General features: G+C 70.0%; 777 protein-coding genes, 7 tRNA genes, 3 pseudogenes and 1 riboswitch (1 of these 788 cut by a window edge). Of the genes and pseudogenes, 400 read left to right on the top strand and 387 right to left on the bottom strand.

The window, feature by feature from the left end; all coding sequences use genetic code 11:
* Positions 1-369: 369 nt before the first annotated feature.
* From ACMGDM_RS08225 to hisS, 5 genes are all read right to left on the bottom strand, one after another.
* Positions 370-798: a CBS domain-containing protein gene (locus ACMGDM_RS08225; RefSeq protein ID WP_436803592.1), complete on the bottom strand. Its 429-nt coding sequence runs from the start codon at positions 796-798 to the stop codon at positions 370-372.
* Positions 799-1,185: 387 nt separating this feature from the next.
* Positions 1,186-2,046, bottom strand: coding sequence for a DUF4167 domain-containing protein (locus ACMGDM_RS08220; RefSeq protein ID WP_436803591.1), 861 nt, complete (start codon positions 2,044-2,046; stop codon positions 1,186-1,188).
* Positions 2,047-2,297: 251 nt separating this feature from the next.
* The gene (gene prmC, locus ACMGDM_RS08215; protein WP_436803590.1) at positions 2,298-3,116 is read right to left on the bottom strand and encodes a peptide chain release factor N(5)-glutamine methyltransferase; all 819 of its coding nucleotides are present in this window, start codon (positions 3,114-3,116) and stop codon (positions 2,298-2,300) included.
* A gap of 353 nt (positions 3,117-3,469) precedes the next feature.
* Positions 3,470-4,549, bottom strand: a complete 1,080-nt coding sequence (gene prfA, locus ACMGDM_RS08210; RefSeq protein WP_436803589.1) for a peptide chain release factor 1 — start codon at positions 4,547-4,549, stop codon at positions 3,470-3,472.
* Positions 4,550-4,664: 115 nt separating this feature from the next.
* Positions 4,665-5,888: a histidine--tRNA ligase gene (hisS, locus tag ACMGDM_RS08205; protein WP_436803588.1), complete on the bottom strand. Its 1,224-nt coding sequence runs from the start codon at positions 5,886-5,888 to the stop codon at positions 4,665-4,667.
* Between the two features lie 53 nt (positions 5,889-5,941).
* On the opposite strand from hisS, the gene ACMGDM_RS08200 reads away from it, so the two are divergent.
* The 4 genes from ACMGDM_RS08200 (at position 5,942) to ACMGDM_RS08185 (ending at position 9,202) form a co-directional block, all read left to right on the top strand.
* On the top strand, positions 5,942-6,625 hold the full coding sequence (locus tag ACMGDM_RS08200) for a DUF1345 domain-containing protein (protein ID WP_436803587.1): 684 nt from the start codon (positions 5,942-5,944) through the stop codon (positions 6,623-6,625).
* 140 nt (positions 6,626-6,765) lie between these two features.
* Positions 6,766-7,629 (top strand): flagellar motor stator protein MotA, encoded by an 864-nt coding sequence (motA, locus tag ACMGDM_RS08195; RefSeq protein WP_436803586.1) that lies wholly within the window; start codon positions 6,766-6,768, stop codon positions 7,627-7,629.
* 19 nt (positions 7,630-7,648) lie between these two features.
* Positions 7,649-8,551, top strand: a complete 903-nt coding sequence (locus ACMGDM_RS08190; protein ID WP_436803585.1) for a flagellar motor protein MotB — start codon at positions 7,649-7,651, stop codon at positions 8,549-8,551.
* Positions 8,552-8,809: 258 nt separating this feature from the next.
* Entirely contained in the window at positions 8,810-9,202 is a 393-nt protein-coding gene (locus tag ACMGDM_RS08185) for a hypothetical protein (protein ID WP_436803584.1), read from the top strand.
* 55 nt (positions 9,203-9,257) lie between these two features.
* Here ACMGDM_RS08185 and ACMGDM_RS08180 read toward each other — a convergent pair whose 3' ends face one another.
* A complete protein-coding gene (locus tag ACMGDM_RS08180) occupies positions 9,258-9,695 on the bottom strand; it encodes a DUF4879 domain-containing protein (protein ID WP_436803583.1) in 438 nt (145 codons plus the stop codon).
* A gap of 519 nt (positions 9,696-10,214) precedes the next feature.
* Complete coding sequence (locus ACMGDM_RS08175; protein WP_436803582.1) at positions 10,215-11,399, bottom strand: acyltransferase family protein; 1,185 nt, start codon at positions 11,397-11,399, stop codon at positions 10,215-10,217.
* Between the two features lie 414 nt (positions 11,400-11,813).
* Between ACMGDM_RS08175 and ispG the strand changes: the two genes are divergently transcribed.
* The 6 genes from ispG (at position 11,814) to ACMGDM_RS08145 (ending at position 15,478) form a co-directional block, all read left to right on the top strand.
* On the top strand, positions 11,814-12,938 hold the full coding sequence (gene ispG / locus ACMGDM_RS08170) for a flavodoxin-dependent (E)-4-hydroxy-3-methylbut-2-enyl-diphosphate synthase (protein WP_436803581.1): 1,125 nt from the start codon (positions 11,814-11,816) through the stop codon (positions 12,936-12,938).
* Positions 12,939-13,149: 211 nt separating this feature from the next.
* Positions 13,150-13,443, top strand: coding sequence for a PIN domain-containing protein (locus ACMGDM_RS08165; protein WP_436803580.1), 294 nt, complete (start codon positions 13,150-13,152; stop codon positions 13,441-13,443).
* Positions 13,440-14,342 carry a DMT family transporter gene (locus ACMGDM_RS08160; RefSeq protein WP_436803579.1) on the top strand — a complete coding sequence of 301 codons (903 nt, stop codon included), beginning with the start codon at positions 13,440-13,442 and terminating at the stop codon, positions 14,340-14,342. Before ACMGDM_RS08165 ends, ACMGDM_RS08160 begins: the two co-directional genes overlap by 4 nt.
* Positions 14,339-14,821 carry a GNAT family N-acetyltransferase gene (locus tag ACMGDM_RS08155; RefSeq protein ID WP_436803578.1) on the top strand — a complete coding sequence of 161 codons (483 nt, stop codon included), beginning with the start codon at positions 14,339-14,341 and terminating at the stop codon, positions 14,819-14,821. The genes ACMGDM_RS08160 and ACMGDM_RS08155 overlap by 4 nt, the downstream gene beginning before the upstream one ends.
* Before the next feature lies 1 nt (position 14,822).
* A complete protein-coding gene (locus ACMGDM_RS08150) occupies positions 14,823-15,146 on the top strand; it encodes a DMT family transporter (RefSeq protein WP_436803577.1) in 324 nt (107 codons plus the stop codon).
* On the top strand, positions 15,143-15,478 hold the full coding sequence (locus ACMGDM_RS08145; RefSeq protein ID WP_436803576.1) for a TfoX/Sxy family protein: 336 nt from the start codon (positions 15,143-15,145) through the stop codon (positions 15,476-15,478). The genes ACMGDM_RS08150 and ACMGDM_RS08145 overlap by 4 nt, the downstream gene beginning before the upstream one ends.
* A 199-nt stretch (positions 15,479-15,677) precedes the next feature.
* Here ACMGDM_RS08145 and ppa read toward each other — a convergent pair whose 3' ends face one another.
* A complete protein-coding gene (gene ppa, locus ACMGDM_RS08140; RefSeq protein WP_132908226.1) occupies positions 15,678-16,256 on the bottom strand; it encodes an inorganic diphosphatase in 579 nt (192 codons plus the stop codon).
* A gap of 34 nt (positions 16,257-16,290) precedes the next feature.
* Positions 16,291-18,219, bottom strand: a complete 1,929-nt coding sequence (locus ACMGDM_RS08135) for a M61 family metallopeptidase (protein WP_436803575.1) — start codon at positions 18,217-18,219, stop codon at positions 16,291-16,293.
* Positions 18,220-18,484: 265 nt separating this feature from the next.
* On the opposite strand from ACMGDM_RS08135, the gene ACMGDM_RS08130 reads away from it, so the two are divergent.
* On the top strand, positions 18,485-20,830 hold the full coding sequence (locus tag ACMGDM_RS08130; RefSeq protein ID WP_436803574.1) for a penicillin acylase family protein: 2,346 nt from the start codon (positions 18,485-18,487) through the stop codon (positions 20,828-20,830).
* Positions 20,831-20,954: 124 nt separating this feature from the next.
* Positions 20,955-21,278, top strand: coding sequence for a hypothetical protein (locus tag ACMGDM_RS08125; protein WP_436803573.1), 324 nt, complete (start codon positions 20,955-20,957; stop codon positions 21,276-21,278).
* A gap of 45 nt (positions 21,279-21,323) precedes the next feature.
* Here ACMGDM_RS08125 and ACMGDM_RS08120 read toward each other — a convergent pair whose 3' ends face one another.
* The 5 genes from ACMGDM_RS08120 to ACMGDM_RS08100 all read right to left on the bottom strand — a co-directional run bounded on the left by ACMGDM_RS08120 (position 21,324) and on the right by ACMGDM_RS08100 (position 26,515).
* Positions 21,324-21,929: a glutathione S-transferase family protein gene (locus tag ACMGDM_RS08120; RefSeq protein ID WP_436803572.1), complete on the bottom strand. Its 606-nt coding sequence runs from the start codon at positions 21,927-21,929 to the stop codon at positions 21,324-21,326.
* A gap of 3 nt (positions 21,930-21,932) precedes the next feature.
* Positions 21,933-22,823 carry a dienelactone hydrolase family protein gene (locus ACMGDM_RS08115; RefSeq protein WP_436803571.1) on the bottom strand — a complete coding sequence of 297 codons (891 nt, stop codon included), beginning with the start codon at positions 22,821-22,823 and terminating at the stop codon, positions 21,933-21,935.
* A 325-nt stretch (positions 22,824-23,148) separates the two neighbouring features.
* Positions 23,149-23,478, bottom strand: a complete 330-nt coding sequence (gene clpS / locus ACMGDM_RS08110) for an ATP-dependent Clp protease adapter ClpS (RefSeq protein WP_436803653.1) — start codon at positions 23,476-23,478, stop codon at positions 23,149-23,151.
* A 503-nt stretch (positions 23,479-23,981) separates the two neighbouring features.
* Complete coding sequence (locus tag ACMGDM_RS08105) at positions 23,982-24,656, bottom strand: phasin family protein (protein ID WP_436803570.1); 675 nt, start codon at positions 24,654-24,656, stop codon at positions 23,982-23,984.
* A 164-nt stretch (positions 24,657-24,820) separates the two neighbouring features.
* Positions 24,821-26,515 (bottom strand): PHA/PHB synthase family protein, encoded by a 1,695-nt coding sequence (locus ACMGDM_RS08100; protein ID WP_436803569.1) that lies wholly within the window; start codon positions 26,513-26,515, stop codon positions 24,821-24,823.
* Between the two features lie 134 nt (positions 26,516-26,649).
* Here ACMGDM_RS08100 and ACMGDM_RS08095 point away from each other — a divergent pair, with 134 nt between their 5' ends.
* Entirely contained in the window at positions 26,650-27,858 is a 1,209-nt protein-coding gene (locus ACMGDM_RS08095) for an LL-diaminopimelate aminotransferase (RefSeq protein WP_436803568.1), read from the top strand.
* A 50-nt stretch (positions 27,859-27,908) separates the two neighbouring features.
* Here the strand turns inward: ACMGDM_RS08095 and ACMGDM_RS08090 are convergent, their stop codons facing one another.
* Positions 27,909-28,643, bottom strand: coding sequence for an SDR family NAD(P)-dependent oxidoreductase (locus tag ACMGDM_RS08090; protein WP_436803567.1), 735 nt, complete (start codon positions 28,641-28,643; stop codon positions 27,909-27,911).
* 86 nt (positions 28,644-28,729) lie between these two features.
* Between ACMGDM_RS08090 and ACMGDM_RS08085 the strand changes: the two genes are divergently transcribed.
* The 8 genes from ACMGDM_RS08085 to ACMGDM_RS08050 all read left to right on the top strand — a co-directional run bounded on the left by ACMGDM_RS08085 (position 28,730) and on the right by ACMGDM_RS08050 (position 36,528).
* A complete protein-coding gene (locus ACMGDM_RS08085; RefSeq protein WP_436803566.1) occupies positions 28,730-29,152 on the top strand; it encodes a winged helix-turn-helix transcriptional regulator in 423 nt (140 codons plus the stop codon).
* A gap of 95 nt (positions 29,153-29,247) precedes the next feature.
* Positions 29,248-29,826 carry a LemA family protein gene (locus ACMGDM_RS08080; RefSeq protein ID WP_436803565.1) on the top strand — a complete coding sequence of 193 codons (579 nt, stop codon included), beginning with the start codon at positions 29,248-29,250 and terminating at the stop codon, positions 29,824-29,826.
* Positions 29,827-29,835: 9 nt separating this feature from the next.
* Positions 29,836-30,654 (top strand): TPM domain-containing protein, encoded by an 819-nt coding sequence (locus ACMGDM_RS08075; protein ID WP_436803564.1) that lies wholly within the window; start codon positions 29,836-29,838, stop codon positions 30,652-30,654.
* Positions 30,654-31,313 carry a TPM domain-containing protein gene (locus ACMGDM_RS08070; RefSeq protein ID WP_436803563.1) on the top strand — a complete coding sequence of 220 codons (660 nt, stop codon included), beginning with the start codon at positions 30,654-30,656 and terminating at the stop codon, positions 31,311-31,313. Before ACMGDM_RS08075 ends, ACMGDM_RS08070 begins: the two co-directional genes overlap by 1 nt.
* A gap of 82 nt (positions 31,314-31,395) precedes the next feature.
* A complete protein-coding gene (locus ACMGDM_RS08065; protein WP_436803562.1) occupies positions 31,396-31,824 on the top strand; it encodes an acyl-CoA thioesterase in 429 nt (142 codons plus the stop codon).
* Between the two features lie 148 nt (positions 31,825-31,972).
* Complete coding sequence (locus ACMGDM_RS08060) at positions 31,973-34,093, top strand: RelA/SpoT family protein (RefSeq protein WP_436803561.1); 2,121 nt, start codon at positions 31,973-31,975, stop codon at positions 34,091-34,093.
* Positions 34,094-34,403: 310 nt separating this feature from the next.
* The gene (locus ACMGDM_RS08055; RefSeq protein WP_436803560.1) at positions 34,404-35,393 is read left to right on the top strand and encodes a M48 family metalloprotease; all 990 of its coding nucleotides are present in this window, start codon (positions 34,404-34,406) and stop codon (positions 35,391-35,393) included.
* A 157-nt stretch (positions 35,394-35,550) separates the two neighbouring features.
* On the top strand, positions 35,551-36,528 hold the full coding sequence (locus ACMGDM_RS08050; RefSeq protein WP_436803652.1) for a glycosyltransferase family 2 protein: 978 nt from the start codon (positions 35,551-35,553) through the stop codon (positions 36,526-36,528).
* Between the two features lie 19 nt (positions 36,529-36,547).
* Here the strand turns inward: ACMGDM_RS08050 and ACMGDM_RS08045 are convergent, their stop codons facing one another.
* The 5 genes from ACMGDM_RS08045 to argH all read right to left on the bottom strand — a co-directional run bounded on the left by ACMGDM_RS08045 (position 36,548) and on the right by argH (position 41,437).
* Positions 36,548-37,501: a CorA family divalent cation transporter gene (locus ACMGDM_RS08045; protein WP_436803559.1), complete on the bottom strand. Its 954-nt coding sequence runs from the start codon at positions 37,499-37,501 to the stop codon at positions 36,548-36,550.
* Positions 37,498-38,283, bottom strand: a complete 786-nt coding sequence (locus ACMGDM_RS08040; RefSeq protein ID WP_436803558.1) for a precorrin-2 dehydrogenase/sirohydrochlorin ferrochelatase family protein — start codon at positions 38,281-38,283, stop codon at positions 37,498-37,500. Before ACMGDM_RS08040 ends, ACMGDM_RS08045 begins: the two co-directional genes overlap by 4 nt.
* Positions 38,284-38,311: 28 nt before the next feature.
* Positions 38,312-39,568, bottom strand: coding sequence for a diaminopimelate decarboxylase (gene lysA / locus ACMGDM_RS08035; RefSeq protein WP_436803557.1), 1,257 nt, complete (start codon positions 39,566-39,568; stop codon positions 38,312-38,314).
* 220 nt (positions 39,569-39,788) lie between these two features.
* Positions 39,789-40,034, bottom strand: a complete 246-nt coding sequence (locus ACMGDM_RS08030) for a hypothetical protein (RefSeq protein WP_436803556.1) — start codon at positions 40,032-40,034, stop codon at positions 39,789-39,791.
* Complete coding sequence (argH, locus tag ACMGDM_RS08025) at positions 40,031-41,437, bottom strand: argininosuccinate lyase (RefSeq protein WP_436803651.1); 1,407 nt, start codon at positions 41,435-41,437, stop codon at positions 40,031-40,033. Before argH ends, ACMGDM_RS08030 begins: the two co-directional genes overlap by 4 nt.
* A 16-nt stretch (positions 41,438-41,453) precedes the next feature.
* Between argH and ACMGDM_RS08020 the strand changes: the two genes are divergently transcribed.
* Entirely contained in the window at positions 41,454-42,050 is a 597-nt protein-coding gene (locus ACMGDM_RS08020; protein ID WP_436803555.1) for a TlpA family protein disulfide reductase, read from the top strand.
* A gap of 24 nt (positions 42,051-42,074) precedes the next feature.
* Here the strand turns inward: ACMGDM_RS08020 and rfbA are convergent, their stop codons facing one another.
* From rfbA to rfbC, 4 genes are read right to left on the bottom strand one after another with little or no spacing between them, the layout of a single operon-like run.
* Positions 42,075-42,944 carry a glucose-1-phosphate thymidylyltransferase RfbA gene (rfbA, locus tag ACMGDM_RS08015; protein WP_436803554.1) on the bottom strand — a complete coding sequence of 290 codons (870 nt, stop codon included), beginning with the start codon at positions 42,942-42,944 and terminating at the stop codon, positions 42,075-42,077.
* Positions 42,941-43,828: a dTDP-4-dehydrorhamnose reductase gene (gene rfbD / locus ACMGDM_RS08010; protein ID WP_436803553.1), complete on the bottom strand. Its 888-nt coding sequence runs from the start codon at positions 43,826-43,828 to the stop codon at positions 42,941-42,943. Before rfbD ends, rfbA begins: the two co-directional genes overlap by 4 nt.
* Positions 43,828-44,880, bottom strand: coding sequence for a dTDP-glucose 4,6-dehydratase (gene rfbB / locus ACMGDM_RS08005; protein ID WP_436803552.1), 1,053 nt, complete (start codon positions 44,878-44,880; stop codon positions 43,828-43,830). Before rfbB ends, rfbD begins: the two co-directional genes overlap by 1 nt.
* Before the next feature lie 9 nt (positions 44,881-44,889).
* Complete coding sequence (rfbC, locus tag ACMGDM_RS08000) at positions 44,890-45,465, bottom strand: dTDP-4-dehydrorhamnose 3,5-epimerase (RefSeq protein WP_436803551.1); 576 nt, start codon at positions 45,463-45,465, stop codon at positions 44,890-44,892.
* A 95-nt stretch (positions 45,466-45,560) separates the two neighbouring features.
* Here rfbC and ACMGDM_RS07995 point away from each other — a divergent pair, with 95 nt between their 5' ends.
* From ACMGDM_RS07995 to ACMGDM_RS07915, 17 genes are all read left to right on the top strand, one after another.
* Positions 45,561-47,252, top strand: a complete 1,692-nt coding sequence (locus ACMGDM_RS07995) for a hypothetical protein (protein WP_436803550.1) — start codon at positions 45,561-45,563, stop codon at positions 47,250-47,252.
* Positions 47,253-47,449: 197 nt separating this feature from the next.
* Positions 47,450-48,295 carry a GDSL-type esterase/lipase family protein gene (locus ACMGDM_RS07990; RefSeq protein ID WP_436803549.1) on the top strand — a complete coding sequence of 282 codons (846 nt, stop codon included), beginning with the start codon at positions 47,450-47,452 and terminating at the stop codon, positions 48,293-48,295.
* A gap of 362 nt (positions 48,296-48,657) precedes the next feature.
* Entirely contained in the window at positions 48,658-50,079 is a 1,422-nt protein-coding gene (locus ACMGDM_RS07985) for an O-antigen ligase family protein (protein WP_436803548.1), read from the top strand.
* A complete protein-coding gene (locus tag ACMGDM_RS07980; RefSeq protein WP_436803547.1) occupies positions 50,066-50,806 on the top strand; it encodes a polysaccharide biosynthesis/export family protein in 741 nt (246 codons plus the stop codon). Before ACMGDM_RS07985 ends, ACMGDM_RS07980 begins: the two co-directional genes overlap by 14 nt.
* A 25-nt stretch (positions 50,807-50,831) precedes the next feature.
* The gene (locus ACMGDM_RS07975) at positions 50,832-53,015 is read left to right on the top strand and encodes a GumC family protein (protein ID WP_436803546.1); all 2,184 of its coding nucleotides are present in this window, start codon (positions 50,832-50,834) and stop codon (positions 53,013-53,015) included.
* Positions 53,016-53,041: 26 nt separating this feature from the next.
* Entirely contained in the window at positions 53,042-54,238 is a 1,197-nt protein-coding gene (locus tag ACMGDM_RS07970; protein ID WP_436803545.1) for a hypothetical protein, read from the top strand.
* A 32-nt stretch (positions 54,239-54,270) separates the two neighbouring features.
* A complete protein-coding gene (locus ACMGDM_RS07965; protein WP_436803544.1) occupies positions 54,271-55,311 on the top strand; it encodes an MraY family glycosyltransferase in 1,041 nt (346 codons plus the stop codon).
* A gap of 66 nt (positions 55,312-55,377) precedes the next feature.
* Entirely contained in the window at positions 55,378-56,445 is a 1,068-nt protein-coding gene (gene gmd, locus ACMGDM_RS07960) for a GDP-mannose 4,6-dehydratase (protein WP_436803650.1), read from the top strand.
* A gap of 19 nt (positions 56,446-56,464) precedes the next feature.
* Positions 56,465-57,385, top strand: coding sequence for an NAD-dependent epimerase/dehydratase family protein (locus ACMGDM_RS07955; RefSeq protein ID WP_436803543.1), 921 nt, complete (start codon positions 56,465-56,467; stop codon positions 57,383-57,385).
* Positions 57,386-57,540: 155 nt separating this feature from the next.
* Positions 57,541-58,713, top strand: a complete 1,173-nt coding sequence (locus ACMGDM_RS07950; RefSeq protein ID WP_436803649.1) for a DegT/DnrJ/EryC1/StrS family aminotransferase — start codon at positions 57,541-57,543, stop codon at positions 58,711-58,713.
* Positions 58,676-59,476 (top strand): O-fucosyltransferase family protein, encoded by an 801-nt coding sequence (locus tag ACMGDM_RS07945; protein ID WP_436803655.1) that lies wholly within the window; start codon positions 58,676-58,678, stop codon positions 59,474-59,476. Before ACMGDM_RS07950 ends, ACMGDM_RS07945 begins: the two co-directional genes overlap by 38 nt.
* Before the next feature lie 140 nt (positions 59,477-59,616).
* On the top strand, positions 59,617-60,333 hold the full coding sequence (locus ACMGDM_RS07940) for a hypothetical protein (protein ID WP_436803542.1): 717 nt from the start codon (positions 59,617-59,619) through the stop codon (positions 60,331-60,333).
* 10 nt (positions 60,334-60,343) lie between these two features.
* Complete coding sequence (locus tag ACMGDM_RS07935; protein WP_436803541.1) at positions 60,344-61,651, top strand: glycosyltransferase family 4 protein; 1,308 nt, start codon at positions 60,344-60,346, stop codon at positions 61,649-61,651.
* 44 nt (positions 61,652-61,695) lie between these two features.
* Positions 61,696-62,340 (top strand): acyltransferase, encoded by a 645-nt coding sequence (locus tag ACMGDM_RS07930; protein ID WP_436803540.1) that lies wholly within the window; start codon positions 61,696-61,698, stop codon positions 62,338-62,340.
* Entirely contained in the window at positions 62,340-63,440 is a 1,101-nt protein-coding gene (locus ACMGDM_RS07925; protein ID WP_436803648.1) for a glycosyltransferase family 4 protein, read from the top strand. Before ACMGDM_RS07930 ends, ACMGDM_RS07925 begins: the two co-directional genes overlap by 1 nt.
* 55 nt (positions 63,441-63,495) lie before the next feature.
* Positions 63,496-64,572, top strand: coding sequence for a DUF1972 domain-containing protein (locus tag ACMGDM_RS07920; RefSeq protein ID WP_436803539.1), 1,077 nt, complete (start codon positions 63,496-63,498; stop codon positions 64,570-64,572).
* A gap of 91 nt (positions 64,573-64,663) precedes the next feature.
* On the top strand, positions 64,664-65,872 hold the full coding sequence (locus ACMGDM_RS07915) for a hypothetical protein (RefSeq protein WP_436803538.1): 1,209 nt from the start codon (positions 64,664-64,666) through the stop codon (positions 65,870-65,872).
* A 70-nt stretch (positions 65,873-65,942) separates the two neighbouring features.
* On the opposite strand, the gene ACMGDM_RS07910 is transcribed toward ACMGDM_RS07915, so the two are convergent.
* The 5 genes from ACMGDM_RS07910 to ACMGDM_RS07890 all read right to left on the bottom strand — a co-directional run bounded on the left by ACMGDM_RS07910 (position 65,943) and on the right by ACMGDM_RS07890 (position 72,443).
* Positions 65,943-66,605 carry an HAD-IA family hydrolase gene (locus ACMGDM_RS07910; RefSeq protein WP_436803537.1) on the bottom strand — a complete coding sequence of 221 codons (663 nt, stop codon included), beginning with the start codon at positions 66,603-66,605 and terminating at the stop codon, positions 65,943-65,945.
* A gap of 10 nt (positions 66,606-66,615) precedes the next feature.
* Positions 66,616-68,469, bottom strand: a complete 1,854-nt coding sequence (locus tag ACMGDM_RS07905) for a thiamine pyrophosphate-binding protein (RefSeq protein ID WP_436803536.1) — start codon at positions 68,467-68,469, stop codon at positions 66,616-66,618.
* Positions 68,470-68,553: 84 nt separating this feature from the next.
* Positions 68,554-69,675 carry an N-acetylneuraminate synthase family protein gene (locus tag ACMGDM_RS07900; RefSeq protein ID WP_436803535.1) on the bottom strand — a complete coding sequence of 374 codons (1,122 nt, stop codon included), beginning with the start codon at positions 69,673-69,675 and terminating at the stop codon, positions 68,554-68,556.
* Positions 69,676-69,834: 159 nt separating this feature from the next.
* The gene (locus tag ACMGDM_RS07895) at positions 69,835-70,746 is read right to left on the bottom strand and encodes an NAD-dependent epimerase/dehydratase family protein (protein ID WP_436803534.1); all 912 of its coding nucleotides are present in this window, start codon (positions 70,744-70,746) and stop codon (positions 69,835-69,837) included.
* Positions 70,743-72,443 carry a hypothetical protein gene (locus ACMGDM_RS07890; RefSeq protein WP_436803533.1) on the bottom strand — a complete coding sequence of 567 codons (1,701 nt, stop codon included), beginning with the start codon at positions 72,441-72,443 and terminating at the stop codon, positions 70,743-70,745. The genes ACMGDM_RS07895 and ACMGDM_RS07890 overlap by 4 nt, the downstream gene beginning before the upstream one ends.
* 87 nt (positions 72,444-72,530) lie before the next feature.
* Here ACMGDM_RS07890 and ACMGDM_RS07885 point away from each other — a divergent pair, with 87 nt between their 5' ends.
* The gene (locus tag ACMGDM_RS07885) at positions 72,531-73,676 is read left to right on the top strand and encodes an FkbM family methyltransferase (RefSeq protein WP_436803532.1); all 1,146 of its coding nucleotides are present in this window, start codon (positions 72,531-72,533) and stop codon (positions 73,674-73,676) included.
* Here the strand turns inward: ACMGDM_RS07885 and ACMGDM_RS07880 are convergent.
* The 5 genes from ACMGDM_RS07880 to ACMGDM_RS07860 are packed head-to-tail and all read right to left on the bottom strand — an operon-like array spanning position 73,661 to position 79,432.
* Positions 73,661-74,080 (bottom strand): GtrA family protein, encoded by a 420-nt coding sequence (locus tag ACMGDM_RS07880; RefSeq protein WP_436803531.1) that lies wholly within the window; start codon positions 74,078-74,080, stop codon positions 73,661-73,663. The two genes, ACMGDM_RS07885 and ACMGDM_RS07880, sit on opposite strands and share 16 nt — an antisense overlap.
* Complete coding sequence (locus tag ACMGDM_RS07875) at positions 74,067-74,996, bottom strand: glycosyltransferase family 2 protein (RefSeq protein ID WP_436803530.1); 930 nt, start codon at positions 74,994-74,996, stop codon at positions 74,067-74,069. Before ACMGDM_RS07875 ends, ACMGDM_RS07880 begins: the two co-directional genes overlap by 14 nt.
* A 5-nt stretch (positions 74,997-75,001) precedes the next feature.
* Complete coding sequence (locus ACMGDM_RS07870) at positions 75,002-76,381, bottom strand: hypothetical protein (RefSeq protein ID WP_436803529.1); 1,380 nt, start codon at positions 76,379-76,381, stop codon at positions 75,002-75,004.
* Between the two features lies 1 nt (position 76,382).
* Positions 76,383-77,507, bottom strand: a complete 1,125-nt coding sequence (locus tag ACMGDM_RS07865) for a hypothetical protein (protein WP_436803528.1) — start codon at positions 77,505-77,507, stop codon at positions 76,383-76,385.
* Positions 77,504-79,432, bottom strand: coding sequence for an SLBB domain-containing protein (locus ACMGDM_RS07860; protein WP_436803527.1), 1,929 nt, complete (start codon positions 79,430-79,432; stop codon positions 77,504-77,506). Before ACMGDM_RS07860 ends, ACMGDM_RS07865 begins: the two co-directional genes overlap by 4 nt.
* Positions 79,433-79,748: 316 nt before the next feature.
* Here ACMGDM_RS07860 and ACMGDM_RS07855 point away from each other — a divergent pair, with 316 nt between their 5' ends.
* From ACMGDM_RS07855 to rfbH, 7 genes are all read left to right on the top strand, one after another.
* The gene (locus ACMGDM_RS07855) at positions 79,749-80,432 is read left to right on the top strand and encodes an outer membrane protein (protein WP_436803526.1); all 684 of its coding nucleotides are present in this window, start codon (positions 79,749-79,751) and stop codon (positions 80,430-80,432) included.
* Positions 80,433-80,672: 240 nt separating this feature from the next.
* A complete protein-coding gene (locus ACMGDM_RS07850) occupies positions 80,673-81,722 on the top strand; it encodes a cell wall hydrolase (protein ID WP_436803525.1) in 1,050 nt (349 codons plus the stop codon).
* A gap of 331 nt (positions 81,723-82,053) precedes the next feature.
* Complete coding sequence (locus ACMGDM_RS07845; protein ID WP_436803524.1) at positions 82,054-83,559, top strand: hypothetical protein; 1,506 nt, start codon at positions 82,054-82,056, stop codon at positions 83,557-83,559.
* Between the two features lie 71 nt (positions 83,560-83,630).
* Complete coding sequence (locus ACMGDM_RS07840) at positions 83,631-84,620, top strand: 2Fe-2S iron-sulfur cluster-binding protein (RefSeq protein WP_436803523.1); 990 nt, start codon at positions 83,631-83,633, stop codon at positions 84,618-84,620.
* Positions 84,621-84,630: 10 nt separating this feature from the next.
* A complete protein-coding gene (rfbF, locus tag ACMGDM_RS07835; RefSeq protein WP_436803522.1) occupies positions 84,631-85,401 on the top strand; it encodes a glucose-1-phosphate cytidylyltransferase in 771 nt (256 codons plus the stop codon).
* The gene (gene rfbG / locus ACMGDM_RS07830; protein ID WP_436803521.1) at positions 85,389-86,477 is read left to right on the top strand and encodes a CDP-glucose 4,6-dehydratase; all 1,089 of its coding nucleotides are present in this window, start codon (positions 85,389-85,391) and stop codon (positions 86,475-86,477) included. The genes rfbF and rfbG overlap by 13 nt, the downstream gene beginning before the upstream one ends.
* Before the next feature lie 14 nt (positions 86,478-86,491).
* Entirely contained in the window at positions 86,492-87,805 is a 1,314-nt protein-coding gene (gene rfbH, locus ACMGDM_RS07825; protein WP_436803520.1) for a lipopolysaccharide biosynthesis protein RfbH, read from the top strand.
* Between the two features lie 92 nt (positions 87,806-87,897).
* Here the strand turns inward: rfbH and ACMGDM_RS07820 are convergent, their stop codons facing one another.
* The 11 genes from ACMGDM_RS07820 to ACMGDM_RS07770 form a co-directional block, all read right to left on the bottom strand.
* Positions 87,898-88,275 (bottom strand): hypothetical protein, encoded by a 378-nt coding sequence (locus tag ACMGDM_RS07820; protein WP_436803519.1) that lies wholly within the window; start codon positions 88,273-88,275, stop codon positions 87,898-87,900.
* A gap of 329 nt (positions 88,276-88,604) precedes the next feature.
* Positions 88,605-89,603, bottom strand: a complete 999-nt coding sequence (locus tag ACMGDM_RS07815; RefSeq protein WP_436803518.1) for a 4-hydroxyproline epimerase — start codon at positions 89,601-89,603, stop codon at positions 88,605-88,607.
* Positions 89,604-89,616: 13 nt separating this feature from the next.
* Positions 89,617-90,531, bottom strand: coding sequence for a dihydrodipicolinate synthase family protein (locus ACMGDM_RS07810; protein WP_436803647.1), 915 nt, complete (start codon positions 90,529-90,531; stop codon positions 89,617-89,619).
* 68 nt (positions 90,532-90,599) lie between these two features.
* Positions 90,600-92,345 carry a DUF885 domain-containing protein gene (locus tag ACMGDM_RS07805; protein WP_436803517.1) on the bottom strand — a complete coding sequence of 582 codons (1,746 nt, stop codon included), beginning with the start codon at positions 92,343-92,345 and terminating at the stop codon, positions 90,600-90,602.
* A 302-nt stretch (positions 92,346-92,647) separates the two neighbouring features.
* A complete protein-coding gene (locus ACMGDM_RS07800; RefSeq protein ID WP_436803516.1) occupies positions 92,648-93,403 on the bottom strand; it encodes a gamma-glutamyl-gamma-aminobutyrate hydrolase family protein in 756 nt (251 codons plus the stop codon).
* Positions 93,404-93,405: 2 nt separating this feature from the next.
* A complete protein-coding gene (epsC, locus tag ACMGDM_RS07795; RefSeq protein ID WP_436803515.1) occupies positions 93,406-94,374 on the bottom strand; it encodes a serine O-acetyltransferase EpsC in 969 nt (322 codons plus the stop codon).
* 107 nt (positions 94,375-94,481) lie between these two features.
* Positions 94,482-95,966: an RNA polymerase factor sigma-54 gene (rpoN, locus tag ACMGDM_RS07790; RefSeq protein ID WP_436803514.1), complete on the bottom strand. Its 1,485-nt coding sequence runs from the start codon at positions 95,964-95,966 to the stop codon at positions 94,482-94,484.
* Positions 95,967-95,994: 28 nt separating this feature from the next.
* Complete coding sequence (gene lptB, locus ACMGDM_RS07785; RefSeq protein ID WP_436803646.1) at positions 95,995-96,789, bottom strand: LPS export ABC transporter ATP-binding protein; 795 nt, start codon at positions 96,787-96,789, stop codon at positions 95,995-95,997.
* A 362-nt stretch (positions 96,790-97,151) separates the two neighbouring features.
* Positions 97,152-97,727 (bottom strand): LptA/OstA family protein, encoded by a 576-nt coding sequence (locus ACMGDM_RS07780; protein WP_436803513.1) that lies wholly within the window; start codon positions 97,725-97,727, stop codon positions 97,152-97,154.
* A 12-nt stretch (positions 97,728-97,739) separates the two neighbouring features.
* Positions 97,740-98,372, bottom strand: coding sequence for an LPS export ABC transporter periplasmic protein LptC (lptC, locus tag ACMGDM_RS07775; protein ID WP_436803512.1), 633 nt, complete (start codon positions 98,370-98,372; stop codon positions 97,740-97,742).
* A complete protein-coding gene (locus tag ACMGDM_RS07770) occupies positions 98,365-98,985 on the bottom strand; it encodes a ribonuclease D (RefSeq protein ID WP_436803511.1) in 621 nt (206 codons plus the stop codon). The genes lptC and ACMGDM_RS07770 overlap by 8 nt, the downstream gene beginning before the upstream one ends.
* Before the next feature lie 265 nt (positions 98,986-99,250).
* Between ACMGDM_RS07770 and ACMGDM_RS07765 the strand changes: the two genes are divergently transcribed.
* Positions 99,251-100,078, top strand: a complete 828-nt coding sequence (locus ACMGDM_RS07765) for a cold-shock protein (RefSeq protein ID WP_436803510.1) — start codon at positions 99,251-99,253, stop codon at positions 100,076-100,078.
* 150 nt (positions 100,079-100,228) lie between these two features.
* Positions 100,229-101,062, top strand: a complete 834-nt coding sequence (locus ACMGDM_RS07760) for an endonuclease/exonuclease/phosphatase family protein (protein WP_436803509.1) — start codon at positions 100,229-100,231, stop codon at positions 101,060-101,062.
* 351 nt (positions 101,063-101,413) lie between these two features.
* Here ACMGDM_RS07760 and ACMGDM_RS07755 read toward each other — a convergent pair.
* From ACMGDM_RS07755 to ACMGDM_RS07745, 3 genes and pseudogenes are all read right to left on the bottom strand, one after another.
* Positions 101,414-102,475: pseudogene (locus ACMGDM_RS07755) on the bottom strand (glycoside hydrolase family 43 protein); the annotation flags it as partial.
* Positions 102,472-104,058, bottom strand: a complete 1,587-nt coding sequence (locus ACMGDM_RS07750; protein WP_436803508.1) for an alpha-N-arabinofuranosidase — start codon at positions 104,056-104,058, stop codon at positions 102,472-102,474. The gene ACMGDM_RS07750 and the pseudogene ACMGDM_RS07755, both read right to left, overlap by 4 nt.
* Positions 104,059-104,175: 117 nt before the next feature.
* Positions 104,176-105,378 (bottom strand): carbohydrate porin, encoded by a 1,203-nt coding sequence (locus tag ACMGDM_RS07745; protein ID WP_436803507.1) that lies wholly within the window; start codon positions 105,376-105,378, stop codon positions 104,176-104,178.
* 281 nt (positions 105,379-105,659) lie between these two features.
* Here ACMGDM_RS07745 and ACMGDM_RS07740 point away from each other — a divergent pair, with 281 nt between their 5' ends.
* From ACMGDM_RS07740 to ACMGDM_RS07730, 3 genes are read left to right on the top strand one after another with little or no spacing between them, the layout of a single operon-like run.
* Positions 105,660-106,286, top strand: coding sequence for an EF-hand domain-containing protein (locus tag ACMGDM_RS07740; RefSeq protein WP_436803506.1), 627 nt, complete (start codon positions 105,660-105,662; stop codon positions 106,284-106,286).
* Positions 106,283-107,431: a tRNA guanosine(34) transglycosylase Tgt gene (gene tgt, locus ACMGDM_RS07735; protein ID WP_436803505.1), complete on the top strand. Its 1,149-nt coding sequence runs from the start codon at positions 106,283-106,285 to the stop codon at positions 107,429-107,431. Before ACMGDM_RS07740 ends, tgt begins: the two co-directional genes overlap by 4 nt.
* Positions 107,428-107,625 carry a hypothetical protein gene (locus ACMGDM_RS07730; protein WP_219748636.1) on the top strand — a complete coding sequence of 66 codons (198 nt, stop codon included), beginning with the start codon at positions 107,428-107,430 and terminating at the stop codon, positions 107,623-107,625. The genes tgt and ACMGDM_RS07730 overlap by 4 nt, the downstream gene beginning before the upstream one ends.
* A 114-nt stretch (positions 107,626-107,739) precedes the next feature.
* Here ACMGDM_RS07730 and ACMGDM_RS07725 read toward each other — a convergent pair whose 3' ends face one another.
* The 5 genes from ACMGDM_RS07725 to ACMGDM_RS07705 all read right to left on the bottom strand — a co-directional run bounded on the left by ACMGDM_RS07725 (position 107,740) and on the right by ACMGDM_RS07705 (position 118,332).
* Positions 107,740-108,459 carry a GDSL-type esterase/lipase family protein gene (locus tag ACMGDM_RS07725; protein WP_436803504.1) on the bottom strand — a complete coding sequence of 240 codons (720 nt, stop codon included), beginning with the start codon at positions 108,457-108,459 and terminating at the stop codon, positions 107,740-107,742.
* Positions 108,456-109,973 (bottom strand): carboxylesterase/lipase family protein, encoded by a 1,518-nt coding sequence (locus tag ACMGDM_RS07720; protein ID WP_436803503.1) that lies wholly within the window; start codon positions 109,971-109,973, stop codon positions 108,456-108,458. Before ACMGDM_RS07720 ends, ACMGDM_RS07725 begins: the two co-directional genes overlap by 4 nt.
* Positions 109,974-110,179: 206 nt before the next feature.
* Positions 110,180-113,584 carry a glycosyl hydrolase 2 galactose-binding domain-containing protein gene (locus ACMGDM_RS07715; RefSeq protein WP_436803502.1) on the bottom strand — a complete coding sequence of 1,135 codons (3,405 nt, stop codon included), beginning with the start codon at positions 113,582-113,584 and terminating at the stop codon, positions 110,180-110,182.
* A gap of 46 nt (positions 113,585-113,630) precedes the next feature.
* Positions 113,631-115,139 carry a tryptophan halogenase family protein gene (locus ACMGDM_RS07710; RefSeq protein WP_436803501.1) on the bottom strand — a complete coding sequence of 503 codons (1,509 nt, stop codon included), beginning with the start codon at positions 115,137-115,139 and terminating at the stop codon, positions 113,631-113,633.
* A gap of 58 nt (positions 115,140-115,197) precedes the next feature.
* Positions 115,198-118,332: a TonB-dependent receptor gene (locus tag ACMGDM_RS07705; protein WP_436803500.1), complete on the bottom strand. Its 3,135-nt coding sequence runs from the start codon at positions 118,330-118,332 to the stop codon at positions 115,198-115,200.
* Positions 118,333-118,610: 278 nt separating this feature from the next.
* Here ACMGDM_RS07705 and ACMGDM_RS07700 point away from each other — a divergent pair, with 278 nt between their 5' ends.
* The 3 genes from ACMGDM_RS07700 to ACMGDM_RS07690 all read left to right on the top strand — a co-directional run bounded on the left by ACMGDM_RS07700 (position 118,611) and on the right by ACMGDM_RS07690 (position 121,058).
* Complete coding sequence (locus ACMGDM_RS07700) at positions 118,611-119,651, top strand: cache domain-containing protein (protein WP_436803499.1); 1,041 nt, start codon at positions 118,611-118,613, stop codon at positions 119,649-119,651.
* A 49-nt stretch (positions 119,652-119,700) separates the two neighbouring features.
* Positions 119,701-120,576, top strand: coding sequence for a type 1 glutamine amidotransferase (locus ACMGDM_RS07695; protein WP_436803498.1), 876 nt, complete (start codon positions 119,701-119,703; stop codon positions 120,574-120,576).
* A gap of 65 nt (positions 120,577-120,641) precedes the next feature.
* On the top strand, positions 120,642-121,058 hold the full coding sequence (locus tag ACMGDM_RS07690) for a cupin domain-containing protein (RefSeq protein ID WP_436803497.1): 417 nt from the start codon (positions 120,642-120,644) through the stop codon (positions 121,056-121,058).
* A gap of 101 nt (positions 121,059-121,159) precedes the next feature.
* Here ACMGDM_RS07690 and ACMGDM_RS07685 read toward each other — a convergent pair whose 3' ends face one another.
* From ACMGDM_RS07685 to ACMGDM_RS07595, 19 genes are all read right to left on the bottom strand, one after another.
* A complete protein-coding gene (locus ACMGDM_RS07685) occupies positions 121,160-121,402 on the bottom strand; it encodes a glutaredoxin domain-containing protein (protein WP_436803496.1) in 243 nt (80 codons plus the stop codon).
* A 71-nt stretch (positions 121,403-121,473) separates the two neighbouring features.
* The gene (locus tag ACMGDM_RS07680; RefSeq protein WP_436803495.1) at positions 121,474-123,192 is read right to left on the bottom strand and encodes a hypothetical protein; all 1,719 of its coding nucleotides are present in this window, start codon (positions 123,190-123,192) and stop codon (positions 121,474-121,476) included.
* Positions 123,193-123,205: 13 nt separating this feature from the next.
* On the bottom strand, positions 123,206-124,270 hold the full coding sequence (locus ACMGDM_RS07675) for a protein-glutamate methylesterase/protein-glutamine glutaminase (protein WP_436803494.1): 1,065 nt from the start codon (positions 124,268-124,270) through the stop codon (positions 123,206-123,208).
* A gap of 4 nt (positions 124,271-124,274) precedes the next feature.
* A complete protein-coding gene (locus ACMGDM_RS07670) occupies positions 124,275-125,141 on the bottom strand; it encodes a CheR family methyltransferase (protein WP_436803493.1) in 867 nt (288 codons plus the stop codon).
* A 43-nt stretch (positions 125,142-125,184) separates the two neighbouring features.
* On the bottom strand, positions 125,185-127,242 hold the full coding sequence (locus ACMGDM_RS07665) for a methyl-accepting chemotaxis protein (protein ID WP_436803492.1): 2,058 nt from the start codon (positions 127,240-127,242) through the stop codon (positions 125,185-125,187).
* A 117-nt stretch (positions 127,243-127,359) separates the two neighbouring features.
* Positions 127,360-127,860, bottom strand: a complete 501-nt coding sequence (locus tag ACMGDM_RS07660; protein ID WP_436803491.1) for a chemotaxis protein CheW — start codon at positions 127,858-127,860, stop codon at positions 127,360-127,362.
* The gene (locus ACMGDM_RS07655; RefSeq protein WP_436803490.1) at positions 127,857-129,650 is read right to left on the bottom strand and encodes a methyl-accepting chemotaxis protein; all 1,794 of its coding nucleotides are present in this window, start codon (positions 129,648-129,650) and stop codon (positions 127,857-127,859) included. The genes ACMGDM_RS07660 and ACMGDM_RS07655 overlap by 4 nt, the downstream gene beginning before the upstream one ends.
* A gap of 37 nt (positions 129,651-129,687) precedes the next feature.
* Positions 129,688-131,424, bottom strand: coding sequence for a methyl-accepting chemotaxis protein (locus tag ACMGDM_RS07650; RefSeq protein ID WP_436803645.1), 1,737 nt, complete (start codon positions 131,422-131,424; stop codon positions 129,688-129,690).
* A gap of 33 nt (positions 131,425-131,457) precedes the next feature.
* The gene (locus ACMGDM_RS07645; protein ID WP_436803489.1) at positions 131,458-132,003 is read right to left on the bottom strand and encodes a chemotaxis protein CheW; all 546 of its coding nucleotides are present in this window, start codon (positions 132,001-132,003) and stop codon (positions 131,458-131,460) included.
* Positions 132,004-132,008: 5 nt separating this feature from the next.
* Positions 132,009-133,958 (bottom strand): chemotaxis protein CheA, encoded by a 1,950-nt coding sequence (locus ACMGDM_RS07640; protein WP_436803488.1) that lies wholly within the window; start codon positions 133,956-133,958, stop codon positions 132,009-132,011.
* The gene (locus tag ACMGDM_RS07635) at positions 133,955-134,323 is read right to left on the bottom strand and encodes a response regulator (RefSeq protein WP_436803487.1); all 369 of its coding nucleotides are present in this window, start codon (positions 134,321-134,323) and stop codon (positions 133,955-133,957) included. Before ACMGDM_RS07635 ends, ACMGDM_RS07640 begins: the two co-directional genes overlap by 4 nt.
* Positions 134,320-134,631, bottom strand: coding sequence for an STAS domain-containing protein (locus ACMGDM_RS07630; protein ID WP_436803486.1), 312 nt, complete (start codon positions 134,629-134,631; stop codon positions 134,320-134,322). The genes ACMGDM_RS07635 and ACMGDM_RS07630 overlap by 4 nt, the downstream gene beginning before the upstream one ends.
* Positions 134,632-134,950: 319 nt before the next feature.
* Positions 134,951-135,163: a Trm112 family protein gene (locus ACMGDM_RS07625; RefSeq protein ID WP_436803485.1), complete on the bottom strand. Its 213-nt coding sequence runs from the start codon at positions 135,161-135,163 to the stop codon at positions 134,951-134,953.
* Positions 135,160-135,783, bottom strand: coding sequence for an LON peptidase substrate-binding domain-containing protein (locus ACMGDM_RS07620; protein WP_436803484.1), 624 nt, complete (start codon positions 135,781-135,783; stop codon positions 135,160-135,162). Before ACMGDM_RS07620 ends, ACMGDM_RS07625 begins: the two co-directional genes overlap by 4 nt.
* Positions 135,780-136,676, bottom strand: a complete 897-nt coding sequence (locus ACMGDM_RS07615) for a tetratricopeptide repeat protein (protein WP_436803644.1) — start codon at positions 136,674-136,676, stop codon at positions 135,780-135,782. Before ACMGDM_RS07615 ends, ACMGDM_RS07620 begins: the two co-directional genes overlap by 4 nt.
* A gap of 217 nt (positions 136,677-136,893) precedes the next feature.
* The gene (locus tag ACMGDM_RS07610; RefSeq protein WP_436803483.1) at positions 136,894-137,745 is read right to left on the bottom strand and encodes a TorF family putative porin; all 852 of its coding nucleotides are present in this window, start codon (positions 137,743-137,745) and stop codon (positions 136,894-136,896) included.
* A gap of 167 nt (positions 137,746-137,912) precedes the next feature.
* Entirely contained in the window at positions 137,913-139,415 is a 1,503-nt protein-coding gene (locus ACMGDM_RS07605; protein WP_436803643.1) for a SulP family inorganic anion transporter, read from the bottom strand.
* A gap of 341 nt (positions 139,416-139,756) precedes the next feature.
* On the bottom strand, positions 139,757-141,070 hold the full coding sequence (locus tag ACMGDM_RS07600) for an ATP-binding protein (RefSeq protein ID WP_436803642.1): 1,314 nt from the start codon (positions 141,068-141,070) through the stop codon (positions 139,757-139,759).
* Between the two features lie 12 nt (positions 141,071-141,082).
* A complete protein-coding gene (locus tag ACMGDM_RS07595) occupies positions 141,083-141,793 on the bottom strand; it encodes a response regulator transcription factor (RefSeq protein ID WP_436803482.1) in 711 nt (236 codons plus the stop codon).
* 160 nt (positions 141,794-141,953) lie between these two features.
* Between ACMGDM_RS07595 and ACMGDM_RS07590 the strand changes: the two genes are divergently transcribed.
* From ACMGDM_RS07590 to ACMGDM_RS07580, 3 genes are all read left to right on the top strand, one after another.
* Positions 141,954-142,028 (top strand) — tRNA-Gly (locus tag ACMGDM_RS07590).
* Positions 142,029-142,101: 73 nt separating this feature from the next.
* Positions 142,102-142,815 (top strand): HPP family protein, encoded by a 714-nt coding sequence (locus ACMGDM_RS07585; protein WP_436803481.1) that lies wholly within the window; start codon positions 142,102-142,104, stop codon positions 142,813-142,815.
* Complete coding sequence (locus tag ACMGDM_RS07580) at positions 142,812-143,609, top strand: DUF72 domain-containing protein (RefSeq protein ID WP_436803480.1); 798 nt, start codon at positions 142,812-142,814, stop codon at positions 143,607-143,609. Before ACMGDM_RS07585 ends, ACMGDM_RS07580 begins: the two co-directional genes overlap by 4 nt.
* 6 nt (positions 143,610-143,615) lie before the next feature.
* On the opposite strand, the gene ACMGDM_RS07575 is transcribed toward ACMGDM_RS07580, so the two are convergent.
* Positions 143,616-144,299 (bottom strand): FMN-dependent NADH-azoreductase, encoded by a 684-nt coding sequence (locus ACMGDM_RS07575; RefSeq protein ID WP_436803479.1) that lies wholly within the window; start codon positions 144,297-144,299, stop codon positions 143,616-143,618.
* 97 nt (positions 144,300-144,396) lie between these two features.
* Between ACMGDM_RS07575 and ACMGDM_RS07570 the strand changes: the two genes are divergently transcribed.
* A complete protein-coding gene (locus ACMGDM_RS07570; protein ID WP_436803478.1) occupies positions 144,397-145,308 on the top strand; it encodes a LysR substrate-binding domain-containing protein in 912 nt (303 codons plus the stop codon).
* A 15-nt stretch (positions 145,309-145,323) separates the two neighbouring features.
* Here ACMGDM_RS07570 and ribH read toward each other — a convergent pair whose 3' ends face one another.
* The 6 genes from ribH to ACMGDM_RS07540 all read right to left on the bottom strand — a co-directional run bounded on the left by ribH (position 145,324) and on the right by ACMGDM_RS07540 (position 150,425).
* Positions 145,324-145,743, bottom strand: a complete 420-nt coding sequence (gene ribH, locus ACMGDM_RS07565) for a 6,7-dimethyl-8-ribityllumazine synthase (protein WP_436803477.1) — start codon at positions 145,741-145,743, stop codon at positions 145,324-145,326.
* A 32-nt stretch (positions 145,744-145,775) separates the two neighbouring features.
* Positions 145,776-146,909 carry a 3,4-dihydroxy-2-butanone-4-phosphate synthase gene (gene ribB / locus ACMGDM_RS07560; RefSeq protein WP_436803476.1) on the bottom strand — a complete coding sequence of 378 codons (1,134 nt, stop codon included), beginning with the start codon at positions 146,907-146,909 and terminating at the stop codon, positions 145,776-145,778.
* Positions 146,899-147,522: a riboflavin synthase gene (locus ACMGDM_RS07555; RefSeq protein WP_436803475.1), complete on the bottom strand. Its 624-nt coding sequence runs from the start codon at positions 147,520-147,522 to the stop codon at positions 146,899-146,901. Before ACMGDM_RS07555 ends, ribB begins: the two co-directional genes overlap by 11 nt.
* 9 nt (positions 147,523-147,531) lie before the next feature.
* Entirely contained in the window at positions 147,532-148,479 is a 948-nt protein-coding gene (ribD, locus tag ACMGDM_RS07550) for a bifunctional diaminohydroxyphosphoribosylaminopyrimidine deaminase/5-amino-6-(5-phosphoribosylamino)uracil reductase RibD (protein ID WP_436803474.1), read from the bottom strand.
* Between the two features lie 216 nt (positions 148,480-148,695).
* Complete coding sequence (locus ACMGDM_RS07545) at positions 148,696-149,043, bottom strand: hypothetical protein (RefSeq protein WP_436803473.1); 348 nt, start codon at positions 149,041-149,043, stop codon at positions 148,696-148,698.
* 17 nt (positions 149,044-149,060) lie between these two features.
* Positions 149,061-150,425 carry a glutamate--tRNA ligase gene (locus tag ACMGDM_RS07540; RefSeq protein WP_436803472.1) on the bottom strand — a complete coding sequence of 455 codons (1,365 nt, stop codon included), beginning with the start codon at positions 150,423-150,425 and terminating at the stop codon, positions 149,061-149,063.
* Between the two features lie 78 nt (positions 150,426-150,503).
* On the opposite strand from ACMGDM_RS07540, the gene ACMGDM_RS07535 reads away from it, so the two are divergent.
* Both ACMGDM_RS07535 and ACMGDM_RS07530 read left to right on the top strand, forming a co-directional pair.
* Positions 150,504-151,439, top strand: a complete 936-nt coding sequence (locus ACMGDM_RS07535; protein ID WP_436803471.1) for a ribose-phosphate pyrophosphokinase — start codon at positions 150,504-150,506, stop codon at positions 151,437-151,439.
* Between the two features lie 107 nt (positions 151,440-151,546).
* A complete protein-coding gene (locus ACMGDM_RS07530; protein ID WP_436803470.1) occupies positions 151,547-153,151 on the top strand; it encodes a lysine--tRNA ligase in 1,605 nt (534 codons plus the stop codon).
* Between the two features lie 156 nt (positions 153,152-153,307).
* Here ACMGDM_RS07530 and ACMGDM_RS07525 read toward each other — a convergent pair whose 3' ends face one another.
* The 3 genes from ACMGDM_RS07525 to hemC are packed head-to-tail and all read right to left on the bottom strand — an operon-like array spanning position 153,308 to position 155,758.
* Positions 153,308-154,147, bottom strand: coding sequence for a hypothetical protein (locus ACMGDM_RS07525; protein WP_436803469.1), 840 nt, complete (start codon positions 154,145-154,147; stop codon positions 153,308-153,310).
* A gap of 42 nt (positions 154,148-154,189) precedes the next feature.
* Complete coding sequence (locus tag ACMGDM_RS07520) at positions 154,190-154,849, bottom strand: uroporphyrinogen-III synthase (protein ID WP_436803468.1); 660 nt, start codon at positions 154,847-154,849, stop codon at positions 154,190-154,192.
* Positions 154,850-154,855: 6 nt separating this feature from the next.
* Positions 154,856-155,758, bottom strand: coding sequence for a hydroxymethylbilane synthase (gene hemC, locus ACMGDM_RS07515; protein WP_436803467.1), 903 nt, complete (start codon positions 155,756-155,758; stop codon positions 154,856-154,858).
* A gap of 137 nt (positions 155,759-155,895) precedes the next feature.
* Here hemC and tsaD point away from each other — a divergent pair, with 137 nt between their 5' ends.
* Both tsaD and ACMGDM_RS07505 read left to right on the top strand, forming a co-directional pair.
* Positions 155,896-156,921 (top strand): tRNA (adenosine(37)-N6)-threonylcarbamoyltransferase complex transferase subunit TsaD, encoded by a 1,026-nt coding sequence (gene tsaD, locus ACMGDM_RS07510; RefSeq protein ID WP_436803466.1) that lies wholly within the window; start codon positions 155,896-155,898, stop codon positions 156,919-156,921.
* Positions 156,918-157,910, top strand: a complete 993-nt coding sequence (locus ACMGDM_RS07505) for an NAD(P)H-dependent glycerol-3-phosphate dehydrogenase (protein WP_436803465.1) — start codon at positions 156,918-156,920, stop codon at positions 157,908-157,910. Before tsaD ends, ACMGDM_RS07505 begins: the two co-directional genes overlap by 4 nt.
* 83 nt (positions 157,911-157,993) lie before the next feature.
* On the opposite strand, the gene ACMGDM_RS07500 is transcribed toward ACMGDM_RS07505, so the two are convergent.
* A complete protein-coding gene (locus tag ACMGDM_RS07500) occupies positions 157,994-158,155 on the bottom strand; it encodes a DUF1674 domain-containing protein (RefSeq protein WP_436803464.1) in 162 nt (53 codons plus the stop codon).
* 86 nt (positions 158,156-158,241) lie between these two features.
* On the opposite strand from ACMGDM_RS07500, the gene ACMGDM_RS07495 reads away from it, so the two are divergent.
* From ACMGDM_RS07495 to ACMGDM_RS07460, 8 genes are all read left to right on the top strand, one after another.
* Positions 158,242-159,561: an RsmB/NOP family class I SAM-dependent RNA methyltransferase gene (locus tag ACMGDM_RS07495; RefSeq protein ID WP_436803463.1), complete on the top strand. Its 1,320-nt coding sequence runs from the start codon at positions 158,242-158,244 to the stop codon at positions 159,559-159,561.
* 31 nt (positions 159,562-159,592) lie between these two features.
* Positions 159,593-160,255, top strand: a complete 663-nt coding sequence (rpe, locus tag ACMGDM_RS07490; protein ID WP_436803462.1) for a ribulose-phosphate 3-epimerase — start codon at positions 159,593-159,595, stop codon at positions 160,253-160,255.
* Between the two features lie 4 nt (positions 160,256-160,259).
* Positions 160,260-162,020, top strand: a complete 1,761-nt coding sequence (locus ACMGDM_RS07485; RefSeq protein WP_436803461.1) for a heparinase II/III family protein — start codon at positions 160,260-160,262, stop codon at positions 162,018-162,020.
* Between the two features lie 234 nt (positions 162,021-162,254).
* The gene (purH, locus tag ACMGDM_RS07480; protein WP_436803460.1) at positions 162,255-163,826 is read left to right on the top strand and encodes a bifunctional phosphoribosylaminoimidazolecarboxamide formyltransferase/IMP cyclohydrolase; all 1,572 of its coding nucleotides are present in this window, start codon (positions 162,255-162,257) and stop codon (positions 163,824-163,826) included.
* 128 nt (positions 163,827-163,954) lie between these two features.
* The gene (locus ACMGDM_RS07475; protein ID WP_436803459.1) at positions 163,955-164,257 is read left to right on the top strand and encodes an alkylphosphonate utilization protein; all 303 of its coding nucleotides are present in this window, start codon (positions 163,955-163,957) and stop codon (positions 164,255-164,257) included.
* Position 164,258: 1 nt separating this feature from the next.
* Positions 164,259-164,948 (top strand): uracil-DNA glycosylase, encoded by a 690-nt coding sequence (ung, locus tag ACMGDM_RS07470; protein WP_436803458.1) that lies wholly within the window; start codon positions 164,259-164,261, stop codon positions 164,946-164,948.
* A gap of 24 nt (positions 164,949-164,972) precedes the next feature.
* The gene (locus ACMGDM_RS07465; protein WP_436803457.1) at positions 164,973-165,245 is read left to right on the top strand and encodes a type II toxin-antitoxin system Phd/YefM family antitoxin; all 273 of its coding nucleotides are present in this window, start codon (positions 164,973-164,975) and stop codon (positions 165,243-165,245) included.
* A gap of 5 nt (positions 165,246-165,250) precedes the next feature.
* Positions 165,251-165,511, top strand: a complete 261-nt coding sequence (locus ACMGDM_RS07460; RefSeq protein WP_436803641.1) for a Txe/YoeB family addiction module toxin — start codon at positions 165,251-165,253, stop codon at positions 165,509-165,511.
* A gap of 40 nt (positions 165,512-165,551) precedes the next feature.
* On the opposite strand, the gene thiC is transcribed toward ACMGDM_RS07460, so the two are convergent.
* The 3 genes from thiC to ACMGDM_RS07445 form a co-directional block, all read right to left on the bottom strand.
* Positions 165,552-167,411, bottom strand: coding sequence for a phosphomethylpyrimidine synthase ThiC (gene thiC / locus ACMGDM_RS07455; protein WP_436803456.1), 1,860 nt, complete (start codon positions 167,409-167,411; stop codon positions 165,552-165,554).
* A 38-nt stretch (positions 167,412-167,449) separates the two neighbouring features.
* A riboswitch (TPP riboswitch) is annotated at positions 167,450-167,560 on the bottom strand.
* A gap of 102 nt (positions 167,561-167,662) precedes the next feature.
* Entirely contained in the window at positions 167,663-168,691 is a 1,029-nt protein-coding gene (locus ACMGDM_RS07450) for a ferritin-like domain-containing protein (protein WP_436803455.1), read from the bottom strand.
* Between the two features lie 55 nt (positions 168,692-168,746).
* The gene (locus ACMGDM_RS07445; protein ID WP_436803454.1) at positions 168,747-169,766 is read right to left on the bottom strand and encodes a ferritin-like domain-containing protein; all 1,020 of its coding nucleotides are present in this window, start codon (positions 169,764-169,766) and stop codon (positions 168,747-168,749) included.
* 132 nt (positions 169,767-169,898) lie between these two features.
* Between ACMGDM_RS07445 and ACMGDM_RS07440 the strand changes: the two genes are divergently transcribed.
* From ACMGDM_RS07440 to ACMGDM_RS07430, 3 genes are all read left to right on the top strand, one after another.
* Positions 169,899-170,477, top strand: a complete 579-nt coding sequence (locus ACMGDM_RS07440; protein WP_436803453.1) for a sigma-70 family RNA polymerase sigma factor — start codon at positions 169,899-169,901, stop codon at positions 170,475-170,477.
* The gene (locus tag ACMGDM_RS07435; RefSeq protein WP_436803452.1) at positions 170,467-171,177 is read left to right on the top strand and encodes an anti-sigma factor; all 711 of its coding nucleotides are present in this window, start codon (positions 170,467-170,469) and stop codon (positions 171,175-171,177) included. The genes ACMGDM_RS07440 and ACMGDM_RS07435 overlap by 11 nt, the downstream gene beginning before the upstream one ends.
* A 102-nt stretch (positions 171,178-171,279) precedes the next feature.
* Positions 171,280-172,716, top strand: coding sequence for an NAD-dependent succinate-semialdehyde dehydrogenase (locus ACMGDM_RS07430; protein ID WP_436803451.1), 1,437 nt, complete (start codon positions 171,280-171,282; stop codon positions 172,714-172,716).
* A gap of 422 nt (positions 172,717-173,138) precedes the next feature.
* Here ACMGDM_RS07430 and ACMGDM_RS07425 read toward each other — a convergent pair whose 3' ends face one another.
* From ACMGDM_RS07425 to ACMGDM_RS07415, 3 genes are all read right to left on the bottom strand, one after another.
* Positions 173,139-174,023: a MipA/OmpV family protein gene (locus tag ACMGDM_RS07425; protein ID WP_436803450.1), complete on the bottom strand. Its 885-nt coding sequence runs from the start codon at positions 174,021-174,023 to the stop codon at positions 173,139-173,141.
* Positions 174,024-174,092: 69 nt separating this feature from the next.
* Positions 174,093-174,461, bottom strand: a complete 369-nt coding sequence (locus ACMGDM_RS07420) for a DUF2141 domain-containing protein (protein ID WP_436803449.1) — start codon at positions 174,459-174,461, stop codon at positions 174,093-174,095.
* Positions 174,388-175,254, bottom strand: coding sequence for a sterol desaturase family protein (locus ACMGDM_RS07415; protein ID WP_436803448.1), 867 nt, complete (start codon positions 175,252-175,254; stop codon positions 174,388-174,390). Before ACMGDM_RS07415 ends, ACMGDM_RS07420 begins: the two co-directional genes overlap by 74 nt.
* Before the next feature lie 47 nt (positions 175,255-175,301).
* Here ACMGDM_RS07415 and ACMGDM_RS07410 point away from each other — a divergent pair, with 47 nt between their 5' ends.
* Positions 175,302-176,159: an inositol monophosphatase family protein gene (locus ACMGDM_RS07410; RefSeq protein WP_436803447.1), complete on the top strand. Its 858-nt coding sequence runs from the start codon at positions 175,302-175,304 to the stop codon at positions 176,157-176,159.
* Between the two features lie 97 nt (positions 176,160-176,256).
* Here the strand turns inward: ACMGDM_RS07410 and rplT are convergent, their stop codons facing one another.
* The gene (rplT, locus tag ACMGDM_RS07405) at positions 176,257-176,622 is read right to left on the bottom strand and encodes a 50S ribosomal protein L20 (protein ID WP_183922336.1); all 366 of its coding nucleotides are present in this window, start codon (positions 176,620-176,622) and stop codon (positions 176,257-176,259) included.
* Between the two features lie 20 nt (positions 176,623-176,642).
* Entirely contained in the window at positions 176,643-176,846 is a 204-nt protein-coding gene (gene rpmI, locus ACMGDM_RS07400) for a 50S ribosomal protein L35 (protein ID WP_058755056.1), read from the bottom strand.
* 194 nt (positions 176,847-177,040) lie between these two features.
* On the opposite strand from rpmI, the gene ACMGDM_RS07395 reads away from it, so the two are divergent.
* The gene (locus ACMGDM_RS07395) at positions 177,041-179,200 is read left to right on the top strand and encodes an AsmA family protein (protein WP_436803446.1); all 2,160 of its coding nucleotides are present in this window, start codon (positions 177,041-177,043) and stop codon (positions 179,198-179,200) included.
* A 51-nt stretch (positions 179,201-179,251) separates the two neighbouring features.
* Here the strand turns inward: ACMGDM_RS07395 and ACMGDM_RS07390 are convergent, their stop codons facing one another.
* On the bottom strand, positions 179,252-179,923 hold the full coding sequence (locus tag ACMGDM_RS07390; protein ID WP_436803445.1) for an NADPH-dependent F420 reductase: 672 nt from the start codon (positions 179,921-179,923) through the stop codon (positions 179,252-179,254).
* Positions 179,924-180,186: 263 nt separating this feature from the next.
* Between ACMGDM_RS07390 and pheS the strand changes: the two genes are divergently transcribed.
* The 3 genes from pheS to ACMGDM_RS07375 are packed head-to-tail and all read left to right on the top strand — an operon-like array spanning position 180,187 to position 184,582.
* Entirely contained in the window at positions 180,187-181,296 is a 1,110-nt protein-coding gene (gene pheS / locus ACMGDM_RS07385) for a phenylalanine--tRNA ligase subunit alpha (RefSeq protein WP_436803444.1), read from the top strand.
* Positions 181,297-181,323: 27 nt separating this feature from the next.
* Positions 181,324-183,714, top strand: a complete 2,391-nt coding sequence (gene pheT / locus ACMGDM_RS07380; RefSeq protein WP_436803443.1) for a phenylalanine--tRNA ligase subunit beta — start codon at positions 181,324-181,326, stop codon at positions 183,712-183,714.
* Complete coding sequence (locus tag ACMGDM_RS07375) at positions 183,707-184,582, top strand: aldose 1-epimerase family protein (protein WP_436803442.1); 876 nt, start codon at positions 183,707-183,709, stop codon at positions 184,580-184,582. Before pheT ends, ACMGDM_RS07375 begins: the two co-directional genes overlap by 8 nt.
* 286 nt (positions 184,583-184,868) lie before the next feature.
* Here the strand turns inward: ACMGDM_RS07375 and rpoZ are convergent, their stop codons facing one another.
* Positions 184,869-185,213 carry a DNA-directed RNA polymerase subunit omega gene (gene rpoZ / locus ACMGDM_RS07370; RefSeq protein ID WP_183922344.1) on the bottom strand — a complete coding sequence of 115 codons (345 nt, stop codon included), beginning with the start codon at positions 185,211-185,213 and terminating at the stop codon, positions 184,869-184,871.
* Positions 185,214-185,367: 154 nt separating this feature from the next.
* Here rpoZ and ACMGDM_RS07365 point away from each other — a divergent pair, with 154 nt between their 5' ends.
* The gene (locus ACMGDM_RS07365; RefSeq protein ID WP_436803441.1) at positions 185,368-186,540 is read left to right on the top strand and encodes a phospholipase D-like domain-containing protein; all 1,173 of its coding nucleotides are present in this window, start codon (positions 185,368-185,370) and stop codon (positions 186,538-186,540) included.
* 75 nt (positions 186,541-186,615) lie between these two features.
* Here ACMGDM_RS07365 and ACMGDM_RS07360 read toward each other — a convergent pair whose 3' ends face one another.
* The gene (locus ACMGDM_RS07360; protein ID WP_436803440.1) at positions 186,616-189,489 is read right to left on the bottom strand and encodes a TonB-dependent receptor; all 2,874 of its coding nucleotides are present in this window, start codon (positions 189,487-189,489) and stop codon (positions 186,616-186,618) included.
* 241 nt (positions 189,490-189,730) lie between these two features.
* Complete coding sequence (locus tag ACMGDM_RS07355; protein WP_436803439.1) at positions 189,731-191,014, bottom strand: Hsp70 family protein; 1,284 nt, start codon at positions 191,012-191,014, stop codon at positions 189,731-189,733.
* 140 nt (positions 191,015-191,154) lie between these two features.
* On the opposite strand from ACMGDM_RS07355, the gene crtY reads away from it, so the two are divergent.
* Both crtY and ACMGDM_RS07345 read left to right on the top strand, forming a co-directional pair.
* On the top strand, positions 191,155-192,315 hold the full coding sequence (crtY, locus tag ACMGDM_RS07350) for a lycopene beta-cyclase CrtY (RefSeq protein WP_436803438.1): 1,161 nt from the start codon (positions 191,155-191,157) through the stop codon (positions 192,313-192,315).
* Positions 192,312-193,784: a phytoene desaturase gene (locus ACMGDM_RS07345; RefSeq protein WP_436803437.1), complete on the top strand. Its 1,473-nt coding sequence runs from the start codon at positions 192,312-192,314 to the stop codon at positions 193,782-193,784. Before crtY ends, ACMGDM_RS07345 begins: the two co-directional genes overlap by 4 nt.
* Here the strand turns inward: ACMGDM_RS07345 and ACMGDM_RS07340 are convergent.
* On the bottom strand, positions 193,781-194,266 hold the full coding sequence (locus tag ACMGDM_RS07340; RefSeq protein WP_436803436.1) for a hypothetical protein: 486 nt from the start codon (positions 194,264-194,266) through the stop codon (positions 193,781-193,783). The genes ACMGDM_RS07345 and ACMGDM_RS07340 overlap by 4 nt on opposite strands.
* A 21-nt stretch (positions 194,267-194,287) precedes the next feature.
* Here ACMGDM_RS07340 and ACMGDM_RS07335 point away from each other — a divergent pair, with 21 nt between their 5' ends.
* The 5 genes from ACMGDM_RS07335 (at position 194,288) to ACMGDM_RS07315 (ending at position 197,988) form a co-directional block, all read left to right on the top strand.
* Positions 194,288-194,551, top strand: coding sequence for a hypothetical protein (locus ACMGDM_RS07335; RefSeq protein ID WP_436803435.1), 264 nt, complete (start codon positions 194,288-194,290; stop codon positions 194,549-194,551).
* Between the two features lie 59 nt (positions 194,552-194,610).
* Complete coding sequence (locus tag ACMGDM_RS07330) at positions 194,611-195,192, top strand: LOG family protein (protein WP_436803434.1); 582 nt, start codon at positions 194,611-194,613, stop codon at positions 195,190-195,192.
* A 10-nt stretch (positions 195,193-195,202) separates the two neighbouring features.
* Entirely contained in the window at positions 195,203-196,138 is a 936-nt protein-coding gene (locus ACMGDM_RS07325) for a phytoene/squalene synthase family protein (protein WP_436803433.1), read from the top strand.
* A gap of 116 nt (positions 196,139-196,254) precedes the next feature.
* On the top strand, positions 196,255-196,794 hold the full coding sequence (locus tag ACMGDM_RS07320) for a peroxiredoxin (protein ID WP_436803432.1): 540 nt from the start codon (positions 196,255-196,257) through the stop codon (positions 196,792-196,794).
* Between the two features lie 156 nt (positions 196,795-196,950).
* Complete coding sequence (locus ACMGDM_RS07315) at positions 196,951-197,988, top strand: GGDEF domain-containing protein (protein ID WP_436803431.1); 1,038 nt, start codon at positions 196,951-196,953, stop codon at positions 197,986-197,988.
* 302 nt (positions 197,989-198,290) lie between these two features.
* Here the strand turns inward: ACMGDM_RS07315 and ACMGDM_RS07310 are convergent, their stop codons facing one another.
* Entirely contained in the window at positions 198,291-201,380 is a 3,090-nt protein-coding gene (locus tag ACMGDM_RS07310; protein ID WP_436803430.1) for a PAS domain-containing protein, read from the bottom strand.
* Positions 201,381-201,600: 220 nt separating this feature from the next.
* Between ACMGDM_RS07310 and ACMGDM_RS07305 the strand changes: the two genes are divergently transcribed.
* Together ACMGDM_RS07305 and ACMGDM_RS07300 are read left to right on the top strand one after the other, a co-directional pair.
* Positions 201,601-202,602 carry an SDR family oxidoreductase gene (locus ACMGDM_RS07305; protein ID WP_436803429.1) on the top strand — a complete coding sequence of 334 codons (1,002 nt, stop codon included), beginning with the start codon at positions 201,601-201,603 and terminating at the stop codon, positions 202,600-202,602.
* A 79-nt stretch (positions 202,603-202,681) separates the two neighbouring features.
* The gene (locus ACMGDM_RS07300; RefSeq protein WP_436803428.1) at positions 202,682-203,065 is read left to right on the top strand and encodes a response regulator; all 384 of its coding nucleotides are present in this window, start codon (positions 202,682-202,684) and stop codon (positions 203,063-203,065) included.
* A gap of 54 nt (positions 203,066-203,119) precedes the next feature.
* Here the strand turns inward: ACMGDM_RS07300 and ACMGDM_RS07295 are convergent, their stop codons facing one another.
* Positions 203,120-203,704 (bottom strand): NADPH-dependent FMN reductase, encoded by a 585-nt coding sequence (locus tag ACMGDM_RS07295; RefSeq protein WP_436803427.1) that lies wholly within the window; start codon positions 203,702-203,704, stop codon positions 203,120-203,122.
* 81 nt (positions 203,705-203,785) lie between these two features.
* Here ACMGDM_RS07295 and alr point away from each other — a divergent pair, with 81 nt between their 5' ends.
* A complete protein-coding gene (gene alr, locus ACMGDM_RS07290) occupies positions 203,786-204,832 on the top strand; it encodes an alanine racemase (protein ID WP_436803426.1) in 1,047 nt (348 codons plus the stop codon).
* A 69-nt stretch (positions 204,833-204,901) separates the two neighbouring features.
* Here alr and ACMGDM_RS07285 read toward each other — a convergent pair whose 3' ends face one another.
* A complete protein-coding gene (locus ACMGDM_RS07285; protein WP_436803425.1) occupies positions 204,902-206,119 on the bottom strand; it encodes an argininosuccinate synthase in 1,218 nt (405 codons plus the stop codon).
* A 114-nt stretch (positions 206,120-206,233) separates the two neighbouring features.
* On the opposite strand from ACMGDM_RS07285, the gene ACMGDM_RS07280 reads away from it, so the two are divergent.
* Positions 206,234-206,668, top strand: coding sequence for an EF-hand domain-containing protein (locus ACMGDM_RS07280; protein ID WP_436803424.1), 435 nt, complete (start codon positions 206,234-206,236; stop codon positions 206,666-206,668).
* 109 nt (positions 206,669-206,777) lie between these two features.
* Here the strand turns inward: ACMGDM_RS07280 and ACMGDM_RS07275 are convergent, their stop codons facing one another.
* On the bottom strand, positions 206,778-208,004 hold the full coding sequence (locus ACMGDM_RS07275; RefSeq protein WP_436803423.1) for a class I SAM-dependent methyltransferase: 1,227 nt from the start codon (positions 208,002-208,004) through the stop codon (positions 206,778-206,780).
* Between the two features lie 97 nt (positions 208,005-208,101).
* On the opposite strand from ACMGDM_RS07275, the gene thrC reads away from it, so the two are divergent.
* The 3 genes from thrC to ACMGDM_RS07260 all read left to right on the top strand — a co-directional run bounded on the left by thrC (position 208,102) and on the right by ACMGDM_RS07260 (position 211,298).
* The gene (gene thrC / locus ACMGDM_RS07270; RefSeq protein WP_436803422.1) at positions 208,102-209,499 is read left to right on the top strand and encodes a threonine synthase; all 1,398 of its coding nucleotides are present in this window, start codon (positions 208,102-208,104) and stop codon (positions 209,497-209,499) included.
* Between the two features lie 7 nt (positions 209,500-209,506).
* Entirely contained in the window at positions 209,507-210,376 is an 870-nt protein-coding gene (locus ACMGDM_RS07265) for a class I SAM-dependent methyltransferase (protein WP_436803421.1), read from the top strand.
* Between the two features lie 499 nt (positions 210,377-210,875).
* Positions 210,876-211,298, top strand: coding sequence for a DUF1810 domain-containing protein (locus ACMGDM_RS07260; RefSeq protein ID WP_436803420.1), 423 nt, complete (start codon positions 210,876-210,878; stop codon positions 211,296-211,298).
* A gap of 184 nt (positions 211,299-211,482) precedes the next feature.
* Here ACMGDM_RS07260 and ACMGDM_RS07255 read toward each other — a convergent pair whose 3' ends face one another.
* The 6 genes from ACMGDM_RS07255 to ACMGDM_RS07230 form a co-directional block, all read right to left on the bottom strand.
* The gene (locus tag ACMGDM_RS07255; RefSeq protein ID WP_436803419.1) at positions 211,483-213,153 is read right to left on the bottom strand and encodes an ATP-binding protein; all 1,671 of its coding nucleotides are present in this window, start codon (positions 213,151-213,153) and stop codon (positions 211,483-211,485) included.
* Positions 213,154-213,233: 80 nt separating this feature from the next.
* Entirely contained in the window at positions 213,234-214,004 is a 771-nt protein-coding gene (locus ACMGDM_RS07250) for a TIGR02186 family protein (protein ID WP_436803418.1), read from the bottom strand.
* Positions 214,001-214,915 carry a sulfite exporter TauE/SafE family protein gene (locus tag ACMGDM_RS07245; RefSeq protein WP_436803640.1) on the bottom strand — a complete coding sequence of 305 codons (915 nt, stop codon included), beginning with the start codon at positions 214,913-214,915 and terminating at the stop codon, positions 214,001-214,003. The genes ACMGDM_RS07250 and ACMGDM_RS07245 overlap by 4 nt, the downstream gene beginning before the upstream one ends.
* A gap of 121 nt (positions 214,916-215,036) precedes the next feature.
* Positions 215,037-215,516 carry a hypothetical protein gene (locus ACMGDM_RS07240; protein ID WP_436803417.1) on the bottom strand — a complete coding sequence of 160 codons (480 nt, stop codon included), beginning with the start codon at positions 215,514-215,516 and terminating at the stop codon, positions 215,037-215,039.
* A gap of 611 nt (positions 215,517-216,127) precedes the next feature.
* The gene (locus ACMGDM_RS07235) at positions 216,128-217,453 is read right to left on the bottom strand and encodes a glycosyl transferase family protein (RefSeq protein WP_436803416.1); all 1,326 of its coding nucleotides are present in this window, start codon (positions 217,451-217,453) and stop codon (positions 216,128-216,130) included.
* 339 nt (positions 217,454-217,792) lie between these two features.
* Complete coding sequence (locus ACMGDM_RS07230) at positions 217,793-218,269, bottom strand: outer membrane protein assembly factor BamE (protein ID WP_436803415.1); 477 nt, start codon at positions 218,267-218,269, stop codon at positions 217,793-217,795.
* A 167-nt stretch (positions 218,270-218,436) separates the two neighbouring features.
* Here ACMGDM_RS07230 and ACMGDM_RS07225 point away from each other — a divergent pair, with 167 nt between their 5' ends.
* The 7 genes from ACMGDM_RS07225 to ACMGDM_RS07195 all read left to right on the top strand — a co-directional run bounded on the left by ACMGDM_RS07225 (position 218,437) and on the right by ACMGDM_RS07195 (position 228,472).
* On the top strand, positions 218,437-218,922 hold the full coding sequence (locus tag ACMGDM_RS07225) for a ubiquinol-cytochrome C chaperone family protein (RefSeq protein ID WP_436803414.1): 486 nt from the start codon (positions 218,437-218,439) through the stop codon (positions 218,920-218,922).
* Positions 218,919-219,455 (top strand): YceD family protein, encoded by a 537-nt coding sequence (locus ACMGDM_RS07220; protein WP_436803413.1) that lies wholly within the window; start codon positions 218,919-218,921, stop codon positions 219,453-219,455. Before ACMGDM_RS07225 ends, ACMGDM_RS07220 begins: the two co-directional genes overlap by 4 nt.
* A 515-nt stretch (positions 219,456-219,970) precedes the next feature.
* Entirely contained in the window at positions 219,971-221,227 is a 1,257-nt protein-coding gene (locus ACMGDM_RS07215) for an efflux RND transporter periplasmic adaptor subunit (RefSeq protein ID WP_436803412.1), read from the top strand.
* Positions 221,228-221,305: 78 nt separating this feature from the next.
* The gene (locus ACMGDM_RS07210; protein WP_436803411.1) at positions 221,306-224,488 is read left to right on the top strand and encodes an efflux RND transporter permease subunit; all 3,183 of its coding nucleotides are present in this window, start codon (positions 221,306-221,308) and stop codon (positions 224,486-224,488) included.
* A 26-nt stretch (positions 224,489-224,514) separates the two neighbouring features.
* Complete coding sequence (locus ACMGDM_RS07205) at positions 224,515-225,912, top strand: efflux transporter outer membrane subunit (protein WP_436803410.1); 1,398 nt, start codon at positions 224,515-224,517, stop codon at positions 225,910-225,912.
* A gap of 137 nt (positions 225,913-226,049) precedes the next feature.
* Complete coding sequence (locus ACMGDM_RS07200) at positions 226,050-227,012, top strand: aspartyl protease family protein (protein WP_436803409.1); 963 nt, start codon at positions 226,050-226,052, stop codon at positions 227,010-227,012.
* Positions 227,013-227,074: 62 nt separating this feature from the next.
* Positions 227,075-228,472 (top strand): M20/M25/M40 family metallo-hydrolase, encoded by a 1,398-nt coding sequence (locus ACMGDM_RS07195; RefSeq protein ID WP_436803408.1) that lies wholly within the window; start codon positions 227,075-227,077, stop codon positions 228,470-228,472.
* Between the two features lie 203 nt (positions 228,473-228,675).
* On the opposite strand, the gene ACMGDM_RS07190 is transcribed toward ACMGDM_RS07195, so the two are convergent.
* From ACMGDM_RS07190 to ACMGDM_RS07145, 10 genes are all read right to left on the bottom strand, one after another.
* Positions 228,676-229,305, bottom strand: a complete 630-nt coding sequence (locus tag ACMGDM_RS07190) for a cell wall hydrolase (RefSeq protein WP_436803407.1) — start codon at positions 229,303-229,305, stop codon at positions 228,676-228,678.
* Between the two features lie 171 nt (positions 229,306-229,476).
* Positions 229,477-229,812, bottom strand: a complete 336-nt coding sequence (locus tag ACMGDM_RS07185; protein WP_436803406.1) for a DUF1491 family protein — start codon at positions 229,810-229,812, stop codon at positions 229,477-229,479.
* On the bottom strand, positions 229,809-230,270 hold the full coding sequence (locus tag ACMGDM_RS07180; RefSeq protein WP_436803405.1) for a PaaI family thioesterase: 462 nt from the start codon (positions 230,268-230,270) through the stop codon (positions 229,809-229,811). The genes ACMGDM_RS07185 and ACMGDM_RS07180 overlap by 4 nt, the downstream gene beginning before the upstream one ends.
* Positions 230,257-230,727, bottom strand: coding sequence for a PTS sugar transporter subunit IIA (locus ACMGDM_RS07175; protein ID WP_436803404.1), 471 nt, complete (start codon positions 230,725-230,727; stop codon positions 230,257-230,259). The genes ACMGDM_RS07180 and ACMGDM_RS07175 overlap by 14 nt, the downstream gene beginning before the upstream one ends.
* Positions 230,728-230,756: 29 nt before the next feature.
* Entirely contained in the window at positions 230,757-231,347 is a 591-nt protein-coding gene (gene hpf / locus ACMGDM_RS07170; RefSeq protein ID WP_436803403.1) for a ribosome hibernation-promoting factor, HPF/YfiA family, read from the bottom strand.
* Positions 231,348-231,402: 55 nt separating this feature from the next.
* Positions 231,403-232,098 (bottom strand): DNA polymerase III subunit epsilon, encoded by a 696-nt coding sequence (dnaQ, locus tag ACMGDM_RS07165; RefSeq protein WP_436803402.1) that lies wholly within the window; start codon positions 232,096-232,098, stop codon positions 231,403-231,405.
* Positions 232,099-232,106: 8 nt separating this feature from the next.
* The gene (gene coaE, locus ACMGDM_RS07160) at positions 232,107-232,700 is read right to left on the bottom strand and encodes a dephospho-CoA kinase (RefSeq protein WP_436803401.1); all 594 of its coding nucleotides are present in this window, start codon (positions 232,698-232,700) and stop codon (positions 232,107-232,109) included.
* A gap of 7 nt (positions 232,701-232,707) precedes the next feature.
* Entirely contained in the window at positions 232,708-233,523 is an 816-nt protein-coding gene (locus ACMGDM_RS07155; RefSeq protein ID WP_436803400.1) for a shikimate dehydrogenase family protein, read from the bottom strand.
* Positions 233,520-234,107 (bottom strand): Maf family protein, encoded by a 588-nt coding sequence (locus tag ACMGDM_RS07150; RefSeq protein ID WP_436803399.1) that lies wholly within the window; start codon positions 234,105-234,107, stop codon positions 233,520-233,522. The genes ACMGDM_RS07155 and ACMGDM_RS07150 overlap by 4 nt, the downstream gene beginning before the upstream one ends.
* Before the next feature lie 30 nt (positions 234,108-234,137).
* Positions 234,138-234,968 carry a pyruvate, water dikinase regulatory protein gene (locus ACMGDM_RS07145; protein WP_436803398.1) on the bottom strand — a complete coding sequence of 277 codons (831 nt, stop codon included), beginning with the start codon at positions 234,966-234,968 and terminating at the stop codon, positions 234,138-234,140.
* Positions 234,969-235,288: 320 nt separating this feature from the next.
* Between ACMGDM_RS07145 and hemE the strand changes: the two genes are divergently transcribed.
* The 7 genes from hemE to ribA all read left to right on the top strand — a co-directional run bounded on the left by hemE (position 235,289) and on the right by ribA (position 241,816).
* A complete protein-coding gene (gene hemE / locus ACMGDM_RS07140; protein ID WP_436803397.1) occupies positions 235,289-236,329 on the top strand; it encodes a uroporphyrinogen decarboxylase in 1,041 nt (346 codons plus the stop codon).
* Positions 236,330-236,344: 15 nt separating this feature from the next.
* The gene (locus ACMGDM_RS07135) at positions 236,345-236,800 is read left to right on the top strand and encodes a CopD family protein (protein ID WP_436803396.1); all 456 of its coding nucleotides are present in this window, start codon (positions 236,345-236,347) and stop codon (positions 236,798-236,800) included.
* Positions 236,801-236,954: 154 nt separating this feature from the next.
* Positions 236,955-238,211, top strand: coding sequence for a transcription termination factor Rho (gene rho / locus ACMGDM_RS07130; RefSeq protein WP_436803395.1), 1,257 nt, complete (start codon positions 236,955-236,957; stop codon positions 238,209-238,211).
* A gap of 121 nt (positions 238,212-238,332) precedes the next feature.
* Positions 238,333-239,049 (top strand): TerC family protein, encoded by a 717-nt coding sequence (locus ACMGDM_RS07125; RefSeq protein WP_436803639.1) that lies wholly within the window; start codon positions 238,333-238,335, stop codon positions 239,047-239,049.
* Between the two features lie 72 nt (positions 239,050-239,121).
* The gene (locus ACMGDM_RS07120) at positions 239,122-239,730 is read left to right on the top strand and encodes a LolA family protein (RefSeq protein ID WP_436803394.1); all 609 of its coding nucleotides are present in this window, start codon (positions 239,122-239,124) and stop codon (positions 239,728-239,730) included.
* Between the two features lie 233 nt (positions 239,731-239,963).
* Positions 239,964-240,746: an exodeoxyribonuclease III gene (locus tag ACMGDM_RS07115; RefSeq protein WP_436803393.1), complete on the top strand. Its 783-nt coding sequence runs from the start codon at positions 239,964-239,966 to the stop codon at positions 240,744-240,746.
* Between the two features lie 47 nt (positions 240,747-240,793).
* On the top strand, positions 240,794-241,816 hold the full coding sequence (gene ribA / locus ACMGDM_RS07110) for a GTP cyclohydrolase II (protein WP_436803638.1): 1,023 nt from the start codon (positions 240,794-240,796) through the stop codon (positions 241,814-241,816).
* A 366-nt stretch (positions 241,817-242,182) separates the two neighbouring features.
* On the opposite strand, the gene ACMGDM_RS07105 is transcribed toward ribA, so the two are convergent.
* Entirely contained in the window at positions 242,183-243,400 is a 1,218-nt protein-coding gene (locus ACMGDM_RS07105) for a UbiH/UbiF/VisC/COQ6 family ubiquinone biosynthesis hydroxylase (RefSeq protein WP_436803392.1), read from the bottom strand.
* A gap of 116 nt (positions 243,401-243,516) precedes the next feature.
* Between ACMGDM_RS07105 and ACMGDM_RS07100 the strand changes: the two genes are divergently transcribed.
* Complete coding sequence (locus ACMGDM_RS07100; protein ID WP_436803391.1) at positions 243,517-245,823, top strand: DNA translocase FtsK; 2,307 nt, start codon at positions 243,517-243,519, stop codon at positions 245,821-245,823.
* 162 nt (positions 245,824-245,985) lie between these two features.
* On the opposite strand, the gene ACMGDM_RS07095 is transcribed toward ACMGDM_RS07100, so the two are convergent.
* A complete protein-coding gene (locus tag ACMGDM_RS07095) occupies positions 245,986-248,394 on the bottom strand; it encodes a ligase-associated DNA damage response DEXH box helicase (RefSeq protein ID WP_436803390.1) in 2,409 nt (802 codons plus the stop codon).
* Between the two features lie 330 nt (positions 248,395-248,724).
* On the opposite strand from ACMGDM_RS07095, the gene ACMGDM_RS07090 reads away from it, so the two are divergent.
* The 5 genes from ACMGDM_RS07090 (at position 248,725) to ACMGDM_RS07070 (ending at position 253,469) form a co-directional block, all read left to right on the top strand.
* Positions 248,725-250,032: a GntP family permease gene (locus ACMGDM_RS07090; RefSeq protein ID WP_436803389.1), complete on the top strand. Its 1,308-nt coding sequence runs from the start codon at positions 248,725-248,727 to the stop codon at positions 250,030-250,032.
* 69 nt (positions 250,033-250,101) lie between these two features.
* Positions 250,102-251,337 carry a histidine-type phosphatase gene (locus ACMGDM_RS07085; protein WP_436803388.1) on the top strand — a complete coding sequence of 412 codons (1,236 nt, stop codon included), beginning with the start codon at positions 250,102-250,104 and terminating at the stop codon, positions 251,335-251,337.
* A 45-nt stretch (positions 251,338-251,382) separates the two neighbouring features.
* Positions 251,383-252,522, top strand: a complete 1,140-nt coding sequence (locus ACMGDM_RS07080) for an alpha/beta fold hydrolase (protein ID WP_436803387.1) — start codon at positions 251,383-251,385, stop codon at positions 252,520-252,522.
* 59 nt (positions 252,523-252,581) lie between these two features.
* Complete coding sequence (locus ACMGDM_RS07075; RefSeq protein ID WP_436803386.1) at positions 252,582-253,232, top strand: peptidylprolyl isomerase; 651 nt, start codon at positions 252,582-252,584, stop codon at positions 253,230-253,232.
* Between the two features lie 45 nt (positions 253,233-253,277).
* Positions 253,278-253,469: a hypothetical protein gene (locus tag ACMGDM_RS07070; RefSeq protein ID WP_436803385.1), complete on the top strand. Its 192-nt coding sequence runs from the start codon at positions 253,278-253,280 to the stop codon at positions 253,467-253,469.
* A gap of 134 nt (positions 253,470-253,603) precedes the next feature.
* Here the strand turns inward: ACMGDM_RS07070 and ACMGDM_RS07065 are convergent, their stop codons facing one another.
* On the bottom strand, positions 253,604-255,127 hold the full coding sequence (locus ACMGDM_RS07065) for a lipopolysaccharide biosynthesis protein (protein WP_436803384.1): 1,524 nt from the start codon (positions 255,125-255,127) through the stop codon (positions 253,604-253,606).
* A gap of 172 nt (positions 255,128-255,299) precedes the next feature.
* Positions 255,300-258,080: a DNA polymerase I gene (gene polA / locus ACMGDM_RS07060; RefSeq protein WP_436803383.1), complete on the bottom strand. Its 2,781-nt coding sequence runs from the start codon at positions 258,078-258,080 to the stop codon at positions 255,300-255,302.
* Between the two features lie 154 nt (positions 258,081-258,234).
* Between polA and ACMGDM_RS07055 the strand changes: the two genes are divergently transcribed.
* Positions 258,235-258,666 carry a hypothetical protein gene (locus tag ACMGDM_RS07055; RefSeq protein WP_436803382.1) on the top strand — a complete coding sequence of 144 codons (432 nt, stop codon included), beginning with the start codon at positions 258,235-258,237 and terminating at the stop codon, positions 258,664-258,666.
* A gap of 43 nt (positions 258,667-258,709) precedes the next feature.
* On the opposite strand, the gene ACMGDM_RS07050 is transcribed toward ACMGDM_RS07055, so the two are convergent.
* The 8 genes from ACMGDM_RS07050 to ACMGDM_RS07015 all read right to left on the bottom strand — a co-directional run bounded on the left by ACMGDM_RS07050 (position 258,710) and on the right by ACMGDM_RS07015 (position 266,402).
* Positions 258,710-259,837, bottom strand: coding sequence for a serine hydrolase (locus ACMGDM_RS07050; RefSeq protein WP_436803381.1), 1,128 nt, complete (start codon positions 259,835-259,837; stop codon positions 258,710-258,712).
* Between the two features lie 132 nt (positions 259,838-259,969).
* Positions 259,970-261,553: an L-aspartate oxidase gene (gene nadB, locus ACMGDM_RS07045; protein ID WP_436803380.1), complete on the bottom strand. Its 1,584-nt coding sequence runs from the start codon at positions 261,551-261,553 to the stop codon at positions 259,970-259,972.
* Between the two features lie 416 nt (positions 261,554-261,969).
* A complete protein-coding gene (locus tag ACMGDM_RS07040) occupies positions 261,970-262,923 on the bottom strand; it encodes a 3-keto-disaccharide hydrolase (protein WP_436803379.1) in 954 nt (317 codons plus the stop codon).
* 195 nt (positions 262,924-263,118) lie between these two features.
* Positions 263,119-263,253, bottom strand: coding sequence for a hypothetical protein (locus ACMGDM_RS07035; protein ID WP_436803378.1), 135 nt, complete (start codon positions 263,251-263,253; stop codon positions 263,119-263,121).
* A 324-nt stretch (positions 263,254-263,577) separates the two neighbouring features.
* Positions 263,578-264,999, bottom strand: coding sequence for an ammonium transporter (locus ACMGDM_RS07030; protein WP_436803377.1), 1,422 nt, complete (start codon positions 264,997-264,999; stop codon positions 263,578-263,580).
* 11 nt (positions 265,000-265,010) lie between these two features.
* Positions 265,011-265,349 (bottom strand): P-II family nitrogen regulator, encoded by a 339-nt coding sequence (locus tag ACMGDM_RS07025; RefSeq protein ID WP_132908565.1) that lies wholly within the window; start codon positions 265,347-265,349, stop codon positions 265,011-265,013.
* Positions 265,350-265,650: 301 nt separating this feature from the next.
* The gene (locus ACMGDM_RS07020) at positions 265,651-265,851 is read right to left on the bottom strand and encodes a putative signal transducing protein (RefSeq protein WP_132908564.1); all 201 of its coding nucleotides are present in this window, start codon (positions 265,849-265,851) and stop codon (positions 265,651-265,653) included.
* Positions 265,851-266,402 (bottom strand): pyridoxamine 5'-phosphate oxidase family protein, encoded by a 552-nt coding sequence (locus ACMGDM_RS07015; RefSeq protein ID WP_436803376.1) that lies wholly within the window; start codon positions 266,400-266,402, stop codon positions 265,851-265,853. The genes ACMGDM_RS07020 and ACMGDM_RS07015 overlap by 1 nt, the downstream gene beginning before the upstream one ends.
* A gap of 52 nt (positions 266,403-266,454) precedes the next feature.
* Between ACMGDM_RS07015 and ACMGDM_RS07010 the strand changes: the two genes are divergently transcribed.
* Together ACMGDM_RS07010 and ACMGDM_RS07005 are read left to right on the top strand one after the other, a co-directional pair.
* Positions 266,455-266,700, top strand: a complete 246-nt coding sequence (locus ACMGDM_RS07010) for a type II toxin-antitoxin system CcdA family antitoxin (RefSeq protein ID WP_436803375.1) — start codon at positions 266,455-266,457, stop codon at positions 266,698-266,700.
* Complete coding sequence (locus tag ACMGDM_RS07005) at positions 266,700-266,996, top strand: CcdB family protein (RefSeq protein WP_436803374.1); 297 nt, start codon at positions 266,700-266,702, stop codon at positions 266,994-266,996. The genes ACMGDM_RS07010 and ACMGDM_RS07005 overlap by 1 nt, the downstream gene beginning before the upstream one ends.
* Before the next feature lie 4 nt (positions 266,997-267,000).
* Here ACMGDM_RS07005 and tldD read toward each other — a convergent pair whose 3' ends face one another.
* Both tldD and ACMGDM_RS06995 read right to left on the bottom strand, forming a co-directional pair.
* Positions 267,001-268,416, bottom strand: a complete 1,416-nt coding sequence (tldD, locus tag ACMGDM_RS07000) for a metalloprotease TldD (protein ID WP_436803373.1) — start codon at positions 268,414-268,416, stop codon at positions 267,001-267,003.
* A 314-nt stretch (positions 268,417-268,730) separates the two neighbouring features.
* Complete coding sequence (locus tag ACMGDM_RS06995) at positions 268,731-268,967, bottom strand: zinc-finger domain-containing protein (RefSeq protein WP_183944794.1); 237 nt, start codon at positions 268,965-268,967, stop codon at positions 268,731-268,733.
* Positions 268,968-269,065: 98 nt separating this feature from the next.
* Here ACMGDM_RS06995 and ACMGDM_RS06990 point away from each other — a divergent pair, with 98 nt between their 5' ends.
* Positions 269,066-270,007: an ABC transporter ATP-binding protein gene (locus ACMGDM_RS06990; protein WP_436803372.1), complete on the top strand. Its 942-nt coding sequence runs from the start codon at positions 269,066-269,068 to the stop codon at positions 270,005-270,007.
* A gap of 301 nt (positions 270,008-270,308) precedes the next feature.
* Here the strand turns inward: ACMGDM_RS06990 and ACMGDM_RS06985 are convergent, their stop codons facing one another.
* The 4 genes from ACMGDM_RS06985 to ACMGDM_RS06970 form a co-directional block, all read right to left on the bottom strand.
* Positions 270,309-271,106 carry a glutaminyl-peptide cyclotransferase gene (locus ACMGDM_RS06985; RefSeq protein ID WP_436803371.1) on the bottom strand — a complete coding sequence of 266 codons (798 nt, stop codon included), beginning with the start codon at positions 271,104-271,106 and terminating at the stop codon, positions 270,309-270,311.
* Between the two features lie 221 nt (positions 271,107-271,327).
* Positions 271,328-271,669 carry a ferredoxin FdxA gene (gene fdxA / locus ACMGDM_RS06980; RefSeq protein ID WP_436803370.1) on the bottom strand — a complete coding sequence of 114 codons (342 nt, stop codon included), beginning with the start codon at positions 271,667-271,669 and terminating at the stop codon, positions 271,328-271,330.
* 54 nt (positions 271,670-271,723) lie between these two features.
* The gene (locus ACMGDM_RS06975; protein WP_436803369.1) at positions 271,724-272,038 is read right to left on the bottom strand and encodes an RNA-binding S4 domain-containing protein; all 315 of its coding nucleotides are present in this window, start codon (positions 272,036-272,038) and stop codon (positions 271,724-271,726) included.
* Positions 272,035-274,533, bottom strand: a complete 2,499-nt coding sequence (locus tag ACMGDM_RS06970) for a helicase-related protein (RefSeq protein WP_436803368.1) — start codon at positions 274,531-274,533, stop codon at positions 272,035-272,037. The genes ACMGDM_RS06975 and ACMGDM_RS06970 overlap by 4 nt, the downstream gene beginning before the upstream one ends.
* 203 nt (positions 274,534-274,736) lie before the next feature.
* Here ACMGDM_RS06970 and ACMGDM_RS06965 point away from each other — a divergent pair, with 203 nt between their 5' ends.
* A complete protein-coding gene (locus ACMGDM_RS06965; protein WP_436803367.1) occupies positions 274,737-276,209 on the top strand; it encodes a M23 family metallopeptidase in 1,473 nt (490 codons plus the stop codon).
* A 21-nt stretch (positions 276,210-276,230) separates the two neighbouring features.
* Here the strand turns inward: ACMGDM_RS06965 and ACMGDM_RS06960 are convergent, their stop codons facing one another.
* On the bottom strand, positions 276,231-276,590 hold the full coding sequence (locus ACMGDM_RS06960) for a hypothetical protein (RefSeq protein ID WP_436803366.1): 360 nt from the start codon (positions 276,588-276,590) through the stop codon (positions 276,231-276,233).
* A gap of 129 nt (positions 276,591-276,719) precedes the next feature.
* Between ACMGDM_RS06960 and ACMGDM_RS06955 the strand changes: the two genes are divergently transcribed.
* Positions 276,720-278,180 (top strand): S41 family peptidase, encoded by a 1,461-nt coding sequence (locus tag ACMGDM_RS06955; protein ID WP_436803365.1) that lies wholly within the window; start codon positions 276,720-276,722, stop codon positions 278,178-278,180.
* 338 nt (positions 278,181-278,518) lie between these two features.
* Here ACMGDM_RS06955 and ACMGDM_RS06950 read toward each other — a convergent pair whose 3' ends face one another.
* Positions 278,519-279,892: a sugar porter family MFS transporter gene (locus tag ACMGDM_RS06950; protein ID WP_436803364.1), complete on the bottom strand. Its 1,374-nt coding sequence runs from the start codon at positions 279,890-279,892 to the stop codon at positions 278,519-278,521.
* 16 nt (positions 279,893-279,908) lie between these two features.
* A complete protein-coding gene (locus ACMGDM_RS06945) occupies positions 279,909-280,919 on the bottom strand; it encodes a histone deacetylase family protein (protein ID WP_436803363.1) in 1,011 nt (336 codons plus the stop codon).
* A gap of 218 nt (positions 280,920-281,137) precedes the next feature.
* Here ACMGDM_RS06945 and ACMGDM_RS06940 point away from each other — a divergent pair, with 218 nt between their 5' ends.
* From ACMGDM_RS06940 to ACMGDM_RS06910, 7 genes are all read left to right on the top strand, one after another.
* Positions 281,138-281,803: a hypothetical protein gene (locus ACMGDM_RS06940; RefSeq protein WP_436803362.1), complete on the top strand. Its 666-nt coding sequence runs from the start codon at positions 281,138-281,140 to the stop codon at positions 281,801-281,803.
* A gap of 79 nt (positions 281,804-281,882) precedes the next feature.
* Positions 281,883-282,854 (top strand): DMT family transporter, encoded by a 972-nt coding sequence (locus ACMGDM_RS06935; RefSeq protein WP_436803361.1) that lies wholly within the window; start codon positions 281,883-281,885, stop codon positions 282,852-282,854.
* Positions 282,851-283,531 (top strand): COQ9 family protein, encoded by a 681-nt coding sequence (locus ACMGDM_RS06930; RefSeq protein WP_436803360.1) that lies wholly within the window; start codon positions 282,851-282,853, stop codon positions 283,529-283,531. Before ACMGDM_RS06935 ends, ACMGDM_RS06930 begins: the two co-directional genes overlap by 4 nt.
* A gap of 383 nt (positions 283,532-283,914) precedes the next feature.
* Positions 283,915-284,217, top strand: a complete 303-nt coding sequence (locus tag ACMGDM_RS06925) for a FeoA family protein (protein ID WP_436803359.1) — start codon at positions 283,915-283,917, stop codon at positions 284,215-284,217.
* Between the two features lie 13 nt (positions 284,218-284,230).
* Positions 284,231-286,102 (top strand): ferrous iron transporter B, encoded by a 1,872-nt coding sequence (gene feoB, locus ACMGDM_RS06920; protein WP_436803358.1) that lies wholly within the window; start codon positions 284,231-284,233, stop codon positions 286,100-286,102.
* 130 nt (positions 286,103-286,232) lie between these two features.
* The gene (ssb, locus tag ACMGDM_RS06915; protein ID WP_436803357.1) at positions 286,233-286,796 is read left to right on the top strand and encodes a single-stranded DNA-binding protein; all 564 of its coding nucleotides are present in this window, start codon (positions 286,233-286,235) and stop codon (positions 286,794-286,796) included.
* Between the two features lie 11 nt (positions 286,797-286,807).
* Positions 286,808-288,403: a sensor histidine kinase gene (locus ACMGDM_RS06910; protein ID WP_436803356.1), complete on the top strand. Its 1,596-nt coding sequence runs from the start codon at positions 286,808-286,810 to the stop codon at positions 288,401-288,403.
* On the opposite strand, the gene ACMGDM_RS06905 is transcribed toward ACMGDM_RS06910, so the two are convergent.
* Genes ACMGDM_RS06905 through metX form a run of 3 tightly spaced genes read right to left on the bottom strand, consistent with a single transcriptional unit; the run spans position 288,381 to position 290,558 of the window.
* Positions 288,381-288,782: a response regulator gene (locus tag ACMGDM_RS06905; protein ID WP_436803355.1), complete on the bottom strand. Its 402-nt coding sequence runs from the start codon at positions 288,780-288,782 to the stop codon at positions 288,381-288,383. The two genes, ACMGDM_RS06910 and ACMGDM_RS06905, sit on opposite strands and share 23 nt — an antisense overlap.
* 49 nt (positions 288,783-288,831) lie before the next feature.
* The gene (gene metW, locus ACMGDM_RS06900) at positions 288,832-289,431 is read right to left on the bottom strand and encodes a methionine biosynthesis protein MetW (protein WP_436803354.1); all 600 of its coding nucleotides are present in this window, start codon (positions 289,429-289,431) and stop codon (positions 288,832-288,834) included.
* Positions 289,428-290,558, bottom strand: coding sequence for a homoserine O-acetyltransferase MetX (gene metX / locus ACMGDM_RS06895; protein WP_436803353.1), 1,131 nt, complete (start codon positions 290,556-290,558; stop codon positions 289,428-289,430). Before metX ends, metW begins: the two co-directional genes overlap by 4 nt.
* Before the next feature lie 109 nt (positions 290,559-290,667).
* Between metX and ACMGDM_RS06890 the strand changes: the two genes are divergently transcribed.
* The 3 genes from ACMGDM_RS06890 to ACMGDM_RS06880 all read left to right on the top strand — a co-directional run bounded on the left by ACMGDM_RS06890 (position 290,668) and on the right by ACMGDM_RS06880 (position 293,606).
* The gene (locus ACMGDM_RS06890; RefSeq protein WP_436803352.1) at positions 290,668-291,501 is read left to right on the top strand and encodes a formate/nitrite transporter family protein; all 834 of its coding nucleotides are present in this window, start codon (positions 290,668-290,670) and stop codon (positions 291,499-291,501) included.
* A gap of 81 nt (positions 291,502-291,582) precedes the next feature.
* Positions 291,583-292,698 carry a histidinol-phosphate transaminase gene (hisC, locus tag ACMGDM_RS06885; RefSeq protein WP_436803351.1) on the top strand — a complete coding sequence of 372 codons (1,116 nt, stop codon included), beginning with the start codon at positions 291,583-291,585 and terminating at the stop codon, positions 292,696-292,698.
* Positions 292,698-293,606, top strand: coding sequence for a prephenate/arogenate dehydrogenase family protein (locus tag ACMGDM_RS06880; RefSeq protein ID WP_436803350.1), 909 nt, complete (start codon positions 292,698-292,700; stop codon positions 293,604-293,606). Before hisC ends, ACMGDM_RS06880 begins: the two co-directional genes overlap by 1 nt.
* A 174-nt stretch (positions 293,607-293,780) precedes the next feature.
* On the opposite strand, the gene ACMGDM_RS06875 is transcribed toward ACMGDM_RS06880, so the two are convergent.
* The 4 genes from ACMGDM_RS06875 to ftsE are packed head-to-tail and all read right to left on the bottom strand — an operon-like array spanning position 293,781 to position 296,591.
* Entirely contained in the window at positions 293,781-294,467 is a 687-nt protein-coding gene (locus ACMGDM_RS06875; RefSeq protein WP_436803349.1) for a lysophospholipid acyltransferase family protein, read from the bottom strand.
* Positions 294,464-295,003 carry a YdcF family protein gene (locus ACMGDM_RS06870; RefSeq protein ID WP_436803348.1) on the bottom strand — a complete coding sequence of 180 codons (540 nt, stop codon included), beginning with the start codon at positions 295,001-295,003 and terminating at the stop codon, positions 294,464-294,466. Before ACMGDM_RS06870 ends, ACMGDM_RS06875 begins: the two co-directional genes overlap by 4 nt.
* Entirely contained in the window at positions 295,000-295,884 is an 885-nt protein-coding gene (locus ACMGDM_RS06865; protein WP_436803347.1) for an FtsX-like permease family protein, read from the bottom strand. Before ACMGDM_RS06865 ends, ACMGDM_RS06870 begins: the two co-directional genes overlap by 4 nt.
* A complete protein-coding gene (gene ftsE, locus ACMGDM_RS06860) occupies positions 295,881-296,591 on the bottom strand; it encodes a cell division ATP-binding protein FtsE (RefSeq protein WP_436803637.1) in 711 nt (236 codons plus the stop codon). Before ftsE ends, ACMGDM_RS06865 begins: the two co-directional genes overlap by 4 nt.
* Before the next feature lie 145 nt (positions 296,592-296,736).
* Between ftsE and ACMGDM_RS06855 the strand changes: the two genes are divergently transcribed.
* The 6 genes from ACMGDM_RS06855 (at position 296,737) to ACMGDM_RS06830 (ending at position 303,021) form a co-directional block, all read left to right on the top strand.
* On the top strand, positions 296,737-297,507 hold the full coding sequence (locus tag ACMGDM_RS06855; protein WP_436803346.1) for a zinc-ribbon domain-containing protein: 771 nt from the start codon (positions 296,737-296,739) through the stop codon (positions 297,505-297,507).
* Between the two features lie 141 nt (positions 297,508-297,648).
* Positions 297,649-297,735, top strand: a tRNA-Leu gene (locus ACMGDM_RS06850).
* A gap of 100 nt (positions 297,736-297,835) precedes the next feature.
* Complete coding sequence (locus ACMGDM_RS06845) at positions 297,836-298,891, top strand: type III polyketide synthase (RefSeq protein WP_436803345.1); 1,056 nt, start codon at positions 297,836-297,838, stop codon at positions 298,889-298,891.
* Positions 298,888-299,583, top strand: coding sequence for a methyltransferase domain-containing protein (locus ACMGDM_RS06840; protein ID WP_436803344.1), 696 nt, complete (start codon positions 298,888-298,890; stop codon positions 299,581-299,583). Before ACMGDM_RS06845 ends, ACMGDM_RS06840 begins: the two co-directional genes overlap by 4 nt.
* Positions 299,565-300,647: an NAD(P)/FAD-dependent oxidoreductase gene (locus ACMGDM_RS06835; protein ID WP_436803343.1), complete on the top strand. Its 1,083-nt coding sequence runs from the start codon at positions 299,565-299,567 to the stop codon at positions 300,645-300,647. The genes ACMGDM_RS06840 and ACMGDM_RS06835 overlap by 19 nt, the downstream gene beginning before the upstream one ends.
* Before the next feature lie 202 nt (positions 300,648-300,849).
* Entirely contained in the window at positions 300,850-303,021 is a 2,172-nt protein-coding gene (locus tag ACMGDM_RS06830; protein ID WP_436803342.1) for a transglycosylase domain-containing protein, read from the top strand.
* Here ACMGDM_RS06830 and ACMGDM_RS06825 read toward each other — a convergent pair.
* Genes ACMGDM_RS06825 through ACMGDM_RS06815 form a run of 3 tightly spaced genes read right to left on the bottom strand, consistent with a single transcriptional unit; the run spans position 302,979 to position 304,718 of the window.
* Complete coding sequence (locus tag ACMGDM_RS06825) at positions 302,979-303,689, bottom strand: M48 family metallopeptidase (protein ID WP_436803341.1); 711 nt, start codon at positions 303,687-303,689, stop codon at positions 302,979-302,981. The genes ACMGDM_RS06830 and ACMGDM_RS06825 overlap by 43 nt on opposite strands.
* Before the next feature lie 7 nt (positions 303,690-303,696).
* Positions 303,697-304,140 (bottom strand): YcgN family cysteine cluster protein, encoded by a 444-nt coding sequence (locus tag ACMGDM_RS06820; protein WP_436803340.1) that lies wholly within the window; start codon positions 304,138-304,140, stop codon positions 303,697-303,699.
* Positions 304,128-304,718, bottom strand: a complete 591-nt coding sequence (locus ACMGDM_RS06815; RefSeq protein ID WP_436803339.1) for an SCO family protein — start codon at positions 304,716-304,718, stop codon at positions 304,128-304,130. Before ACMGDM_RS06815 ends, ACMGDM_RS06820 begins: the two co-directional genes overlap by 13 nt.
* A 75-nt stretch (positions 304,719-304,793) precedes the next feature.
* On the opposite strand from ACMGDM_RS06815, the gene ACMGDM_RS06810 reads away from it, so the two are divergent.
* On the top strand, positions 304,794-305,402 hold the full coding sequence (locus ACMGDM_RS06810; RefSeq protein WP_436803338.1) for an ankyrin repeat domain-containing protein: 609 nt from the start codon (positions 304,794-304,796) through the stop codon (positions 305,400-305,402).
* A gap of 42 nt (positions 305,403-305,444) precedes the next feature.
* On the opposite strand, the gene ACMGDM_RS06805 is transcribed toward ACMGDM_RS06810, so the two are convergent.
* Positions 305,445-305,933: an MmcB family DNA repair protein gene (locus tag ACMGDM_RS06805; RefSeq protein ID WP_436803636.1), complete on the bottom strand. Its 489-nt coding sequence runs from the start codon at positions 305,931-305,933 to the stop codon at positions 305,445-305,447.
* Between the two features lie 100 nt (positions 305,934-306,033).
* On the opposite strand from ACMGDM_RS06805, the gene pdeM reads away from it, so the two are divergent.
* On the top strand, positions 306,034-306,714 hold the full coding sequence (gene pdeM, locus ACMGDM_RS06800) for a ligase-associated DNA damage response endonuclease PdeM (protein ID WP_436803337.1): 681 nt from the start codon (positions 306,034-306,036) through the stop codon (positions 306,712-306,714).
* On the opposite strand, the gene ACMGDM_RS06795 is transcribed toward pdeM, so the two are convergent.
* Both ACMGDM_RS06795 and ACMGDM_RS06790 read right to left on the bottom strand, forming a co-directional pair.
* Complete coding sequence (locus ACMGDM_RS06795) at positions 306,676-307,395, bottom strand: HAD family hydrolase (protein WP_436803336.1); 720 nt, start codon at positions 307,393-307,395, stop codon at positions 306,676-306,678. The two genes, pdeM and ACMGDM_RS06795, sit on opposite strands and share 39 nt — an antisense overlap.
* Entirely contained in the window at positions 307,392-308,066 is a 675-nt protein-coding gene (locus tag ACMGDM_RS06790) for a YggS family pyridoxal phosphate-dependent enzyme (protein ID WP_436803335.1), read from the bottom strand. The genes ACMGDM_RS06795 and ACMGDM_RS06790 overlap by 4 nt, the downstream gene beginning before the upstream one ends.
* A 52-nt stretch (positions 308,067-308,118) precedes the next feature.
* Here ACMGDM_RS06790 and ACMGDM_RS06785 point away from each other — a divergent pair, with 52 nt between their 5' ends.
* Entirely contained in the window at positions 308,119-308,616 is a 498-nt protein-coding gene (locus ACMGDM_RS06785) for a thiamine phosphate synthase (protein WP_436803334.1), read from the top strand.
* Positions 308,617-308,626: 10 nt separating this feature from the next.
* Here the strand turns inward: ACMGDM_RS06785 and ACMGDM_RS06780 are convergent, their stop codons facing one another.
* The gene (locus tag ACMGDM_RS06780) at positions 308,627-309,319 is read right to left on the bottom strand and encodes a dienelactone hydrolase family protein (protein WP_436803333.1); all 693 of its coding nucleotides are present in this window, start codon (positions 309,317-309,319) and stop codon (positions 308,627-308,629) included.
* Between the two features lie 122 nt (positions 309,320-309,441).
* Between ACMGDM_RS06780 and ACMGDM_RS06775 the strand changes: the two genes are divergently transcribed.
* The 6 genes from ACMGDM_RS06775 to ACMGDM_RS06750 are packed head-to-tail and all read left to right on the top strand — an operon-like array spanning position 309,442 to position 314,995.
* Positions 309,442-309,678 carry a DUF6489 family protein gene (locus ACMGDM_RS06775; protein WP_436803332.1) on the top strand — a complete coding sequence of 79 codons (237 nt, stop codon included), beginning with the start codon at positions 309,442-309,444 and terminating at the stop codon, positions 309,676-309,678.
* On the top strand, positions 309,679-310,962 hold the full coding sequence (gene mnmE, locus ACMGDM_RS06770; protein WP_436803331.1) for a tRNA uridine-5-carboxymethylaminomethyl(34) synthesis GTPase MnmE: 1,284 nt from the start codon (positions 309,679-309,681) through the stop codon (positions 310,960-310,962).
* Between the two features lie 10 nt (positions 310,963-310,972).
* Positions 310,973-312,685, top strand: a complete 1,713-nt coding sequence (mnmG, locus tag ACMGDM_RS06765) for a tRNA uridine-5-carboxymethylaminomethyl(34) synthesis enzyme MnmG (RefSeq protein WP_436803330.1) — start codon at positions 310,973-310,975, stop codon at positions 312,683-312,685.
* On the top strand, positions 312,682-313,290 hold the full coding sequence (gene rsmG / locus ACMGDM_RS06760) for a 16S rRNA (guanine(527)-N(7))-methyltransferase RsmG (RefSeq protein WP_436803329.1): 609 nt from the start codon (positions 312,682-312,684) through the stop codon (positions 313,288-313,290). The genes mnmG and rsmG overlap by 4 nt, the downstream gene beginning before the upstream one ends.
* A complete protein-coding gene (locus ACMGDM_RS06755) occupies positions 313,290-314,072 on the top strand; it encodes a ParA family protein (protein WP_436803328.1) in 783 nt (260 codons plus the stop codon). Before rsmG ends, ACMGDM_RS06755 begins: the two co-directional genes overlap by 1 nt.
* Positions 314,069-314,995 (top strand): ParB/RepB/Spo0J family partition protein, encoded by a 927-nt coding sequence (locus tag ACMGDM_RS06750; RefSeq protein WP_436803327.1) that lies wholly within the window; start codon positions 314,069-314,071, stop codon positions 314,993-314,995. Before ACMGDM_RS06755 ends, ACMGDM_RS06750 begins: the two co-directional genes overlap by 4 nt.
* A gap of 86 nt (positions 314,996-315,081) precedes the next feature.
* Here ACMGDM_RS06750 and holA read toward each other — a convergent pair whose 3' ends face one another.
* From holA to ACMGDM_RS06730, 4 genes are read right to left on the bottom strand one after another with little or no spacing between them, the layout of a single operon-like run.
* Entirely contained in the window at positions 315,082-316,095 is a 1,014-nt protein-coding gene (holA, locus tag ACMGDM_RS06745; protein WP_436803326.1) for a DNA polymerase III subunit delta, read from the bottom strand.
* Positions 316,092-316,622: an LPS assembly lipoprotein LptE gene (gene lptE / locus ACMGDM_RS06740; protein ID WP_436803325.1), complete on the bottom strand. Its 531-nt coding sequence runs from the start codon at positions 316,620-316,622 to the stop codon at positions 316,092-316,094. The genes holA and lptE overlap by 4 nt, the downstream gene beginning before the upstream one ends.
* Positions 316,619-319,120 carry a leucine--tRNA ligase gene (leuS, locus tag ACMGDM_RS06735; protein WP_436803324.1) on the bottom strand — a complete coding sequence of 834 codons (2,502 nt, stop codon included), beginning with the start codon at positions 319,118-319,120 and terminating at the stop codon, positions 316,619-316,621. The genes lptE and leuS overlap by 4 nt, the downstream gene beginning before the upstream one ends.
* 14 nt (positions 319,121-319,134) lie before the next feature.
* Positions 319,135-319,569 carry a DUF3576 domain-containing protein gene (locus ACMGDM_RS06730; RefSeq protein WP_436803323.1) on the bottom strand — a complete coding sequence of 145 codons (435 nt, stop codon included), beginning with the start codon at positions 319,567-319,569 and terminating at the stop codon, positions 319,135-319,137.
* Positions 319,570-319,851: 282 nt separating this feature from the next.
* Between ACMGDM_RS06730 and ACMGDM_RS06725 the strand changes: the two genes are divergently transcribed.
* Complete coding sequence (locus ACMGDM_RS06725; protein WP_436803322.1) at positions 319,852-320,484, top strand: hypothetical protein; 633 nt, start codon at positions 319,852-319,854, stop codon at positions 320,482-320,484.
* A gap of 382 nt (positions 320,485-320,866) precedes the next feature.
* Here the strand turns inward: ACMGDM_RS06725 and ACMGDM_RS06720 are convergent.
* A tRNA-Gln gene (locus tag ACMGDM_RS06720) sits at positions 320,867-320,940 on the bottom strand.
* Between the two features lie 152 nt (positions 320,941-321,092).
* Between ACMGDM_RS06720 and ACMGDM_RS06715 the strand changes: the two genes are divergently transcribed.
* The 3 genes from ACMGDM_RS06715 (at position 321,093) to ACMGDM_RS06705 (ending at position 324,853) form a co-directional block, all read left to right on the top strand.
* The gene (locus ACMGDM_RS06715) at positions 321,093-322,130 is read left to right on the top strand and encodes a Ppx/GppA phosphatase family protein (protein ID WP_436803321.1); all 1,038 of its coding nucleotides are present in this window, start codon (positions 321,093-321,095) and stop codon (positions 322,128-322,130) included.
* A gap of 40 nt (positions 322,131-322,170) precedes the next feature.
* Positions 322,171-322,848 carry an RlmE family RNA methyltransferase gene (locus ACMGDM_RS06710; RefSeq protein WP_436803320.1) on the top strand — a complete coding sequence of 226 codons (678 nt, stop codon included), beginning with the start codon at positions 322,171-322,173 and terminating at the stop codon, positions 322,846-322,848.
* 478 nt (positions 322,849-323,326) lie between these two features.
* Entirely contained in the window at positions 323,327-324,853 is a 1,527-nt protein-coding gene (locus ACMGDM_RS06705; RefSeq protein ID WP_436803319.1) for a peptide chain release factor 3, read from the top strand.
* Positions 324,854-325,053: 200 nt separating this feature from the next.
* Here the strand turns inward: ACMGDM_RS06705 and ACMGDM_RS06700 are convergent, their stop codons facing one another.
* Positions 325,054-325,668: a class I SAM-dependent methyltransferase gene (locus ACMGDM_RS06700; protein ID WP_436803318.1), complete on the bottom strand. Its 615-nt coding sequence runs from the start codon at positions 325,666-325,668 to the stop codon at positions 325,054-325,056.
* 151 nt (positions 325,669-325,819) lie between these two features.
* Here ACMGDM_RS06700 and ACMGDM_RS06695 point away from each other — a divergent pair, with 151 nt between their 5' ends.
* Positions 325,820-326,155: an antibiotic biosynthesis monooxygenase family protein gene (locus ACMGDM_RS06695; RefSeq protein ID WP_436803317.1), complete on the top strand. Its 336-nt coding sequence runs from the start codon at positions 325,820-325,822 to the stop codon at positions 326,153-326,155.
* A 138-nt stretch (positions 326,156-326,293) separates the two neighbouring features.
* Here ACMGDM_RS06695 and ACMGDM_RS06690 read toward each other — a convergent pair whose 3' ends face one another.
* On the bottom strand, positions 326,294-328,588 hold the full coding sequence (locus ACMGDM_RS06690) for a CDC48 family AAA ATPase (RefSeq protein WP_436803316.1): 2,295 nt from the start codon (positions 328,586-328,588) through the stop codon (positions 326,294-326,296).
* A gap of 308 nt (positions 328,589-328,896) precedes the next feature.
* Here ACMGDM_RS06690 and ACMGDM_RS06685 point away from each other — a divergent pair, with 308 nt between their 5' ends.
* The gene (locus ACMGDM_RS06685; RefSeq protein ID WP_436803315.1) at positions 328,897-329,781 is read left to right on the top strand and encodes a LysR substrate-binding domain-containing protein; all 885 of its coding nucleotides are present in this window, start codon (positions 328,897-328,899) and stop codon (positions 329,779-329,781) included.
* A gap of 94 nt (positions 329,782-329,875) precedes the next feature.
* Here the strand turns inward: ACMGDM_RS06685 and ACMGDM_RS06680 are convergent, their stop codons facing one another.
* Positions 329,876-330,331 carry a peptidylprolyl isomerase gene (locus ACMGDM_RS06680; RefSeq protein WP_436803314.1) on the bottom strand — a complete coding sequence of 152 codons (456 nt, stop codon included), beginning with the start codon at positions 330,329-330,331 and terminating at the stop codon, positions 329,876-329,878.
* A 113-nt stretch (positions 330,332-330,444) separates the two neighbouring features.
* Here ACMGDM_RS06680 and mgtE point away from each other — a divergent pair, with 113 nt between their 5' ends.
* On the top strand, positions 330,445-331,848 hold the full coding sequence (gene mgtE, locus ACMGDM_RS06675) for a magnesium transporter (protein WP_436803313.1): 1,404 nt from the start codon (positions 330,445-330,447) through the stop codon (positions 331,846-331,848).
* Positions 331,849-331,865: 17 nt separating this feature from the next.
* Positions 331,866-332,273 (top strand): DUF1489 family protein, encoded by a 408-nt coding sequence (locus tag ACMGDM_RS06670; RefSeq protein WP_436803312.1) that lies wholly within the window; start codon positions 331,866-331,868, stop codon positions 332,271-332,273.
* Position 332,274: 1 nt separating this feature from the next.
* Here ACMGDM_RS06670 and ACMGDM_RS06665 read toward each other — a convergent pair whose 3' ends face one another.
* The 3 genes from ACMGDM_RS06665 to ACMGDM_RS06655 all read right to left on the bottom strand — a co-directional run bounded on the left by ACMGDM_RS06665 (position 332,275) and on the right by ACMGDM_RS06655 (position 336,142).
* Complete coding sequence (locus tag ACMGDM_RS06665; RefSeq protein ID WP_436803311.1) at positions 332,275-333,084, bottom strand: S1/P1 nuclease; 810 nt, start codon at positions 333,082-333,084, stop codon at positions 332,275-332,277.
* Between the two features lie 223 nt (positions 333,085-333,307).
* A complete protein-coding gene (locus tag ACMGDM_RS06660; protein WP_436803310.1) occupies positions 333,308-334,951 on the bottom strand; it encodes a S10 family peptidase in 1,644 nt (547 codons plus the stop codon).
* Positions 334,952-335,131: 180 nt separating this feature from the next.
* Positions 335,132-336,142, bottom strand: a complete 1,011-nt coding sequence (locus ACMGDM_RS06655; RefSeq protein ID WP_436803309.1) for a ligase-associated DNA damage response exonuclease — start codon at positions 336,140-336,142, stop codon at positions 335,132-335,134.
* A gap of 80 nt (positions 336,143-336,222) precedes the next feature.
* Here ACMGDM_RS06655 and ACMGDM_RS06650 point away from each other — a divergent pair, with 80 nt between their 5' ends.
* Both ACMGDM_RS06650 and ubiA read left to right on the top strand, forming a co-directional pair.
* Positions 336,223-336,402 (top strand): hypothetical protein, encoded by a 180-nt coding sequence (locus tag ACMGDM_RS06650; RefSeq protein WP_436803308.1) that lies wholly within the window; start codon positions 336,223-336,225, stop codon positions 336,400-336,402.
* 146 nt (positions 336,403-336,548) lie between these two features.
* Entirely contained in the window at positions 336,549-337,454 is a 906-nt protein-coding gene (ubiA, locus tag ACMGDM_RS06645; protein WP_436803307.1) for a 4-hydroxybenzoate octaprenyltransferase, read from the top strand.
* Between the two features lie 131 nt (positions 337,455-337,585).
* Here the strand turns inward: ubiA and ACMGDM_RS06640 are convergent, their stop codons facing one another.
* Genes ACMGDM_RS06640 through ACMGDM_RS06630 form a run of 3 tightly spaced genes read right to left on the bottom strand, consistent with a single transcriptional unit; the run spans position 337,586 to position 339,129 of the window.
* Positions 337,586-337,957 carry a Rap1a/Tai family immunity protein gene (locus tag ACMGDM_RS06640; RefSeq protein WP_436803306.1) on the bottom strand — a complete coding sequence of 124 codons (372 nt, stop codon included), beginning with the start codon at positions 337,955-337,957 and terminating at the stop codon, positions 337,586-337,588.
* Positions 337,954-338,760, bottom strand: coding sequence for a hypothetical protein (locus ACMGDM_RS06635; protein WP_436803305.1), 807 nt, complete (start codon positions 338,758-338,760; stop codon positions 337,954-337,956). The genes ACMGDM_RS06640 and ACMGDM_RS06635 overlap by 4 nt, the downstream gene beginning before the upstream one ends.
* 57 nt (positions 338,761-338,817) lie before the next feature.
* Positions 338,818-339,129 (bottom strand): hypothetical protein, encoded by a 312-nt coding sequence (locus ACMGDM_RS06630; RefSeq protein ID WP_436803304.1) that lies wholly within the window; start codon positions 339,127-339,129, stop codon positions 338,818-338,820.
* 215 nt (positions 339,130-339,344) lie between these two features.
* Between ACMGDM_RS06630 and ACMGDM_RS06625 the strand changes: the two genes are divergently transcribed.
* Positions 339,345-340,691 (top strand): TldD/PmbA family protein, encoded by a 1,347-nt coding sequence (locus ACMGDM_RS06625; protein ID WP_436803303.1) that lies wholly within the window; start codon positions 339,345-339,347, stop codon positions 340,689-340,691.
* Positions 340,684-341,478, top strand: coding sequence for a 3'(2'),5'-bisphosphate nucleotidase CysQ (locus tag ACMGDM_RS06620; RefSeq protein WP_436803302.1), 795 nt, complete (start codon positions 340,684-340,686; stop codon positions 341,476-341,478). Before ACMGDM_RS06625 ends, ACMGDM_RS06620 begins: the two co-directional genes overlap by 8 nt.
* 54 nt (positions 341,479-341,532) lie before the next feature.
* Here the strand turns inward: ACMGDM_RS06620 and ACMGDM_RS06615 are convergent, their stop codons facing one another.
* The 4 genes from ACMGDM_RS06615 to gnd are packed head-to-tail and all read right to left on the bottom strand — an operon-like array spanning position 341,533 to position 344,433.
* The gene (locus ACMGDM_RS06615) at positions 341,533-341,859 is read right to left on the bottom strand and encodes a hypothetical protein (protein ID WP_436803301.1); all 327 of its coding nucleotides are present in this window, start codon (positions 341,857-341,859) and stop codon (positions 341,533-341,535) included.
* Between the two features lie 25 nt (positions 341,860-341,884).
* On the bottom strand, positions 341,885-342,637 hold the full coding sequence (locus ACMGDM_RS06610) for an HAD-IIB family hydrolase (RefSeq protein ID WP_436803300.1): 753 nt from the start codon (positions 342,635-342,637) through the stop codon (positions 341,885-341,887).
* The gene (locus tag ACMGDM_RS06605) at positions 342,638-343,444 is read right to left on the bottom strand and encodes a Cof-type HAD-IIB family hydrolase (protein WP_436803299.1); all 807 of its coding nucleotides are present in this window, start codon (positions 343,442-343,444) and stop codon (positions 342,638-342,640) included.
* Positions 343,444-344,433 (bottom strand): phosphogluconate dehydrogenase (NAD(+)-dependent, decarboxylating), encoded by a 990-nt coding sequence (gnd, locus tag ACMGDM_RS06600; RefSeq protein WP_436803298.1) that lies wholly within the window; start codon positions 344,431-344,433, stop codon positions 343,444-343,446. Before gnd ends, ACMGDM_RS06605 begins: the two co-directional genes overlap by 1 nt.
* Before the next feature lie 61 nt (positions 344,434-344,494).
* Here gnd and wecB point away from each other — a divergent pair, with 61 nt between their 5' ends.
* Both wecB and ACMGDM_RS06590 read left to right on the top strand, forming a co-directional pair.
* On the top strand, positions 344,495-345,655 hold the full coding sequence (gene wecB / locus ACMGDM_RS06595) for a non-hydrolyzing UDP-N-acetylglucosamine 2-epimerase (protein ID WP_436803297.1): 1,161 nt from the start codon (positions 344,495-344,497) through the stop codon (positions 345,653-345,655).
* A 115-nt stretch (positions 345,656-345,770) separates the two neighbouring features.
* Complete coding sequence (locus tag ACMGDM_RS06590; RefSeq protein WP_436803296.1) at positions 345,771-346,550, top strand: sulfite exporter TauE/SafE family protein; 780 nt, start codon at positions 345,771-345,773, stop codon at positions 346,548-346,550.
* Positions 346,551-346,608: 58 nt separating this feature from the next.
* Here the strand turns inward: ACMGDM_RS06590 and ACMGDM_RS06585 are convergent, their stop codons facing one another.
* Positions 346,609-346,932 carry a hypothetical protein gene (locus tag ACMGDM_RS06585; protein ID WP_436803295.1) on the bottom strand — a complete coding sequence of 108 codons (324 nt, stop codon included), beginning with the start codon at positions 346,930-346,932 and terminating at the stop codon, positions 346,609-346,611.
* A 21-nt stretch (positions 346,933-346,953) separates the two neighbouring features.
* Positions 346,954-347,379 (bottom strand): organic hydroperoxide resistance protein, encoded by a 426-nt coding sequence (locus tag ACMGDM_RS06580; protein ID WP_436803294.1) that lies wholly within the window; start codon positions 347,377-347,379, stop codon positions 346,954-346,956.
* Positions 347,380-347,509: 130 nt separating this feature from the next.
* Between ACMGDM_RS06580 and ACMGDM_RS06575 the strand changes: the two genes are divergently transcribed.
* Entirely contained in the window at positions 347,510-347,944 is a 435-nt protein-coding gene (locus tag ACMGDM_RS06575; protein ID WP_436803293.1) for a MarR family winged helix-turn-helix transcriptional regulator, read from the top strand.
* A gap of 9 nt (positions 347,945-347,953) precedes the next feature.
* On the opposite strand, the gene ACMGDM_RS06570 is transcribed toward ACMGDM_RS06575, so the two are convergent.
* From ACMGDM_RS06570 to ACMGDM_RS06545, 6 genes are all read right to left on the bottom strand, one after another.
* Positions 347,954-348,367, bottom strand: a complete 414-nt coding sequence (locus tag ACMGDM_RS06570) for a MerR family transcriptional regulator (protein ID WP_436803635.1) — start codon at positions 348,365-348,367, stop codon at positions 347,954-347,956.
* A 2-nt stretch (positions 348,368-348,369) separates the two neighbouring features.
* Positions 348,370-348,669 carry an integration host factor subunit alpha gene (locus ACMGDM_RS06565; protein WP_436803292.1) on the bottom strand — a complete coding sequence of 100 codons (300 nt, stop codon included), beginning with the start codon at positions 348,667-348,669 and terminating at the stop codon, positions 348,370-348,372.
* Between the two features lie 92 nt (positions 348,670-348,761).
* Positions 348,762-349,742: a beta-ketoacyl-ACP synthase III gene (locus ACMGDM_RS06560; RefSeq protein ID WP_436803291.1), complete on the bottom strand. Its 981-nt coding sequence runs from the start codon at positions 349,740-349,742 to the stop codon at positions 348,762-348,764.
* Positions 349,739-350,773 (bottom strand): phosphate acyltransferase PlsX, encoded by a 1,035-nt coding sequence (gene plsX / locus ACMGDM_RS06555; RefSeq protein WP_436803290.1) that lies wholly within the window; start codon positions 350,771-350,773, stop codon positions 349,739-349,741. The genes ACMGDM_RS06560 and plsX overlap by 4 nt, the downstream gene beginning before the upstream one ends.
* 43 nt (positions 350,774-350,816) lie before the next feature.
* Positions 350,817-350,996 (bottom strand): 50S ribosomal protein L32, encoded by a 180-nt coding sequence (rpmF, locus tag ACMGDM_RS06550; protein WP_028967316.1) that lies wholly within the window; start codon positions 350,994-350,996, stop codon positions 350,817-350,819.
* A gap of 308 nt (positions 350,997-351,304) precedes the next feature.
* Positions 351,305-351,964 carry an MBL fold metallo-hydrolase gene (locus ACMGDM_RS06545; RefSeq protein ID WP_436803289.1) on the bottom strand — a complete coding sequence of 220 codons (660 nt, stop codon included), beginning with the start codon at positions 351,962-351,964 and terminating at the stop codon, positions 351,305-351,307.
* 183 nt (positions 351,965-352,147) lie between these two features.
* Here ACMGDM_RS06545 and pabB point away from each other — a divergent pair, with 183 nt between their 5' ends.
* The 4 genes from pabB to msrA all read left to right on the top strand — a co-directional run bounded on the left by pabB (position 352,148) and on the right by msrA (position 356,353).
* Entirely contained in the window at positions 352,148-353,893 is a 1,746-nt protein-coding gene (pabB, locus tag ACMGDM_RS06540) for an aminodeoxychorismate synthase component I (RefSeq protein WP_436803288.1), read from the top strand.
* A gap of 53 nt (positions 353,894-353,946) precedes the next feature.
* Complete coding sequence (locus tag ACMGDM_RS06535) at positions 353,947-355,146, top strand: pyridoxal phosphate-dependent aminotransferase (protein ID WP_436803287.1); 1,200 nt, start codon at positions 353,947-353,949, stop codon at positions 355,144-355,146.
* Positions 355,147-355,351: 205 nt separating this feature from the next.
* Complete coding sequence (locus ACMGDM_RS06530; protein WP_436803286.1) at positions 355,352-355,492, top strand: hypothetical protein; 141 nt, start codon at positions 355,352-355,354, stop codon at positions 355,490-355,492.
* A gap of 198 nt (positions 355,493-355,690) precedes the next feature.
* Positions 355,691-356,353, top strand: a complete 663-nt coding sequence (gene msrA / locus ACMGDM_RS06525; protein WP_436803285.1) for a peptide-methionine (S)-S-oxide reductase MsrA — start codon at positions 355,691-355,693, stop codon at positions 356,351-356,353.
* Positions 356,354-356,369: 16 nt separating this feature from the next.
* Here msrA and ACMGDM_RS06520 read toward each other — a convergent pair whose 3' ends face one another.
* The 3 genes from ACMGDM_RS06520 to ACMGDM_RS06510 are packed head-to-tail and all read right to left on the bottom strand — an operon-like array spanning position 356,370 to position 359,453.
* Positions 356,370-357,485 (bottom strand): lactonase family protein, encoded by a 1,116-nt coding sequence (locus tag ACMGDM_RS06520; protein ID WP_436803284.1) that lies wholly within the window; start codon positions 357,483-357,485, stop codon positions 356,370-356,372.
* 25 nt (positions 357,486-357,510) lie between these two features.
* Positions 357,511-357,885, bottom strand: coding sequence for a response regulator (locus ACMGDM_RS06515; protein ID WP_436803283.1), 375 nt, complete (start codon positions 357,883-357,885; stop codon positions 357,511-357,513).
* Positions 357,882-359,453 carry a sensor histidine kinase gene (locus tag ACMGDM_RS06510; RefSeq protein ID WP_436803282.1) on the bottom strand — a complete coding sequence of 524 codons (1,572 nt, stop codon included), beginning with the start codon at positions 359,451-359,453 and terminating at the stop codon, positions 357,882-357,884. The genes ACMGDM_RS06515 and ACMGDM_RS06510 overlap by 4 nt, the downstream gene beginning before the upstream one ends.
* A 109-nt stretch (positions 359,454-359,562) precedes the next feature.
* On the opposite strand from ACMGDM_RS06510, the gene ACMGDM_RS06505 reads away from it, so the two are divergent.
* Positions 359,563-361,527, top strand: a complete 1,965-nt coding sequence (locus ACMGDM_RS06505; protein WP_436803281.1) for a CocE/NonD family hydrolase — start codon at positions 359,563-359,565, stop codon at positions 361,525-361,527.
* 21 nt (positions 361,528-361,548) lie between these two features.
* Here the strand turns inward: ACMGDM_RS06505 and ACMGDM_RS06500 are convergent, their stop codons facing one another.
* The 3 genes from ACMGDM_RS06500 to ACMGDM_RS06490 all read right to left on the bottom strand — a co-directional run bounded on the left by ACMGDM_RS06500 (position 361,549) and on the right by ACMGDM_RS06490 (position 363,487).
* Positions 361,549-361,737 (bottom strand): hypothetical protein, encoded by a 189-nt coding sequence (locus tag ACMGDM_RS06500; protein ID WP_436803280.1) that lies wholly within the window; start codon positions 361,735-361,737, stop codon positions 361,549-361,551.
* 223 nt (positions 361,738-361,960) lie between these two features.
* Complete coding sequence (locus tag ACMGDM_RS06495; protein WP_436803279.1) at positions 361,961-362,395, bottom strand: NIPSNAP family protein; 435 nt, start codon at positions 362,393-362,395, stop codon at positions 361,961-361,963.
* 78 nt (positions 362,396-362,473) lie between these two features.
* Positions 362,474-363,487 (bottom strand): serine hydrolase, encoded by a 1,014-nt coding sequence (locus ACMGDM_RS06490; protein ID WP_436803278.1) that lies wholly within the window; start codon positions 363,485-363,487, stop codon positions 362,474-362,476.
* A gap of 351 nt (positions 363,488-363,838) precedes the next feature.
* On the opposite strand from ACMGDM_RS06490, the gene ACMGDM_RS06485 reads away from it, so the two are divergent.
* Entirely contained in the window at positions 363,839-365,917 is a 2,079-nt protein-coding gene (locus ACMGDM_RS06485; RefSeq protein WP_436803277.1) for a M13 family metallopeptidase, read from the top strand.
* A gap of 178 nt (positions 365,918-366,095) precedes the next feature.
* On the opposite strand, the gene ACMGDM_RS06480 is transcribed toward ACMGDM_RS06485, so the two are convergent.
* The 7 genes from ACMGDM_RS06480 to ACMGDM_RS06450 all read right to left on the bottom strand — a co-directional run bounded on the left by ACMGDM_RS06480 (position 366,096) and on the right by ACMGDM_RS06450 (position 376,149).
* Entirely contained in the window at positions 366,096-366,776 is a 681-nt protein-coding gene (locus ACMGDM_RS06480; RefSeq protein WP_436803276.1) for a GIN domain-containing protein, read from the bottom strand.
* Positions 366,764-367,540, bottom strand: coding sequence for a head GIN domain-containing protein (locus ACMGDM_RS06475; protein WP_436803275.1), 777 nt, complete (start codon positions 367,538-367,540; stop codon positions 366,764-366,766). Before ACMGDM_RS06475 ends, ACMGDM_RS06480 begins: the two co-directional genes overlap by 13 nt.
* A 112-nt stretch (positions 367,541-367,652) precedes the next feature.
* The gene (locus ACMGDM_RS06470) at positions 367,653-368,186 is read right to left on the bottom strand and encodes a CarD family transcriptional regulator (protein ID WP_132908544.1); all 534 of its coding nucleotides are present in this window, start codon (positions 368,184-368,186) and stop codon (positions 367,653-367,655) included.
* 413 nt (positions 368,187-368,599) lie between these two features.
* Complete coding sequence (locus ACMGDM_RS06465) at positions 368,600-370,147, bottom strand: sulfatase family protein (RefSeq protein WP_436803274.1); 1,548 nt, start codon at positions 370,145-370,147, stop codon at positions 368,600-368,602.
* Between the two features lie 2 nt (positions 370,148-370,149).
* A complete protein-coding gene (locus tag ACMGDM_RS06460) occupies positions 370,150-372,480 on the bottom strand; it encodes a TonB-dependent receptor (protein WP_436803273.1) in 2,331 nt (776 codons plus the stop codon).
* Between the two features lie 391 nt (positions 372,481-372,871).
* Entirely contained in the window at positions 372,872-373,411 is a 540-nt protein-coding gene (locus tag ACMGDM_RS06455; RefSeq protein ID WP_436803272.1) for a SixA phosphatase family protein, read from the bottom strand.
* Complete coding sequence (locus tag ACMGDM_RS06450; RefSeq protein WP_436803271.1) at positions 373,408-376,149, bottom strand: ATP-dependent DNA helicase; 2,742 nt, start codon at positions 376,147-376,149, stop codon at positions 373,408-373,410. Before ACMGDM_RS06450 ends, ACMGDM_RS06455 begins: the two co-directional genes overlap by 4 nt.
* Positions 376,150-376,575: 426 nt before the next feature.
* Here ACMGDM_RS06450 and sucC point away from each other — a divergent pair, with 426 nt between their 5' ends.
* From sucC to ACMGDM_RS06430, 4 genes are all read left to right on the top strand, one after another.
* Positions 376,576-377,775, top strand: coding sequence for an ADP-forming succinate--CoA ligase subunit beta (sucC, locus tag ACMGDM_RS06445; protein ID WP_219755019.1), 1,200 nt, complete (start codon positions 376,576-376,578; stop codon positions 377,773-377,775).
* Between the two features lie 399 nt (positions 377,776-378,174).
* Positions 378,175-378,924 (top strand): electron transfer flavoprotein subunit beta/FixA family protein, encoded by a 750-nt coding sequence (locus ACMGDM_RS06440; protein ID WP_436803270.1) that lies wholly within the window; start codon positions 378,175-378,177, stop codon positions 378,922-378,924.
* A gap of 11 nt (positions 378,925-378,935) precedes the next feature.
* Positions 378,936-379,865, top strand: a complete 930-nt coding sequence (locus ACMGDM_RS06435; RefSeq protein WP_436803269.1) for an electron transfer flavoprotein subunit alpha/FixB family protein — start codon at positions 378,936-378,938, stop codon at positions 379,863-379,865.
* 219 nt (positions 379,866-380,084) lie between these two features.
* A complete protein-coding gene (locus ACMGDM_RS06430) occupies positions 380,085-381,704 on the top strand; it encodes an NAD(P)/FAD-dependent oxidoreductase (protein WP_436803268.1) in 1,620 nt (539 codons plus the stop codon).
* Between the two features lie 186 nt (positions 381,705-381,890).
* Here the strand turns inward: ACMGDM_RS06430 and ACMGDM_RS06425 are convergent, their stop codons facing one another.
* On the bottom strand, positions 381,891-384,020 hold the full coding sequence (locus tag ACMGDM_RS06425) for a M3 family metallopeptidase (protein WP_436803267.1): 2,130 nt from the start codon (positions 384,018-384,020) through the stop codon (positions 381,891-381,893).
* Between the two features lie 117 nt (positions 384,021-384,137).
* Positions 384,138-385,964, bottom strand: a complete 1,827-nt coding sequence (locus tag ACMGDM_RS06420) for an ABCB family ABC transporter ATP-binding protein/permease (protein WP_436803266.1) — start codon at positions 385,962-385,964, stop codon at positions 384,138-384,140.
* Between the two features lie 101 nt (positions 385,965-386,065).
* Here ACMGDM_RS06420 and ACMGDM_RS06415 point away from each other — a divergent pair, with 101 nt between their 5' ends.
* Positions 386,066-386,299, top strand: coding sequence for a hypothetical protein (locus ACMGDM_RS06415; protein ID WP_436803265.1), 234 nt, complete (start codon positions 386,066-386,068; stop codon positions 386,297-386,299).
* Positions 386,300-386,363: 64 nt separating this feature from the next.
* Here the strand turns inward: ACMGDM_RS06415 and ubiG are convergent, their stop codons facing one another.
* On the bottom strand, positions 386,364-387,116 hold the full coding sequence (gene ubiG / locus ACMGDM_RS06410) for a bifunctional 2-polyprenyl-6-hydroxyphenol methylase/3-demethylubiquinol 3-O-methyltransferase UbiG (RefSeq protein WP_436803264.1): 753 nt from the start codon (positions 387,114-387,116) through the stop codon (positions 386,364-386,366).
* A gap of 52 nt (positions 387,117-387,168) precedes the next feature.
* On the opposite strand from ubiG, the gene ACMGDM_RS06405 reads away from it, so the two are divergent.
* Both ACMGDM_RS06405 and ppk2 read left to right on the top strand, forming a co-directional pair.
* A complete protein-coding gene (locus ACMGDM_RS06405) occupies positions 387,169-388,437 on the top strand; it encodes an aspartate kinase (protein ID WP_436803263.1) in 1,269 nt (422 codons plus the stop codon).
* A 71-nt stretch (positions 388,438-388,508) separates the two neighbouring features.
* The gene (gene ppk2, locus ACMGDM_RS06400) at positions 388,509-389,270 is read left to right on the top strand and encodes a polyphosphate kinase 2 (protein ID WP_436803262.1); all 762 of its coding nucleotides are present in this window, start codon (positions 388,509-388,511) and stop codon (positions 389,268-389,270) included.
* Positions 389,271-389,348: 78 nt separating this feature from the next.
* Here the strand turns inward: ppk2 and map (ACMGDM_RS06395) are convergent, their stop codons facing one another.
* Complete coding sequence (map, locus tag ACMGDM_RS06395) at positions 389,349-390,116, bottom strand: type I methionyl aminopeptidase (protein ID WP_436803261.1); 768 nt, start codon at positions 390,114-390,116, stop codon at positions 389,349-389,351.
* Position 390,117: 1 nt separating this feature from the next.
* On the bottom strand, positions 390,118-390,315 hold the full coding sequence (locus ACMGDM_RS06390; protein ID WP_436803260.1) for a ParD-like family protein: 198 nt from the start codon (positions 390,313-390,315) through the stop codon (positions 390,118-390,120).
* Positions 390,316-390,458: 143 nt separating this feature from the next.
* On the opposite strand from ACMGDM_RS06390, the gene ACMGDM_RS06385 reads away from it, so the two are divergent.
* Entirely contained in the window at positions 390,459-391,202 is a 744-nt protein-coding gene (locus tag ACMGDM_RS06385; RefSeq protein ID WP_436803259.1) for a dienelactone hydrolase family protein, read from the top strand.
* Positions 391,203-391,257: 55 nt separating this feature from the next.
* Entirely contained in the window at positions 391,258-393,081 is a 1,824-nt protein-coding gene (locus ACMGDM_RS06380) for a DUF885 domain-containing protein (protein WP_436803258.1), read from the top strand.
* A gap of 35 nt (positions 393,082-393,116) precedes the next feature.
* On the opposite strand, the gene ACMGDM_RS06375 is transcribed toward ACMGDM_RS06380, so the two are convergent.
* Positions 393,117-394,061 (bottom strand): tyrosine recombinase XerC, encoded by a 945-nt coding sequence (locus tag ACMGDM_RS06375; RefSeq protein ID WP_436803257.1) that lies wholly within the window; start codon positions 394,059-394,061, stop codon positions 393,117-393,119.
* A 61-nt stretch (positions 394,062-394,122) separates the two neighbouring features.
* Between ACMGDM_RS06375 and ACMGDM_RS06370 the strand changes: the two genes are divergently transcribed.
* The 3 genes from ACMGDM_RS06370 (at position 394,123) to ACMGDM_RS06360 (ending at position 399,471) form a co-directional block, all read left to right on the top strand.
* On the top strand, positions 394,123-395,580 hold the full coding sequence (locus ACMGDM_RS06370; protein WP_436803256.1) for a diguanylate cyclase domain-containing protein: 1,458 nt from the start codon (positions 394,123-394,125) through the stop codon (positions 395,578-395,580).
* A gap of 52 nt (positions 395,581-395,632) precedes the next feature.
* Complete coding sequence (locus ACMGDM_RS06365; protein WP_436803255.1) at positions 395,633-397,804, top strand: primosomal protein N'; 2,172 nt, start codon at positions 395,633-395,635, stop codon at positions 397,802-397,804.
* Between the two features lie 137 nt (positions 397,805-397,941).
* Positions 397,942-399,471 (top strand): hypothetical protein, encoded by a 1,530-nt coding sequence (locus ACMGDM_RS06360; RefSeq protein ID WP_436803254.1) that lies wholly within the window; start codon positions 397,942-397,944, stop codon positions 399,469-399,471.
* A 12-nt stretch (positions 399,472-399,483) separates the two neighbouring features.
* Here the strand turns inward: ACMGDM_RS06360 and ACMGDM_RS06355 are convergent, their stop codons facing one another.
* The 6 genes from ACMGDM_RS06355 to ACMGDM_RS06330 form a co-directional block, all read right to left on the bottom strand.
* On the bottom strand, positions 399,484-399,735 hold the full coding sequence (locus ACMGDM_RS06355) for an ATP synthase F1 subunit epsilon (protein WP_436803253.1): 252 nt from the start codon (positions 399,733-399,735) through the stop codon (positions 399,484-399,486).
* Positions 399,736-399,815: 80 nt separating this feature from the next.
* Entirely contained in the window at positions 399,816-400,223 is a 408-nt protein-coding gene (locus tag ACMGDM_RS06350; protein WP_436803252.1) for a hypothetical protein, read from the bottom strand.
* A gap of 36 nt (positions 400,224-400,259) precedes the next feature.
* Positions 400,260-401,747 (bottom strand): F0F1 ATP synthase subunit beta, encoded by a 1,488-nt coding sequence (gene atpD / locus ACMGDM_RS06345; protein ID WP_436803251.1) that lies wholly within the window; start codon positions 401,745-401,747, stop codon positions 400,260-400,262.
* A 103-nt stretch (positions 401,748-401,850) separates the two neighbouring features.
* A complete protein-coding gene (locus tag ACMGDM_RS06340; protein ID WP_436803250.1) occupies positions 401,851-402,729 on the bottom strand; it encodes a F0F1 ATP synthase subunit gamma in 879 nt (292 codons plus the stop codon).
* Between the two features lie 96 nt (positions 402,730-402,825).
* Positions 402,826-404,355, bottom strand: coding sequence for a F0F1 ATP synthase subunit alpha (gene atpA, locus ACMGDM_RS06335; protein ID WP_436803249.1), 1,530 nt, complete (start codon positions 404,353-404,355; stop codon positions 402,826-402,828).
* Between the two features lie 4 nt (positions 404,356-404,359).
* A complete protein-coding gene (locus tag ACMGDM_RS06330; RefSeq protein ID WP_436803248.1) occupies positions 404,360-404,929 on the bottom strand; it encodes a F0F1 ATP synthase subunit delta in 570 nt (189 codons plus the stop codon).
* Positions 404,930-405,347: 418 nt separating this feature from the next.
* Between ACMGDM_RS06330 and ACMGDM_RS06325 the strand changes: the two genes are divergently transcribed.
* The 3 genes from ACMGDM_RS06325 to ppc all read left to right on the top strand — a co-directional run bounded on the left by ACMGDM_RS06325 (position 405,348) and on the right by ppc (position 411,047).
* Positions 405,348-406,214, top strand: coding sequence for an Ada metal-binding domain-containing protein (locus tag ACMGDM_RS06325; protein ID WP_436803247.1), 867 nt, complete (start codon positions 405,348-405,350; stop codon positions 406,212-406,214).
* Between the two features lie 406 nt (positions 406,215-406,620).
* Positions 406,621-408,135: a TadA family conjugal transfer-associated ATPase gene (locus ACMGDM_RS06320; protein ID WP_436803246.1), complete on the top strand. Its 1,515-nt coding sequence runs from the start codon at positions 406,621-406,623 to the stop codon at positions 408,133-408,135.
* 230 nt (positions 408,136-408,365) lie between these two features.
* Positions 408,366-411,047 carry a phosphoenolpyruvate carboxylase gene (ppc, locus tag ACMGDM_RS06315; protein WP_436803245.1) on the top strand — a complete coding sequence of 894 codons (2,682 nt, stop codon included), beginning with the start codon at positions 408,366-408,368 and terminating at the stop codon, positions 411,045-411,047.
* 3 nt (positions 411,048-411,050) lie between these two features.
* On the opposite strand, the gene pepN is transcribed toward ppc, so the two are convergent.
* A complete protein-coding gene (pepN, locus tag ACMGDM_RS06310) occupies positions 411,051-413,645 on the bottom strand; it encodes an aminopeptidase N (RefSeq protein ID WP_436803244.1) in 2,595 nt (864 codons plus the stop codon).
* A gap of 158 nt (positions 413,646-413,803) precedes the next feature.
* Between pepN and ACMGDM_RS06305 the strand changes: the two genes are divergently transcribed.
* The 6 genes from ACMGDM_RS06305 (at position 413,804) to ACMGDM_RS06280 (ending at position 419,745) form a co-directional block, all read left to right on the top strand.
* A complete protein-coding gene (locus ACMGDM_RS06305) occupies positions 413,804-415,492 on the top strand; it encodes a M28 family peptidase (RefSeq protein WP_436803243.1) in 1,689 nt (562 codons plus the stop codon).
* 73 nt (positions 415,493-415,565) lie between these two features.
* Positions 415,566-415,967, top strand: a complete 402-nt coding sequence (locus ACMGDM_RS06300; protein ID WP_436803242.1) for a DUF2147 domain-containing protein — start codon at positions 415,566-415,568, stop codon at positions 415,965-415,967.
* Complete coding sequence (locus tag ACMGDM_RS06295) at positions 415,964-416,125, top strand: hypothetical protein (RefSeq protein WP_436803241.1); 162 nt, start codon at positions 415,964-415,966, stop codon at positions 416,123-416,125. Before ACMGDM_RS06300 ends, ACMGDM_RS06295 begins: the two co-directional genes overlap by 4 nt.
* On the top strand, positions 416,125-416,865 hold the full coding sequence (locus ACMGDM_RS06290) for a 16S rRNA (uracil(1498)-N(3))-methyltransferase (protein WP_436803240.1): 741 nt from the start codon (positions 416,125-416,127) through the stop codon (positions 416,863-416,865). Before ACMGDM_RS06295 ends, ACMGDM_RS06290 begins: the two co-directional genes overlap by 1 nt.
* Positions 416,866-417,038: 173 nt before the next feature.
* Positions 417,039-418,412: a glutamate--cysteine ligase gene (locus ACMGDM_RS06285; RefSeq protein WP_436803239.1), complete on the top strand. Its 1,374-nt coding sequence runs from the start codon at positions 417,039-417,041 to the stop codon at positions 418,410-418,412.
* Positions 418,413-418,536: 124 nt separating this feature from the next.
* The gene (locus ACMGDM_RS06280; RefSeq protein WP_436803238.1) at positions 418,537-419,745 is read left to right on the top strand and encodes a retropepsin-like aspartic protease; all 1,209 of its coding nucleotides are present in this window, start codon (positions 418,537-418,539) and stop codon (positions 419,743-419,745) included.
* 78 nt (positions 419,746-419,823) lie between these two features.
* Here the strand turns inward: ACMGDM_RS06280 and ACMGDM_RS06275 are convergent, their stop codons facing one another.
* Positions 419,824-420,018, bottom strand: a complete 195-nt coding sequence (locus ACMGDM_RS06275) for a hypothetical protein (protein ID WP_436803237.1) — start codon at positions 420,016-420,018, stop codon at positions 419,824-419,826.
* 44 nt (positions 420,019-420,062) lie between these two features.
* Here ACMGDM_RS06275 and ACMGDM_RS06270 point away from each other — a divergent pair, with 44 nt between their 5' ends.
* Complete coding sequence (locus ACMGDM_RS06270) at positions 420,063-420,854, top strand: class I SAM-dependent methyltransferase (protein ID WP_436803236.1); 792 nt, start codon at positions 420,063-420,065, stop codon at positions 420,852-420,854.
* A gap of 102 nt (positions 420,855-420,956) precedes the next feature.
* On the opposite strand, the gene phaR is transcribed toward ACMGDM_RS06270, so the two are convergent.
* Entirely contained in the window at positions 420,957-421,514 is a 558-nt protein-coding gene (phaR, locus tag ACMGDM_RS06265) for a polyhydroxyalkanoate synthesis repressor PhaR (RefSeq protein ID WP_436803235.1), read from the bottom strand.
* A gap of 13 nt (positions 421,515-421,527) precedes the next feature.
* On the opposite strand from phaR, the gene ACMGDM_RS06260 reads away from it, so the two are divergent.
* Positions 421,528-422,607 (top strand): alpha/beta fold hydrolase, encoded by a 1,080-nt coding sequence (locus ACMGDM_RS06260; protein WP_436803234.1) that lies wholly within the window; start codon positions 421,528-421,530, stop codon positions 422,605-422,607.
* 114 nt (positions 422,608-422,721) lie between these two features.
* Here the strand turns inward: ACMGDM_RS06260 and ACMGDM_RS06255 are convergent, their stop codons facing one another.
* The 4 genes from ACMGDM_RS06255 to cpdR all read right to left on the bottom strand — a co-directional run bounded on the left by ACMGDM_RS06255 (position 422,722) and on the right by cpdR (position 426,016).
* On the bottom strand, positions 422,722-424,242 hold the full coding sequence (locus ACMGDM_RS06255) for a UxaA family hydrolase (RefSeq protein WP_436803233.1): 1,521 nt from the start codon (positions 424,240-424,242) through the stop codon (positions 422,722-422,724).
* A complete protein-coding gene (locus ACMGDM_RS06250; RefSeq protein ID WP_436803232.1) occupies positions 424,239-425,222 on the bottom strand; it encodes a zinc-binding alcohol dehydrogenase family protein in 984 nt (327 codons plus the stop codon). Before ACMGDM_RS06250 ends, ACMGDM_RS06255 begins: the two co-directional genes overlap by 4 nt.
* 285 nt (positions 425,223-425,507) lie before the next feature.
* Positions 425,508-425,582 (bottom strand) — tRNA-Val (locus ACMGDM_RS06245).
* 56 nt (positions 425,583-425,638) lie between these two features.
* Positions 425,639-426,016 carry a cell cycle two-component system response regulator CpdR gene (gene cpdR / locus ACMGDM_RS06240; protein WP_436803231.1) on the bottom strand — a complete coding sequence of 126 codons (378 nt, stop codon included), beginning with the start codon at positions 426,014-426,016 and terminating at the stop codon, positions 425,639-425,641.
* A 169-nt stretch (positions 426,017-426,185) separates the two neighbouring features.
* Between cpdR and ACMGDM_RS06235 the strand changes: the two genes are divergently transcribed.
* Positions 426,186-427,028, top strand: coding sequence for an N-formylglutamate amidohydrolase (locus tag ACMGDM_RS06235; protein WP_436803230.1), 843 nt, complete (start codon positions 426,186-426,188; stop codon positions 427,026-427,028).
* A 596-nt stretch (positions 427,029-427,624) separates the two neighbouring features.
* Here the strand turns inward: ACMGDM_RS06235 and ACMGDM_RS06230 are convergent.
* On the bottom strand, positions 427,625-428,392 hold the full coding sequence (locus ACMGDM_RS06230) for a SapC family protein (protein WP_436803229.1): 768 nt from the start codon (positions 428,390-428,392) through the stop codon (positions 427,625-427,627).
* Positions 428,393-428,470: 78 nt separating this feature from the next.
* A complete protein-coding gene (locus tag ACMGDM_RS06225) occupies positions 428,471-429,916 on the bottom strand; it encodes an FAD-binding oxidoreductase (protein WP_436803228.1) in 1,446 nt (481 codons plus the stop codon).
* 78 nt (positions 429,917-429,994) lie between these two features.
* On the opposite strand from ACMGDM_RS06225, the gene ACMGDM_RS06220 reads away from it, so the two are divergent.
* Positions 429,995-430,474 (top strand): hypothetical protein, encoded by a 480-nt coding sequence (locus tag ACMGDM_RS06220; RefSeq protein ID WP_436803227.1) that lies wholly within the window; start codon positions 429,995-429,997, stop codon positions 430,472-430,474.
* Between the two features lie 137 nt (positions 430,475-430,611).
* A complete protein-coding gene (locus ACMGDM_RS06215) occupies positions 430,612-432,021 on the top strand; it encodes a DEAD/DEAH box helicase (protein ID WP_436803226.1) in 1,410 nt (469 codons plus the stop codon).
* Between the two features lie 173 nt (positions 432,022-432,194).
* Here ACMGDM_RS06215 and ACMGDM_RS06210 read toward each other — a convergent pair whose 3' ends face one another.
* The 5 genes from ACMGDM_RS06210 to ACMGDM_RS06190 all read right to left on the bottom strand — a co-directional run bounded on the left by ACMGDM_RS06210 (position 432,195) and on the right by ACMGDM_RS06190 (position 435,231).
* Positions 432,195-432,797, bottom strand: coding sequence for a DedA family protein (locus ACMGDM_RS06210; RefSeq protein WP_436803225.1), 603 nt, complete (start codon positions 432,795-432,797; stop codon positions 432,195-432,197).
* A 19-nt stretch (positions 432,798-432,816) separates the two neighbouring features.
* Positions 432,817-433,776, bottom strand: a complete 960-nt coding sequence (gshB, locus tag ACMGDM_RS06205) for a glutathione synthase (RefSeq protein WP_436803224.1) — start codon at positions 433,774-433,776, stop codon at positions 432,817-432,819.
* 71 nt (positions 433,777-433,847) lie between these two features.
* On the bottom strand, positions 433,848-434,225 hold the full coding sequence (locus tag ACMGDM_RS06200; protein ID WP_436803634.1) for a YraN family protein: 378 nt from the start codon (positions 434,223-434,225) through the stop codon (positions 433,848-433,850).
* Positions 434,226-434,329: 104 nt separating this feature from the next.
* Positions 434,330-434,782, bottom strand: coding sequence for a c-type cytochrome (locus tag ACMGDM_RS06195; protein ID WP_436803223.1), 453 nt, complete (start codon positions 434,780-434,782; stop codon positions 434,330-434,332).
* Positions 434,779-435,231, bottom strand: a complete 453-nt coding sequence (locus ACMGDM_RS06190; RefSeq protein ID WP_436803222.1) for a DUF983 domain-containing protein — start codon at positions 435,229-435,231, stop codon at positions 434,779-434,781. The genes ACMGDM_RS06195 and ACMGDM_RS06190 overlap by 4 nt, the downstream gene beginning before the upstream one ends.
* 56 nt (positions 435,232-435,287) lie before the next feature.
* Between ACMGDM_RS06190 and ACMGDM_RS06185 the strand changes: the two genes are divergently transcribed.
* Complete coding sequence (locus ACMGDM_RS06185) at positions 435,288-436,352, top strand: hypothetical protein (RefSeq protein ID WP_436803221.1); 1,065 nt, start codon at positions 435,288-435,290, stop codon at positions 436,350-436,352.
* Here ACMGDM_RS06185 and rsmI read toward each other — a convergent pair.
* A complete protein-coding gene (gene rsmI / locus ACMGDM_RS06180; RefSeq protein ID WP_436803220.1) occupies positions 436,342-437,184 on the bottom strand; it encodes a 16S rRNA (cytidine(1402)-2'-O)-methyltransferase in 843 nt (280 codons plus the stop codon). The genes ACMGDM_RS06185 and rsmI overlap by 11 nt on opposite strands.
* Between rsmI and ACMGDM_RS06175 the strand changes: the two genes are divergently transcribed.
* Complete coding sequence (locus tag ACMGDM_RS06175) at positions 437,183-438,382, top strand: penicillin-binding protein activator (protein ID WP_436803219.1); 1,200 nt, start codon at positions 437,183-437,185, stop codon at positions 438,380-438,382. The two genes, rsmI and ACMGDM_RS06175, sit on opposite strands and share 2 nt — an antisense overlap.
* The gene (locus ACMGDM_RS06170) at positions 438,379-439,242 is read left to right on the top strand and encodes an HpcH/HpaI aldolase/citrate lyase family protein (RefSeq protein WP_436803218.1); all 864 of its coding nucleotides are present in this window, start codon (positions 438,379-438,381) and stop codon (positions 439,240-439,242) included. Before ACMGDM_RS06175 ends, ACMGDM_RS06170 begins: the two co-directional genes overlap by 4 nt.
* Here the strand turns inward: ACMGDM_RS06170 and ACMGDM_RS06165 are convergent.
* Positions 439,227-439,712 (bottom strand): hypothetical protein, encoded by a 486-nt coding sequence (locus ACMGDM_RS06165; protein WP_436803217.1) that lies wholly within the window; start codon positions 439,710-439,712, stop codon positions 439,227-439,229. The genes ACMGDM_RS06170 and ACMGDM_RS06165 overlap by 16 nt on opposite strands.
* A 244-nt stretch (positions 439,713-439,956) precedes the next feature.
* On the opposite strand from ACMGDM_RS06165, the gene rpiB reads away from it, so the two are divergent.
* The 5 genes from rpiB to ACMGDM_RS06140 all read left to right on the top strand — a co-directional run bounded on the left by rpiB (position 439,957) and on the right by ACMGDM_RS06140 (position 443,644).
* Positions 439,957-440,391, top strand: coding sequence for a ribose 5-phosphate isomerase B (rpiB, locus tag ACMGDM_RS06160; protein WP_436803216.1), 435 nt, complete (start codon positions 439,957-439,959; stop codon positions 440,389-440,391).
* The gene (gene glyA, locus ACMGDM_RS06155) at positions 440,388-441,710 is read left to right on the top strand and encodes a serine hydroxymethyltransferase (protein WP_436803215.1); all 1,323 of its coding nucleotides are present in this window, start codon (positions 440,388-440,390) and stop codon (positions 441,708-441,710) included. Before rpiB ends, glyA begins: the two co-directional genes overlap by 4 nt.
* A 12-nt stretch (positions 441,711-441,722) precedes the next feature.
* Positions 441,723-441,920, top strand: coding sequence for a hypothetical protein (locus ACMGDM_RS06150; RefSeq protein ID WP_436803214.1), 198 nt, complete (start codon positions 441,723-441,725; stop codon positions 441,918-441,920).
* 33 nt (positions 441,921-441,953) lie between these two features.
* Positions 441,954-442,418, top strand: coding sequence for a transcriptional regulator NrdR (gene nrdR / locus ACMGDM_RS06145; protein ID WP_436803213.1), 465 nt, complete (start codon positions 441,954-441,956; stop codon positions 442,416-442,418).
* Positions 442,419-442,567: 149 nt separating this feature from the next.
* Positions 442,568-443,644 (top strand): TrmH family RNA methyltransferase, encoded by a 1,077-nt coding sequence (locus tag ACMGDM_RS06140; protein WP_436803212.1) that lies wholly within the window; start codon positions 442,568-442,570, stop codon positions 443,642-443,644.
* 16 nt (positions 443,645-443,660) lie between these two features.
* On the opposite strand, the gene ACMGDM_RS06135 is transcribed toward ACMGDM_RS06140, so the two are convergent.
* Positions 443,661-444,518: a hypothetical protein gene (locus tag ACMGDM_RS06135; RefSeq protein WP_436803211.1), complete on the bottom strand. Its 858-nt coding sequence runs from the start codon at positions 444,516-444,518 to the stop codon at positions 443,661-443,663.
* A 474-nt stretch (positions 444,519-444,992) separates the two neighbouring features.
* On the bottom strand, positions 444,993-446,312 hold the full coding sequence (locus tag ACMGDM_RS06130) for a dicarboxylate/amino acid:cation symporter (protein ID WP_436803210.1): 1,320 nt from the start codon (positions 446,310-446,312) through the stop codon (positions 444,993-444,995).
* Between the two features lie 531 nt (positions 446,313-446,843).
* Here ACMGDM_RS06130 and ACMGDM_RS06125 point away from each other — a divergent pair.
* The 10 genes from ACMGDM_RS06125 to ACMGDM_RS06080 are packed head-to-tail and all read left to right on the top strand — an operon-like array spanning position 446,844 to position 458,020.
* Positions 446,844-448,778 carry a methyl-accepting chemotaxis protein gene (locus ACMGDM_RS06125; protein ID WP_436803209.1) on the top strand — a complete coding sequence of 645 codons (1,935 nt, stop codon included), beginning with the start codon at positions 446,844-446,846 and terminating at the stop codon, positions 448,776-448,778.
* 25 nt (positions 448,779-448,803) lie between these two features.
* Positions 448,804-450,381, top strand: a complete 1,578-nt coding sequence (locus tag ACMGDM_RS06120; protein ID WP_436803208.1) for a chemotaxis protein CheW — start codon at positions 448,804-448,806, stop codon at positions 450,379-450,381.
* Between the two features lie 5 nt (positions 450,382-450,386).
* A complete protein-coding gene (gene cheB, locus ACMGDM_RS06115) occupies positions 450,387-451,490 on the top strand; it encodes a chemotaxis-specific protein-glutamate methyltransferase CheB (protein WP_436803207.1) in 1,104 nt (367 codons plus the stop codon).
* Positions 451,481-452,092, top strand: coding sequence for a HEAT repeat domain-containing protein (locus tag ACMGDM_RS06110; RefSeq protein WP_436803206.1), 612 nt, complete (start codon positions 451,481-451,483; stop codon positions 452,090-452,092). Before cheB ends, ACMGDM_RS06110 begins: the two co-directional genes overlap by 10 nt.
* Complete coding sequence (locus ACMGDM_RS06105) at positions 452,089-452,976, top strand: CheR family methyltransferase (RefSeq protein ID WP_436803205.1); 888 nt, start codon at positions 452,089-452,091, stop codon at positions 452,974-452,976. Before ACMGDM_RS06110 ends, ACMGDM_RS06105 begins: the two co-directional genes overlap by 4 nt.
* Positions 452,969-453,361 (top strand): response regulator, encoded by a 393-nt coding sequence (locus tag ACMGDM_RS06100; RefSeq protein ID WP_436803204.1) that lies wholly within the window; start codon positions 452,969-452,971, stop codon positions 453,359-453,361. Before ACMGDM_RS06105 ends, ACMGDM_RS06100 begins: the two co-directional genes overlap by 8 nt.
* Positions 453,358-455,676, top strand: coding sequence for a chemotaxis protein CheA (locus ACMGDM_RS06095; RefSeq protein WP_436803203.1), 2,319 nt, complete (start codon positions 453,358-453,360; stop codon positions 455,674-455,676). The genes ACMGDM_RS06100 and ACMGDM_RS06095 overlap by 4 nt, the downstream gene beginning before the upstream one ends.
* Positions 455,676-455,939 (top strand): hypothetical protein, encoded by a 264-nt coding sequence (locus ACMGDM_RS06090; protein WP_436803202.1) that lies wholly within the window; start codon positions 455,676-455,678, stop codon positions 455,937-455,939. Before ACMGDM_RS06095 ends, ACMGDM_RS06090 begins: the two co-directional genes overlap by 1 nt.
* Positions 455,940-455,949: 10 nt before the next feature.
* The gene (locus tag ACMGDM_RS06085; protein ID WP_436803201.1) at positions 455,950-456,324 is read left to right on the top strand and encodes a response regulator; all 375 of its coding nucleotides are present in this window, start codon (positions 455,950-455,952) and stop codon (positions 456,322-456,324) included.
* Between the two features lie 10 nt (positions 456,325-456,334).
* A complete protein-coding gene (locus ACMGDM_RS06080; RefSeq protein ID WP_436803200.1) occupies positions 456,335-458,020 on the top strand; it encodes a hypothetical protein in 1,686 nt (561 codons plus the stop codon).
* 132 nt (positions 458,021-458,152) lie between these two features.
* On the opposite strand, the gene ACMGDM_RS06075 is transcribed toward ACMGDM_RS06080, so the two are convergent.
* From ACMGDM_RS06075 to ACMGDM_RS06065, 3 genes are all read right to left on the bottom strand, one after another.
* Entirely contained in the window at positions 458,153-459,538 is a 1,386-nt protein-coding gene (locus tag ACMGDM_RS06075) for a Coenzyme F420 hydrogenase/dehydrogenase, beta subunit C-terminal domain (RefSeq protein WP_436803199.1), read from the bottom strand.
* On the bottom strand, positions 459,531-460,604 hold the full coding sequence (locus tag ACMGDM_RS06070) for a polysaccharide pyruvyl transferase family protein (protein WP_436803198.1): 1,074 nt from the start codon (positions 460,602-460,604) through the stop codon (positions 459,531-459,533). The genes ACMGDM_RS06075 and ACMGDM_RS06070 overlap by 8 nt, the downstream gene beginning before the upstream one ends.
* Positions 460,605-460,777: 173 nt before the next feature.
* Positions 460,778-461,317: an NUDIX hydrolase gene (locus ACMGDM_RS06065; RefSeq protein WP_436803197.1), complete on the bottom strand. Its 540-nt coding sequence runs from the start codon at positions 461,315-461,317 to the stop codon at positions 460,778-460,780.
* A 117-nt stretch (positions 461,318-461,434) separates the two neighbouring features.
* Here ACMGDM_RS06065 and mscL point away from each other — a divergent pair, with 117 nt between their 5' ends.
* Positions 461,435-461,908, top strand: coding sequence for a large conductance mechanosensitive channel protein MscL (mscL, locus tag ACMGDM_RS06060; protein ID WP_436803196.1), 474 nt, complete (start codon positions 461,435-461,437; stop codon positions 461,906-461,908).
* A 74-nt stretch (positions 461,909-461,982) separates the two neighbouring features.
* Here mscL and ACMGDM_RS06055 read toward each other — a convergent pair whose 3' ends face one another.
* Together ACMGDM_RS06055 and clpB are read right to left on the bottom strand one after the other, a co-directional pair.
* Complete coding sequence (locus ACMGDM_RS06055) at positions 461,983-463,530, bottom strand: amino acid permease (RefSeq protein WP_436803195.1); 1,548 nt, start codon at positions 463,528-463,530, stop codon at positions 461,983-461,985.
* 169 nt (positions 463,531-463,699) lie between these two features.
* Positions 463,700-466,279, bottom strand: a complete 2,580-nt coding sequence (gene clpB / locus ACMGDM_RS06050) for an ATP-dependent chaperone ClpB (RefSeq protein WP_436803194.1) — start codon at positions 466,277-466,279, stop codon at positions 463,700-463,702.
* A 275-nt stretch (positions 466,280-466,554) separates the two neighbouring features.
* Between clpB and ACMGDM_RS06045 the strand changes: the two genes are divergently transcribed.
* Positions 466,555-467,628, top strand: a complete 1,074-nt coding sequence (locus ACMGDM_RS06045) for an NAD-dependent epimerase/dehydratase family protein (protein ID WP_436803193.1) — start codon at positions 466,555-466,557, stop codon at positions 467,626-467,628.
* Between the two features lie 255 nt (positions 467,629-467,883).
* Here the strand turns inward: ACMGDM_RS06045 and ACMGDM_RS06040 are convergent, their stop codons facing one another.
* On the bottom strand, positions 467,884-469,419 hold the full coding sequence (locus ACMGDM_RS06040) for a DHA2 family efflux MFS transporter permease subunit (RefSeq protein WP_436803192.1): 1,536 nt from the start codon (positions 469,417-469,419) through the stop codon (positions 467,884-467,886).
* 91 nt (positions 469,420-469,510) lie between these two features.
* Positions 469,511-470,773 (bottom strand): PQQ-dependent sugar dehydrogenase, encoded by a 1,263-nt coding sequence (locus ACMGDM_RS06035; protein WP_436803191.1) that lies wholly within the window; start codon positions 470,771-470,773, stop codon positions 469,511-469,513.
* 215 nt (positions 470,774-470,988) lie between these two features.
* Here ACMGDM_RS06035 and ACMGDM_RS06030 point away from each other — a divergent pair, with 215 nt between their 5' ends.
* Positions 470,989-472,422, top strand: coding sequence for an HWE histidine kinase domain-containing protein (locus ACMGDM_RS06030; protein WP_436803190.1), 1,434 nt, complete (start codon positions 470,989-470,991; stop codon positions 472,420-472,422).
* Between the two features lie 19 nt (positions 472,423-472,441).
* Here the strand turns inward: ACMGDM_RS06030 and ACMGDM_RS06025 are convergent, their stop codons facing one another.
* From ACMGDM_RS06025 to coxB, 5 genes are all read right to left on the bottom strand, one after another.
* The gene (locus tag ACMGDM_RS06025) at positions 472,442-473,320 is read right to left on the bottom strand and encodes a PEP-CTERM sorting domain-containing protein (RefSeq protein ID WP_436803189.1); all 879 of its coding nucleotides are present in this window, start codon (positions 473,318-473,320) and stop codon (positions 472,442-472,444) included.
* A gap of 159 nt (positions 473,321-473,479) precedes the next feature.
* Complete coding sequence (locus ACMGDM_RS06020) at positions 473,480-474,781, bottom strand: UDP-glucose dehydrogenase family protein (RefSeq protein ID WP_436803188.1); 1,302 nt, start codon at positions 474,779-474,781, stop codon at positions 473,480-473,482.
* A 108-nt stretch (positions 474,782-474,889) separates the two neighbouring features.
* Entirely contained in the window at positions 474,890-475,258 is a 369-nt protein-coding gene (locus ACMGDM_RS06015) for a hypothetical protein (RefSeq protein ID WP_436803187.1), read from the bottom strand.
* Positions 475,259-475,542: 284 nt separating this feature from the next.
* A complete protein-coding gene (gene ctaD / locus ACMGDM_RS06010; protein ID WP_436803186.1) occupies positions 475,543-477,210 on the bottom strand; it encodes a cytochrome c oxidase subunit I in 1,668 nt (555 codons plus the stop codon).
* 4 nt (positions 477,211-477,214) lie between these two features.
* On the bottom strand, positions 477,215-478,453 hold the full coding sequence (gene coxB, locus ACMGDM_RS06005) for a cytochrome c oxidase subunit II (RefSeq protein ID WP_436803185.1): 1,239 nt from the start codon (positions 478,451-478,453) through the stop codon (positions 477,215-477,217).
* 219 nt (positions 478,454-478,672) lie between these two features.
* On the opposite strand from coxB, the gene pyrE reads away from it, so the two are divergent.
* From pyrE to ACMGDM_RS05955, 10 genes are all read left to right on the top strand, one after another.
* Complete coding sequence (gene pyrE / locus ACMGDM_RS06000; RefSeq protein ID WP_436803184.1) at positions 478,673-479,257, top strand: orotate phosphoribosyltransferase; 585 nt, start codon at positions 478,673-478,675, stop codon at positions 479,255-479,257.
* Positions 479,257-480,003 carry a pyridoxine 5'-phosphate synthase gene (locus ACMGDM_RS05995; RefSeq protein WP_436803183.1) on the top strand — a complete coding sequence of 249 codons (747 nt, stop codon included), beginning with the start codon at positions 479,257-479,259 and terminating at the stop codon, positions 480,001-480,003. Before pyrE ends, ACMGDM_RS05995 begins: the two co-directional genes overlap by 1 nt.
* A gap of 49 nt (positions 480,004-480,052) precedes the next feature.
* Positions 480,053-480,472 carry a holo-ACP synthase gene (gene acpS / locus ACMGDM_RS05990; protein WP_436803182.1) on the top strand — a complete coding sequence of 140 codons (420 nt, stop codon included), beginning with the start codon at positions 480,053-480,055 and terminating at the stop codon, positions 480,470-480,472.
* Between the two features lie 4 nt (positions 480,473-480,476).
* Positions 480,477-481,418 (top strand): signal peptidase I, encoded by a 942-nt coding sequence (gene lepB / locus ACMGDM_RS05985; RefSeq protein ID WP_436803181.1) that lies wholly within the window; start codon positions 480,477-480,479, stop codon positions 481,416-481,418.
* Positions 481,415-482,506 (top strand): AI-2E family transporter, encoded by a 1,092-nt coding sequence (locus ACMGDM_RS05980; RefSeq protein ID WP_436803180.1) that lies wholly within the window; start codon positions 481,415-481,417, stop codon positions 482,504-482,506. Before lepB ends, ACMGDM_RS05980 begins: the two co-directional genes overlap by 4 nt.
* Positions 482,507-482,626: 120 nt before the next feature.
* Positions 482,627-483,610 (top strand): hypothetical protein, encoded by a 984-nt coding sequence (locus ACMGDM_RS05975; RefSeq protein WP_436803179.1) that lies wholly within the window; start codon positions 482,627-482,629, stop codon positions 483,608-483,610.
* Positions 483,586-484,116 carry a DUF2141 domain-containing protein gene (locus tag ACMGDM_RS05970; RefSeq protein ID WP_436803178.1) on the top strand — a complete coding sequence of 177 codons (531 nt, stop codon included), beginning with the start codon at positions 483,586-483,588 and terminating at the stop codon, positions 484,114-484,116. Before ACMGDM_RS05975 ends, ACMGDM_RS05970 begins: the two co-directional genes overlap by 25 nt.
* Positions 484,117-484,129: 13 nt before the next feature.
* Positions 484,130-485,314 (top strand): glycosyltransferase, encoded by a 1,185-nt coding sequence (locus tag ACMGDM_RS05965; RefSeq protein WP_436803177.1) that lies wholly within the window; start codon positions 484,130-484,132, stop codon positions 485,312-485,314.
* A gap of 334 nt (positions 485,315-485,648) precedes the next feature.
* Entirely contained in the window at positions 485,649-487,271 is a 1,623-nt protein-coding gene (locus tag ACMGDM_RS05960; protein ID WP_436803176.1) for an alkaline phosphatase D family protein, read from the top strand.
* Between the two features lie 141 nt (positions 487,272-487,412).
* The gene (locus ACMGDM_RS05955) at positions 487,413-487,601 is read left to right on the top strand and encodes a hypothetical protein (protein ID WP_436803175.1); all 189 of its coding nucleotides are present in this window, start codon (positions 487,413-487,415) and stop codon (positions 487,599-487,601) included.
* A 71-nt stretch (positions 487,602-487,672) separates the two neighbouring features.
* On the opposite strand, the gene ACMGDM_RS05950 is transcribed toward ACMGDM_RS05955, so the two are convergent.
* Positions 487,673-489,121 carry a methyl-accepting chemotaxis protein gene (locus tag ACMGDM_RS05950; protein ID WP_436803174.1) on the bottom strand — a complete coding sequence of 483 codons (1,449 nt, stop codon included), beginning with the start codon at positions 489,119-489,121 and terminating at the stop codon, positions 487,673-487,675.
* A 783-nt stretch (positions 489,122-489,904) separates the two neighbouring features.
* Entirely contained in the window at positions 489,905-490,603 is a 699-nt protein-coding gene (locus tag ACMGDM_RS05945) for a pirin family protein (RefSeq protein ID WP_436803173.1), read from the bottom strand.
* A 113-nt stretch (positions 490,604-490,716) separates the two neighbouring features.
* Between ACMGDM_RS05945 and ACMGDM_RS05940 the strand changes: the two genes are divergently transcribed.
* Entirely contained in the window at positions 490,717-491,646 is a 930-nt protein-coding gene (locus ACMGDM_RS05940) for a LysR family transcriptional regulator (protein ID WP_436803172.1), read from the top strand.
* A 66-nt stretch (positions 491,647-491,712) separates the two neighbouring features.
* On the opposite strand, the gene ACMGDM_RS05935 is transcribed toward ACMGDM_RS05940, so the two are convergent.
* Entirely contained in the window at positions 491,713-492,183 is a 471-nt protein-coding gene (locus tag ACMGDM_RS05935; protein ID WP_436803171.1) for a hypothetical protein, read from the bottom strand.
* Positions 492,184-492,281: 98 nt separating this feature from the next.
* The gene (locus tag ACMGDM_RS05930) at positions 492,282-493,118 is read right to left on the bottom strand and encodes an alpha/beta fold hydrolase (protein WP_436803170.1); all 837 of its coding nucleotides are present in this window, start codon (positions 493,116-493,118) and stop codon (positions 492,282-492,284) included.
* Between the two features lie 339 nt (positions 493,119-493,457).
* On the opposite strand from ACMGDM_RS05930, the gene ACMGDM_RS05925 reads away from it, so the two are divergent.
* The 6 genes from ACMGDM_RS05925 to ACMGDM_RS05900 are packed head-to-tail and all read left to right on the top strand — an operon-like array spanning position 493,458 to position 496,977.
* A complete protein-coding gene (locus tag ACMGDM_RS05925) occupies positions 493,458-494,357 on the top strand; it encodes a heme o synthase (protein WP_436803169.1) in 900 nt (299 codons plus the stop codon).
* On the top strand, positions 494,354-494,491 hold the full coding sequence (locus ACMGDM_RS05920; protein ID WP_436803168.1) for a cytochrome c oxidase system small membrane protein: 138 nt from the start codon (positions 494,354-494,356) through the stop codon (positions 494,489-494,491). Before ACMGDM_RS05925 ends, ACMGDM_RS05920 begins: the two co-directional genes overlap by 4 nt.
* Positions 494,488-495,036, top strand: a complete 549-nt coding sequence (locus tag ACMGDM_RS05915; protein ID WP_436803167.1) for a cytochrome c oxidase assembly protein — start codon at positions 494,488-494,490, stop codon at positions 495,034-495,036. The genes ACMGDM_RS05920 and ACMGDM_RS05915 overlap by 4 nt, the downstream gene beginning before the upstream one ends.
* A gap of 35 nt (positions 495,037-495,071) precedes the next feature.
* On the top strand, positions 495,072-495,983 hold the full coding sequence (locus ACMGDM_RS05910; protein WP_436803166.1) for a cytochrome c oxidase subunit 3: 912 nt from the start codon (positions 495,072-495,074) through the stop codon (positions 495,981-495,983).
* 5 nt (positions 495,984-495,988) lie between these two features.
* Positions 495,989-496,363, top strand: coding sequence for a DUF983 domain-containing protein (locus ACMGDM_RS05905; RefSeq protein WP_436803165.1), 375 nt, complete (start codon positions 495,989-495,991; stop codon positions 496,361-496,363).
* The gene (locus ACMGDM_RS05900; protein ID WP_436803164.1) at positions 496,360-496,977 is read left to right on the top strand and encodes an SURF1 family cytochrome oxidase biogenesis protein; all 618 of its coding nucleotides are present in this window, start codon (positions 496,360-496,362) and stop codon (positions 496,975-496,977) included. The genes ACMGDM_RS05905 and ACMGDM_RS05900 overlap by 4 nt, the downstream gene beginning before the upstream one ends.
* 125 nt (positions 496,978-497,102) lie before the next feature.
* Here ACMGDM_RS05900 and ACMGDM_RS05895 read toward each other — a convergent pair whose 3' ends face one another.
* Positions 497,103-497,858: a molybdopterin-dependent oxidoreductase gene (locus ACMGDM_RS05895; RefSeq protein WP_436803633.1), complete on the bottom strand. Its 756-nt coding sequence runs from the start codon at positions 497,856-497,858 to the stop codon at positions 497,103-497,105.
* Positions 497,858-498,550: a cytochrome b/b6 domain-containing protein gene (locus ACMGDM_RS05890; RefSeq protein WP_436803163.1), complete on the bottom strand. Its 693-nt coding sequence runs from the start codon at positions 498,548-498,550 to the stop codon at positions 497,858-497,860. Before ACMGDM_RS05890 ends, ACMGDM_RS05895 begins: the two co-directional genes overlap by 1 nt.
* A 26-nt stretch (positions 498,551-498,576) precedes the next feature.
* Between ACMGDM_RS05890 and ACMGDM_RS05885 the strand changes: the two genes are divergently transcribed.
* Positions 498,577-499,197: a flavin reductase family protein gene (locus ACMGDM_RS05885; RefSeq protein WP_436803162.1), complete on the top strand. Its 621-nt coding sequence runs from the start codon at positions 498,577-498,579 to the stop codon at positions 499,195-499,197.
* Positions 499,198-499,286: 89 nt separating this feature from the next.
* Here ACMGDM_RS05885 and ACMGDM_RS05880 read toward each other — a convergent pair whose 3' ends face one another.
* Positions 499,287-499,556, bottom strand: coding sequence for a DUF6894 family protein (locus tag ACMGDM_RS05880; RefSeq protein ID WP_436803161.1), 270 nt, complete (start codon positions 499,554-499,556; stop codon positions 499,287-499,289).
* A 127-nt stretch (positions 499,557-499,683) separates the two neighbouring features.
* On the opposite strand from ACMGDM_RS05880, the gene ACMGDM_RS05875 reads away from it, so the two are divergent.
* Positions 499,684-499,857, top strand: coding sequence for a hypothetical protein (locus tag ACMGDM_RS05875; protein ID WP_436803160.1), 174 nt, complete (start codon positions 499,684-499,686; stop codon positions 499,855-499,857).
* Here the strand turns inward: ACMGDM_RS05875 and ACMGDM_RS05870 are convergent.
* The 3 genes from ACMGDM_RS05870 to ACMGDM_RS05860 all read right to left on the bottom strand — a co-directional run bounded on the left by ACMGDM_RS05870 (position 499,848) and on the right by ACMGDM_RS05860 (position 502,565).
* Positions 499,848-500,606: a sulfite exporter TauE/SafE family protein gene (locus ACMGDM_RS05870; RefSeq protein ID WP_436803159.1), complete on the bottom strand. Its 759-nt coding sequence runs from the start codon at positions 500,604-500,606 to the stop codon at positions 499,848-499,850. The genes ACMGDM_RS05875 and ACMGDM_RS05870 overlap by 10 nt on opposite strands.
* Positions 500,599-501,783: a dual-specificity RNA methyltransferase RlmN gene (gene rlmN / locus ACMGDM_RS05865; RefSeq protein ID WP_436803158.1), complete on the bottom strand. Its 1,185-nt coding sequence runs from the start codon at positions 501,781-501,783 to the stop codon at positions 500,599-500,601. The genes ACMGDM_RS05870 and rlmN overlap by 8 nt, the downstream gene beginning before the upstream one ends.
* 317 nt (positions 501,784-502,100) lie before the next feature.
* Positions 502,101-502,565 (bottom strand): hypothetical protein, encoded by a 465-nt coding sequence (locus ACMGDM_RS05860; protein WP_436803157.1) that lies wholly within the window; start codon positions 502,563-502,565, stop codon positions 502,101-502,103.
* Positions 502,566-502,726: 161 nt separating this feature from the next.
* On the opposite strand from ACMGDM_RS05860, the gene ACMGDM_RS05855 reads away from it, so the two are divergent.
* The 5 genes from ACMGDM_RS05855 to ACMGDM_RS05835 all read left to right on the top strand — a co-directional run bounded on the left by ACMGDM_RS05855 (position 502,727) and on the right by ACMGDM_RS05835 (position 507,273).
* The gene (locus ACMGDM_RS05855; protein ID WP_436803156.1) at positions 502,727-503,341 is read left to right on the top strand and encodes an outer membrane protein; all 615 of its coding nucleotides are present in this window, start codon (positions 502,727-502,729) and stop codon (positions 503,339-503,341) included.
* Positions 503,342-503,576: 235 nt separating this feature from the next.
* The gene (gene dnaN, locus ACMGDM_RS05850; RefSeq protein WP_132908508.1) at positions 503,577-504,680 is read left to right on the top strand and encodes a DNA polymerase III subunit beta; all 1,104 of its coding nucleotides are present in this window, start codon (positions 503,577-503,579) and stop codon (positions 504,678-504,680) included.
* A gap of 75 nt (positions 504,681-504,755) precedes the next feature.
* Positions 504,756-505,814, top strand: coding sequence for a DUF481 domain-containing protein (locus tag ACMGDM_RS05845; protein WP_436803155.1), 1,059 nt, complete (start codon positions 504,756-504,758; stop codon positions 505,812-505,814).
* Between the two features lie 161 nt (positions 505,815-505,975).
* Positions 505,976-506,689 (top strand): guanitoxin biosynthesis heme-dependent pre-guanitoxin N-hydroxylase GntA, encoded by a 714-nt coding sequence (gntA, locus tag ACMGDM_RS05840; RefSeq protein WP_436803154.1) that lies wholly within the window; start codon positions 505,976-505,978, stop codon positions 506,687-506,689.
* On the top strand, positions 506,686-507,273 hold the full coding sequence (locus ACMGDM_RS05835; RefSeq protein WP_436803153.1) for a DUF1989 domain-containing protein: 588 nt from the start codon (positions 506,686-506,688) through the stop codon (positions 507,271-507,273). The genes gntA and ACMGDM_RS05835 overlap by 4 nt, the downstream gene beginning before the upstream one ends.
* Positions 507,274-507,394: 121 nt before the next feature.
* On the opposite strand, the gene ACMGDM_RS05830 is transcribed toward ACMGDM_RS05835, so the two are convergent.
* Complete coding sequence (locus ACMGDM_RS05830) at positions 507,395-507,580, bottom strand: hypothetical protein (RefSeq protein ID WP_436803152.1); 186 nt, start codon at positions 507,578-507,580, stop codon at positions 507,395-507,397.
* Positions 507,581-507,763: 183 nt separating this feature from the next.
* On the opposite strand from ACMGDM_RS05830, the gene fdhD reads away from it, so the two are divergent.
* The 3 genes from fdhD to ACMGDM_RS05815 all read left to right on the top strand — a co-directional run bounded on the left by fdhD (position 507,764) and on the right by ACMGDM_RS05815 (position 513,976).
* Positions 507,764-508,534 (top strand): formate dehydrogenase accessory sulfurtransferase FdhD, encoded by a 771-nt coding sequence (gene fdhD / locus ACMGDM_RS05825; RefSeq protein ID WP_436803632.1) that lies wholly within the window; start codon positions 507,764-507,766, stop codon positions 508,532-508,534.
* A 6-nt stretch (positions 508,535-508,540) separates the two neighbouring features.
* Positions 508,541-510,805: an FdhF/YdeP family oxidoreductase gene (locus tag ACMGDM_RS05820; RefSeq protein WP_436803151.1), complete on the top strand. Its 2,265-nt coding sequence runs from the start codon at positions 508,541-508,543 to the stop codon at positions 510,803-510,805.
* Between the two features lie 276 nt (positions 510,806-511,081).
* A complete protein-coding gene (locus ACMGDM_RS05815; RefSeq protein ID WP_436803150.1) occupies positions 511,082-513,976 on the top strand; it encodes a TonB-dependent receptor in 2,895 nt (964 codons plus the stop codon).
* A gap of 33 nt (positions 513,977-514,009) precedes the next feature.
* On the opposite strand, the gene ACMGDM_RS05810 is transcribed toward ACMGDM_RS05815, so the two are convergent.
* Positions 514,010-515,548 carry an ABC transporter permease/substrate-binding protein gene (locus ACMGDM_RS05810; protein ID WP_436803149.1) on the bottom strand — a complete coding sequence of 513 codons (1,539 nt, stop codon included), beginning with the start codon at positions 515,546-515,548 and terminating at the stop codon, positions 514,010-514,012.
* A complete protein-coding gene (locus tag ACMGDM_RS05805; RefSeq protein ID WP_436803148.1) occupies positions 515,545-516,342 on the bottom strand; it encodes an ATP-binding cassette domain-containing protein in 798 nt (265 codons plus the stop codon). The genes ACMGDM_RS05810 and ACMGDM_RS05805 overlap by 4 nt, the downstream gene beginning before the upstream one ends.
* Before the next feature lie 60 nt (positions 516,343-516,402).
* Between ACMGDM_RS05805 and ACMGDM_RS05800 the strand changes: the two genes are divergently transcribed.
* A complete protein-coding gene (locus ACMGDM_RS05800) occupies positions 516,403-517,185 on the top strand; it encodes an SDR family oxidoreductase (protein WP_436803147.1) in 783 nt (260 codons plus the stop codon).
* A gap of 172 nt (positions 517,186-517,357) precedes the next feature.
* Here ACMGDM_RS05800 and ACMGDM_RS05795 read toward each other — a convergent pair whose 3' ends face one another.
* Entirely contained in the window at positions 517,358-517,657 is a 300-nt protein-coding gene (locus tag ACMGDM_RS05795; RefSeq protein ID WP_436803146.1) for a 4a-hydroxytetrahydrobiopterin dehydratase, read from the bottom strand.
* 64 nt (positions 517,658-517,721) lie between these two features.
* Here ACMGDM_RS05795 and ACMGDM_RS05790 point away from each other — a divergent pair, with 64 nt between their 5' ends.
* The 8 genes and pseudogenes from ACMGDM_RS05790 (at position 517,722) to ACMGDM_RS05755 (ending at position 525,651) form a co-directional block, all read left to right on the top strand.
* The gene (locus ACMGDM_RS05790; protein WP_436803145.1) at positions 517,722-518,132 is read left to right on the top strand and encodes a metallopeptidase family protein; all 411 of its coding nucleotides are present in this window, start codon (positions 517,722-517,724) and stop codon (positions 518,130-518,132) included.
* Positions 518,129-518,704, top strand: a complete 576-nt coding sequence (gene ccmA / locus ACMGDM_RS05785) for a heme ABC exporter ATP-binding protein CcmA (protein ID WP_436803144.1) — start codon at positions 518,129-518,131, stop codon at positions 518,702-518,704. The genes ACMGDM_RS05790 and ccmA overlap by 4 nt, the downstream gene beginning before the upstream one ends.
* On the top strand, positions 518,701-519,336 hold the full coding sequence (locus tag ACMGDM_RS05780; RefSeq protein ID WP_436803143.1) for a heme exporter protein CcmB: 636 nt from the start codon (positions 518,701-518,703) through the stop codon (positions 519,334-519,336). The genes ccmA and ACMGDM_RS05780 overlap by 4 nt, the downstream gene beginning before the upstream one ends.
* A 506-nt stretch (positions 519,337-519,842) precedes the next feature.
* Positions 519,843-520,067 carry a hypothetical protein gene (locus ACMGDM_RS05775; protein WP_436803142.1) on the top strand — a complete coding sequence of 75 codons (225 nt, stop codon included), beginning with the start codon at positions 519,843-519,845 and terminating at the stop codon, positions 520,065-520,067.
* Between the two features lie 12 nt (positions 520,068-520,079).
* Positions 520,080-521,837 carry an ABC transporter permease gene (locus ACMGDM_RS05770; protein ID WP_436803141.1) on the top strand — a complete coding sequence of 586 codons (1,758 nt, stop codon included), beginning with the start codon at positions 520,080-520,082 and terminating at the stop codon, positions 521,835-521,837.
* 11 nt (positions 521,838-521,848) lie between these two features.
* Positions 521,849-523,135, top strand: coding sequence for an ABC transporter ATP-binding protein (locus ACMGDM_RS05765; protein WP_436803140.1), 1,287 nt, complete (start codon positions 521,849-521,851; stop codon positions 523,133-523,135).
* A 154-nt stretch (positions 523,136-523,289) separates the two neighbouring features.
* A pseudogene (locus ACMGDM_RS05760) lies at positions 523,290-523,742 on the top strand (TonB-dependent receptor plug domain-containing protein); the annotation flags it as partial.
* 508 nt (positions 523,743-524,250) lie between these two features.
* Positions 524,251-525,651 (top strand): TonB-dependent receptor plug domain-containing protein, encoded by a 1,401-nt coding sequence (locus ACMGDM_RS05755; protein WP_436803139.1) that lies wholly within the window; start codon positions 524,251-524,253, stop codon positions 525,649-525,651.
* A 28-nt stretch (positions 525,652-525,679) separates the two neighbouring features.
* Here ACMGDM_RS05755 and ACMGDM_RS05750 read toward each other — a convergent pair whose 3' ends face one another.
* Positions 525,680-526,621: an SGNH/GDSL hydrolase family protein gene (locus ACMGDM_RS05750; protein ID WP_436803138.1), complete on the bottom strand. Its 942-nt coding sequence runs from the start codon at positions 526,619-526,621 to the stop codon at positions 525,680-525,682.
* 246 nt (positions 526,622-526,867) lie between these two features.
* On the opposite strand from ACMGDM_RS05750, the gene ACMGDM_RS05745 reads away from it, so the two are divergent.
* Positions 526,868-527,983 carry an acyltransferase family protein gene (locus ACMGDM_RS05745; RefSeq protein WP_436803137.1) on the top strand — a complete coding sequence of 372 codons (1,116 nt, stop codon included), beginning with the start codon at positions 526,868-526,870 and terminating at the stop codon, positions 527,981-527,983.
* A gap of 126 nt (positions 527,984-528,109) precedes the next feature.
* On the top strand, positions 528,110-528,742 hold the full coding sequence (locus ACMGDM_RS05740) for a hypothetical protein (RefSeq protein ID WP_436803136.1): 633 nt from the start codon (positions 528,110-528,112) through the stop codon (positions 528,740-528,742).
* Positions 528,743-528,778: 36 nt separating this feature from the next.
* Here ACMGDM_RS05740 and ACMGDM_RS05735 read toward each other — a convergent pair whose 3' ends face one another.
* Complete coding sequence (locus ACMGDM_RS05735; protein WP_436803135.1) at positions 528,779-531,190, bottom strand: hypothetical protein; 2,412 nt, start codon at positions 531,188-531,190, stop codon at positions 528,779-528,781.
* 438 nt (positions 531,191-531,628) lie between these two features.
* On the opposite strand from ACMGDM_RS05735, the gene ACMGDM_RS05730 reads away from it, so the two are divergent.
* The 3 genes from ACMGDM_RS05730 (at position 531,629) to ACMGDM_RS05720 (ending at position 533,813) form a co-directional block, all read left to right on the top strand.
* Positions 531,629-532,093 carry a hypothetical protein gene (locus tag ACMGDM_RS05730; protein WP_436803134.1) on the top strand — a complete coding sequence of 155 codons (465 nt, stop codon included), beginning with the start codon at positions 531,629-531,631 and terminating at the stop codon, positions 532,091-532,093.
* A 28-nt stretch (positions 532,094-532,121) separates the two neighbouring features.
* Entirely contained in the window at positions 532,122-532,865 is a 744-nt protein-coding gene (locus ACMGDM_RS05725; protein WP_436803133.1) for a hypothetical protein, read from the top strand.
* A 141-nt stretch (positions 532,866-533,006) separates the two neighbouring features.
* On the top strand, positions 533,007-533,813 hold the full coding sequence (locus ACMGDM_RS05720; protein ID WP_436803132.1) for a hypothetical protein: 807 nt from the start codon (positions 533,007-533,009) through the stop codon (positions 533,811-533,813).
* 46 nt (positions 533,814-533,859) lie between these two features.
* Here the strand turns inward: ACMGDM_RS05720 and ACMGDM_RS05715 are convergent, their stop codons facing one another.
* Positions 533,860-534,480 carry a hypothetical protein gene (locus tag ACMGDM_RS05715; protein WP_436803131.1) on the bottom strand — a complete coding sequence of 207 codons (621 nt, stop codon included), beginning with the start codon at positions 534,478-534,480 and terminating at the stop codon, positions 533,860-533,862.
* 175 nt (positions 534,481-534,655) lie between these two features.
* Between ACMGDM_RS05715 and ACMGDM_RS05710 the strand changes: the two genes are divergently transcribed.
* From ACMGDM_RS05710 to ACMGDM_RS05695, 4 genes are all read left to right on the top strand, one after another.
* Complete coding sequence (locus ACMGDM_RS05710; RefSeq protein ID WP_436803130.1) at positions 534,656-536,206, top strand: NAD(P)/FAD-dependent oxidoreductase; 1,551 nt, start codon at positions 534,656-534,658, stop codon at positions 536,204-536,206.
* A gap of 4 nt (positions 536,207-536,210) precedes the next feature.
* A complete protein-coding gene (locus ACMGDM_RS05705) occupies positions 536,211-538,253 on the top strand; it encodes a hypothetical protein (protein WP_436803129.1) in 2,043 nt (680 codons plus the stop codon).
* 10 nt (positions 538,254-538,263) lie between these two features.
* Positions 538,264-539,982, top strand: coding sequence for a hypothetical protein (locus ACMGDM_RS05700; RefSeq protein ID WP_436803128.1), 1,719 nt, complete (start codon positions 538,264-538,266; stop codon positions 539,980-539,982).
* 140 nt (positions 539,983-540,122) lie between these two features.
* On the top strand, positions 540,123-540,935 hold the full coding sequence (locus tag ACMGDM_RS05695) for an NIPSNAP family protein (RefSeq protein WP_436803127.1): 813 nt from the start codon (positions 540,123-540,125) through the stop codon (positions 540,933-540,935).
* Positions 540,936-540,976: 41 nt separating this feature from the next.
* Here ACMGDM_RS05695 and ACMGDM_RS05690 read toward each other — a convergent pair whose 3' ends face one another.
* On the bottom strand, positions 540,977-542,107 hold the full coding sequence (locus ACMGDM_RS05690) for a GNAT family N-acetyltransferase (protein ID WP_436803126.1): 1,131 nt from the start codon (positions 542,105-542,107) through the stop codon (positions 540,977-540,979).
* A 144-nt stretch (positions 542,108-542,251) separates the two neighbouring features.
* Positions 542,252-542,722: a RidA family protein gene (locus ACMGDM_RS05685; RefSeq protein ID WP_436803125.1), complete on the bottom strand. Its 471-nt coding sequence runs from the start codon at positions 542,720-542,722 to the stop codon at positions 542,252-542,254.
* 298 nt (positions 542,723-543,020) lie between these two features.
* Here ACMGDM_RS05685 and ACMGDM_RS05680 point away from each other — a divergent pair, with 298 nt between their 5' ends.
* From ACMGDM_RS05680 to ACMGDM_RS05670, 3 genes are all read left to right on the top strand, one after another.
* Positions 543,021-544,487, top strand: a complete 1,467-nt coding sequence (locus tag ACMGDM_RS05680; RefSeq protein ID WP_436803124.1) for an endo-beta-N-acetylglucosaminidase — start codon at positions 543,021-543,023, stop codon at positions 544,485-544,487.
* Positions 544,488-544,806: 319 nt separating this feature from the next.
* A complete protein-coding gene (locus ACMGDM_RS05675; protein ID WP_436803123.1) occupies positions 544,807-545,376 on the top strand; it encodes a hypothetical protein in 570 nt (189 codons plus the stop codon).
* Between the two features lie 60 nt (positions 545,377-545,436).
* Complete coding sequence (locus ACMGDM_RS05670; protein WP_436803122.1) at positions 545,437-548,301, top strand: TonB-dependent receptor; 2,865 nt, start codon at positions 545,437-545,439, stop codon at positions 548,299-548,301.
* Between the two features lie 305 nt (positions 548,302-548,606).
* Here ACMGDM_RS05670 and ACMGDM_RS05665 read toward each other — a convergent pair whose 3' ends face one another.
* Together ACMGDM_RS05665 and ACMGDM_RS05660 are read right to left on the bottom strand one after the other, a co-directional pair.
* Positions 548,607-549,254, bottom strand: coding sequence for an HAD family hydrolase (locus ACMGDM_RS05665; RefSeq protein ID WP_436803121.1), 648 nt, complete (start codon positions 549,252-549,254; stop codon positions 548,607-548,609).
* Positions 549,251-549,532 carry a DUF3572 family protein gene (locus ACMGDM_RS05660; protein WP_436803120.1) on the bottom strand — a complete coding sequence of 94 codons (282 nt, stop codon included), beginning with the start codon at positions 549,530-549,532 and terminating at the stop codon, positions 549,251-549,253. The genes ACMGDM_RS05665 and ACMGDM_RS05660 overlap by 4 nt, the downstream gene beginning before the upstream one ends.
* A 33-nt stretch (positions 549,533-549,565) precedes the next feature.
* Between ACMGDM_RS05660 and ACMGDM_RS05655 the strand changes: the two genes are divergently transcribed.
* Positions 549,566-549,928 (top strand): response regulator, encoded by a 363-nt coding sequence (locus ACMGDM_RS05655; RefSeq protein ID WP_436803119.1) that lies wholly within the window; start codon positions 549,566-549,568, stop codon positions 549,926-549,928.
* A gap of 118 nt (positions 549,929-550,046) precedes the next feature.
* On the opposite strand, the gene rpmG is transcribed toward ACMGDM_RS05655, so the two are convergent.
* Positions 550,047-550,214 carry a 50S ribosomal protein L33 gene (gene rpmG, locus ACMGDM_RS05650; RefSeq protein ID WP_022687989.1) on the bottom strand — a complete coding sequence of 56 codons (168 nt, stop codon included), beginning with the start codon at positions 550,212-550,214 and terminating at the stop codon, positions 550,047-550,049.
* A 185-nt stretch (positions 550,215-550,399) separates the two neighbouring features.
* On the opposite strand from rpmG, the gene ACMGDM_RS05645 reads away from it, so the two are divergent.
* From ACMGDM_RS05645 to ACMGDM_RS05630, 4 genes are all read left to right on the top strand, one after another.
* A complete protein-coding gene (locus ACMGDM_RS05645; protein ID WP_436803118.1) occupies positions 550,400-550,708 on the top strand; it encodes a hypothetical protein in 309 nt (102 codons plus the stop codon).
* 229 nt (positions 550,709-550,937) lie between these two features.
* Entirely contained in the window at positions 550,938-551,435 is a 498-nt protein-coding gene (locus ACMGDM_RS05640; protein ID WP_436803117.1) for a Dps family protein, read from the top strand.
* 26 nt (positions 551,436-551,461) lie between these two features.
* Positions 551,462-551,647 carry a DUF1328 domain-containing protein gene (locus ACMGDM_RS05635; RefSeq protein WP_436803116.1) on the top strand — a complete coding sequence of 62 codons (186 nt, stop codon included), beginning with the start codon at positions 551,462-551,464 and terminating at the stop codon, positions 551,645-551,647.
* A 32-nt stretch (positions 551,648-551,679) separates the two neighbouring features.
* The gene (locus ACMGDM_RS05630) at positions 551,680-553,308 is read left to right on the top strand and encodes a cisplatin damage response ATP-dependent DNA ligase (RefSeq protein ID WP_436803115.1); all 1,629 of its coding nucleotides are present in this window, start codon (positions 551,680-551,682) and stop codon (positions 553,306-553,308) included.
* A 167-nt stretch (positions 553,309-553,475) separates the two neighbouring features.
* Here ACMGDM_RS05630 and ACMGDM_RS05625 read toward each other — a convergent pair whose 3' ends face one another.
* Positions 553,476-553,754 (bottom strand): GNAT family N-acetyltransferase, encoded by a 279-nt coding sequence (locus ACMGDM_RS05625; protein ID WP_436803114.1) that lies wholly within the window; start codon positions 553,752-553,754, stop codon positions 553,476-553,478.
* The gene (locus tag ACMGDM_RS05620) at positions 553,751-553,915 is read right to left on the bottom strand and encodes a hypothetical protein (RefSeq protein WP_436803113.1); all 165 of its coding nucleotides are present in this window, start codon (positions 553,913-553,915) and stop codon (positions 553,751-553,753) included. Before ACMGDM_RS05620 ends, ACMGDM_RS05625 begins: the two co-directional genes overlap by 4 nt.
* A 103-nt stretch (positions 553,916-554,018) precedes the next feature.
* Between ACMGDM_RS05620 and recQ the strand changes: the two genes are divergently transcribed.
* From recQ to ACMGDM_RS05595, 5 genes are all read left to right on the top strand, one after another.
* Positions 554,019-555,791, top strand: a complete 1,773-nt coding sequence (gene recQ, locus ACMGDM_RS05615; RefSeq protein ID WP_436803112.1) for a DNA helicase RecQ — start codon at positions 554,019-554,021, stop codon at positions 555,789-555,791.
* 296 nt (positions 555,792-556,087) lie between these two features.
* Positions 556,088-556,846 carry a histidine phosphatase family protein gene (locus tag ACMGDM_RS05610; RefSeq protein ID WP_436803111.1) on the top strand — a complete coding sequence of 253 codons (759 nt, stop codon included), beginning with the start codon at positions 556,088-556,090 and terminating at the stop codon, positions 556,844-556,846.
* Positions 556,843-557,709: an NAD(P)H-hydrate dehydratase gene (locus tag ACMGDM_RS05605; RefSeq protein ID WP_436803110.1), complete on the top strand. Its 867-nt coding sequence runs from the start codon at positions 556,843-556,845 to the stop codon at positions 557,707-557,709. Before ACMGDM_RS05610 ends, ACMGDM_RS05605 begins: the two co-directional genes overlap by 4 nt.
* 440 nt (positions 557,710-558,149) lie before the next feature.
* On the top strand, positions 558,150-559,568 hold the full coding sequence (locus ACMGDM_RS05600; RefSeq protein WP_436803109.1) for a methyl-accepting chemotaxis protein: 1,419 nt from the start codon (positions 558,150-558,152) through the stop codon (positions 559,566-559,568).
* Between the two features lie 49 nt (positions 559,569-559,617).
* Positions 559,618-559,818, top strand: a complete 201-nt coding sequence (locus tag ACMGDM_RS05595; RefSeq protein WP_436803108.1) for a hypothetical protein — start codon at positions 559,618-559,620, stop codon at positions 559,816-559,818.
* A 44-nt stretch (positions 559,819-559,862) separates the two neighbouring features.
* Here the strand turns inward: ACMGDM_RS05595 and ACMGDM_RS05590 are convergent, their stop codons facing one another.
* Positions 559,863-559,988, bottom strand: a complete 126-nt coding sequence (locus tag ACMGDM_RS05590) for a hypothetical protein (RefSeq protein ID WP_436803107.1) — start codon at positions 559,986-559,988, stop codon at positions 559,863-559,865.
* Between the two features lie 137 nt (positions 559,989-560,125).
* On the opposite strand from ACMGDM_RS05590, the gene ACMGDM_RS05585 reads away from it, so the two are divergent.
* Both ACMGDM_RS05585 and ACMGDM_RS05580 read left to right on the top strand, forming a co-directional pair.
* Entirely contained in the window at positions 560,126-560,554 is a 429-nt protein-coding gene (locus ACMGDM_RS05585) for a protein tyrosine phosphatase family protein (protein ID WP_436803106.1), read from the top strand.
* A 9-nt stretch (positions 560,555-560,563) separates the two neighbouring features.
* Positions 560,564-560,950, top strand: coding sequence for a hypothetical protein (locus tag ACMGDM_RS05580; protein WP_436803105.1), 387 nt, complete (start codon positions 560,564-560,566; stop codon positions 560,948-560,950).
* Between the two features lie 162 nt (positions 560,951-561,112).
* Here the strand turns inward: ACMGDM_RS05580 and ACMGDM_RS05575 are convergent, their stop codons facing one another.
* The 11 genes from ACMGDM_RS05575 to ACMGDM_RS05525 all read right to left on the bottom strand — a co-directional run bounded on the left by ACMGDM_RS05575 (position 561,113) and on the right by ACMGDM_RS05525 (position 571,448).
* Positions 561,113-561,511 (bottom strand): flagellar export chaperone FliS, encoded by a 399-nt coding sequence (locus ACMGDM_RS05575; RefSeq protein WP_183945546.1) that lies wholly within the window; start codon positions 561,509-561,511, stop codon positions 561,113-561,115.
* A 17-nt stretch (positions 561,512-561,528) separates the two neighbouring features.
* A complete protein-coding gene (gene fliD / locus ACMGDM_RS05570; RefSeq protein WP_436803104.1) occupies positions 561,529-563,064 on the bottom strand; it encodes a flagellar filament capping protein FliD in 1,536 nt (511 codons plus the stop codon).
* 34 nt (positions 563,065-563,098) lie between these two features.
* Positions 563,099-564,223 carry an EscU/YscU/HrcU family type III secretion system export apparatus switch protein gene (locus ACMGDM_RS05565; RefSeq protein ID WP_436803103.1) on the bottom strand — a complete coding sequence of 375 codons (1,125 nt, stop codon included), beginning with the start codon at positions 564,221-564,223 and terminating at the stop codon, positions 563,099-563,101.
* A complete protein-coding gene (gene fliR / locus ACMGDM_RS05560) occupies positions 564,223-565,005 on the bottom strand; it encodes a flagellar biosynthetic protein FliR (RefSeq protein ID WP_436803102.1) in 783 nt (260 codons plus the stop codon). The genes ACMGDM_RS05565 and fliR overlap by 1 nt, the downstream gene beginning before the upstream one ends.
* Positions 565,006-565,255: 250 nt before the next feature.
* Positions 565,256-565,537, bottom strand: coding sequence for a flagellar biosynthetic protein FliQ (locus tag ACMGDM_RS05555; protein ID WP_335297661.1), 282 nt, complete (start codon positions 565,535-565,537; stop codon positions 565,256-565,258).
* Between the two features lie 87 nt (positions 565,538-565,624).
* A complete protein-coding gene (fliP, locus tag ACMGDM_RS05550) occupies positions 565,625-566,536 on the bottom strand; it encodes a flagellar type III secretion system pore protein FliP (RefSeq protein WP_436803101.1) in 912 nt (303 codons plus the stop codon).
* 149 nt (positions 566,537-566,685) lie between these two features.
* The gene (locus tag ACMGDM_RS05545) at positions 566,686-567,012 is read right to left on the bottom strand and encodes a flagellar biosynthetic protein FliO (protein ID WP_183921907.1); all 327 of its coding nucleotides are present in this window, start codon (positions 567,010-567,012) and stop codon (positions 566,686-566,688) included.
* Between the two features lie 14 nt (positions 567,013-567,026).
* Positions 567,027-567,317, bottom strand: a complete 291-nt coding sequence (gene fliN / locus ACMGDM_RS05540; protein WP_277982136.1) for a flagellar motor switch protein FliN — start codon at positions 567,315-567,317, stop codon at positions 567,027-567,029.
* On the bottom strand, positions 567,314-568,282 hold the full coding sequence (locus ACMGDM_RS05535) for a flagellar motor switch protein FliM (protein ID WP_436803100.1): 969 nt from the start codon (positions 568,280-568,282) through the stop codon (positions 567,314-567,316). The genes fliN and ACMGDM_RS05535 overlap by 4 nt, the downstream gene beginning before the upstream one ends.
* A gap of 6 nt (positions 568,283-568,288) precedes the next feature.
* Complete coding sequence (locus tag ACMGDM_RS05530) at positions 568,289-568,951, bottom strand: flagellar basal body-associated FliL family protein (RefSeq protein WP_436803099.1); 663 nt, start codon at positions 568,949-568,951, stop codon at positions 568,289-568,291.
* 16 nt (positions 568,952-568,967) lie between these two features.
* A complete protein-coding gene (locus ACMGDM_RS05525; protein ID WP_436803098.1) occupies positions 568,968-571,448 on the bottom strand; it encodes a flagellar hook-length control protein FliK in 2,481 nt (826 codons plus the stop codon).
* A 304-nt stretch (positions 571,449-571,752) separates the two neighbouring features.
* On the opposite strand from ACMGDM_RS05525, the gene ACMGDM_RS05520 reads away from it, so the two are divergent.
* Entirely contained in the window at positions 571,753-572,223 is a 471-nt protein-coding gene (locus tag ACMGDM_RS05520) for a DUF3429 domain-containing protein (protein WP_436803097.1), read from the top strand.
* Between the two features lie 25 nt (positions 572,224-572,248).
* Here ACMGDM_RS05520 and ACMGDM_RS05515 read toward each other — a convergent pair whose 3' ends face one another.
* Positions 572,249-573,289: a mannose-1-phosphate guanylyltransferase/mannose-6-phosphate isomerase gene (locus ACMGDM_RS05515; protein WP_436803096.1), complete on the bottom strand. Its 1,041-nt coding sequence runs from the start codon at positions 573,287-573,289 to the stop codon at positions 572,249-572,251.
* A gap of 263 nt (positions 573,290-573,552) precedes the next feature.
* Between ACMGDM_RS05515 and ACMGDM_RS05510 the strand changes: the two genes are divergently transcribed.
* The 8 genes from ACMGDM_RS05510 (at position 573,553) to ACMGDM_RS05475 (ending at position 580,402) form a co-directional block, all read left to right on the top strand.
* A complete protein-coding gene (locus ACMGDM_RS05510; RefSeq protein ID WP_436803095.1) occupies positions 573,553-574,359 on the top strand; it encodes a DUF815 domain-containing protein in 807 nt (268 codons plus the stop codon).
* 166 nt (positions 574,360-574,525) lie between these two features.
* Positions 574,526-575,437, top strand: coding sequence for an ATP-grasp domain-containing protein (locus ACMGDM_RS05505; RefSeq protein ID WP_436803094.1), 912 nt, complete (start codon positions 574,526-574,528; stop codon positions 575,435-575,437).
* Positions 575,434-576,450 carry an LLM class flavin-dependent oxidoreductase gene (locus ACMGDM_RS05500; RefSeq protein WP_436803093.1) on the top strand — a complete coding sequence of 339 codons (1,017 nt, stop codon included), beginning with the start codon at positions 575,434-575,436 and terminating at the stop codon, positions 576,448-576,450. The genes ACMGDM_RS05505 and ACMGDM_RS05500 overlap by 4 nt, the downstream gene beginning before the upstream one ends.
* The gene (locus ACMGDM_RS05495; RefSeq protein WP_436803092.1) at positions 576,447-577,175 is read left to right on the top strand and encodes a methionine ABC transporter ATP-binding protein; all 729 of its coding nucleotides are present in this window, start codon (positions 576,447-576,449) and stop codon (positions 577,173-577,175) included. The genes ACMGDM_RS05500 and ACMGDM_RS05495 overlap by 4 nt, the downstream gene beginning before the upstream one ends.
* Positions 577,172-577,837: a methionine ABC transporter permease gene (locus ACMGDM_RS05490; RefSeq protein ID WP_436803091.1), complete on the top strand. Its 666-nt coding sequence runs from the start codon at positions 577,172-577,174 to the stop codon at positions 577,835-577,837. Before ACMGDM_RS05495 ends, ACMGDM_RS05490 begins: the two co-directional genes overlap by 4 nt.
* A gap of 8 nt (positions 577,838-577,845) precedes the next feature.
* A complete protein-coding gene (locus ACMGDM_RS05485) occupies positions 577,846-578,652 on the top strand; it encodes a MetQ/NlpA family ABC transporter substrate-binding protein (protein ID WP_436803090.1) in 807 nt (268 codons plus the stop codon).
* Between the two features lie 239 nt (positions 578,653-578,891).
* Positions 578,892-579,623 carry a hypothetical protein gene (locus tag ACMGDM_RS05480; protein WP_436803089.1) on the top strand — a complete coding sequence of 244 codons (732 nt, stop codon included), beginning with the start codon at positions 578,892-578,894 and terminating at the stop codon, positions 579,621-579,623.
* Positions 579,614-580,402, top strand: a complete 789-nt coding sequence (locus ACMGDM_RS05475) for a metallophosphoesterase family protein (RefSeq protein WP_436803088.1) — start codon at positions 579,614-579,616, stop codon at positions 580,400-580,402. Before ACMGDM_RS05480 ends, ACMGDM_RS05475 begins: the two co-directional genes overlap by 10 nt.
* Here ACMGDM_RS05475 and ACMGDM_RS05470 read toward each other — a convergent pair.
* Both ACMGDM_RS05470 and nhaA read right to left on the bottom strand, forming a co-directional pair.
* On the bottom strand, positions 580,399-580,530 hold the full coding sequence (locus tag ACMGDM_RS05470) for a hypothetical protein (protein ID WP_260158640.1): 132 nt from the start codon (positions 580,528-580,530) through the stop codon (positions 580,399-580,401). The two genes, ACMGDM_RS05475 and ACMGDM_RS05470, sit on opposite strands and share 4 nt — an antisense overlap.
* The gene (gene nhaA / locus ACMGDM_RS05465; protein WP_436803087.1) at positions 580,482-581,759 is read right to left on the bottom strand and encodes a Na+/H+ antiporter NhaA; all 1,278 of its coding nucleotides are present in this window, start codon (positions 581,757-581,759) and stop codon (positions 580,482-580,484) included. Before nhaA ends, ACMGDM_RS05470 begins: the two co-directional genes overlap by 49 nt.
* A gap of 300 nt (positions 581,760-582,059) precedes the next feature.
* Here nhaA and ACMGDM_RS05460 point away from each other — a divergent pair, with 300 nt between their 5' ends.
* On the top strand, positions 582,060-582,476 hold the full coding sequence (locus tag ACMGDM_RS05460; protein ID WP_436803086.1) for a DUF4383 domain-containing protein: 417 nt from the start codon (positions 582,060-582,062) through the stop codon (positions 582,474-582,476).
* A gap of 25 nt (positions 582,477-582,501) precedes the next feature.
* Here the strand turns inward: ACMGDM_RS05460 and ACMGDM_RS05455 are convergent, their stop codons facing one another.
* Positions 582,502-583,398: an NAD(P)-dependent oxidoreductase gene (locus ACMGDM_RS05455; RefSeq protein ID WP_436803085.1), complete on the bottom strand. Its 897-nt coding sequence runs from the start codon at positions 583,396-583,398 to the stop codon at positions 582,502-582,504.
* Between the two features lie 77 nt (positions 583,399-583,475).
* Here ACMGDM_RS05455 and ACMGDM_RS05450 point away from each other — a divergent pair, with 77 nt between their 5' ends.
* Positions 583,476-585,941, top strand: coding sequence for a PAS domain S-box protein (locus ACMGDM_RS05450; protein ID WP_436803084.1), 2,466 nt, complete (start codon positions 583,476-583,478; stop codon positions 585,939-585,941).
* A 4-nt stretch (positions 585,942-585,945) separates the two neighbouring features.
* Here ACMGDM_RS05450 and ACMGDM_RS05445 read toward each other — a convergent pair whose 3' ends face one another.
* Positions 585,946-587,361 carry a sigma-54-dependent transcriptional regulator gene (locus tag ACMGDM_RS05445; RefSeq protein ID WP_436803083.1) on the bottom strand — a complete coding sequence of 472 codons (1,416 nt, stop codon included), beginning with the start codon at positions 587,359-587,361 and terminating at the stop codon, positions 585,946-585,948.
* 146 nt (positions 587,362-587,507) lie between these two features.
* Here ACMGDM_RS05445 and ACMGDM_RS05440 point away from each other — a divergent pair, with 146 nt between their 5' ends.
* The 6 genes from ACMGDM_RS05440 to ACMGDM_RS05415 all read left to right on the top strand — a co-directional run bounded on the left by ACMGDM_RS05440 (position 587,508) and on the right by ACMGDM_RS05415 (position 592,145).
* On the top strand, positions 587,508-587,642 hold the full coding sequence (locus tag ACMGDM_RS05440) for an aa3-type cytochrome c oxidase subunit IV (protein WP_436803082.1): 135 nt from the start codon (positions 587,508-587,510) through the stop codon (positions 587,640-587,642).
* Between the two features lie 7 nt (positions 587,643-587,649).
* Positions 587,650-588,777, top strand: coding sequence for an NAD(P) transhydrogenase subunit alpha (locus tag ACMGDM_RS05435; protein WP_436803081.1), 1,128 nt, complete (start codon positions 587,650-587,652; stop codon positions 588,775-588,777).
* A gap of 268 nt (positions 588,778-589,045) precedes the next feature.
* The gene (locus tag ACMGDM_RS05430) at positions 589,046-589,393 is read left to right on the top strand and encodes an endonuclease domain-containing protein (RefSeq protein WP_436803080.1); all 348 of its coding nucleotides are present in this window, start codon (positions 589,046-589,048) and stop codon (positions 589,391-589,393) included.
* Positions 589,393-589,689: an NAD(P) transhydrogenase subunit alpha part 2 gene (locus ACMGDM_RS05425; RefSeq protein WP_436803631.1), complete on the top strand. Its 297-nt coding sequence runs from the start codon at positions 589,393-589,395 to the stop codon at positions 589,687-589,689. The genes ACMGDM_RS05430 and ACMGDM_RS05425 overlap by 1 nt, the downstream gene beginning before the upstream one ends.
* A gap of 31 nt (positions 589,690-589,720) precedes the next feature.
* Entirely contained in the window at positions 589,721-591,217 is a 1,497-nt protein-coding gene (locus tag ACMGDM_RS05420; RefSeq protein WP_436803079.1) for an NAD(P)(+) transhydrogenase (Re/Si-specific) subunit beta, read from the top strand.
* A 4-nt stretch (positions 591,218-591,221) separates the two neighbouring features.
* On the top strand, positions 591,222-592,145 hold the full coding sequence (locus tag ACMGDM_RS05415; RefSeq protein WP_436803078.1) for a winged helix DNA-binding protein: 924 nt from the start codon (positions 591,222-591,224) through the stop codon (positions 592,143-592,145).
* 13 nt (positions 592,146-592,158) lie between these two features.
* Here the strand turns inward: ACMGDM_RS05415 and ACMGDM_RS05410 are convergent, their stop codons facing one another.
* Positions 592,159-592,368 (bottom strand): DUF4287 domain-containing protein, encoded by a 210-nt coding sequence (locus ACMGDM_RS05410; protein ID WP_436803077.1) that lies wholly within the window; start codon positions 592,366-592,368, stop codon positions 592,159-592,161.
* A gap of 132 nt (positions 592,369-592,500) precedes the next feature.
* On the opposite strand from ACMGDM_RS05410, the gene ACMGDM_RS05405 reads away from it, so the two are divergent.
* Positions 592,501-592,576 (top strand) — tRNA-Val (locus ACMGDM_RS05405).
* Between the two features lie 87 nt (positions 592,577-592,663).
* Here the strand turns inward: ACMGDM_RS05405 and ACMGDM_RS05400 are convergent.
* From ACMGDM_RS05400 to ACMGDM_RS05345, 12 genes are all read right to left on the bottom strand, one after another.
* A complete protein-coding gene (locus ACMGDM_RS05400) occupies positions 592,664-592,804 on the bottom strand; it encodes a lmo0937 family membrane protein (RefSeq protein ID WP_436803076.1) in 141 nt (46 codons plus the stop codon).
* Between the two features lie 61 nt (positions 592,805-592,865).
* Positions 592,866-594,194 carry a PQQ-dependent sugar dehydrogenase gene (locus tag ACMGDM_RS05395; protein ID WP_436803075.1) on the bottom strand — a complete coding sequence of 443 codons (1,329 nt, stop codon included), beginning with the start codon at positions 594,192-594,194 and terminating at the stop codon, positions 592,866-592,868.
* 498 nt (positions 594,195-594,692) lie between these two features.
* Positions 594,693-595,607 (bottom strand): hemolysin family protein, encoded by a 915-nt coding sequence (locus ACMGDM_RS05390; protein ID WP_436803074.1) that lies wholly within the window; start codon positions 595,605-595,607, stop codon positions 594,693-594,695.
* Positions 595,608-595,616: 9 nt separating this feature from the next.
* A complete protein-coding gene (gene ybeY / locus ACMGDM_RS05385; protein WP_436803073.1) occupies positions 595,617-596,126 on the bottom strand; it encodes an rRNA maturation RNase YbeY in 510 nt (169 codons plus the stop codon).
* A 1-nt stretch (position 596,127) separates the two neighbouring features.
* Entirely contained in the window at positions 596,128-596,523 is a 396-nt protein-coding gene (locus ACMGDM_RS05380; protein ID WP_436803072.1) for a type II toxin-antitoxin system VapC family toxin, read from the bottom strand.
* Positions 596,520-596,777 carry a type II toxin-antitoxin system VapB family antitoxin gene (locus ACMGDM_RS05375; protein WP_436803071.1) on the bottom strand — a complete coding sequence of 86 codons (258 nt, stop codon included), beginning with the start codon at positions 596,775-596,777 and terminating at the stop codon, positions 596,520-596,522. Before ACMGDM_RS05375 ends, ACMGDM_RS05380 begins: the two co-directional genes overlap by 4 nt.
* A 47-nt stretch (positions 596,778-596,824) precedes the next feature.
* Positions 596,825-597,826, bottom strand: a complete 1,002-nt coding sequence (locus tag ACMGDM_RS05370) for a PhoH family protein (RefSeq protein ID WP_436803070.1) — start codon at positions 597,824-597,826, stop codon at positions 596,825-596,827.
* Positions 597,827-597,954: 128 nt separating this feature from the next.
* A complete protein-coding gene (locus ACMGDM_RS05365; protein WP_436803069.1) occupies positions 597,955-598,836 on the bottom strand; it encodes a hypothetical protein in 882 nt (293 codons plus the stop codon).
* A gap of 121 nt (positions 598,837-598,957) precedes the next feature.
* Positions 598,958-599,404, bottom strand: coding sequence for a winged helix DNA-binding protein (locus ACMGDM_RS05360; RefSeq protein WP_436803068.1), 447 nt, complete (start codon positions 599,402-599,404; stop codon positions 598,958-598,960).
* Complete coding sequence (locus tag ACMGDM_RS05355; protein ID WP_436803067.1) at positions 599,355-599,861, bottom strand: hypothetical protein; 507 nt, start codon at positions 599,859-599,861, stop codon at positions 599,355-599,357. The genes ACMGDM_RS05360 and ACMGDM_RS05355 overlap by 50 nt, the downstream gene beginning before the upstream one ends.
* Before the next feature lie 45 nt (positions 599,862-599,906).
* Complete coding sequence (locus tag ACMGDM_RS05350) at positions 599,907-600,197, bottom strand: hypothetical protein (RefSeq protein ID WP_436803066.1); 291 nt, start codon at positions 600,195-600,197, stop codon at positions 599,907-599,909.
* A gap of 25 nt (positions 600,198-600,222) precedes the next feature.
* Positions 600,223-600,726, bottom strand: a complete 504-nt coding sequence (locus ACMGDM_RS05345; protein WP_436803065.1) for a LuxR C-terminal-related transcriptional regulator — start codon at positions 600,724-600,726, stop codon at positions 600,223-600,225.
* Positions 600,727-600,927: 201 nt separating this feature from the next.
* Between ACMGDM_RS05345 and ACMGDM_RS05340 the strand changes: the two genes are divergently transcribed.
* Together ACMGDM_RS05340 and dapF are read left to right on the top strand one after the other, a co-directional pair.
* On the top strand, positions 600,928-601,398 hold the full coding sequence (locus ACMGDM_RS05340; RefSeq protein WP_436803064.1) for a DUF6456 domain-containing protein: 471 nt from the start codon (positions 600,928-600,930) through the stop codon (positions 601,396-601,398).
* Positions 601,399-601,424: 26 nt separating this feature from the next.
* Complete coding sequence (gene dapF / locus ACMGDM_RS05335) at positions 601,425-602,369, top strand: diaminopimelate epimerase (RefSeq protein WP_436803063.1); 945 nt, start codon at positions 601,425-601,427, stop codon at positions 602,367-602,369.
* Between the two features lie 243 nt (positions 602,370-602,612).
* Here the strand turns inward: dapF and ACMGDM_RS05330 are convergent, their stop codons facing one another.
* The 6 genes from ACMGDM_RS05330 to ACMGDM_RS05305 all read right to left on the bottom strand — a co-directional run bounded on the left by ACMGDM_RS05330 (position 602,613) and on the right by ACMGDM_RS05305 (position 607,741).
* Positions 602,613-603,410, bottom strand: coding sequence for a SirB1 family protein (locus ACMGDM_RS05330; RefSeq protein WP_436803062.1), 798 nt, complete (start codon positions 603,408-603,410; stop codon positions 602,613-602,615).
* Between the two features lie 256 nt (positions 603,411-603,666).
* On the bottom strand, positions 603,667-604,386 hold the full coding sequence (gene gloB, locus ACMGDM_RS05325) for a hydroxyacylglutathione hydrolase (protein WP_436803061.1): 720 nt from the start codon (positions 604,384-604,386) through the stop codon (positions 603,667-603,669).
* Positions 604,386-604,838 carry a VOC family protein gene (locus ACMGDM_RS05320; RefSeq protein ID WP_436803060.1) on the bottom strand — a complete coding sequence of 151 codons (453 nt, stop codon included), beginning with the start codon at positions 604,836-604,838 and terminating at the stop codon, positions 604,386-604,388. The genes gloB and ACMGDM_RS05320 overlap by 1 nt, the downstream gene beginning before the upstream one ends.
* A gap of 89 nt (positions 604,839-604,927) precedes the next feature.
* Positions 604,928-605,659, bottom strand: coding sequence for a tetratricopeptide repeat protein (locus tag ACMGDM_RS05315; RefSeq protein ID WP_436803059.1), 732 nt, complete (start codon positions 605,657-605,659; stop codon positions 604,928-604,930).
* Positions 605,656-606,381: an alpha/beta fold hydrolase gene (locus ACMGDM_RS05310; protein ID WP_436803058.1), complete on the bottom strand. Its 726-nt coding sequence runs from the start codon at positions 606,379-606,381 to the stop codon at positions 605,656-605,658. Before ACMGDM_RS05310 ends, ACMGDM_RS05315 begins: the two co-directional genes overlap by 4 nt.
* Before the next feature lie 70 nt (positions 606,382-606,451).
* Positions 606,452-607,741 (bottom strand): aspartyl/asparaginyl beta-hydroxylase domain-containing protein, encoded by a 1,290-nt coding sequence (locus ACMGDM_RS05305; protein ID WP_436803057.1) that lies wholly within the window; start codon positions 607,739-607,741, stop codon positions 606,452-606,454.
* Between the two features lie 65 nt (positions 607,742-607,806).
* On the opposite strand from ACMGDM_RS05305, the gene ACMGDM_RS05300 reads away from it, so the two are divergent.
* Positions 607,807-608,865 (top strand): hypothetical protein, encoded by a 1,059-nt coding sequence (locus ACMGDM_RS05300; protein WP_436803056.1) that lies wholly within the window; start codon positions 607,807-607,809, stop codon positions 608,863-608,865.
* Here the strand turns inward: ACMGDM_RS05300 and ACMGDM_RS05295 are convergent.
* Entirely contained in the window at positions 608,852-609,109 is a 258-nt protein-coding gene (locus ACMGDM_RS05295) for a hypothetical protein (protein WP_436803055.1), read from the bottom strand. The two genes, ACMGDM_RS05300 and ACMGDM_RS05295, sit on opposite strands and share 14 nt — an antisense overlap.
* 56 nt (positions 609,110-609,165) lie before the next feature.
* Here ACMGDM_RS05295 and ACMGDM_RS05290 point away from each other — a divergent pair, with 56 nt between their 5' ends.
* From ACMGDM_RS05290 to ACMGDM_RS05270, 5 genes are all read left to right on the top strand, one after another.
* On the top strand, positions 609,166-610,803 hold the full coding sequence (locus tag ACMGDM_RS05290) for a tetratricopeptide repeat-containing sulfotransferase family protein (protein WP_436803054.1): 1,638 nt from the start codon (positions 609,166-609,168) through the stop codon (positions 610,801-610,803).
* Between the two features lie 83 nt (positions 610,804-610,886).
* The gene (locus ACMGDM_RS05285) at positions 610,887-612,944 is read left to right on the top strand and encodes a S9 family peptidase (RefSeq protein WP_436803053.1); all 2,058 of its coding nucleotides are present in this window, start codon (positions 610,887-610,889) and stop codon (positions 612,942-612,944) included.
* A gap of 22 nt (positions 612,945-612,966) precedes the next feature.
* Positions 612,967-613,530, top strand: coding sequence for a DedA family protein (locus tag ACMGDM_RS05280; RefSeq protein WP_436803052.1), 564 nt, complete (start codon positions 612,967-612,969; stop codon positions 613,528-613,530).
* Entirely contained in the window at positions 613,527-613,919 is a 393-nt protein-coding gene (locus ACMGDM_RS05275; protein WP_436803051.1) for an acyl-CoA thioesterase, read from the top strand. The genes ACMGDM_RS05280 and ACMGDM_RS05275 overlap by 4 nt, the downstream gene beginning before the upstream one ends.
* Before the next feature lie 98 nt (positions 613,920-614,017).
* Positions 614,018-614,422 (top strand): cupin domain-containing protein, encoded by a 405-nt coding sequence (locus tag ACMGDM_RS05270; RefSeq protein WP_436803050.1) that lies wholly within the window; start codon positions 614,018-614,020, stop codon positions 614,420-614,422.
* Positions 614,423-614,629: 207 nt separating this feature from the next.
* Here ACMGDM_RS05270 and ACMGDM_RS05265 read toward each other — a convergent pair whose 3' ends face one another.
* A complete protein-coding gene (locus ACMGDM_RS05265; RefSeq protein ID WP_436803049.1) occupies positions 614,630-614,899 on the bottom strand; it encodes a hypothetical protein in 270 nt (89 codons plus the stop codon).
* Between the two features lie 98 nt (positions 614,900-614,997).
* Complete coding sequence (locus ACMGDM_RS05260) at positions 614,998-617,298, bottom strand: putative bifunctional diguanylate cyclase/phosphodiesterase (protein WP_436803048.1); 2,301 nt, start codon at positions 617,296-617,298, stop codon at positions 614,998-615,000.
* A gap of 171 nt (positions 617,299-617,469) precedes the next feature.
* On the opposite strand from ACMGDM_RS05260, the gene ACMGDM_RS05255 reads away from it, so the two are divergent.
* Entirely contained in the window at positions 617,470-618,258 is a 789-nt protein-coding gene (locus tag ACMGDM_RS05255) for a DUF1206 domain-containing protein (RefSeq protein ID WP_436803047.1), read from the top strand.
* Positions 618,259-618,274: 16 nt separating this feature from the next.
* On the opposite strand, the gene ACMGDM_RS05250 is transcribed toward ACMGDM_RS05255, so the two are convergent.
* The gene (locus ACMGDM_RS05250) at positions 618,275-618,508 is read right to left on the bottom strand and encodes a hypothetical protein (protein WP_436803046.1); all 234 of its coding nucleotides are present in this window, start codon (positions 618,506-618,508) and stop codon (positions 618,275-618,277) included.
* A gap of 150 nt (positions 618,509-618,658) precedes the next feature.
* Between ACMGDM_RS05250 and ACMGDM_RS05245 the strand changes: the two genes are divergently transcribed.
* Positions 618,659-620,269 carry an FAD-dependent oxidoreductase gene (locus ACMGDM_RS05245; RefSeq protein ID WP_436803045.1) on the top strand — a complete coding sequence of 537 codons (1,611 nt, stop codon included), beginning with the start codon at positions 618,659-618,661 and terminating at the stop codon, positions 620,267-620,269.
* Between the two features lie 181 nt (positions 620,270-620,450).
* Here ACMGDM_RS05245 and ACMGDM_RS05240 read toward each other — a convergent pair whose 3' ends face one another.
* The 4 genes from ACMGDM_RS05240 to ACMGDM_RS05225 form a co-directional block, all read right to left on the bottom strand.
* On the bottom strand, positions 620,451-620,816 hold the full coding sequence (locus ACMGDM_RS05240; RefSeq protein ID WP_436803044.1) for a hypothetical protein: 366 nt from the start codon (positions 620,814-620,816) through the stop codon (positions 620,451-620,453).
* A gap of 69 nt (positions 620,817-620,885) precedes the next feature.
* On the bottom strand, positions 620,886-622,067 hold the full coding sequence (locus tag ACMGDM_RS05235) for a glycerophosphodiester phosphodiesterase family protein (protein WP_436803043.1): 1,182 nt from the start codon (positions 622,065-622,067) through the stop codon (positions 620,886-620,888).
* Between the two features lie 226 nt (positions 622,068-622,293).
* A complete protein-coding gene (gene gpmA, locus ACMGDM_RS05230; protein WP_436803042.1) occupies positions 622,294-622,980 on the bottom strand; it encodes a 2,3-diphosphoglycerate-dependent phosphoglycerate mutase in 687 nt (228 codons plus the stop codon).
* Between the two features lie 13 nt (positions 622,981-622,993).
* Positions 622,994-623,479: a GNAT family N-acetyltransferase gene (locus tag ACMGDM_RS05225; RefSeq protein ID WP_436803041.1), complete on the bottom strand. Its 486-nt coding sequence runs from the start codon at positions 623,477-623,479 to the stop codon at positions 622,994-622,996.
* 84 nt (positions 623,480-623,563) lie between these two features.
* On the opposite strand from ACMGDM_RS05225, the gene ACMGDM_RS05220 reads away from it, so the two are divergent.
* The 5 genes from ACMGDM_RS05220 (at position 623,564) to ACMGDM_RS05200 (ending at position 629,078) form a co-directional block, all read left to right on the top strand.
* Positions 623,564-624,286 carry a dienelactone hydrolase family protein gene (locus ACMGDM_RS05220; RefSeq protein WP_436803040.1) on the top strand — a complete coding sequence of 241 codons (723 nt, stop codon included), beginning with the start codon at positions 623,564-623,566 and terminating at the stop codon, positions 624,284-624,286.
* A gap of 336 nt (positions 624,287-624,622) precedes the next feature.
* Positions 624,623-625,645: a Holliday junction branch migration DNA helicase RuvB gene (ruvB, locus tag ACMGDM_RS05215; RefSeq protein WP_436803039.1), complete on the top strand. Its 1,023-nt coding sequence runs from the start codon at positions 624,623-624,625 to the stop codon at positions 625,643-625,645.
* 243 nt (positions 625,646-625,888) lie between these two features.
* Positions 625,889-626,932 (top strand): heat-inducible transcriptional repressor HrcA, encoded by a 1,044-nt coding sequence (gene hrcA, locus ACMGDM_RS05210; protein ID WP_436803038.1) that lies wholly within the window; start codon positions 625,889-625,891, stop codon positions 626,930-626,932.
* Between the two features lie 42 nt (positions 626,933-626,974).
* Positions 626,975-627,526, top strand: coding sequence for a nucleotide exchange factor GrpE (gene grpE, locus ACMGDM_RS05205; RefSeq protein ID WP_436803037.1), 552 nt, complete (start codon positions 626,975-626,977; stop codon positions 627,524-627,526).
* 328 nt (positions 627,527-627,854) lie between these two features.
* Entirely contained in the window at positions 627,855-629,078 is a 1,224-nt protein-coding gene (locus tag ACMGDM_RS05200) for a threonine synthase (RefSeq protein ID WP_436803036.1), read from the top strand.
* Between the two features lie 156 nt (positions 629,079-629,234).
* Here ACMGDM_RS05200 and ACMGDM_RS05195 read toward each other — a convergent pair whose 3' ends face one another.
* The 5 genes from ACMGDM_RS05195 to thrS all read right to left on the bottom strand — a co-directional run bounded on the left by ACMGDM_RS05195 (position 629,235) and on the right by thrS (position 635,653).
* On the bottom strand, positions 629,235-629,450 hold the full coding sequence (locus tag ACMGDM_RS05195; protein WP_436803035.1) for a hypothetical protein: 216 nt from the start codon (positions 629,448-629,450) through the stop codon (positions 629,235-629,237).
* Between the two features lie 213 nt (positions 629,451-629,663).
* A complete protein-coding gene (locus ACMGDM_RS05190) occupies positions 629,664-632,474 on the bottom strand; it encodes a TonB-dependent receptor (protein WP_436803034.1) in 2,811 nt (936 codons plus the stop codon).
* 204 nt (positions 632,475-632,678) lie between these two features.
* Complete coding sequence (gene infC / locus ACMGDM_RS05185) at positions 632,679-633,212, bottom strand: translation initiation factor IF-3 (protein ID WP_132910175.1); 534 nt, start codon at positions 633,210-633,212, stop codon at positions 632,679-632,681.
* An 82-nt stretch (positions 633,213-633,294) separates the two neighbouring features.
* Positions 633,295-633,594, bottom strand: a complete 300-nt coding sequence (locus tag ACMGDM_RS05180) for a hypothetical protein (RefSeq protein ID WP_436803033.1) — start codon at positions 633,592-633,594, stop codon at positions 633,295-633,297.
* A 73-nt stretch (positions 633,595-633,667) separates the two neighbouring features.
* On the bottom strand, positions 633,668-635,653 hold the full coding sequence (gene thrS, locus ACMGDM_RS05175; RefSeq protein ID WP_436803630.1) for a threonine--tRNA ligase: 1,986 nt from the start codon (positions 635,651-635,653) through the stop codon (positions 633,668-633,670).
* 254 nt (positions 635,654-635,907) lie between these two features.
* Here thrS and ACMGDM_RS05170 point away from each other — a divergent pair, with 254 nt between their 5' ends.
* The 4 genes from ACMGDM_RS05170 (at position 635,908) to ACMGDM_RS05155 (ending at position 638,911) form a co-directional block, all read left to right on the top strand.
* Positions 635,908-636,534: a retropepsin-like aspartic protease family protein gene (locus tag ACMGDM_RS05170; protein WP_436803032.1), complete on the top strand. Its 627-nt coding sequence runs from the start codon at positions 635,908-635,910 to the stop codon at positions 636,532-636,534.
* A 315-nt stretch (positions 636,535-636,849) separates the two neighbouring features.
* Positions 636,850-637,920 carry a hypothetical protein gene (locus tag ACMGDM_RS05165; protein WP_436803031.1) on the top strand — a complete coding sequence of 357 codons (1,071 nt, stop codon included), beginning with the start codon at positions 636,850-636,852 and terminating at the stop codon, positions 637,918-637,920.
* The gene (locus ACMGDM_RS05160; protein WP_436803030.1) at positions 637,917-638,336 is read left to right on the top strand and encodes a hypothetical protein; all 420 of its coding nucleotides are present in this window, start codon (positions 637,917-637,919) and stop codon (positions 638,334-638,336) included. Before ACMGDM_RS05165 ends, ACMGDM_RS05160 begins: the two co-directional genes overlap by 4 nt.
* Before the next feature lie 152 nt (positions 638,337-638,488).
* Entirely contained in the window at positions 638,489-638,911 is a 423-nt protein-coding gene (locus ACMGDM_RS05155) for a hypothetical protein (RefSeq protein WP_436803029.1), read from the top strand.
* Between the two features lie 137 nt (positions 638,912-639,048).
* On the opposite strand, the gene ACMGDM_RS05150 is transcribed toward ACMGDM_RS05155, so the two are convergent.
* The 7 genes from ACMGDM_RS05150 to ACMGDM_RS05120 are packed head-to-tail and all read right to left on the bottom strand — an operon-like array spanning position 639,049 to position 645,894.
* Positions 639,049-639,459: a hypothetical protein gene (locus ACMGDM_RS05150; protein ID WP_436803028.1), complete on the bottom strand. Its 411-nt coding sequence runs from the start codon at positions 639,457-639,459 to the stop codon at positions 639,049-639,051.
* Positions 639,452-640,783 carry a FliI/YscN family ATPase gene (locus ACMGDM_RS05145; protein ID WP_436803027.1) on the bottom strand — a complete coding sequence of 444 codons (1,332 nt, stop codon included), beginning with the start codon at positions 640,781-640,783 and terminating at the stop codon, positions 639,452-639,454. The genes ACMGDM_RS05150 and ACMGDM_RS05145 overlap by 8 nt, the downstream gene beginning before the upstream one ends.
* Positions 640,777-641,523, bottom strand: coding sequence for a FliH/SctL family protein (locus ACMGDM_RS05140; RefSeq protein ID WP_436803026.1), 747 nt, complete (start codon positions 641,521-641,523; stop codon positions 640,777-640,779). Before ACMGDM_RS05140 ends, ACMGDM_RS05145 begins: the two co-directional genes overlap by 7 nt.
* A complete protein-coding gene (gene fliG / locus ACMGDM_RS05135; protein WP_436803025.1) occupies positions 641,516-642,541 on the bottom strand; it encodes a flagellar motor switch protein FliG in 1,026 nt (341 codons plus the stop codon). The genes ACMGDM_RS05140 and fliG overlap by 8 nt, the downstream gene beginning before the upstream one ends.
* Positions 642,538-644,268, bottom strand: coding sequence for a flagellar basal-body MS-ring/collar protein FliF (gene fliF, locus ACMGDM_RS05130; protein ID WP_436803024.1), 1,731 nt, complete (start codon positions 644,266-644,268; stop codon positions 642,538-642,540). The genes fliG and fliF overlap by 4 nt, the downstream gene beginning before the upstream one ends.
* Before the next feature lies 1 nt (position 644,269).
* The gene (gene fliE / locus ACMGDM_RS05125; protein ID WP_436803023.1) at positions 644,270-644,626 is read right to left on the bottom strand and encodes a flagellar hook-basal body complex protein FliE; all 357 of its coding nucleotides are present in this window, start codon (positions 644,624-644,626) and stop codon (positions 644,270-644,272) included.
* Positions 644,623-645,894 carry a sigma-54 interaction domain-containing protein gene (locus ACMGDM_RS05120; protein WP_436803022.1) on the bottom strand — a complete coding sequence of 424 codons (1,272 nt, stop codon included), beginning with the start codon at positions 645,892-645,894 and terminating at the stop codon, positions 644,623-644,625. The genes fliE and ACMGDM_RS05120 overlap by 4 nt, the downstream gene beginning before the upstream one ends.
* A gap of 279 nt (positions 645,895-646,173) precedes the next feature.
* Here ACMGDM_RS05120 and ACMGDM_RS05115 point away from each other — a divergent pair, with 279 nt between their 5' ends.
* Positions 646,174-647,001, top strand: coding sequence for a flagellin N-terminal helical domain-containing protein (locus ACMGDM_RS05115; RefSeq protein ID WP_436803021.1), 828 nt, complete (start codon positions 646,174-646,176; stop codon positions 646,999-647,001).
* A gap of 444 nt (positions 647,002-647,445) precedes the next feature.
* Entirely contained in the window at positions 647,446-648,276 is an 831-nt protein-coding gene (locus ACMGDM_RS05110) for a flagellin N-terminal helical domain-containing protein (protein WP_436803020.1), read from the top strand.
* A gap of 319 nt (positions 648,277-648,595) precedes the next feature.
* Here ACMGDM_RS05110 and ACMGDM_RS05105 read toward each other — a convergent pair whose 3' ends face one another.
* The 9 genes from ACMGDM_RS05105 to ACMGDM_RS05065 all read right to left on the bottom strand — a co-directional run bounded on the left by ACMGDM_RS05105 (position 648,596) and on the right by ACMGDM_RS05065 (position 655,179).
* Complete coding sequence (locus ACMGDM_RS05105) at positions 648,596-648,748, bottom strand: hypothetical protein (RefSeq protein ID WP_436803019.1); 153 nt, start codon at positions 648,746-648,748, stop codon at positions 648,596-648,598.
* A gap of 72 nt (positions 648,749-648,820) precedes the next feature.
* Positions 648,821-649,606 carry a sigma-70 family RNA polymerase sigma factor gene (locus tag ACMGDM_RS05100; RefSeq protein ID WP_436803018.1) on the bottom strand — a complete coding sequence of 262 codons (786 nt, stop codon included), beginning with the start codon at positions 649,604-649,606 and terminating at the stop codon, positions 648,821-648,823.
* Positions 649,603-651,666: a flagellar biosynthesis protein FlhA gene (flhA, locus tag ACMGDM_RS05095; RefSeq protein ID WP_436803017.1), complete on the bottom strand. Its 2,064-nt coding sequence runs from the start codon at positions 651,664-651,666 to the stop codon at positions 649,603-649,605. Before flhA ends, ACMGDM_RS05100 begins: the two co-directional genes overlap by 4 nt.
* Positions 651,667-651,670: 4 nt before the next feature.
* Positions 651,671-652,534, bottom strand: coding sequence for a lytic transglycosylase domain-containing protein (locus ACMGDM_RS05090; protein ID WP_436803016.1), 864 nt, complete (start codon positions 652,532-652,534; stop codon positions 651,671-651,673).
* Between the two features lie 231 nt (positions 652,535-652,765).
* Positions 652,766-653,077, bottom strand: coding sequence for a flagellar protein FlgN (locus tag ACMGDM_RS05085; RefSeq protein WP_436803015.1), 312 nt, complete (start codon positions 653,075-653,077; stop codon positions 652,766-652,768).
* On the bottom strand, positions 653,064-653,360 hold the full coding sequence (gene flgM / locus ACMGDM_RS05080) for a flagellar biosynthesis anti-sigma factor FlgM (protein ID WP_436803014.1): 297 nt from the start codon (positions 653,358-653,360) through the stop codon (positions 653,064-653,066). Before flgM ends, ACMGDM_RS05085 begins: the two co-directional genes overlap by 14 nt.
* A 78-nt stretch (positions 653,361-653,438) precedes the next feature.
* Positions 653,439-653,957, bottom strand: coding sequence for a flagella basal body P-ring formation protein FlgA (locus ACMGDM_RS05075; protein ID WP_436803013.1), 519 nt, complete (start codon positions 653,955-653,957; stop codon positions 653,439-653,441).
* A complete protein-coding gene (locus ACMGDM_RS05070) occupies positions 653,954-654,475 on the bottom strand; it encodes a flagellar motor protein MotB (RefSeq protein ID WP_436803012.1) in 522 nt (173 codons plus the stop codon). Before ACMGDM_RS05070 ends, ACMGDM_RS05075 begins: the two co-directional genes overlap by 4 nt.
* On the bottom strand, positions 654,472-655,179 hold the full coding sequence (locus ACMGDM_RS05065; RefSeq protein WP_436803011.1) for a motility protein A: 708 nt from the start codon (positions 655,177-655,179) through the stop codon (positions 654,472-654,474). The genes ACMGDM_RS05070 and ACMGDM_RS05065 overlap by 4 nt, the downstream gene beginning before the upstream one ends.
* Before the next feature lie 603 nt (positions 655,180-655,782).
* Here ACMGDM_RS05065 and ACMGDM_RS05060 point away from each other — a divergent pair.
* The 13 genes from ACMGDM_RS05060 (at position 655,783) to ACMGDM_RS05000 (ending at position 665,433) form a co-directional block, all read left to right on the top strand.
* Positions 655,783-656,139 (top strand): flagellar basal body rod protein FlgB, encoded by a 357-nt coding sequence (locus ACMGDM_RS05060; protein ID WP_436803010.1) that lies wholly within the window; start codon positions 655,783-655,785, stop codon positions 656,137-656,139.
* Positions 656,140-656,143: 4 nt separating this feature from the next.
* The gene (flgC, locus tag ACMGDM_RS05055) at positions 656,144-656,554 is read left to right on the top strand and encodes a flagellar basal body rod protein FlgC (protein ID WP_223011326.1); all 411 of its coding nucleotides are present in this window, start codon (positions 656,144-656,146) and stop codon (positions 656,552-656,554) included.
* 2 nt (positions 656,555-656,556) lie between these two features.
* The gene (locus ACMGDM_RS05050) at positions 656,557-657,279 is read left to right on the top strand and encodes a flagellar hook assembly protein FlgD (RefSeq protein ID WP_436803009.1); all 723 of its coding nucleotides are present in this window, start codon (positions 656,557-656,559) and stop codon (positions 657,277-657,279) included.
* Positions 657,280-657,321: 42 nt separating this feature from the next.
* A complete protein-coding gene (locus ACMGDM_RS05045; protein WP_436803008.1) occupies positions 657,322-658,602 on the top strand; it encodes a flagellar hook protein FlgE in 1,281 nt (426 codons plus the stop codon).
* Positions 658,603-658,634: 32 nt separating this feature from the next.
* Positions 658,635-659,387: a flagellar basal body rod protein FlgF gene (locus ACMGDM_RS05040; RefSeq protein ID WP_436803007.1), complete on the top strand. Its 753-nt coding sequence runs from the start codon at positions 658,635-658,637 to the stop codon at positions 659,385-659,387.
* 14 nt (positions 659,388-659,401) lie between these two features.
* On the top strand, positions 659,402-660,193 hold the full coding sequence (gene flgG / locus ACMGDM_RS05035; protein WP_436803006.1) for a flagellar basal-body rod protein FlgG: 792 nt from the start codon (positions 659,402-659,404) through the stop codon (positions 660,191-660,193).
* Between the two features lie 8 nt (positions 660,194-660,201).
* On the top strand, positions 660,202-660,939 hold the full coding sequence (locus ACMGDM_RS05030) for a flagellar basal body L-ring protein FlgH (RefSeq protein WP_436803005.1): 738 nt from the start codon (positions 660,202-660,204) through the stop codon (positions 660,937-660,939).
* Positions 660,939-662,039, top strand: coding sequence for a flagellar basal body P-ring protein FlgI (locus ACMGDM_RS05025; protein ID WP_436803004.1), 1,101 nt, complete (start codon positions 660,939-660,941; stop codon positions 662,037-662,039). The genes ACMGDM_RS05030 and ACMGDM_RS05025 overlap by 1 nt, the downstream gene beginning before the upstream one ends.
* Positions 662,039-662,380, top strand: a complete 342-nt coding sequence (locus ACMGDM_RS05020) for a rod-binding protein (protein WP_436803003.1) — start codon at positions 662,039-662,041, stop codon at positions 662,378-662,380. Before ACMGDM_RS05025 ends, ACMGDM_RS05020 begins: the two co-directional genes overlap by 1 nt.
* Positions 662,377-663,714 (top strand): flagellar hook-associated protein FlgK, encoded by a 1,338-nt coding sequence (gene flgK / locus ACMGDM_RS05015; RefSeq protein ID WP_436803002.1) that lies wholly within the window; start codon positions 662,377-662,379, stop codon positions 663,712-663,714. Before ACMGDM_RS05020 ends, flgK begins: the two co-directional genes overlap by 4 nt.
* A gap of 6 nt (positions 663,715-663,720) precedes the next feature.
* On the top strand, positions 663,721-664,620 hold the full coding sequence (locus ACMGDM_RS05010) for a flagellin N-terminal helical domain-containing protein (RefSeq protein ID WP_436803001.1): 900 nt from the start codon (positions 663,721-663,723) through the stop codon (positions 664,618-664,620).
* A gap of 301 nt (positions 664,621-664,921) precedes the next feature.
* Positions 664,922-665,224, top strand: coding sequence for a hypothetical protein (locus ACMGDM_RS05005; RefSeq protein WP_436803000.1), 303 nt, complete (start codon positions 664,922-664,924; stop codon positions 665,222-665,224).
* Positions 665,221-665,433, top strand: a complete 213-nt coding sequence (locus tag ACMGDM_RS05000; protein WP_436802999.1) for a hypothetical protein — start codon at positions 665,221-665,223, stop codon at positions 665,431-665,433. Before ACMGDM_RS05005 ends, ACMGDM_RS05000 begins: the two co-directional genes overlap by 4 nt.
* A gap of 214 nt (positions 665,434-665,647) precedes the next feature.
* Here the strand turns inward: ACMGDM_RS05000 and ACMGDM_RS04995 are convergent, their stop codons facing one another.
* Positions 665,648-666,811, bottom strand: coding sequence for a CaiB/BaiF CoA transferase family protein (locus ACMGDM_RS04995; protein ID WP_436802998.1), 1,164 nt, complete (start codon positions 666,809-666,811; stop codon positions 665,648-665,650).
* Between the two features lie 152 nt (positions 666,812-666,963).
* Between ACMGDM_RS04995 and ACMGDM_RS04990 the strand changes: the two genes are divergently transcribed.
* The 4 genes from ACMGDM_RS04990 (at position 666,964) to gmk (ending at position 670,286) form a co-directional block, all read left to right on the top strand.
* Positions 666,964-668,070, top strand: coding sequence for an S-(hydroxymethyl)glutathione dehydrogenase/class III alcohol dehydrogenase (locus ACMGDM_RS04990; protein ID WP_436802997.1), 1,107 nt, complete (start codon positions 666,964-666,966; stop codon positions 668,068-668,070).
* Positions 668,071-668,327: 257 nt separating this feature from the next.
* Positions 668,328-668,711: a VOC family protein gene (locus tag ACMGDM_RS04985; RefSeq protein WP_436802996.1), complete on the top strand. Its 384-nt coding sequence runs from the start codon at positions 668,328-668,330 to the stop codon at positions 668,709-668,711.
* A 13-nt stretch (positions 668,712-668,724) separates the two neighbouring features.
* A complete protein-coding gene (fghA, locus tag ACMGDM_RS04980) occupies positions 668,725-669,555 on the top strand; it encodes an S-formylglutathione hydrolase (protein WP_436802995.1) in 831 nt (276 codons plus the stop codon).
* 71 nt (positions 669,556-669,626) lie between these two features.
* Positions 669,627-670,286 carry a guanylate kinase gene (gene gmk / locus ACMGDM_RS04975; protein ID WP_436802994.1) on the top strand — a complete coding sequence of 220 codons (660 nt, stop codon included), beginning with the start codon at positions 669,627-669,629 and terminating at the stop codon, positions 670,284-670,286.
* Positions 670,287-670,557: 271 nt separating this feature from the next.
* Here gmk and ACMGDM_RS04970 read toward each other — a convergent pair whose 3' ends face one another.
* Genes ACMGDM_RS04970 through ACMGDM_RS04960 form a run of 3 tightly spaced genes read right to left on the bottom strand, consistent with a single transcriptional unit; the run spans position 670,558 to position 672,103 of the window.
* Positions 670,558-671,238: an ATP12 family chaperone protein gene (locus ACMGDM_RS04970; RefSeq protein WP_436802993.1), complete on the bottom strand. Its 681-nt coding sequence runs from the start codon at positions 671,236-671,238 to the stop codon at positions 670,558-670,560.
* Positions 671,235-671,450, bottom strand: coding sequence for a hypothetical protein (locus tag ACMGDM_RS04965; RefSeq protein WP_436802992.1), 216 nt, complete (start codon positions 671,448-671,450; stop codon positions 671,235-671,237). Before ACMGDM_RS04965 ends, ACMGDM_RS04970 begins: the two co-directional genes overlap by 4 nt.
* Positions 671,447-672,103, bottom strand: coding sequence for an HAD-IA family hydrolase (locus ACMGDM_RS04960; protein ID WP_436802991.1), 657 nt, complete (start codon positions 672,101-672,103; stop codon positions 671,447-671,449). Before ACMGDM_RS04960 ends, ACMGDM_RS04965 begins: the two co-directional genes overlap by 4 nt.
* Before the next feature lie 191 nt (positions 672,104-672,294).
* Here ACMGDM_RS04960 and ACMGDM_RS04955 point away from each other — a divergent pair, with 191 nt between their 5' ends.
* Both ACMGDM_RS04955 and ACMGDM_RS04950 read left to right on the top strand, forming a co-directional pair.
* Positions 672,295-672,495, top strand: a complete 201-nt coding sequence (locus ACMGDM_RS04955; RefSeq protein ID WP_436802990.1) for a hypothetical protein — start codon at positions 672,295-672,297, stop codon at positions 672,493-672,495.
* Between the two features lie 595 nt (positions 672,496-673,090).
* Positions 673,091-675,913, top strand: coding sequence for a TonB-dependent receptor (locus ACMGDM_RS04950; protein ID WP_436802989.1), 2,823 nt, complete (start codon positions 673,091-673,093; stop codon positions 675,911-675,913).
* A 46-nt stretch (positions 675,914-675,959) separates the two neighbouring features.
* Here the strand turns inward: ACMGDM_RS04950 and ACMGDM_RS04945 are convergent, their stop codons facing one another.
* Both ACMGDM_RS04945 and crcB read right to left on the bottom strand, forming a co-directional pair.
* The gene (locus ACMGDM_RS04945) at positions 675,960-677,045 is read right to left on the bottom strand and encodes an RluA family pseudouridine synthase (RefSeq protein WP_436802988.1); all 1,086 of its coding nucleotides are present in this window, start codon (positions 677,043-677,045) and stop codon (positions 675,960-675,962) included.
* On the bottom strand, positions 677,042-677,416 hold the full coding sequence (gene crcB, locus ACMGDM_RS04940) for a fluoride efflux transporter CrcB (protein ID WP_436802987.1): 375 nt from the start codon (positions 677,414-677,416) through the stop codon (positions 677,042-677,044). The genes ACMGDM_RS04945 and crcB overlap by 4 nt, the downstream gene beginning before the upstream one ends.
* 421 nt (positions 677,417-677,837) lie before the next feature.
* Between crcB and ACMGDM_RS04935 the strand changes: the two genes are divergently transcribed.
* Complete coding sequence (locus ACMGDM_RS04935; RefSeq protein WP_436802986.1) at positions 677,838-678,059, top strand: hypothetical protein; 222 nt, start codon at positions 677,838-677,840, stop codon at positions 678,057-678,059.
* Between the two features lie 69 nt (positions 678,060-678,128).
* Here the strand turns inward: ACMGDM_RS04935 and ACMGDM_RS04930 are convergent, their stop codons facing one another.
* The 4 genes from ACMGDM_RS04930 to ACMGDM_RS04915 form a co-directional block, all read right to left on the bottom strand.
* Positions 678,129-678,695: a glycine zipper 2TM domain-containing protein gene (locus tag ACMGDM_RS04930; RefSeq protein WP_436802985.1), complete on the bottom strand. Its 567-nt coding sequence runs from the start codon at positions 678,693-678,695 to the stop codon at positions 678,129-678,131.
* Positions 678,696-678,790: 95 nt separating this feature from the next.
* The gene (locus tag ACMGDM_RS04925) at positions 678,791-679,219 is read right to left on the bottom strand and encodes an OsmC family protein (protein ID WP_436802984.1); all 429 of its coding nucleotides are present in this window, start codon (positions 679,217-679,219) and stop codon (positions 678,791-678,793) included.
* A 107-nt stretch (positions 679,220-679,326) separates the two neighbouring features.
* Positions 679,327-679,632 (bottom strand): glycine zipper 2TM domain-containing protein, encoded by a 306-nt coding sequence (locus ACMGDM_RS04920; RefSeq protein WP_132909476.1) that lies wholly within the window; start codon positions 679,630-679,632, stop codon positions 679,327-679,329.
* Between the two features lie 421 nt (positions 679,633-680,053).
* A complete protein-coding gene (locus ACMGDM_RS04915) occupies positions 680,054-680,842 on the bottom strand; it encodes a crotonase/enoyl-CoA hydratase family protein (RefSeq protein WP_436802983.1) in 789 nt (262 codons plus the stop codon).
* Positions 680,843-680,968: 126 nt separating this feature from the next.
* On the opposite strand from ACMGDM_RS04915, the gene ACMGDM_RS04910 reads away from it, so the two are divergent.
* Genes ACMGDM_RS04910 through ACMGDM_RS04900 form a run of 3 tightly spaced genes read left to right on the top strand, consistent with a single transcriptional unit; the run spans position 680,969 to position 682,460 of the window.
* Positions 680,969-681,418, top strand: a complete 450-nt coding sequence (locus tag ACMGDM_RS04910) for a PaaI family thioesterase (RefSeq protein WP_436802982.1) — start codon at positions 680,969-680,971, stop codon at positions 681,416-681,418.
* Complete coding sequence (locus ACMGDM_RS04905) at positions 681,415-681,810, top strand: PaaI family thioesterase (RefSeq protein WP_436802981.1); 396 nt, start codon at positions 681,415-681,417, stop codon at positions 681,808-681,810. Before ACMGDM_RS04910 ends, ACMGDM_RS04905 begins: the two co-directional genes overlap by 4 nt.
* Before the next feature lie 11 nt (positions 681,811-681,821).
* Complete coding sequence (locus tag ACMGDM_RS04900; RefSeq protein ID WP_436802980.1) at positions 681,822-682,460, top strand: trimeric intracellular cation channel family protein; 639 nt, start codon at positions 681,822-681,824, stop codon at positions 682,458-682,460.
* A 177-nt stretch (positions 682,461-682,637) separates the two neighbouring features.
* Here the strand turns inward: ACMGDM_RS04900 and ACMGDM_RS04895 are convergent, their stop codons facing one another.
* Positions 682,638-683,381: a Crp/Fnr family transcriptional regulator gene (locus ACMGDM_RS04895; protein ID WP_436802979.1), complete on the bottom strand. Its 744-nt coding sequence runs from the start codon at positions 683,379-683,381 to the stop codon at positions 682,638-682,640.
* Between the two features lie 240 nt (positions 683,382-683,621).
* On the opposite strand from ACMGDM_RS04895, the gene ACMGDM_RS04890 reads away from it, so the two are divergent.
* Both ACMGDM_RS04890 and ACMGDM_RS04885 read left to right on the top strand, forming a co-directional pair.
* On the top strand, positions 683,622-687,038 hold the full coding sequence (locus ACMGDM_RS04890; RefSeq protein WP_436802978.1) for an amidohydrolase family protein: 3,417 nt from the start codon (positions 683,622-683,624) through the stop codon (positions 687,036-687,038).
* 516 nt (positions 687,039-687,554) lie between these two features.
* Positions 687,555-690,116, top strand: coding sequence for a TonB-dependent receptor (locus ACMGDM_RS04885; protein ID WP_436802977.1), 2,562 nt, complete (start codon positions 687,555-687,557; stop codon positions 690,114-690,116).
* Positions 690,117-690,384: 268 nt separating this feature from the next.
* Here ACMGDM_RS04885 and ACMGDM_RS04880 read toward each other — a convergent pair whose 3' ends face one another.
* From ACMGDM_RS04880 to ACMGDM_RS04860, 5 genes are all read right to left on the bottom strand, one after another.
* The gene (locus tag ACMGDM_RS04880; protein ID WP_436802976.1) at positions 690,385-691,716 is read right to left on the bottom strand and encodes a sensor histidine kinase; all 1,332 of its coding nucleotides are present in this window, start codon (positions 691,714-691,716) and stop codon (positions 690,385-690,387) included.
* Position 691,717: 1 nt separating this feature from the next.
* Complete coding sequence (locus ACMGDM_RS04875) at positions 691,718-692,398, bottom strand: response regulator transcription factor (protein ID WP_436802975.1); 681 nt, start codon at positions 692,396-692,398, stop codon at positions 691,718-691,720.
* A 321-nt stretch (positions 692,399-692,719) separates the two neighbouring features.
* Complete coding sequence (locus tag ACMGDM_RS04870; RefSeq protein ID WP_436802974.1) at positions 692,720-693,886, bottom strand: glutathionylspermidine synthase family protein; 1,167 nt, start codon at positions 693,884-693,886, stop codon at positions 692,720-692,722.
* 14 nt (positions 693,887-693,900) lie between these two features.
* Positions 693,901-694,641, bottom strand: a complete 741-nt coding sequence (locus ACMGDM_RS04865) for a PspA/IM30 family protein (RefSeq protein ID WP_436802973.1) — start codon at positions 694,639-694,641, stop codon at positions 693,901-693,903.
* A gap of 28 nt (positions 694,642-694,669) precedes the next feature.
* On the bottom strand, positions 694,670-695,098 hold the full coding sequence (locus ACMGDM_RS04860) for a YjfI family protein (protein WP_436802972.1): 429 nt from the start codon (positions 695,096-695,098) through the stop codon (positions 694,670-694,672).
* Positions 695,099-695,185: 87 nt separating this feature from the next.
* On the opposite strand from ACMGDM_RS04860, the gene ACMGDM_RS04855 reads away from it, so the two are divergent.
* The 6 genes from ACMGDM_RS04855 to ACMGDM_RS04830 all read left to right on the top strand — a co-directional run bounded on the left by ACMGDM_RS04855 (position 695,186) and on the right by ACMGDM_RS04830 (position 703,125).
* Entirely contained in the window at positions 695,186-695,827 is a 642-nt protein-coding gene (locus tag ACMGDM_RS04855; protein ID WP_436802971.1) for a DUF2491 family protein, read from the top strand.
* A 282-nt stretch (positions 695,828-696,109) separates the two neighbouring features.
* Positions 696,110-696,526, top strand: coding sequence for a DUF350 domain-containing protein (locus ACMGDM_RS04850; protein ID WP_436802970.1), 417 nt, complete (start codon positions 696,110-696,112; stop codon positions 696,524-696,526).
* A gap of 7 nt (positions 696,527-696,533) precedes the next feature.
* Entirely contained in the window at positions 696,534-697,178 is a 645-nt protein-coding gene (locus tag ACMGDM_RS04845) for a DUF1190 domain-containing protein (protein ID WP_436802969.1), read from the top strand.
* A 239-nt stretch (positions 697,179-697,417) separates the two neighbouring features.
* Positions 697,418-698,725, top strand: a complete 1,308-nt coding sequence (gene pncB, locus ACMGDM_RS04840) for a nicotinate phosphoribosyltransferase (protein ID WP_436802968.1) — start codon at positions 697,418-697,420, stop codon at positions 698,723-698,725.
* A gap of 61 nt (positions 698,726-698,786) precedes the next feature.
* Positions 698,787-699,566, top strand: coding sequence for a metallophosphoesterase family protein (locus tag ACMGDM_RS04835; protein ID WP_436802967.1), 780 nt, complete (start codon positions 698,787-698,789; stop codon positions 699,564-699,566).
* A 223-nt stretch (positions 699,567-699,789) separates the two neighbouring features.
* Positions 699,790-703,125 (top strand): glycosyltransferase, encoded by a 3,336-nt coding sequence (locus ACMGDM_RS04830; protein WP_436802966.1) that lies wholly within the window; start codon positions 699,790-699,792, stop codon positions 703,123-703,125.
* A gap of 372 nt (positions 703,126-703,497) precedes the next feature.
* On the opposite strand, the gene ACMGDM_RS04825 is transcribed toward ACMGDM_RS04830, so the two are convergent.
* The 4 genes from ACMGDM_RS04825 to sppA form a co-directional block, all read right to left on the bottom strand.
* Positions 703,498-705,822: a TonB-dependent receptor gene (locus tag ACMGDM_RS04825; protein WP_436802965.1), complete on the bottom strand. Its 2,325-nt coding sequence runs from the start codon at positions 705,820-705,822 to the stop codon at positions 703,498-703,500.
* Between the two features lie 220 nt (positions 705,823-706,042).
* Complete coding sequence (locus ACMGDM_RS04820; protein WP_436802964.1) at positions 706,043-706,495, bottom strand: DUF805 domain-containing protein; 453 nt, start codon at positions 706,493-706,495, stop codon at positions 706,043-706,045.
* Positions 706,496-706,617: 122 nt separating this feature from the next.
* Positions 706,618-707,199: a GNAT family N-acetyltransferase gene (locus ACMGDM_RS04815; protein ID WP_436802963.1), complete on the bottom strand. Its 582-nt coding sequence runs from the start codon at positions 707,197-707,199 to the stop codon at positions 706,618-706,620.
* A complete protein-coding gene (gene sppA / locus ACMGDM_RS04810; RefSeq protein ID WP_436802962.1) occupies positions 707,199-709,076 on the bottom strand; it encodes a signal peptide peptidase SppA in 1,878 nt (625 codons plus the stop codon). Before sppA ends, ACMGDM_RS04815 begins: the two co-directional genes overlap by 1 nt.
* A 326-nt stretch (positions 709,077-709,402) precedes the next feature.
* On the opposite strand from sppA, the gene ACMGDM_RS04805 reads away from it, so the two are divergent.
* From ACMGDM_RS04805 to ACMGDM_RS04785, 5 genes are all read left to right on the top strand, one after another.
* Positions 709,403-712,450, top strand: a complete 3,048-nt coding sequence (locus tag ACMGDM_RS04805; protein WP_436803629.1) for a TonB-dependent receptor domain-containing protein — start codon at positions 709,403-709,405, stop codon at positions 712,448-712,450.
* Between the two features lie 537 nt (positions 712,451-712,987).
* Positions 712,988-714,403 (top strand): MATE family efflux transporter, encoded by a 1,416-nt coding sequence (locus ACMGDM_RS04800; RefSeq protein ID WP_436802961.1) that lies wholly within the window; start codon positions 712,988-712,990, stop codon positions 714,401-714,403.
* Between the two features lie 129 nt (positions 714,404-714,532).
* Positions 714,533-714,820 carry a co-chaperone GroES gene (groES, locus tag ACMGDM_RS04795; protein WP_132909544.1) on the top strand — a complete coding sequence of 96 codons (288 nt, stop codon included), beginning with the start codon at positions 714,533-714,535 and terminating at the stop codon, positions 714,818-714,820.
* Positions 714,821-714,875: 55 nt separating this feature from the next.
* The gene (gene groL, locus ACMGDM_RS04790; protein ID WP_183921783.1) at positions 714,876-716,519 is read left to right on the top strand and encodes a chaperonin GroEL; all 1,644 of its coding nucleotides are present in this window, start codon (positions 714,876-714,878) and stop codon (positions 716,517-716,519) included.
* A 359-nt stretch (positions 716,520-716,878) separates the two neighbouring features.
* Positions 716,879-717,280 (top strand): hypothetical protein, encoded by a 402-nt coding sequence (locus tag ACMGDM_RS04785; protein ID WP_436802960.1) that lies wholly within the window; start codon positions 716,879-716,881, stop codon positions 717,278-717,280.
* Positions 717,281-717,320: 40 nt separating this feature from the next.
* Here the strand turns inward: ACMGDM_RS04785 and ACMGDM_RS04780 are convergent, their stop codons facing one another.
* Positions 717,321-718,136 (bottom strand): LD-carboxypeptidase, encoded by an 816-nt coding sequence (locus ACMGDM_RS04780; protein ID WP_436802959.1) that lies wholly within the window; start codon positions 718,134-718,136, stop codon positions 717,321-717,323.
* Positions 718,137-718,188: 52 nt separating this feature from the next.
* On the opposite strand from ACMGDM_RS04780, the gene ACMGDM_RS04775 reads away from it, so the two are divergent.
* A complete protein-coding gene (locus tag ACMGDM_RS04775) occupies positions 718,189-719,634 on the top strand; it encodes a glutamate ligase domain-containing protein (protein WP_436802958.1) in 1,446 nt (481 codons plus the stop codon).
* A 113-nt stretch (positions 719,635-719,747) separates the two neighbouring features.
* Here ACMGDM_RS04775 and ACMGDM_RS04770 read toward each other — a convergent pair whose 3' ends face one another.
* Positions 719,748-720,698, bottom strand: a complete 951-nt coding sequence (locus ACMGDM_RS04770) for a hypothetical protein (RefSeq protein ID WP_436802957.1) — start codon at positions 720,696-720,698, stop codon at positions 719,748-719,750.
* A 46-nt stretch (positions 720,699-720,744) separates the two neighbouring features.
* Between ACMGDM_RS04770 and ACMGDM_RS04765 the strand changes: the two genes are divergently transcribed.
* A complete protein-coding gene (locus ACMGDM_RS04765) occupies positions 720,745-721,734 on the top strand; it encodes a TauD/TfdA family dioxygenase (RefSeq protein WP_436802956.1) in 990 nt (329 codons plus the stop codon).
* Between the two features lie 155 nt (positions 721,735-721,889).
* On the opposite strand, the gene ACMGDM_RS04760 is transcribed toward ACMGDM_RS04765, so the two are convergent.
* Entirely contained in the window at positions 721,890-722,741 is an 852-nt protein-coding gene (locus ACMGDM_RS04760; protein ID WP_436802955.1) for an arylamine N-acetyltransferase family protein, read from the bottom strand.
* A 97-nt stretch (positions 722,742-722,838) separates the two neighbouring features.
* Here ACMGDM_RS04760 and ACMGDM_RS04755 point away from each other — a divergent pair, with 97 nt between their 5' ends.
* Positions 722,839-723,966 carry a zinc-binding dehydrogenase gene (locus ACMGDM_RS04755; RefSeq protein ID WP_436802954.1) on the top strand — a complete coding sequence of 376 codons (1,128 nt, stop codon included), beginning with the start codon at positions 722,839-722,841 and terminating at the stop codon, positions 723,964-723,966.
* 201 nt (positions 723,967-724,167) lie between these two features.
* Here ACMGDM_RS04755 and ACMGDM_RS04750 read toward each other — a convergent pair whose 3' ends face one another.
* A complete protein-coding gene (locus ACMGDM_RS04750) occupies positions 724,168-724,683 on the bottom strand; it encodes a DUF2721 domain-containing protein (RefSeq protein WP_436802953.1) in 516 nt (171 codons plus the stop codon).
* Between the two features lie 122 nt (positions 724,684-724,805).
* Here ACMGDM_RS04750 and ACMGDM_RS04745 point away from each other — a divergent pair, with 122 nt between their 5' ends.
* Positions 724,806-725,261 carry a hypothetical protein gene (locus ACMGDM_RS04745; RefSeq protein WP_436802952.1) on the top strand — a complete coding sequence of 152 codons (456 nt, stop codon included), beginning with the start codon at positions 724,806-724,808 and terminating at the stop codon, positions 725,259-725,261.
* On the top strand, positions 725,262-726,005 hold the full coding sequence (locus ACMGDM_RS04740; protein ID WP_436802951.1) for a TorF family putative porin: 744 nt from the start codon (positions 725,262-725,264) through the stop codon (positions 726,003-726,005).
* A gap of 326 nt (positions 726,006-726,331) precedes the next feature.
* Here the strand turns inward: ACMGDM_RS04740 and ACMGDM_RS04735 are convergent, their stop codons facing one another.
* The gene (locus tag ACMGDM_RS04735) at positions 726,332-727,576 is read right to left on the bottom strand and encodes a polyhydroxyalkanoate depolymerase (RefSeq protein WP_436802950.1); all 1,245 of its coding nucleotides are present in this window, start codon (positions 727,574-727,576) and stop codon (positions 726,332-726,334) included.
* A gap of 156 nt (positions 727,577-727,732) precedes the next feature.
* Here ACMGDM_RS04735 and ACMGDM_RS04730 point away from each other — a divergent pair, with 156 nt between their 5' ends.
* Positions 727,733-729,523 carry an ABC transporter transmembrane domain-containing protein gene (locus tag ACMGDM_RS04730; RefSeq protein WP_436802949.1) on the top strand — a complete coding sequence of 597 codons (1,791 nt, stop codon included), beginning with the start codon at positions 727,733-727,735 and terminating at the stop codon, positions 729,521-729,523.
* 194 nt (positions 729,524-729,717) lie between these two features.
* Here the strand turns inward: ACMGDM_RS04730 and ACMGDM_RS04725 are convergent, their stop codons facing one another.
* Positions 729,718-730,170, bottom strand: coding sequence for a universal stress protein (locus ACMGDM_RS04725; protein WP_436802948.1), 453 nt, complete (start codon positions 730,168-730,170; stop codon positions 729,718-729,720).
* A gap of 150 nt (positions 730,171-730,320) precedes the next feature.
* Here ACMGDM_RS04725 and ACMGDM_RS04720 point away from each other — a divergent pair, with 150 nt between their 5' ends.
* The 8 genes from ACMGDM_RS04720 to ACMGDM_RS04685 all read left to right on the top strand — a co-directional run bounded on the left by ACMGDM_RS04720 (position 730,321) and on the right by ACMGDM_RS04685 (position 740,113).
* Positions 730,321-731,679: a pyruvate dehydrogenase complex dihydrolipoamide acetyltransferase gene (locus ACMGDM_RS04720; protein WP_436802947.1), complete on the top strand. Its 1,359-nt coding sequence runs from the start codon at positions 730,321-730,323 to the stop codon at positions 731,677-731,679.
* Between the two features lie 13 nt (positions 731,680-731,692).
* Positions 731,693-731,923, top strand: a complete 231-nt coding sequence (locus tag ACMGDM_RS04715) for a hypothetical protein (RefSeq protein WP_436802946.1) — start codon at positions 731,693-731,695, stop codon at positions 731,921-731,923.
* A 62-nt stretch (positions 731,924-731,985) separates the two neighbouring features.
* A complete protein-coding gene (locus ACMGDM_RS04710; RefSeq protein ID WP_436803628.1) occupies positions 731,986-732,324 on the top strand; it encodes an acyl-CoA thioesterase in 339 nt (112 codons plus the stop codon).
* A gap of 76 nt (positions 732,325-732,400) precedes the next feature.
* Complete coding sequence (lpdA, locus tag ACMGDM_RS04705) at positions 732,401-733,795, top strand: dihydrolipoyl dehydrogenase (RefSeq protein ID WP_436802945.1); 1,395 nt, start codon at positions 732,401-732,403, stop codon at positions 733,793-733,795.
* Positions 733,796-733,839: 44 nt separating this feature from the next.
* Positions 733,840-735,282 carry a hypothetical protein gene (locus ACMGDM_RS04700; protein WP_436802944.1) on the top strand — a complete coding sequence of 481 codons (1,443 nt, stop codon included), beginning with the start codon at positions 733,840-733,842 and terminating at the stop codon, positions 735,280-735,282.
* Positions 735,283-735,571: 289 nt separating this feature from the next.
* Positions 735,572-736,690 carry an AI-2E family transporter gene (locus tag ACMGDM_RS04695; protein WP_436802943.1) on the top strand — a complete coding sequence of 373 codons (1,119 nt, stop codon included), beginning with the start codon at positions 735,572-735,574 and terminating at the stop codon, positions 736,688-736,690.
* Between the two features lie 97 nt (positions 736,691-736,787).
* Entirely contained in the window at positions 736,788-737,483 is a 696-nt protein-coding gene (ctrA, locus tag ACMGDM_RS04690; protein WP_436802942.1) for a response regulator transcription factor CtrA, read from the top strand.
* 251 nt (positions 737,484-737,734) lie between these two features.
* Positions 737,735-740,113, top strand: coding sequence for a TonB-dependent receptor (locus ACMGDM_RS04685; RefSeq protein WP_436802941.1), 2,379 nt, complete (start codon positions 737,735-737,737; stop codon positions 740,111-740,113).
* Between the two features lie 154 nt (positions 740,114-740,267).
* Here ACMGDM_RS04685 and ACMGDM_RS04680 read toward each other — a convergent pair whose 3' ends face one another.
* Entirely contained in the window at positions 740,268-741,026 is a 759-nt protein-coding gene (locus ACMGDM_RS04680; protein WP_436802940.1) for a competence/damage-inducible protein A, read from the bottom strand.
* Between the two features lie 52 nt (positions 741,027-741,078).
* Between ACMGDM_RS04680 and map (ACMGDM_RS04675) the strand changes: the two genes are divergently transcribed.
* Positions 741,079-741,903: a type I methionyl aminopeptidase gene (map, locus tag ACMGDM_RS04675; protein WP_436802939.1), complete on the top strand. Its 825-nt coding sequence runs from the start codon at positions 741,079-741,081 to the stop codon at positions 741,901-741,903.
* Between the two features lie 28 nt (positions 741,904-741,931).
* Here the strand turns inward: map (ACMGDM_RS04675) and ACMGDM_RS04670 are convergent, their stop codons facing one another.
* Positions 741,932-743,020, bottom strand: coding sequence for a CAP domain-containing protein (locus ACMGDM_RS04670; RefSeq protein ID WP_436802938.1), 1,089 nt, complete (start codon positions 743,018-743,020; stop codon positions 741,932-741,934).
* A 215-nt stretch (positions 743,021-743,235) separates the two neighbouring features.
* On the opposite strand from ACMGDM_RS04670, the gene ACMGDM_RS04665 reads away from it, so the two are divergent.
* Both ACMGDM_RS04665 and glnA read left to right on the top strand, forming a co-directional pair.
* Positions 743,236-743,574, top strand: a complete 339-nt coding sequence (locus ACMGDM_RS04665) for a P-II family nitrogen regulator (protein WP_132910351.1) — start codon at positions 743,236-743,238, stop codon at positions 743,572-743,574.
* 93 nt (positions 743,575-743,667) lie between these two features.
* The gene (glnA, locus tag ACMGDM_RS04660) at positions 743,668-745,080 is read left to right on the top strand and encodes a type I glutamate--ammonia ligase (RefSeq protein WP_436802937.1); all 1,413 of its coding nucleotides are present in this window, start codon (positions 743,668-743,670) and stop codon (positions 745,078-745,080) included.
* A 265-nt stretch (positions 745,081-745,345) separates the two neighbouring features.
* Here glnA and ACMGDM_RS04655 read toward each other — a convergent pair whose 3' ends face one another.
* The 3 genes from ACMGDM_RS04655 to ACMGDM_RS04645 all read right to left on the bottom strand — a co-directional run bounded on the left by ACMGDM_RS04655 (position 745,346) and on the right by ACMGDM_RS04645 (position 747,852).
* Positions 745,346-745,849: a pyridoxamine 5'-phosphate oxidase family protein gene (locus tag ACMGDM_RS04655; RefSeq protein WP_436802936.1), complete on the bottom strand. Its 504-nt coding sequence runs from the start codon at positions 745,847-745,849 to the stop codon at positions 745,346-745,348.
* A gap of 141 nt (positions 745,850-745,990) precedes the next feature.
* Positions 745,991-747,169 carry an acetyl-CoA C-acyltransferase gene (locus ACMGDM_RS04650; protein WP_436802935.1) on the bottom strand — a complete coding sequence of 393 codons (1,179 nt, stop codon included), beginning with the start codon at positions 747,167-747,169 and terminating at the stop codon, positions 745,991-745,993.
* Positions 747,170-747,417: 248 nt separating this feature from the next.
* The gene (locus ACMGDM_RS04645; protein WP_436803627.1) at positions 747,418-747,852 is read right to left on the bottom strand and encodes a MaoC family dehydratase; all 435 of its coding nucleotides are present in this window, start codon (positions 747,850-747,852) and stop codon (positions 747,418-747,420) included.
* Between the two features lie 113 nt (positions 747,853-747,965).
* On the opposite strand from ACMGDM_RS04645, the gene ACMGDM_RS04640 reads away from it, so the two are divergent.
* Positions 747,966-750,935 carry an L-glutamate gamma-semialdehyde dehydrogenase gene (locus tag ACMGDM_RS04640; RefSeq protein WP_436802934.1) on the top strand — a complete coding sequence of 990 codons (2,970 nt, stop codon included), beginning with the start codon at positions 747,966-747,968 and terminating at the stop codon, positions 750,933-750,935.
* Between the two features lie 199 nt (positions 750,936-751,134).
* Here the strand turns inward: ACMGDM_RS04640 and ACMGDM_RS04635 are convergent, their stop codons facing one another.
* Both ACMGDM_RS04635 and ACMGDM_RS04630 read right to left on the bottom strand, forming a co-directional pair.
* Positions 751,135-751,521: a glycine zipper 2TM domain-containing protein gene (locus tag ACMGDM_RS04635; RefSeq protein WP_436802933.1), complete on the bottom strand. Its 387-nt coding sequence runs from the start codon at positions 751,519-751,521 to the stop codon at positions 751,135-751,137.
* Between the two features lie 69 nt (positions 751,522-751,590).
* Positions 751,591-752,871: a dicarboxylate/amino acid:cation symporter gene (locus ACMGDM_RS04630; protein WP_436802932.1), complete on the bottom strand. Its 1,281-nt coding sequence runs from the start codon at positions 752,869-752,871 to the stop codon at positions 751,591-751,593.
* 168 nt (positions 752,872-753,039) lie between these two features.
* Here ACMGDM_RS04630 and ACMGDM_RS04625 point away from each other — a divergent pair, with 168 nt between their 5' ends.
* The 6 genes from ACMGDM_RS04625 to ACMGDM_RS04600 all read left to right on the top strand — a co-directional run bounded on the left by ACMGDM_RS04625 (position 753,040) and on the right by ACMGDM_RS04600 (position 764,704).
* A complete protein-coding gene (locus ACMGDM_RS04625; RefSeq protein ID WP_436802931.1) occupies positions 753,040-753,990 on the top strand; it encodes an ArsR/SmtB family transcription factor in 951 nt (316 codons plus the stop codon).
* The gene (gene metF / locus ACMGDM_RS04620; RefSeq protein WP_436802930.1) at positions 753,987-754,928 is read left to right on the top strand and encodes a methylenetetrahydrofolate reductase [NAD(P)H]; all 942 of its coding nucleotides are present in this window, start codon (positions 753,987-753,989) and stop codon (positions 754,926-754,928) included. Before ACMGDM_RS04625 ends, metF begins: the two co-directional genes overlap by 4 nt.
* Before the next feature lie 157 nt (positions 754,929-755,085).
* Positions 755,086-756,132 carry a homocysteine S-methyltransferase family protein gene (locus ACMGDM_RS04615; protein WP_436802929.1) on the top strand — a complete coding sequence of 349 codons (1,047 nt, stop codon included), beginning with the start codon at positions 755,086-755,088 and terminating at the stop codon, positions 756,130-756,132.
* 188 nt (positions 756,133-756,320) lie between these two features.
* A complete protein-coding gene (metH, locus tag ACMGDM_RS04610) occupies positions 756,321-759,014 on the top strand; it encodes a methionine synthase (RefSeq protein ID WP_436802928.1) in 2,694 nt (897 codons plus the stop codon).
* Between the two features lie 131 nt (positions 759,015-759,145).
* Entirely contained in the window at positions 759,146-762,415 is a 3,270-nt protein-coding gene (locus ACMGDM_RS04605; RefSeq protein WP_436802927.1) for an autotransporter domain-containing protein, read from the top strand.
* Positions 762,416-762,616: 201 nt separating this feature from the next.
* Positions 762,617-764,704 (top strand): catalase, encoded by a 2,088-nt coding sequence (locus ACMGDM_RS04600; RefSeq protein ID WP_436802926.1) that lies wholly within the window; start codon positions 762,617-762,619, stop codon positions 764,702-764,704.
* 111 nt (positions 764,705-764,815) lie between these two features.
* Here the strand turns inward: ACMGDM_RS04600 and ACMGDM_RS04595 are convergent, their stop codons facing one another.
* A complete protein-coding gene (locus ACMGDM_RS04595; RefSeq protein ID WP_436802925.1) occupies positions 764,816-764,962 on the bottom strand; it encodes a DUF2256 domain-containing protein in 147 nt (48 codons plus the stop codon).
* Positions 764,963-765,066: 104 nt separating this feature from the next.
* On the opposite strand from ACMGDM_RS04595, the gene ACMGDM_RS04590 reads away from it, so the two are divergent.
* The 4 genes from ACMGDM_RS04590 to ACMGDM_RS04575 all read left to right on the top strand — a co-directional run bounded on the left by ACMGDM_RS04590 (position 765,067) and on the right by ACMGDM_RS04575 (position 768,352).
* The gene (locus ACMGDM_RS04590; protein ID WP_436802924.1) at positions 765,067-766,194 is read left to right on the top strand and encodes a glycosyl hydrolase; all 1,128 of its coding nucleotides are present in this window, start codon (positions 765,067-765,069) and stop codon (positions 766,192-766,194) included.
* A gap of 87 nt (positions 766,195-766,281) precedes the next feature.
* Complete coding sequence (locus ACMGDM_RS04585; RefSeq protein ID WP_436802923.1) at positions 766,282-766,770, top strand: hypothetical protein; 489 nt, start codon at positions 766,282-766,284, stop codon at positions 766,768-766,770.
* A gap of 277 nt (positions 766,771-767,047) precedes the next feature.
* A complete protein-coding gene (locus ACMGDM_RS04580; RefSeq protein ID WP_436802922.1) occupies positions 767,048-767,563 on the top strand; it encodes a glycine zipper 2TM domain-containing protein in 516 nt (171 codons plus the stop codon).
* Positions 767,564-767,656: 93 nt separating this feature from the next.
* Positions 767,657-768,352: an SOS response-associated peptidase gene (locus ACMGDM_RS04575; RefSeq protein ID WP_436802921.1), complete on the top strand. Its 696-nt coding sequence runs from the start codon at positions 767,657-767,659 to the stop codon at positions 768,350-768,352.
* 325 nt (positions 768,353-768,677) lie between these two features.
* Here ACMGDM_RS04575 and trmB read toward each other — a convergent pair whose 3' ends face one another.
* Complete coding sequence (gene trmB, locus ACMGDM_RS04570; RefSeq protein WP_436802920.1) at positions 768,678-769,358, bottom strand: tRNA (guanine(46)-N(7))-methyltransferase TrmB; 681 nt, start codon at positions 769,356-769,358, stop codon at positions 768,678-768,680.
* Positions 769,359-769,414: 56 nt separating this feature from the next.
* On the opposite strand from trmB, the gene ACMGDM_RS04565 reads away from it, so the two are divergent.
* Both ACMGDM_RS04565 and ACMGDM_RS04560 read left to right on the top strand, forming a co-directional pair.
* Positions 769,415-770,191 (top strand): hypothetical protein, encoded by a 777-nt coding sequence (locus ACMGDM_RS04565; protein WP_436802919.1) that lies wholly within the window; start codon positions 769,415-769,417, stop codon positions 770,189-770,191.
* An 81-nt stretch (positions 770,192-770,272) separates the two neighbouring features.
* A complete protein-coding gene (locus tag ACMGDM_RS04560; protein ID WP_436802918.1) occupies positions 770,273-770,983 on the top strand; it encodes a phosphatase PAP2 family protein in 711 nt (236 codons plus the stop codon).
* Positions 770,984-771,077: 94 nt separating this feature from the next.
* Here the strand turns inward: ACMGDM_RS04560 and metK are convergent, their stop codons facing one another.
* Both metK and lnt read right to left on the bottom strand, forming a co-directional pair.
* The gene (gene metK, locus ACMGDM_RS04555) at positions 771,078-772,277 is read right to left on the bottom strand and encodes a methionine adenosyltransferase (protein ID WP_436802917.1); all 1,200 of its coding nucleotides are present in this window, start codon (positions 772,275-772,277) and stop codon (positions 771,078-771,080) included.
* 42 nt (positions 772,278-772,319) lie between these two features.
* On the bottom strand, positions 772,320-773,855 hold the full coding sequence (lnt, locus tag ACMGDM_RS04550) for an apolipoprotein N-acyltransferase (RefSeq protein ID WP_436802916.1): 1,536 nt from the start codon (positions 773,853-773,855) through the stop codon (positions 772,320-772,322).
* A gap of 188 nt (positions 773,856-774,043) precedes the next feature.
* Here lnt and ACMGDM_RS04545 point away from each other — a divergent pair, with 188 nt between their 5' ends.
* The 3 genes from ACMGDM_RS04545 to ACMGDM_RS04535 all read left to right on the top strand — a co-directional run bounded on the left by ACMGDM_RS04545 (position 774,044) and on the right by ACMGDM_RS04535 (position 775,320).
* On the top strand, positions 774,044-774,487 hold the full coding sequence (locus ACMGDM_RS04545; RefSeq protein WP_436802915.1) for a VOC family protein: 444 nt from the start codon (positions 774,044-774,046) through the stop codon (positions 774,485-774,487).
* Entirely contained in the window at positions 774,484-774,786 is a 303-nt protein-coding gene (locus ACMGDM_RS04540) for a polyhydroxyalkanoic acid system family protein (RefSeq protein ID WP_436802914.1), read from the top strand. The genes ACMGDM_RS04545 and ACMGDM_RS04540 overlap by 4 nt, the downstream gene beginning before the upstream one ends.
* A 99-nt stretch (positions 774,787-774,885) precedes the next feature.
* Positions 774,886-775,320, top strand: coding sequence for a response regulator transcription factor (locus ACMGDM_RS04535; RefSeq protein ID WP_436802913.1), 435 nt, complete (start codon positions 774,886-774,888; stop codon positions 775,318-775,320).
* 256 nt (positions 775,321-775,576) lie between these two features.
* Here ACMGDM_RS04535 and ACMGDM_RS04530 read toward each other — a convergent pair.
* The 5 genes from ACMGDM_RS04530 to ACMGDM_RS04510 all read right to left on the bottom strand — a co-directional run bounded on the left by ACMGDM_RS04530 (position 775,577) and on the right by ACMGDM_RS04510 (position 779,368).
* A tRNA-Lys gene (locus ACMGDM_RS04530) sits at positions 775,577-775,652 on the bottom strand.
* Positions 775,653-776,210, bottom strand: coding sequence for a 2-amino-4-hydroxy-6-hydroxymethyldihydropteridine diphosphokinase (folK, locus tag ACMGDM_RS04525; protein ID WP_436802912.1), 558 nt, complete (start codon positions 776,208-776,210; stop codon positions 775,653-775,655).
* A gap of 37 nt (positions 776,211-776,247) precedes the next feature.
* Positions 776,248-777,111, bottom strand: a complete 864-nt coding sequence (aguB, locus tag ACMGDM_RS04520; protein WP_436802911.1) for an N-carbamoylputrescine amidase — start codon at positions 777,109-777,111, stop codon at positions 776,248-776,250.
* Positions 777,112-777,181: 70 nt separating this feature from the next.
* Positions 777,182-777,844, bottom strand: coding sequence for a hypothetical protein (locus tag ACMGDM_RS04515; protein WP_436802910.1), 663 nt, complete (start codon positions 777,842-777,844; stop codon positions 777,182-777,184).
* 174 nt (positions 777,845-778,018) lie between these two features.
* A complete protein-coding gene (locus ACMGDM_RS04510) occupies positions 778,019-779,368 on the bottom strand; it encodes a NupC/NupG family nucleoside CNT transporter (RefSeq protein WP_436802909.1) in 1,350 nt (449 codons plus the stop codon).
* Positions 779,369-779,752: 384 nt separating this feature from the next.
* Here ACMGDM_RS04510 and ACMGDM_RS04505 point away from each other — a divergent pair, with 384 nt between their 5' ends.
* The 6 genes from ACMGDM_RS04505 (at position 779,753) to ACMGDM_RS04480 (ending at position 783,734) form a co-directional block, all read left to right on the top strand.
* The gene (locus ACMGDM_RS04505; RefSeq protein WP_436802908.1) at positions 779,753-780,424 is read left to right on the top strand and encodes a queuosine precursor transporter; all 672 of its coding nucleotides are present in this window, start codon (positions 779,753-779,755) and stop codon (positions 780,422-780,424) included.
* A 38-nt stretch (positions 780,425-780,462) separates the two neighbouring features.
* Positions 780,463-781,368 (top strand): acetylglutamate kinase, encoded by a 906-nt coding sequence (gene argB, locus ACMGDM_RS04500; RefSeq protein ID WP_436802907.1) that lies wholly within the window; start codon positions 780,463-780,465, stop codon positions 781,366-781,368.
* A 273-nt stretch (positions 781,369-781,641) separates the two neighbouring features.
* Positions 781,642-781,950, top strand: coding sequence for a YggT family protein (locus ACMGDM_RS04495; RefSeq protein ID WP_219750825.1), 309 nt, complete (start codon positions 781,642-781,644; stop codon positions 781,948-781,950).
* 38 nt (positions 781,951-781,988) lie between these two features.
* Positions 781,989-782,249 (top strand): DUF167 domain-containing protein, encoded by a 261-nt coding sequence (locus ACMGDM_RS04490; RefSeq protein ID WP_496047871.1) that lies wholly within the window; start codon positions 781,989-781,991, stop codon positions 782,247-782,249.
* On the top strand, positions 782,246-783,115 hold the full coding sequence (folD, locus tag ACMGDM_RS04485; RefSeq protein ID WP_436802906.1) for a bifunctional methylenetetrahydrofolate dehydrogenase/methenyltetrahydrofolate cyclohydrolase FolD: 870 nt from the start codon (positions 782,246-782,248) through the stop codon (positions 783,113-783,115). The genes ACMGDM_RS04490 and folD overlap by 4 nt, the downstream gene beginning before the upstream one ends.
* 1 nt (position 783,116) lies before the next feature.
* Positions 783,117-783,734, top strand: a complete 618-nt coding sequence (locus ACMGDM_RS04480) for a MarC family protein (RefSeq protein WP_436802905.1) — start codon at positions 783,117-783,119, stop codon at positions 783,732-783,734.
* Between the two features lie 265 nt (positions 783,735-783,999).
* Here the strand turns inward: ACMGDM_RS04480 and ACMGDM_RS04475 are convergent, their stop codons facing one another.
* Positions 784,000-785,817: an AcrB/AcrD/AcrF family protein gene (locus ACMGDM_RS04475; protein WP_436802904.1), complete on the bottom strand. Its 1,818-nt coding sequence runs from the start codon at positions 785,815-785,817 to the stop codon at positions 784,000-784,002.
* A gap of 146 nt (positions 785,818-785,963) precedes the next feature.
* Between ACMGDM_RS04475 and ACMGDM_RS04470 the strand changes: the two genes are divergently transcribed.
* Positions 785,964-786,338, top strand: a complete 375-nt coding sequence (locus ACMGDM_RS04470) for a GtrA family protein (protein WP_436802903.1) — start codon at positions 785,964-785,966, stop codon at positions 786,336-786,338.
* 18 nt (positions 786,339-786,356) lie between these two features.
* Positions 786,357-787,085 carry a class I SAM-dependent methyltransferase gene (locus tag ACMGDM_RS04465; RefSeq protein ID WP_436802902.1) on the top strand — a complete coding sequence of 243 codons (729 nt, stop codon included), beginning with the start codon at positions 786,357-786,359 and terminating at the stop codon, positions 787,083-787,085.
* Positions 787,086-787,255: 170 nt separating this feature from the next.
* Here the strand turns inward: ACMGDM_RS04465 and ACMGDM_RS04460 are convergent, their stop codons facing one another.
* The 4 genes from ACMGDM_RS04460 to ACMGDM_RS04445 all read right to left on the bottom strand — a co-directional run bounded on the left by ACMGDM_RS04460 (position 787,256) and on the right by ACMGDM_RS04445 (position 790,028).
* A complete protein-coding gene (locus ACMGDM_RS04460) occupies positions 787,256-788,224 on the bottom strand; it encodes a glucokinase (protein WP_436802901.1) in 969 nt (322 codons plus the stop codon).
* A 345-nt stretch (positions 788,225-788,569) separates the two neighbouring features.
* Positions 788,570-788,986 (bottom strand): secondary thiamine-phosphate synthase enzyme YjbQ, encoded by a 417-nt coding sequence (locus ACMGDM_RS04455; RefSeq protein ID WP_436802900.1) that lies wholly within the window; start codon positions 788,984-788,986, stop codon positions 788,570-788,572.
* Positions 788,986-789,357 (bottom strand): tRNA-binding protein, encoded by a 372-nt coding sequence (locus ACMGDM_RS04450; RefSeq protein ID WP_436802899.1) that lies wholly within the window; start codon positions 789,355-789,357, stop codon positions 788,986-788,988. The genes ACMGDM_RS04455 and ACMGDM_RS04450 overlap by 1 nt, the downstream gene beginning before the upstream one ends.
* Positions 789,357-790,028, bottom strand: coding sequence for a glutathione S-transferase family protein (locus ACMGDM_RS04445; protein WP_277982175.1), 672 nt, complete (start codon positions 790,026-790,028; stop codon positions 789,357-789,359). Before ACMGDM_RS04445 ends, ACMGDM_RS04450 begins: the two co-directional genes overlap by 1 nt.
* Before the next feature lie 342 nt (positions 790,029-790,370).
* On the opposite strand from ACMGDM_RS04445, the gene ACMGDM_RS04440 reads away from it, so the two are divergent.
* The gene (locus tag ACMGDM_RS04440) at positions 790,371-790,886 is read left to right on the top strand and encodes a hypothetical protein (protein WP_436802898.1); all 516 of its coding nucleotides are present in this window, start codon (positions 790,371-790,373) and stop codon (positions 790,884-790,886) included.
* Positions 790,887-791,011: 125 nt separating this feature from the next.
* Here the strand turns inward: ACMGDM_RS04440 and gltB are convergent, their stop codons facing one another.
* The 8 genes from gltB to ACMGDM_RS04400 all read right to left on the bottom strand — a co-directional run bounded on the left by gltB (position 791,012) and on the right by ACMGDM_RS04400 (position 800,478).
* Entirely contained in the window at positions 791,012-795,529 is a 4,518-nt protein-coding gene (gene gltB / locus ACMGDM_RS04435) for a glutamate synthase large subunit (protein ID WP_436802897.1), read from the bottom strand.
* Positions 795,526-796,008, bottom strand: a complete 483-nt coding sequence (locus ACMGDM_RS04430) for a hypothetical protein (RefSeq protein ID WP_436802896.1) — start codon at positions 796,006-796,008, stop codon at positions 795,526-795,528. Before ACMGDM_RS04430 ends, gltB begins: the two co-directional genes overlap by 4 nt.
* On the bottom strand, positions 796,005-796,301 hold the full coding sequence (locus ACMGDM_RS04425; protein ID WP_436802895.1) for a hypothetical protein: 297 nt from the start codon (positions 796,299-796,301) through the stop codon (positions 796,005-796,007). The genes ACMGDM_RS04430 and ACMGDM_RS04425 overlap by 4 nt, the downstream gene beginning before the upstream one ends.
* Positions 796,302-796,332: 31 nt before the next feature.
* On the bottom strand, positions 796,333-796,812 hold the full coding sequence (locus ACMGDM_RS04420; protein WP_436802894.1) for a hypothetical protein: 480 nt from the start codon (positions 796,810-796,812) through the stop codon (positions 796,333-796,335).
* Complete coding sequence (locus ACMGDM_RS04415; RefSeq protein ID WP_436802893.1) at positions 796,809-797,105, bottom strand: nucleotidyltransferase domain-containing protein; 297 nt, start codon at positions 797,103-797,105, stop codon at positions 796,809-796,811. The genes ACMGDM_RS04420 and ACMGDM_RS04415 overlap by 4 nt, the downstream gene beginning before the upstream one ends.
* The gene (locus ACMGDM_RS04410) at positions 797,102-798,541 is read right to left on the bottom strand and encodes an NAD(P)-dependent oxidoreductase (RefSeq protein ID WP_436802892.1); all 1,440 of its coding nucleotides are present in this window, start codon (positions 798,539-798,541) and stop codon (positions 797,102-797,104) included. Before ACMGDM_RS04410 ends, ACMGDM_RS04415 begins: the two co-directional genes overlap by 4 nt.
* Before the next feature lie 152 nt (positions 798,542-798,693).
* Positions 798,694-799,503, bottom strand: a complete 810-nt coding sequence (locus ACMGDM_RS04405; RefSeq protein WP_436802891.1) for an undecaprenyl-diphosphate phosphatase — start codon at positions 799,501-799,503, stop codon at positions 798,694-798,696.
* 45 nt (positions 799,504-799,548) lie between these two features.
* Positions 799,549-800,478 carry a complex I NDUFA9 subunit family protein gene (locus tag ACMGDM_RS04400; protein WP_436802890.1) on the bottom strand — a complete coding sequence of 310 codons (930 nt, stop codon included), beginning with the start codon at positions 800,476-800,478 and terminating at the stop codon, positions 799,549-799,551.
* A 188-nt stretch (positions 800,479-800,666) separates the two neighbouring features.
* On the opposite strand from ACMGDM_RS04400, the gene ACMGDM_RS04395 reads away from it, so the two are divergent.
* Positions 800,667-800,753: transfer RNA gene (locus ACMGDM_RS04395), tRNA-Leu, on the top strand.
* Between the two features lie 92 nt (positions 800,754-800,845).
* Positions 800,846-802,411 (top strand): DUF6538 domain-containing protein, encoded by a 1,566-nt coding sequence (locus tag ACMGDM_RS04390; RefSeq protein ID WP_436802889.1) that lies wholly within the window; start codon positions 800,846-800,848, stop codon positions 802,409-802,411.
* A gap of 364 nt (positions 802,412-802,775) precedes the next feature.
* Here the strand turns inward: ACMGDM_RS04390 and ACMGDM_RS04385 are convergent, their stop codons facing one another.
* The 5 genes from ACMGDM_RS04385 to ACMGDM_RS04365 form a co-directional block, all read right to left on the bottom strand.
* Positions 802,776-803,609, bottom strand: a complete 834-nt coding sequence (locus ACMGDM_RS04385) for a hypothetical protein (protein WP_436802888.1) — start codon at positions 803,607-803,609, stop codon at positions 802,776-802,778.
* Positions 803,610-803,626: 17 nt separating this feature from the next.
* Entirely contained in the window at positions 803,627-804,145 is a 519-nt protein-coding gene (locus tag ACMGDM_RS04380; protein WP_436802887.1) for a hypothetical protein, read from the bottom strand.
* Between the two features lie 196 nt (positions 804,146-804,341).
* Complete coding sequence (locus ACMGDM_RS04375; protein ID WP_436802886.1) at positions 804,342-804,839, bottom strand: hypothetical protein; 498 nt, start codon at positions 804,837-804,839, stop codon at positions 804,342-804,344.
* 23 nt (positions 804,840-804,862) lie between these two features.
* Positions 804,863-805,126, bottom strand: coding sequence for a hypothetical protein (locus tag ACMGDM_RS04370; RefSeq protein WP_436802885.1), 264 nt, complete (start codon positions 805,124-805,126; stop codon positions 804,863-804,865).
* 909 nt (positions 805,127-806,035) lie between these two features.
* Positions 806,036-806,614, bottom strand: a complete 579-nt coding sequence (locus ACMGDM_RS04365; protein WP_436802884.1) for a recombinase family protein — start codon at positions 806,612-806,614, stop codon at positions 806,036-806,038.
* A gap of 625 nt (positions 806,615-807,239) precedes the next feature.
* On the opposite strand from ACMGDM_RS04365, the gene ACMGDM_RS04360 reads away from it, so the two are divergent.
* From ACMGDM_RS04360 to ACMGDM_RS04345, 4 genes are all read left to right on the top strand, one after another.
* Positions 807,240-808,058 carry a DUF6236 family protein gene (locus ACMGDM_RS04360; RefSeq protein ID WP_436802883.1) on the top strand — a complete coding sequence of 273 codons (819 nt, stop codon included), beginning with the start codon at positions 807,240-807,242 and terminating at the stop codon, positions 808,056-808,058.
* A gap of 639 nt (positions 808,059-808,697) precedes the next feature.
* Positions 808,698-810,365: a carboxylesterase/lipase family protein gene (locus ACMGDM_RS04355; protein ID WP_436802882.1), complete on the top strand. Its 1,668-nt coding sequence runs from the start codon at positions 808,698-808,700 to the stop codon at positions 810,363-810,365.
* Between the two features lie 119 nt (positions 810,366-810,484).
* Positions 810,485-812,404, top strand: coding sequence for a glycoside hydrolase family 127 protein (locus ACMGDM_RS04350; RefSeq protein ID WP_436803625.1), 1,920 nt, complete (start codon positions 810,485-810,487; stop codon positions 812,402-812,404).
* A 171-nt stretch (positions 812,405-812,575) separates the two neighbouring features.
* Positions 812,576-813,157, top strand: coding sequence for a CAP domain-containing protein (locus ACMGDM_RS04345; RefSeq protein WP_436802881.1), 582 nt, complete (start codon positions 812,576-812,578; stop codon positions 813,155-813,157).
* 40 nt (positions 813,158-813,197) lie between these two features.
* Here ACMGDM_RS04345 and ACMGDM_RS04340 read toward each other — a convergent pair whose 3' ends face one another.
* On the bottom strand, positions 813,198-813,977 hold the full coding sequence (locus ACMGDM_RS04340; RefSeq protein WP_436802880.1) for an SDR family NAD(P)-dependent oxidoreductase: 780 nt from the start codon (positions 813,975-813,977) through the stop codon (positions 813,198-813,200).
* A 559-nt stretch (positions 813,978-814,536) separates the two neighbouring features.
* Here ACMGDM_RS04340 and ACMGDM_RS04335 point away from each other — a divergent pair.
* A complete protein-coding gene (locus tag ACMGDM_RS04335) occupies positions 814,537-816,900 on the top strand; it encodes a membrane-bound PQQ-dependent dehydrogenase, glucose/quinate/shikimate family (RefSeq protein WP_436802879.1) in 2,364 nt (787 codons plus the stop codon).
* Between the two features lie 91 nt (positions 816,901-816,991).
* On the opposite strand, the gene ACMGDM_RS04330 is transcribed toward ACMGDM_RS04335, so the two are convergent.
* The 4 genes and pseudogenes from ACMGDM_RS04330 to rph all read right to left on the bottom strand — a co-directional run bounded on the left by ACMGDM_RS04330 (position 816,992) and on the right by rph (position 819,773).
* Positions 816,992-817,312 (bottom strand): hypothetical protein, encoded by a 321-nt coding sequence (locus tag ACMGDM_RS04330; RefSeq protein WP_436802878.1) that lies wholly within the window; start codon positions 817,310-817,312, stop codon positions 816,992-816,994.
* Between the two features lie 92 nt (positions 817,313-817,404).
* Positions 817,405-818,210 (bottom strand): annotated as a pseudogene (locus ACMGDM_RS04325) (DNA/RNA non-specific endonuclease).
* Between the two features lie 226 nt (positions 818,211-818,436).
* Positions 818,437-819,063, bottom strand: coding sequence for an RdgB/HAM1 family non-canonical purine NTP pyrophosphatase (rdgB, locus tag ACMGDM_RS04320; protein WP_436802877.1), 627 nt, complete (start codon positions 819,061-819,063; stop codon positions 818,437-818,439).
* Positions 819,060-819,773, bottom strand: a complete 714-nt coding sequence (gene rph, locus ACMGDM_RS04315) for a ribonuclease PH (RefSeq protein WP_436802876.1) — start codon at positions 819,771-819,773, stop codon at positions 819,060-819,062. Before rph ends, rdgB begins: the two co-directional genes overlap by 4 nt.
* A gap of 95 nt (positions 819,774-819,868) precedes the next feature.
* On the opposite strand from rph, the gene ACMGDM_RS04310 reads away from it, so the two are divergent.
* Positions 819,869-820,357 (top strand): DUF6438 domain-containing protein, encoded by a 489-nt coding sequence (locus tag ACMGDM_RS04310; protein WP_436802875.1) that lies wholly within the window; start codon positions 819,869-819,871, stop codon positions 820,355-820,357.
* A gap of 238 nt (positions 820,358-820,595) precedes the next feature.
* Here ACMGDM_RS04310 and ACMGDM_RS04305 read toward each other — a convergent pair whose 3' ends face one another.
* On the bottom strand, positions 820,596-821,048 hold the full coding sequence (locus ACMGDM_RS04305; RefSeq protein WP_436802874.1) for a TM2 domain-containing protein: 453 nt from the start codon (positions 821,046-821,048) through the stop codon (positions 820,596-820,598).
* A 147-nt stretch (positions 821,049-821,195) separates the two neighbouring features.
* Here ACMGDM_RS04305 and ACMGDM_RS04300 point away from each other — a divergent pair, with 147 nt between their 5' ends.
* Both ACMGDM_RS04300 and ptsP read left to right on the top strand, forming a co-directional pair.
* Entirely contained in the window at positions 821,196-823,136 is a 1,941-nt protein-coding gene (locus ACMGDM_RS04300; protein ID WP_436802873.1) for a glycoside hydrolase family 84 protein, read from the top strand.
* 419 nt (positions 823,137-823,555) lie between these two features.
* On the top strand, positions 823,556-825,412 hold the 5' portion of the coding sequence (gene ptsP, locus ACMGDM_RS04295; RefSeq protein ID WP_436802872.1) for a phosphoenolpyruvate--protein phosphotransferase. Its footprint extends 411 nt past the window's final position; only the first 1,857 of its 2,268 coding nucleotides appear in the window; it begins with the start codon at positions 823,556-823,558; its stop codon lies off the right edge, out of view.

Below are 825,412 nucleotides of genomic sequence, written 5' to 3'. Positions count from 1 at the left end.
CGCACCTTGAATGCGCCAGACCCGCAGACCACCGTCCACATGTCCCTTCATCTTAACCTACAATGTCAAAGAGCCGCCGACGAAGAAACCGGACACCACACCCTCCCCCATCCTTCAATCGGGGAGAACAGTGTCCATCCTATCTGGCGACCGACCCAGAAGCACCGCCTCAGCAGCACCCTCCGTCCGGTGAAGCGGCATATATGGACCACTCTCGCACCGGTCAAACACTTTTTGCAATTTTATGTCGGTCTCGCGCCAAACCCGCAGAAAACCGCGCTTTTCTCGACCCGCACCGGCCAGCGCGCGCGGCGAATCACCGGATCAGCCAGCACGCGGCGAGTCGCCCGGCCTCCTCCGCACGCGCGATCACACCTGCTGGATATAGTCGCGCATCGCTGCGGCCTCCGCCTCGATCCGCTCGATGCGATATTTGACGAGGTCGCCGATTGACACGATCCCGCACAACGTCCCCGCGTCGACCACCGGGAGGTGACGGATACGTCGCTGCGTCATCAGCGACAGCGCGGCGAGCACGGGATCGCTCGGCGCGGCCGTCAGCGCAGGTGCGGTCATCACCTCGACGACGCGGGCCTGGAGCACACCGCTATCCCCGCCGGCGAGCAGCCGCACGACATCGCGTTCGGAGAACATGCCGTGTACCGCGCCATCCGCCACCACCGGCAGCGCGCCGATGCGATGCTCCGCGAGCAGCGTGAGCGCATCAGCGACCGTGATATCAGGGCTGGCGACGACGATATCGGCGCCCTTGCCGCGCAGGATGGCAGCGATGGTCATGACCCTCTCCTCCGTCGGGCGGCACCGACGCGGGTGACGGCTCCGCGGCGCATCATCCTCTCTTCGCGGAGCAATGCAAGCGACGGAGTAGGACGGCGTTCACACGCAGACGGAACGGCGCAACGCCGGATCTGGGGAAAGGCGCGGTGGCGCGATGAGGGCGCTCGCGCGATGGCGCCTCCCGATCGTCACCGCATCGCGCCGGAAAAAGCCGTCCTGCGCATCCTCATGACCTGTGGCGGCCCCCGTGCGAGATGCCGCCGCCCCGGTCATCTTCAACCTGGCGCGGACACGCCGCGCTCCGCTTCGATCGCGCGCCGTAACGCAAGAAGGGCCGGCATCCTCACGGATACCGACCCTTCCCGATGTCTCACCGTTGCGTGGCGCTCACTCGGCCGGCGAGGCCTCCGCGGCGGCACGAACGCGGCGGCGACGCGGCTTGGCGACGGGCTCGTCGCCCTCGACCGACTCGATCGCGGCGCCGAGCGCCGGCGGCAGCCGATCGATACCGAGCTCGGGCTCGCGCTCCGCCTCGCTAGCGGCGGCGGGCACCGCGGCGGCGTCGACCGCCGCCTCGTCGCGCGGCTTGCGCCCGCGGCGGCGACGCGGCGCGGCCTCCTCGCCCTCGCTCACCGCGACATCGTTCGCCGGCGCGGCGCTCTCGCGCGGCGCGACATCGACCGCCTCGGCTGCTTCACGCTGCGGACGACGCTCCTCGCGACGACTGTCCCGGCGCGGCTCGCCCGGCTCGCGCGCATCGCGGCGGCCATCACCGTCACGGCGCGACTCCTCGCGACGGCCGTCATCGCGTCGGCCCTCTTCACGGCGGCCCTCATCGCGGCGGTTACCCTCGCGCTCACGCCGCGGCTCGGCCTCGCTGACGCGCTGCTGCTCCTCCGCGCGGATCGGCTCACCCTCGTCGCCGAAGTCATCGCCGTCGTCGAACGCGTCGAAATCGTCCCGCGGACGGCGCTGATACGGCTGATCGTCGGAGCGGCCGCGCTGATCGGCGAGCACCCGGAAATAATGGTCCGCGAACTGGAGGTAATATTCGGTATTAACCCGATCGCCCGCCATCTGCGCGTCGCGCGCCATGTTGCGATATTTTTCGTGCAGCTGGGCCGCGTTGCCGCGCGCGCGGCTGTCGATCCGATTGCCGCTGTCACGCTGCCCCTGGCCGCCGCCACCCTGACGCTGCTGGCCACCACCACGGCCGCGACGGCGACCGTTCTGACGGTTGTTGATCAAATCACTGTCCTCGTCCTGGAACCAAAACCGGCACTTGCTCCCGCTACACGGGTTGCAGTCGTTCCCCGGCGCCGCGCGTGCCGGGCACCGCAGGCCTGCCATGCCGCCGGACTGCAGCGGCTGATGACGAAGGGAGGGCCATTGCGCCCATCCAACACAACAAATGTCGTTGAGTTCGCGTGCCCCGACGCAGTCTGTAACGGCTCGGCATGCGTTCTCAAAGCAAAATATGGGGACGCGCCGGCAGCGAATCAAGCCGTGACGACGAGACAGCGGTCGCGCCCGGCGAGGTCCTGCCGCACCCGTACCGCCAGCCCGGCGACGCGGAACAGCGCTGCCGCGCTCTCCCCCTGGTCGGCGCCGATCTCGACGCAGGCGACACCGCCGGGCGCGAGCAACGCGCCGAGCTGCGGCGCGATCCCGCGATAGTCGTCGAGCCCGTCCGCTCCTGCGAACAAGGCGCTTGCTGGCTCATAGTGGCGCACCTCGTCGGGCAACACCGCGTCCTGCGCGACATAGGGCGGGTTGGCCAGCACCAGATCGAAGCGCTCGCGCAGCCCCGCGCCCCAGTCGCCCGGGGCGAAAGCGGCGCGCGCCGCAACGCCGAGCGCCACGGCATTGGCCCGCGCCTGCGCGAGCGCCGCCTCCGAGCGGTCGACGCCAAGCCCGGTGGCGTGCGGCCACTCGGCCAGCGCCGCGAGCAGCAGCGTGCCCGGCCCCGTGCCGAGGTCGAGCACGCGCGCCGGAGCGGCTTCGCCGAAGTGCGCAAGCGCGGCCTCGAGCAGCGTTTCGCTGTCGGGCCGCGGGATCAGGGCGCCGGGAGCAACCCCGAGCTCGATCGTCCAGAAGGCGCGCGTGCCGGTGATATAGGCGACCGGCTCCTGCTGCGCGCGGCGCTCCACCAGCGCGGCGAAACTTGCCGGCGCCGTCCAGTCGTCGAGCGTCAGCAGCAGCCGCTCGCGCGTGATGCCGAGCGCGTGCGCGAGCAGCAGCTCGGCATCGAGCCGCGCGGTGTCGGAGAATGCGAAACGCGCGGCGGCGTCGCGAAGCGCGTGGCGGGCGGCGGTCATGGGCGCTTCCTCGCCACGCCGTGCTCCTGCGCGCGCAGGAACACGGGGACCGGTTCACGCGACGACGCGAAGACGCGACGCAGGAGGAAGATGTTCACGTGAAGGCGCGCAGGCGCAAAGAGCGAGCGTCTGCCTCCGCCGGCAGCGCTTCCACCCTTATCCCTCTGTGTAGAGCGTACGCCACCGCGCCCGCCCTTGCTCCGCGCCTCCGCGCCTCCGCGCCTCCGCATAACAACATCTTCGCGTCGTCGCGTCTTCGCGTGAGCTGCCACCGGATGTGCCTCGAGCGGAACGCTCCGACGACGCGCGCCCTAGAGCCGAGGCGAGGCGAGCGCGTGCCGTGCCGTCTGACGCTAGGCCGCATCCAGCGTCGCCAGCCGCTCGGCCTCGTCCTCCGCGATCAGCGCGCCGATCAGCTCGTCCATCTCGCCCTGAAGGATTTCGGGCAGACGGTGGAGCGTGAGGTTGATGCGGTGGTCGGTCACGCGCCCTTGCGGGAAATTGTAGGTGCGGATGCGTTCGGAGCGATCGCCCGAGCCGACCATCGCCTTGCGCGTCCCCGAGCGCTCGCTCGCCAGCCGCTCGCGCTCCGCCTCGTACAGCCGCGTGCGCAGCACCTTGAGCGCCTTGGCCTTGTTCTTGTGCTGCGACTTCTCGTCCTGCTGGATCACCACCAGCCCGGTCGGCAGGTGGGTGATCCGTACCGCGCTGTCGGTGGTGTTGACCGACTGGCCGCCCGGGCCCGACGAACGATAGACGTCGATGCGCAGGTCCTTGGCCTCGTCGATCTGGACGTCGACCTCCTCCGCCTCGGGCAGCACCGCGACCGTCGCCGCCGAGGTGTGGATGCGCCCGCCGCTCTCGGTGACGGGCACGCGCTGGACGCGGTGCACCCCGCTCTCGAACTTGAGCCGCGCAAACACGCCCGCGCCGGTGACACTGGCGACCACCTCCTTGTAGCCCCCGGCGTCGCTGTCCGAGGCGGAGATCAGTTCGACGCGCCAGCCCTGCCGCTCGGCATAGCGCTGGTACATGCGGAACAGGTCCCCCGCGAACAGCGCCGCCTCGTCGCCGCCGGTGCCGGCCCGCAACTCCAGCATCGCCGAGCGCTGGTCGGCGGCGTCGCGCGGCAGCAGCGCGAGCGCGAGCCGCCGGTCGGCGTCGGCGAGCGCGGCGCGATTGTCGCGCAACTCCTCCTCCGCCATCGCGCGCAGCTCGGCGTCGGCGTCCTCGGTCATCACCGCGAGGCTCTCCGCCTCCTGGCGCAGGCGGCGCACCTCGCCCGCGGCGAGCGCGACCGGCTCAAGCTCGGCATATTCCTTCGAGATCTGGACGAAGCGCTCGCCCTCCAGCGCGCCGCTCGCCATCATCGCGGCGAGCTCGTCGCGCCGCGCCTCGATCTGCCGGATACGGTCGAGCGAGATCGCGGTCATGCGGCGGCCATTGCGACGCGGATGCCGGGAGCAGCCCGGCGCGACGTGGACGAGCGGCCACACGTCGCCACGCGGCGAACAATCCCTCCCGGCACGAGGAGGATGGAGACCGCCCTCACGCCAACGCCTCCGCCGCGCGCGCCACCTCGCCGCGCAGCAGCCGCGCGCGCGTCGTCACCGCCTCACCGTCGTGCGCGAACACCAACGTCTCCGCCGGCTCCAGCTTGAGCGCCTTGTCGTAGCGCTTCTTCGGCGAACCCGTCGCGACCAGCTCGGCGGCGATGCCGCCGCGCCGCAGCCGCGCCAGCGCCGCGCTCGCCGCGCCGGCGGCGCGCTCGTCCTCGACCACCAGCACCACGTCAGGCCGCTCCGCCGCGGGTTCCTCGAGCAACATCGCGAGCCGCTCAATCCCCGCGGCCCAGCCCACGCCCGCGGTCGCGGGGCCGCCAAGGCTCTCGACCAGCCCGTCGTAGCGCCCGCCCGCCAGCACCGTACCCTGCGCCCCGAGCCGGTCGGTGACGAACTCGAACGCGGTGTGACGATAATAATCGAGCCCGCGCACCAGCCGTGCGTCGCGCTCCCAGCGCACCCCGGCGGCATCGAGCCCGGCGGTCACCGCGTCGAAGAAGGCACGCGCCGCCGCGGTGAGATAGGCGTCGATGTCGGGCGCGCTGTCGGCGACCGGGCGGTCGCGGGGGTCCTTCGAATCGAGGATGCGCAGCGGGTTCTTGTCGAGCCGCGTCAGGCTGTCCTCGCTCAGCTCGCCGCGATGCGCCGCGAAATGCGCCACCAGCGCGGCGCGCCACGCCTCGCGCGTCTCCGCGTCGCCGAGCGTGTTGAGCTTGAGCGTGACGCCCTCGGCGATGCCGAGCTCGTGGAGCAGCTGGTCGGCCAGCGTCAGCAGTTCGACATCGGCGGCGGGCTCGGGCGCGCCGAGAATCTCGGCGTCGATCTGGTGGAACTGGCGATAGCGCCCCTTCTGCGGCCGCTCGTAGCGGAACACCGCGCCCGAGGTGACCAGCTTGAGCGGCGCATATTGCTGCCAGCCGTTGCTGATATAGGCGCGCGCGATCCCCGCGGTGAACTCGGGGCGCAGCGTCAGCATGTCGCCGCTTCGGTCGGGGAAGGAGTACATCTCCTTGGAGACGACGTCGGTGGTCTCGCCGATCGAGCGCGCGAACACCTGCGTGTCCTCGAACACGGGTATCTCGACCCTCTCGAAACAGTACAGGCGGCGCACGCGATCGAACCCGTCGAGTACGCGCGCGAAGCGGCGCTGCTCGCCGCGGAAGATGTCCTGGGTGCCGCGGACACGGGCGGGTGACTGGATACGGCTCATGATGGGTCGGCGTATCTAGGCGAGCGGTCGCGCGAGCGCTAGCCAATTGGCGCATGTCCACCGACCCAACCCGCGACTCCGCGGCCCACCCGCTTCCACCGCGCTGGTGGGGCATCGGGCGCCGCCTCGCACCGCCACGCTTCGTGCTGTTCGTGCTGGTGTTCGCCGGCGCGCTCGCCGGCGCGATCCCGCACCTCGGCAAGGGGCGCGGCGTGATGGTCGCATTCGACGGCGCCGCTGTCGTCTTCCTCGTCTCGATGGTGCCGCTGTTCCGCCACGACACCCCGGCGCAGATGCGCCGCGCCTCGCGCGCCAACGACGCCAATCGCGCGCTGCTGCTCGCGGTCACCGGCGCGGTGACGCTGGCGATCCTGGTCGCGGTCGAATCGGAGCTCAAGGGCAATGAGAGCGGCATAGGCAAGCTGCTGGTGATCGGCACCTTGGTGCTGGCGTGGCTGTTCTCGAACATGGTCTATGCGCTGCACTACGCGCATCTGTTCTACATGCCGGCCAAAGCGGGCGGCGACTCCAAGGGGATCGACTTTCCCGGCACCGCCGCGCCGGACTATTGGGACTTCCTCTATTTCAGCTACACGCTGGGCATGACCTTCCAGACCTCCGACGTGACGATATCGGCGGCGGCGGTGCGCCGCGTGGTGCTGGGCCAGTGTCTCGCCGGATTCGTCTTCAACCTGGGCGTGATCGCGTTCAGCATCAACGTGCTCGGCTCCAGCTGACCCGCGCGGGCGCCGTGGCCGCGGCGCCACGCTCCGCCGCCCTCGTCGATCCGGGGCGGCAAACCCGTGTCTTGGTAACCACTTCTCCACCGCTCCCCGGTTAACCACCCGGCTCAGACTTCTGTCTTTCGGGGAATCGCATGTTCGCGGGTATCGGCCTGGTAGTCCTTCTGGCGATGGTGTTCGGCGGCTTCGCCATCACCGGCGGTGCGCTCGGCCCGGTGTTCCACGCCATCCCGCACGAGATGCTGATCATCGGCGGCGCCGCCGCCGGCGCGCTGATCATCGGCAACTCGGGCAAGGAACTCAAGGCGATGGGCGGCGGCATCGCCAAGGTCTTCAAAGGCCCCAAGTACAAGAAGCAGGATTATCTCGACGTCATCTTCCTGGTGTCGAAGCTGATGAAGATGCTGCGCATGGAGGGCCCGATCGCGCTCGAGCCGCACGTCGAGGATCCCAAGTCGTCCGCGGTCTTCGCCGAATATCCCAAGCTGCTCAAGGACCACACGCTGGTGAACCTGATCGCGGACACGCTGCGCCTGGTCGTGGTGTCGTCGGGCACGCTCGACGTTCACGCGGTCGAGGACGTGATGGACAATGCGATCAAGACCCACCACCATGAGGTCGAGAGCCCCCACCATACGCTGCAGAGCCTCGCGGACGCGCTGCCCGCGCTCGGCATCGTCGCCGCGGTGCTCGGCATCGTGAAGACGATGGGTTCGATCGACAAGCCGCCGTCGGTGCTCGGCGGGATGATCGGTTCGGCGCTGGTCGGCACCTTCATGGGCGTGCTGCTCGCTTATGGTATCGTCAATCCGCTCGCCAGCCGGCTCCAGCAGGTGATCTCGGCCGACGGCGCGATCTACCATGTCGTCAAGCAGATCATCATCGCCTCGCTGCACGGCCACCCGCAGCCGCTGGTGATCGAGGCGGCGCGCTCGGGGATCGACCACAAGAACCAGCCCGGCTTCGCCGAGGTGTTCGACGGCCTGCGCGGCAAGTAAGGCGGGGAGCGACTGAGCCATGGCCAAGGCCCCGCACGGCGCGAACGTTCCGCCGAAGATCATCTACAAGAAGATCTATATCGAAGGCGGCGGCGGCCACCACGGTGGCGCGTGGAAGGTCGCCTATGCCGACTTCGTCACCGCGATGATGGCGTTCTTCCTGCTGCTCTGGCTGCTCGGCGCCACCACCGAGAAGCAGCGCAAGGGCATCGCCGACTATTTCGCACCGACGCTGATCGACAAGAAGCGCGTCGGCATCGGCGGCAACGGGCTGTTCGGCGGCGAGTCGATCACCTCGGAGACCAAGATGGGGCCGAAGGCGGGCATGTCGTCGATCCGCTCGCTCGCGGTGGTGACCGTGACGAACCAGGGCGAGGTCAAAGGCTTCGGCACGAAGGGCTCGCTCCGCAGCGCGTCGCAGGCGGCCAAGGAGGACGTGAAGAACTTCCAGAAGCTGCGCGACGAGGTGATGAAGCGCATCGCCGAGACCAAGGCGCTGGCGCGGCTGGCCAAGCACATCCGCTTCACGATGACGCCGCAGGGGCTGCGGATCGATCTGGTGGACGACGCGGACTATTCGATGTTTGCGCTCGGCACCACCGCGCTGGAGTCGGAAGCGTCCGAGCTGATCGGGCTGGTGGCGCGCGGGATCAAGGACATGCCCAATCCGATCATGGTGCGCGGGCATACCGACAGCCTCGCCTTCGGCGATCCGCGCGCGATGAACAACTGGATGCTGTCCTCGGGTCGCGCCGAGGCGACGCGCCGCCGGCTCGCGCTGGCGGGGCTGCCCGAGGCGCGCTTCAACCGGATCGAGGGCGTGGCGGACCGCGAGCCGATGATCGCGGACAACCCGCAGGACCCGCGCAACCGCCGCGTTGCGATCACCCTGCTGTACCGCGCGGGCACTTTCGGGGAGTGAGGAAGCGATCCCCTAACCGCGTCGCGGTTGCGCTGAGACGTGCCACCGCGTCGATGACGTCGAAGCGCCGATCCGGAAGAGCGATCTATAATAAACGGACCTACAGTAGCAGGGAAAACATCCGCTATGATAAGGCCCGCCTCGCCCTTTCTGGCAACAATTACAGCGTTGGCACGATCCACGCCGCTATCGAGAACAGCAGACTCCTCTGACACCGCGACCATGTCGGGGACGTATGCGACAGATACCCCGGCGATCTTGGACAAGGTCAAGCGGGCGCATGGCACGATGACGCGCGCGCAGCTAGACAATGCCGATCGATTTGCTCGAGAAGCAGCGGCGATCAGTAGATCCCAAGGACTTTCCCCAGGAAAATACGATTTTACAAGACTTAGCCAGAAGCAAGTCACGACAATTTGCAGCGATTTCATCGTTAATCACGGTATAGATCCGGAGCAAATGCCCGAACTCAGCGACGATATCTTGCCTCCCTATGTTACCAGCGCGGACCAACCATTTGATCACCTAAAATGCCTAGCAGACAGCCGGGCGTTTGCCAAATCGGTGGCCAGGGCGGACATAGTGTCGAAGATCGATGACACCGTTAAGTTTATTAGCTTATATCATAAGAAGAACAATAGAATGATTTAACTGGTTAGCGTGGGTGAAATATTTTTCGACTGCACCCACGCATTTGCCCATCTAGCTACTTAATGTAATATTGTGTGCTAGCACTGCCGCCGTTACCCCCAGCTTCGTATCTGAACGAACCAGAGGGATTGGCACTCCCGGTGATGACTGCCGGATCGAAGCGCCATAGTTGCTTAGATCCAATACTATCCTCACCTACAAGGCAAGTCGTAGGCTGGTCCGAACTTCCACACACAAGCTGGTCACGTGCATTTGCAGACGACGGCAGGCCCTGTGAGAATGTCGCATTCCTCCACGTTGCCTGACCAATCTCTAGAACGGTTACTTCAATAAACGAACGGCCGTGATCGTTTGCAGTGCTAGATGCATTTGACGATTCACTCTCACTTCCGCCATTTTCAGATTGCACGTTAATGACGCGAACTGAAGTTACTGGAGGAGCCGGCGAAGCATATAAAGGACTTGCGATAAGAGCCAAAGACAACGAGCTCATCGCAACCAAGCACCTTTTCACTTTTAATCTCCTCTACAATTGCGTCAGACGCATGGAGGTTATATACAGTTCTAACAATCTCATTAGTTATTTATTAGATATCCACTACTTGATTTGCATTTTTTTTGTTTTTAGGCGTTGTAATCAGTTTGGACATAAACAGCCTTCATACCGAGACTGAAGATTTCTATTCACTATCCGGCAGTCAACTAGTAGATGCTCCCCTCGCATGGAGGCGACGCGCCGCCGGCTCGCGCTGGCGGGCCTGCCCAAGGCGCGCTTCAACGGGATCGAGGGGGTGGCCGACCGCGAGCCGATGATCGCTGACAGCCCGCAGGATTCGGGCAAACGCCGCGTCGCGATCACGCTGCTACCGCGCGGGCAATTTCGGGGACTGGACGATACCCTCCCTCCTTTCCAGGGAGAGTCGCTCCCCTCCTGCAGGAGAGAAGGCGCGGTAGGACGTCTATGCGCGCCCGGCGCGGGTGGCGAACCGCACCCGCCGCTACCGCGCCTTTCTCACATCAGCGGCGGCCGCGGGTCGACATGGGTGCGGCGCGAGACGTGCCGGCGCAGCCCGATCAACGGGCGCAGCGGCCCGATCGCGCGCCCCGCCAGGTAGAAGCTCCAGCATCCCGCCACCGTCGCCGCCACCAGCAGCGCGAACGCGGCCCCGCCCGGCAGCGCGAGCGGTCGCAGCGCATAGGCCGCCAGCACGATGATCGACTGGTGCACGAGATAGAACGGGAACACCGCCTCGGTCAGCATCGGCCGCCAGCGCTGGTCGCGATTCCAGTGGCCGTCGGCATAACCGATCAACGCCGCCACCGCCGTCCAGCCCTCCACCGCGCGCGCGATCGCGAAGGTCTCGCCCCAAGGATAGGGCATGGTGTTGCCCGGCCAGCGGATCTCGATCCCGGCGACGACCGCATAGGCGGCGAGCGCGAGCGCGGCCGACGCCTTCCACTGGCGCACGAACGCGGCCAGCGTGCGGGGCGCACAGGCGAGCGCGTAGCCGAACAGGAAGGCGGGGAAATAGCTGGCGTGCGCGACCCAATCGTCGACCAGCGCGTGAGTCTCGCGCGCGCCCGGGAAGAGCACGAAGTTCACCAGCACCATCCAGGCGATCGGCAGCGCCAGCAGGGCCGGCCCGCGCATCGTCCAGGCGAAGGCGCGCTGCGTGGCGGCGGTGACGCGCGCCGGCAGCACGCCCGCCGCGAGCGCCAGCGCGAGCGTGTACACCCAGAGATAGCCGACGAACCACAGGTGGTTCCACGTCGGCAGCGCGATCGGGCCGAGCAGCGCGAAACGCCAGTAATCGTGCCAGTAGAAGTGCCAGAAGCCGTGCGGATAGCCGAGCTTCTCGGACAGTTCGACCCAGGGCTGGACCGGCACGATCACCGCCACGCCGAAGGCGAGCGGCACGAGCAGCCGCAGCGAGCGCTGGCGCGCGAAGCGCCACGGCTTCTTGTTGCGAAGCATCAGCGCGCGGCTGGCATAGCCCGAGACGACGAACAGCAGCGCCAGCCGCCACGGGTTGGACGCCATCATCGGCACCGCCACCCACCATGCCCCCGCCAGCTTGGCGTGGAAATCCCATGGCACGAACACCATGCCGACATGATAGAGAATGAGGATCGCGAAGGCGCCGATGCGGAGCCAGTCGAGGCCATAGTGCCGCTGCATCGCGGCGCGGCGTAGCATCAACGCCGCGGTTACGCGAGGTGGGGGCGAGGTTCAGGCGCGAGCGACGCCCCACGCCGGCTCTCCTCCCGCGAAAGCGAGCAAATCGCCGCCCCCGATGCGCCGGCAACTGTACACGTCTACCGGAGCGCTCCTCACCTGCCGTCATCCCGGCCTCGAGCCGGGAGCCACTGATCCGGACCCGAAAGGTCGCTCGGCGAGGCGCCCTCGTCCCGGGCTCGACCCGGGAGCCATCGTCCCGCACAGACCACAAGCGTTGCGCGCGCGGCGACGTGGATCCCGGCTCAAGGCCGCGATGACCAAGGGTTTCGTAGAAGAGTCGCGATCGAAGGGGGTCGGGGTGGCGCCGTTCCGCGCGCGAGCGCGCAAGCCGCCGCCTTCCAACCGTCACGTCGCGCATGTATATGAGGCGCCATGTCCATTCGTCCGTGGCGCGACATCACGCGCCGAGAGAGCCGCCAGATCATGGTCGGCAACGTTCCCGTCGGCGGCGGCGCGCCGGTCACCGTGCAGACGATGACCAACACGCCGACCGAGGACGTGCGCGCCACGGTCGACCAGATCCGCCGCTGCGAGGACGCCGGCGCCGACATCGTCCGCGTCAGCTGCCCCGACGTCGCCTCGACCAATGCGCTGCGCCAGATCGTGCGCGCCGCCAAGGTGCCGATCGTCGCGGACATCCACTTCCACTACAAGCGCGCGCTGGAGGCCGCGGATGCGGGCGCGGCATGCCTGCGGATCAACCCGGGCAATATCGGCTCGTCCGAGCGCGTCGCCGAGGTGGTGCGCGCCGCCAAGGCCAATGGCTGCGCGATCCGCATCGGCGTCAACGCGGGCAGCCTCGAGAAGGACCTGCTCGAGAAATATGGCGAGCCCTGCCCCGAGGCGCTGGTCGAGAGCGCGCTCGACCATATCAAGCTGCTCCAGGACCACGACTACCACGAATATAAGGTGGCGGTGAAGGCGTCCGACGTGTTCCTCGCGGTGGCGGCCTATCAGCAGCTGGCGGACGCGGTCGACTGCCCGCTCCATCTCGGCATCACCGAGGCGGGCGGGCTGATCGGCGGCACCGTCAAGTCGTCGATCGGCATGGGATCGCTGCTGTGGTTCGGTATCGGCGACACGATCCGCGTCTCGCTCTCGGCCGAGCCCGAGGAAGAGGTGCGCGTCGGCTTCGAGATCCTCAAGGCGCTCGGCATCCGCAACCGCGGGGTGCGCGTGGTGAGCTGCCCCAGTTGCGCGCGGCAGGGCTTCGACGTGATCCGCACGGTGCAGACGCTGGAGGAGCGGCTCCAGCATATCCGCACGCCGATGTCGCTGAGCGTGCTCGGCTGCGTCGTCAACGGCCCGGGCGAGGCGCGCGAGACCGATATAGGGATCACCGGCGGCGGCAATGGGCGCCACATGGTGTATCTCTCCGGCGTGACCGACCATCACGTCCAGGACGCCGACATGGTCGAGCATATCGTCCGGCTGGTCGAGGCGAAGGCAGCCGAGATCGAGGCGCGCGACGCGGCGGCGGCGCTCGCGGCGGAATAGGCCCGATGCTATAGGTCAGGTCCTGAAGGGCCCGACATGACCTATCATGCGAAGGTGATCGCGGGCGGCAAGATCGTCATCCCCGCGGATCTGCGTCGAGAGTTCGACTGGGGTGAGGAGTGAGGGGCGTCGTCGACGCGTCAGCCATTATGGCCTTGATGCTGGGCGTTCCGGCGCGGAGCCGGGGCTCGCGGTGGTCCGGCGAAGCCTGATGTCGGCGGTGAACGTGTCGGAATGCTGCGCGCGCGGCGTCGAGCGTCAGGCGACGGTGGAGCAGGGGCTGGAGATCATCCACGGCTACGACGTCGAGGGGATGCCGTTCGACCTCGACGACGCGCTCGCGGCGGCGCGGCTGCGGACGTCGACGCGAGCGATCGGCGCGTCGCTGGACGATCGCGCTTGCCTTGCGCTGGGGCAGCGTCATGGTCTGCCCGTCCTCACCGGCGACCGGCGCCTGGCCGCAATCGATCCCGCGCTCGGCATCGACGTGCGCCTGATCCGTTGACCGCCGCGCGCGCGCTCTCGCCCGCGCTTGCCTTCGCGGTCGCGGCGGCGGGGATCGGGCTGTTCTCGATCATGGACGCGTTCATGAAGGCGCTGACGCTCGCGCTCGGCGTCTACAACGCGCTGCTCTGGCGCGCGCTGGTCGCCGCGCTGATCGGCGGCGCGGTGTGGCGGCTCGGCGGCGGCCGGCGGCCTACCGCCCGCGCGCTGCGGCTGCACGTGCTGCGCGGCGCCATCACCACCGCAATGGCGCTGCTGTTCTTCTGGGGGCTGGCGCGCGTGCCGATGGCGCAGGCGATCGCGCTGACCTACGTCGCCCCGCTGCTCGCGCTGCTGCTCGGCGCGCTGTTCCTGCACGAGCGCGTCGGCACGCGCGTGGTCGCGGCCTCGCTCGTTGCGCTCGCGGGCGTCGGCGTGATCCTCGCCGGACATGCGCGGCTCGCGCTCGGGCCTGAGGGACTGCACGGTGCCGCCGCGATCCTGACCTCGGCGGTGCTCTATGCGAGCAACCTCGTCGTCGCGCGACTGCAGAGCCAGGTCGCCGACGCGCGCGAGATCGCCTTCGTCCAGTCGGCGGTGCTCGCCGCGCTGCTCGCGCTCGCCGCACCCTGGCTGGCGACGGTGCCGCCAGTGGCGCATTGGTGGCAGATCGCAGTGGCGGCGGGGCTCGCCACCGGCTCGCTGTTCCTGCTCGGCTGGGCCTATGCGCACGGCGAGACCGGCTTTCTCGCGACGACCGAATATACATCCTTCGTCTATGCCGCGCTGCTCGGCTGGGCGTTCTTCGGCGAGCGCGTCGCCACCACCACGCTGGCGGGCGCGGCGATCATCATCGCGGCGTGCCTCTATGCGGCGCGGCGTCGCGCGACGCCGGCGGCTGCGCTAGAGGGAGCGGCATGACCGTTTCGATCCGTCCCGCCGCCCCCGCCGACGTCCCCGTCATGCTGCGCTTCGTGCGCGAGCTCGCCGCCTATGAGCGCGAGCCCGATGCGGTCGAGGCGACCGAGCCGATGATGGCGGAGGCGCTGTTCGGCGCCTCTCCCGCGGCCGAGGCGCTGATCGCCGAGCGCGACGGCGCGCCGGTCGGCTTTGCGCTCTACTTCTTCACCTACTCGACCTGGACCGGCAAGCGCGGACTGTGGCTCGAGGACCTCTACGTCACTCCCGAGGCGCGCGGCAGCGGCGCGGGCGCGGCCCTGCTGCGCGCGCTCGCCGGCGTCGCGCTCGATCGCGGCTGCGCACGGTTCGAATGGACCGTGCTCGACTGGAACACGCCCGCGATCGACTTCTATCGCGCCAAGGGCGCCGTGCCGCTCGACGCCTGGACGACGCAGCGGGTCGAGGGGGAAGCGCTGGTGAAGCTCGCCCGGCGCGGCTGACATGGCGTGGGTCTGGCTGATCGCGGGCGGGCTGTGCGAGGTGGCGTTCACCACCTGCCTGCGCCACGCCGACGGCTTCCGCCATCCCGGCTGGACGCTGGGGTTCGTCGCCGCGGTGTCGCTCTCGATGCTGCTGCTCGAACGCGCGGCGCGGACGATCCCGCTGGGCACCGCCTATGCGGTGTGGACCGGGGTGGGCGCGCTCGGCACGGTGCTGATCGGCATCCTGTGGTACGACGAGCCGGCGACGCCGCTGCGGCTGCTGCTGATCCTCGGCGCCGTGGCGTGCATCGCCGGGCTCAAGCTGCTGGGTCCGGGGACGTGACGCTCGATCGGGGGCTGGTCGACTGGGTCGCCGAGGCGATAGCGCCGCTGCGCGTCGTGACGCATCACCGCATGATGGGCGGCGCGGCGCTGTACCTCGACGGCGTGATCTTCGCGCTGGTGACGGGCGACGGCGGCTTGTGGTTCAAGGCCGATGCGGCGAGCGACGCGGCGTGGGACGCGGCCGGCTGCGAGCGCTTCCGATACGCGCGCGCGGGCAGAAGCGCCTCGATCAACTATCGCCGCGCGCCCGAGGACGTCCACGACGACGCGGACGCAATGCGCGAATGGGCGATGCTGGGGGTGGCGGCGGGACGGCGCGGGGCGAAATAGCGGGCGCGCGCGCGAGGGTCGCAGCGATGCGTACGCGGAGGGTCCCCACCCCCGACCCCTCCGCTGAAGGGGAGAGGGAAGTCGCCCCATCTCCTCTCCCTCCCCTTCAGGGGAGGGCCGGGGTGGGGCGGCGCCGCGGACGCGACCTCGGCGTCATATTCACCGAGCTACACGCCCGCTCCCTAGCAAGACGCGCCGCTCAGTCGCGGCCGGGCACGTCGTGGTCGTGCGGCTCCTCACCCTCGGCCTTCGCCTCATTGTAGCGGGCGATCGCCTCGAGCGTGATACGGCGCGCTTCCTCGCGGCCGCCCCAGGTGCCGATACGCACCCACTTCTTCTTCTCCAGGTCCTTGTAGTGGGTGAAGAAGTGCTCGATCTGCTGGAAGACGATCTCGGGCAGGTCGTCCTTCTCGCCGACATTGGCGTAATAAGGAAAGGTCGAGTCCACCGGCACGCAGACCAGCTTCTCGTCGCCGCCGGCCTCGTCCTCGAGGTTGAGCACCGCGATCGGGCGCGCGCGCACGACGCAGCCCGGGATGAACGGCGAGCGCGCCACGACCAGCGCGTCGAGCGGATCACCGTCGGGCGAGAGCGTGTGCGGCACGAAGCCGTAATTGGCCGGGTAGCGCATCGGCGTGTGGAGGATGCGGTCGACGAACAGCGCGCCGGACGCCTTGTCGAACTCGTACTTCACCGGCTCGCCGCCGGTGGGCACCTCGATCACCACGTTGAGATCGTCGGGCGGATCCTTGCCAACGGGAATGAGATCGATACGCATGCGCTTCCCCTTACTAGCGGCAACGCCCCGCCGGTCAGCGAGGCGCCAGGAGACGATCGAGGCCACCGTCGCCGGTGCCGATCTTCTGCAACCGCGGGTAGCGCAGCCCGCCGTGATAGTCGAGCGCTGCACTGCGGAATCTATTCGAGGCCTTAACCATCAGCTGGATCGGCGTTTTGCTCGCCTTGGCGGCGGTGATCGCGGCCTTCAGCTTGTCCGCCGAATAGGCCTCGCCGTTCACCGCGACGACCTGGTCGCCGACCGTGAGCCCCGCGGCGAAGGCGGCGCTGCCCCAAGTGACGCTGGTGAGATTGCCCGAGGAGTCGAGCGCCACTCCGCCCGAGTAGGTCAGGTTGGTGCTGTGCGCGCTCGCCTCCGCCGCTTTGAACGAGGCGGTCGGTGTCTCGCTATAGGTCAGTTGATAGCCGTTGCGCGCAAATCCCTCAATCGGCGCGCCCTTGGCATGTTCGGTCAGCCGGCGCTGGAGGTAGCCGGCCCAATCCCATGCCACGAGGCCGTTGAGCGTCTTGGCCACGTCCTCGAACGTGTAGGTCAGCTCGCCCCAGTCACCGTCGCGCACGCCGAAGAAGGCGCGCGCGAAATCGTCGATCGACTTGGTACCGCCCGACTTCTCGCGCAGCAGCGAATCGACATCCATCCAGACGAGCAGCCCCTCGTTGTAATAATCCTCGCTGCGCTGCCAGCTGGTCCAGCCCTTAGGCCGCCTCGCCGAGATGATCGGATCGTTGGTGGTGTCGAGCAGGTCGCGCCACTGCCGCGCCGGCTGGCTGTCGTACAGCGCCATGATCGCGGCATATTGATCGAGCGTGTCCTGCTTGCTCACCAGCCCCGAGCGCGCCTGGAGGACATAGCCCCAGAATTGGGTCTGCCCCTCGTAAACCCACAGCAACGAGTTGCGCATCGGGGTGCGGAAGTCAGGGGTCCACAGGTCCGCGCCGCGGCGGAACTTGCCGTCCCAGCTGTGGGTGAACTCGTGCGGCAGCAGGTTGCGACGGCCCGGCCCCTCGTCCCACTTGGTGAAATAACCCGGCGTCACGCCATTCTCGCTCGAGCGGTGATGCTCCAGGCCGATGCCGCCGAGCTGGTCGGTGATCGAGAGCAGGAACTCGTAATGGTCGTAATGCTGCGCGCCGAAGGTCTTCACCGCCTGGTCGACGAGCCGCTGGTGCCCCGCGATCTGCGCGGGCGTGGCGGCGAGCTCGGCGGGATCGTCGGCGAAGACGTTCAAGTTGACGCGCGGGCTGAGCGGCCAAGTCTTGCCATAGCGGCCGGCAAGGATCGGGCTGTCGACCAGCACCTCATAGTTGGTGGTCTCATAGGCGTAGGTCGCGCCAGTCACTTTGGCCTTGAGCGCGCCCGCCGCGGTCCAGCCGTCCGGATATCTGACCGTCATCTGGATCGGGATCTGCCGGGTGAACCAGCCGGCCGGATAGAGGCTCACCGAATTGGGCTGGAGCGAGATCATCGTCGGCGTCACCGCGACGCGGCCCTGGTTGGCGGCGGTGGCGGAGATGAACTGGAACTTCGCCTCGACGCTGCGCGCCCCGGCGGGGACGTCGAGGTGGAAGGCGAAGACGTCGACGGGATCGCGCGTCCACTCGATGCGCTTGCCGTTCGCGGTGACGATCAGCCCGGCGAGCTTCTCGATCTCGCCGCGCGGGCTGTGTGCGCCCGGCAGCCACTTGGGGAAGAGCAGGACGAGATGGCCCGGCTGCGCCACCGGGATCGTCTCGGTGACGCTGAGGATCCCGCGCGTCGTGTCGGTCGCGTCGACGGTGAGGCGGATCGTACCGGGATAGGGCGTGTCGCGCGGCGCGGGGATGGTGTCCTCGAACGGCACCGGCTGGGGCGCGCTGTTGCCCGCAGGCACCTGCGCGGCGGCACCGAGCGGCGCGAGAACGGTGGAGGCCAGCAGCGCGGCTGCGGCGTAGCGACGGATCATGGCGGGCGCCCCTCTTATACGATGGTCGCACCCGGCGTAGCGAGCGCGCGCCGCGCTCGTCCAGCCCCGCCGCGCGAAAAAGGACAGCGAGGGTGACGGATGTGGATGGCGCGGTTTGGCACGTGAATCGCGGCGCGACACAAGCCGTGGCGCGGCTCTGGGCTTGGGCGATCGCCGGAGCGCGGCTCGCCCTGCCATCTTCGGGCGGTCGGCGTCCGCCGCATGCCCCCTTCCCGTCGTGGCCGCGTCGGCGCAGGACGGTCGCATGCTCCACCGTCGCTCGTTCCTGCTCGGCACCGCCGCCACGCTCGCGATCGCGCCGGCGCGGGCCGCACGACCGGCGCCCCCGGCCACGGTCGACGGCCTCTCGGCCGCGCTCGAGATCGTCGACGACCGATACGGCGTTCCGCACGTCCGCGCCGCGACGATCGCGGACGCCTTTTTCGGCCACGGCTATGTCGTCGCGCGCGACCGACTGTTCCAGATCGATCTCGCGCACCGCCGCGACGTCGGGCGGCTCGCCGAGGCGTTCGGCGCCGCCTTCGTGCCGCACGACGCCGCCGCGCGGCTGTTCCACTATCGCGGCGATCTCGACACCGAACTCGCGCGCATCCCCCCCGACGTGCTCGCCTGCGCGCGCGCCTATGTCGCGGGAGTCAACGCGCGCATCGCCGAGGTCACCGCCGATGCGACGCTGCTGCCGCTCGAATATGGCCTGCTCGGCGTCACCCCGCTGCGATGGGACGTGCGCGACCTGGTGCTCGCACGCGGCGCCGCGGCGGGCAATGTCGACGACGCGGTGCGCCGCGCCCAGCTCGCCGCGCTGGGACTGCTCGCGCTCGATGAGGTGATGGCGCCGCTTCGTCCCGCCGGCACGCTGCGCGTGCCCGAGGGGCTCGACGTCGCCGCGGTGAGCGACGCCGATCTCGCCGCGCTCAACCTCGGTGCGCTGCCGTTCGGGCTTGCCCCGCCCGCGCGCGCGCCGCGCACGGACGCGGCCAACGCGGGCAGCAATGCCTGGACCATCGCGCCGTCGCGTAGCGCCACGGGGCGCGCGATCCTCGCCAACGACCCGCATCTCGCGCTCGGCGGGTTCGGGCCACGCCACGTCGCGCATCTCAGCGCCCCGGGGCTGGACGTGATCGGCGCCGCCGCGCCCGGCCTGCCCGGTATCATGCAAGGCCACACCGATCGCTACGCGTTCGGCCGCACCAACTTCCACATCGATCAGGAAGACCTGTTCGTCCTCGAGCTCCACCCGAGCGACCCCGAGCGCTATCGCCACGCCGGGGCGTGGAAGCGCTTCGACACCCGCACCGTCGCCATTCCGGTCAAGGACGCCGCGCCGCGCCGGGTGACGCTGCGCCACTCGGTCCAGGGCGCGGTGGTGAGCCACGATCCGCCGCGCCGCCGCGCCACCGCGATCGGCTCGATCGCGCTCCAGCCGGGCGGCAGCGGCGCGTTCGCGATGATCGCACTCAATCTGGCGCGCGACTGGGCGAGCGTGCAGGCGGCGTTCGCGCTCCACCCCGCGCCGACCAACTTCCATTACGCCGACGTGGACGGCCATCACGCGTGGCAGGCGATCGGCTTCGTGCCGCAGCGCCGGCGCGGCGACGGCCTGCTGCCGGTGCCGGGCGACGGCCGCTACGACTGGACCGGCTATCGCGACCATCGCGCACTGCCCGGCGTCTTCGATCCGCCGGCGGGCTGGTTCGCCTCGGCCAACCAGAACAATCTCCCGCCCGATTGGCCGCGCGACCAGGTCCCGGCGCGATCGTTCCGCGATCCTGTGCGCTACGAGCGGATCGCCGCGGTGCTGGCGGCACAGCCGCGCCACACGCTAGCGGACAGCGTTGCGCTCCAGCACGACACACTGTCCGCGCCCGCGCGCGCTGTGTGCGCGCTGCTGCCGGCGAACGGAACGCCCGCCGCGGCGCTGCTGCGCGGATGGAATGCGCGCGTCGACGCGGACAGCGCGGCGGCGGCGTTGTTCGAGATTTTGTGGCGCGAACTCGGCCAGCGCGTCCTCGCGGCGATCGTCCCGGCGCGCGCGCGCGGGCTGGTCACCGAGGTCGCGCCGGCGGTACTGCTGGCGCTGCTCACGCAGCCCGACCGCCGGCTCGGCGCCGACCCGCGCGCCGCACGCGACGCGTTGCTCGCCGCCGCGCTCGCCGCCGCCTGGGACCGTGCCACGCTGCTGATGGGGCCGGACGCGGCGACATGGCGGTGGGACCGGCTCCACCAGGTCGCGATCCGCCACCCGCTGGCGCGGCTGCCCGCGATCGCCGCGACCTTCCCCGCGATCGCCGGCGCGGGCGCCGGCGGCGACGAATCCACCGTGATGGCGCGCTGGCTCGGCGAGGGTGCGGACTGGGGCACGCAGGGCGGCGCGAGCTACCTCCAGGTGATCGACGTCGGCGCATGGGACCGCTCGCTGATGCTCAACCTGCCCGGCCAGTCGAACGACCCGCGCTCGCCGCATTATCGCGACCAATATGCGCCGTGGATCGCCGGGCGCATGCTGCCCCTGCTGTTCGGGCGCGCCGCGGTGGACGCGCAGGCGGCGGCGCGGCGCACGCTGCTGCCGGCGGCGATCCGTCCAAGCTGAACGGGGCGCGCGCGGGCGCGACAGTCGGTTACACTTTGCCGCGCGCGCCGGGACATTTGCGCGACGCTCCGCGCCTATCTCCTTCGTACCGGGCCGCCACGCGGCCGAGTAAGAGGAGCGTGACATGAACCGTCTCAAGACCATGATCGCCGGGCTGGGGCTCGCCGCCGTCGTCGTGCCGGCGATGGCCAGCGCCGCCCCGTGGCAATCGATCGGCCAGCGCCAGGCGCGGCTCGACCAGCGCATCGACCAGGGCATCCGCTCGGGCGCGCTCAACCGCGGCGAGGCGCGCCGCCTCCGCGCGGAGTCGCGCCAGCTCGCCGCGCTGGAGGGCCGCTACCGCCGCGACGGGCTCACGCAATGGGAGCGCCGCGATCTCGATCGCCGCTACGACGCGCTGAGCACGCGCGTCCGCTTCGACAAGCACGACCGCCGGCACCGCCGCTGACGCCGCAAGTGCCCGCCCCTGACAAGGGGGCGGGCCGAGGCGCGGCTAGTTGCCCGCGAGCAGCGCGTCGTCGATGTCGTTGGCGCGCTGCCACGCCGGGCGCGCGCGCACGCGATCGAGATAGCCGATGAACGTCTCGCGCGGCTCGAGCAGGCCGAACTGCGTGAAGAAACCCACCGCGCTGCCGACGAACACGTCCGCCGCGGTGAAGCGATCGCCCGCGACATAGGCGCGCTCGGCCAGCGCCAGCTCGAACGCGTCCACCGCGCGCGCGAAGCTGGCATAGCCCACCATCCCCTCGCGCTCGGGCGGCACCTGAACGCCCAGGGCCTTGTCCACCATCGCCGCCTCGAGCGGCCCGGCGGTGAAGAACAGCCAGCGGAGATAGGCGGCGCGCTCGCTGTCGCGCGGCGCCAGCCCGGCGGCGGGGAACGCCTCGGCGAGATAGGCGCAGATCGCCGCCGCCTCGCTCACCACCGCGCCGTCGTGGACGATCACCGGCACCTTGCCGAGCGGATTGACGTCGAGCAGCGCCGCCGGCTTGCGCGCGAAATCGATCACCACCGACTCATAGGGCTCGCCGATCTCCTCGAGCATCCAGCGCGCGCTGCGGCTGCGCGACCGCGGGTGGGTGAAGAAGGTGAGCGTCATGGGTCAGGCATCCAGATGCTGGTGGAGGAAGGTGACGGTGCGCTGCCATGCGAGATCGGCCGCCTCCTTATTGTAGCGCTCCGCCGACGTGTCGTTGTTGAAGGCATGATCGACGCCGGGATAGGTGAACGCCTCGAACGGCTTGTGCGCGGCGCGCAGCGCGGCGACCCAGGGCTCGGCGGTCTGCGCCACGCGCGTGTCCTTGCCGGCATAATGGAGCAGCAAGGGCACCTGCAGCGTCGCCGCCTCCGCCGGATCGGGCGCGGGGCCGTAGTAGCTCACCCCCGCCGCCAGCGCCGGCCCCGCGGCGAGCGCGACACGATCGACCAGCGCGCCGCCCCAGCAGAAGCCGATCGTGCCGACGCGCCCGGTGCCGTTGGCGCGCCGGCGCAGCCGCGCCACGGTCGCCACCGCGGCGGCGACGGTGGCGGGATAGTCGAGCCGGCCGATCAGCTCGCGCGCCTTGCCCTCGTCGGCGGGGGTGCCGCCCGCGCTCGAGAGGAAGTCGGGCGCCAGCGCGTAGAAGCCGGCGAGCGCGATCCGCCGCGCGACGTCTTCGATATGCGGCTGGAGCCCGCGATTCTCGTGGATCACCATCACCGCGCCGAGCTTGCGCCGGGGCGCGCGCGGCGCCGCGACATAGCCCGTCATCCGAGTGCCGTCCGCAAGCGTATAGCCGCGCCGCCCGGCGATCAGCCGCTTGTCGGCGGGGTCGGTCAGCGCCGCCGCGGCCGGACTCGCGCCGATACCGACGATCAGCGCCTCCGCCGCGGCCGCCGAACCGGCCAGCGCGGTCATCTGCCGCAGCAGCGTGCGGCGATTGCGATGCTCGTGCGTGAAGTCGTCGTACAGCCGCACCGCGGCGTCGCGCAGTTCCTGCCCGTCACGCTCCATTGCCTGCTCCCCCGATTCGCGCGTCGCTGGCGGCGAGCGTAGCGGGGCCTGTCGGCGACGGCTATGCGGGTGTGGGGCGCGGAAAAAGGAGATGCGGGTGGCGCCGCATCAGGGGGTCCGCAGCGGATGACGCGCGACCGGCGCTCCGCCGCGTTCCGGATAGGATCGGTCTGTCCACGTGCTAGACGCTGATCCCTTAAGCCAAACCGTGCTCCCGCGCACGCGGGAGCCCGAGAGCGGCGGGCGACGGCATTGATGCCCCTGGGCTCCGGCGTTAGCCGGAGCACGCCGACAATTCGAATAACATGGGGCCGACCCTATTGGGTCAGGCCTTCTCCAGCGTGCATTGCAAGGGATGCTGGTTCTGCCGGGCGAAGTCGGTCACCTGGCTGACCTTGGTCTCGGCGACCTCATAGCTGAACACGCCACATACGCCGACGCCCTTCTGGTGGACGTGGAGCATCACCTGGGTGGCCTGCTCGGTCGACATGCGGAAGAAGCGCTGGAGGCACAGCACGACGAATTCCATCGGGGTGTAATCGTCGTTGAGCATCAGCACGCGATAGGGCGTCGGCTTCTTGGTGCGCGCGCGCGTGCGCGTCGCGACGCCGAGCCCGGTCCCGCCGTTCTCCGAATCGCCGTCGTCGCCCGCCATCGCCGGGTCGACCGTCAGAGTGAAACCATTCTGCATCGCCACGTCGCCGGATATGGCATCGACTCGGGGGAGGGCAAGGGTGAAGCGCCGCGAAATCCGGCAAGACCGGTGATGGCTGGCGGGACTGCACCGGACAGCGTGGGCGGGGCGCGCTTCCCCTCGTCGCCCCGGCGGAGGCCGGCGCCCAGCTAGAGGACGGCCGAGGCCTCACACCGACCGGAACTGCTAGTTCTCGGCGGGAGTGCGATGCGCTTGCCTCGCTCTTACCTTCACCACGCCCGGTTCCGGGTCGCGGAGGCCTTGCTCCTCGCGCCCGTCGCATAGGCGGCACGTGCATCCCCGCATCACGTCCGGGGTGACGATCGGGAATGATGCGACGGTTGCGGCCACGCCGGTAGCCGACACGAACGCACAGACGGCCGAGGTCACACCGCCGCCCCGCACGCGAAGGGGCGACCGCGTCGCCGCGGCCGCCCCTCAGTGTCGCCGGTGCGATGCCGCGATCAGGCCGCGGTCTTGATCTTCTCGGCCGCGATCGCCCAGCGGTTCTGCAGCGGCTTGGCGACATCGCCGGCCAGCTTCAGCGTCGCCTCGGTCGAGCGCGCGGCCTCCTTGACCATCGCGTCAAACGCGCCGCGCCAGTAATCCGCCTGGAGCTGGAGCAGCTCGGTGGGGGACTTCACCGCCGCGAACGACTGGACCGTGACGGCGGTGCTGTCGAAGCGCTCGCGCACAAAGGCGGCGGTCTCGTGGCCGATCGCCTCCATGCCCTGCGCCGCGATCCGCGACGACTCGAGCAGCGCCTCGACATTGCCCTTGCCGAACTCGGCCATGTCCTCGGCGACCTTGCGGCCCTTTTCAAAGGTCGAGCGGGTCTGCTCACCCGCCTTGGCGAACGCCGAACGGGCCTCTTCCTGCGCCTTGCCGGCGAACGACGTCATCGTGTCGGTCATCTCGCGTTCCTTCGTTGCGAGGGGAGCCGCGGCTTCTGCCGGCGGCGGAGTCGGTGGGTCGAGCTGGGGCTGCGGCTGGCCGGCGGTCTCTTCCGCCGGCAGCGGTTCCGCATCGGCCAGTGGCGGCGCGGCGATCGAGGGGGCCGCCGCGGCGGCTGGCTGGGAGCGTTTCGAGGCGCGCCGGTTCGGCGCGGTGTCCGCGACGGTCGAGGTCTGATCCACCATGGCAGCCGCTCCTCTTGTTGCACTGCACAATAGTAGCGTTCGTCACGACAATCAAGGGGCTTGCGCGGGCTCCCGTCTCCGCCGGGGGGCTCCGCTTCCCCGCGACGGCGGGAAGGCGGGAATGCCCCGCGCCGCCCTGCCCGCGCAGGGGGCGGGGAGTAAGCTCAGCGCATCCTCACATAGCTCCCGGGCGCAGGCTCGATCGCCGCCAGCGTGCCCGCCCCCGGCAACCGCGCGCCGGTCGCGGGCACCTCCTCGGGCGCGCGCGCGCGCAGCCACGCCGCCCAGTCGGGCCACCAGCTGCCCTTCACCTCACGCGCGCCCGCCACGAACGACTCGAGCGAATCGGCCCCGGCCTCGCGCCACGTCTCGTTGATCCAGTGCTGGTATTTGCCCGCCGCGGGCGGGTTCACCACGCCCGCGATATGGCCCGACCCGGCCAGCACGAAGCGTAGCGGGCCGCGGAAATGCTCGGTGAGCTTCCACACGCTCTCGGCCGGCGCGATATGGTCCTCGCGCCCGGCCTGGACGTAGCTCGGGGTAGTCACCCGCCCGAGGTCGATCGGCACCCCCGCAATCACCATCTCCCCCTGGGCGAGCCGGTTGTCGCGGTACAGGTCAGTGAGATAGGCGAGGTGCCAGGCCGCGGGCAGGTTGGTGACGTCGCCGTTCCAGTGGAGCAGGTCGAACGGCACGTGTTCCTTGCCGAGCAGATAGTTCTGCGTGACGTAGTTCCAGATCAGGTCGCGCCCGCGCAGCAGGTTGAAGGTCGCCGCGAGATAGCGGCCGTCAAGGAAGCCCTGCGGGCTCAGCGTCGCCATCAGGCGGAGCTGCTCGTCGTCGACGAAATTGCGCAGCTCGCCCGCGCGGCTGAAATCGACCTGCGTGGTGAGGAAGGTGGCGCTGACGACCCGCCCCTCTTCGCCCCTGGCGGCGAGCAGCGCGAGCGTCGCCGCGAGCGTCGTGCCCGCGACGCAATAGCCGACGGTATGCACCGCGGGCACGTCGAGCAGCGCGCGCACGGTGTCGATCGCGTCCAGCTGCGCGGCGACGTAATCGTCCCACGTCACCTCCGCCATCGTCGCGTCGGCCGAGCGCCACGACACCACGAAGACGGTGACGCCCTGCTCCACCGCCCAGCGGATGAAGCTCTTCTCGCGCGTCAGGTCGAGGATGTAGAAGCGGTTGATCCACGGGGGGAAGATCACCAGCGGCGTGGCCAGCACGGCGGCGGTGGCGGGGCTGTACTGGATCAGCTCGTAGAGGGGCGTGCGCTTCACCACCTGCCCAGGCGTGGTGGCGAGGTCCTCGCCCAGCGTGAACGCCCCCTCCTTGCTGTGCGTCACCTGTCCGCGCTGGAGATCGGCGAGCAGATGGTGGAGCCCGGCGAGCAGGTTCTCGCCGCGCGTCTCGATCGTGCGCTCGATCACCTCGGGGTTGGTCAGCGCGAAATTGGACGGGCTCATCGCGTCGACGAAGCCGCGCGTGGCAAAGCGCCACTGTGCGCGGGTGCGCTCGTCCACCCCCTCGATCTGGTCGACGCCGCGCAGCAGATGGTCCGCGACCAGCGCGTAGCTCTGGCGAATCCAGTCGAACAGCGGATGCTCGCGCCACGCCGCGGCGGCGAAGCGGCGGTCCTTCTCCGGCGAAGGCGCGGCGGCGGCGCCGGGCGTGGTGAAGCGCTGCCACAGCGCGAGATAGTCGCGCCAGAAGTCCTGCACCTGCGCGGCGGCCTTCTCCGGCGCGGCGAGCGGGATCCCCGCCTCCATCAGCAGCTGCTGCGCGCGCCCCGCCACCCAGGTCCAGTGCTGGAGCTCGGCAAGCTCGGGGATCGGCGGCTTGGCTCGCGTCGCACTCACGGCTGGCTCCTCGTTGCGGTGGGGGCATAGCGCAAGCTAGTTGCGCGGCGAAGCGCATGCCCGCGCTTTTTCCGTCGGACGGGTGCCGCACGGGGCGAATGACGATATAGGTGAGCGGAAAGGAGTGCCCGCCCGTGTCCGACGAATTCTACCGCATGAAGCGCCTGCCGCCCTATGTCATCGCCGAGGTCAACGCGATGCGGGCACAGGCGCGCGCGGGCGGGGAGGACATCATCGATCTCGGCATGGGCAACCCCGACCTGCCGCCGCCCGAGCACGTGATCGCCAAGCTGGTGGAGGTGGCGCAGAAGCCGGGCGCGCACGGTTACTCGCAGTCGCGCGGCATCCCCGGGCTGCGCCGCGCGCAGGCCAATTATTACGGCCGGCGCTTCGGGGTGGAGGTCGATCCCGAAACCGAGGTGGTGGTGACGATGGGATCGAAGGAGGGGCTCGCCAGCCTCGCCACCGCGATCACCGCGCCGGGCGACGTGGTGCTCGCGCCCAACCCGAGTTACCCGATCCACACCTTCGGTTTCATCATCGCGGGCGCGACGATCCGCGCGGTGCCGACCACGCCCGACGAACATTATTTCGCGAGCCTCGACCGCGCGGTGGCCTTCACCGTGCCGCGCCCGAGCGTGCTGGTGGTGAACTACCCGTCCAACCCGACGGCGGAGACGGTCGACCTCGCCTTCTACGAGCGGCTGGTCGCCTGGGCGCGCGAGAACCAGGTGTGGGTGATCTCCGACCTGGCCTATTCCGAACTCTATTACGACGGCAAGCCGACCGTATCGATCCTTCAGGTGCCGGGCGCGCGCGACGTCGCGGTGGAGTTCACCAGCCTCAGCAAGACCTATTCGATGGCGGGCTGGCGGATCGGCTTCGCGGTCGGCAACCGCAAGCTGATCGCGGCGATGACGCGGGTGAAGTCCTACCTCGATTATGGCGCGTTCACGCCCGTCCAGGCGGCGGCGTGCGCCGCGCTCAACGGCCCGCAGGACATCGTCGAGAAGAACCGGCAGCTCTATCACAAGCGCCGCGACGTGCTGGTGGAGAGCTTCGCGCGCGCGGGCTGGGACGTGCCCGCGCCGCCCGCCTCGATGTTCGCCTGGGCGCCGCTGCCCCCCGCGCTGGCGCATCTCGGCAGCCTGGAATTCTCCAAGCAGCTGCTCAGCCACGCCAAGGTCGCGGTGGCGCCGGGTGTGGGCTACGGCGAGAACGGCGAGGGCTTCGTCCGCATCGCGATGGTCGAGAATGAGCAGCGGCTGCGCCAGGCGGCGCGCAACGTGAAGCGTTACCTGCAGAGCATGGGGGTCAACGTGCCCGGCAAGGCGGCGGGCTGAGTTGCGGGGGGCGCGGCGGACCGGCTGCCGCGCTGCCCTGCTGTCCGCGCTCAGATCTGCGCGAGGCCGCCGTCGGCAAACACCTCGCTGCCGGTCATGAAGCTGCTGTCCGACGACGCCAGGAACGCCGCCACCGCGGCGATCTCGTCCGGCTGGCCGACGCGGCCGATCGGCGTGCCGGCGCCCAGCTCGACCATCGCGTCGCGGCCGACCACCTCCTGCGCCAGCTCGGTCAGCGTCGGCCCGGGCGAGAGCACGTTGACCCGGATGCCGCTGCCGCGCAGGTCCTGCGCCCAGCTGCGCGCGAAGTTGCGCACCGCCGCCTTGCTGGCGCTATAGACGCTGAACGCGGGCGTGCCCATCGAGCCCGTGGTCGAGCCGGTGAGGACGATCGAGCCGCCCGCGCGCATCAGCGGCAGCGCCGCTTGTACCGTGAACAGCACGCCCTTTACGTTGATCTCGAAGGTGCGCCGATATTGCTCCTCGGTGATCTGGCCGAGCGGGACGAGATCGCCGTGACCGGCGTTGGCGAACAGCACGTCGAGCGTGCCGCGCTCGGCCTTCACCTGTTCGAACAGCCGCGCGAGGTCGCCGAGGCCGGCCACCGATCCCGGCACCGCGCGCGCAGTGGCGCCGAGCGCCGCCACCGCGCGGTCGAGCGGCGCCTGCCGCCGCCCGGTGACGTAGACGAACGCACCCTCGTCGACGAACCGCTGCGCGGTGGCGAAGCCAATACCGGTCCCGCCGCCGGTCACCACGGCGGTCTTGCCCTGAAGTCTTTTCATGATGGTCTGCTCCTATCCTGTGACGGGCCAGAGCTGATCGCGTGCCTACCTTCCCGCAAGTATGCACCTTCTGGTAAGTGCCGAAAATGACGGACACGACGATCGCGCCGGTCACCGGCTTCAGCTGCGGGCTCGACGCCACGCTTCGCGTCATCGCAGGCAAGTGGAAGCCGCTGATCGTCTATTTCCTGATCCAGGGACCGACCCGCTACGGCGCGCTCAAGCGCGCGGTCCGCGGCGTGAGCGACAAGGTGCTGATCCAGCAGCTCAAGGAGCTGGAGGCCGACGGCATCGTCACGCGCCGCGACTATCAGGAAGTGCCGCCCCGCGTGGACTATACGCTGACGCCGCTCGGCCATGGCTTGGCGGCCGCGCTGACGCCGCTGTGCGAGTGGGGCAGCGCGAACATGGCGGCGGTGGCGCGCCTGCTCGAGGAACGCGCGCGCTGGCAGGCGCCCCCGACCGCGCCTGCGCCTGCGCCTGCGCCTGCGCCCGCTGCCGACGGCTGACCGCCGCGAGAAGATCGTTACTAGCCCGGTAACTTTTACCCCTGGGTCCGCGTTGGCGCCGACGTACAGTTCGCGGAAAAAAAGGGGTTTTCGAGATGATGCACCGACGCGCCGCCGCGCTCGTGATGGCGCTGCCGCTCGCCGCCTGCGGCGTGAACAGCGTGCCCACCGCCGAGGAGAATGCCAAGGCGCGCTGGGCCGACGTGCAGAACGAATATCAGCGCCGCGCCGACCTGATCCCCAATCTGGTCGCGACGGTGAAGGGCTATGCCAAGCAGGAGTCGGACGTGCTCACCCGCGTCACCGAGGCGCGCGCCTCGGCCAACCGCGTGCAGGTGACCGGCGACCAGCTCAGCGATCCCGCCGCGGTGCAGCGCTTCGCCGCCGCGCAGAATGCGGTGACGCTGTCGCTCCAGCGGCTGCAGGAAGCCTATCCCGACCTCAAGTCGAACCAGAACTTTCTGTCGCTCCAGGCGCAGCTGGAAGGGACGGAGAATCGCATCACCATCGCGCGGCGCGACTACAACCAGGCGGTACAGGACTATAACACCCGCATCCGCACCTTCCCCGACGCGGTCGGCGCCAAGATCTTCTATGGGGCCAAGCCGCTGGTGCCGTTCCAGGCGACCAGCGCGGGCGCGGAGCAGGCGCCCACGGTCAATTTCGGCAGCTGAGCCGCGGCGGTGACCGCGCGCTTCAACTCGCTCCGCGCATCGGGGGCGTCGCGCTGGCTGGCGCTGCTGCTCGCCCTCGTCGCGCTGCTGGTGGCGACGCACGCCGCCGCGCAGCACTTCCCGCCGCTCACCGGCCGCGTGGTCGACGCCGCCAAGCTGCTCGATGCGGACCAGGTGCGCCAGCTCGACTCGCTCTCCGCCGCGGTGGAGCAGGCGTCGTCGCGCCAGCTCGTCGTCGCCACCGTGCCGAGCCTCGAGGGTTATCCGATCGAGGATTACGGCTACCGGCTCGGCCGCGCGTGGGGGATCGGGCAGAAGGGCGCCAACAATGGCGTCATCCTGCTGGTCGCGCCGGACGAGCGCAAGGTGCGCATCGAGGTCGGCTACGGGCTCGAACCGATCGTCACCGACGCTTATGCCAGCGTGATCGTCAACCAGACGATCCTGCCGCATTTCCGCGACGGCGACATGGCCGGCGGGATCGTCGCCGGGGCGCAGCGGCTCGCCGACCAGCTCAAGCTGCCGCTCGAGGCCGCCGAGCGCCGCGCCGCGCAGGCCAGCGCGCGCAAGGCCCCGGCGCAGGACGGCGGTGACTGGATGGTCGCCGCTTTCTGGATCGCGGTCGTGCTCGTGTTCGTGCTGCTGCCGCTGCTGCGTCGCTCTGGCGGCGGGAAACGCTATCGCGGCGGTTTCGCGCCGGTGGTGATGTGGGGCAGCGGATCGTCGTGGGGCGGCGGCGGATCGGGCTGGGGCGGCGGCTCCTCGGGTGGCGGCTTCTCGGGCGGCGGCGGCTCCTTCGGGGGCGGTGGCGCGAGCGGGAGCTGGTGATGGCGCGGCTGGTGCTCAGTCCCGAGGAGCGCGCCACGGTGACCGCGGCGGTGACCGCGGCCGAGCGCGCCACCGATGGCGAGATCGTCACCGTGGTGAGCGAACGGTCAGACGCCTATCACGACGTCGCGCTCCATTATGCGCTGCTCGCGGCCCTGGCGGTGCCCGCGGCCGCAGCGCTCTGGCCCGCAGCGCTGACGCCCGGCCGCGGCTGGGGCGAAGCGCACGGGACCGCGCTCGCGCTGCTGGTGGTGGCGCAGGCGGCGACCTTCCTGGTGGCACGCCTCGCGCTCGCCTGGATGCCGCTGCGGCTGGCGCTGACCCCGCGCGGGACCAAGCGACGCCGCGTGCGGCGCCGTGCGCTGCTCTACTTCCGCCTCGCCGCCGAACGGCGCACCGCCGGGCGTGAAGCGGTGCTGCTATACCTCTCCGCGGACGAACATGGCGCCGAGATCGTCGCCGATCAAGCGGTGCACCGCGCGGTGCCGCCCGAGCGCTGGGGCGCGGCGATGGCGGCGCTGGTCGACTCGGTACGCGCCGGCGAGGCAGCGGCGGGCATGGTCGCGGCGGTGGGCGCGATCGGTGAGATCCTCGCCGCTCAGCTGCCCAAGAGCGCCGGCGACCGCGACGAGCTGCCCGATCGCGTCATCGAGCTCTGACGCGCCGCCACCGTCTTGAGTGCGCCGCGCGCCGGCGCCGCGCGATTGACCCGGCGCCGCGCGCTCGCCACAGCGCGCGCGCATGACCCGCCCCGGCTTCGCTTTCTCCACCCGCTTCCGCGTGCGCTATTCCGAGATCGACGGGCAGCGCGTCGTCTTCAACTCGCGCTACCTCGAATATGCCGATGTCGCCGCGACCGACTTCTGGCGGGCGAGCGGGATCGCGGAGGCGCTCGGCGCCGTATGGGAGGAGAGCGAGTTCCACATCCGTCACGCCGAGCTCGACTATCTTGCGCCGTTCACCTGGGGGGACGAGGTGGAGGCGTTCGTCCGCGTCGAAAAGCTCGGCACCACCAGCCTGACGCTGCGCTTCGAGCTGACCAACCCGGCGACCCGCGTCTTATGCTGCGCGATCACGATGGTGAGCGTCAACGTCCACCTTCCCAGCGGCCGCCCGGTGCCGATCGGCGATGCGGTGCGCGCGTTCATCGCCGCGATGCCGCGGGGGTGACTCGCGGAGAGCCCTCTCGCCGTGGGAGAGAGGACTCTCTTGACTAGCGCGAGGCGCACCCAGCCACGCCGGCCGTGCTTGCCCCCGCCTCACGTTTTTTCCGGCATCGTTGTTGCATTGCGACAGTAGATGGAAGCACATTGGGCAGGTGCTGAGGCAATATGAACTGATCGATCGCGTTCTCGCTTATGATCCGGAAGCGGACGAGGCGATGCTCAACCGCGCCTATGTCTTTTCGGTCAACGCGCACGGTACCCAGAAGCGCGCCAGCGGCGATCCCTATTTCAGTCATCCGATCGAGGTCGCGGGCATCCTCACCGAGCTCAGGCTCGACGACGAGACGATCGCTACCGCGATCCTGCACGATACGGTCGAGGACACGGTCGCCACGCCGGAGGAGATCGAGCGGATCTTCGGCGGCAATGTCGCGCGGCTGGTCGACGGCGTCACCAAGCTCAGCAAGATCGAGGCGCAGACCGAGAACGAACGCGCCGCGGAGAATCTGCGCAAGTTCCTTCTCGCCATGTCGGGCGACATCCGCGTGCTGCTGGTGAAGCTGGCGGATCGCCTGCACAACATGCGCACGCTGCACTTCATCCCCAAGCCGGAGAAGCGCCGCCGCATCGCCAAGGAGACGATGGACATCTACGCCCCGCTCGCGGAGCGGATCGGCATGTACGAGTTCATGAAGGAGATGCAGACGCTCGCCTTCGAACAGCTCGAGCCCGAGGCGTATCAGTCGATCACCAAGCGGCTCGAGCAGCTGAAAGAGGGCTCGGGCGGCGACCGCATCGCCAAGATCGGCTCGGGGCTGAAGCTGCTGCTCGGCCGCGCCGGCGTCGACGCGCAGGTGTCGGGGCGCGAGAAGCATCCTTATTCGATCTGGCGCAAGATGCAGGAGCGCCACATCAGCTTCGAGCAGCTCTCCGACATCATGGCGTTCCGCGCGATCGTGCCGACCGAGGAGGATTGCTACCGCGCGCTCGGCATCATCCATCGTCGCTGGCCGATGGTGCCCGGCCGGTTCAAGGACTATATCTCGACGCCGAAGCGCAACGGCTATCGCTCGCTCCACACCAGCGTGATCCATGCCGAAAACCGCCGCATCGAGATCCAGCTGCGCACCCCGGCGATGCACGCCGAGGCCGAGTTCGGGCTGGCGGCGCACTGGGCGTACAAACAGTCGGTCGACAGCGCCGCGGCGCTGCGTCCCGATTCGCAGCAGGACTGGATCAAGGACCTGGTCGAGATCCTCGACACCGCGGCAACGCCCGAGGAGCTGCTCGAGCATACCCGTATCGCGATGTATCAGGATCGCATCTTCGCCTTCACGCCCAAGGGCGAGCTGATCCAGCTGCCCAAGGGCGCGACGCCGATCGACTTCGCCTACGCGGTGCACACCGATCTCGGCGACCAGGCGGTGGGCGCCAAGATCAACGGCCGCGTTGTGCCGCTCTCCACCGTGATCGAGAACGGCGACCAGGTGCAGGTGCTGCGCTCCAAGGCGCAGACGCCGCAGCCCGCCTGGCTCAAGGTGGCGATCACCGCCAAGGCGCTCGCCGCGATCCGCCGCCACCTGCGCAACACCGAGCGCGAGCAGACGATCGCGCTGGGCCGCAAGCTGTACGACGATATCGTCCAGCGCCTGCCCGCGGCGCTCGCCGACAGCGCGCTCGACGAGGCACTCAAGCGGCTCAAGCTGCCCGACGAGGCCGCGCTGCTCCAGCAGATCGCGCGCCGCCATGTGTCGGACGCGCAGGTGATGGAGGCGCTGATGCCGGGCTCGGCCGGCGCCGACGTCGCCCAGGCGCCGCCGCAGTCGAGCGCGATCTCGATCGAGGGGCTCGCGCCCGGCGTCGCCTATGAGCTGGCGGAATGCTGCCACCCGGTGCCGGGCGACCGCATCATCGGGCTGCGCCGCCCCGACGCCTCGATCGAGGTGCATGCGATCGACTGCAGCGTGCTCGCCGATCTCGCCGAACGGTCGGACGACGAGACCGACTGGATCGACGTGCAATGGGGCGACGCTACAGAGGGCGCCACCGCGCGCATCTCGGTGGAGGTGCGCAACGAGCCCGGCGCGCTCGGCATGCTCGCCACGATCATCGGGCAGCACAAGGCCAACATCATCAACCTGCGGCTCGACAACCGCGACATGCGCTTCCACACCAACACGATCGACGTCGAGGTGCACGACGCGCACCAGCTGATGCGGCTGCTCGCCGCGCTGCGCGCCGCCGAGGCGGTCAATGCGGCGGAGCGGGTGTGAGATCGTCTCGACTAGACGGTCCAGGCGCCCCCCCGGGTGCCGTCATTCTGAACTCGTTTTAGGACCCACCGCGCCGCCTGTTCGGAAGCCGAGGCGTTCGCGGACGGGTGGATACTGAAACAATGTCATGATGACGCCCGAAGGGTGGACGCCGCGTCCAGCCCACGAAGACGTCGCAAACTCCGCGGGACCGATGGTCACTCGGCGCGCGTAACGCACCCGCCATCTCCCCAGATCGGTTCACGCCACCCCGCGCCGCCGGCTGCAACCGCGCGCGCGCTGTGGCATTGATGCGGCGGGAGGATCAGCCATGTACCGAGAGCTCATCGCCGCCGCCGCGCTGGCCACCGCGCTGCCCGCCGCCGCGCAGTCGATCTCGGCGCAGGACCGCGCCGCCGGCGCACAGGCCGACCCGCAGCTCGTCAGGGAGTTCGGCGGACGGTACAGCGGCCCGCAGGTCGCGCTGGTCGAGCGCGTCGGCAAGCGCGTCGCAGTGCAATCCGGCCTGTCCAACGCGCAGGGCGATTTCACCATCACGCTGCTCGACTCGCCGGTGGAGAATGCCTTCGCCATCCCGGGCGGCTACGTCTATGTCACGCGCCAGCTGCTCGCGCTGATGAACTCGGAGGCGGAGCTCGCCTCGGTGCTCGGGCACGAGGTGGGGCATGTCGCGGCGCGCCACAGCGCCTCGCGCAACCGCACCGCGACGATCGGCAGCGTGCTCGCCGGCGTGGTCGGCGCGGTGGCGGGCAATGGTGCGGCGGGGCAGCTCGCCGGCACGGTCGCGCGCGGCGGCGCGCAGCTCTACACGTTGCGCTACGGTCGCGAGCAGGAATATGCCGCGGATGCGCTGGGCGTCCGCTACATCACCGCGGCGGGCTACGATCCTTACGCCGCGGCCGACATGCTCGCCGCGCTCGACGCCGAGACCGGGCTGCAGGCCGCTGCGGCCGGCCGCAGCGGGCAGCAGCTGCCGAGCTGGGCCTCGACCCATCCCAATGGCGAGGAGCGCGTACGCCGCGCCGCGCAGCTCGCGCGACAGACCGGCAAGCCGATGCTCGACCCGCCGCCCGAGGACACCGGCTTCCTGCGCGCGCTCGACGGGCTCGCCTATGACGCAAAGGGCTCGGGCAAGCGCGTCCGCGTCCGCACCGTCAAGGCGGGCGACACGATCGACACGTTCGTGCGGCAGATGGCCTATGACTCGCTCCAGCGCGAGCGCTTCCTGACGCTCAACGGGCTCGATGACGACGCGCGCCTCGCTCCCGGCCGGCTGGTAAAGATCGTGACGAAGGATTGAGGACACTTTATGGCGGGGCCCCATGTTCCCGCCAGCGCCCCCGCCCGCGACGATTCCGCCGGCCGCCCCGCTCGACCGCTTCGCTTCCCCTGCGCCGGCCGCCCGACCCGCGCTCTCGGTGGTGGTGCCGTGCTACAATGAGGAGGCGACGCTGCCGCTGCTCCATGCGCGGATCGCCGCGGCGGCGCGCGCGGCGGTGGGCGACGATCACGAGATCGTGCTGGTCAATGACGGCTCGCGCGACGCCAGCTGGGCGGCGATGCAGCGGCTCGCCGCGGCCGACCCGCGCGTGGTGGCGATCAACCTGTCGCGCAACCACGGCCACCAGCTCGCGCTGACCGCCGGGCTCGACCTGTGCGCGGGCGAGCAGATCCTGATCATCGACGCCGACCTGCAGGACCCGCCCGAGCTGCTCGCCGACATGCGCACCGTGATGGCGCGCGAGGGCGCCGACGTTGTCTACGCGGTGCGGCGCAAGCGCGAGGGTGAGACCTTCTTCAAAAAGGCCACCGCGGCCGCCTTCTACCGCGTGCTCGACCGCGTCACCGACACCCCGATCCCGCTCGACACCGGCGACTTCCGGCTGATGACGCGGCGCGCGCTCGATGCCTTGCTCTCGCTGCCCGAGCAGGCGCGCTTCATCCGCGGCATGGTCGCCTGGGTCGGCTTCCGCCAGGTGCCGTTCGCCTATGATCGCGCCGAGCGCCACGCCGGCGAGACCAATTATCCGCTCGCCAAGATGATGCGGCTTGCGCTCGACGCAGTGACCGGCTTCTCCACCGCGCCGCTGCGCTGGGCCAGCCATTTGTCGGTGATGCTGGCCGGCTGCTCGCTGCTGCTGCTGATCTATATCGGCTACGGCTATTCCAGCGGCGAACGGGTGCAGGGCTGGACCTCGACGATGCTGGTGGTGGTGGTGCTGTCGGCGATCCAGATGTTCGTGCTGGGCATGATCGGCGAGTATCTCGGGCGGCTCTACATCGAGGCGAAGCGGCGGCCTTTGTACCTGATCGCGGATGTCGCGGGCACCGCGCGGAGCCACGCGACGTTGGGCTTCCAGGCGACCGCCCCGGCGGCCCGCGCCGACGAAGGCGTCGCCGCCGGCCAGGGCGTCGGCGCGCGCCATACCGGGTGAGACGCGTGCGGAGACCCGCTCAGCGGAACCAGTGCCGGCGCAGGAAGTAGATCACCGTTCCCGCCGCGATCAGCGTGCAGACGCCCATGATCGCGTCGAACACCCAGGGCTCCTTGGCATAGGGCAGCCCCTCGACGTTCATGCCGTACAGCCCGGTAATGAAGGTGAGCGGCAGGAAGATCATCGCCACCACCGCGATCACCAGCCCGCGCTGGTCGAGCTGCTCGGCGCGCAGATCGGTCAGCGCCTCGTGCATCAAAGCGGCGCGCTCGCGGATCGCCTCCACCTCCTCCGCCATGCGCGCGGCGCGGTCGGCCGCCGCGGCGAGGTGCGCGCGGTCGTCCTCCGCCAGCCAGTCGCCCGGCAGCGTCGCCAGTTTCTCCAGCGCAGCGCGCTGCGGCGCGAGGAAGCGGCGGTAATTGATCGCCTCGGAACGCACCTTGGTGACGCCGCGGCGCAGCTCGAAGATATGCTCCGCCGCCATCGTCTGCTCGCAATCGTCGAGCCAGTCGCCGAGGTCGCCGACCACGGGATCGAGGTCTTCGGTGATCTCGGTGGCGAAGGCACTGATCAGGTCGCCGGGGTCGCGGAGCGTACCCGCACGCATCTGCGCCACCACCTCCTCCAGCACCACGAGATGCTTGCGCGAGACGGTGACGACACGCCCCTTGGCCGCCCAGATCCGGATCGAGGCGAGCATGTCCGAGCCGTCGATCTGCTCGTCGGTGCGCCCGCGCAGGTTGACGAACGCGCTGTCGGTCAATTTGTCCGCGCGCGGGCGCGTCTCGGCCGCGGTCAGCGCGTCGACGATGAACGGCGGCAGCCCGGCCTCGTCCCGCAGCCACGCCTGCGCCTGCTCCGCGTTGCTGGCGAGATGGACCCAGACGAACGGCGCGCCGCAGTCGAGCGCGCCTTTCACCGCGACCTCCTCGGCATGGCCCTCCGCGCTGACGCGCCAGGCGGTGCCGCTCATCGCTCTTCCTCCATCGCGAGATCGACCACCAGCCCGGCCGCGGGGGCGAGCGGAGGCGCCGCGCACTCGACGCGCTCGGCATCGGCGCGCGCGCGATCGAGGATCGCGGCCGGCACGTCGGCGCGGTGCGTCACCACGTCCGCTGCCGCGAGCAGCCGCGCCTGCCGCAGCGTGAGCTCGTCCGGATCGTGCGAGCGCAGCCGCAGCCGTGCTAGCCCGGTGGCGGGCTGCGCCGCGATCACCGCCGCGGCGACGTCGTCGAGCGCGGGGGTGCCGAGCGCATCGAGCGCGCCGCCGGGGGCGAGCGCGGCGCCGATCGCGCGGCGCCGCTCGCCCCCGTCAGGCAGCGCGGCGCGAAGCTGCGGGCGCGCGGCGTGAAGCGCCTCGGCGAGCCGCCCGAGCGTCGCGGGGAGCAGCGCCTCGAGCCGCTGGCGCAGCGCCGCGGCGAGCCCCGCCGACACGCCCGCGCTGCCGATCGCCACCAGCACCGGCGCGCGGTCGACGATCGCGGGCAGAGTGAAGTCGCACAGATCGGGGCGGTCGACCGCGTTGACCAGCACGCCGCGCGCGCGCAGCCGCGCCACCGCGGCCTCGTCGTCCGCCACCACCGCGATCCGCGCGGCCGGGTCGTCCTCGCCGACGATCACCGCACCCGCGCGCTCGAGCAGCCGTCGCTTCGCCGCGGCGGGCTCCCCCTCCCCCACCAGGATCACGGGCCGCCCGGCAAGTCGCAGGAACACCGGCAGGCTCGGCAGCGCGGCGACGGTGCGCGCGTCGGTCATCGCGGCGCTGCTCCGGTCACCGCCCCGCTCACAGCCAGTCCGGCACGCGCTCGGCGGCGAGGATCGTCTCCGCCGCGATCCGGTCCGCCACCACCGCGAAGCGGTCGCCGTCGACCAGCACCTCGGGCACCAAGGCGCGGCTGTTGTAGGTCGAGGCCATGGTCGCGCCATAGGCGCCGGCGCTGCGGAACACCGCGAGATCGCCCTTGGCGACGCCATCGATCTCGCGCGCCATCGCGAACGTGTCGCCGGTCTCGCACACCGGGCCCGCGATGTTCGCGACGACGCGCTCGCCGCTCGGCACCACCGAGTCGAAATCATGCCAGGCGTCGTAGAGCGCCGGCCGCGCCAGATCGTTCATCGCCGCGTCGACGATGACATAGGGGTTCACCACGCCGGGCTTCACCCAGATCACGCGGGTGAGCAGCACCCCCGCGTTGGCGGCGATCACGCGCCCGGGCTCGAACATCAGCGTGACGTCCCAGTCGCGCGTGACGCGCTCGACCATCGCGCCATATTCCGCCGGGGTGCGCGGCGTGTCGCCTTCCTTGTAGCGGACGCCGAGCCCGCCGCCGAGGTCGACCCGGGTGATGCGATGGCCGGCGGCGCGGAGGGCCGCGACCAGCTCGCCAACGCGGCGATAGGCCGCCTCGAGCGGAGCCAGGTCGAACAGCTGGCTGCCGATATGGATCGCGACGCCCTCGAGCGACAGCCCGGGCAGCCCCGCCAGCCGCGCGAACATCGCCGGCGCCTGGTCGATCGGCACGCCGAACTTGTTCTCCTTGCGCCCGGTGGAGATCTTCGCATGAGTGCCGGCGTCGACGTCGGGGTTGACGCGCAGCACCGCGCGCGCGGTCAGCCCTCGCGCCGCGGCCAGCCGGGCGAGCGCCACGCCCTCTTCCTCCAGCTCGAGATTGAACTGGCCGATCCCGGCGTCGAGGCCGCGCACCAGCTCGGCCTCGGTCTTGCCGACGCCGGAGAAGACGACCGACTCGGCCGGCATCCCCGCCGCAAGCGCACGCGCCAGCTCGCCACCCGAGACAACGTCGGCGCCATAGCCCTCGGCCGCGAGCAGCCGCAGCACCGCGAGATTGGGGTTGGCCTTGATGGCGTAAGCGAGATGCGCGCCAGGCACGCCGGCGAGCCCGGCGCGGAAGGCGCGCGCATGATCGCGGAAGGCGCCCGCGGAATAGACATAGACGGGGGTGCCGACCGCCTCGGCGATGCGCGCCAGCGGCACGCCTTCGCACCACAGCTGTCCGTCGCGATAGGGAAAATGGTCCATCGGGTCTCTTCTAGCGGATAACAGGCGGTCGACGGGAGAAGGCGGCGCGGGATGGGGGTGTCAGCCCGTTCGCCGCGCCGCTGCCGTCATCCCGAACTCGTATCGGGATCCACGGCGCCGCGAGTCCCGCAGCGCGGCGGATGCGGACCAGTCAGTCCCGAGACAAGTTCGGGATGACGGTAGAGGGAAGGCAGCGCGTCGCAAGCTGTACCGTCCCTTCTCATTTCGGCGGCAGGTCGAACTCGTCGCTCTGGCGCGGCTGCGAGCGCGTGAGCACCTCGCCGGTGCGGCGCGGCCGCGTCTGGACGCTGGGGGTGAGTAGATCGTTGATCGCGGGCGTCGCGGTGGCGCCATAGGGCGCGACCGGCAGCGGCGTGCCCGGCGCCGGTTTGAGCGCCTCGGTCGATCCGCACCCCGCCAGCCCGACCGCGAGCGCCAGCGCGACCGGGACGCGCCACCCGCTCACGCCGCCGCTCCCGCGGGCGCGTCGTCCGACGACCCACGCGCGCGCTCCTCGCGCGCGGCGGCGATGGCGGCGCGAACATTGTCGGGCGCGGTGCCGCCGAAGCTGCGTCGGCTCGCCACCGAGGCGTCGACCGACAGCACGTCATACACCGCGGCGGTGATCCGCGGGTCGATCGCCTGCAGCTCGGCGAGCGGCACGCGGTCGAGCGTGCAGCCCAGCGCCTCGGCGCGCGCCACCGCGCGGCCGGTGATATGGTGCGCCTCGCGGAACGGCACGTCGGCCTCGCGCACCAGCCAGTCGGCGAGGTCGGTCGCGGTCGCGAAGCCGCTCTCCGCCACCTGGCGCATCCGCTCGGTGCGGAACGTGGCGCTCTCCACCATCCCGGTCATCGCCGCGAGCGACAGCGCGAGCAGGTCGTGCGCCTCGAACACCGGCGGCTTATCGTCCTGCATGTCCTTGGAATAAGCGAGCGGCAGCCCCTTCATCGTGACCATCAGGCTGACCAGGCAACCGGTGATCCGCCCGCTGTGGCCGCGCACCAGCTCGGCGGCGTCGGGGTTGCGCTTCTGCGGCATGATCGAGCTGCCGGTCGACCATTGGTCCGACAGCGCGACGAAGGCGAAGGGCTGCGACGCCCACAGCACAAACTCCTCCGCCAGCCGCGAGAGGTGGAGCGCGCTCTGGCTCGCCGCCATCAGGTAATCGAGCGCGAAGTCGCGGTCGCTGACCGAGTCGAGGCTGTTGCGCGTCGGCGCATCGAAGCCGAGTGCGCGCGCGGTCGCCGCACGGTCGATCGCGAAGCCGGTGCCCGCCAGCGCCGCCGCGCCGAGCGGGCAGAGATTGGCGCGCGCCCGATTGTCGGTGAAGCGCGAGCGATCGCGCCGTACCATCTCGTGATAGGCCATCAGATGATGGCCGAGCGTCACCGGCTGCGCCGACTGGAGATGGGTGAAGCCGGGCATCACGCTGGCGGCATGTTCCTCGGCGCGCGCGAGCAAGGCGTCGTCGAGCCGGTCCAGCGCCGCCACGACCTGGTCGGTGGCGTCGCGCACCCACAAGCGGAAGTCGGTGGCGACCTGGTCGTTGCGGCTGCGCGCGGTGTGGAGCCGCCCGGCCGCGCCGCCGATCACCTCGCCGAGCCGCGCCTCGCTCAGCATATGGATGTCCTCCATCGCGAGATCGTCGGGCACGCCCTCGGCGGCGTAGCGCTCCGCCACCTGCGCCAGCCCCGAATCGATCGCGGCGGCGTCCGCGGAGGAGACGATCCCCTGCGCGCCCAGCATCGCGGCATGCGCGCGACTGCCCGCGACGTCCTGCCGCCACATCCGCTTGTCGAAGGGAATGGAGGCGTTTATCTCGCGCATGACGGCGGCCGGACCCTCGGCGAACCGCCCGCCCCACATCTGGTTGGAACCGCTCATGGTCTCGCGTGTCGCGATCGTCTGTCTCCTCGGCGCCGCGCTGGCGGTCAGCGCGTGCGATAAGGGTTCGGGGGGCGGCGGGCAAGCCGCGCCGACGGGCAATGCGGCCACGGCGGCGAGCGCGGACGAGGTGCCCGCCGCCGGCGCGGCGCGGCCTGACAAGGTCGATCGCAGCCACAAGGGCGAGCGCGCGCCCGACGCCGGCTTCACCACGCTGGCCGGGGCACCCACGACCTTGGCAGCGCTGGGCGGCGGCAAGCCGCTGCTGGTGAACCTGTGGGCGACCTGGTGCGCGCCCTGCGTCAAGGAGATGCCGACGCTCGACGCCGCCGCCGGGACGCTCGCGGGCAGGGTGCGCGTCGTCGCGGTGAGCCAGGACATGGAGCCTGCCAAGGCCAGGGACTTCCTCAAGGCCCGCGGCTTCGCCAGGCTGGAGCCGTTCCTTGACGAGAAACTGGCGCTGAGCACCGCTTATGGCGCCAACCTGCCGACGACGATCCTCTACGACGCCGCCGGCAAGGAGGTCTGGCGCGTGACGGGCGATCTCGACTGGACCGGGGCGCAGGCCGGCGCGCTGCTCGCCGAGGCGGGCTGAGTCGGGGCGGCTACGCTCTCCGGGTCAGCTCGCCGCAACGGCGCGCAGGATGGCTTTGCCATAAGCCGTCTTCTTGAACAGCTCACCCCGCGCACGAGCCTGGTCCGCAGTGATGAAGCCGCGATCGTAGGCGATCTCCTCCAGACAGGCGATTTGGATGCCCTGCCGATGCTGCAACGTCCGGACGAACTCGCTCGCCTCGAGCAGGCTGTCGTGCGTGCCGGTGTCCAGCCACGCGTAGCCGCGCCCCATCTGCTCGACGTAAAGGTCGCCGGCGTCGAGGTAGCGACGATTGAGATCGGTGATCTCCAACTCGCCTCGCGCAGAAGGCGTGAGGCTCTGCGCCAACGCGACCACACGATTATCGTAGAAGTATAGCCCGGTCACCGCACAATTCGACTTTGGCACAACAGGCTTTTCTTCAAGGCTGAGGGCGCGCCCGTCGTCGCCCAGCTCAACGACGCCGTAGCGTTGAGGATCCTCCACCTGGTAGCTGAAAACGGTCGCGCCGCGCGTGCGCGCGACCGCGCGCGCCAGCAGCTCCGTCAGATGCGCGCCGAAGAAGATGTTATCGCCGAGTACCAGGGCGACCGGGTCGCCGCCGATGAAATCGGCCCCGATTGTGAACGCCTGGGCCAGGCCCTCGGGTCGCGGCTGCTCGGCATAGTGGATGGTGAGGCCGAAGCTGCTGCCGTCCTCGAACAACCGCCGGTAGTTATCCAGATACTCGGGGCTGGAGATGATCAGCACCTCACGGATCCCGGCCAGCATCAGCACGGACAGCGGATAGTAGATCATCGGCTTGTCGTAGACAGGCAGGAGCTGCTTGTTCACCGCGAGGGTCGCTGGATGAAGCCGGCTTCCGGTGCCCCCGGCCAGGATGATGCCTTTCACGTCGCTGCTCCGATCACGTCATCGAGTATGTCTCCGAGCGCGGCCTGCCAATGACGCGGCACGATCCCGTACGCCGCACCGATGGCCTCGTGCGAGAGGAGCGAGTTGGCGGGTCGGCGCACGGCCGTGGGATAATCGGCGCTGGTGATGGGAACGACCTCGGCGTACGGACCGCCGCGCGCAGCCGACTGGCGGAAGATTTCCGTGGCGAACGTTGCCCAGTCGGTCGCGCCCGCGTTGCTGAAATGGACGAGCCGCGACGGTTCATCGTCGTCGTTCACGAGCCGCACCACGATCGCGACCAGTGCCGCCGCCAAGTCGGCCGCGCTGGTCGGGCTGCCGCGCTGGTCGGCGACGACCTGAACCTGGTCGCGCTCGGCGCCTAGCCGAAGCATGGTTCGCACGAAATTCCGGCCATGGGGCGACACAACCCAGGAGGTGCGGACGATGACATGGCGCGCGCCGCTGCTTCGCACCGCGAGCTCGCCGCCCAACTTGGAGGCGCCGTACACACCGAGCGGCGCCGTCCGGTCGTCGACCTGCCAGGCGCCCGCGCGATCGCCGGGAAAGACGTAATCGGTCGAAAGCTGCAGCAGCGGGATGCCTGCCGCCGCACAGGCGGCACTGATGGCCGCGGGGGCTAGCGCATTCACCTGCCACGCCGTCACCTGATCGCTCTCGGCGGCATCAACGGCGGTATAGGCAGCGGCGTTGATCACCGCCGACCAGTCGCGCTCGGCCACGCACCGTGCGATCGCCTCGGGTGACCGCAGGTCAAGCGCGCCGCGGTCGAGCGCCACCGCGCACCAACCCGCCGGCCACGCGGCGCGCACGAGTGCGGTAGCGACCTGACCGTTCGCACCCGTGACGAGCACCTCCCGCATCAGGCCGCGACGCCGCGTCTTTGGGTCGCCTGCGCGGCCACGAGCGGGCTCCACCAGGCCTCGTTGTCGAGGTACCAGCGCACCGTCCTCTCGATCCCGCTTTCGAATGTCTCGCGCGGCGCCCAGCCTAGCTCGTCGCGGATCCGACGCGCATCGATCGCATAGCGTCTGTCGTGGCCCGGACGGTCGGCGACCGAGATGATCTGTGCCGCGTACCCGCGGCCATCGTCGCGTGGACGGACACGATCGAGGATCGAGCAGATCGCCCGCACCACCTCGATGTTGCGCCGCTCGTTAAACCCGCCGATGTTGTAGGTCCGCCCCACCGCCCCGCGCTCGAACACGGTCTGCAGCGCCCGGACATGATCCTCGACATAGAGCCAGTCCCGCACCTGGTCGCCGGCGCCGTAGACGGGCAGCGGCTCGCCGGCGAGCGCTCTGACGATGATCAACGGGATCAATTTCTCGGGGAAATGATAGGGGCCGTAATTGTTCGAACAGTTGGTGATCAGCACCGGCAGACCGTACGTATGCCCCCAGGCGCTGACGAGATGGTCGCTGGCTGCCTTGGTGGCGGAGTAAGGCGAGCGCGGGTCGTACGGCGTGTCCTCGGTGAACAGCCCCTCGTCGCCGAGCGTACCATAGACCTCGTCGGTCGAGATATGATGGAAACGGAAGCGCCGCCGCGCCGGCTCATCCAACGTCTGCCAATAGGCTCGTGCCTCGGAAAGCATCGTGAACGTCCCGATGACATTGGTCTGCACGAAGGCGCTCGGTCCGTCGATCGAGCGATCGACATGGCTCTCGGCGGCGAGATGCGTGATCACGTCCGGCCGGAACTCGGCCAGCGCTGCCCCGACCGCGGGCCCATCGCACACGTCGCCGCGGACGAAGCGATAGCGATCCGATCGCGCGACCGCGTCGACGGTCGAAAGCAAACCCGCGTATGTCAGTTTGTCGAAGTTGAGCACCTCATGCTGGCTGTGCGTGATCAGGTGTCGGACGAGTGCCGAGCCGATGAACCCGGCACCGCCGGTGACGAAGATACGCATCCCTAATCCTCAGGCGAGCGGAGCCAGCGGTCTACCATCATAAGCGAATGGGCTGTCGAACGCGGCCAATCTCGGCTGGTTCGTGTCCTTGGCCGACAGTGTCGGCTCATTTCCCGCCGGGATGGGCCAATCGATCGCGATCGTCGGGTCGTTCCAGGCGACCCCGCCATCATGAGCTGGCGCATAGGTGTCGGAACATTTATAGATGACCTCGCAGCCCGGCTCTAGCGTGACGAAGCCATGCGCGAAGCCGATCGGAATGAACAACTGCACACCGTTGTCCGCCGACAGCTCGGCGCCGACCCATCGACCGTACGTCGGGGAGCCGCGTCGCAGGTCAACGGCGACATCGAAGATACGGCCCCGAACGCAGCGCACCACCTTGTCCTGCCCGCGCGGTGGTGTCTGGAAGTGCAGGCCGCGGAGGGTGAAGGCGAAGGCCGAGAGCGAGTGGTTGTCCTGCACGAAGTTCGACGTAATGCCGAGGCGGGCGAAGGTCTCGCGATTGTAGGTCTCGGTGAACCACCCGCGGGCGTCTCCGTGCCGGGCCGGGTGAATGAGAAAAACGGGAGCGTCGGCGGCCATCCGGCCGCCGACTATCCGCTAGATCGGGTCGCCGCAACGGCACTCGCCAACTTTTCCATGTTGCGCCGCGTCGGCCAGGTGGCGAAGAGGCGGGCATGATGCGACGGGGCCTGACTCGGCGAACCGGACTGATGGCCTTCCTGGGTTGGGCCGCTGCCTGGCGGACCACACCGGCGACCGCCTCGGCGCCGTCTGGCGAGGCAACGCCCCATGCCGCGGCCGCCGCGTCGGCGACCGTGCCCGCATCGGGGGAGGACCACACAGAGGCGTTCGCGCGACTGTTGCGGGATACGTCGGCGGTCACGTTGTCGCCCGGATCCTTCCGCGTCGGCGTGATCGGCGGGACGCAGTATCAGAGAGCGCTGCACGTCAGCGGCGCAGGGGCGCCCACCGTCCTGCTGCTCACCGATACGGATCGGGCCGCCTTCAGCGTTGGCGCGGTGGGCGGCGAGTTCGGCGACGTTCGCGCCCAGACCATCTTCGAACTGCTGACCTTCAAGCCTGGTGCGGCAGCGCCGGCCCGCTACACCGCGCTCGACCTGCGGGCAACTCACCCCTACCTGATCCGAGACATCGTCGCGATCGGCTTGGGGCCGGGAGCAATCCAACTGACCAGCTGTTATTACGGCGCGATTGAGCGCGTTTCGCTGGCGAACAGCGGCTTATCGCTGAAGGACGTCAACAACCTGTCGCTAAGCCGCTCTGACGTGCGCCCCGACGAATTTCATGATTCGTCCCGCGGCGAGGACCTGTTCGCGCGCGCCGGCGCCTATCCCCTCGATCTCGAGGATTGCGCCAAGACAAGCTTCGTCTCCACCGTTATCGAGGGGTGGAAAACGCCCGTGCTGCGGCTCCGCCGCTCGCCCGACACGATCTTCTCGTCTTGCTGGTTCGAGGGGCTGATCTCGCCCGGTCACGTGATGCTCGTGGAGGACACGCGGCGGGTCGACTTCATCGACTCCAGGCTGGACTTCTCGATACCCTTCCCTGGTAGCTTCATCCACGTCGCCGCGGCGCCCGGCAAGCGGCGTTCCGGAACCGAGCTGAGAATCCGCGGCGGATCGCTGACTATGACGAGCATCCCCTTCGGCGACGCCGGCCTGCTCGTCACCGCGGCCGACGACGTGCCCGTGCGGCTCATCGTAGAGGACGTCACCTTCGGCGGCGGTCCGCTGCTCGCCGGCCCCGGCGTGGAGATCGAGCTGCGCTCGCTTACGCTCAGCGGCCCGCGACGCCACTATCTCTCCTCGCGCGCGATGGCGCGGATCGATTGCGGCACAAACAGCTGGATGCCAGCGAGCCGCAATACCGACCCGGATTTCAGCGCTAACCGCTTCGAGACGAGCGCCCCGGGCGTGACGGTGACCCGCTCGCTCGCCGCAAGCGATCGGACGAGCGGCGCCACTGCCACTGTTATCGAGGACGGCGGTCCGCGTGGGCCGAAGCAGATTCGCTACCGGCCGAGCGCGGACCTGCCGGCCGTCGTGTCGGCAACGCAGAGCTACGTCGTGTTCGCACGGGTGATGGCACCGACCGGTCTCGATCTCGTCGTCGAGCTCAACGGGGGCGCGGCAGACTTCGCCGCGGCGCCGCGCTTGACGCTGATCGCGGGCCGCTGGACCGACATCCTCTTCAAGACCGATGAGGACGTCACCTGGGCGCAGGGTCGCCGCCGGCCGCCGGAGATTGTGTTCACGCTCGATCGCGGCACCCGCGCTCGCGCACGACTCTGCATCGACCGGCTCGACTTCGCGTTGGTCGACGGTGACTTCCCCATTACCGGTTGAACGACATGAGGGCGCTGCGGGATGAGGCACATCAACCTAATCTTCTCTCGCGTTTTCCGTGCCAAAACGGGTATTCGTCGACCACTTTCGAGAGTAAAGGGCTTGGCCAGTGAATGTCTGTGGTTCGCGAGCTCGGCGGCGCAGCATGCGACGACGCGATACGACCGCGTGAGTCGCCGCGTGCGGGAGGCAGCGGCGTGAGTTCCGAGGAACCGTGCGTCGCAAGGGCCATCGTCATCGGCGGCTGCCACGTGACCAGCTTCGGGATCGGTGCGTCCCCGCCGTTTTGGTCGGGCTTCGTCACGCGGCGCGGCGCGGCGCAGGTCGAGGTCATCGGCCACGCGTCGATGAAGCGAGCGCTTGAGGTCGTTCAATCGGCAGCCCCGCTGGCGCCCGGCACGCTGGTGGTGCTCCAGCTCGGCCACCACGACGTATGGAAGGAGCTGGCGCTGCTGAACCCGCTCACCGCGCGTTATGTGCGGCGGAAAGGAGGGCAGCGCGCCAGCCTCTCCTCAACCGAGACGATCGCGTCGCGGCACGTGGGCACGGCCGCGCTGCTGAAGACCTTCGTGCGCGGCACGCTGATGTGGGCGCTCGATCGCCTGCTCGTCAGCCCGACCAAGCAGCGACGCGGACGCGCCAGGCTCGACCACCTCTTCACCGCGATCATCACCCAGCTCCGCGAGGCCGGCGCGGAGGAAATCGTGGTGATGTCCACTTTCCCGACCATCAGCCCGCGCCTCAACCAGCAGCGTGCGCTGGTCAGGGACATCATGCGGCATCACGCCGCCGCGGGCACCTTCGTCTTCGTCGATGTATGGCATCAGTTGGCGCGCGGCCGCGGCGCCTTCCTTCTGCCGCGACGCGACACTCTCCTTGACACGGTCCATCTTAGCGTCGCGGGACACGACGTTGTCGCTGGCGTGCTGACGCGAGTTGCCTTGCCGCGCCCGATGGATGGCGGCGATCAAGCGATGCCGGCCGCCACGCTTTCTGACCAAAGCTTTGCCCGCAGCGTCGATGCGCGACCGTCACGCGCCTGATCGACACGGCGACAAGGTACGCCCCTGGCGGCGGACCGGCCCAGTGTTCAAGGTGAGTACCGCACCTACGATCGGGCCGATTCGCGCTTGACCATGCATTTGCCGCTCATCTATGCGCGGTGACGGAATTAGGCGGTCCACAGCATGAACGCGCGAGATGGCCGCAGCCACGGGGAGTATTCTGCATCGCCGGTGCTTGAGGTGAGTGCCGGTTTCTTCTTGTCGTAAAATGCTGTGGTTGGAAACTGTAGTCTTGGGCCGCTGGTGACGCTTTGAAGCTGGAAAGCTCAGCTTTCCGCGGCGAACGACAGACGACATGTCGAGCCTGTAGGGACAGCTGAGGAGCGGCTCACGATCCAGCTTTGTCCAAGATCGATGATGCCGCGTATCGAGGCGTCACAGCGGATAGCGAAGGGTCGGATGTGCAACGCGCGCGTGGTTTGGTGTCAGGATTGGGAGCGCGATTCGGCACCCTTGCCGTCTTCCTCTGCCTCATCTTCCTCCTGGGAGGCAGCTCCAAACCTAACGTTCTGGGCATGGTGCTGCTGCGTCCTCTCGCCATCGTCACCGCCGCTTACGCGATCGTTACTTTAAGCGTCGACGACCTCCGTCGGTTCCTTGTCGTCTTCGCGCTGGCCGGTGCGACGCTCATTCTCACGCTCGCGCACCTTATCCCTTTGCCAGCGTCGTGGTGGAGCGGGCTGCCCGGCCGCGAGCTGATCAGCGCGATTACGACGCTTGCGCCGGGTGGCTCACCCTGGCGACCGCTCTCGATGGTGCCGGAAGCGACGCGGAACGCACTCTATGCGCTCGCCGTCCCGCTCGCCGTGCTGGCGCTCGCTGCGCCGCTGGATGGCAGGGCGCACACGCGCCTGCTCGTGCTCGTCATGGCTCTGATCGGCACGAGCGGGTTGGTCGGGCTACTTCAAGCCTCCGGTGTCGGCGTTCGCGCCAATACCGCGCAGTCGGAAATCGGCGGCCTGTTCGCCAACAGGAACCATCAGGCCACCGCGTTGGCGCTGCTGCTGCCGATGCTGGGAGTGGTCGCCGCATTTCGGCTGCGCCGGCGTCCGCGCGAGTCATGGCCCCTATTCGCCGCCGCATCGCTGGCGGGCGTCACCCTCATCCTGATCGTCGTGACCGGATCGCGTACCGGCTTGCTGGTCGCGCTCGTGAGCGGGTTGATGACCCCGGTGATTATGCTTGGGACGATTCCACGGCGGCAGCGACGCTCGTCGCGCGCCACGTTCCTGCAACGCTACGGCATGATCGCCTTCGTCGTCGCCTTCCTCGCCGCGATCCTTCTCATCGCCATTTTTGCGGGGCGCGATCAGGCGATCAACCGCATCGCGCAGACCGCCAATGATCCGCGATACGGCGTGTGGAGCACCGTCATCCGCGAGATCGGACGTTTCATGCCCTGGGGTACCGGCATCGGCACCTATGCCGATGCTTATCAGACCTTTGAGCCGCTCGCCTCACTACGGCCAACCTATTCCAATCATGCTCATAACGAGTGGCTAGAGATCGCGTTGACTGCGGGTGTACCGGGACTTGCCCTCCTGCTCGCGGCCGTTGTTGCGTTCGTCGTGGCCGCCTGGAAGAGCAGGTCGGCGACTGGACGCGCCGCCCTGTTTCAGCGGCTCGGGTTGACTGTCATTGGACTGGTCACGCTCAGCAGCATCACAGATTATCCGGCCAGGACTCCGATCGTTGCGGCGCTCCTCGCGCTCGCCGCCATCTGGGCGACTTCCTCCATAAGGTTCGAGAATGACGTCGTTTGATAGGTACCTCGCGGGGCGCTCGGCGCTTGTCGCGCTCGCGCCTGCGCTGCTGATGGTGTCCGGCTGCGCCGGCCCGACCCAGTTCGGCGGCGTGCAGGATCTCCATGTCGTCCAATCGCAGACGCTTCCGCCGCCGCAAACGGCGGACCTGGCGGCGCTCGACAGGCCCTACCGAGTCGGTCCGTTCGACAAATTGTCGATTGACGTGTACGGGATCAACGAGCTGCGTGACCGGGAGATCCAGGTCGATGCCAGCGGCCGCATCTCCTTTCCGCTGGTCGGAACCGTCGAGGTGTCGGGTAGGACCCCCGGCGAGATCGAGGATGCGATCGAGGGGCGGCTCCGCACCAACTTCATTCGCAACCCGCAGGTGACAGTCAACCTGAAGGAGACGGTCAGCCAGGTCGTGACGATCGGCGGCGAGGTGAAGAAGCCCGGCTTGTTCCCGGTGATCGGTCGCATGACGCTGATGCGCGCGATCGCCACCGCGGAAGGAACGACCGAGTTCGCGCGTAAGAAGGAGGTCGTCGTATTCCGCGTCACGGGCGGCCAGAAATATGCTGCGCTCTACGATCTGCGCGCAGTGGAACGTGGGAACTACCCCGACCCCGAGATCTACGCGAACGATGTCATCATCGTGGGAGACTCGCCGGCGCGCCGTATCTTCAAGGATTTCTTGAACGCATCGCCGCTCATTGCGCCGCTCATCATCTACGGTCTGAACTGATACACTCGGGTCGATGGAAAGAAGCATGGAACATAGCAGAATGCCGCCGAGCCCGGCCGTGGCAGCGCAGCCGATCGATCGCGGAATCAACCTGCCGCCGATCCTCATCCAATATTGGAATATAGCGCTCCGGCGGCGGTGGCTCATGCTGGGCATCGTCGTCGCGTGCGTCGCAGTGGGGGCGATCCTCACGCTGCTGACCGCCCCTAAATACACGGCCGAGGCAACCGTCGAGATCAGCCGGCAGCAGAAGCAGATCACCAATATCGAAAGCGTTGAGGACGAGCGCTCGGGAGACAATGTCGAGTTCTACGCGACGCAATACGCCCTGCTGCGTACGCGCCCCTTGGCGGAGCGCGTCGTTTCCGAGTTGCGACTGGCCGACGATCCGGCCTTCTTCGAGGCGCATGGGCTGGACGAGGCGTCGGCCGACGAGCGCGCTGCAGACGGCGCTGCGCGCGACGAGCGGGCGCGGCGACGCGAGCTGGCCGTGGATCTGCTGCTGGACAACATTCAAATCGCGCCGATTCGCGCGTCCCGACTGGTGAATATCGGCTACACCAGCCGTTCGGCCGAGCTGTCGACGAAGATCGCCAACCGCTGGGCAGCCGCCTTCATAGCGATCAGCATGGATCGTCAGTTCGCTTCCACCGCCGACGCGCGGCGCTTCCTAGAGACGCGGCTCGCGTCATTGCGTCAGAAGCTTGAGGAATCGGAGCGGCAGGTGGTGCTCTACGGGGCGCAGCAGCGGATCGTGTCGCTCGACCAAGTCCGCGACGAAGCCGGACGGACGGTCTCCAACCGCACCATGGCCAGCGCCGACCTGGAGCAACTCAATACGGCGCTCAACCAAGCCATCGCGGCTCGCATCGAGGCGGAAGCACGCGCGCAGCAGAGCGGCGAAAACTCCACTCAGGCGGTGTCGAGCCTGTCGATGAGCACGCTGCGTCAACAACGCGCCGTGCTTGCCGCGCAGAAGGAAAAGCTGCTCGTTCAGTTCGAGGAGGGCTACCCTGCGGTGCAAGAGGTGCAGCGCCAAATACAGGCGCTGGATCAAGCGATTGGTCGAGAAGTAGGCCGCATCAACGGTTCGCGCCGGCAAGAATATCGCGAGTTGCTGACACGCGAGAACGAACTGCGCGCGCGGGTCAACGCGCTGAAGCAGCAGCTCGACACCCAAAATCGAGCGGGTATCCAATATGCGATCTACCAGCGCGAGGCCGATACCAACCGCCAGTTGTACGACGCGTTGCTGCAGCGCTACAAGGAGATCGGCGTCGCCGGCACGATCGGCGTCAACAACATCCTGATCGTCGAGCCGGCGATCCAGCCGACCAAGCCATCGTCGCCGAAGCTGGTGATCAACATTGCGATTGCGCTGCTGCTGGGCATCGCCCTCGCCTCCGCGACCGCTTTCGCACTCGAGCAGATCGACGAGGGGATCCGTGAGCCCGGTCAGGTCGAGGCGCAGTTACACCTGCCGTTGCTCGGGATCACGCCGCTTGCCGAGGAGAAGGGCATCGAGGCCCTGATGGATGCGAAGTCGCCGCTGTTCGACGCCTATTTCAGCATCAGATCGAGCCTCGCCTTCACCACTAATCAGGGTTTCCCGCGCTCGCTCGCGGTGATCAGCACCCGTCCGAACGAGGGCAAGAGCCTCACCTCCCTGGCGCTGGCGATCATCCTCGGTCGCACCAACAAGCGCGTCCTGCTGGTCGATGCGGATCTCCGCTCCCCGTCAGTGCATGCCATGGTGGGCATCGCCAATGACGCGGGTTTGAGCAACGTGCTCGCCGGCGAGGACGACTGGTCGGCGATGATCCATGAAACCCAGTTCCGCAACGTGTCGGCGCTCACCGCCGGTCCGGTGCCGCCCAGCGCAGCCGAACTGCTTAGTGGCGAGCGCCTCGGTGAGTTCCTCGAATCGGTGCTGACGCAATATGACCATGTGATCGTCGACAGCCCGCCGGTGCTTGGCCTGACCGACGCGCCGCTGATCGGTAAAGCGGTGAGCGGCGTGGTCTATGTCGTCCAGGCAGCGGGGCCGGCGACGAGAGGAGTTCGCGCCTCGGTCCATCGGCTGATGATGGTGAACGCGCACATCTCCGGCGTCGTGCTGACGAAGGTCGGCGGCCAGAGCGGCTACGGCTACGGCTACGGCTATGGCTACGGCTATGGCCGCGAGAAGGACGGTGCGAGGACGTCGTGACAGCGCCGCGTCTTCCCCGCCGCGGCATGGCCGTGCGCTATGCCGCGGCGGCACTGGTGGCGGTGCCGCTCGCGTGGCACGCAGCGGTCGACTCGTGGGTGGCCAACGCACGCACCAGCGATCCCGCCGCAGTGTTGCGGCAGCGGCCGGACGACGCGGTCGCTCTCGGTCGGCTGGTCGATCGACGGCTGCAGCGTACGCCTGACGCGTTGATCAGCGACAACGAGGCGGCACGCGCGCGCGCATCGCTGGCGGTCCGTCCGCTCAGCCGGACGTCGCTGCGCATCATCGGCTTATGGGCGGCGCAGCGGCACGACCCTGCCCTCGCCGGTCGGGCGATGATGCTGTCCGACCGCGTTTCACGCCGCGACGCGCCCACCCAGTTCTGGATGATCGAGCAGGCGGTGCAGCGCGGCGACGTGGCTGCGGCGCTCGCTCACTACCATGCGGTGATGTCGGTACAGCCGCGCACGCGCACCGAGCTGTACCCGGTTCTCACTGGCGCGCTGGCCAGCGCGGACATCCGCCGCGCGCTCGCGCCCTATATCGCGCGTCAGACCAACTGGGCGGTCGACCTCATCGGCTTCGCCATCAACAGCGGCGAGCCCCGCGACGTGGCCGCGCTGCTGTTCCCGATTGCGCCGGCGCTGCGGAGAAGCTCGTTCGCGGTCACCAACGCGCTGCTGATCAGCCGGCTTACCGACAGCGGTGCCGCGCTGATCGCGCGCTCCTTCGTCCGCGCGCTCTGGCCAGATATCGCACCCGAGACCTTCGCTCAGTTCGCGGTCTCCTCGGCGACCACCGATCGCCGGCTCGCTTCGTTCGGCTGGTCGCTCAACAGCGTCAACGGCGTCACGGCCGTGGCGAACGACAAGGGGGGCTTCGACGTCGAGGCCGATCCGTTGACCAGCGGGACTGCGGCGAGCCGAACACTTCTCGTTCGCCCGGGAACGCGCTATATGTTCGAGCAAGTGATCGGACGATCGAACAACGGTTCCGCGCCCACGCTGACATGGCGCGGTTACTGTCGCAGCAGCGCCGGTGAGCGGGTCGCGATCTTTGAGCATGCCGCCCGGGCCGAGTCCGAGCCGAAGCGCGACCAGATCAGCTTCGCCGTTCCCGCCGCGTGCCCAGCGGTGGAGTTTGTTCTTTCCGCCAACGGATCCGACGGGCAGACGGTGGAGGAGGTCTCGCTCACTTCGCTGTACCTTCGTCCCGCTTAAGAATTTAGGCGATTAGGCTCGCGACCAGCTCCATGACCACGATCCACTTCCTCATTCTCCTGGCGATCGGCTGGGCTTATACTTTGTCAATCGCAGCCTGCGCGCTGTCGGTCGCCGTCCGTGCCGGCGTCATGGATCGCCCGGGCTCGCAAGGACACAAGGCGCATCACCTCCCGACCCCGCTGGTCGGCGGCTTAGCGTGCATGCCGCCGGCGTTACTCGGCGCGTTGTCGATGGCCTATGCCGGTGGGATGGGCGCGCACGATCGCAGCTCTCTGATCTGGATGTCGGTGGCGGTCGCGCTATCCACGCTCGTCGGTTTCCTCGATGATCGCCGACATATACCGGCCCCGCTGCGGCTGCTGATCTGCGGCTCGGTCTTTGCGGCGACGCTGGCGCTGCACGGCGATTTCGTCATCGACGCGGTGAGCTTCGAGTCCTTTCATATGCAGCTGCTGATCGAGCGCCGCCTTGCAATCTTGCTGTCGATGTTGTGCCTTCTCGCATTCCAGAACTCGGTCAACATGGCCGATGGACGCAACGGCCTGGTGATGGGGCTGTCGATCATTTGGTGCGCGACGCTGCTGTTCCAGGGCCGCCACCCCACCAATCTCGCCGTGGCGATGCTGCTGAGCGGACTGCTGGTGACCATGATCTTCAACGTGCGAGGCAAGCTGTTCTTGGGCGACGCCGGCACCTACGGCATCGGCGCGCTGCTCGGTCTGGTGACGATCTGGGTGCATCGCAGCGGTATCGGTCTGACATCGTCGCAGGTGATTTCGATGTTCCTCATCCCGATCATCGACATGGTGCGGCTGTTCATGCTGCGGCTGATGCACGGCCGCTCTCCTTTCACCGCGGATCACCAGCATCTGCACCATTACATCGATCGTGAGTTTGGCTGGAACGTCGGTCTGCCCATCTACCTCTCTCTTGTTGCGACGCCGATCATCATCTCCGAGCTGAACGACGGATGGGGCATCCCCGGCGACGTCGCGGCGGTGGCGCTCTACGTCGGTATTATCCTCTACACGCGCCGGCTCAGCCCGAGAGCTCGGCTCGCGTTACACTGATTGCGGCAAGGCGCCGTTCCCGCTTCCCCCGCCGCGCGGGACCCCTGGTTCAAGGACGTTGCGTTTATGAAAAAAGCTCTGATCACCGGCGTGACCGGGCAGGACGGTGCCTATCTGGCCGAGCTGCTGCTCGCGAAGGGCTATGAAGTCCATGGCATCAAGCGGCGCAGCTCGCTGTTCAACACGCAGCGAATCGATCATATGTTCCGCGACCCGCACAGCTCCGACGGCGCTTTTGTGCTCCATCACGGCGACATGACGGACTCGTCGAGCCTGACCCATATCATACAGAAGGTGCAGCCCGACGAGATCTACAATCTCGCCGCGCAGAGCCACGTCGCCGTATCATTCGAAGAGCCGGAATATACCGCTAATTCTGATGCACTCGGCGCGCTGCGCCTGCTTGAGGCGATCCGTATCCTCGGCCTTGTTGACAAGACGAGATTTTACCAAGCGAGCACCAGCGAATTGTACGGCCTAGTTCAGCAGGTACCGCAGTCGGAGACCACCCCCTTCTATCCGCGAAGCCCTTATGCAGTGGCGAAGCTCTACGCCTATTGGATCACGGTCAACTATCGCGAGGCGTACGGCATTTTCGCGTGCAACGGCATCCTCTTCAACCATGAAAGCCCGCTGCGCGGCGAAACCTTCGTGACCCGCAAGATCACGCGCGCGCTGGCTCGCATCAAGCTGGGCGTGGAAGATTGCCTCTACCTTGGCAATCTGGATGCGTGTCGCGACTGGGGCCACGCCAAGGACTATGTGGAAATGCAATGGCTCATGCTGCAGCAGGAGAAAGCGGAGGATTTCGTCATTGCGTCCGGCGTCCAACATAGCGTCCGCGACTTTGTCGTCGCCGCGGCGAACGAGATCGGCCTCTCCGTGCGCTGGGAGGGAAGCGGCGTCGAGGAACGCGGCTACGATCAGGACGGCCGCTGCATCGTCCGCGTCGATCCTCGCTATTTTCGTCCTACCGAGGTCGAGACGCTGTTGGGGGATGCGACCAAGGCGCGCGAGCAGCTCGGCTGGACGCCCCGCATCAGCTTTGCCGACCTCGTCGCTGAGATGGCCGCAACTGATCTCGCGGCGGCGCGGAACGAGCAGCTGCTCGCCACGCACGCTGCCACGAACTGACGCTCCGGGAATAGCGACGATGCGTATCTGGTTGACAGGCGGCGGCGGGATGGTGGGCCGCAATCTCCTGGAGGCGGCGCCAACCTGGGGCCATGAAATGGTCGCACCGCGCCGAGACGAGCTCGACCTCAGCGACGCGGGGGCCGTGGCACGGTGGCTTGCCGTGATGCGTCCGGACGCGGTGATCCACGCCGCGGGCAAGGTCGGTGGCATCACCGCAAACATCCGCGAACCCGTCAACTTCCTGGTCGATAACCTCGACATCGGACGCAATGTCGTGGTCGAGGCGCGCCGCGTGGGCATCACCCGGCTTATCAATCTTGCCAGCTCCTGCATGTATCCGCGCGACGCGGAGAGCCCGCTGCGCGAGAACCTGGTGCTCGGCGGTCCGTTGGAAGAGACCAATGAGGGCTATGCGCTGGCTAAGACAGTGGTCGCCCGGCTCTGCTCATACATCCGGCGCGAGGATCCGCGCTTCCTCTACAAAACGCTAATACCGTGCAACATCTACGGCCGGTACGACAAGTTCGACCCGGCGCACGCGCACATGGTTCCTGCGGTCATACACAAGATCCACGAGGCCAACGTAGCGCAGGAACCAACCGTGACGATCTGGGGTGACGGCGCGGCGCGGCGCGAGTTCCTCTATGCCGGCGACTTGGCGGACGCGATCTTCACGGCGCTTGATCAGATCGTGGCGGTGCCGGACATGATGAATATCGGCGCCGGGGTCGACCATAGTATCGATGATTATTATTCCACCATTGCCAAGGTACTCAACTACCGCGGCAGCTTCACTCACGATCTGACTAAACCTGTCGGGATGCGGCGCAAGCTCGTGGACGTGACGAACCAGCAGCGGCTCGGCTGGGCACCGCGCTGGAGCCTCGTCGATGGCCTGGCGGACACCTATCGCCATTACCTCGACCGCCGCGGCTAAGCGCCACAGAGGCATCAGCGCGGTCGCGGAACGGCGGCCTTGCTCGCGATCGCTGCGGTCCCCAGGTCGGGCCGGGTCGCCTTCGGTAAGGTCTGGACAAAGCACGTGGCGGGCAGCAGAGGCGCCACAGAATCGGAAGGCGGGCAGCGAACGTGATGGATTACCGATTTCCTCTGGCGACAACATCCTGGGGCGACGAAGAAGCGCAGGCGATGCAGCGCGTGATCGCCTCGGGGCAATTTACGATGGGGAAAGAGGTCGCCGCCTTTGAACAACAGTTCGCCGCCGCGCTGGGCGCCAGGCATGCCGTCATGGTCAACTCGGGATCATCCGCCAACCTCTTGATGGTCGCGGCGCTTCGTTACACCAAAAACGATGGCCTTCGACTTGAGCCGGGCGACGAGGTTATCGTACCCGCAGTATCGTGGAGCACCACTTATTACCCGCTCTACCAGTACGGCCTGCACCTCAAATTTGTCGACGTCGACCTCGCTACGCTCAACTATGACCTAGCTTTGCTTGAGGCGGCGGTGAGTGATCGGACGCGCGCGATCATGGTCGTCAACCTACTCGGCAATCCGAATGACTTCGACCGCATCCGTGCGATCGCCAGCGGTCGCGGCATTGTGCTGATCGAGGACAATTGTGAATCGCTCGGCGCGCGCTTCGATGGCCGGATGACGGGCACGTTCGGCGTCATGGGCAGCTACAGCACCTTCTTCAGCCACCACATCTCGACGATGGAAGGCGGCCTGATCACCACCGACGACGAGGAACTCTACCATATCCTGCTATCGCTGCGGGCACATGGGTGGACGCGTAACTTGCCCTCTCCCAACCGCGTCACCGGCGAGAAGAGCAGTGACCCGTTCCAGGAATCGTTTCGCTTCGTCCTGCCGGGCTACAACGTCCGTCCGCTGGAAATTGAGGGCGCGCTCGGCCAGGAGCAGATCCGCCGGCTGCCCGACCTGATCGCGGAGCGGCGGCGCAACGGCGCGCTGTTTCAGGCGGCGTTGCGCGACCATCCGCACCTTCTCATTCAGCAGGAGATCGGCGAGAGTAGCTGGTTCGGCTTCAGCCTCGTCGTTCGCCCCGGCAGTTCACTCGATCGCGCCACCGTGATCGACCGCTTAAAGACGCTGGGCTTCGAGTGCCGCCCGATCGTGGCAGGGAATTTCGCCAAGAACGAGGTTGTCCGCTACTTTGACAGCGAGGTATTCGGGGAGCTGAGCAACGCCGAACGCGTCGACTCGCACGGCCTGTTCATCGGCAATCATCATTACCCGATCGATGACGCGATCGACGCGCTACACCGCCTGGCGTTCTGAACCGATGACGGTGATCGTGCGCACCCACGGTGGCCTGGGCAACCAGCTTTTCCAGATCCTCTACGGGCGGCTCACGGCGACGCAGATCGATACGCGCTACGGCGAGATCCACGACCGCAACTATGCGCATCGCTTCGAGCGATCGGCGGCGATCCCGCTACCGGATTACCGTTGTTCTCCCTGGCAGCGGGCCATATCGCGGGCGCGCCTACCCAAGGTGCTGAGGCGGCTGCGCCTGCGATCGGGCGAGTCGCTATCGCTATTCGGCTCGACCTACCTAGACGGCTATTTCCAGGATATTGCCGGCTATCGGCGCTTCACCGTGGCCGCCATCGCGGAGCAGATCGGGCGGCTCGGTCGCGAGCTCGAGGTGGAGCGCCACACGGTGCTGCCCGCGAGCACGATCTACCACCTGCGGCTCGGCGATTTCTTCAACGACCGCCGCGCTGCCCTCGCTCACCTGCTCGACCGCCTCGACGGCCTCGATACGGGCGTCACGGTGATCACCAACCAGGAGGATCTGTTCGAACTCGAAGAGGTTCGAAATCGGATGGCGGGTAAGGGCTGCCGCCTTCAATCAACCGCCGAGCACAGCGCGGAAGACGTCATCCGGCTGATGTCGACGTACGGGACGATCGTCACCAACGACAGCACCCTGGCACTTTGGGCCTCGCTGCTGAGCGGCGCGCGGACCGAGTTCGCCAACAATCGCCTGGCGCAGCTTCATCAATTCCTGTACGCCGCCGCTCACGGCACGGGATGAGTCACGGTCGATCGCGCCGGCGCCGGCACGGTGACCCGCTTTAGCGCTGCGGCGGCTATCCAGTACGGGCATGCCGTGCTAGCGGGCTGGCGCGACGTTGGTCGACGATCCACCCGCATCAGAGGTTTCTCGTCTTCGACATGCTGTTCTGGTTGCTTGCCATCACGTTGATTGGCTTCCTGCTCTGCATGTTCCTGATCGACACGGTTCAGGTGCTGCTGCGCGCGACGGCAGCGATCGTGGGAGCGCCGGTACTCGGTGCGCATCTGGGCTCGGTGTTCATGCTCGTCAACCGCGCCGCCACCGCGTTGTCCCTTCTGCTGATCGGCTACTTGGTCGACAGCTACGTGGCTAAACTCGATTTGATGGTGATCTACGCCGCAGCCGCGCTGCTGATCGCCCTCTGCCATCTCACGCTGTCCCGGCGAGTGGCGCTGCTGCGGCTGATGCTGTTCTTCTTCAGGCGGATCTACGGCAAGACCCCGGCGCCGGCGCTGATCGATGCCGCGGTCGCGACGCTCACGCGCACGCCCCAGTCGTCAATCTCGGCGGCGGTCGTGGCGGTCACGTCGATCGGCTTCCTCGGCCTGCTCGTGCCATCGCTGCTCGCCTCAACGTACCCAGCATATCGTGCGACGTTGATGCAGACCGGCTTCATCATCAACTCACTCGCATCCGTCGGCAGCGTGCTGCACGTGGAGCGGGTGATCGCGGTGACGATCGACAAAGGTGATCCTGACGACGTCAACGCTCTTTACTCAAGCTACAGCCGGTCACGACTCTGCGGGTATATGACTGCCTTCGCGCTGTTCGCGATCTCCATCGCGCTCGCCTCTTTGGCTTCAGGGGGCCGATAGGATGGCCAACATGCCGGACGCACGCGTGACCAAGCCGCGCCTGCTGGTCAGCGCCTACGCCTTCTCGCCCGAGCTCGGCTCCGAGTTCGCCCAGGGCTGGAACTACGTGCAGCAGATGAAGCATCACTTCCGCCTGACCGTCCTGGTCGGCAGCGCGGACGGGCGCATGGGTGACGTCACCCTGCTCGATCATCCGGCCGTCCGCGCGCTGGGCGAGGATGTCGCGATCGTCGTCGTGCCGATGGATCGCTTTTGCGGGCTGATCAAAGTTCTCGACGTTCGCCTCGGCCTGTCCTGGTTGTTCGTCCTTGCGCTGCGGCGATGGCACTGGCTGGCGCTCCGCCGCGCACGGCAGCTGCATCGCGCGATGCCGTTCGTAGCGGTGCATCAGCTCGGCCCCGTCGGCTTCCGCAATCCAGGCTATATGTACCGCCTGCCGATCCCCTCCTACTGGGGACCGATCGGCGGTTTCCAATATGTTGACTCCGCGTTAGCGCGACGCAGCGACCGCCGGTACGGCCTGCTGGCGATGGTGCGCAACGCCACCACGTTCCTCGCCGCGCGCGGCGGCTATGTCGCGCGCGCTGTGCGCGGCTTCGATTGTCTGTCGTTCGCTACCAAAACCAATCGCGACAATTTCGCCTGCCTGTACCGTAGCGACGGACCGGTGCTGAGCGATCAGGCGACGCGACACCCGATCATGCCCGCGAGCGACGACGCAGCGGCACAGAGCGAGTTGCTGGATGTGATCTGGTGCGGCAGCGTCGACGCGCGCAAGAACATAACCCTGCTCATCGACATCGCCGCCGCAGTGCGCGACGATGTTGGGCTGCGATTTACGGTCATCGGCGAGGGCCCGCTACTCGCGTCGGCGCGGGCGCGGGCGACCAAATTGGCGTTGACCAATCTTACCTTCCTCGGTCGTGTCGCGCGTGAGGAAGTGCAGCGCCGTATGATCGACGCCGACGTGCTCTGCTTCACCAGCCTCTCCGAGGCGAACACGTCAACCCTGTTCGAGGCGCTCGAAGCGCGCTGCATTCCGGTGGCGCTCGACCTGGACGGCTTCTCCACCAACGTCACCGACGAAATTGGCTTCCGGATCAATCCGCGGCAGCGCTGGAACGCGATTGTCGACGATTTCGCCGCGCGGCTGCGCCAACTGAGCGGCGACCCCAGCCTGCGTGCGCGGCTGCGCCAGGCGATCGCCGCGAGCGGCGACCGCTACACGTGGCGGACGCTAGCGGACCAACATCGCGCTATCCTGGAGGAACTGATCGATCGCGCCGCGACCGCCGCTCGGCAGAGAGGCGCCACGTGAGCAAGATTCTTCTCCCGCTGGTGCGGCGGTTGACCGGGCGGACCGTGGCGGTCGGCGATTCAGTTTCGACGGGCATGTTGGTGCTTTACTTGACCCGCATGGGCCTCGATGCCGGCCGCGGCGTGCTACGTCTCCTCGTCGCGGCCCGACTCCCGCGCCTCCTGTTCCTCGCCGTTGGCGCGCGCATCCACGGCGTGCGGCTGCTGCGCTTCGGGCGGCGACTGCGTCTCGGACGCGGCAGCCACGTCACCTGCTGGAGCCCCGCCGGCATCATCCTGGGCGACGACGTCTCGTTCGGTGAGTTCTGCCAAATCTCTAATGGCTTCAACCCCTTTGCGCAGATCGGCACGATCACGATCGGCAACAACGTGGGGATCGGCGGCTATAGCTATATCTGCAGCCCCGCCGCGGTGACGATCGGCTGCGACACGATCACGGGCCAATATCTCTCCATCCATCCGCAGGATCACCTCTTTGCAGATCGGGATCGTCCGATCCGCCTGCAGGGCACGCGATCGCGCGGGATCGTCATCGGCCGCGATTGCTGGATCGGCGCCAAGGTAACGATCCTCGACGGTGTCACCCTCGGCGACGGCTGCGTCGTGGCGGCGGGGGCCGTGGTCAACCGCTCGTTCCCGCCCGGGTCGGTGATTGGTGGCGTTCCAGCCAAGCCTCTAGCGAGTCGCTGATGCATATCTTTGTCCATCTGCTGAACGACTACAGCGGCTCGCCGCGAATTATGAACGAGAAGATTTCGTGCTACGCGGCGCTCGGCGAGGAGTGCCTCGTCATTACCAACGCCGATCGCGGCTTCATCAAGACCGCCGACCATCGCCATCATCTCATATCGTACGAGAAGTCGACTCATCGTGTGGTGTGGCTCGCGCGGCTGCTGCTGTGGCATGTCAAGGTTTTCCTGCTTTTGCTCCGACGAGTACGCCGCGGCGACGTGCTGCACGCGAGCACGATGCTGACCGCCCCGCATCTGGTGGCGGCGCGTCTGAAGGGCGCGCGAACGGTCGCGCATATCATGGAGACACGAGTGAGCCCCCGGCTGCACCGGTGGCTTATGACGAGGCTGATCGCGGCTGCGGCCGATCGGATCGTCTATCTGTCGCGGTACGTTGAACAAGTTCTCGCACCGCGGCTTGGCAGAGTTCCGGCGCAGATCACCTACCCTTGCGTGGACCCCGCCCTCGTCGCCGCCGCCGAAGTGGCGCCGCCTCGCCGGGAAGACGCCTTCCATGTCGGTCTGATCTGTAGCCTCGTATGGTACAAGGGCTTCGCCGAGTTCGTCGCGCTCGCGCGCCGGTTCCCCGGGCTGGCGTTCGTGCTCGTGCTCAACGGCGATGCCGACGTGTTCGAGACAATGGTGCCGCGCGACCGACGCCCGCCCAATCTCACCGTCCACTTCAACCTTTCGCCGGTCACGCCGGTCCTGCGCAAGCTCGACCTGCTTCTGTCGCTGACCAATCGCGAAGGCTGGGTCGAGACGTTCGGCCTGACGCTGATCGAGGCGATGGCGTTCGGCGTGCCGGTGATCGCCCCGGCGGTCGGCGCGCCGCTGGAGTTTGTCGAGGACGGCCGCAACGGCTATCTCGTTGATGAGCGCGATCTCGACGCTGTCGCTGCCTTGGTCGCGCGGCTGGCGGATGACCGGGCGCTGTGCGCCCGCCTTGGCCAAGCGGCGGCCGCCACGGCGCAGCGCTTCACACCAGAGCGGTTTCGCCACGCGATCGCCGACGAGCGCGCCTTTGTCACAGCCAGCCGGATCGCGGAGCCGGTATGATGACACGAGCGGTTCGCCCAGAGATGATCCACTCGCACGAGAATGGTGTGGTGCTTTGAAGGTCGCGGTGATCGGTACCGTCGGCGTCCCCGCCCGCTATGGTGGCTTTGAGACACTGGCTGAGCAACTCGCCACGGGGATCGCGGCCGATGAGGCGCAACTCGTGATGTATTGCCAGCGGTCCGCCTATCCCGAGCTGATCGTCGCGACACCCTTTTGTGGTCACCAGCGCGTGCTGGTGCCGCTGAGCGCCAACGGGGCCGCCAGCTTGGTCCACGACGTGCTGGCGATGCTGCACGCAGCGCTGATCGCCCGCGTCGATGCCGCGCTGATCCTAGGCTACTCGGGCGCCTGGTTCCTCCCCGTGCTTCGGCTGCTGCGGCCGAGCATGCGGGTCGTCACCAATGTCGACGGCATGGAATGGCGCCGCGCCAAATTCGGCGGCTTCGCCAAGCGGGTGCTCAAGGTGCTGGAGCGACTCGCAATCCGCTTCTCGCATCGCGTGATCGCCGACAACGACGCTTTGGTGGCGCTCGTGCGCGACATGTACGGCGCAGAGGCGACGATGATCGCCTACGGCGGCGACCACACGATCGTTCCCGCGAGTTCGCGCTTCGCACTCGCCCCCGGCTACGCCCTGTCGGTGGCGCGGATCGAGCCGGAGAACAACTCTCACCTGATCCTCGAGGCCTGCGCCCAGGCAGCCTTCACCCTGGTCGCGGTGGGCAATTGGGACAAGAGCGACTACGGGCGCGAGCTCAAGCAACGCTACGCCGATCATCCCCAACTACTTCTGCTCGACCCGGTATACGACGTCGCGGACCTAGCTGGGCTGCGGGCGGGCGCCGCAGTCTATGTCCACGGGCATAGCGTCGGGGGCACAAATCCGTCGCTGGTCGAGGCCATCTACCATCACAACCGCCTGCTCGCCTATGACTGCGCCTTCAACCGGTCCACGCTGGGGCAGGCTGGTTCCTACTTCAAGGACGTGTCCGCCTTGCGAGTGCTGCTCAGCGACCCCACGTCCGGCATGGTCAGGGCGGCGGACCTCGCCACGCTGAAGGAGCGCTATCGCTGGCATCGGATCGTCTCCGCCTATGTCCACGTCCTGAACGGCGGGCAGGCGGCGTGACCCACGTTCGACAGGTCGGCCAGGGCGCTCTCGCCCGCTCCTACAAAGCAAACCCGGTCAGTGTTGCGTACTGCGCGGGAAGGACGATGTCATGACGTATGCCAAGCTGCTGCTGTACTGGCTGATCGTTCGCATGTCCGAGCGGTTGTTCACGAACGACGCCGACGTGAACAGCTCCTTCGCGGTTTCTTCTGCGCACTACAATTATGCGGTGACGTATACGGCCGCGACTATCTTTCTCTTCTACGTGTATCAGACGGCCCGACAGCCGATCAGGATCAATCTGTTTACCAGGATTCAGCTTGTCCTGTATGGCTACGCGCTTGTCACCTCGATCTGGTCACCGGAGTTGCTGGTCTCACTCGGCCAGGCTGTCTATTCATTCTACGGCATCATCTTCAGCCTTTCTCTGACGCAATTTGCCGCGCGGGATGAAGACCCTGTAGGTGCCTTGCGGAAGCTTCTCCACCTATGGTCAGCCTTGCTCCTGATAGATTATGCGGTCGACATCGTCTTCTTTGTCAGCGCCGGCACGCTGAAGCCGCCACCCATCGACGAGAAGGCACTCGTCGCGCTCGCCACGCTGGTGCTCACGCTCGTCACCGACGGGCGTGTCATAACCTGGCGTGGCGCGGCGCTGTTCTGGATGTTCGCCGCGGGTCAGAGCTTCTCCGCCATTGTTGCCTCGACCATTATCTTTTCCAACTATATCGCCGGGCGCGTCGGCAAGATTATCGGGTTGGTGTTCGCGGTCGGGCTCGCATGGATCGTCTACGACGCACTTCGTCTCGTACAAGCAGGACAGCTCTCGATGTACGGCAAATCGTGGGAGTATATTCTTTCCGGTTCGGGGCGCTTTCGCGCTTGGGATTATCTTTACAACGAGATCGCCGCCTCGGATCTAGCTTCCTATGTTTTCGGGCACGGCTTCATGAGCGAGCGAGATTTCCTCTCGCGGCAGTATCTCTCCTGGGCGATCGACACGCACAGCAGCATCCTACAGGCACTCTACGGCGTCGGATTGCTGGGGACGACCGTCATGATCGCGCTATGGCTGATCCCATTCCTGACCTCGCGACGGTATTGGGAGAAAGCGATCCCGACCTCGTTCTGGAAAACGCTCGTCGGCTGCCATGCCGCCTTCATCATCTTTGGGTTGACCAGCTCGCATTACTTCAGCCGGCCCTCCGTGTCGGCGATCTTCATGACCAGCATCTTCCTCACCATGCACCAGTATCTCAGCCGCGACGCATGCGTTGCGCGTGCGCAGCGGCCCTATGTGGCGGCAAGCCTAAGCTGAGCGGGAGAATCCAAACGCATCGATCTGCGCGCCGCTCCTCCTCGGACGCGCGTTGGTAGAGCGGCTTACCTCAGGTCGTCGTCCGCCGCACCGCCGCCACCAGCGCGGGTAGCGCGCTGAAGTCGTCGAACCAGCCCGCAGCCTCCTCCTGCGCGATCGCCTCCACCCCATAGCCGCCGCGATACACCAGCAGCGGGATTGCCAGCGCGCGCGCCGCGGCGGCGTCGACGTCGCTGTCGCCGACGAACAATGCGGTCTCCGCGCCGGCACCGAGCCGCGCCAGCGCGTGGTGGAGCGGCGCGGGATCGGGCTTGGCGCGCGCCGCGGTGTCGCCGCCGACGACCGCGGCGAAATGGCGGTCGAGCCCGTGCGTCGCGAGCAGCGCGACCGCGAGCGCCTCGGGCTTGTTGGTTACCACCGCCATCCGCCACCCCGCTGCGTCAAGCGCCGCGAGCGCCGCGGGTACGCCGGGATACACGATGGCGGGATCGGACGGCGCGGCGCGCAGCCGCGTGCGGAAGGTCGCCAGATCCGCCTGCGGGTCGCCCGCCACCTTCCCGAGCGCGCGGCACACCAGCGTCTCCGCGCCAAGGCTGACGAGCGTGCGCACGGTGGCGACCGGCACCGGCGCGGTGCCGCGCTCGGCGCGGATCGCGCTCAGCACCGCAGCGATGTCGCGCGCGCTGTCGACCAGCGTGCCGTCGAGATCGAACAGGAGCGCGCCGGGTGCCACCGCGCGCGCCCTAGTTCATTAGCGGGATCAGCATGTTCTCCGCGAGCTCGTCGCGCGGCAGGAAGGGCGCCAGATCCTCGAGCGGGGCGGTCACCATCGTGCCGTCCTCGCGCACGCGCGACGACAGCTTGGGCGCGAAATTCTGCGCCTTGTCGATGAACACTTCGCAGATCGCGGGCCCCTCCGCGGCGAGCGTGGCGCGAATCGCCTCGGCCATCGTGGTATGATCGCTGGTGCTGACATAGGCGAGCCCGAACGCTGCCGCGATCTTCCCGAAATCGGGGAAGGTGACGCCCGAATCGGGGCCGCAGCCGACCGAGAAGCCGTTGAAATGCGCCTGCTGCGACTGGCGGATCGAGTGATAGCCCGAATTATTGTAGAGGAAGATCTTCGCCGGAATCTTCTGCCCGACGATGGTCTGCAGCTCCTGCAGGTTCTGCATGATGCTGCCGTCACCCGCCATGCAGATCAGCCGCTGCGACCCCTCCGGCATGGCGTGCCAGGCGCCGATCGTCGCGGGCAGGTCATAGCCCATCGAGGCCGCGCCCGAGTTGGAGAAGATGCGCTGGCCGCGCTTCAGCTTGGCCGCCTGAACGGTGACCACCGCGGCGGTCGCGTCCGCCATCACGATCACCTCGTCGGGCGCGAGCTGCTCGAACAACACCTCGGTGAAGCAATAGGGGTTCACCACGCCCTCGGTGTCCCAATATTCCGGCAGCACCGTGCTATACCGACGGCGACGCTCCAGCGCCCACTCGACATAGGCGCGATGCGCCGCGGGCGCCTCATAGCCATCGAGCTCCTCGAGCAGCACGGTGAGGAACTGCTTGAGCTCGGCGTGGATCGGCAGGTCGATCGAGAGCGTCGGCTTGTGCAGCTCGGCGGCGTCGACATCGACCATGATCTTGGTCGCGGCGCGCGCGAACGAGGCGTAATTATAGCTGATCTGGCGGATGTTGAGGCGGCAGCCGAGCACCATCACGAGGTCGGCGTTCTGCACCGCGAAATTGCCCGGCCGATCGCCGACCGTACCGGGGCGACCGACGTACAGCGGATGGTCGTCGTCGACCACATCCTGCGCGTTCCAGCCGGGTGCGATCGCGGCGCCGAGCCGCTCCGCGACCTGGAGGAACAGGTCGTGCGCGCCCGCGATGCGCACGCCGGTGCCCGGCAGCAGCACCGGCCGCTCGGCCTGGCCGAATGCCGCGATCACCCGCCGCGCGGCGTCGCGCAGCGGCTCGCCGGTGAGCCAACCATATTCCGCCGGGAGTGCGAAGTCGCGGCCATAGCCCTCGACGCGCGGATCGAAGCCGCGCAGCGCGTCGGGATCGATCCGGGCGGCCTGAACGTCGATCGGGATATCGACCCAGACCGGGCCGGGGCGCCCGGTGGTCGCCAGCCACAGCGCCTTCTCGAGCAGGTACCGAACGTCCTGCGGGTCCTCGATCATCACGGCGAATTTGGTGATCGGCGCCACCATCGCGACGATGTCGGCCTCCTGGTCGCCGAGCTGGCGCAGCCGCACCGGGGCGTTCTGGCGCAAGGTCTCGCGCTTCACCTGGCCCGACACCACGATCATCGCGATCGAGTCGGTATAGGCGCCGTGGACGCCGTTGAGCGCGTTGATCCCGCCCGGCCCGGTGGTGACGTTCACCGCGGCGAGCCGCCCGGACAGCCGGGTGTAGCTCTCCGCCGCCATCGCCAGCGCCTGCTCGTGATGGCAGCAGACGTAGCGCAGCCCCTCCGCCCGCCCCATCGCGTCGTTGAGGTGCATCGCGCCGCCGCCGGTGAGCATGAAGACGTGGCGAACGCCATGCGCGGCGATGACGGAGGCGACATAGTCGGAGAGCCGGACGTCAGGCATGAATTCTCTCTGGTGCAGGGCGGCCCCGCCGCTGCGGGCAGCGACGGGGCGGGTCAGGTCAGACGGGTAGGTGACGTCGCGGCGTCAGGCGACGGCGCGCGGCATGATCTCGCGCGCGTCGACGAACTCCATGCCACGATCCGCGATCAGCGCGACCAGCTCGGGATCGGCGGCATAGTCGGCGTCGATCGCCTCGAGATTGAGCGGCGCGTTCGCCTTCACCGGCTCGCGCAGCACCTCGCCCGTGGTGAACTCGCGCGACGAGATCTGCCCCTTGAGCAGCGGCACGGCGAGATACACGTCATCATCGGTCAGCACATGGCCGGCGGGCAGGTCGTGGCGGAGGTAGGCGCCGCGGACCAGCGCATCGAGGTAGCGGCGCTCCTTCTCCGGCACCGCACGCCGCGCGTGCGCCGCGCCGCCGCACATTTCCTTGGCCTTGTTGAAGGCCTTGAACCACACGTCGGCCTGCTCCGGCTTGGTGCAATAGGCGCTGACCGGCACGCCCTCGTGATCGATGTCGATGTGCCGCTCGAACGTGCGCGCGCCCTTGCCATAGGCGATCATGATCGAATCATGCCAGTCGCGATGCTCGTGAGTCGACAGCCCGATCGTGATGCCGGGATAGCGCGCGCGGAGATAGTCGATCTGGTTGAGCTCGAGCTCGCTATCCTCGGAGGGATAGAGCGACACGCAATGATTGAGCGCGAACGGGATGTCGCGCGACACAAAATAATCGACGAGTTGGTCAATATGGGCTTCGTTTGCCCCGCCCGAAGACGCGATCACCGGCTTGCCGCTGGCAGCAAGTTTCCGCAGCAACGTTTTGTCGCGAATGTCCGAGCTGGCGATCTTGAGGATGTCGACGCCGAACTCGACGCACTTGTCGACGCTGACCTCGTCGAACGGCGTGACCATCGTCAACATGCCTTCGGCGCGGATCGCCTCGACCATCTGACGCAGGCTGTCCCACGGTAAATGCGTATCAATCGTCTTTTTGATATAACGCACGTCCGAACGGTCACGGAAGTCGGCGTGGATGAACGAGTCGACGTCACGGAACTGCAACTTGATCGAGGCCTTGACCCCGTTGACCCGAACGACCTTCGCGAAATCGCGAATGATCTTCATGCCGCGGTCGAGTTTCCCCCAATGATTGTTAGCGAGTTCAAGCACGAACAGATCGTCGAAGATCGAGGTTGGCAAAGGACTTCCCCTTGATTCCGGCATTCCAGGGCCAGCGTTACGCGCACAACGCGCTGGAGCACTTCTCATCTGACGACATCGTTCCGGCAGACGGCACCGCTCATACCGTGCGGGTACTAGAAGCGCTGCTTTGCCGCAAGCCAGCCCACTCCTTTTGGCTTAGTCATGCTTTTCGAGCCACAGCGCGGTATCGGCGAGTTGCCGCGCGAAATCGACGAGCGGCATGCCGAGCCGCATCGCCAACGCCTTGGTGTCCGCGAACTGGCCGAGATACACGCTGCTTCTGGCGGTATCCACCGGCGCGCGGATGATCGCGTCGCCGCCGAGCCCGACGTAGCGGGCGACACGCTCGGCCAGGTCGCCCATCTCGAGCACCTCGGCGCCGCACAGGTCGCGCGGTGCAGGTGCCCCCGCCCCCGCCGGCAGCGCCGCCAGCACGAGATCGGCGAGGTCGCCGACGTGAAGATAGGAGCGGAACACCGGCACCGTCGCCGCGATGCGGATCGTGCCATCGCGTCGCGCCTGGGTCAGCATGTCGCCCAGCGCATAGGAGCCGGTCTTGTTCATATAGGGGCCGGCGATGTTCCAGATCCGTCCCGCCAGCACCGGCACGCCCGCGCGCGCGCCCCAGGCGAGCAGGCGATCCTCCTGGCGCAGCTTGCACAGGCCATAGGGATGACGGTCGCTGCCGCGTGCGGCCAGTGCCGCCGCGCCCGAGGAGGCGACGAAGAGCGCCGCCGGCGGCGCCGCGGTGATCGCCGCGAGCAGATGGTCGTCGATCGCGAGATTGGTATCGGTGAACCCGCGCTCGCCGAGCAGCTCCGCTTTCTCCTTGGTCAGGTAGGCGAGATGGACCACGTCCGCGCCGGCCACGTCGTCGCCGCCGAGCGTGTCAAGCGGGCGCACCGGCAGCGCGGTGCCGTCTGCCGCGGTCAGCGTCCCCGCGCGCGAGCCGAACAGCCGCACGCCCGCGCTCCAGCCCGCGCCGCGCTGCGCCGCCAGCCGCATCAGCAGCGCCTGGCCGATCCATCCGGTCGGGCCGGTGATCACGAGCGGACGACGGACGCTCATGCCATGATCCCCGTGGCGAGGTTGCTGCCGAACGCGCCGGGCGCGCGCACCGGCGTGGTCCCCCACACCAGCTGGTTGAGCGCGCCGCCGGCGATCGCGGCGGGATCGATCGCGGTGACGTCCACCGCGACATGCTGGTTGGCGGTGCCGTCAAGCCGCACGCCCTGCGGAAAGCAGTTCGCGCCGCCGCTGACGCGCGCGCGTACTGCGATGCGGTCGCACGCCGCCAGCTGCACCGCGGCCTGCGAGGCTGGCTGCGCCGGGTTGTTGATGATCACGTCGACATCCATGCCGCGGCAGTTGGTGAGCCCGACCGGGCGGCGGTGACCGAGCAGCTTCAGCCCGCGGATCGTCACGCCGCTGGCGTTCACGCCGTGGACGCCGACCGCATTGCCGCCGTGATCGGCGTCGTACCAGCCGAGCAGCTGCCCGCCGGTGATCGTCACCATCCCGCCGCCGTCATGGACATGGACCGATGCGAGCGCGCCAGGTACCGGCGCGACATAGGGGTCAATCACCTCTACCGCGGAATAGGGCGAGAGCCGCGCCAGCGTGAGCCCGACGTGCGACACCGCGTCGAGAATCGGCATGATGATGTGCAGGTTGACGTTGCCGGTGCGCAGCCGCTGCGTCTCCGCGCCGCCGGCGAGCCCATCGACGACGATCCCGTCGCTCATCGTCGCCATCTCGAAGCGAGTAAGGTAAGTGTCGGAGAAGGCGCCGGGCAGATAGGCGCCGATCGAGCGCGCCAACCCGTGGTCGCCCCCCGCACTGGCGACGCAGGCGTCGACGTAGAGCGAGGCGTTGCCGCCAGCGAGGCCGAAGTCGGCCGAGCCATCGAAGAGAAAGCCGACGAAGGTGTCGCCCTTGCCCGGGCGGGAGCGGTACGCGCTGCAGTTGCGCAGGAAGCTGCGGACCACCCCGCGCAGGACGTAGCCGGTGGCATGTTCGGGCGCGGTCAGTTCCTCGAACTGGCACGCCACCGCATATTGGACGCGCAGCCCCGCCGGGCCGCCCAGCTCGACCGAGCCGCCGCCGCGCGGCGCGACCGTTCGCGCCAGTTCGAGCGAGCGCAACGTCACGCCGGTAACGAAGCCGCTGATCGCCCCCGGATTGCGATCGGCGCCGACCTGGACCACGTCGCCGTCGGCGCGCGTCAGCACCAACCGGCTGAGCGCCGGCGCGCCGCCGCGCTGCCCGCTGCCGCCCTCGAGCCGGCGATGGGGCATTGCGATCTTCAGCGTGCGCGAAAGGTGATAGTCGCCCGGGGCGAGGACGACGCAGCCGTGCGCCGCGATTGCCGCAGCGAGCGGCGCGAGGCAGTCAACCGCGGGATCGTTCGCGACCGCGCCCCACCATTCGGCACGCGCGACGAGCGTGCGCGAACCGTTCAGGTCGACCCGTCCGGCGCCGAGGAAGACGTGCGCCGCCGGCGCCTGGACATCGCCCGTGAGCGTCAGCGTCCGCCCCGCCGCCACCTCGATCCGCGCACCCGGCAGCAGCAGCAGATCGGCCGCCACGGTGAGGTCCTGATCGACGCCATAGATGCCGGGCTCAAGCGTCATCCCCGCGGCCGGCACGCGCAGCGGCCGGGTCGCCGCGATCGTGGCGGGAGCGGCGTCGGCGGCGGTCAGCAGCGCGGCGAGCGGCACGCTGCGCAACACGGCGCGGCGATCGAGCGAGGAGGAAACGGCCACGCCGCTGTGTGGCCGAGCCGCGCCCGCGGCGCAAGCTTGGCACGACCCGAACGAGTGCTTAAGGACGCGCCATTCGAAAGGACCGACATGCTGACCGAGGCGCCCTCGCCGTCCCTCTCCGACCGTCTCGAGCGACGCGCGCGCCACGTTGAGGCGGAGCGCCCCGCCGCACTGTTGCGCGAGCGACTGGCGCAGGGCTGCTGGGTCTATGGCGCGGGCGGCTACGGCCTGCTGGCGGTACGCACTCTACTGGCGGCGGGGTTCCCGGTGCGCGGATTGGTCGACCGGCGCGCCGCCGACCCCGCCTTCGCGGCGGCGCAGCCGGTGCCCGCGGTCGCGCCCGACGCGCTCGACGCGACGATGAGCGCGGGCACGGTGCTGGTCGTCGGCGTGCACAATTTCGCCGCCGATCCGGCGCCGATCCACACCTGGGCGGCGACACGCGGGTTCGCCGACATGATCGTTCCCGCCGAGTTGCCCGATGCGATCGGCGCCGCGATGGCGAGCTACTGGCTCACCGGGCGCGACCATACGCGCGCGCATCTCGACCCGATCGAGCGCGTTGCCGGGCTGCTCGCCGACGACGCCTCGCGCGCGGTGCTGGAGGGCGTGGCTACGTTCCGCCTCACCGCCGACCATGGCGCGCACCCGGCGTCGCACCTGCCCTCGCAATATTTTCCGCCGGACGTGCCGCTGACGCGCGAGCCGCTGCGGCTGATCGACGGCGGCGCCTTCACCGGTGACGCCTGGCCCGCGCTCCGCGGTTCGGGACGCTCGCTCGCCGAATGGTATGCGTTCGAGCCCGATCCGGCCAATTTCGCCGCGCTCGCCGCGACCGCGCGTGACGCCGACGTGGCGCAGGCCGCGCTGTTTCCGTGCGGGCTGGGCGAGCGCGCCGAGCAGATCCGCTTCGCCGCGGGCGAGGCAGCGGGCTCGCACGCCGCGGAGAGCGGCGACATCGTCGTGCAGGTGGTCGCGCTCGACGAGGTGCTGCCGCGGGTGAACCCGAACTATGTCAAGCTCGACATCGAGGGCGCCGAGCGCGCCGCGATCGCGGGCATGCGCGCCACGATCGAGCGCGCGCGCCCCGCGATCGCGATGAGCATCTATCACCGCCCCGAGGATCTGTGGGAGCTGCCGCTGCTCGCGCACGCGCTGTTGCCGGAGGCCAAGCTGTACATTCGCCAGCACGGCCACAACGGCTTCGATACGGTGCTCTATGCGGTGCCCTGAGGGGCGCGGAAGACGAAGCGGCTGAGCACTAGGAAGTTCAACAGCGACGAGCAGACCAGCGCCGCCAGCCCCGACAGATACGGCGACAGGCCGGTGAGATGGAACAGCGCGAGGAAGCTCGCGCTCACGCCATAATTGACGGCATAGGCCATGATATAGGCCGCCTTGGACTGCGGCGGCCGCTGGAACACACCGCGACTGTACGAGAAATAGTTGAACGTCACGCCGATCACGTGCGCGACGATCTGCGCGACGAAGAGGTTGAGCCCCAGCGCCACCAGCCCGGCATAGACGCCATAGCCCCACAAGGTGTTGATCGCAGCGACACCATAATAGCGCGCCAGGCGGGTGATATGGCTCAGCCGCGGGTCGATCGCGTGAAGCCGTTCCTCAATCCTGCGCAAAGTTGATCCTCTCGCGCTCGATGACGAGCGGGGTGCCGCGCGTCCGCTCCGATATCAGCCGCACCTGATCGCCCATGAACCCCATGAACAGGAACACCAGCGCGACATTGGCCTCGATCAGCGCGGCAATCGCGAACCAGCCCGACGGCCCGCCCAGCGCCCAGGCGAGCAGCGAGGCGACCAGCCCGAGCAGCGCGAGCACGCCCGAGGCGATAGCAAGCACGAACGGCACGCGCAGCAGCCGCTTGGCCGAGCCGGCGAGGCCGGACAATGCGAAATCGGCGAGCCGGAAGAAGGTGTTCGACGAGACACCGCGTTGCCGCGGCGCGCGCGCGTGCGGCACCGTCTCGATCCTGTAGCCGCTCTCCACCAGCATGCCCCGGAAGAACGGCTCGGGCTCGTGCAGCCCGGCGAGCAGGTCCACCACGCGACGGTCGTACAGCCCGAAACCGGTAGCGTGCGGCACGATCGAATAGTCGCCGAAGCGCGCGAGGAACCCGTACGCCAGTTTGCGCCCGACGCCGAGCCACCAGCTGCTCTTCTCGACGATCCGCGTGCCCAGCACGATCGGCGCGCCCGCGCGCCAGCGACTGATGAACTCGGGGATCAGCTCGGGCGGGTCCTGGAAGTCGGAGGCGATGCCGATCACCGCGCGTCCCGAGGTGGCGTAGATGCAATGGGTCGGCGAGCGCATCTGGCCGAAGTTGCGGGTGTTGGCGATCAGCTTGATGCGCGGGTCGCGCGCGCACATCGCGCGCACGATCTCCACCGTGCGATCGGTGGAGGCGTTGTCGATGAAGAGATATTCGAACGTGACGTCGCAGCGCTCGAGCTGGGCAATCACCGCCGCGGCGATCGCCTCGACGTTCGCCTCCTCGTTGTAGCAGGGGCAGACGATCGAGATGTCGGGGACCATGAGGCTCAGTTGCTTCCTGCGGCAGAGGGGACCGGTTGCGGCATCGCCGTACCCGTGGTGCTGCGCCAAGGGAAGCGCAGCCGGCGCTCCGTAGCGAGGGTCGTCACCAGCTTGGTCAGTGTCGCGATCGAGAGCAGGTCCATGATCAGCAACAGCCCCGCGGGCCGGATGATCGTGCCCACCGTCAGTCCGTAAGAGGCGGTGACGCGCCGTCCCGCCAGGAAGCTTTCCATCATGACCTGCAGGTCAAGCTGGACGAGAAAATAGTCGAGGCAGAGGCTCAGCAGATAGCCGATGATCAGCGCAGCGGTGAGGCAAAAGCCTTCCATCCGCTCGAAGAAAAGCAGGAAGAGCACGAAGCACATCGCATAGGCGCCCGTCTCCTGCGCGCTAAGCGCGAACATGACCGCTAGCGCGATGCCGCGCGTCTTCGGGAACAGCCCGGGTCGCAGCCATATTGCCGCCGCCGCCACCAGCGTGAGCACTTGGGTGGCGCGCATGAACAGCGGCAAGAACCAGTCGGCGAAGTCGATCGGATCGGTACCGATCAGTCGGATCAGCGGCGCACGGCTCTCGTTAAGAAAGGTGTGAAGCGGGATGTACGACGAGGCGTAATAGGAGACCGGCCATTCCGCCGCGCGGCTCGCGTCGGCGAAGATGATTGTATTGCGCAGCACCTGCAGCGGGGTGCCGTCGCGCACGATGATCCAGCTGACCAGATACACCAGCGCGCAGGCGACCACCGCCCCCTCAAACCAGCGCCACTGTCGCCGCAGCAGCGTGGCGACAATTCCGACGACCAGATAGGGTTTGAAATTCGCCGCGCACGCCGCTGCCACCCAGCGCAGCCGGGTGTTCCTGAGCAGCGGGCCATAGGCGAGCGCGAAGAAAGTGAAGGCGGGGATGATCAGGTTGGCCCGCTCGAGCGCGTAGAGCATGGGCATACCAAAGCCGACCGCAATCGCGCGCGGCAGCGCGGTGGGCCGATGATGCCGGCGGTACATCACCCACACCAGCACGGTGTTGCCGAAGAAGAAGAGCACCATTGCGGTACGCAGCCACCAATCGCAGTCGCGCGCATAGACCTCGGTGCCGACGTAGCAACTCGGTGTCGCAAAGACGTGGAACCAGGCGAAGGAGATTGGCGGGTAGATCGAGCGCCAGATATCGTAGGCGCCCGGACGGAACGCCCAAGCCGCCGTGTTGTAGCCGTCCATGAGGCTGTCGAGATAATTGAAGAAGAACGGCGGCGGCAGGAAGCCGTTGGTGCGAAAGAAGAGATATGTGTTGGCGATGCAGGCGAGCACCAGCGCGCCCATGACCCACTCCAGCCCGAGGCGCAGGCGCTTCCGGCGCGTCGTCCGGGCGGAGATGGCGTCAATCACGTCAGATCCGGCGCGGGTCGGACCCGACGCCGCTCGCCACCGACGCGCCCGCCGGCGGGGCGACGATGTAGAGTTCGGCCGCGATCGCGAAAGCCAGTACCAGGATGAACAGGCCGAGCGGGATCAGGTTGTACTGGCGGTACGGGTCGAGATGCGTCGATTCGAGCTTCTCGAGATTGTACTGCGCGGTCAACTCCTCGACCGCGGAGCCCTCCAGATAACGGATGTACGACTGATAGAGCGACTGCGCGAACGTCAGGTTGCGCAGCAGGTCGGCGTACCGCGTGTTGATCTCTACCAAGCTGGCGGTCGAGCCGGTCGCCTCGCTCTGCTGGCGTGACCGCTCGGCGTCGAGCTGGCGCTGTGCCACCGAGATCTCCGCCTCCAGTCGCTTGACCGCGTAGTTCTCCGGGCCAGAGAAGCGCCGCTCGGTCGCCAGCGCCGCACGCTTCGCCTGCACCGTGCCTTCGAGCGTGTTGAGCGTGAGAACCGATTGCGACAACTGCTCCTGCGGCGCGGGCAGGCGATTGGTGCGGCGGAAGTCGGTCAGTTCCTGCTGTGCGCGCTGGATGCCCTCGGAGGCCTCGGTGAGCCGCTGGGTAAGGATACCGCGCTTGAACGTGATCTGCTGGCGGCTCAGCGTCGACAGCCGACGCCGCAGCGAGGCGGCGAACGCGTCCACCGCGGACATCGCGCGCTGCGGATCGGTGTCGCGCATCTCGATCTGCAGCATGCCGCCGCGCAGCGCGCGCACGTCAAGGTCACGATCGAGCCGACGCACCGCCCGCGCCGCCTCGTCGGGCGGGGTATCGCGCCTGACCGCGCCGAGCTGACGCGCGACGTCGCGCATCACGTCATAGCTGCGCGCCACCGCGAGATCGATCTCCGCCGGCTGGCTTGTGAGCAGTGAGCTGTAAGTGCCGCCCAACCCGCCCAGCACCGCGCTGAGCCCCTGTGCGCTCGACTCGGGTGGCGCGAGCTTGACCACGGCGAGGTAGTGCCGCGGAAACAGCGCTAATATGCCGAGCAACAGCAGCGCCACGCCAAGAATCGCCCGGCGCAGCCATGGGCGACGCATCCAGCCGAGACCCATCACCTGGTCGAGCACGAACGGGGGCCGGGTCAATTGGTCAACGCCGCAACGGCGGCGGCGCTGACACCCGCGCTGAACAACACGCCGGTGATATCGCGCAGCCGCGCCCAGAAAGCCGAGCCATGCGTCTTGACGGGCACGAACACGACGTCGCCCGGCAGCGCCGGCGCGTTGAGCCCGCCGCGCCGCTTGGTGATCACCGAGCCGTTGGCGCGCACCACGAAGATCTCGCCCTTGTCGGCAAGCCGCTGCGGGCCGCCGGCGAGCTCGAGATAATCCTTCACCTTGCGGGCACCCTGTATCTCGAACGAGCCGGGCTGGTACACGGCACCGAACACGCCCACGGTCGTCGGCACCGGCGGGATATACAGCCGGTCGTTGTTCTCGAGCACGGTCTGCAGCGGCAAATCGTTCGAGTCCGGGCGGACCGCCAGCACCACCCGGCCATCAGGCTGCGCCTCGCGCAGCCGGTCGACCACCGCGCGCGCCGCGGTGAGCCGCTGCTGGCGCAGCCCGCCCTCGGTGACGTCGGCGCCGCTGTCGGTCAGCGGCGCGGCTGCCAGCGACAGTTCGAGCTGGCGCAGCGCCTCGTTGAAGCTGCGGCGCTGCTGCTGCTGGACGCGACTGCGATCGAATTCAGTGCCATAGACGAAGGCGCGGCCGGTGAGCCCGCCCGCCATCGCCAGCGCGTCCCCCATCGTCGAGTTCGCGGGCATGTAATAATGCCCCGGCTTGCCCACCTGCCCCTCGATCGTCACCAGAATGTTCTGGCGCTCGAGCGGGCGCGCATAATCCGCCACCGACAGGAAGCGCAGGATGTCGCCCCCCACCACCGGCTGCGCATTCGCCTGTGCGAGGCTCAGTTCCACCCAGCCGCGCCCGTCGAGTTCGGAAAGGCGCGACACCACGGTGCGGGCGGGATCGCCCAGCGTCGAGATGCCGCCGGCGTAACGGATCACGTCCGCCACGCTCTCACCCGGACGCGCCTCGTAGATCGCCTCGGCGTTGACGCTGCCGGTCAGCGCCACCTGCGGACCAACCGGGGCGATGTAGATCACGTCCTCGTTCTGGAGGACCACGTCCTTCGACTTGTCGCCGCGCAGCAGCAGGTCGTAGCTGTCGAAGTCGGCGACCACCGCACCATTGCGGCGCACCTGAATCGAACGGAAGCTGCCCCCGGCCGCGGGTCCGCCGCCGGCGAGCACCGCGTTCACCAGCGTCGACAGGCTGTTGAGCGTATAAGCGCCAGGATTGGCGGCATAGCCGGTGACATAGACGCGAATGCCGCGCAGCCGCGCCACGCTCACGGTGATGCGATAGTCGCGATATTCGTCGCTGATCCGGCGTGACAGCGTGCTCGCGACATCGCCGTAGCGCACGCCGGCGAGGCTCACCCGCCCGACGCGCGGGATGAACACCGCGCCGTCGTTGTCGAGCGTCAGGCGCAGTTCGGACTGGACCGAGCCGGTCAGCCCGACGAGGATCTCGTCGCCGGGGTTGAGTCGATAGTCGGCGGGCACCGAAGCGGTCGGCGGCGGGGTGAAGTCGCGCGCGGTCGGCAGCAGCAGCGACGCGCCGTAGCGCGGCACCTTACGCCCCAGCACCTGCGCGACATAGGTCTCATATTCGCCCGGCGGGGCGGGCGGCAGCCGCTCACCGAGAGGCGTGAGCAGGGGTGCCTGGTCCGGGTTCGTGCCGTAACGGCCGGAACGACCGGCACTATCCGTGCGGTTCTGCTGGTCCAGCTGCGCGGCCTGCGCCGGCACCGCGCTGGAGCCGGTCAGCGGGACGGACGTGGTCACCGCCGACTGCTGCTGCGTCGTCGATGGTTGCTGACCCTGCGCGTCTGCGCTGTTCGACTGGCCGTAAGTAGGCGTCTGGTTCTGCGTCTGGACCTGCGTCGGCACGACCGTACCCGGAAGCTGCGCCACTGCGGCCTCGCCAGTCGCCAGGAGCATGAGCGCGACGGTGCAGGACGAGACCGCCCGCGATGCGCGCTGAGAAGTGATGGTCATTCCAACTCCGAGAGAACCCGAGCGGGGCGTCAGCCCGATCCATCGCCCGATACCGGCTTCCACATTGGAATCGCAAGCCACCATCGTCACCGCGCGACAGCTAGCAACAGCCCGCATGCTGCCTCCTCAGAGGTGTGACATTTTCGTCATTTCGCCATAAAGATAACTTTTTTTGGTTCGCTTCGTGGAACATTCCTTTGCGCCTCGCGATGGTGCGCTTAATGGCCGCCACTTATGGTCGACGCAGGGAGTATATGAAGTGAAGTCCATCCAAATGTTCCTGATCACTGCCGGTGTTCTCGGCGCCGTGCCTGCCATGGCGCAGGACGTGCCGCCGGCGCAGGGCAGTGGCTCGGCCGAGATCGATCCCACCTTCACCGGTCCGCGCGTCGAGGGTTTCGGCGGTGTCGACTTCCAGAAGTACGACTTCAACCCGAGCCCGGCCGGCGCCAACCGCAAGCACACCGGCGGCGTCGCCGGCGCGCTGGGCGGCTTCGACATCGGCTTCCGCAACCTCGTGCTCGGCGTGTACGGCAGCTACGCGCTCCCGACCTCCAATTCGTGCGACACCTCGGCGGCGGCGATCGGCCGCTGCGTCCGTCCGGAGCGCGAGATCGAGGCCGGCGGCCGCGTCGGCTTCAAGGGCGGTGACAGCTTCTTCGGCAACCGCGTAATGCTGTATGCCAAGGGCGGGTACGTGAACACCTCGGTGAAGGTGCAGTCGGGCCTCAACGGCGGCGGCGTGTACAACACCCACCGTCTGATCGGCGGCTGGCGCGCTGGCGCGGGCGCCGAATATGCGGTGACCGACAATGCCTACGTCAAGGTCGAGTATAACTACACCCGCACCGGTCGCTTCAGCCTCGAGCCCTATGGCTTCGCTGACACCGACTATCGCCAGAGCAAGAACCAGGTGCTGGCGGGCTTCGGCGTCCGCTTCTAAGCTCCGGTCGCACGCCTGACGGACGGCCCTCGGCAGCGATGCCGGGGGCCGTTATCGCATCGGACGGATGGCAACGCCGCCATTTTGGGCTAAGGCACGGCGCCATCCGCCGCGGCGCGCTGCCGCCTCGCAGTGAGCGTTCATTTGCCCAGCCGCCTCGTTTCATTCCGATTCTCTCGCGCCGGCGCGCGTCGCGCGCTCGCCTGCGCGGCGCTGGCGATGCTGGGAGGTGCGAGCGGCGTGCCCCTGCCCGGCGCTACGCCAGCGGCGCCCGTTCCGGCGCCGCGCGCCACCGCGCCCGCTCCCCCGCCGGTCGAGCCGCTCCGCTTCCGGCCGGTCGCGACCTCCACTGCGCGCGCGATCAACGCGCAGGTGGCGCCGAGCCGCACGGTCGGCCCCGCCGCCGCGCCCTTCGCCGCTGCCGTCACCGGCGCCGCCGACGACAGCGCGCGCCGTGCGCTCGACTGCCTCGCCGCCGCAGGCTTCTACGAGGCAGGCGATCGCCGCGACGACCAGCGCGCCGTCATGCAGGTGGTGCTCAACCGCGTGCGCCATCCCGCCTTTCCCAAGACAGTCTGCGGCGTGGTGTTCCAGGGTGCCGAGCGCCGCACCGGCTGCCAGTTCACGTTCACGTGCGACGGCGCGATGCAGCGACGTACGCCCACGTCCGCCGCCTGGGCGCGCGCCCGCGCCACCGCGGCGGAAGCGCTCGCCGGCGCGGTCTATGCCCCGGTAGGTCTCGCCACCCATTATCACGCCGACTGGATGCTGCCCTATTGGAGCAGCAGCCTCGCACGAGTCGCGCAGGTGGGACCGCACATCTTCTATCGCTGGTCCGGCTTCTGGGGCGAGCCCGCGGCGTTCCGCGCGCGCGTCCATGGCGACGAGCCCGCGCCGATCGGCGCAGTGCTCGCCGCGCCGCGCGGCCGCCCACGCCCGGTCCTCTCCACCGCGAGCGACCCCGACACGTTCCTGATCCGCGCCGCGGGCGACGCCGCCGCGGACCTGGCGCGCGCGCGCGCGCTCTGCGGCACGCGGTCGCCCTGCACCGTGATGGCGTGGCGCGACCCGCGCCGCGTCGCGCGCACGCTGCCGCTCAGCCTCACCGAGCTCGACTCGCTCAGCTTCCGCTACCAACGCGACGGCGACGGCGACGGCGAAGCGCGCGCGCAATGGGACTGTGCGCGCACGCCGCGGCGTGATCCGGCCGAATGCCTGCGCGGCGGCGCGCTGCTCGGCGGTGCGGTGGCGCTCGCGCGCCCCGTCGCGGCGATCAGTGGCGGCGGCTGAACCGAGGGCCGGCGGACCAGGGCACAGCGCCGCCGCCAGCCCTTTGTCGGGCAGGTGCGCAGGCGCGCAGCTCGCCTGGCGACTCAGCGGTGCCCTGACGAGGCAACAGGCACCGCCTACAAGCTGTCTATCTTGTCTGGATCGTCAGCGTCCTCCGACAGGCGCCGGAACTCAGTGCCATTTGCCCCCGTCCGCCGCTCTGGGCTCCAGCTTGCGCGGCAGCACGGTGGAGCCTGGTTGAGAAAACTCTAGATGCGAGCACCGCGGGCTCACACGCATCGCTCCGCCTAAGCTTAACCGAATGCTAGGCAAGTTCTGCAAGGGTGCGGCCATGTCGGTCGTCACCCTCGCCCCGCCGCGATCCGTGCTGCTCGCGGTGCCGCGCGCGCGCTGGCTCGCGCTGGGCGTCGTCTCGCTGGCGCTGCTCGGTCGGCTGTTCTCGGGCTGGACCGCGCCGTTCGGCTTCGATGAGACCTTCTCCGGGGTGATCGCGGCGCAAGCCGACCCTGCCGCGCTGATCGACTGGTGCCTGCACGAGATCGGCGGACCAGTCTATTATGTCGCGCTATGGGGCTGGGCGCAGTTGTTCGGCACCGGGCTCGCGGCGCTGCGCGCGTTCAGCCTGATGGCCTCGCTCGCCGCGCCTTTCGTGATCCTGCGCTGGGGCCATCCCGATCGCGCGACCCGGCTCTACTGGGCGTGCCTGGTCGCGCTTTGGCTGCCCGGGCTCTCCACCGCCACCACGGCGCGCTGCTACGCGCTGCTGCTGCTCGAGACGACCGCGCAGGCGATCGCCTTCCGCCGGCTGCTCGTCGTCACGGAGCGGCGCGAGGCGACCACCTGGGTCGCGCTGTCGGGGCTGGCGGTGCTCACGCACTATCACGCGGCGTTGCTCGCGCTGGTCCAGGGATTGACGTTGCTGGGGCTGCGCCGACGCGCCGCGCTGCGCTGCTGGCCGGCGCTGCTGGCGCTCGTTCCGGTGGCGGCGTGGATGGCGTTCCACCTTACCTTGCTCGCCAGCTTCGCCAGCGAGGGCGCCTGGTATCCACTGGTAGGCATTGCCGATCTAGGACGGCTGCCGACGATCTTCTTCGGCACGATCGTGCTCGGCGGCGCGATGACCGCGCTGGTGCTGCTTGCGCTCGCCCTCCCCTCGTGGCGTCCGCGCGGCAGTGACCGGATCGACGCCGCAGTGGCGCTGTCCGGCGTAGCGAGCGTGGCGCTGATGCTGGCGATCGGGATGATCCGGCCGAGCTTCGTATGGCGCTATGCGCTGATGTGTGCGCCCGCGGTGCTGCTCGGCGTCACCGTCTGGGCGCGCGGGCTCGCCTCGCGCACCCCGCTGTTGCCGGGCGCGATGCTGGCGCTGTTCGCCGCCTCCACCGCGGGACAGATCGTCGGGCAGTGGCGGACGCCGAGCGATGAAGTGCGCTACAATCTCAATCTGGGCCGTCCGAGCGACTGGCTGGTGGCGCGCGACGCGCGCCGGCTCGGCTTCGTCTGGGACAGCCCGACCGGGCGGCTCAGCCAGCCGGACCGGATCGCCGAGGTGATCGGCTTCGGGCCGCGCCAGGCCGGGCATCCCGTCACAGTCTCGATATTGCCGCAACCCGCCGGCGTGCTGCCGTCGCGGGTGATCGCGCGAGCGGCGGCGATGCGACAGATCGACTCACTTGTCTGGCTCGCCGACGCCACCGTACCCGGCACGCGCGAGCGACCGCGTGCGGCAGTGCTGCGGCGCCTCGGCTGGCGGTGCCGCGACTTCGGCGGCGCGCTGATCGTCATGCTCACCTGCCGCGCACCAGACGTCGACGGCCTGGGCATGGAACCACGTTAGTTCAGCCGGATCGACACTTCTGCTGCGGCACGTGCTGGACTGTCGCGCTCAAGGCTTTAGTAGCGCGCGGCATGTCCCATGTCGTGCTCCGCAATCAGCGCCGTTTCGCCGCCGATCCCGGCGTGTCGATCCTCGACGCGGCGCGGTCGCACGGGATCGCGCTCGAATATAGCTGCCGGACCGGCCGCTGCGGCGTCTGCAAGGCGGCGGTGACCGCGGGCACGACCATCGTGCTGCGCGCCGAGGACGAGGGCCTGACCCGCGACGAGGCCGCGGCCGGCATGATCCTCACCTGCTGCCGCGCCGCCAAAGGCGAGGTGGCGCTCGACGTCGAGCCGCTCGACCGGCTCGCCGGGCTCGAGACCAAGACCATCCCGGCGCGGATCGTGTCGCTCGACCGGCTCGCCGGCGACATCGTGAGGGTGGTACTCAAGACCCCGCCGGCCTCGCCGCTGCGCTTCCTGCCGGGCCAGTATATCGACGTGATCGCGCGCGACGTGCGGCGCAGCTACTCGCTCGCCAATGCGCCGCGCGCGGACGCGCTGCTCGAGCTCATCGTCAAGCGCTATCCCGGCGGCGCGCTCAGCGAATTCTGGTTCGAGCACGCCAAGGTCAACGATCTGCTGCGCATCGAGGGACCGTTCGGCACCTTCTTCCTGCGCGACGCCGCGCCCACCCACCTGCTGTTCCTCGCCACCGGCACCGGCATCGCCCCGGTCAAGGCGCTGCTGGAGGAGCTCGCCGCCGACCCGGCGCGCGCGGCGCGGCACCGCCTCAGCGTCTTCTGGGGCAATCGCGCAAGCGAGAGCTTCTGCTGGGACCCGGTCGCGCTCGGGCTCGACGTCGGCGTCCATCACCTCCTGTCGGGCGGGGAGGCGGACTGGGCGGGGGGGCGCGGCTATGTCCAGGATGCCGCGGTGCGTGCCGGGCTCGACCCCGCTGACACGGTGGTCTACGCATGCGGGTCGACCGCGATGATCGCCGCGGCACGCGACACTCTCTTGGCGCTCGGCCTTCCGCCGACCCGCTTCTTCTCCGACGCATTCGTCAGTTCGAACTAGGTTGGCACCCATGAAGGCAGTAATTCTGGCCGGCGGTCTCGGCACCCGTTTCGCGGAGGAGACCAGCCTTCGCCCCAAGCCGATGATCGAGGTCGGCGGACGTCCGATCCTGTGGCACATCATGAAGATCTACGCCGCACACGGCGTCACCGACTTCGTGATCTGCTGCGGTTACAAGGGCTATATCATCAAGGAATATTTCGCCAATTATTTCCTGCACATGTCGGATGTGACGTTCGACATGAAGGCGAACCAGATGATCGTCCACGAGCGCCGCGCGGAGCCCTGGACGGTTACCTTGGTCGACACCGGCGACACGTCGCAGACCGGCGGCCGGCTCAAGCGCATCGCCGATCACGTCAAGGACGAGGAGCTGTTCCTCTTCACCTATGGCGACGGCGTGGGGGACATCGACATCACCGCGTCGATCGCGTTCCACCGCGCGCACGGCAAGGCCGCGACGATGACCGCGACCTATCCGCCGGGTCGCTTCGGCGCGCTGGAGATTGAGGAGGGCCAGATCACCCACTTCCTCGAGAAGCCGCAGGGCGACGGCGGCATGATCAACGGCGGCTTCTTCGTGCTGTCGCCGCGCGTGCTGGATTATATCGCGGGCGACGACACCTTGTGGGAGCAGGAGCCGTTGCGCGGGCTCGCCGCGGACGGCGAACTGATGGCCTATGAGCACCACGGTTTCTGGCAGCCGATGGACACGCTGCGCGAGAAGCAGCATCTCAACAGCCTGTGGGACAGCGGTAAGGCGCCGTGGTGCGTGTGGTGAACGGGCGCGTCGACCCTGCCTTCTGGGCGGGCAAGAAGGTGTTCCTCACCGGGCATACCGGGTTCAAGGGCAGCTGGCTGTCGCTGTGGCTGCAGCAGATGGGCGCGGAGGTCACCGGCTTCGCGCTCGCGCCGCCGACCGAGCCCGCGCTGTTCGAGGCAGCGCGCGTGGCCGAGGGGATGACCTCGCTGATCGGCGACATCCGCGACCGTGACGCACTCGCCGCCGCGCTCGCCTCGGCCGCGCCCGAGGTGGTGATCCACATGGCGGCACAGCCGCTGGTGCGCGCCTCCTACGACGATCCGGTCGGCACCTATGCCACCAACGTGATGGGCACGGTGCACCTGCTCGAAGCGGTGCGCCGTTCGCCGTCGGTGCGCGCCACCTGCATCGTCACCACCGACAAATGCTACGAGAATCGCGAGTGGCCGTGGGGCTATCGCGAGGACGAGGCGATGGGCGGGTACGACCCGTACAGCAACTCCAAGGGCTGCGCCGAGCTCGTCACCTCGGCCTACCGCCGCTCCTTCTTCGGCGCCGCGGACGCGGCCGCGCTCGCCTCGGGGCGCGCGGGCAACGTGATCGGCGGCGGCGACTGGGCGACCGACCGGCTGATCCCCGACATCCTGCGCGCGATCACCGCGGGCCAGCCGGTGCCGATCCGCAACCCGCACGCGATCCGCCCGTGGCAGCACGTGCTCGAGCCGCTGTCGGGCTATCTCGTGCTCTGCCAGGCGCTGTGGCACGATCCCGCGCGCGCCGCCGCGGCGTGGAACTTCGGCCCGCGCGACGATGATGCGCGCCCGGTGCAGTGGATCGTCGAGCGGCTGTGCGCGCTGTGGGGCGACGGCGCGGCGTGGCAACGCGACGCGCGCGAGCAGCCGCACGAGGCGCATTACCTCAAGCTCGATATCTCCAAGGCGCGCGCGGCGCTCGGCTGGCAGCCGCGCTGGTCGCTCGACGAGGCGCTCGCGCGCATCGTCGCGTGGCAACGCGCCTGGCACGCCGGCGCCGACATGCGCGCTTATTGTCTCGACGAGGTGGCGCAGTTCGCCGCCGCCCCTGTAGCTGCTTAGGATCCGGAACTTTCATGACCGCTGACGACCTCCGCAAGGAAATCCGCAAGCTTGTCGGCCAATATGCCGAGACCCAGTTCGCGCCGCGCGCGTTCGTACCGGGCGAGACCGTGATCCCGCCCGCGGGCAAGGTGATCGGTGCGCCCGAACTGGAGCTGATGGTGGAGGCGTCGCTCGACGGCTGGCTCACCACCGGGCGCTTCAACACGCAGTTCGAGGCCGGGCTGGCGGCGCTGCTCGGCGCGCCGCACGTGCTCACCACCACCTCGGGCTCGTCGGCCAACCTGCTGGCGCTGTCGTGCCTCACCAGCCACAAGCTCGGCGAGCGCCGGCTCAAGCCCGGGGACGAGGTGATCACGGTGGCGGCCGGCTTCCCCACCACGGTCAATCCGTCGATCCAGCACGGGCTGATCCCGGTGTTCGTCGATGTCGACGTGCCCACCTACAATATCGACGCCAGCCTGATCGAGGCGGCGATCACCGACAAGACCGGTGCGATCATGATCGCGCATACGCTCGGCAATCCGTTCAACCTCGCCGAGGTGCGCCGCATCTGCGACGCGCACGACCTGTGGCTGGTCGAGGATTGCTGTGACGCGCTGGGCGCCACCTATGATGGCAAGAAGGTCGGCCTGTGGGGCGACGTCGCCACCGTCAGCTTCTATCCCGCGCATCATATCACCATGGGCGAGGGCGGCGCGGTGTTCACCCAGTCGGCCGAGCTGCGCCCGATCATCGAGAGCATCCGTGACTGGGGCCGCGACTGCTATTGCGCGCCGGGCTGCGACAATACCTGCGGCGTCCGCTTCGGCCAGCAGCACGGCACGCTGCCATTCGGCTACGACCACAAATACGTCTACTCGCACCTCGGCTATAATCTGAAGATCACCGACATGCAGGCAGCATGCGGGCTGGCGCAGCTCGACCGCGCCGAGGGCTTCGTCGCGGCGCGGCGGCGCAACTTCGCGCTGTTGACCGAGCGGCTGCGCTCGCTGGAGGAAATCTTCATCCTGCCCGAGGCGACGCCCAACTCGGACCCGTCGTGGTTCGGCTTCCCGCTGATGCTGCGCGAGGGCGTCGACGCCAAGCGCGTCGACCTCACCCGCTTCCTCGATCAGAACAAGATCGGGACGCGGCTGGTGTTCGCCGGCAACCTGACGCGCCAGCCCTATTTCCAGCACGTCGACTATCGCGTGGTGGGCGAGCTGACCAACACCGACCGCGTGATGAACAACAGCTTCTGGCTCGGTCTCTATCCGGCGCTCGGACAGGAGCATTTCGATTACGTCGGCGAGAAGCTCGAGGAGTTCTTCGGGCTGAACTTCTGACGGCAGGCGGCGGCCGGCCGTCCGCGGTCTGATCCGAGTCGAACCGTGCTCCGGCGGACACCGGAGCACGCCGGAGCGTCGAGAGGAACGAATCAGGGCCGCTGACGCTGCTCGTTGCTCGGGCGCTCGCGCGGCGCGTCGCCGTCGCGCAGCCGGTCGCCCGCTGCGGTGAGCGCGTCGCCGGCGCGATCGCGCGCGCGGTCGGCGTGGCGACGAACGTCGCGCTCGAGCTGGCGCGAGGCGTCGTCGATCCGGTCCGCGGCGCGGTCGAGCGACCGCACGGCGACGTCGTCCGCCTGGTTTGCCATCGTGTCGGTGAGCGAGTCGACGCTCGCGGCGACATTGTCCGCGGCGTCGCCGATCTCCCCCGCGATCGCGTCGCCGGTGCGTTCGGACTGGCGCTCGACCCGGTCGCCGCAGGCGGCGAGCGCGAATGCGGCAACCGGGGCGACCAAGGCGATACGTTTCATCGGGCAGGCTCCTCTCACCTCGATCAATGACCAAGGCGGGCGGATGGTTGCCCGCATTCAGGCGGCGCGGCGTGGCGCCTCCGCCTTGAGGAAGACGATGAAACGCTCGGTCGCGCCGTCGAGCGTGCGCGCAGACGGTGCTCGACCGCGCGATCGAGCACCGTCTGCGACAGCGTGGCGGTGGTGCGCACCGCCGCGGCGACCTCGTCGATGCGGCGCTCGATCAGCTCGGCGCCTGTGGCGGTGCGCGCCGCGCCCGCCTCGATCCCGGCGGCAAGCTGGCGCTGGTCCGCCGCGAGGCCGCGATCCCCGCCCGCGGCGCCCTTCCCTCACGTCACCTGGAACCCCGCCCAGAAGGCATCGGCGCGATCGATCCAGATCGTGTTGAAGCCGGTCGCCACCGCCGAGCCCTCGATCGAGGGAACGATCGCGGGCACGCCGCCGAGCGTGGTCGCCGCCTCGACGCGGCCGATGAAGCGGCTGCCGATATAGCTCTCGTGGACGAAGCGATCGCCCACCGTCAGCGTGCCGCGGTCGGCGAGATGCGCGAGCCGCGCCGAGGTGCCGGTGCCGCAGGGCGAGCGGTCGATTGCCTTGTCGCCGTAGAATACCGCATTGCGCCCGTCCGCGTCGTTCGCGCGGGGGCGGTCGACCCAGAGCACGTGGCTGACGCCGCGGATCGTCGGGTCGAGCGGGTGGACCGGCTCGACCTTGGCGCGCACCGCCGCGCGCACCAGCCGCGACGCCGCGACCAGCCGGTCCGCCCCCATCGCGTCGAGCGCGACATACGCGCCCTGCGGCTCGACGATCGCGTAATAATTGCCGCCATAGGCGACGTCGACGGTGAGCCGGCCGAGCTCGGCGACCTCGATCTCCACTCCGCGCGCCGCGACATAGCTCGGCACGTTGGTGATCCGCACCGCAGTCACCGTCTCGCCCGCGACCTCATAGGCGATGTCGATCACGCCCGCGGGCACCTCGACGCGCAGCCGCCCCGGTGTGGCGGGCTGGATCAGCCCGTGCTCCAGCCCGAAGGTGATCATCCCGATCGTACCGTGCCCGCACATCGGCAGGCAGCCGCTCGTCTCGATGAACAGGATGCCGACATCGGCGTCGGCGGTGGTGGGCGGGTAGAGGAAGCCGCCCGACATCATGTCATGGCCGCGCGGCTCGAAGCACAGCCCGGTGCGGACCCAGTCGTAACGCGCGAGGAAGTCCTGGCGGCGCTCGGACATGGAGGCGCCGCGCAGCAGCGGCGCCCCCCCGGCGACGAGCCGCACCGGGTTGCCCGCGGTGTGACCGTCGATGCAGAAGAAGGTGTGGCGCATGGAGCGCAAACTATCAGGCCGCGGCGGGCAGCGACAAGCTCGGACGCGTGGCGGCCGCCTGTTCGACCATCGCGATCACCTCGGCGCGGCGCGCGCCGGTGAGCACGTAGCGCGGCGGCAGCACGCGCTCGGAGCCGCGCCCCATTACCTGCTCCGCGAGCTTGATCGACTGGACCAGGTCATGCTCCGCGTCGAGGTGGAGCAGGGGCATGAACCAGCGATAGATCTCGAGCGCCTTGGCATGATCGCCGCGCTCGAACGCCGCGACGAGCTCGACCGATTCCCTCGGAAAGGCGTTGGTGAGGCCGGACACCCAGCCCTTCGCGCCGAGGTACAGGCCCTCCAGCGCGACATCGTCGAGCCCGGCGAACAGCACATAGCGGTCGCCGAACGCCGCGCGAAAGTCGGTGAAGCGCCGCGTGTCGGGCGCCGATTCCTTCACCGCCACGATATTCTCCACCGGCACGAGCTGTTCGAGCACATAGCGGTCGATCACGGTGCGATAGGCCGGCGGGTTGTTGTACAACATGATCGGCAGCGCGGTCCGCTCCGCCACGCCGCGGAAATGCGCCACCAGCTCGTCGGGCTTGGGGACATAGACCATCGGCGGCAGCAGCATCAGTCCGTCGGCGCCGGCCTTCTCCGCCGCCTGAGCGTAGCGCGCGGCGCGGCGCGTGTCATATTCGGAGACGCCGGTGATGACTGGCACGCGCCCCTTCACCACCTCGACGATCGCGCGCAGCACGGCGACCTTCTCGTCATAGTCGAGCGAGTTGTTCTCGCCCACCGTACCCAGCGCGATAATTCCGGTGACGCCGTCGCGGATCAGCTCGTCGACGACCCGCTGCGTATCGGGCAGGTCGAGCGTGAGATCCTCGCGCACCTGCGTCGTTACCGCCGGGAACACACCCTTCCAGCCTATCGCCATCATCGATCCCACTTTATGTCTTTTACGCCCGAGATCGTATACAAGTGGGTCAGGCATAAGCAACCGCGTCATTCCTCGTCGGGATAGGGGCCGCGCCCGCCGTCCTTGATGAGGCGATCGACGCGCCGGTCGATCTCCGCCACGGGCACCGAACCGAGCGCGAGCACCGCGTCGTGGAAGGCCTTGATGTTGAACCTCGGCCCGAGTGCCGCTTCCGCGCGCGCACGCGCGCGGCGGATCGCGAGCTGGCCGGTGTAGTAGCTCAGCGCCTGCCCGGGCCAGGAGATGTAGCGATCCACCTCGGTCGTCACCTCATGATCGGACAAGGCGGTGTTATCGCGCAGATAGGTCTGCGCGCGCTCGCGGCTCCAGCCCATCGCATGGATGCCGGTGTCGACCACCAGTCGCGATGCGCGCCATGCCTGATAGCTGAGCATGCCGAACAGATCGTAGGAAGTCTCATACATCCCCATCTCCTCGCCCAGCGTCTCGCAATAGAGCGCCCAGCCCTCGCCATAGACCGACAGATAGGTGTCGCGACGGAACCGCGGCAGATCCTTGTTCTCCGCCGCGAGCGGCATCTGGAAGGCATGCCCGGGCGCGCTCTCGTGCAGCGTCAGCGCGGGCAGTGCGTAGAGCGCGCGCGCGGGCAGATCGTAGGTGTTGACCAGATACACGCCGGGGCCACCGCGACCAGCGGTGTAGAAGGGCGCGACATCGGCGGGCACCGGGCGGATCGCGAAGCGGCTGCGCGGCAGCCGGCCGAAATAGCGCTCGGCCTTGCCGTCGAACGTCTTGGCGATCCACGCCGCGCGATCGAGCAGTTGCTGCGGCGTCTTGGCGTAGAAGCGCGGATCGGTGCGCAGGAAGGTGAGGAACGCGGGCAGATCGCCCTGGAACTTCACCTGCGCCATCACCTCGAGCATGCGCGCGCGGATCTGGGCGATCTCGGCGAGCCCGATCGCGTGGATCTGCTCGGGCGTCTGCGGCAGCGTCGTATATTCCCCCACCTTGGACTGATAATAGGCCTTGCCGTCGGGAAGGTCCGCGGCCGCAAGCGTGGTGCGCGCGCCGGGAAAATAGTCCGTGCGCAGAAAGGCGAGCAAGCGGCGGTGCGCCGGCACCACCGCATCGCGGATCGCCGCCTCGCCCTCACGGCGCAGCGCCGCCTGGGTCGCCGCCGGGATCTGCTTCGGCATGGTCACGAAGGGCGCGTAGAAAGGATTGTCCGCGGTCGACGTGGCCTCGGCCACCTGCGCCACGCCGATGTCGCGCCCCGTCAGCGTCACCTTGGGCGGGGTGAAGCCGCGCTTGAGCCCGGCGCGCATATTGGCGATCTGCTGGTCGAAGTAGCGCGGCAGCTCGCGCAGCATCGAGAGATAGGCGCGATAGTCCTGCTCGGTCGCGAGCGGGTCGCGCGCGGCGGCGGCGACATCGCCCCAGAAGCTGGTGTCGGCGGTGAGCGGCTTTTCATAGTCGCGGAAGCGTTGCTCGTTGAGGAGCGCCTCGACCTGCTGACGATAGACCGCGTAGTTCACCTGCTCGGCCGGCGAGAGATCGGCAAGGCGAATCCGGCGCAGCCGCGCCGCGGTGTCCTCCCATCGCCTCAGCCGCACCGCCTGCGCCGCCGGGCCGACGTCGGGCAGATGCGCGCGCGCCTCGCGGCGACTGTCCTCGTCCGCGGCGAGCTGCTGCTGCCGCCACGCATATTCGTCGGTGTAGAGCGCGCGCAGCGTCGCGTCGGCACTGCCCTGCGTCGGGGCGGCGCTCGCCGGCACCGCCACCATCATCGTCGCGCCGAGCAGCGCTGCCATTGAATTCCTCACTCAACCTCCCCGATCGCCATGATGTCGGCGTAGAGCGCGGCGGGCGTTCCCACACGCGCTTTCTCGCTCCGCGCGCGGGGCGCAAGCGTAGCTCCGGCGCTGCCCCGCCCTCCTTAGTCATCCTGAACTTGGTTCAGGATCCACCGCACCGCTTGTTCAACCAGCCAGTTCGCCCGCGGGACCATGGATCCTGAAACGAGTTCAGCGTGACGGCAGTGGCGGTGGCGGCGCCCATCGCCTCTCGCGCGGGAGCGGCCGCCGCGCCCTTGCCCGCGCCGCCGCGCCCGGCCTCAATGCACCCGCTCGCCTTCGCCGCGCAGCGCCGCGCCGATCAGCGCGAAGAAGGCGCGGCTGCCCGCGCTCGACTCGACGTCCCACTCCGGATGCCATTGCACCGCCAGCACCTCGGCGCCGCAGCCGGGCGCCGCGACCGCCTCGATCACCCCATCGTCGCTCGACCGCGCCTCGACGCGCAAGCCCCCGCCGAGCCGGTCGATCGCCTGCTCGTGGACCGAGTGGACGGTCAGCTGCCGCTCGCCCGTCGCGCGCGCCAGCCGGCCCTCGGGCGCGAGGCTGACGTCGTGACGCAGCGTGAACAGCTCGGCATAGTCGCGTTGCGCCCAGCTGCCACCGCGCAGATGGCGGCCACAGCACGGGTCGGCCGAGAGCGAGCCGCCGAACAGCACGTTGATCTCCTGCAAGCCGCGACAGATGCCGAACACCGGCTTGCCCGCCGCGATCATCGCGTCCGCCAACGACAGCGCCACCTCGTCACGCGCGCGGTCGAGCGCCTCGGGCGGCAATGTAAGCGTGCCGCCGTAGCGCTCGGGCGCGACGTGCGAGCGCGAGCCCGTCAACAGCAGCCCGTCGAGCGGTGCGGCGAGCGCGGCAGCGTCGTTGGCGCCGGTCAGCGCGGGGACCAGCAGCACGGTCGCGCCCGACACCGCCGCCAGCGGCTGGACGAAGCGGCTCGCCACCGCCTGTACGGGGCGATGCGCCACCTCGTTGCAGCACAACACCCCGATCAGCGGCCGCCGCGACGCCATGTTCAGTCTCCCGCCAATCCGTCGCGCCAGCGCTCGCCATCGGCGGGCGCCAGCACGCGCGCGACCGGCTGCGCCACGGTGCGCCCCGCCGGCACGTCCTCGAGCAGCCAGACGTTGCCGCCGATCATCGCGCCGCGCCCGATCGTGACGCGGCCGAGGATCGTCGCGCCGGCATAGATCACCACATCGTCCTCGACGATCGGATGGCGCGCATAGCGCTCGCGCGGGTGGTCCGACGCGTCCGCCAGCGGGGTGCGCGCGCCGAGCGTGACGTGCTGGTACAGCCGCACGCGCTCGCCGATGATCGCGGTCTCGCCGATGACCACGCCGGTGCCATGATCGATGAAGAAATGCGCGCCGATCGTCGCGCCGGGATGGATGTCGACGCCGGTACGCTCGTTGGCGATCTCCGAGATCAGCCGCGCGGTGATCGGCGCGCCGAGCTGGTAGAGCGGGTGCGCGATACGGTGGTGGAGACTGGCGATCGCGCCGGGATAGCAGACCAGGATCTCGTCCGCGCTGCGCGCCGCGGGGTCACCGAGGAAGGCGGCGGCGACGTCGCTGTCGATCAGCCGCCGCACCTCGCCGAGCGTGGCGAGGAACAGCCGCACGATCGTCGCGGGCTGCTCGGGATCGAACGCGCCGCTGCGCGCCTCCGCCTGCCAATAGGCCAGCTCGGCGCCGATCTCGCGCTCCAGCTCGGTCGCGGCGGCGAGCAGTTTGGCGGCGACGAAGCCGTCCTCCTCGACCGCGCCGCCGCGATACTGGCCGAGCCGGCGCGGGAAGAGCGCGGCGGCGAGCGTCTCCACCACGCGCTCCAGCGCCGCGCGCGAGGGGAAGGTGCGCGCTTCCGCGGACGGATGGTCCGCACGCCAGGTGTCGCGCGCGCCGCGCAGTGCGGTGACCGCGTCGGTGATCGCGGAGCCCTGCCCCACCCGGTCCGTGACGCTACCAGCCGTCGCTCCGCTCATCGCTCGCCTCCCTCCGCCTGTGCCGAGGCAACAATGATACCCCACCGAACGAGTAGGTGATCCAAGCTTTTCTTGCGCGGCGAGGAGGTTCGCGCGCGTCGCATCGGTCAGGCGCGCTGCAACGCGCGGGCGCGGCGGCGCTGCACCGAGCTGCCGATCCCCATCGCCTCGCGATATTTCGCGACCGTCCGTCGCGCGATCCCGAAGCCCTTGGCGTTGAGCAGCTCCACCAGCGTGTCGTCGGACAGGATCGTGTCGCCCTCGCCCGCGATCAGTGCGCGGATGGCGCTCTTCACCGCCTCGGCCGAGACCGCGTCACCACCGTCCGCCGCCGCGATCGCCGAGGTGAAGAAATACTTCAGCTCGAACAGACCGCGCGCGCAGCTGAGATATTTGTTGCTGGTGACGCGGCTGACGGTCGATTCGTGCAGCTCGATCGCGTCCGCCACCTGGCGCAGCGTCAGCGGGCGCAGGTGCGCGACGCCGTGGAGGAAGAAGGCTTCCTGCTGGCGCACGATCTCGGTGGCGACCCGGATGATGGTGCGCTGGCGCTGGTCGAGCGCCTTGACCAGCCAGTTGGCGCTGGCGAGCTTCTCGGCGAGCCAGGTCTTGCCCGCGCGATCCTGCGCGCCGCCCGCCAGTTCGCTGTAATAGCTCTTGTTGACCAGCACGCGCGGCAGCGTCGCGGCGTTGAGCTCGATCGCCCAGCCGCCGCGCGCGCGCGTGACGGTGAGATCGGGGATCACCGGCGCGGGCGCGTCGCCGCCGTAGCGGAAGCCGGGCTTGGGATCATAGCCGCGCAGCTCGCGGATCATGTCCGCCATATCCTCGTCGTCGGCGCGGCAGATCTTCTTGAGCCGCGCCAGTTCGCCGCGCGCGAGCAGGTCGAGATGGTCGAGCAACCGCGCCATCATCGGGTCGTAGCGGTCGGCGTCGCGCGCCTGGATGGCGAGACATTCGGCGAGGTCGCGCGCGCCCACGCCGGTGGGATCGAACCGCTGTATTGCGACGAGCACCGCCTCGACGCGCGCGAGCGGAACGCCGAGCCGCTGCGCGACGTCGTTCAGGTCGGCGCTGAGATAGCCGGCCTCGTCGATCTGGTCGATCAGCGCGCGCGCGATGAACAAATCGGCGTCGTCGAAGGTGGCGCCGGCCTGCGCCAGCAGCACGTCGGCGAGGCTCTCGCTGGTGTCGGCGAACGAGTCGAAGTCGATCGCCTCGCCGCTGCCGCTCGCGGCGCTGCCGCTGCCGATGTCGCCGACGCGCTCCGCCGCCGATTCGCTCGGCCCGTCGTCGAACCGCTCGGCGGCGATGTCGACGTCGAGCGATTCGCCCGCGGCCGCACCCGCCATCACCAGCTCGTCGGCGCCGGCGGGCTCGTCGCGCGGCGCGTCGGCGGCCGGGGCGGCGGCGGTGGGGGCGTCCTCGGCCGGGGACGTCGCGTCGAGCAGCGGGTTGCGCTCGAGTTCCTCGGCGATGACGCCCTCGATCTCGAGGTTGCTCAGCGCCAGCAGCTTGATCGCCTGCTGGAGCTGCGGCGTCATCACCAGCGACTGCGACTGGCGCAGGTCGAGGCGCGGGGCGAGGCTCACGGGATCACGGGTCCGCGGCGCATCGGCATTACAGTGTGAAGCTCTCGCCCAGATAGAGGCGGCGGACGTTCTCGTCGCGCACCAGCTCCTCGGGGCTGCCGGTGAACAGCACCTTGCCGTCGTAGATGATGTAGCCGCGATCAACGATATCCAGCGTCTCGCGCACGTTGTGGTCGGTGATCAGCACGCCGATGCCGCGCTCCTTGAGCTGGCACACCAGGTCGCGAATGTCCGCGATCGAGATCGGATCGATGCCGGCGAACGGCTCGTCGAGCAGCATGATCGAGGGGTCGGCCGCGAGCGCGCGGGCGATCTCGGCGCGGCGCCGCTCGCCGCCCGACAGCGCCATGGCGGGCGCGTCGCGCAGCCGGGTGAGGCCGAAGTCGGCGAGCAGCGTCTCCAGCTTCTCGGCGCGCGCGGCGGCGTCGGGCTCGGCCAGCTCGAGCACGGTAAGGATGTTCTTCTCGATCGTCAGCCCGCGAAAGATCGAGGTCTCCTGCGGCAGATAGCCAAGGCCGAGGATGGCGCGGCGGTACATCGGCAGGCCGGTGATATCGTCGCCGTCGAGCATGATCCGGCCCGAGTCGGGCTTCACCAGCCCCATCACCGAGTAGAAGCACGTCGTCTTGCCCGCGCCGTTCGGCCCGAGCAGCCCGATCACCTCGCCATGGCCGACCGACACCGACACGTCGGTGAGCACGACGCGTTTGTCATAGCTCTTGGCGATCGACACCACTTGGAGCCCACTCTGCACCGGCGCCTCGTGGATCGGCGCGACATGATCGAGCGCGTCGCGGTCGAGCTGGGTGGTGACGCTGTCCATCGCCGTCAGGCCTCGCATAACAGGGTTACCGGATCGCTAACGGCGCGCCGGTTGGCAGGGAACGTGCATGCCCGATCGGCGCGCGTGTTTGAAGGGGGCACGTGGCGAGCGGTGCGTGGGCGGGGGTGAAGTAGAGGGGGAGCGCTGGGGTGCTCGCGGTACGAGGCGCAGGGCCCACGGGCCTCACCCGTGAACGATGCCGGGCGGCCGGATGCGGCACGCCCCTCGCGGCATCCCGGACTTCGTCCGGGATCGATGGTGCCACGAGTCTCGCCAGCGCTGCTCCTGCCGAGCGGCGCTCCCGGATCATGTCCGGGATGACGGCAGTCTCGCAGCGTCTCCGAAGGACGCGCTCGCCCCGCTCAGTTCCGCTTCGGTACCGAGAAGGTCCCCGTGACGCGCCCGCTCGGCGCCTGGGTGACGTTGCCCGCGCCGCCGCTGCCGCCGCCCGCCACGGACGAGCCGTCGATCACCGCGCGCCCGGTGTCGAGGTTGATCGTCAGCCGGCCGCCGTTGACGGTATTGCCCGCCTGCGTCAGCCGCACCGCGCCCAGCATCGTGATGACGCGACGGTTGAGGTCATAGACCGCGAAGTTGCTCCGCGCGGTCTGGTCGGGGCGCGTCACCGTCACCCCGCCCGAGGCGTCGAGCCGCGACACCTGCGGGTTCCCGTTCTCGACCTGTCCGGTGTATGCCACGGTCATCCGCGCCGCGGTAAGCGTCATCTCGGCCTGACGCACGTTGACGTGCCCGGCGAGCACCGCGCGATTGGCACGGTCCTGCAGCTCGATGTGATCGGCGCCGAAGTCGATCGGCGCGGCGCTGTTGTGGCGCGTCTGCGCGGCCGCACCGCCCGCGAGCAGCAGCGCGAGCAGCGGAACGAGCCCCGTGGCGAGCAGCGGGGCTCGGGGGGCGACCGGGGCGAGAGGGCGCAACATCAAGCGCTCTTTCTATTTTCTCGGGTCGATCCGCAAGCGCGCATTGCCGTCAAGCGTGACGGTGCGCGCCTCCAGGTCGGCGCGCATCGTATCGCCGCTGAACGTACCCTGCCGCACCGTGCCGGTCACCGCCGCGGTGGAGCGCAGCTTGCGCGACTTGAGATCCACCACCGCGTCGTTGGTGTCCAGCGCGTAATTGTTCGGGCCGCGCACCTTGATGGGGCCGTCGACCTGGACCTGCTCGCTGTCCATGTCGTAGCGTCCGGTCGGCGCGGTCATCTCCGCGGGCCCGTCCGACAGCCGGATCGCAGCGGCAAGATCGCGAATCCCGACGATCGGCTCGGCCGAGCTCTTCTGGAGTGCCGAGCCGGCGGTGAGCGCGAACGGCTGGCCCTTGGTGTCGGTGCCGCGATAGCGCGCCTGCTGGATCTTGAGTCGCTCGTGCGCCACCTCGACGCGGTTCTTGTCGAGCACGAACGAGGCGTCGCCGCCCATCGTCAGCGGCGCCATCACGAGGAAGGCGAACAGCACACCGATCGACAGCGGCAGCACGCGGTTGGCGGTGGCGATCAGGCGATCGTGCCGCCCGCCGGGCTGTGCCCAGCGCTGCCGCTCCGAGCGCGTGCGCAGCGCCACCTCAGACATGCGCGAAGATATCCACCTCGGGCCAGCCGGCGAGATCGAGCTCGGCGCGCGCAGGGAGGAAGTCGAAACACGCCTGCGCCAGCGCGGTGCGGCCCTCGCGCGCGAGCCGGCGGTCGAGCTCGGCGCGCAGCCGGTGGAGGAAGCGCACGTCCGAGGCGGCATAGTCGCGCTGCGCATCGCTCAGTTCGGGGCCGCCCCAGTCGGACGATTGCTGCTGCTTGGAGATGTCCTGGCCGAGCAGTTCGCGCACCAGCTCCTTCAGCCCGTGCCGGTCGGTATAGGTCCGCACCAGCCGCGACGCGGTCTTGGTGCAATAGACCGGCGCCGCCACCACGCCGAGATAGTGGCGGATCGCGGCGAGGTCGAAGCGCGCGAAATGGTAGAGCTTCACGCGCGCGAGATCGGCCAGCACCGCGCGCAGCACCGGTGCGGCATAATCGCTGCCGGGATTGAAGCGGACGAGATGCTCGTCGCCCTCGCCGTCGGACAATTGCACCAGGCACAGCCGGTCGCGCGGGGTGATCAGCCCCATCGTCTCGGTGTCGACCGCGATCGCGGCGCCCGGGGCGAACACGTCGCCGGGCAGGTCTTCCTCGTGGAAATGAACAGTCATGCGGCCGGCTCTAGCGACCCGGCGGCGCCGGCTCAACGCGAACCTTGATCAAGCGCTGCGACGGACAGTGGCTATCGTGCGGTGAGCAGCAAGTTGCTGGCACTTCGGCAAAGAAAAGACGTGCACAACGATTCGACGGGGCTTGTTTGATAGGCTATGACAGGTGATGCGGCGCAGTAGGACCTGCGCCTGGGGAACCGCGTTCGCCGTCCTGCGCGTGGTCTCGTTGAGAATGTTCGGGCGGACCGGGAAGACGAACAGGGTTATGGGTTACGACAAGGGCGGCCGCGGCAATCGCGGCGGGCGTGGGCGCGACAAGCGCGACGGTTTCGGCGGCGGTGACGATTTCGGCGGCGGTGGCGGCGGCTTCGGTGGCGGCGGCTTCGGTTACGAGGATCGCGGCGGCTTCGGCGGCGGCGGTGGCAACCGCGGCTTTGGCGGCGGCGGCGGCGGGTTCGGCGGCGGCGGCGGCGGTGGTCGCGGCTTCGGCGGCGGCGGCGGTGGGTTCGGCGGCGGCGGTGGTGGCGGCTTCGGCGGCGGCCGCGGCATGCCCCCCCAGGTCGTCGGCGAGGGCACGGGCGTCGTCAAGTTCTTCAACGCGCAGAAGGGCTTCGGCTTCGTGGTGCGCGATGACGGCGGCGAGGACGTGTTTGTTCACATCTCCGCGGTGGAGCAGGCCGGCCTGACCGGTCTGGCCGAGGGTCAGCCGCTCGGCTTCACGCTGGTGGATCGTGGCGGCCGCATCTCGGCGACCGACCTCAAGATCGAGGGCGAGCCGATGCCGGTGACCGATCGCGCGCCCCCGCGCGAGGGTGGCTTCGGTGGTGCGCCGGGCGGCGCACGCAGCGGCGGCGGCGCTCCGCAGCGCCAGCTGACCGGCGAGAAGGCCACGGGCACGGTGAAGTTCTTCAACGCGATGAAGGGCTTCGGCTTCATCCAGCGCGACGATGGCCAGCCCGACGCCTTTGTCCATATCTCGGCGGTCGAGCGTGCGGGCATGCCGACGCTCAACGAGGGCGACCGGCTGCAGTTCGAGATCGAGGTCGATCGGCGCGGCAAGTACGCCGCGGTGAATCTCTCCTCGTCGAGCTGATCGTTCGTCGATCACGATGATGTAGACGGCCCGCCCGGCCTCGCCGGGCGGGCCGTTCTTCTTTCAGCCTCCGAGCGCCGCCGCGCCCTCTCGCGCCGGGCTTGCCCGCCGCGCCGCGCTCGCGCATCCCCCGGGCGAGGGAGCTCCACCATGACCGCACGCCATCGCATCATCGCCCGACGCGCCGCACTGCTCGCGCTCGCCGCGTTGGCTTCCGCCTGCGCGCCATCGCTCAAGGTGATGACCTACAACGTCCGCTACGCCGCGGATGACGGGCCGCAGCCATGGCCGTCGCGTCGCCCCGCCGCGGTCGCGATGCTGCGTCACGTGCACCCCGACGTGATCGGCACACAGGAGCTGCTCCAGCGCCAGGGTGACGACATCGTCACCGCGCTGCCCGCCTATCGCTGGTTCGGGCGCGACCGGATGGGCGGGCACGCCAATGAGCATATGGGCATCCTGTACCGTGCCGACCGGCTGACGCTGCGCCGCCAGGGCGACTTCTGGCTATCCGACACGCCCGAGGTGGTCGGCAGCCAGAGCTGGGGCACCGACCTGCCGCGCATGGCGACCTGGGGCGAGTTCGAACTCAAGCGCGATCCGTCGCGGCGCTTTCTGCTGGTCAACACGCACCTGCCGCACCGCGACGTCGACGCCGTCGCGCGCGACCGCGCCGCGGCGGTGCTGCTCGCGCGCATCCCGACGATCGCGCCCGGTCTGCCGGTAGTGTTGACGGGTGATTTCAACACCACGCCCGACAGCGACGCCTATCGCCGGTTGGCCGCGTCGATGCACGACGCCTGGAGTGATCGCCCGGGAGGCGAGACCTTCCACGACTTCACCGGCGTGGCGGAGAAGCGGATCGACTATATCTTCCTTGATGGCGCCCGCGCGCGCGGGACGACGGTGGTGACGGAGCGTCCGGGCGGCGTGTGGCCATCGGACCATTTTCCCGTGGTCGCGAAGCTGACGTTTCTGCGCTGACGACAACAGTCGTCGGCTAGATTCACGGCGGCAATGGAACGGCCCTCGCCGCTGGCGCTTCGACCAACACCTGCCCTACCCGCCGCCGTCCTCCCGGCCCCGCGCCGGGATCGATGGCGCCGCCAACGCCGGGACGTGGGCGTACGCGGCACGATGGATCCCGGGACACGCCCGGGATGACGGAACACGTTCGCAACGCCACCGCCCGACGACCAAACAGAGGCGATAGCACTGCCTTACAGAGGAGCTTTGCTAGAACTAATGCGCCATCGCTTTTACTCCGACAGATGAAGCCCTTGGACATGGCCGGCCGCCCGTCGGCTCAAGCTCCCGCGGCGCTCACCCCCGCGCCAGCGGCCCGTTGGCGACCGGCGGATCGAACAGCGGCGTGCCGTCCGCGGCATAGCGGATCGGCTGGACGCGGGTGTGGCGGTTGGGGTCGAACAGCGGGTCGCCCGTGATCGTGGCATAGTCGCGCGCGTGGAACACCAGCATGTCGCGGCCGCGCTCGTCGACGGTAAAGCTGTTGTGCCCCGGCCCGTAGATATGATGCGCCGGCGAGCTCTTGAGCACCGGCCGCGGCGACTTGGACCAGCTGCGCGGGTCCATCAGGTTGGCATCGGCGCGCGCGGTGAGCATGCCCAGGCAATAGCGCGCGTCGGTCGCGCTCGCCGAATAGGTCAGGAACAGGCGGCCATGGCGCGCCAGCAGTGCGGGTGCCTCATTGACCTTGAAGCCCTGCACCTCCCAGTCGAGCTCCGGCACCGACAGCCGCGCCGGCGCGGCGGCGAGCGTCAGCGGCGTCTTGAGCGGGGCGAGATAGAGATTCGAGTTGGTCTCGATGCCGGGCTCGCGCTGCGCCCAGGCGAGATAGCGCCGGCCGCGATGGACGAAGCTGGTCGAGTCGAGGTTGAACGTGTCCCATGGCGTCTCGAGCTGGCCGAGCACGGTCCAGCCGCCGGTCATCGGATCCGCACCGTCGCACACGATCGCATAGGTGCGGATGCGGAACACGTCCTCGCCGCCGCCGCTTGGGCCCGCGGCGAAATACATGATCCATCGGCCGTCGATCAGGTGCAGCTCGGGCGCCCAGAGGAAGCCCGACATCGCGCCGCTCTTCTGGTGGCGCCACAGCACACGTTCCGCCGCGCCCGACAGCCCGGCGAGCGTGCGCGCGCGGCGCAGCACCAGCCGGTCATATTCGGGCACCGAGCCGGTCATGTAATACCAGCCGTCGGTGTGACGGAACACCTGCGCGTCGGCACGCTGGCGCACCAGCGGGTTGACGATCACGCGCGCCGGCGCGTCGCCGCCGTCGCGCCGCGCCCGCGCCACCGCGGGGCCAGCGGCGAGCAGGGCGCCCGCCGCCAGCAGGCGGCGGCGCGAGACCAGGTCCGCGCCGCTCGCGCTCATTGCAGCGTCAGCATCACGACCGACTTGGCCGGCAGCGTCACGTTCAGCTGCCCGTTCGCCAGCTGCGCCCCGGTGAAAGCGGCGGGGGCGACCGCGTTGGGCTGGTCGAAGGTGTTGACCGCGTTGATCGCCGAGGCGGTGAGCACCTGCCCGGTCACGCCGCTGGCAGTGAGCCCGGAGAGCGCGGCCTGCACCGTGATCACACGGTTCGGATCGGCGTTGGCGAGCGCGACGTGCACCACCCCGGCCTTGTCGCGCACCGCCGAGGCACTCACCGCCGGGACGACATATTGGTCCTTGTTGTACCACGGCGAGGTGAGCTCGATCGGCAGCACCGTGCCGTCCATGTACGGCTTGTACATCTTGAACACATGGTAGGTCGGCGTCAGCACCATCTTGTTGCCGTCGGTGAGGATCATCGCCTGGAGCACGTTCACCATCTGCGCGATCGCGCTCATCTTCACGCGATCGGCATGCTTGGCGAAGATGTTGAGGTTGATCGCGGCGACCAGCGCGTCGCGCAGGCTGTTCTGCTGGCGCAGGAAGCCGGGGTGCGTGCCGGGATCCTGCGCGTACCAGGTACCCCATTCATCGACCGCCAGGAAAACGCGCTTCTTCGGGTCGTATTTGTCCATGATCGCGCTGTGACGCGTGACCAGTTCCTCCATCTTCCACGTCTTGGCGAGCGTGTCGGCCCAGCCCGCCTCGTCGAACTCGGTCGCGGACGCGCGCGGCGGCCACCCGCCGCCGCCCGGCACGGTGTAATAATGGAGCGAGAGGCCGTCGAGCTGCTCGCCCGCCTCGCGCATCATCACCTCGGTCCAGTTATAATCGTCGCCGTTCGCGCCCGAGGCGATCTTGACGATCTTGGTGCCCGCGGGCGCCTTGACAAAGGTGGCGTAGCGCCGCGTGACGTCGGCGGCATATTCCGCCTTCATGTTGCCGCCGCAGCCCCACAGCTCGTTGCCGATGCCGAAATAGGGCAGCTTCCACGCCGCCTTGTGGCCGTTCTTGGCGCGCTCGTCGGCGAGCGAGCCGGCCGGCGAGGTGATATATTCCACCCACTCCGCCATTTCCTGCGGGCTGCCGTTGCCGACGTTGCCCGAGATGTAGATCTCGGCGCCGACCTGCTCGGTCAGGTCCATGAACTCGTGCGTGCCGACGCTGTTGGGCTCGGTGACACCGCCCCAGTGCGTGTTGATCTTGATCGGACGCTTGTTCTTCGCGCCGATCCCCTCCCGCCAATGATATTCGTCAGCGAAACAGCCGCCCGGCCAGCGGATCACGGGCACGCCCAGGTCCTTGAGCGCGCCGACCACGTCGTTGCGGAAGCCGCGCGTGTTGGGGATCTTGCGGTCGTTGCCGACCCACAGGCCGCCGTAGATGCCGTTGCCGAGATGCTCGGCGAACTGGGTGAAGATGCGGCGATCGTACGTCGGCCCGGGCTGGTCGCCGTGGATCGTCGCGGTGGCCGGCTTGGCCGAGGCGGCGGGCGACGACGCCGCATCCTGCGCGCTGCTGGGCAGCGGTGCGGCAACAGCCAGCACCAGCGCGCTGGTGAGCGCGTACAAACGTGCCTTCATCCTATCCTCCCGTTATCGGCGCGGCGCTCGTAATGGCACGCACCCTCTCCCGATTACTCAGACATTATGAAGCACACCGGCCGAACGCAACGCTTTTGCTGCCGGCGCCGGCACGCCTCACTGCCCGACCTTCACCCGCAGCGCGAGCACCAGCGCATCGGGCACGTCGCGGCGCCCGGCGGGATTGATCACCCATTGCGCATCAGGCTGGACGCTGAGCCAGGACGCCGCGGTCCAGCGATACGCGCCCTCCACCACCAGCTCGCGCGCGCCGGTCGCCTCCGCGAGGCGGTGGCGCTCGCCGAACCAGGCACAGGCGAACGACAGGCCGAACTGATCGTCGTCGTGCCCTTGGAACGTTCCCGTGCGCACCACGCCGCCGCCGAGATAGCCGGCGACCGCATTGTACCGCGCGTCCGCGATGCCGTAGCGCAGCCACCCGCTGACGCCGGCCCCGCCGCGCGACTCGCCGATCAGCTGGCGCTCGGCGAAGACATAGACGCCGCCATTGCCCCTGCCGCGCGCGTCCGGCCCGTCCGGCGCGCCGATCCGCGGGAAGCGGGCGGTATAGCGCCAGCTGCCGAGCGCCACCTTGGTGGCGGCGTCGAGCCACGCCACTTCACCCGCCAGCAGCACGCCATCGCTGCGACGCAGCTTGATTGCGGTGGCGGCGGGGCGGTCGGGATCGCCGGGCACCCCGTCGAGCACCGCGGCATGAACCAGCCAGTGCGGCCCCAGCCCGACCTCGCCGCGCAGCGCGAGCGACGTCACCGGGAAGATCGACGGCCCGCGTCGCCCCGATTGCGCCAGCTCGGGGCCGATGCCGTGTGACGAGAGCCGGAACAGACCGCCGCTGACCGTCGTGTCGAACTCGGCGTTCAGATTGTACAGCCCCGCCTTCACCGAGGCATGAGCGCCGATGTCCTGCTCGACCCAAGCCTCGAACAGCCGCGTGGTGGCCACCGGTGTCTCGATGTTCGACACGCCCTGCGAGTCGCCGCTCAGCGCCGAGAGGCTGGTGCCGTTGTCGCGGATGACATAGCCGAAGGCGCGCGCACCCCGCCAGCCGATCAACCGGTGCAGATCGAGCGCGGCCTGAAGGTCGAGATTGTCGAGATAGCGCGCGCCGCGCGCCCGTCCGCCCGCGACATCGGCTGCGATCTCCGCAGTATAGACCGCGGACCAGGTCACCGCGCGGTCGCGGCGCTCGTTGGCGGAGCGCGGGTAACCGGTCGGCCGCTCGTCCTGGGCGCGCGCGGGCAACGCGGCGAACGCCAGCCACCCGAGCAGCACGGCGCGGCAGAGTGGTCTGGCCCCCATGTCGAACTCCGCTCCCCCCGTGGCGCGCGCGGCGCTTAGCCGAGCCGGCACGGCGCAAACAAGGGGCATGCAGCGACCGTCCCGGCCTGATTCCCCGGCATAGGCTAGGGCGCTGATGCGACGCGGGAGGTGGGTCTCACCGCCATTCCCCACCTGACCTCCGGCCTGCGCTGGGGAACGGGAACGCCGGGGAGCGTCGCCGCGGCAACGAGGCGTTGCCGCCCGAACGCACCACGATCGCCCCCTTGGCCCGTCGCGCTGCTTCTGCCACGGACGACGGCATGTTCGCGTTCGCCCTGCTCCTCGCCGCCGCGCCCGCGCCGCTCCCGCAGCAGGAGGGCGAGACGGTGACCGTCCGCGCCCCGCTGCCCGCCGCGCCGCAGACCCCCGCCACGCTGGTCGCCGAGCCGGTGGCGATGATGATCGCCACCTTCGACTCGAACGGCGATGCGATGGTTGACCGCACCGAGCTGGAGGAAGGCGTGCGCCGCTCGTTCGAGGCGATCGACACCGCCAAGACCGGCAAGCTGCGCTATCTCGCTTTCTCCGACTGGGCCAAGCGCTTCCTCGGCGACCAGCACGCGCTGCCGAGCCCGTATGAGGTCGACCGCGACGATGACGATGCGATCACGCTCGACGAGCTGGAGAACCATTTCTCCCGCCTGTTCGCGCGCTACGACCGCGACGGCGACCATCTCGTCAGCCGCGCCGAGCTGCTGACCTATCGCACCATGCCGGTCGATGCGCAGGGCCCCACCGCGGGGCGCCGGCCGCCGAAGAAGGAGGACGCCAAGGAGCAGCAGCGCACGGACGGTCGCGGCAAGAACAAGGACCGCGACAGGAACCGGGACCGCGGTGGTGCGCCGCCGGGTGACGGCGACGCGCCCGAGGCGGAGCGCGCGCGATGAGCGCCGCCCCCCGCTTCGCCTTCGCGATCCACGCCACTGACGGCGCCGCGCGCACCGGCACGATCCGGATGGAGCGTGGCGACATCCGCACCCCGGCGTTCATGCCGGTCGGCACCGCCGCGACGGTGAAGGCGATGAAGCCCGCCGACGTCGAACGCGCCGGCGCCGACATCATCTTGGGCAACACCTACCACCTCATGCTCCGGCCTGGCGCCGAGCGGGTGGCGCGGCTCGGCGGGCTCCACGCCTTCATGGGCTGGGAGCGGCCGATCCTGACCGATTCGGGCGGCTATCAGGTGATGAGCCTCGCCGATCTGACCAAGCGCTCGGAGGAGGGCGTCGCCTTCGCCTCGCACCTCGACGGCACGCGCCACCTGATCACCGCCGAGCGTTCGATCGAGATCCAGCGGCTGCTCGGCTCGAACATCGTGATGGCGTTCGACGAGCTGGTCCCCACCACCTCGACGCGCGAGGTACAGGCCGCAGCGATGGAGCGCTCGATGCGCTGGGCAAGGCGCAGCCGCGACGCCTTCGACTCGGGCGGCGCACATGCCGAGCACAACGCGATCTTCGGCATCCAGCAAGGCGCGCTCGACGAGGGGCTGCGCCGCGCCTCGGCCGAGGCGCTCGTCGACATCGGCTTCGACGGCTACGCGATCGGCGGGCTCGCGGTGGGCGAGGGGCAGGCGGCGATGTTCGGCTGCCTCGACTATGCGCCGGCGCAGCTGCCCGTCGACAAGCCGCGCTATCTGATGGGCGTGGGCAAGCCCGACGACATCGTCGGCGCGGTCGAGCGCGGAGTCGACATGTTCGACTGCGTGATGCCGACCCGCTCCGGGCGCACCGGGCAGGCGTTCACGCGCGACGGGCCGATCAACATCCGCAACGCCCGCTTCAACGAGGACCAGGCGCCGCTCGATCCCGACTGCGCCTGCGCGGTGTGCGCCACCTGGACCCGCGCCTACCTCCACCATCTGGTGCGCAGCGGCGAGATTCTCGGCGCGATGTTGATGACCGAGCACAACATCGCCTTCTATGAGGCGTTGATGGCGGACCTGCGCGCGGCGATCGCGCAGGGCGTGCTGGCGACGTTCGCCAATGCGTTCCGCGCGCGTTATGGCGCGGGCAAAGGAGAGACCCGATGAGCGACCAACCCAACGAGATCCTCGCCGAAGTGGCCGCCGCCAAGGCGCACGAGGAAGCCGGCGCCGGCAAGGCGGCGCAGAAAAGCCGCGACCGCCGCTGGCAGGGCGGCAAGACCTGGCTGGCGGCGGGGATCGGCTCGGCTGCGGTGGCGGCGGCGGTGCTGTTCGCCAACTCGCGCCGCGACGAGAAGTAAGAGGGGCTCCGCTGTCTCGTGTTCCTGCGCCTGCAGGAGCACAGAGCGGCCAAGCGTAGCGCTAGTGACCCTGAGCTCCCGCGTTCGCGGGAGCACGCTGGGCTCGACACCTTGCTACAGCTTCATCCCGCGCAACACCGACTCGATCACCGTCGCCATCGCGTCATAGCCGCGCTCGGTCGGGTGAACGCCATCATAGGCCAGCCCCGCCCTCATCCCGCCCGCCGCATCCGCCAGCACGGGCGTGTAATCGACGAAGCGTGCGCCGAGCCGCGGCGCGGCCTCGCGCGCCCAGGCGTTAAAGGCGCGAATCGGCGCCACCGTCTCCAGCCCCGGGCGCCACGGGAAATTGGCCGCGGGCGGGATCGAGCCGAGCAGCACCTCGATCCGGTTGGCGCGCGCGAGCTGGATCATCGCGGTGACGTTGTCGCGCGTCTGCTGCGGCGTCATCGCGCCGGTGTTGCCGGCGATGTCGTTGGTACCCGCCATCAGGTGGAGCGCGCGTGGGCGCAGCGCCACCACGTCGGCCATCATGCGCAGCACCATCTGCGGCGTGGTCTGCCCGCCGATGCCGCGGTTCACGCGCCCCGGCGTGAAGAAGCCCGGCCGCTTGCTGCCCCAGCCCTCGGTGATCGAATCGCCGAGGAAGACGATGCCGACCTTGGCGCGCGCCTCGATCAGCCGGCGGTTGTCCGCGGCGTAGCGGCCGAGCCATGGCCAGTCCTCGTGGAGCCGGCGCTCGGCCGCCTCGTCCGCCGCGGCGGCGGGGGTGGCGAGTGCCCCGGCGGCGATCCCGCCGGCGACTCCCAGCAGTGCGGCGCGTCGATCGATCACAGCGAGCCTCCCAAGCGGCACACGTCCTCGGCGGGTGGCACGGCGGCGCGCACGCCGGCGGCGTCGAGCGTCAAATAGGTCTGCGCCGCGTCCGCCGCAGGCCAGCTCGGCAGGCCGGCGCCGTTGGGGTCGCCCGTCTTCACGAAATTGGCCCAATAGTCGATCAGGTGGAGCTGGCCGAGCGGCTGGTCGGCGTAGATGAACGGGATCTCGAGCGCGTGCCGCGTCGGCGCGCCGGTGGCGCTGCCGTCGAAGAGGTACCGCCACACCTTGCCGCCGCGCTGCCGCATCGTCGTGGCGAAGCGCTGCGCCGGACAGCGGAAGGTCGCGTCGGTGGCGATGCGCTGGTCGCGCGTGCCGGCGCGGTCGGCCGGGTCGGCGCGCGGCTCGGGCTGGTCGAGCCGGTAGAAGCGCCGCGCCTCCGCCTCGTGGCCGGGATAGCTCAGCGCGACGAAAGCGTCGCGGCGGGTGTGCCCGCCGGGCAGGTCGAGCTCGATCCGGTTGGTGCCGATCAGCACGTCGACCCCCGGCGCCGCGGCGAGCAGCCGGTCGGGCGCCGCGGGGAAGACGGTGCCGTCGACGGTGGTGCGCAGCCAGCGGTAGGTGTCATCGGTAAGCAGCTGGTCGTGCGTCGTCTCGCCCGCGACAAGCAGCGGCCAGGCCGCGACCGACCGCACCGCGGCGGCGTCACCACGCGCGCCGAGCGCGTCGTCGACCTGATCGCCGAGCCGCAGCGCCTCCTCGCGCGAGCGCCACGGCAGGCCGAATCCGGGCGTACCGCTCTCCATAATGGCGCGGCGGAACAGCCCCCGCGCGGCCGGGGCAGCGACGAGCAGCCCGACGTCCTGCGCGCCCGCGCTCTCGCCCGCGATCGTCACCCGGTCGGGATCGCCGCCGAAGCGCGCGATATTCTCGCGGACCCAGCGCAACGCCGCGATCTGATCCTGCGTCGCCAGATTGCCGCCGCCGGCGCTACGGTGGTGAAGGAAGCCGAGTGCGCCGAGCCGGTAGCGTACGCCGACCATGACGATGCCGCGCGCGACAATCGGCGACTCGGCCATGTCGCCGGGCGAGCCGGCGTAATTGGCGCCGCCGTGGATCCAGACGAGGACGGGGCGACGGCCGGTGAGCGCCTCGGTGCCGATGTCGAGCGTCAGGCAGTCCTCCGACTGGTGGAGGTAATCGGCGCGGTTCCAGGCGTAATCCTGCTGGGTGCAGGCCGCGGCCGGCGCCGCGGCGTCGCGGACGCCCGGCCAGCGCGCGGGCGGTGCCGGCGGGGCGAAGCGGCCCGGGCCGAGCGGCGGCGCGGCATAGGGGAGACCGCGGAAGACAAGGTGTCCGCCCGCGCTGGTGCCGCGCACGCTGCCGAGGCTGGTGCGCGCGACCGGGGCAGCGCCGTGCTCCTGCGGACGCAGGAGCCCCGGGTCACGTGCGCCGGCGTTTGTGGCCCTGGGTTCCTGCGTCCGCAGGAACACATTGTCGGCGTGAACGGAGGAGACGCTATCCACTCCCACGGCCGTCATCCCGGACTTGTTCCGGGATCCATCCATCCTCACGCTCGCCGGCCGATGAGTGCGCGGCACCATGGATCCCGGACCAAATCCGGGATGACGGGAGAGGCCAGCGAAGTGACCATCGCTTAGCGCGCGAAGGTCGGCACCGACTGCCGTCACTCCAAGCGGCTCCGCCGCCAGCGCCAGCGCGGCGAACAGCGCGCGCCTCACTTCACCGCCACCTTGCTCTCGCGGACGTTCCACCCCGACAGCGTCACCGCCGCCGCGCGGCCGCCACTCGCGGGATAGCGGATCGCGATCACCTTCTTCTCGCCCGGCAGCAGCGCGATATAATTGTCGTCGTAATAGGCGGGCAGCACGCGCTTGCCCGCGGTGTCGACCAGCGTCAGCTTGGCATTGAGCGCGGGCACGGCACCGTCGTTGCTCAGCGTCACGCGCACGATGCGGTCCTCGCCCTCCGCCGCACTCTCTACCGATGTCGCCAGCGCGACCGGCGCGAGATCGTTGAGCGCGCGATAGGCACCCTCGTCGCGGCCGCGCCAGTAGAAGTTCTCCGACATCGTCTTCCCCGCCGCGTCCGCAAGCACCAGCTTGACCAGCACCATCGGATGCTCGGCGAAGAGCCGGTCGAGCGGCACCGCCGCCAGCGTGGTCGCCGCATTGGCCGCGGCGTCGACGCGGTCCTCGCGCGCGAACAGCTCCCGGTTATCGAGCCCGACGACCCGCACGCGCGCGGTCAGCCCGGGCGCGGCCGCCTGGGTGGTGTTGAGCACCACCAGCTCGTTGCCCGGCAGATTGAGCTGGACGTGGAGCGGCTCGGTCGCCTTCTTCGCGCCATAGTAAGCCGCGTGCGTGTCATAGTCCCAGGAGTAGATCTGCCACGCGTTCGACGGCCAGGCGGGATGCGTCATCCACAGCAGCCGGCCCGAGTTCTTGCTCCAGAGATGGCCGAGGAACCCCTCGTACATCGCTTTGTGCGTCTCGAGGTTCATCATTTGCGCCTTGCGCTCGAAGTCGGCGAAGCTGGTGCCCGCGCCGAACATCCGGTCGAGCGTCGCCATGAACGTCTTGGTGTCGCCGTTCCCGCTGAAATGCCAGTCGTGATAGGCGAGCACGTCGCCGAGCGGCCAGCGATCCGCGGCGGGCACGTAGCTGGCGATCGACTCCGCGGTCGACAGCGAGGGCGTCCCGGTCTCGACCGAGAAGCCGGTGGCGAGATCAGTGAAATAGCCGACCGGCGGGCGGTAGTTATACGGTCCCGAGCCCTGCAGGTTGACCACGTTCGAGCTGCCGGTGAACCAGCGCGTCCCGTCCAGCTCGAACACCGCCTGATCGAGCCCCTCGTTGAGCGTCGGATAGGGCACGCCCTCGTTGCGGCCGAACCACAGCACGATCGAGGGATGGTTGCGGTAGCGCGCGATCGTGTCGCGCGCATTGGCGAGGAACAGCGAGGGATCGTCGGGCTCGACCTGGAAGTTTTGCGTCGACTGCCAGAAATCGTTGAGCACCATCATGCCGTTCTCGTCGGCGAGATCGAAGAACTCCTCCTCGTCGTTGTTGCCCATCCAGTTGCGGATGACGTTCATGTGCGCCTCGCGCTGGAGCCGGAAGAACGGCTTGAGCCAGTCGTAGCTCACCCGCTTCATCGCATCGTCCATCCCCCAGTTGCCGCCGCGCGCGGCGATGCGCACGCCGTTGACGCGCAGCGTGAGGTGCGGCTCGGGCAGGGTTTCGGCGATCGGCGTCACCGCCTTGGAGGTCGCGCCCGCGGCGGTGAGCGACTCGGCCCAGCCGCGCGGCGATTCCTTGATCGCGGCGTGGCGCACGTCGATCAGCTTGGTGCCCGCGAGCGCGCCGTCAGTGGTCTGGACGTTGACGCGGCGGAGCGCCCCGGCGGGATCGAACAGCGACAGGTCGTAGCTCACCTCGCGGATGCCGAAGCGACCCTTGCGCAGGTCGGACACGCCCGCGGCGTCGCTCACCTGATAAGTGACGTCGTAGAGGTGCGGCGCGCCATAGCCGTTGGGCCACCACAGCTGCGGGTTGGCGACGCGCAGCTGCGGGAAGTCGCGCGGGGTGAAGGCGACCTCGCTGTGCCCCGGCGCGGCGGTGACCTGCCGCTCGACCGTGACGCCGCCGAAGGCGACGCGCACGGTCACCGGCGCGGCGGCGCCGGCATTGTCGAGCGGCACGGTGACATAGACGTCCGCGCTGTCGATGCGCGGCAGCGGCAGATCGGTGACGACATGCGGGTCGCCGATCTTCACCGCACCGGTCGCGACCAGCTCGACCGGGCGCCAGATGCCGGTGTTGCGGTCGCGGACGCCGGGGATCCAGTCCCAGCCCTCGGTCGCGACGAAGGTGGGTCCGTCGATCGCGAGCTGGCCGCCGTTCTCGCCGACGCCGCCGGTGACCGACTGTTCGTGCGGGATGCCAGGGTGCGGCGGCGGGGAGACGCGCACGGCCACGACATTCTCGCCCGCCACCGGCGTGTAGGCGAACTGGCCGCGGATGAAGGCGCCGCGCGTGGCGCCGAGCCGCTCGCCATTGGCCCAGACCTCCGAGGCGTAGTTGATGCCGCCGAAGACGAGCGTCAGCCTTTTGCCCGCGGCCTCGGCCGGGACGGTGAAGCGCGTGCGGTACCAATAATCCTGTCTGGCAAGCCGCTCGGGAATCTGGAGGTTGTTCAGCCCGTAATAAGGGTCGGGATAGACGCCGCGATCGACCAGCGTCTGGAGCACGGTGCCGGGCACGGTGGCGAGGCGCCACGCGTCACCCTTGGCGGCGCCGGGCCGCGACAGCGCCGCGCCGTCGCCAGTCACCTCGGGCACGGCAGCGAGCTGCCAGCCGTTGAGCTGCCAATGGCCGGGGGCGACCGGCTGCACCACCGGCCGCTGCGGCACGGGCTTGGCGACCGGCCGGGTCGTCGCGTCGGCGCGCGACTTGGGGAGCGTCCAGGCGTCCTGCTGGACAGTCAGGCCGATGTTGGCGCTCTTCTGGAACGGCCAGCCGACGCCGATCTCGGTCATCTGCACCGTGTCGAAGTCGGGACGTGCGCGCGCCGCGGCAGCGATCGCGCGCGCGTCGGTCGCGCCGCTCTCTGCCGTCGCGCCGACGAGCTGGCCGCCGAAATGCGTCGCCGCCGGCGGTGCGATCGCGATCACGGGCGTCACCGCGGTGGCGCGGGCCGCACCTCCGCCGACCCGTCGCCCGTCGACATAGAGCGTCGCGCGCGCGCCGTCCGAGACCGCCGCGACATGGACCCATTTGCCCGCGGCGAGCGCCGGCCCACGGACCAGCGCCTCCCCGTCGCGCAGCACCAGCCGGCCACCGTCGAGCAGCAGCGCGCGCTGCGCCGGCGCGGCGCCGAGCGCGATCAGTGCGACGGCGCCGTCCTGCACCGCGTCGGGACGGACCCAGGCGCTCAGCGTATAGGGCGCGCCCGCCGCGACCAGCGCGTCGGCGCGCGCGAGCGGGCGCGCGATCCCGATCCCGCCGGCGAGACTGCGCACGTTGTACGGACCGCCATTGCCCGGCACGTCGGCGCGCGCCGCAATGCCCCCGCCCAGCGCCAGTCCGGTCCCCGCCAGCAGCCATGCCGCCCGCCTCATGCTCGACCCCATCGTCTCTCTTTCCGGTTCGCGCCGCGGCGCTCTGTCACTGCCCCCCGCCGGCGACGCGGCGGAGGAAATCCTGGTGCGGCTCGGCCCGCCGCAGCGTGCCGTCGATCGCCTCGCGCATCCGCGTCAGGCTGTCGGTGAGCGTCGCAACGTCATATTGGTCCGCCATCGGCGACGCGCGCGCAGGCAGGTCGTCGAAGCCGGCGTAGAGGCTCAGCCAGCTCGCGTCCTGGAACGTGTCCCACTCGCGCCGCACGAACTCGCCCGCGGCGCGCCACGCGTCGAGCTTGGCCTGGAGCCCGTCGGTCGGCGGCACCGCGCGGATCGCGTCCCAGAAAGGCTCGCCCTCACGCCGGTTCGGCAGATAGTGCAGCAGCAGGAAGTCGCGGATCCGCTCGAACTCCAGCACCGACTGGCAGTTGTAGGTCGCCGCCAGCCGCGGGTCGAAGCCTTGGTCGGGGAACAGCGGCGCGAGCCGGTCGAGCCCCGACTGGATCAGCGAGATGCTGGTCGATTCGAGCGGCTCGAGGAAGCCCGAGGCGAGCCCCAGCCCGACGACGTTCTTCTCCCACAAACGCGCGCGATGCCCCGCGGTGAAGCGCAGCCGGTTGGCGGGGGCGAGCGCGTCGCCCTCCAGGCTGTCGCGCAGCAGCGCCTCGGCCGCGTCGTCGCTGGTGAAGTCGGAGCAATAGACATAGCCGTTGCCGGTGCGGTGGCGCAGCGGGATATGCCACTGCCACCCCGCCGGTCGCGCCGTCGCGGTGGTGAACGGGCGGTGCGGCCCCGACGCGCGGCACGGGAGCGCCACCGCGCGGTCGCACGGCAGCCAGCGGCGCCAGTCGACGTACGGCACCTCCAGCGCCTCGCCGAGCAACAGGCTGCGGAAGCCCGAACAGTCGATCCACAGCTCGCCCTCGACGCGCGTGCTGTCCTCGAGCCGCACCGCGTCGACGGTGCCGCGCTCGCCGTCGCGCAGCACCTCGATGATCCGACCCTCGACGTGGCGGACGCGGTTGGCGAGCGCGAGCCGCTTGAGCATCGCAGCGAATTTGGACGCGTCGAAATGGAGCGCGAAGTTGAACACGCCGAGATCGTTGGCGGGCCGCTCGGCGGGCGGCAGGAACAGGTCACGCTCGGCCAGCTGGGTGGCGAGGCAATAAGCACCGAGCGGGATCGGGTCGCCCGCCTGGCGGAGCTTGAGCCAGTAATGGTGGAAGGCCACGCCACGCGCGGCGACGCCGTATAGACCGAACGGGTGGAAGAAGTCGTGGCCATCGCGCTGCCAGTCACGGAAGCGGATGCCGTATTTGATCGTCCCCTCGGTCTCGCGCAGCACGTCGGCCTCGCCGAGCTCGACCGCGGCGAGGAAGTCGCGGATCGCCGGTACGGTCGCCTCGCCGACGCCGACGGTGCCGATCGCGGCACTTTCGACGACGGTGATGGCGAGCCGCAGATGCGCGAAGCGACGCGCCAGCCAGGTCGCCGCCATCCAGCCGGCGGTACCCCCGCCGACGATCGTGATCGAGCGGATCGGTGCGTGCGTCATGATGCGTCCCTCACCCGCCATCGCTCCTGCCGGAGGGCAGAAGCGATGGCCATGGTGATCAGAAGCGGACGCGCGCGCCGGCGATGAAGCGCCGCTCGTAGATGTTCTCGTACAGCACCTGGTCGGGCCAGGTGAGATAGTAACGCTCGGTCTCCGCGGTCAGGTTGGAGGCCTGGCCGTATAGGGTGAGGAACGGCGTCACGTCATACGAGATCGAGGCGTCGAGATAGTTGGTCGGCTGCTGATATTGCGCGAGACCGTTGATGCCGCCGTAATTGGACGACACCAGCCGCTTCGAGCGATAATTGTAGGCGACGCGCGCCTGCAGCCCGTACTTCTCGAACCAGAGCGCCGCGTTGACCTGGTGCTTCGAATTGTCCTGGAACGGCTGGTTGCTGCCGGCCAGATCGACCAGGCCGGCGTCACCCAGCGACAGCGTGTAGTTGGCGTCGACGCCGAAGCCACCGAACAGCCCGTTCACGCCGTAGTCGGCGAGCGACTGACGCGCCGAGAGCTCGATGCCCTTGAGCGTGCCGCCCTCGCCCTGGCGGAAGGTGTTGGTCACCACGTCGCGGCGGATCACGCCGTCATTGTCCGGGATGTCGCTGCGGAACTCGGTGGTGCGATCGATGAAGCTGTCGACCGCGATGTAGAAGGCGCCCGCCGCCACCAGGCTCGACCGGCCGGTGTAATATTCGAGACTGCCCTCGACGTTGGTCGCGCGCCACGGATTGAGGTTCGGGTTGCCGAGCGAGTCGGCGCTCTGGGCCTCGAACCGCGACGGCGACACGCCGGTGTTGATCGCATAGTTGATGTTGAGCCCGCCGCCCCACTGCTGGAAGTCGAGCAGCGTCATCGTCTTCGAGAAAGCGGCGCGGGCGCGCAGCTTGTCGGTGACGTCGAAGGCGATGTTGATCGACGGCAGGAAGTCGGTGAACTCGCGCTCGGTCACCAGGTCACCCGCATCGACGCCCGCGACGCCGTACGGCTGCGGCACGCCGACGATGTTCTGACGCACGTTGAGGCGGGTGTTGACCACCTGCAGGCCGCCGTTGGCGCGGAACGGCATGCCGAGCAGTTCACCCTCGCCCGAGACCTGGGCATAGCCCGAGATCTGGCGCGTGTTGACGTTGAACGACGACGCCGGGTTCACGACGTTCTGGCTGCCGGGGTAGAATTTGTTCTGCCACGCCTCGCTGTCGTCCATCGCCTTCGGATCGAGCGCCCACAAGGTCGGGGCACCGGCGGCGGGCAGCTGATACTGCTTGATCAGCCCGGCGAAGATCGGGTCGGTCGCCTGGCGGGTGAGCCCCGCGGTGTAGGCGCGCCCGGCGGGATCGAGCACCGAGCACGACTTGTCGTTGAGGTTGACGTCGAACGCCTTCCACTTGACGAGGCAGCCCGCCGCCGGGTTCTGCGGGTTGTCGGTGTTGCCGGCGTATAGCGGCGAGACGCGGTCGAAGGTGAACTGCTCGACGCTGCGCTCGCCGTAGCGGGCACCGAAGGCGATCTTCAGCTGGTCATTGGCCTGCCACTCGCCGTCCGCGCGCAACGCCCAGATGTCGCCGTTCTGATACTGGTTACCCTCGGACGAGACCGTCTTCAGGCCGTAGCGCGACGCATCGCTGGCCTGCGCCAGGAAGGCCGGCGAGAAGCCGAACACCGGCGCGCCGCTCGAATAGTCGACCGTCGCGGCCTGGCTGTACACCTGATAGCCGGTCGGGTTGAACGTGCGGTCGCCCCCGGCCGAGGCCGGATAGTTGCCAAGGCCGCCGATCGCCGCGCCGGGCGGGTTGGCGCTGCCGTCGGGCTGATAACCCCACTGGCGACCGTTGGTCAGGCTGAACTGGGTGTACGACTGATCGCGCTCGCGCGAGGCCTTGCCGTAGATGCCACGCACCGTCGCCTTGAACGTATCGCTCGGCTTCCAGTCGAGCTGCAGATTGTAGTTCTGCGACTCGCTCTTGGTGCGGAACGTCTCCGAATAGCTGTCGAAGCTCGGCAGGCTATAGGTATATTGCTGGACTGTGTTGACGTTGAAGCCGTTCACCACCGCCCCGGTGTCGCGCGACTGGGTCGGCGAGAAGGGCGACGACAGCCAGTCGACGTTCTGGAACTGGAAACCGGCGGTGCGGTCATACTGCGTCTGGCGCGTGTAGAAGCCGTCCGCCGTCAGGCGCAGGGCGTCGTTGATCTCGAACTGGAACGACGCATTGGCGCCGAAGCGCTGGCGATCCGTGATGCGGTTCCAGGCGGTGTGCGACTGCGGCGTGATGAAGGAGTCGTTCGCGTCACCGTCGCCGTTGACGTCATAGCCGACGATCGCGCCGGCGGCATTGCGGACCGGCGCGCCGCGGTTGACGCCGTTGTTGCCGATCGCGAAGTCACCCTGGTTGGTGGCACTGCCCGCCTCGGTCCGCAGCGCGGCGCCATAGTCCTGCACACCGCGGAAGCTGTTCGCCAGCGTCAGGTCGCTGTACGACGCCGACACCAGCAGCCCGACGCGGTCCCCGTGATAGGCGACCAGCCCGTTGAACGACGGGTTCCACTTCTCCGTCTTGTCGCCATACTGGCCCTCGGCCGCCGCGGAGAAGGTCAGGCCCTGCTTGAGGTCGAACGGACGCCGCGTCAGCAGGTCGATCGTGCCGGTGAGGCCGGCCTGCTGGAGCGACGCGGTCGGCGACTTGAACACGGTCGCGCCCGAGAAGAGCTGCGACGGGATGTCGGTGAAGTTCGGCTGCACCGTCGTCACCGAATTGGCGCCGAGGAACTGCTCGCCGTTGAGCAGGGTGGTCACCTGCGGCAGGCCGCGGATGTTGACCGCGGCGCCCTCGCCCGCGTCGCGGCGGATCTGCACGCCCGGGATACGCTGCAGCGAGTCGGAGATGGTGACGTCGGGCAGCTTGCCGATGTCCTGCGCGCTGATCGCCTCCACCACGCTGTCGGCGTTGCGCTTCACCTCGATCGCGCGCGCCTGCGACGCGCGGATGCCGGTGACGACGATCTCGGCCGGCTCCTCGCCCGCCTGGTCCGGCGCGGCGACGCGGTCCGGATCGGTAGCGGCGGCGTCTCCGGTGGCGGTACCGGCACCGGTCTGCGCGGCGGCGGTGAGCGGCAGGCCGAGCAGCCCCGCCAGCGACACCGCGGCGAGCAGCTTCGCCCGGTTCGCGCTCAATCCGTTCAGGCTCTTCATATTCCCTCCCTGGACGGCACCGCTCTCTGGCGATCCGTCAACCAAATTGATTTAATTCATGCGGTTGCTGGCGCTGTCAAGCGGCGAAGCAGTGCTGGAAGCGCTATGTTGTGAACGTTCCATCACATTCTGGCAATTAAATTGTACGAATCGGTTCGAGGCGGTGCTCCGGCGCGCCGCGTCTCGTCCGCCGTTCCCCCGCTCCCTAACGGTCACCGGCTAAGTTACTTTAGATTCACCTTCTTTCCGTATACCTACGGCTCGCTCTAGGAAGATCTATGCCGCGTCGCATCCGCTCCCTGTTGGGATCGCTCAGCACCGAGGTTCGCGCCCATGCCGATCGGTCGGAGGCGATCGCGTCGCAGACCAAGCTGCTCGCGATCAACGCCGCGATCGAGGCGGCGCGCGCCGGCGAAGCGGGGCGCGGCTTCGGCATCGTCGCACAGGAGGTGAAGTCGCTCGCGGCGCAGGCGAGCAGCTCGTCGCATGCGTTCCGGGAGGAGCTGCTCGGCCGGCTCAGCCAGGGCAGCGAGATCGCCGCGGAACTGGTCAGCGAACTCGAGGGCGGACGGCTCGGCGAACTCGCGCAGTCGATCGCGGACGCGCTGGCGCGCATGCTCCACGACCGCTCGGTCGACGTCCGCTTCCTATCGTCCGATCACGCGATCCGCGAGAGCCTGCTGCTGGATACCGACGCGCGCGCAGAGGCCCGGGCGCTCGAGCGGCTGCGCGCGCTGCTCAGCTATTCTCCTTATTTCCTCAACGCCTTTCTCGTTGACGCCGAGGGCGAGGTGCGGGTCTGCGCGCACGAGAACATGGCCGTACGCAACCTTCACTTCGCCGAGTTCGCGCAGTTCCGGCGGGTGATCGGCGGCGGCGCCAGCGCCGGCTGGCTCACCGACGAGGTCTGGGAAAACCCCTGGTCGAATGGCCGCAAGGTGCTGATCTATGTCGCGCCGGTGAGTTGCGACGGGGTAATCACGGGGATCTGCTATCTCGAATTCGACTTCGAGGGGCAGGTGGCGGAGATGATCGGGGTGATGAATCGGGCCTCGGCGCGCGCGACGATCTCGATCGTCGATCCCGAAGGTCGCGTCGTCGCGACGACCGGGCGCTACCGCTATCTCGAGGCGCACCCGCACGTGGTCGCGGGCAAGGAGCGGCTCACCCGCTCGCTCGACGGTCTCACCGTGGCGCAGGCGGCGGTGCCGAGCGATTTCGGCATGCCGGGGCTCAGCCTGCGTTGCGTCATCGAGGATCATGTCGCCACCGAGAACGAGATCGTGACGGCGCTGACCGCGCGCGGGCAGAAGCGCTAAGTTACTGAACGAACGGAGCCTTTGTCGCTGGCCCCCGTTAAGCCGCGACGTGTCCGAACCGCTCACCCCGCCGCTGTCGCTGCTCGTCGCCGAGAGCGAGCCTCCCACCGCCCGCGCGAAGCGACGCGAGAGCGTCGGGCGCAGCTCGGGCGAGACCTATGCCGCGCTGCTCGGGCGGCTCGCGCCCGACGCGCACATTGAGCGCATCACCCCCGCGGACGACGAGCACGCCTTCAGTGCAGCCGAGCTCGCCCGCTATGACGCGGTATTCCTCACCGGCTCGCCGCTCCATTTGTACGACGACGCGCCGGAGTGTCGCCGCATCGTTGCGTTCATGCGCGCGGTGTTCGAGGCGGGGGTGCCCGCTTTCGGCTCGTGCGCGGGGTTGCAGGTCGCCGCGGTGGCCGCGGGCGGCTCGGTGCGCGCCATGGGGGAGCGGCGCGAGGCCGGGTTCGCGCGTCGTATCGCACCGACCGCCGCGGGGCGCGACCATCCGCTGCTGCGCGGACGTCCACTCGCCTATGACGCCCCCGCGATCCACACCGACGAGGTCGCGGCGCTGCCCGACGGAGCGACCCTGCTGGCCAGCAATGCGGTAACCGCCGTCCAGGCCGCCGAGATCCGCTGCGGCGAGGGCGTCTTCTGGGGCGTTCAATATCATCCCGAAATCAGCCTGCGCGAGGTCGCCGCGGCATTGCGGCGCCAGGCCGACGATCTGGTCGACCATCGGCTCGCGCACGACGGCGACGAGGTCGCCGCGCAGGCGGCGCTGGTCGACGCGCTCCACGATGCCCCCGATCGGCGCGACCTCGCCTGGCGGCTCGGGCTCGACGCGCAGGTGACCGATCCGGAGGCGCGCACGATCGAGCTGCGCAACTTCATCGACCATCTGGTGCTGCCGACGCGCGCGCGGCGTCGCGGCTGACGCCGGCGGGGAACGCTCCCGCCGCTCGATCGTCCGACCCTGCGACGCAACCCAGGAGGAACCGGATGGCGATCTTCAACAAGGACATGGTCGAGCTCGCGCAGAAGAACGAGCTGTGGCAAAAGGAAGTCTACCGCGACGCCAAGGTGCAGATCGTGCTGATGAGCATCCCGGCGGGCGAGGAGATCGGGATGGAGACCCACCCCGCCGACCAGACCACCTTCATCGTCGCGGGTGACGCGCAGGTGGTGATCGACGGCCACTCGACCAAGGCCGGGCCGAACCATCTCGTGGTCGTGCCCAAGGGCGCGCAGCACAATATCGTCAACAAGGGCACCGGCGAACTGAAGCTCTTCTCGGTCTATGCCCCGCCGGCCGAGCCCGAGGGTGCGGCGTTCCGCACCAAGGAAGAAGCGGAAGAGGCCGAGAAGGGGCTGCTCGCCAAGGCGGCGGAGAAGCTGCGCGAGGCGGTCGGCCACTGATCGCGCGGGTCGGGGATCGTCACCGCGGGTGACGATCCTCCTCCCCGGCGTGACCCCGGCGTGTCTCGATACGCCGGGTCAGCGCGGCGCGGCGGATTCGCTCACCGCTCGCGCAGGTACGCCTCGAGCGCATCGCTGCCGCCGACGCGGTCGCCATCGATGAACACCTGCGGCGTCGTCGCGACGCCCTGCTCCTGCTTGAACGCATCGACCGCCTCGCGCGTGGTCAGCACGCGATCCTTGACCTCAAAGCCCGCGCCCTCGAGCAACGCCTTGGCGCGCACGCCGAAGGGGCAGACGTGATCGGGCAGAACCATCCGGTACAAGGTCGCGCGCTCGGCCATCGTCTCATCCTTCTCACCGCCGGTGTCGCGCGTCCAAGCTCCTGCGCGCGCGGCTTGTTCCCGCGGCCTGCTCAGAACAGCCCGTCCTCGTCCTCCTCCACCACCACGGTCGAGCCCGCCGCTGCCATGCCGGGAAGCAGGAAGTCACGGTGGATCTCGCGCTCGCGCGCCATCGTGTAGAGCCCGGCGACCCACGGCAGCAGCTCGTGCAAGCTGGCGATGTCGGTCCGGCTCAGGTCGGCATGGCCCTCGGTGCAGTCGTGCAGCGAGCCGGATGCGGCCTCCAGCGCGCTGATGAACATCTGCTGTTCGTGCAGCTCTTCGATACTGCGCTCCAGCGCGGAGACGATCTGGTGCGCGTCGTCGCCGTTCGTCGCCACCGCCGCGTCCGAGCGCTCGCACGCGGCGCGGACCACCGCCAGCGCCTCGCGCAGCACCGCGCGTGTATCGCTCGCGCCCGCCGCGGTGTCGCCGGCCAACGCCAGTTCGCCGAGCGCCGCCATCTGCGTCGCCACTTCCCCGCGCAGCCGCTCGAGCTTGCGCGCGCACGGATCGACCTCGGCCGCGATCACCGCCACCGCGCGACCGGTCTCGCCGTGGCGGCGGCACAGCAGCCGCATGTTGGTGGCAATGTCCTGCACGTCGAGCGTGATCGTACGGAGCTGGGCCAACCCGCGGCCGAGATCGAACACCGTCTCTTCCACGAAGGCGGCAAGCATCGCCAATTGCTGGTCGGCGTCGAACAGCTGCGCGGTGACGTCGCCCAGCGCGGCAATGCCGTGCTCAAGCCGCAGCAGCGGGCCTTCCTCGGCGGTTGCGGCGACGTGCGAGCCGCGCCACGCCTGCGCCTCGACCAGACCCAGCAACTTGGTCGCGAGCGGCGCCAGATGCGCCAGCGCATCGAGCAGCGCGATGCTTTCGTTGCGAAAATCGTCCGCGATCGCGCGCATCTGCGCCGCCACCAAACGCGCGAGATGCGCCACCGCGCCGCGCGGCGGCGGTGCCGCGCGCTCGCCTTCCGCACCCGGCGCGGGATCGATCGCGCGCAACACCACGACGCAATGCTCGACCCGTTGGCGCACGCTGTCGCCGACCTGGATCGCGCTCAGCACGCGCGCCACCTCGCGCTGCACCGTGCGCGTGATCGCGCCGGCCTCCTGCGCGGTCTGCGCGGTGGCGGCGAGCTGCGCCTCGAGCGCATCGGCGCTGGCGATCAGCTCCGCCGGTGCCTGTGCGCCCACCTTCGCACTTTCACCCGCGAGCCGCGCATCGGTGGCCTCGACGTCGGCGACGATTCGTCCGAAGCGTTCGAGCTCCTGCGCGAAGCCGCGCAGCTGCTGCGCGCTGCCGTCGAGCTTGCTCTGCATCACCGCGACGAACTGGAAGAAGGCGGGTTCACCGGCGGACGCGATCTTGATGCTCATGCCGTAGCAGCCGAGCAGCCGCATCACGTCGCCCATGTCCGCCATCAGCGCCTGCAGCGTCCGCGTGCGCTGCGTCAGCAACGCAATGTCCGCGGCGCGGCGCTCGCGCGCCTGCGGAAGCTCGTGCAGCCGTCCCGCGGCGGCGCGCAGCTCGGCCACGGCCGCGCCCGCGCGTTCGGGCGCCAGCGCGCGCTGCACCTCGTCGAGCCCGGCCACCATCGCGTCGATCGTGTCGATCGCCGCCGCCAGCGTCTCGCCGACGCGGCGGAAGCGCTGCTCCAGCCCGGCCGCGAGCGTGTTGAGCCCGTGCACCAGCTGCTCGATCGGCGTGAGTTCGCGCGCCGTCCCGATCGGAGCCTCCATCATCCCTCGTCCCCCCTCACCGCGCGCTCGCCTGGAGCAGCTCGCGCGCGATCCGTCCCAGCGGCACCACCCGGTCCGCCGCGCCGCGCGCGATCGCTTCCTTGGGCATGCCGAACACCACCGAGGTCGCCTCGTCCTGCGCGATCGTACGCGCCCCCGCCTGCTTCATCTCGAGCAGCCCGCGCGCGCCATCGTCGCCCATGCCGGTCATGATCACGCCCACCGCATTGGCGCCGGCGTTGCGCGCCGCCGAGCGGAACAGCACGTCCACCGAGGGGCGGTGCCGCGCCACCAGCGGCCCTTGGCGCACCGCGACGACGTAGCGCGCGCCATGGCGCTCGAGCATGGTGTGGTGCAGCCCGCCGGGTGCGATCAGCACGCGACCGCGCATCACCGTGTCGCCGTCCGCCGCCTCGCGCACGTCAACCGCGCACAGCGTGTCGAGCCGCTGCGCGAAGGCGCGGGTGAAGCGCTCGGGCATGTGCTGCACCACCACCATGCCGGGCGCATTGGCGGGCAGCGCCTCGAGCACTTCGCGCAACGCCTCGGTACCACCCGTCGACGCCCCGACGCACACCACCATCTCGGTGGTGCGGCACATCGCCTGGCCGCTGGGCGGGGGCAGCACCGCGTCGGCGGACAACCGGCGCGGCGGCGCGTCGCGCGCGGGCCGGGCGCTGAGCCGCGCGCGCGCCGCCGCCTTCACGGTGTCGCGGATCTGCACGTGCACGTCGGTGAGATGTTCGACCACGCCGAGCCGCGGCTTGAGGATGACGTCCACCGCCCCCGCCTCGAGCGCCTGGAGCAACGTCTCGGACCCGTCCTCCACCAGCGAGGAGCACATCACCACCGGTACCGGCCGCTGCGCCATCAGCTTGCGCAGGAAGGTCAGCCCGTCCATTCGCGGCATCTCGACATCGAGCGTGATCACGTCGGGCACCGCCTGCTGGATGTGCCGTGCGGCGACGAACGGGTCGCTCGCGGTGGTGACCGTCAGGTCGGGATCGGCGGACAGGATCGCGGTCATCGCCTGGCGCACGCTGGCGCTGTCGTCGATGACGAGAACATGGGTCTTGCGCATCGCGTCACGCCCGCGCGAACACGGTGCCCGAAACGGGCACCAGCGGCAGCGTCAGTCCGGCGATCGACTCGCTGTGGCCGAGGAACAGCAGCCCGCCCGGCGCGAGGCAGTCGGCGAGCCGCTGGACCACCGCGGCTTGGGTGTCGCGTTCGAAGTAGATCAGCACGTTACGACAGAAGATCAGGTGCATCGGCGCGCCCACGGGATAATGCGGATCGATCAGGTTGAGCGGCGCGAAGCCGATCGCGGCGCGCAGCTCGGGGACGATGCGCCACTCGTCACGCTGGCCGTCGAGCGCACGACGCAGGTAGCGCTGGCGCAGCAGCGGCGGCACCGGATCGAGCTGCGCGCCGGGGAACACGCCGCGCCGGGCGGTCGCCAGCACCTCGGTGTCGATGTCGGTGGCGAGGATGCCGTAATCGGGGCCGTTGTGATCGAGCGCGAACGAATCGAGCAGCATCGCCAGCGTGTAGGGTTCGGCGCCGGTTGAGCAGCCCGCACTCCAGGCGCGGATCCGCGACACCCCGGTGTCGCGCAGCCGCGGCAGCGCTTCCGCGACCAGATAGTCGAAGTGGCGCGGTTCGCGGAAGAAGTCGGTCTTGTTGGTGGTCACCGCATTGAGCAGATGCTCGCGTTCGGCGGCGAGCCCGCCATGTTCGAACAGCGAAGCGCAATAGGCCGCCAGCGAGGCGTGTCCGGTGGCGCGGACCCGCCGCCGCAGCCGCCCCTCCAGCATCAGCGTCTTGCTGTCGGCGAGCCGGATCCCGGACTGCTCCAGGATATACGCACTCAGCCGTGCGAAATCGCGCCGCGACAGCCGATCATCGGTGTCGAACGGTGTGGTGGGCGGATCGGAGGGCCAGTGGATCATCGCGGCATGTCGGCGACCGTGCCCGGCGGGCGGCGGGTCGGCGTCAAGCGTCCGCCTCCTGAGCGAGCGGGATCGTCGCGCCGGCGTCCGCGAGGTCGATCGCGACGCCGCGCGGCTGGCGCAGCCGATCACGTACCGGCGCGGCGCCGAGCGAGCGCTTCGGCCGCGGCATGGCGCCCTCCGCGCCCGGGCCGGGCAGCGCCCGCGCGGGCGGCGCGAGCTGGCGCGCCTCGGGCAGCGCCCGTTCCGGCGTCGCGGCGAGCCGGAAATAATCGACATTGTAGCGCAGAGTCGCCGCCTCCTGCGCGAGCGCATCCGCGGTGACGGCGATCTGCTCGGCCGTCTCGGCGCTCTGCTGCGTGACCTGATCGAGCTGCTGGATCGCCAGATTGACCTGCGCCGCGCCGATATTCTGTTCACAACAGGCGGCGCTGATCTCCGCCACCAGTTCGGCGGTGCGACGAATGTCGGGCACCAGCCGGGTCAGCATCTCCCCCGCCAGCCGCGCGGCATCGCTGGTCTCCAGCGACATGGCGCCGATCTCCGTCGCCGCGGCCTGGCTCCGCTCGGCCAGCTTGCGCACCTCGGCCGCCACGACCGCGAAGCCGCGACCGTGCTCACCCGCGCGCGCCGCCTCCACCGCGGCGTTGAGCGCCAGCAGATCGGTCTGTCGCGCGATCTCCTGCACGATGCTCACCTTCTCCGCGATCGCACGCATCGCGCCCACCGCTTTCTCCACCGCGATGCCGCTCTCCTCGGCGTGGCGCGACGACTGGCGCGCGATCTTCTCGGTCTGCGCCGCATTGTCCGCATTCTGGCGCGTGTTGCTCGCCATTTGCTCCATCGCGGCGGACGCCTGCTCGGCTGCGGCGGCCTGTTCGGTCGCGCCCTGCGACACCTGCCCCGATGCGGCGGAGAGCTGCTGGCTGCCGCTCGCCACCTCCTCGGCCGCACTCGCGACCTGCCCGACGGTGGCGCGCAGTCGCTCGATCATCGTCGCCAGCGCGATGCCGAGCTGATCCTGCTCCGACCGCGCGCGATGCTCCACGGTGAGGTCGCCGCGCGCCACCGCCTCCGCCAGCGCGGCGGTGGCGCGCAGATTGCCCAGCATGGTCAGCAGCGCGCGGCTGAGCATGTCCTTGTCGGACTGCGGCACCGGCTGCGCGGAGAGATCACCCGCGGCGACCTGGTCGGCGATGCGCGTGATCGCCTGCATGTTGCCGCGCATCAGATCAATGTCGTCGGCGAGCTGATCGCTGAGCCCGCCATAGCGCCGCGCCACGCCCGCCGCCGAATCGCCGATCGAGACGGCGCGCAGCACGGTGGAGACCGCGCCGATCGCCTCCTTCACCGCGCGCACGCTGCCCTGCATCTGGCCAATCTCGTCGCGCCGCTCGGTCTCGAGCGGGATCGCGATCATGGCGAGATTGTTCGCCACCTCGGTCACCGGACGGGCCAGCGTGCGCGATAGCAGCGCCACCACCACCAGCGCCATCAGGCTGCTGGCCAGCGCGGCACCGATGATTTCGAGCGGGATCAGACCGAAGATCGCATCCTGCTCCTGGCGTCGCTGCACACGCATCGCCGTGGTCGCGTTCATGAAGGCGCTGTGCCGGGCGCGCAATTCGTCGAACAGGCGCTTGCCCGCGCCCTCGCGCTCGAGCTCGCGTGCCCGCTCCCGCCTCCGCGGATCCGCCATCAGGCGGATGGCGGGTTCCGCCACATTCGTCCGCCAGCGCAAGGCGGCAGCGTGGAGCGAGTCGACCTGCGCGCGCGCCGCCGGATCATTCGCCGCATCGCTCATCGCGGCGAACCAGGCGTGATCGAGGTCGTCGCCGCCCTTGCGATAGGTGTCGAGGAACGTCGGATCGGCCGCGAGAAGATAGCCGCGGTAGCCGGTTTCCTGGTTCGTTGCCGCCTGCATCAGCTGCGCGGCGTCCGACAAGAGCATCGAATAGCTGCGGTTCTGCTCGCCGATCGCACGCGCCCTGACGGTCTGGACCAGCACGGCTGCGTCACCGGCCAGCGTCAGCAGCAGTATCGCCGCCGCGCCGAACAGCAGCTTGCGTGCGATAGGAAGATCATCGAGTAGTTGCTTCATCGAATGGCTCCGCGGGGAGGACCGGCGGAAGGGAGCCGGCGTTCTTCCATGATAGAATGGCCATCCGTCCGTGTTGGGCGGCGCGCGCAGGAAGTCGGCGGGGCGACGCCTCCTCCTTCATTCACCCGGCTCGGCCGGCGCGGGCGCGAGCAACAGCTCGGCATCGGCATCGCCCGAGAAAAGGTGCGCGAGATCGAGCAGGATCGCGAAATTGCCCTCGCGCCGCAGCACGCCGCGGATATGATCGGCGTGCCACCGCACCCCGAGCTCGGGCGCGGGCTCGATCGCGGCGAGTGCGTAGCCGCGCACGTCGAGCACGCGGTCGACGATCATCCCCAGCGTCAGCGGCGCATCGGCGCCGGACAGTGACACCTCCACCACGAGCACGCGCGTCATCGGCGTGATCGCTGCCGGCGACAGTCCCAGCCGCGCGCGCAGATCGATCACCGGCACCGAGGCGCCGCGCACGTCGGTCAGGCCGACCAGCCAGCCCGGCGCGTTGGGGACGCGATACGGCGCGCGATGGTCGAGGATCTCGCGTACCTCGGCGACGGGCAGCGCGAACTGCTCGTCGCCCAGCGCGAAGACGACCACCTGGAGCTCGCCCGTGTCGCTCATGCCGCGCGTCCGAAATCGGCGTCCTCACGATCGGGCGCGACCCCGCCGAGATCGAGCGCAAACCCGCGCGGGCGCGGCGGCTCGCTTGTCCGGCGCGCGGCATGCGCGGCATGCGCGACGCGCGGCGCGGGCTTGGCGCTCGCGCGCGGTGCGCGGCGTGGCGCGGCGGCGCGGGCGTTGGCCTCGTCGAGGCGGAAGAAGGCGACGCTCTGCTGGAGCTCCTCGGCCTGACCGGACAGCGCGTCCGCGGTGGACGAGATCTGCTCGGATGCGCTCGCATTCTGCTGCGTCACCTGGTCGAGCTGCTGGATCGCCAAATTCACCTGGGTCGCACCGAGATCCTGCTCGCGGCAGGCCGCGCTGATCTCCGCCACCAGCTCGGCGGTGCGGCGGATATCGGGCACCAGCCGCGTCAGCCGCTCGCCCGCCTCGCCCGCCGCCGCGACCGTGTCGCTCGACATCGCGCCGATCTCCGCCGCCGCGGCCTGGCTCCGCTCGGCCAGCTTGCGCACCTCGGCCGCCACCACCGCGAAGCCGCGGCCGTGCTCGCCCGCGCGCGCCGCCTCCACTGCGGCGTTGAGCGCGAGCAGATCGGTCTGCCGCGCAATCTCCTGCACGATGCCGATCTTCTCCGCGATCGTGCGCATCGCCCCCACCGCCTTCTGCACCGCCGCGCCGCTCGCCTCCGCGTCCTGCGACGACTGCCGCGCCATCTTCTCGGTCTGCGTCGCGTTGTCGGCATTCTGTTTGATGTTGGCGGCCATCTGCTCCATCGACGCCGACGCTTGCTCCGCCGCCGCGGCCTGTTCGGTCGCGCCCTGCGACACCTGTTCCGACGAGGACGACAGTTGCTGGCTGCCGGTCGCGACCTGCCCCGCCGCGGTGCTCACGTCGCCGACCACGCCGCGCAGCCGCGTCACCATCGCCACCATCGCATGGCCGAGCCGGTCGCGGTCGGAGAGCGGCTGATGCGCCACCGTCAGGTCGCCGCGCGCGATCGCGTCCGCCAGCGCCGCGGTGCCGCGCAGGTTCGCGGTCATCCGGTTGACCGCCTCGACCAGGTCGCGGATCTCGTCATCGCCCGTCACGCGCACCTCCTGGTCGAGGTCGCCGATCGCCACCGCCTCGATCGCATTGGACGCCGCGCGCAGCCCGCGCGCCACCAGCAGCGCGATCCACGAGGCACCGCTCACCGCCACCGCCAGCGCCACCGCCGCCGCCACCAGCAGCAGCCAGCGTGACTGCGCGTACAGCGCGTCGGTGTCCGCCTCGGCCTTCGCCAGCGAGGCGCGGTTGGCGGCTACCATCGCATCGTTGACCGCACTGATCTGATCACCCAGCCGGAGCGCCGGCCCGAGCGACAGCCGCGCCGCCTCCTCGTTCTGGTTGGCGAGCGCGAGCGTGCGGATCCGATCGTTGACCTGCTTGTACGCGGTCCAGCTCTGCTGCAGCGCGATCCAGCGCGGGCGATTGTCCGCGGAGGCGTTGGACAGCCCTTCCGCGAACAATTGCTCCACGCGCGCGCGGCCCTCCGTCATCCGCGCGTCGAACGAGCGCGTCGTCGCATCGTCGGTGGTGAGCGACATGTTCTTCTCCATGCGCATCACGTCGCCCAGCGCGTCATTGATCGTGAGCGAGCGGATCGCGCGCGCGGTCGGGCCGGCGATCACGTCGGTGATCGCGTCGTCGAGCGACGCGATCCGGACGAGCGCGAGGGTCACGATCGCGACGAGCAGAAGCGTCATGGCGGCGAAGGTCGTAATGAGTTTGAGCTTGATCGTCGCGCGCATCGCGGGCGTTCCTTGCTTGGAGGGCGGGTACGGCGGCTCAGGCAGAGCGGCCGAAGTGCTGATCCTCGGCGTCATGGCCGCCGTGGCTGAGTTCGAGCGCGAAACCGCGCGGCGTTGCGGGCTTGGCGCTCGCGCGCGGTGCGCGGCGTGGCGCGGCGGCGCGGGCGTTGGCCTCGTCGAGGCGGAAGAAGGCGACGCTCTGCTGGAGCTCCTCGGCCTGACCGGACAGCGCGTCCGCGGTGGACGAGATCTGCTCGGATGCGCTCGCATTCTGCTGCGTCACCTGGTCGAGCTGCTGGATCGCCAAATTCACCTGGGTCGCACCGAGATCCTGCTCGCGGCAGGCCGCGCTGATCTCCGCCACCAGCTCGGCGGTGCGGCGGATATCGGGCACCAGCCGCGTCAGCCGCTCGCCCGCCTCGCCCGCCGCCGCGACCGTGTCGCTCGACATCGCGCCGATCTCCGCCGCCGCGGCCTGGCTCCGCTCGGCCAGCTTGCGCACCTCGGCCGCCACCACCGCGAAGCCGCGGCCGTGCTCGCCCGCGCGCGCCGCCTCCACTGCGGCGTTGAGCGCGAGCAGATCGGTCTGCCGCGCAATCTCCTGCACGATGCCGATCTTCTCCGCGATCGTGCGCATCGCCCCCACCGCCTTCTGCACCGCCGCGCCGCTCGCCTCCGCGTCCTGCGACGACTGCCGCGCCATCTTCTCGGTCTGCGTCGCGTTGTCGGCATTCTGTTTGATGTTGGCGGCCATCTGCTCCATCGACGCCGACGCTTGCTCCGCCGCCGCGGCCTGTTCGGTCGCGCCCTGCGACACCTGTTCCGACGAGGACGACAGTTGCTGGCTGCCGGTCGCGACCTGCCCCGCCGCGGTGCTCACGTCGCCGACCACGCCGCGCAGCCGCGTCACCATCGCCACCATCGCATGGCCGAGCCGGTCGCGGTCGGAGAGCGGCTGATGCGCCACCGTCAGGTCGCCGCGCGCGATCGCGTCCGCCAGCGCCGCGGTGCCGCGCAGGTTCGCGGTCATCCGGTTGACCGCCTCGACCAGGTCGCGGATCTCGTCATCGCCCGTCACGCGCACCTCCTGGTCGAGGTCGCCGATCGCCACCGCCTCGATCGCATTGGACGCCGCGCGCAGCCCGCGCGCCACCAGCAGCGCGATCCACGAGGCACCGCTCACCGCCACCGCCAGCGCCACCGCCGCCGCCACCAGCAGCAGCCAGCGTGACTGCGCGTACAGCGCGTCCGATTGCTGTCGCGCCTGGGCCAGGTTGATGCGCTGCTGCTCGGCGATACGATCGAGCGCAGCGGTGAACGCCTCGAGCAACGGCTTCTGCTCGGTCTCGGCGAGGTGCGCCGCCTCGTCGTTGTGATTGCTAAGTCCGAGCTGACGAATGCGTTGGAAGACTGGTTTGAGCCGCGCATAATCGGCGCGCGCCGCGGTCCAGAGCGGGCGGTGGAGCGCCGTGCGCTCGCCGTCCTCCAGCTTCTGCTCTAGCTCGCCCATTTCCGCGGAGATGGCGCGATCATACGTCGCCATGACCGCAGCGTCGGTATTGAGCGCGAGCGCCTGCTGGTCCGCCACCATCTGGCTGCGCAGCGTGCGCATCGACTCGCCGAGCAGCCCGCGCTTGACCGGGCCGTCGATCGCCCAGCCGAGCGTCGCGTCGAGCGTGCTGACGCGCGACAGGCCGAGCGCCACCGTCGCCAGCAGCATCGCGATCAGCACGCTGAAACACACGATGAGTTTGAGCTTGATCGTGGCTCGCATCATTCGGACTCCAGGGAATAGGTCGACGCGGCGTCAGCGCGCGTTGCTCTCGGGGGCGGCAGAGTCGGCACCCAGCGCCGGAGCGAGGATCGCGGGCAGATCGGGCAACACGATCAGATCGTCGCGCCAGCGCACCAGCCGCCGCACATAGGCGCGCGGCCAGCGCACCCCGACACTCGGCGCCGCCTCGCTGCTCGCCTGTGCCAGCGTCACCACCTCATGGACGTGGTCGCTGCGCAGCCCGAGCAGCACCGCCTCGTCACCGAGCGGCAGGTCGACGATCACGATCCGGCTATCCGCGGTATCCGGTGCCGGCTCCATCTCGAACGCCACGCGCAGATCCGCCACCGGCACGATTCGCCCGCGATAATTGACCACCGTGTCCACCAGCGCGGGGGCGCCGGGAACGATCGTCTCCGGCAGCGGGTCGACGATCTCGCGGACGAGCGCGGCCTCAATCGCGAAGCTTTCCCCGCCGATGTCGAACGTCAGCACTTCGAGCCCGCCGTGCGTATCCCACGCGACCTCACCCGTGGCGGCGGTGGAATCGATCACGGCGGTGGAGGTAAGGGAAGTCATCGGCATCACCCTGCCAGTCGTTGGTCGTCACGCGACTGGCCCAGCGCGACCAGCTGGGCGACGTCGAGGATCAGCGCCACGCCGCCATCGCCGAGGATCGTCGCGCCTCCGAACGAGCTGAGGCCGCGGTGGAAGGCGGAGAGCGGCTTGGTCACGGTCTGGTGACTGCCGACGATCTGATCCACCACCAGCCCGACGCGCTCGCGCCCGGCCGTGACCACCACGATCTTCTGATAAGGGTCCGGCTGCGTGCGCGTCGCAAACAGCTCGCGCAGCCGCAGGAACGGCACCAGCCGGTCGCGCAGCGTGATCAGGCTGCGCCCGCGCGAGCGCAGATCCTCCTCCGGCGACAGTTCGAGACATTCCTCCACCGCCGCCAGCGGGATCACGTAGCGCGCGGTGCCGACGCGCACGAGCAGCCCCTCGACGATCGCGAGCGTCAGCGGAATGCGCAGCATGATGGTGGTGCCGCTGCCTTCCACGCTGGTCATCTCGATCGTGCCCCGCAACCGCTCGATCTCGCGCTTCACCACGTCCATCCCGACGCCGCGCCCGGAGAGGCTGGTCACCGTCGCCGCGGTGGAGAAGCCGGGGTGGAAGACCAGCGCGAGCAGATCGGCGTCCGCGATCGCCTGGTCGGGTGCGAGCAGCCCGCCGGCCTCGGCCTTGGCGCGAACGCGCGCGCGGCTGATCCCGCGCCCGTCATCGCTGACCGTGATCACCGCGGCACCCCCGGCCTGCTGTGCCGCAAGCCGGACCGTGCCGGCGGCAGGCTTTCCCAGCGCCACCCGCTCCGCCTCAGGCTCGAGCCCGTGATCGCAGGCGTTGCGCACGATATGAACGAGCGGGTCGAACAGCCGCTCGATCACCGTCTTGTCCACCTCGGTCGCCTCGCCCGTCGTGGTGAGCGCGATCGGCTTGCCGGTCTGCGCAGCGAGATCGTGGACGAGGCGGCGGAAGCGCCCGAACAGGCTCGACACCGGCACCATCCGCAGCACCATCATCGTCTCGCGCAACTCGGCGGCGAGCCGCTCGATCTCCTCCGCCACCGAGCGCAGGGCGAGATCGTGGCGATCGCCGGCGACCTGGGTCAGCCGGCTCTGCGCAATCACCAGCTCGCCCACGCGGTCCATCAACGTGTCGAGCCGGGTTGCGGGCACGCGGACCAGCTCGCCGCCCTCGCGCGTCCCCGCCGAGGCGCGCGCGGCCGCACCGTCCCCGCCGAGCGACGCGCCATCAAGCTCGAGCGGATCGCCCGGATCGTCGAGCGGGGTCACCACCAGCTCCATGTCGTCGAGCACGAACAGGAACACGTCGTCGATCGCGGAGCGCGGCACGGCGCCGCGCAAGGTTACGTCCCAGCCGAGGTGGCACTCGCGCGCCGCCAGCGCATCGAGCGGCGGAACCCAGTCGCGCCGCGCCACCACGTCGCAGGCACCGAGCGTGCGCAGCTCGTCGAGCAGCGCGAGCGGGTTGGTCCCGTGGATCAGCGCCTCGCGGGGCAGCCGGAAGGCCAGCTGCCAGCCCCCTGCCGCCGCTGCTGGCGCGACGGCCGTGTCGCCGGGCGTCGGCGCGGGGGCGTTCGCATCTGCGTCGACCGCGTCGGCGAGCCGCGCCAGGATCGACGCGCCCTCCGCCACCGCCGCGTTTCCCTCGACCAGGCCGCGCATGTGGTCGCATGCCGTGAGAATGGCGGCGACCAGCGCGGGGGTCGCCCGCACCCGTCCCTTGCGAACGCGATCGAACGCGCTTTCGCAATGATGCGTGAACGCGGCCAAAGCGTCGAAGCCGAACATCGCGCCCGAGCCCTTGAGCGTGTGGAGCCCGCGAAACACCGCATCGATCAGCGGCGCATCGTCGAGCCGGTGCGCGAGATCGAGCAGCGCCTGCTCCACCTGGTCGAGCAGCTCGGCCGCCTCGACCCGGAAGACCGCGGTGGGGTCCTCCCCGCTCACCGCGCCAACACTTTCTGGACGACGCGCAGCAGCTGCTCGGGCTCGAACGGCTTCACCAGCCAGCCGGTCGCGCCTGCGGCCTTGGCCTCCGCCTTCACCTCACCGTCCGACTCGGTGCTGAGGAAGATGATCGGCACGCCCGCCTGCGCGGGTAGCTCGCGCAGCGCGCGGATCATCGCCAGTCCGTCCATATTGGGCATGTTGAGATCGGTGACGATCAGATCGAAGCGAGTTGCGGTCGCCTTGGCCAGCCCGTCCGCCCCGTCGCTCGCCTCGGTGACGGTGTAGCCCGCGCCGGTGAGCGCGATGCGCAATGCCATGCGCAGGCTGGCGCTATCGTCGACGGTGAGGATCGAAGCGGTCATTGCGATGAATCTCCGTGAAACCAGAAGGCATGATCGGCCTGGTCAAAAGCGGCGACGAAGCCGGCGCGCTCGAGCACGTCGCGCAGAGTCGCGGCGGCGGGCGCGGTCAGCGCGAAGGCCACCCCGTCGCGCGTCGCCTGCCGCCGCGCCGACTCGACGAGCTGGAGCAGCGCCACGCCGGGCGCGGCCACCGCGCCGAGGTCGAGCTGCACCGGTGCGCCGGCTGCCAGCGCGTCGCTCAGTGCGTCGCGGAGCGGCTGGATGGTAGAAAGGGACAGGTCGCTGTCCGCCACGATCACCGTGGTCATGCCGATAACACCCTCACCAAGAACGACGTCCGCGCGACAGCCTGGCGTGCGACCTGTCCTTGGGCGCATCGCTGCGGGTAATAACCACGTCGGATCGCTCCACTTTTGCCCCAATAGACAAAGCTATCGAGCGGCATCGGTGAAGTAATTCGTGACAGACGTCCTGAGCGAACGCCCTTGACGACATCTTAGGAAGAATTGGTGAGGTTGGACGATCTACAATCGCCATTCTAGGTCAGCGTGACATTGCACTCCGACCGGGCAACAACTCACAAAGTCGATAAAAAGAACTTGCACTATCTCGCCACAATGGGCCAACTCATTTTGGCGAGGCAGTCTCATCGTCAAGCAGCACTGCGGCTTCGACGAGCAGGATCGGAACGCCGTCGCGGACCGGATAGCCGCGCCCCGCTGCGTCGGAGATCAGCAGCCCGCGCGCGGCATCGTAGCGCAGCGGGGTGCGCGTCGCGGGGCAGACCAGCCGCGCGAGCAGCCAATCGTCGAGCAACTCGGGCCGCGCACCGTCGCTCACTGGAGCGTCACCCGGTCCTCGCCGTCATGCCGCCCGAAGAAGTGCATCAGCTGGACGAGCAGCTCGGCGCGTTCGGCGATCCCTTCGACCTCCAGCAGCGCCTGTTTGGCCGCCACGTCGAACGGCGCGATCTGCGCGATGCCGTTGACCAGGCTGGTGTCGTCGAGCCGCCCCACCGCCTTCCAGTCGACCGCATAGCCGTGCGCCTCGGCGAAGCGGCGCGCCTCCAGCTCGAGCGACGAGCGCGCCCCCAGCGACAGCGTCTCGTCCGAAGGGCTGGGCAGCAACTCGGCTTCGACCTGGCGGAACGGGGTGGTGACGGTGATCTCGCGCACCACGCGGAAGAGCGACAGGCCCTGCAGGATGAGGTTGTACCGCCCATCGTCGAGCGCCTCCACCTCCGCGATCCGGCCGACGCAGCCGATGTCGAACAGCGCGGGGTGCGCGCGGTCGTCGCTGTCGGGGCGCGGCTGGATCATCGCGATGCGACGGTCACGCGCCATCGCGTCCGACACCATCGCACGGTAACGCGGCTCAAAGATATGCAGCGGCAGGTGCAGCTGCGGGAACAGCAGCGCGCCTGGCAGCGGGAAGATCGAGAGCCGCGTCGTTGCGCTCATCCGAACAACGTCGCCGAGAGCTTGCGCCGCTGCGCCGAGACCCACGGATCCTCCAGCCCGACGACCTCGAACAGCTTGAGCAGCTGCTGGCGCGCGGCGCCCTCGTTCCAGTCGCGCTCCTGCGCGATGATCGCGAGGAAGCCGGCCGCCGCGGCGTCGCGGTCGCCCACGGCCATCCGCGCATTGGCGAGATCGTAGCGCGCCTGGAGGTCGTCCGGGTTCGCCGCCACCGCGGCCTCAAGCGGAGCGAGATCATCCACCGCGGGAGCCGAGCGCGCCAGCGCCAGCGCCGCGTGCGCGCGCGCGACGTCGGGCTGCGCCGCGACCTCCGCGGGCAGTGCGGCGATCGTCGCCTCGGCCTCGTCCAGCTTGCCCGCCGCGACCAGCGCGCGGATGCGGCCCGACAGCACCGCGGGATGGTCGGGCGCCATGTCGGCGAGCTGATCGAAGATCGACAGGGCGCGCGCGGCGTCGCCCTCCGCCAGCACCTGCTCGCCCATCGCGATCAGCGGCTCGAGTTCCGCCTCCTGCTCTTGCGCCTCGCCCGCGATCGGCAGCTGGCGGAGCAGCTGGTCGATGATCGTGCGCAGCTGCGACTCGGTACGCGCGCTGGTCAGGTCGGCGACCAGCTGACCCTGAAACATCGCGTAGACGGTCGGGATCGAGCGGATCTGGAACTGCGCCGCGATGAACTGGTCCTTGTCGGTATCGACCTTGACCAGCACCACGCCCTTGTCGGCATAGTCGGCCGCCACCTTCTCGATCACGGGACCGAGCGCCTTGCACGGGCCGCACCATTCGGCCCAGAAATCGATGATGACGAGGCTGGTCATCGACGGCTCGACGACCTCCGACCGGAAGCGCTGGACGGCTTCCTTCTCTGCCGGTGACATTCCTAGCGTGGCCAAGGCGCACTCCTGCGGTTGATGCGCCCTTATGTGGGAAGGCCGCGGGGGATACAAACCCCCCGCGGCGTCGTGGGTGCCCGGGCGAGCCCCGCCGCGCGCTCAAGCGATGACGGGATCCGTGCTTCAGCGCACGCAGGAATCCGTCGCCGCCGCTGCTGCCCCCTGAAGCCTTTATGCCTGCCCGGGCCGAAGCCGGAACCGGTCAGAACGCCGCGGTGAGCGACACCACCACCGTGCTGCCCGCGATCGTGCCGGTGCCGTCCTGGCCGCGGCTGAAGCTCGGCTGGAGGTAAGCCGACTCGCGCTTGGAGATGTTGGTGTCGACATAGGCCACTCCGAGCGTCAGCGGCGTGGTGGGCACTGCATAGTCCACCCCGAGCATCCAGTCGGCATATTCACCCGTCGGCGCCACGCTGGTGGCGAACGGGCCGAGCCCGTCATTGCCCTTCGAGTAGCCGATATGTGCCTTTGCGGTCAGCCCGGTGTTGGGGATGGCGGCGGCGGCGTCGCCCCAGACGTAGAGATTATCATTCTTGTCGCCGGGCCGGTCATAGACGCCGTTCGCCGCCGAGGTGCCGTTGAGATACCACGACCCCAGCGCCTCCTGCTTGGGCGCATAGGCGACGCCGGCGGTGAGCGATGCGGGCCCGAGCGTGCCCGACAGCTTGGCATAGGGCTCGATGAAGTCGGTGTTGTCGAACCCGCTGGGGTACATGTACCACGTCGCGCCGACGTCGAGCGTGCCGCCGCCGATCGGGAACTTGTAGCCCGCGATCAGATCGAGCTCCATGTTGGCGCCGCCGAACGTGCCCCAGCCGGCGAGATTCGAGCCCCAGGTGCCGATATACAGCCCGCTCTCGTGCGCGATCGTGAGGCCGCCCTGCACCGCCAGGTTGCGGTCGGACTGTGACACGCCGCGAAAACGATAGTCGCTGACGAGCCCGACCGAGCCCGAGACAGTGACCGGCTTGGGCGGCGCAGTATCCTGCGCGGCGGCGGGAATGGCGAGGCCGGCGGCGAGCAGCGCCGTGGCGAGACGAAGCGTGTAGTTCATGGAACCTCCCTGATGGCAGAGGCTCCTCCTGCTCGTGACCCGGGCTCGCTCTCCCCCGCGCCCACAAAGGCGTCGGGAGGGCAGCCGCTAAGCCACCCTCCCGACGTATTTGGACGATATTGCCAGATTATGTCTCGTTGGTGTCAAAACATGTTGGCCGTACCAGCTCAGTCGTGTTGGTCCCCAAGTGTGGCGATCCTGCCACGCGCACCCGTGATCTCGACCTTGGCACCCGTCGCGCGGCGCCGCTGGAACCAGTCCCGCAGCATCTCTGCACTGGTGTGATCGACCGCATCAAGCCGTGAGGCATCGATCCGGACGTGCGTGCCCGCCGGCACGCGATCGAGCGTCTCGGACAATTTGGGCAGCGTCACGAAGGTGGCGGTGCCATCGAGCGTGATCGCGTGCGCGTCGCCCTCACTCGCCTCGAACACCTTGAGCCGCAAGCGGCGCAGATGCGGCACCAGCTCGAGCATCGTCAGCCCGATGCCGACGAGCACGCCGGTGAGCAGGTCGGTCGTCACCACCGTTATCAGCGTCGCCGCCCAGATCAGCACCGGCAGCGCGCCATAGTCGCGGAACAGATGCGTGGCGTGCTTGACGCTTACCAGCCGCACCCCGGTCACCACCAGGACCGCGCCGAGCGCGGCCATCGGGATCGCGGTCAGCACGAACGGCAGCGCCGCGACGAAGGCGAGGATCCACACGCCGTGGAGCATCGACGACAGCCGCGTCGCCGCATGCGCCTGCACGTTCGCCGAGCTGCGCACGATCACGCCGGTCATCGGCAGCGCGCCGGCAAGACCACACAGCAGGTTGCCGACGCCCTGCGCGCGCAGCTCCTTGTTGTAGTCGGTGCGCACGCCGTCGTGCATCTTGTCGACTGCGGCGGCCGAGAGCAGCGTCTCTGCCGAGGCGATGAACGCGATCGCCAGCCCCGCGGCCAGGAAAGACGGGTTGAGCCAGCTCGCCAGCGCGGCGGTGCTCGGTGGCGCGATCGCGCCCAGGATCGAAGCCGGCACCTGAACGCGCGCGACATCGACGCCGAGCGCGAGCGCCAGCACCGTCCCCGTGACGACGCCGACCAGCGCGCCCGGCAGCAGCCGCAGGGCCTTGGGGCGAAACTTCTCCCAGCCGAGCATCGCCAGGATCGTCGCGACGCCGATCGCAAAGGCAAATTCCGTCGCCCGGAGCGTGCTCGACAGGCCAAGCAGCCGGCCCGGCACGGCGGCGAGATTCTGCAGCCCGCTCGGCAGCGGGCGGTGGTCGAACAGGACGTGGAACTGGCCGACGACGATCAACACGCCGATCCCGGCGAGCATGCCGTGCACCACCGCGGGGGAGATCGCCTTGAACCAGCCGCCGAGCCGGAACACGCCCGCGACGAACTGGACGAGGCCGGCGAGGATCAGGATCGGACCCAGCGCGCCGATCCCCTGATCGCGCACCAGCTCGTAGACGATCACCGCCAGACCCGCGGCGGGCCCGCTCACCTGCAGCGGCGAGCCGGCGATCGCGCCGACGACGATGCCGCCGATGATGCCGGTGATCAGCCCTTTCTCCGCGGGCACGCCCGAGGCGATTGCGATGCCCATGCACAACGGCATCGCCACGAGGAACACCACGATCGAGGCGGTGAGATCGCGCCCGAGGAAGCGCAGCGAGGGCACCGAGACGCCGGGGCGAGCGACCGCCGCGGCTTCGGGAGCGAGGCTGGCCGTCACGCCGCCGCCGTGACGAAGAGGATGACAGCGCGGCAGGGGCGCCGCGGAGAACAGATGGGCAGCGAGCCGGGGACGTCGTTCACGGCGACACTCTCCTAGTGAGTAACCGTCCAGTGATTAGCGCTGCGCGATGTCTCGCATCCGGCCGTCGCGTGACGTTTCGTTGCTGACCGGATGGTGCACATCCTCAACCCGTTGCGGGAGGGCACCCGGCAATCGACGTGGGCGCCTTCAGGCGTCGCGGCCGGCGCAGGGGCTGCGACCTCGCGCCGCCGGCGTTCCGCCTCTCAGCGCGACGGCAGCACGATCTCGGCGCGCAGCCCGCCGGCGGCACGGTTCGTCAGCGACAACGTGCCGCCCTCGGCCGCGACCGCGAGCTGGACGATCGGCAGCCCCAGCCCGAACCCCACCGTGTCGCGCCCCCGCGCCGGGTCGAGCCGCACGAACGGCTCGATCACGCGGTCGAGCTGATCGTCGGGGATACCCGGTCCGTCGTCCTCGACGCGGATCGTCAGCGCGCCGTCGGGTGGGAGCAGCGTCAGCGTGACGCGCTCGCCGTAATGAAGCGCATTCTCGACGAGATTGACCAGCGCGCGCTTGAGCCCGAGCCGCCGCACGCTCCACTCGCAATGATCCGGCCCGACATAGGTCGCGTCCGCACCGCGGTCCTGCGCATCGTCGATCACGGTGGCGCACATCACCGCGAGATCCACCACCGTCGGCGGCTCGGGCTCGGCCTCGCCCCCGAGGAACGCGAGCAACGACGTGATCATCGCCTCCATCTCGGTGACGTCGTGCGCGATCGCCTCGCGCACCTCGGAGCGCGGCAGCGACTCGGTGCGCAGATGCAGGCGTGCCAGCGGCGTCCGCAGATCGTGTCCGACCGCGGCGAGCGCCTGCGTCCGCCCCGCGATCAGCGCCTGGATGCGGTCCTGCATCCGGTTGAACGCGCCGATCACGCGCCGCACCTCGCCCGGCCCGTCCTCCTCGACCGGAACGACGTCGCCGTGGCCGACGCGCTCGGCCGCGGCGGCGAGCCGGCGCAGCGGCAGCAGAACCCGCCGCAGCAGGATGCCGCCGAGCACCATCAGCGCGATCGCGGGGACCATCGCCAGCGCGATGCGCTCGAACGCGAGATTGATCGTGGCGACCGGTTCGAGGGTGCGGAAATAGAGCCAGCTGCCGTCGGGCAGCCGCAACCCGCCGGTCACCACCGAGTGACGCCCCGGCGTCTGGATGCGCAGCCGCAGGTCGGTCGCGGCGAGCGACGGCTCCCATTCGATCACCTGCCGCTGCATCTCGTCGAGCGCGGGCGCGATCGGCGGCGGCGCCGGCAACGCCTCGCTCCAGCGCAGCGCATAGCGGTCGGTGGTGAGCTCGGCCGCCATTCGCTCGCGCTGCGCCGCAGGACGCTCGGCGAGCAGGCGGCGGCTGATGACGAGATGCTCGGCCAGCCGGTTGGCCTCGTCGTCGCGCACCGCGAACCGGCTCGCGCGCTCATAGAGCAGCGTACTGGCGCCGAACTCGATCACCAGCGTCAGCAGCAGGATCGCCACCACCTGCCCGAGCAGGCCGAGCGCGGGGCGACGCAGCGAGCGCATCATGCGCGCGCGTCAGCCGCGCTCGACCGGCGCGTTGAGCATATAGCCGACACCGCGCACCGTCACGATCGGGGCGGGCGCCCCCGCGCTGCCGAGCTTGCGGCGCAGGCGGCTGATCAGCACGTCGATCGAGCGGTCCGAACTGTCGCCCAGTCGGGTGCGGCTGAGCTCGATCAGCCGCTCGCGCGCGATCACGCGCTGGGCATGATCGGCGAGCACGACGAGCAGGTCGAACTCGGCGCCGGTGAGATCGACGATCGCGCCGCTGGGCGAACTCAGCTCGCGCCGCGGCAGGTTGATCGTCCAATTGTCGAAGGTCAGCATGCCCTGATCGCCCGCGCCGGCGCGACGATCGAGCGCAGGGCGACGCAGCACCGCACGCACCCGCGCCACCAGCTCGCGCGTACCGAACGGCTTGGCGATATAATCGTCCGCCCCCAGCTCGAGCCCGACGACGCGATCGGTCTCGCTCGCGCGTGCCGACATGAAGATGATCGGCACGTCGCTCTTCTGGCGCAGCGAGCGGCACAGGTCGATCCCGCTGGTGCCGGGCAGCATGATGTCGAGCAGCACGAGGTCAACCGGCCCCGAGTCGAGCGCGAGCCACATCTCGGGCGCGGCGGAGGCCGGGCGGACCGTAAAGCCGTTCTCCTGCAGCGCGCGCGCGGTGAGCATGCGGAGCGAGGGATCGTCCTCGACGAGCAGGATCGTTGGAGCGGTCATGCCCGCGGGACGTAAGGTCCGGGCTGATCGGGGTCAATTCGCGCGTGCGGGAGAAAAATGCGGCAATGCGTAAAAAGCTGTTGCCGGCGGTCGGGGCCGCTGCTAGTGGCCGCGCCTCACCCAGCCGGTCCTCGCGACGAGGGGCGGCTCAGGCGCCAGAGCGGGCGTAGCTCAGGGGTAGAGCACAACCTTGCCAAGGTTGGGGTCGAGGGTTCGAATCCCTTCGCCCGCTCCAGTCGATTGTTCGACCAATTCATCGCCGCCAGCATCGCGTTGACGCCGTCTCGGCGCCGCGGCACAGCCGCGCCATGCCGTTCCGCCTGTTTACACCCCTGCTTTCCGGCGCGCACTTTCGCGAGCGGCTGATCGCCTGTTTGGGCGCCGCGATCGGCATTGCGCTCACCGCGCTGGTCTGCGCCGCGCTGCCGCTCGCGCGCGCCGATCTGCCGCTGATCGTCGCGCCGCTCGGCGCCTCCGCGGTGCTCGTGTTCGCGGTGCCGGCGAGCCCGCTGGCGCAGCCCTGGCCGGTGATCGGCGGCAACACGCTTTCCGCGCTGGTCGGCGTGGCGGTGTATCAGCTCGTCCCCGGCGCCGCGCTCGCCGCCGGCGTGGCGGCGGGCAGCGCCATCCTGGTCATGTCGCTGCTGCGCTGCCTCCACCCGCCCGGCGGCGCCGCCGCGCTCACCGCGGTGATCGGCGGCCCGGCGGTGCATGCCGCAGGCTTCGGCTTCGCGCTGCTGCCGGTCGCGCTCAACTCGCTGACGCTGGTCGGCGCCGGGCTGCTGTTCCACCGCCTCACCGCCCGCTCCTATCCGCATCGCGCCGCGGCGCCGGTGGCGGCCGAGCTCCATGCCGCCGACATCGACGCCGCGCTCGCCGACCTGCACGAGACGTTCGACATCGCGCCCGAGGACCTAGACGCGCTGCTCACGCGCGCCGAATGGCATGCGGCGCAGCGCCGCGCCGCGGTGCCGCCGGCCGGCTCGACAGCACGCGCCGGACGCGGCACGCCAGTGGCATGACAAGCACGGCACCCATCCGAGTCGGCATCGGCGGCTGGACCTACGAGCCGTGGCGCGGCACCTTCTATCCGGAGAAATGGCCGCACAAGCGCGAGCTGGACTATGCCAGCCGCCACGTCACCGCGATCGAGGTGAACGGCACCTTCTACTCCTCGTTCAAACCCGCCACCTTCGCGACGTGGCGCGACAGCACTCCCGACGGCTTCGTCTTCGCGCTCAAGGCGTCGCGCTATTGCGTCACGCGCAAGGTGCTGGCCGAGGCGGGCGAGTCGGTGCAGCGTTTCGTCGCGCAGGGGATTACCGAGCTGGGCGACAAGCTCGGCCCGATCCTGTGGCAGATGGCGGCGACGCGGAAGTTCGATGCGGACGACCTTCGTGGCTTCCTGGCGCTGCTGCCCGCCAAGCAGGACGGCGTCGCACTGCGCCACGCGCTCCAGGTGCGGCACGAATCGTTCGCGATCCCCGAGTTTGTCGCGCTGTGCCGCGCGGCCGGGGCGGCGATCGTCTACGGCGACTCCGCAGACTATCCCGCGCTCGCCGACCTCTCGGGTGACTTCGTCTATGCCCGGCTGGAGGACGCGCGCGAAGAGGAGCCCGCAGGTTATGCGCCGGCCGCGCTCGACCGCTGGACGCAAGTGGCGCGCGACTGGACGACGGGGAAGAGCCCCAAGGGTCTGCCCTATGTCGCGGAGCCGGCGCCGGTGCGGCCGCGCGACACGTTCGTGTTCATGATCAACGGCGCCAAGGTGCGCGCACCGCAGGCGGCGATGGCGCTGCTGGAGCGGCTGGGATGATCACGGTCACGCAGCGGCGGGCGGCGCCGAGATGAGCGCGTCGGCGAGCTGATCCACCGCCATCTCGGCCGCGGCGAGCGAGGCAGCGAGCCGCTCGTCGCCGAACTCATCATATTCCACCGCGATGCCATGCGCCTCCGTCAGCCCGAGATAACCCAGCGGAACGGTCAGTCCTGACTCGACGAGGTTCCTAGCCGCGAGCCGGCCGCCGGCCTCATACCCATAGTCTCCACGCGCCGAGAGGATCACGACCGGCTTGGCGGACGTCAGCATCGGCCAGTAGGGCTCGGGCGCGCGGGCACGGTCAAAGCCGAACGTCACCCCGACGCGCACGACATTGTCGATCCAGGCCTTGAGCGGCGAGGGCAGCCCGAAATTGTACATCGGCGCGCCGATGACCAGCACGTCCGCGGCCACGAGTTCCGCGACCAATTCGTCGCTCTCGCGCAGTCGCGCGGCCTGTTCGGGTGTGCGGCGATCGGCCGGGGTGAAACTGGCGTCGATCCAGTCGAGGTCGACAGCCGTCGGCGGCGTCGCCGCCACGTCGCGCCGGATGACGAGGTCATCGGGCCGTGCCGCGCACCACCGCGCCACGAAGCGACGCGACAGGCGCCGCGTATGCGAGCCGTGCCGGTCCGTGTCCGAATATCCCCGCCGCGCGCTCGAGTCGATATGAAGAAGCCGCTTCACGGGCTCACCTTGCTTTGGCATGAGCATCATTCCCTTCATCCGTGATGCCCGCATTACGGCTGCGTTGGGTCTCTGACGAACGCGAATAGCTAGGAGGATGGCTGAGTTGACCTCATCCGTGCGCCCGCGGCGGCAGCTGCCGCCGCTCGCCGCTCTGCGCGCTGTGGAGGCCGCGGCGCATCACCTCAGCTTTCAGAAGGCGGCCGCCGAGCTGGGAGTGACCGCCACCGCGATCAGCCATCATATCCGTCACGCCGAAGCGATCCTCGGGCAGCCGCTGTTCACCCGCCACGTTCGTCGCGTGTCGCTGACACCTGCCGGCGCGCTGCTCTATCCGGTCCTGCGCACCGGGCTCGACTCGTTCGACGAGGCTTGGTCGCGGGTGGCGGCATCGCGGTCGCGCGCCAAAGTGGTGCTGTCCGCAACGCGACTCTTCACCGCCCGCCGCCTCGTGCCCGCGCTCGGTGAGTTCGCGCGCCAGCATCCCAGGGTCGACCTGCACCTCCACGCCAGCGACCTCATCGTCGACCTTGCGTCGGGCGAGGCCGATCTCGCGATCCGCTACGGCAATGGCCCGTTCGGCGATCTCGTGGTGGAGCCGCTGCTGGACGAGCGGATCGGCGTGCTGTGCAGCCCCGCGCTTGGCGTCACCGTGCCGGACGATCTCCGGCGTGTCCCGCTGCTCCATTGCGAATGGACCGGACCGAGTACTGCGCCCGATTGGGCGTCATGGGCGCATCGTGCCGGGATGACCGACCTGCCGATCGAGACGGGCGCGCGCTTCAGCGACGATGCGCATGCGGTGCAGGCCGCGATCGCCGGACACGGGGCCGTTATCAGCAGCCTGACGCTCGCCCAGCCCGACCTCGCCGCCGGCCTGCTGGTCCATCCGTTCGGGCCGGTGATCGAACAAAGTGGCTATCATCTCGTCGCCACGGCAGCCGCTGCCGCGCGTCCCGAGGTCGAGGTCGTGTGCGGGTGGTTGCGCCTGCTGAGCGGCGGTACGTGATGCGGCGAAGCCCGCTCAGCCGAGCCGGTCGCGTAGGTCGAGCAGCGCCAGCGCCGCCTTGGCCGCGGCACCGCCCTTGTCGAGTTGCGCGGGATCGGCCCGCGCGATCGCCTGCGCCTCGTTCTCGGTGGTGAGCACGCCATTGCCGATCGCCACGCCGTCCATCGTCAGCGCCATGATCCCGCGCGCGCTCTCATTGGCGACGATCTCGAAATGATAGGTCTCGCCGCGGATCACTACGCCCAGCGCGACGAAGGCGTCCCAGCGGCCGCGCTCGGACGCCATGGCGATCGCGCCCGGCAACTCCAGCGCGCCGGGCACGGTGAGCACCTCGCAGCTATGCCCCGCCGCCTCGATCGCGCCGCGTGCGCCCGCCACCAGCAGGTCGTTGAGATGGTCGTAGAAGCGTGCCTCGACGATTAGGATATGCGCCACGCCGGGCCTCCGTCAGCAGTAGAAAGTAAGGATCAATCAATCTCGCGCTCGCCGACGATCGACAGGCCATAGCCGTCGAGCCCGACCAGCGTGTGGTGCGTGTTGGTCAGCAGCACCATGTCGTGCACGCCGAGCTCGGCCAGGATCATCGCGCCGACGCCATAGTCGCGCAATTCCTCCATATCGACCGTCACCGCCTCGCCCGCCTTCATCCGCACCGCGGTGGTGAAGGCGTCGGCGCGCTGGCGGTTGATCACCACGATCACGCCCGCGCCGGCCGCGCCGATGAGCTCCATCGAGCGCGACAGCAGGTGGCTGCGCTGGCTGTCCTCGCCGAACATGTCGGCGAAGGGGGACAGCGCGTGCATCCGCACCAGCGTCGGTTTGCTCGGATCGACGCGGCCCTTGACCAGCGCGATCTGCTCGGTGCCGGTCGCCTTGTTGCGATAGGCGCGCACCGTCCAGTCGCCGCCCCAGCGGCTGGTGAAAGGCGCTTCGCTGACCAGCTCGACGAGATGGTCGTGGCGGCGGCGGTAGGCGATCAGGTCGCGGATCGTGCCGATCTTGAGGTGGTGGAACTGCGCGAAGGTGACGAGATCGTCGAGCCGCGCCATCGTGCCGTCCTCGTTCATGATCTCGCAGATCACGCCCGAGGGGTTGAGCCCGGCGAGCCGCGCGACATCGACCGCCGCCTCGGTGTGGCCGGCGCGCACCAGCACGCCGCCGTCGCGCGCCACCAGAGGGAAGACGTGGCCCGGCGTGACGATGTCGTCGCGCGCCTTGGTGGAGTCGATCGCCACCGCGATGGTGCGCGCGCGGTCGGCGGCGGAGATGCCGGTGGTGACCCCGTCTTTCGCCTCGATCGAGACGGTGAAGGCGGTCTCGTGGCGGGTGCCGTTGTTGCGGCTCATCAGGTCGAGCCCGAGCTGCTCGACCCGGCTCTTCGTCAGCGCGAGGCAGATCAGGCCGCGGCCGTATTTGGCCATGAAGTTGATCTTCTCGGGCGTGGCCATCTGCGCGGGGATGACGAGATCGCCCTCGTTCTCGCGGTCCTCGTCGTCGACCAGGATGAACATCCGGCCGTTGCGCGCCTCGTCGATCAGTTCCTCGGGCGAGGCGAGATAGCCGTGGCGCAGCCGCGCCAGCGCCGCGGGCTCAGCGACCACGATAATGCTCCATCCGCTGGAGATAACGCGCGAGCACGTCGATCTCGATGTTGACCGCCTCGCCCTGCTCCAGCGCGCCGAGCGTGGTGACCGCCTGGGTGTGCGGGATCAGGTTGACCGTGAAGCGCGTGCCGTCGGCGAGGTCCTCCACCGCGTTGACGGTGAGCGAGACGCCGTCGACCGTGACCGAGCCCTTGGGCGCGAGGAACGGCGCCAGCTCGCCCGGCACGCGGAGGGCGATGCGGCGCGAGTCGCCATCGGCGGTGATCGCCTCCACCGTCGCCACGCCGTCGACGTGGCCGGTGACGATATGACCGCCGAGCTCGTCGCCCAGCTTCATCGCGCGCTCGAGGTTGAGGCTGCGCCCCTCGGCCCATTGCGCGGGGGCAGTACGGCTGCGCGTCTCGTGCGAGATGTCGACCGCGAACCAGCCGCCCGCGCCGCTCTCGTGCGGCGCCTTGTCGACGACGGTGAGGCACACGCCCGAGCAGGCGATCGAAGCGCCCAGCTCGATCGTGGCGACGTCATAGGCGGTGTCGATCACCGCGCGGGTGTCGCCGCGCTGCGCGATCTGGCGGATGGTGCCGATGTCGGAGACGATGCCGGTGAACATGATGACCTCTCAGCCGCGCTCGTAGACTTCGAGCCGATCGCTGCCAAGCTGGCGCGCATCGACGAGCCGCCAGCGCGCGTGCGCGTCGCCGAGCGCGGCGAGGCCGATGTCGGGCAGCGTGCGCCCGCCGCCGATCAGGATCGGCGCGCGGTAAAGCAGCAGGCGGTCGACCAGATCCTCGCGCAGGAAGGCGGCGGCGGTGCGCGCACCGCCCTCGATCAGCAGGTGGTCGGCGGGAAGGGAGGCGATCGCGGCGGGGGAGGCGATCCAGAGTGGGTCACCCTCGCCCGCAGCAGCCGCCCCCGACGACAGCACCACCCGCCGCGGCGCCCTGCCTTCCAGCCCGGCGAGCCGCACGTCGAGCCTTGGCCGGTCCGTCTCCCAAGTGCCGCGGCCGACCAGGATCGCCTCGTGGCGCGCGCGCTCGAGATGCGCGTGCGCGCGCGCCTCCGGTCCGGTGATCCACTGGCTGCTTCCGTCCGCCATCGCCGCGGCGCCGTCGAGCGACAGCGCCAGCTTGAGCGTCACGTACGGCCGCTCCAGGGCGCGTCGCGTGAGGAAGCCCGCCATCGCGCGCCGCGCCGCCGCGGCGCCGACGCCCACGTCCACCGCAATCCCGGCGGCGCGCAGCTGCGCGATGCCGCTGCCGTCGGTACGCGGGTCGGGGTCGCCGAGCGCCACCACCGCGCGCGCGATCCCCGCAGCGACGAGCAGATCGGCGCAGGCGGGCCCGCGCGGGCTGGCGTGCGCGCAGGGCTCGAGCGTGACATAAGCGGTGGCGCCGCGCGCGCGCTCACCCGCCTGGTCGAGCGCCATCGCCTCGGCATGCGGGCGGCCGCCAAGCTGGGTCCAGCCGCGGCCGACCACCGCGCCGTCGCGGACGAGGACGCAGCCGACGTTCGGGTTCGGGTAGGTGCGCGCGCGCGTCCGCTCGGACAGCGCGAGCGCGGCGGCCATCCAGCGGGCGTCGGAGGCAGACTCAGCGCACATCGGCACGCCACCAGCGGTCGGCCCTCGACAGGATGCGCTCATTCCGTCCTTCATCGTCACCCCGGCGTAGGCCGGAGCCCAGTTGCGGGACGTTAGCGGGACTCAATACGATCTTCCCATCTGGGCCTGGGCCTCCGCCGGGGCGACGGAGAGAGCACGGCATCACCCCCTGCCCCGCTCAGCTCAGATCCCCATCGCGTTGAGCTTGTCGTCGAGCCGCTTGAAGCCTTGGCGCAACTTCTCCTCGCGCGCGCGCTGCTCGCGCTCGGCGATCTCGCGCTTGGCCTGGTCGATCTGCTGCTGCGCGATGATCTGTGCGTCGGTGCGATCCAGCTTCCACTGTTCGAAATAGACGATGTTCGGCTTGTATTCCTTCTCGAAATGCGAGTCGTGGAAGAACGCCCACACCAGGAAGCCGGTGATCGCCACGGACAGGGCCAGGAACCCCCATTCATAGCGCTCACGCGTATGGAAGAAGAAGCGAAGGTCGCGCGCGGCGCGCAGCGGCGACAGTCGGGCGAAGAACTGCATCGCGCGGATATAGGACGTCAGCTGTCGCGGTTCGAGTCCGCCGCGGCGTCGAGCCGGGCGAGCGCGCGGTCGCGTCCGATCAGCGGCAGCAGCGCCGCCATGTCGGGGCCATGGTCGCGCCCGGTCAGCGCGCGGCGCAGCGGCAGGAACAGCGGCTTGCCCTTGCGCCCGCTCTCCTCCTTGAGCCGCGCGGTGAGCGCGTGCCACGGGTCGCCGGCCCAGTCGATCGCGCGCGCCGCCGTGGCGGCCTGCGCGAGATAGGCGCCGTCCTCGCCGGCGGCGGTCGCGTCGATCGGGCCCTCGATCACGCCCCACCAGTCCGCCGCCTCGGCCACGGTGGCGAGATTGGCGCGCACCGCCGTCCACGCCGCCGCGTCCATCCCTTCGGGCAGGCGGTCGGCGACTGCCTCGAACGGCAGCTGGTGGACGATCCGCGCGCTCACCTGCGCCAGCTCGGCCTCGTCGAAGCGCGCCGGGGCGCGGCCGAACTGGGCGAAGTCGAGCGCCTCGATCAGCGGCGCGGGATCGACCAGCGGCTCGACCGGCTGGCTGGTGCCGATCCGCGCCAGCAGCGACAGCACCGCCGCCGGCTCGATACCGCTCGCGCGGAAATGGTCGACTCCGAGCGAGCCGAGCCGCTTCGACAATTTGCCCTCGCTCCCGGTCAGCAGCGCGGCGTGCGCGAAGGCGGGCGCGGGCACCCCCATGGCGGCGAACATCTGCAGCTGGAGCGCGGTGTTCGAGACATGGTCCTCGCCGCGCACCACATGCGTGATGCCGAGATCGGCGTCGTCGATCGCGGACGGCAGCATGTAGAGCCACGAGCCGTCGGCGCGGCGCACGACCGGATCGCTCATCGTCGCCGGGTCGAAGCGCTGCGCGCCACGGACGAGATCGGCCCATTCGATCGGCGCATCATGGTCGAGCTTGAAGCGCCAGTGCGGGCGCACGCCATCCTGTTCCAGCGTCGCGCGCTCGGCGTCGGTGAGGCGCAGCGCGGCGCGATCGTAGACCGGCGGCAGCCCGCGGCCGAGCAGCACCTTGCGCCTGAGGTCCAGCTCCTGCGCGGTCTCATAGGCCGGATAGATCCGCCCGGCCGCGACGAGCGCGTCGAAGCGCGCCTGATAGAGCGCGAACCGCTCCGACTGGCGCACCTCCTGATCGGGCAGCAGCCCAAGCCAGGCGAGATCGGCGCGGATCGCGTCGACATAGCGTTCCTCGCTGCGCTCCGCATCGGTGTCGTCGATCCGCAGCACGAAGCGGCCACCGTCGCGCCGCGCGAGCATCCAGCTGTGCAGCGCGGTGCGGATGTTGCCGACGTGGAGCCGCCCGGTGGGCGATGGCGCGAAGCGGGTGACGGTGGAAGCGGCAGGCTGGGTCATCGTCCCCGCGCTTACGCGCCGCCTCTTTCCCTCGCCAGCCCCCCAGCCTAGAGCGGCGGGCGCGAAAGGGTGTTCTCGATGAAATTGATGACCGGCAATTCCAACCTGCCGCTGGCGCGCGCGATCTCGGACTATCTCGAGGTGCCGCTCACCGAGGCGCTGGTGCGCCGCTTCGCCGACGAGGAAATCTTCGTCGAGATCATGGAGAACGTCCGCGGCGAGGACGTGTTCGTGGTCCAGTCGACCAGCTATCCGGTCAACGACAATCTGATGGAGCTGCTGATCATGGTCGACGCGCTGAAGCGCGCCTCGGCCAAGCGGATCACCGCGGTGCTCCCCTATTTCGGCTATGCGCGCCAGGACCGGAAGCCCGGCCCGCGCACGCCGATCTCGGCCAAGCTGGTCGCCAATCTGATCACCACGGCGGGGGCCGACCGCGTGCTGTCGGTCGACCTGCACGCCGGGCAGATCCAGGGCTTCTTCGACATTCCGACCGACAATCTCTTCGCCGCGCCGGTGATGTCGGCCGACATCCGCTCGCGCTTCGGCGAGAAGAACCTGATGGTCGTCTCGCCCGACGTGGGCGGGGTGGTGCGCGCGCGCGCGCTGTCAAAGCGGCTCGACAACGCGCCGCTCGCGATCGTCGACAAGCGCCGCGAGCGCGCCGGCGAATCCGAGGTGATGAACATCATCGGCGACGTGGAGGGGCGATTCTGCGTGCTGATCGACGACATCGTCGATTCGGCGGGAACGCTGTGCAACGCCGCCGCCGCGCTGAAGGAGGCCGGCGCGGAGGACGTGGTCGCCTATGTCACCCACGGCGTGCTGTCGGGCGGTGCGGTGGCGCGGGTCGAGGGATCGGCGCTGCACGAGCTGGTGGTGACCGATTCGATCGGCAACCACGAGGCGATCGGCACCACCGGCCGGATCCGTCACCTCACCATCGCACCGCTGCTCGCCGAGGCGATCCGCCGCATCGCGGACGAGTCAAGCGTGAGCAGCCTGTTCGACTGAGCGCGCGCGGGCGCCCTGGACCTGTCGCAGGACCCGCCGTGCCACTTACTCCGGTGCCGCCGCGCATATAGCCATCGCGCGCGTGCCTCGCTACGTCGCACCGAATCATGACCGACGATCTTCGCTCCGCCGCTCTCGAGTCCAAGGCCTGGCCGTATGAGGAGGCGCGCAAGCTGCTCAAGCGCTGGCCCGACGGCAAGCCCGCCAAGAACGGAGAGCCCGACCCGATCCTGTTCGAGACCGGCTATGGCCCGTCGGGCCTGCCGCACATCGGCACGTTCAACGAGGTGCTGCGCACGACGATGGTGCGCAACGCCTTTCACGCGCTGTCCGACCAGAAGACGCGGCTGATCGCGTTCAGCGACGACATGGACGGGCTGCGCAAGGTGCCCGACAACGTGCCCAACGGCGCGATGCTGGCCGAGCATCTCGGCAAGCCGCTGACGCGCATTCCCGACCCGTTCGGCAAGTTCGACAGTTTCGCCGCGCATAACAACGCCATGCTGCGGCAGTTCCTCGACCGCTTCGGGTTCGAATATGAGTTCGTCTCGTCGACCGATTATTATACCGGCGGGCGCTTCGACGATGCGCTTAAGGGCGTGCTGCGCCACTATCGGGGCATCATGGACGTGATGCTGCCGACGCTCCGCGCCGAGCGCCGCGCCACCTACTCGCCGGTGCTGCCGGTCAGCCCCACCACGGGGGTGGTGCTGCAGGTGCCGGTCGAGGTGATCGACGCGGAGGCGGGGACGATCGCTTTTGCCGACGAGAGGGGCGAGCGGATCGTCCAGTCGGTGCTGGGCGGCAGGGCCAAGCTGCAATGGAAGGTCGATTGGGCGATGCGCTGGGTCGCGCTCGGCGTCGACTATGAGATGGCGGGCAAGGACCTGATCGACTCGGTGGTGCAATCCTCCAAGATCGCGCGCGTGCTCGGCGGGCGTCCGCCCGAGGGCTTCAACTATGAGATGTTCCTCGACGAAAAGGGCGAGAAGATCTCCAAGTCGAAGGGCAACGGGCTCAGCCTCGACCAGTGGCTCACCTATGGCCCGGAGGAGAGCCTCGCCTTCTTCGCCTATCGCGAGCCCAAGAAGGCCAAGGCGCTCCACTTTGGCGTGATCCCGCGCGCGGTCGACGATTATTGGCAGTTCCGCGGCAACTACCCGACGCAGCCGATCGCGCAGCGGCTCGGCAACCCGGTGCACCACATCCACGACGGCAAGGTGCCCGAGGAGACGCTGCCGGTCACCTTCGGGCTGCTGCTCAACCTGGTCGGTGTGATGGGCGGCGACGCGACGCGCGAGCAGGTGTGGGGCTATCTCGGCAATTACGTGCCCGACGCCTCGCCCGAGACCTACCCCGCGCTCGACCGGCTGATCGGCCATGCCTTGGCCTATGCGCGCGATTTCGTGGCGCCGACGCTTCACCGCCGCGCGCCGGTGGGGATCGAGGTGCCAGCGCTCGAGCGGCTCGACGCCGAGCTCGCCGCGCTGCCGCCGGGCGCGAGCGCGGAGGACGTGCAGAACATCGTCTACGAGATCGGCAAGGCCTCGTTCGGCGAGGCGGGCGGGTTCGCCGAGCTGCGCGACTGGTTCAAGGCGCTGTATGAGACGTTGCTCGGCACCAGCCAGGGGCCGCGGATGGGCAGTTTCATCGCTTTGTACGGCGTGGCGAACAGCCGCAAGCTGATCGCCGAGGCGCTCGGGCGGGCGTAACGAAGGACGCGATCACTCTGCCAAACCCTTCCGTCATCCCGGCCCTGAGCCCTCCGGCTTGAGGCCGGAATGACGATCAGTGATGGTCAGCGGACGGCTTTGCCAGCGGCGCGCACAAGCAACCCTGCCCTCGCCGCAGCGGCGCTATGATCTGAGCTATTCCGCCGGCGCCACCCCGGCGGCGGGCGCACCGCCCGACGCCGCCGTCGCCGCGCCGGTGATCGCCGCCGCCTCGAGCGTGTCCAGCGCGGTGCGCGCCTCGACATAGCGGCGTGCCGCCGCGGTCCAATTGCCCGCTTCCGCCGCGCCCGGCAGCCGCTGCACCTCCGCCAGCGCGGTCTCGACGTTGCCGGTGCCGAGCTGCCGCCGCGCGCGCGCCAGCCGGTCGGAGGGCAGCGGCGAGGGCGTGCCGGCGCGGTGGATCACGATCAGGCTGCGCAGCTCGCTGCCGATCCCCGCCCACCAGTCGCTCTGCTGCGCCAGCAGCACCGGGGCTGCGGCATTGAGCCCCTCGCGCAGGTCCTCCAGCGTCACGGGCGCACGCGCGTTGCGGATCACGCCGTTGACCTCGTTCGGATAGGCCGCACCGAAGCGGCGCCGCAGCTCGCCCTCGAGATAGCCGAGCCCCACCCCGCGATCGAGCGCGCGCCGCGCCGCGAAGGTGATCAGGATCGCCTCGGCGCGTCCGGCATGGCTTTCCGCCTGCGCGCTATCGCCGTCGATCCGCGCCGCGCGCGCCTCCAGGTTCGCGAGCTGCGCGGCAAGCGCCGCCTCGCGCAGCGCCAGCGTGGCGGCGTCGGGCGTCATCGCCGCAGCCACGGGCGCGGGTGCGGTCGCGGCGGCGGGCGCGGTCGAGCGGCCGAACATGCTGGGCGCGTTGCGCATCGCATAGGCCATCAGGCCCAGCCCGATCGCAAAGGCGAGCAGCGCGATCACCACCACTGGCCCCATGCGTGATCGCTGCGCGTCCTGCGCCGTGTCCATCCCGTCGCCCATCGCGCTTCCTCGCCGCCGAGCGTCCTTATCCCCGCGTGCGCGTCACGGGTCAATCGCGAGCCGGGCGGCGCTCTCCACCAGCGCCAGGTCGGTCGGCGTGCGCGCCACCGCGCTGGTCTGCCATCCTGGGCCAGCGGCGGCGAGCACCGCGGCGCTGAGCGCGGCAACGCGGACGCGATCGTGCGGCAGCGCCGCCGCGAGCGCGGCGAAGCGGCTGGCGGCACGCGGCGAGTGAAGCAGCACGACCGCGTCGACCGCGGCGGCGAGCGCGTCCGGCGGCGGCGTCACCGCGACGCTGGCGTAGACCACCGCGGTGGGCAGTGCGAGCCGTCCGGCACGGTCGCGCCCGCCGAGATGGAGGAGGCGGGGATAGGCGCGCGCCTGCGCTACCGCCGCAGCCGCGTCGCCGCTCCCGATCACGGCGACCGTAAGCCCCGCGGCGCGTGCCGCCCGCGCGGTCGCGGCGCCGACCGCGACGACCGGCAGGCCTGCCAGTTGCGCCAGCCCCGCCCCGGCGTGGCGTACCGCATTGGCGCTGGTGATGAGCAGCGCATCATAGTCGCTCGAATCCGGCACTGCCCAAGTGCGCGGCTCGACGCGAAACAGCGGCAAGGCGTGCGCCACGATGCCGGCGGCGGCGAGCGCGGCGCGGGTGTGCGCATTGCCCGGCTCGGGGCGGAGCACCAGCGCGGCACGCGCCACCGTCGCTCAGCCGAACAGGGTGCGGATCGCCGCGGGCGCGCGGTCGAGCAGCTCGGCGGCGAGCCGCGCGCCGAGCGCGACCGGATCATCGCCGCGCGCCTCGCCCGCGACATGCTCGGCGCCATCGGGGCTGAGCAGCTCGGCCCGCAGCCGCAACGCGTCACCGTCGAGCACCGCGAGCGCCGCCACCGGCGAGTGGCAGTCGGCGGCGAGCGCGGCCAGCAACGCGCGCTCGGCCGCGACCGCGCGATGCGTCGGGGCGTGGTCGATTGCGGCGACCAGCGCGCGCGTCTCGCCCTCCGCCCGGGTCTCGATCCCGATCGCGCCCTGCGACGGCGCGGGCAGCATCTGGTCGAGCGGGATCGCGGTCCCGGTGTCGTGGCGCCCGAGCCGCTCCAGTCCGGCGGCCGCGAGCAAGGTCGCGTCCACCTCGCCCGCGGCGAGCTTGCCCAGCCGCGTATCGACATTGCCGCGGAACAGCACCGGGCGCAGGTCGGGCCGGAGCCGGCGCAGCTGCGCGGCGCGGCGCGGGCTGCTGGTGCCGACGGTCGCACCCTCGCGCAGCGCGGCGACGCTGTCCGCGCCGATCAGCCGATCGCGCACGTCGACGCGCGGCAGCATCGCCGCAACCGCGATCGCGGCGGGGCGCAACGTCTCGACGTCCTTCATCGAATGGATGCAGGCGTCGACCTCGCCCGCCAGCAGCGCGCGATCGAGCTCGCGCGTCCACAACGCCTTGCCGCCGATGTCGGCGAGCGCGCGATCCTGCACGCGGTCGCCGGTGGTGCGGATCACGACGATCTCCACCGCGTCCCAGCCATGCGCCGCCCGCAGCGCGTCGCGCACCATCCCCGCCTGGGTGAGCGCCAGCGGCGAGCCGCGCGTGCCGAGCTTGAAAACGGTGGACAAGGTGCGATGATCCGGCCGGGAGCGACGAAGAAGCGGTGAGTTAGAGGAAGCCGACCCGGCTCCACAAGCGCATCGCGACGAGCCGCGCCGTCATGCCGCCTTCGACAAGCCGGCGCGCAGGCGCTAGAGCCGCGGCCATGCTGATCCTCGGGCTCGAATCCTCGTGCGACGAGACCGCCGCCGCGCTCGTCACCGGCGACCGCAAGGTGCTGGCGCATCGCCTCGCCGGCCAGGAGGCGGCGCATCGGCCGTTCGGCGGGGTGGTACCCGAGATCGCGGCGCGCGCGCACGTCGAGGCGCTCGAGCCGCTGGTCGCCGCCGCGCTCGCCGACGCGGGCGTGACGCTCGCCGACGTCGACGCGATCGCCGCCACGGCGGGGCCGGGGCTGATCGGCGGCGTGATGGTCGGCCTCGTCACCGGCAAGGCGCTGGCGCATGCCGCGGGCAAGCCGCTGGTCGCGGTCAACCACCTCGAAGGCCACGCGCTCAGCCCGCGGCTCGCCGACGCTGATCTCGCCTTCCCCTATCTGCTGCTGCTCGTCTCGGGCGGGCACTGCCAGCTGCTGCTGGTCGAGGGCGTGGCGCGTTATCGCCGGCTCGCCACCACGATCGACGACGCCGCGGGCGAGGCGTTTGACAAAACCGCCAAGATCCTCGGCCTGGGCTTTCCCGGTGGCCCGGCGGTGGAGGCGGCGGCGCGCGCCGGCGACCCGCGCGCGGTGCCGCTGCCGCGCCCGCTCAAGGGCTCGCCCGAGCCGCATTTCTCCTTTGCCGGGCTGAAGGCCGCCGCGGCGCGGATGGCGCCGCTCTACCCTGCGGCTGACGTGGCGGCGAGCTTCCAGGCGGCGGTGGTCGACTGCCTGCTCGACCGCACGCGCCGCGCGATGGATCGCGCCGCGGACGCCACCGCGCTGGTCGTGGCGGGCGGGGTCGCGGCCAATAGCGCGGTGCGCGCCGCGCTGGAGGAATTCGCGGTGGAGCGAGGCCTGCGCTTCGTCGCGCCGCCGGCATGGCTGTGCACCGACAATGCCGCGATGATCGCCTGGGCCGGCGCCGAGCGCTTCGCCGCCGGGCTGACCGACCCGCTCGACGTTGCCGCGCGCGCACGCTGGCCGCTCGACCCGGACGCCGAGAAGGTGCGCGGCGCGGGGGTGAAGGCGTGAGCGCGGCCGCGGCGCACAGCGTCGGCGTGATCGGCGCGGGCGCCTGGGGCACCGCGCTGGCGCAGGTGGCGGCGAGCAACGGTCATGCGGTGCGGCTATGGGCGCGCGATCCGGCGTTGGTCGCGGCGATCAACGCCGACCACGAGAACGCCGCCTACCTGCCCGGCGCGACGCTGTCGCCGCAGATCCACGCTACTACCGATCTGGAATGGGTCGCAGCGGCGGCAGTCAACCTGATGGTGACGCCGGCGCAGGCGATGCGCGCGGTGCTGGCGGCGCTGCCCGCCCGCGCGCAGCCGCTGGTGGTCTGCTCCAAGGGGATCGAGGCGAACAGCCACTTGCTGATGAGCGAGGTGGCCGCCGCCGAACATCCGCGCTCGCCGGTGCTGGTGCTCTCCGGCCCGACCTTCGCGCACGAGGTCGCGCGCGGGCTGCCCACCGCGGTGACGCTGGCGGGCGGTGACGCCGCGGCACGCACACTGGTTGCCGATCTCCTCGCCGCGCCACAGTTCCGCCCCTACGCCAGCGCCGACGTGATCGGCGCCGAGATCGGCGGCGCGGTGAAGAATGTGCTCGCGATCGCCTGCGGCGTCGTCGAGGGCGCGGGGCTCGGGCAGAACGCGCGCGCGGCGCTGATCGCGCGCGGCTTCGCCGAGATGACGCGCTTCGGGCTCGCCAAGGGCGCGCGCGCCGAGACGCTCGCCGGCTTGTCCGGGCTGGGCGACCTGGTGCTGACCTGCTCGTCGAGCGCCTCGCGCAACTTCTCGCTGGGCGCCGGGATCGGTCGCGGCGAGCCGGCGCACGCGCTGCTCGCCGAGCGGCGGACGGTGGCGGAGGGCGCCTTCACCGCGCCGGTGCTGCGCGAAGCCGCGACGGCTGCGGGAGTGGAAATGCCGATCACCGCTGCGGTCTGCGCGCTGCTCGACGGCGCGCCGGTCCGCGACGTGATCGACGCGCTGCTCGCGCGCCCGCTGCGTGACGAGGGGTGACGTCCCGGTCGCCCGCGACGGATCGCGCGGGCGTCAATCCGATGCGAGTGCGGCAGCGATCCGCCGCTAGCGGACAGGACGCCTCAAAAGTCGATCGCGATGCCGTCGCGCTCCCAGTCGCCGAAGCGGACCGGGTCGCGGCCGAGCGGGTCCTTGTCCGGGCGCCGGAGCGGCTCGGGCGCGGGCACCGGCGGGTTGGGGCTGAGGTGCGCCGGCGGCTTCACGTGGTCGGGGCGCTGGCCCATGCGGACGTCCTTCCGATTGATCGCTCGCGTCGACAGGCACATATGCGCGCGCATGATCTCCTTCAACCCGCGCGCGGCCGGCTGACGTGGCACGCCCCGCCCCCCGCGCCGCCGCCCGTCCCGCGCCGCGCGGCCCCGATCCGCTCGGCACCGCCGCGCGCCGCGCCGCGCTTCGCCTGCTCGACGCCGTGCTCCGCCGCGGCGAGCCGCTCGAAGCCGCGCTCGCGCTCGCCACGCGCGCGCTGCCCGGCGGCCCCGACCGCGGGCTCGCGCACGCGATCGCCGCCGAGACGCTGCGCCGCCTGCCCGACCTCGACGCGCTGATCGACTCGGCGACGCGCCAGCGCCTGCCGGACGACGCCAAGGCGCGTTTCGTGCTGCGGGTCGCGCTGGTGCAGGCGCTGGCACTGGGCACCCCGCCGCATGCCGCGATCGCGACCGTGCTGCCGCTCGTCGACGGCGGGCCGAAGCGGCTGGTCCACGGCGTGTTCGGCACGCTGATGCGCGGCGGCGCGACGCTGCCCGAGGTGCCGACGCTTCCCGCGGCGGTCGCCGCGCGCTGGCATGCGACATGGGGCGACGCCGCGACCGCGGCCGCCGCGCGCGCGATCGCCGCGCCGCCGCCGCTCGATCTCACGTTGCGCGATCCCGCCGCCACCGCCGACTGGGTCGAGCGGCTGGGCGGCACCAGCCTCGCGCCCGGCCATGTCCGCCTGCCCGCCGACGCCGGTGCGGTGAGCGCGCTGCCCGGCTATGCCGACGGCGACTGGTGGGTACAGGATCTCGCCGCCTCGATCCCCGCCCGGCTGCTCGCGCACGCCGCGCCCCCGGGCAGTCGCGCGCTCGACCTGTGCGCGGCGCCGGGCGGCAAAACGCTTCAGCTCGCCGCGCAGGGCTATGCCGTCACCGCGGTGGAGCTCTCCGAAAGTCGCGCCGCGCGACTTCGCGAGAACGGCGCGCGAACCGGGCTCGGCTTCGAAACGGTGATCGCGGACGTGCTCGACTGGACCCCCGCGGCCGCGGCGCCCGCGGTGCTGGTCGATGCGCCGTGCAGCGCCACCGGCATCTACCGCCGCCACCCCGACGTGCTGTACCGCGCAGGTGAGGTTACTGTCGCGGAGATGGCGCTGTTGCAGACGCGCATCCTCGAGCGCGCCGCCGACTGGGTCGCGCCCGGCGGGACGCTGGTTTACGCCACCTGCTCGCTCGAGCCGGCCGAGGGCGAGGCGCAGCTCGAGCGCTTCCTCGCGGCGCGCGGCGACTTTGCGCTCGTCCCGCCACGCGACGGCGAGCTGCCCGAGGGCGTCGCCGCGACAGCGGACGGCTGGGTCCGGACCCTGCCCGGAACCGCCGAGGCGGTGGGCGGGTGCGACGGCTTCTTCGTCGCACGGCTGACGCGGCTTTAACCTGACGCCGCATCGCGCTACCTCGACGCGCATGACCAGACCCGTGCGCATCGCCCCCTCGATCCTCTCCGCCGATTTCGCGCGGCTGGGCGAGGAGGTGCGCGCGATCGACGCCGCCGGCGCCGACTGGATCCATATCGACGTGATGGACGGGCATTTCGTCCCCAACATCTCGATGGGCCCGGCGGTGGTGAAGGCGCTGCGGCCGCACACCACCAAGCCGTTCGACGTCCATCTGATGATCTCGCCGGTAGGCGCCTATCTCGACGCCTTCGCCGAGGCTGGCGCGGACACGATCACGGTCCATCCCGAGGCGGGGCCGCATGTCCATCGCACGATCCAGCACGTCAAGTCGCTCGGCAAACGCGCCGGCGTGGTGCTCAATCCCGGCACTCCGGCCAAGCTGCTCGACTATCTCATCGAAATGGTCGACCTGGTGCTGGTGATGAGCGTCAACCCCGGCTTTGGCGGTCAGCATTTCATCGCCAGCCAGCTGCGCAAGATCGCCGCGATCCGCAAGCTGATCGACTCCACCGGGCGCGCGATCGACCTTGAGGTGGATGGCGGGATCGACCCGGACACCGCGCGCCAGGCGATCGACGCGGGCGCCGACGCGCTGGTCGCGGGCACCGCGACGTTCCGCGGCGGCCCGGACTGCTATGCGGCGAACATCCGCGCGCTGCGGGGTGGCTGACGCAATGGCCAGGGAAGGACGCGCGCCGGCTGAGGCGGAGCCGCGCGACGAGATCGACGAAGGCAAGCGGATGGTGCGCGCGGCCGCGGGCGGCGGCGCGCCGCTCGCGCATCAGGTGGCGCGCTGGTTCGAACGGCTGACGTGGCGCACTCCGCTCCATGACCGCCGGCTCGACGGCCAGCATCCGCCCAAGCTGCTCGCGGTGCCCGCCGACCCTTTCCCCGGCGACGAGCTGGCGGGGGAGGCGCTGCTCGAAGGCTGGCTGTTCGCTGCCGGCGAACAGCGCGCGATCGCCGAGCTCGATCCGCTCGCCCCGGCGCGCCCCGGCTTCCGCGACTATCTCCACGGCTTTGCCTGGCTGCGCGACCTCGCCGCCACCGGCGAACGCGAGCGCGCCGCGGTCGTGGCAGAGACGCTGGCGCAGCGCTGGCTGATGGCGCTCGGCGAGCGACCGAGCGGGCCGGCGTGGCAACCGGAGCTGGCGGCGCGGCGCCTGCTGATGCTGCTGTTCCACGCGCCGCTGTTGCTCTCGTCGAGCAACCTGGTGGCCCGCTCGCGCGCGCTCACCGCGATGGCGCGCGGCGCGCGCTACCTCGATCGCACCGCGGACAAGGCGCCCGCGGGCGCGCCGCGGGTGCTCGCCTGGAGCGCGGTGGTGGCGGCCGGGCTGATGCTGCCGGGCGGCGAGACACGGCGCGCCGTCGGGGAGGACGGGCTGGCGCGCGCGCTCAGTCAGGCGCTGACCGATGACGGCGGCGTGGTCAGCCGCTCGCCGACGCAGCTGCTCGCGGTGATGGAGACGCTCGCGCTGCTGCGCGCCGCTTATGGCGCGCGGGGCGAAGCCTTGCCCGATACGCCCGCCGCGGCGCTGGCGCGCGCCACACCGGCGCTGCTCGGCAGCGCGATGGGGGACGGTGGGCTGGCGAGCTGGCAGGGCGGGCTGCCGCTCGACGCGGCGCGGATCAACGACGTGCTCGAGGCGAGTGGCGCGTTCGGCCGCCCGCTGCGCCAGTCGCGCGACTGGGGCTATCAGCGGCTGAGCGCGGGCGGCGCGGTGCTGCTGGTCGACGCCGCCCCGCCGTCCGCCACGGTGGTGGCGGACGGCGGCTGCGCCTCGACGCTGGCAATCGAATTCTCGGATGGTACGGAGCGGCTGATCGTCGGCTGCGGCGGCGCCGGGCTGCAGCGCGCGCGCGGCAACGACGCGCTGTCGCAGGCGCTGCGCACCACCGCGGCGCACTCCACCTTGGTGGTGGCCGACACCAATTCCACCGCGCTCAACCTCGACGGCACGCTGGGACGCGGCGTCACCGCGGTGGAGCTGGCGCGGCAGGAATCGGATGCGGGCAGCCGGATCGAGGCGCGCCACGACGGCTATGCGCGCCGCTTCGGCTTCGTCCACCAGCGAACCCTGCTGCTGACCAGCGACGGGCGCGAGCTGCGCGGCGAGGATGCGGCGCTGCCCGCACCGCAGCCGCAGCGTTGGGGTCGTCGCGTCGCGGGTGCGATGACGCCGCTGGCGCTGCGCTTCCATCTCGGCCCGGGCGTCGACGCGGTTGCCACCGCGGACGCGCAGGCGGCGATGCTGCGCACCCCCAGCGGCGCCTTCTGGCAGCTGCGCGCGCGCGCCGACCGGCTGTCGGTGGAGGACAGCGTGTGGACCGACCCGCACGGCCGGCTGGTGCCGACCAAGCAGATCGTCATCGACTCGCTCGCGCCCGCGGGCGGCGCCACCATCGCCTGGGTGCTGCGCCGCGCGCGGTGACGGGGCGTGCTGGGGCGAGATGACGTTGGCGGTGGCGCGGCAGCAAATCTGCTGCCTCCCCTCGCCCGCTGCCGGGCGAGCTGCTCGCCGGATTGCCATCTCTCTCGACCGTGTAACCTCGCCTTGAACCGAGGCCCAGCGCCGCAAAGCGGTCGGAGGGAGGGAACGGTTGGGTGACCGCACACCGCCAGCAACCGCTTGAGCCACCGCGACCGTCCGCGTAAGCGCGCGCGCATGAGCATCATCCCGATCCGCCGCGCGCTCCTGTCCGTCTCCGACAAGAGCGGCATCGTCGACCTCGCCACCGCGCTTGCCGCCAAGGGCGTCGAGCTGGTCTCGACCGGAGGCACCGCCAAGGCGCTGCGCGACGCCGGGCTCGAGGTGCGCGACATCAGCGACCTCACCGGCTTCCCCGAGATGATGGACGGGCGTGTCAAGACGCTCCACCCCAAGGTGCACGGCGGGCTGCTCGCGGTTCGCGACGATGAAGCGCACGCCCAGTCGATGCGGGAGCATGACATCGGCGCGATCGATCTCGTCGTCGTCAACCTCTACCCGTTCGAGCAGACCGTCGCCAAGGGCGCGGGGCGCGACGAGGTGGTGGAGAATATCGACATCGGCGGCCCCTCGATGGTGCGCTCGGCGGCAAAGAACCACGCTTATGTCGCGATCGTCACCGATCCCGCCGATTACGCGCTGGTAGCGCGCGGCGAGACCGACCTGGCCGAGCGGAAGATGCTCGCCGCCAAGGCCTATGCGCTCACCGCGGGCTATGACGGCGCGATCGCGCGCTGGTTCGCCGGGACCGACCAGGGCGAGACCTTCCCCGCCACGCTGCCGCTGACGCTGCGCCGCGCCGGCGAGCCGCTGCGCTACGGCGAGAACCCGCACCAGCAGGCCGCCTTCTACGCGTCGCCCGACGGCGTCGCGGGCATCGGCCAGGCCCGGCAGGTGCAGGGCAAGGCGCTGAGCTACAACAATTACAACGACGCCGACGCGGCACTGGAGCTGGTCGCCGAGTTCCGCGAGGCGGCGCCGACCTGCGTCATCGTCAAGCACGCCAATCCGTGCGGCGTCGCCACCGCCGCGACGCTGGCCGAGGCCTATCAGGCCGCCTTCGCGTGCGACACGGTGAGCGCGTTTGGCGGCATCATCGCGGTCAATTGCGCGCTCGACCGCGCCACCGCCGAGGCGATCACCGGCATCTTCACCGAGGTGGTGGTCGCGCCCGACGCCGACGAGGACGCACTGGCGCTGTTCGCGGCGAAGAAGAGCCTGCGGCTGCTGCTCACCGGCGCTTTGCCCGACCCGCGCCGCGACGGGCTGACCGCCAAGTCGATCGCAGGGGGGTGGCTGGTCCAGTCGCGCGACGGCGGCGCGGTGGCACGCGCCGACCTGAAGGTCGTGACCAAGCGCCAGCCGAGCGAGCAGGAGCTCGCCGACTGCCTGTTCGCCTGGACGGTGGCCAAGCACGTCAAGTCCAACGCGATCGTGTACGCGAAGGATGGTGCCACCGCGGGCGTCGGCGCGGGGCAGATGAACCGGCTCGAGTCGGCGCGGATCGCGGCGTGGAAGGCGAAGGACGCCGCCGACAAGGCGGGCTGGGCCGAGCCGCGCACGATCGGCTCGGCGGTCGCGTCGGACGCCTTCTTCCCCTTCGCCGACGGGCTGCTGGCGGCGGTCGAGGCGGGCGCCACCGCGGTGATCCAGCCGGGCGGCTCGATCCGCGACGAGGAGGTGATCGCCGCCGCCGACGCCGCCGGGCTGGCGATGGTGTTCACCGGGATGCGCCACTTCCGCCACTGAGGCGCGCCGCGCGCGTGCTAGCGCGCCCGTGTTCCTGCGGATGCAGGAACCCAGTGTCACGGGGCGTGCCGCTTGTGGCTCTGGGGTCCTGCCTGCGCAGGAGCACCGAGGGGCAGAGGAACCGAGCAATGAGCGACGACGAGTACGTGTACGACGAGGAGAGCGGCGAGTGGGTCAGCGCCGCCGCGCTGGCGGAGAAGCAGGCCGCCGCGGCGACGGTGGAGGTGCGCGACTCAGTCGGCAATGTGCTGGCGGACGGCGATCAGGTGACGCTGATCAAGGACCTCGACGTCAAGGGCGCCGGCCAGACGCTCAAGCGCGGCACGTTGATCAAGTCGATCCGGCTGACCGGCGACGCGCAGGAGATCGACTGCAAGTTCGACGGCATCAAGGGACTGGTGCTGCGCGCCGAGTTCGTCCGCAAGCGCTGAGATGAGCTGGCCGCCGCGCCTCGACCCGAGCTGGGCGGCGCCGCTCGCCGCGGCGCTGGCCTGCCCGACGATGGCAGCGCTGCAGGCCTTCCTCCGCGACGAGGCCGCGGCGGGCAAGGCGATCTTCCCGCCCGCGGCGGCCCGCTTCCGCGCGCTGGAGCTGACGCCGCTGTCCGCGGTGCGCGTGGTGATCCTGGGGCAGGACCCGTATCACGGGCCGGGCCAAGCGCATGGCCTCGCCTTCTCGGTGCCGCCGGGGGTGAAGCCGCCGCCGAGCCTCGTCAACATCTACAAGGAGCTGGCGAGCGACCTCGGCGCCGCGCCGCCGCGCGACGGCTCGCTGGAGCATTGGGCGCAGCAGGGCGTGCTGCTGCTCAATACGGTGCTGTCGGTGGAGAATGGCCGGGCCGCCTCGCACCGCGCGCGCGGCTGGGAGGCGTTCACCGACGCGGTGATCCGCGTGGTCGCGGCGAAGGAGGAGCCGGTGGTGTTCCTGCTGTGGGGTGCGCACGCCCGAGCCAAGGTGGGGCTGGTGCGGGAGGGCGACGCGGCGGGGCGCCACCTGGTGCTGTGCGCGCCGCACCCCTCGCCGCTGTCGGCGTACAAGGGCTGGTTCGGCGCGCGACCGTTCAGCCAGGCGAACGCGTTCCTGGAGGCGAATGGGCGGGGGCGCATCGCCTGGTCCGCTTGAGCGCGCGTTGCAGCTTTGTACAGAATGTTGTACGCTGCGGGCATGGAAACACTAACCGTGTCCGAGACCCGCGCGAACCTGAAGGCCGTGCTCGACCGGGTCGTTGCCGACAAGGCGCCACTGCAGATCGTTCGCCCGGCCGGGGAAGGCGTGGTGCTGGTGGCGCAGAGCGAGTGGGAAGGCATGCAGGAGACGATGCACCTGCTCTCCTCTCCCGAAAATGCGAGGCGGCTGCTGGATGGAGTCGCTCGCTTCGCCGCAGGCGCGGGCGAGGAGCATGAGTTGATTCATCCTTGAAGATCGTGTTCGATCGCGACGCGTGGGTCGATTATATCGCTTGGCAGAACGAGGACACCGCGACGGCGCAGCGGATCAACGCGCTGGTCGAGGACGCGAGGCGCCATCCCTTCACAGGGGTCGGCAAGCCGGAGCCGCTGAAGCAGAGCCTCAGGGGCTGGTGGTCACGACGGATCAGCGGCGAGCACCGACTGGTCTACGGGGTGAGCGGTAGCGGTGCGACACAGGCGCTCGAGATTCTGAGCTGTCGCTACCACTACCGTTGAGACCTTGCCGTGGCCGGAGGAGGTCCGGCCGCAGATAGCATCAGTCGTGCTCGCGCCCGCCCGCGCCGATATACACCTCGCCACCCGTCTCCTTGAACCGCTCGCTCATCGCCGCCATCCCCGCCTCGGCGTCCTCCGCCGCGACGAAGCTCGCTACCGGCGCGTTCTGCTTGGCGGCGAAGTCCCGAACCTCCTGGGTGATCTTCATCGAGCAGAACTTCGGCCCGCACATCGAGCAGAAATGCGCGGTCTTCGCGCCCTCCGCGGGGAGCGTCTGGTCGTGGTACGACTCAGCTGTGTCGGGATCGAGCGACAGGTTGAACTGGTCGCGCCAGCGGAACTCGAAGCGCGCGCGAGAGAGTGCGTCGTCGCGCAGCTTGGCTGCCGGATGGCCCTTGGCGAGGTCCGCCGCATGCGCCGCCAGCTTGTAGGTCACCACGCCGACCTTGACGTCGTCGCGATCGGGCAGGCCGAGATGCTCCTTGGGCGTCACGTAGCAGAGCATCGCGGTGCCGTACCAGCCGATCATCGCCGCGCCGATTCCCGAGGTGATGTGATCATAGCCGGGCGCGATGTCGGTGGTGAGCGGCCCGAGCGTGTAGAACGGCGCCTCGCCGCAGGCCTCGAGCTGCTTGTCCATGTTCTGCTTGATCTTGTGCATCGGCACATGGCCGGGGCCCTCGATCATCACCTGCACGTCCTGTGCCCAGGCGCGCTTGGTCAGCTCGCCGAGCGTGTAGAGCTCGGCGAACTGCGCCTCGTCGTTGGCGTCGGCGATCGCGCCGGGGCGCAGGCCGTCGCCGAGCGAATAGGCGATGTCATACGCCTTCATGATCTCGGTGATCTCGTCGAACCGCTCGTACAGGAACGATTCCTTGTGATGCGCGAGGCACCATTTCGCCATGATCGAGCCGCCGCGCGAGACGATGCCGGTGACGCGCTTGGCCGTCATCGGGATGTACGGCAGCCGCACCCCGGCATGGATGGTGAAATAGTCGACGCCCTGCTCGGCCTGCTCGATCAGCGTGTCGCGGAAGATCTCCCAGGTCAGCTCCTCGGCCACGCCGCCGACCTTCTCCAGCGCCTGATAGATCGGCACGGTGCCGATCGGCACCGGCGAGTTGCGGATGATCCACTCGCGCGTGTCGTGGATGTTGCGCCCGGTGGAGAGGTCCATCACCGTGTCGGCGCCCCAGCGGATCGACCAGACGAGCTTGTCGACCTCGCTGGCGACGTTCGAGGCCACCGCGCTGTTGCCGATATTGGCGTTGATCTTGACCAGGAAGTTGCGTCCGATCGCCATCGGCTCGCTCTCGGGGTGGTTGATGTTCGAGGGGATGATCGCGCGCCCGCGCGCCACCTCGTCGCGGACGAACTCGGGGGTGACGTAATCGGGGATGGCGGCGCCGAAGCTCTCGCCGTCGCGGACGTACTCGGCGAGCATCTCGCGCCCGAGATTCTCGCGCGTGGCGACATATTCCATCTCGGGCGTGATGATGCCGCGGCGCGCATAGTGCATCTGGCTGACGTTGGCGCCGGCCTTGGCGCGCAGCGGGCGCTTGTTGACGTTGGGGAAGGGCTGCACCCCGCCGGAGCGGTCCGGCCCGAGCTGGCCATTGTCCTCGGGGCGGATTTCGCGCGCGTCATAGCGCTCGACGTCGCCGCGCGCCTCGATCCAGGCGGTGCGGCGCGCGGGCAGGCCCGCCATGATGTCGATCGTCGCGGCCGGATCGGTATAGGGGCCGGACGTGTCATAGACGTTGAGCGGCGGCTCACCGCAGCCGGGCTCGAGCTGGATCTGCCGCATCGCCACGCCGAGCGGGCCGACATGGATCTTGCGCGAGCCGCGGATCGGGCCGGTGGTGACACCGATCTCGGTGCGGGCGGGGACGTCGGCCATGCGTCTTCTCCTCATGCTCGCGGGGGAAGACGGTGGTCCGGGGACGCCGCTCCACTCCCTACGCCGGTGTCAACCGGATCAGGTTCGGCGGGTCGAGGGCTGCAACCCTCCTCTCAACCGCAGCATCGGCGGTCCCCCGGGGAAGCCACCATCATAGCCGGATCGCGCGGACAAGCAAAGGGCCGCGTCCGGCTGGCGGACGCGGCCCTCGTTCGCTCGCTCCTGCTCCGCGACGAGCGGAGCCGGTCGGGTCAGGCGGTGGCAGCCGAGGTGCGCAGCGCCTCGATCGAATTGTTGGTGCCCGCCGGGAAGAACCCGCCGCCGACCCCTGCGGTGGTGCGCAGATAGGCGATGTTGTGCACCTGTGCCGACGAACGACTGTACGCGATCGCGTTGGAGTCGGCGGGCACCAGGTCCGTGACGGTGAGCGCGCCGTTCGAATCGGCGGTCGCGAGCGGCCCGTCGCGCGTGCCGCTGCCGTCGAGCAGGTCGCGCGCGGCGGACAGCTTGTTGGCCTTGGCGCGCGCGTCCAGCCCGAGGTTGAACAATTCGGTGCGGATCAGGCCGGCGTGATAGGCCTCGGCCGCGAGGATACCCGCCGCCGCCTCGAGATAGGTCGCGCTGGTGATCAGCGGCGACGCGCCCTTGTAGGCGGTCACCCCGAGATCCTCGAACAGGAAGGCGCCGAGGAGGAAGTCCTCGTCCGTGCCGTAGGGGTCGAAGGTGTCGTTCTGCCCGATCACCCCGGCGGCGCGCGCCGCCGCGGTGAACGCGCCCGTCGCCCCGCCATCGATGTTGATCGCCGGCTGGTTGATCACCAACGTCGAGCCCGCCGCGGTGAGCACCGCGCGCAGTGCGTTGACATGCGCGATCTCGTCGCCCGCGATCTCGCGCGCGTAGGAGGCGAGTACCGGATCCGCGAAGGTCTTCTGCCGGCCGCCGGTGACGTCGCCGCGCTTGCCGACCGACCCCGTCACGCTCGTCTCCGGCAGGCGCCGGCCGAACACCGCGATCGAGTAGAATTGCGCCTCGAGATACTCGAGATTGAGTGCGAGCTGGAGGATGCCAACGTCGGTCGACACGCCGCTCGCGGTCGGCGAGGGCGTGGGCGACGGCGTCGGAGTCGGCGTGTCGTCGTCGTCGTCGTTGCCGCAGGCGGACAACAGCGCGAGCCCGCCGACCGCGGCCGTGCCGGCGCCGGCGAGCTTGAGGAAGCGGCGGCGCTCGGCGCGTCGCGCATTGGCGAGCTCGAGCGCGGCGAAAACGGAGTCCTTGATCATGGTGTCGATCCCTTTGTCGGGGCGATGACGTGAAAGCGAACGGGGGCGGGATGCCTCAGGCCGACGCCGCGCTCGTCTTGATGTTGCCGTTGACCCCCGCGGGGAAGAAGCCGCCGCTGCTCACCGCCGCGCCGTTGAGATAGACGATGTTGAGCGTCTGCCCGGCGGAGCGGCTGAAGGCGATGCCGTTCTCGTTCAGCGGCGCGATGTTCGACACGGTGCCGTCGGCCGTAGTCGTCGAGGCGATGCCTTGGTCGTCCACGGGGGCGATGCCGCGCACCGCATCCGCGGTGGGGTTACCATCGACCGTGTCGCGCACCTTCGAGATGGCGGTGGTCGCCTCGATCAGCTGGAGCGAGGGCGTCTGCAATCCTTTGCGATACAGCACCGAGCGGATGATCGCGGCGTGATAGGCCTCCACCGCAAGGATGCCGGCCGCCGCCTCGACGAAGACCTTGTTGCTGATCAGCGGCGCCGCACCCTTGTAGGCGGTGACCCCGACGTCCTCGAAAATATAGGCGGCGAGCAGGAAGTTCTCGTCCGACGCATAGGGGTCGAAGCTCACCCCGGCGCCGACCAGCCCGGCCGCGCGCGCGGCGGTGCTGAACGCGCCGGTGGGCGACGTGCCGAGATCGATCGCGGGCTGCGCGATGCGGGTCACGTCGCTGAACTGGCTGCGCAGAAAGCGGACATGCGCGAGTTCGTCGGCTGCGATCTGGCGCGCATATTGCGCGACGAGCGGATCCTTGAACGACACCGCGCGGCCGCCGGTCGCGGCGCCGGCGGTGCCGACGTTGCCGCTGGTATCCGCCGCCGCCAGGGCCGCCCCGGTGGCGGCGAACGAGTAGAAATTGGCCTCGAGATATTCGAGGTTGAGCGCGAAGTTGAGGACATCGGCCTCGGTGAAGACCGGCGTAGGCGTCGGGCTGGGGGTGGTCTGCGCCTGCGCCGAAGCAGCGAGGGCGGTCGCCCCCAGTGCCGCGGCACCAGCGAACTGGGCGAACAACTCACGGCGTGATTCGCGGCGGCGCACGCGCCCCTCGAGCGTCTCCATCAACGGCTCATGATCCGGCATGACAGGCCCTTTCCTAGTTGTCCCGACGCCCTTTGCTTGCCACACTTACTAACCGACATCAGGTCTCGGCAGATACGGCGAAGCGGTGCGAAGGATGCTGCGAGTGGCGGATTATTTCAGTGCTGCCAAGCCGTGAGCGCGGCGGCGACCGAGGCGGATGCCCGGCGCGCCGAGCTGGTGCGCGTGCTGTTGGCGGTGGCGGTGGAGGATCGCGTCGCCTTCCAGCGGCTGTATCGCCTCACGTCGGCGAAGCTGTTCGGCATCTGCCTGCGTATCTGCGGGGAGCGACAGGCAGCGGAGGACGTGTTGCAGGACGTCTACGTCCAGGTGTGGCGTCGCGCCGGCGGCTATGAACCCGGGCGGGCGAGCCCGATCACCTGGCTGGCGACGATCGCGCGCCATCGCGCCATCGACTGGCGCCGCCGCCAGCGCCCGCACGCCCCGCTCGCCGACGCGACCGGCGCCGCCGAGCCCGTCGACACCAGCCCGCACGCGGACGTCGCGTTGCTCGCGGACGAGGAACGCGCTCGCCTGGTGGACTGCCTCGATGCGCTTGAACAGCGGCCGCGCGCGGCGGTGCGTACCGCCTTCTTCGACGGCGTCACTTATGCCGAGCTGGCGACGCGCGAGGGCGTCCCGCTCGCGACGATGAAGAGCCTGATCCGCCGCGCCCTGCTGCGGCTGCGCGCATGCCTGTCCGATGACGCCTGACGATCGCGCCCTCGCCGCCGAGCTGGCGCTCGGCGTACTCGACGGCGCGGAGCTGACCGCGGCGCGGGCCCGGCTGGCGAGCGACCGCGACTTCGCCGGGGAAGTGGCGCGCTGGGACGCGTGGCTGGCCCCGCTCGCGCACCATTATGCCGACGTGGCGCCGCGCGCCGAGCTGGAGCGGCGCGTGCTCGACGCGATCGAGCCACACCACAGGACGCAGTCGCCGCAATGGCGTCACTGGGGCGCGCTTGCGCTCGCCGGGATGGCCGCCGCGATCCTGGCGCTGGTGCTCGCCCCGACGCGCGTGCCGCCCCCCACGGCCTTGCCGCCGCGGGCCGCACCGGCGATTGCGCCGCCGCTGCTCGCCGCATTGGCGGTGCCCGCGGGTGCGGAGGCGCCCGGGCGCGGCGCGCTCGCCGCCGCGGTCGACCCCGTCAGAGCGGTGATCAGCGTCTCGGCGGTGGCGGTGCCGCCGTCCCGGAGCGCGCAATTGTGGGCGATCCCCGCCGGGGGCGCGGCGCCGGTGCCGCTCGGGTTGCTCGCCGCGGGAAGCGCGAGTCGGGTCACCGCGCCGGCGCGGGCGCGGCCGCTGCTGGTGCCGGGCACGACGCTGGCGGTGTCGATCGAACCGGGGGGCGGATCGCCCACCGGCGCGCCGACCGGGCCGGTGGTGGCGGCTGGCGCGCTGGCGGCGGGGTGAGCCGGCGGCCGGATCGGTTGCGGCTTCGGACGGGCGCGACGACCTGACCCGGCGGCGGCGCGGCGCTATAGAGCGGGCAACGCTGACCCGGACGGACGCCCTATGACCGATACCCGCTACGATATCCCGCTCGGCCTCTATCTCGCGGGCGAGTGGATCACCGCCGGGCGCGACACGCAGGCGGTGCTCAACCCCGCCGACGGCCAGGTCATTGGCCATGTTCCGCTCGCGACCGCGGCCGATCTCGACCGCGCGCTGGAGGCGGCGGAGCGCGGCTTCCGCGCGTGGCGCAACACCGCGCCGCAGGAGCGCGCCGCGGTGCTGTCACGCACCGCCGCGCTGGTGCGCGAGCGCGCCGACACGCTCGCGCGGCTCGCCACGCTGGAGGAGGGCAAGCCCTTTGCCGAGGCCAAAGGCGAGGTGCTGGCCACCGCGGCTCTGCTCGACTTCCATGCCGGCGAGGCGGTGCGGATCTACGGCCGCGTGCTGCCGCGCCCGAGCGGCACGCGCTCGCTGGTGCTGCACCAGCCGGTCGGCCCGGTCGCGGCCTTCTGCGCGTGGAACTTCCCGGTGATGAATCCGGTGCGCAAGCTGTCGCCGGCGATCGCGGCAGGCTGCTCGGTCATCCTCAAGCCGAGCGAGGAGACGCCCGGCGCGGCTGTAGCGATCCTGCGCTGCTTCCAGGACGCGGGGCTGCCGGGCGATGTCGCGCAGCTCGTCTTCGGCGTGCCCGATGCGGTGTCGCGCCACCTGCTCGCCTCGCCGGTGACGCGCAAGCTGAGCTTCACCGGCTCGGTGCCGGTCGGCAAGCACCTGCTCAAGCTCGCCGCGGACACGGTAATGAAGAGCACGATGGAGCTGGGCGGGCACGGCCCGGTGCTGGTGTTCGACGATTGCGACCTGGAGCGCACGCTCGACACGCTGGTGCAGCACAAGTTCCGCAACGCCGGCCAGGTCTGCGTGGCGCCGACGCGCTTCCACGTCCAGCAGGGCATTTACGAGCGATTCGCGCAGGGGTTCGCCGCGCGCACCAGCGCGCTCAAGCTCGGCAATGGACTCGATGCGGGCACGCAGATGGGGCCGATGGCCAATCCGCGCCGGCCGGAAGCGATCGCCGGGCTGGTCGAACAGGCGGTAGGCGCAGGCGCGCGGCTGCTCACCGGCGGCGCGCGCCGCTCGGGCGACGGCTTCTTCTTCACGCCTACCGTGCTCGCCGACGTGCCGCTGTCGAGCAGTGCGATGAACGAGGAGCCGTTCGGTCCGGTCGCGCTGATCGGCCAGTTCGCCACACCCGACGAGGCGATCGCCGAGGCAAACCGCCTCCCCTACGGCCTCGGCGCCTATTGCTTCACGGAGAATGGCCGGCTGCAGAACCGCCTCGGTGACGAGATCGAAGCAGGCATGGTCGCGATCAACCAGGTTCGGTTGAGCTGGGGCGACGCGCCGTTCGGCGGCGTCAAGGACAGCGGATTCGGCTCGGAGGACGGGCCGGAGGGGATCGCGGCGCATCTCGTCACGAAGGCGGTGCATATTGCTTGAGCCCGGGAGCGTCCCGCCCGTCTGCCGTCACCCCGGCCCTGACCCGAATTCCATGGCGCCGCGTACGACCAGGCCGTTGCTCGTGCGGCCCGCTCGATCCGGACTCAAAAGCCCGTGCGGTGATGAGCCGTGTGGCTCATGAGGTCATCTCTCCGTCATCCCGGCCTTGAGCGGATCCATGTTGCCGCGAGCACAACGATAGCGGTGTGCGCGGCACGATGGATCCCGGGTCGAGCCCGGAATGACGGAGGGGGAGCCGTCACGGCCAGGCGCCTTGGCAACGTGAAGGCTTTGGCGTCCGGACCCATGAATCCCGGCTCAAGACTGGGGTGACGTTGTGTGAGCGCGCGCAGGTGAGCGCGGGCTCCCTCGTGCGGGCGGCGGGACGCCAGCCTCTACCTCGGCAGCGCGCTACCCGCCCCTCAGAAGGTGTAGCCGATCCCGAGCGCCGCGAGCCACTGGTTGCGCGAACCCGCCACCGAGACCACCGGCGAGTCGCCGAAGTCGTTGAGCATGCGCTTGTAGGTAACGCCGCCGATGGCCTTCCAGCCGCGCAGCAGGTTGCCGGTCAGCGAATAGGTGCCGGCAATGCCGACGGTATAATGCTTCCACCCGCCGCGGGTGCGGAACTGCGGCAAGCCGCTCGCGACCGACTGCGTCGCGTCGACGTCGAAGTAGGTCCGGGCGAAGCCGCGCTCGGCGCGCTCGGCCGAGGCGAACAGCCCCACTCCCGCCTTGAGGCTGAGCGGCGTGAAGTAGTTGACCGACGGGCTCAGGATGCCGCTCTTGTGCACGCCGCTGACATCGTAGCGATAGCTCAGCGACGCGGAGAGCTTGTCATAGGGGCTGGTCAGCACGCCGGTCTTGCCGAGCCCGACATAGCCGCCGAGTTCCACCGCGGTATCGCGCTCGCCCAGCGCACGAACCCGCGCGTCGTCGATCGAGCTGTTGTTGCTGCGGTTGAAGTTGACCACGCCGATCGGGCCGGCCTGGACGTCCCAGCTCGGCCCGCTCGGGTTGGGGATCAGGTCGACCGAAGCGCGGTTGCCCAGCACGGTGAACGAGAAGTTGTGGAACGATCCGATCGCCGCCGGCCCGGGCACCAGGCGATAGTCGTTCGAGCCTTCGTAATCGGGCAGATACGCGCCCGCCACTGCGACGGTGACCGTGTCGCCCACCAGCCCCGGGTCGGGCGTCGGGCTGGGCTCGGCCGGTACGCTCTGCGTCTGTGCCGCGACCGGCGGTGCGACGATCAGCCCACCGCCGGCGAGCGCGCCGGCGAGGACCGCGTGAGATAGGACGCGCAAAGTAAGACCCCTGATATGCTGGTGCTGCGCGCGTAACTGACCGGGATCAAAATAGCTCCGCGCGGATCGTCACAGAATGTAACGCATCCGTACCTGTTGCGCTTCTGCATCACTCGCCACCGTGAAGCGCGCCGCCGCAAAGCGCGGCGGGCCGAAGCGGATTGCGGGATTGTTCGAGAAGCCAAAGCCCTCCTTGGGGATGCCCGCGAAGGTATCGAGCTTGGCGTTGTTGTTCTCGTCGTGGATCACCGCCACCGCATAATCGCCGTGCGGCAGCGCGGCGAAGCGCAGGCTGTGCTGGTCGGCGGGGATCGAGCGCATCACCGCGTCGCGATCGCCGACGCACTTGGGGAAATTGGCGGGATCAGCGGTGAGGCACACCCGGATCATGCCCTTGGCCGAGCGCAGCTGCGCGATCGACACGTCGAGCGAGCCCACCGGCGCCGCGCTCACCAGCGGTGTCGCCACCAAGGCCGCGAGCAGCGCGCGCGCGCGCCTGCTGGTGCGAACGCGTGAAATCACCGAGCCCGTCGTCCGTCCCGCAGAGACGGTCCCAGAAGCGGAAGTATAGCCCATAATTGCACCCGTATCGTTCGTGATGCCGCTGGTGATGGCTGGCGGTGATGAGCCAGCCGCCGAGGCGCCCACCCCACAGAAACTTGGGGAACATTTCCCAGCCCATGTGGTTGGTCACCCCCATAACGGTCATGATCGTCAACACCAGACCGAGCGCGCCGACGTGAATCGGAATCACGAAGACCAGTAGCGGAATGGCAACAGCCCCGGTCACCGCCTCGATCGGGTGAAAGGCCATCGCCGCCCAGGCGGTCGGCGGACGGCTGGCGTGATGCACCGCATGCGCCAGCGTGAACACGCGCGGCCGGTGCATCCAGCGATGCGTCCAGTAGAACCAGGTGTCGTGCGCGACGAGGTACAGCAGCACCGAGACGGGCAGGTACCAGAGTGGATAGGCGTGGACATCCTGGTAGACTCGCGTCCAGCCGTGCGCCTGCCAGCCCCATGTCACCACCCCGGCGGGCACGCCGTAGATCGCGGCGGAGGCGAGGCTCCACCCGATCTCGCGGCGAATCTGCGGGTCGAGCCCGGCATAGAGGTCGCGATGGCGCCACCGCGTCGCCAGCGCGAAGCCGCCGCTGGCGAGCAGGTAGCGCACCCCGACGATCAACGTCATCGTCAGGGCGGACAAGGAGATAGCCACGAGCGCGTCCATGACCGCGGCTTCTAGCCTAGCGTCGTCGCGCGCGATAGGCAGGGCGCATGCCCGTCCGCCCCGATGACATCGCGCTCGCCCACCGCCTCGCCGACGCCGCCGGCGCGGTGATCCGGCCCTACTTCCGCCAGCCCGCCGGCGTCGAGCTCAAGGCCGACCGCTCGCCCGTCACCCGCGCCGATCGCGAGGCGGAGGAGGCGATGCGCCGTCTGCTCGACGCCGAGCGCTCGGGCGACGGCATCGTCGGCGAGGAACATGGCGTGAAGGAGGGTGTCACCGGTCGGCAATGGGTGCTCGATCCGATCGACGGCACGCGTAGCTTCACCGCCGGGCGCGCGATCTTCGGCACGCTGATCGCGCTGGTGGAAGACGGCTGGCCGGTGCTCGGCATCATCGACCAGCCGGTGCAGCGCGAGCGCTGGCTCGGTGTCACCGGCCATCCGACGTTGCTCAACGGCGCGCCCGCGCGCACCCGCGCCTGCCCCGCGCTGGAGGGCGCGATCGTCGCCACCACCAGCCCGCACCTCTTCGCCGAGGGCGACGTGCCGCACTATATGGCGCTGGTCGCGGCGGCGAGCGGCGGCGCACCGCGGCAGGGGCCGGTCTACGGCGGGGATTGCTACAATTACGGGCTGCTCGCGAGCGGGCACCTCGACATCGTGTGCGAATCGGGGCTGCAGCTCTACGATTTCGCCGCGCTGGTGCCGGTGGTGGAGGGTGCGGGCGGGCGGATGTGCGACTGGAACGGCGACCCGCTGACCAGCGCCAGCGCGGGTCACGTGCTCGCGATCGGCGATCCCGCGCGCACCGACGACGTGCTCGAGGCGCTCCACGACGCGCTCGATCATGACGAGGGGCACGACCATGGCCATGGCCATGATCACGGGCACGCACCTCCCGCATGACGCGGGGCTGATCGCCGGACCGTCACCTCCTCCAGATTCAAGAAGGGCGCCGGTGTCACCACCGGCGCCCCTCATGCGCTGCGCTGGATAGCGAGGCTTACGCCGCCTGCGGCAGCGCGGCCTTCGCCTGGGCGATGATCGCGGTGAAGGCGGCGCCCTCGTTCATCGCAATATCGGCCAGCACCTTGCGGTCCAGCTCGACGCCGGCGAGCTTCAGCCCGTGCATGAACTGGCTGTAGGTCAGGCCCTCGGCGCGGACGCCGGCGTTGATGCGCTGGATCCACAGGCCGCGGAAGGTCCGCTTCTTCACCTTGCGGTCGCGATAGGCGTACTGGCCAGCCTTCTCGACCGCCTGCCGCGCGACGCGGATGGTGTTCTTGCGACGGCCGCGATAGCCCTTCGCCTGTTCCAGGATGTTCTTGTGCTTGGCGCGAGTGGTTACGCCCCGCTTGACGCGTGCCATATGCTATTCCTCCTCGTCGCTCAGTTCAGGCCGTACGGCGCCCAAGCCTTCACCGTCGCGGTGTCGGCCTTCGACAGCACCGTGGTGCCGCGGTTCTGGCGGATGTACTTGGCGTTGTGGCTGATGAGGCGGTGGCGCTTGCCGGCGACGCCGTGCTTGATCTTGCCGGTGGCGGTGAGCTTGAAGCGCTTCTTGACGCCGCTCTTGGTCTTGAGCTTGGGCATTTTCATCCTTTCTGCTGGAGCGTTCGGCTGAAACGGCCGCGGCAGCCCTGGATGGCCGGGCCGTTCGTCACCGCCGATCGCTCGGAGAAGCGCGCGCCTTAGCCGCGCATCCCGTGAAAAGCAACCGCCCGCATCTGGGACGGTCGGGCGCCGGCCCCGCGGAACCGCGCCGCCTGTCGCGCGATTGGACCGCCATGGCAACGATCCCGCCCGATACGGTCGCCACGCCCGCCTCCGCCGCGGCGTCGACCGGCTCGGCTGCGCCGCCCCTGCCCCCCTTCCCACCGTCTCCGCCGCCTGCAGGATCCGCGCGGCGCGGCTGGCGGATCGCGCGCAACGTCGCGCTCGCCCTCGTTGCGCTCCTGCTCGCGATCTGGCTGGTGCTGTTCATCACCAAAGGCCGCTTCCTCAAGCGTCCGTTCGAGCAGGTCGTGGGCAAGCTCACGCACCGCGCGGTGACCGTCGGCGGCGACTTCCAGCTCTACTTCGCGCCCTTCAGGATCAAATTCTATGCCGAGCGACTCGCCATCGCCAATCCCGGCTGGGCGACCCGCCCCGACCTCTTCGCCGCCGAGCGGATCGATGCGCGCATCGCGCCGCTCTCGCTGCTGTTCGGCCGGCGCCGGCTCTACTGGCTCGACCTGACCAACGGCGCGGTGGATCTGGAATGGGACGCGGCGCACACGCGCAACACCTGGACGTTCAGCGAGGACAAGGGCTCGGGCAAGCCGCTCGAGCTGCCGCGGATCGATCGCGCCACCGTGGTGGGCACGCGGGTGCGCTACCTCGACCCGCGCATGCGGCTGCTCGCCGATCTCGACGTCGGCACGATCCGCTCGACCGAGGCGCGCATCGGCCAGGCGGTGGGGCTCACCGGCAAGGGCCAGCTGCGCGAGACTCCGTTCACGCTCGCCGCGCGGCTGCTCTCGCCCGACGCCACCGTGGCGCGCGGGCGCAACGCGCTGGTGGCGCGCGCGCGCGCCGCGGGCAACACGGTGGATGTCGCGGGCACGCTGCCGAGCCTCGCCGAGTTCGAGAACGTGCCGCTCGCGGTCCGCGCCACCGGGCGCAACCTCGCGACGCTGCTCGACATCATCGGCGTGGTGATCCCGAACACGCGCACCTATCGGTTGCGCGCGCAGCTGGTGCAGAGCGGGAACCGCTATCGTTTCACCCGGATGAGCGGCACCTTCGGCGACAGCGACGTGGCCGGGCGGCTGACGATCACCAACGCGGCGCGGCTCCACCTCGACTCGGAGCTGACCACGCGCCGGCTCGATATCGTCGATGCCGCTCCCTTTATCGGCTACAACCCCGACATCGTCGCCAAGCAGGGCACCGTGGCCGCCGCAGCGGCGACCGGTGCGGCGCCCGCGCGGATCCTGCCCGATGCCGCGCTGCCGGTGGCGACGATGCAGCGCTTCGACGCCGATCTGCGATGGCATATCGGCGTGGTGCGCTCGCGCCGGGTGCCGATCTCCGACATCGACATGGTGCTCGATCTCGAGCGCGGCCGGCTCGCGCTGTCGCCGCTCACCTTCGCGATGGCACGCGGCAATGTCGCCGCCGACGCGATCTTCGACACGCGGCAGCGGCCCAGCGCGGTCAGCTACGACATCCGGCTCGCGCCGACACCGATGGGACGGCTGCTCGCGGGCTATGGCGTCGCCGAATCGGGGACGTCGGGAACGATCCGCGGTCGCATCCAGCTCGCCGGTCGCGGCGACACGATCCACGATTCACTGGCCAGCGCGCGCGGCCGCATCGCCTTTGTGATGCCCGCGGGTACCTTGTGGACGCGCAACGTCGAGCTCGCCGAGATCGATCTGGGCACGTTCACCCAGAAGATGTTCCAGCAGGAACTCAAGGAGCCCGTCGCGATCAACTGCGGACTGATCGCCTTCACCGTGCGCGACGGCGTGGCGGCGACGGACCCGGTGCTGATCGATACCAAGCACAACGTGATCCTCGGGCGCGGCGGGTTCAGCTTCAAGACCGAGGCGATCGACCTTGCGATCCGTGCCGATTCGAAGAAGTTCAGCCTGTTCTCGGGGCAGTCCCCGGTCGGACTCGGCGGCTATTTCGCTCAGCCGCAGCTCAACGTGATCTCGCCGCAGCTGGTGGCGCGCGCGGGCGCCGGTCTCGGGCTGGCGGTGGTGGCGACGCCGGTGGCGGCGCTGCTCGCCTTCGTCGATCCCGGCGACGCCAAGGCGGCACAGTGCGGCCCGGTGCTTGCCGGCAAGACCGCGGCGGCGCAGCGTGACGAGAAGGGCCGCCCGCGCACCGATGTCGGCGACGGCACGCCGAACAAGGCCGAGGCACCGAAGCGGAAGAAGTTCCTGGGGATCTTCTGACGTGCCGGAGAAGACGTCGCCGGACCGGTGCGGCGGCACCGTGACGCCGACCTAATCTCCGAGCACGAGTTTTCGTACGTGCTCCTCGGGCAGGTCCACCTCGCGCTCGGCCGCATCGAGGGCCGCCACCAAGCCGGCGCGGTCGAGCGGGATGCAATAAGCCGGCTTAAGCCGCTCGAACCGCCAGCTTTCGGCGAGCGGACCGGCATCCACCGCGGCATAGCCGAGCGAGGTATGCAGCGCTGCCACCTGCGCGCAGGCGCCGGGATCGTCCCCCGCGATCGGCAGCGCACGCCGCGCGCCACCAACCACCACGGGGGCGGCGCGCAGGTCGCGTGCGAGGATCGCGTTGAATCCCTTCACCACCGTCGCGCCCGCGAAATGGCGCGCGACCATCTCGCTGGTCGTCGTCTCGCGGCGATCGAGCGCGGCGATGCGCCCGTCACGGTCGGGATAGTAATTGTTGGCGTCGATCAGCAGTCCGCGCCCAGGCAGCGTGGGCGCGAGCGCGAACACCGCGGTGAACGGCACCGCAAGCACCACCATCTCCCCGAGGGCGGGCACGTCCGCGGCCCAGCCGGTGGCGCAGCCGATCGCATCGGCGAGGTCGCGCAGCGTCTCGGGCGCGCGCGAATTCGCGAGCGTCACGTCATGCCCGGCCAGCACCGCGCGCCGCGCCAGCGCTTGCCCCAGCGCACCCGCCCCGATGATCCCGACCCGCATCCTTGTCCTCGTCCGCCGACCCAATTGCCTTATAGGCGGATCGATGCGCGGGAGGGGCGGCGCGCCGCATCCCCGGCGCTTCGGCCGCCATCCCGCAGCAATTGGCGTCGTGGAGGATTGATCCGAGGTTTCCCCTCCCGCTATCGCGGGGTGCGGCTCGGCTGGTCGGGGCGCTGGACGCGGCCGGGGCGGCGATCCGGCGCGCGAACGACCGAGCGGCGATCGGCCGCGCCTGCGGACACGACGACGAACGGAACCTACGCATGACCGACACCGACGCGCTCCAGACCCACCTGCTCGCCGCCATCGACGCGGCCGCGGGGCTCGACGCGCTCGAGGCGGTGCGCGTGGACGCGCTCGGCAAGCAGGGCCGCGTCACCGCTTTGCTCAAGACGCTGGGCGCGATGTCGCCCGAGGAGCGCCAGGCGCGCGGCCCCGCGATCCACCAGCTGCGCGAGTCGGTCACCGCCGCGATCGCCGCACGCAAGGCGGTGCTGGAGCAGGTCGCGCTCGACGAGCAGCTCGCCAGCGAGGCGCTCGACATGACGCTGCCGGTCGACCTGCCGGCGGGCGGCACGGTCCACCCGGTCAGCCAGGTGATGGACGAGTTGGCCGAGATCTTCGCCGACCTCGGCTTCGCGGTCGCCACCGGGCCCGAGATCGAGGACGACTGGCACAATTTCGGCGCGCTCAACATCCCCGATACCCACCCCGCGCGCGCGATGCAGGACACCTTTTACGTCGCGCAAGCTGAGGGCGCCGAGGCCGCGCCGCTGGTACTGCGCACGCATACTTCGCCGGTGCAGATCCGCACCATGGTCGACGTCGCGCGCCGCCAGAACGGTGCGGGCGCGCCGATCCGCATCATCGCGCCCGGCCGGGTGTATCGCTCCGACTGGGACGCGACGCACACGCCGATGTTTCACCAGGTCGAGGGGCTGGTGATCGACAAGGGCATCACGCTCGGCCATCTCAAATGGACGCTCGAGACCTTCCTCAGGGCCTTCTTCGAGCGCGACGACGTCGTGCTGCGACTGCGGCCGAGCTATTTTCCCTTCACCGAACCCTCCGCCGAGGTCGACGTCGGCTTCTCGGTCGAGAAGGGCAAGCGCGCGATCGGCGGCGACGAGGGCTGGATGGAGGTGCTCGGCAGCGGCATGGTCCACCCGCGCGTGATCGCCAATTGCGGGCTCGACCCGAACGAATGGCAAGGTTTCGCCTTCGGCTGCGGGATCGATCGGCTGGCGATGCTGAAATACGGCATCGACGACCTGCGCCCGATGTTCGAGGCCGACACGCGCTGGCTGCACCATTACGGCTTCGCCGCGCTCGACGTGCCCACCCTGTCGGGCGGCGTCGGCACCCCCGCCTGATTTTCCTTCAGCTTTCGAGACACACCGATGAAATTCACGCTCTCCTGGCTCAAGGATCATCTCGACACGAGCGCGGAGCTCGATGCGATCGTCGCCGCGCTCACCCGCGTCGGGCTCGAGGTGGAAGGGGTCGAGAACCCGGCCGCGCGGCTGCGCGGCTTCCGCGTCGCGCGCGTCCTCACCGCCGCGCCGCACCCGCAGGCGGACAAGCTCCAGGTGCTCACGGTCGAGGCCGGTCCCGAGGTCAACGGCGGCGCGCCGCTCCAGGTGGTGTGCGGCGCGCCCAACGCGCGCGCCGGACTGGTCGGCGTGTTCGGCACCGCGGGCGCGACCGTCCCCGCCAACGGCATGGTGCTGCGCGTCGCCGCGATCCGCGGGGTCGAGTCGAACGGCATGATGTGCTCGTCGCGCGAGCTCGAGCTCGGCGACGACCATAACGGCATCATCGAGCTGCCCGCCGACGCGCCGGTCGGCGCCACCTTCGCGGATTATGCCGGGTTGGACGACGCGGTGATCGACGTCTCCGTCACGCCCAACCGCCCCGACTGCATGGGCGTGCGCGGCATCGCGCGCGACCTCGCCGCGGCAGGGCTCGGCACGCTCGTGCCGCTGGCCGTGCCACAGCTGCCCGGCGAGGGCGCCGGCCCGGACGTGCGGATCGAGGATCCCGCGGGCTGCCCCGCCTTCTACGCACAAGCGGTCTCTGGTCTCGCCAACAGCGAGTCGCCCGAGTGGATGCGGCGTCGCCTCCGTGCGATCGGGCAGAAGCCGATCTCGACCTTGGTCGACATCACCAACTACCTGACGGTCGATCTCGGCCGCCCGCTGCACGTCTATGATCGCGCTACTTTGTCGGGCGGTCTCGTGGCGCGCCAGGCACGCGAGGGCGAGAGCGTCACGGCACTGAACGGCAGAACCTACACGCTCGCCGCGGGCATGACCGTGATCGCCGACGATGTCGCGGTACACGACATTGGCGGCATCATGGGCGGCGCGCACTCGGGCGTGTCGGCGGCAACCACCGACGTCATTATCGAGTGCGCCTATTTCGCGCCGGACGCGATCGCGCGCACCGGTCAGGCGCTCGCGCTGACCAGCGACGCGCGCCAGCGGTTCGAGCGTGGCGTCGACCCGGCGTTCCTCGACGATGGTCTCGCCATCGCCACCTTCCTCGTTCAGAAATATTGCGGCGGCACCGCGAGCACGGTCACGCGCGCGGGCGAGCCGCCGGTGGCGATGCCCCGTTATGCGTACGACCCGGCGCGCGCCGCGACGCTCGGCGGCCTCGACGTGCCCGCCGAGCGCCAGCGTGCGATCCTCAAGTCGCTCGGCTTCACCGTCTCGCCCGAGTGGCAGGTCACCCCGCCGACCTGGCGCCCCGACGTCGACGGCACCGCCGACCTGGTCGAGGAGGTGATCCGCGTCGAGGGGCTCGACCGCGTCGAGTCGGTCGCGCTGCCGCGCCTCGCCGGGGTCGCGCGTCCGACCGCTACCGCCGAGCAGAAGATCGAGCGCCGCGTCCGCCGCGCCGCTGCGGCGCGCGGGCTCGACGAAGCGGTGACATGGAGCTTCGTCGCGGAGCGCCACGCCGCGGTGTTCGGCGGTGGCGCCTGGACGCTCGCCAACCCGATCAGCGAGGAGCTCAAGGTGATGCGGCCGTCGCTGCTGCCCGGGCTGCTCGCCGCGGCCGAGCGCAACCTGCGCCAGGGCAGCGACAGCGTGCGCTTGTTCGAGCTGGGCCGGCGCTACCTCGCCAAGGACGGCGTGCCGCACGAGCGCGCCACGCTCGGCATCGTGCTGGCCGGAGACCGCCGCGCGCGCGGCTGGCGCGAGGGGAAGGCCGCCGGGTTCGACGCCTATGACGCCAAGGCGGAGGCGCTCGCGCTGCTCGCCGCGGCGGGAGCACCGGTCGACAATCTCCAGGTGATGGGCGAGGCGGGCGACGCCTTCCACCCCGGCCGCTCGGGGACGCTGCGGCTCGGCCCCAAGACGGTGCTGGCGGCGTTCGGCGCAGTCCATCCCGCGGTGCTGCGCGCCTTTGATCTCTCCGGCCCGGTCGCCGCGGTCGAGCTGTACCTCGACTCGCTGCCGGCGAAGCGCGGCGCGGGCTTCATGCGCCCGGCCTATGCGCCCCCCGCGCTTCAGCCGGTGCGGCGCGACTTCGCCTTTCTCGCTCCCGCCACGCTCGCCGCCGAGGCGCTGACGCGCGCGGCGAAGGGGGCCGACAAGGCCGCGGTGGTGCGCGCGCGCGTGTTCGACGTGTTCACCGGCACCGGCGTGCCCGAGGGGCAGAAGTCGGTCGCGCTGGAGGTGGTGCTCCAGCCCGCCGACAAAAGTTTCACCGATGCCGAGCTCAAGGCGATCGCCGACAAGGTGGTCGCCGCGGCGGGCAAATTGGGAGCAACCCTGCGTGGCTGAGTGGATCCGACTGTCGAACGGAATGCTGGGCGCGGCGATCGACCCGCATGGCGCGCAGCTCTCGTCGCTCACCGACGCCGAGGGGCGCGAGCTGATGACCGACGCCGACCCGCGCTTCTGGACCGGGCGCGCGCCGATCCTCTTCCCGGTGGTGGGCGCGCCTTTCGGCGAGACGATCCGCGTCGACGGCGTCGACTATCCGATGCGCAAGCACGGCTTCGCGCGGCGCAGCGACTTCGCGGTGATCGAGGCGACGCCGACGCGCGCGGTGTTCGCGCTGACCGACGACGCCGCGACCCGCGCGCAATACCCCTTCGCCTTCCGGCTCGAGCTAGCCTACACGCTCGACGGCGCGACGCTGGCGATCGAGGCGACGGTCGCCAATCCCGCGAACGTGCCGCTGCCGGCGAGCTTCGGCTTCCACCCCGCCTTCGCCTGGCCGCTCCCCTATGGCCAAAAGCGCGGCGACCACCGCATCGTCTTCGCCGTGGACGAGCCGGCGCGGCTGCGCAGCATTGCCGCGGACGGCACGATCGCGGCGGCGACGGTCGCCTCTTCGCTCGACGGGCGCGTGCTGCGGCTCGACGACGCGCTGTTCGCACATGACGCGTTGGTGTGGGACGAGCTGGTGTCGCAGTCGGTGCGCTACGGCGCGGCCGAAGGTCCGCAGCTGGAGATCGCTTTCCCGGACACGCCCAAGCTGGGGATCTGGACCAAGCCGGGCGCGGCGTTCGTGTGCGTCGAGCCGTGGCACGGCATCGCCGATCCCGAGGGCTATAGCGGCGAGTATCGCGACAAGCCGGGCGTGTTCGAGGTGGCGCCCGGGGGCGAGAAGCGCATCACGATGAGCGTAACGCTGGTGGGGTGAGCGGGGGCGCTCTCCCCCTCTACTAGCGTCTTCCTGAACTTGTTTCAGGATCTACCGTGCCGCGTGATCAGCGGCGGCGGTTCGCACGGTGAAGTGAATCCTGAAACGAGTTCAGGATGACGCTAGTGGGAAAGGGCAGTGACCTCCTGCCGTCAGCGCCAGGCAGCCGCGTCTCTGACCCTATTTGGTTCGTGCTCCGGCGCACGCCGGAGCCCAGAGCCACGCAACGCAGCGCTCGTCGACCTGGGCTCCTGCCCGCGCAGGAGCACCAGGACGATGGACAGCCTCAGCCGTCATAGTCGGCGCCGAGATTCTGGTTGCGCGGCGGGGCGACCGCGGTGAGGCGCAGCGCCTCGGCCGAGGCGGCGAGGCTGCCGATCGCATCGGCCTCTTCCTCGTCGTCGATCTGGACGCGTTGCAGGCTCTGCACGACCGACTCGTGGAGCTCGTCCGGCTTGACCGTTTCCTCGGCGATCTCGCGCAGCGCGACCACCGGGTTCTTGTCGCGATCGCGGTCGATCGTCAGCTCGGCGCCGCCCGACACCTGCCGCGCGCGCTGGGCGGCGAGCAGGACGAGATCGAAGCGGTTCGGGATCTTGTCGACGCAATCCTCGACGGTGACGCGCGCCATCTCGCGTATCCTCTTGTCGGAAACTCAGGGAAGGGTGCGCATCTAGTCGAGCACCGGCGAGCCGTCAAGGAAGCCGGCAGCGGCGCCCTTCCGCTTCGCGGTAGCTGGCCGCCGCGCGCTTGCCCGCTGCGCCCCAAGCCGGCATCTGGGACGCATGGACGACGCGCCGGCGCAGCCGACCTTCACCGTCGACGGCAATCGGCTGACGCTGCTCGACACCGGGCCGCGCCGGCTGGAAGGCCTGATCGCGCTGATCGACCGCGCGCGCCACTCGCTGCGCGTCCTCTACTACATCTACGCTGACGACGACTCGGGCCGCCGCGTCAACGCCGCGCTCGCCGCCGCGGCGGGGCGCGGCGTCCGTGTCGCCCTGGTCGTCGACGGGTTCGGCAGTGACGCCGCCGACCCCGAGTTCTTCGCGCCGCTCGAAGCGGCGGGCGTGTCGGTGTGCCGTTTCTCGCCGCGGCTGGGGCGGCGCTACCTGCTGCGCAACCACCAGAAGCTCGCGCTCGCCGACGCCGAGACCGACGAGGCCCGGATCATCATCGGCGGGTTCAATATCGAGGACGATTATTTCGGCACCCCGCGCGAACAGGCGTGGCGCGACCTCGGTCTGTTGGTCGAGGGCTCCGCCGCGGCGCGGATGGCCGGCTATTTCGACGCGCTGGAGCAGGGCATCCACGGCGGCAGCCGGGTGCGCCGGCTCAATCGCGCGCTGGCGCGGTGGAGCGAGGATGAGGGCAAGCTGCGCTGGCTGATCGGCGGGCCGACGCGCGAGCTGTCGCCCTGGGCGCGCGCGATCCGCGACGACATGCGGCGGGCGACCCGGATCGACGTGATCGCGGGCTATTTCACGCCGAGCCCGACCTTGCTGCGCGCGCTCGATCGCGCCGGTCGCCGCGCGGCCGAGGTGCGCGTCGTCACGGCATCCCAGTCGGACAACAACGTCACCATCGCGGCGGCGCGATTTACCTACGCCGGCCTGCTGCGGCGGGGCGTGCGCGTGTTTGAATATGCCGCCACCAAGCTGCACACCAAGCTGTACGTGGTCGACGACGCCACCTGGATCGGCAGCGCCAACCTCGACATGCGCAGCCTGTTCATCAATCTCGAGCTGATGCTGCGGATCGACGACGCCGCCTTCGCCGCGCACGCGCGCGCCTATGTCGACGGCGAGATCGCGCAGTCCGCCGCGATCACGCCCGAGGCCTATCGCGCCGCGACCGGCTGGTGGCAGCGCGCCAAGCAGTTCGTCGCCTATCTGCTCACCGCGGTGGCCGACCCCGCGATCTCGCGCGGGCTCAACTGGGGGATCGACGAGGAGTGATCGCTCGGGCGACGACGGGGAAGCGGCCGCACCGCGCCCCGGCGGTTGCCGGAACACGGTGCAGCGCGGCGCGCCTCAGAACTTGGCGCGGACGCCGAAATTGTAGCGCGCGCCGGTCTCCTGCTGGAGCAGGTAACGCTCCTTGATCGCCGACCATTCGTCGATGAACTCGTTCGTCACGTTCACACCCTGCAGATAGACCTGGAAGTTGGGCGTAAGGTCGTATGACACGTTGAAATCGAGCTGGCCGTAGGAGGAGCGGTTGCGCGGCCGCGACTGGCTGTCGCGGCAATTGCGCAGATAGTCCGAGCGCCAGTTGTACGACGCGCGTGCCGAGATGCCGTACTTCTCGTAGAAGACGCTGCCGTTGGCGGAGTGCGGCGACAGGCCGTTGTAGCCGCACTGGAAGTCCGCCAGCACCTGGTCGCGCTCGGCGCTGCTGGCGACATAGGTGTAATTGCCGGTGACGCCGAAACCGCCGACGAAGCCGCCCAGTGCGTCGAACGAATATTGCGCACCGACCTCGATACCCTTGATCGTTCCGCTCTGGCCGTTGCGCGTGCGCGTATCCTGATAGACGCGGTCGAATCGTTCGACCGGCAGCGTCTGCAGCTCGAGGAAGTCCGACAGGTCCTTATAGAAGCCGCCGACGCTGATGTAGCTGACCCGCGACAGATACCATTCCAGCGACAGGTCGTAGTTGGTCGAGCGGAACGGCAGCAGGTTGGGGTTGCCGCCCGACGACAGCGGCACCGCGATGCGGCCGCCGTAATCGTTGTTGACGCCCAGGTCGGTCAGCGTCGGGCGCGTGATCGTCTGCGAGAAGGCGGCTCGCGCGATCAGCTTCTCGGTCAGGTTGTACTTGATGTTGGCCGAGGGCAACGCGTTGACGTAGCTGCTGCGCACCGCGATCGCGGTGGCCGGACCGTAGGTATATTGCAGCGTATCGTCGCCGGGCGTGTTCCGGATGCCGGTGACGGGCGTGTCGAAGCCCGAGGAGAGCACCTGGGTGCGGATCACGCGCACGCCGGCATTGCCGGTCCAGCGCTCGTTGCCGAAGTTCATGGCGATATAGCCGGCGGTCAACCGCTCCTGCACGTTGACCGTGCCGCGCAGCTGCTCGCGCACGCCGAACGGCCCGCCGTCGAGCGCCAGTGCCTGTGCCGCGAACGCTGCCTGCTCCTGCGGCGTACGGCCGTTGGACGGAATGTTGAGCGTCGCGGGATCATTGAGATAGGCAAGGAACGCCTGGGGATCGACCTGGAACAGCGACGGCGGGATGTTTTGCCCGCCGCCGAGCAGGTCGCCCCACTCGTACGGCTGGAGCAACCCCGCCGCGATCGGCACCTGATAGCCGCAATAGGTGCAGTTCGAGTCGCTGTTGTTGAACGAGCGGTTGATCTTGCGCCGCTCGGTATAGGATCCGCCGATCGTGACGTTGCGCAGGATCGAGCCGTCGACGTCCCATTTGGTGTCGAGATGATATTCGGAACCGCGGTCGCGCGAGCGGTTGGCGTCGATTCCCATGTAATGCAGACGCATTAGGTCGGGATTGTTGATGATGTTGTTGTCATAGGAGATCGACGGGATGCCTTTGCCGCCGTCGAGCGAGAACTGGTAGCTGTAGGGCAGCAGCGCCCCATAGACGTAATAAGCGTTGGGCGATCGACGGTTGGCGCCGGTAGTGGAGGCGTCGAAACGCAGCTCGACATTCTCCGCCGGGTTCCACTTGACGTTGGCACCGATCTGATAGCTGTCCGACTTGCGGTTGGTCGTGTTGAAGACGTGGTCGATCTTCGCGTTGACGCCGTTGTTGGTCAGCGTCGGGTTGGCGGCGAGGAACTGTGGATTCTGCGCGATGAAGTCGCGGCCCAGCATGGTGAGGCCGGTGGCGGTGTTGGTGCCGTCGAAGGTCGGCTGGTAATAAGGCGCGGCCATGAAGTTATCGAGCCGGCGCGTCACGCCCGAGATGTTGAAGCGCGAGTAGATGCCGTCGACGCTGATCTCGAGATTGTCCGTCGGCCTGAACTGCACCGCGCCCGAGACGTTGATCCGCTCGCGCTCTTCCTGCGCGCGCTGGTAATAGACGCTTTGCGGCAGGTTGGCGTTGCCGGTGATTGGGTAACGCGAATCCGATCCCCTGATCAGCGTCGGCGCGCCGCCGATTGTCTGGACGATGTCGGGGCGGCCGTTGATCCAGCCGTCGATCGCGATGGTGTCGGTCTGGCTCTTGCGCTTGGTGTACGAGCCCGCGAGCAGCACGCCGAAGGTCTTGTCGGGATTGGTGTAGGAGGCGGTCGCGGCGAGGTCGGGCGTGACCTGCTCGCGCGAGCGATCGTAGATGCCGCCGATCTGCGCCGCGGCGTGGAAGCCGCTGCGACCCTCTAGCGGGCGCGCGGTGATGATGTTGACCGTCGCGCCGATGCCGCCTTCCTGGAGCTCGGGCACGCTCGACTTGAAGACGTCGGTACGCTGGATCATGTTCGACGACAGCACGTCGAACGAGAACTCACGGCCGGCATTGTCGGTGGCCATCACGCGACCGTTGACCAGCACGGTGTTGAACTCCGGCCCGAGCCCGCGCACCGTGATGAACTGACCCTCGCCGCCCGAGCGGTCGATCGCGACGCCGGTGATGCGCTGGAGCGACTCGGCGATGTTGGCGTCTGGGAATTTGCCGACGTCGACCGCGCTGATCGAGTCGACGATCTGATTGGCCTCGCGCTTCACCTGCGCCGAGGAGCTGAGGCTCGCGCGGATGCCGGTGACGACGATGTCGGCGGTCGGCGTCTCGGCGGTTGGCGCACCCGCGGCGTCCTGCGGTGCGTCGGCGGCGGCATCGGCCGGCGCCGCGCTCGCGGCGGGCGGCGCCGCGGCAGCCTGCGCACAGGCCAGTGACGGCAGCGAGCATCCGCCGCCCAGGACGGCCAGAATCCACCACGACCTCATGTTATCTCTCCCGATCTTTTCTTCGTCTCGTTGCCGCCGGGCGACGCGCGCTCTGCGCATCGCGACATGCACATGCGCCCGTCCTCCCGGCGGGCCGACCCATGCCGCGGACCCCGCCAGCAGCAACGCCGATGCGGTAGATCAAAGCTGTGGCGCGACGGAATGAATTGTTAGCGCGACCAATTGACGAAAGTGAATGTTCTCAAGAATTCATCAAAGTAACGCGGTGCAGCGCGCGTGGTTACTGCCACACTGCTTCGCTCCAGGCCGCAGCATCGTCCTGCGCCGCGATCAGCGCGAGCCCATGCGCGATCGAGGTGAGCTCGCCCCCTGTGGCGATCCGGTCCACGCCGAACCGCGCTTCGAACAACGCGCGCACCGCCGGGACTAGCGAGGTGCCTCCGGTCAGGAACACGCGGTCGATCGCCGCCTCGCCGACTCCCGCGAGCGCCAGCGCGCGATCGAGCGTCGCTGCGATCCGCGCCACGTCGTCAGCGATCCATGTCTCGAACTCGGCGCGGGTCACGTCCTCGTCGATCACCACGCCCTCGCCCGCGAAGGTGAAGCGCGCGCGCTCGGCCTGGCCCAGCGCGCGCTTGAGCTGGCCGACCGCGTCGTACAGCGCATAGCCCTGCTCGTGCTCGATCAGCGCGATCATCCGCGCGATCGCCTCCGGGTCGACCGCGCTGCGGCGCAGCTTGTCGAGTTCGGCGAGCGTCCGGCGATTGCGCATCAGCGCCAGCCGCGACCAGTCGGCAAAATCGGTGAACCAGCCGCCCGGGATCTCCAGCAGCTTGTCGAACGAGCGGTAGCGTCCGCCCTTGCCGAGCAGCGGCAGCACCAGCTTGTCGACGATGCGCGCGTCGAACCGGTCGCCCGCCAAGCCGATGCCGGCATGCGCGAGCGGGGTGCAGCGCCGCGCGACGCCGGGCGCGGCGACATGCACCACCGAGAAGTCGCTCGTGCCGCCGCCGAAGTCCGCCACCAGCAGCGTCGCGGCGCGGGAAAGCGCACTGGCGTCGGCATAGGCCGCAGCCAGCGGCTCGTAGACGTAATGGATCTCGCGCGCGGCACCGGCGAACATCGCATCGTAGCGCTGCCGCGCCAGCGCGACGTCCGGGCGCCCGCCCGCGAAGGTGACCGGCCGGCCGACCACGAGCCGGTCGACGCGCTCGAACGCGCCGCCACCCGCGCGCGCCAGCTCGGCCAGGAACATCCGCCCGAGTTCCTCGAAGGTGAAGCGCTTCTCGAACACCGGCGCGGTGTCGAACGAGGCGCTGGCGGCGACCGACTTGAACGACTGCAGGAAGCGGCTGTCCGCCGGAAATTCGAGATATTCGCGGATAGCGGCGGGTCCGCCCGCGATCGCGAGCCCACCGCGCACCGCCTCGTCGTGCCAGAAGCACAGGGCGGTGCGGAACACCGCGGCATCGCCGCCGAGTGGCAGCAGCACGGGGTCGGCATCGCCGCGCGCGACCGCGGCGACGGTGTTGGTGGTACCGAAATCGAGGCCAAGCGCGGTCATGCCATCCTCCAGGTCGCGCGGGAGGCGTGCCGTATCGCCCCGCGCGGCGCATCGCCAGCCCCCATGGCGGCGGGTCCGCTGACGGTGGCGCCCCGCGCGCGGGCTTCCCCGCGAGGCTGCGATAGGTTAGCGCCGACGCCATGCCCGCGACCCACAAGTGCGACCTGGCGATCGTCGGCGGCGGATTGGCCGGCGCGCTGATCGCGCTCGCGGTCCACGCGCGCCATCCCCTGCTCGACGTGCGGCTGATCGAGGCCGGCGAGCGCATCGGTGGCAACCATCTGTGGTCGTTCTTCGGCGGCGACGTCGCGCGCGGCGACCGTCACCTCGTCGCCCCGCTCGTGGCGCATGGCTGGTCCAGCTATGACGTGCGCTTCCCAACGCACGCGCGCCACCTCGCCCAGGCCTATTACACCGTCCGCTCCGGCGGGCTCGACGCGCATGCGCGCGCCGCGCTGCCCGCCCGCACGCTGATGACCGGGCGGCGCGTGCTGGCGTGCAGCCCCAGCGCGGTGGTGTTCGCCGACGGCGAGCGGCTGACCGCGAGCGGGGTGATCGACGCGCGCGGCGCGGGCGACCTCGCGACGCTGGCCTGCGGCTGGCAGAAGTTCGTCGGCCACGAGCTGCGCACCGCCGCCCCGCACGGCATCTCCCGTCCGGTGGTGATGGACTCGACGGTGCCGCAGCTCGACGGCTATCGCTTCGTCTACCTGCTGCCCTTCGCCTCCGACCGTCTGCTGGTGGAGGACACCTATTACAGCGACACGCCCGCGCTCGACGCCCCGACGCTCGCGGCGCGGGTGGAATCCTATGCCGCAGACCAGGGCTGGACGATCGCGGAGACGCTCCACCGTGAACACGGCGTGCTGCCGGTGGTCTATGGCGGCGACTTCGACGCTTATTGGCGCAGCGGCGGGAGCAAGCTGGCCAAGGCGGGCGTTCGGGCGGGACTGTTCCATCCCACCACCGGCTATTCGCTGCCGGACGCGGTGCGGCTGGCGCAGCTGATCGCGGCGCAGCATGACTTCTCGGGTGCGGCGCTCCACGATCTAACCTATGCTTATGCGGCGCGGCTGTGGGCGGCGCGGCGCTTCTATCGGATGCTCGACCTCATGCTCTTCAAGGCCGCCGACCCCGACCAGCGCTATCGCGTGCTGGAACGCTTCTATCGCCTGCCCGCGCCGCTGGTGGCGCGTTTCTACGCGGCGCAATCGACCGCGCTCGACAAGATGCGCGTGCTGAGCGGGCGACCGCCGGTGCCACTCGGCCGCGCGATCACCGCGCTGCGGGGGGCGGCATGACCCGCGCGGTGGTGGTCGGCGCCGGTTTCGGCGGACTCGCGCTGGCGATCCGGTTGCAGTCGGCCGGGGTCGAGACGGTCGTGCTCGAGTCACGCGACAAGCCCGGCGGGCGCGCCTATGTGTGGCAGCGCGACGGCTTCACCTTCGATGCCGGGCCGACCGTGATCACCGACCCGGCCTGTCTCGAGGAATTGTGGGCGCTCTCCGGCCAGACCATGGCGAGCGACGTCACGCTGGAGGCGGTGCAGCCCTTCTACCGGCTCAACTGGCCTGACGGGACGAACTTCGACTATACCAACGACGATCAGGTGCTGCGCGCCGAAATCGCCAAGCTCAACCCCGCCGACGTCGCGGGCTATGCGCGCTTCCTCGACTATTCCGCCGGCGTGTACCGCGAGGGCTATGAGAAGCTCGGCCACGTCGCCTTCCTCGACTTCGCGTCGATGATCAAAGCGGCGCCCGCGCTGGCCAAATACCAGGCGTGGCGATCGGTCTACTCGATCGTCTCGAAGTACGTGGCCGACGAGCGGCTGCGCCAGGCGTTGTCGTTCCACACCTTGCTCGTCGGCGGCAATCCGATGACGACCAGCGCGATCTACGCGCTGATCCACAAGCTGGAGCGCGACGGCGGCGTGTGGTTCGCGCGCGGCGGCACCAACCGGCTGATCGCGGGCATGGTGGCGCTGTTCGAGCGACTGGGCGGTACGCTGCGGCTCAACGACGCCGTGACTCGGATCGAGACGCTGGGCGACCGCGTCACCGCGGTGGAGACCGCCAGCGGGTGGAGCACGCCCACCGACATGCTCGCCGCCAACGCCGACATCCTCCACGTCTACCGCGACCTGTTGCCCGGCTCGGGTGCGGCCAAGCGCACCGCGGCGCGGCTCGAGCGCAAACGCTACTCGCCCTCGCTGTTCGTGGTGCATTTCGGGATCAAGGGCACGTGGCCCGGCATCCCGCACCACATGATCCTGTTCGGCCCGCGCTATAAGGGGCTGCTCGACGACATCTACGACCATGGCGTGCTGAGCGAGGACTTCTCGCTCTACCTCCACCACCCGACCGTGACCGACCCGAGCCTGGCGCCCGAGGGCTGCTCGACCTTCTACGCGCTCGCGCCGGTGCCGCACATGGGCAAGTACACGGGCGACTGGGAGACGGTGCGCCCGATCCTGGAGAAGCGCATTCTCGACGAGGTCGGGCGCCGGCTGATCCCCGACATCCACGACCGCATCGTGACCAAGTTCAGCTATGCCCCGACCGACTTTGCGGCGGACCTGAACGCGCATCTCGGCAGCGCCTTCTCGCTCGAGCCGGTGCTGACGCAAAGCGCCTATTTCCGCGTCCACAACCGCGACGACGCCATCCCCAACCTGTATTTCGTCGGCGCGGGCACGCATCCGGGTGCCGGGATCCCGGGCGTGGTCGGGAGCGCCAAGGCGACTGCGGCGCTGATGCTGGGGGGCTAGGCCCAGATCGCCTCAGCCGCGCGACAGATGGCACTCAGCATGCGACGGCGCAGCAGTCCGCTGATCGGACGTATGACGCACCAATAAGGCGCGAAGCGAAGGAGCGCAGCGCGGTCGGCGTAGGCGACGCGTGTCTCGGTTATCAACTCGACCCGTTGTTCACTGATCGGTCTGACCGCCAGGCTCAGCGCCAACTTGACTGTTCCCGGGTCGCGCTGCGCCAAGAAAGCCGACGCATCGGCCAACGGCACCAACTCGATCGACGGGCGCCATAGCCGACCGGCGAGCCCATAGACGATCTCGTCGGGCACTTCCTCAATCAGTGTAAAACTTTCGATGTCGAAGCGTGACTCCAGCCGTTGTGATGTCCGCCCCGACCGGAACCGAACGATCCGCGTGATGTCGCGCAAGGCGATCAAACGCCGGAAGAGTGCGTCGTCCTCAGGCTTGAAGGAACGAGCCGCGGCGATGACGGCTGCCACAGGTGCTTTGCTCTCGCGGCTGTGACGCTCCCGGAACAGGCCGGCGACGCGGGAGAGCGCCACGACGCGATCGACGTCCGCCACCCCGGCGTACCGCGCCACCGCTTCGTCCGTGCCGACCGGCGGGTTGGCGAGTGGGTCGTCCGTTACGAGTCGGGCGGCATCGCCGCGCGCTGGGACTCGGTCACGCTGGTACCGGTCGGCGGCGGGGACGGTCGTCCGCCGCGCTACGTGGCGCGCTCGGGTGACGACTGCACTGTCCCCGCTGCCGCACCGCACCGCTGACCGCCGGCCGGCCAAGCGCGCCATTGCTCCGCCCGCGCGCTTCCCCTAGCGATCGCGGCATGAAGCGCCTCGCCATCTACTGCGGCTCCGCCACCCCCGCCGATCCCTTCTACCTCGAGCTCGCGCGCGAGGTCGGCCGCGGCCTCGCCGAGCGCGGTATCGGGGTGGTCTACGGCGGCGGGCGGCTCGGGCTGATGGGTGCGATCGCCGATTCGGCGCTGGCCGCGGGCGGCGAGGTGATCGGCGTGATCCCGCAGGCGCTGGTCGATGCCGAGGTGGCGCACCGCGGCCTGACCGAGCTCCACGTCGTGCCGGGCATGCACCAGCGCAAGCAACTGTTCACCGATCTGGCCGACGGCTTCGTCACGCTGCCCGGCGGCACCGGCACGATGGATGAATTGTGGGAGGCGCTGAGCTGGGCGCAGCTCGGCTATCACGCCGACCCGGTCGGGCTGCTCAACGCGCGGGGCTATTACGACGAACTCGTCGCCTTCTGGGCGAAGATGGGCGAGGTCGGCTTCCTGCGCGCGCAGCATCGCGACCTGCTGATCGTCGCGGACACGCTCGACTCGCTCCTCGATGCCATGGCGGCGCACGCGCCGACCCAGCCGATCGTCCGCATGGCCGCCAGCGACCTGTGAGCGGCCGCGCGTGACCGACCCGCGCGCTGCGCTGGTGGCGACGGCGCGCGACTCGATCGCGCGTGGCTCGAAGAGCTTCGCCGCCGCGTCGCAGCTGTTCGCGCCTCAGGTGCGCGAGCGCGCGTGGCTGCTCTACGCCTGGTGCCGCCGCTGCGACGATCTCGTCGACGGCCAGGATCACGGCCATGACCGCCACGCCGTCGCCGACGCCCCGGCGCGGGTGGCGGAGGTGCGCCGGCTCAGCGCCGCCGCGCTCGCGGGCGAGGCGACCGGCGATCCCGCCTTCGACGCGCTTGGCGTGGTCGCGCGCGAGACGCGGCTGCCGCACCGCTTCGTCACCGACCTGATCGACGGGTTCCAGCTCGATGCCGACGACTGGCGTCCGCGCTCCGAGGCCGACCTGTACCGTTATTGCTACCATGTCGCCGGCGCGGTCGGCTGCATGATGGCGGTGGTGATGGGGGTGCCACCCGAGCACGAGGCGACGCTCGACCGCGCCTGCGACCTCGGCCTCGCCTTCCAGCTCGCCAATATCGCGCGTGACATCGAGGAGGATGACCGGGTGGCGCGCTGCTACCTGCCCGACGAGTGGCTCGCCGAAATGGACGTGCCGCCGGGCCAGCATATGAAGCCGCCGTTCCGCGATCGGCTGGTGGTGCTGGCACGGCGGCTGGCGACGCGCGCCGAGCTGCACGAGGCGAGCGCGCGGGTGGGCACCAAGGCGCTGTCGTACCGCTCGGCCTGGGCGGTGCTGGCGGCGGCGGGGATCTATGGCGACATCGCGCGCCGGGTGGCATCGCGGGGCGCGCACGCCTGGGACCATCGCGTCACGACGAGCAAGCGCGAGAAGCTCACATGGATCGCGCGCGCGGGCTGGCAGGCGGCGCGCCGCGGCGCGATTGCGGACACCGCGCGCGACCCGCGGCTGTGGACCCGCCCGCGCTAGTCGCGGCGCGATCCGGCAACATCGGGTCGGACCAGCGTTTCTTGCCCCGCATGCTCTGGGCTCGCGCGCTTGGCCGCGCTACAACCTGCGTTATCAAGCCACTGGAGCCGCTCCTCATGCGCATCGCCGTCCTCGCCGCCGTCTCCGCCACGCTCGCGCTGGCCGCCCCCGCGGCGGCGACGCTCGCGCCCGGCGCAAAGGCGCCCGATTTCACCACGCGCGGCGCGATCGCGGGCAAGGTGGTGCCGATCAGCCTTCGCGAGCAGCTGCGCCGCGGCCCCGTGGTGCTGTACTTCTTCCCCGCCGCCTTCACCTCGGGCTGCAACGCCGAGGCGCGCGCCTTCGCCGAGAAGGTCGATGCGTTCCGCGCCGCGGGCGCGACCGTGATCGGCATGTCGGCGGACAATGTCGCGGACCTGCAGCGCTTCTCCTCGAGCGAGTGCGCCGGCAAGTTCGCGGTGGCGAGCGCGGGCCCCAAGGTCGTCGCCGGCTATGACGTCGCGCTGGGCCGCGCGGTGAAGGGCAAGAGCGTCACCAGCCGCACCAGCTATGTCATCGGACGCGACGGCAAGGTGCTGTTCGTCCACGACGACATGAACCCGGCCGAGCATGTCGCGCTGACGCTCGCCGCGGTGCAGAAGCTCAAGCGGGGCTGACCGGCCCGTGGCCCGGCGCGGTGAACGCCGAGTCACGATATCTTAGCGAGTCGCGCGCTAGCGTTCCCTTCCGGCGGGCCGCGCGCGCCGCGGCGCTGCGCCGGCGGGCGCAGCCGTGGCGGACGGGCGGTCCGGGAGCCGGTTGGGGACACACGGGTGGCGAGCAAGGCAGTCGACGTGCGGCAGGCGACGGCGGGTGACCGCTTGTTCACCCGTGTCGGCGCGTTCCTGGCGGCGCACCGGCTCAGCCCCGACCCGCACCATTACGCCTTCGCCTATGAGGTGATCGCGCATCCCCAAGGGCTCATCGCCAAGCGCGTCGCCGAACTGACCGACGGCGGTGTGCGGCTCACCGTGCGCGACATCGAGCAGCTCGGCGGCACCCCCCTCGGCGGAGCGCCGGCGGCGCTCGCCGGCGACGCCGAGGTGACCGCCGATGCCGCCACGCAGGAAGCGATGATCGAGCGCGTGCTCCATCAGCTCGACGGCTTCGGCGACACGATGCGCACCGCGCACGCAGAGGCCAATGACTTCGGCCGCGACCTGGCGCGGTCGGCGGCGCAGATGCGCGACGTCGGCGCGGACGCGGGAGTGGAGGAGATCAGCCGGCTGACCGCGGCGATGATCGAGCGCGTCCAGCGCGCCGAGGCGAAGCTGGAGAGCACGCGACGCGAGACCGAGGAACTGCGCGCCGCGCTTGACGAGGCGCGCGGCTCGGCGCGCACCGATCCGCTCACCGAATTGCCCAACCGCCGTGCCTTCGACGAGGCGTTCGCCGCGCTCGCGCCGGACGCGCGGGTCACGCTGGCGATGTGCGACATCGACCATTTCAAGCGGATCAACGACAGCTTCGGCCATCCGGTCGGCGATCGCGTGATCCGCACCGTGGCACGCACGCTCGCGGACGAAGGCGGCTGCCTGGTGGCGCGCTACGGCGGCGAGGAATTCGCAATGCTGTTCGAGAACGTCACGCCGGAGCAGGCGGCGGTGCGGATCGACCGCGTGCGCCAGCATATCGGCGAGCGCCGGCTCCGCGTGCGCGAGACGGGCGAGCCGATCGGCACGGTCTCGTTCTCCGCCGGCGTGACCGATGGCCTGGCGCGCGAGGGCCGCACCGCGCTGGTGGCGCGCGCCGACGCCGCGCTGTATCGCGCCAAGGAACAGGGCCGCGCCCGGACGATCACCGCGTGCTGAGGCCGATCCGCCAGCTCTGCTGACGATGGTGCGTGGGGCAGCGCGGCTGCGCCTTTCCGCTGCAGTCCCTGCCTGCGGCGATACACGATGGGTCAGGTAAGCGCGTCGGCACGTTCCCTGCCGCGCGGACCAAGGGATCGCCATTTCTCCGGGAGGGCGTCGCGCGCAAGAAGGCGCTCGGTATCCAAGTCGAACCACCGGCGTGCTCCTGCGGACGCAGCAGCCCAGAGCCGCGAGCGTCATCCCTTCGGCGCTGGGCTCGGCGTCCGCCGGAGCACGTCCCCGCTCATGGAGATCAGGCGCTAGCGCTCGCGCTCCAGCGCGCGGGTCACGTCGGGTGCGCCGACCGCGCGCAGCAGGTCTCCGGCGCCATAAGGCTTGGACAGCAGCAGAACGCCCTCGGCCGCGGCCCCCGCCCCGGCGATGTCACCGCTGGCGACGACGATGCGGATCTCCGGACGAAGCGCGCGCGCGCGCTCCGCCAGCGCCAGGCCCGAGCTGCCGGGAAGGTGGATGTCGGTGATCAGCACGTTGATGGGCGCGGTCTGCAGCGCTGCCATCGCCTCCTCCGCGCTGCCGGCCTCGATCACCACCTGCCCGGCCTCCTGCAGCACCTCGGCGGTGGCGGAGCGGATCATCACGTCGTCCTCGACCAGCAGCACGGTCGCGCCCGCCGCGGGGGCGGGTGCGGGCGCGCGCACGAGCGGCGTCGCGGCGGTCGACGGCAGCGCGACGCGCTGGCGCTGATTGGCGAGCACGTGCCGGATCTTCCGCGCCAGCGCCTCGCGCGTATAGGGCTTGGACAGCAGTTCGACGCCGGCGTCGAGCCGCCCGCCATGAACGATCGAATTCTCGGTATAGCCCGAGGTGAACAGCACCGCGACATCGGGCAGCCGCTCGCGCGCCTTGCGCGCCAGCTCGGGGCTCTTGAGCGTGCCCGGCATCACCACATCGGTGAACAACAGGTCAATCGCGATTCCGCTCTCCACGACATGGAGCGCGCTCTGCGCGTCCACCGCCTTGAGTACGCGATAGCCGAGATCGCCGAGCATCTCGACCACCGTCGCGCGCACCTCGTCGTCGTCCTCCACCACCAGCACCGTCTCGGTGCCGCCGGTCACCGGGCCGGTATCGACCAGCACCTCGACGTCTTCGCTCTCCAGCGCGCGCGGCAGGTACAGCTTGATCGTCGTGCCATGGCCGGGCTCGGAGTAGATGTTAACGTGCCCGCCCGACTGTTTGACGAAGCCATAGACCATCGAGAGGCCAAGCCCCGAGCCCTTGCCCTCGGCCTTGGTCGAGAAGAACGGCTCGAACACCTTTTCGAGCACCTCGGGGGTCATGCCCGAGCCGGTGTCGCTCACCGCCAGCATGACATATTGCCCCGCGGTCACCTCGTCGTGGCGGCGCGCATATTCATCGTCGAGGTGCGCGTTGGCCAGCTCGATCGTGAGCTTGCCCTGCCCTTCCATCGCGTCACGCGCGTTAATCGCGAGGTTGAGCAGCGCATTCTCGATCTGGCCGGGATCGATGAAGGTGTTCCACAGCCCGCCGCCGAAGATCGTCTCGATCTCGATCCCTTCGCCGATCGCACGGCGAAGCATGTCGTCCATGCCGCGCACGAAGCGGCTGACGTTGACCGTCTTGGGCTCGAGTGCCTGGCGCCGGCCGAAGGCGAGCAGCTGCGACGCCAGCCGCGACCCGCGCGACACGCCCGCCAGCGCATTGGCGACGCGCGTCTCGGCGCGCTCGTTGCCGGCGATGTCCTTCTGCAACAGCTGGAGATTGCCCGAGACGACCTGAAGCAGGTTGTTGAAGTCGTGCGCCACGCCTCCGGTGAGCTTGCCCACCGTCTCCATCTTCTGCGCCTGCACCAGCTTGGCCTCGGCAGCGCGGCGGGTGGCGATCTCGTCGATTACCCGCGTCTCGAGCGTCTCGTTAAGCTGGCGCAGCTGGTCCTCGGCACGCTCGCGGTGACGCACCTGGCGCTCGAGCTGCTCGGCATGGTCGCGCAGCGCCGCCTCGGCGGCGCGCTGGTGCGTGATGTCGGTGTGGACGCCGACCCATTCCGCGATCGCGCCCTTGTCGTCGAGCCGCGGCACCGCGCGGATCGCAAAGGTGCGCCACGTGCCGCAATGGCGCCGCACGCGATGCTCGAACACGAAAGTGGTCTTGGCGGCGACGGCCTGTTCCCATGCGGCCAGCGTCGGCGCGACATCGTCGGGGTGGATCGCCGCCGACCAGCCATGACCCTGATAATCCTCGAAGGCCTGGCCCGTCAGCAGCGCCCAGCCGGGCTGCTCGCCGATCATCCGGCCTTGCGCGTCGTTGGTCCACAGCACGCCGTGCATCGCCTCCATCGCGGCGCGGAAGCGTGCGTTGCTGGCGTGCAGCGCCTCCTCGCGGCGGACGCGGTCCTCGACGTCGAACACGATCACCTGGAAGCCCGCGACGCTGCCATCCGCCGCGCGGCGCGGCAGGTACCGCACGTCGGCGCGGCGCCAGCTGCCGTCGCCGTGCTGGATCGCCGAGTCCGACTCGATCGTCTCCCCCGCCAGCGCGCGGTCCATCAGCGCGCGGCGCTGCGCATAATTGGCCTCGCCGATCACGTCGCGCGCGTGGCGCCCGACCACCTGATCGGGGGTGAGCCCGAACCAATCGTAATAGTAGCGGTTGGCAAAGCGGAAGACGTGGTCGCGGTCGATGAACGACACGAGCAGCGGCAGCGCGTCGGTGACGGTGCGCAGCTCCGCCTCGCTCTCGGCGAGCTGGTGCTCGAGCTCGGCCCGGGTCGTGTTGTCGATCACGGTGCACAGCACCCCGCCGACGCTGCCGTCCGCCTCGTAGACGGGCGTGTAGAACAGGTCGAAGACGAGCGCGGCGGGGGCGCCGTCGCGCAGCAGGGTGAGCGGCTGGTCGCGGAAGGAGACGATCTCGCCCGCGAAGCCGCGCTCAAGGATGGCGCGGTTCCAGTCCCGGATCTCGGGGAACACCGCGGCGGTGGTCTGCCCCAGTGCGGCCGGATGATGCGCACCCGCGATCGCGCGATAGGCGTCGTTGTAGAGCATCACGCCCTCGCGGCCCCACATCAGCACCTTGGGCACCGGCGAGTTGACGACATTGGCGACTGTGGTGCGCAGCTGCGGCGACCAGTCCGCGATCGCACCGAGCGCACTGCGTGCCCAGTCGCGCGCGCGGATCATCGCGCCGGTCTCCCCGCCGCCGATCGGCCAGCACGCCGCCGGTCCCGGTGCGCCGCGATCGCGCAGCAGCTTGAGCGCGGTGCGCACCACCTCGCTGGCGTTGCCATAATCGCCCGATCCGAGCGCGTCGTTGATGAAGCTCTCGAGCTCGGGGGTAAGGGACACGTTGCGCGACTGGCGTTGGCTCATGCGGTGATGTCTCGCTCCGGATCAGCTGTGTCAATCAATGACACCGTCCATCTACCTGATCTGTGTGTGTTTTCGTTCGGTTAACGGAGTGGGGAAGGGATCGAGTCACCGCTGCGGCGCACCGCCCGACGCGACGGCGGCTTCCCCGTCGCGAGAGCCTCGCCATGAACCCAACCCGGTCCGCGCGGGTTACCTCACCGCGCAAGGACGAGAGGATGCGATGATGACCCCCAAGCTCAAGCCGATCGACCAGCAGGTGATCCTGATCACCGGCGCGAGCTCGGGCATCGGCCTCGTCACCGCGCGTACCGCGGCGAAGCGCGGTGCCAAGGTGGTGCTGGTCGCGCGCGACAGCGACGCGCTCGCCACGATCGCACGCGAGATCGAGGAAGCCGGCGGCCAGGCCGAGTTCGCCACCGCCGACGTCGGCGACCTGCGCGACGTCCAGCGCGCCGCCACCAAGGCGGTGGAGCGGTTCGGTCGCATCGATAGCTGGGTCAATGCCGCCGGTGTCGCGATCTACGCCAAGCTGGTCGACACGCCGATGGACGAGCACGAGAGACTTCTGCGCACCAACTATCTCGGCGCGGTGCACGGCTGCCTCACCGCGGTCGAGCAACTCCAGCGCGAGGGCGGCGCGCTGATCACGGTCGGTTCGATCGTGTCGGACATCCCCACCGCGGGGATGGGCGCCTATGCCGCGAGCAAGCATGCGGTGAAGGGCTATGTCGACTCGCTGCGGATCGAGATCGAGGGCGACCGCCTGCCGATCTCGGTGACGCTGGTGAAGCCCGCGGGGATCGACACGCCGATCGCCGAACATGCCGCCAACCATCTCGACGGCGCCGCGCTGCTGCCACCGCCGGTCTACGCTCCCGAACTGGTCGCCGAGGCGATCCTCGAGGCGGCGCAGCATCCCAAGCGCGACATCACCGTCGGTGGCGTCGGCCGGCTCCAGGTGCTGGTGGCGGAGCATTTCCCGCCGCTGCTCGACAAGCTCGGCCACAAGCTGCTGCCGATGATCCAGGATCGCACCCGCGCACCGACAGGGCGCGACAATCTCGTGGCACCGTTCGACGACGGGCGCGAGCGCTCGCACGACCAGCACGGTCGCTCGATCAGCCTGTACGACGCGGCCGGGCGACACAAATTCGCCGCCGCGACCGCGGTGGGCGCGGGGCTCGGCCTCGCGGTGCTGGCGCGGCTGCGCGGGCGTAGCTGACGGGGCCCCCTTCTACTTAGGTTAGCCATATAGCGTGGAACGGCCCGCCCCTGGTCTGGGTTATTCTAACTGTATCAACATGGTAGGTCGCAAAATGGGTCAGGCATGCGGTACCACCGTCCTCCTTGTCGAGGATGAGCTGTTCGTCCGCATGATTGGTGCCGACGCCCTGGCCGAGGCGGGCTATCGCGTGATCGAGGCCGGCGATGCCGACGAGGCGCTCGCCCGGCTCGAGCGCAGCGCCGACGTGCAGGTACTGTTCACCGACATCCGCATGCCCGGGACCATGGACGGGTTGCAGCTCGCCGGCGAGGTGCATCGCCGCTGGCCCTCGATCCGCATCCTGCTGACCTCTGGCGACACACGCCCAACGCGCGACGACATCCCCGACGACGGCCGCTTCCTCGCCAAGCCCTATCGCTTCGAGGTGCTCTCGCGCGAACTGGATCAGCTGCTGAGCTGAGCGCCCGACCGCTCTGCACCGGACGGGCGGCGGCAGACGGCGCCGCCCTGCCCGTCAATAGGGTGGCGCGCGGCGCTCGTGCTGCGCCTTGGCCGCCTCTGCCCACCAGGCGAGGTCGTCGGCGAACCGTCCGAACTGGCGCAGGAGCGACTCGCCCGCGCTACCGGTCGGCTGGCCCTCGGCGTCGAGCGTCTGTGTCACGGGGCCGACCACCAGCGTGCTCGAGATCACCGGCATGCCCATCTCGGGCAGGATCGCGTGCCACGCGCTGTTGCTGCGCGCGCCGCCCAGTCGGCCCGCCGAGTAGCTCGCGATCGCGGCAGGGCGCCAGAACCATTCCTCGAGGAAGTGGTCGGTGAGGTTCTTCAGCCCGGGCTGCGGCCCCCAATTATACTCCCCCGCCACGAAGACGAACGCATCGGCGGTACGGATCTGCCCGGCGAGCCGCTCCATCGCCGCGGGCGCCTCCCCGGCGGGATATTCCTTGTACATGCGATCGAGCAGCGGCAGCCCGACGGCGCGCGCGTCGACCAACGTGGGGGCGTCGCCGCGGGCGGCGAAGCGCTCGACGAGGAAGCGGGCGAGCCGGATGCCGGCGCGGTCGGCGCGATACGAGCCGTACAGGAGGAGGACGTTCATGCACCCGTCCTGCCGGCGTGTTCGCCACCGGTAAAGGTCCCGCGGTGGCGCGGCGCGCGCGCACGCGCTAACCGGCGCGGAATGACCGATCTGCCGCACCGCCTCCATCTCTCCGCCGCCGCGCTCACCGCCAACTGGCGGACGCTCGCCGCGCGCGGCGGCACCGCGGCGTGTGGTGCGGCGGTGAAGGCGGACGGCTATGGGCTGGGCGCAGGCGAGGTGGTGACGCGGCTCGCCGCCGCGGGCTGTCGTGACTTCTTCGTCGCCAGTTGGTCCGAGGCGGCCGCGCTGGCGCCGGTGCTGGCGGAGACCCCCGCGCGGGTCGCGGTGCTTCACGGCGTACGTGACGGTGATCTGGCGCTCACTGCGTTGCCGCAGGCGCGCCCTGTGCTCAACACCGCGGCGCAGGTGGCGCGGTGGCGCGCCGTGGGCGCGGGGCGCGCCTGCGACGTGATGGTCGATACCGGGATCAACCGGCTCGGCGTATCGCCCGAGTCCATCGCATCGGGGCTGCTCGACGGTCTCGCGATCGATACGCTCATGAGCCATCTCGCCTGCGCCGACGAACCGGATCACCCGCTCAACCCGGTGCAGCGTGCACGCTTCGCAGCGCTGGCGGGGCGCACCGGCGCGCGGCGGCTCAGTCTCGCCAATTCTGCCGGGATCGCGCTCGGCGCCGACTATCATTTCGATCTCACCCGGCCAGGGCTGGCGCTCTACGGCGGTGTCGCGGCGCCGGGGCTCGCGGGCGCGCTGCGTCCGGTGGTGACGGTCGAGGCGGAGGTGTTGCAGCGCCGCACCGTACGCGCAGGCGAGACGGTGGGGTATAACGCCACCTGGCGCGCGCCGCGTGATACCGCGGTGGTGATCGCCAACCTCGGCTATGCCGACGGCTACCGCCGCGCCTTCTCCGATCGCGGACGCGCCTTTGCGGGCGATACGATGCTGCCGGTGATCGGACGCGTGTCGATGGACCTGGTGGCGCTCGACGCGAGCGCGGCGGACGTCGGCGAGGGCGACTGGCTGCGCTTCGATCCCGACCTCGCCGCGATGGCGGCGGCGACCGGGATCAGCCAGTATGAGCTGCTCACCGGGCTCGGCGCCCGGCTCGAGCGCCGCTGGGCATAGCGCGCCCTCGCCTGTCCGCGCGGCGGAGCGTCGGCCGGCCGATCGGCGCGGCGGACGCCCCGTGTCGGCTCAGCGGTCGCGCCGACCCAGCAGGCGCAGCCGCAGCGCGTTGAGCTTGATGAAGCCCGCCGCGTCGCGCTGGTCATAGGCGCCCTGGTCGTCCTCGAAGGTGACGACCTTCTCCGAGTAGAGCGAGTGCGGCGACTTGCGGCCGGTCACCACCGCCTGTCCCTTGTACAGCTTGAGCCGCACCGTGCCGGTCACCTTGGTCTGCGAGTGATCGACCGCGGCCTGGAGCATCTCGCGCTCGGGCGAGAACCAGAAACCGTTGTAGACCAGCTCGGCATAGCGCGGCGCCAGCTCGTCCTTGAGGTGCGCCGCGCCACGGTCCAGCGTGATCTGCTCGATCCCGCGATGCGCCAGCGCGTAGATCGTGCCGCCCGGCGTCTCGTACATGCCGCGGCTCTTCATGCCGACGAAGCGGTTCTCGACCAGGTCGAGCCGGCCGATGCCGTGCTTGCGCCCGACCTCGTTGAGCTTGGCCAGCAGCGTCGCGGGGGAGCATGCCTCGCCGTTCACCGCCACGCCGTCACCGCGCTCGAAGTCGATCGTGATCGTCTCCGGCTGGTCGGGCGCGTCCTCGGGGTTGACGGTGCGCGAGTAGACATAGTCGGGCACCTCGTCCCACGGGTCCTCCAGCACCTTCCCCTCGGACGAGGTGTGAAGCAGGTTCGCGTCGGTCGAGAAGGGCGCTTCGCCGCGCTTGTCCTTACTCACGGGGATCTGGTGCGCCTCGGCGAACTCGATCAGCTTGGAGCGGCTGGTGAGGTCCCATTCGCGCCACGGCGCGATGACCTTGATGTCGGGGTTGAGCGCATAATAGCCGAGTTCGAAGCGGACCTGGTCGTTGCCCTTGCCGGTGGCGCCATGGCTCACCGCATCGGCGCCGACCTGCGCCGCGATCTCGATCTGGCGCTTGGCGATCAGCGGTCGCGCGATCGAGGTGCCGAGCAGGTACAGCCCCTCGTACAGCGCGTTGGCGCGCATCATCGGAAAGACGTAGTCGCGCACGAACTCCTCGCGCAGGTCGTCGATGAAGATATGCTCGCGCTTGATCCCCATCAGCTCGGCCTTGGCGCGCGCCGGCTCCAGCTCCTCGCCCTGGCCGAGATCGGCGGTGAAGGTGACGACCTCGCACTGATATTCGGTCTGGAGCCACTTCAGGATCACGCTGGTGTCGAGCCCTCCGGAATAAGCGAGGACGACACGCTTGATCTGGTCGGTCATGGGGCAGGCTCCTTTCGCGCGCGGGCGCTACGCGAGCGGGCCGCGCGGGGCAACCGCTTTGGCGCGCGCCACCGTTCACGCCGGGTACAAGCGCGTGCCGCCAAGCGGGCGCACATGCCGAGGATGCCCATCACGCTCGCCGCCGCGCTCGCCGCGCTGCTCGCCACACCCGCGCTCACCGCCGCCGCAGCGGCGCAGGAGACCCGTGCCACCGCCTCCGCCAAGCTCGACTCCGAGTTCGCCGCCACCGATGCGAACAAGGACGGGTTCCTCTCGCTCGCCGAGCTGGAGACGCGGATGACGAAGATGAACGTGCGCGGCAGGCCGCTCGACCCGGTTCATGCCAAGCGGGTCGCCGCGCTGGTGATGGCGCGCGGCGACCTCAACAAGGATGGCAAGCTCAGCCGCGCCGAGTCGGACCAGCTGATGGGCGCGGTGTTCTCCGCCTACGATCTCAACCGCGACGGCAAGGTCGACGGCGCCGAGGCCGCGCGCGCGCGCGCCATGGCGGACGGGGTGGCGAAGGGCGGCGCGGCGCCGAAGAAGTGACGCTGTCCGGTGCTCCTGCCGACGCAGGAGCCTAGAGTCACGCACGGCGCGCCCGCGGTCCTGGGCTCCTGCTTGCGCAGGAGCACGCCGATATGGCAGGCGACCGCTCTTACTCCCCCCGCAGCCGCCGCTCCTCTTCGATCATGTAGTCGCGCGTCAGCGGCAGCGCGAACCGGTCGCGGCTGAACTGGATCTGATAATTCACCAGCGGCCCGTTGGTGAAGGAGACGATCGCGCCCGCCAGATAGAAGGTCCACATGCGGAAGAAGCGCTCGTCGTAAAGCGCGACGATCGCGTCCCGCTCGGCGACAGTGCGCTCATACCAGGCGCGCAGCGTCATGGCATAATGCATCCGCAGCACCTCGACGTCGGTGACGAACCAGCGGATGAACTCGTTGGCCTGCAGCACCTCCGACAGCGCGGGGATGTAGCCGCCGGGGAAGATGTACTTGTCGGTGAACTTGTCGGTGAAATTGGGCCCGTCGGCACGCCCTATCGTATGCAGCAGCATGACCCCGTCGGGGGTCAGCAGGTCACGGCACTTGCTGAGATAGGTGCGGAAGTTGCGCACCCCGACATGCTCGAACATGCCGACCGAGACGATGCGGTCGAACGGCCCCTCGAGCGCGCGATAGTCGATCAGCTCGAACCTGACCTTGTCGGCGACGCCCGCCTCCTCGGCGCGACGCCGCGCGACCTTGAGCTGTTCCTCGGAGAGCGTGATGCCCAGCACCTCGGCGCCGGTCTTGGCGTGGATGTACAGCGCCATGCCGCCCCAGCCGCAGCCGATGTCGAGCACGCGCATGCCCGGCTTGATCGCCAGCTTGCCGACGATATGCGCCTTTTTGTCGGCCTGCGCCTGCTCCAGCGAGTTGGTCGGATCGGTGTAATAGGCGCAGCTGTACTGTTTGTCGGCGTCGAGGAAGAGATCGTACAACCGGTCGGACAGGTCGTAATGGTGCGCGACGTTGCGCTTCGACGCCTTGGCCTGATTGCCGGTGAGGCGATGGCGAATCTGGCCCTTGAGCGTGCGCCAGCGATTGGCGGCGAGCCGGTTGACGCCATTCTCCCAGCGGCTGTTCGACGTGGCGAGCAGCAGCAGGTCGAGGATGTCGCCCTGCTCGACGATCAGCTTGCCGTCCATGAACGACTCACCCGCCCCCAGCGCCGGGTCGGCGGCGAGCGCGCGGTACACCGAGCGATCGGTGATGCGGATCGCCACGGGCTTGAGCGCGGGATCGTCGCCGCCGAAGGTGGCGGTGCTGCCGTCGGGCTTGGTGAGGGTGAGGCGTCCGCGCTTGATCGCGCGGCTGAGAAAGACGTCGATGAGTGCCATCCCACCTCTGCTAATAAGGTTGCAGCGCGCAATCCATAGCCTCGATGAGCCCGCGAGCGTTGCGCGCGCGCGCGCCGCGCTCTAGGCGATCTGCCCCATGCGCTACGTCAGCACCCGCGGCACCGCCCCCACGCTCGACTTCGCGGGCGCGACGCTCGCCGGCCTCGCCGTCGACGGCGGGCTCTACGTCCCCGAGACCTGGCCGACGCTGTCAGAGGAACAGATCGCCGCGCTGGCGGGCAAGAGCTATGCCGAGACCGCGGCGGCGGTGATGGCGCCCTTCGTCGCAGGCTCGTTGACCGACGACGAGCTGCGCGCGCTGTGCGACACCGCTTATGGCGGCTTCGCGCACGACGCGGTGACCCCGCTCGTCCAGCTCGACCATGATCAATGGCTGCTCGAGCTGTTCCACGGGCCGACGCTGGCCTTCAAGGACGTTGCGCTCCAGCTGCTCGGGCTGCTGTTTGAGCGGTTTCTGACGGGCACGACCGAGCATCTCACGATCGTCGGCGCGACCAGCGGCGACACCGGCTCGGCCGCGATCGACGCGGTGGCGGGGCGCGCGGGCATCGACATCTTCATGCTCCACCCCGAGGGCCGGGTGAGCGAGGTGCAGCGCCGCCAGATGACCACGGTGGGCGCGCCCAACGTCCACAATATCGCGATCCGCGGTGACTTTGACACCGCGCAGGCGCTGGTGAAGGCGATGTTCAACGACGCCGCCTTCGCCGGGCGCTTCCGCCTCTCCGCGGTGAACTCGATCAACTGGGCGCGGCTGATGGCGCAGGTGGTCTATTATTTCTACGCCGCAGTGCGGCTGGGCGCGCCCGCGCGCGCGGTGGCGTTCAGCGTGCCGACGGGCAATTTCGGCGACGTCTTCGCCGGCTATGTCGCGTCGCGGATGGGGCTGCCGGTCGCGAAGCTGGTGGTCGCCACCAACGTCAACGATATCCTGGCGCGCGCGCTCACCACGGGAGACTATTCCAGCCGCGAGGTGGTGCCCACCGCAACGCCCTCGATGGACATCCAGGTCTCGAGCAACTTCGAGCGGCTGCTGTACGATCTCGGCGGGCGTGACGGCGCCGCGCTGGCGACGCAGATGCGCGGCTTCGAGGCGGAGCGCGCGATGCGGCTGAGCAACGCGCAGCGCGAGGGGGCAGCGGGGCTGTTCGTCGGCGAGCGCGTCGACCCCGACGGCATGGCGCTGGCGATGCGCCACGCCTGCGAGCGCGCCGGGCAGGTGATCGACCCGCACACCGCGATCGCGCTGGCGGCGGCGCGGCGTCACCTCACCCCCGACGTGCCGATGGTGACGCTCGCCACCGCACACCCCGCCAAGTTCGGCGACGCGGTGGAGCGCGCGACCGGGGTGCGCCCCGCGCTACCGGCGCGCGTCGGCGACCTGTTCGAGCGCGAGGAGCGCTGCGTCACGCTCGACGCCACTTTTGCCGCGGTGAGCGCGCACGTCGCCGCGCACGCCGTTCCGCGCGGCTGAGACGCGCGTGGACCTGGTCACGCTCACCGGCGAGCCCTGGGCCGATTACGGGCTGGTCGATTCGGGCAACGGGCGCAAGCTGGAGCGCTACGGCCGCTTTCGCTTCATCCGCCCCGAACCGCAGGCGCTCTGGGCGCCCGCGCGCGACGATTGGCGCGCGCACGGCGCCTTCGTGCCGGGCAGCGACGAGGAGGGCGGCGGCCGCTGGGATTTCAGCGAGCCGGTGCCCCGCGAGGGCTGGTCGCTGGCGTGGGACAAGGTGCGCTTCACCGCGCAGACCACGCCGTTCCGGCACCTCGGCTTCTTCCCCGACATGGCGCCGGTGTGGGCGTGGATGCGCGAGCGGCTCGCGGGTCTGGACTCGCCCGAGTGCCTCAACCTGTTCGGCTATACCGGGGTGGGCACGCTGGCGCTGGCGAGCGAGGGCGCGCGGATGGTGCACGTTGACGCCTCGAAGAAGTCGGTCGAGGCGGCGCGCGGCAATGCCGCCCTGTCGGGGCTGAGCGACGCGCCGGTGCGCTGGATCATCGACGACGCCGCCAAATTTGTCGCGCGCGAGGTGCGGCGCGAGCGGCGCTACGACGGTATCCTGCTCGATCCGCCCAAATACGGTCGCGGGCCGACCGGCGAGGTGTGGCGGCTGGATGAGGACCTGCCCGGGCTGATCGCGGACTGCCGGCGGCTGCTCGACGCCGAGTCGCGCTACCTGTTCCTGACCGTCTACGCGGTGCGCATGTCGGCGCTGGCGATCGGCGAGATGCTGCGGCAAGCCTTTGCCGATCTGCCCGGAACGGTCGAGGCGGGCGAGCTGGCGGTGCGCGAGGAAGCGCGCGGCCTGGCGTTGCCAACGGCGATCTGGGCGCGCTGGTCGCGCTGACCGATGGCGGCGGCGTGGCGGCATGTCGCGCGTCGTTCCATCGAGTCGGTGTCGCGGTGCCAACCTTTGGTCTTTCCCGCCGGATCGCCCTGGTGAAATCCGCCAGCGGAGCCGGCGCTTCGTAGAGATCCCTCGGTCTCTCCGTCTTAACCTCAAATTGGCACGAGCCCTGCAAAGGGGTTGGCATCGGCCGGACGATCCGGCCGACACCCACCAGGGAGACCGACCATGACCGCTCGTTTCACCGACTTCGCCCGCCCGCTCTTCTCCGTCGTCGCCGCCTTCACCGTTGCCGCCATGATGGTCGCCGCCGCCGTCCCGGTCCTGCCGATCGCCTGAACGGAGCCGTGACGATGACCCGCCTACCCTCGCTCTCGCACGCGCTGCTGCTCACCGCGGCCAGTTTCGCCACCACCGCGCTGCTGATCTACGTCGACGTCGCGAGTGCCGTGATCGCCTGATCACGGCACCGCGCCGCGCGGCACGCGTTGCCCGCGGCATGGACCACCAGGACACAGCCGCGGACCTCGACCGCTTCGTCGCCGCGCAGGCCGCCAGCTACGTCAACGCGCTCGCCGAGCTCCGCGCCGGCGCCAAGCGCAGCCACTGGATGTGGTACATCTTTCCCCAGCTCGCCGGCCTCGGCCATAGCGACATGGCACGACGCTACGCCATCCGCGACCTGGCCGAGGCGCGCGCCTATCTCGCGCACCCGCTGCTCGGCGCGCGCTACGTCGAGTGCGCTGCAGCGCTGCTGGCGCATCGCGGCAGCGACGCCGCGGCGATCATGGGCGAGGTCGATGCGATGAAGCTGCGCTCGTCGCTGACGCTCTTCGATCGCGCGGGTGCGCCGGCGCCGGTGCGCGCGACGCTGGACGCCTTCTTCGACTCGCCCGACGCGGCGACGCTGCGGCTGCTGTAGCGCACGGCGCGGTCCTCACCCGGCACGGCGCGCATGCTCCCCGGCAACGGGAAGTCGGGAGGCCACCGACGCGGCCGTCCCTCCCTTGGTCTAACCCTGCTCGACCGCGTGCGGCGGTGGAACCCACCCCCTCAGGCGCCGGGCCCTCGGTGGCTCCCCATTCCCGCCGCGCCGCGCGCGAGCGTCACCGCCCCTGGCCGCGCCAGCGCTGGATCGTGCGCGCGACGATCTGCTCCTCGCCGCCGCTCTCGCGCCACAGATCGGAGAAGACGGGGTCGTCCGACGCCGGGCGCTTGCCGTCCTCGAGTGCATCGAACGCCACGCGGATCGGGATCGCGACGCCCTCGCCGCATACGATCGCCTCGCGGTTGCGCAGCGCCGGCAGCGCGTCGAGGAAGCCGCGTGCGCCCTCGGGCATGGCGGCGCGGACGAAGGCCTGGTCGCGCTCGTTGTTGAGCCGCATCGAGATGATGGTGCCGCATTGCGAGAGCACGCCCTCGGCGAGGTCGGACGGGCGCTGCGTCACCAGCCCCAGCGACACGCCGTATTTGCGCCCCTCCTTGGCGATGCGGCCGAGGATGCGGCCCACCGCGGTGCGCTCCTCGCGTCCGGCGGGCACATAGCGGTGCGCCTCCTCGCAGACGAGCAGGATCGGGCGCTGTGGCTCGGCCCTCGACCAGATCGCGAAATCGAACACCATGCGGCTCAGCACCGCCACCACCACCGCGGTGATCTCGCTCGGCACGCCCGAGACGTCGATGATCGAGATCGGCTTGCCGTCGCCGCACAGTCGGAAGATGCGCTGGACGAACGCCGCCATCGTGTCCGCCACCAGCATGCCGGAGAACATGAAGCCGTAGCGCGGGTCGGCCTTGAGCTCGTCGAGCTTGTTCTTGAGCCGCAGATAAGGCGAGGTATCCCCGGCGCGGTCCATCTTGCCCATCTCCTGCTGCAGGATCTGGGTGAGGTCGCTGAGCAGATAGGGGATCGGCGCGTCGACGGTGAGGCGGGCGATCTCCTGCCCCAGCCGGCTCTTGCCGCGCGCGGCGAGCAGGCACTTGGCGAGTATGTCGGCGTCGACTTGCCGCTCCGGCCCCGCGCTGGTGAGCAGCACCTCGCAATGCTCCTCGAAGTTCATCAGCCAATAGGGCATCTGCAGGTTCGAGACGTCGAACAGCGCGCCCTCCTCGGCGAAGGCGGCGCCATATTCGCCGTGCGGGTCGATCATCACCACATGCGCCTGCGGCGCGAGACGGCAGAGCCGGTGGAGGATCAGCGCCGCCGCGGTCGATTTGCCGGTGCCGGTCGAGCCGAGCAGCGCGAAGTGCTTGCCCAGCAGCGCGTCGACGTAGAGCGAGGCGCGCACGTCGCGGGTGGGGTGGACGGTGCCGATCGCGATCGCGGCGCGCCCGGTGGCGGCATGGACCTGCTGAAGGTCGGCGCCGGTGACCGCGACCACTTCCGCCCCGGGCAGCGGAAAGGCGGTGACGCCGCGGCGGAAGTGGTGGAGGTGGCCGGTCAGCCGCTCCACCTCGCCCTCGCCGATGAAGTCGACCGCGGCGATCACCTGATCGGCCTGGCCGCGCGCGAGTCGCACCGAACGAACCGTCGCGATCAGCCACATCGCGCCGGCGCGGACCTTGAGCTGTCCGCCAACCTGCCCCGCGGTGGCGACGAGCGGGTCGGCATGGTTCGCCAGCGCGGCGAGCGACGGCGCGTCGAGCACCAGCTCGCCCTGCCCGCCGGCAATCTCCAGGAGATAACCGAGCGGCTGCGGCACGGTCGCTGGCGGTGCGCCCGGGAACGCCGCGGCGAGCGCCGCACGGAAGTCGCCCTGGCCGACGATGTCGTTCATAAGAAGATGCTTTTCCCTGCGTCTCAGCGAGGATCAGCGGTAAACCGGCTTCGTGAAGATTGGGTGGAGACGCGCGGCGCTCAGCTGCGCTGCGCGAACCGCCCCGCGGCCCAGCCGAGCACCACCGACAGCGCCACGGCCGCCAGCCCGTACATGATCTCGTGACGCTGCGCCGCGGCGGCGACGAAGCGCTCGAACCCCGATTTGCGGATGTCGATGTCGCGTACCGCGGCGGCGAGCACGCGGCCGTCGCGGATCAGGAAGGTCTCGGCGGTGAAGCGCCCCACCGGCACGCGCGCGGGAATGGCGACGCGCGCGCGATAGAGCACGCCATCGGTGATCTCCACCGCGCCCGGCGCCTCGTAGAACAGCCCGGCGCGGCGGCGCTGCTCCACCAGCCCGCGGGTGAAGCGGTCCTGCACCTCGGTCGGCGCGGAGGAGGCGGGCGAAAGCTGGAGGCTGTCGAGCCCGAGTTCGTAGATCGCGCGGGTGCGCGCGTCGACCAGCTGGCCAAGCGGGCGCGACGAGGCCAGCGCGTAGAAGGACGGCGCCGAACGATAGCGCAGCCTTCCTGCATTGACCCAGATGCCGGCCACCTTCTCCTTCTCGCGGATCGTGATCGACTGGGTCGGCCCCTTCACCACGATGACGATGTCGGCGGGGCGCTCGCCGGTCGGCACGCGCCCGCCGGGATAGAGGATCGCGCCGAACAGCAGCAGCTCGGCGCCGGTGAAGCTGTACGCGATCTCGATGTCGCGCTGCGACACGTCGGGCACCAGCACCGGCTTGCTCTGCGCGGTGAGCAGCGGCGCGGCCAATGCCAGCGTCAGCGCGACGCGGCGGGAAGTCACGAGAGCTCCACCGCATAGATCTCGTCGGGCCGCCAGCCGAGCCCGAGCGCGATCCGCCCCGCCACCAGCAGCACCATCACCGCCAGTGCCAGCCGCAGATATTCGGGCCTGGCGCGCGCCGCGAACCGCGCGCCGACCTGCGCGCCGACGACCGAGCCGATCAGCAACAGCGCGGCGAGCACGATATCGACGGCGCGCGTCGTCGTGGCGTGGACCATCGTCGCCGCGGCGGTGACGAAGAGGATCTGGAACAGGCTGGTGCCGACCACCACCGAGGTCGCCATGCCGAGCAGGTAGATCATCGCGGGCACCAGCACGAACCCGCCGCCGACCCCGAGCAGGATCGTCAGGATGCCGGTGAAGAAGCCGAGCAGCAGCGGCGCCAGCGGCGAAATGTATAGCCCCGAGGCGTAAAAGCGCATGCGGAACGGCAGCGATGCGACGAGAGGGTGGTGGCGGCGGCGGCGCGGCGGCGCGGCGCGGCGCCCGCGCGCCACCAGGATCGCGCTCACCGCCTCGCGCAGCATCATCAGCCCGATCGAGCCGAGCAGGAGCACATAGGTGATCGCGATCGTGGTATCGATCTGCCCCCAGCGCTGGAGCAGCCGGAACAGCCACGCCCCGAACACCGAGCCGAGCACGCCGCCGATCACCAGCACCGTGCCCATCCGCGTGTCGACGCCGTTGCGGCGGAAGTGCGCGAAAACGCCGGAGACGCTCGCGCCGGTCACCTGCGTCGCGGCAGAGGCGGCGGCCACGGTCGGCGGGATGCCGTAGACGATCAGCAAAGGCGTGGTGAGGAAACCTCCGCCGACGCCGAACATGCCCGAGAGCAGCCCGACGCCCGCGCCGAGCGCGATCATCACGAGCGCGTTCACCGACAGATTCGCGATCGGCAGGTAGATGTCCATGGCGCGATCAGCCGCTAGCCGGTTCGGCGCGCCGACGCCACCGCCGGCCATGCCGTCGCGCCCGTCACACGGCGGAGCGGCGGGCGACGCCGACGCTCCCCGTTCCCGCTCGCTCAGAGCCTCAGTGATCGAGTCCGATCGTCAAGGCTGCGCCGGAACCCGGGCGGGCGTCACCCGCCACCCGTCCGCGCCAGGCGAGCGTGGCGCGCGCGGGGCCGAGTCGCAGCGTCACGGTCGGGCCGAGATCGAGCCGCTCGGCACCGCGCTGCGCCGCGCCCCAGGCACCCACCCCGAGCTGGAGTGTCGCCGGCCCGCGTGCGGCGATGCGCCGCTCCAAGCTCACCGCGCCGTCGGCATAGCCGCCGCGCCCCACGATCGCGCCCGCCTGCGCATAGCCGTCGAGGCTGATGCCGCGCGCCGGGGTGAGCGCGCTGACGCCGCCAGCCGCGCCGAGGCCCCAGCCGCCGCGCAGCCCCGCGAGGCCGACGCGTCGCTCCACGAGCAGGTGGAAAGGCAGCGCGCGAGGGCGCCACTCGATCGCGCCGATCGCCTCCCGCTGCGCGACGCCGATCGCCCCGACCAGCCGGAATGAGGCGCTCACCCGCCCACTCTCGTCGAGTCGACGCGCGACGCGGACACCCAGCTGCGATCCGCCGAGTTGCGGCGCTGCGGTACTCGCCGTCGCGTCGCCGCGAAGCAGCAACCAGCCGGTCTCCGACCAAGGCGAAGCGCCGGCGCCTACGTGCCAACTCGGCTCGGGCGCAGCGGCCGCGGACGATGACGTCGCGGACGACGCAGCGGGGGGCGACGGCCATGGTGCGCCGGGTGCACCGCCGGGGTACGCCGATGCGGCCAGGTCAACCACCGATGCCACCAACGGTGCGGAGGCCGCCCCGCTGCGGCGATCACGGTCAATGCGACGCCGCCCGCCGGCGGGCGCGGCGGCGGCCGCCTCCGTGTCGCGGCGACGAGACAGCGCTGCGGCGGACGGCAGCGTAAGCCCCCCACGCGCGTCCCGCGGCGCCGTCACGCGCTCCGCTCCAGGCGGACGTGCCAGCGACGGCGCGCGATCTGGTGACGCGGGCGATGCTGCCACGGCCGGCGGCGCCGTCGCGGCGAGCGAACGCTCGGCTCGCGGCCAGAGCCAGGCCGCGCGGGCGGCGACCCAGAAGGTCAGCAGCAGCGCCCAGCAGCGCAGGGCGCGCCCGCGCGTCACGGCAGCACCGGATAGCGATGCGCGATCTTGTCCCATCGGGTCGGCGCGCCACGCAGCGCCGCAATGTGACACCGCAGCGCCCGCCACGCGGCGAGCACGGCGACGAGATTGCTCACGGGAAGGCGCACGATCGCCCACAGCCCCTCCCGCCAGCCATGCAGCGCCGCGGTGAGCCGCGCGCGGGCGCCGATGCGCCACGCCAGCAGCACGGCGTTGGTGAACAGCAGGTGGCGCAGCAGCGCGCTCGCGGGCATGGGCATGCTGCCGCACCAGCCGTGCAGCGCGCGGGAGAGCAACGTTCCTCCCATCGCCGCATAGCCCGCCACGATGGCGAGCGCCGCCAACGGCGAGCGGCGATCCCGCCACCGCATCCAGCGCTCGCCCGCGTGCGCGCGTCCCCACCCGGTGCGGTCCCAGCCGGCAAACGCGATGCCGCCGACCCAGCGCGCCTTCTGCCGCACCGCGGCGGTGAGGCAATCTGGGAAATAGCCGCGCGTCGCGACCAGCGCACCCGACGCCTCGCGTACGCGGGCGAAGCGGGTGACGAGGCCCAGCGCGGCGGCGCGCAGCCCGAGCTCATAATCCTCGGTCAGGCTGTCCGCCGCAAAGGGTTCGCCGCTGTCCGCGGCGAGCCGTTCAAGCGCGGCCACCCGGATCGCGCATCCCACCCCCGCGAGCGGCAGCGCGGCGCCGAGCGCCGCGCGTGCGGTAAGATCGCGCGTATGCGCCTCGGCGAACTCGTCGGCATAATGACCCGAGACCAGCCGCCGCGCGGGGTCGATCAGCGGCACCACCGGCAGCTGCACGAGCGCGGCGTCCCGAAGCAGCGCGGCGAAGACGCGCAAGGCCTCGGGGTGGACGACGTCTTCGGCATCGTGAAGCACCACCGCGTCCGCGCGCCAGTCTGGATCCGCCTGCATCGCGCGCCATAAGCTGTTGAGGCAATCCGCCTTGCTGGTCGGACCGGGAACGGTGCCGGTCACCAGATGGACGCGCGGGTCGGCCTGCGCCGCAACCGCCGCGCGGGTGGCGGGATCGTTGGGGTAGCAGCCGACGTAGAGACGATAGTCGGCGTGGTGACAGCGGGCGAGTGTCGCGCGCAGCATCGCCCCGATCACGCGTTCCTCGCGCCATGCCGGGACGAACAGCGCGAACCGCAACGGCGGCGACGGGGGCAGATCGGACAGCCGACGATCGCGGCGCGCGACGAGCAGCGCGACCGCATCGAGCAGGAGGTCGTCGAGCGCCAGGAGCAGCAGCGTGGCCGCGGCGAAGAGCGCGACCTCGGCGAGCGCGCGATCGATCAGCCAGGCTCCGCTCACGCTCGTCTGCGCTCGCGAACTGATTGATCAAAGCGGAGTTTTTCGCCTAACCTGTGGCCGAACGGCAACGCTCGCGAAGAAGCCGCACGGCAGGAGAACAAAGCGCGACGCGGCGCGTTTGCCGCCGCGGTCCCTTTCCCCCTTTCGGGACCGGTGCCGACCCCAAGCCGGTACTGGCCGCGTCGCGGCGTTCGTGGCGACGCGGCCGAACCGCCGGACTGGCGCGCGCATAGGCTAAATCGGCTGCACACCCCTTCGTTATAGGAGGCGCGCGACGTGGCTCAGTCGGGGATCAGCGTCCGCTGCCTCGCTGCGGCGAGACCGGACGCGCCGCCGACCTTACGGTCCGGAACCGCCGCCGCCCGGGCCGCCGCCCGCCCCGCCCGCACCGGCGGCGCCGACCGTGCCGATATTGCCGAACAGATCCTGGAAAAAGCCGCGTTTGCGGCCGAGCGTCGGTGTGGTCTTCGCATCGGGTTTGATCGAGGCGACCTGATCCATCCCCGACTTGCGCACCGCTGTGACATTGCCCGCCTGGTCGAAGCTGACCTGCATCGTCAGCTGATCGCGCGGGTGCGGCGGCGTGAAGGCCAGATTGCGACTGTCGCGCGAGATATAATACCAGTCGCCCTGGTTGAACTGGCTTGCGAAGCTGGGCGTACCGAGCGTCGCCAGCACCGACTGGCGGTTATCGATCCCGGGCTGGATCGAATTCACCAGATCGGCATCGACGATATAACCCTGGTGCGAGCGCAGCGGCGTGCAGCCCGCGGCGAGTACGCCGGCAGCCAGAGCGAGAGGAAGAAGGGGGCGCATCGATACTCCGCGGAAACCCAGCCGCCCCGCACGCGGCACGCGCGCGTGGACATTGCGGCCTCGCGCCTCAATATGCCGCCGCGCGGGGCGAGACAAGCGCTGCGCCGGATGGCTGAGAGGAAGCGCGACAGGTGGGTTGGCTGAGCGGGTGGTGGCGACGAGGCGGGATGCGCGACGAGGCGCTGCCGTTGTACGACGCGGTGGTGGCGCGCGCGCGCCAGCCGCACTGGTATCTTGACGGCGCGGTGCCCGACACGCTGGACGGGCGCTTCGACATGGTCGCCGCGGTGCTGGCGATGGTGCTGCTGCGGCTCGAGCAGGCGCCGGACGGCACCGACGCCTCGGTGCGGCTGACCGAGCGTTTCGTCGACGACATGGACGCGCAGGTGCGCCAGATCGGCTTCGGTGACATGGTCGTCGGCAAGCATGTCGGGAACATGATGGGCATGCTGGGCGGCCGGCTCGGCGCCTATCGCGACGGACTGGCCGCGCCCGGGCAGGACGTCTTCGACGCCGCCCTGGTGCGCAATCTGTACCGCGGCGCGGCGCCCGCACCGGCTGCGCTCGCGCACGTTCGTAACGCGCTCACCGCGCTGCGCCGCGGGCTCGACCCGATCGCCTTGCACGACCTGATGGAAGGACGACTGCCGTGACCACGGAATTCTCGCGTATCGAGCGACTCGACGTGATCGGCGGCGAGGACCGCCGCGTGACGATCGCGGCCGAGCCCGACGAGCGCGCGGCGCTCGCACGCCGCTTTGATCTCGTCGCGGTCGAGCGGCTCGACGCTGATCTTCTGGTGCGCCGCGACGCCGCCGGCGTGCTGGTGCGCGGTACGGTACGGGCGGCGGTGGTGCAGGCCTGTTCGGTAACGGGTGACCCGCTTCCCGCCACCATCGAGGAGCCGGTCGCGCTGCGCTTCATCGCGCCCGGCGAGGGCGCCGACGACGAGATCGAGCTCGGCAGCGACTCGATTGACACGGTGGAGCTCGAGGGCGGCGGGGTCGATCTCGGCGAGACCGCGGCGGAAACGATGGCGCTTGCGCTCGATCCTTTCCCGCGCAGCCCGCGGGCCGAGGCGGTGCTGCGCGCCGCCGGCGTGCTGAGCGAGGAAGAGGCCGGACCGTTCGGCGCGCTCGCCGGGCTGAAGGCCAGACTGGCGAAGGGAAGCGACGAGGCGAACTAAGCGGCTGTGTGCGCGGTGAGCGGGAAGACGGCTCGACCGCTCCTCGGTCGTGGGTCGCAACCATCATCGGCGTGACGCAGCTGCGGCGCTCGACCCGCGGTCGGCCGGCTTACCCACGTGCGATCCATCCCCGGACAAGCACCGCTGCCGGTCGAGGCAAAGAAAACTACCGAGCGGTACAAAAAAGCCGGTTGACCCAGGTCAGGTGGATTTCTATACCAGTCGGTATCGAAACGACGACGGCTGCGTGCCGTCGTGCGATCGACGGAGCCGCCATGGATCCTCTTTTCTTCAACGGATGTGCCGCCGCGTCCTGACCGGAAGCGTCGTCGCTCAACCTCTTTCCCTGCTCGCCGGGCGCCGCGCCCGCGCGCGCGGACACGTCCGTCCTCGTCCGACGCGCGCCTCACCCGCGTCGTCGGATCGCGGCCGGCCGTCCATCGCACAGGACCTCTCGCCATGGCCGATCGCGCCTGCCCGACCGCCCGTCCCCGTTCCACGACGGAGATCCGCCCGTGAACATGCACACCATCATCGACCCCGCCAATGCGGTCGAGGCCGCCCCCGCGTCGCGCCCCAGAACCGCCCGGCGCGCCGCCTGGATCGGCATCCCGCTCGTCGCCGTGATCGGCGCCGCCACGTTGCTCCACCGCGAGCAGCCCGCGGTCGCCGCGCCGCCGGCGCCCACCGTCACCGTCGCCCCGCCGCTGCAGCGCACCGTCGCCGAGTGGGACGGCTATGTCGGCCGCTTCGAGCCGAGCCGCTCGGTCGAGGTGCGCCCGCGCGTCTCGGGTGCGATCAGCGCGGTGCATTTCACCGATGGCGCCACCGTCCGCGCCGGGCAGCTGCTCTTCACCATCGACCAGCGCCCCTTCGCCGCCGCGCTCGCCGAAGCGCAGGCGGGCGTCGCCACTGCGCGTAGCGATTTGCTGCTCGCGCGCGCCAACCTCGATCGCGCCGGTCGGCTCGTCGCCGAGGACGCGGTCTCCAAGGGCGAGCTCGACCAGCTCACCGCGCGCGTCCGCGCCGCCAGCGCGCAGCTCGCCGCCGCCGAGGCGCGGGTTCGTGCGCGCGCGCTCGACATGGAGTTCACCCAGGTGCGCGCGCCGATCGCGGGCCGCGTCTCCGACCGGCGCATCGATCCGGGCAACCTCGTCGCCGGCGGTGACACCAGCGGCACCTTGCTGACCACGATCAACGCGCTCGACCCGATCTATTTCGCCTTCGACGGCTCGGAGGCGCTCTTCCTCAAGAACAAGCGCGCGCGCGCCGCGGGGGTCTCGGCGCCCGAGGTTGACGTGCGGCTCCAGGACGAGGCCGACTATCGCTGGCACGGCCGGCTCGACTTCACCGACAACGGGCTCGACTCGCGCTCGGGCACGATTCGCAGCCGCGCGGTGCTGCGCAACCCGGACCAGTTCCTGACGCCGGGCATGTTCGGCAACATGCGACTCGCCTCGGGCGCAACGACGCGCGCGCTGCTCGTGCCCGACGCCGCGGTGCAGACCGACCAGGCGCGCAAGACGCTGCTGACCATCGGCCCCGACGGTACGGTGACCGCCAAGCCGGTGACGCTCGGCCCGGTGGTCGCCGGGCTGCGCATCGTGCGCAGCGGGCTCGCGGCAAACGATCGCGTAGTGATCAGCGGCACGCAGATGGCGATGCCGGGCACCAAGGTGCAGGTCCGCGCGGGCACGATCGCGCCGGCGCGCGGCGGCGACGCCCCGCCGGGCGCGGCGCCGATAACCGGCGAGGCCACCTTCACCTCCTGATCCCGGCGGCGTCGGCGCCGCCTCCGATCCGCCGCTCCCCAGCGGCCCCCATTCATCCTCGCACTCGGGGAGCCTGCCATGCGCCTCTCGCGCTTCTTCATCAGCCGCCCGATCTTCGCCGGCGTCATCGCGGTGATCATCACCATCGTCGGCGCGATCGCCTACTGGGGCCTCCCCGTCGCGCAATATCCCGACATCGTGCCGCCCACGGTGACGGTCACCGCCAACTATCCCGGCGCCTCGGCCGAGACCGTGGCGGAGACGGTCGCCGCGCCGATCGAGCAGGAGATCAACGGCGTCGACAACATGCTGTACCAGTCGAGCCAGTCGACCGGCGACGGCAACCTGACGATCACCGTCACCTTCAAGATCGGCACCGACCTCGACGCCGCGCAGGTGCTGGTCCAGAACCGCGTCGCCGTGGCGGTGCCGCGGCTACCCGAGGAGGTGCAGCGGCTCGGCGTGGTGACGCGCAAGACCAGCCCCGACTTCCTCATGGTCGTCAACCTGATCTCGCCCGACAAGTCGCTCGATCGCGGCTATATTTCTAACTACGCGCTGACCCAGGTGCGCGACCGCCTCGCGCGTATCGACGGCGTCGGCGACGTCCGCCTGTTCGGCAGCCGCGACTATGCGATGCGGGTGTGGATCGATCCCGGCCGCGCCGCCGCGCTCGACCTGACCGCGGGCGACATCGTCGCGGCGCTGCGCGCGCAGAATGTCCAGGTCGCGGCGGGCTCGCTCGGCCAGCCGCCCTATGGCAACGGCAACGCCTTCCAGCTCAACGTCGAGACCCAGGGCCGGCTGGTCGACCCCAACCAGTTCGCCGACGTGGTGATCCGCACCGACGACAGCGGCCGCCAGGTGCGCGTGCGCGACGTCGCTCGCGTCGAGCTCGGCGCGCAGGACTATAACTCTAACACTTATCTTTCCGGGCAGCCGACCGTGATCGCGGCGGTGTTCCAGCGCCCCGGCTCGAACGCGCTCGCCGCCGCCGAGAAGGTGACCGCCGAGATGGAGGCGATGTCCAAGTCCTTCCCCAAGGGCCTGGAATATCGCGTCATCTACAACCCCACCGAGTTCATCGCCCAGTCGGTCGATGCGGTGATCCACACCCTGTTCGAGGCGATGGTACTCGTCGTGCTCGTCATCCTGGTGTTTCTCCAGAAGTGGCGCGCCGCGATCATCCCGATCGTCGCCATCCCGGTCTCGCTGGTCGGCACCTTCGCCATGCTCGCGGCGGTGGGCTATTCGCTCAACACGCTCTCGCTGTTCGGGCTGGTGCTGGCGATCGGTATCGTCGTCGACGACGCGATCGTCGTGGTCGAGAATGTCGAGCGCAACCTCGAGCAGGGGCTCTCCCCGCTCGAGGCGGCCAAGGTATCGATGGACGAGGTGTCGGGCGCGCTGGTCGCGATCGTGCTGGTGCTGTGCGCGGTGTTCGTGCCGACGCTCTTCCTCACCGGCCTGTCGGGCGCCTTCTACCAGCAGTTCGCGGTGACGATCGCCACCGCCACGGTGATCTCGCTAGTGGTGTCGCTGACGCTCTCGCCCGCGCTCGCCGCGCTGCTGCTGCGCCCGCACGAGTCGCATGAGCCGGGCAATCGCGTCACCCGCGCGCTGGGCGCCGCCGGCGATTCGTTCAACCGGTGGTTCGAGCGGCTGAGCCTGCGCTATGCCAACCTCACCGCCAGGCTGGTGCGCGCGCCCAAGCGGATGATGGCGGTCTATGCCGGGCTGATCGCCGCGACCGTGGCGCTGTTCTGGGCGACGCCGACCGGCTTCATCCCGGCGCAGGACCAGGGCTATTTTCTCACCGTGGTGCAGCTGCCCGCGGGCGCCTCGGTCGAGCGTACCGATGCGGTGGTGCAGAAGGTCGCCAAGCGCATCCTGCCGCTCGCGGGGGTGAAGGGAGTCGTCATGCTCGCGGGCTTCGACGGCCCGTCGCAGACGCTCGCGCCCAACACCGCCGCGGCCTATGTCCCGCTCCAGTCCTTCGCCGAGCGCGAGAAGCTGGGTGTCACCTTTGCCGGCATCATGCAGAAGACGCGCGAGGTCACCGGCGACATCGACGAGGCGCGCATCCTCGTCGTGCCCCCGCCGTTGATCCAGGGTATCGGCTCGGCCGGTGGCTATCGCCTGATGGTACAGGACCGCCAGGGCGCGGGCTATCAGGCGCTCGGCGCGGAGGCGGGCAAACTGATCGGCGCCGCCAACCAGACCGAGGGGCTGGCGCAGGTCTACACCTTCTTCAACACCGCCACGCCGCGCATCTTCGCCGACGTCGACCGCGCCAAGTCGGACCTGCTCGGCGTGCCCCCGGCGCGCGTGTTCGAGGCGCTCCAGGTCTATCTCGGCAGCGCCTTCGTGAACGACTTCAACCTGATCGGCCGGACCTACCGCGTCACCGCCCAGGCCGACGCGCCGTTCCGCTCGACCCCGGCAGACATCGCCAACCTCAAGACCCGCTCGGCCTCGGGCGCGATGGTGCCGATCGGCTCGGTCGCGACCTTCCAGGATCGGACCGGCCCGTATCGCGTGACGCGCTACAACCTCTACCCCGCGGTCGAGGTCGACGGCGACACCGCGCCCGGTTACTCCTCGGGCCGCTCGCTGGTGACGATGGAGAACCTGGCGCACGACACGCTGCCCTCGGGCTATGGCGCCGAGTGGACCGGGATCGCCTTTCAGCAGAAGGCGGCGGGCAACACCGCCGGGATCGTCTTCGCGCTGGCGGTGGTGTTCGTCTTCCTGGTGCTGGCCGCGCAGTACGAGAGCCTGCTGCTGCCGCTCTCGATCGTGCTGATCGTGCCGATGTGCCTGCTCGCCGCGATGGCGGGGGTGAACCTGCGCGGCATGGACAATAATGTGCTGACGCAGATCGGGCTGGTCGTGCTGATCGCGCTCGCCGCCAAGAACGCGATCCTGGTGGTCGAGTTCGCCAAGCAGGCGGAGGAGCGCGACGGCCTCACCCCGGTCGAGGCCGCGGTGCAGGCCGCGCAGGTGCGGCTGCGGCCGATCCTGATGACCAGCTTCGCCTTCATCCTCGGCACCGTGCCGCTGCTGATCGCGACCGGCGCCGGCGCCGAGCTGCGCCAGGCGCTGGGCACCGCGGTGTTCTTCGGGATGATCGGGGTGACCGGCTTCGGGCTGATCTTCACACCCACCTTCTACGTGGTGTGCCGCGCGCTCGGCGCGCGGCTCGCCCGCCGCCGGGCGGCGCGTCCGGACGACGGCGCCGCGCTCCAGCCCGCCGAGTGACTCCTGCTACGGAAACGAGAGAGACGATGATCAAGCATTGGCTCGCCGCCACCGCCACGCTCGCGCTCGCCGCCTGCGCCGCCGGCCCCGACTATCGCGCCCCCGCCACCGCGGCGAGCGCGGCCGCCCCCTTCCTCGGCACCGGCGGCCCGACGCTCGCCGCCGCGCCCGACGATCACTGGTGGCGGCTGTACGACGACCCCGTGCTCAACGGGCTGGTCCAGTCGGCGCTCGCCGCCAACACCGACGTGCGAGTCGCCACCGCGCGGCTCGAGCGCGCGCGCGCGTCGCTCCGCGAGGTCCGCAACGACCGCACCCCGCAGGCGACGCTCGGCGCCAGCGGCACCTATAACCGCTTCTCGCAGGCGCAGCGCCCGCCGGGGGTGAGCGGCGAGACCTGGCTGATCGACGGCGGGCTCGACGTCTCCTACGAGGTCGACCTGTTCGGCCGCGTCTCGCGCGGGGTCGAGGCGGCGCGCGGCGACGTCGCGGCGGCGGCGGCCGACGCCGACGCGGTGCGGGTCGCCGTCGTGGCGGACACCACGCGGGCCTATGCCGACGCCGCCGCAGCGGCGGCGCGGATCGCGGTGGCGGAGCGGATCGTCGCGCTGCTCGACCGCCAGGTCGGCACCACCGAGCGCCGCGCCGAGGCCGGGCTGACCACGCCGCTCGACACCGCGCGGATCGCCGCGCTGCGCGACCAGCGCCGCGCCGACATCCCCTCGCTCGTCGCCGAGCGCCAGGCGGCGCTGTTCCGGCTCGCGACGCTGACCGGGCGCCCCCCCCAGGAGCTGCCCCCCGTCGCGGGCGAGCGCGCCACCGCGCTGCGGATCGAGCAGGCCATCCCGGTCGGCGACGGCGCGGCCCTGCTCGCGCGCCGTCCCGACGTGCGCGCCGCCGAGCGCCGCCTCGCCGCCGCCACCGCGCGGATCGGGGTCGCCACCGCCGACCTCTACCCGCGTATCACCCTGGGCGGTTCGGTCGGGCAGACCAGCACCGGCTTCGGCAATCTGTTCGGCGCGGGGCCGCTCAACTTCCTCATCGGGCCGCTGCTCAACTGGGCGGTAAACCCGGGCAAGGCGCGCGCGCGGGTCGCCGGGGCCGAGGCGGACACGCGCGCCGCGCTCGCGAGCTTCGACGGGACGGTGCTGACCGCGCTGGGCGAGACCGAGACGGCGCTCTCCAATTACGCGCGCGCGCTCGAGCGCCGCGCCGCGCTCCAGCAGGCGCTGAGCCAGGCCGATCGCGCCGCGCGGATCACGCGCGCGCAGCGCCGCGAGGGGCAGATCGACAGCCTGTCGCAGCTCGATGCCGAGCGCACGCTCGCCGACGCCCAGGCCGCGCTGGCGCTGCAGGACCAGCTGGTCGCGGACGCGCAAGTCGATCTGTTCCGCGCGCTCGGGGGCCGCTGGGTTGCGGCCTAGGGCTCCACGTAGCGTACCGCCTGATATTGACGCCATAATCTCGGGCGCTTCGTCGATGTAGCCCGTGCGTGGGATCGGCTGACGAAACGCTTCCCATCGCTCTGGCGCCCTCCCCCAAACGGGCGTAACCTCCGGATATGGAGAGGTTGCTCGCGCTCTTGCTGGGAGGCGCGGCCCTGCCCGCGGCGGCGCAGGTCGGGGTGCCTCCCGCCACGCCCGCCGTCGCCCCGGTCACGCTTCCCGACGACCTCCCCGCCGACCCCGGCGACGAGCTCGCCTTTCTCACCGCCGAAGACCGCATGACCGTTCCCGTCGAGATCGCAGGCGCGGGACCCTTCCCCTTCATCATCGACACCGGCGCGCAACGCAGCGTGATCTCGCGCCAGCTCGCATCGCGCCTCGGCCTTCCCGCAGGGCGCCGCGTCCGCGTCGTCGCGATGGCCGGGGCGAGCGACGTCGACACCGTCATCATCCCCGCCATCTCGGTCAGTCCCCGGCCGGTGGGTCGCGTCGGCGGCGAGCGGATCGAGGCGCCCGCGCTCGAAGCGCGTCACCTCGGCGCGCCGGGCATGCTCGGGATCGATACGCTGCAGGGCCAGGCGGTCACGATCGATTTCGACGCGCAGCGGATGCAGGTCAGGCCGTCGAGCCGGCGCGAGCGACTCAAACGTGAACCCGGCGAGATCGTGATCCAGGCGCGCAGCCTGTTCGGCCAGCTCGTCGTTACCAGCGCCACCATCGCCGGGCGGCGCGTCCGCGTCGTGCTCGACACCGGCACCAGCGTCAGCCTCGGCAATCTGGCGCTGCGCCGCCTGCTTGCCGGGCGGCGGAGCGACAGCACGGTGCTGACCAGCGTACTCGGCGTGGAGATCACCGCCGATTACGCGCTGCTTCCCGAAATGACGCTCGGCCCGGCCAAGATCCGCTCGCTGCCGATCGCCTTCGCCGATGCCGCGCCGTTTCGTGTCTTCGGCATCGACGACAAGCCCGCGCTGATGCTGGGCATGGATGCGCTGCGCCTCTTCCGCCGGGTGCATATCGATTTCGCCAATCGCGAGCTGCGCCTGCTGCTGCCGCGCGACGTGCGAAACCGCGGCTGAGCCCCGTTGCGCCGCATCGGCTTCGCTGCGAGGCTGGTGCCGGACGGGACGAGGGAGGATCGATGCGCGAGATCGGGATCACGGCGGCGCTCGCCGCGCTGCTGGCGGGGACAAGCGCGGGGGCGCAGGCGCGACCGGACGAGAAGGCTTTCTTCGATCTGTATCGCGAGATGGTCGAGACCAACACGGTGGTGAACGTCGGCAGTTGCACCCGGGCGGCGGAGCAGGTCGCCACGCGGCTCAAGCGCGCAGGTTATGCCGAGGGCGACGTGACGCTCTTCTCTACCCCCGAGCATCCGAACGACGGCGGCGTCGTCGCGGTGCTGCACGGCAGCGACGCGACGCTCAAGCCGATGCTGCTGCTCGGCCATCTCGACGTGGTCGCGGCCAAGCGCGAGGACTGGCAGCGCGATCCGTTCAAGCTGGTCGAGGAAGGCGGCTATTATTATGCGCGCGGCGCGGTCGACGACAAGGCGATGGCGGCGATCTGGGCGGATGCGATGGTCCGCTTCCGTCAGCAGGGCTATCGCCCCAAACGCACCATCAAGCTGGCGCTGACCTGCGGCGAGGAGACCACCTACGCGTTCAACGGCGCGCAATGGCTGGCGCAGCATCGCCCCGAACTGATCGCGGCCGAGTTCGCGCTCAACGAGGGTGGTGGCGGACGGCTTGACGCGCAGGGCAAGCGCCAGCTGCTCGCGGTGCAGGTCGGCGAGAAGGCAGCGCAGAACTTCACGCTGCTCGCGACCAACCCGGGCGGACACAGCTCCACGCCGGTGCCCGACAATGCGATCTACGAGCTCGTCGATGCGATCAAGGCGGTGCAGAACTACGAATTCCCGGTGCGCTTCACGGATACGACGCGCGCTTATTTCACCGCCACCGCCCAGCGCGTGGGCGGCGAACAGGCCGGCGCGATCACCCGGCTGCTGGCCGATCCGCAGGATCGCGCGGCCGACGTGATCGTCAGCCGCGACCAGGTGATGCATTCGACGCTGCGGACCACCTGCGTCGCCACCTTGCTCAACGCCGGCCATGCCGAGAACGCGCTGCCGCAGCGCGCCACCGCCAACGTCAACTGCCGCATCTTCCCGGGAGAGACGGTCGACGGCACGCTGGCCAAGCTGCGCGAACTGGCGGGTGCAAAGGTGGCGGTCACGGCCAACCAGCCGATCCGCCCCACCGCGGTGCCCCCGACGCTCGACCCCAAGATCATCGCCCCGATGGAAGCGCTGGCGCGGCAGCACTTCCCCGGGGTGCCGCTGCTGCCGACGATGTCGACCGGCGCGACCGACGGCGTGTTCCTCGAGGCGATCGGCATCCCGGTCTATGGCGTGCCCGGCACGTTCCTCGATCCCGACTTCAACGGCGTTCATGGTCTCAACGAGCGCATCCGGGTGGCGTCGCTCTACGCCGCGCGCGACTATCTGTTCGACCTCGCGAAGGCTTATGCGGACTGAGCGTCGCCGGGCAGAACCTCCACGACACCGACACGTCATTCCGGCGCAGGTCGGGGTCCGACTCGGAGGCCGCGGTGAGACCCGCAACCGTTCCGTAGCCGGACCCCGGCCTGCGCCGGGGAGACGATGCTATCGGGGCTGACGTGGCCCGATCAGCCAGGTGCGAAGAACACTTACCCGATCACGGGCGGGCGCCGCAGCGCTCAGCGGAAGAAAACGTGATTGCCGATCGACGCGACGCGCACGCCGGCGGCGCGGGCAGCGCTGCGATGGTGGAAATAGAGCGCGTCCGACGCGTCGGTCTCCCAGGCGTCCTTCATCGCCACCTTGGCGACCGCCATCGCGGTGCGCCAGTCGTCGTTCGACGGCGCCGCGGGCATGCGACCACCGCGCACGAAGGAGAACTGGCCCTTCTGGGTGATGACGTCGCACACGCTGCCGCCGAAGCGGCGCGACTTGGTGCGGTTGAGGATCACCTCGGCGACCGCGAGCTGACCGCTCAGCGGCTCGCCGCGTGACTCGAAATAGATCGCGCCGGCGAGGCAGCGCATGTCCTCGTCGGTGCTCGACGGGATCGACTGATCCGCGACTGCCGCGGCGAGGGTGGGGTAAGCGATCTGATCGTCCGCCTGATCGGCAGCGCTCGGATCGAGGAACGGGTCGGCGCTCTGCGCCGGCGCCACGAGGGTCGCGGCCGTATCGGCGATCTGGCCCGCGGTGATGCCCGGAAGCGTCGGCACTTCGGCGGCGAGGCCGGGCGCGCTCTGGAGGGCCAGCGAGATGATCGAGGCAGTGAACGCTGCGAAAGCGGCAGCGCGGGAACCTAAGGGCATTCCACGTCTTGTCTATGCGGTGGGTACGCGGAAACGATCGCTGAATCAGCGTTAGCTGCTCATGGACCGTCCGGGTGCCCCCCCGACTGCGTCACCGTTCGGGATCGCACCCCGCATCGGCACAACGCCTGTTGTCGATCAGGACGGGCTACGGTCGGGAGGTTAACAGCGTCAATCAACCAGCATCGTTTCAGCGACGAACCGTTCGGCCGCCGGGATGTCCAGTTCAATCACCCACAGATCGGGGTCACGGCGCCGCCGCAATTGCCAATAATCCTCGATCGTGGCCGAATCGGACTCGCCCGGTCCTGCGGGCACCAGCACGTCGCGGTCGTCGAGCCCGCGCATCCGCTCCAGCGCCCGCATGCCGCGGCCCTCGCAGAGCAGCAGCAGCACCGCGCCGGCCTGTGCTTCGCCGGTGGCGCGCACCACGCCCAGCCCGCCGGCATCGTTGACGCGGCGGAGCAGCGCGGTCACCGCGATATGCGTCGGCAGCCGCGCGCTCACGCCGCGCTCGCCGCATAGCCGGGCAGCGTCGCCAGCGCGATGCGCGAGCGCATGAAGGTGCCGGTGCCGCGCGCGACCTCCTCGCCGTCCTCCGCCACCAGCCGCGCCTCGGCGACGAACACGCGGCGCTGCCCGCTGACCCAGCGCCCCTCCGCCACCACCGGCCCCTCGCCCAGTGGACGGGTGAGCAGCAGGCTGAACTGGGTGGTCAGCAGGAAGCGGTCGGTCACCAGACTGTTGCAAGCGTAGAAAGCGGCGTCGTCGAGCATCTTGAAGTAGCTCGTTCCATGCGCCGCCCCCGCGGCATGGAAGTGGCGCCGGTCGACCCGGAAGTGGATCCGCGCCACCCCCGGTGCGGCGATCTCGAGCCGCGACTCGAACAGCCGGTTGATCGGCGCCGCGGCATAGAGCGATTCGAGCGCACGATGATGCGCGGCAGCTCCCTCAGGCGGCGTCACGCGTTTCGTCCGCGGTGAGCAAGGCGTAGATTGCGTCGGGCGAGGCGGCGCCGCGCAACTTCGCGACCAGCGTGCGGTCACGGAAGCGCCGCGCGACGCGCGCCAGCGCCTTGAGATGCTCGCCCCCGGCGTGCGGCGGCGACAGCATTGCCGCCACCACATCCACTGCGACATCGTCGACCGCGGCGAACGCGATCGGGTGCGCCAGCCGCGCCACCACCAGCGCGACCCGCCGCATGCCGGGAAGCCGCGCGTGCGGGATCGCCACCCCGCCGCCGAAGCCGGTCGATCCTTCCTTCTCGCGCGCCGCGAGCGCCTCCGCGATCGCGCGCGGCTCCAGCCCCAGCATCGGCGCGGCAAGCGCGCCGATCTGGGTGAACAACGCCTTCTTCGACGCCGCGGGCATTCCCACAGCGACGAGCTCGGGCGCGAGCAGGTCGCTCAGATCGCTGGCCATCGTCTCGTTCGGTCGATCCGCTGCGCGCCTCAGCCGGCGCGCTGCGGCTCGACCCAGCCGATCGTGCCGTCACCGCGGCGGTACACCATGTTGTACGATCCCGTGCCCGCATTGCGGAACAGCAGCGCCTGGGTGTTGCGCAGGTCGAGCATCATCACCGCATCGGAGACGCTCGCCTCGGGCACGTCGACGCGGGTCTCCGCGATCACCAGCGGCGCGTCGCCCGCCTCCTCCTCGTCGGCCGTTTCGGCGAACAGGGTGTAACCGGCATTGTCATAGCCGGTGCGGTCCTGCTCAGCCTCGACCGCGGCATGCGCCGGGGTACGGTCCTTGAGCCGGCGGACATAGCGGCGCAGCTGCTTCTCGATCTTCTCCGCCGCGCCATCGAACGAAAGATGCGCGTCATGCGCGTCGTGACGCCCCTTGAGCACCAGCCCGCGCGTCACGTGCGCGACGATGTCGCAGGTGAAGCCATTGTCGTGCGGCCCCTTGCCGAAGGTGGTCTCGGCCGAGATCGCGCGCGCAAAATATTTATCAGCGATACCCTGGAGCCGGTCCTGCACATGGGCCTTCAGCGCGTCGCCGATCGCCACCTGGTGACCTGATACCCGGATATCCATCAATCGTCTCCTTCGTTGCGCCGGCAAGCCCCCGGCACCGGCGGTTCACTGTGCGTCATCCGGACGCCGCGGCCCCCCACAGGGGTTCGTTGACCCCTTTCAGAAACGCGGCGTGGGCTGCCAGTTCCGCCGGACTCGCCGAAAAGAGCCGCGGCGGGCGCGCGCGCACCGCTGTGGTGGCCGTCTCCGTCGTCGGCGCGGCGACGACGATCGGCTCGCTGACCAGCCCCAGCCCGATCTGGCGCCCGCCCTGCAGCTCGACATAGACCTGCGCCAGCAGCTGCGCGTCGAGCAGCGCGCCGTGAAGCACGCGATGCGAGCGATCGATGCCATAGCGGCTGCACAGCGCGTCGAGCGTGTGCTTGGCGCCGGGATGGCGGGTGCGCGCCAGCTGGAGCGTGTCGACCATGCGCGAGCGGCACACCGCGCTGCGGCCGCAACGCTCGAGCTCGCCGTTAAGGAAGGAGAAGTCGAACCCGGCATTGTGCGCGATCAGCGGCGCGTCGCCGAGGAACTCGAGCAGCGGCTCGACCCCGGCGGCGAACACCGGATGCTGGCACAGGAAGTCGATCCGCAGGCCGTGCACCCGCGCGGCTTCCTCGGGCATGTCGCGCTCGGGGTGGAAATAGGCGTGGAAGGTGCGCCCGGTCTCACAGCGGTTGAACAGCTCGACGCAGCCGATTTCCACCATTCGGTCGCCGCCGGCGAAGCTCAGCCCCGTGGTCTCGGTATCGAAGACGATCTCACGCATGGGTAGCGTTATCGGCCCGCCGCGGCGCGCGCGCAAGCGATCAGGCGCAGCACCGCGGCGCGCGTCTCGGCCAGCGGCACGTCGGTCGCGATCACCATGTCGGCGCGCGCACGCTTCTCGGCGTCGGGCAACTGGCGCGCGAGGATCGACTCATATTTCGCCACGGTCATGCCGGGGCGTGCGAGCGTGCGCGCGCGCTGCACCGCCGGTGCGGCGGACACCACCGCGACCTGATCCACCGCGGCATCGCCACCGGTCTCGAACAGCAGCGGCACATCGAGCACCACCAGCGCTGCGTCGGCGTGCCGTGCGAGAAAGGCGGCGCGTTCGGCCGCGACCGCGGGGTGAACGATCGCTTCCAGATCGCGCAGCCCCGCCGCATCGCCCAGCACGGCGGCACCGAGCGCGGCACGATCGACTCCGTCGCGGCCGGTGGTGCCGGGAAAGCGCGCTGCGATCGCCGCGACCAGCGCCCCGCCCGGTCCCTGCAGGCGGTGCACCACGGCGTCAGCGTCGAACACCGGGACGCCGGCCTCGGCAAACATGCGCGCAACCGTCGACTTGCCCATCCCGATCGAGCCGGTGAGCCCGAGCACGATCATCGCGCGCTCACGCCAGCAGCAGGTCGCGCAGAACGTCGTCCTGATCGCGCGGCGGCGCGGCGCCGAAGAACAGCTCGAAGGCGAGCGCGGCCTGGCCGATCAGCATCTCCAGCCCGTCGACCATGTCGAGCCCGCGTGCCCGTGCGGCGGCGAGCAGCGGCGTCTCGAGCGGGGCGTAGACGATGTCATAGACGATCGCGTCCTCGGGCAGCGGGTCTAGGTCGAGCGCGAGCGGCGGCTGCCCCGTCATCCCAAGCGCGCTGGTGTTGACCAGCAGCGCGGTATCGGGCCGCAGCCGCGCGTCGAGCGGCAGCGCATCGCCCTTGAGCCCGAAGCGCGCGAGCAGCGCGGCGCCCTTCAGCGGGGTGCGGTTGAGCAGGGTCACCCGCCCCACCCCCACCTTCGACAGCGCGAACAGCACCGCGCGCGCCGCGCCGCCCGCCCCCACCACCGTCACCGACGCGCCGGCGAGGTCGAGGTCCGCGATCGGCGAGAGGAAGCCGGCGGCGTCGGTATTGGTCGCGGCGAGCTGGCCTGCGTCGTCGCGGAACACGGTATTGATCGCGCCGATCGTATCGCGCACGCCACCGGGATCGGGGACATGATCGAGCGCCGCCACCTTGTGCGGCACGGTGACGTTGCAGCCGCGCCAGGCGGGATCGTCCGCGCGCGACGCGAAATAGCCCGCGAGCCCGGCGGGGTCGACGCGGGTGGCCCGGTAATCGCCCTCCAGCTTCAGTCGCTCGAGCCAGAAGCGATGGATCAGCGGCGACTTGGAATGCGCGATCGGGTCGCCGATCACCTCGGCATAGGGGGTCGTCATGTCGGCAGCACCTCGCGCGTGCGGAGATAATCGAGCACCGGGAGCAGCGGCATGCCGAGCACGGTGAACTGGCTGCCCGACACCTTGGCGAAGAGCTGCACCCCCGGCCCCTCGATCCGATAACAGCCGACGCAGCCCGCGATCGTCGGCCATTCGGCGTCGAGATAGGTCTCGATGAACGAGTCGGACAGCCGCCGCACGACGATCCGCGCCGCATCGACGACACGCCACACCGCCCCGCCATTCTCCGCGATCACCGCGGCGCTGACCAGATCATGGTGCCGCCCCGACATGCGACGGAGATGGTCGCGCGCCTCCTCGCGCGTCGTCGGCTTGTCGAGCACGCTGCCGTCGTCGAGCACCGCGAGGCTGTCAGACCCGAGCACCAGCGCGCCGGGGTGCCGCGCGGACACCTTGAGCGCCTTGAGCTCGGCGAGCGCGTCGGCGAGGTCACGCGGGCGCGCGCGCGGCATCGCGGCCTTGAGCGCGGCCTCGTCGGCGTGCGCCGGCTCGGCGGTGAACGGCACGCCCGCGGCGGACAGCATGGCGGTGCGCGAGGCGCTCTGCGAGGCGAGGATCAGCATGAGAAGATCAACATGGGAGAATTTGTCGGCTCAGTCGACCGGCCGCGCGGCGGTGCCGCGCCGGTCGTTGACCAGCGCGATGATCGCCGCCGCGGTCTCCTCGATCGAGCGCCGCGTTACGTCGATGACGGGCCAGCCATTGTCGGCGAAGATGCGGCGCGCGAAGGCGATCTCGCGCGCCACCGCGTCCTGGTCGACATAATCGGTCTCGGGTGCCTGGTTGAGCGAGAGCAGCCGGTTGCGCCGCACCTGGATCAGCCGGTCGGCACTGGTGGTCAGCCCGACGATCAGCGGATGCTCGAGCGCGAACAGCGAGGCGGGCGGCGGGCTCTCCACCACGATCGGGATGTTGGCGGTCTTGTAGCCGCGGTTGGCGAGATAGATCGAGGTCGGCGTCTTGGATGAGCGGCTCACCCCGGCGAGCAGGATGTCGGCCTCTTCCCACTCCTCGTGCGCAATCCCGTCGTCGTGCGCGATGGTAAACTGGATTGCGTCGACGCGGGCGAAATAGGCCGCGTCGAGCACGTGCTGGCGCCCCGGGCGCGCCTTGGCCTGCTGGCCGAGCAGCATCGACAACGCGTCGTTGACCGGATCGAGCGGCGCCACCGTCGGCAGGCCGAGCGCGCGGCAGCGGTTCTCCAGCGCGGTGCGGGTCACCGGGTTGACCAGCGTGAACACGACCAGACCGGGGTTCTGCGCGATCTCCTGGAGGATGCGATCGAGGTGCATCTCGGTCCGTACCATCGGCCAGAAATGCCGCACCGTCTCGACGTCGTCATATTGTGCCAGCGCCGCCTTGGCGATGTTCTCCAGCGTCTCGCCGGTAGAGTCGGAGAGAAGATGGAGGTGAAGGCGCACCATCCTCAGCCGCCTGGGGATCGAACTGTGGACAACATGGGGACGCGCGCTAGCGCAACTCGCCCGCGCCGCCAAGCGAGCGCCGCGGCCGTGGATGAATCCGATTCCATCCACAATATCGTCCGCAGCCGCGATGTTCCTCCACAGCCTGTGGATAGCGGGGACAAACAGCTGCGAATCCCTGACTCCGCGTCAGACTCCTGCCGTCAAGCTGTTGGCATTTCCGGTGACGGCGGATTAAGCCACCGCAACCCACGCGCCATCCGCATCAACAACCTTCTTCGAGATTCTATTATCTGAAGGGGGCGAGGACGATCTCACACGTGCCCACTCCTCCGACCGAGTCCGCCAAACCGCTGTTGCGTACGCTCCGGGGCGAGCGGCAGGAGCGCCCGCCCCTGTGGCTCATGCGCCAGGCCGGGCGGTACCTGCCTGAGTATCGCGACCTTCGCGCCGAGAAGGGCGGCTTCCTCGCGCTCGCGACCGATCCCGAGGCCGCCGCGGAGGTGACGCTCCAGCCGATCCGCCGCTTCGGCTTCGACGGCGCGATCCTCTTCTCCGACATCCTGATGGTGCCCTGGGCGCTCGGCCAGGAGCTCAGCTTCGGCGCCGGCGAGGGGCCGCGGCTCGCGCCTCCGCTGGTCGCCGCCGCGCTGGCGTCGCTGGAGGCAGTGCCCACCCGGCTCGATCCGGTCTATGCCACGGTACGCCGGGTCGCCGCCGCATTGCCCCCTGCTACCACCTTCCTCGGCTTCGCTGGCTCACCCTGGACCGTGGCGACCTATATGGTCGCGGGCCAGGGCAGCCGCGATCAGGAAGAGACCCGGCTCTTCGCCTATCGCGATCCCGCGGCGTTCGCGGCGATCATTGACGCGGTGGTCGCGCTGACGATCGACTATCTCGCCGCCCAGCTCGACGCCGGGGTCGAGGCGGTGCAGCTGTTCGACAGCTGGGCGGGCAGCCTCTCCCCAGAGCAGTTCGAGCGCTGGGTGATTGCGCCCAACCGCGCCATCGTCGACGGCTTGCGGGCGCGGCGCCCGGGCGCGACGATCATCGGCTTTCCCAAGGGGGCGGGCGGCAAGCTCCTCGTCTATGCCGCGGGCACCGCCGTCGATGCGATCGGATTGGACGAGACGGTCGATCCTGTCTGGGCCGACCGCGTGCTGCCGCCCGGGCTGCCGGTGCAGGGCAACCTCGATCCGCTCGCGCTGCGCGTCGGCGGCGCCGCGCTCGACCGCGGCATCGACCGCGTCCTCGCCGCCTTTCCCGAGCGGCCGCATGTCTTCAACCTGGGCCACGGCATCGGCCAGCACACCCCGGTGGCGCACGTCGAGCATCTGGTCGCGCGCCTCCGCGACGCCTAAGGGCAGGACATGAACATGGCGGGATTCCTCGGCGCGACCTATGACTGGGTGAAGGCGGCGCATCTCATCTTCGTGATCTTCTGGATGGCGGGCATGTTCATGCTGCCGCGCTACCTCGTCTATCACCAGGAGGGGCTAGCGGACCCGGCCGAGGCGGCGCGCTGGGTCGAGCGCGAGGGCAAGCTGCGCGCGATCATCCTCACGCCCGCGATGATCCTGGTGTGGATCCTCGGCATCGCGCTCGCGCTCAATGCCGGCATCGCCGATGGCACGCCCGGTCTCGGCTGGCTTCACGCCAAGATCGCGCTGGTCGTGCTGCTCTCGGGCTATCACGGCTGGGCGATCGGCTATGCGCGCAAGCTCGCCGCCGGCCGCGCCACCCTCTCCAATCGCGCGCTGCGGCTGGTCAACGAGGTGCCCGCGGTCGCCGCGGTGCTGATCGTCATCCTGGTGATCGTGAAGCCGTTCTGAGATCGTGCACCGGCTTGACTAAGCCGCGGCCGACTCTTACCTCGCGGTCACGGCGTGACCGGTCCCGGTCTCCTGCCTCCTCTACAGCTTCGTATCTCGAGCGTATTTGCCGGCCGAGCTTCCCCCCACTCCCGAGCACATCGGACACGTCTACATGCATCTCAAGGATTTGAAGAAGAAGGCCCCGGCCGACCTCGTGCAGCTCGCCGAGGAGCTCGGGGTCGAGGGCGCGTCGACGCTGCGCAAGCAGGATCTGATGTTCGCCATTCTCAAGGTCCAGGCCGAGAACGGCGAGCAGATCATGGGCGAGGGCACGATCGAGGTGCTGCCCGACGGCTTCGGCTTCCTCCGCTCGGCGCAGGCCAATTATCTCGCCGGCCCGGACGACATTTACGTCAGCCCCAACCAGGTGCGGAAGCACGGCCTGCGTACGGGCGACACGGTCGAGGGCGAGATCCGTGGCCCCAAGGACGGCGAGCGCTATTTCGCGCTGGTGAAGATCATGCAGGTCAATTTCGAAGACCCGGATCGCGTTCGCCACCGCGTCAACTTCGACAATCTGACCCCGCTCTATCCGGACGAGCGGCTCAAGATGGAGATCGAGGACCCGACGATCAAAGACAAGTCGGGCCGTGTGCTCGACGTCGTCGTCCCGATCGGCAAGGGGCAGCGCTGCCTGATCGTCGCCCCGCCGCGCGTCGGCAAGACGATCATGATGCAGAACATCGCGCGCGCGATTAGCCACAACCATCCCGAGGTGTTCCTGCTGGTGCTGCTCATCGACGAGCGCCCGGAGGAAGTCACCGACATGTCGCGCACGGTGATCGGCGAGGTGGTCTCCTCCACCTTCGACGAGCCGGCGACGCGCCACGTGCAGGTCGCCGAGATGGTGATCGAGAAGGCCAAGCGCCTGGTCGAGCACAAGAAGGACGTGGTGATCCTGCTCGACAACATCACCCGCCTCGGCCGCGCCTACAACACCGTGGTGCCCTCGTCGGGCAAGGTGCTCACCGGCGGCGTCGATGCCAACGCGCTGCAACGGCCCAAGCGCTTCTTCGGCGCCGCCCGCAACATCGAGGAGGGCGGCAGCCTCACCATCATTTCGACCTCGCTGATCGATACCGGCAGCCGCATGGACGAGGTGATCTTCGAGGAGTTCAAGGGCACCGGCAACGCCGAGATCGTGCTGGACCGCAAGGTCGCCGACAAGCGCATCTTCCCCGCGATTGACGTCGGCAAGTCCGGCACGCGCAAGGAGGAGCTGCTGGTCGAGAAGGACAAGCTCAGCAAGATGTGGGTGCTGCGCCGCATCCTGATGCAGATGGGCACGGTTGACGCGATGGAGTTCCTGCTCGGCAAGATGAAGGACTCCAAGACCAACGACGATTTCTTCGACTCGATGAACCAGTGACGCGCGCCGGCCGGGTCGCGGCGCCCGCGGGCCGAGGACGGTAACTTTTTCCGGGCGGCGCGTTGTCATGGCGTGCCGCCCGTTCGTTTTTTTGGGGAGTGACGTTGTGAGCCTGATCGCCATGCTGGCCGCCGCGGGGGCGGCCGCAACGCCCCAGGGACCAGGCTCGCTGGGCGATATCTGGCAGCATATCGTCGCCGACTTCTCCAATCTGGGCGATCCCGCCGCACTCGCCGCGTTCGGCTCGGTGCTGATGATCGACCTCGTGCTCGCCGGCGACAACGCGATCGTGGTCGGCGCGCTCGCCGCGGGGCTGCCGTCGGACCAGCGCAAGAAGGTGATCCTGATCGGCATCGGCGCCGCGCTGGTGCTGCGCATCTTCTTCGCGCTGATCGTCACCTGGCTGATGGGGATCGTCGGGCTGATCTTCGCGGGCGGGCTGCTGCTGCTGTGGGTCAGCTGGAAGTTCTGGCGCGAGATCCGCGCCGGCGGTCACCAGCCCGACGCGGAGGGCAACGGCGACGCCGCGGTGGCGCCCGCACGCAGCTTCGTCGGCGCCGCCTGGGCGGTCGCGGTGGCGGACGTGTCGATGAGCCTCGACAACGTCCTGGCCGTGGCAGGGGCCGCGCGCGAGCATCCCGGCATCCTCGTCGTCGGCCTGCTGCTGTCGGTTGCGCTGATGGGGCTGGCGGCCAACGTCATCGCGCGGATCATCGATCGTTACCGCTGGATCGCCTATGTCGGTCTGGCGGTGATCCTCTTCGTGGCGGGCAAGATGATCTACGAGGGCTGGGTCGGTGCCGAGAACACGCCGGGAATCGCCTCGCTGCTCGGCTGAGCGGATCGCGCCGGGTTCACGGCGCGTTCAACGCCGCCACGGCAGCACGGCCGCGATGATCACGGAGTGACGATGCGAACTTTCCTCCTGCCGTTGGCGGCGATTGCGGTGGTAGCCGCGCCGGCGAGCGCGCAGCGCAACGACCTTGCCACGGTGCAGCGGTTTCTGACCGCGGCCGAGACGATGACCGCCAATTTCAGCCAGACCGACCGCAACGGTCGCGTGCTGACCGGCGTGCTGACGCTCAAGAAGCCGGGCAAGATCCGCTTCCAATATGAGAAGGGCGTGCCGCTGCTCATCGTGAGCGATGGCAAGGCGTTCACCTTCATCGATTATTCGGTGAAGCAGGTGCAGCGCTGGCCGATCGGCAACTCGCCCCTGGGCGTGCTGATCGATCCCAGCCGGGACATCTCGCGCTACGCCAAGGTCGTTCCCTCGCCCAATCCGGACGTGCTGTCGGTTGAGGCGAACGATCCCAAGCACCCCGAGTTCGGACGAATCACCATGGTGTTCGCGCGCGACTCAGCGGCGCCGGCGGGGCTGATGCTGCAGGGCTGGGTCGCGCTCGACAGCCAGGGCAACCGCACCACCGTCCGGCTCAGCGCGCAGAAATTCAACGTGCCGGTGAGCGACAACAGCTTCCGCTGGACCGATCCGCGGCGGCAGGGGCGCAGCGGCTGACATTTTCTACAATCCGTTCATCTGAGTGACAGCTTCTCTGTCCTACAAGAGGGTCATGGGGGCGGACGCCTCGGGGATTTTCCCCCTGTTGCCCTGAGCCCTTCTCCCCCATGTGCGTGATGAACGCTGTGTCGGCCCTCGCTCCATGCCCCCGGAGCGGGGGCCTTTCACGTTCGGCGGCGGCCGAGCGTCGACGCTTTGCGCCGCGGCGGTGACGTTCTATGTCGCGCGGCGTGAAGATCGTCTCCTGGAACATCAACTCCGTTCGCTTCCGCCTCGACATCGTCGAGCGTTTCCTGCGCGAGGCCGCGCCCGACATCCTGTGTCTGCAGGAAACCAAGGTGATCGACGCCGACTTCCCGGTCGCCGGGTTCCGCGCGCTCGGCTACGACCATGTTCTGCTCAACGGGCAGCGGATGCATCATGGCGTCGCGATCATCAGCCGCGTGCCGATCGAGGCGGACGAGCGGCTCGACTGGCAGGCCAATCGCGAGGCACGCCATCTCGGTGTCCGGCTGCCCGGCGGCGTGCGGCTCGAGAATGTCTATGTCCCCGCGGGCGGTGACGTGCCCGATCGCGAGGTGAATCCGAAGTTCGGCCAGAAGCTCGATTTCGTTGAGCGGATGACGCGCTGGTCCGAGACGCTCGACGTGCCCACCATCCTCACCGGCGACTTCAACATCGCGCCGCTGCCGAGCGACGTGTGGAGCCACAAGGCGCTGCTCAAGGTGGTAAGCCATACCCCGATCGAGGTCGAGGCGCTGGAGCGGCTGCGCGCCTCGAACGACTGGGTTGATCTCGGACGCCATTTCCATCCCGCGCCGGCACGGCTCCACACCTGGTGGAGCTATCGCTCGCCCGACTGGACCAAGAACGACCGGGGCCGCCGGCTCGACCATATGTGGGCCACCGCCGACGTCGCGCGCACCGCGACGTCCCACACCGTGTTCGAGCCGTGCCGCAGCTGGCTCAAGCCGAGCGACCACGTCCCGATCATGACCGAGTTCGCCTGGTGAGCCAGGCCGGCGCGGATCCGCGCGACGCCGCGCGCGCGATCGATGCGATGCGGCGCGGCTGGCCGATCGCGCTCCACGCGCCGGGGGAGCCGCCGCTGGTGCTGCTCGCGGTGGAGACCGCCGACGCCGCGCGGCTGGCCGCCTTCGCGCCCGACGACGCTTATGCGGTGCTGATCTCGGCCGGCCGTGCGGAGACGCTGACGCTGACCAACCAGCGTGCCGCCGCGGCGCCGGATCAGCCGGTGCTGATCGAGCGCGCGCCGTGGTTCGACATGGCCCTCGCCACCGCGCTGGCCGACCCGCAGCTCGATCTCGCCACCCCGCTCAAGGGCCCGTTCCGTACCGCCGCGCTGGCGAGCCCGGTCGCGGGCGCCGCCGCGCTGCGGCTGGCGCGGGTGGCCGGGTTGCTACCCGCTTTCTTCACCGGTGCGGCCGAACCCGCGGTGGCGATCGACGTTGCTGCGATCGACGCGCACGAAGACGCGACCCGGCTAGCGATCGCGGTGCGCGCGCGGCTGCCGGTGGCGCAGGCGGAGGATAGTGAGATCGTCGCCTTCCGCTCGCCCGAGAGCGCCGACGAGCATGTCGCGCTGCTGATCGGTCAGCCGACCGGCGCACCGCCGCTGGTGCGGCTGCACAGCGAGTGCCTGACCGGCGACGTGCTCGGCAGCCTCAAATGCGACTGCGGCCCGCAGCTCGACGCCGCGATCCGCCGCATCCGCGACAGCGGCTGGGGCATCCTGCTCTACCTGCGGCAGGAGGGGCGCGGCATCGGGCTGGTCAACAAGCTGCGCGCCTATGCGCTGCAGGACCAGGGCTATGACACGGTCGACGCCAACACGCGGCTCGGCTTCGCGGTGGACGCGCGCGACTTCGGCGTGGCGGCGCGGATGCTGGTGCTGCTCGGCCAGGAGCGCGTGCGACTGCTGACCAACAACCCCGCCAAGGTCGCCGGGCTGGAGGCGGCGGGGGTGACCGTGGTGGAGCGCGTGCCGCACGCGCTGCCGGCGAACCCGCACAATGCGCGCTATCTCGCGACCAAGCGTGACCGGACCGGGCACCAGTTCTGAGCAAGACTGGCGAGGAGGATTGGTTCACGCGAAGACGCGAGGACGCGAAGAAGGAGGGGGTGTGTTCGCGTGAGGCGCGGAGCGGTCGCGTGCGCATCAGCGCATATTAGTCGCCGATCCACATTTGCCGAGCCGTGCTCCCGCACGCGGGAGCCCAGAGCGGCGGGCCGTGACGTCGGTGGGCCCTGGGCTCCGGCGTTCGCCGGAGCACGTCGACGGTTCAAACGACGTGGACCAGTCTCTAACGCTCTCGCTTGCAACTACTCTGGCCGTTCTGCGGGCGGACACGAACCGTCCGCGCCTCCGCGCCCCCGCGTGAACAAGCCTTCTTCACGTCTTCGCCTGAACTCACTCAGCCCGAGCCGCTCACACTGTCGCGCCCATCAGCAGCTTGGGCAGGTCGCCGCTCTCGCCGCGCGCCTCGCTCATGAAGCGGTCCTTGAGCGCCGGGATCCGGTCCACCGCGCTGATGCCGAAGCGCCGCACCGCACTCGCCGCCTTGCCGGGGATGCCGAACAGCCGCGTCAGCGTGTCGGTCGCGGCCGCCACCATGAAGGTGTCGAGCCCGCGCCACGCCTCGTAGCGGCGCAGCAGCTGTGCGTCGCCCGCGTCAAGGCCGAGCCGCCGTCCCTCGACCAGCACCTCGACCAGCGCCGCGACGTCGCGGTATCCAAGGTTCACCCCCTGCCCCGCGATCGGGTGGATGCCATGCGCGGCGTCGCCGACAAGCACGAGTCGGGTCCCGGTCACGCGCGCGGCATGATGGAAGCCGAGCGGGTAGCTCGCGCGCGGGCTGGCGTGCGACAGCGCGCCGAGGAACCCGCCCATGCTTTTTTCCGCCTCGGCGAGGAAGCCGCTGTCGCCGAGCTTGAGCATGCCCGCGGCCTGGTCCGCCGCGACCGTCCACACGATCGCCGAACGGTGCCCGACCTCGTCGTCGGGCAGCGGCAGCAGCGCGAACGGGCCGGCGGGATAGAAGATCTCGTAGGCGACGTTCTCGTGGCTGCGCTCGTGGTGGAACGCGCCAACGATCGCGGCATGGTCATACTGCCAGCGCGCCACCGCGATCCCCGCCGCTTCGCGCGTCGGCGACTGGCGCCCCTCGGCGGCGACGAGCAGGTCGGCGGTGACGATGCGGCCGTCGGTCAAGGTCGCGCGCACGCCGTCCTGGTCGCGCTCCACTTTGATCGCGCGTGTGCCCATGCGCAGGTCGACCAGCGGCGCGGCGCTGACCGCGTCGTACAAAGCGCGGCGCAACAGCCGGTTCTCGTACATCGTGCCAAGCGCGGCGTCGTCCGCGGCGGGGACGAAATCGAGCTTGCCCGGCGCCAGACCGTCGCTCACGCGGATGTGGCGGATCGGGCAGCCCTGGCCGCGCAGCGCCTCCCCCACGCCGATGGCATCGAGCATGCGATGGCTTGCGCTTGCCACCGCCGAGGCGCGCCCGTCGAACGCGGGCGCGAGCATTACCGCGGGATCGGCCGGATCGACCACGATGGCGGAGAGGCCGTGGCGGTCGAGCGCGACCGCGAGCGCGCTGCCGACCAGCCCGCCGCCGAGGATAAGCACGTCTGCATGGTCCATGGCATCTGCCCTACAGGGTCGCGCCCGGGCGGGAAAGGGCGGGTCTCTTGACGCGGACTCGCGCTGGGCGGACAATGTACGCCGGGCATTTCAGACATCGCTGAGGACGGGAACAGATGGCGAGCAGGGCCGACGCGCCGCTGTGGCGCGAGACGGTGAAGGCGGGGGCGCTGCGCAGCGGCGCGCTGATCGTCGCGGTGGCGCTGTTCGCGCTGACGCTGGCGATGGCGGTGGCGCTGGCGAGCTATCATCCGAGCGACGCGGCGTTCAACACCGCGGCGGGCGGCGTGGGCGGCAACCTGCTGGGGGCGCCCGGCGCCTGGTTCGCCGACCTGGCGCTGACCCTGTTCGGACCCGCGGTGGCGCTGCTTCTGCCGGTGGCGCCGCTGGTGGCGGTGCGGCTGTGGCGCGAGCAGCCGGCGGGCGAGTGGCCGCGGATGCTGCGCGGCACCGTGCTGGCGGTGGCGCTGATGGCGGTGGCGCTCGGCTGTGCCGCTCCCGGCGCGGTGCCCGCGCTGCCGTTCGGCTGGGGCGGTGCGGTCGGGCTCGGCGTCGTCGCGGCGACTCGCTGGGCGCTCGGGCTGGTCGGCGATGCGCCGGTACGCTGGTGGGGCGTCGTCGCGCTCGGCGTGGTGAGCGGCATCGGCGGCGCCTTCCTGTGGGGGCGCAGCCTTGAGATCGACTTCGCCCGGCTTGCCCCGCGCGGCGGGCTACGGCGCCCGCGCGGCGACGCCGACGAGCCATTCGACGACGCGGACGCTCCGTTTGAGCGCGACGACGCGCCCGCGCTGGCGCGCCGCCCGGCCCCCCGCGCGGTGGCGGAGCCCAACGACCGCCCTGCCCCGGTCATCAGCGAGCGCACGCTAGCACCCTCGGCGGCCGCGCCCAAGCCGCAGCAGCGGCTCGACTTGCGCGACAGCTACACGCTGCCGGGGCTCGACCTGCTCACCCCCGCGCCCGCGAACCAGAGCAACCCGGTCGACAAGGCCGCGCTGGAACGCAATGCTCGGCTGCTCGAGACCGTGCTCGACGACTTCAACGTCAAGGGTAACATCACCGAGGTCCGCCCCGGCCCGGTGGTGACGATGTACGAGCTCGAGCCCGCGCCGGGGATCAAGGCGACGCGGGTGATCTCGCTCGCCGACGACATCGCGCGCAACATGTCGGCGATTTCGGCGCGCGTCGCGACCATCCCAGGGCGCACCGTGATCGGCATTGAGCTGCCCAATGCCAGGCGCGAGATGGTGTCGCTCCACGAGCTGGTGGCGAGCCAAGCGTTCGAGGATCAGTCGGCGCAGCTCCCGGTCATCCTCGGCAAGAACATCGCCGGCGATCCCGTCATCGCCGATCTCGCGCCAATGCCGCACCTGCTCGTCGCGGGTACGACCGGGTCGGGCAAGTCGGTCGGGCTCAACGGCATGATCCTGTCGCTGCTGTACCGGCTGACGCCGGACCAGTGCCGCATGATCATGATCGACCCGAAAATGCTCGAACTGAGCATGTACGACGACATCCCGCACCTGCTCTCGCCCGTCGTTACCGACCCGGCCAAGGCGGTGCGCGCGCTCAAATGGGCGGTCGAGACGATGGAAGACCGCTACCGCCAGATGTCGTCGGTCGGCGTGCGCAGCCTCGCCTCGTTCAACGAGAAGGTGCGCGCGGCGCGGGCCAAGGGCGCGCCGCTCGGTCGCCGCGTGCAGACCGGCTACGGCGAGAACGGCCAGCCGGTCTACGAGGAGGAGCAGCTCGACTATGACGTGCTGCCGCAGATCGTCGTCATCGTCGACGAGCTCGCCGATCTGATGATGACCGCGGGCAAGGAGGTCGAGTTCCTGATCCAGCGGCTGGCGCAGAAGGCGCGCGCCGCGGGCATCCACCTGATCATGGCGACGCAGCGCCCCTCGGTCGACGTCATCACCGGCGTGATCAAGGCCAACCTGCCGACGCGCATCTCCTTCCACGTCACCAGCAAGATCGACTCGCGCACGATCCTCGGCGAGCAGGGCGCGGAGCAGCTGCTGGGGCGCGGCGACATGCTCTACATGCCCGGGGGCAAGGGCATCGTCCGCGTCCACGGCCCGTTCGTCAGCGACGACGAGGTACGCGCGGTGACCGATCACTGGCGCGCGCAGGGTCAGCCCGATTACATCGAGTCGGTCACCGAGGAGCCGGCCGAGAGCTTCGCGCTGGAGGGCGCGCCGACCGGCGAGGATTCGGCCGAGGACCAGCAATATCGCGCCGCGGTGGCGATCGTCTGCGGCAGCCAGAAGGCGTCGACCTCGTGGCTCCAGCGCCAGCTGCGCATCGGCTATAACTCGGCGGCGCGGCTGATCGAGCGGATGGAGAAAGAAGGCGTCGTGAGCCGGCCAGACCATGTCGGCCGGCGCGAGGTGCTGCGCGACACCGACGGGAACCAGGTGTGAGCGAGATCCTCCCCGCTCGCGGGGAGGGGGACCGCCGCGACGCGGTGGTGGAGGGGGCCGCCGCAGCCGCTGCGTTTCGTGGAGAGCCCCCTCCACCCCCGCGCTACGCGCGGCGGACCCCCTCCCCGTGCCGGGGAGGACTGACAGGGAGGCCCCACCCCCTCAATCCACCCGCATCGCCTCCGCCGCCAGCGCCTCGGCCTCGATCAGCAGCGAATCGTCGGCGCTGCCCGTCGCCACCTTCTCGCGCCCGATCAGCGTCAGCACCGGCACCGCCAGCGGCGTGACGCGCGGCAGGTCGACGTGGACCATCGTGTCGGCGGCGCGGTCGAGCAGGTCGGCCAGTCGGCCGACGTCGGTCATGCGCGCGCGCGCGTCGGCCCAGGCGGCCTGGAGCAGCACGTGGCCAGGCTCGTACTGGCGCAGCACGTCATAGATTAGGTCGGTCGAGAAAGTGACCTGCCGCCCGGTCTTGCGCTTGCCGGGGTGCTGGCGCTCGACCAGCCCGCCGATCACCGCCACCTCGCGGAAGGCGCGCTTGAGCAGGTGCGAGCGCTCGACCCATTCGACGAACTCATGCTCGAGGATGTCGGCCGAGAACAAAGCCGCGGGATCGGTCACGCGCTCCAGCCCGTAGCAGGCGATCGCATAATCGTTGGCGACGAAGCCGAGCGGCTTGAGCCCCAGCGTCTCCATCCTCCTGGTCACCAGCATGCCGAGCGACTGGTGCGCATTCCAGCCCTCGAAGCTGTAGGCGACCATGTAGTGGCGTCCCTCACGCGGAAAGGTTTCGACCAGCAATTGCTCGGGCGCGGGCAGCGTCGACCGGCGCGACTGGATCTCGAGCCAGTCGCGCACGTCGGCGGGGAAGCGGTGCCACTCGCCCGGCTCGGCGAGGAAGCGGCGCACGCGCGAGGCGAGATTGGTCGAGAGCGGCATGCGGCTGCCGCCATAGGTCGGGATCCGCGCCGGGCGGCTGGTAGCACGGACGATCAGGTCCTCGGTGTCGATCTTCTCGACCTCGAGACTCAGCCCGGCGAAGAAGAAGGTGTCGCCGTGGCTCAGCGTCGCGGCGAACCCTTCCTCCACCTTGCCGAGCGCGCGGCCGTTGCGGAAGCGCACCTTGAGCATCGTCGCCTCGACGATGATGCCGGCGTTGAGCCGGTGCTGCGCGACGAAGCGCGGGTGGCTGACGCGCCAGCTGCCGTCGGCGTCCTGCGTCAGCCGCTTGAACCGATCGTACGCCTTGAGCGAGTAGCCACCGTCGCGGATGAAGCCGAGCACGCGCTCGAACAGTTCGTCGGTCAGCGCCGAGTACGGCAGCGCCGAGCGCACCTCGGCGAGCATCGCCTGCTGGTGGAACGGCGCGGCGCAGGCGCACGCCATCAGGTGCTGCGCCAGCACGTCGAGCGCGCCCATGCGGAACACGTCGGCGTCGAGCTCGCCCGCCTCCACCGCGTCGAGCGCGGCGCGCGCCTCGAGATATTCGAAGCGGTTGCCGGGGACGACAATCGCCTCGCTCGGCACGTCGAGGCGGTGGTTGCTGCGCCCGATCCGCTGCAGCAGCCGCGACGAGCCCTTGGGCGCGCCCATCTGGATCACGCAGTCGACGTCCCCCCAGTCGACGCCGAGGTCGAGGCTGGCGGTCGCCACCAGGGCGCGCAGCCGCCCCGCCGCCATCGCGCCCTCCACCTTGCGGCGCGCCTCTTTCTCTAGGCTGCCGTGGTGGATCCCGATCGGCAGCTGCATCGCATTGGCCTTCCACAGGTCCTGGAAGATCAGCTCGGCGAGGCTCCGGGTGTTGCAGAAGACGATCGAGGTGCGGTGCGTCTCGATCTCGGCCATCACCTGCTCGGCGGCGTAGCGGCCGGAATGGCCCGCCCAGGGAACGCGGTCCTCGGGCAGGAGGATGGCGATGTCGGGGTCGGGGCCGGGCTCGCCCTCGACCAGCGCGACCTGGTCGATATCGCCGTCAGGGGCGAGCCAGGCGCGATAGCCGTCGGGGTCGGCGACGGTGGCGGAGAGCGCGACGCGACGGCACGCCGGCGCGATCGTCTGCAATCGCGCCATGCACAGCGCGAGCAGGTCGCCGCGCTTGCCGGTGGCGAAGGCATGGACCTCGTCGACCACGATCGTGCGCAGCCCGGCGAACATGGTGAAGCTGTCGGGATAGCTCAGCAGCAGCGACAGCGACTCGGGCGTGGTCAGCAGGATCTGCGGCGGGCGCACGCGCTGCCGCGCCTTGCGGTCGGACGGCGTGTCGCCGGTGCGGGTCTCGACGCGGATGTCCGCGCCCATTTCGTCGATCGGAGAGACCAAGTTGCGCTGGATGTCGACCGCCAGCGCCTTGAGCGGCGAGACGTAGAGCGTGTGCAGGCCCTCGGTCGGCGTCTCGATCAGCTCGGCGAGCGTCGGCAGGAAGCCGGCCAGCGTCTTGCCCGCGCCGGTCGCGGCGATCAGCAGCGCGTGGCGGCCCGCGCGCGCCTCCTCGAGCATGTCGAGCTGATGCCGGCGCGGCCGCCATCCGCGGCGCGCGAACCAGTCGGAGAGGAGCGGGGGAAGCGCGGCCAAGATGAGTGAGATGTAGCAACGCGACGGGGTGGGGCAAGGTGAGCGACGATGGGCGGGTCAGCGGCGGTGGCGATCGGCCGCATGCCGGGCAAGCCGCGGTTGCAGCGAGCAGCTTGGACCGCCATGGTGCTCCCCTAGAAAATAGCGCCGCAAAAGTCTCCGGAACGCTCCGCACCTTACCGTCATCCCGGACTTGTTCCGGGATCCAGTCCTCCGCAAAGCGCTGCGTGCGGCGGCGCGGCTCGGTGGATCGCAGACCAAGTCCGGGACGACGGCAGGGTTTCGTGAAGAAGGCCGAAGGGGAGAGGTTTTTATGGTCACTGCGCCGGTATGACGCTGCTCGCGATCGCCGCCGTTATCGTTCTGCTGGTGGTGCTGGTGGCGCTCGCCAAGGCGCCGCCGCTGGTCGCCTTCGTGATCGCCGCACTGCTCGCCGGCGTGCTGCTCGGCGTGCCGCTCGAGACGATCCCCAAGGCGATCGAGAAGGGTATCGGCGACACGATCGGCCCGCTCGTCGTGATCGTCGTGCTCGGCGCGATGGCCGGCAAGCTGATCGCGGACAGCGGCGCCGCCCGGCAGATCGCAGACGCGCTGATCGCGCTGTTCGGACCGCGACGACTGCCGCTGGCGATGGCGGCGACCGGGTTTCTCGTCGGCATCCCGCTGTTCTACAATGTCGGTTTCGTGCTGATGGTGCCGCTGATCTTCTCGATCACCGCGCGGGCCAAGCTGCCGCCGGTGCATGTCGGCATGCCGCTGCTCGCCGGCCTGTCGATCGCGCACGGCTTCCTGCCGCCGCACCCCTCACCCACCGCCTTGGTGACGCAACTCCATGCCGATCTCGGCCAGACGCTGATCTTCGGCCTGATCGTCGGCGTGCCCACGCTGCTGATCGCGGGACCGTTGTTCGCGCTGACGCTCAAGCGCATCGAGTCTCCACCATCGGCGCTGTTTGTGGTCGACGACACGGCGGCGTCGACACCGCCGGGCATAGCCGTAAGCTTCCTGTGTGCGCTGCTGCCGGTCGGGCTGATCGCGGGCACCACCGCGCTCGGCTATGCCGGGCTCTCGCCCGGCGTCGGCGCGGTGGTCCGCTTCGTCGGCAACCCGACGGTGGTGCTGCTCGTCGCCATTGCCATCGCGATGGTGGCGCTGCGCGCTGGCGGGGTCGCGCTGCCGCGGATGATGGCGAGCTTCGCCACCGCGACGCGCGATATCGCGCCGATCCTGCTGATCATCGCGGGCGCGGGCGCGCTCAAGCAGGTACTGGTGGAGAGCGGCGCGGACCGCGTGCTCGCCGCCGAGCTGGCGACGCTGCCGGTGCCGCCGCTGGTGCTCGGCTGGCTGCTCGCGAGCGTGATCCGCGTCGCGCTCGGCTCGGCCACGGTGGCGGGGCTCACCGCAGGCGGCCTGATCGCGCCGCTGCTTGCCACCAGCGGGGCGAACCCGAACCTGATGGTGCTCGCGATCGGCGCAGGCAGCTTGATGTGCAGCCACGTGAATGACTCGGGCTTCTGGATGTTCAAGGAATATTTCGGACTCAGCCTGCGCAACACGTTCCGCTCCTGGTCACTGATGGAGACGCTGGTGGGCACGTTCGGACTGATCTTCGTGTTGCTGCTCGACCTCATGGTCTAGCCCTGCGGCGCGCTGACATCCCCGCCGTGCCGCTATAATGAAGAGCGCGAGCGACGGCGGAGGCGGGACATGACGGCTGGATGGAAGCGCCCGTGGGGTCGGCTGGCGGTAGCCGCGGCGCTGTCCGCGTCGCTGTCCACCACGCTGTCCGCCACGCCGCGCGCGGCGGTGCACCCGCACCCGCCGCAGGTCGAGCGCGTGATCGCACTGGTGCGCCACGGCGTGCGCGCGCCGATCCCGGGCGAGGTCCCCGACGGCACGCGCACGGCGGCGCCCTGGCCGCGCTGGCCCGTTGCGCCCGAGCAGCTCACCCCTCACGGCGCGCAGGCGCTGCGGATCGAGGGCAGGCTGGCGCGGCGCTGGCTCGACTCGGTGGGGCTGCTCGCGCACGCGCGTTGCCCGCGTGGTGACCAGCTCGCGATCTGGACCAACACCTCCGCGCGCACGATCGCGAGCGGCGCGGCGCTCGCCGAAGGGATCGCGCCGGGTTGCGCGGTGACGGTCGGGCATCGCGCCGCGGGCGAGATCGACCCGCTGTTCGAGCCGCTGCGCGCCGGCGCCGCGCCGTTCGATGCGCGCGTCGCGATCGCCTCGATCGACGCCTATACCGGTGGCGTGGAACAGCTCGCGGCGCGTCACCGCGACCTCGTCGCCGCGCTCGACCGCGTCCTCGGCTGCGGCGAGGCGGGCGGGTGCAGCCCGCTGCCCCCCTCCGCGCTGCGGCCCAGCGCCGATGGACGCGCGATCGACCTGATCGGACCGATCCGCAACGTCTCGGGCACCGCGCAGGTGCTGCTGCTGCAATATGCCGAGGGGTTGCCGATGGACCGCGCCTGGTCGCGGATCGACGCGGCGACGCTGCGCCGGCTGGGCGCGCTGCACGCCGCGCTGTTCGACGTCTTCTCGCGACCGCCCTATATGGCAGCGCGCCAGGCGGGCCCGCTGGCGCAGCGCATCGCGCAGCGCTTCACGGCGCGCGATGCACCCGCGGTCGAGCTGCTCGTCGGGCATGACACCAACGTCACCGCGCTCGGCGCGGTACTCGGCGTCGCGCTCGAAGCGCCGGGCTATGCCACGGGCGACGTCGCGCCCGGCGGAGCGCTGGTGCTTGAACTCCTGCGCGCCCGCGGCGGGGCGCGCTTCGTCCGCGCCACCTATCGCACCCAGTCGCCCACGCAGCTGCGGCGGCTGGCGCGGAGCGGTTCGGTGACGCCGCTGGCGATTCCCGGCTGCCACGACGGACCCGGGCGCAGCTGCCCGCTCGCTGGCTTCCTGCATTTGCTGCGGATGCGCACCGCGACCTGACCAGCGCGCTTGCGCCACGCCCGCGGCTGTTCGACAAAGTGGCGGATGATCCGCCCCCTCCTGGCCCTGCTCGGGTTCGCCCTCGCCGCCTTCGCCGCCATGCCGACCAACGCGCAGGGCGCAGGCGAACGCACACCCGTCACCGCGGCCGCGCCGCAGGTGGCGCCGCAGCGGACCTGGCCGACGCGCGAGGCCGAGGCGCTGCTGCAGGATGTGCGTTTCGCGAGCGGCGCACGGCTGCGCGAGGTGCGGCTGCATTACACCACGCTGGGAACGCCGCACCGCGACGCCGCCGGCGCGATCGACAATGCGGTGATGGTGCTCCACGGTACCGGCGGCACCGGCAAGCAGTTCCTCCAGCCGCAGTTTGCCGACGAACTGTACGGCCCCGGCCAGCCGCTCGACATCACGCGCTATTACATCATCCTGTTGGACAATATTGGGCATGGCGGCTCCGCCAAGCCGTCCGACGGGCAAGGTCCGGACTTCCCGCACTACGACTATGACGACATGGTGCAGCTCCAGCACCGGTTGGTGACCGAGACGCTAGGGATCAAGCGGTTGCGGCTGCTCATGGGCACGTCGATGGGGTGCATGCATGCGCTGTTGTGGGGCGAGCGCTGGCCCGACGCGGCGCGCGCGTTGATGCCGCTCGGCTGCGAGGCGGTCGCGATCGCCGGGCTCAACCGGATGTGGCGCCAGCTCGCGATCGACTCGATCACCGCCGACCCAGCCTATGCCGGCGGTCGCTACACCGCACAGCCGCTCGCCGGACTGCGCGGCGCGGCGTCGCTGCTGTTCGTCGCGGGCGGCGCGCCGATCTACCTGCAGGACGCCTATCCGGGGCGCGATCAGGCCGCGGCCTATGCGCGCCAGCGTGTCGCCGCGTCGCTCGCGAGCCTCGACGCCAACGACCTGATCTGGGCGGTCGACTCGTCACGGAGCTATGATCCCTGGCCGCGGCTCGAGGCGATCATCGCGCCCGTCGCCTGGATCAACTCGGCGGACGATTTCATCAACCCGCGCGCACTCGACTATCCCGCGCGTGCGGTGAAGCGGATGCGCGCCGCGCGCTTCCGGCTGATCCCCGAGAGCGTCGCGACGCGCGGGCACGGCAGCCACACCTGGGCGCGACTGTGGAAGGACGATCTCGTCGCGCTGCTGGCGCGCTCGGCCCCGCGCTGAGCCGCTGCGCCCGGCCGCACCGCTTGCGCGCGCCGGCGCGGCCACTTAGCGCGCTGGTCATGCGTGCCTTTCTCCCGCTCGTCGCGCTCGCCGCGCTGCTCTCCCCGCCCGCCGTCGCGCAGCGCGCCGACCGCGCCACGCCGGGCTGGGTCCGCGTTCGGCTCGAGACTGCCGACGGTCCGATCGTGCTGGCGCTCAGCGCGCGTCACGCGCCGGTCACCACCGCCAACTTCATGCGCTACGTCGATGACGGCCGGTTCGACGGCATCAGCTTCTATCGCACTGCGCGCAACAAGCGTGATCCGCGCTACGGCTTCATCCAGTCCGGCATTCGCACCGACGCGCGGCGCTTCCTCGATACGATCCCGCACGAATCGACCAAGCAGACCGGGATCAAGCACCTCGACATGACGATCTCGATGGCGCGGCTGGGTCCGCCCGGCGCCGCCAACGGCAATTGGTTCATCACCGTCGGTGCGATACCGTCGATGGACTGGAGCCCGACCAATCCGGGCTATGCCGCCTTCGGCCGCGTCGTCGCGGGGCAGGCGACGGTGAAGCGCATCCTCGCCGAGCCCACCGGGGGCGGGATGAAAGGCACGCTGATGCTCGTCCCGGTGCGGGTGAACAAGGCAGTACGGCTCGACGGCACGCCGCGGCCGACCGGGCGCCCGCGCCCGTGGCTGATCGAACGGCGTCGCGACGGCTGAACTCGTGCGGCTCCCCGCTCGTTAGGACGAGCGAAGGAGAGTGAGATGAGCGAACAGCCCAACAAACCCGGCGGCGACTTCCGCCAGGATGGCAAGATCCGCGACGCGGGGGACGAGCAGGCGGTCAAGAACCAGGGCGGCACCACGCCCGAGGCCTATCCCAAGAAGGACGGCGGTCGCGCTACCGGCGAAGACAGCGCGATCGGCGCCGGGCGGGGAGAGAGCGACGGTCAGTGACGGCCGGCTAGCCCTCCGCTAACGTCGTGCCGGGCCTGATCCGGGTTCCATGCGCCCGCGCCACGCCCTTGGCGGCAGCGGCGTCATGATGCCGGATCAAGCCCGGCCTGACGGAAGAGCGCTCGCACTCCAAGCTAGCGGATGAAGCTGCCCTCGTTGGGCAGCGTCGCCTCGTCCGCACTCGGCATCTTGCTGAACAATGCGCGATCCTCCGGCCCGAAGGCATAGCGCCAGATCACGAAGAGATAGGCCGCCATCGTCGCCACTACGCCGACCGACACCTGCATCCAGCGCCAGCCCGGCGGCAGGAGCGTGAACGCACCGCCCACCGCGCCGCCCGCGAGCGCCGCCCACAACAGTGGCCAGCGCATCGGCGACACCGGCGCGCCGACCAGCCGCCCGAGCAGGCGCGCCTTCACGAACGAGGTGAGCAGCAGCACCAGCAGCAGTGCCACCGGCGCGCCCGCCGCCTGTTCGGTGATGCCATAGCCGGCGTCACGGATCAGCAGGATGAAGGCGAAGGACAACGCGATCTGGAGAACCAGCATCGTCGCCGAGATCAGCAAATTGCGGTGTCGCGCCAGATACACCAGCGCCGATTCCGCGACCGCGCCGGTGGAGGCGCACACCTCGGCGAACAGCAGAAACACCATCGCCGCGGCGCCGCTGGTGAACTGCGGCCCGATCGTCGCCATCACCGCCTTGCGCGGGATCGAGGCGGTGAGCGCCAGCGCGAGCTGCGCGGCGATGATCCAGAACGCCACTTGGCGTACCTGGCGCGCGATCGCGCCGAGATCACCGCGGGCGATGCTCCGCGTCACCACCGGGCCGAGGATCGGGTCGAAGCTGGTCTTGAGCCGCTGCGGCAGCGAGGCAACCTGCTGCGCCATGTAATAAATGCCGACGACGTTGGGCGCGAACAGCGTGCCCAGGATGAGCCGGTCGACGTTGCGACTGCCCCATTCGAGCGCGTCGGCACCCGCCAGCGGCGTGTTGGCGCGCGCCATCTGCCACAGCACGCTGAGGTGCGGCGACCAGCCGCTCGGCACGCCATAGCTGCGCAGCAGCGGCACGATGCTGGCGGTCAGCGCCGCCACCATCGACGCGACATAGGCGAGCACCAGCCCGTCCTTGAGCGTGAAGAAGGAGAACAGGAAGGCGAAGATCGACAGCGTCCACGGCTCGACGATTGCGCGCGCGGTCACGCTCGCCTTGACGTCGTGGCGATAGGCCAAAGCGGCGAGGCTGACGTCGCTCAGCGCGGGGGCGAGGATGATCAGCGGGAAGAAGCGGTCGAGGCCGCCGATCGCCGAATTGGGGTACATCGCCTGGGGGAAGGTGAACAGCACCGCGCTGGCGATCAGGCTCGCGACCAGCGCAAGCGCAAGCGCGTCGAACACGACATGGTTGTGCGGCCGCTCCGCCGAGGACAGCGCCTGCGCCAGCCCGCGCTTGAGCCCGAGCGTCGCCACCAGCGCGGCGAGCTCGACGACGACGACCGCGATGGCGAACCGCCCCACCAGCGCCGCGCCATAGAGATGGCCCGCGATGAACAGGAAGGGGATGCGCGCGCCGAGCTTGAGGATGAAGCCCGCGACGTTGGTGCGCCCGCCCTTGGCGAGCGCGGCGATGTCGTCGCGCTGGTCGGTGGCGGTCATACCGCGTGGCGCCAGGTGTGCGGGGCCGACAGGAGGTGGCAACCTTGGGCGCTATCGTGCTCCCGCGTACGCGGGAGCCCAGGGCCACGAACGCCGTCGTGTGCGGCTCTGGGTTCCTGCGTCCGCAGGAACACGGACAAGGACGCGACGCTGGCCACCGGTCGTCCGACGCTCAATGCGCCGCCCCCCAGCTCGGGCCGACGCCGATCTCCACGCCGAGCGGCACGTCGAGCGTCACCGCCGGTTCGGCCGCGGACGCCATCACGTGCTCGATCACCGGGCGCGCCGCCGCGACGTCGCCCTCGGGCAGTTCGAACACCAGCTCGTCGTGCACCTGAAGCAGCATGCGGACGTGGCCGAGCCCGGCCTCGGCCAGCGCCGGTTCCATCCGCGCCATCGCCCGTTTGATGATGTCGGCGCTGGTGCCCTGGATCGGCGCGTTGATCGCGGCACGCTCGGCGCCCTGGCGCTCGTGCTGCACCTTGCTGCGGATGCGCGGGAAATGCGTCTTCCGCCCGAACAAGGTCGTGGTGTAGCCTCGCTCGCGCACCTGCGTCAGCGTCTCGGCGATGTAGCGATTGATGCCGGGGAAGCGCTCGAAATAGCGGTCGATCATCGCCTGCGCCTCGTCGGCGGAGATGTCGAGCCGGCCCGCCAGACCCCAGCGCGAGATGCCATAGAGAATCGCGAAATTGATCGTCTTGGCGGAGGCGCGCGTGTCGCGCGTCACCTCGCCGAACAGCTCCTGCGCGGTGAGGCTGTGGATGTCGTCGCCGCGCGCGAACGCTTCCTTGAGCTGCGGCACATCGGCCATGTGCGCGGCGAGGCGCAGCTCGATCTGCGAGTAATCGGCGGCGAGGATGACGTTGCCCGCGTCGGCGACGAAGGCGTCGCGGATCTGGCGCCCGGTCTCGGTGCGGATCGGGATGTTCTGGAGATTGGGATCGGTCGACGACAGCCGACCGGTCTGCGCGCCCGTCAGCGAGTAGCTGGTGTGGACGCGGCCGGTGGCGGGGTGAATCTGCTCCTGCAGCGAGTCGGTATAGGTGTTCTTGAGCTTGGTGAGCTGGCGCCAGTCGAGCACGCGCGCGGCGATCTCGGCACCCGGCGAGTCCTTGTCGGCGGCCAGCCGCTCCAGCTCGTTGACGTCGGTGGAATAGACCCCGCTCTTGCCCTTGCGCCCGCCCTTGAGCCCCATCCGCTCGAACAGCACGTCGCCGAGCTGCTTGGGGCTGCCGATCGTGAAGGGACCGCCGGCGAGCCTATGGACCTGCGTCTCCAGCGCGGCGATCTGCTGCGAGAACTCGTCGGACAGTTGCGCCAGCCGCTCGCGATCGACCTTGATGCCGTGGCGCTCCATCCGCGCGATCACCGCCACTAAGGGACGGTCGACCATCTCGTAGACGCGCGTCGAGCCCTCGATCGGCAGCCGCGGCTTGAATCGCCGCCACAGCCGCAGCGTGACGTCGGCGTCCTCGGCGGCGTAGCGCGTCGCCGCCTTGAGATCGACCTCGTGGAAGCCGAGCGCCTTCTTGCCCGAGCCGACCACGTCCTTGTAGGCAATGCAGCTGTGCGAGAGATGCGTCGCGGCGAGCTCATCCATGCCATGGCCGTGGCGCCCGGCGTCGAGATCGAAGCTCATCACGATCGTGTCGTCATAAGGCGCGAGCGTGACACCGCCCTGCGCCGCATAGGCGCGCTCGAGCACGATCAGGTCGTATTTCAGATTGTGCCCGATCTTGAGCACGCTCTCATCCTCGAGCAGCGGCTTGAGCTTGGCCAGCGCCGCGTCGCGGTCGAGCTGCACCGGCCGTTCTGCGAACATGTCGCTGCCGCCATGGCCGAGCGGGACATAGCAAGCGAGATTGGGTGCGAGCGCGAGGCTGACCCCGACCAGCTCGGCCAGCATCGGGTCCTTCGCAGTGGTCTCGGTGTCGATCGCGACCCAGCCCTGGTGACGTGACACATGAATCCAGCGATCCAGCGCGGCCTCGTCGACCACGGTCTCGTAACCGTCGTGGTCGCAGGCGGGCTCGTCGTCCTCGGCGGGGGCGCCGACGGTCTCGGGCTGGGTCGCCTCGGCGACCTCGCCCAGCCGGGTGAGCAGCGAGCGGAAGCCGTGATGCTCGAGAAAGGCGCGCAGCGGCGCCTGCGGAATGCCCTCGGCGGGCAGCGCGAGCGAGTCGAGCGTGTCGGGCAGCGGCACGTCGCACGCCAGCTCGACCAGTTTGCGGCTCATCCGCGCCGCCTCGGCATGCTCGATGAGGTTGTCGCGCAGCTTGCCCTTCTTCATCTCGGGCGCGGCGGCGAGCACCGCCTCGACGTCACCATGCTCGACGATCAGCTTGGCCGCGGTCTTGGGACCGACCCCGGGAACGCCGGGAACATTGTCGACGCTGTCGCCCATCAGCGCGAGCACGTCGCCCAGCTTGTCGGGACCGACGCCGAACTTCTCCACCACCGCCTCGGGGCCGAGCCGGCGGTTGTTCATCGTGTCGAGCATGTCGACCGAAGGATCGGTCATCAGCTGCATCAAATCCTTGTCGGAACTGACGATGGTCACCTGCCAGCCCTGTGCCAGCGCGGCCTTGGTGTAGCTGGCGATCAGATCGTCCGCCTCCCAGCCCTGTTCCTCGATGCACGGCAGCGAGAAGGCGCGGGTGGCGTCGCGGATCATCGGGAATTGCGGGACCAGGTCCTCGGGCGGCGCCGGGCGATGCGCCTTATACTGGTCGTACAGCTCGTTGCGGAAGGTGGACGAGCTTTTGTCGAGGATCACCGCCATGTGCGTCGGCCCGTCGGCCTTGTGCAGCTCGTCGGCGAGCTTCCACAGCATCGTGGTATAGCCATAGACCGCGCCGACGGGCTCGCCGTGCTTGTTGGTCAGCGGTGGCAGCCGGTGATAGGCACGGAAGATGTAGCCCGATCCGTCGACGAGATAGAGGTGCGGCATCGCGCTGCCCTAAACCGGATTGGCCGTGTGGGAAACCGGGGTTGTGGGGGACCGTTCGCACCATGCCGTTCCGCTCCGCCCCGCCATGTACCCTGGCATGATGTGCCGGCGCATCTCTTGTCAGCAAGCGCGAAGGGAGCGTAATAGTGCCTGTATGACCATGAGCATCCGACGCATCTGGCCGGTGCTGGCGGCGAGTGCTGTCGCCGCCTCAGCGTCAGCGCAGAAGCCCTTGACGATCGAGCGCCAATGGGCCGGCTGTCACACCATCGTGACCGACTTCGAACGGCTCGCCTGCTATGACGCGATCACCGCACCTCCGCCACGCACCGCCAGCACGGTAAGGGTCCCTGCCAAGCTGGACGACGGCCCGCTGACGTCGACGCTGCGCGCCGCCTCGCTCGGTGGCGCCGGCGGCTGGACCTTCGTCCTGGCGGACGGCAGCCGATGGACGCAGGCCGATGATGCGCCGATCGGTCGCAGACCCGTCGCCGGGGACGCGGTCGAGGTCAGGCGAGGCGTGCTGGGCAGCTTTCGACTGAAGCTCGGGCGCGGTGGGACGGTGAAGGTCAAGCCGCTGCGCTGAGGTTGTCAGCGCAGGTCCGTCGGAGTGCGGCGCCGCGGCGTCTTCACGTGCCGGCCTCGTCTCCACCCGCCGCGCGCGGCTGCGCGCCGGTCAGCGCGGCGCAGACGTTCTGGATCAGCTGCTGGCGCATCCGCATCGGTGCCGTGGTGTCGCCGATCATCACCGCGATGGCATAGCGCCGCCCGTCCGGCGCGGTGAGCAGGCCGACGTCGTTGAAGCCGGCGTTGCGCGCGCCATAATCCTGCCCGGTGCCGGTCTTGTGCGCCACCTTCCAGCCGGGCGGCGTGGCCGCGCGCAGCCGCGCGTGGCCGGTGCGCGACGCCGCCATCGTGTCGAGCAGGATCCGCGTCGAGGTCTCGCTCAGCAGCTCGCCACGCGCCAGCCGCGCCAGCGCGCCCGCAATCGCCACCGGCGCGGCGCCATCGGGCGGGTTGTCGATGTAGCGCTGGAGCGCGGCCCGGCGCACCGCGGGGTCGAGCCGGGCGCGCGCCGCCTCGAAGCCGCGCCCCATCGCCATCGACTGGTTCCAGGTCAGCCCCGCGGTACCGCTCTGGAGCAGCCGCTCGCCCGGGCCGAACTTGATCGCGCCGAGCTGGTGCTTGGCGATGAAACGCCGCACCGCCGCCGGGCCGCCGACCACCGTCAGCAGCCGGTCGTTGGCGGTGTTGTCGCTCTGCGTCAGCGCGCGCGTCAACAGCCCGCCGACGGTGGTGCGATAGCCGCCGCCGGTGACCAGCCCAGCGATCGGCTGATGGAACAGCGTGAGGTCGTCGCGCGTGACCAGCACCGGATCGTCGAGCGTGAGCCGGCCCCCGTCGCGCTGCGACAGCACCGTCATCGCCACCCACGTCTTGCTGACGCTCTGCTGCGGCAGGCTGAGATCACCGCCCTGCTGCACCACCCAGTCTTCGTCGACCGCGACGATCGCCGCGCCTGCCTTGCCCGGGAAATTGCGGATGAGCTGCTCGATCCGCGCCTGCAGCGCGCGGGGCGCGCTCGACCGCCGCGGCGGGGGGGGCGGCGGCACCGCAGCGAGCGGCACCGGGATCGAGACGAGCGGCTTGGGTGGAGCGGCCGGGATCAACGCCGAGCCCGCGCCAGCGCCGCAGCCTGCGATCAGCAGCGTCCAGCCGACGATCGCGGCGCGGCGTCCGAAAGTCCGAGTACCCATATTCGCCGCCACCAACCCCGCTTGACCCGTGCCTGTGGACAATAATTGTCCGGGCACAATGCGCTGCGACTCATCGCTGCGACGATCACCCTTGTCGGCGCGACGAACGGTGGGGCGCTCGTCCGTCACGCGTCAGGCCCGCGGCACCAGCACCGTGTCCGCTGCCGTGGCGAGCGTCTCGGGCCAGTCTAGCGTGAAGTGCAGCCCGCGGCTCTCGTGGCGGTGGAGCGCGGCGCGGACGATGAGCTCGGCGACCTGAAGCAGGTTGCGCAGCTCGATGAGGTCAGGGGTGACGCGGAAATGGCCGTAATAATCCTCTACCTCGCTGCGCAGCAGGTCGATCCGGTGCTGCGCGCGCTCGAGCCGCTTGGTGGTGCGCACGATCCCGACGTAGTTCCACATGAAGCGGCGGATCTCGGTCCAGTTCTGCTTGATCACCACCTCCTCGTCGGAGTCGGTGACGCGGCTCTCGTCCCACGCGCGAACCGCGGGAGGCGGCGGCAGCGCGTCCCAATGCTGCGCGATATGCTGCGCCGCCGCCTCGCCGAAGACGAAGCATTCCAGCAGTGAGTTGGAGGCGAGCCGGTTGGCGCCGTGCAGCCCCGACTGGGTGCACTCGCCCGCGGCGTAGAGGCCGGGCAGGTCGGTGCGGCCGTCGCGATCCACGACGATCCCGCCGCAGGTGTAATGCTGCGCGGGCACCACCGGGATCGGCTGGGTCGTCATGTCGATGCCGAGGCCCAGCAGCTTCTCGTGGATGTTCGGGAAATGCGCGCGCACGAACTCGGCGGGCATGTGGCTGATGTCGAGGTGGACGAAGTCGAGCCCGTAGCGCTTGATCTCGGCGTCGATCGCGCGCGCCACCACGTCGCGCGGGGCGAGCTCGAGCCGGTCGTCGTACCACGGCATGAAGCGCCGCCCGGTAGTGGGGTTGATCAAATGGCCGCCCTCGCCGCGCACCGCCTCGGTGATCAGGAAGTTCTTGACCTCGAGATGGTACAGGCAGGTCGGGTGGAATTGCATGAATTCCATGTTGGCGACACGCGCGCCGGCGCGCCACGCCATCGCGATCCCGTCGCCGGTGGCGCCGCGCGGCGCGGTGGAGAAGAGATAGGTCCGCCCTGCCCCGCCGGTCGCCAGGATCGTCGCGCGCGCGGTGTATACCTCCACGGCGCCGGTGCGCCGGTCGATCGCGTAAACGCCCCAGACGTTGCCGGCGCCGGAGTAACGTTCCTCGTGGCGGCTGGTGGCGAGGTCGATCGCGACCTGATCGGGGACGAGCGTGATATTGGGGTGCGCCTCGGCGGCGCGCTGGAGTGCCTCCTGCACCGCCCAGCCGGTCGCATCGGCGACATGGACGATACGGCGGTGCGAGTGGCCGCCCTCGCGGGTGAGGTGGAGCGCGCCGCCTTCCTCCGCGAACGGAACGCCGAGCGCGCGCAGCCGCGCGATCGCGGCGGGGGCGCGCTCGACCACGAACTCGACGATCGCGCGATCGTTGAGCCCGGCGCCGGCGACCATCGTGTCCTCGACATGGTGTTCGAACGTGTCGCCGGGCTCGAGCACCGCGGCGATTCCGCCCTGCGCCCAGGCGGTGCTGCCGTCGTTGAGCGCGCCCTTTGCGAGCACGGTAACGGTGAAGCGGTCGGCGAGGTTGAGCGCCGCGGTGAGCCCGGCAGCGCCCGAGCCGACGATGAGCACATCACTTTGCGTCATGCGCTTAGCCCGCGAATGTTGAGAATGTTGAGACGCGCGCGTGTGTCGGGCGCGATGCGGAGGGTGAGGAGCCGGCGCGTGGGGCGCTCGAGGCAGTCGGGCTCGGGGACGGACATGTCCCCCATGTGGCACAGCTGCGGTCGTTTAGGACAGCGCGAGTTGCTGCTCCACTTCTCCCCGCGCGGCGGGGTAGGGGAACCACCGGCCATCGACCGGTGGTGGAAGCGGGTTATCCGCGCCGCGCAACGTCGCTTCGGGTCGCTCCTCCTGACAGCGCAGCGTGTGCGGAAGCCCCCCTCCACCTTGGCGCTGCGCGCGGGCTTTGGCTCGCCCCCCGCAGCAAGCCAAGATGGTATTCGGGGAACATCATTTCGCCCGCACGAGCCCTCCCCGTGCCGGGAAGGAGTCATAGCCTCTCACTCCTTCACGACGACCTTCGGCAATCGATCGATCGGCTCCACCGTGATGTCGCGGAACCAGGTTTCCGCGCCCTCGGACTGGAGCTGGACATGGCCGTGCGTCAGCGGCGTGCGCTGGCCCGCGGCGTCCACGGTGGCGAGGCCGTCGACCATCATCACCGGCACGCCGTTGACCACGTGCACGGCGCGGTCGCCGAGCACGTAGAGGTCCAGCGTGTTCCACTCGCCCTCCGCCTTCTCGGCGTCGCGTGCATTCTCGACGTTCCAGATCAGCGAGCCGTTGACGATCTCGACCGGCGCCCCGCCGAGACGGAAGCGCACCGGCGGCGAGACCAGTGCGGGATCGAGCGCGGCGGTGGTGCGGATGCGGACATCGCGCCCGACCGCCACCGCCATGCCGGTCGAGCCTTTCATGATCTCGAACTCCACCGAGGGCTGCCATGTGCCGAACACCGCGCCCGGCGCGCCGTGCGTATGGTAGAGCAGGCCGTTGTTGGGAGGCTGACCGACACGCGGCGCCCAGCGCTTCTCGCCCCAGCGATAGTGCAGCCGCAGGTGATAGTCGCGCAGGTCGGCGTCATGGACGAGCGCCCCCCAGGTTTCGCCCTTGACCCAGAGCGCGGGGCGACCATCGATCGCCTTGACCGCGAAATCGCCGGTGGTGGCGCGCGATGTGCCAATCGGGGGGACGCCGGGTTGGTCACGATAGGTGACCGCGGGATCGGGATAGCCGAGCCACGCGTGCCAGCCGCCCAGATCGCGCCCGTTGAAGAGCGCGCGCGACGGGCCCACCGGGCGCGGCACGTCGGCAAGGACCAGTGTCTGCTTCGTCGCGACGGTCGCGCCGACGAGCGTGCGGGCCTCGGCGAGTTGCGCCGGAGTAGCGGGAGCCTGCGCGACGACGGGCGTCGCGCCCGCCGTGACGACGAGCCAAAAGCCGATATGTCTCACCCGATTGCCCCTCCGCGCTGGTCTGCCGCGCGGTATCGCAGGCGATGACAGCATTAACAATGGTCCGTGGGAACGTTCCCGATCCGGCCGCCTCATGTGGCGCCGTCGATGGCGTGTCGTCCCGTGCGGGGCGGTAGCGAGCGCCCCGCTGAACGTGCGCCATCTGCCGGCGTACGATCGCGTCGTGCGATGGCGTCAGCGCAATATCCACTCGCCCAGGAACACCACCGCGTCGGCCGCGAGTTGCGCGAAAAAGACCGCGGCGGTGAAGGCAGCAGCGGCACCCACCACTACCACGCCCTGCTCGCCGACATGTTTGATCGTCGTCATGGCTCATCCTCTCCCATCCGGAGCCGGGGCCACGTTTCCCGGGGTCGCCCGGCTCAGAGATTTATATAGCCGGTCGCCACCGGCTTGGCCATCGTGCGGCGCAGCATGGCTGCAGCATAGAAAGAGTGGCGTCCGTGCGCGTGCCACCTAAGCAGCTCTGGCCCACGGGCATCATCCTGCGTGTAACTGGCGTCCTGCATGTGCAGGTCCACGGTCGGTCAGAGACAAAAAAAGGGCCCGATACGTCGCCGTACCGGGCCGAGGAGCGTCCGCAGGAGGAACGTCAGGAGCGGGCGGCGGCGTCAGGCGCCGCCCGCGAACTCGTCAGTAATTGTAGGCGCGCTCGCCGTGCTCGTTGATGTCGAGGCCCTCGCTCTCGACCTCGAGCGACGGACGCAGTCCCATCGTCGCCTTGAGCCCGAGGAACAGCACCGCCGAGACGCCGCCCGACAGCACCAGCGTCAGCATCACCGCCTTGATCTGGGTCCAGACCTGCCCGGCGATGTCGTAGCTGCCCGCGACCGAAGGGAATTGCGTGTAGTCGATCCAGCCCTGGCCGCCGAGCGACGGCGCCGCGACGATGCCGGTCCCGATCGCGCCGACGATGCCGCCGACGCAGTGGATGCCGAACACGTCGAGCGTGTCGTCATAGCCGAGCTTGTTCTTCACCGTGGTGACGAAGAAGAAGCATACGGCGCTCGCCACCATGCCGAGGATGATCGAGGTCATGGGTGCGGCGAAGCCCGCCGCCGGGGTGATCGCGACCAGCCCCGCGACCGCGCCCGACACGCCGCCGAGCAGCGACGGCTTCTTGTGCACCACCTGCTCGATCACCGCCCAGGCGACCGCGGCTCCCGCGGTGGCGACGAAGGTGTTGATGAAGGCGAGCGCGGCAGCGCCGTTGGCCTCGAGGTTCGAGCCCGCATTGAAGCCGAACCAGCCGACCCACAGCAGCGAGGCGCCGATCATCGTCATCGTCAGCGAGTGCGGCGGCATCGGCTCGCTCTTGTAGCCGTGACGCTTGCCGATGATGAGGCAGCCGACCAGGCCGGCGATGCCCGCGTTGATGTGGACCACCGTGCCGCCCGCGAAGTCGAGCGCGCCCCAGCCGTACAGCAGGCCGGCGTCGGTCGGCGCGTCGGCGAGGAAATCCGGGCCGGCCCAGTACCACACCATATGCGCCATCGGGAAATAGACGATCGTCAGCCACAGCACGACGAAGATCAGCAGCGGGGTGAACTTCACCCGCTCGGCGAAGGCGCCGACGATCAACGCCGGCGTGATGCAGGCGAAGGTCATCTGGAAGCAGATGAAGGCATATTCGGGAATGTAGACGTTGTTGCTGAAGGTCGCGGCGAGCGAGCCGGGGCCGACGCCAGCGAGGAACGCCTTGGAGAGCCCGCCGATGAAGGCGTTGCCGCTGGTGAAGGCAAGGCTGTAGCCCCAGCTCACCCAGACGAGGCTGGCGACGCAGACGATCATCAGCACCTGCATCAGCACGCTGAGCATGTTCTTGGTGCGCACCAGACCGCCGTAGAACAGCGCGAGCCCCGGCACCGACATCATCAGCACCAGCACGGCCGAGATCATCATCCAGGTGGTGTCACCCTTGTTGACCATCGCGGCCATCTGCTCCGCGGTCGGCGCGCGCACCGGGCCGGCGGGCTGTGCCAGCGCGGGCGCGGCGGCCAGTGCCGCGATCGTCGCCACCGCCCCCGCGGCGGCGATCTTGCGTGAAAGTGTCATCCCGTCCCCCCTCACAGCGCGCTGTCGTCGGTCTCGCCGGTGCGGATCCGCACCGCCTGACCGACATCGAGCACGAAGATCTTGCCGTCGCCGATCGCGCCGGTGTTGGCCGCGGCCTGGATCGCCTCGACCACGCGGTCGGCGATGTCGCTGCCGCAGACGATCTCGATCTTGATCTTGGGCACCATGTTGGTGCTGTACTCGGCGCCGCGGTATATCTCGGTCTGGCCCTTCTGCCGGCCGAACCCCTTCACCTCGGACACCGTCATCCCCGCCACGCCGACCCCGGTGAGCGCTTCCCTCACCTCGTCGAGCTTGAACGGCTTGATGATCGCTATGACCAGCTTCATCGCGCCCCCTTTGCGTTTACCCAGGAAGACGCTTTGCACGGCGCGTGCCAGTTCTGTGGAGGAGCGTACAGGACCGGCTCAGAAGGGTGATCTCGTCGCTCATTGTTCGTCATCCCCGCGCAGACGGTGATCCAGAAACGCTGACGTATCGGCTCTAACCGCGAGGATCAGCGTGTCTGGATCCCCGCCCGCGCGGGGATGACGAAGAGAGCAGGGAGCGCGGAGCGACCACATCGCTGGCGCGCGCGCGGCCGTTAACCACTGTTAATCTTTTGTGCAGCGCTGCAGACCTGCCCAAAAATCAGGCACCCTCCGCCACGAGGCGCGCTGCGGCGAGATCGTCCTCGTCCACCATCACGCGCACCGGGATCAGCAGCCAGCTGCCGTCCGCGATCGAGGCGCCGCCGTCGAACGCGAGCGCGTCGATCCCCTCGGACTCGAGCCGGCCGACCAGGATGTTGGCAAGGTTGCGGTCGTAGCGGCCGAGCTCCACCAGCGCCATCAGGCCGGCACCACGGTCGGGTTGCGCACCGGCAGCCCGTCGATGCTCGTGGTGCGCACCGCATATTTGGCGAAGCGCGCCAGGTCGGTGTTGGCGGCGTGATATTTGTTGAGCGTGGCGCGCTCCCGCTCGAACGCCATGTGCGGCACGCCCCAGCCGCACGAGGTCTGCACCTGTTCCACCGCCACGACGAAGATCTGCCGCGTACCGGGCAGCAGCGTGAAATGGGCGGCGAGTTCGCCCCACTCGGCGTCCTGCGGCAGCACCGCGCGCCCGCGGCCATAGATGCGGAAGATCAGCGCCGGGTTGTCGAAGGCGCAGAACATGATCGTGATGCGGCCATCGGCGAGCAGGTGCGCGTTGGTCTCGTTCCCCGAGCCAGCGACGTCGAGATAGGCGACGGTGGTGTCGTCGAGCACGCGGAACGTGTCCATGCCCTTGGGGCTGAGATTGATCCGCGCACCCGCCGCGGCGGTGGCGGCGAAGAACACCGGCTGGCGCGCGACGAAGGCGCGATGCTCCGCGGTGAGCGCGGGGAAGAACTCGGCCATAGCGGGCTGGCTCCGGTTTGACGCGCCTGGGGCATGCGCATAATCTACGCGCATGAAGCATGATCGCATCGCCTCGGGCAAGCGCCGATCGGTCAACATGACGATCGACACCGGCGTCGTCGCCGCCGCGCGCGAGGCGGGGATCAACCTGTCGCAGGTAGCCGAGTCGGCGATCCGCGCGGCGACCAGCGCTGAGTTGAACCGGCGCTGGAAAGAAGAGAATCGGGAGTGGGCCGAGTCGGTCAACCGCTGGGTGGAGGAGAACGGGCTTCCGCTGGAACGGTATCGACTGTTCTAATGCCTCAGTACGAGGTGTTCCGCACCGCCTCGGGTGAGCTCCTGGTCGATTGTCAGGCCGAAGGGCTGGGTCACTTGGCGACTCGCTTCGTCGCACCGCTTCTTCCGATCGCCCGGGCGCCGGAAGCTCGCGCGCGGCTCAACCCGATATTTGACGTCATCGGCGAGAAGCATATGCTGGTGACACAATTCGCCACCGCGATCCGGCGCAGCGAACTGCGCACGCCGATCGACTCGCTCGCCGTCTATCGACTCGACATCGTCGCAGCGTTCGACATGCTGCTGACCGGTATCTAAACGCTCACGCCGTTCCGCCGACCGTCAGCCCGCCGATCAGCAGCGAGGGCTGACCGACGCCGGCCGGCACGCTCTGCCCGCCCTTGCCGCACATGCCGATGCCCTCGTCCAGCGCGAAGTCGGTGCCGACGCCCTGCACCTTGGTCAGCACGCTCGGACCGTCGCCGATCAGCGTCGCGCCCTTGATCGGCGCGCCGATCTTGCCGTCCTCGACCAGATAGGCCTCGGTGCAGGAGAAGACGAACTTGCCCGAGACGATGTCGACCTGCCCGCCGCCGAACGACTTGGCGAAGATGCCGCGCTTCACCCGCGACAGCAGCTCGGCGGGATCGTCCTGCCCCGCCTTCATGAAGGTGTTGGTCATGCGCGGCATCGGCGCGTGCGCGAAGCTCTCGCGGCGGCCGTTGCCGGTCGGCGCCACGCCGATCAGCCGCGCGTTGAGCCGGTCCTGCATATAGCCGCGCAGGATACCGTCCTCGATCAGCAGCGTCTCGCTCGTCGGCGTTCCCTCGTCGTCGATGGTGAGGCTGCCGCGCCGGTCCTGGATCGCGCCGTCGTCGACGATCGTCACGCCGGGCGCCGCGACACGCTGACCGATCCGCCCCGCGAAGGCGCTGGTGCCCTTGCGGTTGAAGTCGCCCTCCAGCCCGTGGCCGATCGCCTCGTGGAGCAGGATGCCGGGCCAGCCGGCGCCGAGCAGCACGGTCATCTCGCCCGCAGGCGCAGCGACCGACTCGAGGTTGACCAACGCCTGCGCCAGCGCCGTGTCGATCGCGCGGTGCCAGGTCGCGGGCTCGAACAGCGTGTCGTAGAGATAGCGCCCGCCCAGCCCGAAGCTGCCGGTCTCGCGCCGCCCGTTCTGCTCGGCGACGATCGAGACGTTGAGCCGCACCAGCGGGCGCACATCGGTGGCGACGAAGCCATCGGGACGAACGATTTCGACCACGCTCCACGTCCCTGACAGCCCGACCGAGACCTGCGCCACGCGCGGGTCGCGCGCGCGCGCCGCGGCGTCGATCGCCTGGCACAGCGCCACCTTGTCGGCGAAGGGGACGAGGTCGAGCGGGTCGGCGTCGGTGTAGCGGCGCTGGTTGGTGTGCGCGGGCGCCGCGGCGCGCGGCTGCGCCGAGGGGTCGATCAGCCGCATTGTCGCGGCGGCGCGCTCGATCGCGGCGGCGCTGAGCTCGTTGGCGTGCGCGAAGGCGGTCATCTCGCCCGACACGGCGCGCAGCCCGAAGCCGGCGTGCGTGTCGTAGCTCGCGGTCTTGAGCCGGCCGTCGTCGAAGCCGAACGCCTCGGCGCGGCGATATTGCAGGTAGAGCTCACCGTCGTCGGCGCGATCGAGCGCGGCAGCGGTGAGTCGCAGCGCCGCATCGGGGTCGAGCGAGTCGCGGTAGAGGAAGGAGCGCGGGTCGGTCATCGCGCCAAGATAGGGGCGCGGACGGCCGCGCGCCACTCGTCAGGCGTGAAGAAGCTTGTTGGCAGTGACCTTCGGGCTTTCAGGAACGCCCTCCTCGGTTACAGCCTATCTCTGCGAAACGCTCGGGGCCTCATCATCGTCCGTCATCCCGGACTTGTTCCAGGATCCACGTTTCCGCGAGAGCAACGTCTTAGGTGCGCGCGGCCCGGTGGATCCCGAAACAAGTCCGCGATGACGATGGAATCGTCGCAGCGACATCCTGCCAAGCGAGGATCAAGCGCGGCCTGAACTGGAACTTCCGTACAGCGACCCGCTTACTGCGGGCTGGCGCCGTCGGGGATGTCGGGCAGCTGGCTGTGGTCGGCGCCGTCCGCGGGGCCGCCGATCAGCACGAAGCGGCGGTCGCAATAGCCGCAGTCGACATAGCCGTGCTCGTCGATCTGGAGCCACACGCGTGGATGGCCCAGCGCGGCGCCGCCGGGAATATCGCTCGCACCGTCGCAGGCGACGCGGGGTTGCGAGACGCGGACGAGTTCGGGCGGCGGTAGCATGGTCCGGGCGATTAGCAAGCGCCGCTGCCTGAGACAATCCTGCCGTGCCGCCTCATGCAGGATTGGCAAGCTTCGCGCGCGCGCCTACCTCCGCGCGCATGACCGACGCCGCCATCGCCATCCGGGACCTGTGCAAGACCTACGCGGGCGTCGGCGGCGCGCCGGGCAAGCGCGCGCTTGACGGGGTGAGCTTCGAGGTGCCGCGCGGCTCGATCTTCGGGCTGCTCGGCCCCAACGGCGCGGGCAAGTCGACGCTGATCAACATCCTCGCCGGGCTGGTCAACAAGACCAGCGGCAGCGCCGAGATCTGGGGCTTCGACATCGACGCGCATCCGCGCAACGCCAAGGCCTCGATCGGGATCGTCAATCAGGAGATCCTGTTCGATCCCTTCTTCACGCCCGTGGAGACGCTCGAGATCCAGGCCGGGCTGTACGGCGTGCGGAAGAAAGAGCGGCGCTCGATGGAGCTGCTGCGCGCGGTTCATCTCGAAGACAAGGCCAACGCTTATGCCCGCACGCTGTCGGGCGGGATGAAGCGGCGGCTGATGGTGGCCAAGGCGATGGTCCACGCGCCGCCGGTGTTGGTGCTCGACGAGCCGACCGCGGGCGTCGACATCGAGCTGCGCCAGCAACTCTGGACCTATGTCCGCAGCCTCAACGATGCGGGCGTAACGGTGGTGCTGACGACTCACTATCTCGAGGAAGCCGAGGAATTGTGCGATCGCATCGCCATCATCAGCGGCGGTCGCGTGATCGCCAATGAGCCGACCGCCGAGCTGGTCGGCAAGGCGCAGGAGAAAGTGGTCGCGGTCACGGTCGACCGCGACGTCGCGGTGGTGCCCGAGAACGCCTGCTTCGGGAAAATCGCGCTCAAGGGCACGCGCACGCTCGAGATCACCTACGCCAAGGACCGGGTCAACGCGGGCGAGGTGCTCGGCGCGGTGCAGGCGGACGGCTATGGCATCGTCGACGTCTCGACCAAGGAGGCGGACCTGGAGGACGTGTTCCTCAACCTGACTCGCGCGGCGAGCGGGCATTAGGGCGCGTTGCCAAGAACGATCCTGCGAAAGAGCGACTACCTGAGCAGGGGCCGGATGGATCTGCCCCACAGGAAGGCTCGTCGGGGTGGGCTCCCGCTACTCACCACCACCTTCTCCGCGGAGGGGAGCGTTGCAAAATACCTCATAGGTTCCCGCCGAAGCACGAGCACAGGGTCGCACACACCTAAGGTCTTGTTCTGCTTGGCCCCGGGTTCCGGCGTTCGCCGGAACACCGTCAGCAAGCCGGCAAGTTGCGCGATTCCGCAGTGATCCCCGGCGAAAAGCGGGCGCAGGTCGGTCGTCAGGGCAGCCGGATCTCGAATAGCGTCGGCCAGCGTTTGCCCGTGACGAACAGCCGGCGCCTGGCGGCGTCCCAGGCGATGCCGTTCGCCACCGCCTCGGGGTCGCGCGCGCCTACCTCGGCGACGATCGCGCGCAGGTCGATCACCTTGGTCACGCGCCCGCTGGTCGGATCGATCGCGACGATCATCGGCTGGTGCCACACATTGGCGAGGATCGTGCCCTCCACCCACTCGAGCTCGTTGAGCTGATCGACCGGCTGACCCATAAAGGTCACCTTGAGCGTGCGGCGCACCGCCAGCGTCGCGGGATCGTGGAAAGTCAGGGTCGCGCTGCCGTCCGAGCGGATCAGCGCGACGCGATCGCTCGTCAGCCCCCAGCCCTCGCCGTTGTAGCGCGCGGTGCCGAGCGGGCGCAGCGTGGTCGCGGCCCAGCGATGGGCGATCCCGTCATGCCAGGTGAGGCTGACGAGCTGGTCCTTCCATGCCGCCAGCCCCTCGCCGAACTGCGCCGGCGGAATGGTCGCGCGTTTGACTGGTTTGCCGGTGGCGAGATCGACGCGGCGCACGTCGGAGCGGCCCTCGAGCCCAACGCTCTCGTATAGCGCCCCGCCGTGCCAGATCAGCCCCTCGGTGAACGCTTCGCGATCGTGCGGGAAGCGCGCCACCACGGTCGGCACCACCACCGGCGGTCGCGCGTCGGCGACGGCGGGTGCTGCCTGTTGTGCGGGCGCGGCCGGCGCTGCGGCGGCGGGCGGGAGAAGCAGCGCGAGGAGCGGGAGAGCGAGCCGGCGGATCATGGTCGCAGCGGTACGCGCCCGCCTCGCGGCCGGCAACCGGGCGAGCGCCTTGATCCGCCACGGCGAGCGGCACATTCGCGGGAGGTTCCGTACCGCTCGGCATCTACTGTTTTCCCGCGAACGCGGGAAACCAGGGCCAAGCAGGACAACGACAGTCGGCGCTGCTGCTCCTGGGCTCCCGCGTGCGCGGGAGCACCAAGGGAGGAGTGCTAACGTCCCGCTCAGTCGCCCTTGCCGGGTTCAGGCGAGAAATACTTGTCGAACTTGCCGTCCTCGCCCTTGAACGAATCGGCGTCGGGCGGGGTCTGGTCGAGCTTGCGCGTGACGTTGGGCCATTGCGCCGAGAAGGTGTTGTTGAGCTCGAGCCACTGCTCCAGCCCGCTCTCGGTGTCGGGCAGGATCGCCTCGGCCGGGCATTCCGGTTCGCACACGCCGCAGTCGATACACTCGGACGGGTTGATGACGAGCATGTTCTCGCCTTCGTAGAAACAGTCGACCGGGCAGACTTCCACGCAGTCCATGTACTTGCAGCGGATGCACGCGTCGGTGACGACGTAGGTCATAATCGGGGCTTCCTCACTTCTCGCGCGCCGCTTTTGCGCCGCATCACGCCCGCGTCAACGCTCCAGCGCGGGTTGCGACGCGTTCTCACCGCCGCCGGCGACCAGTTCCTGGTAGCAAGCCTGTGCCTCGGGCGCCGGCCCGCGCCGCGCCGGCAGCGCCTCGACCCGCACCGCGCGCACCCGCCCGGCGTGGAAGAAGGTGAGGATATTGCCGACGCGGACCGGCGCGTGGGCGCGGTCGATCGCGCGCCCGTCGATGCGTAGCCGCCCGTCGCACGCCAGCGCCTGCGCGACGTCGCGCGTCTTGGCCAGCCGGGTGAACCACAGATAGCGATCGAGCCGCATCGCCGTGTCGCGAGCGTCGCTCATCGCCGCACCAGTTCGGCCAAGGCGGCGAACGCATTGTCGGCGGACGGGCGCGTCTCGCGCGCGCGCGCACGGCCGCGCCAGACGTAGCGCAGCTCCTCGCTTCCCGCGGCCGCCGGCGCGGGGCGGAAGCCGAGCTCCGCCATCAACCGCGCGATCGTCGCTGGCTCCAGCCCGATCGACACCGCCAGCGCCGGATCCGGAACGAACGGTGCGCGACCATCGCCAGCGCGCGCGTCATGCACCGCGCGCGCGACGCGCTCGACCAGATCGATCCGCACCGCCTGCGCACCCAGCGCGCGATAGCCCATCAGCGGCACCGCGCCGGCGCTGCCGCGCGGCAGCGTGGTCGCGCCCGCGGGCGGCAGCGCCGGCGGCGGCGTGCCCGCGGCGTCGAGCAGGGCGCGGCGCCACGCCTGCGCCGCGGGCTTGAGCAGCCGCGGGTCGAACAGGTCGAGCGCGCCGATCGTCACACCCTGTCGCCGCAGCCAGTGGCGGTCGCCCGCGGTGAGCGCCTCGATCGCGGCGCGCAGCGGCAGCCGCTCGGCAAAGCCGGCGCCGCTCTCCAGCGCGGCGGCGACGCTGCGCAGCGCCGGGCTCGCCGCGGGCGCGCGCGCCGCCTCCGCCACCGCCACCAGGCTGCGCAGCGCGCGCGCGATCGCGCCCGCCAGCCAGGCCCGTACGCGCGTTGCGACCAAATCGCGTACCGCGGGATCGAGACAGTCGAGCGCGGGGTCGAGGGCGAGCTGCGGCCGCGCCAGCGATGCGCCGCGCCGGAGCCGGGCCACCGCGAGGCCATCGGCCAGGATCACGCCGTCGGCGTCGAGCGCGAAGCCCGAATCGTCGCGCGCCACCAGCGCGTCGGCGCGGCGGCGGCGTTCGGCGCCGAGTCGCTTCTCCGCGGTGGCGAGCAGCAGTCGCTTGTCCGCGGCGGTGGCGTCGGGCGCGACGACGAAGCGAAAGCCCTCCAGCCGCCCGATCGCATGCGTGTCGATCGTCACCCCGCCCGCGGCGTCGATCTCGACCGGCAGCGCGCCCACGCCGCTGCCGATCTTCTTCGCCAGCGCGGTGGTGCGCTTGTCGACGAAGCGTTGGGTGAGCTTCTCGTGGAGCGCATCGGACAGCCGCTCCTCCACCGCCAGCGTGCGCGCGGCCCAGTGCGCCGGATCGGCGAGCCAGTCGGGGCGCTGCGCGATATAGGCCCAGCTGCGGATCGCCGCGATCCGCCCTGCGATCGTCTCGACGTCGCCCTCGACCCGATCGAGCCTCGCCACCTCGTCGGCGAACCATTGGTGCGGCACATAGCCTTGTGCCAGATAGCCGAACACCCGCCCGACGAAGCGCGCGTGCGGGTCGATCCCGAGCTTGGCGAAATCGGGGATGCCGCACGCCGACCACAGCCGCACGACATTGCCGCGCGCGCGCTCGCGCACGCCGGTCTCCTCGGCGAGACGGCGCAGCACCTTGAGATCGGTCGCCTCGGGTGCGGCGCGCAGCCGCTCGTGGTCGGGGCGACGCGCGAGCGAGGCGAGCAGCGCGTCCACGCTCGAGAGATCGGGTGTGCCGTCGCGCCAGTAGAGCCAGTCGAGCCGCGGAAAGCGATGCGCCTCGATCGCGGCCACTTCCTCAGGATCGAACGCGTCCGGCCCCTCCTCGGTCAGCCCGCCGAACGTGCCGTCGCGCTGGTGGCGCCCGGCACGGCCCGCGATCTGCGCCATCTCGGCGACGGTGAGCCGGCGGCGCTGCTGGCCATCGAACTTGGACAGGCCGGCGAAAGCGACATGGCCGACGTCGAGGTTGAGCCCCATGCCGATCGCGTCGGTGGCGACGAGATAGTCCACCTCGCCCGCCTGGAACATCGCCACCTGCGCGTTGCGCGTGCGTGGGGACAGCGCCCCCATCACCACCGCCGCGCCGCCGCGCAACCGGCGCAGCATCTCGGCGGTGGCGTAGACCTCCTCGGCCGAGAAGGTGACGATGGCGGAGCGCCGCGGCAGGCGGGAAAGTTTCTTGGCGCCGGCGTAGCTCAGCGTGGAGAAGCGCGGCCGCTCGACGATCTCCGCCTCGGGCACCAGCGCGCGCAGCACCGGGCGCAGCGCCTCCGAGCCGAGGATCATCGTCTCCTCGCGCCCGCGCGCGCGCAGCAGCCGGTCGGTAAAGACATGGCCGCGTTCGCGGTCGGCGCCGAGCTGCGCCTCGTCGAGCGCGACAAAGGCGACGTCGCGCTCCAGCGGCAGGCTTTCCGCGGTGCACAGGAACCAGCGCGCGTCCTTGGGGACGATGCGTTCCTCGCCCGTAATCAGCGCAACTCGTTCCGGCCCCTTGATCGCGACCACCCGGTCGTACACCTCGCGCGCCAGCAGCCGCAGCGGGAAGCCGATCATGCCGCTGGCGTGCGCACACATCCGCTCGATCGCGAGATGCGTCTTGCCGGTGTTGGTCGGACCCAGCACCGCGATCACGCGCGAGCTGTCGTGCGGGCGAGGGGTGAGCGACATGACCCAGACTACATCGGGTGTGTGTCGGCCGGATGCAATCGCGCTCAGCCGGTGAGGCGGTCCGCCGCTCAACTCGACCGGCCCGCCGCAGCGATCGCCATGGCGAGGCGCGGTTAATTTGACTTTAGCACCTCTCCTCCACAACGCTGCCACCCACGCGCTGGAGGGATTGGTCCGGCGCCCGACGGAAGGCGGCGGCCGACGTGTTCTTGCGCGACGATCAGGGGCTGGAGCTGGCGGGCGCGGGGGGGCGCAGCGCGGGGCGCGCGTTCGGGCGCGCGCTGGTGCCGCTGGCGGAGCGGAGCGCGCTTGATCGCTGGCGCATCGCGCTGGCGCAGGCCGACTGGGCGCCCGACCTCGGCCAGGACATCGGCAGCCGCACCTGGTGGCGCGGGCTCGCCACCTGCGCGGCGCTGTGCTGGGGGGCGTGGCAGCTCAACCCCGGCCTGCCCGCGATCACCGGGGACCTGCCGGTCGCGGCGGATCGCGCCGGGCTGGAGGAAGCGCGGACGCAGGGCATCGCCCCGCTGGCGCTCGGCGCCACCACCGGCCGGCGCATGGCGGCGACCGCGCTGGTGCGCCCACTCGCCGAAACGCCCGAGCGCCCGCAGATCGAGCTCAGCGCCGCGCTCGCCGACGGGGATTCGCTGCGCGGTGCGCTCCAGCGCGCGGGCGTCGGCGGCACCGAGGCGGCACGGATCGCGGCGCTGGTCGGCGACACGGTGGCGCTCGACTCGCTCAAGCCGGGGACGATGCTGGCGCTGACGCTCGGCCGCCGCCCGACCAAGTTCCAGCCGCGCCCGCTTGAGCGGCTCGCCTTTCGCGCCGCGTTCGACCTCAACCTGGTCGTGCAGCGCGCCGGCGAGGGATTGGTGCTCGACCGCCAGTCGATCGCGATCGACCGCACCCCGCTCCACGTCACCGGCACCGTGGGCGCAAGCCTGTACCGCTCGGCGCGCGCCGCGGGCGTGCCCGCGCGCGTGGTTGAGACCTACATCAAGGCGATCGCGGCGCAGCTGCCGATGGGGCAGCTGGCCAGCGACGACCGCTTCGACATCGTCGCCGACCAGGCGCGCGCCGCCACCGGCGAGGTCGAGGTCGGCCAGCTGCAATATGCCGGGCTGGCGCACGGCCGCCGCACGGTGCGGCTGGTGCGCTGGGGCGACAAGGACGGCGAGGGCGGGCAGATGCTCGATCCCTCGGGCATGATCGAGCGCCGCGGCGCGCTCGGCATGCCGGTGGCGGGGCGGATCACCTCCACCTACGGGATGCGGATGCACCCGCTGCTCGGCTTCATGCGGATGCACAAGGGCACCGACATCGGCGCACCGTACGGCAGCCCGATCTACGCCGCGGTCGACGGCGTGGTGCAGTTCGCCGGGCGCGCGGGCGGTTACGGCAATTTCATCAAGCTGGCGCACGGCGGCGGGCTCGTCACCGGCTACGGTCATATGAGCCGCTTCGCGGTCGGCCAGGGTGCGCGCGTGCGGCGTGGGCAGGTGATCGGCTATGTCGGCTCGACCGGCATCTCGACCGGGCCGCACCTCCACTGGGAAGTCTGGAAGAACGGCCGGACGGTCAATCCGCGCACGCTGTCGCTGTCGAGCGTGCAGACGCTCCCGGCGGACACGATCCGCGCGATGCGCGCCAAGATCGCGCGGCTGGTCGGGCGCTAGCCCGAGCGGCGGCGCGGCGGGTCAGCCGCTGCTGCCGCGCCCGGCGATGGCGCGGGCGTCGGTGACGCTGGCGGTGCCGTCGTCGCTGAGCGTCACCAGCCAAGCCGAGGCGTCGTCGCAGGTGGCGACCCAGGCGGCGCGGCCCGCTACCGGGTCGGTCGGCACCGACCGCTCCACCTTCTGGCAGCTGCGCCCGGCGTCGCGCAGCGCGCGGAACAGCGCGACGTTGCGCTCCTTTTCGTTGAGCGCCTGCATCTTGGCGACGAAGTCACCGCGCGGCGCAGCCGTGGCGACCTGGTTCGCGGTCTCGCCGCTGCCGCAGCCGGCGAGCGCGAGCAGGAGCACCGATGCGGCGGCGAGCGGGAGGAGGCGAGCGGTCATGTTTCCATCGTAGCAGAATCGGTCGAGCGATGGCCACTCCGCGGTGTCGCTGTCCTGGGTTAGACGCGCCGCGACATATACAAGCTCTGCGCGCCGCATTACGCTTCGACCGGATTGCAGGAGTGGAACATGCGTACACCGCGGTGGGTGGGCGCGCTCGCGCTGGCGGCGGTGCTGGCGGGGTGCGGCGGCGACAATGATCGCGGCAGCGTCGGTGTCGGCGGCGTCGGTGCCGGCGGCGGCGCCAGCACGGGGGGCAGCACCGGGGGCGGCACCGTCGCTGCGGGCTGTACCTTGCGCGCGCGGCAGGACTGGGTGCGGGCCGCGCTCACCGAATGGTATCTCTTCCCCGACCTGCTCGCGGGTAGCACGGACCCGGCGAGCTACACCGATCTGAGCAGCTACGTCGACGCGCTCACCGCGCCGGCGCGCGCACAGAACCGCGATCGTCACTTCACCTACGTGACCTCGGCGGCGGAGGAGAACGCTTATTATTCCTCGGGTCAGACCGCCGGGCTGGGACTTCGCCTGTCGTTTGATCCAAGCAATCGCCTGATGGTCACGGAGGCGTTCGAGGGCGCGCCCGCGCTCGCCGCCGGGATTGACCGTGGCACGCAGATCCTCGCGGTCGGCAGCTCGGCGGCGACGCTGCGCGACATCAGCGACATCGTCGCGCGCCAGGACAATGCCGCGCTGGATGACGCCTTCGGCGACACCGCCGCGGGCACCACCCGCGCGCTGCGCGTCAATGACGCCGCGGGCACGCGCGTGGTGACGCTCGCCACCGCCGATTACGCGCTCTCGCCGCTGTCGACGCGCTACGGCGCCAAGGTGATCGATCAGGGCGGGCGCAAAATCGGCTATATCAACCTGCGCACCTTCATCAGCAGCGCGGACGATCAGCTGCGCAGCGCCTTTGCCACCTTCCGCGCGCAGGGGGTGACCGATCTCGTGATCGACTTGCGCTACAACGGCGGTGGACTGATCTCGACCGCGGAGGTGTTTGCCGACCTGCTCGGCGCGGCGCGCTCCACCAACGACGTCCAGGCCTACACCAGCTTCCGCCCGTCCAAGTCGAGCCGCGACCGCATCCGCTATTTCCAGCAGGAGGCGCAGGCGATCGCGCCGACCAGGGTGGCGTTCATCGGCACCGACGCCACCGCCTCGGCGAGCGAATATGTCATCAACGCGCTGATCCCGCATCTCCACGCCGACGTCGCGCTGATCGGCAGCAACACCTATGGCAAGCCGGTCGGGCAGATCGCGCTCGACAATCCGTCCTGCAGCGACGACCGGCTTCGCGCGGTCGCGTTTGCGTTGCAGAATGCGACGCGACAGGGCGATTATTACAACGGCCTCGCCACCAAGGTGGAGGCGAGCTGCCAGGCCGCCGATGATCTCACCCACGCGCTGGGCGACCCGGTGGAAGCTTCGACGCGCACCGCGCTCGATTTCATCGCCGGGCGCAGCTGCACCCCGATCACGGGCAGCGCGGCGACCCGCAGCGCGGGGCTGCTCACCCCCGCCACCCGACCACTGACGGTGGCGCGGCGCAATGCGGCGCAGCGCGATCAGCCCGGCTTGTTCTGATCGCGGCGCGCTCGCGCGTGTCCCGCGCGCCGGGACGATGACCGAGGCGGCTGCCGGCCGGCACGTCAGGAGCCGAGCCGGCTGGAGGCTGATCTACCGAAGCCGAGCCGTGCTCCCCCGCAGGCGGTATCCCAAAGCGCCGCGCGGTGGCGTTGGTGGCCCTGGACTCCGGCGTTCGCCGGAGCACGGTAGCGGTTTCAGATGCGGTGGATCGGGCTCTTGCTGGCGAGCGAAATGAGGCGACCCGCGCGAAGTCCGCTCGCGCGGGCGACCGAGGCCGGCCGAGAGGACGAGATGACGACCTGTCGCGCCCCTAGGCGCGAAAGCGGGCGCCGCCCCTACGCCGCGCCGAGCCGCCGCTCCATCTCCTCCAGCGGCACGCCCTTGGTCTCGGGGAAGTACAGCGCCACCACCACCAGCTGGAGCAGCATCATCGCCGCGAACACATAGAAGGGCAGGCTCACCGACAGCGCCGCCACCATCGGGAAGGCGGCGGCGATGATCGCGTCCAGCCCCCAGTGCGTCGAGGCGCCGACCGCGCTGCCGCGCCCGCGCACCGCGGTGGGGAAGACCTCGCTGATATACACCCAGATCACCGCCCCCGTGCTCGGCGCGAAGAAGGCGATGAAGCCGATCAGCGCGGGCAGCACGATCCAGCCCGGCAGCGTGCCGCCGAGCGCCAGCCCCGCAACGGTGAGGCTCGCCGCCATCCCCGCCGAGCCGACCATCAGCAGCGTCTTGCGCCCGAGCCGGTCGATCAGCAGCATGCCCACCGCGGTGAAGATGCCGTTGACGATGCCGATGATGATGGCCTGTACGTCGGCCGACAGCGCGCCCCCGGCCGCGGCGAAGATGTCGTTGAGGTAGTAGAGCAGCGCGTTGATGCCCGAGAGCTGGTTGAACGCCGCCACCAGCAGCGCGAGCAGGATCGGCTTGCGATGCCGTCGCCATGACAGTTTCTCGCCGCTCGGCTGCGCCGCGAAGCCGGCGTGGATCGCGGCAAGCTCGGTTTCGGCCTGCTCGTCGCCCATCCCCACCCGCGCGAGCGCGTCGCCCGCCTCGCTGGCGCGTCCCTTGGCCATCAGCCAGCGCGGCGAGTGCGGAATGCGCAGCAACAGCAGCAGGAACACGATTGCGGGCACCGCCGACACGCCGAACTTCCAGCGCCAGTCTTCCGCCCCGAGCGCCAGCGCGGCGATGATCGCATTCGACACATAGGCCAGCAGGATGCCGAGGATGATGTTGAACTGGAACGCCGCCACCAGCCCGCCGCGACGCGCCGGCGGGGCGATCTCGGAGATATAGACCGGCGCCAGCACCGACGAGCCGCCCACCGCCAGTCCGGCGATGACGCGAAAGAACACGAGCGACTCCCAGCTCCACGCCAGTCCGCAACCGATCCCGCCCGCGACATAGAATAGTGCGAGCACGCGCAGCGTGTCGCGGCTGCCGAAGCGATCGCCGGGGAGGCCGGCGAACAAGGCGCCGACCAACGTGCCCCAGAGCGCCGACGAGACGGTGATGCCGAGCCAGAAGCTGTCCAGCCCGTATTCGCGCGTGAGCGACACGGTCGTGCCCGAGATCACCGCGGTGTCGAAGCCGAACAGCAGCCCCGCCAGCGCGACGGTGACGATGCAGGCGAGCAGCCCCGCGTTGAGCGGCGGTGCGCCGCCGCCGGGGGAGTCCGCCTGCCCCATCGCCGTTACCGCCATGCCATCATCCTTCTCGTCACGCCGCGAAACCGCTCAGCAGACTGGCGACATTGGCACCCAGCGCGTCCACCGCATAGCCGCCTTCCATCACGATCACGCACGGCCAGCCCGTCGCGGCGATGTCGCGCGCCAGCGTCGCATAGTCCGCGGTGGTCAGCCGGAAGGCGCTGATCGGGTCACCCTCCCAGGTATCGGCGCCGAAGCTCAGCACCAGCAACTCGGCGCCGAACACGCGGATCGCGTCGAGCGCCTGCGCCATCGCCGCGCGGAAGGCGGGCAGCGCGGTGCCGCGCGGCAGCGGCAGGTTGAGCGTCGTCCCCGTACCCGCGCCGGCGCCGCGCTCGTCGGCATGACCCCAGTAGAAGGGATAGTCGCTCGCCGGGTCGGCATGGACCGAGGCGTAGAACACATCCTCACGCTCGTAGAAGATGTCCTGCGTGCCGTTGCCGTGGTGATAGTCGATGTCGAGCACCGCGACGTGCGGCACGCCCGCATCGCGCGCCGCCTGCGCCGCCACCGCGGCGACGTTGACGTGGCAATAGCCGCCGCAATAATCGCGGCCGGCGTGATGGCCGGGCGGGCGGCACAGCGCAAAGGCGGCGCGATCGCCGCCGAGCACCGCATCGGTCGCCGCGAGCGCGGTCTGCGCGCTCCCATAGGCCGCGGTCCAGGTCTGGTCGGTGATCGGCGTGGTGGCGTCGAACGCGTGCGCCCCGAGCAGCGCATCGATCCGCGACAGCGCGAGCGGGCGGCGCGCCACGATCGGGAAGGCGTAAGGAATGGCGTCACCGGGGCGCCCGGCGGCGCGCCACAGCGTGGGCGCATCGCGCAGAAAATCGAGATAGCCGGCGTCATGCACGCGCTCGATCGGCGCACGCCCGCGATCCGGCGGCGGCGCGGCCCCGCCGATCGCGGCGAGGATCATCTCGGCGCGCGCGGGCACCTCGGCATAAGCGGTGAAGGCGCCATTGTGCAGCTCCAGCGCGGGCGCATGCAGCGCCTGCTGCGGCGCGTAGAAGCGCTTCATGCTGGCGCGCTCAGGCACATCATTCGCGACATCGGACCTCGTCCCTTCCAACGCGGTGAGGAGATCTCGTGGCGAGAGCGTATAGTGCGCGTCAAGTATGTCGGCGAGTGTCCCCAGGATCGCTCCACTTTCGATACGATCGCGTTTGACCCTGCCAGCTAGCTCAGCGACGCTCGATATCGGCCTGCCGGGGGGCGGGCCAAACGGGGGGTTACATCATGATTCTACCTTTCGCCGCTGCTGCGGCGCTTCTGCTCGTGTGCGGTTCGGCCGCGGCTCAGACCGACTCGATCGTCACGCCCTCGCCCATCGCCGCGCCGGCGACCGGGCAGGCGGTGCTTCGCTCCGGCACTGAGGTGCCTTTGAAGCTGGCCGAGGAGCTCACCACCAAGGGGAAGAAGCTCAAGCTCGGCCAGCGCGTCCGGCTCGAGACTGCTGAGCCCGTCCTCGTGCAGGGCACCACGGTGATCCCCGCGGGTATGCCGGCGGTGGGAGAGATCACCGAGGTGCGCAACAAGGGGATGTGGGGCAAATCGGGCCATTTCGCCGCGCGGCTTCTCTACGTGACGGTGAATGGCCGGCAGGTGCGGCTCTCCGGCCAGTTCGACGACAAAGGCACCGCAGGAGGGATCGGCGCCACCGCCGTATCGGCTCTCGTGTTCCTTCCCGCGGGCTTCTTCATGACCGGCACCAGCGCGCGCCTGCCGGTGGGCGCGCCGGTGAAGGGCTTCATCGACGAGGACGTGCCGCTGGCCTTTGCAGCGGCTGCACCGGCGCCGCTCGCGGTACCCGCGGCTGCGGCACCGTCGATCTCGCTCGTCGCTGCCGCCGCCGCCGTGCCCGTGGCGGCCCCGATACAGGCAACGTCTCCGTCCGCAAAGTGAGCTAAGCCGCGGGTGGCGGCCGATCGGCCGCCACTACCGCCACGCTTTCCCGCGTGGCGTTCGCGGCTTAAGGGGCGGCATGGATCAGCCGACCAGCGCCCGTACGCTCGCCGCCACCCGCGCGCACCCGGAGACGGGCGCGGCGGCGTTCGCCGCGCTGGTGATCGCCAACGGCGCGCTGGCGTTCGGGCCGCTGTTCGTCCGGCTCGCGGATGTCGGGCCCGTCGCAGCCGCCTTCTGGCGGATGGCGCTGGCGTTGCCGCTGCTCGGCGGCGCCGCCTGGGTGGCAGGCCGGCGCGCGCGCGTTCCCGCGGCACCGGTCCCGGCGCGACGCTGGTGGCTGCTCGCCCTCGCCGGGCTCGCCTTCGCCGCGGACCTCGGTACGTGGCATGCCGGCATCCTGCAGACCACGATGGCCAACGCTACGCTGCTCGGCAATTCCGCCACCTTCCTGTTCCCGCTCTGGGGCTTCCTGGTCGCGCGGACCTGGCCGACGCGATGGCAAAGCGTCGCGCTGCTGCTCGCCGCAGCCGGGGCGGCGCTGCTGATGGGGCGGTCCTACCAGCTCGACCCGCGGCAGCTCGGCGGCGATCTGCTGTGCGTCTGCGCGGGCGTGCTCTACGCGGTGTATTTCATCCTGATGTCCGACGTGCGCCGCACCATGGCGCCGTTGCCGGCGCTGGCGCTGTCGTCGGCCGCGTCGCTGCTGCCGCTGCTGGGCATCGCGCTGGCGCTCGGCGAGCGGATCGTGCCGGGAAACTGGACCCCGCTGCTCGGCATCGCGTTGGTCAGCCAGGTGATCGGCCAGGGCTGTATGATCTACGCGCTCGGGCGTGCCGCGCCGCTGCTGATCGGGCTGGCGCTGCTGATCCAGCCGCTGGTCGCGACGGCGGTGGGCTGGCTGTGGTTCGACGAGCGGCTCGCCGCGCCGGATCTCGTCGGCGTGGCGATGATCGCGCTGGCGCTGGTGCTGGTGCGGCGCGACCGCGGCGATGCTACACCGGCGGAGACGATACCGCCGGGCAATCCGGTGACGGAGGAAGCGCGATGAGCATGGACGCCAGCACCACCACCGAGCCGCACGACCTGACGCTCGACGAGGTACGCGCGCTGCTCGCCCCCGCGATCGCGGCCAATGCCGCCTTCGACGGCTGGGGCGACGCCGCGCGCGACCTCGCCGCGGAGAGCCATGGCGTCGACCGGGACGTGGCGCGACTCGCCTTCGCCGATGGTGCCGTGGCGATGATCGACGCCTGGTTCGATCACGTCGATGCGGCGATGGCGCGCGCGCTGCCGGCGGAGCGACTCGCCGCGATGAAGATCCGCGAGCGCATCACCGCGCTGGTCGAGGCGCGGCTGGCGGTGCTCGCCCCCGAGCGCGAGGCGCTGCGCCGCGCGCGTGCGGTGCTGGCGCTGCCGCAGCACGTTGCGCGCGCGGCGCGGCTCGGCTGGCGCAGCGTCGATCGCATGTGGCGGCTCGCCGGGGATCGCGCGACGGATTACAACCATTATACCAAGCGGGCGATGCTGCTGGCGGTCTATGCCGCCACCACCACCGTCTTCCTCGACGACGAGAGCGCCGATCACGCCGACACCAGCGCCTTCCTGGCGCGGCGGATCGACGGCATCATGCGCTTCGAGCGAAGCAAGGCGGCGGTCCAGCAGCGCGCCTTGCGGCGCCCCAGCCTGAGCCGGTTCGTCGGACGGCTGCGCTATCCGGTGGTGTGACGCGCGGCACGGGGCGTGTTGGCGAATTTGAAGCGAGGCCGCGCCTTTGTTCATCCGTGATCCTGTTTCAGGATCCACGCTGCGGCGTGCCCGGCAGCTTGAGTGGCGCTTCGGCGTTTCCGTAACCATGAAGTCGAGCGTCCGTGGAGTTGCTTGGCCTTCGATCGTTTGGGGGGCCGGGCGAAGTGTCGGACTTCAGCCGAGCGCGATGGCGCTGCGAGACACCTCCCCTGATTCATCCTCTCCCTTGAGGAGAAAGGGCTCGGAACGGCAGGAGTGAGGCGCGCGCCGCCACCACCCCGACCCGCCTTGCTGCGACCCGGCACGGCGATCGGGTGCGGCACCTTATTGATAATCAGTTGCATGCGCCCTATACGGAGGGGGTGACCGCGACCCGCTCTCCCACCCCCACGCGCCACGCGGCGCCTAGCCCGCTCACGCTCGAGACGTTGCCGCGCCGACAGGCCGCCATCGTCGGCGCGATCGAGTGGGCGCGACTTGCCTCGCCGGAGGCGCGGCGGCTGCGCGAACTCGGCTTCGACGAGGGTGTCGCGGTGGAGGTGCTGCACCGCGCGCGCCTCGGCGGCGGTCCGATCGCCTGTCGCATCGGGCGGATGACGGTGGCGCTGCGTCGCGCGGTGGCGCGCGCGATCAGCGTCTCGCCCGACGCGCTCCCCGCGGAATGACGCGCCGCTTCTGATGGAACTCCCGCCGCTGGTCGCGATGGTCGGCAATCCCAATGCCGGCAAAAGCGCCTTGTTCAACGCGCTGACGGGAGCGCGGCAGAAGGTCGGCAATTATCCCGGCGTCACCGTCGAGCGTCACTCCGGCCGGCTCGCGCTGGACGACGGCCGACCGGTCGAGCTGGTCGATCTGCCCGGTGCCTACAGCCTCGATCCCGCCTCGCCGGACGAGCGCGTCACCCGCGACGTCGTCACCGGCACGCAGGCGGGCGAGCGGCTTCCCGACGCCCTGCTGGTGGTGGTGGACGCCTCCAACCTCGACAACCACCTGCGCTTCGCGATGCAGCTGATCGCGCTGGGGCTGCCGGTAGTGGTGGCGCTCAACATGGTCGACCTCGCCGAGCGCGACGGGCTGGTGCTCGATCCGGCAGTGCTGGAGCGCGAACTCGGCGTGCCGGTGGTGTCGACGGTTGCGGTGCGCCGGCGTGGCATCGACACGCTCCGCGCCCAGCTCACTGCTCTGGTCGGCGGCACGCCGGCCACTTCCGGGCTGCGCCGGCTGCGCGCCTCCGACGGCAGCGTCGACGACGATATCGTTACGCTCCAGCGCCGCGCGCGCGCGATTGCCGCCGCCGCGACGGTGAGCGAGACGCCGGTCCGCCGCTGGAACCACATGCTCGACTCGGTCGCGCTGCACCCTGTGTTCGGCCCGGTCCTGCTGGTGGCGCTGCTGTTCGTCATGTTCCAGGCGGTGTTCAGCTGGTCCGAAGCGCCGATTGGCTGGATCGAGGGTGTGTTCACGGCGGCGGAAGCCTGGCTCAAGGGGGTGCTGCCCGACGGCTTCCTGCGCTCGCTGCTGACCGATGGCGTGATCGCGGGCGTCGGCGCGGTCATCGTGTTCCTGCCGCAGATCCTCATCCTGTTCCTGTTCATCCTGGTGCTTGAGGCGAGCGGCTATATGGTCCGCGCCGCCTTTCTCATGGACCGGCTGATGGCGCAGGTCGGGCTCTCGGGCCGCGCCTTCATCCCGTTGCTCTCCAGCTTTGCTTGTGCGGTGCCCGGGATCATGGCGACACGCACGATCGAGGACGAGAAGGACCGGCTCACCACCATCCTGATCGCGCCGCTGATGACCTGCTCGGCGCGGCTACCGGTCTATACGATCATCATCGGCGCCTTCATCCCGGCACGGCAGGTGCTGCCCTTCGTCGGCTTGCAGGGGCTGGTGCTGCTCGCGCTTTATCTGCTCGGCATCGTGGGCGCGTTCGTCGCCGCGCTGCTGCTGCGCCGTACCGTGACCAAGGGTGAATCCTCCGGCTTCATGATGGAGATGCCCAAATACCAGATGCCGCGGCTGCGTGACGTCGCGCTGGGATTGTGGAGCCGCACCGAGATCTTCCTCAAGCGCGCCGGCACCACGATCGCGCTCACCACGGTGGTGCTGTGGGCGTTGCTGAGCTTTCCCCAGGCCCCCGCGGGGCAGCGCCAGGTCGATTACTCGATCGCGGGCCGGGTCGCCGACGGGCTGGAGAAAGTGGTGCGCCCGATCGGCTTCAACCACGATATCGCGCTGGCGCTGATCCCGGCGATGGCGGCGCGCGAGGTTGCGGTGGCGGCGATCGGCACGGCCTATGCGATCGACGACGTCGAGGATGCGTCCGGCGAGAAGGGGCTGGTGGAGCAATTGCGCGGGCGCTGGTCGCTGCCGACCGCGCTGGCGTTCCTGATGTGGTTCGTGTTCGCCCCGCAGTGCATCTCGACGATCGCGGTGACGCGGCGCGAGACCAACGGGTGGCGCTGGCCGCTGTTCATGATCGGCTATCTCTTCGCTGCCGCCTATATCATGGCCGGCATCACATATTGGCTGGCGGTGGCGGCGGGGCTGTGACTATCTAGGCCATCGGCCGCCGTCGCGATCCGCCGCCGGCGCCCCGCCGCGGCACGCCGGTGTCGCACGACGCCGGCTTAGGCCGGCACGCACGAACAGTCGCCGGATCGTCCGGCGCGCAGAGGAATCGATGGCAGGCAGCGTCAACAAGGTCATTCTCGTCGGCAATCTCGGGCGCGACCCCGAGTCACGCTCGTTCCAGAACGGCGGCAAGGTGGTGAACCTGCGGATCGCCACGTCCGAATCGTGGAAGGATCGCAACACCGGCGAGCGCAAGGAGAAGACCGAGTGGCACTCGGTCGCGATCTTCAACGAGGGGCTCGCCAACGTCGCCGAGCGTTTCCTGCGCAAGGGCAGCAAGGTCTATATCGAGGGCCAGCTGCAGACGCGCAAATGGCAGGACCAGCAGGGCAACGACAAATATTCCACCGAGGTGGTGCTGCAGGGCTTCAACTCGGTGCTGACCATGCTCGACGGCCCGCAGGGTAGCGGCGGCGGTGGCGGCGGCGGCGGCGGTCGCGACGACTGGGGCGGCGGAGGCGACGACTTCGGCGGCGGCGGCGGGAGCCACGGCGGTGGCGCGCGTGGCGGCGGCGCGGGCGGCAGCGGTGGCGGTAGCCGCGGCGGCGCCGCCGGTGGCGGCGGTTTCGGCGGCGGCTTCGCGGACGATCTCGACGACGACGTGCCGTTCTAGGCGCGGACGCGATGGGCGAGCGAAGCGTCGGCGCGGATCCCTCCGGCGCTTCCCCAACCGGCCACGTGCGGGCGGAAGCGGCCGCGCGCGGCTGGCAGATCGACGAGGCACGGCGCCGCGCCACGATCGACTCGCTCAACCTCGCCGCGCTGCGCCGCTCCGCCGCGTTGCGCCAGATCACCGACTTTGCCGCACAGCTCTGCGCCGCGCCGATCGCGCTGATCACGCTGATCGAGGAAGCCGACCAGTCGTTCCTCGCCGCAACCGGCACCGAGCTGACGGGTACGCGCCGCTCCGAATCTTTCTGCGCGCACGCGATGTGGGAGGACGACGTCACCGTCTTCCCCGACCTGACCGCGGACGAGCGCTTCCTCGGCAACCCCCTGCTCGACGATCCCGGCTTCCGTTTCTACGCCGGCGCGCCGCTGGTGGCGGACGATGGCGTGCCGCTCGGCGCGCTGTGCGTGCTCGACATGGCACCGCGTCCCGAAGGGCTTACGCCGCTTCAGCGCGACGGATTGCGCGTGCTGGCCAGCAACGTGATGGCGCGGCTACGCGGCTCGCGCGACGACAAGGCGTGGCGCGAGGCCGCGGGCGAGGCGCGCCGTGCCGCGGCGGAGAGCGAGGCGCGCTTCCGCACGCTGGCCGACACGATGCCGCAGATGGTGTGGTCGACGCTGCCCGACGGCTATCACGATTATTACAACGCGCGCTGGTACGCGTTCACCGGCATGCCCGACGGCTCGACCGACGGCGCCGAATGGAACGGCATGTTCCACCCCGACGATCAGGCGCGCGCCTGGGCGGTGTGGCGCCATTCGCTGGAGACCGGGGAGCCGTACCAGATCGAATATCGGCTGCGCCACGCCGACGGTACCTATCGCTGGGTGCTCGGGCGGGCGCTGCCGATCCGCGACGGCGAGGGTGCGATCACGCGCTGGTTCGGCACCTGCACCGACATCCACGAGCAGAAACTGGCGCTGGAGGAGCGCGAGGTGGTCAGCCAGGAGCTGAGCCACCGCATCAAGAACATCTTCTCGGTGATCTCGGGGCTGATCCACTTCGCCGCGCGCGCGCATCCCGAGCTGACAACCGTCGCCAACGACCTGCGCGAGCGCATCATCGCGCTCGGCCGCGCGCATGATTTCGTGCGCCCGCACAGCGTCGAATCGCGCCCGCGGCTCGCGCAGGACAGTCTCCACGGGCTGCTAGAGGAGCTGTTCGCGCCCTATCAGCGGCAGCGCGGCGAGCCAATCGTCGTCGCCGGGGACGATGTTGCGGTGGACGATCGCGCCGCCACACCGTTGGCGCTGCTGTTCCACGAGCTCGCCACCAATGCGAGCAAATATGGCGCGCTCGCCACGCCGGACGGCACGATCGCGCTGACGATCGAGCGCGGACCGGCGCAGGTGGCGCTGGTCTGGCGTGAACGCGGCGGACCGATGCTCACGGGAACGCCGCCGCGTGCCGGGTTCGGTAGCCAATTGGTCGAGCTTAGTGCGGTGCGTCAACTCGGCGGCGCGGTCGAGCGCCACTGGCACCCGGACGGTCTCGAACTCACCGTAACCGTGCCGCTGTCCGCGTTCAGCCGCGCCCCGACCATCTGACGAAATCAGCGGGCACCTCGACGTTGCCCGGCGCCATCTCCGCCGCGGTGAGCGCGGCGCTGAGGATCGCCTGGTCGTTGAACGGCTTGCGAATATAGCCCAACGCGTCGCCGGGATCGGTGATCTGCCCGGGGTTGGCCGTGACGAAGACGACGCGCACACCGTGCTCGCGCGCGATCCGCTCCGCGATCACGGGCCCGGTGGCGCCATCGCGCAGGTTGACGTCGACGAAGGCGAACTGACAGCCGGGCGCGTGCCGATAGGCGCTCTCGGCGTCTGCGGCGATCGCCGCGACGGTGAACCCCGCGTCCTCCAGGATTCGCTCGAGGTCGAGCGCGACGAAGATCTCGTCCTCTACGATGAGCGCGGTTTTGCACATGATGAGGGCGGGTAGGCTCCGTTGCGATCTTGGTTCCGGTTAACCCCGATCAATCCGGTCGGTTCCGGCGCAACAGGAAGACGGCATGTTCGGCGAGGAAATTGGCGGCCGCGCTGCCGGTGCGCTTGTCCCCGGACAGGAACCAGGCGTTCTGGGTGGCCACGCCGCATTCGGCGAGATGCGCGCGAAAGTCGTCGATAGTGAGATGGTGGATGTTGGGCGTGTCATACCAGCGCTCGGGCAGCAGCCGCGTCACCGGCATTCGCCCGCCCCACAGGAGCGACAGCCGCACCCGCCAGTGGGCGAAATTGGGGAAGCTGACGAAGGCATGGCGCCCGATCCGCAACAGCTCGTCGAGCACGCGGTCTGGCGCGCGCGCGGTCTGGAGCGTCTGGCTCAATATGGCGTAATCGAAGCTCTGGTCGGGGTAGCCGGCGAGATCGGTGTCGGCGTCGCCCTGGATCACCGACAGTCCGCGCGACACCGCCGCGGCGACATTGCGCGGGTCAAGCTCGAGCCCGCGCGCGTCCACTCCCTTCGAGTCACGCAGCGCCTTCATCAGCTCGCCGTCGCCGCAGCCGACGTCGAGCACGCGCGCGCCCGGTGGCACGTGCGCGGCGATGATCGCGAGATCGGGGCGAAGGCTCATGCGCCGGTCCCGAGGAAGCCGCCGATCACGCGGTCGAGCTCGGGCGAGTCGAGCAGGAAGGCGTCATGACCATAGGGGCTCGACAGTTCGACAAAGCTGGCGGGCGCGCGTGCCGCCACCAGCGCCTGGACGATCGCGCGCGACTCGGCGGTGGGATACAGCCAGTCGGTGTCGAAGCTGACGAGGCAGAAGCGCGCGCGCGCGGTGCGAAAGGCGTGGGCGAGCAGCCCGCCATGTTCCTCCGCAAGGTCGAAATAGTCCATCGCGCGGGTGATGTAGAGATAGGAGTTGGCGTCGAACCGGTCAGTGAAGGCCAGTCCCTGGTGGCGCAGGTAGCTCTCCACCTGGAAGTCAGCGTCGAAGCCGAACGACTTCTGCTCGCGCGCCTGCAGCCGGCGGCCGAACTTCTCGGTCAGCCCCGCCTCGGACAGATAGGTGATGTGCGCTGCCATGCGCGCCACCGCCAGGCCCGCGGCGGGCGGGGCGCCGTCGTAATAATCGCCGTTCTGCCAGTTCGGGTCGGCCATGATCGCCTGCCGCCCGACCTCGTGGAAGGCGATGTTCTGCGCGGTGTGGCGCGCGGTGGAGGCGATGACGAGGCAGGCGTCGATCCGCTCCGGAAAGGTCGCCGCCCAGCTCAGCGCCTGCATCCCGCCCATCGATCCGCCGACCACGGCGGCGAGCCTTGCCACGCCGAGATGGTCGAGCAGCAGCGCCTGCGCGCGCACCATGTCGCGGATCGTGATGACCGGAAAGGTCATGGCATAGGGCCGCCCGGTGGTGGGATCCGCGCTCGCCGGGCCGGACGAGCCCATGCAGCTGCCGAGCACGTTGGCGCAGATCACGAAAAAACGATCGGTGTCGATCGGGCGACCGGGGCCGACCATGCGCTGCCACCAGCCCGGCTTGCCAGTGCGCGGATGCGCCGAGGCAACGTGGTGGTCGCCGGTGAGCGCGTGGCAGATCAGCAGCGCATTGCCGCCGTCAGGCGCGAGCGTGCCGTATGTCTCATAGGCGATCTCGACCGGCGCGAGCAGCGCGCCGCCGTCGAGCCGCAGCGGGCCCGGCAGCACGACGTGACGCGACAGGCCAAAGCGTTGGTCGAGCGAGGCGGGCGTGGTGAGCATCGAGCCCGAGCCCTTACCCGCGCCGCCGTGCCCAAGTCGAGCCGGACCCGGCAACGGCGCACCGCGTTGAGGGCGGCAGACGCCGCTCTCGGCGTGGGAGGGTTTCGACATGGCGGACGACGCCGCGGCGCGCGAGCGCGACATCGACCTCTCGCCGGGCGAGCGCGCGGCGGTGGAGCGGCGCCAGGCGGCGAGCGCGCGCGTGATCCACGAGGTGATCCGCCGCGCCGGCGACGAGGAGCTCGAGCGGCCAAGCTGGTCGCTGGTGTGGTCGGGGTTGGCGGGGGGCGTCGCGATCAGCGCGTCGGTGCTGGGCAAGTCGCTGATCGCGCGTGATCTGCCCGCGGCCGGCTGGGCGCCGCTGGTCACCAGCATCGGCTACACGCTCGGCTTTCTCGTCGTGATCCTTGGTCGGCTCCAGCTGTTCACCGAGAGCACGCTCTCTGCGGTGATCCCGGTCGCCACCCACCCGAGCCTCGGCAATCTCGCGCGGCTGCTGCGGCTGTGGGCGCTGGTGCTTGGCACCAACCTGCTCGGCACCTTACTGGTGGCGGGGCTGGTCCATTATCGCCTGATCGGCTCGCCCGAGGGCGGTGCGGCGATGCTGGAGACCGCGCGCGAGCTGCTCGCGCACGACTGGTGGGCGACGGTGCGGCTCGGCGTGCCGGCCGGCTTCCTGATCGCGGCGGTGCCCTGGGCGCTGCCCTCGTCGCGCGGCCAGGAGTTCTGGGTGGTGTTCCTGCTCACCTATTTCATCGCGCTCGGCGGCTTCGCGCACGTCGTCGCCGGCTCGGGCGAGGCATGGCTGCTCGCCTTCGCGGGCGAGGTCTCGTTCGCGCAGGCGCTGGGCGGGCTGATCCTCCCCGCGCTGATCGGCAACGTGATCGGCGGCACCGGGCTGTTCGCGCTGCTCGCGCACGCGCAGGTGCGGCAGGAGCTGTGACGCCCCGCCCTCTTCCCCAGCCGCCTCACACCGGCTACCCGATCGCGCATGAGTGACGCGCCCCGCCCCAAAGCCTGGATCATGGACATCGCCCCCTACGTTCCGGGGCGCTCCACCACCGATGACGGGCGCAAGGTCGCCAAGCTCAGCTCGAACGAGAACCCGCTCGGCACCTCGCCCGCGGCGCGCGCCGCCTTCGCCTCGGCCGCCGACTCGCTCGAGCGCTATCCCGACGCCAGCGGCGCGATCGTGCGGGAGGCGATCGCGGCGCGCTTCGGGCTCGATCCCGCGCGGATCATCTACGGCAACGGTTCGGACGAGATCCTCCATCTCGCCGCGGGCGCCTTCGCCGGACCGGGCGACGAGGTGATCTTCGTCCGCTACGGGTTCGCGGTGTACGAGATCGCGGCACGGCGCGTCGGCGCCACCCCGGTGATCGCGCCCGACCGCGACTATGCCACTGACGTCGACTCGATCCTCGCCTGCGTTACCGAGCGCACGCGCGTCGTCTACGTCGCCAATCCCAACAACCCGACCGGCACCTTCGCGCCGCGCGCCGAGATCGCGCGGCTCCACGCCGCTCTGCCACCGTCGGTGCTGCTGGTGCTCGACCAGGCCTATGCCGAATATCTCGCCGACGCGGACGACGACGGCGGCCTCGACCTCGCCGCGACCGCGCCCAACGTGCTGGTGACGCGCACCTTCTCCAAGATCCACGGGCTCGCCGCGGAGCGGATCGGCTGGGGCTATGCGCATGCCGACATCGTCCAGGCGCTGCACCGCATCCGGCTGCCGTTCAACATGACGATCGGCGGGCAGCGCGCGGCGGTCGCCGCGATCGAGGACCGCGGCTTCGTCGCGCATACGCGCGCGCACAATGCGACGTGGCGCGATTGGTTCGCCGACGAGATCGCCAAGCTCGGCAACGCTGGTCTGCGCGCGATTCCGAGCAAGGCGAACTTCGTGCTGGTGGTGTTCGAGGGCGCGCTGACCGCGGAGACCGCCTACAAGGGACTGATGGACGCAGGCTATATCGTCCGCTGGCTGCCCGGCCAGGGTCTCGCGCAGGGATTGCGCATCACCGTCGGCACCGAGGACGAGACGCGCGGCGTCGCGGCGGCGCTGCGCGTCCTGGTCGAGCGCGGCGCCGCCCCGACGCACGCCGAGCCGGCCGACGCCGGGATCGAGCGCGGCTGATGCTGCCGTTCAGCCGGGTCGCCGTCATCGGGCTCGGGCTGATCGGCTCGTCGGTGGCGCGCGCCGTGCGCCAGTATCTACCGACGGTGCGGCTCACCGGGCATGACGCCAGCGCCGAGGTGCGCGACACCGCGCGGCGGATCGACCTGGTCGACGACGTCGCCGACAGCGCCTCTGCGGCGGTGACGGACGCCGATCTCGTCATCCTGTGCGTGCCGGTCGGCGCGATGGCCACGGTCGCCGCCGAGATCGCGGAGGAGCTGCCCGCCGACGCGGTCGTCAGCGACGTCGGCAGCTGCAAGACCGCGGTGGCACAGGCGCTCGCCGCGGTGCTGCCGCCCGAACGCGTCGTGCCCGCGCACCCGGTCGCGGGCACCGAGCAGAGCGGCCCCGAGGCGGGCTTCGCCTCGCTGTTCCGCGGGCGCTGGTGCATCGTCACGCCGCTGGCCGAGAGCGACCCGCTCGCGGTGGCACGGGTCGGGGAGTTCTGGCGCCGCCTCGGGGCGGACGTCGAGCGGATGGCCCCCGACCACCATGACCGCGTTCTGGCAGTGACGAGCCACCTGCCGCATCTGATTGCCTATACGATCGTCGGCACCGCGGACGATCTCGGCCAGGTTACCGAGTCGGAGGTGATCAAATTCTCCGCCGGCGGCTTCCGCGACTTCACCCGCATCGCGGCTTCGGACCCCGTGATGTGGCGCGACGTCTTTCTCGCCAACAAGGAGGCGGTGCTGGAGATGCTCCAGCGCTTCAGCGAGGATCTCAGCCAGTTGCAGCGCGCGATCCGCTGGGGTGACGGCGACGCGCTGCACGACCGTTTCGCGCGGACGCGCGCGATCCGACGCTCGATCGTCGACCAGGGGCAGGATGACGCCGCCGCCGATTTCGGGCGCCGGCACGACTAAGGAGCCCCCTTCACCGCGCTGGCATCATGCTGAACTCGGTTCAGCATTCACCGGGCGGCTCATCTGGGAACCCCTGATGTGCGCGCCACTGGATCCCGAGACGAGCTCAGGATGACGCCAGTGCCGGCACGCTCGCGACGCTGGGCTCCTGCTTGCGCAGGAGCACGACAACCCTCAATCCGTATTCAGCGCATTGATCGCCGCGTGCACGCGCGCCTCGATCTCGCGGCGGGGCAGCCCCGGCGGGATCGGCTCACCGAGCCGCATCGTCACCTCGCCCGGCGTCACCGTGCCGCCGCGCAGCCCCAACCGCCCGCTGTCGAGCGCGATCGGCACCACTGGATAGCCCAGGGCCTTGTACAGGCCAGCAAAACCCGATCGCAGCGGCGGCGCCTCGCCGTGCGGCACACGCGTGCCCTCGGGATAGACGATCACCGATCGCTGCGCCGCGCGCGCCACCTGCGCGTCCCGCACCATCTGGCGCAGCGCGCTGGCCGAGGCATCGCGATCCACCGGGATCGCGCCGTACACCCGTGTCGCATAGCCCCAGAATGGGATGCGCCACAGCTCGCGCTTGAGCACCACCGCCGGTCCGCGCAGCAGCGGCTGCAACTCCACGGTCTCGTACATCGCCTCGTGCTTGACCGCATAGAGCACCGGGCCGGTCGGCAGCTCGCCCTCCAGCCGCGTCCGCACGCCGAGGAAGGTCGCCGCCGCCCAGCGATGGTAATAGGACCAGACATGCGCATAGGGGATCATCGCGCGCTGTCCGAACAGCGCCACGATCGGCACCACCACCACGATCGGCACCGAGCCGGCGTAGAACACCAGCCGGAAAAGCCACGACCTAAGCGCGTTCACCGTCTCACCCGCTCCCACCCCAGCACCGCCGCCCGCAGCAGCAGCTTGTTATATTCGTTGATCGCCTGCGCCAGCGTCGGCTCGCTCGGCACACCCTCCACCGCCACGCTGACCTCGCCGCCGAGCGAGGCGGCGAGTTCGAGCGCGGCGCGACGCGCGTGCCAGTCCGACGTGACCAGCCGGATCGAACGATAGCCGTGCGTCTTGACCCAGGCGGCGGTCTCCTCGGCGTTGCCGCGCGTGTCGACCGCCTCGGCGCCGAGGTCGACGCAGCAGGCGAAGGTGGCGGCATGCCCGCTGATCCGCGCGAGGTCGGCGCGCGTCACCCCCGGGGCCGTGCCGGTCACCAGCATGCGCCGCGCACGCTTCTGCTCGAGCAGCTCGAGCCCGCGCGCGATCCGCCCGGCGGCGCCGGTCGGCACCACGATCGCGTCGGTCCGCAGCGTCGCCGCGGGCGTGCCGGGCAGCGCCAGCATGAAGGCGGCGAATCCCAGCGCCCAGCCGAGCAGCGCCAGTGCGACCAGCCGCTTGATCATAGCGTCCGCTCCAGCGCGCGCGTCACCGCCCGGCGCGCCACCAGCGCCGCGAACAGCACGAACGCGAACGGCAGCGTCGCAAGCGTCCACCAGCCGGCAGCACCCGGCGCCATCGCGCCCGCGAGCGCGAACGATGTCGCCGCCGTGTCCGCGGCGAGCGCGCGCGCGAGCAGCGCCGCCACCAGCGCCGCGCCGATCGTTCCGGCCAGCGCGGCCACCGCGGCGTCGCGCGCGACGCGACGCTCGAACAGCTGTGCCACCTGCGCGTCGGTGGCGCCGAGCGCGTGCATCACGGCGATCGTGGCGCGATGGGTCTCCAGCCCGGCGCGCGCGGCGAGCACCACCACCGCGGCGCTCGCGCCCACCATCAGCAGCACCGCCGCCGCCGCGAGCGTCGCCGCGGTGCGCAGCAGTCGGGCGAGCGGCGCCACGGTCGCGCCGTGAGCGTCGATCACCGCCGCGGGCGCAACCGCCGCCACCGCGGCGCGGGCGCGCGCCAGCGTGTCGGGGCCGGAGGCGAGTTCGACGTCGATCAGCTCGGGCATGGCCAGATCGGGATCGTCCGCGGCGGCGCCGAGCCACGGCGCGACGAGCCGCGCCAGTTCGGCGCGAGGCACCGCGCGCGCGCTCGCCACCGCCGGGGAAGCGCGTAGCGCGGCGAGCGCGCGATGCGCGGCGGCGACGCGCGCGGCCGGGTCGGCGTCGGTCAGCTGCACCGTCGCGCGCGCGGCGAGCTGCGCGCCCAGCGCGCTGGCGCCGCGCGCCGCGCCGAGCCCCGCCGCCGCGGCGAGCAAGGTGAGGAACAGCATGATCGCCAGCACGCCCGTCATCGCGCGGCCGGTGCGCGACTGGTCGAGCACGCGGGCGGTCGCCGCGCTCATGCCATGCTCACGCGCGCGGGCGGGACGCGCAGCGCGCCGGTCGGATCGAGCAGCCGCCCGTCCGCCAGCCGCATCAGCTGCGCCGCCCTGACTCGGCGGAGCAGCTGCGGATCGTGCGTCGCGACCACCACGGTAGTGCCGAGCCCGTTAAGCGAGGCGAACAGCTGCATCAGCCGGTCCGCCATGGCTTCGTCGACGTTGCCGGTGGGTTCGTCGGCGAGCAGCAGCTCGGGGCGGGCGACCACCGCGCGCGCGATCGCGACGCGCTGCTGCTCGCCGCCCGACAGCGTCGCCGGGCGCGCCTCGGCGCGGTGGGTCAGCCCGACCCAGGCGAGCATCTCGCGCACCGCCTCGCCGACGTCGCGCTCGTCCGCACCGGCGATCCGCAGCGGCAACCCGACATTGTCCGCGATGCTGAGGTGGGGCACGAGCCGGAAGTCCTGATACACCACGCCGATGCGGCGTCGGAACGCGGGCATGCGCGCACGTGCCAGCGTCACTACGTCTTCGCCGAACAGCCGGATGATGCCGCGGCTGGGCCGTTGCGCGAGATAGAGCAGGCTCAGCAGCGAGGTCTTGCCCGCGCCGCTCGCCCCGGTGAGGAAATAGAATTCGCCGGGCGCGAGCGCGAAGCTGACGTCGCGCAGCACCTCCTCGCCCTGGCCGTAACGCAGCCCGACATTCTCGAACTGGACGATCCCCGCCACCCGGCCGCTCACCACCTCTCGCCTTCGCATCGCTGGCGCCCGCCATCGCACGCGTGCCGCCGCGCATCAAGCAGGCGACGGGCCGCTTGCCTCAGGTGGCACGCACGTGCTTAGAATCGCGCTTAGTTCCTGCCGGTGGCCCGCCATGATCATCGAATGTCCCGAATGCCGCGCGCGCTATCTGGTGCCGGATGGCACGGTCGGCGCCACCGGTCGCACGGTGCGCTGCGCCAACTGCCGGCACAGCTGGTACCAGGAACCGCAGGAGGCGCTGCCAGACGAGGAGGAGGCGGAGATCACCTTCGCTCCCGTGGAGGCCGCGTCCGATCCGGTCGACGCGCCGCCGGAACCCGAGGTTGCCGCCGCGCCGCTTACCCCTTCGCCGCCGCCGCCGATCGTCGCACCCGTGGTGTTCGAGGCGGATCCCGAACCCTCCGCCGTATCGCCAGGCTATGACGCCTTCGCGCACCGGCCGCCGTTCCGCCCGGCACGCAACACCGCGCGCATTCGCACGCTCGCCAGTCTTGCCGCCGGGCTGCTGATGCTGGCGGCGGTGGCGGTGATCCTATGGACCACCGCGCCCGGGCTCGCGCAGCAGGTTGGGCTCGCGATCGGGCCGGCCGAGCTGCCGCTGCGGATCGTCGACCATCCGATCGAGCGTCGCAAGATGGCCAACGGCTCCGAGCTGTTCGCGGTCAGCGGGCAGATCACCAATCCCTCGCCGACGCGCCAGCGCGTTCCCGACATCCGCGCGGACCTGCGCGACGCGCAGGGCAAGATCGTGTTCAGCTGGACGATCACGCCGCAGCAGCGCACCTTGCTGCCCAACGGCGCGCTCGACTTCAACTCGGCGCAGGTCGACGTGCCCGCCTCGTCGAAGCGGCTCGATCTCAGCTTCGTCGGCGAGGACAGCTGAGATGGCGCCGTCGCCGGCGCGATCGCGGCCGGGCGGCGACGATTTCCGTACCTCCGCAAAGAAACAGCGTTGCCAGCCCGCGGAGGCTTTGCTAGGGGCCCGCTCCTGCCAACCGCCGGGCCTGCCCGGTGGACATCACGTGCGGTCGTGGCGGAATTGGTAGACGCGCAACGTTGAGGTCGTTGTGTCCGAAAGGACGTGGAAGTTCGAGTCTTCTCGACCGCACCACTTTCCCGCCTGAGCGCGGAACCCGCGGGCCGGCAGGCCTGCGACGAGGCGTCGCCACCGGGTGGCGCCGAGCGCCGGTCTGGCGCGTTGCACCTCTCGCATGACCAGTAGCGCGTATCTTCACGCGATCGGCACCGCGACGCCGACGCACGACATCCATGACACGTTCGTCGACTGGGCCCGCGCGCGTCTGCCACCACGCGCCGCGCGGCTGTTCGACCGGATGGCGGCACGCGCGGGGATCGCGCATCGCTGGTCGGTGCTGCCGCGCGAGCACGGTTCCCCGGTCGCGCCCGGCGGTTTCTACGCCGGCGAGCTGCTGCCCGGCACCGCGGCGCGGATGGCGCTCTACGCAGAGGCCGCGCCCGCGCTCGCGCTCGCCGCGGTGGCGGCGCTCGCCGAGCAGGTCGCGCTCGACGGTATCACTCATCTCGTGGTGGCGAGCTGTACCGGCTTCGTCGCGCCCGGGGTCGACCAGATCGTCGCACGCCGGCTCGGGCTGGTGCCCTCGGTCGAGCGCGTGCTGATCGGGTTCATGGGCTGCTATGCCGCGGTGGTGGCGCTGCGCACCGCGCGCCACATCGTCCGCTCCGAGCCGGACGCGCGCGTGCTGGTGATCACGGTCGAGCTGTCGACGCTCCACCTCCAGGCAAGCGACGAGCTCGAGGCATTGCTCGCGATGCTCCAGTTCGGCGACGGTGCCGCCGCTGCGCTGGTCACCGCGGCGCCGCACGGCCTGGCGCTCGACCGCCCGTTCGCTGCGGCGCTGGAGGAGTCAGCCGAGCTGATCCGCTGGGACATCACGGATCGCGGTTTCGCCATGCATCTCTCGGGCGAGGTGCCGGGACGGCTCGGCGCCGCATTACGCTCCCCCGCCCTGGCGGCGACGCTTACCGCTGGCGCCACTGTCGATCGCTGGGCGGTCCATGCCGGCGGCCGCTCGATCCTCGACGCGGTGGCAGGCGCGCTCGCGCTGCCCGCCGACGCGCTCGACGACTCGCGCGCGGTGCTCGCCGCATACGGCAATATGTCGTCGGCGACGTTGCTGTTCGTGCTCGCGCGCATCCTTGCTGGCGCGCCGGTGACGCAGGGCGTGGCGATCGCCTTTGGTCCGGGCATGGCGGCGGAGGGGATCACCTTCCGCAGCGCGCCATGAGCGCCGTGTCACTGCGCACCCGGCGGATTGCCGATGAGCTGATGGACGCGGCCGATCTCGCCCCCGACGTCTATGCCGCGGTGGTCGCCGATCTCGCCAAGGTCAATGTCGTCACGCTTGCAGCGCGGCCGACGCTGGCCTTCCTGCGCCGCGTTGCCCGCCCCGGCGCGCGCTACCGCCTGCTCGACGTTGGTTATGGCGACGGCGACATGCTGCGCCGCATCGCGCGCTGGGGTGAGCGACGGGGCGTCGCGTTCGATCTGGTCGGCATCGACCAGAATGAGCGCAGCCGCGCCGCCGCGGCGGCACACAGTCCGGCGGACTGCGCGATCGATTGGCGCGTCGGCGACTATCGCGACTTGGCGGGGGAGCCGTGGGATCTGGTGATCTCGAGCCTCGTCGCGCATCACATGACGTGCGACGAGCTGGTCGCCTTCCTTGTCTTCATGCAGCGCAGTGCGCGGGTCGGCTGGCTGGTCAACGACCTCCACCGCCACGCCTTCGCCTATCGTGTCTGGCCCGTGCTCGCGCGCGCGTTCGGCTGGCACCCGATCGTTCGCCACGACGGTCATGTCTCGATCGCGCGGAGCTATCGCCCGGCGGAATGGGCGCCGCTGCTCGCCGCCGCAGGGGTGGCCGACGCGCGCGTCTACCGCGCCTTCCCGTTCCGGCTATGCGTCGCGCACCGCTGATCCTGGGCGGCGGGCCGGCGGGCGCCGCCGCGGCGATCACGCTGGCGCGCGCCGGCACCCGGCCGCTGGTAATCGAGCGGACGCGCGAGACCAAAGACGCGCTGTGCGGCGGGTTCCTCAGCTGGCGCACGCTGGCTGCGCTCGATCGCCTCGGTGTCGCGCCCGACGCGCTCGGCGACGCGGTGGTGCGGCGTGTGCGGCTGTTCGCGGGCGGGCGCATGGTCGAGGCGCCGCTGCCGGCGGCGGCGCGCGGTGTGTCGCGCCACCGGCTCGACGCGCTATTGCTCGCGCGGGCGGAAGCGGTCGGCGCGGCGGTGGAACGCGGCGTTGCGGGGCGCGCGGTCGAGCGCGGCGCCCTCCGCACCGACGACGGCGCGTTATTGACCGGTGACGGCTTGTTCCTCGCCAGCGGCAAGCACGATGTCCGCGGTGCAGCGCGCGACGCCCCGCGCGCGCGCGACCCGTGGCTCGGCCTGCGCCTTCGCCGCGGCGCTGTGCCCGCGCTCGAGCGGCTGGTCGGCGACGCGATCGAGCTCCACCTCTTCCGCGGCGGCTATGCCGGCGTGGTGCGGCAGGAGGACGGCACCACCAACATCTGCCTCGCGCTGCGCCGTTCGCGGCTCGCCGCAGCGGGAGCGCCGGCACGGCTGCTGACGGCCCTCGGGGAGGAGGCGCCCGCGCTGGGCGAGCGTATCGGCGAGGCGCGCGGCACGATCGAGGCGGTCGCCAACGTGCCTTATGGCTGGCGCGCGCGTAGGGGCGTGGCCGGGCTGTTCCGGCTCGGCGATCAGGCCGCGGTGATCCCCTCTCTGGCGGGCGAGGGCATGGGGATCGCGCTCGCGAGCGGGATCAGTGCGGCAGAGGCGTGGCGCCACGGCGGCGCGGCGGCGGCAATGCCGTGGCAAGCGGCGTTCGCCCGGCGCGCAGCGCGACCGCTCGCGGTGGCGGGAACGGTGCGCGCGCTCGCCGAACATCCGTCGCTCGCCGCGCCGCTGCTCGCGCCGCTCGCGCGGGCGGGGTTGATCGAGGCGCTCGCGCGCTGGACGCGGGTGGCGCACGAGTGACGTGACCGGCGGGTCCGGCGGCCAAGGCGTCGCCAGCCCGCGCCAGTGGCGGCGGTGACTGGGCTGCCGCAGCCGCCGCGGGCGCGCAACACGCTTCTCGCCGGCGCCGCTCCGCCGCTGCCGCGATCACCGCAACGGGCCGCTCGCGCGCCAACGCGCTTGTTAAGCTTGGCTCAAGCCACTATCCGGCAACGCCGACGCCATGGCCCGCGCCCCTTCCCGCACCTCCCGTTCGCGCCCGGCGCGATCCCCCTGGCGGCGGCGGCTCGGCGTCGCGCTCAAGACGCTGCTCGCGCTCGCGGTGCTCGCGTTCGGCGCGCTGGTGGTGGCGGTGTATATCGCGCGCTCGCAGCTGCCGAGCTTTGAGTCGCTGAAATCCTCGCCCAACGGGCAGATGGTGCGCGTCCATGCCGCCGACGGCAGCGTGCTCGTGTCGCTCGGGCCGAGCTACGGCCAGTGGCTCAGCTACGACCGTATTCCCGAGGTGATGCGCGACGCCACCATCGCGGTGGAGGACCGCCGCTTCCGCAGCCACCTCGGAGTGGATCCGATCGGCATCGCGCGCTCGGTCGGGGTGCGCTACGAGCGCGGCCATTGGGTGCAGGGCGGCTCGACCATCACGCAGCAGCTCGCGCGCAACGTCTTCCTCAACAACCAGAAGAAGTTCGGCCGCAAGTTCCGTGAGGCGATCCTGGCGCTCGCGCTGGAGCGCAAGTTCAGCAAGGACCAGATCCTCGAGCTGTACCTCAACAAGGTCTATTACGGCGGCGGCGCCTATGGCATCGACGCCGCGAGCCGCAAGTTCTTCGGCCATGGCGCGAGCCAGCTGAGCCTGACCGAGGCGGCGGTGATCGCCGGCCTTGTCAAGGCGCCCTCCAATTACTCCCCCACCGCCGACGCCGAGGCCGCGGTCGGACGCGCCGGGGTGGTGATCCAGCAGATGGTGCGCAACGGCTTCATCACCGCGGCCCAGGCGGCCGCCGCCGACCCCAATGACGTCCGGCTCGCGCCCGCGCCGCGGCAGAACAGCGTGCGCTATTTCACCGACTGGGCGCTGCCCCAGCTCGAGCTGCTGATCGACGAGACCGAGAAGCCGCTGGAGGTTTGGACCACGCTCGATCCGGCGATGCAGCGCGCCGCGGACGAGGCGGTGCGCGCCAACGTGCCCGGCGGCGCGCAGGGGGCGCTGGTGGCGCTCGACCGCGACGGTTCGGTCCGCGCGATGGTGGGCGGCACCGATTACGTCAGCTCGAACTACAATCGCGCCACCAAGGCGCAGCGCCAGCCGGGCTCGGCGTTCAAGCTGTTCGTCTATCTCTCCGCGCTCGAGGCGGGGCGGACGCCGGAGGACCGCGAGGTCGACGAGCCGGTCACGATCGACGGCTGGAGCCCGCGCAACGACTCGCGCCGCTACTCCGGCGAGGTCACGCTGCGCACCGCCTTCGCTTACTCGCTCAACACGATCGCGGCGAAGCTGGGCTATGCGGTCGGCTTCCAGACGGTGGCAGACATGGCGCGGCGCTTCGGCATCACCACCGCGGTCAACACCCATCCGTCGATGGTGCTCGGCACCTCGGAGGTGCGCGTGATCGACATGACCCGCGCCTTCGCCAGCGTCGGCAACAAGGGCGTCGCGGTGACGCCGTTCGGGATCACGCGGGTCACCGCCGAGGGCGAGGAGATCTATCGCCACGAGGTCGATCGCAGCCATGTGTTGGTCGCGCCCAACGTTGCCGCCGGGATGACCGACCTGCTCCAGACCGCGGTCAACACCGGCACCGGCCGCGCGGCGCAGATCGGCCGCCCGGTCGCGGGCAAGACCGGCACGACCAGCAGCAGCAAGGACGGCTGGTTCCTCGGCTTCTCCTCGGGGCTGACCACCGGCGTGTGGATGGGGCGCGACGATGCGCGGCCGATCGCCGGGCTCCACGGCGGCACCGCGCCGGCGCGCGCCTTTGCGCAGTTCATGCGCCAGGCGGTGGCCAACCGCCCGATCGAGCAGTTCGAGACGCAGGTGACGCTGCCAGAGGCGCAGCTCGAGCCCGATGCGGAGAGTTATTACGGCGCGCCCGACAACGCCACGTTCGTCGGCGAGGACGGCGTCGGGCTCGAGCCGGGCGCGCCGGCGGATCCACAGGCGCCGGTGTTCGGCCCCGAGCGCCCGGTGGTCCAGCCGGTGCCGCGCGCGCGCGACGACGATCCCGCGGCCGAGGACGACGCCGATCCGCGCGACGCCCCTGCCCAGCCGGCGCAGCGGCTCGACCAGGACTGGCTCGACCGGGTCACCGGACGCCCGCAGCGCGACCCGCCGCGCGACCGCGGTGCGCGCGCTCAGCCGCCGCGCGACCCCGCGTTCGAGCGCCCGAACCAGTGAAGCGACGCTCCGTGCGCGCGTAGCCAGGCGCGTTCGGCCGTGGGCTCACGGCCGAACAGCTCGGCGACCAAAGCGTGGAAGTTCGCCGAATGGTCCATATGGACGCGGTGCGCGACCTCGTGCGCCGCGGTCGCGCGCCGGACGTCGCGTGGCGCGAGGATCAGCCGCCAGCTGTAGCGGATCGCGCCGTGGTGCGCGCAACTGCCCCAGCGCCCGCGCGGATCGCCGACGCTCACCGCGGTGACGGTCACCCCCGCTCGCGTCGCGTAGAAAGCCGTATCCTCACCCAGCCGCGCCAGCGCCTCCCGCTTCAGCCAGGCGGCGACGCGTCGCTCGACCATCTGGGCCGGGCCACCGACGCGCAGGCGCGCGCCGTCCAGCTGCGGTGTGCGCGGCGCGCTGGCGCACCAGTCAATCGTCAGCATCGCGTCGTCAACCGGCAGGATCGCGCCCGGGACGAAGGGGCGCGCCCCGGGGAGGCGCGCGCGCTGCGACTCCAGCCACGCATGCTGGCCGGTCGCCCAGGCCAGCGCCTTGGCGGCGGAGGCACGCGGTGGCAGCGTCAGCCGCACCCGTCCGCTGGTCGGGTCGAACGACAGCCGGGTGCGGCGCGCGCGCGGGTTGCGCACCAGCTCGATCGCGTCCGGCGGGATGGTCGCGCCGGTCACAGGTGGCTCACAGCGTGCGGTCGACCATATGATGCTCGAGATCGCCCGCATCGTCCTCGCTGATGGTCCAGCCGCGCACCGACTCGCCGGCGCGGTGCACCGCCTCGCGGTCGCCGCTGACCAGATAATGCCAGTCGGGCAATGGCTGGCCATTGGCGCGCAGGCGATAGGCGCAGGTCGAGGGCAGCCAATCGATCGAGTCGACGTTGCCGGTCGTCAGCCGCACGCACTCGCTGACATAGGCGCGGCGATGGCGATAATTGGAACATTGTCCGCTGCGGCGATCGAGCAACCGGCAGGCGACGTTGGTGGCGATCAGCTCGCCGGTCTCCTCGTCCTCCAATTTGTGCAGGCAGCACTTCCCGCAGCCGTCGCACAGCGCCTCCCATTGCGCGCGGTCGAGCCGGTCGAGCGGCACGTCCTCCCAGAAGCGGCCGGTCAATGCGCCCATTTTGTCACCTCGTCCGCGATCGCCTGCGGCGGCCCCTCGGGCAGCAGCGCGAGCGGCTTACCCTGCGGATCGAACAGGTAGATCTGGCGGCTATGGTCCATCAGATAGCCGTCCGCATTGCCCTTGCCGCGCGCGTAATAGATGCCGAACGTCTTGGCCGCGGCGGCGATCTGCTGCGCCGTACCGGTCAGCCCGACCAGCCGCGGGTGGAACGCCGAGACGAAGCGCTTGAGCGCCGCGGGCGTGTCGCGCGCGGGATCGACCGTGACGAAGATCGGCGTGATCCGCGCCGCCAGCGCCGGGTCGCTCTTCTCGATCAGCCGCAGCCCGGCGGCGATGTTCTGCACGTCGGTGGGGCAGACGTCGGGGCAGAAGGTGTAGCCGAAATAGACGGTGCGGTACTGGCCGACGAAGTCGCGATCGCTGCGCGCGCGCCCGTCCTGGTCGGTCAGCGCGAAGGCGCCGCCAATCCGCGCGCCCGCGAGCGGCGGGGTCGCGGCCGGCTCGCTCGAGCAGCCCGCGACCGTGCCGGCCAGCGCGAGCGCAAGCGCGGCGGCAAGGGGACGACGCATGTTCATGGTGGCGGCAGATGTGATGGGTTATAGCGCTCGCCGCAACCCCTTCCCGCCCCGCCACGCGAGACCCGCCGACCCATGATCCGTCGCCTGCTCCCCGCCGCCGCGCTGCTGCTCCCGCTCGGCGCCACCCTCGCCTTTCCCGCGGCCGCGCAGCAGCAGTCACAGAGCTACAAATTCCTCGAGGCGATCCGCAAAGGCGACGGCAATGCGGTGATCGCGACGCTCGACCAGCCAGGGCAGACGATCATCAACACGCGCGACGTCACCACCGGCGAGGGCGCGCTCCATATCGTGGTGAAGCGCGGCGACTCGACCTATCTGCGCTACCTGCTCGCCAAGGGCGCCGATCCGAACCTGCGGGACCGCGATGGCGAGACGCCGATGATGCTCGCGGTGCAGAGCGGACAGCCCGACCTGGTCCAGGTGCTCGCCACCGCCAAGGCCAACCCCAATCTTGCCGACGGCAGCGGGGAAACTCCGCTGATCCGCGCAGTGCAGCGCCGCGATCTCGCGCTCGTGCGCGCGGTGCTCGCGGCAGGGGGCAACCCCGACCAGACCGACAATGTCGCCGGCATGTCGGCGCGCGACTATGCCAAGCGCGACCCGCGCGCGACCGTCATTGCCAAGGTGCTCGACGAGACGCCGGTCAAGGCGCAGCGTGCGGTGGCCGGGCCGAAGATGTGAGCGCGGGCTGAGGTCGGCGGGGTTCGAGGCCCCCGCCCGCTCTCAGAACCCCCGTACGGCGTCCGGATCGTGCGCCGCGATCACGCGCCGCGCGGCACGCCGTGCGAAGGCGAGCGTGCAGCGTTTGCGAACATGCGCCGCCAGCGGATCGTTGCGTGCTTCGCGGACGATCGCGGCGTCGTAGCGATCCGCGATGATCAGGCCGGTGCGCTCCGGCAGGAACGCCGCTCCATCGATCGGCGTGGTGTCGAACCCGGCCGGGACCGCCCAGTAGAAGCGATCGCAATGCGCGAGATAGTCCTGCCACTTGGCATCGCCGAGCAGATCGGCGCGCGACACCTTGATCTCGACGATCACCAATTGTCCGCGCGGATCGAGCGCCATCAGATCGGCGCGGCGTCCGCCGTCGAGCGCCACCTCGGCGATCGCGGTGAGATCGTGCCGCAGCAGCATCCGGGTGACGCCGCGTGCGACATCCGCAGCGCACAGGATGCCGGGATCGTCGCGGCAGGATTCGGGCTGGCTCAGCATTGCCGATCGATAGAACATCAGGCGAACGCTGGCAAAGCCCCCCGCGTCGGGTTTGGGCATGCAAATGGTTGATTGCGGGGGCGCAGTCGGGCAAGGGCCCATGATGGTTCCCGTTCCGTTCGCCGCGCTTGCCTTTGCCGGTCACGACTGGTGCGCGCTGCCGCAGGGCGCGCTTTACTGGCCTGCGCGGCGCGCCTTGCTCGTTGCGGATCTGCACCTCGAGAAAGCGAGCTGGTATGCGCGCGGTGGGCAGATGCTTCCGCCCTATGACTCGATCGCGACGCTGAGCGATCTCGCTGCGCTGGTCGACGCGCTCGCCCCCGCCGAGCTCTGGTGCCTCGGTGATAGCTTCCATGATGTCGCGGGGTGCGATCGCCTGCCCGCGGACGCGCGGGCGCTGCTCACCCGGCTTACTGGCGCGACCTGCTGGACCTGGATCACCGGCAACCACGATCGCGGTTATGTCGACCGCTGTGGTGGCGCGGTGGCCGACGAGGCGCTCGTCGACGGCGTGGTGCTCCGGCATGAGGCCGAGCGCGGCGAGGCGGGTCCCGAGCTGTCGGGGCATTTTCATCCCAAACTGCGCGTGCGCGTGCGCGGCAAGCTGGTCGCGCGGCGCTGCTTCGTCGCCACCGCGCGCAAGCTGATCCTGCCGGCGTTCGGCGCGCTGACCGGCGGGCTCGACGTGACCCACCCGGAGATCGTTCGCGCCGCGGGTGGTCCCGCCGAAGCGCTGGTCGCGCTACCCGACCGGCTGTTGCGCTTCCCGCTCGCCGCTTGAGCGGCGCAGCCCGAGCAGCGCAGACACCTCATCGAAGTCGCGCGCGATTGCGTCGACACCGATGGCGCGCAGGCGTTCGGCATGGTCGGGGCCGCAATGCGACGCCGCCACCAGCCCGATGACATAGGCGTCGCTCGCCACCGCCCCTGTCGCACCCACCGGCGAATCCTCGATCACCGCGCAGCGCTCGATCGGCACGCCGAGCTGCGCGGCACCATGCCAGTAGAGATCCGGTGCGGGCTTGCCGCGCGCGACATGCTCCGCGCCCGAGTAGAGATGCTCGCCGAAACAGTCGAGCAGCCCGAGATGCGCAAGATGCGTCCGGATCCAGCGTACCCGGCTCGACGATACCACCGCCCGCGGCAGCGTCGCCGGCAGCGAGCGGACGAACGCCACCGCGCCCGCCACCGCGTCGATGCCCTCGGCGAGGCAGCGCTCGTCCTCGGCATGGCGCGCGGCGCGGAAGTCGTCGGGTAGCGCACGGCCGATCCAGCGCTCGACCGCACCCGTGAAATCGCTGCCGGACAGACCCATGAACATCGCCATCGCTTGCTCGGGCGAGGTCGGGTGACCGGCGGCGGTGAGATAATCGGCGAGGTGGCGATTGCCGCTCGCCTCGCTCTCGATCAGCACGCCGTCAAAATCGAACAGCAGCGCGTCAAAGGTTGGCGTCACGCTCATGCGCGTGCGCCAAACAGCGCCGAGCCGACGCGAACGTGGGTCGCGCCCAGCATCACCGCGGTGTCGACGTCGTCGGACATGCCCATGCTCAGCCCGGCGAGCGCGTGCTCGCGGGCGAGCTTGGCACAGAGCGCAAAATAAGGCGCGGCGTCACGTCCGGCCGGAGGAATGCACATCAGCCCCGCAATCGGCAGACCGGCGTCGCGTGCAAGGCGGAGCAGCTGCGGCAGCGCCTCGATCGCACAGCCGCCTTTCTGCGGCTCGTCACCGATATTGACCTGGAGGAAGCAGGACGGTGCGCGTCCTGCGCTTTGGATTGCGCGGGCGAGCGCGTTGATCAGCGACTCGCGATCGACCGAATGGATCGAGTCCGCCAGCGCCACCGCGTCCGCCGCCTTGTTAGACTGGAGCTGGCCGATGAGGTGAAGCCGCGCGCCCGGATAGTCCGTCAGGAGCGCGGGCCATTTCGCCTGCGCTTCCTGTACGCGATTCTCGCCGAAGTCGCGCACGCCCGCGGCGAGCAGCGGACGGATCGCTGCGGCTTCATGCGTCTTGGACACTGCGATCAGCGTCACCTCGGCGGGATCGCGTCGCGCCGAGGCGGCCGCGCGCGCGATGCGGTCGCGCACCGCGCCAAGTCGCGCGGCGACGGAAGGGTCGTCGTGAGTCATGTGCGCGGCTATAGGTGCCGCAATGCGCCCCCGCCACCCCGACCGCTGGCTGATGACCGACGAACGTCAGGGTGACGCGCTCTGGCCCGCGCTAGAGCGGCTGCCGCGCGGCGCTGGCGTGGTGTTCCGCCACCATGCGACACCTTCCCGCGAACGGGCACGGATGTTCGCGCGGGTCGCCGCGGTGGCGCGGCGGCGCGGGCTCATGTTGGTTCGCGCGGGCGCGACACGCTTTCGCGGCGAGCAAGGCGTTCATGGCCGGCGTGGTCGCGGGTTGATGACCTCGCCGGCGCACTCGCGACGCGAAGCGGTGGCGGCGGTGCGCGCCGGCGCCGCTATCGTGTTCGTCTCCCCCGTGTTCGCGACGCGCTCGCACCTTGGTGCCCGCGGGCTCGGCGCCTGTCGCGCCGCGCTGATCGCACGAGGCCTACCCGTGCGAGCGATCGCGCTCGGCGGGATCGATGAGTCGCGCTATCGGCGACGCTTGCGCGCGCTCGGCTTTGCCGGCTTTGCGGCGATCGACGCGTGGACCTTCCCCGACGACGGCTGAGCATGCCCGCTCAGCCGAGATGCTCCGCGAAGAAGGCGGCGGTGCGTGCGTCGGCGCGTTCGGCAGCGTCATTGGACCGCCGTCGGCCGAACTCGGTGGCGAAGCCGTGGTCCTCGCCGGGATAGTCGCAGAGCGTGACGCGCGGGTGATCGTCGAGCCCCTCGTGCATTGCCCGCTGCGTGGCGGCGTCGACGAAGCCGTCCGCGCCCGCGATATGGAGCAGCAGCGGTCGCGCGATCGCGTGCTTCTCGCCGAGCAGCCCGTCGATGCCGACCGCATAATAGCCGACGCTCGCGTCGACGTCGGTGCGCGCTGCGGTCATATAGGCCAGTCGTCCGCCGAGGCAGTAGCCGACCGCGCCGACCTTGCCCGCCCCCTCGCCGCGCGCATAGCGGATCGTCGCCTCGATGTCGCGGATGCCGGCGTCCTGGTCGAAATCGCCCATCAGCGACAGGCCTCGTTCCATTTCGGGCGCCACGTCGGGATCAAGTTCAATGCCTGGGGCGATACGCCAGAACAGGTCGGGCGCGATCGCGAGATAGCCCGCTTCGGCCAACGTGTCGCATTTGCGGCGGATGCCTGCGTTGATGCCGAAGATTTCCTGGATCACGATGATCGCGCCACGGGGCGTTTCCGCGGGGTCGGCGCGGTAGGCCGGCATGCTGGCGCCATCGAGCGTAGTGATGCTGACGAGAGCGGTCATGGTGCGATCCTTCCTTCGGGCCGAGGCTGCCGCACCGCACGGACGTTGCGGTAGGTCGGCGAGCACGGGCATAGTCCTGCGACGCTAATGCGCGCGATGGACGCGCTCAAGGAGCCCTGACGATGAAGGTGACGATCGAGCTGGACTGTACGCCCGAGGAGGCGCGACGCATGATGGGATTGCCCGATCTCACCGCGCTCCATGACCTTTATCTCGCCAAGATGCGCGGGGCGTTCGAAGGGGGAGTCGCGCCCGAGGCGATGGCCTCGGTCATGCGAAGCTGGGCGCCGATGAACGATGCCGGGATAGATTTCTGGCGCCAGCTGTTCGCGTCGCCGTCGACCAAGACGTCCGGTTAAATGGCGGGCTTTGACGATACGATCTTTGCCTTGTCGAGCGGTAGCCCGCCGGCGGCGATCGCGGTCATGCGGATCAGCGGGCGCCGGGCGTTCGCCGCGGCGGAGGCGCTGGGCGGTCCCCTTCCCCCGCCCCGCAACGCCGTCTTGCGGACCTTGCGCGACGGTGCCGGAAGGCCGCTCGATCGTGCATTGGTACTCACCTTTCCGGGACCGGGAAGCGCAAGCGGTGAGGATCTGGTCGAGTTGCACCTCCACGGCGGGCGCGCTGTCGTGGCGGCGGTACAGACCGCGCTGGCTATGTTCGGCGGACTTAGGCTGGCGATGCCGGGCGAGTTCACGCGGCGGGCGCTGACGCATGGGCGCGTGGATCTCACTCAGGCGGAGGGGCTCGCCGATCTGCTCGCCGCTGAGACGGAAGCGCAACGTCGCACCGCGCTCGCAGCAAGCGAGGGTAAGCTGAGCGCGACGATCCGGCGTTGGATGGCGACGCTCGATGTTGCTGCGGCCCGCGTCGAAGCGGCGATTGACTATGACGATGACGCGGACGTGTCGGTGGACGACGCCATCCTGGCGACTGGCGCTGTCGATGTTGTTCGGGAGGAGATGGAGGCCGTACTGGCGCAGCCGAGTGTTGAGCGGCTGCGTGACGGTCTACTGGTGGTCCTTGCCGGTCCACCCAATGCCGGCAAGTCGTCGCTCTTCAATGCGCTGCTGGAGCGCGACGCTGCGATCGTCACCCCGATCGCAGGTACGACGCGCGACGTGCTCGAGGCTCAGGTGGTTCGCGCCGGAATGCCGTTCCGCTTGTGCGACACGGCTGGTCTCGCCGTCGCGACGAATGACCCGGTGGAGCAGGCGGGGATTGAGCGAGCGCAGGACCTGATTACGAAGGCCGATGTGATCCTGTGGCTGGGTGAGCCTGAAGACGCACCGGAGCGTGCTCTTACCATCCGCTCCAAGGGTGACCTCATCGTCGCAAGCGATCGGCACGAACTGACCGTGTCGACACTCTGGCCCGACACGATCACGGCGCTGTGGTATCGGCTCAACACGGCGGCCACCGACGTCATGACCCTCACCTCTGACGTGACGCTCCATGCTCGTCAGCGTACGGCCGTGTCACAGGTGCTACGGGCCCTCGAGGACGTGCGTGGTTGCGGCGACATTCTCCTGGTGGCGGAACATTTGCGCGTTGCGCGTGTGGAGCTCGCCGGGCTAGTGGGTGCGAACGCAACCGAGACGATGCTGGACGCGCTGTTTGGCCGTTTCTGTCTCGGCAAGTGAGTTGTTCCACGTGAAACATTACGACGTCGTCGTGGTCGGGGGTGGCCACGCCGGCTCCGAAGCGGCAGCTGCGGCAGCACGGCGCGGCGCGCGTGTGCTGTTGATGACGCAATCGGCTGCTACGATCGGCGTGATGTCGTGCAATCCCTCGATCGGGGGAGTCGGCAAGGGGCATCTCGTCCGTGAGATCGACGCGCTTGACGGGATGATGGGTATCGCTGCGGACGAGGCAGCGATCCATCGTCGCATGCTCAATCGATCGAAAGGTCTAGCTGTGCACGGTCCGCGGGTGCAGGCAGATCGGAAGCAATATCGTGCTTCGATCCAGCGACAGTTGTGCGCTTACACGAGCGTGGATGTAGTTTCCGATGAAGCCATCGCGCTGACGATCGAGAATGGCACCGTCTCTGGCGTTCAGGGTGCAGGCGGTTCAACGTACCTTACTGGTGCCGTTGTTCTAGCGACGGGTACGTTCCTCAATGGCCGCTTGTTTCGCGGTGCCGAGCGTTTCGAGGGCGGCCGTATCGATGAGCGTCCAGCAAAGTCTCTCGGCGTGCAGCTCATGTCGCTGGGGCTGCCGCTAGGACGGCTGAAGACCGGCACGCCACCTCGGCTAGACGGTCGCACGATCGACTGGGCACGACTTGAACGTCAGCCATCTGATCTCGGCGCATGGAGCATGTCGTTCCTGCGAAGTGGCTCCCCTGCCCTGCCCCAGCTCGCCTGCTCGATCACGCGGACGAACGATAAGGGCCATGACATCGTTCGCGCAGGGCTGGCGGATTCGCCGCTGTTCGTTGGCGCGATCGATGGTAACGGCCCACGCTATTGTCCGTCTATCGAAGACAAGGTGCATCGCTTTGGCGATCGCGACGGCCACCAGATCTTTCTTGAGCCGGAGGGCCTCGATGATCCCATTGTGTACCCCAACGGTATATCGACGTCGCTCTCACGCGAGACCCAGGACGCGCTGATCGGCAGTGTCACCGGGCTCGAGCAAGCGCGCATCCTGGCTTATGGCTATGCCGTCGAATATGACTACCTCGACCCGCGTGCGCTCGATCATCGTCTTGCGGTCGCCACATTACCCGGGCTGTTTTGCGCCGGGCAGATCAACGGCAGCACCGGCTATGAAGAAGCAGCCGCGCAGGGGCTTATCGCCGGTTTGAACGCCGCGGCGCACGCGCTTTCGCTCGAGCCTTTTACGTTGGATCGGGCAAGCGCCTATATTGGAGTCATGGTCGATGACCTGGTGCTTCAAGGGATCAGCGAGCCCTACCGCATGCTCACCGCGCGTGCCGAATATCGGCTCGCCCTACGCGCCGACAATGCGGAAAGTCGGTTGACGGGCATCGGCATTGCCGGCGGTTTTGTTCGGAACACTCGGGCGGAACAGTTCGCCGCGCGAGAGGACATGCGAGCGCGCGCACGCGGCGGTAACACCGACGGGATCGATGCGACTGTCCTTGCCGAAGTGGAGGAGGATCACCGCTACGCCCCTTACCTCAAACGGCAAGCAAATGAGATCGAGCGCATGCGGGCGGATGCGGAAGTCGCCTTGCCCTCGGTCGGCGAGATTCGCGCGATCGCTGGCTTGTCTAATGAGATGGTGGAGCGCTTAACAGCCGCGCGTCCGTCAACGCTGGGTGAGGCGTCACGCATCCGCGGCGTCACGCCGGCTGCCTTGGCAGCCTTGTGGCTTCACGCGCGGAAATCGGCGTGAGCGAGGATGACGCCAAGGCGTGGATCGCAGCTCGTTTCTCCTTGGGCGCCTGCGACCGGCTGGAGACGTTCGGTAAGATGGTCGTCCAAGAGAATGGACGTCAGAATCTGATCGCGCCGGCGACGGAGGCGACGATCTGGTCGCGGCACCTTCTCGATTCGGCCCAGCTCGTCACGTTTAAAGGAGCAGCGCGGTCGTGGCTTGACATCGGCACGGGCGCCGGTTTCCCGGGCATGGTTGTCGCGCTGATCGCGGACCTGCCCGTCACGCTAGTCGAGCCACGCACGCGGCGGGTTGAATTCCTCACCGATGCTGTGGCGTCACTTGGTTTGGCTCACGTTACCATCGTCCGTGGGCGCGTTGAAGCACTGCCCACGACGCCGTACGACGTCATCTCCGCCCGAGCGGTAGCGCCACTCGAAACTTTGCTGGCGATGACCACGCATGTTCGCACCGCTGCGACGCGGCTTATCTTCCCACGCGGCCGCAGCAGCGCGGGTGAGATTGCCACCGTCCGCCAACGCTGGCAGGGTATGTTCCACGTGGAACACAGCGTTACTGATGCCGAGTCACTCATCGTCATCGCCGATGGAGTAAATACCTGATGTTCTGCATCGCTATCGCCAATCAAAAGGGCGGCGTCGGCAAGACGACCAGCGCGATCAACGTCGCCACCGCCCTCGCCGCCTCCGGACACCGTGTTCTTCTCATCGACCTTGATCCGCAGGGAAATGCGTCCACCGGTCTGGGCGTGAATCAGGCAAAGCGGGAGCGGTCTAGCTATGACATTCTTCTGGATGATGCCGACCTCAGCGACGTCGCCGTCGCGACCGGGATCCCGAAGCTCGATCTCGTGGCGGCGACCGTGGACCTGTCCGGTGCGGAGATTGAGCTCGTCGAGTCGAGCGACCGAACGCATCGGCTACGACGTGCGATCGATCGGGCGCAGCGCAGTTGGGATGTGGTTTTGATCGACTGCCCCCCTTCCCTCGGCTTGCTGACGATCAACGCCATGGTCGCCGCAGACGCCTTGCTGGTGCCGCTTCAGTGCGAATTCTTTGCGCTTGAAGGGCTGAGTCAATTGCTCAACACCGTTGAGCGCATCCGCTCGCGGTTCAATCCGTCGCTCTCAATTCTGGGCGTCGCCCTGACGATGTACGATCGGCGGAACCGGCTTACCGAACAGGTGTCGGCCGATGTGCGGGCGGTACTCGGCAAGGTGGTGTTCGATACCGTGATCCCGCGCAACGTGCGTCTATCGGAAGCACCGAGTCACGGTCTACCCGCCTTGATCTACGACCATCGGTGCAGCGGATCGGAGGCCTATATAGCCTTGGCGCGCGAGCTGATACAGCGTCTGCCCCGTGAGGAGAATGTAGCGGCATGAGTGATGCAGGGGCGCGCCGCGCGCGTGGTGGTCTAGGGCGCGGGCTGAATGCCTTGCTGGGGGACGTGGCTCAGGACGAGCGCGAGGCGAGCGATGCCCCTGCGCGTGGCGCGGTTCGCCTGATCCCGGTCTCCGCGATTGCACCGCATCCCGAGCAGCCGCGACGTCACTTTGACGAGGCGGCGCTCAACGAATTGGCGGAGTCGATTGCGGCGCGCGGGGTCATCCAGCCGATCATCGTCCGCCCGCATGGCCACGACTATCAGATCGTTGCTGGCGAGCGACGCTGGCGGGCGGCGCAGCGGGCGCGGCTCCACGAAGTGCCGGTGGTTGTTCGGGAGTATAGCGACAGCGAAACGCTTCAGATTGCGCTGCTGGAAAACATCCAGCGTCAGGATCTCAACGCGATCGAGGAAGCGCGCGCCTATCAGCGCTTGATCGACGAATTTGGACATACGCAGGAAGCGCTCGCGCGCGCGGTGCACAAGTCGCGCAGCCACATCGCCAACCTGTTGCGCTTGCTTGACCTCCCCGACGAGGTACAGTCGCGTGTCGTGGAAGGCTCGCTGACCATGGGGCATGCGCGCGCGATCATCGGCGCGGAGGATCCACGCGCGCTTGCCGATCAGGTCGCGGCGCAGGGATTGTCGGTCCGGCAAACCGAGAAGCTCGCGAGTGGTGAAAAGCGGGGTGCGCGCGAGGGGTCGTCGGTACGCGCCGGGCCGCGCGACGCGCGCGAACTGGCCGCGGCGAGCGGCGGGAGCGCCGATATCGCCGCGCTGGAAAACCAGCTTGCCGACCTGCTCGGTCTCAAAGTCCATATCAGCTTCAACGATGACGGGCGCGGCTCGATCACACTCGATTATAGCTCGCTCGAGCAGCTCGATATGGTGTGCCAGCGTCTCAGCGGGGAACGGATCTGACGCCGTAATAAGCGTGGCAGCGTTGTGGATGAGCCGCGTGCGGCACCATGGACGCGCGCCGGCTTAGGCCGAGGCGCAGACTTTGGTCACCGCGCCACGCGTTGTGCGAGGCGCAGCAGGAAGCTTTCCGCCACCACCCGTCCGGTCGGTCCCGCCGCGATCACCTCGCGCTCGGTCCGGCGTGCCGCTGCCAACGCTGCCGCCAGCGCGGGAACGCGCCAGCGGCGCAGCGCCGCTGCGGTGCTCGCCTCCTCGCGCCAGAAGACGCGGTGACGTTTCATCACCTGGTCGACGCCCTCGCCCGAGTCGACCGCCGCGCGCATATCGACGAGCGCAACCAGTCGGCGGCCCAGCGCGCGCAGCACGGGGATGGGCGAGGTGTCTGCGCCTGCCATGCGGCGAAGCGCTTCGACCAGCGCAGCCACGTCCCCTCCTGTCGTCGCGAGTATCACGTCGCCGATCTCACCTTCTGCGATATCTGCTCCGATCGCATCGAGCGCCTCTTCGTCCACATCGCGTGGGCGGTCGGGCGCCGCATCGAGGTAGAGCGCCAGCTTCTCAATCTCGCGCGCCATGACCGCGCGATCACCGTCGCTCGCCCGCACGATCCGCGGCACGGCAGCGGGCGCCAGCCTGAGTCCCTCCGCACGCGCAAGATCCATGACCACCGTGGCGGCATCGCGTGCGTTGGGCGGATAGCAGGCAAAGGCGAGCGCCCGGTCCGAGTCGATTGCCACTTTGACGAGCTTGCCCGTCGCCTTGACCGTCGGCGCGATCACGATCACCGGGTTGCCCGCCTGGTCGGCGGTCAGCAGCGCGTTGACGGCTTCGCCGATTTCCTCTCCGGCGTTGGTCACCCGGACATATCGCGCGTCGCCGAACAGCGAGATCGCCGCCGCCTCGTCGCTCAGCCGCGCCGGATCGGAGCGCAGCGCCGCACCATCAAGATCGATACGCTCGGCCCCCTGCCCCAGCGCGCGGGCAAGCCGCGCCGCATGCGCCTGCGCGCTGGCCTCGTCGGGACCGTGAAGCAGATACAGCCGCAGGTCCGCCGGCGGCCGATCGAGCGCGGCGATCAGGCGCGCCTCGGTCGCCTTCATGGCTGCGTGGGCTGCGTCCGTCGCGCGTAGAGCGCCAGTCGCGCGACGATCTGGTCTGCAACGGTGTCGGAGAGCCGCTCCAGCGCGGTGTTCTCCGCCGCGATCGTGGCATATTCGGAGCCAACCACGTCGATGCCCGCGTCCGATCCCGCCGTCGCGTCGACCAACACCGTGCCCTGCGCCGCATCGATCAGCTGATAGCGCGCGCGCAAGCTGCGCCGCTCGCGCGCGACCGAATCGTCGCTGCGTGTGCCCAGACCGACGATGCCATCGTCGAGCCGGACGGTGAGGCGGTAGCGCGCGCTGCTCCCCGCCTGCCCCATGGCGCCGAGCCGGTCGCGCAGCGCATTGGCCATCAGCCAACCGGATCTGCCCTGGATCGGCGCGACATCGACGCTGCCCAGTGTCGCGGCGACCGGGCTGGCGCTGCCGCCGGCGTACAGCGGCTTGAGCCCGCAGCCGGAGACCGCGAGCGCCAGCGGCACGAGCACAGCCGGTAGGAAAGGAGCAGGCCGCGCGCGGGTCATGCGACGACGTTGACCAGCCGGTCGGGCACGACGATGACCTTGCGCGGCGCGCGGCCCTCGAGCAGGCGAACCACCTTGTCGCTCGCGAGCGCGGCGGCCTCGACCTCCTCGCGCGCCAGCCCTTTGGGGAGCGTCAGCGTGTCGCGCAGCTTGCCGTTGACCTGAATCGCGACGGTCACCTCGTCCTCGACCAGCAGCGCAGCGTCCACCGCGGGCCATGCCAGGTCCGCGACCAGCCCACCGTCCCCGAGCGTCGCCCAGGCTTCCTCGGCGATGTGCGGAACCATCGGCGCGACCACGCGCACCAGCGTCCGTATGGCCGCGTCGCGCGACGCAGAAGGTGCGGACTTCTCGATCGCATTGACCAGCTCGTACAGCTTGGCCACCGCCTTGTTGAACGAAAGCGCGTCAATGTCGGCGCCGACACCGGCGATCGTCTGGTGGAGCTTGCGGTCGAGCGCCGCGTCGGCGCCCTCCCCCGCCGCACCCTCGCCGACGGCGTCAAACAGTCGCCACAGCCGCTGGACGAATCGCCACGCGCCCTCGATGCCGTTCTCGCTCCACTCCAGGTCGCGCTCGGGCGGCGAGTCGGAGAGCATGAACCAGCGCACCGCGTCCGCACCGTATTGATCCACGATCGGCGCCGGATCGACCGTGTTCTTCTTCGACTTGGACATCTTCTCGACCCGGCCGACCGTCACCGGTGCGCCGGTGGCGAGCTCGAGCCCTCCGCCGATCTCCTCGGGCGCAAGCCAGCGGCCGTCCGCCGCCTTGTAGGTCTCGTGCGTCACCATGCCCTGGGTGAACAAACCGGTGAACGGCTCGGCGACATCGATCAGACCGACATGGCGCAGCGCGCGCGTCCAGAAGCGCGCATAGAGCAGGTGCAGGATCGCATGCTCGACCCCACCGATATATTGCCCCACCGGCAGCCAGCGCTCGGCCTGTTCGCGGTCGAACGGGCGATCCTCAGGTTGGCTGGCAAAGCGGATGAAATACCAGGACGAGTCTGCGAAGGTATCCAGCGTGTCGGTGTCGCGCAGCGCGTCGCCGCCGCACTGCGGGCAGCTGACGTGCTTCCACGTCGGATGACGCTCGAGCGGGTTGCCCGGCACGTCGAAGCTGACGTCCTCGGGCAGCGCCACCGGCAATTGCTCGCGCGGCACCGCTACCTCACCGCAGGCGGCGCAGTGGATGATCGGGATCGGCGTGCCCCAGTAACGCTGGCGGCTGACGCCCCAGTCGCGCAAGCGGTAGACGGTGGAACCCAGCCCCCAGCCCTCGCGCTCGGCGCGCTCGATCACGACGCGCTTGGCCTCCTCGACCGCGAGGCCGTCGAGGAAGTGCGAGTTCACCAACGTGCCCGGCCCGGTATAGGCCTCGGTGCCGTCGAACGCCGGGTCGGTGCGCTCGCCGTCGGCGACGACGCGGCGGATCGGCAGCGCATATTTGCTGGCGAACTCGAAGTCGCGCTGGTCGTGCGCGGGCACGCCGAACACCGCGCCGGTGCCATACTCCATCAGCACGAAATTGGCGATGTACACCGGCAGGTCGCCCGCACCGAGCGGGTGCGCCGCGGTGAGCCCGGTGTCATAGCCGAGCTTCTCCTGCGTCTCGAGCTCGGCCGCGGTGGTGCCGCCCTGCTTGCAGCGCTCGATGAACGCGGCGGCCGCCGGATCGCGCGCGGCAAGCGCCTGCGCGATCGGATGGTCCGCCGCGACCGCGACGAAGCTGGCGCCGAAGATCGTGTCCGGCCTGGTGGTGAAGACCTCGACGCTGTCGCCGTCGCTCAGGGCGAAGCGGAACTGCAGCCCCTGGCTCTTGCCGATCCAATTTTCCTGCATCAGCCGGACCTTGTCCGGCCAATGCTCGAGCGCATCGAGCCCGTCGAGCAGCTCGTCCGCGAAGCGCGTGATGCGCAGGAACCATTGCGACAGCTTGCGCTTCTCGACCAGGGCGCCCGAGCGCCAGCCGCGACCGTCGATCACCTGTTCATTGGCGAGCACGGTCATGTCGACCGGGTCCCAGTTGACCGCCGATTCCTTGCGATAAACCAGCCCGGCGCGGTAGAAGTCGAGGAACAGCGCCTGCTCGTGGCCGTAATAGCTGGGATCGCAGGTGGCGAGCTCGCGCGACCAGTCGAGCGCGAAGCCCAGCCGCTTGAGCTGCGCCTTCATCGCCGCGATGTTCTGGCGGGTCCACTCGCCGGGATGGACCTTCTTCTCCATCGCCGCATTCTCGGCGGGCATGCCGAACGCGTCCCACCCCATCGGGTGGAGCACCTCATGCCCGGTCATCCGCCGATAGCGCGCGAGCACGTCGCCCATCGTGTAGTTGCGCACGTGCCCCATGTGGATCTTCCCCGACGGATAGGGGAACATCTCGAGCACGTAGCTGCGCGGCTTGGGGCTGTCGTCGCGCGCCGCGAAGGTCTGCGACTCGTCCCATACCTGCTGCCAGTGCGCGTCGGCCTTGAACGCGTTGAAGCGTGACGCCATCGTGGGTCGCTGCCTCAGCCGGTGATCGCGCCGCGGCGCAGGTCACGCGCGCGGGTGAGGATGATGTCTTCCAGCTTCTGCGTCGTCGCAGCCTCGACCGGGGCGGCGATCCACTGGCCATTGCGGTTGATCTCGCGCAGCGCGGCCACGCGCACCGCATCGGCGCGCAGGTCCTGGTCGAGGATCGACACCGTCACCTTCATTCGCTCGCTCGGCACCTGCGGATTGACGTACCAGTCGGTGACGATAACGCCGCCATTGGAATCGGTCTGCAGCAGCGGCATGAAGCTCAGCGTGTCGAGCGAGGCGCGCCACAGATAGCTGTTGACGCCGATCGTCGTCACCTTGGAGGCGGCGAGATCGCCCGCGGGGCGCGCCGCCTTGCCGCCGCAGGCGGACAGAGCGAGGGCGGCGAACAGGCCAACCGCGAGGCGCGAGGGGCGGAGCATCGGCAGAGTCCTTCAGGGCAGGAAGCGTATCCGGCCCGCTCTACCCGCGCCCCCCGCGCCGGGCAAGCACGCCACATTGTGGACATAGTGCAACAGCGTTTCCGAAAAGAGCCACCTCGTGATGGACAAGGAACCGAATCCTGTTACGCCCGCTCCAAGAGCCGGCGAGAGACTCGTCGGCAAAAGGGGATGGACAAGATCGTGGCCGCACGTCGCCACATCGCTGCATGTGTCTCGGGGGCCACGTTGGTCGCCGCGATCGCTGCTGTCCCGGCGCTGGGCATGCCTGATTCGGCCGCTAAGGTGGTTCGGCGCGACGCCGCGCTGCCGCGGCTCGCGGGCTCGTTCACCCCGTCTGCGGCGGATCCCAAGCTCGCGGCGCTGTTCGCGCGCGGCGGGCTGGACGCCACCGGCTTCCGCTTCACCCCGTCGGAGTCGCGCAGCGGCAATCGCGCGGTCACCGTCGCGGTGCGCGCGCGCTCGGCACTCGGCGCGCGCGATACCGCCCGTCTCGCCGCGCCGACCTCGCCGACCGTCGGGGTCGCCCCGATCGCGTACAATCTCGGGATGGCGGTGGGCTGGAAGCGGTTCGCGGTGTCGGGCGATCTCGCCAAGGTGGATCTCGGCGCGCTGCCGGGCGGTCGCGAGTCGGCCGACGTGGCGCTCAGCTACTCGGCAAGCAAGTGGACCGGCCGCGTCAGCGCAAGCAGCGACCGCGCGCTTCCGGGCACCGCACGCGCCGTGGCCGAGCCGCAATCCTATTCGCTTGATGTCGGCGGCAGCTACTCGCTCACGCGCAATCTCGATCTCACCGCGGGCATGCGGCTGAAGAGCGAGCGCGATCGTCTGACCCGGGTCGACGACGAGCGCCGCGACAGCCAGGCGGTCTATGTGGGAACGGCGTTCCGCTTCTAAGCCTCGACGTCCAGCAAGGACGATGGTGCCGTCCCCTGGCAACAGGGGCGCTACGCCGGCACTGACCGGTAACGACGGACTCGCCATGCGATCGACCAGTGGTTCCGTCGTTGGCGCTCTGTGGTGCGCCATGTCGATCAAGCGATCCGATGAGTTGTTACTGGGCGGGCGTCGAGCGGCGGGGGCACTCAGCGCCGCAGCGACACGCCATCCTGTTCGTGAGCCAAATCTTCCACGTCGTCACATCGCACGCTCGCCTGATCGCGTGGGCAAATGAGAAGGACATCAACCACACCTGCTCACGATTGCGCCTCGGCGGGCACCGCCACGCGCCATCGCGGCACCGCGATGTTCGGCAATAATGCAGCGGCGGTCGGTAAGCTGGATGCCCCGCGTGGATTCGAACCACGATTGACGGAGTCAGAGTCCGTAGTCTTGCCGTTAGACGACGGGGCAACAGGGGGGCGCAACTAGAAGGCGCCGCGACCCCTGTCAATGCCTGCCTTGCCGCTGCTCACCGCAGCGTGTAGCGTTACCGCCAAGCACCGGGTGATCGCGCGCGCCGCGCGGCCGATCGCGGCCGGCAGAGATGAGAGAGTTTGACGGCAATGGTGGATTTCCCCGCCCAATTGCCGCGCCGGCAGGGTGACGTCCCTGCCCGTTCGGCCCGACCCCAGCCGCGCCCGGCGCGCGGCGGCGCGCGGCATTATGCCGCGCTCGACCTCGGCACCAACAATTGTCGGCTGCTGATCGCGCGGCCGCATGGCGACGGCTTCGCGGTGGTCGACGCTTTCTCGCGCATCGTCCGGCTCGGCGAGGGGCTGGCGCATAATGGCGCTTTGTCCGACGCTGCGATCGAGCGCACCATCGCGGCGCTTCGCGTCTGCGCCGACAAATTGCGCCGCCGCAACGTCACGCTGGCGCGCTCGGTCGCGACCGAGGCGTGCCGCCGCGCCAGCAACGGCACCGACTTCATTGCGCGGGTCCGCGTCGAAACCGGCATCCACCTCGACATCATCTCGGCGGAGGAAGAGGCGCGGCTGGCGGTGCTCGGCTGTCACGCGCTGCTCGAGCCCGGCACCGGGCCGGCTCTGGTGTTCGACATTGGCGGCGGCTCGACCGAGCTGGTGCTGGTCGATGCCGACGCCACCGTGCCGGTGGTGCGCGACTGGCATTCCGCACCCTGGGGTGTCGTGTCGCTTACCGAGAGCGCCGGCGGCGGTGGGTCGGCGGAGGAGCGCGCACGCGCGTACAAGCGGATGCGGGCGCTGGTGGCGGAGAGCTTCGCGCCCTTCGCCGCGCGGCTGCCGCGTCCGGCGACTCCGCCGCGGCTGCTCGGCACCTCGGGCACGGTGACGACGCTGGCGAGCGTCCATCTCGGGCTCGAGCGCTACGACCGCTCGCAGGTGGACGGGCTGATCGCCCCCGCCGCGGCGATGCGGCAGATCAGCCAGGAGCTGGCGGCGATGTCGCTCGGCGAGCGCGCGCAGCTGCCCTGTATCGGGCGCGAGCGTGCCGACCTTGTCGTGGCGGGCTGCGCCATTCTCGAAGGCATCCTCGACCTGTGGCCGGCGGAGCGGCTCGGCGTCGCCGATCGCGGCATCCGCGAGGGTATCCTGCGCCGGTTGATGGAGACCGAGGCGTGAGGGGCGAGAACGAGCTGTTGGCGACGGGACGGATCGACGCGTGAGAGGCACCGGAGCGGGGCGCCAGCGCGTCAAGACCGCACGCAACCGCAGCGCGCAATCCACCCGCTGGCTCGAGCGCCAGCTCAACGATCCCTATGTCCGTCGTGCCAAGGCGGAGGGTTACCGCAGCCGCGCGGCCTACAAGCTGATCGAGCTGGACGAGCGCTTCGGGCTGCTCAAGGGCGTGCGCCGCGTGGTCGATCTCGGCATCGCGCCGGGCGGATGGAGCCAGGTGGTGCGGCGCCAGGCACCGGGCGCCGCGGTGGTGGGGATCGACCTGCTGCCCGTCGATCCGATCGACGGCGTCACCATCTTCGAGATGGACTTCATGGCCGATGAAGCGCCGAGCGAGCTGATGGCGGCGCTGGGTGGCCCGCCCGATCTGGTGCTGTCCGACATGGCCGCCAACACCGTGGGGCACCCGCAGACCGACGCGCTGCGGACCATGGCGCTGGTCGAGACCGCGCTCGCCTTCGCGGTCGACGTGCTGCGCCCGGGTGGGACGTTCGTCGCCAAGGTCTTCGCGGGCGGCGCCGACTCGGCGCTGGTGGCGGAGATGAAGCGCAATTTTACCGCGGTGAAGCACGCCAAGCCGCCCGCGAGCCGCAAGGGATCGGTCGAGTGGTTCGTGGTGGCACAGGGCTTCAAGGGGCGCGCCGAACCGGCGGAGGAGTGAGGGTGGCGAGGCGGGGCGCTGCCCGGCGGGCCGCGCGAGACGGACGTCGTCGCAGGCCGCAGGGGGGGCTTGGTGGTCTCGGCAGGTGCTTCGAGACGCCGCTTCGACGGGCTCAGCGGCTCCTCAGCACGAACGGAGAGGCGGAGCAGGGCGCCTCAGCATCCGTGACGGCACACCCGGACCGTTCGCGCTGAGGGGAGGCTGAGCCCGTCGAAGCTCCGTCTCGAAGCGCGGCCACGACGCCTTCCCAGCGATCTACCCCAGCCGCCCCTGTCCCACATCGCCCCGCTTTGCTATCGGCGCGCCACGGCGAAGGCATCTCGCCTCACCGCCTCGCTCCAACTCGCCGCACGATCCCCACTGACTCAACATTCGCAACATTCGCGTGACCGCCCTCCGACAGCCACCGCCCGACACCCTTCAGCGACTCAACTTTCTCAACATTCGCGCCGCGCGCGCCCCGATCCGGACCCCCGCAATGACCTCCCCCCGCCGCACCTTCGCGATCATCTCCCACCCCGACGCGGGCAAGACCACGCTGACCGAGAAGCTGCTGTACTTCGGCGGTGCAATCCATCTCGCCGGCGAGGTCAAGGCGCGCGGCGCGAACCGGCGCGCGCGCTCGGACTGGATGAAGATCGAGCAGCAGCGCGGCATCTCGGTCACCTCCTCGGTGATGACATTCGAGCATGACGGCATCACCTTCAACCTGCTCGACACCCCGGGCCACGAGGACTTTTCGGAGGACACCTATCGCACGCTCACCGCGGTCGATTCGGCGGTGATGGTGATCGACGCCGCCAAGGGGATCGAGCCGCAGACGCGCAAGCTGTTCGAGGTGTGCCGGCTGCGCTCGGTGCCGATTATCACCTTCGTCAACAAGGTCGACCGCGAGGGACGGCCGGTGTTCGAGCTGCTCGACGAGATCGCCGACATGCTCGCGCTCGACGTCGCGCCGATGAGCTGGCCGATCGGCATGGGGGGCGAGTTCGAGGGCGTGCTCGACCTCGCGTCGAACCGGATCAGCCGACCCGAGGGCGACAGCCGCGCCTTCCTCGGCACGGTCGAGGACTCGCCCGCTCTGTCCGAGCGCTGGCAGGAGGAGATCGAGCTGGCGCAGATCGGCTATCCGGCCTTCGACCCAAAGGCCTATCGCCACGGCGACCTCACCCCGGTCTATTTCGGCTCGGCGCTCAAGGACTTCGGCGTGGCCGAGCTGATCGCGGCACTGGCCGAGCACGCGCCCCCGCCGCGTCCGCAGCCGGCCGAGCCCGCGCCGGTCGCGCCCGAGAATGACGAGGTCACCGGCTTCGTGTTTAAGGTGCAGGCCAACATGGACCCCAACCATCGCGACCGCATCGCGTTCATGCGGCTATGCTCGGGCACGTTCAAGCGCGGCATGAAGCTGACGCCGACCGGCCACGGTAAGCCGATCGCGGTCCACTCGCCGATCCTGTTTTTCGCGCAGAACCGCGAGGTGGCGGACGAGGCCTTCCCGGGCGACATCATCGGCATCCCCAATCACGGCACGCTGCGCGTGGGCGATACGCTGAGCGAGCGCGCCGACGTGCGCTTCACCGGGCTGCCCAACTTCGCCCCCGAGATCCTGCGCCGCGTCCAGCTCAAGGACCCGACCAAGACCAAGCAGCTGCGCAAGGCGCTCGACGACATGGCCGAGGAGGGGGTGACGCAGGTCTTCTACCCCGAGATCGGATCGAACTGGATCATCGGTGTGGTCGGGCAGCTCCAGCTCGAGGTGCTGCTGTCGCGGCTCGAGGCGGAATATAAGGTGGCGGCCGGGCTGGAGCCCGCGCCCTACGACACCGCCCGCTGGGTCTCGGCGGATGACCCTGGCGCGCTCAAGGACTTCATGGACCTCAACCGCGGCGCGATGGCCAAGGACCGCGACGGCAACCCGGTGTTCCTGGCGAAGAGCGCCTGGGAGGTCGGCTATATCGCCGATCGCTATTCCAAGGTGCGCTTCGCCGCGACACGGGAACGGTGACGGCGGGTTGTTTCACGTGAAGCCATCATCGGTCCGCCGGCGCAGACGTCACGCTTAGCGGCGGCGTCATCCCGAACTGGTCTCAGGATCGACCGCGGCGCATGCTGAATGCCGGTGGTGGTCGCCGGCCGGTAGATCCTGAAGCGAGTTGCGGGCGACCCGAATGGAAGGGAGCGCGAGCCGAGCGCCCCCCGCTCGCGTCAGTCCTTCCAGCCCCAGTAGAGCTGCGCCGGCGGCACGTTCCACCATTCCATGTCGTGGTCGATGCGCGGGAAGTGTGGCGCGATGAAGTCGCGGACCTTGGGGCTGAACTGATAGACCAGGAAGGCGCCCCCGGTGCGGATCACGCGCTGCGTCGCCGCCGCGATGGCGGGGCCGACGCCGTCGGGCAGCGTCGAGAAGGGCAGGCCGGACAGGACATAGTCCGCCGCCTCGTGGCCGTGCTCGGCGACGATCGCCTCGACGTGGGCGGCCGAGCCGTGCACCGCGACGAAGCGCGAGTCGGTGATCGTGTGGTTGAGGTAGCGAATGAAATCGGCGTTCGTGTCGATCGCGATCAGCGTCGCGTCAGGCGCCATCTTCTCGAGGATCGGGCGGCAGAAGGTGCCGACGCCGGGGCCGTATTCGACGAAGAGCTTGCAGTTCGCCCAGTCGACCGGACCGAGCATCTTGGCGATCAGCCGGTCCGACGAAGGGATGATCGACCCGACCATCACGGGGTGCTTCAGGAACCCGGAGAAGAACATCTGCCAGGGACCGGGCACGCCGGCGGCTCTGCTGCGGCTGCGCCGCATGGCGTTGGTCGAACTAGGCATGTGGAAAGATGTCGCTCCCGAACCCTGATGGTGACAGCCCTGTGTCACCACGATGACGAACGCCTTGCAAGCGCGGCGGTTGCCATAGCGGGGTTGCGGCCCGCTCCCAAGCGCCTATTCGCCCGGCCGTTGGCGCAGCGGGAGCGGGCGAATGCGGAACGGCGGCGAGCGGGTCGGGCAGGTGGTGGTCACGTTCGTCTCGCGCCGCAACGGCCGCGACGAGGCGGGCTATGCCGCGGCGGCGGCGCGGATGGATGCGCTCGCCGCGACCCAGCCGGGCTATTGCGGGGTGAACAGCGTACGCGGCGCGGACGGGCTGGGGATCACGTTGAGTTACTGGGCCGACGATGCGAGCGCGGTCGCGTGGCGCGACCATCCCGAGCATGCCGCCACGCGCGAGCGAGGACGCGAGCGCTGGTACGACGATTATGCGGTGACGGTCGCGACAGTGACGCGGGACTACCAGTGGGCGGGAGGGAGTAAGTAAATCGTCCCCGCTGGGCCGGAGGGGGACCGCAGGGCGTGGCGGGGGGGCACCCGCACGTGCTGTGGTCGTGGAGAGCCCCCTCCACCGTCCGGCTTCGCCGGGCGGTTCCCCTCCCCATTCTGGAGAGCATCTTTATGCTCAGTCCGTCCCCTTCGGCCCGCGCGGGGTGAGCTGCCCGGGCATGATGAAGCCGAGCGGCTGGATGGCATTGGCCTCCTGCTTCAGCCGCGCCGCCATCTGCTCATAGTCGCGCTCCACCTCAGGCGTCACGCTGGCACGACTCTCCTCCAGCGCGCGGTCGAAGTGCGCGGCAGTCACCTGCCGCGACTCGAGCGACTCGCGCAGCGCGATCAGGCCGGCGCGTCGCACCACGTCCTCGAGATCGGCGCCGGTGAAGCGCTCGGTGCGGCGCGCGACCGCGTCGAGGTCGACGTCGTCGGCGAGCGGCATCTTCTGTGTCTGGATCGACAGGATTCGCCGCCGCCCGACCTGGTCGGGCACCCCGACATAGATCAGCTCGTCGAACCGCCCCGGGCGGAGCAGCGCCGGATCGACCAGATTGGGCCGGTTGGTTGCGCCGATCACCACCACCGATTGCAGCTCCTCCAGCCCGTCCATCTCGGCCAGGATGGTGTTGACCACGCGCTCGGTCACCTGTGGCTCGCCGAGCCCGCCGCCGCGCGCGGGGACGAGGCTGTCGAGCTCGTCGATGAAGATCACGCAGGGCGCCACCTGACGCGCGCGCTGGAACAGCCGCGCGATCTGCTGCTCGCTCTCGCCATACCATTTGCTCAGCAGGTCGCTCGACTTGGTGGCGATGAAATTCGCCTCCGCCTCGCGCGCCACAGCCTTGGCGAGCAAGGTCTTGCCCGTGCCCGGCGGACCGTAGAGCAGAAAGCCCTTGGCCGGGCGGATGCCGAGCCGGCGGAACGCGTCGGGGTCCTTGAGCGGCAGCTCGACGCCTTCCTTGAGGCGCATCTGCGCGTCATCGAGCCCGCCGACATCGCTCCACTGGGTGGTCGGCGCCTGCACCATCACCTCGCGCATCGCCGAGGGCTGGACCCGCTTGATCGCGCCGAGGAAGTCCTCGCGCGTCACCGCCAGCGTGTCGAGCACCTCGGGCGGGATGCTGCGGTCCTCGAGGTTGAGGCGCGGCATGATCCGTCGCACCGCCTCGATCGCCGCCTCGCGCGTCAGCGCGGCGAGGTCGGCACCGACGAAGCCGAAGGTGGTGCGCGCCAGCTCGTTGAGGTCAACCTTGTCGCCGAGCGGCATGCCGCGCGTGTGGATGCCGAGGATCTCGCGCCGGCCGCGCTCGTCGGGGACGCCGACGATAATCTCGCGGTCGAACCGGCCGGGTCGCCGCAACGCCTCGTCGATCGCCTCGGGGCGATTGGTCGCGGCGATCACGACGAGGTTGGCGCGTGCCTCCAGTCCGTCCATCAGCGTCAGCAGCTGCGCGACGACGCGCTTCTCCGCCTCGCCGGACACCTGGCCGCGCTTGGGCGCGATCGAGTCGATCTCGTCGATGAAGACGATCGAGGGTGCCGACTTGGTGGCCTCCTCGAACACGCTGCGCAGCCGCTGCTCCGATTCGCCGTAAGCCGAGCCCATGATCTCGGGGCCGTTGATCAGGAAGAACTGCGCGTCCGATTCGTTCGCCACCGCGCGCGCCAGCCGCGTCTTGCCGGTGCCGGGCGGGCCATGGAGCAGCACGCCCTTGGGCGGATCGACGCCCAATCGCTGGAACAGCTCGGGATAGCGCAGCGGCAGCTCGACCATCTCGCGCAGCTGGTCGATCGTGCCCGCCATGCCGCCGATATCGTCATAGGTCACGTCGGCGCGGCGCGCCGCGTCGGGCTCCTCATATTCGGGCCGCAGCTCGATTTCGGTGTTCTCGTCGATGTGCACCACCCCTTTGGGGCTGGCCGACACGACCGACAGCCGGATCTCCTGCAGCGCATAGGCCGGCGCATTGACGTAGCGCTCCATGCCTGGCGGCATGTTCGAGACGCGCTGATGGCCCGCGGTGGCGACGACGTCGCCGGCGCAGAGCGGCCGGCCGAAGAAGGTGCGCTTGAGCGCGGTGGTGGAGCCCTGCAGCCGCAGGTTCTGCTGGGCCGGGGCGAACACGACCCGCGCCGCGGCCTTGCTCTCGACGCGACGGACCTCGACGAAATCGCCCGAGCCGACGCCCGCATTGGCGCGCTGAAGCCCGTCGATCCGGATGATCTCGAGCGCCTCGTCTTCGGCATAGGGGCCGACCGCGCGCGCCGGCGTGGTCTTCTTGCCGACAATCTCGACGACGTCGCCGTCGCTGATGCCAAGCCCGGCCAGCACCGCGCGCGGCAGATGCGCGATGCCGCGCCCGCTGTCCTCCGGGCGGGCGTTCGCCACCTGCAACTTGATCACTCTCGCTTCGGCATCCGCCATCTGCTGCCCTTCCTCGCTCCGCGCGGTCGAGCGCAGGAGATAGGCGGCGGGTTCCCGATTGCGAGCCCCGGGATCGCCATCACGGATCGACAGCAGACGAAAAAAAGGCCGCCCAGAACGGACGGCCTATAAAAGTTTTTAGGAGAGGATGCCTGAAAGGCAGGGCTTAAGTGCGTTGAAATTCGTTATTGTGCAAGTGCGAATGATAGCGCTATAGTTGCAAGAAATGCACTCGGGCGAAAAAGCGCGCGTGTGCTTGGCATCGGGAGCGGCAGTGTACCCGTGAAGACGAGTCTCTAGGAGCGCCGATGCGCCGCCTTCCTCCATTGACCGCGATCGAGGCGTTCGTCGCGGTTGCGCGGCTTGGCTCGATCAAGGCCGCGGCGCAGGAACTGGCACTGTCGCCGCCCGCGTTGAGCCGTCGCATTCAGACGCTCGAACGCTTTCTGACGCGGCCGCTGTTCGATCGTCGGCACCAGGCGATGGTGCCCAACGCCGACGGTGAGCGATTGCTCGCGGCGATCGCGCCGGTGCTCGACGGCCTTTCCGACGCGATCGAGGCGATGACCAGCGGCAACGAAGTGCTGCGGCTGCGTCTCGGCGTGCTGCCGCTCTACGCGTCGCAGCGACTATTCCCGCGGCTGACCGAATTGCGCCGCGCGCATCCCGAACTGCATCTCGATATCGATACCGGTGGCAACGCGCTCGGCCGGCTCGGCGAAGGGCTCGACGCGGTAATCGTGGTGGCGCGCGACATCGACCCGTTGCTCTATTCGGAGCGGCTCGATCGCAACATGGTCTATCCGATCGGTGCGCGCTCGCTGCTCGACGGAACGCGCGCGCTACGCACCCCGGACGATCTCGCCGGTCATACCATCCTGCTCCACCGCGACATGCCCGACACCTATGCCGCTTGGGCGCAGGCGGCGAAGGTGCCGGTGGTCGAGCCCGGAGCGATCGATTATTTCGATTCGGGCGCGCTGATCCTTGAGGCCGCGGCGCAGGGGCTCGGCGTCGCGTTCATGCACGAGACCCACTTCCAGGACGCGAACGATCCGCGGCTGGTCAAGCTCTTCGATATCGATGTGACGAGCCCGTACAGCTACTGGTTCGCGTGCCGACCGCGCGCGCTCCAGACCAAGCCGGTGCGGCTGTTCCGCGACTGGCTGATGCGGACGCTAAAACAGGGCTGACAAGGCGACGTGCTGCCGCACGCGCGGTACCCAGGGCCGGCAGCCGAAGCGTCGCGACCCTGGGCTGTTGCGTGCGCCAGAGTAACTGGGCCGCTTACGAGGCCTTCATCGACACGATCTTGCCGGGATTGGCGGGCGGCTCGCCCTTGGGAAGTGCGTCGATCAGCTCCATGCCCTCGGTCACCTCGCCCCAGACGGTATATTGGCCGTCGAGGAAGCGCGCGTCGTCGAAACAGATGAAGAACTGCGAGTTGGCCGAGTTCGGGTCCATCGTCCGCGCCATCGAGCAGGTGCCGCGCACGTGCGGCTCCTTGCTGAACTCCTGGCGAAGGTTGGGCTTGTCCGAACCGTGCATGCCGGTGCCGGTCGGGTCCCCGCCCTGCGCCATGAAGCCGGGGATCACGCGGTGGAACACGACGCCGTCGTAGAAGCCGTCATTGGCCAGCTCGGCGATGCGCGCGACATGCTCGGGCGCCAGATCGGGGCGCAACCGGATGGTGACGTCGCCGCCCTCGAGCGTCATCGTCAGCGTGGAGTAAGTATCGGCCATGGAAGATCCTTTCGGTACGATGCGGGCGCGTTAGTGGCTGGGCGCGCGGCTGGCAAATCGCGCAAACGCGCGGTAGGGCGGTCCGGTCCGAAGCGATCACAAGGAAGCGGCCCATGAGCGAGAGCGACCTGGCCGAGCCGATCGAGCCCGCCGAGGACCAGCTCGACGAGGACGACCGGCTCAAGCCGGAGTTCGTCCGCGCGGTGAATCACGCCGTGCAGTCGGGCGACGTCGAGCAGGCGCACGCGCTGGTCGCGCCGCTCCACCCTGCCGATATCGCCGACCTGTTCGAGCTGACGCCCGAGGACTGCCGCCGCGATCTCGCCGCGGCGATCGCCGACCTGGTCGACGCCGACGTGTTCGCGGAAATGAACGACTATGTCCGCGAGAGCCTGATCGACGCGCTCGACGCGCGCCAGGTCGCGGACATCGCGAGCGAGCTCGATACCGACGATGCGGTCGCGATCATCGAGGACATGGAGCCGGAGGACCAGCGCGAGGTCCTCCGCGCGATGGAGCCCGACGACCGCGCCGCGATCGAGGAGGCCTTGTCCTTTCCCGAGGAGTCCGCGGGCCGGTTGATGCAGCGCGACCTCGTCGCGGTGCCCGAGCATTGGAGCGTCGGCGACGCGCTCGACTATCTCCGCCACGATGACGACCTCACCACCGATTTCTGGGAGATTTACGTCGTCGATCCCGCGCACAAGCCGGTGGGCACCTGCGCGCTGAGCTGGGTGCTGCGCGCGCCGCGCAGCCTCGCGGTCGCCGACGTGATGCAGCGCGAGCAGACGCTGATCCCGGTCGACATGGACCAGGAAGAGGTCGCGCTGCGCTTCCAGAAATACGCGCTGATCTCGGCCGCGGTGGTCGACGGTGCGGGGCGGCTGGTCGGTATGATCACGGTGGACGACATCGTCCACATCATCCAGCAGGAGGCGGGCGAGGACACGCTGCTGCTCTCCGGCGCAGGCGAGGGCGACATCAACGAGCCGATCCGGCTCACCGTGAAGACGCGGCTGACCTGGCTGGTGGTCAACCTTGCCACCGCGATGCTGGCGGCGTCGGTCGTCGGGCTCTTTCAGGGTGCGATCGCGCGCTACGCCGTGCTGGCGGTGCTGATGCCGATCGTCTCGGGCATGGGCGGCAATGCCGGCACGCAGACGCTGGCGGTGGTGGTGCGCGCGATCGCGACCAACCAGCTGACCGACACCAACACCGCGCGGATGATCATGCGCGAGCTGCGCATCGCCGCGGTCAACGGCGCTACCCTCGGCTGCCTCGTCGGCCTCGGCAGCTACATTGTCTACGGCGACGAACAATTGTCGCTGGTGATGGCGCTGGCGATGGTGATCAACAACCTGCTCGCCGGGCTCGGCGGCGTGCTGGTGCCGGTGACGCTGGACCGCTTCCGTGTCGACCCGGCGGTATCGTCCGCGGTGTTCGTCACCACGCTGACGGACACCGGCGGCTTCCTCTCCTTCCTCGGTCTCGCGACCTTGTGGGGGCTGGGCGGCTGACCCACATCGGCGACAGAATGCCGCTTCATCTCACCAAGGTCGCGTTCGGCGCGGCGAGCGTCGACCTGCTCGCCGAGCGCCTCCGCGCGCGTGCCGCCGCCGGCCCCGTATTCCTCACGACCCGTTACCTGCCCAAACGGCACGAGGAAGTGGCGGGGCAGGGCTCGCTTTACTGGATCATCAAGCACCAATTGGTGGCGCGCTCGCCGATCCTCCACTTCGGCGAAGCCGAGGGCGGACGCGTCGCCATCCATATCGAGCCCGAGCTGCGGCTGGTCTTGGCGATCCCGCGCCGCGCGCACCAGGGCTGGCGCTATCTCGAGGCGGGCGACGCGCCGGCCGATCTCGGCGGTGCGGCGGGGGAGGGGATTGCGGCGTTGCCGCCCGCGCTGGCGGCCGAGCTGAGCGCACTGGCGCTGCTCTGACTCAGCGGCGCCGCGTCGCGAACAGCTGATTGAGATAGGCGGCGAGCCGCACCCCGCCTTTCTCCAGCTGAAGCTCCATCCGTGGCGTGTTCTCGTAGACATAGGCATAGGACAGCGCCTCTTGCCCGGCCGCGGGGTAGATCCGGTCGCGCAGCGCCGCGCTCTCGGCGATCCAGACGCGCGGATCCGTCGCCGCCCAGTCGCGTGCCTCCGCCGGCGTGACCCGTGCGCCCAGCCACGTCGACAATTCGGTAAAGGAGAGCTGCTCGTCATCGACCAGTGCCGAATCCCACACCGAGTGAAGGTTGGTGGCGCGGCCGAAAAAGGTGACCTTGCGGTCGTTGCCACCGCGGTCGCTGCCGTTGCCGGTATGGAGCGGCTGATGCAGGTCACCGACGATGTGAACGACGAAGCGCAGCGCCGCCTGTCGCTCGGCGAGCGGCGCCCGCAGGTCGCGTAGCGTCGTGCTGAAGCGGGTGAGCGCGGTAACCGCGTCGCCCTCCGGCGGCGCCCCGACCTCGGCGTAGCTTTTGCCGGTCGGCACGGTGACATAATGCCATGGCGACGCCTGGCGCTGCCAGAAGGGCGAGGGGTCCGACTTCATCGTATCGGGCCAGTTCGCCGCCTCGGCGAGCGTCTCCACCCCGAGGATCGTCCTCACCGCCTGGCGCGCACCTGGGGTGAGCCGCGCGTCGGCGATCTGCGCGACGACGCGGTGGCCGGTCTTGCCCCAGGCGAGCGCGGGCACGGGAAGGGTGGCCGCGAGTGCGGCGAGCAGCACGACGAGCGCGCGCGAGGGAAGGGCGGGCATGCGCCGCCTCTGCCCTTGGTTAAGCGGTTAGTAAACGTGCTTCGCGTGTAAGGACAGGAGGTTAGCTGGTCGTCGCCGTGACTCGCACCCTCTCCGATGGCGTCATCCTGAACTCGTTGCAGGATCCGCGGTGCCGCACATCAGACGCGGATGCGCTCGCGGGACAGTGGATCCTGAGACAAGCTCAGGATGACGACAGTCAATGGCTGAGGAGCAACACTCCTCAATTAGGCGACTGCCCCGGCCCCTCCGCCGCCGACACCGAGCCGCGTACCGGCGGCGCGTCCGAGCGCGACACGGCGAGCGCACGGTCATACCAATCCGACAGGTCGCGCTTCATCGCCACCAGCGCCTCCGGGTTGAGGTAGGTCATGTGCCCCGCGGGATAATAGACGAAGCGGAGATTGCCGCGCTGACCCGGCTCCAGCATCATATGGCCGAGGTCGTTCTCCGTCCCGAAGAAGGGCGTTGCCATGTCGTACCAGCCGTTCATCGACAGCACCTGGAGGTAGGGATTGGCGCGCATCGCCGCGGCGAGGTCGATCGCGGTGTTGGGGTTGTTCTGCGGCCCCGCCCCGCGCAGCGGCGATTCGTGCTTCCAGTTCCACGTCCAGCCCGCCGCGTCGCGTGCGGAAAGGCGGTAGGGCATCTCGGTCTTGTAGCCGAGCTGGTGCGTCACATAGTCGGTGAAGGTGGCGATGAACGCGCCCGAGATCGCGTCGGACGACACGTCGGTCTCCGGCCGCTCGCCTGCGGCGTCGCTGTCGGTGCCGATATAGCGCGAGTCGAAGCGGCCGACGGTCTGGCGCGTGCCGCGCATCAGCTCCTTCTGGAAGCGCGGCAGGTCGATCCGCAGGTTGGCGCGACGGATGAAGTCGGGCGACAGGCCGATCAGCTCGCTCATCCGCTGCGCCACCTGATCGCGCTCGGCGTCGGAGATGTTCTGCCCCTTGGCGAGCGCGGACATGTACGGCCCGACCGCGAAATCGCGCGCCTGCTGGACGATCGTGGCGACGTCGGCGGGTCGGTTCGCCAGCCGGTTGTGGTACCACGCGGTCGCGGCGTAGCTCGGCAGATAGTTGAGATACACCTGGTCGAGCCCGGGCTGGCGATAGCCGTAGTTCATGATCGAGCTGAGCAGCACCACGCCGTTGAGCGCCATGCCGCGGTCCTGCAGCTGATAGGCCAGAACGCCCGAGCGCAGCGTGCCATAGCTCTCGCCGAAGATGAACTTCGGCGAGTTCCACCGGCCGTATTTGGTGGCGTAGCGCAGGATCGCCTTGGCGAAGGCGTCGGCGTCCTCGTCGACGCCGTAGAAGGCGCCGGGCTTCATGTCGCCGAGCGGGCGCGAATAGCCCGCGCCGATCGCGTCGAGGAAGACCATGTCGGTCTTGTCGAGCAGGGTGTAGGGATTGGGGCCGAAGTCATAGGGCGCCGGCCGGATGAACTCGGGGTTGCCGGTCTGCAGCCGCACCGGCGCGAACGAGCCCATGTGGAGCCAGAAGGTCGGGCTGCCTGGCCCGCCATTGTAGAAGAAGGTGATCGGCCGCTTCGTCCCCGGTTTGGTGCCGTCGAGCGTATAAGCGGTGTAGAACATCGACGCGGTCGGCTTGCCCTCGAGATCACGCAGCGTCAGCGTTCCCGCCGTGGCGGTATAGCCGAGACGCTTGCCGGCGACCGTCACCGCACCCTTGGAGCGCTCTTCGCGCTCCTCGACCGGCGCATTGGCATAGGCGCCCTCGACCGCTGCCTTTTGCGCCTCGGCATTGGTCTTCATCGCCGGCTTGGCGGGCGCAGCGTCCTTCTCCTGCGCGGCGGCGGGCAAAGCGGCGGCGGCGAGCAAGGTGGCGGCGAGACCGAGGCGCATGATGTTCCCCATTTTTTTACGTGAGCCTCGCTGTCTAATCGGGGCGGGGCGGCAGGGGCAAGGCAGGACGTGCGGGGAAGGCGCACGCTCCGCCGCCCGCGCCGGCGAGCTCCCGCGCTTCGTGGCTACGAAGGCCGCTCCGGCAGCCGCCCAACCTGCGACACGTCTTGGCGCGACGCCTCAGTCGTCCTCGTCCTCAAAGCCAGACAGGGCCAGCGCACGGGCGCGGATCTGGCGCGTCATGCACCAGTGGACGAGCGCCTCCTCGCGCCCGTGGGTGACCCATACCTCCTTGGGCGCGATCTCGGCCAGCGTCGCGGTGAGCTCGTCCCAATCGGCGTGGTCGGAGAGGATTAGCGGCAGCTCGACATTCTTCTGCCGCGCGCGCTGCCGCACGCGCATCCAGCCGCTCGCCATTGCGGTGATCGGATCGGGCAGGCGGCGTGCCCAGCGGTCGTTGAGCGCGGAGGGCGGGCACATCACGACGTGCCCCGCCATGTCCGCCTTGGCCGCGCCGGTCGCGGGCCGCAGCTCGCCCAGGTGCACGCCCAGCGACGCATAGAGGTCACACAGCCGCTGGAGCGCGCCATGAAGATAGATCGGCGCCTCATGTCCCCGCGCGCGCAGCTCCGCGATCACCCGCTGCGCCTTGCCCAACGCATAGGCGCCGACGACGACGCAGCGCGCCGGATTGGCGTGGAGGCGCTCGATCAGCTTGTCGATCTCGTCGCCGGTGTCGGGGTGACGGAACACCGGCAACCCGAAGGTGGCCTCGGTGACGAAGACGTCGCACGCCACCGGCTCGAACGGCGCGCAGGTCGGGTCGGCGCGGCGCTTGTAATCGCCCGACACCACCACCCGCTCGCCGCGATGGTCGAGCACGATCTGCGCCGAGCCGAGCACATGGCCGGCGGGCACAAAGCCTACGTCGACCTCGCCGAGGCGGATCGTCTCCCCGTATGCGACGGGATGTCCGGTCTGTTCGCCGTAGCGCGCCGCCATGATCGCGAGCGTCTCGGGGGTCGCCCAGACCGCGCCATGGCCGCCGCGCGCGTGATCGGCGTGGCCATGGGTAACGAGCGCACGCGGCTCGGGGGTCGATGGGTCGATCCAGGCGTCGGCCGGGCGCACGTAAATGCCGTTGGGGTGCGGCTCGAGCCAGTCGCCGAGCGTCGGAGCGCGAGTCGCCATGCGGGAACAACGCGCGAGCGGATCGAAGTTCATCGCGGGGGCGTTGGCGACAGGACAGAAACAGCAGGACGGAGAGTGACATGGCGGGCGACGGCCTGTGGAGCTTCGTGGTCATCGCGGGACCGATCATCCTGGTCGCGGCGCTGCTGTTCGCGATCATGCGCAATCGCCGCAGCCGTCGCGACGAGGCGCGCACGGAGGAAGCGACACGGGCGTTGTACAAGGAGCAGTCGGCGGAGGATCGCGCGCGTACGCCCTGAGGAGCGGCGTGGCGCGCTGTCGGTCAAACATGATCGGCATCACGTAGGTCGCCTGCTTCATGCGTGACGGATAGCGGCGTGCGGCGGACGCAGACCGACACCCGTTCCGCTTCGCGCAGCCGTGCGGGCGCGCTACAGCGTCCCGCGTGACCGACATCGTTCCTGACAGCCAGCATCGCGGCCTCGTCGCCGCGCTCCCGCCGCTGCCGCGCGCGCTCGCCTCGCTCGCGCGGCTCGACCGCCCCATCGGCTGGTGGCTGTTGTTCTGGCCCGGCGCCTGGGCGGTGGCGCTGGCAGGTGGGGTGATCGAGCGCTGGCCGCTGCTGCTATGGCTCCTGCTCGGCAGCATCGCCATGCGCGGCGCCGGCTGCGTCTACAACGACATCGTCGACCGCGAACTCGACGCCAGCGTTGCGCGCACGCGCCATCGGCCGCTGGCGAGCGGACAGGTATCGCTTGGGGTCGCCTGGGCGTGGCTCGTCTTCCTCTGCCTGATCGGACTGGTGGTGTTGCTCCAGTTGCACCTCTATGCCGCGATCGTGTCACTCGCCGCGCTGGCGCCGGTAGCGGCCTATCCTTTCATGAAGCGAATCACCTGGTGGCCGCAGGTGTGGCTCGGGCTCGTCTTCTCCTGGGCGGCGCTGGTGGGTTGGAGCGAGACCTGGGGGACGCTGACCGCCCCCGGGTTGCTGCTGTACGCCGGCGCGATCGTCTGGGTGGTCGGCTATGACACGATCTACGCGCTGCAGGACCGCGAGGACGATGCGCTGATCGGGATCGGCTCGTCCGCGCTCGCGATGGGGCGGCATGTCAGAGGTGGCGTCGGGCTGTGCTATGCGCTCGCGGTGGCGCTATGGGCGGGCGCCTTCTGGCAGGTCCGGGCCGACCCGCTGGCGTTCGCGGCGCTCGCTCCAATGGTGCTTCATCTCGCCTGGCAGGTGGCGACGCTGCACCCCGACGACAGCGCGGGCGCGCTGCGACGGTTTCGCAGCAACCGCTTCGCCGGGCTGTTGCTGTTCCTGGCGTGCGCGGTGGTGGGTACACGCTTGTAACCCGGAACTAACAGCGACCGCACCCGCTCACGAAACGCGACACGTGGCGCAGCGGAGCAGCGGTTCAAACCGGCGCGGTGTCGCCGCAGCCGTGGTGGTATGATCCGCGGCAGGTCGGCTTCAGGCCGTGATCAGCGGCGCTTGCGGGTCGGTTTTCGCGTCGGCTTGGGCACGGGCTTCGCGGCAGCCTTGCACGGGAAGGCGTCGCGCAGCGCCTCGCGCACCACAAAGGCAGGCGCGGCGCTCGATTTCTTGCCCGTTTTGCGAAGGTAGCGCCGCGCCGCCGAGGTCACCTCGAGGTTGGACGATTTGGCGGGCGACGGGCAGATTTGCCGCGCGATCGAGAGCGCGTCGAATTCGGCGAGGATATAGCCGGTGCAGAAATCGGCGGTAGGATCACTGTCCTTGCCACGGCAGAGCTCAACCAGCTGCGGCGTCGTCAGCGAACTGACCACCACCGGCCGGTCGGCTGCCGCGAGCAATGCCAGCAGCAGGATGCTCAATGCGCCGCTCCCGTCGAAGCGGCATTATTCGCGGCGAGATAGGGCAGCAGCCGGACGCGCGGGAACACCTCGTCGAGCGGCTTTACGTCCGGCGTGATGTAGACGACGCCGCCTTTCTTCTCGAACAGCGGGCGCAGCTTGCCGTTGTAGAAGCGTGCGCCGACGTTGATGCAGCCGAACGAAATGCGATTGTCGTCGGGCGTGGGGGAGAGCAGCCGTTCGACGCGATGCTCGTTCTTGTGGAGGCTGGTCACCGCGTGCAGCGCCACCGCGTTGCTGTAATCGACCCAGAGCACGCGCTGTTTGCCGAACGCCCGTCCAAATTTGGAGACGAACCGGCCGGCCGGGGTGGTGCGCTCCGCGGGACCGATATCGTCGAGATTCTTTGCGCCGACACCGGGAGACGAATCGTCGCCGACCCCGATGCCGAGCAGCACCGGCGCCTGCCCGAGAAAGTCGCCGTTGGCCGCGAACAGATACAGCGTCGCCGCCGGCTTATCGATGACGGCATAGGGCAGCTTGCCATTGTCGCGCGCCGCGGCGACCCAGGCGATGATCCGCTCGGCGGTCTCCGAACGCGGCGCCGCGTCGATCGGCGCTACCGGCGTGCTGGCGACGCGTTTGCCGCGCTGCTTCGCCTTGGGCTTGCGCACCGCCGCTTTGGCGGTCGCAGATGATGGCGCGACGGCCGGCTTGGTCTTGCCGGCCGGGGGCGTGGCCGCCGAGCCGGGTGCCGCTAGGAGCAGCATCAGCGCGGCGGTAGTCAGCGCAGCGGGTGCGCCGCGGAACGATCGTGCGAACATGGATAACGTGTTCCGCCAAGCCGTTCCGCGACGCAAGCCCGTTGACGCCTGTCAGGCTCAGCCGCGCGGGCGACGCGCGCGCTGCTGCTGGAGCTGCTGCATCTGCTGCTCCGACGCATCGACGCGGGTGCCGAGCTGATCGATCCGCTGGCTGTTCTGCTGCGCCTGCGCGGCAGCGGCCTGTGCCTGGGTGAGCGCCTGGCCGGACGTGCCCTCGACCGTGCGGAGACGACCGTCGAGCCCGTCGATACGGGTGTTCACGGTCGCGATCTGGTCACGGACGAAGCCCTTGGAGGCGCAGCCGCCGAGCCCGGTGGCGCCAACGGCGATCAATGCCAGTGCCGTGAAGCGGGGAAGGTTCGAACGCATCTACTTACCTCTCGTACCAAGAATGGACAGATAGCGCGAATGCGCAGGGCCATGACAACGTTCCGGCGCCTGAACGAAACGTTAATGGAAGGTAAACGGCGCGACTGGGGGAGCTGCGATGCGCGGCCGATCGCGCCGCGCGCGCATCCAATCCGCCACGCGGGACGTTGCCGCAGGACTAGCAACCAACCGAACACCAGGCCTACAGCATCGTCATGCTCACCCCCGATCAGGCGCAGGAGCGCGCTACCGACATCGTCCGCCGCGCCCGTGCCGCTGGGGCGGACGCTGCCGACGCGGTGTTCTCCGCCAATGCGTCGAGCGAGGTGTCGGTACGGCTCGGGAAGCTCGAGGACGTCGGGCGGTCGGAGGGCGAGGATCTCGGCCTGCGCGTGTTCGTCGGGCAGCGCTCGGCCAGCGTGTCCACCTCCGATATTTCTTCCAAGTCGCTCGACACGCTGGTGGAGCGCGCAGTGGCGATGGCGCGCGAGGCGCCGGAGGACCGTTGGGCGGGGCTGGCGCCCGAGTCGCGGCTGCTCCGCGGCGCCGCGCCGCTGCTCGATCTCGCCGATCGCGACGAGCCCGAGCCGCACGCGCTGCGCGAGGCCGCGGCGCGCGCCGAGGCGGCCGCACGCGCGGTCGCCGGCGTGACCAACAGCGAGGGCGCGGGCGCGGCCTGGGGGCGCAGCGTCTGGGCGCTCGCCACCAGTCACGGCTTCGCGGGCGCCTATGAGGCTACCAGCCATACGCTGTCGGCCAGCGTCATCGCGGGTGATGAGGGCGCGATGCAGCGCGACCACGCCTTTCATGCCACCCGCCACCGCGTTCATCTCGACTCGCCCGAGTCGATCGGCGCGCTGGCGGGCGAGCGCGCCGCGGCGCGCGTCGGCGCCGGTCGCGCGCCGAGCGGCGCGATGCCGGTGGTGTTCGATCCGCGCGTCGGCGCCAGTCTGCTCAGCCATCTCAGCGGCGCGATCTCGGGCGGCGCGGTGACGCGGCGTACCAGTTTCCTGCTCGATTCGCTCGGCACCGCGATCCTGCCGGCGGGCGTGAACGTGATCGACGACCCGCATCGCCCGCACGGGCTGCGCTCACGTCCGTTCGACGGCGAGGGGCTGCCGGTTTCGCCCGTCGCGATCGTTAGCGCCGGGATGCTCGAGACCTGGCTGCTCGACAGCGCCTCGGCGCGCCAGCTCGGGCTGGAGCCGACCGGCCATGCCGCGCGCGGGATCGCCGGCGCGCCCGGAGTGACGACGAGCAACCTCTATATGGAGGCGGGCCATGTGCCGCCGGACACGCTGATCGCGGACATCGCGGAGGGCATCTACGTGACCGAGCTGATCGGCCAGGGCGTGAACCCGGTGACGGGCGATTACAGCCGCGGCGCGGCGGGCTTCCTGATCGAGCGCGGTGAGCTGACCCGTCCGCTGATCGAATTCACCATCGCGGGCAACCTGAAGGACATGTTCCGCGAGTTGACGCCGGCGAACGACCTCGTCTTTCGTCATGGCGTCAATGTGCCGACGCTGCGGGTCGAAGGCATGACGGTGGCGGGTGGCTGACGCCGCGCTGGCCGATGCGGTCGCGGCGATCGCGCGCGAGGCGGGGCAGATGGCGTTCGCGCGCTGGCGCACCGACTTCGCGCGTTGGGAGAAAACGCCGGGCAGTCCGGTGTGCGAGGTCGATATCGATGTCGATCGCATGCTCCACGCCCGGCTCGGCGCGTTGCTGCCCGATGCCGGCTGGCTGTCCGAGGAGACCGCCGACCGCCCCGACCGGCTCGCGCGCGAGCGCGTCTGGGTGGTCGATCCCATCGATGGTACGCGCGACTATATCCGCGGCCGTGCCGGCTGGTGCGTGTCGATCGCGCTGATCGAGCACGGACATCCGGTGATCGGCGTGCTCGACGCGCCCGCACGCGGCGAGGTGTGGCGGGCGGCAAGAGGGGCGGGGGCTAGCGTCGCGCGCGAGGACGGCAGGCGCTTCGATCTGACCGCGGGTGACCGGCGCGACTTGGAGGGCGCACGCGTGCCGGTGGATGCCCTGCCCAAGACGGATCGCACGCTCGTGGCGGTGGAGAAGCCCAATTCGATCGCGCTGCGTATCGCGATGGTGGCGAGCGACCGGGCCGATCTGGTCGCGACGCTGCGCTGGGGCAACGAGTGGGACATCGCCGCGGCGGTGCTGGTGGCGAGCGAGGCCGGTGCGACCGTCAGCGACGCGCTGGGCGCGCCGATCCTGTTCAACAAGCCCGACCCCCGCGCTTATGGCGTGCTGGTGACCGTGCCCGGCATCCACGCTGCCTCGGTCAAGCACCTCGCCGGGCGCGCCCGCGCAGTGATCGGGTAAGGGCGCTCGGTCGAGGGCGCGACGAGCGGGGTCGGCTCGCGCCTCTTTTCCGCCTCAGCGCCGCTGATCGCGCCGCTGCATCGGGCGCCATCGGACTGCGACGCAGATCACCGTCGGCCAGAACAAGGTGTTGATCACGTCGGGGATTGTGTCCCACCAGCGCCATGAATGATAATGGAGCCGATCGAGCACCTCGTTGCCGAGCTCCGCCAGCGCCACCACTGTCAGCGGCACGAACGTGCCCAGCGAACGCCGCGTGACCAGTCGCGCCAGGATCAGCACCGCCATGCCGGCATGGATGTGAAGCACCGTGTCGCTGGTGCCGGTGCCGTCGCCGATCGCGTTGATCAGGCGCGCGTAGAGCGCGGGCACGTTGATCATTACCCGCGCCCTCGCCTCCGCCGCGTCAGCCCTGCTTCTGGCACGCGACGATCGCGGTCACCACGCTGATCGTCTCCTGCGGATCGCGCACGCGGACGCAGTCGACACCCGCCTCATGCGCGGGATAATCGTTGCCGCCCGGGAAGATCGCATCGCCGATAAAGAGCATCTCGGCGAGCTGGATACCGCTCTCCGATGCCAGCTTGCGCAGCCCATAGCCCTTGTCGACACCCTCGCGGGTGATGTCGATCGAGGTCGCCCCACCCATGTTGATCGCGAGCCCGGGGAGCCGCTGCCGCAGGTCCGCCTGGATCACCTTGCGCTTGGCGAAATCGGGATCCCAGGTCTCCTTGGCCTCGAGCGGCGCCTGCTGGCCGAGCGCGGAAAAGGTGATCTGGCTGCCGCGGTCCTCGATCCGCTCGCCCCAGGTCTGCTCGGGGACGAAGCCGGTGGCCTCCAGCGCCTCGCCAAAGGCCTCGATGATCCTGGCCTTCTCGGCATCACCGAACAATTCGGCGTAGACCGTCTTCCAGGCGGCATCGCGGTAGACGTACAATTTGGTGCCGGTCGTCGGCATCAACCACAGCCGCTCGCGATGGGCGCGCTCGGGCAGGCGGCTCGCCACCTGCTTTTCGAACTGCGGCCAGTCGCCGCCCGAGATCACCGCGACGTCGGCGACCGTCAGCAGATCCGCCAGCGTCTCGCCCATGTCGTCCTTGAGCGCCTGTTTGCTGAGCGCGAGGGTGCCGTCGAGATCGAAGGCGACGAGCTTCTTCATTCAATGTCTCCGCGGCAGAACAATCGTTTCGATGGCGTGCGCTACGCCATCCTCGTCGTTCGCGCGAGTCACCTCGTGCGCCGCTGCCTTCACCGCATCGGGCGCGTTGCCCATCGCGATCGCCACTCCGGCGCGACGCAGCATTGGCAGGTCATTGGCCTGGTCGCCGATCGCGGCGGTGTCCTCGAGCGCGATGCCGAGCGCCTGGCTGAGCGCGGCGATGCCGTCGCCCTTGTTGGCGCCCTTGGCGGTGACGTCGAGATAATAGACCTGCGATTGCGCCACCGTCGCGCGATCGCCGATCGCGGTGTGCACCCGCGCGTACAAGGCGTGGAGCATCGCCGCATCGTCGCTGACGAAGGTGAGCTTGTCGGCGCGTGCGAGCAGCGAAGTGAGATCGTGCGCCACCACCGGCTCCTGTGCCGAACTGCGCCGCTCGCTCCGCGTGTGCGCGCCGTCGGGATCGCTGGCGTACCAGCGATCGTCCGCGAACAGCCACGTGTCGACCTCGAACTCGGCGGCGATGGTGAGCGCCTCGCGCGCCACGTCTTCGGGCAGTGTCTCGTGGTGCACGATCGTCCCGTCACGACGGAAGACGATGCCGCCGTTGAACGCGGCGACATCACCGTCGAACCCGAGCTGGTCGAGCAGCGGACGGATGCCCGACATCGGCCGCGCGCTGATCACGGTGAAGGCGACGCCCTCCGCTTCCAGCCGGCGAACCGCCGCGATCGTGCCAGGGGTGAGGTTCTTGTCCTTGTCGACCAGCGTGCCGTCTACATCCGACACCAACAGACGGATCGCCATTATTGCGGGATCTCGACGTGGCCGCCAAAGCCGAACCGCATCGCCGACAGCGCCTTCTCGCCGAACGTATGCTCCACCCGGCTACGATAGCGCGCGAACAGCGCGGTGGTGAGGACGTTGACGGGCACCGCTTCCTCCATCGCGGCCTCGATGGTCCATTGCCCCTCGCCGGAATCGGCGACGTTGCCGCTGAACTTCTCGAGATGCGGGTCGCTCGCCAGCGCCTGTGCGGTGAGGTCGAGCAGCCAGGACGAGATCACGCTGCCACGGCGCCACACCTCGGCGATGTCGGCCAGATTGAGGTCGTAGCGCTCGTCCTCGGGCAGCTTTGCGGACGCCTTGCCCTTGAGCACGTCGAAGCCCTCGGCATAGGCCTGCATCAGCCCGTACTCGATACCGTTGTGGATCATCTTGACGAAGTGACCCGCGCCGGCGGGGCCGGCGTGGATGTAGCCGCGCTCGGCACGATCATCGATGCCCTCGGCGCGGCCGCGCGTGCGCTCGATCGTGCCGCTGCCGGGCGCGAGCGCGGAGAAGATCGGATCAAGGTCACGTACCACCTGGTCGGGGCCGCCGATCATCATGCAATAGCCGCGCTCGAGCCCCCATACGCCGCCCGAGGTGCCGACGTCGACATAGTCAACGCTCTTCTCGGCGAGCACCTTGGCGCGACGGATATCGTCCTTGTAGAAGCTGTTGCCGCCGTCGATCACGACCTCGCCCGGGCTTGCGCCGGCGGCGATCTGCTCGATGACGCCATCCGTCACCGCGCCATGCGGCAGCATCACCCACCAGATCGCGGCGGCACCGCCCTCCTGGCAACGCGCCCGGGCGTCCTCGAGCGAGGTCGCCGCGATCGCCCCGGCCTCCGCCAGCTTCGCCACCGCGTCGGTGTCGTGATCATAGGCGACGATCTCATGCCCCGCCTTCATCAGGCGGCGCGCCATGTTGCCGCCCATCCGGCCGAGGCCGATCATCACCAGTCGCATTCGTTTCCTCCTCGCTCGCCGTCGAATCGCGCGGCACGCCCGCTAGGTTCCGCGCCGCAACATGCCCCCGATCGCGCTAGAATGGGAAGGCATGTACGCGCAGCCCGGCATCCTGCTGGTATTCGGCACCCGGCCAGAGGCGATCAAGCTGGCACCGGTGATCGCCGCGCTGCGTCGCCGCGGCGAGCTCGCGGTGCGCGTTGTGGCCACCGGTCAGCAGCGCGAGCTGCTCGCGCAGACGCTGGCGGCGCTCGGGCTGGCGCCCGACATCGACCTGGACCTGATGCGCGCGGGTCAACCGCACCACCAGCTGCTCGGCACGTGCGTGGCAGCGCTCGGCGCGCTGATCGCGACCGAGCGACCGGCGCGGCTGGTGGTCCAGGGCGACACCACCAGCGCGCTCGCCGGTGCGCTGGCGGCCCATCTCGGCGGCGTGCCGATCGCGCACGTCGAAGCGGGGCTGCGCAGCGGCGACCTCGCCGCGCCATGGCCGGAGGAGGGATGGCGCAAGGCCATCACCGCGCTGGCCGACTGTCACTTCGCGCCGACCGCGACCGCGGCGGCCGCACTCGCCGCCGAGCAGGTGCCGATGCGCACGATCCACGTGACCGGAAACAGCGGGATCGACGCGCTGCTTTCGATGCGCGCGCACGCCGCGGCGAGTTCGGCGGTGCCGCCCGCGCTGGCGCGCTTTGCTACCGAAGTGGGTGAACGCCGCGTCGTGACCGTGACGGTGCACCGGCGCGAGAAAGACGAGGCAGCGATGGCACGGATGGCGCAGGCGCTCCGTGCGCTCGCAGGACGCGGTGACGTGGCAGTGGCGCTGCTCGCGCATCCGGCACCCCAGCCGCAAGCGCTGGCGGCGCTGCTCGCGCGCGAGCGCGGCATCACCGTGCTGCCCGCGCTCGACTATGCGGCGATGGTGCGGCTGCTGACGATGAGCCATCTCGTGCTCACTGACTCCGGTGGCCTGCAGGAGGAGGCGCCCGCGCTCGGCGTCCCCGTCCTCGTGCTGCGAGACACGACCGAGCGACCCGAGGGCATCGACGCCGGCTGCGCCGCGCTGGTCGGCACCGACCCGGCACGGATCGTGGCGGCGGCGGCGCGCTTGCTCGACGATCCCGTCGCGCATGCGGCGATGGCGGGCGCGCGCAATCCGTACGGCGATGGCTACGCCGGGGAGCGGATCGCCGCGATCCTGGGCCGTCTGCACGCGCGTTAACCGGCTCCTGCCTATCCCAATGCGTCGGCGACGATGGGCCACCCAAGCATTTCTGCGCTTGCGGCACGCCCCCGCCGCGGCGCACAGCAGGCGCGATGGCGAGGGGACGAGCGACGTGGACTGGCTGAGCACGCTCGCGGGCTTCCTCGTGGGCGCGATCGTGGGGCTCACCGGGGTCGGCGGCGGCTCGCTGATGTCGCCGGTGCTGATCCTGTTGTTCGGCGTCGCGCCCGCCACGGCGGTCGGCACCGATCTGTGGTTCGCCGCGATCACCAAGATGGTGGGCGGCACCGTCCACCACCGCCAGAACAACGCTGACTGGACGGTGGTGCGCAGACTCTGCCTCGGCAGCCTGCCCGCGGTGGCGCTCACCTTGTGGTGGCTGTGGAGCCATCACGAGCGTGCCGAAGGCGGCGGGCTGATCGTTCACCTGCTCGGCGCAACGCTCGTCGTTTCGGCGCTGCTCACCCCATTCCGAGCCGCGCTGGCGCGCCGCTTCGCGCGCCGCGACGGCGCGCGGACCGAGGCGCTGCTGCGCTACCAGCCGGTGCTCACCGTGACGGCGGGGGCGCTGCTCGGCGCGCTGATCACGTTGACCTCGGTGGGTGCGGGCGCGCTCGGGGCGACGCTGCTGCTGCTGCTCTATCCCTTCCGCCTCACCGCCAAGCGACTGGTCGGGACCGATATCGTCCATGCGGTGCCGGTCGCGCTGCTCGGCGGCATCGGTCATGCGCTGATCGGCAACATCGATCTGCGGCTGCTCGGGGCGCTGCTGCTCGGGTCCATCCCTGGCGTGATCCTCGGCGCGCGGCTGACCGACCGGCTGTCCGAGCGGATCGTCACCCCCGCGCTGGCGCTGGTGCTGCTGATCGTCGGCGCGCGACTGCTCGCCTGAGTTGCATCACGCGCGCCACGGCGAGGAGACGACCATCAGGCGCGCTCCCGCGCGGCTATCACCGAGTCGCGTAGCTGCGCGGCGCGCCGGCCATGGAGCAACCGCTCCCCCAGCGCCGCAGCACCAGCTCGGGGATGATGACCGCGACCGAGCGGCCCGACGTAGCGGCGTCGATCTTGACTAGGTCGAACAGCGGACCGCCGATCTCACATAAGGGCCCAGGCACCATCATCGGTTGCGGCACCGGCTCGCCGGCGCCGCGCAGTAAACCGATGGGGATGGCGCAGCACACGGGTCCGCGAGGGTCGCCGACGGCAGGACGACCGCGCAGGCGGAAGCGGGCGCCGGCATACCGCGATCCTGCGACCTTCACCGACGCCAACTCGGCGCCGCGCGAGCCGCCTCAGGCGAGGGCGAGGCCGACGTCGATGTTGCCGCGGGTGGCGTTCGAATAGGGGCAGATCTGGTGCGCGGTCTCGATCAGCCGCTGTGCGTCGGCGCGCTCGACGCCGGGCACGTCGACGAGCAGGTCGGCGGTGATGCCGAACCCGCCTTCCGACCGCGGTCCGATGCCGACGGTAGCGGTGACCTTGGTGTCGGCCGGTACCTTCACCTTGAGCTGCTGGCCCGCCACTTTGAGTGCGCCGAGGAAGCAGGCCGAATAGCCGGCCGCGAACAGCTGCTCCGGGTTGGCGCCGTCACCACCTACGCCGCCGAGTTCCTTGGGGGTGGACAAAGTCACCGCGAAATTGCCCTCGGTGGTGCGCGCCTCGCCGTCGCGACCGCCGGTGGCGAACGCGGAAGTGCGATATTTGACATCGACCGACATGTTGAACTCCTTATATGGTGCGGCATTCCTTACCGCGACAAAGGACTGCTATCAACCTGGCGCACGGTTGTCCAGCCGGATTTGTATCGCGATATATATTCGGTTAGAGGCAGGCGGAGGGAGAGAAAACGTGCCCGATCCGCTGCCGCTCGACCACCAGCTTTGCTTCTCGCTTTATGCTACCAGCATGGCGGTGGGGCGCGCCTACAAGCCGCTGCTCGACGAACTCGGCATCACCTATCCGCAATATCTCGTGCTGCACGCATTATGGGAGGAGGATGGCCGTAGTGTCGGCGCGATTGCCGAGCGGCTCGCGCTCGAGTCGAGCACGGTGACGCCGCTGGTCAAGCGGATGGAGGCTGCGGGCTTGGTGACGCGTCGGCGCAATCCGCTCGACGAGCGCCAGGTCCAGGTATTTCTTACCGCGGCGGGCACGGCGCTGCGCGAGCGGTGCGGCTGCCTGGCCGAGCGGCTGTTGGAACGATCGGGGCTGACGCTTGATCAGTTATCGACGCTCAACGCGCAGGTGCAGACACTTCGTGAGGCGTTGGCGGCGGCCGAGTAAGGACGGGCGCTAGCACTCGTCGTCGCTGAGGGCCGCAGCAATCCAATCGCGCACCACGCGAACCCGCGCCATCGTCGCCGCTTCGCCCTGCAAATCGCCGCCGGAGGGTGGCGGAGGCGCCGGGCTAGGCTCCTCGGGCGCGGCGCTCGCGGCGCGGTCGCGCCCCGTGCGTCGCTCGCGCGCGAGCAGCTGCTGCACCCCGCGGATCGTATAGCCTTCGTCCTGAAGCAGCGCAGCGATACGCTCGACCAGCGCCACGTCGGCGGGGCGATAATAGCGGCGGTTGCCCGCACGTGTGACGGGCCGAAGCTGCGGGAAGCGCTCCTCCCAGTAGCGCAGCACATGCGGGGCGACTCCCGTCGCCGCGGCGACCTCGCCGATCGTCCGAAAAGCGGCGGCGGATTTCTCGTCCGACGCCACGATCGTCAGCTGGCTCCCGCGATGCGGTCGCGCATCATCTGGCTGGCACGGAAGGTCAGCACCCGGCGCGGCGCGATCGGCACCTCCACCCCGGTCTTGGGATTGCGCCCGACGCGTTCGCCCTTGTCGCGCAGCACGAAGGTGCCGAAGCCCGAGATCTTGACGTTCTCGCCCCCGGCAAGCGCACCGCACATCTTCTCGAGGATCTGCTCGACCATACGTGCCGAGTCGGCGCGCGACAGACCGACGCGCCGATGCAGCGCTTCCGCCAGATCCGCGCGCGTGAGCGTGCCCACTTCCGTCATGACCGCGACCCCCTTCCCGAGTAAAAGACTGTCATTACGGTTTGTTATAGCGCAATCGTTTGCTTGTCGATCGATCCGACCGCCAGTCAGGGTCAGAAGCGTAGCACCGCGGCACCCCAGGTGAACCCGCCACCCATCGCCTCCAGCACGACGAGATGGCCCGGCTGGATCCGCCCGTCGCGCACCGCCTGGTCGAGCGCGAGCGGCACCGAGGCGGCCGAGGTGTTGGCATGCTGGTCTACCGTCACCACCACCTTACCGGCCGGCAGCGACAGTTTGCGCGCGGTGGCGTCGAGAATGCGCGCATTGGCCTGATGCGGGACAACCCAATCGACCGAGTCGGTCGGCAGCCCGGCGGCGACTAGCGTCTCCTCCATCACCGCGGCGAGATTGACGACCGCGTGACGGAACACCTCGCGTCCCTTCATCCGCAGCTTGCCCACCGTGCCGGTGGTCGACGGGCCGCCGTCGACGTAGAGCAGGTCGTTGTGGCGGCCGTCTGCGTGGAGCCGGGTCGCGAGAATGCCGCGCGCCGCGGGATCGGCGTTGTCGTCGGGCGAGTCGCGCCCCTCGAGCACGATCGCGCCGGCACCGTCACCGAACAGCACGCAGGTGGTACGGTCTTCCCAATCCAACAGCCGGCTGAACGTCTCGGCACCGATCACCAGCGCGCGGCGGTGCGCGCCGGCGCGGATCATGCTGTCCGCCACCTGCACCGCATAGAGGAAGCCGGAGCAAACCGCGGCGACATCGAACGCGACGCAATCGTTGATCCCCAGCATCGCCTGCACCTTGGTGGCGGTGGCGGGAAAGGTGTTGTCGGGCGTGGCGGTGGCCAGCACGATCAGGTCGATGTCCTGCGCGACGAGCCCGGCGGCGGCGATCGCGGCGGTGGCAGCATCGCGCGCCAGCGTCGCGGTGGTCTCGCCATCGCCTGCGATATGGCGAAAGCGAATCCCGGTGCGCTCGACGATCCACTCGTCCGACGTGTCGACCCGTTCGGCTAGCTCGGCATTGGAGACACGACGCGCCGGCAGCGCCGCGCCCGTCCCCGTCAGCACGGCACGGATCATGCGGCGGCTTTCGCTTCGAAGTGGCGCAGATCCTCCGCGATGCGGCGCGCGAGATCGGCCTTCACCATCTTGGCAGCATTGCCGATCGCCGTGGCCACCCCGCGCTCATTGGCGCCGCCGTGGCTCTTCAGCACCAGCCCGTTGAGCCCGAGGAAGACCGCGCCATTGTGGTTGTTCGGATCGAGATGGTCGCGCAGCAGCTCGGTCGCCGGGCGCGAGATCAGGAAGCCCAGCTTGGAGCGGACCGAGCTGGTGAAGGCGCGCTTGAGCAGGTCGCCGACGAAGCGTGCGGTGCCCTCGGCGGTCTTGAGCGCGATATTGCCCGAGAAACCGTCACAGACGATCACGTCATGCTCGCCGCGCGACAGCCGGTCACCCTCGACGAACCCGGTGAAGTTCATCGGCAGGTGCCCCGCGACGCGCAGCATCTGCGCGGCGTCACGGATCTCCTCGGTACCCTTCTGGTCCTCGCTGCCGATGTTGAGCAGCGCGACGCGCGGCGATTCGAGGTCGAGCGTGGTGCGCGCATAAGCGGCGCCCATCACCGCGAACTGGACGAGGTTGCGCGCATCGCATTCGGTGTTGGCGCCGAGGTCGAGCACCACCACGTCATTGTCGCCGAGCGTCGGCAGCAAAGCGGCGAGCGCAGGACGATCGATCCCCGGCATGGTGCGCAGCGACAGCTTCGCCATCGCCATCAGCGCGCCGGTATTGCCAGCGGAGACTGCAGCGCCGGCGCGACCTTGCTTTACCAAGTCGATCGCAACGCCCATCGAGGTGGTACGCGCGCGCCGGATCGCCTGGCTCGGCTTCTCGTCGCCCGCGATCACGTCCGGAGCGTGGACGATCTCGGAGTGCTGCGACAGGTTCGGGTGGCCCTTCAGCCCCTCCGCGATCGCCGCACCGTCGCCGACCAGCAGAAAGCTGACGTCGTCGAAGCGGCGGCGCGCGCGCGCCACCCCGGCCAGCATGACAGCCAACCCCTCGTCGCCGCCCATCGCATCGACGGCGATCCGGGACCTGTCGGACATCACTTAACCCAACTCCTGATGCTCGGCCGCGGCAGCACCGCGCTTAGGCGTCGACCGCGATGACCTCGCGACCGTTGTAGTGACCGCAGGCCGTGCAGAGATTGTGCGGACGCTTCAGCTCGCCGCAGTTCGGGCACTCCTGGAACGCCTCCACCGAGAGCGCGTCGTGCGCGCGGCGCATGCCGCGGCGGGAGGGGGAAGTCTTTCGCTTGGGGACGGCCATCGCGGCACCTTGATCTATCTAAGAGTTCGTAACAGCGACGAGCCGATGTCCGGGGCCGCGCGGCCGACGCGTTGGCCGGCCGCGGCGGACAGCCGGGCATCGGCTCGTATCGCGAAGCCCCGCGCCTATAGCGATTTCCGCCGCTGTTGCAAGTCGAGCCGGTCACGTCTGTCTCCGCTGGCATCAACGGGCGAGGCGGGCAATGGATGCTGCGGTGTTCCATACCCAAGTCCTGACGAACACCGACGAATCACCCGTCGAATGGCTGACCTCGTCCGCATCCGAGGCTAGGCCGAATCACCGTGCGATCACTGCGCCAGGACGCGGTCGCTCACGAACATGTTGTGCTGACGCTCGTGCGCGAAGGTGCTCGGCTGGCCGTGGCCGGGAATGAACGCGGTGGCGTCGCCGAGCGGCCACAGCTTGGTCGTGATCGACTCGATCAGCTGCGGGTAATTGCCCTGCGGCAGATCGGTGCGCCCGATCGAGTTCTGAAAGAGCACGTCGCCCACCTGCGCGAAGCGCGATGGCGCATGGTGAAAGATGACATGGCCGGCGGTGTGGCCGGGGGTGTGGTACACGTTGAGGGACAGGTCACCGACGCTCACCGTATCGCCCTCGACCAGCCATCGGTTCGGTTCGAATACGGTGCCCTCGACGCCCCATTGCCGGCCATCCTCGTCGAGCCGCGCCAGCCAGAAGCGATCGTCCTCATGCGGTCCCTCGATCGGGACACCGAGCGAGTCGGCGAGCGGCTTGGCCGCGCCGGCATGATCGATATGGCCGTGGGTCAGCAGAATCTTCTCCACGGTCACCCCGGCGCGCGCGATCGCCGCGGTGATCCGCGGGAGGTCGCCGCCGGGATCGACCACCGCGGCGCGCATCGTCGCGGTGCACCAGATCAACGTGCAATTCTGCTCGAGCGGGGTGACCGGGATGATCGCTGCGCGCAGCGGGGTGTCGCTCATGGCTCGCTCCTCGCGCGGGCCGAACCGCCGCGCGTGCCCCGCATAGCGGCGGCGCCGTGCATTGTCGAAGCCGGTGCGATCGCCGCCCCGGGCAGCGAATCGCCGATCTTTCCGCGACTTCGAGGCAATTTAACGCGGCAGAGCGACTTGCCGGCGCGGCGGCGCGCGGGCATCACCGCTGTTATGGTGCCCGAACCGCCTTTCGTGCTGCTCGACGATGCGCGACCCGGTGCGGGCACGGCGCGGCTCTATACGCAGCCGCGCCGCGTGCTCCGCGCCGAGACGATCGCGGCGGTCCCCGCCCTGCTGCGCGAGGCCGCGGCGGCGGAGGGCGATGTGGCGGGCTTTCTTTCCTACGATGCCGCCGCGGCGTTCGTGCCGCAAACGGGTGCGGTGCCGCGCGCGGCGCAAGCGCCGCCGCTGGCCTGGTTCGGCGTGTTTGACGGATGGCAGGATATCGCCGATGTGACTGCGCTGCTCCCCGAGGCGGCGGCGAGCTGGGTCGGCGTGCCCGAGCCCGCGCTCGATCGCGAGGATTATGCCGCGATGTTCGCGCAGGCGCAGGCGCTGATCGCGGCGGGTGACCTGTACCAGCTCAATCTTACCTTTCGCGCGCGGGTCCCCTTCCTCGGTGATCCGCTCGCGTTGTACGCCCGGTTGCGCCCGCAGGCGCGCGCCGGCTGGAGCGCGATCGTCGCGACCGGCGAGCACACCATCTTGTCCTTCTCGCCCGAGCTGTTCGTCGCCGTCGACGGCACGCGGCTGACGTGCCGTCCGATGAAAGGCACGGCGCGCCGCGACGCGGATCCCGCCGCGGACGCGGCGGCGGCACGGCAGCTGGCCGCGGACGACAAGCAGCGCGCCGAGAATCTCATGATCGTCGACCTGATGCGCAACGATCTCGCGCGCGTCGCGGTGGCGGGCAGCGTCACGGTGCCCGAGCTGTTCGCGGTGGAGACCTACCCCAGCGTCCACCAGCTCACCTCCACCGTTACTGCCGCGCTGGCGCCGGGGCAGGACGCCGCGGACGTGCTTGCCGCGCTGTTCCCGTGCGGCTCGATCACCGGTGCGCCCAAGCGCCGTGCGATACAGGCGATCGCCGCGATCGAGCGTGATGCGCGCGACGTCTACACCGGCGCGATCGGTCGGATCGATGCGGCCGGCGACGCGCAGTTCAACGTCGCGATCCGCACGCTGACGATCGCGCCGGGTGCGGCGACTGCGACGCTGGGCGTAGGGGGCGGCATCGTCGCCGACTCGAACGTCGACTCGGAGTGGGACGAGGCGCTGGCCAAGGCGGCGTTCGTGGCGCGCGCGGCGGCCACGCCCGATCTGATCGAGACGATCGCCTTTGACCCGCTCGACGGGCTGCTGCTGGTCGACCGCCATCTCGCGCGGATGAAGACGAGCGCGAGCGCTCTCGGCTTCACCTTCGATCGCCACGCGACGCGCAACGAGCTGCAGGCCGCGACCTTCCGGCTGCGCGAGCGCGCGCGGGTGCGGCTGGTGCTGGCGCCGTCGGGCGCGGTGGCGATCGAGGTCACCCCGCCACCGCCGCCCGCGCGCGCCGCGTTGCGGGTGGCGCTTGCGACGCTGCCGGTGTCCCCGGCCGACTGGCGCCTGCGCCACAAGACGAGCGATCGCGCCTTCTACGACGCCGCGCGCCGCGCCGCGGGCCTGGACGAGGTGGTGTTCGTCGATCCGGTTGGCCAACTGACCGAGGGCAGCTTCACCAATGTGTTCGTCGCGCGCGGCGGTGTCCTGGTGACGCCGCGCGCCGGCGCGCTGCTGCCCGGCGTGCTGCGCGGCGAGCTGCTCGAGCAGGGCCGGGCGGTGGAGGGCGATCTCGCGCCGGGTGATCTGGCGGACGGGTTTCTGCTGGGCAACGCGTTGCGCGGGTTGATGCCGGCACAGCTCGCGGTTGCATGATGCGGACGCGCGTCGCATAGGCACGCGCGCTTCCTCACTGAAGGCGCCCGCTCATGCACACCTCCGCCGCGCTCGACCGCATCAATCCCTCGCCGACGCTGGCGATCACCAGCCGCGTGCTGGAGCTGAAGCGCGCCGGGGTCGACGTGATCGGGCTGGGCGCCGGCGAGCCCGATTTCGACACGCCCGACTTCGTGAAGGAGGCCGCGATCGCGGCGATCCGCGCGGGCAAGACCAAATACACCAACGTCGATGGCACCGCCGAGCTGAAGGAGGCGATCGTCGCCAAGTTCAAGCGTGACAACGCGCTGGACTACACGCCCGCGCAGATCAGCGTGAACGTCGGCGGCAAGCACACCTTGTTCAACGCCTTGGTGGCGACGCTCGACGCCGGCGACGAGGTGATCGTGCCCGCGCCTTATTGGGTGAGCTACCCCGATGTGGTGCAGTTCGCCGGCGCCACCCCGGTGATCGTCGCGGCGGGCGCGGACGTCGGCTACAAGCTCACGCCCGAGATGCTCGAGGCCGCAATTACGCCGCGGACCAAGTGGGTCATCCTCAACTCACCGTCCAATCCCACCGGCGCTGCCTATACGGTGGACGAGCTCAAGGCGCTGGGTGAGGTGTTCGAGCGCCATCCGCACGTGTGGATCTTTGCGGACGATATGTACGAGCATATCGTCTACGACGACTTCCGCTTCGCCACGATCGCCGAGGTGTGCCCGTCGCTGTACGAGCGGACGCTGACCGTCAACGGCTGTTCCAAGGCCTATGCGATGACCGGTTGGCGGATCGGCTTTGCCGGCGGCGCGCCTTGGCTGATCAAGGCGATGAGCAAGCTGCAGTCGCAATCGACCAGCAACCCTTGCTCGATCGCGCAGGCCGCGGCGGTGGCCGCACTGACCGGGGACCAGTCGTTCCTCAAGGAGCGCGCTGCCGCGTTCCAGACGCGGCGCGACCTGGTGGTCGGCATGCTCAACGCGACTCCGGGCATTACCTGCCCCAAGCCCGAGGGTGCCTTTTACGTCTATCCTGACGTGAGCGGCGTGATCGGCAAGTCGACGCCGGCGGGCAAGCGGATCGACACCGACAGCGACTTCGTCAGCTATCTGCTCGACGACGCCAAGGTGGCGGCGGTGCAGGGCGTCGCCTTTGGTGTCTCGCCCGCGATGCGGATCAGCTACGCCACGTCGGAGGCATTGCTGACCGAGGCGTGCCACCGCATCCAGGAGGCGTGCACCGCGCTGCGCTGAATGGCCTGACTGCGACGCTTGGAAACGATTCTGTTCCAACGTTGACATATCTGCGTGTGGGTCGCGCGCCTATATGGGCGGCGGATGAACGCGCCGCCCAGCGACGGTTCACGCACCGAGACCTATTCCCAGCCCCGCGGCGCCGCAATGCGTCGCGCCGCTACCGGAGCCAGCCGCGCGAGCGGCATGAGACGAGAGTAACGCCATGACCCGACTGATCACCTCCAGCTTCGCGCGCCGCTTCGCCGGCGGCTTTCTGATCGGTGCGGCAGCGATGCTCGGTATTCATGCAAGCCAGGCCGAGACGCCGGTCCGCGCTGACGCAGCGACTCACGGGGCACGCTGAGTCAAGGCCGCGGGACGGCGGCGATCACCGATGGTCGTGGCGTCACTTGCTTGGCGCCCCCTCCCTTCACCAAGCGCAGCGGCTTGCCAAAGGTGCGTCTCGCGCCAGCATAGCGGCGGTCGAGCATAAGTGCCGGCGGCTGGCACACCCGCGCTGATCCATGTTGCCGCGGGCGCTGGCGCACCCCATTTCTCCACCATGAGTACCATCAACCTCCGCTCGCTCGCGGCGCTCGCGCTTGCCCTCGTCCCGCTCGCCGGCTGCGGTTCGGCGCAGGCGGAGCGCGCGGTGCCGATCCCCGCCGCGGCGCGCGACGTCGCGCCTACCGCAAACCTGCAGACCGCGGTGCTCGCGGGCGGGTGCTTCTGGGGAATGGAGGCGGTGTTCCAGCAGGTGCGCGGTGTGCGCGACGTCACCGCGGGCTATGCCGGCGGCACCGCCGCGACCGCCAACTACCGCGACGTCAGCAGCGAAACGACGCGTCATGCCGAGGCGATCCGGATTCGCTTCGATCCGCGGCAGGTGAGCTATGCGACCCTGCTGCGTGTCTATTTCTCGGTGGCGCATGATCCGACCCAGGTGAACCGCCAGACCCCCGACGTGGGCACCAGCTATCGCTCCGCGATCTTCGTACAGACGCCCGAGCAGCGCGCGGTCGCTGCCGCCTATATCGCGCAGCTCGGCGCCGCGCACGCGTTCGCGCGACCGATCGCGACCAAGGTAGAAAGCGGCGCCTTCTATCCGGCCGAGCCGGAGCATCAGGACTTTTTCCAGCGCAACCCGTACCATCCGTATATCATGCGCTGGGACAAGCCCAAGGTGGCAGCGTTCCGCGCCGGCTTCCCGCGACTGGCGAGCTGAACCGGGCTGGACGCGCTCAGATTTCGCCGACGAACGCCACCCCGGGGGCGTACGCCGCCGCGCCGAAGGGGGCCAGTCGACCGTCATCACCGACGCGGAAGCAGTCGATCGTGCCGCTGCGCTGGTTGGCGACGAGCAGCCGGCGGTCGCTGTCGAGCAGGCCAATGTGGCGCGGCCATCGTCCGCCGCACGCAATGTGCTGTAGCGCCGTGAGCGCGCCGTCCGCGCCGATCGCGAACACCGCCACGCTGTCGGCGCCGCGATTGGAGGCGTAGAGCCAGCGCCCGCGCGGATCGATCGCGATCGCGCCTGCCTGGCTCTTTCCGGTGAAGTCCGCGGGCAGTGTTGCATGGCGCGCGATCGCGGTGAAGCGGGCGTCCGCGCTCCGGCGCAGCACCGTTACGCTGTTGTCGAGCTCGGCGACCAGATAGGCGAGCGGCAGCCGCGGGTGGAGGGCGAGGTGACGCGGCCCGCTCCCCGCCGCCGCGCGATAGGCCAGCCGGGTCTCGCCCAAGCGTGTGCCGCCTGCGAGCCGGTGCGCGAAGATCGCGTCGGCGCCGAGATCGACCGACCAGAGCCACTGGCGATCGGGGCTGAACCCGACCCAATGCGCGTGCGGTCCGGATTGCCGCTCCGTGTCGGGGCCGCTACCGCGATGCGCCACCATTTGGGCCTCACCGCGTGGAACGCCCGTCCGCGTGTCGAGCGCGATTAGCGCAACGCTGCCGCTGCTGTAATTGGCGACCGCGAGCGCGCCGCCGTCGGCGCTCAACGCGAGGTGGCAGGGATCCGCACCTCCGGAGGACAGAAGCGCCAGCCGCTGCCACGCGCTTCTGCCCGGTCGGAACACCGCGACATGGCCGTCGCTACCCTCCTGCACGAGATAGTGCAGCCCCAGTCGCGGGTGGCGGACCGCGAACGATGCATCCGGCGCCGCCGCGACCGGCGGGTGTGCGTGCCACGCGCCGCGCGCGGGCGCATAGTCGAGCGGCAACAGCCCAGCGCCGCCCTCGTTGTTGTAAGCGCCCGCGAAGAGCGCGCGCGTCGTCGGCGCGGCGCGCACGCTCGTCGGCAGCGCGGTGGCGCCGAGCGCCGCGATCAGCGTGCGGCGGGTCAGGCGGTCGTCGATCATCATCGTCTCCGGTAGGCGGCGGCGCTCAATCCGGGTCGCGGCCGGCCAGCGAGGCGAGGCAGCGTGTCAGCGCGGGCATGGTCAGTGGCTTGTGCAGATGCGGAACGTCGCCATAGGCCGGGTCGCGATCTTCCGCATCATAGCCGCTCGCGAACGCGAACGGTATCGCCGCGTGGCGCAGCGCGGCGGCAACCGGATAGGCCTTCTCGCCCGCGAGGTTGAGGTCGAGCACCGCCACGTCGGGCGTCGCCCCGTCCGCGAGCACGGCGAGTGCGGCAGCGACCGAGGGCGCCACCGCCACCACGATCGCGCCGTCGCGGACGAGCGCCCGCTCGAGCTGGCGCGCGAGCAGATATTCGTCCTCCACCACCAGCACGCGCAGCCCGGTGAGAACGCTCACGCCGCCGCGTCCTTCGCCAGCGTGTGCGAGAGCGGCAGTACCATCGCGCAGCGCACACCGTCAGGAGTGAGCGCATAATCGACAGTGGCCTCGAGCTGATAGGGCACCGCCCGCTCGATCAGGTCGCGCCCCTGGCCGACGCGCGGCGGCGAGTCGGCGGTCGCGCGCATCACCACGCCGCGCTCCTCCCAGTCGAAGCGCAGTCGCGGGCGCTCGCCGGGTGCGGGCGGCAACAGTGCCCAGCGTACCGACAGCGTCGCGCCGGGCTGGCTCAACGCGCCATATTTCAGCGAATTGGTGATCAGCTCGTGCAGCGCCAGCGCGAGCGTCTGGATCCCGCCCGAGCGCAGCGGGATGCCGCGCGGCCCCGCCAGCGACACCCGCGAGTCGTCGTCCGGCAGCGCGCCGAAGGCGGCGAGCTCGGAGCGCAGCAGCTGGTCGAAGCCGACCCGCTCCAGTCCCTCGATCCGCGACAGCAGCTGCTGCACGCGCGACAGCGCGTCGATCCGCGCGGAGAAGGCGCGCTCGAAATCGGCGAGGCTATCGCTCGCCTCAAGTGTGCTCTCCGCCACCGCCTGGATCACGCCCATGAGGTTGCGGGTACGGTGCTGCAGCTCGCCCACCAGCATCTGGAGCCGGGCCGCGGTGTCGCGCTCCTCGGTGACGTCCTGCGCGATGCCGCCGACATGGCTGATCCGCCCGTCCGGCTCGCGCAGCGGGAAGGCTGTGTTCTTGAGCCAGCGCACCTTGCCACTGCCCGGGATGCGGGCGCGGAAGTCGTGCGTGACGCGCTCGCCGCGGCGGACCCGGTCCAGCGTCGCCGCCGCCAATGCGCGATCCTCGGCAACGATCGCGGCGGACCAGTCGAAGGCGAGCGGCGCGCCGCGTCCGCTCGTCGCCGCGACGCCGTACAATTTGCGCAAGGCCGGGCTGAGATAGGCGAAATTGGCGCGGTCGAGGTTGTACAGCCACAGCACGTCGGACGAGGCTTCGGCGAACTCGCGGAAGCGCGCCTCGCTCGCGCGCAGCGCCGCCTCGACGCGGTCGCGCTCGGTGGTTTCCTCCACCACCGCGCCGAGCCCGACGATCGCATCGCCGTTGCGGATCGGGAAGAAATGCTCGCGCCAGCTGCGCTCCTTGTCGGTGTTGGCAGGGGTGCCGCCATGCACTTCCACGTCGAACCACGGCTCGCCGGTGGCGATGATCGCGCGCCAGCGCTCCTCCAGCGCGTCAATCCCGCCGATCTCGGGCAGCAGCTCGCGCGGGGTATGACCGAGATGCGCCTCTGGCGGGAGGCCGTTCATCTGCGCCAAGCTCGCGTTGACGCGGACGAAGCGCAACTCGCGGTCCCACAGTCCGAGCCCGAACGGCGCAGCGTCGAACAACGCGTCCAGCGCGGCAGCGGCGGTGGGCACCGGCACGGTCGCGTCGCCCGCGGGCGCAAGCGACTCGACCACCGCGGCGCGCAGCGCGGGTGACCAATGCTCCGCCGCGCCGAGCGGCGTGGCCGACCAGTCGAAAGCGCCGATGACGGCGTCCACGGGCGCGGGAGGGTCGGGGGCGTGCATGCGGCAACCTGCTGGTTTCGCCCAACGAATAGCATGTCCGGGGCGGCTGCCAAGAGGACCGAAGCGGACCGGCTTGACCGCGCCAGCGGCGCCCTGCACCTCAGGCGCCATGATGCGCTCGTCACTCCCGCCCGCCCGCCGCTCCATCGCGCTCGCTCTGGCCCCCGCGCTGCTGTCCCCGTCAGGCGCCGTGCGGGCGCAACAACCGCCGAGTGCGGGCGCGCGCACCGATACGATGGCGAACGAGCAGGTCGCCAGCTACGATTGGGTCCGCCCCGAAGCCGATTACGTCCGCCGCACCGCCATGGTGCCGATGCGCGACGGCACACGGCTGTACACCGTGATCGTCTATCGCAAGGGCGTCACCGACGCGCCGATCCTGCTCAGCCGCACGCCCTATGATGCGGACAAGGCGACCAGCCGCAACCGCAGCCAGCATATCGAGGAGATCCTGCCCGTCGCCGACGCCGAGTTCGTCGATGATGGCTATATCCGCGTCTACCAGGACGTGCGCGGGCTGGGGAAGTCCGAGGGCGATTATGTGATGAACCGCCCGCTGCGCGGCCCGCTCAACGCGACCAAGGTCGATCACGCCACCGACGCTTATGACACGATCGATTGGCTGGTGAAGAACGTGCGGGAGGGCAACGGCAAGGTGGGTATCACCGGCTCGTCCTATCTCGGCTTCACGTCGCTGATGGCGCTGATCGACCCGCATCCCGCGCTGAAGGCGGCGGTGCCGCAGAGCCCGATGGTCGACGGCTGGATGGGCGACGACTGGTTCCACAACGGCGCGTTCCGCACCTTCGGCTTCGATTATGATCTTGGGCAGACGGTCAAGTCGGGCGGCGGCGCGGTGCCCAAGGGGGGCGGTGACGAATATGCGGCCTATCTCGCGGCGGGCTCGGCGGGCGATTACGCGCGCCACTACGGGCTGCTCGACTTGCCGGTGGTGCGCAAGGTGCTCGAACATCCGAGCTATGACGCCTGGTGGCAGGGCCAGGCGGTCGACAAGCTGCTCGGCGCGCGCAAGCTGACGGTCCCGACGATGCTGGTGGTCGGTCAATGGGACCAGGAAGACAGTTACGGCGCACCCGCGGTGTATCACGCGCTCACGGGGCAGGACCGTAACAACAGCCTCGTCAGTCTGGTGATCGGGCCGTGGCGTCACTCGCAGGTCAATTACGAGGCGCGCGAGCTCGGGCCGCTCAAGTGGGAGGGCGACACCGGCAGGCAGTTCCGCACGCGCTGGATGAAGCCGTTCCTCGACTGCCATCTCAAGACTCACCCGGCGCCGTGCGACACGCCACCGGTGCTCACTTATGCCACCGGGGCGGATCGTTGGGAGGTGTCGCAGCGCTGGCCGGCGGGGCAGTACAGGCCGCTCTATCTCGCCGGCGGCGCATCGCTGTCGTGGGAGAAGCCGCGCGCGGGCAGCGACAGCTATGTGTCCGATCCGGGCAAGCCGGTGCCGATGCTGCCGCGTCCGATCCACATGCAGGGCGAGGAATGGCGCACGTGGCTGGTGCACGACCAACGCTTCGTCGACGGTCGTCCTGACGTGCTGAGCTATACCGGCGCCACGCTGGATCGCCCGGTGCATATCAAGGGTGCGCCCAAGGTCGACCTGCGCGCCGCCACCAGCGGGCGCGACGGCGACTTCGTGGTCAAGCTGATCGACGTGTATCCCGAGGAGAATAGCGCCGACCCGGTGATGGCGGGATATCAGCTCGCGCTCGGGATCGAGATCTTCCGCGGGCGCTACGTCAGCGGCTTCGCCACGCCGGCGGCGCTGACGCCGGGCAAGACCTATACGTTCGGCTGGTCGCTGCCGAACGTCGATCACGTCTTCCTGCCGGGGCACCGCATCATGGTGCAGGTCCAGTCGTCGCTTTTCCCGCTGTACGACCGGAACCCGCAATCCTGGGTGCCGTCGATCATGCACGCCACACCGCGGGATTACGTGAAGGCGACGCAGACGGTCCGCTGGGGCGGCGATGCGGCGAGCGCGATCTGGCTGCCGATCGCGGCGGACGCGCCGAGCGGAACGGCGAGCGCGGCCGCGGCGAACTGAGCGCCGCGGCCGCCCGCGAGGTCAGGCCTTGCCGCGCAGCGTGTTGAGCACGGCGAGCGCGGCCACGCCGACGAAGGCCGCGCTGGTCCACGGCCGCTCCTTGGCGAAGCCGCGTGCCTTTTCGGTGAGCGGCGCATCGCCGCCGAAGTGGGTCTTGAACGAGTCGGTGAGCGCGGTCTTCTTGTTCGACTTGGTGGCGGTATCGGCCATGCTCTATCTCCTGCTGGATGCGGGGACACAACGAACGAAGGCCGCGGCGGTGCCGTGATGCGCGTCAAGGAGGCGAGGCCGGCCGCGGCTTGTCCTCCTTCGACAATCGCGGACACGTTCCAGGGTCCACCATCCCGCGCACCCATGGCCGGCGAGCGCGCGAAGCAGTGAATCCCGGCCCAGGTCCGGGGTGACGGAGAAAGCGGTCGGGAGCTCCCTTGGCTTACTTCAGCCGCAGCGGCGGAGAATAATCGGTCATCGTCATGAACACGCTGTCGACCTTGGCGACCAGCTTGCCGTTGGCCTCGCTCGCGCTGGCGACGCGCTGCCACTCGGGGTCGGCCACGAACGCCTTCCAGTCGGCATCGCGCGCGGCGCGATCCGGATAGGCGAGGATGTAGACGACGCGACCCTCGGGATAGTCGGCGCTGGGCAGCTCGTTCCAATAGGCCACGTTGGTCATGCCGTGGCGTTTGAAGATGCCGAGCGTGTGCTCGCGAAAGCGTGTGTTGAGCGCGGCCGCTTTGCCCGGCGCGGGATAATAGGTCCGCAGCTCGTACAAGGCGGCGCGCGGCTCGAGCGCCGTCTTGGGGGCGGCGGCGGTGAGCGCCAGCGGTGCGAGCGCGGCGAGAGCGAGGGCGAGCAGGGCAGAACGCATGCGGCAGATCTCCGATTAGGGAGCGCGCAGGCTGCGCCGGATCGCGCCAAGACGCCAGTGACTCGGATCAATCACGCGTCAGCCGTGCGCGCGGACCACCGCGCGGGTCACGTCCCCCATCAGCCGCAGCCGCGTGCCGAGCGGCGCGCGGGTGCGAGCGATCAGCACCGCCACGGCATAGCGATGCCCGTCGGGGGCGGTGAGCAGGCCGACGTCGTTCGTGCCGGTCGCGAGCGCGCCCAGCTCCTGCCCGGTGCCGGTCTTGTGCGCCAGCGTCCAGCCGCGCGCCAGTCCCGAGCGCAGCCGCAGCGGACCGGTGCGGCTCGCACGCATCAGCGCGAGCATGCGAGCGGTGGAGGCGCGACTCAGCAGCCGCCCCTGCGCGAGTCGCGCCAGCCCGAGCGTCACACCGTCGGCCGAAGCGCCGTCGGGCGGGCTCGCGATATAGCGTTCCAGCGCGCGACGACGGGCGGCGAGACTGAGCCGCGCCCGCGCGCGCAGGAAGCCTTCGCCCCCCGCCCAGGAGGAGCGCCACGTCAGCCCGGCGGTGCGCGCTTGCAGCAGCCGCTCGCCCGGCCCGAAGGTGACGCCCGCGATCCCCTTGCGGGCGAGCGTGCGGCGCACCGCGGCGGGTCCGCCGACCTGGCGCAGCAGCACATCGTTGCAGGTATTGTCGCTCCGCGTCAGCGCGCATTCGAGCAGCTTCGCCACGGTGAGGCGGAGCCCGCCGGCGCCGACGCGCGCGCGGATCGGCTGGTGAAACAGGGTGAGGTCGCCACGCCGCACCGTCACGGCCTTGCCGAGCGTGAGCGTGCCGCGATCGACTGCGTCGAAGACGGCGAGCGCGACCCATAATTTGCTGACGCTCTGCTGCGGGCGCCGCACCCCGCCGCGCCAGGCGACGGTCCAGCCCCGTTCGACGTCGCGCACCGAAATGCCGACCTCTCCGGGGAAGCGCTGGCCGAGCGCCGCGACCGCATTGAGCAGCCGCGCCGGCGGCTGCGGCCGTACCGCGCCGCGGTCACGGGCTGCGGCGGAGGTCGCGAGCAGCGCGGCGGCGAGCAGGGGAGCGATCAGGCGGTGGGAAAACATGCGTCGGCCGATCTCTCTCTCATGATCAAGGCGCCTTGCCGCGACGGGTAAGACGCCGGCGCCTTCTCCTCGTCATCCCGGCCCCGAGCCGGGATCCATGCTTGCGCGAGCATATCGGCCGCGGCTCACGCGGCACCATGGATGCCGGGTCAAGCTCGGCATGACGAGCATGAGGGCGGCGCTCGCGCAAGAACGCCGTCTCCCTGTAGCCGCGACACACGAGAAAGAAAGCGCGCACCGCCCCACGACGGTCGACGCGACGCGGCAGCAGCGCTGGCCTATTGCCTACGCTGTCGCGTCATGCCACCCCCGCATCATACCAAAAGTTACTATTTCGCTGGAGACGATCCCTTGACCCTGAAGAGTGTGCTGCTGGCAGCCTCTGCCGGCCTCGTCCTCGCCGCCCCGGCGCTGGGGCGCGGCGAGCAAGCCGCTACCGCGCCGGCCGCCGCCCCGGCGCCCGACGCCGACGCGACCCGATATGGCGACTGGGGCTTCGATCTCACCGGCATGGACCGCAGCGTGCGGCCGGGCGACGACTGGTTCCGCTTCGTCAACGGCGCCTGGGTCGCGCGGACGGAGATCCCGGCGGACCGCTCCTCTTATGGCGCCTTCGCGGTGCTGCGCGAACTGTCCGAGCAGCGGCTCCGCGCGCTAATCACCGGCTACTCCGCCGACGACGCCGGGCACCCGGACCGCGCGAAGGCGGCGCTGCTCTACGCCGGCTTCATGGACTCCGCAGCCGCCGAGCGCATCGATGCCGCGCCGCTGGCCGAGCGGCTGCGCCCGATCGCTGCCGCCACGGGCAAGGACGATATCGCGCGGCTGATGGGCCGGTCGGTCGGCGGTTTCGGGGCGAGCTTCGTCAGCGCCGGGGTGAGCGACGATGCCAAGCGCCCCGACGTCTACGCGCTCTATCTGCGCCAGTCCGGGCTGGGGCTGGGCGACCGTGAACTGTACCTCGACCCCAAGTTCGCGCCGCAGGTGGCGCGCTATCGCCAGTATGTCGCGCAGATGCTGACGATGGCGAGCTGGCCCGACGCGGCCGCGGCGGCGGAGCGGGTGGTCGACATGGAGATCAAGCTCGCGCAGGCGCACTGGACGCGAGCCGAGAGCCGCAACCGCGACAAGACCTACAATCCGATGACGCTGGCCGACCTGAAGGCGCAGGCGCCCGGCTTCCCGTGGGACGCTTATTGGCAGGCGGCAGGGCTCGGCGCCGCGGACCGCGCGATCGTCGCGCAGAACACCGCTTTCCCCAAGATCGCGGCGCTGTTCGCCGCGACCGACCTCGCCACGCTCAAGGCCTGGGCGGCGTTCCGCACCGCCGACGATGTCGCGCCGTTGCTGTCGCGCCGCTTCGTCGACGCGGAGTTCGACTTCCGCTCCAAGTTCCTCAACGGCCAGCCGCAGCAGCGCGAGCGCTGGAAGCGCGCGGTGGCCTTGACCGAGAAGGCGATCGGCGAGGGCATCGGCCGCGACTATGTCGCGCTCTACTTCCCGCCCGAGTCGAAGGCGAAGATGGACACGTTGGTCGGCAACCTGCGAGTCGCGCTCGCGGGGCGGATCAGGAACCTCGCCTGGATGAGCCCCGCCACCAAGACGCAGGCGCTCGACAAGCTGCAGGGCTTCACCGTCAAGGTCGGCTATCCCTCTAAGTGGCGCGACTATAGCGGGCTGGAGGTGCGCGCGGGCGATCTCGTCGGCAATGCCGAGCGCGCGACCCGGTTCGAGTGGGACTATGATCGCGCGCGTATCGCGCGACCGGTCGACAAGGCCGAGTGGGGCATGACGCCGCAGACCGTCAACGCCTATTACAGCTCGGTGAAGAACGAGATCGTCTTCCCCGCGGCGATCCTCCAGCCACCCTTCTTCGACCCGCAGGCTGACGACGCGATCAACTATGGCGGCATCGGCGGTGTGATCGGGCACGAGATCAGCCACGGCTTTGACGACCAGGGCCGCAAGTCGGACGGGCGCGGCGTGCTGCGCGACTGGTGGACCGCCGAGGACGCGACCAAGTTCGAGGCGCAGGCGGCGCGGCTCGGCGCGCAATACGAGGCCTATAGCTTCCCCGGGCTGCCCGGCGTGCACATCAACGGGCGCGCCTCGATGGGCGAGAATATCGGCGACCTCGGAGGCGTGCTGATCTCACTCGACGCCTACCACGCCTCGCTCGGCGGCAAGCGCGCGCCGGTGATCGATGGCTTCACCGGCGACCAGCGCTTCTTCCTCGGCTGGGGGCAGGTGTGGCGCACGTTGTTCCGCGACGAGGCGCTGCGTCAGCAACTGGTCAGCGACCCGCACTCGCCGGGGCAGATCCGCGCGGTCAACCCGTTGCGCAACGTCGACGCCTGGTATGCGGCGTGGAAGATCGACCCGTCGCAGAAGCAATATGTTGCGCCGAAGGATCGCGTGCGGATCTGGTGAGGGGGAAGGTCGCTACCTGACGCTGAGGAAGGTGGAACGCAGACGCCTCCCTCCATCCTCCGTCATCCCGGACGTGTTCCGGGATCCACGGTGCCCTGCGTCTCGCAGGCGTTGCTCTCGCGGACGGGTGGATCCCGGACCAGGTCCGGGATGACGGTAGAAGAGAGGAGCGGGGCCTTCACCGTCCGCACGTCACCGTCGCCGGCGCGACGGCGCGCACGTCGCACCGCGGGCGGCCGGCGACGCTGACCTGCGCGCCCTGGATCGCCACTACGGTCGCCGCCTGTGACGCCGCGGCGCGCACGATCGAATCGCCCGCGCCGCGCACCGTCAGCCGTTGCGTCGCCAGCGCGCCCGCCTCGATCGTGCCGATGCCGTTGGCGATCAGCGTCGCATCGGGCGCGCGGCCGGCCAGGGTGATCGTCGCGTCGCCCGCCAGCGTCGCGTGGAGCGCCGCCGTTTCCACCGCGGCGACGTCGATCGACCCCGCCGCGGCCGACAGCTCGACCCGCTGGCCGCGCATCGTCGCGATCGCCACGTGCGCCGCGGCGTAGACCGCGACTCCGGCGAGCCGCGGCGCGACCACCGTCACCACCGCGCCAGCGCTCGCCGCGCCGCCGCGCACCACCAGCGTGCCCCCGCTCGCCTCGACCTTGAGCGTGTCGAACGCCGCCGGATCGGCCGCGCTCGCGCAGACGTCGGTACCCCCACCGCCAGGCGCGGCGGCGATCACGCGCACCGTCGCCGGCGTCTCCACTCGCAGCCGCTCTACCGTGGCGACCGGCCAGCGCCGCTCGGCCGCGCTCGCGGGAACGGCGGCGAGGACGAGCGGCGTGGCGGCGAGGATCAGCCGCCGCACCGCACGCTACCCGAGCCCATCTTGCGCACCGAGCAGCGCGCGCGGGCGCCGAGATCGACGTTGCCGGAGCCCATCGCCATGACGTCCGCCTGGCCGTCGACGGTGACGCGCACGTCACCCGCGCCCATCACCTTGATGTCAGCGGCCTTGGCGACCAGTCGCTCGCCCGCGACATCGCCCGAGCCGGCCACCGAGACATCCAGCCGGCCGCTCGTGCCCGCGAGCGTGACGTTCCCCGAGCCGGCGATCGAAACGCCGAGCTGGCCCGTCACCCCGCTGAGCGCGGCGTCACCTGAACCGGCAACCGTGAGATCCGCCGTCTCCGCGTGCAGCGCGGCGACGGTGAGATTACCCGAGCCGGCGAGCCTGGCCCTGAACGCTCCCGCGTCGACCCGGTCGATCGCGAGATTGCCCGAGCCCGCCAGCGTCGCGCCCGTGATCGCGGGCATGGTCACCAGCACGCGCGCATGGCCGCGCGAGCGGCCGTTGCGTCGCGAGACGCGGAGCATGCTCCCCTCGCGCGTGATCTTGAGCGTGTCGAGCGCGTCGACATCGCCCTCCGCGGTGACGGCGAAGCCGCTACCAATGTGCACGCTGACATCATCGCTGCCCGCCAACTCGACCATATCGAAGTTCGCCGCCTGATAGCTGCGCTGGTTGCCGCTGCCGCTGCCAGGGAGGCCGGGCTTGTCGTCGGTGTCCACGGTGAAGCTGTTGCCGCAGGCCGCCAGCGGCAGCAGTGCGGCGGCGATGATCGCGCGCATGACCTGTTCTCCCCTACGTGTGTTGCATTACTAATACACGCAGGCGGTGTGCGCAAACGAAAAGGGGCAGCCCAATCGGACCGCCCCCTTCGCACTCGACCCGGTGCCGCGATTACGCCGGCACCTTGTCCTTGTTGTAGATCGCCGCGGCCTTGCGCAGGATCTCGAGGATCTTCTCCTGAGCCGCTGGCTCGTCGATCTGCTCCATCGCGGCGAGCTCGCGCGCGAGGCGGCTGCACGCGCCCTCGAAAATCTGGCGCTCGGAATAGCTCTGCTCGGGCTGGTCGTCGGCGCGGAACAGATCGCGCACCACCTCGGCGATCGACACGAGGTCACCCGAGTTGATCTTCGCCTCATATTCCTGCGCGCGGCGCGACCACATCGTGCGCTTGACCTTGGGCTTGCCCTTGAGCGTCTCCATTGCCTCGCGCATCGTCTTGTCCGACGAGAGCTTGCGCATGCCGACCGACTCGGCCTTGTTGGTGGGGACGCGCAGCGTCATGCGCTCCTTCTCGAACCGCAGCACGTACAGCTCCAGCTGCATGCCCGCGATCTCCTGTTTCTGCAGCTCGATCACACGGCCGACCCCGTGCTTGGGATAGACGACATAGTCACCGACATCGAAATGCAGAGCCTTGGCAGCCATAGGAGGCCTTTCCAATGTTAAGGCTCCCGCAGCCCATCGCGACCCGCGCCGGCAAGCACCGCGGAACGGACTGACGAGGGGAGCAGAAGGTTTGACGTCTCCAGGGACGCGAGAACGATTGCGCCCGTGCCGGCCTCATGTAGCACCTCGGCAACAAAATTTCCAGCCTATTTAGGGCAGGCTCGCTGTCGCGACGGAACCTTTTTACAGTTCGCGGTCACCCGGCACGGCGACATGCACCTTCAATGTGCGCCATTTTGGCACGCTTCAACCTCTTACACTGGCCCGCTGTGGCGATCTCCCCTGCGCACCAGCGGCGTCGTCGGACCCGTAAGCGTCGCCGACGGTCACGCCGGCGACGGCGGCGGTCGGGCAATGCTCAGCGCGCCGGCGCCACCGCGGCACCGCTCGGCTCAGCGCTTGAATAAGCCCGGCGGGAAGGGCGCCTGCGGCGGCCCCTTGGGATCGCGCAGCACGTTGCGCAGCCCGGCGTCGGCGCTGAGCGGGATCGCCATGCCGCCCGTCGTCTCTAGCAAAGCGAACAGCTTCGCACTCATCCGCTCGGCAAGGTCCTCGTGTCCCGGCCGCGCGAGCAGATTGTCGCTTTCGTGCGGGTCTGCGGCGAGGTCGTAGAGTTCGTCGAGGTCCCAGATACCGTGGAAGTGGACGTATTTGTAGCGGTCCTCGCGCAGCGCGTGCACGGTCGGCGTCTGCGGGAAATTGCGTTCCCAATAATATTCGTACAGCAGCTCGCTGCGCCACGGCACCGCGCCGCCGCGCACGAGCGGCAGCATGTTCGCTCCCGCCATATCGTCGGGCGCACGCAGTCCGGCGGCGGCCAGCATCGTCGGCGCAATGTCGATATTGGCGACCACCTGCTGCACGACGCTGCCGGCGGGAAACAGCGCGGGGCAGCGCGCGAGCATCGGCACGCGCATCGATTCCTCGTACGCGGTGCGTTTGTCGATCAGCCCGTGCTCGCCGAACATGAAGCCGTTGTCGCCCATATAGAGGATCAGCGTGTCGTCGAGCTCACCGCGGCGTTCGAGCAGGTCCATGATCCTGGCCAGCCCCTCGTCGACCGCCAGCAAAGTTTCCATGTAGCGCTTGTAATAGTCGCCGATGTCGAGCGTCCCATGATAGGGGAAGCCGACGCCGTGCCAGCTGTTGCGCTGGTTCTCGACCCACATCGGCCGCCCGGCGACACCCGGCTTCATCGATTCCGGGTAGCGGAAGGTTTCCTTGTCATAGCGGCCTCTGTGGCGCTCCGCCGGGATGAATTCGGAATGCACCGCCTTGTGCGCGAGGTGCATCATCCACGGCTTGCCCTTGGGCCGCTCGCCGATCCAGTCGAGCGCGTACTCGGTCAGCTCGTCCGTGATATAGCCCTTCTGCGGTACCTTGCGCCCATCGACGTTGAGCCCGTTCGGCTCGGGCAGATAGCTGCCCTGGCCGCGAAAGCTGACCCAGCGGTCGAAGCCGGGCTGGGGCGAGTCGCCCTCCTCGCCCATGTGCCACTTGCCGATGAAGGCGGTGTCGTACCCCGCGGCCTGGAGATATTCCGGATAATAGACGAGGCCGGGTGGGATCGGGTGGTTGTTGTCCACCACCTTGTGCTGATGCGCGTAAAGGCCGGTGAAGATCGAGGCGCGGCTCGGCGAGCAGAGAGCGGTGGTGACGAAGGCGTTGCGGAAATGTGTGCCCTCGCGCGCCAGCCGGTCGAGCGTCGGCGTGTCGCCGAAATCCTGCGCCTTCATGAAGCCCATCGCGTCGTAGCGATGGTCGTCGGTGAGCACGAACAGGATGTTCCGCGGGCGGACGCCCGGCACGCGCGCGAGCCGGCGCGAGCGGCGCGGCGCGGGCGTCGCCGCCTCCACCGCGCCCGCCGCCCAGCTGTACAGGCCGAACGCGCCGCCGGTCCCCGCCAGCAGCACGCCTCGTCGGCTCGTGTCCTCCGCCATCCTCAAAAATCCTTGCGCAGCAGTAGCCCGGCATAGCGCCGGTCGTCGCGCGGCACGAACCGCACCGTGCCAGCGAACGAACCGTTGGCGAGGAAGCTGGCATAGGATTGGTCGGTGATGTTCTTGACATAGGCGCGCAGCTGCCAGCCGTCGCCGGGGCGGATCAGCGCGACGCTGGCGTTCCAGATCGCATAGGCGGGCTGGATCGTGCTCGGCGTCTGGTTGAGCGAATATTGCGTCTTCGAGCTGAAGCTGACGTCGCTCTGCAGCTCCATCGACAGCGAGTCGCTCAGCGCAAAGCGATAGGCGGCATTCTCGTACAGCTTGACCCGCGGCGCGAAGGGAAGCGGCTGGCCGTTGATGTTGCAGCTGGTCGGGGCGCCGGGAGGGCAGAGGAAGTCGCGCACCGTGGCGTCGGTGAAGGCGCCCGAGAGGTCGACCGTCAGCCCCGCGGCCGGGCGCAGCGTCACATCGGCCTCGACGCCGCGCGAGCGCACCGAGCCCGCGTTGATCAGGCGGGTAACCTGAGCCCCGTTGACCACGTCGTTGAAATTGGCCTGATAGCCCTCGAAGGTCGTTGTAAAAGCGGCCAGGCTGTAGCTCAGCGCGCGGTCGGCGGTGCTGCCCTTGAGCCCGATTTCGAACGAGTCGCTCGTTTCCGGGCTGAGCGGCAGCTCGTCCAGCAGCGTCGTCGCGTTGAGCGAGCGCATGTTGAAATAGACGTTGTACGCCGGGCCCTTATAGCCGCGCGAGTAAGTGAAATAGGTCTGCGCGCGCGCGCCGAGATCGAGCTGGAGCCCGAGCCGGTAGCTGTCGCCGCGGCGATCGGTCTCCCCCGTCGCGTTGTGATAGGCGCGGATCGCGGGGCGATCGAGCGCGGCGGCGCCGCTGTTGGTCGGGTCGTTGCTCGACGTGCGGACGTGGTAGAAGTCGAGCGTGTCCCAGGTCGAGCGATAGCCCGCGATCGCGCGGAAGGCCGCGCTGAAGTTGACGTTGGCCTCGCCGAACAAAGCGTAATTGTGGCTGGTGATCCCGTAATTGGCGATGCCGACGGTGGTGAGCGGCGCGCCCGCGGTCAACGTGGTGAGCGTGCGCTGGTAGCGCTCGTCGGTCTCGCCACGAAGGTAATAAGCGCCGACGACATAGTCGATCAGCCCGCCGCGCGGCGAGGTAAGCCGCAGCTCCTGCGAGAATTGCTTGCTGTTCACATTGCCGTCGTCGAGCCCCTGCGGGAAGGCGGCGCTCAGCCCGGTCAGCCCGTCATAGTCCTGGCGCTGGTGGTTGAGCCACTGCCGCCACGCGGTGATCGAGGTGACCTGATAGTCGCCCAGCCCGAGCTCGGCGGTAAGCGAGCCGCCGTAATTCTCGTCGCGCACGTCGGTGTCGATGTCGGTGGCGTTGGCGCGGTTGGTCGGCGACGGCGTGATCCCCTGCGCACCGAGCGCGGCGAGCAGCGGCGCCGACGTGGTCACCGCGCGGCTCGGGTAGGCGATCTGGCTGGCGGAGGAATAGACCGACGCGACCGTCTCCTTGGTGTTGAGATAGTCGCCGGTCGCGGTGAGCTTGAGCGTCTCGGTCGGCGTGGCGACCAGCTTGGCGCGCACACCGTAGCGGCGCGACGCGTTGGTGTCGTTGCCGGTCACGACGTTGCGCGTGTTGCCGTCGAAATCGTCGTAGAGGCCGCCGATCAGCGCGGCGAGCTTGCCCGGGATCAGCGGCCCTGACACGCCCGCCTTGACGCGATATTCCTCGTCGGTCGTGGCGCCGAGCTCGCCGAAGGCGGCGAAGCCGTCGCCGGGATCGCGCGTGACGATGTTGACCACGCCGGCCGAGGCGTTCTTGCCGAACAGCGTCCCCTGCGGCCCGCGCAGCACCTCGATTCGCTCCACCTCGCCGAGGTCGAGCGTGGCCTGGCCCGGGCGCGTCAGCACCACGCCGTCGAGCACGGTCGAGACCGAGGGCTCGACGCCGGGCGAGGTGGTGATCGTGCCGACGCCGCGGATGAAGATCGTGCGGTCCTTGTTCGACGCGCCGGTGCGGAAGTTGACCGAGGGGATCGCGGCGGTGATCGCCTGCACGTTGTTGAGCTGGCGCTCCGCCAGCGAGGCACCGCTGAGCGCGGTGATGGCGATCGGCACCTGCTGGAGCGACTCGTTGCGGAAGCGCGCGGTGACGACGACGTCGCCGTCAGCGGGGTTGGCCGGGGGGGTTGGTGTCGGCGTCGGTGCGACATCCTGCGCCGGCGCGTCGGACGCCTGCTGCGCGGTCGCGGGCAGCGCTACGGCGAGCCCCGCGGTGGTGGTGAGAAACGCGAACAGACGGCGACGGTGCATGGAATCTCCCCTTTGCGATCAATGTGCTTGTAAAAGCCCAGTTCGTCGATGGGGAATAAAGAAGCGTATGCGTGCCGCGCACGCGGGCTTTAGTGCGTGCGCGCTAGATTCCTCCCGCCATGCGGGGACCGCCGGCCGCAGGCCGGTCTTGGAGGGGGCTCGCCACGGGCGGCGCGCTGGGGGCTGGTATTGCGGAGCGACCTGATCTCTTGAGCGACTGCCGCGCCCGCGGAGAGCCCCCCTTCGTCAGCGCTATGCGCGCTACCTCCCCGCGAGCGGGAGAGGATCTGAAGTCGGATACATCGAACCCGACGCGTGCTCCGGCGTGCGCCGGAGCACGATGGTGCAAGCCAAATGGATCACGCCTTAGGGTTTGCCCTGCGACGAAGCGCTACTCTCCCTCGGGCCCCAGCGCCGCGTCAATGTCGCGCGGGCGGATGAAGCGGGTCAGTGTCGCGCCGCCGCATGCCACCTCGCGCCAGCCGTCCACCGCAAAGGTCATCTCGGCCAGCGTCGCGGTGGGGTATTTCTCCTCCACCGCGTCACGCAGCCCGCCCGGCGAGTCGGGCACGAGCGCGAGCACCAGCTCCTCCAGCCCCGGATTGTGGCCGACCAGCAGCAGCGTCTCCGCCGCGTCGTCCTGCTCGTGCACCAGGTCGAGCAGCGTCGCCGCCGAGGCGAGGTACAGCCGCCGGTCCCACTCGGGCGCCAGCGCGCGGCCAAGTCCGCGCTCGAGCTCGCCGATCGTCTCGCGTACGCGCACCGCGGGCGAGGCGAGCACGCGGTCGAAGTCGAGCTCCATCGCCTTGATCTCGCGCCCCATCGCCTGCGCGGCGCGGCGACCTTTGGGGTTGAGCGGGCGGTCCAGATCGCGCGGCACGGCATCGTCCCAGCCCGACTTGGCGTGCCGCAGCAGCGTCAGCGTCTTCATTCGGGCAGCTCCGCTCGGGCGTCGTGGAGGTCGGCCTCATGCCCGATCGGCCCCGCGGTGGAAAGCCGCTGCCGCACGCGACTTACTGCCTCGTCGAGCGGCACGCGGGACACTCTGACGCCTGGCGGGAAGGCGTCGAGCAGCCGCGACGGCATCGCCGCCGAGAGCAGCACGAACATCCCCGCGTCGTCGCCGCGCCGGATCAGCCGCCCGAACGCCTGCGCCAGCCGCGCGCGCACGATGCGGTCGTCATAGGCGCTGCCTCCACCCGCGAGCCGGCGCGCGGCGTGGAGCACGGTCGGTTTGGGCCAGGGCACGCCCTCCATCACCACCAGCCGCAGCGACTGCCCGGGCACGTCGACGCCGTCGCGCAGCGCGTCAGTGCCGAGCAGGCTGGCGTGGGGATCGTCGCGGAAGATGTCGACCAGCGTGCCCGTGTCGATCGGGTCGACGTGCTGCGCGTGGAGCGGCAGCCCCGCGCGCGCGAGCCGGTCGGCGAGGCGGGCGTGCACCGCGCGCAGCCGGCGGATCGCGGTGAACAGCCCGAGCGCGCCGCCGCCCGACCCCTCGATCAGCCGCGCATAGGCGTTGGCGAGTGCGGGCACGTCGCCGCGCTTGACGTCGGTGACGATCACCACCTCGGCGTTGCGCGCGTAGTCGAACGGGCTCGGCGCGGTGAAGCGTCCGGGCGCGCGCTGGAGGTGCGGCGCGCCGACGCGCGCCTCGGCGGTCTCCCAGTCACCCCCAGCGGTCAAAGTCGCCGAGGTGACGAGCGCGCCGTGTGCCGGCTTGAGCACCGTGTCGGCGAAGGGCAGCGTCGGGTCGAGCCAGCGGCGATGCAGGCCGATGTCATATTCGCGCCCCTCGCCGCGCTCGACCGCGAGCCAGTCGACGTGGCGCGGGTCGGCCGGCCCGCCGACGCGCGCGAGCAGCGCCAGCCACGCCGCCACGGTCTCGGCGCGCCAGCCGAGCGAGGCGATCGCGCCCTCGACCCGCGCGCGCGCCGGCGCGTCCATCCAGTCGGGCGCGTCGGCGAGCACCGCCTCGAGCCGCTTGCCCAGCGCCACCATCGGGCGCACCAGCGAGTCGAGCGCGTGCGCGGCGGGGGCGGCGGCCTCGATCAGCTCGGGGGTGGGCTCGGCAAGCTCGGTCTCCAGGCCGTAGCCCGCGTCGGCGTCCTGCTCGGCGCGCGCATAGGCGACCCCGCGCACGGCGGCGAGCAAGGTCTCGAGCGCGCCGAACGGCTGTCCCTCGGCGACGCGCTGGAGCCAGCCGTCGGCGGCGAGCGCCCCCGCGGCGGCGACGATCTCGGTGATCGCGCGCGCGCCCTGCTCGTCGTAGCTGGCAAGGTCGGACAGCCGCGCCTGCAACCCGCGCCGCCGCCCGCGCGCATTGCCCTCGGGGCCGACGATCCAGCGGCGCAGCTCGATCGTCTCCTGCCCGGTCAGCGCGGTGCCGAACATCGCGTCGGCGGCGTCGAACAGGTGATGCCCCTCGTCGAACACGTAGCGCGTCGGCCGGGTCGCGGTCTCGCGCCCGCGCGCGGCGTTGACCATCACCAGCGCGTGGTTGGCGATGACGAGGTCGGCCTCGGCCGAGGCGCGCGCGGCGCGCTCGATGAAACAGCGGCGATAGTGCGGGCAACCGGCGTAGACGCACTCGCCGCGGCGGTCGGTCAGCGCGGCCGAGCCGTTGCGACGGAAGAGCGTGACGAGCCAGCCGGGCAGGTCGCCCCCGACCATGTCGCCGTCGTCGCTATAGGCCGCCCAGCGCGCCACCAGATGCGCCAGGATCGCAGCGCGCCCGGCGAAGCCGCCCTGGAGCGCGTCCTCGAGATTGAGCAGGCAGAGGTAGTTCTCGCGCCCCTTGCGCGTCACCACGCGCGCCTTGCGCACCGCGCGATCGGGGTGGAGCCGCCGCGTCTCATGCCCGAGCTGGCGTTGCAGCGCCTTGGTATAGGTCGAGATCCACACCGCGCCGCCGGCCTGCTCGGCCCAGAGGCTGGCGGGGGCGAGATAGCCCAAGGTCTTGCCGATCCCGGTCCCGGCCTCGGCGAGCACCAGATTGGGCATGTCGCGCGTCATCCGGGGCGCGAAAGCCGCCGCGGCGGCGGCGGCATAGGCGCGTTGTCCGGTGCGGAGCTCAGCGCCGCTGCCGGCGAGTCGCTCCAGCCGGTCGAGCACCGCGGCATCGTCGAGCGTCACCGCGCGGGGCGCGGGGCGCGGCGCGGCCTCCTGCCACTCGGGCAGGCGCGAGAACAGCCAGCGTTCGTGCTGCGCGGGCTTGGCGATCCGTGGCGCGACGATCGGCGCCCAGGGCCAGCGCGCGCGGGTGAGCGACTGCGCCGCGGTCCAGGCGCCCTCGCGCTCAAGCCAGTCGCTCGCCTGGGTCACCGCGAGCAACCGCTTGGCGGCCTCGGCGAGGAAAGCGGCGACCTCCTCGTCGCGCGCGGGGGCGTCGAGCCCGCTCACCTGCGCGATCCCGCGCGGGGTCGGCACCGCGAAACGGGCGGGGTGGAGGAAGGCGAACAGCTCGAGCAGGTCGAGCCCCGACAGCTCGGCATAGCCGAGCCGCTGCGCCACCAGTGGCGCGTTGAGCAGGATCACCGGCGTGTCGGCGGCGAGCCGGATCGCCTCGCCGCGCGACAGCGCGCGCGTCTCGCCGCCTTGCGCCACCCACACGCCCGAGTGGCTGGCATGAAGCGCAGGGTGCGGCAGCGCGGGAAAGGGCGACGTCACGCTCTCGCTCTGCGCCACGCGGAACAGATCGGCAACCGCAAACAAGCGGTGTGGTGCGGAAGGTGGTGCGGTGCGCCGTGGCGGAGGGGAAAGTCGAGAGCGTCGTGCGCCTTTGCCCACCACTTACCCGTCATCCCGGACCAAGTCCGGCATGACGGGAGTGCGTGGAGAGGGAGTGCGCTTCCAGGGACTGCGAGAAGCCTGCGAGTGCACGGCATCAGCCATCCCCGCCCTCCGCGACGACGCTCTCACGCGACGGAAACGCCCGCTCGAAAGCCAGCAGCACCTTCTCTTACCCAGGCTAATGCTATCGCATCGCAACTGCGCCGGTGTATCGAGAAAGCACATCCGCGGGGTGGATTCCCTCGCCGCAAGCGCCTAAGGCACGCTCCAGTCTAGTCTGTCCTGCTGTCTCGGAGACCGCGCATGAACATCCACGAATATCAGGCCAAGGAGCTGCTCGCGAAGTTCGGCGTGCCGGTGCCCGCGGGCTTCGCCGCGATGAGCGTGGAGGAGGCGGTCGCCGCATCCAAGAAGCTGCCCGGGCCGCTCTACGTGGTGAAGGCGCAGATCCACGCCGGCGGGCGCGGCAAGGGCAAGTTCAAGGAGCTGCCGGCCGAGGCCAAGGGCGGCGTCCGCCTCGCCAAGACCGAGGAGGAGGTGCGCCACGCCGCCACCGAGATGCTCGGCAACACGCTGGTGACGATCCAGACCGGCGACGCCGGCAAGCAGGTCAACCGCCTCTACGTCACCGACGGCGTCGACATCGCCAAGGAGTTCTACCTGGCGCTGCTCGTCGACCGCGCCACCGGGCGTGTCGCCTTTGTCGTTTCGACCGAGGGCGGCATGGACATCGAGACCGTCGCGCACGACACGCCCGAGAAGATCCACACCTTCGCGGTCGATCCGGCGACTGGCTTCCAGCCGCACCACGGCCGCGCCGTGGCGAATGCGCTCGGGCTGACCGGCGATCTCGCCAAGCAGGCGCACAGCCTCGCCGCCAAGGTGTACGACACCTTCCTCGGCACCGACGCCTCGCAGATCGAGATCAATCCGCTCGCGGTGACCGACGACAACAAGCTGATGGTGCTCGACGCCAAGGTCGGCTTCGACGGTAACGCGATGTTCCGCCACAAGGACCTCGCCGAGCTGCGCGACGAGACCGAGGAGGACCCGGCCGAGCTGGAGGCGTCCAAGTACGACCTCGCCTATATCAAGCTCGACGGCGACATCGGCTGCATGGTCAACGGCGCCGGCCTCGCCATGGCGACGATGGACATCATCAAGCTCAACGGCATGTTCCCCGCCAACTTCCTCGACGTCGGCGGCGGCGCGAGCAAGGAGAAGGTGACCGCGGCGTTCAAGATCATCCTTGCCGATCCCGCGGTGAAGGGCATCCTCGTCAACATCTTCGGCGGCATCATGAAGTGCGACATTATCGCCGAGGGCATCGTCGCCGCGGCGAAGGAAGTGAACCTGTCGGTCCCGCTGGTCGTCCGGCTCGAGGGCACCAATGTGGAGAAGGGCAAGGAGATCCTGTCCACCTCCGGCCTCGCGATCGTGCCCGCCAACGACCTGGGCGACGCCGCGCAGAAGATCGTCGCCGAGGTGAAGAAGGTGGCCTGATTGGGGAGGGGCGGCGCCAGTGGTGCCGCCTCACGTCACCCACTGTCCTGCGTCATCCCGGACTCGTTCCGGAATCCACCCATACGCGCGCTTATCGGCCGCCGGGTACGCGGCACGGTGGATCCCGGAACAAGTCCGGGCTATCGGTGAAGTAGCAGGCGGGCGTCGCGCGCTTCTGCGTTGTCCCTCCGCCCGAACGTCGGCCTTCGCCGCGGGACAACGCGAAAATCACCTGGCCCGGACACCTTGTCCGCGCCCCGCGCGTTGACGCCGCGAACGCTGCCGCTACGGCAACCGCGCTTTCCGTACTAAACTTGCGAAAAGCGCGGAAAATCGCCATGTGGAGCCCATAACGGGGCCGCGAACGCGTGCCCCGGTCGCAGGATCGGAAGGACGCTGATGAAGGTCTTGGTGCCGGTCAAGCGCGTGCTTGACTATAACGTGAAACCGCGTGTGAAGGCGGACGGCTCGGGGGTCGACCTCGCCAACGTCAAGATGAGCATGAACCCCTTCGACGAGATCGCGGTCGAGGAAGCGATCCGGCTCAAGGAGAAGGGCACCGTCACCGAGATCGTCGCGGTCTCGATCGGCGAGCCCAAGGCGCAGGACACGCTGCGCACCGCGCTGGCAATGGGCGCCGACCGCGCCATCCTCGTCACCAGCGACACCAAGGTGGAGCCGCTCGGCGTCGCCAAGATCCTCGCCAAGATCGTCGAGGAGGAACAGCCGCAGCTTGTCATCCTCGGCAAGCAGGCGATCGACGACGACAACAACCAGACCGGCCAGATGCTCGCCGCCCTGCTCGGCTGGGGCCAGGCGACCTTCGCCTCCAAGGTGGAGCTGAGCGCCGACGCGGTGACGGTGACGCGCGAGGTCGACGGCGGGCTCGAGACCGATCGCTACACACTGCCCGCGATCGTGACCACCGACCTGCGCCTCAACGAGCCGCGCTACGCCTCGCTGCCCAACATCATGAAGGCCAAGTCGAAGCCGCTCGCGACCAAGACCGCCGCCGACATCGGCGTCGACGTCGCACCGCGGCTCACCACGGTGAAGGTCGCCGAGCCGGCCAAGCGCACCGCGGGCGTCAAGGTCGCCGACGTCGACGAGCTCGCCGGCAAGCTCAAGTCGCTCGGCATCGCGAAGTAAGGGAGCGCAGCATGAAGACTCTGGTTTGGGTCGAGCACGACGGCCAGTCCGTCAAGGACGCTACGCTCTCCGCGGTGACCGCGGCGGCGAAGCTCGGCGAGGTCCACCTGCTGGTGGCGGGGCAGGGCGTCGACGGCGTCGCGCAGGCGGCGGCCAGGATCGCGGGCGTGGGCAAGGTCCATGTCGCCGACGACGCAGCCTATGCGCACCAGCTCGCCGAGAATGTCGCGCCGCTGGTGGTCGAGCTGATGGGGCACCACGACGCCTTTGTCGCCCCGGCCACCACTACCGGCAAGGCGATCGCGCCGCGCGTCGCCGCGCTGCTCGACGTCATGCAGATCAGCGACGTGCTCTCGGTCGAGGGCGAAGACACGTTCACCCGCCCGATCTACGCGGGCAATGCGATCGCCACGGTGCAGACGCGCGATGCCAAGAAGGTGCTGACGGTGCGCGGGACCGCCTTCGAGAAGGCCGCGGCCGAGGGCGGCAGCGGCACGATCGAGGCGGTGGCGGGCACCGGTGACACCGGGCTTGCGACGTTCGAGGGCTCCGAGATCGCGGCGCTGACCCGCCCCGAGCTGACCAGCGCGCGCGTGATCGTCTCGGGCGGGCGCGCGCTCGGCTCGGGCGAGAAGTTCCACGAACTGATCGAGCCGCTCGCCGACAAGCTCGGCGCCGCGGTGGGCGCGAGCCGCGCCGCGGTCGACGCGGGCTATGTCCCCAACGACTATCAGGTCGGCCAGACCGGCAAGATCGTCGCGCCGGAAGTCTATGTCGCGGTCGGCATCTCGGGCGCGATCCAGCATCTCGCGGGGATGAAGGACTCGAAGATCATCGTCGCGATCAACAAGGACGAGGACGCGCCGATCTTCCAGGTCGCCGACGTCGGCCTGGTCGGCGATCTGTTCAAGATCGTGCCGGAGCTCACCGAAAAGCTGTGAGGGGGAGCGGCCGATCGTGAGATCCCGCCGCAGCCTCACTCACCTCGTCATCCCGGACTCGGTCCGGGATTCACCCGTACGCTAGAGCAACGAGCCAGGTTCCTGCGGCACGGTGGATCCCGGAACCAGTCCGGGATGACGGATGAAAATGTCGCGCGCCGACAAAGCGGTCGGCAACTCGATTTGGCCGCTGCCCCCGCGCGGTGTAAGGCGCGCGCCATGATCCGGCTTTCCAACCTGCGCCTGCCGCTGCGCCACGACGACGCGGCACTACCCGCCGCGCTGCACGAGCGGCTCGGCGTCGCCGCCAATGATGTGCTCGGCTGGCAGGTGGCGCGCCGCGGCCATGACGCGCGTGGGCGCGGGCGCATCGCGTTGGTCTATTCGGTCGACGTCGCGCTGCGCGACGAGGCCGCGGTGATGGCGCGGCTCGGCGACGACAGGGACGTCCGCCCCACCCCCGATACCGCCTACCGCCCCCCCGTACTCGCCCCAAGTGACGGCGCGCGCCAGCGCCCGGTGGTGATCGGCGCCGGGCCGTGCGGCCTGTTCGCCGCGCTGATCCTGGCGCAGGCGGGCTTCCGCCCGATCGTGCTCGAGCGCGGCAAGGTGGTGCGCGAGCGGACCAAGGACACCTGGGGGCTGTGGCGGCGCGGCGTGCTCGTGCCCGAGTCGAACGTGCAGTACGGCGAGGGTGGCGCGGGCACCTTCTCCGACGGCAAGCTCTACAGCCGCATCAAGGACCCGCGCCATCTCAACCGCAAGGTGCTGGAGGAGTTCGTCGCCGCCGGCGCGCCCCCCGAGATCCTCACCGAGGCGCATCCGCATATCGGCACCTTCCGGCTGGTGACGATGGTCGAGAGCATGCGCGCGTCGATCGAGGCGCTCGGGGGCGAATACCGCTTCTCGACGCGGGTCGACGGGCTCCACGTCGAGGCGGACGCGCGCGGCGAGCGCCGCGTGCGCGGGCTGCACCTCCACAACGGCTCGTACCTGGAAGCCGAGCATGTCGTGCTCGCGGTCGGGCATAGTGCGCGCGACACGTTCGCGATGCTGGCCGAAGCAGGGGTGCACGCCGAAGCCAAGCCCTTCTCGCTCGGCGTGCGGATCGAGCATCCGCAGTCGTGGATCGACCGCGCGCGCTTCGGCGACGACGCCGGCCACCCCGCGCTGGGTGCGGCCGAGTATCACATCTCGCACCATTGCTCGAACGACCGCACCGTCTACAGCTTCTGCATGTGCCCGGGCGGCACGGTGGTCGCCGCGACCTCGGAGGAGGGGCGCGTCGCCACCAACGGCATGAGCCAATATTCGCGCAACGAGCGCAACGCCAACTCAGGGCTGGTGGTCGCGATCGACCCGGCGCGCGACTATCCCGGCGACCCGCTCGCCGGGATCGCGCTCCAGCGCCACTGGGAGGAGCGCGCGTTCGTCGCGGGTGGGCGCGACTATCGCGCGCCGGCGCAGCGCGTCGGCGACTTCCTGGCGGGTCGCGCCTCCACCACGCTCGGCAGCGTGACGCCGTCGTACCGCCCGGGCGTGACTCCGACCGACCTCGCCACCTGCCTGCCGGATTTCGTGATCGACGCGATGCGCGAGGCCCTGCCGGTGTTCGGTCGCCAGATCCGCGGCTATGACGACGCCGACGCGGTGATGACGGGGGTGGAGACGCGCACCTCTTCGCCGGTGCGCTTCACCCGCGGCGCCGACTTCCAGAGCCTCAACACCGCCGGGCTCTATCCCGCCGGCGAGGGGGCGGGCTATGCCGGCGGCATCCTCTCCGCCGCGGTCGACGGGATCAAGGTGGCGGAAGCCGTAGTGGCGCGGGTGATGGCCTGATCGCCGCGCCGGGACGGACCCCGTCGCGCCGGAGACGTGGTCGATCGATGCCGTGTCTTGGTTGGTGGCTGACGAAAACCACTGCCGCGAGTGACGACTTCCGCAAGCCTTGGCTCCGCGTCGGCGGAATCCCGCTGACGGCTCACGCCAGGGGGCAGGACGCTGACCGTCCCGCCCTCCCCGCCGTCACTGCGTCACGCGTGAACCGTCCGCGTTGAGCCCGAGGTTGTGGAGCAGCGGCGCCACCTCCGGATCCTTGCCGTAAAAGGCCCGGAACATCGGCGCGTAATCCTCGGTATGCCCCTTCGACAGGATCATGTCGCGGAAGCGCTGGCCATTGGCGCGCGTCATCCCCCCGTTGCGCTCGAACCAGTCGTAGGCGTTGGCGTCGAGCATCTTGGTCCACTGATAGGCGTAATAGCCGGCGGAATAGCCATTGCCCCAGATATGGAGGAAGTAGGTGGAGCGATAACGCGGCGGCACGTCGGCGGTGTCGAGCCCCGTCTCGGCCAGCGCCTTGGCCTCGAACGCGTCAGCGTCCTGCTTGCCGGCGCTGGCAGGAAGCGAGTGCCAGCTCATGTCCAACTCCGCCGCCGCCAGCGCCTCGCCGAAGGAGTAGCCGGTGTTGAACGTCGCGGCGCGCTTGATCTTGCCGACCAGCTCGTCCGGGATCACCGCGCCGGTGCGATAGTTCACCGCATAATGCGGCAGCACCTTGGGATCGAGCGCCCAATGTTCGTTGAACTGTGACGGAAACTCGACGAAATCGCGCGCGGTGTTGGTGCCCGAGACGGACGGATAGGTCTGGTTCGCGAACAGCCCGTGCAGTGCGTGGCCGAACTCGTGGAACATCGTCCTCACGTCGTCGAAGGTGATCAGCGCGGGCTGGCCCGCCGCGGGCTTGGTGAAATTGCCGACATTGTAGATCACCGGCTTGGTGCCGAGCAGCTTCGCCTGGTTGACGAAATTGGACATCCAGGCGCCACCGTTCTTGTTGTCGCGCTTCCAATAATCGAAATACATCAGCCCGATGGTGCGGCCGTCCCCCTCGAACACTTCGTAGACCATCACGTCGGGCTGGTAGACGGGGATGTCGGTGCGACGCTTGAAGGTGATGCCGTACAGCTGGGTGGCGGCGTAGAACACGCCGTCGGTCAACACCTTGTTGATCTCGAAATAGGGTTTGAGCTCGTCCTGGTTGAGGTCGTACTTGGCCTTGCGCAGCTTCTCGGAATAGAGGTCCCAGTCCCACGGCTTGAGCGCGAAACTGCCGCCCTCGGCCTTGATCTGCGCCTGGAGCTCGCCCGCCTCGCGCTTCTGCTCGGCCGCGACCGGGGCGCCGAGCTGGCGCATGAAGGCGAGCGCGGTCTTGGGCGTTTTGGCCATCTGGTCGGACAGGACATAGTCGCCCCAAGTGGCGAAGCCGAGCAGCTTGGCCTTTTGCGCACGCAGCGCCGCGATCTGGCTGATCGTCGCGCGCGTGTCGTTGGCGTCGCCCTTCGTCGCGCGCGTCCAGCTCGCGTTGAACAACGCCTCGCGGGTGGTGCGGTCGGTGAGCGTGGCGAGCGCGGGCTGCTGCGTCGTGTTCTGTAGTGTCAGCACGTATTTGCCCGCGAGGCCGCGCTCCTTGGCGGCGTCCGCCGCGGCGGCGATCTCGGCGTCGGAGAGGCCGGCGAGCTTGGCCTTGTCGTCGACGATCAGCGCCCCGGCCTTGGCGGCGGCGAGCAATTTCTGCTGGAACGCGGTCTCCAGCGTGGAGAGCTGCGCGTTAAGCGCGCTCAGCGCCTTCTTGTCGGCGTCGTTCAGCTGCGCGCCGGCGTGGACCATATTCTCATAGGTCAGCGTCAGCACCTGACGCTGCTCGGCGTCGAGCTGAAGTTTGTCGCGCTGGTCGTACAGCGTCTTGACCCGCCAGAAGAGCTTGGGATCGAGGTTGATCGCGTCCTGGTGCGCGGCGAACCTGGGGGCGAGTACCTCCTGCGTCTTCTGCAACACGTCGTTGGTGTTTGCGCCGTTGACGCCCGAGAAGGCGAGGGCTGCGCGCTCGAGCAACCGGCCGGACTTCTCCAGCGCGGCGATCGTGTTCTCGAACGTCGGCATCGAGCGGACGTTGACAATCGCGGCGATCTCGCGGCGCTGCTCGGCCATGCCTGCCTCGAGCGCGGGCAGATAGTCCGAGTCCTTGATCTTGTCGAAGGGCGGCGCCTGGTAGGGCAGCGTGCTCGGCTGGGCGAAGGGATTGGTCGGGCTGAGCGTCTGCGCGATGGCGGAGGAAGACATCATTGCCACGAGGGTGGCGACGGCGAGGGAACGCATCGTTGCTCCTTGAGCTGGAGGATGCGCGCCTGATGCACCCGCGCGGGGATAGGGGCAAGCGTGCTGCCCTATCGTGGGTCGCGACTCAGCCTCGCCCAGCGGTGAAGAGGCGAACCCTCACGCCACCGCGACCGGCGCATCTTCCGCTTCCTCGCTCTCGGCCGCCTGGCGCGCCCACATCGACGCATAGAGCCCGTCGCGCACCAGCAGCTCGGCGTGTGTGCCGCGCTCCACCACGCGCCCGGCCTCGAGCACCACGATCTGGTCGGCGTGGACAATCGTCGAAAGCCGATGCGCGATCACGATCGTGGTGCGTCCGCGCTCGATCGCGGCCAGCGTCTCCATGATCTCGCCCTCGGTGCGGCTGTCCAGCGCACTGGTCGCCTCGTCGAGGATCAGCAGCGGCGGGTTCTTGAGCAGGGTGCGCGCGATCGCCACGCGCTGCTTCTCGCCGCCCGACAGCTTGAGCCCGCGCTCGCCGACGCGCGTCTTGTAGCCCTCGGGCTGGCGCTCGATGAAGCCGGCGATCGCCGCACCGCGCGCCGCAGCGGCGACCTCGGCCTCGCTCGCGCCCTCGCGACCATAGGCGATGTTGTAGCCGATTGTGTCGTTGAACAGCACCGTGTCCTGCGGCACGATCCCGATCGCAGCGCGGAGTGAATCTTGCCGAACGCGCGCGATGTCCTGCCCGTCGATCGTGATCCGGCCCTGGTCGACGTCGTAGAAGCGGTACAGCAGCCGCGCCAGCGTCGACTTGCCCGCGCCCGACGGTCCGACCACCGCGCAGGTGCTGCCCGCGGGCACGTCGAGATCGATCCCCTTCAGGATCGGCATGCCCGCGTCATAGCCGAACGCCACGCCCTCGAAGCGGACATGCGCGTCGCGCACCGACAGCGCCGGGGCGTCGGGCGCGTCGATCACCTCGGGCGCGGTGTCGATCAGGTCGAACATCGCGCCCATGTCGATCACACCCTGTCGGATGGTGCGATACACCATGCCGAGCAGGTCGAGCGGGCGGAACAGCTGCGACAGGAGCGTCGACACCAGCACCACGTTCCCCGCGGTGAAGCGTCCCTGGCTCCACCCCCAAGCGACCCAGGCCATGCCCAAGCCAAGCATCAGGTTGGTGATCAGCGCCTGGCCGATGTTGAGCCACGCCAGGCTGTTCTCGCTCTTCACCGCGGCCTCCGCGTAGGAGCGCATCGCGCCGTCGTAGCGCTTCGCCTCGCGCTCCTCTGCGCCGAAATATTTGACGGTTTCGAAATTGAGCAGCGAGTCCACCGCATGCGCTACCGCGCCGGTGTCGAGATCGTTCATCCGCTCGCGCAGTGACGAGCGCCAGTCGGTGACGACGCGCGTGAACCAGATGTACAGCGCCACCATCGCCAGCGTCGCGGCCACCAGTGGTAAGCCGAACTTGACCTGGAAGATGCCGAGCACCAGCACCAGCTCGAGGATCGTCGGCGCGATGTTGAACAGTAGGAAGTAGAGCATCGTGTCGATGCTCTTGGTGCCGCGCTCGACCACTTTGGTGACCGCGCCGGTGCGCCGCTCGAGATGGAATCGCAGCGACAGCCGGTGCAGATGGCGGAACACCCGCGCGGCGAGCCGGCGCGTCGCCTCCTGCCCGACCTTCTCGAACACGGTGTTGCGCAAATTGTCGAACAAGGTGGTGCCGAAGCGCGCGGCGGCATAGCCGACCACCAGCAGGACGATCAGCGCCACTGGCGTCGTCGCCACCGCCATGCCGTCCACCGCGCCCTGCAGCGCGAACGGCGCCCCATAGACCTGCACCAGCTTGGACACCACCACCAGCACCAGCGCGCCGGCGACGCGCAGCTTCATCCCCGGCGAGTCGCTCGGCCAGAGATCGGGAAGGAAGCGGCGGAGCGTCGGCAATAGCGGACGGTCGGTGCCGGGGGCGGCGGGGCGGTCGGGAGGCATGTGTTTCAAATGTCGTGTGCCATCGCGGGAGCGTCAACCGCAGGGGCGAAACGGGAACGGCGTCCGCGCGGGATCGTTCTACCGGACGTGAGGAGGCGGCGATGGACGCGGTATTCTTCGTGATGGCGATCATGGGCTGCGGCGACGGTGCGAGCGGATGTGCCGAGGCGCGTGTCGCGCCCGCGCATTATGCCACGGTGCAGCAGTGCGAGGCGGCGATGGCAGACGTGCTCGCACGCAACACCGACCTGGATTATCCCGTCGTGAGCGCGGCGTGCCGCCGCAACGGGCCGCAATGGGCGGACAAAGCGGCGGAGGGTAGGCGGCGCGGCTGAGCCAAGGTCCTGCCACACGCGGCGCGCAGATCCTCCCCGCTGAGCGGAGAGGATAGCGGATCGGCTACCGCACCGACGTCACGAAATAGTCGAGCGCGGTGGAGCTTCCCAGCGCGAAGCCCTTCGTCCCCAGCGTCAGCCCGGTGACGTCCGTCACGGTGAGCCCCGCGTCGGCGATCATCGCGCTCAGCTCGTCTGGCGTGAGAAACTTGTCCCAGTCGTGCGTGCCGCGCGGGATCTGGCCGAGCGCCTCGGCCGCCTCGACCAGCGCGGCGCGCGACAGCCAGGTGCGATTGGGCGTGCTCATCACCAGCAGCCCGCCCGGCGCCACTGCCGCCGCCAGCGCCGCCACGAACGCGCGCGCGTCCGCGACATGCTCGACCACCTCGAGCGAGGCGACCAGGTCGAACGTCTCGCCTGCCACGGCCTCGACCCCGCCGGCGCGATAGTCGATCGTGAGACCGCGCCGCGCCGCATGGTCGCGCGCCACCGCGATACTCTCCGCCGCCGCATCGACCGCAGTCACCGCCGCGCCCAGTCGCGCGAGCGGCTCGGCGAGCAACCCGGCGCCACAGCCCATGTCGAGCACGCGGCGGCCCGCGAGCGGCGTGAACGAGCGGTCGTCCAGGTCCCAATGGCGGTCCACCGCGCCGCGGAGGTAGCGCAGCCGGACCGGGTTGAGCCGGTGCAGCATCGCCGACGAGCCCGCCGGGTCCCACCAGTCCTGCGCGAGCCGGCCGAAATGGGTCGCCTCTTTCGCCACGACGGAGGCATGCAGCGGCGAAGTGGTTGCGGTTGTTACGCTTGCGTCGGTCATGTGCGCTTCCTATCAGGACGCCCCTCTTCTCCCAAGGCGTTTGGATACGGCATTGGCGCGGATCGTCATGAAGTTCGGCGGCACCTCGATGGCGGGGATCGAGCGAATTCGCGCGGTCGCGGCGCGGGTGAAGCGCGAGGTGGCGGCCGGCAACCAGGTGGCGGTGGTGGTTTCCGCGATGGCGGGCGAGACCGACCGGCTGGTCGGCTTCTGCCGCGAGGCGTCGCCGCTGTACGATCCGCGCGAATATGACGTCGTCGTCTCCGCGGGGGAGCAGATCACCAGCGGACTGCTCGCGATCGCGCTGCAGGCGATCGACGTGCCGGCGCGCTCGCTGCTCGGCTGGCAGCTGCCGATCCGCACCGATTCCGCCTTCGCCAAGGCCCGCATCGACACGATCGATACCGCTGCGCTGGAGGCGAGCTTTGCCGCGGGCGCCGTGGCGGTGATCCCCGGCTTCCAGGGCGTCGCGCCCGGCGAGCGCATCACCACGCTGGGCCGCGGCGGATCGGACACGTCGGCGGTGGCGGTAGCGGCGGCGATCCGCGCCGACCGCTGCGACATCTACACCGACGTCGATGGCGTCTACACCACCGATCCGCGGATCGTACCGCGCGCGCGCAAGCTCGCCAAGGTGACCTACGAGGAGATGCTTGAGCTCGCCTCGGTCGGCGCCAAGGTGCTCCAGACCCGTTCGGTCGGGCTGGCGATGAAGGAGAAGGTCCGCGTCCAGGTGCTGTCGTCGTTCACCGGCGAGGACGCACCGATGGCGGACACGCTGCCCGGCACGATGATCGTGGGCGAAGAGGAGATTGAGGACGTGGAACGCCAGCTGATCACCGGCATCGCGCACGACAAGAACGAGGCCAAGATCACGCTCACCAGCGTGCCGGACCGGCCCGGTTCGGTGGCCAGCATCTTCGAGCCGCTCGCCGGCGCGAACATCAACGTCGACATGATCATCCAGAACATCGCGCATCGCAGCTCGGGGAGTACCAGCGCGACCGACGTGACCTTCACCGTCCCGGCCGCGGACCTGGCGCGCTCGATCGAGGCGCTCAACCAGGCGCGCGAGACGATCGGTTTCGGCGAGCTGATCCACGATCCGCGTGTCGCGAAGATCAGCGTCGTCGGTGTGGGCATGCGCAGCCACGCCGGCGTCGCGAGCACGATGTTCACGACGCTGGGCGCGCGCGGCATCAACATCCAGGCGATTTCGACCAGCGAGATCAAGGTGTCAGTGCTGATCCACGAGGACGAGACCGAGCTTGCGGTGCGCGTGCTCCACACCGCTTATGGGCTGGACGCCGAGGCCGCCTAGCCGCGCCGATCACACGCATCGTTCCGCCGCCGGCGCGTTATAGCGTGGTGGAGCGACGGAGCGTGACGCGGATGAACAAGAAGGACGACCAGCACGTGAGCCTCGAGGACCTGCAACTCGCGCTGGTCCGCACGCAACAGGCCGCGGCGCGATCGGGCGAGCGCGTCGTGGTCGTGCTGGAAGGACGCGACGGTGCGGGCAAGGACGGGGCGATCAAGCGGATCACCGAGCACAGCTCGGTCCGCGCGACGCGCGTGGTGGCGCTGCCCAAGCCGTCCGACCGCGAGCGCACGCAATGGTATTTCCAGCGCTACATCGCGCATCTGCCGGCCGCGGGCGAGTTCGTGATCTTTAACCGCTCCTGGTACAATCGCGCCGGGGTCGAGGTGGTGATGGGTTTCTCCACCGGCGCGGAGCAGGCCGAGTTCCTGCGCGACGCGCCCGACTTCGAGCGTATGCTGGTGGAGAGCGGGATCAAGCTGGTGAAGCTGTGGCTCGACATCAGCAAGGACGAGCAGCGCGACCGGCTCGCGGCGCGGCGCGAGGACCCGCTCAAGGCGCTCAAGGTCTCCGACATGGACGCGGTCGCCCAGTCCAAGTGGGACGATTACACCGCGGCGCGCGACGTCATGCTGACGCGCACCCACACGCCGCTGGCGCCGTGGCATTGCGTGCGCGCCGACGACAAGAAGGCGGCGCGGCGCGCAATCATCGCGCACCTGCTGCACCGCACCGCACCGTCGGAGATCGCACGTGACGTGCCGCTGCCGGATCCGGACGTGCTCTTCAACTTCGAGGCGAGCGCGCTAACCGACGGGCGACTGTCGAAGTGATGCCGATCTCCGGCGGATCGGCGCCGTGGCTGCGGCGCGGAACCGCACAAGCGGTAAGCGCCGGGGAAGAAACTTGTGTCATGCCGCGCGGCGTTCGTCCGCGCGCAGAGTGAGCACGTCCACACCGGTCGCGGTGACCGCTACCGTATGTTCGAACTGAGCCGATAGCTTGCCGTCCTGCGTCGTCACGGTCCAGCCGTCGTTGCTGGTGTTCACGCGCCGGCTGCCCTGGTTGAGCATCGGCTCGACCGTGAACACCATGCCCTCGCGCAGCACCGCACCCGTGCCCGGGCGGCCGAAGTTGAGCACCTGTGGCTCCTCGTGCATCGCCCGCCCGATGCCATGGCCGCAGAACTCGCGCACCACTGCATAGCCGTGCTTCTTGGCATGCCGCTCGATCGCGGCGCCGATGTCGCCCAGCCGCGCGCCCGGTCGTACGGCGGCGATCCCCTGCCACATCGCCGCCTGCGCGACCGCCACCAGCCGTCGCGCCGCGGGTGCCACCGTGCCGACCGCATAGGTCTTGCTCGAGTCGGCGATGAAGCCGTTCTTCTCCAGCGTGATGTCGAGGTTGATGATGTCGCCGTCGCGGATGATCTCGGTCGCGCTGGGCACGCCGTGACACACCACCTCGTTGCGCGAGCAGTTGAGCACGTACGGGAAGTCATATTGCCCCTTGCTCGCGGGGCGCGCTTGCAGGTCGACCGTGATGAAGCGCTCGACCAGATCGTTGACCGCCAGCGTCGACATGCCCGCGAGCGACTGGCGATCGAGCATCTCGAACACCGCCGCCAGCAGCTTGCCCGAAACGCGCATCAGCGCGAGCTCGTCGGGCGTCTTCACCATCTCAGGCGGCGACCGCGCGAGGTTGCGCCGACTCGCGCCGCATCCGCACGATCTCGGTGAAGCTGAGTGTCGGGTTCGCCTCCGCGAGCATCCCGATCGTCATCCAGAACTCCGCCTGCGCGTTGATCGAGCGGCACATCACCGCGCTGGCGCGCCGCGCCTCGGCGTGCAGTTCGTCGTCGATCTTCACAATGCCCATGCGCCAGCTCCCCAGTGAGACGATATGGTTCGTATATGCTTCATAGCCCGGAGGAAAGGGGTGACGTCCGCCGCCGGCTGCGCCGTCTTGCCGCGCGCGCGTCGCGCTGCCACAGCACACCGCGCCACCGGGGAGCCACCGTTATGATCGTGCGCAGCGACGAGATCGAGGACGTGCCCGTGCCCGGCGCCGGCACGATGCGCGTCCATCTGTTCCGCCCCGCCATCGCCGGGCGCTTCCCCGGCGTGCTGTTCTTCTCCGAGATCTACCAGGTGACCGCGCCGATCCGCCGGCTTGCCACCCTGCTCGCGGGTAACGGCTATGTCGTCGCGGTGCCCGAGGTGTACCACGAGTACGAACCTGCCGGCACCGTGCTCGCCTATGACCAGCCGGGAACCGATCGCGGCAATGCGCTGAAGTTCACCAAGCCCGTCCCCGCCTTTGACGCCGACGCCGCCGCTGCGCTGACCGCGCTCGCCGCGCACCCGGCGTGTGACGGGCGGCTCGCCACCTTCGGTGTCTGCCTGGGTGGGCATCTCGCCTATCGTGCCGCGCTCGACCCGCGCGTGGGCGCGGCGGCATGTTTCTACGCTACGGACATCCACTCCGGATCGCTCGGCGCTGGCCGCAGCGATGACAGCCTTGCGCGCATGGACGAGCTCCGCGGGGAGGCAATGTTCGTGTGGGGGCGGCAGGACCCCCATGTCCCCTTCGCCGGGCGCGAGGCGATCCGCGCGCGGCTCGAGGCGGTCGGCGCGTCGTACGAATGGCACGAGGTCAACGCACCGCACGCCTTCCTGCGCGACGAGGGGCCGCGCTACGATCCCGCGCTGTTCCTCCAGAGCGTCGCCTGGACACTGGCGCTATACCGCCGCGCCCTGGCGTAGCCGCGGTTGCGCGCTACCCGGTGAGGCGACACAAGGGGCGTCTCACCGGGAGAAGATGATGCGTCGAGTTGCCGCGCTGCTGTTGCCCCTCACTTTGCCGCTGACGCTCGCCGCCGCACCCGCGGCACAGGCGCCGGCCGTCGCGGCCTCAACCGACGCGGCGGATCGCGCGCTGCTCGCCTTCCTTGATCAGAAGTTCGACGAGCAGCTCGCGCTCAGCCCGGAGAGCCAGACCCAGCTCGGCCTCAAGACCGACAATGATCGGCTCGACGATTATACCGACGCCGCCAAGGTGCGCGCGCGCGACCTCTCCGAACGCCAGCTCGCCGAACTCCACGCGCGTTTTCAGCCGGCACAGCTCGGCGCCGCGGCACGAGTGAGCTACCGGCTGTTCGAGGAAGAGGTGGCGCGCGCCCGCGCCTCGTTCCGCTTCCGCCAGCTGCAATTCCCGGTGTCGACCAACGGCAGCCCCGCCGGCGCGATCCCGGTGCTGCTGATCAACAACCATCGCGTCGACACGGTCGCCGACGCACGCGCCTATGTCGCGCGGCTGCGCGACACTGATCGCGTGATGCGCGAGGTCGCCGCGACGATGCGCGCGCAGGCGGCCAAAGGGATCATTCCGAACAAGGTCAATTTCGCGCCCGCACGTGCCGACGCGGTGAAGGTGATCACCGGCGCGCCGTTCGACGCCGGGGCGGACTCGACGCTGCTCGCGGACGTCCGCAAGAAGGTCACCGCGCTGGACGCTCCCGCTGCGACCAAGAGCCAATTGCTCGCCGATGCCACCGCCGCGCTCAGGGGACCGTTCCGCCACGGCTATGACGTGCTGATTGCCGCGCTTGACGAGATCGCGCCGCAGTCGACCGGCAACTACGGCGCGTGGCACCTTCCTGACGGTCAGGCCTATTACGCCGACCGGCTGCGCGAATCGACCACGACCGATCTCACCGCCGACCAGATCCACCAGCTCGGGCTGAAGCAGGTGGCGGCGATCCGCGCCGAGATGGAGGCGGTCAAGCGTCAGGTCGGCTTCAGCGGCACGCTCGAGCAGTTCTTCGATAAGGTCCGTACCGATCCGTCGCTCAAATACCCCAACACCGCCGCCGGGCGCGAGCAGTATCTGAGCGACGCGCGCGCGGTGATCGCGGGGGTGATGGCGGCGGCGCCGCGCTATTTCCGCGTGCTGCCCAAGGCACCGCTCGAGGTGCGCGCGGTGGAGAAATGGCGCGAGGGCACCGCCTCCACCGCTTTCTACAACCCGCCCTCGGCCGACGGCACGCGGCCGGGCATCTATTACGTCAACCTCGTCGACATGAACCAGACGCAGAAGGTGCAGGTCGCGGGCATCGCCGCGCACGAGGGCGCGCCGGGACACCATTTCCAGATCGCGCGCCAGCAGGAGCTGGCCGACGTGCCCAAGTTCCGTAAATTTGGCGGCTACGGCGCCTATATGGAGGGCTGGGGGCTCTACTCCGAGCGGCTCGCGGACGAGATGGGCGTGTACAAGACGCCGTACGACCGGTTCGGCATGTTGTCGCTGCAGGTATGGCGCGCGATCCGGCTGGTGCTCGATACGGGCATCCACTCCAAGAAGTGGACGCGCGAGCAGGCGATCGCCTATTTCCGCGGCAATAGCTCGGTGTCCGACACCGACATCGCGCGCGAGGTGGATCGCTACTTCAACTGGCCGGGGCAGGCGACCAGCTACATGGTCGGCCAGCTCAAGATCGCCGAACTGCGCGCGCGCGCCGAGCGCGAGCTCGGGCCCAAGTTCGACATCCGCGACTTCCACGAGGCGGTGCTGAGCCAGGGGGCGCTGCCGCTCGGCGTGCTGGAGGAGCAGGTCAACGGCTACATCGCGGCCAAGAAGGGGTGAGCGCCGCGCGTGCGGAGTGAGGGGCGGCGATGCGCTCAGCCGCGCGGGTGCGCGGCGCGGTACACGTCCAGCAGGTGCGCGGCGTCAACGGCGGTGTAGATCTGGGTCGAGCTCAGGCTGGCGTGGCCGAGCAACTCCTGCAGCGCGCGCAGGTCGGCGCCGCGTCCGAGCAGATGCGTCGCGAAACTATGGCGCAGCGCGTGTGGCGTGGTGCGCTCGCCCAGCCCGAGCCGCGCGCGCGCGCCGCGCACCTTGGCGCGCACCACGCCGGGTGAGAGCGCGCCGCCCTTCACCCCGCGGAACAGCGGTTCGCGCGCGGTCAGCGGCCATGGGCAGCGCGCGGCATAATCCTCGATGGCGGCGCGCACATCGGGCAGCAGCGGCACCACGCGCGTCTTGCTCCGCTTGCCGGTCACGCGCAGCGTCTCGCCCAGCGGCAGCACCGCGCCGTTCAGCCCGACTGCCTCGCCGATGCGCAACCCCGCACCGTACAACAGCAGCAGTACCGCCCAGTCCCGCGCGGCGACCCAGGGCTCATCGCTCTCCTCCGCCACGTCGCGGGCGAGCGCGACCGCCTCGTGTGGCGCGACCGGCCGCGGCACGCCCTTGTGGACGCGGGGTCCGCGCAGCCGCGGCGCGGCGCGCGTGGTCCCATCACTGCGGGCAGCCCAATCCAGGAAGCCGCGCACCGCTGACAGTTCGCGCGCCGCCGAGGCGTTGCCCAGCCCGGTGCCGCTCGCCCCCGCGGTGCGCCGATGCGCAAGATAGGCGCGCAGGTCGCTCGCATCGACCGCCGACAGGGCGGCGCGGTCCACGGACCTTCCCCAATGCGTCGTCAGGAAGCCGAGCAGCCGTGTCGCGGTGGCGCGATAGGCGCGGACGGTATGCTCGGAGCGCCGCCGGTCGCGCGCGAGATGGATCGCCCATTCGTCCGCCAGGGTCAGCCGAACCGCCGCGCCGCCTTCCTCTTCTCGTCGCATTTCGCGTGCTTACTTCATGATGGAAAAGGTAAATTAACGTGCGACAACCATAAGGCCAGTCATGTCGACCTCCGCTTCTCTCACGGCACCGGCCGCCGAGTCGAGCCGCCTCGCCGCTTTGAACGCGCTGGCGCTTCTCGACAGCGAGCCGGAGAAGGAGTTCGACGCGCTGGTGGCGCTGACGGCGCAGTTGCTGGGCTGCCCGACCGCGCTTCTCAACCTCGTCGGTCGCGACCGGCTGTGGATCAAGGCCAGCACGCGGCCGACCGCGTCGCGCGAGATCCAGCGCGACATCGCCTTTTGCGACCGTACGGTGACGCAGCGCGAGATGGTCGTGGTCGAGGATCTCGCCGCCGATCCGCGCTTCGGCACCAGCCCGCTGGTGGTCGACGGCGGCATCCGCTTCTACGCCGGCGCCCCCGTCAACGTGCTGGGGCACGACGGCGAGCGCCACACCGTCGGCACCTTGTGCGCGGTCGATACCGCTCCGCGCGTGCTCGACGATGCCGCGCGGGCTGCGCTTAGTCACCTCGCTGCGCTGGCGGAAGCGCTGCTCGAGGCGCGGCGCACCGCGCTCAAGGCAATCCATATCGCCACCACCGGCGAGCAGCTCGTCACCCAGCTCGCGCGACAGGACCGCATCTTCCGTCAGGCCGAACAGATCGCGATGATCGGGTCGTGGCGGCTCTCGGTTGCCGACCAGACCCTCGAATGGTCAGACAATGTGTACCGCATCCATGGCCTGCCGCTTGGCATGAAGCCCGATCTGTCGCGCGCGCTGTCCTTCTACCCTGCGCATGCGCGGGACGGCATTGCGGCGACGGTCGAGGCCGCGATCGCGGAGGGCCGGCGCTTCGACTTCGAGAGCGACTTCATCACCGCCGACGGGCGCACGCTTCGGGTCCGATCAATGGGCGATCCCGAGATCGTCGACGGCGAAGTGGTCGGCATGATCGGCGTGTTCCAGGACATCACCGCCCGGCACGCGCTCGAGGTTCAGCTCCGCTTTGCCGCCGATACCGACGCGCTCACCGGACTTGCCAATCGCGCCGCCTTCGACCGCGCGCTCGACGGTGCGATGGCGCGCGCGCGGCGCAACGGTACGCCGCTGCACCTCGTGCTGATCGATCTCGACGGCTTCAAGGCGATCAACGACACGCTCGGCCATGGCGCCGGCGATGACGTGCTGCGGCTCACCGGCGCTGCGCTGGCCGAACCGTGGCTGCGCGGCGCGCTGGCGGCGCGGATCGGTGGCGACGAGTTCGCGCTGATCGTCGAGGATCCCGCGCTGATCGCGGATCTGGACGGGCTGCGCGAGCGCGTCGAGGCGGCGTTGCGCGTTGCCGTGGAGGCCAATGGCGTGACGATGACAAGCGCGGGCTCGGTCGGCATCGCGGCGTTTGATCAGGATTGCCACTCGTTGCGCGACCTGGCGCGCCGCGCCGACATGCTGCTGTACCAGGCCAAGCGCGCCCGCGTCGGGCAACGCCGCTTCGCGCCGCCACGCCGGGTGGCGTAACGGCGCCCGCGCCGGGCTTTCCGCCGACTCTGCGCTGCCCCATATGGCGCGCATGTCCACCCGCGCGCGCGTTCTCGTCCTCAACTCCGCGCTCGGCCCGCTCGACTATCGCGTGCCACGCGAACTCGCGGTCGAGCCCGGCTCGGTGGTGGTGGCGCCGCTTGGACCGCGTCAGCTGCTCGGCGTGGTGTGGGAGCCCGAGCGCCTGCCGTCCGACGCGGAGGTCGGTGACAACCGGCTGCGCAACCTCGTCGCTGTCGCCGACGTGCCGCCGCTCCGCGCACCGCTGCGCCGGTTGATCGAGTGGACCGCGGATTATTATCTCGCGCCGCCGGCCGCAGTGGCGCGCATGACTCTGTCGTCCAGCGCGGCGCTGGAGGGCGCACGCAGCGCGGTCGAGTATCGCGCCACGGGCCATGTTCCCGAGCGGCTCACCGCACAGCGTGCACAGGCGCTCGAGCGGATCGGCGATCGCCAGGGATTGATCCGTGAACTGGCGACGATCGCCGAGGTGAGCGACGCGGTGATCCGCGGGCTGGTCAAGAGCGGCGCGATCGAGGCGATCGAAGTGAGCATCGACAGCCCCTATCCGTGCCCCGATCCGGATCACGCGCCGCCCGCGCTTTCGGCGGAGCAGAGCGAGGCGGCGGCGACGCTGGTCGGCGCGGTTGAGGCCGCTGCCTTCCGGCCGATCCTGCTCGACGGCGTTACCGGTTCGGGCAAGACCGAGGTCTACTTCGAGGCGGTCGCGGCGGCACTGCGCAGCGGTAAGCAGGTGCTGGTGCTGCTTCCCGAAATCGCGCTGACCGAGCCGTTCCTCAAGCGCTTCCATGATCGCTTCGGCTGCGAGCCGGTGGCGTGGCATTCGGGGCTGCGCGCGACACAGCGGCGCCGTGCCTGGCGCGCGGTGGCAAGCGGCGAGGCCAGGGTGACGGTGGGGGCACGCTCGGCGTTGTTCCTGCCCTATGCCGAGCTCGGGCTGATCGTCGTCGACGAGGCGCACGAGACCAGCTTCAAGCAGGAGGATGGCGTCCATTATCACGCGCGCGACGTGGCGGTGATGCGCGGCCTGTTCGAGCGCTGCCCGGTGATCCTCGCCTCCGCCACCCCCGCGATCGAGACGCGCCATCAGGTCGCGCTCGGCACCTATGCGGAGGTCAGGCTGCCGGGCCGCTACGGCGTCGCCGAGATGCCCGCGATCGCCGCGATCGACCTGATCGAGGAGCCGCCCGAGCGCGGGCGCTGGCTCAGCCGGCGGCTGGTGGAGGCACTGCGGGAGACGCTGGGGCGCGGCGAGCAGTCGCTGCTGTTCCTCAACCGCCGCGGCTACGCCCCGCTGACGCTGTGCCGCACGTGCGGCCACCGCTTCCAATGTCCGAATTGTACCGCCTGGATGGTCGAGCATCGGCTGACGCGCCGGCTCGCCTGCCATCATTGCGGCCATATCGAGCCGGTGCCGCGGCTCTGCCCGGAATGCAGCAACGAGGACACGCTGGTTGCCTGCGGCCCCGGGGTGGAGCGGATCGCCGACGAGGTCGCAGCGCTGTTCCCCGAGGCGCGCACCGCGGTGGTGACCTCGGACACGATCTGGTCCCCGGCCAAGGCCGCCGAGTTCGTCGCGCGGATGGAGGAGGGCGCGATCGACATCGTCGTCGGCACCCAGTTGGTCACCAAGGGCTATCACTTCCCCAATCTGACGCTCGTGGGTGTGGTCGACGCCGACCTCGGGCTCGACGGCGGCGATCTGCGGGCGGCGGAGCGGACCTTCCAACAGATCCGCCAGGTGTCGGGTCGCGCCGGACGTGGCGCCAAGAAGGGGCAGGTGTTCATCCAGACGCACAGCCCCAAGGCGCAGGTGATGCAGGCACTGGTGACGGGCGACGCCGACGCTTTCTACACCGCCGAGACCGAGGCGCGGCAGGACGCGGGCGCGCCCCCCTTCGGCCGCTATGCCGCGATCATCGTGTCGAGCGAGGAACAGGCGGCGGCGCACGAAGTGGCGCGGCTGATCGCGCGTCATGCGCCCGAGGTGGAGGGGATGGCCGTCTATGGCCCGGCGCCGGCGCCGCTGGCGATGCTGCGCGGGCGCCACCGGTTTCGCCTGCTGGTCCATGCGCGGCGCGCGCTGGATGTGCAGGACGTGATCCGCGACTGGCTCGGCGTGCTGGACTGGCCGGCGAAGGTGCGCGTGGCGGTGGACGTCGACCCGTACAGCTTTCTGTGAGGCCGGCGCGGGTGAACAGCATGCGCCGCCGCATACGTCGGCTGACCGGATGCGGCGAAACCGAGCGGCTCGTCGCTTGAACCGATTGCGCCGCCTCCTAGGCTTTCGAGGTAGGACGATGGTGCGGGGGTAGCGGGGTGACACGCGGCTGGCGGCTGGGACTGGCGGGTTGGCTGGCGCTTTTGACGGCGGCGCCCGCCGGGGCGGCGTGGCAGGAGGCGAGTTCGGCGCACTTCCTGATCTATGCCGACGACGAGCCAGCGGAGGTGACCGCCTTCGCCACGCGGCTGGAGCGGTTCGACAAGGCGCTGCGCGTCATGCGCGGATTGCCGGACCCGCCGGTCAGTAAGGCGCAGCGACTGACGGTCTATGTTCTTCGGGACGTGCGGGCGGTGCAGCGGTTGCTCAGCTCGGACGATATCGCCGGCATCTATATGCCGCGCGTGGCGGGCGCCGTCGCGTTCGTGCCGCGCGATACCCACGAGCGCGGCTGGCTCGCGCTCACGCCCCAGGCGGTGCTGCTGCATGAATATGCGCACCATTTCATGTTCACTAATTGGGGCGACCGACCCTTTCCCGCTTGGTTCGTCGAGGGGTTCGCCGAGTTCAACGCGACCGCGATCTTCCAGTCTGATCGCCTGCTGTTCGGCGCGCCGCCGCTCTATCGCGCCGCGGGTTTGATCGACGTTGACGCGGTACCCGCGCGCGAACTGCTCGCGCCGTCGCCGTCGCGCCATATGACGTCGCAGCAGATGCAGACCTTCTACGGTCGCGCCTGGCTGCTGATGCATTATCTCACGCTCGGGAAGAAGGACCATTCCACTTTCTCGGCGTATCTCGAGGCGCTCGAGCACGGCACCGCAGCGGACGCGGCCAAGCTGCTGGGCAACCCGCGCCAGCTCGACGACGCGCTCAATCGCTATGCGCGGACGCGACTGCCGATGTTCGGGATGCGGGTGACCGACCTGCCGATCGGTGCCGTGACGGTGCGCGCGCTCACACCGGCGGGGTCCGCGATCATGCCGGTGCGGCAGCGCTCTCGTCGCGGCGTCGACGCGCGTGCCGCGGGCGGCGTGGCCGACGAAGCGCGCGAGATCGCCGCGCGCTTTCCCACTGAGCCGGTCGTGCAGGCGGCGCTGGCCGAGGCCGAGTATGACGCCGGCCACTTCGAAGCGGCTGATGCCGCGGCGGCGCGCGCGCTCGTCGCCGATCCGACGTGTCGCGACGCGCTGATGTATCGAGGGCTCGCGCAAGGCGCACTCGCCACGCGCGACCGGTCGCACGATCGCGAGCGCTGGCGCGCGATCCGCCGCTGGTTCCACGATGCCAACCGGCTCGACCCCGAGGACCCCTGGCCGCTCGTCGCCTTTTACCAGGCCTATGCGAGTTCGAGCGAGCCGATGAGCGCCAACGCCGAACAGGGGCTGGTCTATGCCTCTCAGCTCGCGCCGTTCGATCGCGCCCTGGCGATGACGGTGGCGGTGATGCACCTGCGGCATCAGCGCCGCGACGACGCGGCAGCCGCGCTGCGCCGCGTCGCTTATGATCCGCACGGCGGGAAGATGGCCGAGCTGGCGGCGTCGCTACTCGCCGCGCTGCAGGGAAGTGACGCCGCGGCGCTCGCCGCGCTGACCGCGGCGATTAAACAGGCGGGCGACCGCGAGTAAGCGGCGTGCCGCTCAGCCGGCGTGTTCGGCGAGGACGGTCAGTCCCTTGGCGTTCACTTCGGCGAAGCCGCCGCGGATCGCGATCGCCTCGGCTGCGCCGCCGGGCGTCTTCTGCACCAGCACCTCGCCGTCACGGATCGTCGACATGAAGGGGGCATGACCTTCGAGCACGGCAAAGTCGCCGTTGGTGCCGGGCACGGTGACCATATGCACCTCGTCCGAGCGGACGAGACGTTCGGGGGTGACGAGTTCGAAGTGGAGCATGTGCGTCTATGACCCTGAGAACGACGGTGTGAACGTGCAAGTGCCGGAGCCGGACCGGCGTCGCAAGGCGCAGCGACAATTCATAGCTTGAGTACCGCGATCAGCACTCCGGTGGCGGTGAAGATCGCCCCGACCAGCCAGGTGAGCAGCTGCGTCTTGGCCGCCTCGAGCCGCGCGGTCATCCGTTCCTCCAGCAAACGGAGATCGGACGCGCTCGAGGCGAAACCGGCGGGTTTCGTCTCGGCCTCATCGAATCGCGCGTCCATCCGCGCGAACCGCGCCTCCATTTCGGAGAACCGAGCGTCAATCGTCGATCCGAGCCGGTCGATCCGCGCATCAAGCCGCGCGCCGAGATGATCGAGGTCGCCCTTCGTCGCCGTCCCCTCGGCCATCGCGCGTCCGATCGCGGCGGCGATGGCCTCGGCCTGGTCCTGCGGCAGCGCCGCCGCGCGCAGGTCCTTTGCGATCGAGAGCGTGTCGATGCCCATGCTCCCGAGGGTAGCCGAGCACCGACACCGAGTCGATCAGGCGTCCTGCGCCAGCTTCTCCGCTTTGGCGACCGCCTCGTCGATGCCGCCGACCATGTAGAAGGCGGCCTCCGGCAGGTGGTCGTACTCGCCATTCACCACCGCCTTGAACGAGCGGATCGTGTCGTCGAGCTGGACGAACTTCCCCGGAATGTTGGTGAACACCTCAGCGACGTGGAACGGCTGCGACAGGAAGCGCTGGATCTTGCGGGCACGGCTGACCGTCAGCTTATCCTCCTCGGACAGCTCGTCCATGCCGAGGATCGCGATGATGTCCTGCAGCGACTTGTACTTCTGCAGCGTCTGCTGGACCGCGCGGGCAGTCTCATAATGGTCCTGCCCGACGATGCGCGGCTCCAGTACGCGGCTGACCGAGTCGAGCGGGTCCACCGCCGGGTAGATACCCAGCTCCGAGATCGCGCGGCTCAGGTTGGTCGTCGCGTCAAGGTGCGCGAACGAGGTCGCCGGTGCCGGATCGGTGAGATCGTCCGCGGGCACGTACACCGCCTGCACCGAGGTGATCGAGCCCTTGTTGGTCGACGTGATCCGCTCCTGCAGCGCGCCCATGTCGGTCGACAGCGTCGGCTGATAGCCCACCGCCGACGGGATACGGCCGAGCAGCGCCGACACCTCGGCGCCCGCCTGGGTGAAGCGGAAGATGTTATCGACGAAGAAGAGCACGTCCTGCCCTTCCTGATCGCGGAAATATTCCGCCATCGTCAGGCCGGCCAGTGCCACACGCGCGCGCGCGCCCGGCGGCTCGTTCATCTGGCCGAATACCAGCGCCACCTTCGACCCTTCGCTGACGGCGTTGCCGTCGGCATCCTTGGCGATCACGCCCGCGTCGAGGAACTCGTGGTACAGGTCGTTGCCCTCGCGGGTGCGCTCGCCGACGCCGGCGAACACCGACACGCCGCCATGGCCCTTGGCGATGTTGTTGATCAGCTCCTGGATCAGCACGGTCTTGCCGACGCCGGCGCCGCCGAACAGGCCGATCTTGCCGCCCTTGGCATAGGGGGCAAGGAGGTCGATCACCTTGATCCCGGTGACCAGGATCGCGCTCTCGGTCGACTGGTCGACGAAGTCCGGCGCCTTGGCGTGGATCGGCGCCGTCATCTCCGCTCCGACCGGGCCGCGCTCGTCGATCGGCTCACCGATGACGTTCATGATCCGCCCCAGCGTCTTGGGACCGATCGGCACGCGGATCTGGCTGCCCGTGTCGGTCACGGTCTGCCCGCGGGTCAGACCCTCGGTGGAGTCCATCGCGATGGTGCGGACGGTGTTCTCGCCGAGATGCTGCGCGACCTCGAGCACCAGCCGCTGGCCATTGTTGCTCGTCTCCAGCGCCGACAGGATCGCGGGCAGGTTGTTATCGAAGTGAACGTCGACCACCGCGCCGATCACCTGGCTGACGCGGCCCACGTTGTTGCTGCCCGATCCGGTAGTCCCGCTGGTCGGGCGAATGTCTTCGGCGAGGGTTGCCATCACATCTTTCCTTGGTTCGTCTGCCCCGATGTAGGCATGGAGCGGGTGAAGGTCACGGCCGACAGCCGCTCCTTCATGGTGGTGGTGCGGGTCACCCGCCGGGTCACAGCGCCTCGGCGCCCGAGATGATCTCCACCAGCTCGGTGGTGATCGCCGCCTGGCGCGCGCGGTTGTACTGGATGCTGAGCCGCTTGATCATGTCGCCCGCGTTGCGCGTGGCATTGTCCATCGCGGTCATGCGGCTGCCCTGCTCGGAGGCGGCATTCTCCAGCATGGCGCGGAAGATCTGGATCGCGACGTTGCGCGGCAGCAGGTCGGCGAGGATCGCTTCCTCGCTGGGCTCATATTCCACCGTCGCGTCGCCGGCATTGGCCAGCTTGGGCTCGCCGCGGTCAGGGATCGCGACCGGGATGATCTGCTGGCCGATCGGCAGCTGCACCAGCGCCGACTGGAACTTGGCGTAGAACAGGTGGGCGACGTCAAACTCGCCCGCGGTGTAGCGCGCGATCAGGTCGTCGGCGATCGCCTTGGCGTCGTCGAACGCGACGGTCTTCACCGTCGACAGATCGTGATCGACCTTGATCGCCTGCGGGTAGAAGCGGCGCAGCACGCGCCCCTTCTTGCCGGCGAGATAGAAGATCACGGTCTTGCCCGCGGCCTCCAGCTCCTCCGCCTTGCGGCGTGCGGCGCGGACGATGTTGGTGTTGAACGCGCCCGCCAGGCCGCGCTCCGAGGTGGCAACCACCAGCAGATGCACCTGGTCCTTGCCGGTCCCCGCCAACAGCGGTGAGGCGCCGACGCCGACGTTGCCGGCCAGGCTGGCAACGACCCCCTCGAGCCGCTCGGCATAGGGGCGGCCGGCAATCGCCGCCTCCTGCGCGCGGCGCAGCTTGGCGGCGGCGACCATCTTCATCGCCTTGGTGATCTTCTGCGTCGACTTGACCGAGCCGATGCGGATCTTGAGGGCCTTGAGTGACGCCATTTCCTGCCTTCTCGTGCTCCCGCGAACGCGGGAGCCCAGGGTTATTCAGCGGATCGTCCGTGGCACTGGGCTCCTGCGTCCGCAGGAGCACGCACCTCAGGCGAAGGTCTTCGCGAACTGGTCGAGCGCGCCCTTGAGCTTGCCCTCGGTGTCCTTGCCCAGCTCGCGCGAGTCGCGGATCGCGCCCAGCACGTCGGCATGGTCGTTGCGCAGGAACGCCAGCATCGCCGCCTCGTAGCGGGTCACGTCGGCGACCGGCACCTGATCGAGATAGCCGTTGGTGCCGGCGTAGATCGACGCGGTCTGCTCCTCGAACGGCATCGGCGAGAATTGCGGCTGCTTGAGCAGCTCGGTCAGCCGCGCGCCACGGTTGAGCAGCTTCTGCGTCGAGGCGTCGAGGTCCGAGCCGAACTGCGCGAACGCCGCCATCTCGCGATACTGCGCCAGCTCGAGCTTGATCGAGCCCGACACCTTCTTCATCGCCTTGGTCTGCGCCGCGCCGCCGACGCGGCTGACCGACAGGCCGACGTTGATCGCGGGGCGGATGCCCGCGAAGAACAGGTCGGTCTCGAGGAAGATCTGGCCGTCGGTGATCGAGATCACGTTGGTCGGAATGTACGCCGAGACGTCGCCCGCCTGGGTCTCGATGATCGGCAGCGCGGTGAGCGAGCCGTTGCCATTGGCGTCATTCATCTTCGCCGCGCGCTCGAGCAGGCGCGAGTGGAGGTAGAAGACGTCGCCCGGATAGGCCTCGCGGCCCGGCGGGCGGCGCAGCAGCAGCGACATCTGGCGATAGGCCACCGCCTGCTTCGACAAATCGTCGTACACGATCACGGCGTGCATCGCACTGTCGCGGAAATACTCGCCCATCGCGCAGCCGGTATAGGGCGCGAGGAACTGCAGCGGGGCGGGGTCCGAGGCGGTGGCGGCGACGACGATGGAATAGTCCATCGCGCCGTTCTCCTCGAGCGTGCGCACCAGCTGCGCGACGGTCGAGCGCTTCTGGCCGACCGCGACATAGACGCAGTACAGCTTCTTCGACTCGTCGGTGCCCGCGTTGGCGGTCTTCTGGTTGATGAAGGTGTCGAGCGCAATCGCCGACTTGCCGGTCTGCCGGTCGCCGATGATCAGCTCGCGCTGGCCGCGGCCAACCGGCACCAGCGCGTCGATCGCCTTGAGCCCGGTCTGCACCGGCTCGTGCACCGACTTGCGCGGGATGATGCCGGGTGCCTTCACCTCGACGCGGCTGCGCTGCTCGGCGACGATCGGGCCCTTGCCGTCGATCGGGTTGCCGAGGCCGTCGACCACGCGGCCGAGCAGGCCCTTGCCCACCGGCACGTCGACGATGGTGCCGGTGCGGCGGACGACGTCGCCCTCCTTGATCTCGGCGTCCGAGCCGAAGATCACGACGCCGACGTTGTCGGCCTCGAGGTTGAGCGCCATGCCCTGCACGCCGTTCGAGAATTCAACCATCTCGCCGGCCTGGACGTTGTCGAGCCCGTAAATGCGCGCGATGCCGTCACCGACGCTCAGCACCTGGCCGGTCTCGGACACCTGGGCCTCGGTGCCGAAGTTGGCGATCTGGTCCTTGATGACCTTCGAGATTTCTGCGGCGCGGATATCCATGTGGTTAGCCCTTCATCGCGCTGGCGAGCGCATTCAAACGGGTACGGATCGAGGAATCGATCATCTGGGAGCCGATACGGACGACAAGCCCGCCGAGGATCGCCGGATCGACCTCGAGGTCGACCGACACCTCGCGGCCGACGCGGCGGCGCAGCTGCTGCTTGAGCTCGTCGACCTGCTCGGCGGTGAGCGGGTGCGCGCTGGTCACTTCGGCAGTGGTCTCGCCGCGGTGACGCGCCGCCAAGGTGCGGAAGGCGCGGATGATCTGCGGCAGCTGTGCGAGCCGGCGATTCTCCGCGAGCACCCCCAGGAAGCTGCGCGTGGTGGCGTCGACGCCGATCGAATCGGCCGCGGCGACCACCGCGCGCACCGCGTCGCGCCGCGCCACCACCGGAGAGGCGATCAGCGCGCGGAAGTCGGATGATTCGGCGAGCGCATCACGCACCGCGGCGAGGCTGCGCTCGACCTGGTCGACCGCCTTGGCCTCCACCGCCAGATCGAACAGCGCGCTCGCATAACGCCCGCCGAGGCTGGCCTGGATGCTGCTGCCCTGATTACCGCTGGAGCTCTCCACGCGATCCACTTTCCTCGCAAAAACCAAGGGTGTCGACCCCATGCGACCGGGTGGCGCGCGACGGCGCCTGCGCTTGGGGTAGCGGCGCGCGTAGCAAAGGGTTGCCAAGGATGCAACCGGAGCGGGTCGGCGTGTTGAACATGATCAACGTGACGCGAGGAGTAAGCGGGTTCGGGCGCAAGGCACGGGATGCGGTCGGGCGCCAAACGGCATATAGTCCAGCGGACATGGTCGAGACGGCGGGTGATGGCACCGCTGCGGCTGAACTCGAGCGAGATGGCCCATGGCTCACGCGTCGTCCCCGCGCCCAACTTCACCGTCATCCCGGACTTGGTCCGGGCACCCAGCCGTCAGCGCCGCGACGGTTGGACGCGCGGACGGTTGGACTCCGGACCAAGTCCGGGATGACGGCGAAATAATGCCGCATGGCAGCGGCCACCGCACCGACCCACGCTCCCCGGCGACCACTCCCGCTCCCATCGACCCCGATATCGCCTGGGCCGCCTTCACCCGCCGTGACCGTGCTCATGACGGCCGTTTCGTCGTAACGGTCAGCTCGACCCGCATCTATTGCCGGCCGAGCTGCGCGGCGCGGCGGCCGCGACGCGAGCATGTCGGCTTCCTTGCCGACGGCGCCGCCGCGCGCGCCGCGGGCTATCGCGCCTGCCGCCGCTGCCTGCCCGACGATGTCGCCCGCGACGCCGCCGCGGTGACGCGCGCGCTCGCGCTGCTCGACGACGCCGGGCGGACATGGACCCTCGCCGAGCTGGCCGCGGCGGTCGGCTACGCGCCGCATCACTTCCAGCGGCTGTTCACGCGCGTCGCCGGCATCTCGCCCGCGGGTTATGCGCGCGACCGCCGCGTGGCTCGCGCCGCCACGGTGCTGCAGGCAGAGGGCAAGGTCACCGGGGCGATCTACGCCGCCGGCTATGCTTCGCCGAGCCGGTTCTATGCCGATGCCGCCGCGCTCGGCATGACGCCGGCTGCCTGGGCGAGTGGCGGCGCGGACCAGCGAGTCGCCTGGTGCGTGCTGCCGACGCCGCTTGGCGCCTTGCTGGTTGCGCAGACGGCTCGCGGGCTGTGCCATGTCGGTTTCGACGAAGCCGCGGAGACGCTTGCGGCGCTGCTGCCGGCGGCGACGCTGGTGGCGGCCGACGCGCGCGAGCGGGCGGGCGCGACGCGCTGGGTAAAAGCGGCGGTGCCGCCCGACGCGGCGCTGCCGGAAGCGCGGCGGCGCGCGCTGTTCCTCGCGACGATGCGTGCGGCGGCTAAAGCGGCGGTGTAATCGTTTCCGACGTGCGAGATCGCGCGAGAGCCGGTCAATGCTCTGCACCTAGCGTCATCCCGGGCTCGAGCCGGGGTCCATGTCTCCGCCACAACAATGGCCGAGGTGCGTGCGGCACCATGGATCACGGCTCAAGCCGGGAGGACGGCCGTTCTCCAACCAGCCGTTTGGGTGCCGACCCACGACTCCCGAACACCACGACAGTAGGCTTGGCCCGACCTGACATGATGGGCGAGCGCCCGACATGGCGACACAGGTTCACGCACGCGGAAGGTATGTTCGACTGGGCCCCGGCCTGCGCCGGGGCACGGGCACGACCCGCTGGCGCCGCTCGTGCCCGTGGTTAGTCGATTATAAAGGCTTCTCGCTTAGCCCGGATCTCGGATTTGCGAGGACAACCGGGTCGATGAACGCGTTCGGGCGCCGTAACGGCGGGATGGGGACGACTGGCGCGCGCGGCGGTTTCGGCGTGGCGCGGCCGATGCAGGTCAACCCGCTCGCGCGCCCCGAGCCCGAGCCATTCCCCCCCGCGGATGCGCTGGCGCTGATCGGCGAGGGCGATCCGTCACTGGTGCCGCAGGGCACCGTGGACGCGATGCAGCGCCTCGCCGACCGCCAGAACGCCAGCGGCGACGCCGGCGCGAGCCGGATGGAAGGCTTCGAGGCCTCGATCCACCGCATCAAGGAGCAGGTGCTGCCGCGCCTGCTCGAGCGCGTCGATCCCGAGGCCGCCGCGACGCTCGGCAAGGACGAGCTCGCCGAGGAGTTCCGCCCCATCATCGGCGAGGTGCTCGCCGAGCTCAAGCTGACGCTCAACCGCCGCGAGCAGTTCGCGCTGGAGAAGGTGCTGGTCGACGAGTTGCTCGGACTCGGGCCGCTCGAGGAACTGCTCGCCGACGCCGACATCAGCGACATCATGGTCAACGGTCCCGACCAGACCTTCGTCGAGCGCAAGGGCAAGCTGGAGCTGGCCAATATCCAGTTCCGCGACGAGGAGCATCTGTTCCAGATCGCGCAGCGGATCTGCAACTCGGTCGGCCGCCGCGTCGACCAGACCACGCCGCTTGCCGACGCACGCCTCAAGGACGGCAGCCGCGTCAACGTGATCGTGCCGCCGCTGTCGCTGCGCGGCACCGCCATCTCGATTCGCAAATTCTCCGCCAAACCGATCACGCTCGACATGATGGCGGGCTTCGGCAGCATGTCGCAGAAGATGGCCACCGCGCTCAAGATCGCGGGCGCGTGCCGCTTCAACGTGGTGATCTCGGGCGGCACTGGCTCGGGCAAGACGACGATGCTCAACGCCTTGTCGAAGATGATCGACCCGGGCGAGCGCGTGCTGACGATCGAGGACGCGGCCGAGCTCCGGCTCCAGCAGCCGCACTGGCTGCCGCTCGAGACCCGCCCCGCCAATCTCGAGGGGCAGGGCGAGATCTCGATCCGCGACCTTGTCAAGAACGCGCTGCGTATGCGGCCCGACCGCATCATCCTGGGCGAGATCCGCGGCAGCGAGTGTTTCGACATGCTCGCCGCGATGAACACCGGCCACGACGGCTCGATGTGCACGCTTCACTCCAACAGCCCCCGCGAGGCGCTGGCGCGCATGGAGAACATGGTGATGATGTCGGACATCAAGGTGCCCAAGGAAGCGATCAGCCGCCAGATCGCCGACTCGGTCGACATGATCATCCAGGTCAAGCGCCTGCGCGACGGCTCGCGCCGCGTCACCAACATCACCGAGGTGATCGGGATGGAGGGCCCGGTGATCGTGACGCAGGAGCTGTTCAAGTTCGAGTATCTCGACGAGAGCGCCGACGGCAAGATCATCGGCGAGTATCGCTCGATGGGGCTGCGTCCGTACACGATCGACAAGGCCAAGCAGTTCGGCTTCGACCAGGCGTATTTGGAGGCGTGTCTTTGAGCGCCGGGCAAGACGCTGCGGTAGACTGACGCTCCTCGCTCTTCCGTCATCCCGGACTTGTTCCGGAACCCACGGTGCCGCGCCATCAGCGGCCCTGAACAGGTGGGTGGGTGGATCCCGGACCAAGTCCGGGATGACGGAGGCAGAAGATCATGGCGGTCGCGCCCGCACCTCCCTTGCTCGATCCGTAACCGGTTGACCGCGCCGCTGCCGCAACGCAGCATCGCGCGATGGCCACGCTCCCCCCGATCACCAACAATCCCGACGTTCGATACCTCGGCCGCGTGCTGGGCGACGTCATCCGCGCTTACGGGGGGGACACGCTCTACGAGCGCACCGAGGCGATCCGCTCCGCCTCGGTCGAGCGTCACCGCGGCAATGCCGAGGGCTCGCCCGACGTCGGGCTGGGCGCGCTCGATCTCGATGAAACGCTCGATTTCGTGCGCGGCTTCATGCTGTTCTCGATGCTCGCCAATCTCGCCGAGGACCGGCAGGGGATCGCGGCGGAGGAGGGCGCCGACGTTGCCGCCGCGCTCGGCCGGCTGGCCGAGGCCGGGATCGAGCGCGACCAGGTGCTCCAGCTGCTCGAGCGCGCGCTGATCGCGCCGGTGCTCACCGCGCATCCCACCGAGGTGCGGCGCAAGAGCATGATCGACCACCGCAACCGCATCGCGCAGCTGATGGCGCTGCGGGATCGTGGCGTCGACCACACGCCCGAGGGCGACCAGGTCGATGAGGCGATCGTGCGCCAGGTCGCGCTGCTGTGGCAGACGCGCGTGCTGCGGCGCGAGCGGCTGTACGTCACCGACGAAGTGGAGACCGCGCTCAGCTATCTGCGCGACGTGTTTCTGCCGGTGGTTCCGGCGCTCTACCAGCGCTGGGACCGCGCGCTTGGCGCGCGCGTCCCCGCCTTCCTGCGCCCGGGCAGCTGGATCGGTGGCGACCGCGACGGCAATCCTTTCGTCACCGCGGACAGCCTGCGCGCCGCGCTCGCGCGCGCCTCCCAGGCGGTGCTCGGCTATTATCTCGACCAGCTCCATGCGATGGGCGCCGAGCTGTCGATCTCGGCGCACCATGCCGCGGTCGATGAGGGCGTGCTGGCGTTGGCGGAGGCGAGCGGTGACGCGTCCGAGACGCGCAGCGACGAACCCTATCGCCGCGCGATCAGCGGCATCTACGCGCGCGCCGCGGCGACCTACCAGAAGCTGACGGGCGAGCCCGCACCGCGCCCGGGCAAGCTGGTCGGCGACGCCTATGCCGATCCCGCTGCGCTGCGCGCCGACCTCGTCACGCTTGCGCGCCCGCTCTCGGCCGAGGGCGCGGGGCTGCTCGGCTCGGGCGGCGCGATCGGCCGGCTGATCCGCGCAGTGGAGGTGTTTGGCTTCCATCTCGCCACGCTCGATCTGCGCCAGAACAGCGCGGTGCACGAGCGGGTCGTCGCCGAGATGCTGCGCACCGCGGGCGTGTGCGCGGACTATGCCGCGCTCGACGAGGACGCGCGCGTGATGCTGCTGCGCCAGGAACTGGCGACGCCACGCCCGCTGACCAGCCGTTTCACCGTCTATTCGGAGGAGACCGCGTCCGAGCTGGCGATCGTCCAGGCCGCGGCGGATGCGCACGCCACCTACGGCGCGGCATGCATCCGCCAGTATATCGTGTCGATGACCAAGTCGGTGTCGGACCTGCTTGAGGTCCACCTGCTGCTCAAGGAGGTCGGGCTGTACCGCCCCGCGACCGACGATACGCCCGCCAGCGCTGCGGTGATGGCGGTGCCGCTGTTCGAGACGATCGAGGATCTCGAGGCCGCGCCCGCGATCATGCGCGAGTGGTTCGCGATCCCCGAGGTGCGCGACATCGCGCGTGCGCGCGGCCACCAGGAAGTGATGATCGGCTATTCCGACAGCAACAAGGACGGCGGCTACCTTACCTCCACCTGGCAGCTGTCGCGCGCCTCCACCGCGCTGCGCCCGGTGTTCGACGCCGCTGGCGTCGGCATGCAGCTGTTCCATGGACGCGGCGGCGCGGTGGGACGCGGCGGTGGGTCGAGCTTCGCCGCGATTCGCGCGCAGCCCGCGGGCACCGTGCAGGGCCGCATCCGCATCACCGAGCAGGGCGAGGTGATCGCGGGCAAATACGGCACCCGCGAGAGCGCCACCACCAACCTGGAGGCGATGGCCTCGGCGACCTTGCTCGCGAGCCTCGAGCCGGCGCAGCTGTCGAACAGCGACAATGCCAGCTTCGCCGCGGCGATGGACCGGCTGTCCGGCGCCGCCTTCCGCGCCTATCGCAGGCTGGTCTACGAAACCGAGGGCTTCCGCACCTTCTTCCGCCAGATGACTCCGATCGCGGAGATCGCCGGGCTCAAGATCGGCAGCCGTCCCGCCAGCCGCAAGCAATCGGACGCGATCGAAGACCTGCGCGCGATCCCCTGGGTGTTCAGCTGGGCGCAGGCGCGCGTGATGCTGCCCGGCTGGTACGGTGTCGGCCAGGCGATCGCCGCCTTCGAGGACCGCGCGTTGCTGCGCGAGATGGCGCAGGGCTGGCCCTTGTTCGCCGCGACGTTGGCCAACATGGAAATGGTGCTCGCCAAGTCGGACATGGGGATCGCCGCGCGCTACGCCGGGCTGGTGGAGGACGCGGGGCTGCGCGACTCGGTGTTCGGCCGCATCCGCGACGGCTGGCGGCAGACGCACGACGGACTGCTCGATGTCACCGGCCAGTCGCACCTGCTCGAGAAGCACCCCGCGCTGGACGCCTCGATCCGGCTGAGGCTGCCCTATATCGAGCCACTCAACCTGCTTCAGATCGAGCTGATGAAGCGCCACCGCGCGGGCGAGGAAGACGCGCGCGTGCGGCAGGGCATCCTGCTGTCGATCAACGCGATCGCCACCGCGCTGCGCAATTCGGGCTGAGCGTCACCCCTCCAGGCTCTTCGACGCCTGCTCGAACAGGTCGCGACTGATCCCCGGCGTGGCGACGATCCGCTCCAACTCGGCGCGCATCAGACCTGCCCGCGCGTGGTCGAAGCGGCGCCAGCGGCCGAGCGGCGGCAGCAGCCGCGCCGAGGTCTGCGGGTTGAGCGGATCGAGCGCGAGCAGCTGGTCGGTAAGCCAGCGATAGCCCGCGCCGCCGGCGACATGGAAGGCGCGCTGGTTGACCGCGAAGGCGCCGACCAGCGCGCGCGCGCGATTGGGGTTGGCGAGCGAGAAGTCGGGGTGGCGCGCCAGCTCGGCGACCAGCGCGGGCGTGTCGTCGCGCGAGGAGAGCGCCTGCGTCTGGAACCATTTGTCGAGCACCAGCGGGTTGTCGGCATAGCGTGCGTAGAAGGCCTGGAGCGCGGCGTCGCGCTCGCTCGAGTGACCGCTCGCCAATGCCGTGAGCGCGCCCTGACGGTCGGTCATGTTGTCGGCCGCCTCGAACTGCGCCCAGGCCAGCGCGGGCGCGTCGGCGGCACCACCGGCCTGGAGATAGTGGAGCGCGACATTGCGCAGCCGTCGCACACCCTTGGCCGCGGGAGTATAGGCGTAAGGCGCGCGCTCGCCGAGGTCGCAGGCGGTGCGCCAGCGCTGGTCGAGCACGATCGCCAGGTTACGGCGCAGCGCCTCGCGTGCGCGGAACACGGCCTCCGGATCGACCGTGGCGAGCTGGTCGCCGATGAAGTTTTCCGAGGGCAGCAGCACCGCCTCGGCGACGAAGGCGCGATCGAGCGACGGGTCGTCAAGCGTGTCCGCCACCGCGGCGATCACCTGGCGGTGGTCGGCTTCGCCCTCAACCGTCGCGGCGACCAGCGTGTCGAGCATCAGCTGCTGCATCGCCTCGTAGCGTGCGAACGGGTCGTCGTCATGCCGCGCGAGAAAGGCGAGCTCGGCCGCGCTGCGGTCACTCTCGATGATCACCGGCGCGGAAAAGCCGCGGTTGAGCGACACGACCGGGCTCTCGGTCACCTCCTCGAACGCGATGCTCTCGGCGGCATCGCGCAGCACCACGAGCTGCTCGGGGCCGAGCGGTCGGCCGGTGGCGCTGCCGAACAGCCGCACGCGCAGCGGCAGCACCTGCGGCGCCTTGCCGCGCTGCCCGGGCGTGTCGGGCACCTTTTGCGCAAGATGCAGCAGGGCGCGGCCGCTGCCGGGCTCATGCTCGACACTGGCCGACACGCGCGGCGTGCCCGCCTGGCTGTACCAGAGGCGGAATTGCGCGAGGTCGACGCCGCTCGCCTCCTCCATGCAGCGGACGAAGTCCTCGCAGGTGGCGGCGGTGCCGTCATGGCGGTCGAAGTACAGGTCGGCCCCGGCGCGAAAGGCGGCGTCGCCCAGCATCGTCGCCAGCATGCGGATCAGCTCGGCGCCCTTGTTGTAGATGGTGGCGGTGTAGAAGTTGCTGATCTCGATGTAGCTCTCGGGGCGCACCGGATGCGCCAGCGGCCCCGCGTCCTCGGGGAACTGCGCCGCGCGCAGGCCGCGCACGTCCTCGATCCGCTTCACCGCGGCGGAGCCCTGGTCGGCGCTGAACGACTGATCGCGGTAGACGGTGAAGCCTTCCTTCAGGCTCAGCTGGAACCAGTCGCGGCAGGTGACGCGATTGCCCGACCAATTGTGGAAATATTCGTGCGCGACCACCGCGGCGATCGCGTCGTAATCATGGTCGGTCGCGGTGTCGGGGTCGGCGAGGATGTAGCGGCTGTTGAAGATGTTCAGCCCCTTGTTCTCCATCGCGCCGAAGTTGAAGTCGTCGACCGCGACGATGTTGAACACGTCGAGGTCATATTCGCGTCCGTAGGCGCGCTCGTCCCATGCCATCGAGAGCTTGAGCGCATCGAGCGCGTGCGCGGTCTTGGGCAGGTCGGCGGCGCGCACCCAGATCCCGAGCGCGACCTCGCGACCCGAGCGCGTGGTGAAGGTGTCGCGGTTGACCGCCAGGTCGCCCGCCACCAGCGCGAACAGATAGGAAGGCTTGGGATAGGGGTCGTGCCACTCGGCCCAGTGCGTGCCGTCGGCGCCCTCGCCGCTGGCCACGGGATCGCCGTTGGCAAGCAGCACCGGATAGCGGCGTCGATCCGCGCTCATCCGCACGCGATAGACGGCGAGCACGTCGGGCCGGTCCGGGAACCAGGTGATCCGGCGGAAGCCTTCCGCCTCGCATTGCGTGCACAGGATCCCGCCGGAGGCATAGAGCCCCATCAGCTGGGTGTTGCGATCGGGCGCGATCTCCACCTCGGTCTCGATCACGTGCGCCGCGCCCGCGAGCGGCACCACCAGCTGCTCGCCCTCGATCCGCCAGTCGCTGCTGGCCTCGCCGTCGACGGTGACGGCGAGCGGCACCTGGCCGGCGCCGTCGAGCCGGAGCGGCTGATCGTGCGCGCCGTTGCGCGTGACGCTCAGCCGCGCGCGCACCCGCGTCGCGGTGGGGTCGAGCGCGAAATCGAGCGCGACCTCGGGCACCAGCCACGCCGGTGGCGCATAGTCGCGCCGATAGCTGACGGCGGGGGCGGCGGTTGTGAGGCGAGCGTCCATGCGGACGACTATAATCGGGCGGGCAAGCGGTTCCACGGGAAAGCGCGCTGCGCCGCAACCGGTTCGTCCACTCGCCGGCCCCGCGGCGCACCTTTGACTGGTGCGTGGCCGGGGAAGCTAAGCTACGGCGATTCCTTCTCCTTGCTCGAAGGTTGCCGATGTACCGCTGTTTCGCCGCTCCGTTCCTGTTCGCCCTTGCCGGTGCGGCCGCCGCCCAGTCCGGCGCGCCGGCGCCGTCCACGCCGGCCCCCGCCGCGCGCGACACCGCGGCCCGCAACGCCCGCCTCACCGCGCCGCTCCCCGCCGATCAGGCCGCAATGAAGGCGCACGTGATGTTCCTCGCCTCGGACGCGATGCGCGGGCGCGAGGCGGGCAGCGGCGAATATGACATCGCCGCGCAATATGTCGCCGCGCAATTCTATGCCGCCGGGCTCAAGCCGATGGGCGACGCGGGTGGCTATCTTCAGGCGGTGCCGCTCACCGCATACAAGATTGCGGGGCAGGGCACGTTCGGCTGGTCCCCGACCGGCGGCGCGGCGCAGCCGCTGGCGTTCGGTACCGATTACGTCCCCGCCGCAAACCCCGCCGCCCGCGCCACAGGCGTGTCCGCGCCCGTGGTCTATGTCGGCTACGGCCTGTCGGCGCCGGCGTACGGCATCGATGATTACGCCGGGGTCGATGTGCGCGGGAAGATCATCGCTTACGTCGGCGGCGTGCCCGCAGGGCTGCCGAGCGAGATCGCCGCGACGCTGAGCGGCGCGCCGGCCCGGCTCGCCGCCGCGGCGGCGCACGGCGCGGTCGGAGCGGTCGCGATCGCCGACCTGCGCCCGGCGGGGCGCGGCGCGCCGGGCTTCGACACGGTGAAGAAAGGCTATGACGCGGAGCGCGTGACCTGGGCACTGCCCGACGGCACCGGCAGCACCGCCACGCCCGCCGTCCCGCTGCTCGGCACGCTGTCGCGCGCGGGCGCGGCCAAGGTCTTCGCACGCGACTGGGGCGCGATCACGCGCGCGGCGAGGAAGAAGGTGCTGCGCGCGCGCGCGGTCACGGCCGCGGGTAGGCTGAGCGCGGCGAGCGCCACGACGTTCCGCGCCGTGCCGAGCAGCAACGTGATCGGCATGATCCCCGGCAGCGACCCGCAGGTCGGGCGCGAGACGGTGGTGCTCTCGGCGCATCTCGATCACGTCGGCTTGGGCAAGGCGGTCGACGGCGACACGATCTACAACGGCGCGCTCGATGACGCGATCGGCATCGCCAGCCTGATCGAGGCGGCCAAGCGCTTCAAGCAGGCACCCGCGCCGCGCCGCAGCGTGCTGTTCCTTGCCGTGACCGCGGAGGAGAAGGGGCTGGTCGGCAGCGACTATTTCGCAAACCACCCGACCGTGCCGGGCGCTGACATCGTCGCCGATGTGAACCTCGACATGCCGATCCTCACCTATCGCTTCGAGGACATGGTGGCGTTCGGTGGCGACCGCTCGACGCTCGGCCCGATCATTGCGCGCGCCGTGGGGGCGATCGGCGTCGGCCTCTCGCCCGATCCGATGCCGGAGGAGGCGATCTTCGTCCGCTCCGACCATTTCCGCTTCGTTCAGAAGGGCGTCCCCTCGGTCTTCCTGTGGCCGGGACAGAAAGGGCCCGGCAAGGCAGCGGTCGCCGACTTCATGGCGCGCTGCTACCACAAGCCGTGCGACGACCTGACGCAGCCGATCCTGTGGGACCAAGGCGTCCGCTTCGTCGACGCCAATTACCGCATCGCGCGCGAGATCGCCGATGCGACCGATCGGCCGCGCTGGAACAAGGGCGATTATTTCGGGCTGCTGTTCAACGGGCCGATGGCGCGAGAGTGATGCGCTGCGGCGCCCTCCCGGCACGTCACCCGCCGCCCTTCAAACCGCATCGATCGTCGCCTACGTTGCGGCGATGATCCCGCTCGCCCTGCTGCTCGCGCTCGCCCCCGCCCCGGCCGCTGCCGCCGATCCGCTCGCGGGAACGTGGCGCAACGCGCGCGACAGCGTCCGCATCCGCGTCGCGCCGTGTCGCGGTGCGCCGGGAATGTGCGGCACCGTTGTGGCGGCGGACGAGAAGGCGCGGGCCGATGCCGCCGCCGGTGGCACCGACCGGCTGGTCGGCACCGCTTTGTTCCGTGGCTTCCGCCGCGGCGAGGATGGCACCTGGGCGGGCACCGTTTTCGTCCCCGACATCGGCAGCGAGGTCGACGGTACACTGCGGCTCGAGGGCCGCGACACGCTGGTGGCGGAGGGCTGCCTCTTTGCCGGCTTCGGCTGTCGCGAACAGCGCTGGACCCGCGTGGGCGGCAGGTGATCCATCTCTCGGTCGCGCTCGGCCGGTTTTTCGAGGCGCTGTTCTACGCGATCCTGCGTGTCGCCGGGGTCATCGCGGTGAGCGTGATCGCGCTGGCGGCGGTCGGCGGCGTCGTGTTTCTGGTGGCGCGTGTGCTGCTCGCGCGTGGGCGGCGGTGATGGTGGCGACCCCCGCCTGGCCGCCGCGCTCGACCCCGCGGCTGTTCGTGGAGACGCCGCTGGCGCGCGGACCGCTCGCCCTGACCGGACCGCCCGCGCATTACCTCATCGCGGTGATGCGGCTCCGCCCCGGCGATCCGGTGCGGCTGTTCGACGACCTCAGCGGCGAGTGGCTCGCTACCGCGGCGAGCGTCGGCCGGCGCGACCTCGTGCTCGACGTGACCGAGCGGCTCGCACCGCGCGAGCCGGTTCCTGACCTGTGGCTCGCCGCCGCGCCGCTCAAGAAGGGCCGCGTCGACTGGTTAGCCGAGAAAGCCTGCGAGCTGGGCGTCGCACGGCTGGTGCCCGTGGTGACGCGCCGCACCGTGGTGGACAAGCCCAATGCCGAGCGGCTGCGCGCGCATATGATCGAGGCGGCGGAGCAATGCGGCCGGACCGCGCTGCCCGAACTTGCGCCGATGGTGAAGCTGCCCGCGCTGCTGCGCGACTGGCCGGCGGACCGCGCCTTGTTCTTCGCGGACGAGACCGGCGGTACGCCCGCAGCGGCGGCGATGCGGGCGCACGCGGGGCCGGCGGCGATCCTGATCGGGCCCGAGGGCGGCTTTGACGACGAGGAGCGTGCAATGATCCGCGCGCTGCCGCAGGCGGTGGCGATCACGCTCGGCCCGCGGATCCTGCGCGCCGACACCGCGGCGGCGGCAGCGGTGGCACTGTGGATGGCGGCAGCGGGGGATTGGTAAGCGCGGCGGCCTGGCGTGAGGCGGCGTGGAGGCAGACGGATGCCATTCGTCCCTCGCGGAGGTCGGCGGGAATCAAGGAGGCGCGAACGTTTGCCGGGACTGCAACCAACCTGCGTCAGACCCAATTCGATCGGCTCTAGCGCGCCCGTTCATCCGCGCGTAAGCGCGGCGTCATGACGACGAAGACCGTTTCGGACAGCAGCGCGGCGGTCATCGAATCGCGCGACCAACTAATCGCCCATTTCGCCTCAGGCGAGAAGCCGGTGGCGCGCTGGCGGATCGGCACCGAGCACGAGAAGCTCGTCTACGCCACGGCCGACCATCATGCTCCGTCGTACGACGAGCCGGGCGGCATCCGCGCGCTGCTCGGCGAGCTGACGCAGCACGGCTGGCGTCCGGTCGAGGAAGGCGGCAACGTGATCGCGCTCACCGGCGCGGACGGCAGCGTCAGCCTCGAGCCGGCCGGGCAGTTCGAGCTGTCGGGCGCGCCGCTCGACAATCTGCACCAGACCTGCGCCGAAACCGGGCGCCACCTCGCACAGGTGAAGGCGGCGGGCGAGAAGCTCGGGATCGGCTTCCTCGGGCTCGGCATGTGGCCCGACAAGGCGCGCGCCGAGCTGCCGATCATGCCCAAGGGTCGCTATGCGATCATGCTGCGCCACATGCCGCGGGTCGGCACGATGGGTCTCGACATGATGCTGCGCACCTGCACGATCCAGGTGAACCTCGATTACGCCAGCGAAGCGGACATGGCGCAGAAATTCCGCGTGGGCCTCGCGCTCCAGCCGCTCGCCACCGCGCTGTTCGCCAACTCGCCGTTCACCGAAGGTCGGCCCAACGGCTATCTGAGCTATCGCAGCCACATCTGGTCCGACACCGATCCGGCCCGCACCGGCATGCTGCCGTTCGTGTTCGAGGATGGCTTCGGCTACGAGCGCTACGCCGACTATATGCTCGATGTGCCGATGTACTTCGTCTACCGCGACGGCCGGTACGTCGACGCCGCCGGGCTCTCGTTCCGCGACTTCCTCCGTGGCGAGCTGAGCGTGCTGCCGGGCGAGAAGCCGACGCTCGACGACTGGAACGACCATCTCTCCACTGCCTTCCCCGAGGTGCGGCTCAAGACCTTCCTCGAGATGCGCGGCGCCGATGGCGGTCCCTGGGGGCGGATCTGCGCGCTGCCGGCGCTGTGGGTCGGGCTGCTGTACGACCAGGGCGCGCTCGACGCCGCCTGGGACGTGGTGAAGCATTGGACGCTGGACGAGCGCCAGGCGCTGCGCGACGCTGTGCCGAAGCTCGGGCTCGCCGCGCCGCTGCCGGGCGGGGGCACGCTGCGCGACATCGCGGGCGAGGTGCTCGACATCGCCCACGCCGGGCTGCGCGCGCGCGCGCGGACCAGCGGCGCGGGCGACGACGAAAGCGGCTTCCTCGAGCCGCTGCGCGAGATCGTGCGGCTGGGCAAGGTGCCCGCCGAGCAGCTGCTCGAGCGCTATCACGGCGCCTGGGCGGGTGACGTCTCGAAGGTTTACGACGAGGCGAGCTTCTAGGACTCTCGTCTACCTTCACCGCGGGCGGACCTGACGCGGCGAAGGCCGCCGGGGTCTCATGATCGGACGTCTCGCAGCATCGCTCGCTGCGTGACACGGCGCGGCGATCCGCTACACCCGCGCGGTGCGTGCGCCCACGGCCCTCCTGCTTCCGCTGCTGCTCGCGACTGCCGCTGCGCCGCCGCGCGCGCTGCCCGAGCCGCGCGGCGCCTGGGCCGGCACCAGCATGCTCGCGCCCGACGCCGAGGCGCGCTGGGTCGACTTCGACCTCACCCCCGGTAATCAGATCCGCTTTACCATGCTGCTCGACGGCCGCGCGGTCACCGCGGTGCTCGACACCGGGGTGAGCTACTCGGTGCTGGCACGGCGTTTCGCCGCCGCGCAGCACCTCACCGTGCGCGCCGAAGGGCAGGCGACGGTGATCGGCGGCAGCGTCGATGTCGGGCGCGTCGACGTCGCGACGCTCACGCTGGGCGGGGTGACCAGGCGCGGCGGCAGTCTCGCGGTGGCGGATCTCCCCGCCGCCGCGACCGGCAGCGCCAGCGCGGTCGACCTGCTCGTCGGCCGCGATCTCATCGCCGCCTATGCGCTCGACATCGATTATGGCGCGCGCCGCTTTCGGCTGTTGCGCAGCGGTCGGGTGCCGTTCGCCGGAGTGAGCGCGCCGCTCGCGATCGCGCCCGATCGACTGGTCTATGTCAGCGCGGTGACGCTCGGCCACGCCCGGCTGCGCCCGATGGTGGTGGACACCGGCGACGGTTCGTCGATCACGCTCGGCGCCGCGGCCTGGGCGAGTGCCGGTGCGGCGACGCGCGCGGTGCCGACCACCACGACGGTGTCGTTCGGGCTCGCCGGCGCGGTGGTGAGCGAGCTCGCGATCGTGCCGCGGCTGCTGGTCGGGCGCGTCGCGGCCCGCGACGTCGAGCTACGGATCGAGCCCGCGGGCGGCTTCTCGGACACGATCGGCGTGGCGGGGCGGATCGGCTCGGGCTTCCTGCAGCGCTACCGCGTGCTGCTCGATCCTCGCGCAGGGCATATGCTGCTGCGTGCGTTGCCCGGCGCGGCGCCGGTCGCGCGTTCCACCAGCGGGCTGCTGCTCGGGCTGGCGAGCGACCGGCTCAAGGTGCTTCATGTGATGCGCGGCGGTCCGGCGGCAGCGGCGGGGTGGCGCGAGGGCGACACGATCTGCGCGGTCGACGGCGTCCCGATCGGCTCGGGCTATGCGACCGACCCACTGGCGCGCTGGGCCACCGGTACCCCGGGCCGTGCGGTGCGGCTCACACGCTGCGATGGCGCGGGCGAACGCGTGCTGGTGCTGCGCCGCTTCTACTAGCGCTGGGCGGAGGAGTTCTGGCGGCGAAGGCGACGTCGCCGCCGCCTGTCGCCTGCTTCGTGCCACTGCTTGCGTACCTCAGCCCTTCAGCGCGACATAACCCGTCACCGCCAGCGCGATCAGCGCCGCCATCTGCACCAGCGTCCAGTCGATCCAGCCGACCACGTCGGGATCGTGGCGGCGCGTGCGGCGGTGCGCGCGCCAGCCCGCGAACACCGCGAGCGCGAACGCCAGCGTCGCGATCGCGGCGAGGAAGGCTTGCGTATCGCTCACGCTCGCGCCAGCCTGTGCCGCATCGTCCTGGAGGATCGTCGCCGATGCATCGTCTCGCCTGCTCCCTGCTGCTCGCCGCACCCGTACTCGTCGCCGCCAGCACCCCCAACGTGCCCGCGCCGATCGCCGCCGCGGTCGCCGCGCCGACGCGCACCGCCACGAACGTCGCGCGCGACCGCTACCGCCACCCGGCGCAGACGCTCGCCTTCTTTGGCGTCAAGCCGGGCGACACGGTGGTGGAAGTATGGCCGGGCGGCGGCTGGTACACCGAGATTCTCGCGCCGCTCACCGCGCGCACCGGCGCTTACTACGCCGCCGGGCCTTGGGAGAAAGGGCTCGCCGCGGTGCGCGCGCTCCAGGCCAAGGACGCCGCCACTTATGGCAAGGTGAGGCTCGCCGCCTTCCCGGCCGAAGCGGGGCAGCCGGGCGTGCCCGACGGCAGCGCCGACGTGGTGCTCACCTTCCGCAACGTCCATAATTGGCGCTTCGGTGGCGAAGACCGCGCGCGCGCGATGTTCGTGGCGATGTACCGCATGCTCAAACCGGGTGGAACGCTCGGGGTGGTCGAGCACCGGCTGCCGGAAGCGCGGCCGAGCGCGGCGGAGGAAAAGAGCGGCTATATGAAGACCAGCTCGGTGATCGGCTTCGCCACCGCCGCCGGGTTCAAGCTGGCGGGGCGGTCGGAGATCAACGCCAATCCGAAGGACAGCGCGAACTGGCCCGGTGGCGTATGGACGCTGCCGCCGAGCTTCGCGCTCAAGGACCAGGACCGTGCGAAATATGCCGCGATCGGTGAGAGCGACCGGATGACGTTGCGCTTCGTCAAGCCGCGCTGACGGCGGCAGGGTGGGCGCCTGCCTTGCTCCGCCATCCTGTGACGTTTTCAGGATGACGGAGGGGGACAGGGCGGGCGGCGGCTTTGGCGCGCTGCCCGCCACTCACTCGCCCAGCTTGTCGACCTTATCGCGCAGCTGCGCCAGTTCGGCCTTCAACGCAGCTATTTCGCCGTCCTTGCCTGCCCCTGCGGCGGGGGCGGGCGCCGGGGCGGCGCCACCGGCGGGCTTGAAGGCATTCGCCGCGGCCTCGAACATCTCGAGGTTGCGCTTGGCGATCTCGGCGAAAGGAGAGCCCGCGAAAGCGCCCTCCACTGCGGTCTTGAACTGCGCCTGGTTGCGTCGGAAGCTCTCCATCGACGCTTCGAGATAATCCGGCACCATCGCCTGCATCGAATCGCCGTACAGCGCGATCAGCTGCCGCAGGAAATTGACCGGCAGCATCGTTTGCCCGCGGCTCTCCTCTTCCATGATGATCTGGGTGAGGACGTTGTGGGTGATGTCCTCGTCGGTCTTGGCGTCGACCACCTTGAACTCGCGCCCGGCCCGCGTCATCGCGGCGAGGTGCTCGAGCGTGATGTAAGACGAGCTCTCGGTATTGTAGAGTCGGCGATTGGCGTATTTCTTGATGACGACCACGCCGTCGCCCTGCTGTTTCTTCATCGCGCGAGCCCCAATGACCGATCCTTCCTTCGGTAACCCACAATTTTTCGCGTCGCAACACGGCCGCGACGTACCCCGGCCGCTGCCGCTGTTTCTCGACATGCTGCGCCGCGAGACTGCGGCTTCGCCCGAGCGTCGTGCCGCCGCGCTGGCGGGGCTCAGGCGGTATCAGGACGCACCGCGCGCGCGGCGCCAGACACGGCCGGCACGCTTCCGCAAGGGTGCGGCGCGGCTCCGCGACGGCGGCGGTGCGGCCGCGGCGATGCCCGTCGTGCTGGTGCCGTCGCTGATCAACCCGCCCGACGTGCTCGACCTTGCGTCGGGGCGCTCGCTGGTGGCGCATCTCGCCGATGCGGGCTTCCAGCCATGGCTGCTCGATTGGGGCCATCCGCGCGCCGCCGACGCCACGCTCGACCTCGCCGCGCATGTCACCGAACGCTTGCTGCCGCTGGTGGCGAAGCTCGGGCGCGCACCCTTGCTGGTGGGCTATTGCCTCGGCGGCACGCTCGCGCTCGCCGCCGCGGCGCTGCTGGGCGAGCGCGTCGCCGGCGTGGCGACGATCGCGGCGCCGTGGCGCTTCGCCGGCTATGGCGAGGACGCGCGCGCCGCGATGCGCGCACAATGGACCCGGGCGGAGCCGGCGTGCCGCGCGCTCGGCGTGCTGCCGATGGAGGTGCTCCAGGCCGGCTTCTGGCAGCTCGATCCGGCGCGCACGATCGCCAAATATGCGGCGCTCGCCGGCACGGACCACGCCACGCTGGCGCGCTTCGTGCTGCTCGAGGATTGGGCCAACGCCGGTGCGCCGCTCACCTACGCCGCCGGGGCCGAGCTGTTCGGCGCGCTGGTGGGAGAGGATCGGCCCGGCACCGGCGCATGGCGGATCGGCGGCCGGGCGATCGACGCGACCGCGCTGACCTGCCCGTCGGTCGAGTTCGTCTCGCTCACCGACCGCATCGTTCCCGCAGCCACCGCCGCCGGCCTGGCGCCGCGTCGCGACGTGGCGGCGGGGCATGTCGGGATGATGGTCGGCGGCCGCGCGCGCGCGCTGCTCTATGACCCGCTGACCGACTGGCTGCGCGCGGTGACCGCCTGAGTCGGTCGGCGCGCCCCCGCTCCGCTACAAGAGCTGGCACGCACGCGAGAGCGACGCCAGCCGCGCCTCGCTCCATCATCGAGCACTATCGCGGCGCCGCAGGCTGCGTCGCCACTACAGCCAAGCTCCCAGCCGCCAGGGCACGAACTCATGCTCGCCCAGGCCATTCAGCTCCGACTTGGTCGGCTGTCCCGAGGCAACCGCGAGCAGGGTCGCCAGGATGTCGTGCCCGAGCTGATCGAGCGACACCCCGCCGAGCACGACCGAGCAATCGACGTCGATGTCGCCGCGCATCCGCTGCGCCAGCGCGGCGTTCGAGGCCAGCTTGAGACAGGGCGTGGGCTGCGCACCGAACACCGAGCCGCGCCCGGTGGTGAAGGCCAGCAGATTGGCGCCCGACGCGATCTGGCCGGTCGCTGAACAGGGGTCGTAGCCCGGCGAATCCATTAACACGAGCCCGCGCCCGCGCGGTCGCGCGGCATAGCCGATCACCTCGCCGAGCGGCGCGCCGCCCGCCTTGGCGATGGCGCCGAGCGACTTCTCGTAGATCGTTGTGAGCCCGCCGGCCTTGTTGCCGGGCGAGGGATTGTTGTCGAGGCTGGCACCATGGCTGGTCGCATAGTCCTGCCACCATGCCACCCGCTCGGCCAGCGCGGCGGCGACCGCGGGCGTGGTCGCGCGCGCGTACAGCAGATGCTCGGCGCCGACGATCTCGGGCGTTTCCGAGAGCAGCACCGTGCCGCCCGCGGTCACCAGCAGGTCGGCGGCGACGCCAAGTGCGGGATTGGCGGTGATGCCGGACCAGCCGTCCGAACCGCCGCATTGCAGCCCGAGCACCAGGTCGCTCGCCGGGCAGCGTTCGCGCCGATCGCGCGCGGCGAGCGCGACGAGCTCGGCAACGATCGCGACGCCGGCTTCGATCGCCGCCGCGGTGCCGCCGGCGTCCTGGATCACCAACGTGCGGAGGCGCTCGCCCGGCACCAGGCCGTGGCGCGCGAGCAGGCCTTCGATCTGCGCCACCTCGCAACCAAGCCCGACCAGCAGCGCGCCGCCCATGTTGGGGTGCCGCGCATAGCCGGTGAGCGTCCGCTCGAGCACCGCCACCGCCTCGCCGTCCGCCGCCATGCCGCAGCCGCCCGCGTGCGTATAGGGCACCACCGCGTCGACGCCATCGGGCACGCGATCCTCGAACGCGCGTGCGATCCGGCGGACTACGGTGGCGGAGCAGTTAACGCTGGCGATCACCGCGATCGTATTGCGCGTGCCTACCGTGCCGTCGACGCGACGATAGCCGTCGAACCAGGCGGATGGCTCTCCCGCAGGTGCGGCATGGCGCGCGGGCGTGTCCGCGGCGGCGACCGCGTCGCGCGCGATGCCGTGCTCTGGCAGCGCGAGATTATGTTCGTGGACATGCTGGCCCGCCGCGATGGCGTGGCGGGCGAGGCCGATCGGCTGACCATATTTGCGCACTGCGTCGCCTGCGGCGAGCGCCCGGAGCGCGATCTTGTGCCCGGCCGGCACCGCGTCGCGCGCGGTCACGTCGAGGATCGCGTCGCCCGGATCCGCTGAGTCGATCAGCACTGCCACGTCGTCGGCGGGGTGAAGGCGCAGCGCGCGCGGGCCGGTGGTGCTCATGCGAAGCGTACGATCGCCTTGAGCACCTGATCGGCCTCCGCGATCAGCCCGGGGAAGCGCGCCGGCAGGTCCGCGGCGGCGACGCTGTGTGTCTGGAGGGCGTCGGTCGCGATGGTGCCGTCGCGGATCGCCGCAATCACGCGCGCGAAGTCGGCCGCGAGGGCGTTGCGGCTGGCGAGCAGCGTCGTCTCCCGCTTGTGGAACTCGGGGTCGGCGAAGGTCAGGTCGCCCTTGACCACACTGACCAGCACATAGCTTCCGCCATGCGCCACCTGCGTCAGCCCCTGGCACATCGCGGACAGGTTGCCGGTGGCATCGAAGACGGTCTCGAAAAAGGCGCCGTCGGTCAGCATGGCGAGCCGCTCGTGCTCGCTGCCGTCGGCGCGCACCAGCGAGTCGAAGCCGAAATCACGCGCGGCGCGGTCGAGCCGCGGCTGGCGCGAGTCGCACAGTGTCACGGCGGCACCGTCGAGCCGCGCGAACAAGGCGGTGGCGAGCCCGATCGGACCGGCGCCGCGGACCAGCGCCCGACTGCCCCGGCGCATCCGTGCGCGTGCCGCAGCATGTGCGCCGATCGCGAGAAATTCCACCATCGCGGCCTGATCGGGGGTGAGCCCCGTCGCATCGATCGCGGCACGCTCCGGCACCGCGATCAGCTCGGCCATGCCACCGTCGACGTGAACGCCGAGCACCGCGATGCGAGCGCAGCAATTGGGCTTGCCGGCGCGGCAGGCGATGCACGTGCCGCACGCGAGGTAGGGGTTGATCGCAATCAGCTGGCCGGGGCGGAACGCCGAGCCCGCCGGCGCCTCGACCACCTCGCCCGCCAATTCATGCCCCATCACCCGCGGGTAGCTGAGGAACGGCTGGTCACCCGTGTAGATATGATAATCCGTGCCGCACACGCCGACGCGCCGGATCCGCACCAGCAGCTCGCCGGCGCGTGCCTCGGGCGGGTCGCGGTGAACCGCGTGAAGCACGTGCGGTTCCTCGCAGATAATCGTCAGCACGGCTGGGTTCCTCGGACGCGAACGTGTTCTGGTATAGGAAGATCGCCCAAGCGTATGCAATCGCTGCCGAGCCGGTCGATCACGACGCCGAGCTGACGCCTTTTCGGGCGGGGGGCGCCAACGGGTTCTGGCGACGGGGTGTCGAAAGAGGCGAGGTCCGGCAGCTGGTACGCCACCGACCATGCCGGTCGTCGGCCTCGCCGGCATGACGACGCAAAAAACCCCGCTAAGCTGCTCGCCTAGCGGGGCTTTTTATGGTGGGCGTGGCAAGGATTGAACTTGCGACCCCTGCGATGTCAACACAGTGCTCTACCACTGAGCTACACGCCCGAGGGGGCGCGTCTAACCGGGCCGACGCGCCGACGCAAGCGCCTTTTCGCGCCCGCTCAGATCAGCTCGTTGGCGGTATCGACGTCGAACAGTCGCTCGACCTCCAGCACTAGGTCGCGCAGGTGGAACGGCTTGGAGAGCACGCGCGCCTGCGGCATCGTGTTGCCCGCCTTCAGCGTCACCGCGGCGAAACCGGTGATGAACATCACCCGCATCCCGGGCGCGAGCTCCTGCGCCTTCTGCGCCAGCTCGATCCCGTCCATCTCGGGCATGACGATATCGGTGAGCAGCAGGTCGAACCGCTCGTCGCTGAGCAGCGGCAGCGCGGCGGTGCCACGGTCCACCGCGGTGACCGCATAGCCCGAGCGCTCCAACGCGCGCGTGAGATACTCGCGCATCACCGAATCATCCTCGGCGAGAAGAATTCTGATCATCACTGTCCTAGGCTCCCGACGCGCACGCTTATGCCCGATCCGCATTGATTTTTCCACCAGCGGACATGGTGAATACCCACTAAGCTCGTAGTTTTACGCCGCTTGTGACGCGCTAAACGAACGACGGTGCGTTGCGGTGCCGCGGCGGCTTCCATAGGGTCGCGCGCAGATGACGCGCAGCTTCCGTCTGATCGGCGATATGCCCCCCGCCAGCCCGGTGGTGCTGTCGGTGCCGCACGCCGGACGCGACTATCCCGCTGCGCTGCGCGATTCGCTGCGCGCGCCGCTCTCCTGCCTCGCCGCGCTCGAGGACCGGCTGGTCGATTCGCTCGCGCTCGCCGCGCGAAGCGAGGAGACGCTGCTGGTGCAGGACGCGCCGCGCGCCTGGATCGATCTCAACCGCGCCGAGCACGAACGCGACCCGCTGCTCGACGATGGTGCGCGCGGCGGGGCGCCGTTGTCCGCCAAGGTGCGCGCCGGGATCGGCTTGGTGCCGCGCCGCACCGCCGCTGCGGGTGAATTGTGGCGCTGCAAGCTCGCCGGAGGCGAGGTGGAAGCGCGGATCGCCGCGGCGCACCGGCCCTATCACGCCGCCTTGGCGGACGCGTTGGCGCAGGCGCGCGCGCGGTTCGGCTGCGCGGTGCTGCTCGACATCCACTCGATGCCGCCGATCGCGGGCGGACGGACCCGGCTGGTGATCGGCGATCGCTTCGGACGCGCCGCCGGCGCCCGCTTCGTCGCACGGGTAGAGGCGGCAGTGCGCCCGACGAGGCTGGGGCACGCGCTCAACACCCCCTACGCCGGTGGCCACATCCTCGAGCGCCACGCGCGGCCGCATCAGGGCGTCCATGCGATCCAGCTCGAGCTCGACCGTTCGCTCTACCTCGATCGCCAGCTCGATTCGCTCGGCGCAGGGGCGCCCCTGATGGTGGCGCTGCTGCGCGGCATCATCGATGCGCTCGCGGACGAGGCGCTCGCCGCGACCGGCGTGACCCCGCTCGCGGCGGAATGAAAAAAACCACCGCGTGCAAGCACGCGGTGGCCAAGGTTCAGGGAGGAGACACGCCAAAGGCGTGTCATACGGGCTCGCGAAAGGGGGGACACGAGCGCCGTACGCCATTAACTTAGGAAGCCCGTCGTTGGTTGCAACCCCGCGGACGCGAAATGTCGCGGCCATGCGGTGAACCGAGCCGCCGACGGTGGGTAGGTCGAGGCGCTCGTCGCTCGCTTCGGTCCACGAGGCCGGCCGCGCTGACCCAGGTCAGCGGGCCCTGGCCGTGTGGGCTCGGCACGTCGCCCAGCGACCCAGAGGAAGCTACGCCACCAGCAAGCGAGACAATGTCCAGCGCGCCGGCCACGCGGCACCATGTTCAACGCGACGTACCGGCGGAAGGTGGAAGCGGTCGGTGCGCCAGCCGCCATGCGACGCGCACGTGATCCCCGCCGCTCCAAGCGCGGGCATCAGCCCATGCGGCGGGGATCGGCGCATGCCCTAGCCCCGCCGCGATGTTGAGGATCACCAGCACGCCGACCGGAGAGGGAACGTGGTGGCGACGGCCGGTAGCGCTCCGTTTCCGGCTGCCGGGTCGCCACCGTTTCTTGGATTGGTTACACCGTCAGCTGCGGTTGCGGCATCTTGCCCAGCCGGACCTGCCGCGCGAAGATATCGCGCATCAGCGACAGCGAGAAGAGGTGCGCGTACAGCAGCGGCAGCAGCCCCGACTGCGACACCTTGCGCAGCTGGTCGCCGCGCAGGTCGACCAGCTTCTGCTCGTCGATCATCTGGAAGCCGCGATAGATGAAGGGCTGCTCGACGCCGTCCTGCTGGATCGACACCTCACCCTCCATCAGCAGGCCGAGCTCGCGCACCTCGTTCATGAACTGCGCCGTGCGCGCCGCAGCCTGCTCGAAGTTCTCGTTGAACTGCAGGATGTTGCGCGTCAGCTCCGTAGGCTGGCCGCCCTCGAACAGGGCGTCGCCCTCGTCGAACGCGCCGATCGTCGGCGAGGTCGGATCGAAGCACAGCGACAGCTCCTGCGCATCCGGGGTGAGCCGCGCCAGCATATAGGGGTAACGACGGATATAGGCCGGGACGTAGATCGTCTCCTCGAGCAGCTTGCCGCTGTCGTCGATGAACACGTTGACGCCCTCGTTGAGCCCCATCAGCGCCAGCGGGATGGCGTCGTCGCCCGACGAGAAGACGATCGGCATGTGCCGCTGCACCAGCGGGAATTCCTCCACCGTCAGCGGGATCGCATGCTGGTTGGCGAGGAAGGGCGCGACGTTCGAGGGCTTCACCTTGTAATTGGCGTGCGTCTCGCTCGAGAGCGGCTCGAGCCCGTTGTAGAAGAGCGGCAGTTGCGGCGCGCTGGCCATGATGGTCTCCCCTGGACGATTGGGTGCAGTCAGGTCGCGGCGCGTCGCGTCCGGTCGCCGCGCGGATGGGGGGCGGGGTTATTCACTGGCGTCCTCGCGTGCAAGCGTCACGAGCTTGCCCGGATTGAACAACTGGCCCGGATCGAAGGCGCGCTTGATCGCGCGTAGCGCGTGAAGACGCGCGGGAGGCGCGAGCCGCTCGAGCTCGGTGCGCTTCATCTGTCCGATGCCGTGCTCGGCGGCGATCGACCCGCCCGCCGCGGCTACCAGATCGTGAACGAAGCGCGACACCACCGGCACCTGCTCGGCGTACCAGTGCGCCGGATCGGTGCCTGGCGCCGCCCGGACGTGGAAATGAACGTTGCCGTCGCCAAGATGGCCGAAGCCCGAGGCGCGCGTGCCGGGGAAGCGCGCATCGCACGCCGCCGCGGCCTCCACCATGAAGCGCGGCATCGTCTCCACCGGCACCGATATGTCGTGCTGCGCGGCGGGGCCGGTGGCGCGCTCGGCGTCCGAGATCGACTCGCGCAGCTGCCAGAACGCCTCGGCCTGCGCCTCGCTCTGCGCCACTGCGGCGTCGGCGATCTCGCCCGCGTCCAGCGCGTCGGCGAGCACCCGCTCGACCAGCGCGGCGGGGTCGGCGTCCTCATCACCGGCGGTGACCTCGAGCAGCACATGCCACGCGTGGGGGCCGGCGAGCGGCGCACGCGCGCCGGGGACGTAGGCTAGCACCGCCGCCAGCGTCTCGTCGGGCAGCAGTTCGAAACTTTCCAGCGCCGGCGTCGCGCGCTGGAAGCGGCGCAGCAGCGCCATCGCGGTGTCGGGCGAGGCGACACCGGCCCAAGCGACCGCCCGCGCCGCTACCGCTGGCACCAGCCGCAGCGTCGCCGCGGTGACGACACCCAGCGTGCCCTCGGCACCGATCAGCAATTGATCGAGGTCGTAGCCGCGATTGTCCTTCTTGAGCGCGGCGAGCCCGTCGTGCAGCGAACCGTCGGGCAGCACCGCCTCCACGCCCGCCACCAGTCCGCGCATCGTGCCGAAGCGCAGCACCTGCGTGCCGCCGGCGTTGGTCGAGACCAGGCCGCCGACGGTGGCATGCCCCTTGGCGCCGAGCGACAGCGGGAAGCGGCGCCGCTCCGCGAGTGCGGCGGCGTGCAGATCGGCGAGCACCACGCCCGCCTCGGCGACGATCAGCCCGGTGGCAGGGTCAAGCCGGCGTATCCGGTTCATCCGCCGCAATGACAGGATCGCGGCGCTGCCGTCGGCCGGCGGCGTGGCGCCCCCCACCATCGAGCTGTTGCCGCCCTGCGGGACCAGCGGCACACCCAGCGCCCGCGCGCCGCGCACGATCGTCTGCACCTCGCCAGCGTCGCGCGGCTGGAGCAACAGCGTCGCCGCCCCGTGATAGCGCCGGCGCCAATCGACCAGCCAGGGCGCGATCGCATCCGGATCGGTGACGATCGCGCCGGGGGAGAGCCGCGGGGCGAGGTCGTCGGCGAGACGGTGTTGCGCTTCGGTCACGCCGGTCCCTTGCCCGCAAAAGCGTCCGCGTTCAATTCAGGCGGCATTCAACCGATTCTTCGCAACCGGCGATGCCGCATGACCCGACGCCGCCTTTCCGTCCTGCTGTTATCGCTGGCCGCGCCGCTGGCGGTGTCGGCACGCGCGCCGGCGGGCGTGCGGGGCGGGCTCGACGGGATTGAACTGGCGCAGCTGACGATCCACGAGCGGCTGATCATCCGTATCCCGCGTGTCGGTCCCGTTCCCGCGGCGCGCGCCGCGGTGTCGCCGGTGACGTGGGACGAAAAGCGCGGGCCCGAGTGCCTCCGCGTCACCGCGCTGACCGGGGCTGCGATCGATCGCTCGGGCGACGTCGACCTGATCATCGACGGCACGCGCCGGATCCGCGCGAAGCTCGACGACGACTGCCCGACACTCGATTTCTACGCCGGTTTTTACCTTCGCCCCACCAGCGACGGCCAGATCTGCGCCGGCCGCGACGCGATCCGCTCGCGGTCGGGCGCGCTTTGTCCGATCGGCAAGTTCCGCACGCTGATGCCGAAGAAAGCCAAAAAGTAGCGCACGCACGCTGCGGCGTCGGCGCGCTGCCGCGGTGCCCGGACCGCATTCTCCTTGACTTCTCACCGCGGATAGGGAAGCGCACGGGGCCAGGCTTTCCTGCGGTTCCGCCCGCGCCCCACAGCCCGGACATCTGCATGAGCTTCGCCGATCTCGGCCTCTCCGACGAACTTCTCCGCGCGGTGGAGGACACCGGCTATACCGAGCCGACCCCGATCCAGGCGAGCGCCATCCCGCCCGTGTTGATGATGCGCGACATCATCGGCATCGCGCAGACCGGCACCGGCAAGACTGCCAGCTTCGTGCTGCCGATGATCGACATCCTCGCGCACGGCCGCAGCCGCGCGCGCATGCCGCGCAGCCTGATCCTTGAGCCGACGCGCGAACTCGCCGCGCAGGTTGCCGAAAATTTCGAGAAGTACGGCAAATACCACAAGCTCTCGATGGCGCTGCTGATCGGCGGCGTGCAGATGGGCGACCAGGTCAAGGCGCTGGAAAAGGGCGTCGACGTGCTGATCGCCACGCCCGGCCGTCTGATGGACCTGTTCGGGCGCGGCAAGATCCTGCTCACCGGCTGCTCGATGCTGGTGATCGACGAGGCCGACCGCATGCTCGACATGGGGTTCATCCCCGACATCGAGGAGATCTGCACCAAGCTGCCCGCGCAGCGCCAGACGCTGTTGTTCTCTGCGACGATGCCGCCGCCGATCAAGAAGCTGGCGGATCGTTTCCTCAGCAATCCGAAGACGATCGAGGTGGCGCGGCCGGCGAGTACCAACGTCAACATCACCCAGTGGGTGGTGCCGGTCAAAGGTACGTCGTTCGAGAAGCGTCGCGTCCTGCGCCAGCTGCTCGGGCAGGACGACGTGCGCAACGCGATCATCTTCTGCAATCGCAAGACGACGGTGCGCGAGCTCAACAAGAGCCTGCAACAGCACGGCTTTGCCAGCGGCGAGATCCATGGCGACATGGACCAGCCGGCGCGGCTGGCCGAGCTCGACAAGTTCAAGAAGGGCGAGGTGACCATCCTCGTCGCCAGCGACGTCGCCGCACGCGGGCTCGACATCAAGGGCGTCAGCCACGTCTTCAACTTCGACGCGCCGTGGCACCCGGACGATTACGTACACCGCATCGGCCGCACCGGTCGCGCCGGTGCCACCGGCGTGGCCTACACGCTGGCGGCGCCCGACGATCTCGAGAATATCGAGAATATCGAGAAGCTGACCGGGCAGAAGATCGACCGGCTCGAGGTGCGCGCCGACATCGCCGAGGCGGAGGAGCGCCCGCGACCGCGGCGCGACCAGGAAGGCGGGCGTGGTGGCGAGCGTCGCGGGCCGCGTCGACCCGCACGCGAGGCGGTCGCCTCGGAGGTCCCGCCCTCGGAGGAGCGCGCCGCGCGTGTGCCGCGCCCGTCCCGCGAGGAACGTGCGACCGCGCCGCGGGCCGATCGCTACGGCGACCGGCGCCGCGACCGTGACGAGGCGCCCGACGATGGCGGTTGGAACGGTCCGATCCCGGAATTTCTTCAGGTGACGCTCACCAGCTGACGCGGAGCCGCCGGTGTGGAGTGGCGCGATCCGCCGCGCCACCAGCTTGCGTCGGCCGGGCCACGCCTGCACCGCGACATCCTAAGGGTGGATGAGGGCGCTGCAGCGTACGTAGGCGCGCGCGGGCGCAGCGATGGCACGCTCGGCCGTCACGCGCTCCGGATCGCGCGCGATCAGCCCTCCCGCGGTGACCAGGTGGCGACGCGATAGGCGTAATAGCACAGGGCGAGCACCGTCAGCGCGATCCCGGCCGGGCCGACATAGCGGTCGAGCTCGCCGAACTGGCTGCCGAGATAATAGCCGGCGCCCACCAGCACCGCGTTCCAGATGATGCTGCCGAAAAAGGTCATCACGAGAAAGCGCCACAGCGGCATCGCCGCCATGCCCGCCGGCAGCGAGATCATCGTGCGGAAGGTCGGCAAGAAGCGGAACACGAAGATCACCCAGCCGCCATGGTGGTGGAAGAAGTGCTGCACGCGTTCGACATCGCGCCAATCCATCGTCAGCCAGCGGCCGTGCCGCTCGACGAAGGGGCGAAAGCGCGCATAGCCGACGCGGCGGCCGATCCAATACCAGAATATGTTGCCCGCGGTCGTTCCCGCGGTGCCCCACAGCAGCAGCGGCACGATCTCCATCTGCCCGCGCGCCACCGCGATGCCGCCGAGCCCCATGATCACCTCGGACGGGATCGGCGGGACGATATTCTCCAGCGCCATCAGCAGGAAGATGCCGAGATACCCGCCTTTGACGATCCAGCTGACGATGAATTCGGTCACGCCTGCGCCAACGGCGCGATCAGCGTGCGCGTTCCGCGACGCGGCGCTCGATTGCGTCCCAAATGAGACCGGCGACGTCGGTGCCGTCGAACCGCTCGATCGCGACGATGCCGGTGGGCGAGGTGACGTTGATCTCGGTCAGCCACTCGCCGCCGATCACGTCGATGCCGACGAAGATCAGCCCGCGCCGCTTCAACTCGGGCCCGAGCACCGCGCAGATCTCGCGCTCGCGCGGCGTCAGCTCGGTCTTCTCGGCGGATCCGCCGACCGCGAGGTTGCTGCGGATCTCGCCCTCGCCCGGCAGCCGGTTGATCGCGCCCGCCACCTCGCCATCGACCAGCACGATGCGCTTGTCGCCCTTTGCCACGTCGGGCAGGAAGGCCTGCACCATGTGCGGCTCGCGCCAGGTCTGGTTGAATACCTCCATCAACGCGGAGAGGTTCTCGCCTTCGGGGCCGACGCGGAAGATCGCCTTGCCGCCGTTGCCGTGAAGCGGCTTGACCACGATCGCGTCATGCTGGCGCAGGAAGGCGCGCACCTCGTCAAGCGAGCGCGTCACCAGCGTCGGCGGCATGAAGCGCGCGTAATCGAGCACGAACACCTTCTCGGGTGCGTTGCGCACGCTGGCGGGATCGTTGACCACCAGGGTGCGATCGGCGACGCGCTCGAGCAGATGGGTAGCGGTGATATAGCCGAGGTCGAACGGTGGATCCTGCCGCATCAGCACCGCGTCGGTGTCGGCGCCGAGATCGAGCGCGACCGGTTTGCCGAAGCGGAAATGATCGCCCGCGACGCGCTGCACCGTCACCGGATGCGCCTGGGTCCACAGCCGTCCGTCGGCCCAGTTGAGCTGGTCCGCGGTGTAGTGGAACAGCCGGTGCCCGCGCTGCTGCGCCGACAGCATCAACGCGAAGGTCGAGTCGCCCGCGACGTTGATCTGGTCGAGCGGGTCCATCTGGACCGCGACGGTGAGCGTCATGGACTGTCCCTTTCCGGCGAACATCGTTGCGCCGCGAGGTAGGGGTGCGCGGCGGCAATGTCACGCGCGGCTCAGCCGATCCACGCGTTCTCGATATGGCGCGGGCGCGTGCCGGGGGCGAGCAGCAGCACGTCGACGCGGATGTCGTCGCCGGCGCGCGCGTAGCGTGGCATCAGCAGCTCGGCCGCGGCGGCGACGCGCGCGAGCCGGCGCTCGTCGATCGCCAGGTCCAGCTCGGCGGCGGTGCGGCGCGCCTTCACCTCGACGAAGGCGACCAGCGTGCCGCGTCGTGCCACCACATCGACCTCGCCCGCGCGCGTCCGCACGCGGCGATCGAGAATGTCCCATCCCTGCAGCCGCAGCCACCACGCCGCAATCCGCTCGCCGCGCCGTCCCGCCGCCTCGGCGCTGCGACGTTCGTCGACGGAGCGGGGACGGCGGGGGCGCATCGCCGCGGCGTGCGCTGCCGGGCGGGCCCCGGCAAGCACGCGCTGGCCCGCGGCGGTGGGTGGGTGCAGGCGATGATGATGATCCACCGCCGCCGCGCGACGCCCTAGCGCGTCGCCTTGCCGCTCTGCGTGTGGAGGTACGCGATCAGGTCGGCCCGATCGAGCGGGTCGCGCACGCCGGCGAAGCGCATCGCCGTGCCTGGCGCCACCGCGGCGGGGTCGGCGAGCCAGGCATCGAGCGCGGCATCGTCCCACGTTCCGCCGCGCGCGCGCAGCGCCGCGGTATAGCCAAAGCGCGGGCTCACCCCCGCGATCGGCGCGCCCGTGACGCCATGGAGATTGGGACCGTCGCGATCACCCGCGCCGGCGCCGATGGTGTGGCACGCGGCGCATGTCCCGAACAGCCGGCGCCCGCGGCCCGCGTCTGCCGCGGCGAGGCGCTGCGCCAGCGTGGCGCGCGGGCCGAGCGCGCGCCGACGCGCCGCCACGTCGCCATCGCCGCAGCCGGCGAGCAGCCCCGCCAGGCTCACGCTGAGGAGCGCCGCCGCGCGGCTCATGGGTCGAAGTCGCTGCTGCCCGGCGCGCCACCGTGCAGGTCCGACCAGAGGTCGCGCGTCCCTGCCTCTTGCGCGCGGTTCACATATTGCGACGCGACCAGCCAACCTTTGATCGGCCGTAGCGGCAGCAGCGTTCCGAGTACCATCAGCGGCACCGAGGTGACGAGATGGACCCAGGCGGGCGGATCGAACGCCACCTGCAGCCACACCACCAGCGCGGTCAGCGGCAGCGCGATGATGCACAGCGAGAAGAACGCCGGCCCATCGTCGGGTGCGGCGAAGCGATAGTCGAGCCCGCAACGCGCGCAGCGCGGCACCACCTTGAGCCAGGACGCGAACATCCGCCCCTCACCGCAGCGCGGGCAGCGGCCGTGCCAGCCCGAGCGGATGATCCACCAGAAGCGGTCACGACCGTTCAGCGCGGTGGGATCGGGGGGCGACGGTTCCATGCCGTGCCATGTAGGGAGCCTTGGCGGTTGCGACGATGGGACAGATCGTCCTAGCCGTGTGCCGCTCCCTGGCGGTGCCGGCGCGCGCGGTAAGCGGTGACACCGGAATGGCGCAATATCGCCTAGTTGCGGCACCAACGCTGGCCTATCATGCGCGCGATCGAGCGGGAGCGCGACGGATGATCGGTCGATTGTCGCCACGACTGGTGGCCGCTGGACTGCTGGTGGCGAGTGTTCCCGCCGCGGCGCAGCAACGGGCGGCGGACTCGGACGCCGCTATCGCCGCCGATTCGCTTGCGGCCCCTCCACCCGCGGACCAGCGACTCGCGGACAATGGTGACATCATCATCGCGGCGCCAACCCGAAAGGTGATCAGCCAGCAGGTGCGTCAGGTGACCGGCCCCGCGTCGCAAAACGCGCCGCTCGCGCGCTTCCAGTCACCGGTATGCGTTGCGGTCGGCGGGCTGTCGGCCGGTCTGGCGGGTGCGATCGCGCAGCGCATGCTGGAAGACGCCGAGCGCGCCGGGATGACACTCGGCGGGGAACGATGCCGCCCCAACACGATGATGCTTTTCGTCGACGACGCACGCGCAGAGCTGTCGCGGATGATCAAGCGCAACCATCGCGCGCTGCAGGGCGTCGGCGCGGCGACGCGGCGCGCGCTGCTCAAGGCACGGGGGCCCGCGTTTGCGTGGCGTCTGACCGAGATACGCACGCGTGACGGCGAGAGCCAGCTGCCGGAAGACGGGCCCGCGGTCTACCGGGTCGCGACCGCCTCCCGCATCAATCAGCCGGTGCGACAGGACGTTATTACCGCGGTGCTGATCGTCGAACGACGTGCCGCCGTGGGTAAGACCTCGCAGCAGCTCGCCGACTATGGCGCGCTGCGTCTGTTCGCGGGCGCGCGCGAGCTCACCGCCGGCGGGCTCGCATCGGTGCTGACGCTGTTTGGCCCCGCCGCCACAGCCCCGGCCGAGCTCACCGCGTTCGATCGCGGCTATCTTCGGGGGCTATATACCGGCGCGGCGAACGCTTTCGCCTATAGCCAGCGCGGGCGCATGGCGGACGCGATTGCGCGCGAGACCGCCGCCGCGCACGCGGCCGGCCCGGCTACGCCTTGAGCGCCAGCGCGCGCGCGTACAACTCGCGTCGATCCAGCCCGAGCGCCTTGGCCACCTCGCCCGCCGCTTTGGAGGCAGGCAGCCGCGTGAGCGCGTCGCGCAGCGCCGCGTCGGCCTCGTCCGCGCTCGCCGGCGCGGGCGGCGCCGGTGGTGCCACCACCACGACGATCTCGCCCTTCGGCGGTGCCTCGGCGTAGCGCGCCGCCAGCTCGGCGAGCGTTCCCGTCACGGCTTCCTCGAACTTCTTGGTGATCTCGCGGCACACCGCCGCTTCGCGCGTGCCCAGTCCCTCCGCAAGCGCGCCGAGGCAGGCGCCGAGCCGCGGCCCCGATTCGTACAGCACCAGCGTGGCGCGCACCGCCGCCACCTCGCGGATCGCCTCCGCGCGCGCCTGCTCCTTCGGCGGCAGAAAGCCAAGATACAGGAAACGATCGGTCGGCAGCCCGGCGAGCGTCAGCGCCGCCACCGCCGCGCAGGCGCCCGGCACGGTGACGACGTGCCGCCCCGCGGCGCGTGCCTCGCGCACCAGCTTATAGCCCGGATCGGAGATCAGCGGCGTGCCGGCGTCCGAGACGAGCGCGATGACCTCGGTCGCCATCCGCTCGATCAGCCGCGGCCGCACCTCGGCGGCATTGTGATCGTGATAGGGGGTCATCGGCCGCTTGGCGCCGATGTGGCGCAGCAGCCCGGCGGTGACTCGGGTATCTTCCACCGCGATCAGGTCGGCGGCGGCGAGCACCGCCGCCGCGCGCGGCGAGAGATCGCCGAGATTGCCGATCGGGGTGGCGACGATGTAGAGCCCAGGCGGTATCGAGTTCACGGGAGTTGTCATGGCAGAGGCGATCGGGCGGCCGCAATGGTCGAGCGCAATGAGCCGGTTGGTCGCGGTCACCGGCGCGCTGCTGCTCGCGGCCTGCTCGACGGTGGTGCCGCGTGCCCCCGTCGAGGCGCCGCGACCGCAGACGCAGGCGCCGCCGCCGCACGACACTGCGCCCGAGGTGGTCACCGGGCTACCGCGCGACACGGAGCGGCACCGCGTGGCGCTGCTGGTGCCGCTCTCGGGCAGCAACGCCGGGGTGGGGCGCAGCCTCGCCAACGCCACCCAGCTGGCGCTGCTCGACACGCGCAACGCGCAGGTGCGCATCACCAGCTATGACACCGCCACCGGGGCGGCGCAGGCGGCGTCGCGCGCGATCGCGGACGGCGCGCAGCTGATCCTGGGCCCGCTGCTCGCCGAGGACGTGCGCGCGGTGGCGCCGGTGGCGCGCGCCGCCAAGGTGCCGGTGCTGTCCTTCTCGAACGACACCGGCGTGGCGGGCAACGGCGCCTATGTGCTGGGCTATGCGCCGGCGCAGTCGATCGAGCGCGTGGTCGGCTTCGCCCGCGCGCGCGGCATGAACAATTTTGGCGGGCTGGTGCCGAACGCGCTGTACGGCAGCCGCGCTTCCACCGCCTTCCTGCGCGCGGTCGAGCAGGCCGGCGGTCGGGTGGTGTCGCTGCAGACCTATGACCGCGGCCCGGGCGCGCTCGGCGCGGCGGTGCAGCGCATGACGAAGGATGCGCCGTTCGATGCGATCCTGATCGCGGACAGCGCTGGATCGGCGACGACCGCGGTGCCGCTGCTGCGGCGCTCCAGCCCCTCGGCGCAGATCCTCGGCACCGAATTGTGGAACGCGGACAAGGGCGCCAGCGCGCCGGCGCTGAGCGGTGCCTGGTTCGCCAGCGTGCCCGACGATCTGTATCGCCAATATGCGCGCAACTACCGTACCCGCTTCAACGCCGCGCCGTACCGGCTGTCGAGCCTGGGCTATGACTCGGTGCTGCTCGTGGTGCGGATCGCGCGCGACTGGAAGCCGGGCACGCCCTTCCCCGAGCCGCGGCTGCGCGACGCCGACGGCTTCGCCGGGATCGACGGCGCGTTCCGCTTCGGCCGCGACGGCGTGGCCGAGCGCGCGCTGGAGGTGAAGGAGCTGCGTGCCGGCGGCGCGGTGGCGGTGTCGCCCGCGCCGGCGGGGTTCACGGCGAAGTGAGCGGGGCCGCGCCGCGGCCGCGCCGCAGCGCCTTGTTCATGCCGGCGTCCAACGCGCGCGCACTCGCCAAAGCCGCGACGCTCGCGTGCGACGTCGTGATCCTCGACCTCGAGGACTCGGTTGCACCCGCGGCCAAGACCGACGCGCGCGCGGCTGCTGTGGCGGCGCTGCACGCCGGCTTCGGCGGGCGCGAGGCGGTGATGCGCGTCAATGCCGTCGACACACCATGGCATATCGACGACCTCGCCGCGCTCCGGGGCGCCCCGCTCGACGCGGTACTGCTCCCCAAGGTGGACGGCCTCGACACCCTCCGTACCGCGCGCGCCGCGCTCGGCGACGGGCCGGCGCTCTGGGCGATGATCGAAACCTGCGCAGGGGTCGCCGCGCTGCACGCCATTGCCGCCGCGGCGGGTGAGACCGGTCTGACCGCGCTCGTCGTCGGCCCCAATGATCTCGCGCGCGAGCTGCGTTGTCAGCCCGGTGCCGACCGCGCGCCGCTCTGGCCGATCCTCACCGAGGTGGTGCTGGCGGCGCGGCTCGCCGGCATCGCCGCGCTCGACGGCGTGATCAACACGCTCGACGATCTCGACGCGATCGCACGCGAATGTAACCAGGGCGCGCGCTGGGGGTTCGACGGCAAGACCTTGATCCACCCCGCGCAGATCGCGCCGGCGAACCGCGCCTTCGCGCCCTCGCCCGCTGCGGTGGCACGCGCCGAGCGGATCATCGCCGCCTTCGCGCTGCCCGAGCATGCGGCGTCAGGCGCGGTACGGGTCAACGGCGAGATGGTCGAGCGGCTGCACCTCGACGGCGCCGAGCGGGTGCTCGCGCTGCACCGCGCGGTTCAGTCGCGGCAATAGCCCTCGCCAGGCTTCACGGTCAGGCAATCTGCCTTGCCGTCGAGGTATTTGAGTCCGGTGCCGGCGCCGTCGCTCGGGCGCAGCAGCTCCTGGGCGCCGTTGCGCTCGAAGCGGATGCCCTGTGGCGTGACTGCGCCGTCGTAGCGTCCCTTGTCGTCGAGGCTCCACTGCATCGCCAGCGTCACCGCCGCGTCGCTGCCCGTGCGCGGGGTGACGACCAGGTTGAGCCCTTCCACGCCGCGCCATCGCCCGAGATAGTCGCCGCGCGTACGCGTCGCGGTGACGCTGGGGTCGGGCGCGAGCGCGTTGGCGGCAGGCGGCGTCGCGGTCGTGACGTCCGGGGCGGCGGTTGCGTTGGCCGCAGCCCCGGTGCCGTCACTGATAGTGTCGTTGCCCGTCGGGGCCGGTGCCGGGCCGCTGCAGCCGACGAGGAGCAGGGTGGCGGCGGCGACGAGCGCGGACGGTCTCATGTGGCGGATAACTCGCGGCGGGGGAGCTGCGTTCCCGGGACGGCGCGCGGCGGCCGCGCATGCGGCATCATGCACGCGGCGGGATCTTGGGCACGGAAGCGGTCGATCGCCGCAGACCTACCCCTTGCCCCTTCCGCGCGAGAGCATTGTCTCTCACGCCATTCGCGCTTGACTGCGCCGCCCCCGGGGGGCACGCGCCACGCGTCGCGGGGCGATCGTCCGCCCGCGCCCGGAGACCGATCCCGTGCGAGTCGCCATCGCCACTGACCATGCTGCCGTCGCGCTCAAACAGGAGCTCAAGGCCTGGCTGACCGACCAGGGGCACGCGGTGCTCGACCTTGGCACCGACGGCACCGCGAGCGTCGACTATCCCGATTACGGCCGCAAGCTCGCCGAGGCGCTCGCCGCCGGCCAGGCCGAGCGCGGCATCGCCTTGTGCGGCTCGGGCATCGGCATCATGATCGCGGCGAACCGCAATCCCGCGGTGCGCTGCGCGCTCGTGTCCGAACCCTTCTCCGCCGCGCTCGCGCGCAGCCACAATGACGCCAATGCGATCGCGCTCGGCGCGCGGCTGATCGGGCTCGACATGGCCAAGCAGTGCGTCGCCACGTTCCTCGCGACCGAATTCCTCGGCGGGCGTCATACCGCCCGCGTCGACATGCTCAAGGAGCCCGTATGAGCACCAACCCCGCCACCCAGATCCCCGCCTCGCCGACCGGCGCGGCGCCGAGCGGCTTCTTCGACCGCGGCCTCGCCGAGGCCGATCCCGCGGTGTTCGCCGGCGTCGAGCATGAGCTGACCCGCGAGCAGACCCAGATCGAGCTGATCGCGAGCGAGAATATCGTCAGCCGCGCGGTGCTCGAGGCGCAGGGCTCGGTGTTCACTAACAAATATGCCGAAGGCTATCCGGGCAAGCGCTATTACCAGGGCTGCCACCCGTCGGACGAGGTCGAGCAACTCGCGATCGACCGCGCCAAGCAGCTGTTCGGCTGCGGCTTCGTCAACGTTCAGCCGCACTCCGGCGCGCAGGCCAACGGCGCGGTGATGCTCGCGCTGGCCAAGCCGGGGGACACGATCCTGGGGCTCAGCCTCGACGCTGGCGGGCACCTCACCCATGGCGCCCGCGCGGCAATGAGCGGCAAGTGGTTCAACGCGGTGCAGTACGGCGTCGACGCCGAAACGCATCTGATCGACTATGACGCGGTCGAGCGGCTCGCCGCCGAGCATAAGCCCCGCGTCATCATCGCGGGCGGCTCGGCCTATCCGCGCCACATCGACTTCGCACGGTTCCGCGCCATCGCCGACCAGGTCGGCGCGACCTTCATGGTCGACATGGCGCATTTTGCCGGGCTGGTCGCGGGCGGCGTCCACCCGACTCCGTTCGGCCACGCGCATGTCGTCACCACCACCACGCACAAGACGCTGCGCGGGCCGCGGGGCGGCATGATCCTGACCGATGACGAGGCGATCGCGAAGAAGATCAATTCGGCGGTCTTCCCAGGGCTGCAGGGCGGGCCGCTGATGCACGTCATCGCCGCCAAGGCGGTGGCGTTCGGCGAGGCGCTGCGCCCCGAGTTCCGCGGCTATGCCGCCGCGGTGGTGGAAAATGCCAAGGTGCTGGCGGCGACGCTCAAGGAGCGCGGCGCCGACCTGGTCTCGGGCGGCACCGACACGCATCTCGCGCTGGTCGACCTCACCCCGCTGGGCGTCACCGGCCGTGATGCCGACGAGGCACTGGAGCGCGCGGGCATCACCTGCAACAAGAACGGCATCCCCAACGATCCGCTGCCCCCGGTCAAGACCAGCGGCATCCGCGTCGGCTCGCCTGCGGGCACGACGCGCGGCTTCGGCACCGGGGAGTTCCGCGAGATCGGCAACATGGTCGCCGACGTGCTCGACGGGCTCGCGCAGAAGGGCGAGGCCGGGGACCCGCAGGTCGAGGCGAGCGTTCGGGATCGCGTGCGTGCGCTGTGCGCGCGCTTCCCGATCTATCAGTAAGGAGGCTCGGCGATGGCGACGTTCGACGACAAGGCCCGTGAGGTACAGAGCAACGTCAAGGGCACGCCGGGGCTCGGCAAGAGCATGGCGAAGTGGAGCGCGCTGGGCGCGGTGGTGGCGATCCCGGTGCCGGTGATCGGCCCGGTGTTCGGCGCGATCGCGGGTGCGGTCTATGCCTATCGCAAGGGCACCAAGAACCGCGGCCTGTGAGGCTCGCGCCGCGGACACGGGTGAAGGACTAGGATGCGCTGCCCGTTCTGCGGCCATGACGCGAGCCAGGTGAAGGACAGTCGCCCCACCGACGATGGGGCGGCGATCCGGCGCCGGCGTCAGTGCGAGGGCTGTGCCGCCCGCTTCACCACCTTCGAGCGGATCCAGCTGCGCGAGCTGACCGTGGTGAAGAGCGAGCATCGCCGTGAGCCGTTCGACCGTGAAAAGCTGCTCCGCTCGGTCGCGATCGCGGCGCGCAAGCGACCCGTGGAGGCGATACAACTCGAAAAGCTGGTGAGCGGCATCCAGCGCCAGCTCGAGACCAGCGGCGAGGCCGAGGTCTCGGCCAAGCGCATCGGCGAAATGGTGATGGACGGGCTGAAGGGGCTCGACTCGGTCGCCTACATCCGCTTCGCCAGTGTCTACCGCGACTTCAGCGAGGCCCGCGATTTCGAGGAGTTCGCCGGCAGTGTCGAGGAGGCGGGGCGGGAGAGCTGAAAGGCAGCCAGCCTGCCTCCGCGCCGGTCAGCGATTGATGCTCCGCCCGCTGCCCTTGCCCTTCGACGCGGCTGCCGCTTCCGCCGTGCCGTTCGCTTCGAGCAGCATCGAGCTTGCCGAGATGCGTCCGTCGAGAACATAGACCAATGATGAGCTTCCACGTCTACATCCTGCGCTGCGCCGACGGCAGCTATTACACCGGCCATACCGAGGATCTCGAGCGTCGCGTCGCCGAGCATCAGGCGGGTACGGTCTCCGGCTATACGCACGACCGCCGGCCCGTGGAGCTGATGTGGTCGCAGGAGTTTCCCACGCTCGCGGAGGCGCTCGAGCGCGAGCTCCAGGTAAAGGATTGGTCGCGCAAGCAGAAGGAGGCGCTGTTCCGCGCCGACGGGGAGGTTACCGCTGCGGCGGCGGGTTCTCGACCGCGCGTCTCGACTGCGCTCGACGCTGGCTCGAACCGAACGGCAGAGGAGCAGGCGATGAACCAGGAGGACACAGTCCCGACCCCCGCCCCGCCCCCCGTCATCGTCCTCGTCCGCCCGCAGCTCGGCGAAAACATCGGCAAGGCGGCGCGCGCGATGCTCAACTTCGGGTTGACCGAGCTGCGCCTCGTCGCGCCGCGCGACGGCTGGCCCAACCCGCAGGCCGGTCCTGCCGCGTCGGGCGCCGATCTCGTGCTCGAGCGGGCGCAGGTTTATGACAGCGTAGCCGAGGCGGTGGCCGACTGCGCGCACGTTTATGCCACGACGGTGCGCAAGCGCGGTGTCACCAAGCCGGTCGTCACCCCCGAGGTGGCGGCGCGTGCGATCCACGGCGCGGCTGGCCGCGCCGCGATCCTGTTCGGCCCGGAGCGGTCGGGGCTCGAGACCGACGATGTCGCCGTGGCGCGCACGATCGTCACCGTCCCGATCAACCCCGCCTTCGGCAGCCTCAACCTCGCCCAGGCGGTGATCCTCGTTGCCTATGAATGGTCCAAGGGTGAGGCGCTGGCGAGCCCGCCCGAGACCGAGATCGATCCACCCGCGCCGCAGCAGGAGCTGGACGGCATGATCGCGCAGCTCGACGCGCTGCTCGAGGACGCGGGCTATTTCTTCCCGCCCGATCGCGCGCCCGCGTCACGCCGCACCTTGCGCACGATGCTGACCAAGGCTGCCTGGTCGAGCCTGGAGATCCGCACCATGCGCGGCGTGCTGTCGTCGCTGGCGCCGCGCCGGCGCGGGTGATCGCTGGGCGAGCGGATCAGTCGATCCGTGGGCTGTCCGGTCGCCCGCGCAGATAGGCCGAGGCCGGCGCGTGGAACGGGAAGCCGCTCGCCGCGACGCGATTGAGGATGAGCGGCATCGAGCCGTGGCGCGCGTCGCACTCCATCGCGCTGGCGCGGTCGAGCCAGGCGGGATCTACCAGCGTGCCCGAGCGCGTGCGCATCAATGGCCCGCTTGGGCCCGTCATCGCGGCAATGCGGCGGCGCACGGTGGTATCGGGTAGCGAGAGCGCGCGCGCGATGGCGGCGACACGCACCGCGTGGCTCTGGCGGAAGGTCGTGCCCGACTCGCCGCGGGCCGCGAGTGTGCCGCCCTCCGCGGCGAAGCGCTGGCTGTTGGCATGGAGGATGGCGGAGAAGATCGCCACGTCCACCGCTTCGGGGAAGAGATTGCGGTTCTGGTCGACCAGCGCGAGGAAGAGGTCGAGCACCGCGCAGAGCCCGTCGGTGACCGCGAACGTGCCGACCGAGCGCATCGTCGGCGGCTCGATTGCGCCTGCCGCGGTCGCGTCCGCGACGAAGCGGACGAAACAGTCATGCGCGTAGTTGATCTTGTCCTGAACGAAGCGGCTGCGCCACATGCGTGGCGAGATCGTCACCCCGGCGTCAATCCGGTGGCACAGGCCCGATTCGATCAGCGCTGCGATGTGGCGCCGTACCGTCTCGAACGGACGACCGAGCGAGAGCGCGGCCGAGTGGATCGAAATGGCGCCGTCGCGCCCCGGCTTGGTCAGCGCGGTGCGCATCAGCAGCGCCAGCACCAGGAAACGGTCGACGTTGCCGCGCAGCGGACGCAGCATCGCCACATTGATGCTGGTATGCAGCTCAGCGATCAACCGGACTTTTTGGTGCACGGGCAACGACAGTCGAATGCTGGCATGGGCGGGGGGCATGTCAGCCTGACGCCGCGCGGCGGACGCGTAGTTCGGCACTGAGCGGGTCCTTTCACTTCCAGTAACCATCGCCGTAAAGACAGTCATTCCTGGAATGAGACAAAGAAGAACCAGCGTTTTCTTAAGGTTGTGCGCACTTCCCTGCCTAGTGCGCCCATGCCGCCGGTTCCGCTGGTGCCCCAACCCTCGGAATGTCTACATTATACTGTTGAGTGGAAGCTTGTGACCAGGCCAATTTACCCGATTTGACTGTTAGATGAACTTAGGGCGGTTATTGCTTCTTTTTGATCAACTCTTGCGGCGCTCCGTTGGTTCCTGACGTTACGCAGCGCTTGTCCGACATAAAGTTACTACGGGTACAATCCACATTAGCTTTAGCGCCCATTAACTAAGGCATTTGTAACTCATGAGAGAGCCTCAAGCATTCGCCTGGAGCGTGTTTTCAGTCGACGGTGACCCGTTCAGTGCGGCAGCGAGTCGCGCCTGATCCAGCTTGTTCTCCCACCGCGCCACCACGATCGCGGCCACCGCATTGCCGACGAAGTTGGTGAGGCTGCGGCATTCGCTCATGAAGCGATCGACGCCCAGGATCAGCGCCATGCCCGCCACCGGCACGCTGGGCACGATCGACAGCGTCGCCGCCAGCGTGATGAAGCCCGCCCCGGTCACGCCCGCCGCACCCTTGGACGACAGCATCGCCACGCCGAGCAGCAGCAGCTGCTGGCCCAGGGTAAGATCGACGTTGCACGCCTGTGCGATGAACAGCGCGGCTAGAGTCATGTAGATGTTGGTGCCGTCGAGATTGAACGAATAGCCGGTCGGCACGACCAGACCGACGACGCCGCGGTCGCAGCCCGCCGCCTCCAGCTTGGTGAGCAGCCCGGGCAGCGCCGGCTCTGACGAGGAGGTACCGAGCACCAGCAACAGTTCGCCCTTGAGATACGCGATCAGCCGCAGGATCGAGAAACCGTGCAGGCGCGCCACCACGCCCAGCACGCCCAGCACGAAGACGAGCGAGGTGGCATAGAAGGTCAGCACCAGCCCGCCGAGATTGACCAGGCTGCCTGCGCCATATTTACCGACGGTGAAGGCGATCGCGCCAAAGGCGCCGAGCGGCGCGGCGCGCATGAGGATCGCGACGACCTTGAAGACGACGAGATTCAGGCGCTCGATCAGATCGAGCAGCGGGCGTGCGGGCTCGCCGACGAGGCTGAGCGACACGCCGAACAGGATCGCCACCAGCAGCACCTGGAGGATGTTGTCCTGCGCCAGCGCGGAGACGAGCGTGGTGGGGATGATCGCCAGCAGGAAGCCGATCAACGAGGTTTCGTGCGCCTTGGCGGCATAGTCCTTCACTGCGCCGGTATCGAGCGTGGCCGGGTCGACGTTCATCCCCGCACCGGGCTGGAGCACATTTGCGACGATCAGCCCCACGATCAGCGCAAGCGTCGAGAAAAAGAGGAAATAGCCGAACGCCTTGAGCGCAATCCGTCCGGCCGAGCGGAGCTCGCTGAGGCCGGCGATGCCGCTCACCAAGGTGAGAAAGATGACCGGTGCGATCACCATTTTGACCAGCTTGATGAACGCATCGCCAAGCGGCTTGAGCGCGGCACCCAGCGTGGGGTGGAAGTGGCCGAGCAGCGCCCCCGCAACGATGGCGACGAGCACCTGGACGTAGAGGTGATGATAGAAGGGGCGGGGGGATGGCGCCGGCGCGGCGGCGATGCTGACGGTCATGAACCTCTCCTGCGTCCAGCGGGCGGACGTCTCATGGGATGACGATAGGCCGTTCGCCTCAGGCGTGCCAACGCGCCCCGGCGCTCCTGTACAAATGGCGGAAATGCTTGGCTGCGCCGCGACGCGCGCGCGCGCGCGCATGGCGCGGCGTGCGACTTCTCGCGGCGGCCCGCACGCCCGCGTGCCGAAGTTCGCGCACCCGCGCCGATGGTAACCGCGCGCGGCGCCGCCAAAGATACCACCGGCCGAATCGCCGCGACCGACGCCTGCGCACTACGATGCAGCTGCGCGGCAAGGCCGCCGACCAGCAGCGACTCGAGGAAGGAAGATCATGTGTCTGCAAAGGGGCGCCATTCCTGTGTAAAACCGCAGTAAAACACAGTTAACTTTGATGAAGGGAAGTTGGTAGACTATCGAAACTAACTCAACATCTGTTGAAAAACGTGATTAAATCAGTGATGTGCAATCGATTAAGCTAGTGTATACGGTTTACGGTAGAAAGAGGTGGCTCCTAGACATTTGGAGCATCTGATGGCTCTTACCAAGACCAGCCGAATCGCCTCGTCCGCTACCGACAGCCGTGAGGCGCCACAGACCGCCGCGCTGCTCGCCAGCAATGTGCGGCTCACCGCCGAGGCGGAAAAGCGCAAAGCGCGCACCTACGCGCGCCAGCAGAAGGGGTCCGAGCGGCTCGCCTCCGCCACCGCCGAGCTGTCGAGCGGCATCGCCGAGGCGTCGTCCGCCGCCGAGGAACTGCGCCGCGCCGCCGACCAGATCAGCGTCGGCGCCGAACAGGCGTCGGCCGCGGCGCAGCAGACGATGAAGGCGATGACCAGCGCCAGCGACATGCTGCGCGATATGCGCCGCCGCGCCGATGAGTCCGCCACGCTGACGCAGACATTGTCCGATCTGGTCGCCGGGACCAGCGCCAGCGTCAACGCCTCGATCGACGCGGTCGGGCGCGCGGCGGATCGTCAGGCGGCGTCGGTCGAGCTGGTCGAGGAGCTCGACCGCCAGGCCAGCGCGATCGGCGAGGTGGTGAAGGCGGTCGCGCATATCGCCGACCAGACCAACCTGCTCGCGCTCAACGCCGCGATCGAGGCGGCACGCGCGGGGCAGCACGGCAAGGGCTTCGCGGTGGTCGCGGACGAGGTGCGCACGCTGGCCGAAACCAGCGAAAAGTCGGCGCGCGACATCCAGGAACTGATCGCGCAGGTGCAGCAGGATGTCCGCGTCGTGGCGGAGGGGATCGGCCGGTCGGCCACGTCGACCCGCGGCGAGACCGAGAAGGGCGTCGTGATCGTCGCCGGGCTCGATCGCATCCGCGACGACATGGCCGTGATCATGACCGGCTGCACCGCGATCGCCACCGACGCCGAGGTGGCGGTGCAGGCCGCCAACGAGGCGCTCAAGGGAGCCGAGATCATCGCCGCCGCGGCCGAGGAGCAGAGCGCCGCCTGCCAGGAAACGAGCCACACGATCGAGCAGCAGGCCGGCGCGCTAGCGCAGAGCGAGCAGGCCGCGCACGAGCTTGGCCAGCTCGCCGAGGAACTGAAGAACAGCAGCAACATCACCAAGAGCGCGGAGGAGGTCGCCTCGGCGGCGGAGGAATTGTCGAGCGCGGTGGAGGAGATCAGCCGCGCCTCGACGCAGGTGTCGACCGCGCTGGAGCAGATCAACCGCGGCGCGCAGCAGGCCGCTGCCGCCACGCAGCAATCCTCCGCCGCGATCACGCAGCTCTCCAGCACCGCCAAGACCGCGTCGGAGCAGACCGCGCTTGGCGCCGAGCGCGGGGCGCAGGTCGGCGAGCTGCTCCAGGAGAACAAGCGGCTGGTCGACGCGATGCTCGAGGGCGTCGCCGAGGCGGTGAGCGCGGGGCGCAACAGCCGCGACCAGATCGCCGCGCTGGAGCAGGTCAGCCGCCGCATCGACAAGATCATCGATGCGATCACCACCGTGTCGATCCAGACCAACATGCTGGCGGTCAGCGGCTCGGTCGAGGCGGCGCGCGCGGGCGAGTTCGGCAAGGGCTTCGCGGTGGTCTCCACCGACATCCGCAACCTCGCGCGCGACTCGGCGGAGAATGCCGAGCGCATCAAGGACACGGTAAAGACCATCCAGGACACGATCGGCGTGGTGCGCACCGATCTCCAGGAGATTGCGGACACCGCCGCGGCCGAGGTGGAGAAAGGCGGCGTCATCTCCGCCGGGCTGGAGAAGATCGCCACCGACGTGGGGGCGGTGATCCGCGGCAACCATGCCATCACCAACGCCGCGGACGAGATCATGCGCGCGCTGAGCGAGACCAGCGGCGCGGTCGACCAGATCGCCACCGCGGCGCAGCAGGCGATGCGCACCTCGAGCGAGGCGAGCAACGCCGCGCGCGAGCAGTCGCGCGGGGCCGAGCAGCTCGCCGCCGCGATCGAGGAGATCGCATCGCTGGCGGACGAGCTGCAGGCCGCCTGAGCGCTCCTCAGGGAAGGACCATCGCATGACCGATGCAATCAACAGCGCGGCCGATGACAGGCCGCCGGTGGGGAGCGACGCGCGCGCCGATCTCTGCCAGTTCGTGATCTTCCACAGCGCGGGCGAGCGCTTCGCCGTGCCGCTCGCGCGGGTGAAGGAGATCATCCGCGTGCCCGAGGTGGTGCGCATGCCGCTCAGCCCGGCGGCGCTGCTCGGGCTCGCCAATCTGCGCGGCACGGTGCTGCCCGTGCTCGACCTGCGCAGCATCTCGGGACTGCCCGCGGTGCTGGTCGACGAGGCCAGCCGCGTGGTGGTGCTCGATCACGGCCATCCGGTCGGGCTAATGGTCGATCGCGTCGCCAACGTCGTCTCGGTCGAGCGCGCGCGGATCGAGCCGGCCGAGCGGCTCAATGCCGCGGTCGATGACGCGCTGCTGACCGGGATGATCAAGGACGAGGCCGGCGGCGGCGTGATCATGATCCTCGACGTTGCCGCCGCGATCGGGCGGACCTTCGCCGCGATCGACGCGGCGGTGCGTGAGGCGGCCGCGGCGCCGGGGCGTGCCCCCCCGGAAGCCGACGCGGCGCTGACCGTCGCGGACGAAGACCAGCTCGTCAGCTTCGAGGTGGACGGTCAGGAATATGCTTTCCCGATCGCGGAGGTGCAGGAGATCGTCCAGCTTCCCGCGGCGATCACCCAGGTGCCCGGCGTGCCCGCGCACGTGCTCGGCGTCACCACATTACGCGACCGGCTGCTGCCGCTGGTGTCGTTGCGCGCGCTCTTCGGGCTCGCTCCCGCGGCGCGGACCGAGACCAACAAGGTGGTGGTGGTGTCGCTTGCCGGCAGGGACGGGGCGGCGACGTCGGTCGGGGTGGTGATGGACAAGGTCAACGCGGTGCTGCGCGTCGATCGCGCTGCGGTGGAGCCGCTGCCCGCGACGCTCGCGCGCGGCCAGGCGGGACGACGCGATATCCGGGCGATCTGCCGGCTCGATGGCGGGCGGCGGCTGGTCTCGGTGCTGTCGGCCGAGGCGATGTTCGATCCGGCCGAGCTCGCCACCTGGCACGCCGGCGGCGATGCGACGGGCGGGACAGTCGAGCAGGATCGGGAAGGAGAGACGGTGATGAGCGACGCGCGCGGCGAGGAGTCGCAATATGTGATCTTCCGCCTGATGGGCGAGGAATATGGCGTGCCGGTCGAGGCGGTGCAGGAGATCGTCCGCGTTCCCGAGCAGCTCACCTATGTGCCGCGGACGCCGAGCTTCATCGAGGGCGTGATCAATCTGCGGGGTACCGTGCTCCCCGTGATCGACCAGCGCCGCCGTTTCGGCCTGGCCGAGACCGCGCGCTCGGACCGGCAGCGCATCATGGTCTATACCGTGCGCCAACAGCAGATTGGCTTCATCGTCGACAGCGTGTCCGAGGTCGGACGGATCCCGGCGGCGGCGATCGCGCAGGCGCCCGCGCTCGCGGGGGAACGCGCCAAGGTGGTGCGCGGCATCGCCAACCTCACCGCGCAACAGCGCATGATCCAGCTCCTCGACGTCGACTGCCTGGTCGACGCGTCCGAGGAAGCGGCGCTGCAACCGCTCACCGCCGCCTGACCGCCATGACCCGTCTCCTCATCGTCGACGATTCGGCGCTCATGCGCCGCCAGCTCGCGCAGCTGTTCGAGCAGGAGGGCTATGACGTCCGCACCGCGCGCAATGGCGTGGAGGCGCTCGTCCTGGTCGAGGCGTTCGATCCGCAGGTGGTGACGCTCGACGTCAACATGCCCGAGATGGACGGGATCACCTGTCTGTCGCGGATCATGGTGGGCAGCCCGCGTCCGGTGGTCATGGTTTCCTCGATCACCGAGCGCGCCGCCGAGCCAACGCTCCAGGCGCTCAGCCTGGGCGCGGTGGACTTCGTGCAGAAGCCGGGCGGCACGATCTCACTGTCGCTCGACGAGGTATCGGCGCAGCTGCTCGCCAAGGTGCGGATGGCAGCGCGGGCCAGGGTGCAGCGCCGCGGGGCGCCACCGCCTCCCGCGCCCGCGCCCGCGCGGGCCGCGCCGCGCCGCGCCGTCGTGCCGGCCGAGTGTGGCGAGGGGGACGGACTGATCCTCGTCGGCGTGTCGACCGGCGGCCCCGCGGTGCTGGAGGCGATCCTCCCCGCGCTGCCCGCGACCCTGCCATGGCCGGTGCTGGTGGCGCAGCACATGCCGGGCAGCTTCACCGGCGTGTTCGCGCGCCGGCTCGACAAGCTCTGCAGCGTCATCGTGGAAGAGGTGCGTGCCACCACGCCGCTCCGTCCCGGGCACGTCTATATCGCGCGCGGCGACGCCGACATGGTGGTGGCGCGACGCGGCGGCGCACTGGTGGCCCTGTCGGTGCCCGCGAGCGAGCAGCACGCCTGGCACCCGAGCGTGACCCGGCTGGTCGACAGCGCCGCCGAGCAGGTCGCGCCCGAGCGGCTGATCGGCATCCAGCTCACCGGCATGGGCGACGACGGCGCGGAGGCGATGGCGCGCTGCCATCGCCGCGGCATGCGCACGATCGCGCAGGATGCCGAGACATCCGCGGTGTTTGGCATGCCGCAGGAACTGATCCGCCGGGCGGGCGCGAGCACCGTCCTCGCCAGTGGCGCCATCGCGCCGCAGCTCGCGCGCTGGCTCACGCCAAGCCGCCGCTCGTTCCCCCCTCTCGCCGCAGGAGCCGCCGCGTGCCACTGATCAAGGCGCAAGCCCATTCCGCTCCGGCCGACGAGATCGCGCCGCCGCCACTCGCCGCGCTGATCGCGGGGCTCGATTCGCCGATGCCGAGCCAGCGCCGCGCCGCGGTGCGCGCGCTTGACGCCCATGACGACGGGCTGGCGCCGCTCTGCGCCCGGATCGCGGTCGAAGCGGCACCAAGCGTGCGCGAGGCGCTGATGGCGGCGCTGATCCGCCGTGCCGCGCCGGCGGTCGTTGCCGCGCTGCTGTCGCTGTTGCGCGACGGCTCGCCGGCGCAGCGCAACGCCGCGCTGGAAGGGCTGGCGGCGATGCCCGACCAGGTCGCCCCGCACGTCGCCGCGCTGCTGCGCGACGCCGACAGCGACCTTCGCATCCTCACCGCCAACCTGCTGAGCGTGCTGCCACACCCGCACGCCGCGGCATGGCTGGTCGAGGCGCTCGGCGACGCACATCCGAACGTCTGCGCCGCGGCGGTCGACGGTCTGGCGGAGATCGGCGATGCCGGTGCGCTGCCAGCGCTCGTCGCGCTGCCGGCGCGCTTTCCGGAAGATCCCTTCATCGCCTTTGCGGTGGAGCTGGCGCTGCAGCGGATCGGGCGATGATGATGCATGCGCCGATCACTGCCGCACCCGTGCCCGGCGGCGATGTCCCCGCCGCGATCACGCCGCCGGACTATGCGAAATTCTGCGAGTTCTTCTACCGCAAGACCGGCATCCTGTTCGGCGACAACAAGGCCTATTTCGCCGAGCGCCGCCTCCAGGAGCGGATCGCCGCCTCGGGGCTCGACAGCTTCCGCAGCTATTTCACCATGCTGCGCTTCGAAACCGGCGGTGCGGAGATGCAGAATCTCATCAACGCGATGACCGTGAACGAGACGTATTTCTACCGCGAGGACTATCAGTTCGACGCGCTGGTGCGCCACGTCCTTCCCGCCATCGCGCGCGAGCGCGCGCCGGGCAAGCCGATCCGCATCTGGTCGCTGCCCTGCTCGACCGGGGAGGAACCCTATTCGATCGCGATGCAGATCCTCGAGCATTGGCCGCAGGCGGATGCCTATGACATCGAGATCCTCGGCTCGGACATCGACAGCCGCGCGCTCGCCGATGCGCGCGCGGGCGTCTATGGCGAGCGCGCGCTCCACCGCCTGCCCGCGGCGCTGCGCACGCGCTACTTCCAGCCGCACGGCGACGGTTATCGCATCTGTGACGCGCTGCGCGGTTCGATCGACTTCACCCAGGTGAACGTGGCGGACGCGATGGCGATGCGCCGCTACCGCGACATGGACGTCATCTTCTGCCGCAACATGCTGATCTATTTCGACGAGGTCTCGCGCCGCCAGGCCGTGGAGACGCTCTACGACAGCCTGCGGCCGGGCGGCGTGATCTGCCTCGGCCATTCCGAGAGCATGAGCCGCATCTCGCCGTTGTTCGCCCCGCGCCGGTTCGGCGGCACCATCCTGTACGAAAGGCCTGCCGACCATGACTAAGCCGGCACCCACCGCCAAGCGCATCCTCGTCGTCGACGACGGGATGACCACCCGCCTCTATTATCGCTCGGTGCTGGAGGCGGCGGGATTCGGCGTCGAGGAAGCCGCGAACGGGCTGGAAGGGCTCGAACGCGCCCTGGTCGATCCGTTCGATCTGCTGATCGTCGACGTCAACATGCCCAAGATGGACGGCTATACGCTGATCGAGCGGCTGCGCGCCGACACCGCCGGCCAGCGCGTGCCGATCGTCACGATCAGCACCGAGGCGGGCGCGGGTGACGCCGATCGTGCGCTGGACGCGGGTGCCAACCTGTATCTGGTCAAGCCTGCCGCCCCGGCGGCGCTGCGACATGTCGCGCTCCTGCTGACGGGGGTGGCGGCATGAGCGACCTGCTGATGGCGCGCTTCGTCGAGGAAGCGCGCGAGCTCCTGCAAGGCGCCGCCGCGGGGCTGCTGGTGCTCGAGCGCGCGCCCGACGACGCCGGCGCGATCAACGAGGTCTTCCGCGCCGTCCATACGCTCAAGGGATCGTCCGGGCTGTTCGACGCGCCCGCGCTGACCCGGCTGGTGCATGCCGGCGAGGATCTGCTCGCCGCGGTGCGCGCGGGCGAGTTCACGCTCCACGCGCAGGTGGTGGACGAGCTGCTCGACAGTTTCGACCAGGTCAGCGCCTTCGTGGACCAGCTCGCGCGCGAGGGGCGCCTGGCCGAGGATGCCGACCGCGTCGCGGCGCATGGCGCGGCGCTGCTGCGCGCCCATCTCGGCGGGGCGACGAGTGCTGCCCTGGCCGCTGCGCCCGACGTCGCGCTGCTGCCCGCGCCGGCGGACTGGCTGGGCGGGTTCGAGCCCGGTGCGCTGGCGGCAGCGGCCGCGCGGCGCGACGCGGGCGAAGCGGTGCTGGTGGTGCGCTACGAACCCGTGGCGGGGTGTTTCTACACCGGCACCGATCCGATCGCGGCAATCCAGCAGCTGCCCGGGCTGCTCGCCGTCACGCTCGCACCGCTTGAGCCGTGGCAGCCCGGCCCCGACTTCGACCCGTATCACTGCAACCTGCGGCTCACCGCCATCACCACCGCGGATCGCGCCGCGGTCGAGCAGGCGATGACCTATGAGCTCGACGACGTCGCGCTGCGGCTGTTCGCGCCGCCGGACGCCGCCGTCGAAGAGCCGGTTGCGCCGGCGACCACTGCCACCGTCGCGTCGGCCGCGGACGACGACGCCGCCTCGCCGGTGCGCCAGCTCGTGGCGACCCAGTTGCGCATCCTGGCGCGTCACGGTTACGACCCGGTGCGGCTGCGCTCCACCGCGACGGTGATCGGCAACATGCTCGAGAGCCTCGGCCACGATCTGCTGGTCGAGGCCTGGCGTACGGTCCAGGCCGAGGCCGCGGCGACGGCGGACGCCGCGCCGCTGCTCGCCTTTCTCGCGACGCTCGACCCGCTCGCCGCGCCGACGCCGCCCGTCGCCGCGCCGCCGGTGCCACGCGCGACGGCGACCGCCGGACCTGCTGGCGACCTCGCCGCGCTGCCGCGCACGCTCAAGGTCGACCAGGCCAAGATCGACGCGCTGATGTCGCTGATCGGCGAGCTGGTGGTGTCGAAGAATGCGCTGCCGTTTCTCGCGCGGCGCGCCGAGGAGGTTCACGGCTCGCGCGAAATGGCGCGCGAGATCAAGGAGCAATATGCGATCATCGATCGGCTCACGCAGGAATTGCAGGGCGCGATCATGCAGGTGCGGATGCTGCCGGTGGCGGAGATCTTCGACCGCTTCCCGCGGCTGGTGCGCGACCTGTCGCGCCGGCTCGACAAGCAGGTCGAGCTTGCGGTCGATGGTCAGGACACCGCTGCCGACAAGACGATCATCGAGGCGCTCGGCGATCCCTTGCTTCACATCGTGCGCAACTCGCTCGACCACGGCATCGAGCCCGCGGCGACCCGCGTGGCGGCGGGCAAGCCAGCGGCGGCGACGTTGCGGCTGCGCGCCTTTCAGGACACCGACAGCGTCGTGGTCGAGGTCAGCGACGACGGGCGCGGGATCGATCCCGCCGCGATCCGTGACGCGGCGGTGGCCAAGGCGCTCGTCTCGCGCGACGCCGCCGACCGGCTGAGCGACCAGGAGGCGGTCAACCTGATCTACCGCCCGGGCTTCTCCACCGCGTCCGAGGTATCGGACCTGTCGGGGCGCGGCGTCGGCATGGACGTGGTGCTCAGCACGGTCCAGAAGCTCGGTGGCCGCGTCGCGGTGCAGTCGCAGCTCGGGCAGGGCACCACCACCCGGCTGACGCTGCCGCTCAGCATGGCGGTGACCCGCGTGATGGTCGTCGAGATCGCAGGCGACCTGTACGGCATCCCGATGGACCATGTCGTCCAGACCGTGCGGCTGCGCGACGAGGCGATCCAGCGCGTCGGGCGCGACGAGGTGTTCGTGCTGCGCGACCGAATCGTGCCGCTGGTGCGCATGGCGCAGCGGCTCGGCACGGCGGCGACCGCGCGCGCCGCGGACGAGCGCGGCGAGGCAGTGCTGGTCTGTCGCGTCGACGAGGACACCGTCGGGCTGGTGATCGATGATTTCCGCGAGGGAATGGACGTGATCCTCACCCCCATGGACGGGCTGCTCGCCGCCGTGCCGGGCTATTGCGGCACCACGCTGCTGGGCGACGGCCGCGTGCTGCTGATCCTCGACCTCAAGGAGCTGCTGTGATGCCGATCCGCTACACCCGCGCCCGCGCGCATTTCGAGCAGCGCTGCGCGGTGGAAGAGGCGCTCGACCTTCTCGCCTTTCTCGCCGCCAACCCCAAGGCAAGCGTATCGCTGGCGCGCTGCACCGGCATGCACACGGCGCTGGTGCAGGTGCTGCTGGCGTTCCGCCCGCCGCTGCACGGCAGCGCGATCATGCCCGAGCTGGCGCCCCTCCTTCCCCTGCTCGCCGGCGCCTCGGGCGCGACGGCCCCTGTTCACAACTAACGGAGCTACCATGTCTGCCTCGATCCTGATCGTCGACGATTCCCCCTCGATGCTGATGAGCGTCGAGATCATGCTGGCCGGTACCACGCTGACGGTGCACAAGGCCGAGAGCGGCGAGCAGGCGCTCGCGCTGCTGGGCGACGGGCTGCGCCCGGCGATGATGCTCACCGATCTCAACATGGGCGCGATGAGCGGGATCGATCTGGTGCGCGAGGCGCGCCAGCTGCCCGGGCTGGGATTCCTGCCGATCGTGCTGCTCACCACTGAATCGTCGCAGGACATGCGCAACGTCGCGAAGGCGGCGGGGGCGACGGGCTGGCTCACCAAGCCGGTGGAGGGCGAGGCACTGTTGCGGATCGTCCGCAAGCTCGTGCCCTCCGCGTGAGGCACGGCTGATGTTCCACGTCGTCCCCGCGCCGACCGCCGCCGACGCCGCGCCCGCGCCCGCGGCGGCGCTTGCCGCTCTTTCGGGCGATCTGGAGCGCGACTTCGTCGATGCCGGGGCGCGGCTCGCGCGCGCGGTCAGCGCGGTGCAGCGCGTCATCGGCGAGGTCGACGGCCTCACCCATGCGATCGATGCCGAGGCTGCGACGCGCGCCACCGCGGACCTGCGCACCGTGGCGCGGCGGCTCACCGCTTTGCCCGCGACGCAGGCGCGGCGCAGCGCCGACCTCGACGCGGTCGGCACCGAGCTGAAGGCGATCCGTGCGCGCGTGCTCGACCTGCGCGACACGCTGCGGTTGCTCGCGATCTACGGCCCCAACATCAAGATCGCCGCGTCCGGCGAGCCGCTGTTCGTCGCCTTTGTCGACGGCATGCTGGCGCGGCTGCGCGGCGGCGACCAGCAGCTCGCCGAGATGCTGGGCGATCTCAGCGGGTTGGCGGGCGGTGTCGCGCGCGGTACCGGCTCGTCGACGCGACTGGCGGCGGAGTGCGTCGCGGTGGTGCCGGAGGTGCCCGACCGGCTCGACCACGACGCCGCCACGCTCGACTCCTATCTCGCCGACGTGCGCGACGCGGCGGACCAGGCCGGCGCGATCGCGCGCGCGATCCAGCGCCGCGTCGCCAGCGCGCTCGGCGCCATCCAGGTCGGCGACAGCACGCGGCAACGGATCGACCATGTTGTCGCGATGCTGACGCTGGCGGAGGATGCGGCGGGCGACGAGCTGGGGGCTGGCGAGGCGGTGGCGGTCGGCGCGCACCTGCGCGCGCTTGCCGCGGCGCAGACGCGGGCGCTCACCGCCGAGTTCGCGCAGGGGGCGGATCGTCTCGTCACCGCGCTGCGCGATCTCGGTGGCGAGACGCAGCAGCTGCTTGCGCTGATCGCGCGGCAGGAGCGCGGCGGCGGGGTGATGCTTGCCGGACTGGATCGCGACGTCGCTGCGGTGCGCGCGCTCACCGAGCGGCTGGCGGAAACCGATCGCGAGGCGGCGGCGCTGGTGGGGCTCACCACTACGGCGCTCGCCGCGCTGGCCGAGCGTTGCGCCGGGCTGCGGCTGATCTGCCGAGACGTGCAGGACATCGTGGTCAACATGCGGCTGCTGTGCCGCCGCTTCGGCGCTACGGGCAAGGCGGTGGCGGTGGTGGCGGTCGAGATCGGCGGCAGCGCGCGCCGGCTCGACGAGCTCACCGCGGAGATCACTGCGGCGATCACGCGCGTCGCGACGACTGGCGAACTGCTCGCGGCGGCACAGCGCGACGAGGGCGCGGTGACCGGCGATCGGCTGGCGCTCGCGGCGGCCACGATCCGGCACGGCTGCGCCGCGAGCGAACAGGGCGTCCATACCGGCGGCGACGAGGCGCGCGCGCTGATCGCGGCGCTTGACCAGGCGGGCGCGGCGCTGGCGTGCTCGCTCGGGATCGGCGGCACGCTGGGGACGCTCGCCGAGCAGCTCGCGGCGCAGGGCGGGGTGGCGGAGGCGCCGCTGTCCGACCCGGCGGAGCGTCGCCTGTGCGACCTGCTCGAGCGCGTCGGCGCAAGCTACACGATGGCGGCGGAGCGCGACGTGCACCGCGATTTCCTGCGGCCCGGCATGGCGATGGTGGAGGCGGAGGCGGTGGACGACGATGGGCTGTTCTAACGTCTGATCCATCTCGTCTGAACCGCCAGCGTGCTCCGGCGGATGCCGGAGCCCGGGACCAACAACCTTACCGCCTGTGGCTCCGGGCACCCGCATGCACGGGCGCACGGTTCAGCTTGGGTGAGGCAGGCTCTATCGCCCGCGCGCGTCCGGAAGGACGCGATCGATCCATCCGCCGAGCCGCCCATGCGACCAGGCCAGCGCGCGGTACACCGCCAGCACCGGCCTCGCCCAGCGCAGGTACAGCCCGGGCCGGCCGGTCTGCGCCGCGAGCCAGCCGAGCCGGTGGCTCCAGCGCGCGATCGCGGCGCGGGTGCGGTATACCAGCCGGCGGCGCAGCGGCAGCGCGCGGGCGGCGGGGGCGACGCGCTTGTGCTTCGCGACGCCGCCGCGCCAGCGCCGCCACGTCAGCCGATACGCCAGTCCCTCGCGGCGATGGCGGAATCCCGCTGCCTGCGTGCCCTCGACGAACGCGGCATCCACCTCCTCGAGCGCGAGTCGCCCCTCCGCCACCGCGGCACGCAGCAGCGAGTCGATCAGCGGCGTACGCGCGATCACCACGTTGGTGCCGCGTCCGTCCGACGAATAGGGTTCGACCCAGGCGTCGCCGAACGCGACATCAGCGGTCTCGGCGACCACGTCGTCGCACATGTCGCACGCGCTGTTCTGGAAGAAGCCCGCGCCCCAGTCGCCGTCGGCGAGGTGCCACCAGTCCTCGGCGCGCGCGCTGCCATCGTCGAGCGTGAGGTGCGCGCGATACCAGTTGGCCGGCCGGTCCGCGTCCTTGATGCGATAATCGACGGCCCGCACCCGCCGCAGCGGCGTCTCGAGCTGCCAGGCGAAGCTCTCGACCAGCCGCGCGCTTTTCTGGTGGCCGCAGAACAGCCCGAGCACGTGCGGCACGCGCTCGCGCAGCACCGGGTCGCGCGCGCGCTCGAGCTGGATCATCTTGGCGAAGCACGGCACCGCGACGATGGCGTAGCGGCCCGGCGTCGCGCGGATCTCGCGCAGCACCGCGGCTAGCTCGACCGGATAATAACGTGACTTGGCACCCGCGCGCAGCTCGTCGGCGTCGCGCGACAGCCGGTACGCGAAGTAGCGACCGTCCGCCTGCGGCGCCGCAACCGGCGCGACATGCGCCACCGCATCGACCGCGCCGGTGCGCAGCAGCTCGGCGGCGACCCAGCTCACCATCCCGCCCGAGCTGCCCGCCGCACGCCAGCCGTCCGCGACGGCATGCCCGACCCAGGTCGATTCGTGCCGCCCGAGCAGCGGCGTGGCGCGCGGCGCGGCGGGGAAGCGCTCGGCCGCGATCGCGTCCTCGTCGCGCGCGTCCGGCGAGAAGGGGCAGCGCCGCGCGAACTCGGCCGACGGCGCGGCGGCGAAAGCGCCGGCGGGCTTCCACGTGCCGTAGCGGTCCCACGCCATCGCGCCGTCCGGCGCGTCCGCCGCGCAGCCGCCGCAGCCGATGCACAGCCCCGAGCGGACGATGTCGCGCGGCGCGAGCGCCTCAGCCAAGCGCGTGCTGCAGATAGGCGAGCGAGTCGGCGCGCAGTTGCGCGATCCGCTCGTACACCGCCGGGGCGGGCGGCGCGGCGAGCAGCGCGTCATACACCGCCGCGTCCTGCTCGGGCGCGACGATATGGCGGCGCGCGTCGAGCGCCGCGGCGAGGTCGCGCACCTTGTTGAAGCGATAGGGCGACGGCGCGGTCACGAACGGCGTGCGGTTGTTCAGCGCGAAGACGCAGCCGTGGAAGAAGTTGGTCACCAGCGCGCGGGCACCGGCGGCGCGCTGGGCGAACTCCTCGGGGCCGGCGGCGATATCCTGCTCGTGCGCCCAGTCGTTGCGATAGCCGATGCTGACCAGCTTCACCCCGCTGCGCGCGCTCCAGTCGCGCATCTGCCGCTGGAGCCAGTCGGGGAAGCCGTGGCCGTAGACCAACGCGTAATCGCCCTTGGCGGCGGGGGGAGCGGCGGCGTGGACGCGCTCGCCGAACTGGAGCACCGGATCGAGCACCAGCGGCGGCGTCGCGCCCAGCGCCGACTCGACCAGCTCGCGCGAGTTGGCGTCGCGCACCGACACCGCGGTGAAGCGGCGCAGCTTGGCGGCCCAGTCGTCCGCGATGCCGTCGGCGGCATCATGGTTGCCGAAGCTGGCGGCATAGGAGACGAGCCGCGGCGGGCTCAGCCCCTCGCCGAAGAAGATGGGGGCGCCGCCATACCAGGGATGGCGGAAGTTCCACACCTCGTCGCTGCCGACCACGATCGCGTCATAGTCACCCGCATCGGGCTGATAGAGCGGAAAGCGCGGTGACTGCGGCAGCCGGTCGAACGCGGCGACGAACTTGCGCCCCTTGGTCTTGTAGGCGGGCAGGTCGGTGCGGCGGGTGCGCTCGGGCAGCGTCGGCTGGAACGAGCAGCGCCACTCGGCGCGGGCGACATCGTCATTGTGATGGTCGAGCAGCTGTGCGTCATGGCCCAGCCCGCGCAACCCTTCGGTGAGGCAGCGCGCCTGCCAGTAGGAGCCGTAATTGATGCAGCGGTGAAAGGTCAGGATTCCGACCTTGCGCGGAGTGGCGTTCATTACGGACACAATCCTTCGGTGGGTCAGGCGGTTCCCAGATCCTCCCGCTAGCGGGAGCGCGCACGGTGCGCAGCGTGGTGGTGGAGGGGGCGGGCCGCGACGTGCCCGGGCGATTGCGGGGCGCCCCCTCGTCAGCACCTACGCGCTGTCACCTCACCGCGGACGCCGCGTAATCAACCCAGCAGCGGATCGGCGAGCAGCAGCAGCATCTTGACGTCCATCGCCACGCCCGCGGTGCGCTTGGCGAGCACGAAGCGCGCGAGCTCGGCGCGTGGCACGAGATGCACCTCGATGTCCTCGTCCGCTTCGCCGCCGCCCGGCCCGACCTTGGTGAGGTCGTGCGCACGCACCAGGGTGAAACCCTCGCTGTTCATCCCCGGCGAGGAATAGAAGAAACCGAGCTCCTCGATCCGCCCGGCGCGATAGCCGGTCTCCTCCTCCAGTTCGCGCGCGGCGCCGGCGGCGACCGCCTCGCCCTCGGTCTCGTCGCCGATCAGCCCGGCGGGCAGTTCGAGGCAGCGGCGCCCGAGCGGGACGCGATACTGCTCCACCAGAATCACGCGGTCGGCGTCGTCGATGGCGACGATCACCGCGGCCTGGATCCCGCCGCGACGCGCGACAAATTCCCACTGCCCCTGGGTTTTCACCTCGATGTAGCGACCCGCCCAGACGATCTCGGCGGGGGCGTTGGCGTCGCGGTGCGGCGTGGTCATGATGTCTCCGGAAGCTCGGGTCGGCCGCGCCCCTGTAGGCCAGCCGCGCGGCTTGGCGAAGCGGCAATCGCGGCTTAACCTGGGTTGACCCGGAGCAGGATCAGCAGGGAGACGATCATGTTGAAGGATTTCAGGGCGTTCATTGCGCGCGGCAATGTGCTCGACCTGGCGGTCGGGGTGATCATCGGCGGCGCTTTCGCCACCATCACCAAGTCACTGACCGACGACATCATCATGCCGATCGTCGGCGCCCTGTTCGGCGGCTTCGATTTCTCGAGCTATTTCGTGAAGCTCGGGCCGGTGCCGGCAAACTATGCCGGGTCGCCGACCAGCTATGCCCAGCTCAAGGCGGCGGGCGTGCCGCTGTTCGGCTATGGCGAGTTCCTCACCGTGGTGATCAACTTCCTGATCCTGGCGTTCATCGTCTTCCTGCTGATGCGCAGCGTCAATCGCGTGATCGCCGCCGCCGAGCGCGAGAAGAAGGAGGGCACCGCCGAGCCCGCCGCCGAGCCGGCGGAAGTGGCGCTCCTGCGCGAGATCCGCGACGAGCTGCGCGCAGGGGCGGGAAGTCGGACGCCGCCGCTGGGGTGAGGCGAGATGAGACAGGGGCGACACATCTCGATCCCCTCCCTCCCAATCGGGAGGGAGGAGAGTGACGCCCGACCTCAGTGCAGCGTCGGCTCGACGTCGTCGGCGTCAAGGATGCCGCGGCCGAGATGGCTGTGCGCCCGGCTGTAGGCGAAATAGATCACCAGCCCGATCGCACCCCACACCGGCAGCACCAGCATGGCCGCTGCGGGCAGGTTGAAGAAGAGGAACACGCAGCCGACGATCGTCAGCGGGCCGACGAGCCATAGTGCCGGGGTGCGGAAGTCGCGTTTGTGGTCGCGTGCGGTGCGGCGCAGGATCATCACCGCGATCGCCACCATCATGAAGGCGTAGAGCGTCCCCGCATTGGCGATATCGGCGAGCTGCCCCACCGGCAGGAACGCCGCCGCGAACGCCACGCCGACCCCGGTCATCGCGGTGACCACATAGGGCGTCTTCCACTTCGGATGCACCGCGGACAGTTTCTCCGGCAGCAGCCCGTCGCGGCTCATGACGAAGAAGATGCGCGTCTGGCCGAACATCAGGATCAGGATCACCGAGGGCAGCGCCAGGAAGGCGGCGATGCCGAGCATGTTGCCCACCTTGGACCAGCCGATCGCGCGCAGCACGTGCGCCAGCGCCTCGTTCGAGCAGACCAACGCATCGGCATATTGCGGCAGCGCGCACTGACGCGCCAACTCCTCCGAGCCGGTCGGGAAGGGCACGCCGTTCGGCCCCATGATCGGTTGGCCGCCGATCGTGCCGATCGCGCCGGCGGCGACCAGGATATAGAAAACAGTGCAGAACAGCAGCGACCCGATCAGCCCGATCGGCACGTTGCGCTGCGGGTTCTTGGTCTCCTCCGCCGCGGTCGACACCGCGTCGAAGCCGACATAAGCGAAGAAGATCGTCGCCGCCGCGCCCACGGCGCCGACACCGGTGCCGAAGCCGCCGAACACGCCCGCCGGCAGGAACGGGTTGAACTTGCCGGTGGAGAAGGAGTCGCTCGGCAGCGTCAGCGCGATGAAGGCGGTGAGCGCGACCACCTTGATCGCCACCAGCACCGCGTTGACGCGCGCGCTCTCGGTGGTGCCGATCATCAGCAGCCAGGTGATCAGCCCCGCGATCAGCACCGCGGGCAGATTGATGAACCCGCCGGGCGCACCGCCGAGCGCGAGCGGCGCGGCCGACAGCCAGGCGGGCAGATGGATACCCAGGAACTGGTTGAGGATCGTCCCGCTGAAATAGCCCGACCAGCCGACCGCCACCGCGCTGGCGGCGACCGCATATTCGAGGATCAGCGCCCAGCCGACCGTCCAGGCGAGCAGCTCCCCCATGGTGGAATAGGTATAGGTATAGGCCGAGCCCGCCACCGGGATCATCGCCGCGATCTCGGCGTAGCACAGCGCCGCGACGATGCAGATCGCGCCCGCGATGGCGAAGGCCAGCATCAGCCCGGGGCCGGCCTTTTGCGCGCCCGCCGCGGTGAGCACGAAGATGCCGGTGCCGATCACGCAGCCGATGCCGAACAGCGTCAGCTGGAACCAGCCGAGCGTGCGGTGGAGCGATTTGCGCTCGGCCGTGGCGAGGATGGCGTCGAGAGGTTTGACGCGCCCGAAGATCATTAGGTCGAAGCCCCCAAGGGAAATTTACCGGAGGGAGCGTAGCGGGTGTGCGGCGTCGCGCAATAGTGTTGCGCGGGGATGACAGCGCCGATGAGTCGGCCGGCGCAGCGGGCGGGGCAGGACCGCGGGAGCGCACCCCCGAAGCCTGCCCCGCCCGCATGGACGCGCCTTACCCGACCGCCAACGCCAGCTTGCCGTCGCCCTCGTCGACCCGCACGATCGCGCCGTCCTTCACCTCGCCGCGGAGGATCGCCTCGGCGAGCGGGTCCTGGAGGTAGCGCTGCACCGCGCGCTTGAGCGGCCGCGCGCCGTACACCGGGTCATAGCCGACGCGACCGAGCCACGCCCGTGCCGCGTCGGTGAGTTCGAGCGACACCTTGCGATCGGCCAGCAGCTTGCCGACGCGCGCCACCTGGATGTCGACGATCGGACCCATATGCGCCTGTCCCAGCCGATGGAACAGGATCACCTCGTCGAGCCGGTTGAGGAACTCCGGCCGGAAGTGCGCGCGCACCACCTCCATCACCTGCGGCTCGACCGCCTCCACCGCCTGCCCCTCGTCGAGGTGGGCCAGATACTGGCTGCCCAGGTTCGAGGTGAGGATGATGAGCGTGTTCGAGAAGTCGACCGTGCGCCCCTGGCCGTCGGTCAGCCGGCCGTCGTCGAGCACCTGGAGCAGCACGTTAAACACGTCGCCGTGCGCCTTCTCCACCTCGTCGAACAGCACGACCTGGTAGGGCCGGCGCCGCACCGCCTCGGTGAGCACGCCGCCCTCCTCATAGCCGACATAGCCCGGCGGCGCGCCGATCAGCCGCGCCACCGCGTGCTTTTCCATGAACTCGCTCATGTCGATCCGCACCATCGCGCTGGGATCGTCGAACAGGAACTCGGCGAGCGCCTTGGTCAGCTCGGTCTTGCCCACGCCGGTCGGCCCGAGGAACAGGAACGAGCCGAGCGGCCGGTTGGGGTCCTGCAACCCCGCGCGCGCGCGCCGCACCGCGGTCGAGACCGCGCGCACCGCCTCGGCCTGGCCGATCACGCGCTGGCCGAGCACCTCCTCCATGCGCAGCAGCTTCTCGCGCTCGCCCTCGAGCATGCGGTCGACCGGCACGCCGGTCCAGCGGCTGACCACGCCGGCGATGTCGTCGGCGGTGACCTCCTCGCGCAGCATCGCGCCCTGGGTAGCGCCGGCCGCCTCGGCGAGCTGCTTCTCCAGCGCGGGGATGCGCCCGTAGGAGAGCTCGCCCGCCTTGGCGAGATCGCCCTGGCGCTGCGCCTGCTCCAGCTCGAGCCGCGCGGCGTCGAGCTGTTCCTTGAGCTTGGCCTCGCCCGCGATCTTGTCCTTCTCGGCCTGCCAGCGCGCGGTCAGCTCGGCGGACTGCTGCTCGAGGTTGGCGAGCTCGTCCTCCAGCGTCTCGAGCCGGTCGAGGCTGGCGGCGTCGGTCTCGCGCTTGAGCCCTTCGCGCTCGATCTTGAGCCGCAGGATGCGGCGGTCGAGCGACTCGATCTCCTCGGGCTTGCTCTCCACCTCCATGCGGATGCGGCTGGCGGCCTCGTCCATCAGGTCGATCGCCTTGTCGGGCAGGAAGCGGTCGGTGATGTAGCGGTTCGATAAGGTCGCCGCCGAGACCAGCGCGCCGTCGGTGATGCGCACGCCGTGGTGCAGCTCGTATTTCTCCTTGAGCCCCCGCAGGATCGAGATCGTGTCCTCGACCGTGGGCTCGCCGACGAAGACGGGCTGGAAGCGCCGCTGCAGCGCCGGGTCCTTCTCGACGTGCTTGCGATATTCGTCGAGTGTGGTGGCGCCGACGCAATGGAGCTCGCCGCGCGCCAGCGCAGGCTTGAGCAAATTGCCCGCGTCCATCGCGCCCTCGGACTTGCCCGCGCCGATCAGCGTGTGCATCTCGTCGATGAAGAGGATGATCGCGCCCTCGGCCGCCTTGACCTCGTCGATCACGCCCTTGAGCCGCTCCTCGAACTCGCCGCGATATTTCGCGCCCGCGATCAGCGACCCCATGTCGAGCGCCATCAGCGTCTTGTCCTTGAGCCCGTCGGGCACGTCGCCGTTGGCGATGCGCAGCGCGAGCCCCTCGACGATCGCGGTCTTGCCGACGCCGGGCTCGCCGATCAGCACCGGATTGTTCTTGGTGCGGCGCGCCAGCACCTGGATGGTGCGGCGGATCTCCTCGTCGCGCCCGATCACGGGATCGAGCTTGCCGTCGCGCGCCGCGGCGGTGAGGTCGCGTGCGAACTTCTTGAGCGCGTCGTAGCGGTCCTCGGCACCGGCGGTGTCGGCGGTGCGGCCGCCGCGCAGCTGGTTGATCGCCTGGTTGAGCGCCTCGGGCTTCGCCCCCGCGGCCTGGAGCGCCTTGCCCGCGGCGGTGTTGAGGCTCAGCGCCAGCGCGACGAGCAGCCGCTCGATCGTGATATAGCTGTCGCCCGCCTTCTGCGCGATCTGCTCGGCCTGATCCAGCACGCGCACCGCGTCGTTGGAGAGGCCGGGCGAGGACTGCGCGCCGGGACCGGAAACCGACGGCAGCTTGGACAGCGCGAGATCGGTCTCGGAGACGGCGCGACGCGCGTCGCCGCCGGCGGCCTTGATCAGACCGGCCGCCATGCCCTGCTCGTCCTCGAGCAGCGCCTTGAGGAGGTGTTCGGGCGCGATCTGCTGGTGGCTCATGCGGATCGCGACGGTCTGCGCCGACTGGAGGAAGCCCTTGGCGCGGTCAGTGAATTTCTCGAGGTTCATCGTGACGCCCTGTTGTTCTTTGGCGCGAAGATGGGTGTGGCTTTCAGGCAACACAAGGGGGTGGAGGTGGCCGCGATCACAACCTCCCGCTCTACCGTGATCCTGAACTCGTTTCAGGATCCACCGGGCCGCGAGCCAAGGCGCGGCGGCGCCTGTGGGACAGTGGATCCTGAAACGAGTTCAGGATGACGGCAGGGGAGGGGGCCCACCACCCCCTTGCATTCACGCCCCGCCACGACGAACGAGATGGTTAACCTGAAGTTAGGGAGACCATCGTGGCGCGTATCCTCATCACCGGCGGCTGCGGCTTCGTCGGCCGGCACCTGGTCGCGCGGCTCGCGCGCGAGGGCGGGCATGAGCTGTGGATCATCGACGATCTCTCCACCGGCAAGCCGCCGGCCGAGTGGGAGGTGCCGCGGCTGCGCGCGCTCGGCGAGGAGGGCGGGGTGCAGCGCCACGAGCTGGTCGGGCTCGACCAGCAGGTGCGGCTGATCCGCGCCGACTTTGTCGCGGTAGCGCAGGCCGAGCTGGGGATGACGCCGTCGCTCGGGCTCACGCCGCTGCCGCGCTTCGACGAGATCTACCATCTCGCCTCGGTGGTGGGCGGGCGCAACGTGATCGACAACGACCCGCTCGCGGTCGGCATCGACCTCGCGGTCGACAGCAGCTTCTTTCTCTGGGCTGCCAAGAAGGCGCGGCCCGAGCGGATCCTCTACGCCTCGTCGAGCGCGGCCTATCCGATCGACCTGCAGGAGGCGGGCGAAAGCCGCGCGCTGCGCGAGGACGACATTTCCTTCGACAAGCGGCTCGGCCTGCCCGATTACACCTATGGCTGGAGCAAGCTCACCGGCGAGTATCTCGGCCGCATCGCGCACGACAAATACGGGCTGAGCGTCGGCGTGGTGCGCCCCTTCTCGGGCTATGGCGAGGACCAGGACGTGGTCTATCCCTTCCCCGCGATCGCGCTGCGCGTGGCGGCGCGGCGCGACCCGGTCCGCGTCTGGGGCTCGGGCGAGCAGACGCGCGACTTCGTCCATATCGACGACGCCTGCGACGCCTGCGTGCTGGTGTGCCGCGGGGTGAGCGACGCGCGCGCCTTTAACATCGGCACGGGTACGCCGACGCGCTTCCTCGACCTCGCCGCGCGCATGGTGGCGATTGCGGGCTATGACGCGCCGGTGATCGGCACCACGGGCAAGCCGGTGGGGGTGGCGGAGCGCTACAGCGACCCGTCGCGGATCCGCGACGAGCTCGGCTGGCGCCCGACGATCGCGCTCGACGACGGTATCCGCCGCGCGCTGGACTATGCGCGCGCTCGGTTGGAGCGGGGGATCGAGCCGGAGATGTGAGGAGCGTGCACCGCTTTTCCGCTGTGCCCCGGCGCAGGCCCGGGCGCAGGCGGGAGCGTTTTGGTGGGACTGACGGGCATGCCTTAGCTGGTAGGCCTTCACCGGGAACGAGGTGAGATGTTGATGCCTCTCCAAGCACCACCCGGGCGGACGCCGACGTCCAGTTGGGGAAGGTTGGTGGATCTCACGACCGCTATCCCACCTGGACCCCGGCGTTCGCCGGGGTGGTTCGGGATGGTCGGCGCACCGCTCACATCACCCCCGCCCGCTGATCTCCGCCCCTGCCTTGGGGTCGAAGCGCAAATTGACGAACAGCGCGCCGAACGAGATCGCGGTCACGGTCCAGAAGGCTGCGGTGAAGTCCGGAAAGTCGGGCCGCGTCCGCCCCGCCGCCGCCATCGAGACGTGCAGCGCGGTCGCCCCCGCGCAAATGCCGAGTGACAGCATCAGCTGCTGGAAGGTCGAGTAGAAGCTGGTCGCCGCGCTCATCCGCTCCTTGGCGATCTCGTCATAGGCGATCGTGTTGTAGGCGGTGAACTGGAACGACATCAGGAAGCCCGACACCAGCATGACCGCGAAGATCGCGGGCAGCGGCCAGCCCGGGCGGAACAGCCCGCACACCGCATAGCTCGCGGTAGCGAGCAGCCCAAGCCATACCAGGCTGGTGCGGAAGCCGAAGCGGCGCAGCAGCCGCGGCGCCACCCCCTTCATCCCGAACGAACCGATCGCGGTGGCGAGCGTCATCGAACCGCTCTGCGCCGCGCTCAAGCCGAAGGCGAGCTGCAGCAGCAGCGGCAGCAGGAAGGGCTGCGCCCCCTGCGTGATCCGGGTCAGCGAGCCGCCGAGCACCGAAAGGCGGAAGGTCGGCACGCGCATCAGTGAGAGGTCGAGGATCGGATGGTCCGTCCGCCGCGCGTGGCGCCAGTAGAGCCCCGCCGCGCCCGCGCCGACCGCGATCAGCGTCGCGGCGAGCGAGCCCTCGCCCTGGCGGCTCGCCAGTTCGAAGCCGAACAACAGGCAGCCGAGCGCCACCGCGGAGAGCACGAACCCCGGCCAGTCGAAGCGATGCACCGCGGGTTCGCGCACGTCGACGATGAAGCGCCCCACCAGCAGGATCCCGATCACGCCGATCGGCAGGTTGAGCCAGAAGATCCAGCGCCAGTCGAGATAGTCGACGATGAACCCGCCCACCGGCGGCCCGATGATCGGGCCGATCAGCGCGGGCATGATCAACCATGACATTGCCGACACCATGTCGCGCTTCGCCACCGAGCGCAGCAGCACCAGCCGCCCGACCGGCATCATCATCGCCCCGCCGATCCCCTGCGCGAAGCGCGCCAGCGCCATCGTCGTCAGCGTCGGCGCGAGGCCGCAGGCGAGCGAGCCGAGCACGAACACGCCGATCGCGGCGCGGAACACGTTTTTGGCGCCGAACCGGTCCGCCACCATTCCGGAAGCGGGGATGAACATCGCCAGCGCGACCAGATAGGAGGTGAGCGCAACGCTCATCTCGGGTGCGCGCACCGCAAAGTCGCGCGCCATCGTCGGCAGAGCGGTGGCGAGCACGGTGGCGTCGAGGTTCTCCATGAACATCGCGCAGGCGATGATCAGTGCGACGGTGCGATAGCGCGGGTTGTGCGGCTCACCGCCGTCATGGTCGGCGGTGGTGGTGACGGTGTCGGCGGCGGGGACGATGCCGTCGCGCACCTCCGAGTTGACCGAGGCGATGCCGCGGCGGCGAGGGCGGAGCAGCGGTGGCAAAAGACTCATCGCCGCGGCTAGTGCGCTCATGCGGCAGGGGGATCAACCTAGCGGAGGCGAGGCGTCCAGCCCCCCCCCCGCCGTCCGGCCGGGCCCTCGACGCCGAGGGCCCGGGCTCACCTCACCCCGCGCGCTTGGAGGTCAGCCGCAGCAGCTTCGCGTCGGGGCCGTCCTCGAGCAACCACAGCGCGCCGTCGGGACCGCTCACCACCGAACGGATGCGGTTGCCCATGTCCCAGCGCTCCGCCTCGCGCGCGGTCGTGCCGTCGAACGCGATCCGCACCAGCGCGGTCGCCGCCAGCCCGCCGACGAAGGCGGAGCCGCGCCATTCGGGGAACATGCTCCCGTCGTAGAAGGTGAACCCCGCCGGCGCGATCACCGGATTCCAGTAGAGCGCGGGCTCGGCGAAATCGGGACGCGTCGTCGGATTGGGGATCGGCGTGTCGTCGTAATTGGAGCCGTAGGACACCAGCGGCCAGCCGTAATTGCGCCCGGGCTCGATCAGGTTGAGCTCATCGCCGCCCTTCGGCCCCATTTCGGTCTCCCACAACCGACCCTTGGAGTCGAACGCCAGGCCATAAGGGTTGCGATGCCCGCTGCTCCAGGTCTCGGCCGGAGTGAGGTTCGGCCCCGGCAGCGTCTCGCGGCGCGACGGCGCCTTGGCGGCGGCACCGGTATTCTCGGGCGGGTCGATCATCGCGACGGTGGTGGCGCCGGTCTTGCCCTCGCCCGGATTGCCCGGCGCGGGCTTGCCGTCGAGCGTCAGCCGCAGGATCTTGCCAACCGGCTGGTCGGGGTCCTGGGCCGGCGTCATCCGCTGGCGGTCGCCCGCCGCGAGGAAGAGATGCTGCCCGTCGGGTGCGAAGGCCATATAGCCGCCGAACTGGCCACCCTTGCCGCGCGGCAATTGGCGCCAGATCACCTGCAGCCCGGTGAGCGTCGGCGTGGCGGCGGCCGGATCGATCGTGGCGCGCGCGAGCGCGAGCGCGTCCCCGCCCGCGCCGGGCTCGCTATAGGTGAGGTATAGCGTGCGGTCGCTCGCGAAGCGCGGCGACAGCGCGACCTGGAGCAGCCCGCCCTGGCCCTCGTCGTGCACGGTCGGCACGCCCGCGACCGCGGTCTTCGCGCCCGCCGGGGTGACCAGCCACAGACGGCCCGGCTTCTCGGTCACCAGCATTCGCCGGTCGGGCAGGAAGGCGAGCGACCAGGGTTGGTCGAACGTGGCAACAGTGGCGGTGTTGAACGGCTTGGTCGCCGCGGGCTGCGCCTTGCCGTAATTGACCGGTGCCGCCGCGGGCGTCGCAGTCGTGCCGGCCTGCTGCTGGCGCTGCCCGGCCGCGTCGCTGCTGCTGCCGCATCCCGTCAGCACCGCGGAGATGGTCATAAACGCCAGCATATTCCGAAGCATACAAATCCTCTCAACTGATGCGATCGACCTTACGGATGCCGCGGGCGCTCGCCTAGCGGGAACACGCAGCGTGTGGCGGCGAACGCACCGGGAACGATTGCGGCCAGATCAATCCTGATCTACGCTAATTAACAGTGGACGATCCTTCTCGCGCCTCGCCTCCGTTGCTGCCGAACGAGCCGTCGCCACCGGTGCGCGCGGCCGTGCAGGCGTTCGCGGCGCGGCGCATCAGCGGGGACCCGTGGGTGGCGGCGTTCGACGAGTCGATCACGCCGATGGCGGTGAGCGACCCGACGCTGCCCGACAATCCACTGCTCTACGTCAACCGGGCGTTCGAGGCGCTCACCGGCTTCGCCGCGGCCGAGCTGGTCGGGCGCAACTGCCGCTTTCTGCAAGGGCCGATGACCGACCCTGGCGAGGTGAGACGGCTGCGTGACGCGATTGCGCGGCACGAGCGCGTCGAGGTCGACCTGCTCAACCACCGCCGCGACGGTGCGCCGTTCTGGAACCGGCTGACCGTGGCGCCGGTGTTCGATGCCGCCGGCGCGCTGCGCTTTTACGTCTCCTCGCAGCTCGACGTGACGCTTGAGCGCCACCGCGTGGCGCGGCTTCAGCAGGATCGCGCGCAGCTCGCCGCCGAGGTGGCGGCGCGTGACGCGGCGCTGGCGGAGCGCGAGGAGCGGTTGCAGCTGGCGATGAAGGCGGGCGGGCTGGGCACTTTCTCGATCGAGCCGGCGACGCGTGAGCTCACCGCGTCGGCCAGCTGCAAGATCAACTGCGGTCGCTCGCCCGACGCGCCGCTGTTGCTGGCGCAGCTGCTCGAGTCGATCCACCCCGCCGACCGTCCGCGCGCGACGACGGCGATCACCGCAACGCTCGAGCAGGGCGCGCCTTGTGACATCGAATATCGCGTGCTCACGCCCGCGGGCGAGCAGCGCTGGATCGGGGTGCGCGCGGAGATGCAGTATCGCGGCGACGGCACCCCGCTCGCCATGGTGGGCTTCACCACCAACATTTCGGATCGCAAGTTCGCCGAGGAGCATCGCGCCGTGCTGGCGCGCGAACTGACACACCGGGTCAAAAACATCCTTGCCACCGTCGGCGCGGTGGTGAGCCAGACATTGCGCGAGGCGAACTCGCTCGCCTCGGCGCGGGGCGCGGTGGCCGGCCGGATCGCCAGTCTGGGCGCTGCGCACGAATTACTGGTGCGCGACGAGGTCGAGGGCGCCGCACTCGGTGACATCGTCGCGCGCGTGCTCGCGCCCTTCGCCGATCGCGACGGGCGCCGCTTTGACGCTGACGGGCCGGCGGTGCGGCTCGGGCCCGAGATCACGCTCGCCCTGTCGATGGCGCTGCACGAATTGGCCACCAACGCGATCAAATATGGCGCGCTCTCGGTACCCGCCGGGCAGGTCACGATCCGCTGGACGCTGGCCGAAGACGATGGCGAGCGCCGCCTGCGCTTCTGCTGGACCGAGCAGGCTGGCCCGGCGGTGACGCCGCCGACGCGCGCGGGCTTCGGCACGCGGATGATCGAGCGTGTCTTGGCGCCCCACGTGATCGGCGCGGTGGCGACCGCTTATCCGCCCCAGGGCGCGCGCTTCGAGGTCGAGGCGCTGGTGTGACCCGGTTGCGTCGCGCGCGTCAGCGCGCCGCGCGGGCGCGCAGTTCGTCGCTGGCAATTGCGCGCAGCCGGGTGGCGACGGCGGGATCGATGCCGAGATCGTCCGCGGCGCGCTCACGCCCGTCGAGCACGTGCGGGTCGGTGCCGGTGATGGTGCCGAAGATGATCAGCGCCTCGAGATAATAGCCCTCCGCGCTAGCGTGATACTGGTCCCAGCTCCACAGGCTGACCTGCCCATAGGCGATGCCGTCATAGGGGTTGGCGTCAGCCAGGCCGTCGCGGATCGCGCGATTCCACGCGCGGCCGACCGGCACCGCGGCGGTCAACCTCTTGTCCGCCGCCACCGCGCGGTCGGTCGCGGCGGCGAGTTCGTCCGCCATCGTGTAGATCGACTGACCGGACCAGCGCGCGCCGGGGCGATAGGTGAGGTCCGCGCGCGACCAGGTGGCGACGAGATCGACCGCCACCGTCGGATTGCGCGCGCGGAACAGCGCGGCCAGCGCGCGGGCAGCGCCGACGTGGCGCGCGGGATCGCCGGGGCGCTTCTCGTCGAGCGTGCTATAGCCCTGCAGCACCACCGCGTCCCAGCTTCGATCGATCAGCGCGCGCTTGGTGTCGAGATGCCAGGCGAGCTCCTTGCCCGGCGAGGTCTCGAGGCTCACCTGCCAGTCGAGCCCCGCCTCGTCCGCGAAGGTCTTGAACAAGGCGGGCACGCCACCGACGCCATCGCCGTTGAGATCGGTGACGCGATCGGGGCGATAGCGGTGCACCGGCGAGTTGGCGCCGAAGGTGAAGCTGTTGCCGATGAACAGGATCGTGCTGGCAGCGGCGGCGTGCGGCAGCGCGGCGGCGGCGAGCAGCAGCGCGGCGGCGACGGCGCGAGAGAGGCGGCGGGTCATGCGCCTAGACAGCAGACGCGTGCGCTGCTGCCAAGGCTTGAATGAACAGGGGAACCTGCGCGATCTCGGCGAGCGAGCGGGTCACGCAGGCGGGACGGGTGTGGTCCGCCAAGCCTCGCGCGGCGAGGGGAGGATCTTGGTGATCCTCCCCTCGCATTCTCAGCGTCCGATGCTGGTGTAGTGGAACCCGGCCGCGGCGATCTCGTCGGGCGTGTAGATGTTGCGCAGGTCGATCAGCACCGGCGTCTTCAGCAGCGACTTGACCCGATCGAGATCGAGCGCGCGGAACTGGTCCCACTCGGTCACGATCGCCAGCGCGTCCGCGCCCTCGATCGCCTCGTACGGTCCGGTGCAGTACACGACGTCGCCGAGCAGCTTCTGCGCCTGCTCCATGCCTTCGGGGTCATAGGCCTTCACCGTCGCGCCGGCGTCCTGCAGCGTCTGGATCACCGCAATCGCGGGCGAGTCGCGCATGTCGTCGGTGTTGGGCTTGAAGGTGAGGCCGAGCACCGCCACCGTCTTGCCGCGCACGTCGTCGCCCATGGCGTGGACGATCTTGCGCCCCATCGCGCGCTTGCGGTTGTCGTTCACCGCCACCACGGCTTCGACGATGCGCTGCGGCGCGTCATAGTCCTGGCTGGTCTTGAGCAGCGCCAGCGTGTCCTTGGGGAAGCACGAGCCGCCATAGCCGGGACCGGCGTGGAGGAACTTGGACCCGATGCGATTGTCGAGCCCGATGCCCCGGCTGACGTCCTTCACGTCCGCGCCCACCTTCTCGCACAGGTCGGCGATCTCGTTGATGAAGGTGATCTTGGTCGCGAGGAACGCGTTGCCGGCATATTTGATCAGCTCGGCGGTGCGGCGGCGGGTCACCAGGATGGGCGCGGCGTTGAGGTACAGCGGGCGATACACCTGGCGCATCACGTCGGTGGCGCGCTCGTCCTCGGAGCCGATGACGATGCGGTCGGGCCGCTTGAAATCGTCGATCGCGGCGCCCTCGCGCAGGAACTCGGGGTTGGAGACCACGCCGAAGTCCGCGTCCGGGGCCGCCTCGCCGATGATCCGCTCGACTTCGTCGCCGGTGCCGACCGGCACGGTCGACTTGGTGACGATCACGGTATAGCCGTCGATCGCCTCGCCGATCTCCTTGGCGGCGGCGTAGACGTACGACAGGTCGGCATGGCCGTCGCCGCGGCGCGACGGCGTGCCGACCGCGATGAACACCGCGTCCGCGCCCTTGACGCCGTCCTTGAGATCGGTGGTGAAGCGCAGCCGGCCGGCCTGGACGTTGCGTGCGACGAGATCCTCGAGGCCCGGCTCGTAGATCGGCATCTTGCCGGCGAGCAGCCGCTCGATCTTGCCCTCGTCCTTGTCGACGCAGACGACGTCATGCCCGAAGTCGGCGAAACAGGTGCCCGATACCAGCCCGACATAGCCTGAGCCGATCATGGTGATGCGCAAGGTGGTCGCTCCTCGTTGATTGCCGCCGGGACGCGCCGGCCCCCTATGTGGCAGAGCGCTACCCGTTACGATCGAGCTCTGGCAAGCCGCAAGCGGTGCAGTGCAGCATCAACTGGTTGGATATGGGGCGCTTGGTACAGCTGAGCGGGGCTGCCGCGGCTGCGCGCGACGCCAGCGCCGGCGACGATGCTGCGCCACCGCGGCGATCGCGACGGGCCACATCATCGTGAGCGTAACGTCGCCGAGCGTATCGCGCAGCGTCCAGCCCGGGGAGGCGGCAAGCCAGTCGAGCGCCTCGTTGAGCATCTCGGCGGCGAACACGATGTGGAGCGCGGCAAGCGAGCCGCGACGCTCGCGCAGCACGAGGCGCGCCAGCAGGTAGATCGCCAGCCCGGCATGGACGTGGAGCAGCGGCGCCGGGCCGGCGAGCAAGACGATCTGGTCGATCAGCTGCTTGTAGGCGCGCGCGAGTTCCATCGCGGCGGGTGTAGCGGGGGAGGGGTTACCGAATCGCTAGGAGGGCAAGGCCTCCGACTGGAAACGATCGTCGCATCACGGTGCCGCGCGCACCTGGAGCGCGTTGCTCTCGCGGCCCGGTGAACCCCGGAACACGTCCGTGATGATGGCCGGGCGAAGGGCTGCCGCGGTGACCTGCCACGACCCCGAGGAGGAGGGCGCTATCGGCACGTCAGTTCCCCGACAGCAAACCGGCGCCGCGTCGGATGACGTGGCGCCGGCTGGTGTCAGGCGAGAGCGCCGGATCAGTCGATCTTCGGCAGGGTCTCGAACTGGTGGAAGGGCGGAGGGCTCGACAGCGTCCACTCCAGCGTGGTGGCACCCGCACCCCAGGGATTGTCGGGCGCCTTCTTGCCCGCGAGCAGCGACCAGACGACGTTGACGAAGAAGATCGCCATGCCCGACGCCATGATCATATAGCCCACCGTCGCGACCTGGTTCCAGTGCGCGAAGGCATCAGGGTAATCCGGATAACGCCGCGGCATGCCCTGGAGCCCGAGGAAGTGCATCGGGAAGAACATGACGTTCACGCCGACGAAAAACACCCAGAAGTGCAGCTGACCGAGCAGCTCGGAATACATCCGCCCGCTCATCTTGGGGAACCAGTAATAGAAGCCCGCGAACAGCGAAAACACCGCGCCGAGGCTCAGCACGTAGTGGAAGTGCGCCACGACGTAATAGGTGTCCTGCATGTAATCGTCGACACCGCCGTTGGCGAGCACCACGCCGGTCACGCCGCCGACCGTGAACATGAAGATGAAGCCGATCGCCCAGACCATCGGCGTGGGGAAGCGCAGCGAGCCGCCCCACATCGTCGCGATCCAGGAGAAGATCTTGATGCCGGTCGGCACCGCGATCACCATCGTCGCCGCGGTGAAGTACATCTTCACGTTGACGCTCATGCCGGTGGTGAACATGTGGTGCGCCCACACCACGAAGCCGACCACGCCGATCGCGACCATGGCATAGGCCATGCCGAGATAGCCGAACACAGGCTTGCGGCTGAAGGTGGCGACGATGTGGCTGATGATGCCGAAGCCCGGCAGGATCATGATGTACACTTCGGGGTGACCGAAGAACCAGAACAGATGCTGGTACAGCACCGGGTCGCCGCCGCCGGCGGGGTCGTAGAAGGTGGTGCCGAAGTTGCGGTCGGTCAGCAGCATCGTGATCGCCGCGGCGAGCACCGGCAGCGCCAGCAGCAGCAGGAAGGCGGTGACCAGCACCGACCAGGCGAACAGCGGCATCTTGTGCAGCGTCATGCCCGGCGCGCGCATGTTGAAGATCGTGGTGATGAAGTTGATCGCGCCCAGGATCGAGCTGACGCCGGCGAGGTGGAGCGACAGGATCGCCATGTCGACCGACGGCCCCGGCTCGCCATAGGTGGAAAGCGGGGCATAGACCGTCCAGCCGGTGCCCGCGCCGCCGAAGAAGGGCGATGCCAGCAGCAGCGTGAACGCCGGGATCAGCAGCCAGAAGCTGATGTTGTTCATCCGCGGGAAGGCCATGTCGGGCGCCCCGATCATGATCGGCACGAACCAGTTGCCGAAGCCGCCGATCATCGCCGGCATCACCATGAAGAACACCATGATGAGGCCGTGCGCCGTCACCAGCACGTTCCACAGGTGCAACGCCTGGTCGAAGCTCTGCTCCTGCCCGCCGTGCAGCATCGCCACCCATTGCGGCAGATACTGGATCCCCGGGTGCATCAGCTCGGCGCGCATCAGCCCCGAGATCGCACCGCCGATGATCCCCGCGGCGATCGCGAAGATCAGGTAGAGCGTACCGATGTCCTTGTGGTTGGTGGACATGAACCAGCGCGCGAAGAAGCCGGGCTTGTGGTCGGCGTGCGCGTCGTGGTGGCCATGATCGTGCGCCTGGAAGGCGGACGGGTGGAGCGCGGTGTCGGTCATCGTCTTAGCGTCCGGCTTCGCCGACGCCACCGGGGTTGCCGGTTGCGCCCTGCGGGGAAGGGGTGGGAGTGTCGGTGCCGTTCTCGGTCGGGCCGGTCAGCGCGTTGGTCATCGCCGCCTCGTCCATCACCGCGGCCGAGCCATCGGCGCCGGGCTGCGGGATCACCTTGTCCGAGGGCGTGCCCGCGGCCGGCATCGAACCGCCCTTGGCGCGCACCCAGGCCGCGAACTGCGCCGGCGGCACCGCCTCCACCGCGATCGGCATGAAGGCGTGGCGCGCGCCGCACAGCTCCGAGCACTGGCCGAAATAGAGGCCGGGCTTGTCGATGGTGAAGCTGGTCTCGTTGAGGCGGCCCGGAATGGCGTCCAGCTTGATCCAGAAGGCGGGGACCGCCCAGCTGTGGATCACGTCGTTGGCGGTGGTGATCAGCCGGATCGGCACGCCGACCGGCAGCACGACGCGATTGTCGGTGGCGAGCAGCCGCGGCCCGTCGGCGTCGCTGCGCGCGCGCTCGCCCGCGGCGACCTGGTTGCCCTCCTTGAGCATGTTGGCGGTGATCTCGATCCCGCCGTGATCGGGGTACTGGTAGCTCCAGAACCACTGGTTGCCGATCGCCTTGAGCGTCACCGCGCCGGCGGGCGCCGGACGGAATTGCGCCTGGAGCAGCCCGATCGAGGGCACTGCGATGGCCACCAGGATCAGCACCGGCGCCAGCGTCCACACCACCTCGATGACGGTGTTGTGGCTGGTCTTGGACGGGTTGGGGTTGGCGCTGGCACGGAAGCGGATCACCACGAACACCAGCAGCGCGAGCACGAACAGCGAGATGATCGTGATCAGCGGGAACAGGACGCGATCGTGAAACCAGTGCGCGCGCAGGCCGTTCTTGGTGACCTGCGGCTGGATGTGGATGACGCCGTCGACCGGCTGGCCGATCTTGGGACCGGTGCTCACGACACGCGCGTCCATTGCCGGGGCGCCGTCCATTGCCAGCGCCGGCGCGGCGGGTGCGGCATCGGCCTTCTGCACGGTGCCGCCGGCGGGGCCCTGGTTGGCGTCGGCGGGGCGCAGCCCGCTCGGCGCGGCGGTGGCGCTCGTCGCGGGGCCGGCGCTCGGCGCCGCGGCCTGCGCGGAGGCCCCGCCGGCGACACCCGCCAGCGCGAGCCCGGCCGCGAGCATCAATCCTGTCAGCGCGCCCCGGCGCCCCGCCCCGAAACCTGCCTTGAACCCGGTTGTCAGCATGTTGTGTTCTAAACCCCTCTCTGGCGCACGCGTCAGCGGGCCGGGCAAACCTGCCCCTCCTGTTATGGCGTATAGCAGACCGCCCCCTCGTCTCAAGGGGCTGCTCGCCGCGGCGGTTTTGCACGGACCCGGCGTGCTTTCGACCAGACGGCGCGTTGCGCGCGGACGCGGGCGCTCCTATGGCGCGCGAGGGATCCGTGGAGGCGGCAAGACGCGACGATGACCGACGACGAGGTGCTGGCCGAATTCCGTGCCGCCGACGCGCTGCTGGAGGGACATTTCATCCTCTCCTCGGGGCTGCGCAGCCCGCGCTACCTGCAATGCGCGCGCGTGCTGATGGACCCGCGGCGCGGCGCGCGGCTGGCCGAGGCGCTGGCGGAGCGGATCCCGGCCGAGCTGCGCGCCCGGATCAGCGCGGTGGTGTCGCCGGCGATGGGCGGGGTGATCGCCGGTCAGGAAATGGCGCGCGCGCTCGGCGTCGAGGCGATGTTCGTGGAGCGCCCCACCGGCACGTTCGAGCTGCGTCGTGGTTTCCGGCTCGCGCCCGGCCAGGAGGTGCTGATGATGGAGGACGTCGTCACCACCGGACTTTCCAGCCGCGAGGCGATCGCCGCGATCGCGGCGGCGGGCGGGCGAGTCGTCGCGGGCGCGGCGCTGGTCGATCGCTCGAACGGCAAGGCCGATATCGGCGTGCCCTTCTTCCCGTTGATCCGGCTCGACGTGCCGACGTACGAGGCCGATTCGGTGCCGCCCGAGCTGGCCGCGATCCCGGCGATCAAGCCGGGTAGCCGGGCCGCCGCCTGATGGCCGGCTCGTCGCCTGCGTCCGCGCCGCTGCGCCTCGGGGTCAACATCGACCATGTCGCCACGGTGCGCAATGCGCGCGGCGGCGTCTTCCCCGATCCGGTCCGCGCCGCGCTGCTGGCCGCCGAGGCGGGGGCGGACGGTATCACCGCGCACCTGCGCGAGGATCGGCGCCATATCACCGACAACGATATCGCGCGGCTCTCCGCCGGGCTGGCGATCCCGCTCAACCTCGAGATGGCGGCGACCACGGAGATGCTCGCGATCGCGCTGCGCCATCGCCCGCACGCCGCCTGCATCGTCCCCGAGAAGCGCGAGGAGCGCACCACCGAGGGCGGGCTCGATGCCGCGGGGCAGCGCGCGGCGCTCGCGCCGATCGTCGCCGCGCTCGGCGCGGCGGGGGTGCGCGTCTCGCTGTTCATCGAGCCCGACCCGCGCCAGATCGAGGCCGCGATCCAACTCGGCGCGCCGGTGGTGGAGCTGCACACCGGCCGCTACGCCGAACTGGCCGGCGCCGCGCAGGTCGAGGAGCTGCGCCGGCTGGCCGACGCGGCGGCGCTCGCGGCGAAGAACGGCATCGAGGTCCATGCCGGGCATGGGCTGACCTACGACAATGTCGCGCCGGTGGCGGCGATCCCGCAGCTGCGCGAGCTCAACATCGGGCATTTTTTGGTGGGCGAGGCGATCTTCGTCGGCCTCGCCGCCAGCGTCCGCCGCATGCGCGATGCGATGGAGAGCGCGCGGTGAGGCGCGCGCGCGGGGAGAGAAGTGCGCCGCTCTTGCCGAGGAGCGCCGCATGATCGTCGGGCTCGGCTCGGACCTGTGCAACATCGAGCGGATCCAGTCCTCGCTCGATCGCTTCGGCGCGCGCTTCGAGGAGCGCGTGTTCACCGACGTCGAACGTGCCAAGGCCGCCCGGCGGCCGCTCACCCGCGCGGGCACCTACGCCAAGCGCTTCGCCGCCAAGGAGGCCTTCTCCAAGGCGGTGGGCACCGGCTTCAAGGCGGGCGTGTTCATGAAGGACATCGGCGTGATCAACGCCCCCTCGGGCGCGCCGACGCTGGCGCTGACCGGCGGCGCGCTGGCGCGGCTGGCGACACTGGTGCCCGCCGGACACGAACCGAGAATACATCTGACGCTGACCGACGATCATCCCTGGGCGCAGGCCTTCGTGATCATCGAGGCGGTGCCGATCGAGAGCAAGGGAGCGGCGTGACGCCATGGCCGATGAGATCAGCTTGAGCGGCGAGCCCCCACGGGAGGCGCGCGGCGACACGCCGCCGCGCGCCCGCTTCGATTGGTGGGGCGAGGTGCGCGGAGTCGTCGGGCTGGTGCTCGCCGTGCTCGGCTTCCACAGCTTCATCGCCAAACCCTTCTACATCCCGAGCGAGTCGATGCTGCCCGGGCTGATGGTGGGGGATCGGCTGGTGGTCTCCAAATATGCCTATGGCTGGTCGTTCGTCTCGCCGACGATCCCCAACCCGGTCGCGATCGTCGAGGACCTCGTCTTCCACCGCCCGGTTGACGGCTGGTCGGTGCAGCTGCCCTTCCTCCACGGCCGCGTGTGGGGCTCGCTGCCCGAGCGCGGCGACGTCGTGATCGTCACCCCGCCGGGCCAGAGCAGCGACTATATCAAGCGCGTGATCGGCCTGCCCGGCGACACGCTGGCGGTGCGCGGCGGCGTGGTGTTCCTCAACGGCGTCGCGGTGCGGCGCGGCGAGAAGCACTATCGCGAGCTGCCGGTCGACGCCAACGCCACCTGCGATCCGGCGCAATATCCCGGCGCGCGGATCGTCCACGCCGATGGGAGCGTGGTCTGCCGGCTGCCGATCGTTACCGAGACGCTGCCGAACGGCCGCCGCTACGACACGGTCGACCTCGAGCCTGACAGCCCCGGCGACAATTACGGCCCGGTCAAGATCCCGGCCAATCACGTCTTTCTGATGGGCGACAATCGCGACCGCTCGGCCGACAGCCGCTTCGCGCTGGGCGGATTCGAGCGCGGACTGGGCGGGCCGGTACCCTATGAAAATCTGGGCGGTCGCGCCGAGTTCATTACCTTCTCGGTCGACGGCGAGGCGACCTGGAGCCCGCTGACCTGGCCGCACGCGCTGCGCGGCGGCCGCGCGGGCACCTCGCTCCATCCCGAGCGCGTCAAGTGAGCGACGCCGCCACGCCGCCCGATGGGCGCGGCGAGCGCGTCAGCGTCACCGCCGGCGCCAGCCCGCACGAGGTGCGCGACCCTGCGACCCGCGACGAGATCCGTCGCGCCGCGGTATGGCTCGGCATGGCCAGTGCGATCGCGCTGGTGGTGCTGCTGGTCCAGCCGCTGCTGATCATCTTCGCGGGGCTGGTCTTCGCCGCTTTGCTCGACGGCGGGGTGCGGCTGCTCGGGCGCGTGCTGCCGATCGGGCGCGGCTGGCGGCTGCTGATCGTGTGCCTGCTCACGATCGCCTTCCTGCTCGGCACCTTCTATCTCGCCGGCGTCCAGATCAGCCAGCAGGTGACGCAGCTGCGCGCCACCGTGGAGACGCAGGCGATGCGCGCCAGCGGCTGGCTCAGCGCGCAGGGGCTGATGCCGGGCGCGTCCGACCTCAGCGGGCTGTCGCGCCAGGCGCTGTCATCGGTGGGCCGGGTGACGAGCTGGGTCGGCACCGCGGTCGGCGCGCTCACCACGCTGTTCATGATCATGGTGATCGGGCTGTTCGTGGCGATGGACCCGCGCGTCTATGATCGCGGGCTGCAATGGATGATCCCCGAGGCGGACCGGCCCGAGTTCGCGCTGACGGTGAACCGCATGGGGCGCACGCTCCGCCGGCTGCTCGCGGGCCGCCTGCTCGGCATGGCGTTTGAAGGTGTGCTCACGGCGATCGCCTTGTGGATCGTCGGCGTGCCGATGGCGCTGATCCTGGGCATCCTCACCGGCCTGCTCGCCTTCATCCCCAATATCGGCGCCTTCATCTCGGGCGCGCTGATGGTGGCGGTCGGCTTTTCGGCGGGAGCGCATGTCGGCCTGGCGGCGCTGCTCGTCTATATCTTGGTGCAGACGTTCGACGGCTATGTCGTCATTCCCATGGTGGCCAAGCGCACCGTCGATCTGCCGCCTGCGCTGACGCTCGGAACGCAGATCCTGGCGAGCGCCTTGTTCGGCATCCTCGGCCTGGCGCTGGCTGACCCGATGACCGCGATGCTGAAAACCGCGATGGAGCGCCGCTCCGAGAAGCTCACCGACGAGCGTGATCCGGCCTGAGCCAAAGGCGCCACGGCTGACCGCGTGCGGGACAGCGCGCATCGCGCCTCGCTGGCGCGCGCGCGTGCGCGCTGCTAAACGCGCATGTTTCCCGCCGAAACGCGGGGCAGGATCAAGCGATTGCGCGCCGACGAGCCACTGACCCAGCGAGCCCCCAGCAGCACCGCCGACCGAGCGACCGCCCCCGCGACGGACGCGCCGCTGGTCGCGCTCCGCCCGGTGCAGACGCTGCGGCGGCGCTGGCCCGCGCTGCTCGGCGCGGTCGTGACCGCGGCGATGATCGTGGGGCTGCTCCACGAGCTGCTCGACCACGGGCTCGCCGGGCTGCGCCGCACCGTACCCACGGCGCCGGGCTTCTACGTTTACTTCCTGCTGTCCTACTTCGCGCTGCCGGTGTGCGATTATGCGATCTTCCGCCGGCTGTGGGGCGTCCCCGCGAGTGCCTTCCTGGCGCTTAACAAGAAGCGGATCGCGAACGACATCCTCATCGGCTATTCCGGCGACGCCTATTTCTACGCCTGGGCGCGCGCGCGGCTGAAGATGGTCGCTGCGCCGTTCGGGGCGGTGAAGGACGTCAGCATCGTGTCGGGCATCGTCGGCAATCTCACCGCGATCCTGCTCGGCGCGGTGGCGCTGCCGCTCGGCTATGAGCTGATCGACCCCGAGCTGGTGCGTACGATGCTGTGGTCGCTCGGCATCGCGCTGGCGGTGCCGGTGCTGGTGGTGGCTTTCTCCAGCCGCGTCTTCTCGCTGTCGCGTGGCGAATTGTGGTTCATCTTCGGCATCGACTGGCTGCGCATCACGCTGACCTGCCTGACGATCGCGCTGGCCTGGTCGTACGCCATGCCGAGCGTGTCGATCGGCATGTGGCTGTTCCTGGTGGCGGGGCGCCAGCTCGTCTCGCGCCTGCCGCTCGTGCCCAACAAAGACCTGCTTTTCGCCAACTTCGCGATCCTGGTGATCGGGCATGACCGCACGCTGTCGGACCTCATGGCGTTCACGGGCGCGTCAACCTTGGTGATGCATCTGCTGCTGACGCTCCTATTTGGGGTCGTGTACGTGTGGGAAAGGACGCAGCGATGGCGACATACCGGCAGAGCGTGATGCTCGCCGCAGCGGCGGGGGCGGCGCTGGCCGCAACCCCGGGCGCCGCGCAGGTGCTCGGCCAGGATGCCGCCGCCTGCGCGCCCGGCGCGCCCGGCCCCGCGATCCTCGCCAGCGTCTCGGGCATCAAGGATCGCAAGGGCACGCTCAAGCTCGAGCTCTACCCCGCCACCGAGGAGGATTTCCTCGCCGGCGACAAGAAGCTGGTGGCTGCGGGCAAGACCTTCCGCCGCGTCGAGGTGGCACCGCCCGCGAGCCTGGCGGGAGAGATCTGCATCCGCGTGCCGCACCCCGGTCGCTACGCCTTGTTCCTGGGGCATGACCGCGACGGCAAGCGCAAGTTCAACTTCTGGAGCGACGGCGCCGGCTTCCCGAGCAACCACAAGATCGGGCGCGCCAAGCCCAAGCTGGTCGACTCGCTGATCGACGTCGGCCCCGGCGTCACCCGCGCCACGATCCGCATGCAGTATCTGCGCGGGCTGGGCGGCTTCGGATTCGGCGACTGAGGGAGCGCGCGCGATGCGGATCGTCGACGTCAATGAATTCTACTCGCCGACCGGCGGCGGGGTACGTTCGTATCTCGATCGCAAGATGGCGATCATGTCCGAGCTGGGGCACCAGCAGATCGTGATCGCGCCCGGCAAGGAGGACCGTGTCGAGGAGCGGCCCGGCGGGGCGCTGCTTTATTACGTGAAGTCGCCGGGCATGCCGTTCGATTCCAATTACGGGCTGTTCTGGGATGCGGCGCCGGTCCACGCGCTGCTCGACCAGCTCCAGCCCGACGTGATCGAGAATTGCTCGCCGTGGCGCTCGGCCGCGATCGTCACCTCGTGGCAAGGGCCGGCGATCCGCGCCTGGTTCATGCACAACGACAATATGGAAGCCTATCCGAAGCGCTGGTTCGCCAAGATCGCCTCCGAGGGTGCGATCGAGCGCGTGTTCGGTTGGTATGACCGCTATATGGCGCGCTGCCTTGCGCCGTTCGACACCGTGGTCACCAACGGTCCGGTGCTGACCGAGCGGCTGCGCGCGCGCGGGCTGCGCGTCGACGCGACGATGACCCTGGGGATCGAGCGCGAGCATTTCTCCCCCGAGTTGCGCAGCCCGGCGCTGCGCGCGGCGCTGCTGGCGCAATGCGGGCTGCCCGAGGACGCGCACCTGCTGATCGGCATCGGCCGCCATCACGCCGAGAAGCGCTGGCCGATGGTGATCGACGCGGCGCGGCGTGCGGGAACGAAGATCCCGGTCGGGCTGATGCTGCTCGGTCTCGGCCCGGATACGCGCACGCTTGAGCGGCACATCGCCGAGAGTCCGCATGTGCGGATGTTCCAGCCGATCTATCACCGCGGCCAGCTCGCCGCGATCATGGCAAGTGCGGACGCGTTCATCCACGGCGGCGACAGCGAGCCGTTCGGCATGGTGGCGTCCGAGGCGCTCGCCTCGGGCCTGCCGATGATCGTGCCCGACCGCGGCGGCTCCTCCGCGGTGGCGCGCCCCGCCTTCGCGGAGACGTATCGCAGTGGCGACGCTTATGCCTGCGCCAAGGCGATTGTGGCATTGTTCTCGCGCGACCAGGCACTGGTGCGTCGCGCCGCAGGGGTGGCCTCGCGCACGGTGCTGAGCGATCGCGAGCATGCGGTGGCGCTGGTGGAGCATTACCGCGGGGTGATCGCGCGCAAGCAGGAGACGCGACTGGCGGGCTGAGCTCCCTTTCTGGGAGGAAGGGGGGCGGGGGTTCGCGCTGCGCGAAGCGTTCCGGGAGGCTGCTACACCGCCATCCGCCCGGCGCAGCGTCCGGCTGTGCACATGGCTGGTCCACCGTGCGACGGTGTGAAACCCATCGTCGTCCCGACCGTCCACCGTGCCGCTCACTTATAGGCATGGCTTGGCAGGGAGTGGGTCCCGGAACAAGTCCGGGATGACGAAGGGTGAGAAGCGTCGCCAGGGTTTGCAGAGCGATCCTGAAGGAGAGAGCCTGTCACACCGGCGTCACCGATCGGGGCGAGAGCGCGCGGGACTCTCCCGGGGAAACGCCACGATGACGCTCACCATCTCCCGCCGCTCGCTGCTCGCGACCGGCACGCTCGGGCTCGGCGCCTTTGCGCTGCCCGGCCTCGCCGCGGCGCAGACCGTGCTGGCGGCGCGCGGCTTCACCCATTCGGTGACGAGCGGCGAGCCCGCGGGCGACTCGATGCTGCTGTGGACGCGCTACGTCCCCGCCAACGGCGACTCGGCGCGGCTCGTCGCCGAGATCAGCGACACCGCCGATTTCGCCCGGGTGATCGCGTCGGGCGCGATCATCACTGGCCCGTGGCGCGACTGGACCGCCAAGGTGACGCTCGACGGCCTCACGCCGGGGACGGATTATCACTATCGTTTCGTCGCCCCCGACGGCACGCGCTCACCGGTCGGCCGCACCCGCACGCTGCCGGGCGATCGCGCGCGCGCCTTCAAGGCGGCGATCTTCTCCTGCTCCAACCTCGGCTTCGGTTGGTTCAACGCTTATGGCCACGCCGCCGCGCGCGACGATCTCGACCTGGCGATCCACCTCGGCGATTACTTCTACGAATATTCGCCCGGCACCTATCCGCCCAAGCCGGCACAGGTGGCGGGGCGCGTGCCGCAGCCGCTCGCCGAGACGATCCATCTCAGCGACTATCGCCTGCGCTACGCCAGCTATCGCGCCGACCCCGATCTGCAGGCGCTGCACGCGCGCGTGCCCTGGGTGGTGCAATGGGACGATCACGAGAGCGCCAACGACAGCTGGGAAGGTGGGGCCGAGAACCACGATCCCGCCACCGAGGGCGACTGGAACCAGCGCCGCGCCGCCGCGGTCCAGGCGTTCCGCGAGTGGATGCCGGTGAGCGACGAACCGTGGAGGGCCTATGACATCGGCACGCTGGCGACGCTGTGGCGCACCGAGACCCGGCTGTTCGCGCGCTCGCGCCAGCACGAGATCGCGACGCTGCTGCGCGCGCCCGACCCCGCCGCGGCGCTCAGGACGTTCCGCGACGGCGCGTGGCAGGACCCGGCCGTGACGATGATGGGGTCGCAGCAGGAAAGCTGGCTCGCGCACGATCTGCGGCGCTCGGTGAAGCAAGGGCAGCGCTGGCAGGTGGTCGGCTTCGGCACGGTGATGGGCAAGCAGCAGTTGCCGGTCGAGGCCGAGGCGCTGCTCGGCGGCGGTACCGGCCATGTCGATGATTATGTCCGCGGCGCGATTGCGGCGACGCGCGCCGGCGTGGCCTCCAATCTCGACTCCTGGGGCGGCTATCCCGCCGCGCGCGCGCGCTTCCTGCGCTCGGCGCAGGCGGCGGACGCGAACCTCGTGGTGATCACCGGCGACAGCCACAACGCCTGGGCGTTCGACCTCGCCCAGGACGGCGCGGCGGGGGTGGAGTTCGCCGGTCACGCGGTGACCTCCCCCGGGTTCGAGAGCGCCTTCGCCACCGATCCCGCCGCGGTCGCGCGGATGATGGTGGCGGGCAATCCCGAACTCAAATGGTGCGACACGTCGCGCCGCGGCTATATGGCGCTGACAATCACCCCCGAGCAGGTGCGCAACGACTGGCTGTTCGTCGACACCATCCGCCAGCGCACCGCCAGGGCCAGCGTCGGCCACAGCACGACGGTGCAGCACGGGCGGCGGGTGATGGCGTAACTCTCCTGCCTGCGACGGGGCAGGTCGGGGGTGAGGTCGGGGGCACCACCCGCGTTGAACGAAGGTCCAACCCACGCCCTTCTGGCGCGATCGGACGATCCGCGCGTTATCTGGGCGTGACGATGGCCGGGAGGCGCCTGCATGTTCATGGACTTTCGCGATCAGGCGCCGCCACCGCGCTGGGAACCCCGGCCGGCCTCGCCACGGCTGTCGCCGCGGGGTGAGCGCTGGCTCGGCCGGCTCGTCATGCTGAACCTGGCGCTGTTGCTGCTCGCTCCGATCGGTGGCGCGACGCTGATCGAGGCGCTGGTCGTGCTCTGGCGCGGATGAAGGCGATGCGGGAACCGGCTGTTGCGCCGGGATCGCGATCGATGGGCTGATCGGCCCGGCCGCGGTTCGGATCAGCCCCGCGCCGAGCGCGGACGCAGCGGCACGACGCGCGCGGGCGCGTCCGGCGCTTCGAGGCGGAAGCGGCCGACCTGGTCGTCGAGCGCGGTGGCGCGATCCGCCAGGCCGTGCGTGGCCGCGTTGGTCTGCTCCGCCATCGCCGCATTTTCCTGCGTCATCCGGCTCATCTCCCCGATTGCGGTGTTGACCTGCGTGACCGCGCTGGCCTGCTGGCGTGCCGAGCGCGCCACATCGCCGACCAGCGCACGCACGTCGCCGACGCGGGCGAGGATATGCTGCAGCGCGTGTTCGGTGTCCGCCACCAGCCTGACTCCGGTGCTGATCTCGCTGCCCGCCGCGGCGATGCGCTCCTTCACCTCGCTCGCCGCCGCGGCCGAGCGCTGCGCCAGCGCGCGCACCTCCTGGGCCACTACCGCGAAGCCGCGACCGCTGTCGCCCGCCCGCGCGGCCTCGACGCCGGCGTTGAGCGCGAGCAGGTTGGTCTGGAAGGCGATCCCATCGATCAGCGCGATGATGTCGCCGATCTCGCTGCCCGAGCGCTCGATCCCCTGCATCGCGGTGATCGCACGTTGTGCCACCGCGCCGCTCGCCTGCGCCGCGTCGCTCGCCTCGGCGGCGAGCCGATCCGCGCGGGCACCGTCGTCGGCGGTGGCGGTGACGCTCTGGGTGAGTTCGTCCAGCGCCGCGGCGCTCTGCTCCAGTGCCGCGGCCTGTCGCTCGGCGCGTGCGGCGAGTGCCTCGGCGGCATGGCGGATCTCGCGCGTGCCGCCGCCGATCTCGCGCGCGCTGTCGCTCACCGCTCCGACCATCGCGCGAAGATCGCCGAGCAGTTGGTTGTAGGCGGCGCGCACTGGCTCATATTGATCCGCCAGCCGGTCCGTGAGCGGGTGGCTGAGATCGCCGCCCGCCAGCCGCGCCAGCCCGGCGGTAACCGCGTCGACCATGGCCACTACCTCGCTGACGTCGCTGCACGTGATGATCACCGCCGGCTTGCCGCGCAGCTGCGTAGGGAACAGCATCATCATCGCCGGAAAGGTGCCGTGGCCGCGGCGTTGGCAGCGCCAGCGGAAGCGCAGCACGCCGCGCTGCCGCGCTTCCTCAAGCCGCCGCTGGATCAGCTCGGCGGTGGGCGTGCCGCAATCCTGCCGCTCGGGCGAGGTGATTCCCGCATCGGCGCCGATGAACTCCTCGCGCGTATAGCCGAACAGGCGCAGCGCGGCGGGGTTGCAGTCGACGTAGACGCCGTCCTGGACCACGTAGATGGCATCGGGCGAAGCCTCATAATACAGCTCGCCGACGCTGCTGCCGACCTGATTTCGTATGATCGTCCACACGCCGTTCGTCTCACCCAGCCGGTCCCGCTTCTTCTTATAGGCCGCCCGTCCGCAGCGCGTTGGTGCCGCCGGTGCGACTGACCCGGCGCGGGCGGCGGCCCGTCCCAAGTCAGGGAGGGTCGCACACCGGCTCGGGCATTTACGTGTGCCGCAGTGACGCGAATGGCGGCGCCGCGCCCGATCCCGCCAGCCTTGAAAAGGGGGGGCGAACCGGCGCGGCAATGGTTGGGCATAACCGTGCCGTGGTGTGTATCAATCCCGAGATCCGTAGAATTTACGCAAGCAAAACAGTCACGTAGCTGATCAGCATCGATTGTTTAGTTCAGTCCGCCTACCGTATACAATCAGCAACAAGAGCGAATCGACGGAGCATCGGTCCGCAGCAGGATCGCCCATGCGCAGCGCTTGGGCGCCGCTCGACACCTGCCGGCACAACGGGAAATTTGGATGATCACCATGCGATCGCCCGAAAGGGCGCGCGTGCCGCGGTATGACGTGGCCGCGTGGACACCATATAACGAGGGATGGGCGCGCGGCGCCGATCCGTGTAGCGCGCTGGACAAGTGTCCGTTCGCCTCGGCCCTCATGATGCGCGAACGCGGCGAGTGGTTGCGCGGCTTCGCCGCCGGACGGTCTGACCATGGGCTTCGAACCGCCGGCTGACCGACGCTCATCGTCTCCTCCCCTGGGCCCGGGGGGGGGGGCGCTGATCCTGCCGCTATCGTCCGCTGCGCTCAGCCACTCGCGGGTGAGAGCGGACGATCTCGACGTCGCCGCGCTGCGGATGCGCCCGCGGCTGAGCAGATGGACGGCGGGTCGTGACCAAGCGGGCTGGTGCGCCGACGCGCGTCGGAGCGGCGCACCCCCGCGCAGGGGTGCGCCGCGGCGACCTCAGGCGGCGTCGACCAGCACCAGTTCGCTGTCTTCCAGCGCGGTGACGCTCAGCACGTCGACGTCGCTGATCGCGGCGCCGTCGCGCGCGTTGACCCGCACGCCGTCGATCTCCACCGCTCCGGTGGCGGGCACCAGATAGGCCTTGCGGTCGCGGCCGAGCGGATAGTCGGCGCGCTCGCCATTGCGCAATGTCGCGCCGACGACGCGCGCGTCGGTGCGGATCGGCAGCGCGTCGCGATCGCCGTCATAGCCGCTGGCGAGCGTGACGAACTGGCCCGAGCGCTCGCCCTTGGGGAAGGGCTTTGCACCCCATTGCGGCTGGTCGCCGGTGCGCGTCGGCACGATCCAGATCTGGAAGATACGCGTGGTCACGTCCTCCATGTTGTACTCGGCGTGGCGAATGCCGGTGCCCGCGCTCATCACCTGCACGTCGCCCGCTTCGGTGCGGCCGGCGTTGCCCAGATTGTCCTGGTGCGTGATCGCGCCCTCGCGGACATAGGTGATGATCTCCATGTCGCGGTGCGGGTGCGGCGGGAAGCCGGTCTTGGGTGCGATCGTGTCGTCGTTCCACACGCGCAGATTGCCCCAGTGCGTGCGCGCCGGATCGTGGTAGCCACCGAAGGAGAAATGGTGCTTGGCGTCGAGCCAGCCGTGGTTGGCGCCGCCGAGCGAGGCGAGGGGGCGGAGGTCGATCATGCTGTTCACTCCCGTTGGCCCGTCGGGGGCCGGTGCATGGCGATGATCTAGGGCTTGTGGCCTCTCGTGTTCAGCCGGATAAAATCGTCCGGCATGTTCGAGGAAGTGGAACAGTGAACGAGCCCGGCACACCGACTTTCGACCAGCTGCGTCTCTTCCTCGCGATTGTCGACGAGGGCAGTTTCGGCGCGGCCGCGCGCAAGCTCAACCGCGCGGTGTCGGTGGTCAGCTACGGCGTCGCCAACCTCGAGGCGCAGCTCGGGCTGACGCTGTTCGAGCGCGAGGGCACGCGCCGCCCGGTGCTGACCGAGGCGGGGCGCGCGATGCTCGCCGAGGCGCGTGCGGTCGCCGCGGGGATCGACGGGCTGCGCGCCAAGGCGCGCGGGCTGCTCCACGGGCTGGAGGCGGAGGTGGTGCTCGCGGTCGACGTGATGCTGCCGGCGGAGCGGCTGGGGCGCGTGCTGCGCGGCTTCGCGCGCGAATATCCCACGGTGGCGCTGCGGCTCCACGTCGAGGCGCTGGGCGCGGTGGCGGCGATGGTGCTCGACCGCGTCGCCGCGATCGGCGTGTCGGGTCCGCTCGCTGCCGGTGTGGAGGGGCTGGAGTGTGAGGCGGCAGGGGCGCTGGCGATGGTGCCGGTCGCTGCGCCCGACCATCCGCTCGGTCGCATGACCGCGATCCCGCCCGGCGCGGCGCGCGGCTACACGCAACTGGTGCTGAGCGACCGTTCGCGCTTCACCGAGGGACGCGACTTTGCGGTGGTGAGCCATCAGACCTGGCGGCTCGCCGATCTCGGCGCCAAGCACGCGCTGCTGCGCGAGGGGATCGGCTGGGGCAACATGCCGCTGCCGATGGTGGCGGACGACCTGCTGGCGGGTACGTTGGTGCGGCTGGCGCTGCCTGATCATCCCGGCGGCATCTATCGCTTCGGCACGATCTGGCGCCGCGACTCGCCGCCGGGGCCAGCGGCGTCGTGGCTGCTCCAGCAGTTTGTCGCAGAGGGGCGCGACGACGCGGGCGAGGCGGGGCTGGGGGATATCTAGCGCGGCGGGACGTGGAGCCGGTCGGGCGACGGCCTGCTCGCTGCGCGTGCAGAGCGTCGCGCCGCTTCAGCGCGGATGGTGCTCGTCAACGTCGTCGCTCCTGTCCTCGGCGGAGGCAGCACCGTCGCGCGTGAGCGCATCCGGCTTTGCGACCCCGCCCTTCTCGAACTGGCTGAGTATCTTGCGATCGCTTTTGCGGGCGTCGAGGAGAATGCTTTCGAGCCGATAGGGGTAAGCGTTCGGGAAAATCAGGGCGTGCTCGCGCAGATAGTCGTTCTCGATCCGGGCGATCGCCCTCCTGTAGCCCTCGCTGATGATGGCGACGACGACAAACCACGCGAACTTGAAGGCCAGGATGATGTTCAATCGTCCGTCGGTGTCATGTTCGAGCGCCTGAGAGGAAATTCCGGCCAGCGTGGCCAAGATCGCCGCCGCGGTGAAGCCGGCGATGGCGCCCTGCTGCTTGCTGGCGATCAGGTTCTGGAAGAAAGCGGCGTGTTTCTGCTGCTGTTCCCAGCTGGCCTCGCGCGTGGGCATGGGCTTCTCCTCGGATCGACCAACGCTGTCAGGAGCCCTGCGGGCGAGCCCCGCGGTTCCACCCGCCGACGTCGCTGCCGGCGGGTGGGGCCGTCCGCTCACCCCAACACGAAGGCGAGCAGGTCGGCGTTGAGCACCTCGTGGTTGACGGTGAGCATGCCGTGCGAAAAGCCCGGATAGATCTTGAGCGTCGCGTCCGGCAGGATCTTGGCCGAGAGCAGTCCGGCGTTGCCATAGGGGACGATCTGGTCGTCGTCGCCGTGGAGCACGAGCGTCGGCACGGTGATGGCGGCAAGATCGTCGGTCTGGTCGGTCTCGGAAAAGGCCTTGATGCCGTGGTAATGCGCCTGCGCGCTGCCCATCATTCCCTGGCGCCACCAATTGTCGATCACCGCCTCCTTCACCTCGGCGCCGTCGCGATTGAAGCCGTAGAACGGGCCCGCGGGCAGGTCACGGTAGAAGGAGGCGCGGTCGGCGGCGAGCGCGGCACGCAGCCCGTCGAACACCGCGATCGGCAGCCCGCCCGGGTAGCGCTCGGTCTGCACCATGATCGGCGGCACCGCGCTGACCAGCACCGCCTTGGCGACACGCCCGGCGGGCAGGCCGTACCGCGCGACATAGGCGGCGACCTCGCCGCCGCCGGTGGAGTGGCCGATATGTACCGCGTTGCGCAGGTCGAGATGCTCCGCCACCGCGGCGACGTCGGCGGCATAGGTGGCCATGTCATGGCCGTGATCGACCTGGGCGGAGCGGCCGTGGCCGCGCCGGTCGTGCGCGACGACGCGATAGCCTTGCGCGAGGAAGAACAGCAGCTGGTTGTCCCAATCGTCCGACGAGAGCGGCCAGCCGTGATGGAACACGATCGGCTGCGCGTCCTTCGGACCCCAGTCCTTGAAGAAGATGTCGGTGCCGTCCTGGGTGGTGATCATCGGCATGGCTCGCTCCCTGTTCGTGAGGTTCCACCGGATTGCGTCCGGTGATCAGCACCATAGCCGTAACGATCGCGGCACGGCAGCGTGATTAGATCGCGCGCGTCGTTCGATAAAGTCGAATAGTCAGGGCGTTCGTCCGCACCGACGTGGGTCGCAGCGGTAAGCGCGCACCCACGCGCCACCACGTGACGGTCTTGCCCCGCGCCGTCGAGCCATCGACGCCACATCGCCGGTGGCGCGCGCGACCGCGCATATTGAAGCCGCCGCCACGCGACGCCTGCGGCGATGCACGACGCGCGCGCCCTTTCCCTCGTCTCGCCAGCGGAGTAGGAGCGACGGGCGATGACCACCGCCGCTCCCCTGCTGCCACCGGCCGACTGGCGCGACTTCCTCGCGCTGACCAAGCCGCGCGTGATGACGCTCGTCGTGTTCACCGGCCTGTGCGGGATGCTCGCGGCGCCGGTTGCGGTCGATCCGGTGCTGGGCTTCACCGCGATCCTGTGCATCGCGCTCGGCGCGGGCGCGGCAGGGGCGCTCAACCAATGGTATGAGGCCGATCTCGACGCGGTGATGAAGCGCACCGCCGCGCGCCCGTTGCCGGCGGGGCGGATGGAGCGCCAGTCCGCGCTGCACTTCGGCGTCGGGCTCGGCGCCTTCTCGGTGATCCTGATGGGGCTGGCGGTGAACCTCGCCGCCGCCGCGATCCTGGCGATCTCGATCCTGTTCTACGTGCTGATCTATACCGTGTGGCTGAAGCGCCGCACGCCACAGAACATCGTAATCGGCGGCGCCGCGGGCGCCTTCCCGCCGCTGATCGGCTGGGCCGCGGCGACGGGCGAGGTGGCGCTGCTGCCGCTGCTGCTGTTCGCGCTCGTGTTCCTGTGGACGCCGCCGCATTTCTGGGCACTCGCGCTGTTCGTGAAGACCGATTACGCCAACGCCGGCGTGCCGATGCTCCCCGTCGTGGCGGGCGAGCGCGTGACGCGGCGGCAGATCGGGCTCTACACCATCCCAATGGCGCTGGTGGCGCTGGCGCCCTGGCCGCTTGGGCTGGCGGGGCCGGTCTACGGCGTCGTCACGACCGCGATGACGGCGGTGTTCGCGCTGCTCGCCGCTTTGGTCGCCGCCGGGCGGACCAGCGCGGTCAAGCCGATGCGCCATGAGAAGCAGCTGTTCGGCTTCTCGATCCTCTATCTGTTCGTCGTATTCGGAGCGCTTGTGGTGGATCGGTGGGTGGCATGACGCCGGAGGAACAGGAACTCGTTCAGAAGCGGCAGAAGGCGCGCGCGATCGTGGTGGCGCTGCTGCTCGCCGCTTTCGTGGTGCTGATCTTCTTCATCACCACCGCCAAGATCCGGCAGGGGATGGCGCATTGAGCGTCTTCCGGCTCTCGCGCACCGGCCGCACCGCGCTGCTGGCGGTGCTCGGCATCTGCTTCATGACCGGGCTCGCCTTCGCCAGCGTGCCGCTGTACCGCCTGTTCTGCCAGGCGACCGGGCTCAACGGCACCACCGGTCGCGCCGAGCGCGCGCCGGGCGGGGTGCATCGCTCGATTACGATCGCCTTCGACGCCAACACCAGCCCCAAGCTACCGTGGCGCTTCCAGCCCGAGCGCGAGCAGGAGACGGTGGAGATCGGCGCGCGCGACATGGCGTTCTTCGCCGCCACCAGCCGCGCCGCGCAGGAGACCACGGGCACCGCCACCTACAACGTCACCCCCGCGATCGCGGGCAAGTATTTCACCAAGATCCAGTGCTTCTGCTTTACGCAGCAGACGCTCAAGGCGGGCGAGTCGCAGCGCATGCCGGTGATCTTCTACGTCGATCCCGCGATCCTCACCGATCCGGACACCAAGGACGTGCAGACGATCACGCTCTCCTACACATTTTACCCGGTGGATTCCGCCGGACGAGCCGGCTAGACGAGAGCCGATAAGCGTAACGGGGAGAGCCGCGCATGGCGGGTGCCAAGAACCACGAGTACCACATCCTGCCGCCCAGCCCCTGGCCGCTGCTCAGCTCGATGGCGGCGCTGGTGCTGGCGGTCGGTGGCATCATGTACATGCACCAGGGGGCCGGCGGCGGCTGGGTCTTTCTGATCGGCCTCGCCGCGGTGCTGTTCTGCATGTACGGCTGGTGGCATCAGGTGATCCGCGAGGCGCATGCCGGCGACCATACGCCGGTGGTGCAGCTCCACTTCCGCTACGGCATGATCCTGTTCATCGCCTCCGAGGTGATGTTCTTCGTCGGCTGGTTCTGGGCTTTCTTCGATTTTTCGCTGTTCCCGACCGCGATGTCGTTCGTCGACGGGCAGGTGGAGCGTGCCGCCGAGGGCGCCACCGCGATCGCGGCGCAATGGCCGCCCAAGGGGCTGGAGGTGATCAATCCCTTCGAGTTCCCGCTGCTCAACACGCTGATCCTGCTGTGCTCGGGCACCACGATCACCTGGGCGCACCACGCGCTGATCCACGACCAGCGCGGCGGCGAAAAGCGCGGCTTCTGGGGCCTGCTCGGCGTCGGCGACCGCGACGGCGTGCTCAAGGGGCTGTGGCTGACGGTGGCGCTGGGCGTGCTGTTCAGCAGCATCCAGGCCTATGAGTACATGCACGCGCCGTTCCCGTTCAAGGGCATCAACTATGGCGCCGCCTTCTTCATGGCGACCGGTTTCCACGGCTTTCACGTGCTGGTCGGCACGATCTTCCTGATCGTGAACCTGATCCGCGCGTACAATGGCGCCTTCACGCCGCGCCAGCATTTCGGCTTCGAGGCGGCGGCCTGGTACTGGCATTTCGTCGACGTGGTGTGGCTGTTCCTGTTCGTCACCATCTACGTCTGGGGTGGCTGGGGCGCGCCGGTCCACGCGGGCTGAGGCGCGTGTCGGGCGAGGAGCGGATCGCGCCGCGCCCGCTCGACGTCGGGCTGAAAGGACTGTGCCCGCGCTGCGGCGCGCCGACGCTGTTCGCGGGCCTTCTCCGTTTCGCCGAGCGCTGCAGCGCCTGCGGCCTACGCCTCGCCGACTTCAACGTCGGTGACGGCCCGGCCGCCTTCCTCACCCTGATCTGGGGCACGATCGTGGTCGCGCTGGCGATCGCGCTTGAGCTCTCGCTGGGGCCGCCGTGGTGGGTCCATGCGCTGCTGTGGGTACCGCTGACGCTCGCCGGCGTGATCGGGTCGCTGCGGCTCGCCAAAGGATGGCTGATCGCGGCCGAGTATCGCAACGCCGCGCGTGAGGGGCGGGTGGCGGAATGAGGCGGCTGCCGATCGTGCCGACGCTGCTCGTCGCGCTCGCCGCGGCGGCGATGGTGGCACTGGGGCTGTGGCAGCTGCTCGAGCGCAAGCCGCAGAAGGAAGCGCTGCTAGCGCAGCTCGCCGCCAACCCGCGCCTGCCGCCGGTCGCCTTTCCGCGCTTCCCCGACGAGACGTTGCTGTTCCGCCGCGCCAGCGCTTTCTGCCTCGAGCCGGTGGCGTTCGAGCGCGCGGGGGCGGGGGCAGCGGGGTTCCGCGTCATCGCGGTCTGCCGCACCGGCGCGGAGGGGCCGGGGCTACGCGTCCAGATCGGTACGACGCGCGAGGTCAAGGCGACGCCGACGTGGCGCGGCGGAGAGGTCAGCGGCTGGATCGCGCACGCGCCCGATGCGCGCCCGCTGATCGCGACGGTGACCGCGCCGCGCGCGCGCGAGCTGATGCTGGTGAGCGAACGCGCCGCGGCGGGGCTGGCCGCCAACGCGCCGCCGGACCCCGCGAGCGTGCCCAACAACCATCTCGCCTATGCGGTGCAATGGTTCCTGTTCGCGGCCGTCGCGCTGACGGTCTACGTCGTAGCGCTGCGGCGGCGCGGCGACGGGCGGACGCGCGAGAATTGAGGACTTAAAATCCTCCCCGGCACGGGGAAGGGGCCGCGCTCGAAGGGCGTGGTGGAGGGGGCGTCCACGAAGCGAAGCGTTTGGCTGGTCCATTTCCCCGTGCCGGGGAGGGCGTTGCAGGACCTTCAGATCCCCGCCCACCAGTCGTAGTCGACATTGTCTTCCCAATAGCCGCCGCGCCCCTTGCCGACGCCCGCGAGCGACTCCACCGCAGTGACGCGCATCAGATACTTGGCCTGCTTGTAGCCGAGCTGGCGCTCGACCCGGAGCCGCAGCGGCGCGCCATGACCGACATCGAGGAAGCGGTCGTTCATCGCCCAGGCGAGGATGGTCTGCGGGTGGAAGGCGTCCACGAGATCGATCGATTCGTAATACGGTGCGCCGCCGTAATAATCCGCGCAGGTGAAGACGATATAGCGCGCGCGGTCGCTCAATCCGGCGGCGCGCAGCACGTCGCCGAGCCGCGGCCCTTGCCACTTGCCGATCGCGCTCCATCCCTCGACGCAATCGTGCCGCGTGATCTGCGCGCGCTGCGGAAAGGCGCCGAGGTCGCTCAGCGACAGCGCAAGCGGGCGCGCCACCAGCCCGTCGACGGTCAGCCGCCAATCGGCGAAGCGCCCGGCGCGCAAGGCGGCATAGGAATCGGTGCCGGGGTCGCGCGTGCCATTGGTGCGAAAGCGGGGCGACATCTGGTCGGGGCGGAACTCGGGCGCGAGCGCGTCGCGGTCGAACAACGCGCGCTGGAGGCCGCGGTGGATGTCCTCGCCCTTGAACAGGATCGTACGGACCTCGGGCTGCTGGATGATCCGGTCGCACGCGCCGAGCAGCAGCGCGCTCCCCCCCATCGCCCCGCGCGCGAGCAGCTGACGCCGGCGCCACATCACTCCGGCACCCGCCACCAGCCGGTGATCATCGAGCGCAGCTCGTTGCCGACCCCGGCCAGGATCACCAGCGTCAGATGGACGACCGTGAACAGTGCCAGTCCCGCCATCGCGAGGAAATGGAGCGAGCGCGCCGACTGGCGTCCGCCATAAACTTCGAGCAGCCACGGCCAGGCCGCGTCCATTCCCGGCGACAGCGCCAGCCCGGTGAGGATCACCAGCGGCAGCAGCACGAAGACGACTGCGACGTAGCTCAGCTTCTGCAGCACGTTATACTCGCCCGGTGCCTCGGGATCGTGGAAGCGCAAGGCGAGGTGCGCGCGCACGTCGGCGGCGATGTGCGCCGGGGCGACGTCGCGGCGGCGCAGGCGCAGGTCGCGCTGGAAGTGGCGATTGATGAGGCTCACGACCATGTAGCCGAGCAGCGAAAAGGCCAGCACCAGCGCGAAGAACAGGTGCCAGCGACGCGAGATCGCGAGATTGTAGTTCGCCGGGATGGTCAGCCAGGCGGGGAAGCGCGGCAGCTGCGCCCAGGCATGGTCGAAATTGGCGCCGTAGCGCCCCCAATAAAGCCGCGGGTGCGCGTTGGAGATGCCGAGCCCGGAGCCGATCAGCACGAACACCGCGACTGCGTTGAGCCAGTGCCACAGTCGCGTGGCGAGCCGGTGGCGATGAATGGCGGTTGCACCCATGCGTCCGTCCTAGCAGAGCTCAGGCCATGACCGAATGGCATTTCTACGAGCCCGCGCGCGGCCACGGCCTGCGCCACGACCCGCTCAACGCCATCGTGGCACCGCGCCCGATCGGCTGGATCAGCACGGTGTCGCACGATGGCGTGCGCAACCTGGCGCCGTATAGTTTCTTCAATCTCTTCAACTACAAGCCGCCAATCGTCGGGTTCTGCTCGGTGGGTGCCAAGGACTCGCTGGCGAACGCACGCGACACCGGCGAGTTCGTATGGAATCTGGCGACGCGCGAGCTTGCCGAGGCGATGAACGCATCCTCTGCGATGGCGCCCCCCGACGTGGACGAGTTCGCGCTGGCCGGATTGGCGACGCTTCCCTCGGCCAAGGTGCGCCCGCCCCGGGTGGCGGCGAGCCCGGTGCAGTTCGAGTGCGTCGTCACCCAGATCGTGCAGCTCGAAGCGAGCAGCGGCGCCGCCTTGCCGGCGTGGCTCGTGCTAGGGGAGGCGGTGGCGGTGCACCTCGACCGCGCGCTGATCGAAGATGGCATCTACCAGACGGCGCGCGCGCGTCCGATCACGCGGGGCGGCGGGCCGGCCGATTACTTCGAGATCACCGCGGAGCAGCTGTTCCAGCTCGAACGGCCGAAGCGATGAGGAGCCGCTGACCGGTCGCGACTCCCGCCCCCGGAAAAGACAGAAGCGTTCCCGACATCGTGTCGCACGGACCTGTCGTGTGGCGGGAGCTACCCTCTTGTGCTCGCGACGATCACCGAAAACAGGATCGCGCCGTCGCCATCGGCCAGCTCGACCCGCCAGTCCTCGCCACGCAGAAGCGCGCTCACCTCGTCGCGTATCACGTCGGCGGCGAAGCGTACCGCGGCGGCCTCGGCTTCCGTCATCGTGGCGAACTCCTGTCCCACCGCATCCGGATGCGAAACGCCGTCGCGCACGTGGAAGAAATAGCGCTGCATCCGCGGCTCCTTTGAGCCTGCGCTATCCTTGATCTCGATCAACTTCTCCAATGAAGGTTAGGAAGGTTGACGTTTACTGCGTCGATGGCGCGGCGATCGGCTGATCGAAGTAAGTGCGGCGTCCGTCTCGCGGCGTAGGCTTGACCGCTCCCCCCGACGGAGACAGCGCGTGACCGACCCCAAGCTGCCCAGCCGCCGTGCCCTGCGCATGCTGGCGATCCTCGCCGCCTTCGTCGCCGCGATCTGGGTGATCGTCTTCGTCGGCGAGAACATCAGCCATTATCGCTCGCTCACCAAGCAGCAACGCGCGGGCGAGCCCGGCGGGGTACCGCGTCACCCATAAGCGCGCCAGAAGAACACCGCGGTCGTGGCGGCGGTGGCAAGGATCGTCCACCAGCGCACCACCGCGGCGGGCAGCCGCTTGCCGACGCCGGCGCCGACCCAGCCGCCGAGGATGCCGCCGAGCAGCATCGGCGCACCCGCCTCCCAGCGCACCAGTCCGGTGGAGACGAACACCAGCGCCGCGGCGAGGTTGGCCATCGCCAGCATCAGCGTGCGCGGCGCGAACATCGCACGCGGGGTGGTGCCCGCGAGCAGGCCGTAGGTGGCGGTGGTCATGATCCCGACGCCGCCGCCGAAATAGCCGCCATAGGTGCCGAGCAGCGCCTGCGCGACGAACAGGCTGCGGCGCCCGATCGTGACCCGCAGCGCCAGCCACGCCGCGCCGGCGGGACCGAGCACGATCGCCACCAGCGCGACCAGCAGCAGCCACGGCACGATGAGATCGAATGCGCCGCTGGGCGTGAGGACGAGCAGCGCGCTGCCGGCGAGGCCGGCGACGAAGGTGACCGCGGCGAGCCAGCGCACGTCCACGCCCGCCACCGGGCCGAGTTCGTCGCGGAAGTTCCACACGCTGGCCCCGGCGCCGGGCAGCAGCGCGACGTTGGACGTGGCGTTGGCGATGTTGGCGGGCAGCCCCAGCCCGAGCAGCGCCGGCATGGTGGCGAAGGTGCCGCCGCCCGCCAGCGCGTTCATCGCGCCGCCGATCGCGCCCGCCCCGGCCGCCAGCGCGACCGCGCCCCACTCAGCCAAGCGCCGCCTGCTTCTCCGCCGCGATCCGGTCGAGCTCGGCGCGGGACTTCTTCTCGGCCGCGGTCTTGAGCTGGCCGCAGGCGGCGTCGATGTCGCGGCCGCGTGGGGTGCGCACCGGCGCCGAGATGCCGCCCTCGAAGATGATCTCGCTGAAGCGCCGCACGCGCTCGGGCGTCGACGTCTCATAAGCGGCGCCGGGCCAGGGATTGAACGGGATCAGGTTCACCTTGGCGGGCAACTGATAGTGGCGCAGCAGCCGTACCAGCTCGTGCGCCTCGGCGTCCGAGTCGTTCTTGTCCTTGAGCATCACATATTCAAAGGTGATGCGGCGCGCATTGTTGGCGCCGGGATAATCGGCGCAGGCCTGAAGCAGCTGCTCGATGCCGTATTTGCGGTTGAGCGGCACGATCTCGTCGCGCACCTCCTTGGTCACCGCGTGAAGCGACACCGCGAGATTCACCCCGATCTCCTCGCCCGCGCGCGCCATCATCGGCACCACGCCCGAGGTGGAAAGCGTGATGCGGCGCTTGCTGAGCGCGAGGCCGTCACCGTCCATCACCAGCTTGAGCGCGTCACGCACCGCGTCGAAATTGTAGAGCGGCTCGCCCATGCCCATCATCACGATGTTGGTGAGCATGCGCCCCTCGGGCTGGCTCGGCCACTCGCCGAGCGAGTCGCGCGCCAGCATTACCTGGCCGACGATCTCGCCCGCCGTCAGGTTGCGCACCAGCCGCATCGTGCCGGTGTGGCAGAAGGTGCAGTTGAGCGTGCAGCCGACCTGGCTCGACACGCAGAGCGTGCCGCGGTCGGCGTCGGGGATGAACACCGCCTCGTAATCCTGCCCATCGGGCGAGCGCAGCAGCCACTTGCGCGTGCCATCGCTGGAGACCTGCGCCTCGACCACCTCGGGGCGGCCGATCACGAAGCGCTCGGTCAGCCACGGATGCTGCGCCTTGGCGATGTCGGTCATCAGCGCAAAGTCGGTGGCGCCGCGATTGTAGATCCAATGCCAGATCTGCTTGGCGCGCAGCTTGGCCTGGCGCGGCTCGAGTCCGGCCGCGGCGAGCGTCTCGCGCAGCTGGTCCTTGGACAGGCCGATCAGGTCGATGCGACCGTCGGGGCGCGTCGCCGCGGCGCGCGGAACGGGCACGGGATCGATGTGCCCGGGGATGGGCATGGGGGCGGCCGGCTCTGTCAGCATCGCGCGCACATAGGCGATGTGCGCGCGATTTTCCAGTTCGGTCTTGCGGAGTCATTCTCCTTTGGAGTGTCGGGGGACGATCGAGTGGGGCAATCACAGAGGGCTGATGAGCGAGCCCGGCGCATTCTACTCTGCCGTCATCCCGCCCGTGAGCCGGGATCCGTGGCTTCTTACGAGCAACCACCGCCGGGCGCGCAGCACGATGGGTCCCGGGTCAAGCCCGCGACGACGAATAACGGCAAGGGAGGATGAGGATCAGCCGGATAGCTCTTCTGCACGCGGAGCGGGATCGCCTAGCCTCCACACTCCAGTTGCGCCGCATCGATCGCGGTGGGCGCGCCCGCGAGCGTGTAGCTGTCGGCGATCACGCGCCCGGCGCGGTCGGCGGTGGTGAGCGTCATCAGCCGTGCCGCACGCATCGCCGCCACGATCGCGCGGTCGGTCGCCGTATCGGGTGCATGCGCGCTCGCCGTGTCGCCGGACAGCGCGAAGCGGCGCTCGCCTACTGCCAGCGTCACTGCCGCGCCCGCGCCGCGAGGGCGCGAAAGGCGGAAGAATACGCTCGGCGCGCGTGTCGCGCCGACGCGCGCGGCGACGCTGGCGAACCCGCCGCGGCGGTCGGTCGTGCCGTCGTCGCGCACCGGCTGCGCAATCGCGAAGCACCGCGGCGGCGCCCCCTCGCGCAGCGCCGCCCAGCGCTCCCAGACGCCGAGAGCGTGGCGCTCGGCTGCGAGCGCCAATGCCGCGACGATCAGCATGGCTCACCTGTCATCCGCCTGTCTTCCCGCGGCTCACCTAGGAGTCGCTGTTGCCCGCGGGCAACGGTTTTTCCTGTTTATGTGAGGTTCATGCAACGAGAGGCGCGTTAACTAATTGAGCTCCCACGCCCCGCATGGGGGCGAGCATATTGGAGTGAGACATGCGTAAGCTTGCATTTGCCACCGCTGCGGCCGCGTTCGGCGTCGCGCTGGCAACCCCCGCGCTGGCACAGAACGGCGACTTCAGCGGCGGCCGGATCGAGGCGCTGGCCGGTTACGACAACCTGCAGGACGGCGGCGACGGCGAGTCGGAGGGCCGCGAAGGCTTCACCTATGGCGGGCTGCTCGGCTACGATTTCCAGCGCGGCAACATCGTCTACGGCATCGAGGGCGAGGTCACCGACGCGACCACCAAGAGCCGCAGCTACAACGAGCTGACCGCGGGCGACCGCTTCTCGCTCGAGGCCGGGCGCGACCTCTATGTCGGCGGGCGGCTCGGCTATGTGATCTCGCCGGCGGCGATGATCTACGCCAAGGGCGGCTACACCAACGCGCGCATCGAGAATCGCTATCAGTCCGCGGTGGGCAACGCCAACGAGCTGGTCGACAAAGCGGACCTCGACGGCTTCCGCGTCGGTGCCGGACTCGAGTATAAGATCACGCCGACCGCCTTCGTGAAGGGCGAGTATCGCTACTCGCACTATGGCGAGATCGACGGCTACAACATCGACCTCGATCGCCACCAGCTGATGGCCGGGCTCGGCATCCGCTTCTGAGGTTGGTGAGGCCAGCCGGCACCGAGGCTGACGTGCTCCTGCGCCAGCAGGAGCCCGGAGCCGAGAGCCCTGGCCTGCCTGATCCTGGGTTCCTGCCTTCGCAGGGACACGGGGCGCGCCACGGCCTCATATAGACGCGAAGGGCCGGGGCGCTTGCTCCGGCCCTTCACTTTTGGCTAGGACGAGTCGGCCAATTGCCCCTGGTGAGTGACCTGCGGGCCCGGGGGACGTGACGATGAAGGCGACGATCGAACGCGCGACGCTGCTCAAGGGGCTGAGCCACGTGCAGTCGGTGGTGGAGCGCCGCAACACCATTCCGATCCTGTCCAACGTGCTGCTCGAGGCCACCGCGGAGGGGCAGCTCCGGCTGATGGCGACCGATCTCGATCTCCAGATCAACGAGAGCGTCGCCGCCGCGGTCGACCAGCCCGGCGCCACCACCGTCTCCGCGCACACCTTGTTCGACATCGCGCGCAAGCTGCCAGAGGGATCGCAGGTGTCGCTCGCCGCGGCCGAGGGCCGCGTCACAATCGTGGCGGGGCGCGCGCGCTTCTCGCTCGGCACGCTGCCGCGCGACGATTTCCCGGTCATCGCCGAGGGCGAGCTGCCGGTCCAGTTCGAGCTGCCGGTCGATACGCTCAAGCAGATCATCGACAAGACCCGCTTCGCCATCTCCACCGAGGAGACGCGCTACTATCTCAACGGCATCTTCCTCCACGTCGCCGAGGGCGTGCTCAAGGCGGCGGCGACCGACGGGCACCGGCTGGCGCGCGTGACGGTCGATCAGCCCGAAGGCGCATCGGGCATGCCCGACGTGATCGTGCCGCGGAAGTGCATCGCCGAGCTGCGCAAATTGCTCGACGAGGTCGACGGCTCGGTCGGCGTGTCGCTGTCGGGCACCAAGATCCGCTTCGATCTCGGCAGCGCGATCCTCACCTCCAAGCTGATCGACGGCACCTTCCCCGATTACAGCCGCGTGATCCCGACCGCGAACGACAAGATCCTCAAGCTCGATCCCAAGAGCTTCATGCAGGGCGTCGACCGCGTCTCGACCATCGCCACCGAGAAGACCCGCGCGGTGAAGATGGCACTCGATCGCGACAAGATCACGCTGTCGGTGACCAGCCCGGAGAACGGCACCGCCGCGGAGGAAGTGCCCGGCGACTATGCCGCGATGCCGTTCGAGATCGGCTTCAACAGCCGTTACCTGCTCGACATCCTCGGCCAGATCGACACCGATCTGGTGGAGGTGCATCTCGCCGACGCGGCCGCGCCGACGCTAATCCGCGAGAACGACAAGAGCCCGGCGCTCTACGTGCTGATGCCGATGCGGGTGTGAGCCAGCGCGTGACCGCGCCGGCCTGATCGGCCGCGCGCGGCGCGCTGCGCGCTGGCAACCGGTCACGCGACGTCCATGTTCCTTCTCACGCTCTCTGCCGTCACGCTCGCCGCGCCCGCGGTGCGGGCGATGCCCGCCGCCCCCGCCGTGCAGCGGCGCGCGTCGCGACGTCGCGCGCGGGGAACGCTGAGCCTGCCCGAACTCGACGTCGCGCCCGTCGTGGTCGACGCCCCCGCGCCCGAGGTGCCGCCGCCCGCGCTCGGCGACGTGGGCGTGGCGCTGAGCAGGATACCCGGGCCGCAGATCCCCGCGGAGATCCGCGCGATGCTCGACGCCGCGATCGCCGCCAACGACGAGGCCGGGGTCGCGGTGATCGTCAAATATGCGCGCGCGGGCGATCCCGGCTCGGCCGATCTGGTGCTGCGGCAGGCGACCGACTGGCGCACGGCCCGCGCGCGCGCACGCAACGAGCGGGTTCAGCAGGCCAGCCTGTTTCAGCTCTGGACCGGACGCGCCGAAGTGGGCGGGTTCATCTCCACCGGCAACTCGAACATCACCGGGCTGACCGGCTCGGCCGATCTCACGCGCGAGGGGCTGCGCTGGCGCCATCGCCTCATCGCGCAGGCCGATTTCCAGCGCACCGACAACGTCACCAGCCGGGAGCGCTACACCGCCGGCTACCAGCCGAACTACAAGGTCAGCGACCGCGCCTACATCTACGGCAACCTGCAATATGAGTCGGATCGGTTTCTCGGCTACGACAATCGGTACGCGGTGTCGGTCGGCGCCGGCTATGGCGTGTTCCGCCGCGCCGGGCTGACGCTCGATCTCGAGGCCGGGCCAGCCTTCCGCCAGACCGACTTCTCCGACGATTACCTGCAGAGCAGTCTCGCCGCCCGCGGCAGCATCGATCTCAAATGGACGCTGCTCGGCGGCATCCGCCTCAGCGAGGAGGCGGCGGGTTATCTCGAGCAGTATAACAGCACGGTGCGCAGCGTCAGCGCGCTCGAGGCCAAGCTGCTCGGCCCGCTCTCCGCCAAGCTCTCGTACACCGTGCAATATGAAAGCGAGCCGCGCGACCAGCGGCTCACCACCGACACGCTCAGCCGCCTGTCGCTGGTGTACAGCTTCTGAGCCCAGCCCGGACACGGGCGAGCGACCCGATCAACGCGTCGTTGACGGCAACCATGGACGTCGCGCCTCGCCGGACCCGCAAAGTCCCAACCTCCCGCATTGATGTGCGTCAGTTTGTTTTGCCGGAACGATTCCCTGTCGCCGCCCGTATCGGTCGGCCTATGCCTGCTCCCGAGACCCCGCTTTTCCGCTGGACGCACCAGGCCCAGGAGGAGCTCGAAGCGCTTCTCCACGGTCATGTCGCCGAGCGTTCCTTCCCCTGCGTCGGCGCCAAGGCGGCGCTCGCGCGGGGCACGCTCGACGTGCTCGCCTGCTCGCGCATCGACAGCGCCTGGGACGATCTGCGTATCCACGATGGCCTGGTGAAGTTCGCCGGCGCCTATCGCGCCGAACCGACGCTGTTCCGCAGCTATGCGGTGGTGTTCGAGGGCCCGGACGCACTCGATGAGCCTGCCTTCGAGGCCGCGCTGTGGCGGCGGATCCAGTCGCTGTCGGACAAGGATGTTTGGCGCGGCCAGCGATATGACGGGCGCGTCAGCCATGACCCGGACAGCCCGCATTTCTCACTGAGCTTCGGCGGCGAGGCCTTTTTCGTCGTCGGCCTGCATCCCAATGCCTCGCGCCCGGCGCGGCGATTCGCGCGACCGACCCTGGTGTTCAACCTGCACGACCAGTTCGAGCAGCTCCGCGCCGACGGGCGCTACGAAACGATGCGCGAGGCGATCATGGTGCGCGACGAGAAGGTGGCGGGCTCGCGCAACCCGATGCTTGCGCGGCATGGCGAGCTGAGCGAAGCGCGCCAGTATAGCGGGCGCGTCGTCGATGCCGCGTGGCGCTGTCCGTTCCACTACGCCGGCGGGGGCGATCCGGCGTGAGCGAGACGATCGAGATCGCGCCGCGCAGTGGCACCGCCTTCCGGCTGCTGATGGGGCAGCGGCTCACCGTGATCGACCCGCGCGGCGTGCAGGTGGCGGACCTGCTTGCGTACAATGCCGAGGACGTGCGCGAGGTGATCTCCTCCGGGCGCACGCTGGATTATGCCGAGACGATCCGGCTCACTACCGGTCACTTGCTCTATTCTAATCGCTCGCGCCCGATGCTGGCGATCGTCGCGGACACGGTGGGGCGGCACGACTTCCTCCTGACGCCGTGTTCCTACGACACCTTCCACCACTTCTACCCCGACCTGCCGCCGCATCGCGGCTGCTTCGGCAATCTCGCCGAGGCGTTGGCGCCGCATGGCGTCACCGAGGACATGATCCCGGTGGCCTTTAATTGCTTCATGAACGTGCCGGTGGACGGCGCGACCGGGCGGCTCGAGGTGTTGCCGCCGACGAGCCGCGCGGGTGACCATATCACGCTCGAGGCGCGCATGGACCTGATCATCGGGCTCACCGCCTGCTCCGCACCCGCTTCCAACGGCGGCAGCTTCAAGCCGATCCACTATCGGGTGGAGTGAGCGGGATCTCGCCGACCCGTGCCCAGGTGCGGGTCGGGGCGCGTTGCGAAGGCTGGTGAGAGACTCAATGACGCGTCCCACCTGAACCCGGGCTTCGCGGGGCTACACCGACCGTTGTCGCTCAGTTCACGCCGCCACGCGGGATGGTTGCGAGGATCACCGTTTCCACCTCCGCGACCCGCTCGGCATAGCGGTTCGCCAGGTCGAGATGGACTCGACGGATCGAGCCGCCACGGGCGTGTCGCGCGGCCTCATGTTCCTGCGCGGCGCGACGGCGATAATAATCGAGATCGTTCGTCGTAGGCACGGCATGATCCTCCCGAACTAGAGATGGCTTCACGATACGCTGCGACTCGCCGCGTCATTGTGCGCCGATTCTCTCGCCGCGCACCAATATTCATCAGGGTGGGAACGCTACCTTCCGCCATTCTGCGCGATCTGGATCAAGCACGGCGTGGCGCGTGCGACGCATCTGCGGCATGGGACGGGAATGGACCGTGACTTCCGCCGCGTCACCGCCGACGCCACCGCCACGCCGCTGCGCCGCGCGGTCATCGCCGAGCACCCCGTCGCGATCGAGGTCAACGGGCTCGGCTATGCGGTGATGATGGCGACCCCCGACGATCTCGCCGACTTCGCCACGGGCTTCGCGCTTTCCGAGCGGATCGTCGCGCACGCAGGCGAAATAGCGGAGCTCGACCTGGTCGAGACTGCGCAGGGGGTGATCGCGCGCCTCGCGGTGCCGCCCGCGCGCGCTGCCGCGGTGGCGGACCGGGTGCGTCGCCGCGCCAGCGACAGCTCGTGCGGCTTGTGCGGGATGGACAATCTCGAGTCGGTCCACCGCGCGCTGCCGCGCGTCACCGGCGCGCCGGTCGCGCCCGCGGCGATCTTCGCCGCGCTGGCGGCGATGCGCGACCGCCAGCCGCTCAACCGCGCCACCGGCGCCGCGCATGCCGCGATGTTGTGCGACCGCGCCGGCGCGATCCGGCTCGCGCGTGAGGACGTCGGCCGCCACAACGCTTTCGACAAGCTGATCGGCGCAATGGCGCGCGCCGGGTTCGGTTGGGACGACGGCTTTGCGCTGCTGTCGTCGCGCTGCTCCTACGAGCTGGTCGAGAAGGCGGCGCTCGCCGGTTGCGCGACGCTGGTGACGGTGTCCGCAGCGACCAGCCTGGCGCTCGACCGCGCCGCGGCGGCGGGGCTGACGCTCGTCTCGCTGGCGCGGTCGGACGCGGTGCTCTTTTCCGATCACATGCGTTAAAGGCGCATGACCAAGCAGCACGACGATCGCCCCGATTTCACGCCCTATGACGGCCCCGCCGGCGGCTGGGGCTCGATGCGCTCGCTGGCGGACATCATCCCGCGCGAGAAGAATGCGGCGCAGACTTCGGCCGAGCTGCTCCGCCAGAACAAGCCCGACGGTTTCATGTGCGTCAGCTGCGCCTGGTCCAAGCCCTATCCGCCTAATCCGGCTGAATTCTGCGAGAACGGCGCCAAGGCGACCGCCTGGGAGATCACCAGCCAGCGCGTGACGCCGGACTTCTTCCGTGCGCATACGCTTTCCGAGCTACGCGGCTGGAGCGACTATCGGTTGGAGGAGGCCGGGCGGCTGACCCATCCGATGAAATATGATCGCGCGACCGACCGCTACGTCGTCGCGCCATGGGAGGAGGCGTTCGCGGCGATCGGCGCGAGGCTGAAGGCGCTCGCGCCGCGTTCGGTGGTGTTCTACGCCTCGGGCCGCGCCAGCCTCGAGACGTCGTACATGTACCAGCTGATGGCGCGGCTGTACGGCAACCAGAACCTGCCCGACAGCTCGAACATGTGCCACGAGTCGACCTCGGTCGGGCTCAAGGCGGCGATCGGCGTGCCGGTCGGCACCACCACGCTGGAGGATTTCGACCACACCCACTGCATCCTGTATTTCGGCCAGAACGTCGGCACCAACAGCCCGCGGATGCTCCACCAGCTGCGCGCGGTGCACAAGCGCGGCGCCCAGATCATCGTGTTCAATCCGCTGCGCGAGCGCGGGCTGGAGCGCTTCACCGATCCGCAGAACCCGCTCGAGATGGCGACGCGCAGCGAGACGCCGATCGCCACCCAATATCACCAGGTGAAGGCGGGCGGCGATCTCGCGGCGATGATGGGGATCGCCAAATGGGTGATCGAGAACGGCCATGTCGATCACGACTTCATCGCCGCGCACACGCACGACTATGCCGCCTTCGAGGCGCGTGCGCTGGCGACCGGCTGGGACGAGATCGAGCGTGAGTCGGGGCTGACCCGCGCCGCGCTCGAGCAGGCCGCCGAGGCCTATGCGCGCTCCAAGGCGACGATGGCGATCTACGGCATGGGGCTGACCCAGCACGTCAAAGGCGTCGACAACGTCCGCATGCTGGTCAACCTGCTGCTGCTCCGCGGCAACATCGGCAAGCCCGGGGCGGGCGTGTGTCCGGTGCGCGGGCACAGCAACGTCCAGGGCCAGCGCACCGTCGGCATCACCGAGAAGACCGAGCTGGCGCCGGTCGAGAAGCTCAAGGAGCTCTACGGCTTCGACCCGCCGACCGAGAAGGGGCTCGACACCGTCGAGGCGACCGGCGGCGTGATCGACGGCACGGTGAAGGCGTTCGTCTCGCTCGGCGGCAATTTCGTCCGCGCCGCGCCCGAGACCGAGCTGCTGGAGCAGGGCTGGGCGAAGCTCGACCTGTCGGTGCAGATCGCCACCAAGCTCAACCGCAGCCACCTCATCCCCGCAGCGGGGGAGACCTGGCTGCTGCCCTGCCTCGGCCGGATCGAGCGCGACCTGCAGGCGAGCGGTCCGCAGCGCGTGACGATGGAGGATTCGACCAGCGTGATCCACCCGTCGCTCGGCAAGGTCGAGCCGGCGAGCCCGCACCTGCTGTCCGAGCCCGCGATCGTCGCAGGGATCGCGAAGGAATTGCTTCCGCCCAACCCGGCGATCGACTGGGACGCCTGGGTCGGCGACTATGCGCTGGTGCGTGATGAGATCGCCAAGGCGATCCCGCACTTCTTCGCGCGCTTCAACCAGCGGCTCCAGGAGGAGCGCGGCGGTTTCTGGAAGGGCAACAAGGCCGCCGAGCGGGTGTTCGAAACGGCGAGCGGCAAGGCCGAGTTCGTTGTGCCCGAGGTGCTCAACGCCACCGGGTTCGACGACAGCGAGGGGCGCTACCGTCTCCTGACGCTGCGCTCGAACGACCAGTTCAATACCACGATCTACGGCTATTCGGATCGCTTCCGCGGCATCAACGGCACGCGTCAGGTGGTGCTGATGAACCGCGACGATATCGCGCGCGCGGGGCTCACCGCGGGACTCAAGGTGACGCTCGCCAGCGACGCGGGCGACAATCACGAGCGCCGCGTCGGCGACCTGACCGTGGTGGAATATGACGTTCCGCCGGGGTGCATCGCGGCCTATTACCCGGAGTGCAACCCGCTGATCGCGCTCGCACACCATGCCGAGGAGAGCCATGTGCCCGCGGCCAAGTCGGTGCCGGTGCGGATCGTGGGGTGAGCGCGAGGGGCAGCCGCCGACCGAATGCCCCAGTCATTCGTCATCCCGGACTTGTTCCGGATCCACCGCAGCGCAAGAGCATCCGCCGGCTAGTTTGCGGAGCAGTGGATCCCGGACCACATCGGGATGACGGAGTGGCAGGGGTGACGCTCGCCTCCGACCTGTCCGCCCTTAGCGGACAGGTCACCACCCACATCAACCTCCCCCGGCATAATTGTGCGACAAACCCGCCGTAGCGCGCTCCTCCGGCCGATACTGCCGGGCAGGGAGCGAGTGATGCGCGAGATCTACCTTCTGCTGGCCTCCGCCGCCCCGCTCTCTGCCCCCGCGGCGGCGCAGCAGCCGGCGCAGCGCGACCTTCCCGGCACCGTCGCCCCCACCGGCAGCGCCGCCGCCACCCCCGCTCCCGGCGCGACAACCGCGGCGCAGTCGAGCCAGACCACGCCCGCGACCAACCCGGGCGAAGCGCCCGAGGAGGACGAGCCGGCCGACATCGTCGTCACCGGCGCGCGTGCGCAGCGCGGTGCGGTGGTGGGTGACATCACCCCGGAGGAACAGCTCTCCCCCGCCGACATCCGCAGCTACGGCGTCAGCTCGGTCACCGAATTGCTCAACGAGCTCAGCCCGCAGACCCGCTCGGGCCGCGGCGCGGGCGGCGCGCCGGTAGTGCTGCTCAACGGGCGGCGTATCTCGGGATTCCAGGAGATTCGCAGCCTGCCGACCGAGGCGATCGCGCGCGTCGACATCCTGCCCGAGGAGGTCGCGCTCAAATACGGCTATCGCGCCGACCAGCGCGTGGTGAACTTCGTGCTGCGGCGCCGCTTCCGCGCGGTCACCGCCGAGATCGAGGATCGCCTCGCCACCGAGGGCGGGCGCAACGCGCCCGCCGGCGAGCTCGACCTGCTGCGCATCCGCGAGCAGGGCCGCGTCAACCTCCACCTCGAGTATAACCGCGCGGGCTCGCTCACCGAGGCGGAGCGCGACATCCTGCCCTCGCCCAACACCGCTGCGATCGGGGGCAATGTCGCGACGCGCAGGCGCGTCGCGATCGACCCATTGTTCGGCAGCGCGTCATCGCTCGGCGTGCCGGCGATCGCGGCGACGCGCGCGCCGCTGCTGGGTGAGTTCAGCACCAGCCGCAACGTCACCGACCAGTCCGCCTATCGCACGCTGCTGCCGCAGGAACGCACCTTCTCGGCGAACGGCACCTATGCGACGACGATCTTCGGCAACGTCGGCGCGACGCTCAACGCCACCGTCGACCACAGCCGCACCGAGGCGCTGCGCGGGCTGGCCGAGCTCGACCTCGCACTGCCGGTCGGCAGTCCCTTTTCGCCGTTCGCGGTGCCGGTAACGCTGACGCGCGCGTTCGACACGGTTGATCCGCTTACCCAGCAGATCGAGACCACCCAGCTCCACCTCGGCGGCACGCTCAACGGCGACCGTGGGCGCTGGCGCTGGTCGGTGACGGGGAATGTCGATCGCGACAGCAGCAACACCGTGACGCAGACCGGGTTCGACGGCAGCGCGCTGCAGGCGCGCCTCAACGCGCTCGACCCGACCGTAAACCCCTATGGCCCGCTGACACTCGCCCGCGCCGCCGACAACAGCGCGCGCTCCACCTCGACCACCGCCGGATTCGATGCGCTGGCGAGCGGGCCGTTGTTCGCGCTGCCTGCGGGCGACGCCAACGCAAGCCTGCGCATCGGTGCCTCCACCAGCGACTTCTCGAGCCGCTCGGTGCGTTTCGGCACGCCGGTGGCGGCCGATATCGGGCGCGACATCGCCTCCACCCAGCTCAACCTGGATCTGCCCGTTGCCAGCCGCGCCGGGGGCGTGCTGGCGTTCCTGGGCGACCTCTCGATCAACGGCAATGTCGCGGCGGACCGCGTGTCCGACTTCGGCACGCTCTGGACCTTCGGCTATGGCGCCAACTGGCGCCCGATCGAGGGTGTTCGGCTGCTCGCCTCGGCGACCGACCAGGCCGAGGCGCCGACCGCGGCGCAGCTCGGCAACCCGGTGGTGTCGACCCCGGGCGTGCGCGTGTTCGACTATGTCCGCGGCACCACCGCGACCGTGACCACGGTGACCGGGGGCAATCCGCTGCTCGCGCGGGACAAGCGCCATGCGCTCAAGCTGGGACTCGACGTGAAGCCCTGGACCGCGCGCGACATCCGCTTCCGCGCGGACTATACGCGCCAGACCACCGACGATCCGATCGCCAGCTTTCCCAGCGCCACCGCCGCGATCGAAAGCGCCTTCCCGGACCGCTACACGCGCGATGCGCAGGGCGACCTGCTGCGGATCGACACGCGCCCGATCAACTTCGCGCGGCGCGAGACGTCGCAGCTGCGCTACGGCGTCAATCTGTCGTTCCGGCTCAAGTCGAAGATCCAGAAGGAGCTGGAGGCGTTCCGCGCCGGCACCGGACCGAACCCGTTCGCGGGCATGCGCGCGCCCGGCTTCGCTGGACGCGACGGCGAGCGGCCGCGCGGGGAAGGGGCGGGCGGTGGCGCATCGGCCGGCGGCGGCGATCGTACCCGGCCCGACGGCAGCGCGGCACGCGGCGGTGACGGCACGCCGCCGGCGCCCGGCGCTGCCGGAGCCGCCGCCGGTGCACCGGGTGCCGGCGGACCCGGCGGCGGCTTCGGCCGGTTCGGTCGCGGTGGCGGCGCGCAGACGGGCGGGCGGCTCCAGTTCGCGCTCTATCACACCTGGCATCTCACCGAGCGCGTCACCGTGGCGGACGGCGGCCCGGTGCTGAACCTACTCGACGGCGACGCGATCGGCAGCGCGGGCGGCCAGTCGCGCCACGAGCTCGAAGGGCAGGCGGGCTATACCAACAACGGCCTCGGCGCGCGGCTCTCGGTCAATTACCAAAGCGCGACGCGGGTCAACGGCGGCACCGCAGCGGCCCCGGAGACGCTCGACTTCGGCAGTCTCGCCACCGCCAACCTGCGCCTCTTCGCGGATCTCGGCGGCCGGATCGACTGGGTCCGCGCGCACCCCTGGATGCGCGGGGCGCGCGTGAGCCTGCAGCTCGACAACCTCTTCAACACGCGCCAGCGCGTCACCGATCAGGGCGGCGAGGTGCCGATCGGCTTCCAACCGGGCTATCTCGACCCGATCGGACGCACCGTCCGGCTGTCATTCCGCAAGCTGTTCTACTGAAGGCGACGCTCCTCCCCTGCGGGGGAGCGGCACTCAACCGCCGTCCACCCCGATCCGCTGCGCCAGCCACGCCGCGGCCTGCTCCGGCGAGCGTTTGTCCGCGTCGCGGTCCACCAGATAGTTCGCCCCGCGCATCGCCGCGACCGGTATCCGCCCCAGCAGCGGCGCGAGCGCGGCGCGGAAGCGTGCGTCGCCGCGGCGCGACGGCGCCAGCAGCAGCACCGCATCATAGGATGGGATCGCACCGCGCGGGTCGCGCAGCACGGTCAGTCGCTCCGCCGCGATCCGCCCGTCGGACGAAAAGGCGCTGATCACGTCGGCGCGGCCGCTCGCCAGCGCACGGTACATGAAGGTGGGGCTGTACGGCGTCGCCGCGGCGAAGCGCAGCGGATAGGCCGCGCGGATCGCGCGCCACTCGGGCCGGTCGAGGAACTCGAGGTCGGCGCCGAGTCGCAACCCCGGCGCCGCAGCGACGAGATCGTCCAGCGTGGCGATGCCGCGCGCGCGCGCGTCGGCGCCGCGCATCGCGAAGGCATAGGCATTCTCGAAGCCGAGCGATCCCAGCAAGGTGACCCCGCGCGACCGCTTGGTCCAGCCTGCCAGTTCCGTCACCAGCCGCGCGCGCGGTGGCGTGTCGCGCCGCGCCATCGCGCCGGTCCATAGCGTCCCGGCATAATCGACGTAGACGTCGATCGCGCCGCTCGCCACCGCCCCGAACGCCACCGCCGAGCCGAGCCCGTCGCGGTAGCTCACGATGTAACCAGCGCGCTCGAGCCGCGCCCCGATCAGCCGTGCGAGGATATATTGCTCGGAAAAGTTCTTCGCGCCGACCACCACGGTCCGCTCGCCACCGCCGCTGCGCCACAGCGGCACGCTCGCCGCTGCGCCCGCAGCCGCCAGCAGCGCCAGCGCCGCCGCCATCCGACGCCACTGTCGCCGTCCCGCCGCGCGCTCGGCGAACCCGAGCAGCGCGTCCACCGCCAGCGCCAGCGCCGCCGCGCCGGCGCAGCCCGCCACCACCAGCGTCCAGTTCTGCGTCTGCAACCCGGCGAAGATGAGGTCGCCGAGGCTGGGCTGGCCGACCGTGGTGGAAAGCGTCGCGGCACCGATCGTCCACACCGCCGCGGTGCGGATCCCCGCCATCGCCACCGGCAGCACCAGCGGCACCTCGACCCAGCGCAGCCGCTGCGCCGCGGTCATCCCGATCCCATCCGCGGCGGTGAGCAGCGCGCGATCGATCCCGGCCAGCCCTGTGGCGAGATTCCGCACGATCGGCAGCAGCGCATAGAGCGTCAGCGCGAGCAGCGCGGGCAGGAAGCCGAGCGCGGGCACGCCGCCGCCGATCAGCGACGAGAGCCACAGCAGCGCGGGATAGAAGAGCGCGAGCAGCGCGAGGCTGGGGATGGTCTGCACCAGGCTGGCAAATCCCAGCACCGCCGCGCCGACGCGCGGGCGCCTCGCCGCCACCAGCCCGAGCGGCAGCGCCACCGCCAACGCCAGCAGCAGCGCGGCAAGGGCGAGCAGCAGATGCTGCGCCGCCAGCGCGGGCACGCGTGCAAACGCGTCGCTCACCGCGTCTCCCCCCGCGCCAGAGCGGCGAGTCGCTCCGCCTGCGCGCGCGGCACCGCCACCAGCGCCGCCGCGGTGGCGCCGCCCGCGCCGGCGAGCAGCGCGGCGGGGGTCTCGTCCGCGACGACGCGGCCGCGCTCCATCACCAGCACGCGATCGGCGGCGAGCAGCGCCTCCGCCATGTCGTGCGTCACCATCACCGTGGTCAGCGCGAGATCGCGGTGGAGCCGCAGCACCGACGCCATCAACGCCTCACGCGTGACCGGGTCGAGCGCGCCGAACGGCTCGTCCATCAGCAGCAGTCGCGGCCCCGTCACCAGCGCACGCGCGACGCCGACGCGCTGGCGCTGGCCGCCCGACAGTTCGGCGGGCATCCGGCCAGTCAGGGCGCCGGGGAGGTCGACGAGATCGAGCATCGCGGCGACCCGCTCGGGATCGCGCCGTCCTGCGACGCGGAGCGGCAGCGCGACATTCTCCGCGACGCTGAGGTGCGGGAACAGTCCGACCTCCTGGAAGACATAGCCGACCCGTCGCCGCAGCCGATAGGCCGGCTCGTCCGCGACGTCGGCGCCGTCAAGCGTGACTCGCCCCGCGCCTGGCACCACCAGTCGGTTGATCGCCTTGAGCAAGGTCGACTTGCCCGAGCCCGACGCGCCGACCAGCGCGACGAAGCTGCCCGGCGCGATCGCCAGCGACACGGCATCCACCGCGGCGGTTCCGTCCGCGAAGGTCTTGGAGACCCGCTCGAACGCGATCGCCGGGCCGCTCGCCGGCATGGGCAGCTTTTGTGCTGGCATCGCACGCGACGATGCGGGAAGCCTGCGCGACTAACAAGCGTCAAGACGCGGGAGAGCAGGATGAAGGCGATACTCGTCACCGGCGGGGGCGCGGGGATCGGGCGCGCGGTGGCGCAGCGCTTCGCCGCGGAAGGATGGCGCGTCGGGCTCGCCGACATCGATCAGCGCGCGCTTGCCGACACCGCCGCGCTGCTGCCGCGCGACCGCACCAGCACGCACCAGATGGACGTGCGCGATCCGGCCGAATGGGAGCATGTCCTCGCCGACTTCACCGCGATCAGCGACGGTCGGCTCGACGTGCTGTTTAACAATGCCGGTGTCGCGGCGAGCGGCGCATTCGGCGAGATCGGGATCGAGGCGCTCGACCGCGTGATCGACGTCAACTTCCGCGGCGCCGCTTATGGTGCGCGGCTGGCCTATCCGTATCTGCGCGCGACGCCGGGCTCGTGCCTGCTCAACACCGCCTCGGCCTCGGCAATTTATGGCTCGTCCGGGCTGGCGGCCTATTCGGCGACCAAGTTCGCGGTGCGCGGGCTGACCGAGGCGCTCGACGGCGAGTGGGCGCGCGACGGCATCCGCGTGCGCTCACTGATGCCCGGGTTCATCGACACCGGTCTGCTGTCAGCGCCGGTCGCGGGATCGAACCGCACCGCGCGCGAGGCGGTGGTGGCGGCGGGGCTCGAGTTCACGCCGGTGGAGGAAGTGGCGGAGAAGGCCTGGGCGGCGGCGCAGGGCGACCGGCTCCATACCTTGGTGGGTCCGACCGCGCGGCGACTGGCGTTCGCGGCACGCTGGCTACCGGCGCGGCTGCGCCGATCGATGCAGCGACGCGTGATGGGGTGACTTTTCCGACCCTCCCCGCCCGCGGAGAGGGGCGCCGCCGCGCGAAACGCGGCGGTGAAGGGGCTTTCCGCAAACCCACCGGCTTGCGCGCGGAGAGCCTCCTCCGTCAGCGCTGGCGCGCTGCCACCTCCCGCAGGCGGGAAGGATCTTCAGCGTTCGCAGCGGCGCTGCTTCACCCACCCAAGATCGCGTCGATCGCGGTGGCGAGCTCGATGTCGCGCTCTGACAGGCCGCCGGCGTCATGCGTCGTCAGCGATATCTCCACCCGATTCCACACGTTGCTCCACTCGGGATGGTGGTCGGCGCGCTCGGCCAGCAGCGCTACCTGGGTCATGAAGCCGAACGCCTCGGCGAAGTCGGTGAACACGATCGTACGTGTGATCGCGTCGCGTGCGTCGTCATAATCCCACTCGGGGAGGCCATCCAGCGCGTCGGCGCGCTCGGCCTCGCTGAGTTGTTCGATCCCGGCCATCGTCACGCTCCCGCTCGCCCGCGCCGCTTGCCCCGGGCCGAGCGCGAGCGGTATGGCGCGGACGATGAACGAGCAAGAGTCGATGGGCCCGGCGCCCTCCGCCGCGGCGATCGAGGCGCACGCGCGCGCGGTGATCGCGCGCTTGCCCGCGGCGTTCCGCGCGCATCTCGGCGACGTCGTGCTGCTGGTCGAGGAGGAAGCAGACGAGGAGACGCTCGCCGCGCTCGGGATCGAGCACCCGCTCGATCTCACCGGCGTGTACCACGGTCGCCCGATCGGCGAGAAAAGCGCGTTCGACTCCGCCGCGCTGCCCGATCGCATCCACCTTTATCGACAGGCCATCCTCGCCGAATGGTGCGAGACCGGCGAGCGGCTCGACGACCTCGTCGCGCATGTCACCATCCACGAGATCGGGCATCACTTCGGCCTGAGCGACGACGACATGCACGCGCTCGAAGACGCGGTGACGGATTGACGCTGCTGGCGGCGCGCGGGCTGACGGTGGCGCGTGGCGGTCGCGTCCTTGCCGAGGGTATCGACCTCGCGCTGGCGCGCGGCGACGCGGTGCTGGTGACCGGCGCGAACGGCGCCGGCAAATCGTCGCTGCTGCGCGTACTCGCCGGCCTGCTCGCGCCCGCCGCGGGGACGGTGGTGCGCGACGCCGGCGTGGCGTGGATGGGCGAGGCCGTCGCGCTCGACCCCGAGCGCGCGCTTGCCGACGCGCTGGGTTTCTGGGCGGTGCAGGACCGGGTCAGCGATCCCGCCACGCGCGTTCACGCGGCGTTGGGCGCGGTGGCGCTCGACGATCTCGCCGACGTGCCGGTACGGCTGCTCTCGACCGGGCAGCGCCGCCGCGCCGCGCTGGCGCGCGTGGTCGCGTCGAACGCCGAGGTGTGGCTGCTCGACGAGCCGGCGAGCGGGCTCGATGCCGCGGCGGTGGCGCGGCTCGAGCTGCTGGTGGCGGGGCATCGCGCCAGCGGCGGCGCGGCGGTGGTGACGACGCACCAGCCGCTGGCGCTACCCGACAACACCGAGCTCAGCCTGTGAGCGCGCTGGTCTGGCGCGACGTGCGCCGCTTCTACGCAGGCGGCGGCGCCACCCTGCTGGTCGCCTTCTTCCTGCTGGTGGCGACGCTGTTCCCCTTTGCGATCGGGCCCGATGCGATGCTGCTCGCGCGCGTCGGCGGCGGGGTGATCTGGGCGGCAGCGCTGCTCGCCGCGCTGCTGCCGGTCGAGCGGCTGGTCGCTCCCGACCTCGAGACGGGCGTGATCGACCAGCTCGTGGCGCGCGGGCAGCCGGCCGCGATGATCGCTGCGGCGAAAACGCTCGCGCACTGGCTTGCCTTCGCGCCGCCGCTGCTGCTCGCGTCCGTGGTGGCGGCGGCGCTGTTCGACCTGTCCGCGGCGCAGCTCGCGCGCGTGTTGGCGGGACTGGCGCTGGGAACGCCGGGGCTGGCGGCACTGGCGGTGGCGACCGCCGCGCTCACCGCGGGCGTGCGCGGTGCCGGTGCGGTGGCGGGGTTGGTGATGCTGCCGCTGGCGGTGCCGCTGCTGATCTTCGGCGCGGGGGCGCTGGCCGGGGAAAGCGGGGGGCTTCAGCTGCTCGCCGCGACCAGCCTGGTGCTGCTGGTCGGCGGTCCGGTCGCGGCGGGAGCGGCGATCCGGGCGGGCGTGGAGTGAGCGGTGCGCGCGCCCTCGTCGGTCTCGATGGCGGCGGCGTGCTGGAACGAGGGGGGAGTGGCGGGCGTCGCGCACGTCCGGAGAGCTGCGGCTCTGCCATGTCGCGCTCGACCCGGTAGGTATCGCGCCGCGAGCGCCACAGCGGTGGCGTCCGCGGGTCGCTGGATCCGGCCAAGCCCGTGCTGACGGTGCGGATGGTCGAGACCGCGACCGTGCCGCGGGTGACGCAAATCCCCATTCTGAGCCTCTGTCCCGCAGCGGCGGGGGCTTGATCCACGTTGGTACGGGCGTAAGGGCGAGGCCATCGCGCGCTCCCGCGCGACTCGGAGAAACGCGCCACGATGCCCCGATCTAGTCCCTTGTCCGACGACGGAGACAGTCGAAGCTTCCGCTTCGCCGTCACCGCACGTCAGCGCACGGGTCCGTCGGTGGCTCGCGAGGTCGGCACGCGCTGACCTGAGCCGACCGCCAGCGGATCCGTCGCCGGAATTCCAATGGAGGTCGCCATGACCCAGAACGATTCGCGCCTGGCCTTGCGCGCGCTCGATCCACGCCTGTCCGCCCAGCACGGGCCCAACCAACAGCGGCGCGAGCGCCGCGCGGCGGCCCGCGCGCGAGCCGTCCGCGTCGCGCTCAGCGCCGCACCGCTGCACCGCGCGCGGCTGCTGCGCGCGATCGTGACGGGTGGCGCGCGCGTCGGCCATCACGCCGCCACCCGCCGCGTCGCCTGAGGCGCTCCCGTCATGGTGCTCCTCCCGCTCCGCCGTGCCGCGACGCCGCCGGGGGCGCGTCGGATCGCGTTCGGCTGGCCCGATCTCGCGCTGTTTGCGCTGCTCGCCGGCCTCGGTGCCGCGCTCGCCGCCGGCGCGCATGACGCGGTCGAGCCGCTGCGCCGGCTCCAGCTCGAGCCGATCACGCTCGATCCGCGCGCACTGCCCTATTACGCGCTGCTCACCACGCTGCGGCTGTTCGCCGCGCTTGCCGCCTCGCTCGTGTTCAGCGTGGTGGTCGCCACCGCCGCGGCCAAGAGTCGCCGTGCCGAGCTGGTGATCGTTCCCGCGCTCGATATCCTCCAGTCGGTGCCGGTGCTGGGCTTCCTCACCTTCACCGTCACCGCCTTCATGGGGCTGTTCCCGGGCAGCCGGCTGGGGGTGGAGTGCGCCGCCATCTTCGCGATCTTCACCAGCCAGGCCTGGAACATCGCGCTGAGCCTCTACCAGTCGCTGCGCCAGGTGCCCGACGACCTCGCCGAGGTGGCGCGCGGCTTCGGTCTGTCGCCGCTGCGGCGGCTGCTGCGGGTGGAGCTGCCCTTCGCCGCGCCGGGGCTGGTGTGGAACGCGATGCTGTCGATGTCGGGCGGCTGGTTCTTCGTGGTCGCCTCGGAGGCGATCAGCGTCGGGCGGACCCAGGTGATGTTGCCCGGCGTCGGCTCGTGGCTGGGCGTCGCGATCGAGCGCCGCGATCTCGGCGCGGTGGCGCTCGCGGTCGCGACGATGGCGGCGGTGATCCTGCTCTACGACCAGCTCGTGTTCCGGCCCGCGATCGCCTGGGCGGATCGCTTCCGGGTCGAGCAGACCGCCAGCGTCGCGCCGCCGCGCTCCTGGCTGTTCGACGTGCTGCGGCGCGCGCGGCTGCTCCCCACGCTGGTGGCGCCGTGGCGCGCGCTGGCGAGCGCGGTGCTGCTGCTCGATCCCGCCCCGCGCGGCCATGCGCCGGTGCGCGTGTTCGGCCGACGCGACGCGGACCAGGCACGCGCCGCGCGCGCGCAGCGCTGGTGGCAGGTCGCGGTGGCGCTCGCCGCGGCGGGCGCGGCGCTGCTGGCGGCGCGCTATCTCGCCGCGCGGCTGTCGCTCGGCGACGCGCTGCTGGTGGCGCGGCTGGCGTTCTACACCTTGGTGCGCGTCGCGGTGCTGATCGTCGTCGCCAGCCTGATCTGGGTGCCGATCGGCGTGTGGATCGGGCTCAACCCGCGCTGGACCGCGCGCGCGCAGCCGATCGCGCAATTCCTCGCGGCCTTCCCCGCCAACGTGCTGTTTCCGGTCGCGGTGGTGCTGATCGTGCGCTGGCACGCCGATCCGGATATCTGGCTCACCCCGCTCATCGGGCTGGGTACGCAATGGTACATCCTGTTCAACGTCATCGCGGGTGCCAGCGCGATCCCGAGCGACCTGCGCGAGGCGGCGCGGCTGTTCGGGCTCGGCGGCTGGGCGTGGTGGCGGCGGCTGATCCTGCCCGCGATCTTCCCTTATTACGTCACCGGCGCGCTGACCGCGAGCGGGGGCTCGTGGAACGCCAGCATCGTCGCCGAGGCGGTGAGCTGGGGCAGCACCCGGCTGACCGCGGCGGGGCTGGGGAGCTATATCGCCGAGGCCACTGCGGCGGGCGACGAGGCGCGTGTGCTGCTCGGCATCCTGGTGATGGCCGCGCTGGTGATCGCGATCAACCGGGCGCTGTTCCGCCCGCTCTACCGGCTGGCCGAGCGCCGGCTGCGGCTGTCGTGAAGGACGCGGGCATGACGCATTCTCATCTTCCCCTCGTCACCGTCGAGGCGCTGAGCCACCGCTACGGCGGCAGCGACGGGCCGCCGATCCTCGACGATGTCGCGCTCACCGTGCACGAGCGCGAGGTGGTGGCGCTGCTCGGCCGCTCGGGTTCGGGCAAGTCGACGCTGCTGCGCTCGATCGCCGGCCTGGTCACGCCCGACGCCGGGACGCTGCGCTTCACGCCCGGCGCGGACGGACGCGCGCGCTCGGTGGCGATGGTGTTCCAGTCGTTCGCGCTGATGCCGTGGCTCACCGTGTTGCAGAATGTCGAGCTCGGGCTTGAGGCCAAGAAGGTGCCCGCCGCCGAGCGACGCCACCGCGCGCTCGCCGCGATCGACCTGATCGGGCTCGACGGGTTCGAGAACGCCTTTCCGCGCGAACTGTCGGGCGGCATGCGCCAGCGCGTCGGACTGGCGCGTGCGCTCGTCGTGGAGCCGTCGCTGCTGCTGATGGACGAGCCTTTCTCCGCGCTCGACGTGCTCACCGCCGAGACGCTGCGCAGCGACCTGATCGAATGGTGGGGCGACGGGCGGCTCGGCATCGCAGCGATGCTGATCGTCACGCACAATATCGAGGAAGCGGTGCTGATGAGCGACCGCGTGCTGGTGCTCTCCTCCAACCCCGGCCGGATCGTCGCCGAGTTTCGCATCGATCTGCCGCAGCCACGTGACCGGCTCGATCCCGCCTTCCGCGACCTGGTGGAGCAGATCTATGCGCGCATGACGCAGCGCGCCGCACCCGCGACGGAGGCGGCGCAGGCCGCCGTGCCGGTGCACGCGCTCGCGCCGGTGTCGGTCACCGCGCTCGCGGGGCTGATCGAGGAGGTGGAGGCGGCGCCCTTCGCCGGGCGCGCACCGCTCGCGGCGCTGGGCGACACGCTCCAGCTCGAGGTCGACGAGCTGTTCCCGATCGTCGAAACGTTGCAGCAGCTCGGCTTCGTGGCGCTGGGCGAGGGCGAGGTGGTGCTGAGCGCGGCGGGCGCGGCATTCGCGCAGGAGGACATCGACCAGCGCAAGGCGATGTTCCGCACCGCGCTGCTGCGTCATGTGCCGCTCGCGGGCGCGATCCGGTCCGCGCTGGATGAGCGCGCCGGACACCAGGCGCCCGCGCGGCTGTTTCGCGACGGGCTGGAGGACGTGCTGTCCCCTGATTTCGCGGATGCGACGCTGCGCGCGGTCACAGAATGGGGCCGCTACGCCGAGCTCTTCGCCTATGACGAGGCCGGCGACCTGTTCACGCTCGACGATCCCGGGTGATCCGTTCGGCGTGGCGCAAAGTCGCGCTTGGCCGGCGGCAAGATAAGCCACGGCGCGCGCGCGCCGTGGCCGACCCGCGCCTTCCTATGAAACGCTGACGTGCCGCGCCGCGCGTCAGGGGAACGATCGCGCCGCGGCCTCACCGAGGAGACCGATGATGCCGCAAGACGCCGCCCGCCTGTCCGCCGCCGCGCTCGCCGCCGCGCTGGCGACGGCGCCTGCGGTCGCGCAGCAGCGGCCGGACGCGCCGACCGAGGCGAGCGCCGAGGTGGTGGTGACCGGCACGCGCGATCCGACGATCACCGCGCAGCAGAGCGCCAGTCCGATCACGATCGTGTCCGATGCCGAGCTGCGCGCGACGGGGCAGCCTGACCTGCGCGACGCGCTGGTCCAGCTGGTGCCCTCGCTGTCGCGCCCGCTCCACGGGCTCGATCAGGCCTCGCTGATCGATGCGATCAGCCTGCGCGGGCTTACCGCCGACCAGACGCTGGTGCTGGTCAATGGCAAGCGCCGCCATCCTACCGCCGCGGTCAACCTCGACCCCGGCCCGCAGCAGGGCACCGCGCCGGTCGACCTCGACCTGCTGCCCGCCCCGGCGATCGCGCGGGTCGAGGTGCTGGAGGACGGCGCGGCGGCTCAATATGGCTCGGACGCGATCGCGGGCGTGATCAATCTCATCCTGCGCGAGGACGTTGCCGCGACGGCGAGCGTGCTGGCGGGCGCGACCTATGCCGGCGGCGGCTTTTCCACCACCGCCTCGGCAGGCGCCGGCGTGGGGCTCGGCGGGCGCGGCCACGCGCGCTGGAGCGCCGAGCTGGTCCACCGTGACCGCACCGACCGCGAGGGGCGCGACACGCGCACCGGGCTGTACGACAATCCCGCGATCGGGTCCCCGCGCACCACCCGCGCCGCGCTCGCGCTCGAGGTGGCCTACCGGCTCGGCGCGGTGGAGCTGTACGGCGATGCCAGCTACGCGCGCCGCGACGCCGGTCGGTTCGCCTTCCGCCGCCTCGGTCAGGTGCTCCCGGCGATCTACCCGAAGGGCTTCCAGCCCGAGGAGACGATCGCGGAAAAGGACGCCGCCGCGACGCTGGGGCTGCGCGGCGACGACCTGCTTGGCTGGCACTGGGATCTCAGCACCACCTACGGCGGCGACCGAATGGCGCTCGGGCTGCGGGATACCCGCCAACACCGGTCTCTATGCCGCCACCGGTGCGACCCCGACGGCGGTGGCGATCGGGCGCTACCGGCTGACGCAATGGACCAGCGTGCTCGACGTGCGCCGGCCGATCGCGCTGCCGCTGCTCGCCGCACCGCTCCACCTCGCGCTGGGTGCGGAATATCGCCGCGAGCGCTACGCGATCGATCCGGGCGAGCCGGCCGCTTATGTGCTCGGCGGCACGCAGGGCTACCAGGGACTCTCGCCCGACGATCGCACCGCCGCGACGCGCGGTGTCGCGGCGGGCTATGCCGATGTCACGGCGCCGCTCGCGAAACACTGGCGGGTCGACGTCGCCGGGCGCTACGAACATTATGACGATGCCGGCGCGACGCTGACCGGCAGGCTGGCGACGCGGCTGGCGCTCTCCGACGCGGTCGCGCTGCGGGCCAGTGCGGGCACCGGCTTCCGTGCGCCGACGCTGGCGCAGACCCATTTCAGCAGCATCGTCGTCTCGCCCAGCTATGCCAACGCGCAGGTGGCGGTGACCGCGCCCGCCGCGCGCGCGCTCGGGGCCGCACCGCTGCGCCCGGAGCATTCGACGCATTATGCCGCGGGAACGGTGGTGCACGTGCGCGATGCGCTCGACCTCACGCTCGACGCCTATCAGATCACGCTGCGCGACCGGATCGTCGCGGGCGGGGCGTATAACGGCCGCGCCGCGCTCGACGCGCTCGCGCTGCAAGGCGTCACGCTTCCCACCGGGCTGACGCCGGAGAGCACCGCGGTGCAATATTACGCCAACGGGGTGCGGACGCGCACGCGCGGGCTGGATCTGACGCTGCGCCACCGTGCCCGGCTGTCAGGCGGTGCGACGCTCGACAGGGACGTGGCGGCGAGCGTCGGACGGACCGCGTTGCTCCGGGTCGACTGCGACCGCAACGGCCGCGCGCTGCTCAACGCGCAGGGGATCGGCTATCTCACCACCGCCTACCCGGCCTCGAAGATCGTCGCTGGCGCCACCCTGACGGCGCCGCGCTGGACCGTCGCGCTGCACGAACTCCGCTACGGCGCCACCCGATCGCAGCTGACCTATTACGCCGGGCCCGACGCCTTCTCGACCGAGCGGTTCCGCGACTTCGTCGGCGCCCCGCGCTGGGTAACCAACGTCGAGGTCGGCTATCAACTCGCGCCCCGGCTTCGTGCGGCGGCGGGGGCCAGTAACCTGTTCGACGCCTATCCATCGCGGATACCGGCGGAGAATTCATATATTGGCGCGATGCGCTACGACCTGACCGGCCAGCAGCTCGGCCAGGACGGCGGCTTCTATTATCTCCGTCTCCGGCTGGGCGCATGAGCCGCGCGCCGCGGCCCCGCGCCGGCCCTTATTTCAGCAGCGCGTCGAGCGCCTTGGCGTAGATCAGTGCGAGCTTGCCCTGGCCACCGGCCCCGCCGGGCGCGCCATCGGTGGGGTGAAGCCCGTCCTTGTAGAGCGTCTTGTCGAGCGGGGCCGCGTCCGGCCCCATCACCGGATCGGCGGCGAAGTCGATCACCGCGTCGATCTCGTGGCCGACCGCCGCGCGGATCTCGGCGTTGACGATTTGGCGACGCTCGGCGTGGAGCGCGGTGTAGCGCGGCTGCTCGGGGATGTTGATCGGCAGCAACGTGCCCACCGCGACCTTGATGCCCGCCGCCTTGAACCGCGCGGTATAGCGCCACAGTTGCTCAAGCCAGGCACGCGCGCCGCTGGCGCCCTGAAGGTCGTTGGCGCCGATCAGCACGGTGAGCACGCGCGGATGGAGCGCGAGATCGGCGTCGGCGCGCGCCTCGAGATCGTTGACGCCCGAGCCGCCTACCGCCTTGCCGTGGAAGGTCACCTTGGGGTGCGACGCGGCATAGATGCCGGTGTGGTTGCCGCCCCAGAAGACCGAGATCGAGTCACCCTCGGAGACGACGCCGTTGCCCACCGGCGTGGTGGCAGCCGGCGCCGGATCGGGAGCGGGGCTGGGGCTGGGAGCGGAGCTCGGGCTGGGCGTCGGCTCGGGAGCGGCCGCAGGAGCAGGCGCGGGCGCGACCGCCGCGGGAGCGGCTGCGACCGGGGCGACGACCGGTGCCGCGACCGGCACCTCGACCGACACCGCTGCGGCCGGCGCCGCGACGATCGCCGGCGCCGCCACCACGGCGACGGGGGCGGGCAGCGATGCCGCCGCGGCGCTCCCGCCGCCACCGCCGCACGCGGACAGCAACGCGAGCGCGAGCACCGGGGCGATCGGGTGCGAGAGCGACGTCGACCGGGCGGAGGCGCGGCGGGTCGGCGGGGTCGTCATGGCAGCCTTCTCCTGTGCCGCGGCGCGGCAAGGGTTGGTTACCGCGGCGTGGTTGACGAAGGGTAAACATTGCCAACCCGGCGCAGGGCGGCGACTGTCCAAAACTGGAGCAGATGGCCCGTTAAAGCAAATGTAAGCTGCGTCGTGCCAGGGCTCGCCCGGTGGTATCAACCGCTCACCCGCCGTGTCGAGCCGCCAGCGACTCCATCGCGTGACCGGGTGACTGGATCGAGCGGGGGCGACGACTTGGCGAGACATGGCGACGCGTCGTCCGCGTCGGTGGGACATATCGCGCCGCTCGATGGCATTCGCGCACTCGCAGTGGTGACCGTCATGCTGTCGCATGCCGGACTCGAGCGAGTCGTTCCCGGCGGGCTCGGCGTCTCCGCCTTTTTCTTCCTCTCGGGTTATCTCATCACCACGCTGATGCGGGTGGAGCAGGCGCGCACCATGGCGGTGAGCCTGCGGGGCTTCTACGCGCGGCGCGTGCTGCGGATCGTGCCGCCGATGTGGCTCACCCTGGGGTTGGCGCTGCTGCTGGTGCTCGCCGGCGTGTTGCCCGCGACCGGTGGTGACGGGCTCGACGCGCGCGCGCTGGCGGCGCAGTTCCTGTTCTTCAACAATTATACCGACACCTTCGGCCTGAGCGGCGGCGTGCCCGGCATGCCGGTCTGGTCGCTCGCGGTGGAGGAACATTATTACCTCGCCTTCCCGCTGCTGTACGTCGCGGTGCTGCGGCGATTGCCCGGGCCGCACGCGGCACGGCTGTGCCTCGGACTGTGTGTCCTCGTGGTGGTGGTGCGCGGCGCACACGCGCTGACGGGCGCGCCGCTCGACGCTCTCTATTACTGGTCGCACACGCGGATCGACAGCATCCTCGCGGGATCGTGCCTTGCGCTGTATCGCAATCCCGTGCTCGACGGCGCCGCGGCATGGCGTCCACGCCCGCGCGAGGTGGCGCTGGCGGTGCTGCTGCTGCTGGGCACGCTGCTGATCCGCGATGAGCTGTTCCGGCAGACGGTGCGTTACTCGTTCCAGTCGCTCGCCTTTTTCGTGCTGTTCGCGGCGGTGCTGCAATCGCGCGGGCGGGTGGTGCGCTGGCTGTCGTGCGCGCCGATGAAGCTTGTGGGCGATTATTCCTACAGCCTGTACCTGTCGCACCTGCTGCTGCTGACGCTGGTGATGGCGCTGACCGGCATTGCCAGCCGCGGCGCGGCGGCGGTGATCGCGTACCCGCTCGCGTTCGTCTACGCCGCGGCGATGTACCGCTGGGTCGATCAACCGCTGGCGCGCGTGCGGCGCGCGCTGCACCAGGGGGGTTATCGGCTGCGTCCGATGGCGGCGCGCACCGTGGTGGTTTAACGTCGCGTCGGCGCCACCTTGGGTAACGGCGCGCCGCCGCGGCTCGCGCGTCGGCGAGCACGACCTATGCTGGAAGCAGCACGCGCTGGCATCGAGGGGCCCGGCGCGCGCGATAGCTACCGAGGCATGCGCATGTCGGAACCCTTCTCTGCGTTCCTCCAACTGCGGTGCAGCCGCGCGGCGCTGACGCGATGGCTCGATGCGGCGCCGACCTATGCCAGCCGATGGCGCGACTGGCGCGACATCGGCGGGCGATGGTCGCTCCGCGACGGCGAGTCGCTCGATCACGCGACCGACGCGACACTGGTCGGGCTGGTGCACGACGCCGACGCGCTGATCGGCCGCTTCGCCGACAATCGCGCCTTCGTCCGCCGATTGCTGTGGCATCCCTGCGGTATGACCGAGTTCCAGCTGGCGAGCTTCGATAGCGACGAGACCTTCGTGGCCGGCTGCGTCGAATATAGCGAGTCGCTGGTCGATATCTTGGCGTTCCACGCGATCGTGCGTGGCGCTGCGGATCATCTCGGCCAGTCCGGCAGCGGCGCCGCGTTGGTCCATAACTTTGTCTGGGGTATGTTCCACGAGGCGCCGACAGCGGGAGCGGCGCGACTGACCCCCGCCGACCCGAACTATCTCGTCCCCGCGCCGGAGCGGGAAGCGATCGTGGCGCTGTTCCAGCCGATCGTCGACGCATTGCTTGAACAACGGGTGCCGGATGGATTCACGACGCTCGTCGCACCCGGCCTGCTGGCCGCCTGATGCGCGCGGGCACGCTGGCGCGGCGTGCTAGCCTTCTCACTTCGCCTTCTTGCCCGCGCTGGCCGGCACCGTCACCTTCACCACGTCGTCGGGCGCGTCGTGGAGCTTGAGGTACAGCGCCCCCGCGACCGGGTGCGGGACGGCGAGCTCGCCGCCGACGAAGCCGAGCGGCACGGTCTCCGCCTTCTGGAACGCGGCGTCGCCCGCCACCGCCGCGATCAGGAACAGCTCCTGCCCGCGCAGCGTGCAGGTCGCGCCGTCGCACGCCAGCTCGGTGAGCTCGGGCAACCGCACCACGCGCGCGAGCGGTTGCCAGTCGCCGACCAGCTCCCCTTGAACCAGCCGCAGCTTGAGCGCACCGGTCGCGGCTGCGCCGAGCGCCTCGCGCGGCGAGAAGCTGGCCACCGCGACGTCGCTGCCGATCAGCTGGAGCTTGCCGCTCGCGACGCTGAGCTTGGCGCTGGCGCTGTCGTCCGCGGTGGCGATCTCGATCAGATCGCCCGCGCTCAGCCGCGTGTTGACCGCGCGCGCGGAAAAGGTGAGCGTCGCCTCGGGGGCGAGCGCGAACGCGGGCAGCTCTAGCGCCAGCCGATTGGGTGTCGTTGGCGACGCCACGCTGCGGCTGACGAGTTCGAGCCGCGGCCGCGGCGGGGTGATGGTCGCGCGCACCGTCGTGGTGCGGCCGTCCTTGAGCGTCACCTTGGCGTCGCTCGTGCCGGTCGACACCGTCTCGGTATTGGCCAGCGTGGTGAGCGCGAGCCGGTCGCTGCCGCTGATGTCGCGCGACAGTGCGCCTGCGGTGAAGGTCAGCCCCGCCACCTCCAGGGAGGCGACCTGGTCGAGCCGCGCGCCGACCAGCCGACCTTCCTTGTCGCCGGTGTAGAGCGTGAATCCCTCGAGCCGGCTCGCCTCGCTCTGCCCCTTGAGCGTCAGCTGCGCCGGTGCGGTGGCGCCATAATGCGAGATCAGCAGGGTGAGATCGCCGGGGCGGGTGCGCTGGAGCGGCAGCGTGGCGGTGAGCTCGTCCGGCGCGCTCGCCTTCCACGTCACCGGCTTGACCGTGCCCGAACGATCGCGCAGCGCGACCTGCTCGACGCATGCGGCCGCGCCGCCCTGCAGCGTCAGCGGTGCGTCGCGGCCGACCACCACCGTCTCGTCGGGCTTGGGCTGCCACGCGGCGGCAGCGCCGTTCTGGAGCGGGAAGCGCGGGCCGGTGAACGTGTCGAAGCCCCAGCGACCGGTCAGCGTCGCCTCGCCTATCGCGCCGGCGCCGACCTTCTGCGCCTCCGGCCCGACCACCAGCCCGCCGCGCTCGGCGTCGGCGGTGAGCGGCAGCTCCACCGTCTTGCCGTCCGCCAGCGCCAGCCGCAGCGTCAGCGCGCGCGCGTAATCGGTCGCGAACACCAGCGGTGCGTCCTCCAGCGGCAGCACCAGCCCAGGCCGGGCGAGGCACACCGCGTCCTTGAGCGCGGCGCGCAGCGGCGGCGGTGCGGACGATCCGATCGGCGGCAGCGGCGCGACCAGGACCGACTTGGGGTTCTGGAATGACGGCGGCGTGTTGAGCTGGAGCCGCAGCCGCTCGTTCTGCCCCACCGCCAGCGCGGGCGAATATTGATAGTCGGCGCTGCGGAACACGCCGAACAGCCGGGCGAAGTCGCGCGCCAGCGAGATATAGGGGCTGAACTCGCCCGCGCCGCCCTCCTTAGTGGCGGCGAGACTGTAGGCGAACTGCGTGGTGGTGCCGCCGATCACGTCGATCAGCGAGGCCGCGCCGCCGCCGGTCTGGAGCACCATGCCGTCGCGGTTCTGCGTCAGGCACGAGGCCTGGAGCGCGCGGCTGCGCGCGAGGCAGTCGGCGTTGAGCTTGATCCCGAGCGAGCCGGCGAGCGCGGTGGAGACGGGGACGAGCCGCTCGGGCGCGCTCTCCTCGACGCGCGCGACGCCGTTGACGAAGGTCTCCAGCCGGGCGCGGTCGAGCGAGGCCTGGTAGAGGTCCTGCGCGGCGCGGACGAACACGCCGGGGCGGCCGCGCACCGCCTTGACCAAAGCGTTGTAACCGCCGCCGGTCTCGGGCGCCATCAGCGCGATCGCCTGCTGCGCGCCCTCGGGCACCTTGACGCGGAGCGTGGCCTTCTTGGGGTTCCACGTCTCGGCCTCGTAGAACCAGTTCTTGGGCGGCGGGTTGGTCGCGCCGCGCAGGAAGACGAGGACGAGCAGGTAGCGCGCCGCCTGGTCGGCGGGGAGGTCGGCCTTGAGCTCGAGCTGGTCGCCGACGCGCAAGCTCGGCACCTGTCCGATCGGCAGCGTCACCTTGTCGCGCGTCACCGCCATGGTCAGCGCCGGGCCGGCGAGATCGAAGCTGTTGCCCTGCGCGCTCGCCGCAACGGCCGAGAACAGGAGCGACGAGAGCGCCAGCAGCGCCAGCAAGCGTTGGAGAAGAAGCCGCATCACCCCTCGCTATAGCCCAGCCGCGCGCGCCGGCGCCACCGCCGCCGTGGGTGGCGCGCGATCTGGGCGAGGATGCGGCGGCGGGATGGGGATGATGGGGCGAGCGGGCGCGGGCAGCCTCGAATGTTGAGTGAGGTTGGAGCGAATGTTGCGAATGTTGAGTCGCTGGCGGGGTTGCGCGCAGGTGCGGGGCGAGGGCGGCAGGGACGGCACGACGCGAGTGTGCCGGAAGCGGGCGACGTAGGACAGGGCGTGGGTGCACGGTCGGGGTGAGCTAGTGTCTCGCCGTAATGAGCCAGCGTGGCGTCATAGTTATGGTGAGAGATCGCGGCCAGGGCGTTGATTACGGGATAGTTCCAGTGGTGCTACGCATAATCAATCACTTGTTTGAGTCTGTTAGACTTACGTATAATAATTAAGATAGCTACCAGAACGCCGGTGTCTGTGCCGGTATTTGGAGTATTGGTCAAACGGAAGATCGGCCTGTGCATCTTGGTGGCGGCCTCGATCGCGAGTGCATCCGCGTCCGCGGCGAAGGTCTCGATGACGTTCAAGAACCTGGGTGATAAGAAGATTTCGGTGAGCAAGACGAGTCTTTGTGGGAAGCTATTACCTGCCCCCACTGATATCAACCCGGGGGACACTTCGGTGCAATCTAGCACAGATTGCGGTGGCACGGTTTCGTCCGCCTACGTCGATTACAAGAATGGAGCTGACGTCTGCCGTTTCGTGATAAGCACGATATACACCAATCCGAATTCGATCACGGGCGCCGCTGGCTATTGGACAGGAGCGGCGAACGCGACCGCCAACTCAGGTTCACCTACCTGCAAAGTCGAATCCAGAGATACGTCGACCACTGCCACCGACGGCGACTTCGGCGCAGTTTTTTCGATGAAGTGACCGCACGCAACAGCGAACGGAGGTAACAATGCAAATTTCAGCAACACTCAGCAGCACCGCTTACGCGATCTCGTCGTCGCCGGCGCTCGTTCCGGCACGTCAGACTGGCGAGCGAAAGGCCAATGATGCGTCCGCGGCTCCGGCATCAGCGACGCCGACCGATAAGGAGAGCTTCACCGACACGGGCAATCGCGCGCGCCAGCTGCTCGACGCCAAATACGCCGACGCGGCAAAGGCCGGTACGCGCATCAAGTACGACATGGCGGAGCAGGGCGTTCGCGCCGATTACTCTTCCTTCTCCGATCAGGAGGTCGCTGCCATCGCGCTCAACCGCGATGGGCGCTTCAACGCGGACGAGAGCGGCTGGGCCCGTGCCGAGCTCGGCGGGCGTGTGGCAGTCGCTCTCCAACCGCTCGACGACGCCGTCATGCACGGTCACGATCGTCGCGGTCATGCGCTGGCGATCAACCTGTTGTACAATGGCATGACTCAGGAGGTACGCGCCGCGCTTCACTGGGACGAGGCGATGATGGTCTCTAACAACGAGATGCTGACGCGCGATACGAGAGATCATGGTGCGATCGATCGCCAATCTGTGCTGCAGCTAGTGCTGAACACACGCTCGCATGGCCGACCGCTGGGAGTTGAGTTCCTCGACAAGGGCGAAAACTTCAACTTTGACTGGTCGCCCTTGTTCTACACGCCGTCCACCTTCGCGAGGAAGGACGCGGCACCCGCCGAGGAGTCGATCAGCGCCGCGTCGAAGCACTGAGCCGCGCGCCGCGGCGGGCGCGTGCCCGTCGCGGCGTTTCGGCAAGCAAGCAGGATGGACCTCGGGGCTCCACCGCGACAGCCGCTTAGGTCGCGCACCCTTCGATGAAGCAACGATGTCCACCAGCGAACGGAGGTGACAATGCAAATTTTGGCAACACTCAGCAGCACCGCTTACGCGATCTCGTCGTCGCCGGCGCTCGTTCCGGCACGTCAGACTGGCGAGCGAAAGGCCAATGATGCGTCCGCGGCTCCGGCATCAGCGACGCCGACCGATAAGGAGAGCTTCACCGACACGGGCAATCGCGCGCGCCAGCTGCTCGACGCCAAATACGCCGAGGCGCGCAAGGCCGGCACGCGCATCAAGTACGACATGTCGGAGCAGGGCGTCCGCGCCGATTACTCTTCCTTCTCCGATCAGGAACTCGCCTCTATCGCGTTGAATCGCAATCACCAGTTCACCGAGGACGAGAGCGGTTGGGCTAGGGGTGAGTTCAACCAGCGTGAACGCGTCGCCCTGGAGCCTTTTCGCGACGCCGTAATGCATCGCTTCGATCGTCGCGGCATGGTCGTGGCGGTCAACATGCTGTACAACAGCGCGACCTCCGAGGTGCGCGAGGCACTCCGCTGGGACGAAGCGATGATGGCCTCGGGCGCCGAAATGTTGGCGCGCGACACGAAGGACTTCGGTCCGATCGACCGTCAGTCGGTAGCGCAGCTCGTGCTCGGTACGCGTTCCTCCGGCCGTCCGCTGGGGATCGACTTCCTCAACAAGGGCGAGAACTTCAACTTCGACTGGTCGCGATTGTTCTACACGCCGTCCCCCTTCGCGAAGAAGGACGCGGCACCCACCACGAGTCGACCGGCGCTGCCTCGAAGCGCTGAGCCTCGCGCCGCGGCGGGTGCGTGTCCGCCGCGGCGTTTTCGAGAAGTGAACGGGTCGCTATAGACACGTCGACTTGTTCAACGAGTGACGACGATCGCTCGTCGCGACCTCAGCGCACCCGCGTGAAATAGCGGACGAGCACGCCGCCGTCGGGGTGGTGCGGCGTGGCGCTGGCGACCTGCGTCTGCGCCACCGCCAGCGCCGAGCGGTGCGCGGGGTCGAGCAGGTCGGCGCGCTGGAGCGCCTCTTCCGCGACGCGGCGATTGCTCGCGCTGGCCTCGGGCGCGACTGCCGCGACCAACTCGCACAAAGTCGCGCCGCACCGCACCTGCGCGGGAACGCGTGGATCGAGATAGGGCACGGCGCGAGTCGCCGCCGCGATCGCGCGCTCGTTCTCCGTCGCCCAGCGCGCGTCGCGCGGCTCGGCGGCGAGCCGGCGGTGGAACGTCGCGGCGCTCGCCTCGGGCGGCAGCGCTTCGTCCTCAGCGAGCAGGTCGGCGAGTAGCGCGTCGCCTGGCGTGGAAGGGGAGGACGGCGCAATTGGCGCGGATGACGGCGAGGGCGTCGGCGGTACGATTAGAGGAACCGGCGTCGTCGAGCCGGCGCCCCTGACGACGCGGATCGGCGTGGTCTCCACGCGCGGCCCGCGGGATGATCCCACGCCCCACCAGACCGTGAACGCAAACGCCGCCGTCGACGCCGCCGCGATCAGCAGGTGATAGGTTCGCATCCGCCGTCCCCGACCGCGTCGATGCGCGGACCGCTCGATCGCACCCGAACCGCGCGTCACGGTCAAGCCGCCGCTGACCCACCCTGATCGTGAGCGCGACCTGCAACGTTAACCAAGCATCAACCAAATTCCGTCACTTCGTCGCCATTACGGGTCACACGATCGGGCGAGGGTGATGGCGGCTATCGGCGCGGTGACGGGGGCAGGTGCGGGCGCGACGGTGGACGTCGCGATCATCGGCGCCGGTCCGGCGGGGCTCACCGCCGCCTATCTGCTCACCAAGGCGGGCTATCGCGTCGCGGTGCTGGAGAAGGACCAGCGCTACGTCGGCGGGATCAGCCGCACCGTCGAGCATCAGGGCTTCCGCTTCGACATCGGCGGCCACCGCTTCTTCTCCAAGTCGAAGGATGTGGTCGATCTCTGGAACGAGATCCTGCCACACGACTTCATCGAGCGCCCGCGGATGAGCCGCATCTATTACGAGGGCAAGTTCTACAGCTACCCGCTGCGCGCGTTCGAGGCGCTGGGGCATCTCGGCCTCGTGCGCTCGGCGCTGTGCATGGCCAGCTTCGCCAAGGCGCGACTGCTGCCGCGGCGCCGCGTTCGCAGCTTCGAGGACTGGACCGTCAACGCCTTCGGCCACAGGCTCTACTCGATCTTCTTCCAGACCTATACCGAGAAGGTATGGGGCATGCCGTGCGACGAGATGAGCGCCGACTGGGCGGCGCAGCGGATCAAGGGGCTGTCGCTCGGCAAGGCGGTGATCGACGGGGTCAAGCGCTCGCTCGGGCTCAACAAGCGCCCTAACGACGGGATGCAGGCCAAGACGCTGCTCGAGAACTTCCGCTACCCGCGGCTCGGGCCGGGGATGATGTGGGAGGCGGCGCGCGACCGCGTCGTCGAGCGCGGCGGCCAGGTGCTGATGGGCCATTCGCTGCGCCAGCTCCACCACCACGCGCCGAGCGGGCGCTGGACGGTGAGCGCGGACACCGCGACCGGCATCGCGACGGTCCACGCCGCGCACGTGATCTCCTCAGCGCCGATGCGCGAGCTCGCCAGCCGGCTCCACCCGTTGCCCGCCGCGCTGCCCGAGGCGGCCAACCTCAAGTATCGCGACTTCCTCACCGTCGCGCTGATGATCCGCGCGCCCGAGCTGTTCCCGGACAATTGGATCTACATCCACGATCCCAAGGTGAAGGTCGGCCGCATCCAGAACTTCCGCTCCTGGTCGCCCGAGATGGTGCCCGATCCCGCGATCGCCTGCGTCGGCCTCGAATATTTCTGCTTCGAGGGCGACGGGCTGTGGACCTCGAGCGACGAGCAATTGGTCGCGCTCGCGACGCGCGAGATGGCGGCGCTGGGGCTGTGCGACCCGTCGCACGTCGTCGGCGGCACGGTGGTGCGGCAGGAGAAGGCCTATCCGGTCTACGACGAGGATTATGCGCAGAACGTCGACATGCTGCGGCGCGAGCTGGAAGGCCGCTATCCGACGCTCCACTGCGTCGGCCGCAACGGCATGCACCGCTACAACAACCAGGACCATGCGATGATGACCGCGATGCTGACGGTCCGCAACATCCAGGCCGGCGCACGCGTGTACGATACCTGGGCGGTCAACGAGGACGCCGAATATCACGAGAGCGGGCGCGAGGGCGAGGCTGCCGCGCTCGCCAGCCTGCGCCAGGTGCCCGGGCGGATCGGCGCGGACGAGCGCCGCGCGGCGTGACGCGATGAACCTTCGGCGGCATCCCGCCGCCCCGGTGCTCGCCGGCTGGCTGCTGACGTCGCTGCTGCTCTTGGCGGCGAGCTGGGACGCGATCCGCGTGCGGCTGTTCCTCGACGCCGATGACGCGATGCGGCTGCTCGAGGTGCGCGACTGGCTCGGCGGGCAGGGCTGGTTCGACGTCGCGCAGCATCGGCTCAACCGCGGCGACTTCCCGATGCACTGGTCGCGGCTGGTCGACCTGCCGCTGGCGGGCACGATGTTGGGGCTGCGTCCGCTGCTGGGCGCGGAGGGTGCCGAACGGGTGGCGCTGGTGCTGGTGCCGCTGCTCACGCTGCTGGCGGTCACGGCGCTCGCCGCCCGGCTGACCCGCCTCGTGGCGGGGCGCGCGCGCGCGCCCTATGCGGTGCTGCTGGTGGCGCTCGCTGCGCCGCTGCTCGCGCAGCTCCGCCCGCTGCGGATCGATCATCATGGCTGGCAGGTCGCCGCCGCGCTCGCCGCCGCCGCCGCTTTGTTGGCGCCACCGACGCGGCGCAGCGGCGCGATCGCCGGCGCCGCGCTGGCGGTGCTGCTGACGATCTCGTTCGAGGGGCTGCCGATCGCCGCCGCCACCGCGGGGATCGCCGCGCTCGGCTGGGCGTGGCGACCGGCACAAGGGGCAATGGTCGTGACGCTCGGCTGGACGCTGGCGATCGTGGCGAGTGCGCTCCACCTCGCCACGCGCGGGCCGCTCTGGGAGCAGCCGGCGTGCGACGCGATGGCGCCGGCCTGGCTGGCGGTGCTGTGGGTCGCCGCGGCGGGGCTGACGGTGGCGGTCGGGGCAGGGCGGTTGGTGGAGAGCGGCGCGTTCGTCTCACTCCCTTCGTCATCCCGGACTTGTTCCGGAATCCACGGTGCCTCATCTTCTCCGGCTTCGATGAGCGTGGACGGCGGGGCCCCGGAACACGTCCGGGGTGACGGGGAGGTCGGCGGCGTCGTGAAGACCTCGCCGTCTCCCGCCCGGGCTCCTGCGCACGCAGGAGCCCGGAGCCACCACGCGTACCGCTCGCCGCCCTGGGTTCCTGCGTTTGCAGGAACACCGGCTCAGTTCATCCTCCGCCTCCTCCTGCTCGCGCTCGCCGGTGCCGCCGTGGCGGTGACGCTGCGCGCGCTTGCTCCCGGCTGCCTCGCCGGGCCGTTCGCGACGCTGCCGCCGCTGGTGTATCGCCTCTGGTATCTCAGCGTGCTCGAAGGACGGCCGCTGTGGAATCAGCCGCCGACGGTCGCTGCCGCCGCGATCGGCCTGCCGCTCGCCGGGCTCGCCGGCACCGCGCTGGCGCTACGCCGCCTGCCGCCGCGCGCGCTGACCGGTGCGGCGCGCGAGCGCTGGTTGCTGTACCTGCTGCTGCTCGTCGCGGCGACCGCGATCGCGCTGTGGGTGAGCCGCGCCGCCGCCACCGCCAACGCGGTCGCGGTGCCGGGTGCCGCGATGCTGCTCGCCGCCTTGCTCACCCGTGCGCGGCGGATCGAGCGCGCGGTGCCGCGCACGCTCGCCACGCTTGGCGCGGTGCTGCTCGCCGCGCCCGGACAGATCGCCGCCGCCGCGCTGCTGCTCGCGCCCGCGCCGACCATCGCCAACGCGTCCGCCGCGCCCACCGCCGGGCGGAGCATCGACGTGCGCGCGCTCGCCGCGCTGCCGCGCGGGATCGTGTTCGCGCCGCTCGACGTCACCCCCGAGCTGCTGGTGAGCACGCGCCATCGCGCGGTCGCGGGCGGCTATCATCGCGGCGCGAACGCGATCGAGCAGGTGCTGCTCGGCTTCACCGCGCCCCCGCCGCGCGCGCGCGCCGTGATCCTCGCCAGCGGCGCGCACTATCTCGCCGCAGTGCCCGGGATGGCCGAGCTCGACGTCTATCGCGCCCGCGCGCCACAGGGTCTGTGGGCGCGGCTCGCGCGCGGCGAGCGCTTCGCCTGGCTGCGTCCGGTGCGCATGCGCGGCCCGGCGTTGGCCTGGCAGGTCGTGCGCGATCCCGCGCGCGCCCCCTTGCCCGCGAGGGCCGCGCGCCCCTAAGGCGCTCGCGATGCAGGCAGACCGGCTCCATTGGTGGCAGACGCGGTGGTTCGTGCTCGCGGCCATGGTGGCGGCGTGCATCCCGTTGCTTTGGCCCGACATTCCTCCGATCGTCGATCTGCCCGGTCATATGGGTCGGTATCGCGTCCAGCTCGATCGCGGCGCGCATCCGTGGCTGAACGACTGGTATCAGTTCCGCTGGTCGCTGATCGGCAATCTCGGCGTCGATCTGCTGATCGAGCCGCTCGCGCCGCTGATCGGGCTGGAAGCGGCGGTGAAGCTGATCATCCTCACCATCCCGGCGCTCACCGTCGGCGGGCTGTTGTGGATCGCGCGCGAGGTGCACGGCCGGATCCCGCCGACCGCGCTGTTCGCGCTGCCACTCGCTTATGGCTATCCGTTCCAGTTCGGGTTCGTGAACTTCGCGCTGTCGATGGCCTGGGCCTTGTGCCTGTTCGCCTTGTGGCTGCGGCTGGCGCGGCTCAGGCGCTTCCGGCTGCGCGCCGCCTTGTTCGTCCCGCTGTCCTGTATCCTCTGGGTGGGACATACGTTCGGCTGGGGCGTGCTGGGCGTGCTGGCCTTCTCGAGCGAGCTGATCCGCCAGCACGACCTGCGCAAGGATCGCCCGGGCGAGAGCGGCGTCGAGGGCCATTGGCTGCAGAGCTGGATCCGCGCCGGGCTCGGCTGCGTGCCGCTGGCGCTGCCGATGGTGCTGATGGTGGCGTGGCGCTCGGGCGCGGACGTCACGGGGCAGACCGCCGACTTCTTCTACTGGCGCACCAAGATCGCCTGGATCGTGATGGCGCTGCGCGACCGCTGGCTGTGGTTCGACATCGCCAGCATGGCGGTGGTGTATCTCGTCCTGTTCAAGGCGGTGCGCGATCCCCGGATGGGCTATTCGCGCCATCTCGGCCTGTCCGCGCTGTTCATGCTGCTGGTCTATATCCTGTTGCCGCGGATCGTCTTCGGCTCGGCCTATGCCGACATGCGGATGGCGCCGTTCATGATCGCGGTGGCGGTGATCGCGATCCGCCCCAGGCCCGGCGCCGACCTGCGCCATGCCGCCCTGCTCGCCGCCGCGGGGCTGAGCTTCTATGCGGTGCGGCTCGCCGCCACGACGATCAGCTTTGCCCGGTTCGACGCCGATTACGACACCGAGCTCGCCGCGCTGCCGCACGTGCCGGTGGGGGCGCGGCTGATCAGCTTCGTCGGTCATAATTGCGTCAATGCCTGGCGGATGTCGCGGCTGGAGCACCTCCCCGCGATCGCGCTGGAGCGGCGGCTGGCCTATACCGACGACCAATGGTCGATGGCGGGCGCGCAGCTGCTGACCGTGCGCTACGGCCAGGCCGGGCCGTATGCGCACGACCCGACGCAGATCGTCACCTCGATCAAATGCCCGCTCGAATGGTGGCGCCCGGTCAATTACGCGCTGGCGCGCTTCCCGCGTGACGCCTTCGATTATGTCTGGCTGATCCGTCCGCCGGCGTACAACCCGCGCTTCACCGCCGGGCTGGTGCCGGTGTGGCGCTCGCGCGCGAGCAACTCGGTGCTGTTCCGCGTCGACCATGACGCGCCCGCGATTGAGGCGAGCGACGAGGAGCTCGGCGTGCCCAAGTGGCTGATCGAGCGGATGCAGCGCCGCCGCGAGCGGCTCGAGCGGCTGCGCGAGCGGCAGGAGCGCGAGCAGGAGCGGCTCGAGCGGTTGCGGATCGAGCAGGAACGCTAGGGCGGATCGACCGCGGCGCCGTCCCGTCACCGTCTGGTTACGTAGAAGCACCTGTATCAACGTCATTTGTTCGTGCGGCGGATTGACGCCGCGCGTGGCATCGGCATCGTGGCGGGACCGGCGGTTCAACGAGGATAATCATGACCCTTCCCATCGATCGACGTGCGCTGCTCGCGGGAGCGACGCTCGGGGGCATGACGCTCGCCGGCGCAGGTGCCGCGGCACAGCAGCGTGTCACGACGGCCACGCCCGAGATCTACGAACTGCGCACCTATCATCTCGCCCGCGGCGCGATGAGGGACCGGCTCGATGCCTATCTGACCAATGCCTTCATCCCCGCGGCGCGGCGCGCGGGCTGCGGACCCGTCGGCGTGTTCACCGTGGCGATCGGTCCGGGGAGCCCGGTGGTCTACGTGCTCGTGCCCTACCCGTCGATCGCCGACGCGATCGCGCTGCCCGACCGGCTCGCCGCCGACGCGGGCTATACCGCGGCCGCCGCGGCCTTCACCAACGCGACCCCGGCGGACCCGCCGTTCGCCTCACTCGACGTCAAGCTGATGCGCGGCTTCCCGCATTTCGCCCATGTCGAGCTGCCCGCCGCGACCGCCGGCAACAAGCCGCGCATCTTCGAGCTGCGGACCTATTACAGCCACAGCGCCAAGGCGGGCGCGACCAAGATCGGCATGTTCGACACCGGCGGCGAGATCGAGATCTTCCGCCGCACCGGGCTGACCCCGGTGTTCTTCGCGCAGGATCTGACCGGCATCCGGCTGCCGAGCCTGACCTATATGCTGACCTTCCCCGATCTCGCCACGCGCGAGCGCAACTGGGGCGTCTTCGGCGCCGATCCGGCATGGCGCCGCCTGATCGCGACGCCGGGGCTGACCGACCCCGAGATCACCTCGGGCGCGGACAATCTGATCCTCGCGCCGACCTCTTACTCACAGATCTGAGCCCGCGCCCGGCGCGTCGCCGCGAGGCGGCGCGCGCGCGCTCAGCCGCGGCGGAACGGCGTCAGCTCGCCGAGGAATTCCTGCTCCTGCGCCACCGCGGCGCGCTCGCGCACGAGGAAGTCCGCGACCGCGCGGCGGAACGACGGGTCCGGGATGTAGTGCGCCGACCAGGTCCGCACCGGCGCATAGCCGCGCGCCAGTTTGTGCTCGCCCTGCGCGCCCGCCTCCACCGTGGCCAGCCCGCGCGCGATCGCGGCCTCGATCGCCTGATAGTAGCAGAGTTCGAAGTGGAGGAACGGCACCTCCTCGGTGCAGCCCCAGTAGCGGCCGTACAGCGCGTCTTCGCCGATCAGGTTGAGCGCGCCCGCGATCGGCACGCCGCCGCGTTCGGCCAGGATCAGCAGCACGCGCTCGCCCAGCGCCGCGCCGAGCAGCGGGAAGAAGGCGCGGGTGAGATAGGGACGGCCCCATTTGCGGCTGCCGGTGTCCTGATAGAAGCGCCAGAACGCATCCCATTCGCGCTGGCCGATCGCCGCGCCGCTGAGATGGCGGATCGTCAGTCCCTCCACCGCGGCGGCGCGCTCCTTGCGGATCGCCTTGCGCTTGCGGCTGGCGAGCGCGCCGAGGAAGTCGTCGAACGTGGCATAGCCCTCGTTGCGCCAATGGAACTGCGTGCCCTCGCGGATCAGCCAGCCGGCCTGCTCGAACAGCGCGATCTGCTCGGGCGCGACGAAGGTGGCGTGCGCGGAGGAGAGGTCGTGCCGGTCGGTCACCGCCTCCAGCGCGGCGATCAGCGCGGGCGCCGCGGCGGGGTCGCGCAGCAGCAGCCGCGCCCCCGGCACGGGGGTGAAGGGCACTGCCACCTGGAGCTTGGGATAATAATTGCCACCGGCGCGCTCCCACGCGTCGGCCCAGCCGTGGTCGAAGACATATTCGCCCTGGCTATGGCTCTTGGCATAAGCGGGCGCGATCGCGGCGGGCGCACCGTCGGGGCCGTCGACCACCACCGGGATCGGCTGCCAGCCGCTGCGCCCGCCGACGCTGCCCGACTCTTCGAGCGCGGCGAGGAAAGCGTGGCTGAGAAAGGGATTGGAGGTGCCGGCGCAGGCGTCCCACTGGTCGGCGGGGAGGGCGCCGACCCCCTCGGCGATTCGCGCGGTGAGCGAGGTCATCACGCGCCTAGGTAGGCGGAAGTGTGGAAGGGTTAAAGGTTCTGCGCCTTGCCCGGCCGGGTGACGGCTCCCTCTGGCAGGAGCCCGCTACTGTCACCCGGACGCTGACCCACCCCCGACCCTTCCTTGCAGAAAGGGGTGAGGTTACAGCGAGGCCGCGACCTCGACGATCGCGTCCACCTCCACCGCGGCGCCGAGCGGCAGCGCGGCCACGCCCACCGCCGAGCGCGCGTGCTTGCCCGTGTCGCCGAATAGCTGGACCATCAGCTCGCTGGCGCCGTTCGCCACCTTGGGCTGGTCGGTGAAATCGGGGGTCGAGTTGACGAACACGCCCAGCTTCACGACGCGCGTGACATGCTCCAGCGTGCCGAGATGCGCCTTGAGCTGCGCCACCAGCATCAGCGCGCAGCGCTGCGCCGCGTCCTGGCCCTGCTCCAGCGACACGTCATCGCCGAGCCGGCCGGTCACCACCGCGCCGTCCTTGAACGGCAGCTGGCCGGAGACGTGGAGGAACCCGCCGGCGGCGACGACAGGGACATAGGCGGCCACCGGGGCGGCGGCCTGGGGCAGCGTCAGGCCGAGTTCGGCGAGCGCGCGGTCGATACGATCGGTCATGCGCTTTCCCTGCCGCGCGCGACCCCACGCGGTCAAGTCGGGGCCGGTCAAGTCGGGGCCGTTCAAGTCGGGCCGGTCAGGTCTCTGCGAGAGCGACACGAGGCCGGTCGGGTCCGGATCGATGCCGCGTCCCGCCTGACGTCGCGCCGGATGGCAATCCGAATATTTCCCGCGGCCCGCCGCGGCCGGCGCGCCGCTCTTCCTATCATAACCTGAGTTCGAGTGGGCACGTCCCGGACCGGCAGCGCGCAGCGTGTTGCCGGCCCGAGAAGGGGCGGCCTGGAGAGGGTGACGAAACATGGCAGACAGTTCCTCGACGGATTCCGGCGTCGCCGCCGCGCACGGCACCGCATCGATCGCGCGTCGCGGGGTGGTTATCGCCGGGCTGGGCCTGCTCTCGAGCGCGAGCCTTGCCGCGCTGCTCGGCGGAGCCCGCGACGGCGACGACGCGAGCGCCCGCGACGGCGCCGCGGCTCCGGCCGAGCGGCGGCCGCTGGGCGCGGGGCCGGCGTCCGACGAGCTGTCAGGGGTGGCGCCGATCCTGCCGCTGCTGCCCGGCGGCACGGCGGACGCCTTCGCGCGGCTGATGGCCTATGACCCTGCGGCCGACCCGGACGCTGTCTATTTCCGCTCCACCGTGCCGCTCGCGCCGCGGATCGCGCCCTTCGCCGCCACGCAGGCGCACCCGGAGCTCGACCCGCGCGCGGGCGTCGCGACGCTGGCCACCACCAACCGCACGATCACGCCCTACGCGCCCGACGTCTGGCGCGCGGTGCGGCACGCTCCCACCCCGGCGGGCGGCGTGCAAGTCGCCCGGCGGCTCGGCGTGCACGACATCGTGGTGCAATGGGGCGGCACCGGGATCGTCCCCAACCCGGCGCTGACCGACGCGGCGCATCGCAACGGCGCGCTGTGCCTGGGGACGATCTGGCAGCCCGACGCGCGGTTGTTCGACGGCATCGTGGTGCCGGTCGAGCGCGTCGCGGAGAAGCTGGTCGCGCTGGCGCAGTACTTCGGGTTCGACGGCTATTTCGTCAATCACGAACGCGGCTCGGCGCAGGCCAAGGCGCAGGTGGCGGGGCTGATGGCGGCGATGCACGCGGCGGCGCGGCGCGCGCGCGTCGCGCCCTTCCACCTCCAGCATTACGACGGACACGGCGATCTCAGGGACCTGTTCGTGCCGGACGCGAGCGGTGCCCCCGCCGCCGACACCGTGATGGTCGACCAGGGCTGGAGCGGCTATAACGGACCGGGCGGCTGCTGCACCAGCTGGCCAGCCGACCCTGCGACGCTCGCGGCGGGTGCGAGCGCCTATGGCCGCTCTCCCGAGGACGTCTTCTTCGGGCTGCAACTCTATCCCGGGCCGGGGTTCATCGGGGCCGCGGCGCCGCGGGTGATCAGTCCGGACGGGGAAAAACGCGCGGCGGCGGGCTCCAGCTCTACTCGGTCGACGACGGCTGCCTCAACCTCTGGCGCGCGCGTCAGGCGGGGCGCGGCGCGGCCTTCCTCGACGCGAACGCCGACGTCGCGACGATCGAGCGGCTGGTCTACAGCGGCCAGACGCAGAACCCCGCGCTGTCCAACGCGCCGAGCGCCGCGCAGCAGGCGGTGTACGACAGCGGCCGGCTCAGCTGGGGCGACACCACCTTCTACCACCTGTCGGAATGGGCGACGACCGACGGTACGCTGGCGCGCTTCAGCCCCGACCAGGCCGACCTGCCGATCACCTATGGCGTCGCCAATTTCATCGCCGAGCGCTCGGTGATCGGCGCGGCGCCGTTCGTGACGCACTTCAATGAGGGCGAGGGGCAGGCCTTCTTCGTCGAGGGGCGGCGCGTCGGCGACGCCGCCTGGTTCAACCTCGGCATCCAGGACGTACTGCCGACCTGGCAATGGTGGCGCGCCCCGTTCGACGGGCTGACCGACCGCGCCGCCGCGGCGCCCGGGCTGCTCCCCGGTCTGCTCGACGTCGGCTTCGACCAGGCGATCGCCTATGACGGCGGCTCGTCGCTGCGCGTGCGCGGCCTGCTCGGCGCCGACGCGGCGACGCGGCGACGCGGGTCCATCTGTTCAAGACCGACATCATGGTCGCGGGCGCGACCGCGGTCGAGCTCGTGACGCTGGCCAACGCGGCGGACCGCGCGCGCACCCGGCTCGGCCTGATCTTCGCCGACCGGCCCGACCGGCCGGAGTGGCTGCCGCTGCCGCCGGGCTGGCCGGCCGCGGGCGAGGGTGGCTGGACGCTCAGCCGGGTCGCGCTCGGCCGTTTCTCCGGCCGCCGAGTGGCGAGCATCCTGCTCGGGTTCGAGCCCGGCGACGCCGGCGCCGCGCCGTTCGACCTGCGGGTCGGGCGCTTCGCGATTACCGGCCAGCAAGATGCGGCGCTCGCGCCGCCGCGCGGGCTGCGGCTCGACCGCTGCGTCGTCGACGCCGCGACCGGCGCGATCGGGCTGGGGCTGCGCTGGGATGACGACGGCCGCTTCGACGTCTTCCGCATCGACGCGCAGGGCGGCGCGCGCCGCTGGTTCGGGCGCATCGACGGCCGGTGCTTCTACGGCCCCGCCGCGCTGCCGGCGGGGATCGCGGCGGCGATCGTCGAAGTGCAGGCGATCGGCGGCGGTCGGCGGGGCGGCGCGGCACGGCTCCGCGTCTGATCCGGGGGGATCGCGCCCGACGCGTGCGCCGGGCCGAACATATCGAGAGGGGAGAAGAGAATGACCAACCTGCGGCGGCTCGCGCTTTTGGCGAGCGTTTCCACGCTGACCCTGCTGCCCGCCACGGCCTCGGCGCAGCAGCCCGCCGTCTCGGCGGCGAATACCCCACCTGCCCCGCCAGACGACGACACCGCGGCGCAGGAGGTGGTCGTCACCGGCATCCGCGCCAGCCTCGCCTCGGCGCTCTCCGCCAAACGGCTCGCCGTCAACGTGATCGACAGCATCTCCGCCGAGGACGCGGGCAAGTTCCCCGAGGTGAACGTCGCCGAATCGCTCCAGCGCGTGCCCGGCGTGCAGGTGGTGCGCGGCTTCGGTTTGGGGCAGCAGATCGCCGCGCGCGGGCTCGGGCCGGACTTCACCAACGTGCTGCTCGACGGCCGCACCCTGCCGTCGGACACCGGGGCCTGGTCGGCCGACGGCGGCGGACGCGGGCGCAGCTTCAACTTCGACGTGCTGCCCGCCGACATGATCTCGCGCATCGACGTCAACAAGACGATGCTGCCGAGCCTGACCGAGGGTGGCATCGGCGCCACTGTCAACATCCTCACCCCGCGCACGCTGACGATCGGGAAGAGCTATGGCGCGCTGTCGCTCAGCGGCATGGCGGTGGAGCGTGTCCACACCGTCCGCCCCAATGTCAGCGGCCTGTATTCCTGGGTCAATCCGGCCAGGACCGTGGGCGTGCTGGTGTCCGGCTCTTACGCCGACTTCCGCATGTCGGGGAATTATGCGCGCATCAACCAATGGGATGCCGCCGCCTTCAACGTCGTCCGCGGCGGCGCGGCCGCGCCGGTGGTCACGTCGGAGCAGCTCAACGGCCCGCGGCAGGCCAGCTACGGCACCTATGACGGTGGTACGAGACGCTATTTCGGCAGCGTCGCGCTCCAGGTCGCGCCGAGCGACCGGCTGACGCTGAGCGCCGACGGTTTCTACTCCCGGCTCGATCAGAAGGTCGGCGACTCGATCGTCAACCTCGTGTTCGGCAACACGATCATCGACCCGAGGGTGGACCGCGACGGCATCGTTACCGCGGGCACCTATCCCGGCCAGGCGTTCCTGAACGCCCCCGCGGTCGCGGCCGCGCTGGGGGGGAGCAAGGTGGCGCAGCCGCAGAACCTCTCGGTGATCCGCTCGCGCGACCGGCTCGCGGAGAGCTATGACCTCGGCCTCAACGCGGCGTGGCGGCCGAGCGACGCGCTGACGATCACCGCCGATGTCTCCCACGGCCGCGCCACCGGCAACAAGCGCTTCGATCCCTATGTGCTGATCGGCAATTATGCCGCCAACGACGTCAGCTACGCTTTCAAACAGGGCAACCCGCAGATCGCGACGAGCGACACGGTGTTCACCAACCCCGCGCGTATTCGACTCGGCTATGCGGGCAATTGGGGGCAGACGGTCGACGATCGCCTCACCGAGGCGCAGCTCAGCGCGAGATGGCGCCCGGGCGGGTCGGTGATCGGCGCTGTCAGTGTCGGCGCGGACTATCAGGACCGTACCAAGGGGCAGGACAATTATAGCTCGCGCTCCGATCCCTATGACACGCTGACCTTCCCGGTGGACCCGTCGCTGCTGCGGCCGATGACGCTGGGCGACGACTTCCTGCGCGGCGCGGTCAAGCCGCCGAGCCGCCAGTTCTTCGGCTATGATCCGCACCGGCTGATCGCGTGGCTGTCGCAGCCGGCGCAGCTCGACCGGCGCGGCCAGTATAGCAGCAGCTATCTGCCGACGCGCGCCGCCGATGGGACGACCAGCTGCACCGGCAATTGCGCGCTGATCGAGTCTGACCCCAAGATGCCGGGCGGCCCGCTCGCGCTGGTGTACGATCCGGGCGGCAGCTTCGCGACGCGCGAGCGGGTCGCCGCCGGCTATGCCGACGCGACGCTGGCGGCGGGCGCGCTGTCGGGCAATGTCGGCGCGCGCCTCGTTCACGTCGACACCGAGTCGCGCGGTTACGGCTCCACCGTCACCGCGATCACGCTGCCGTTGAGCGGCACCAATTACGTGTTCACCTATTCGCCCGCCGGCCCGCAGGCGCAGGGCGCGCGCTACACCGCGGTGCTGCCCTCGGCGAACCTGAGCTATGAGATCACCCCCGAGCTGCTGCTGCGCGGCGCGGTGGGGCGGGCGCTGAGCCGCGCCGACCTCAACGACCTGCGCTACGGTGAGTCATGGGCCGGGCAGGCCGGGCGGCTGACGCTGGGGCTGGGCAACCCGGCACTGAAGCCGCAGTTCGCGACCAATTACGACCTGTCGCTCGAATATTATCTCTCGAAGGTGAGCTACGTCTCGGTCGCCGGCTTCCGCAAGGATCTCTCCGACCTGTTCCAGTCGCGCACGACCCAGGCGACGCTGCCGCTCGCGCCCGAGCGCGTCTTCGTCACCCAGACGGTCAATCTCGCGCGCGGGCGGGTCGACGGCGTCGAGGTCGCGGCGCAATATACGCTGGACGATCGCTTCGGCTGGCTCTCCGGCCTGGGCGCCAGCGCGAATTACACGCATGTCGACGCGAGGACGCGCGGTGCCGCGGGCGCGTGCGGCTTCACCGGCATCTCGCCCGACTCGTACAATGCCAGCGGCTTCTACGATGACGGTCGGCTCGAGCTGCGCGCCTCGTACAATTGGCGCTCGCGCTGGACGATGGCGTGCGACTGGAACGGCCCCGGGGTCGACCAGGTCCATGCCGCCTACGGCCAGGTCGATCTCGCGCTGCGCTACAATTTCAATCCAGCGCTGCAGCTGTTCGCCGACGTCACCAACCTGGGCGACGCGGACAATCTGATCTACGGCGGAGTGGAGTCGCGCTTCATCGACCGGAGCCTCAACTATCGTCGTGTCAACGCCGGGGCGCGACTGCGCTTTTGACGGGCCGGGCAAGCCGTCGCGCGACGCCGGCCCTGCGGCGCGCGCCGGCGCGCTGGTCCAGTCGGGGCCGAACCGACATCCGACGCATCGTCCCCTGCAAGGGAGAGAGGATCCGGCTCGTGACGGTGAATGGACCCACGTTCGGTGAACCCTCTCCGACGCGCTTCGCGCGCCAGTGCGGGCGAGATGGTATCCCCCGCACACCATCTTGGCGTGTCGGGGGCAAGCCAAAGCCCGCGCTCCCTTTGCGGGGGAAGGACGGGCTGACCGTCGCCTGCCCGCGAGCTGCCACGTGCCCGCGCCGATCAGGCCCGTGCCGCCGCCGGCTCCGCCACCGCGGGCTCACCCGCGTCGAACCGCGCCGTGATCCACGCCGCGGCCGCGCGCCAATCGTCGATCCGCGCGTGCGCGTGCGGGGCGGCGGCGACGCCGGCGGCGAGCTCGGGCTCCGCGATCATGTGGAGCCGCCAGACGCCGGGCGCCTGCTGCGCGACCGATTCGTGATGGTGCGGCAGGTCGTCGACGAAGACCGTGACCGGCGCATTACATTCCGCCACCAGCCGCGCCACCGGCGCCCCCTTGCCGCCCTGGTTGCACTCGACCCGGTGGGCGATCCCGAACCGCTCGAGCTGCGCGATCCGGTGCGTGCGACACTCGTCTTCCAGGTTGGTGAGGATCACGATGTCGGCGCGCTCGGCCAGCGCGGCGAGCGCTTCCGCGGCGTGCGGCACCAGCGTCTGGCGCGGCATTTCGGCGGGGAAGAAGCCGCCCAGATAGGTGAACATTTCCTCGCGCGACAGCGCCGCGCCATCGCGCCGTCGCATGTTCTTGGCCAATTCCCAGCTATCGTAGCGGAACTCGATGTCGTGCGCTTCGTCGAGCCAGGTGGCGAAGTGGCGCACCATGTGGAGCAGCACCTCGTCGCAGTCGCTGATCAGCAGCGGCCGGGTCATCGTGCGGCGCCCTCCAGCTGCGCGCGTGCCGCCACCAGCGCGGCGGGAGTGGTGCCGGTCGCTGCGGCGCAGGCGAGCAGGTCGGGCTCGTGCGCCTCGAGAAAGCCAAGGCAGGCGGCAAGCACGGCGGGATCGCCGACGCGCGCGCGCAGGTCGTCGGGCGCGAGCCCCGTTACGCCGATCAGTCGCTCGGCGCGCAACGGTTCGTTAAGCGTCCAGGCGAGAGCGTCGAGCGCGATCGTCATCGCGTCGGGCTGGTTTGTATCGGTTCGGACCATTATCTATCTGCGGCCAGAGGGAGAAAGCGGCGCGTGGCCAAACGGGTGCTCGTTGTCGAGGACAATGAACTCAATCTCAAGCTGTTCTGTGACCTGTTGCGGGCGCACGACTTTGCGGTCGAGCCGGTGCGCGACGGGCGCGAGGCGGTGGAGCGCACCCGCGCCTTCATGCCCGACCTGATCGTGATGGACATCCAGATGCCGCACGTCACCGGCTATGAGCTGATTCTCGAGCTCAAGGCGGATTCAGCGCTGCGCCACATTCCGGTGATGGCGGTGACGGCTTATGCCGGGCGCGAGGACGAGGAGCGGATCCGCACCGCCGGAGCGGATGCTTATGTGTCCAAGCCGATCACGCTGGCGCGCTTCATCACCGCGGTGAACGCGCTGGTGTAAGGGGGGGCGAGCCGCCGCCCGGCCAAGCCGCACGCACGCGAAAAGAGCCGCCGGCGCGGCGCCCGCGGCTCTCGCATACCGATCAGCGGCGGGAGCGGACCGGCCGCTCCCCGCGCGCTTACTTGATCTTGGCTTCCTTGAACGCGACGTGCTTGCGCACGACGGGATCATACTTGTTGAAGCTCAGCTTCTCGGTCTTGGTGCGCGGGTTCTTCTTGGTGACGTAGAAGAAGCCGGTGTCAGCCGAGCTGACGAGCTTGATCTTGACGGTGGTCGGCTTGGCCATGACCGGTTCCTAAGCGAATGAAACAAGAAAGCGGCGAAGCTCGCCTCGCCGCGTCAGACGCGGGCGCTTGGCGCATGCTGCCCGCGGAGTCAAGCGCAGCCGTGCATCCGGGCGCGCATTAAGCCTCCCGTAACGCCCGCGCGCGCATGCTGCGCCAAGTGAGAAACTCCGGCGGGACTCGGCGCATGGACGACATGGACATCCTCGCGATCAAGGCGCATCTGGCGCGGCGAGTCGCCGCGATCGACTGGCGCGACGGTCCGGCGCGGCTGGCGCCTGCGCTCGATGGCATTCGCGCGACCGCGGAGCAGCACCATCTGCTGCCGGTAGTGACGGTAGCGCAGTCGCTCGGTCACGCGGTCGGGCGCGGCGAGCGCGGCGTGCTGGTGCACGACTGGCTCGGGCTGCTCGGCGAGGCGGTGGCGAGCGGCGCGCAGGACGAGGCCGCCTCGCGCGCCTTCGCCGCCGCCTGCGCGGTGCGGCTGGCGGCGTGAGGCTGGCGGCGACCTTATAGATCCTCCCCGCGAGCGGGGAGGGGAACCGCCGCGGAGCGGTGATGGAAACGGATCTCCGCGCAGCGCATCGCCCGCGGAAGCTCCCCTCCACCACGCCGCGCGGTCCCCCTCCCCTTACCGGGGAGGATTGTACCCCTCTTCCGCTTGACCGGACCCAATCCGGCCCCACATCGTTTCACCCCTGCTCAGTGAAACGACGGAGCCGATCGTGCCCGATACCAATCCCGCTCTCGAGACCCCCACCGACCTGCAGCGCAACGACACGCGCAGCGTCGCCGACGCGCTCAACGCCGCGCTGGCGGACTCCTATGCGCTCTACCTCAAGACCAAGAACTTCCACTGGCACGTGTCGGGCCCGCATTTCCGCGACTATCACCTGCTGCTCGACGATCAGGCGGCACAGATCCTCGGCGCCACCGACGCGATCGCCGAGCGCGTGCGCAAGACCGGCAACACCACGCTGCGCTCGATCGGCGACATTGCGCGGCACCAGTCGATCCGCGACAATGACGCCGATTTCGTCGCGCCCGAGCAGATGCTGGCCGAGCTGCGCGACGACAATCTGACGCTCGTCCAGCGCTTCCGCGACGTCAAGGACGCTGCCGAGGAGGCCAAGGACAATGCCACCAGCGGCATCGTCGACGAGTGGACCGACCAGGCCGAGGAGCGCGCCTGGTTCCTGTTCGAGGCCAGTCGCCGCGGCTGAGCCGTCCCCGCTGAAGGAGTCGTTCGATGCTGAAATGGGCCGTGATCTTCCTCGTCGTCGGGCTGGTGCTCGGCACGCTCGGGTTCGGCGGCGTCGGCGGCGCCTTCGTCGGGATCGCCAAGATCCTGTTCTTCGTCGCGCTCGGGCTGTTCCTGATCTTTCTCGTGCTCGGCGTGATGGCGGGGAAGAAGGTGAAGGACACGCTGAACTGAGGCGCGGCGGGCCGTTCGCGCGTTAGCCGCGCATGCACGCCTTCGCCGCGCTCCTCGACTCGCTGATCTACACGCGCGGGCGCAACGCCAAGCTCAAGCTGATCGGCGATTACCTCCGCGCCACCCCCGACCCGGACCGGGGCTGGGCGATGGCGGCGCTGACCGGCGACCTCGACCTGCCCGCGGTTAAGCCCGCGCTGATCCGCGCGCTGATCGAGTCGCGCGTCGACCCGGTGCTGTTCCGGATGAGCCGCGACTATGTCGGCGACACCGCCGAGACGGTGGCGCTGCTCTGGCCCACGCCCGACGCACCGCCCGCCGACCCTGCACCGCTCAGCGTCGGCGCGGTGGTCGACCGGCTGATGCACCTGTCGCGCTCGGACGCGCCCGCCGCACTCGCAGCCATGCTCGACCGGCTCGGCTCGGAGGAGCGGTTCGCGCTGCTCAAGCTCGCCACCGGCGCGCTGCGGGTCGGCGTGTCGGCGCGACTGGCCAAACAGGCGCTGGCGGACGCGTTCGGGCTCGACGTCGAGGCGGTGGAGGAAGTGTGGCACGGGCTCGCGCCGCCCTATCCGACCTTGTTCGCCTGGGCGGAGGGCACGGGCGCGCAGCCTACCCCGGCGGACGTGCCGGTGTTCCGCCCGTTTATGCTGGCGCACCCGCTCGACGACCTGCGCGTCGGCCTCGCCGATTATGCCGCCGAGTGGAAATGGGACGGCATCCGTGTCCAGCTCGTCCATGTCGCGGGCGCGACGGGGCTGTACAGCCGCACCGGCGACGACATCACCGCCGCCTTTCCCGACGTGGCGGCGGCGTTCGCGAGCTATGGCGTGGTTGACGGCGAGCTGATGGTGCGCGGCGACGCGCAGGGCGTCGGCCTCGGCGGGGGCTCGGGTGCTGGCGAAGGCGGCGACGGCGCGGGCAGCTTCAACGCGTTGCAGCAGCGGCTCGGGCGCAAAATGGTGTCGGCCAAGATGCTGGCGGAGGCGCCCGCCTTCGTCCGGCTCTACGACATCCTGTTCGACGGCGACCAAGACTTGCGCGCGCTGCCGTGGACCGAGCGGCGCGCGCGGCTGGAGGCGTTCGCGGCGCGCCTCGATCCGACCCGGTTCGACGTCAGCAACGTCGTCGAGGCCGCGGACTTCACCGCGCTGGAGGGCATCCGCGCCGGCGCGCGCGACGCCGCTATCGAGGGCATGATGCTCAAGCGTCGCGACTCACCCTATGTCGCGGGGCGCCGCGCCGGCTTGTGGTACAAATGGAAGCGCGATCCGCTCACCGCCGATTGCGTGATGATGTACGCGCAGCGCGGCAACGGGCGGCGGTCGAGCTGGTACAGCGACTATACGTTCGGCTGCTGGACCGGGGAGGAGGCGGGGCAGGGCGAGCTGCTGCCGGTGGGCAAGGCTTATCAGGGCATCACCGATCAGGAGATTGCGCAGCTCGACCGCTTCGTGCGCCAGCACACGCTCAACCGCTTCGGCCCGGTGCGCGAAGTCGAGAAGTCGCTGGTGCTGGAGGTGGCGTTCGACTCGATCCACGAATCGAAGCGGCATAAGTCGGGGCTGGCGATGCGCTTCCCGCGGATCGCGCGGATCCGCACCGACAAGCCGGCGGCGGAGGCCGACACGCTCGCGGCGCTGCGCCGGCTGGTGACGTAAGCGGCGGGCGGGAGAGTCCGCAGCGAGGACGCGACACCGGCTTGTCCGCCGACCGTCATCCTGAACCCACTTCAGGGTCCACAGCTGGACCGGCATCGCGGCGGCTCAGTCCGCCGGGCGGTGGATCCTGAAACAAGTTCAGGGCAATGCCGAGAATGTAGGAGCCCTCACCGCACCAAGTCGCGATACTCCGGGTGGCGCTCGATGAAGGCGCGCACGAAGCGGCATTGCGGCACGACGCGCAGGCCCTGGTCGCGCGCCGAGTCGAGCGCGGCGCGGATCAGCCGCGAGCCCACCCCGCGCCCCTCGATCGCGGGCGGCACCAGCGTGTGCGTGAAGACGATCGTGTCGCCCTCGAGCTGATAGGCCGCGACCGCGCGCTCGCCGGCGACGTTGAGCTCGAACTCCTGCTCGGAGCGGTTGTCGCGGACGCGCTCGACGCTCACTGCGCGGCCGCGGGTGCGTCGGGCGCGCGCGCCACTGGCGAGGCGCTCGCGCCCGACGGCGCGGTAGCGGTCGCGGTGCCGCTGGCGGGCTCGCGCTCGCAGCCGGCGAGCAGCGCCGCCGCGCCGAAGGTGAACAGCGCGAGATTGGGGCGCGGGGTCATCGGTCCTCCTGTGATCACGCCGGCATTACGCCTCTGCCCCGTGACGCGTTCCGTGCCGCCGCGGTTGCGGCGCGGCGCGCGCGCGCCTAGGTCGGGCGCGCCCATGGCGCTCGACCCGCTTCCCCAGCTCCAGACGATCTTCGGCTTCCCCGCTTTCCGCGGCGTGCAGGAGCAGGTCGTCACGCGCGTGCTCGCCGGCGAGCGCACGCTCGCGGTGATGCCCACCGGCGCGGGCAAGTCGCTCTGCTACCAGCTGCCCTCGGCGATGCTGGAGGGGACGTGTGTGGTCGTCAGCCCCCTGATCGCGCTGATGCACGACCAGCTCCGCGCCGCCACCGCGGTCGGGCTGCGCGCCGCGACGCTGACCAGCGTCGACGAGAACAAGGCCGAGACGCGCGGGCGCTACCTCGATGGTCAGCTCGACCTGCTGTACGTCGCGCCCGAGCGCGCCTCCACCGCCGACTTCCGCGACCTGCTCGAGCGCGGCCGCCCGGCGCTGTTCGCGATCGACGAGGCGCATTGCGTCAGCGAGTGGGGGCACGATTTTCGCCCCGACTATCGCCTGCTGCGCCCGCTGCTCGACGCCTTCCCGGACGTGCCGCGGCTGGCGCTGACCGCCACCGCCGACGCGCACACGCGCGCCGACATCCTCGAGCAGCTCGGCATCCCGCACGCGGGGATGATCGTCGCGGGGTTCGACCGGCCCAACATCCGCTACGCGATCCGGCCCAAGGACAATAGCACGCGCCAGATCGCCGACGTGGTGCGCGAGACCCCCGGCCCCGGCATCGTCTACGTCCAGACCCGCGCCGCGACCGAGAAGATGGCGGCGCAGCTCACCGCAATCACCGGCCGCCCGGTGCGCGCCTATCACGCCGGGCTCGATCCCGCGGTGCGCGCGCGCAACCAGGCCGATTTCGTCGACTCGGAGGACATGGTGATGTGCGCCACGGTCGCCTTCGGCATGGGGATCGACAAGCCCGACGTCCGCTTCGTCGCGCATGCCGGCCTGCCCAAGTCGATCGAGGCCTATTACCAGGAGACCGGGCGCGCCGGGCGCGACGGCGACCCCGCGGTGGCGCATCTCTTCTGGGGCGCGGAGGATTTCGCGCGCGCGCGGCAGCGCATCGGCGAGGTCGAGCCGCAGCGCCAGCCGGGCGAGCGCCAGCGGCTCGCCGCGCTCGGGGCACTGGTGGAGACCGCGGGCTGCCGCCGCGCCATCCTGCTGCGCCACTTCGGCGAGCACCCGCCCGAGCGCTGCGGCAATTGCGACAATTGCCTGTCGCCCCCCGCCGCGCTCGATGCGACCGAGACCGCGCGCAAATATCTCTCCGCGGTGTTCCGCACCGGGCAGATGTTCGGCGCGACCTATATCGAGCAGGTGCTCACCGGCCAGTCGAGCGAGCGCAGCCTGATGAACGGGCACGAGCAGCTCTCGGTGTGGAACATCGTCGACGGCGAGGAAGTGGCGCTGCTCAAGCCGGTCGGGCGCGCGTTGCTGCTCAAGGACGCGCTGCGCACCAATCATCATGGCGGGCTCGAGTTCGGTCCGGCGGCACGCGCTTTGCTCAAGGGCGAGGCGACGCTGCCGCTGGTCGAGCCGCCCAAGCGCGAGCGCCGCCGTGGCGGCCGCGCGGGCGTGACGCCCAACCCGGTCGACGATCCCGTATTCGAGGCGCTGCGCACGTGCCGGCGCGAGCTGGCGAAGGAGGCGGGCGTGCCGCCCTATGTGATCTTCCACGACTCCGCGCTGCGCGAGATGGCGGCGCTGCGCCCGACCTCGCTCGCCGCGCTCGGGCGGATCGCGGGGGTGGGCCAGCGCAAGCTCGACGCCTACGGCCAGGCCTTCCTTGACGCGTTGCGCGCGCTGGGGTGAGCAGCTGATCCCCTTGGCCACGGACTCGATTTCAGATCGGCCGTGGCGATGAGCAGTGGCGGGCGGCAGCAGCGAGCAGGTCGACGGCGACGGGGCAGTCGAGCGTCAGGCGTGGCGAGGCCCGGCGCGCCGGCCTGCCGCGTTTCAGCGGACCGTTCATCGTCCGCGGAGGCTCGGCAGGCGCCCGGTTGGCGCCGGATCGATCGCCACCGTAGAACTCTCGCGTCGTAAGATAGTTAGCTCCGTATGATCGCGATCCATCGTACTGCATTCGCTCGTTCTCGGCGGAGGTCGACGTGACACCGCGTTGGCCGCAACGATTGTGGATCGTTCGTCATGGCGAGAGCGCAGGAAATGTCGCGCGCCGCGAGGCGCTCGCCGCCGGCGCGGCGCGGATCACGCTCGAGCAGCGCGACATGGATGTGCCGCTCTCGCCGCTCGGCCGGGAGCAGGCGCGCGCGCTCGGGCGCTGGTTCGCCCGCGACGGCGCTGAGCGCCCCGACGTGATGTTGGCCTCACCTTATGCCCGCGCGCATGAGACGGCGCGGCTCTTCCGTGAGGCGGGCGGCTGCGCTCCCGGTGAGAACATCTGCGTCGATGAGCGGTTGCGCGAAAAGGAGTTCGGCATACTCGACGGGCTCACGGCCGACGGGATCACCGCCGTCGAGCCGGAGCAGGCTCGCTTCCGCGCTGCCCTGGGCAAATTCTACCATCGGCCGCCCGGCGGCGAGAGCTGGTGCGACGTGATCCTGCGGCTTCGCTCGCTGCTCAACACGGTGTCGCTTCATCACGGCGAACGACACGTCATGATCGTGGCGCATCAGGTGGTCGTCCTGTGCCTGCGGTACATTCTGGAAGGCCTGGACGAGAGCAGCATCCTCGCGATCGATCGTGAAGCGCCGATCGCGAACTGCGGCGTGACCGAATATGTGTTCGATCCCGCGATCGGCGCGGATGGTGCGCTACGGCTGACGCGCTTCAACGTGACCGCCCCGCTCGTCCAGGAGAGTGCCCCCGTGACCGCTGAGCCGCCTCGACAGGGAAATGCGACATGATCGAGATCGACACGCGCTGGTGTGCAGAGCATCCGCTGCCGGCGCCGACCGGCGAGATCGACAAGAAGAGCCGCGGCCAGGTGCTGGTCGTCGGTGGCTCGGCACGCGCGCCGGGAGTGGTGCGGCTCACCGCGGAGGCGGCATTGCGCGCGGGCGCGGGACGCGTCCGTGTTGCGACCCTTCGCAGTAGCGCAATGCTGGTGGGCATGCTCTCGCCCGAACTCGGGATCGTGGCATTGCCCGAGGATGACGGCGAGATTGCCGTCGACGGCGCGCTGCTGCGAGATCAGGCCGCGTCGCACGATGCGGTGGTGGTCGGCCCGGGGATGACGAGCGAGGATGCTGCCGCCCAGCTGATCGACGCGCTCGATCCGGCGTCGGCCGCGTCGACCGGACTGCTGCTCGACGCCGCGGCGGCAACCTGCCTGCGCGACAGCATGGACGTGCTGCACGGATGGGGCGGGCGCCTCGTCCTCACCCCTCACCAGGCCGAGATGGCGACGCTCCTCGGACGCGACGTCGACGACGTCCGCCGCGATCCGGGCGGCGCGGCGCGTGAGGCGGCAACGCGATGCGGCGGCGTGATCGTGCTCAAGGGGACCGAGACGATCGTCGCCGACCCCGATGGTACGATGCTTCACTTCGCCGGTGGTGGTCCCGGCCTCGCGACGGGTGGCTCCGGCGACGTGCTGTCCGGCGTTATCGCCGGCCTGCTTGCACGCGGCCTGACGCCACGTGTCGCGGCGGGTTGGGGTGTCTGGCTCCATGGTCAGGCCGGCCGGGTGCTCGCCGCGCAGTCGGCGCCGATCGGGTGGTTGGCGCGCGAGTTGCTGCCGGAGGTGTCGCGCGCGCTGCCGCGTTGAAGGTGAAGGTCGAACTCACGGCCAGGAACAGGAGCTGCGAGTGCCTATTCATAGGTCCTGATGACGCCCGTCGCGCGCTGGCGGGCGCAGGTGAAGGTTCCCCATGGGGGTCAACGGCGTCGATCGCTTCAGATGTGAACACCGTCGCTGCCCGTCTTGAATGATCTACCAGGCGAATCGTGCGCGCCATCGTCCGCTGCCGATCGCACCCCGTGCGTCAGTATCTGCTTAAGCAACCTCGATCCTATAGCTTATACCTACGCTTCTTGCATGAATCACATAGATAGAAAACCGCAGAATTCCGCCAGAAATAGTGCATAAACCTTGAGTTGCTGTATGGAGGCGCCGCTGAATGTGAGGCTGCTTGCCGGCATTGCAAACGGTTGCGATCGCTTAATGCCGCTGCGGTACCTTCTTCCGCATCAGGGAGAGGCTCCATCATGAAGACGTGGTTCGCACAGCATGCGCCGGTTCGCACCAAGTTCAAGGTGCTCCTCGGCGTTCAGATCGTCGTCGCACTGGCGAGCATCGCCGCGGCCTACACGGCGGCGATGACCCCGCCGGACCGGGTGTGGTCGATCATGGCGTGTGGCTTCGGCCTGGCGCTGGTGCCGGTGCTGCTCACCTGGTGGAGCGGCAAGGTGATCAGCGATCCCTATGTCGCGACGGTCGTGCGGATGGAGGGGCTCGCCGCTGGCGACCTGACGTCCCCGATCCTGCGGACCGACTATCGCGACTGCGTCGGGCGCATGACGCGCGCGATGGAGGTGTTCCGCGCCAACGCCGAGGCGGTGCAGCGATCGAACGCGGAGGCCGAGACGATCGTGCGGGAGCTGGGCCTCGGCCTGGGCCGGCTCGCCGCGGGTGATCTCTCGCGACGCATCGAGGATCCGTTCGCCGGCCATTACGAGGCGCTGCGCCACGACTTCAACAACGCCATGATCGAGATGGCGACGACGATCGGCAAGGTCACCGCGACCGCGGGCGACATCAACAGCGGCGCCAGTGACATCCGCCAGGCCTCGGACGATCTGTCGCGTCGCACCGAACAGCAGGCCGCCGCGCTCGAGGAGACCGCCGCGGCGATGGAGGAGATCACCTCGACCGTCCGCGAGACCGCCAATGGCGCTACCCAGGCCAACGCGCTGGTGTCGGACGCGCAAAGCGAGGCGCAGCGCTCCGGCGAGGTCGTCCAGCGCGCGATGACCGCGATGGCGGGGATCGAGCGCTCCTCGGCGGAAATCTCCGAGATCATCTCGGTGATCGACGGCATCGCCTTCCAGACCAACCTGCTCGCGCTCAATGCGGGCGTGGAGGCGGCGCGCGCGGGCGATGCCGGCCGCGGCTTCGCTGTCGTCGCCTCCGAGGTGCGCGCGCTGGCACAGCGCTCGGCCGACGCGGCCAAGGACGTGAAGGCGCGGATCACCGCCTCGGCCGAGCAGGTCGATCTCGGCGTCGAGCTGGTCACCGCGACGGGCACGGCGCTGCAGGGGATCATCGGCCGGGTGGGCTCGATCAGCGCGATCGTCTCGTCGATCGCCTCCTCGGCGGAACAGCAGGCGATCGGGCTCCAGCAGGTCAACACCGCGATCGCGGAGATGGACGGGGTGACCCAGCAGAACGCCGCCATGGTCGAGGAAGCCACCGCCGCGACGCGCAGCCTCGCCTCGGAGGCCGAGGAGCTGGCGCGGGAAGTGTCGCGCTTCCGCGTGGCGGCAAGCGCTGACGGATCGCAGGCTGCCGGCAGCAACGTACACCATCTCGCGCAGCCGCAGAAATGGTCCGAGCTCCGCGCCCGGCCGGCGCGGTCCGCCGCCGCGCTGAAGACCACCGCACAGGAAGACTGGTCCAGCTTCTGACAAGCGCCGTCCTGAACGTCCCGGCATCGCCGAAGGGGAGCGATAAGCGATGGCACCCTGCGACAACGAGGTCGCCCGGCAGGTCGCCGAGATGATCATCGCCGAACTGACACCCGTGTACGTGCTGGTGGCGCTGCTCGTGCTCGGTCTGGTGGCGGCGGCGGTCTTCTGCGGCATGGTCGATGCCCGGGTACCGGCTCAGCGCATGAGGTCGACGCTGCTGATCGGCGCGCTGTTCTTCATCCTGTGAGGGGTCGCCGGTCCATCTCGCCCCGGCGGCCCGATCTTGCCTCATCACGAGCGTGACAGCGCGAGCTTGCCGAGGCTGAGATCGCAGGGATCACGTCCGCTCGTGCGTGCGGCGTTCATCGCGTCGCGGATGGCACGCGGCCCGCGTTCGCTCGCCGTACGACGTCCCATCACTCGCTCCTCCCCGCGGATGGGAAGGATTTGGCCTCTCGCCGTCTGGCGCACCTCCCGCTAAGCCGCCGTCGCTCCCGCAACGGGACGATCGGCATCAGTGACGCGCGGATCGCGGCGCGGTAGGATAGGACATTATGCTTCGCATCATCGATGAGACGATCGCGGTCGCGCCGCAGATCCGGCCCGAGGACGTGCCCGCCATCGCCGCCGCGGGCTATACCGCGATCATCAACAACCGCCCCGATGACGAAGAGCCGGGCCAGCCCAGCGGCGAGTCGATCCGCACCGCCGCGGCGGCCGCCGGCCTGGGCTATACCGCGATCCCGGTGACCCATGCCGGTTTCTCGCTGCCGCAGGTGGAGGCGATGACCGCCGCGCTGGCAGCGGCGGACGGCCCGGTGCTGGCCTATTGCCGCTCGGGCACACGGTCGTGCAACCTGTGGGCGCTCGCGGGCGCGGCGCGCGGCGACGATGCCGATGCGCTCACCGCCAAGGCAGCGGACGCGGGCTATGATCTCACCAACCTGCGTCCGCTGCTCGACGCGGTGCGCAGCCGCGGCTGAGCGCGCGCGATGGGGCTGGCGGCATGGCTGGGCGTCGGCCGTAAGCGGCGGATGATGCGGTCGGTCGACGAGGCGATCGCCGCGGTGGCGGACGCGCTGCCGCGCTTCAGCGCGTTCGATGCGGTTATCGCCGAAGACGGCCGCGCCGCGCTCACGATCGACGCGACCGGCGAGATTGCGTTGGTGGTGGTACGCGGCAAGCGCGTGCTCGCGCGACCGATCGACTGGGCGATGGTGCGCCAGACCCGCGAGGGCATTCTGGTCGAGACCGGCGACCGGCGTTTCGGCGACGTCCTGCTCGCGGGTGTCTCCGCGATCGACATCCGCCGGCTGGGAATGCCACCGCTGCCGCAGCGCGAACCTGCGACGATCGTCGGGGTGCTGGAGACCGCGTAGCAGGGCGGAGCGGCGCAGCACCGGCGGACCGGTTCGTGTGGCGCGAGCGCTAGAGGCGGAACTCGCTTATCTGGACCGTCGACGTGCTCCGGCGAACGCCGGAGCCCGAGGCCACCAACGCCTTCCCCTGCGCGGGAGCACGGAAAGCGCCGAGCTCGCCCCTTACGCCGCGCGCGCCATCCGCCACGCCGCGGCGATCTCCTCCAGCTCGCCCGCAACCGCGCGGAACGGCTCGCCGTCGGTGCCGATGCTGGCGTCCACCACCTGGCGGCGGCAGCCCGCGTAGAAGCGCGCCAGCGTGCGCGACACGTCACCGCCGCGATCGAAGTCGAGGTTCGCCTCCAGCGCGAACAGGATCGCGGTGGCGCGGGTCACGCGCTCGCTGCGTGTGGCGAACTGGCGGTTGTCCGCCGCCCAAGCGGCGACGCGCAGCGCCTGGGTGAGCTCCTCGTACAACAGCTGGACGAGCGCGGGCCCGTCGGCCGCGGCGGTGCGGCCGGCGAGGTCGATCTCGCGATAGGTGCGCGCCGGATCGCGCAGCAGGGCGGAAGCATAGGCCATGTTCGTCTATCTCTCGCTCAACCCGTCGACTTGGTCCAATTGTCGATCTGCTGCTGCATGAACGACTGGGTGGCTTTGTAAGCGGAGACGCGCGCGTTCATGCTCGAGAACTGCTGCGTCAGCCGGGTGGTCATCTTGGTCGCCTGATCGGCGACGTTGCTCTGTTGCTTGCCCAAGTCCGACTGCGCCTGGCGGTAGCGCGTGGTCGAGGCGGCCAGGCCGTAGATCGTGCTGCCGGCGTTGAGGTCGAGCGACTTCATCGCGGCATACAGACCAGTGGCGCCGCTGCTGCTTTTGGCAAACATCGCCTCCACCGCCTCGGGCGCGGTCTTCATCGCCTGGGAGAGCGCGTCGTCGTTGACCTCGAGCTCGCCGGTGCGCGTGGTGCGCACGCCGATGGCGGCGAGCGTCGCCGGCGAGCCGGCCGCGGCGCCGGGCAGCAGCACGCGGCTGGTCAGCCCCTGCAGCGTGCGCAGCAGCGATTTGGCGGCGGGATCGGCGCGGAGCTGGCCGTTGATCGCGTCGGTCTGCTCCTTCACCACCGCCAGCACCTGATTGTAGGTGTCGACGAAGTCCTTCACCGCGCCGGACAGCGCGCTGTCCGGGCGGGTCGAGGTGAGGTTGGTGGTGCCGGTGCCGGTGAGGCTCAGCTTCACGCCCGCGATCAGGTCGCTGACTTCGTTGCTGCCGCGCTCCACCGCGACGCCGTCGACCACCAGCTTGGCGTTGCCCGCCTGGCTGGAGACGGTCGTCTTGTTGGTGGTGCCAAAGCCGGTGTCGAACTGCGCCAGCGCGCCGGCCGAGTCGCTCGCCGCCAGCGTGAAGGCCTGCGCCGCGCCGGTGGTGCCCTTGAGCGAGAGATACGCGCCGCCGTCGGCGTCGCTGATCACCGTGGCGGTGACGCCCGCCTTCTTGGCGTTGATCGCGGCGGCGATCCCCGAGAGCGAGTTGTTGCTCGAGTCGATCGAAATGGCGAACGACTTCGTGCTGCCGTCGGCGTTGGTGCCCGCGGTGAAGCCGGTCATCGCGCCGCCGCTGGTGGTGGCGGTGCCGAGCGTCAGCGTCAGCGTGCCGGTGCCGAAGGTCGCGGTCGTGGGCGACGCGATCTTGGCGCTGGTGGCGATCTGCGCGGTGGCGAGCGCATTGACGGTGACGCTGCTGTTCAGCCCCGAGGCCGAGGTGCCCGCGACCGGGCTGGCGGTGGCGACGCCGCTCATCGAGCTGTTCGGCTGGGTCGCCAGCGTGCCGCCCTCGACGAGGTTCTCCAGCGCCTTGGCGAAGTCCGCGATCGTGCTCTTGAGCGTCGCGACGCCGGAGATCTGCGCGGTGAGCGTGTCGCTCTTCGAGGTGAGCTGCGCGCGCTTCTGCGCGAATTGCGCGTCGACCAGCTGGGTGACCAGCGCGCCGGTGTCGACCCCCGAGCCCGAGCCGAGCGAGGTGAGGACCGAATTGGCGGCGGACTGGTTGACCGACGAGGTCGACGACGTCTTCGTCGTCGACGCCGTGCTGGCCGCCGTCGTGCTGCTGCTGGTGCTGCTGATCGTCGTCGCCATGATGCCTCTCTAAACGACCGCCCGCGGTGGAATTTTACCCCTGTTTCTTGCCGTTTTCGTCGAACCGCGCGGTGAGCGGCACGTCGACCGGCGGCAGGCGCCCGCCGGCGCGCTCGTTGAGCCCGAAGACGAAGGCGAGCACGGTGGCGATCGCGACATAGAGGTCGTCGCGCACCTCCTGGCCCTCGCGGCTGGTGTAATAGACCGCGCGGGCGAGCGCCGGATATTCGAGCACGGGCAGGCTCATCTCGGCGGCGACCTCGCGGATCGCCAGCGCGGTGGCGTTGCGGCCCTTGGCCACCACCACCGGCACCTGGTCGCGCCCGCGGTCGTAGCGCAGCGCCACCGCGAAGTGCGTCGGGTTGGTGAGCACCACGTGCGCCTCGGTCAGCGCCTGGCGCATGCCGCCGGAAAGCATCGCGCGCTGCTTGGCGCGCATATGCCCCTTCATCTCGGGATTGCCCTCGCTCTCCTTATGCTCGTCGCGCACCTCCTGCTTGGTCATGCGCAGCTTGCGCAGCAGCTGGAGGATCTGGGTCGGCACGTCGAACAGAGCGATCGCCACCAGCCCCATCGCCATGACGAGCAGCACGTTGGTCATCGTCGCGCCCAGCCCGGCGAGCGCGACCGGCAGGTTCGAGGCGGCGAGGCCAAAGCTGAAATGCGCGGTCTTCCACACCATCCAGGTGCCGATCGAGCCGAGCAGGATCACCTTGAGCAGCGACTTGCCGAGCTCGATCCAGCCCGACATGCCGACGATGCGCTTGAGCCCCGAGGCCGGGTTGATCCGCGACGCCTTGGGCGCGAGCAGCGAGCTGTTGAAGCTGAAGCTGCCCAGCCCCGCCTGGCTCACCACCGCGGCCGCAATGGTGATCGCGAACAGGGTGCCGAGTGGCATCGCGAGCTTCCACCCCGCCTCGACCAGCGGCCGCCACGGCGCGAAATCCTCGACGTCGGCGCGGCCGAAGGTGAGGCTGGAGGCCATCACGCCGCGGCACGCCGTCAGCAGCGCGGGACCGAAGAACATCAGCCACGCCACGCCCGCCAGCACCACCAAGGCGGTGGCGAGATCGCGGCTCTTGAGGATATCGCCCTTCTCGCGTGCGTCCTTGCGACGCTTGGCGGTTGGGGCTTCTGTCTTGTCGCCACCCTCCGACATCAGCGCGCCCCCGCGAGCACGAGGCTCTGCGCCGCAGCGAGGCCCTCGCGCACGATCACCTGCATATAGTCACCCATGGCGGGCAGCGCGATCGCGAGGCTCACCACCCCCGCGGCGAGGCTGACCGGCAGCCCCACCGAGAAGAGGTTGAGCGACGGCGCCGAGCGCGACACCATTCCCATCACGAGGTTGAGGCACAGCAGCAGGAAGCCGACCGGCAGCGCCAGCAGCAGTCCGGCGACAAAGGCGTAGCTGCCGAACAAGGCGATGTCGCGCAGCTGGCCGGCCGCCAGCCACGAGGCGCCGGGCGGCAAGGCGCGGTAGCTGCGCACGACCAGGTCGACGAGCACGAGATGGCCGTCGAGCGAGAGGAACAGCAACGTCATCATGATCGACAGGAACTGGCCGATCGCGGGGCTGGACCGGCCCGAGTTGGGGTCGATCATATTGGCGAAGCCGATCCCCATCGAGCCGCCGATGATCTCGCCCGCCACCAGCGGCGCGGCAAAGGCGATCTGGAGCACGAAGCCGATCGCCAGCCCGACCAACGCCTCGGCCGCGACCGCGACGAAGGTGGCGAGCGCGAACACCGTCTGCGGCACCTGGACGGGTGTGGTGCCGAGCACCAGCACCGCGATCGCGCCCGAGAGCGCGACGCGCACGGTGAGCGGCACTGAGACGTTGCTGAACACCGGCGCGGCGACGAACGCCGCGCCGACGCGGATCATCACGAAGATCATCGCCCACAGCTGGGGCTCGATGGCGAGGCCGAAGCCGAGCATCTAGCGCGCTATACCGGGCGGAGAGAGCACGCGACTTCTCCCCACCCGCGACCGCCCCGGCGCACGCCGGGGGCCATTTGGGAGAACGGGGGTGATAGCGCGCACCGGCTTTCCGATGCGCTCCTCGAGGCGCGCGCGTCGGTGACGGATGCTCCCCGTAAGCAACATCCGCCTTCCCACCTGGACCCCGGCTTTCGCCGGGGTGGTGCAGCGAGCGGGGGAGGAGAGGGGCACGTCGGCCGTCACGCCTTCACCGCACCAGATCGGGGATGCGCGCGAAGATCTCGGTAGTGAAGTCGCTCAGCAGCCCCAGGATCATCGCGCCGAACACCATGATCGACACCGCCACCACCACCAGCTTGGGGACGAAGCTCAGCGTCTGCTCGTTGATCGAGGTGGCGGCCTGGACCATGCCGAGGATCAGCCCCGACAGCAGCGCCGGGATCAGGATCGGCGCGGCGGCGAGCGCGAGCACCCACATCGTCTGGTTGGCGACGGTCAGGAAATAGTCGGCATCGACGAGCGGCTGCATGCGGGCTTCTCTACTGCGTCGCCCCAAAGGCGGGGCCGAGACACGCGAGCTATGGCGGAACTTGGTTAACGCACCTCTACCATGGCGTCAGGTGGCGAAGCTGTTCGCGAGACTCCCCATCGTCAGCGCCCAGCCGTCGACCAGCACGAACAGCAGCAGCTTGAACGGCAGCGAGATGATCGTCGGGCTCAGCATCGCCATGCCCAGCGCCATCAGCACCGTCGCCACCACCAGGTCGATCACGATGAAGGGCAGGAAGACAAGGAAGCCGATCTGGAAGGCGGTCTTCAGCTCGGAGGTCACGTACGCCGGCAGCAGCACCGAATAGGGGATGTCGCGCGGGCTGGCATAGGGGCCGGACTTGGCCATCGCGGCGAACATGGTGACGTCCTTCACGCGCGTCTGCTTCGCCATGAAGGCGTGGAGCGGCGCGCCCGCGGCCTGGATCAGCTGCGTGCCGCCGATACGGCCCTGCGAATAAGGCTGGATCGCGGTGGTGTTGATCTGGTTGATCGCCGGCGCCATCACGAAGAAGCTGAGGAACAGCGACAGGCCGATCAGCACCTGGTTGGGCGGGGTCTGCTGCAGCCCCATCGCCTGGCGCAGGATCGACAGCACGATGATGATGCGGGTGAAGCTCGTCATCATCAGCACGATCCCGGGCAGGATCGTGAGCAGCCCCATGATGATGAGCACTTGCAGCGACAGCGACAGCGAGCCGTTGCCCGGCGTGCTCGAGGCGTCGCCGCGCGAGAGCTGGCCGAGCGCGCGGTCGACCGCGTCACCGACGCCGGGCGCGGGCGCCGCGGGTGCGCCCGGGGGCGGCGCGGCGGGGCCGGTCTGCGCCAGCGCCGGTAAGGCGATGCACAGCATCACCGCGATGGCGGCGAGCGCGAGCAGCACGCGCCAGGCATGCTGGCGCTTGGCCGCGCGCGCGCGGATCAGCGCTGCGCTGCCGCCGGTGCGCGTGACGGTGTAACTCTGTTGCATCAACGGCATCCGCATCCTCCTTCCCAGCGTCATCCTGAACTTGTTTCAGGATCCACGTCGCCCACCATGCCGCGGCTACGATCCGTGCGGCACGGTGGATCCTGAAACGAGTTCAGGATGACGGAAGGAGAGGGTGGCAATCGCGAAATCACCCCCGCTCACCGGCGGAACTCCCGCGCCAGCGCGCGCGCGGCCTCGACCGGGTCGGCCGGCGCGGCTGCGCCCTCGCCGGTGGCGGGCGTCTTGTCGACCAGGGTCACGCCGCCGCGCCCGACCGAGACGAGCAGGCGGCTGCCCTCGAAATCGATCACCGCGAGTCGCAGCCCGGGTGAGATCATCATCGTCTCGCGCACCGCGATCATCCGGGTCGCGGTCTTGCCCGGCAGCCGCGTCTCGAGCCGCCGCCACAGATACAGGCACCCGATCATCAAGCCGCAGACCAGCGGCAGCAGCACCACCAGCTTGAGGATATAGGTCCACATCATTGTCGCGTCGCCCTTCAGCCCCGCTTCTCGGGCGCGACCAGCTCGGTCATCTTCACCCCGAAGCGGTCGCCCACCGTGACGACTTCGCCGCGTCCGATCAACGTGCCGTTAACCAGAACATCCAGCAATTCGCCCGCCTGACGGTCGAGCTCGATCACGCTGGACTCGCCGAGCGCGAGCAATTCGCGCAGCGACAGCGTGGTCGAGCCGATCTCCACGGTCAGCTTGACGTCGACGTCCTGGAGCATGCGCAGATTGGCGGCGACCGCCGCGTCGATCGTGAAGCCGCTCGTCATGTCGTTCATAGCAGGGGTCCTTCGAGCTTGGAGATGCGGATCGCGGCGCGACCGTTGGAGGTGCCGACCGTGCCCATGCCGAGCGCGACGCCGCCGATCACGATCGGCACGTCAGGGCCGAAGCTGATCGGGATGACGTCGCCCTCTTTCAGGTCCATCAGCTTGGCGAGCGAGATGGTCGGCTCGGCCAGCACCGAGCGCACCGGCAGCCGCACGCCCATGGCGGCGCGGGTCAGCTGAGTGCGCCACTCGGCGTCGACCTCGGCGGGCTTGGCCACCACCTTGCCGGTGAGCGCGACGGTGTGCGGCTTGAGCGTGGCGACCGGGTAGAGCACGTCGACGAACGCCGGCTTGGCGCTGCCGCGGGCGAGGCCGAAGCGGGTGCACACCACCACCTCGTCACCCTCGATGCCCTGGATCAGGTTGGAGCCGAGCTCGCACCGCTCCGCGCCGAAGCGCGCGCGCGCCAGCGGCTCCCACGCGCTCTGCAGCGTACGCGCCAACGCGGCGGCGACGCGCTGCGCCAGCACGTCCGCCGCGGGAGTGAATTCGAGCGCCAGCGTCGGCGAGACGTCGCCATTGCCGCCAAAGAACAGGTCGAGCAGCTCGGCGACGAACTGCGAGTCGAGCACCACCAGCAGCGGGCGGCCGTCCATCGTCAGCGGCAGATAGGCGGTCAGCTTGTCCCCGCGCGCGGCGCGATAGTCGGCGAGACGCAGCACCTCGAGCGGCTCCGCCCAGGTGCGCGTCTCGCTGCGCCAATAGCCCTCGAACACCTGTCGCACCCCGCGCGCAGCGCGCGCCGAGAGGTGTTGCAGCGTGTGGAGGTCGCCGAACGGATGGAGCTTGCCCGCCGCTCCCGGCCCCGCGCCCAGCGTGGTCGTGCCGACGGGAGAGTCGGTGCGACCGCGCCCGCGCCGTTCGGTGGCGTCGGGCTCCAGGCCGAAGTCGGAGAGGTCGGGCTCGTTAACCATGCCCGGTCACTGAACCACGAAGTTGGTAAAGTAGACGTTACTGATGCCGCCAAAACCCTCTTTTTCGCGGAGAGTCTGGTTGATCGCCGTGACGAGCCGCTTCTGCAGCTGCTGTTTGCCCGCGCTGGTGAACACCTGATCCTCGGTCGTGTCGCCGAGCGTCATCAGAATCGCCGAACGAATCGCGATATCGTTGGTCTTCAGGTTGCTGATGACCTTCTCGTCATAGGGCGTGGACACCGCCACGCCGACCTGGACGAAATGCACCGAGTCCTGGAGGTTGGAGGTGAACTCCTTCTCCATCGCGTAATAATTGGAGGCATAGGGCTCGCCGCCGTGACCCTCGGGCGTGGCCTCGCCGTGCTCGTCGCTCTTGGCTTCGCCGCCCTCGGCGCTCTCGCCACCGCCATGGTCGCCCTCGCCGCCCTCGTGCCCTTCGCCGCCCTCGCCGGCGCGCTTCTGCTCGCTCTTGGGGACGAGATGGGGCTTGTTGGGATCCTCCTTGAGCGCGGGGTGCGCGGCGCCGCCGCCGCCGACCAGCCCGGAGTTGGCGGCGTACAGGCCGGCGCCGACGCCGCCGCCCAGCAGGACGACGACGCCGACGACGCCGACCAGGATCGTCTTCATCTTGCCCTTCTTCTTGGGCGCGGCAGCTTCGGTGTCACTCATCGGTCAGTTCCTCGGTTCAGGCGATACGGTCGTCGGTGGTGGCCGCGTCGGCGGCGCGGCGCGCGGTGGGCGCGCGCGGCGGCGCGGCGCGCTGCTGCTGCTGCGGCTGGTGGCGTTCGGGCTGCTGGCCCGCCGCCTGTCCGTGTTGCTGCGCATGGGAGGAATGTGGCGATCCGCCCGCCGCGGGCTGTTGCGACCCGCCCTGCTGCGGCGACGCATTGCCGCCGGCATTGCCGCCGCCGGTTTGCGCCGGGTTGCTTTGCTGCAGCTTGATGCCGCGCTGCTCCGCCATCTCCTGCAACCGCGGCTGCGCTTCGGCGAGCAACGCGCGCGTCTGCGCCTGCTCGGCGACGAGCTGGACCTGCACCGTGTCGCCGTCGCGCCGCAGCGAGACGTCGATGGCGCCGAGCGCGTCAGGCACGACGCGGATGCGCATGTCATTGGCATCGGCCATGTCGCGCAGCATCTCGATGCGATGGATCATCGCCTCGGGCCAGCGCCCATGCGTCATGTCGAGCGGCTGCTGGTTGGCGGGCTGCGGCGCGGCGACCGCGGCGGCGGTGATCGCGCCGGTAGCCCGCTGGGCGAGCGCGGCGGTGGGCTGCGGCTCGGTCGTCGCGACCGGCTCGTCGGCGGTAATCGCGCGGTGGATCGCGTCGGCGAAGGTCCGCGCCGCGGTCGCGATCGGGGGCGAGGCGGCGGGCGGCGCGGCAGTAGCGACTCGCGCGGCAAGCGCCGGCTCGCGACCAGCCGCGCCGGTGTCGAGCGCCGGCGCGGCGGCGCCAATGGGCGCGGCGGCAGCGGCCTGGCCGACAAGGACTTCGGCGGTGGGCGGCGCCGTGATGGCCGGGGCAGCGACCGACACTGGCGCGGCGGCGGGGCTCACGACGGCGGCCGGAGTAACGACCGCGACGAGCGGCGCATCGACTCGCGCCGGGGCGGCGGCGGCGATCACCGGAGCGGGTGCCGCCGCAGCGGGCGCGCGTGTCGCGATGCTGTCGGGCGCCCGGGTGTCGGTGGCGGCCGGCGCGAGGGTCGCCGCGTCGGCGAGCGGCCGTTCAGGCGACCCAAGCGTCCCGGTCGCCGGGCTCGTAACGGTGGCGGACGCAACCGGTCGTGCCACAGCAGGTGCGCCGGCGACTGGCAGCGGGACGATCGCCGCAGAGCTCGGCGCGCCCTCGATGTCGACGGCGATCGTCGGGCTCTCGCCCCGCGGGAGCGGTGTCGCGGCGGTGCGGGCCGGTGCCGCTGTGGCGCCGGCTGGGCGGGTGGACGTCGGTTCGGCCGGCGTGACCGTAGCGGCGGCCGGACGGGCAGGGCGACCCGCCTCGGCGGCGCCGGCAATGGTGATCGGCGCCCCCTCGCGGGCCGAGCCCGGCACGCGCTGCGCTGGGTCCGACGGCTCGGTCGCGCGCCTCGGGTCGGGCGCCCCGGCACGCGACGTGGTCGGCACGCCAGCGGGCGACTGGCGCGCCGGCGACGACGGGGGCGACAGCGGCGTGCCCGTCGCGGCCGATCGAGGATCGGGCGACCCGGAACCCGGTACGCGCGCCGACACCTTGTCGATGAGCGAGGCGGGAGCGGTGAGGGGCGCAGCTGCCTCGGCGCTGTCCGGCGTCAGCGGTGACGCCGCGGCGCCGGCGACGGCGGGCGACGATGCGGGCGAGTCGGCGGTGTCCACGACAGACGCCGCACCGGGCCCGGCGGCGGCGGCATGCGGCGACCCTGACGCGCGCCTGGCGGTCGCCACCCCATCCGACCGTGCCGGCGCACCCACGGGCGCCGCCGCCGACGTTTCGATGAGCGTGACACGTGCGGACGCCGACGCGGATGGATCCGCCGCGACGGGCAGTGCTGCCAGCGGCGCCGCCTGCGGAGGCGGGGGTGCGGCATCGACCGGCGCCGCCGGGTGCGCGTCGGTGATAGCGGCGTCGGTCGTCGGCAGTGCGATGTCGGCTGGCGCTGCGTCCGCTGTGAGGGCGATCGTGCCGGACGTCTCCGTCGACGTGGCCGACTTGGCTTCAGCCAGCGGATCGGCCTCGTCGTCGGCGGTGGGCGAGGCGTCGGGCGCGACTGGGATCGCCACCGCCGCGCGGGCGCGCAGCGCGGCCTGCGGCAACAGCGCGGTCGCGCGCGGCGCGATCGGCGCCGGGGTGGCGTCCGCCTGCGCCTCCATCACGACGGGCGCTGGCGGCACGTCGAGCCCGGTCGCGTCGGCGAGCCAGGCGAGCGCATCGGCGGACGCCGGGGCGGCAACGGTCGCCGGTGCCGCGGTCGGCAAGACGATGCCGGCAGCGGCAAGCGGCTGCCGCTCGCCGGCGAGCGGCGCGGTCGTGATGTCGCCGGAGGGCACGACGAGGTCGAGGAAGCTGCCGCCCGTCGCCGTCAGCTTGGCGCGGCCGGCCGCGCCCGCGGCGAGCGACTCGCCGGCGGGGGCGCCGGGGCTCGCCAGCGCGCCGGGGGCGGTGGTCAGCAGCAGGCTCGCGATCGTGGTCAAGACAGGCTCCGGGCGCTGGTGAACGGGTGCGCCCGATCATCAGCAAGAGCCGTGCCGTTTCGTGCGAAGCTGGCCGCCGGGGCGGCATGCGCGGCGTTCCTGCATCGCGTCGGGGCAGGCGTTGAGGTTACGGGCGAGGGTCAGCGTCAGGGGGGCCAGGCGCGCGTCACTTGCGGCTGCGCAGGGTGGACGGCTCGCGCGAGCACGCGCGGCTACAGGCCAAGCTCTCGACGGGTCACCGCACCCGCAGGCACGCCCGCGAGATCGTCGCGCGACCGATCGCCGGCTCGCGCGTTCGGGGGCGATGGCCCATAGCGCACCCCGTCCGAGCGATGCCCGCATCCCCGTCGACAGCCTCATCTTCGGCTATGGCCCGATGCTGCCGCTCGTCGCCGCAGGGATCGGGGCCTGGCTGCTGCCTGAGGCCTGGGCAGGAGTCGCGATCCGGTGCGCGATCGTGTGGGGCGCGCTGATCCTCTCGTTCATCGGCGGGGTGCGACGTGGCTTCGGCTTCGCCCGCACCGAGGCGTCGACCGCCGCCGAGCTCACCGCGGCGGTGGCCTATGTCACGATCGCCGGGCTCGCGCTGGTACTGCCCTTCGTCGTGCTCGACACGGCGTTGCTCGCCGTCGGCTACGCGCTGGCGGCGCTGCTCGATCGCCGTGCCGCGCTGCGCGGCGACGCGCCCGCGCATTTCGCGCGGCTGCGCGTGCCGCAATTGCTGCTCGGCTGTGCGGGGCTGGCGGCGTGTTGGGCGCGGCTGGTCGTCGGGTGAGCGGCCAGCCAGCCGCGCCGTGCGATCAGCCCTTCATTGCCTCGAGCAGCAGCTTGACGTCCTGGCTGCGACCGCGCGGCAGGATCAGGATGTCGTTGCCGCTGGCGACCACGATCAGATCCTCGACCCCCACCATCGCCACCTTGGCGCCGTCGCTGCGCACCAGGCAGTTGCGCGAATCGAGCAGGATCACCTCGCCTGCGACGACATTGCCGCCCGCGTCCCCCGCGCTGATCGCGTGGAGCGCGTCCCAGCTGCCGACGTCGTTCCAGCCCATCGCCACCGGCACCACGGCGACGCGGTCCGCCTTCTCCATGACCGCATAGTCGATCGAGTCGGACGGCGAGGCGGCGAAGGCCGCCGCATCCGGGAAGATACGCACGCCGTCGCGCCGCGCGCCATCGAGCGACTGCTTCACCGCCGCCAGGATGTCGGGTCGGTGCGTCTCCAGCGCGGTGAGATAGGCGTCCGCGCAGAACAGGAAGATGCCGCCGTTCCACGCGTGATCGCCCGCCGCCACCATCGCCTCGGCGACGTCGCGCTGGGGCTTTTCGACGAAGCGCGCGACGCGGTGCACGCCCGACGCGATCTCGTCGCCCACCTTGATATAGCCATAGCCCGTCTCGGGTGCGTCCGGGGTGACTCCGAAGGTCACCAGCCAGCCGTCCTCCACCAGCGGCAGCGCGGCGTGGATCGCGGCATGGAACGCCTCGCGATCGGCGATGACATGGTCCGAGGGCATCACCAGCAGCGGGCTTTTCCCCTGTGCGGTGAGCGCGGCGAGCGCGATCGCGGGCGCGGTGTTGCGCCCGGTCGGCTCAAGGATGAGCGCCTGCGGTGCCGCGCCGATGCCGGCGAGCTGCGCTTCCACCTCGTCGGCGTGCGCGGCGTTGGCGACGACCACGGGCGCGGCGAAGGCGTCGCCGTGCGCGCGCGCGGCAGTGAGCTGGAGCATCGTCTGCTCCGCGGTGAGCGCCAGCAACTGCTTCGGCTTCTCGGGCCTGGACATCGGCCACAGGCGGGTACCCGATCCACCCGAGAGGATCACCGGCACGATCTCGGTCAACGCTGTTCCCTTTCCCCCGGGGCGCGCTCAGCGCGCCCGCTTCGTCGTGACAACACCTCGACGGGCGCTTAGGTCCCATACGGCCCATGGTGCGGTGCGACAATCGGGCTCCGGCGCGCAACTGTTCCATCTTGAAGGGGATTAATGATGAAGCGCAGGATCACGTCGGCGTCGCAGTGCGGCGCGTGAGCGATCGGCGGCGTCACCGAGCGGGCGAGCGCGGCGCGCTTGAGCCGCCGCGCCCGCGCCGCTAGCCCGCACCGATGGACCCGCTCGACCGTATCGCCGCCGCGCTGGAGCGGCTCGCGCCGCCGCCGCCCGTCGCCGCCGACCCGCTGGCGCACCCCGCGTATGTGTGGCGCGACGGCGTGTTGATCGCGGCACGCGGCTTCGCCCCGCTCGACCTCGCGCTGCTGCAGGGCGTGGGCGCGCAGCGCGCCGCTTTGATGGCCAATCTCGAGCGGCTGGCGGCGGGGCATGCCGCGCAGGACGTGCTGCTGTGGGGTGCGCGCGGTACGGGCAAGTCGGCGCTGGTCAAGGCCGCCGTGGGCGCGGTGCAGGCGGCGGGGGGCGCGCTCGCGCTGGTCGAAGTGCCGGCGGAGCGCGTCGCGACGCTGCCACGGCTCTTCGACGCGGTCGCGGGATGCGCGCGGGCCTATGCGATCTTCGTCGACGATCTCGGCGTCGACGACATCGCCGATGCGCGCGCGTTGCGTTCGCTGCTGGAGGGCGGCGCGGAGGCGCGGCCGGCGAACGCGCGGCTGCTCGTGACCGCCAACCGCCGCCACCTGGTGGTGCGCGAGCATGCGGTCGCCGAGCGCGCGATCAACCCGCGCGACGCCGACGACGACCAGCTCGCGCTTGCCGACCGGTTCGGCCTCAGCCTCGGCTTCCACGCCGTCGACCAGGAGCAGTACCTTGCGATCGTGCGTGCTTATGCGGAGCGCTATGGCCTCACCTTCGATCCGGCTGAGGCGGTGCAATGGGCGACCCGGCGCGGCAGCCGCTCGGGGCGCGTGGCATGGCATTATGTCGTCGAACTCGCCGGACGCGCCGGCGTGACGGTGTGAGGCGCAGCGGGCGCGCCGTTGCGAGAGCGCGCTCCTTCCTCACTGCAAGGGAGAGATCGTCCCACTCGGGCTTTCTCCCCCAAGCCCAGCTACCGCTTCACCAAGCCGAAATTTGCCGCCAGCGCCGCCTTGCTTCCGCTAGCGCGCTATGTCTGACCAGGACCATATGACCGATCTCACCATCCTCTACGAGCACCCGCAGTGGTTCCGCCCGCTGTTCGCCGCGCTCGATCGTCGCGGCATCGGCTATGACGCGGTGCATGCCGACGGCTTCGCCTTCGATCCCGCCGGTGCGGCGCCCTCGCCTTTGGTGTTTAACCGCATCGCGATGTCGAGCTTTCTGCGCGCGGCCGAGCATCCGATCTTCCACGCCGCCGCGGCGCTGGCGCATTGGGAGTCGCGCGGCGCGCGCGTGCTCAACGGCGCCGCCGCGCTGGCGATCGACTCGTCCAAGGCGCGGCAGCTCTCGCTGATCGCCGGGCTGGGGCTCGCCATTCCCGCCACCCGCGTCGTCCACCGCGCCGCGGACCTGCCCGCCGCCGCGGCGGCGCTGCGCTTCCCGATCGTGGTCAAGGCGAACATCGGCGGCTCGGGCGCGGGGATCGCGCGCTACGACGACGCCGCCGCGCTCGCCGCTGCGGTCGCGGAGGGCAGCGTGCCCGACAGCATCGACCGCGTGCTGCTGGCGCAGGAATATGCGCCGACGCGCGGCGGCACAATCACGCGCGTCGAGACGCTCGGCGGGCGCTATCTCTACGCCATCGCGGTCGACGGCGGCGGCAGCTTCGACCTGTGCCCCGCCGACGCCTGTGCAATCCCCGGCCGCCCGAGCGTGACAATGTCGCGCGTCGAGCCCGACGCCGCCACGATCGCAGCGGCCGAGGCGATCGTGCAGCGCGCGGGCATCGACGTTGGCGGGGTCGAGCTGCTGGTCGACGACCGCGACGGGACCTCGCGTTTCTACGACATCAATGCGCTCTCCAACTTCGTCGCCGACCCGCTCCATGTGCTGGGCTGGGACCCGCACGAGCGGCTGGTCGACTGGCTGGCCCAGCGGCTGCTAGAGGCACGCGCGTGAGATACGGTTATTGGACCCCCGTCTTCGGCGGCTGGCTGCGCAACGTCCCCGACGAGGGCATGGCCGCGACCTGGGACTATACCCGCGATCTCACCCGGAGCGCCGAGCGCTGGGGCTATGACCTTACTTTGATTGCCGAGCTGAACCTCAACGACATCAAGGGCATCGACCAGCCCGCGCTCGACGCCTGGTCGACCGCCGCGGCGCTGGCCGCGGTGACCGAGACGATCGAGCTGATGGTCGCGGTCCGCCCCAATTTCCACCACCCCGCCTTGTTCGCCAAGGCGGCGGCCAATATCGACCGGATCGGGGGAGGGCGGCTCGCGCTCAACGTCGTGTCGAGCTGGTGGGCGGACGAGGCACGCCAGTACGGTCTACAGTTCGACCAGCACGACGACCGCTACGCGCGCACCAGCGAGTGGCTGCGCGTGGTCGACGGGTTGTGGACCGAGGAGCGCTTCAGCTTCGCGGGCGACTTCTACCGCACGGAGGAGGCGATCTGCGCGCCCAAGCCGGTCAAGCGCCCGACCGTCTACGCCGGCGGCGAGAGCGAGAAGGCCAAGGCGATGATCGCGGCGCAGTGCGACGCCTATGTCATGCACGGCGACCCCACCGCCGCGATCGCGCCCAAGATCGCGGACATGCGCGCGCGCCGCGACGCCGCGGGCGGCGCGCCGATGCAGTACGGCATGGCCGCCTATGCGATCGTGCGCGACAGCGAGGCCGAGGCCAAGCGCGAGCTGGAGCGGATCACCACGGTCGCCGAGCTGCCCGCGGGCTATGCCAATTTCGACCAGTGGCTGTCGGGCACGCAGCTGGAGCGCGAGCTCAAGCTCCAGGAATATGCCGTCTCCAATCGCGGGCTGCGCCCTAATCTGGTCGGCACGCCCGAGCAGCTGAAGGAGCGGATTGCGGAATATGAGGCGGCCGGGCTCGACCTGCTGCTGCTCCAGATGAGCCCGCAGGCGGAAGAGATGGAGCGGTTCGCCGCGCAGGTGATGGGCACCGCATGATCGCGCTGGAGCGCGTCTCCAAGACCTTCCCCGACGGCACGCTCGCGCTCGACGAGGTGACGCTGGCGGTGCCGCGCGGGTCGGTGTTCGGGGTGATCGGTCGATCGGGCGCGGGCAAGTCGACACTGCTGCGGCTGCTCAACGGGCTGGAGCGCGCAAGCGCGGGCGAGGTGCGCGTCGACGGCGCGGCTTTGTCGACGCTCGACGCCGCCGGGCTGCGCGCGCTGCGGCGACGCGTCGGCATGATCTTCCAGTCGTTCGGGCTGCTCGCCAACCGCACCGTCGCGGGCAATGTCGCGCTCCCGCTCGAGCTCGCCGGTGTCCCCCGCGCCGAACAGGACGCGCGCGTCGCCGAGCTGCTCGCGCGGGTCGGGCTGGCGGACAAGGCGGGCGTGTATCCGGCGCGGCTGTCGGGCGGGCAGCGCCAGCGCGTCGGCATCGCGCGCGCGCTCGCCACCCGGCCCGACATCCTGCTGTGCGACGAGGCGACCAGTGCGCTGGATCCGGAGACGACGCGCTCGGTGCTGGCGCTGTTGGGCGAGCTCAACCGCGAGCTGGGGCTGACGGTCGTGCTGATCACGCACGAACTCTCGGTGGTGCGCGCGATCTGCGACCGCGTCGCGGTGATCGACCGCGGGCGCGTGGTGGAGAGCGGCGCGACTGACGCCGTGCTCGGCGATGCGCGCCACGCCGCCACGCTGGCGCTGCTGGGCGAGGCGGCGTGAGCGGCTGGTTCGGCAATGTGGTGTGGGGTGACATCGCGGTCGCGACCCGCGACACGTTGGTGATGCTCGGCGCCTCGCTGGCGCTGACGATCGTGCTGGGCGTGCCGCTCGGCGTGCTGCTGTTCCTCACCGATCGCGGCCAACTCGCCGAGCGGCGCTGGCTCAACCGTGTTGCGGGCGTGGTGGTCAACGTGCTGCGCTCGATCCCGTTCGTGATCCTGCTGATCGTAATGATCCCGCTGACGCTGCTGCTGGTCGGCACCTCGCTCGGCGTCGCCGGCGCGATCCCGCCGCTGGTGGTCGGCGCCGCGCCCTTTTACGCGCGGCTGGTCGAGCAGGCGCTGCGCGAGATCCCGCGCGCCACGATCGAGGCGGCGCAGGCGATGGGGGCGACGCGCTGGCAGATCGTCACGCGCGCGTTGCTGCCCGAGGCGCTCCCCGGGCTGGTCTCGGGCGCGACCGTCACCGCAGTGGCGCTCGTCTCCTTCACCGCGATGGCGGGGGTGGTCGGCGCCGGCGGGCTCGGTGACCTCGCAATCCGCTATGGCTATCAGCGCTTCCAGACCGACGTGATGCTCGTCACCGTCGTGCTGCTGGTGGCGCTGGTGCAGCTTCTCCAATGGGGCGGCGACGCGCTGACGCGCCGGCTCGACCACCGCTGAGGACCGATATGATCGACCGCCGCCTGCTGCTTTCCACGCTCCCCGCGCTGCTGCTCGCCGCCTGCGGCGGGGGCGGGGGCGCCGGCAAGAGCGATGGCGCGACGCTCACCGTCGCCGCCACCGCGGTGCCGCACGCCGAGATCCTTGCGCAGGTGAAGCCGGTGCTGGCGAAGGAGGGCGTGACCCTCAAGGTGCGGGTGTTCAACGATTACGTCCAGCCCAACCTCCAGGTCGACCAGGGCCAGATCGACGTCAATTACTTCGAGACCAAGCCCTATCTCGACCAGTTCAACCGCGAGCGCGGGACCAAATTGGTGCCGATCGCGGGCGTCCACGTCGAGCCGCTCGGGGCCTATTCGCGCCGCTGGAAGACGCTGGCGCAGCTGCCGCAGGGCGCCAGCGTGGCGATTCCCAACGAGCCGAGCAACGGCGGGCGCGCGCTCCAGCTGCTCCAGAAGGCGGGGCTGATCCGCCTGAGGAACCCGGCCGACCCGCTCGCCACGATCCGCGACATCGCCAGCAACCCCAAGGGGCTGCAGTTCCGCGAGCTGGAGGCGGCGACGCTGCCGCGCGTGCTGGGCGAGGTCGATCTCGCGCTGATCAACACCAATTACGCGCTCGACGCCAAGCTCAACCCGGTGCGCGATGCGCTCGCGATCGAGGACAAGGACTCGCCCTACGTCAATTATCTCGTCGGCCGCCCCGGCAGCGCCGACGACCCGCGCGTGCGCAAGCTGGTGGCGGCGTTGCGTAGCCCGGCGACGAAGGGGTTCATCGAGACGACCTACAAAGGCGCGGTGCTGCCGGCTTTCTGAGCCGCGCGGGTGGAGGCGGCAACCGACGCCGGAGGACGGCGCGGTATGACGCGGGCACCTCTCCCTTTCGCGGCTCCAGCCGGGGAGCGCGCCGCGATGCCGCGCCACCAGCCGCCCAGCCCGCCGGATACAGCGCCCGTTCACTGGCGTTGCGTCAGGGTCGCCGCGGAAAGGGTAGTTTGATGAGTGAGTTAAATCGCGACAGGGCGAAGCCGCGCCGCGCCGATGTGGCCGCGGACATGGCCGCTATCTTCGGCACCAGCGTGCGTCCCGACACCGCGTCGCCGCCGCCGCGCTACGCCGCCGCGCGGCCACGCCGGCGGCGTCACCTTGTCGCGCTCGGCGGTGCCGGACTGGCCGTCGCGGTCGCCGCCGGCGTCCTGCTCGGCACCAGCGCCGTCACGCCGGTGACGCCGGACGCACGCTCCACCCGTGCGGTGCAGTCGCACGTGGCGGCGGCACCTCGCCCCGCCGTGGCGCCGTCGCTCCCGCCCGAGGTCGTGCCGGCGGTCACCCCGGCTCCTGTCCTTGCCGCGCGCGCGCCTGCCGTCGAGCCCGAGCCCGAGCCGGAGACGATGGCGGCGCAACCTGCCGCCGCCGTGCCGCGTCCGCGTGCCTACGCCCTGGCCCCGCGCGTGCCGTCGACCGTGCGCGCGCTGCCCGACACGCGCCGCGGTGCGGTGAAGCAGGTGCGACGCTGGGACGATGGCTGCCTCGACGACATCTCCTGCGCCGGCGCGCGGCTGTACGACGCCGACGGCGCGGTGGCGGACGCTTATGCCGAGGCGACCCAGCAGGGCGTCAGCGCGCGGCTGCTGCGCGATTATCGCGACGAATGGCTGCGCGCGCGTCGCGTCGGACGCGACCGGCCGCGCGAGGCGCTGCGGCTGTACGGCATGATCGGCGCGGACCTGCGCACGCTGGCAGCCGACGCCGACACCGAGCTCGACCGCCCGCGCGGATGGCGATGATCACGCTGCGGCGGGAGACGCACGCGTCCCCCTCCGGCCTTCGTACCGGCAACCGCCTGCTCTACGCGATCGGCGACGTCCACGGCTGCTACGACCAGCTCCGCGCGTTGCTGGCCTGGGTAGCGGAGGACGCGGCAGTGCGCGCGCCGGGCGCCGCGCCGGTGCTGGTGCTGTGCGGTGACTATGTCGATCGCGGCCCGCGCTCGGCGGAGGTGCTGGCCGCGCTGGTCTGGCTGGCGCGATCCAGCTCGGTCGAGCTGCGCCTGCTCGAAGGCAATCACGAGGCGATGTTCCGCCTGTTCCTCGAACGCCCGGCGGACCATGGCCGCTGGCTCGATTATGGTGGCAGCGAGACGCTGCGCTCCTATGGCGTCGATGTTCCCGAGCGATATGATGACCCCGCGACGCTGGTCGTGTTGCGCGACCGGCTGCTCGACGTGATGCCCGTTGCGCATAACGCACTGTTGCAGCGGCTCGAGCCGATGGTGCGGATCGGCGACGTCGTCTTCGCGCACGCCGGGGTGCGCCCGGGCGTGGCGCTTCGCGACCAGGTGCGCGACGACCTGCTGTGGATCCGCGACCCGTTCCTCGATCACCCGCGTCCCGCCGAGACGCTGGTGGTGCACGGCCATACCTGGACGAGCGACCGGCCCATTGTGCTGGCGCATCGCATCGGGCTCGACACCGGCGTGTACGACACCGGGGTGCTGACCGCGGCGCGGTTCGACCGCGACGGGATCGAAATCGTCCAGGCGGTGGCGCGAAGCGAAGCGGCCTAGATCACGTCGCCGGCGTAGAACAGGATGCCGATGCTGCTCGCCAGCAGGAACGCGAGATAGATCAGCCCGCCGCGGATCTTCACCCCCGATTTGCCGAAGCTCTGGTCGCCATGGTCGTCGTGTCGCATCGTCGCTCTCCCGCGCCGTCGTGACAGGACAACCATCCGGCGTCACGAACGATCCGGGCGCGGTGGGCGGCACCGCGCAGCACGGCATAGCCGGCCACGCCCGACAGCAGCGATCCGGCCAGCACGCCCAGCTTGGCCTCCGCCTGGAGCAGCGGTTGCGCGGGGAACGCCAGCAGCGTGATGAAGATGCTCATCGTGAAGCCGATCCCGCACAGCATCGCGACCCCGAGCAGCTGCGCCCAGTTCGCCTGCGCGGGCAGGTCGGCGACGCGCGCGCGCTCCGCCAGCGCGGCGAGGCCGAACACACCCGCCACCTTGCCGAGCACCAGCCCCGCCGCCACGCCGAGCGTCACCGGCGCGGTGAGCGCGCCCGCGGGCGGGCCGAGCAGCGGCACCGCCGCGTTGGCAAGCGCGAACAGCGGCAGGATGACGAAGGCGACCGGGCGATGGAGCGCGTGCTCGAGCCGGTGCAGCGGCGCGCCCTCCGCGTCGGTCGCGCCGTGCGCGGGGATGGTGAAGGCGAGCATCACGCCCGCCAGGGTCGCGTGCACGCCCGAGCGCAGCACCAGCCCCCACAGCAGCACGCCGAGCAGCAGATAGGGCGTCAGCCGGCGCACGCGCGCGCGGTTGAGCGCGACGAGCAGCGCCAGCACCGCAAGCGCCCCGGCAAGATAGGGCAGCGCCAACGCGCCGGTGTAGAAGAAGGCGATGATCATCACCGCGCCGAGATCGTCGATGATCGCCAGCGCGGCGAGGAAGACGCGGAGCGACCCGGGCACCCGATCGCCGAGCAGCGCGACGACGCCGAGCGCGAACGCAATGTCGGTGGCGGCGGGGATTGCCCACCCCGCCGTGGCGCCGCCGCGGTTGAGTGCCAGATAGAGCAAGGCGGGCGCCGCCATCCCGCCCGCCGCGGCAATGCCGGGGAGGAGCCGGCGCGGCCAGCTGGCGAGTTGGCCGTGCCGCGTCTCGCGCTTGATCTCGAGCCCGACGAGCAGGAAGAATACCGCCATCAGCCCGTCGTTGATCCAGGCTTCGAGCGGCAGCGGCCCGAGCGCGGCATGGCGCAGCGCGGCATAGCCGGGGGCGAGCGGCGAGTTGGCGAGCAGCAGCGCCAGCATCGCCGCGCCGATCAGGACGATACCGCCCGCGGCCTGGCTGGCGAGGAAGTGACGCAGCGCGCTGGTGCGGCGCACGAGCGCGGCAGGCTCGGGAAGGAGAGGGGACACAGGTGGGCTCCGGCACGGGTGGTCGAGCGCTGGGCGGCCCGACCAGCGCGAGAACCTGCCCGCGCGCCGAAGCACGGCGGACACCCGGGCGCTGGTGTCGCATCCCGCACGCGCAGGGGCAAGCGGAGCGTCACCCGCCGTGGCGGCGCCGCCTCCGACCCGGATTTCTCCAAAACTCACGTTAGGACGCAGGCACTTAGCGGGTCACTCGGGCGTATTGGACGCGCAGTGCCGGCGCGGGTTGAGCGACGCCGGCCGCCGACGATGGCAACGGCGCGGCGGAAACGAGAGGCAGGCAGCATGACGGTACGCAGCTTCGCGACGCTCTACGGCGTCGTCTTCCTCCTCGCCGGGCTCGCTGGGTTCATTCCCGGCCTGTCCCCCGAGCACGTCCATCCCGGGGTGGCGGTGACCGGTGCGTCACGGCTCGCGCTCGGCTTGTTCCCGGTCAACGTGCTCCACAATCTGGTCCATCTTCTGTTCGGCCTGTGGGGCCTCGCGGCGGCGCGCGGGGTCGCCGGCGCGCGCCTGTATGCCAGGAGCGTGGCGGTGATCTACGCGGTGCTGACGATCGCCGGCTTGGTACCGGGCGCGGACACGCTCTTCGGGCTGGTGCCGCTCTACGGCAACGATATCTGGCTCCACGCCTTGCTCGCGGCGGCGGCGGGCTATGTCGGCTTCGTCCATCATGAGGCGGGCCCCGCCGTGGAGCGCTAGGGCCGCACGCGACCGCCCCGGCGTCTCAGACGATCGCGTTGGGCAACGCCGCGTCCGAGAAGCAGGCGTCGAGATTGGCGAGCACCAGTGCCTCCATCGCCGCGCGCGCCTCGCGCGTCGCGCTGCCCTGGTGCGGCGCCAGCACCACCTGCGGCAGCGCCCGCAATGCGGCGGGCACGTCCGGCTCGTCCGCGAACACGTCGAGCCCCGCGCCGGCGATCACGCGCTGCTCCAGCGCCGCGATCAGCGCCGGCTCGTCGACCAGGCTGCCGCGCGCGACGTTGACCAGCACACCGTCCGCGCCGAGCCGTTCCAGTACCGCGCGGTCCACCACCCGCTCGGTCGCGGCGCCGCCGGGAGCGGCGAGGATCAGCACGTCGCTCGCCGCCGCCAGCGCGCCGATACCGGGCAGCCGCTCGTACGCAACGTCCTTGGCCGAGCGCGCGCAATAGCCGATCCAGCCCGCGAACGGGGCAGCGCGTGCGGCGATCGCGCGGCCGATCTGGCCGAGCCCGAAAATGCCGATGCGGCGCCCGGTCGCGCGGCGCGCCAGCGGCACCGACCAGCCGCCGTCGCGTACCGCGCGGTCGTTCGCCACCACCGCGCGCTCCACACCGAGCCACAGCGCCAGCGCGAGATCGGCGACGTCGTCGGTCAGCACGTCCGGGGTGATGGTGACCCGGATCCCGCGCGCGCGCGCCGCGGCGAGGTCGACCCCGTCATGTCCCACCCCGTGGATCGCGACGATCGCGAGCGCGGGCAGTCGGTCGCAGTCCGCCGCGGACCAGCGCAGCGAGCCGCCGCCCACCACCGCGCGCGTCGTCGCGGGCGGGGTGCCGCGGTGGAGCGTGAAGCGCTGCGCCAGCGCGGCCTCCAGCGAGGGAGACTGCGGCGCGGCGAGGAACAGATCGGGCAGGCTCATCCCGTCTCGCTAGCACGCCCCGTGCGTCGCCGCCGACGGTTTTCATGCGATCACTCAGCGGCTAACGCGATCGGCGCATGATCTCCGACGTTTACCGTGATCCCGCGGCGCTGCCCGCGCCGCTGCGTTTTCTTGCCGGCGGCGGCCGAGCGACCGAGCTGATCCTCGCGCGCGACTGGAGCGATCATCCGCTCGGTGCTCCCGCCGACTGGCCCGAGGCGCTCAAGGCGACGCTGAGCACGGTGCTTAACTCGCCCGAGTCGATGATCCTGTGCTGGGGCGCGACGGAGCTTACCTTCTTCTTCAACGAGACCTATTTCCCGCTGCTCGGGCCGCGTTTGTCCTGGGCGATGGGGGCACCGTTCCGCACCGTCTGGGCGGACGCCTGGGCGCAGGCCAAGCCGATCATCGACGATGCCTTTGCCGGGCGCAGCCAGCGCTTCACCGACCTGCCGTGGAAGCTCGACACCGATCGCGGCCAGGCCGATACCTGGTTCACCTTCTCTTATTCACGCATCCTCGATCCGGACGGCGCGATCGCCGGCCTGTTCATCTTCACCAACGAGACCACCGAGCGCGTGCTGAGCGATGCCGCGCTGCGCCAGAGCGAGGAGCGGCTGCGGCTCGTGATCGAGGGCGCGCGCGACCATGTGATCTTCACCACCGACACGGGCGGGGTGATCACCAGCTGGTCGGCGGGCGCCGAGGCGGTGCTGGGCTGGACGCCGGACGAGGCGATCGGCCAGCCCGCGGCGATGATCTTCACCCCCGAGGACCGCGCCGCCGGCGCCGACGTGCGCGAGATCACCGGTGCCGCGCGCGACGGCTGCGCGCCCGACGAGCGCTGGCACCTGCGCCGCGACGGCACGCGCGTGTTCCTCAACGGCTCGGTCCACCCGCTGCCCGCCGACGCGCAGGGGCAGGAGCGCGGCTTCATCAAGATCGCGCGTGACGAGACCGCGCGCTGGCAGGCGCAGCAGGAGCTCGAGCGGCTCAACGCCACGCTCGAGCAGGAGGTCGCGGCGCGCACCGCCGATCGCAACCGGCTGTGGCAATTGTCGTCGGACATCATGCTGGTGGCGGGGCTCGACGGCACGATCGAGGCGGTCAACCCGGCATGGACGCGCGTGCTCGGCTGGGCCGAGTTCGAGCTGCTCGGCCGGCCGATCTTCGGCTTCGTCCATCCCGACGATCTCGACGCCACGCGCGCCGCCGCGGCCGGGATCGGCGCGGGCCAGGCGTTTGCGCGATTCGACAACCGCTATCGCCATCGTGACGGCAGCTACCGCGACATCGTCTGGGCGGCCGGCCCGGGCGACGGCAAGATCATCGCGGTGGGGCGCGACGCCACCGAGGAGAAGGCGCAGGCCGCCGCGCTTGCGCTCGCCGAGGGCCAGCTGCGCCAGGCGCAGAAGATGGAGGCGGTCGGCCAGCTCACCGGCGGGCTGGCGCACGACTTCAACAATCTGCTCACCGGGGTGATGGGCAATCTCGAGCTGATCCAGGCGCGGCTCGCGCGCGGGCGCCACGACGACATCGATCGCTTCCTGCTCGCGGCGCAGGGCGCCAGCCGCCGCGCCGCCGCGCTGACGCAACGCCTGCTCGCCTTCTCGCGCCGCCAGACGCTCGACCCGCGCCCGACCGACGTCAACCGGCTGATCGCCGGGATGGAGGAGCTGTTGCAGCGATCGATCGGGCCGACCAGCGCGATCGTGGTGGATGCCGCGCCGGGGCTGTGGACCGCGATGATCGACGCCACCCAGCTGGAGAGCGCGATCCTCAATCTCGCGATCAACGCGCGCGACGCGATGCCCGACGGCGGCCGGCTGACGATCGCCACCGCCAACCGCTGGCTCGACGAGACGGACGCACGCGAGCTCGAACTCGGCGCCGGCCCCTATCTGGCGGTGGCGGTGAGCGACACCGGCACGGGCATGGCACGCGAGACGGTCGAGCGTGCGTTCGAGCCGTTCTTCACCACCAAGCCGATCGGGCAGGGCACCGGGCTGGGATTGTCGATGATCTACGGCTTCGCGCGCCAGTCGGGCGGGCAGGTGCGGATCGAGTCGGCGCCGGGGCTGGGCACCACGATCACGATCTACCTGCCGCGCCACGCCGGCGCCGCCGCGGTGGGCGAGGAGGTGAGCGTCGCCGAGGTCGAACCGGCGGCGCGCGGCGCGACGATCCTGGTGGTCGACGACGAGATGACGATCCGCCACCTGATCGACGAGGTGCTGGAGGACGCGGGCTATGCCGTGATCGGCGCGGCGGACGGTGCCGCCGGGCTCAACGTGCTCGGCTCGGACGCGACGATCGACCTGCTGATCACCGACGTCGGGCTCCCCGGCGGGCTCAACGGCCGCCAGGTCGCGGACGCCGCGCGCGCGCTGCGCCCCGGGCTGCGGGTGCTGTTCGTCACCGGCTACGCCGAGAATGTCGCGGTCGGCGGCGGGCATCTCGAGCCCGGCATGGAGCTGCTCACCAAGCCGTTCACGATGCAGGCGCTCACCGCCAAGGTGGCGGAGATGCTCGCGGCCGGGTGAGCGCTCAGGCGGCGCTGTCGATGCCGAGCTCGCCGAGCTTGCGATACAGCGTCGAGCGGCCGATCCCGAGACGGCGCGCCACCTCGGTCATCCGCCCGCGATAATGCGTGATCGCGAGCCGGATCAGGTCGGCCTCGATTTCGTCGATCGTGCGCAGATGGCCGTCCGGCCGGAACAGCGGCACGCCGCTCGCCTCGACGCCGCGGCCGGCGCTGCGCACGCCGCGCTGACCCAGCGCCGCGATCTGCGGGAAGTCGGCGCGGGTCAGCGTGTCGCCCTCGCACAGCACCGCGGCGCGGAACAGCACGTCCTGCAGCTGGCGCACGTTGTGCGGCCAGTCGTAGCTCATCAGCAGCATCACCGCGTCGTCGCTGATCTCGAGCTGGCGCAGGCCCGGCTGGGTGGCGATCCGCTCGAGCAGATGGCGCGCGAGCGCGGGAATGTCGCCGGCGCGCTCGCGCAGCGGAGGGATCACCACCGACACCGCGTTGAGGCGGTAGCACAGATCCTCGCGGAACCGCCCGGCGGCGACCTCGTCGAGCAGGCGCTTGTTGGTGGCGGCGATCACGCGCACGTCGACCGCGCGCGGGTGGCGCCCGCCCAGCGGCAGCACCTCGCCCGACTGGAGCGCGGCGAGCAGCCGGCGCTGCGCATCGAGCGGCAGGTGATCCACCTCGTCGAGGAACAGGGTGCCGCCATCGGCCTCCACCATCCGCCCGGTCTTGCGCTGGAACGCGCCGGGGAAGGCGCCTTCCTCGTGCCCGAACAGCGCGCTCTCGATCAGATTGGCGGACACCGCGCCGCAGTTGAGCGTGACCCGCGGCGCCGCGGCGCGCGGGCTGGCGGCGTGGATCGCCTCGGCGACCACTTCCTTGCCGACGCCGCTCTCGCCCTCGATCAGCACCGGCACGCGCGCGCGCGCTGCCTTGGCCGCGATCGCCAGCGCGGCGCGGAACTCGGGCGCGGTGCCGATGATCTCGTCGAACCCCAGCATCGCCGGAATCTTCTCGGTCAGCGGGCGCAGTTCGCCCGCCGCATTGGCCGCGACCGCGCGCTCGAGCGCCTGAAGCAGCCGCTCGGGCGCGAGCGGCTTGGCCAGATAGTCGGTCGCGCCCGCGCGCATCGCATCCACCGCCTGCGCCACCGAAGCCTCGGCGGTGAGCATCAGAATGGGCAATTGCGCGCGATAGGCACGCAGTTCGCCGATCAGCCGCGCCGGATCCCAGCCGGCATGGCCGGGATCCAGCAGGATCGCGTCGAGCTGCATGCCGTCCGGGGTGGCGAGCGTCGCCACCGCCGCGGCGGGATCGTCCGCGAACACCACGCGCCATCCGCCGCGCGCGGCAAGTGTCGCGACGACGCGACGCTGCGCGGCGTCCTCGTCGATCAGCATCAGCAGACGTTGTCCGTTGCGCGTCATGTCCGGCCTAACTGTCCCGTGGCTACCTGCCTATCGCCTAACCGTGGTGAGTAAAGGCGGGCTTAAGCTCGGACGAGTGATATTGCCTCCATGGGATGACGCAACTACGCTGGCACCGAAGGCAGCCAGCACAACGAGGAAAAAAAATGGCGGAGAGTGGCGCGGAGCGCGGTGACATCAAGGCGCACGAGGCGACCTATTCCGGCATGATCGGTCTGCTGAAGTACGGCGCCGTGGCCTGTTTCATCCTCGCCTTCTTCGTCATCTGGCTGATCGCGTAAGCGCCGCGTGAAGATCGCGGTCGTCAGCGAGCAGGCGCCCGGCGAGCATCGAGTCGCTGCCACGCCCGAGACCGTCCGCAAGTTCATCGCGCTCGGTGCCGCCGTCGCCGTGGAGGCGGGCGCCGGCGCAGGGGCGACGATCGCGGACGCGGATTACGCCGCTGCCGGCGCCGCGCTCGGAGACCGCACCGCCACGCTCGCGGGAGCGGCGATCGTGCTGGCGGTGCAGCCGCCCAACCCCGATTCGCTCGCCGGGGTGGCGCCGGGAGCCTGGGTGGTGGCGATCATGGCGCCGTTCGCGGACGGCGGCCGCGCGCGGGTCGAGGCCTATGCCGCCGCCGGGCTGGAGTCGCTGGCGATGGACCTGATGCCGCGGATCACGCGCGCGCAGTCGATGGACGTGCTGTCGTCGCAATCAAACCTCGCCGGGTACAAGGCGGTGATCGACGCCGCTGCCGCCTATGGCCGCGCTTTCCCGATGATGATGACCGCGGCGGGGACGGTCTCCGCCGCCAAGGTGTTCGTGATGGGCGTCGGCGTCGCCGGATTGCAGGCAATCGCCACCGCGCGCCGGCTCGGCGCCCAGGTCTCCGCCACCGACGTCCGCTCGGCGACGCGCGAGCAGATCCAGTCGCTCGGCGCCAAGCCGGTGTTCGTCGAGGCGGTGGCGGGTATCGAGGGCGAGGGCAGCGGCGGCTATGCCGGCGAGATGTCGCCCGACTATCAGAAGGCGCAGGCCGAGCTGGTATCGGCGCACATCGCCAAGCAGGACATCGTCATTACCACCGCGCTGATCCCCGGCCGCGCCGCGCCGCGGCTGGTCAGCGACGCGCAGCTCGCGACGATGCGGCCCGGCAGCGTGCTGGTCGATCTGGCGGTGGAGCAGGGCGGCAACGTCGAGGGCGCGGTGGCGGGCGAGACGGTGACGCGGCACGGCGTGCGCATCATCGGCCATCGCAACGTGGCGTCGCGGCTCGCGGCCGATGCCGCGGCGCTGTACGCGCGCAACCTGTACAATTTTCTCTCGACCTTCTGGGACAAGGAGCAGGCGCGTCCGGTGCTCGACGCCGAGATCGGCGACGCGGTGCGGCTGACGCGGGGCGGGGCGGTGGTGAACGCAAGGCTGCTGTCGTGACGGGGCGTGCGGGTGACGCGGCGCGGACCGTCGCGGGCGGGAATAGCTCAGCCCGCCGGACGCCCATGTTCCCGTGCGGATTAGGATGATGATCGCAGTCGACTCTTTTCATCCTCCCCTGAAAGGGGAGGTGGCGCGTGCAGCGCGACGGAGGGGTGTCGCGGGTCGTGAGTCCAGCGGCATTCACTCGCCGGGTCACCCCCCCGTCAGGCCTACGGCCTGCCACCTCCCCTTGCAGGGGAGGATCTAGGTGCTGCAGGGTCACGACGTGGTCGCGCCGCTCGCGCGCGCATTGCGGCAGACCATGTCGCTGCCGGAAGTCCTCCTCTGGCGCGCGCTGCGCGAACGACCCGCCGGCTTCAAGTTTCGTCGCCAGCACCCATCCGGCCCCTATGTCGCCGATTTCTGCTGCCATGCCGCGCGCCTGATCATCGAGATCGACGGCGAAGCGCGTGAGCGCGGCGACCGCCCCGCGCGCGACGCGGCGCGTGACGCCTGGTTCGCCGCGTGCGGCCTGCTCACCGTCCGCCGCTCGGCGGGCGACGTGCTCGACCTCGACGCCACCGTCGGGCACCTCGTCTCGCTTGCCGCTGCCCGCACCGCCGGAGAACAATGATGGACTTCGTTGCGATCCTGTCGATCTTCGTGCTGGCGTGCTTCGTCGGCTATTACGTCGTCTGGTCGGTCACGCCGGCGCTGCACACGCCGCTGATGGCGGTGACCAACGCCATCTCCAGCGTGATCATCGTCGGCGCGCTGATCGCGGGCGCGGCGGCGGGGAGCACGGGGTCGAAGTGGCTCGGGCTCGCTGCGGTGGTGCTCGCCAGCGTCAACATCTTCGGCGGCTTCGCAGTGACGCAGCGGATGCTCGCCATGTATAGGAAGAAGGAGCGGCCGGCACCGCGGGCTTAGTCGCAGCGCTGGTCGCGAGGGGGAGAACCACGTGGAGCATGTTGCGGGGAACCCGTGGGTAGCGCTCGCCTATCTGGTTGCGGGCGTATGCTTCATCCTGGCGCTGCGCGGGCTGTCCAGCCCGGCGACCAGCCAGCGCGGCAATCGCTTCGGCATGATCGGCATGGGCGTGGCGGTGGTGACCACGCTGGTGACGCACGTGCCGCTCACCGCCACGCTGATCGAGGGCGAGGATTATGCCGCGCTGATCGCGCGGGTGGATTATGCGGCGGCGTTCGAGATCGTGGCGGCGATCGCGCTCGGCGGGGTGATCGGCGTCGGCATCGCACGACGGATCGCGATGACCGCGATGCCGCAATTGGTGGCGGCGTTCCACAGCCTGGTCGGACTCGCCGCGGTGCTGGTCGCCGCCGCCGCCTTCCTCAACCCGGTGGCGTTCGGCATCGCGGTGCCCTTGCTATTCCCCGACGGCAGCGCGGTGGCGCTGATCAACCCGGTCAGCCGAATCGAGATGGGGCTGGGCGTGGCGATCGGCGCGATCACCTTCTCGGGCAGCGTGATCGCCTTCCTCAAGCTCAACGGCAACATGGGCGGCACGCCGATCCTGCTACCCGCGCGCCACGCGATCAACCTCGGCGTGCTCGCCGCGATCCTGCTGCTGGTGGCCTATTTTACCGTCGACCAGTCGCCCTGGGTGTTCTGGACGGTGACGGTGCTGTCGTTCGCGATCGGCTTCCTGCTGATCGTGCCGATCGGCGGCGCGGACATGCCGGTGGTCGTGTCGATGCTCAACAGCTACTCGGGCTGGGCCGCGGCGGCGATGGGCTTCACGCTCCACAACAGCGCGATGATCATCACCGGCGCGCTGGTCGGCTCGTCCGGCGCGATCCTCAGCTATATCATGTGCCGCGCGATGAACCGCAGCTTTGTCAGCGTGATCGCGGGCGGCTTCGGCGCCGAGACGGGCGGCGGCGCGGGCGGTGCGGCGGCGAGCGACCGCGCGTGGAAGCGCGGCTCGGCCGAGGACGCCGCCTTCCTGATGAGCCAGGCCGAGCAGGTGATCATCGTGCCCGGCTATGGCATGGCGGTGGCGCAGGCGCAGCACGTGCTGCGCGAGATGGGCGATAAGCTCAAGGCGCACGGCGTCCGCGTCAAATATGCCATCCACCCGGTGGCGGGGCGCATGCCCGGCCATATGAACGTGCTGCTTGCCGAGGCCAATGTGCCCTATGACGAGGTGTTCGAGCTGGAGGACATCAACTCCGAATTCGCGCAGACCGACGTGGCGTTCGTGATCGGCGCCAATGACGTCACCAACCCCGCGGCGAAGACCGATCGCAGCTCGCCGATCTACGGCATGCCCGTGCTCGACGTCGAAAACGCCAAAACGGTTCTCTTCGTCAAACGCTCGATGGGCGGAGTCGGCTATGCTGGAGTCGACAACGAGGTCTTCTACCGGGACAATACGATGATGCTGCTCGCCGACGCCAAGAAGATGGTGGAAGAGATCGTCAAGTCGCTCGACTGACGCGATGGCTACCCCCTACGATGCCGGCGGCGCAACTGCCCCGGCGTTCGCGCTCGCCTGCCACGAGGGTGCCGGGGCGCACGCCGCGCGCGAGGCGATCGCGCTGATCGGCGGCACGCTGGTGGCACAGAGCGCGCTTCCCGCCGCACCCGCCGCCTTCGCCGCGCTCGCCGGCGCGCCCGTGATCGTGCTCGATCTCGACGGCGCCGATGACGCACTCGCGCACGACGTCGTCGCCGCGATCGACGCGCTCGCCGCCGCGCGCGGCTGGCGCGTCGTGCTCGCCTTCACGCTGGCGCAGATCGATCCGGTGGTCGCCGCGCTGGGCGAGGAGAGCGGCGCGGTGCAATTGCTGTGCGCGCCCGATCGCGCCGAATGGATCGGCGCGCTCGCCGTCGCGCTGGCACGCGGCGAGGGGCGGGTGCGCGCGCCCGAGGGCGACGGGGCGCGGCTGGCGCGGCTCAGCGCCGAGGTGGCGCGGATCGCGGCGCTGCTCGCCGGCGCGGGCGAGCAGGCGGGCGGCGCCGAGCGCGCCGAGGACCGCCGCGTCACCTTCCAGCCCGCACCCGCGGCAGCGGTGACGATCAGCGCGACCGCGGTGCGCGACGTGCTGCGCGCGCGGCGGTTGCGCGACCGGTTCTTCGGCGACGGGCTGTTCGAGGACCCGGCGTGGGATATGCTGCTGGATCTCTATGCCGCGCGGCTGGAGGGTAGGCGCGTGTCGGTGTCGAGCCTGTGCATCGCCGCGGCGGTGGCGCCGACCACCGCGCTGCGCTGGATCGCGCGACTCAGCGAGCTGCGGCTGCTCGCGCGGACTCCCGATCCGCGCGACCGCCGCCGCGTGTTCATCGCGCTGACCGACGAGGCGGCGGACGCGATGCAGGCCTATCTGGGCGCGCTCGCCGAAGCGGGTCTGCCGCTGGCGTGAGCCGCGGGTCGGGTCAGCGCTGACCGGCGAGGACGTGCGCGACGATCGCATTGGCATGGCCGTGCCCCATGCCGTGGTCGCGCTTGAGCAGCGCGACCAGCTCCATATGCTTGGCGGGCAGCTGCGCGCGCACCCATTCCTGCCATTCCGCGATCGGGCGACCGTAGCGCTGCTCAATCGCGGGAAAGTAGGACGCGGGACCTTTGACCGGAGCGGTCGGCATGGCGGCATTCTCCACGGCGGGTGGAGCGCGATCTTGGCGCGGGATGGGGGTGTCGTGCAAGCCGTTGCGGGACGCTTCGCACTTGATCCCTATCCGAGCCCGTGTAGACAGCCGCGACCGGTGGCTTCCTCCGGGCGCTTAGCTCAGCTGGTAGAGCGGCTCGTTTACACCGAGTAGGTCGGCGGTTCGAACCCGTCAGCGCCCACCACCGTCGTCCCGCCTCATACGCCGGCGATCGCGCGCGCACCGCCCGATCGAGGCGCCGCCGCTCCGGGGGCACCTCAGCCCCCCGCCGCTAGCGCCGACCGGTGAACAGCTGCACCAGCCCCACCACCAAAGCGATCAGCAGCAGCAGGTGGATCAGCCCGCTGGTCAGATGGAAACTGAACCCCAGCAGCCAGAGCACCACCAGGATCACGACGATCGTCCAGAGCAATGGCCTTCCCCCGCCTTACCGCACCTGATCTCATCATAGAGCGGCGGCGCGGCGCGGCGGGTCAGCGCGCCGGCGCGACTCGCCAGATCGCGTTGCCGACGTCGTCCGCGACCAGCAGCGCGCCCGCGCGGTCGGTGATCACGCCGACGGGCCGCCCATGCGCCTCGCCGTCGGGGGTGAGGAAACCGGTGAGCACGTCGACCGGCTTGGCGTTCTTGACCGGCCAGCCCGCCGCGTCGAACGGCACGAACACCACCTTATAGCCCGACAGCGGCTTGCGGTTCCACGAACCGTGCTCGCCGACGAACGCGCCGCGCGCGAAGCGGTCGCCGAGCCGCGCGTCGCCCGCGAACGTCAGCCCGAGCGCAGCGACGTGCGGCCCCAGCGCGAAATCGGGCCGCTTCACATATTGCTGCAACTCGGGGTTCTTGGGCTCGACCCGCGTATCGACATAGCCGCCCCAATAATACCACGGCCAGCCGAAGTGATCGCCCAGCTCCACGGCGGTGAGATAATCGGGGACGAGGTCGGAGCCGAGCATGTCGCGCTCGTTCACCACGGTCCACAGCCGGTTGGTGCCGGGCACCAGCGCCATGCCATTGGGGTTGCGCAGCCCGGTGGCGAAGACGCGGAACGTCTTCTCCTTGGGATAGACCTGGAGGATCGCGGCGCGGAACTTCTCCTGCGCCAGCCCGCCCTCGGCGACGTTCGAGGCCGAGCCGACCGAGACGTACAACGTGCGCCCGTCCTCCGCCGCGATCACGTTGCGCGCCCAATGGTTGCCGCCGCCCGGCAGCTTGACGACCAGCTCGGGCCGTGCGGTGATCCGGGTCGCGCCCTCGGTGTAGGGCACGCGCACGAGCGCATCGGTGTTGGCGACGTACAGCTGGCCGCCGAGCAGCGCCATGCCGAATGGCGAGTGCAGCCCGGTCAGGAAGGTGGACCGCGTCTCCGCGCGTCCGTCGCCGTCCGCGTCGCGCAGCAGGGTGATGCGATCGGCCGATGCGCCGCCCGCGCCGACCTTGCCGAGCAGGTGGCGCATCACCCAGCCCTGGATCCCGCCGCCCTTGCGTGGCGGCGAGTTGGTCTCCGCCACGAGCACGTCGCCATTGGGCAGGCGATACAGCCAGCGCGGATGGACGAGCCCGGTGGCGAAGGCGGCGACGCGCAGCCCTGCCGCCGCGGTGGGCGCCTCGCCCGCCTTCCAGCCGATCGGGTCGGCGGTCTTCACCGTCGGCAGCATCTGCTCGCGCGGCGGCGTGATGGTCGGGCGCGCGCCCGTCACCGCGGCGACGTCGACCCGAGCGCTGTCGGGCCAGGCGAGATAGGCGACCACGCCGATCGCGACGAGGAGGAGGAGCCCGAGGACGGCGAGAAGGTGTCTGCGCATATGCGTGATGTAGGGGGAAGCCAGGGGCGGCGCCACCGTCGCGTGCGGCCTCGCCCGCCGGATCACGCCATCGCAGCGGCGATCCTGTCCGTGCCGGCGCACGATCCCGGCGAGGGGCCGACAGAGCGGCGTGGCCATGCCGATCGCGGCGGCAGGCGCTTCGTGCGGCACCTACAAGCGCGTGACGTGCACGATTGCCTTTCCGCTCTCGACGCCGGCGCGGCGTGGACATAACGACGTGGCGACGCGGCGGGGAGGCGAACTCGCCTCACAGCGGAGCTGGCTTCGAGACGGACGATGGGCCGCCGGCGTGGGGGGCACGCCGGCGGCCCCCGACCCAGCTGCCTGTCGGGCGACCCGAAGGGCTTACTCGGCCGGTTGCGCGTGGGAAGCGGCGCACCGCTCCCGAACCGTCTCCGTCCGGCTAGCCTATCGCCGACGCGCTTCGCAAGTCGCTGTGCCAAGGCGGCGATTTTTTACGGTGGCGGCGTCGCGCGATCAGGCGTCGACGTCCTCCGGCTCGGGCACCGGCGGATGCAGCCGCAGCCGGTTGATGCGGCGCGAGTCGGCGTCGACCACCTCGATCCGCCAGCCGCTCGGGTGATCGATACACTCGCCGGCCTCGGGGACGCGCCCGGCGAGCACCGCGGCGAGCCCGCCGATCGTGTCGACGTCGCTCTCCGCCTCGGCGAGCCGCGCGTCCACCGTCTCGCCGACATCCTCCAGCTCGACCCGCGCGTCCGCCTCCCAGGCGCCGCCGTCGAGCGGGACGAGCAGCACCTCGGGCGCATCGTCATGCTCGTCCTCGATCTCGCCGACGATCTCCTCGATCAGGTCCTCGATCGTGACCAGCCCTTCGGTGCCGGAATATTCGTCCAGCACCACGGCGAGATGACTGCGCGACTGGCGCATGTCGGCGAGCAGGTCGAGCGCGCCGCGACTCATCGGCACGTACAACGGCTGGCGGATCAGCGCCGCGATCGTCGCCGGCGGTTCGCCGCCGCGTGCCAGGATCGCGAACACGTCCTTGATATGGATGATGCCGATGATGTGGTCGAGGTTCTCGCGGTAGACCGGCAGCCGGCTCACCCCCGCCTCGGCGAACACCTCGACGAGATGCGAGAAGCTGGTGGCTTCCTCCACTGCGATCACGTCGGCGCGTGGTACGCCGGTGCCGCCGGCGTCGCGCTCGCTGAAATGGAGCAGGTTGCGCACCATCTGGCGCTCGAGCGGGGTGAGATCGCCCTTGAGGTCGGGCGCGGGATCTTCCTCGTAGCGGTCGATCGCCTTCTCGAGCACCTCGCGCAGCGTCGCCTCGTGCGGTTCGCCGAAGATGAGGTTGCGCAACCCCGACCAGATGCCGGGTTCGTGATGGTGGTCGCCGCTGCCGGCGGTACTTCGGTCGTCGGCCATCGCCGTCTGTCAGTCCTCGCGTATCACATAGGGGTCGGCGACGCCGAGGTCGGCCAGCGCGGCGCGCTCGATCTCCTCCATCGCGTCGCCCTCTTCGTCGGTCATGTGGTCATAGCCTAGCAGATGCAGCGTGCCGTGCACCACAAGGTGGGTGAAATGATCGCCGACCGTGATCCCGCGCTCCGCCGCCTCGACGACGCACACGCCATGCGCCAGCACGATGTCGCCGAGCAGCAGCTCGCCGTCGTCCGAATTCTGGCTGACGGTATCGAGCAGGTCGGGCTGCACCATCGGGAAGGACAGCACGTTGGTGGGCTTGTCCTTGCCGCGATACTGGCGGTTGAGCGCGTGCACCTCGGCGTCGTCGGCGAGCCGTACGCTCACCTCCACCGCGGCGGGGGTGGTGAGGAGGTCGCCGTTCGGGGTGTGGGCCACCGCGGCACGCACCGCGGCCAGCGCGCGCTGCTCCCAGGCCTCGTCGGGCCAGGGATCCTCGCGGGTGAGTTCGACGTGGATCATGTCAGGCGAGGTCCGTGTGCGAGAAATCGTCGCCCTTGTAGAGCAGGGCGGCGCCATGGGTCTTGGCGCAGGCATAAGCGAAACAATCGCCCATGTTGAGTCGGGCAGGGTGGCCCGAGCCTTTGCCGTAGCGCTGATAGGCAGCGAGCGCGGCGTCGAGTTCGTCCTGCGCGATCGCAACCATCTCCAGCCGCAGCCTGTTGGCCGTATGACGGACCTCGGCGAGGGCGGTGGCGAGCGGGATCTTATACGAATGCGCCAGCGCCGACACCGCCTCCCAGCACGCCATCGGCGACCAGAGCGCGCGATCGTGGCCGACGAGGCGGTCGAGCAGGCCCGGGCGATCGGGCTCCGCCTTGCAGATCGCGACGAGTGCCGAGGCGTCGACGAAGATCATCCTTCCGCTTCGTTCCAGAGACGATCGTAGAAATCTTTGTCGGCCGGACCGCCGGTCTCCGGCGGCAGGGGATGGTCGCGCCGCCACGCGTCGAGATCGGCGATTAGCATGGCCACGTTGGTGCGTTCGGGAAGGCTGCGCTCGAGCGCCACCAGAGCGCGCCGCACGGCATCGGTCTTGCTCGTCCCGAGCCGCCGCGAGACGCGGTCGGCCAGCGCGGCGGTCTCAGCATCCTTGATGTACAGCGAGGCCATTTCACCCTCTGGGATATCCTCTCACGTAAGAAGGATATCCCGCCGCATCAAGCCTCCCTGCCCTCATAGGCCTCCACGATCCGCCCGACAATCGGATGCCGCACCACGTCGCCCGCAGTGAAGCGGCACAAAGAGATGCCTTCCACCCCTTCCAGCCGGAAGGTGGCGTCGGCCAGCCCGCTCGCCGCCACGCCACCGGGCAGGTCGGTCTGGTTGGGATCGCCGCAGATCACCATCCGGCTGTTCTGGCCGAAGCGGGTGAGGAACATCTTCATCTGCGCGGGCGTGGTGTTCTGCGCCTCGTCGAGGATCACGAAGGCGTCCGCCAGCGTGCGCCCGCGCATGAAGGCGATCGGCGCGATCTCGATCTCGCCACTGGCGATGCGCCGCTCGACCTGCTCGGCGGGAAGGCAGTCGTGCAGCGCGTCGTAGAGCGGGCGGAGATAGGGATCGACCTTCTCCTTCATGTCGCCGGGCAGGAAGCCGAGCTTCTCGCCCGCCTCAACCGCGGGGCGCGACAGGATCAGCCGCTGCACGCTGCCCGAGATCAGCTGCGATACCGCCTGCGCCACCGCGATATAGGTCTTGCCGGTGCCCGCGGGGCCGAGCGCGAAGATCATCTCGTGCGAGGTGAGCTCGCGCATGTAATGCGCCTGCGCCGGGGTGCGCGGCACGATCGTCTTCTTGCGCGTGCGGATCATCACCGAGGGCGCGCCGCCGCCGGAATCCGCGCGAATGATGCCGTCGAGCACCGGTTCGGCCGCCATCGCGATCGCGGCGTCGACCAGCCCGGTATCGACCTCCTCGCCGCGCTGGATGCGATGGTACAGGTCGTTGAGCGTGTCGCGCGCGAGCGCGACCTGCTCGGCGGTACCCTCCAGCCCGACGCGGTTGCCGCGCGCGGTGATATAGACGCCCAGGCGGTTCTCGAGCGCCACGAGATGCTGGTCATATTGGCCGAACAGCTGGCTGAGCAGCTGGGGCTTGTCGAACAACAGCTCGACGCGGGAACGCTCGCCGGATTGGGCGGGAACGGGCTTGCGGCTCATGCGGCTCCTTGCGCGGCGCGCGGTGCGCCGGTGAAAGCGGGAGATAGGCGCGGGTGATGGCGGCGCAATGGCATCGCATGCGAGTGTGGCAGCGCACGCGCCCGGCGAACAAGCGGAATCGCCCGATGCTAACCGAAATCGAGCGATGGGGGCGTGCCGCGCCGATAGGCCGCGGCGGGATCGTCGAACGGGAACCCGTGCCGCGCCAGCGCGACCAGCTGGCGGCGGACGGCTGCATCGAGCTCGTCCGCGGCGGCATCGGAGCCGTCGCGCAGCCAGGCCTCGTCGATGCTCAGCCCCGCCGGCGTGGGAATGAGCGCCTGTTCCAGCCCGGCGAAGCGGCGCCGCACGGTGGCTTCGGGCAAGCCGAGCGCGGTGGCGGCCGCGCGCGGGCGGAGCGGCCGCAGCAGCGCCGCGGGGGGCACCGCCCCGATCGCGGCGTAGCGGCGCGCGAGCATCGCGTCGGCGGTGATCACCGCGGTGTTGCCCGCCAGCAGCGTGGCCAACAGCACGCGGTCGAGCAGCCGTGCGCAACGCGCCTGATCGGCCGCCGCTGCGGCGAGTGCGAGATCCGCGGTGGCGCACAGCCCGCGCTCCCAGGCATAATCGGCACGCGCGGTCGGCAGCGCCGGCACCGCCCCGACCGCGACGAGCCGCCCGACCGCCGTCGCCATCCGGTCGTGCGCCAGCGCGAGCGCGGCGGCGAGCGCGGGATCGTCCGTCGCCCCGGGCGCCACGAGGATGCCGCCGGTGATGCGCCGACAGCGCGCCGCGCCGGTGAGCGCGGCGACGTGGCGGCGCGCGGTCTCGAACGGAAGCCCGAGCGCTTCCGCCACTGCCAGCACGGGGGTGGGGCGCGCGCCGTCAAGCGAGCGGCGCAGCAGCAGCAGATAGATCAAGGCGCGTTCCACCCGCGCGCCCAACACGGGCAGCAGCGCAGCGGTGACTCCGGCGAGCAGCTCGGCGAGCAGATAGCGGGTCGCGCGGGCTGGGGAGGGATCGCCGGTCACGCCGCGCAGCGTCGGCGCGCCGTCGTCGCCCGTCCAGCGCCTCGCGCCGTGATGGGTCAGTGCTCGCCGGACTCCCGGCAGGCTGAAGCCGGCGCGGCGGCGCGGCGGGCGCGATCGTCGCTCACCCCGGGCCGGCCCAGCTGCTGGCCAGATACAGTTCGATCGTGCGCAGCCCCTTCTCGCTGAGCGTCACCAGCGAGCGGCGGCGATCGTCGGCGTCGGCGCGGCGCACCACCAGACCGCGCCCCTCCAGCTTGCCCAGGCAGCGCAGCGCGGTGCTGGGCGGCACCGCGGCGCCGATGCAGGCGCTCGACACCGGCACCAACGTACCGCGGCCGTGATGGATGTAGAGGTCGAGCAGCATGTCCCACGCCGCCTCGCCGAACAGGTCGGCCCCGAACAGCCGGTCGCGCGTGCGCCGTTCCTGATACATCAGCTCGGCGCGTTCGCGCAGACCCGGCGCGGCGGTGGGCTGCTGCGTGTCCTTCGCGCGCAGGCGCTCGAGCAGCCGCTCGATCTCACGGATCGCGGAGCCCAGCTCCTCGCGTGTCGTCGGCTCGTGTCTCATCGCGCGTCGCCTGACGCTGGAACGTCCAGTCGAATTCGCGCGCGCCCGCCAGCACGCGCCGCCGGTGCCGCGCCACCCCGATCGCGAGCAGCAGCAGCCCGGGATAGGCGAGCCACGCAGCGACGCGCGTGTAGACGATCGGCAGCACCGCGGGATCGTAGGCACGCACCCCGTGGGTGGTCACCGTCAGCGCGTGGAAGGCGGTGAGATACAGCGGCCAGAAGCGGTCCGCGGTGAGGCTCACCGCGATCAGCCCGGCGAGCAGCGCGCCGTCGATCGCGACCCGCTGCCACTCGACATGGACATAGGTGTATCCCGGCACATGCGGCAGCAGGTAGGACGCGAGCGCTGCCAGCAGCAGCAGCGCGGCGGTCCAGCGTTCCGGCGCGCCACCACGCCGGAACGCATACAGGCAGGTGCCGAACAGCACCGCGGCGAAGACGAGCACTCGCGTCATCGGCCGCTTTCCCCCGGGGGTCGGTCACGCGTGATCCGCCGCGACTCAGCCGGCGATCGCCACGCGGGGATCCTGCTTGTCGGTGTCGCCATACAATTGCACGTCGATGCCGCGCGCCTTTGCCAGCGCCTCGAGCAGGCGGTGGACGTCCGCGGTGGCCGCCTGCGCCGCGCTGATCTGCACCGCGACGTCGCTGATCCCGGCGCGGATCGACTTGCCGACGATGGGCGCGATATTCTGCTCGAGCCGCGCGTCGATGAGCGCCGCCATGAGCCGGCCGGTGACTGCGAAGGCACGATCCTCGAGCACCTCGAGCTCGCGCAGCAGCGTCGCCACCGCCTGGACCTCGGTCGAGAGCCGCTCACCGCGCGAGCTGGGCGACGACGTCGCTGAGGGTTCGGACAAAGAGAGCGAAAAGACCGAAACCGGTGACGAGGGCGAACATGATGACGCCGAGCCAGAAGAGACGCTGAGCGATTGTGAGGTCATTACCATCCCCTTTGCGGAACGGCAGCCGCAGCGCGCCCGGGGCGTGTGTCGTCGCCCGCGGTTCGGCCCGGCTGGCCGGTGCCGGTGCATCATTGCCCGGCAGGGACGGTTCTGGCTCGGGCGGCGGGACGGTGTCGCCCACCGAGAAGCGACCCCTCGCATCGGGGTGGGTGGCCTCGAAGGCGGCCAACGCGGCCGCCGCGGCGGGACGGCCGCCGACGCCGAGCAGCGCGGTCGCCTCGGTGAGATAGCCGCTGGCGGTATTCTCGGAGATGGCGAGCGCGCGCGCGATCTCCTTCACGCGATAGCGCTGGTGATAGAGGCGCAGGCATTCCCGTTGCCGGGTCGTCAGTTTGGCGAATCGATCCGGCGACATGGCTCCGATTTGGGTTAGCGCGCGGGATTAGTCATCAACCAAGATGCGCGACCCGTATCGTGCCGGAGCGCGGTGAAGCAGGCATGGGTCCGCGGCCGAACGCCTCCATCGTTTCTCGCGCGCCGGCCCGCGCCCGTCGCCTGTCCTACAGCGTCCAACTTCTGCGACCCCCCGCGCGCCGATCGGACGAAGGGACACATGATGCGGGACTTGGTTGAGCAGGTGATCGATGCGGCGGGCCGGCGCGGCCCGGCGGCGGGCGGGGCACGGCGCGGGCGCACCGTAACGGTGAACCGGCGGGAGTCGCCGCTGGCGTGGCTCGCCGCGCGCGGGCTGGTCGACGCGCGCCAGGCCGAGGCGGGCGAGCGGCTGCGCGCCGACTATGAGCGCGCGCAGCTCGCGCCGGCGGTGACGATGCGCTGGGCGCCGCGGGTCGACAACGGCCGTGTCGCCGCGCTCGACCCCGGCGAGGCGCAGCTCGCCGCCAAGCGGCGGTTCGATGCCGCGGTGGGCGCGGCCGGGCGCGGGCTCGCCGACGTGCTGTGGCGCGTGGTCTGCGCGGGCGAGTCGCTGCCCGACAGCGAGCGCGCGCTGGGGTGGCCGGCGCGCAGCGGGCGACTGGTGCTGTCGCTCGCGCTCGACCGGCTCGCGGACCATTACCGCTTGCCGTGATCGCGCCGCGCGAACACATAGGCGCGATGCAGCTGCGCTTCGTCAAATGCCATGGTTCGGGCAACGATTTCCCGCTGATCGATGCGCGCGACGCCGCGCTCGCCGGCACTGACTGGGGCGCGGTGGCGCGCGCGCTGGCCGATCGCGCCGGTCCGGTCGGCGGCGACGGGCTGCTCCTGCTCACCGCCGGAGACGCGCGCGCCGCCTTCGGCATGCGGATGTTCAACAGCGACGGCAGCGAGGCCGAGACCTGTCTCAACGGGCTGCGCTGCGTCGCGCGCGCGGGCTTCGCTGCGCTGGGTCTGGAGCGCGCGACGGTGCGGCTCAAGACCAGCTACGCGGAGGTGGCGCGCGCGGCCGATCTGGCGCCGGGCGTCTACACGATCGCGGAGACCGCCGGCCCGGCCTCGCTCGACGCCGCGGCATGGCCGCTCCGCGACGCGCCCGCACGGATCGTCGACGCGCCGGTACCGTCGCTGGCGAGCGCGCGGCGCTTCACCGCGGTGGCGATGCCCAATCCGCATCTCGTCACCTTCGTCGACGCGATCGACGAGGCCGAACTGGTCGCGGTGGGGCAGGCATGCGAGGCGGCGCCGGCCTGGCTCCCCCAGCGCGCCAACGTGTCGTTCGTCGAGGTGCGCGCGGCGGACACGCTGTTCGTCCGCACCTTCGAACGCGGCGTCGGCCTCACCGACAGCTGCGGCAGCGCGATGGCGGCTTCCACTTATGCCGCGGGGCTGACCGGACGCGTGGCGTTCGACCGTGAGCTCGTCGTGCTCAACCGCGGCGGGATGGTGCGCGCGCACGCCGGCGCGGACGCGATGGTGACGCTGTTCGGCAACGCCACCTGGGAGTGGGAGGGCGTGGTGACGGTCGACCCGCTACGCGGCACCACCGGCGCGCTGACGGTGGAGCGCCGCGCCGAAGACGAGGTCGCTGCATGGACGCGGGTGGTGGAGGGGGTGCGCTAAGAGCGGACCGTCTCCTCGGCGCATCTTCGCTCCCGGGAAAGATCCCTCCGTGACACTCTTCCATCATCCCGGACTTGGTCGGGATCCACTTCTCCGCGCAAGCAAGGCTTTCGAAATCGGGCACGGTGGATCCCGATCAAGTCCGGGATGACACCTGGTGAGGAGCGGCCTGGGCGTTCCACAAAGCGATCCTGAAAGGGATGGCTTGGTGGCCCCCTCCCGTTCAGGGGTGGGTGAGCCGCCTCACTCGGGGCCGAGCTGTTCCAGCAGGTCGGTCACGCGCCCGCGCAGGTCGGCGTCGCGGGTGATCTCCAGGATCGCGCCGAGGCTGCGGCGCGCGGCGGCATGGTCGCCGTCGACCAGCTCCAGCCGGGCGCGCTCCCACCAGCCGTGCGGCTGGTCCGGCGCGAACACCGTCATCCGCTCGTAGAGGTCGAGCGCGCGGCGGCCCTTGCCCGCCAGCTCGGCGCGCGCGGCCTGGTTCTGCAACAGCCGCACCAGCACCGCGCGATTGGGCATGGCCGCGACATGCGTCACCGCGCGCCCCGGCCGCGCCGCCTCGAGCAGCGCGGAAAGCCGCTCAGCGCCGACCCGTCCGCCGCCGGTGAAGGGGTCGACGATCACCGGCTCGCTCTCGGCCTCGATCAGCACCAGCACGTGGCCGGGCACGTCGAGCACGTCGGCGCTCCAGCCGAGCCGCCGCGCCGCCGCGACGTAGAGGATCGCCAGGCTCACCGGCAGGCCGCGGCGGCGCTCGAGCACCTGGAGCAGATCGGCGTTGGCGGGGTCGTCGTAGCTCGCGCTGTCGCCGACGAAGCCGAACTCGCCAGCGATCACCTCGGCGAGCGCGCCGGCGCGCTCGAGCGAGGTCTCCGCGTCGGCGCCGGTGACGTCCAGCCGAGTCGCGATCGCCTCCAGCAGATCCTGCGCAGGGGCGGGATCGGCGTCGGGGTGGTCGAGCAGCGCGAGGAGCAGGGCGGCCTCGTCGAGCACGATGTCGTCCTCGTCGATCAGGCCGAGGCGAATGAGATCGTCGTCCATGGCTACTGAGATGGGGTCGCGCGCAGCGTCCTGCGAGGGGGTGGGGCGCGTGACATGCGAGCGGACGCGCGAATCGTCCCCGCTCGCGGGAAGGGCGACCATCGCGCAGCGATGGTGGAGGGGGTGCCTCCGCATGCAAAAAGGTGCGTGTGCGGGAATCCCTCTCGACCACCACGCTAACGCGCGGCCCGCGGGCTTTCCCGTGCTCCCGGCTCGCCCGCCCGCCCTTCCCCCGCGAGCGAGGAGCATCTGCCCCTCAGAACGAGTCCTTCGCCGCGCGCCACCGCGCGAACGTGTCCACATCCGCCGCGCGCAGGAACGGGTTGGTCGCCAGTTCGGCCGCGATCGTGGTGGGCACGGTGGGCTCGTCCGCGGCGCGGGCGCGGTCCACCGCCGCCATGCGCGCCACCAGCGCCGCATTGTCCGGCTCGACCGTCAGCGCGAAGCGGCCGTTGCTCTGGGTATATTCGTGACCGCAATAGACCGCAGTGTCTCCCGGCAGCGCGGCGAAGCGGCGCATGTTGGCATGCATCTGCGCGGCAGTGCCTTCAAACAGCCGGCCGCAACCGAGCGCGAAGAGCGTGTCGCCGGTGAAGATCGCCGCATCGTCGGCGAAGTGGAACGCGACATGCCCCGCGGTATGGCCCGGCACCTCGATCACGGTGGCGCGGTGCTGGCCGAGCGTCACCGAATCGCCCTCGCGGACGCCGCGGTCGAGCGGGTCAATCCGCGCCCGCTCCGCCTCCGGACCGGTCACCGCCGCGCCGGTGGCCGCCGCCACGGCGGCGCTGCCGCCGCTATGGTCGCGATGCCAGTGCGTGATCCACACCTGATCGATGGTCCAGCCGCGCTCCGCCGCGGCGGCGAGCACGGGCGCCGCTTCGCCCGGATCGACCACCGCCGCCGCGCCGCCGCTGGCATGGACCAGCCAGCTGTAATTGTCCTGCAGCACCGGCACGCGGACGATCTCGAGCATCACCACGTCCCCGTATTGGGCATCGACGCCCAGGGCTCGGCCGGAGCAAGGGGCTCACCCGCCTGCAGCAGCTCGATCGAAATTCCGTCGGGCGTCTTCACGAACGCCATGTTGCCGTCGCGCGGCGGCCGGTTGATCGTCACCCCGGCGTCGGCGAAGCGCTGGCACGCGGCGTAGATATCGTCGACGCGATAGGCGAGATGGCCGAAATTACGGCCTCCGGTATATACCTCGGGCGCGCTGCCGTCCTCCGCCGGCCAGTTGTAGGTCAGTTCCACCTCGGCGCGGCGATCGCCGATCGCGGCGTCCGCGGCGCTGGCGAGGAAGATCAGCGTGAAGCGCCCGGCCTGATTCTCCATCCGGCGGACCTCCTCGAGCCCGAGCAGCCGAAAGAAGGCGATCGTCGCGTCCGGGTCGCTGACGCGGATCATCGTGTGGAGATATTGGGTCATGTCGCCTCTTTCCTGCGAACGTGGGGCTTGCCGGGCGGGTGATATGGGGGCGCGCGGCGGCGATGGAACCGCCGGACACGCCGGCGCCGCTATGGGGCGAACTGGGTCAGCGCCTGCGCCGCGGACTGGCCCGCGGGTGCGTCCGGGGCGAGCCGCACCGCCTCCTGCCACGCCGCCTTGGCGCGATCGGCGTCGCCGCCCGCCGCGGCGATGTTGCCCGCTTCGAGCTGGACCGAGGCATCGTCGCCGGAGCGGCGCAGCGCCTGCGCGATGTCGGCGCGTGCGCGCGACAGGTCGCCGCTGCGCCGCGCCAGCGTTGCCGACAGCAGCCAGGCGAGCGGATCGTCGCCCGCGGTTGTCAGCGCCTGATCCAGGTCGGCGCGCGCCGCGGCGGCATCGCCCAGCGCCACCAGCGCGCGGGCGCGATCGAGATGCGCCTCGCCGCGCTGGAGCTCCACCAGCGTCCCCGCTGCCAGCGCGGCGTCGAGCGCGCCGCGCGCCTTGGCGGCGTCACCGGCGGCGAGCCAGGCGTTGCCCGCCTGTGCCCAATAGTCGGCGGCGTGCGAGTCGTGCGCCAGCTCGGCGCCGCGCGCCGCCTCGGCGAAGGCGGCGCCGGCCTCGGCGTAGCGGTCCTGCGCCGCCAGCGCGAGCGCGAGGCACGCGCGCAGCCCCGCACCGCCGCGCCGCGCGCGCGCCTCAGCCGCGGCCGGATCACGCCGCGTTTCCGCGCGGCAGCTGGCGGTGGGATCCGGGCCGCTCACGCCAGGCGGCGTCGCGGCCTGCGAGGCGGCGACGAGCAGCAGCGCGGCGAGCGGGATCATGGCACCACATCCTCCACCGCGCGGATCAGCAGCGCAAGATCGTCCTCGCGCGACAGGCGGTGGTCGCCGTCCTTGACCAGCCAGGTCTGAACGTGCGGCGAACGGATCAGCTCGGCGAGCCGCGCGCTGCGATGCCATGGCACGTCCGCGTCGGCCTGGCCGTGGAGCAGCCGCACCGGCCCGTCGAAGGCGATCGCGCCCGCCATCACGCGGTTGGCTTCGCCTGACTGCCAGAAGCGGCGCGTGTAGACGGTCGGTGCGGGACCATAAGGATTGGGTCGCTCGAGCCGGCCGTGCTCGAGCAGATAGAGTTTCTCGTCCTGCGAAAAGCCCCAGTCGGTAAAGTCGGGCGCGGCGGCGATCCCGACCAGCGCGGCGATCCGCGCCGGGCGCGCCAGCGCGGCGAGCAGCATCAGCCAGCCGCCCATTGACGAGCCCACCAGCACCACCGGCCCCTCGACATGATCGATCATCGCCAGCGCGTCGTCGCGCCAGTCCGCCAGCGACTGGTCCTCGAACGCGCCCTCGGAGGCGCCGCAGCCGCCGTAATCGAATCGCAGGAACGCCTGTCCGCGCGCCGCCGCCCAGGCCTCAAGCGCAAGCGCCTTGGTGCCGGTCATGTCCGAGGCGTAGCCGGGGAGAAAGACGATCGTCGGCGCGGTACCGGCGCTGTGGTGATAGGCGAGGCGCGGGCGCGCGCGGGGGGCGGTGACGATGCTCATGAACGGTCGCTTAGACGCCGCGCATCGCTTTGCGAAGTCGCGGGAACAGCGTGTCGGGGCGGCGCTGCGGCTATTCCCCGAGGCCGAGCCGGGCGAGGTCGCTCTCGGGCGTGCCCGCCGTGGCGGCGTAGAAGGCGCGCAGCAGCGCGCGCTCGTCGGCGGCGATGTGCGGATTCCAGACGTCGAAGATCAGGATGGCGCGCGGCCGGTCGGAGCGGTTCCACGCCTCGTGCTCGATCGTGTCGTCGAACACCCAGGCGCGGCCTTCTTCCCAGGCGCGAGTCTCGCCGCCGACGCGGAAGCCGCAATCGGGCGGGACGATCAGCGGCAGGTGGACGATCGAGCGGACGTTGCTCACCCCGGTGTGCGCGGGAAGGTGCGCACCTGGACGCAGGATCGAGAAGAAGACCGTTGGGGTGCGCCCCGGCAGGTCGGAAAGCGGCAGCGCTGCCACCGCCGCAGCGGTGCGGGGCACGCGCGCGCAGACCGAATCGTCGCGCCGCCCGTCCTTCCACAAGTGCAGCGCGCTCCAAGCCAGCGAGCCGTCGAGCGCCGACCATTTGTTGCGCGGGGTGCCCGGCTTCATCGCGACATAGGGGCGCAGCGCGTCGCCGTCGTCCGCGAGCATCTGGAGCAGCTCGTCCCGGATCGTCGCGGTCTCCGCCTCGATCTGCGCCAGCCACGGAAAATGCTCGCGCGCGAAGAACTCGTCCGCGGGCAGGAAGGGGAAGTGCAGCCCGGCGCACTGATTGGCATAGATCGCCCGGCGCCCGAGCGCATGATCGATGCAGGCGTCGGTACGGCGCCGCGCCGCGGGCGAGAGCGTCGCACGCACGGCAGCCAGTGCGCCGTCGATCCGCGCGGCAAAGCCGGCGCGGCGCGCCGCGACATAGTCGCGAGCGTGCTCGAGCATCGTCTCGATCGCCGGGGTCCGCTCGTCAAGCGCGGCGGCCATGGTCAGCACGTGGCCCCAGCGTTCCGCGGCCGCCTCGCTGTCGCCGTCGCGCTCGTGCCATTCGGCGAGCCGCACCAGCGCCATGAAGTGGCGCTGGTCGAGCGCGAGCGCCCCCTCCAGCGCCGCGCGCTCGGCCGCGGCGTCGCCGCGTGAGCGATGCGCGCGCGCAAGGTTCATCCACAGCTCGGGGGCGGCGGGATCGGCCGCGATCGCGCGGGTGAACCAGCGCGCCGCGGCCTCGTCGCCGCGCGCAAGCGCGTCGACCCCGAGCGCGTTGAGCGCAAGCGGGTGCTCAACCCCCGCGTCGATCACCGCGCGGAATCCGCGTGCCGCCTCGTCGCGGCGCCCTTCGCGGCGCGCGTCGAGCGCGGCGGCGAGCATGGCTTGAAGTCGCGCTGGATCCATCACTTGGATCATAACGATCGCGGCGGGCTGGACAATCGCGCGCGCGACGGCGCACAGCGGCGGCGATGGCCGCGGCTCCGCCCTCCCTGCTCGACGCGACCTGGCTCGCGCACCGCTACGATCCGGGCCATGACGCCTTTCATCTCCGTCCCGTGGGGCGCGAGACACACCGCGCGGTCACTTTCCTCAGCGATGAGTATCTGCCCGCCACGCCCGACCCGCTGGTGCTGCGTCGCGCCGCCGCGCGCGCCGCCGCGCCCGCGCCGGCGCCACTGCACTGGATCTTCCACTCCGCTTTCTGCTGCTCGACGTTGCTGGCGCGCGCGTTCGACCTGCCCGGCACCGCAATGGGGCTGAAGGAGCCGTTCGTCCTCCACGACCTGATCGGTTGGCGCCGCCGCGGCGAGCCGGGGCCGGATCTCGCCAGCGTGCTCGACGACACGCTGGCGCTGCTGGCGCGGCCGTTCGCGCCGGGCGAGGCGGTGGTGGTGAAGCCCTCGACCATCGCCAACGCCTTCGCGCCCGCGCTGCTGACGCTGCGGGCCGACAGCGCCGCGCTGCTGCTCTACGCGCCACTGCCGACCTTCCTCGGCTCGGTAGCCAAGAAAGAGCTGGAGGGCCGGCTGTGGGTGCGCACGTTGCTCACCGGCATGCTGGACGACGGATTGGCGCGCTTCGGCTATTCGCCGCGCGAGTATCTCGCGCTGACCGACCTGCAGGTCGCCGCGCTCGGCTGGCTCGGGCAGCAACAGCTGTTCGCCGAGGTGGCGGCGCGGTTCGGCGCCGGGCGCGTCCGCACGCTCGACAGCGCCACGCTCATGGCGCGCCCGCGCGACGCGCTGGCTGCGCTGGCGGCGCTCTACCGCCTGCCGCTCGAGGGCGCGGCGCTCGACGCGATCGTCGCCGGACCGGCGTTCACGCGCCACTCCAAATTCGGCACCGCCTTCGACGCGACTGCGCGTGCCGCGGAACATCACGACGCCGCCGCGCTCCACGCGCGCGAGATCGAAGTGGTGGTACGCTGGGCCGAGCAGGTGGCGGTGACGTTCGGGATCGCGCAGGCGCCGCCGGCACCGTTGCTCGGACCGGCGGCGTCCGTCGAGACCACGTTCAGCAGCCGTTGAGCGAGGCCATCTGGCAGCCGGTCGACCGGGTCGTGCCCCGCAGCGTGTCGCGCTCGCGCTCCCAATCGGCTTTGGTCTTGCAGACGCGCTCGCTGCCGACCAGCGTTCCGGTTTTGGCGAAGCGCTTGCAGATCATCTTGTCGCCATGGTCCGCGGCGCGCTCGGCCGCGTCCGCCGGCGTCTTGGCCTGCCCCGCCGGTGCGGCCGCCGCCAGCAGGAGAGCGAGCGCGGCGATACTGTGCATGGTCGGTCCTCTATCGTATGCGGATCGATGGAGAAGCTAGGACGGAGCCGCGAGCCATGTCAAACCGGGTGGTGCGACGCCGCAGCAAGGCGCGCGGTGATGGTGCCGCGGCGCGCGGCGCGATCGAGCGCGCGCTCGCGGCGAACGATGTCACGCATGCCGCGATGCTGGCCGAACGCGCGCTCGCAGGCGGCGCGATCGACCCGATGTTCCTCAACTTGGCGGCGTGGCGGCGCGAGGAGGCGGGCGATTATCGCGGCGCGCATGACCTGCTGCGGCGCGCGCTTGCGCTGTCGCCAGGCGACCCGCTGATCGCGGGCGCAATCGGCGCGGTGCTGCGCAAGGAAGGACGTTATGACGAGGCGCTGGCGGTGCTCGACCGCGTCGTTACCGCCGCGCCGGGCCACCCCGCCGCCTGGCTCGAGCGCGGCTATACGCTCGACGCGCTGCGACGTGAGGAAGACGCCGCCGACAGCTATCGTCAGGCGCTGAGGCGCGACCCCGCGCTCGCGCCCGCGCACGGCAAACTCGCGGACACCGCGGCGCGGCGCGGTCGTGCCGACGAGGCGCGCGACCATGCTGCGCGCGCGCTCGCGCTCGACCCGCACGAGCCCGCCGCCAGCGCGGCGCTCGCGACGGTGGCGATCGAGGCGCGCGACGGCGCCGCGGCGGAGAAGCGGCTCCGCCCCTTGCTCGACCGTGTCCGCGGGGACGATCGCACGCGCACGCTGACGCTGTTGGGTGATGCGCTCGACCGGCAGGATCGCACCGAGGCGGCGTTCGACTGCTACCGCGCGGCGCAGGCGCAGTTCCGCGACGTCTACCGCGACGCGCTGGCGCCCGCGCCCGAGCGACCGTCGCATCGCGCGTTCATCGAGCGCATCGCTGCGCAGCTCGACGCGCCCCGCGCGCCTGCACCTGCGGGAGAAGTCCCCGGCGCGGCGCCGACCCACGTTTTCCTGCTGGGTTATCCGCGCTCCGGCACGACGCTGGTCGAGAACGTGCTGGCGAGCGCCCCCAGGGTCGCCGCGCTGGAGGAGCGCGACACGCTCGCGGGCACCGACGGCGTGCTGGTGCGCAACGACGGCACGATGCCCGACCTCGCCGCGATTGACCCCGTCCTGCGCGATCGGCTGCGCGCGGATTACTGGCGACGCGTCGCGGTCATGGGGGCGTCCACCGCGGGAACGTTCGTCGACATGAACCCGCTCAATGGCGCCAAGCTGCCGATCATCGCCGCCTTGTTCCCGGCAGCGCGGGTGCTGATCATGCGACGCGACCCGCGCGACGTGGTGCTGAGCTGCTTCCGCATCAACTTCACCCCGAGCCCGGCGGCATGGTGTTTCAGCGACCTGGAGGAGGCGGCGCGGCACTATGATGCGCTGATGACGCTGACCGAGCGCGCCCGCTCCACGCTCCCGCTGGCCTTCCACGAGGTACGCTACGACCGGCTCGTCACCGATTTCGAGCCGACGGTGCGTGCGATGGCCACCTTCATCGGGATACCATGGACCGACGCGTTCACCCGCTTCGACCGCACCGCGCAGCGCCGCGGGGTGCGGACCGCCAGCGCCATCCAGGTGCGCCGCGGACTGTTCGACGGACGCGGCCAATGGCGCCGCTACGCTGAGCAGCTCGCGCCGGTGCTGCCGATCCTGCAGCCCTGGGTGGAGCGCTTCGGCTTCGAGGGCTGAACGCGATCCTCTTCGACGCCGGGGACGCGGTAAGCCGCCACGCGATGTTGCCGCTCCTCCGCGCACACCTTAGGTAACGGGTGATGACGCTCACTCCCCCGGTCGCCGCGACGCGCGCGCATTCCTTCACGCGCCACGGCGTCACCGTCGATGACCCGTACGCCTGGCTCAAGGATCCCCATTATCCGGAGGTGACCGACCCCGACGTGCTCGCCTATCTCGAGGCCGAGAACGCCTATTTCGAGGCGCAGATGGCGCCGCACCAGGCGCTGGTCGACCGGCTCTACGAAGAGATGAAGGCGCGCATCAAGGAGGACGAATCGAGCGTTCCCCAGCGGGACGGCGACTATCTCTACTGGACGGCGTTCGAGACCGGTGGCCAGTATCGCAAATGGTGGCGCAAGCCCGTCGCCGGCGGGGCGGACGAGCTGCTGCTCGACGAACCCGCGCTGGCCGAGGGCAAGGAGTATTTCCGACTCGGCGCTTTCGCCATCTCGAACGACGCGACGAAGCTCGCTTATGCGATCGACGACAATGGCTCGGAGCGGTTCACGATCCACGTCAAGGATCTGACCAGCGGCGCGCTGCTGGCGGACACGATCCCCGGCATGCTCTCCGACATCGTGTGGAGCGCCGACGACAGCGGCTTCCTCTACGGGCTCGCCAACAAGGAATGGCGCACCGACAACGCGCGCTTCCACCGCCTCGGCACCGATCCGAAAGACGACGTCGAACTCTATCACGAGGACGATGAGGGCTATCGCGTCGCGGTGGGCGAGACGAGCGACCGCCGCTGGATCGTGATCTCGGCCGGCGACCATGTCACCAGCGAGGTGCGGCTGCTCCCCGCGAGCGATCCCTTCGCCACGCCGATCCTGGTCGCGCCGCGGCAGGAGGGGCGCGAATATGATGTCGACACGCATGGCGACACGCTCTTCATCCACACCAACGACACCGATCCGATGTGGCGCCTGGTCACCGCGCCGATCAGCGCGCCCGGCGAGTGGACCGAGCGGATCGCGCCCAGCGCGCATTTCTACATGACCGGGGTGGACTGTTTCCGCGACTATCTCGTCATCGAGGGGCGCGAGGACGGGCTCGACCAGATCGAGATCCACTCCTACGACCCCGCCGCCGCGCCGCGCCGCATCGCCTTCCCCGAGGCCAGCTACACCGCGGGGATCGGCGACAATCCGGAATATGACACGCAGGTGCTGCGGCTTGGCTATGAGTCGATGGTCACGCCGGGCACGGTCTACGATTATGACGTGGCGAGCGGTGCGCTCACCGTGCTCAAGGTGCAGGAGATCCCCTCGGGCTATGACGGCGCGCGCTACGCCACCGAGCGGCTCAAGATCAGCGCGCGCGACGGCACCGAGGTGCCGGTTTCGATCGTCTACCCGCGCGACTTCCCGCGCGACGGCTCGCGCCCGCTGTTCCTCTATGCCTATGGTGCTTACGGCCACGCCATCCCGCCGGGCTTCTCGACCGGGCGGCTGTCGCTGCTCGACCGCGGCTTCGCTTATGCCATCGCGCATATCCGTGGCGGCGACGATCTCGGCCAGCAATGGTATCACGACGGCAAGCTCGAGAAGCGCGCCAACACCTTCACCGACTTCGTCGACGTGGCGCGCGGGCTGATCGCGGGCGGGTGGACCAGCGAAGGCCGGATCGCGATCGCGGGGCGCTCGGCCGGCGGCGAGCTGATGGGCGCGGTGGTCAACTCCGACCCCGAGCTGTGGGGCGCGGTGATCGCCGACGTGCCCTTCGTCGACGTGCTCAACACGATGCTCGACGAGACGCTGCCGCTCACGCCGGGCGAGTGGCCCGAGTGGGGCAATCCGATCGAGGACGAAGCCGCTTTTCACCTCATCCGCGGCTACAGCCCGTATGACAATGTCCGCGCCCAGGCCTATCCGCCGTTGTTCATCTCGGGCGGGCTCAACGACCCGCGCGTGACCTATTGGGAGCCGGCCAAATGGGCCGCCAAGCTGCGCGCGACGAAGACCGACGATAACCTGCTGCTGCTCAAGACCAACATGGGCGCAGGCCACGGCGGCAAGTCGGGACGGTTCGAGAGCCTGCGCGAGGCGGCGGAAGAACACGCCTTCGTGCTGTGGCAGCTGGGGGTCGAGTCATGAGGCGCGACCGGCCCCGCGCCTCGTGACGATCGAGGCGATCGTCGAGCAATATGGGCTGGCGGCGGTGTTCGCCGGCGCCGCGCTGGAGGGCGAGGCCGCGGTGATCGCGGGCGGGCTGCTGGCGCATCAGGACATGTTCCCGCTCGCCGGCGCGATGGCCGCGGCGGCGGCGGGCTCGTTTACCGCCGACCAGGCCTATTTCTATGCCGGACGGCGCTTCCGCGACCATCGCTGGGTCGCCGCCGCGCGCGAGCGCCCCGCCTTCGCCAAGGCAATGGTGGCGCTGCAGCGCTATCCCATCGGCTTCATCTTCACCTTCCGCTTTCTCTACGGACTGCGCACGATCAGCCCGATCGCGATCGGCACCGCAGGCATCTCGCCGCGGCTCTATGCCGCGGTCAACGCGGCGTCGGCGATCGTGTGGGCGGTCACCTTCACCACCATCGGCTTCGTCTTCGGCGATGCGTTCGAGGCCGCGGTCGGGCGGTTGCGCCACGATACCCGGCTATGGTGGCTGGCCGGGAGCGTGGTATCGCTCGGGCTGGCGATCGCGCTGATCCACCGCATCCGGAGCCGCCGCAAATGACCCCGTTCCGCCGCGACTTCACCGCGCAGCCCGCCGACATCGACGAGCTCGGCCACGTCAACAATGCCGTGTGGGTGCGCTGGATCCAGGAGCTGGCGGTGGCGCATTGGGCCGCGGTGGCACCCGCCGACCAGCAGGCCGCCTATATCTGGGTCGTGACGCGGCACGAGATCGACTATCGCGGCAATCTGGCGCTGGGCGAGCGGGTGACGGGCGAGACCTGGGTGCCCGACGCGCCACGCGGCGCACGCTTCGACCGCCATGTCCGCTTTCGGGGTGCGGACGGGCGCGTGCGGGTCGAAGGTGTCACCACCTGGGCGCTGCTCGACCGCGCCTCGGGCCGGCTCCTTCGCATCCGCCCGGAGATCGCTGCGCCCTTCCTGGCGTGAGCCGCTTTGCGGCGGCTGCGTGGCCGCGCACGGTGAGCTGCGCCGCCGGGCTCGCTCGGGCATTGACGCCGCCGCCGCACTCGGCTGGGCTACACGGCATGTCGCACGAACTGATCCGCCAGCTCGACCTTCGCCCGCACCCCGAAGGCGGACATTATCGCGAGACGCTGCGGCTGCCCGACGGTCCGGACGGACGCTCGCGCATGACCGCGATCCTGTTCCTGCTGGGAGCGGGAGAGCGCTCGCACTGGCACCGCGTCGATGCCGCTGAGCTATGGCTATGGCATGCGGGATCGCCGTTGACGCTGACGATCGATCGGGAGGCGCCGGTGCGGCTTGGCGCCGCGGTCGCCTCGGGCGAGTTGCCGCAGGTGCTCGTCCCGGCCGGCGCGTGGCAGGCAGCGGAGGCGGCTGACGGCTGGGCGCTGGTGAGCTGCGTCGTGGCGCCGGGATTCGATTTCGCCGGGTTCGAACTCGCTGCGCCGGGGTGGAGCCCGCGCTAGCGTTTGAAGCCCCTCGTTAGAACCACCAGCGTACGCCGAACGCTGGAGTCAGGGATCAACAATGTTACCGCTCGTGGCTCTGGGCTCCCGCCTGCGCGGAAGCACGCTACCAGGCCCGGGCGGCGCGTCGGGAAAGCGCCGACGCTGTGACGCGCCGGCACGGGTGAGCTGGACGGCGCCCGTCCCGCTTCACCCGTGCCCCGTCGCTCAGATCCCGTTGGACAGGTTGGTGTCGGCGTCGTGGGTGCGCATATCGTCCGCCTTGTTCTCGCCGGCGCCGCGCACCGCGTCCGCCTGGTTCTCCAGCGCGTCCTCGGCATTGTCGGTGGTCGCGTTGTCCGCGGCGTCCTCGAGATTGTCCGCGATCGCGTCGGCATTCGCCTCGATATTGTCGGCGGCCTGCTCGCGCGGGCTCGAGTTGCACGCGGCGAGCGAAACCAGCCCGGCGGCGGCGATAACGGTGACGAACTTCTTCATGGCATTCCCCTCTTCGTCGTTCACGAATTGGGCACGATAATCGCCCGAACCCCGGCTTTGTTCCGCTGCCGGTCCGGTCGCGGGCGCGACGTGGCGGCTCAGGCCGCCTGCTCCGCGCGCCGCAGCAGCGCCGGCAGCGACTGGGCCGGTACCGCCGCGGAGAACAGGAAGCCCTGCAGCTCGTTGCACCCGGCATGTTCGAGGAAGGCGCGCTGCTCACGCGTTTCGACACCCTCCGCGCTCACCGCCAGCCCCATCGCATGGCCGAGCCGCACGACCGCCTGGATGATCGCGGCGGCGTCGCCATTCTCGCCCAGGCGGCTGGTGAAGCTCTGGTCGATCTTGATCTTGTCGACCTCGAACTTGCTGAGATAGCCAAGGCTGGAATAGCCGGTGCCGAAATCGTCGAGCGCGATGCTGAACCCCGCGCCACGCAGCGTGGCCAGTGCGGCGCGCACCGTCTCGTCGTCGTCGAGCAGGATGCTCTCGGTGACCTCCAGCTCGATCTGCTGTGCGCGCGCACCGGCACGCCGGACGATGTCGATCAGCTCCTCCGCCATGCCGCGCACGCGGAACTGCACCGGCGACAGGTTCACCGCGATCGACAGCGCCGGCCAGGCCCGCGCCACCGCGCAGGCGTCACGCAACACCCAGGCGCCGAGCTCGCGGATCAGCCCGGTCTCCTCCGCGATCGCGATAAAGGCGTCGGGCAGCAGCAGCCCGCGCTCGGGATGGTGCCACCGCACCAGCGCCTCCAGCCCGATCACCCGCGTGCCCGGCGCGTTCATGCGCGGCTGGTAATGCACCATCAGGTCGCGCCGGTCGGCGATGGCGCGACGCAAATCCTGCTCGATCGCGCGCCGCGTCTTGACGCTCTCGTCCATGTCCTCGGTGAAGAAGCGGAATCCGTCGCGGCCGTCCGCCTTGGCGCGGTACATCGCGATGTCGGCCATCCGCATCAGCTCCGCGCGGTCGCCGCTGCATCGCGGGTGGCAGGCGATGCCGATGCTGGCGCCGATGAACACGTGCGTGCCGAGCACGGTGAAGGGCTCGCGCAGCGCCGCCACCATCGCGCCGGCGACCGCGCCGACCGCCGCCTCGTCCGCGCGGCCGGCGAGCAGCACCGCGAACTCGTCGCCGCCGAGCCGCGCCACCAGGTCGCCCGCCCCGACGATCGCCTGGAGCCGCTTGGCCACCAGCTGGATCAGCTGATCGCCGCCGAGATGGCCGAGCGTGTCATTGACCTGCTTGAACCGGTCGAGATCGATCAGCAGCACGGCGCTCACCACGCCTGCATCCCCGCCCGCACCGGCGAGCAGCTGGTCGCCGGCCTGGTTGAACGCGGCGCGGTTGGGCTGGCCGGTCAGCGTGTCGTGATAGGCGAGATGGTGCGCCTGCGCCTCCTTCGCCTGAAGCGCGAGATGCGCCGCGTTGAGCCGGGCGAGCGAGCGCGCGTCGCTGCGCGTCAGCTTGGCGACGCTGGCGATCAGCGCGGCGAGCGTGGCGAGCAGTGCCACCAGCGCGGCGGCCGCGCTCGGCGCCATCGTGCGCCACACCGCCGCGCCGGGGCGATCGGGGCGCCACAGCAGGTAGCCGACCCGCTGGCCGCGGCTGGAGACCAAGCGCAGCGCCTGCTCGCGCGGACCGCCCTGCGGCGTGGCGCTTATCCGCGCGCCGGCGACCAGCTGGACCCGCGCCAGTTGCTTGACGAAGCCGGTGTCGAGAAAGCGCACGCTCACCAGCAGCGGTTCGCGCCCGGGCGACGTCAGCGCGACCCCGCCCTCGGGGATGATCCGCATCGCGCTCATGATCGCGGCGCGGCCGTCGATCGTGACCAGATCGGTGGCGTGATGCGCGCGCGGCGAGGTGCGCACGGTCGAGCCGGCGGGCAGGCGGTAGCCGGGCAGGCGCTCGTGCGAGTTGGGGGCAACGCGACCATGGCCGCGCACCGCGCGGATCAGCGGCGCGGCGGCGGTGGCGAATCGCGCGAAGGAAGCGGGTGCGCTGCGGATGCCGTCGCGCATCATCCAGCGCGGCGTGCCGTCGGGGTCGAGGAGCGCGTCGCTGTCGTGCGCGAAGACATAGTTGAGCCAGGTGCCGACATTGCCGTCGACCCAGTCCCAGTTTGGCCGCGGCCGCTGCAGCTCGACCGCCAGCGGGGTCCAGATCGCGACACCGACCTGGCTCTGCGCCAGTTCGTCCAGCGCGGCGTCAACCGCGAGCCGTACCTCCTGTTCCTGCCGCGTCACCGAGACGCGATCCGCCTGCGCCGCCGCGGAACGCAGCGCCGACACGGCGAAGCCGGTCAGCCCGAGCGCGAGCAGCAGCACGGGAGCGACCACCGCGGCGATGAAGCGCGGGCCGAAGCGTGAGGAAGGGGAAAGATCGCGTCCGGGCACAGGCTGCTCCTTCCCACTGCGATAGCCGGCGAGCATCGCGATTCGGTTAACGCTGCGCGACCTAAGTTATTGGTTTGCCGGTGCTCGCTCGGCTGGGTGGCTCGGCGCGATCGTGGCGCGCGCGGAACGAGTGGGTCGGCGTTCCGTTAGCGCCGGGAAGCAGGAGACCCGATGATGACGGCGAGCGCACGACTGACCACGCTGACGCGGATCGGCTTCGCCGTGCGCGGCCTGCTCTATCTCGTGATCGCCTTCCTGATCCTGCGCACGGGCCGCGCCGAGGATCCCGCGGGCGCCCTGGCCTATCTCGGCGCGGGCGGCGGGCAGATCGCGCTCGGCGTGATGGCGGCGGGGCTGCTCGGCTATGGCCTGTGGCGGCTCGCCGATGCCGCGCTCGATATCGAGCGGCACGGCAGCGATCGGCATGCGGCGGCGGAGCGGGTCGGCGCCGCGGCGAGCGGCGCGACCCATCTGTTTCTGGCGTGGCAGGCGGTGCGGCTGATGCAGGGCGTGGCGCAGGCGGGCAACGGCGCGCAGGACGGCGCGCGCAGCGCGCTGGCCCTGCCCGGCGGCGGGTGGCTGGTGATGCTGGGCGGCGTGCTGCTCGCCTTGGTCGGGGTGGTGCAGCTGGTGAAGGCGGCCAAGGCCAGCTTCCTGCGCTATCTCGATCCCGCGGTGGCGCAGCAGGCATGGGCACGGTGGAGCGGACGCGCCGGTTACGCCGCCCGCGGCGCGGTGTTCCTGGTGAGCGGCTGGTTCTTGCTGAGCGCGGGGATGAACGCGCGCGCGAGCGAGGCGCGCGGCATGGCGGAGGTGCTGGCGTGGCTCGAGAGCCCGCTCGACGTGCTGGTTGCGCTGGGGCTCGCCGCGTTCGGGCTGTTCGGGCTGATCGAGGCCCGCTTCCGCCGCCTCCACGACGTGCCGATCGACGGGCTGGCGCGTCGCGTCGGCGCCGGCTGATCGCGCGCCGCCGCGCTCAGCCGAGCCGGCGCAGCGTGGTGTCGAGCAGGTCCGCCGCGCGGCTGGTGCGCGCGAGCTGCGCCTCGAGCTCGCGCTCATAAGCGGCGAGCTCGCACACCGACCGGCGATCGTGCAGCATCGTGGCGACACGGCGGACGCGGCGCAGCTCGCGATCGAGCAGCGCGTTGGCGGCCAGCGCGTCGATGGCGGCAGAGGGGGTGGCGGTGGCGGGCACGTCGGGGTCTCGCATCGATCTGCATTGCGGTTAGCGCCGGCGTGATGCGCGCGAATGGCGGTTTGTTGCCAACTTGTCGCGCGATTGTCGCAGCCGACCCGTTGCGGCGATCGGGAGCCCCCGTCATCATGGCACGACGGGGACCGGCGCGGCGGAGGGCAGACCATGGAAACGATCGGGCGCGACCTGCGCGAGATGCAGCGCGTGCCGCTCCAGCCCGAGCATGTCGCCGCCATCCGCGCCGCGGGGACCGAGCGCAACTATGCCGCGGGCACCTATCTCGTCCATCCCGGCGATCCGGTCGAGAGCTTCGTCTACGTCGAGGACGGCGAGATCGAGGTGGTCAACAGCTTCACCGGCGCGCGCCATTTGCCCTCGACGCTGGGGCCGACCCAGTTCATGGCCGAGATCGCGTTCCTGAGCGGCGGCAGCTGGTCGATGGCGATGCGCGCCGCCCGTGCCACGCGCGTCGTCGAGGTGCCGCGCGCGCGGATGCTCGAGCTGATGGCGCACGTGCCTGAAATGTCGGACATCATCATCACCGTGCTGGCGGCGCGGCGGCGCCGCCAGCTCGAGTCGCACGACAGCTCGCTGGTGCTGCTCGGCGAGGAGCAGGACCGGGACGTGCGCCGCGTCGCCGACTTCGCCGCGCGCAACCGCATCCCCTACACCAGCCACAAGCTCGGCACCGCCGAAGCGGCGACCGTGGCGACGAGCTGCGCGGTGGACGTCGACCGTCCCGCGGTGATCTTCGGGCGCGACCGCGTCGTCACCGACCCCACCCCCGAGAAGGTGGCGCGGCTGCTCGGGCTCAGCCGTGAATTCGTCGATGACGAGGCGGTGGACGTGCTGGTGGTCGGTGCCGGCCCCGCGGGCACCGCCGCAGGGGTCTATGCCGGCGCCGAAGGACTGGGTGCGCTGGTGGTGGAGGACACCGCGATCGGCGGTCAGGCGGGCACGTCGAGCCGGATCGAAAATTACATGGGGTTCCCCACCGGCATCTCGGGCGCGGACCTGGTGTGGCGCGGCGAGGTGCAGGCGATGAAGTTCGGCACACGCTTCGCGATGCCGCTGCGCGTCGCCGCGCTCGATCGGCTCGACGACGGTCAGTTCTGCGCCACGTTCGACAACGGCCAGCGCGTCCGCGCGCGCGCCGTGGTGGTGGCGACCGGGGTGCAATATCGCCGGCTGCCGATCGAGCGCCTCGCGGAGTTCGAAGGCAGCGGCATCTATTATGCCGCGACCGAGAACGAGGCGCGCTTCTGCCGTGACGCCGAGGCGATCGTGATTGGTGGCGGCAATTCGGCCGGGCAGGCGGCGATGTACCTCAGCCGCGTGGCACGCCATGTCCGGCTGCTGGTGCGCGGCGGCTCGCTCGCCACCTCGATGTCGCACTATCTGACGAGCCGGCTCGAGGCCGATCCCGCGATCTCGATCGACTATGGTGCCGAGATGGTGGCGGTGCACGGTGGCGACACGCTGGAGGCGGTGACGATCCGCCAGCACGGTGTCGAGCGGGTGGTCGACAGCTGCGCCGCCTTCGTGATGGTCGGCGCCGCGCCCAACACCGCCTGGCTGGCGGATCTGGTCAGGCTGGACGACAAGGGTTTCGTGCTGACCGGACGCGCGGCGGGGGGCGACTCGTCCTACGCCACCTCGTGCGCAGGGGTGTTCGCGGTGGGGGACGTGCGCGCGGGATCGGTGAAGCGGGTCGCCTCGTCGGTGGGCGAGGGGTCGGTGGTGATCTCGCAGGTGTGGTCGTATCTGAACGCTTGAGGCGCGGGCGGCTGTGCGGCTTAGCCGCCGCGAGCCGCCGTCACGCGATGGCGCGCAACCCGGCGTAGCAGACGGGCCTTGCCGCGATGCTGCGCGGCGAGACTGCGGCGTCGCGGCGTCCGCGCTGCATACGAAGGGCGGATCGTCGGGGAGCCATGCTCCGCCCCGCCGATGCCCGCCGTCAGTTCACCCCGGCATCGGCCGGCGTTACACCGCGGGCAGCGGCGCGTTCGATCATGCGGGCGTGGCTCCTGGCGCGGTCCTCGGCTTCGTCCTGCAGCGCCATGGCCTCGAGATCGGCAGCGCTCGGGGGCGGTGTGGCGGACACAGGCGCTACCGGTGACGCGACCGGGCTCGCCGGCGCCGGCGCGGCCGGTGCAATGGCATGTGCCTGCGGCGTCGCCGGCACGACGACGATGCCACGGTCCTGCGCCGGCGCGTCGCCAACGACATGAAGGCGCAGGCCATAAGCGAGCGCAGCAAGGATGAGCGTTGCGGCGAGCAGACCGATCAGCCGCAACAGCGGCCGGGAAGGCAGGTCAATCATCGAGCCATTGTCTCTCGAGCTGAGCGAAAGGGCGGGCGGCCCGACACGATGCTCGGACCGCCCTGAACATCAACAGAGATTATCGTCGAACGTCTTCGCGCTCGTATAATAGGTCTTGTTCTTTACGTCACCCATCACGTCCCAGACGATATATTCGACCTTGCTCATTTCGGCGAGCGAGGTTTTCGCCGTGCGTGCGTCGGTGTTGAAGCTCGCGGCGGCGTTGCTGTCCGAGCGGAACTGATACAATTTGCAGACGCCGCCGACCTTTCGCCCGGCATCCGGATTGGGGATGATCGCCATCGTCTCGCGCTTGTTGTTGCGCGCCCATTGGAAGGCGTCATAAGCGGCGGTGGTGGCCTTGCTGTTGTTGGCGGGCACGCTGGCGCTGATGATCGGCATCTTTGCGGCGTCCTGGTGGCCCTTTTCCGCCGCAGCGAAACAATCGAGATAGTCGTTGATCTTCAACGTGGTCTGGAAGGCCTTGATGCCGCCTTCGTCATTCTCCTCGAAGTCGAGCTCGCCATCGTTGATCTGGGGAATGATCTTTAGGCCGAGGAGATTGTTGTTCTTCTCGTAGGTGTAGCACGTGGTCGACTTGTCAACGAACTTCGGATCGTTCCACAGTCCCTTGCTGACGAAAAACTTGAGGTACACCACGTTCTGCAGCTTGAACCCGCGGACTTCCTTGGCGGCTTTGTCGAACAGGCTCGGGCTCTGGATGTCGAGGATGATCATGAAGTTGCTGCTCGACAGGATCTCCGGGCGGTTGTCCTGCAGCGCCTTGAACATCGAATAAAGGCTTTGAACATGCGCCAGATCGCCGCTCAGGCTGGGATAGAACATATCGGCATTGCGCCCATAGGACTTGAGCTTCTTCGAGCGCCAATATCCATCATCATGTTCGGACAGGTGGACCTCGCTGACATTGCTCTGGTTTTTCAACGAGACCTCAACGGCGTTCATCTTGCCGCCGTAATTGTCGGCCTCGGTCGACCGATTGCCGATCAGATCGTGGATGACCAGCGGGCTGCCGTCAGAATCGAGGCGCAGGTCGAGCTCAACGCCGCGGAGGCCCAGGTCATAGGCGCGGACCACCGCATCATAGGAGTTTTCCGGCAGCGTTTTCGTGCTGTCAGTGTCGTGGAACACGCCGCGATGCGCGATGACGTTGGCCGCATCGGCGACGGTCGGCGCCAGCGGGGCGGCCAGCGCCACGGCATAAGCGAGTAATCGTGCGAACCCTTTCATTTTGTTTTTGCTCCTCACAAAAGGAAGGGCGCGACGCAGTGGCGCGCGCCCCTACGTTGCGACGGCACCGGCGCGATAGGCCGCACCGGCCGTCGCTTCCTTTTTATGAAGTGCGCACGACTATCCTGTCCGGGTCGCCCACTCTTTGTGGAATCGACCCGGGTTCAGAAGGATTGCCGAAGGTGTTTACACGATGCTTGTTGTTGCGGGCTGACGGCCCTGAGATTCAGCGCTCGTTGAGATAATAACGGTCGGTCGCCGCCAGCTGCTGATCGAGTTCATAGACGATCGGCTGGCCGGTGGGGATCTCCAGCCCGGTGATCGCGTCGTCGGGGATGTTCGAAAGGTGCTTCACCAGCGCGCGCAGCGAGTTGCCGTGCGCCGAGATCAGCACGCGCTGACCCTCGCGCAGCGCGGGCGCGATCCGCTCCTCCCAATAAGGCAGCACGCGCGCGATCGTGTCCTTGAGGCTCTCGGTGGCGGGAATGGCGATCCCGGCGTAGCGGCGGTCGGCGGAGAGGTCGAACGCGCTGCCCGCCTCCATCGGCGGCGGCGGCACGTCGAAGCTGCGGCGCCAGACATGGACCTGCTCGTCGCCGTGCTTGGCCGCGGTCTCGGCCTTGTTGAGCCCGGTCAGCCCGCCGTAATGACGCTCGTTGAGCCGCCAGTCCTTCTCCACCGGCAGCCACAGCCGCCCCATCGCTTCCAGCGCGAGGTCGAGCGTCTTGATCGCGCGCGTCTGGAGCGAGGTGAAGGTCTGGTCAAAGTCGAGACCCTTGGCGGCCATCAACTCGCCCGCGGCGCGCGCCTCGGCGGCGCCCTGCTCGGTGACGTCGACGTCCCACCAGCCGGTGAAGCGATTCTCGAGGTTCCAGGCGGACTGGCCGTGACGGATCAGGACGAGCGTGGGCATGGGGCAGACTCCTTCAGAGGGCGAGTGCGAAAAACTGGTTGTGCGGGCTGGGGCGATAGTCCGCGAAGGCGAGGCAGGGCGCAAAGCCGGCGCGGCGGTACAGCGCCAGCGCGGCGTCATGGGCGGGGGTGGTGCCGGTCTCGAGACAGAGTCGGGTCAAACCCTGCGCGCGCGCCGCGGCGATGATCGCGGTGAGCACCGCATAGCCGGCGCCGCGGCCGCGATACGCCTCCGCGGCGCGTATCGACTTCACCTCGCCGAAGTCGGCGTCGATCCGCTTGAGCGCGCCCACGGCGGCGAGCGCGTCGCCGTCCCAGGCGGACAGCAGCATGATATCGGGCCGGGCGAGCTGCGCGCCGTCAAGCGCGAAGGAGAAGCCGGCGGGCGTGCCGGCGCGCTGGTCCGCGACATGCTCCGCCAGCAGCGCGGCGACCGCGGGCTCGGCGGGGTCGCCGCGCCGCACCGTCCATTCCGATCCCACCGCCGCCCGCCCGTCCACGCTTGCTCCCGCTTGTCGCCCGTCCGGCATCGCTCTAGCGGATGGCGCGCGCGAGACAACCGCGCCGGCCCGGAGACCTGAGCGATGACGATCACCCGCCGTCCCCTCCTGCACGACGGCCCCGGCGGCCGCTTCGAGGGCGTGTTCGCCTGGGACGACTCGGCGACCGGCCCGCGTCCCGGCGTGCTCGTGGTGCCCAACATCCTCGGCCAGAAGGAGGCGGACAACCAGAAGGCCGAGGCGCTCGCCGCGCTCGGCTATGCGGCCTTCGCCTGCGACGTGTTCGGCCAGGGGAAGCGCGCCGAGCCGGGTCCCGAGATCGCGCGCTACATGGACGCGCTCAACGCCGACCGCGCACTGCTGCGCGACCGGCTCGCCGCCAGCCTCGCCGCACTGGTGGCGCAGCCCGAGGTGGACGCCGCGCGCACCGCCGCGATCGGCTTCTGCTTCGGCGGCAAATGCGTGCTCGACATGGCGCGCGCCGGGCTCGACGTGCTCGGAGTGGTGAGCTTCCACGGCGTGTACGACCGCCCCGATTATGCCGGCGCGGCACCGCTCGCGGCGAAGGTGCTCGTGTGTCACGGCTGGGACGATCCGCTCGGCCCGCCCGAGGCGGTCACCGCGCTGGCGCAGGAGCTGTCCGAGGCGGGCGCTGACTGGCAGATCCACGCTTATGGCAATGCCGGCCACGCCTTCACCGACGAGAGCCGCCGCGGCTCGACCGTCCCCGGCGTCGCCTATGAGGCGCGCGCCGACCGGCGCAGCTGGGCGTCGATGCGCGACTTCCTCGCCGAGCTGTTCGGCTGACGAGCCGATCCGTGCGGGTGAGATGGCGGTGGCCTTCTCACCCCGGCCGGAGCCACGTGACCGCCACGGCGATCGCCGAGGTGGACGGGGCGATGGCGTTGGACCGGGTCGAAGCTGACGACGGGCGAGGGCGGCCCGACCCAACGAGGTAAGCCAGCGACTGATCTGTCCAGCAACATCGTCGTTGATGGCCTTGGGCTCTGGCGTTCGCCGGAGCACGCGGACGGTTCAGACGGGGCGCACCAGACTTTGGCGCGGCGCGGCGCGGCGCGGCGCACCGTCCCTCCCCGCCGCCGGGGCTTTGCCCGCGCCGCGCCGCACGCTACGGAACGAAGCGTGACCGACGCCGACCGCCTGATCTCGCCCACGCGCCGCGTCGAGGATGTCGACGCCGCGCTGCGCCCCAAGACGCTCGACGATTTCGTCGGCCAGCGCGCCGCGCGCGAGAACCTGCGCGTCTTCATCGACGCCGCACGCGCGCGCGGCGACGCGCTCGACCATGTCCTGTTCTTCGGCCCGCCGGGGCTCGGCAAGACCACGCTGGCGCAGATCATCGCGCGCGAGATGGGGGTGGGCTTCCGCGCCACCTCCGGCCCGGTGATCGCCAAGTCGGGCGATCTCGCTGCGCTGCTGACCAATCTCGAGGACGGCGACGTGCTGTTCATCGACGAAATTCACCGGCTCCAGCCCGCGGTGGAGGAGGTGCTGTATCCGGCGATGGAGGATCGCGCGCTCGATCTGATGATCGGCGAGGGGCCGTCGGCACGCTCGGTGCGGATCGATCTGCCGCGCTTCACCCTGGTGGGCGCGACGACGCGGCAGGGCCTGCTCACCACGCCGCTGCGCGACCGGTTCGGGATCCCGGTGCGGCTGCAATTCTATACGGTGGAGGAGCTCACCCGCGTCGTGTCGCGGGCGGCGGGGCTGCTCGAGCTCGGCATCGCGCCCGACGGCGCCGCCGAGATCGCGCGGCGCGCGCGCGGCACGCCGCGGATCGCGGGGCGGCTGCTGCGCCGCGTGCGCGATTTTGCCAATGTCGCCGGCGCGACGACGGTGGATGCCGGGGTGGCCGATCGCGCGCTCAACCGGCTGGAGGTCGACACGCTCGGGCTCGACGCAATGGACCGGCGCTATCTCACGATGATCGCCGACGTGTACCGCGGCGGCCCGGTCGGGGTGGAGACGCTCGCCGCCGGGCTCAGCGAGCCGCGCGACACGATCGAGGAGGTGATCGAGCCCTATCTGATCCAGCTCGGGCTGGTGGCGCGCACCGCGCGCGGGCGCGTGCTCAACGCCGGCGGCTGGAAGCACCTCGGCTTGAACCCGCCCGCGGGCAGCCAGGACGGGTTGTTCGACTAGATCGGGGCGGGGCAGCGCTGTCCTACGCCACACACGCCCTGCTAGATTGCGCAGGTCGCCGCTGCGTCCTGATTTACCTCGCCCCGACCGCACTTCCGGCTCAACATTCGCATCACCCACACGCTCGACTCAACATTCGCGTCCAAACCCGCCAGCGTCTCAACATTCTCAACATTCGCCGCGCGGCCGCTGGCCACCCCGCCCCCGGTTGAGCCCGCCCCCGCCGCCGCCTACATTGTGCCCGTGACGCCCTCGCCCCCGATCGCCGAGCTGACCGACCGTGCGCGCGACATCTTTCGCCGCGTCGTCGACGGCTATCTCCACAGCGGCCAGCCGGTCGGCTCCAAGGCGCTGGCGCAGGCAGGGCTCAATCTCTCGCCCGCGTCGATCCGCAACGTGCTGGCGCAGCTCGAGGCGGCCGGTTTGCTCGCGGCGCCCCATACCTCGGCCGGCCGGATGCCAACGGAACGCGGACTGCGGCTGTTCGTCGATGGCATGATGCAGGCGCGCGAACCCTCGATCGAGGAGCGCGCGCAGATCGAGGCCCGCGCCGCCGCCGCCGGTCCGGTGGAGGAGGCGCTCGCCGCCACCACCGCGGCGCTGTCCGGCCTGTCCGCCTGCGCGGGGCTGGTGATGGTGCCCAAGCACGAGGCGGTGCTGCGCTCGATCGGCTTTGTTCCGCTCGGGCCCGCGCAGGCGCTGGCAGTGCTGGTCGGCGAGGACGGCGCGGTGGAAAACCGCGTGATCGACCTGCCCGCGGGGGTCGACCCGTCCGCGCTGGTCGAGGCGGGCAATTACATGACCGCGACGCTGGGCGGGTTGACGCTCGCCGAGGCGCGCCAGCGGCTCGAGCGCGAACTGGCCGACGGGCGCAGCGCGCTCGACGCCGCAGCGCGCGCGCTGGTGGAGCGCGGGCTGGCGGTGTGGAGCGAGGATGGCGCGCGCCGCCCGGTGCTGATCGTGCGCGGGCAGGGGCGATTGCTCGACGATGCCGCGACGGCGGACCTGGAGCGCGTCCGCGGCCTGCTCGACGATCTCGAGGGCAAGCAGGAAATCGCCGCCCTGCTCGACTCGGCGCGCGCGGGCGACGCCACGCGCATCTTCATCGGCGCGGAGAACAAGCTGTTCGCTCTGTCGGGATCCTCGGTGATCGCCAAGCCGTTTCGCGGGCATGACGGGCGCGTGGTCGGCGTGGTCGGGGTGATCGGCCCGACGCGGTTGAACTATGCGCGGGTCGTGCCCATGGTGGATTTCACCGCGGCGACGCTCGCCCGCCTGCTCGGGTGAGCGACCGACGCCATCGACGACGTTTGACAAGACAGGGACAGAATGAGCGATCAACCGACTTCCGCCGAGGATCTGCGCGAAACCACCGCCGAGGCCGCGCCCGAGGTGGCCGAGCATGACGCGCAGGCACAGCGTATCGCCGAGCTGGAGGACCAGCTCGCCGCCGCGCGCCAGGAGACGTTGTACGCGCAGGCCGACATCCAGAACGTGCGCCGCCGTGCCGAAAAGGATGCCGCCGACGCGCGCGCCTATGCCGCCACCAATTTCGCGCGCGACGTGCTGTCGGTGAACGACAATCTCGAGCGCGCGCTGGCCGCGATCCCGGCCGAGCTGCGCGGCGACGACAAGTTCAAGGGCCTCGTCACCGGGCTGGAGGCGACCGGGCGCGAGCTGACCAATGTGTTCGCGCGCCACGGGCTGACGAAGATCGAGGCGATGGGCCAGCCGCTCGACCCCAACCGCCACCAGGCGATGGTCGAGATGCCGAGCGACGCCGAGCCGGGCACGGTGGTGCAGGAGATGCAGTCGGGCTGGATGATCAAGGACCGGCTGTTGCGTCCCGCGCTGGTCGGGGTGGCGAAGAAGCCGGAGTGAGGTGAGGGCGCGGGCGGGTGATCGTGACGGCGCGTTCGTGGCGGGGTGTCGACCCCGTGCGCCTCTGAGCTGACGGCAGGCTCGCGAGAAGGACGCGACCAAGCTCCTCCGCCGTCATCCCGGACTTGGTCCGGGATCCAGCCCTCCGCGAGAGCGACGAGGGCGGGAAGTGCGGCACGGTGGACACCGGACCAAGTCCGGGATGACCGCAGGATTGGGGAGAGCTGAGCTCCCCTCGCCACATCCGCGCAGGAAGCGCAGCGTTCCCTCAACGGTCCGCGACGCCGCCCCGGTGGACGCCGCCGCACCACCCGCTAAGGCTATTGGCATGAACGACAATCTCACCGCCGAGCGCGCCACCTTCGTGACCCATCTGGAGTGTTCGCTGACCGGCGAGCGCTACGCGGCGGACCAGCTCCACAACCTCTCGCGCGCCGGTCGGCCGCTGCTGGTACGCTACGACCTCGATGCGGTCCGCGCCGCGCTGCCGCGTGACACGCTGGCGGCGCGCGCGACGGACCTGTGGCGCTGGCGCGAGCTGCTGCCGGTGCGGCACACCGCCAATGTCGTCAGCCTCGGCGAGATCGAGACGCCGCTGATCCCGGTCGCGCGGAGCGGCGGCGCCAACGTCTGGGTCAAGGACGAGGGCCGCCTGCCGACCGGCAGCTTCAAGGCGCGCGGCCTCGTGATGGCGGTGGCGATGGCGAAGGAGCTCGGCGTCACGCGGATCGCGATGCCGACCAACGGCAACGCCGGCGCCGCGCTGGCGGCCTATGCCACGCGCGTGGGGATCGAGACGATCGTCTTCTGCCCCGAGGACACGCCCGAGGTGAACGTGCGCGAGATTGCGGCGCAGGGCGCGCGCGTGTGGCGGGTCAATGGGCTGATCGACGACTGCGGCGCGATCGTCGGCAAGGGCGCGGCCGAGGGGCGCTGGTTCGATTTCTCCACGCTCAAGGAGCCCTATCGGATCGAGGGCAAGAAGACGATGGGGCTGGAACTCGCGGCGCAGCTCGGTTGGCGCTTGCCCAAGGCGATCTTCTATCCGACCGGGGGCGGCACCGGGTTGATCGGCATGTGGAAGGCGTTCGACGAGCTCGAGCGGCTCGGCTGGATCGGCAGCGAGCGGCCGCGCATGTATGCGGTGCAGGCCTCCGGTTGCGCACCGATCGTCCGCGCCTTCGAGGCGGGCGAGGAACATGCCGAGCGCTGGGAGGATGCGCACACCGTCGCCGCGGGCATCCGCGTGCCGCGCGCCGTCGGCGACTTCCTTATCCTCCGCGCGGTGCGCGAGAGCGGCGGCAAGGCGCTGGCGGTCGGCGATCCCGCGATCCTCGCCGCGGTCGACGCCTGCGCGCGGCAGGACGGTCTGCTGCTCTGCCCCGAGGGCGGTGCGACGCTGGCGGCCTATCACCAGGCGGTGCGTGATGGCGAGGTCGACGAGGACGAGGAGGTGGTGCTGTTCAACTGCGCCACCGGGCTGAAATACCCGCTGCCGGCGGCCGAGCAGCGGCTCGATCGACACGGTGTGATCGACTTTGACGCGCTCTAGGTCGGTTCCTCGCGCCTCCGTCTACATCACTTCGTTTGAACCACCGCCGTGCTCCTGCGGACGCAGGAGCCGGTTGCGGTGGAAGAGAGGCCAAGGCTCGGGGGCAACGGTCAAGGATGGTCAGCGCTGTCGCTCTCGTCAGCGCGCGCGACGGGATCAATAGGGCGCGCACTCCCGGCGGCGTGCAGTGCCCTTGGGGGTCAGCACCAGATGACCCAGACGTTCCCGTACCAGCCCTTCTTGCATCATCCATCCGATCGCATCGGGCGAGTGTCCGCGCGAGATGATCAGCGTGCTACCCGCGCTGCGCGCGGTCCAGAGGATCTGTTCGAGCTGCTCGGCCAGTGACAGGCCGAGGACGTCCACGTTCATCGTCTCACCCCCCAAGGGCGCTCGGGCAACTTGCACATACAATCTACTGCAAGCCGCCGTCAGACCGAACCGATTCGTCAGTAATGACCATTGTGCGATAGCTCAGTTTGGTCAAGATTTGGTTAACGGCGCCATAAGAATGCCGTGAGGTGAGTGAGTCGAGCGACCAAAGGTGTTGGCGCCGCCGCTGTTGCCGCGGCGGCGCGGACCGACTTAGAAGCGTGTGCGCAGCGTCACGCCGTAGGTGCGCGGCTCGGCGAGGAACGACGAGAACAATTGATTGCCGACGCCGCCGAAGCTCCGCACCTGCGCGAGGCTGGACGAACCCTGAAATGGCGAGTTGAACGCCACCTGCTGATAATCGGTGTCGAGCAGATTCTGCGCCCAGACCTCGACGGCCCAGCGAGCGTCGCGCCCGCGCAGTCCGACCCGCGCGTTGACCAATGTGAACCCGTCCTGGACCTTTTCCTCGAACAGATCGGAGCCGGTGTTATAGTCGGACGATGTCCGCTGATCGACGTAGAACAGCGCGCTCATCCCGTTGCCGCCGATCGGCGGGGTCCAGCTCAGCGAGGTGGTGATCACGTTGCGCGGCGCGTTCGACATCTGCGAGCCCGCGAGGAGGAACAGCGCCGGATCGAGCGGCGCGCCCGCGTCGGAGCCGACCAGGTTGCGACGGTATTTGGTGTCGGCGAGCGTGTAGCCCATGTTGATCGCGAGAGACTCCGTCGGATAGATGCCGGCCTCGAGCTCGACGCCCTGGCTGCGCACGCCATATTTCACGTCGCCGCTGCACGCCCCGGTGGCGGGATTGCTGTCGCGATCACCGCCGTTCAGGCTCTCCGAGCAGGAGCCGATATTCTCGACCACATAGTTGGTGCCGTTGAAGGTATTGAGCTGGAAGTTCTTGAACTCAGAACGGAACAGCGCGGCGTTGAAGGTGAACGGGCGGCTCGAATATTTGAAGCCGATCTCATAGGCGTTGACCGTCTCGGGGTCGAAGCGCAGCCGGCCGGCGTCGATATTGGCGATGGTCAGTCGATTATAGGCCTCGCCGAGGTCCGATCGGTCGAGATTGTAGCCGCCTGCCTTGTAGCCGCGCGAGTAGCTCGCATAGGTCATCACCCGGTCGCTCGGCTTCCAGCTGAGCACCGCGGTGCCGGTGAACTGGCTCTCGCTGAGCTTGTCCGCGATCTGCTTGCCGTCGAGCGCAGCGGAACTGTTGCCGGTGCAGGCCAGCGTGGCGATGCCGCGGGTCAGCGCGGCGAGCTGCGCGTTGTTGAAGAGATTGCCGGCGGGACCGGCGCCCAGCAGCGTCTGGATTTGCGGGCAGACGGTGTTGTTGTTGCCGAAGTTGGCGTCGAACCTCTTGCGCTCGTGCGTCCAGCGCAGACCGGCGGTGAGCGACAGCGTATCGGTCAGCCTGAGGATGTTGTGCGTGAAGGCGGCGAAGCTCTCGCTATGCTGATTGTAGACATCGCGCGTGGTGCCGAGCTCGTTGAGCGTGCCGAGCAGGCGGATGTTGGCGAGCAGCAGCGGCGTCGCCGCGCCGAACGCCGGCGTCGTTCCCGGCACCTGGCCCGAGAGGATGGCGGTGCCGGCGGCGCTGAGGCAGCCTGGGTTGGCGGGGTTGCGCAGCGCCGGGTTGGGGTTGATCGTCGCGACGATGCGGCATGCGGCGAAGGCGCCATAGTCGCGGCCGAACTTGAGATTGTCGACGACCTGCAGATCTTCCTTGCTGTAGAAGCCGCCGATCAGCCAGTTGAGCCGGTCGCCCAACGCTTCGCCGTTGAGCCGGAGCTCCTGGGTGAAGGTGCGGAACTGTCGATAGTTGTTTCCGTCGTTCGGGCGGTAGCCGATGTCGAGCACGTTATAGTCGATGTCGCTCGCGCCGTCCGACTTATATTCACGATAGGCGGTGATCGAGGTGAGCGAGGCGCCCCCGAGGTTCCAGTCGATCTGGCCCGAGCCGCCGTAATCCTTGGTGACATTGGCATAGGCACGGCCGGGCGTGTTGGCGATGCGGCGGCTGTACGGGTCGCCCCCGCTCGGGAAGACGGTGCCCGCGGGATAGCCGCGCAGCGCCGCGACCGAATTCATCAGCGCGACGATGCGGTTGCCGTTCGGCTCGATCGCATAGTCGCCGGGCGTGTTCGGCGTCGGGTCGGTCTTCTCGCGCGTGTCGACATAGACCGCGCCGCAGCACTTCTCGTTGCGCCGCGTATAATCGCCGATCAGTCGCAGGGAAAAGGTCGACGACGGCTCGAACAGCAATTGTCCGCGGACGAGATAGCGGTCGCGATCGTTATAATCGGTGTCGTTGGCGACATCCTTGTAGAAGCCGTCACGCTTCTGCCACACGCCGTCGACGCGGAAGGCGAGCAGGTCCTTGATGATCGGGCCGGTGAGCGCCCCAGCGGCGCGGTAATAGTCGTAATTGCCGTAGGTGCCCTCGGCATAGCCGCCAAAGTCGAACGACGGCGCCTTGGTGTAGACGTTGATGGCGCCCGCCGACGAGTTGCGCCCCGACAGCGTGCCCTGTGGCCCGCGCAGCACCTCGATGCGATCGACCTCGCCGAGGTCATTGAGCCCCGACCCGGTGCGGCTGCGATAAACGCCGTCGATGAACACCGCGACCGAGCTCTCGAGCCCGGGATTGTCGCCGACCGTGCCGACCCCGCGGACGCGCGCGGAGGCGTTGGCCTCGGAGCCGGTCGACGAGATGTTGAGCGACGGGGCCAGCTGCGCCATCTGGCGGATATCGGTCGCGCCCGAATTCTGCAGCGCTTCCTGGCTCACCGCGTTGATCGAGATCGGTACGTCCGCGAGCCGCTCCGCGCGCCGGGTGGCGGTGACGACGATGTCATTGCCGGTGAGTTCGCGCGTGTCGCCGGCCTGATCGGCGGTGGTGTCGCGCTGCCCGTCCACCGCGGCATTGCTGGTCACCGGGCTGGCCTGCTGTGCCAGCGCGGGCGCCGCGACGATCATCGCGGCCGACGACAAGAGTGTGATGCTCAGTCGCATATGGCGGTCCCTCTCCCAAGGTCCTCTCACGCCGACCTTCTTTTCGAAGGTTCGGTATTGGGGGAGCTTAGCGCACGCCGAGGGGCCGTCTAGCGGTTTCGTGCCCGCGACGGTGACTTTCAATGTCGAGTGTGGAGCTGGCGCCGCACCGGCGACGCTGAGGCAGGCTGGCGGACCGCGGCACGTCGCCGCGGTCCGCTCGGCTCACTTGGGCGCGAGCACCATCAGCATCTGGCGGCCTTCCATGCGCGGATAGGCCTCGACCTTGGCGACCTCGGCAACCTGCTCGGCGACGCGCTGGAGCACGTTCATGCCGAGCTGGCCGTGGCTCAGCTCGCGGCCGCGGAAGCGCATCGTCACCTTGACCTTGTCGCCTTCCTCGATGAACTCGACGACCTTCTTCATCTTGGTGTCGTAATCGTGGTCGTCGATGTTCGGACGCATTTTGATCTCCTTGATCTCCTGCGTCTTCTGCGACTTGCGCGCGAGGTTCGCCTTTTTCTGCGCCTCGTACTTGAACTTGCCGACATCGAGGAACTTGGCGACGGGCGGATCGGCATTGGGCGACACCTCGACCAGGTCGAGCCCGACCTCGCGTGCCTGCTCCATCGCCTCACGCGTGTACATCACGCCGAGGTTCTCGCCCTCGTGGTCGATCACGCGGACCTTGGGGCTTTGGATCCACTCGTTAAAGCGGGGCCCGTTCATCGGCGGCGCCTGCATCGGCCGGCGCATCATGGGGGGAGGTATAGGTAAATCTCCGTTGGCTGTGTCGCCACCAATATAAGGGAGAATGCGCGCTTTTAGAAGAGGCGGCGCGTCATGGCGGAGGCTGCTGCCGCGCTGGCGCGTCGAGGACGCTGCGGGCGGCGCGGTGATAATTGTCGATCTCGGCTCGCTCCGAGTCGGACAGCCTGCCCTCCCCGCTGGCGTAGCGTCTGGCGGTGCGCGCGTTGACGTCCACGTCAGCCGCGGCGCCGAGGATGTCGTGGCGCGACGATCGGCCGGCGCCGCGCTCGCGCCCAATGCTCTCGCGTGTGGGGGAGAAATCGGGCGCCATGACCGGATCGGCGCGCGGCGTCGGTGCGATCGGCGCGGGGCGCTGCGCCGTTGCGGGCAAGGCGTGCAGGAGGCCAGGGCCGCACGCCTTCTGCCCTGTTGCGCTGGGTTCCCGCGCGCGCGGAAACACCGCCTCAGCGCAGATCGGGCGGCGTCGCCTCGCCGCGCAGCATCGCCACCGCTTCGTCGAGCGTCAACGCCTCCTGCGCCTGGCTGCCGAGCCGGCGCAGCGCGACCTTGCGCTCCTCCGCCTCGCGCTTGCCGACCACCAGCAGCACCGGCACCTTCGCCACCGAATGCTCGCGCACCTTGTAGTTGATCTTCTCGTTGCGCGTGTCGGTCTCCACGCGGATGCCGGCCGCGCGCAGCGCCGCCGCCACCTCGGCCGCGTAACCGTCCGCGTCGGAGACGATCGTCGCCACCACCGCCTGCACCGGCGCCAGCCACAAAGGGAAACGCCCGGCGTGGTGCTCGATCAGGATGCCGATGAAACGCTCGAACGTGCCGAGAATGGCGCGGTGGAGCATCACCGGGCGGTGGCGCTGGCCGTCCTCGCCGACGTAGCTGGCGTCGAGCCGCTCGGGCAGCACGCGGTCCGACTGGATCGTGCCGACCTGCCACGTCCGCCCGATCGCGTCGGTGAGGTGGAACTCCAGCTTGGGCGCGTAGAAGGCGCCCTCGCCGGGCAGCTCCTCGAACTTCGCCTTGATCGCCTCCGACAGCCCCGAGGCGTGCACCGCGTCCCGCAGCTCCTGCTCGGACGTGTCCCACATCGCGTCGTCGCCGAAGCGCTTGTCGGGGCGCAGCGCCAGCTTCACCGCATAATCCTCGAAGCCGAGGTCGCGGTAGACGCTGTCGAGCAAGTCGCAGAACTTGCGCACCTCCTCGACCAATTGGTCCTCGCGCACGAAGATGTGCGCGTCGTCCTGGGTGAACTGGCGCACGCGCATGATGCCGTGGAGCGCGCCGTGCGGCTCGTTGCGGTGGCAGCAGCCGAACTCGGCCATGCGGATCGGCAGGTCGCGGTAGCTCTTGATGCCCTGCTTGAAGATCAGCACGTGCGCCGGGCAGTTCATCGGCTTGAGCGCCATCAGCTCGCCCTCGCCGGTGAAGATCGCGCCCTCGTCCTCGGTGTTGGGGATCTCGTCGGGGACGACGAACATGTTCTCGCGATACTTGCCCCAGTGGCCCGACTGCTCCCACTGGCGTGCGTCCATCAGCTGCGGCGTCTTCACCTCGGCATAGTCGGCGGCGTCGAGGCGGCGGCGCATATAGGCTTCGAGCTGGCGCCACAGCACGAAACCCTTGGGATGCCAGAACACCGAGCCCTGCGCCTCGGCCTGGAGGTGGAACAGGTCCATGTCCTGGCCGATGCGGCGATGGTCGCGCTTGGCCGCCTCCTCCAGCATGTGGAGGTGCGCGTCGAGCTGCTTCTTGTTGAGCCAGCCGGTGCCGTAGATGCGGCTCAGCATCGCGTTCTTCTGGTCGCCGCGCCAATACGCACCCGACACGCGCGTCAGCTTGAACGCCTGCGGATCGAGCCGACCCGTCGTCGGCATGTGCGGGCCGCGGCACATGTCGAGCCACTCGCCCTGGCGATAGATCGTCAGCTCCTCGTGATCGGGCAGCTCGGCGGCCCATTCGGCCTTGAAGGTCTCGCCCTGCCGCTGCCACGTCTCGATCAGCTGCTCGCGCGTCCACACCTCGCGCGTGAACGGCTCGTTGCGCGCGATGATGCGGCGCATCTCCTCCTCGATCGCGGGCAGGTCCTCGTCGGTAAACGGCCGGTCCTTGGGCGCGAAATCGTAGTAGAAGCCGTCGTCGGTGGCAGGACCGAAGGTGATCTGCGTGCCCGGGAAGAGGTGCTGCACCGCCTCGGCGAGCACGTGCGCGAGATCGTGCCGCGCCAGCTCGAGCGCCTCGGCCTCGTCGCGCTGCGTCACCAGCGCCAGCGTCGAATCCTGCGTCAGCGGGCGCGAGAGGTCGCGCAGCTCGCCGTCGACGCGCGCCGCGATCGCGGCCTTGGCCAGCCCGGGACCGATCGCGGCGGCGATCGCCGCGGGCGTGGTGCCCGGCTCCACCTCGCGGACCGAACCGTCGGGCAGCGTGATCGAGAGCATGTCCATGGAGTATCTTCCTGCGAGAACCGTGAGGCACGCCCTAAGGCGCGCGTAGAGCGACGAAAAGAGGGAGCCTGCCCGGCGTGGCGCGGGCCGCGTGGCGCGTCAGCGGGTGACGCGCGCGCCGGCCGTTGGCCGCGCCGGGATGCTAGTAGTGAGCGGGGCCGTGCGCATGATCGCGCGTATATAGCCGCGCGCGCGGCGCCGCGCCAGCGCGGCCTTATCCGCGGCGGTGGCGTCCCTATATCCTCTGCATGCCCGTCGACGTCTCGGCCAACCCGCATTTCTACCTGCTGCTCGGCGCCTTGCTGGTGGCCGCGATCGTGGCGCGGCGCGTGCCGCTGCTGCGCACCTTGGTGAGCCTGGCGGTGTGGGGCGGGCTGGCGGTGCTGCTCTACACGCTGCTGGTGGAGCGCGAGCGCTTCGACCCCTGGCTCGGTCGCGTCGCCGCCGCGCTGGACGTGGAGAGCCAGCAGGTCTCGGGCAGCGAGACGCGCGTGACGATGAGCCCCGACGGTCATTTCTACGTGCGCGCGAAGCTCGGGCCGCCGGGGAAGACAGTGGAGCGGCGGCTGCTCGTCGACAGCGGCGCGACGATCACCGCGCTGTCGCCGGCCACCGCGGCGGCGGCGGGGGTGGAGGTGAAGCCGGCGACCTTCCCGCTGCTGCTCAAGACCGCCAACGGCACGATCCGCGCCGACACGGGGGCGCTGACGGAGCTGCGCTTCGGCAACGTGGTGGCGCGCGACCTCGCGGTGGTGGTGTCGCCCGCCTTCGGCGACGTCGACGTGGTGGGGATGAACTTCCTGTCGCGGCTGAGCTCGTGGCGGGTCGAGGGGCGCACGCTGATCCTCACGCCGCACCACCCGCAGGAGGCGTAGGGAGCGGAGCGGAGGCGGGTGGTGATCTCGACGGTGAGAATGCTCCCCGTCGCCCAACACTGACCGTCACCCCGGCGTACGCCGGGGCCCCGTTGGGGCACGTTGGTACGTCCCACGACGGCCTACCCAACTGGCCCCGGCCTCCGCCGGGGCGACAGTGTGGGGGCAGCCGCCCCTCGACACACCGGTCGCATAGGCTAGCGCCGTCCCCTTCCTCACGCTGACCCATCCCGGCGATCGCGCCTCATCGTCGATTGCCTTGTTGGAGAATGTTGCTCAGATGTTCTCGCCGCGTCAGCAGAGCGGGGCGACACGATGAACATGGAGCGGGCATGGATACCGGCGGGGGTGAGCCGCGCCGAACGACGGCGCTTATTCTCGATCTGGATCCGGACGGGGCGGATCCCGACGCGCCGCGACGACGGCGTCGAGCTGAAGTTCAACCCCTGGCACGACCCGCGCGACGGTCGCTTCACCTCCGGTCCGGGCGGCGAGGCGACGCCGCGCGACGAGCCGCCGGAGCGAGGAGGTGAGGACGGTGGTGTAGGAGAGGGCGGCGGTGTCGTCCGCTCGAACGGCGTCTACCGGCCGGGCGAGCCGGGGCCGAAGCTGATCCCGATCGGCGCGCCGGAGCCGCCCGAGACGCGCGGCGGCAACATCCGCGCCTTCGAGGATCCGATGACGCTGGATGAGCTGCCGATCCTGCGTGACACGCCGGCCGGTGCCTTGCTGGCGCCGCTGGACGGCTTCCTGAACATAACAGGCCCTGGCGCAGAGATCCGTACCGCCCTTATGCGCGCACAGGCGGACAAGATTCTCGCGGACATCAAGGCGCTGGATCCGAACTTCGTTTACCAATCGTTCCAGTTCCCGTCCACCGAGGCGGGTCAGCGACGCCTCATCGATGACCTTCGCTTCAACCGGGCCGTTGTTATGATGCGTGTCAAAGGTGATCTTGGGCCGTTGCGGGTCGAGGCTGTCCGAACAATGCAGCAGATCGCTGATGAGGCTCACGATGATGGCACCGCGCGACTGGCAGCCTCAGCTCTGCAGATCCGCCTCCACAAACGAGAGGCCTTAGGAAATTTCATCGATCGGGAAGTGCGCAACGGCTTGAGAGATAAATTCCACCTCGCAGGCGTTATTACATCCGCCGATCGTGAGATTGCCGTCAACAGGAGAGAATATCTACATGACGGTTCAGGGTATCGCCTACCCGACCTTCGCATCGGAAATGTCTTCTTTGATGTGTCTATTGCGGAGAAGACGATGGGCGGTGATCAAGTGAAAGAATTTTTTGAGGGAAGGTCAAGGCCTTCCGCGGTCGTGATCATACGTCCGCGGCAGGAGGGAGGTAGCTACATCATAAGGAGGCCTAGAAAATGAGTCAGGATGAAGAAAATAACTTTGTTTATAGAAGCTCATATACAAACCCGCGTCCATACATACCCCAAGCACTGAGCGAAATTGAAGACCAGCTTGGCTCGATGATGCTGAAATCTCCTCACTTCAAAGATAGGACAGGGTATTTTCCTGATTTAAGCCTGGAATCAAGTTTCTTTAAACTCAACAGTGGCCTAGACCTTATGCGCGACAAGCTCGGGGAGGATGTCTACGCCAAGGCAATCGAGCTGTCAGGCCGCGCGAAGGCGTTGTTTCTACAGGCAACGGATATTACCAGCGAGAAGACGAGGGAAGGCAATCGGCTGCTCGACGAGATCGATCAGCTGATCAACGCGGTGCGGCGCCACCGCTACGAGAGCGGCCTCAAGGACGATGAGGGCGAGGTGACCGGCGACTGACGGTCTGCTGTGGCGGGCGGCTGGCAAGGTGCCAATGGACGGCACGTGCGACCGGCAGGTTGAAAGGTCTTGCGCCACAGGGGTTTGCCATTTGCAGTCGCGATTGTCAGGCCAACGCAGGAAGGTGATGCCTCCCAGAGTGAAGCTACAGAATGAGCGACATCGCAGAAGAGGAATATTTTTACCGTAGTTCCATCACTATACCAGGTCCATATATACCAAAAACGTTGGGAGAGATATACGACCAACTCGGGGCGATGGTGCTGCATGTTCCAAGAAAGTTCAAAAAGAAAACCGGCTATTTTCCGGAAACATTCCTCGAGGCGGACTTCTATGAGTTGAACAATGGCCTAGAGCTCGTGCGAGAAAAGCTTAGCGAGGATAGCTACGCCAAGGCGATCGACATGTCCGCGCGGGCCAAGGCGCTGTTCGAAGCCGATCCCGATATGAAGACGGGGCAAGCCGAAGATGGGATCGTGCTGCTCGACGAGATCAGCGATCTGATCAGGGACGCTCGGCGCCGACGGGTGAGGGCGGGGCTGAAGGACGACCTGGGCGAGGTGAGCGGCGACTGACGCTCGACGAGCGTGGGTGATTGGTCGGGGTCCGCAGGTGGAGGAGGGGCGAGTTGGGCGAGCCAGCGTGCTTCCCACAGACACCGCCCCATCTGGACCCCGGCCTGCGCCGGGGAACAGGAAGCGCTACACTCCCCCTACCGCCGCGGCACCGGCGCCGGCGCGTCCTCCAGCGCCTTCATCTCGGCGCGCACGTCCTCGGCGCGCTGGCGGTCGATCAGTTTCTCCACCGCATTCTGGTCGCGCCTGGCCGATCGGGTGGCCTCGCCGCTGCGCTCGGCGTGCTGCTCGGCCATGCGCACGCGGTTCACCGCCGCCTCGGCGGAGCGTTGCAGCCGCTCGCGGAAATGCGCCGCCGCGGCGAGGTTGACCGCGCCGGTCGCCGCGGTCGGCACCGGCGCCACCGCGTCGACCAGCTGGCCGATGCGGTGCGCCAGCTGGGTCTCGCTCGTCAGCTGCGCCTGCGCGCGCGCCTCGTCCGCGCGCGCCAGCCCGAGCTGGAGCGTGCGCACGCGGTGCAGCCGCTTGAGCCGCGCGGCGTCAGCCATCGCCGAACACGCCGACCAGCTCGGCCGCGGCATCCGCCAGCGGCACCACCTGCGACGTCTCCTGGCGGATGAACTCGGTGATCGCGGGGTGGTAGGCGATCGCATTGTCGATCGCGGCGTCGCTGCCCGAGCGATAGGCGCCCATCAGCACCAGGTCGCGATTCTCCTCATAGGTGGCGAGATGGCGGCGCAGCGCGCGCGCGGCCTGCTGGTGCTCGGTGGGCACGATGTCGTTCATTACACGGCTGATCGACTTGGAGACGTCGATTGCGGGATAGACCGCGCGCTCGGCCATCGCGCGGCTCAGCACGATATGGCCGTCAAGGATCGAGCGCGCCGAGTCGACCACGGGGTCGTTGCCGTCGTCGCCGTCGGCCAGCACGGTATAGATGCCGGTGATCGAGCCGCCGGTGTTCACGTCCGAGCCGGCGCGCTCCAGCAGATTGGGCAGCATCGCGATCGCGGAGGGCGGATAGCCGCGCGCCGAGGCGGGCTCGCCCAATGCCAGCCCGATCTCGCGCCCGGCGTGCGCGACGCGGGTGAGCGAGTCGATGATCAGCAGCACCTTCTTGCCCTCCGCGCGGAAGGCCTCGGCGATCGCGGTGGCGCGCAGCGCGCCGCGGATGCGCAGCACCGGCGAGTGGTTGGCGGGCACCGCGACGACCACCGCGCGCCGACGCGCTTCGCCCGCCACCTTGGTCTCGAGAAAGTCGGCGACTTCGCGCGAGCGCTCGCCGATCAGCCCGATCACGATCACGTCGGCCTCGGCGGCACGCACCATCATGCCGAGCAGCACCGACTTGCCGACGCCCGAGCCCGCCATGATGCCGACGCGCTGGCCCTGGCCGACGGTGAGCAGCCCGTTGATCGCGCGCACGCCGACGTCGAGCGGGGCGAGCACGCGGCCGCGGTCGAGCGGCGACTGCATGTGCCCCGCGAGCGGCCAGCGCCCCGCGCCGCGGATCGGGCCGAGCCCGTCGATCGGCGCACCCGAGCCGTCGACGACGCGCCCGAGCAGCGCCGCGCCGACCTCGGCCTCGCCCGGCGCGCCGAGGGGGCGTACCGGCGCGTTGGGCAGCAGCGCCGCCGGGCCGCCGAGGTTCATCATCAGCGTGCGGCCGTTGCGGAAGCCGATCACCTCGGCCTCGACCTGTGCGGTCCCGCTGGTGCCGATGCGGCAGACGGTGCCTACCGGCAGCGACAGCCCCACCGCTTCCATCAGCAGCCCGTCATAGGACGACAGCCGCCCCGAGACCTTGGCGGCGAAGCGCGGCGCGGCCTCGGCGAGCGTGGCGAGATAATCGTCGGCGAAGCGGTTCAGCACGCGGGCACCGCCGCGCGCTCGATCGCCGCCGTCAGCTGCTCCATCCACAATTCGGGGCCGTCCTCGACGATCGTCGAAGCCGCCTCCATGACGAAGCTGCCGCGCGCCACCGCGGCGTCGCCGACCGGGAAGATCGTGTCGGGCAGCAGGCCGGCGAGCAGCGCGACATCCTCCGGATTGACCCGCAGCATCGCCGACTCGCTCGCGTCGGCGAGCAGGTCGACCGCGGCCTCGACCCGCGCGGCGAGCAGCGGCCCCGAGACGCCGGTCTCGCCCACCACCGCGGTGACGAGCGTCAGCACGGTGCGGCGCAGCGTCTCGGCCAGCGCGGCGCGGTCGATCGCGCCACCGCCATGCAGCTGCGCTCCGACGCCGTCGAGCAACGCGCGATCACGCGCCGCCTCGGCCTGCGCGGCGTGGGTGGCGGCGGCGAAGCCCTCCTCATAGCCCTCCGCGCGCGCGGCCTCGACCTGCTCGAGGCAGGGCAGCGGCTGCGCCTCGGGGTCGAGCATGTCCCAGCCCGCGGTCGGGTCGCTCGCCGGATCGGCCGGCGCGAAATGGCGCGGCTGCTCCGCGGCGGCGGCCGTCTCCGGCGGGCGCGCGCCGAACGCCTGCTCGATCCGCGCGATCAGGTCGGCAGGGGTGAAGCCGCCGGTGGATTCGGACTGCGCGCGCGCGCGCGTGGTGGCGGCTGCGTCGGCACGTGCCGGCAGCCCGATGACGAACGTCGCCTCAGACATAATCGTCGTCACCTGCCCCCATGTTGATCGTACCGTCCTTGGCGAGGTTGCGCGCGATCTGGATGATCACCTTCTGCGCCTCGAGCACCTCGCTCAGCTTCATCGGGCCGCGCGCCTCCATGTCGTCGCGGATACCGTCCGCGGCGCGCGCCGACATGCAGCCGAGGATGCGGTTACGTGCCGCCTCGTCCACGCCCTTGAGCGCGCGCGTCAGCGTGTCGCCGTCGACGTTGCGGATCAGCGTGCCCAGCGACTTGTCGTCGAGCTCGAGCAGGTTGTCGAACACGAACATTGCCTCCTCGATCTGGCGCGCGATGTCGCGGTCCATCTTGAGCAGCTTGGGCATGACGCGCTGCTCCGTCGCCTTGCGCGCGCCCTGCAGGATCTTGGCCGCCTCACGCGCGCCGCCGAGCTGAAGCCCGCCGACCGGACCGCCGCCGCTGCCACCGCCGCCGTTGCGCGAGGCGATCAGCGTGCGCAGCGTCTCGACCGCCTCCGGGGTGATCGGACCGAGCTTGGCGATGCGGTGGAGGATGTCGGGCTGGACCGCCTCGGGCAGCAGTTCGAGCACCTGGCCGCCGACCGCGGGGTCGAGGTTGGCGATCAGCACGGCGGCGATCTGCGGATGCTCCTTGTCGAGCATGGCCGCGATCTCGCCGGCGTCGAGCCAGTCGAGCAGGTCGATCTCGCACACCGCTTCGGCCGGGGTGATCTGCGCCAGCACGCTCTCGGCCTTCTCGCGGCCGAGCGCGCGGGTCATCACCGCCTCGACCTTCGGACCGGGATTGAAGGTGATGCCGGTGCGCTCGCGCGCGCGCCCGACGAAATCGTCGAGCACCAGCTCCACCTCCTGCTCGCTGACATCGGCCACCGCGAACATCGCGCTGCCGAGCTTGCGGACTTCCTCGGGATCGAGCTTCTGCAGGATCGCGGCGGCTTCCTCCTCGCCTACGAGCATCATCAGCACCGCGGCGCGCTCGACGCCGGTGAAGGTGCGCGGGGCGGCGGCCGCGCTCACTGCGCCGCGTCCGCGGTGATCATGTCGCGCACGGCCAGTGCGGCGCGCGCGGGATTGTCGCGGGTGAAGCCGCGCACCGCGCCGATCCGCTCCTCGTAGCTGCGGCTGGTCTCGATCTGGTCGAGGCTGACCGGCGGCGCCACCGCGATGCCCTCGCCGTCGGCACCGAGGAGCGGCTGGCCGTCCTCACCGAGCAGCGGCGCGTTCGCCTGCGCGGCGGCCTCAGCCGCGGCGAGCTTCTCGGGGCTGGCGTCCTCGCGCTTCTTCATCAGTGCCTTGGCGATCGGGCGCACGCCGAGCAACAGCACCAGCAACGCGATGATCACCGCCGTGACGTTGCGCGCCAAGACCGGCAGCCAGGCATTGTCGTACCATTTCGGCGCGTCGTCCGCGTCGGTGGCGTCGGCGAACTTGCGGCTGATCACCGTGACATTGTCGTTGCGGCTCTGGTCGAAGCCGACCGCGCTCTTCACCAGATCGTTGATCTGGTTGATCTCCATCGCCGTGCGTTTGCCCTTTTCGGGATCGCGCAGCAGCACCGCGACCGACAGCCGCTTGATGTTGCCCGGCGCCGCGCGGGTGACCGAGACCTCCTTGTTGAGATCATAAGCGCGCTGGAACGAGTCGGTCTGCTTGGCCGGATCGGGCGCGGGGCCGCCCGCGACGGGCTGGGCCTGCGGCGTGCCGGGCGCGCCGGTGGCGGGCTGCGGCGTCGACAGCTGCGAGGCGGGCGGCGGCGTGTTGCTCAGCGCGCCGGGGATGCCCGCGGGCGCCTGGCCGGTTGCCATGTTGCCGGTCCAGTTGCCGGTCTCGGCGCGCAGGCGGCCGTCCTTGTCATAGGTCTCGCGCGTGGCGCTGGTCTCGTCGAGGTTGACGTCGGCCTGCACCTCGGCGGTGAAATTGCCCGCGCCGACCAGCGGCGTCAGCAGCTGGATCAGCTGCTGGCGATACTTGTCCTCGACGCGGCGCTGGAACTCGATGCGCTTGTCGTTGGCGGCGTCGGCGCCGTCGCCCGACTTGGTGAGCAGGCCGCCGAGCTGGTCGACCACGGTGACCGCGTCGGGCTTCATCCCCGGCACCGACGAGGCGACCAGGTTGACGATCGAGCGCACCTGCGCGTCGCTCAGCGAGCGACCGCCCTGCAGCTTGAGCACCACCGAGGCCGACGGCGCGGCATTGTCGCGCACGAACACGCTCGCCTCGGGCATGGCGAGATGGACGCGCGCCTCGGCCACCGCGTCGATCTCCTGGATCGAGCGCGCCAGCTCGGTCTCGCGCGCCTGGCGCAGCCGCTCGCCCTCGACCGCGCGGCTGACCCCCATCGGCAGCTGATCGAGGATGGCATAGCCGCCCGGCGCCGCCTTGGGCAGGCCCTGGCCGGCGAGCAGCATCCGCGCCTTGCTGAAATCCTCCTCGTCAACGGTCAGCGCGTCCGACGACGGGTCGACGTGGCTGGTGATGTTGGCGGCCGTCAGCGCGCTGGTCACCGCGGCCTTGTCCGAATCGGGCAGGCCCGAGAACAGCACCTTCTGCGGCGGGGTCGACAGCGCCGACCAGGCGAGGCCGGCGGCGCCGACGAGACCGACCATCAGCGCCATCGGGCCGGCGCGGCGCACCGCGGGCTGCGCGAACACGCCCTGGATCTGGCGCAGCGGATTGGCGAACTTCTCCGGCACCAGCGTGATCGGCGCGGCGTTCTGCGGCGAGGGGGTGAGAGCGTTGCTCATATCAGACCGGCATGCTCATGATGTCCTTGTAGGCGGACAGGATCTTGTTGCGGACCTGCAGCGTCGCCTCGAAGCCGACCGAGGCCTCCTGGCGCGCCAGCATGACCTTGGCGATGTCGACCGTCTCGCCGCGCTCGTAAGACTCGCTCAGTGCCGAGGCCTTCTGCTGGCCGTCGTTCACCTTGGCGAGCGCCGACTGCATCGTGTCGGCGAAGCTGGTCGCATTGGCCGACGCGCTCTGCGGTGCGGCGGCCGGGGCGGCCGCGCCGGCGCGGCTCAGCGCGGCGTTGCGCTCGAGGATTTGCGCGCGCAGCGCCATCACGCGGTCGATGCCGCCGACGCCTCCCACCGCGCTCATGCCGAGATCGCCCGCTGCGTGCCGGACGCGAGGTCGTCACCCTGCTCGCGCGCCTTGGCGAGCCGGTAGCGCAACGTCCGCTCGGAGATGCCGAGCCGCTTGGCGGTCTCGATCCGGCTGCCGCCGCACGCCGCCAGCGTCTCGCGGATCGCGGCGAATTCGGAGAGCTGGACCACCTGGCCGAGCGTGGCGTCGTCGACCGGCGGCGCGACGGGCGCGAGGCGCGGCGCGCTCGGGCGGTCGAACACGATGTGCGCCGCCTCGATCGTGTCGCCGCCGCAGAACAGCAAAGCGCGCTGGATCACGTTCTCGAGCTCGCGGACGTTGCCGGGCCAGTCGTGCGCGACCAAGGCGGCGATCGCCTCGTCGCTCGGCCACGGCACCACCGGACGGTTGCCGGCGTGGCGCAGGATCATCGTCGCGGCGAGCGCGGGAATGTCCTGCGCGCGCTCGGCCAGCGCCTTGGTGGTGAGCGGGAAGACCGACAGGCGGTAGTAGAGGTCGGCGCGGAAGCGGCCCGCCGCCACCTCCTCCTGGAGGTCGCGGTTGGCGCAGGCGATGACGCGGACGTCGACCGGCTGCGGCATGGTCGCGCCGATCGGCACCACCTCGCGCTCCTGCAGCACGCGCAGCAGCTTGGCCTGGAGGTTGAGCGGCATCTCGGCGACCTCGTCGAGCAGCAGCGTGCCGCCGTTGGCGGCGCGGAAGAAGCCCTCGCCGCCCGAGGAGGCGCCGGTGAAGCTGCCCTTCTGGTGGCCGAACAGCATCGCCTCGAGCATCGTTTCGGGCAGCGCGGCGCAGTTGATCGCGATGAACGGGCCGTCGCGCCGCTCCGACTGGAGGTGGATGGTGCGCGCCAGCACTTCCTTGCCGGTGCCGGTCGGGCCGTTGATCAGCACGGTGATGTCGGCCTGGGCGACGCGCTCGGCCAGCGCCAGCAGCGCGAGCGACTCGGGGTCGGCGGCGGTCGGCAGCTCGGGGCCGCCGATCAGCGCGCGGGCGAAGGCGTTGCCGACGGTCGCGTCGTCGTGGCCGTAGGCGATGCGCGCCGGCTGACCGTCGCGGAAGGGGAGCACCTCGCGCTGGCCGCTGCCGACGATCAGCGTGCGCGCCGGCGCCGGAACCGGCTCGCCCGCGGCGACGAGGTAGCTCACGCCTGCCTGCGGCCGCGTGGCGGCGGGCTGGATGGCGAAGCCCTGCGCGCGCAGCGAGGACACGAGCGTCAGGTGCTCGCGCTCCACACTGGCTGACGGCATGATCGAACGCATCGGAAATATCCTTCGAATCTCGAAGGCTTGAATGCGCCGCCAGTGGTTAACGCGGAGTATAATTGCCGGTGACCGGCAGGTTTTTTCCGGGGGCGCGAGCGTCCGCGCCACGCGCGCGCGTACGTAGGGGAGGGGATCGGGGCAGGGCCGGGGCGTCGCCGGTGCGGGTCAAAGATTTTCGCTAAAGCTCCGGCGGGCACGGTCGTTTGAGGCGGTGACGGCGCGGCCACCTGCTCATTCGGGGGCGGCGGGACGGGCCGAGCAGACGGAGATTTTGCCATGACCGTGATCAACTCGAACACCTCGGCGCTGCGCGCCACCGCCGCCTCGAACAGCGCGAACAAGGCGCTGTCGGTCTCGATGGAGCGCCTGTCGACCGGCAAGCGCATCAACTCGGCCAAGGACGACGCCGCCGGTCTCGCGATCAGCAACTCGATGACCTCGCAGATTCGCGGCATGAGCCAGGGCATCCGCAACTCGAACGACGGCATCTCGATGGCGCAGACCGCGGAAGGCGCGCTGGGCGAAGTCTCGAACATGCTGCAGCGCATGCGCGAGCTGACCGTCCAGGCCGCCAACGGCACCTATTCGGCCACCGACACCGCGTCGATCCGTTCGGAGCAGTCGGCGCTCAAGGACCAGATCAGCTCGATCGTCACCAACACCTCGTTCAACGGCAAGAAGCTGTTTGACGCCACCGCGGCGACCGGCTTCTCGATCCAGACCGGCGCGAACAGCACCGACACCGTCACGCTGAAGTCGGTCGACTTCTCCGCGACCGGCAGCTCGAAGCTGAAGGACGTGACCGCGCTGACCTTCGCCGATGCCGCGACCAGCGCGACGCTGGCGAACTACGACGACGCGATCGCCGAGGTCTCGGGTGCGCGCGCCTCGCTGGGTTCGGCGCAGAACCGGCTCGAGTCGGCGGTGAACAACGCCACCGCCAACGTCACCAACCTGAGCGACGCGCGCAGCCGCATCGAGGACGCCGACTTCTCGACCGAGACCACCGCGCTCGCCAAGTCGCAGATCCTCAACCAGGCTTCGACCGCGATGCTGGCCCAGGCCAACCAGTCGCAGCAGGGCGTGATGAAGCTGCTCGGCTAATCGCCGCCAGCCGCCGGTCCCTCGCCCCCGAACCAGGCGGGGCCGGCGCCGGGTGACAGTTGAAGAGAAGCGGAGCCCCCGTCAGCGATGCTGGCGGGGGTTTTCGTTCGTGACGGTGGGGCTGCAAGAACGGTGCGCGGTCGCATGATCAAGATGTACCGACATCCCCTTTTTGCCGTCATCCTGAACTCGTGTCAGGATCTACGGTCCCGAAAGCGCCGCGATTGCCGGGGATGCTGCACGGTGGATCCCGAAACAAGGTCAGGATCGCGCCGGGTCTTGGCAAACGGTGCGCGACCGCCCTTCGCAGGCGATGACAAAGCCTCCATCGTGCCTGCGCGAAAACGCTAAATCTCCCGCGGCATCGGTCGTTTGGGTAAATGACGGCACGGCCACCTGCGTATTCGGGGGCGGCGAGCGGGCCGGGCAGATGGAGATTGTCCCATGACCGTGATCAACTCGAACACTTCGGCGCTGCGCGCCACCGCCGCCTCGAACATGGCGAACAAGGCGCTATCGGTCTCGATGGAGCGCCTGTCGACCGGCAAGCGCATCAACTCGGCCAAGGACGACGCCGCCGGTCTCGCGATCAGCAACTCGATGACCTCGCAGATTCGCGGCATGAGCCAGGGCATCCGCAACTCGAACGACGGCATCTCGATGGCGCAGACCGCGGAAGGCGCGCTGGGCGAAGTCTCGAACATGCTGCAGCGCATGCGCGAGCTGACGGTGCAGGCGAGCAACGGCACCTATGCCGCCTCCGACGTCGCCTCGATCCGCTCGGAGCAGTCGGCGCTGAAGGACCAGATCAGCTCGATCGTCACCAACACCTCGTTCAACGGCAAGAAGCTGTTCGACGCGGCCGCGGCGACCGGCTTCTCGATCCAGACCGGCGCGAACAGCACCGACACCGTCACGCTGAAGTCGGTCGACTTCGGTGCAGCGGGTGGCTCCTTGAAGGCGGTCACCGATCTCAGCTTCGCCGATGCCACCGCCGCCAACAACGCCACGCTGGCGCAATATGACTCGGCGATCGCCGAGGTCTCGGGCGCGCGCGCCTCGCTGGGTTCGTCGCAGAACCGCCTCGAGTCGGCGGTGAACAACGCCACCGCCAACGTCACCAACCTGAGCGACGCGCGCAGCCGCATCGAGGACGCCGACTTCTCGACCGAGACCACCGCGCTCGCCAAGTCGCAGATCCTCAACCAGGCTTCGACCGCGATGCTGGCCCAGGCCAACCAGTCGCAGCAGGGCGTGATGAAGCTGCTCGGCTAATCGCCGAAGCCCGTCGCCGGTCCCTCGCCCCCGAACATGGCGGGGCCGGCGCCGGAGTGATCGTGACGAAGATGCGGGACCCCCGTCAGCATGGCTGGCGGGGGTTTCGCGTTTCGGCGAGCAAGCGCCGTCAGCGGCCCGGCAAATCCTCCCCGGCACGCGCGGGGGCGCGCCAAAGCCCGCACGTGCCCGGAGGCCGTGGTGGAGGGGGCTATCGGCTCACGGGCCGGCTCGTGCGCGGAAGCCCCCTCCACCATGCTGCACAACCCTTCCCGTGCCGGGGTGGATTTAAGGCGCGCGGAACTGGGCTATGCGTGCCTCACTCCCCGCTTTGCACGGTGAGATCGTCGGGATTGTCCTCGGGCTCGCCGGCGGGCAGCTGGTCGACGCTCGGGTCCGCCGGGGCGGTGCGGTCGCGCTCGGGCTCGGTGAGCGGCGCGGCGGCGGGGTCGGGCTGGCGTGAGTCGGTCATCGGCGGGTCCTCTCCGGGGTAACCGCGGCGAAACGCCCGCGGCCGCGCCGTGATCCCCCTTTCAGCCTGGCCTCAGCCGCGCGTCATCGCCTTCTTCAGTCGCGCGTGCGCGCTCGACTTGATCTGGCACACGCGCGCCGCGCCGACGCCGAGCACCTGGCCGATCTCCTCGAGGTTGAGTTCCTCGACGTGATACAGCTGGATCACCATCTGCTCGCGCTCCGGCAAGGAGGCGATCGCGGCGATCAGCCGGTCGCGCGTCTGCGCCTCGGAGAGCTGCTCGAACGCGTCGGGCGTGTCGCTGGCGAACCATGGCTGGTCGTCGGCATAGACCTCGTCGATCGATTCGTAGCGCACCGCCTCGGCCGCGGCATAATCTGTGCGCAGCTTCTCGGGCGTGACGTCCAGCTTGGTCGCCACCTCCCGGTCGGTCGGGGCGCGCCCATATTCATGGCTCAGCTGGTTGACCGCGCGGGCATATTCGCGCTTGCGGCGGATCGCGCCGCGCGTCATCGCGGCGTGGCGGCGCAGCTCGTCGATCATCGCGCCGCGCAGCCGCGTTACGAGATATTGCTTGAGCGTCACCTGGCCGCGGTCCTCGAATGCGGCGACCGCCTCGACCAGCGCGACGAGTCCGACCTGGACGAGATCTTCCACCTCGATCGCGGTCGAGACCGAGCCGTGGACGTGCCACGCCAGCCGGCGGACGAGCGGCAGATGCTGCTGCACCAGCGCGTTCTCGTCGCGCTTGCGCGGGCGCGAGTAGGTCAGCGGCGCCGTCACCGGCGCGGTGTGCGCGGCGGCGGCGGGCGCGGGCTGGGCGGCAGCGAAGACGCTGCGCATCGGCTCGGCGCTCATGCCGCCAGCGCCTGCGGCTGGTGCTGACCGCCGATGATGGCGACCACCTCGACGGGTTTGTCCTCGGGCACTTCGAAGAAGCTCATGACGGGCGTATCCGGAAGAACGGTGCGGATGAGTTTGCGGACGGCGACGCGGATCGCCGGCTGCACGACCAGCGCGAACGGCTTGGCCTCGGCCATCAGCGGCTGGGCTGCGGCCTGAAGCGCGTCGACGATGCGGCGGCCAAGCTCGGGCTCGATCACCTGGCGGCTGGGATCGCTGCGCAGCCCCTGGCCGAGCAGCTGCTCCAATCCGCCCTCGAGCGTCATGACGCGCAGCGGCTCGCGCACGCTGGCCAGCTTGGCGATGATCAGCGGGCCCAGTTCGGGGCGGATCAGCTCGATCAGCTCGACCGGATCGTGCGTCTTCTGCGCGGCCATCGAGATCGCGGCGGCGATGCGGCGGAACTCGCGCAGCTGGATGCCCTCGGACAGCAGCCCCTTGAGCACCGCCACCAGGGCGGTCTGCGGCAGCGGGGCGAGCGCGGCGACCAGCTGCGGCGCGCGCTCCTTGAGCCCGTCGAGCAGCGACTGGACCTCGTCGGCGCCGAGCAGGTCGGCGGCATTGGCGCCGAGCGCGTGGTTGAGGTGCGTCGCCATCACCGTGCCGGCGTCGACCACCAGATAGCCTTGGCCGGTGGCGGCATCGGCGTCGCCCGGCGAGATCCAGGTGGCGTCGAGCCCGAAGGTGGGATCCTTGGCCTTCTTGCCGATCAGCTCGCCGAAGCCCTGGCCGGTGTCGAGCGCGAGCATCTCGTCGGGCGAGACCTGGTCCTCGCCGACGCACACGCCGCCGAGCATCACGCGATAGGTATAAGGCGCGAGGTTGATGTCGTCGCGCACGCGCACCTGCGGCACCACGAAGCCAAGCTCCTTGCTCAGCTGGCGGCGCACGCCGGTGAGACGGCTCATCAGCGGCGCGCCGCGGCGCTCGTCGACCAGCGGCACCAGCCCGTAGCCGACATCGAGGTTGACCATCATCGCCTCGGTCACCTCGTCCCAGCCGATCTTGGACGGATCGGGCTGCTCCACCGGCGCGGGGGCCTCGACGAACTTGGGACGCTTGGCGTTCTGGTGCAGCTTCCAGGCGGCGAAGCCGGCGCAGCCCGCCAGCGGCAGGATGACGAAGTGCGGCATGCCGGGGAGCAGCCCGAGCAGCGTCAGGATCACCGCCACCGGCGTCCAGGTCCGGGCCGAGCCGAACTGGCCGCCGATCTGGCCGGCGAGGTCCTTGTCCGAGCTGACGCGGGTGACGATCGAGGCGGCGGCGATCGACAGCAGCAGCGCGGGCACCTGCGCCACCAGCGCGTCGCCGATCGCGAGCATGGTGTAGGTCTGCGCCGCCTTGCCGATCGTCAGCCCGTGGCTCACCGGACCGAGGATCAGCCCGCCGACGATATTGGCGGCGAGGATCAGCAGGCCGGCGACCGCGTCGCCCTTCACGAACTTGGACGAGCCGTCCATCGAGCCGTAGAAATCGGCCTCGGTGGCGACCTCGACGCGGCGCTTCTTGGCGTCGTCCGGCGTGATCAGCCCGGCGTTGAGATCGGCGTCGATCGCCATCTGCTTGCCGGGCAGCGCGTCGAGCGTGAAGCGTGCCGACACTTCGGAGACGCGGCCGGCGCCCTTGGTGACCACGATCAGGTTGATGATGACGATGATCGCGAAGACGAACAGGCCGACGACATAGTCGCCGCCGATCACGAACGAGCCGAACGCCTCGATCACGTGCCCCGCCGCGGCCGAGCCGGTGTGGCCGTGGACCAGCACGATGCGCGTCGAGGCGACGTTGAGGCCGAGCCGGAACAGCGTCGCGAACAGCAGCACCGTCGGGAAGGACGAGAAGTCGAGCGGCTTCTCGGCGTTGAGCGCCACCATCAGCACCGCGAGGCTGATCGTGATGTTCATGATGAAGAACACGTCCAGCATGAAGGCCGGGATCGGCACCACCATGAGGACGACGAGCAGCAGGATCGCGAAGGGCAGCGCGGCCTGGCGCGCGTGGCTGAGCAGCTTCATCGGATCAGTTCCCCATCCGCGCGAGCATCATGTAGGCCAGCCGCGCGTTCGCGGGGGTCGGGCGGAGCAGGCTGGCCTGCTGCGCGAATTGCTGTGACGGGGCCCCCTTGATCTGGCCGAGCGTCGACTTGGCCCAGGCGAGCGCGTCCGTCGCGCTCTCGCCCGCACCGGTGACGACGGTGTTCTCGTCTCCCATCGCCAGCGCCTGCGCGGCGAACTGCAGCCGGTCGGACGGCGTCGTCGCGCCTACCGACGCGGCGCCGTCGCCCAGCTTGCCGGCGAAGCGCTGGTACACCTCGCCGAGCGAGCGCGCGCCGCCGTCGCTGTCGAAGAAGACGCCGCGGTTGGCGCGCGCGGCGGCGGGGAAGAGCGAGGCGGCGCTGCGCTCCGGGTTGCTCTGCATCGCCGAGAGGAAGGTGCGCGCGCCGCCCAGCCCGAGGAAATGCGCCATATAGAGGTCGGTGCCGGTCGCGGCGCGGCCGGTCGACGCCTCGATCGCGTCCTTGTTGTCGCTGGCATGTTCGGCCGCCATCAGCGAGGCGACCTCGGGATTGTTGCGCAGCCCCAGCACCGCGGCGCGGTTGCCCCCGGTGACGGTGAAGCGCCCGCCCGACTGCTGGATGCTGTCCGCCGCCCAGCCGAGCCCGTGCTCGCTGCCGTGCTTCTTCACCACCGCGAGCCAGCTCTGCTCGACGAACTGGTACAGCCCCGAGGCGGAGGAGGTGCTGGCACGCGCGCTGGCGTTGAGCCCGCTCTCGATCTTGGCCTGGCCAAGGAGATAATTGAAGTCGACGCCGGTGCGCTGCGCCGCGCGCTGGATCGCGGAGGTAACGCGGCCGGTGGCCGGGGTGAGCGCGGAGACGGTCATGCCCTGCGTAGAGCAAGAGGCGTGCCACAATGACGTTGCGATTTGTGGCTTAGTCCCTTCCCTTCAGGGGAGGGGTTGGGGTGGGGCCTCTCCGCGGACGTGGCGCTTGCGGAAGCGCTCCACCCGTTCCCGCCCTCCTGGAGGGGAGAGGGAGTACCTAACAGGCGTCCCTACCTGGACCCAGGCGTGCGCCGGGTGGGGCATCGGTTAGAGGAACGCCAGTTCCCCTTCTTACGCGTAGGCCAGCCCGGCGCGGCCGTAGGCGCCGCCGTTCTGGCCGGAAAGAAGTTGCAGGCGGCGGCGAACATTTGCCGCCATCAGGTTGACGTAGATCCGGCACGTGTCGTTGAGCCGGTCGGCTTCCTCGACCAGCCCGCGCAGCTCGGCATCCGCCGGCCCGTCGCCAAGTGCCTTCAGCGTCTCGATCGCGCGCAGCTTGTTGCCGGTGGCGCGCTCCAGTCCGCTCATGTCGTTCGCCTTGAGCGCCGCGATCTCGGCGTGGAGCATGTCGATCACGCGCACCAGCGCGTCACGCCTGTTCATTGGCCATCCAGTCGAAACGAAGTGCGATGAACTGGTCCGCGATGGTCGCGGGCGAGAGCGGGAAGGTGCCGTTGGCGATCGCGGTCTTGATCTGATGGACGCGATCGCCGTCGACCGGCGGCTCCGCCGCGAGCGACTTGGCGAGCGTCTGCGGCGCCGCTGTCGCGGTGGTCGCGTTGCTCGCGACCGGCGCCGTCGCGGGCGTCGGCGCGCTGACGCGCGATACGCCGGCGACCCGCAGGTCGTTCGCCTTGATCGCTGAGGGTCCTACTAAATCCACCATGTCCGCACCTGACGGTCTCCGCTGACATGGGGAAAAACGACAGGGCGTGGCGCAACTTTAGCACTTTTTTATCGCGCCTCATCCGGTCCAGCCGGGCAGCGTCGCGCGGCCGGGCTCGACCGCCACCGCCTGGACCGGGCGCGGCGCATCGTCCACCTTGATCATCACGCGCGCACCGGGCGCGGCATCGGCGACCGCGACACCTTCGCGCGTGATCGCAAAGCCGTTGCTGCCGGCCTCGATCGTCACCACGTCGCCGCGGCGGATCACCGGCTCGGCCCGTACGGGCGGCGCCGCATCGGCGGTGGCGCGCGGCGCGACCGCGCCGCTCGGGCGCGGCGGCGCGATCACGGGGACGAACAGCCGCCACGACGGGCCGGCGCAGGCGATCACCACCGCGTCATGCGCCTCGGTGCGCCACGACATCGCCACCATCGGGCAGGCGGCGAGGCGTAGCCGCGCGTCAACCGGCGCGCGCGCGCCGCCCTCGCTGCCGATCGGACGGGCGGTGAAGGCAGCAACGGCGCGATCGAGCGCGGCAGTGTCCTGGAAGCCCGCGCCGGCAGCGGCGGCGGCGAGAAGAAAAGCGGCGATCATCGTGTCTTCCCTTGTTCGCCCGCGAAGGCGAGCGTGACGAGTACCTGGCGGCGGCCGGGGCGCACCGCGGTGGCGAGGCCGAGCCGCGCATCGGGCACGCCCGCGGCAGCCAGCGCCGCGGCGACCGCGCGCGCGCGATCGGCGGCGAGGAGGGTGGCGCTGCGCGAGCGCGGGTCGACGTCGGCCGCGGTGCCATCGGTCGCGCCGGTCACGGTGAGGCTCACGCGCGGGTCGCGCAACTCGGCGCGCGCCCAGCCGGCGAGCCCGCGCGGCGTGTCGGCAAGCGCCGCGCTGCCGGGCGCGAAGCCGGCGATGCCGTAGCTCGCCACCGGCATCGCCGCCGGCGCCTCGGCGCCGAAGCCCTCGGCCAGTCCCGCCGCGAGCGCGCGCGGGTCGAGCTGCTGATTGGCCTGGAGCAGCACGAAGAAGCCCATCAGCAGCAGCGCGAGATCGGCCAGCGTCATCAGCCAGAGCGCGCGCGCGGGCGCGTCGTCGGCGAGGAGATCGTCGTCGCTCATGCCGCCTGCTCGTGCGGCGCGGGCTCCGCTGCCTCGTCCGCATCGGCGCCGACCGGCTCGGGCGCGGGCTGAGGCCGCATGCCGGCGCGCACGCGCGGTGCCTCGCGCGCGGCGAGCTCGGCCAGCGGTGCGACCAGCCGCGCGCGCTCGATCGCCTCGGCGCGCGCGGCGGCGCGCAGCCGGGTGGCGATCGGCATGGCGACGAGGTTGGCGAGCAAAGCGCCATATAAAGTGGCGAGCAGCGCGACCGCCATGGCGGCGCCGATCGCGCCCGGGTCGGTCATCCGCGTGAACATCGCCACCAGCCCGACCAGCGTGCCGACCATGCCGAGCGCGGGGGCGGCCTCGGCGACCCCCATCCAGCAGTCGCCGACGAGGCGGTGGCGCTCGATGCGTGCGCGGCGCGCGGTGTCGAGCGCGGCGATCACCGCGTCCGGCTGCGCGCCATCGACGATCAGCGCCACCGCGGCGGCGACGTCGCCGTCGTGGATGACGCTGCGGTCGAGCGCGTGGACGCCGTGGCGCAGCGCGATGCGGCTGAGCGCGGCGACCTGGTCGAGCCGACTGTCCGCACGGAAGCGGCGACGCGGCAGCACGCGAAGCGCGGCCAGCGCGCGGCCGAGGTCGCGCGCGGGCGTACGCAGCGCCGCGGCGAGCGCAGTGCCGCCGAACACGATGGCGAGCGCGGCGGGGTCGAGGAACATGCCGGGAGTCATGCTCGCCTGTCTTGCAAGGGGCGGGCCAGTTGGGGGGATGGCCGTCGACGCAGGGACCACCCCGGCGAACGCCGGGTCCAGGTGGGATAGCCGTCGTGAGATCCACCAGCGTCGCCCAACTGGACCTCGGCGTCCGCCGGGGCGGAGGCCAGAGGAGGTGAGTCATGCTCTAGACTGGCGTCATCCTGAACTCGTTTCAGGATCCACCGGCCCGCAAGCGCCCCCGCATCGGAGAACGCGGCACGGTGGATCCTGAGACGAGCCCGGGATGACGCAAAGAGAGGAGAGGGTTACCCCACACCCCTCTCGCCCCGGCGGAGGCCGGGGCCCAGTCGCGCGGACCTCTGTGACTCCCACTACGGCCATCCCACCTGGGCTCCGGCCTTCGCCGGAGCACGATCGCGTTCGCGGCCCTGCAAGCTGCGGGCAACCGGCAGCCGCGAGCCGGCAAGCGCGCTTGCCGGCAAACTCGGCCGGCAACCGGCAAGCCCTTGCCGCCCCGCGCTTCCTCCGCCCCGGTCCGCCCCGCGCGACGCAGTTGGCACGCCACTTGCTGTCATTCCCGCGAGGCGACGGGCATCCCCGTCCCGCATGGAGGTTCGGCCAGTGGCTGATAGTTTGTTCGGAGTTCACGGAGCAGCCCTGGAAGTGCGCGGCCAGCGCATGGGCGTGCTCGCGTCGAACATCGCCAACGCGTCCACGCCCAATTTCAAGGCCCGCGACATCGACTTCAAGACCGCGCTCGGCGCGGTCGAGCAGCAGGGCGCCGGCAGTGTCGGCGACGCGCTGAAGTATCGCGTGCCAACCCAGCCCTCGATGGACGGCAATACGGTGGAGCTCTCCACCGAGCAGACCGCTTTCGCGGAAAACGCGGTCCAGTATCAGACGACGCTCTCGTTCCTCAACGGGCGCATCGGTCAGATCACGCGCGCGCTGAAGGGGGAGTAAGACGATGTCCGGCTCACCGCTGACCATCTTCCAGGTCGCCGGCCGCGCCATGTCGGCGCAGCTGACGCGGATGAACACCACCGCCTCCAACCTCGCCAACGCCGGCGGCGTCGCCGGCTCGGAAGAGGCCGCGTACAAGACGATGAAGCCGGTGTTCCGCACCAGCTTTGACGAGGCGAGCGGGCTCTCCACCACCGACGTGCAGCAGATCGTCACCGCGGGCGAGGCGCCGACCAAGCGCTACGATCCCGGCAGCCCGATGGCGAACAAGGACGGCTACGTCTTCGACGCCGCGGTCGATGAATCGCGCGAGCTGGTCGACATGATGGAGACCGCGCGCACCTACCAGAACAACGTCGAGGTCATGCAGACCGCCAAGACGCTGATCCTCGACACCCTCAAGATGGGCCGCTGATCATGACCAGCATCTCCGCCAACACCTCCGGCATCGACAAGTCCGCGCAGGACGCGATCTTCGCCTCCGCCGGCGTGGCGCGCTCGAACGCGACCACCGCTCCCGGCGTCAGCGCCACCACGGGCAAGTCGACGATGGGACAAAAGGACTTCATCGCGCTGATGACCGCGCAATTGTCCTATCAGGACCCGTTCAATCCGGTCGACAACACGCAGATGGTCGCGCAGATGGCGCAATTCTCGTCGGTCGCGGGCATCAGCGAGATGAACCAGACGCTGTCGGGCATCAGCGGTCGGCTCAATTCCACCACCGCGACCGATGCGATGGGCTTCGTTGGCCGCACCGTGCTGACCGAGGGAAAGACCGCATACGAGCGCACCTCGGGCGGGATCGCCGGCGCGGTCGAGCTGACCGGCGACGCGACCGACGTCAACGTCTCGATCGCCGACAAGGACGGTCGCCCCGTCAAGAACATCCAGCTCGGCGCGCAGCCCGCCGGCGAGGCCAGCTACAGCTGGGACGGCAAGGACGACGCCGGCAACAAGATCGAGAACGGCCCCTACACCGTCACCGTCGAGGCGGCGAAGGGCTCGGTGATCGTCGATGCCGCCTCGCTGGTGTGGGCGCCGGTCGAGAGCGCCAGCCTGCCTCCGGGCGGTTCGCCCGTCCTCAATGTCACGGGGCTCGGCACGGTCGATCCCACCGCGATCCGCAAGGTCGCCTGAACCCTTCTTCCCTTCTTCCCGCATTCCCCAGGAGCACACACCATGTCCTTCTTCACCTCGCTCTCCGGTCTCCAGGCCATGCAGACCGACATGTCGGTCATCAGCCACAACCTCGCCAACGTCTCCACCAACGGCTTCAAGAAGAGCCGCACCGCCTTCGCCGACGTGATCTCGTCGAACGTGTCGACCGATCCGCGCAAGATGGTCGGCTCGGGCGTGTCGGTGAAGGGCACAGTGCAGCAGTTCAGCGACGGCTCGTCGAACCAGACCAAGAGCGCGCTCGACATGCAGATCCTGGGCGAGGGCTTCTTCGTCGTGAAGTCGACCGGTCTGTCGGACCAGGTCAATTACACTCGCACCGGCGCCTTCACCGTGGACGAGAGCCGCAACGTGATCGACGCGCAGGGCAGCTATCTGATGGTCTACCCGGTCGACAATGACGGCAACGTCACGGCGACCGGCGACAAGTCGCTGACCAACCTGCAGATCCAGCCGACCAGCGGCACGCCGAAGATGACCAACAACGTCGCCACCAAGGTGCAGATCCCCTCGACCGCGACCGTCAAGGACCCGGCCGACTTCAAGCGCACCGACACCTCCACCTACAACAACTCGGTGGCCACCCGCATCTACGACGCCAACGGCAATCCGATGACGATGACGAGCTATTACGTCCGCACGGCGGAGGGGCAGCCCGCCGCGACGCCGCCGAACACCGGCACGTGGCAGGTCTTCACCTATGTCGGCGACCAGATGCTGACCCCGGCGGGCGAGCCCCAGCCCGGCCCGATCACCCAGGTGTATGACACCAAGGGCGCGCTGACCGGCGCGCAGAGCATCCAGTTCGAGGACTTTATTCCCGCCTCGGGCGCCGCAGCGCAGGGCATCACGCTCGACCTCACCGGCTCGACCCAGACCGCCTCGGCGGCGGCGGTGAGCGCGCGCACGCAGGACGGCGTCGCGGTCGGCCAGCTGGTCGGCATCACCGTCGACGACGCGGGCATCATCAAGGCGAGCTATTCGAACTCGGACATCGTGCCGCTGGGCAAGGTGGCGATCGCCAAGTTCTCGGCGCCGACCGGGCTGCGCCAGGCCGGCAGCAACTATTGGCAGGCGACCGGCATCTCGGGGAAGGCGACGCTCGGCTTCGCCGCGGCGGAGGGCTTCGGCAGCCTGAAGTCGGGCCAGCTCGAGGGCTCCAACGTCGATATCACCGAAGAGCTTGTTAACCTTATTGCGGCACAGCGCAACTTCCAGGCGAACGCGAAGGCCCTGGATACGGCGACTCAGGTGTCGCAGTCGATCCTCAACATCCGCGCGTAAGCGCGGGGGCGGGGCGCACGGAAAGGATGTAAGTGGACAAGCTGGTCTACACCGCGGCGACGGGCCTGCGCGCGCACATGCAGGCGCAGGCGGCGATCGCCAACAACATGGCGAATGCGTCGACCACCGGCTTCCGCGCCGACCGCGTCTCGTTCGACCGCATCATCCTCTCCGACGGCACGTCGCAGCTGTCGGCGCGCGCGCCCACCTCGGAGGAGATGCGCGACGCCGACCGCGCGCCGGGCGCGATGCAGCAGACCGGCCGCCCGCTCGACGTCGCGCTGGGCGACCGCGACACCTGGCTCACCGTCCAGGGCGCCGACGGCAGCGAGGCCTATAGCCGCCGCGGTGACTTCACCGTCTCCGAATCGGGCACGTTGCAGACCGGCGATGGCTTCCTGGTGATGGGTGCGAGCGGCCCGATCACGCTGCCGCCCTATGAATCGGTGTCGATCGGTTCGGACGGCTCGGTCTCGATCGTGCCGCAAGGCGACCAGACCGGCCAGCCGCAGGTGATCGATCGGCTCAAGCTGGTGTCGTCCGCCGGATCCGACACGGTGAAGGGGCTCGACAACCTGCTCCACGTGCGCGGCGGCGGCACGCTGCCGGAAAACCTTGACGGCAAGGTCACCGCGGGCGCGCTCGAGGGATCGAACGTCAACATGACGGAGGCGCTGGTCGACATGATCGAGAACCAGCGCAGCTACGAGCTTCAGGCCAACCTGCTCAAGGAGGCCAAATCCATGGACGAGTCGAGCGCATCGGTGATGCGCCTGCCGGGCTGAGGAAGGATTAGACCATGACCACGTCCGCCATGCACATCGCGCGTACCGGGCTCGACGCCCAGGACACGCGCATGCGCGTCATCTCGAACAACCTCGCCAACGTCAGCACCACCGGCTTCAAGCGCGACCGCGCCTCGTTCGAGACCCTGTCCTACCAGGTCGTCACGGCCGCGGGCGCGCAATCGACCGCGGAGAGCAGATACGCCACCGGGCTCAACCTCGGCACCGGCGTGCGCGTGCAGGGCACGTCGCGCACCGAGACGCAGGGCTCGATGAACCAGACCGGGAACAGCCTCGACCTCGCGCTCGACGGCGGCGGCTATTTCCAGGTGCAGATGCCCGGCGGCCAGCTCGGCTATACGCGCGCAGGCAATTTCTCGCGCTCGCCCGAGGGGCTGCTGATCACCAGCCAGGGCTATCAGGTGATGCCGGGCATCACCGTGCCCGCCAACGCCACCCAGATTACGATCGGGCTCGACGGCTCGGTCTCGGCCACGCTGCCGGGACAGGACGAGGCGCAGAATCTCGGCCAGATCCAGGTCGCCAGCTTCCCCAACCCGGCCGGGCTGACCTCGGCCGGCGACAATTTCCTCACCGAGAGTGCGGCGAGCGGCGCGGCCAATCTCGGCCTGGCGGGCGAGGACGGCCGCGGTCGCATCCGCCAGGGCACGCTGGAGGCGAGCAACGTCAACGTCGTGGAAGAGCTGGTCGACATGATCGAGACCCAGCGCGCCTATGAGGTCAACTCGAAGATGATCTCGGCCACCGACGACATGCTGAAATACGTTAACCAAAATCTGTCATAGACTCGGCGATGACCTCGACCACGTCTCTCCGCCGCCGCGCGCGGGTCGCCCAAAGAGCCGCTTTGTGCGCCGCGCTGGGTGCGCTCGCCGCCGCCTGGGCGCCCGCACCGGCGCACGCCGGGCTGCTCGGCAAGGTGCTCAAGAAGAAGCCGGCGGAGGATTTCTCCGCGGTGCACGCGCCGGCTCAGCCGGCTGCGCCGCCGCCCGCCAACGGCTCGATCTTCCAGGTCGCCGATGGCTATGCGGCGCTGTACGAGGGCTGGCGCGCGCGCCGCGTCGGCGACCCGCTGACGATCGTGCTGGTGGAGCGCACCGCCGCTTCCAAGTCGGCCTCGTCCAAGCTCAGCTCGGACGGCAGCTTCTCGCTTACCCCGCCATCGACGGGCCCGCTCGGCGGCATCATCAGCGGCACCGACGTGGGCTCGGGCGGCAAGCGCGGCTTCAACGGCACCGGCACCGCCGATCAGGCCAATTCGCTCTCGGGCGAGGTCTCGGTCACCGTCGCCGAAGTCTATCCCAACGGCACGATGCTGGTGCGCGGGCAAAAGCGCGTGACGCTCAACCGCGGTGACGAGTTCGTCCAGATCAAGGGCATCGTCCGAACCGCCGACGTCGACCGTGACAATCGCGTGCCCTCCACCCGCGTCGCCGACGCGCAGATCGCCTATACCGGCAAGGGCGACGTCGCGCGCTCCAGCCGGCAGGGCTGGTTGTCCCGCTTCTTCCAGGTCGTGAGCCCGTTCTGATGATCCGTCAGCTGCTCCTCGCGCTCGCCGCACTCACCGCCGCGCTCGCCGGCCCCGCGCATGCCGACCGGATCAAGGATCTCGGCGGCTTCCAGGGCATCCGCGCCAACCAGCTGACCGGCTATGGCGTGGTGGTCGGGCTGCCCGGCACCGGCGACGACAATCTCGAATATACCGTCCAGTCGGTGAAGGCGGTGGCGTCGCGCTTCGGGCTGCAACTGCCCGCGGGCGTCAACCCGGGGCTGAAGAACGCCGCGGTGGTGATGATCACCGCCGAGCTGCCCGCCTTCGCCAAGCCCGGCCAGCGGATCGACATCACCGTCGCCTCGATGGGCAAGGCGAAGAGCCTGCGCGGCGGCAGCCTGGTGCTGACGCCTTTGCTCGGCGCCGACGGTCAGGTCTACGCGATGGCGCAGGGCAATCTCGCGGTCGGCGGGCTCGGCGCCGAGGGCGCCGACGGCTCCAAGATCGTCGTCAACATCCCTTCGACCGGGCGCATCCCCGAGGGAGCGACGGTCGAGCGCGCGGTCGCGACCGGCTTCGCCGACACGCCCTTCGTCACCTACAATCTCCAGCGCGCCGACTTCACCACCGCGCAGAACGTCGCCGCCGCGATCAACCGCAAGTTCGGCCTCGGCACCGCCCAGGCGGTGGACGCGGTGTCGGTCGCGGTGCGCGCGCCGACCGGCGCGGATGTCCGCGCCACGCTGATGAGCGAGATTGAGAATCTCGACGTCGCCTCGGCCGAGCCGCCCGCCAAGGTGATCGTCAACGCGCGCACCGGCACGGTGGTGATCAACTCGGCGGTTCGTGTCGGCGCTGCGGCGGTGACGCACGGCAAGCTCACCGTCCGCATTGACGAGAACCAGCGGGTCAGCCAGCCGGCGCCGCTCAGCCAGGGCCAGACCGCGCTCGAGAATCGCTCCAACGTGCAGGTGTCCGAGGAGAAGAAGCCGATGTTCCTGCTCAACCCCGGGCCCAAGCTGGCCGATGTGGTGAAGGCGGTGAATGCGATCGGCGCGAGCCCGGCCGACCTGGTCGCGATCCTCGAGGCGCTCAAGGAGGCCGGCGCGCTCAAGGCCGAGCTGGTGGTGCTCTGATGGGCGACTCACCCGTCAACAACGTGGGCGTGGCGATCACCGGCAAGACCGGGCTCGACACCGGGCTCGGCCGCGCCGCCACCAAAACCAACCTCGACAAGGCCGCGCAGCAGTTCGAGTCGGTCTTCACCGGCATGATGCTGAAGTCGATGCGGCAGGCCAAGCTGGCCGATCCGCTGTTCGACAGCAAGGCGCTCACCACCTTCCGCGACATGTCGGACCAGAAGGTGGTGCAGGAGATGGCGACGCACAAGCCGATCGGCATCGGCGCCGCGATGAGCAAGTTTCTGGCCCAATCTCAACCTGATCTTAACGAGACTCGTGGCAGCCAGATGGAATGAGTGATCTGCTCTCCATCGGCGCTTCGGGCGTCCGCGCGTATCAGAGCGCGCTGACGACGGTGTCGGAGAACATCTCGAATGCCGGCAACGCGTCGTACGTGCGACGCAGCGCGACGCTGCGCGAGGTGCAGGCGAGCAACGGCTTCAACTCCTCGCTCAACGGCATGGGCGTGGTGGTCGACGGGATCGCGCGCAACGGCAGCCCCTATCTCGACGCCTCGGTCCGCAGCGCCAGCTCGGACGCCTCGCGCACGCAGGCGAGCACGGTCTGGCTCGAGCGTGTCGAATCGGCGATGACCGGCGGCGCGCTCTCGACCAACATGACCGGCTTTTTCGCGGCGAGCACCGCGCTCCAGGCCGAGCCGACCTCGACTGCGCTGCGCGCCGGCATGCTCGGCACCGCGTCGACGCTGGCCGATTCCTTCCGTGTCACCGCCAAGGCGCTCGACGACGGCATGGCCGAGCTCGACACGCGCGCGCAGCAGAGCGTGGGCGAGCTCAACCGGCTGAGCCAGGCGCTGCTCAAGGTGAATCAGGGGATCGTCAAGGGTGCGCCCGGCACGTCCGCTATCGCCGGGCTGGAAGACCAGCGCGACGACATCCTTGCGCAGATGAGCGCGCTGACCGAGGTCAACGTCCAAATCGACGATTTCGGCCGTGCGACCGTGCGCGCCGGCGCGAGCAACGGCCCGGTGCTGGTCGACCCGCGCGACGCGAGCGAGATGAGCTACACGCGCACGGGCGGCAATGTGGTGCTCAACGTGCTCAAGCCCGGCGGTCAGGCGTTGCAGGCCAATCCGGAAGGGGGCGCGCTGGCGGGCATGGTCGAGGGCGCGCAGCGGATCGCCGCCGCGCGCGAGCAGCTCGGCGCGGTCGCCAAGGACTTCACCGAGAGCGTCAACGACCTGCAAACCCAGGGACAGGATCTCAACGGAGCGCAAGGGAAGGCCTTTTTCACCAACACCAGCGATCCGGCCGATTTCAAGGTGGCGCTGAGCGATGGCGCGCAGATCGCCGCGGCAAAGGCTGGCGGCGGCTCGCGCGACTCGACGAACCTCGCCGCGCTCGCGTCGCTGCGCACCGGCAATCAATTCGAAGCCAAGATCCAGGCGCTGACCACCGACAATGCCGCGACGCTCAAGCAGCGCCGGCTGGTCGGGGACGCGCAGAACGCGATCTACGAGGGCGCGGTGACCGCGCGCTCGGAGGCGGCGGGAGTGAACCTCGATTCGGAGGCGGTCGATCTCGTCCGCTTCCAGCAGGCCTATCAGGCGTCGAGCCGGGTCATCCAGGTCGCGCGCGAAACCTTCCAGTCGATCCTCGAGATCAGGTAAGCTGCCATGCAGATCTCCAGCAACCTCCTGTACGATCGTTCCGCCGCCCGGATGAGCGCGCTGATGGCCAGCGCGAACAAGCTGCAGACGCAGATCGCTACCGGCAAGAAGTACAGCTCGCCGTCCGAGAATGTCGCGGTGGCGCAGCAGATCGCCGAGTTCAACCGCAAGGACGCCGACGCCGCCGCGTTCGGCACCAATCTCGATGTGGCGGCGTCGCTGCTCCAGCAGGCCGACGGCACGCTCGCGTCCATCACCGACCAGATGCAGCAGGCGACCGAGCTGGTGAATCGCGCCGCGAGCGACACGCTCGGCGCTTCCGATCGCAAGGTGCTCGGCGACCAGCTCAAGTCGGTGATCGCCACCTTGGTGTCGCTCGGCAACACCAACGATCTGCGCGGCCAGCCGTTGTTCGGCAGCGCCTCGGGCCAGCCCGCGGTGATCGACAACAAGGACGGCACCTTCACCTACAACACGGCGGCGAGCCTGTCGGAAATCCCGATCGGGGAGAACGGCCTGTCGATCCAGCCGACCGAGACGTCGGCGCGCATCTTCACCTCGAGCAAGGGCGACACGCTGGCGATGCTGTCCGCGCTTGCCACCGCGATGCAGAACGGCGAGCCGACCGGCGAGAAGGCGCGCGACGCGATCGACTCGCTCAAGACCGCGAGCGACCAGGTGTCGGTGGTGCAGGCCTCGGTCGGCGCGCGCGCGGCGCGGGTCGATCTGCAGCAGAATCTGTTGAGCAACGCCAAGACCGACCGCGCCGAGCTGCGCAAGACGGTCGAGGACGCCGATGTCACCGAGGTGTACACCGAATTGTCGAAGACGATGACGATCCTGTCGGCGACCCAGGCGAGCTTCTCCAAGCTGTCGCAACTCTCGCTCTTCACCTACCTGCGCTGAGCCGGGGAGCGCTGTTCCGCGCTCCTGCGGCTGCCGGACTCGCTCGCCGACCTGCGGGCTTGATCCCCTGCAAGGGGGAGTGACACACCGCCGGCTGACCGTGGCGCGACTCCTGGTGCGGAAACGCGATAACGCCGGCCGCGACGTCGCTTCGATGCGCCGGGCGCGCCAGGGTGGACGAGATCATCGATCGGCGTGGGAGCCAGGCTCCGCCCGCGCCCGGTGTGATCGCCCCAAGCTTCCGTATGCGTCGACATGCCGCCGCAAACTCTCCGTGAGCGCAGCGGCCGATAGCGGCGCAGTGATGGATGCCGCGCAATGTCCGGAGGGCGGCAAGGAACCGCGGCGGTCGCGCCGCATTGATGTGGCGCACATAACGAGGGTCTTCCACATGGCTGCTACCACGATCGGCGCGCTGATCGGCGGCGCGATCGACGCCATGTCCGGCGAGGACAGCGCGGCGGACGGCGCACTCTACGGCGCGATCACCGCCAATGTCCTCAAGCTCGTCCTCCCGGTCGCTGTCACTTATGCGGTCGGCTGGGGCGTGCTGAAGGGGCTGGAGACGCTCGGTGACACCATTTCAGAGAGGGTGAAAGCATGATCAAGACCATCATCGGCGCGCTGCTCGGGCGCGAACTCGACCGGCGCGACGGCCGCGGCGGCGTCGGCGGCGCCATGGTAGGGGCGCTCGCCACGCGCGCGGTGACGCGGATGGGGCCGCTCGGCATGGCGCTGGGCGGCGCTTATGTGGCGAAGAAGGCGTATGACCGGCATCGTGCCACCCGCGCGGGCGTGCCGCCGCGGGCGTGAGAGCGAGGGCGGGGGCTCCGGCCCCCGCCCGGTCGGAGCGGGCGGCGCGGCCCGCTGCCCGCAGCTATGTGTTCAAGCCAATCCCCACTGTCGGCGTGATCCTGAACTAGTATCAGGATCGCCTGCCCCGCAGAAACCGCCGACATGGGGTACGCGGCACCGTGGTTCCTCAAACGAGTTCAGGACCGCGACTGAGGGGCCAAGGGCATCGTCCTTACGCCCAATCGGCCTCGTCATGTTCGCCCAGTCGCGGGCTGGCGCGGCCGGCAACCGCGCGCACGCCGTCGTAGACGATCGGCGCGGCCAAGCCCGACATCCCCTCCACCGCCAGCCGCATCCCGCGCGCGACCACCTGTGGGTCGGCGAATACCTCGTCGATCCGGTTGACCGGCCCGACCGGCACGCCCGCGGCCTCCAGCGCGGCGAGCAGGGCGGCGCTGGTCCAGCCCAACGTCCGCTCGATCAGCGGCGGCAGCAAGGCGGCGCGGTTCGCCACGCGTGCGGGGTTGGTGGCGAAGCGGACGTCCTCGGCCAGCGCCGGGATCGCGAGCACCGCGCACAGTCGTGCGAACTGGCGATCGTTGCCCACTGCGACGATGAGGTCGCCGTCGCTCGTCGGGAAGCTCTGATAGGGCGCGAGATTGGGGTGGCCGTTGCCCATCCGCCGCGGCACCGAGCCGCCCACCATCCAGTTGAGCGCCTGGTTGGCGAGCACGCTGACCTGCGTGTCGAGCAACGCCATGTCGATATGCGTACCGCTCCCGCTCCAGCTCCCGTCGCCGGCGGCGTCGCGCGCGCGCACTGCCGCCAGGATCGCGACGGTGGCGTAGACGCCGGTGAACAGGTCGGCGGTGGCGACACCGGTCTTCTGCGGCGCGCCGTCGGGCTCGCCGGTGATCGACATCATGCCGCCCATGCCCTGGACGATGAAGTCGTAGCCGGCGCGCGCGGCATAAGGGCCGGTCTGGCCGAAGCCGGTGATCGAGCAGACGATCAGCCGCGGATGGCGCGCGCGCAGCGTGGCGGGATCGAGCCCGTAGCGGACGAGGCCGCCGACCTTGTAGTTCTCGATCACCACGTCCGCGCCGGCGGCGAGCGCGGCGACGCGTGCCTGTCCCTCCGGGGTGGCGAGATCGACCGCGACCGAGCGTTTGCCGCGGTTGCACGCGTGGTAATAAGCCGCGGAGCGATCGGCGCCGTTTGCATCGGTGACGAACGGCGGCCCCCAATGGCGCGTGTCGTCGCCAGCGCCGGGACGCTCGACCTTGATCACGTCCGCGCCGAGATCGGCGAGCAGCTGGCCCGCCCAGGGGCCGGCGAGGATGCGCGCCAGCTCGAGGACGCGCAGGCCGGCAAGGGGGCGGGGGGTGTCGGTCATGCGCGCGGTGTAGCGGGGCGGGGCGGGCGGCAGAAGAGCGTGCGACATTCGCTTTCCTGTCAGGGAGGGAGGAGCCGGCCGCCACATGCCAAGGTTGAAGCCGCCCTCCCCGCGGCATACACACCCGCTTTCCCCAGACGGAGAGACCGCCCATGAAGACCCGCGCCGCCGTCGCGTTCGAGGCCAAGCAGCCGCTCGAGATCGTCGAGCTCGACCTTGAGGGTGCCAAGGCCGGCGAGGTGCTGGTCGAGATCATGGCCACCGGCATCTGCCACACCGACGCCTACACGCTCGACGGGCTCGACTCGGAAGGGCTGTTCCCCAGCGTGCTCGGGCATGAGGGCTGCGGCGTGGTGCGCGAGGTGGGCGCGGGCGTCACCAGCGTAGCGCCGGGCGATCACGTCATCCCGCTCTACACGCCCGAATGCCGCCAGTGTAAGTCGTGCCTCAGCCAGAAGACCAACCTGTGCACCGCGATCCGCGCGACCCAGGGCAAGGGGCTGATGCCCGATGGCACCACACGCTTCAGCTACAAGGGCCAGCCGATCTACCATTACATGGGCTGCTCGACCTTCTCGAACTTCACCGTGCTGCCCGAGATCGCGGTGGCGAAGATCCGCCCCGACGCGCCGTTCGACACCAGCTGCTATATCGGCTGCGGCGTCACCACCGGAGTGGGCGCGGTGGTCAACACCGCGAAGGTCGAGCCGGGCGCCACGGTGATCGTGTTCGGGCTCGGCGGCATCGGGCTCAACGTGATCCAGGGCGCCAAGCTGGCGGGCGCGCACCGCATCATCGGCGTCGACATCAACCCCGACCGTGAGGACTGGGGCCGCCGCTTCGGCATGACCGATTTCGTCAACCCGAAGGACGTGGGCGACCTCGTCCCGCATCTGGTCGCGCTGACCGACGGGGGTGGCGACTATACGTTCGACTGCACCGGCAACACATTGGTGATGCGGCAGGCGCTGGAGAGCGCGCACCGCGGCTGGGGCGAGTCGATCGTCATCGGCGTCGCCGAGGCGGGCAAGGAGATTGCGACGCGCCCGTTCCAGCTCGTCACCGGGCGGGTGTGGAAGGGGACCGCGTTCGGCGGCGCGCGCGGCCGCACCGACGTGCCCAAGATCGTCGACTGGTACATGGACGGCATGATCCAGATCGACCCGATGATCACGCACCGGCTCAGCCTCGACGAGATCAACAAGGGCTTCGACCTGATGCACGCCGGCGAGAGTATCCGCAGCGTGGTGGTGTATTGAGCCAGATAACTCTCGCTGGTGCGGCAGGGCTGTCGCCTATGACGGTTCGATGCACCGGCCGCTTCACGCCCGCCGTCATCCCGGACCTGATCCGGGATCCATGTTTCCGCGAGAACAAGGGCTTCTGCGTCCGCGGTACCATGGATCCCGGGTCGAGCCCGGGATGACGGGACGGCATGGGGCGAGCGAAGCTGTACGAAATGCCATAGGCGATCGCCCTCTCCGCCAAGTGGGGAGGAGCTTAGGAGAGAAGTCTCATGTTCAGCCACGTCATGCTCGGTGCCGACGATATCGCCGCCGCCCAGACCTTCTACGACGCGACTCTGGGTGCGCTCGGCATGGCGCCCGGCGTGATCGATGAGCGGGGGCGACTGGTCTATGCGCACGATGGCGGTCGCTTCCTCATCACCCGGCCGATCAACGGCGAGCCCGCCAGCCACGCCAACGGCGGTACGCTCGGCTTCCGCGCGAGCTCGCCCGAGCAGGTCGAGGCGTGGCATGCCGCCGGTGTGGCGAGCGGCGGGACCGCGATCGAGGCGCCGCCGGGCGTGCGCCACGCCGCCGGCGGGCGCGAGCTGTACCTCGCCTATCTGCGCGACCCGGCGGGCAACAAGATCTGCGCGACGCACCGTGTCGCCTGACTGAGGAGCGAGCATGGACATCGTTTCGACCGCGCGCGCACACGGCGGCACGCAGGGCGTGTACCGGCATCGCAGCGGCGCCACCGGCACCGACATGACCTTCTCGGTCTATGTCCCCGATCACGCGCCCGGCGCGACGCTGCCGGTGGTATGGTACCTGTCCGGGCTGACCTGCACCCACGCCAATGTCACCGACAAGGGTGAGTATCGCGCGCATTGCGCGCGCCACGGGCTGATCTTCGTCGCGCCCGACACCAGCCCGCGCGGCGACGACGTGCCCGATGAGGACCGCTGGGACTTCGGCAAAGGCGCAGGCTTCTACGTCGACGCGACCGAGGCGCCCTGGTCGACGCACTTCCGCATGTGGTCCTATGTCACCGCGGAGCTGCCCGCGCTGGTCGCGGACGCCTTTCCGGCGGACATGACGCGTCAGTCGATCATGGGTCACTCGATGGGGGGCCACGGCGCGCTGACGGTGGCGCTGCGCCACCCCGGCCGCTTCCGCGCGGTCTCCGCCTTTGCGCCGATCGTCGCGCCGACGCAGGTGCCCTGGGGCGAGGCGCTCGACCGCTATCTCGGTGACGACGCCGCGGCGCAGCGTCGCCACGACGCGGTGGCGCTGATCGAGGAGGGCGCGCGCGTGCCCGAGCTGCTGGTCGACCAGGGCGACGCCGACGCGTTCCTCGCCGAGCAGCTCCGCCCCGAGCTGCTCGCCCGGGCCTGCGCCGCCGCGGGCATCCCGCTCGAGCTGCGGATGCGCGCCGGATACGACCATTCCTATCTGTTCGTATCGACCTTCATGGGCGCGCAGCTCGACTGGCATGCGGCGCGGCTGATACGCTGAGCGGCGCCGACGAGGGCGGCGCGTCAACGCTTTGCCTTGACGCGCCGCGACCGCGCGGGGCATCAGCCGGCATGGATTCCGCCGCCCCTGCCGACCCGCACCACATGAAGCGCCGCGGCGTGCTGTTCGTGCTCTCCTCGCCGTCAGGCGCGGGCAAGTCGACGATCGCGCGGATGCTGCTCAAGACCGAGCCCGAGCTGTCGCTGTCCGTGTCCGCCACGACGCGCGCGATCCGGCGCGGCGAGGAGGACGGGCGCGACTATCATTTCGTCTCGCTCGAGCGGTTCCGCGAGATGGCGGCCAATCACGAGTTCCTCGAATGGGCGCACGTGTTCGACCAACGCTATGGCACGCCGCGCGCGCCGGTGGAGGCGATGCTGGCGGCGGGCAAGGACGTGCTGTTCGACATCGACTGGCAGGGCGCGCAGCAGCTCCACCAGATCGCGGGCGGCGACGTGGTACGCGTGTTCATCCTGCCGCCGTCGATGGAGGAGCTGCGCCGCCGGCTCGAGGGCCGCGCCACCGACGCGCAGGAGATCATCGACCGCCGCATGGCGCGCGCCGATGCCGAGATCAGCCACTGGGACGGTTATGATTATGTCCTGGTCAACGACGACGTCGACAGCTGCTTCGCCAAGGTGAAGACGGTGCTGGCGGCGGAGCGGCTCAAGCGCTCGCGGCAGACCGGGCTGATCGGCTTCATTCGCAAGCTGCGCACGCCGGCGGGGTGAAGGACTGAGCCACGGAGCCTGTTGGCGGCCTCTGCCTGTCCGTCATTTCAGGCTGGAGCCGGGATCCATGGTGCCACAGGCGCGAAGCATCGCACCGGAGTTGATCCACCTCATCTAAACCGCCGGCGTGCTTCGGCGAATGCCGGAGCCCAGGGCCACCACCGTACCCGCTTGTTGCTCTAGGCTCCCGCCTGCGCGGGAGCACGGTTCGGCTTGGGTGTATCAGGCTCTAAAGAAGGGGCTCTACGCGGCCGAGAGAGCGGCCTTCGCGCTACAGCGCCGCCAGGAAGCGCACCCCTGCGTCATAGTCACGCCGGCGCGCGGCGGTCGCCGCGACCGCGAGCGGGTCCTCGCCCCATTGTTCCGCCTGCCACGCCTCGTCGACCATCGCCGCCGCCCACAGCGTCGCCGGGTCAACCGCGCGCTCCGCCAGCGCGAGCGCGCCGACCAGCGTGCCGGTGACGGTCACGATCGGCGACAGGCCCGCCAGCGCGAAGGCGTCGCGGCTGGCCATCGCCTCGCCGAGCCGCGCCAGCGTCGTCGTTGGCTGGGGACGGTGCATCACCCCGGTCGTCACCTCGAGATGCACGTCGTAGCGCTGGCGTGCCCAGTCGAGCAGCGGGTCCCACGCCGCCGCCTGCCGGGCCACCAACTCGGCCGGGCCGTCGGCACGATAGCAGAGCAAATCGCTCTCGCCGTAACGCGCCAGGCCCGCGGCGAACTCGGAGCGAACCGGGGCGATCCGGTCGATCGCGGCATTGGCGAGCCCGGTCAGCGGCATCGCACGCGGATCGACGCTGTCGCCGACCGTGCGCCACTCCTCCGCCACAGCGGCGGCGAGCACGTCGGTCGGCAGCGCCAGCGGCGCGCGACCGGGGGTGCGCACCGGCCGGTCGTCGAGCCGCACGACCCGGTCGGCGTCGATCGTCACCTCGGTCCAGAACCGCTTCACGCGTCGCTCCGCCACTTGTGCGCGAGCGCGCGCGGCACCGTCGCCATCACCCACAGCGCCGACAGCACGATCGCCGCGCCCAGCAGTCGCGTCGGTAGCGTCGCCGCGCGCGCGAGCAGCACCACACCGAGGATCGCGCCGAAGCTCGTTGCCAGCCGCACCCCCGCGATCGTGAGCCAGCGCGCGAACGCCGGATCCGTCGGCGCGGTCATGCCACGCAGTCCGGCAGGTCGGCGCAGCGCCGCGCGATCGCGTCGGCGCCCGCCGCGCGCAGCGCGTCCTCGCGGTGATAGCCCCAGGTGACCCCGACCGCGCGTACCCCGGCGGCGCGCGCCATCGCCATGTCGAAGCTGGTGTCGCCGATCATCACGGTCATATGGGGCGTCGCGCCGGCCTGCGCCATCGCCTCCTGCAGCATCGAGGGGTGCGGCTTGGACGGGTGCCGGTCGGCGGTCTGCAACGTGACGAAACGATCGGCGAGATGGTGGTGGGCGAGCAGATAGGCCAGCCCGCGATCCGACTTGCCCGTCGCCACGCCGAACAGCCAGCCGTCCGCCGCGAGCCGGTCGAGCGCCGCCACCAGCCCGTCGTACAGCGGTTCGGGGTCGAGCGCGGACGATTCGCGCATGCGCTGGAAGGCGAGCTTGTACGCCGCTGCGAGCGCGGCGTGCTGCGCGGGCGGCGCGGCGGGAGCGAGCACCGCCATCGCCTCGACCAAGCTGAGCCCGACGATGCCGCGGATCGCGTCACGCGATGGTGCCACAAGCCCGGCGCCGGCAAACGCGGCTTCCATGGCGCGGCAGATATTGGCCTGGCTGTCGACGAGCGTGCCGTCGCAGTCGAACACGGCGAGACGTGGGGACATGCCGTTGCGCTTAGCGGCAACCCGCCCCCGAGCGCCACCCTCGCGATGGCTCGCCAGCGGCACGGCCAGGCGTGGCCGCACCGCGGCGGATCGCGTGTTAACCTCTTCGTAGGAAGGAACGAATATGGTTAAGCCGAGCGCGGGCGTCGGGGGGCGACCGCGTCGATCACCGATCACGAGGGTGTTGGGGAATGCTGGAAGCCGTTGCACTGACTTATGGCATGCTGCTGAGCTTCGTGCTCTCGGGCGCGTCGCACAACCGCAAGCTCGCGCGGCCCAACCCGCCGGTCCTGAACTATGTCGCCTATGTGCTGTTCGGCGCGACCTGTGCGCTCACCGCGACGCTGTCGATCTACGCTGCCTGGGGTCTGGCGACCGGCCGCACGCTCTGAGCGGCGCCGCGCTCCTCCGCCATCGCTGACCCGTGCCGGCGCCCGGTGGCTCGTGCCGCGGGGCGCCTCGTCGCGTCCTCGTTCAGACTCGATGTCTTTTCGGTCATCGCCGGTCAGCGGGCGCTGAGCCTCGCTAAGGGCTGATCCGCCGAACCGAACCGTGCGTTCGCTGGAGCACGCCAGCGGTTCAGATGAAGTGGATCAGATCCAGGGGATTGCTTCACCTGGTTTGGACGACGGCGTGCACCTGCGGGCGCAGGCGTCCGGAGCCACGAGCGTCAACCCTTCGATGCCGGGCTCCGGTGTTCGTTGCACCACGAGCCAACTGTAATCGGATCTGACGCCGAGTAGGTAGCACAGCACGCGCCTGCGCTTCTCCATTGCAATGACCCACTTTGGGTGAGGTTGCAAGTAAGGCGCGGCGGAGGAAGAGTTATCACGGTGCACTGCTAAGAACTCGCACGTATCACAGAAAAACTACCTTCGATCATCTTGGCGCAGTCATATCATCCCCGTCGGAAAAGGACGGTTCGTCCTTGGCGTCGATCCTCGCAGGCGAGCGAGCGGTCGGTCGCGAGATCGGGGAGTTGCTGTGATGACGCGAGGACGTGGTTCAAACACCGTGCGACCGGGCCGGCGCTGGCAGGCGTTGCTGCTCGCCGGCGTGGCGACGCTGCCGGCGTGTCCTGCGGTCGCGCAGGGCGCCGACTCGCTCCGGCGCAGCAATGCCGCCTTGCGCGCCGAGGTGGAGCAGCTCCGCGCCGCGCTTGCGCGCGCCAGCGCGGCCGTGCCAGGGGAACAAGCATCGCCCGCCGCCCCGCCGCCGTCCCCACCGCTTGCACCGGAGGCGCCCGATGATCGCGGTGACCGCGGCGGTGACCGCGGGCTGGACGTCGCGATCACCGTCACCGCGGTGCGGCTCAAGGATGCGCCGCGCTCCACCTCCGTGGTCACGGGGGAAGAGCTCGAGAAGTTCCAGGTCAACAACTTCCGCGATATCGTCAACCGCATCGGCAACGTCCGTACGTCGTGGAACAACCCCAACACCGCGTCGATCTTCGTGCGCGGCATCGGATGGGCCGCGGGGGCGGGGGTGCTCGAGCCCAGCGTCGGCGTCGCGGTGGACGATGTCAGCCACGGCATCAGCGCGATATCCGCGCTCAGCAACTATCTCGACGTCGAGACCGTCGAGGTGGTGCGCGGCCCGACCGGCAGCGACGGGCTGCGTGCCACCGATGCGGGGCGCGTGGTGATCCGCACCCGCGCGCCAAGCTTCACCCCCGAAGCGGCCGCGGCGGTCACCTATGGTCAACGCAACGCACTGGTCGCCACCGCGGTGCTGGGCGGGCCGATCGTCGACGACCTGCTCGCCTACCGGATCTCGATCAACCGCGAGCAGGGCGACGGCCCGTACAAGAACCGCAATGACACGCATTACACCTGGCGCAACACCGATCGCACCAACGTGCGCGCGCAGTTGCTCGTGACCCCGACCAGCGGGATCGAGGCGCGGCTGATCGCCGACTATACGCCGACCGGCCGCGAGATCTGCGAGAATTGCTTCGCCTTCAACCTGATGACCCCACCCAGCTATGACTGGATCGACCCCGCCACGCGCAAGCCGGCCCTGGTCGACTATGCCGAGGACGCCGCCGGCAAGCTGGACCGGCGCTGGTTCCGGCAGAAAAGCGACTATACGCTGGGCGACTATCTCGCCAAGGCGATCAACACCGTCGGCGAGTACCCCAACACCTATGCGACCAAAGGCGCCTCGGCCGATATCAAGCTGACGCTCGCGCCGGAGACGGTGGTGCGCTCGATCACCGCATGGCGCGACTATGACTTTTCACAGGGGGCGGGCTCACACACCCAGTTCGAGTGGCTGCGCGCGCCGCGCGGCACGCAGACCAGCTTCCATCAATGGAGCGAGGAACTGCGGCTCGACGCGCGCCCGCTCGATCATCTGCGCTATCGCGGCGGGCTGTTCGCCTATCGTGGCACCTTCCCCAACTATAGCCAGACCGAACGCTACGGCTCGGACGCGGGCGCGTGGTACGCGAACGCCAAGGACTATGCGTTGCTCGATCCGGTCAACCCCGCGCTGCCGGATGCCGCCGACGCGGCCGGGCGCGTGCTGCTGCTCAACGCCGCCGACGGGCTGATCACGCGGCGCGAGGAGCGCTATCTCAATCGCACGCTGGCGGCTTACTCGCATCTCAGTTGGGACGCGACCGACCGGCTGACGCTCGACGCGGGTGCGCGCCTCTCACGCGAGACGCGGCACAGCCACGCGCGCAGCTTCATCCAGTCCGAAGGGTTCGCCGCCGAGCTCGACCCGGCGCGGGTCAACGACGTCGTGCTGGGCGGCTTCGACAGCGATGCGGCGGGCAATCTGACCGACGCGAACGACGCCACACAGCGCGCGCTCGCCGACCGCGTCGCGCAGAAGTATTTCGGTGCGGCTTCTTATGGTGCGCTGACGATGCCGCAGCGCGCGCAGCTCGGCGCCGCCAAGGCGGTGCGCGCCGGGCGGATCGGCGCGCTCTACCAGCGCGCCGAGGCCGCGCCGTATCGCGGTACGCTCGCCACCGCGGACCTGGCGCTGAGCTACAAGCTGACCGCGCAGCACACGCTGATCGCCTCCTATCGCCACGGCGAGAAGCCCGGCGTCGCGCAGATCGTCGGCGCGACCAGCGCGGGCGGCACGTCGGCGCCGGTCGCGGCCGAGCGGGTGGACGCCTATGAGCTCGGCGTGCGCACGATCGCGCTGGCGCACAGGCTTCAGGCGAGCGCCACCGCGTTCCACGAGAACATCGGCGATTATATCCAGCCCGGCTTCGTCTATGATCCGGTTCAGACCGCGCTCGACCGTGACGGCAAGCCCGCCTATCGCGCCGCGCTGAGCAATGTGCCGCAGGTCCGCAGCCAGGGCGTGGAGCTGGACGTGGCGCTGTTCGCGATCCCCTATACGACGCTGCGGTTCGCCGGTTCCTATACCGATGCGCGCTATCGCTCCTTCCCGCGCGCGCCCAATCCGGGCGAGCTCGGCGGCGACAATCCCGCCGGGCCGTACCATGACGCCTCCGGCACTGCATTGCCCGGCGCGCCACGGTGGAGCGGCAATCTGTTCGGCGACTTCTCCTATCCGGTCGCCAACGGGCGCGTGCTCCACGTCGACGTGAACCATAATTTCCAAAGCGGCTATTTCGCGGACACGACGCTGTCGAGGTATACCAAGACCCACCCCTGGGGGATCACCGATGTCTCGGCCGGGCTCGGCCTCGGCGCGGGACGTTTCGACGTCGCGCTGCTGGTGCGCAACCTGTTCGACGTCGACAACAGCCTGCGGCCCTCGTGGAACCAGTACAAACCCGGCATCCCGCGCTGGGTCGGGCTACAGCTGCGCGGCAGCCTTTAAGCGCGGGATGGTTGGCGCGCGCGTCCGCGACGGCGGGCAGCGCGCCTCACCGCCCCGAGCGCAACCGCCGTTCGCCGCGGCGCTCCTTGCGTACCGTCTTGGCATGTGCCCGCGCGCGCGCCTTCTTCTCCTCGCGTGTCGGCGGCGCGCGCTCGTCGAGCGGCATCATGTCACCCGCCATCGCCTCGAAGCCGAGCGATGCGATGCTCTCCGCCATGTGCGACGGCAGCTCGGCGGTGACGTCGATCTCGCCGCCGTCGGGGTGATCGACGCGGATGCGGCGCGCGTGGAGGTGCATCTTGCGGCTGATCCCGCCGGTGAGAAACGCCGCCGGCCCGCCATATTTGCCGTCGCCCACGATTGGATGGCCGATCGCCGCCATGTGGACGCGCAGCTGGTGCGTCCGCCCGGTGAAAGGCTGAAGCTCGACCCAGGCGGCGCGATTGCCGGCGCGCTCGATCACGCGGTAGCGCGTGCGGGCGGGCTGGCCCTCGGCCTCGTCGACATGCATCTTCTCGCCGCCGGTGCCGGGCTGCTTGGCGATCGGCAGCTCCACCATGCCGTCGTCGATCGACGGCACGCCCACCACCAGCGCCCAATAGACCTTCTTGGCGGTGCGGCTGGAGAAGGCCTTGCCGAAGAAGGCCGCAGCGCGCGTGGTGCGCGCCACCAGCAGCGCGCCCGACGTATCCTTGTCGAGCCGGTGGACCAGCTTGGGCCGGCCCTGCGCCTCGTCCTGCAAGGCGTCGAGCAGGCCGTCGACGTGCGTGGTGGTCTTGGTGCCGCCCTGCGTCGCCAAACCGGGCGGCTTGTTGAGCACCAGCGCCTGTGCGTCGCGGTGGATCACCAGCTCGCGCGCGAAGGCGATCTCGTCGTCGCTCAGCGGCGCGCGCTGACGCACCGGTTTCTCGTCGCTACGGACCGGCTCGGGCGGGGGCACGCGCAGCACCTGCCCGGCCTGGACGCGATCGCCCGGGCCGACGCGCGCGCCGTCGAGGCGGAGCTGGCCGGTGCGCGCCCATTTGGCGACCGTGGTGAAGCTCGTGCCGTCGAGGTGGCGCTTGCACCAGCGATCGACGCGGATCCCGTCATCGTCGAGCGCGACGGTGAACTGGCGGACGCCCTCGCTCATGCCGCCACCCGCGCCAGTGCGAGCCCGGCAAACACCGCGGCGATCGCACCCGTCACCGACACCGAAGCATAGCCGAAGGCGCCGAGCAGCGCGCCGCGCTCGATCATCGTCGCGGCGTCGAGCGCAAAGGCGGAGAAGGTGGTGAAGCCGCCGAGCAGGCCGACGCCCAGCAGCAGGCGCCAGCTCTCGCTGCCGCCGAGCCGCGCGAGCGTGCCGGCGAGCAGCCCCATCAGCAGCCCGCCAACGAGATTGACCGTCAGCGTGCCCCAGGGCCAGTCGGGTCCGAGCGTCGCGGTCATCGCGCGCCCGGTCAGGTAGCGCGCGGCGGTGCCGATCGCGCCACCCGCCATGACAAGAAGGAGGGAGTTCATCGCGCCGCCCTAATGCTTTTCGACGCGTAAGGAAATCGGGGGAGAGATGGCGGACGCGAGGACTGCGGCGATGAGCGTGGTCCTTTCGCCACAGGAGGCTTGTGAGCGAGGCCCTAACCGTAGGTCCGGGCTCGACCGAGGCGCCACGGCGCCGCGGGTGTCGAGCCGGCTTGTCGCGCACGGACCCTAAAGCGCTCTGGCCAGTGGCATACCCCGGCGAACCCCTGGAACGCTCCTCATCTTCCGTCATCCTGGGCTTGGTCCGGGATACGGCGAGGTTTTGCGGAGGGGAACAGAGGGGAGAGGTTTTGAGGCGGTGCCGTCATCGGCGGCCGGTCGTCTGCGGGCCGACCGCCTACCCACCCGATAGCGCCACCGCCTCACTCTTGTAACACACCCCTGTCGTCGCCACCTCAGGCGCATGCTCAACCTGTTCTCGATCCTGATCGGTCTCGTCGCGCTGCTGCTCGGCATCGTGCCGTTCCTGCCGTTCCTCGCCTGGGGCTATTGGTTCGTCATTCCGATCGCGGTGGTCGGCGCGGCTATCGGCGCGCTGTCGTCGCGCAACACCGGGCGCAACCTCAACCTCGTGCTGATCCTGATCTTCGGGCTGCGCCTGATGCTTGGCGGTGGCATCATCTGATCGCGCGCGAAACGGCCCCGGCATCGCTGCCGGGGCCCGCTCCGTACGCAATACTGAACCGAGAGCGCCTTAGCGGCAGACCACCTGGCCGCGATCGACCTGCTGGCCGAGCAGCGCGCCGCCGCCTGCACCGATCACCGTGCCGAGCAACTTCGAGCCGCCGCCCGCGATGATGTTGCCGAGCGCACCACCGGCGAGACCACCGACGATCAGTCCCGTGGTGCCGTCGTTGCGGCGGCAATAATAACGATTGTCGTAGCCGCGATAGATGCGGTCGTTGCGACCGAGTGCGCGGGCGCGGTAATAGCGGCCGTCGCGATAGTAACGGTCGGCAAAATAAGCGCGCTGCCCGGGCTCGAAGCGGTTATAATCGTAGCGCGACGACTGGCGCCAGTCGCGGACGCGGTCGTTGCGGTCGCGCCGGGCGTCGCGGATGTTGTCGCGATACTCGCGCCGCGCGTTGCGGACGTCGCGGCGGGAGTCGGCACCGCGCAGGTCCTCGCGATATTCCTGCCGCGCCTCGCGCACGTCGTTGCGATACTCGCGCTCGGCTCGGCGAGAGTCCTGCGGCGCGGCGACGGCGGGGACGCTGGCCAAGGTGGTAGCGGCCAGCGCGGCGGCGAAGATGATACGCATCACTCGTCTCCTTGTTCAGTGATGTCGCAAGAACGGCGCCGCCGCGCCCCAGGTTGCGTGAACGGCAAACTACTTGGCGTTCACTTGCGAGACACTTACGCCTCCAGCCTGTGCGTCAGCGTCACTTCCGCCTTGAGCAGCTTGGAGACGGGGCAATTGGCCTTGGCGTCCTGCGCGATCCGCTCGAACTCGCCCTGATCGATCCCGGGCACGTGCGCGACGAGGTCGAGCTTGGACGAGGTGATGGTGAAGCCGTCGCCGTCCTTCTCCACCGCCACCCGCGCGCTGGTCTCCAGCGTGCCGTCGCTATAGCCCGCACCGGCGAGCGCGAAGCTGAGCGCCATGGTGAAGCAGCTGGCATGCGCCGCGGCGATCAGTTCCTCGGGATTGGTGCCGGGCTCGTCGCCGAAGCGGGTGCCGAAGCCGTAAGGCTGGTCATCGAGCGCCTTGGACTGGGTCGAGGTCCAGCCCTTGCCCTCCTTGCCGAGACCTTCGTAGCGTGCCGAACCACTGCGTGTGGGCATGAGATGCTCTCCGGATGTTCGCGTGAACGAGAAAAGGCGCGGTCCGCACCCGCGGACCGCGCCCCTCCAACGTCGATCAAGCGAAAAGGCTCAACCGTGCGCCGTGCTCAGCGGCACTGACGCTTGCCGCTGCGCTCGATCTCGCGACCGGCCAGCGCGCCGCCGACGCCGCCGAGCACGGTGCCCAGCGTACGGTCACCGCGCGTATCGACCGCACGGCCGAGCAGGCCGCCCGCGACGGCGCCGACCACCAAGCCGGTGGTGCCGTCCGGCTTGCGGCACCGCAGCCGGCCGTCGTTGCCGCGCCACTCGCGATACTTGTAGCGGCGCTGCGCGTCGGCCTCGACAGTGGTGGCCACCAGTGTCGGCGCGACCATTGCAGCGGCACCGAAGGCCAGCATCAGCTTACGCATCACTTCTTTCTCCCGTTCCCAATTCATGTTGGCCACGTAACGTGTCGTGTTTAGCGCGGTTGCATGAACGTGGAACAACGCCGCGTTCATGGTGTTGCGGCCGTCCCGCCGTGGGGCGGTGCGGTGACGTAGGCGAGTGGGAAGGGGCGCGAGTGCCCGCCCCGCGCTCCGCCGTCGTCCTGAAGTCGTTTTCGATCCCTCGTGCCGCACACACCATGAGCGCGGCGCATCCGGCAACGTGGATCCCGGGCCGAGGCCGGGATGGCGGAGCGGGGGAGCTTACACGCCACACGTCTCGTCATCTGCTGGCTTTTGGGTCCGGATCCACGGCTCCGCCTACCTCGTCGGGGCAGCGCCCGCGCCACGGCTGTATCCTCGTACGAGCGCAGGATGACGGCCGGTGCGGCAAGAATGCCGCCCGCTACGCCGGATCGCTGAACCGCGCCTCTCGCTTTTCCATATTGGCGCGGACCGCCTCGATCTGGTCGGGCGAGCGCAGCAACGCCATCTGCTCGGCGCTTTCCGCCGCCAGGATCGCGGGGATGTCGCCATCCGCGGCGAGCGCGAACAGCCGCTTGGCGGCGCGCACCGCGGCGGGGCTACGCGCGGCGATCGCGCGCGCGATCGCCAGCGCGCGCTCGCGCGGGGCCTCGTCGAGATGGGTCACCAGCCCGCACGCCTGCGCCTCGGCGGCGGAGAACTCGCGCGCGGTATAGACCAGCTCGCGCAGCACGTCCTCGCGCACGCTGCCGCGCCACAGCGCGTAGCCGCCCATGTCGGGCACCAATCCCCAATGCGTCTCGCGGATCGCCAGCCGTGTGTCCGGGTGCGCGACACGCACGTCGGCGCCCGCGAGCAACTGGCAGCCACCGCCGAACACGACGCCATGCGCCGCCGCGATCACCGGCACCGCCAGCGTGCGCCAGCCGGTGCAGACGAACTGGACGTCGTTGCTGGCGCCGCGCGTCCGTTCGCCCAGCGTGAGCCCGGCGTCGCCCGCCGCCATCGCCGCCATGTCGAGCCCGGCGCAGAAGCCGCGCCCTTCGCCCGAGAGCACCACCGCGCGCAGCCCCGGCATGGTGGCGAAGCGGTCGATCGCGGCGGCGAGCGCGGCGAACATTGCGGGGTCGAGCGCGTTCATCTTGTCCGCGCGCGCGAGCCGCACGTCGGCGACGCCGTCCTCCAGCGCGATCGTCACCCGCTCGTCCATCGTCCTGCGCTCCCTCGTGGCGCACGGATCATGGCACGGCGCGTGCGGCTTGTCGCGCCGGCGCGATCGCGTGCGTGGGCAACGTCGCCGTTGCGCCGCGCCCGCGGGCGTGTAGACGCTGGCGGCATGGATCTGGACCCGGCGGCGGCGCTCAAGGCGCTCGAGGCGCGCAACTTCGGCGGGCACAGCGGCCGGCTGGGCATCCGCTACCATGATCGCGGCCCCGGCTGGGTCGAGCTGGCGCTGCCCTTCTCGCCCGACCTGATCGGCGACGAGGCGAGCGGCGTGCTCGCCTCCGGCCCGATCATCGCGCTGATGGACGTGGCGACCAGCATCGCGGTGTGGCAGCGGATCGCCGGCTTCGTGCCGCACGCCACGCTCGACCTGCGCATCGACTATCTCCGCCCGGCGCGTCCGGGCCGCACCGTGATCGGCCGCGCCGAATGCCTGCGCGTGGCGCGCTCGATTGCGTTCACCCGCGGCATCGCGCACGACGGCGACCTCGCCGACCCGGTGGCGCATGTCGCGGCGACGTTCATGGTGCCGAGCGGCACCTATCCCAAGGTGGTGCCGTGAAGCTTCCGCCCTATGCCGAGCTGCTCGGCGCGACGCTTGAGTTCGGCGACGATGGCGCGCCGGTCATGGTGATGCCGTTCGGCGAGGACGTGGTCGGTCGGCCGGGCTTTCTCCAGGGCGGCGCGATTTCGGGGCTGCTCGAGGTCGCCGCGATCGCCGCGCTCCACCATGCGCTGGCCGCCGAGGGCGAGCCCGGCGGCGGGGGCCGGGTCAAGCCGATCAACGTCACGGTCGATTTCATGCGCGGCGGGCGCGACCATGTCACGCGCGCGGCGGGGACGATCACGCGGCTGGGCACGCGCGTCGCCAACGTCGAGGCGGTGGCGTGGCAGGACGATCGCGCCCGGCCGATCGCGGCGGCGCGGATGAATTATCTGATCGAGCGCGACTGAGGGCCGCACGCATGACCCCGCCGCTCGAACCCGCGGTGCTGCTGCCGGCGTTCGCGCCGTGGCTCGACGTGGCCGGGATCGCGGTGTTCGCGGCCTCGGGCGCGCTGGCGGCCGCGCGGCGCGCGCAGACACCGGTGACGCTCGCCTTCTTCGCGCTGATCACCGGCGTGGGCGGCGGCACGGTGCGCGACCTGCTGATCGGCGCGCCGGTGTTCTGGGTGCATGATGCGCGCGTGGCGGCGGTGTGCCTGGTGATGGCGGCGGTGATCTGGGCGACGCCCGAGCGCTGGTGGCGCGGCGCCGCGCTCGATTGGTTCGACGCGGTCGGGCTCGCCGCTTATGCGGTGTACGGCGCGGCCAAGGCGCTGGGCTATGGCGTGCCGCCGGTGCCGGCGGCGCTGATGGGGGTGGTGACCGGCTGCGTTGGCGGCATCATCCGCGACGTGCTGGCGGGCGAGCCGTCGATCCTGATGCGGCCCGAACTGTACGTCACCGCGGCGGCGCTGGCGGCGGGGCTGCATGTTGCGCTGCGTCAGCTCGGCGTGCCGCCGTTGGTCGCCGCCAGCGTCGCAGCGAGCGCGGGCTTCGCGCTGCGCGCCGCCGCGATCCGCTGGAAGCTGGCGCTGCCGGCCTATGGGGAGCGGCCATAGATCCTCCCGCTAGCGGGGAAGGGACCATGCGCAGCATGGGGCCAAGCGTCCACGACCGCTGCGCTGCGCGGCGAGCCTCCTCCTCCACCACCGCGCTGCGCGCGGCGGTCGAGATCGCGTCCGTTGGGCACGATCCCGACCGCCCACCCCCTCCCCAAGGAGAGGATCCGGCGCCGCTCACGCTCCCGCCGCACTCCCCAGCAGCCAGCTGACGTCCTGCGTGAGTGCACGCTCCTGCCGGGCCGACATCGCGCGCAGCCGCGCGGGGTCGAGCAACTCGACGCGTTGTCGGTGGCGGCGGATCAGCCCGGTGTCGACCAGCTGGCGGAACACGCGGTTGACGTGCACCGCGGTGAGTCCGAGGTGGTCGCCGATCTGCTCCTGCGTGACGGGCAGGTCGATCTCGTCGACCATCTCGCCGTTCACCGCGCCGAGGCGCTCGACCAGGTCGAGCAGCAGCGCCGCGACGCGCGCCAGCGCGGGCGTTCGCCCCACCGCGGCGAGCCGGTCCATCAGCGCCACCCGCTCGCGCTGGATGCTCAGCAGCATTGCCGCGGCGAAGTGCGGCGAGCGCCGGAACAGTTCGCCGAAGGCGGTGAGCGGCACGCGACTGACGCTCGCCGGGGTGAGCGCGGTCAGCGTGTCGGCGGCGCGTTGCAGGCACATGCTCGGGGTGCCGAGCAGGTCCCCGGGCAGGTGAAACTTGGTGATCTGCCGTTCGCCCCCGGGCAGCAGCACCGAGGACGCCATCCAGCCGTCGAGCAGCAGGTATATTGAGCGCGGCGTCTCGCCCTCGCGGCGCAGCACGGCATGGCGCGCGAGCCGTACCGGCGGCTCGCCCATCGTCTGGATCCGCTCGATGTCCGCGGCAGGCAATTCGATCGATTCGTTGAAACGGTGTAAGGGTAGCGTGTGAAGCACAGAGTTTTCCCGCGATAAGCGACCCCCATGCTAGCCGCTGTCTCCCCGCCAAGACTCTGACGTATTTTATAAAGTTCGGGAAATTGTGACAGGAGCGGGGTCGCTTCGGCTCACCCGCATGCGCACGTGCGGGCCGTGCTCCGTCGACCGCCGGGCTGCAAGGCCACCATCGCGCTCGCGTGCGGTTTCCATGCGCGCCATCCGCCTCTAACGTCCTGCGCGAAAGGGGAACTCTGCCACGTGTCTCATCGCGCTCTCACCGCCGTCGCGCTCTGCCTCGCCGCCGCCCATCTCGCCGCACCCGCGATCGCGCAGGTCGCTCCACCGCCCAATGACGCGCCGGTAACGCGGACCCAGGCACCCGAAGACCAGGCCACCACGCCGCTGCGCGACCAGACCGCTGCGCTGCCGCCGCCGCAACCCAGCGCCGGGGCACCCGCGGGCGAGACGGCCAAGCCCACCAAATGGGACGTCAACGCACCGCGCGGCCTGCGCACGCGCGAGGTGCGGATCGCCACCGACGAGGGCAGCTGGATGAACCTCGATGTCTCGCCCGACGGCCAGACGATCGCGTTCGACCTGCTCGGCGACATCTACACGATGCCGATGGCGGGCGGCACGCCGACGCGGATCGCCGCGGGCCTCGCGTTCGAGCACCAGCCGCGCTTCTCGCCCGACGGGCGCCGCATCGCCTTCACCTCGGACCGCGGCGGCGGCGACAATATCTGGGTGATGAACCGGGACGGCAGCGACAAGCGCCAGGTCACCAAGGAGGACTTCCGCCTGCTCAACCAGCCGACGTGGAGCCCCGACGGGCGCTTCATCGTCGCCAAGAAGCATTTCACCACCGGTCGCTCGCTCGGCACCGGCGAGGTGTGGCTCTACCATGTCTCGGGCGGCGGCGGGGTGCAGCTGGTCAAGCGCGCCAGCGAGGTGCTGCAGAAGGAGCTGGGCGAGCCGATCTACGCGCCCGACGGCAAGAGCGTCTATTACACCCGCAACGTCTCGCCCGGCCCGATCTTCGAATACGCCCAGAACTCGCGTACCGACCTGTTCGACATCGAGCGCTACGACCTGGACAGCGGCGAGGTGACGACGGTGGTGTCGGGCGCGGGCGGCGCGGTGCGGCCGACGCCGTCACGCGATGGCAAGCGCATCGCCTTCGTGCGGCGCGACGACAATGTCAGCAGCCTGTGGGTCAAGGATCTCGCCAGCGGCGAGGAGCGCAAGATTTACGGCCCGCTCGATCGCGACGTGCAGGAGACCTGGGCGGTCACCGGCGTCTACCCCAACATGGCCTGGACGCCGCGTGACGAGGCGATCGTCTTCTGGGCCGGCGGCAAGCTGCGCCGCATACCGGCTGGCGGCGGCGCCGCGAGCGTGATCCCGTTCCGCGTCGACGATACGCGCGTGGTGGTCGAGTCGGTCCATCCGCAGGTCGAGGTCGCGCCGGCGCGCTTCGCCACCAGGATGCCGCGCTGGGCCGAGGTTTCGCCTGACGGCCGTCAGATCGTGTTCGAGACGCTCGGCAAGCTCTGGGTCAAACCAGTCGCGGGCGGTGCGGCCAAGCGGCTGACGCGCGGCGACGACGGCTTCGAACTGTTCCCGAGCTGGTCGCGCGACGGCAAGCAGGTCGTCTTCGTCGGCTGGCGCGACGACACGCTCGGCCAGATCCGCACCGTTGCGGCGGGCGGCGGCGCGGCGCGCACCGTCACCACTGCGGCGGGCACCTACCGCCGGCCGCGCTTCTCACCCGACGGCAAGACGATCGTGTTCGAGCAGGGGCAGGGCGGCGAGCTCACCGCGCCGCGCGGCAACCCGGGCAGCGGCGTGTATCGCGTCGCGGCGAGCGGCGGCGCGCCCGAGCGGGTGGCGCGCGACGCCGCCGAGCCGCAGTTCGGCGCGAGCGGCGAGCGCGTCTTCATGATCGCCAATGACGGCGGCAAGCGCCAGCTCGTCAGCACCGATCTCAGCGGCGAGAACAAGCGCGTTCACGCCGCGGGCGAGCTGGTCAACGACTATCAGGTCTCGCCCGCGGGCGATTACGTCGCCTTCCGGCAGAATTACGAGGCCTTCGTGATGCCGCTGCTGCCCGGCAAGCAGGCGGTCGACGTCGACACCAAGGGCAGCGCGCTGCCGGCGACTCGGGTCAGCGCCGACGGCGCCGACTTCATCCACTGGTCCAATGGCGGCGAGCAGATCCACTGGAGCGCGGGGCCGGTACTCTACACCGCGCAGACCGCGCAGCTGTTCCGCGCCGCGCCGGCGGAGGAGGGGGCGAAAGGGGCATCCTTCACCCCGCCGCGCACCGGCGTGTCGCTGTCGATGGAGGTGGACGCCGCCAAGCCGACCGGCACGGTGGCGCTCACCGGCGCGCGCGTCGTCACCATGGCGGCGGCGGACGGCGGCATCGTCGACGACGCCACCGTGCTGATCCGCGGCGACCGCATCGTCGCGATCGGCCCGCGCGCGTCGGTGACGATCCCGGCGGGTGCGAAGACGGTCGATGTTAGCGGCAAGACGATCATCCCCGGGCTGGTCGACGCGCACGCGCACGGCCCGCAGGGCGACGACGAGCTGGTGCCGCAGCAGAACTGGTCGGCAATGGCCAATCTCGCGCTCGGCACGACGACGATCCACGATCCCTCGTCGCGCTCCGCGGAGATCTTCCCCGCCGCCGAGATGCAGCAGGCCGGGCTGGTGCTCGCGCCGCGTACCTTCTCGACCGGCGAGGTGATCTACGGCGCCAAGTCGCCCGACGTTTACGCGCAGATCGACGATTATGACGACGCGCTGGCGGTGGTGCGCCGGCTCAAGGCGGTGGGGGCGCACAGCGTCAAGAACTACAACCAGCCGCGCCGCGAGCAGCGCCAGATGGTGGTTGCCGCCGCCCAGGCCGAGAACATGGAGGTGGTGCCCGAGGGCGGCTCGCTGTTCACGCTTGACATGACGCTGGTGCAGGACGGCAATTCGACCGTCGAGCACAATGTCCCGCTTGAGACCTTCTACAGCGACGTGGTGCAGCTGTGGTCGCAGACCAAGACGGGCTACACGCCGACGCTGGTGGTGGCCTATGGCGGGCCGGCGGGGGACCCGTACTGGCGCGCGCACATGGACGTGTGGCGCCATCCCTTGCTGTCGCGCCACGCGCCGCCCGCGCTGCTCGCGGCGCAGAACGCGCGCCGCGAGATCGCGCCGGAGAGCGACTATGTCGACGGTGTCACCGCCCGCGAGGCCAAGAAGCTGGCGGACAAGGGCGTGCCCGTCGCGATCGGCGCGCATGGCCAGCAGCCGGGGCTCGGCGCGCACTGGGAGCTGTGGAGCTTCGTGCGCGGCGGCATGACCCCGGTCGAGGCGCTGCGCGCGGGCACGATCGCCTCGGCCACCTCGCTCGGTTACGCCAGGGACGTCGGGTCGCTCGAGCCGGGCAAGCTCGCCGACCTGGTGGTGCTGAACGCCGACCCCACCGCGGACATCCGCAACAGCGACAAGGTCGCGCAGGTGATGCTCGGCGGGCGGCTGTACGACGCCGCGACGCTCAACGAAGTCGCCACCGGCACACGTAAGCGCCAGCCTTATTGGTGGGAGCGCGCCGGCGACGCGAGCGGTGCGGCGGGGCGCCCGACGATCGGCCACGGCTTCGGTGATGTCGACTGAGGACCGGTGCGCGCTCCTCCCCGGTCGGGGCGGAGCAATCGCCTATGCTGGGTGAGAATCCGGCGCTCGCCCTGTCGCCGCCTTCCCCGCCTTTGAGCCGGATTCATGGTTCCGGACCCAGAAAGCTCTCTCCCTCACCGGGAGAGGGCTTGACGGTCGAACGACCGCGCTGCCCTTCCGGCTCTTGGGCCCGAAGCCGATCGTTTCGAGAAGAAACGTCGGGGGTGTGGGCGGGACCACGGATCCCCGGTCTGGCGCGGGACGACGCAACGGATCTCGTGTGCCGGAACATTCTGTGTCGGCCCTATGCGATAGCATTGCCAATGCTGTCCGGCGGGCTGGCGGAGGAGAGGTACGACGTCCAGCAAGCTGTAGAATTTGCGTCTCAAAATGAAGAAAGATGAGAATAACGTGAGCTAAACAAGTCGCGCGTGGTCATCGAACCGTCACTGTAGCGCAGCGCAATCCCTCTATCGGCCCGGGCCAGGCCAAAGAGCCGTAAAGGGGTTGAAGTTCATGTCGTCTATCTCGCGTCGTCGCCTGCACTTGCTCGCGGGTATCGCTGCGCTCGCCGTTCCGGGTCACGCGCTAGCCGCCCCGGGCGCCGACGCCCCCGCCGCGGACACGAAGCCAGCCGATCCCGCCGCGACGCCCGACGCCGCCGCCCCCGAGGCGACCGCGGGCGGGCTCGACGAGGTGGTGGTCACCGCCACGCGGCGCGAGACCAATCTCCAGTCGACGCCAGTCGCGATCAACGTGCTGAGCACGCAGGCGCTGCAGGACCGCCACGTGCAGAGCCTGTACGACCTCGCCGACGGCGCGGTGCCCAGCCTGCGCGTCGCCACGTTCGAGGCGCGGCAGAGCGCGCTGACGGTCGGCATCCGCGGCATCGTTCCGCTCGACGCCAACCAGCCCGCGCGCGAACAGGGCGTCGGCATCTACGTCGACGGCGTCTATCTCGGCCGCCAGCACGGGCTCAACGCCGCGCTGTTCGACGTCGAGCGCGTCGAGGTGCTCAAGGGACCGCAGGGCACCTTGTTCGGGCGCAACACCGAGGGCGGCGCGCTCAACATCGTCACGCGCGCGCCGTCGGGCGAGTTCGAGGGCCGCGTCCGCGCGGGGATCGGCAATTACGGCGCGTATAACGGCGAGCTCCACCTCGACCTGCCCGAATATCATACCATCAGCATCAAGGTTGACGGCGTCGTCCAGTATCAGGGCGCGACCACCAGGAACCCGCTCGCGGGGGAGACCGGCTTCAACTATTATGATCGCCGCGGCGGCCGCATCGCGGCGCGCTGGAAACCGTTCGAAGGCTTCACCAACGACTTCTCGTACGATTACGGGCTCGACAAGAACTCGCCCTTCTACAGCCAGCTGCTCAACTACAATCCAAACGGCTGCGCCCAAGGGCCGGTGAGCGCGGCGCCGAATTGCGTGCTGCCCGGCACCAATTACAGCACGCTGACCGGCACGGTGAAGCCGCTGCTGCCCGGCGTGGTGGTCGACGGCGACAGCCGGATGAAGGTGGCCGACATCGGCGTGCCGCAGCAGCCCAGCGTCGACCAGACGCATGGCTTCACCAACCTGCTGAAGTACAAGGCCTCGCCCGAGGTGGAGCTGCGCTCGATCACGGCGTGGCGCGGCGTCAACGCGACGCAGTGGGACAATTCCGGCGGCGCACACCGCGTGCCCGTGGTGAACCTCACCGCCGCCTGCACCGCGGCGGCGCCGTGCGGGTTCAGCCGCTACAGTCTCGCCGACCTGCACCAGAACCAGTTCAGCCAGGAGTTCCAGGCGGTCGGCACGATCGACCGGTTCGACTATGTCGCCGGCCTTTACTATTTCAACGAGCATGTCAGCGACGACGCCGCCACGCCGAACTCCAACGGCGCGGTCGCGGTGCTCAACGCCGCCGGGCAGGTGACCGGTGCCAATTACGTCATCCTCGATCCGTGCCGCGGCGCCGCCGGGTTCGGTTCGCAGCCGGGCTGCCGCTCGATCGACCGCGCCTCCGAGGTCTGGTCGAAGAGCTACGCCGCTTATGGTCAGATCACCTGGAACCCGACCGACGTGCTCCACCTCACGGCGGGTGGGCGCTACACGCGCGACACCAAGCGCGGCGTGCTGCATTATTCCCGCAACGTGAACTATGACGTCAACACCGCGGCGGCGACTGCGGCGGGCTATCAGCCGCTCGACCGCGAGTGGAACCGCTTCAATCCCGCCTTTACCGTCGCGGTCGACGTCACGCAGGACGTCCATGCCTATGCCAAATATGCCACCGGTTATCGCGCGGGTGGCGCCAGCTCGCGCACGGCCAATTACCAGTCGTTCGGGCCGGAGGACATCAAATCCTACGAGATCGGGCTCAAGTCCGACTTCTGGGATCATCGCGCGCGCTTCAACCTCGCCGGCTATATCATGGACCGCAAGGACAGCCAGGTCGACATCAGCTCGATCCAGCCGTTCAACGGCAGCAACTTCAACAATCTGGTGACGATCAACGCGCCCGGTACAACCAAGATCAGGGGCATTGAGGCCGACCTGACGCTCAACCCGATCGAGGGGCTGACGCTCAACGGCTCCTACGCTTATACCTATACCAAGATCCCGCCGGTGCTGATCACCTATAGCGCGGGGGGTGCGTCGAGCAGCGTCTACCAGAATTTCTATATCGTCTTTACGCCGCGCAACGCGGCGAGCGGGTCGATCGACTATCGCGTGCCGGTGGGCGAGGGCAGCACCACCTTCCGCTTCCATGTCGACGGCAATTACGCGCAGTCGACCCAGGCGTTCGATCAGTTCGCGACGCACAATGACGCGTCGCTGATCTTCAACGGCCGGCTCGCGCTCGCCGATATCGCGCTCGGCGAGGGCAAGCAGAAGCTCGAGATTGCGCTCTGGGGTCGCAACCTGTTCGACGAGCAATATGTGTTCCGCCGCGATCCGTCGAACAGCCTGCCCGCCGCGCCGACCAGCAGCGTAACCGCCGGGAACATCAGCAACGTGCTCGGCGACTACGGCAATTTCAACGCGCCGCGGACCTTCGGGCTGGAGGCTTTGCTGAACTTCTGAGGCGGTGGGTTCGCGCGCGGGCAGCGCCCGGGCGCGTAGGTGAAAAGCCCTCTCCCCCCGGGGGAGGGTTGGGTGAGGGGCAGGGATCTCACCGGGACCCGCTTCTCTGCGGGGCACCTTCGCCTCACCCAGCCTTCTTTTCGAAAGACGACGGCTTCCTCTAAGAGACGAGCTCAGGATGGTGGCAGAGGAGGCGGCGGGCATAGGCTCGCGACCGTAGCGCGCGGGCGACCTCCGCCGCATGCTCCCCCTGAGCCCACCGCTCGCGCTACGTCTCCTCCGCCCGCAGCGTCATCGTCGCGACCAGCCCGGGCGCGGCGTCGTCGAGCGTCAGCGCCCCGCCGTGAAGCCGCGCCACCGCCTCCACCAGCGGCAGCCCCAGCCCGTGCCCCGGCCGGTGTCGGCTCGCCTCGAGCCGCCCGAAGCGCCGCAGCGCCAGCGCGCGCGCCTGCGCCGGTATGCCCGGTCCGTCATCCGCGACGCGCAGCGCGACCGCGCTGCCGCGCCGCTCCAGCGTCACGGTCACGCGCGTCCCCGCGGGTGTATGGTGGAGCGCATTCTCGATCAGGTTGAGCAGCGCCTGGCTGAGCAACGACGGATCGCCGCGCACCGTCACCGGCGCGAACGGCCCACCGCCGAGCCGTTGGCTGCGCTCCGTCGCGACCGGGCCGAGCGTCTCGCACGCCTGTTCCGCGAGCGCGCCCAGATCGACCGTGCGGAACCCGGCGCGGCGCTCGCCCGCGGTCACCTCGGCGATGCGCAGGATCGCGGCAAAGAGGGCGAGCACGCCGTCGCATTCCGCGACCACGGCCTCCAGCTCCTCGCCCGAGACGGTCGGGCGGGCCGCCAGCCGGTCGAGGCGCGCGCGCAGCCGCGCCAGCGGGGTGCGCAGATCGTGCGCGACGTCGCTGCTGACGCTGCGCAGCTGCTCCACCAGCGCGGCGATGCGGTCGAGCGCGCGATTGAACGCCTCGGCCTGCGCGGCGAAGGCGCCGCCGCGGGCGGGTACGGGGACGCGACGCGACAGGTCGCCCTCGATGATCGCCGCCGCGGTGGCGCGCACCTCGCCGATGCGGCGCCGCACGATCAGTCCGAAGGTGGCGGTGCCCGCGAGCACCACCGCGAGCAGTGTGCCGAAGCCGAGCAGATAGAGCCGCACCCGCGTGGCGGCATAGCCGTCGATCGGCTCGGTCTCGGCGACGGTGATCAGCCGCAGCCCGCCGCCCGCGTCGCGCGCCTGCGCGCGCCCGGCGCTGAGCCCGGCGATGCGGTCGCCATGGCGTAGCGTGGTAAAGCCGAGCGGCAGCGCGCGGCGCAGCGTGACATTGCCGCCGAGGCGATGCCCGTCGGTGTCCTCCAGCTCGAAGCCGATGTCGCCGGTCTCGCGCTGGTGCGAGAAGGCCTCGATCCGCCGCAGGATCGCGCGTGCATCGCCGGGCGCGACCGCGCTGAGCATCGCGTCGGCGACCTGATCGATGCGGCGGTCGACCGCGGCCACCACCGCCTGACGCGACGCGGCATAGGTGAGATAGCCCGCGAGCACCGCCGCCGCGGCGAAGGCGGCGAGGAAGAACAGGGTCAGCGCGCGCAGCGACGACACGTCAGCCGCGCAGCATATAGCCGACGCCGCGCTTGGTCACGATCGGGTCGACCTCGCCCGGTGCGCACAGCTTGCGCCGCAGCGAGCGCACCTGGACGTCGACGATGTTGGTGGTCGGTTCGAAGTCATAGCCCCACACGCGCTCGATCAGCATCGCACGCGTGAGGTAACTGCCGGCGTGACGAGCCAGCTCGGCGAGCAGCCCGAACTCCAGCTTGGCGAGATCGAGCGCGCGGTCGCCGCGCCAGGCGCGATGCTGCCCCGGGCTGACGACGATGTCGCCGACGCGCAGCGTGTCCCCGTCGCCGTTCGGCTGTTGCCAGCCGCGCGCGCGCAGCAGTGCGCGCAGCCGCGCCGCGATCTCTTCGGCGGGGGTCGGCTTGACGACATAATCGTCCGCCCCTGCCTCCAGCCCGTCGATCTTCTCGACCGAGCGGCCGAGCGCGGAGAGGATCAGCACCGGCAGCGTCTGTCCGCGGTTACGCGCGTGGCGCACCACCGTGGCGCCGTCGAGCTGCGGCAGCATGCGATCGAGGATCATCGCGTCATAGCGGTCGCGCTCCAGCGCGAGCAGCGCGTCGCGACCATTGTCGGCGACGGTCACCTCATGGTCGAGCGCGGCGAGATCCTCGCGCAGCGACGCGGCATAGTCACGGTCGTCCTCGACGATCAGCAGCTTCATCGCGTCCTCGTTGCCCGGCCTATCCTTCTTAGGCGGGGAGGCGGCGAAACTCACGCGCGATCGGCCGAGCGGGTGGTGGGGAGGGCGGGCGGAGGAGGATGGCGGGGACGCTCGACTCCCGTTGCTTGCAGAGGCCGCCCCATCACCTCTCCGTCGTCCTGAACTCGTCTCAGGATCCACGTTCCCGCAAGCCCCTCCTGCTGTAGATATGCGGCTCGGTGGATCCTGAAACGAGGTCAGGATGACGCTGTGGAAGGGAAGACCACGCAGTCACACTCGCACCCGTACCCGCAACCCAACCCGCGCCGCCGCTCGATCGCCTCACACGATCGCATGGGGCACGTAGCGTGCGAGGTCGCGCGTGATCGGGCCATCGTCCTCGCGCATCGACAGCGCCACCGGCTCGTCGCCGACGATCCACGAGCCCACCACCGCGTGCTGGCCGTCGAACACCGGGAGCGGCTGATAGGCCTGGACGATATGCCCCTCCTCGCCATAGCCCCCCTCCAGCGGGCCGGCGTCCTCGCCATCGGCACCGATCAGCGCAATGTCCCAGCCCTCGCGCGAGAACAGCGGCTTGCGCACGTGGCGCGGGCCGATCGCAGCGACGCCCGCGGCATCGTCGGCGAAGGCGGCGGGAAGCAGATTGGGGTGGCCGCGGTGGCGCTCCCACAGCAACGGCAGGATGCCCTTGTTCGACAGCAGCGCCTTCCACGCCGGCTCGAGGAACATGGTCCTGGTCGTCGGCAGCTGCGCGGCATAGGGCTCGCGCAGCATGTCCTCCCACGGGTAGAGCTTGAACAGCGCGCCGATCAGCAGCGACTCGTCGTCGACAAAGGCGCCCTCGGCGTCGACCCCGATCCGGTCGATCGCGACAAATTGCGGGTCAAGCCCGGCCTGGCGCGCGACCTCCTCGAGATAGCGCACCGTCTGCCGGTCCTCGATCGAGTCCGCCACGCTGCTGAAATGCACCAGGCTGCGCGGCGTGAACAGGGTCGCGAACCGTTCCAGCAGCGCGTCATGGAGGCGGTTATATTGGTCGGCATCGGCTGGCAGCGTGCCGTCGGCGACGCGATCCTCCAGCCATTGCCATTGGAACAGCGCGGTCTCGTACAGGCTGGTCGGGGTGTCGGCGTTGTATTCGAGCAGCTTGGCCGGGCCGCACCCGTCATAGGCGAAGTCGAACCGGCCGTAGAGCGAGGGCGAGCGCGCGCGCCACGACGCCACCACCATGTCGCGCATCGCGGCCGGGATGGCGAGCCGCTGCATCAGCGTGTCGCTCGCCACCACCTCCTCGACTAAGGCGAGGCAGAGCTGGTGCAACTCGCCCGAGGGCGCCTCGATCCGCTCCTCGATCTCGTCGAGCGAGAAACGGTAGTAGGCGCGCTCGTCCCAGTAACGTTGCCCGTCGAGATGGTGGAAGGTGAAACCCATCGCGCGCGCGGTCTCCTCCCATCCGGGACGCTCGCCGCTGACGATCCGCTCCACCCGCCGCCGCCCGCTCAGTCGCGCGACGTGTCGCGGCTGCGGTCGTCGAGCCGCAGCGGCGCGCCGCCATCCTTGGGCGCCGCCAGCCGCGCGAGGATGTCATCCGCGCTGCTCGAACCCGGCAGCAGCCCGGCGGCCTGGAGCTTGGCGTCGAGGTCGGCGCCCGTGCGCATGTCCTCCAGCTCGGCCGAAGCGCGGAACTTCTCCTCGCGCACCGCCTGGCGCTCCTTGAGCCGCTTGAGGCTGTCCGCCGCCGAGCCGAGCTGCGACGAGGCGCCGCTGGTGTTGGCCGCGATCGCCGCCTGCGCCTGCTGCACGCTCTCGTTGGCGCGCACCACGTCGACCTCGCGGCGCAGCGACTCGATCTTGCCGTCGCCCGACTTGATGATGCCGCGCATGCGGTCCTCGGCGGTGCGCATCTCCTCCACCTGCGGGCGCTTGCCGCCGAGCTCCTGCTCGATGGTGGCGAGCCGTTGCGCCACCTCGCGCGCCAGGTCCATGTCGCCGCGCGCCATCGCCGCGCGCGCCGACGCCTCATATTTCTCCTGCTGTGCGGCGAGCGCCTCGATGTCCTTCTCGATCAGGCGGCGCTTGGCCGTCAGCGTGGCGAGGTCGTCGCGCGCCTTGGCCTGTGCCGCGCCGGCGTCGCGGATCTGCTGGTCGAGGATCGTCAGCGCGCGCGCGTCGACCACCGACTGCCCGGCCTCGTGCGCGCTGCCGCGCACCAGGGTGACGAACTGCTTCCACATCGACATGACGTAACGGTCCTTGATGGAATGAGGGTCAGGCGGCCGCGAAGGCGTCGCGCAGATCGGCCGCGGCGTCGAGCGCGTTCTGCGCCAGCACGCGCAACTCGGTGAGGATCTCGCGCTCGCTCGATTCGATCGAGAGTTCGCCGATCAGCTCGTAATATTCGCGCCCGTCCAGCTCGGTGATCGCGAAATTGGACAAAGGCACCAGCTTCTGTGCCTTGAGCAGGAAGCGGTTGAACTTCTCCGCCTCGGGTTGTTCGTCGACCGGCCACAGCAATGTGGACACAACGATCTGCTCGCCCGCGCAGCTGACGAACACCGCAAGATCGCCGTGATCGTGCATCGTCACCCGCAGCACCGGCTCGGCCGATTCGATCCGTTCGACGCTCAGCTCCTCGCGATGCGCCCCGAGCGCGTCCGCCAGCCGACCGATCGTCCATACCCGCGCCGTGTCGCTCACCGATTGCTGCTCCTGCCGTTCACGCCTGTTGACACCCCCCGCATTAGCTCGCACCCGTGGGCAAGGAAAGGCGCGACGGGTGACGGCATGATCTTCGGCAGCCTGTTCGGCGGCGCGCGCGACGACGCAGCGCGACCCAGCGTGGCGGTGGTGCGCGACATTACGATCGGCCGAATGGTGCGGCTCGATCCGCTGGCGTGGCGGCGGTTGAGCGGCGGCGTGTTCACGCTCGACCGCGACACGCTCGAGATCACCGCGCAGGGGCTGATCAAGCTCGACGAGGGCGGCTACGTCCACCGCTTCTACACCGATGACGAGCTGATGCTCCAGGCGGTGAGCCAGCAGTCCGACGGCAGCGATGCCGACGATTTCACGCTCTTCCGCCCGTGGTCGTCGACCTATGCCAGCGGCGGCTGGGACGATGCCGCCTTCCGCGAGCGGATGACCAGGCCCGAGTGGGTCGAGGGCGGGCTGCCGCCGTTCCGCCGCTATTGGTACGAGGGCGACGATCGCGTCCAGCCGCCGGTGCAACTGTGGGAGGCGCTCTATTACGAGCGCGACGGCGCGCCGGTGAAGCACATCCGCCAGCAATGCATGCTCTACGCGCGCGACCTCGCGCCCGAGGGGCAGGAGCTGCTGCTCGCGGTGGCGACCAGCCCCGAAGGTGGCGATACCACGCACGACCTGATGGTGGGGCTGCCGCTGTCGCCGGCGGAGTTCAGCGCGTGAGCGGGAGCATGGACGTCGCGTCGTCAGTCCTCCCCGTGCTGCACGGGTCTTTCCGCGAACTCGAGAGAACGCCTCTCTTCTTCCGTCATCCCGGACTTGTTCCGGGATCCACTGCTCCGCGTGAGCAACGCTTCACGAGGGCGCGGCACGGTGGATCCCGGACCAAGTCCGGGATGACGGCGTGCTTCTGGCGAGGCAAAGAAGCGGCCAACAGGTGGACGACGCTCCGTCGCGCTGACCTCGCCTGACCATCCGCCCCGCCACTTCCTGGGAGACGCCATCGTGACGCTCGACCTTCCCGCCTATCTCGCCGGCGTGGGCCATTTCCTAATCGCCTTCGGGCTGGCCTGCGTGCTGCTCGCCGTGTTCAAGGCAATTTATCAGAAGTCCACGCCCTATGACGAGCGCGCCCTGGTGGCCGGGGGCAATGTCGCCGCCGCGCTCGCCTTCGGCGGCGCGATCATCGGCTTTGCGCTGCCGCTCGCCTCGGCGCTGAGCGAGACCACCGACCCGGTCGAGTTCGTCGCCTGGGCGGTGCTCGCGGGCGCGATCCAGGTGATCGCCAGCCTGGTGGTGCGCCGGTTCGTGGTGCGCGACATGGTCCGCCGGCTCGAAGAGGGCAATGTCGCCAGCGGCGTCTATGCCGCGGCGACGTCGATCTCGGTCGGGCTGCTCAACGCCGCCAGCATGACCTATTGAGGTCGCCATGACCGACTCGACCGCCCCGCGCCGCCGCATGCGCTCCGCCGCCGCGGGTCTCTCCGCCGCGAGCGCGCTGGCGATGCTCTCCGCCTGCGACCCGCAGCCGAGCGACGAGCAGCTCTCGCGCGAGCGTTACGGCGCGCCCACCGAGGTCGCTGCGTTCAACAATGTCGACGAGTGCAAGGCGAGCGGCGCCTTCGCCCAGGTGACCTGCGAGGAGGCCGCCCGCAACGCCGCCGCGGAGGACAGCAAGACCGCGCCGCGCTTCGCCGATCGCGACGTGTGCGAGGAGCAGTTCGGCGCCGGCCAATGCCTCGTCCGCAACGAGGGCGGGCAGAGCTTCTTCGTCCCGCTGCTGACCGGCTTCATGATCGGCCGGCTGCTCAACGGCCCCGGCTACCATTATTCGGGCCTGTACCGCAGCGGACGCGACCAGCGCTCTTACACGCCCGGCGGCGCCTGGCTGTACGGCGGCGGCTATGGCGGGCGGGGCTATGGCTATCAGGTCGGCTCGCGCGCGATCACCGCGCCGGTGACGACGCAGCGGATCCAGACGCGCAGCTCGGTGGTGTCGCGCGGCGGCTTCGGCGGGCGCGTCTCGGCGCGGTCGAGCGGCGGCTGGGGCGGGGGGCGTTCGTTCGGGGGGTAAGCGTGGTCGCCCGCCTGCTGAGCGGCGACGGCTGCCTCGGCTTCTGCCCTTCGTCACCCGGACGTGTTCCGGGATCCACCCGTCCTCCCGAACAGCGGCGTCGGCGTACCCGGAAGGCTGGATCCCGGAACAAGTCCGGGATGACGGGTAGGTGAAGGTTCGCGAGATCCACGACGGCGACCGGCGGCAAAAGGGTGGGCCCCCTTCATCGCGGCGCGCGCACCGCTTATGCCCGGGGCATGACCACCGTCACCGACATCGCCTCGCGAACCTACAACCACAGCTTCCGGCTCGACCCGATCGTCCGCAGCCTGCTCGACACCGACTTCTACAAGCTGCTGATGCTGCAGATGATCCGTCGCCTCCATCCGGAGACGCGCGCGACCTTCGCGCTGATCAACCGCACCAAGACGGTGCGCCTCGCCGAGGTGATCGACGAGGCCGAGCTGCGCGCCCAGCTCGATCACGCGCGCACCGTGCGCTTCGCCAAGAAGGAGCTGATCTGGCTGGCCGGCAACAGCTTCTACGGCGAGGCGCGGATGTTCGCGCCCGACTTCCTCGCCTGGCTCGCCGACTTCCGCCTGCCCGAGTACGAGCTGCGCCGCGTCGACGGCCAATATGAGCTGACCTTTGCCGGGCTTTGGTGCGAGACGACGATGTGGGAGATTCCCGCGCTCGCGATCATCAACGAGCTGCGCTCACGCGCCGCGACGCGCGACCATGACCGGTTTGCGCTGGACGTGCTCTATGCGCGCGGCAAGGCGAAATTATGGGAGAAGGTGGAGCGGCTGCGCCAGCTGCCCGATCTCGTCATTTCCGATTTCGGCACGCGCCGCCGCCACGGCTTCCTGTGGCAGCGCTGGTGCGTCGAGGCGCTCAAGGAGGGCTTGGGCGATGGCTTCATCGGCACCTCCAACGTGCTGCTGGCGATGGACGCCGACCTCGAGGCGATCGGCACCAACGCGCACGAGCTGCCGATGGTGGAGGCGGCGCTGTCGCGCGATGACGCGGCGCTGGCCGGCGCGCCCTATCGCGTGCTCGAACAATGGCGCCAGCATTATGGCGGCAACCTGCTGATTGCGCTGCCCGACGCCTATGGCACCGCGGCGTTCCTGCGCGCCGCGCCCGACTGGGTGGCGGACTGGACCGGCTTCCGCCCGGACAGCGCGCCGCCGATCGAGGCAGGCGAGCAGATCATCCGCTGGTGGCAGCAGCACGGCCGCGACCCGCGCACCAAGCTGCTCATCTTCTCGGACGGAATGGACGTGGATTCGATCGAGCGCGTGTACCGCCACTTCCACGGCCGGGTGCGCCTGAGCTTCGGCTGGGGCACCAACCTCACCAACGACTTCCGCGGCTGCGACCCAGCCGGCGCGGGCGGGCTCGAGCCGATCTCGCTGGTGTGCAAGGTGACCGAGGCCGACGGTCACCCCGCCGTGAAGCTGAGCGACAATCCCGCTAAGGCGACCGGCGCGCCCGCGGAGATCGAGCGCTACCTGCGCGTGTTCGGCGCGGACGGGCGGATCGCGCAGCCGGTGCAGGTGTGAGCGGGACGGGAACCCGGCGCGCGCGCTCGCGTCCTATCCTCCTGGCGAACAAGGGCGACGCATGACCAAGCTGTTTCACGTGAGCGACGTCCATTTCGGCGCAGAGGATCCCGCCGCGATCGCCTGGTTCAGCGAGCGCGTCGCCGCGGAGGCGCCCGACGCGGTGATCATGACCGGCGACCTGACGATGCGTGCCACGCCCAGGGAGTTTGAGGCGGGCGGCGCGTGGCTGCGCAGCCTCGGCGTGCCGGTGACGCTCGAGGTCGGCAACCACGACATCCCTTATTACTGGGACCCGCTGCGCCGCCTTGTCGCGCCTTACTCGCGCTACGCCGCGGTGGAACGCATGATCGAAAAGCCGCTCGACGTCGCGGGGATCACGGTGGTGCCGCTCAAGACCACTGCGCGCGCGCAATGGCGCTGGAACTGGTCCAAGGGACGGGTCAGCAGCGGATCGCTGCGGCGCGCGCTGGCGCTGATCGCGGCGGCGCCCAAGGATCACCTCATCTTCGTTGCCGGCCACCATCCGCTGATCGAGGGCGGCACCAAGGGGACGGCGCGGACGCGTCGCGGCGATGTCGCGCTGGCCGCGCTGGCGGACGCGGGCGCGCATGCGGTGCTGTCGGGGCACGTCCACGATCCCTTTGACGTGCCCTATGAGCGCAACGGCTGGACGCTGCGGCTGATCGGCGCGGGAACGCTGTCGAAGCGCACCCGCGCGACGCCGCCCGCGTTCAACGAGATCCGGGTCGCGGACGGTCGCTTCGAGACGATCGTCCGGACGCTCTCGCCGGAGCCCCAGCAGCCGATCAGCACGACGATGGAGGCGGGTCTGGGGTGAGCGTAGCGTGTTACGCTATGAGCGATATCACCTTTCATCGTCATCCCGGCCTTGTTCCGGAATGACGGACGAGAGATCGCGCGATCGAAGCCAAGGCAAGATTCCGTCGCTCTGCTCCAAGCCTCGTGCTCACCGATTACGGCCAACACGTCTTCCCGCCGCAACCTATTGTTCACCCTGATTCGCTAGGCGCGTCGCCGGGTTACCGGGAGCTTCAGCGAGCGTGTCCATCTTCTACGACGCCAGCGGCCGACGCGGGCGCCGCGTCCGCGCGGGATTGACGATCGCGGCGCTGGTGCCGCTCGCCGCACTCGCGCTGCTCGTCGCACTGCTGCTCCAGCCGCTCGATCGCGTCGCCCCGCGCTTCGCCGCGACAGGGACGACGCCGCGCGCGCTCGCGCCCGCCACCGTCGCCACCGCACCCGGCGCCTGGCTGCCCGCCGCCACGGCGCGCGCGCCGCGTCGCGACACGATGGGCTTCTATATGCCGTGGGACGCGCCGTCGCGCGCGTCGCTCGCCGCCCATCTGGGCGCGCTCGACTGGCTCGTGCCCGGCGTCGCCACCGTCACCGGCGCCGACCACCGTGTCACGATTGAGCCCGACGCGACGCTCGCGCCGCTGCTCGCGCGCGCGCCGCGCCGGCCCAAGCTGCTGCCGATGGTGCAGAACGCACGCGCCGACGGACAATGGGACGGGGCCGCCACCGCCGTCTTGCTCGCCGACCCGCGCGCGCGCGGCGCCTTCGCGGCGCGGCTCGAGACGCTCGTCGCGGCGCAGCGCGGCGCCGGCGTGATGCTCGACCTCGAGAGCCTGCCCGCGACCGCGCACCGCGACTATCGCGCCTTCCTCGGCGAGTTGCGCGCGCGGTTCGCGGCGCGCGGCTGGGTGGTGATGCTCGCCGCGCCGGTAGCGGATCCCGACTGGGATCTCGCGGCTTACGCGCGCGTCGCCGACCGGGTCGTGCTGATGGCCTATGACGAGCATTGGATGGGGGGCGAGGCCGGGCCGATCGCGTCGCAGCCGTGGTTCGCGCGCGTCGTCGCGCAGGCGGTGGCGAGCGCGGGGACGGACAAGGCGATCGTCGCGATCGGCAGCTACGCCTATGACTGGGCCGGGCGCAGCACCGAGCCGCGCGCGGTTGCGGACGCCTGGGCGATCGCGCGCCGCGCCGGCACCGCGCCGGTGTTCGATCCCGCCAGCGGCAACAGCCACTTCTCGTACCAGCTCGGCACGCAGCGCCACGACGTCTGGCTGCTCGACGCCGCCAGCGCGGCCAACCAGCTTGCCGCGGTGACGCGCACCGGCGCGGCCGGCGTGGCGCTGTGGCGGCTCGGCAGCGAGGATCCGGGCGTCTGGCCGCTGCTTGCCGGTCAGGCGCTGCCCGCGCGCGACACGCTGCCCGCGGAAGATCGCGTCGCGGTGGAGGGGCAGGGCGAGATCCTGCGGCTCGCCGCAACCGCCGCGCCGGGCGAGCGCGGTTTCGTGACGCGCGGCGGGCTGGTGCGCGACGAGCGCTGGCACCAGCTGCCCGGCCCCGACGTGGTGGAGCGCACCGGCGCGCGCCGCCGTCTCGTCGCGCTCACCTTCGACGACGGTCCCGATCCGCGCTGGACGCCGCGGCTGCTCGACGTGCTGCACCGCGAGCGCGCGCCCGCCACCTTCTTCGTTACCGGCGCCAACGCGCTGGGGCAGGGGCCGCTGCTGCGCCGCATCCTCGCCGAGGGCAGCGAGCTGGGCAACCACTCCACCACCCACGCCGATCTCGGGCGCCGCTCGGAAGCCGATATCGCGCTCGAGCTGCGCGCCACCGAGCGGCTGGTCGAAGCCTATACCGGGCGCGCGATGACCTTGTTCCGCCCGCCCTTCCTGGGCGACGCCGATCCGGATCGCCGCGACGAGCTGCATGCCAGCCGCGTCGCCGCCAGGCTCGGCTATGTCACGGTCGGCCTCAACGTCGACCCGCTCGACTGGGAGCATCCCGACGCCGCGACGATCGCGCGTCGCGTGATCGCGGGGGTGGCGGCGGGCACCGCGGCGAAGCCGGCGCAGATTGTGCTGCTGCACGACTCGGGCGGCGACCGGACGCAGACACTCGCCGCCTTGCCCGCGATCATCCGCGGCCTGCGCGCTCGCGGCTATGAGCTGGTGCCGGTGTCGGCGCTGGCCGGACTGTCGCGCGACGCGGTGATGCCGCGGCTCGCGCCGGGGACGCGCACGCAGGCGGCCGGCGCGCGGACGCTGTTCGACGGCGCCGCCTGGCTGCGCGACTCGCTCGGCTGGCTGTTCGCGCTGGCAATCGCGCTCGGCATGGCGCGCTCGCTCTCGCTCACCGCGCTGGCGCTGTGGCACCGCCGCGACGCGGTGCCGGCGGTGGCGCCGCATCGCGTTCCCGGTTTCGTCTCGGTGCTGATCCCGGCGTTCAACGAGGCGCGCGTGATCGAGGCCTCGGTTCGCCGCATTCTCGCCAGCGACGGGGTACGCGTCGAGGTGATCGTGATCGACGACGGCTCGACCGACGGCACCTCCGAGGTGGTGCGCAACGCCTTCGCGATCGACCCGCGCGTGCGGCTGCTGACGCTGACCAACGGCGGCAAGGCACGCGCGCTCAACACCGCGCTGACCCAGGCCAAGGGCGACGTGGTGATCGCGCTTGACGCGGACACGCAGTTCGAGCCGGACACGATCGCCAGGCTGACGCGCTGGTTCGGCGATCCGACCATCGGCGCGGTCGCGGGCTGCGCCAAGGTGGGCAATCGCGTCAACCTGATCACGCGCTGGCAGGCGCTGGAATATGTCACCGCGCAGCAGCTCGAGCGGCGCGCGCTTTCGGCGCTGGGCGCGGTGACGGTGGTGCCGGGCGCAGTGGGCGCGTGGCGCCGCATCGCGCTCGACGAGGTCGGCGGCTATCCCGAGGACACGCTCGCGGAGGATCAGGACCTCACCATCGCGGTGCAGCGTGCGGGCTGGCGCGTCGCCTGCGACAATGAGGCGGTGGCATGGACCGAGGCGCCCGAGACGGTGCGCGCTCTGTTCAAACAGCGCTTCCGCTGGGCGTTCGGCACACTGCAATGCCTGTGGAAGCACCGTGCGCTGATCGCGCGCGGGCGATCGCGCGGGCTGGCCTGGGTCGGCCTGCCGCAGGCGATCCTGTTCCAGTTCGGCTTTACCCTGGTGGCGCCGCTGATCGACCTCGGGCTGGTCGCGGGGGTCGGCGGTACTGCATGGCGCGTCCATGATCGCGGCTGGGACGCGGCAGGAAGTGACGCGATGACGGTCGTGGCCTTCTGGCTGGCGTTCACCGCGGTGGATCTCGCCTGCGGCTGGATCGCCTTCCGGCTCGACCGGCGCGAGGCGCGCTTCCCCGCGCTGCGGCTGCTGCTCCAGCGCTTCGGCTATCGCCAGATTCTCTACGCGGTGGTGCTGCGCGCCGTCTATGCCGCGCTGACCGGACCCAAGGTCGGCTGGGGCAAGCTCGAGCGCACCGGCAGCGTGGCGACGGACGACGCGGAGACGAGCGCGGCGGTGTCGCCGGCGGAGGCGCTGGCGCAGGCGGCGTGAGGGAGGCACGGCGTGGAAGGAGGCCGACCCACGCCAACCTCCCTTTGCAGGGAAAGGGGGAGGACCGAGCTGGCTTCCTTGCCGGCGAGGGCAGGCTCCCCATTCAGAATGTGGCTGTTTGTCCGCGCTGGCGTCATCCCGGCGCTGAGCCGGGATCCATGGCGCCGCAAGAAGAGCGAGTGGGGAGTGCGCGGCACGATCGATCCCGGGTCGGGCCCGGGATGACGGAACAGGTTTCGCGCGCGGTGGCAGTAGGAGTGGCGCTGATGCGATAGCTCTTCCCGGTATGGGGAGGATCGAGCGGACCGCCGATCCGGCGCTGGGGAGTGGGGTTCGCCGCGCCCGCCCCGCTATCGCCAGGCCGCGACGAACTCAGAAGCGCATCCCGAGCTCCAGCCCGAGCGTGCGCCGCTGGTTGAAGAAGCCCTCGACGCCGAGCAGCGGGCGGTATTGCTTGAAGAATAGATGCTGCTCGTCGAGCAGGTTGCGGCTCCACAGCGCCAGCTCGACGGTCGCGCCCGACGGCGCCACCACCACATCGGCCAGCGCCACCCGCGCGTTGATCACCGCCGCGGCGTCGCCGCGCGGCTGGCGCCGGCCCGCCTCCGGATCGTTGTAGCTGACGTAGAAGCCCGAGTCGGCGTTGGCGTCGAGGTGGATGCGCAGCGTGGCGCCGGGCAGCGAGGAAGCATAATCGAGCGCACCGCTGATCGCATCGCGCGGCGTATAGACGGGATAGATGCGGATCGGCGTCGTGATCACCTGCCCGTCGGTCTGCGGGAAGGGGTTGGCGGTGGCGGGCACGCGCAGGTCGCTGCGTGCGTAGCTGGCGGTGAGCGTCAATCCCGGGAGCGGCACCAGCGCAACGTCCGCCTCGGCGCCGCGCAGGCGCCCGCTCCCGGGCGCATTGGCGGTCTCCGTGGTGGTGCGGGTGGTCGCGAGTACCTCGCCCTTCGCGTTTCGCTGTAGATAGTTGGCCGTGAAATCGACCTGCATTGCGGCATAGCTGCCGGTGTAGACCGCGAGATTCACGCGGGCGCGGTGATCGAGCCATTCGCTCTTCGTGCCCAGCTCCCATACCGACACGCTCTCGGGCGCGAACGGCGCATAAGTGAGCGAGCGCGAGTTGGCGCCGCCCGCGCGATAGCCGGTGCTCCATTTGGCATAGGCATGGACGTCCGCGCTGGCGTCCGCGGCGATCGTCACCATCGGATCGACGCGCGACCAATGTGCGTCGAGCGCGCGCGGCGCGACCACACCGTTGACGCTCGGGGTCTTGCCGTTAACGATGAAGAGGCTGCCGCTTTTGTCATCGCGCGACCAGCGTAGCCCGCCGGTGAGATGCAGCGCGTCGTCCAGCAGCGCCGGCGTCCAGGTTGCGTGGCCGAACGCGCCGAGACTTTCGGTCGTGATCCGGCTGGCGCGGCCGATCCTCTGGTCGGCGATGCTGAGCGGAATGATTCGCGCGGCGGTGCCGCTGGCGTTCCATGCCATCGTGTTGAAGGCCTGCGCCTGGTCCTGCGCCTGCTCGCGATAATACAGCGCGCCGACGAGATAATCGAGCCGCGGGTGCGTGCCGATCAGCTGCACCTCCTGGCTGAGCTGGTGCTGGCGGAGGTCGGCGAGGCTGTAGCGCGCGAACGCACCATTGGGTTTGAACAGCGACTCATTGGCGGAGCCGTTGTCATATTGCGACTGGGTCAGCCCACGGAGCGCGGTGATCGCCTTCAACTCGAGCCCTTGCACGGCGTGCCAGTCGAGCGTCAGGCGATGGCCATGGGTGCGCCCCACGCTGTCCTGCTGCGGCACGCCGACGCTCGCTGTCCGGACCCGGCGTGGCTGGAGCGGCAGCGCCGGCGCGCGCGCGCCCTCCGCCGCGGCGATGCTCTGCAGGTACAGCGGCGATGACGCGTCGTAAGCAGTATCGAACGCATATTCGGCGCTTACGCCGTCCGCCGGCCGCCACCGCGCCACCGCATGCGCGCCGCGGCGATCATAGCCGTCGAACCCCGCCTGCCCGGCAAGCGGGTTGCGCACCAGCCCGTCGCGGGCGGCGAGGACGCCGTCTAGCTTTAGCGCGACGTTGGCGATCGCGGGCAGGTCGAGATGCACCTCGCCGCCATAGCCGCCGGCAGTGCCGACACCCGCGACGCTGCGCAGCGCGAGCTTGCCGCTGGGTGCGCGCGTCACGATGTTCACCGCGCCGCCCTCGGTGTTGCGGCCGAACAGGGTGCCCTGCGGCCCCTTGAGCACCTCGAGGCTGGCGACGTCGTACAGCGCCGCGCCGAGCCCCTGCGCGCGACCCAGATAGACCCCGTCGACATAGACGCCGACGCCCTGGTCGCGCGCGGGCTGGTTGCTGTCTGCCAGCACGCCGACGCCGCGGATGTTCACGATCAGCGCCGAGTTGCGCGAGTAGAAGGGCGTCACCCGCAGCGACGGGATCGCGCCGTCGCGCAGGTCACCGAGCGACTGGACATGCCGGTCGCGCAGCGCGGCGTCGTCGAGCACGGAGAGCGCCACCGGCGTGGTTTGCTGGTTGGTGCTGCGCCGCTCCGCCGTGACGACCACCTCGGTGAGCGCGGGCGCGGCGGTGTCGTCCGCGCTCATGCTCTGCGCGTGCGCCGTGACGGGCGCGAGGCACAGCAACGTGCCGGCGAGCGGGGGAAGGAAGTGATGGCGCTGAACGATCGGCATGGCTCGCATCTCCATAAGGCGAGCGTCGCGCTAGTTTTGATCGGGGACAGCGATGTTACTGCGTCAGTACTATCGCCATGGTGAGTTACGAGAGCGTTCCGGCGGCGCGTCACTATGTTCTGGTGGCGGCACGATGGGACATTTGCTGCTGAATATCCGCCGGATACATTGCGTCAGCGCCGCAGGACGCGGTCGCCGGCAGCGCAACAAGGTCGCTGTGTCAGGACATTGCGCGCCACGGCGTCATCGAGCCGCACGCGTCCGTCGCGCCCTGCGCCGGCTTGCCGCCGCGCCGCGCCGCCGTCGGCCCGCGCGGATCCTCGCCATAGCGGTTACGCCCGAGCGTGCCGGGGAGCAGCAGCAGCGGCGCGCCGCCCAGCAGCAGCACCCACCATCCCGAGCGCCCCGTGTCGTGCAGCCGGCGGACGTGCACCGCCACCAGCGGCGGCGCACTGAACAGCAGCACGAAGCCGACAAGCGCGAGCATCACGCCCCCGCTCGCCGCGCCCGGGCGATGGCCGATCGTGGCGAGCCACGGTGCCGCCGCGCCGGGGATCAGGATCGCCAGCGCCAGCGTGGCAAGGAAGGTCACATCGAAAGCGGCGACTTCGCGCCGGCTCGCGCGCCCGGACAGATCGCCGTAGAGCCGCCAGGGCCGGGTGAGATAGTCCATTCTCCCCTCCGTCGTGGACGCGCTTGCGTCACGACGGACTCATAGCTGCTGCGTCCGGCGCTTGACGGCGAGGAGGCGGATTGATGGCCCGTTCTGGCGAGTGCTCGTCCGGCGCGCGCCGCTCAGTCGCGACGGACGCCGACGTCGCGGAAGGCGCGCGGTTCGACCGGCGGGATGGCCGAGTCGTTCAGCGCGCACTGCCACAGCCCGACGTCGATCCAGCGGCCCTTCTTGTAGCCGACCTCGCGATACACGCCCGAGCGGCGGAAACCGACCGCCTCGTGGAGCGTGATCGACGCGTCGTTGGGCAGCGCGATCACGCCGATCGCCTGGGTGAAGCCTTGCGCGCGCAGCGTGTCGACCAGCGCCTCGTACAACAGCCGGCCGACCCCCTGGCGCAGCGTCGCGTCGGCGACATAGATCGAGGTCTCGACGACGTAGCGATAGGCCGGGCGATCGCGGAAGCGGGTGGCATAAGCGTAAGCGAGCACGCCCTGTTCCTCGTCGCCCTCGCCGCGCGCCACCGCCACCAGCCAGGGATAGTAACCCTCGGACTCGGTGAGCCGCTCGCGCATCGCCGCCGCATCGGGCGCCTCGCTCTCGAACGACACCGTGCCCTGGAGCACATAGGGCGCGTAGATCGCCGCGATCGCCGCAGCATCCGCCGCGGTGGCGGCGCGGATCGCGATCGGGCCGGGGGGCATCAGAGCCCCACCTTGGCGAGCACGAGCTGGAACAAGGTGCGGTCCGCCGCGCTCGCCCGCACCGGACCGAGCCCGGCGCACTCGAGGCATTGCGCGCGCACGGTCGCGCCGGTGAGCATCCGCTTGGCGTCTCCGAGCGCGACCGCGAACGCCTGCTGGCGCTGCCATGCGAGCTGGCCCACTGCATCCGCCGGCGCGCCGGCGTCGTCGTCGTCCTCCTGGCTGGCGAGCTGCTGCGCGATCTGCGCGGCGAAGCCCGGCTTCTTGTCGAGATAGACCACCGGCGGCTTGTCCTGGTCGAGCTTGGCGCGGCGCGCCGCCTCGCGCACCGCGGCGTCGAGCCCGCCGAAGCGGTCGACCAGCTTGAGCTGGTGCGCGATGCCGCCGACCCAGACGCGGCCCTGGCCGATCTCGTTGACGCGCTCCACCGGCAGCTTGCGCGATTGCGCCACCCGCGTGAGAAACTCGCGATAGCCGTGCTCGATGCCCGACTGCACCACCGCATCCAGCTGCGGCGTGGTGCCTGCGAGCAGGTCGGGCTGGCCCGACAGCGGCGTGGTCTTCACCCCGTCGGCGGAAAGCCCGATCTTGGCCAGCGTGTTCTCGAAGGTGGGAATGATGCCGAAGATGCCGATCGAGCCGGTGATCGTGCCCGGCTCGGCGAAGATCACGTCACCCGGGGTCGATACCCAATAGCCGCCCGAGGCGGCGAGCCCGCCCATCGACACCACCACCGGCAGCCCGCGACGCTTCGCCTCCAGCACCGCCAGGCGGATCTTCTCGGACGCCAGCACCGATCCGCCCGGTGAGTCGACGCGCAGCACCAGCGCCTTAAGCTTGTTGTCGATCATGCCCTGGTAGAGCAGCTTGGCGACGGTATCGCCGCCCGCCGTGCCCGGCTGCGCCTCGCCGTCGACGATCTCGCCCGCAACGGTCAGCACGCCGATCTGTCCGCTCTTGGGCAGCGGCGCGGCGTCGACATAGGCCTGGTATCCGATCGTGCGGAACCAGCCCGCAGGCTTGTCGTCGTCGCCGCCGGCGAGCTGCGCGACGCGGCGGCCAAAGGCGACGCGGTCGCCGAGCGTGTCGACCAGCCCGGTGGCGACATCGGCCTTGGCCACGTCGCCCTGTGCCTGCTGGACGAGCTGCGCCGGCTGCGCCAGCCAGGGGGCGACCTGCGCCTTGGGACGCGCCTGCGCGATCGCCTCGCGCCACTGCTGGAACAGCGTGCCGTACAATTCCTGCGCCGCGGCGCGCGCCTCAGGGCTCTGGTCGGTACGGATATACGGCTCAACCGCGGACTTGAACTTGCCGACGCGATAGACGTGCGCATTCACCCCGAGCTTGTCGAGCAGCCCCTTGTAGTAAAGCTGGCTGCCGCCCGGGCCGGCGAACACCGTGGCGCCCATCGGGTTCATCCAGATCTCGCTCGCGGCGGAGGCGAGGCGATAACCCGCGTCGGTATAAGCGGTGGCGTAGGCGAGCACCGGCTTGCCCGCCTTGCGCGCGCGCAGCAGCGCGTCCTGCACCTCGCCGAGCGCGGCGGGATAGCCGCCGCCGAACTTGTCGAGATCGAGCACGATCGCCTTCACGCGCGTGTCGCTGCTTGCCGCGTCGATCGCGCGCAGCACGTCGCGCAGGCGATATTGCTTGCCGATCTGCTGCCCGCTGAGCAGCGCGGTGGGCTGGATCTCCTCAGGCTGCTCCACGATCGGGCCGTCTAGCGCGAGCAGCAGCGCACCGTCCTTGATCGCGCCGGGCCGCGAGCGCGCGTTGAGCGCGGTGAACAGCAGGGCGAAGAACAGCAGCATCGCCGCGAGCACCAGCGCGTCCTTGATGCCCACCAGCAGCTTCCAGGCACCGCGCACCAGCTTCATCGTCTCACACACCTTATCGGGAGAATCTCGCGGGCGCAGCGTAGCCCGGCGTGTATCAAGTGAGCAATACGGTTTGAGGGTAAGCGGGCCGGCGTCGTCCCGTCGCTCCCGGGCGCGTCATCCCCGCGACCGCGCCGGCGAAGCACGGACGGCGGTGCGGCGTACCGCAAAATTCCCGAGCCCTGCGCACCGCGTCATGCCGCGCCGATTCTAAATTACAAGCGCAGCACGGCCTTTCGGCAACGGCGCGACCTGGTCCGCCCCGCGCCATGACCATCCGTGCGCAAGCGAAGAAGATCATGCGGGGGCGCAGCGGGCACATGTCGATGTTGTTGATCAATCCTGCGGTTCGCACGCTGCGGCAGGGTATCTCGGCCGCCGCGCTGCTGACCGCGCTCGCCACGCCGGCGGTGGCGCAACGCGCCGTGTCGGCGGAGGAGGCGGCCGTGGCGCAACAGCACGAGGTGCCGCCCGTCGCGGCGCCGCCGCAGGTCGCTGACCGGCAGGTCGACGCCACGCCCGACAAGCGCGATGACATCGTCGTCACCGGCACCTTGTTCCGCAATTCCAACGTCACGTTGATCTCGCCGGCAACCGTGCTGAGCGCGGAAACGCTCCAGCGCGCCAACATCACCACCGCGCAGGATGCGATCCGCTCGGTGTCGGCCGACAGCGCCGGCTCGATCTCGACAGGCTTCAAGAACGGTTTTTCGGCCGGGGGCGCCGCGGTGTCGCTGCGCGGCCTCGGCGTGTCGTCCACGGTGGTGCTGATCGACGGCCTGCGCTCGGCCAACTTCCCGCTCAACGATGACGGGCACAACGCCTATGTCGATCTGAACTCGATCCCGCTGAGCACGGTCGAGCGTATCGAGGTGCTGAAGGACGGCGCCTCGTCGACCTATGGCGCGGACGCGATCGGCGGCGTCGTCAACCTGATCAGCAGGAAAAACGTCCAGGGCGTCGACGGATCCGTGGAGGGCGGCACCACCGAACATGGCGACGGCTCGCACTATCGCGCGACGCTGACCGCGGGTGTCGGGGACTATCAGGAGCAGGGTTGGAACTTTTACGTCAACGGCGAATATACGTTCGACGGGTACATCACCAATCATTCGCGCGGTTACCCGTTCAACACGCTCGATCTGCGGTCGAGCGGCCTGCGCGACCGCAACCGCAACGACGATTCGCTGACCGCGCCCAATCCGCAGGCGATTGTCACCCAGGTGACGCAGAGCGACCTCAACAATCCGCTTGCGGGCAAGGACGGGGCACCGCTCACCACTAGGTATCAGCTGCTTGATCCATCCGCTTGCTCGCGCGGCACCTTCACGTCGACCGAGACGCAAGCGCAGGGCGTCGGCTGCGCGCATGACCTCGTCGACGAATATTCGATCATCCAGCCGCGCCAGCAGCGTTACTCGACGACCGGGCGGCTGACCGTCCGTCTCGGCGATGATCTGGAAGCCTTTGCGAGCGGCAGCTACTCGCATTCGGACGTCGGCATCACCGGTGTGCCGGCCGGCATCCGGCAGACCCAGCCGTTTGGCGGCTCCCCTGCGATGGCGTCCAACAACCCGGGCATCGTGCTGCCGGTCTACGTCTGCTCGGCGGGGGTGAACTGCAGCGAGGCGTTGGACAAGACGCTCAACCCGAACAACCCCTATGCCGCGGCCAACGCCAGCACTCCAGGCCAGGGCGCCGCACGCATCTATTATCTGTTCGGCGACCTTGCTTCCGCGAGCGAACGCTATGTCGACGTGTTCCGCACCACCGCCGGCATCTCGGGCACGTTCGGCGACGGCTTCAAGTTCCGCCTCAACGGCGTCTATGCGCGCGACGATTTCAGCGTCACCCAACACGGCGCCATCAAGATCGACGGTCTGCTGCGCGCGATCAACACCGGCGCCTATAATTTCGTGCACCCGGAGCAGAATAGCGCAGCGGTGCGCGCCCAGGTCTCGCCCGATCGCACCACGCCCTCTTATTCGACGGTGGCGACGATCGGGGGATCACTCATCAAGGCGGCGGCGACACTGAGCGGCGGCGACCTCAACATCGGCGCGGGCTTTCAGCTCCGCCGCGAGACGCTCATGAACCGCAACCAGAATGCGGACCTGAGCTATTACGGGCTGAACACCTCTTCGGCGCAGGGCCGCCAGTCGGTGACCGCCGGCTTCTTCGAGATCGATGCGCCGTTCACGCGCGCGATCGACCTCAACCTGTCCGGCCGGTATGATCGCTATTCGCAGGGCTATGGCCATTTCTCGCCGAAGGTCGGCGTCAAGGTCACGCCGGTCGATGCGATCGCGCTGCGCGGCACCTACTCGCAGGGATTCCGCGCGCCCACCTTCGCGGAGAGCAATCCCGCGAGCAGATATGCCGGTTTCTCGTCGCTCACGCCGCCCGACAGCTTCGTCGCGGCGCATGCCGGCAGCGCTTCTTACTCGACCAGCTACAACATCGGCAGCGGCGCCACCGGCAATCCCGCCATCCGGCCGGAGGTCTCGCGCAGCCTCACGCTCGGCACCATCTTCCGGCCCGCGCGCTGGTTCGACCTGACGGTCGATTATTACGATATTAAAAAGTCCAACCTGATCGTCAGCGGCCCACAGCGCGCGCAGGCGATCACGGCCTATTACGCCGAGGCCAACGCGACGGCGGGCTGTGCCGCACTCGCCAGGGTGGGTGACGGCTACAAGTGCGAGGTGGTCGACGCGCCCGATCCCGCCAATCCCGGTGCCCTGGCCCGCCTGCTCGTGTTCGACGTGCCGTACGTCAACGCCGATTACCAGCTGAGTACGGGCGTGGACATGCAGGCGAACGCCCGCCTCCCGCTCACCCAAAGCGTGCGCCTGATCGAGCGCCTCGACGTCACCCGCGTGCTCCGGCTCGATCTGGTGACGGAGAAGGGCGTGGTGCAGCGTTATGCGGGGACGCTGGGGCCGTTCGAACTGTCATCGGGTGGCGGCACGCCGCGCATCCGCGGCAATTGGCAGAATACGCTGGAGGCCGGTGACGTCTCGCTCACCACGACGACCTACTATGTCGGCCGGATCAAGCAGGTCGCGGCCGACGAGATCGAGCCCGTCAATGGCGCGATTGATCTCTCGTGTAAATATACGCTGGCGCCGGTGCCCAAGGGCGGCGACGTCAACAAACAATGCTATGTACGGCCGTTCATCTACGCCGATCTGAACGCCGCGGTGACGGTGAACGACCGGCTACGCTTCTTCCTGAACGTGCAGAATGTGACGAACGCACGCGCGCCGCTCGCTTCGGGCGCCTACACCAGCGCGCCCAATTATCTCGTCAGCTGGCACTATGCCGGTCTCGTCGGTCGCAACTTTAGCGCGGGAGCGAAGGTGACGTTCTGAGTGGGGCGCCGGGCGCCACGCCGCTCCGGCTTGGCTTCATCCTGTACTCGTTTCAGGACTTCGGCGTGCGGACCCAAACGGCGGCTCGCCGCTCAGGCGGCCTGATCTGTTGCTGGACTTCCAAGCGGGTGAGGCGCCGCGACCAAGGACATCGCTCCCTCCCCCCAAACCGTCATCCCGGCCTTGCGCCGGAATCCATGCTTTCGCGAGAGCAGAGCCGGTGACCCTCGCGGCACCATGGATCGCGGGGCGAGCCCGGGATGACGGCTGAGCGAGACGCTTCCGCCACCATGTACATTCCCGGCCGGAGCCACCATGCCGCTTGCTAGGTGCCGATGCGACCGCCCGAGGCTGCCGAGCGTCGCGGCGCGCGCCGGGTCGCAGGGCGGGTGGATCCTGAGACACGCTCAGGATGACGGCAGGGTAGGACGACCGTCCCCCGCCTTCTGCTAAGCAAGGCGACGGCGGGGGCCGCATCGCACCGTCCCCCAACACCCCGCGTGCACCGCGGCGCAATCTCCTCTACGGCTCGGCGTGATGCACGGCGCCACCACCCTCCACCCGCTGACCGAGCGAGCGCCCGCCACGTGGCAGCGCGAGCTGCGCGCGCTCGCCGCGCTGGCAGGACCGCTGGTGGGGGCCAATCTGCTCCAGATGGCGGTGTTCGCGGTCGACGTCGTGTTCGTCGCGCGGCTCGGGCCGGTCGAGTTCGCCGCCGCGACCCTGGGCGTGTTCCTGTTCAACCTGCTCGCCTTCGCGCTGGTCGGGCTGGTCGGGGCGGCCGAGCCGCTGATCGCCGCCGCGCTGGGGCGCCGTGTCGGCGCGGTGCGGCAGGTGCGGCGCTCCTTCCGCATGGCTTTGTGGCTCGCCGCCGCGGGCTCGCTGGTGGTGATCGCGCTGCTCAACCTCGCTGAGCCGATCCTGCATTTCGCCGGGCAGGACGCGGCGGTGGCGGCACGCGCGGGCAGCTTCTGCCGGCTGCTGTCGCTCGCCGCGCCGTTCGCGGTGGCGGCGGCGCTGATGCGGCTCACCGCCGCAGCACTCGGGCGGCCGGGCTGGGCGCTCGTGGTGACGCTGCTCGCGCTCGGTGTCGCGATCACCGCCAATTGGTGCCTCGTCTTTGGCAACGCCGGCTTCCCCGCGCTCGGGCTCGAGGGCGCGGCGGTCTCGAGCGTGCTCACCTCGCTCGCCACCTCGGCGAGCTACGCGGTGATCCTGTCGACCGACCGCCGGCTGCGCCGCTTCCACCTGTTCGGCAATTGGTGGCGCACCGAATGGCCGCGCATGATCGAGATCGCCCGGCTTGGCGCGCCGATCGCGCTCGGCTGGATGGCGGAGGGCGGGTTGTTCGGCGGCGCCGCACTGTTGATGGGGCTGATCTCGGTCACCGCGATCGACGCGCATGCGGTGGCGCTCAACATCGCCGCGATCGCCTTCCAGATCCCGTTCGGGCTGGCGCAGGCGGCGACGATCCGCGTCGGGCTCGCTTACGGCGCCGCCGATCCGCGCTGGGTCGGGCGCGCGGGCGGAGTCGCGATCGTGTCCGGGATCGCGGTGATGGTGGTCAGCGCCTCGATCCTTTGGGCGGTGCCGGGGCTGCTGGTACGAATCTATGTCGACCCGGCGCGCGAGGTGGCGGTCGCCGCACTTGCGGTCGAGCTACTCGGCGTCGCCGCGGTGTTCCAGCTGGTCGACGGCGCGCAGGCGGTCGCGGCGGGCGTGCTGCGCGGGGTGCAGGACACGCGCGTGCCGATGATGATCCAGGTGTTCGGTTATTGGGTGATCGGCTTCGGCATCGCGGCGCTGCTCGGCTTCGGCCTGGGGCAGGGCGCGATCGGCATCTGGTGGGGGCTCGCCGCGGGGCTCGGCGTGGTGTCGGCGTTGCTGATCTGGCGTTGGCGGCTGCGCGGGCGGCTCGGCCTGTTGCCTGACCCAAGCGCACGCACGGCCTGACGCACGGTTCCCAAAAATTCGCGCGCTCCCGGTTGACCGCCGCGCGCACGCCCCACATATGCGAGGCGCTGGCACTCGCCTCAGGGGAGTGCCAAACATCTGTCACATACCTTCAGAGAGGTAAGAGCAATGAACTTTCGTCCGTTGCACGACCGCGTTCTCGTCCGCCGCGTCGAGGCGGAAGAGAAGACGGCCGGCGGGATCATCATCCCGGACACCGCCAAGGAGAAGCCGCAGGAGGGCGAGGTCGTCGCCGCCGGCACCGGTGTCAAGGCCGAGGACGGCAAGGTCACCCCGCTCGACGTCAAGGCCGGCGACCGTATCCTGTTCGGCAAGTGGTCGGGCACCGAGGTCAAGGTCAACGGCGAGGACCTGCTGATCATGAAGGAGTCGGACATTCTCGGCGTCATCGCCTGAGATCGTTCCGGCAACTCAACTTTCTCAACATTCGTTCATCTGAAAGGGTAGCCACATGGCAGCCAAGGACGTGAAATTCGGCCGCGACGCCCGCGAGCGCATCCTGCGCGGCGTCGACATCCTCGCCGACGCGGTGAAGGTCACGCTGGGGCCCAAGGGTCGCAACGTCGTGATCGACAAGAGCTTCGGCGCGCCCCGCATCACCAAGGACGGTGTGTCGGTCGCCAAGGAGATCGAACTCAAGGACAAGTTCGAGAACATGGGTGCGCAGATGGTGCGCGAAGTGGCCTCGAAGACCAACGACATCGCGGGTGACGGCACCACCACCGCCACCGTGCTGGCGCAGGCGATCGTCCGCGAGGGCATGAAGTCGGTCGCGGCCGGCATGAACCCGATGGACCTGAAGCGCGGCATTGACCTGGCGGTGACCAAGGTCGTCGCCGATCTCCAGGCGCGCTCCAAGCCCGTCTCGGGCTCGCAGGAAGTCGCGCAGGTCGGCATCATCTCGGCCAACGGCGACCGTGAGGTCGGCGAGAAGATCGCCGAGGCGATGGAGAAGGTCGGCAAGGAAGGCGTCATCACCGTCGAGGAGGCCAAGGGCCTCGAGTTCGAGCTGGACGTCGTCGAGGGCATGCAGTTCGACCGCGGCTATCTGTCGCCCTACTTCATCACCAACCCGGAGAAGATGTCGGTCGAGCTCAACGATCCGTACATCCTGATCCACGAGAAGAAGCTGTCGTCGCTCCAGGCGATGCTGCCGATCCTGGAGGCGGTGGTGCAGTCGGGCCGTCCGCTGCTGATCATCGCCGAGGACATCGAGGGCGAGGCGCTTGCCACGCTCGTCGTGAACAAGCTGCGCGGCGGTCTCAAGGTCGCGGCCGTCAAGGCGCCGGGCTTCGGCGATCGCCGCAAGGCGATGCTCGAGGACATCGCGATCCTCACCAAGGGCGAGGTCGTCAGCGAGGATCTCGGCATCAAGCTCGAGAGCGTCACGCTCGGCATGCTAGGCACCGCCAAGCGCGTGTCGATCGACAAGGACAACACCACCATCGTCGATGGTGCGGGTGATGCCGAGTCGATCAAGGGCCGCACCGAGGCAATCCGTCAGCAGATCGAGGTGACCACCTCGGACTATGACCGCGAGAAGCTCCAGGAGCGTCTGGCCAAGCTGGCCGGCGGCGTGGCGGTGATCAAGGTCGGCGGTTCGACCGAGGTCGAGGTGAAGGAGCGCAAGGATCGCGTCGACGACGCGCTGCACGCGACCCGCGCCGCGGTCGAGGAAGGCATCGTCCCGGGCGGCGGCACCGCGCTGCTGTACGCGACCAAGGCGCTCGACGGTCTCAACGGCGAGAACGACGACCAGACGCGCGGCGTCGACATCGTCCGCAAGTCGCTGACCTCGCTGGTCCGCCAGATCGCGCAGAACGCCGGTCACGACGGCGCGGTGGTCTCGGGCAAGCTGCTCGACGGCAACGACACCTCCCTCGGCTTCAACGCCGCGACCGACACCTACGAGAACCTGGTCCAGGCCGGCGTGATCGACCCGACCAAGGTGGTGCGCACCGCGCTGCAGAACGCCGCGAGCGTTGCGGGCCTGCTGATCACCACCGAGGCGACCGTCTCGGAGCTGCCCGAGGACAAGGCTCCGGCCATGCCCGCCGGCGGCGGCATGGGCGGCATGGGCGGCATGGACTTCTAAGCCGCTGACGGTCCCGCACCGGCTCAGGCCGGGGCGGGGCCGGTCACGCTTGGTCCGCCGATCCGTCTCGTACGAGACGAGCAACACCCGGGCAGCACGCGCTGTCCGGGTGTTGTCGTGTGGAAGGTGGGGCGACGGCGCTGCGATCACCGATATGGGGAAGCAGCCCGCCCGACCATCTTGCCGACCTTTTGGTCAGGCGACATGCTCGGACGATGATCGCTGTTCTCCCCGTAGCCCTAACCTCAGTCGCCGCGGCTCCGTCGCTACCCTGCGTGCCCGCAGCCTCGGATAAAGCGACGTTGACGACCTCGGCGCTCGATGATCATCGCGCGCTTCGGGCGGCGTTGGAGGAGCCGATGCCCGACTCGCCCGAGATGGTGATGCTCCACGGCAAAGGTGGGCACCTCGCGACTCAGGAATATAGCATCATTGTTGCTCGCCACGCGGACGGGAGGTGGCACGGGACAGCCGTGGGTCGCTCGCAGATATGGGTCAAGGACGCGCCGTTCGAGCCGATGAAGCGCGCCGAATGGACGTTGGACGAAGCAGCGGGCAAAGCGTTGAACCGCGCCATCGCCCGCCGCTGCCCGCCCACTCCGCCGTTTCGTCGCGACGTCACTCCGCCCGGTCCGCCGCCACGCGGGTTCATCCCGGAGAAAATCGATGTCGTCAGGCGGGGTAGGCCGCTGGTGAGCTTCTACGCGCCGGATGCTGATGGCACGATCGCTACGCTGATCCGACCACCGCAGCAGCATTGATCCAGCCGAGCCCGCACCGACTGCGCGCTGGCTTCCCCCCTCACGCCACCCCGAACGGCACCACCCGGTTCGCCTGCGTGTGCCCCACCTCGGCGCGGCCGAGATACGGCACCCCCAGCTCGCCGCACCAGCGCGTCATCATCGCGTCGAGCGGCTCGCCCCATGCGGGCTCGTTTTCTTTCACAGCGGTCACCGCGCCGAGTCGCACCCCGGCGAGGCTGCGCAGCTGGGTGGCGTTGCCGAGCGTGAACAGCATGCGGTCGATCGCGTACATCGCCTCGGACACCTCCTCGACAATCAGCACATGATCGGCGAGGTCGGGGAGGTAGGGCGTGCCCACCAGTGCCGCGAGGATCGAGAGGTTGAACGCCGCCGCGGGGCGGCCGTCGAGCCCCGGCTCCAGCCCGGCGCGGTCGCGCCGCGCGAACCAGCCGAGCGCGCGCGCCACCGTCGCATCGCCGCCGTGGCGCCGGATATCGCTCGCCATCGGGCCGTGGACCGGGTGGCCGATCCGCCGCGCGTAGAGCGCACCGAGCAGGAAGCCGACATCCGAATAGCCGAGATAGGTCTTGCGCCGCGCCGCCTCGCCCAGCCGCGGCATGATTGTCGCGAGCAGCCGGTTCGAGCCATAGCCGCCGCGCAGGAACCAGATGCCGTCGAACGCGGGGTCGTTGGCGTATTCGAGGAAGGCGGCGGCGCGCACCGCGTCCGAGCCGGCGAAATGCCCGTCGTGCGCGTAGCATTGCGGGTGGAAGACCAGATCGATCTCGGGGAAGGCGAGCGCGGCGAAGGCCGAGACCGGCGCGATCACGTCGGGGTTGGCGACGCTGCTCGCCGCCAGCACTCCGATCCGCATCGCGCACACTCCCGCTTGCCACCCGCCCGGTGAAGGCGGATAGCCCGGCGCCATGCATGACGGCAACGTGGCGGACCAGCGTTTCTTTCTGGTGGGTATCGGCGGATCGGGGATGATGCCGCTGGCGATGATCCTGCGCGGGCGCGGCGCGAGGGTCGCGGGCAGCGACCGCGGGCTCGACCAGGGCCGTGTCCCCGCCAAGTTCGAGGCGCTGCGCGCGCTCGGCATCGATCTCTTCCCGCAGGACGGCAGCGGCGTCACCGCGCCCGACCAGATCGTGGTCGCCTCCGCCGCGGTGGAGGCGACGGTGGCGGACATGGTGGCGGCGGCGAAGCTCGGCTGCGCGCGGCTGTCGCGCGCCGAGCTCAACGCGCGGCTGTTCAACGCCAGCGCGCTGCCGATCGGCGTCGCCGGGACGAGCGGCAAGTCGACCGTCACCGGCATGATCGCGGCGATCCTCGGCGCGGCCGGGCGCGACCCGACCGTGATGAACGGCGCGGTGATGAAACATGTCGCGCGCGCCGATCGGCCCTTCGCCAGCGCATTGGTGGGGCAGGGCGACGCTTATGTCAGCGAGGTCGACGAGAGCGACGGCTCGATTGCGCTCTATGCGCCGAAGGTGGCGGTGCTCAACAACGTCAGTCTCGACCACAAGTCGCTCGACGAGCTCAACGCGTTGTTCGGCGACTTCCTCGCCAAGGCGCACCACGCCGTGGTCAACGCCGACAATGCCGACGCCGCCACGCTGGCGCTGCGCCTGCCGCCGGCGCTGGTGACGCGCTTCTCGCTGCGCGACGCGGGCGCGGACCTGTTCGCCGACGCGCTCGAGGAGGCGCCGTTCGCGGTCTGCTTCGCGCTCCACCATCGCGGCGAGCGCCGCGCGGTGGCGTTGCAGGTGCCGGGACGTCACAACGTCGCCAATGCTTTGGCAGCGATCGGTGCCGCGCTGGCCGCGGGCGTGTCGCTCGACGCCGCGGTGGCGGGGGTAGAGACCTTCGCGGGCCTCCGTCGCCGCTTCGATCTCGTCGGCAGCGCCGCGGGCGTGACGGTGATCGACGATTTCGGGCACAATCCCGACAAGATCGCGGCGACGCTCGACACGCTCCACGCCTTCCCCGGCCGGCTGATCGTGCTGTTCCAGCCGCACGGCTATGGTCCGCTCAAGGTGATGCGCGCCGAGCTGGCGGCGATGTTCGCCGGGCGGCTGGCGACGGACGACCTGCTGGTGCTGCCCGATCCGGTCTACCAGGGCGGGACGGTGACGCGCGAGGTGACCAGTGCCGACGTGGTTCGCGACATCGCGATCGCGGGGCGGCAGGCGATCCATATCCCTGATCGCGCGAGCGCGGCGGCGCATTGCGTCGCGGTGGCGAAGCCCGGTGATCGGATCGTGGTGATGGGCGCGCGCGACGACACGCTGTCGCTGCTCGCGGCGGACATGGTGGCCATGCTGGAGCGAGATCCTCCCCGGCACGGGGAGGGGGACCGGCGCGCGTAGCGCGGTGGTGGAGGGGGCTCTCCCCAAACGTACCGGCCCGTGTGCGGGCAGCCCCCCTCCACCACCGGCTTCGCCGGCGGTACCCCTCCCCGTGCCGGGGACGATCGGGTAGCTCACCCCAGCGCCGCGCGCTCCACCGCGCGCGCATCCGCCGAGTCGCTCGCGCTCGCCTCCGCGAGCGCCAGTTCCTCCGTCAAGTCGCGCTCCAGCGCCGCCCGACGCGCTACCCGCGCCGCATTGTCGAACGCTTGCGCCGGGTTCTTCGAATAGGTCGCGAACAGCTCCCCCGCCGCCACCTGCTCGAGCCAAGAATCCTCCAGCGGGAGCGCGAGCTGCCGCGCCGCTGCCTTGAGCACCTCGCCCGGCGCGGCGAAAAAGCGCTCGGCGTTGAGCGAGCGGGCGGTCGGCCACGCCGCCAACACCGCGGCGAAGCGCGCCATCTGCGCCGACCATAGCCGCGCCGCCCGCACCGCGTCGGGCTGATCCGCGAGGTCGCCGAGGTGCGGCGCCAGGTCGGTCGTCACGCGGCGCAGCCAGGACCGGTGCGGATCGCTGCGCAGGATCGCGAGCGCATAGTCGCGGAGCGGCAGGTAGAGCAGGATCGCGCGCGCGTCCGGCTGCGCCGCCGTCAGCTCAGGCAGCAGGAAATTGACCGGTACGTTGGCCTTGACGAGCGTCGGCGCGTCGTCGCGGTAACGTCGGCCCAGCATCGCGGTGACCAGCGCCAGTCGCGCCGGATCGGGCGCGAGCGCAGTCTGGCGCAGCGCCTGCGGCTCGCGCAGCACCAGCCCGCCTTCGAGCGAGTCGAGCGCGCGCGCCAGCAGCGTCGACCCGCAATGCGCGACGTGGAAGATCCAGGCGGTCGCGCCCGGTGCGGGCGGATCGCGCAGCGTCGCCACCGGCAGCCGCATTTCTTGTGGTGCGGCGGGGGCGATCCGCGCGTCGAGGAAGATGGAGCGGTGATAGGCGGCGCGATCCATTGGCACGAACACCGCCGCGTCACGCTCGAAGCGCTGGAGATAATGGTCGGGCGAGGCGTACAGGTCGGCGAGCGTCAGGGCCATGGCGCGCTATAGCGCGGACGGTCACTCGTCGCTAATCCGGTAACTTATGCCGCATATCACGCTGCCGGGGCCGGGCCGCCCTCAAGTCCTGATCGAGGCCGAGGGCGCGGAGCGGCTCGCCGCGCTCGATCGTGACCCGGTCGTCGACCTCTACCGCACGCACGGCGCCTTGCTGTTCCGCGGCTTCGGCGCCGACGTCGAGTCGTTCCGCCACTTCGCCAAGCGTTTCTGTCGCACCGCCGTTGTCAACGAGAGCCCCGGCCGCAAGCCGATCGACGCCGCCGCCAACATCCATACCGTGGACGGTGGCACCGGTGCGTTCGCGCTTCACCCGGAACTGTCGCGCGAGCCGTGGAAGCCCGACGCCGCCTTCTTCGCCTGCCTCTCGGCACCGACACGCGGCGGGCAGACGACGATCTGCGACGGCGTCGCGCTGGCGCGCGAACTACCCGAGCCGGTGCGCGCCGGGCTGCTGCATCGCCGGCTGCTGTACATTAAGCCGGTCTGGCCCTCGCTGCTGCGCTATTGGCTCGGCACCGAGACGCCGAGCGATGCGCAGCTCGCCGTGCCGCCGCCTGCCTGCCCCTATCAGTTCCGTCGCTTTCCCGATGGGACGATCGTGCGCTTCTTCAGCCGGCCCGCGCTGCACACACCGATGTTCGCCGACGCGCCCGCCTTCGGCAATTTCCTGCTGTTCGCGCGCTTCAACAACAACCGGCCCGACCATCCCGTGCTCGACGACGGCCATCCCGTGCCCGAGGCGTGGCTGCAGGCGATCAAGGCGGTCGGCGACCGGCTGATGGCACCGGTGGAGTGGCGCAACGGCGACGTGCTGATGCTCGACAACACGCGTTTCCTGCACGGCCGTACCGCGATCACCGATCCCGGCGAGCGGCTGATCGCGACCTATTTCGGCTATGTGGACTTTGCGCGGCCCGATCCCGAGGAGCCGGCCGACGCGATCTGGCGCCGGGAGGATTTCGCGCCGCCGCTGCCGCCCGATCATCCGCGGCTGCGCGAGCAGGGGATGCGATAGGCGGTTGGTGCGCTCAAGGGTGCGGCCCATACTCTTCGCCGTCATCCCGGCCTCGGGCGGGGACCCATCGCACCGCATACACCACCACTGAGGCCCTCACCGACACATCGACCCCGGCGCAAGGCCGGGATGACGCGAAGAGCCTTGCCTTATCCTCAGAACAGCCCCAGCGCCGCCACCTCCTCCTTCGTCAGATCGATCCCGAACATGAGGCTGAGCCGCATGCGATAGACGCGCGGGTCGGTGATCTCGCCCGCCGCGACGTTGCCGGCGGCGCGACGGCGATAGCCGCGATCGGTCAGCGCGGCGAAACCGTGCGGCAGCACGATGCTCACCACCGCCTTTTGCGTGAAGCGGCTCGCCGGCGCGGTCATCGCCCAGAGGTTGGCGGCGGCGAGATCGGCGTCGTCCACCAGGTCGGTGGTGAAGCTGTACTGCGGCTGCCACGTCGTGCCGTTCCACCCCGACGCGGTGCGCCCGTCGGTGCTCGCCGCGTCGCCGTCGCGCAGCAGCCACCATTCCTCGCCCCCGCCCGCGCTCCCGCCCTCGCCACCGCGCTCGAGCCGGAACCGCGCGCAGTCGGGCGCGGTCGCCTCGAACCCCGCGACGAGCGGCATCACCGGCGCGTAGCTCGCGCCGAAGCCGGTGTCGGCGATCCATTCGCTGCCGTCGATCGTCACGAGCGACAGCGCGTGGTTACGCGGCGGGACGCCGTCCGCGCCGAGCCGGACGCGCGCGAGCAGCGGGCGCGCGGTCATGTCGAGCGCGGCGAGTGCGTCGAGCAACAGCCGGTTGTGCTCGAAGCAATAGCCGCCGCGGCGCGAGCCGACGAGCTTGGCGGCGACCGACGCGCCATCGATCGCAACGCCGCGGCCGAGCCGGACGTCGAGATTCTCGAACGGGATGGTCAGCCGGTGCGCGAGCTGAAGGCGGGCCAGCCCGGCGGCGTCGCGGGTAGGGCGCGCGGGCAGCTCGATGCGGGCGAGATAGGCGTCGAGGTCGAACATGTTGGCCGCGCTAGCCTAGCCGCGCGCGGATGAGAACGGGTTTGACCACGCCACCCCGTGCGCGCATCGCTGCGCCGGACGTGACGAGGAGGCGAGGATGGACGAGGTGAACGGGCTGGAGCTGCGCTCGACGGTCGATGAGGCCGGCCGGCTGACGCTGTCGCTGGAGGAGGTGACGCTGTCGCCGCCGCAGGGCGACGAGTTGATCGTCCGCGTCGAGGCGGCGCCGATCAACCCCTCCGATCTCGGCCTGCTGCTCGGCCCTGCGGACATCGCCACGCTGGAGCGGAGCGGCAGCGCGGATCGACCGGTGCTGCACTTCGAGGTGCCGCGCGACCGGCTCGGCGGCGTGCGCGCGCGGATCGACCAGTCGCTCGCGGTCGGCAACGAGGGCGCCGGCACGGTGATCGCGGCCGGTCCCGAGGCGCAGGCGTTGCTGGGGCGCAAGGTCGGGATGATGGGCGGCGCGATGTATGCGCAATACCGCAAGCTGCGCGCGCGCGACGTGGTGCCGCTGCCCGACGGCGCCAGTGCGGCGGACGGCGCGGCGATGTTCGTCAACCCGCTCACCGCGCTCAGCTTCGTCGAGACGATGCGGGCGGAGGGGCACAGCGCGATCGTCCATACCGCGGCGGCCTCCAGCCTGGGACAGATGCTGCAGCGGATCTGCCTTGCCGACGGCGTGCCCCTGGTTAACGTGGTGCGCAGCGCGGCCCAGGCGACGCTGCTGCGGGAGATCGGCGCCACTTACGTGGTCGACAGCCGCGCCGAGGACTTCCGCCGTCAGCTCGCCGAGGCGATCGCCGACACCGGCGCGACGATCGCGTTCGACGCGATCGGCGGCGGCACGCTCGGCAGCGACATCGTCCAGGCGATGGAGCAGGCCGCCAACCGCCGCGCCACCGAATACAGCCGCTATGGCTCGACCGTGTTCAAGCAGCTCTACGTCTATGGGGCGCTCGACACCGCGCCGACCGTGCTCAACCGGCTGGCATTCGGTTTCCAATGGAGCGTCTCGGGCTTCCTGCTGACCCCTTGGCTGCAGAAGGCCGGCCGCGAGGTGGTCGGGCGAATGCGCCAGCGCGTCGTGGACGAGCTCACCACCACCTTCGCCAGCCGCTACACGCGCACGATCGGGCTGGCCGAGGCGCTCGACCCCGACGTGCTGCGCGCCTATGAGCGCAAGGCGACGGGCGAGAAGTATCTGATCGACCCGACCCGGTGAGCGCGGCGGGGTGGCGGGCGGCGGCGAGCCTCACCTGCTGCCGTCATCCCGGACGTGATCCGGGATCCATGCTTCCGAGGCGCCATCCTCACAGTCAAATGCGCGATCGCCGACGAGCTCGATGGATGAGCGTTTTCGCAAAGGGAGGCGTGCGCGGATCACGTCCGGGATGACGGTAGAAGGGCCGGACGTCCCGGCGCCCTACCGCAGCAGCTCGTCGCGCACGCGGATGGCGTGGATCGACAGCCGCACCTCGACCATGAAGGCGACGAACGCCGCGATCAGCAGCGACATGGCGAGGATAAAGCTGAACGCCACCCACTGGCCGATGTGATAGCGCGTCAGCGCGCCGACGAAGAGCATCGCCACCACGGTGCAGGTCGCCACCGCGCTCGCCACCGCCAGGAACAGCGAGGCGTTGATCACCTTCATCCGCCGTGCCAGCCGGCGCAGCTCTTCGGCGGCGCGGGTGCGATCGTCACGCTGGAGCGCGGGGTGGCGCTCCTCCAGCACGCGCGCGCGGTCGATCACGCGCGCCAGCCGGCCGGTGAGCACGTTGAGCAGCGCGCCGATGCCGGTGAGCATAAAGACGGGGCTGAGCGAGGCCTGGATCGCCTCGGCGATGGTGGGCAGGGCGGGCGCATAGGGCATCGCGCGCGACTGTGCCGCGCCCACGCGCGCCGCACAACCGTCGCCCTGACCCGCGATCGGCAACATGCATCGTATCGCGTGTGAGAAATCATTGCGGCAGGCGATCGCTTCGTTGAAGCAGGCGGGCGAATCCTCATCTCGGTGCTGCCACCGGGCAACATGGTCCGGGGCAGCGCAAGGAGAAACCTATGTCCTTCTCGATCGTCGCCGGGCTCGCCCTGGCGCTCACCGCCACCGAACCGGTCCCCGCCGCCGCCGATGCCGCGCACCAGGTCCAGCTCGATCATCGTGGCCAACGCGTGGATGTCACCTACCGCAGCGACGTCAACGTGACGCACCGCCAGATCGGCGCGGTGGGTGCGCCCGGCCGCCCCAGCGCGCTGCGCTGCGCGTGGCAGGCCTCGATCGCAGTGCAGCGCGAGGCACGGCATCCTGCCGGCCATGTGCTGGCGCGTACCGTCAGCGCCGACCAGCCGCTGACCGGCTCGCGACCGGGCTGGTGCTCGACGCAGCGCGAGGCGATCGCGCGGGACGTCGCGGCGCGCAGCGACCGCGTGCGCGAGCATCTGCTCGCGGTGGCCGCGCGCGACCAGGACGCGCTGGTCGCCGAACTCGACGCCGCGCATGATCAGGTGCGCGGCTGAGTGCGGCACGCGACACTGATCTTCGCCGCGCTGACCGGCGCGGCCATCGTGACCCCGGCGACGGCGCAGATCGCGCCGCACGCCGGGATTGAGATAGCCACCGACGAGCGCCGCCGCGGGCTGAGCTGGAGCGACGGCGAGCTCGCTCCCGCCGCCTGGGCGCGCGTCGACCTGCCGGCCGGCATCGACCTCGGCGTGCGGGCGACGGGCACGCGCGGCGACGCGCGTCATGGCGGCGCCGACGCGGTGTTCGAGCCGACGCTGGGCTACAGCCGGTCGGCGGGCGGGTTCCGGCTCGACGGCTTCGTCACCGGGCACCTTTTCTCGGGCGCGCGCGGCGCACTCGATTACGGCGAGCTGGGTGCGGGCGCGAGCTACTCGCTCGGACCGGCCGAAGCCGGCGTGGAGGCGCGCTACGCCCCGTCGCAGGGCGCGATCGGCGGCGACAATCTCTATCTCGGCGTGCGCGGACGGGTCGGCATCCCGGCGACACCCTGGACGCTCACCGCCAGCCTCGGCCGCTCGTCGGGCAGCGTTGACGATCCGGTGCGCGCGGCGCGGCTGCGTCCCACCGGCAGCTATCGCGACTGGTCGGTGGGGGTGGAGCATATCACCGGGCCGCTGACGCTGGCTTTGGTCTACACCGGGACCGACATCAGCGACGATGCGGTGGTGGCCTCACCGTATGCGGCGCTCGATCATGCGGGTGACCGGATCGCGGCGCGCGCGTCGATCGGGTTCTGAGCCTGGACCCCCTTCGCCCGCCCCGGCAGCGTGCCGGCTGGCGGAGGGAGGCACCCGCCGACAGGGTGGTCCCGTTCGCGGCGAGCGTCCATCCTCCCGCTGCCGGCGGGGAGGCGCATTTGGTGCGCTGACAAACCGCCGCCTTACGCTCTGCCGTCATCCCGGCCTTGAGCCGGGATCCATGGCGCCGAAAGAACAATGACTTGGGAGTGCGCGGCCTGTTAGATCCCGGGTCAAGCCCGGGATGACGAAACAGGTTACACGCGCCGACGCAGTACGAACCCGGCATAGCCTAGCCGTACCGCTGGGCGGGATCGCAGCCCGCCTCACCCGTGCGCGGTGATCCACTCTTCCACCACCGGCGCGATCCGCTCGCGCCACTTCGAGCCGTTGAAGATGCCGTAATGGCCGACACCCTCGGCCATATGGTAGCGCTTGTGTGCCTCGGGCAATGCCGTCGCGCAGGTCAGCGCCGCCTTGGTCTGGCCGAGCCCCGAGATGTCGTCGCGCTCGCCCTCGATCGCGAGCAGCCCGACGTCAGTGATCGCGCCGAGATCGACCGGGCGGCCGCGATGCGTCATCATGCCGCGCGGCAGTGCGTGGGTCTGGAAGACGGCGTCGATCGTCTGGAGGTAGAATTCGGCGGTCATGTCGCAGACCGAGCGATATTCGTCGTAGAAGCGCTTGGTCGCGTCCGCGCTCTCGCCGTCGCCGGTGACGAGATGTTTGAAGAGCTCATAGTGGCTCATCATGTGGTTGCCGAGGTTCATCGTCATGAACCCGCCGAGCTGGAGAAAGCCCGGGTACACGCGCCGTCCCGCGCCGGGGTAGAGCATCGGCACGGTGGCGATCACGTTCTGCTCGAACCAGGCGAACGGCCGCTCGGTGGCGAGCGTGTTCACCGCGGTGGGGGCCTCGCGCGTGTCGATCGGGCCGCCCATCATCGTCAGCGTGCGCGGGCGGCACGGATTGGCGTCGGCGCTCATCAGCGCGGTCACGGCGAGGCAGGGTACCGAGGGCTGGCACACCGCCAGCATGTGCGCGCCGCGCGGGCCGTCGCCGCTACCGGCATCGGGGCCGATCGCCTCGAGGAAGGCGACCAGATAGTCGATGTAATCGTCGAGGTCGAACTGGCCGTCGGCGAGCGGCACCAGCTTGGCGTCGCGCCAGTCGGTGATGTACACGTCGGCAAACGGCAGCATCCGTTCCACCGTGCCGCGCAGCAGCGTGGCGAAATGGCCCGACATCGGCGCCGCGATCAGCAGCCGCGGCCCGCCCTCGACACCCTCGCGACGGAAGCGCTTGAGCTGCCCGAACGGTCGCTGGAGTACGATCTCCTCGGTCACCGCCACCTCGCGGCCGTCGACGATGGTGGTGTCGAGCGCGAAGGCGGGCTTGCCGCGCGAGGCGGAGGCGTGCGCGAATACCTCGAGCGCGCTCGCCATCACCGGCCCGCCGCCGAGATAGGCGAACGGGTTGGACGGGTTGTTGAGCCAATTGGCCCCCACCGTCGCCATCGCGCTCGCCGAGGCGAGCCACGACCGCTGCCATTCATAAGCGTCGTAGAGCATCCGCTTCCTTCCGCCCCTGATATGGGCAAGAGCCGGTCGTATTACAAAGGCTGTCGAGCCGTAACGCACGAAGCGGCGCCGGGTGGCGATCGTGCCGCTGTGGTGTCCGCCGCGCCACACGTTGAGCCGCCCCGCCGCCGCTGCTAGGCGCCCGACATGGCTAGCGTTCCCGACGTCGCTCCCTCTCGCCCGGCGCCCTCGCGTCGCCTGGGCAATCTCGCGATGGTGTGGCAGCACGCGCGCGCCTATCCCGCGCAGATCGCGGCGGCCTTCACCGCGCTGGCGATCACCTCCGCGGCGACGATCGCGATCCCGTACAGCTTCAAGCGCGTGATCGACCGCGGCTTCGCTGCCGGGGACGGCTCGTCCGCGGCGGTCGCGTCGTCCTTCCATTATATGCTGATGATCGTGGTGGTGCTGGCGCTCGGCACCGCGGTGCGCTTCTATTTCGTCGCCTGGCTGGGCGAGCGCGTCGTCGCCGACCTCCGCGAGCGCGTGGTGCGTCACCTGATGACGCTCAGCCCCGCCTTCTACGAAGAGAACCGCCCGTCCGAAATCGCCTCGCGGCTGACCGCGGACACCGGGCAGATCGAGACGGTGGTGGGGATGACCATCTCGGTGGCGCTGCGCAACAGCTTCACCGCAGTGGGCGGGCTGATCTATCTCTTCGCCATCTCGCCCAAGCTCGCCTCGCTGCTGCTGCTGGGCATTCCGCTGATGATCCTGCCGATCACTTTGCTGGGCCGGAAGGTGCGCGCTTACTCGCGCACCTCGCAGGACCGCGTTGCCGATGTCGGCACGATCGTCACCGAGGTGCTGGGCGCGATGAAGATCGTGCAGGCGTTCGGCCAGGAAGGGCGCGAGAGTGCGCGCTTCGCCGGCGCGGTGGAGGCGACGATGGACGCCGCCAAGCGCCGCATCGGGCTGCGGGCGGTGATGACCGCGATCGTGATCGGGCTGGTGTTCGGCGCGATCACGCTGGTGCTGTGGGAGGGCGCGATCGACGTGGCGGCGGGGCGGCTCTCGGGCGGCGCGATCGCGGCCTTTGTGCTGACCGGCGGCATCGTCGCGGGCGCGTTCGGCGCGCTGACCGAAGTGTACGGCGACCTGCTGCGCGGCGCAGGCGCCGCGGGGCGGCTGGCCGAGCTGCTCGACGAGCGGCCCGCGATCGCGGCACCGGCGCATCCGGTCGCGCTGCCGGTGCCGGCGGAGGGCCGGGTGACGCTGGAGGCGGTCGAGTTCCGCTACCCGACCCGTCCCGACATGGCGGCGCTGCACGACTTTACACTCAGCGTCGCGCCGGGCGAGACGGTGGCGGTGGTCGGCCCCTCGGGCGCGGGCAAGTCGACGCTGTTCCAGCTGATCGAGCATTTCTACGAACCCGTCGCGGGGCGCGTGCTGGTCGACGGGGTCGATCTGCGCCGGGCCGACCCCGCCGAGGTGCGCGCGCGCATCGCGATGGTGCCGCAGGAGACGGTGATCTTCGCCACCAGCGCGCGCGACAACCTCCGCTACGGCCGCTGGGACGCGGGCGACGACCAGGTCTGGGCCGCGGCCGAGGCGGCCAACGCCGCCGACTTTCTGCGCGCGCTGCCGGAGGGGCTCGACACCTTCCTCGGCGAGGGCGGCGCGCGGCTGTCGGGCGGGCAGCGCCAGCGCATCGCGATCGCGCGTGCCTTGCTGCGCGACTCGCCGATCCTGCTGCTCGACGAGGCGACCAGCGCGCTCGACGCCGAGAGCGAGCGGCTGGTGCAGGACGCGCTGGAGCGGCTGATGGCGACGCGCACCACGATCGTGATCGCGCACCGGCTGGCGACGGTGCGCGCGGCGTCGCGCATCGTGGTGATGGACGGCGGCCGGATCGTCGAGGAGGGGACGCACGCCACGCTGATCGCGCGCGGCGGCTTGTACGCCCGGCTGGCGAGCCTGCAGTTCGACGCGGCGTAGGGCTTGCAGAACGGGAGTCACGGTGCCCTGAACCGAAGCCCCTCCCCTCCAGGGGAGGGGTTGGGGTGGGGCGCCTCCGCTGGGGCCGCGTTCGTTGAAGCGCCCCACCCCCCGCCCCTCCCCTGGAAGGGGAGGGGAGCGCTTCGCCAATGTGATCCTGCTCTTATTTTGCCGACGCAGGCAACGATCCGGTGTCAGCTCACCCGGTCGATCGCGTCCGTCTCCAGCCCGCCCGGCACGATCATCAGCGGCACCGGTAGCGTCCCCGCCTCGGCGGCGAAGTGGCTCACCAGCGCGCCCGGCGCGCCGCCCGCCGCGGCGCCGAGCACCAGCGCGGCGATCTGCGGGTTGGCTGCGATCAGCTCGCGGATCACCTTCGGGCCGTCGCCGCTGCGTACCGTCAGCGACGGGCGCACGCCCGATTCCTCCAGCAGCGTCCCCGCCGCGCGCGCGACCAGCCCCTCGGCGTGCTGGCGCTGCTCCTCCTCCATCGTCGCCTGCACCCCGCCGAACGGGATGAACTCCTGCGGCGGCAGCAGCGCGAGGATCTCGACTCCGCCGTTGGTCTTCACCGCGCGCCGCGCGGCGAAGCGCAGCGCGCTCAGCGCCTCGGGCGTGTCGTCGACGACGGTGAGGTAGATGCGCATCGCTGGGGTCCCCTGATCGTCGCGGTGTACCGTCGTGCGACACCGCCGCGCAAGGCGCCGCCACGAGGCGGAGCGGGCGGTGGGGTTGACCGTGCCGCGCCGGTCCGCGAGAGACGCGGGCAATCCCCAGGATCCGCTCGAGGACGAACGATGCCCATCGAAATCAAGATGCCTGCCCTCTCGCCCACGATGGAAGAGGGCACGCTGGCCAAGTGGCTCGTCAAGGAGGGCGACGAGGTCAAGGCGGGCGACATCATGGCCGAGATCGAGACCGACAAGGCGACGATGGAGTTCGAGGCGGTCGACGAGGGCCGCATCACCAAGATCGCGGTCGCCGAGGGCACCGACGGCGTGAAGGTGGGCACGGTGATCGCGCTGCTCGAGGGCGAGGACGATGGCGCGGGGGACAGCGCGCCCGCGGGCGAGACCGCCGGCGCGCGCGCATCCGCGAAGGATCCCAACAACACCGGCAGCGAGGCCCAGCCCGCGCCCGAGGACGTCGAGGATCACGGCAAGCCGGCCGACTCGCAGATCGCGCGCGAAACCGCGCCCGCGCCCGCATCGCCGGCGGCCCCTGCTGCCGCGCCGCGCGGCACCGGCGAGCGCGTGAAGGCCAGCCCGCTGGCGCGCCGCATCGCCGCCGACCGCGGCGTCGATCTCGCGTCGGTGAGCGGCACCGGCCCGAACGGCCGCATCGTCCGGGCCGACGTCGAGGGTGCCAAGACCGGCGCCGCGGCGCCCGCCGGCAGCACCGCCGCGCCCGCGCCGGCCGCGGAGGCCGCCGCGCCTGCGCCCAGGCCCGCGACGATCCCCGACGTGCCGCACGAGCTCACCAAGCTCAGCAACATGCGCAAGACGATCGCGCGCCGCCTGACCGACTCGAAGCAGCAGGTGCCGCACATCTATCTCACGGTCGACGTCGAGCTGGACAAGCTGCTCAAGCTGCGCGGCGAGCTCAACGCCGGGCTGGAGTCGCGCGGGGTGAAGCTGTCGGTCAACGACCTGCTGATCAAGGCGCTCGCGGTGGCGCTGATCCAGGTGCCCAAGTGCAACGTGATGTTCACGCCCGACCAGCTCGTCAGCTTCGCGCGCGCCGACATCTCGGTCGCGGTGTCGACCCCCGAGGGGCTGATCACGCCGGTGATCACCGAGGCGGACACCGCCTCGCTGTCGAGCATCTCGACGCGGATGAAGGACCTCGCCGCGCGCGCCCGCGACAAGAAGCTGAAGCCCGAGGAGTTCACCGGCGGCACCGCGTCGATCAGCAACATGGGCATGTTCGGCATCAAGCAGTTCGAGGCGGTGATCAACCCGCCGCAGGGCATGATCCTGGCGATCGGCGCGGGCGAGAAGCGGCCGTGGGTGCTCAAGGACGGCACGCTCGGCGTCGCCTCGGTGATGTCGGCGACGGGCAGCTTCGACCATCGCGCGATCGACGGTGCGGACGGCGCGCAGCTGATGCAGGCGTTCAAGCAGCTCGTCGAAAACCCGCTGGCGATGCTCGCCTGAGCCGGAACGGGCGATGGCGCAGATGGAGCTGCCCGCGGTGTGGCGCGAATGGGCCTGGGGGCTGCTCGCGCTCGGCGTGACCGCGCTCGTCTTCAAGGGCGCGGCGTGGAGCTATCCGCAAGGCGCGGAGACGATCTGGCTGGTCGGCGCGGGCACGATGGTGGCGGTGGCGCTTCTCGGCGCGCGCGACGTCTGGGAGGTCCAGCAGCGCGACGAGCAGCGCCGCGGGACGAGGCGCGCGTGAGCGCGGCGGCTGCGCCGGCCGCGGCGCCCCCGACGGCGGCGCCGACGATCCGCACCACCGCGATGCCGGCTGACGCCAACGCCTATGGCGACATTTTCGGCGGCTGGCTGATGAGCCTGATGGACTCCGCGGCCGGGCTCACCGCGGCGCGGCGCGCGCGCGGCCGCGCGGTGACGATCGCGATGGACGGCATGCAGTTCCACGCCCCCGTCCATGTCGGCGACGAGGTCTCGGTCTATGCCACGATCGCGCGCGTCGGGCGCACCTCGATTGCGATCGACGTGGAGAGCTGGGCGCGCGACCGCCACGGCGAGGAGGTGCGCAAGGTGACCGAGGCGCGCTTCACCTTCGTCGCGATCGACGAGGACCGCCGCCCGCGCGAGGTACCGCCCGCGGCGTGATCGAAATTCGCGGTGCGCGCGTGACCCGCGCCACCCATCTATTGGCAAACAGGGGCTGCGGCCCGGGAGTGGCGCAATGGCTGACACCTACGATCTCATCGTGCTGGGCTCGGGCCCCGGCGGTTACGTGTCCGCGATCCGCGCGGCGCAGCTCGGGCTCAAGGTCGCGATCGTCGAGCGCGAGCGGCTCGGCGGCATCTGCCTCAACTGGGGCTGTATCCCGACCAAGGCGCTGCTGCGCACGTCCGAGGTCTATCACTACATGACCCATGCCGCCGACTATGGCCTCAAGGCGGAGAATGTCGGCTTTGATCTCACCAAGATCGTCGACCGCAGCCGCAAGGTCGCCGGCCAGCTCAACGCCGGCGTCAAAGGCTTGATGAAGAAGAACAAGGTGACGGTGGTCGAGGGCGTCGGCGCGCTCACCGGCAAGGGGAAGCTGAGCGTCAAGCAGGGCGGCGGCACGGTCGAGCTCGAGGCCAAGCACATCATCGTCGCCACCGGCGCGCGCGCGCGCGACCTGCCCTTCGCCAAGGCCGACGGCAAACGCATCTGGACCTATCGCCACGCGATGGTGCCCGAGGAGATGCCAACCAAGCTGCTGGTCATCGGCTCGGGCGCGATCGGCATCGAGTTCGCCAGTTTCTACAACGACATGGGCGCGGACGTCACCGTCGTGGAGATGCTGCCGCGGATCCTGCCGGTGGAAGACGAGGAGGTCAGCGCGTTCATGGAGAAACGCCTCACCAAGGAGGGCATCCGTATCCTCACCGGCGCCGGCGTCGAGACGATCGAGACCGGCGCGGCCGCGGTGAAGGCAACGATCAAGGGGAAGGACGGCAAGAGCACGACCGAGGAGTACAGCCACGTCGTCGTCGCGATCGGCATCGTGCCGAACACCGAGAATATCGGGCTGGAGACGCTCGGCGTGCAGACCGAGCGCGGGCACATCAAGGTCGACGGCTATGGCCGCACCAACGTCGAGGGGATCTACGCGATCGGCGACGTCACCGGCGCGCCCTGGCTGGCGCACAAGGCGAGCCACGAGGGTGTCGTCTGCGTCGAGAAGATCGCGGGGCAGGACCCGCACCCGTTCGAGACCTGGAACATCCCGGGCTGCACCTATTCGCGCCCGCAGGTCGCCAGCGTCGGGCTCACCGAGGCCACGGCCAAGGAGGGTGGCCGCGCGGTGAAGGTCGGCAAATTCCCCTTCATCGGCAACGGCAAGGCGATCGCGCTGGGCGAGGCGGACGGCTTCGTGAAGACGGTGTTCGACGCCAAGACCGGCGAGCTGCTCGGCGCGCACATGGTCGGCGCCGAAGTGACCGAGCTGATCCAGGGCTATGTCGTGGCGCGCCAGCTCGAAACCACCGAGCACGAGCTGATGGAGACGGTGTTCGCGCACCCGACGCTGAGCGAGATGATGCATGAGAGCGTGCTCGGCGCGTACAACCGGGCATTGCACATCTGACCGAACGACGCGGGGTGCCGCTGCGCGTCCTATAATCCGGCCATATGATCTATGCGTCGCGCCCCGCCCGTTACCCGCTGATCGCCGCCGCGGTGCTATTGCTGGCGTCGCTGATCGTCTTCGCGCCCGGCATCAGCGAGTACGACACGGTGGAGCAGTTCCGCCAGGTGCTCAGCGGCCGCTACGACGATTGGCACCCGCCGGTGATGGCGTGGCTGTGGCGGCAACTGACCCCGCTGGGCGACGGCGCGACTCCGCTGCTGGTGATCCAGCTCACCGGCTATTGGCTCGGGCTGGGGCTGATCGCGGGCGCGCTCGCCCGCATCGGGCGCGCCGGTGCGGGGTGGATGGTGCTGCTGATCGGGCTGCTGCCGCCGTTCCTCGGCTGGCAGGCAGTGGTGCTCAAGGACGCGCAACTCGTCGGTACCGCGCTGGGCGCGATCGGGATCGTGGCATGGTGGCGGCTGCGCGACCGGCCGATCCCCGCCGCCGCGCTGCTGCTCGCCGCGCTGCTGTTCGGCTATGCGCTGCTGGTCCGCGCCAATGCCGCCTTCGCGCTGGCCCCGCTGATCGCCGGGTTGTTGCCGATGCGGCGCGCCGGGGCGCTGATCGTCACCGCCGCAGCGCTGCTCGCGCTGGCACTGGGCGTGGCCGGGGCGATCAACCACCAGCTGATCGGCGCGAGCCGCAGCGGAGTGGAGAAAACCCAGCCGCTCTACGATCTCGCGGGGATCGCGGTGCGTGCGCCCGGCTCGCACTCGGTCGGGCTTCCGCGCGCGGCGGCGCTCGCCTTGCGCGCGAACGGATGCGTCACGCCCTATTTCTGGGACCCGCTCGGTGACACGCCGGCCTGTGTCGCCGCGATCGCGCCGCTCCAGCGCGAATCGGCCGCGGACCTGTACCTTCGGCTCGCCAACGCCGCGCTGCACCATCCGCTCGCCTATCTGGCGCAGCGCGCGGCGCATTGGAACATGACGGAGCGCTGGCTGGTGCCGGCGCGGCTCGCGGGCGCGGCGCCGCCGCCCGCGGGCGAGCGCAACCGGCTGGGGCTCGGCGACCCGGGCCTGGAGGCACGCCAGTGGCAATGGCTCTCCGCGCAGGCGGTGCTGACCCCGCTCGGCTGGCCGTTCGCGTGGCTGCTGCTGGCGCTCATTCTGCTGGTGGGGACGCGGCGCTGGCGCCACTCGCCGGCGCGCCAGCTCGCCATCGCGCTGCTCGCCTCCGCGGTGACGCTCGAGTTCAGCTTCCTGGCGATCTCGATCGCGACCGACCTGCGCTATCATCTGTGGCCGATGCTGGCGACCGCGCTGGCGGCGGTGCTGCTCGCCGACACCTATCCGCTGCGCCGCGTGCCTGCCTGGATGGTGCTGCTCGCCGGCCTGTGCCTCGCTGCCGCGGTCGCCGAGCGCGCCACGCTGCCTGATCCGCCGCAGGAGTATCAGCAGCTGCTCGATTGGGCGTCGCCGCTGAGTCTGTTGCCGGCGTAGCGGCGGGTGAGCATCACCGGTTCTCACTGGCGTCGTCCCGAACTCGCTTCAGGACTCATTGGACCGCATGCCCATCGGCCGGTGAGTAGGTGGTGGGGTGGATCCTGAACCAAGCTGAGGATGAGAGGAGGGGGGTCGGGCGCCAGAAGAAGCGGAAGCGGCAAGGGAGAGCGCCGCCGTCACCTTCCGCCGCCCACCATCCGCTTTTCCCTGACGCGGCGCGCCTTTTCGCGCATCTGGGCGTTGTGCCGGCGATGCAACGATCCTTCACCGCGACGCCTGCGCGCGCATGAACCGGCTCGCCCCCGACGAGCCCGATGCGCGCTTCGTCCGCCGCGTGCTGTGGCTGGTGCTGATCGTCGCGGTGCTCGCCGCGCTCTATTTCGCGCGTCACCTGCTGATCCTCGCCTTCGGCTCGATGCTGATCGCGATCATCATCCACGCCATCGCCGAGGTGTACGCCACCCGCACCCGGATGAGCGCGCGCGCCGCCATGGGCGCCGCGATCGCCAGCGTGATCGCCTTCCTGGCGCTGCTCGGCTGGCTGTTCGGCGTCGAGTTCCGCGCGCAGGTCAATACGCTGGTGGTCGCGCTGCCGGGCCTGCTCGGGCAGCTCCAGGCCTATATGTCGCAGAGCCCGGTGGGCGAGAAGGTGGCGGACGCGGTGCAGGCCGCCTTCGCGGGCAGCCGGGTGGCGCAGGACATCGGCGAGATCGTGCGCGGCGCGGGCGAGCTGCTGCTCAACGCGGTGCTGGTACTGTTCGGCGCGATCTTCTTCGCGGTGGACCCCAAGATCTACGAGCGCGGCTTCCTGCTGCTGGTGCCCCCGTCGAAGCGCGCCGCGGTGGAGGACGCGCTGGGCGACGTCGCCTCGACGCTGCTGCTGTGGCTGCGCGCGCAGCTGATCCAGATGACCGCGATGGGTGCGATGGTCGGGATCGGGCTGTGGATCGCGGGCGTCCCCTCGCCGGCGCTGCTCGGGCTGCTCACCGGCCTGTCCGAGTTCATCCCCTATGTCGGCCCTGTCGCGGCGATGCTGCCCGCGCTGGGGCTGGCCGCGACCAGGGGCACCGACCAGCTCGTCTGGGCGCTCGCGGTGTTCGCGGTGGTGCGCGTCGTCCAGACCAATTTCGTCACCCCGTTCGTCACCAGCCGCGTCATCGCGATCCCTCCCGCGCTCAGCCTGTTCGCGATCATCGGCACCGGCGCGGTGTTCGGGCTGTTCGGGCTGTTCTTCTCGGGCGGCATCCTGGTCGTCGGCTTCACGCTGGTGCGCAGCCTGTATCTGCGCGAAGTGCTGGGCGAGGATATCCCGCGGTCGCGCGAACGCACCCTGTTCACCGCCAAGGGCACGCTGCGCGAGGCGACAGATAATGAAGATTCGACATTAACGGAACGTCCGGATTAAGTGTGAATTAACCTTTCTGGTTCAGAAGCCATTGGGTATGAACGTAGCCAAGCGCGGACGACAGAGTCTACCGCGTTGACGAACCGGGGAATTGCCGATGCGCGTGCTGCTGATCGAGGACGAGCCGACGACCGCCAAGGCGATCGAGCTGATGCTGTCGACCGAGGGATTCAACGTCTACAATACTGATCTGGGTGAGGAAGGCCTCGATCTCGGCAAGCTGTATGATTACGACATCATCCTGCTCGACCTCAACTTGCCGGACATGCACGGCTATGACGTGCTGAAGAAGCTGCGCGTCGCACGGGTGCAGACGCCGGTGCTGATCCTCTCGGGCATCAACGAGATGGACTCCAAGGTGCGCAGCTTCGGCTTCGGCGCCGACGATTATGTCACCAAGCCGTTCCACCGCGAGGAGCTGGTCGCGCGCATCCATGCCGTGGTGCGTCGCTCGAAGGGCCACTCGCAGTCCGTGATCAAGACCGGCAAGCTCTCGGTCAACCTCGACGCCAAGACGGTCGAGGTCGACGGTGCGCGCGTGCACCTGACGGGCAAGGAATATGCGATGCTCGAGCTGCTCTCGCTGCGCAAGGGCACCACGCTGACCAAGGAGATGTTCCTCAACCATCTCTACGGCGGGATGGACGAGCCCGAACTCAAGATCATCGACGTGTTCATCTGCAAGCTGCGCAAGAAGCTCAGCATGGCATGCGGCGGCGACAATTACATCGAGACGGTATGGGGCCGCGGCTATGTGCTGCGCGAGCCCGAGGAGACCGCCCAGGTCGCGTGAGGTCTGGCGTTTCCGGTTGAGTCGGCGGCCGCCGTACCGAAGGGTGCGGCGGCCGTTGTCCTTATGTCTGCCCGTGTTCCTGCGTAAGCAGGAACCCAGAGCCGCGGGACGCCGGCCCTCGTGGCCCTGGGCTCCTGCGTGCGAAGGAGCACGCTCTGCAAGCCATTGTCGCATAACCGCAATCAAAACGTCACCGGCCCGACCCGGACCTAGTGCAGGCGCCCCCGTCAACGACAATGGGGGAAGAGACGATGACCACCAAGTTCGCGTTGCTCGCCGGTGCCTCGGGCCTGCTCGCCGCCGCGCCCGCGCTGGCGCAGAACGCGCCGCCCCCCGCCACCGCCGCGGCGGTCGACCGCGCGGCGCCGGAGCAGCCGACCGAGGGGGAGGACGTGGTGGTGCTCGGCTTCGGCCAGAGCCGACAGGTGCAGACCGTCACCTCGGCCGATCTCGAGCGGCTCACCCCCGGCACCTCGCCGCTCAAGGCGGTAGCGAAGCTGCCGGGCGTCAACTTCCAGTCGGCCGACGCCTTCGGCGCGTACGAATGGTCGACCCGCATCTCGCTGCGGGGCTTCAACCAGAGCCAGCTCGGCTTCACGCTTGACGGCGTGCCGCTCGGCGACATGAGCTACGGCAACGTCAACGGGCTCCACATCAGTCGCGCGATCATCTCGGAGAACATCGCCAGCACCACCGTGGCACAGGGCGCGGGCGCGCTTGGCACCGCCTCGACCAGCAATCTCGGCGGCACGCTCCAGTTCGTCAGCCGCGCGCCGTCGGATACCGCCGACCTGGTCGCCTCGGGCACTTATGGCAGCGACGAGACGTATCGCGCCTTCGTGCGCGCCGAGTCGGGCGATCTCGGCGGCGGGCTCAAGGGCTATCTCAGCTACGGCTTCCTCAAGACGGACAAGTGGAAGGGCTTCGGTGAGCAGCGCCAGCACCAGGCCAATGCCAAGGTGGTGAAGGAGGTCGGCGAGCACGGCAAGATCACCGCCTTCCTCGACTTCTCCGATCGTCGCGAGAATGATTACCAGGACCTCAGCCTCGACATCATCCGCCGCCGCGGGTTGAACAACGACAATATCTCGAACGACTATCCGCTCGCGCTCCAGCTCGGTCAGATCGCGCAGAATCAGGCCGCGCGCGCGGCGAGCGCCACCGCGGCGCTGCCCTATCCCGGCGCCGGGCTCGCCTTCCCGGCGGGGATCGGCTCGCTCGACGACGTCTATTACGACGCGGCGGGCCTGCGCCGCGACTGGCTCGGCGGCATCACCTTCGAGGCGCAGCTCACCCCGGCGCTGTCAGTGGTGTCGACCAGCTATGTTCATCGCAACAAGGGGCAGGGGTCGTGGATCACGCCCTATCGCGCCACTCCGGCGGGCGCGCCCGACGCCGACGGTACGCCGATCGCCAACGGCTCGGCGCTGTCCTATCGCACCACTGAATATCGCATCATGCGGGCGGGCAATCTCACCAACGCGGCGCTCGAGCTCGGCGCCAACCGCCTCGAGCTCGGCGCCTGGTATGAGAGCAACAGCTTCGATCAGGCGCGCCGCTTCTACGGCATGGCGGACGGTACCATCGCCAACCGCCGCGCGCTCGACTATCAGTCCAATCCCTTCTTCACGGAATGGGCGGGCAATTACGATACCGAGACGCTGCAATATCACGTCGCCGACACGCTGCAGCTCGGCCGGCTGACGCTCAACGCGGGCTGGAAGGGCATGCGCGTCGAGAATCAGGCGAACCTGCTCACCGGCGTGCTGGTCGCCGGCAGGATCGAATCGAAGGACTGGTTCCTGCCGCAGGCGGGCGCGGTGTTCGACCTCGGCCGCGGCGCCGAGCTGTTCGCCAGCTACACCGAGAACATGCGCGCGTTCGTCTCGGGTACCGCGGGCCCGTTCGGCACCACCCAGGTCGGCTTCGACGCGATCCGCTCGCGGATCAAACCCGAGACGTCGAAGACCGCGGAGGGCGGCGTGCGGCTGCGCACCGGCGGGCTCCAGCTCTCCGCCGTGGGTTATTACATCGACTTCAACGACCGGCTGCTTACCTTCCAGAACGGCTCGGGCATCCAGGGCAACCCGCCGACGCTCAACAACGCCGGCGGCGTCGAAAGCTACGGCGGCGAGGTCTCGGCTTATTACCGCGTGCTGCCGCCGCTCAGCCTGTTCGCGAGCTACAGCTACAACAAGGCGACCTATCAGGACACGGTCTTCAGCACGGCAATCGATTCGAACGGGCAGCCCCGTCAGATCCTTCAGGTCGAGCGCGGCGACATCGTGGTCGACACGCCCGAGCATATGGCCAAGGGCGAGATCGTGTATGACGACAGCCACTTCTTCGGCCGCGTCGGCGCGGATTATATGGCGAAGCGCTACTTCACCTATCTCAACGACCAGTCGATTGGATCGCGCGTGCTGGTCGACGCCAGCATCGGCGTGCGCTTGGGCGAGAACATGGGCTTCTTCCGCGGCTTCGCGCTGGAGGGCAGCGTCACCAACCTGACCGATAAGAAGTATGTCTCGACGATCGGCAGCAACGGCTATACCGCCAGCGGTGACAACCAGACCCTGCTCGCCGGCGCGCCGCGGCAGGTCTTCGTGACGCTGCGGCGCGGCTTCTGAAGGGGGCGACGTAGCGGTAGATGGGGGGAACCAAAACGAACTCCCCCTCCCCTTCACGGGAGGGCCGGAGTGGGGCGCTTCCACGAACGCAGCGTCAGCGGCGACGCCCCACCCCAACCCCTCCCCTCAGGGGGAGGGGCTTTCTTCGGCCGCCTCAGATCCCGCCCGCGACCACCTCATGCCCCGCTGCCGTCAGCGCCGCGCCCAGCTCGGCGAGGCAGCGTTCCACCAGCGCCGCGTCGGGCGAGCGCGCCACGAAATTGGCGCCGGTGCGGCCGTCGCGGAAGAACGGATAGCTGCCGATCGCCACGCCGTCGTGCGCCTTTTCGGTGGCGCGGAGCAGGTCGGCGACCTCGCTTTCCGCCACCCAGCAGCCGATCGTGCCGCTCACCACCGGACGCCCGCCTTCGAGCGTGCCGGTAAGCGCGTCGAGCATGCCCGCGGTGATGTGCGGCACCCCCGCCATGATGAAGATGTTGCCGATGCGGATCCCCGGCGCGCCGGAGACGCGGTTCTCGATCAGCGTGGCGCCCTCGGGTACGCGCGCCATGCGCAGCCGCGCCTCGGTGATGCCGCCGCGCGTCGCGTAATAATGTTCGAGCACCGCCACCGCCTCGGGGTGATGAACGACGCCGACGCCGAGCGCCGCCGCAATCGAATCGACCGTGATGTCGTCGTGCGTCGGCCCGATCCCGCCCGTGGTGAAGAGATAGTCGTTGCGCGCGCGCAGCTGGTTGACCGCCTCGACGATCGCCGCCTCGCGGTCTGCCACCACGCGCACCTCGGCCAGGCGAATGCCGTGGACGTTGAGCCAGCTGGCGAGCTGGGCGATGTTCTTGTCCTGCGTGCGGCCCGAGAGGATCTCGTCGCCGATCACCACCAGCGCCGCGGTCCAGATGCGTTCGGTCTCCATGACGCGCGGGCATAGCCTCGCATTCGCGAGGTCGCCACGCTATATCGCCGCGATGACCGATTATGTCACCGTCACCAGCGACGCGCCGCTCGGGCGCACCGGCGCGATCAAGCTGCACGGCCCCGACGCCTTCGCCGGCATGCACAAGGCGGGGCGGCTCGCCGCCGAGACGCTCGATATGCTGGTGCCGCACATGGTGCCCGGCGTCACCACCGCCGCGCTCGACCGGCTGATCTACGAATTCATCCTGGCCGGCGGCGGCGTGCCCGCGACGCTCGGCTACCGCGGCTATGCGCACAGCACCTGCATCTCGATCAACCATGTCGTGTGCCACGGCATCCCGTCTGACAAGCCGCTCAAGTCGGGCGACATCGTCAACGTCGACGTGACCCCGATCGTCGACGGATGGCACGGCGACTCGAGCCGCATGTACCTGATCGGCGACGTGCCGCTGAAGGCCAAGCGGCTGGTCGAGGTGACCTATGAGTGCCTGATGCTCGGCATCGAGCAGGCGCGCCCCGGCAATCACATGGGCGACGTCGCGCACGCGATCCAGCGCCATGCCGAGTCGCACCGCTACGGCGTGGTGCGCGACTTCTGCGGGCATGGTCTGGGGCGGCTGTTCCACGACGCGCCCGAGGTGGTGCATGTCGGCCGGCCGGGCACGGGCGTGGAGCTGCGCCCGGGCATGATCTTCACGATCGAGCCGATGATCAACATCGGCCGCCCCGATGTGAAGCTGCTCGACGACGGCTGGACCGCGGTGACGCGCGATCGCTCGCTCTCGGCGCAGTTCGAACATTCGATCGGCATCACCGAGGACGGGTGCGAGATCTTCACCTGCTCGCCCGCCGGGCTCGACACGCCGCCCTATTGACCGGGCGAGCGCCGGGCCGCGCTACGCGCTACGCCACGATCCGGAAGGTGTAGGTGTAGCTCTGCGCCTGGCCGCGCACGATCACGTTCGATACCGTCACCGTGTACGTCACGCCGCTCGTCAGCCCCGCCGCGGCGAACTGGATGTTGTTGGGCAGGCCGTAGCCGGCATTGTCGAAGCTGACGTTGGACACGGTCAGCGCGGTGGTGCCGTTCGACACCATCACGCTCGCCCTAGCGAAGTCGACGCTCGCATTGGCTCCGCCGCGCTGCGACGCGTCGGCAATGACCGAGAAGGACAGCAGCGCCGCCGGATCGAAGTAGCGCGCCGGATAGTCGCCGTAGGGATAGGCCACATAGGGGGGCAGACCCGCGGGCACCGCGACGCCGCCGGTGAACGACACCACCTTCATCGCCGCCGCATCGGTGCGGCTGCCGTCCGCGAGCACCTGCGCGACCCGCCCGTAGGCGATCTTGCCGAGGAACGGGTCGAGCAGCCAGCGGCGATGCCCGACGTTGTTGGCGACCAGGTTGGTCGTCTCGGTCAGCCAGCCGCCGAGATACATGTCCTCGGTGTAATAAGCGAGATAGGGCGAGATCAGCCCGCCATAGAGATTGCTCGTCCCCGCGCCGGCGGCGCCGGCACCGGTGTAGCATTTCCAGTCGGCGGGCGGCGTGTGGGTGAGCTGGCCGTTCGCCGCCATCATCAGCGCCGCCTGCGTCGCCTGTTCGTCCTCCGGGCCGGAGTAGCTCACCGCGGGGAGACGGTGGAGCGCGCGCATCGCGTTGACGCGCGCGAGAATGTCGGCGCGGACGCTGTCAGCCAGCACGCCTGCGCGGCAGTTGGGCACATCCGGCTGGGTGGAGAACAGCGCGGCGGCGCGACCCGCCCAGTCGGCCGCCGGGGCAGCGGCTGGCGCGACCGCTACGACCGGGCTGGGCGTCGCGACCGGTGCCGGTGTCGGCGACGGGCTCGGCGAGGGGGCGACGACGACCGCGACGCTCGCGCCGGCCGCGCCGCTCGCGCCGCCGCCCTCGCTGCCACCGCCGCCGCAGCCGCCGAGCAGCAGCGCGGGCGCCGCCACGCCAAGGATCCAGCTCGACCGTCTGTTACGCATCGGCGGGCCATAGCCTTGCGCCACTTAACAAATTGGACTGTCGCTTGCTGCCCAATGAGGCGGCAGTCGCGGCGATCTGCCTGTAAAACGGGCAGCCGGTCGCGTGCGCGGATCATCGCCACGGCGGGTTGCTCTCGGACGCTGCGGCTGGCACGGTCGGTGCAAGGTACCTCGCGGGGTATCGGCGCTTATATTCGGGGTGGGACGTCAGTCGCGTGAAGAAGATCGAAGCGATCATCAAGCCGTTCAAGCTGGATGAGGTGAAGGAGGCGCTGCACGAGATCGGCGTCAGCGGCATCACCGTGACCGAGGCCAAGGGCTTCGGCCGGCAGAAAGGCCATACCGAGCTGTATCGCGGCGCCGAATATGTCGTCGACTTCCTGCCAAAGGTGAAGCTGGAGGTGGTGGTCGAGGACGGGCTCGCCGAGCGCGTCGTCGAGGCGATCGCCGCCGCGGCGCAGACCGGCCGGATCGGCGACGGCAAGATCTTCGTGATCCCGGTCGAGACCGCGCTGCGCATCCGCACCGGCGAGCGCGACAACGACGCGATCTGACATCCCCGCCCCCCCGGCCGCGCGCCGGGGTGTCCCTGTTACCGCGCGCTCCGGCACCGTTCGGGGAGCGCACCTGCGAGAGAGAGAAGCATCATGGCGAACACGGCCGCAGACGTTCTGCAGAAGATCAAGGATGAGGAGATCGAGTGGGTCGATCTGCGCTTCACCGATCCCAAGGGCAAGTGGCAGCACCTCACCATGGTCGCCTCGGTGATGGGCGAGGACGAGTGGACCGACGGTCTGATGTTCGATGGCTCCTCGATCGCTGGCTGGAAGGCGATCAACGAGTCGGACATGATCCTCAAGCCCGACCTCGATGCCATCTACACCGATCCCTTCTCGGCGACGCCGATGCTGATCGTGTTCTGCGACATCGTCGAGCCGTCGACCGGCGAGGGCTATAGCCGCGATCCGCGCACCACCGCCAAGCGCGCCGAGGCCTATGTTGCCACCACCGGGATCGGTGACACCGTCTATGTCGGTCCCGAGGCCGAGTTCTTCATGTTCGACGACGTCCGCTTCGAGACCAGCTACAACACCAGCTATTTCAAGATTGACGACATCGAGCTGCCGACCAACACCGGCCGCGAATATGAGGGCGGTAACCTCGCGCACCGCCCGCGCGCCAAGGGCGGTTACTTCCCGGTCGCGCCGGTCGACTCGGCGGTCGACATCCGCGGCGAGATGGTCTCGACCATGATCGAGATGGGCCTGCCGTGCGACAAGCACCACCATGAGGTAGCGGCGGCGCAGCACGAGCTGGGGCTGACCTTCGGCACGCTGACCACCACCGCCGATCGCATGCAGATCTACAAGTATGTCGTGCACCAGGTCGCGCATGCCTATGGCAAGTCGGCCACCTTCATGCCCAAGCCGATCAAGGAAGATAACGGCTCGGGCATGCACACCCACTTCTCGATCTGGAACGGCAAGGAGCCGCTGTTCGCGGGCAATGGCTATGCCGGCCTGTCCGACACTTGCCTCTATTTCATCGGCGGGATCATCAAGCACGCCAAGGCGATCAACGCCTTCACCAATCCGACCACCAACAGCTACAAGCGGCTGGTGCCGGGTTACGAGGCGCCCGTGCTGCTCGCTTACTCGGCGCGCAACCGCTCGGCGTCGTGCCGCATTCCTTATGGCACCGGCCCGAAGAGCAAGCGCGTCGAGGTCCGCTTCCCCGACGCGATGGCCAACCCGTATCTCGCTTATGCCGCGCTGCTGATGGCGGGCCTCGACGGTATCCAGAACAAGATCCATCCCGGCGAGGCGATGGACAAGAACCTGTACGACCTCCCGCCGGCCGAGCTGGCGCAGGTGCCGACGGTCTGCGCGTCGCTGCGCGAGGCGCTCGATTCGCTGATGGCCGACCACGACTTCCTGCTGAAGGGCGACGTGTTCACCAAGGACCAGATCGAGGCCTATGTCGAGCTGCAGTGGCAGGACGTGGCGCGCTGGGAGATGACGCCGAGCCCGGTCGAGTACGACATGTACTATAGCGCGTAAGCCGCGCGGAGCGGCTGATGCGAGAAGGGCGCCCGGTGCGAGCCGGGCGCCTTTTTCGTTAGATCCTCCCCGCTCGCGGGGAGCGGGCTTTGGCCTGCCTCCTGCCGGGCGAGGTGGTGTCTGGGAGACACCATCTCGCCCGCACTGGCAGCGAAGCTGTGACGGAGGGGGCTCTCCGCACCCGCGCGGGGTCGTGTGAGGCGCGCCCCATCCACCACCGGCCTGCGGCCAGCGGTCCCCTCCCCTTACCGGGGAGGACTTTAGGTCATGCCGGCGAGCTCTCCGCAGTCGTCGCCACCTTGGCGTGGCTGCCTTCCTCGCCGGCCTTGATCGTGCCGCCGAACAGCATCTTCACCCGACCCGAGAGCGAGACGTCATTCTCCCACAGCTCGGCGCTGTCGATGTCGACGCGCAGCAGCGCCAGATTCGGGTCCTCGCGGCCGCCCGGAAACCAGGCCTCGGCCTGCTTGTTCCACAATTTGTCGATCAGCGCGGGATCGTTGTCGATCCGCGCCTGTCCGTCCATGCAGGCGAAGAAGTCGTGCGCCTTGGACACATATTGCGCCATCACACGCCCGCCGCCGGCGAGACGATTGTCCTTGCCGACGAAGAAGAAGAGCGTGTCGACCTGATCCTTGTCGAGCTGCGCGGTGAGCGGCTCGCTGTGCGACGAGCCGTCCGCCGGGCCGACCATGACGAACGGGCTGTCCGCCATCTTCTGCCACAGATCATGCTTGAGCTTGGTCGGGTCGGTGTTGGCGTCCGCCATCTTGGGTCTCCTGTCGGTGTGGACGGAAAACGAGAGCGCGTCGGGTTGGTTGCGGGGGCGGTAGCGGTGGGGAGGGCAGCGACGAACAGGCGACTCCCGGTGAGCCGCCAGTGCCGCTTGCCCTTGCCGGGCTGGCCGCCCTCACAGCACCTCGAACAGCCCCGCCGCGCCCATCCCGCCGCCGACGCACATCGTCACGACGACATATTTCGCGCCACGCCGCTTGCCCTCGATCAGCGCATGGCCGGTCATCCGCGCGCCCGACATGCCATAAGGATGGCCGACCGCGATCGCGCCGCCGTTGACGTTGAGCAGTTCGTCGGGGATGCCGAGTTTGTCGCGGCAGTAGAGCACCTGCACCGCGAACGCCTCGTTGAGCTCCCACAGGCCGATGTCGTCGATCGTCAGCCCGTTCTTCTCGAGCAGCTTGGGGACGGCCACCACCGGGCCGATCCCCATCTCGTCGGGTGCGGTGCCTGCCACCGCCATGCCGACATAGCGGCCGAGCGGGGTGAGCCCGCGCCGCTCGGCGAGCCGCTCCTCCATCAGCACGCTGGCCGAGGCGCCGTCCGAGAGCTGCGAGGCGTTGCCCGCGGTGACGTTACGGTCCGGCCCGACCACCGGCTTGAGCGCGCGCAGTCCCTCGATCGTGGTGTCGGCGCGATTGCCCTCGTCGCGCGACAGCGTCACCTCTTCGTAGCTGACCGCCTTGGTCTCCTTGTCGACGAGCGCCTTGGTCGCCGTCACCGCGACGATCTCGTCGTCGAACCGGCCGGCCGCCTGCGCTGCCGCGGTGCGCTGCTGCGAGCGGAGCGCATATTGGTCCTGCGCCTCGCGGTCGATGCCGTAGCGGTCGGCAACGATCTCGGCGGTCTGCAGCATCGGCATGTAGATGTCGCGGTGCATCGCCAGCAGCTCCGGGTCGGGCGCGATGCGCATCTCCGGCGTCTGCACCAGGCTGATGCTCTCGACGCCGCCGCCGACCGTCACGTCCATGCCGTCCGTGACGATCTGCTTGGCGGCGATCGCGATCGCCATCAGCCCGCTGGCGCATTGCCGATCGACCGACATGCCCGGCACGCTGGTCGGCAGCCCGGCGCGGAGCAGGCTGGTGCGCGCGATGTTGCTTGCCTGGTGCCCCTGCTGAAGCGCTGCCCCGAGGATCACGTCCTCGATCTCGGCACGGTCGACTCCGGCGCGCTCAACCGCGGCGGCGATCGCGTGATGCGCCAGCGTGGGCGAGGGCGTGTTGTTGAACGCGCCGCGATAGGCGCGGCCGATCGGGGTGCGGGCGGTGGAGACGATGACGGCGGAGCGCATGGGAGGGTCCTTCGGTGAGGGTCAAGGGGAGGGGGTGCGGGGCGGTGCAACAGGTGGCGGCGAGCCTGAGGGGAAGCCGGCCCACCAACTGCCGTCATCCCGGACTTGGTCCGGGATCCACGGCGCCGCACGCTCGCTGGCCGGTTGGTTCGCGGATGGGTGGATCCCGGACAAAGTCCGGGATGACGGATGAAAGCAGGAGGGGCCTAGCCCTACTCGCGCGAGCTTCGCCGCTCGCTCGCCCCCCCTCACACGAACACCTGGGTGATCCACTCCGCTACCATGGCTGGCTTGTCCTGCCCCTCGATCTCCACCGTGGTGGCATTGGTGTATTGATAGACGCCCGGCCGCTTTTCGGCGAAATCGGCCAGCACCGAGCGCGCACGAATGCGCGAGCCCGACGGCACCGGCGCGAGGAAGCGCACCTTGTTGCCCCCGTAGTTCACCCCCATCACCGCGCCGTCGAGCCGCGGTGCGTCGGGGGTGCGCGCCGCCAGCAGCGGCAGCAGCGACAGCGTGAGAAAGCCGTGCGCGATTGTCGTGCCGAACGGGGTCTGTGCGGCGCGCTCGCGATCGACGTGGATGAACTGGTGGTCGCCCGTGGCCTCGGCAAAACGGTCGATCATCTGCTGGGTGACCTCGACCCACTCGGAGACGGTCTCGCGCCCGATCGCCTGTCTCATCTCGTCGACGGTCACCGCGATTCCCCTCCGCCATGCGACGCGCTACAGCGCGCGCATCTGTCTAGGCGCGGGCTCGCCGCCGCCGCAAGACACAACGAACCGAAAGCACGAAGATGGCCGCTGCCGTACCGTCTACCACTCTCGCCCAGCTCCGTGCGCTCCATCGCGCCGGCGAACCCGATGTTCTAAAGCCGCTGCTGGAGCGCGCCGCGGCGGGCGCCGAGTCGCGCGCGCGCATCGTTGACACCGCCTCGGGGCTGCTCGCCGACCTGCGCGCGGCGCAGGCGCTCGGCTGGGTCAACCAGTTCCTCCAGGAATATCGCCTCAACTCGTCCGAGGGCGTCGCGCTGCTCAGCCTCGCCGAGGCGTTCCTGCGCGTGCCCGACCCCGAGACCGCCGACCTGCTGATCGCCGACAAGCTGGGCGACGCCGACTGGCGCGCGCACGCCGGCCAGTCCAACTCGCGGCTGGTCAACACCGCCACCTGGGGGCTGGTGGTCGGCCGCGCGCTGGTGGGCGAGGGCGAGGCCGGCCCGCTCAAGCGGCTGCTGAGCCGCGCCGGCGAGCCGTTCGTGCGGCAGGCGGTGGGCGCGGCGATGCGGATGATGGGCGAGATCTTCGTGATGGGTCGCACCATCGACGAGGCGATGAAGCGGATGCGCCGCCCCGAGCACCGCGGCTTCACCGCCAGCTTCGACATGCTCGGCGAGGCGGCGCGCACCAGCGCCGACGCCGAGCGCTATTTCCAGGCCTATGTCGACGCGATCGACGCGGTGGGCAGCGACCCGCGCGCGGGCCACTCCGTGTCGGTCAAGCTCTCCGCGCTCCACCCGCGCTACGAGGTGGCCCGCTGGGACGAGTGCGTGCCCGCGCTGACCGGGATGCTCGAGGCGCTGGCCCTTCAGGCGGCGGCGCGCGGCATCGCGCTCACCGTCGATGCCGAGGAGAGCGAGCGGCTCGAGATGAGCCTCGACATCATCGGCGCCGTCGCCACCCTCCCGCAGCTGCGCGACTGGGACGGGTTCGGCATGGCGGTGCAGGCCTATGGCAAGCGCGCGCGGCCGGTGGTGGCCTGGGCCGACTCGCTCGGACGGCTGATGAATGTCCGGCTCGTGAAGGGCGCCTATTGGGATAGCGAGATCAAGCGCACCCAGGTCGAGGGGCTCGACGATTATCCTTTGTTCACGCGCAAGGCCGCGACCGACGTGAGCTACCTCGCGGTGGCGCGTGACATGCTCGATGCGCGCTACATCCGCCCCGCCTTCGCCAGCCATAACGCGTTGACCGTCGCGACCATCGTCGAATGGGCCGGCAACGGTCGCGACTTCGAGTTCCAGCGGCTCCACGGCATGGGCGACGGGCTGTACGAGCGGCTGGTGCGCGACCAGGGCTATCACTGCCGCATCTACGCGCCGGTCGGCGGTCACCGCGACCTGCTCGCCTATCTCGTCCGCCGGCTGCTCGAGAACGGCGCCAACTCCAGCTTCGTCCACCAGCTCGCCGATGCGCGGCTGAGCGAGGCCGACATCCTCGCCGACCCGGTCGCCAAGATCGCGTCGGTCGGCGGCACGCGCCACCCCAGCATCCCGCTGCCGTCCGAGCTGTTCGGCGCCGAGCGGCGCAACTCGCGCGGGATCGACCTCGGCGACCGAGTCGTGCTGGAGGACACGCGTGCCGCGGTGAACCGGCCGATGACCGAGCCGGCGCCCGCGGCGACGGCCGACGTCGCCGCCGCGGTGACGCGGGCGCGCGCGGCCTTCCCGGCGTGGCAGACGACCCCGGTCGCGGCGCGCGCCGACTGCCTCGACCGGCTCGCCGACCTGCTCGAGCGCGACCGCGACCGGCTGATGGCGATCTGCGTGCAGGAGGCGTTCAAGACCATCCCCGACGCGATCGGCGAGGTGCGCGAGGCGGCGGACTTCTGCCGCTACTACGCGGCGCGGGCGCGCGCCACGCTCGGCTCGGTCGAGCTGCCCGGGCCGACCGGCGAGCGCAACACGCTCCACCTGGAAGGCCGCGGCGTGTGGGCGACGATCGCGCCGTGGAACTTCCCGCTCGCGATCTTCCTCGGCCAGACCGTCGCCGCGCTGGTGACGGGCAACACCGTGGTCGCCAAGCCCGCGCCGCAGACGCCGCGCATCGCCGCCGCGGCGGTGGCGCTGGCGCATGAGGCGGGCGTGCCGCGCGACGCGCTCGTGCTGGTGCCGGGCGGGCCCGAGGTCGGCGCCGCGCTGGTTGGCGACGCGCGCGTCCAGGGCGTGGCCTTCACAGGCTCGACCGCGACGGCGCGTTCGATCGCGCGCGCGTTGCTGGCGGACGACGACCGCCCGATCGTGCCGCTGATCGCCGAGACCGGCGGGATCAACGCGATGATCGTCGACTCGACCGCTTTGCCCGAGCAGGTGGTGGCGGACGTCGTCACCAGCGCGTTCCGCTCGGCCGGGCAGCGCTGCTCGGCGCTGCGGCTGCTGCTGGTGCAGGAGGATATCGCCGAGGGGCTGATCGAAATGCTCTCCGGCGCGATGGACCTGCTGACGCTCGGCGACGCGGGCGACCCGCGCACCGACGTCGGCCCGGTGATCGACCGCGCCGCCTATGACCGGCTGATGGCCTATCGCGAGCAGGCGCGCGCGCGCTGGGTGAAGACGGTGCCGGCGCCCGCGGAGGGGCTGTTCGTGCCGCCGACGCTGATCCGGCTCGACTCGGTCGAGGCGCTCGACCGCGAGTGGTTCGGCCCGTTGCTCCACGTCGCGACGTGGAAGGCGGGCGCGCTGGAGGAGACGATCGCGCGGGTCAACGCCAAGGGCTATGGCCTGACGATGGGGTTGCACAGCCGGATCGCGCGCGCGGCCGAGGTCACCGAGGCGGCGGCCGCGGTAGGCAATCTCTACATCAACCGCTCGATGATCGGCGCGGTGGTAGGGTCGCAGCCGTTCGGCGGCGAGGGGCTGTCGGGGACCGGGCCCAAGGCGGGCGGGCCGTTGTACCTGTACCGCTTCTGCGCGGAGCGCGCGGTGTCGGTGGACACCACCAGCGCGGGCGGCAACGCGACGCTGCTGAGCTTGGAAGAGGGCGGGATCTGACGGGGCGGCGCTTCCACCGGCACGGCAACGGAGTGCGCGACATCGCGTTTGCCCAGAATAGCCCCTCCCCTTGAGGGGAGGGGTTGGGGTGGGGCGTCTCCGCGAACGCGTCACTCGCGGAAGCGCCCCACCCCCGGTCCCTCCCTAAAGGGGAGGGGAGAGGCGAAAGCCGCTGCCTCAGCGAGGCAACGTCCTCACCTCAACGGCACTTCACCTTGCCGCGATCGATCGAGCGCCCGAGCAGCGCGCCGCCGCCCGCACCGAGCAGCGTGCCCAGCGTGCCGCCGCCGACCAGATTGCCCAGCACGCCGCCGCCGACGCCGCCGATCACCAGCCCGGTGGTGCCGTCGTTGCGCTTGCAATAAGCGCGGCCATCGCGCCCGCGATAGATCTGATCGTCACGGCCGAGCGCGCGCGCGCGGCGGCTGTTGCCCCGGCGATAGTCGCGCGACGGGTCCCAATTCTGGTCGTCGCCGTGCCAGCGATAGTCGCCGTCACGGTCGCTGCGCTGCGCCTGCGCGGCGGGGGCGAGCATCGGGGTGGTGGCGGTGGCGAGCGCCAGCGCGGCGAGCAGGGCCTTCTTCATGGCATCGATCTCCTTCTGTCGCCCACGAACGTCGCAGGCGACAAGGAGTTCACTTCGATCAGGTCGGCGTCAGGCCGGCACCGTATCGTGGCGAGGCTGCGGCGCCATGGTGCCCTCCGCCACCAGCATGTTCTCGCGCCGGGCGACGATCAGCGGCACCAGCACCTGCCCCGCGACGTTCACCGCGGTGCGTCCCATGTCGATGATCGGATCGACCGCAAGCAGCAGCCCGGCGCCCTCCAGCGGCAGGCCGAGCGTGGTGAGCGTCAGAGTCTGCATCACCAGCGCGCCGGTCAGCCCCGCGGTTGCGGCAGAGCCGATCACCGACACCAGCGCCACCAGCACATAGTCCGAGGCGTGCAGCGCAATGCCGTAATATTGCGCGACGAACAGCGCCGCCACGGCGGGGTAGACCGCGGCGCAGCCGTCCATCTTGGTGGTCGCGGCGAACGGCACCGCGAAGGCGGCATAGTCGCGCGGCACGCCGGCGCGCTCGGCCGCATCCTCGGTGACGGGCAGGGTCGCGATCGAGGAGCGCGACACGAAGCCGAGCTGGATCGCTGGCCAGGCGGTGGCGAAGAAGCGCGACACCGAGAGCCGGTTGAGCGCGAGCAGCGCGGGATAGACCAGGAACAGCACCAGCGCGAGCCCGAGGTAGACCGTTCCCGCGAAGCTGCCGAGCGCAGCGAGCGACGACCAGCCATAGCGCACGATCGCGGTGCCGATCAGCCCCGCGGTGCCGATCGGCGTGAGCTTCACCACCCAGCGCAGCAGGCGGCGGAAGATCGCCAGCAGCGAGGCGTTGGCGGCGAGAAAAGCGCTGCCCGCATCGCCGACGTTCACCGCCGCGGCACCGACTGCGATCGCGACGACGATCAGCTGGAGCACGTTGAACCCCAGCTTCGTCGTGGCGCCACCGTCGGCGAGCTTGGTGCTTGCCTCAAGCCCCAGAAAGTTGCCCGGGATCAGCCCGCGCAGGAAGTCGAGCCACGAGCCGGTGGTGGCGGGCAGCGCGGCGGCGGACGGGTCGACCCCGCTGCGCAGCCCGGGCTCGATCAGCGTGCCGAGCGTGAGCCCGATCGTCACCGCGATCAGCGCGGTGACCGCGAACCATAGCAAGGTCTGGCCGACCAGCCGCGCGGCATTGCCGAGATCGCGCAGCGCCGCGATCGAGGCAACGATTGCGGTGAACACCAGCGGCACCACCAGCGCCTTGAGCAGCTGGACGAAACTCTCGCCGGTGAGGCGCAGCGCCTCGGCGAGCGCGGGCAGGTCGCGCGCGGCGAAACCGAGCGCGACGCCGATCGCCATGCCGGCGAACACCTGCACGGTGAAGGGAGGGGTCTTCATGGCATGCGAGGTGAGGCGGCCCGGCGTGCTTCGCCAGCAACTTTGCATTTGCGCGGGGCGAGCCGGGCTATCGGGCGGACTCCGCGGCCGCGGTGCCGCGGACCGTCCGTGCGGACCGCCATCCTTCGTTTGACCTCATATAAAGATATCTTTATATCTACTCGCCGGATGAAATACGCCCTCGCCATCTTCAGCGCGCTCGCCGACCCGTCGCGGCTGCGCATCGTCGCGCTGCTCGGCGCGATGGAATTGTCGGTGGGCGAGCTGGCGCAGGTGCTGGGACAGAGCCAGCCGCGCGTGTCGCGCCATGTCAAGATCCTGTGCGACGCCGGATTGGCGGAGCGGCGCAAGGAGGGCAGCTGGGTGTTCGTCGCGCTCGGCGATCGCGAGCGGCTCGCCCCCGTGCTCGCCGCGCTCGACTCGCTTGGCGTCACCGGGGAGGCCGCGGCGGATCTCGCGCGGCTCGCCGCGGTGCGCGCCGATCGTGCCGCGGCGGCGGCGGGCTGGTTCGAGGCGAATGCGCGCGAGTGGGACGCGATCCGCTCGCTCCATGTCGCCGAAGAGCAGGTGGAGGCGGCGATGCGCGACGTGCTCGCCGACGCGCCGCTCGGGCGGCTGATCGACATCGGCACCGGCACCGGGCGGATGATCGAGCTGTTCGCGCCCGGCGCCACCCACGCGCTGGGAATCGACAAGAGCAGCGAGATGCTGCGGCTGGCGCGCGCCAAATTGGGCGAGCGCGGGCTCGCCAACGCCGAGCTGCGCCAGGCCGATCTCTACGCGCTGCCGCTCGGCGACGGCGCCGCGGACGTGGCGATCCTGCACCACGTGCTGCATTTCGCGCAGCAGCCCGGCGCCGCGATCGTGGAGGCGGCGCGGGTGCTGGCGCCGGGCGGGCGGCTGCTGATCGCGGACTTCGCGCCGCACGACCGCGAGGAACTGCGCGCGCGCGACGCGCATACGCGGCTGGGTTTTTCGGACGCGCAGATCGAGGGCTGGTTCGCCGCGGCGGGGGTGGCGGCGGCGCGCGTCGAGACGCTCGAGGGCGGCGAACTGACGGTGAAATTGTGGCTCGGCCGGAAGGCCGGCGAGCCGTGGCGAGAGGTGAAGGCGGCATGACATTCTCGGTCAACCAGCTCGAGGAAGCGCGCCGCGCGCTGGACGCGCCGCTCTACGCCGACGTCGGCGGCGACGTGGACGTCAGCTTCGAGTTCTCGCCGCCAAAGAGCGAGAAGTCGGAAGAGACCTTGTGGCAGTCGATCGAGACGCTTTGCCCGCTCGGGCCGCGCTTCCTCTCGGTCACCTATGGCGCGGGCGGGTCGACGCGCGACCGCACCCACGCCACCGTCGCGCGGATCGCGCGCGAGACCGCGGTGCCCGCCGCGGCGCATCTCACCTGCGTCGAGGCGACCCGCGAGGAGATCGACGTGGTGGCGCAGGAATATTGGGCCGCGGGGGTGCGCCACATCGTCGCGCTGCGCGGCGACCCGCCCGCGGGCGCGGCGGACTATGCGCCGCACCCCGGCGGCTATGAGAATGCCGCCGCTTTGGTGGCGGGGCTGCGCCGGCTGCACCCGTTCGAGATCTCGGTGGCGGCCTATCCCGAATGCCATCCCAGCTCGGCCGATCTCGCGGGCGATCTCGACAATCTCAAGCGCAAGCTCGACGCCGGCGCCAACCGCGCGATCACGCAGTTTTTCTTCGAGGCGGAGACCTTCTTCCGCTACCGCGACGCGGCGGCGGCGGCGGGGATCCAGGCCGAGATCGTGCCGGGCATCATGCCGATCGGCAGCTTCGCGGGCGTGCAGCGGATGGCGGCGATGTGCCGCACCGACGTGCCGGGCTGGCTGGTGCGGCTGTTCGAGGGGCTCGACGATCTGCCTGCGGCGCGCCAGCTGGTCGCGGCAACGGTGGCGGCCGAGCTGTGCCGCAAGCTCTACGCCGGCGGGGTCAAGCAGCTTCACTTCTACACGATGAACAAGGCCGAGCTGAGCTACGCGATCTGCCACCTGTTGGGGGTGCGCGCGGCACCACGGCAAGCGGCAGCGGCGGCGTGAGCGCTACGCCCCCCGACCTCTCATCCGTCATCCCGGCGCAGGCCGTGATCCATGGTGCCGCGCGCGCCACCGCCGCGCTGAACGCGGCACGCTGGAGCCCGGCCTGCGCCGGGGTGACGGATGCTCCGCGAACGATGACGACCGCCAGGACCTTATCATGACCCCACGTGACACCTTCCTCGCCGAGGCGGCGAAGCGGATCCTGATCACCGACGGCGCCTTCGGCACCGAGATCCAGAACTGGAAGCTCTCTGAGGCGGACTATGCCGGCGCGCTGACGCTCGGCCATGACCAGAAGGGCAACAACGACATCCTCGCGCTGACCAAGCCCGAGGTGCCCGAGTCGATCCACCGCGCCTATTTCGAGGCGGGGGCGGACATCGCCGAGACCAACACCTTCTCCGCCAACCGCATCAGCCAGGCCGATTACGGCGCCGAGGGGCTGGTGCGCGAGATCAACGTCGAGAGCGCGCGCCTCGCCCGCCGCCTCGCCGACGAGTTCCAGGCAAAGGATGGCCGCCCGCGCTTCGTCGCCGGCGCGATCGGGCCGACCAACAAGACCTTGTCGCTCAGCCCCGACGTCAACGATCCCGGCTTTCGCGAGATCGACTTCGACTATCTGAAGGACGTGTACCGCGAGCAGATCGACGCGCTGGTCGAGGGCGGCGCCGACTTCGTGCTGATCGAGACGGTGTTCGACACGCTCAACGCCAAGGCCGGGGTGATGGCGGCGATCGAGGCGGGTGAGGCGCTCGGGCGCGACCTGCCGATCATGCTGTCGATGACGCTGACCGACCTCTCCGGGCGCAACCTTTCGGGGCACACGGTGGAGGCGTTCTGGCACGCGATCCGGCATGCCAGGCCACTGACGGTCGGGCTCAACTGCTCGTTCGGCGCGGAGCAATTGCGCCCGCACGTGCGCACGCTGAGCGCGATCTGCGACACGCTGATCATGGTCTATCCCAACGCCGGCCTGCCCAACGAGCTCGGCGCCTATGACGAGGCGCCCGCGACCACCGCGGGGCTGGTGGCGGAATGGGCCGAGGCGGGGCAGGTCAACGTGCTGGGCGGCTGCTGCGGCTCGACCCCGGCGCATATCGCCGCGATCGCCGAGCGCGTCCGCGGCGTCGCCCCGCGCGCGATCCCCGCGCCGCCGGTGCAGACGCGGCTGGCCGGGCTGGAGCCGTTCACCATGGCGGCGTGACACACGGCGTTCCCTCCCCTTCAGGGGAGGGCCGGGGTGGGGCGTCGGCGTCTCACCGAGACCGGCGCGCCCGAGGAACCGCCCCACCCCAACCCAGCGGCAGGGTGGTTAGGCCCCCGGCCCAACCAAAAACACGCTGGGCGTGTTTTAACCTGCCGCTCCTGAAGGGAGGGGCTAGAGAGAATGACATGACCGCTTCCTCCACCCGCTTCGTCAACGTCGGCGAGCGCACCAACGTCACCGGCTCGGCGGCGTTCAAGAAGATGATCATGGCGGGCGACTATACGCGCGCGGTCGAGGTCGCGCGCCAGCAGGTCGAGAACGGCGCGCAGGTGGTCGACGTCAACATGGACGAGGGGCTGCTCGACGCACACCACGCCATGACCACCTTCCTCAAGCTGATCGCCGCCGAGCCCGATATCGCGCGCGTGCCGATCATGATCGACAGCTCCAAGTGGAGCGTGATCGAGGCCGGGCTCAAATGCGTCTCGGGCAAGCCGATCGTCAACTCGATCAGCATGAAGGAGGGCGAGGAGCAGTTCCTCCACCACGCCCGCCTGTGCCGCAACTATGGCGCTGCGGTGGTGGTGATGGCGTTCGACGAGGTCGGCCAGGCCGACACGCAGGCGCGTAAGGTCGAGATCTGCGCGCGCGCCTATGACCTGCTCACCGGCATCGGCTTCCCGCCCGAGGACATCATCTTCGATCCCAACGTGTTCGCGGTGGCGACCGGGATCGAGGAGCACAACAATTACGCGGTCGACTTCATCGAGGCGTGCCGCGAGATCAAGGCGCGCTGCCCGCACGTCCATATCTCGGGCGGGCTCTCCAACCTGAGCTTCTCGTTCCGCGGCAACGAGCCGGTGCGCCGCGCGATGCACTCGGTGTTCCTGTACCACGCTATCCCCGCGGGCATGGACATGGCGATCGTCAACGCCGGCCAGCTCGACGTTTACGACGCAATCGACCCCGAGCTGCGCACCGCCTGCGAGGACGTCATCCTCAACCGCGACCCCGAGGCGGGCGAGCGGCTGGTCGCGCTGGCCGAGCGCTTCCGCGGCACCGACGCGGTGGCCGAGAAGGCGGCGCAGGAGTGGCGCGGCTGGGACGTGGTCAAAAGGCTCGAGCACGCGCTGGTCAAGGGGATCGACGCGCACGTCGTCGACGACACCGAGGAGGCGCGCGCCGAGATCGCGGCGCGCGGCGGCCGACCGATCGAGGTGATCGAGGGCCCGCTGATGCAGGGCATGAACGTGGTGGGCGACCTGTTCGGCTCGGGCAAGATGTTCCTGCCGCAGGTGGTGAAGAGCGCGCGCGTGATGAAGAAGGCGGTGGCGCACCTGCTGCCGTACATCGAGGCGGAGAAGGCCGCGGGCGGCGCCGAGCAGCGCGGCAAGGGCCGGATGGTGATCGCCACGGTGAAGGGCGACGTCCACGACATCGGCAAGAACATCGTCGGCGTCGTGCTCCAGTGCAACGGCTTCGAGGTGATCGACCTCGGCGTGATGGTGCCCTGGTCCAAGATCCTCGAGACCGCGCGCGAGCAGGACGCCGACATGATCGGCCTCTCCGGCCTGATCACCCCTTCGCTCGACGAGATGGTGACCGTGGCGGAGGAGATGCAGCGCGCCGGCATGACGATGCCGCTGATGATCGGCGGCGCGACCACCTCCAAGGTCCATACCGCGCTGCGCATCGCGCCGGCGTACACCGGACCGGTGGTGCACGTGCTCGACGCCAGCCGCGCGGTCGGCGTGGCCACCGCGCTGGTGTCGGAAACCCAGGCGGAGGGCTTCGTCGCCGGTGTCGCCGCGGAATATCAGGCGGTGCGCGACGCGCGCGAGGGCAAGGGCGCCAACGCGCTGCTGCCGCTGGAAGAAGCGCGCAAGCGCGGCTTTGCAGCGGACATGGCGCTCAAGGCGCCCCCGGCGAAGCGGCCCGGCGTCCACGTCTACGACGACTGGGACCTCGCCGACCTCGCCGATTACATCGACTGGACGCCCTTCTTCCGCGCCTGGGAGCTGGCGGGCAACTATCCCGCGATCCTCGACGACGCGGTGGTGGGGGAGAGCGCGCGCTCGCTCTACGTCGACGCGCGCGCGATGCTGGACCGCGTCGTCGCGGAGAAGTGGCTGACCGCGCGCGGGGTCGCCGGGCTGTGGCCGTGCCACCGCCACGACGACGACGTGTGGGTGCACGACCGCCACAGCGTCGACACGCGCTCGCCCGACGGCGCGAGCGTGCCCGAAGGCATGCACACCCCCGACCTCGACCGCCGCAACGAGCATTCGACGCGGCTGCCGTTCCTGCGCCAGCAGATCGCCAAGCGCGAGGGGCGGGCGAACATGTGCCTCGCCGATTTCGTCGACCCCGCGGGCGACTGGATCGGCGGCTTCGCGGTCGGCATCCACGGCATCGACTCGCATCTCGCGCGCTACAAGCAGGACAACGACGACTATAACGACATCCTGCTCAAGGCGCTGGCGGACCGGCTGGCGGAGGCGTTCGCCGAGCGGCTCCACGCGCACGTGCGCACCGAGCTATGGGGCTATGCCCCCGACGAGCAGCTGACCGGCGAAGCGCTGATTCGGGAGCAATATCGCGGGATCCGCCCAGCGCCAGGCTATCCGGCCTGCCCCGAGCACAGCCTCAAGCGCACGTTGTTCGACCTGCTCGAGGCCGAGAAGAACGTCGGGCTGGAGCTGACCGAGAGCTACGCCATGCTGCCCACCGCGGCGGTGAGCGGCTTCTACTTCGGCCACGCGCAGGCGGAATATTTCGGCGTGGCGCGGATCGGCGAGGACCAGGTGGCGGATTACGCGCAACGGCTCGGCGTCGACGTGCAGCAGGCGACGCGGCTGCTGCGGCCGAACCTGGATTGAGCGCACGTGGCGCCCCATAGCGGGTAGGGAAGTGGGCGCGCCGCCCGGCAAGCCACGCCGGTCCTTCTATCTCTCGTCCTGAGAACGGGTCGCGGGAAGGAAGACGGATGCGAGCAGCCGGTGTGCGGAGCGTGCGGGCGCTCCTTTCGCTGAGCACGGCGCTGCTCGCGTTGCCGGTCGCCGCGCAGGAGAGCCCGCAGGCGGTGTCGCGCCGCTTCGACGGTGGGCCCGATATCGCCGTGGTCGACGCCATTACGCCCGACGAGGCGGTCGATCCCGCCGCCATCAACGGCGTGGGGCAGATCGTGGTCGATCACGGCTGGGCCAGCGGCTATTGCACCGGCACGTTGATCAACCCGCGCACGGTCCTCTTCGCCTCGCATTGCGTGAACGGGGAGGGCGGCGACACGCCGCAGGACCCGTGGCGGTACGGCAATGCCGCGGGTCAGATGCCGGTCGCCTTCGCGCTGAAGGCCGACAACCAAGCCAGCGTTCACCAATGGGTGACGAGAGGTGAGTGGCAGCACCGGACACACCCCGACAACGCGATCTTCTCGCTCAATCAGGTCGTCTACCATCCCGGTGCGGTGACGATGGGGATGGATCTCGCCGACGTGCAGGCGGACATCGCGATCGGGTCGCTCGACGCGCCCGCAAAGGGCATCCCGACCTGGACGTTGCTGTTCTCGCCCTTGCCCGCGCCCGCCGCGATCGATGCCGCGACCGGGACGGGCTACCATGTGACGGTCACCGGCTATGGCGTTCACGGCAACGGCGGTAGCGGTTATACCGGTTTCGACCTGCGCCGCCGCTCGGCGGAGAACATGATCGGGCTGCTCACCTCGCTCGACGAGGTCGAGGCCGAGCTCGGCATGGCGCGCGAGGGCCTGCACCAGAACCTCTATTTTCTCGACTTCGACGATCCGCGACGGCGCGCCGTGGCTGACATCAACGTCTTCCGCGATGACGCGCTGCCGGCTGAGGGCGTGCCCGGGTTCGGCGACTCGGGCGGGCCGCTGATCCTCGATCGCCGCTACGCCGAGAAGACCGTCATCGGCGTGCTCTCAGCCGGGCGCTGGCCCGACAACACGCCGCCGGGCAGCTACGGCACCTTCGCTTTCTATCAGCCGCTCTATCTCTACTGGAACTATATCGTCGCCAATAACCCGTACCGCTACGTCGGCGCGCTGGCGGGGGACGGGCGGTGGAGCGATCCCGCGCATTGGCAGACGCGGGTCGACCCGGCGTACCGCGTGATCGTGAGCGACGGGCTGGTCAACGCGCTGCCGGACGCGCCCGGTGCCGAGCTGGCGCCCGACGCGCATCGGTTCGGCCAGATCTGCGATCAGGAGCCCGCGCTCGGCGTCGATCGCTGCTACGACGTGCGCACGCACGTCCGCTACGACCATGATCGTGCGGTGAGTGCCGCGAGCGACGATGCCAATGCCAACCCCCTCGACCGGGCGGAAAGGTACGCGAGCGGCGGCGCGCTCCCCGCGCCGACGCTCGCCAACGGCCTGCCGGGCGCGACCGGCTTCGTGCCCGACAACGTCGAGCCCGACTCCGCCACGCACCGCAGCGCGCGCTATTTCGACGTCACGCTGTCCGCGCCCGGCACCACCACGCTCGACACCAGCGCCACGGTTGACCAATTCACCGTCGCGGGCAGCGGCGCGCGGCTGTCGGTCTCGCCCGACGGCCATCTCACCAGCCTGATCGAGATCGACCAGCTCGCCGGCTTCGTCCATGTCGACGGCACGCTGACCACGCCGGGCGACTATCTGCTCACCGCCGGCCAGCTCTCGGGCAGCGGGCGCATCGAGACGTCCTATCTCACCAGCGTCGCCGGCGTGATCGCGCCGGGGAAGGTGGGCACGATCGGCACGCTGCGGATCGGCGGCAACCTGGTGCTCGCGTCGAAGAGCCTGCTGCTGATCGACGTCGGCGCGGCGGGCAGCGCCGACCGGGTCGCGGTGGAGGGCAAGGCGAACCTGGGCGGTACGGTCGCGCTCGCGCCGGTGGCGGGGCATCGCGTTCGCGCCGCCGACGTCTACACGCTTCTCACCGCCGACGAGGGCCTGACCGGCGGCTTCGACTCGGCGGCCCGGCTGAGCGCGATCCTTACGCCGACCTTGCTCTACGACGACACGAGCGTGCGGGCGCGCGTCGACGCCGGGCGCTACGCCGACGTGGTCGCGTCGACCCGTGCGCAGCGCGGCTATGCCGCCCTGCTCGATCGCGCGCGGCCGCGCCAGGCGGCGCTCGCCGGCGTGTACGACGTGCTCGATCTGCAGGACGCGCCGACGATCCAGCACACGCTGGAGGCGCTGGCGCCGCGCGCCGAGGGGCTCGACCGCGCGCTCGGCGCGCTCGCGCTCGACAACATGGCGCGCTTCTACCGCGCGCGGCTCGCCGCCGCCGACCCGCGCCGCGGCGCCGCCGGGGCGGGGCAGCTGACGCTCGCGGGCGAGCCGATCCAGCTCGCCGCGACCGAGGCCGCGCGCCTGCCCGGCCAGCCTGCGGTCGCGATCGACAGCGCTGCCACCATCACGGCGCCGACGCACCTGCCCGACACCGTCGCCGCCTATCTCGCGGCGGGCTATCTCGACGGCAGCGCGGCCGCGACCCGCACCGCACTCGCGCCGCGCGGCCGCGATCCGCTGTCGGGCTGGTATCTCGCCGGCGGGCTGGAGGCCGAGGTCGACGACCGCGCCCTGGTCGGGCTGGGCCTGTCGTTCACGCGCGTGACCGGCAGCACCGCGGTGGCGGGGCAGAGCGCCGAAGGCGAGCTGTACCAGGGAACGCTCTACGGCAAGCTCGCCGCCGCCAACGGCCTGTACCTCGACACGCAGGAGAGCGCCGGACTGTGGCGCCACGCCACCCGCCGCAGCGCCGATCTGGTCGGCAGCGTCGCCACCTTGCGCAGCCACGATCACGCGCTGGCCTATGGCGCGGAGATCGGCGCCGGGCACGATAGTGCGGTGGGGGCGCTGCGGGTCGGGCCGCGCGTGGCGCTGCGCGCGAGCGCGCTCGATCTGGGACCGGTGAGCGAGACCGGCGGCGCCGCCGCGCTGCGGGTAAATCGCCGGCGCTATGCGAGCGTGCAGGGGCGCGCCGGCGTGGCGCTGGCCGGGGGAAGCAGGGCGCGACCGTGGGCGTCGGTCTACATGGTGCACGACTTCCGCGACCCGTCGCCGCTGCTCGGCGGGTCGTTCGCCGCGGTGCTTGGCACCGACGTCGCCTTCGCGCTCCCCGGACGCGACCGCAACTGGGGCGAGCTGGGCGCCGGAATCGCGCTCGACACCGGGCGCGTGACGCTGACGCTGGGCGCGGACACCACGCTGCGTCGCCGGGACGTGCGCGATCAGGCCTATCGCGCCTCGGTGCGGGTGAGGTTCTGACGCAGCGGCGCGCGGCGGGCCGCGCCCGCCGACGCGCTCGATGCGGACCGGAGTCGAGCCGTCCCGCTCGCGCTACTACACCTTTACGCACATCATTGATCGCGATCGCCTTCGCGGCGGAACGTTCCGGCGCGTCCGCCGCTTCGCTATGGCACCCCGCCGCACCCGCGCGCGTCGGCGGGGTTTCAGAGCGAGGGCCCCATGACCGACACGATCCTGCGCACGCCCGGCAATGGCGGCGAGACCCACCAGACAACCGACGCCGACCATCCCGTGCTCACCACCAACCACGGCATGCCGATCAGCGACAACCAGAACCAGCTGAAGGCCGGCGCACGCGGGCCGGTGCTGCTGGAGGACGAGGTCTATCGCGAGAAGATCAACCACTTCGATCACGAGCGCATCCCCGAGCGGATCGTCCACGCGCGCGGCAGCGCGGCGCACGGCTATTTTGAGGTGACCGACAGCCTCGCCGACATCACCGCCGCCGACCTGTTCCAGAAGAAGGGCCAGCGCACCGACGTGTTCGTGCGTTTCTCCACCGTCGCGGGCGGCGCGGGCTCAGTCGACACACCGCGCGACGTGCGCGGCTTCGCGGTGAAATTCTACACGCGCCAGGGCAATTGGGACCTCGTCGGCAACAACATCCCGGTGTTCTTCATCCAGGACGCGATGAAGTTCCCCGACCTGATCCACGCCGCCAAGATGGAGGCCGATCGCGGCTATCCCCAGGCGGCGACCGCGCACGACACCTTCTGGGACTTCATCTCGCTGATGCCCGAATCGACCCACATGATCATGTGGGCGATGTCGGACCGCACGCTGCCGCGCAGCTTCGCGACGATGGAGGGGTTCGGCATCCACACCTTCCGCTTTGTCGGCAAGGAAGGGAAGAGCACCTTCGTCAAGTTCCACTGGAAGCCGCGCGCGGGCCTCGCCTCGACGATCTGGGACGAGACGGTAAAGATCGCCGGCGCCGACCCCGACTTCCAGCGCCGCGATCTGTTCGAGCGAATTCAGCGCGGCGACTATCCGGAATGGGACCTCGGCGTGCAGCTGTTCGACGAAGAGTTCGCCAACAGCCAACCCTATGACGTGCTCGACGCCACCAAGATCATCCCCGAGGAGGTGCTGCCGGTGCGCATCGTCGGCAAGATGGTGCTCGATCGCTATCCCGACAATTTCTTCGCCGAGACCGAGCAGGTCGCCTTCTGCCCGAGCCACATGGTGCCCGGTATCGACCACAGCAACGATCCTTTGCTGCAGGGCCGGCTGTTCAGCTATCAGGACACGCAGATCAAGCGGTTAGGCTCGACCAACTGGCACCAGCTGCCGATCAACCAGGCCAGGGGCCGGGTGGAGGGCGGCGGCTGCCCGTTCATGAACATGCAGCGCGACGGCCACATGCAGATGCAGGTGCCCAAGGGCCGCGCCAATTACGAGCCCAACAGCCTCCATCTCGCCGGCGAGCCCGGCGGCCCGCGCGAGGACCCGGCGAACGGCTTCAAGACCTTTCCGGCCGAGGAGCAGGGACCGAAGCTGCGCATCCGCGCGGAGAGCTTCGCCGACCATTATTCGCAGGCGCGGCTGTTCTGGCGCTCGATGGACCCGGCCGAGCAGGCGCATATCGCCTCGGCCTTCGTGTTCGAGCTGAGCAAGGTGTCGCTGCCGCATATCCGCACCGCGCAGCTCGCCAATCTGCGCAACGTCGACGAGGAGCTGGCGCGCCGCGTCGCCGAGGGGCTGGCGATCGATCTGCCGGATGCTTCACCGACCGCCGCGCCGGTGCAGGACATGCCGGTCTCGCCCGCGTTGCGGATCGTGCGCGGCCCGCGCGAGAAGCACACGCTGGAAGGGCGCACCGTCGGCATCTTCTTCGCCGACGGCAGCGACCGTGAGGAATATGACTCGCTGATCGCCGCGGTGAAGAGCGCGGGCGGCCACCCGCTGACGATCGCGCCCAAGGTCGGCAAGGTGCCGCTGTCCGATGGCTCGACCGTGACCGCGGACGCGCAGCTGTTCGGCCAGCCCTCGGTGACGGTCGACGCCTGCGCGGTGATCCTCTCCGCCGAGGCCTGCGCCAAGCTGGTGAAGGAAGGCGCCGCGGTACAATGGGTGATGGACGCCTTCGGCCACCTTAAGGCGATCGGGCACAATGCGGAGTCGAAGCCGCTGCTCGACAAGGCCGGGGTGGAGCCCGACGCGGGGGTCACCGACCTCGAGCGCTTCGTCGACGCCGCCAAGCAGCGTTACTGGGACCGCGAGGCCAAGGTGCGCACGTTGGCGTGAGAGGAGGGGGGCGGGATCGTTGCTCTGCCCTCTTGACCTCTCTTCTTGTTCGTCACCCCGGCCTGCGCCGGGGTGACGGGAGAGAAAAGGCAGGTCGTCCGAGGTGCGACCTCACCCGTCGCGTGCGCCCATGCCGCGGCAGCGATCGGAGCAGTAGCGGACCTGCTCCCAGTCGCGCGCCCATTTCTTGCGCCACGCGAACGGGCGGTGGCAGCTCGCGCAGATCTTCTCGGGCAGATGCGGCTTGCGGTGCGCCATGCCTGCCCAACCCGCGAGCGGGACGGCGGCTCCGTCCGCTAACCGGATGACAACCTCGTCGCTTTACCAGCCGGTGCTCCCGATCCCGAGAGTCACCGCCCGCCATGACCATCCGCCGCTCCGTGCCGCCGCTCCTCGCGGCGCTCGCGCTCTCCGCCTGTGGCGGCGGCGGTGCGGGTGGCGGCAGCGGCGCCGCCACGGCGGTGGTGGTCGCGCCCGCCGCGGCGCCGAGCACGCCGAACGCGGCGCTCAGCGCTACGCCGACCGATCCCGTCGCCGCTGCGTTCGCGGCCGCGGATCCGGTCGCCGCGCCGGTCGCCGCGCCGGTCGCGACGACCGCGCCGGCGACGACCGCAACGCCGCCGAAAGCCGCAGTCACCGTCGCTGCCGCGTCGCGGGTCCGGTCGGTGGTCTATGTCGGCAACGACGTGCCCGACCTCGCCGCCTATGAGGCGTGGCTGGGGCAGCCGACCGATGGTGTTCAGCTGTTCAGCGGGCGCGCCGGCTGGTCCGACTGGTCCGATTCGATCGGCTGGCTCGCCGATCGCTGGAAAGGAGTCGCCCGCACGCATTATTGGTCGATCCCGCTGTTCGCCGAAGGCGGCACGCTCGCCGCCGCGGCCGCGGGCGACTATGATCCGCGCTGGCACGCCGCCGCGGTGACGCTGGCCGCGGCGAGGCCGGGCAGCGATCCGATCCCGGTGCGCACCGGCTGGGAGTTCAACGGCGCCTGGCAGCCCTGGGCAGCCAAGGGCAAGGAGGCCGATTATCGCGCCGCCTATCGTCGCTTCGTCGCGAGCTTCCGCGCCGTCTCGGACCGGTTCCGCTTCGAGTGGACCCCCAATGTCGGCGATTTCGGCACCAACCCGGAGGACAGCTATCCCGGCGACGATGTCGTCGATCTGATCGGCATGGACTTCTATTACAATCACGAATGGGATCCGGCCGATCCGGTCGCCGCCTTCAACTACAAGGTGTCCGAGCGTTACGGCCTGGCCTGGCACCAGGATTTTGCGAAGCGCCACGGCAAACCCACCGCTTACGCCGAATGGGGCGTCAGCCGCGATAGCGACGCGCCTTATGTCACGCTCGCGCTGCAATGGTTCGCCGCGCACGACGTGGTCTATGCGTCTTACTGGAACTCGAACGCGGCTTATCGCGGCAAGCTGAGCGACGGCCAATATCCCGCGGCAGCGAGCGCCTATCGCGCACTGGTCGCACCGACCCGCTGAGCGCGGTCGGTCGGGCGCGTCGCGGTTGCGCGCGCGGCGCCGCCAGGATTAAGCGCGCGGCTCCCATCGGGCGAGCGGAGTGGTGCGATGAAGGTGATCGGTCTCGCGGCGTGCGGCGTCGCGCTGCTGGCGGTGGCGTCTCCTGCCGCGGCGCAGCTGACGGTGGAGGGCAATGGCGCGCGCGCGGATCATCGCTGGGGCGGCGAGCTCGGCATAGGCTATGGCATCGGCGCGGCGGGGTTCAAGTTGACGCCGCTGGTCGGCGGCTTCGTCTATGCCAACAGCAGTGACCGCTTCGTGCGCGACGATACGAGCGGCGACACGCGCTGTCGCGACCGCGACATCGGTCGCCCCGCCGACGATAGCCGCTGCGACGGCACCGCGGTGAAGGCCTATGGCAAGCTGGAGGCGACCTATTCGCTCCCGCTGGTCGCCACCTTTGGCGCCGGCGTCCGCGTCAGCGCGGCGGACGCCGCCGCTTATGGCACGCTCGCGTTCGCGCTGGCACCCGCGGTCAAGGTGAAGGCCAATGCCGGGAAGGGCTATTACGCACTCGGGCTCCGCGTCGGGCTCTGAGTCGCCGCTGCGTCCTGGACCGCCAGGCGATCGCCACAACGGGTCGGTGAGCGCGCGGTCAGTCGGACCATTGTCGCAGCGCCGGGCGCCTCCGGCCTCGCTCCCATGTGCTTTGTCGGCCGGGAACAAGAGCTTGGCGCGACGTCGGGAGCCGGGGCGCCTTGCAGCGTGAACCGGGGCTAACCGGCGCATTCAGCGCGCGCTCAACCGCGCTGGTCCATCACCGTCCTGTCGCGACCCGATCGGTCGCGGCGGGCGAGTGACAGGAGCTGGAACAATGCTGGGGAAATTCTCGGTCGGGCTGGGTTCCGTCGCACTGGTGGCCGCGACGCTCGCGCCGGTGGCGGCGCAGGCGCAACGCTATCACGAGCGCGAAGTGTATGAGCGCGATTATGACTCGCGCGACAGCGACCGGCGCTACGTCGATCCCCGCTATGGCGACGATGACGGCTATCGCGATCATGGCCGCGCCTATCGTCAGGCCTATCGCGACGGCTGGAACCGCGGACCGGTCTACAGCGAATATGACCGCGACGGCGGTTACGAACGCTACGAGCGTCGCGTGTACGACGATCGCGGCGGCTATGACGATCGGCGCTACCGCTACGCCGGGCGCGGCTGTCAGAGCGGCACCACCGGCTCGATCGTCGGTGCGATCGCGGGCGGGCTGCTCGGGCGCACGATCGATCGCCGTGGCGACCGCACGCTCGGCACGGTCCTCGGCGCGGGCGCGGGAGCGCTGGCTGGCAATGCGGTGGAGCGTGCCGACAACGCCGATTACTGCCGCCGCTGACCCGTTCGCGCGCGGTCGCGGCCCGGCGCCACGACTGCGCGCCCGACGCGCCCGGGACTGGAGCAGCGTCGCCGAACATGGCACATCTGCTTGATGTGCAACCGCTTCCGTATGACCGAGGGGCAGCTGGAGGCGCTTGCCGAGCGCTACGGCGTCGAAACGCCCTTTCCTCCCGACCTCAGCGTGCCGCCGCCCGAGCTGTTCCCCGACACGCCGGCCTATGTGGTGCGCCAGCGCGGTGACGCCCGCGTGATCGACGTCATGCGCTGGGGCTTTCCACGCCGGGTGCCGGGCAAGCGCGTCGACAAGGTCACGGGTCGCCCCATCCTCGTCGACACGTTGGTCACCAACGTGCGCAACTATGCCTCGCCGTTCTGGCGTTCGGCCTTGGCCGATCCGGCCCGTCGCTGCCTCGTCCCGTTCACCAGCTTCAGCGAATACGGTCCGGGCCCCGCCGGCAAGCGACCGCTCCATTGGTTCGACGTGCCGAGCCGCCCGATCGTGAGCTTCGCCGGGCTGTGGCGCCCCACCGCCGACGGGGCGGTGTTCGCTTTCCTCACCACGGACGCTAACCCGCTGGTGGCGCCGATCCACCCCAAAGCGATGCCGGTGCTGCTCGAGCCGGAGGACGAGGCGTTGTGGCTCAGCGGACCGGTAGAGGCGGCACTGGCGCTGGCGCGGCCGTATCCCTCGCAACTGATGCGCGCGGCGCAGGCGGAGGACGCCAAGGCCACGCTCGCCTGGAACGGTACGCGCACCGCCGCTGTCGCGGTCGTCGAGCCGAAGTAAGAGCCTGCTGATCCCGGGTGAGAGTCCATCACTTGGTGCAACGACGCCGCCGGCGCTCGCCGCGCCATGCAAGGATTCCCGGACCGGCAAGTCCGTGGATGGCGCGACGACGCCGGTCTGCGCTCTCGCAGGCGCGGGAGCACGGTTCGGCGTGGGTGCAACAGGCTCTAGGAAGCGGCGGCGGCTCCACGGCGGCGTCCATCTCAGCGCTGCGAAGTCGCGTGCCGGCGCGCCGTCGCGCGCGGCTTCCGTTCCCACGAAACGATGCCGCCGCCGATCATCTGGCACGCCGCCGCAACAATCATGTCGGCGCGGCTGCTCCGACTCAGTCGCGGATGTACCGGAAGTACCAGACCTCGTGTCCCTGCCGCCGCGCCTTGCGCTCGTAGCGTGTCTCGGGCCAGTCGGCGGGGCGCTCGAGAAAGTCCGCGGGGCGGGTCGCGGTCCAGGTGAAATCGCGGCGCTGGTCCATAATCATCATCGCCCAGCGGCAGTAGGTCGGGTCGTCGGTGCCGAGCCGGAACTCCGCGCCCGGCTTGAGCTTGCGCGCGATCAGGTCGAGCGGACCGTGGTTCATCATCCGTCGCTTGGCGTGGCGCGCCTTGGGCCAGGGATCGGGGTGGAGCAGGTACACCCGCTCGAGCGACTCGTCCGGAAGCCGCTCCACGGCCTCAAGCGCGTCGCCCATGTGAATCCGCACGTTCGTCAGCGCACGGTCGCGGACATGGCCGAGCGCGCCGACCACGCCGTTGAGGAAGGGCTCGCAGCCGATGAAGCCGGTGCCCGGTGCCGCCTCCGCCTGCGCGGCGAGGTGCTCGCCCGCGCCAAAGCCGATCTCGAGCTGGAGCGGGCGGTCGTCGCCGAACAGCGCGCGTGAGTCGAGCGCGCCGCTCTCGGGCAGCGCGAGCCGCGGCAGCAGTTCCTCCACCAGCGCGGCCTGACCGGCACGCAGCGCATGGCCCTGGCGACGGCCGTAGAGGCGGCGGATCGTTGTGGGATCGTTCATGCAGCGCCGCCTATCGCCTCGCGCGCCAAAACGGAACGCGGGAAACGGAGGACATGATGCGGGCACGGTGGATCGGCGCGGCATGGCTGGGGGCAGGGGCGGCGATGGCGGCGCTGACCCCGGCGGCGGCACAGCTGCGCGCGCTCGGCGCGGTGTCGATGCAGCGCGTCGACGGCGCGTGGCGGCCGGCGGCGTTCGTGTGCGACTCGACCGACCGCGACTGGGCGATCGTGATGTCCGCGCCCGATCCGCAGGGGCAGGTGACGCTCACCAGCTATGCCAAGCCCGGGCTGGCCAGCCACCGCGCGCAGGTCCGCGTCGGGCAGGGCGACGCCAGCATGGGCCATGTCTGGTACACATTGAGCAATGCCGCCGGGCGCGAGATCGGCGCGGTGGAGACGCTCAGCCCGCAAATGGTCGAGCCCGGCGCGACCACGCCGACCGTGGTGTCGCTGCGCTACGGCCCGACCACCTCCGCCTGTCGCTTCGCCCCGCAGACGCGCGTGCTGGGCGTCACCGCGAAGCGCTCGATCCAGGTGACCGGGGACGCGCGGGGTGGCTACCGCTACCGCAGCTACAACCACGACGCCGTACTGGGCGCGGTCGACGCGCCCTGGGGCGGGCACGACACGCGCGCCTCGGTGACGATCGACGGCGGGCGGCTGGTGGATCAGTCACGCGGGCGGCGGACCTATCAGTTCGAGCGCGACGGCTATGAGTATCGCGTGAGCGCCGCGGTGGATCCCGCGCAGGGCGGCGGTGCGGTGCAGGTGTGGCGTGACGGACGGATGCTGCTGGACGAGCCGTTCGCCGCTTATACCGCGGCGATGTGACGGCGAGCGGCGGTGCGGGCGCTCACCGCCGCTCGCCCTTGCGCACGAGCCGCCCGGCCGGCGTGAGATTACCGACGCGAGATGTTGCCGCGCTCGCGCACGGGGGCGCAACCCGCGCGGGTCCGCGACCGTTGCGTGTCGGACCAAGGATCATGGACGGGCGGCGAGATGGGCAAGACCAAGGCGGTGAAGCAGGCAGCGGCGCGCGAGCATGACGCGCTCGCCCCGGTTCGGGCGCTTTCCGGCACCGCCGCGGTCCGCGCGCTCACCCCGCTGGCGAAGGCGACCGACGAGCCGCCGCTGCTCGCGCTCGGCGTCGCGACGCTGGCGCTCGGCGCGATGCTGCGCCGACCGGCGCTGGCGCGCAGCGGCGCGCGCATGGTGACGAGCCACGTGCTCGCGACCGGGCTCAAGACGGTGATGAAGGCGAGCGTCGATCGTGTCCGCCCCAATGTCGCGGGCGATCGCCCGACGCTCGGCAAGGGACATGGCACCGCGGACACCGATCGCAACGCCTTCCCCTCGGGCCATACCGCCGGTGCGGTCGCGGTGGCGGAGGCGCTGGGCCACGAGCTGCCCGGCGCGGCGACACCGGCGCGGTTCGCCGCCGGGGCGGCCGGCGCGTTGCAGGTCACGCGCGGCGCGCATTACGCCAGCGACGTGGTCGCCGGCGCGGCAATCGGCTGGGTGTCGGAACGGCTCGCCGGCTGGGCGATGGACGCCGCCGCACGCGCGCTCGAGCGCCGCCGCGACACGCGCGCCGAGGCCGAGGTGGAGGCGCATCCGAGCTGAAGGACGCGGCGACGGAACTCGACGACCATGTCGGGGTCCGCCGGGCCCGCCAGGAGGGCGGCGGGAGGACGAAGGCCCTCCCGCCGCGCCCGGCTCAGGCGACGGCCTGCTTGAGCTGCTCGACCAGGTCGGTCTTCTCCCAGGTGAACAGGTCACCCTCGGGATCGCGGCCGAAGTGACCATAAGCCGCGGTCTTGCTGTAGATCGGCGCGTTGAGCTTGAGGTGCTCGCGGATGCCCTTGGGGGTCAGCCGCACCAGCTTGGGCAGCGCCGCCTCGAGCTTGCTCTCCTCGACATCGCCGGTGCCGTGCAGGTCGACATAGACGCTGAGCGGCTCGGCCACGCCGATCGCATAGCTCAGCTGGATCGTGCAGCGCTTGGCGAGGCCCGCCGCGACGACGTTCTTGGCGAGATAGCGTGCCACGTACGCCGCCGAGCGGTCGACCTTGGTGGGGTCCTTGCCGCTGAACGCGCCGCCGCCGTGCGGCGCCGCGCCGCCGTAGGTGTCGACGATGATCTTGCGCCCGGTCAGCCCGGCGTCGCCGTCCGGCCCGCCGATCTCGAACAGACCCGTCGGGTTGACGTAGATCGCCTTCTCCTCGGGCAGCCATCCCTCGGGCAGCACCTCCGCGAACACGCCCTTGACGTAGTCGCGCAGCTTGGCCTGACCCGCCTCGTTCGACAGTTCGGCCGAATGCTGGGTCGAGACGACCAGAGCGGTGGCGCGCACCGGCACGCCATTCTCATATTGCAGCGTCACCTGGCTCTTGGCGTCGGGCTCGAGGAAGGGCGCAGTGCCGGCGTGGCGGTCCGCCGCCATCTTCTCGAGGATCTTGTGGCTGTAATACAGCGTCGCGGGCATCAGGCCCGGGGTCTCGTCGGTGGCGTAGCCGAACATGATGCCCTGGTCGCCGGCGCCCTCGTCCTTGTTGCCGCTCTCGTCGACGCCCATCGCGATGTGCGCCGACTGGCCGTGCAGGTTGTTCGAGAAGTCGAACGTCTGCCAGTGAAAGCCCGACTGCTCATAGCCGATCCGCTTGACCGTGGCGCGCACCGCCGCCTCGATCTCGTCGAGCACGCCCGGTGCCCATTGATCGTTCTCGTAGATGCCGCGGCCGCGGATCTCGCCCGCAAGCACCACCTTGTTGGTGGTGGTCATCGTCTCGCATGCGACGCGCGCCTCGGGGTCCTTGGCGAGGAACAGGTCGACGATCGCGTCGGAGATCTGGTCCGCGACCTTGTCGGGATGTCCCTCCGACACCGACTCCGAGGTGAAGATGAACGACTGACGCATGGAGGCTCCGGCAGATAACGATATAAAGATAGCTTTATATCCTCACCGCTGGCGCGCGCGCAAGACCAAGGCGGCCGCGATCATCGCGGCGCCAACCAGCAGCGCCGCGACGTTGCCGAGCCTGGCGAAGAGCGTGGCGTCGCGCGCCGGCGGCAGCGCGACGTCCACTGCGCCCCCCACATGGTGCGCCACGGTGCCGAGCAAGGTGCCGTCCGCGGCGATCACCGCGGAGATGCCGTTGGGGGTGGCGCGCACCACCGGCAGTCCCTCCTCGATCGCGCGCAGTCGTGCCTGCGCAAGGTGCTGCGGCGGGCCCCAGCTGCCGAACCAGGCATCGTTGGAGGGATTGAAGAGCAGCCGCGGACGATGGGCGCGGTCGACCACCTCGCCCGAGAAGATGATCTCGTAGCAGAGTTGCACCCCGATCGTGCCGAAGCCGGGGACGGAGACCGTGCGCGGCCCGGGCCCGGGCGCGAAGTCGAGGTCGCCGGGCACCAGTCGCGCCAGCCCGAGCGGCTTGAGCAGCCACGGCATCGGCAGATACTCGCCATAGGGGACGAGATGTGCCTTGTCGTAGCGCGCGCGGATGCGCCGCCTCGGGTCGAGCACGAACACCGAGTTGGTCGCGCCGCTGACGTCGCCGCGCGGGTCGAACTGGAGCGCGGTGCCGCCGGTCATCAGCATGTCGCGGGGGCCGAGCGTCGCGGTCATGCGCGCGCGCGTCGCGTACGGGCTGGTGTCGCCATAGACCCAGAGCGGGTAATCGTCCTCGATGAAGTCGCGGATCACGCCTTCGGGCCACAGCACCAGCCGCGGCGCCGCGCCGGGCCGGCCGGAGAGGCGGGTGAGGCGCGCCAGCATCATCGCCTGATCGCTCTCGCCGCGCTGGTCCTGCGGCACGTTGGGCTGGACCACGACGACGCGAGGCGCGCCGGGTGCGGCGGCGGGGGGCTGCGCGCGGTAACTCAGCGCCTGCGCGCCGAGCAGCGCCGCGGCGGCGAGCGCGACGCCGCCCAGCGGCAAGGCACGGCGCGGCACCAGCAGCAGCATGCCCGCGAGCGCCACGGTCAGTCCGGACAGCGCATAGGTGCCCACCAGCGAGGCCAGCCATGCCACCGGCTGGACCGGCACCCACATCACCGCGAGCGGATCCCACGCATAGCCGGTGAACAGCCACGAGCGAACCCATTCGGTGAGAATCCAGCAGGCGCCCGCCAGCAGCGCCCAGCCGAGATCGGGCGCCGCACCGCGTCGCATCCGCCACGCCAGCCCCGCCGCGGCGGCGGGGAACACCGCGAGGTACAGCGCCAGCGCGAACGGGGCGAAATAGCCGAGCGCGTGCGGCATCTTGTCCTGGAACGTGAAGGCGTGCTGGAACCAATTGTCGTTGATCGTGAAATGACCGACGCCAAAGGCATAGCCGCGCCACAGCGCCTGTCGCAGCGTCGGCGCGGCATGGACCAGCGCCAGCCAGGCGGCGAGCGCGGTGACTGCGAGCCACCATAGCTCGAGCGGGGCGAAGCCGCAGGCGGCGGCGACGCCGAGCAGCAGCGCGGCGAGGGCGGGACGGCGAGTCATGCGCGCGCCGCTAGCATCTCCGCGGGTCGCGCGGGAGGGGTGGCGGGTCGTCGTGCCGCGGGGACACCTGCCAATCCGCAGCGACTCAGCCAAGGAAAAGGGCGGCAAGGCTAGTCCGCCTCGACCGCGCAGCGTGGAGAGACGTACGCCCTCTCCCCATGCCGCGACGGATGCCCTACATGAGGGCGATGACGCTGCGCCCCTTCCATCTCGCCTTCCCGGTTCACGACCTCGCCGCGGCGCGCGCCTTCTATGGCGGCGTGCTCGGCTGCGCGGAGGGGCGGTCGAGCGACTCCTGGATCGACTTCGATTTCGGCGGGCACCAGATCGTCGCGCACCTCGACCCCGCCGCGCGCGCAGTGGCGGTGACCAACCCGGTCGACGGCCATGACGTGCCGGTGCCGCATTTCGGCATCGTCCTCGAGATGGCGGACTGGCAGGCGCTCGCCGCGCGCGTCGAGGCGGCCGGCGTGCGCTTCGGCATCGCGCCGCACGTTCGCTTCAAGGGCAAGGCGGGGGAGCAGGCCACCATGTTCTTCCGCGATCCCAGCGGCAACGCGCTCGAGTTCAAGGCCTTCGCCGATGATTCGCAGCTCTTCGCCACCGCCCCGGCGCCGGAGGCGGTGGCATGAGCCGCCCCGTGGAGGTCGACCTGCCGCACCAGCTCGGTCGCGCTGGCGCGAAGCAGCGGATCGAGGGCGGGTTCGGCAAGCTCGCGGGTTATGTTCCCGGCGGGCACGTCACCGAGCATCGCTGGGATGGGGACACGCTCCACTTCGTGGTGGAGGGCATGGGACAGCGAGTCGCGGTCCGGCTCGACGTCGCCGACAACAACGTCCACGCCGTGTTCGAACTGCCCGGCCTGCTCGCGATGTTCGCCGAGCCGCTGCGGGCCAAGCTCGAGAAGGACGGCCCCAAGCTGCTCGCCTGAGGCGCGTGACGGCGGCCTCCCGACACCGCGCGCCGCATCGTTAACCGCCCGTTCGCCATTTCATGGCACTTCGCGTGACATCGCGAGGAACACGGGATCATGGCGCACATCATTGTCGCGGACGACGACGACATCTGGGGCGAGCTCGTCTGCGACGCGCTGCGCGCGGCCGGGCACAGCGCGGGCGCGCTGACCGACAGCCGCGAGGCGCTGCGCGCGATCAAGACGCGTCGGCCCGATCTGGTCGTGCTCGACTGCAGCATGCCCGAACTGAGCGGCGTGCTGCTGTTGCAGGAGTTGCGCAAATCGCCGCAGCTGTTCGATCTGCCGGTGCTGATGCTCACCGGTCGGCGCAACGACCAGGACGTCCAGCTCGCCTATTTTGCCGGCTGCAACGACTATCTCAAGAAGCCGTGCGACCCCGAGGAAGTGGTGTATCGCGTCCAGCGGCTGCTGGAGAAATTCCCGCCTGCGGCGGCGCCGGTGCGGCGCATCGCGCCGGGATCGTTCGGACGCCGCGCGCCGCTGCGCTGAGCAAGCGGGGCCGTCCGGCTACGGGGCAGGGGCGTAAAAGGGCCGTGCGTCGTGGTGAACCAAGGGAGTTCCGCACGGCCCAGTATCGCTTCCGTAAAGCGACAAGCCCCCATAATCATCTGCTCGGCCAGAGTCAGAAACAATCCAGACGCGTTCGTGCCGAAAAGAGACGGGCGCCGGGCCGCCGGGGCGGCGCGTCATGGGGCGCCCCGGCGGCGCGCGGTCGGCACCCCAGCGCGCCTCGGATCGCCCCGCGTGGTGGGTCCGCCGGGGCTCGAACCCGGGACCTCTCGATTAAAAGTCGCTTGCTCTACCGACTGAGCTACGGACCCTCACGCGGTGCGCGCCGGCCTAGGCACCGGGCGCGCCTTGGTCAACCGGGCATGGAGTTGCGGCGGCGTCAGTCCGGTCACCGGATCGCGCCAGCGCGGCGCCAGCGCGACCAGCGGCGCGAGCACGAACGCGCGCTGGCGGAACCCCGGGTGCGGGATCGTCAGCCGCGGCGACGACCAACGCCCGCCCGACCACAGGATTACGTCCAGATCGATCACACGCGCGCCCCAGCGCCGCCCCCGCCGGCGCCCGAACGCCTGCTCGATCGCCTTGAGGCGCGCCAGCAGCACGTCGGGCGCGGCGTCGCTTGCGATCAGCGCGGCAGCATTGGCGAAGGTGCGCGTGGACGGACCGAGCGGCGCACTCGCGCGGATCGGCGCGGCGACCCCGCCCAGCTCGGCCAAGACCGCGGCCACCTCTTCGCGCGGGCCGCCATGACGCCCGCGGCGGTTGCCACCGACCCCGACGACATAATGGTGCGGGCCGGCGTGCGCGCCTGACGCACCGCGAAACCCGTCGCGGCGCGACGCCGCAGGCAGCCGCGCGGTACCTGTCATGGTCGCGTGCGCCGACCGGCCGGGGCGCGGCCTGTACTCAGATATCCTGCACCAGCCGGCCGTACAGCTCGGGCCGGCGATCGCGGAAGAAGCCGAACGCGGCACGGTGGCGGCGCACGCGATCAAGGTCGAGCGTGGCGACGATCACGCCCTCTTCCTCGCGGTCGAGCTCGGCCAGGATGTCGCCGCGTTCGTCGGTGATGAAGCTGGTGCCGTAGAAGGTCTGGTCGTGTTCGGTGCCGACGCGGTTGGCGGCGATCACCGGCACCACGTTCGACACCGCATGCCCCACCATCGCGCGCCGCCACAGCCGCGCGGTGTCGAGCGACGTGTCGTGCGGCTCGCTGCCGATCGCGGTCGGGTAGAACAGCAGCTCGGCGCCCATCAGCATCATTGCGCGCGCGGTCTCGGGATACCATTGGTCCCAGCAGACCCCGACGCCGATCCTGGTGCGATGCCCTTGCGCGACCGGACCGTCCCACACCTTGAACCCGGTGTTGCCCGGGCGAAAATAGAATTTCTCCTCATAGCCGGGGCCATCGGGGATGTGGCTCTTGCGATAGACGCCCTGGATCTCGCCGTCGGGGCCGATCATCGCCAGCGAGTTGTAATGGTGCGGGCCGTCGAGCTCGAAGAAGCTGGTGGGAATATGCACGCGCAGCGCCTCGGCAAGCGCCTGCATGGCCAGCACCGCCTTGTGCTCGCCCACCGGCGCGGCGTTGGCGAACAGCGATTCGTCCTCGACGCGGCAGAAATACTCGCCCTCGAACAATTCGGGCGGCAGGATCACCTGCGCGCCGCGCGCATGCGCCTCGCGCACCGCCTCGGAAACCTTGGCGATATTGGCGTCGATGTCGGCGGAGAAAGCGAGCTGCAGCGCGGCGACGGTGATCTCGGTCATGCGCGCGCACATAGGGCGCGCGCGCGCGCCGCGCCAGAGCGGGTTGCGCCCGGAGCAGGCTGGTCCGGGGCTAGGGCAGGATGGTGCCGGTGCGGAACAGCCGGTCCTCGAGCAGCGGCACGATCTCCTCCTCCTCCGTCGCGCGCGACGGATCGAGCTCCAGCAGCGAGGCGAGCGCGTGCCAGCCGTAGCGCGGGGCGGCGATCGGGCTGCCCGGCGCGGCGAGCCGCCGGATCACGCCGAGGCCGTGCTCGATCTCGCTCCGCCCGCCGACCTCGACCGCAACCTCCCCGCTGACCAGCACCGGGGCGTCAAGATTGCCGCCTACGACGAGCAGCGAATCCTCGCGCGCGGTATAGAGCCATTCGCCGATGATCAGGTCGCCGGTGACGACGATGCGGCTGCCCCAATCGTTGAGCAGGCTGCCGCAGCGCAGGGTGCCGAAGACCACCAAGGCGGCATGCCCGTCGTTGCCGTCCACCTCCTGGGTGGAGAGCTGACCGGCGACGGTGAGATCGCCCTCGACCAGCGTCAGCAGCGTGAGCGGGGTATAGTCGCCCGCGATCACCAGATCGCCGCGGTGGCGCGCGGCGCTGACATCGTCGGGCTCGAGCACCGGCGATACCAGCTCGATCTGCGAGACCAGATCGGCCAGCGCGGCGTCGGGGAGTTCCTCGACCAGTGCCGCGATCTTGTTCTGCCACGTCTCCATCGGCATGCGCTGCCACGTCATTCCGGCACCTCCCTTGCGTTCTGAGCATATAGGAAGCGGATGGTGCGGACGGCGGCGGGCCGGCCGTTATGTGACCCGGATCGCGAGGGTTAGCGGCAATCGGCGCGCCGCGGGCGACCTGTCTCCCCTCCCTGAGGGAGAGGAGTTGGCTCGCTGTCGGGCTCGAACGGCGACTCAGCCGATGAGCAGCCCCGCCAGCGCGGCGCTCATCAGGTTGGCGAGGCTGCCCGCCGCCAGCGCGCGCAGGCCCAGCCGAGCGATCGTCGGGCGCTGGTTGGGCGCAAGGCTGCCCGTCACCGCCATCTGGATCGCGATGGAGGAGAAATTGGCGAAGCCGCACAAAGCAAAGGTGACGATCGCGATGGTGCGCGGGCTGAGCTGCGCCGCCTGCTTGCCGAGATCGATATAGGCGACGAACTCGTTGAGCACGATCTTCTCGCCGAACAGTCCGCCCGCGATGCCGGCCTCGCGCCACGGCACGTTGAGCAGGAACATCACCGGCTGGAAGACATAGCCGAGCAGCCCCTGGAAGCTCAGCTCGGGATGGCCGAACCAGCCTCCCGCCGCACCGAGCAGCCCGTTGGCGAGCGCCACCAGCGCGACGAAGGCGAGCACCATCGCGCCGACGGCCACCGCCAGACGCACCCCGGTCTGCGCACCCTGCGCCGCCGCCATGATGAGGTTGGCGGGTTTCTCCTCGTCGTGCGTCGCGTCGGGCAGCGGCTCACCCGCGACCGGATGCGTCGCCTCGCTCGGCAGCGCCGCCGGTCCGATCCCCGCGGCGGTGCGGCGATGGTCCGCCAGTGCGACGTCGCGTGGCGCGCCCGGCACGTCACCCAGCGCCAGCTCGCCCGCGGGCGTCTCGCGGCGGTCGGGCATGATGATCTTGGCCATCAGGATGCCGCCCGGCGCTGCCATGAAGCTGGCGGCGAGCAGATAGTCGATGCTGATCCCCATCGAGGCATAGGCCGCCAGGATCGTCCCCGCCACGCCCGCCATGCCGCTGGTCATCACGGTGAAGACCTGCGGCGGGGTCAGCGCCGCCAGATAGGGGCGGATCACCAACGGCGACTCGCTCTGGCCGACGAAGATGTTGGCGGCGGCGCACAGGCTCTCCACCTTGCTGGTGCCGATCACGCGCTCGATCGCGCCGCCGAGCCAGCGCACCACCAGCTGCATCACGCCGAGATAATACAAGATCGACACCAGGCTGGCGAAGAAGATGATCACCGGCAGCGCGGCGATGGCGAAGCTCTGCCCGCCCACCGCGGGGCTGGCGAGATTGCCGAACAGGAACTCGGTGCCGCGCTGCGAATAGCCGAGCAGCGCGGCGACACCGGCCGAGGCGCCGGCGAGCGCGGCGCGACCGGGCGTCCAGTAGAGGACGATGACCGCGATCAGCGCCTGGAGCGCGAAGGCGCTGCCGACGACGCGCAGGCGGATCGCGCGGCGATCGGCGGAGAGCAGTAGCGCAAGCAGCAGGATTACCGCGATGCCCGCGAGACCGATCAGGATTCTCTGCATTCGTCTTCTTTGATATGAGCCGCGTGGAGGGCGCGCGGCGAGGGCGCGCACGCGGAAGCGGATCATACAGCGGTGGCCGCGCGCCGCCAGCCATGTTCGCGCGAGTCGGGCACGGGTGTGCCGCATCCGCACCGGGTTGGGGGGATCCTCCGCTATCAGCGTTCCTCAGGAAGAAACTGGGGTGGGTCCTCCTCGTCCGTCATCCCGGACTTGTTCCGGGATCCACTGTTCCACGACAGCAACGCTTCACGAGTATGCGGCAGGTTGGATCCCGGACCAAGTCCGGGATGACGGAAGAGTGACGCAGGAAACCCAGTGACAGGAGGGTAAGCTTGCCCCCGCAACACCTTCCCCGCACCGCCCGCGCCCGCTACGACGCCGGTGATGGCCTCCGCTCCTCCCGCCCCGATCCCGCGCTCGCTGTTCGCTTTCTCGATCTTTTACGGCGGGATGGTCTGCATCGCCGGGGTGCTCGGCAACAAGCAGGTGGCGCTCGGGCCGATCTCGGCGCTGGGGCCGCTGGTCGGGCTGCCGCCGCTTGCGGTGGAGGCGGGGATCTTCGCCTTTCTGCTGCTGGTGGTCACCTCCAGCGCGGTGGCCGAGCTGCACGGGCAGAAGGTCGCCGGGCGGCTGGTGCTGATGGGGTTCATCCCGCTGCTGGTGTCGATGCTGCTGACGCTGGTGGTGCTCGTCGTCCCCGCCGCGCCCGAGATGGACCGCGCGCATCTCGCCGCGTTCGACCAGATGATGGGCGCGACGCCGTGGATCTGGGCGGGCGGCATCGTCGCTTACGGCGTGTCGCAGACGCTGAACGTCACGATCTTCTCCTGGCTGAAGGGGCGCGAGGGCGGGCGGCTTTTGTGGTTCCGCGCCGCCACCGCCAGTGCGCTCAGCCAGATCGTCGACTCGATCCTGTTCATCGCGATCGCCTTTGGGCTGTCGGCGGTGGGCTGGCTGATGGCGGGGCAGATGCTCGCCAAGGTGGTGCTGTCGATCGCGCTGGTGCCGCCGTTGATCTACCTGATGGTGGCGATCGGGCGCCGGCTCGACGCCTGACCTTTCGCCGCCGCGCGCGCGCCGCTATGGCGCCGCGCATGACCGATCCGACCCCCGCCGCCGCGCTGCCGCCGTCGCTCAAGGCCGAGACGCTGGTGGAGGCGCTGCCCTATCTCCAGCGCTACGCCGGCAAGACCTTCGTGGTGAAATACGGCGGCCACGCGATGGGCGAGCCCGAGGCGCAGGCCGATTTCGCCGAAGACGTGGTGCTGCTCAAGGCGGTCGGTATCAACCCGGTGGTGGTGCACGGCGGCGGGCCGCAGATCGGCAGCATGCTCAAGCGGCTGGGGGTCGAGTCGCGGTTCGTCGACGGACTGCGCGTGACCGACGCGGAGACCGCGCAGATCGCCGAGATGGTCCTGGCCGGCTCGATCAACAAGGAGATCGTCGGCTGGATCGGCCGCGCCGGCGGGCGCGCCGTCGGCATCTCGGGCAAGGACGCCGGGCTGGTGCTGGCCGAGAAGGTAGGCGGGCGCGACCCGGACCCGTTGCAGGGGATCGAGCGCAAGGTCGACCTCGGCTTCGTCGGCGAGCCGGTCGCGGTCGACCGCCGCATCATCGACTCGCTCAGCCGCGACGGCATCATCCCGGTGATCGCGCCGATCGGCATCGGCGCCGACGGCCACACCTACAACATCAACGCCGACACGATGGCGGGCGCGATCGCCGCGGCGCTGGGCGCGGCGCGCTTCTTCCTGCTGACCGACGTGGCCGGCGTGCTCGACCGCGACGGCGAACTGCTCACCGACCTCGACCCCGCTGCGATCAAGCGGCTGCGCGAGGAAGGGACGATCAAGGGCGGAATGATCCCCAAGCTGGAGACCTGCGTCGCCGCGGTCGAGGCCGGGGTCGACGCCGCGGTGGTGCTCGACGGGCGCGTGCCGCACGCGATGCTGCTCGAGATCTTCACGCGGCGCGGCGCGGGCACGCTGATCCGGCGGTGAGGGGGGGGCAAGGGCGCGCCGTCCCTTGCCGGCGTGAGAGGGTTTGCGAGCGCAGCCTCTCTAAGGCGTCATCCTGAACTTGTTTCAGGATCGACGGTGCCGCGTACCCAGGTCCGGCGGCGCTCGCGGGCCAGTGGATCCTGAAACGAGATCAGGATGACGCCACGAGCGCGGCGACGCTTTCACACCCGCCCGCCACCCGAATCACACCCCGCTGGCACAGGCACCGCCAGTGCCCTATATGACCGATACACCATCACGGAGACGCCGCGCGTGCTGACGCTCACCATTATCCAGATACTGCAGGTGCTGATCTCGTTCGTGCGCTGGATCATCATCATCCAGTTCATCCTGTCGCTGCTGATCGTGTTCAACATCATCAACACCTCCAGCCCGTTCATCCGCGGGCTGCACGACGGGCTCGACCGGCTGACCGAGCCGCTCTACCGCCCGATCCGCCGCATGTTGCCGGCCACCGGCGGAATCGATTTCGCGCCGATGGTGGTGCTGCTCGGGTTGGTGATCCTCAACATCATCCTCAACAACATCGCCGCGAGCGTGCTGGTGGGCGGCGCCGTCTGAGCGCCTGGCGCGAGACCGGCGACGGGATCGCGCTCGCGGTGCGGGTGACGCCGCGCGGCGGGCGCGACTCGCTGGCGGCGGGCACCGATGCGCATCTCGCCGCGCGTCTCGCCGCCGCCCCGGTCGACGGCGCCGCCAACGACGCGCTGGTCGCGCTGGTGGCGCGCCACTTCAACGTGGCGAAGCGCGACGTCGCGTTGGTGGCCGGGCAGACCGCGCGGCTGAAGAGATTGACGATCAGGGGCGATCCCGTGGCGCTGGCAGAGCGCGCCGCTTCGCTCTATGCGCCTGAGTCATGACCGCCCGCCTCATCGACGGAAAAGCCTTCGCCGCCGCGCTGCGCGACCGTGTCGCCACCGCCGCCGCCACCTTCACCCAGGCCGCCGGCCGCCAGCCGGGCCTTGCGGTGGTGCTGGTTGGCGAGGACGCCGCCTCCTCGGTCTATGTCCGGTCCAAGGGCAAGGCGACGCTGGCCGCGGGCATGGCGAGCTTCGAGCATCGCCTCCCCGCCGACACGACGCAGGACACGCTGGTCGACCTCGTCGACCGGCTCAACGCCGACCCGGCGGTGGACGGCATCCTCGTCCAGCTGCCGCTGCCGCGCCACATCGACGAGCGCGCGGTGATCGCGCGGGTCGATCCCGACAAGGACGTCGACGGCTTCCACCCGCTCAACGCCGGCCGGCTCGCCACCGGGCTGGACGCTTTGGTGCCGTGCACGCCGCTCGGCTGCCTGATGCTGCTGCGCGACGTGCACCCGCATCTCGCCGGACTGGAGGCGGTGGTGATCGGCCGCTCGAACATCGTCGGCAAGCCGATGGCGGCGCTGCTGCTCCAGGAGAGCTGCACGGTCACGACGGTGCACAGCCGCACGCGCGACGTGATGGCGCATGTGCGCATGGCCGACATCGTCGTCGCCGCGGTCGGCATTCCCGGCTTCGTCCAGCCGGAGTGGATCAAGCCGGGCGCGACCGTGATCGACGTCGGCATCAACCGGGTCGACGGCGGGCTGGTCGGCGACGTCGACCCGCGCGTCGCCGAGGTGGCGGGGGCGATCACCCCGGTACCGGGCGGGGTCGGGCCGATGACCATCGCGGTGCTCTTGCGCAACACGATGGTGGCGGCGTCGCGCCGCGCCGGGCTGGCGGTGGATCCGTCGCTCTGAGATGGTTGAGCTGTTCGTCTCGTCCTTCGTCACGCTCTTCCTGATCATCGACCCGCCCGGCTGCGCGCCGATCTTCGCCGGGCTGACCGCGGGCGCCACGCCGCCGCACCGCCGCGCCATGGCGATCCGCGCGGTGGTGGTGGCGGCGGGAATCCTGCTGCTGTTCGCGCTCGTGGGCGAGCCGTTGCTTCACGCGCTCGGGATCGAGCTCGCCTCGTTCCGCATCGCGGGCGGGCTGATGCTGTTCCTGATCGCGCTCGAGATGGTGTTCGAGAAGCGGACGCAACGCCGCGAGGATCGCGCCGCCAAGGTGACCGCGGAGGAGGCCGACGACGTCTCGATCTTCCCCATGGCGATGCCGATGATCGCGGGACCGGGCTCGATCGCGACCGTGATGCTGCTGATGTCGCGCAGCACCGGCTTCGAGCGCTCCGCGGTGGTGATGGCCGCGCTGGGCGCCAACCTGCTGCTGATGCTGGGCTCGCTGCTGGCGGCGGGGCCGATCATGCGCATCCTTGGCGCCAAGATCGAGGCGGTGATCACGCGGCTGCTCGGCGTGCTGCTGGCGGCGCTGGCGGTACAGTTCGTGATCGACGGCGTGGTCGAGCAGCTGCGGTGAGGGGGGGGATGCGTAAGGCAAGCGCCGCGCCCGCGGCGACGCCCCACCCCGGCCCTCCCCTGAAGGGGAGGGAGAGAGGCTAGCGGCGAGGTGCTCCCCTCCCCTTCGGGGGAGGGGTTGGGGGTGGGGCTCTCCGCGGGCGCGGCGCTGATCGGCTGTCTGCCAAGCGCTTTCCAGACGCGAGGGACGTCACAGGCCGTTGTTCTGCTTGACCCGGGGTTCCCGCGCTCGCGGGAAAACCGGGGTTCAAAGGAGAACAGGCCGCCTACTCGATCCGAAACGCCCGGAACGGCGAGCCCTTCTTCAACGGCACGGGCACCAGCCAGTCGAACCGCTCGCCGCGCGCCAGCCGCGCGTAGAAACCGCCCGGCGCCTTGGCGCGATAATTGGTCGATTCCGCCATGTCCGGGCACACCAGCAGCAGCGTCGCGCCATGACGCTTCATGATCGCGCGCGCCTGCTCGGGCGCGCCCTTGTAGGCGTGATGGACGTCGAGGATCGCGCCGCCGTTGCGATGGTACGGTCCGGCGATGGCGTCGTGGTGGGTCAGCGTGATCAGCCGCGGGCCGATATCGACGAAGGTGAAGATCGTCTGGCGCGGCAGCCGGTTGAGCGGCGCCATCGCAGGAATCGTCATGCACCGCCCGGTCGCCTTGTTGACGCGGCGGACATAGGCGCTCGGCCGGTCGATCTGGAACCAGTCGATCGCCAGCTGGGTGAAGCTGCCCGACACCAGCACGAACACCGCCACCGCCGCAAACGCCTTGGCCGGCCAGAAGCGCGGCGCGAGCAGCCATGGCAGCGTCGCCCAGGCGAGCGCCGCCGCGCCGGGGATGGCGAGCAGCTGCGCTGCCGGCCCCGCGCGCGCCTGCCACAGCAGCATCAGCGCGGCGAAGGCGCCGAACAAGGCGACCGCGGCCCAGCCGCGCAACGCGGGCGCGCGCCGCGCGCGCCACGTCGCCAGCAAGGCGCCGATCAGCCCGATGAGCGGCAGCGTCACGATCGGCAGCGCGATGCGCAGCGGGTGGCGGTAGATCGGCTTGGCCTCGCGCACGTTGGCGAGCCAGGTGGTGTAGAGCTCGTCCGACACCTGCTCGGGGCGGCCGAGGCATTGCGGGAAGGCGAGCGCGAAGAAGGCCGCCACCGCCGCGCCCGCCGCCAGCGCCAGCACCAGCCGCACCGCCGGCTTCTTCGGGTCGACCAGCGCGAGCAGCAGCAGCAGCCCGCCCGCCAGCACCACCACCGACAGCCACACCGGGGTGAGCGCGTCGCAGCGCAGCACGCGATTGGCGTAGGAGGCGAAGCCGGCATAGCCCGCCGCGCTCCCGCCCGCGAGCGTCAGCGCGTAGACCGCGAGCCGGTCGCGCTCGCCGCGGTCGACCACCCAGGCGAGCGCGATGATCGCGCCCGACATCGCGGCATAGGGCAGCATCTCCAGCCCGATCGTCAGCGACACCGCGGTGGCGATCCCCACCAACGCGCCGCCGCGCGCGCCGCGCGGATCGCACAGCCCCGCCACCGTCACCGCCAGCATCGCCAGCTGCCAGCCGTGATGGTCGATCCGGTCGGGCAGGAACATGCCGAGCGTCACGTTGGTGGCCAGGAACAGCGCGGGCGCGAGCACCCAGGCGAGCGGGTGGACCAGCCGCCGCAGCGTCGCGCCCAGCGCCACCAGAGTCACCGCCGCGGGAAGCAGCGGGGCGAGGCCGCACGCCAGCCGCTCCGCCTCCGCCGCGCCGACCAGCGGCCGCAGCAGCAGGATCAGACCCGCGATCGGCAGGTCGACCAGTCGCGACCAGTGGATGTCAAACCCGAGCGGCGGGTTGAGCCGGTAGTTGCGCAGGTCGAACCAGCCCTGGCCGTCCAGCAGCGCGCGCACCTGCATCAGCCGCATATTGTCGTCGGTATCGCCCAGCGACAGCCAGTGGATCGCGGCCCAGCGTTTCCACATGAACCACGCTGCGATCGCGACCCAGACGAGCAGCGAGAGTCGCAGCCAGTCGCGATCGATCACGCGCGCCGCTTTCTCCAGCCAGTCGCGCGCGGCAAGATGCTTGTCCTGCGCCGCGTCCCGCCCATCCATATCCAAAATGCTTCCTTCCGGCCGCCGCGCGCGATAGAGCCGCAGCCGCGTCTAGCCTTGGCGGCGCAAAGGGCAAGGTTTTGGCAGCGTCTCACTCCCCCTCGTCGGCTCCCGCCGCGCCGTCGCCGCAAGCGGCGCAGCGTGAGATGTTCTGGCAGCTGGTGCGCTTCGGCGTCACCGGCGGGGTGATGACCGCGCTGTACGCCGCAATCTACTGGCCGCTCGCCACCTATGTGATGAACCCCAATCTGGCGGTGGTGGTCGCGTTCCTCAGCGTCACCGGAATCGGTCGCTTCGCACACGGCGCGGTCAGCTTCCGCGGCCATGGCACGCGCAGCGCGCGCACCGCGCGGCGCTTCTTCCTGGTGCAATTGTTCGGCTTCCTGCTCCAGCAGGGATTCACCTGGGTGCTGGTGACCGGCCCTTTCTTCCACGGCCCGACGTGGTGGCCGCTGGTGCCCGCGGTGTCGGTCGTGCCGCTGCTGACCTTCTGGCTCCAGCGCAACTGGGTATTCGCGTAACATGAAGGCTGATCGCTGATGGACCGCCGCGTCTACGACCGTATGGCGGAGCATGATTCGACCCACTGGTGGTATCGCGCGCGCCGTGACGTGCTCGCCGACTTCCTGACGCGCGAGGCGCGACTCCCGACTGACGCGCGCATCCTCGAGATCGGCTGCGGCACCGGACACAATCTCCCGATGCTGGCGCAGTTCGGCACCGTGGACGCGATCGAGATCGACCCTGCCGCGCGCGCGATCGCAAGCGAGCGGCTCGGCCGCGCGGTCGGCGACGCGCCGCTGCCCGAGTTGCCGGGCGTGGAGCGCGGCGCCTATGACCTCGTCGCGGTGCTCGATGTGGTGGAGCATATCGAGGACGATGTCGCCGCGCTCGCCGCGATGCGCGCCTGCCTCAAGCCCGGCGGCAAGATCCTGATCGCGGTGCCCGCGCACCAGTGGATGTGGAGCGCGCACGACGTCGTGAACCATCACCATCGCCGCTATTCCAAGCCCACGTTGGTGCGCGCGATCCGCGCGGCCGGGCTGAAGGAGCGCGGGCTGACCTATTTCAACTCGTTGCTGTTCCCGCTGGCCGCCGCGGCGCGCGTGGCGGGGCGGCTGACCGGGCGCGACGACAGCGATGACTCACCCCCGGCGGCGCCGCTCAACGCGCTGTTCGAGCGCGTCTTCCGCGTCGAGCGCCATCTCGTCGGTCGGGTGCCGATGCCGATCGGCGTGTCGATCCTGACGCTGGCCGAGCCGGCCTAGCGGGGAGGGGAGCGCAGCGGGTCCTTGACTGGCCTCATCCTGTACTTGTGTCAGGATTCTACAGGCCGCAGTAGCCGCCGCATCTGAGAGTGCCGCACCGTGGATCCCGACACGAGTTCAGGATGACGCCGGACGACCCGCGGGCGCGTCGACTGCCCGCGCCCGCCCACTCACCCCAGATGCCGCAGCGCCTCGGCCGCGCCGGCCAGCTCGCCGTCGTCGAGCGCGGCATAGACGCGCGGCACGCCGCCGAGCAGCCGCGCATATTTGCCCGCGCCCGCGAACAGCGCGGACATCTCGGGCAGCCGCAGCAGCGGACGCAGCGCCGCCGCGACCCCGCCGGTGACGATCACCCCGTCCCATGCGCCATAGATGATGGCGAGTTGCCCGGCATGCGACCAGAAGGCGCGGCACAGCCAGGTGCACGCCTCGCCCGCAAGCGGGTCCGACGCCATCGCGCGCGTGATATCTTCCGCGCTGGTCCAGCGCGGCGTGGCGCCGCGGCGGCGCGCCAGCGTCTGATACAGCAGCACCAGCCCCGGACCCGAAAGCAGGTCCTCCGCCACCACCGGGTAGCGCGCCGGGAACATCTCGGCGGCGAGCTGCGCCAGCTCCGCCGTGGTCGCGACGAACCCGCCGTGCCCCGCCTCGGTGGCGAGCACGCGCACCGCGCCCGTCTCGTCTCGGCTCAGCACCGAGACGCCCAGCCCCGAGGTCATCCCCAGCACGCAAAAGGTGCCGGCGCGGCGCAACGAGAACTCGCCGCCCGCGAACCGCTCGTCGGCGCGGACGTCGGCGCCGTGAAGCGCCCAGGCCTCCGCCTCGAAATCGTTGAGGATCAGGGGGGCATGGCCGAGCATGCCGCGCAGCCCCGAGCGCGAGAGATACCAGCGCCCGCGCGTGATCGAGACGGTCTCGCCGCGCGGCAGCCCGGCGACCGCGAAAGCCGAGCGCGCGGGCGCACCGTCGGGTCGGGTCTCGCGCAGGAAGTCCATGATCGCGCCGGAAATGCTCACGGTGGCATCGGCGGTGAAGGTCCGCACGCTCTCCGGGCGTACCTGCCCGGTGGCATCGGTAAGCGCGAATCGCATCCGCTTGCGCCCGACATGCCCCACCAAGGCCGCGCTCGCCCCCGCCATCGATCCTCCCGCTGTTATCATCCTGGATGATATCGTTATCAGGTTAGGACTAACAGGGGGTTAGCTTCAATCTGAGGTGACGGGGGCAGCGCAAGATCCTCCCCGCTGGCGTGGAGGGCGGTCGCTGCGCGTCAGCGCGGTGGTGGAAAGGGCTCCCCACGTGAGGCTCGCTCCGATGAGAGACTGCGACGCGCGTCGCGTGTCTTCTCCCGTCGCTCGCGCTGCGGAGACGCCCCTCCACCAACCTGCGGCTGTTGTGCAGGTAAAACGGCCCGCGGCATTGCTAGCCCCGTCCGGGGGGACGCAGCGCCTGCACAACCCTCCCCAACCCGGAAGGATTGAAAGTCACTCGCCGATCACGTGGAGCGCGATGCGGCGGCGATGCGGCGCGGCGCGGTGCTCGGCGAGGTAGATGCCCTGCCACGTCCCCAGCACCATCTGCCCGCGCGCCACCGGGATCGACAGCGACACGCCGGTGAGCACGCTGCGCAGATGCGCGGGCATATCGTCGGGCCCCTCGTCGTCATGCTCATAGTCGCGCGATTCGGGCGCGACGCGCGCCAGCCAGCGCTCGAGGTCGCGGCGCACCGCGGGCGCGGCATTCTCGTTGATCAGCAGCGACGCCGAGGTGTGACGGCAGAACACCGTCAGAAGCCCGGTGTCGATCGCCTCGGCGTCGAGCCACGCCGCCACCTCGCGCGTGATCTCGACCAGCCCGGCGCCGCGCGTCGCGACCGTGATCTCGCCCACCGCCTGGCGCATCAGAACAGCCGCCCGCCGTCGGGCACGCGCTCGCTCGGCGCCACCAGCACCACCTTGCCCGCGGCGTCGGGGAAGCCGAGCGTCAGCACCTCGGAGAGGAACTTGCCGATCTGGCGCGGCGGGAAGTTGATTACCGCGGCGACCTGGCGCCCGACCAGTTCATCGACCGCATAATGTTCGGTGATCTGCGCCGAGGAGCGCTTGCGTCCGATCGCAGGACCGAAATCGATCAGCAGCTTGTAGGCGGGCTTGCGCGCCTCGGGATAGGGTTCGGCCGAGACGATCGTGCCGACGCGCACGTCCACCTTGAGGAAGTCGTCGAACGCGATCTCGGGCGCGGCGGCGGCGGCGGGGTCGTGCGTGACGTGCATCAGAAGTCCGGATTCTCGTAATAGCTCGGCGGTTCGATCCCGGTGATGCGCTCGGCCAGCAGCGGGCGGAAGCTGCGCCGGCTCTTGAACGCCGAATACCATGCCTTGGTATGCGCGTGGCCGGTCCAGTCGATCCCGCCGAGATAGTCCGCGACCGAGATCTGCGCCGCCGCGGCGAGATCGGCGAGGCTGATCGTCGCGCCCGCGATCCATTTGCGGTGGTCGAGCAGGAAATCGATGTAGTCGAGGTGGCCGACCGAGGATTTCATCGCCTCGCGCAGCCGTGATGCGTCGGGCGTGGTGCGGTGGACGATCCGCTTGATCATCCGCTCGTCGAGCAGCGGCTGGGTCACGTCGCGATAGAAATGCGTGTCGAACCACGCGACCAGCCGGCGGATCTCGGCGCGGTTGGCGGCGGTGCCGTTGATCATCGCGACGCGCTCGACGGTCTCTTCGAAATATTCGCAGATCGCCATCGAATCGACGAGCACCACGCCGCGCTCGTTATCGGTCATCACCGGGGTCTGGCCGGCGGGGTTCATGTCGATGAAGGCGTCGCGCCGCTCCCAGGGGTTCTCGCGCATCAGCTGATAGCCGACGTCCTTCTCGTTGAGGAGCGTGCGGACCTTGCGCGTGAACGGGCACAGAGGGAACTGGTAGAGCTGCCACATGCCCGCCCGCTTAGGCCGAAAGCGCGGCACGGGGGAAGCGGGTTCGTGGGCGTGCGGCGCGCCAGTGTGTCGGGGTGGCGCGATGGGTGGGCGGCCGCGCCGAAGTGGCGGGTCGTGGGTGGCGAGCGGTCCATGGCGAACGGCTGGCCCCACGAACTGGCATCATCCTGAGCTTGTCTCAGGATCCACCGGGCGGCATGCGCCTCCCGCCGCTCGATGCGCGGCACCGTGGATCCTGAAACGAGTTCAGGATGACGCCAGGGGGAAGGAAATCGCGCGCCCGCCCCGCCGGGTCACGCTTCGGGGTGACCGTCGCCTCTCGGCATGGCAGCGGCGGCACCGATGCCATCGCTCGAGCCCACGCCCGCCCCGCCGCCCGCCGTCGCCGCGCTCGTCACCCTGGCCGCGCTCGCGGTCGGGCTGACGCTGCCCGACATCGACCTGCGGCTCGGGCTCGGCCATCGCAGCGCGCTGACGCACAGCCTGCTGCCCGCGCTGCTGCTGCTCGCGTGGCGCCAGCGCGCCGCCGCTTGTGGGATCGCCGCGGGCGTCGGCGTGCACCTTGCCGCTGACTGTTTTCCGCACCGCATGGCCGGCTATGCCACCGTGAAGCTGCCGCTGCTCGGTGCGTTGTCGCCGCTCGAGTCCTATGCGTGGCTCGCGCTCAATGCCGCCGCGGCGCTGCTGTTTGCCGCGTGGTGGGCGCGGCGGCTCCACGCGCCGGTCGCGCGCGCACTGGTGGGGCTGGCGGCGCTCGCCGCGGCGCTGCGCTATTTGTGGCACGATCCCGGAGGGTGGCCGGTGCTCGCGCTGGCGGGCGGGGTGGCGTTCGCGGTAATGCGGGGGCGCGGCCGATGAGCCTCCCCGCAGAGGGAGTGCGGGCGAGGACGTGTCCCCAGGACACGTCCTTGGCCTGCCGGGGGCAGGCCAAAGCCCGCACTTCCCTGTCAGGGGATGAACAACAACCGCTCACCTTTGGCGGATCACTCCGCCGCCACCAGCGTCTCCGCGTCGTCGAGCGGGTGCGCCAGCCGCGTCAGCATCTCGCGCGGCACCACCTGCCACACCGAGGCGATGGTGCGCTCCCAGTCGTCGAGCAGGCCGCGCGACCAGCGGCTATCGGTCGCCACCGCATGTTCGGCGATCAACGAGCGCAGCTGCTCCTCCCAATGCGCCGCGGCGACGCGCTGCCAGGTGATGTTCTCCGGGTTGGCGCGGCGCGCGAAGCTGCCGTCGGCGTCGTAGACGAACGCCATGCCGCCGGTCATGCCCGCGCCGAAATTCGCCCCGACCGCGCCGAGCACCACCGCGACGCCGCCGGTCATATATTCGCAGCCGTTGGCGCCGCAGCCCTCCACCACCACGGTCGCGCCCGAGTTGCGCACCGCGAACCGCTCACCGGCCTGGCCCGCGGCGAACAATTTGCCCGAGGTGGCGCCGTACAGCACGGTGTTGCCGAGGATGGTGTTCTCCTGGCTGCGCAGCGGTGAGGACACCGCCGGGCGGACGATGATCGTGCCGCCCGACAGCCCCTTGCCGACATAGTCGTTGGCGTCACCGAAGACCTCGAGCGTGATGCCGCGGCACAGGAAGGCGCCGAGCGACTGGCCCGCCGAGCCGCGCAGCCGGATCGTCACATGGCCCTCGGCCAGCGTCGACATGCCGAACTTGCGCGTGATCTCGCTGGAGAGGCGCGTGCCCACCGCGCGGTGCGTGTTGCGCACCGAATAGGTGAGCTGCATCTTCTCGCCGCGCGAGAAGACCGGCGCGCCGTCCTTGATGATCTGCGCGTCGAGGCTGTCGGGCACCTCGTTGCGGAAGGTGCTGAGCGAGAAGCGGCGCTCGGCGTCGGTGGCGTCGACCTTGGCGAGGATCGGGTTGAGGTCGAGGTCGTCGAGATGCTCGGCGCCACGGCTGACCTGGCGCAGCAGCTCGGTGCGGCCGATCACCTCGTCGAGGCTGCGCACGCCGAGCCGGGCGAGGATGTCGCGCACCTCCTCGGCGATGAAGGTCATCAGGTTGATCACCTTCTCGGGCGTGCCGACGAACTTCTGGCGCAGCGCCTCGTCCTGCGTGCAGACGCCGACGGGGCAGGTGTTCGAGTGGCACTGGCGCACCATGATGCAGCCCATCGCCACCAGGCTGAGCGTGCCGATGCCGAACTCCTCCGCGCCGAGGATCGCGGCGACGACGATGTCGCGCCCGGTCTTGAGCCCGCCGTCGGCGCGCAGCTTGATCCGCCCGCGCAGCCCGTTGAGCGTGAGCACCTGGTTCACCTCGGAGAGCCCCATCTCCCACGGCGTGCCGGCATATTTGATGCTGGTCTGCGGGGAGGCGCCGGTGCCGCCGACATGACCCGAGACGAGGATCACGTCGGCGTGCGCCTTGGCCACGCCGGCCGCGACCGTGCCGATCCCCGCCGAGCTGACCAGCTTGACGCAGACGCGCGCGCGCGGGTTGATCTGCTTGAGGTCGTAGATCAGCTGCGCCAGATCCTCGATCGAGTAGATGTCGTGGTGCGGCGGCGGGCTGATTAGCGTCACGCCCGGGGTGGCGTGGCGCAGCTTGGCGATGAACTCGGTTACCTTGAAGCCGGGCAGCTGCCCGCCCTCGCCGGGCTTGGCGCCCTGCGCGACCTTGATCTCGATCTCGTCGCAGGCGTTGAGATATTCGGCCGTCACGCCGAAGCGCCCGCTGGCGATCTGCTTGATCACCGAGTTGGCGTTGTCGCCGTTGGCATAAGGCGTGTAGCGCGCCTTGTCCTCGCCGCCCTCGCCGGAGACCGCCTTGGCGCCGATCCGGTTCATCGCGATCGCCAGCGTCTCGTGCGCCTCGGGCGAGAGCGCGCCGAGCGACATGCCCGGGGTGACGAAGCGCTTGCGGATCTCGGTGATCGCCTCGACCTGGTCGACCGGCACCCCCTCGTTGGGGAAGTTGAACTGGAGCAGGTCGCGCAGATAGATCGGCGGCAGGTCGGCCACCCCGCGCGAGAATTGCAGGTAGCTTGAATAGCTGTCGGTCGCCACCGCGGTCTGCAGCAGGTGCATCAGCTGTGCCGAATAGGCATGCGCCTCGCCGTCGTGCCGCTGGCGGTAGAAGCCGCCGATCGGCAGCGTCGCCACTGCCTGATCATACGCCGCCTCGTGACGCTCGGTGGCGTTGACGTGGAGCGAGGCATAGCCCTCGCCCGAGATCTTGGCGGGCATGCCCGGGAACAGGTCGTTGACGAGGCTGCGGCTCAGCCCGACCGCCTCGAAGTTATAGCCGCCGCGATAGCTGGAGATCACCGAAATCCCCATCTTGCTGAGGATCTTGAGCAGCCCCTCCTCGATCGCCTTCTTGTGCCGTGCGAGGCACTCCTCGAGCGACAATTTGCCGAACAGCCCGCGCGCATGGCGGTCGGCGATGGCGGCCTCGGCGAGATAGGCGTTCACCGTGGTGGCGCCGACGCCGATCAGCACCGCGTAATAATGCGTGTCGAGGCATTCCGCCGCGCGCACGTTGACCGAGGCGTAGGAGCGCAGGCCCCGGCGGACGAGATGCGTGTGCACCGCCGCGGCGGCGAGCACGCCCGGGATGGCGACGCGGTCCTCGCTGATATGCTCGTCGGTGAGGAACAGCTCGCTCTTGCCTTCGCGCACCGCCTGCTCGGCCTGGTTGCGGATGCGCTGGATCGCGGCGCGCAGCTTCTCCGGCCCGCCGCCCGCCTCGAAGGTGCAGTCGATATCGGCCGCGGCCTGGCCGAAATAGCCCTTGAGCCGCGCCCAGTCGGTCGAGGTCAGCACCGGGCTGTCGAGCACCAGCACGCGCTCGCGCCGGTCCTCGGTGTCGAGGATGTTGGCGAGGTTGCCGAAGCGCGTGCGCAGCGACATCACGTAGCGCTCGCGCAAAGGGTCGATCGGCGGGTTGGTCACCTGGCTGAAGTTCTGGCGGAAGAACTGGCTGATCAGGCGCGGCTTGTCCGAGATCACCGCGAGCGGCGTGTCGTCCCCCATCGAGCCGATCGCCTCCTTGCCGCTCTCCACCATCGGGGAGAGGATCAGCTCCATGTCCTCGATCGTCTGGCCGGCGGCGACCTGGCGCCGCGTGAGATCGGCGCGGGCGTAGCGCGTCAGCGTGTCGACCGGGGCGGGGGGCAGGTCGGCCATGGTGGAGAACTCGCCGATCATCGCGGCATAGTCCTGCTCCGCGGCGATACGGTCCTTCACCTCGCGGTCGCGCAGCACGCGGCCCTCGTGCAGGTCGACCGCGATCATCTGCCCCGGCCCGAGCCGTCCCTTGGCGATCACCGTGCTCTCGGGCACCACCACCATGCCCGCCTCCGAGCCGACGATCAGCAGCCCGTCGGCGGTCTCGGTGAAGCGCAGCGGGCGCAGCGCGTTGCGGTCGACCCCGCCGACCGCCCAGCGCCCGTCGGTCATCGCCAGCGCGGCGGGACCGTCCCACGGCTCCATCACCGAGGCGAGATATTGATACATCGCGTGGTGCGCCGGCGGCATGTCGTCCGAATAGGCCTCGGGCACCAGCATCAGCTTGGCGGTGGGCGCGTCGCGGCCCGAACGGCAGATCGCCTCGAACGTGGCGTCGAGCGCGGCGGTGTCCGACGCGCCGGCGGGGATCACCGGCTTGATGTCCTCCGAATGCTCGCCGAACGCGATCGAGGCCATGCGGATCTCGTGGCTGAGCATCCAGTTCTTGTTGCCGCGCACGGTGTTGATCTCGCCGTTGTGGGCGAGGCAGCGGAACGGCTGCGCCAGCCACCATTGCGGGAAGGTGTTGGTGGAATAACGCTGGTGGAAGATCGCGACGCGGCTCTCGAAGCGCTGGTCCTGCAGGTCGGGGTAGAAGACCGACAGGCTCTCGGCGAGGAACAGCCCCTTGTAGATGATCGAGCGGCAGCTCAGCGAGCAGACGTAGAACCCCTGGATCTGCGCCGCGATCACGCGCTTCTCGATGCGGCGGCGGACGAGATACAGGTTCTTCTCGAACTCCTCGGCCGAGACCTCGTCAGGCAGCGGGCCGGCAATCATGATCTGCTCGATCTCGGGCCGCGTCGACTGCGCCTTGAGCCCGATCACCGACACGTCGACGGGCACCTGGCGCCAGCCGTAGATGGTGTAGCCCGCCTCGATGATCGCGCTCTCGACGATGGTGCGGCAGGTCTCCTGCGCGCCGAGGTCGGTGCGCGGCAGGAACACCATGCCGACGGCGAGGCGGTTGGGGAGCAGCTTGTGCCCGCTGGCGGCGACGCAATCGTCGAAGAAGCGCACCGGCAGGTCGACGTGGAGGCCCGCGCCGTCGCCGGTCTTGCCGTCGGCATCGACCGCGCCGCGGTGCCACACCGCCTTGAGCGCGTCGATCGCGGACTGGACGACGCGGCGCGAGGCGCGCCCGTCGGTCGCGGCGACGAGGCCGACGCCGCACGCGTCACCTTCGAACTCGGGGCGGTACATGCCGTGCGTGGCGAGGTGCTGGCGGCGGGCGTCGAGCGTGTCGGTCATGGGATCAGCTCCTCGGAGCGCAGGTGAGAGAGGGTCCGGCGCGTGCCGGCGATCAGGTCGGGCAGGTCGCGCCAGGCGAGATTGGCGCGCTCGGCCTGCGCTGCGGCGCGAGTGGGGTAATCGTGCGCCAGGATGTTGCGCGTGGTACCGATCTCGAGCCAGCGCGCGGCGTCGGGCAGGCCGCCGAGCGCCTCGACGCGGCGGAACTGGTTGCGCATCGACAGTCCGGCGATCGTCTCACCCGAGAGGAACAGCAAGCCGCGGAACAGCTGCCGCGAGACGAGATCGTAGAGTTGGTCGAACATGCGCAGCAGCGCGTGGAGCCGTTCCCGCTCCTCGTCGCCCCAGCCGGCGAAGGTGGCCGCCTCGAGCGGGAACCAGGCGGCGACGCGCACGGACAACCGCTCGAGGTGCGCGGCGAGGTGCGCCGCCGCCTCGGCCACCTCGACGGTCGCCTCCAGGACCTCGTCGCGCCTCACAGGATCACGCCTTCGCGCTGTGCGGCGCGATCGAGCCACGACGGCGCGGCGCCAGGCGCGCGCACCACCACGTCGACCTGCTCCTCGTCGAGCGCCTGCCATAGCAGCGAGCGGAAGCGCGCCGCATGCGCGAGGTCGGCCGTGGCGTGATCGGCCTCGATGTGCAGGTCGATGTCGCCGCCGCGGGCGGCATCATCGACGCGGCTGCCGAACAGGCGCACGACCGCGCCGGCACCGAACGCCTCGCGCGCGGCCTTCTTGATCGCGGCGACCTCGGTGGGGGACAGCCTCATCGCGCGGCGCTCGAGAAAGACGGGCGGCGCATCAGCCCCGCTCCGCCAGCAGCGCGCGGCGCTCGATCAGTCGTTCGATCCGCACCGCGGCGTCGAAGAGGAAGGGCAGGTGGCCGAGCGCTTGGCGAAGCCGCGCCAGCTGGTCGGCCGGCTCCACCGGATAGTCGTGGACCAGCTCGTTGCGCAGCTTCACCACCTCGAGCCAGCGCGGCGCGTCATCGAGCACGTCCAGCTCTTCCATGCGATGGCCGATATCGAGCGGGTAGAGCCCCTTCAGCCGCACCCCCATCGCGCGCAGCACGGTGCGGAACAGCGCGTTGAGCGTGTCCTCGAGCTGCTCGAAGTCCTTGAGCGCGGCAGTGGACGCGACGCGCGCGATCACGGGCAGGGCGGCGAACTCGCTCGCGGTCTCGGGTAGGTCGGGAAGCAGGCCGAGGGTCTCCTCGGTCGAGCGGACGAGCGCGCGGAGCGCGCGCAGCAGGTCGACGACGATCTCCTGCTCGGGCGTCACAGCACGATCCCGTCGCGATAGGCGATGCGCTCGAAGCCGCGCGGCACGGCGCCGCGCTCGGTGACGATTACGTCTACCTTCTGCGGCGCGATGCGGCGGAACAGCACGTCCTCGAACGTGCCGCGCGCGCCCCATTCGTCGTCGAGCGGGTCGGTCTCGACGTGTAGGTCGATGTCGCCGCCGCGCAGATCGTCGCGCACGCGGCTGCCGAACAGGCGCACCACCGCGCCCTCGCCGAACGCCTCGCGCGCGGCCTCCTTGATCGCCACGACATAATCGGGCGGCAGCCTCACGCGGCGACCTTCTCGCTCTTCGCCTTGGCGCGCAGATATTGGTGCATCGTCGCCGCGACGTCGCGGCCGTCGCGGATCGCCCACACCACCAGGCTGGCGCCGCGGACGATGTCACCCGCCGCGAACACGCCGTCGAGGCTGGTCATCAGCGTCTTCGAATCGACCAGCACCGTGCCCCAGCGCGTCACGCCCAGCTCGGCCGCGTCCCACAGTCGCGGCAGTTCCTCGGCGTCGAAGCCGAGCGCCTTGATCACCAGGTCTGCCGGCATCGTCTCGGCGCCGCCGGGGGCGACCTCGGGCGCACGCCGCCCGCTCGCGTCGGGCGCGCCGAGCCGCATGCGGTTGACCTCGACCGCGCTGACCTTGCCCTCGGCGCCGCTGAAGCGGGCCGGCGCGGCGAGCCAGACGAACTCGACGCCCTCCTCCTCGGCGTTGGCGACCTCGCGCTGCGAACCCGGCATGTTGGCGCGGTCACGGCGGTAGAGGCACTTCACACTGTTGGCACCCTGGCGGATCGCGGTGCGGACGCAGTCCATCGCGGTGTCGCCGCCGCCGATCACTACCACGTCGCGCCCGGCGGCGTTGAGGCGGCCGTCCTCAAAGGCGGGGACATGGTCGCCGAAGCTCTTGCGGTTTGACGCGGTGAGATAGTCGAGCGCGGGAACGACGCCCGCCAGATCGTTGCCGGCGAGGTCGATCGCGCGCGCCTGGTAGACGCCGGTCGCGATCAGCAGCGCATCGTGGCGCGCGCGCAGCTCGTCGAGCGTGGCGTCGCGGCCGACTTCGAAACCTTCGTGGAACACGATCCCGCCCGCCTTGAGCCGCTCGACCCGGCGCATCACCACCGGCTTCTCCAGCTTGAAGCCGGGGATGCCATAGGTCAGCAGCCCGCCGGCGCGGTCGTGGCGATCGTAGACATGCACCTCATAGCCGTGACCGCGTAGGTATTCCGCCGCGGTGAGCCCGGCGGGACCGGCGCCGATCACGCCGACCGACTGCCCGCGCGCCGGGCCGGGCACGAGCGGCTCGACCCAGCCCTCATCCCACGCCTTGTCGGTGATGAACTTCTCGACCGAGCCGATCGTCACCGCGCCATGGCCGGAGAATTCGATCACGCAATTTCCCTCGCACAGCCGGTCCTGCGGGCAAATGCGGCCGCAGATCTCGGGCATGGTCGAGGTGGCGTTGCTCAGCTCATAGGCCTCGCGCAGCCGGCCCTCGGCGGTGAGCCGCAGCCAGTCAGGGATGTGGTTATGAAGCGGGCAGTGGACCGAGCAGTAAGGCACGCCGCACTGCGAGCAGCGCCCGGCCTGGTCCGCCGCCGCAGGGGTGGCATAGCGCTCGGCGATCTCGCGGAAGTCGTCGGCGCGATCGGCCGCCCCGCGCTTGGCAGGATAGGATTGTGCGCGTTCGACGAACTTGAGCATGTCGGCCATCGGTGTCCTCCGACAGCCGACGTCTCACACCGATATAGGTGAGTCACGCACTTTCTGGCTATTAAGTCAGTAAAGCTGCCGTAAAAACTTCGATTGTTGCGCGTCTGCGCATCGACCTTCCACTCACGTGTGAGAAGAAGGTCCGCACCGGATCAATGTAGCGCGAGCAACGCCAAGGCGATGGTGCCGGCAACGATGCGGTACCAGGCAAAGGGTGCGAAGCCGTGCTTGGTCACGACCCCCATGAACCAGCGGATCACCAGCAGCGCGACAATGAACGAGACGACGAACCCGATCGCGATGGCACCATAATCGACATGGCCGGGCAGGTCGCGGCTCTTCCACAGCGCCAGCGTGGTGGCGCCGAGCATCGTCGGAATGGCGAGGAAGAAGCTGTACTCGGCGGCGGTCTCCTGATCGACGCGCATCGCGCGCGCGCCCATGATCGTCGCGCCCGAGCGGCTGACGCCGGGGATCATCGAGATGCACTGCACCACGCCGATGCCGAGCGCGACGCGCCACGACATCGTCTCCACCTCGCTCTTGGGAGCGGGGGGGACGGTACGCTCAATGAAGAGGATGGCGATGCCGCCCACGATCAGCGCCACCGCCACCACGGTCGGGCCGACGCCGGGGGCCTCGAGCACCGCTCGGATCGAGGAATAGGCGATCGCGCCCACCACGGCGGAGGGCAGGAAGCCGAGCAGCACGTTGCGCGTGAAGCGGAGCGCGCCGGGATCACGCCGCAGCAGCCCCTCGCCGACCTTGAGGAAGCGCCGCCAGAACAGCACGATCACCGCCAGGATCGCGCCCAGCTGGATGACGATGTCGAAGGTGGCGTCGGCCTCCTTGAGCCCCAGCAGCGCGCCGGCGAGCACGAGATGCCCGGTGGAGGAGACGGGCAGGAACTCGGTGACCCCCTCGACGATGCCGAGGAGGATGGTGATCAGCAGGTCGTTCACGTTCTTTCTCCCCCCGAACCCACCGGCGCGTCTCCCGCGCGCCGGTCAGCCCGCGGTCTGGTTGATCATGCTGAAGCGCCCCGCTTTGCGGTAGCGCACCAGCCAGTTGGGTGCGACCGCGTCGATCGGGGTCGGCTCGACGACCAGCGCCGCGAGATCCTCGGCGCCCGCGCCGACGACGCTGTCATGGCCGAGCAGCTTCCACTGGTCGCCCGAGATCGGGGTCAGCGGCAGCGCGGCGAGCAAAGCGCCCGCGCCGTCCGGCACCGTCACGAAATGCGGGTGGCGGCCGATATGCTCGGCGACGCGGCGGTTGAGCTGGAGCATCGACAGCACCTCGGGCCCGCCCAGCTCATAGGTGTGCCCGGCATGCGTGTCGCGGTCGGCGATCGCGGCGAACACCGCGCGCGCGACGTCGACGACATAGACCGGCTGGAACCGCGCCGCGGGGCGCAGCACCGGCACCACCGGCAGCCGCGCGATCATCCCGGCGAAGCGGTTGAGGAACTGGTCCTCGCGGCCGAAGACGGTGGAGGGGCGCAGGATCGTCGCGGCGGGATCGGCCTGGCGCGCGGCCTGCTCGCCCGCGCCCTTGGTGCGCGCATAGACCGAGTCACCGCCCGCATCGGCGCCGATCCCGGAGACATGGACCAGCGCCGCGCCGGCGTCGCGCGCCGCCTCCGCGACGATCCGCGCGCCCTCGACATGGACGCGCTGGAGGTTGCCCGCAAAGGTGCCGACCAGATTGACCACGGCATCCGCGCCCGCGACCGCGCGCTGGATCGTCTCGGGCCGCGTGACGTCCGCCGCGACGAACTGGGTCTGCCCCAGGCCGCCGAGCGGCTTGATGAAGAAGGCCTGGCGCGGGTCGCGCTGCGCCACGCGCACGCGCGCGCCGGTCTTGAGCAGGGCCTGCGCGACATAGCGGCCGAGGAATCCCCCGCCGCCGATCAGCGTGACCAGTCTGTCGTTCATGCCGTCCTTCATCTCGAACGCCTTTCCGCTACGCGCGCCGCTCTGCCCGCCGCGCCGGCCGATGACAAGGCCGGATGGGGGCCGAAACAGGGCAGCGACGCGCGATCATGCCGCGGCGCCGCAGGGTCGGCGAAAAAGCGTGTTGACAACCCTCCGCGGCACCCCCTAGAGGCGCCGGCCTACCCCGTGCCCAGATGGCGGAATTGGTAGACGCACCAGCTTCAGGTGCTGGCGATCGCAAGGTCGTGGAGGTTCGAGTCCTCTTCTGGGCACCACTTTGTACCTAGGCCTTGAAAAGGCTAGGAAACAGCGGAAATCAGCGGCTTTTTGACGAGCGTCTAGTACAAACGTACGAGGCCAGAAGCCGATGTGTTCCTACCTCCATCGCGCCCCGAACGGGGTCTATTATTTCCGCATGGGGATACCTGCGGACCTGCGCCCCTTCATGGCTGGCAAGCGGGAGATAAAGCGCTCCTTGGGCCTAAAGGATCGAGAGGCCGCTAAGGCCCTCATTCCCGATATGACGAAGGCGGCTCACAAGCTGCTCAAGCAAGCTGAGCGGGATAGGTCCGCTGCGGTCCCACAGCCGGCGAAGCCTGCGTCGCAGATCGAGCGGGAGCGGAGGCAATGGGAGGCTGACCAGCTACAGGCCGAGCTTGTGGCCGAGGTCAGATTTGCCGAAGACATGGAGATTGAGCGGCTAGAGCCTGTCATGGATGCTCTGGCGGCGGGGATCGAGACGGAGGCTTCCCCGGCTGACGTGGCTAGGGCTGGCAAGCTGCTGGTTACCGACGAGCGGGAGAATGCTGCGGCGCTGGTCGCGTCTCTGCAAGCTCGCTTCGACAGAGCCTCGTTCCCGTCAGTGCCTCAAAATCAGGCCGTTGAGTACGCCCCCGAGGCAAAGCCGGGAGAGGGCAAGGGCATCTACCTAGACACAGATATCCTCGACGGGTGGGCGGCTGAGCGGGAGCCGTCTCCCCGTGGCAAGGACGCCTACTGGCGCGATGCCAAGCTGTTCAATTCCATGATGGGCCGCAAGTCCGTCGAGCTTATCACCAAGGCCGATGTGATGGCCTACAAGCGTAAGCTGATCGAGGACCCCGCCCGCTCGCAGAAGAACGTTAGGGATCGGTTGGCCTACCTGCGGACCCTGCTAGAGTGGGCTGCACAAGAGGATATCGTACCCGTAAACGTAGCTCGTGACGTTAAGATGGCTGTCACGGAGCGGGGAGAGAGGCGCAAAGACTTCTCGATTGATGACCTGAATGCCCTGTTTGCTGGCCCGGTTCATGCCAAGGGCGAGCGGCCAAAAGGCGGCTATGGTGAAGCTGTCTACTGGTTGCCCTTGCTAGCTCTGTATATGGGAGCGAGACGGGAAGAGATCGGGCAGCTTCGGGCGCAGGACGTGAGGCGAGAAGCCTACATTGACGATGATGACAAGCGGCAAGAGGTTTGGTGCCTCGACATCACAGATACGCCTGAGGGTGTAGCCTTGCGTAATCAGCTTAAGAACGAAGCGAGTAAGCGACTTGTCCCTCTGCATCCTAAGCTGATCGAGCTAGGATTTATCGAGTACGTGACCAAGCTCCCAGATCAGCAAGGGCGCGTGTTCCCCGGCTTAAAGCCTGTCGGCATCGGGCAGAAGCTGACGGACAAGGTAGGCCAGTGGTTCAGCCGATATAAGCAAGAGTGCGGAATTGATGATAAGGCCAAGGTCTTTCACTCATTCCGCCATACTTGGAAAACCTATGCCGTAGATGCCGGTATCCCTGAGCGGGTATGCCGTCAGTTCCAAGGCCATGAGGGGAAGGACGCTGCGGACAAGTACGGCGCTGCACCATCTATGCGAGTGATGGTAGCAGCTATCGAATCTTACCGGGTGCCGGGAATAATCATCCCGACACTCTCAGCTATTGGTCAGGATGCTCCCTAATCTGGACGCTAGGGATTGGCACGAGCGCAGGCGGTGCGACCGCGATCAATGAGACCCATGCCGTCATAGCTTCTCAGGCAGGACTGATAGGCCGAGTAATAGACGATGATTGAAGCCGCTGCGACCAAACCCCCTGCTATGATCAACGCGGCCTTCACAATCTCACTCATGGTAACCTCTCGCTCCGCCTCAGCATTGGAGAGGTCGTCGTCTCCATCGTCAACCCGGAAGCCGCATACAGATACCCGAATTTTCCCCAGAGAAGCCCGTGAGGACTCATCGGGAAGCGTTCGGGTATCTGTAGGCCGGGATTGGCTATCGCCTCTCAGCGACTCTCCTAGGGCAATCTAGACGGGGGCGCTGATTAGGCCTCGTAGCCGAGCGGTACGCCAGCCTCTCGGCGGGCCTGCTCCCCGGTCGGGGCAACCCGGATGCCGGTAGCCGTCTGCATGTAGGCTACGTCGCCAACCGGGGTGCCATGGGAGCGGCGGGCAGCGTCGCCGGTCTGAGCTACCCTAATCCCGGTCACGCCCTGCCCGCCCCGGAAGGGATCATAGCCGGTCATGCTCTGACCCGCCTGAGGGCCGCTAGGAGCCTGCCGGGAAAAGGTGAAGCCGGTCGGGCCCTCTACCCATTGCGGACCCTGTGCCGGGGCCTGAGCGGGCGCTGTGGGGGACTGAGCGGCAGGGCTGGGGAGGCCATTGAAGCCGAACGAGCTAGCCACGGTCTGACCCGGTGGGATCGAGGCGGCGTCAGGAACGTCCGGCGTCTCCGCAAAGGCTTCGTCGCTGGTGCCTAGCGCATCCTCAATCGACCAGTTGGCGGCATCTGCCTCCGATACCTCGCCCTTGCTGATTGCTAGCGCCTTGGCATCCTCAAGAATCATAGGAGCGAGGCTGTCCAAGTGGCTTTCATCACCGCTATTGTTGTAGGCGGTAAGCGCCTTGTCGTAGAGTGCCACAGTAGCATCATCGCTTTGGTGGATCAGATCAACGGCAGTATGCAGCGTGTTGCCCATGGCAGGGACACGGGCAATGAAGCCGTCAATGGCATTCTTGTAAGCGACATTAGCAGGGATGCCCTTAGCCATATCGTCTTGAGCCTGCTTCTGCACAGTGCGGGGATTGTGGCCATGTATGTTCATAAGCGAGAGAGCCGCCTTGACCTTTATGGCTTGACGCGGAGTAAGTGCGGTCATGAAATATCCTTAGTAGATTAGCGGGATACATCGCCTATCGTCGGGACAGGCGGGATGATGCCTTTGCGGATAGCGGCGACGAGATATTGAAAGGCAAACTTGAAATCGCTTGCTCTGAGATACGGGCGGCCAGCAGCTTCCCACAAATCGTAAATGTCATAAGCCATACGGCGGGCGATGACTTGAGCATCTTCAGGCAGGTCGTAGAGTGCAGGCGGCACGGGATTGTCTGATAGCTTCGGCCAATTGGCTTCATGCTCAGCAGCGTGCCTAGCTAGCAGGACGGATAGATTAGCAGCTTGGACAGGTATGAACGCAGCAGCTAGAGCCTTGTCGCCATCCTTCATTAGCCATGCAGTGACGGCGCTCCACTCTAGATGAGCTTTGGCAGCATCGGCGTATGGCCCCGCTCGCACCATCAGATCAGGTAGCGTCTCCGGAACAACGGTCCATCCGCGTGGCCTGCGGTCAGGCGGGAAAGAGCGGGGAGGCTTGGGCGCTTCTCCCATTCCATAGTCATGCAGGTCCGGCATCATGGCTTGACCATCAGTGCGACAGCGGCAGCGCAAGCTAGGTAGAACGCTGCGAGGCTAGCCTTGTCGGGATGCGTCTTGCCGGCATTGAGCAGCGGGTATCGTTCAACAGCGGAGATAGTCTTAGCTCCCAAACGGCGGAGCTTGTTGGTTCGTATCCCTACACCCGGATAGGGGAGGGTGGTTACGAGCATCCCTGTTAGCCCTTGAAGTAGCCGCGAGCTTTACCCGCAAGATAGACGGACATAGCGCGCTCTGGATCACCGGGAGCCAAGGCCATAATCTGAGCCGGGATTGCCTCAGGTTTGACGGTAATCAGGTATTCGTAGGCGTTGTCAGCAAGATTAGTGAAGCCGTTGCAAGTATGCGGCTTAGCTACCGTTTCGCCTAGCGACATATCCCAAGCCATCTGAGAGTAGTGGATAGTGAAGCCGGTATCCATCAGGCTGTCACCGGACCTTACGTCTACCCGGATATCGGAGAACTGGCTAAGGCGGATATTGCGAGCCTCGGTCTGTTCATCAGTAAGAGCAGAAGCAAGCCGCTCCTTCGCATCAGCAAGGGCCTTAGCGATCTCGTTGGCCTTGGTGATGGCAGGCTTGCCGATAAGATCGATGGTGGCATTCACCTTGAGTAGATCGGCGCTGAGGCTTTCAATTTCAGCGGCAATCAACATGGTAGGCTTCAAGTTGGTCATGGTATTTCCTTGCGTGCGGGAGATTATCGAAGGGGGGCGAAGGGACCTACCTTGAGCTTCTCAGCCCGGTAGGTGTGGATCGTGCCGCTGTCGGCATCAGCAGCGGCCATCAACTTTGCGATAGACGGACGGCCAGCGGGCTTACGTTCAGCGTAGCCGGGGAGTGGAATGCCAAGCACATCAAGAGCAAGGCGGAAGCCTCCACGAATACGGCTGTCTGCACCTTGGACATGGGCAGCAACGCGAGGATCGAAGAGGCGATCGAGATTAATAGGACTGGGGTTCATCTGAGTATCCTCGGAATGGACGGAGTTAGTTTGTCAAAAGTCAAAGACAGAGGCACCGCTTGCACGTAAGCAAACGAGAACAGGTAGATTGCAATGATGAAAAGGGGAGCCTGCCAGCTTCCCACAACAGGAACAGGTAGCTGACAGGCCTATAGCGATGATACCCGAGCGCACCGGGCCAACAGTTAAAACAAGGGTATCATCGCTAATCGTAGAGGGTCATCCCTCGGATTGCTCAACGATCAGCATAGGAAAGCTGGGACCATGACCAGTAAACCAGATGCATCTATGCGCTTACGATCTGAGGCCAAGGGGAGCCTCGGTATCGGATCACTGAGCAATCAGAAGGATGAGTGTGGCGGCTACGGTATCAAGCCGTAGAGTGCCTAGGATACTAGATATACATAGCTATCTAATATCATCTTAGATTAGGAATACTGAGCTGTATCCGGTCGTCCCCCCGTCCTTCCCTCTACAGATAGATATCCGTATCCAAGGCGCTATGGAGGAGCAACTACAGCTATATCATCTTGAGTTAGATCATACGTCGCTTGTATTGCCGGTGTCCGATACCCGTATGCAATCCGTAAAGATGGCACACCCCGTCGCTATAAAGCTAAGCCTCTCGGCTCTAAGGTATCTACAGTTACGCACTGTCAGGCGTTCCCCGGCTAAACGGGCGTGGCGGTAATGAAGGTTTTCTATCTCGGTACGGTACTGGATTCGATCGGGCGTGAGAGAGTATGTTCTAGTAGCTATACGGTCCCGAAATGGCGGACGAGATTTGCCGACACATGGGCCGGCCTCTCACACCCGATCTCAGCGCCTCCGCAGCCTCCCGGCTAGGTCCGTACCCTGAGCTACCCAAATCGACTCACACGGGCTTCTCAGGGCATTCTGGCCGGGTCGTCAGGCGGCTCGCTTCTCAACCCGTTGAATGGCAGCGCGGGATACCCCGTACTCGGCTGCGAGAACGCCAAGGGATGCCCCCTCACTGCGGCGCTGGCGGATGGTAGCTTGCTGCTCGGCAGTGAGGGCCGATGGTCTGCCAAGCGCCTTGCCCTCAGCCTTTGCGCGGGTCAGACCGGCTTGCGTCCGCTCTACCAGCAGGTCCCGCTCAAACTCAGCTACGGCAGCGATAACGCTCATGGTCATCTTGCCGGCTGGGCTAGTCAGATCGACGCCACCAAGGGCTAGGCAGTGCACCTTCACGCCTTCCTTGGCGAGGCTATCCACAGTGCTGCGAACGTCCATGGCGTTGCGGCCTAGCCGGTCTAGCTTGGTCACGATCAGGATATCCCCGGCTTCCAGCCGATCAACCAGCTTAGCGAAGCCCTTGCGCTCCATGGCGGCAACGGACCCCGATACCGTCTCAGCTACGATACGCTTGGGATCGACCTTGAAGCCTGCGGCCTCAATCTCCCTCACCTGATTGTCTGTGGTCTGATCGGCGGTGCTGACGCGGCAGTAAGCGAAGGTGCGAGCCACAGCGGCCTCCTGTATTGGTAACGTGGCTCGTTATGTGGATCGTATCGCTATGCCTGTCAAGCTAGGTTTCGATACAATGATCCAACCTGTATCGTAACCGGTCGATTTAGATGCGGCTATGCCGGCCCCAGTGGCCTGACGCGCTTAACGCTACTTCAACAGGGCCACGGTTAGCGGGCTAGGCATGACGCCGCACGATGATCAGCCGCCGCCGCACCCTCTCGGCTTGGTGATCGGATGGGGCATTGCCCTGTATGGCCTTAGCCTCTTCGTGAAGCTGGTTTTCCACCTCTGATAGGGAGGCCAACCCAAGCCGCTCTACGCGTGTCATAATTGCAACCGGATCGGGTGGGGATACGGGGGAGAACCGGACTCGCTCTTGTCAGAGTGGCCCTCTCGCATATCTCTACCGAAAATAGGTCGTAGGCGAATTGCAAGCGGTCAGGCCATTGTCGATGGGGGTCAAGGCGGGGTGGGTAGAAAATTTCCTTTTCTTGGATCGGTTGGTGCAAACATCCCTGTAGTGCCGCCTTTCTTAGCAGCCTCGCGTTCAGTCCCCCGACATTTCCCTCCGCCCACAGTTGATTTGTCTCCGCAACTCGCAAAGGGTGAGCGAGGCGGCGTCTTGGGTCTGGCTGCGGAAATCGGGCGTTCTGAGAGTAATAGTATCAACTTCACTGGCCGGCCTAGTGACCCAGGAGTCATCAAGGTCGCTCTTCTTTTCGTCGACAAGCTCGATAAGCCAGACAACAATATCATTGGAACTTCGGAGGAGGTGGACATTGAGTTGGCGTCTCTTGGACTTGGCCAGCAAAGCAGGGCTAGCTTCTCTCAAGGGTTGAGCTACGATCAAATGGCTAATTACGCTTGGGAGGTGTACAAGCATTTAGAAAAGCGTGATGCTGGCCAATGGTCCTTGTGGCCGCAATACGATAACTACATAGTTCCTAAGGCTGAGCTACATGCTGGTTTGGCTTTTCAGATTGAACTGCAAAACTCCATCGTAGTGCCATCGGTCTCGACACCATACGAAGACCTGTTATCATTTAAGGAAAGGCACCGTGACGAGCTTGTAGCTGTACGTTTTAACCTCGAAGAGATGGCTATCAAGCTGTCTAATGAGGGTGACATTCGCTCGATCAAGCTTGAACGGGAAAAATTCGATGTCGCTCTTGCCGATTATCTGGCGAAGGCTCGTGAGTCTAACATCTCGAAAGCAGTTGCTAGCTTAAAGGCTGAGTTGGACTGGGCCACCGCAGTACGCAGCGTGGTGACTGCTGGCGGCACCATGATTGCTGCTCAACACTTCGATCTCACTAAGTCAGCGGCTGCCGTTGCGACCGGATTGGTAGCGGGCTTGTCAATCAAGAGTGTAGCAGGGCGGAGGGAGGGGCCTTCCCCGTTCCGATATCTTGCGAGGATCGAGCGTGAGTTTGGGGGATGAGACTCCTGTCGTGAGTTCCGGGGCGGGCTGTGTATTGCCTCAGCTAGTACAAAGGGCTAATACAACCGTCCCGACGCCCTTTCAAAAAACCGCAGAAATCCGCCATTTTTGGTGCCCCCGGTCTAATCCTCTTCTAGGCACCATTATTCCCCGAAGCGCTGCGACGCCGGGACGCGGGCGAGTTTGGCGCCTGCTCATAGTCAGTTGCATCATAACTGATCGTTGTAGGGCAGCTATGCCAGCCTTAGCGCAAGCGGCTGCGCTTAACGCGACGTCAACGCTGCGAAGCTAGCCGGCAGGAGATGGCATCGCACTCGCCAGATGATGAACCGGCGCACCCCGTGGCGATGGTGATCGGGTGGGCTCTTGCCTTGTACGGCCTCAACATCTTTGTGAACGCAGCGCTCCGCCTCTGATCGGGCCGGCGAGGTAGACCTCCCCACGCCTCGCATGATCGCAGCCGGATCGGCTTGGGCTGCGGGGGTAAGCCGAGCGTCTCGCTACATCGGGGGATCCCCGCCACGCCCCCCATTGCTACCACCCTCCACCCCCCTTGACGCGCCGCGACCGCTTCCGCACTCTCCCATGGTATCGTTAACACGCGACGGCGATCACGCCCGCGCAGGAGAGGAAGCGGCGATGGCGTCATCACCCGTCAGGATCGGCCGGCGCGGCGCGCTGTTCGGCAGCCTCACCGCCGGCGCGGGGCTGGCGCTGCCCGGCGACGCCGCCGCCGCGACGCGCGAGCGCCCCACCGATGCCCGCTGCACCACGCCGCGCAGCGCGATCGCGCGCACCCAATACGGTCCGGTGCGCGGCTACATCGCCGGCGACGTGCTCACCTTCAAGGGCATCCCCTATGGCGACGACACCGGCGGCGCCAACCGCTGGCTCCCCGCCAAGGCGCCGGCGCGCTGGAGCGATCCCTATCCCGCGCTCGCCTATGGCGCCAATTGCCCGCAGACCCCGCACAGCTTCCGCGCCAAGGAGCATACCTTCCTCCAGCAATGGACCGACGGCTTCCAGGGCGAGGACATGCTCAAGCTCAACGTCTGGACGCCGTCGCTGAGCGGCAGCCGGCCGGTGATGGTGTATTTCCACGGCGGCGGCTTCAGCTTCGGCTCCGCCTATGAGCTCGCCGCGCACGACGGCGCGCAGATGGCGCGGCATCACGACGTGGTGCAGGTCTCGGTCAACCACCGGCTCAACGTGCTCGGCTTCCTCGACGTCGCCGAGGTCGGCGGCGCGGCCTATGCGGGGTCGGTCAATGTCGGCATGACCGACTGCGTCGCCGCGCTGCGCTGGGTTCGCGAGAACATCGCGGCGTTCGGCGGCGATCCGGACAAGGTGATGATCTACGGCCAGTCCGGCGGCGGGTCCAAGGTGACCACCCTGCTCGGCATGCCGTCCGCGCGCGGGCTGATCCATCGCGCCGCGATCCAGTCGGGCGGGGGCGGCAATCTGCCGACGCGCGAGCAGTCGCGCGACTATGCGCGCCGCGTCGTCACGGCGCTCGGCATCGGTCCGCGCGACATGGCGGCGCTGCAGGCGATGCCGTGGCAGCGGCTGTTCGAGGCGGGCAACCAGGCCGCGGCCGAGATCAACGGGCCGGCGCGGCGCTCCTTCTGGTTCGCGATGGGCGCGGCGGGCGCGCCGCGGGTCGGCTTCGGCCCGACGCTCGACGACGCGACGATCACGCTGCGCTCGTTCCACGACGCCGCCCCCGCGCAGACGCGCGACGTCCCGCTGCTGATCGGGTCGGTCAGCGAGGAGGGCATGTCGTACAGCTCCAACCCGAGCGAGGCGGAGTGGCGCGCCTCGCTCGCCAAGGATCTCGGCGCGGCAAAGGCGGACCAGCTGGTCGCCGCGATGAAGCGCGCGCACCCCGAGAAGAGCATCCGCACGCTCTCCTACGGGGTCGGCGGCTATGCGCAGCGCAACAACGTCCAGCGCATGATCAAGCTGCGCCACGATGCGGGCGGGGCGCCCGCCTACCAATATTGGTTCACCTGGCAGTCGCCCCAGCTCGATGGCCAGTGCGGCGCCTGGCACACCGCGGAGCTCGCCTTCTGTTTCGACAACACCGCTTTGTGTGATCAGGGGACGGGGAACACGCCCGAGGCGCAGCGGCTGGCGCGGCGCATGGCCACCGCCTGGGCGCAGTTTGCGCGCACCGGCGACCCGAGCCAGCCGGGGCTCGCCTGGCAGCCGAGCGACCCGACGCGCTGCCAGACGATGATTCTGGACGATCATTGCCGCATGGTGGACGATCCGGAGGGCGACGTACGCCGCGTGCTGCTCGCCTGAGCGCTGCGGCGCCGCACTGCTGTCCGCCAGCGCGTGCGGCTGCTAGGTAGCAGACCTGCAAAGACATCAGCGCCGCGGGGGGCGCGGAACGGAGAGAGTGAGTGGTCGTGAACAAGGCGATGAGACAATGGTCGCGCCGGCGTTTCCTCGCCAGCTCGGCGGTGACCGCACTGGTCGGCGCGGCGGTGCCCACGGCCGCGGCGCCGACATTGGCGGTGGCGCGCGGCAAGCTGGCGCCGTTCGATCTCCACGACGTCGACCTCGGCGACGGACCGTTCCTGCGCGCGCAGAAGCTCACCGAGGCCTATCTGCTGCGGCTCGAGCCCGACCGCATGCTCCACAATTTCCGAGTCAACGCGGGGCTCAAGCCCAAGGCGCCAGTCTATGGTGGGTGGGAGTCGGAGCCGACCTGGGCCGACATCAACTGCCATGGCCATACGCTCGGCCATTATCTCTCCGCCTGCGCGCTGGCGTGGCGCTCGACCGGTGACGAGCGCTACCGCCAGCGGATCGAGCATATCGTCGCGGAGCTGGCCGAGTGCCAGCGCGCCGCCGGCAGCGGACTGGTCTGCGCTTTCCCCAAGGGGCCTGCGCTGGTCGCGGCGCATCTGCGCGGCGAGCCCATCACCGGCGTGCCCTGGTACACGCTCCACAAGGTGTATGCGGGGCTGCGCGACGCCGCGCTGCTGGCCGACAGCGCGGGCGCGCGCGCGGTGCTGATCCGCTTCGCCGACTGGGCGGTGGTGGCGACGAGGCCCTTGTCGGACCAGCAGTTCGAGACGATGCTCGAGACCGAGCATGGCGGCATGAACGAGGTGCTCGCTGATCTGTACCTGATGACCGGCAACGCCGATTATCGCACGCTGGCGCAGCGCTTTTCGCACAAGGCGATCCTCGATCCGCTGGCGCGCCAGCGCGACCAGCTCGACGGGCTCCACGCCAACACGCAGATCCCCAAGATTTTCGGGTTCGAGCGCGTCTATGAGGTGACCGGCGACCCACGCTATCGCGATGCCGCCGCCTTCTTCTGGCGCACCGTCGCGCACACCCGCTCGTTCGCGACCGGCGGGCACGGCGACAACGAACATTTCTTCCCCGTCGCCGCGTTCGCCGAGCACGTCTTTTCGGCGAAAGGTTCGGAGACGTGCGGCCAGCACAACATGCTGAAGCTGACGCGCGCGCTGTTCCTCCAGAACCCCAGCGCGGACTATGCCGACTTCTATGAGCGCGTGCTCTACAACGGCATCCTCGCCTCGCAGGACCCCGACAGCGGGATGGCGACCTATTTCCAGGGCGCGCGGCCGGGCTACATGAAATTGTACCACACGCCCGAGGACTCCTTCTGGTGCTGCACCGGCACGGGCATGGAGAACCACGTCAAATACCGCGATTCGATCTACTTCCACGACGATCGCCAGCTGTACGTGAACCTCTTCATTCCCTCGACGCTGCGCTGGACCGCGCAGCGCGCGACGCTGACGCAGACCACCGCCTTCCCCGAACAGGCCGGCACCGCCTTGCGCTGGGCGCTGGAGCGCCCGACCGAACTGACGCTGCAGCTGCGCCACCCGCGCTGGAGCCGCGACGCGGTGGTGCTGGTCAATGGCCGCGAGGTCGCGCGCTCGGTGGTGCCCGGTCGCTACATCGCGGTGTCGCGCACGTGGCGCGATGGGGACCGCGTCGAGCTGCGGCTGGCGATGCGCGTCACGGTGGAGGAGGCACCCGCCGCGCCCGGCATCGCCGCGATGCTGTACGGTCCGCTGGTGCTGGCGGGGGCGTTGGGACGCGACCAGCTCGCCCCCGGCGCGGACATCATCGTCAACGAGCGCCGCTACGGCAGCTACAATGACGCGCCGTTCACCCCGCCGACGCTGGCGGGCGACGCGGCATCGCTCGCCGCCGCGGTGCGGCCGGGTGGGCGCCCGCTGGAGTTCACCGTGGCCTCGGCCGAGCGGCGCCCGGTCCAACTGGTGCCGTATTACCGCATCGCGCATCAGCGCTACGCGACCTATTGGCAGCTGGCGCCGGGCACCGCCTGACGCGCGACGGCACGGCGTTGCTCCTGTCCTGCGCGGCGGTGGGCACGCCGTCCGCATCGTCGGGCGGGTCACCGCCCGGTCCGACGCTCGGTCCCACTCCAGAACAGCCGCTCGAAGCGTCTTCGCCGAAGCGGCTTGCACAGCGAGTCGCGCGGGGTAGGAGCGCTCGTTGTGAGATCGCAACGAACCGCCATCCTGCTCCTCGCCGCACTGTTGGCGCGATCCGCTGCGGTCGCCGAGCCGGCGCGACCGGCGCCGCCGCGCGCCGACGAGACCGCGTGGCGCCGACGCGCCGGCCCCGCGGTCCGCGACGGCGCGGTGCTGCGCGCGGCGATGCTGGCCGAGCACAATCGCGCGCGCGCCGAGCTGGCGCTGCCGCCGCTCGCCTGGGACGAGGCGCTGGCGCGCGCCGCCGACGCTTACGCGCGCGAGCTCGCGCATACCGGCCGCTTCGCGCATGCGCGACAGCCGCGCGGCGCGCGCCACGGCGAGAACCTGTTCGCCGGAACGCGAGACGCCTATGATTATGCCGAGATGGTGCGCTGGTGGCTCGACGAGCGACGCGTTTACGTCAACGCGCCGTCGCCGTGGTTCAGCCGCACCGGGCGGTGGCAGGATGCGGTGCATTATGCGCAGATCGTCTGGCGCGGCACCACCCGGCTGGGCTGCGCGCTGGCGGCCGGGCAGCGCGACGACGTGCTCGTCTGTCGCTACGCGCCCGCCGGCGAGGTGATCGGGCAGGTCGCCTATTAGCTGATTCGTTGAACCGCCGCGCGCGCGGGCGCCGCGCCGCTCAGCCCGGCGGCGCGGCGGTCCCGGCGAGCAACCCACCGTCGATCGTCACCTCGGTGCCGGTGATATAGCTCGCCTCGTCCGACGCGAGCATCACTGCCACGGCCGCGACCTCCTCCGCGCGGCCGAACCGGCGCAGCGGCGTGTCGGCGACCAGTGCCTGCATCCGCGCCGCCCGCTCGGGGCCGTCGCCCAACATCGCCTCCCACATCGGCGTCAGGATCGCGCCGGGGTGGATCGAGTTGCACCGGATCGCCCAGCCTTGCTGCGCGCAGTAGAGCGCGACGGTCTTGCTGTGGTTACGGATCGCCGCCTTGGACGCGGCATAAGCGGCGGCGGCCGGAACCCCGACCATGCCCGAGCGCGACGACAGGTTGATGATCGATCCGCTGCCGGCGCGCTTCATCGCCGCGATGGCGTAGCGACAGCCGAGAAAGGTGCCATCGAGGTTCACGCGGTGCACCGCGCGCCAGTCCGCCAGTGACGCATGCTCCGGATCATGCGCCACCGCGCCGTGCTCGAAGCCGGTGACGCCTGCGTTGTTGACCACCACGTCGGCGGCGGGGAGCTGCTCGGCGAGGCGCGCCCAATCGGCTTCCTCGCGCACGTCCAGTGGAGCAACGTCGCAGCCGATCGCGTCCGCCGCCGCCCTGGCGGCGGCGCCGTCGATGTCGGTGAGGATCACGCGCGCGCCCTCGGCGTGGAAGCGCGCGGCGATGGCGCGGCCGATGCCGCGCGCCGCGCCGGTGACGACGCAGGTCTTGCCGTTCAATCGGGTCATGTCGGTCTCGGGTCAGGAGAGCAGGGGGCGGCGCGTGCCGCCGTGCCGGGCCGCCTCAGCGGCGATGCGGGACCATGTGCGTCGACTCCGTTGACCGAAGCGCAGGATAGGGCGCGATCACCCAGAGGGGAAGGGCGGGTTGGGCGTGGCGAGGTGACGGCGGGCGAACCGGCCGTTGGCGAAGGTCGCTGCTTTTTCTGGCTCTTCGTCAGCCAAGGTGCGGGCGGGGTGCAACGAGCCGCGCGGCGGAAGGGAGCATCGCCCCGTCGGCAGAGAGGGCGCCCAGAAGTCGAAGGTTCAGATCAGGCCGCCACAGCCTTCCGGTCATCCCGGACTTGGTCCGGGGTTCACCGTGCCGCTTACTCCGCACCCGTTGCTCCGTCGGATCAGTGGGTCCCGGACCAAGTTCGGGATGACGGCAGGGAAGGGGAGGGGAGAGGTCCCGCCCCAACGAGGCGTGTGGATCGCAGGTGAGTGAGCGACGCACCCTCCGCCAGCAACATCCTGTTACTTTCTCGCGGCCGCCGCGTTCTTGCCCTGCATCATAGAGGAAGCGGGCATGGGACGGCTGCTCACCATGGCGTTGGCGTGGGTCATCGCGATCCTCGGCGGGTTCTTCGCGGTGGCGGGCGGCGTGCTCGCCTCGCTCGGCGGCTCGCCTTATTACCTCATCGCCGGAATTGCGATGGCGGCGAGCGGGGCGCTGCTCGGGCGCGGGCACGCCGCCGGGCGCTGGCTCTATGTCGCAATATGGGTTGGCACGCTGCTGTGGGCGCTGTGGGAGGTCGGATTTGACGGGCTGCAGCTGATCCCGCGGCTGGTCGCGCCGACCGTGCTGCTCGCGCTGGTGCTGCTGACCGGCTGGCGGCGCGGGCCGCGCGCCCGCTCGCGCGCGGTGCCGGCAGTGGCCGCGGGCGTGGCCGCGCTGGCGGGGCTCGGGCTGATGCTCGGCCACCAGGACGTCGAAGCGCAGGGAAGCGCACCGCGCGCTGCCCTTGCCGCAGCGCCGACCGGCCCGGCGGACGCCGACTGGCGCGACTATGGCGGCACCCCCGCGGGGCGGCGCTACTCCGCGCTGGCGGATATCACGCCGCAGAATGTCGGCAAGCTCCAGCTCGCCTGGACGCAGCGCACCGGCGACCTGCCGATGCCGGCGGAGGCGACCGAGCACAAACGCGAATATCATTCCGAGGCGACCCCGATCCATATCGGCGACACGCTCTACACCTGCACCCCCCACTCCTTCGTCCAGGCGATCGACGCCACCACGGGCAAGACCAAGTGGAGCTGGCACGAGGCCGCCCAGATAGCGGGCAACAATTATCTCGTCTGCCGCGGCGTCACCTATTTCGAGGCGCCCGCCGGCACGCCCTGCCCGCGGCGTATCTTCGCGCCGACGTTCGACGCGCGGCTGGTCGCGCTCGACGCCGATACCGGCCGGCCGTGCCCGAGCTTCGGCCAAGGCGGCGCGATCGACCTGCGCGCCAACATGGGCACGTCCAGACCCTCCGACCAGATCGGCACCACGCCGCCGGTAGTCGTGAACGGTCGGCTGATCATCGGCGAGCGCATCACCGACAACGTCAACCGCGACATCCCCTCGGGCGTGGTGCGCGCCTATGATCCGGTCTCGGGCACGCCGGTCTGGGCGTGGGACGTCGGCCGTTCGCCCGACGCGATCCCGCCGCTGCCGGCGGGGCAGGTCTATACGCGCGGCACGCCCAACGTGTGGGGCGCGATCACCGCCGACTCCGACAACGGGCTGGTGTATCTCGGCACCGGCAACGCCTCGCCCGACTACTGGATCGGCTACCGCCGCCCGTTTGACGACCGCTTCGGCAGCGCGATCGTCGCGCTCGAGGCGCAGACCGGCCGCTTGCGCTGGGTGCGCCAGCTGGTCCACCGTGACATGTGGGACATGGACCTGCCGATCGGCCCGTCGCTGTTCGACTATCGCGCGCCGAACGGGCAGGTGATCCCGGCGCTGATCCAGACCACCAAGATGGGGCAGGTGTTCTTTCTGAACCGGCTGACCGGCGCGCCGATCGCCGCCATCACCGAGCGGAAGGTGCGCACCGACGGCGCCACGCCGGGGGTGCGCGTCTCGCCGACCCAGCCCTTCTCGACCGGCATGCCGAGCTTCACCCCGCCCGCGCCGACCGAGGCGGCGACGTGGGGCGCGACGCCGATCGACCAGCTCTTCTGCCGCATCGACATCCGCCGCGCGCAGGGCACCGGCATCTACCAGCCGATGGGGCTCAAGCCGATCATCGGCCACCCGGCGTTCGACGGCGTCACCGATTGGGGCGGCGCGGCGGTTGATCCGGTGCGCGGGGTCATGACGGTCAACACGATGGAGATGCCGTTCAAGCTGTGGCTGATGCGGCGGGACGACCCGCGCGCGGCGAAGCTGATGAAGCAGAAGCAGGGCGGCGAGAACGCGATGCAGGCCCAGCTGCAGACGCAGTATAACACGCCCTATGTCGCGGTGGTGAAGGCCTGGGTCGGCATCTTCGGCGCGCCCTGCGTCGCGCCGCCCTGGGGGCATCTCACCGCGGTCGATCTCGGCACGCGCAAGGTGCTGTGGCGCGAGGTGCTGGGCACCGCGCGCGACACCGGGTTGTTCGGCTCGCACCTCGGCGTGCCGCTGAAGACCGGCGTGCCCAATCTCGGCGGCTCGATCATCACCGCGGGCGGGCTGGCCTTCATCGGCGCCACCACCGACCAATATCTGCGCGCCTTCGATCTCAGCACCGGCAAGGTGGTGTGGAAGGCGCGGCTGCCCGCCGGCGCGCAGGCGACGCCGATGACCTATCGCGGGCGCGACGGGCGGCAGTACGTCGTGATCACCGCGGGCGGCCACGGCGCGCTGGGGACGCGGTACGGGGATTACACGCTGGCCTACGCGCTGCCGCGGACGTGAGGGGCGAGCGGAGCGGAGCATTTCTCCGTCCTTTCTTCGTCTAGAAGCCATCGCAGTGCCACAAAGCACGGTCAGCGCGGACGGCGCAGAGTCAGAGCGTGAAGCTCTCCGCATCATCGTCCGGGGGCCACGGAGGATAGATAATGGGCTTGTCACCGAAATATTTCCGAACCACGCGCTGCACGCGGTCTAGCAACAACTCCTCAGGGTCGATCGCGTCCGGGTAAATGTATGTCGCCTCGAAACGCCCGTCGCGAACGAGGTACTCGATCGCAGCCCAGCGATCATCGGATGGCTGAGCCTCCCATAGGTAAAGCAATGTGTCGCCGAGCCGATCGAGATCTGGCCGACGGTAAAGAATGTGATCGCCGAGATCCTTGTGGATCGACGGAGCGACGTATCCTTCGTCCAACTCGGCATAGAGAAGAGTGTTATCGAGCGGATAGTCTCCGTCCTCTGCCAGGAGTTTTCCTATACTGTTTAGATGAGGTACGTTGTCGTCGCTCAGCGCCGTTTCCTCGATTGATTGCTTAATTCAACGCTGTGCTCGGAACCATCCACCTTCCAGAATACATCTATCGTCGATGGTCTGACGGAGCTGCCGTCGAACGCAGGCCTGATCTGAACCTCGACGTCTCTCCCTGCGCGCTTCGATCTGGCCCATTGATCCTCCAGCGAGCGATAGCGGCCGCGGTTGAAGTTGGCGTCCTGAGCGAAGTGATTAAGGCGTCTGTCGGGCCGTTGAACCGGGCGGCTATATAATGCCCCCCGTGGTCGCTCGGCCGTCGCTCCGACCCTCCTGCCTTCGCCTGCGCTGCCCGAGAGCGGACAGGCGTAGCGGCGATCGTCAGATGCCCGGTGACCCGCCTCGTCCGCCCACGCGAGTCGATCTCGAAGGCGTAGCCGTTGCGCGTCACCGTGTGCCGTTGATCGCGCGGATCAACGTTCGCTTCGGGTGCGGGCGGCACGTGAGGGCCGTGCGGTCGCACCGCCGTTGCGGTGCCGTGGCTGCCGGGGTTCGGCGACGGAGGTCGCGAAGGTGGCGGGCCCCAGCTGCCGGTTGCACCGCCGCCGCCGAAGCTGCCGCCGTGTCCGGTGAAGACTCGCTTGCGCGGCGAGCTAGCGAGCTGCGGGTCGCCAACCTGGGGTCCCGAGGTGAACCGTCCGTCGCGGGGGTCGTGCCAAGGGTTGAACTTCAACTCGACGCCATCGTCGCGCCATGTCGGCAACGTCCCGGTGCGCAGCCACGTCGCGAATAGACGTCGGCGTTCTGCCGGATCCAGATCTGCCGGTAGATGGGCCCGCGGCATGTTCATCGTGTCGCTCCGTCATGAAGACGACGAGAACATCTGAGCAACACTGTCCAACAAAGCAAATGGCGGGTCGTGCGCGATCGCCAACGCGGGTCAGTGGCTCAGTCGAGCGCACGACTCGTCATCATCTTTTCAGTGACGCGATGAAAGGTGTGGGAGATCGAAAGCGCGGAGACGCCGCGCGTCCCCTCCCGTCACGCGGCCTCGCGGGCCTCCACTTCCCTCAGAACACCGCCGCGACCAGCTGCCGGAAGGCGTCGCCGCGGTGGCTGATCGCGTTCTTGGCGGGCTCGTTCATCTCGCCGAAGGTGACGTCGTGCCCGTCCGGCCGGAACACCGGGTCGTAGCCGTGGCCCTTGTCGCCGCGCGGCGGCCACACCAGCGTCCCGTCGACGCGGCCCTCGAACCACTCGACATGGCCGTCGGGCCAGGCCAGCGCCAGCGCGCAGACGAAATGCGCGGTGCGCGGCGCGTCGGGCAGCGCAGCCAGCTTGTCCTCGACCAGCCGCATGGCGTGGCCGAAATCCTTGTTCTCGCCGCCCCAGCGCGCCGAGAAGATGCCGGGGTCGCCGCCCAGCGCATCGACGCACAGCCCGCTGTCGTCGGCCAGCGCGGGCAGCCCCGACAGATCCGCCGCGGCGCGCGCCTTGAGCTCGGCGTTCATCACGAAGGTGGTGCCGGTCTCCTCGGGCTCGGGCAGGTCGAGCTCGCCCGCCGAGACGACGTCGAGCCCGCGCCCCTCGAGCAGCGCGGCGATCTCGCGTACCTTGCCCTGGTTGTGGCTGGCGATCACCAGCTTGCCCGGCGCGAGCTGGCGGATCGCCTGCGGCGTATCGCCCTCGCCGCTCACGCGACCGCCTTCGCCTGCGCGGCGAAGATGTCGGTGCAGCCGATCCGCGCCAGCCGCAGCAGGCGGAGCAGCGCCTCCTCGTCATAGGTGGCGTGCTCGGCGGTGGCCTGCGCCTCGGCGATATGGCCGTTCTCGAGCAGCACGAAATTGGCGTCGGCGTCGGCGTTCGAGTCCTCGTCGTAGTCGAGGTCGAGCACCGGGTTGCCCTGGTAGATGCCGCACGACACCGCCGCCACCTTCTGGCAGATCGGGTCGGCGCTGAGCTTGCCGTCCTTGAGCAGCGCGTCCACCGCGAGCCGCAGCGCCACCCAGGCGCCCGAGATCGAGGCGGTGCGCGTGCCGCCGTCGGCCTGGATCACGTCGCAGTCGAGCGTGATCTGGCGTTCGCCGAGCAGCGCCATGTCGGTGACGGCGCGCAAGCTACGGCCGATCAGCCGCTGGATCTCCTGGGTGCGGCCCGACTGCTTGCCCTTGGCGGCCTCGCGGCTGCTGCGCGTGTGCGTGGCGCGCGGCAGCATGCCATATTCGGCGGTGACCCAGCCCTGACCCTTGCCGCGCAGGAACGGCGGCACGCGCTCCTCGATCGAGGCGGTGACCAGCACCTTGGTGTCGCCGAAGCCAATCAGCACCGATCCCTCGGCGTGGCGCGTGAAACGCGGCTCGATCGTGATCGCGCGCATCTGGTCGGGGCCGCGGCCGCTGGGACGCATTCAACTCTCCTCAAGGTAGGGTGCGGCAGGCCCTAGCCGCGATGATGACGCGGCGCCAGCGCGTTGCGGGGGCCGGGAGCGAGGGAGACGGGACGATGCGGGCGACACGCGCGGCGATGGCGGCGGGAGTGGCGCTGGTGCTGGTAGGATGCGCGACCGGCCGCGACGGCGCGCGCGACAGGGCGGGGGAGGAGATCAGCTACGCCACGGCGCCGTGCTTCGGCACTTGCCCGGTGTACCGCGTGACGGTCCGCAGCGATGGCACCGGCAGCTTCACGGGCGAGCGCTTCACCGCGGCGACCGGCACGCGCGCGATCGCGGTGCCGCGCGACGCTTACCGCCGCTTCGCCGCCGCGCTGGCGCCGTATCGCCCCGCGGGCGAGCGGCTGGTCGCGCCGGGCAGCGCCGACTGCGCCGACGCGCCGACCGACCTGCCGAGCATCGACGTGCGCTGGCGCGGCGCGGACGGCGAGCACCACCTCCGCTTCTACAAGGGCTGCCACCGCGGCAATGCGGCGCTCGCCGCCGCGCTGGAGCCGGCGCCCGCCGCGCTGCCGATCGGCGCGCTGATCGGGCGGCGGTAGCTGTCGGCACGGCGGTGGCCGGCTACCCCCGGTGAGAGCTGGTCGCCGGCCAACAGATCCTTTCCTACAGGGCTCTCTCGTCAAAACGCGCGGAACGCTCCTCACCTTCCGTCATTCCGGACGTGTCTCGGGATCCACGCCTCTGCAAGAGCGATGCTGCGGGAGTGCGCGGCACGCTGGATGCCGGATCAAGTCCGGGTGGCGGAAGAGGTTGGCAGAGGCTTTCCGACCTGTAAGCCTAAGGATAGCGCGCGGCGAACTCGCGATCGGACATCACCAGATAACGCACCATGTCGAACAGCGAGAGCGGGAAGGTGACGAGCGTCCCGATCACGGTGAAGGTCAGCACGGCCATCACGATCCCCGAGGTCACCCGACCGAGATAGAAACGGTGGATGCCGAACATGCCGAAGAGAAAGGCGAGCACCGCGGCGATATATTTGTTGCGGCCCGAGGTCGGCGCCACGCTCGCGGCCGGCAGCGGCGCCGGTTCCGTCGACATCGCGGCGACGGGGACCGGGAAGACGTTGCGCGCGCGCCCGTCAGCCGCCTCGAAATCGACCAGCTGGCCGCGCGACGGCTCGCCGTGCTGCGCCCAGTCGTCAGGCGCGAACCTGTAGCGCTGCCCGTCGTCGCCCGCGACGAGACCCTCGCCGCTGCGTACGTCCACCCCGAGTATCTGTCCGCGCATGCCTCGCTCCGTTCTGCGACACCGGTGTTCCCGCAGCCTTGCGGCTTTTGCAAGCGCCGCGCGGCGTCGTGGTCGCGCCGGCTTGCCCCCGCGCGCCGCGCCGCCTAACCAGACAAGCATAATACCAACATGATACCGGAGAGCGACATGATCGCACGCTTGCGCACGCCGCGCACCCTCGGGCTCGCCACCGCGCTGGCCACGCTCGCCGTCCCCGCCGCGGCGCAGGTGCCGACGCTGCCGGCGGTCTTCCCCGCGCCCTCGCACATGGCGCTGACCGGCGGCAGCGTCGTGCCGGGCCGGGCGGTCGTTCTCGTTGTCGCGCCGAATACCCAGCCCGAGACGGTGGCGCTGGTACGCGCGATCCTCGCCGAGGCGGGGGTGGCGAGTGTCACCACCGCCGCGCGCCTTCCGCGGACGCTCGAGCGCGTCCACCTCGTGATCGGCGCGGACAGCGCCGCGGTGGTACGCGACGCGCTCGCGCGCAGCCACGCCACCGCGGACGCGCAACCGGAGGGCTATACGATCGCCAGCCACGCCACGGACGGGAGCGGGTTGATCACGCTCGCCGGCCACGACGCCGACGGGCTGTTCCACGCCGCGCAGACCTTGCGCCAGCTGCTGCGCCGCGGGGCGGTGCCCGGGCTGGTGATCCAGGATCACCCCGCGATGCCGATCCGCGGCACGATCGAGGGCTTCTACGGCAGACCCTGGTCGCAGCAGGACCGCATCCGCCACCTCGACTTCCTCGCCAGCGTCAAGGCCAACACCTACGTCTACAGTCCGAAGGACGACCCTTATGCGCGCGACCGCTGGCGCGAGCCCTATCCGGCGGCGACGCTGGCCGAGCTGGGCACGCTGGCGGCAGCGGCAGCGCGCAATCACGTCACCTTCGTCTATGCGATCTCGCCGGGGCCGACGGTGTGCTTCTCCGACCCCGCCGATGCGGCGACGCTGGAACGCAAGTTCGACGCGCTGCGCGGGATCGGGGTGCGCAGCTTCTACGTCGCGCTCGACGATATCGAGTATAAGAAGTGGAACTGCGCCAAGGACGAGGCCGCGTTCGGCGCCTCGGGGGCGGCCGCGGCGGGTGTGGCGCAGGCGCGCCTGCTCAACGCGGTGCAGCGTGATCTCGTCGCCAAGGACCGCGAGGCGCCGGCGCTGATCATGGTGCCGACTGAATATTACGACGCCAAGGAGACGCCCTACAAGGCCGCGCTGCGCCGCGAGCTCGATCCCCGCGTGGTCGTGCAATGGACCGGTACCGACGTCGTGCCGCCCGCGATTGCGATCGGTGACGCCAAGACGGCGACCAAGGCGTTCGGGCGCAAGACGTTGCTGTGGGACAATTACCCGGTCAACGATTACGCCCAGACCACCGGCCGGCTGCTTCTGGCTCCTTATGCGCGGCGCGAGGCGGGGCTGGCAGGCGAACTGAGCGGGATCCTGTCCAACCCGATGAACCAGGAGGCACCGAGCCGCGTCGCGGTGGCGGGCGTCGCGGCGTTCGCGTGGAACGATCGCGGCTACGACCCCGCGCAGAGCTGGCACTTCGCCGCGGACGCGCTGTCCGACGGTGACGCGCGGGCAGCAGCGGCGCTGCTCGACTTCTTCGACACGCAGCATCTCGCCCCCACCTTCGGCAGCCAGCCGTGGCAGGACCCGGCGCCGCGACTCAAGGCGGTGCTCGACCAGGTGCGGTTCGCGCTGGCGGACGGCGACGCGGGGGCGCGGCGGGACGCGCTGGCGGCGCTGGCGGCGCGCGCCGACGCGCTGGCGGCGGCGCCCGACGTGATCCGCGCCGGCGTGGTGGACCCGGGCTTCGCGGCGCAGGCGGCGCCCTGGCTCGACGCGACCGCGCTGTGGGGGCGTGCGCTCCAGCTCACCGCGGCGGGTCTCGCCGCCGCGGACGCCGGTGGCACGGGCGCGTCGCGCTACTTCGCGGAGGCCGGGCGGCTCGCCGCGCAGGCCGCGGCGGTGAAGACGATCCCCGGCGCGACGCGCTTTGACGGCACGGTGAAGGTGGCGGACGGCGTGCTCGACCGCTTCGTCGCGGATGCGCCGGGGCTGGTGGGCGCGGCGCGTTAGGGCGACGCCCGCTTTCCCGGCGAACTTACCCCTGACTCCGCGGCTGCAGGACGGGGGAAGGAGCGGGCGTGGCTCCCCGCTCTTGTAAGAGAGGGTAGAGTCGCCCGCTCCGACTCTCTTCCTGCAAGGGAGAGGGCGTTTGGACCGCCGCACCCGCTGCCGCCGGTTGCCGCCCGCACTGTCCTACGCTTGGCGCGCGGGGCTACAGGCGGCGAATGCTCGAAGCCCGGTCCCACGTCGCAGCGCTCCGCGGCGCACGATCCTCCCCGCCACCACGCCCGTGCCCCGAACTTCGCCGCGCCGCCGCGCTCCAACGCGCGGCGTCTCAACATTCTCAACATTCGCCGGCCAACCTTGCCGCGGCGCACACAAGAAAATGCTGCGTGGCACCCAGGCCACCGGTCTGATAGCCCCTCGCCATGCCCGTCTCTGCCGCCCGCTCCGCCCGCGAGATCCTGGTCAACCTCCACGACGTCATGGCGGCGCGGTCGAACGCGCAGGCCAAGCTCAACTCGGTGGTCGAGATCATCGGTGAGGCGCTCGATAGCGAGGTCTGCTCGATCTACCTGCTGCGCGAGGGCGTGCTGGAGTTGTTCGCCACGCGCGGGCTGGCACCGGAGGCGGTGCACGTCACCAAGCTGGCGCTGGGCGAAGGGCTGGTCGGCACGATCGCCGGGAACAACGAGGTGCTCAACCTCGACGAGGCCACCAGCCACCCCGATTTCGCGTACAAGCCCGAGACCGGCGAGGACCGCTATCATAGTTTCGCGGGCGTCCCGATCATCCGGCGCGAGCGTGCGGTCGGCGTGCTCGCGGTGCAGCATGCCGATCCGCGCAAATATGAGGACGTCGAGATCGAGGCGCTGCAGACGGTGGCGATGGTGCTGTCCGAGCTGATCGCCAACGCCGGGCTGATCGACCAGGGCGGCCCGAGCGACCGCCCGCAGTCGACCGGTTCGACCCGGATCGCCGGGCAGAAGCTGGTCGATGGCATGGCGGCCGGCTGCGCGGTGTTCCACCAGCCGCGCATCCATATCGAGCATACGGTTGCGGAGGACACCGAGGCCGAGCGCCACCGCGTCTACGCCGCGTTCGACAAGATGCGCGAGCAGATCGACCGGATCGCGCGCGAGGCCGAGTTCGGCGTCGGTGACGAGCATCAGGAGGTGATCGCCACCTACAAGATGTTCGCCTATGACGAAGGCTGGGCGCGCCGCATCAACGAGGCGATCGACAGCGGGCTCACCGCGGAGGCCGCGATCGAGCGGGTGCAGCAGCGCACGCGCCAGCGCATGCGCGAGATCGACGATCCGCTGCTCGCCGATCGCATGCACGACCTGGAGGACCTGTCCAACCGGCTGCTCCGCATCGTCTCGGGCCAGATGGGCACCGCGGCGCAGCTCGGCCTGCGGCAGGACACGATTCTGATCGCGCGCAATCTCGGGCCGGCCGAGCTGCTCGAATATGACCGGCGGCGGCTCAAGGGCGTGGTGCTGGAGGAAGGGTCGCTCACCGCGCATGTCACGATCGTGGCGCGGGCGATGGGCGTGCCCGTGCTCGGCCGCGTGCGCGACGTGCGCCGGCTGATCGCCGAGGGCGACTTCCTGCTGCTCGACGTCACCGAGGGCACGCTGACCGTCCGCCCCACCGCGGCGATGGAGGAGGCGTTCGAGGCCAAGCTTGCCGCGCGGCAGAAGCGCAAGGCCGCTTATGCCGCCTTGCGCGACCTCGCGCCCGAGACGCGCGACGGGCACCGCGTGACGGTGATGGTCAATGCCGGGCTGCGCGACGACGTGGCGGTGCTCGATCTCACCGGCGCGGACGGGATCGGGCTGTTCCGCACCGAGTTCCAGTTCCTCGTCTCGGCGACGCTGCCGCAGCGCGAGCGCCAGCAGCGGCTGTACCGCGAGGTGCTCGACGCCTCGGGATCGCGCCCGGTGATCTTCCGCACGGTCGATATCGGCGGCGACAAGGCGCTACCCTATCTGACCCACACCGGCGAGGAGGAGAATCCGGCGATGGGCTGGCGCGCGCTGCGGCTGGCGCTGGAGCGCGACGGGCTGATGAAGGCCCAGGCGCGCGCGCTGCTGGAGGCGGGCGCCGGGCGCACGCTCAACGTGATGTTCCCGATGGTGTCCGAGCCGTGGGAGTTCGACGAGGCCAAGGCGCTGTTCGAGGCGCAGCGCGCCTTCCTCCACCAGCGCAACAAGCGGCTGCCGCTGGAGGTGCGCTACGGCGCGATGCTGGAGGTGCCCGCGCTCGCCTATCAGCTCGAC

It is taken from the genome of Sphingomonas larreae, assembly GCF_051400595.1.
GTDB lineage: Bacteria > Pseudomonadota > Alphaproteobacteria > Sphingomonadales > Sphingomonadaceae > Sphingomonas.
The sequence above is the reverse complement of the archived record's forward strand: the minus strand, read 5'-3'. Positions and strand labels throughout refer to the sequence as shown.

Excerpts from the sequence above, each read along its gene's own strand:
- rfbF (WP_436803522.1), top strand. The coding sequence starts at position 84,631 with ATGAAGGCAGTAATTCTGGCCGGCGGTCTCGGCACCCGTTTCGCGGAG.
- groL (WP_183921783.1), top strand. The coding sequence starts at position 714,876 with ATGGCAGCCAAGGACGTGAAATTCGGCCGCGACGCCCGCGAGCGCATC.
- ACMGDM_RS07205 (WP_436803410.1), top strand. The coding sequence starts at position 224,515 with ATGATCAAGCATTGGCTCGCCGCCACCGCCACGCTCGCGCTCGCCGCC.
- crtY (WP_436803438.1), top strand. The coding sequence starts at position 191,155 with ATGCCCGCGACCCACAAGTGCGACCTGGCGATCGTCGGCGGCGGATTG.
- ACMGDM_RS06320 (WP_436803246.1), top strand. The coding sequence starts at position 406,621 with ATGAACGCGTTCGGGCGCCGTAACGGCGGGATGGGGACGACTGGCGCG.
- ACMGDM_RS06930 (WP_436803360.1), top strand. The coding sequence starts at position 282,851 with ATGAGCATGGACGCCAGCACCACCACCGAGCCGCACGACCTGACGCTC.
- aguB (WP_436802911.1), bottom strand. The coding sequence starts at position 777,111 with ATGACCGAGATCACCGTCGCCGCGCTGCAGCTCGCTTTCTCCGCCGAC.
- ACMGDM_RS05920 (WP_436803168.1), top strand. The coding sequence starts at position 494,354 with ATGACGCCGGAGGAACAGGAACTCGTTCAGAAGCGGCAGAAGGCGCGC.
- ACMGDM_RS05050 (WP_436803009.1), top strand. The coding sequence starts at position 656,557 with ATGACCAGCATCTCCGCCAACACCTCCGGCATCGACAAGTCCGCGCAG.
- ACMGDM_RS05630 (WP_436803115.1), top strand. The coding sequence starts at position 551,680 with ATGCACGCCTTCGCCGCGCTCCTCGACTCGCTGATCTACACGCGCGGG.
- ppc (WP_436803245.1), top strand. The coding sequence starts at position 408,366 with ATGGCCACGCTCCCCCCGATCACCAACAATCCCGACGTTCGATACCTC.
- ACMGDM_RS06025 (WP_436803189.1), bottom strand. The coding sequence starts at position 473,320 with ATGACCCGCCGCCTCTCTCGCGCCGTCGCCGCCGCGCTGCTGCTCGCC.
- ACMGDM_RS04305 (WP_436802874.1), bottom strand. The coding sequence starts at position 821,048 with ATGCGCGGACAGATACTCGGGGTGGACGTACGCAGCGGCGAGGGTCTC.
- mscL (WP_436803196.1), top strand. The coding sequence starts at position 461,435 with ATGTTGAAGGATTTCAGGGCGTTCATTGCGCGCGGCAATGTGCTCGAC.
- fdhD (WP_436803632.1), top strand. The coding sequence starts at position 507,764 with ATGGACCGTGACTTCCGCCGCGTCACCGCCGACGCCACCGCCACGCCG.
- gltB (WP_436802897.1), bottom strand. The coding sequence starts at position 795,529 with ATGACCGACACGCTCGACGCCCGCCGCCAGCACCTCGCCACGCACGGC.
- ACMGDM_RS07320 (WP_436803432.1), top strand. The coding sequence starts at position 196,255 with ATGCGCATCGCCGTCCTCGCCGCCGTCTCCGCCACGCTCGCGCTGGCC.
- fliN (WP_277982136.1), bottom strand. The coding sequence starts at position 567,317 with ATGAACGACATGACGAGCGGCTTCACGATCGACGCGGCGGTCGCCGCC.
- ACMGDM_RS06820 (WP_436803340.1), bottom strand. The coding sequence starts at position 304,140 with ATGGGCGCATTGACCGGCCGCTTCTGGGAGGACGTGCCGCTCGACCGG.
- ACMGDM_RS08175 (WP_436803582.1), bottom strand. The coding sequence starts at position 11,399 with ATGCTACGCCGCGCCGCGATGCAGCGGCACTATGGCCTCGACTGGCTC.
- ACMGDM_RS05590 (WP_436803107.1), bottom strand. The coding sequence starts at position 559,988 with ATGGGACGTCGTACGGCGAGCGAACGCGGGCCGCGTGCCATCCGCGAC.
- rpmI (WP_058755056.1), bottom strand. The coding sequence starts at position 176,846 with ATGCCCAAGCTCAAGACCAAGAGCGGCGTCAAGAAGCGCTTCAAGCTC.
- gpmA (WP_436803042.1), bottom strand. The coding sequence starts at position 622,980 with ATGCCCACGCTCGTCCTGATCCGTCACGGCCAGTCCGCCTGGAACCTC.
- ACMGDM_RS05190 (WP_436803034.1), bottom strand. The coding sequence starts at position 632,474 with ATGCGACTGAGCATCACACTCTTGTCGTCGGCCGCGATGATCGTCGCG.
- ACMGDM_RS07285 (WP_436803425.1), bottom strand. The coding sequence starts at position 206,119 with ATGACCGACCAGATCAAGCGTGTCGTCCTCGCTTATTCCGGAGGGCTC.
- ssb (WP_436803357.1), top strand. The coding sequence starts at position 286,233 with ATGGCAGGCAGCGTCAACAAGGTCATTCTCGTCGGCAATCTCGGGCGC.
- cpdR (WP_436803231.1), bottom strand. The coding sequence starts at position 426,016 with ATGATCAGAATTCTTCTCGCCGAGGATGATTCGGTGATGCGCGAGTAT.
- ACMGDM_RS07585 (WP_436803481.1), top strand. The coding sequence starts at position 142,102 with ATGCCGTTCCGCCTGTTTACACCCCTGCTTTCCGGCGCGCACTTTCGC.
- ACMGDM_RS07715 (WP_436803502.1), bottom strand. The coding sequence starts at position 113,584 with ATGAGGCGGGCGGCATGGCTGCTGGCGGGGACCGGACTGGCGCTGGGC.
- ACMGDM_RS05355 (WP_436803067.1), bottom strand. The coding sequence starts at position 599,861 with ATGACGCGAGTGCTCGTCTTCGCCGCGGTGCTGTTCGGCACCTGCCTG.
- ACMGDM_RS07670 (WP_436803493.1), bottom strand. The coding sequence starts at position 125,141 with ATGATCCACTGGCCCTCCGATCCGCCCACCACACCGTTCGACACCGAT.
- ACMGDM_RS07195 (WP_436803408.1), top strand. The coding sequence starts at position 227,075 with ATGCGCGAGATCGGGATCACGGCGGCGCTCGCCGCGCTGCTGGCGGGG.
- ACMGDM_RS04510 (WP_436802909.1), bottom strand. The coding sequence starts at position 779,368 with ATGCAGAGAATCCTGATCGGTCTCGCGGGCATCGCGGTAATCCTGCTG.
- ACMGDM_RS06040 (WP_436803192.1), bottom strand. The coding sequence starts at position 469,419 with ATGAGCGCACTAGCCGCGGCGATGAGTCTTTTGCCACCGCTGCTCCGC.
- ACMGDM_RS05895 (WP_436803633.1), bottom strand. The coding sequence starts at position 497,858 with ATGTGGCGCCGGCGTCAGCTGCTCGCGCGCGGGGCGATGGGGGGGAGC.
- coaE (WP_436803401.1), bottom strand. The coding sequence starts at position 232,700 with ATGATCGTGCTCGGGCTCACCGGCTCGATCGGGATGGGCAAGTCGACG.
- ACMGDM_RS06855 (WP_436803346.1), top strand. The coding sequence starts at position 296,737 with ATGATCATCGAATGTCCCGAATGCCGCGCGCGCTATCTGGTGCCGGAT.
- ACMGDM_RS07020 (WP_132908564.1), bottom strand. The coding sequence starts at position 265,851 with ATGGCGCTGGTGGAGCTCGGCCGCTACGACCGCAACCTTGCCAACATC.
- ACMGDM_RS06870 (WP_436803348.1), bottom strand. The coding sequence starts at position 295,003 with ATGATCAAGCGGCTGGTCGCACTGGCGCTGCTCGGCTGGGCGCTGGGA.
- ACMGDM_RS07310 (WP_436803430.1), bottom strand. The coding sequence starts at position 201,380 with ATGAGCCAACGCCAGTCGCGCAACGTGTCCCTTACCCCCGAGCTCGAG.
- ACMGDM_RS08070 (WP_436803563.1), top strand. The coding sequence starts at position 30,654 with ATGGCGCGGCTGGTGCTCAGTCCCGAGGAGCGCGCCACGGTGACCGCG.
- ACMGDM_RS07030 (WP_436803377.1), bottom strand. The coding sequence starts at position 264,999 with ATGACACTTTCACGCAAGATCGCCGCCGCGGGGGCGGTGGCGACGATC.
- ACMGDM_RS05705 (WP_436803129.1), top strand. The coding sequence starts at position 536,211 with ATGAACCTTCGGCGGCATCCCGCCGCCCCGGTGCTCGCCGGCTGGCTG.
- ACMGDM_RS08120 (WP_436803572.1), bottom strand. The coding sequence starts at position 21,929 with ATGACGCTCACCTTCTTCACCCACCCGCGGTCGCGCAGCCGCAGCGCG.
- ACMGDM_RS04650 (WP_436802935.1), bottom strand. The coding sequence starts at position 747,169 with ATGCGCTCCGCCGTCATCGTCTCCACCGCCCGCACCCCGATCGGCCGC.
- gmd (WP_436803650.1), top strand. The coding sequence starts at position 55,378 with ATGAAAAAAGCTCTGATCACCGGCGTGACCGGGCAGGACGGTGCCTAT.
- fliR (WP_436803102.1), bottom strand. The coding sequence starts at position 565,005 with ATGCTCGGCTTCGGCCTCGCCATCGAGCCCCAGCTGTGGGCGATGATC.
- ACMGDM_RS05160 (WP_436803030.1), top strand. The coding sequence starts at position 637,917 with ATGAGTCAGGATGAAGAAAATAACTTTGTTTATAGAAGCTCATATACA.
- ACMGDM_RS05820 (WP_436803151.1), top strand. The coding sequence starts at position 508,541 with ATGACCAAGCAGCACGACGATCGCCCCGATTTCACGCCCTATGACGGC.
- ACMGDM_RS05690 (WP_436803126.1), bottom strand. The coding sequence starts at position 542,107 with ATGACCTCGCTCACCGCGCGAATCGCCGAGGGGGTCGGCGCCCTCCCC.
- ACMGDM_RS08020 (WP_436803555.1), top strand. The coding sequence starts at position 41,454 with ATGGTCTCGCGTGTCGCGATCGTCTGTCTCCTCGGCGCCGCGCTGGCG.
- prmC (WP_436803590.1), bottom strand. The coding sequence starts at position 3,116 with ATGACCGCCGCCCGCCACGCGCTTCGCGACGCCGCCGCGCGTTTCGCA.
- ACMGDM_RS04585 (WP_436802923.1), top strand. The coding sequence starts at position 766,282 with ATGAAGGTGATCGGTCTCGCGGCGTGCGGCGTCGCGCTGCTGGCGGTG.
- ACMGDM_RS05240 (WP_436803044.1), bottom strand. The coding sequence starts at position 620,816 with ATGATTGACCTGCCTTCCCGGCCGCTGTTGCGGCTGATCGGTCTGCTC.
- ACMGDM_RS07230 (WP_436803415.1), bottom strand. The coding sequence starts at position 218,269 with ATGCGCCCCCTTCTTCCTCTCGCTCTGGCTGCCGGCGTACTCGCCGCG.
- ACMGDM_RS04300 (WP_436802873.1), top strand. The coding sequence starts at position 821,196 with ATGATCGCACGCTTGCGCACGCCGCGCACCCTCGGGCTCGCCACCGCG.
- ACMGDM_RS05285 (WP_436803053.1), top strand. The coding sequence starts at position 610,887 with ATGACGCTCACTCCCCCGGTCGCCGCGACGCGCGCGCATTCCTTCACG.
- ACMGDM_RS05320 (WP_436803060.1), bottom strand. The coding sequence starts at position 604,838 with ATGACCCAATATCTCCACACGATGATCCGCGTCAGCGACCCGGACGCG.
- ACMGDM_RS04465 (WP_436802902.1), top strand. The coding sequence starts at position 786,357 with ATGGACCGCCGCGTCTACGACCGTATGGCGGAGCATGATTCGACCCAC.
- ACMGDM_RS08190 (WP_436803585.1), top strand. The coding sequence starts at position 7,649 with ATGGCCAAGGCCCCGCACGGCGCGAACGTTCCGCCGAAGATCATCTAC.
- ACMGDM_RS05815 (WP_436803150.1), top strand. The coding sequence starts at position 511,082 with ATGCGCGAGATCTACCTTCTGCTGGCCTCCGCCGCCCCGCTCTCTGCC.
- ACMGDM_RS04920 (WP_132909476.1), bottom strand. The coding sequence starts at position 679,632 with ATGCGTAAGCTGATGCTGGCCTTCGGTGCCGCTGCAATGGTCGCGCCG.
- ACMGDM_RS05710 (WP_436803130.1), top strand. The coding sequence starts at position 534,656 with ATGGCGGCTATCGGCGCGGTGACGGGGGCAGGTGCGGGCGCGACGGTG.
- ACMGDM_RS05045 (WP_436803008.1), top strand. The coding sequence starts at position 657,322 with ATGTCCTTCTTCACCTCGCTCTCCGGTCTCCAGGCCATGCAGACCGAC.
- ACMGDM_RS06680 (WP_436803314.1), bottom strand. The coding sequence starts at position 330,331 with ATGGCCGATACTTACTCCACGCTGACGATGACGCTCGAGGGCGGCGAC.
- rfbB (WP_436803552.1), bottom strand. The coding sequence starts at position 44,880 with ATGCGTATCTTCGTCACCGGCGGTGCCGGGTTCATCGGCTCGGCACTC.
- ACMGDM_RS06105 (WP_436803205.1), top strand. The coding sequence starts at position 452,089 with ATGATGATGCATGCGCCGATCACTGCCGCACCCGTGCCCGGCGGCGAT.
- ACMGDM_RS07690 (WP_436803497.1), top strand. The coding sequence starts at position 120,642 with ATGGCGATCTTCAACAAGGACATGGTCGAGCTCGCGCAGAAGAACGAG.
- ACMGDM_RS07540 (WP_436803472.1), bottom strand. The coding sequence starts at position 150,425 with ATGACCCAGCCTGCCGCTTCCACCGTCACCCGCTTCGCGCCATCGCCC.
- ACMGDM_RS06910 (WP_436803356.1), top strand. The coding sequence starts at position 286,808 with ATGGGCGAGCGAAGCGTCGGCGCGGATCCCTCCGGCGCTTCCCCAACC.
- ACMGDM_RS06465 (WP_436803274.1), bottom strand. The coding sequence starts at position 370,147 with ATGGCGGAGGACACGAGCCGACGAGGCGTGCTGCTGGCGGGGACCGGC.
- ACMGDM_RS05955 (WP_436803175.1), top strand. The coding sequence starts at position 487,413 with ATGTTCATGGACTTTCGCGATCAGGCGCCGCCACCGCGCTGGGAACCC.
- ACMGDM_RS04355 (WP_436802882.1), top strand. The coding sequence starts at position 808,698 with ATGGCGTCATCACCCGTCAGGATCGGCCGGCGCGGCGCGCTGTTCGGC.
- ACMGDM_RS07675 (WP_436803494.1), bottom strand. The coding sequence starts at position 124,270 with ATGCGCAAGACCCATGTTCTCGTCATCGACGACAGCGCCAGCGTGCGC.
- ubiG (WP_436803264.1), bottom strand. The coding sequence starts at position 387,116 with ATGACCGACGCAAGCGTAACAACCGCAACCACTTCGCCGCTGCATGCC.
- ACMGDM_RS05100 (WP_436803018.1), bottom strand. The coding sequence starts at position 649,606 with ATGAGCGCCGAGCCGATGCGCAGCGTCTTCGCTGCCGCCCAGCCCGCG.
- ACMGDM_RS04925 (WP_436802984.1), bottom strand. The coding sequence starts at position 679,219 with ATGCCCACACGCAGTGGTTCGGCACGCTACGAAGGTCTCGGCAAGGAG.
- ACMGDM_RS05545 (WP_183921907.1), bottom strand. The coding sequence starts at position 567,012 with ATGATGTGGACCTATATCCTCAAGCTGGTGGTGCTGCTGCCGCTGGTC.
- ACMGDM_RS04455 (WP_436802900.1), bottom strand. The coding sequence starts at position 788,986 with ATGCGCCAGGCGGTGGGCGAGATCACGGTCGCGACGCGCGGCGCCGGG.
- rho (WP_436803395.1), top strand. The coding sequence starts at position 236,955 with ATGCATCTCAAGGATTTGAAGAAGAAGGCCCCGGCCGACCTCGTGCAG.
- ACMGDM_RS04630 (WP_436802932.1), bottom strand. The coding sequence starts at position 752,871 with ATGAAGACCCCTCCCTTCACCGTGCAGGTGTTCGCCGGCATGGCGATC.
- ACMGDM_RS07065 (WP_436803384.1), bottom strand. The coding sequence starts at position 255,127 with ATGACCGCCACCGACCAGCGCGACGACATCGCCGCGCTCGCCAAGGGC.
- ACMGDM_RS04540 (WP_436802914.1), top strand. The coding sequence starts at position 774,484 with ATGAGCCGCCCCGTGGAGGTCGACCTGCCGCACCAGCTCGGTCGCGCT.
- pncB (WP_436802968.1), top strand. The coding sequence starts at position 697,418 with ATGACCACCGTCACCGACATCGCCTCGCGAACCTACAACCACAGCTTC.
- ACMGDM_RS04445 (WP_277982175.1), bottom strand. The coding sequence starts at position 790,028 with ATGTGGCAGCTCTACCAGTTCCCTCTGTGCCCGTTCACGCGCAAGGTC.
- grpE (WP_436803037.1), top strand. The coding sequence starts at position 626,975 with ATGAGCGATCAACCGACTTCCGCCGAGGATCTGCGCGAAACCACCGCC.
- ACMGDM_RS05370 (WP_436803070.1), bottom strand. The coding sequence starts at position 597,826 with ATGAGCCGCAAGCCCGTTCCCGCCCAATCCGGCGAGCGTTCCCGCGTC.
- ACMGDM_RS08040 (WP_436803558.1), bottom strand. The coding sequence starts at position 38,283 with ATGACCGACGCGCGCACCGTCGCCGCGCTGCCGAGCCTGCCGGTGTTC.
- ACMGDM_RS05120 (WP_436803022.1), bottom strand. The coding sequence starts at position 645,894 with ATGCGTTCGATCATGCCGTCAGCCAGTGTGGAGCGCGAGCACCTGACG.
- ACMGDM_RS07875 (WP_436803530.1), bottom strand. The coding sequence starts at position 74,996 with ATGGTCCCCGACATCTCGATCGTCTGCCCCTGCTACAACGAGGAGGCG.
- ACMGDM_RS06220 (WP_436803227.1), top strand. The coding sequence starts at position 429,995 with ATGACCCGACGCCGCCTTTCCGTCCTGCTGTTATCGCTGGCCGCGCCG.
- mgtE (WP_436803313.1), top strand. The coding sequence starts at position 330,445 with ATGAGCGAGAGCGACCTGGCCGAGCCGATCGAGCCCGCCGAGGACCAG.
- ACMGDM_RS04995 (WP_436802998.1), bottom strand. The coding sequence starts at position 666,811 with ATGACCGACACCCCCCGCCCCCTTGCCGGCCTGCGCGTCCTCGAGCTG.
- ACMGDM_RS04800 (WP_436802961.1), top strand. The coding sequence starts at position 712,988 with ATGCACGGCGCCACCACCCTCCACCCGCTGACCGAGCGAGCGCCCGCC.
- ACMGDM_RS05265 (WP_436803049.1), bottom strand. The coding sequence starts at position 614,899 with ATGAAGAAGTTCGTCACCGTTATCGCCGCCGCCGGGCTGGTTTCGCTC.
- ACMGDM_RS05235 (WP_436803043.1), bottom strand. The coding sequence starts at position 622,067 with ATGAAAGGGTTCGCACGATTACTCGCTTATGCCGTGGCGCTGGCCGCC.
- ACMGDM_RS06130 (WP_436803210.1), bottom strand. The coding sequence starts at position 446,312 with ATGACCGTCAGCATCGCCGCCGCGCCGGCGCCATCCCCCCGCCCCTTC.
- ACMGDM_RS07100 (WP_436803391.1), top strand. The coding sequence starts at position 243,517 with ATGGCGAGCAGGGCCGACGCGCCGCTGTGGCGCGAGACGGTGAAGGCG.
- ACMGDM_RS07730 (WP_219748636.1), top strand. The coding sequence starts at position 107,428 with ATGAGCGACCAACCCAACGAGATCCTCGCCGAAGTGGCCGCCGCCAAG.
- ACMGDM_RS05580 (WP_436803105.1), top strand. The coding sequence starts at position 560,564 with ATGGGGCTGGCGGCATGGCTGGGCGTCGGCCGTAAGCGGCGGATGATG.
- ACMGDM_RS04370 (WP_436802885.1), bottom strand. The coding sequence starts at position 805,126 with ATGAACCCCAGTCCTATTAATCTCGATCGCCTCTTCGATCCTCGCGTT.
- ACMGDM_RS05290 (WP_436803054.1), top strand. The coding sequence starts at position 609,166 with ATGTCAAACCGGGTGGTGCGACGCCGCAGCAAGGCGCGCGGTGATGGT.
- rfbC (WP_436803551.1), bottom strand. The coding sequence starts at position 45,465 with ATGGCCGCCGACGCTCCCGTTTTTCTCATTCACCCGGCCCGGCACGGA.
- ACMGDM_RS05925 (WP_436803169.1), top strand. The coding sequence starts at position 493,458 with ATGACCACCGCCGCTCCCCTGCTGCCACCGGCCGACTGGCGCGACTTC.
- ACMGDM_RS07005 (WP_436803374.1), top strand. The coding sequence starts at position 266,700 with ATGCCTCAGTACGAGGTGTTCCGCACCGCCTCGGGTGAGCTCCTGGTC.
- ACMGDM_RS04930 (WP_436802985.1), bottom strand. The coding sequence starts at position 678,695 with ATGCGTATCATCTTCGCCGCCGCGCTGGCCGCTACCACCTTGGCCAGC.
- ACMGDM_RS06305 (WP_436803243.1), top strand. The coding sequence starts at position 413,804 with ATGTACCGCTGTTTCGCCGCTCCGTTCCTGTTCGCCCTTGCCGGTGCG.
- ACMGDM_RS05195 (WP_436803035.1), bottom strand. The coding sequence starts at position 629,450 with ATGAACGTGGACGTCCTCGGCCTGTCACTGGCCGAGCAGCTCGAACAG.
- ACMGDM_RS05620 (WP_436803113.1), bottom strand. The coding sequence starts at position 553,915 with ATGACCCCGCGCCCCAATCTCGCGCTGTTCACCTTCGGCGCGGCGGCG.
- ACMGDM_RS06665 (WP_436803311.1), bottom strand. The coding sequence starts at position 333,084 with ATGCCCGCCCTTCCCTCGCGCGCGCTCGTCGTGCTGCTCGCCGCACTC.
- ACMGDM_RS05890 (WP_436803163.1), bottom strand. The coding sequence starts at position 498,550 with ATGGGTGCAACCGCCATTCATCGCCACCGGCTCGCCACGCGACTGTGG.
- ACMGDM_RS05060 (WP_436803010.1), top strand. The coding sequence starts at position 655,783 with ATGGAGGTTCGGCCAGTGGCTGATAGTTTGTTCGGAGTTCACGGAGCA.
- ACMGDM_RS04340 (WP_436802880.1), bottom strand. The coding sequence starts at position 813,977 with ATGACCCGATTGAACGGCAAGACCTGCGTCGTCACCGGCGCGGCGCGC.
- ACMGDM_RS07090 (WP_436803389.1), top strand. The coding sequence starts at position 248,725 with ATGACGCTGCTCGCGATCGCCGCCGTTATCGTTCTGCTGGTGGTGCTG.
- atpA (WP_436803249.1), bottom strand. The coding sequence starts at position 404,355 with ATGGATATCCGCGCCGCAGAAATCTCGAAGGTCATCAAGGACCAGATC.
- ACMGDM_RS08080 (WP_436803565.1), top strand. The coding sequence starts at position 29,248 with ATGATGCACCGACGCGCCGCCGCGCTCGTGATGGCGCTGCCGCTCGCC.
- ACMGDM_RS06945 (WP_436803363.1), bottom strand. The coding sequence starts at position 280,919 with ATGAAGCGCTTCTACGCGCCGCAGCAGGCGCTGCATGCGCCCGCGCTG.
- ACMGDM_RS05315 (WP_436803059.1), bottom strand. The coding sequence starts at position 605,659 with ATGATCCCGCTCGCCGCGCTGCTGCTCGTCGCCGCCTCGCAGGCCGCG.
- ACMGDM_RS06705 (WP_436803319.1), top strand. The coding sequence starts at position 323,327 with ATGACCTCCCCCCGCCGCACCTTCGCGATCATCTCCCACCCCGACGCG.
- ACMGDM_RS04915 (WP_436802983.1), bottom strand. The coding sequence starts at position 680,842 with ATGGACGAGCGGGTGACGATCGCGCTGGAGGACGGCGTCGCCGACGTG.
- folD (WP_436802906.1), top strand. The coding sequence starts at position 782,246 with ATGACCGCCCGCCTCATCGACGGAAAAGCCTTCGCCGCCGCGCTGCGC.
- ACMGDM_RS06795 (WP_436803336.1), bottom strand. The coding sequence starts at position 307,395 with ATGAGCGTGACGCCAACCTTTGACGCGCTGCTGTTCGATTTTGACGGC.
- ACMGDM_RS05300 (WP_436803056.1), top strand. The coding sequence starts at position 607,807 with ATGGCCGCGGCTCCGCCCTCCCTGCTCGACGCGACCTGGCTCGCGCAC.
- ACMGDM_RS07950 (WP_436803649.1), top strand. The coding sequence starts at position 57,541 with ATGGATTACCGATTTCCTCTGGCGACAACATCCTGGGGCGACGAAGAA.
- ACMGDM_RS05695 (WP_436803127.1), top strand. The coding sequence starts at position 540,123 with ATGACCCTTCCCATCGATCGACGTGCGCTGCTCGCGGGAGCGACGCTC.
- ACMGDM_RS05110 (WP_436803020.1), top strand. The coding sequence starts at position 647,446 with ATGACCGTGATCAACTCGAACACTTCGGCGCTGCGCGCCACCGCCGCC.
- ACMGDM_RS07365 (WP_436803441.1), top strand. The coding sequence starts at position 185,368 with ATGGACGACGCGCCGGCGCAGCCGACCTTCACCGTCGACGGCAATCGG.
- ACMGDM_RS04760 (WP_436802955.1), bottom strand. The coding sequence starts at position 722,741 with ATGTTCGACCTCGACGCCTATCTCGCCCGCATCGAGCTGCCCGCGCGC.
- ACMGDM_RS07500 (WP_436803464.1), bottom strand. The coding sequence starts at position 158,155 with ATGGGCCAGCGCCCCGACCACGTGAAGCCGCCGGCGCACCTCAGCCCC.
- ACMGDM_RS07615 (WP_436803644.1), bottom strand. The coding sequence starts at position 136,676 with ATGTCACCGGCAGAGAAGGAAGCCGTCCAGCGCTTCCGGTCGGAGGTC.
- ACMGDM_RS05330 (WP_436803062.1), bottom strand. The coding sequence starts at position 603,410 with ATGGACGACGATCTCATTCGCCTCGGCCTGATCGACGAGGACGACATC.
- ACMGDM_RS04945 (WP_436802988.1), bottom strand. The coding sequence starts at position 677,045 with ATGAGCGAGGGCGTCCGCCAGTTCACCGTCGCGCTCGACGATGACGGG.
- ACMGDM_RS04515 (WP_436802910.1), bottom strand. The coding sequence starts at position 777,844 with ATGACGTGGCAGCGCATGCCGATGGAGACGTGGCAGAACAAGATCGCG.
- ACMGDM_RS05725 (WP_436803133.1), top strand. The coding sequence starts at position 532,122 with ATGCAAATTTCAGCAACACTCAGCAGCACCGCTTACGCGATCTCGTCG.
- lnt (WP_436802916.1), bottom strand. The coding sequence starts at position 773,855 with ATGACTCGCCGTCCCGCCCTCGCCGCGCTGCTGCTCGGCGTCGCCGCC.
- hpf (WP_436803403.1), bottom strand. The coding sequence starts at position 231,347 with ATGGATATCCGGGTATCAGGTCACCAGGTGGCGATCGGCGACGCGCTG.
- ACMGDM_RS05455 (WP_436803085.1), bottom strand. The coding sequence starts at position 583,398 with ATGAGCCTGCCCGATCTGTTCCTCGCCGCGCCGCAGTCTCCCTCGCTG.
- ACMGDM_RS04710 (WP_436803628.1), top strand. The coding sequence starts at position 731,986 with ATGCCGGCTGACGCCAACGCCTATGGCGACATTTTCGGCGGCTGGCTG.
- ACMGDM_RS05740 (WP_436803136.1), top strand. The coding sequence starts at position 528,110 with ATGCGCATGTCGGAACCCTTCTCTGCGTTCCTCCAACTGCGGTGCAGC.
- ACMGDM_RS06975 (WP_436803369.1), bottom strand. The coding sequence starts at position 272,038 with ATGAGCGACGCTCGCGACACGGCGATGCGGCTCGATCGCTATCTGTGG.
- ACMGDM_RS05105 (WP_436803019.1), bottom strand. The coding sequence starts at position 648,748 with ATGACCGACTCACGCCAGCCCGACCCCGCCGCCGCGCCGCTCACCGAG.
- lepB (WP_436803181.1), top strand. The coding sequence starts at position 480,477 with ATGGCCGATGAGATCAGCTTGAGCGGCGAGCCCCCACGGGAGGCGCGC.
- ACMGDM_RS07190 (WP_436803407.1), bottom strand. The coding sequence starts at position 229,305 with ATGCCCTTAGGTTCCCGCGCTGCCGCTTTCGCAGCGTTCACTGCCTCG.
- ACMGDM_RS05800 (WP_436803147.1), top strand. The coding sequence starts at position 516,403 with ATGAAGGCGATACTCGTCACCGGCGGGGGCGCGGGGATCGGGCGCGCG.
- ACMGDM_RS05085 (WP_436803015.1), bottom strand. The coding sequence starts at position 653,077 with ATGAACAGGCGTGACGCGCTGGTGCGCGTGATCGACATGCTCCACGCC.
- ACMGDM_RS06840 (WP_436803344.1), top strand. The coding sequence starts at position 298,888 with ATGAGCGCCGTGTCACTGCGCACCCGGCGGATTGCCGATGAGCTGATG.
- ACMGDM_RS04900 (WP_436802980.1), top strand. The coding sequence starts at position 681,822 with ATGACCCCGCCGCTCGAACCCGCGGTGCTGCTGCCGGCGTTCGCGCCG.
- ACMGDM_RS07465 (WP_436803457.1), top strand. The coding sequence starts at position 164,973 with ATGTTGTACGCTGCGGGCATGGAAACACTAACCGTGTCCGAGACCCGC.
- ACMGDM_RS04440 (WP_436802898.1), top strand. The coding sequence starts at position 790,371 with ATGCCATCGCTCGAGCCCACGCCCGCCCCGCCGCCCGCCGTCGCCGCG.
- ACMGDM_RS06580 (WP_436803294.1), bottom strand. The coding sequence starts at position 347,379 with ATGTCGGTCGATGTCAAATATCGCACTTCCGCGTTCGCCACCGGCGGT.
- groES (WP_132909544.1), top strand. The coding sequence starts at position 714,533 with ATGAACTTTCGTCCGTTGCACGACCGCGTTCTCGTCCGCCGCGTCGAG.
- flgM (WP_436803014.1), bottom strand. The coding sequence starts at position 653,360 with ATGGTGGATTTAGTAGGACCCTCAGCGATCAAGGCGAACGACCTGCGG.
- ACMGDM_RS04425 (WP_436802895.1), bottom strand. The coding sequence starts at position 796,301 with ATGAGGCTGTCCCCCACCGAGGTCGCCGCGATCAAGAAGGCCGCGCGC.
- ACMGDM_RS06985 (WP_436803371.1), bottom strand. The coding sequence starts at position 271,106 with ATGATCCGCCGGCTCGCTCTCCCGCTCCTCGCGCTGCTTCTCCCGCCC.
- ACMGDM_RS06780 (WP_436803333.1), bottom strand. The coding sequence starts at position 309,319 with ATGACCGCTCTCGTCAGCATCACTACGCTCGATGGCGCCAGCATGCCG.
- ACMGDM_RS05220 (WP_436803040.1), top strand. The coding sequence starts at position 623,564 with ATGACGATCACCCGCCGTCCCCTCCTGCACGACGGCCCCGGCGGCCGC.
- ACMGDM_RS06420 (WP_436803266.1), bottom strand. The coding sequence starts at position 385,964 with ATGCCTCCCGACCGCCCCGCCGCCCCCGGCACCGACCGTCCGCTATTG.
- ACMGDM_RS05565 (WP_436803103.1), bottom strand. The coding sequence starts at position 564,223 with ATGTCGGAGGGTGGCGACAAGACAGAAGCCCCAACCGCCAAGCGTCGC.
- ACMGDM_RS05470 (WP_260158640.1), bottom strand. The coding sequence starts at position 580,530 with ATGCGACACGACGACCATGGCGACCAGAGCTTCGGCAAATCGGGGGTG.
- sucC (WP_219755019.1), top strand. The coding sequence starts at position 376,576 with ATGAACATCCACGAATATCAGGCCAAGGAGCTGCTCGCGAAGTTCGGC.
- sppA (WP_436802962.1), bottom strand. The coding sequence starts at position 709,076 with ATGAAGCTGGTGCGCGGTGCCTGGAAGCTGCTGGTGGGCATCAAGGAC.
- ACMGDM_RS05020 (WP_436803003.1), top strand. The coding sequence starts at position 662,039 with ATGGGCGACTCACCCGTCAACAACGTGGGCGTGGCGATCACCGGCAAG.
- ACMGDM_RS07620 (WP_436803484.1), bottom strand. The coding sequence starts at position 135,783 with ATGAGCGCAACGACGCGGCTCTCGATCTTCCCGCTGCCAGGCGCGCTG.
- ACMGDM_RS05735 (WP_436803135.1), bottom strand. The coding sequence starts at position 531,190 with ATGCGGCTTCTTCTCCAACGCTTGCTGGCGCTGCTGGCGCTCTCGTCG.
- ACMGDM_RS04655 (WP_436802936.1), bottom strand. The coding sequence starts at position 745,849 with ATGGCGGACGCCAACACCGACCCGACCAAGCTCAAGCATGATCTGTGG.
- ACMGDM_RS07995 (WP_436803550.1), top strand. The coding sequence starts at position 45,561 with ATGATGCGACGGGGCCTGACTCGGCGAACCGGACTGATGGCCTTCCTG.
- ACMGDM_RS08090 (WP_436803567.1), bottom strand. The coding sequence starts at position 28,643 with ATGAAAAGACTTCAGGGCAAGACCGCCGTGGTGACCGGCGGCGGGACC.
- ACMGDM_RS06545 (WP_436803289.1), bottom strand. The coding sequence starts at position 351,964 with ATGAGCGACACCCCGCTGCGCGCAGCGATCATCCCGGTCACCCCGCTC.
- ACMGDM_RS04475 (WP_436802904.1), bottom strand. The coding sequence starts at position 785,817 with ATGGATGGGCGGGACGCGGCGCAGGACAAGCATCTTGCCGCGCGCGAC.
- ACMGDM_RS08045 (WP_436803559.1), bottom strand. The coding sequence starts at position 37,501 with ATGAGCGGCACCGCCTGGCGCGTCAGCGCGGAGGGCCATGCCGAGGAG.
- ACMGDM_RS07655 (WP_436803490.1), bottom strand. The coding sequence starts at position 129,650 with ATGCGCGCGACGATCAAGCTCAAACTCATTACGACCTTCGCCGCCATG.
- ACMGDM_RS06370 (WP_436803256.1), top strand. The coding sequence starts at position 394,123 with ATGTCGACCTCCGCTTCTCTCACGGCACCGGCCGCCGAGTCGAGCCGC.
- ACMGDM_RS04580 (WP_436802922.1), top strand. The coding sequence starts at position 767,048 with ATGCTGGGGAAATTCTCGGTCGGGCTGGGTTCCGTCGCACTGGTGGCC.
- infC (WP_132910175.1), bottom strand. The coding sequence starts at position 633,212 with ATGATGCGCCGGCCGATGCAGGCGCCGCCGATGAACGGGCCCCGCTTT.
- ACMGDM_RS07415 (WP_436803448.1), bottom strand. The coding sequence starts at position 175,254 with ATGGACGCGCTCGTGGCTATCTCCTTGTCCGCCCTGACGATGACGTTG.
- ACMGDM_RS04615 (WP_436802929.1), top strand. The coding sequence starts at position 755,086 with ATGACCCCACGTGACACCTTCCTCGCCGAGGCGGCGAAGCGGATCCTG.
- ACMGDM_RS06970 (WP_436803368.1), bottom strand. The coding sequence starts at position 274,533 with ATGTCGCTCACCCCTCGCCCGCACGACAGCTCGCGCGTGATCGCGGTG.
- ACMGDM_RS06610 (WP_436803300.1), bottom strand. The coding sequence starts at position 342,637 with ATGAAGAAGCTCGTCGCCTTCGATCTCGACGGCACCCTCGCGCTCAGC.
- pabB (WP_436803288.1), top strand. The coding sequence starts at position 352,148 with ATGGTGCCCGAACCGCCTTTCGTGCTGCTCGACGATGCGCGACCCGGT.
- ACMGDM_RS05485 (WP_436803090.1), top strand. The coding sequence starts at position 577,846 with ATGATCGACCGCCGCCTGCTGCTTTCCACGCTCCCCGCGCTGCTGCTC.
- ACMGDM_RS07295 (WP_436803427.1), bottom strand. The coding sequence starts at position 203,704 with ATGAACGTCCTCCTCCTGTACGGCTCGTATCGCGCCGACCGCGCCGGC.
- ACMGDM_RS04855 (WP_436802971.1), top strand. The coding sequence starts at position 695,186 with ATGATCTTCGGCAGCCTGTTCGGCGGCGCGCGCGACGACGCAGCGCGA.
- fliE (WP_436803023.1), bottom strand. The coding sequence starts at position 644,626 with ATGAGCGCGGTGGGAGGCGTCGGCGGCATCGACCGCGTGATGGCGCTG.
- rplT (WP_183922336.1), bottom strand. The coding sequence starts at position 176,622 with ATGGCACGCGTCAAGCGGGGCGTAACCACTCGCGCCAAGCACAAGAAC.
- ACMGDM_RS06660 (WP_436803310.1), bottom strand. The coding sequence starts at position 334,951 with ATGCGCCTCGGTCTCGCCGCCACCTTGCTCGCCGCCGCCGCTTTGCCC.
- ACMGDM_RS04825 (WP_436802965.1), bottom strand. The coding sequence starts at position 705,822 with ATGCCGATCGTTCAGCGCCATCACTTCCTTCCCCCGCTCGCCGGCACG.
- ACMGDM_RS05295 (WP_436803055.1), bottom strand. The coding sequence starts at position 609,109 with ATGCACAGTATCGCCGCGCTCGCTCTCCTGCTGGCGGCGGCCGCACCG.
- ACMGDM_RS07475 (WP_436803459.1), top strand. The coding sequence starts at position 163,955 with ATGAGCGACGACGAGTACGTGTACGACGAGGAGAGCGGCGAGTGGGTC.
- ACMGDM_RS05910 (WP_436803166.1), top strand. The coding sequence starts at position 495,072 with ATGGCGGGTGCCAAGAACCACGAGTACCACATCCTGCCGCCCAGCCCC.
- ACMGDM_RS05845 (WP_436803155.1), top strand. The coding sequence starts at position 504,756 with ATGTTCCTTCTCACGCTCTCTGCCGTCACGCTCGCCGCGCCCGCGGTG.
- ACMGDM_RS05670 (WP_436803122.1), top strand. The coding sequence starts at position 545,437 with ATGACCAACCTGCGGCGGCTCGCGCTTTTGGCGAGCGTTTCCACGCTG.
- ACMGDM_RS07770 (WP_436803511.1), bottom strand. The coding sequence starts at position 98,985 with ATGACTGTTCATTTCCACGAGGAAGACCTGCCCGGCGACGTGTTCGCC.
- ACMGDM_RS07905 (WP_436803536.1), bottom strand. The coding sequence starts at position 68,469 with ATGCCTGACGTCCGGCTCTCCGACTATGTCGCCTCCGTCATCGCCGCG.
- fliF (WP_436803024.1), bottom strand. The coding sequence starts at position 644,268 with ATGAGCAACGCTCTCACCCCCTCGCCGCAGAACGCCGCGCCGATCACG.
- ACMGDM_RS06845 (WP_436803345.1), top strand. The coding sequence starts at position 297,836 with ATGACCAGTAGCGCGTATCTTCACGCGATCGGCACCGCGACGCCGACG.
- ACMGDM_RS04910 (WP_436802982.1), top strand. The coding sequence starts at position 680,969 with ATGGATCTGGACCCGGCGGCGGCGCTCAAGGCGCTCGAGGCGCGCAAC.
- ACMGDM_RS04745 (WP_436802952.1), top strand. The coding sequence starts at position 724,806 with ATGTCCTTCTCGATCGTCGCCGGGCTCGCCCTGGCGCTCACCGCCACC.
- pheS (WP_436803444.1), top strand. The coding sequence starts at position 180,187 with ATGACCGACACCGACGCGCTCCAGACCCACCTGCTCGCCGCCATCGAC.
- ACMGDM_RS04545 (WP_436802915.1), top strand. The coding sequence starts at position 774,044 with ATGACGCTGCGCCCCTTCCATCTCGCCTTCCCGGTTCACGACCTCGCC.
- ACMGDM_RS04770 (WP_436802957.1), bottom strand. The coding sequence starts at position 720,698 with ATGGCCCTGACGCTCGCCGACCTGTACGCCTCGCCCGACCATTATCTC.
- ACMGDM_RS05660 (WP_436803120.1), bottom strand. The coding sequence starts at position 549,532 with ATGGTCCGAACCGATACAAACCAGCCCGACGCGATGACGATCGCGCTC.
- flhA (WP_436803017.1), bottom strand. The coding sequence starts at position 651,666 with ATGAAGCTGCTCAGCCACGCGCGCCAGGCCGCGCTGCCCTTCGCGATC.
- ACMGDM_RS06470 (WP_132908544.1), bottom strand. The coding sequence starts at position 368,186 with ATGGCTGCCAAGGCTCTGCATTTCGATGTCGGTGACTATGTCGTCTAT.
- ACMGDM_RS06365 (WP_436803255.1), top strand. The coding sequence starts at position 395,633 with ATGTCCACCCGCGCGCGCGTTCTCGTCCTCAACTCCGCGCTCGGCCCG.
- ACMGDM_RS06615 (WP_436803301.1), bottom strand. The coding sequence starts at position 341,859 with ATGATCAACGTGCCCGCGCTCTACGCGCGCCTGATCAACGCGATCGGC.
- ACMGDM_RS06415 (WP_436803265.1), top strand. The coding sequence starts at position 386,066 with ATGGACGCGGTATTCTTCGTGATGGCGATCATGGGCTGCGGCGACGGT.
- ACMGDM_RS06355 (WP_436803253.1), bottom strand. The coding sequence starts at position 399,735 with ATGCTCCACTTCGAACTCGTCACCCCCGAACGTCTCGTCCGCTCGGAC.
- ACMGDM_RS05140 (WP_436803026.1), bottom strand. The coding sequence starts at position 641,523 with ATGTCTGAGGCGACGTTCGTCATCGGGCTGCCGGCACGTGCCGACGCA.
- ACMGDM_RS07255 (WP_436803419.1), bottom strand. The coding sequence starts at position 213,153 with ATGAACGACATCGTCGGCCAGGGCGACTTCCGTGCGGCGCTCGCCGCG.
- ACMGDM_RS05555 (WP_335297661.1), bottom strand. The coding sequence starts at position 565,537 with ATGCAGCCGCTCGTCGATGCCGACTATTTCCTGACCGTCGCCAACCAG.
- ACMGDM_RS05520 (WP_436803097.1), top strand. The coding sequence starts at position 571,753 with ATGGCCCATAGCGCACCCCGTCCGAGCGATGCCCGCATCCCCGTCGAC.
- ACMGDM_RS05805 (WP_436803148.1), bottom strand. The coding sequence starts at position 516,342 with ATGCCAGCACAAAAGCTGCCCATGCCGGCGAGCGGCCCGGCGATCGCG.
- ACMGDM_RS07280 (WP_436803424.1), top strand. The coding sequence starts at position 206,234 with ATGCCGAGGATGCCCATCACGCTCGCCGCCGCGCTCGCCGCGCTGCTC.
- ACMGDM_RS07810 (WP_436803647.1), bottom strand. The coding sequence starts at position 90,531 with ATGGCGATAGGCTGGAAGGGTGTGTTCCCGGCGGTAACGACGCAGGTG.
- ACMGDM_RS07035 (WP_436803378.1), bottom strand. The coding sequence starts at position 263,253 with ATGACGACGATCAAACATGTCGGCGAGCAGGGCGTGGTAGTGGTGGGT.
- ACMGDM_RS04955 (WP_436802990.1), top strand. The coding sequence starts at position 672,295 with ATGCTGGAAGCCGTTGCACTGACTTATGGCATGCTGCTGAGCTTCGTG.
- lptB (WP_436803646.1), bottom strand. The coding sequence starts at position 96,789 with ATGGACAGCGTCACCACCCAGCTCGACCGCGACGCGCTCGATCATGTC.
- acpS (WP_436803182.1), top strand. The coding sequence starts at position 480,053 with ATGATCGTCGGGCTCGGCTCGGACCTGTGCAACATCGAGCGGATCCAG.
- atpD (WP_436803251.1), bottom strand. The coding sequence starts at position 401,747 with ATGGCAACCCTCGCCGAAGACATTCGCCCGACCAGCGGGACTACCGGA.
- ACMGDM_RS05390 (WP_436803074.1), bottom strand. The coding sequence starts at position 595,607 with ATGGCCGACGACCGAAGTACCGCCGGCAGCGGCGACCACCATCACGAA.
- ACMGDM_RS08225 (WP_436803592.1), bottom strand. The coding sequence starts at position 798 with ATGACCATCGCTGCCATCCTGCGCGGCAAGGGCGCCGATATCGTCGTC.
- ACMGDM_RS04695 (WP_436802943.1), top strand. The coding sequence starts at position 735,572 with ATGAACCGGCTCGCCCCCGACGAGCCCGATGCGCGCTTCGTCCGCCGC.
- ACMGDM_RS06235 (WP_436803230.1), top strand. The coding sequence starts at position 426,186 with ATGACGCGCAGCTTCCGTCTGATCGGCGATATGCCCCCCGCCAGCCCG.
- ACMGDM_RS08115 (WP_436803571.1), bottom strand. The coding sequence starts at position 22,823 with ATGGAGCGTGACGGGCAGGAACTGCGCGACGCCGCGGTGCGGCTGTAC.
- glyA (WP_436803215.1), top strand. The coding sequence starts at position 440,388 with ATGAGCACCAACCCCGCCACCCAGATCCCCGCCTCGCCGACCGGCGCG.
- ACMGDM_RS06475 (WP_436803275.1), bottom strand. The coding sequence starts at position 367,540 with ATGCGCGCGATCATCGCCGCCGCACTGCTGCCGCTGGCGGCCTGCGGC.
- rfbD (WP_436803553.1), bottom strand. The coding sequence starts at position 43,828 with ATGCGGGAGGTGCTCGTCACGGGTGCGAACGGTCAGGTCGCTACCGCA.
- ACMGDM_RS05900 (WP_436803164.1), top strand. The coding sequence starts at position 496,360 with ATGAGGCGGCTGCCGATCGTGCCGACGCTGCTCGTCGCGCTCGCCGCG.
- ACMGDM_RS04560 (WP_436802918.1), top strand. The coding sequence starts at position 770,273 with ATGTTGCCGCGCTCGCGCACGGGGGCGCAACCCGCGCGGGTCCGCGAC.
- ACMGDM_RS04645 (WP_436803627.1), bottom strand. The coding sequence starts at position 747,852 with ATGAGACAGGCGATCGGGCGCGAGACCGTCTCCGAGTGGGTCGAGGTC.
- gloB (WP_436803061.1), bottom strand. The coding sequence starts at position 604,386 with ATGCTCGAGATCGTCCGCGTGCCGGTGCTGCAGGACAATTACAGCTGG.
- ACMGDM_RS04950 (WP_436802989.1), top strand. The coding sequence starts at position 673,091 with ATGACGCGAGGACGTGGTTCAAACACCGTGCGACCGGGCCGGCGCTGG.
- ACMGDM_RS08200 (WP_436803587.1), top strand. The coding sequence starts at position 5,942 with ATGTCCACCGACCCAACCCGCGACTCCGCGGCCCACCCGCTTCCACCG.
- ACMGDM_RS05395 (WP_436803075.1), bottom strand. The coding sequence starts at position 594,194 with ATGCGCAGACACCTTCTCGCCGTCCTCGGGCTCCTCCTCCTCGTCGCG.
- ACMGDM_RS04470 (WP_436802903.1), top strand. The coding sequence starts at position 785,964 with ATGTTCTGGCAGCTGGTGCGCTTCGGCGTCACCGGCGGGGTGATGACC.
- ACMGDM_RS06270 (WP_436803236.1), top strand. The coding sequence starts at position 420,063 with ATGCATCGTCTCGCCTGCTCCCTGCTGCTCGCCGCACCCGTACTCGTC.
- ACMGDM_RS06935 (WP_436803361.1), top strand. The coding sequence starts at position 281,883 with ATGGATCAGCCGACCAGCGCCCGTACGCTCGCCGCCACCCGCGCGCAC.
- ACMGDM_RS04600 (WP_436802926.1), top strand. The coding sequence starts at position 762,617 with ATGACCGACACGATCCTGCGCACGCCCGGCAATGGCGGCGAGACCCAC.
- ACMGDM_RS05595 (WP_436803108.1), top strand. The coding sequence starts at position 559,618 with ATGGCACCCTGCGACAACGAGGTCGCCCGGCAGGTCGCCGAGATGATC.
- ACMGDM_RS06690 (WP_436803316.1), bottom strand. The coding sequence starts at position 328,588 with ATGGCGGATGCCGAAGCGAGAGTGATCAAGTTGCAGGTGGCGAACGCC.
- ACMGDM_RS06775 (WP_436803332.1), top strand. The coding sequence starts at position 309,442 with ATGAAGGTGACGATCGAGCTGGACTGTACGCCCGAGGAGGCGCGACGC.
- ACMGDM_RS06530 (WP_436803286.1), top strand. The coding sequence starts at position 355,352 with ATGACCCGACTGATCACCTCCAGCTTCGCGCGCCGCTTCGCCGGCGGC.
- clpB (WP_436803194.1), bottom strand. The coding sequence starts at position 466,279 with ATGAACCTCGAGAAATTCACTGACCGCGCCAAGGGCTTCCTCCAGTCG.
- tldD (WP_436803373.1), bottom strand. The coding sequence starts at position 268,416 with ATGACCGACCCGCGCTCCTTCCTCTACCGCGACTCGCTCGACCCCGAT.
- ACMGDM_RS06605 (WP_436803299.1), bottom strand. The coding sequence starts at position 343,444 with ATGGCGATCCGTCTGTTGGTGTCGGATGTAGACGGCACGCTGGTCGAC.
- ACMGDM_RS04820 (WP_436802964.1), bottom strand. The coding sequence starts at position 706,495 with ATGGACTATCTCACCCGGCCCTGGCGGCTCTACGGCGATCTGTCCGGG.
- ACMGDM_RS06435 (WP_436803269.1), top strand. The coding sequence starts at position 378,936 with ATGAAGACTCTGGTTTGGGTCGAGCACGACGGCCAGTCCGTCAAGGAC.
- ACMGDM_RS06830 (WP_436803342.1), top strand. The coding sequence starts at position 300,850 with ATGGCCCGCGCCCCTTCCCGCACCTCCCGTTCGCGCCCGGCGCGATCC.
- ACMGDM_RS08130 (WP_436803574.1), top strand. The coding sequence starts at position 18,485 with ATGCTCCACCGTCGCTCGTTCCTGCTCGGCACCGCCGCCACGCTCGCG.
- ACMGDM_RS05270 (WP_436803050.1), top strand. The coding sequence starts at position 614,018 with ATGTCGCACGAACTGATCCGCCAGCTCGACCTTCGCCCGCACCCCGAA.
- ACMGDM_RS07125 (WP_436803639.1), top strand. The coding sequence starts at position 238,333 with ATGCTGGCCGCCGCGGGGGCGGCCGCAACGCCCCAGGGACCAGGCTCG.
- ACMGDM_RS06815 (WP_436803339.1), bottom strand. The coding sequence starts at position 304,718 with ATGAACATGCGTCGTCCCCTTGCCGCCGCGCTTGCGCTCGCGCTGGCC.
- ACMGDM_RS07075 (WP_436803386.1), top strand. The coding sequence starts at position 252,582 with ATGCGTGCCTTTCTCCCGCTCGTCGCGCTCGCCGCGCTGCTCTCCCCG.
- ACMGDM_RS05030 (WP_436803005.1), top strand. The coding sequence starts at position 660,202 with ATGACCTCGACCACGTCTCTCCGCCGCCGCGCGCGGGTCGCCCAAAGA.
- tsaD (WP_436803466.1), top strand. The coding sequence starts at position 155,896 with ATGCTGATCCTCGGGCTCGAATCCTCGTGCGACGAGACCGCCGCCGCG.
- ACMGDM_RS04960 (WP_436802991.1), bottom strand. The coding sequence starts at position 672,103 with ATGTCCCCACGTCTCGCCGTGTTCGACTGCGACGGCACGCTCGTCGAC.
- ACMGDM_RS06990 (WP_436803372.1), top strand. The coding sequence starts at position 269,066 with ATGACCGACGCCGCCATCGCCATCCGGGACCTGTGCAAGACCTACGCG.
- ACMGDM_RS06290 (WP_436803240.1), top strand. The coding sequence starts at position 416,125 with ATGGTGGCGACCCCCGCCTGGCCGCCGCGCTCGACCCCGCGGCTGTTC.
- ACMGDM_RS05090 (WP_436803016.1), bottom strand. The coding sequence starts at position 652,534 with ATGACCGTCTCCGCGCTCACCCCGGCCACCGGCCGCGTTACCTCCGCG.
- ACMGDM_RS06375 (WP_436803257.1), bottom strand. The coding sequence starts at position 394,061 with ATGCGACGAGAAGAGGAAGGCGGCGCGGCGGTTCGGCTGACCCTGGCG.
- ACMGDM_RS07945 (WP_436803655.1), top strand. The coding sequence starts at position 58,676 with ATGACGCGATCGACGCGCTACACCGCCTGGCGTTCTGAACCGATGACG.
- ACMGDM_RS07085 (WP_436803388.1), top strand. The coding sequence starts at position 250,102 with ATGACGGCTGGATGGAAGCGCCCGTGGGGTCGGCTGGCGGTAGCCGCG.
- fghA (WP_436802995.1), top strand. The coding sequence starts at position 668,725 with ATGGACATCGTTTCGACCGCGCGCGCACACGGCGGCACGCAGGGCGTG.
- trmB (WP_436802920.1), bottom strand. The coding sequence starts at position 769,358 with ATGAACGATCCCACAACGATCCGCCGCCTCTACGGCCGTCGCCAGGGC.
- rpe (WP_436803462.1), top strand. The coding sequence starts at position 159,593 with ATGACCAGACCCGTGCGCATCGCCCCCTCGATCCTCTCCGCCGATTTC.
- ACMGDM_RS05860 (WP_436803157.1), bottom strand. The coding sequence starts at position 502,565 with ATGCTGATCGTCGCGGCATTGGCGCTCGCAGCCGAGCGCCACGCTCTC.
- ACMGDM_RS06730 (WP_436803323.1), bottom strand. The coding sequence starts at position 319,569 with ATGCTCCGCCCCTCGCGCCTCGCGGTTGGCCTGTTCGCCGCCCTCGCT.
- ACMGDM_RS07055 (WP_436803382.1), top strand. The coding sequence starts at position 258,235 with ATGACCATGAGCATCCGACGCATCTGGCCGGTGCTGGCGGCGAGTGCT.
- ACMGDM_RS06755 (WP_436803328.1), top strand. The coding sequence starts at position 313,290 with ATGTTCTGCATCGCTATCGCCAATCAAAAGGGCGGCGTCGGCAAGACG.
- flgK (WP_436803002.1), top strand. The coding sequence starts at position 662,377 with ATGAGTGATCTGCTCTCCATCGGCGCTTCGGGCGTCCGCGCGTATCAG.
- ACMGDM_RS07435 (WP_436803452.1), top strand. The coding sequence starts at position 170,467 with ATGACGCCTGACGATCGCGCCCTCGCCGCCGAGCTGGCGCTCGGCGTA.
- ACMGDM_RS07275 (WP_436803423.1), bottom strand. The coding sequence starts at position 208,004 with ATGGCACTCATCGACGTCTTTCTCAGCCGCGCGATCAAGCGCGGACGC.
- ACMGDM_RS06150 (WP_436803214.1), top strand. The coding sequence starts at position 441,723 with ATGGCGACGTTCGACGACAAGGCCCGTGAGGTACAGAGCAACGTCAAG.
- ACMGDM_RS05685 (WP_436803125.1), bottom strand. The coding sequence starts at position 542,722 with ATGACCGATCGTATCGACCGCGCGCTCGCCGAACTCGGCCTGACGCTG.
- ACMGDM_RS06650 (WP_436803308.1), top strand. The coding sequence starts at position 336,223 with ATGGCGGGCGACGGCCTGTGGAGCTTCGTGGTCATCGCGGGACCGATC.
- ACMGDM_RS06190 (WP_436803222.1), bottom strand. The coding sequence starts at position 435,231 with ATGGAACCGTCGCCCCCCGATCCCACCGCGCTGAACGGTCGTGACCGC.
- ACMGDM_RS07025 (WP_132908565.1), bottom strand. The coding sequence starts at position 265,349 with ATGAAGCTGGTCATAGCGATCATCAAGCCGTTCAAGCTCGACGAGGTG.
- ctaD (WP_436803186.1), bottom strand. The coding sequence starts at position 477,210 with ATGACCGACACCGCGCTCCACCCGTCCGCCTTCCAGGCGCACGATCAT.
- metH (WP_436802928.1), top strand. The coding sequence starts at position 756,321 with ATGACCGCTTCCTCCACCCGCTTCGTCAACGTCGGCGAGCGCACCAAC.
- flgC (WP_223011326.1), top strand. The coding sequence starts at position 656,144 with ATGTCCGGCTCACCGCTGACCATCTTCCAGGTCGCCGGCCGCGCCATG.
- ACMGDM_RS07925 (WP_436803648.1), top strand. The coding sequence starts at position 62,340 with ATGCATATCTTTGTCCATCTGCTGAACGACTACAGCGGCTCGCCGCGA.
- ACMGDM_RS07430 (WP_436803451.1), top strand. The coding sequence starts at position 171,280 with ATGACCGATACCCGCTACGATATCCCGCTCGGCCTCTATCTCGCGGGC.
- ACMGDM_RS06505 (WP_436803281.1), top strand. The coding sequence starts at position 359,563 with ATGATGCGCTCGTCACTCCCGCCCGCCCGCCGCTCCATCGCGCTCGCT.
- ACMGDM_RS06260 (WP_436803234.1), top strand. The coding sequence starts at position 421,528 with ATGACCGATCCTTCCTTCGGTAACCCACAATTTTTCGCGTCGCAACAC.
- motA (WP_436803586.1), top strand. The coding sequence starts at position 6,766 with ATGTTCGCGGGTATCGGCCTGGTAGTCCTTCTGGCGATGGTGTTCGGC.
- cheB (WP_436803207.1), top strand. The coding sequence starts at position 450,387 with ATGACCCGTCTCCTCATCGTCGACGATTCGGCGCTCATGCGCCGCCAG.
- ACMGDM_RS04625 (WP_436802931.1), top strand. The coding sequence starts at position 753,040 with ATGAAATACGCCCTCGCCATCTTCAGCGCGCTCGCCGACCCGTCGCGG.
- ACMGDM_RS06055 (WP_436803195.1), bottom strand. The coding sequence starts at position 463,530 with ATGATCTTCGGGCGCGTCAAACCTCTCGACGCCATCCTCGCCACGGCC.
- ACMGDM_RS05250 (WP_436803046.1), bottom strand. The coding sequence starts at position 618,508 with ATGCGAGACCCCGACGTGCCCGCCACCGCCACCCCCTCTGCCGCCATC.
- ACMGDM_RS07645 (WP_436803489.1), bottom strand. The coding sequence starts at position 132,003 with ATGACTTCCCTTACCTCCACCGCCGTGATCGATTCCACCGCCGCCACG.
- purH (WP_436803460.1), top strand. The coding sequence starts at position 162,255 with ATGAGCATCATCCCGATCCGCCGCGCGCTCCTGTCCGTCTCCGACAAG.
- ACMGDM_RS05600 (WP_436803109.1), top strand. The coding sequence starts at position 558,150 with ATGAAGACGTGGTTCGCACAGCATGCGCCGGTTCGCACCAAGTTCAAG.
- ACMGDM_RS07245 (WP_436803640.1), bottom strand. The coding sequence starts at position 214,915 with ATGGACATCTACCTGCCGATCGCGAATCTGTCGGTGAACGCGCTCGTG.
- ACMGDM_RS06015 (WP_436803187.1), bottom strand. The coding sequence starts at position 475,258 with ATGGAACTCGCGCGCGCCTACAAGCAGCTGATCGACCAGATCGTCTTG.
- ACMGDM_RS05000 (WP_436802999.1), top strand. The coding sequence starts at position 665,221 with ATGATCAAGACCATCATCGGCGCGCTGCTCGGGCGCGAACTCGACCGG.
- ACMGDM_RS07050 (WP_436803381.1), bottom strand. The coding sequence starts at position 259,837 with ATGGGTACTCGGACTTTCGGACGCCGCGCCGCGATCGTCGGCTGGACG.
- ACMGDM_RS08135 (WP_436803575.1), bottom strand. The coding sequence starts at position 18,219 with ATGATCCGTCGCTACGCCGCAGCCGCGCTGCTGGCCTCCACCGTTCTC.
- ACMGDM_RS05070 (WP_436803012.1), bottom strand. The coding sequence starts at position 654,475 with ATGAGCGACGACGATCTCCTCGCCGACGACGCGCCCGCGCGCGCGCTC.
- ACMGDM_RS08150 (WP_436803577.1), top strand. The coding sequence starts at position 14,823 with ATGGCGTGGGTCTGGCTGATCGCGGGCGGGCTGTGCGAGGTGGCGTTC.
- ACMGDM_RS04635 (WP_436802933.1), bottom strand. The coding sequence starts at position 751,521 with ATGAAGAAGGCCCTGCTCGCCGCGCTGGCGCTCGCCACCGCCACCACC.
- ACMGDM_RS07535 (WP_436803471.1), top strand. The coding sequence starts at position 150,504 with ATGAAATTGATGACCGGCAATTCCAACCTGCCGCTGGCGCGCGCGATC.
- ACMGDM_RS07915 (WP_436803538.1), top strand. The coding sequence starts at position 64,664 with ATGACGTATGCCAAGCTGCTGCTGTACTGGCTGATCGTTCGCATGTCC.
- ACMGDM_RS05065 (WP_436803011.1), bottom strand. The coding sequence starts at position 655,179 with ATGTTCCTCGACCCCGCCGCGCTCGCCATCGTGTTCGGCGGCACTGCG.
- ACMGDM_RS05790 (WP_436803145.1), top strand. The coding sequence starts at position 517,722 with ATGAACGAGCAAGAGTCGATGGGCCCGGCGCCCTCCGCCGCGGCGATC.
- rsmI (WP_436803220.1), bottom strand. The coding sequence starts at position 437,184 with ATGACAACTCCCGTGAACTCGATACCGCCTGGGCTCTACATCGTCGCC.
- ACMGDM_RS05075 (WP_436803013.1), bottom strand. The coding sequence starts at position 653,957 with ATGATCGCCGCTTTTCTTCTCGCCGCCGCCGCTGCCGGCGCGGGCTTC.
- thiC (WP_436803456.1), bottom strand. The coding sequence starts at position 167,411 with ATGGCCGACGTCCCCGCCCGCACCGAGATCGGTGTCACCACCGGCCCG.
- ACMGDM_RS05305 (WP_436803057.1), bottom strand. The coding sequence starts at position 607,741 with ATGGATCCAGCGCGACTTCAAGCCATGCTCGCCGCCGCGCTCGACGCG.
- lptC (WP_436803512.1), bottom strand. The coding sequence starts at position 98,372 with ATGTCTGAGGTGGCGCTGCGCACGCGCTCGGAGCGGCAGCGCTGGGCA.
- ACMGDM_RS06715 (WP_436803321.1), top strand. The coding sequence starts at position 321,093 with ATGGTGGATTTCCCCGCCCAATTGCCGCGCCGGCAGGGTGACGTCCCT.
- ybeY (WP_436803073.1), bottom strand. The coding sequence starts at position 596,126 with ATGATCCACGTCGAACTCACCCGCGAGGATCCCTGGCCCGACGAGGCC.
- ACMGDM_RS07015 (WP_436803376.1), bottom strand. The coding sequence starts at position 266,402 with ATGGCCGAGTTCTTCCCCGCGCTCACCGCGGAGCATCGCGCCTTCGTC.
- gmk (WP_436802994.1), top strand. The coding sequence starts at position 669,627 with ATGGATTCCGCCGCCCCTGCCGACCCGCACCACATGAAGCGCCGCGGC.
- ACMGDM_RS06785 (WP_436803334.1), top strand. The coding sequence starts at position 308,119 with ATGACCGACGAACGTCAGGGTGACGCGCTCTGGCCCGCGCTAGAGCGG.
- ACMGDM_RS07665 (WP_436803492.1), bottom strand. The coding sequence starts at position 127,242 with ATGAAGCAACTACTCGATGATCTTCCTATCGCACGCAAGCTGCTGTTC.
- ACMGDM_RS04310 (WP_436802875.1), top strand. The coding sequence starts at position 819,869 with ATGCGGGCGACACGCGCGGCGATGGCGGCGGGAGTGGCGCTGGTGCTG.
- ACMGDM_RS05510 (WP_436803095.1), top strand. The coding sequence starts at position 573,553 with ATGGACCCGCTCGACCGTATCGCCGCCGCGCTGGAGCGGCTCGCGCCG.
- ACMGDM_RS08180 (WP_436803583.1), bottom strand. The coding sequence starts at position 9,695 with ATGAGCTCGTTGTCTTTGGCTCTTATCGCAAGTCCTTTATATGCTTCG.
- ACMGDM_RS07355 (WP_436803439.1), bottom strand. The coding sequence starts at position 191,014 with ATGACCGCGCTTGGCCTCGATTTCGGTACCACCAACACCGTCGCCGCG.
- ACMGDM_RS05965 (WP_436803177.1), top strand. The coding sequence starts at position 484,130 with ATGCGGATCGTCGACGTCAATGAATTCTACTCGCCGACCGGCGGCGGG.
- mnmE (WP_436803331.1), top strand. The coding sequence starts at position 309,679 with ATGGCGGGCTTTGACGATACGATCTTTGCCTTGTCGAGCGGTAGCCCG.
- ACMGDM_RS07135 (WP_436803396.1), top strand. The coding sequence starts at position 236,345 with ATGGCGGGATTCCTCGGCGCGACCTATGACTGGGTGAAGGCGGCGCAT.
- ACMGDM_RS05885 (WP_436803162.1), top strand. The coding sequence starts at position 498,577 with ATGACCGAATGGCATTTCTACGAGCCCGCGCGCGGCCACGGCCTGCGC.
- ACMGDM_RS04935 (WP_436802986.1), top strand. The coding sequence starts at position 677,838 with ATGCTCAACCTGTTCTCGATCCTGATCGGTCTCGTCGCGCTGCTGCTC.
- lysA (WP_436803557.1), bottom strand. The coding sequence starts at position 39,568 with ATGGACCATTTTCCCTATCGCGACGGACAGCTGTGGTGCGAAGGCGTG.
- ACMGDM_RS04400 (WP_436802890.1), bottom strand. The coding sequence starts at position 800,478 with ATGAACGACAGACTGGTCACGCTGATCGGCGGCGGGGGATTCCTCGGC.
- ACMGDM_RS07760 (WP_436803509.1), top strand. The coding sequence starts at position 100,229 with ATGACCGCACGCCATCGCATCATCGCCCGACGCGCCGCACTGCTCGCG.
- metX (WP_436803353.1), bottom strand. The coding sequence starts at position 290,558 with ATGCTCACCACGCCCGCCTCGCTCGACCAACGCTTTGGCCTGTCGCGT.
- ACMGDM_RS06100 (WP_436803204.1), top strand. The coding sequence starts at position 452,969 with ATGACTAAGCCGGCACCCACCGCCAAGCGCATCCTCGTCGTCGACGAC.
- ACMGDM_RS08105 (WP_436803570.1), bottom strand. The coding sequence starts at position 24,656 with ATGGTGGATCAGACCTCGACCGTCGCGGACACCGCGCCGAACCGGCGC.
- ACMGDM_RS07980 (WP_436803547.1), top strand. The coding sequence starts at position 50,066 with ATGACGTCGTTTGATAGGTACCTCGCGGGGCGCTCGGCGCTTGTCGCG.
- ACMGDM_RS04785 (WP_436802960.1), top strand. The coding sequence starts at position 716,879 with ATGCCCGACTCGCCCGAGATGGTGATGCTCCACGGCAAAGGTGGGCAC.
- ACMGDM_RS05645 (WP_436803118.1), top strand. The coding sequence starts at position 550,400 with ATGGACGACATGGACATCCTCGCGATCAAGGCGCATCTGGCGCGGCGA.
- ACMGDM_RS07630 (WP_436803486.1), bottom strand. The coding sequence starts at position 134,631 with ATGACCACGGTGATCGTGGCGGACAGCGACCTGTCCCTTTCTACCATC.
- ACMGDM_RS06455 (WP_436803272.1), bottom strand. The coding sequence starts at position 373,411 with ATGAAGACGCTGACGCTGCTGCGGCACGCCAAGTCGGGCTGGGACGAT.
- ACMGDM_RS07450 (WP_436803455.1), bottom strand. The coding sequence starts at position 168,691 with ATGATCAAGGACTCCGTTTTCGCCGCGCTCGAGCTCGCCAATGCGCGA.
- ACMGDM_RS04865 (WP_436802973.1), bottom strand. The coding sequence starts at position 694,641 with ATGTCGATGTGGAAGCAGTTCGTCACCCTGGTGCGCGGCAGCGCGCAC.
- ACMGDM_RS07845 (WP_436803524.1), top strand. The coding sequence starts at position 82,054 with ATGTCGGTCGTCACCCTCGCCCCGCCGCGATCCGTGCTGCTCGCGGTG.
- ACMGDM_RS05165 (WP_436803031.1), top strand. The coding sequence starts at position 636,850 with ATGAACATGGAGCGGGCATGGATACCGGCGGGGGTGAGCCGCGCCGAA.
- ACMGDM_RS07595 (WP_436803482.1), bottom strand. The coding sequence starts at position 141,793 with ATGACCGCTCCAACGATCCTGCTCGTCGAGGACGATCCCTCGCTCCGC.
- metK (WP_436802917.1), bottom strand. The coding sequence starts at position 772,277 with ATGCGTCAGTCGTTCATCTTCACCTCGGAGTCGGTGTCGGAGGGACAT.
- ACMGDM_RS08055 (WP_436803560.1), top strand. The coding sequence starts at position 34,404 with ATGTACCGAGAGCTCATCGCCGCCGCCGCGCTGGCCACCGCGCTGCCC.
- ACMGDM_RS06255 (WP_436803233.1), bottom strand. The coding sequence starts at position 424,242 with ATGAGCACCACCGGCCCGCGCGCGCTGCGCCTTCACCCCGCCGACGAC.
- ACMGDM_RS06195 (WP_436803223.1), bottom strand. The coding sequence starts at position 434,782 with ATGAGCCGCGCGGCGGCGCTCCTCAGCGTGAGCCTGGCGGGGCTGCTC.
- rpoZ (WP_183922344.1), bottom strand. The coding sequence starts at position 185,213 with ATGGCGCGCGTCACCGTCGAGGATTGCGTCGACAAGATCCCGAACCGC.
- ACMGDM_RS07800 (WP_436803516.1), bottom strand. The coding sequence starts at position 93,403 with ATGGCGTCGCGGCGGCCGCTGATCGGGGTGTTGTGCTGCAACGAGGTG.
- ACMGDM_RS06165 (WP_436803217.1), bottom strand. The coding sequence starts at position 439,712 with ATGAGACCGTCCGCGCTCGTCGCCGCCGCCACCCTGCTCCTCGTCGGC.
- fliP (WP_436803101.1), bottom strand. The coding sequence starts at position 566,536 with ATGCCGTTGATGCAACAGAGTTACACCGTCACGCGCACCGGCGGCAGC.
- ACMGDM_RS07805 (WP_436803517.1), bottom strand. The coding sequence starts at position 92,345 with ATGGCAGCGCTGCTCGGCGCGACGATGATGGTGGCGGTGCCGGCGAGC.
- ribA (WP_436803638.1), top strand. The coding sequence starts at position 240,794 with ATGCGGCGCGGCTGGCCGATCGCGCTCCACGCGCCGGGGGAGCCGCCG.
- ACMGDM_RS07860 (WP_436803527.1), bottom strand. The coding sequence starts at position 79,432 with ATGCTCCTGGCGACTGGCGAGGCCGCAGTGGCGCAGCTTCCGGGTACG.
- ACMGDM_RS07210 (WP_436803411.1), top strand. The coding sequence starts at position 221,306 with ATGCGCCTCTCGCGCTTCTTCATCAGCCGCCCGATCTTCGCCGGCGTC.
- ACMGDM_RS06035 (WP_436803191.1), bottom strand. The coding sequence starts at position 470,773 with ATGACCATCTCCGCGGTGCTGACGGGATGCGGCAGCAGCAGCGACGCG.
- ACMGDM_RS06955 (WP_436803365.1), top strand. The coding sequence starts at position 276,720 with ATGCGTACACCGCGGTGGGTGGGCGCGCTCGCGCTGGCGGCGGTGCTG.
- ACMGDM_RS05575 (WP_183945546.1), bottom strand. The coding sequence starts at position 561,511 with ATGGCCTATGCTTCCGCCCTGCTGCGCGATCCGGCGCGCACCTATCGC.
- ACMGDM_RS04410 (WP_436802892.1), bottom strand. The coding sequence starts at position 798,541 with ATGGCCGACATGCTCAAGTTCGTCGAACGCGCACAATCCTATCCTGCC.
- ACMGDM_RS08085 (WP_436803566.1), top strand. The coding sequence starts at position 28,730 with ATGACGGACACGACGATCGCGCCGGTCACCGGCTTCAGCTGCGGGCTC.
- wecB (WP_436803297.1), top strand. The coding sequence starts at position 344,495 with ATGCCCCCGATCGCGCTAGAATGGGAAGGCATGTACGCGCAGCCCGGC.
- ACMGDM_RS06565 (WP_436803292.1), bottom strand. The coding sequence starts at position 348,669 with ATGACGGAAGTGGGCACGCTCACGCGCGCGGATCTGGCGGAAGCGCTG.
- ACMGDM_RS04505 (WP_436802908.1), top strand. The coding sequence starts at position 779,753 with ATGGCCTCCGCTCCTCCCGCCCCGATCCCGCGCTCGCTGTTCGCTTTC.
- ACMGDM_RS05535 (WP_436803100.1), bottom strand. The coding sequence starts at position 568,282 with ATGGTTAACGAGCCCGACCTCTCCGACTTCGGCCTGGAGCCCGACGCC.
- ACMGDM_RS06805 (WP_436803636.1), bottom strand. The coding sequence starts at position 305,933 with ATGCTGAGCCAGCCCGAATCCTGCCGCGACGATCCCGGCATCCTGTGC.
- ACMGDM_RS04755 (WP_436802954.1), top strand. The coding sequence starts at position 722,839 with ATGGACGAGGTGAACGGGCTGGAGCTGCGCTCGACGGTCGATGAGGCC.
- ACMGDM_RS04750 (WP_436802953.1), bottom strand. The coding sequence starts at position 724,683 with ATGTTGCCGATCGCGGGTCAGGGCGACGGTTGTGCGGCGCGCGTGGGC.
- ppk2 (WP_436803262.1), top strand. The coding sequence starts at position 388,509 with ATGAACAAGAAGGACGACCAGCACGTGAGCCTCGAGGACCTGCAACTC.
- ACMGDM_RS05675 (WP_436803123.1), top strand. The coding sequence starts at position 544,807 with ATGGTCGCGGGCGCGACCGCGGTCGAGCTCGTGACGCTGGCCAACGCG.
- ACMGDM_RS04885 (WP_436802977.1), top strand. The coding sequence starts at position 687,555 with ATGTCGTCTATCTCGCGTCGTCGCCTGCACTTGCTCGCGGGTATCGCT.
- ACMGDM_RS04535 (WP_436802913.1), top strand. The coding sequence starts at position 774,886 with ATGGCGCACATCATTGTCGCGGACGACGACGACATCTGGGGCGAGCTC.
- feoB (WP_436803358.1), top strand. The coding sequence starts at position 284,231 with ATGGAACTCCCGCCGCTGGTCGCGATGGTCGGCAATCCCAATGCCGGC.
- rph (WP_436802876.1), bottom strand. The coding sequence starts at position 819,773 with ATGCGTCCCAGCGGCCGCGGCCCCGACCAGATGCGCGCGATCACGATC.
- ACMGDM_RS05410 (WP_436803077.1), bottom strand. The coding sequence starts at position 592,368 with ATGCCGACCGCTCCGGTCAAAGGTCCCGCGTCCTACTTTCCCGCGATT.
- ACMGDM_RS06095 (WP_436803203.1), top strand. The coding sequence starts at position 453,358 with ATGAGCGACCTGCTGATGGCGCGCTTCGTCGAGGAAGCGCGCGAGCTC.
- ACMGDM_RS05025 (WP_436803004.1), top strand. The coding sequence starts at position 660,939 with ATGATCCGTCAGCTGCTCCTCGCGCTCGCCGCACTCACCGCCGCGCTC.
- ACMGDM_RS07840 (WP_436803523.1), top strand. The coding sequence starts at position 83,631 with ATGTCCCATGTCGTGCTCCGCAATCAGCGCCGTTTCGCCGCCGATCCC.
- recQ (WP_436803112.1), top strand. The coding sequence starts at position 554,019 with ATGGCGCTCGACCCGCTTCCCCAGCTCCAGACGATCTTCGGCTTCCCC.
- ACMGDM_RS05440 (WP_436803082.1), top strand. The coding sequence starts at position 587,508 with ATGGCGGAGAGTGGCGCGGAGCGCGGTGACATCAAGGCGCACGAGGCG.
- ACMGDM_RS05795 (WP_436803146.1), bottom strand. The coding sequence starts at position 517,657 with ATGGCCGGGATCGAACAACTCAGCGAGGCCGAGCGCGCCGACGCGCTG.
- ACMGDM_RS04385 (WP_436802888.1), bottom strand. The coding sequence starts at position 803,609 with ATGACCGCACTTACTCCGCGTCAAGCCATAAAGGTCAAGGCGGCTCTC.
- ACMGDM_RS07745 (WP_436803507.1), bottom strand. The coding sequence starts at position 105,378 with ATGGGGGCCAGACCACTCTGCCGCGCCGTGCTGCTCGGGTGGCTGGCG.
- ACMGDM_RS07200 (WP_436803409.1), top strand. The coding sequence starts at position 226,050 with ATGGAGAGGTTGCTCGCGCTCTTGCTGGGAGGCGCGGCCCTGCCCGCG.
- tgt (WP_436803505.1), top strand. The coding sequence starts at position 106,283 with ATGAGCGCCGCCCCCCGCTTCGCCTTCGCGATCCACGCCACTGACGGC.
- thrS (WP_436803630.1), bottom strand. The coding sequence starts at position 635,653 with ATGCTCTCGATCACGCTGCCCGACGGTTCGGTCCGCGAGGTGGAGCCG.
- ACMGDM_RS07390 (WP_436803445.1), bottom strand. The coding sequence starts at position 179,923 with ATGCGGGTCGGGATCATCGGGGCGGGTGCGCTGGGGCAAGCGCTGGCG.
- ACMGDM_RS07155 (WP_436803400.1), bottom strand. The coding sequence starts at position 233,523 with ATGACGACCCCCTATGCCGAGGTGATCGGCGACCCGATCGCGCATTCC.
- ACMGDM_RS06880 (WP_436803350.1), top strand. The coding sequence starts at position 292,698 with ATGCTGCCGTTCAGCCGGGTCGCCGTCATCGGGCTCGGGCTGATCGGC.
- ACMGDM_RS04780 (WP_436802959.1), bottom strand. The coding sequence starts at position 718,136 with ATGCGGATCGGAGTGCTGGCGGCGAGCAGCGTCGCCAACCCCGACGTG.
- ACMGDM_RS06120 (WP_436803208.1), top strand. The coding sequence starts at position 448,804 with ATGACCGATGCAATCAACAGCGCGGCCGATGACAGGCCGCCGGTGGGG.
- ACMGDM_RS05935 (WP_436803171.1), bottom strand. The coding sequence starts at position 492,183 with ATGCCCACGCGCGAGGCCAGCTGGGAACAGCAGCAGAAACACGCCGCT.
- ACMGDM_RS05010 (WP_436803001.1), top strand. The coding sequence starts at position 663,721 with ATGCAGATCTCCAGCAACCTCCTGTACGATCGTTCCGCCGCCCGGATG.
- ACMGDM_RS07570 (WP_436803478.1), top strand. The coding sequence starts at position 144,397 with ATGGCTGAGTTGACCTCATCCGTGCGCCCGCGGCGGCAGCTGCCGCCG.
- nrdR (WP_436803213.1), top strand. The coding sequence starts at position 441,954 with ATGCGCTGCCCGTTCTGCGGCCATGACGCGAGCCAGGTGAAGGACAGT.
- ACMGDM_RS07975 (WP_436803546.1), top strand. The coding sequence starts at position 50,832 with ATGGAACATAGCAGAATGCCGCCGAGCCCGGCCGTGGCAGCGCAGCCG.
- rpmG (WP_022687989.1), bottom strand. The coding sequence starts at position 550,214 with ATGGCCAAGCCGACCACCGTCAAGATCAAGCTCGTCAGCTCGGCTGAC.
- ACMGDM_RS07445 (WP_436803454.1), bottom strand. The coding sequence starts at position 169,766 with ATGCCGGATCATGAGCCGTTGATGGAGACGCTCGAGGGGCGCGTGCGC.
- ACMGDM_RS04715 (WP_436802946.1), top strand. The coding sequence starts at position 731,693 with ATGGCGCAGATGGAGCTGCCCGCGGTGTGGCGCGAATGGGCCTGGGGG.
- ACMGDM_RS04590 (WP_436802924.1), top strand. The coding sequence starts at position 765,067 with ATGACCATCCGCCGCTCCGTGCCGCCGCTCCTCGCGGCGCTCGCGCTC.
- ACMGDM_RS06635 (WP_436803305.1), bottom strand. The coding sequence starts at position 338,760 with ATGTTCGCACGATCGTTCCGCGGCGCACCCGCTGCGCTGACTACCGCC.
- ACMGDM_RS06750 (WP_436803327.1), top strand. The coding sequence starts at position 314,069 with ATGAGTGATGCAGGGGCGCGCCGCGCGCGTGGTGGTCTAGGGCGCGGG.
- pyrE (WP_436803184.1), top strand. The coding sequence starts at position 478,673 with ATGACCGACGACGAGGTGCTGGCCGAATTCCGTGCCGCCGACGCGCTG.
- ACMGDM_RS07175 (WP_436803404.1), bottom strand. The coding sequence starts at position 230,727 with ATGGCCAGCGATCTGAGCGACCTGCTCGCGCCCGAGCTCGTCGCTGTG.
- ACMGDM_RS06070 (WP_436803198.1), bottom strand. The coding sequence starts at position 460,604 with ATGAACGCCACTCCGCGCAAGGTCGGAATCCTGACCTTTCACCGCTGC.
- ACMGDM_RS07635 (WP_436803487.1), bottom strand. The coding sequence starts at position 134,323 with ATGACCGCTTCGATCCTCACCGTCGACGATAGCGCCAGCCTGCGCATG.
- ACMGDM_RS04685 (WP_436802941.1), top strand. The coding sequence starts at position 737,735 with ATGACCACCAAGTTCGCGTTGCTCGCCGGTGCCTCGGGCCTGCTCGCC.
- ACMGDM_RS07820 (WP_436803519.1), bottom strand. The coding sequence starts at position 88,275 with ATGAAACGTATCGCCTTGGTCGCCCCGGTTGCCGCATTCGCGCTCGCC.
- prfA (WP_436803589.1), bottom strand. The coding sequence starts at position 4,549 with ATGACCGCGATCTCGCTCGACCGTATCCGGCAGATCGAGGCGCGGCGC.
- ACMGDM_RS04390 (WP_436802889.1), top strand. The coding sequence starts at position 800,846 with ATGTGTTCCTACCTCCATCGCGCCCCGAACGGGGTCTATTATTTCCGC.
- msrA (WP_436803285.1), top strand. The coding sequence starts at position 355,691 with ATGAGTACCATCAACCTCCGCTCGCTCGCGGCGCTCGCGCTTGCCCTC.
- ACMGDM_RS05715 (WP_436803131.1), bottom strand. The coding sequence starts at position 534,480 with ATGCGAACCTATCACCTGCTGATCGCGGCGGCGTCGACGGCGGCGTTT.
- ACMGDM_RS06905 (WP_436803355.1), bottom strand. The coding sequence starts at position 288,782 with ATGTGCAAAACCGCGCTCATCGTAGAGGACGAGATCTTCGTCGCGCTC.
- nadB (WP_436803380.1), bottom strand. The coding sequence starts at position 261,553 with ATGACGCAAAGTGATGTGCTCATCGTCGGCTCGGGCGCTGCCGGGCTC.
- ACMGDM_RS04730 (WP_436802949.1), top strand. The coding sequence starts at position 727,733 with ATGGCTAGCGTTCCCGACGTCGCTCCCTCTCGCCCGGCGCCCTCGCGT.
- ACMGDM_RS04720 (WP_436802947.1), top strand. The coding sequence starts at position 730,321 with ATGCCCATCGAAATCAAGATGCCTGCCCTCTCGCCCACGATGGAAGAG.
- dnaQ (WP_436803402.1), bottom strand. The coding sequence starts at position 232,098 with ATGCGTGAGATCGTCTTCGATACCGAGACCACGGGGCTGAGCTTCGCC.
- ACMGDM_RS05480 (WP_436803089.1), top strand. The coding sequence starts at position 578,892 with ATGGCCGCTATCTTCGGCACCAGCGTGCGTCCCGACACCGCGTCGCCG.
- ACMGDM_RS07750 (WP_436803508.1), bottom strand. The coding sequence starts at position 104,058 with ATGAAGGCACGTTTGTACGCGCTCACCAGCGCGCTGGTGCTGGCTGTT.
- ACMGDM_RS04460 (WP_436802901.1), bottom strand. The coding sequence starts at position 788,224 with ATGGCGGGGGCGAGCGCGGCCTTGGTGGGGCATGTCGGGCGCAAGCGG.
- ACMGDM_RS06175 (WP_436803219.1), top strand. The coding sequence starts at position 437,183 with ATGGCAGAGGCGATCGGGCGGCCGCAATGGTCGAGCGCAATGAGCCGG.
- ACMGDM_RS06940 (WP_436803362.1), top strand. The coding sequence starts at position 281,138 with ATGATTCTACCTTTCGCCGCTGCTGCGGCGCTTCTGCTCGTGTGCGGT.
- ACMGDM_RS06140 (WP_436803212.1), top strand. The coding sequence starts at position 442,568 with ATGAGCTTCCACGTCTACATCCTGCGCTGCGCCGACGGCAGCTATTAC.
- ACMGDM_RS04670 (WP_436802938.1), bottom strand. The coding sequence starts at position 743,020 with ATGCGTAACAGACGGTCGAGCTGGATCCTTGGCGTGGCGGCGCCCGCG.
- ACMGDM_RS07600 (WP_436803642.1), bottom strand. The coding sequence starts at position 141,070 with ATGCGCTCGCTGCGTCGCCCCGCGCTCGGCCTGCTCGGGCAGGTGGTG.
- ACMGDM_RS06535 (WP_436803287.1), top strand. The coding sequence starts at position 353,947 with ATGCACACCTCCGCCGCGCTCGACCGCATCAATCCCTCGCCGACGCTG.
- ACMGDM_RS07150 (WP_436803399.1), bottom strand. The coding sequence starts at position 234,107 with ATGCTGATCCTCGCCTCGCAGAGCGCCTCGCGCACCGCCATGCTGTCC.
- ACMGDM_RS06300 (WP_436803242.1), top strand. The coding sequence starts at position 415,566 with ATGATCCCGCTCGCCCTGCTGCTCGCGCTCGCCCCCGCCCCGGCCGCT.
- ACMGDM_RS07120 (WP_436803394.1), top strand. The coding sequence starts at position 239,122 with ATGCGAACTTTCCTCCTGCCGTTGGCGGCGATTGCGGTGGTAGCCGCG.
- ACMGDM_RS04700 (WP_436802944.1), top strand. The coding sequence starts at position 733,840 with ATGATCTATGCGTCGCGCCCCGCCCGTTACCCGCTGATCGCCGCCGCG.
- lptE (WP_436803325.1), bottom strand. The coding sequence starts at position 316,622 with ATGACCCGCGCGCGGCCTGCTCCTTTCCTACCGGCTGTGCTCGTGCCG.
- lpdA (WP_436802945.1), top strand. The coding sequence starts at position 732,401 with ATGGCTGACACCTACGATCTCATCGTGCTGGGCTCGGGCCCCGGCGGT.
- ACMGDM_RS06490 (WP_436803278.1), bottom strand. The coding sequence starts at position 363,487 with ATGTTTTCCCACCGCCTGATCGCTCCCCTGCTCGCCGCCGCGCTGCTC.
- ACMGDM_RS04845 (WP_436802969.1), top strand. The coding sequence starts at position 696,534 with ATGACCGACTCGACCGCCCCGCGCCGCCGCATGCGCTCCGCCGCCGCG.
- ACMGDM_RS08125 (WP_436803573.1), top strand. The coding sequence starts at position 20,955 with ATGAACCGTCTCAAGACCATGATCGCCGGGCTGGGGCTCGCCGCCGTC.
- ACMGDM_RS06695 (WP_436803317.1), top strand. The coding sequence starts at position 325,820 with ATGCGGAACGGCGGCGAGCGGGTCGGGCAGGTGGTGGTCACGTTCGTC.
- ACMGDM_RS07885 (WP_436803532.1), top strand. The coding sequence starts at position 72,531 with ATGCTGACCGAGGCGCCCTCGCCGTCCCTCTCCGACCGTCTCGAGCGA.
- gshB (WP_436803224.1), bottom strand. The coding sequence starts at position 433,776 with ATGACGCTCACCGTCGCGGTCCAGATGGACCCGCTCGACCAGATCAAC.
- ACMGDM_RS05255 (WP_436803047.1), top strand. The coding sequence starts at position 617,470 with ATGATGACGGCGAGCGCACGACTGACCACGCTGACGCGGATCGGCTTC.
- ACMGDM_RS07700 (WP_436803499.1), top strand. The coding sequence starts at position 118,611 with ATGCCGCGTCGCATCCGCTCCCTGTTGGGATCGCTCAGCACCGAGGTT.
- ACMGDM_RS04565 (WP_436802919.1), top strand. The coding sequence starts at position 769,415 with ATGCGGGCACGGTGGATCGGCGCGGCATGGCTGGGGGCAGGGGCGGCG.
- ACMGDM_RS04875 (WP_436802975.1), bottom strand. The coding sequence starts at position 692,398 with ATGAAGCTGCTGATCGTCGAGGACGACCGTGACTATGCCGCGTCGCTG.
- pdeM (WP_436803337.1), top strand. The coding sequence starts at position 306,034 with ATGATGGTTCCCGTTCCGTTCGCCGCGCTTGCCTTTGCCGGTCACGAC.
- ribD (WP_436803474.1), bottom strand. The coding sequence starts at position 148,479 with ATGGCCGCCGCGCTCGCGCTGTCCGAGCGGACGCGCGCGCGCACCTAC.
- ACMGDM_RS06080 (WP_436803200.1), top strand. The coding sequence starts at position 456,335 with ATGTTCCACGTCGTCCCCGCGCCGACCGCCGCCGACGCCGCGCCCGCG.
- ACMGDM_RS06350 (WP_436803252.1), bottom strand. The coding sequence starts at position 400,223 with ATGGGCATCGACACGCTCTCGATCGCAAAGGACCTGCGCGCGGCGGCG.
- ACMGDM_RS07545 (WP_436803473.1), bottom strand. The coding sequence starts at position 149,043 with ATGCAGTTCTTCGCCCGACTGTCGCCGCTGCGCGCCGCGCGCGACCTT.
- ACMGDM_RS05855 (WP_436803156.1), top strand. The coding sequence starts at position 502,727 with ATGCGTAAGCTTGCATTTGCCACCGCTGCGGCCGCGTTCGGCGTCGCG.
- ACMGDM_RS07965 (WP_436803544.1), top strand. The coding sequence starts at position 54,271 with ATGACCACGATCCACTTCCTCATTCTCCTGGCGATCGGCTGGGCTTAT.
- ACMGDM_RS05665 (WP_436803121.1), bottom strand. The coding sequence starts at position 549,254 with ATGACCCGGCCGCTGCTGATCAGCGACTGCGACGAGGTGCTGCTCCAC.
- ACMGDM_RS06200 (WP_436803634.1), bottom strand. The coding sequence starts at position 434,225 with ATGCGCCCCCGCCGTCCCCGCTCCGTCGACGAACGTCGCAGCGCCGAG.
- ACMGDM_RS05380 (WP_436803072.1), bottom strand. The coding sequence starts at position 596,523 with ATGATCTTCGTCGACGCCTCGGCACTCGTCGCGATCTGCAAGGCGGAG.
- ACMGDM_RS05415 (WP_436803078.1), top strand. The coding sequence starts at position 591,222 with ATGGCTACCCCCTACGATGCCGGCGGCGCAACTGCCCCGGCGTTCGCG.
- ACMGDM_RS05360 (WP_436803068.1), bottom strand. The coding sequence starts at position 599,404 with ATGAGACACGAGCCGACGACACGCGAGGAGCTGGGCTCCGCGATCCGT.
- ACMGDM_RS05425 (WP_436803631.1), top strand. The coding sequence starts at position 589,393 with ATGGACTTCGTTGCGATCCTGTCGATCTTCGTGCTGGCGTGCTTCGTC.
- ACMGDM_RS04335 (WP_436802879.1), top strand. The coding sequence starts at position 814,537 with ATGGGACGGCTGCTCACCATGGCGTTGGCGTGGGTCATCGCGATCCTC.
- ACMGDM_RS07260 (WP_436803420.1), top strand. The coding sequence starts at position 210,876 with ATGGACCACCAGGACACAGCCGCGGACCTCGACCGCTTCGTCGCCGCG.
- ctrA (WP_436802942.1), top strand. The coding sequence starts at position 736,788 with ATGCGCGTGCTGCTGATCGAGGACGAGCCGACGACCGCCAAGGCGATC.
- ACMGDM_RS07765 (WP_436803510.1), top strand. The coding sequence starts at position 99,251 with ATGGGTTACGACAAGGGCGGCCGCGGCAATCGCGGCGGGCGTGGGCGC.
- metW (WP_436803354.1), bottom strand. The coding sequence starts at position 289,431 with ATGAGCCTTCGCCCCGATCTCGCGATCATCGCCGCGCACGTGCCACCG.
- ACMGDM_RS06340 (WP_436803250.1), bottom strand. The coding sequence starts at position 402,729 with ATGGCGTCACTCAAGGCCCTCAAGATCCGCATCGGCTCGGTCAAGTCG.
- ACMGDM_RS07530 (WP_436803470.1), top strand. The coding sequence starts at position 151,547 with ATGACCGACGATCTTCGCTCCGCCGCTCTCGAGTCCAAGGCCTGGCCG.
- ACMGDM_RS07610 (WP_436803483.1), bottom strand. The coding sequence starts at position 137,745 with ATGAACTACACGCTTCGTCTCGCCACGGCGCTGCTCGCCGCCGGCCTC.
- ACMGDM_RS05460 (WP_436803086.1), top strand. The coding sequence starts at position 582,060 with ATGACGGTACGCAGCTTCGCGACGCTCTACGGCGTCGTCTTCCTCCTC.
- ACMGDM_RS06085 (WP_436803201.1), top strand. The coding sequence starts at position 455,950 with ATGTCTGCCTCGATCCTGATCGTCGACGATTCCCCCTCGATGCTGATG.
- ACMGDM_RS05115 (WP_436803021.1), top strand. The coding sequence starts at position 646,174 with ATGACCGTGATCAACTCGAACACCTCGGCGCTGCGCGCCACCGCCGCC.
- ACMGDM_RS07410 (WP_436803447.1), top strand. The coding sequence starts at position 175,302 with ATGCCCGTCCGCCCCGATGACATCGCGCTCGCCCACCGCCTCGCCGAC.
- ACMGDM_RS05495 (WP_436803092.1), top strand. The coding sequence starts at position 576,447 with ATGATCGCGCTGGAGCGCGTCTCCAAGACCTTCCCCGACGGCACGCTC.
- ACMGDM_RS05680 (WP_436803124.1), top strand. The coding sequence starts at position 543,021 with ATGGCAGACAGTTCCTCGACGGATTCCGGCGTCGCCGCCGCGCACGGC.
- hisC (WP_436803351.1), top strand. The coding sequence starts at position 291,583 with ATGGACATCGCCCCCTACGTTCCGGGGCGCTCCACCACCGATGACGGG.
- ACMGDM_RS05475 (WP_436803088.1), top strand. The coding sequence starts at position 579,614 with ATGGCGATGATCACGCTGCGGCGGGAGACGCACGCGTCCCCCTCCGGC.
- ACMGDM_RS05700 (WP_436803128.1), top strand. The coding sequence starts at position 538,264 with ATGCAGGCAGACCGGCTCCATTGGTGGCAGACGCGGTGGTTCGTGCTC.
- ACMGDM_RS05970 (WP_436803178.1), top strand. The coding sequence starts at position 483,586 with ATGGCGACATACCGGCAGAGCGTGATGCTCGCCGCAGCGGCGGGGGCG.
- ACMGDM_RS05930 (WP_436803170.1), bottom strand. The coding sequence starts at position 493,118 with ATGCCGATGATCACCACCCAGGACGGCACCGACATCTTCTTCAAGGAC.
- ACMGDM_RS05375 (WP_436803071.1), bottom strand. The coding sequence starts at position 596,777 with ATGGCCTCGCTGTACATCAAGGATGCTGAGACCGCCGCGCTGGCCGAC.
- glnA (WP_436802937.1), top strand. The coding sequence starts at position 743,668 with ATGGCGAACACGGCCGCAGACGTTCTGCAGAAGATCAAGGATGAGGAG.
- ACMGDM_RS05960 (WP_436803176.1), top strand. The coding sequence starts at position 485,649 with ATGACGCTCACCATCTCCCGCCGCTCGCTGCTCGCGACCGGCACGCTC.
- ACMGDM_RS04350 (WP_436803625.1), top strand. The coding sequence starts at position 810,485 with ATGAGACAATGGTCGCGCCGGCGTTTCCTCGCCAGCTCGGCGGTGACC.
- metF (WP_436802930.1), top strand. The coding sequence starts at position 753,987 with ATGACATTCTCGGTCAACCAGCTCGAGGAAGCGCGCCGCGCGCTGGAC.
- ACMGDM_RS06725 (WP_436803322.1), top strand. The coding sequence starts at position 319,852 with ATGCCTGATTCGGCCGCTAAGGTGGTTCGGCGCGACGCCGCGCTGCCG.
- argB (WP_436802907.1), top strand. The coding sequence starts at position 780,463 with ATGACCGATCCGACCCCCGCCGCCGCGCTGCCGCCGTCGCTCAAGGCC.
- rfbH (WP_436803520.1), top strand. The coding sequence starts at position 86,492 with ATGACCGCTGACGACCTCCGCAAGGAAATCCGCAAGCTTGTCGGCCAA.
- ACMGDM_RS07395 (WP_436803446.1), top strand. The coding sequence starts at position 177,041 with ATGGCAACGATCCCGCCCGATACGGTCGCCACGCCCGCCTCCGCCGCG.
- gnd (WP_436803298.1), bottom strand. The coding sequence starts at position 344,433 with ATGCGACTGGTGATGATCGGCCTCGGCCGGATGGGCGGCAACATGGCG.
- ACMGDM_RS07660 (WP_436803491.1), bottom strand. The coding sequence starts at position 127,860 with ATGAGCGACACGGGCGAGCTCCAGGTGGTCGTCTTCGCGCTGGGCGAC.
- ACMGDM_RS07780 (WP_436803513.1), bottom strand. The coding sequence starts at position 97,727 with ATGTTGCGCCCTCTCGCCCCGGTCGCCCCCCGAGCCCCGCTGCTCGCC.
- ACMGDM_RS05310 (WP_436803058.1), bottom strand. The coding sequence starts at position 606,381 with ATGAGCATCGTCACCGCCCCCCGCGCGCGCCCGCGCCTCGCCTATCAC.
- ACMGDM_RS05995 (WP_436803183.1), top strand. The coding sequence starts at position 479,257 with ATGGCCGGCTCGTCGCCTGCGTCCGCGCCGCTGCGCCTCGGGGTCAAC.
- ACMGDM_RS07710 (WP_436803501.1), bottom strand. The coding sequence starts at position 115,139 with ATGACGCACGCACCGATCCGCTCGATCACGATCGTCGGCGGGGGTACC.
- ACMGDM_RS04450 (WP_436802899.1), bottom strand. The coding sequence starts at position 789,357 with ATGCACGTCACGCACGACCCCGCCGCCGCCGCCGCGCCCGAGATCGCG.
- ACMGDM_RS06430 (WP_436803268.1), top strand. The coding sequence starts at position 380,085 with ATGATCCGGCTTTCCAACCTGCGCCTGCCGCTGCGCCACGACGACGCG.
- ACMGDM_RS05720 (WP_436803132.1), top strand. The coding sequence starts at position 533,007 with ATGCAAATTTTGGCAACACTCAGCAGCACCGCTTACGCGATCTCGTCG.
- ACMGDM_RS04815 (WP_436802963.1), bottom strand. The coding sequence starts at position 707,199 with ATGCCCCCCGGCCCGATCGCGATCCGCGCCGCCACCGCGGCGGATGCT.
- ACMGDM_RS07485 (WP_436803461.1), top strand. The coding sequence starts at position 160,260 with ATGGCCAGGGAAGGACGCGCGCCGGCTGAGGCGGAGCCGCGCGACGAG.
- ACMGDM_RS06380 (WP_436803258.1), top strand. The coding sequence starts at position 391,258 with ATGATGCGTCGAGTTGCCGCGCTGCTGTTGCCCCTCACTTTGCCGCTG.
- ACMGDM_RS05340 (WP_436803064.1), top strand. The coding sequence starts at position 600,928 with ATGCGGGACTTGGTTGAGCAGGTGATCGATGCGGCGGGCCGGCGCGGC.
- ACMGDM_RS07080 (WP_436803387.1), top strand. The coding sequence starts at position 251,383 with ATGATCCGCCCCCTCCTGGCCCTGCTCGGGTTCGCCCTCGCCGCCTTC.
- ACMGDM_RS07815 (WP_436803518.1), bottom strand. The coding sequence starts at position 89,603 with ATGCGCCACACCTTCTTCTGCATCGACGGTCACACCGCGGGCAACCCG.
- leuS (WP_436803324.1), bottom strand. The coding sequence starts at position 319,120 with ATGGCGTCACGCTTCAACGCGTTCAAGGCCGACGCGCACTGGCAGCAG.
- rpmF (WP_028967316.1), bottom strand. The coding sequence starts at position 350,996 with ATGGCCGTCCCCAAGCGAAAGACTTCCCCCTCCCGCCGCGGCATGCGC.
- ACMGDM_RS05770 (WP_436803141.1), top strand. The coding sequence starts at position 520,080 with ATGGTGCTCCTCCCGCTCCGCCGTGCCGCGACGCCGCCGGGGGCGCGT.
- ACMGDM_RS04805 (WP_436803629.1), top strand. The coding sequence starts at position 709,403 with ATGTTGTTGATCAATCCTGCGGTTCGCACGCTGCGGCAGGGTATCTCG.
- ACMGDM_RS07330 (WP_436803434.1), top strand. The coding sequence starts at position 194,611 with ATGAAGCGCCTCGCCATCTACTGCGGCTCCGCCACCCCCGCCGATCCC.
- ACMGDM_RS05275 (WP_436803051.1), top strand. The coding sequence starts at position 613,527 with ATGACCCCGTTCCGCCGCGACTTCACCGCGCAGCCCGCCGACATCGAC.
- ACMGDM_RS06835 (WP_436803343.1), top strand. The coding sequence starts at position 299,565 with ATGCGTCGCGCACCGCTGATCCTGGGCGGCGGGCCGGCGGGCGCCGCC.
- ispG (WP_436803581.1), top strand. The coding sequence starts at position 11,814 with ATGTCCATTCGTCCGTGGCGCGACATCACGCGCCGAGAGAGCCGCCAG.
- ACMGDM_RS06625 (WP_436803303.1), top strand. The coding sequence starts at position 339,345 with ATGCTCACCCCCGATCAGGCGCAGGAGCGCGCTACCGACATCGTCCGC.
- ACMGDM_RS08165 (WP_436803580.1), top strand. The coding sequence starts at position 13,150 with ATGTCGGCGGTGAACGTGTCGGAATGCTGCGCGCGCGGCGTCGAGCGT.
- ACMGDM_RS06325 (WP_436803247.1), top strand. The coding sequence starts at position 405,348 with ATGCCGCATGGCAGCGGCCACCGCACCGACCCACGCTCCCCGGCGACC.
- clpS (WP_436803653.1), bottom strand. The coding sequence starts at position 23,478 with ATGGCGGGCGACGACGGCGATTCGGAGAACGGCGGGACCGGGCTCGGC.
- ACMGDM_RS07705 (WP_436803500.1), bottom strand. The coding sequence starts at position 118,332 with ATGAAGAGCCTGAACGGATTGAGCGCGAACCGGGCGAAGCTGCTCGCC.
- ACMGDM_RS06890 (WP_436803352.1), top strand. The coding sequence starts at position 290,668 with ATGGCGGACGACGCCGCGGCGCGCGAGCGCGACATCGACCTCTCGCCG.
- ACMGDM_RS05345 (WP_436803065.1), bottom strand. The coding sequence starts at position 600,726 with ATGTCGCCGGATCGATTCGCCAAACTGACGACCCGGCAACGGGAATGC.
- ACMGDM_RS05530 (WP_436803099.1), bottom strand. The coding sequence starts at position 568,951 with ATGAGTGACACCGAAGCTGCCGCGCCCAAGAAGAAGGGCAAGATGAAG.
- ACMGDM_RS06655 (WP_436803309.1), bottom strand. The coding sequence starts at position 336,142 with ATGGCGACTCGCGCTCCGACGCTCGGCGACTGGCTCGAGCCGCACCCC.
- ACMGDM_RS05605 (WP_436803110.1), top strand. The coding sequence starts at position 556,843 with ATGATCGAGATCGACACGCGCTGGTGTGCAGAGCATCCGCTGCCGGCG.
- ACMGDM_RS04735 (WP_436802950.1), bottom strand. The coding sequence starts at position 727,576 with ATGCTCTACGACGCTTATGAATGGCAGCGGTCGTGGCTCGCCTCGGCG.
- polA (WP_436803383.1), bottom strand. The coding sequence starts at position 258,080 with ATGCCGCACCTCTATCTCGTCGACGGATCGGGCTACATCTTCCGTGCC.
- ACMGDM_RS08155 (WP_436803578.1), top strand. The coding sequence starts at position 14,339 with ATGACCGTTTCGATCCGTCCCGCCGCCCCCGCCGACGTCCCCGTCATG.
- ACMGDM_RS05750 (WP_436803138.1), bottom strand. The coding sequence starts at position 526,621 with ATGACGACCCCGCCGACCCGCCGCGCCTCCGCCCGGTCGACGTCGCTC.
- ACMGDM_RS06995 (WP_183944794.1), bottom strand. The coding sequence starts at position 268,967 with ATGCTACCGCCGCCCGAACTCGTCCGCGTCTCGCAACCCCGCGTCGCC.
- ACMGDM_RS07305 (WP_436803429.1), top strand. The coding sequence starts at position 201,601 with ATGATGACCCCCAAGCTCAAGCCGATCGACCAGCAGGTGATCCTGATC.
- ACMGDM_RS06685 (WP_436803315.1), top strand. The coding sequence starts at position 328,897 with ATGCGCCGCCTTCCTCCATTGACCGCGATCGAGGCGTTCGTCGCGGTT.
- ACMGDM_RS07935 (WP_436803541.1), top strand. The coding sequence starts at position 60,344 with ATGCCGGACGCACGCGTGACCAAGCCGCGCCTGCTGGTCAGCGCCTAC.
- ACMGDM_RS06440 (WP_436803270.1), top strand. The coding sequence starts at position 378,175 with ATGAAGGTCTTGGTGCCGGTCAAGCGCGTGCTTGACTATAACGTGAAA.
- ACMGDM_RS07895 (WP_436803534.1), bottom strand. The coding sequence starts at position 70,746 with ATGAGCGTCCGTCGTCCGCTCGTGATCACCGGCCCGACCGGATGGATC.
- folK (WP_436802912.1), bottom strand. The coding sequence starts at position 776,210 with ATGACAGGTACCGCGCGGCTGCCTGCGGCGTCGCGCCGCGACGGGTTT.
- dapF (WP_436803063.1), top strand. The coding sequence starts at position 601,425 with ATGCAGCTGCGCTTCGTCAAATGCCATGGTTCGGGCAACGATTTCCCG.
- ACMGDM_RS05945 (WP_436803173.1), bottom strand. The coding sequence starts at position 490,603 with ATGATCGACCTCCGCCCCCTCGCCTCGCTCGGCGGCGCCAACCACGGC.
- ACMGDM_RS06700 (WP_436803318.1), bottom strand. The coding sequence starts at position 325,668 with ATGCCTAGTTCGACCAACGCCATGCGGCGCAGCCGCAGCAGAGCCGCC.
- ACMGDM_RS06790 (WP_436803335.1), bottom strand. The coding sequence starts at position 308,066 with ATGACTCACGACGACCCTTCCGTCGCCGCGCGACTTGGCGCGGTGCGC.
- ACMGDM_RS06495 (WP_436803279.1), bottom strand. The coding sequence starts at position 362,395 with ATGCGTTCTGCCCTGCTCGCCCTCGCTCTCGCCGCGCTCGCACCGCTG.
- ACMGDM_RS04575 (WP_436802921.1), top strand. The coding sequence starts at position 767,657 with ATGTGCAACCGCTTCCGTATGACCGAGGGGCAGCTGGAGGCGCTTGCC.
- ACMGDM_RS06230 (WP_436803229.1), bottom strand. The coding sequence starts at position 428,392 with ATGGCCAGCGCGCCGCAACTGCCGCTCTTCTACAACGGGCTCGAGCCG.
- map (WP_436803261.1), bottom strand. The coding sequence starts at position 390,116 with ATGGTGAAGACGCCCGACGAGCTCGCGCTGATGCGCGTTTCGGGCAAG.
- dnaN (WP_132908508.1), top strand. The coding sequence starts at position 503,577 with ATGAAGGCGACGATCGAACGCGCGACGCTGCTCAAGGGGCTGAGCCAC.
- ACMGDM_RS05765 (WP_436803140.1), top strand. The coding sequence starts at position 521,849 with ATGACGCATTCTCATCTTCCCCTCGTCACCGTCGAGGCGCTGAGCCAC.
- ACMGDM_RS07525 (WP_436803469.1), bottom strand. The coding sequence starts at position 154,147 with ATGGGCGACGGGATGGACACGGCGCAGGACGCGCAGCGATCACGCATG.
- ACMGDM_RS06510 (WP_436803282.1), bottom strand. The coding sequence starts at position 359,453 with ATGCACGCCCCCGACCCTCCCGCGCCCGTGGACGCCGTCATCGGCGCT.
- ACMGDM_RS07145 (WP_436803398.1), bottom strand. The coding sequence starts at position 234,968 with ATGGTGCGCCTTCACCTCCATCTTCTCTCCGACTCTACCGGCGAGACG.
- ACMGDM_RS07580 (WP_436803480.1), top strand. The coding sequence starts at position 142,812 with ATGACAAGCACGGCACCCATCCGAGTCGGCATCGGCGGCTGGACCTAC.
- ACMGDM_RS06670 (WP_436803312.1), top strand. The coding sequence starts at position 331,866 with ATGCCGCTTCATCTCACCAAGGTCGCGTTCGGCGCGGCGAGCGTCGAC.
- ACMGDM_RS04380 (WP_436802887.1), bottom strand. The coding sequence starts at position 804,145 with ATGATGCCGGACCTGCATGACTATGGAATGGGAGAAGCGCCCAAGCCT.
- ACMGDM_RS06810 (WP_436803338.1), top strand. The coding sequence starts at position 304,794 with ATGATCCGTCGCCTGCTCCCCGCCGCCGCGCTGCTGCTCCCGCTCGGC.
- ACMGDM_RS07300 (WP_436803428.1), top strand. The coding sequence starts at position 202,682 with ATGGTAGGTCGCAAAATGGGTCAGGCATGCGGTACCACCGTCCTCCTT.
- ACMGDM_RS06460 (WP_436803273.1), bottom strand. The coding sequence starts at position 372,480 with ATGCACCGTCGCCGTCTGTTCGCGTTTCTCACCACCACCGCGGGGCTC.
- ACMGDM_RS07955 (WP_436803543.1), top strand. The coding sequence starts at position 56,465 with ATGCGTATCTGGTTGACAGGCGGCGGCGGGATGGTGGGCCGCAATCTC.
- rlmN (WP_436803158.1), bottom strand. The coding sequence starts at position 501,783 with ATGCCCATCCCCGGGCACATCGATCCCGTGCCCGTTCCGCGCGCCGCG.
- hisS (WP_436803588.1), bottom strand. The coding sequence starts at position 5,888 with ATGAGCCGTATCCAGTCACCCGCCCGTGTCCGCGGCACCCAGGACATC.
- ACMGDM_RS04775 (WP_436802958.1), top strand. The coding sequence starts at position 718,189 with ATGCATGACGGCAACGTGGCGGACCAGCGTTTCTTTCTGGTGGGTATC.
- ACMGDM_RS05505 (WP_436803094.1), top strand. The coding sequence starts at position 574,526 with ATGACCGATCTCACCATCCTCTACGAGCACCCGCAGTGGTTCCGCCCG.
- ACMGDM_RS04985 (WP_436802996.1), top strand. The coding sequence starts at position 668,328 with ATGTTCAGCCACGTCATGCTCGGTGCCGACGATATCGCCGCCGCCCAG.
- ACMGDM_RS06520 (WP_436803284.1), bottom strand. The coding sequence starts at position 357,485 with ATGATCGACGACCGCCTGACCCGCCGCACGCTGATCGCGGCGCTCGGC.
- ACMGDM_RS06865 (WP_436803347.1), bottom strand. The coding sequence starts at position 295,884 with ATGAGCGCGGCGACCGCCCGCGTGCTCGACCAGTCGCGCACCGGCCGC.
- ACMGDM_RS04595 (WP_436802925.1), bottom strand. The coding sequence starts at position 764,962 with ATGGCGCACCGCAAGCCGCATCTGCCCGAGAAGATCTGCGCGAGCTGC.
- ACMGDM_RS07345 (WP_436803437.1), top strand. The coding sequence starts at position 192,312 with ATGACCCGCGCGGTGGTGGTCGGCGCCGGTTTCGGCGGACTCGCGCTG.
- ACMGDM_RS04965 (WP_436802992.1), bottom strand. The coding sequence starts at position 671,450 with ATGACCGCGCCGACGGATCCGGCGTTCGCGCGCTGGCTCACGATCGCG.
- pepN (WP_436803244.1), bottom strand. The coding sequence starts at position 413,645 with ATGGACGCTCGCCTCACAACCGCCGCCCCCGCCGTCAGCTATCGGCGC.
- coxB (WP_436803185.1), bottom strand. The coding sequence starts at position 478,453 with ATGCTGACAACCGGGTTCAAGGCAGGTTTCGGGGCGGGGCGCCGGGGC.
- ACMGDM_RS06390 (WP_436803260.1), bottom strand. The coding sequence starts at position 390,315 with ATGGGCATTGTGAAGATCGACGACGAACTGCACGCCGAGGCGCGGCGC.
- ACMGDM_RS04765 (WP_436802956.1), top strand. The coding sequence starts at position 720,745 with ATGCCGCATATCACGCTGCCGGGGCCGGGCCGCCCTCAAGTCCTGATC.
- ACMGDM_RS05170 (WP_436803032.1), top strand. The coding sequence starts at position 635,908 with ATGCCCGTCGACGTCTCGGCCAACCCGCATTTCTACCTGCTGCTCGGC.
- ppa (WP_132908226.1), bottom strand. The coding sequence starts at position 16,256 with ATGCGTATCGATCTCATTCCCGTTGGCAAGGATCCGCCCGACGATCTC.
- pheT (WP_436803443.1), top strand. The coding sequence starts at position 181,324 with ATGAAATTCACGCTCTCCTGGCTCAAGGATCATCTCGACACGAGCGCG.
- alr (WP_436803426.1), top strand. The coding sequence starts at position 203,786 with ATGACCGATCTGCCGCACCGCCTCCATCTCTCCGCCGCCGCGCTCACC.
- ACMGDM_RS05775 (WP_436803142.1), top strand. The coding sequence starts at position 519,843 with ATGACCCAGAACGATTCGCGCCTGGCCTTGCGCGCGCTCGATCCACGC.
- ACMGDM_RS07225 (WP_436803414.1), top strand. The coding sequence starts at position 218,437 with ATGCGCGACGAGGCGCTGCCGTTGTACGACGCGGTGGTGGCGCGCGCG.
- ACMGDM_RS05150 (WP_436803028.1), bottom strand. The coding sequence starts at position 639,459 with ATGGCTGACGCCGCGCGGCTCAAGCGGCTGCACCGCGTGCGCACGCTC.
- ACMGDM_RS07555 (WP_436803475.1), bottom strand. The coding sequence starts at position 147,522 with ATGTTCACCGGCATCGTCTCCGACATCGGCACCATCCGCCAGATCGCG.
- ACMGDM_RS06285 (WP_436803239.1), top strand. The coding sequence starts at position 417,039 with ATGACGACGAAGACCGTTTCGGACAGCAGCGCGGCGGTCATCGAATCG.
- ACMGDM_RS07650 (WP_436803645.1), bottom strand. The coding sequence starts at position 131,424 with ATGCGAGCCACGATCAAGCTCAAACTCATCGTGTGTTTCAGCGTGCTG.
- ACMGDM_RS06215 (WP_436803226.1), top strand. The coding sequence starts at position 430,612 with ATGAGCTTCGCCGATCTCGGCCTCTCCGACGAACTTCTCCGCGCGGTG.
- ACMGDM_RS06385 (WP_436803259.1), top strand. The coding sequence starts at position 390,459 with ATGATCGTGCGCAGCGACGAGATCGAGGACGTGCCCGTGCCCGGCGCC.
- ACMGDM_RS06425 (WP_436803267.1), bottom strand. The coding sequence starts at position 384,020 with ATGCGTTCCCTCGCCGTCGCCACCCTCGTGGCAATGATGTCTTCCTCC.
- ACMGDM_RS07940 (WP_436803542.1), top strand. The coding sequence starts at position 59,617 with ATGCTGTTCTGGTTGCTTGCCATCACGTTGATTGGCTTCCTGCTCTGC.
- ACMGDM_RS06560 (WP_436803291.1), bottom strand. The coding sequence starts at position 349,742 with ATGATCCGTGCCGTGCTGACGGGGACGGGCGCGGCGCTGCCGGCGCGT.
- ACMGDM_RS05585 (WP_436803106.1), top strand. The coding sequence starts at position 560,126 with ATGCTTCGCATCATCGATGAGACGATCGCGGTCGCGCCGCAGATCCGG.
- thrC (WP_436803422.1), top strand. The coding sequence starts at position 208,102 with ATGCGCTACGTCAGCACCCGCGGCACCGCCCCCACGCTCGACTTCGCG.
- ACMGDM_RS05635 (WP_436803116.1), top strand. The coding sequence starts at position 551,462 with ATGCTGAAATGGGCCGTGATCTTCCTCGTCGTCGGGCTGGTGCTCGGC.
- ACMGDM_RS04375 (WP_436802886.1), bottom strand. The coding sequence starts at position 804,839 with ATGACCAACTTGAAGCCTACCATGTTGATTGCCGCTGAAATTGAAAGC.
- ACMGDM_RS07360 (WP_436803440.1), bottom strand. The coding sequence starts at position 189,489 with ATGAGGTCGTGGTGGATTCTGGCCGTCCTGGGCGGCGGATGCTCGCTG.
- map (WP_436802939.1), top strand. The coding sequence starts at position 741,079 with ATGACCGATTATGTCACCGTCACCAGCGACGCGCCGCTCGGGCGCACC.
- ACMGDM_RS05245 (WP_436803045.1), top strand. The coding sequence starts at position 618,659 with ATGGAAACGATCGGGCGCGACCTGCGCGAGATGCAGCGCGTGCCGCTC.
- ACMGDM_RS07685 (WP_436803496.1), bottom strand. The coding sequence starts at position 121,402 with ATGGCCGAGCGCGCGACCTTGTACCGGATGGTTCTGCCCGATCACGTC.
- epsC (WP_436803515.1), bottom strand. The coding sequence starts at position 94,374 with ATGAGCGGAGCGACGGCTGGTAGCGTCACGGACCGGGTGGGGCAGGGC.
- ACMGDM_RS04990 (WP_436802997.1), top strand. The coding sequence starts at position 666,964 with ATGAAGACCCGCGCCGCCGTCGCGTTCGAGGCCAAGCAGCCGCTCGAG.
- ACMGDM_RS07105 (WP_436803392.1), bottom strand. The coding sequence starts at position 243,400 with ATGGACCATGCAGACGTGCTTATCCTCGGCGGCGGGCTGGTCGGCAGC.
- crcB (WP_436802987.1), bottom strand. The coding sequence starts at position 677,416 with ATGAACTCCCTCCTTCTTGTCATGGCGGGTGGCGCGATCGGCACCGCC.
- ACMGDM_RS04835 (WP_436802967.1), top strand. The coding sequence starts at position 698,787 with ATGACCAAGCTGTTTCACGTGAGCGACGTCCATTTCGGCGCAGAGGAT.
- ACMGDM_RS04640 (WP_436802934.1), top strand. The coding sequence starts at position 747,966 with ATGGCCGCTGCCGTACCGTCTACCACTCTCGCCCAGCTCCGTGCGCTC.
- ACMGDM_RS05155 (WP_436803029.1), top strand. The coding sequence starts at position 638,489 with ATGAGCGACATCGCAGAAGAGGAATATTTTTACCGTAGTTCCATCACT.
- ACMGDM_RS07010 (WP_436803375.1), top strand. The coding sequence starts at position 266,455 with ATGAAGCATGATCGCATCGCCTCGGGCAAGCGCCGATCGGTCAACATG.
- ACMGDM_RS05445 (WP_436803083.1), bottom strand. The coding sequence starts at position 587,361 with ATGACGCGCAACGGACAACGTCTGCTGATGCTGATCGACGAGGACGCC.
- ACMGDM_RS06125 (WP_436803209.1), top strand. The coding sequence starts at position 446,844 with ATGGCTCTTACCAAGACCAGCCGAATCGCCTCGTCCGCTACCGACAGC.
- ACMGDM_RS06065 (WP_436803197.1), bottom strand. The coding sequence starts at position 461,317 with ATGACCACGCCGCACCGCGACGCCAACGCCCCCGCCGAGATCGTCTGG.
- gntA (WP_436803154.1), top strand. The coding sequence starts at position 505,976 with ATGCCTGCTCCCGAGACCCCGCTTTTCCGCTGGACGCACCAGGCCCAG.
- ung (WP_436803458.1), top strand. The coding sequence starts at position 164,259 with ATGAGCTGGCCGCCGCGCCTCGACCCGAGCTGGGCGGCGCCGCTCGCC.
- ACMGDM_RS04480 (WP_436802905.1), top strand. The coding sequence starts at position 783,117 with ATGGTTGAGCTGTTCGTCTCGTCCTTCGTCACGCTCTTCCTGATCATC.
- ACMGDM_RS06960 (WP_436803366.1), bottom strand. The coding sequence starts at position 276,590 with ATGACCGCTCGCCTCCTCCCGCTCGCCGCCGCATCGGTGCTCCTGCTC.
- fdxA (WP_436803370.1), bottom strand. The coding sequence starts at position 271,669 with ATGACCTACGTCGTCACCGACGCGTGCATCCGCTGCAAGTACATGGAC.
- ACMGDM_RS08065 (WP_436803562.1), top strand. The coding sequence starts at position 31,396 with ATGACCCGCCCCGGCTTCGCTTTCTCCACCCGCTTCCGCGTGCGCTAT.
- fliD (WP_436803104.1), bottom strand. The coding sequence starts at position 563,064 with ATGGCGACGACGATCAGCAGCACCAGCAGCAGCACGACGGCGGCCAGC.
- ACMGDM_RS07970 (WP_436803545.1), top strand. The coding sequence starts at position 53,042 with ATGGCCGTGCGCTATGCCGCGGCGGCACTGGTGGCGGTGCCGCTCGCG.
- phaR (WP_436803235.1), bottom strand. The coding sequence starts at position 421,514 with ATGAAGAAACAGCAGGGCGACGGCGTGGTCGTCATCAAGAAATACGCC.
- ACMGDM_RS04725 (WP_436802948.1), bottom strand. The coding sequence starts at position 730,170 with ATGCGCATCTACCTCACCGTCGTCGACGACACGCCCGAGGCGCTGAGC.
- ACMGDM_RS04680 (WP_436802940.1), bottom strand. The coding sequence starts at position 741,026 with ATGGAGACCGAACGCATCTGGACCGCGGCGCTGGTGGTGATCGGCGAC.
- flgG (WP_436803006.1), top strand. The coding sequence starts at position 659,402 with ATGACCACGTCCGCCATGCACATCGCGCGTACCGGGCTCGACGCCCAG.
- ACMGDM_RS06950 (WP_436803364.1), bottom strand. The coding sequence starts at position 279,892 with ATGGCGGTAACGGCGATGGGGCAGGCGGACTCCCCCGGCGGCGGCGCA.
- ACMGDM_RS06630 (WP_436803304.1), bottom strand. The coding sequence starts at position 339,129 with ATGCGTTCGAACCTTCCCCGCTTCACGGCACTGGCATTGATCGCCGTT.
- plsX (WP_436803290.1), bottom strand. The coding sequence starts at position 350,773 with ATGTCCGACAGGTCCCGGATCGCCGTCGATGCGATGGGCGGCGACGAG.
- ACMGDM_RS07740 (WP_436803506.1), top strand. The coding sequence starts at position 105,660 with ATGTTCGCGTTCGCCCTGCTCCTCGCCGCCGCGCCCGCGCCGCTCCCG.
- ACMGDM_RS06090 (WP_436803202.1), top strand. The coding sequence starts at position 455,676 with ATGCCGATCCGCTACACCCGCGCCCGCGCGCATTTCGAGCAGCGCTGC.
- ACMGDM_RS07680 (WP_436803495.1), bottom strand. The coding sequence starts at position 123,192 with ATGATGGAGGCTCCGATCGGGACGGCGCGCGAACTCACGCCGATCGAG.
- ACMGDM_RS06500 (WP_436803280.1), bottom strand. The coding sequence starts at position 361,737 with ATGGCCGATACCGCCACCAAGTCGAACAAGAAGACCGCGCTCACCGAC.
- ACMGDM_RS05200 (WP_436803036.1), top strand. The coding sequence starts at position 627,855 with ATGAACGACAATCTCACCGCCGAGCGCGCCACCTTCGTGACCCATCTG.
- ACMGDM_RS05450 (WP_436803084.1), top strand. The coding sequence starts at position 583,476 with ATGATCTCCGACGTTTACCGTGATCCCGCGGCGCTGCCCGCGCCGCTG.
- ACMGDM_RS07070 (WP_436803385.1), top strand. The coding sequence starts at position 253,278 with ATGAGCGAACAGCCCAACAAACCCGGCGGCGACTTCCGCCAGGATGGC.
- holA (WP_436803326.1), bottom strand. The coding sequence starts at position 316,095 with ATGAAGGCGACCGAGGCGCGCCTGATCGCCGCGCTCGATCGGCCGCCG.
- argH (WP_436803651.1), bottom strand. The coding sequence starts at position 41,437 with ATGTGGGGCGGGCGGTTCGCCGAGGGTCCGGCCGCCGTCATGCGCGAG.